The organism is Variovorax sp. 38R (assembly GCF_014843395.1).
GTDB classification, from domain to species: domain Bacteria; phylum Pseudomonadota; class Gammaproteobacteria; order Burkholderiales; family Burkholderiaceae_C; genus Variovorax; species Variovorax paradoxus_H.
Genome location: NZ_CP062121.1, coordinates 2611243 through 3511116, shown reverse-complemented (window position 1 = coordinate 3511116; position 899874 = coordinate 2611243). Strand labels below are relative to the sequence as shown.

Annotated in this window: 845 protein-coding genes, 13 tRNA genes, 5 pseudogenes and 2 riboswitches (1 of these 865 only partly in view); of the genes and pseudogenes, 382 read left to right on the top strand and 481 right to left on the bottom strand. The window is 67.8% G+C overall.

Annotated elements, in window-relative coordinates:
- The first annotated feature begins 52 nt into the window (after positions 1 to 52).
- Positions 53 to 1066 carry a zinc-dependent alcohol dehydrogenase family protein gene (locus tag IG196_RS16135; protein WP_192191929.1) on the top strand — a complete coding sequence of 338 codons (1014 nt, stop codon included), beginning with the start codon at positions 53 to 55 and terminating at the stop codon, positions 1064 to 1066.
- Between the two features lie 7 nt (positions 1067 to 1073).
- Here IG196_RS16135 and IG196_RS16130 read toward each other — a convergent pair whose 3' ends face one another.
- The 3 genes from IG196_RS16130 to IG196_RS16120 are packed head-to-tail and all read right to left on the bottom strand — an operon-like array spanning position 1074 to position 4723.
- Positions 1074 to 2150 carry an MBL fold metallo-hydrolase gene (locus IG196_RS16130; RefSeq protein ID WP_192191928.1) on the bottom strand — a complete coding sequence of 359 codons (1077 nt, stop codon included), beginning with the start codon at positions 2148 to 2150 and terminating at the stop codon, positions 1074 to 1076.
- Positions 2151 to 2196: 46 nt separating this feature from the next.
- Positions 2197 to 3723, bottom strand: a complete 1527-nt coding sequence (locus IG196_RS16125) for an amidase (RefSeq protein WP_192191927.1) — start codon at positions 3721 to 3723, stop codon at positions 2197 to 2199.
- Between the two features lie 16 nt (positions 3724 to 3739).
- Complete coding sequence (locus tag IG196_RS16120) at positions 3740 to 4723, bottom strand: Bug family tripartite tricarboxylate transporter substrate binding protein (RefSeq protein WP_192191926.1); 984 nt, start codon at positions 4721 to 4723, stop codon at positions 3740 to 3742.
- Between the two features lie 130 nt (positions 4724 to 4853).
- Here IG196_RS16120 and IG196_RS16115 point away from each other — a divergent pair, with 130 nt between their 5' ends.
- The gene (locus tag IG196_RS16115) at positions 4854 to 5768 is read left to right on the top strand and encodes a LysR family transcriptional regulator (RefSeq protein WP_192191925.1); all 915 of its coding nucleotides are present in this window, start codon (positions 4854 to 4856) and stop codon (positions 5766 to 5768) included.
- A 27-nt stretch (positions 5769 to 5795) separates the two neighbouring features.
- Here IG196_RS16115 and IG196_RS16110 read toward each other — a convergent pair whose 3' ends face one another.
- Entirely contained in the window at positions 5796 to 6680 is an 885-nt protein-coding gene (locus IG196_RS16110) for a CsgG/HfaB family protein (protein WP_192191924.1), read from the bottom strand.
- Positions 6681 to 6862: 182 nt separating this feature from the next.
- On the opposite strand from IG196_RS16110, the gene IG196_RS16105 reads away from it, so the two are divergent.
- On the top strand, positions 6863 to 7093 hold the full coding sequence (locus IG196_RS16105; RefSeq protein WP_070060895.1) for a hypothetical protein: 231 nt from the start codon (positions 6863 to 6865) through the stop codon (positions 7091 to 7093).
- 36 nt (positions 7094 to 7129) lie between these two features.
- On the opposite strand, the gene IG196_RS16100 is transcribed toward IG196_RS16105, so the two are convergent.
- Positions 7130 to 7531: a GreA/GreB family elongation factor gene (locus tag IG196_RS16100; RefSeq protein ID WP_101491828.1), complete on the bottom strand. Its 402-nt coding sequence runs from the start codon at positions 7529 to 7531 to the stop codon at positions 7130 to 7132.
- A gap of 1091 nt (positions 7532 to 8622) precedes the next feature.
- Here IG196_RS16100 and IG196_RS16095 point away from each other — a divergent pair.
- From IG196_RS16095 to IG196_RS16080, 4 genes are all read left to right on the top strand, one after another.
- Positions 8623 to 9105, top strand: a complete 483-nt coding sequence (locus tag IG196_RS16095; protein ID WP_225616675.1) for a hypothetical protein — start codon at positions 8623 to 8625, stop codon at positions 9103 to 9105.
- A gap of 165 nt (positions 9106 to 9270) precedes the next feature.
- Positions 9271 to 12174, top strand: coding sequence for a DUF11 domain-containing protein (locus tag IG196_RS16090; protein WP_192191923.1), 2904 nt, complete (start codon positions 9271 to 9273; stop codon positions 12172 to 12174).
- A 249-nt stretch (positions 12175 to 12423) separates the two neighbouring features.
- Entirely contained in the window at positions 12424 to 16188 is a 3765-nt protein-coding gene (locus tag IG196_RS16085; RefSeq protein WP_192191922.1) for a DUF11 domain-containing protein, read from the top strand.
- Positions 16189 to 16442: 254 nt separating this feature from the next.
- Positions 16443 to 17126 carry a hypothetical protein gene (locus tag IG196_RS16080; protein ID WP_225616674.1) on the top strand — a complete coding sequence of 228 codons (684 nt, stop codon included), beginning with the start codon at positions 16443 to 16445 and terminating at the stop codon, positions 17124 to 17126.
- A 51-nt stretch (positions 17127 to 17177) separates the two neighbouring features.
- Here IG196_RS16080 and IG196_RS16075 read toward each other — a convergent pair whose 3' ends face one another.
- The 8 genes from IG196_RS16075 to IG196_RS16040 form a co-directional block, all read right to left on the bottom strand.
- Positions 17178 to 17615 (bottom strand): YXWGXW repeat-containing protein, encoded by a 438-nt coding sequence (locus tag IG196_RS16075; RefSeq protein ID WP_101491823.1) that lies wholly within the window; start codon positions 17613 to 17615, stop codon positions 17178 to 17180.
- 235 nt (positions 17616 to 17850) lie between these two features.
- Positions 17851 to 17926, bottom strand: a tRNA-Asn gene (locus IG196_RS16070).
- A gap of 204 nt (positions 17927 to 18130) precedes the next feature.
- Positions 18131 to 18206 (bottom strand) — tRNA-Asn (locus IG196_RS16065).
- A 108-nt stretch (positions 18207 to 18314) separates the two neighbouring features.
- Positions 18315 to 20456, bottom strand: a complete 2142-nt coding sequence (locus IG196_RS16060; protein ID WP_192191920.1) for a TonB-dependent siderophore receptor — start codon at positions 20454 to 20456, stop codon at positions 18315 to 18317.
- Positions 20453 to 21412, bottom strand: coding sequence for a thiamine phosphate synthase (gene thiE / locus IG196_RS16055; RefSeq protein WP_192191919.1), 960 nt, complete (start codon positions 21410 to 21412; stop codon positions 20453 to 20455). The genes IG196_RS16060 and thiE overlap by 4 nt, the downstream gene beginning before the upstream one ends.
- A gap of 5 nt (positions 21413 to 21417) precedes the next feature.
- The gene (locus tag IG196_RS16050; protein ID WP_192191918.1) at positions 21418 to 22227 is read right to left on the bottom strand and encodes a thiazole synthase; all 810 of its coding nucleotides are present in this window, start codon (positions 22225 to 22227) and stop codon (positions 21418 to 21420) included.
- A gap of 38 nt (positions 22228 to 22265) precedes the next feature.
- Positions 22266 to 22463: a sulfur carrier protein ThiS gene (gene thiS, locus IG196_RS16045; RefSeq protein ID WP_192191917.1), complete on the bottom strand. Its 198-nt coding sequence runs from the start codon at positions 22461 to 22463 to the stop codon at positions 22266 to 22268.
- Positions 22464 to 22483: 20 nt separating this feature from the next.
- Positions 22484 to 23578: an FAD-dependent oxidoreductase gene (locus IG196_RS16040; RefSeq protein WP_192191916.1), complete on the bottom strand. Its 1095-nt coding sequence runs from the start codon at positions 23576 to 23578 to the stop codon at positions 22484 to 22486.
- A 143-nt stretch (positions 23579 to 23721) separates the two neighbouring features.
- Between IG196_RS16040 and thiD the strand changes: the two genes are divergently transcribed.
- A complete protein-coding gene (gene thiD / locus IG196_RS16035; RefSeq protein WP_192191915.1) occupies positions 23722 to 24570 on the top strand; it encodes a bifunctional hydroxymethylpyrimidine kinase/phosphomethylpyrimidine kinase in 849 nt (282 codons plus the stop codon).
- Here the strand turns inward: thiD and IG196_RS16030 are convergent.
- Positions 24515 to 25849, bottom strand: coding sequence for a purine-cytosine permease family protein (locus tag IG196_RS16030; RefSeq protein ID WP_192191914.1), 1335 nt, complete (start codon positions 25847 to 25849; stop codon positions 24515 to 24517). The two genes, thiD and IG196_RS16030, sit on opposite strands and share 56 nt — an antisense overlap.
- 280 nt (positions 25850 to 26129) lie before the next feature.
- Here IG196_RS16030 and IG196_RS16025 point away from each other — a divergent pair, with 280 nt between their 5' ends.
- The 3 genes from IG196_RS16025 (at position 26130) to IG196_RS16015 (ending at position 29219) form a co-directional block, all read left to right on the top strand.
- On the top strand, positions 26130 to 26438 hold the full coding sequence (locus tag IG196_RS16025; RefSeq protein ID WP_192191913.1) for a hypothetical protein: 309 nt from the start codon (positions 26130 to 26132) through the stop codon (positions 26436 to 26438).
- A 61-nt stretch (positions 26439 to 26499) separates the two neighbouring features.
- Complete coding sequence (locus IG196_RS16020; protein WP_192191912.1) at positions 26500 to 26961, top strand: hypothetical protein; 462 nt, start codon at positions 26500 to 26502, stop codon at positions 26959 to 26961.
- A gap of 320 nt (positions 26962 to 27281) precedes the next feature.
- A complete protein-coding gene (locus tag IG196_RS16015) occupies positions 27282 to 29219 on the top strand; it encodes an adenylate/guanylate cyclase domain-containing protein (RefSeq protein WP_192191911.1) in 1938 nt (645 codons plus the stop codon).
- Here the strand turns inward: IG196_RS16015 and IG196_RS16010 are convergent.
- From IG196_RS16010 to IG196_RS16000, 3 genes are read right to left on the bottom strand one after another with little or no spacing between them, the layout of a single operon-like run.
- Entirely contained in the window at positions 29193 to 30164 is a 972-nt protein-coding gene (locus tag IG196_RS16010; protein WP_192197036.1) for a PDR/VanB family oxidoreductase, read from the bottom strand. The two genes, IG196_RS16015 and IG196_RS16010, sit on opposite strands and share 27 nt — an antisense overlap.
- A gap of 8 nt (positions 30165 to 30172) precedes the next feature.
- On the bottom strand, positions 30173 to 31399 hold the full coding sequence (locus IG196_RS16005) for an aromatic ring-hydroxylating dioxygenase subunit alpha (RefSeq protein WP_192191910.1): 1227 nt from the start codon (positions 31397 to 31399) through the stop codon (positions 30173 to 30175).
- Positions 31396 to 32418 (bottom strand): Bug family tripartite tricarboxylate transporter substrate binding protein, encoded by a 1023-nt coding sequence (locus IG196_RS16000; RefSeq protein ID WP_192191909.1) that lies wholly within the window; start codon positions 32416 to 32418, stop codon positions 31396 to 31398. The genes IG196_RS16005 and IG196_RS16000 overlap by 4 nt, the downstream gene beginning before the upstream one ends.
- Before the next feature lie 84 nt (positions 32419 to 32502).
- Here IG196_RS16000 and IG196_RS15995 point away from each other — a divergent pair, with 84 nt between their 5' ends.
- Positions 32503 to 33420, top strand: coding sequence for a LysR family transcriptional regulator (locus IG196_RS15995; protein ID WP_192191908.1), 918 nt, complete (start codon positions 32503 to 32505; stop codon positions 33418 to 33420).
- Here the strand turns inward: IG196_RS15995 and IG196_RS15990 are convergent.
- Positions 33404 to 34144: a TetR/AcrR family transcriptional regulator gene (locus IG196_RS15990; protein WP_192191907.1), complete on the bottom strand. Its 741-nt coding sequence runs from the start codon at positions 34142 to 34144 to the stop codon at positions 33404 to 33406. The genes IG196_RS15995 and IG196_RS15990 overlap by 17 nt on opposite strands.
- Positions 34145 to 34254: 110 nt before the next feature.
- On the opposite strand from IG196_RS15990, the gene IG196_RS15985 reads away from it, so the two are divergent.
- Positions 34255 to 35568 carry an aspartate aminotransferase family protein gene (locus IG196_RS15985; RefSeq protein ID WP_192191906.1) on the top strand — a complete coding sequence of 438 codons (1314 nt, stop codon included), beginning with the start codon at positions 34255 to 34257 and terminating at the stop codon, positions 35566 to 35568.
- Here IG196_RS15985 and IG196_RS15980 read toward each other — a convergent pair.
- The 9 genes from IG196_RS15980 to IG196_RS15940 all read right to left on the bottom strand — a co-directional run bounded on the left by IG196_RS15980 (position 35555) and on the right by IG196_RS15940 (position 43584).
- Entirely contained in the window at positions 35555 to 36631 is a 1077-nt protein-coding gene (locus IG196_RS15980) for an NAD(P)/FAD-dependent oxidoreductase (protein ID WP_192191905.1), read from the bottom strand. The genes IG196_RS15985 and IG196_RS15980 overlap by 14 nt on opposite strands.
- Positions 36589 to 36918 carry a ferredoxin FdxA gene (gene fdxA, locus IG196_RS15975; protein WP_056580277.1) on the bottom strand — a complete coding sequence of 110 codons (330 nt, stop codon included), beginning with the start codon at positions 36916 to 36918 and terminating at the stop codon, positions 36589 to 36591. Before fdxA ends, IG196_RS15980 begins: the two co-directional genes overlap by 43 nt.
- A gap of 43 nt (positions 36919 to 36961) precedes the next feature.
- Positions 36962 to 38302 carry a sulfate adenylyltransferase subunit 1 gene (locus tag IG196_RS15970; protein WP_192191904.1) on the bottom strand — a complete coding sequence of 447 codons (1341 nt, stop codon included), beginning with the start codon at positions 38300 to 38302 and terminating at the stop codon, positions 36962 to 36964.
- A gap of 114 nt (positions 38303 to 38416) precedes the next feature.
- On the bottom strand, positions 38417 to 39370 hold the full coding sequence (gene cysD / locus IG196_RS15965; protein ID WP_192191903.1) for a sulfate adenylyltransferase subunit CysD: 954 nt from the start codon (positions 39368 to 39370) through the stop codon (positions 38417 to 38419).
- Positions 39371 to 39402: 32 nt separating this feature from the next.
- Entirely contained in the window at positions 39403 to 40035 is a 633-nt protein-coding gene (locus IG196_RS15960; RefSeq protein ID WP_192191902.1) for a phosphoadenosine phosphosulfate reductase family protein, read from the bottom strand.
- Between the two features lie 17 nt (positions 40036 to 40052).
- Positions 40053 to 40448, bottom strand: coding sequence for a DUF934 domain-containing protein (locus IG196_RS15955; protein ID WP_153284044.1), 396 nt, complete (start codon positions 40446 to 40448; stop codon positions 40053 to 40055).
- On the bottom strand, positions 40445 to 42223 hold the full coding sequence (locus tag IG196_RS15950; RefSeq protein WP_192191901.1) for a nitrite/sulfite reductase: 1779 nt from the start codon (positions 42221 to 42223) through the stop codon (positions 40445 to 40447). The genes IG196_RS15955 and IG196_RS15950 overlap by 4 nt, the downstream gene beginning before the upstream one ends.
- A 240-nt stretch (positions 42224 to 42463) precedes the next feature.
- Complete coding sequence (locus IG196_RS15945; protein WP_143713719.1) at positions 42464 to 42784, bottom strand: hypothetical protein; 321 nt, start codon at positions 42782 to 42784, stop codon at positions 42464 to 42466.
- Positions 42785 to 42891: 107 nt separating this feature from the next.
- A complete protein-coding gene (locus IG196_RS15940; RefSeq protein ID WP_192191900.1) occupies positions 42892 to 43584 on the bottom strand; it encodes a response regulator transcription factor in 693 nt (230 codons plus the stop codon).
- 99 nt (positions 43585 to 43683) lie between these two features.
- On the opposite strand from IG196_RS15940, the gene IG196_RS15935 reads away from it, so the two are divergent.
- Positions 43684 to 45705 carry a sensor histidine kinase gene (locus tag IG196_RS15935; protein WP_192191899.1) on the top strand — a complete coding sequence of 674 codons (2022 nt, stop codon included), beginning with the start codon at positions 43684 to 43686 and terminating at the stop codon, positions 45703 to 45705.
- A 6-nt stretch (positions 45706 to 45711) separates the two neighbouring features.
- Here the strand turns inward: IG196_RS15935 and IG196_RS15930 are convergent, their stop codons facing one another.
- From IG196_RS15930 to IG196_RS15895, 8 genes are all read right to left on the bottom strand, one after another.
- Entirely contained in the window at positions 45712 to 46533 is an 822-nt protein-coding gene (locus IG196_RS15930) for a M55 family metallopeptidase (RefSeq protein WP_192191898.1), read from the bottom strand.
- A gap of 10 nt (positions 46534 to 46543) precedes the next feature.
- Positions 46544 to 47608 carry a P1 family peptidase gene (locus IG196_RS15925; protein ID WP_192191897.1) on the bottom strand — a complete coding sequence of 355 codons (1065 nt, stop codon included), beginning with the start codon at positions 47606 to 47608 and terminating at the stop codon, positions 46544 to 46546.
- Between the two features lie 25 nt (positions 47609 to 47633).
- Positions 47634 to 48560 carry a glutathione ABC transporter permease GsiD gene (gsiD, locus tag IG196_RS15920; protein WP_101491793.1) on the bottom strand — a complete coding sequence of 309 codons (927 nt, stop codon included), beginning with the start codon at positions 48558 to 48560 and terminating at the stop codon, positions 47634 to 47636.
- Between the two features lie 10 nt (positions 48561 to 48570).
- The gene (gsiC, locus tag IG196_RS15915) at positions 48571 to 49491 is read right to left on the bottom strand and encodes a glutathione ABC transporter permease GsiC (RefSeq protein ID WP_099789688.1); all 921 of its coding nucleotides are present in this window, start codon (positions 49489 to 49491) and stop codon (positions 48571 to 48573) included.
- A gap of 125 nt (positions 49492 to 49616) precedes the next feature.
- Positions 49617 to 51170, bottom strand: a complete 1554-nt coding sequence (gene gsiB / locus IG196_RS15910) for a glutathione ABC transporter substrate-binding protein GsiB (RefSeq protein ID WP_101491792.1) — start codon at positions 51168 to 51170, stop codon at positions 49617 to 49619.
- Positions 51171 to 51243: 73 nt separating this feature from the next.
- Positions 51244 to 53133: a dipeptide ABC transporter ATP-binding protein gene (locus IG196_RS15905; RefSeq protein ID WP_101491791.1), complete on the bottom strand. Its 1890-nt coding sequence runs from the start codon at positions 53131 to 53133 to the stop codon at positions 51244 to 51246.
- Positions 53134 to 53164: 31 nt separating this feature from the next.
- Positions 53165 to 54124 (bottom strand): isoaspartyl peptidase/L-asparaginase family protein, encoded by a 960-nt coding sequence (locus tag IG196_RS15900; RefSeq protein WP_192191896.1) that lies wholly within the window; start codon positions 54122 to 54124, stop codon positions 53165 to 53167.
- Positions 54121 to 55092 (bottom strand): MurR/RpiR family transcriptional regulator, encoded by a 972-nt coding sequence (locus IG196_RS15895; RefSeq protein ID WP_192191895.1) that lies wholly within the window; start codon positions 55090 to 55092, stop codon positions 54121 to 54123. The genes IG196_RS15900 and IG196_RS15895 overlap by 4 nt, the downstream gene beginning before the upstream one ends.
- A 360-nt stretch (positions 55093 to 55452) precedes the next feature.
- Here IG196_RS15895 and IG196_RS15890 point away from each other — a divergent pair, with 360 nt between their 5' ends.
- Positions 55453 to 56331, top strand: coding sequence for an alpha/beta hydrolase (locus IG196_RS15890; RefSeq protein WP_192191894.1), 879 nt, complete (start codon positions 55453 to 55455; stop codon positions 56329 to 56331).
- A 51-nt stretch (positions 56332 to 56382) separates the two neighbouring features.
- Here the strand turns inward: IG196_RS15890 and IG196_RS15885 are convergent, their stop codons facing one another.
- Positions 56383 to 56586 (bottom strand): heavy-metal-associated domain-containing protein, encoded by a 204-nt coding sequence (locus IG196_RS15885; RefSeq protein ID WP_192191893.1) that lies wholly within the window; start codon positions 56584 to 56586, stop codon positions 56383 to 56385.
- Between the two features lie 172 nt (positions 56587 to 56758).
- On the opposite strand from IG196_RS15885, the gene IG196_RS15880 reads away from it, so the two are divergent.
- Complete coding sequence (locus tag IG196_RS15880) at positions 56759 to 57205, top strand: MerR family DNA-binding protein (RefSeq protein ID WP_192191892.1); 447 nt, start codon at positions 56759 to 56761, stop codon at positions 57203 to 57205.
- Positions 57206 to 57214: 9 nt separating this feature from the next.
- On the opposite strand, the gene IG196_RS15875 is transcribed toward IG196_RS15880, so the two are convergent.
- The 3 genes from IG196_RS15875 to IG196_RS15865 form a co-directional block, all read right to left on the bottom strand.
- Positions 57215 to 57661, bottom strand: coding sequence for an SRPBCC family protein (locus tag IG196_RS15875; protein ID WP_101491785.1), 447 nt, complete (start codon positions 57659 to 57661; stop codon positions 57215 to 57217).
- Between the two features lie 115 nt (positions 57662 to 57776).
- Positions 57777 to 58658: an alpha/beta hydrolase gene (locus IG196_RS15870; protein WP_192191891.1), complete on the bottom strand. Its 882-nt coding sequence runs from the start codon at positions 58656 to 58658 to the stop codon at positions 57777 to 57779.
- A 49-nt stretch (positions 58659 to 58707) separates the two neighbouring features.
- Positions 58708 to 59172, bottom strand: a complete 465-nt coding sequence (locus IG196_RS15865; RefSeq protein WP_192191890.1) for a GNAT family N-acetyltransferase — start codon at positions 59170 to 59172, stop codon at positions 58708 to 58710.
- Positions 59173 to 59299: 127 nt separating this feature from the next.
- Between IG196_RS15865 and IG196_RS15860 the strand changes: the two genes are divergently transcribed.
- Positions 59300 to 60328 (top strand): aldo/keto reductase, encoded by a 1029-nt coding sequence (locus tag IG196_RS15860; RefSeq protein ID WP_192191889.1) that lies wholly within the window; start codon positions 59300 to 59302, stop codon positions 60326 to 60328.
- Positions 60329 to 60334: 6 nt separating this feature from the next.
- Here IG196_RS15860 and IG196_RS15855 read toward each other — a convergent pair whose 3' ends face one another.
- Positions 60335 to 61228: a LysR substrate-binding domain-containing protein gene (locus IG196_RS15855; RefSeq protein WP_153284060.1), complete on the bottom strand. Its 894-nt coding sequence runs from the start codon at positions 61226 to 61228 to the stop codon at positions 60335 to 60337.
- Positions 61229 to 61305: 77 nt separating this feature from the next.
- Between IG196_RS15855 and IG196_RS15850 the strand changes: the two genes are divergently transcribed.
- Entirely contained in the window at positions 61306 to 62481 is a 1176-nt protein-coding gene (locus tag IG196_RS15850; protein WP_192191888.1) for an NAD(P)/FAD-dependent oxidoreductase, read from the top strand.
- Here the strand turns inward: IG196_RS15850 and IG196_RS15845 are convergent.
- The gene (locus IG196_RS15845; protein ID WP_192191887.1) at positions 62478 to 63572 is read right to left on the bottom strand and encodes an NADH:flavin oxidoreductase; all 1095 of its coding nucleotides are present in this window, start codon (positions 63570 to 63572) and stop codon (positions 62478 to 62480) included. The two genes, IG196_RS15850 and IG196_RS15845, sit on opposite strands and share 4 nt — an antisense overlap.
- Positions 63569 to 63973 carry a RidA family protein gene (locus tag IG196_RS15840; protein ID WP_412556342.1) on the bottom strand — a complete coding sequence of 135 codons (405 nt, stop codon included), beginning with the start codon at positions 63971 to 63973 and terminating at the stop codon, positions 63569 to 63571. Before IG196_RS15840 ends, IG196_RS15845 begins: the two co-directional genes overlap by 4 nt.
- A gap of 139 nt (positions 63974 to 64112) precedes the next feature.
- Between IG196_RS15840 and IG196_RS15835 the strand changes: the two genes are divergently transcribed.
- Positions 64113 to 65015, top strand: coding sequence for a LysR substrate-binding domain-containing protein (locus tag IG196_RS15835; protein WP_192191886.1), 903 nt, complete (start codon positions 64113 to 64115; stop codon positions 65013 to 65015).
- 8 nt (positions 65016 to 65023) lie between these two features.
- The gene (locus tag IG196_RS15830) at positions 65024 to 66319 is read left to right on the top strand and encodes an acetyl-CoA hydrolase/transferase family protein (protein ID WP_192191885.1); all 1296 of its coding nucleotides are present in this window, start codon (positions 65024 to 65026) and stop codon (positions 66317 to 66319) included.
- 25 nt (positions 66320 to 66344) lie between these two features.
- Here the strand turns inward: IG196_RS15830 and msrA are convergent, their stop codons facing one another.
- The 4 genes from msrA to IG196_RS15810 form a co-directional block, all read right to left on the bottom strand.
- Positions 66345 to 67049, bottom strand: a complete 705-nt coding sequence (msrA, locus tag IG196_RS15825) for a peptide-methionine (S)-S-oxide reductase MsrA (RefSeq protein WP_192191884.1) — start codon at positions 67047 to 67049, stop codon at positions 66345 to 66347.
- 92 nt (positions 67050 to 67141) lie between these two features.
- Positions 67142 to 67393 (bottom strand): pentapeptide MXKDX repeat protein, encoded by a 252-nt coding sequence (locus tag IG196_RS15820; RefSeq protein ID WP_192191883.1) that lies wholly within the window; start codon positions 67391 to 67393, stop codon positions 67142 to 67144.
- A 108-nt stretch (positions 67394 to 67501) separates the two neighbouring features.
- Positions 67502 to 68296 carry a molybdopterin-dependent oxidoreductase gene (locus IG196_RS15815; RefSeq protein ID WP_192191882.1) on the bottom strand — a complete coding sequence of 265 codons (795 nt, stop codon included), beginning with the start codon at positions 68294 to 68296 and terminating at the stop codon, positions 67502 to 67504.
- Positions 68293 to 68916, bottom strand: coding sequence for a cytochrome b/b6 domain-containing protein (locus IG196_RS15810; protein ID WP_192191881.1), 624 nt, complete (start codon positions 68914 to 68916; stop codon positions 68293 to 68295). Before IG196_RS15810 ends, IG196_RS15815 begins: the two co-directional genes overlap by 4 nt.
- Before the next feature lie 97 nt (positions 68917 to 69013).
- Here IG196_RS15810 and IG196_RS15805 point away from each other — a divergent pair, with 97 nt between their 5' ends.
- The 4 genes from IG196_RS15805 (at position 69014) to IG196_RS15790 (ending at position 73596) form a co-directional block, all read left to right on the top strand.
- Positions 69014 to 69745, top strand: coding sequence for a response regulator transcription factor (locus tag IG196_RS15805; protein ID WP_192191880.1), 732 nt, complete (start codon positions 69014 to 69016; stop codon positions 69743 to 69745).
- On the top strand, positions 69745 to 71220 hold the full coding sequence (locus IG196_RS15800) for a sensor histidine kinase (RefSeq protein ID WP_192197034.1): 1476 nt from the start codon (positions 69745 to 69747) through the stop codon (positions 71218 to 71220). The genes IG196_RS15805 and IG196_RS15800 overlap by 1 nt, the downstream gene beginning before the upstream one ends.
- A 90-nt stretch (positions 71221 to 71310) precedes the next feature.
- Positions 71311 to 72234 (top strand): crotonase/enoyl-CoA hydratase family protein, encoded by a 924-nt coding sequence (locus tag IG196_RS15795; protein WP_192191879.1) that lies wholly within the window; start codon positions 71311 to 71313, stop codon positions 72232 to 72234.
- A gap of 141 nt (positions 72235 to 72375) precedes the next feature.
- Complete coding sequence (locus IG196_RS15790; protein WP_225616673.1) at positions 72376 to 73596, top strand: glycerophosphodiester phosphodiesterase; 1221 nt, start codon at positions 72376 to 72378, stop codon at positions 73594 to 73596.
- Positions 73597 to 73621: 25 nt separating this feature from the next.
- Here the strand turns inward: IG196_RS15790 and IG196_RS15785 are convergent, their stop codons facing one another.
- Genes IG196_RS15785 through IG196_RS15775 form a run of 3 tightly spaced genes read right to left on the bottom strand, consistent with a single transcriptional unit; the run spans position 73622 to position 76695 of the window.
- Complete coding sequence (locus IG196_RS15785) at positions 73622 to 74533, bottom strand: transglutaminase family protein (RefSeq protein WP_099789631.1); 912 nt, start codon at positions 74531 to 74533, stop codon at positions 73622 to 73624.
- Between the two features lie 58 nt (positions 74534 to 74591).
- Positions 74592 to 76412 (bottom strand): FAD-dependent 5-carboxymethylaminomethyl-2-thiouridine(34) oxidoreductase MnmC, encoded by a 1821-nt coding sequence (gene mnmC, locus IG196_RS15780; protein ID WP_225617057.1) that lies wholly within the window; start codon positions 76410 to 76412, stop codon positions 74592 to 74594.
- Between the two features lie 7 nt (positions 76413 to 76419).
- Positions 76420 to 76695, bottom strand: a complete 276-nt coding sequence (locus tag IG196_RS15775) for an oxidative damage protection protein (protein ID WP_013541095.1) — start codon at positions 76693 to 76695, stop codon at positions 76420 to 76422.
- Positions 76696 to 76833: 138 nt separating this feature from the next.
- Here IG196_RS15775 and IG196_RS15770 point away from each other — a divergent pair, with 138 nt between their 5' ends.
- The 17 genes and pseudogenes from IG196_RS15770 to IG196_RS15690 all read left to right on the top strand — a co-directional run bounded on the left by IG196_RS15770 (position 76834) and on the right by IG196_RS15690 (position 93515).
- Complete coding sequence (locus tag IG196_RS15770) at positions 76834 to 77883, top strand: sulfate ABC transporter substrate-binding protein (RefSeq protein WP_192196873.1); 1050 nt, start codon at positions 76834 to 76836, stop codon at positions 77881 to 77883.
- A gap of 99 nt (positions 77884 to 77982) precedes the next feature.
- Positions 77983 to 78567 carry an NADPH-dependent FMN reductase gene (ssuE, locus tag IG196_RS15765; RefSeq protein WP_099789623.1) on the top strand — a complete coding sequence of 195 codons (585 nt, stop codon included), beginning with the start codon at positions 77983 to 77985 and terminating at the stop codon, positions 78565 to 78567.
- Between the two features lie 122 nt (positions 78568 to 78689).
- A complete protein-coding gene (locus tag IG196_RS15760) occupies positions 78690 to 79730 on the top strand; it encodes a sulfonate ABC transporter substrate-binding protein (protein WP_192196872.1) in 1041 nt (346 codons plus the stop codon).
- A 22-nt stretch (positions 79731 to 79752) separates the two neighbouring features.
- The gene (locus IG196_RS15755; protein WP_192196871.1) at positions 79753 to 80712 is read left to right on the top strand and encodes a sulfonate ABC transporter substrate-binding protein; all 960 of its coding nucleotides are present in this window, start codon (positions 79753 to 79755) and stop codon (positions 80710 to 80712) included.
- 148 nt (positions 80713 to 80860) lie between these two features.
- Positions 80861 to 82030: an FMNH2-dependent alkanesulfonate monooxygenase gene (gene ssuD / locus IG196_RS15750; RefSeq protein WP_192196870.1), complete on the top strand. Its 1170-nt coding sequence runs from the start codon at positions 80861 to 80863 to the stop codon at positions 82028 to 82030.
- A gap of 8 nt (positions 82031 to 82038) precedes the next feature.
- Positions 82039 to 82899: an aliphatic sulfonate ABC transporter permease SsuC gene (ssuC, locus tag IG196_RS15745; RefSeq protein ID WP_192196869.1), complete on the top strand. Its 861-nt coding sequence runs from the start codon at positions 82039 to 82041 to the stop codon at positions 82897 to 82899.
- 11 nt (positions 82900 to 82910) lie between these two features.
- Positions 82911 to 83873 (top strand): aliphatic sulfonate ABC transporter substrate-binding protein, encoded by a 963-nt coding sequence (locus IG196_RS15740; RefSeq protein WP_192196868.1) that lies wholly within the window; start codon positions 82911 to 82913, stop codon positions 83871 to 83873.
- Positions 83874 to 83877: 4 nt separating this feature from the next.
- Positions 83878 to 84708: an ATP-binding cassette domain-containing protein gene (locus IG196_RS15735; protein ID WP_192196867.1), complete on the top strand. Its 831-nt coding sequence runs from the start codon at positions 83878 to 83880 to the stop codon at positions 84706 to 84708.
- A gap of 36 nt (positions 84709 to 84744) precedes the next feature.
- Positions 84745 to 86034, top strand: a complete 1290-nt coding sequence (locus IG196_RS15730; protein WP_192196866.1) for an O-acetylhomoserine aminocarboxypropyltransferase/cysteine synthase family protein — start codon at positions 84745 to 84747, stop codon at positions 86032 to 86034.
- Between the two features lie 16 nt (positions 86035 to 86050).
- Positions 86051 to 86647, top strand: coding sequence for a malonic semialdehyde reductase (locus IG196_RS15725; RefSeq protein ID WP_192196865.1), 597 nt, complete (start codon positions 86051 to 86053; stop codon positions 86645 to 86647).
- Between the two features lie 53 nt (positions 86648 to 86700).
- Positions 86701 to 86916 (top strand): TOBE domain-containing protein, encoded by a 216-nt coding sequence (locus tag IG196_RS15720; RefSeq protein ID WP_007829250.1) that lies wholly within the window; start codon positions 86701 to 86703, stop codon positions 86914 to 86916.
- Positions 86917 to 87263: 347 nt separating this feature from the next.
- Positions 87264 to 88341 (top strand): annotated as a pseudogene (locus tag IG196_RS15715) (IS110 family transposase).
- A 554-nt stretch (positions 88342 to 88895) separates the two neighbouring features.
- On the top strand, positions 88896 to 89378 hold the full coding sequence (locus IG196_RS15710; protein ID WP_192197031.1) for a rhodanese-like domain-containing protein: 483 nt from the start codon (positions 88896 to 88898) through the stop codon (positions 89376 to 89378).
- 43 nt (positions 89379 to 89421) lie between these two features.
- On the top strand, positions 89422 to 90342 hold the full coding sequence (gene epsC, locus IG196_RS15705; RefSeq protein WP_192196864.1) for a serine O-acetyltransferase EpsC: 921 nt from the start codon (positions 89422 to 89424) through the stop codon (positions 90340 to 90342).
- Positions 90339 to 90608 carry a helix-turn-helix domain-containing protein gene (locus tag IG196_RS15700; RefSeq protein WP_099789595.1) on the top strand — a complete coding sequence of 90 codons (270 nt, stop codon included), beginning with the start codon at positions 90339 to 90341 and terminating at the stop codon, positions 90606 to 90608. Before epsC ends, IG196_RS15700 begins: the two co-directional genes overlap by 4 nt.
- A 75-nt stretch (positions 90609 to 90683) precedes the next feature.
- Positions 90684 to 91616: a family 2A encapsulin nanocompartment shell protein gene (locus IG196_RS15695; protein ID WP_042579703.1), complete on the top strand. Its 933-nt coding sequence runs from the start codon at positions 90684 to 90686 to the stop codon at positions 91614 to 91616.
- Positions 91617 to 91682: 66 nt separating this feature from the next.
- Positions 91683 to 93515, top strand: coding sequence for a family 2A encapsulin nanocompartment cargo protein cysteine desulfurase (locus IG196_RS15690; RefSeq protein ID WP_192197030.1), 1833 nt, complete (start codon positions 91683 to 91685; stop codon positions 93513 to 93515).
- Positions 93516 to 93521: 6 nt separating this feature from the next.
- Here the strand turns inward: IG196_RS15690 and IG196_RS15685 are convergent, their stop codons facing one another.
- Complete coding sequence (locus IG196_RS15685) at positions 93522 to 94490, bottom strand: alpha/beta hydrolase family protein (protein WP_192196863.1); 969 nt, start codon at positions 94488 to 94490, stop codon at positions 93522 to 93524.
- Between the two features lie 132 nt (positions 94491 to 94622).
- On the opposite strand from IG196_RS15685, the gene IG196_RS15680 reads away from it, so the two are divergent.
- On the top strand, positions 94623 to 95981 hold the full coding sequence (locus tag IG196_RS15680) for an NAD(P)/FAD-dependent oxidoreductase (protein ID WP_192196862.1): 1359 nt from the start codon (positions 94623 to 94625) through the stop codon (positions 95979 to 95981).
- 31 nt (positions 95982 to 96012) lie between these two features.
- Here IG196_RS15680 and IG196_RS15675 read toward each other — a convergent pair whose 3' ends face one another.
- From IG196_RS15675 to IG196_RS15660, 4 genes are all read right to left on the bottom strand, one after another.
- Entirely contained in the window at positions 96013 to 96714 is a 702-nt protein-coding gene (locus tag IG196_RS15675; protein WP_192196861.1) for an aspartate/glutamate racemase family protein, read from the bottom strand.
- A 14-nt stretch (positions 96715 to 96728) separates the two neighbouring features.
- The gene (gene panE / locus IG196_RS15670; protein WP_192196860.1) at positions 96729 to 97661 is read right to left on the bottom strand and encodes a 2-dehydropantoate 2-reductase; all 933 of its coding nucleotides are present in this window, start codon (positions 97659 to 97661) and stop codon (positions 96729 to 96731) included.
- 65 nt (positions 97662 to 97726) lie between these two features.
- On the bottom strand, positions 97727 to 98953 hold the full coding sequence (gene solA / locus IG196_RS15665) for an N-methyl-L-tryptophan oxidase (RefSeq protein WP_192196859.1): 1227 nt from the start codon (positions 98951 to 98953) through the stop codon (positions 97727 to 97729).
- 19 nt (positions 98954 to 98972) lie between these two features.
- Complete coding sequence (locus IG196_RS15660; RefSeq protein ID WP_192196858.1) at positions 98973 to 99944, bottom strand: aliphatic sulfonate ABC transporter substrate-binding protein; 972 nt, start codon at positions 99942 to 99944, stop codon at positions 98973 to 98975.
- A gap of 189 nt (positions 99945 to 100133) precedes the next feature.
- Here IG196_RS15660 and IG196_RS15655 point away from each other — a divergent pair, with 189 nt between their 5' ends.
- Entirely contained in the window at positions 100134 to 100691 is a 558-nt protein-coding gene (locus tag IG196_RS15655; protein ID WP_192196857.1) for an NADPH-dependent FMN reductase, read from the top strand.
- A 140-nt stretch (positions 100692 to 100831) separates the two neighbouring features.
- Here IG196_RS15655 and IG196_RS15650 read toward each other — a convergent pair whose 3' ends face one another.
- On the bottom strand, positions 100832 to 101617 hold the full coding sequence (locus IG196_RS15650; protein ID WP_101491756.1) for an SDR family NAD(P)-dependent oxidoreductase: 786 nt from the start codon (positions 101615 to 101617) through the stop codon (positions 100832 to 100834).
- 282 nt (positions 101618 to 101899) lie between these two features.
- Positions 101900 to 102547 (bottom strand): FMN-dependent NADH-azoreductase, encoded by a 648-nt coding sequence (locus tag IG196_RS15645; RefSeq protein ID WP_192196856.1) that lies wholly within the window; start codon positions 102545 to 102547, stop codon positions 101900 to 101902.
- A 135-nt stretch (positions 102548 to 102682) separates the two neighbouring features.
- Between IG196_RS15645 and IG196_RS15640 the strand changes: the two genes are divergently transcribed.
- The 12 genes from IG196_RS15640 to IG196_RS15585 all read left to right on the top strand — a co-directional run bounded on the left by IG196_RS15640 (position 102683) and on the right by IG196_RS15585 (position 115323).
- Complete coding sequence (locus IG196_RS15640; RefSeq protein WP_192196855.1) at positions 102683 to 103597, top strand: LysR family transcriptional regulator; 915 nt, start codon at positions 102683 to 102685, stop codon at positions 103595 to 103597.
- A 150-nt stretch (positions 103598 to 103747) separates the two neighbouring features.
- Entirely contained in the window at positions 103748 to 104389 is a 642-nt protein-coding gene (locus IG196_RS15635; protein ID WP_099789561.1) for a peroxiredoxin, read from the top strand.
- A gap of 22 nt (positions 104390 to 104411) precedes the next feature.
- Positions 104412 to 104987 carry an RBBP9/YdeN family alpha/beta hydrolase gene (locus IG196_RS15630; RefSeq protein ID WP_192196854.1) on the top strand — a complete coding sequence of 192 codons (576 nt, stop codon included), beginning with the start codon at positions 104412 to 104414 and terminating at the stop codon, positions 104985 to 104987.
- Positions 104984 to 106000, top strand: coding sequence for a sulfate ABC transporter substrate-binding protein (locus IG196_RS15625; protein ID WP_192196853.1), 1017 nt, complete (start codon positions 104984 to 104986; stop codon positions 105998 to 106000). The genes IG196_RS15630 and IG196_RS15625 overlap by 4 nt, the downstream gene beginning before the upstream one ends.
- A complete protein-coding gene (gene cysT, locus IG196_RS15620) occupies positions 106001 to 106888 on the top strand; it encodes a sulfate ABC transporter permease subunit CysT (protein ID WP_099789553.1) in 888 nt (295 codons plus the stop codon).
- Between the two features lies 1 nt (position 106889).
- The gene (cysW, locus tag IG196_RS15615; RefSeq protein WP_101491751.1) at positions 106890 to 107792 is read left to right on the top strand and encodes a sulfate ABC transporter permease subunit CysW; all 903 of its coding nucleotides are present in this window, start codon (positions 106890 to 106892) and stop codon (positions 107790 to 107792) included.
- 20 nt (positions 107793 to 107812) lie between these two features.
- Positions 107813 to 108910, top strand: a complete 1098-nt coding sequence (locus IG196_RS15610; protein ID WP_099789544.1) for a sulfate/molybdate ABC transporter ATP-binding protein — start codon at positions 107813 to 107815, stop codon at positions 108908 to 108910.
- Entirely contained in the window at positions 108907 to 109410 is a 504-nt protein-coding gene (locus IG196_RS15605) for a disulfide bond formation protein B (protein ID WP_153284105.1), read from the top strand. Before IG196_RS15610 ends, IG196_RS15605 begins: the two co-directional genes overlap by 4 nt.
- 201 nt (positions 109411 to 109611) lie before the next feature.
- Positions 109612 to 110784: a macrolide transporter subunit MacA gene (gene macA, locus IG196_RS15600; RefSeq protein ID WP_192196852.1), complete on the top strand. Its 1173-nt coding sequence runs from the start codon at positions 109612 to 109614 to the stop codon at positions 110782 to 110784.
- Positions 110781 to 112763 (top strand): macrolide ABC transporter ATP-binding protein/permease MacB, encoded by a 1983-nt coding sequence (gene macB, locus IG196_RS15595; protein ID WP_192196851.1) that lies wholly within the window; start codon positions 110781 to 110783, stop codon positions 112761 to 112763. The genes macA and macB overlap by 4 nt, the downstream gene beginning before the upstream one ends.
- Positions 112756 to 114144, top strand: a complete 1389-nt coding sequence (locus tag IG196_RS15590) for an efflux transporter outer membrane subunit (RefSeq protein ID WP_192196850.1) — start codon at positions 112756 to 112758, stop codon at positions 114142 to 114144. The genes macB and IG196_RS15590 overlap by 8 nt, the downstream gene beginning before the upstream one ends.
- A 399-nt stretch (positions 114145 to 114543) precedes the next feature.
- Positions 114544 to 115323: a hypothetical protein gene (locus IG196_RS15585; protein WP_192196849.1), complete on the top strand. Its 780-nt coding sequence runs from the start codon at positions 114544 to 114546 to the stop codon at positions 115321 to 115323.
- Positions 115324 to 115335: 12 nt separating this feature from the next.
- On the opposite strand, the gene IG196_RS15580 is transcribed toward IG196_RS15585, so the two are convergent.
- From IG196_RS15580 to IG196_RS15565, 4 genes are read right to left on the bottom strand one after another with little or no spacing between them, the layout of a single operon-like run.
- Positions 115336 to 116115 (bottom strand): glycosyltransferase family 2 protein, encoded by a 780-nt coding sequence (locus IG196_RS15580; RefSeq protein ID WP_192196848.1) that lies wholly within the window; start codon positions 116113 to 116115, stop codon positions 115336 to 115338.
- Entirely contained in the window at positions 116079 to 116876 is a 798-nt protein-coding gene (locus tag IG196_RS15575; protein ID WP_192196847.1) for a lysophospholipid acyltransferase family protein, read from the bottom strand. Before IG196_RS15575 ends, IG196_RS15580 begins: the two co-directional genes overlap by 37 nt.
- 48 nt (positions 116877 to 116924) lie before the next feature.
- Positions 116925 to 117965 carry a Rid family hydrolase gene (locus IG196_RS15570; RefSeq protein ID WP_192196846.1) on the bottom strand — a complete coding sequence of 347 codons (1041 nt, stop codon included), beginning with the start codon at positions 117963 to 117965 and terminating at the stop codon, positions 116925 to 116927.
- A 2-nt stretch (positions 117966 to 117967) separates the two neighbouring features.
- Positions 117968 to 118759, bottom strand: coding sequence for a class I SAM-dependent methyltransferase (locus IG196_RS15565; protein WP_192196845.1), 792 nt, complete (start codon positions 118757 to 118759; stop codon positions 117968 to 117970).
- Positions 118760 to 118876: 117 nt separating this feature from the next.
- Between IG196_RS15565 and IG196_RS15560 the strand changes: the two genes are divergently transcribed.
- From IG196_RS15560 to rng, 8 genes are read left to right on the top strand one after another with little or no spacing between them, the layout of a single operon-like run.
- On the top strand, positions 118877 to 119602 hold the full coding sequence (locus IG196_RS15560) for a YebC/PmpR family DNA-binding transcriptional regulator (RefSeq protein WP_099789518.1): 726 nt from the start codon (positions 118877 to 118879) through the stop codon (positions 119600 to 119602).
- Between the two features lie 43 nt (positions 119603 to 119645).
- The gene (purD, locus tag IG196_RS15555; protein ID WP_192196844.1) at positions 119646 to 120944 is read left to right on the top strand and encodes a phosphoribosylamine--glycine ligase; all 1299 of its coding nucleotides are present in this window, start codon (positions 119646 to 119648) and stop codon (positions 120942 to 120944) included.
- On the top strand, positions 120944 to 121864 hold the full coding sequence (hemF, locus tag IG196_RS15550) for an oxygen-dependent coproporphyrinogen oxidase (RefSeq protein ID WP_192196843.1): 921 nt from the start codon (positions 120944 to 120946) through the stop codon (positions 121862 to 121864). The genes purD and hemF overlap by 1 nt, the downstream gene beginning before the upstream one ends.
- Positions 121861 to 122493 (top strand): nicotinate (nicotinamide) nucleotide adenylyltransferase, encoded by a 633-nt coding sequence (nadD, locus tag IG196_RS15545; protein ID WP_153284116.1) that lies wholly within the window; start codon positions 121861 to 121863, stop codon positions 122491 to 122493. Before hemF ends, nadD begins: the two co-directional genes overlap by 4 nt.
- Complete coding sequence (rsfS, locus tag IG196_RS15540) at positions 122493 to 123185, top strand: ribosome silencing factor (protein ID WP_101491737.1); 693 nt, start codon at positions 122493 to 122495, stop codon at positions 123183 to 123185. Before nadD ends, rsfS begins: the two co-directional genes overlap by 1 nt.
- Positions 123182 to 123649, top strand: coding sequence for a 23S rRNA (pseudouridine(1915)-N(3))-methyltransferase RlmH (gene rlmH, locus IG196_RS15535; protein ID WP_062470115.1), 468 nt, complete (start codon positions 123182 to 123184; stop codon positions 123647 to 123649). The genes rsfS and rlmH overlap by 4 nt, the downstream gene beginning before the upstream one ends.
- Before the next feature lie 40 nt (positions 123650 to 123689).
- Positions 123690 to 124292, top strand: a complete 603-nt coding sequence (locus IG196_RS15530) for a Maf family protein (protein WP_192196842.1) — start codon at positions 123690 to 123692, stop codon at positions 124290 to 124292.
- A 7-nt stretch (positions 124293 to 124299) separates the two neighbouring features.
- Positions 124300 to 125826 (top strand): ribonuclease G, encoded by a 1527-nt coding sequence (gene rng, locus IG196_RS15525; protein WP_153284119.1) that lies wholly within the window; start codon positions 124300 to 124302, stop codon positions 125824 to 125826.
- A gap of 31 nt (positions 125827 to 125857) precedes the next feature.
- Here the strand turns inward: rng and IG196_RS15520 are convergent, their stop codons facing one another.
- The 3 genes from IG196_RS15520 to IG196_RS15510 form a co-directional block, all read right to left on the bottom strand.
- Positions 125858 to 127189, bottom strand: coding sequence for an MFS transporter (locus IG196_RS15520; RefSeq protein WP_192196841.1), 1332 nt, complete (start codon positions 127187 to 127189; stop codon positions 125858 to 125860).
- A 109-nt stretch (positions 127190 to 127298) separates the two neighbouring features.
- The gene (locus IG196_RS15515) at positions 127299 to 128231 is read right to left on the bottom strand and encodes a 3-keto-5-aminohexanoate cleavage protein (RefSeq protein WP_192196840.1); all 933 of its coding nucleotides are present in this window, start codon (positions 128229 to 128231) and stop codon (positions 127299 to 127301) included.
- A 48-nt stretch (positions 128232 to 128279) separates the two neighbouring features.
- Complete coding sequence (locus tag IG196_RS15510; protein ID WP_192196839.1) at positions 128280 to 129062, bottom strand: SDR family oxidoreductase; 783 nt, start codon at positions 129060 to 129062, stop codon at positions 128280 to 128282.
- A 99-nt stretch (positions 129063 to 129161) separates the two neighbouring features.
- On the opposite strand from IG196_RS15510, the gene IG196_RS15505 reads away from it, so the two are divergent.
- Positions 129162 to 129923 carry a GntR family transcriptional regulator gene (locus tag IG196_RS15505; RefSeq protein ID WP_192196838.1) on the top strand — a complete coding sequence of 254 codons (762 nt, stop codon included), beginning with the start codon at positions 129162 to 129164 and terminating at the stop codon, positions 129921 to 129923.
- Between the two features lie 3 nt (positions 129924 to 129926).
- On the opposite strand, the gene msbA is transcribed toward IG196_RS15505, so the two are convergent.
- Positions 129927 to 131711 carry a lipid A export permease/ATP-binding protein MsbA gene (msbA, locus tag IG196_RS15500; protein ID WP_192196837.1) on the bottom strand — a complete coding sequence of 595 codons (1785 nt, stop codon included), beginning with the start codon at positions 131709 to 131711 and terminating at the stop codon, positions 129927 to 129929.
- Between the two features lie 252 nt (positions 131712 to 131963).
- On the opposite strand from msbA, the gene tolB reads away from it, so the two are divergent.
- The 6 genes from tolB (at position 131964) to IG196_RS15470 (ending at position 136581) form a co-directional block, all read left to right on the top strand.
- Positions 131964 to 133190, top strand: coding sequence for a Tol-Pal system beta propeller repeat protein TolB (tolB, locus tag IG196_RS15495; protein ID WP_225617056.1), 1227 nt, complete (start codon positions 131964 to 131966; stop codon positions 133188 to 133190).
- Positions 133191 to 133228: 38 nt separating this feature from the next.
- Complete coding sequence (pal, locus tag IG196_RS15490; protein ID WP_101491728.1) at positions 133229 to 133747, top strand: peptidoglycan-associated lipoprotein Pal; 519 nt, start codon at positions 133229 to 133231, stop codon at positions 133745 to 133747.
- Positions 133747 to 134499, top strand: coding sequence for a tol-pal system protein YbgF (ybgF, locus tag IG196_RS15485; RefSeq protein WP_101491727.1), 753 nt, complete (start codon positions 133747 to 133749; stop codon positions 134497 to 134499). Before pal ends, ybgF begins: the two co-directional genes overlap by 1 nt.
- 63 nt (positions 134500 to 134562) lie before the next feature.
- A complete protein-coding gene (locus IG196_RS15480) occupies positions 134563 to 135381 on the top strand; it encodes a ThiF family adenylyltransferase (protein ID WP_192197029.1) in 819 nt (272 codons plus the stop codon).
- Positions 135382 to 135432: 51 nt separating this feature from the next.
- Positions 135433 to 135508 (top strand) — tRNA-Lys (locus tag IG196_RS15475).
- Positions 135509 to 135879: 371 nt separating this feature from the next.
- Positions 135880 to 136581, top strand: coding sequence for a DJ-1/PfpI family protein (locus IG196_RS15470; protein WP_192196835.1), 702 nt, complete (start codon positions 135880 to 135882; stop codon positions 136579 to 136581).
- On the opposite strand, the gene IG196_RS15465 is transcribed toward IG196_RS15470, so the two are convergent.
- Positions 136578 to 137612, bottom strand: a complete 1035-nt coding sequence (locus IG196_RS15465; protein WP_192196834.1) for a GlxA family transcriptional regulator — start codon at positions 137610 to 137612, stop codon at positions 136578 to 136580. The genes IG196_RS15470 and IG196_RS15465 overlap by 4 nt on opposite strands.
- Before the next feature lie 211 nt (positions 137613 to 137823).
- Here IG196_RS15465 and IG196_RS15460 point away from each other — a divergent pair, with 211 nt between their 5' ends.
- The gene (locus IG196_RS15460; protein ID WP_192196833.1) at positions 137824 to 139725 is read left to right on the top strand and encodes an amidohydrolase; all 1902 of its coding nucleotides are present in this window, start codon (positions 137824 to 137826) and stop codon (positions 139723 to 139725) included.
- Between the two features lie 51 nt (positions 139726 to 139776).
- Positions 139777 to 140160 carry a YybH family protein gene (locus tag IG196_RS15455; RefSeq protein ID WP_192196832.1) on the top strand — a complete coding sequence of 128 codons (384 nt, stop codon included), beginning with the start codon at positions 139777 to 139779 and terminating at the stop codon, positions 140158 to 140160.
- Between the two features lie 39 nt (positions 140161 to 140199).
- On the opposite strand, the gene IG196_RS15450 is transcribed toward IG196_RS15455, so the two are convergent.
- Positions 140200 to 140442 (bottom strand): hypothetical protein, encoded by a 243-nt coding sequence (locus tag IG196_RS15450; protein WP_192196831.1) that lies wholly within the window; start codon positions 140440 to 140442, stop codon positions 140200 to 140202.
- Positions 140443 to 140985: 543 nt separating this feature from the next.
- Entirely contained in the window at positions 140986 to 141711 is a 726-nt protein-coding gene (locus IG196_RS15445) for a helix-turn-helix domain-containing protein (protein WP_192196830.1), read from the bottom strand.
- Between the two features lie 71 nt (positions 141712 to 141782).
- Between IG196_RS15445 and IG196_RS15440 the strand changes: the two genes are divergently transcribed.
- Positions 141783 to 142013: a helix-turn-helix domain-containing protein gene (locus tag IG196_RS15440; protein WP_101491718.1), complete on the top strand. Its 231-nt coding sequence runs from the start codon at positions 141783 to 141785 to the stop codon at positions 142011 to 142013.
- A gap of 16 nt (positions 142014 to 142029) precedes the next feature.
- Here the strand turns inward: IG196_RS15440 and IG196_RS15435 are convergent, their stop codons facing one another.
- The 11 genes from IG196_RS15435 to IG196_RS15385 form a co-directional block, all read right to left on the bottom strand.
- Positions 142030 to 142542 carry a hypothetical protein gene (locus tag IG196_RS15435; RefSeq protein WP_192196829.1) on the bottom strand — a complete coding sequence of 171 codons (513 nt, stop codon included), beginning with the start codon at positions 142540 to 142542 and terminating at the stop codon, positions 142030 to 142032.
- Positions 142543 to 142633: 91 nt separating this feature from the next.
- A complete protein-coding gene (locus tag IG196_RS15430; RefSeq protein ID WP_192196828.1) occupies positions 142634 to 144646 on the bottom strand; it encodes an ABC-F family ATP-binding cassette domain-containing protein in 2013 nt (670 codons plus the stop codon).
- A 142-nt stretch (positions 144647 to 144788) separates the two neighbouring features.
- Positions 144789 to 145670 (bottom strand): 50S ribosomal protein L3 N(5)-glutamine methyltransferase, encoded by an 882-nt coding sequence (gene prmB, locus IG196_RS15425; RefSeq protein WP_192196827.1) that lies wholly within the window; start codon positions 145668 to 145670, stop codon positions 144789 to 144791.
- Positions 145667 to 146854 (bottom strand): succinyl-diaminopimelate desuccinylase, encoded by a 1188-nt coding sequence (gene dapE / locus IG196_RS15420; protein ID WP_192196826.1) that lies wholly within the window; start codon positions 146852 to 146854, stop codon positions 145667 to 145669. Before dapE ends, prmB begins: the two co-directional genes overlap by 4 nt.
- Before the next feature lie 25 nt (positions 146855 to 146879).
- On the bottom strand, positions 146880 to 148028 hold the full coding sequence (locus tag IG196_RS15415; protein WP_192196825.1) for a PilT/PilU family type 4a pilus ATPase: 1149 nt from the start codon (positions 148026 to 148028) through the stop codon (positions 146880 to 146882).
- Between the two features lie 81 nt (positions 148029 to 148109).
- The gene (gene dapD, locus IG196_RS15410) at positions 148110 to 148943 is read right to left on the bottom strand and encodes a 2,3,4,5-tetrahydropyridine-2,6-dicarboxylate N-succinyltransferase (RefSeq protein WP_099789398.1); all 834 of its coding nucleotides are present in this window, start codon (positions 148941 to 148943) and stop codon (positions 148110 to 148112) included.
- Between the two features lie 49 nt (positions 148944 to 148992).
- Positions 148993 to 150204 carry a succinyldiaminopimelate transaminase gene (gene dapC, locus IG196_RS15405; RefSeq protein ID WP_192196824.1) on the bottom strand — a complete coding sequence of 404 codons (1212 nt, stop codon included), beginning with the start codon at positions 150202 to 150204 and terminating at the stop codon, positions 148993 to 148995.
- Between the two features lie 58 nt (positions 150205 to 150262).
- The gene (locus tag IG196_RS15400) at positions 150263 to 151261 is read right to left on the bottom strand and encodes a DUF3829 domain-containing protein (RefSeq protein WP_192196823.1); all 999 of its coding nucleotides are present in this window, start codon (positions 151259 to 151261) and stop codon (positions 150263 to 150265) included.
- Between the two features lie 116 nt (positions 151262 to 151377).
- The gene (locus IG196_RS15395) at positions 151378 to 152025 is read right to left on the bottom strand and encodes a LysE family translocator (protein WP_192196822.1); all 648 of its coding nucleotides are present in this window, start codon (positions 152023 to 152025) and stop codon (positions 151378 to 151380) included.
- A 13-nt stretch (positions 152026 to 152038) separates the two neighbouring features.
- Positions 152039 to 153385 (bottom strand): amino-acid N-acetyltransferase, encoded by a 1347-nt coding sequence (gene argA, locus IG196_RS15390; RefSeq protein ID WP_101491709.1) that lies wholly within the window; start codon positions 153383 to 153385, stop codon positions 152039 to 152041.
- Between the two features lie 43 nt (positions 153386 to 153428).
- Positions 153429 to 155447, bottom strand: coding sequence for an AAA family ATPase (locus tag IG196_RS15385; protein WP_225617055.1), 2019 nt, complete (start codon positions 155445 to 155447; stop codon positions 153429 to 153431).
- A 362-nt stretch (positions 155448 to 155809) separates the two neighbouring features.
- Between IG196_RS15385 and hrpA the strand changes: the two genes are divergently transcribed.
- Positions 155810 to 159775, top strand: a complete 3966-nt coding sequence (gene hrpA / locus IG196_RS15380) for an ATP-dependent RNA helicase HrpA (protein ID WP_412556383.1) — start codon at positions 155810 to 155812, stop codon at positions 159773 to 159775.
- A gap of 44 nt (positions 159776 to 159819) precedes the next feature.
- On the opposite strand, the gene IG196_RS15375 is transcribed toward hrpA, so the two are convergent.
- From IG196_RS15375 to lptF, 8 genes are all read right to left on the bottom strand, one after another.
- Positions 159820 to 159978 carry a DUF3309 family protein gene (locus IG196_RS15375; RefSeq protein ID WP_070060790.1) on the bottom strand — a complete coding sequence of 53 codons (159 nt, stop codon included), beginning with the start codon at positions 159976 to 159978 and terminating at the stop codon, positions 159820 to 159822.
- Between the two features lie 99 nt (positions 159979 to 160077).
- Positions 160078 to 160530: a DUF3592 domain-containing protein gene (locus IG196_RS15370; RefSeq protein WP_192196819.1), complete on the bottom strand. Its 453-nt coding sequence runs from the start codon at positions 160528 to 160530 to the stop codon at positions 160078 to 160080.
- A 10-nt stretch (positions 160531 to 160540) separates the two neighbouring features.
- The gene (locus IG196_RS15365) at positions 160541 to 160915 is read right to left on the bottom strand and encodes a rard protein (protein WP_192196818.1); all 375 of its coding nucleotides are present in this window, start codon (positions 160913 to 160915) and stop codon (positions 160541 to 160543) included.
- 28 nt (positions 160916 to 160943) lie between these two features.
- Complete coding sequence (locus IG196_RS15360) at positions 160944 to 162125, bottom strand: pyridoxal phosphate-dependent aminotransferase (RefSeq protein WP_192196817.1); 1182 nt, start codon at positions 162123 to 162125, stop codon at positions 160944 to 160946.
- 31 nt (positions 162126 to 162156) lie between these two features.
- Entirely contained in the window at positions 162157 to 163098 is a 942-nt protein-coding gene (locus IG196_RS15355; RefSeq protein ID WP_099789369.1) for a CysB family HTH-type transcriptional regulator, read from the bottom strand.
- 63 nt (positions 163099 to 163161) lie between these two features.
- Entirely contained in the window at positions 163162 to 163533 is a 372-nt protein-coding gene (locus tag IG196_RS15350) for a sirohydrochlorin chelatase (protein ID WP_192196816.1), read from the bottom strand.
- The gene (gene lptG, locus IG196_RS15345; RefSeq protein WP_192196815.1) at positions 163530 to 164636 is read right to left on the bottom strand and encodes an LPS export ABC transporter permease LptG; all 1107 of its coding nucleotides are present in this window, start codon (positions 164634 to 164636) and stop codon (positions 163530 to 163532) included. The genes IG196_RS15350 and lptG overlap by 4 nt, the downstream gene beginning before the upstream one ends.
- A complete protein-coding gene (lptF, locus tag IG196_RS15340) occupies positions 164633 to 165778 on the bottom strand; it encodes an LPS export ABC transporter permease LptF (protein WP_192196814.1) in 1146 nt (381 codons plus the stop codon). Before lptF ends, lptG begins: the two co-directional genes overlap by 4 nt.
- A 21-nt stretch (positions 165779 to 165799) precedes the next feature.
- Between lptF and IG196_RS15335 the strand changes: the two genes are divergently transcribed.
- The 4 genes from IG196_RS15335 to IG196_RS15320 all read left to right on the top strand — a co-directional run bounded on the left by IG196_RS15335 (position 165800) and on the right by IG196_RS15320 (position 169572).
- Entirely contained in the window at positions 165800 to 167347 is a 1548-nt protein-coding gene (locus tag IG196_RS15335; RefSeq protein ID WP_192196813.1) for a leucyl aminopeptidase, read from the top strand.
- Positions 167344 to 167787, top strand: a complete 444-nt coding sequence (locus tag IG196_RS15330; RefSeq protein WP_192196812.1) for a DNA polymerase III subunit chi — start codon at positions 167344 to 167346, stop codon at positions 167785 to 167787. The genes IG196_RS15335 and IG196_RS15330 overlap by 4 nt, the downstream gene beginning before the upstream one ends.
- Positions 167787 to 168227 carry a hypothetical protein gene (locus IG196_RS15325; protein ID WP_192196811.1) on the top strand — a complete coding sequence of 147 codons (441 nt, stop codon included), beginning with the start codon at positions 167787 to 167789 and terminating at the stop codon, positions 168225 to 168227. The genes IG196_RS15330 and IG196_RS15325 overlap by 1 nt, the downstream gene beginning before the upstream one ends.
- Before the next feature lie 136 nt (positions 168228 to 168363).
- Positions 168364 to 169572, top strand: coding sequence for a branched-chain amino acid ABC transporter substrate-binding protein (locus IG196_RS15320; RefSeq protein ID WP_101491697.1), 1209 nt, complete (start codon positions 168364 to 168366; stop codon positions 169570 to 169572).
- A 148-nt stretch (positions 169573 to 169720) separates the two neighbouring features.
- Here IG196_RS15320 and IG196_RS15315 read toward each other — a convergent pair whose 3' ends face one another.
- The 4 genes from IG196_RS15315 to IG196_RS15300 all read right to left on the bottom strand — a co-directional run bounded on the left by IG196_RS15315 (position 169721) and on the right by IG196_RS15300 (position 173307).
- Positions 169721 to 171166, bottom strand: a complete 1446-nt coding sequence (locus IG196_RS15315) for an IS1182 family transposase (RefSeq protein ID WP_225617054.1) — start codon at positions 171164 to 171166, stop codon at positions 169721 to 169723.
- A gap of 136 nt (positions 171167 to 171302) precedes the next feature.
- Positions 171303 to 171692, bottom strand: coding sequence for a response regulator (locus tag IG196_RS15310; protein WP_192196809.1), 390 nt, complete (start codon positions 171690 to 171692; stop codon positions 171303 to 171305).
- A 103-nt stretch (positions 171693 to 171795) separates the two neighbouring features.
- On the bottom strand, positions 171796 to 172161 hold the full coding sequence (locus tag IG196_RS15305; protein WP_192196808.1) for a hypothetical protein: 366 nt from the start codon (positions 172159 to 172161) through the stop codon (positions 171796 to 171798).
- 213 nt (positions 172162 to 172374) lie between these two features.
- Entirely contained in the window at positions 172375 to 173307 is a 933-nt protein-coding gene (locus IG196_RS15300; protein WP_192192124.1) for an IS5 family transposase, read from the bottom strand.
- A gap of 187 nt (positions 173308 to 173494) precedes the next feature.
- Between IG196_RS15300 and IG196_RS15295 the strand changes: the two genes are divergently transcribed.
- Positions 173495 to 174166: a hypothetical protein gene (locus tag IG196_RS15295; protein WP_192196807.1), complete on the top strand. Its 672-nt coding sequence runs from the start codon at positions 173495 to 173497 to the stop codon at positions 174164 to 174166.
- Between the two features lie 112 nt (positions 174167 to 174278).
- Here the strand turns inward: IG196_RS15295 and IG196_RS15290 are convergent.
- From IG196_RS15290 to IG196_RS15280, 3 genes are all read right to left on the bottom strand, one after another.
- A tRNA-Ser gene (locus tag IG196_RS15290) sits at positions 174279 to 174369 on the bottom strand.
- A gap of 36 nt (positions 174370 to 174405) precedes the next feature.
- Positions 174406 to 175335 (bottom strand): SPFH domain-containing protein, encoded by a 930-nt coding sequence (locus IG196_RS15285; RefSeq protein ID WP_099789315.1) that lies wholly within the window; start codon positions 175333 to 175335, stop codon positions 174406 to 174408.
- 48 nt (positions 175336 to 175383) lie between these two features.
- On the bottom strand, positions 175384 to 175797 hold the full coding sequence (locus IG196_RS15280; protein ID WP_192196806.1) for an NfeD family protein: 414 nt from the start codon (positions 175795 to 175797) through the stop codon (positions 175384 to 175386).
- A 216-nt stretch (positions 175798 to 176013) separates the two neighbouring features.
- Here IG196_RS15280 and IG196_RS15275 point away from each other — a divergent pair, with 216 nt between their 5' ends.
- Complete coding sequence (locus IG196_RS15275; protein WP_192196805.1) at positions 176014 to 178326, top strand: arginine/lysine/ornithine decarboxylase; 2313 nt, start codon at positions 176014 to 176016, stop codon at positions 178324 to 178326.
- 45 nt (positions 178327 to 178371) lie between these two features.
- Here the strand turns inward: IG196_RS15275 and IG196_RS15270 are convergent, their stop codons facing one another.
- Positions 178372 to 179220, bottom strand: a complete 849-nt coding sequence (locus IG196_RS15270; RefSeq protein ID WP_192196804.1) for a DNA ligase — start codon at positions 179218 to 179220, stop codon at positions 178372 to 178374.
- Positions 179221 to 179277: 57 nt separating this feature from the next.
- On the bottom strand, positions 179278 to 180060 hold the full coding sequence (fabI, locus tag IG196_RS15265; protein ID WP_192196803.1) for an enoyl-ACP reductase FabI: 783 nt from the start codon (positions 180058 to 180060) through the stop codon (positions 179278 to 179280).
- Between the two features lie 37 nt (positions 180061 to 180097).
- Between fabI and IG196_RS15260 the strand changes: the two genes are divergently transcribed.
- The 12 genes from IG196_RS15260 to IG196_RS15205 all read left to right on the top strand — a co-directional run bounded on the left by IG196_RS15260 (position 180098) and on the right by IG196_RS15205 (position 196317).
- Complete coding sequence (locus IG196_RS15260) at positions 180098 to 181930, top strand: extracellular solute-binding protein (RefSeq protein ID WP_192196802.1); 1833 nt, start codon at positions 180098 to 180100, stop codon at positions 181928 to 181930.
- A 21-nt stretch (positions 181931 to 181951) separates the two neighbouring features.
- Positions 181952 to 182965, top strand: a complete 1014-nt coding sequence (locus tag IG196_RS15255) for a microcin C ABC transporter permease YejB (protein WP_101491683.1) — start codon at positions 181952 to 181954, stop codon at positions 182963 to 182965.
- A complete protein-coding gene (locus IG196_RS15250; protein ID WP_192196801.1) occupies positions 182958 to 184001 on the top strand; it encodes an ABC transporter permease in 1044 nt (347 codons plus the stop codon). The genes IG196_RS15255 and IG196_RS15250 overlap by 8 nt, the downstream gene beginning before the upstream one ends.
- Positions 183998 to 185641, top strand: coding sequence for an ABC transporter ATP-binding protein (locus tag IG196_RS15245; RefSeq protein WP_192196800.1), 1644 nt, complete (start codon positions 183998 to 184000; stop codon positions 185639 to 185641). The genes IG196_RS15250 and IG196_RS15245 overlap by 4 nt, the downstream gene beginning before the upstream one ends.
- A gap of 19 nt (positions 185642 to 185660) precedes the next feature.
- Positions 185661 to 186869, top strand: coding sequence for a YbfB/YjiJ family MFS transporter (locus tag IG196_RS15240; protein ID WP_192196799.1), 1209 nt, complete (start codon positions 185661 to 185663; stop codon positions 186867 to 186869).
- A gap of 187 nt (positions 186870 to 187056) precedes the next feature.
- Entirely contained in the window at positions 187057 to 187686 is a 630-nt protein-coding gene (gene rimP / locus IG196_RS15235; protein WP_192196798.1) for a ribosome maturation factor RimP, read from the top strand.
- A gap of 17 nt (positions 187687 to 187703) precedes the next feature.
- Positions 187704 to 189188 carry a transcription termination factor NusA gene (nusA, locus tag IG196_RS15230; RefSeq protein WP_099789297.1) on the top strand — a complete coding sequence of 495 codons (1485 nt, stop codon included), beginning with the start codon at positions 187704 to 187706 and terminating at the stop codon, positions 189186 to 189188.
- A gap of 23 nt (positions 189189 to 189211) precedes the next feature.
- Positions 189212 to 192196 carry a translation initiation factor IF-2 gene (gene infB / locus IG196_RS15225; protein WP_192196797.1) on the top strand — a complete coding sequence of 995 codons (2985 nt, stop codon included), beginning with the start codon at positions 189212 to 189214 and terminating at the stop codon, positions 192194 to 192196.
- Between the two features lie 21 nt (positions 192197 to 192217).
- Positions 192218 to 192589, top strand: a complete 372-nt coding sequence (gene rbfA / locus IG196_RS15220; RefSeq protein WP_101491678.1) for a 30S ribosome-binding factor RbfA — start codon at positions 192218 to 192220, stop codon at positions 192587 to 192589.
- A gap of 2 nt (positions 192590 to 192591) precedes the next feature.
- Complete coding sequence (gene truB, locus IG196_RS15215; RefSeq protein WP_192196796.1) at positions 192592 to 193548, top strand: tRNA pseudouridine(55) synthase TruB; 957 nt, start codon at positions 192592 to 192594, stop codon at positions 193546 to 193548.
- Positions 193545 to 195383, top strand: coding sequence for a translational GTPase TypA (typA, locus tag IG196_RS15210; protein ID WP_099789291.1), 1839 nt, complete (start codon positions 193545 to 193547; stop codon positions 195381 to 195383). The genes truB and typA overlap by 4 nt, the downstream gene beginning before the upstream one ends.
- Positions 195384 to 195399: 16 nt before the next feature.
- Positions 195400 to 196317 (top strand): DMT family transporter, encoded by a 918-nt coding sequence (locus IG196_RS15205; RefSeq protein ID WP_192196795.1) that lies wholly within the window; start codon positions 195400 to 195402, stop codon positions 196315 to 196317.
- Positions 196318 to 196331: 14 nt separating this feature from the next.
- On the opposite strand, the gene IG196_RS15200 is transcribed toward IG196_RS15205, so the two are convergent.
- From IG196_RS15200 to smpB, 6 genes are all read right to left on the bottom strand, one after another.
- On the bottom strand, positions 196332 to 197009 hold the full coding sequence (locus IG196_RS15200; protein WP_101491675.1) for a hypothetical protein: 678 nt from the start codon (positions 197007 to 197009) through the stop codon (positions 196332 to 196334).
- A gap of 102 nt (positions 197010 to 197111) precedes the next feature.
- Positions 197112 to 197507, bottom strand: a complete 396-nt coding sequence (locus IG196_RS15195; RefSeq protein ID WP_101491674.1) for an ATP-binding protein — start codon at positions 197505 to 197507, stop codon at positions 197112 to 197114.
- Between the two features lie 77 nt (positions 197508 to 197584).
- Positions 197585 to 198409, bottom strand: coding sequence for an anti-sigma factor family protein (locus IG196_RS15190; RefSeq protein ID WP_192196794.1), 825 nt, complete (start codon positions 198407 to 198409; stop codon positions 197585 to 197587).
- A gap of 15 nt (positions 198410 to 198424) precedes the next feature.
- Positions 198425 to 198943 carry an RNA polymerase sigma factor gene (locus IG196_RS15185; RefSeq protein WP_192196793.1) on the bottom strand — a complete coding sequence of 173 codons (519 nt, stop codon included), beginning with the start codon at positions 198941 to 198943 and terminating at the stop codon, positions 198425 to 198427.
- A gap of 24 nt (positions 198944 to 198967) precedes the next feature.
- Positions 198968 to 199336 (bottom strand): hypothetical protein, encoded by a 369-nt coding sequence (locus IG196_RS15180; protein ID WP_192196792.1) that lies wholly within the window; start codon positions 199334 to 199336, stop codon positions 198968 to 198970.
- A 94-nt stretch (positions 199337 to 199430) separates the two neighbouring features.
- Positions 199431 to 199907, bottom strand: coding sequence for an SsrA-binding protein SmpB (gene smpB, locus IG196_RS15175; RefSeq protein WP_042576821.1), 477 nt, complete (start codon positions 199905 to 199907; stop codon positions 199431 to 199433).
- Positions 199908 to 199969: 62 nt separating this feature from the next.
- On the opposite strand from smpB, the gene IG196_RS15170 reads away from it, so the two are divergent.
- Both IG196_RS15170 and IG196_RS15165 read left to right on the top strand, forming a co-directional pair.
- Positions 199970 to 200416 (top strand): type II toxin-antitoxin system RatA family toxin, encoded by a 447-nt coding sequence (locus IG196_RS15170; RefSeq protein ID WP_101491669.1) that lies wholly within the window; start codon positions 199970 to 199972, stop codon positions 200414 to 200416.
- Positions 200416 to 200763, top strand: a complete 348-nt coding sequence (locus IG196_RS15165) for an RnfH family protein (RefSeq protein WP_192196791.1) — start codon at positions 200416 to 200418, stop codon at positions 200761 to 200763. Before IG196_RS15170 ends, IG196_RS15165 begins: the two co-directional genes overlap by 1 nt.
- A gap of 27 nt (positions 200764 to 200790) precedes the next feature.
- On the opposite strand, the gene IG196_RS15160 is transcribed toward IG196_RS15165, so the two are convergent.
- Positions 200791 to 201306 (bottom strand): DUF4124 domain-containing protein, encoded by a 516-nt coding sequence (locus tag IG196_RS15160; protein ID WP_192196790.1) that lies wholly within the window; start codon positions 201304 to 201306, stop codon positions 200791 to 200793.
- Between the two features lie 128 nt (positions 201307 to 201434).
- On the opposite strand from IG196_RS15160, the gene guaB reads away from it, so the two are divergent.
- From guaB to guaA, 4 genes are all read left to right on the top strand, one after another.
- Entirely contained in the window at positions 201435 to 202904 is a 1470-nt protein-coding gene (guaB, locus tag IG196_RS15155) for an IMP dehydrogenase (protein WP_099789269.1), read from the top strand.
- 77 nt (positions 202905 to 202981) lie between these two features.
- Positions 202982 to 203230 (top strand): type II toxin-antitoxin system Phd/YefM family antitoxin, encoded by a 249-nt coding sequence (locus IG196_RS15150; protein WP_192196789.1) that lies wholly within the window; start codon positions 202982 to 202984, stop codon positions 203228 to 203230.
- On the top strand, positions 203227 to 203661 hold the full coding sequence (locus tag IG196_RS15145) for a type II toxin-antitoxin system VapC family toxin (protein WP_192196788.1): 435 nt from the start codon (positions 203227 to 203229) through the stop codon (positions 203659 to 203661). The genes IG196_RS15150 and IG196_RS15145 overlap by 4 nt, the downstream gene beginning before the upstream one ends.
- A gap of 11 nt (positions 203662 to 203672) precedes the next feature.
- Positions 203673 to 205289 carry a glutamine-hydrolyzing GMP synthase gene (gene guaA / locus IG196_RS15140; protein ID WP_192196787.1) on the top strand — a complete coding sequence of 539 codons (1617 nt, stop codon included), beginning with the start codon at positions 203673 to 203675 and terminating at the stop codon, positions 205287 to 205289.
- A 61-nt stretch (positions 205290 to 205350) separates the two neighbouring features.
- Here guaA and IG196_RS15135 read toward each other — a convergent pair whose 3' ends face one another.
- Positions 205351 to 205962 carry a porin family protein gene (locus IG196_RS15135; protein WP_192196786.1) on the bottom strand — a complete coding sequence of 204 codons (612 nt, stop codon included), beginning with the start codon at positions 205960 to 205962 and terminating at the stop codon, positions 205351 to 205353.
- A gap of 152 nt (positions 205963 to 206114) precedes the next feature.
- On the opposite strand from IG196_RS15135, the gene IG196_RS15130 reads away from it, so the two are divergent.
- On the top strand, positions 206115 to 206759 hold the full coding sequence (locus IG196_RS15130; RefSeq protein WP_318646650.1) for a 2'-5' RNA ligase family protein: 645 nt from the start codon (positions 206115 to 206117) through the stop codon (positions 206757 to 206759).
- Here IG196_RS15130 and IG196_RS15125 read toward each other — a convergent pair.
- Complete coding sequence (locus IG196_RS15125) at positions 206756 to 207676, bottom strand: LysR family transcriptional regulator (protein WP_192196784.1); 921 nt, start codon at positions 207674 to 207676, stop codon at positions 206756 to 206758. The genes IG196_RS15130 and IG196_RS15125 overlap by 4 nt on opposite strands.
- 132 nt (positions 207677 to 207808) lie before the next feature.
- Here IG196_RS15125 and IG196_RS15120 point away from each other — a divergent pair, with 132 nt between their 5' ends.
- The 7 genes from IG196_RS15120 (at position 207809) to IG196_RS15090 (ending at position 212825) form a co-directional block, all read left to right on the top strand.
- Complete coding sequence (locus tag IG196_RS15120) at positions 207809 to 208798, top strand: 2Fe-2S iron-sulfur cluster-binding protein (protein ID WP_192196783.1); 990 nt, start codon at positions 207809 to 207811, stop codon at positions 208796 to 208798.
- Between the two features lie 27 nt (positions 208799 to 208825).
- Complete coding sequence (locus IG196_RS15115) at positions 208826 to 210085, top strand: aromatic ring-hydroxylating dioxygenase subunit alpha (protein WP_099789246.1); 1260 nt, start codon at positions 208826 to 208828, stop codon at positions 210083 to 210085.
- A complete protein-coding gene (locus IG196_RS15110) occupies positions 210082 to 210564 on the top strand; it encodes an aromatic-ring-hydroxylating dioxygenase subunit beta (RefSeq protein WP_192196782.1) in 483 nt (160 codons plus the stop codon). Before IG196_RS15115 ends, IG196_RS15110 begins: the two co-directional genes overlap by 4 nt.
- Positions 210565 to 210573: 9 nt before the next feature.
- Complete coding sequence (locus tag IG196_RS15105) at positions 210574 to 210942, top strand: chorismate mutase (protein WP_192196781.1); 369 nt, start codon at positions 210574 to 210576, stop codon at positions 210940 to 210942.
- The gene (locus IG196_RS15100; RefSeq protein WP_225617053.1) at positions 210939 to 211904 is read left to right on the top strand and encodes a Bug family tripartite tricarboxylate transporter substrate binding protein; all 966 of its coding nucleotides are present in this window, start codon (positions 210939 to 210941) and stop codon (positions 211902 to 211904) included. The genes IG196_RS15105 and IG196_RS15100 overlap by 4 nt, the downstream gene beginning before the upstream one ends.
- A 22-nt stretch (positions 211905 to 211926) precedes the next feature.
- Complete coding sequence (locus tag IG196_RS15095; protein ID WP_056580656.1) at positions 211927 to 212247, top strand: non-heme iron oxygenase ferredoxin subunit; 321 nt, start codon at positions 211927 to 211929, stop codon at positions 212245 to 212247.
- 86 nt (positions 212248 to 212333) lie between these two features.
- A complete protein-coding gene (locus IG196_RS15090) occupies positions 212334 to 212825 on the top strand; it encodes a RidA family protein (RefSeq protein ID WP_192196780.1) in 492 nt (163 codons plus the stop codon).
- 9 nt (positions 212826 to 212834) lie between these two features.
- Here IG196_RS15090 and IG196_RS15085 read toward each other — a convergent pair whose 3' ends face one another.
- The 15 genes from IG196_RS15085 to IG196_RS15015 form a co-directional block, all read right to left on the bottom strand.
- Positions 212835 to 213344 carry a DinB family protein gene (locus IG196_RS15085; RefSeq protein WP_192196779.1) on the bottom strand — a complete coding sequence of 170 codons (510 nt, stop codon included), beginning with the start codon at positions 213342 to 213344 and terminating at the stop codon, positions 212835 to 212837.
- A 17-nt stretch (positions 213345 to 213361) separates the two neighbouring features.
- Entirely contained in the window at positions 213362 to 214642 is a 1281-nt protein-coding gene (locus IG196_RS15080; protein WP_192196778.1) for an amidohydrolase family protein, read from the bottom strand.
- Positions 214643 to 214669: 27 nt separating this feature from the next.
- Entirely contained in the window at positions 214670 to 215140 is a 471-nt protein-coding gene (locus tag IG196_RS15075) for a hypothetical protein (RefSeq protein ID WP_192196777.1), read from the bottom strand.
- A gap of 1 nt (position 215141) precedes the next feature.
- Entirely contained in the window at positions 215142 to 216065 is a 924-nt protein-coding gene (locus tag IG196_RS15070) for an ABC transporter permease (protein ID WP_099789232.1), read from the bottom strand.
- A gap of 130 nt (positions 216066 to 216195) precedes the next feature.
- On the bottom strand, positions 216196 to 217260 hold the full coding sequence (locus tag IG196_RS15065) for an ABC transporter permease (protein WP_192197027.1): 1065 nt from the start codon (positions 217258 to 217260) through the stop codon (positions 216196 to 216198).
- Positions 217260 to 218849, bottom strand: a complete 1590-nt coding sequence (locus IG196_RS15060) for an ABC transporter ATP-binding protein (RefSeq protein ID WP_192196776.1) — start codon at positions 218847 to 218849, stop codon at positions 217260 to 217262. Before IG196_RS15060 ends, IG196_RS15065 begins: the two co-directional genes overlap by 1 nt.
- Entirely contained in the window at positions 218846 to 219538 is a 693-nt protein-coding gene (locus tag IG196_RS15055) for an alpha/beta fold hydrolase (RefSeq protein ID WP_225617052.1), read from the bottom strand. The genes IG196_RS15060 and IG196_RS15055 overlap by 4 nt, the downstream gene beginning before the upstream one ends.
- 44 nt (positions 219539 to 219582) lie before the next feature.
- Entirely contained in the window at positions 219583 to 220548 is a 966-nt protein-coding gene (locus tag IG196_RS15050; protein WP_225617051.1) for a 5'-methylthioadenosine/S-adenosylhomocysteine nucleosidase, read from the bottom strand.
- 8 nt (positions 220549 to 220556) lie between these two features.
- The gene (locus IG196_RS15045) at positions 220557 to 223259 is read right to left on the bottom strand and encodes a polysaccharide deacetylase family protein (RefSeq protein ID WP_225617050.1); all 2703 of its coding nucleotides are present in this window, start codon (positions 223257 to 223259) and stop codon (positions 220557 to 220559) included.
- Between the two features lie 138 nt (positions 223260 to 223397).
- Positions 223398 to 224399 carry a BMP family protein gene (locus IG196_RS15040; protein ID WP_192196773.1) on the bottom strand — a complete coding sequence of 334 codons (1002 nt, stop codon included), beginning with the start codon at positions 224397 to 224399 and terminating at the stop codon, positions 223398 to 223400.
- Positions 224400 to 224589: 190 nt separating this feature from the next.
- Entirely contained in the window at positions 224590 to 225219 is a 630-nt protein-coding gene (gene upp / locus IG196_RS15035) for a uracil phosphoribosyltransferase (RefSeq protein WP_101491644.1), read from the bottom strand.
- A gap of 51 nt (positions 225220 to 225270) precedes the next feature.
- A complete protein-coding gene (locus IG196_RS15030; protein ID WP_192196772.1) occupies positions 225271 to 226668 on the bottom strand; it encodes a URC4/urg3 family protein in 1398 nt (465 codons plus the stop codon).
- The gene (locus IG196_RS15025; RefSeq protein WP_225617049.1) at positions 226665 to 227978 is read right to left on the bottom strand and encodes a GTP cyclohydrolase II; all 1314 of its coding nucleotides are present in this window, start codon (positions 227976 to 227978) and stop codon (positions 226665 to 226667) included. The genes IG196_RS15030 and IG196_RS15025 overlap by 4 nt, the downstream gene beginning before the upstream one ends.
- A 92-nt stretch (positions 227979 to 228070) precedes the next feature.
- Entirely contained in the window at positions 228071 to 228538 is a 468-nt protein-coding gene (locus IG196_RS15020; protein ID WP_101491641.1) for a DUF6152 family protein, read from the bottom strand.
- A 14-nt stretch (positions 228539 to 228552) separates the two neighbouring features.
- Complete coding sequence (locus tag IG196_RS15015) at positions 228553 to 228972, bottom strand: hypothetical protein (RefSeq protein ID WP_192196771.1); 420 nt, start codon at positions 228970 to 228972, stop codon at positions 228553 to 228555.
- An 82-nt stretch (positions 228973 to 229054) separates the two neighbouring features.
- Here IG196_RS15015 and IG196_RS15010 point away from each other — a divergent pair, with 82 nt between their 5' ends.
- Together IG196_RS15010 and IG196_RS15005 are read left to right on the top strand one after the other, a co-directional pair.
- On the top strand, positions 229055 to 229636 hold the full coding sequence (locus IG196_RS15010) for a sigma-70 family RNA polymerase sigma factor (protein WP_192196770.1): 582 nt from the start codon (positions 229055 to 229057) through the stop codon (positions 229634 to 229636).
- A complete protein-coding gene (locus IG196_RS15005) occupies positions 229633 to 230274 on the top strand; it encodes an NrsF family protein (protein ID WP_101491638.1) in 642 nt (213 codons plus the stop codon). Before IG196_RS15010 ends, IG196_RS15005 begins: the two co-directional genes overlap by 4 nt.
- Before the next feature lie 23 nt (positions 230275 to 230297).
- Here the strand turns inward: IG196_RS15005 and IG196_RS15000 are convergent, their stop codons facing one another.
- Entirely contained in the window at positions 230298 to 231812 is a 1515-nt protein-coding gene (locus IG196_RS15000) for a helicase HerA-like C-terminal domain-containing protein (protein ID WP_101491637.1), read from the bottom strand.
- 103 nt (positions 231813 to 231915) lie between these two features.
- Between IG196_RS15000 and IG196_RS14995 the strand changes: the two genes are divergently transcribed.
- From IG196_RS14995 to fabG, 10 genes are read left to right on the top strand one after another with little or no spacing between them, the layout of a single operon-like run.
- On the top strand, positions 231916 to 232227 hold the full coding sequence (locus tag IG196_RS14995; protein ID WP_101491636.1) for a phosphopantetheine-binding protein: 312 nt from the start codon (positions 231916 to 231918) through the stop codon (positions 232225 to 232227).
- Positions 232228 to 232230: 3 nt separating this feature from the next.
- A complete protein-coding gene (locus tag IG196_RS14990; RefSeq protein ID WP_192196769.1) occupies positions 232231 to 232875 on the top strand; it encodes a hypothetical protein in 645 nt (214 codons plus the stop codon).
- 20 nt (positions 232876 to 232895) lie between these two features.
- Positions 232896 to 234614: an AMP-binding protein gene (locus IG196_RS14985; protein ID WP_225617048.1), complete on the top strand. Its 1719-nt coding sequence runs from the start codon at positions 232896 to 232898 to the stop codon at positions 234612 to 234614.
- The gene (locus tag IG196_RS14980; protein ID WP_192196767.1) at positions 234611 to 235621 is read left to right on the top strand and encodes an acyl-CoA synthetase; all 1011 of its coding nucleotides are present in this window, start codon (positions 234611 to 234613) and stop codon (positions 235619 to 235621) included. Before IG196_RS14985 ends, IG196_RS14980 begins: the two co-directional genes overlap by 4 nt.
- Positions 235622 to 235649: 28 nt before the next feature.
- The gene (locus tag IG196_RS14975; protein WP_225617047.1) at positions 235650 to 236228 is read left to right on the top strand and encodes an outer membrane lipoprotein carrier protein LolA; all 579 of its coding nucleotides are present in this window, start codon (positions 235650 to 235652) and stop codon (positions 236226 to 236228) included.
- Positions 236225 to 238630: an MMPL family transporter gene (locus IG196_RS14970; RefSeq protein ID WP_192196766.1), complete on the top strand. Its 2406-nt coding sequence runs from the start codon at positions 236225 to 236227 to the stop codon at positions 238628 to 238630. The genes IG196_RS14975 and IG196_RS14970 overlap by 4 nt, the downstream gene beginning before the upstream one ends.
- A gap of 20 nt (positions 238631 to 238650) precedes the next feature.
- Positions 238651 to 239484: a polysaccharide deacetylase family protein gene (locus IG196_RS14965; protein ID WP_192196765.1), complete on the top strand. Its 834-nt coding sequence runs from the start codon at positions 238651 to 238653 to the stop codon at positions 239482 to 239484.
- Positions 239481 to 240251 carry a class I SAM-dependent methyltransferase gene (locus tag IG196_RS14960; RefSeq protein WP_192196764.1) on the top strand — a complete coding sequence of 257 codons (771 nt, stop codon included), beginning with the start codon at positions 239481 to 239483 and terminating at the stop codon, positions 240249 to 240251. The genes IG196_RS14965 and IG196_RS14960 overlap by 4 nt, the downstream gene beginning before the upstream one ends.
- Positions 240248 to 240721: a hydroxymyristoyl-ACP dehydratase gene (locus IG196_RS14955; protein ID WP_192196763.1), complete on the top strand. Its 474-nt coding sequence runs from the start codon at positions 240248 to 240250 to the stop codon at positions 240719 to 240721. Before IG196_RS14960 ends, IG196_RS14955 begins: the two co-directional genes overlap by 4 nt.
- Positions 240718 to 241449, top strand: coding sequence for a 3-oxoacyl-ACP reductase FabG (fabG, locus tag IG196_RS14950; protein ID WP_192196762.1), 732 nt, complete (start codon positions 240718 to 240720; stop codon positions 241447 to 241449). The genes IG196_RS14955 and fabG overlap by 4 nt, the downstream gene beginning before the upstream one ends.
- A 49-nt stretch (positions 241450 to 241498) precedes the next feature.
- Here the strand turns inward: fabG and IG196_RS14945 are convergent, their stop codons facing one another.
- From IG196_RS14945 to IG196_RS14925, 5 genes are all read right to left on the bottom strand, one after another.
- Positions 241499 to 242209 carry a DUF4339 domain-containing protein gene (locus IG196_RS14945; protein WP_192196761.1) on the bottom strand — a complete coding sequence of 237 codons (711 nt, stop codon included), beginning with the start codon at positions 242207 to 242209 and terminating at the stop codon, positions 241499 to 241501.
- 127 nt (positions 242210 to 242336) lie between these two features.
- Positions 242337 to 243029 carry a mobilization protein gene (locus tag IG196_RS14940; RefSeq protein WP_192196760.1) on the bottom strand — a complete coding sequence of 231 codons (693 nt, stop codon included), beginning with the start codon at positions 243027 to 243029 and terminating at the stop codon, positions 242337 to 242339.
- Between the two features lie 79 nt (positions 243030 to 243108).
- Complete coding sequence (locus tag IG196_RS14935; RefSeq protein WP_192196759.1) at positions 243109 to 244407, bottom strand: type II toxin-antitoxin system HipA family toxin; 1299 nt, start codon at positions 244405 to 244407, stop codon at positions 243109 to 243111.
- Positions 244404 to 244724, bottom strand: a complete 321-nt coding sequence (locus IG196_RS14930) for a helix-turn-helix domain-containing protein (RefSeq protein ID WP_192196758.1) — start codon at positions 244722 to 244724, stop codon at positions 244404 to 244406. The genes IG196_RS14935 and IG196_RS14930 overlap by 4 nt, the downstream gene beginning before the upstream one ends.
- 55 nt (positions 244725 to 244779) lie before the next feature.
- On the bottom strand, positions 244780 to 245550 hold the full coding sequence (locus IG196_RS14925) for a hypothetical protein (protein WP_192196757.1): 771 nt from the start codon (positions 245548 to 245550) through the stop codon (positions 244780 to 244782).
- Positions 245551 to 245663: 113 nt separating this feature from the next.
- Here IG196_RS14925 and smc point away from each other — a divergent pair, with 113 nt between their 5' ends.
- From smc to def, 5 genes are all read left to right on the top strand, one after another.
- Positions 245664 to 249179 (top strand): chromosome segregation protein SMC, encoded by a 3516-nt coding sequence (gene smc / locus IG196_RS14920; protein WP_192196756.1) that lies wholly within the window; start codon positions 245664 to 245666, stop codon positions 249177 to 249179.
- A gap of 13 nt (positions 249180 to 249192) precedes the next feature.
- The gene (locus tag IG196_RS14915; RefSeq protein WP_192196755.1) at positions 249193 to 250299 is read left to right on the top strand and encodes a cell division protein ZipA C-terminal FtsZ-binding domain-containing protein; all 1107 of its coding nucleotides are present in this window, start codon (positions 249193 to 249195) and stop codon (positions 250297 to 250299) included.
- 26 nt (positions 250300 to 250325) lie between these two features.
- Positions 250326 to 252422 (top strand): NAD-dependent DNA ligase LigA, encoded by a 2097-nt coding sequence (ligA, locus tag IG196_RS14910; RefSeq protein ID WP_192196754.1) that lies wholly within the window; start codon positions 250326 to 250328, stop codon positions 252420 to 252422.
- 119 nt (positions 252423 to 252541) lie between these two features.
- On the top strand, positions 252542 to 252964 hold the full coding sequence (locus IG196_RS32055) for a hypothetical protein (protein ID WP_225617046.1): 423 nt from the start codon (positions 252542 to 252544) through the stop codon (positions 252962 to 252964).
- 55 nt (positions 252965 to 253019) lie between these two features.
- On the top strand, positions 253020 to 253559 hold the full coding sequence (gene def, locus IG196_RS14900) for a peptide deformylase (RefSeq protein WP_101491620.1): 540 nt from the start codon (positions 253020 to 253022) through the stop codon (positions 253557 to 253559).
- A gap of 28 nt (positions 253560 to 253587) precedes the next feature.
- Here def and IG196_RS14895 read toward each other — a convergent pair whose 3' ends face one another.
- Positions 253588 to 253977 carry a DoxX family protein gene (locus tag IG196_RS14895; RefSeq protein ID WP_192196753.1) on the bottom strand — a complete coding sequence of 130 codons (390 nt, stop codon included), beginning with the start codon at positions 253975 to 253977 and terminating at the stop codon, positions 253588 to 253590.
- 176 nt (positions 253978 to 254153) lie between these two features.
- Between IG196_RS14895 and IG196_RS14890 the strand changes: the two genes are divergently transcribed.
- The 3 genes from IG196_RS14890 to IG196_RS14880 are packed head-to-tail and all read left to right on the top strand — an operon-like array spanning position 254154 to position 257250.
- Complete coding sequence (locus IG196_RS14890) at positions 254154 to 255197, top strand: amino acid ABC transporter substrate-binding protein (RefSeq protein ID WP_192197023.1); 1044 nt, start codon at positions 254154 to 254156, stop codon at positions 255195 to 255197.
- A complete protein-coding gene (locus IG196_RS14885; RefSeq protein WP_192196752.1) occupies positions 255194 to 256195 on the top strand; it encodes an amino acid ABC transporter permease in 1002 nt (333 codons plus the stop codon). Before IG196_RS14890 ends, IG196_RS14885 begins: the two co-directional genes overlap by 4 nt.
- On the top strand, positions 256192 to 257250 hold the full coding sequence (locus IG196_RS14880; RefSeq protein ID WP_192196751.1) for an amino acid ABC transporter permease: 1059 nt from the start codon (positions 256192 to 256194) through the stop codon (positions 257248 to 257250). Before IG196_RS14885 ends, IG196_RS14880 begins: the two co-directional genes overlap by 4 nt.
- On the opposite strand, the gene IG196_RS14875 is transcribed toward IG196_RS14880, so the two are convergent.
- From IG196_RS14875 to IG196_RS14865, 3 genes are all read right to left on the bottom strand, one after another.
- Entirely contained in the window at positions 257205 to 257618 is a 414-nt protein-coding gene (locus IG196_RS14875) for a PPC domain-containing DNA-binding protein (RefSeq protein ID WP_192196750.1), read from the bottom strand. The genes IG196_RS14880 and IG196_RS14875 overlap by 46 nt on opposite strands.
- Positions 257619 to 257634: 16 nt before the next feature.
- Positions 257635 to 259290, bottom strand: coding sequence for a phosphoglucomutase (alpha-D-glucose-1,6-bisphosphate-dependent) (gene pgm / locus IG196_RS14870; RefSeq protein ID WP_192196749.1), 1656 nt, complete (start codon positions 259288 to 259290; stop codon positions 257635 to 257637).
- A 123-nt stretch (positions 259291 to 259413) separates the two neighbouring features.
- Positions 259414 to 259656 (bottom strand): hypothetical protein, encoded by a 243-nt coding sequence (locus IG196_RS14865; protein ID WP_101491614.1) that lies wholly within the window; start codon positions 259654 to 259656, stop codon positions 259414 to 259416.
- Positions 259657 to 259856: 200 nt separating this feature from the next.
- On the opposite strand from IG196_RS14865, the gene IG196_RS14860 reads away from it, so the two are divergent.
- Both IG196_RS14860 and IG196_RS14855 read left to right on the top strand, forming a co-directional pair.
- Positions 259857 to 260489, top strand: coding sequence for a response regulator (locus tag IG196_RS14860; protein ID WP_192196748.1), 633 nt, complete (start codon positions 259857 to 259859; stop codon positions 260487 to 260489).
- A gap of 53 nt (positions 260490 to 260542) precedes the next feature.
- Positions 260543 to 260887 carry a hypothetical protein gene (locus tag IG196_RS14855; RefSeq protein ID WP_192196747.1) on the top strand — a complete coding sequence of 115 codons (345 nt, stop codon included), beginning with the start codon at positions 260543 to 260545 and terminating at the stop codon, positions 260885 to 260887.
- 24 nt (positions 260888 to 260911) lie between these two features.
- Here IG196_RS14855 and IG196_RS14850 read toward each other — a convergent pair whose 3' ends face one another.
- Positions 260912 to 263521, bottom strand: coding sequence for a [protein-PII] uridylyltransferase (locus IG196_RS14850; protein WP_101491611.1), 2610 nt, complete (start codon positions 263519 to 263521; stop codon positions 260912 to 260914).
- A 22-nt stretch (positions 263522 to 263543) separates the two neighbouring features.
- The gene (gene map / locus IG196_RS14845; RefSeq protein ID WP_099789155.1) at positions 263544 to 264368 is read right to left on the bottom strand and encodes a type I methionyl aminopeptidase; all 825 of its coding nucleotides are present in this window, start codon (positions 264366 to 264368) and stop codon (positions 263544 to 263546) included.
- A gap of 201 nt (positions 264369 to 264569) precedes the next feature.
- Between map and purL the strand changes: the two genes are divergently transcribed.
- Positions 264570 to 268577 (top strand): phosphoribosylformylglycinamidine synthase, encoded by a 4008-nt coding sequence (gene purL, locus IG196_RS14840; protein WP_192196746.1) that lies wholly within the window; start codon positions 264570 to 264572, stop codon positions 268575 to 268577.
- A 114-nt stretch (positions 268578 to 268691) separates the two neighbouring features.
- On the opposite strand, the gene IG196_RS14835 is transcribed toward purL, so the two are convergent.
- Complete coding sequence (locus IG196_RS14835) at positions 268692 to 269393, bottom strand: GntR family transcriptional regulator (protein ID WP_225617045.1); 702 nt, start codon at positions 269391 to 269393, stop codon at positions 268692 to 268694.
- A 104-nt stretch (positions 269394 to 269497) separates the two neighbouring features.
- Between IG196_RS14835 and IG196_RS14830 the strand changes: the two genes are divergently transcribed.
- Genes IG196_RS14830 through IG196_RS14820 form a run of 3 tightly spaced genes read left to right on the top strand, consistent with a single transcriptional unit; the run spans position 269498 to position 272587 of the window.
- Positions 269498 to 270184, top strand: a complete 687-nt coding sequence (locus IG196_RS14830) for a DUF2848 domain-containing protein (protein ID WP_192196745.1) — start codon at positions 269498 to 269500, stop codon at positions 270182 to 270184.
- Between the two features lie 20 nt (positions 270185 to 270204).
- Entirely contained in the window at positions 270205 to 271563 is a 1359-nt protein-coding gene (locus IG196_RS14825) for an amidase (protein ID WP_192196744.1), read from the top strand.
- Positions 271564 to 271600: 37 nt separating this feature from the next.
- Positions 271601 to 272587 (top strand): Bug family tripartite tricarboxylate transporter substrate binding protein, encoded by a 987-nt coding sequence (locus IG196_RS14820; RefSeq protein WP_192196743.1) that lies wholly within the window; start codon positions 271601 to 271603, stop codon positions 272585 to 272587.
- A 50-nt stretch (positions 272588 to 272637) separates the two neighbouring features.
- On the opposite strand, the gene IG196_RS14815 is transcribed toward IG196_RS14820, so the two are convergent.
- The 6 genes from IG196_RS14815 to IG196_RS14790 all read right to left on the bottom strand — a co-directional run bounded on the left by IG196_RS14815 (position 272638) and on the right by IG196_RS14790 (position 277419).
- Positions 272638 to 273423 (bottom strand): peptidylprolyl isomerase, encoded by a 786-nt coding sequence (locus IG196_RS14815; protein ID WP_192196742.1) that lies wholly within the window; start codon positions 273421 to 273423, stop codon positions 272638 to 272640.
- A gap of 128 nt (positions 273424 to 273551) precedes the next feature.
- A complete protein-coding gene (locus IG196_RS14810) occupies positions 273552 to 273833 on the bottom strand; it encodes a BolA family protein (protein WP_099789140.1) in 282 nt (93 codons plus the stop codon).
- The gene (locus IG196_RS14805; RefSeq protein ID WP_099789138.1) at positions 273830 to 274369 is read right to left on the bottom strand and encodes a septation protein A; all 540 of its coding nucleotides are present in this window, start codon (positions 274367 to 274369) and stop codon (positions 273830 to 273832) included. Before IG196_RS14805 ends, IG196_RS14810 begins: the two co-directional genes overlap by 4 nt.
- Positions 274366 to 274776 carry a peptide-methionine (R)-S-oxide reductase MsrB gene (gene msrB, locus IG196_RS14800; RefSeq protein WP_099789136.1) on the bottom strand — a complete coding sequence of 137 codons (411 nt, stop codon included), beginning with the start codon at positions 274774 to 274776 and terminating at the stop codon, positions 274366 to 274368. The genes IG196_RS14805 and msrB overlap by 4 nt, the downstream gene beginning before the upstream one ends.
- Positions 274773 to 276254: a protein adenylyltransferase SelO gene (locus IG196_RS14795; RefSeq protein WP_192196741.1), complete on the bottom strand. Its 1482-nt coding sequence runs from the start codon at positions 276252 to 276254 to the stop codon at positions 274773 to 274775. The genes msrB and IG196_RS14795 overlap by 4 nt, the downstream gene beginning before the upstream one ends.
- A 73-nt stretch (positions 276255 to 276327) precedes the next feature.
- A complete protein-coding gene (locus IG196_RS14790) occupies positions 276328 to 277419 on the bottom strand; it encodes an AraC family transcriptional regulator (protein WP_101491912.1) in 1092 nt (363 codons plus the stop codon).
- Positions 277420 to 277569: 150 nt separating this feature from the next.
- On the opposite strand from IG196_RS14790, the gene IG196_RS14785 reads away from it, so the two are divergent.
- From IG196_RS14785 to IG196_RS14680, 22 genes are all read left to right on the top strand, one after another.
- Complete coding sequence (locus IG196_RS14785; protein WP_225617044.1) at positions 277570 to 279408, top strand: carboxylesterase/lipase family protein; 1839 nt, start codon at positions 277570 to 277572, stop codon at positions 279406 to 279408.
- A gap of 117 nt (positions 279409 to 279525) precedes the next feature.
- Entirely contained in the window at positions 279526 to 281169 is a 1644-nt protein-coding gene (locus IG196_RS14780; protein WP_192196740.1) for a 3-(methylthio)propionyl-CoA ligase, read from the top strand.
- Positions 281170 to 281313: 144 nt separating this feature from the next.
- The gene (locus IG196_RS14775; protein ID WP_101491599.1) at positions 281314 to 282543 is read left to right on the top strand and encodes a branched-chain amino acid ABC transporter substrate-binding protein; all 1230 of its coding nucleotides are present in this window, start codon (positions 281314 to 281316) and stop codon (positions 282541 to 282543) included.
- 199 nt (positions 282544 to 282742) lie between these two features.
- Positions 282743 to 283984: a branched-chain amino acid ABC transporter substrate-binding protein gene (locus IG196_RS14770; RefSeq protein WP_192196739.1), complete on the top strand. Its 1242-nt coding sequence runs from the start codon at positions 282743 to 282745 to the stop codon at positions 283982 to 283984.
- A gap of 83 nt (positions 283985 to 284067) precedes the next feature.
- Positions 284068 to 285021 carry a branched-chain amino acid ABC transporter permease gene (locus IG196_RS14765; protein WP_101491597.1) on the top strand — a complete coding sequence of 318 codons (954 nt, stop codon included), beginning with the start codon at positions 284068 to 284070 and terminating at the stop codon, positions 285019 to 285021.
- Positions 285022 to 285025: 4 nt separating this feature from the next.
- Complete coding sequence (locus tag IG196_RS14760; protein ID WP_101491596.1) at positions 285026 to 286348, top strand: branched-chain amino acid ABC transporter permease; 1323 nt, start codon at positions 285026 to 285028, stop codon at positions 286346 to 286348.
- A complete protein-coding gene (locus tag IG196_RS14755) occupies positions 286349 to 287125 on the top strand; it encodes an ABC transporter ATP-binding protein (protein ID WP_099797038.1) in 777 nt (258 codons plus the stop codon).
- A 1-nt stretch (position 287126) separates the two neighbouring features.
- Positions 287127 to 287822, top strand: coding sequence for an ABC transporter ATP-binding protein (locus IG196_RS14750; protein WP_101491595.1), 696 nt, complete (start codon positions 287127 to 287129; stop codon positions 287820 to 287822).
- 148 nt (positions 287823 to 287970) lie between these two features.
- Complete coding sequence (locus tag IG196_RS14745) at positions 287971 to 290073, top strand: 3-hydroxyacyl-CoA dehydrogenase NAD-binding domain-containing protein (RefSeq protein ID WP_192196738.1); 2103 nt, start codon at positions 287971 to 287973, stop codon at positions 290071 to 290073.
- 31 nt (positions 290074 to 290104) lie between these two features.
- Complete coding sequence (locus tag IG196_RS14740; protein WP_192196737.1) at positions 290105 to 291580, top strand: M20 family peptidase; 1476 nt, start codon at positions 290105 to 290107, stop codon at positions 291578 to 291580.
- A gap of 49 nt (positions 291581 to 291629) precedes the next feature.
- Positions 291630 to 292805, top strand: coding sequence for an acetyl-CoA C-acyltransferase (locus IG196_RS14735; protein WP_192196736.1), 1176 nt, complete (start codon positions 291630 to 291632; stop codon positions 292803 to 292805).
- Positions 292806 to 292807: 2 nt separating this feature from the next.
- Positions 292808 to 293290: a PaaI family thioesterase gene (locus tag IG196_RS14730; protein WP_192196735.1), complete on the top strand. Its 483-nt coding sequence runs from the start codon at positions 292808 to 292810 to the stop codon at positions 293288 to 293290.
- Positions 293291 to 293308: 18 nt separating this feature from the next.
- Positions 293309 to 295162 (top strand): acyl-CoA dehydrogenase, encoded by a 1854-nt coding sequence (locus tag IG196_RS14725; protein WP_192196734.1) that lies wholly within the window; start codon positions 293309 to 293311, stop codon positions 295160 to 295162.
- 2 nt (positions 295163 to 295164) lie between these two features.
- The gene (locus IG196_RS14720) at positions 295165 to 295404 is read left to right on the top strand and encodes a hypothetical protein (RefSeq protein WP_192196733.1); all 240 of its coding nucleotides are present in this window, start codon (positions 295165 to 295167) and stop codon (positions 295402 to 295404) included.
- Positions 295405 to 295426: 22 nt separating this feature from the next.
- On the top strand, positions 295427 to 295729 hold the full coding sequence (locus IG196_RS14715; RefSeq protein WP_192196732.1) for a Dabb family protein: 303 nt from the start codon (positions 295427 to 295429) through the stop codon (positions 295727 to 295729).
- Positions 295719 to 297116 (top strand): DUF2252 domain-containing protein, encoded by a 1398-nt coding sequence (locus tag IG196_RS14710; protein WP_192196731.1) that lies wholly within the window; start codon positions 295719 to 295721, stop codon positions 297114 to 297116. Before IG196_RS14715 ends, IG196_RS14710 begins: the two co-directional genes overlap by 11 nt.
- 61 nt (positions 297117 to 297177) lie before the next feature.
- Positions 297178 to 297978 carry an SDR family oxidoreductase gene (locus IG196_RS14705; RefSeq protein ID WP_192196730.1) on the top strand — a complete coding sequence of 267 codons (801 nt, stop codon included), beginning with the start codon at positions 297178 to 297180 and terminating at the stop codon, positions 297976 to 297978.
- A gap of 1 nt (position 297979) precedes the next feature.
- A complete protein-coding gene (locus IG196_RS14700; protein WP_099797028.1) occupies positions 297980 to 298450 on the top strand; it encodes a PaaI family thioesterase in 471 nt (156 codons plus the stop codon).
- 32 nt (positions 298451 to 298482) lie between these two features.
- Entirely contained in the window at positions 298483 to 299499 is a 1017-nt protein-coding gene (locus IG196_RS14695) for an NADP-dependent oxidoreductase (RefSeq protein WP_192196729.1), read from the top strand.
- A gap of 127 nt (positions 299500 to 299626) precedes the next feature.
- Positions 299627 to 301285, top strand: a complete 1659-nt coding sequence (locus tag IG196_RS14690) for an isovaleryl-CoA dehydrogenase (protein ID WP_192196728.1) — start codon at positions 299627 to 299629, stop codon at positions 301283 to 301285.
- Positions 301286 to 301317: 32 nt separating this feature from the next.
- Positions 301318 to 302256: a glutathione S-transferase family protein gene (locus IG196_RS14685; protein WP_192196727.1), complete on the top strand. Its 939-nt coding sequence runs from the start codon at positions 301318 to 301320 to the stop codon at positions 302254 to 302256.
- Between the two features lie 117 nt (positions 302257 to 302373).
- Positions 302374 to 303279: an SDR family oxidoreductase gene (locus IG196_RS14680; RefSeq protein ID WP_192196726.1), complete on the top strand. Its 906-nt coding sequence runs from the start codon at positions 302374 to 302376 to the stop codon at positions 303277 to 303279.
- 36 nt (positions 303280 to 303315) lie between these two features.
- Here IG196_RS14680 and IG196_RS14675 read toward each other — a convergent pair whose 3' ends face one another.
- Positions 303316 to 304002: an FMN-dependent NADH-azoreductase gene (locus IG196_RS14675; protein WP_192196725.1), complete on the bottom strand. Its 687-nt coding sequence runs from the start codon at positions 304000 to 304002 to the stop codon at positions 303316 to 303318.
- Between the two features lie 142 nt (positions 304003 to 304144).
- On the opposite strand from IG196_RS14675, the gene gcvA reads away from it, so the two are divergent.
- Both gcvA and IG196_RS14665 read left to right on the top strand, forming a co-directional pair.
- Positions 304145 to 305050, top strand: coding sequence for a transcriptional regulator GcvA (gene gcvA, locus IG196_RS14670; RefSeq protein ID WP_192196724.1), 906 nt, complete (start codon positions 304145 to 304147; stop codon positions 305048 to 305050).
- 85 nt (positions 305051 to 305135) lie between these two features.
- Positions 305136 to 305777, top strand: coding sequence for an ATP-binding cassette domain-containing protein (locus IG196_RS14665; RefSeq protein ID WP_192196723.1), 642 nt, complete (start codon positions 305136 to 305138; stop codon positions 305775 to 305777).
- On the opposite strand, the gene IG196_RS14660 is transcribed toward IG196_RS14665, so the two are convergent.
- The gene (locus IG196_RS14660; protein ID WP_225617043.1) at positions 305778 to 306305 is read right to left on the bottom strand and encodes a GNAT family N-acetyltransferase; all 528 of its coding nucleotides are present in this window, start codon (positions 306303 to 306305) and stop codon (positions 305778 to 305780) included.
- Positions 306306 to 306332: 27 nt separating this feature from the next.
- Positions 306333 to 307313 carry a GlxA family transcriptional regulator gene (locus IG196_RS14655; RefSeq protein WP_192196721.1) on the bottom strand — a complete coding sequence of 327 codons (981 nt, stop codon included), beginning with the start codon at positions 307311 to 307313 and terminating at the stop codon, positions 306333 to 306335.
- 95 nt (positions 307314 to 307408) lie between these two features.
- Here IG196_RS14655 and IG196_RS14650 point away from each other — a divergent pair, with 95 nt between their 5' ends.
- Entirely contained in the window at positions 307409 to 308269 is an 861-nt protein-coding gene (locus IG196_RS14650) for a dienelactone hydrolase family protein (RefSeq protein WP_192196720.1), read from the top strand.
- Here IG196_RS14650 and IG196_RS14645 read toward each other — a convergent pair.
- A complete protein-coding gene (locus tag IG196_RS14645; RefSeq protein ID WP_192196719.1) occupies positions 308233 to 309429 on the bottom strand; it encodes an MFS transporter in 1197 nt (398 codons plus the stop codon). The two genes, IG196_RS14650 and IG196_RS14645, sit on opposite strands and share 37 nt — an antisense overlap.
- A gap of 91 nt (positions 309430 to 309520) precedes the next feature.
- Between IG196_RS14645 and IG196_RS14640 the strand changes: the two genes are divergently transcribed.
- On the top strand, positions 309521 to 310483 hold the full coding sequence (locus IG196_RS14640) for a LysR substrate-binding domain-containing protein (protein ID WP_192196718.1): 963 nt from the start codon (positions 309521 to 309523) through the stop codon (positions 310481 to 310483).
- Here IG196_RS14640 and IG196_RS14635 read toward each other — a convergent pair.
- The 3 genes from IG196_RS14635 to IG196_RS14625 all read right to left on the bottom strand — a co-directional run bounded on the left by IG196_RS14635 (position 310432) and on the right by IG196_RS14625 (position 313851).
- Positions 310432 to 311196 carry a fumarylacetoacetate hydrolase family protein gene (locus IG196_RS14635; protein WP_192196717.1) on the bottom strand — a complete coding sequence of 255 codons (765 nt, stop codon included), beginning with the start codon at positions 311194 to 311196 and terminating at the stop codon, positions 310432 to 310434. The two genes, IG196_RS14640 and IG196_RS14635, sit on opposite strands and share 52 nt — an antisense overlap.
- 302 nt (positions 311197 to 311498) lie before the next feature.
- Positions 311499 to 312476: a Bug family tripartite tricarboxylate transporter substrate binding protein gene (locus IG196_RS14630; RefSeq protein ID WP_192196716.1), complete on the bottom strand. Its 978-nt coding sequence runs from the start codon at positions 312474 to 312476 to the stop codon at positions 311499 to 311501.
- A 130-nt stretch (positions 312477 to 312606) separates the two neighbouring features.
- Positions 312607 to 313851 carry a pyridoxal-phosphate-dependent aminotransferase family protein gene (locus tag IG196_RS14625; protein ID WP_192196715.1) on the bottom strand — a complete coding sequence of 415 codons (1245 nt, stop codon included), beginning with the start codon at positions 313849 to 313851 and terminating at the stop codon, positions 312607 to 312609.
- A gap of 121 nt (positions 313852 to 313972) precedes the next feature.
- Between IG196_RS14625 and IG196_RS14620 the strand changes: the two genes are divergently transcribed.
- Complete coding sequence (locus IG196_RS14620; protein WP_153284283.1) at positions 313973 to 314692, top strand: GntR family transcriptional regulator; 720 nt, start codon at positions 313973 to 313975, stop codon at positions 314690 to 314692.
- Between the two features lie 9 nt (positions 314693 to 314701).
- The gene (locus IG196_RS14615; protein WP_192196714.1) at positions 314702 to 317758 is read left to right on the top strand and encodes an FAD-binding and (Fe-S)-binding domain-containing protein; all 3057 of its coding nucleotides are present in this window, start codon (positions 314702 to 314704) and stop codon (positions 317756 to 317758) included.
- Positions 317759 to 317785: 27 nt separating this feature from the next.
- On the opposite strand, the gene IG196_RS14610 is transcribed toward IG196_RS14615, so the two are convergent.
- From IG196_RS14610 to IG196_RS14585, 6 genes are read right to left on the bottom strand one after another with little or no spacing between them, the layout of a single operon-like run.
- Positions 317786 to 321571, bottom strand: a complete 3786-nt coding sequence (locus tag IG196_RS14610) for a pilus assembly protein (protein WP_225617042.1) — start codon at positions 321569 to 321571, stop codon at positions 317786 to 317788.
- Positions 321572 to 321629: 58 nt separating this feature from the next.
- Positions 321630 to 322121: a type IV pilin protein gene (locus IG196_RS14605; protein WP_192196713.1), complete on the bottom strand. Its 492-nt coding sequence runs from the start codon at positions 322119 to 322121 to the stop codon at positions 321630 to 321632.
- 22 nt (positions 322122 to 322143) lie between these two features.
- On the bottom strand, positions 322144 to 322752 hold the full coding sequence (locus tag IG196_RS14600) for a PilX N-terminal domain-containing pilus assembly protein (RefSeq protein WP_225617041.1): 609 nt from the start codon (positions 322750 to 322752) through the stop codon (positions 322144 to 322146).
- Positions 322749 to 323753 carry a PilW family protein gene (locus IG196_RS14595; protein ID WP_192196712.1) on the bottom strand — a complete coding sequence of 335 codons (1005 nt, stop codon included), beginning with the start codon at positions 323751 to 323753 and terminating at the stop codon, positions 322749 to 322751. The genes IG196_RS14600 and IG196_RS14595 overlap by 4 nt, the downstream gene beginning before the upstream one ends.
- The gene (gene pilV / locus IG196_RS14590) at positions 323750 to 324346 is read right to left on the bottom strand and encodes a type IV pilus modification protein PilV (RefSeq protein ID WP_192196711.1); all 597 of its coding nucleotides are present in this window, start codon (positions 324344 to 324346) and stop codon (positions 323750 to 323752) included. The genes IG196_RS14595 and pilV overlap by 4 nt, the downstream gene beginning before the upstream one ends.
- Positions 324343 to 324945, bottom strand: a complete 603-nt coding sequence (locus IG196_RS14585; RefSeq protein ID WP_225617040.1) for a GspH/FimT family pseudopilin — start codon at positions 324943 to 324945, stop codon at positions 324343 to 324345. Before IG196_RS14585 ends, pilV begins: the two co-directional genes overlap by 4 nt.
- A gap of 253 nt (positions 324946 to 325198) precedes the next feature.
- Between IG196_RS14585 and IG196_RS14580 the strand changes: the two genes are divergently transcribed.
- Complete coding sequence (locus IG196_RS14580) at positions 325199 to 325756, top strand: methylated-DNA--[protein]-cysteine S-methyltransferase (RefSeq protein WP_192197017.1); 558 nt, start codon at positions 325199 to 325201, stop codon at positions 325754 to 325756.
- 10 nt (positions 325757 to 325766) lie between these two features.
- Here the strand turns inward: IG196_RS14580 and IG196_RS14575 are convergent, their stop codons facing one another.
- Both IG196_RS14575 and IG196_RS14570 read right to left on the bottom strand, forming a co-directional pair.
- On the bottom strand, positions 325767 to 326987 hold the full coding sequence (locus tag IG196_RS14575; RefSeq protein WP_192196710.1) for an MFS transporter: 1221 nt from the start codon (positions 326985 to 326987) through the stop codon (positions 325767 to 325769).
- A 78-nt stretch (positions 326988 to 327065) separates the two neighbouring features.
- A complete protein-coding gene (locus tag IG196_RS14570; RefSeq protein WP_192196709.1) occupies positions 327066 to 327947 on the bottom strand; it encodes a LysR substrate-binding domain-containing protein in 882 nt (293 codons plus the stop codon).
- A gap of 78 nt (positions 327948 to 328025) precedes the next feature.
- Here IG196_RS14570 and IG196_RS14565 point away from each other — a divergent pair, with 78 nt between their 5' ends.
- The 14 genes from IG196_RS14565 (at position 328026) to IG196_RS14500 (ending at position 345499) form a co-directional block, all read left to right on the top strand.
- A complete protein-coding gene (locus tag IG196_RS14565; protein ID WP_192196708.1) occupies positions 328026 to 329213 on the top strand; it encodes an MFS transporter in 1188 nt (395 codons plus the stop codon).
- Positions 329210 to 329821, top strand: coding sequence for a pyridoxamine 5'-phosphate oxidase family protein (locus IG196_RS14560; RefSeq protein ID WP_192196707.1), 612 nt, complete (start codon positions 329210 to 329212; stop codon positions 329819 to 329821). The genes IG196_RS14565 and IG196_RS14560 overlap by 4 nt, the downstream gene beginning before the upstream one ends.
- Before the next feature lie 99 nt (positions 329822 to 329920).
- Complete coding sequence (locus IG196_RS14555; RefSeq protein ID WP_192196706.1) at positions 329921 to 331138, top strand: multidrug effflux MFS transporter; 1218 nt, start codon at positions 329921 to 329923, stop codon at positions 331136 to 331138.
- A gap of 1 nt (position 331139) precedes the next feature.
- On the top strand, positions 331140 to 332570 hold the full coding sequence (locus IG196_RS14550) for an MFS transporter (protein ID WP_192196705.1): 1431 nt from the start codon (positions 331140 to 331142) through the stop codon (positions 332568 to 332570).
- Between the two features lie 20 nt (positions 332571 to 332590).
- Positions 332591 to 333247, top strand: coding sequence for a paraquat-inducible protein A (locus tag IG196_RS14545; protein WP_192196704.1), 657 nt, complete (start codon positions 332591 to 332593; stop codon positions 333245 to 333247).
- Complete coding sequence (locus IG196_RS14540) at positions 333244 to 333987, top strand: paraquat-inducible protein A (protein WP_192196703.1); 744 nt, start codon at positions 333244 to 333246, stop codon at positions 333985 to 333987. The genes IG196_RS14545 and IG196_RS14540 overlap by 4 nt, the downstream gene beginning before the upstream one ends.
- Positions 333984 to 335645 (top strand): intermembrane transport protein PqiB, encoded by a 1662-nt coding sequence (locus IG196_RS14535; RefSeq protein ID WP_192196702.1) that lies wholly within the window; start codon positions 333984 to 333986, stop codon positions 335643 to 335645. The genes IG196_RS14540 and IG196_RS14535 overlap by 4 nt, the downstream gene beginning before the upstream one ends.
- The gene (locus IG196_RS14530; protein WP_192196701.1) at positions 335642 to 336268 is read left to right on the top strand and encodes a membrane integrity-associated transporter subunit PqiC; all 627 of its coding nucleotides are present in this window, start codon (positions 335642 to 335644) and stop codon (positions 336266 to 336268) included. The genes IG196_RS14535 and IG196_RS14530 overlap by 4 nt, the downstream gene beginning before the upstream one ends.
- Before the next feature lie 156 nt (positions 336269 to 336424).
- Positions 336425 to 338035 (top strand): MFS transporter, encoded by a 1611-nt coding sequence (locus tag IG196_RS14525; RefSeq protein ID WP_192196700.1) that lies wholly within the window; start codon positions 336425 to 336427, stop codon positions 338033 to 338035.
- 19 nt (positions 338036 to 338054) lie between these two features.
- Positions 338055 to 339539 carry a flavin-containing monooxygenase gene (locus tag IG196_RS14520; RefSeq protein WP_192196699.1) on the top strand — a complete coding sequence of 495 codons (1485 nt, stop codon included), beginning with the start codon at positions 338055 to 338057 and terminating at the stop codon, positions 339537 to 339539.
- Positions 339540 to 339724: 185 nt separating this feature from the next.
- On the top strand, positions 339725 to 341161 hold the full coding sequence (locus tag IG196_RS14515; protein WP_192196698.1) for a PAN domain-containing protein: 1437 nt from the start codon (positions 339725 to 339727) through the stop codon (positions 341159 to 341161).
- Between the two features lie 211 nt (positions 341162 to 341372).
- A complete protein-coding gene (locus IG196_RS14510; protein ID WP_099796991.1) occupies positions 341373 to 341882 on the top strand; it encodes an RNA polymerase sigma factor in 510 nt (169 codons plus the stop codon).
- Between the two features lie 81 nt (positions 341883 to 341963).
- Entirely contained in the window at positions 341964 to 342980 is a 1017-nt protein-coding gene (locus IG196_RS14505; RefSeq protein ID WP_192196697.1) for a FecR family protein, read from the top strand.
- A gap of 128 nt (positions 342981 to 343108) precedes the next feature.
- Complete coding sequence (locus IG196_RS14500) at positions 343109 to 345499, top strand: TonB-dependent siderophore receptor (protein ID WP_225617039.1); 2391 nt, start codon at positions 343109 to 343111, stop codon at positions 345497 to 345499.
- On the opposite strand, the gene IG196_RS14495 is transcribed toward IG196_RS14500, so the two are convergent.
- On the bottom strand, positions 345500 to 346696 hold the full coding sequence (locus IG196_RS14495; protein ID WP_225617080.1) for a serine hydrolase domain-containing protein: 1197 nt from the start codon (positions 346694 to 346696) through the stop codon (positions 345500 to 345502). It lies immediately after the preceding gene.
- A 285-nt stretch (positions 346697 to 346981) separates the two neighbouring features.
- On the opposite strand from IG196_RS14495, the gene IG196_RS14490 reads away from it, so the two are divergent.
- Positions 346982 to 347458, top strand: a complete 477-nt coding sequence (locus IG196_RS14490) for a VOC family protein (protein ID WP_192196694.1) — start codon at positions 346982 to 346984, stop codon at positions 347456 to 347458.
- Between the two features lie 18 nt (positions 347459 to 347476).
- On the opposite strand, the gene IG196_RS14485 is transcribed toward IG196_RS14490, so the two are convergent.
- The 8 genes from IG196_RS14485 to IG196_RS14450 form a co-directional block, all read right to left on the bottom strand.
- Positions 347477 to 348919: an MATE family efflux transporter gene (locus tag IG196_RS14485; RefSeq protein WP_192196693.1), complete on the bottom strand. Its 1443-nt coding sequence runs from the start codon at positions 348917 to 348919 to the stop codon at positions 347477 to 347479.
- Positions 348916 to 349488 (bottom strand): DUF2239 family protein, encoded by a 573-nt coding sequence (locus IG196_RS14480; RefSeq protein WP_192196692.1) that lies wholly within the window; start codon positions 349486 to 349488, stop codon positions 348916 to 348918. Before IG196_RS14480 ends, IG196_RS14485 begins: the two co-directional genes overlap by 4 nt.
- A gap of 52 nt (positions 349489 to 349540) precedes the next feature.
- A complete protein-coding gene (locus tag IG196_RS14475; RefSeq protein ID WP_225617038.1) occupies positions 349541 to 350002 on the bottom strand; it encodes an AsnC family transcriptional regulator in 462 nt (153 codons plus the stop codon).
- Complete coding sequence (locus tag IG196_RS14470; protein WP_192196691.1) at positions 349999 to 350361, bottom strand: GIY-YIG nuclease family protein; 363 nt, start codon at positions 350359 to 350361, stop codon at positions 349999 to 350001. The genes IG196_RS14475 and IG196_RS14470 overlap by 4 nt, the downstream gene beginning before the upstream one ends.
- 56 nt (positions 350362 to 350417) lie before the next feature.
- Positions 350418 to 350927 carry a hypothetical protein gene (locus IG196_RS14465; protein ID WP_101491547.1) on the bottom strand — a complete coding sequence of 170 codons (510 nt, stop codon included), beginning with the start codon at positions 350925 to 350927 and terminating at the stop codon, positions 350418 to 350420.
- A gap of 91 nt (positions 350928 to 351018) precedes the next feature.
- Positions 351019 to 351357: a hypothetical protein gene (locus IG196_RS14460; RefSeq protein WP_192196690.1), complete on the bottom strand. Its 339-nt coding sequence runs from the start codon at positions 351355 to 351357 to the stop codon at positions 351019 to 351021.
- A 23-nt stretch (positions 351358 to 351380) separates the two neighbouring features.
- On the bottom strand, positions 351381 to 352403 hold the full coding sequence (locus IG196_RS32045) for a hypothetical protein (RefSeq protein ID WP_225617037.1): 1023 nt from the start codon (positions 352401 to 352403) through the stop codon (positions 351381 to 351383).
- Between the two features lie 82 nt (positions 352404 to 352485).
- The gene (locus IG196_RS14450; protein ID WP_101491545.1) at positions 352486 to 353178 is read right to left on the bottom strand and encodes a hypothetical protein; all 693 of its coding nucleotides are present in this window, start codon (positions 353176 to 353178) and stop codon (positions 352486 to 352488) included.
- Positions 353179 to 353557: 379 nt separating this feature from the next.
- Between IG196_RS14450 and IG196_RS14445 the strand changes: the two genes are divergently transcribed.
- The 5 genes from IG196_RS14445 (at position 353558) to IG196_RS14425 (ending at position 360011) form a co-directional block, all read left to right on the top strand.
- Positions 353558 to 354352: a LuxR C-terminal-related transcriptional regulator gene (locus tag IG196_RS14445; protein WP_062472928.1), complete on the top strand. Its 795-nt coding sequence runs from the start codon at positions 353558 to 353560 to the stop codon at positions 354350 to 354352.
- 91 nt (positions 354353 to 354443) lie between these two features.
- Positions 354444 to 355358, top strand: coding sequence for a sensor histidine kinase (locus IG196_RS14440; RefSeq protein WP_225617036.1), 915 nt, complete (start codon positions 354444 to 354446; stop codon positions 355356 to 355358).
- Positions 355359 to 355437: 79 nt separating this feature from the next.
- On the top strand, positions 355438 to 357813 hold the full coding sequence (locus IG196_RS14435) for a Tex family protein (RefSeq protein WP_192196688.1): 2376 nt from the start codon (positions 355438 to 355440) through the stop codon (positions 357811 to 357813).
- Between the two features lie 40 nt (positions 357814 to 357853).
- Complete coding sequence (locus IG196_RS14430) at positions 357854 to 358930, top strand: phospholipase (RefSeq protein WP_192196687.1); 1077 nt, start codon at positions 357854 to 357856, stop codon at positions 358928 to 358930.
- A gap of 94 nt (positions 358931 to 359024) precedes the next feature.
- Positions 359025 to 360011 carry a tripartite tricarboxylate transporter substrate binding protein gene (locus tag IG196_RS14425; protein ID WP_192196686.1) on the top strand — a complete coding sequence of 329 codons (987 nt, stop codon included), beginning with the start codon at positions 359025 to 359027 and terminating at the stop codon, positions 360009 to 360011.
- A 15-nt stretch (positions 360012 to 360026) separates the two neighbouring features.
- Here the strand turns inward: IG196_RS14425 and IG196_RS14420 are convergent, their stop codons facing one another.
- The 7 genes from IG196_RS14420 to IG196_RS14390 all read right to left on the bottom strand — a co-directional run bounded on the left by IG196_RS14420 (position 360027) and on the right by IG196_RS14390 (position 369011).
- Positions 360027 to 360413, bottom strand: a complete 387-nt coding sequence (locus IG196_RS14420) for a DUF4150 domain-containing protein (RefSeq protein ID WP_192196685.1) — start codon at positions 360411 to 360413, stop codon at positions 360027 to 360029.
- Positions 360414 to 360442: 29 nt separating this feature from the next.
- Positions 360443 to 361129 carry a DUF3540 domain-containing protein gene (locus IG196_RS14415; protein WP_192196684.1) on the bottom strand — a complete coding sequence of 229 codons (687 nt, stop codon included), beginning with the start codon at positions 361127 to 361129 and terminating at the stop codon, positions 360443 to 360445.
- A complete protein-coding gene (locus IG196_RS14410; protein ID WP_192196683.1) occupies positions 361126 to 362250 on the bottom strand; it encodes a pentapeptide repeat-containing protein in 1125 nt (374 codons plus the stop codon). The genes IG196_RS14415 and IG196_RS14410 overlap by 4 nt, the downstream gene beginning before the upstream one ends.
- Positions 362247 to 364904, bottom strand: coding sequence for a DUF2169 domain-containing protein (locus tag IG196_RS14405; protein WP_192196682.1), 2658 nt, complete (start codon positions 364902 to 364904; stop codon positions 362247 to 362249). The genes IG196_RS14410 and IG196_RS14405 overlap by 4 nt, the downstream gene beginning before the upstream one ends.
- A gap of 7 nt (positions 364905 to 364911) precedes the next feature.
- Positions 364912 to 365349 carry a hypothetical protein gene (locus tag IG196_RS14400; protein WP_192196681.1) on the bottom strand — a complete coding sequence of 146 codons (438 nt, stop codon included), beginning with the start codon at positions 365347 to 365349 and terminating at the stop codon, positions 364912 to 364914.
- 7 nt (positions 365350 to 365356) lie between these two features.
- Positions 365357 to 367699 (bottom strand): type VI secretion system Vgr family protein, encoded by a 2343-nt coding sequence (locus tag IG196_RS14395; protein WP_192196680.1) that lies wholly within the window; start codon positions 367697 to 367699, stop codon positions 365357 to 365359.
- 175 nt (positions 367700 to 367874) lie between these two features.
- On the bottom strand, positions 367875 to 369011 hold the full coding sequence (locus IG196_RS14390) for an iron-containing alcohol dehydrogenase (protein ID WP_192196679.1): 1137 nt from the start codon (positions 369009 to 369011) through the stop codon (positions 367875 to 367877).
- Between the two features lie 63 nt (positions 369012 to 369074).
- Here IG196_RS14390 and IG196_RS14385 point away from each other — a divergent pair, with 63 nt between their 5' ends.
- Genes IG196_RS14385 through IG196_RS14375 form a run of 3 tightly spaced genes read left to right on the top strand, consistent with a single transcriptional unit; the run spans position 369075 to position 371796 of the window.
- Positions 369075 to 369947 carry a 2-keto-4-pentenoate hydratase gene (locus IG196_RS14385; protein WP_192196678.1) on the top strand — a complete coding sequence of 291 codons (873 nt, stop codon included), beginning with the start codon at positions 369075 to 369077 and terminating at the stop codon, positions 369945 to 369947.
- Positions 369948 to 370000: 53 nt separating this feature from the next.
- Entirely contained in the window at positions 370001 to 370915 is a 915-nt protein-coding gene (locus IG196_RS14380; protein ID WP_192197016.1) for an alpha/beta hydrolase, read from the top strand.
- Positions 370912 to 371796 (top strand): YbgC/FadM family acyl-CoA thioesterase, encoded by an 885-nt coding sequence (locus IG196_RS14375; RefSeq protein ID WP_192196677.1) that lies wholly within the window; start codon positions 370912 to 370914, stop codon positions 371794 to 371796. Before IG196_RS14380 ends, IG196_RS14375 begins: the two co-directional genes overlap by 4 nt.
- A 9-nt stretch (positions 371797 to 371805) precedes the next feature.
- Here IG196_RS14375 and IG196_RS14370 read toward each other — a convergent pair whose 3' ends face one another.
- A complete protein-coding gene (locus tag IG196_RS14370; protein ID WP_192197015.1) occupies positions 371806 to 372723 on the bottom strand; it encodes a hypothetical protein in 918 nt (305 codons plus the stop codon).
- Positions 372724 to 372869: 146 nt separating this feature from the next.
- On the bottom strand, positions 372870 to 373796 hold the full coding sequence (locus IG196_RS14365) for a YgfZ/GcvT domain-containing protein (RefSeq protein ID WP_192196676.1): 927 nt from the start codon (positions 373794 to 373796) through the stop codon (positions 372870 to 372872).
- A gap of 138 nt (positions 373797 to 373934) precedes the next feature.
- Here IG196_RS14365 and mltG point away from each other — a divergent pair, with 138 nt between their 5' ends.
- The 6 genes from mltG (at position 373935) to IG196_RS14335 (ending at position 378596) form a co-directional block, all read left to right on the top strand.
- Positions 373935 to 374960: an endolytic transglycosylase MltG gene (mltG, locus tag IG196_RS14360; protein ID WP_192196675.1), complete on the top strand. Its 1026-nt coding sequence runs from the start codon at positions 373935 to 373937 to the stop codon at positions 374958 to 374960.
- The gene (gene tmk / locus IG196_RS14355; protein WP_192196674.1) at positions 374957 to 375628 is read left to right on the top strand and encodes a dTMP kinase; all 672 of its coding nucleotides are present in this window, start codon (positions 374957 to 374959) and stop codon (positions 375626 to 375628) included. Before mltG ends, tmk begins: the two co-directional genes overlap by 4 nt.
- Positions 375625 to 376647 carry a DNA polymerase III subunit delta' gene (locus IG196_RS14350; RefSeq protein ID WP_192196673.1) on the top strand — a complete coding sequence of 341 codons (1023 nt, stop codon included), beginning with the start codon at positions 375625 to 375627 and terminating at the stop codon, positions 376645 to 376647. The genes tmk and IG196_RS14350 overlap by 4 nt, the downstream gene beginning before the upstream one ends.
- Entirely contained in the window at positions 376644 to 377027 is a 384-nt protein-coding gene (locus tag IG196_RS14345) for a PilZ domain-containing protein (protein ID WP_101491526.1), read from the top strand. Before IG196_RS14350 ends, IG196_RS14345 begins: the two co-directional genes overlap by 4 nt.
- An 85-nt stretch (positions 377028 to 377112) precedes the next feature.
- Positions 377113 to 377919, top strand: a complete 807-nt coding sequence (locus tag IG196_RS14340; RefSeq protein ID WP_101491525.1) for a TatD family hydrolase — start codon at positions 377113 to 377115, stop codon at positions 377917 to 377919.
- Complete coding sequence (locus IG196_RS14335; RefSeq protein WP_192196672.1) at positions 377916 to 378596, top strand: ankyrin repeat domain-containing protein; 681 nt, start codon at positions 377916 to 377918, stop codon at positions 378594 to 378596. Before IG196_RS14340 ends, IG196_RS14335 begins: the two co-directional genes overlap by 4 nt.
- Before the next feature lie 16 nt (positions 378597 to 378612).
- On the opposite strand, the gene IG196_RS14330 is transcribed toward IG196_RS14335, so the two are convergent.
- The 3 genes from IG196_RS14330 to IG196_RS14320 form a co-directional block, all read right to left on the bottom strand.
- A complete protein-coding gene (locus IG196_RS14330) occupies positions 378613 to 379233 on the bottom strand; it encodes a hypothetical protein (RefSeq protein ID WP_192196671.1) in 621 nt (206 codons plus the stop codon).
- 243 nt (positions 379234 to 379476) lie between these two features.
- Positions 379477 to 380865: an ISNCY family transposase gene (locus IG196_RS14325; RefSeq protein ID WP_225617035.1), complete on the bottom strand. Its 1389-nt coding sequence runs from the start codon at positions 380863 to 380865 to the stop codon at positions 379477 to 379479.
- 628 nt (positions 380866 to 381493) lie between these two features.
- Complete coding sequence (locus IG196_RS14320; RefSeq protein WP_192196669.1) at positions 381494 to 381901, bottom strand: RidA family protein; 408 nt, start codon at positions 381899 to 381901, stop codon at positions 381494 to 381496.
- A 139-nt stretch (positions 381902 to 382040) separates the two neighbouring features.
- On the opposite strand from IG196_RS14320, the gene IG196_RS14315 reads away from it, so the two are divergent.
- Entirely contained in the window at positions 382041 to 382976 is a 936-nt protein-coding gene (locus tag IG196_RS14315; RefSeq protein WP_192196668.1) for a LysR family transcriptional regulator, read from the top strand.
- 7 nt (positions 382977 to 382983) lie between these two features.
- Here the strand turns inward: IG196_RS14315 and IG196_RS14310 are convergent, their stop codons facing one another.
- From IG196_RS14310 to IG196_RS14290, 5 genes are read right to left on the bottom strand one after another with little or no spacing between them, the layout of a single operon-like run.
- The gene (locus IG196_RS14310; protein WP_192196667.1) at positions 382984 to 383466 is read right to left on the bottom strand and encodes a nucleoside deaminase; all 483 of its coding nucleotides are present in this window, start codon (positions 383464 to 383466) and stop codon (positions 382984 to 382986) included.
- A gap of 19 nt (positions 383467 to 383485) precedes the next feature.
- On the bottom strand, positions 383486 to 383821 hold the full coding sequence (uraH, locus tag IG196_RS14305) for a hydroxyisourate hydrolase (protein ID WP_192196666.1): 336 nt from the start codon (positions 383819 to 383821) through the stop codon (positions 383486 to 383488).
- Between the two features lie 47 nt (positions 383822 to 383868).
- The gene (locus IG196_RS14300; RefSeq protein ID WP_192196665.1) at positions 383869 to 384381 is read right to left on the bottom strand and encodes a hydroxyisourate hydrolase; all 513 of its coding nucleotides are present in this window, start codon (positions 384379 to 384381) and stop codon (positions 383869 to 383871) included.
- The gene (gene uraD / locus IG196_RS14295) at positions 384374 to 384928 is read right to left on the bottom strand and encodes a 2-oxo-4-hydroxy-4-carboxy-5-ureidoimidazoline decarboxylase (protein ID WP_192196664.1); all 555 of its coding nucleotides are present in this window, start codon (positions 384926 to 384928) and stop codon (positions 384374 to 384376) included. Before uraD ends, IG196_RS14300 begins: the two co-directional genes overlap by 8 nt.
- A gap of 49 nt (positions 384929 to 384977) precedes the next feature.
- Positions 384978 to 386309, bottom strand: coding sequence for an MFS transporter (locus tag IG196_RS14290; RefSeq protein ID WP_192196663.1), 1332 nt, complete (start codon positions 386307 to 386309; stop codon positions 384978 to 384980).
- Between the two features lie 206 nt (positions 386310 to 386515).
- On the opposite strand from IG196_RS14290, the gene IG196_RS14285 reads away from it, so the two are divergent.
- Positions 386516 to 387475, top strand: a complete 960-nt coding sequence (locus IG196_RS14285; protein WP_192196662.1) for a LysR family transcriptional regulator — start codon at positions 386516 to 386518, stop codon at positions 387473 to 387475.
- Here the strand turns inward: IG196_RS14285 and IG196_RS14280 are convergent.
- Complete coding sequence (locus tag IG196_RS14280; RefSeq protein WP_192196661.1) at positions 387472 to 388380, bottom strand: LysR family transcriptional regulator; 909 nt, start codon at positions 388378 to 388380, stop codon at positions 387472 to 387474. The two genes, IG196_RS14285 and IG196_RS14280, sit on opposite strands and share 4 nt — an antisense overlap.
- A 185-nt stretch (positions 388381 to 388565) precedes the next feature.
- On the opposite strand from IG196_RS14280, the gene IG196_RS14275 reads away from it, so the two are divergent.
- Both IG196_RS14275 and IG196_RS14270 read left to right on the top strand, forming a co-directional pair.
- On the top strand, positions 388566 to 389504 hold the full coding sequence (locus IG196_RS14275) for a tripartite tricarboxylate transporter substrate binding protein (RefSeq protein WP_192197014.1): 939 nt from the start codon (positions 388566 to 388568) through the stop codon (positions 389502 to 389504).
- Positions 389501 to 390691, top strand: coding sequence for a M20 aminoacylase family protein (locus IG196_RS14270; protein ID WP_192196660.1), 1191 nt, complete (start codon positions 389501 to 389503; stop codon positions 390689 to 390691). Before IG196_RS14275 ends, IG196_RS14270 begins: the two co-directional genes overlap by 4 nt.
- 9 nt (positions 390692 to 390700) lie before the next feature.
- Here IG196_RS14270 and IG196_RS14265 read toward each other — a convergent pair whose 3' ends face one another.
- On the bottom strand, positions 390701 to 391582 hold the full coding sequence (locus IG196_RS14265) for an AraC family transcriptional regulator (RefSeq protein ID WP_192196659.1): 882 nt from the start codon (positions 391580 to 391582) through the stop codon (positions 390701 to 390703).
- Between the two features lie 95 nt (positions 391583 to 391677).
- Between IG196_RS14265 and IG196_RS14260 the strand changes: the two genes are divergently transcribed.
- The 3 genes from IG196_RS14260 to IG196_RS14250 are packed head-to-tail and all read left to right on the top strand — an operon-like array spanning position 391678 to position 393486.
- The gene (locus IG196_RS14260) at positions 391678 to 392226 is read left to right on the top strand and encodes a carboxymuconolactone decarboxylase family protein (protein WP_192196658.1); all 549 of its coding nucleotides are present in this window, start codon (positions 391678 to 391680) and stop codon (positions 392224 to 392226) included.
- Between the two features lies 1 nt (position 392227).
- Positions 392228 to 392779 (top strand): redoxin family protein, encoded by a 552-nt coding sequence (locus IG196_RS14255; RefSeq protein WP_192196657.1) that lies wholly within the window; start codon positions 392228 to 392230, stop codon positions 392777 to 392779.
- Entirely contained in the window at positions 392776 to 393486 is a 711-nt protein-coding gene (locus IG196_RS14250; RefSeq protein ID WP_192196656.1) for an MOSC domain-containing protein, read from the top strand. The genes IG196_RS14255 and IG196_RS14250 overlap by 4 nt, the downstream gene beginning before the upstream one ends.
- Positions 393487 to 393491: 5 nt before the next feature.
- Here IG196_RS14250 and IG196_RS14245 read toward each other — a convergent pair whose 3' ends face one another.
- Entirely contained in the window at positions 393492 to 394853 is a 1362-nt protein-coding gene (locus IG196_RS14245) for a homoserine dehydrogenase (protein ID WP_192196655.1), read from the bottom strand.
- Between the two features lie 318 nt (positions 394854 to 395171).
- Here IG196_RS14245 and IG196_RS14240 point away from each other — a divergent pair, with 318 nt between their 5' ends.
- The 3 genes from IG196_RS14240 to IG196_RS14230 all read left to right on the top strand — a co-directional run bounded on the left by IG196_RS14240 (position 395172) and on the right by IG196_RS14230 (position 400853).
- On the top strand, positions 395172 to 397865 hold the full coding sequence (locus IG196_RS14240) for a bifunctional acetate--CoA ligase family protein/GNAT family N-acetyltransferase (protein WP_192196654.1): 2694 nt from the start codon (positions 395172 to 395174) through the stop codon (positions 397863 to 397865).
- A 61-nt stretch (positions 397866 to 397926) separates the two neighbouring features.
- Positions 397927 to 398940 (top strand): DUF4105 domain-containing protein, encoded by a 1014-nt coding sequence (locus tag IG196_RS14235; protein ID WP_192196653.1) that lies wholly within the window; start codon positions 397927 to 397929, stop codon positions 398938 to 398940.
- The gene (locus IG196_RS14230) at positions 398937 to 400853 is read left to right on the top strand and encodes an esterase/lipase family protein (protein ID WP_192196652.1); all 1917 of its coding nucleotides are present in this window, start codon (positions 398937 to 398939) and stop codon (positions 400851 to 400853) included. Before IG196_RS14235 ends, IG196_RS14230 begins: the two co-directional genes overlap by 4 nt.
- Positions 400854 to 400944: 91 nt before the next feature.
- Here the strand turns inward: IG196_RS14230 and IG196_RS14225 are convergent, their stop codons facing one another.
- The 16 genes from IG196_RS14225 to IG196_RS14150 all read right to left on the bottom strand — a co-directional run bounded on the left by IG196_RS14225 (position 400945) and on the right by IG196_RS14150 (position 418993).
- On the bottom strand, positions 400945 to 401778 hold the full coding sequence (locus tag IG196_RS14225) for a tetratricopeptide repeat protein (RefSeq protein ID WP_192196651.1): 834 nt from the start codon (positions 401776 to 401778) through the stop codon (positions 400945 to 400947).
- Between the two features lie 111 nt (positions 401779 to 401889).
- The gene (locus tag IG196_RS14220) at positions 401890 to 403647 is read right to left on the bottom strand and encodes a dipeptide ABC transporter ATP-binding protein (protein WP_192196650.1); all 1758 of its coding nucleotides are present in this window, start codon (positions 403645 to 403647) and stop codon (positions 401890 to 401892) included.
- Complete coding sequence (locus IG196_RS14215; RefSeq protein ID WP_192196649.1) at positions 403644 to 404585, bottom strand: ABC transporter permease; 942 nt, start codon at positions 404583 to 404585, stop codon at positions 403644 to 403646. Before IG196_RS14215 ends, IG196_RS14220 begins: the two co-directional genes overlap by 4 nt.
- Positions 404586 to 404606: 21 nt before the next feature.
- Entirely contained in the window at positions 404607 to 405572 is a 966-nt protein-coding gene (locus IG196_RS14210) for an ABC transporter permease (RefSeq protein WP_192196648.1), read from the bottom strand.
- 10 nt (positions 405573 to 405582) lie between these two features.
- A complete protein-coding gene (locus tag IG196_RS14205) occupies positions 405583 to 407172 on the bottom strand; it encodes an ABC transporter substrate-binding protein (RefSeq protein ID WP_192196647.1) in 1590 nt (529 codons plus the stop codon).
- A 164-nt stretch (positions 407173 to 407336) separates the two neighbouring features.
- On the bottom strand, positions 407337 to 408548 hold the full coding sequence (locus IG196_RS14200; protein WP_192196646.1) for a YeeE/YedE thiosulfate transporter family protein: 1212 nt from the start codon (positions 408546 to 408548) through the stop codon (positions 407337 to 407339).
- Positions 408549 to 408668: 120 nt separating this feature from the next.
- Positions 408669 to 409619 (bottom strand): sulfurtransferase, encoded by a 951-nt coding sequence (locus IG196_RS14195; RefSeq protein WP_192196645.1) that lies wholly within the window; start codon positions 409617 to 409619, stop codon positions 408669 to 408671.
- Positions 409620 to 409738: 119 nt separating this feature from the next.
- Positions 409739 to 410779 carry an LLM class flavin-dependent oxidoreductase gene (locus IG196_RS14190; protein WP_192196644.1) on the bottom strand — a complete coding sequence of 347 codons (1041 nt, stop codon included), beginning with the start codon at positions 410777 to 410779 and terminating at the stop codon, positions 409739 to 409741.
- A 37-nt stretch (positions 410780 to 410816) separates the two neighbouring features.
- Positions 410817 to 411743 carry an ABC transporter substrate-binding protein gene (locus tag IG196_RS14185; RefSeq protein WP_192196643.1) on the bottom strand — a complete coding sequence of 309 codons (927 nt, stop codon included), beginning with the start codon at positions 411741 to 411743 and terminating at the stop codon, positions 410817 to 410819.
- 12 nt (positions 411744 to 411755) lie between these two features.
- The gene (locus IG196_RS14180) at positions 411756 to 412679 is read right to left on the bottom strand and encodes an ABC transporter substrate-binding protein (protein WP_192196642.1); all 924 of its coding nucleotides are present in this window, start codon (positions 412677 to 412679) and stop codon (positions 411756 to 411758) included.
- A gap of 42 nt (positions 412680 to 412721) precedes the next feature.
- Positions 412722 to 414536: an amino acid ABC transporter permease/ATP-binding protein gene (locus IG196_RS32280; protein ID WP_192196641.1), complete on the bottom strand. Its 1815-nt coding sequence runs from the start codon at positions 414534 to 414536 to the stop codon at positions 412722 to 412724.
- Positions 414533 to 415069 carry a GNAT family N-acetyltransferase gene (locus IG196_RS14170; RefSeq protein ID WP_192196640.1) on the bottom strand — a complete coding sequence of 179 codons (537 nt, stop codon included), beginning with the start codon at positions 415067 to 415069 and terminating at the stop codon, positions 414533 to 414535. The genes IG196_RS32280 and IG196_RS14170 overlap by 4 nt, the downstream gene beginning before the upstream one ends.
- Entirely contained in the window at positions 415066 to 416286 is a 1221-nt protein-coding gene (locus IG196_RS14165) for a M20 aminoacylase family protein (RefSeq protein ID WP_192196639.1), read from the bottom strand. Before IG196_RS14165 ends, IG196_RS14170 begins: the two co-directional genes overlap by 4 nt.
- Positions 416286 to 417626, bottom strand: coding sequence for an LLM class flavin-dependent oxidoreductase (locus IG196_RS14160; protein WP_412556382.1), 1341 nt, complete (start codon positions 417624 to 417626; stop codon positions 416286 to 416288). The genes IG196_RS14165 and IG196_RS14160 overlap by 1 nt, the downstream gene beginning before the upstream one ends.
- Positions 417627 to 417669: 43 nt before the next feature.
- Positions 417670 to 418677: an LLM class flavin-dependent oxidoreductase gene (locus IG196_RS14155; protein ID WP_192196638.1), complete on the bottom strand. Its 1008-nt coding sequence runs from the start codon at positions 418675 to 418677 to the stop codon at positions 417670 to 417672.
- Between the two features lie 115 nt (positions 418678 to 418792).
- A complete protein-coding gene (locus tag IG196_RS14150) occupies positions 418793 to 418993 on the bottom strand; it encodes a hypothetical protein (RefSeq protein WP_192196637.1) in 201 nt (66 codons plus the stop codon).
- 176 nt (positions 418994 to 419169) lie between these two features.
- Between IG196_RS14150 and IG196_RS14145 the strand changes: the two genes are divergently transcribed.
- Positions 419170 to 419376, top strand: a complete 207-nt coding sequence (locus IG196_RS14145) for a dodecin (protein WP_056581096.1) — start codon at positions 419170 to 419172, stop codon at positions 419374 to 419376.
- A 21-nt stretch (positions 419377 to 419397) separates the two neighbouring features.
- On the opposite strand, the gene IG196_RS14140 is transcribed toward IG196_RS14145, so the two are convergent.
- Together IG196_RS14140 and IG196_RS14135 are read right to left on the bottom strand one after the other, a co-directional pair.
- On the bottom strand, positions 419398 to 420627 hold the full coding sequence (locus IG196_RS14140; RefSeq protein ID WP_192196636.1) for an SAM-dependent methyltransferase: 1230 nt from the start codon (positions 420625 to 420627) through the stop codon (positions 419398 to 419400).
- 162 nt (positions 420628 to 420789) lie between these two features.
- Positions 420790 to 421773 carry an AraC family transcriptional regulator gene (locus tag IG196_RS14135; RefSeq protein ID WP_192196635.1) on the bottom strand — a complete coding sequence of 328 codons (984 nt, stop codon included), beginning with the start codon at positions 421771 to 421773 and terminating at the stop codon, positions 420790 to 420792.
- 236 nt (positions 421774 to 422009) lie between these two features.
- Here IG196_RS14135 and IG196_RS14130 point away from each other — a divergent pair, with 236 nt between their 5' ends.
- Positions 422010 to 423062, top strand: a complete 1053-nt coding sequence (locus IG196_RS14130; RefSeq protein ID WP_192196634.1) for an aldo/keto reductase — start codon at positions 422010 to 422012, stop codon at positions 423060 to 423062.
- Here the strand turns inward: IG196_RS14130 and bioD are convergent.
- From bioD to bioA, 3 genes are read right to left on the bottom strand one after another with little or no spacing between them, the layout of a single operon-like run.
- Entirely contained in the window at positions 423045 to 423803 is a 759-nt protein-coding gene (gene bioD / locus IG196_RS14125) for a dethiobiotin synthase (protein ID WP_412556381.1), read from the bottom strand. The genes IG196_RS14130 and bioD overlap by 18 nt on opposite strands.
- Positions 423800 to 425032, bottom strand: coding sequence for an 8-amino-7-oxononanoate synthase (gene bioF / locus IG196_RS14120; RefSeq protein ID WP_192196633.1), 1233 nt, complete (start codon positions 425030 to 425032; stop codon positions 423800 to 423802). The genes bioD and bioF overlap by 4 nt, the downstream gene beginning before the upstream one ends.
- Positions 425016 to 426434: an adenosylmethionine--8-amino-7-oxononanoate transaminase gene (bioA, locus tag IG196_RS14115; RefSeq protein ID WP_192196632.1), complete on the bottom strand. Its 1419-nt coding sequence runs from the start codon at positions 426432 to 426434 to the stop codon at positions 425016 to 425018. Before bioA ends, bioF begins: the two co-directional genes overlap by 17 nt.
- Positions 426435 to 426752: 318 nt before the next feature.
- Between bioA and IG196_RS14110 the strand changes: the two genes are divergently transcribed.
- Positions 426753 to 426950 (top strand): hypothetical protein, encoded by a 198-nt coding sequence (locus tag IG196_RS14110; RefSeq protein WP_192196631.1) that lies wholly within the window; start codon positions 426753 to 426755, stop codon positions 426948 to 426950.
- Between the two features lie 176 nt (positions 426951 to 427126).
- On the opposite strand, the gene IG196_RS14105 is transcribed toward IG196_RS14110, so the two are convergent.
- The 3 genes from IG196_RS14105 to IG196_RS14095 are packed head-to-tail and all read right to left on the bottom strand — an operon-like array spanning position 427127 to position 431016.
- Positions 427127 to 428059, bottom strand: a complete 933-nt coding sequence (locus IG196_RS14105; protein ID WP_192192124.1) for an IS5 family transposase — start codon at positions 428057 to 428059, stop codon at positions 427127 to 427129.
- A 4-nt stretch (positions 428060 to 428063) separates the two neighbouring features.
- Positions 428064 to 428702 (bottom strand): alpha-ketoglutarate-dependent dioxygenase AlkB, encoded by a 639-nt coding sequence (locus IG196_RS14100; RefSeq protein ID WP_192196630.1) that lies wholly within the window; start codon positions 428700 to 428702, stop codon positions 428064 to 428066.
- Complete coding sequence (locus IG196_RS14095) at positions 428680 to 431016, bottom strand: ATP-dependent DNA helicase (protein WP_192196629.1); 2337 nt, start codon at positions 431014 to 431016, stop codon at positions 428680 to 428682. The genes IG196_RS14100 and IG196_RS14095 overlap by 23 nt, the downstream gene beginning before the upstream one ends.
- Before the next feature lie 141 nt (positions 431017 to 431157).
- Between IG196_RS14095 and IG196_RS14090 the strand changes: the two genes are divergently transcribed.
- The 5 genes from IG196_RS14090 to IG196_RS14070 all read left to right on the top strand — a co-directional run bounded on the left by IG196_RS14090 (position 431158) and on the right by IG196_RS14070 (position 437793).
- The gene (locus tag IG196_RS14090; protein ID WP_192196628.1) at positions 431158 to 434658 is read left to right on the top strand and encodes a response regulator; all 3501 of its coding nucleotides are present in this window, start codon (positions 431158 to 431160) and stop codon (positions 434656 to 434658) included.
- A gap of 92 nt (positions 434659 to 434750) precedes the next feature.
- Complete coding sequence (locus IG196_RS14085; protein ID WP_192197011.1) at positions 434751 to 435533, top strand: CheR family methyltransferase; 783 nt, start codon at positions 434751 to 434753, stop codon at positions 435531 to 435533.
- Positions 435530 to 436141 (top strand): chemotaxis protein CheB, encoded by a 612-nt coding sequence (locus IG196_RS14080; protein ID WP_192196627.1) that lies wholly within the window; start codon positions 435530 to 435532, stop codon positions 436139 to 436141. Before IG196_RS14085 ends, IG196_RS14080 begins: the two co-directional genes overlap by 4 nt.
- Positions 436131 to 437348: a hybrid sensor histidine kinase/response regulator gene (locus IG196_RS14075; protein ID WP_192196626.1), complete on the top strand. Its 1218-nt coding sequence runs from the start codon at positions 436131 to 436133 to the stop codon at positions 437346 to 437348. Before IG196_RS14080 ends, IG196_RS14075 begins: the two co-directional genes overlap by 11 nt.
- Before the next feature lie 85 nt (positions 437349 to 437433).
- On the top strand, positions 437434 to 437793 hold the full coding sequence (locus IG196_RS14070) for a response regulator (protein WP_101493070.1): 360 nt from the start codon (positions 437434 to 437436) through the stop codon (positions 437791 to 437793).
- Positions 437794 to 437817: 24 nt separating this feature from the next.
- Here IG196_RS14070 and IG196_RS14065 read toward each other — a convergent pair whose 3' ends face one another.
- From IG196_RS14065 to IG196_RS14055, 3 genes are all read right to left on the bottom strand, one after another.
- On the bottom strand, positions 437818 to 438048 hold the full coding sequence (locus IG196_RS14065; RefSeq protein WP_225617034.1) for a hypothetical protein: 231 nt from the start codon (positions 438046 to 438048) through the stop codon (positions 437818 to 437820).
- A gap of 184 nt (positions 438049 to 438232) precedes the next feature.
- Entirely contained in the window at positions 438233 to 438577 is a 345-nt protein-coding gene (locus tag IG196_RS14060; protein WP_192196625.1) for a hypothetical protein, read from the bottom strand.
- Positions 438578 to 438698: 121 nt separating this feature from the next.
- Positions 438699 to 439646: an adenylate/guanylate cyclase domain-containing protein gene (locus tag IG196_RS14055; RefSeq protein WP_192196624.1), complete on the bottom strand. Its 948-nt coding sequence runs from the start codon at positions 439644 to 439646 to the stop codon at positions 438699 to 438701.
- Positions 439647 to 440072: 426 nt separating this feature from the next.
- On the opposite strand from IG196_RS14055, the gene IG196_RS14050 reads away from it, so the two are divergent.
- Positions 440073 to 440312 carry a hypothetical protein gene (locus IG196_RS14050; RefSeq protein ID WP_225617033.1) on the top strand — a complete coding sequence of 80 codons (240 nt, stop codon included), beginning with the start codon at positions 440073 to 440075 and terminating at the stop codon, positions 440310 to 440312.
- 52 nt (positions 440313 to 440364) lie between these two features.
- On the opposite strand, the gene IG196_RS14045 is transcribed toward IG196_RS14050, so the two are convergent.
- The 8 genes from IG196_RS14045 to IG196_RS14010 all read right to left on the bottom strand — a co-directional run bounded on the left by IG196_RS14045 (position 440365) and on the right by IG196_RS14010 (position 446843).
- Positions 440365 to 441366, bottom strand: a complete 1002-nt coding sequence (locus IG196_RS14045; RefSeq protein ID WP_192196623.1) for an LD-carboxypeptidase — start codon at positions 441364 to 441366, stop codon at positions 440365 to 440367.
- Positions 441363 to 442478 (bottom strand): tRNA adenosine(34) deaminase TadA, encoded by a 1116-nt coding sequence (tadA, locus tag IG196_RS14040; protein ID WP_192196622.1) that lies wholly within the window; start codon positions 442476 to 442478, stop codon positions 441363 to 441365. Before tadA ends, IG196_RS14045 begins: the two co-directional genes overlap by 4 nt.
- The gene (locus tag IG196_RS14035) at positions 442468 to 442692 is read right to left on the bottom strand and encodes a hypothetical protein (protein ID WP_192196621.1); all 225 of its coding nucleotides are present in this window, start codon (positions 442690 to 442692) and stop codon (positions 442468 to 442470) included. The genes tadA and IG196_RS14035 overlap by 11 nt, the downstream gene beginning before the upstream one ends.
- Before the next feature lies 1 nt (position 442693).
- On the bottom strand, positions 442694 to 443329 hold the full coding sequence (locus tag IG196_RS14030) for an FMN-binding negative transcriptional regulator (RefSeq protein ID WP_192196620.1): 636 nt from the start codon (positions 443327 to 443329) through the stop codon (positions 442694 to 442696).
- 64 nt (positions 443330 to 443393) lie between these two features.
- A complete protein-coding gene (locus IG196_RS14025) occupies positions 443394 to 444092 on the bottom strand; it encodes an ankyrin repeat domain-containing protein (RefSeq protein ID WP_192196619.1) in 699 nt (232 codons plus the stop codon).
- Complete coding sequence (locus IG196_RS14020) at positions 444092 to 444592, bottom strand: GlcG/HbpS family heme-binding protein (RefSeq protein WP_192196618.1); 501 nt, start codon at positions 444590 to 444592, stop codon at positions 444092 to 444094. The genes IG196_RS14025 and IG196_RS14020 overlap by 1 nt, the downstream gene beginning before the upstream one ends.
- A 116-nt stretch (positions 444593 to 444708) precedes the next feature.
- Positions 444709 to 445368, bottom strand: coding sequence for a response regulator transcription factor (locus tag IG196_RS14015; protein ID WP_095947697.1), 660 nt, complete (start codon positions 445366 to 445368; stop codon positions 444709 to 444711).
- Positions 445365 to 446843 carry an ATP-binding protein gene (locus IG196_RS14010; protein WP_192196617.1) on the bottom strand — a complete coding sequence of 493 codons (1479 nt, stop codon included), beginning with the start codon at positions 446841 to 446843 and terminating at the stop codon, positions 445365 to 445367. The genes IG196_RS14015 and IG196_RS14010 overlap by 4 nt, the downstream gene beginning before the upstream one ends.
- 61 nt (positions 446844 to 446904) lie before the next feature.
- Here IG196_RS14010 and IG196_RS14005 point away from each other — a divergent pair, with 61 nt between their 5' ends.
- Positions 446905 to 447978 carry a DUF72 domain-containing protein gene (locus tag IG196_RS14005; protein ID WP_192196616.1) on the top strand — a complete coding sequence of 358 codons (1074 nt, stop codon included), beginning with the start codon at positions 446905 to 446907 and terminating at the stop codon, positions 447976 to 447978.
- A 14-nt stretch (positions 447979 to 447992) separates the two neighbouring features.
- Positions 447993 to 448502 (top strand): GNAT family N-acetyltransferase, encoded by a 510-nt coding sequence (locus IG196_RS14000; protein ID WP_192196615.1) that lies wholly within the window; start codon positions 447993 to 447995, stop codon positions 448500 to 448502.
- Here IG196_RS14000 and IG196_RS13995 read toward each other — a convergent pair.
- The 11 genes and pseudogenes from IG196_RS13995 to IG196_RS32030 all read right to left on the bottom strand — a co-directional run.
- Positions 448499 to 449014 carry a GNAT family N-acetyltransferase gene (locus IG196_RS13995; protein ID WP_263864236.1) on the bottom strand — a complete coding sequence of 172 codons (516 nt, stop codon included), beginning with the start codon at positions 449012 to 449014 and terminating at the stop codon, positions 448499 to 448501. The genes IG196_RS14000 and IG196_RS13995 overlap by 4 nt on opposite strands.
- Before the next feature lie 22 nt (positions 449015 to 449036).
- Complete coding sequence (locus IG196_RS13990) at positions 449037 to 449444, bottom strand: DUF3574 domain-containing protein (protein ID WP_192196614.1); 408 nt, start codon at positions 449442 to 449444, stop codon at positions 449037 to 449039.
- A 17-nt stretch (positions 449445 to 449461) separates the two neighbouring features.
- The gene (sbcB, locus tag IG196_RS13985) at positions 449462 to 450901 is read right to left on the bottom strand and encodes an exodeoxyribonuclease I (RefSeq protein ID WP_192196613.1); all 1440 of its coding nucleotides are present in this window, start codon (positions 450899 to 450901) and stop codon (positions 449462 to 449464) included.
- A complete protein-coding gene (gene cls / locus IG196_RS13980; RefSeq protein WP_192196612.1) occupies positions 450902 to 452350 on the bottom strand; it encodes a cardiolipin synthase in 1449 nt (482 codons plus the stop codon).
- A gap of 100 nt (positions 452351 to 452450) precedes the next feature.
- The gene (gene clpA / locus IG196_RS13975) at positions 452451 to 454772 is read right to left on the bottom strand and encodes an ATP-dependent Clp protease ATP-binding subunit ClpA (RefSeq protein ID WP_101493055.1); all 2322 of its coding nucleotides are present in this window, start codon (positions 454770 to 454772) and stop codon (positions 452451 to 452453) included.
- Between the two features lie 67 nt (positions 454773 to 454839).
- Positions 454840 to 455199: an ATP-dependent Clp protease adapter ClpS gene (clpS, locus tag IG196_RS13970; RefSeq protein ID WP_192196611.1), complete on the bottom strand. Its 360-nt coding sequence runs from the start codon at positions 455197 to 455199 to the stop codon at positions 454840 to 454842.
- A gap of 140 nt (positions 455200 to 455339) precedes the next feature.
- The gene (locus IG196_RS13965; protein WP_192196610.1) at positions 455340 to 456005 is read right to left on the bottom strand and encodes a hypothetical protein; all 666 of its coding nucleotides are present in this window, start codon (positions 456003 to 456005) and stop codon (positions 455340 to 455342) included.
- Entirely contained in the window at positions 456002 to 457069 is a 1068-nt protein-coding gene (locus tag IG196_RS13960) for an ImpA family type VI secretion system protein (RefSeq protein ID WP_192196609.1), read from the bottom strand. The genes IG196_RS13965 and IG196_RS13960 overlap by 4 nt, the downstream gene beginning before the upstream one ends.
- Before the next feature lie 27 nt (positions 457070 to 457096).
- Positions 457097 to 458209, bottom strand: coding sequence for a type VI secretion system baseplate subunit TssG (gene tssG / locus IG196_RS13955; protein ID WP_192197009.1), 1113 nt, complete (start codon positions 458207 to 458209; stop codon positions 457097 to 457099).
- Positions 458210 to 458250: 41 nt separating this feature from the next.
- Positions 458251 to 459369 carry a TagK domain-containing protein gene (locus IG196_RS13950; protein ID WP_192196608.1) on the bottom strand — a complete coding sequence of 373 codons (1119 nt, stop codon included), beginning with the start codon at positions 459367 to 459369 and terminating at the stop codon, positions 458251 to 458253.
- Between the two features lie 244 nt (positions 459370 to 459613).
- Positions 459614 to 460420: pseudogene (locus IG196_RS32030) on the bottom strand (type VI secretion system ATPase TssH); the annotation flags it as partial.
- Between IG196_RS32030 and IG196_RS13945 the strand changes: the two are divergent.
- A complete protein-coding gene (locus IG196_RS13945) occupies positions 460319 to 460654 on the top strand; it encodes a hypothetical protein (RefSeq protein WP_192196607.1) in 336 nt (111 codons plus the stop codon). The pseudogene IG196_RS32030 and the gene IG196_RS13945 overlap by 102 nt on opposite strands.
- Before the next feature lie 184 nt (positions 460655 to 460838).
- Here IG196_RS13945 and icd read toward each other — a convergent pair whose 3' ends face one another.
- Entirely contained in the window at positions 460839 to 462098 is a 1260-nt protein-coding gene (gene icd, locus IG196_RS13940) for an NADP-dependent isocitrate dehydrogenase (RefSeq protein ID WP_192196606.1), read from the bottom strand.
- A 220-nt stretch (positions 462099 to 462318) separates the two neighbouring features.
- Between icd and IG196_RS13935 the strand changes: the two genes are divergently transcribed.
- The 3 genes from IG196_RS13935 (at position 462319) to IG196_RS13925 (ending at position 463559) form a co-directional block, all read left to right on the top strand.
- Positions 462319 to 462657 (top strand): cell envelope biogenesis protein TolA, encoded by a 339-nt coding sequence (locus tag IG196_RS13935; RefSeq protein ID WP_101493051.1) that lies wholly within the window; start codon positions 462319 to 462321, stop codon positions 462655 to 462657.
- Between the two features lie 151 nt (positions 462658 to 462808).
- Positions 462809 to 462997 carry a hypothetical protein gene (locus tag IG196_RS13930; RefSeq protein ID WP_101493099.1) on the top strand — a complete coding sequence of 63 codons (189 nt, stop codon included), beginning with the start codon at positions 462809 to 462811 and terminating at the stop codon, positions 462995 to 462997.
- Positions 462998 to 463088: 91 nt separating this feature from the next.
- Positions 463089 to 463559: a DUF192 domain-containing protein gene (locus tag IG196_RS13925; RefSeq protein ID WP_192196605.1), complete on the top strand. Its 471-nt coding sequence runs from the start codon at positions 463089 to 463091 to the stop codon at positions 463557 to 463559.
- 62 nt (positions 463560 to 463621) lie between these two features.
- Here IG196_RS13925 and IG196_RS13920 read toward each other — a convergent pair.
- Positions 463622 to 464184, bottom strand: a pseudogene (locus IG196_RS13920) (superoxide dismutase).
- 50 nt (positions 464185 to 464234) lie between these two features.
- Positions 464235 to 465548 carry an exodeoxyribonuclease VII large subunit gene (gene xseA / locus IG196_RS13915; protein WP_192196604.1) on the bottom strand — a complete coding sequence of 438 codons (1314 nt, stop codon included), beginning with the start codon at positions 465546 to 465548 and terminating at the stop codon, positions 464235 to 464237.
- A 312-nt stretch (positions 465549 to 465860) separates the two neighbouring features.
- Between xseA and IG196_RS13910 the strand changes: the two genes are divergently transcribed.
- The 6 genes from IG196_RS13910 (at position 465861) to adk (ending at position 469655) form a co-directional block, all read left to right on the top strand.
- The gene (locus IG196_RS13910; RefSeq protein WP_101493047.1) at positions 465861 to 466493 is read left to right on the top strand and encodes a MotA/TolQ/ExbB proton channel family protein; all 633 of its coding nucleotides are present in this window, start codon (positions 465861 to 465863) and stop codon (positions 466491 to 466493) included.
- A gap of 14 nt (positions 466494 to 466507) precedes the next feature.
- Positions 466508 to 466933: an ExbD/TolR family protein gene (locus tag IG196_RS13905; RefSeq protein ID WP_062471507.1), complete on the top strand. Its 426-nt coding sequence runs from the start codon at positions 466508 to 466510 to the stop codon at positions 466931 to 466933.
- Entirely contained in the window at positions 466934 to 467929 is a 996-nt protein-coding gene (gene lpxK / locus IG196_RS13900; protein WP_192196603.1) for a tetraacyldisaccharide 4'-kinase, read from the top strand.
- Entirely contained in the window at positions 467910 to 468092 is a 183-nt protein-coding gene (locus IG196_RS13895; RefSeq protein ID WP_126749846.1) for a Trm112 family protein, read from the top strand. The genes lpxK and IG196_RS13895 overlap by 20 nt, the downstream gene beginning before the upstream one ends.
- Positions 468089 to 468862, top strand: a complete 774-nt coding sequence (gene kdsB / locus IG196_RS13890; protein ID WP_192196602.1) for a 3-deoxy-manno-octulosonate cytidylyltransferase — start codon at positions 468089 to 468091, stop codon at positions 468860 to 468862. The genes IG196_RS13895 and kdsB overlap by 4 nt, the downstream gene beginning before the upstream one ends.
- Positions 468863 to 468998: 136 nt before the next feature.
- Positions 468999 to 469655: an adenylate kinase gene (adk, locus tag IG196_RS13885; RefSeq protein WP_192196601.1), complete on the top strand. Its 657-nt coding sequence runs from the start codon at positions 468999 to 469001 to the stop codon at positions 469653 to 469655.
- Between the two features lie 29 nt (positions 469656 to 469684).
- On the opposite strand, the gene IG196_RS13880 is transcribed toward adk, so the two are convergent.
- Positions 469685 to 470671: an asparaginase gene (locus IG196_RS13880; protein WP_192196600.1), complete on the bottom strand. Its 987-nt coding sequence runs from the start codon at positions 470669 to 470671 to the stop codon at positions 469685 to 469687.
- Positions 470672 to 470744: 73 nt separating this feature from the next.
- Between IG196_RS13880 and lexA the strand changes: the two genes are divergently transcribed.
- The 9 genes from lexA (at position 470745) to IG196_RS13835 (ending at position 479971) form a co-directional block, all read left to right on the top strand.
- A complete protein-coding gene (lexA, locus tag IG196_RS13875; protein ID WP_056581233.1) occupies positions 470745 to 471428 on the top strand; it encodes a transcriptional repressor LexA in 684 nt (227 codons plus the stop codon).
- 144 nt (positions 471429 to 471572) lie between these two features.
- Entirely contained in the window at positions 471573 to 471956 is a 384-nt protein-coding gene (locus IG196_RS13870; protein ID WP_192196599.1) for a hypothetical protein, read from the top strand.
- Between the two features lie 167 nt (positions 471957 to 472123).
- A complete protein-coding gene (locus IG196_RS13865) occupies positions 472124 to 473131 on the top strand; it encodes a D-2-hydroxyacid dehydrogenase family protein (protein WP_101493041.1) in 1008 nt (335 codons plus the stop codon).
- Between the two features lie 4 nt (positions 473132 to 473135).
- Positions 473136 to 474296 (top strand): MFS transporter, encoded by a 1161-nt coding sequence (locus tag IG196_RS13860; RefSeq protein WP_101493040.1) that lies wholly within the window; start codon positions 473136 to 473138, stop codon positions 474294 to 474296.
- Between the two features lie 133 nt (positions 474297 to 474429).
- Positions 474430 to 475950 (top strand): 3-hydroxyacyl-CoA dehydrogenase, encoded by a 1521-nt coding sequence (locus IG196_RS13855; protein WP_192196598.1) that lies wholly within the window; start codon positions 474430 to 474432, stop codon positions 475948 to 475950.
- Positions 475951 to 475982: 32 nt separating this feature from the next.
- On the top strand, positions 475983 to 476762 hold the full coding sequence (locus tag IG196_RS13850) for an oxepin-CoA hydrolase, alternative type (protein WP_192196597.1): 780 nt from the start codon (positions 475983 to 475985) through the stop codon (positions 476760 to 476762).
- 60 nt (positions 476763 to 476822) lie between these two features.
- A complete protein-coding gene (locus IG196_RS13845) occupies positions 476823 to 477542 on the top strand; it encodes a Crp/Fnr family transcriptional regulator (protein ID WP_056581250.1) in 720 nt (239 codons plus the stop codon).
- Between the two features lie 10 nt (positions 477543 to 477552).
- Positions 477553 to 478659 carry a phosphotransferase gene (locus tag IG196_RS13840; RefSeq protein WP_192196596.1) on the top strand — a complete coding sequence of 369 codons (1107 nt, stop codon included), beginning with the start codon at positions 477553 to 477555 and terminating at the stop codon, positions 478657 to 478659.
- 34 nt (positions 478660 to 478693) lie between these two features.
- Positions 478694 to 479971: an acyl-CoA dehydrogenase family protein gene (locus IG196_RS13835; RefSeq protein WP_101493036.1), complete on the top strand. Its 1278-nt coding sequence runs from the start codon at positions 478694 to 478696 to the stop codon at positions 479969 to 479971.
- A gap of 96 nt (positions 479972 to 480067) precedes the next feature.
- Here IG196_RS13835 and IG196_RS13830 read toward each other — a convergent pair whose 3' ends face one another.
- The 5 genes from IG196_RS13830 to IG196_RS13810 all read right to left on the bottom strand — a co-directional run bounded on the left by IG196_RS13830 (position 480068) and on the right by IG196_RS13810 (position 485596).
- Complete coding sequence (locus tag IG196_RS13830) at positions 480068 to 480562, bottom strand: GNAT family N-acetyltransferase (protein WP_192196595.1); 495 nt, start codon at positions 480560 to 480562, stop codon at positions 480068 to 480070.
- A complete protein-coding gene (glmM, locus tag IG196_RS13825) occupies positions 480559 to 481896 on the bottom strand; it encodes a phosphoglucosamine mutase (protein WP_192196594.1) in 1338 nt (445 codons plus the stop codon). Before glmM ends, IG196_RS13830 begins: the two co-directional genes overlap by 4 nt.
- Positions 481897 to 481902: 6 nt before the next feature.
- A complete protein-coding gene (gene folP / locus IG196_RS13820) occupies positions 481903 to 482784 on the bottom strand; it encodes a dihydropteroate synthase (protein ID WP_225617031.1) in 882 nt (293 codons plus the stop codon).
- Between the two features lie 60 nt (positions 482785 to 482844).
- Positions 482845 to 484761, bottom strand: a complete 1917-nt coding sequence (gene ftsH / locus IG196_RS13815) for an ATP-dependent zinc metalloprotease FtsH (RefSeq protein ID WP_192196593.1) — start codon at positions 484759 to 484761, stop codon at positions 482845 to 482847.
- A gap of 166 nt (positions 484762 to 484927) precedes the next feature.
- Complete coding sequence (locus tag IG196_RS13810) at positions 484928 to 485596, bottom strand: RlmE family RNA methyltransferase (RefSeq protein WP_192196592.1); 669 nt, start codon at positions 485594 to 485596, stop codon at positions 484928 to 484930.
- Positions 485597 to 485629: 33 nt separating this feature from the next.
- Between IG196_RS13810 and IG196_RS13805 the strand changes: the two genes are divergently transcribed.
- Both IG196_RS13805 and IG196_RS13800 read left to right on the top strand, forming a co-directional pair.
- Positions 485630 to 486109, top strand: a complete 480-nt coding sequence (locus tag IG196_RS13805; RefSeq protein WP_099796820.1) for a YhbY family RNA-binding protein — start codon at positions 485630 to 485632, stop codon at positions 486107 to 486109.
- A gap of 41 nt (positions 486110 to 486150) precedes the next feature.
- A complete protein-coding gene (locus IG196_RS13800) occupies positions 486151 to 486870 on the top strand; it encodes a glycosyltransferase (protein WP_167395020.1) in 720 nt (239 codons plus the stop codon).
- Between the two features lie 49 nt (positions 486871 to 486919).
- Here the strand turns inward: IG196_RS13800 and IG196_RS13795 are convergent, their stop codons facing one another.
- From IG196_RS13795 to rpsB, 21 genes are all read right to left on the bottom strand, one after another.
- Complete coding sequence (locus tag IG196_RS13795) at positions 486920 to 487339, bottom strand: DUF4149 domain-containing protein (protein ID WP_192196591.1); 420 nt, start codon at positions 487337 to 487339, stop codon at positions 486920 to 486922.
- A 5-nt stretch (positions 487340 to 487344) separates the two neighbouring features.
- The gene (gene greA, locus IG196_RS13790; RefSeq protein WP_101493029.1) at positions 487345 to 487821 is read right to left on the bottom strand and encodes a transcription elongation factor GreA; all 477 of its coding nucleotides are present in this window, start codon (positions 487819 to 487821) and stop codon (positions 487345 to 487347) included.
- Positions 487822 to 487885: 64 nt separating this feature from the next.
- A complete protein-coding gene (locus tag IG196_RS13785) occupies positions 487886 to 488755 on the bottom strand; it encodes a Kdo hydroxylase family protein (RefSeq protein ID WP_192196590.1) in 870 nt (289 codons plus the stop codon).
- Positions 488756 to 488770: 15 nt separating this feature from the next.
- Positions 488771 to 492019, bottom strand: a complete 3249-nt coding sequence (gene carB, locus IG196_RS13780; protein ID WP_192196589.1) for a carbamoyl-phosphate synthase large subunit — start codon at positions 492017 to 492019, stop codon at positions 488771 to 488773.
- Positions 492012 to 493205 (bottom strand): glutamine-hydrolyzing carbamoyl-phosphate synthase small subunit, encoded by a 1194-nt coding sequence (gene carA / locus IG196_RS13775; protein ID WP_192196588.1) that lies wholly within the window; start codon positions 493203 to 493205, stop codon positions 492012 to 492014. The genes carB and carA overlap by 8 nt, the downstream gene beginning before the upstream one ends.
- Positions 493206 to 493347: 142 nt before the next feature.
- The gene (locus IG196_RS13770) at positions 493348 to 494133 is read right to left on the bottom strand and encodes a TrmH family RNA methyltransferase (protein WP_192196587.1); all 786 of its coding nucleotides are present in this window, start codon (positions 494131 to 494133) and stop codon (positions 493348 to 493350) included.
- A 7-nt stretch (positions 494134 to 494140) separates the two neighbouring features.
- Positions 494141 to 494872, bottom strand: a complete 732-nt coding sequence (gene rnhB, locus IG196_RS13765; RefSeq protein ID WP_225617030.1) for a ribonuclease HII — start codon at positions 494870 to 494872, stop codon at positions 494141 to 494143.
- Entirely contained in the window at positions 494844 to 495992 is a 1149-nt protein-coding gene (gene lpxB, locus IG196_RS13760; protein ID WP_192196586.1) for a lipid-A-disaccharide synthase, read from the bottom strand. Before lpxB ends, rnhB begins: the two co-directional genes overlap by 29 nt.
- 10 nt (positions 495993 to 496002) lie before the next feature.
- The gene (lpxA, locus tag IG196_RS13755; RefSeq protein WP_192196585.1) at positions 496003 to 496791 is read right to left on the bottom strand and encodes an acyl-ACP--UDP-N-acetylglucosamine O-acyltransferase; all 789 of its coding nucleotides are present in this window, start codon (positions 496789 to 496791) and stop codon (positions 496003 to 496005) included.
- Between the two features lie 25 nt (positions 496792 to 496816).
- Positions 496817 to 497299, bottom strand: a complete 483-nt coding sequence (gene fabZ, locus IG196_RS13750; RefSeq protein ID WP_225617029.1) for a 3-hydroxyacyl-ACP dehydratase FabZ — start codon at positions 497297 to 497299, stop codon at positions 496817 to 496819.
- The gene (gene lpxD / locus IG196_RS13745; RefSeq protein WP_192196584.1) at positions 497296 to 498273 is read right to left on the bottom strand and encodes a UDP-3-O-(3-hydroxymyristoyl)glucosamine N-acyltransferase; all 978 of its coding nucleotides are present in this window, start codon (positions 498271 to 498273) and stop codon (positions 497296 to 497298) included. The genes fabZ and lpxD overlap by 4 nt, the downstream gene beginning before the upstream one ends.
- Positions 498274 to 498287: 14 nt before the next feature.
- Positions 498288 to 498833 carry an OmpH family outer membrane protein gene (locus tag IG196_RS13740; RefSeq protein WP_101493022.1) on the bottom strand — a complete coding sequence of 182 codons (546 nt, stop codon included), beginning with the start codon at positions 498831 to 498833 and terminating at the stop codon, positions 498288 to 498290.
- Entirely contained in the window at positions 498834 to 501266 is a 2433-nt protein-coding gene (bamA, locus tag IG196_RS13735; RefSeq protein WP_101493021.1) for an outer membrane protein assembly factor BamA, read from the bottom strand. It abuts the gene before it with no gap.
- A 38-nt stretch (positions 501267 to 501304) separates the two neighbouring features.
- Positions 501305 to 502678 (bottom strand): RIP metalloprotease RseP, encoded by a 1374-nt coding sequence (gene rseP / locus IG196_RS13730; protein ID WP_192196583.1) that lies wholly within the window; start codon positions 502676 to 502678, stop codon positions 501305 to 501307.
- 24 nt (positions 502679 to 502702) lie between these two features.
- Positions 502703 to 503890, bottom strand: a complete 1188-nt coding sequence (gene ispC, locus IG196_RS13725; RefSeq protein ID WP_192196582.1) for a 1-deoxy-D-xylulose-5-phosphate reductoisomerase — start codon at positions 503888 to 503890, stop codon at positions 502703 to 502705.
- Entirely contained in the window at positions 503887 to 504732 is an 846-nt protein-coding gene (locus IG196_RS13720) for a phosphatidate cytidylyltransferase (protein WP_101493018.1), read from the bottom strand. Before IG196_RS13720 ends, ispC begins: the two co-directional genes overlap by 4 nt.
- 25 nt (positions 504733 to 504757) lie before the next feature.
- Complete coding sequence (gene uppS / locus IG196_RS13715; RefSeq protein WP_101493017.1) at positions 504758 to 505483, bottom strand: polyprenyl diphosphate synthase; 726 nt, start codon at positions 505481 to 505483, stop codon at positions 504758 to 504760.
- Between the two features lie 8 nt (positions 505484 to 505491).
- Positions 505492 to 506052 (bottom strand): ribosome recycling factor, encoded by a 561-nt coding sequence (gene frr / locus IG196_RS13710; protein ID WP_101493016.1) that lies wholly within the window; start codon positions 506050 to 506052, stop codon positions 505492 to 505494.
- Between the two features lie 11 nt (positions 506053 to 506063).
- Positions 506064 to 506786: a UMP kinase gene (gene pyrH / locus IG196_RS13705; protein ID WP_101493015.1), complete on the bottom strand. Its 723-nt coding sequence runs from the start codon at positions 506784 to 506786 to the stop codon at positions 506064 to 506066.
- 99 nt (positions 506787 to 506885) lie between these two features.
- On the bottom strand, positions 506886 to 507809 hold the full coding sequence (gene tsf / locus IG196_RS13700) for a translation elongation factor Ts (RefSeq protein WP_192196581.1): 924 nt from the start codon (positions 507807 to 507809) through the stop codon (positions 506886 to 506888).
- Between the two features lie 81 nt (positions 507810 to 507890).
- Entirely contained in the window at positions 507891 to 508646 is a 756-nt protein-coding gene (rpsB, locus tag IG196_RS13695) for a 30S ribosomal protein S2 (protein WP_192196580.1), read from the bottom strand.
- Between the two features lie 205 nt (positions 508647 to 508851).
- Between rpsB and IG196_RS13690 the strand changes: the two genes are divergently transcribed.
- Together IG196_RS13690 and IG196_RS13685 are read left to right on the top strand one after the other, a co-directional pair.
- A complete protein-coding gene (locus tag IG196_RS13690) occupies positions 508852 to 510174 on the top strand; it encodes an amidase (RefSeq protein ID WP_192196579.1) in 1323 nt (440 codons plus the stop codon).
- Between the two features lie 57 nt (positions 510175 to 510231).
- Positions 510232 to 511485, top strand: a complete 1254-nt coding sequence (locus IG196_RS13685) for a D-amino acid dehydrogenase (RefSeq protein WP_192196578.1) — start codon at positions 510232 to 510234, stop codon at positions 511483 to 511485.
- Here the strand turns inward: IG196_RS13685 and IG196_RS13680 are convergent.
- Positions 511475 to 511894 (bottom strand): hypothetical protein, encoded by a 420-nt coding sequence (locus IG196_RS13680; protein WP_192196577.1) that lies wholly within the window; start codon positions 511892 to 511894, stop codon positions 511475 to 511477. The two genes, IG196_RS13685 and IG196_RS13680, sit on opposite strands and share 11 nt — an antisense overlap.
- 43 nt (positions 511895 to 511937) lie before the next feature.
- On the opposite strand from IG196_RS13680, the gene IG196_RS13675 reads away from it, so the two are divergent.
- The gene (locus tag IG196_RS13675; RefSeq protein WP_192196576.1) at positions 511938 to 513401 is read left to right on the top strand and encodes an NAD(P)H-hydrate dehydratase; all 1464 of its coding nucleotides are present in this window, start codon (positions 511938 to 511940) and stop codon (positions 513399 to 513401) included.
- A 9-nt stretch (positions 513402 to 513410) separates the two neighbouring features.
- Here the strand turns inward: IG196_RS13675 and IG196_RS13670 are convergent, their stop codons facing one another.
- Positions 513411 to 514175, bottom strand: coding sequence for an SDR family oxidoreductase (locus IG196_RS13670; RefSeq protein WP_192196575.1), 765 nt, complete (start codon positions 514173 to 514175; stop codon positions 513411 to 513413).
- 64 nt (positions 514176 to 514239) lie between these two features.
- Entirely contained in the window at positions 514240 to 516507 is a 2268-nt protein-coding gene (rnr, locus tag IG196_RS13665; RefSeq protein ID WP_412556380.1) for a ribonuclease R, read from the bottom strand.
- A gap of 81 nt (positions 516508 to 516588) precedes the next feature.
- Between rnr and IG196_RS13660 the strand changes: the two genes are divergently transcribed.
- Both IG196_RS13660 and IG196_RS13655 read left to right on the top strand, forming a co-directional pair.
- A tRNA-Leu gene (locus IG196_RS13660) sits at positions 516589 to 516673 on the top strand.
- A 271-nt stretch (positions 516674 to 516944) separates the two neighbouring features.
- Positions 516945 to 517029: transfer RNA gene (locus IG196_RS13655), tRNA-Leu, on the top strand.
- 84 nt (positions 517030 to 517113) lie between these two features.
- On the opposite strand, the gene rimO is transcribed toward IG196_RS13655, so the two are convergent.
- From rimO to IG196_RS13625, 6 genes are all read right to left on the bottom strand, one after another.
- Positions 517114 to 518520 (bottom strand): 30S ribosomal protein S12 methylthiotransferase RimO, encoded by a 1407-nt coding sequence (gene rimO, locus IG196_RS13650; RefSeq protein WP_192196574.1) that lies wholly within the window; start codon positions 518518 to 518520, stop codon positions 517114 to 517116.
- Between the two features lie 82 nt (positions 518521 to 518602).
- Positions 518603 to 519163: a polyhydroxyalkanoate synthesis repressor PhaR gene (gene phaR / locus IG196_RS13645; protein ID WP_101493006.1), complete on the bottom strand. Its 561-nt coding sequence runs from the start codon at positions 519161 to 519163 to the stop codon at positions 518603 to 518605.
- Between the two features lie 69 nt (positions 519164 to 519232).
- Complete coding sequence (locus tag IG196_RS13640) at positions 519233 to 519556, bottom strand: hypothetical protein (protein ID WP_225617028.1); 324 nt, start codon at positions 519554 to 519556, stop codon at positions 519233 to 519235.
- Positions 519557 to 519823: 267 nt separating this feature from the next.
- Positions 519824 to 519900: transfer RNA gene (locus tag IG196_RS13635), tRNA-Val, on the bottom strand.
- Positions 519901 to 519938: 38 nt separating this feature from the next.
- Positions 519939 to 522128, bottom strand: coding sequence for a RelA/SpoT family protein (locus tag IG196_RS13630; RefSeq protein WP_225617027.1), 2190 nt, complete (start codon positions 522126 to 522128; stop codon positions 519939 to 519941).
- 58 nt (positions 522129 to 522186) lie between these two features.
- Complete coding sequence (locus IG196_RS13625) at positions 522187 to 523140, bottom strand: alpha/beta fold hydrolase (protein ID WP_225617026.1); 954 nt, start codon at positions 523138 to 523140, stop codon at positions 522187 to 522189.
- Positions 523141 to 523208: 68 nt separating this feature from the next.
- Here IG196_RS13625 and IG196_RS13620 point away from each other — a divergent pair, with 68 nt between their 5' ends.
- Positions 523209 to 523979, top strand: a complete 771-nt coding sequence (locus IG196_RS13620) for a 3-hydroxybutyrate dehydrogenase (protein ID WP_192196571.1) — start codon at positions 523209 to 523211, stop codon at positions 523977 to 523979.
- Between the two features lie 58 nt (positions 523980 to 524037).
- Here the strand turns inward: IG196_RS13620 and IG196_RS13615 are convergent, their stop codons facing one another.
- On the bottom strand, positions 524038 to 524670 hold the full coding sequence (locus IG196_RS13615; protein ID WP_225617025.1) for an SIMPL domain-containing protein: 633 nt from the start codon (positions 524668 to 524670) through the stop codon (positions 524038 to 524040).
- Between IG196_RS13615 and IG196_RS32025 the strand changes: the two genes are divergently transcribed.
- Positions 524669 to 524806: a hypothetical protein gene (locus tag IG196_RS32025; protein ID WP_225617024.1), complete on the top strand. Its 138-nt coding sequence runs from the start codon at positions 524669 to 524671 to the stop codon at positions 524804 to 524806. The two genes, IG196_RS13615 and IG196_RS32025, sit on opposite strands and share 2 nt — an antisense overlap.
- On the opposite strand, the gene IG196_RS13610 is transcribed toward IG196_RS32025, so the two are convergent.
- On the bottom strand, positions 524800 to 525183 hold the full coding sequence (locus IG196_RS13610) for a hypothetical protein (RefSeq protein WP_225617023.1): 384 nt from the start codon (positions 525181 to 525183) through the stop codon (positions 524800 to 524802). The genes IG196_RS32025 and IG196_RS13610 overlap by 7 nt on opposite strands.
- Positions 525184 to 525332: 149 nt before the next feature.
- Here IG196_RS13610 and ompR point away from each other — a divergent pair, with 149 nt between their 5' ends.
- Together ompR and IG196_RS13600 are read left to right on the top strand one after the other, a co-directional pair.
- Entirely contained in the window at positions 525333 to 526064 is a 732-nt protein-coding gene (gene ompR, locus IG196_RS13605) for a two-component system response regulator OmpR (protein WP_007837017.1), read from the top strand.
- 77 nt (positions 526065 to 526141) lie between these two features.
- Complete coding sequence (locus IG196_RS13600; protein ID WP_101493001.1) at positions 526142 to 527563, top strand: sensor histidine kinase; 1422 nt, start codon at positions 526142 to 526144, stop codon at positions 527561 to 527563.
- 15 nt (positions 527564 to 527578) lie between these two features.
- Here the strand turns inward: IG196_RS13600 and ispF are convergent, their stop codons facing one another.
- The gene (gene ispF, locus IG196_RS13595; protein WP_192196569.1) at positions 527579 to 528070 is read right to left on the bottom strand and encodes a 2-C-methyl-D-erythritol 2,4-cyclodiphosphate synthase; all 492 of its coding nucleotides are present in this window, start codon (positions 528068 to 528070) and stop codon (positions 527579 to 527581) included.
- On the bottom strand, positions 528067 to 528780 hold the full coding sequence (gene ispD / locus IG196_RS13590) for a 2-C-methyl-D-erythritol 4-phosphate cytidylyltransferase (RefSeq protein WP_192196568.1): 714 nt from the start codon (positions 528778 to 528780) through the stop codon (positions 528067 to 528069). Before ispD ends, ispF begins: the two co-directional genes overlap by 4 nt.
- A 118-nt stretch (positions 528781 to 528898) precedes the next feature.
- Here ispD and mfd point away from each other — a divergent pair, with 118 nt between their 5' ends.
- Genes mfd through IG196_RS13575 form a run of 3 tightly spaced genes read left to right on the top strand, consistent with a single transcriptional unit; the run spans position 528899 to position 534164 of the window.
- Positions 528899 to 532381 (top strand): transcription-repair coupling factor, encoded by a 3483-nt coding sequence (gene mfd / locus IG196_RS13585; protein ID WP_192196567.1) that lies wholly within the window; start codon positions 528899 to 528901, stop codon positions 532379 to 532381.
- The gene (serB, locus tag IG196_RS13580; RefSeq protein WP_192196566.1) at positions 532378 to 533088 is read left to right on the top strand and encodes a phosphoserine phosphatase SerB; all 711 of its coding nucleotides are present in this window, start codon (positions 532378 to 532380) and stop codon (positions 533086 to 533088) included. The genes mfd and serB overlap by 4 nt, the downstream gene beginning before the upstream one ends.
- Entirely contained in the window at positions 533085 to 534164 is a 1080-nt protein-coding gene (locus IG196_RS13575) for an Ldh family oxidoreductase (RefSeq protein ID WP_192196565.1), read from the top strand. The genes serB and IG196_RS13575 overlap by 4 nt, the downstream gene beginning before the upstream one ends.
- Before the next feature lie 6 nt (positions 534165 to 534170).
- Here the strand turns inward: IG196_RS13575 and IG196_RS13570 are convergent, their stop codons facing one another.
- On the bottom strand, positions 534171 to 534497 hold the full coding sequence (locus IG196_RS13570) for a DUF6172 family protein (protein ID WP_153284456.1): 327 nt from the start codon (positions 534495 to 534497) through the stop codon (positions 534171 to 534173).
- 111 nt (positions 534498 to 534608) lie between these two features.
- Here IG196_RS13570 and IG196_RS13565 point away from each other — a divergent pair, with 111 nt between their 5' ends.
- Positions 534609 to 534836 (top strand): hypothetical protein, encoded by a 228-nt coding sequence (locus IG196_RS13565; RefSeq protein WP_056581383.1) that lies wholly within the window; start codon positions 534609 to 534611, stop codon positions 534834 to 534836.
- A gap of 4 nt (positions 534837 to 534840) precedes the next feature.
- Here the strand turns inward: IG196_RS13565 and IG196_RS13560 are convergent, their stop codons facing one another.
- Positions 534841 to 536028: a PLP-dependent aminotransferase family protein gene (locus IG196_RS13560; protein ID WP_192196564.1), complete on the bottom strand. Its 1188-nt coding sequence runs from the start codon at positions 536026 to 536028 to the stop codon at positions 534841 to 534843.
- Positions 536029 to 536159: 131 nt separating this feature from the next.
- On the opposite strand from IG196_RS13560, the gene IG196_RS13555 reads away from it, so the two are divergent.
- The 4 genes from IG196_RS13555 to IG196_RS13540 are packed head-to-tail and all read left to right on the top strand — an operon-like array spanning position 536160 to position 539277.
- Positions 536160 to 536423, top strand: a complete 264-nt coding sequence (locus IG196_RS13555) for a helix-turn-helix domain-containing protein (RefSeq protein ID WP_192196563.1) — start codon at positions 536160 to 536162, stop codon at positions 536421 to 536423.
- The gene (locus IG196_RS13550; RefSeq protein WP_192196562.1) at positions 536417 to 537754 is read left to right on the top strand and encodes a type II toxin-antitoxin system HipA family toxin; all 1338 of its coding nucleotides are present in this window, start codon (positions 536417 to 536419) and stop codon (positions 537752 to 537754) included. Before IG196_RS13555 ends, IG196_RS13550 begins: the two co-directional genes overlap by 7 nt.
- Positions 537751 to 538398, top strand: a complete 648-nt coding sequence (gene nth, locus IG196_RS13545) for an endonuclease III (protein WP_192196561.1) — start codon at positions 537751 to 537753, stop codon at positions 538396 to 538398. The genes IG196_RS13550 and nth overlap by 4 nt, the downstream gene beginning before the upstream one ends.
- A gap of 21 nt (positions 538399 to 538419) precedes the next feature.
- Entirely contained in the window at positions 538420 to 539277 is an 858-nt protein-coding gene (locus IG196_RS13540) for an Ivy family c-type lysozyme inhibitor (protein ID WP_192196560.1), read from the top strand.
- Between the two features lie 10 nt (positions 539278 to 539287).
- Here IG196_RS13540 and IG196_RS13535 read toward each other — a convergent pair whose 3' ends face one another.
- The 4 genes from IG196_RS13535 to IG196_RS13520 are packed head-to-tail and all read right to left on the bottom strand — an operon-like array spanning position 539288 to position 543154.
- Entirely contained in the window at positions 539288 to 539860 is a 573-nt protein-coding gene (locus IG196_RS13535; RefSeq protein ID WP_192196559.1) for a histidine phosphatase family protein, read from the bottom strand.
- A complete protein-coding gene (locus IG196_RS13530) occupies positions 539857 to 540651 on the bottom strand; it encodes an adenosylcobinamide-GDP ribazoletransferase (RefSeq protein WP_192196558.1) in 795 nt (264 codons plus the stop codon). Before IG196_RS13530 ends, IG196_RS13535 begins: the two co-directional genes overlap by 4 nt.
- Entirely contained in the window at positions 540648 to 541691 is a 1044-nt protein-coding gene (gene cobT, locus IG196_RS13525; RefSeq protein WP_192196557.1) for a nicotinate-nucleotide--dimethylbenzimidazole phosphoribosyltransferase, read from the bottom strand. Before cobT ends, IG196_RS13530 begins: the two co-directional genes overlap by 4 nt.
- Positions 541688 to 543154, bottom strand: a complete 1467-nt coding sequence (locus IG196_RS13520) for a cobyric acid synthase (RefSeq protein WP_192196556.1) — start codon at positions 543152 to 543154, stop codon at positions 541688 to 541690. The genes cobT and IG196_RS13520 overlap by 4 nt, the downstream gene beginning before the upstream one ends.
- Before the next feature lie 92 nt (positions 543155 to 543246).
- On the opposite strand from IG196_RS13520, the gene IG196_RS13515 reads away from it, so the two are divergent.
- Positions 543247 to 543471 carry a hypothetical protein gene (locus IG196_RS13515; protein WP_192196555.1) on the top strand — a complete coding sequence of 75 codons (225 nt, stop codon included), beginning with the start codon at positions 543247 to 543249 and terminating at the stop codon, positions 543469 to 543471.
- 10 nt (positions 543472 to 543481) lie between these two features.
- On the opposite strand, the gene IG196_RS13510 is transcribed toward IG196_RS13515, so the two are convergent.
- On the bottom strand, positions 543482 to 544471 hold the full coding sequence (locus IG196_RS13510; protein WP_192196554.1) for a tripartite tricarboxylate transporter substrate-binding protein: 990 nt from the start codon (positions 544469 to 544471) through the stop codon (positions 543482 to 543484).
- Between the two features lie 135 nt (positions 544472 to 544606).
- On the opposite strand from IG196_RS13510, the gene IG196_RS13505 reads away from it, so the two are divergent.
- Positions 544607 to 545152, top strand: coding sequence for a MarR family winged helix-turn-helix transcriptional regulator (locus IG196_RS13505; RefSeq protein ID WP_192197003.1), 546 nt, complete (start codon positions 544607 to 544609; stop codon positions 545150 to 545152).
- Positions 545153 to 545167: 15 nt separating this feature from the next.
- Here the strand turns inward: IG196_RS13505 and IG196_RS13500 are convergent, their stop codons facing one another.
- The 4 genes from IG196_RS13500 to IG196_RS13485 form a co-directional block, all read right to left on the bottom strand.
- On the bottom strand, positions 545168 to 546661 hold the full coding sequence (locus IG196_RS13500; RefSeq protein WP_192196553.1) for an efflux transporter outer membrane subunit: 1494 nt from the start codon (positions 546659 to 546661) through the stop codon (positions 545168 to 545170).
- Positions 546662 to 546686: 25 nt separating this feature from the next.
- The gene (locus tag IG196_RS13495) at positions 546687 to 549959 is read right to left on the bottom strand and encodes an efflux RND transporter permease subunit (protein WP_192196552.1); all 3273 of its coding nucleotides are present in this window, start codon (positions 549957 to 549959) and stop codon (positions 546687 to 546689) included.
- Positions 549960 to 549999: 40 nt separating this feature from the next.
- Entirely contained in the window at positions 550000 to 551253 is a 1254-nt protein-coding gene (locus IG196_RS13490) for an efflux RND transporter periplasmic adaptor subunit (RefSeq protein ID WP_192196551.1), read from the bottom strand.
- Positions 551254 to 551408: 155 nt separating this feature from the next.
- Positions 551409 to 552290, bottom strand: coding sequence for an alpha/beta hydrolase (locus tag IG196_RS13485; protein WP_192196550.1), 882 nt, complete (start codon positions 552288 to 552290; stop codon positions 551409 to 551411).
- Positions 552291 to 552471: 181 nt separating this feature from the next.
- Between IG196_RS13485 and IG196_RS13480 the strand changes: the two genes are divergently transcribed.
- Positions 552472 to 553386 (top strand): LysR family transcriptional regulator, encoded by a 915-nt coding sequence (locus IG196_RS13480; RefSeq protein WP_153284468.1) that lies wholly within the window; start codon positions 552472 to 552474, stop codon positions 553384 to 553386.
- Positions 553387 to 553405: 19 nt separating this feature from the next.
- On the opposite strand, the gene IG196_RS13475 is transcribed toward IG196_RS13480, so the two are convergent.
- The 17 genes from IG196_RS13475 to IG196_RS13395 form a co-directional block, all read right to left on the bottom strand.
- The gene (locus tag IG196_RS13475; protein ID WP_192196549.1) at positions 553406 to 554032 is read right to left on the bottom strand and encodes an FMN-binding negative transcriptional regulator; all 627 of its coding nucleotides are present in this window, start codon (positions 554030 to 554032) and stop codon (positions 553406 to 553408) included.
- Between the two features lie 93 nt (positions 554033 to 554125).
- Positions 554126 to 554590, bottom strand: a complete 465-nt coding sequence (locus IG196_RS13470) for an OsmC family protein (protein WP_192196548.1) — start codon at positions 554588 to 554590, stop codon at positions 554126 to 554128.
- A gap of 39 nt (positions 554591 to 554629) precedes the next feature.
- Entirely contained in the window at positions 554630 to 555358 is a 729-nt protein-coding gene (locus IG196_RS13465) for an LrgB family protein (RefSeq protein ID WP_099796765.1), read from the bottom strand.
- Entirely contained in the window at positions 555355 to 555708 is a 354-nt protein-coding gene (locus IG196_RS13460) for a CidA/LrgA family protein (protein WP_099796764.1), read from the bottom strand. The genes IG196_RS13465 and IG196_RS13460 overlap by 4 nt, the downstream gene beginning before the upstream one ends.
- A 53-nt stretch (positions 555709 to 555761) precedes the next feature.
- The gene (locus IG196_RS13455; RefSeq protein WP_192196547.1) at positions 555762 to 556772 is read right to left on the bottom strand and encodes an aminotransferase class I/II-fold pyridoxal phosphate-dependent enzyme; all 1011 of its coding nucleotides are present in this window, start codon (positions 556770 to 556772) and stop codon (positions 555762 to 555764) included.
- On the bottom strand, positions 556769 to 557749 hold the full coding sequence (gene cbiB / locus IG196_RS13450) for an adenosylcobinamide-phosphate synthase CbiB (RefSeq protein ID WP_192197002.1): 981 nt from the start codon (positions 557747 to 557749) through the stop codon (positions 556769 to 556771). Before cbiB ends, IG196_RS13455 begins: the two co-directional genes overlap by 4 nt.
- An 18-nt stretch (positions 557750 to 557767) precedes the next feature.
- Positions 557768 to 561706, bottom strand: coding sequence for a cobaltochelatase subunit CobN (gene cobN, locus IG196_RS13445; protein WP_192196546.1), 3939 nt, complete (start codon positions 561704 to 561706; stop codon positions 557768 to 557770).
- Positions 561707 to 561759: 53 nt separating this feature from the next.
- Positions 561760 to 562113: a DUF2149 domain-containing protein gene (locus IG196_RS13440; protein WP_099796761.1), complete on the bottom strand. Its 354-nt coding sequence runs from the start codon at positions 562111 to 562113 to the stop codon at positions 561760 to 561762.
- A complete protein-coding gene (locus IG196_RS13435; RefSeq protein WP_095745109.1) occupies positions 562110 to 562583 on the bottom strand; it encodes a MotA/TolQ/ExbB proton channel family protein in 474 nt (157 codons plus the stop codon). The genes IG196_RS13440 and IG196_RS13435 overlap by 4 nt, the downstream gene beginning before the upstream one ends.
- Positions 562583 to 563281 (bottom strand): 5,6-dimethylbenzimidazole synthase, encoded by a 699-nt coding sequence (bluB, locus tag IG196_RS13430; RefSeq protein WP_192196545.1) that lies wholly within the window; start codon positions 563279 to 563281, stop codon positions 562583 to 562585. Before bluB ends, IG196_RS13435 begins: the two co-directional genes overlap by 1 nt.
- Before the next feature lie 5 nt (positions 563282 to 563286).
- Entirely contained in the window at positions 563287 to 563856 is a 570-nt protein-coding gene (cobO, locus tag IG196_RS13425; RefSeq protein ID WP_095745107.1) for a cob(I)yrinic acid a,c-diamide adenosyltransferase, read from the bottom strand.
- A gap of 304 nt (positions 563857 to 564160) precedes the next feature.
- Positions 564161 to 564943, bottom strand: coding sequence for an ABC transporter ATP-binding protein (locus tag IG196_RS13420; RefSeq protein ID WP_192196544.1), 783 nt, complete (start codon positions 564941 to 564943; stop codon positions 564161 to 564163).
- Positions 564940 to 565950, bottom strand: a complete 1011-nt coding sequence (locus IG196_RS13415; protein ID WP_192196543.1) for a FecCD family ABC transporter permease — start codon at positions 565948 to 565950, stop codon at positions 564940 to 564942. The genes IG196_RS13420 and IG196_RS13415 overlap by 4 nt, the downstream gene beginning before the upstream one ends.
- A 5-nt stretch (positions 565951 to 565955) precedes the next feature.
- Positions 565956 to 566837 (bottom strand): ABC transporter substrate-binding protein, encoded by an 882-nt coding sequence (locus IG196_RS13410; RefSeq protein ID WP_192196542.1) that lies wholly within the window; start codon positions 566835 to 566837, stop codon positions 565956 to 565958.
- Positions 566834 to 567415, bottom strand: coding sequence for a bifunctional adenosylcobinamide kinase/adenosylcobinamide-phosphate guanylyltransferase (locus IG196_RS13405; protein ID WP_192196541.1), 582 nt, complete (start codon positions 567413 to 567415; stop codon positions 566834 to 566836). Before IG196_RS13405 ends, IG196_RS13410 begins: the two co-directional genes overlap by 4 nt.
- A complete protein-coding gene (locus IG196_RS13400; protein ID WP_192196540.1) occupies positions 567402 to 568805 on the bottom strand; it encodes a cobyrinate a,c-diamide synthase in 1404 nt (467 codons plus the stop codon). The genes IG196_RS13405 and IG196_RS13400 overlap by 14 nt, the downstream gene beginning before the upstream one ends.
- A complete protein-coding gene (locus IG196_RS13395) occupies positions 568790 to 570739 on the bottom strand; it encodes a TonB-dependent receptor domain-containing protein (RefSeq protein ID WP_192196539.1) in 1950 nt (649 codons plus the stop codon). The genes IG196_RS13400 and IG196_RS13395 overlap by 16 nt, the downstream gene beginning before the upstream one ends.
- Before the next feature lie 71 nt (positions 570740 to 570810).
- Positions 570811 to 571052: riboswitch (cobalamin riboswitch) on the bottom strand.
- Between the two features lie 130 nt (positions 571053 to 571182).
- On the opposite strand from IG196_RS13395, the gene IG196_RS13390 reads away from it, so the two are divergent.
- The 4 genes from IG196_RS13390 to IG196_RS13375 all read left to right on the top strand — a co-directional run bounded on the left by IG196_RS13390 (position 571183) and on the right by IG196_RS13375 (position 573370).
- Positions 571183 to 571410 carry a DUF904 domain-containing protein gene (locus tag IG196_RS13390; RefSeq protein WP_101492963.1) on the top strand — a complete coding sequence of 76 codons (228 nt, stop codon included), beginning with the start codon at positions 571183 to 571185 and terminating at the stop codon, positions 571408 to 571410.
- Complete coding sequence (locus IG196_RS13385) at positions 571407 to 571754, top strand: cell division protein ZapA (RefSeq protein ID WP_192196538.1); 348 nt, start codon at positions 571407 to 571409, stop codon at positions 571752 to 571754. The genes IG196_RS13390 and IG196_RS13385 overlap by 4 nt, the downstream gene beginning before the upstream one ends.
- Before the next feature lie 289 nt (positions 571755 to 572043).
- A complete protein-coding gene (locus tag IG196_RS13380; protein WP_099796752.1) occupies positions 572044 to 572871 on the top strand; it encodes a sulfite exporter TauE/SafE family protein in 828 nt (275 codons plus the stop codon).
- 73 nt (positions 572872 to 572944) lie between these two features.
- Positions 572945 to 573370 (top strand): universal stress protein, encoded by a 426-nt coding sequence (locus tag IG196_RS13375; protein WP_192196537.1) that lies wholly within the window; start codon positions 572945 to 572947, stop codon positions 573368 to 573370.
- 46 nt (positions 573371 to 573416) lie between these two features.
- Here IG196_RS13375 and IG196_RS13370 read toward each other — a convergent pair whose 3' ends face one another.
- Entirely contained in the window at positions 573417 to 574391 is a 975-nt protein-coding gene (locus IG196_RS13370) for a helix-turn-helix domain-containing protein (RefSeq protein WP_192196536.1), read from the bottom strand.
- Between the two features lie 180 nt (positions 574392 to 574571).
- Between IG196_RS13370 and IG196_RS13365 the strand changes: the two genes are divergently transcribed.
- The 3 genes from IG196_RS13365 to IG196_RS13355 all read left to right on the top strand — a co-directional run bounded on the left by IG196_RS13365 (position 574572) and on the right by IG196_RS13355 (position 578441).
- Positions 574572 to 575576, top strand: a complete 1005-nt coding sequence (locus IG196_RS13365) for a carbon-nitrogen hydrolase family protein (protein WP_192196535.1) — start codon at positions 574572 to 574574, stop codon at positions 575574 to 575576.
- A gap of 20 nt (positions 575577 to 575596) precedes the next feature.
- Positions 575597 to 576658 carry a phenylacetaldoxime dehydratase family protein gene (locus IG196_RS13360; RefSeq protein WP_192196534.1) on the top strand — a complete coding sequence of 354 codons (1062 nt, stop codon included), beginning with the start codon at positions 575597 to 575599 and terminating at the stop codon, positions 576656 to 576658.
- A 79-nt stretch (positions 576659 to 576737) separates the two neighbouring features.
- Positions 576738 to 578441, top strand: coding sequence for a serine hydrolase (locus IG196_RS13355; RefSeq protein ID WP_192196533.1), 1704 nt, complete (start codon positions 576738 to 576740; stop codon positions 578439 to 578441).
- Here IG196_RS13355 and IG196_RS13350 read toward each other — a convergent pair.
- From IG196_RS13350 to IG196_RS13315, 8 genes are all read right to left on the bottom strand, one after another.
- Entirely contained in the window at positions 578438 to 579979 is a 1542-nt protein-coding gene (locus IG196_RS13350) for a malonate--CoA ligase (RefSeq protein WP_192196532.1), read from the bottom strand. The genes IG196_RS13355 and IG196_RS13350 overlap by 4 nt on opposite strands.
- 27 nt (positions 579980 to 580006) lie before the next feature.
- The gene (locus tag IG196_RS13345) at positions 580007 to 580789 is read right to left on the bottom strand and encodes an enoyl-CoA hydratase/isomerase family protein (protein ID WP_192196531.1); all 783 of its coding nucleotides are present in this window, start codon (positions 580787 to 580789) and stop codon (positions 580007 to 580009) included.
- Positions 580786 to 581775: a Bug family tripartite tricarboxylate transporter substrate binding protein gene (locus tag IG196_RS13340; RefSeq protein WP_101492955.1), complete on the bottom strand. Its 990-nt coding sequence runs from the start codon at positions 581773 to 581775 to the stop codon at positions 580786 to 580788. The genes IG196_RS13345 and IG196_RS13340 overlap by 4 nt, the downstream gene beginning before the upstream one ends.
- A 93-nt stretch (positions 581776 to 581868) precedes the next feature.
- Positions 581869 to 583335: a malonyl-CoA decarboxylase gene (locus IG196_RS13335; RefSeq protein ID WP_192196530.1), complete on the bottom strand. Its 1467-nt coding sequence runs from the start codon at positions 583333 to 583335 to the stop codon at positions 581869 to 581871.
- A gap of 40 nt (positions 583336 to 583375) precedes the next feature.
- Positions 583376 to 584044 carry a GntR family transcriptional regulator gene (locus IG196_RS13330; protein WP_101492953.1) on the bottom strand — a complete coding sequence of 223 codons (669 nt, stop codon included), beginning with the start codon at positions 584042 to 584044 and terminating at the stop codon, positions 583376 to 583378.
- A 189-nt stretch (positions 584045 to 584233) separates the two neighbouring features.
- The gene (gene lgt / locus IG196_RS13325) at positions 584234 to 585064 is read right to left on the bottom strand and encodes a prolipoprotein diacylglyceryl transferase (protein WP_101492952.1); all 831 of its coding nucleotides are present in this window, start codon (positions 585062 to 585064) and stop codon (positions 584234 to 584236) included.
- A 57-nt stretch (positions 585065 to 585121) separates the two neighbouring features.
- Complete coding sequence (locus IG196_RS13320) at positions 585122 to 585391, bottom strand: hypothetical protein (protein ID WP_062480550.1); 270 nt, start codon at positions 585389 to 585391, stop codon at positions 585122 to 585124.
- Positions 585392 to 585433: 42 nt separating this feature from the next.
- Positions 585434 to 586207, bottom strand: coding sequence for an SDR family oxidoreductase (locus IG196_RS13315; RefSeq protein WP_192196529.1), 774 nt, complete (start codon positions 586205 to 586207; stop codon positions 585434 to 585436).
- A 150-nt stretch (positions 586208 to 586357) separates the two neighbouring features.
- On the opposite strand from IG196_RS13315, the gene IG196_RS13310 reads away from it, so the two are divergent.
- Entirely contained in the window at positions 586358 to 587302 is a 945-nt protein-coding gene (locus IG196_RS13310; RefSeq protein WP_192196528.1) for a LysR family transcriptional regulator, read from the top strand.
- A 3-nt stretch (positions 587303 to 587305) separates the two neighbouring features.
- On the opposite strand, the gene IG196_RS13305 is transcribed toward IG196_RS13310, so the two are convergent.
- On the bottom strand, positions 587306 to 588247 hold the full coding sequence (locus IG196_RS13305) for a LysR family transcriptional regulator (RefSeq protein WP_101492949.1): 942 nt from the start codon (positions 588245 to 588247) through the stop codon (positions 587306 to 587308).
- A 107-nt stretch (positions 588248 to 588354) separates the two neighbouring features.
- Here IG196_RS13305 and ilvD point away from each other — a divergent pair, with 107 nt between their 5' ends.
- On the top strand, positions 588355 to 590049 hold the full coding sequence (gene ilvD, locus IG196_RS13300; protein ID WP_099796739.1) for a dihydroxy-acid dehydratase: 1695 nt from the start codon (positions 588355 to 588357) through the stop codon (positions 590047 to 590049).
- 7 nt (positions 590050 to 590056) lie between these two features.
- Here ilvD and IG196_RS13295 read toward each other — a convergent pair whose 3' ends face one another.
- Together IG196_RS13295 and IG196_RS13290 are read right to left on the bottom strand one after the other, a co-directional pair.
- Entirely contained in the window at positions 590057 to 590875 is an 819-nt protein-coding gene (locus IG196_RS13295; protein WP_192196527.1) for a DUF3592 domain-containing protein, read from the bottom strand.
- Positions 590876 to 590921: 46 nt separating this feature from the next.
- Complete coding sequence (locus IG196_RS13290) at positions 590922 to 591179, bottom strand: TIGR04438 family Trp-rich protein (RefSeq protein ID WP_192196526.1); 258 nt, start codon at positions 591177 to 591179, stop codon at positions 590922 to 590924.
- 107 nt (positions 591180 to 591286) lie between these two features.
- Between IG196_RS13290 and IG196_RS13285 the strand changes: the two genes are divergently transcribed.
- Positions 591287 to 591592: a c-type cytochrome gene (locus IG196_RS13285; protein ID WP_062482639.1), complete on the top strand. Its 306-nt coding sequence runs from the start codon at positions 591287 to 591289 to the stop codon at positions 591590 to 591592.
- A gap of 34 nt (positions 591593 to 591626) precedes the next feature.
- On the opposite strand, the gene IG196_RS13280 is transcribed toward IG196_RS13285, so the two are convergent.
- Together IG196_RS13280 and acs are read right to left on the bottom strand one after the other, a co-directional pair.
- A complete protein-coding gene (locus IG196_RS13280) occupies positions 591627 to 592127 on the bottom strand; it encodes a LapA family protein (RefSeq protein WP_192196525.1) in 501 nt (166 codons plus the stop codon).
- 198 nt (positions 592128 to 592325) lie between these two features.
- Positions 592326 to 594323: an acetate--CoA ligase gene (acs, locus tag IG196_RS13275; protein WP_192196524.1), complete on the bottom strand. Its 1998-nt coding sequence runs from the start codon at positions 594321 to 594323 to the stop codon at positions 592326 to 592328.
- Positions 594324 to 594474: 151 nt separating this feature from the next.
- Between acs and IG196_RS13270 the strand changes: the two genes are divergently transcribed.
- Positions 594475 to 595110, top strand: coding sequence for a YqhA family protein (locus IG196_RS13270; RefSeq protein WP_192196523.1), 636 nt, complete (start codon positions 594475 to 594477; stop codon positions 595108 to 595110).
- A 6-nt stretch (positions 595111 to 595116) separates the two neighbouring features.
- Here the strand turns inward: IG196_RS13270 and IG196_RS13265 are convergent, their stop codons facing one another.
- Positions 595117 to 596025 (bottom strand): LysR family transcriptional regulator, encoded by a 909-nt coding sequence (locus IG196_RS13265; RefSeq protein ID WP_192196522.1) that lies wholly within the window; start codon positions 596023 to 596025, stop codon positions 595117 to 595119.
- 107 nt (positions 596026 to 596132) lie between these two features.
- Here IG196_RS13265 and IG196_RS13260 point away from each other — a divergent pair, with 107 nt between their 5' ends.
- Positions 596133 to 596750, top strand: coding sequence for an NAD(P)-dependent oxidoreductase (locus IG196_RS13260; protein WP_192196521.1), 618 nt, complete (start codon positions 596133 to 596135; stop codon positions 596748 to 596750).
- A gap of 65 nt (positions 596751 to 596815) precedes the next feature.
- Here the strand turns inward: IG196_RS13260 and fumC are convergent, their stop codons facing one another.
- Positions 596816 to 598213, bottom strand: coding sequence for a class II fumarate hydratase (gene fumC / locus IG196_RS13255; RefSeq protein WP_192196520.1), 1398 nt, complete (start codon positions 598211 to 598213; stop codon positions 596816 to 596818).
- A 604-nt stretch (positions 598214 to 598817) separates the two neighbouring features.
- Between fumC and proV the strand changes: the two genes are divergently transcribed.
- The 7 genes from proV to IG196_RS13220 all read left to right on the top strand — a co-directional run bounded on the left by proV (position 598818) and on the right by IG196_RS13220 (position 607866).
- A complete protein-coding gene (proV, locus tag IG196_RS13250) occupies positions 598818 to 600071 on the top strand; it encodes a glycine betaine/L-proline ABC transporter ATP-binding protein ProV (protein ID WP_192196519.1) in 1254 nt (417 codons plus the stop codon).
- A 21-nt stretch (positions 600072 to 600092) separates the two neighbouring features.
- Positions 600093 to 601274: a glycine betaine/L-proline ABC transporter permease ProW gene (gene proW, locus IG196_RS13245; RefSeq protein ID WP_192196518.1), complete on the top strand. Its 1182-nt coding sequence runs from the start codon at positions 600093 to 600095 to the stop codon at positions 601272 to 601274.
- A 22-nt stretch (positions 601275 to 601296) separates the two neighbouring features.
- Positions 601297 to 602307: a glycine betaine/L-proline ABC transporter substrate-binding protein ProX gene (gene proX, locus IG196_RS13240; protein ID WP_192196517.1), complete on the top strand. Its 1011-nt coding sequence runs from the start codon at positions 601297 to 601299 to the stop codon at positions 602305 to 602307.
- Between the two features lie 103 nt (positions 602308 to 602410).
- The gene (locus IG196_RS13235) at positions 602411 to 603964 is read left to right on the top strand and encodes a fumarate hydratase (RefSeq protein ID WP_101492937.1); all 1554 of its coding nucleotides are present in this window, start codon (positions 602411 to 602413) and stop codon (positions 603962 to 603964) included.
- On the top strand, positions 603961 to 604773 hold the full coding sequence (gene murI, locus IG196_RS13230) for a glutamate racemase (RefSeq protein ID WP_192196516.1): 813 nt from the start codon (positions 603961 to 603963) through the stop codon (positions 604771 to 604773). Before IG196_RS13235 ends, murI begins: the two co-directional genes overlap by 4 nt.
- Positions 604774 to 604790: 17 nt before the next feature.
- Positions 604791 to 605579, top strand: a complete 789-nt coding sequence (locus IG196_RS13225) for a hypothetical protein (protein WP_192196515.1) — start codon at positions 604791 to 604793, stop codon at positions 605577 to 605579.
- Between the two features lie 88 nt (positions 605580 to 605667).
- Positions 605668 to 607866, top strand: coding sequence for an Ig-like domain-containing protein (locus IG196_RS13220; RefSeq protein WP_192196514.1), 2199 nt, complete (start codon positions 605668 to 605670; stop codon positions 607864 to 607866).
- Between the two features lie 10 nt (positions 607867 to 607876).
- Here IG196_RS13220 and IG196_RS13215 read toward each other — a convergent pair whose 3' ends face one another.
- From IG196_RS13215 to IG196_RS13155, 13 genes are all read right to left on the bottom strand, one after another.
- Positions 607877 to 609181, bottom strand: coding sequence for an MFS transporter (locus IG196_RS13215; protein ID WP_192196513.1), 1305 nt, complete (start codon positions 609179 to 609181; stop codon positions 607877 to 607879).
- A gap of 33 nt (positions 609182 to 609214) precedes the next feature.
- Positions 609215 to 609856, bottom strand: a complete 642-nt coding sequence (locus tag IG196_RS13210; RefSeq protein WP_192196512.1) for a DUF6806 family protein — start codon at positions 609854 to 609856, stop codon at positions 609215 to 609217.
- Between the two features lie 23 nt (positions 609857 to 609879).
- Positions 609880 to 609971: transfer RNA gene (locus IG196_RS13205), tRNA-Leu, on the bottom strand.
- Between the two features lie 97 nt (positions 609972 to 610068).
- Positions 610069 to 610142, bottom strand: a tRNA-Cys gene (locus tag IG196_RS13200).
- Positions 610143 to 610206: 64 nt separating this feature from the next.
- Positions 610207 to 610282 (bottom strand) — tRNA-Gly (locus IG196_RS13195).
- A gap of 61 nt (positions 610283 to 610343) precedes the next feature.
- Positions 610344 to 612785, bottom strand: a complete 2442-nt coding sequence (gene lon, locus IG196_RS13190) for an endopeptidase La (RefSeq protein ID WP_101492931.1) — start codon at positions 612783 to 612785, stop codon at positions 610344 to 610346.
- A 15-nt stretch (positions 612786 to 612800) separates the two neighbouring features.
- The gene (clpX, locus tag IG196_RS13185; protein WP_099796720.1) at positions 612801 to 614069 is read right to left on the bottom strand and encodes an ATP-dependent Clp protease ATP-binding subunit ClpX; all 1269 of its coding nucleotides are present in this window, start codon (positions 614067 to 614069) and stop codon (positions 612801 to 612803) included.
- Positions 614070 to 614179: 110 nt separating this feature from the next.
- Positions 614180 to 614788, bottom strand: coding sequence for an ATP-dependent Clp endopeptidase proteolytic subunit ClpP (clpP, locus tag IG196_RS13180; protein WP_095745077.1), 609 nt, complete (start codon positions 614786 to 614788; stop codon positions 614180 to 614182).
- Between the two features lie 123 nt (positions 614789 to 614911).
- The gene (gene tig / locus IG196_RS13175) at positions 614912 to 616225 is read right to left on the bottom strand and encodes a trigger factor (RefSeq protein WP_101492930.1); all 1314 of its coding nucleotides are present in this window, start codon (positions 616223 to 616225) and stop codon (positions 614912 to 614914) included.
- Positions 616226 to 616251: 26 nt separating this feature from the next.
- Positions 616252 to 616338 (bottom strand) — tRNA-Leu (locus tag IG196_RS13170).
- 206 nt (positions 616339 to 616544) lie between these two features.
- Positions 616545 to 619709, bottom strand: coding sequence for an efflux RND transporter permease subunit (locus IG196_RS13165; RefSeq protein ID WP_192196511.1), 3165 nt, complete (start codon positions 619707 to 619709; stop codon positions 616545 to 616547).
- Positions 619706 to 620908 (bottom strand): efflux RND transporter periplasmic adaptor subunit, encoded by a 1203-nt coding sequence (locus tag IG196_RS13160; RefSeq protein WP_192196510.1) that lies wholly within the window; start codon positions 620906 to 620908, stop codon positions 619706 to 619708. Before IG196_RS13160 ends, IG196_RS13165 begins: the two co-directional genes overlap by 4 nt.
- Before the next feature lie 111 nt (positions 620909 to 621019).
- The gene (locus IG196_RS13155) at positions 621020 to 622951 is read right to left on the bottom strand and encodes a potassium transporter Kup (protein ID WP_412556390.1); all 1932 of its coding nucleotides are present in this window, start codon (positions 622949 to 622951) and stop codon (positions 621020 to 621022) included.
- A gap of 145 nt (positions 622952 to 623096) precedes the next feature.
- Between IG196_RS13155 and hpnC the strand changes: the two genes are divergently transcribed.
- Genes hpnC through IG196_RS13135 form a run of 4 tightly spaced genes read left to right on the top strand, consistent with a single transcriptional unit; the run spans position 623097 to position 626391 of the window.
- Entirely contained in the window at positions 623097 to 623957 is an 861-nt protein-coding gene (hpnC, locus tag IG196_RS13150) for a squalene synthase HpnC (protein WP_412556379.1), read from the top strand.
- A complete protein-coding gene (gene hpnD, locus IG196_RS13145) occupies positions 623954 to 624793 on the top strand; it encodes a presqualene diphosphate synthase HpnD (RefSeq protein ID WP_192196508.1) in 840 nt (279 codons plus the stop codon). Before hpnC ends, hpnD begins: the two co-directional genes overlap by 4 nt.
- 19 nt (positions 624794 to 624812) lie before the next feature.
- On the top strand, positions 624813 to 626078 hold the full coding sequence (gene hpnE / locus IG196_RS13140) for a hydroxysqualene dehydroxylase HpnE (protein WP_192196507.1): 1266 nt from the start codon (positions 624813 to 624815) through the stop codon (positions 626076 to 626078).
- A 4-nt stretch (positions 626079 to 626082) separates the two neighbouring features.
- On the top strand, positions 626083 to 626391 hold the full coding sequence (locus IG196_RS13135) for a hypothetical protein (RefSeq protein WP_099796713.1): 309 nt from the start codon (positions 626083 to 626085) through the stop codon (positions 626389 to 626391).
- A gap of 15 nt (positions 626392 to 626406) precedes the next feature.
- Here IG196_RS13135 and IG196_RS13130 read toward each other — a convergent pair whose 3' ends face one another.
- Entirely contained in the window at positions 626407 to 627048 is a 642-nt protein-coding gene (locus tag IG196_RS13130; protein WP_192196506.1) for a LysE family translocator, read from the bottom strand.
- A 120-nt stretch (positions 627049 to 627168) separates the two neighbouring features.
- Here IG196_RS13130 and IG196_RS13125 point away from each other — a divergent pair, with 120 nt between their 5' ends.
- Positions 627169 to 627474, top strand: coding sequence for an NIPSNAP family protein (locus IG196_RS13125; protein ID WP_192196505.1), 306 nt, complete (start codon positions 627169 to 627171; stop codon positions 627472 to 627474).
- A gap of 12 nt (positions 627475 to 627486) precedes the next feature.
- Here IG196_RS13125 and IG196_RS13120 read toward each other — a convergent pair whose 3' ends face one another.
- Positions 627487 to 628218 carry an HAD family hydrolase gene (locus IG196_RS13120; protein WP_192196504.1) on the bottom strand — a complete coding sequence of 244 codons (732 nt, stop codon included), beginning with the start codon at positions 628216 to 628218 and terminating at the stop codon, positions 627487 to 627489.
- A 15-nt stretch (positions 628219 to 628233) separates the two neighbouring features.
- On the opposite strand from IG196_RS13120, the gene hemH reads away from it, so the two are divergent.
- Positions 628234 to 629274, top strand: coding sequence for a ferrochelatase (gene hemH, locus IG196_RS13115; protein ID WP_192196503.1), 1041 nt, complete (start codon positions 628234 to 628236; stop codon positions 629272 to 629274).
- On the top strand, positions 629271 to 630122 hold the full coding sequence (locus IG196_RS13110) for a class I SAM-dependent methyltransferase (protein ID WP_192196502.1): 852 nt from the start codon (positions 629271 to 629273) through the stop codon (positions 630120 to 630122). Before hemH ends, IG196_RS13110 begins: the two co-directional genes overlap by 4 nt.
- 6 nt (positions 630123 to 630128) lie before the next feature.
- Here the strand turns inward: IG196_RS13110 and IG196_RS13105 are convergent, their stop codons facing one another.
- The 10 genes from IG196_RS13105 to IG196_RS13060 all read right to left on the bottom strand — a co-directional run bounded on the left by IG196_RS13105 (position 630129) and on the right by IG196_RS13060 (position 639981).
- Positions 630129 to 630635, bottom strand: a complete 507-nt coding sequence (locus tag IG196_RS13105) for a DUF1993 family protein (protein WP_192196501.1) — start codon at positions 630633 to 630635, stop codon at positions 630129 to 630131.
- Between the two features lie 52 nt (positions 630636 to 630687).
- Positions 630688 to 631605 carry an alpha/beta fold hydrolase gene (locus IG196_RS13100; RefSeq protein ID WP_412556378.1) on the bottom strand — a complete coding sequence of 306 codons (918 nt, stop codon included), beginning with the start codon at positions 631603 to 631605 and terminating at the stop codon, positions 630688 to 630690.
- Complete coding sequence (locus IG196_RS13095) at positions 631602 to 632669, bottom strand: branched-chain amino acid ABC transporter permease (protein ID WP_101492918.1); 1068 nt, start codon at positions 632667 to 632669, stop codon at positions 631602 to 631604. The genes IG196_RS13100 and IG196_RS13095 overlap by 4 nt, the downstream gene beginning before the upstream one ends.
- Before the next feature lie 13 nt (positions 632670 to 632682).
- The gene (locus IG196_RS13090; RefSeq protein WP_192196500.1) at positions 632683 to 633663 is read right to left on the bottom strand and encodes a branched-chain amino acid ABC transporter permease; all 981 of its coding nucleotides are present in this window, start codon (positions 633661 to 633663) and stop codon (positions 632683 to 632685) included.
- Entirely contained in the window at positions 633660 to 634388 is a 729-nt protein-coding gene (locus IG196_RS13085) for an ABC transporter ATP-binding protein (RefSeq protein ID WP_192196499.1), read from the bottom strand. Before IG196_RS13085 ends, IG196_RS13090 begins: the two co-directional genes overlap by 4 nt.
- On the bottom strand, positions 634385 to 635149 hold the full coding sequence (locus IG196_RS13080) for an ABC transporter ATP-binding protein (protein WP_192196498.1): 765 nt from the start codon (positions 635147 to 635149) through the stop codon (positions 634385 to 634387). The genes IG196_RS13085 and IG196_RS13080 overlap by 4 nt, the downstream gene beginning before the upstream one ends.
- A 50-nt stretch (positions 635150 to 635199) precedes the next feature.
- Complete coding sequence (locus tag IG196_RS13075; RefSeq protein ID WP_192196497.1) at positions 635200 to 636654, bottom strand: PHB depolymerase family esterase; 1455 nt, start codon at positions 636652 to 636654, stop codon at positions 635200 to 635202.
- A 175-nt stretch (positions 636655 to 636829) separates the two neighbouring features.
- Entirely contained in the window at positions 636830 to 638017 is a 1188-nt protein-coding gene (locus tag IG196_RS13070; protein WP_101492913.1) for a substrate-binding domain-containing protein, read from the bottom strand.
- 156 nt (positions 638018 to 638173) lie between these two features.
- Complete coding sequence (locus IG196_RS13065) at positions 638174 to 638440, bottom strand: hypothetical protein (protein ID WP_192196496.1); 267 nt, start codon at positions 638438 to 638440, stop codon at positions 638174 to 638176.
- The gene (locus tag IG196_RS13060; protein ID WP_101492911.1) at positions 638437 to 639981 is read right to left on the bottom strand and encodes a sigma-54 interaction domain-containing protein; all 1545 of its coding nucleotides are present in this window, start codon (positions 639979 to 639981) and stop codon (positions 638437 to 638439) included. The genes IG196_RS13065 and IG196_RS13060 overlap by 4 nt, the downstream gene beginning before the upstream one ends.
- Positions 639982 to 640122: 141 nt before the next feature.
- Here IG196_RS13060 and IG196_RS13055 point away from each other — a divergent pair, with 141 nt between their 5' ends.
- From IG196_RS13055 to IG196_RS13040, 4 genes are read left to right on the top strand one after another with little or no spacing between them, the layout of a single operon-like run.
- The gene (locus tag IG196_RS13055) at positions 640123 to 640836 is read left to right on the top strand and encodes a TetR/AcrR family transcriptional regulator (RefSeq protein ID WP_192196495.1); all 714 of its coding nucleotides are present in this window, start codon (positions 640123 to 640125) and stop codon (positions 640834 to 640836) included.
- The gene (locus IG196_RS13050; protein ID WP_192196494.1) at positions 640833 to 642323 is read left to right on the top strand and encodes an efflux transporter outer membrane subunit; all 1491 of its coding nucleotides are present in this window, start codon (positions 640833 to 640835) and stop codon (positions 642321 to 642323) included. The genes IG196_RS13055 and IG196_RS13050 overlap by 4 nt, the downstream gene beginning before the upstream one ends.
- Entirely contained in the window at positions 642320 to 643513 is a 1194-nt protein-coding gene (locus IG196_RS13045; RefSeq protein WP_192196493.1) for an efflux RND transporter periplasmic adaptor subunit, read from the top strand. The genes IG196_RS13050 and IG196_RS13045 overlap by 4 nt, the downstream gene beginning before the upstream one ends.
- 20 nt (positions 643514 to 643533) lie before the next feature.
- Positions 643534 to 646644, top strand: coding sequence for an efflux RND transporter permease subunit (locus IG196_RS13040; RefSeq protein WP_192196492.1), 3111 nt, complete (start codon positions 643534 to 643536; stop codon positions 646642 to 646644).
- 78 nt (positions 646645 to 646722) lie between these two features.
- Here IG196_RS13040 and IG196_RS13035 read toward each other — a convergent pair whose 3' ends face one another.
- The 3 genes from IG196_RS13035 to IG196_RS13025 all read right to left on the bottom strand — a co-directional run bounded on the left by IG196_RS13035 (position 646723) and on the right by IG196_RS13025 (position 649916).
- Positions 646723 to 648246 (bottom strand): tripartite tricarboxylate transporter permease, encoded by a 1524-nt coding sequence (locus IG196_RS13035; protein WP_101492906.1) that lies wholly within the window; start codon positions 648244 to 648246, stop codon positions 646723 to 646725.
- 13 nt (positions 648247 to 648259) lie between these two features.
- Complete coding sequence (locus tag IG196_RS13030; RefSeq protein WP_192196491.1) at positions 648260 to 648811, bottom strand: tripartite tricarboxylate transporter TctB family protein; 552 nt, start codon at positions 648809 to 648811, stop codon at positions 648260 to 648262.
- 145 nt (positions 648812 to 648956) lie between these two features.
- On the bottom strand, positions 648957 to 649916 hold the full coding sequence (locus IG196_RS13025; RefSeq protein ID WP_101492904.1) for a tripartite tricarboxylate transporter substrate binding protein: 960 nt from the start codon (positions 649914 to 649916) through the stop codon (positions 648957 to 648959).
- A 144-nt stretch (positions 649917 to 650060) separates the two neighbouring features.
- Between IG196_RS13025 and IG196_RS13020 the strand changes: the two genes are divergently transcribed.
- Genes IG196_RS13020 through IG196_RS13005 form a run of 4 tightly spaced genes read left to right on the top strand, consistent with a single transcriptional unit; the run spans position 650061 to position 653519 of the window.
- Complete coding sequence (locus tag IG196_RS13020) at positions 650061 to 650744, top strand: response regulator transcription factor (RefSeq protein ID WP_192196490.1); 684 nt, start codon at positions 650061 to 650063, stop codon at positions 650742 to 650744.
- Positions 650745 to 650761: 17 nt separating this feature from the next.
- Positions 650762 to 652177, top strand: a complete 1416-nt coding sequence (locus IG196_RS13015; RefSeq protein WP_412556377.1) for a sensor histidine kinase — start codon at positions 650762 to 650764, stop codon at positions 652175 to 652177.
- A 19-nt stretch (positions 652178 to 652196) separates the two neighbouring features.
- On the top strand, positions 652197 to 652664 hold the full coding sequence (locus tag IG196_RS13010) for an RNA-binding S4 domain-containing protein (protein ID WP_192196488.1): 468 nt from the start codon (positions 652197 to 652199) through the stop codon (positions 652662 to 652664).
- A 48-nt stretch (positions 652665 to 652712) separates the two neighbouring features.
- Positions 652713 to 653519 (top strand): PPK2 family polyphosphate kinase, encoded by an 807-nt coding sequence (locus IG196_RS13005; RefSeq protein ID WP_192196487.1) that lies wholly within the window; start codon positions 652713 to 652715, stop codon positions 653517 to 653519.
- Between the two features lie 34 nt (positions 653520 to 653553).
- On the opposite strand, the gene IG196_RS13000 is transcribed toward IG196_RS13005, so the two are convergent.
- On the bottom strand, positions 653554 to 654234 hold the full coding sequence (locus tag IG196_RS13000; protein ID WP_192196486.1) for a hypothetical protein: 681 nt from the start codon (positions 654232 to 654234) through the stop codon (positions 653554 to 653556).
- A gap of 174 nt (positions 654235 to 654408) precedes the next feature.
- Between IG196_RS13000 and IG196_RS12995 the strand changes: the two genes are divergently transcribed.
- On the top strand, positions 654409 to 654777 hold the full coding sequence (locus IG196_RS12995) for a c-type cytochrome (RefSeq protein WP_192196485.1): 369 nt from the start codon (positions 654409 to 654411) through the stop codon (positions 654775 to 654777).
- A 16-nt stretch (positions 654778 to 654793) separates the two neighbouring features.
- On the opposite strand, the gene IG196_RS12990 is transcribed toward IG196_RS12995, so the two are convergent.
- Positions 654794 to 655585, bottom strand: coding sequence for a winged-helix domain-containing protein (locus IG196_RS12990; protein WP_192196484.1), 792 nt, complete (start codon positions 655583 to 655585; stop codon positions 654794 to 654796).
- A 290-nt stretch (positions 655586 to 655875) separates the two neighbouring features.
- Positions 655876 to 656901 (bottom strand): helix-turn-helix domain-containing protein, encoded by a 1026-nt coding sequence (locus IG196_RS12985; RefSeq protein WP_192196483.1) that lies wholly within the window; start codon positions 656899 to 656901, stop codon positions 655876 to 655878.
- Between the two features lie 369 nt (positions 656902 to 657270).
- Here IG196_RS12985 and IG196_RS12980 point away from each other — a divergent pair, with 369 nt between their 5' ends.
- From IG196_RS12980 to IG196_RS12970, 3 genes are all read left to right on the top strand, one after another.
- Positions 657271 to 657930 (top strand): hypothetical protein, encoded by a 660-nt coding sequence (locus IG196_RS12980; protein ID WP_225617022.1) that lies wholly within the window; start codon positions 657271 to 657273, stop codon positions 657928 to 657930.
- Between the two features lie 152 nt (positions 657931 to 658082).
- Positions 658083 to 658799 (top strand): Crp/Fnr family transcriptional regulator, encoded by a 717-nt coding sequence (locus tag IG196_RS12975; protein ID WP_225617021.1) that lies wholly within the window; start codon positions 658083 to 658085, stop codon positions 658797 to 658799.
- A gap of 42 nt (positions 658800 to 658841) precedes the next feature.
- The gene (locus IG196_RS12970) at positions 658842 to 659564 is read left to right on the top strand and encodes an AP2 domain-containing protein (RefSeq protein ID WP_225617020.1); all 723 of its coding nucleotides are present in this window, start codon (positions 658842 to 658844) and stop codon (positions 659562 to 659564) included.
- A 24-nt stretch (positions 659565 to 659588) separates the two neighbouring features.
- Here the strand turns inward: IG196_RS12970 and IG196_RS12965 are convergent, their stop codons facing one another.
- The 10 genes from IG196_RS12965 to IG196_RS12920 all read right to left on the bottom strand — a co-directional run bounded on the left by IG196_RS12965 (position 659589) and on the right by IG196_RS12920 (position 668289).
- Positions 659589 to 659852, bottom strand: a complete 264-nt coding sequence (locus tag IG196_RS12965; protein ID WP_192196482.1) for a hypothetical protein — start codon at positions 659850 to 659852, stop codon at positions 659589 to 659591.
- Between the two features lie 94 nt (positions 659853 to 659946).
- Positions 659947 to 660558 carry an alkylhydroperoxidase domain protein gene (locus tag IG196_RS12960; RefSeq protein ID WP_192196481.1) on the bottom strand — a complete coding sequence of 204 codons (612 nt, stop codon included), beginning with the start codon at positions 660556 to 660558 and terminating at the stop codon, positions 659947 to 659949.
- Between the two features lie 7 nt (positions 660559 to 660565).
- Entirely contained in the window at positions 660566 to 661186 is a 621-nt protein-coding gene (locus IG196_RS12955) for a CMD domain protein (RefSeq protein WP_192196480.1), read from the bottom strand.
- A gap of 10 nt (positions 661187 to 661196) precedes the next feature.
- A complete protein-coding gene (locus IG196_RS12950; protein WP_192196479.1) occupies positions 661197 to 662267 on the bottom strand; it encodes a putative FMN-dependent luciferase-like monooxygenase in 1071 nt (356 codons plus the stop codon).
- 104 nt (positions 662268 to 662371) lie between these two features.
- Positions 662372 to 662941 (bottom strand): hypothetical protein, encoded by a 570-nt coding sequence (locus IG196_RS12945; RefSeq protein ID WP_192196478.1) that lies wholly within the window; start codon positions 662939 to 662941, stop codon positions 662372 to 662374.
- A 40-nt stretch (positions 662942 to 662981) separates the two neighbouring features.
- Positions 662982 to 663740 carry a DUF899 domain-containing protein gene (locus IG196_RS12940; RefSeq protein WP_192196477.1) on the bottom strand — a complete coding sequence of 253 codons (759 nt, stop codon included), beginning with the start codon at positions 663738 to 663740 and terminating at the stop codon, positions 662982 to 662984.
- Between the two features lie 30 nt (positions 663741 to 663770).
- Positions 663771 to 664469: a hypothetical protein gene (locus IG196_RS12935; RefSeq protein WP_192196476.1), complete on the bottom strand. Its 699-nt coding sequence runs from the start codon at positions 664467 to 664469 to the stop codon at positions 663771 to 663773.
- A 48-nt stretch (positions 664470 to 664517) separates the two neighbouring features.
- On the bottom strand, positions 664518 to 665738 hold the full coding sequence (locus IG196_RS12930) for a helix-turn-helix domain-containing protein (RefSeq protein WP_192196475.1): 1221 nt from the start codon (positions 665736 to 665738) through the stop codon (positions 664518 to 664520).
- Positions 665739 to 665749: 11 nt separating this feature from the next.
- Complete coding sequence (locus tag IG196_RS12925; protein ID WP_192196474.1) at positions 665750 to 667588, bottom strand: 7TM diverse intracellular signaling domain-containing protein; 1839 nt, start codon at positions 667586 to 667588, stop codon at positions 665750 to 665752.
- An 11-nt stretch (positions 667589 to 667599) separates the two neighbouring features.
- Positions 667600 to 668289 carry a LuxR C-terminal-related transcriptional regulator gene (locus IG196_RS12920; protein ID WP_225617019.1) on the bottom strand — a complete coding sequence of 230 codons (690 nt, stop codon included), beginning with the start codon at positions 668287 to 668289 and terminating at the stop codon, positions 667600 to 667602.
- Between the two features lie 221 nt (positions 668290 to 668510).
- Between IG196_RS12920 and IG196_RS12915 the strand changes: the two genes are divergently transcribed.
- The 5 genes from IG196_RS12915 (at position 668511) to IG196_RS12895 (ending at position 670548) form a co-directional block, all read left to right on the top strand.
- Positions 668511 to 668720 (top strand): hypothetical protein, encoded by a 210-nt coding sequence (locus tag IG196_RS12915; protein WP_192196472.1) that lies wholly within the window; start codon positions 668511 to 668513, stop codon positions 668718 to 668720.
- A gap of 138 nt (positions 668721 to 668858) precedes the next feature.
- Entirely contained in the window at positions 668859 to 669296 is a 438-nt protein-coding gene (locus IG196_RS12910) for a hypothetical protein (RefSeq protein ID WP_192196471.1), read from the top strand.
- Between the two features lie 59 nt (positions 669297 to 669355).
- Positions 669356 to 669889: a nucleoside 2-deoxyribosyltransferase gene (locus IG196_RS12905; RefSeq protein ID WP_192196470.1), complete on the top strand. Its 534-nt coding sequence runs from the start codon at positions 669356 to 669358 to the stop codon at positions 669887 to 669889.
- Between the two features lie 131 nt (positions 669890 to 670020).
- Positions 670021 to 670296, top strand: a complete 276-nt coding sequence (locus IG196_RS12900) for a hypothetical protein (RefSeq protein WP_192196469.1) — start codon at positions 670021 to 670023, stop codon at positions 670294 to 670296.
- A 30-nt stretch (positions 670297 to 670326) separates the two neighbouring features.
- On the top strand, positions 670327 to 670548 hold the full coding sequence (locus IG196_RS12895) for a hypothetical protein (protein ID WP_192196468.1): 222 nt from the start codon (positions 670327 to 670329) through the stop codon (positions 670546 to 670548).
- A gap of 121 nt (positions 670549 to 670669) precedes the next feature.
- Here the strand turns inward: IG196_RS12895 and IG196_RS12890 are convergent.
- The 6 genes from IG196_RS12890 to cysS all read right to left on the bottom strand — a co-directional run bounded on the left by IG196_RS12890 (position 670670) and on the right by cysS (position 676156).
- A tRNA-Ser gene (locus IG196_RS12890) sits at positions 670670 to 670762 on the bottom strand.
- A gap of 27 nt (positions 670763 to 670789) precedes the next feature.
- Positions 670790 to 672058 carry an aspartate kinase gene (locus tag IG196_RS12885; protein ID WP_192196467.1) on the bottom strand — a complete coding sequence of 423 codons (1269 nt, stop codon included), beginning with the start codon at positions 672056 to 672058 and terminating at the stop codon, positions 670790 to 670792.
- Positions 672059 to 672113: 55 nt separating this feature from the next.
- Complete coding sequence (gene tilS, locus IG196_RS12880) at positions 672114 to 673091, bottom strand: tRNA lysidine(34) synthetase TilS (RefSeq protein ID WP_192196466.1); 978 nt, start codon at positions 673089 to 673091, stop codon at positions 672114 to 672116.
- 21 nt (positions 673092 to 673112) lie between these two features.
- Positions 673113 to 674093, bottom strand: coding sequence for an acetyl-CoA carboxylase carboxyltransferase subunit alpha (locus IG196_RS12875; protein ID WP_101492880.1), 981 nt, complete (start codon positions 674091 to 674093; stop codon positions 673113 to 673115).
- A gap of 18 nt (positions 674094 to 674111) precedes the next feature.
- Positions 674112 to 674783, bottom strand: coding sequence for a DNA-3-methyladenine glycosylase family protein (locus IG196_RS12870; protein WP_099796660.1), 672 nt, complete (start codon positions 674781 to 674783; stop codon positions 674112 to 674114).
- Complete coding sequence (gene cysS / locus IG196_RS12865) at positions 674780 to 676156, bottom strand: cysteine--tRNA ligase (protein ID WP_192196465.1); 1377 nt, start codon at positions 676154 to 676156, stop codon at positions 674780 to 674782. The genes IG196_RS12870 and cysS overlap by 4 nt, the downstream gene beginning before the upstream one ends.
- Before the next feature lie 193 nt (positions 676157 to 676349).
- On the opposite strand from cysS, the gene IG196_RS12860 reads away from it, so the two are divergent.
- From IG196_RS12860 to IG196_RS12840, 5 genes are all read left to right on the top strand, one after another.
- On the top strand, positions 676350 to 676940 hold the full coding sequence (locus IG196_RS12860) for a tetratricopeptide repeat protein (protein WP_192196464.1): 591 nt from the start codon (positions 676350 to 676352) through the stop codon (positions 676938 to 676940).
- Between the two features lie 112 nt (positions 676941 to 677052).
- Positions 677053 to 677649, top strand: a complete 597-nt coding sequence (locus tag IG196_RS12855) for a peptidylprolyl isomerase (protein WP_192196463.1) — start codon at positions 677053 to 677055, stop codon at positions 677647 to 677649.
- Positions 677650 to 677672: 23 nt separating this feature from the next.
- Positions 677673 to 678185: a peptidylprolyl isomerase gene (locus IG196_RS12850; RefSeq protein ID WP_192196462.1), complete on the top strand. Its 513-nt coding sequence runs from the start codon at positions 677673 to 677675 to the stop codon at positions 678183 to 678185.
- A gap of 25 nt (positions 678186 to 678210) precedes the next feature.
- Entirely contained in the window at positions 678211 to 678987 is a 777-nt protein-coding gene (locus IG196_RS12845; RefSeq protein WP_412556376.1) for a UDP-2,3-diacylglucosamine diphosphatase, read from the top strand.
- A gap of 14 nt (positions 678988 to 679001) precedes the next feature.
- Positions 679002 to 679793 (top strand): zinc-dependent peptidase, encoded by a 792-nt coding sequence (locus IG196_RS12840; protein ID WP_192196461.1) that lies wholly within the window; start codon positions 679002 to 679004, stop codon positions 679791 to 679793.
- A gap of 84 nt (positions 679794 to 679877) precedes the next feature.
- Here the strand turns inward: IG196_RS12840 and IG196_RS12835 are convergent, their stop codons facing one another.
- Genes IG196_RS12835 through IG196_RS12825 form a run of 3 tightly spaced genes read right to left on the bottom strand, consistent with a single transcriptional unit; the run spans position 679878 to position 686750 of the window.
- Positions 679878 to 682754 carry a DUF349 domain-containing protein gene (locus tag IG196_RS12835; protein ID WP_192196460.1) on the bottom strand — a complete coding sequence of 959 codons (2877 nt, stop codon included), beginning with the start codon at positions 682752 to 682754 and terminating at the stop codon, positions 679878 to 679880.
- Complete coding sequence (locus IG196_RS12830; protein WP_101492872.1) at positions 682751 to 682933, bottom strand: hypothetical protein; 183 nt, start codon at positions 682931 to 682933, stop codon at positions 682751 to 682753. Before IG196_RS12830 ends, IG196_RS12835 begins: the two co-directional genes overlap by 4 nt.
- Positions 682934 to 682943: 10 nt before the next feature.
- Positions 682944 to 686750: a DUF748 domain-containing protein gene (locus IG196_RS12825; protein WP_192196459.1), complete on the bottom strand. Its 3807-nt coding sequence runs from the start codon at positions 686748 to 686750 to the stop codon at positions 682944 to 682946.
- A 727-nt stretch (positions 686751 to 687477) separates the two neighbouring features.
- Here IG196_RS12825 and IG196_RS12820 point away from each other — a divergent pair.
- From IG196_RS12820 to IG196_RS12750, 15 genes are all read left to right on the top strand, one after another.
- On the top strand, positions 687478 to 688338 hold the full coding sequence (locus IG196_RS12820; protein ID WP_192196458.1) for a lytic transglycosylase domain-containing protein: 861 nt from the start codon (positions 687478 to 687480) through the stop codon (positions 688336 to 688338).
- Positions 688339 to 688387: 49 nt separating this feature from the next.
- A riboswitch (ZMP/ZTP riboswitch) is annotated at positions 688388 to 688514 on the top strand.
- Positions 688515 to 688552: 38 nt separating this feature from the next.
- Positions 688553 to 689797 carry a serine hydroxymethyltransferase gene (gene glyA, locus IG196_RS12815; protein WP_101492869.1) on the top strand — a complete coding sequence of 415 codons (1245 nt, stop codon included), beginning with the start codon at positions 688553 to 688555 and terminating at the stop codon, positions 689795 to 689797.
- 36 nt (positions 689798 to 689833) lie between these two features.
- Positions 689834 to 690277, top strand: coding sequence for a transcriptional regulator NrdR (gene nrdR, locus IG196_RS12810; protein WP_007836918.1), 444 nt, complete (start codon positions 689834 to 689836; stop codon positions 690275 to 690277).
- Between the two features lie 21 nt (positions 690278 to 690298).
- Positions 690299 to 691429 (top strand): bifunctional diaminohydroxyphosphoribosylaminopyrimidine deaminase/5-amino-6-(5-phosphoribosylamino)uracil reductase RibD, encoded by a 1131-nt coding sequence (gene ribD / locus IG196_RS12805; RefSeq protein WP_192196457.1) that lies wholly within the window; start codon positions 690299 to 690301, stop codon positions 691427 to 691429.
- 86 nt (positions 691430 to 691515) lie between these two features.
- Positions 691516 to 692181 (top strand): riboflavin synthase, encoded by a 666-nt coding sequence (locus IG196_RS12800; protein ID WP_192196456.1) that lies wholly within the window; start codon positions 691516 to 691518, stop codon positions 692179 to 692181.
- The gene (gene ribBA / locus IG196_RS12795) at positions 692178 to 693332 is read left to right on the top strand and encodes a bifunctional 3,4-dihydroxy-2-butanone-4-phosphate synthase/GTP cyclohydrolase II (RefSeq protein WP_099796647.1); all 1155 of its coding nucleotides are present in this window, start codon (positions 692178 to 692180) and stop codon (positions 693330 to 693332) included. The genes IG196_RS12800 and ribBA overlap by 4 nt, the downstream gene beginning before the upstream one ends.
- A gap of 6 nt (positions 693333 to 693338) precedes the next feature.
- A complete protein-coding gene (gene ribH, locus IG196_RS12790; protein WP_101492866.1) occupies positions 693339 to 693800 on the top strand; it encodes a 6,7-dimethyl-8-ribityllumazine synthase in 462 nt (153 codons plus the stop codon).
- Entirely contained in the window at positions 693797 to 694327 is a 531-nt protein-coding gene (gene nusB, locus IG196_RS12785) for a transcription antitermination factor NusB (protein WP_192196455.1), read from the top strand. Before ribH ends, nusB begins: the two co-directional genes overlap by 4 nt.
- Positions 694324 to 695511 carry a pyridoxal phosphate-dependent aminotransferase gene (locus tag IG196_RS12780; protein ID WP_192196454.1) on the top strand — a complete coding sequence of 396 codons (1188 nt, stop codon included), beginning with the start codon at positions 694324 to 694326 and terminating at the stop codon, positions 695509 to 695511. Before nusB ends, IG196_RS12780 begins: the two co-directional genes overlap by 4 nt.
- Positions 695508 to 695966 carry a tol-pal system-associated acyl-CoA thioesterase gene (ybgC, locus tag IG196_RS12775; RefSeq protein ID WP_192196453.1) on the top strand — a complete coding sequence of 153 codons (459 nt, stop codon included), beginning with the start codon at positions 695508 to 695510 and terminating at the stop codon, positions 695964 to 695966. Before IG196_RS12780 ends, ybgC begins: the two co-directional genes overlap by 4 nt.
- Complete coding sequence (gene tolQ, locus IG196_RS12770; RefSeq protein ID WP_099796642.1) at positions 695963 to 696685, top strand: protein TolQ; 723 nt, start codon at positions 695963 to 695965, stop codon at positions 696683 to 696685. The genes ybgC and tolQ overlap by 4 nt, the downstream gene beginning before the upstream one ends.
- A 34-nt stretch (positions 696686 to 696719) precedes the next feature.
- Positions 696720 to 697157, top strand: a complete 438-nt coding sequence (locus IG196_RS12765; RefSeq protein WP_070060386.1) for an ExbD/TolR family protein — start codon at positions 696720 to 696722, stop codon at positions 697155 to 697157.
- 3 nt (positions 697158 to 697160) lie between these two features.
- Positions 697161 to 698084, top strand: coding sequence for a cell envelope integrity protein TolA (locus IG196_RS12760; RefSeq protein ID WP_192196452.1), 924 nt, complete (start codon positions 697161 to 697163; stop codon positions 698082 to 698084).
- Between the two features lie 91 nt (positions 698085 to 698175).
- Complete coding sequence (locus IG196_RS12755; RefSeq protein ID WP_192196451.1) at positions 698176 to 699423, top strand: SprT-like domain-containing protein; 1248 nt, start codon at positions 698176 to 698178, stop codon at positions 699421 to 699423.
- Positions 699420 to 704639, top strand: coding sequence for an AAA domain-containing protein (locus IG196_RS12750; RefSeq protein WP_192196450.1), 5220 nt, complete (start codon positions 699420 to 699422; stop codon positions 704637 to 704639). The genes IG196_RS12755 and IG196_RS12750 overlap by 4 nt, the downstream gene beginning before the upstream one ends.
- Here the strand turns inward: IG196_RS12750 and IG196_RS12745 are convergent.
- Together IG196_RS12745 and dnaE are read right to left on the bottom strand one after the other, a co-directional pair.
- A complete protein-coding gene (locus tag IG196_RS12745) occupies positions 704623 to 704994 on the bottom strand; it encodes a YgiW/YdeI family stress tolerance OB fold protein (protein WP_180839055.1) in 372 nt (123 codons plus the stop codon). The two genes, IG196_RS12750 and IG196_RS12745, sit on opposite strands and share 17 nt — an antisense overlap.
- Before the next feature lie 95 nt (positions 704995 to 705089).
- Positions 705090 to 708608 (bottom strand): DNA polymerase III subunit alpha, encoded by a 3519-nt coding sequence (gene dnaE, locus IG196_RS12740; protein WP_192196449.1) that lies wholly within the window; start codon positions 708606 to 708608, stop codon positions 705090 to 705092.
- Positions 708609 to 708669: 61 nt separating this feature from the next.
- Between dnaE and IG196_RS12735 the strand changes: the two genes are divergently transcribed.
- Complete coding sequence (locus IG196_RS12735) at positions 708670 to 709455, top strand: sulfurtransferase (RefSeq protein ID WP_192196448.1); 786 nt, start codon at positions 708670 to 708672, stop codon at positions 709453 to 709455.
- 15 nt (positions 709456 to 709470) lie between these two features.
- Here the strand turns inward: IG196_RS12735 and IG196_RS12730 are convergent, their stop codons facing one another.
- The 4 genes from IG196_RS12730 to IG196_RS12715 form a co-directional block, all read right to left on the bottom strand.
- Positions 709471 to 710394, bottom strand: coding sequence for a pirin family protein (locus IG196_RS12730; protein ID WP_192196447.1), 924 nt, complete (start codon positions 710392 to 710394; stop codon positions 709471 to 709473).
- Between the two features lie 35 nt (positions 710395 to 710429).
- Positions 710430 to 710981 (bottom strand): flavodoxin family protein, encoded by a 552-nt coding sequence (locus tag IG196_RS12725; protein WP_101492856.1) that lies wholly within the window; start codon positions 710979 to 710981, stop codon positions 710430 to 710432.
- A 78-nt stretch (positions 710982 to 711059) separates the two neighbouring features.
- Complete coding sequence (locus IG196_RS12720) at positions 711060 to 711485, bottom strand: DoxX family protein (RefSeq protein ID WP_180288689.1); 426 nt, start codon at positions 711483 to 711485, stop codon at positions 711060 to 711062.
- 61 nt (positions 711486 to 711546) lie between these two features.
- Positions 711547 to 712248, bottom strand: coding sequence for a pirin family protein (locus IG196_RS12715; protein WP_192196446.1), 702 nt, complete (start codon positions 712246 to 712248; stop codon positions 711547 to 711549).
- Positions 712249 to 712411: 163 nt separating this feature from the next.
- On the opposite strand from IG196_RS12715, the gene IG196_RS12710 reads away from it, so the two are divergent.
- The 4 genes from IG196_RS12710 (at position 712412) to trmB (ending at position 716254) form a co-directional block, all read left to right on the top strand.
- On the top strand, positions 712412 to 713365 hold the full coding sequence (locus IG196_RS12710; protein ID WP_192196445.1) for a LysR substrate-binding domain-containing protein: 954 nt from the start codon (positions 712412 to 712414) through the stop codon (positions 713363 to 713365).
- 130 nt (positions 713366 to 713495) lie between these two features.
- Positions 713496 to 714578 carry an NAD(P)/FAD-dependent oxidoreductase gene (locus IG196_RS12705; RefSeq protein WP_192196444.1) on the top strand — a complete coding sequence of 361 codons (1083 nt, stop codon included), beginning with the start codon at positions 713496 to 713498 and terminating at the stop codon, positions 714576 to 714578.
- 15 nt (positions 714579 to 714593) lie between these two features.
- The gene (gene gluQRS / locus IG196_RS12700) at positions 714594 to 715499 is read left to right on the top strand and encodes a tRNA glutamyl-Q(34) synthetase GluQRS (RefSeq protein ID WP_192196443.1); all 906 of its coding nucleotides are present in this window, start codon (positions 714594 to 714596) and stop codon (positions 715497 to 715499) included.
- Positions 715496 to 716254, top strand: a complete 759-nt coding sequence (trmB, locus tag IG196_RS12695) for a tRNA (guanosine(46)-N7)-methyltransferase TrmB (protein WP_192196442.1) — start codon at positions 715496 to 715498, stop codon at positions 716252 to 716254. The genes gluQRS and trmB overlap by 4 nt, the downstream gene beginning before the upstream one ends.
- Positions 716255 to 716275: 21 nt before the next feature.
- Here the strand turns inward: trmB and IG196_RS32205 are convergent, their stop codons facing one another.
- The gene (locus IG196_RS32205; protein ID WP_192196441.1) at positions 716276 to 716824 is read right to left on the bottom strand and encodes an energy transducer TonB; all 549 of its coding nucleotides are present in this window, start codon (positions 716822 to 716824) and stop codon (positions 716276 to 716278) included.
- Positions 716825 to 716920: 96 nt separating this feature from the next.
- Here IG196_RS32205 and IG196_RS12685 point away from each other — a divergent pair, with 96 nt between their 5' ends.
- Positions 716921 to 718090, top strand: a complete 1170-nt coding sequence (locus tag IG196_RS12685; RefSeq protein ID WP_192196440.1) for an ABC transporter substrate-binding protein — start codon at positions 716921 to 716923, stop codon at positions 718088 to 718090.
- Here IG196_RS12685 and IG196_RS12680 read toward each other — a convergent pair.
- From IG196_RS12680 to IG196_RS12655, 6 genes are all read right to left on the bottom strand, one after another.
- Entirely contained in the window at positions 718087 to 718779 is a 693-nt protein-coding gene (locus IG196_RS12680) for a helix-turn-helix domain-containing protein (protein WP_192196439.1), read from the bottom strand. The genes IG196_RS12685 and IG196_RS12680 overlap by 4 nt on opposite strands.
- A 76-nt stretch (positions 718780 to 718855) precedes the next feature.
- Positions 718856 to 719260, bottom strand: coding sequence for a cupin domain-containing protein (locus IG196_RS12675; RefSeq protein WP_192196438.1), 405 nt, complete (start codon positions 719258 to 719260; stop codon positions 718856 to 718858).
- A gap of 114 nt (positions 719261 to 719374) precedes the next feature.
- Positions 719375 to 719989 (bottom strand): DJ-1/PfpI family protein, encoded by a 615-nt coding sequence (locus IG196_RS12670; RefSeq protein ID WP_192196437.1) that lies wholly within the window; start codon positions 719987 to 719989, stop codon positions 719375 to 719377.
- Positions 719990 to 720026: 37 nt separating this feature from the next.
- Positions 720027 to 720353, bottom strand: a complete 327-nt coding sequence (locus tag IG196_RS12665) for a ferredoxin family protein (RefSeq protein WP_192196436.1) — start codon at positions 720351 to 720353, stop codon at positions 720027 to 720029.
- Between the two features lie 13 nt (positions 720354 to 720366).
- Positions 720367 to 721695 carry an MFS transporter gene (locus IG196_RS12660; protein WP_192196435.1) on the bottom strand — a complete coding sequence of 443 codons (1329 nt, stop codon included), beginning with the start codon at positions 721693 to 721695 and terminating at the stop codon, positions 720367 to 720369.
- 364 nt (positions 721696 to 722059) lie between these two features.
- Positions 722060 to 722938 (bottom strand): LysR family transcriptional regulator, encoded by an 879-nt coding sequence (locus tag IG196_RS12655; RefSeq protein WP_192196995.1) that lies wholly within the window; start codon positions 722936 to 722938, stop codon positions 722060 to 722062.
- A gap of 71 nt (positions 722939 to 723009) precedes the next feature.
- Between IG196_RS12655 and IG196_RS12650 the strand changes: the two genes are divergently transcribed.
- Together IG196_RS12650 and IG196_RS12645 are read left to right on the top strand one after the other, a co-directional pair.
- Positions 723010 to 723585, top strand: a complete 576-nt coding sequence (locus IG196_RS12650) for a GNAT family N-acetyltransferase (RefSeq protein WP_192196434.1) — start codon at positions 723010 to 723012, stop codon at positions 723583 to 723585.
- Positions 723582 to 725105, top strand: coding sequence for an MFS transporter (locus tag IG196_RS12645; RefSeq protein WP_192196433.1), 1524 nt, complete (start codon positions 723582 to 723584; stop codon positions 725103 to 725105). The genes IG196_RS12650 and IG196_RS12645 overlap by 4 nt, the downstream gene beginning before the upstream one ends.
- A gap of 6 nt (positions 725106 to 725111) precedes the next feature.
- Here the strand turns inward: IG196_RS12645 and IG196_RS12640 are convergent, their stop codons facing one another.
- A complete protein-coding gene (locus IG196_RS12640) occupies positions 725112 to 725801 on the bottom strand; it encodes an alpha/beta hydrolase (protein ID WP_101492846.1) in 690 nt (229 codons plus the stop codon).
- Between the two features lie 110 nt (positions 725802 to 725911).
- On the bottom strand, positions 725912 to 726634 hold the full coding sequence (locus IG196_RS12635) for a Crp/Fnr family transcriptional regulator (protein ID WP_192196432.1): 723 nt from the start codon (positions 726632 to 726634) through the stop codon (positions 725912 to 725914).
- 122 nt (positions 726635 to 726756) lie between these two features.
- Between IG196_RS12635 and IG196_RS12630 the strand changes: the two genes are divergently transcribed.
- The 7 genes from IG196_RS12630 to IG196_RS12600 all read left to right on the top strand — a co-directional run bounded on the left by IG196_RS12630 (position 726757) and on the right by IG196_RS12600 (position 735177).
- The gene (locus IG196_RS12630; RefSeq protein WP_192196431.1) at positions 726757 to 727347 is read left to right on the top strand and encodes an HD domain-containing protein; all 591 of its coding nucleotides are present in this window, start codon (positions 726757 to 726759) and stop codon (positions 727345 to 727347) included.
- A gap of 23 nt (positions 727348 to 727370) precedes the next feature.
- Complete coding sequence (locus IG196_RS12625) at positions 727371 to 728138, top strand: class II aldolase/adducin family protein (RefSeq protein WP_192196430.1); 768 nt, start codon at positions 727371 to 727373, stop codon at positions 728136 to 728138.
- Positions 728139 to 728234: 96 nt separating this feature from the next.
- Positions 728235 to 729113 carry a bile acid:sodium symporter family protein gene (locus IG196_RS12620; protein WP_192196429.1) on the top strand — a complete coding sequence of 293 codons (879 nt, stop codon included), beginning with the start codon at positions 728235 to 728237 and terminating at the stop codon, positions 729111 to 729113.
- 7 nt (positions 729114 to 729120) lie between these two features.
- Positions 729121 to 730041 carry a LysR family transcriptional regulator gene (locus IG196_RS12615; protein ID WP_192196428.1) on the top strand — a complete coding sequence of 307 codons (921 nt, stop codon included), beginning with the start codon at positions 729121 to 729123 and terminating at the stop codon, positions 730039 to 730041.
- Positions 730042 to 730124: 83 nt separating this feature from the next.
- Positions 730125 to 731552, top strand: coding sequence for an FAD-dependent tricarballylate dehydrogenase TcuA (gene tcuA, locus IG196_RS12610; RefSeq protein WP_192196427.1), 1428 nt, complete (start codon positions 730125 to 730127; stop codon positions 731550 to 731552).
- Positions 731536 to 732774, top strand: a complete 1239-nt coding sequence (gene tcuB / locus IG196_RS12605) for a tricarballylate utilization 4Fe-4S protein TcuB (RefSeq protein ID WP_318646648.1) — start codon at positions 731536 to 731538, stop codon at positions 732772 to 732774. The genes tcuA and tcuB overlap by 17 nt, the downstream gene beginning before the upstream one ends.
- Positions 732775 to 732864: 90 nt before the next feature.
- A complete protein-coding gene (locus IG196_RS12600) occupies positions 732865 to 735177 on the top strand; it encodes a glycoside hydrolase family 3 N-terminal domain-containing protein (RefSeq protein ID WP_192196426.1) in 2313 nt (770 codons plus the stop codon).
- 48 nt (positions 735178 to 735225) lie between these two features.
- Here the strand turns inward: IG196_RS12600 and IG196_RS12595 are convergent, their stop codons facing one another.
- A complete protein-coding gene (locus IG196_RS12595; protein WP_192196425.1) occupies positions 735226 to 736155 on the bottom strand; it encodes a LysR family transcriptional regulator in 930 nt (309 codons plus the stop codon).
- A gap of 107 nt (positions 736156 to 736262) precedes the next feature.
- Between IG196_RS12595 and IG196_RS12590 the strand changes: the two genes are divergently transcribed.
- The 5 genes from IG196_RS12590 (at position 736263) to IG196_RS12570 (ending at position 741025) form a co-directional block, all read left to right on the top strand.
- On the top strand, positions 736263 to 737264 hold the full coding sequence (locus IG196_RS12590; RefSeq protein WP_192196424.1) for a hydroxyacid dehydrogenase: 1002 nt from the start codon (positions 736263 to 736265) through the stop codon (positions 737262 to 737264).
- Entirely contained in the window at positions 737261 to 737953 is a 693-nt protein-coding gene (locus tag IG196_RS12585) for an RraA family protein (protein ID WP_153284606.1), read from the top strand. The genes IG196_RS12590 and IG196_RS12585 overlap by 4 nt, the downstream gene beginning before the upstream one ends.
- Before the next feature lie 48 nt (positions 737954 to 738001).
- On the top strand, positions 738002 to 738979 hold the full coding sequence (locus tag IG196_RS12580; RefSeq protein WP_192196423.1) for a Bug family tripartite tricarboxylate transporter substrate binding protein: 978 nt from the start codon (positions 738002 to 738004) through the stop codon (positions 738977 to 738979).
- A 5-nt stretch (positions 738980 to 738984) separates the two neighbouring features.
- Complete coding sequence (locus IG196_RS12575) at positions 738985 to 740109, top strand: NAD(P)/FAD-dependent oxidoreductase (RefSeq protein ID WP_192196422.1); 1125 nt, start codon at positions 738985 to 738987, stop codon at positions 740107 to 740109.
- A gap of 94 nt (positions 740110 to 740203) precedes the next feature.
- Positions 740204 to 741025, top strand: coding sequence for a tetratricopeptide repeat protein (locus IG196_RS12570; protein ID WP_192196421.1), 822 nt, complete (start codon positions 740204 to 740206; stop codon positions 741023 to 741025).
- Between the two features lie 179 nt (positions 741026 to 741204).
- Here the strand turns inward: IG196_RS12570 and IG196_RS12565 are convergent, their stop codons facing one another.
- From IG196_RS12565 to urtA, 8 genes are all read right to left on the bottom strand, one after another.
- Positions 741205 to 741555, bottom strand: a complete 351-nt coding sequence (locus IG196_RS12565) for an alpha/beta hydrolase (protein ID WP_192196420.1) — start codon at positions 741553 to 741555, stop codon at positions 741205 to 741207.
- 231 nt (positions 741556 to 741786) lie between these two features.
- Positions 741787 to 742131: a zinc ribbon domain-containing protein gene (locus tag IG196_RS12560; RefSeq protein WP_062478321.1), complete on the bottom strand. Its 345-nt coding sequence runs from the start codon at positions 742129 to 742131 to the stop codon at positions 741787 to 741789.
- A 22-nt stretch (positions 742132 to 742153) separates the two neighbouring features.
- Complete coding sequence (fmdA, locus tag IG196_RS12555; RefSeq protein ID WP_192196419.1) at positions 742154 to 743386, bottom strand: formamidase; 1233 nt, start codon at positions 743384 to 743386, stop codon at positions 742154 to 742156.
- Between the two features lie 24 nt (positions 743387 to 743410).
- Entirely contained in the window at positions 743411 to 744100 is a 690-nt protein-coding gene (urtE, locus tag IG196_RS12550; protein WP_099797509.1) for an urea ABC transporter ATP-binding subunit UrtE, read from the bottom strand.
- Positions 744101 to 744115: 15 nt separating this feature from the next.
- Positions 744116 to 744859, bottom strand: coding sequence for an urea ABC transporter ATP-binding protein UrtD (gene urtD, locus IG196_RS12545; protein WP_153284611.1), 744 nt, complete (start codon positions 744857 to 744859; stop codon positions 744116 to 744118).
- Positions 744860 to 744881: 22 nt separating this feature from the next.
- Entirely contained in the window at positions 744882 to 746078 is a 1197-nt protein-coding gene (gene urtC, locus IG196_RS12540) for an urea ABC transporter permease subunit UrtC (RefSeq protein WP_192196418.1), read from the bottom strand.
- Between the two features lie 28 nt (positions 746079 to 746106).
- Entirely contained in the window at positions 746107 to 747021 is a 915-nt protein-coding gene (gene urtB / locus IG196_RS12535) for an urea ABC transporter permease subunit UrtB (protein ID WP_101492823.1), read from the bottom strand.
- A 147-nt stretch (positions 747022 to 747168) separates the two neighbouring features.
- Positions 747169 to 748437 carry an urea ABC transporter substrate-binding protein gene (urtA, locus tag IG196_RS12530; protein ID WP_056582156.1) on the bottom strand — a complete coding sequence of 423 codons (1269 nt, stop codon included), beginning with the start codon at positions 748435 to 748437 and terminating at the stop codon, positions 747169 to 747171.
- Between the two features lie 242 nt (positions 748438 to 748679).
- On the opposite strand from urtA, the gene IG196_RS12525 reads away from it, so the two are divergent.
- The 3 genes from IG196_RS12525 (at position 748680) to IG196_RS12515 (ending at position 753804) form a co-directional block, all read left to right on the top strand.
- Positions 748680 to 752072 carry an ATP-binding protein gene (locus IG196_RS12525; RefSeq protein ID WP_192196417.1) on the top strand — a complete coding sequence of 1131 codons (3393 nt, stop codon included), beginning with the start codon at positions 748680 to 748682 and terminating at the stop codon, positions 752070 to 752072.
- Positions 752044 to 752943 carry a response regulator transcription factor gene (locus IG196_RS12520; RefSeq protein WP_192196416.1) on the top strand — a complete coding sequence of 300 codons (900 nt, stop codon included), beginning with the start codon at positions 752044 to 752046 and terminating at the stop codon, positions 752941 to 752943. The genes IG196_RS12525 and IG196_RS12520 overlap by 29 nt, the downstream gene beginning before the upstream one ends.
- Before the next feature lie 90 nt (positions 752944 to 753033).
- Complete coding sequence (locus tag IG196_RS12515; RefSeq protein ID WP_192196415.1) at positions 753034 to 753804, top strand: TIGR04325 family methyltransferase; 771 nt, start codon at positions 753034 to 753036, stop codon at positions 753802 to 753804.
- 29 nt (positions 753805 to 753833) lie between these two features.
- Here the strand turns inward: IG196_RS12515 and IG196_RS12510 are convergent, their stop codons facing one another.
- Both IG196_RS12510 and IG196_RS12505 read right to left on the bottom strand, forming a co-directional pair.
- On the bottom strand, positions 753834 to 754748 hold the full coding sequence (locus IG196_RS12510; RefSeq protein ID WP_225617017.1) for an amino acid ABC transporter substrate-binding protein: 915 nt from the start codon (positions 754746 to 754748) through the stop codon (positions 753834 to 753836).
- A gap of 10 nt (positions 754749 to 754758) precedes the next feature.
- The gene (locus IG196_RS12505) at positions 754759 to 755190 is read right to left on the bottom strand and encodes a VOC family protein (RefSeq protein ID WP_192196414.1); all 432 of its coding nucleotides are present in this window, start codon (positions 755188 to 755190) and stop codon (positions 754759 to 754761) included.
- A 109-nt stretch (positions 755191 to 755299) separates the two neighbouring features.
- Here IG196_RS12505 and IG196_RS12500 point away from each other — a divergent pair, with 109 nt between their 5' ends.
- The 5 genes from IG196_RS12500 to IG196_RS12480 all read left to right on the top strand — a co-directional run bounded on the left by IG196_RS12500 (position 755300) and on the right by IG196_RS12480 (position 759097).
- Complete coding sequence (locus IG196_RS12500; RefSeq protein ID WP_192196413.1) at positions 755300 to 756220, top strand: LysR family transcriptional regulator; 921 nt, start codon at positions 755300 to 755302, stop codon at positions 756218 to 756220.
- Positions 756221 to 756244: 24 nt separating this feature from the next.
- Positions 756245 to 757141, top strand: coding sequence for an SPFH domain-containing protein (locus tag IG196_RS12495; RefSeq protein ID WP_192196412.1), 897 nt, complete (start codon positions 756245 to 756247; stop codon positions 757139 to 757141).
- Between the two features lie 46 nt (positions 757142 to 757187).
- The gene (locus tag IG196_RS12490) at positions 757188 to 757391 is read left to right on the top strand and encodes a hypothetical protein (protein ID WP_099796597.1); all 204 of its coding nucleotides are present in this window, start codon (positions 757188 to 757190) and stop codon (positions 757389 to 757391) included.
- A gap of 88 nt (positions 757392 to 757479) precedes the next feature.
- On the top strand, positions 757480 to 758292 hold the full coding sequence (locus IG196_RS12485; RefSeq protein ID WP_192196411.1) for a substrate-binding domain-containing protein: 813 nt from the start codon (positions 757480 to 757482) through the stop codon (positions 758290 to 758292).
- A 70-nt stretch (positions 758293 to 758362) separates the two neighbouring features.
- The gene (locus tag IG196_RS12480) at positions 758363 to 759097 is read left to right on the top strand and encodes an ABC transporter substrate-binding protein (RefSeq protein WP_192196410.1); all 735 of its coding nucleotides are present in this window, start codon (positions 758363 to 758365) and stop codon (positions 759095 to 759097) included.
- A 148-nt stretch (positions 759098 to 759245) separates the two neighbouring features.
- Here IG196_RS12480 and IG196_RS12475 read toward each other — a convergent pair whose 3' ends face one another.
- From IG196_RS12475 to alaS, 23 genes are all read right to left on the bottom strand, one after another.
- A complete protein-coding gene (locus tag IG196_RS12475; protein WP_192196409.1) occupies positions 759246 to 759653 on the bottom strand; it encodes a hypothetical protein in 408 nt (135 codons plus the stop codon).
- Between the two features lie 92 nt (positions 759654 to 759745).
- The gene (locus IG196_RS12470; protein WP_192196408.1) at positions 759746 to 761977 is read right to left on the bottom strand and encodes a M1 family metallopeptidase; all 2232 of its coding nucleotides are present in this window, start codon (positions 761975 to 761977) and stop codon (positions 759746 to 759748) included.
- Positions 761978 to 762631: 654 nt separating this feature from the next.
- The gene (locus IG196_RS12465) at positions 762632 to 763948 is read right to left on the bottom strand and encodes an MFS transporter (protein ID WP_192196407.1); all 1317 of its coding nucleotides are present in this window, start codon (positions 763946 to 763948) and stop codon (positions 762632 to 762634) included.
- Between the two features lie 46 nt (positions 763949 to 763994).
- Entirely contained in the window at positions 763995 to 765101 is a 1107-nt protein-coding gene (locus IG196_RS12460) for a porin (protein WP_192196406.1), read from the bottom strand.
- A gap of 214 nt (positions 765102 to 765315) precedes the next feature.
- Positions 765316 to 766284, bottom strand: a complete 969-nt coding sequence (locus IG196_RS12455) for a PDR/VanB family oxidoreductase (RefSeq protein WP_192196405.1) — start codon at positions 766282 to 766284, stop codon at positions 765316 to 765318.
- A gap of 23 nt (positions 766285 to 766307) precedes the next feature.
- Complete coding sequence (locus IG196_RS12450; RefSeq protein WP_192196404.1) at positions 766308 to 767360, bottom strand: aromatic ring-hydroxylating oxygenase subunit alpha; 1053 nt, start codon at positions 767358 to 767360, stop codon at positions 766308 to 766310.
- Positions 767361 to 767371: 11 nt separating this feature from the next.
- Positions 767372 to 767593, bottom strand: coding sequence for a recombinase-like helix-turn-helix domain-containing protein (locus tag IG196_RS12445; RefSeq protein WP_099796588.1), 222 nt, complete (start codon positions 767591 to 767593; stop codon positions 767372 to 767374).
- Positions 767594 to 767624: 31 nt separating this feature from the next.
- A complete protein-coding gene (locus tag IG196_RS12440; protein ID WP_192196403.1) occupies positions 767625 to 768797 on the bottom strand; it encodes an FAD-dependent monooxygenase in 1173 nt (390 codons plus the stop codon).
- 28 nt (positions 768798 to 768825) lie between these two features.
- A complete protein-coding gene (locus IG196_RS12435; RefSeq protein WP_192196402.1) occupies positions 768826 to 769812 on the bottom strand; it encodes a Bug family tripartite tricarboxylate transporter substrate binding protein in 987 nt (328 codons plus the stop codon).
- A 14-nt stretch (positions 769813 to 769826) separates the two neighbouring features.
- Positions 769827 to 770798, bottom strand: a complete 972-nt coding sequence (locus IG196_RS12430) for a VOC family protein (protein WP_192196401.1) — start codon at positions 770796 to 770798, stop codon at positions 769827 to 769829.
- Positions 770799 to 770811: 13 nt separating this feature from the next.
- Positions 770812 to 772287, bottom strand: coding sequence for an aldehyde dehydrogenase (locus IG196_RS12425; RefSeq protein WP_192196400.1), 1476 nt, complete (start codon positions 772285 to 772287; stop codon positions 770812 to 770814).
- Positions 772288 to 772303: 16 nt separating this feature from the next.
- Complete coding sequence (locus IG196_RS12420; protein ID WP_192196399.1) at positions 772304 to 773104, bottom strand: aspartate dehydrogenase; 801 nt, start codon at positions 773102 to 773104, stop codon at positions 772304 to 772306.
- 20 nt (positions 773105 to 773124) lie between these two features.
- Positions 773125 to 774822 (bottom strand): thiamine pyrophosphate-binding protein, encoded by a 1698-nt coding sequence (locus IG196_RS12415; RefSeq protein WP_192196398.1) that lies wholly within the window; start codon positions 774820 to 774822, stop codon positions 773125 to 773127.
- The gene (locus IG196_RS12410; protein ID WP_192196397.1) at positions 774815 to 775654 is read right to left on the bottom strand and encodes an SDR family oxidoreductase; all 840 of its coding nucleotides are present in this window, start codon (positions 775652 to 775654) and stop codon (positions 774815 to 774817) included. Before IG196_RS12410 ends, IG196_RS12415 begins: the two co-directional genes overlap by 8 nt.
- Positions 775655 to 775670: 16 nt before the next feature.
- Positions 775671 to 776504, bottom strand: a complete 834-nt coding sequence (locus tag IG196_RS12405) for an IclR family transcriptional regulator (RefSeq protein WP_192196396.1) — start codon at positions 776502 to 776504, stop codon at positions 775671 to 775673.
- A 36-nt stretch (positions 776505 to 776540) separates the two neighbouring features.
- Positions 776541 to 777410, bottom strand: a complete 870-nt coding sequence (locus IG196_RS12400) for an alpha/beta fold hydrolase (protein ID WP_192196395.1) — start codon at positions 777408 to 777410, stop codon at positions 776541 to 776543.
- A gap of 23 nt (positions 777411 to 777433) precedes the next feature.
- On the bottom strand, positions 777434 to 777997 hold the full coding sequence (locus tag IG196_RS12395; RefSeq protein ID WP_225617016.1) for a cupin domain-containing protein: 564 nt from the start codon (positions 777995 to 777997) through the stop codon (positions 777434 to 777436).
- A gap of 53 nt (positions 777998 to 778050) precedes the next feature.
- The gene (locus IG196_RS12390) at positions 778051 to 778866 is read right to left on the bottom strand and encodes an SDR family oxidoreductase (RefSeq protein WP_095947542.1); all 816 of its coding nucleotides are present in this window, start codon (positions 778864 to 778866) and stop codon (positions 778051 to 778053) included.
- Positions 778867 to 778895: 29 nt separating this feature from the next.
- Positions 778896 to 779879 (bottom strand): Bug family tripartite tricarboxylate transporter substrate binding protein, encoded by a 984-nt coding sequence (locus tag IG196_RS12385; protein WP_192196394.1) that lies wholly within the window; start codon positions 779877 to 779879, stop codon positions 778896 to 778898.
- Between the two features lie 192 nt (positions 779880 to 780071).
- The gene (locus IG196_RS12380; protein WP_192196393.1) at positions 780072 to 781331 is read right to left on the bottom strand and encodes a D-amino acid dehydrogenase; all 1260 of its coding nucleotides are present in this window, start codon (positions 781329 to 781331) and stop codon (positions 780072 to 780074) included.
- Between the two features lie 134 nt (positions 781332 to 781465).
- Positions 781466 to 781996, bottom strand: coding sequence for a MolR family transcriptional regulator (locus IG196_RS12375; RefSeq protein ID WP_192196392.1), 531 nt, complete (start codon positions 781994 to 781996; stop codon positions 781466 to 781468).
- Positions 781997 to 782036: 40 nt separating this feature from the next.
- Positions 782037 to 783053 carry a 2-dehydropantoate 2-reductase gene (locus tag IG196_RS12370; protein ID WP_192196391.1) on the bottom strand — a complete coding sequence of 339 codons (1017 nt, stop codon included), beginning with the start codon at positions 783051 to 783053 and terminating at the stop codon, positions 782037 to 782039.
- Positions 783054 to 783085: 32 nt separating this feature from the next.
- Positions 783086 to 785710 (bottom strand): alanine--tRNA ligase, encoded by a 2625-nt coding sequence (alaS, locus tag IG196_RS12365; protein WP_192196390.1) that lies wholly within the window; start codon positions 785708 to 785710, stop codon positions 783086 to 783088.
- A gap of 261 nt (positions 785711 to 785971) precedes the next feature.
- Here alaS and IG196_RS12360 point away from each other — a divergent pair, with 261 nt between their 5' ends.
- Entirely contained in the window at positions 785972 to 786796 is an 825-nt protein-coding gene (locus tag IG196_RS12360) for a ferritin-like domain-containing protein (RefSeq protein ID WP_192196389.1), read from the top strand.
- 719 nt (positions 786797 to 787515) lie between these two features.
- On the opposite strand, the gene IG196_RS12355 is transcribed toward IG196_RS12360, so the two are convergent.
- The 16 genes from IG196_RS12355 to IG196_RS12280 all read right to left on the bottom strand — a co-directional run bounded on the left by IG196_RS12355 (position 787516) and on the right by IG196_RS12280 (position 803932).
- On the bottom strand, positions 787516 to 788259 hold the full coding sequence (locus IG196_RS12355) for a GntR family transcriptional regulator (protein ID WP_101493894.1): 744 nt from the start codon (positions 788257 to 788259) through the stop codon (positions 787516 to 787518).
- A 58-nt stretch (positions 788260 to 788317) separates the two neighbouring features.
- On the bottom strand, positions 788318 to 789079 hold the full coding sequence (locus IG196_RS12350) for an aspartate/glutamate racemase family protein (RefSeq protein WP_192196388.1): 762 nt from the start codon (positions 789077 to 789079) through the stop codon (positions 788318 to 788320).
- A 23-nt stretch (positions 789080 to 789102) separates the two neighbouring features.
- Positions 789103 to 790530: a dihydropyrimidinase gene (gene hydA, locus IG196_RS12345; RefSeq protein WP_192196387.1), complete on the bottom strand. Its 1428-nt coding sequence runs from the start codon at positions 790528 to 790530 to the stop codon at positions 789103 to 789105.
- A gap of 45 nt (positions 790531 to 790575) precedes the next feature.
- A complete protein-coding gene (locus IG196_RS12340) occupies positions 790576 to 791304 on the bottom strand; it encodes an aspartate/glutamate racemase family protein (RefSeq protein WP_192196386.1) in 729 nt (242 codons plus the stop codon).
- Positions 791305 to 791323: 19 nt separating this feature from the next.
- Positions 791324 to 792649, bottom strand: a complete 1326-nt coding sequence (locus IG196_RS12335; protein ID WP_374221148.1) for an MFS transporter — start codon at positions 792647 to 792649, stop codon at positions 791324 to 791326.
- A 219-nt stretch (positions 792650 to 792868) separates the two neighbouring features.
- A complete protein-coding gene (locus tag IG196_RS12330) occupies positions 792869 to 794095 on the bottom strand; it encodes a pyridoxal-phosphate-dependent aminotransferase family protein (RefSeq protein ID WP_192196385.1) in 1227 nt (408 codons plus the stop codon).
- A gap of 44 nt (positions 794096 to 794139) precedes the next feature.
- Complete coding sequence (locus IG196_RS12325; protein WP_192196384.1) at positions 794140 to 794910, bottom strand: fumarylacetoacetate hydrolase family protein; 771 nt, start codon at positions 794908 to 794910, stop codon at positions 794140 to 794142.
- 44 nt (positions 794911 to 794954) lie between these two features.
- Positions 794955 to 795749 (bottom strand): 2-keto-4-pentenoate hydratase, encoded by a 795-nt coding sequence (locus IG196_RS12320; RefSeq protein ID WP_225617015.1) that lies wholly within the window; start codon positions 795747 to 795749, stop codon positions 794955 to 794957.
- A complete protein-coding gene (locus tag IG196_RS12315) occupies positions 795725 to 797110 on the bottom strand; it encodes an amidase (RefSeq protein ID WP_192196383.1) in 1386 nt (461 codons plus the stop codon). Before IG196_RS12315 ends, IG196_RS12320 begins: the two co-directional genes overlap by 25 nt.
- An 11-nt stretch (positions 797111 to 797121) precedes the next feature.
- On the bottom strand, positions 797122 to 798414 hold the full coding sequence (locus IG196_RS12310; protein WP_192196382.1) for a TRAP transporter large permease: 1293 nt from the start codon (positions 798412 to 798414) through the stop codon (positions 797122 to 797124).
- Positions 798411 to 799055, bottom strand: coding sequence for a TRAP transporter small permease subunit (locus IG196_RS12305; protein WP_192196381.1), 645 nt, complete (start codon positions 799053 to 799055; stop codon positions 798411 to 798413). Before IG196_RS12305 ends, IG196_RS12310 begins: the two co-directional genes overlap by 4 nt.
- Complete coding sequence (locus tag IG196_RS12300; protein WP_192196380.1) at positions 799052 to 800107, bottom strand: TRAP transporter substrate-binding protein; 1056 nt, start codon at positions 800105 to 800107, stop codon at positions 799052 to 799054. The genes IG196_RS12305 and IG196_RS12300 overlap by 4 nt, the downstream gene beginning before the upstream one ends.
- Positions 800108 to 800291: 184 nt before the next feature.
- The gene (locus IG196_RS12295; RefSeq protein ID WP_192196379.1) at positions 800292 to 801113 is read right to left on the bottom strand and encodes an IclR family transcriptional regulator; all 822 of its coding nucleotides are present in this window, start codon (positions 801111 to 801113) and stop codon (positions 800292 to 800294) included.
- A gap of 189 nt (positions 801114 to 801302) precedes the next feature.
- Positions 801303 to 801617, bottom strand: coding sequence for an NIPSNAP family protein (locus IG196_RS12290; RefSeq protein WP_101493905.1), 315 nt, complete (start codon positions 801615 to 801617; stop codon positions 801303 to 801305).
- A 132-nt stretch (positions 801618 to 801749) separates the two neighbouring features.
- Positions 801750 to 802748, bottom strand: a complete 999-nt coding sequence (locus IG196_RS12285; protein WP_192196378.1) for a Bug family tripartite tricarboxylate transporter substrate binding protein — start codon at positions 802746 to 802748, stop codon at positions 801750 to 801752.
- Between the two features lie 95 nt (positions 802749 to 802843).
- The gene (locus tag IG196_RS12280) at positions 802844 to 803932 is read right to left on the bottom strand and encodes a tartrate dehydrogenase (RefSeq protein WP_192196377.1); all 1089 of its coding nucleotides are present in this window, start codon (positions 803930 to 803932) and stop codon (positions 802844 to 802846) included.
- 111 nt (positions 803933 to 804043) lie between these two features.
- Between IG196_RS12280 and IG196_RS12275 the strand changes: the two genes are divergently transcribed.
- Complete coding sequence (locus tag IG196_RS12275) at positions 804044 to 804979, top strand: LysR substrate-binding domain-containing protein (protein WP_192196376.1); 936 nt, start codon at positions 804044 to 804046, stop codon at positions 804977 to 804979.
- A gap of 25 nt (positions 804980 to 805004) precedes the next feature.
- Here the strand turns inward: IG196_RS12275 and IG196_RS12270 are convergent, their stop codons facing one another.
- From IG196_RS12270 to IG196_RS12245, 6 genes and pseudogenes are all read right to left on the bottom strand, one after another.
- The gene (locus IG196_RS12270; protein WP_192196375.1) at positions 805005 to 808406 is read right to left on the bottom strand and encodes an efflux transporter outer membrane subunit; all 3402 of its coding nucleotides are present in this window, start codon (positions 808404 to 808406) and stop codon (positions 805005 to 805007) included.
- Complete coding sequence (locus IG196_RS12265; protein ID WP_192196374.1) at positions 808394 to 809719, bottom strand: hypothetical protein; 1326 nt, start codon at positions 809717 to 809719, stop codon at positions 808394 to 808396. Before IG196_RS12265 ends, IG196_RS12270 begins: the two co-directional genes overlap by 13 nt.
- A 22-nt stretch (positions 809720 to 809741) precedes the next feature.
- The gene (locus tag IG196_RS12260) at positions 809742 to 811034 is read right to left on the bottom strand and encodes an HlyD family efflux transporter periplasmic adaptor subunit (RefSeq protein WP_192196373.1); all 1293 of its coding nucleotides are present in this window, start codon (positions 811032 to 811034) and stop codon (positions 809742 to 809744) included.
- 490 nt (positions 811035 to 811524) lie between these two features.
- Positions 811525 to 811773 carry a hypothetical protein gene (locus IG196_RS12255; RefSeq protein WP_101493910.1) on the bottom strand — a complete coding sequence of 83 codons (249 nt, stop codon included), beginning with the start codon at positions 811771 to 811773 and terminating at the stop codon, positions 811525 to 811527.
- A gap of 99 nt (positions 811774 to 811872) precedes the next feature.
- Positions 811873 to 812094: pseudogene (locus IG196_RS12250) on the bottom strand (cytochrome C); the annotation flags it as partial.
- A 98-nt stretch (positions 812095 to 812192) separates the two neighbouring features.
- Positions 812193 to 812684: a hemerythrin domain-containing protein gene (locus tag IG196_RS12245; RefSeq protein ID WP_192196372.1), complete on the bottom strand. Its 492-nt coding sequence runs from the start codon at positions 812682 to 812684 to the stop codon at positions 812193 to 812195.
- A 305-nt stretch (positions 812685 to 812989) separates the two neighbouring features.
- On the opposite strand from IG196_RS12245, the gene IG196_RS12240 reads away from it, so the two are divergent.
- Together IG196_RS12240 and clsB are read left to right on the top strand one after the other, a co-directional pair.
- Positions 812990 to 813142: a hypothetical protein gene (locus IG196_RS12240; protein ID WP_101493912.1), complete on the top strand. Its 153-nt coding sequence runs from the start codon at positions 812990 to 812992 to the stop codon at positions 813140 to 813142.
- Positions 813143 to 813159: 17 nt separating this feature from the next.
- On the top strand, positions 813160 to 814353 hold the full coding sequence (gene clsB, locus IG196_RS12235) for a cardiolipin synthase ClsB (protein WP_192196371.1): 1194 nt from the start codon (positions 813160 to 813162) through the stop codon (positions 814351 to 814353).
- Here clsB and IG196_RS12230 read toward each other — a convergent pair.
- From IG196_RS12230 to IG196_RS12205, 6 genes are all read right to left on the bottom strand, one after another.
- A complete protein-coding gene (locus IG196_RS12230; protein ID WP_192196370.1) occupies positions 814346 to 815218 on the bottom strand; it encodes an SDR family oxidoreductase in 873 nt (290 codons plus the stop codon). The genes clsB and IG196_RS12230 overlap by 8 nt on opposite strands.
- Positions 815219 to 815262: 44 nt before the next feature.
- Positions 815263 to 815910 carry a cysteine hydrolase family protein gene (locus IG196_RS12225; RefSeq protein ID WP_192196369.1) on the bottom strand — a complete coding sequence of 216 codons (648 nt, stop codon included), beginning with the start codon at positions 815908 to 815910 and terminating at the stop codon, positions 815263 to 815265.
- Positions 815911 to 815921: 11 nt separating this feature from the next.
- Positions 815922 to 816152, bottom strand: a complete 231-nt coding sequence (locus IG196_RS12220) for a hypothetical protein (protein WP_192196368.1) — start codon at positions 816150 to 816152, stop codon at positions 815922 to 815924.
- Positions 816153 to 816275: 123 nt separating this feature from the next.
- Complete coding sequence (locus IG196_RS12215; RefSeq protein ID WP_101493917.1) at positions 816276 to 816593, bottom strand: hypothetical protein; 318 nt, start codon at positions 816591 to 816593, stop codon at positions 816276 to 816278.
- Positions 816590 to 817552: an alpha/beta fold hydrolase gene (locus IG196_RS12210; protein ID WP_192196367.1), complete on the bottom strand. Its 963-nt coding sequence runs from the start codon at positions 817550 to 817552 to the stop codon at positions 816590 to 816592. The genes IG196_RS12215 and IG196_RS12210 overlap by 4 nt, the downstream gene beginning before the upstream one ends.
- Positions 817549 to 817746, bottom strand: coding sequence for a hypothetical protein (locus IG196_RS12205; protein ID WP_101493919.1), 198 nt, complete (start codon positions 817744 to 817746; stop codon positions 817549 to 817551). Before IG196_RS12205 ends, IG196_RS12210 begins: the two co-directional genes overlap by 4 nt.
- 307 nt (positions 817747 to 818053) lie before the next feature.
- On the opposite strand from IG196_RS12205, the gene IG196_RS12200 reads away from it, so the two are divergent.
- Positions 818054 to 818368, top strand: a complete 315-nt coding sequence (locus tag IG196_RS12200) for a proteophosphoglycan ppg4 (RefSeq protein ID WP_192196366.1) — start codon at positions 818054 to 818056, stop codon at positions 818366 to 818368.
- On the top strand, positions 818352 to 819047 hold the full coding sequence (locus IG196_RS12195; protein ID WP_225617014.1) for a L,D-transpeptidase: 696 nt from the start codon (positions 818352 to 818354) through the stop codon (positions 819045 to 819047). Before IG196_RS12200 ends, IG196_RS12195 begins: the two co-directional genes overlap by 17 nt.
- A 14-nt stretch (positions 819048 to 819061) precedes the next feature.
- Here IG196_RS12195 and IG196_RS12190 read toward each other — a convergent pair whose 3' ends face one another.
- Positions 819062 to 819838, bottom strand: coding sequence for a metallophosphoesterase family protein (locus IG196_RS12190; protein WP_192196365.1), 777 nt, complete (start codon positions 819836 to 819838; stop codon positions 819062 to 819064).
- Between the two features lie 161 nt (positions 819839 to 819999).
- On the opposite strand from IG196_RS12190, the gene IG196_RS12185 reads away from it, so the two are divergent.
- The 4 genes from IG196_RS12185 (at position 820000) to IG196_RS12170 (ending at position 822470) form a co-directional block, all read left to right on the top strand.
- On the top strand, positions 820000 to 820890 hold the full coding sequence (locus IG196_RS12185; RefSeq protein WP_192196364.1) for a nucleotidyltransferase: 891 nt from the start codon (positions 820000 to 820002) through the stop codon (positions 820888 to 820890).
- Positions 820880 to 821224 carry a nuclear transport factor 2 family protein gene (locus IG196_RS12180; RefSeq protein ID WP_192196363.1) on the top strand — a complete coding sequence of 115 codons (345 nt, stop codon included), beginning with the start codon at positions 820880 to 820882 and terminating at the stop codon, positions 821222 to 821224. Before IG196_RS12185 ends, IG196_RS12180 begins: the two co-directional genes overlap by 11 nt.
- A 183-nt stretch (positions 821225 to 821407) precedes the next feature.
- A complete protein-coding gene (locus tag IG196_RS12175; protein ID WP_101493923.1) occupies positions 821408 to 821833 on the top strand; it encodes a CBS domain-containing protein in 426 nt (141 codons plus the stop codon).
- 52 nt (positions 821834 to 821885) lie between these two features.
- The gene (locus IG196_RS12170; protein ID WP_192196362.1) at positions 821886 to 822470 is read left to right on the top strand and encodes a YSC84-related protein; all 585 of its coding nucleotides are present in this window, start codon (positions 821886 to 821888) and stop codon (positions 822468 to 822470) included.
- Between the two features lie 90 nt (positions 822471 to 822560).
- On the opposite strand, the gene IG196_RS12165 is transcribed toward IG196_RS12170, so the two are convergent.
- The 9 genes from IG196_RS12165 to IG196_RS12125 form a co-directional block, all read right to left on the bottom strand.
- On the bottom strand, positions 822561 to 827681 hold the full coding sequence (locus tag IG196_RS12165) for a malto-oligosyltrehalose synthase (RefSeq protein WP_192196361.1): 5121 nt from the start codon (positions 827679 to 827681) through the stop codon (positions 822561 to 822563).
- Complete coding sequence (treZ, locus tag IG196_RS12160) at positions 827671 to 829491, bottom strand: malto-oligosyltrehalose trehalohydrolase (protein WP_192196360.1); 1821 nt, start codon at positions 829489 to 829491, stop codon at positions 827671 to 827673. The genes IG196_RS12165 and treZ overlap by 11 nt, the downstream gene beginning before the upstream one ends.
- Positions 829488 to 831650 carry a glycogen debranching protein GlgX gene (glgX, locus tag IG196_RS12155; RefSeq protein WP_192196359.1) on the bottom strand — a complete coding sequence of 721 codons (2163 nt, stop codon included), beginning with the start codon at positions 831648 to 831650 and terminating at the stop codon, positions 829488 to 829490. Before glgX ends, treZ begins: the two co-directional genes overlap by 4 nt.
- 29 nt (positions 831651 to 831679) lie before the next feature.
- Positions 831680 to 832429, bottom strand: coding sequence for a mechanosensitive ion channel family protein (locus IG196_RS12150; RefSeq protein ID WP_101493928.1), 750 nt, complete (start codon positions 832427 to 832429; stop codon positions 831680 to 831682).
- A gap of 37 nt (positions 832430 to 832466) precedes the next feature.
- Positions 832467 to 835796 carry a maltose alpha-D-glucosyltransferase gene (gene treS, locus IG196_RS12145; protein ID WP_192196358.1) on the bottom strand — a complete coding sequence of 1110 codons (3330 nt, stop codon included), beginning with the start codon at positions 835794 to 835796 and terminating at the stop codon, positions 832467 to 832469.
- Positions 835797 to 835826: 30 nt separating this feature from the next.
- A complete protein-coding gene (locus IG196_RS12140) occupies positions 835827 to 837884 on the bottom strand; it encodes an alpha-1,4-glucan--maltose-1-phosphate maltosyltransferase (RefSeq protein ID WP_192196357.1) in 2058 nt (685 codons plus the stop codon).
- Positions 837881 to 839782 (bottom strand): 1,4-alpha-glucan branching protein GlgB, encoded by a 1902-nt coding sequence (glgB, locus tag IG196_RS12135; protein ID WP_192196356.1) that lies wholly within the window; start codon positions 839780 to 839782, stop codon positions 837881 to 837883. Before glgB ends, IG196_RS12140 begins: the two co-directional genes overlap by 4 nt.
- A gap of 160 nt (positions 839783 to 839942) precedes the next feature.
- Positions 839943 to 840209, bottom strand: a complete 267-nt coding sequence (locus tag IG196_RS12130) for a hypothetical protein (protein WP_192196355.1) — start codon at positions 840207 to 840209, stop codon at positions 839943 to 839945.
- 108 nt (positions 840210 to 840317) lie between these two features.
- Positions 840318 to 840857: a PA2169 family four-helix-bundle protein gene (locus IG196_RS12125; protein ID WP_192196354.1), complete on the bottom strand. Its 540-nt coding sequence runs from the start codon at positions 840855 to 840857 to the stop codon at positions 840318 to 840320.
- A 127-nt stretch (positions 840858 to 840984) separates the two neighbouring features.
- On the opposite strand from IG196_RS12125, the gene IG196_RS12120 reads away from it, so the two are divergent.
- A complete protein-coding gene (locus IG196_RS12120; protein WP_192196353.1) occupies positions 840985 to 842166 on the top strand; it encodes an amylo-alpha-1,6-glucosidase in 1182 nt (393 codons plus the stop codon).
- Between the two features lie 3 nt (positions 842167 to 842169).
- Here IG196_RS12120 and IG196_RS12115 read toward each other — a convergent pair whose 3' ends face one another.
- The gene (locus tag IG196_RS12115) at positions 842170 to 842388 is read right to left on the bottom strand and encodes a hypothetical protein (RefSeq protein ID WP_192196352.1); all 219 of its coding nucleotides are present in this window, start codon (positions 842386 to 842388) and stop codon (positions 842170 to 842172) included.
- A 240-nt stretch (positions 842389 to 842628) separates the two neighbouring features.
- Here IG196_RS12115 and paoA point away from each other — a divergent pair, with 240 nt between their 5' ends.
- From paoA to paoC, 3 genes are read left to right on the top strand one after another with little or no spacing between them, the layout of a single operon-like run.
- Positions 842629 to 843273, top strand: a complete 645-nt coding sequence (paoA, locus tag IG196_RS12110; protein WP_192196351.1) for an aldehyde dehydrogenase iron-sulfur subunit PaoA — start codon at positions 842629 to 842631, stop codon at positions 843271 to 843273.
- Positions 843270 to 844220, top strand: coding sequence for an FAD binding domain-containing protein (locus IG196_RS12105; protein ID WP_192196350.1), 951 nt, complete (start codon positions 843270 to 843272; stop codon positions 844218 to 844220). Before paoA ends, IG196_RS12105 begins: the two co-directional genes overlap by 4 nt.
- Positions 844221 to 844222: 2 nt before the next feature.
- Entirely contained in the window at positions 844223 to 846433 is a 2211-nt protein-coding gene (gene paoC / locus IG196_RS12100; RefSeq protein ID WP_192196349.1) for an aldehyde oxidoreductase molybdenum-binding subunit PaoC, read from the top strand.
- A gap of 21 nt (positions 846434 to 846454) precedes the next feature.
- Here the strand turns inward: paoC and IG196_RS12095 are convergent, their stop codons facing one another.
- The 7 genes from IG196_RS12095 to IG196_RS12065 form a co-directional block, all read right to left on the bottom strand.
- Positions 846455 to 846736, bottom strand: coding sequence for a hypothetical protein (locus IG196_RS12095; protein ID WP_192196348.1), 282 nt, complete (start codon positions 846734 to 846736; stop codon positions 846455 to 846457).
- Positions 846737 to 846977: 241 nt separating this feature from the next.
- Positions 846978 to 847051, bottom strand: a tRNA-Gly gene (locus IG196_RS12090).
- A gap of 46 nt (positions 847052 to 847097) precedes the next feature.
- The gene (locus IG196_RS12085; protein WP_192196347.1) at positions 847098 to 847322 is read right to left on the bottom strand and encodes a hypothetical protein; all 225 of its coding nucleotides are present in this window, start codon (positions 847320 to 847322) and stop codon (positions 847098 to 847100) included.
- Positions 847323 to 847486: 164 nt separating this feature from the next.
- The gene (locus IG196_RS12080; protein ID WP_180839082.1) at positions 847487 to 847762 is read right to left on the bottom strand and encodes a hypothetical protein; all 276 of its coding nucleotides are present in this window, start codon (positions 847760 to 847762) and stop codon (positions 847487 to 847489) included.
- A gap of 111 nt (positions 847763 to 847873) precedes the next feature.
- Positions 847874 to 848650 carry an alpha/beta hydrolase family protein gene (locus tag IG196_RS12075; protein ID WP_101493602.1) on the bottom strand — a complete coding sequence of 259 codons (777 nt, stop codon included), beginning with the start codon at positions 848648 to 848650 and terminating at the stop codon, positions 847874 to 847876.
- Entirely contained in the window at positions 848634 to 849764 is a 1131-nt protein-coding gene (locus IG196_RS12070) for a DUF3182 family protein (RefSeq protein WP_225617013.1), read from the bottom strand. The genes IG196_RS12075 and IG196_RS12070 overlap by 17 nt, the downstream gene beginning before the upstream one ends.
- Before the next feature lie 49 nt (positions 849765 to 849813).
- Complete coding sequence (locus tag IG196_RS12065) at positions 849814 to 850089, bottom strand: hypothetical protein (RefSeq protein WP_192196345.1); 276 nt, start codon at positions 850087 to 850089, stop codon at positions 849814 to 849816.
- Between the two features lie 246 nt (positions 850090 to 850335).
- Here IG196_RS12065 and ligD point away from each other — a divergent pair, with 246 nt between their 5' ends.
- Positions 850336 to 852891, top strand: a complete 2556-nt coding sequence (gene ligD, locus IG196_RS12060; protein ID WP_192196344.1) for a DNA ligase D — start codon at positions 850336 to 850338, stop codon at positions 852889 to 852891.
- 15 nt (positions 852892 to 852906) lie between these two features.
- Complete coding sequence (locus IG196_RS12055) at positions 852907 to 853821, top strand: Ku protein (protein ID WP_192196343.1); 915 nt, start codon at positions 852907 to 852909, stop codon at positions 853819 to 853821.
- Here the strand turns inward: IG196_RS12055 and IG196_RS12050 are convergent.
- On the bottom strand, positions 853818 to 854732 hold the full coding sequence (locus IG196_RS12050; RefSeq protein WP_101493768.1) for a LysR family transcriptional regulator: 915 nt from the start codon (positions 854730 to 854732) through the stop codon (positions 853818 to 853820). The genes IG196_RS12055 and IG196_RS12050 overlap by 4 nt on opposite strands.
- 122 nt (positions 854733 to 854854) lie before the next feature.
- Here IG196_RS12050 and IG196_RS12045 point away from each other — a divergent pair, with 122 nt between their 5' ends.
- From IG196_RS12045 to IG196_RS12030, 4 genes are all read left to right on the top strand, one after another.
- The gene (locus tag IG196_RS12045; protein WP_192196342.1) at positions 854855 to 856123 is read left to right on the top strand and encodes an SGNH/GDSL hydrolase family protein; all 1269 of its coding nucleotides are present in this window, start codon (positions 854855 to 854857) and stop codon (positions 856121 to 856123) included.
- Positions 856124 to 856201: 78 nt separating this feature from the next.
- Positions 856202 to 856438, top strand: a complete 237-nt coding sequence (locus tag IG196_RS12040; protein WP_070059288.1) for a hypothetical protein — start codon at positions 856202 to 856204, stop codon at positions 856436 to 856438.
- 36 nt (positions 856439 to 856474) lie between these two features.
- Positions 856475 to 857080 carry an RNA 2',3'-cyclic phosphodiesterase gene (gene thpR, locus IG196_RS12035; RefSeq protein ID WP_192196341.1) on the top strand — a complete coding sequence of 202 codons (606 nt, stop codon included), beginning with the start codon at positions 856475 to 856477 and terminating at the stop codon, positions 857078 to 857080.
- Positions 857081 to 857158: 78 nt separating this feature from the next.
- Positions 857159 to 858175, top strand: coding sequence for a phosphotransferase enzyme family protein (locus IG196_RS12030; protein WP_192196340.1), 1017 nt, complete (start codon positions 857159 to 857161; stop codon positions 858173 to 858175).
- A gap of 15 nt (positions 858176 to 858190) precedes the next feature.
- Here IG196_RS12030 and IG196_RS12025 read toward each other — a convergent pair whose 3' ends face one another.
- The 4 genes from IG196_RS12025 to imuA form a co-directional block, all read right to left on the bottom strand.
- On the bottom strand, positions 858191 to 859114 hold the full coding sequence (locus IG196_RS12025) for a hypothetical protein (protein WP_192196339.1): 924 nt from the start codon (positions 859112 to 859114) through the stop codon (positions 858191 to 858193).
- Between the two features lie 78 nt (positions 859115 to 859192).
- Complete coding sequence (locus IG196_RS12020) at positions 859193 to 862549, bottom strand: error-prone DNA polymerase (RefSeq protein WP_192196338.1); 3357 nt, start codon at positions 862547 to 862549, stop codon at positions 859193 to 859195.
- Positions 862542 to 863891 carry a Y-family DNA polymerase gene (locus IG196_RS12015; protein WP_192196337.1) on the bottom strand — a complete coding sequence of 450 codons (1350 nt, stop codon included), beginning with the start codon at positions 863889 to 863891 and terminating at the stop codon, positions 862542 to 862544. The genes IG196_RS12020 and IG196_RS12015 overlap by 8 nt, the downstream gene beginning before the upstream one ends.
- Entirely contained in the window at positions 863860 to 864666 is an 807-nt protein-coding gene (imuA, locus tag IG196_RS12010; protein WP_192196336.1) for a translesion DNA synthesis-associated protein ImuA, read from the bottom strand. The genes IG196_RS12015 and imuA overlap by 32 nt, the downstream gene beginning before the upstream one ends.
- Before the next feature lie 174 nt (positions 864667 to 864840).
- Between imuA and IG196_RS12005 the strand changes: the two genes are divergently transcribed.
- Together IG196_RS12005 and IG196_RS12000 are read left to right on the top strand one after the other, a co-directional pair.
- Complete coding sequence (locus IG196_RS12005; protein WP_192196335.1) at positions 864841 to 865674, top strand: CmcJ/NvfI family oxidoreductase; 834 nt, start codon at positions 864841 to 864843, stop codon at positions 865672 to 865674.
- On the top strand, positions 865671 to 866297 hold the full coding sequence (locus IG196_RS12000) for a 2-hydroxychromene-2-carboxylate isomerase (protein WP_192196334.1): 627 nt from the start codon (positions 865671 to 865673) through the stop codon (positions 866295 to 866297). The genes IG196_RS12005 and IG196_RS12000 overlap by 4 nt, the downstream gene beginning before the upstream one ends.
- Here IG196_RS12000 and IG196_RS11995 read toward each other — a convergent pair.
- On the bottom strand, positions 866268 to 867197 hold the full coding sequence (locus tag IG196_RS11995) for a LysR substrate-binding domain-containing protein (protein WP_192196990.1): 930 nt from the start codon (positions 867195 to 867197) through the stop codon (positions 866268 to 866270). The genes IG196_RS12000 and IG196_RS11995 overlap by 30 nt on opposite strands.
- 115 nt (positions 867198 to 867312) lie before the next feature.
- Here IG196_RS11995 and IG196_RS11990 point away from each other — a divergent pair, with 115 nt between their 5' ends.
- The gene (locus IG196_RS11990) at positions 867313 to 868443 is read left to right on the top strand and encodes an ABC transporter substrate-binding protein (RefSeq protein WP_192196333.1); all 1131 of its coding nucleotides are present in this window, start codon (positions 867313 to 867315) and stop codon (positions 868441 to 868443) included.
- An 80-nt stretch (positions 868444 to 868523) separates the two neighbouring features.
- Complete coding sequence (locus tag IG196_RS11985; protein ID WP_192196989.1) at positions 868524 to 869450, top strand: aldo/keto reductase; 927 nt, start codon at positions 868524 to 868526, stop codon at positions 869448 to 869450.
- 3 nt (positions 869451 to 869453) lie between these two features.
- On the opposite strand, the gene IG196_RS11980 is transcribed toward IG196_RS11985, so the two are convergent.
- Together IG196_RS11980 and IG196_RS11975 are read right to left on the bottom strand one after the other, a co-directional pair.
- Positions 869454 to 870332, bottom strand: a complete 879-nt coding sequence (locus tag IG196_RS11980; protein WP_192196332.1) for an alpha/beta fold hydrolase — start codon at positions 870330 to 870332, stop codon at positions 869454 to 869456.
- Between the two features lie 29 nt (positions 870333 to 870361).
- The gene (locus IG196_RS11975; RefSeq protein WP_192196331.1) at positions 870362 to 871186 is read right to left on the bottom strand and encodes a DODA-type extradiol aromatic ring-opening family dioxygenase; all 825 of its coding nucleotides are present in this window, start codon (positions 871184 to 871186) and stop codon (positions 870362 to 870364) included.
- Positions 871187 to 871286: 100 nt separating this feature from the next.
- Between IG196_RS11975 and IG196_RS11970 the strand changes: the two genes are divergently transcribed.
- Both IG196_RS11970 and IG196_RS11965 read left to right on the top strand, forming a co-directional pair.
- Positions 871287 to 872222: a LysR family transcriptional regulator gene (locus IG196_RS11970; protein WP_192196330.1), complete on the top strand. Its 936-nt coding sequence runs from the start codon at positions 871287 to 871289 to the stop codon at positions 872220 to 872222.
- Between the two features lie 49 nt (positions 872223 to 872271).
- A pseudogene (locus IG196_RS11965) lies at positions 872272 to 874139 on the top strand (ABC transporter ATP-binding protein).
- 7 nt (positions 874140 to 874146) lie between these two features.
- On the opposite strand, the gene IG196_RS11960 reads toward IG196_RS11965, so the two are convergent.
- Positions 874147 to 874575, bottom strand: coding sequence for a VOC family protein (locus IG196_RS11960; protein WP_192196329.1), 429 nt, complete (start codon positions 874573 to 874575; stop codon positions 874147 to 874149).
- Between the two features lie 85 nt (positions 874576 to 874660).
- Here IG196_RS11960 and IG196_RS11955 point away from each other — a divergent pair, with 85 nt between their 5' ends.
- Positions 874661 to 875254, top strand: a complete 594-nt coding sequence (locus IG196_RS11955; protein WP_192196328.1) for a TetR/AcrR family transcriptional regulator — start codon at positions 874661 to 874663, stop codon at positions 875252 to 875254.
- Here the strand turns inward: IG196_RS11955 and tssF are convergent.
- Together tssF and tssE are read right to left on the bottom strand one after the other, a co-directional pair.
- Positions 875251 to 877131: a type VI secretion system baseplate subunit TssF gene (tssF, locus tag IG196_RS11950; protein ID WP_192196327.1), complete on the bottom strand. Its 1881-nt coding sequence runs from the start codon at positions 877129 to 877131 to the stop codon at positions 875251 to 875253. The genes IG196_RS11955 and tssF overlap by 4 nt on opposite strands.
- 67 nt (positions 877132 to 877198) lie before the next feature.
- Positions 877199 to 877789, bottom strand: coding sequence for a type VI secretion system baseplate subunit TssE (tssE, locus tag IG196_RS11945; protein ID WP_192196326.1), 591 nt, complete (start codon positions 877787 to 877789; stop codon positions 877199 to 877201).
- Between tssE and IG196_RS11940 the strand changes: the two genes are divergently transcribed.
- The 3 genes from IG196_RS11940 (at position 877779) to IG196_RS11930 (ending at position 881055) form a co-directional block, all read left to right on the top strand.
- The gene (locus IG196_RS11940; RefSeq protein ID WP_192196325.1) at positions 877779 to 878087 is read left to right on the top strand and encodes a hypothetical protein; all 309 of its coding nucleotides are present in this window, start codon (positions 877779 to 877781) and stop codon (positions 878085 to 878087) included. The genes tssE and IG196_RS11940 overlap by 11 nt on opposite strands.
- Positions 878088 to 878254: 167 nt before the next feature.
- Positions 878255 to 879640, top strand: a complete 1386-nt coding sequence (locus IG196_RS11935; RefSeq protein WP_192196324.1) for a DUF2868 domain-containing protein — start codon at positions 878255 to 878257, stop codon at positions 879638 to 879640.
- Positions 879637 to 881055, top strand: coding sequence for a GTPase/DUF3482 domain-containing protein (locus IG196_RS11930; protein WP_192196323.1), 1419 nt, complete (start codon positions 879637 to 879639; stop codon positions 881053 to 881055). Before IG196_RS11935 ends, IG196_RS11930 begins: the two co-directional genes overlap by 4 nt.
- Positions 881056 to 881064: 9 nt before the next feature.
- On the opposite strand, the gene IG196_RS11925 is transcribed toward IG196_RS11930, so the two are convergent.
- The gene (locus IG196_RS11925; protein ID WP_257885024.1) at positions 881065 to 881856 is read right to left on the bottom strand and encodes a crotonase/enoyl-CoA hydratase family protein; all 792 of its coding nucleotides are present in this window, start codon (positions 881854 to 881856) and stop codon (positions 881065 to 881067) included.
- Between the two features lie 140 nt (positions 881857 to 881996).
- Here IG196_RS11925 and IG196_RS11920 point away from each other — a divergent pair, with 140 nt between their 5' ends.
- The gene (locus IG196_RS11920; RefSeq protein WP_192196322.1) at positions 881997 to 883016 is read left to right on the top strand and encodes an AraC family transcriptional regulator; all 1020 of its coding nucleotides are present in this window, start codon (positions 881997 to 881999) and stop codon (positions 883014 to 883016) included.
- Here IG196_RS11920 and dctP read toward each other — a convergent pair.
- Positions 883013 to 883927, bottom strand: coding sequence for a TRAP transporter substrate-binding protein DctP (dctP, locus tag IG196_RS11915; protein ID WP_225617012.1), 915 nt, complete (start codon positions 883925 to 883927; stop codon positions 883013 to 883015). The genes IG196_RS11920 and dctP overlap by 4 nt on opposite strands.
- 281 nt (positions 883928 to 884208) lie before the next feature.
- Here dctP and trhA point away from each other — a divergent pair, with 281 nt between their 5' ends.
- The gene (gene trhA, locus IG196_RS11910) at positions 884209 to 884832 is read left to right on the top strand and encodes a PAQR family membrane homeostasis protein TrhA (protein ID WP_192196320.1); all 624 of its coding nucleotides are present in this window, start codon (positions 884209 to 884211) and stop codon (positions 884830 to 884832) included.
- 3 nt (positions 884833 to 884835) lie between these two features.
- On the opposite strand, the gene IG196_RS11905 is transcribed toward trhA, so the two are convergent.
- The 5 genes from IG196_RS11905 to bla all read right to left on the bottom strand — a co-directional run bounded on the left by IG196_RS11905 (position 884836) and on the right by bla (position 890758).
- A complete protein-coding gene (locus IG196_RS11905) occupies positions 884836 to 885834 on the bottom strand; it encodes a Bug family tripartite tricarboxylate transporter substrate binding protein (RefSeq protein WP_192196319.1) in 999 nt (332 codons plus the stop codon).
- A gap of 34 nt (positions 885835 to 885868) precedes the next feature.
- Positions 885869 to 887107, bottom strand: a complete 1239-nt coding sequence (locus IG196_RS11900; protein ID WP_192196318.1) for an acyl-CoA dehydrogenase family protein — start codon at positions 887105 to 887107, stop codon at positions 885869 to 885871.
- Positions 887108 to 887118: 11 nt separating this feature from the next.
- Entirely contained in the window at positions 887119 to 888690 is a 1572-nt protein-coding gene (locus IG196_RS11895) for an AMP-binding protein (RefSeq protein ID WP_192196317.1), read from the bottom strand.
- A gap of 135 nt (positions 888691 to 888825) precedes the next feature.
- Positions 888826 to 889821, bottom strand: a complete 996-nt coding sequence (locus IG196_RS11890) for a LysR family transcriptional regulator (protein ID WP_192196316.1) — start codon at positions 889819 to 889821, stop codon at positions 888826 to 888828.
- A gap of 49 nt (positions 889822 to 889870) precedes the next feature.
- Complete coding sequence (gene bla, locus IG196_RS11885) at positions 889871 to 890758, bottom strand: class A beta-lactamase (RefSeq protein ID WP_192196315.1); 888 nt, start codon at positions 890756 to 890758, stop codon at positions 889871 to 889873.
- A gap of 174 nt (positions 890759 to 890932) precedes the next feature.
- On the opposite strand from bla, the gene IG196_RS11880 reads away from it, so the two are divergent.
- Both IG196_RS11880 and IG196_RS11875 read left to right on the top strand, forming a co-directional pair.
- Positions 890933 to 891292 (top strand): ArsR/SmtB family transcription factor, encoded by a 360-nt coding sequence (locus IG196_RS11880; protein WP_192196314.1) that lies wholly within the window; start codon positions 890933 to 890935, stop codon positions 891290 to 891292.
- 43 nt (positions 891293 to 891335) lie between these two features.
- Complete coding sequence (locus tag IG196_RS11875) at positions 891336 to 891881, top strand: SRPBCC family protein (protein ID WP_412556375.1); 546 nt, start codon at positions 891336 to 891338, stop codon at positions 891879 to 891881.
- 6 nt (positions 891882 to 891887) lie between these two features.
- On the opposite strand, the gene IG196_RS11870 is transcribed toward IG196_RS11875, so the two are convergent.
- The 3 genes from IG196_RS11870 to IG196_RS11860 form a co-directional block, all read right to left on the bottom strand.
- Positions 891888 to 892511, bottom strand: a complete 624-nt coding sequence (locus IG196_RS11870) for a hypothetical protein (protein ID WP_192196313.1) — start codon at positions 892509 to 892511, stop codon at positions 891888 to 891890.
- Positions 892512 to 892802: 291 nt separating this feature from the next.
- Complete coding sequence (locus IG196_RS11865; RefSeq protein WP_192196312.1) at positions 892803 to 893774, bottom strand: Bug family tripartite tricarboxylate transporter substrate binding protein; 972 nt, start codon at positions 893772 to 893774, stop codon at positions 892803 to 892805.
- A gap of 53 nt (positions 893775 to 893827) precedes the next feature.
- Positions 893828 to 894982, bottom strand: a complete 1155-nt coding sequence (locus IG196_RS11860; RefSeq protein ID WP_192196311.1) for a CaiB/BaiF CoA transferase family protein — start codon at positions 894980 to 894982, stop codon at positions 893828 to 893830.
- Between the two features lie 144 nt (positions 894983 to 895126).
- Here IG196_RS11860 and IG196_RS11855 point away from each other — a divergent pair, with 144 nt between their 5' ends.
- The 5 genes from IG196_RS11855 to IG196_RS11835 form a co-directional block, all read left to right on the top strand.
- Positions 895127 to 896029 (top strand): LysR family transcriptional regulator, encoded by a 903-nt coding sequence (locus IG196_RS11855; protein ID WP_192196310.1) that lies wholly within the window; start codon positions 895127 to 895129, stop codon positions 896027 to 896029.
- Positions 896030 to 896062: 33 nt separating this feature from the next.
- The gene (locus IG196_RS11850; protein WP_192196309.1) at positions 896063 to 896818 is read left to right on the top strand and encodes a glutamine amidotransferase; all 756 of its coding nucleotides are present in this window, start codon (positions 896063 to 896065) and stop codon (positions 896816 to 896818) included.
- An 88-nt stretch (positions 896819 to 896906) separates the two neighbouring features.
- Positions 896907 to 897542 carry a CDP-alcohol phosphatidyltransferase family protein gene (locus IG196_RS11845; RefSeq protein WP_192196308.1) on the top strand — a complete coding sequence of 212 codons (636 nt, stop codon included), beginning with the start codon at positions 896907 to 896909 and terminating at the stop codon, positions 897540 to 897542.
- Between the two features lie 34 nt (positions 897543 to 897576).
- Complete coding sequence (locus IG196_RS11840) at positions 897577 to 898158, top strand: glutathione S-transferase family protein (protein WP_192196307.1); 582 nt, start codon at positions 897577 to 897579, stop codon at positions 898156 to 898158.
- Positions 898159 to 898259: 101 nt separating this feature from the next.
- A protein-coding gene (locus tag IG196_RS11835; RefSeq protein ID WP_192196306.1) for a penicillin acylase family protein crosses the window boundary here: on the top strand, positions 898260 to 899874 show its 5' portion. Its footprint extends 782 nt past the window's final position; the window shows 1615 of its 2397 coding nt (coding positions 1-1615); it begins with the start codon at positions 898260 to 898262; its stop codon lies off the right edge, out of view.

Below are 899874 nucleotides of genomic sequence, written 5' to 3'. Positions count from 1 at the left end.
CTTTGCGGCCTCTAGATTGAAGCCATCGGTCATTCAACGAAGGAGAGTTTTCATGAGCAGGATGGTTCGCTTCCATGCGTTCGGCGGTGCCGAAGTGCTGAAGGTCGAAGAGGTCGCGGTGCCAGCGCCGGGCGTTGGCGAAGTGCGCATCGCGGTGCAGGCCATCGGCCTGAACCGGGCCGACGCGCTGTGGCGCGAGAACCTGTACATCGAAGACGCGACGCTGCCGGCGGGGCTGGGCAACGAAGCCGCGGGCGTCATCGAGGCGGTGGGCGAGGGCGTCGAAGGGCTGAGCGTGGGCGACAAGGTCGCGGTGCTGCCGGGGGCGAGCCAGGGGCTGTATCCGACCTATGGCGATCGCATCCTCTTTCCGGCCGCGCACGTGGTGCGGTATCCCGCCAACCTGTCGGCCGCACAGGCCGCGGGCGCCTACATGGCCTACCTCACGGGCTGCTTCCCGATGTTCGAGATGGCGCGGCTGCAGCGCGGCCAGGTGATGTTGGTCACCGGGGCGTCATCGGGCACCGGCATCGCGGCGCTGCAGATGGCGCGCGCGGCAGGCATCGTCGCCATCGCTGTCACGCGCACGGCGGCCAAGCGCGAGGCGCTGCGGGAAGCGGGCGCGACGCATGTGGTCGTGACGGACGACGAAGACGTGGTCGCGCGCGTGCTGACGCTCACCGAAGGCCGCGGTGTCGACCTGGTGTACGACGGCGTGGGTGGCGCGCAGGTCGAGCGGCTGGGCGATGTGGTCGCGCAGCGCGGGTGGTATGTGCTGTACGGCCTGTCGGGCGGCGCGGAATTCAAGTTCCCGGTGATCGCGCAGTTCCGCAAGAGCTGGCGCTTCCACGTCTACAAGGTGCTGGAGCACACGGGCGCAGCCACCATGGGGTTGCCGCGCGACGAGGGCGCGTTGGGTCGCGCGCTGGCTTTCATCGATGAGGGTCTTGCCGATGGCTCGTTGCACGTGCACATCGACCGGACCTTCGCGCTCGACGACGTGGTGCAGGCCCACCGCTACCTCGAGCGCGCCGGGCACATCGGCAAGGTCGTGCTCGAGGTCTGACCGACGCTCAGGCGCCGGATGTCAGCCGGTACCAGGCCACCCCGTCGTCGGCGGTGTCGCACGTGATCTCGCCGCGATGTCGCAGGTAGTTGAGGCAGGCGAGGCTTTCTCCCGTCGCCATGCCGAGCAACTGCACATCGGACTCGGCGATGCTGCGGGCGAACAGGCTCGTGAACACATCGACGGCGCGCTTCGGCGTCTTCAATGCATTGCGCAAGCGGTCGAGCGAGCGTTCCTGCCCGTGCTGCAGCCGGTCGATGCGCGCATGCAGGCCGCGGAAGCACTCGTTGTGCGACGGCAGCACGAGCACATCGTCGGGCACTTCGCGCTTGAGCTTGGCGAGCGACGAGAGCCAGTCGGCCATCGGATCGGCGTCGGGCTCGACGGGGGAGACAGAAACGTTCGACGAGATGCGCGGCAGGATCTGGTCGCCCGAGATCAGCACCTTCAGGTCGGGGCAGTGCAGGCACGCATGCTCAGGCGAATGGCCGTTGCCGGTGACGACGCGCCAGTCGTGCGCGCCGATGCGCAGCACCTCACTGTCGCGCAGGCGCCGGAAGCTGTCGGGCAGCGGATGGATGTGCTTGCCGAAGTTGCCGAAGCGCGTGCGGTAGGTCTCGATGGCCGCCTCGCCCCAGCCGGCGCGTCGGTAGAAGGCGATGGCGTCGTCGGGGGCTTCGCGGCCGGTGTCGGACACCATCACGCGGCACATGAGGTACTCGGAGCGGGTCATCCACAGCCGCACGCCGAACTTGCGCGTGAGCCAGCCGGCCATGCCCACGTGGTCGGGGTGCATGTGCGTCACGAAGACGCGGGTGAGGCCCCGCGTGTCGGGCGAATTGGCGAACAGCTCGCGCCAGACGGCCACCGTTTCCTCGGTGCGCACGCCGGTGTCGACCACGGCCCAGCCGTCGCCATCGTCCAGCGCCCATAGGTTGATGTGGTCGAGCGAATAGGGCAGCGGCATGCGAATCCAGTGGACGCCCGGGGCGACCTCGATCGACTTGCCGCGGGGCGGAAGCTCCGCAAAGGGATAAACGAGCTTGCCCTTGGCTGCTTCCGCCGACTCTTCCAGACCATCCATCGTGTTCACCTCCAGAGGAGGTCAATTGTGCCTTTCGGCCGATAGGTCAGACGGCCGCGACGATGACCGCCTCGCTCGCGCCGCCGGACAGCGTGGGCGGCGTCCGGACGATCGAGGTGAGGGCAGGTTCGGCGGGGCGTAGCAGCGACAGGTCGGGGCGCGGGCGGCGCAGTTGCACGTCGGCGGCGAATGCCTTCTCCATCGCGTGCGCCGCGCCCAGCACCTGGTGGTCGGCGCGAAAGCCGCCCACCACCTGCAGCCCGAACGGCATGCCCGCATGGTCGACGCCGCAGGGCAGCGTGATCGCCGGATGCGTCGTCAGGGTGACGACGTAGGTCAGCGCCAGCCAGCGGTAGTAGTTCGCCTGCTTCTCGCCGTTGATGGTGTCGGCGTACGGCTGCGTCCACGGAAAGGGCGACACCGGCGTGGTCGGCGAGAGCACGAGGTCGTAGTCGGCGAAGGTGGACTGGAAGCGCTTGATGAGGCGCGTCTGCTCGGCCTGCGCCCAGGCGCTGTCCAGCAGACTCATGCGCGCGCCCATCTCGTAGTTCGCACGCGGGTTCGGGCCCAGGCTCTCCGGATCGCGCTCGTAGGCGGCGTGCATGCCCGCCACGAAGGCCTCCGCGCGCAGCACGTCGAAGCAGCGGTGCGCATCGCCCAGGTCGAAGCGCACTTCGTCGCAGCGGCGGAACAGGTGCCGCATCGACCCGATCTTCCGGCGCATCGTGGCGCGGATGCTGTCGTTCACCGCGCAGAGGCCGAAGTCTTCGGTCCATGCCACACGAAGCCCGCTGAGGTCGATGTCCATCGGCTTGAGAAAGGACAAGGGGTCCAGCGGATAGCTCAGCGGATCGCCGGCGTTCATTCCGGCCGAGGCCGCGAGTTGCAGGCAGGCGTCTTCCACCGTGCGGCCCATCGGCCCGACCACCGAGATCGGCGTCCAGCCCAGCGGTTTTCGCACGCTGGGCACGATGCCCGGCGAGGGCCGGAAGCCCACCACGCCGCACTTGGCGGCCGGAATGCGCAGCGACCCGCCGGTGTCGGAGCCGGTGCACACGGGCAGCATGTCGCAGGCGAGCGCCGCGGCCGATCCGCCGGAGGAGCCGCCCGCATTCAGGTTCGGATTGAAGGGGTTGCCGGTGGCGCCCCAGACCTCGTTGCGCGAATTGGCGCCCGCACCCATCTCGGGCACGTTGGTCTTGCCGGCCACGATGGCGCCGGCTTTGCGAAGGCGTGCCACCAGCTCGATGTCTTCCTGCGGCACGTGGTCGCGGTAAATCGGCGATCCCCAGGTGGTGAGCAGGCCCTCGGTCGGCTCGAGGTCCTTCACGCCCAGGGGCAAGCCGTGCAGCAGGCCCAGCGGCTCGCCTTGCATCACGGCGTTTTCGGCGGCGGCGGCTTCCGCGCGCGCGCGGTCGAAGCAGGTTGCGGTCACTGCATTGACGAAAGGATTCGTCTGCGCGATGCGCGCGATGCACGCCTCGAGCAGTTCGACGGGCGAGATGGCCTTGCTGCCGATCAGGCGGCGCAATTCAACGGCGGAGTGTTCGACGAGTTCGGTGGGGATGGACATTGCAAGGGTCGATGAATCAATCGGCGGTGATGTTCGCGCGGGCAGCGACGGCCCGCATCACGGGCAGTTCCCGGTGGATGAGCTCGCTGGCCGCCGCGGCATTGCTGTAGACCGGCTCCAGCCCCTGGGCGCTCAGCCTGGCCCGCGTGTCCGGGTCGGCCATGGTCGCGGCGAGCGCTTTCTCGAGCCGCGCCTTCGCTTCCGGCGGCAGGCCTTTCGGCGCCGCGAGGATCAGCCAGGAGTCCATGTCGATGTCGGGATAGCCGCTCTCGGCCAGGCTGGGCACGTCGGGCAGCAGCGTGGAGCGTTTGGCCGTCGTCACTGCGATGGCCTTGATCTTGCCGCTCTTGAGCTGCGGGATGGCGGCGCTCACTGTGTCGACGCTGAACGCGACCTGTCCGCCCATGAGGTCCGTCATGGCCGGTGCGCTGCCTTTGTAGGGCACATGCGTCATCTTCAGGCCGGCCGCGTGCAGGATGCTTTCGCCGGCGAAATGCGAGGTCGTGCCGGTGCCGTAGGAGGCGTAGGAATATTTGCCGGGTGAGGCCTTCACGTAGTCCACGAACTGCTTGACGGTCTTCACCGGCACCTCGCTGTTGGCCAGGAGGATGAGCGCGAGCCGCCCGGCAATGCCGATCGGCTCGAAGCCCTTGACCGGGTCGTACGGCAGGTTGGGCCGTATGGCGGGGTTGACGGTGAAGGTGGTGCCCGAGCTCACGAGCAGCGTGTAGCCGTCGGGCGTCGCCTTGGAGACGTAGCTCGCGCCGATGATCGTCCCCGCTCCGGCGCGGTTCTCGATGACGACGGGCTGGCCCAGCTCCTTCGAGAGCCGCTGGCCGATGATCCGGCCGTTCACGTCCGTTGCGCCGCCCGGCGGAAACGGAATCACGAGCGTGACCGGCCGCGACGGAAAAACCGGCTCCGCCGCGGAGGCAGTCAGCGAGGCAAGACCGAGGCAGGAAGCCAGCGCGATGCTGGCCAGTGCAAAGAGGCGTTTCATGGATGAGGCTCCTGTGAAATTCCATCGTAGGAGCGGACTTCGGCTGCCACAAGCGCAATGTTTAGAATCATTCGTTGCCGAATCGGCAATCGACACGATGCGCTCGCCGTCGTGCAGCCTGGAGGAATTCATGCGACTTCAAGCACTGCAGGAGCCGGCCGTCCGGTACTTTCTCGAGGTCGTGAAAAGCGGCTCGGTGAAGGAGGCGGCGCTCAGGCTCAACGTCGCGCCCTCGGCGGTGAGCCGGCAGGTGGCGCGCCTGGAGCGCGAGCTCGACACGCTGCTGTTCGACCGCCACGCGCGCGGCATGGTGCCCAACGCGGCCGGCGAGCTGCTGGCCGCGCATGCCAAGCGGACGCAGCAGGACATCGAGCGTGTCGCGAGCGACATCGCCGGGCTGCGCGGCCTACGCAGCGGGCATGTGCGGGTGGTGAGCACCGAGGGCTTCGCCTTCGACTTCCTGCCGACGCTGATCTCGCGCTTTCGCGAGAAGTACGAAGGCATCCGCTTTCACCTGGAGGTCTGCACGCCGTCTGACATTCCACGCCGCATACGCGACGGCGAAGCGGACGTGGGCATGACGCTGAGCGCGCTGCCCGAGCCCAACATCAAGGTCGAGCTGCGGCATCCCTGCCCGATCTTCGCGGTGATGGCCGAGGGGCATCCGCTGGCGGCACAGCGGCAGCTGTCGCTGCGCCAGGTGGTGGGCCATCCGCTGGGGTTGCCGCCGGAGGGCAGTTCGATCCGGCAGCTGCTGGACATCAGCTGCGGCCGGCAGGGCTTGCAGTATGTGCAGGCCATGTCCAGCAATCATGCGAATGCGCTGGTGAGCTTCGCGGCCGCGGGCGGCGGCAGCATCGCGTTCTACGGAGAGCTGTCGATCCGCACGCTGCTCAAGACCCGGGCGCTGGTCGCGATTCCCCTGAAGGACAGGGAGATGAACGAGCGCCACCTCGAGGTCGAGACCTTGGCGGGGCGCTCGCTGCCCGATGCGGGCAGGGCGTTCGTGCGGTTCCTGACGGAGGCGATCGAAGAGACCGCCTGAACCGCCTGAAGGGGCCCGTATGCCTGCTTACTTGCGGCGGGTGCGGGCAGCTGGCGCCGAGGTTTGCGACGGTGCCGCGCCGCCGTCCACACCGAGACGACCGCCGCCGCCGAGGCCTTGGCCGCGCACCGTCTGCGCCTTGTAGTTGCGCAGCGAACGGACCATCTGGTTGAAGGCGTCCATGAACGCCGCCGCGATCACTTTGCCCTGTGCGGTGTTGGTGTAGCCGCCGATGCCGCCGGCACCGCTGCGGCCACCGAGGCCGCCGAAGCCCGCGAAGTCGGTCTTGGAGGCGCTGCCTTCCGAGGCCGCAACCTGCACGCCCGAGCGGTTGTCGATGAGCGTCAGCAGGGCGCTGGCTTCCTTCGTCTGCAGGCTGGCGCCGACAGCCGCGATGGCGCGGCCACGGCCGCCGCCCACGAGGCCGCCGAGCGCACCGCCGATGCCGCCGGCGTCGTTGTTGCTGAACACGATCTCGGGTGACAGGCCGTAGTCGGAGGCCACCATCTGGCCGCGACCGAAGTTGCTGCCGCCACGCATCTCGCCCGATTGCATCAGCGCGCGCTCGCGTGTCATGGCGTTCATGCCGGCCGCACCGCGCTCCACCACCACGAAGCAGTTCGACTGTTGCACCAGCAGGCGCAGCAGGTTGGCCGTGGGCGGCAGGCGGTATTCACCGGTGAGGATGGTGTACCAGCCGGCGTTGACGTTCTCGATCAGCGAGACCGTGCCCAACGGGGAGTCGCAGCGTTCGAGCTGGCTGCTTTCGCCCGAGGTGGCGCCGCCGGCAGCGCTGCCCGTGGCCGTGGTCTTGGCCGACGGGGCGCCCATCTGCATGTCCATGGTCTGGCAACCGGAGAGCGCGAGAAGGCCCACGAGTGCGCTGGCGAGAGAGAGTTTGGAAAAAGGCATGTCCCTGTCCGTCATCAAATGAAAACAATGCGGCGCCCGACCCATTGGCAGGCGCCGCGCCCGCGCGACGATACGGGCCGCCCGATGGGGCGGCCAGTGTCGAAAGTCATACAGACAGGAACATTTGTGACGTTTGCTGAGGCTGTGTTTACAGTCCCATCTTCATTTGCAGGAGTTTTCAGATGGCCACAAAGAAGAGAAACGTCGTGGGAGAAGCCGCCGTGGAGCTGACCACGCAGCAGGTCGCACAGGCCCTGGCCATTGCCGGGGCGTCGGGCTACAGCGGCAGCGCCGACCCGTCGTTCGTGGGGGCGGTGCTGGTGGCGCTGGCGGTCAACACGAGTTCGGTCAGCGCAACGATCGACAGTGCGAAGAGCAGGGGTCCCGGCGTCGCCGGCGTTCTGCAGCACTGACCGGCCGGCGGGGCGCCGGCCTGAACCGGCGCACTTTCAGGTCGTGTAGTCGCCGCTGGCTTCCGGCTGGAACAGCACGGCGATCACGCGCGCGCTGTGTTCGCCGCCGTCGGGCGTTTTCCAGCGCGCCACCGCACCCGTCTTCTGGCCCAGCAGGCCGATGCCGACGGGCGAAAACACCGAGATGTAGCCCGTGGTCGGGTTCGCGTCGGCGGGATAGCAGATTCTGATTTTCTGCCGCTGTCCGCCGGGCAGGTCTTCAATTTCCACTTGGGTGTACATCGTCACGATGTCCGAGGGCATTTCCCGCGAGGGAAGGATGTCGGCCGTGTCGAGCAGATCGGACAGGGCCGCAGGGAGAGGCGCGTCCGCAAATTTGCTGAGACGGACGTAATCGAGTTCGGTGAGCGTGCGCTCCCCGTGAACAGTTGCAAGCATGAAGCACTCCAGATGAACGCAACCCGCCTTCGAACTGAGGGGGTCGCTACCGCGCGGTGTGGTGCCCGGCGGTCAAGGTGTGCGCATCAAGAAGAAGGTAGCGGACCGCCGGGCTCAGGAATGTGCGGACGTGCGTCGGAGGACCGACGTGGTCGCCGCCGTGACGACGCCCACGCGACGACCGGCCGCTGCCATGGGCAGGGCTGCGCGCGCAGGGTGTAGACGGGGCGAAAGGGAAGCCATAGGGCGCGAGTGTAGGTGATTCTGGCCAGATTGGCCAATTATGGCCCTACTGGTTCGCCGTCGCGCTGCCGCGGAAATCCGCCATCTGCTGGAGAGCATGAACGCAGAGTTGTCGGCGGATCGTCTGGAAATGGATTGCTCGGTGGTCGGGAGCCTGTTTTTTTACTCTGGAAAAGCATCAGCCGCAAATAGCCTGGGTTCTCGCTTTCAAAGAATTGGGTGTGGTGGAGTGGTTGATTTTCTCTCTTCAAATAAATCGACTTGATCGGATTTAAGAATTGAAGAATAAATAATCAATGAGAATTTGAATTTGATTCTTGCGGGAAATAGATCATTCGAAAATTCACACTTCTTGCCAAATGAAAGCGAATCTCCGCAAATGCAGCTGTCAAACCCCTGTCGTACTCAATAGTTTGCGTTTGGAGCGAATTGTTCGGATTGGCATGCAAGTGAAAGGGCTGTCGCCAATTAACTAAAAAAGAGTGAGAGACCATTGATCGGTGTGTGATCAATATTTCTCGTTTTCCGGGCTTCTCACATTTTGACGGTTGTAATGAAAGGCTAATGACGTAAGAATTCGGCACGCAAGAGCTTGTCGAGTCAATGGGTGTCAAGAAAATGAGAAATCATCTGTTTGTGTGTGATGGGCGAATTTCTATTGCGGGCAATTGCGATGTGATTGTTGAATATTGTTAATTAAGGGGTTTTGAATGACAGCATCCACATGGATTGGGCTTCCGGCAACGGCGCGAGGCGACCGGGGCGGGGGTCGTCGGATGGTCCGGGCAGGGTTGGGCCTTCTTGCCGCAGGGGGAGTGGCTGTGGCCCTGGCACAACCTGCGGCATCGGTGAAAGCTCCGCGCGCACCGGCCACCACACAGACCGTGGCTGTGGTGTTGACCCAATCGAAGGTCATCAAGGGGCCGGACGGCAACGAGCAGTTCCAGGACGCGGCGACGATCAAACCGGGCGACGTCATCGAATACAAGGCCACCTACACCAACAACACCGGCAAACCGGTGAAAGGCCTGGTGGCCGATCTGCCGATTCCCGAGGGGCTGGAGTACCTGCCACGCAGCGCCAAGCCGGGTGCCAGCCTCGTGAAAGCCGCCACCAAGACAGCCGTCTTCGAGCCCGAGCCGCTCGTTCGCAAATTGCCCAGCGGCAAGACTGAGCCTGTTCCCTACAACGAATACCGCATGTTGCGCTGGAGCCTGGGCCAATTGCCCGCCAACGGCAGCGCAGCTGTGAGCGCGCGCGCCAAGGTCGAAGCCGTCGCAGCGCCGACGGCAGCACCTGCGCCCACCACGCCGCCCCCGCGCGGCAAGTAAATAAAGGCCGCGCCGCACCTCGCGCGTTGCGCGAGGCGAGGGCGCCAGCCTTTCCCCGATCTCTTGTTTTCGAGTGCCAGTCGGCAGGTACGCGTTCGCCCAGCGAAACGCACCGGCCAGGTTCTTTCGTGTTCCCGTTTCATTGACAACAGAGGAGAAGACTACGTGATTCCCACCCAGCCAACCCGACGCGCCAGCGGCTTCAAGCCGTGCGCGCCCTGGGCAGGCGCCGCTGCATTGACGCTGGGCTTCCTTTTTGGAAGCCCGGCTGCACTGGCCGCTTCGCCGCCCGCCAACGCCGTCATCGGTAACCAGGCTTCCGCCAGTTATGCCGACGCAACCGGCACGACCCAGGTCGCCACCTCCAACCTGGTACAGACCACTGTCCTCCAGGTGGGATCGTTCACGCTCGATAGCGTCAACCAGATCACGAACACCGTCGTCAACACCAAGTCCGGCGCTGCCGGCGCGACGGTCTATGCACCTCACGTGCTGACCAACACCGGCAATGGCGTCGACACCTTCGCCCTCACGGTCAAGGCCGACGCGGGCAAGTTCTCGCGCGTCGAGGTCTTCGCCGACGTCGACGGCAACGGGCTGCCCGACAGCACGACGGCGCTTTGCACAACCACTGCTGCAAGCGTTTGCACGGTAACCCCGGTGCAGAGCGTGCCCGGCAACAACGGCGCCTTCCGCTTCGTCGTGGCCTACACGATCCCGGGCTCGGCCATCGGCACCGGCAATTTCGATGCGGCAACGATCACGGCGATCCCGGGCACCCCGGCGCTGTACGTTGCGCCGAACATTTCGGCAGCCGACAAGGACGAGGTCAAGCTGGCCACCGATGCAGTCTTCAATGTCACGAAGACCATCGGTGCGCCGTCGGTCGCACCACCCGGCGGCGGCGTCTGGCCAACCGCTTCGGCCAGTGGGCCGCGATCGTCCGCTGCTTGCACACCGGTGAGCTGGACCAACGGCCTCGCATCAAGTGCGACGTGCCAGTACACGGTCTATACCCTGACCTTCAACAACACGGGCGGCGCACCCGGCAAGTTCGCGCTGTCCGACGCGTTGCCGGCGGGGCAGACCTATGTCGCGGGTTCCGCGGTGTGGAGCGGAGCGTCCGGTACGGCGCTGGGTGACGGTGCAGCGGGCGATCCGTCTGGCATCGATTTCCAGGTGACTGGCAATACGCTGAATGCCGTGGTGGCTTCGCTGAACCCGAACGTGACGCAAACGCTGAGCTTCGTGGTGCTGGTGAACAGCACCGCGGCGGTCGGCACGTCGACCACGACCAACGTGGCTCGATACGATCCCGCGAACGCGCCGGCAGCTGTCAGCGCGGCAGCGATCGGTACCACGCTCGGTTCGTCCACGAATCCGGCGGCTTACACCGTTCTGGCGCGCTTCGGCATCGTGGTCGGTTCCAACCCGTCCACCTCCGCAACGGCGCTTGATGCCACGGCCGGAACGCCCAACCCCGCTGGTCAAGACCTGACCACGAGGCAATTGGCCGTCGCGGGCGGCAGCGTCCGGTTCCCGCAGATCGTGTTCAACACGGGCGGTGCCACCGATGCAGTGAACCTCTCGATCTCCGACAGCACCTTCCCGGTCGGCACGAGCTTCCAGTTCTTCGCAGCCGACAGCGGTGCACCGCTGCTGGACACGAACGGCGACGGCGTGCCCGACACCGGCCCGATTCCGGCCGGCGGCAGCATCAACATCGTGACCCAGGCGCAACTGCCGCCTGCCACGGTGGGAGGCGCGTACGTGGCCACCGTGCTGGGTCGCTCCGTGAACGACAACACGAAGATCGATGCGACCGCAGACCGCCTCGAGCAAGTGATCGCCACTCTGGTCGACTTGACCAACACCAAGACGGGTACCGGCGCAGCCAGCGTGGCCAACGGTGACCTCGGCGCGGGCCCCAGCCCGTTGCCAACGCAGACCCATGAAACGGGCGCAGGTATCGGCACGATGTTCTCGCTGTGGGTGAAGAACCATGACGCGATCGACGCGACCTACAACTTCGCCGCCAGCCAGACGCCCGGTTTCCCCGGCGCGCTGCCGGCAGGCTGGACGGTCAAGTTCGTGGCGGCTGGCGGCACTTGTGCATCGCCGGCCATCCCGAACGTTGCAGTGATCGCCGGTGGGCAAAACGAGATCGCTGCCTGCGTCACGCCGCCTTCCGCGCAAACTGCCGTCACCGCGGTGAAGATCTACTTCAAGGTGCAATCCACTGCAGTGGCTTCGACCGGCGGAATCGCTTCCGACGTCAAGACCGACGCCGTGACCGTGACCTCGACGGCACTTCAGCTGGGCGCTTCGCTCACGCCGAACAACAACGGCCAGGTCGCACCGGGCGGCACCGTGGTGTATGCCCACACGCTGACGAACATCGGCGCGCAAAGTTGCGGCGCGTACACGTTGACGGCCAACGTGCCCGCAGGTGATGCGACGCAAGGCTGGACCACCTCGATCTACCTCGACGTCAACGGCGACGGCCAGATCGACGCTGGCGACACGCCTGTGAGCGGGCCACTGGCGAGCCTGCCGGTCGGTGCGGCGCAGAAGCTGCTGGTGCGCGTGTTTGCGCCCGGTGGTGTGACCGCAGGTGTCAGCAGCACCACGACGGTGACGGCCACGTTCACCGACGCGGCCCCCAACTGTGGTACGCCGTCGGCGACCGACATCACTGCCGTGATCACCGGCCAGATCCGCGTCCTCAAGACGCAGGCGGCCGATGCGACCTGTGATGGTGTGGCCGACGCCCCGGGCTTCGCGGCAACCTCGCTGCAGCTGAAGCCCGGTCAGTGCATCGTCTACAAGGTCGTTGCCACCAACGAAGGCATCGTGCCGGTGACCAACATCGCCATCAACGATGCATTGCCGGCGTACACCACGTTGAGCGCGAAGCAGCCCGCATTGCAGTGCGAGGCAACCGGCGTGAGCGGTACGGCACTGGCCTTCGTGCCGGGCGCCACTGCCGTGAGCTGCGGCAGTGCGGCCAACACCGTGGCCCCAGGTGGCACGGCCACGCTGACCTTCGCCGTGCAGATCAACCCCTGATCCGGCGCCAGAGCTGCCGGCGGTCCGCAAGGGCCGTCGGCAGCTTCCCGCGAGGCCCGGACCCACACCCGGCGCCTCGCCTGTTTCCCCTGCTGCTTTCGTGCACATCGCTGCATGCAAGCCGAGCCTGGCCGGCCTTCAAGGCAGCAGAGGAAAGAGTTCTTCGAGTGTTTGACGTGTCTTCCGCACCGGACGGCACGACGGAAGGTTCACGGCGTGCAATTTCTTCTTTCTTCTTCGCGTGTCCGGATGCATCGCTGGTGTGCCGGCATGGCGGCCGTGCGCGCCGTGATGATGGCCCTCGGCCTTGCGTTCGTCATGGCGTTCGCACATGCGGTACCCGCGCCCGGTGGTGTCGTGATCCGCAGCATTGCAACGGGCACCTATGTGCCCGCCGGCATGGCGAACAGCGAAACCGCAAGCTCCAACGTCGTGATCGCGAGCATCCTGCCCGTGGAGGTGCTGTCGCTCACACAGGACCAGCGTGTGAACCGCCCACCGGGGACCGTCGCCACGCTGAGCCATCTGCTCACCAACACCGGCAACGTGCCCTCGAGCTATGTCCTGAGCTTCACCAACGACGGCGCCGGCTGCACGGCCGACGGGCTCGACCTGACGGCGTTGCGGGTGGCGCGCGACATCAACCACAATGGCGTCGTCGATATCGGCGATCCGGTGTTGTTGCCCGGTGGCGCTGACACGCTGGCACTGTCGCCTGGGCAGACGGCCGAACTGCTGGTGCAGGGCACCGTTCCCGCAGCGGCCAGCGGCAGCGCCTGCCTGGTGCTCACAGCGACCACGGCGCTGCAGCGCGTCAGCGCGAGCAACCGCGACATCGTCGAGGTCGGCAGCGTCGCCGTGCTCGCCCTCGTCAAGTCCGCCAGCTACACGGGCGCCGTCGTTCCAGGCAGCACGCGCATCGACTTCAGCATCTCGGGCACCAACACCGGCGCGCGTGATGCGCAGCCCGCCGGCACGGCATCGCCCACCGGCACACAGGTGATGGTCAATGGAAGCCCGCGCAGTTTGCTGCTGCTGCGCGACCCCGTGCCTCCCGGTACCCGCTACATCGCGGGCAGCCTGCAAAGCACGGCCGCTGGGGCGATCCCTCTGTTCCGCAAGGTCGGTGCCGCCGACTTCAGCTATCGCACCACCGAAGACGGCGACGTCGCCGAAGTCGCCATCGGCGTGCCCGCGGCATTGCCGCGCAACGCCTCCATCGCCATGCAGTTCGCGGTGCAGGTGAAAGCCGATCACACCGGCGACATCCGCAACACCGCGCACAGCCAGTACAACGACGGCGTCGCGCCCGCCGCGTCGCCGTCCAACACGGTGGTCATCGCATCGAGCCCGGCGCAGGGCCAGAGCCGCATCGGCGTTGCCAAGGCGGCGTCCACTGCGCGCATGAACCGCGGCAGCGACGGCCAGCCCGACGGCACGACCACCGTCACCTTCGACGTCAACGTACGCAACTACGGCACGACGGCGCTCCACGGCGTTCAGGCCGTGGACATTCTCGAAGGCCCGGGCACCGCGCAGTTCGGCACGCGCACCGCCGCGCCGGTGCCGGGCCCCCGCCAATACACCATCGTCCCCGGAACCCTGGCTATCGTCGGCAGTCCGGGCAACGCCGTGGTGGGCACCGTGGCTGCCGTCAACGCCGCGTTCGATGGCACAGCCTCGGCCCAGAACCTGCTCGCACCCGGCGCGGTGTTGCCCGTCGGCGGCCAGCTCACCGTGCGTTTCGATGTGCGCTTCAACGTTGCAGGCCACGCTGGCGTGCTGCACAACACCGTCCGCGCGCAGGGCGCACTCGCCGCTGGCGGTGCGCCTGTTGCGTTCGACGACTCCGTCAACGGCAGCAACCCCGACGCCGACGGCGACGGCAACCCCACCAACGACACCTCGCCCACGCCGGTGTCCCTGCAACGGCCCGAACTCTCGCTTGTGAAGAGCGTCTCGCAGCCCCGTCGCGTGGGGGAGGGCATCTACGAGCTCGACTACCGCTTCAAGGTCGGCAACACCGGCACGGCACCGGCGCCGAACGTGCGGGTGATCGACAACCTGAACTGCACCTTCGACATGGACAAGCCCGACGGCCGCATTGCCGCCTGGGAACTCACGGGGCCACCCAAGGTGCGCCGCGGCATCCTGCAGATCGCGCCCGGTTTCACGGGGCGTGCGGCCTGCGACCGCGAAACCGCCGACAGCGCCGATCCGTTCAAACTGCCCACCCAGGCCGTGCTTGGCCTTACCGATGGCAGCCGGGCGCTGGCACCCGGCCAGAGCGAAGAGATCGAACTCACCGTGCGCATCACCCGCAAGCCGTCTGGCAGCGGTGCGCGCGTGCCGTTCACCAACAAGGCCTGGGCCGCCGCCTTCGAGCAGAACACCGGCAATGCCGCGCCAGCCACGCTCGTCGTTGCGAGCGCCAGCAGCGTGTCGTCGATGCTGGCCGACCCGCAGGGCGTGGTCTACAACGCCGTCTCCCGCCAGCCCGTGGCCGGTGCCGTCGTCACCTTCACCCGCCAGGCGTGCACCGACGGGGCCGTCAAGCCCATGGCGCTGGCCGAGGTGTTCGGCGGCGACAGCGGCATCTACCGCGCGAACCCCAACGGCAGCCTGTCGATGACGACCGGCGCTGACGGCGGCTATCAGTTTTACTTTCTCTCGCCGCCGGTCACCGGCAGCTGCACCTACGCATTGAGCGTGGCGCCGCCTGCAGGCAGCGCCTATGCCTCGCCGTCGCAGCTGATCCGCGCCACCCCCGGCACCTTTGAGCGCTGCGGCGCCGTCGTTTCCCACGCGGTCTCGCCGCAGGGCGCGGAAGCCACGACGCACCACTTCTCGCTCAAGGCCGGCTTCGACGCGTCGGGCGCGGCCTGCGACGTGGTGAACAACCACATTCCCCTCGACCCGGGCAACGTGCTCGGGCTCGTGCTGCGCAAGGAAGGCAGCAAGCGGCAGGTCGAGTTCGGCGACTTCCTCGATTACGCGCTCGTCGTCACCAACAAGACCGGCTTTCCTGTCACGGGCCTGAGCCTCTCCGATCAACTGCCGCCGGGCTTTGCCTACGTGGCTGGCAGCGCGCGGCTCAATGGCGCGCCCACGGCGAATCCTGTGGGCGGTGCGGGCCCCAAGCTGAGCTTCGACCAACCGGGCCTCGTGCTTGCCGTCGACCAGTCGGCCTCGGTGCGCTATCGCGTGCGCGTCGGTGTCGGTGCGCCGACGAATGGCGACGCCATCAACCGCGCGCGTGCCAATTCGGGCCCCATGCAATCGAACCTCGCGCAATGGACCGTGCGCGTGACCGGCGGCGTGTTCTCCGACGACGCGTTCCTCTTCGGCAAGGTCTACATGGACTGCCGTCGCGACGGCCGCCAGCAGGGCAGCGACGAAATCGGTGTGCCCGGCGTGCGGCTGTACATGGAAGACGGCACCCACGTCATCACCGACGTCGAAGGCAAGTGGAGCCTGTACGGCCTCAAGCCCGTCACACACGTGCTGCGCGTCGATCCGATCACGCTGCCCGCTGGCGCGAAGCTCGAAGCGCTCGACAACCGCAACGCCGGGCGTCCCGACAGCCGCTTTGTCGATCTCAAGAAGGGCGAATTCCACAAGGCCAACTTCGTCATTGCCAACTGCGATGCGCCGGGCGTGATCAACGACGTCATCGCGCGGCGCGAGGCGATCGCCGCCGTGCCCGACACCGAGGCCGAAGCCCAGGTGCGTATGCGCCTGGACCCCGAAGGCCTCGTCGCTCCCGTGGGCGACCGGCGGTCGCTGCCCGCCAGCGGTGAAGTGCGCGGAGGCGCAAGCACCGGCACCGCGCAGACCAGTTCGGCGCCGCTGATCGCCATGCCCGCCGCATCGGCGTCGGTCAGCAGCTTTGTCGGCGGTGCCTCGGGCGGGCAGGGCAGCACGCTCGGCGCGGCGACCGGCGGCGGTGTCGCAGCGGATGGCGCATCTCCCGCGGGCAAGGGCACCGTGCTGTTCAAGGTGACCGTGAACTGAGCAGGCGCCCACCGGGAGAAATGCCACAGCCGTCCGAAACCCTCATCCTTTTTCTGCCCCCTTCGTGGGGCACCGGCCAAAGCGAAGGGGGCCGATCGAAGAACCCTTCGCGGCAGGGGTTGCCGTGGTCTCGGCAACCCGAACCTGGACGGTGAAATCGATGAAAAAAATTGATTCGATCGAGCGTGCTGCTGCGCCTCGGGACATGCTTGTGTGCATATCCGCACACCTTCGTGGCGCAAACCGGCGGGTCCGTGAGCTTCGACATCGTCCGCCAAGTCGCCTCGCCCGTGATCGACGGTTGGAGTGCAAAGATCTTTGCCGACGCGGGTTGCACCGGCGCAGTGCAACCCGGCGCCGCCGTGCTCTACCCGCCGGCGGTGCCGACAACGGTGACTGCCGGCAAGAACGTCTGCGTGGTGCTGCAGCTCTTCGTGCCGGGGCATGCGCTGGACGGCTACCGCAACGATGCCTCGGTGCAGGCGAACTTCACCTTCACGAATGCGCTGCCCGGACTCACCGCGAGTTATGTGGTGCACGACACCACGACCGTGTCGGCCGTGGCGCTGGAACTGAAGAAAGAAGTGCGCAACGTGTCGAAGGGCGGCCCCTTCGGGCTCAGCAACGATGCCAGGTCGGGCGAGACGCTGGAGTACCGCATCACGTACACCAACAACGGCGCGACGCCGATCAGCGGGCTGACGGTGAACGATGCGACGCCGGTCTACACGAGCTTTGCCGGCTCGCAGGAAGACACGACGCCGGCGACGCTGACCGCATGCACGAAGCGCACGCCCGCCAACCCCGCACCGGCGCCTGCAGTGGCCTGCATCACGACGCAGTCCGCGGGCGGGGCCGGGCCGATGGACTGGAAATTCGTCGGGCAACTCGCGCCCGGCGGCACGGGCGCTGTGCGTTTCAAGGTGACGGTGAACTGACGGTCTGCAGCACGGGCGGCGCGCAGGAACGCGCGTTACGCATCGATCAGATCAGCAGCGGCCCTTCTTGGCCTGGCCGGGCGGGCAGTGACCGCCGCCGCGGTGATCGTCGTCATGGTCGTAGCGGTCGCCGCGGTCATGGTGGTGGCGATCGCTGCGGCGCTCTTCACGGCGCTCGGCGCGGCGCCAGTCGCCTTCACGCCAACGCCAGCCGCCGTCGGCGCGGACCCAGCCACCCGGGGCGTAGGCGTAATCGGGGCGGGCCGCCACGTAGTAGCCCGGGCGCCATGCGTAGGCGCGATCGTTCCATTGCCAATGGCCGGGCACCCAGACCTGGCCGCCGCGCGGCCGCGGCGCGGGTTCGTAGCGCGGCGCGGGCGGTGCGACCTGGATCAGGCCGGGCACGTTGATGTTGACCGAGACCTGTGCCACGGCGGGCAAGGTGGCGGCGGCCACGGCGGCGGCCAGAAGAATTCTTGTGAGTTTCATCGTGATGCCCTTTGGTTGTTATGAGTGACTGAACCCGAACAACGCCCGACCGGCGGATCGCGTGCACGGGGTTGTCCTGGGCGGGGCCGCAGAAGTTGTTAACAAAGGGAGTTTTGCACGCAGAGCGGGGGTGTCCGTGTCGGACAGGCCCGCGTGCCGCGAAACGGCGGCCGATGTGTGGCGCAGAAAGCGAAAAGGCCCGTTACCTTGTGAGTAACGGGCCTTCAGCAAATGGTGGCTCCTCGACCTGGGCTCGAACCAGGGACCTACGGATTAACAGTCCGGCGCTCTACCAACTGAGCTATCGAGGAACAAGCCTTCAATTATATTCAATGAATTCGCCGTTCTGAGACGACGGCGATCATTTTTGATGGGTGAAGCGCGCAGGGCGATTGATTTTTTTCGCGCCCTTCACGTCTTCGCCCCCGCGTGCTTCGTTCGCGTGGGGCGCCACAAATGAAAAGGCCCGCTACCTTGTGAGTAGCGGGCCATTCAGAGGCCTTGCGGCTTTGTTCTGGCTCCTCGACCTGGGCTCGAACCAGGGACCTACGGATTAACAGTCCGGCGCTCTACCAACTGAGCTATCGAGGAACAAGCCTTAGATTATAGCGTGGTTTTTTGGGCTTCCAAAACACCGAGGCGCCGACGCAACGAATTCGTGGCGACGAGGCCGCGACGACGACGAAAGCGCCTCGCTCATCACATCGCAATGCTCACGCCCAGCCGCAGCGTGCGCGGCGCGCCCGGGAACAGGTAGACGTGGCTGAACTGGTAGGGCGATTCCTTCCAGTAGCGGCGGTCGAACAGGTTGTCGACGGCCAGCGTCCAGCTCGTGGCCATGCCGGCCAGCTTGGTGTCGTAGCGCAGCACCGCATCCAGGCGCGTCCACGACGGCAACCGGATCGAGCCGTCGGGCAGCACGTTGCGGCGGCCTTCGTACGACAGCTGTCCCGCGAGTTCGAGGCCCGGCACCGACGCGAAGCGGTAGCCGGCCTGCGCGCGCAGCACCTGCTTGGGCACGTTGGTGGGCGCCTGTCCGTTGAGCTCAGGCGCGGTCGTGCTGCCGCGGCGCTTGGCGTCGATGAGTGCGACGCTGCCGCCCACGCGCCAGGGGCCGCCGGTCCATTGCGCGCCGGCCTCGAGGCCGCGATGCATTGCGCGGCCATCGTTGCGCACCGTGCAGAACTCGCCGCACAGGTCGAGGTTGGTCATGGGGCGCGAGATGTCGAACCACGCGACCTGCCAGTTGAATGCCGCGTCGCCGCCCTTCAGGCCGAGTTCCCACTGGCGCGATTGCAGCGCGGGCAGCGCCTCGCCCGCGTTCGCGTACTGCGAGCTCTTGTTCGGCACGACCTGCGACTCGACACCCTTGCCCCAGCTCGCATAGGCGAGCAGCCCGGGCTGGATCGTGTAGCTGGCGGCGATCCACGGCGTGGTGATGCTGTCGCTGTAGCCGGTGGGGCGCGAACCGTCGGTGCGGATGCTGTCGCGCGACAGCCGCGTGTGCCGCGCGCCGACCCAGGTCGTGAAGCGGTCGTTCCAGCGGATGGCGTCCTGCGCCGACAGCTCGGTCGAGCGCTCGTTGCGGTTGGTGTTCGCGTCGGTCAGCCGCGGGTCGGCCGGCGTCATCGCGGTCGCCCAGATGTTGCCGGTGCCGACGTAGTTGTAGGCCTGGTCCTGGAAGCGGTTGCGCACGCGGCTTTGCAGCAGGCCGAAGCCCAGCTCGTGCCGCACGCTGCCCGTCATCACGTTGCCCTTGAGGTTCAGGCTGCCCGCGGTCTGCGTGCGGCGTTCGTTCTCGCTGCGGAAGTCGTACACGTCGAAGGTGCCGTCGGAGCAGTAGCGGTCGTAGTTGAACTCCGCGCCGCAACCGAAGGCGTAGGCCAGCCGGTCGTCGGTCTTCAGACGCTGCTGGCCGATCTGCGCGCTCCAGCGCCAGTCGGCATTCAGCGCCTGGCTGAAGCGCACCGTGCCGGTCAGCGCCTTGAACACCGAGGGCTGCGACCACGGCTGGTTGTTCAGGTTGATGCGCGGGTCGACCGGCGCGGGCAGCGTGTTGCCCAGCAGGCTGTAGCCGTTCTGGCTCGGCTGGGTCTTGTGGCTTTGCTCGATCTCGAATTCGAGCACCGAGTCGCGCGTGATGCGCCAGTCGGCTGCGAGCGAGAACAGGTTGCGGTTGCCGTCGAGGTTGTGCGTGAGCGGGTTGAGCTTTTCGGCGGCCATGTTGAGCCGGTAGCCGAACTGGCGGTTCTCGCCGAAGCGGCCGCCGAAGTCGAGCGCGCCGAGCACGCTGCCGCGGCTCGTGGTTTCGAGGCGGACGGTGCGCAGGTCTTGTTCGGTCGGGCGCTTGACCACGTAGTTGACGAGCCCGCCCGGTGCGCTGGTGCCGGCCTGGATGCCGCTGGTGCCGCGCAGGATCTCGATGCGCTCCTTGTTGTCTAGCGGAATCGCCGTCTCGGCGCTGATCGGCAGGCCTTCGCGCCGATAGTTGAAGCGGTTGTCGAGCACGAAGCCGCGCACCGTGAGGTAGTCCCAGTAGCCGGCCGAGTTGTAGGCGTCGGTGACCGAGGCGTCGAACTGCGTCAGGTCTGCGAGGCGGCGTGCGCCGCTGCTGCGCAACTGCTGGCTGTCGATGATCGTGGCCGACAGCGGCAGCTCGCGCAGCGGCACGTCGCCGAAGCCGCTGATGTCGGCCTGCGGCGCGGCGGCGCCGTCGTTCACGGTGACCTCGGGCAGTGCCTGCGATGGCGATTGCGCATGCGCGCCGCAGGCACCGAAAGTGAGAAGGGCGGCGGTGAGCGCGCGCGAAAGCGGGGAGTGCGAGAAAAGTCGAGCGTTCATTCTGTGCGTTCAGGGGAAACCGGGGCGGCGTGCATTGCCGCCATCCATTGCATTGCCATGGCCTCGGGGTCGTCGGCGGCGACCAGCGCGCGCACCACGGCGACCGAGCCGACGCCGGTGGCGAGCACCTCGGGCAGCCGCACGGCATCGACGCCGCCGATGCCCACCTGCGGGTAGCCGCGCAGCAGGCGCGCATAAGCCGCGAGCCGCGCCACGCCCTGCGGCGCGGTCGCCATCCGCTTGAGCGTGGTCGGGTAGATGGCGCCCATCGCGATGTAGCTCGGGCTCACCGCGTCGGCGCGCACCATCTCGGCGTAGCCATGGGTGCTCACGCCGAGCCGCAGGCCCGAAGCGCGCAGCTGCTGCAGTTCATCGGGCGACAGCGCGTCGAGGTCTTCCTGCCCAAGGTGGATGCCGTAGGCGCCGGCCGCGATGGCGAGCTGCCAGTGGTCGTTGATGAAGAGCAGCGCACCCGTGCCGCGCACCGCGTCGACGGCAGCCCGCACTTCGCGTGCGACGGCGGCTGCGTCGTCCGACTTGAAGCGCAGCTGCACGGTCGGCACGCCGGCGCGCGCCATGCGGCCGACCCAGGCGGCATCGGGCAGCACGGCGTAGAGGCCGAGCCGTTCGGGGCAGGGCGGAAACGCGTCGGTGCGCGCGGTCGGCGGAAACGGGCCCATACCGAAATCGACCGGCGCATCGGGCCATGCCGACGCGTCGAACTGGCTGAGCCGTGCGGTCTGCGCGCGCCACGCGTGAGCGAGGCATTCGGCGTCGATCTCGATGAAGCCGAGCGCGGTGCAGGCCTGCTTCGCGCCGCGGTAGACGGCGTCGTCCGACGAAAAGTGCGGTGCGCCGCTCACGGGCGTGGACGTGGCAGCACCGAAGCGCAGGCCGTGGGCCGCGACGATGGCTTGCGCCACGGCGCGGGCGTTGGAGGTGTCGACGGTGCTCATCGTGTTCACGGTGCGTGGTGCCAGAAGGGTGTGCCGAGCACGGGCGTGCTGGGCTGTGCGGCGTCCTGCGCGGCCATCGCACCGGCGCGGTAGGCCGTGCGGCCGGCCTGCACGGCGTCGGCAAAGGCGCCGGCCATCGCGACCGGCTCTTGCGCGAGCGCGACGGCGGTGTTGAGCAGCACGCCGTCGTAGCCCCACTCCATCACCTGGCATGCGTGCGAGGGCAGGCCGAGGCCCGCGTCGACCAGCATCGGCACCTTCAGGCGCTCGCGCAGCAGGCGCAGCGCGTACGGATTGACCGGCCCGCGTCCGGTGCCGATGGGTGCGGCCCAGGGCATCACGGCCTGGCAACCGACATCGACGAGGCGCTGGCACAGCACCAGGTCTTCGGTGCAGTACGGCAGCACGTGGAAGCCATCGCGGATCAACTGCGATGCCGCGTCGACGAGGTTCAGCGTGTCGGGCTGCAGCGTGTAGTCGTCGCCGATGAGTTCGAGCTTGATCCACGGCGTGTCGAACAGCTCGCGCGCCATCTGTGCGGTGGCGACCACCTCTTGCACGCTGTGGCAGCCGGCGGTGTTGGGCAGCACCGGCACGCCCAGCTTGCGCAGCAGCTCCCAGAAGCCGTTGCCGAGGTCGCTGTTGCCGGAGCCCTGGTTGGCGGTCTGGCGGCGCAGCGAAGCAGTCAGCATCGCGGGTTGGGCACGCTGCACAGCCGCTTCAAGCACGTCGGGCGACGGGTAGCGCGCGGTGCCCAGCAGCAGGCGGCTGTGGAAGGTCTGGCCGTAGAGGACCAGCGGATCGGGATTGGTCATGGTTGTCGTCTCCATCGTCTTGTCTCTGGTGCGTTCGTTCAGCCGCCGGTCACCGGGCGGATCACCTCGACGCGGTCGTCAGCGTGCAGCGGGTGCGTGGCATAGGCCGAGCGCGGCACGAACTCGCGGTTCACCGCCACCGCGAAAGGCGGTACGGCCTGCAGCACGGCCAGCGCGTCGGCGAGCAGCGCGCCCTTGGGCAGCGTGCAGGGCTTGTCGTTGATCAGGATGTTCATCGTCGATGTCGTTGTTCTCGTCATGCGTCGGGCACGTCCAGGCCGAAGCCGCGCGCGAGCGTGGAACGGCCTTGCACCAGCAACTCCATCGCCGCGTCGAGCAGTGCGGGCGCGATCATGAAACCGTGGCGGTACAGGCCGTTGATCTGCAGCACACGCGGTTGCGGCTGACGGATGGCCGGCAGGTTGTCGGGCAGGGTGGGGCGGCATTGCGTCGCGATCTCGACGATGCGCGCCTCGGCAAATCCGCTGTGCACCGCGTAGGCCGCGCTCAGCAGCTCGAGCGTGGAGCGCACGCTGGCGGGCGACATGTCGTCCGACTCGATCTCGGTTGCGCCGATCACGAACAGGTGGTCGGGCTTGGGCGCGATGTACAGCGGGTAGCGCGGATGCACGAGCCGCGTGGGGCGCTGCAGCGTGACCTCGGGCGCATGCACGCGGATCACCTCACCGCGCACACCGCGCAGTGCGTTCCATTGCGGCTTGGCACCGAGGCCGCGGCAGTCGATCACCCAGTCGGGTTGGCCTGCCGTGCCGGGCGAAAAGTCGGAAGGCGCACGCGGCGACTGCCAGTGCAACGTCACGCGCGCATCGGCTTCCAGCGTGGCGCGCAGCGACGCCAGCAGCGCGCGGTTGTCGAGCTGGCCTTCGCCCGGCAGGTACAGGCCCCGGGCGAAGCGCGTGCCCAGCGAGGGTTCGAGCGCGGCGATGGCGGCGGGCGTGTCGAGCGCCTGCATCGGTGCAAGCTCGGGCACCTGCGCGCCGGTGCGCGCCAGCACGCCCGCGAGCCGTGCGGCCTCGGCGGCGTCCTGCCGGTGCCACAGCACCAGCGTGCCTTCGCGCTGGAAGAACACGGGTTGCGCCAGCGGTGCCAGCAGCTCGGGCCAGCGTGACAGCGCGTGCTGGCCCATGCGCACGACCGACACCGGCGCCACGGCCGATTCGGCCAGCGGTGCGAGCATGGCCGCGGCCACGCGTGCGGCTGCGCCTTCGGCTTCGGGGCTGCCGGCTTCGTACAGCGCGACCTTGCAGCCCGCCTGTGCGAGCGTGACCGCCATCAGTCGACCCATGAGGCCTGCGCCGAGGATGGCCGCCGATTGAAATGGCACGCTCATGGTCTTGCTCCTTCCCCCACTGGGGGAAGGCTGGGATGGGGGCGGGCAGAGCGCCCGATGGACACGCCGCGTGCCCCCACCCCGCCCCTTCCCCGGAAGGGGCGGGAGAAAGAGGCGAGGCGCACTCGCCGATAATTTTCAACATGACCCCCGCACCCACCCAACGCTACGCACGCGTGCTTTCCATCGCCGGCTCCGACAGCGGCGGCGGCGCCGGCATCCAGGCTGATCTCAAGACCTTCGCGGCCCTCGGCTGCTACGGCATGACGGCCATCACCGCGCTCACCGCGCAGAACACGGTGGGTGTTTCGGGTATCTACGGCGTGCCGCCCGATTTCCTGAAGGCGCAGATCCAGGCCGTGGTGGAAGACATCGGCGTCGACGCCGTCAAGCTCGGCATGCTGCACGCGCCCGAGGTGGTCGAGGTGGTGGCCTGGGCCATCGACCGCTACCAGCTGAAGAACGTGGTACTCGACCCCGTGATGATCGCCACCAGCGGCGACCGCCTGATCGCAGCCGAGACGGTGCAGGTGCTGGTGCGTGAACTGTTCCCGCGCGCCGTGGTGATCACGCCGAATCTCGACGAGGCCGCCTTGCTGGTCGGCCATGCCATCGGCGGCATCGACGCGCTCGACGGCGCGGCGGACGAACTGCTGGCGCTCGGCGCGAAGGCCGTGCTGCTCAAGGGCGGCCACCTGCCCGGCGACGAAGTGGTCGACGTGTTGCTGGAGCGCAGCGGCGCGCGCAAGCGGCTCGCGTCGCAACGCATCGCCAGCCGTAACCTGCACGGTACCGGCTGCACGCTCTCGTCGGCCATCGCCGCGCACCTGGCATTGGGGCTGGCGTTGCCCGACGCGGTCGAGCGCGCACGCGCGTACATCCTCGGCGCGATGAGCGCCGGTGCGAATGTGCAGGTGGGTGCGGGCCACGGTCCGCTCAACCACGGCTTTGCGCCAGTGCCGACCCACCGCTTGCCGCTGTCGGCCGGCTGAGCCACGCCAGAACGAAAGTCGCTGCCAGCGTCGGCAATGCCGAGCCGAACTGCGGCGCCCATTTGGCGAGCGCGTGGTAGGCCGCGATGCCCGCGAGCCAGATCAGCGCCGCGCCCCAGTCGATGGTGCGCGTGCCGCTTGCCGACACCGCGTTCCCGCTGCCCAGCCGTCCCAGGATCACGCCGTACAGCGGCACGAACACCGAACTCAGCAGCAGCAGGAAGGGTTCGAGCGTGTGCATCGGCAGCACCAGCGCGAGGCCGATGCACAGCACCGCCAGCAGCAGGCCCCAGCGCTTCACGCTCCAGCGCGGCAGCAGGCTGTGCGTGGACACCGAGCCCGAGTACACGTCGCCGTAGGCGTTGTCGAGTTCGTCGATGAGGATCAGGCCCAGCGCCACCAGGCCGCCCTGCGCCAGCAGCAGCGCCATGACGAGGCTGGTGCCCGGCTCGGCCACGCTCACGACCATCACGCCGAGCGCGTAGCACCAGATGTTGGCGAGCGCGTAGCCGATCCAGGTGCCGCTGAACGCGCTGCCCAATCCACCGGCTGCGCTGCGCTTGCCGTGGCGCGCGTAGTCGGCCACCAGCGGCAGCCACGACACCGGCATCGCAATCACCAGGTCGAGCGCACTGAACATGCCCATGCTGCCGTTGCCCGGCCGCGCCCAGAAAGCGTCCAGGCCCTTGGCGTGCAGCTGCGTCGCGAACTGCCAGCTGAGCCACAGCAGCGACAGCACCACCAGTGGCAGGCCGAAGCGGCTCACGAAGCGGCGCACCAGCTTGACCATCGAGCCCGCGAGCAGCGCCAGCAGCACCGCGCCCCACAGCAGCGTGGTCAGCACGCCGCCCCAGACCGTGCCCAGCGCGGGGCCGAACGCCTGCAGCCCGATGGCCTGCGTGCCCTCGCGCATGATCACGAGTTCGAAGGTGGTCCAGCCCACCAGCTGCACGATATTGAGCAGCACCGGCAGCCGCGCGAAGGCGCTGCCGTAGGTGGCGTGCATCAGGCCGGCGCTGGCCAGCCCGGTTTCGCAGCCCAGCCGCGCGGTCCAGGCCAGCAGCCCGGCGCCGAGCAGCGAGCCCAGCACGATCGCCAGCGCCGCATCGCGCGTGCCCACGGCCGGCACCAGGTAGGCGCCGATCTGCATCACCAGCAGCCCGACGCCGAGGCTGAACCACAGCGAGGCGTGGTCGTGCCAGCCGAAGACGCGCCGGGATAAGGGCAAGGGCGTCAGCGCCTCATTGCCAGAGGAAGTTCCGTTGTGGTCGTGTGCCATCCGTTTTGCTCCAGTGCAAAAGGTTTGGCAGGTGGGCGAGGCTCCAGTGGCGCGGCCGTCACGCGAGACAACGCGACAGGCCACCGGACCAGCTTCCCTGCGCGAGGATTACCTCAAGCCATGCAAATAAACACGGCAGAACAGGTTCAAAGGGTGTTTTCTCAGCCGATCCGACGAGTCGGGCCAGCACCCCTAGCGAGTCGCCATTTTAGGCGCGCATCGGCGCGCTCAGCGAAAAGTAGTCGGCGTACGGCAGAATCGGCCAAAAACAGACTTTGGCGTGGCCCAACTTCAGGACAAAAGCATGCATTGCATCATGGTCGTCGAAGACTGCTTCGCCATAGGCGGAAAAGGGCTCGCTGTAGTTGGGAATCAACTTGTGCAGGCAATGCCGCTGGAATCGTCGGTCGTAGAACTCAGGCGTCCGGGTCGGCAAACGCTGAGCACGATGGTGGTTGACTCCGGCATTTTTTCTTCCCCGATGGATGGCTCCAAAACGCGGTCTTTTTCCATTCTGTTGCCTGCAAATCTGCAGGTCGACGACGTGCCGCTCGGCTCCGAAATTTGGCAGTCGCAGGCCATGTCGTAGTTCGGCCAGCAACTGTCGTTCGCCGCAGCGAACAAACGAGTTAAGAGCGGACGTTCACACTATGTCAAGAGTAGAGAAACTTTGCGCCGCTTGTGAGCTGTTTAGTCTTGCGCTGAAAGAGATTCCTGGCAAGGCTTCAGAGACGCTTGGCCAATCATGTGCTGGAGTGCGCAGCTTCGTTGCCACAGCCCGCGAAGGAACTCCCAAGCCGACTCCTTCCCAGTTGGCCGCGGGATTGGAGCAAGGTTGGCGAGAGGTGCTGGATTCGTTGTCAGGTTTTCCTAAAGAATGGCGGCCCGCCGTGGCAAAGGCGTGGTTCTCTGCGACAGAGCGCGCATATCCAGAGTTCATGGCAAATGAAGAACGACGACTTGCCAAGGTGCTTCAACGCGGAAGGATCCGCACCGAAGCAGAGTTCTATCGCGTTCGGCATGAAATCGATGTGCTCGAAGGTCAGCCTGACAGGCAAGCTGAGTTGCAGCGGCTGTATTCCATCATCGGCGATTTTGAGAGCCGGCTTTAATGTCAGGTACCGACCAGGATCGGGCGTTTGACATAGCACTTGACGCCGGAATGGCTGCTTGCGATTGAGCGCTACTTCCGCTTGGGGCCCTTAGCGGTCTTCCGTTGTCGGCCCAAGAGCCCCTGACCTCGTCTTACCTCAGTCAGGTTCAAAGGGACTCTCTCAGTCAGCCCCGGAAAAATCCGGCTCGACACCCCTAGCGATGCGCCCCAGCGAACTGCGGCGCGGGGCGGATTTTATCCCTGCGCGGCGGAACGCCCCAGACGCATGAAAATCCGCGTCGCGAGGGCGGTTTAGAACGCCTCGGGGAACCACGACACATGGCAGACGATTTCAAGCACCCGGAACCGGCCCCGGCGCCACCCGAGCAACCGCCGCGCACCCGCCTGCGCCGCTTCCGCGTCGACGTCGGCACGATCATCTGCGCGGTCGCACTGCTGCAGTCGCTGCTGCTGGTGGCCTTCGGCTACTGGGGCGCGGAGAAGCTGGTGTCCAAGGTGGGCGAGTCGGCGCACAAGGTCAACCATGACCGCGTCGAAGACAACGTCCTTGCCTTCCTCGCGAAGACCGAGGGGCTGGTGCGCGCCATCGCCCACACGCCCGACCTGCACCCGGCGGGCCACGACGGCGAGCAGACCGCCGAGCTGCTCTGGGCCGCGCTGGAACAGACACCAGAGATCGACAGCATCGGCGTGGGCAGCGACGACGGCCACTTCCTGATGGCCATGCGCCACCCCGTGCCGGTAGTGCGGCAGGTGCTGCGCGACGGCAGCTTCAGCACCGAGACCTGGGAGTACAAATCGCCGCCCGACAGCGATGCCGACGAAGACCCACGGCGGCGCTACGAGACGACGCGCATCGAGGCCTTTCGCAGCGAAGACGACCCGGTGCACCAGGACTGGTTCACGCAGGCCGAGAAGGCGCGGCGCGCCGTGTGGACCGCGCCCTACGTGTTGCCTTCGATGAAGGAGCTGGGCGTGAGCCACGCACGGCCGAGCCGGCGGCAGGACGAGGAGGGCGCCACGCAGACCTTCGTGGCAGTCGCCAGCGTGTCGCTCGGTCATCTTTCCAGCCTGGTGCGCCTGTTCGGCGGCACGGGCCACGGCCACAGTGCCTTGTTGAGCGCCGACCACCACGTGATCGCGCGCAGCGACCATCCGCACTCGGTGCGGAAGTTGGAGGACCCCGACGACGGCGTGCTCGGTGCGCTGCACACGCACATGCTGGCCAACGGCAGCCGCGGCTGGACAGAGGACATGGCCTTCGCGCTCGTGCACGAGGGTATGCACTACCAGGTGCAGACCTCGCGCATTCCGGCCACCGACTGGCACCTGGTCAGCTGGGAGCCCGAAGAGGCGTTGATGGGCGCGCTGCATCGCAACGTGCTGTGGTCGCTGCTGCTGGTGCTGGCGTTTCTGGTGATCGCGCTCTTCATTTCGCTGCGCCTGTCGAAGCTCGTGACGGCGCCCATCGAAAGCCTCGCGCGCACGGCGCGGCGCATCGGGCGGCTGGAGCTGGACGACCTGCCGCGCGAGCCCAGCCGCGTGCTCGAGATCCAGCACCTGAACCAGGCGCTGGACGAGTCCGCGCGCAGCCTGCGGGCCTTTCGCAAGTTCGTGCCGGTGGACGTGATCCGCCAGCTCATCGCCGAAGGGCACGCGCTCGCACCCAACGGTTCGCCGCGCCGCGTCACTGCGATGTTCACCGACGTGGAAGGCTTCACCGGCATCTCGGAATCGATGCCGGCCGATGTGCTGATGCGGCAGCTGACCGACTACTTCAACCTCGCGACCCGCGTGTTCGCGCGCCACGGTGGCGTGATCGACAAGTTCATGGGCGACGGCATCATGGTGCTGTGGGGCGCACCCGCCGACCTGCCCGACGCGGAGCATCGCGCCTGCGTGGCGTCGCTCGAATTGCACGCCGAGATGAACGAGCTCAACCGCCGATGGCAGGCCGAAGGCCTGCAGCCCTTCCGCACGCGCATCGGCATCCACACCGGCGTCGTGATCGCCGGTGTGCTCGGTTCGAGCGACCGGCTGTCGTACACCGCGCTGGGCGACGTGATCAACGCGGCGAGCCGCATCGAGGGCATCAACAAGCAGCTGGGGACGCGCACGCTGATGTCCGAGACGACATTCCAGGGGCTGGGCGGGCGGCTGGCCACGCGACGCATCGAGGAGCAGATCGAGCTGCGCGGGCGGCAGACGCGGATGGTGCTCTACGAGCTGCTAGAGGTCGAGCACCAGCCTGGGTGAGAGTGCCCGCGAGCAGCAGGGCAGGAACTGGTCGTTGGCGGCCTGCTCGGCGGGTGTCAGATAGAGGTCGTGGTGCGCGACCTCGCCCGCAAGCACGCGCGTGAGGCAGGTACCGCAGACGCCCTGTGCGCACGACACAGGAATCTCGACGCCCTCCGCGGCGAGTGCGTCCAGCACGGTCATCGTCGCGGGGATGTGAACGACGCGGCCCGATCGGTGCAGTTCGACCTCGAAGCTCCCATGTCCGTCAGCCGGCGGCGCAGCGCCCGTGAACGACTCGAAGTGCACCTGTGCGTCCGCCCAGTACAGGGCGCGCGCGGTCGTCCGCACGGCTTCGAGAAAGCCTGCGGGGCCGCAGACGTAGACATGCCTGCCTGGGGCCGGACTGCCGAGGGCTGAAGCAAGGTCGAGGCGTTGCGCGGGCGGGCCGTCGTCATGGTGAAAGAACACCTGGTCCGCGAACGCGCTGTCTTCGAGCCGCCGTCGGTAGGGCGCACGCGCCACCGAGCGGCTGCAGCAGTGCAGCGCGAAGTCGGCCCCCAGCGCGGCCAGCCGCTGCGCCATCGACAGCAACGGCGTCACGCCGATGCCGCCGGCCAGCAGCAGGCTGTGCGTTGCGCTTTCGTCGAGCGCGAAGAGATTGCGCGGCGGGCTGATCTGCAGCACCGAGCCTTCGTGGACAGCGTCGTGCATCGCCCGCGAGCCGCCGCGCGAGGCCGCATCGCGCAGCACGCCGATCTCGTAGTGGCCCTCGTCGTCGGGGGTCGAGGCATTGCACAGCGAATACTGGCGCACCAGCCCGCCGGGCAATGCCACGTCGATGTGCGCGCCCGGCGTGAAGGCCGGCAGGCGCTCGCCATCAGTGGGCACCAGCCTGAAGCCGGCCACGCCCTCGGCCTCGACCGTCTTGCGCGCCACCCGTACCGCGATGCCCGCGCCGCTCAACACGCCGTTCACTCCTTGGGCACGAGGAAGTTGCCGGCCTCGAACTGCACGGGCGGTGCCGCGGGATCGAAGCTCACGCCGGCCGGATCGCGGCCCTCACGCACCGCATCGAGCTGGCGCTGCAGCAGCCGGCGCAGCATCACGATGCCGCGGTCGGACGAGGCCAGGTGCTCTTCCGAATGCGCCGTGATGGCGCCCTGGCTCACCTGCGCCTCGTAGTCGCCGGGGAAGGCTCGGTGCTCGGCCTCGGTCAGCGCTTCCCACAGCTTGCCGTTCAGGCGCGAGCGCATGCGGGACAGGTCGCCGGGGGTCTTCACGCGGCCCACGGTGTAGATGCGGAAGCTGTGGTCGTCGATGGGCAGCACCCAGCCGATCGACTCGACGCGCCCATACGTGGCCACGCGCGGGTTGGGCACCACGCGCAGCGTCGGCAGCACGGGGCCGGCCACGCGGCGGAAGGTGCGGCCGTCGTCGAGCGTGCGGATCGAGGTGATCGTCACGCCGGTCTCGGTGCCTTCGAAGCTCACGTCGGGCATTTGGCCCATGAGCGCCACGAACTGCGTGCCGCTGAAGCTGCCGTGCAGCACGGGCACGTGGAAGGGGTCGGCCACGTTCTCGTAGTGCTGCAGCCAGTTGCACGGAATGACCTGCGGCCCGCCGCCGCCGATGCTGTTGCCGTCGGCCTCCAGCGTCTCGCCGTCGTCCATGGTTTCGAGGCAGTCGTAGCGCGGCAGCACGGGTTTCTTGTCGGCCGGGCCGAGGTAGGCCCAGATCAGGCCGTACTGCTCCTGCACCGGGTACCAGGGCTGGCGCACGCGACCGCGGCTGCGCGCGCCGCCTTCGGGTTCGCAGGGCTGGTCGACGCAGTGGCCCTGCACGTCGAACATCCAGCCGTGGTAGCAGCAGCGGATGCCTTCTTCTTCCACGCGCCCGTAGTACAGCGACGCCCCGCGGTGCGCGCAGCGCCAGTGCACGAGGCCCGCGCGGCCGCGCTTGTCGCGGAACAGGATGAGGTCTTCGCCCAGCACGCGCACCTGGCGCGGCGTGTCGGTGGCGTCGGCGGCCAGGCCGATGGGGTGCCAGTAGCGGCGCAGCAGCTCGCCCATGGGCGTGCCGGCGCCGACCTCGGTCAGCTCGGGCTTGTGGCTCGGCGCCTTGCGGCCGTAGGCGGTACCGGTGTCGAATGAAATGGGTTGCCACTCGGAGGTGGCGGAGGGCGGGACAACGGCGCTCATTCGGGGGTGACTCCTGCGGCCTTGATCAGGTCCGCCACGCGGGGAAAGTCGGCCTTGTAGCCGGCGCGGAATTCGGCGGGCGTACTGCCGAGCGGCTCGAAGCCGTAGCCCGCCAGGCGCTCCTGGATGTCGGGCAGCTTCGTGATCTCGCGCAGCGCAAGCGACCATTCGTCGAGCACGGGCTGCAGCGTGCGGGCGGGCGCGTACACGCCGATCCAGCTGTCGAGGTCGAAGCCTGCAAAGCCCTGCTCGGTGAAGGTCGGCACATTGGGCATCGAGCGCACGCGCTGGCGGCCCGTGATGCCCAGCACCTTGATGCGCCCGGCTTGGGCGAGTCCACGCGCGGTCGCAGGGTTGGCCCAGGCCACGCCCAGGGCCTCGCCGAACATGTCGTTGTGTGCGGCGGCCTCGGCCTTGTAGGGCACGTGCACCAGGTCGATGTGGTTCTGGCGCGCCAGCAGTTCGCCGAACAGGTGCGCGTTGGAGCCGTTGCCCCAGGTGCCGTACGAAACGCCGGGGTGCGCCTTGGCGTAGGCCACGAACTCGCGCACGGTGGAGAAGGGCGCCGAGGCGCGGGCGATGAGCATCGGGCCGCCCGTGGCCAGCTGCGACAACGGCTCGAAGTCTTTCACCGGGTCGTAGGGTAGCTTCGGCTGCAGCACCACGTTGTTGATGTGCGTGAGCGGCAGCGTGAGCAGCACGGTGTAGCCGTCGGGCGCCGCTTTGGCGACGGCGTCGGCCGCGATGGTGCCGCTGGCGCCGGGGCGGGCCTCGACGATCACCGGCTGGTTCCAGCGCACCTTGAGCTTCTCGGCATAGACGCGGGCGATGGCGTCCATCGGTCCGCCGGGCGAGCCGAAGGGCACGATGCGCACCACGCGGTTGGGAAAGGGCGCGGGCTGCGCGAAGGCGGGGCCGGCGGCGAGGGCGGCGATGCCGACACCGAGAACGCCAAGCGCATGGCGGCGCGTGGTGCACGTCTTGTCCGCCTCGAGCGGCGAGGGTCTGAACCGATTCATCGTGTCTCCAGTCGTGTTGTACTTGTGCGATGGACGATACGGACAGCCTGCCCCGCGGGCAATTCGAAGCTTTGAATATGAGATATGGCCCAACGTGATATCCGCAGCCTCGACGTCGGCATGCTGCGGACCTTCGATGCCCTGATGCGCGAACGCAGCGTGTCGCGCGCGGCCACCAGGCTCTTCCTGAGCCAGCCGGCGGTGAGCGCCTCGCTCAATCGGCTGCGCGACACCTTCGACGACCCGCTGTTCACGCGCACGGCCCACGGCGTGGAGCCCACGGCGCGCGCGCATGCGCTGGCCGGCCAGGTCGAGCGCGTGCTGGCCGACCTGTCCGCGATGCTGGAGCCGGGCGAGGGCTTCGAGCCGGCGTCGTCGCAGCGCATCTTTCGCATCTCGGGCAGCGACTACGCGAGCCACCTGCTGCTGCCGACGCTCGCCAACGAACTCGTGGCCTGCGGTTCACGCATCCGCCTGCACTGGGAGACCAGCTCGTTCCTCACGCTCACCGAGCGCCTGCGCAAGGGCGACTTCGACGTGGCCGTGCTGCCGCGCCTGCAGCCGCCGAGCGATTGCGAATCGGCGCTGCTGTACGAAGACCGCTACGTGGTCGCGGTGCGACGCGGCCATCCGACGCTGGGCGGAGCGGCCACGCTCGATGCGTTCTGCGAAGCGCCGCATGTGTTCCTGGGCTACGGCAGTTCGGCGCTCGACGACCTCATCGACCAGGTGCTGGCGCGGCAGGGGTGCACGCGCAGCATGCGCGTGGCGATGACCAGCTTCGGCCAGACCGTCGACCTGCTGGCGCAGACCGACCATGTCGCCGTGCTGCCGCTGCGTGTGGCCGAGCGCTTTCGCGAGTTGCTCGCGGTGCACCCGCTGCCCTTCGAGCTGCCGGGCTACCGCTCGGTCGTCTGCTGGAACCGCCGCTCGAATTCGGATGCGGGCGTGCTGTGGCTGAAAGACGCGCTGCTGCGCATCGCGCTCACTGCGCCGGCTTGAGCCTGCGCGCGAAAGCTTCCAACCCGTCGATCGTGATCTGGATGTGCCGCTCGAAACTGCTGTCGAGTGGCACGGTGGTGCCGTTGTCCCAGCGCAGGATGAAGGCCTGGTTCGCCAGCTGCGGCAGGTGGCGCGCGAGCACCGGGTGGTCGAGCGGGCGGATCGTGTGGACGCGCTCGCGCAGCTCTTCGGCCCAGGCCTGCGTGTTGTCGGCGGGCAGGGGCGAAAACTCCATCGTCAAGAAGCCCAGCATCGCGGCGATCACGCAGTTGTAGGCCTCCCGCAGCGGTTCGCCGTCGAAGCCGGCCTCGGTCAGTGCCGCCAGCACGCCTTCGACCAGTTCGGTCGGCAGGCTGCCGTTCGACACCAGCTGCGCCCCGAGCAGCTGCGCCACGTTCGGGTGCTGCCGCACGGCCGCGCGGCAGCGGTGGAACAGCTCGGCGATCCATGCCTGCCAGGCGAGCGTGCCCTTGGGCGGCGTGACCTGCGCCATGACCGTGGCAGCAACCTCGGCGAGCAGCGCTTCGCGCGTGCTGACGTGCCAGTGCACCGTGGCCGGGTACACGCCGAGCTGCGCCGCAATCTCGCGCATGCTGAAGGCGCCGAGGCCGAACGCGTCGATGTGCGCCAGCGTGGCTTCGGCGATTTGCTGCTTCGACAGCGCCGCACCGCCTGCGGGGCGGCCGGCCGTTCGGGGGCGAGGCTCGGGGGCTTTTTTCTTCATGGATGCGCGCATTGTGCAGCCGGTGAATTGATTGTATAAATATTATTAATTGAGCATTGATCAATTAATCGCACCGACCCAGGCGCACCCCAACCCAAAGGATGTCTCCCATGACGACCGCTGCCGATACCGCCATCGACCAGGCCCTTGCCCAGGCCCATCAACGCTTCACCGACGGCAACCCTGAGAGCCTCAGCCGGTTCGAGGCGCAGACGCGCTACATGCCCGGCGCCAACAGCCGCTCGGTGCTGTTCTATGCGCCGTTCCCGCTCACCATCGCCAAGGGTGAGGGCGCAACGCTCTGGGACGCGGATGGTCACCGCTACACCGACTTCATCGCCGAGTACACGGCCGGCGTCTACGGCCACTCGGCCCCCGAGATCCGTGAGGCGGTCATCGAGGCGATGCAGGGCGGCATCAACCTCACGGGCCACAACCTGCTCGAAGGCCGGCTCGCGCAGACGATCTGCGAGCGCTTTCCGCAGGTCGAGCAATTGCGCTTCACCAACTCGGGCACCGAGGCGAACCTGATGGCGCTCACGGCTGCGCTGCGCTTCACGGGGCGGCGCAAGATCGTCGTGTTCTCGGGCGGCTACCACGGCGGCGTGTTGGGCTTCGGCGACCAGCCGTCGCCGACGACCGTGCCCTTCGACTTCCTCGTGCTGCCGTACAACGATGCGGACGCGGCGCGCGCGCAGATTGACGCGCACGGTGCCGACATCGCCGCCATCCTGGTCGAGCCGATGCAAGGCGCGAGCGGCTGCATTCCGGGCGGGCGCGAGTTCCTGCAGGCACTGCGCGACGGGGCCACGCGGGTCGGCGCGCTGTTGATCTTCGATGAGGTGATGACCTCGCGGCTGGGGCCGCACGGCCTTGCGAACGGCCTGGGCATTCGCTCCGACCTCACGACGCTGGGCAAGTACATCGGTGGCGGCATGTCCTTCGGCGCCTTCGGCGGGCGGTCTGACGTGATGGCGCAGTTCGATCCGCGCACAGGAGCGCTCGCGCATTCGGGCACCTTCAACAACAACGTGATGACGATGGCGGCCGGCTACGCGGGCCTCACACAGCTGTTCACGCCCGACGCGGCAGAGGCATTGGCCGAGCGCGGCGAGGCGATGCGGTCACGGCTCAACGCACTCTGCGAACGCGAGGGCGTTGCGATGCAGTTCACCGGCGTGGGCTCGCTCATGAATGCTCATTTCCTGCGGGGCGAGGTGCAGCGCGTGGCCGACCTGGCGGCGGTGGACGGGCGCTTGCGGCAGTTGCTGTTCTTCCACCTGTTGAGCCAGGGGATCTACACCTCGCCGCGCGGATTCGTCGTGCTCTCGCTGCCGTTGCAGGCGGAGGACATCGACCGCTATGTCGCCGCCGTGGGCAGCTTCATCGAGGCCTACCGGCCGTTGGTGCTCAGCGCGGGGTAGTACCAGTCACGCCCAGCAGCTCGTGCAGCCGCGTGCTGGTGGTTGTGTACTGCAGCGGGATCGCCTTGCCGGGGAACACCCGCGCCGCGGCGCCCCAGGCGGCCAGCGTGGCCTCATGGAAGCCGCAGACGATGAGCTTCTTCTTGCCCGGGTAGGTGTTGATGTCGCCCACCGCGAACACGCCGGGCTCGCGGGTTTCGTACTTCTCGGTGTCGACCGGCACCTGCTTGCGCTCCAGCGCCAGACCCCAGTCGGCGATGGGGCCCAGGCGCGGCGAAATGCCGAGGCAGGCGACCAGCGCATCGAGCGGCAGGTCGACGGTGGTGGCGTCGGGCGTGGTGATCTGCAGTTGCTGGCCGTCGAAGGCGCTTGGCTGGCCGACCCGGAAGGCCAGCTTGCCATCGGCCACGAGGGCGCGCATGGCCGCCACGTTCGCGTCGTCGGCCTGGAAGCCGTCGCGGCGGTGGACGAGCGTGACCTGCTTGGCCAGGGCCGTGAGGGCGATGGCGGTTTCCAGTGCGATGTCGTCGCCGCCGTTGACCACGACCGTCTGGCCCGCGAAGCGGTCGAGCGAATCGGGGTGATAGAACAGCGTCGAGCCTTCGAACTGCGCGATGCCGTCGACGGTGATGCGCTTGGGCACGAAGGCGCCAACGCCGGCTGCGATGAACACGGTCTTCGCGAGGAAGGCCGTGCCGGCCGAGGTGGTCAGCAGCAGCCGGTCATCGGCCTGGCGGGCCAGCGTAGAAACCTGCTCGCCAAAGTGGAATTGCGGCTTGAACGGCGCCACCTGCTGCAGCAGCGACTGCGCCAGATCGCGCCCACTGGTGACCGGGGTGCCGGGAATGTCGTAGATCGGCTTGTGGCCGTACAGCGCCACGCACTGGCCGCCCGCGGCGGGCAGCGCGTCGACGATGTGGCAGGAGATCTCGAGCAGGCCCAGTTGGAAGGCCTGGAACAGGCCGACCGGACCGGCGCCGATGATCAGCGCGTCGGTCTCGATCGGTGCGGGCGCCTGGCTCAGCGCACGAGCTCCGAGATCTTGCCGGTCTTGTCCTTCCACTCTTCAGCTTCGGGCAGGGCGGGCTTGCGCTTGGTGATGCTCTTCCAGCCGTCGGCCAGAGCCAGCTCGGCGTTGAGCTTGATGAAGGCGAGCTGGTCGGCCGGGAGGTCTTCCTCGGCGTAGATCGCATTCACCGGGCATTCGGGGATGCAGACGGCGCAGTCGATGCATTCATCCGGGTCGATCACCAGCATGTTGGGACCTTCGCGGAAGCAGTCGACGGGGCAAACGTCCACGCAGTCGGTGTATTTGCAACGGATGCAGGCTTCGGAGACGACGTGGGTCATTTGTCTTGTAGCGTCAGGAGAAGGGGCTGGAAAACCCTAGATTTTAGGCCTTTGCGGCGGGTGTCTGCACGAGCACGGCGGCGGCGGTGCGATGGGAGGCCGTATCGACCAGCACCAGCGACCCCAGCGCACGCGATTGGGCGAACGGCAGAACGGCCAGCGGCTGCTGCAGCGCAAGCACCACATCGCCGATGGCATTGGCCTCGAGCTGGGTTGCCGGCTCGGATTCGAGGGTCGTGATGTTCACGCGATCGACGATGCGCGCCACCTTGGCCTTGACCCAGCGGTGGCCCTGCAGCGCCCAGTACACGCGGCCCGCGACGAGCGGCTCGTCGTCGAGCCAGGCCACGGTGGCGGTGATCTCGCGCACGGGCTCGAAGGCCTCGGGCGCCAGCAGCCAGTCGCCGCGCGACACGTCGAGTTCGCGGTCGAGCACGATGCCGGCGCTGTGGCCCGCATGCACGCTTTGGGGCTGGCGCGTGTGGCTCAGCACCTGGGCCACGGTGGCGGTCTGGTTGCTCGGCAGCACGGTCACGCGCTGGCCGGGCTCCACGTGGCCCGAGGCGACGCGGCCCCAGAACACGCGGCGGCCCTGCGAGGTGTCGGCCGAGGCCGAGAACTTCTCGACCCACTGCACCGGGAAGGCGAAGGGCACGGCTTCGTCCGGCGCGGTCACGGGCAGGTCTTCGAGCAGTTCGAGCAGGCTCGGGCCTTCGTAGCCGACCCAGTCGGCATGGCGCGTGGCCACGTTCCAGCCCTTGAGGGCCGAGATCGGCACGATGGCCGCGACCTTCACGCCGGCGGCTTCGGCAAAGGCGTTCAGCGCGGTCGAGATGCGCTCGAAGGCGAGGGCGGCGTCGCCGATGGCGTCGAGCTTGTTGACCGCGAACACGATCGACTGCACGCGCAGAAGGTTGGCGAGCAGCGTGTGGCGGCGCGTCTGCGGCAGCAGCTCGCGCTTGACCACGGTGCCGTCTTCGACCTCGGCGGCCCATGCCAGCTTGGTGGCATCGACCAGCACGACGGCCGCGTCGGCGGCCGAGACGGCCGTGACCATGTTGCGCGTGTACTGCTCGTGGCCGGGCGCGTCGCCGATGATGAACTTGCGCTTGGCGGTCGAGAAGTAGCGGTACGCCACGTCGATCGTGATGCCTTGCTCGCGCTCGGCCGAGAGGCCGTCGGTCAGCAGGGCCAGGTCGGTTTCGCCGCCGCGCTGCACGCCGGCCAGCTGGTCTTGCAGCACGGTCTTGCTGTCGACCAGCAGGCGGCCGATGAGCGTGCTCTTGCCGTCATCGACCGAGCCGCAGGTGATGAAGCGCAGGGCGGTGCCGGTGTCGCCGTGGACGTCGGCGGGCGAGGCGTTGGAAATGACAGCAGCGTTCATTGAGTGGTTCTCCAATTCGTGGAACACCGCGGAACCGGCTTTGCCGGGCCGCTGGTGTTGCCCCTTCGAGGGGGTTGGCGTAGCGACACGAAGTGCGCGAAGCCTGGGGGTGGGTCAGAAATACCCGTCTTTCTTGCGTTTTTCCATCGAAGCTTCGGACGTCATGTCGTCCATGCGCGTGGCGCCGCGCTCGCTGACGTCGACCGACAGCGTCTCGATCACCACATCGCCTGCGCCTGCGGCCAGGCTCTCGACCGGGCAGGTGGTCGTGATGTCGCCCACGGTGCGAAAGCGCACGTCGCGCACCTGCACGGTTTCGCCATCGCGCGGCGGCGTGAGCTCGGTCACGGGCACCAGCAGGCCGCGGCGCTCGACCACTTCACGCTTGTGCGTGTAGTAGATCGACGGCAGGCCGATGTTCTCGCGCTCGATGTATTGCCACACGTCGAGCTCGGTCCAGTTCGAGATCGGGAACACGCGGAAGTGTTCGCCCGGGGCCAGGCGCGTGTTGAACAGCGTCCACAGCTCGGGGCGCTGGTCCTTGGGCTGCCACTGGCCGAAGGCGTCGCGGTGCGAAAAGATGCGCTCCTTGGCGCGGGCCTTTTCTTCGTCGCGGCGGGCGCCTCCGATCAGCGCGTCGAAGCGGAATTCTTCGATCGCTTCGAGCAGCGTCACCGACTGGTGCGCGTTGCGCGATTCGCCCGGGTGCGCCAGGCGCACGGTGCCGCGCTTCATCGAGTCTTCGACGCTGCGCACGATGAGTTCGGCGCCCAGTTCCTGCGCGCGCTGGTCGCGGTAGGCCGTCACTTCGGGGAAGTTGTGGCCCGTGTCGATCATCAGCAGCGGGTAGGGAATGCGGCCGACGCCGAAGGCTTTTTCAGCGCACTTGAGCAGCACCAGCGAATCCTTGCCGCCCGAGAACAGCAGGGTGGGGCGCTCGAAGGCGGCAGCCACTTCGCGCAGGATGAAAATGGTTTCTTCTTCCAGCGCGTCGAGGTGCGTGTTGGACAGGTTCGCGGGTGAATGCATGGGCGGCTGCAGCAGGTCGGCTTCGGTACGGGCGTTCATCGGATGGGGTCCTGGAGGCGGAGATCGATCGTTCAGTGCGACAGATGCAAGCCGCATTCGCGGTTGTCTTCGCCCTTGGTCGGGTCCACGTAGTCGAAGTTGTTGGGCAGGCCGTTGGCTTCGCAGTATTCGTACAGGTCCTTGGACGACCAGTGCAGCAGCGGCGCGACCTTGATGAGGCCGTCCGGGTTGACGCTGACCGGGTCCATCTGGGCGCGCACGGCCGTGTCGGTGGCCCGCAGCGCGGTGAACCAGACTTTCGGTGCGGTTTCGCGCAGCGCGCGGGCAAAGGGCTCCAGCTTCACTTCTTCGGTGAAGGCGGCATGGCGCGGATCGTCGAGCGCCGGCGTGGGGCCTTCGACCGCTTCGCGGTGGGCGCGCGAACGGCGCGGCAGGTAGATGTGCAAGTCCAGGCCCAGGAGCTTCGTCACCTCGTCGGCAAAACGGTAGGTGGCCTCGGTGTTGTAGCCGTTGTCCATCCAGACCACCGGAACGTCCCGCTTGGCGCGCGTGACCATGTGCAGGATCACGGCCTCGAACGGGCGGAAGTTGGTGGTGATGATCGCGGGCTGGCCCAGGCCGACGGCCCAGTCCACCAGGCCCGCGGCGTTGCGGCCGAGGTCGGTGTTGATGCGTGCGAGGTCGATGTCGGTGGCGATGCTCATGGGGCTCTCTTGTCTGCTCAGGCGCCGGCCACGAAGTGCGGCGCGGTCTTCACTGCGTCGCCCTGGTAGAACGCGGCGAAGCGGTCGAACTGGCGCTGTGCGTCGGAGGCGTCCACGCCTTCCTTGAGCACGGCGCTGGAGAAGCCGGTGCGTTCCATCTGCACCAGCTGGTCGATCAGCACGTCGCCGGTGGCGCGGATGTCGCCCGTGAAGCCCAGGCGGCGGCGCAGCAGGAAGGCCTGGCTGTAGGCGCGGCCGTCGGTGAACTTCGGAAAGTTCAGGTCGATGCGCTCGATGTCGGCCAGGCACACCTCGATGGCGAGCGGGTCGGCGTCGTTGGCGAGCTGCAAAACCTTCGGGTCGCCGTCGTCGATGTGGTCTTCGGCGGCCAGGATGTTCAATGTCTTTTTCATGCTGCTTCCTCCACCTTGAATCGCGCACCGTTGGCCGAGGCCTTGAACGGGTCGTGGCCCACGCGGCGCAGGGTGTCGATGAAGGTCTCGCCGTTTTCGCGCGTGTCGCGGTAGGTGGTGAGCACGGCTTCGATCACGCCCGGCACTTCGGCCGCCGAGAACGAGGGGCCGACCGCCTTGCCGGCCTGCGATGCGCCGCTGAGCGCGGAACCGTCGGAGCCGCCGAGGGTGACCTGGTACCACTCCTTGCCGTCCTTGTCGACGCCCAGGATGCCGATGTGGCCGCTGTGGTGGTGGCCGCACGAGTTGATGCAGCCGCTGATGTGCAGGTCGATCTCGCCCAGGTCGTCGAGCTCGTCGAGGTCTTGATAGCGCTCCGTGATGGCTTCGGCGATGGGAATGGAGCGGGCGTTCGCCAGCGAGCAGAAATCGCCGCCGGGGCAGGCGATCATGTCGGTCAGCAGGTGCACGTTGGCGCTCGCGAAACCGGCGGCGCGGGCGGCGAGCCACAGCGCGTGCAGGTCTTCGGCATGCACCCAGGGCAGCACCACGTTCTGGTCGTGCGTCACGCGGGCTTCGCCGGCCGAGAAGCGGTCGGCCAGCTCGGCAACGGTGTCGAGCTGGTCGGCCGAGGCGTCGCCAGGGGCCTGCTTCAGGCGCTTGAACGACAGCGTGACGGCGCGCAGCGCGGGGTTCTTGTGCGCGTCGACGTTGCGAGCGAGCCAGCGCGCGAACATCACGTCGTCGGCGGCGTAGGCGCGCAGTTCGGCGTCGGTCTTCTCGGCGCTTTGCAGCACGCGGGTGGCCAGCGTCGGCGGCACGAAGGAGGCGGCCACGCGGTCGTACTCTTCCTGCGTGATGGTGTGCGGTGCGCCGTCGTGCTCGATGATCTGCTTGTACTCGGCCTCGACGTCGTCGATGTAGCGCTGGCCTTCGGCCTTCACCAGAATCTTGATGCGCGCCTTGTAGATGTTGTCGCGACGGCCATAGCGGTTGTAGACACGAATCACCGCTTCGAGGTAATTCATGATCTGCTGCCAGGGCAGGAACTCGCGCAGCACGGTGCCGATGATGGGCGTGCGGCCCATGCCGCCGCCCACCTGCACGCGGAAACCGATGTCGCCCGCTTCGTTCTTCACCACGTGCAGGCCCACATCGTGCCAGCCGGTGGCGGCGCGGTCTTCGGTGGCGCCGGTGATGGCGATCTTGAACTTGCGCGGCAAAAAGGCGAACTCGGGGTGCAGCGTGCTCCACTGGCGCATGATTTCCGCGAACGGGCGCGGGTCGGCGATCTCGTCGACCGCAACGCCGGCGCGCTCGTCGCTCGTGATGTTGCGGATGCAGTTGCCGCTGGTCTGGATGCCGTGCATGTCGACCGAGGCCAGCAGGTCCATCACGTCGGCCGACTTGGCCAGCGGAATCCAGTTGTACTGGACGTTCTGGCGCGTCGTGAAGTGGGCGTAGTGGGTGGGCAGCTTGTGGCTGCCGAGCTGGCCCTGGATTTCGATGGCCTTGCGGTAGACCTCGGCTTCGGGCTCGTCGTACTCGCGGGCGATGCGGGCCAGCACGCGCAGCTGCTTGCTCGACAGCTCGCCGTACGGCACGGCCACGCGCAGCATCGGTGCGTAGCGCTGCACGTACCAGCCGTTTTGCAGGCGCAGGGGACGGAACTCGTCCTCGTGCAGGCGGCCCTTTTGCCAGCGCTCGAGCTGGTCTCGGAATTGGGCAGCGCGTTGGTGAACGAACTGGCGATCGAATTCTGTGTATTGGTACATCGTGCGTATGTGTCTTGAAGTGCGGTGCGTCCAGCGCCCCAGCAAGAAGCCGAGATTCTGAAAGCCCGCCTTATGGAAACAAACTATTTTTTGGTTCGCGCCTTATGCGGATAAGCTAATTCACCAGCATCCATGCGGGTTGCGAGACGGTTGATTGCTTATTCCGGATAAGGCGCGGACGCCGGCGCGGGGTCGCCGGACGCTGAATTCTAGAAACTTGGGGGCGCCTGCGCAGGGCGCCTATCTCAGCCTGAAGTCGAAGCCGAGGGTCTGCGGCGAGCTCAGCAGCTGTCGGGCGGCCTTGTCGGCCTGGTGTTGCGCGTTGAGCCATTCCCGGGCCAGCCTGGCCTCGGTCCGGTTCAGGTGCTCGATGCCGTGGTGGCGCTCCTTCGACCAGGCCTGGAAGCAGCGCACGACCCGCAATGGGTCGCCGATCTGCTCCTCGATCCGCAACCGGTAGATGTCGGCGGCCACCATGACATCCTTCAAGGTGAAGTTCTGGCCTTTGACGTGGACCACGTAGGGGACCACATAAGAAGTTGTCCTGGCGAGATCGCTCATGCCTTCATCCGTGCCTCAAGTCGCTGCCTGTGCCGCAGATTAGCGGCGGGTATCGAAATGAAACTGAGCGTTTCTGAGCGCTAGCCCGGCGTCCGACCGGCGGTGGACTAGCGCCGGATGAGCGTTTTGGCGTGGAAGCGGTAGCCGGCGTTGCGCGCCGTGTTGATCGGCAGCACCAGCCCCGTGGCCTCGCTGACCTTGCGCCGCAGGCGGCGAATCTGCGTGTCGAGGCGGCGCTGGTCGTAGCTCAGGTAGTGCTCGCCCAGCGCCTGCACGATCTGCTGGCGGCTGGCAATTTCGCCGCCGCTGCGCATCAGCTCGTGCAGCACCGTGAGGTCTTGTTCCGACAGCGCAATGGGTGCAAAGCCCGGCGGCGACAGCCGGCGCGGGCCCAGCTCCAGCACCCAGGCGTCGGCCGGCACCGCGGCGGGCGAATCGCCAAGGCGCCGCGACAGCGCCGCCAGCGTGGCCGCCAGTTCATCGAGGTCGGTGGTTTTCGACAGGTAGTAGTCCGCGCCGATGTCCAGCCCCGTCACGCGGTCGCGGGCGCCGCCACGCGCCGTCAGCACGACGATGCCCAGGCGCTCGCCGCGTTCGCGCAGTTCGCGGATCAGCGACAGGCCGTCGCCGTCGGGCAGCCCGAGGTCAACCAGCGCGATGCCGTGGCGGGCCGGGTCGTAGGTGCGGCGGAAGCCTTCGAGCGACGCCTCGGCATCGACCCGGTAGCCGCTGCCGGCCAGGAACTCGCTCAACTCTTCACGCAGCACGGCTTCATCTTCCAGCAGGATCACATCACGCATGGGGAACAGGGTAGGGGCTGGCGGACGGGGGAATCTGAGCGTTTCTAAGCGGCGTGAAAGGCGCCCAGATTCTAGGTGCGGCATCGATAATCCGCGCCCATGAAACGCCTCGCTCGGTGCCTGTGGTTGTGCGGTTGCCTCGCCGTGTGGGGCCTTCTCTTTTCGACTGCGGCCACAGCCGGCGTGTTGCGGCTGAACCCGCTGGCGAGCGTCGACAGCCACGGCCAGTTGTCGATGCTGCGCGACCCCGAAGGCCAGCTGAGCGCCGACGAGGCCGCCGCCGCCCCGGGCTGGAAGGCCTTGCCCGGCGCCGTGAACGCGGGCTTCACGCGCGATGCCGTGTGGATCAGGCTCGAGGTGAAGCGCCCCGCCGACGTGCCGCAGCAGCGGTGGCTGGCGCAGTTCAGGAACGCACTGCTCGACGACGTGCGGCTGTACCGCCGGGACGACGCCGGCCGCTGGCACCTGGCGGTGCAGTCGGGCGAAGACATCGGCCGCGAGAACTGGCCCATCGACGCGCGCAACGTGCAGCTGCCGCTGACGCTGGAGAGCACCGAACCCACGCCGCTGCTGCTGCGCCTGCAATCGCGCAACGCCATGTCGACCACCATCGGCTTTGCGGCGCCCGAGGTCTACGCGGGCACCGCGCGGCGCGAGTACCTCTTCTACGGCCTGGGCTTCGGTTTCGGCCTGATGCTGATCGCCTTCCACGCCCTGTTCTGGCAGATGACGCGCGAGCGCGTGAGCGCCTGGTACCTGGTCTATGTTTCGAACGCGCTGCTGGTCGAGTTTTTGTCGGCCGGGTTGCCGCAGCAGTTGTTCGCGATGCCCGCGCGGCTGTCCGACATGCTGCTGAGCCTGTCGATCTGCGCCGGCGTGGGCATCGGCATCCGGTTTGCCGTCATGCAGCTGGGCGCTGACCTGCAGTGGCCGCGCTTCACCCGCGTGGCGATGAACGCGGTGGGCCTTCTGAGTGCCGTGGGCGTGGTGCTGGTGCTCGGCGGCGCCAACGGCCTGGCCATGCAGGCGGTGCAGGGGACCGCGATGCTCTGCATCGTGTGCCTGATCGGCGCGGCGCTGTGGCTGCTGCCGCGCGACCAGGGCCAGGCGCGCGCCTTCCTCATCATCTTCGGCATCTACTACGTGGGCGTGGTGGTGAGCTTCCTGCGCAACCAGGGCTGGCTGCCGGCCGGTGCCTGGACCGACAACGCGACCGCCATCGGCACGCTGCTGCACCTGCTGCTCATGAGCATGCGGTTGAACCGCCGCTACGACCAGCTGCGCCGCGAGAAGGAAGCCGCGCAGGCGCGTCTCGTGCACGTGGTCGGCCGCCAGAACGACCGGCTGGAGGTGGAAGTGCGCCGGCGCACGGCCGACCTGCGCGGCGAGATCGAGCAGCGCCAGCGCCTCGAGGTCGACCTGCGCGCGGCGCTGGAGACCGAGCGTCGCGCCAAGCAGTCGCAGGTGGATTTCGTCGCGATGGTGTCGCACGAGTTCCGCACGCCGCTGGCCATCATCCACACCACGGCGCAGCAGATCGCAAAGAACCTCGACGCCGCGCGCGAGAAGACTTTGGCGCGCTGCCAGAACCTGCGCGCCGCCGCGCAGCGCATGACCGCGCTGGTCGACGAGTACCTCACCTCCGACCGCATGGAAGCCGGCCAGACGCCGTTCCAGCCGCGCCCCTGCGAGCGCGACGAGCTGCTGGAGCTGTTCGAAGACCTGGTGGCCGACTGGCCAGACGGCCGCGTCGTGTGGCACGACGGGCAGTTGCCGCCGCAGCTGGTGTGCGACCCCGGGCTGCTGCGCGTGGCGCTGCGCAACCTGCTGGCCAACGCCGACCGCCACACACCGACGGGCCGGGCGATCGTGCTGGACGTGGTGCCGGCCGAAGCGGGTGGCTTGAACATCCGCGTGAGCAACCCCGGCGACGCGATCCCGCACGACGAGGTGTCGCGGCTGTTCGAGAAGTACTTTCGCGGCCGCCAGGCGGCGCGCTCACCGGGCGCGGGGCTGGGGCTGTATCTCGTGCATCAGATTGCGGAGCTGCACCGAGGGCACGCCCGGCTCGAAAGCGCCGGGCAGGACGGCCACGTGCGCTTCAGCCTCGCATTGCCCTGAGAGGCTTCAGCGCAGCATCGACGACATCGCCGAGCAGCAGTTCAGCATGCGCACGGCCGATTCCACCGTGTCAGCACTGAAGCGCAGCGTGACGCCATCGACGCGCTCAAACGTTGGCCACTGGCAGAACAGGTCGGCCATCATCGGCGACTGGGTGCGCAGCGTGACCACCTGCGGGCCCTTGAAGACCAGCGGACGCGCATGGGCACGCGCGGCCAGTGCTTCGATCACGCCGGCACGGATCGCCTGGCGCGACTGTTCCGACGACAGCGACACGCCGCTGTTGAAACCGGTCGCCTTCTTGGTCTGCACGAAGGTCGCGTGTGGAAAGAGCGCTTGGTTCTCGGAGATGAACACATCGTCGCCGCTGGCCATCACCACGGGCACGCCGTACTCGCCGGCCAGCGCGCCGTAGATGCCGGCTTCGCCCAGTTCCTGGTCGCCAAAGCGGATGCCCGCAAAGGCAAAGCCGTTGATCGTGTGCGCGAGGATGCCGCGGCCTTGGGCACGCGAGTGGTAGCCGACCATGCAGACCGCCTGCACGCCGTCTTCTTCCACGCCGGCCACCATGCTGAGGTAGCGCGGCTTGCCTTGCACGACACGGGCGCGCGCATCGAGCACGTCGGGCGGCATGTTGCGAAAGCCGCCGTGCGAGTCGTTCACCAGCACCTCGGTGGCACCGGCGTCGAAGGCGCCGGCAATCGCGGCGTTGGCCTCTTGTGCCATCAACACGCGGGCACGCTCGTACTCGGGGTTGCCCTGGCGCGCCTGCTCGTGGTGGTAGACGCCAGCCACGCCTTCGATGTCGGTGGAGATCAGGACTTTCATGGACGTGTGTTCAGACGAGAGGTGTAAGGGAAGACGCCGGCAGCAGCTCGCCGAGCGCGGCGCGGTGGTTGCCATCGCGGCCCGTGACGGGCGTGGCGCGCCACAGCGCATGAAGAATAGCCTGCTCGGTGCTGTCGGCCGCGGCCTGGAACAGCCCGTCGAGCAGCGTGTCGTGCAGCATCGCGACGGCCGGCATGGGCCGGTCGGCGCGGTCGGGCACGGTGTAGGCAGTGGAGAAAGCCAGCACGAGGTCGCCGCTGCCGTGGCCGAAGACCGAGCCCGTGCGGGCCAGTCCCGCGCCTGCGCGCAACGCGAGGCGGCGCAGCTGACGCGCGTCGAGCGGCGCATCGGTGGCGACGACGATGATGATCGAGCCCTTCTCGGGCTCCGACGCTTCCGTCGACGTCTGCTGCAGTGCCGCGAGCCGTTCGCCCACCGCATGTCCGGCCAGCACCAGTTGCGGCTGGCGCCCATAGTTCGAGAGCACCAGCGCGCCGACCGTGCAGGTCGTGCCGTCGGCCATCGCCACGCGGCGCGACGCGCTGCCGATGCCGCCCTTCAGCTGGAAGCTCGACATGCCGCGACCCGCGCCGACCGAGCCCTGCGCAAAGTCCGCATCGGTGGCGGCCAGCGCCTGCAGGTAGTCGGCCTCGGTCACGGCCAGCCGCTGGATGTCGTTGAGAAAACCGTCGTTGCACTCGAAGACCAGCGGGTTCACCGTGGGCAGCGCGCGGCCGGTCTCGGGGTTGGCCGCCGCGCAGTCGCGGATCTGCGCGGTCGCCACCGTGCCGACCGAGAAGGTGTTGGTCAGCGCGATCGGCGTTTCCAGCACGCCGAGCTCGGCCAGCTGCACCAGACCCACGCTCTTGCCGAAGCCGTTGAGCACCACGGCCGCGGCCGGCACCTTGTCGCGGAACGGGTCGCCCGCGTGCGGACGGATCACGGTCACGCCGGTCTGCACCGGGCCGTCGGCCAGCGTGCGGTGGCCGACCGTGACGCCTGCGACGTCGGTGATGGCGTCGCGCGTGCCCGCGGGGAGGGTGCCGATGAAGGGTAGGGAGGTCGTCGAGGCCATGAAGCGAGAAAGAAGAACGAAGAACTTACTGGCGGTCGATCTTCGGATCGAGCGCGTCGCGCAGGGCGTCGCCCAGCAGGTTGAAGGCCAGCACCGTGAAGAAGATGGCCAGGCTCGGGAACAGCGCCACGTGCGGCGAGGTCACCATGTCGGCGCGGGCTTCGTTGAGCATCGCGCCCCACTCGGGCGTCGGCGGCTGTGCGCCCATGCCCAGGAACGACAGGCTGGCCGCCGTGATGATCGAGGTGCCCACGCGCATCGAGAAGTAGACGACGATCGACGAGATCGTGCCCGGCAGGATGTGCCGCACGATGATGGTCCAGTCGGACGCGCCGATGCTGCGTTCGGCCTCGATGTAGGTCTGCTGCTTGAGCACCAGCGTGTTGCCGCGCACCAGGCGCGCAAAGGCCGGCACGCTGAACACCGACACCGCCACCACGACGTTGGTCATGCTGCTGCCCAGGATGGCCACCACGCCCAGCGCCAGCAGGATGCCGGGGAAGGCGAACAGCACGTCAGAGATGCGCATCACGATGCGGTCCCACCAGCCTTCGTAGTAGCCCGCCAGCAGGCCGAAGGCCGTGCCGATGAAGCCGCCCACCAGCACCGACAAAAAGCCGGCCGCCAGCGAGATGCGCGTGCCCGCCAGGATGCGGCTGAAGATGTCGCGGCCCAGCGGATCGACGCCGAACCAGTGCGTGGCCGAGGGCCCGCTGTTCAGCATGTCGTAGTCGAAGAAGTTCTCGGGGTCGAAGGGCACGATCCACGGTGCGAACACCGCGATGAACACCAGCAGCCCCACGAAGATGGCCGCGACGATGCCCACGGGCTGCTTCTTGAAGCGGCGCCAGCATTCGCCCCAGGGCGTGCGGACCTTGCCCGCGGTTTGCACCACTGCCACGGGAGAAAGAGGAACGATGGATTCGGCAGACACGCCGGAAGCTTGCGTCATGGCTGCGTGCTCACTTGTAGCGGATGGTCGGGTTGATGTAGCCGTAGAGCACATCGACCACGAGGTTGATCAGAATGAATTCGAGCGAGAACAACAGCACCAGCGTCTGGATCACGGGGTAGTCGCGCATCTGCACGGCGTCGACCAGCAGGCGGCCCAGGCCGGGCCAGTTGAACACCGCCTCCACAAGAATCGAGCCGCCCAGCAGGAAGCCGAACTGCAGGCCCATCATCGTGACCACCGGAATCAGCGCGTTGCGCAGGCAGTGCTTGATGATCACCGTGCGCTCGCGCACGCCCTTGGCGCGCGCGGTGCGCACAAAGTCTTCCTGGATCACTTCGACGAACGAGGCGCGCGTGAAGCGGGCCATCACGGCGGCCACCGCCGCGCCCAACGTGATCGAGGGCAGGATGTAGTGCTGCCAGGTCGCGGCGCCCACCGTGGGCAGCCAGCCGAGCTGCACCGAGAAGATCTGCATGAGCAGCATGCCCAATGCAAATGCGGGGAATGAAATGCCCGACACCGCCAGCGTCATGCCGATGCGGTCGGGCCATTGGTTGCGGAACACGGCCGACACGATGCCGATGCCCATGCCGAAAATCACCGCCCACACCATGCTGGTGATGGTCAGCATCACCGTCGGGAAAAAGCGCTCGGCAATCTCCGTCGACACCGGCCGCCGCGTGCGGATCGAGGTGCCGAAGTCGCCTTGCACCATGTGGGTGAAGAAGCTCACGAACTGCTGCGGCAGCGGCTTGTCGAGCCCGAGGTCCGCGCGCACCATGGCCACGGTCTGCTCGTCGGCATCCTGGCCGGCGGCAAGGCGCGCCGGGTCGCCGGGGAGCATGTGGACGAACAGGAACACCAGCACTGCCACGATGAGCAGTGTCGGGATCAGGCCCAACAGTCGTTTGAGAAAGTAATTCAGCATGGGGTGCGGGCAGTCAAATCCTCATTCGGGGAACACCGCGGAACCGGCTTTGCCGGGCCGCTGGTGTTGCCCCCGGTGAGGGGGTTGGCGTAGCGACACGAAGTGCGCGAAGCCTGGGGGAGGTCTTAGTTCGACACCGACATGGCGTCGATGTTGATGTTCGCGTCGGGCATCACGAACACACCCGACAGGCGCTTGGCATGCGCCGACAGGTTCTGCTCGGTGACCAGCGGCACGCGCGGCAGGTCCTTGCGGATTTCGTCCTGCGCGGTCTTGTACAGCGCGGCCTTTTCCTTGTCGTCCACGGTGATCAGCGCCTTGGCGATCGCGTTGTCGACCACGTCGCTCTTGTAGAACGACATGTTGTTGAGCTTCGGTGCCCACGACTCGGAGGCGAACAGCGGGCGCAGGCCCCAGTCGGCTTCGCCGGTCGACGACGACCAGCCCGTGTAGTACATGCGGACCTTGGCCGTCTTCGGATCGGGCCAGGCATCGACCATCTCGGTGCGCTGGCCCACTTCGAGCGCCTGCACCTGCAGCTTGATGCCCACCTGTGCGAGCTGCTGCTGCACGAACTGGATCGTCTTCTGGCTGGTCGTGTTGTTGTAGGCGCTCCACAGCACCGACTCGAAGCCGTTCGGGTAGCCGGCTTCGGCCAGCAGGGCCTTGGCCTTCTTCACGTCGTAGGGAATCGGCGCCATCTTCTCGGCGAACTTCACACCCTGGGGCATCACGCCCTGCGCGGGGAAGGCGTAGCCGCCGAAAGCCACCTTCGACAGCGCTTCCTTGTTGATGGCGTAGCCGATGGCTTCGCGCACCTTCGGGTTGTCATACGGCTTTTGCAGCATGTTGAAGGCCAGGAAGCGCGTGATGATCGAGGGCGATGCCACCACTTCGAGCTTGTCGCTCTTCTTCAGCAGCTCGGCCTGCTCGTAGGGAATGGGGAAGGCAAAGTCGGCTTCGCCGGTCTGCAGCATCGCGGCGCGCGTGTTGTTCTCGAGCACCGGCTTCCATTGCAGGTTGTCGATCTTCGGGAAGCCCTTCTTCCAGTAGCCGTCGAACTTCTTGGCCTTGACGGCGTCGGTCTGCTTCCACTCGACGAACTCGAAGGGGCCCGTGCCCACGGGGTGGAAAGCGATGTCCTTGTTGCCCCACTTCTTCAGCGCGGTGGGCGAGATCATGGCGGCCGAGGCGTGGGCCAGCGAGTTGATGAAGGGACCGAAGGGCTCCTTCAGCGTGATGCGCACGGTGGTGGGGTTCAGCGCCTCGACCTTGCCGACGCGGTTGAACTGGTTGTAGCGCAGCAGCTTGTTGTCCTGGTTCAGCACGCGGTCGAGCGTGACCTTCACAGCTTCGGCGTTGAAGTCGGTGCCGTCGTGGAACTTGACGCCGCTGCGCAGCTTGATCGTGTAGACCAGGCCGTCCTTCGACACCTCGTAGCCCTCGGCGAGCACGTTCTGGACCTTCAGGTCCTTGTCGAACTGGAACAGGCCTTCATAGAAGGTCTTGGTCACGGCCGTGGTGATGGTCGTGTTGGTGTTGTACGGGTCCAGCGTTTCCGGCTGGTAGCCGATGGCCAGCACCACGTCTTTGGCAGCCAGTGCCGAGCCCGAGGCGGCCAGCGCGGCCAGGCCCAGCAATGCGGATGCCCAGCGCAGGGAGGAAGAAGATTGCTTCATGGAAGAACTCCAGTCGGTTCGTGGAAAAAATGCAGGGGGCCTGCGGGTGAAAAAACGGTTCGGAATCGGAAGATCAGAAGGCGCCGCCGATGGCATGCCGTGCAACGAAGTGGCCGGGCGCAACCTGCACCAGCGGCGGCACGTCGGGCTCGTCGCCCACGGCGCGGATCGGGCTGGGAATCTCGCCTTCGAGCAACGCGCGCGGCTTGTGGCGGCGCGACGGGTCGGCCACCGGCACGGCGGCCATCAGCTTGCGTGTGTAGGCGTGCTGCGGGGCTTCGAACACGGCGCGGCGCGGGCCGATCTCGACGATCTGGCCCAGGTACATCACGGCCACGCGGTGGCTGATGCGCTCGACCACGGCCATGTCGTGCGAGATGAAGAGAAACGCCACGCCCAGCTCGCGCTGCAGGTCGAGCATGAGGTTGACGATCTGCGCCTGGATGGACACGTCCAGCGCCGACACCGATTCGTCGGCCACCACCACCTTGGGGTTGAGCGCCAGTGCGCGCGCAATCGCGATGCGCTGGCGCTGGCCGCCCGAGAACTCGTGCGGGTAGCGCTGCGCCACTTCGGGTGGCAGGCCGACCTTCTGCAGCAGCCAGTCGACGCGTTGCTGCGCCTCGGCGCCCTTGGCGATGCCATGGATGAGCAGCGGCTCCATGATCGAGAAGCCCACCGTCACGCGCGGGTCGAGCGAGGCGAACGGGTCCTGGAAGATGAACTGGATGTTGCGGCGCAGCGCCTGCAGTTCGCGCGTGGGCAGCTCGCGGATGTTCTTGCCGCCGAACTCTATGGCGCCGCTCTGGCTCTCGACCAGGCGCAGCAGCGAGCGGCCCGTGGTCGACTTGCCGCAACCCGATTCGCCCACCAGCGCCAGCGTTTCGCCGGGGTAGAGGTCGAAGCTGATTTTTTCCACCGCATGCACGCGGCGCTTCACGCGGCCGAAGATGCCGCTGCGCACGTCGAAGCGTGTCACCAGGTCGCGCACGCGCAGGATCGGGCCGGCGTCTTCGCGCACGGTGGTCTGCGGCGTGGTGTTGGTGCAGGGCACGGTCTCGGTGCTGTCTTCGGTGCCGGACTCGGTACGAAGGAGCTCGAACTTGGCCGGCAGGTCGGTGCCCTGCATCGCGCCGAGCTTCGGCACGGCCGACAGCAGTGCCTTGGTGTAGGGGTGCTGCGGCGACGCGAACACCTGGTCGGAGGTGCCGGCTTCGACCTTGTCGCCGCGGTACATCACGAGCACGCGGTCGGCAATTTCGGCCACCACGCCCATGTCGTGCGTGATGAAGAGCACGCCCATGCGCATCTCTTTCTGCAGCTCGCGGATGAGCTGAAGAATCTGCGCCTGAATGGTCACGTCGAGCGCGGTGGTGGGCTCGTCGGCAATCAGCAGTTGCGGCTTGCACGACAGCGCCATCGCGATCATCACGCGCTGGCGCATGCCGCCCGAGAGCTGGTGCGGAAAGCGGTCGAGCACGTTGCGCGCTTCAGGGATGCGCACGAGTTCGAGCATGCGCAGCGCCTCGGCGCGTGCGGCCGAATTGCTCTTGCCCTGGTGGATGCGGATGGCCTCGGCGATCTGGTCGCCGGCGGTGAACACCGGGTTCAGCGAGGTCATCGGCTCTTGAAAAATCATCGCGATGTCGGCGCCGCGGATGCCGCGCATCGTGCTGTCGCGCGCCTGCGCCAGGTCGAGCACTTCGCCGTTGCGACGACGGAAGGCCATGCTGCCGCCGAGGATGCGACCGCCGCCGTGCTCCACCAGCCGCATCAGCGCGAGCGAGGTGACCGACTTGCCCGACCCCGATTCACCCACCACCGCGAGCGTTTCGCCGTGGTCGACGTGGAAGGACAGGCTCTTGACGGCATCGACGGTGCGCTCGGACGTCGAGAAGCGCACGGTGAGGTCGTCGACGGCGAGGACGCGGCCGTCGGGCAGATTCAGGGCAGGGGAGGACATGGCGGATGCGAGGGAAAAAGGGGCAGATGCGTCAGGCGAAGATGGCCGTCACCGGGGCTTCATCGCCGCGCGCGTGGCCGCGGTACATGCCTTCGGTGTTGAAGGCCAGGCTCAGGTTGCCGTGGCGGTCGACGGCGATCAGACCGCCGGTGCCGCCGATCGCGGGCAGCGACTCGTGCACCACGGCGTGCGTGGCGGCTGCTAGCGTCGCGCCGCCGTAGGCCATGCGCGCGCAGATGTCGTGGGCGGCCGCGACGCGGATGAACATTTCGCCGCTGCCGGTGCACGAGATGGCGGCCGTGCGGTCGTCGGCATACGTGCCCGAACCGATGAGCGGCGAATCGCCGACGCGGCCGACGCGCTTGTTGGTCATGCCGCCGGTCGACGTGGCGGCGGCCAGGTGGCCATGCATGTCGAGCGCGACGGCGCCGACGGTGCCGAACTTCTTGTCTTCGTCCAGCGGCGGCTTGGTCATGGCGGCGCCTTCGTGGTCGGTGACCACGCGGCCCGTGTCGCGCACGCGGTACAGCTGCTGGCGGCGCGCGTCGGTCGAGAAGAAGAAGGGCTCGACCATCTCCAGGCCACGGTCGCGCGCGAAGGCTTCTGCGCCCGCGCCGGCCAGCAGCACATGGGCGCCGTCTTCGAGCACGGCACGCGCGGCGCGCACCGGGCGGCGCACGTGGCTCACGCCGGCAATCGCGCCGGCCGCGAGCGTGGCACCGTCCATCACGGCCGCGTCGAGCTCGTGCGTTTCTTCGTGCGTGAACACCGCGCCGTAGCCGGCATTGAAGAGCGGGCAGTCTTCGAGCATCTCGACCGCGAGGCAGGTGGCGTCGAGCGCCGACATGCCCTTGAGCAGTGCGGCCTGCGCGGCGCGCACGATGGTCTGCAGCGCGTCGTGGTACGCCTGCGCCTGCTCGGGGTTGGTCGTCGAGGCGCTGATGGTGCCGGCACCGCCGTGGATGGCGATGACGGGCGTGACGTTCTTCATCGGGAAGCTTTCTTCTTTTTCTTGCCGGCGTCGGAAGCGACGGCGGCGGGGAGGGGAGGCATGGAGACCTGGCCGCGCGCATGGCCCTGGCCCAGCCCGCCGTGCAGCCACGGGCGCACCGCCTGCAGGATGCGGCCGGCCGACTGCGCCGCGCCGGGCGCGCGCAGGGCGACCGCGCTGGTCAGTGCCTCGATCAGCGCAAGCACGCTGGTCTCGCAGTTCGGGCGGTAGCTGGTTTCGGTCTGGCAATAGAGCACCACGTCGGCCAGCGGCGCGATGGGGGAGCTGGGGCGGTCGGTCAGCGCAAGCACCGCGCAGCCCTGGCTGCGGGCGATCTGCGCCAGCGCCACCGTGTCGGTCAGGTAGCGCGGAAAGGTGAGGCCGATGAACAGGTCCTGCGGGCCCGAGTGCATCAGCGAGCGCGCCGAATGCGTCACGCCGCTCACGCTGGAGAGCATGCGCACGTCGTTGCACGAACCGTCGAGCCCGTGCTGCAGCAGCCCCGCGAGCCAGGCGCTGGCACCGAAGCCGCCGATGTAGATCGAGCGCGCCTTCAGGATGCGCTGCACCGCAGCTTCGCAGGCGGCGTAGTCCAGCGACTGGCGCGTCGCTTCGATGTTGCGGCGGCTCTCGTCCAGCGCCGTCGCGAACACCTCGGCCACCGTCGTCGGGTGCTCCAGGTTGCCGCGCAGCCGCTCGACCGGCGCCACCAGCGATTCGAAGCCGCGCACGAGCTCGGCGCGGAAAGCGGCGTAGCCGTCGAAGTCCAGCGCCCGCGCGAAGCGGTTGGCCGTGGCGACCGACACGCCCGCCGCAGCGGCGAGCTCATCGATCGGCAACGTCGCGACCTGCAGCGGGTGCTCGAGCACGAAGTCAGCCACCTGCCGGTGCGAACGCGTCAGCCGCGGCAGCGCCTGCGCAATGCGCTGGGCCACGGTGGTGCCTGGGGTGTCGACGTTGGTGCTCATGGGGCGGGCGGTGCACCTGGGTGGGTGCGGGTGATGAAAATAGGTTTACAAATATATGACAGATATGAAAATTTTCTGTCATTTCCGATCGATATCGCAAGTAGCGGGCCAGGAGCGAGGGGCTTTGGCGAGCGCGTGACCGGGCTTGTTTCCCTTGTGGGGCGGCGCGTTCGAGGCTGTTGGGGTGCGGCGTTCAGGGATTACCCTGATGTTGTCTTTTCATCCCTTGGGCGGGGTCGGGCGTGTTGAAAACGAACGAATTAACTGCGGTGCCCGGGGCGCATAGCGACATTGACGGCCTTCTGGCCAGCCCTGAGTATCCCGAGCGGCGCGTCTTGCGCCGGGGAACGAGGAACCAACATGAGACTGGAATGGCTTCGCCGCGCGCTCGCGGTGATGGGCTGCTGTGTGATGTTCGCGGGCGTGTCCGCCTGCGGTGGCGGAGGGGGCGGTGGAGGCGGCGGCGGTGGCCTGCCGATACTCCCTCCGACCGCAGGGCCCGTGCCCCAGCAGCCGGCGCCCACACCGACGCCCACCAACCGCGTGGTGTCCGAATCCATCCAATCGGGGTTCACCGGCGCGCCTTACCCTCTTTCCGTCTACCTGCCCGCCGGCTATGACCAGGGCACCGATGCCTACCCCGTCATCTATGCCCTCGACGGAGATGCCACCAACGGCTTGCCGCAGTCGCGGTTCGCGAATCTCATGGACGTCCTGGTGAAGCGCGGCACGAAAGCCATCCTCGTTGGCATCGGGAACACCGGGCGGCGCCAGGAGGACTACAACTTTCCCGGGGCCTTCAAATACCACGACTTCCTCGCGAAGGAGCTGATTCCTTTCATCGATTCGAAGTACCGGACCAATCCCAAGAACCGGATGCTCACGGGCCTGTCGACCAGTGGCAACCTGGCGGCCACGGCGCTCTTTCTCGAGGCGCCGGACAACCTGGTGTTTTCTTCCTTCGTGTCGATCGAGGGTGCTTTCTGGCAACAGGAGGGCCAGAACAACGATCTCGAGAAGAAGATGTTCGACGCGTTGGGGGGGCGGCCGCTGCCTGTCACGCTGATCCTGGCGAGCTGCTCGAGCGGCTGCAACCAGCCGCACGTGACGGCGCTGTACCAGCGCATGGCCGCGCGAGGCTACGTGGGGCTGCAGCTGCTCAATCCGCAGTTCAACACCACGCACGTCGGGGCCGACGTTCTGGCATTTGAAGACGCCGTGGTGCGGATCTACAAGTAAGCGCTTTGGCCGCGCTGCAAACCCGACGCGCAGGGTTCGCGCGCGGCGTACTCATGCGGACAGCGGTTGGGGCGGGTAGCCCGCCTCTGTCAGCACGGCCATCACGGAAGGGCTGTCCTCCGTGGTGTCGATGCGCACCGTCCTGCTCTTCAAGTCCACCTCGATCCTGGCCTGCGGGTCGAGGTCTTTGACGGCCTTGGTGATGCGACCGGCGCAGCTGCCGCAGGTCATCGACTGGATTTCAAACGCTTGCATGAGGGTGAGTCCTTTCAAAAGAGTGACGCTCAGTCTCAAGCTTCGCATCGTGTGAAGGTCAAGCGCGGTGAGCGCCTGACCCCTGACGCCCCAAGGTCATGCGGCCGCTGAAGTTTGACTCTCCCATGGTGTGAAGGTTGAGACTTCGCGCTTTGGCTCGAAGGAGAACTCCATGGAACATCCCACGGCGCCGACGGTTGCGGCGCGCCTGTCCCTTGCTGATGTGGTTGCGCGGTCCGGCGCGTCCACGCAGCTGCTGCAAGACTGCGAATCGCTCGGGCTGCTCGATGACACGGCACACGGCGGCCTCTACGACGAACACGCCGTGTCGACGCTGCGCTTCGTGCGACGTGCGCACACGCTGGGTTTCGACACATCGGAAGTCGCCAAGCTGCACGCCCTGTGGCAAGACGGGCGCCGCGCAAGCTTCGACGTGAAGCGCGTCGCGCTTGAACGCGCTGACGACCTGGCCCAGCGCATCGAGGAACTCGCGCACATGAAGCGCCTGCTGGAGCGTCTCGCTCACTGCTGCGAAGGTGACGAGCGCCCCGAATGCCCCATCCTCGACGAGCTGGCCGGGCTCAAGGGATTCGCCGGCTGTGAAGCGCGACGGGCGTGACGCCGATCCTCAACCCGGAATGTTCGGCTCGACCAGCTGGGCCAGCGCCACCAGCGATTCCTGCCAGCCCAAGTAGCACATCTCGACAGGAATCATCTCGGGGATGCCTTCCTGCACGACGGACATGTCCGTGCCGCACGAGACCGCGGTCAGGGTCACGGTGGTCTTCATCGTGCCTGGCAGGTTGGCATCGTCGAAGCTCGCGTCATAGGCAATGCGCTGGCCGGGAACAAGTTCCAGGTACTTGCCGCCGAACGAGTGGCTGTGGCCGGTGCTGAAGTTGGTGAAGGACATGCGCCACGCGCCGCCCACCACGGGCTCCATGCTGTGGACCTTGCCAGTGAAACCGAAGGGCGGCAGCCAGCGCTCGAACGCGCTGGCCTCGACGAAGGCACGGTAGAGCTTGTCGGGGGACGTGCGCAGGACGCGGTGCAGACGAACGGTGTTGGTAGCCATGGTTGCTTTCTCCTTTGAAGTACAGAGGACGACCCTCTATGTTTACGTCGGATGAGCCCGCCGCGATTCGACACGCCAAAAGACTAGGAAAAACCCTGAGTCGACACTCCGCGCTTCAATCGATGAATCGCGCCACGATGTCCTCGAACGACGGCAAGTCCATCGGCGTGTGTCCCCCGGGGTAGCCCTTCACGCTCAACTGAAGGCCTTTGTAGTTGTGCGCTGCGATCTTGTCGTGCAAGGCGGTGATCTCCGGGCCGCCTGTGTTGGCAGCGGCGAAGCCCAACAGCAAGGTCACAGGAATCTCCCGCGTGCTGCTGTTGGCGTACATCTGGCTTTCGAGCGGCTCGAGTTGCGCGCTTGCGCCTTTGACGGGTGGATCGGAGGGGAAGAAGTACTGGAAGGTGAACTTGCCGGCCGCGCCTTCCGTGAGGAAGGCGATGAGCGTGAAGACGCCGCCGTTCGACAGGCCCGAGAGCATGCGCTTGGCCGGGTTGGCGCGGTAGTTCGATTCGACATACGGCACCAGCTGGTCGGTCAGAAAATCGTGGTACGGCTTGGCGCCGGGCATCAGGTAGTCGGTGTTACGGCGCGCCGTGCCGCCGATGCCGACCACGATGGCCTTCTTGCCGGCCTTCTCGAGGATGTCGGTGAGGTTCTGGAAGCGTGTCACGCTCTGGTTGAAGATCGCATCGCCATCGGTGATGTAGATCGCGGGGTAGGCCGTCGTCGCGCTGTCGTAGCCTGCCGGCAGATAGATGTGCAGGGGGTAGGTCGCACCCGTGGCCTCGGACTTCACCGAGGCCTGGACCACGCGGCCGCGTCCGGTGTCCGCGGGCGGTGGTGTCGGTGTGCCGCCGACCGGTGGCAACGGCAGCATCGCCACACCGCCTCCGCCGCCCCCACCACCCCCTCCGCCGCCGCAACCTGACAACCCCAGCAGCAGGGCGCAGCCCGCGGTGAACATGAGCCGGCGAAGAATCCCTCTTGTCTGCATGTGGTGTTCCTTATGGTGATGACCGTGGTGACGGAAGCCGGGGGCGATCTTAGGGGCGATGGGGTGTCGCTGTCTTCTGCATGAACACACTCAACGGATCGTCCGGGTAGTCGCCGAAGCGCTCGCGCCGCGCGTACCCCACACGCGCATAGAACGCCAGCGCCTCGGGCTGGCTCACGCCCGTCTCCAGCCGGAACATCGCGCATCCGCGCGCCGCCGCCTCGGCTTCGAGAAAGCCCAGCACCTTCGCCGCGACGCCTTGCCCGCGGTTCTGCGGTCGCACGTACATGCGCTTGAGTTCGCCGTAGCCGGGGTTCATGACGAGCGCGCCGCAGCCGATGGCCGTGCCGGCTTCGTCCCGCGCGACCGCGAACAGCACATGCGCCGCCGACAGCGCGGCAAGGTCGATGCCGTAATGGCTCTCGGGCGGGTACAGCGGCTTCTGGTACGCATCGAGGTCGTCAATGAGCTGGATGACGTCGGGCTGGTTCGGGTTTTCAATCGAAATCTGCATCGTTCGATCGTACCGAGCCGAAGCGCCGCAAAGCCCGACGCGCGACGGGGTTCCCCGCGGCGGCCAACAATGGCTGCGTCATTCATCTATCCGTGTTCGTTGTTCGTTCGATTCAAGGAGTAGCACTTTGGAATACCGTCATCTGGGCAAATCGGGCCTCAAGGTCCCCGTGTTGAGCTTCGGCACCGGCACCTTCGGCGGCAAGGGCGAGTTTTTCAGCGCCTGGGGCAGCACCGACGTGGCCGAGGCCCGCACGCTGATCGACATCTGCATGGACGCCGGCGTGAACATGTTCGACAGCGCCGACATCTACTCGGGCGGCGCCGCCGAATCGGTGCTGGGCGAGGCGATCAAGGGCCGGCCGCGCGACCGGCTGCTGATCTCGACCAAGGCCACCTTCCGCAGCGGCGAGGGGCCGAACGACGTGGGCTCGTCGCGCCAGCACCTCGTGCAGGCGGTCGATGCCTCGCTCAAGCGCCTGGGCACCGACTACATCGACCTGTTCCAGCTGCACGGCTTCGACGCGAGCACACCGGTGGAAGAAACGCTGTCCACGCTCGACGACCTCGTGCGCGCGGGCAAGCTGCGCTATGTGGGCGCGTCGAACTTCTCGGGCTGGCACCTGATGAAGTCGCTGGCGGTGTCGGAGCAGCGCGGCTATGCGCGCTGTGTGGCGCACCAGGCGTATTACTCGCTGGTGGGCCGCGAGTACGAGTGGGAGCTGATGCCGCTCGCGCAAGACCAGGGCGTGGGCGCCGTGGTCTGGAGTCCGCTGGGCTGGGGCCGGCTCACGGGCAAGATCCGCCGCGGCCAGCCGCTGCCCGCCAACAGCCGCCTGCACGTGACGGCCGACATGGGCCCGCCCGTGCCTGACGAGCTGCTGTACCGCGTGGTCGAGGCGCTCGAAAAAGTCGGCGCCGAAGTCGGCAAGACGGTGCCGCAGGTTGCGCTCAACTGGCTGCTGCAACGCCCGACGGTGTCGAGCGTGGTGGTCGGCGCGCGCGACGAAGCGCAGCTGCGCCAGAACCTGGGTGCGGTGGGCTGGAACCTCACGCCCGCGCAGGTCGCCGAACTCGACGCGGCCAGCGCGACGACGCGGGCCTATCCGTACTGGCACCAGCAGGGCTTCCTGGAGCGCAACCCCAACCCCGTCTGACCCGGTTCAGGCGGGTGTCAGCCCCAGCACCCACTGCTTGAACTGCTCCAGCGCCCCGGAGGCTGGCCGGCCTTCGGGGTACGCGAAGTAGTAGCCCTGGTGCACGTCGAGGTGCCGGTCCACCGGAATCACGAGTTCGCCGGTGCGCAGCTCCTGCTCGACCAGGATGCGCGGCGCCAGCCCCACACCCATGCCCGCCGCCGCGGCGGCCACCACCATGGTGAACAGCTCGTAGCGCGGTCCGCGCGACGCGTGCACCGTGTATTCCCATTCCTGCTGCGCGTACCAGTCGCGCCACGCATGGGCGCGCGTGCTCAGGTGCACATGGCGGCAGCGCTCGAAGCCGGCTTCGTCCCACTGGGCGTGTGCGTCGCGAAACGCGGGGCTGCAGATGGGCACCATCTCGCCTTCGGAAAAAATCAGCCCGCCGCGCGTGTTCGGCCAGAACTGGTCGCCGAAGTAGATCGCTGCGTCGTACGCGTGCTCCTGGAACGAGAAGGGCTGCGAGCGCGCCGACAGATTCACCGTGATGTTCGGGTGCAACCGGCTGAAATCGGGCAGCCGCGGGATGAGCCATTGCGTGGCAAAGGTCGGCACCACGGCCAGCTCCAGCACGAAGCCCATCTCGTGGCCGGCGCTGATCTCCAGCGTGTCGCGGCGGATCTGGTCGAGGTGGCGGCGGATGCGTGCGGCGTACTCGCGGCCCACGTCGGTGAGCGTCAGCCGCTTGCGCACGCGCGAGAACAGCGGCACGCCCAGGCGCTGCTCCAGCATCGCCACCTGGCGGCCGACGGCGCTTTGCGTGAGCGCCAGCTCGGTCGCCGCGCGGGTGAAGCTCCCCAGGCGTGCCGAGGCCTCGAAGGCCTGCAGCGCGCCGAGGTTGGGAATGTCTTTTCTCATCGCGCTATTCTGGCGGGAGCGTGCGCAGCCCGGGCAACGGCCCGGGCCCAGGCACCGAAGTCACGGAAAGGCATCTCATGCGGCGTGTGGCGATCATCGGCGGCGGGGCCATCGGCTCGGCCATCGCGTACTTCCTGGGCGCCGACCCGGCAGGCGAGGCCTTCGACATCACGGTGGTGGAGCGCGACTTCTCGTACCGGCAGGCCTCGTCGGCGCTGTCGGCCAGCTCGATCCGCCAGCAGTTTTCCACCGCCATCAACATCGAGATGTCGCTCTACGGCATCGACTTCTTCCGCACGCTGGGCGAGACCTTGCGCGTGGGTGATGACGACGCGCCTGACATCGGCCTGGTCGAGCCCGGCTACCTGTATTTGGCCTCGGCGGCGGGCGTTGACGTGCTGCGAGAGAACCACGCGATGCAGAAGGCGCACGCGGTGGACGTGGCGCTGCTGAAGCCCGAGGAACTGAAGGCGCGCTTCCCATGGATGTCGACCGAGGGCATCGCGCTTGCATCGCTCGGCCTCTCGGGCGAGGGGTGGTACGACGGCTACAGCCTGCTGCAGGCCTTTCGCAAGAAGGCCGCATCGCAGGGCGCACGGTACGTGCAGGCGCATGCCACGGGACTGTGCCGCAAGGGCCGCACCGTGACCGGCGTGCAACTCGACAACGGCGAGACGATCGACGCCGACATCGTCGTCAACGCCGCCGGCGCCTGGGCCGCGAAGGTGGCCGAATGGGCGGGCATCGACCTGCCGGTGCGCGGACGACGCCGCAGCGTGTTCAGCTTTTCATGCCCCGAGACCTTGCCCGGTTGTCCGCTGGTGATCGACACCTCAGGCATCTGGCTGCGCCCCGAAGGCCGCCAGTTCATCTGCGGCTTCGCGCCGCCCGAAGACCAGGACCCCGACGACGCGCCGCTCGAAGTCGAACACGAGGCCTTCGAGAGCTTCATCTGGCCAGCGCTGGCTGAACGCATTCCGGCCTTCGAGGCGGTTCGCATGACCGGCGCCTGGGCCGGCTACTACGAGATGAACCTGTTCGACCACAACGCGATCCTCGGCCTGCACCCGGACTGCGACAACCTGTACTTCGCGAACGGTTTCTCGGGCCATGGGCTGCAGCAGTGCCCGGCGGCGGGGCGGGGCATCGCCGAGCTGATCCGCTTTGGGGGTTATCGCAGCCTCGACCTGTCGCCGCTGTCGTTCGCGCGCATTCTGGAGAACCGGCCGTTGATCGAGAAGAACATCATCTAGGGGTGCTGCTCTGTCGGCTTGATGTCTCCGACGGGCGACAGCAGCGTCGGGTCGAAACTGGCCAGCGCTCGGCCTTCCTTCAGCCGCATCGGCCAGTCGGGATTCGACAGCGCGCTGCGTCCCAGCGCCACGAAGTCGGCGCCGTCCGCAAGTGCTGCTTCGGCGCGCCCCGGGTCGTGCAGGCTGCCGTTGGCGACGATTGCAACCCCAGGCGAATGGCGGCGCGCGAGCTGCAGCAGGCTCGGCCCCGCATCGCCGAAGGCCGGGCGCCAGGCTTCGAACTCGGTGACGTGCAGGTAGTCGATGCCGCTGTGCGCCAGCGCCCCGAACACCGTCGCCGCACCGGCTTCGGCTTCCGGCCACTTGTGGGCGAAGTCGTTGACCTTGCCTTGCGAGATGCGCACGCCGACCGGCGCCGATGCGCCCAGCATCTGCCGCACGGCGCGCGCCACGTCGACGGTCAGTTGCGCGCGGTGTGCGAGGGTGCCGCCCCAGCGGTCGGTGCGCGCGTTGGTGTGGCCGGTCATGAACTGGTCGAGCAAGTAGCCGTTCGCGCCGTGAATCTCCACGCCGTCGAAGCCCGCCACTTCCATGGCCAGCAATGCGGCGCGGGCGAAGCCGCGAATGGCTTCTGCGATGTCGGCGTCGCTCATCTCGCGCGGCACCGGGTACTCGCCTTCGCCGCGGTAGGCCGTCATCTGCGTGCCGCGGGGGCGAATCGCCGACGGTCCCGCCGTGTGGTCGCGAAAGCGGTTGAACTGCGACAGCGCGCCCGCATGCATGAGCTGCGCGATGACGCGCCCGCCCGCGCCCTGGATCGCCTTCACTACCGGCTGCCACGCGCGGGCCTGTTCGCGATCGCTCAGGCCGGGCTGGCGGAAATAGCCTTGCGAATACGCCGCGTCGGTGTAGATGCCCTCGGTGATGACGAGGCCGAAGCCGCCCCGCGCAAAGCGCTCGTAGTAGCGCGCCATGGTGCCGTTGGCGTGGCCCTCGGGCGAGGCGCTGACGCGCGTCATCGGCGCCACGGCCAGGCGGTTGGGCAACTGCAGGCCGTTCAGGTTCGCCGGCGCGAACAGCGGCGTGCTCATCGGGCGTCTCCGGGCGCGACGGCGATGGCTTCGATCTCGATCATCGCGTCGGGCGAGTACAGGCCCGAGACCTCGACGATGGTGTCGGCCGGGTAGGGTGCGGAGAACCATTGACGGCGCAGTTCGACGATCTTCGGAAAGTTCGCCATCGAGGTCAGGAAGATCGTGACCTTGACCACGCTACCCAGGCCCGTGCCGGCGGCCCGCAGCACGCGGTCGAGGTTCTTGAAAGCTTGCTCGGCCTGGCGGTCGAAATCGCCCTTGCCGACGATCTCGCCGTCGTCACCGATCGCGGCCTGGCCGGACACGAAGACGAGATGGCCGAGCTGGATGGCCTGCGACAGCAGGAAGGGCGCGTAAGGGTCAGGTTGCGTGTGGATTTGCTTGGGTTGCAGTTGCATGACGGGTGCCTTCTATGGTGAATTTCAGATCAGCCGTGGAAGTGGTTTCTTCTCGCGACCACTGGAATCTAGGGATGAAGAGCGCGCCCGACAAAGGCTGATTTTTCAGTCGACAGATGAATTCAGATAATCTGTCTGCATGCGAAGACTTCCTCCCCTGGGCGCATTGCGCGTGTTCGAGGCCGCGGCGCGTCGGCTGAGCTTCAAGGCGGCTGCCGACGAACTGCACGTCACGCCGACCGCGGTCAGCCACCAGATCAAGCAACTCGAAGAAACGCTCGACGTGCGCCTGTTCGAACGCGGCACGCGGCAGGTGCACCTGACAGCCGCCGGTCACCAGCTGTTCCCCGCGCTGCGCGACGGCTTCGACAGCTTCGAGCGCGCCGTCGACGGCGTGCGCCGCCTGAAGGGCACGCGCATCGCCACGCTGTCCTCCACGGTCGGCTTCATGGCCCGCCGGCTGGCGCCGCGCGTGGGAACCTTCCGCCACCTGCACCCCGAATGGACGCTGCGGCTGGACGCCACCAACCAGGTTGTCGATCTCGACACCGAGGCCGACGCGGCGATTCGCTACGGCAACGGTCGTTATGCCGACCTGGTCGTCGAGCCGCTGTTCCAGGACCACTACGCGCCGGTCTGCAGCCCGGCGCTGGCGGTCGCGGCGAAGAAAGACCTGCGCGCCGTCTCACTGATCCATTTCGAATGGGGACGCGCGGGGCGCGACGAAACGCTGGCGCCGGTGTGGCGCACCTGGCTCGCGCGCGCGGGCCGCACCGATGTCGATGCGCAGGCCGGCCTGTCGTTCACCGAAGAGATTCACGCGGTGCAGGCCACGGTCGCGGGGCAGGGCGTCGGCCTGCTGAGCCTGGCGCTGGTGGCCGACGAGCTGGCGTCGGGCCTGCTGGTGCAGCCCTTCGAGCTGTCGGTGGAAAGCTACCGCTACGACCTCGTGTACAGCCCGCGCGCCGCCAGCCGGCCCGCGACGGCGGTGCTGCGCGACTGGGTACACCGCGAGTTCGGCGGCGGCGAAAAGAAGGCATAGTGGCGCGCATGACTGCTCAGACCCTGTACGCGCAAAAGCGCGTCTCCGCCGCCGATGCCGTGCGCCAGGTGCGCAACGGCGACATGATCATCGTGCCCACCGGCGTCGGCGAGCCGCCGTCGCTGCTCACGGCGCTGTCCGAGCAACGCCGCGACTTCCGCGACGTGAAGGTCGCGCAGATTCTTGCGATGCGCAAGTACGCCTACATCGACCCCGAGACGGTCGAGCATGTGCGCCACGTGGCGCTGTTCTTCGGCGGCGCCACGCGCGCCGGCGGGCAGGCGGGCTGGATCGACTTCATTCCCAACTACTTCTCCGAGATTCCCGTGCAGATCGAGCGCGGGCAGATCGCGGCCGACGTGGTGTTCAGCATGGCCTCGCCGATGGACGCGCACGGCTACTTCGCGCTGAGCCTGGGCCCCGACTACACGATGGCCGCCGTGGCGAAAGCGCGCGCGGTCGTGCTCGAGGTGAACCCGAACGTGCCCTATGCGCATGGCAACTGCCACGTACACATCTCGCAGGTGGCGGCGCTCGTCGAGAGCACCGAGCCGGTGATGGAAGTCGGCCTTCCCAAGATCGGCCCCGTGCAGGAAGCCATCGGCAAGCACGTGGCCGACCTGATCGACGACGGCGCCACCCTGCAGATCGGCTACGGCGGCATTCCCGATGCGGTGGTGATGCAGCTCACGGGCAAGCGCGACCTGGGCATCCACACCGAGATGATCGGCGACGGCATCCTCACGCTGGTCGAAAGCGGCGCGGTCACCAACCGCCGCAAGAACTACCTGCCGGGCAAGTCGGTCGCGACCTTCGCGCTGGGCTCGAACAAGCTGTACCGCTTCATGGACCGCAACCCGGGGCTGGAGATGCATCCGGTCAACTTCACCAACGACCCGGCGCTGGCGGGGCTGAACGACAACCTCATCGCCATCAACGCCACCATGCAGATCGATCTGCTGGGCCAGTGCGGCTCCGAGAGCCTGGGCCATGCGCCGTACTCGGGCACGGGCGGGCAGTCGGACTTCGTGCGCGCCGCCAACCGCTCGCGCGGCGGCAAGGCCTTCATCGTGCTGCCTTCCACGGCGAAGGACGACAGCATCTCGCGCATCGTGCCCTCGCTCTCGCCCGGCACGCACGTGAGTACGAGCAAGAACGACATCAACTACGTCGTCACCGAGTACGGCGTGGCGCAGCTGCGCGGCAAGTCGGCCAAGCAGCGCGCGCAGGAGCTGATCGCCATTGCGCATCCGAACTTCCGGGCGGAGCTGACGGAGCAGGCCCAGCGCGCAAAGTTGCTGTGAGCGTTGGGGTGGTCCAAGGCGCTGATCAACCCGCCTTGGCTGCCCGCACCAGCGACGGCGTGGCCTTGTAGCTCTCGGGGAACAGCTTCTTCAGGTCGTCGATCTTCGGCAGGTCGTGGATCGCGATGTAGGGCTGGTTGGGGTGCAGCGTGAGGTAGTCCTGGTGGTAGTCCTCGGCCGCATAGAAGGGCTTGGTCATCTCGACCGTGGTGGCCAGCGGCTTGTTGCCGAAGGTTTTGGCCTGGTTCAGCTGGGCGATGTAGGCGTTGGCGATGCGGGCCTGTTCGGCGTTTTCGGCGAACACGGTGGAGCGGTACTGCGGGCCGGTGTCGGGGCCCTGGCGGTTGAGCTGGGTGGGGTCGTGCGCCACCGAGAAGTAAATCTGCAGCAGCTTGCCGTAGCTGACCTTGCGCGGGTCGTAGCTGATGCGCACGGCCTCGGCATGGCCGGTGCGGCCGGAGCCGACTTCGTTGTAGCGCGCGGTGCGGGCCTCGCCGCCCGCGTAGCCCGAGAGCGCATTGCTCACACCCTCGACGCGCTGGAACACGCCCTGCACGCCCCAGAAGCAGCCGCCCGCGAACACGGCGGTGGCGGTGGTGGCTCCGGCTGGCGTGGCCAGGTCGACCGTCGGCGCGGGCACGCGGCGCGTGGTCTCGGCAAAGGAGGGGGCCGCGTGCCAGGCGAAAGCGGCGGCGGCGAGCGTGCCGGCGGCGATGGCGAAGGATTTCATGGCGGTCTTTCGTAGGGAACGCAGATGAGAGAACAGTGATCCCGATCCCGCCGACCGTCAATGGCGGCGGGCCGGGCAGAGAAGAAAGAGGCTTACTTCTTCATCTCGTCCTTGCCCATCGCGTCCTTCTTCATTTCGTCCTTGCCCATGGCATCTTTCTTCATGCCGTCCTTCTTCATGCCGTCCTTCTTCATGGCGTCCTTGCCCATGGCGTCTTTCTTCATTCCGTCCTTGGCCATGCTGTCCTTCTTCATGCCGTCCTTGGCCATGTCATCTGCGGCAAAGGCCGAGGCGCCGGCGAAGGCCATGCAGGTGGCGAGGAGGGTGGCGGTGAGCTTGTTCATGTCGGTCTTCCTGAGTTGAGGTTGGGTTTTGTTGTCAAGATCGGCGCGGTCCCAGGCAGAGACACGGCCTCGCGCTTTCTTCGGCAGTCGAGCGGCTGTGGCAGCCCCTCAGCTCCCTCCGAACCAGTTGTAGCCCTGGTCTTCCCAGTAGCCACCGGGATAGGTGTTGGTCACGTACATCGCCTGGATGTGCTTCGGGTTCTTGTAGCCAAGCTTGGTCGGCATGCGCAGCTTCATCGGGAAGCCGTACTTCGGCGGCAGCGGCTGGTCGTCGTAGCTCAGCGCCAGCAGCGTCTGCGGGTGCAGCGCGGTCGGCATGTCGATGCTGGTGTGGTAGTCGTCCGCGCACTGGAAGCCGACGTACTTCGCGCTCAGGTCCGCACCCACGTGCCGCAAGAAGTCGGCAAAGCGCACGCCGCCCCATTTGCCGATGGCGCTCCAGCCTTCGACGCAGATGTGGCGCGTGATCTGGTCCTCTTGGGGCAGGGCGTGCAGTTCGGCGAGCGTCCAGCGGCGCTTGTCGGCGACCATGCCGCTCACTTCGAGGCGGTAGGTGGCCTCGTCGACCTCGCGGATCTCGTCCTCGCCGTAGTAGGCGTTGAACGGAAAGGGGCGCGTGATCTCGGCCGCGGTGTAGGTCGGCGCCAGCCGCGTCGGGCTGAAGAGCCAGCCCTGCACCTTGTCGTTGAAGCGCGAGACTTTGGTCAGCGCGGCTTCCACGTGGCTGTCGTCGCTGATGCTGCAGCCAGTAAGCATCGACAGGCCACCGAGCGTCAGCGAACGGCGCAGGAACATTCGGCGCGAGGGGGCGTCGAGCTGGCGTTCGATGAGGGCGCGGGCTTCGCGCACCACGGCGTCGCCGTCGACACCGACCAGGGAAGGGCGTTTGAAAAAGAGGCTCATGGGGTGTGGGGCGCGCGACCGCGCAGCATGGTGAGCAGGGTGCGGGGCACGAGCGCCACCATCACGAGGTGCACGGCAACGAAGGCCACCAGGGCTGCCATCGCAATGAAGTGAACGCGGCGCGCGGCTTCGTAGCCGCCCATCAGCTCGCGCAGCAGCGGAAACTGCACCGACTTCCACAGCACCAGCCCCGACAGCACGATCGCGACCAGGTCGACGATCACGAACAGGTAAGCCAGCTTCTGCACATGGTTGTAGTGGCGCGGGTCGGCGTGCGAGAGCTTGCCGCCGAGCGCGGCCCGCGCATCGCGCCAGAGGCCGGCCGGCGAGAGCGGGAAGAACTTGCGTGCGAAGCGCCCGCTGGCAATGTTCAGGCCGAGGTAGACCAGTCCGTTGAACACCAGCAGCCACATCGCCGCGAAGTGCCACTGCAGCGCGCCGCCGAGCCAGCCGCCGAGCGTGATCGATGCCGGAAAGCGAAAGTCAAAGAAGGGCGCTGCGTTGTAGATGCGCCAGCCGCTGGCCACCAGCACCAGCACGGCCAGCGCGTTGAGCCAGTGCGTGGCGCGCATCCACAGCGGGTGGATCGGTCGCTTGTCAGGGGCGGTGCGTGTCTGCATGGGCTGGATTGTTGGGCGCACCCCCTCGCCGATTCATCACGCAAAGTTCAAAGAATCGTGATAACTCCGGGGCCCGACTCGCGGGACAATCGCGGCCATGGACACCGCCAAACGCGTGCTGATCGTCGAAGACGACGCCCACATTGCCGAACTGCTGCGCATGCATCTGCGCGACGAGGGCTATGCGGTCGAGCACGCCGCCGACGGCAACGCCGGCCTGCGCGCACTGGAGCGCGGCCAGTGGGACGCGCTGGTGCTCGATCTCATGCTGCCCGGCATCGACGGCCTCGAGATCTGCCGCCGCGCCCGCGCCATGGCGCGCTACACGCCCATCATCATCGTGAGCGCACGCTCGAGCGAAGTGCACCGCATCCTCGGGCTCGAACTCGGCGCCGACGACTACCTGGCCAAGCCCTTCTCGGTGCTGGAGCTGGTGGCGCGCGTGAAGGCGCTGCTGCGGCGCACCGACGCGCTGGCGCGCAACGCACGGCTCGATTCGGGCAGCCTCACGTTGGGCAACCTCGACATCGAACCGCTGGCGCGCGAGGTGCGCGTCGACGGCAAGCCCATCGAGCTCACGCCGCGCGAGTTCGACCTGCTGTACTTCTTCGCGCGCCATCCCGGCAAGGTGTTCTCGCGGCGCGACCTGCTCAACCAGGTCTGGGGCTACCAGCACGACGGCTACGAGCACACGGTCAACACGCACATCAACCGACTGCGCACCAAGGTCGAGGCCGACCCGGCCGCGCCGCGGCGCATCCTCACGGTGTGGGGGCGTGGGTACAAGCTCGCGGCAGACGACGCTGCACCCAAAGGTGACGCGCCATGATGGCCTGGGCCACGTTGTCGCGGCGGCTGTCGATCGCCTTCGCGGTGCTGCTGCTGGCCTGCTGCGGGGCCTCGGCGTGGCTGCAGATGCGTGCCGGTGCGCAGCATGCGCAAGAGGTGACGCAGCGGCTGTCGCTTGGGCTCGCGGCCCACATCGCGCAGAACACCGAACTCATGAAGCCCGGCGGCCTCGACCCGGTGGCGGTGAAAGACCTGTTCGACAAGCTCATGACCGTCAACCCCAGCGTCGAGGTCTACGTGCTGGGGCTCGACGGCCGCATCGAGGCCCAGGCCGCGCCGCCGGGCCACCTCGAGCGCGACAAGGTGGCCCTTGAACCGATCCGCCGATTCCTGGCTGGCGAGCGGCTGCCCATTGCGGGCGACGATCCGCGCAGCCCCGACGGCACCAAGGTCTTCAGTGCCGCGCCGCTGCGCATGGGCGGGCGCGACGCCGGCTATGTGTACGTGGTGCTGCAAGGCGAGGACCACGACGCGCTGGCCGCGAACCTGTCGGCCGACACCGTGCTGCGCACCACGCTGTGGTCGATGGCATTGGTGGCGCTGCTGGGGCTCATCGCCGGGCTGGTGGCGTTCCGTCTCATCACCCGGCCGTTGCGCGAGCTGACGGCGGCGGTGCGCCGCTTCGAGGCCGAGGGCATCGAGGCGCTGGAGCGCGAGGCGCCCATGCCCGCGCCGCCGCGCCGTGCCGACGACGAGATCGCGCAGCTGCAGCAGGCCTTCGAACAGATGACGCGCCGCATCGCCGAGCAGTGGCGCGAACTCAGCCTGCAGGACCGCCAGCGCCGCGAGCTCTTCGCCAACATCTCGCACGATCTGCGCACGCCGCTCACGTCGCTGCACGGCTACCTCGAGACGCTGCTGCTCAAGGCCGGCACGCTCAGCGAGGAAGAGCGCCGCCGCTACCTGGAGATCGCACTCGGCCAGAGCCGCAAGGTCGGTCGGCTTGCGCAAGAGGTGTTCGAGCTGGCGCGGCTCGAGTACGGCGTGGTCAAGCCAGAGAAAGAAAACTTTGCGCTCGCCGACCTCGTGCAGGACGTGTTCCAGAAGTTCGAACTCGCGGCCGAGGCGCGGCGCCAGCAGCTCAAGCCCGACATCGCACCGAACCTGCCCGTGGTGTCGGCCGACCTCGGCATGATCGAACGCGTGCTGACCAACCTGCTGGACAACGCCATCCGCCACACACCGGTCGGCGGCGAGATCGAGGTGCGCCTGCGCCCGTCCGAGGCCGGCGTGGCCGTGCAGGTGAGCGACACCGGGCCCGGCATTCCGGGCGAGCTGCAGAAGGGACTGTTCACGCGGCCGGCCTTTGCCGATGGCGGTGCGCGCGGCGGCGGGCTGGGGCTGATGATCGTGCAGCGCATCCTGCAGCTGCACGGCAGCGACATCCGGCTCGTACCGCAGCCGGGCAAGGGCGCGGTGTTTCTGTTCCGGCTCGGGGGCGCAACGGGACGTTGAACCCGGCGGTCGGCGGGTTTGCCAGCGGGCGGCGGGCGATGCTACAAGCGAAGCGGCATCCCCCAAAAGAACCGCAGGAGACCACCGACCATGCCCGCTTTCGAGACCGTCCTGATCGACAAGGACCCGCAGTACCCGCGCATCGCGCGCCTCGTGCTCAACCGCCCCGAGAAGCTCAACGCCATCGGCGACAGCACGCCCACCGACATCCGCCGCGCGGTCGAATGGGCCGAGGCCGACGACGAGGTGCATGTGATCGTGGTCGAAGGCGCGGGCCGCGCCTTCTGCGCCGGCTACGACCTGGGCGACTACGCCGAGGGCCACGGCCGCGAAGGCCAGGGCGACCATCCCTGCCGGCAGGAGAAAACGCCGTGGGACCCGATGCTCGATTACGCCGCCATGAAGCGCAACACCGAAGACTTCATGTCGCTGTGGCGCTGCCGCAAGCCGACCATCGCCAAGGTGCACGGCTACGCGGTGGCGGGTGGCAGCGACATCGCGTTGTGCTGCGACCTGCTCACCATGGCCGACGACGCGCGCATCGGCTACATGCCCACGCGCGTGTGGGGCTGCCCGACCACCGCGATGTGGACCTACCGCCTCGGCGCGCTGCGCGCCAAGCAGCTCATGTTCACGGGCGACACCATCACCGGCACGCAGGCGGCCGACTGGGGGCTGGCCAATTTCGCGGTGCCGGCGGCGCAGCTCGACGAGGCCACGCTGGCACTCGCGCAGCGCATCGCGGGCGTGCCCAGTTCGCACCTCATGATGCACAAGATGGTCGTCAACCAGGTCTGGCATTCGATGGGGCTGGAGCAGACGCAGATGTTCGCCACCGTGTTCGACGGCATCACGCGGCACAACCCCGAAGGCATGTGGTTCCGTCGGCAAGCGGAGGCCGAAGGCTTCAAGAGCGCGGTGCAGTGGCGCGACAGCGGCCGGTCGATTCCCGAAGGCGACGAGGCGAGGGCGCGAATCGCCGAGCTCGAAGCGAAGCTGGCTGCGCGCGGCTGAGCGCGCTATCGCGTGACACCTGCTCCCATGTCACGCGACCGACATATCCCCCCTTGATGATCCGGCGCGCCTGCCGCTTGTCACGTTGACGGCGGAAAGATGGCGCATCCATTTCGATGGATACAAAAGGGGAGGATTTCAATGCAAATGTTCAATTTCTCGCGCACGGCCCTCGCGGCCTGTGCCTGCGCATTCATGGCTGCTTGCGGTGGTGGCAATGGCGGCGGTGGCGTGCCGATGTGGCCCATCGCGCCGGTCTCGCCCCCGGCTCCGGCACCTGCGCCCGCCCCGGCGCCCGCACCGGCTGTGGCTGCCCCCGTGCTCGTCATCGGCCACCGTGGCGCGCCCGCGCTGCGGCCCGAGCACACGCTGGCCTCGTACCAGCAGGCCATCGACGATGGTGCCGACTTCATCGAGCCCGACCTCGTGCCCACCAAGGACGGCGAGCTGGTCGCGCGCCACGAGAACGCCATCGCCATCGTCGATGCCGACGGCAAGGTGCTCGAAGCGACCACGAACGTGGCCGAAGTGCCCAAGTTCGCGGATCGCAAGACCAAGAAGACCATCGACGGCCGCGAAGTCACCGGCTGGTTCACCGAAGACTTCACGCTGGCCGAGCTCAAGGAGCTGAAGGCGCGCGAACGCATTCCGGCGCTGCGCCCCGCCAACCGGTCCTTCAACGACCTGTTCCAGGTGCCCACGCTCGACGAGGTGATCCAGCTCGCCAAGGCGCAGTCGGTGATCAAGGGCCGCGTGATCGGCATCTACCCCGAGACCAAGCACCCGACGTACTTCCGCTCGATCGGCCTGCCGCTCGAGAAGAGGCTGCTCGACACGCTGCACAAGTACGACCTCGACAAGGCCGACGCGCCGGTGTTCGTGCAGTCCTTCGAAACCGGCAACCTGAAGGACATCCGCCTGAAGAGCACGGTGAAGATCGTCCAGCTCATCGACGGGCAGGGCGCGCCGTATGACCTCGTGGCGCTGAACGACAAGCGCACCTACGCCGACCTCGTGAAGCCCGAGGGCCTGGCCGAGATCGCGACCTATGCAAACGGCATCGGTCCGGCCAAGGCGCGCGTGATCCCGGTGGTCGACGGCAAGCTCGGCGCGCCGACCACGCTGGTGAAGGACGCGCACGACAAGAAGCTGCTGGTCCACATCTTCACGGTGCGGCCCGAGAACAACTTTTTGCCCGACAGCCTGAAGAAGGCGCCGAAGACCGACCCGATCGTGTACGGCGACACCGCCGGCGAGATCAAGGCGTTCCTCGATGCGGGCATCGACGGCTTCTTTGCCGACAGCCCGGCCACGGCCGTGCCGGCGGTGCAGGCCTACCGCGCGGCGCAGCCGAAGCAATAAGTCGAACGGAAAGAAGGAGGGGCGCTCAGCTGCCCTTGCGGCGCTTCACGACCACCGTGGCCTCGAGGCCTTCATAAGCCTCGGCGTCGCCGTACCAGCTGCCCGAGATGGGCGCTGCCAGCGCGGGGTCGCGCGCCACGCCCACGCGGATCAGTTGGCCGCTGCCCATGAGGTTGTTGGTGGGGTCGAAGGCCAGCCAGCCCGCGCCGGGCAAGTAGGCCTGCAGCCACGCATGCGTGGTGCCGGCGCCGGTGACCGATTCGCCGGGCGCCTGCAGCGCGGTGTCGTTGTCGAGCGCGGCGTCGTAGAGGTAGCCCGAGACGAACCGTGTCGCGATGCCCAGGCGGCGCGTGGCTTCCATCATCAGCAGTGCGTAGTCGCGGCAGCTGCCGCTGCCCAGCGCCAGCGTTTCGAGCGGCGTCTGCGTGCCTTCCTCGTCGCGCGCCTTGTACTGGAAGCTCTGGCCGATGTGCGCGTTCATGCGCGTGAGCACGTCGCGCGTGCTGTTGGGCTGGTCGGTGTGCAGGAACTGGTGGGCCCAGCGGATCAGCGTGCCGTTGGCATCGTCGTCGTGGTACGGGCGCAGGTAGTGCTCCAGGTCCAGCCGCTCTTCCACCGAGTAGGCAAAGGGCAGGAACTCGGCCGACGGATCGAGCGTGAGCAGGTCTCGCTGCGACGGCGGCACGTGCTCGATGGTGAAGGAGCACACGATGCGCAGCTCGGTCGCCTCGCCCAGCGGCTGCACCAGCGCAACGGAGTTCGAGTACGGGTCTTGAATGAGCCGCGTGAGGGCCTGCGGGCTCACCTGCAGGTCGGTGGCGAGCACGCGCAGGTCGTGGCTGTCACGTGGACGGAACATCACGCGGTGCAAGCCGAAGGTGACCGGCTTGTTGTAGCGGTAGACGGTGGTGTGGGTGATGTCGTACTGGATGGCCATCGTGCATTGTGCGGTGCGAGCGTGACGATGGGTGGTGGGAAACCCAGTACGCGCCGATTCAGTCGGACCCGGGCCAGAGCCGCTGCGTGCCCAGCGCCTTCGCGAATGTCTGGGGCAATGGCAGCGGCTCGCCGTGCCATTGCGCGGCCAGCAGCTCGGCGCACAGCGTGGCAAAACTCAGGCCGCGCGAGCCCAGCGCGGTGCAGGCCCAGAGGCCGTCGTCGGCACCCGGCGCCAGCGGCCCCACCAGCGGCCGGCGGTCGCCCGAGGCGCAGCGCACACCGACCCAGGCGTGGGTCTCTCCGTGGTCGAAGGCGGGCGCGAGCGCGGCGGCGGCGCCGGGATGCAGACGCGTCAGCCGGTCGCGGTTGATGAGGCGGTCGGCGTCGGTGGGGGCAAGGTCGGTGCTGTCGCGGTCGAAGGTGGCGCCGATCAGCCAGAGCGGTTGCGGCGCCTCGCCGTCGGGCACGCCGGCGATCAGGTGACCGTCGCCGTTGATGGGGGTGACGGGCAGGGCGCTGTCGTCCGCGCGGCCCCAGGCGACCTGGCCGCGCACGGGTTGCAGCGGCAAGTCGGGTGCGAAGTGGTGAGATTCGAAGCCTGCGGCCACGACGACGCGGTCGGCTTCGGCGAGCAGGGTGCCGGCGTCGTCGAACAGCTGCCAGCTGCCGTCTGTGCGTGCGAGGCGCGCCACGTGGCAGTTGCCACGGAACTCGATGCCCGGTTGGCTCAGCCACGCAGCGATCAGCCGGTGCGGGCGCACCCAGGCTGCGCGCGCGTGCCAAAGCGCTGGCGTGTCAGGCGGCAGGCCGGCCGCCGCGAGCCGGTCGGCCTCGGCGGGCCACGATTCGTTCGGCCCGTGCGCGCTCCAGCCAGCCGGCACGCGCACGTCACCGTCGGGCCGGCGTTCGAGTGACCCGTAAGCGCCCCAGTCGCGGCCGTGGTCGAGCCGGTGCGCCAGTTCGGTCCAGGTCGCACGGATGCCGGCGCGCGTGAGCCGCGACAGCAAGGCATCGTCGGAAGATACATGCGGTGCCAGCAGCCCCACTGGCAGGCCCGAGGCGCCTGAGGCCGGCGCATCGGCCGCATCGAGCACCGTGACCCGCCAGCCGCGCCGCGCAAGGCTGGCCGCGACCGCGGCACCCGCGAGCCCGGCGCCGATCACCGCGCAATGGCCGGGCGCTTCGACGCCTTCGCGCACCGGCTGGCGGCGCCGCACGGTCCATGCGGGTGCGAACACGCCGCGCAGGCTGCCGGGGCGCGGGTCGAGCTGGAAGCCGTTCTGCGCCAGCGCATGACGCACCCCGTCGTCGTCGGTGCGGGCCGCGAGGCCGGTGCCCTGGCGGGCGAAGCGTGACACCGCCTTGAGCGTGTCAGGCAAGGCCATCGCAGGGTTCTGCGTCGGGTCGAAGCCGTCGAGAAAGAGGCTGTCGGCCTCGAAACGCTGGGCGCGCAGCATCGGCTGCAGCTCGCCGATGCACAGCGTGAGCAGCACGCGGCCGTCGTCGAAGGCCAGGCGGTGGAAGCCCGGCAGCAGCCCGACCCATTGCCGAGTCAGCTCCGCGGCGAGCGGCGCCTGCGTCGGGTCGGCGTCAGCCGCGCGCAGCAGATCGCCGGCCGGCGCCGGATGGGCGTCGACCGCGACGTAATGCAGCAGGCGCGGCCGATGCGGGTCGGCGCGCCAGGCCTGCCAGGTTGTCAGGAAATGAAGGCCCGGTCCGAAGCCGGTTTCGAGAATCCGCCATTGCGGACGCCCGGACCAGGCGGCGGGCAGGCCGCAGCCGTCCAAAAACACACGGCGCGAAAGCGCCGGTGTGTCGTTGTCGAGGGGGGAGGTGTCGCCGGAGCGCGCGCCGAGCGGGGTGCCGTCGGCGGCCAAGACCGACTCAGGCTGCAGGAGGGGGAACGTAGCCTTGCGCCACGTCGGCGCCTTCGCCGAAGAAGTGCTTTTCCATCTGGCGTGCCAGGTACTGGCGGGCGCGCAGGTCGGCCAGGTTCAGCCGGTTTTCATTGACCAGCATGGTCTGTTGCTTGAGCCAGGCGGCCCAGGCTTCCTTGCTGACGTTTTCCCACAGGCGCTTGCCCAGGTCGCCGGGATACGGCGGAAAGTCGAGTCCTTCGGCCTCTTTGCCGAGCTTGATGCACTGAACCATGCGTGCCATTTGATTGCCTCTTGTGGGGGAAAGCGGGTGCTTAGTTGATTTGGCTATTTAGAACTGAGAACTTGGTCGTTCCAGTTCCTATATGTCGTATTCAGAATACGCAGCTTCATTGATATGCCTTTTTAAGAGCAAGACACCATGAGCCTTCGCCGCGACTTTATCAAGCTTTCCCTGGGTGCCGGCGTGGCCGGTGCCTTGGCCCTGTCGGCATTGCCGTCGTTTTCGCAGGGCGCGGCGGGCGCCAAGGGCCCCGTGACGCTGCTCAACGTGTCGTATGACCCGACCCGCGAGCTGTACGTGGACTACAACCAGGCCTTCGCCAAGTACTGGAAGGCCAAGACCGGCCAGGACGTGAGCGTCAAGCAGTCGCACGGCGGCTCGGGCAAGCAGGCCCGCTCGATCATCGACGGCATCGATTCCGACGTGGCCACGCTGGCCCTCGGCGGCGACATCGACGCCCTGGCCACGCACGGCGGCCTCGTCAAGGCTGACTGGCAGAAGCGCCTGCCGCACAACTCGGCCCCCTACACCTCGACCATCGTGTTCCTGGTGAAGAAGGGCAACCCCAAGGGCCTGAAGGACTGGAGCGACCTGATCAAGCCGGGTGTTCAGGTGATCACGCCCAACCCCAAGACCTCGGGCGGCGCCCGCTGGAACTACCTGGCCGCCTGGGAATTCGCCAAGCGCAAGTACGGGGGCGAGGCACAGGCCAAGGAATTCGTCGGCAACCTGTACAAGAACGTGCCCGTGCTCGACACCGGCGCGCGCGGCTCGACCATCACCTTCGTGCAGCGCGGCGTGGGTGACGTGCTGCTGGCCTGGGAAAACGAAGCCTTCCTGGCGCTGAAGGAATTCGGCCCCGAGAAGTTCGAGATCGTCGTGCCGTCCATCTCCATCCTGGCTGAGCCCAGCGTGGCGGTGGTCGACAAGGTGGTCGACAAGAAGGGCACGCGCGCCGTGGCCGAGGAGTACCTGAAGTACCTGTACTCCGACGAGGGCCAGGACATCGCGGGCCGCAACTTCTACCGCCCGACCTCGGACAAGGCCAAGGCCAAGTACGACAAGCAGTTCCCCAAGCTCACGCTGGTGACCATCGACGAAGCCTTCGGTGGCTGGGCCAAAGCCGACAAGGCGCACTTCGCAGACGGTGGCTCCTTCGACCAGATCTACGCGCCCAAGCAGAAGTAAGCGCAGCCGCTCCGGAATCGATCGCTGGTGGCACCCCGTGGGAGGGCGCCGGGGATCGCTACGCCCTGAATTTCTCCTGAAGCCCAACGAAAGTTTCTCGTGTCCGTTCTCCTGATTGCCGGCAGCCCTTCGGCCCCGTCCCGTTCCACCGCCTTGCTCGACGCGGTGGGCGAGCGGCTGGCCCAACGCCATGCGCGCATCGAGCGGCTCGCGATCCGTGAGCTGCCGGCGCAAGCGCTGCTGCTGGCCGAGTGGGCGCATCCGGCCATCGAGCGTGCCATTGCCCAGGTGGCGGCAGCCCGCGTGATCGTGGTGGCCACGCCGGTCTACAAGGCGGCCTACAGCGGCGTGCTGAAGGTCTTTCTCGACCTGCTCGCGCAGAACGCGCTCAAGGGCAAGACGGTGCTGCCATTGGCCACCGGCGGCAGCCCGCACCACATGCTCGCGCTCGACTACGCCCTGCGCCCCGTGCTGCAGTCGCTGTCGGCGCGCCACATCCTGCCGGGCGTCTACGCGAGCGATTCGCAGATCGCGCTGACGCCCGAGAACGCCTACCAGGTGCACCACGACCTGGCGGAGCGACTCAACGAGGCCGTCGAGGTGCTCGCGACCGAAGGCCTCAAGTTGCCGGCGACCCACGGCTTCGAGCCGGTACCCTTTTCCCGTGTGCGATGTAGCGTCTGACGACCGGGTTCCTCGCTGAACCCGGCCCCGGCCAGACCTCTTTCCGTTCCCCGTTTTTCGAAGCCGCCTGCGTGCGGCCGGGGGATCGCTTTGCCTCACGTTTTTGCACCAAGGAATTCCGCATGAACCCCGTCGCCCCCGAAGACTCCGTGTTCGAAGTCGCGCCGCGCTCCTTCTGGCAGGCGCTGCGCGACCTGGCCATCAGCGCCATCGTCGTCACCGCCATCGCGCTCATCGTGAGCTTCATCTCCGCCGCCTCTGCGCATGCGCAAGGCAAGCCCAAGGGCGAGCTGCGCATCGGCTACCAGAAGTCGGCCAGCCTGTTCGTGCTGCAGAAGGCGCAGGGCACGCTCGAGAAGAAGCTCTCGCCGCTGGGCTTCGGCGTGAAGTGGGTCGAGTTTCCGGCCGGGCCGCAGCTGCTCGAAGGGCTGAACGTCGGTGCGGTCGACGTGGGCTATGTCGGCGAGGCGCCGCCCATCTTCGCGCAGGCTGCGGGTGCCAAGTTCGTCTACTTCGGCTACGACCCGGCCGCGCCGCGCGCCGAGGCGATCCTGGTCACGAAGGATTCGCCCATCGCCTCGGTGGCCGATCTCAAGGGCAAGAAGGTTGCGCTCAACAAGGGCAGCAACGTGCACTACCTGCTCGTGAAGCAGCTCGAGAAGAACGGCCTGAAGCTGTCCGACATCCAGCCCGTGTACCTCGCACCCGCCGACGGCCGCGCCGCCTTCGAAAGCAAGAACGTCGACGCCTGGGTGATCTGGGACCCGTTCCAGGCCGCCGCCGAGAAAGCCACCGGTGCCCGCGTGCTGGCGGATGGCACGGGTGGCGCTTCCGGCGTGGTCAACAACTACCAGTTCTACCTGGGCGAGCGCGGCTTCGTGAAGAAGCACCCGCAGGTGATCGATGCGCTGTTCGCCGATTCGGTGGAGCAGGGCATCTGGCTCAAGAAGAACCTGCGCCAGGCCGCCGAAGTGATCGCGCCGCTGCAGGGCCTCCCGGTCGACGTGGTCGAGCTGGCGCTGCGCCGCTACGAATTCAACGTGAAGCCGATCACCGCGGCCGTCGCGGCCGACCAGCAGCAGATCGCCGACACCTTCTACGCGCTGAAGCTCATTCCCAAGCCCATCAAGGTCAGCGACGCGGTCGTCACCGCCCAGCCCTGAGCAGTTCAAAGGACCACTTTCCATGACCCGCATTGCCATTCCCCGCCGCCGCCTGCTCCAGGGCGCGGCCGCCGCCCTCGCGTTGCCGTCGTCGTTCGCCGCCTTGGCGCAGAGCCCCACGCGCCAGTTGCGCATCGGTCACCAGAAGGGCTACCTGAGTGTGCTCAAGGCCCGCGGCACGCTCGAGAAGCGGCTCGCACCGCTGGGCGCGACCGTGAAGTGGACCGAGTTCACGGCCGGCCCGGTGCAGCTCGAGGCACTGAACGTCGGCTCGATCGACTTCGGCGACGTCGGCGAAGCGCCGCCGATCTTTGCGCAGGCCGCCGGTGCGCCGCTGGCCTACGTGGGTGCCACGGTGCCGCGCCCGAAGACCGAGGCGGTGCTGGTGCCCAAGGCCTCTGCCATCCAGACCGTGGCCGACCTCAAGGGAAAGAAGATCGCGCTCAACAAGGGCTCGAACGTCCATTACTTCATCGTCAAGCTGTTCGAGAAGCACGGCCTGGCGTACAGCGACCTGAACCTGATCTACCTGCCGCCCGCCGATGCGCGCGCCGCCTTCGAAAAGGGCTCGGTCGACGCCTGGGTGATCTGGGACCCGTTCCTGGCCGCCGCGCAGCAGTCGCTCGACGCACGCATCCTGGCCGACGCCGTGGGCGTGGTCGGCAACCGCGCCTACTACTTCTCGTCGCTCGACTACGTGGCGAAGAACGCCGACGTGTTGGCCATTGCAATCGAAGAGGTCAACAAGATCGACCAGTGGGGCGCCGCCCACCGCAACGAACTGGCGACCGAGCTGTCGGCGATCTGGGGCCTGCCCAAGGCCGTGGCCGACCTGTCGCAAGGCCGCACCGCCTACGGCACCGGCCCGATCACCAAGGCCATCCTGGCCGAGCAGCAGCAGATTGCCGACACCTTCTTCGCGCTCAAGCTGATCCCCAAAAAGATCAACGTGCTCGACGCCGCCGGCGCAGGAATCGCGTGATGACCGCCGTGTTGTCGACCGCACTGCACGAACGCGCCGGGCGCGTGCTCGCCCTCACGGCGCGCGCCTGGGGTGTGGTGTCTGCGCCGCCCCGCCTGCCTTTCCTGCTTGCCATCTGAATCCACGAACGAACGACCGAGAGTCCCCGATGCAGATCTTCTGGTTCCTCCCCACGCACGGCGACAGCCGTTACCTCGGCACGAGCGAAGGCGCGCGCGCCGTCGACCTGCCGTACCTGCAACAGATCGCCGGCGCGGCCGACCACCTCGGCTACGAAGGCGTTCTGATTCCCACCGGCCGCTCCTGCGAAGACCCGTGGGTCATCGCGTCCAGCCTGATCGGCGCGACGAAGAAGCTCAAATTTTTGGTGGCCGTGCGCCCCGGCCTGCACCAGCCCAGCCTGGCCGCACGCATGGCCGCAACCTTCGACCGGCTCTCGGGCGGGCGCCTGCTCGTGAACCTCGTCACCGGTGGCGACCAGGCCGAGCTGGAAGGCGACGGCGTGTACCTCGACCACGCGGCGCGCTACGAGCAGTCGGCCGAGTTCATCCGCATCTGGCGCGAGATCATTGCGCGCAGCCACGAGACCGGCACCTACGACTACGAAGGCAAGCACCTGAGCGTGAGGGGCGCGCGGCTGCTGTTTCCGCCGGTGCAAAAGCCGCATCCGCCCGTGTGGTTCGGCGGCTCGTCGGCCACGGCGCACGACCTCGCCGCCGAGCAGGTCGATGCCTACCTGACCTGGGGCGAGCCGCCCGCGGAAGTGTCGAAAAAGATCGCCGACGTGCGCGCACGCGCCGAACGTCAGGGCCGCACCGTGCAGTTCGGCATCCGCCTGCACGTGATCGTGCGCGAGACGGAAGACGCCGCCTGGAAAGCCGCCGAAGAACTCATCAGCCGCGTCGACGACGACACCGTCGCACGCGCCCAGGCCGCCTTTGCGCGCATGGACTCCGAAGGCCAGCGCCGCATGGCCGCGCTGCATGCCGGCGGTGCCAAGCGCGGGCGCGCTGACCTGGAGATTGCGCCCAACCTCTGGGCCGGCGTGGGCCTGGTGCGCGGCGGCGCGGGCACGGCGCTGGTCGGCGATGCCAAGACCGTGGCGGCGCGCATCGAGGAGTACGCGGCGCTGGGCATCGACAAGTTCATCTTCTCGGGCTACCCGCACCTCGAAGAGGCCTACCGCTTCGCCGAGCTGGTGTTCCCGCTGCTCTCGCGCAAGGCGAAGACGCAACTCGCAGGCGGCTCGCTGAGCGGTCCCTTCGGCGAAGTCGTCGCCAACCTCGACGCGCCCTCGCGCCTCGTTTCCCAAAGCTGAGGACACGCATGACTGAACAAGTACAGGAACTGCCGGCGGTGGCGCCGGCATCGAACACCGCAGGGGACGCAGGCAGCGCGCTGCGAGGCTTCGGCCTCAATGTCGCGAAGCGGCTCATTCCGTGGTTAGTGCCGGTGGGGCTGATCGTCGTCTGGCAGATCGCCTCGTCGCTGGGCTGGCTCTCGACGCGCGTGCTGCCGGCACCGGTCGACGTGGTCAAGGCCGCGTGGGCGCTCACCGTGTCCGGCGAGCTCTGGACGCATGTGAAGGTGAGTGCGGGCCGCGCGCTCGCGGGGCTCGCCATCGGCGGCGGCGCGGGGCTGGCGCTGGGCCTGCTGACCGGCTCGGTGAAGTTCTTCGAGACGCTGCTCGACTCCACCATCCAGATGGTGCGCAACATTCCGGCGCTGGCGCTGATTCCGCTCGTGATCCTGTGGTTCGGCATCGACGAATCGGCCAAGCTGTTTTTGATCTCGGTGTCGGTGTTCTTTCCGATCTACCTGAACACCTTCCACGGCATCCGCAACGTCGACCCGCAGCTCATCGAGATGGGACGCACCTACGGCCTGTCGCGCTGGCAGCTGTACCGCGAGGTGATCCTGCCGGGCGCGCTGTCGTCGATCCTCGTGGGCCTGCGCTTCTCGCTGGGCCTCATGTGGGTGATCCTCATCGTGGCCGAGACCATCTCGGCGCAGGCCGGCATCGGCTACCTCACGATGAACGCCCGTGAGTTCCTGCAGACCGACATCGTGCTCGTGGGCATCCTGCTGTATGCGCTGCTCGGCAAGCTGGCCGACCTGTTCGCACGTGGCCTGGAGCAATGGTGGCTGCGCTGGCACCCCGGCTACCAGAAGAAGCCGGCGAAGTGAGGGCAGGGCACATGAACCACAACCTCATCAATCGCCGCACCGCCATGGCGACGCTGGGCGCGCTCAGCGCGGGTGCCGTGCTGGCACAGCAGCAACGCCCCGCCACCGTGCGCCTCGGCTACCAGAAGTCGTCCACGCTGATCGCGCTCTTGAAGGTGCAGGGCACGCTCGAGAAGCAGCTCGCGCCGCTCAACGTCGCGCTGAGCTGGCACGAGTTCACCAGCGGCCTGCCGCTGCTCGAGGCGCTGAACCTCGACAACCTCGACATCAGCGCCGACGTGGCCGACACCGTGCCCGTGTTCGCACAAGCGGCCGGTGCCGACCTGACCTTTCTGGCGCAGGAAGCACCGTCGCCGGCCGCGCAGGCCATCGTCGTGCGCGACGATTCGCCGCTCAAGACCGTGGCCGATCTCAAAGGCAAGAAGGTCGGCTTCGCGAAGGCAGCCGGCGCGCACTACCTGCTGATCGCCGCACTGGAGAAAGCCGGCCTGTCGTTCAAGGACATCGAGCCTGCGTACCTCACGCCCGCCGATGGTCGCGCCGCCTTCGAGAAGGGCGCCATCGACGCCTGGGTCGTGTGGGACCCGTTCCTGGCCGCTGCGCAGCGCCAGTCGAAGGTGCGCATCCTGGCCGACGGCACGGGCATCGCGTCGTACCAGCGCTACTACCTGGCAAGCACCAAGTTCGCGAAGGCGCGGCCCGACGTGCTGCGCGTGGTCTACGCCGAGTTGGAAAAAACCGGCAAGTGGGTCAAGCAGAACCCGAAGGAAGCGGCCGCCTTACTCGCTCCCGTGTGGGGGCTCGACGCCCCGACCATCGAGCAGGCCAACAGCCGCCGCAGCTACGCGGTGCGGCCCGTGGCGGCCGGCGGCCTGGCCGAACAGCAGCGCATCGCCGATGCCTTCTTCGCCGAGAAGCTGCTGCCCAGAAAAATCAATGCGCTGAACGTGGCGCTGTTCAACCCCGGGGCCTGAATTCATGAGTGCCGTTCTGAAAGACATCCAACCCCCCGCCATTGCCGGCGGCGTGCGCCTCGAGGCGCGCGGCCTGCACAAGCGCTACGGCGCGCGCGAGGTGCTGCGCAACACGCAGCTCACCATCGAGCCGGGCCAGTTCATCGCCATCGTCGGGCGCAGCGGGTGCGGCAAGAGCACGCTGCTGCGGCTCATCGCGGGCCTCGAAGAAGCCACTTCGGGTGGCCTCTACACCGACGGCAAGGCCGTGAGCGGCCTGCATGACGACACCCGCATCATGTTCCAGGAGGCGCGCCTCCTGCCCTGGCGCCGCGTGCTCGACAACGTGACGCTGGGCCTGCCGAGCGATGCCAAGGCGCGCGGCAAGGAAGTGCTGGCACATGTCGGGCTGGCCGATCGCGAGAACGAGTGGCCGGCGCGCCTGTCGGGCGGGCAGCGCCAGCGCGTGGCCCTGGCGCGTGCGCTGGTGCACCACCCGCGCCTGCTGCTGCTCGACGAGCCGCTGGGCGCGCTCGACGCGCTCACGCGCATCGAGATGCACCGCCTCATCGAGAACCTGTGGCAGCGCCACCGCTTCACTGCGCTGCTGGTGACACACGACGTGCAGGAAGCCGTGGCGCTGGCCGACCGCGTGATCCTCATCGAAGACGGCCGCATCGCGCTCGACGAGAACATCGCGCTGGCCCGCCCGCGCTCGCAGGGCGACCCGGCCTTTGCCGCCATCGAAAAACGAATCCTCGACCGAGTGCTGCAGAAGTCCGAAGAGACCGATGTGGAAAGCACCGATGCCAGCTGGCTCACACCTCAGGCCCATGCCTTGCGCTGGGCGATCTGAGTCGTTTCATTCCTTCCCCATTTGAAAGGCAGTCGCATGTCGCAGAACTGGAAATTCGAAACCCTGTCGGTCCACGCCGGCTATTCGCCCGAGCCCACCACCCGCGCGGTCGCGCCGCCGATCTACCAGACCGTGGCCTACGCCTTCGATAGCGCGCAGCATGGCGCGGATCTGTTCGACCTGAAGGTGCCGGGCAACATCTACACGCGCATCAACAACCCGACGCAGGACGTGCTGGAGCAGCGCGTGGCCGCGCTCGAAGGTGGCATTGCGGCGCTGGCACTGGCCTCGGGCCAGGCCGCCGTGACCTACGCGATCCAGACCATCGCCGAGGCCGGTGACAACATCATCAGCAGCACGGCGCTCTACGGCGGCACCTACAACCTGTTCGCGCACACGCTGCCGCAGTTCGGCATCACCACGCGCTTCGCGGACCACCGCGACCCGAGCAGCTTCGACAAGCTGTTCGACGAGAAGACCAAGGCGGTGTTCGTCGAGTCGCTGGGCAATCCGGCGGGCAACGTGACCGACATCGCGGCCATCGCCGAAATTGCGCACCGCCACGGCGTGCCGCTCATCGTCGACAACACCGTGCCCTCGCCGTACCTGAGTCGGCCCATCGAGCACGGCGCCGACATCGTGGTGCATTCGCTCACCAAGTACCTGGGCGGCCACGGCACCAGCATCGGCGGCGCCATCGTCGACTCGGGCAAGTTCCCGTGGGCCGAGCACAAGCAGCGCTTCAAGCGCCTGAACGAGCCCGACGTGAGCTACCACGGCGTGGTCTACACCGAGGCACTGGGCCCGGCCGCCTACATCGGCCGTGCGCGCGTGGTGCCGCTGCGCAACACGGGCGCGGCCATCTCGCCGTTCAATGCCTTCCTGATCCTTCAGGGCATCGAGACGCTGGCGCTGCGCATGGACCGCATCAGCAGCAATGCACTCGCAGTGGCGCAGCACCTGAAGCAGAGCAAGGCCGTCAACTGGGTGAACTACGCCGCGCTCGAAGACCATCCCGACTACGCGCTGGCCAAGAAGTACTTCGGCGGCCGTTCGAGCGGCGTGCTGACCTTCGGCATCGGTGCGGGCCGGGAGGGTGGGGCGAAGTTCCTCGATGCGCTGAAGCTCTTCACGCGCCTCGTGAACATCGGCGACGTGCGCTCGCTGGCCACGCACCCCGCATCGACCACGCACCGGCAGCTGTCGCCCGAAGAGCTGGCCCGGGCCGGCGTCACGGAAGACACCGTGCGTCTGTCGGTGGGCATCGAACACATCGACGACCTGATTGCCGACCTCGACCAGGCGCTCGCCGCCGCGTCGAACTGACACAGCGTTCCAGGATATGACCACTCTGCAAGCCATTCCCGACGCCGCGCTCGACCAGCTGTTCCGCAAGGCGCGCACCGTGCACGCCTTCAAGCCGGTGCCCGTGACCGACGCGCTGATTCGCCAGCTGTATGACCTCGTGAAGTGGGGCCCGACGGCCTACAACGCCCAGCCGGCGCGCTACGTGTTCGTGCGCAGCGAGGAGGCCAAGGCCAAGCTGAAGCCGGCCGTGTCCGCGGGCAACACCGCGCAGACGCTGCAGGCCGGCGTGACGGTGATCGTTGCGCACGACACGCGCTTCTACGAGCACCTGCCCACGCAGTTCCCCGCCTACGACGCCAAGCCCTTCTTCGAGAAGAGCGCCGAAGCCGCACAGGCCACGGCCTTCCGCAACAGCAGCCTGCAAGGCGCCTACCTGATCCTGGCGGCGCGCTCGCTCGGGCTCGACGCGGGGCCGCAGTCGGGCTTCAACGCCGACCTGGTCGACAAGGCCTTCTTCCCCGACGGCCGCTATCGCGCGAACTTCCTCGTCAACCTCGGCGTGGCCGACCACGCCGGCACCTTCGAACGCGGGCCCCGGCTGGCGTTCGACGAGGTGGCCGAGATCGTCTGAACCCCGTTCTTTTCTTCACTCACAACCCTGTCAACCCTGAAAGAGAAATCACCATGTCCATCCAAGCCATCAACGTCCGCAACCAGTTCAAGGGCAAGGTTCGCGAAATCATCCGCGGCGACGTCGTCTCCGAAGTCGATGTCGAAACCGCCTGGGGCATCGTCACGTCCGTCATCACCACGCGCTCCGTCGACGAGCTGCAACTGAAGGTGGGCTCCGACGTGGTCGCACTCGTGAAGTCGACCGAAGTTTCGATCGCCAAGCTCTGACGGACCCTCGGGCTTTGCGATTCCCCGGTGCTGTCTTTGGTGCCGGGGTTTTTCGTTTGGAGCCGCTGATTCGGGGCGTGTGCGCAGGCCACCGGGTACTTCCCTCCGCGAATGTCCCCCGCCTTCGGCTCCTCCTTGATTTCGCTGCGGGAAGCACCCAGTGTCCTGAGCACGCTGGGCGCTGTCGTTGTGCTGGTCGATCAACGGCGGCACTGAAAACGCTCACGTCGATGAGGTGCCTTGCGCAGCGAAATGAATGCGAAGGGACTTCTCGCTTTCTGGTCACGGCATCGAGTGCCAAGATTGATTTGCGAAGTCAATCTGAAACCTTTGAAAGGAGAAGCCCCATGAACGAGATTACCCGAGTCGGCGTGGATTTGGCAAAGCGCGTGATCCAGGTCTTTGCGGTCAATGCCGCGGGCTTGCGCGTCACAGGGGCGCGCCTTGGCACGCGATAAATTCCTGGCTTGGTGTGTGCAACTGTCGGCAGGCTGCCTGATCGCCATGGAGGCCAGCTCCAGCGCCCATTACTGGGCGCGCAAGCTGCTTGCTCTGGGGCTGGATGCCCGCATCATTGCCGCCCCGCACGTCGTGCCTTATCGCCTCCAAGGCAAGAGCGGCAAGAACGACGCCAACGATGCCGCTGCGATCTGCGAGGCGGCCTCGCGCCCGCACATGCACTTCGTGCCGATCAAGAGCGTGGAGCAGCAAAGCATGCTGTGCACTCACCGCCTGCGAGAGGGCGTCAAGGCAGACCGCACCGCCTGCATCAACCGCATCCGGGGCCTGTTGGCGGAGTTCGGATTGGTGTTCGCCCAAAGCCCCGAGGCGCTGCGCCAGGTGCTTCCCGACGCGATGGAAGATGCCAGCAATGAACTGGGCGCTCTGGCCCGGTTGACGCTGCAGCGGGCCTATGCGCAATGGCAAGAACTCGATGCACACCTGCGATGGTGCGACGAGCGCATCGCTGCACACGGCAAGGCCAGCGATCAGGTGCGCCAGGCCGAGCAGTTGCTGGGCGTGGGACCGGTCACGGCATCCGCGGTGGTGGCCACGGTGGGCGACTTCAAGCAATTCAAAAATGGTGCGCAGTTCGGCGCCTGGCTGGGTCTGACGCCTCGACAGAACTCCAGCGGCGGCAAGAACAACCTGGGGCGCATCACCAAGCGAGGCGACGCGTACCTGCGCACGCTGCTGATCCAGGGGGCCAAGTCGATCGTGCTGACGGCGCACAGACGCGACGACCCGATCTCGCGCTGGGTGCAGGCCTTGCGCGAGCGCTCCGGGTGGCAGAAGGCCGTGGTGGCGTTGGCCAACAAGAACGCGCGCATCCTGTGGGCCGTGTTCGCACGCGGGCGGGCCTTCGATGCGCACCACGTCAGTACCAAACCACCAGGCGCCATCGCTGCGGTCATCGCGGTGTAGCGCGAGCTGTTCGAAGAGCCTTTGTTGATGTTTGTTTGTTTGCCAGACGTGAGTTCCAAGATGCAATGAACAGGTCAGACCGGCAGCGGGCAAGCTCGACTCCCCCTTGGTGATGCCAATTGAAGTGGGCATCACGAGAAATGAATGAAGCCCCGCTGAGCGGTTCGTATCTGGGTCCGCACGGCCACACGCCCGTGCAACAAGACCGTCGGTAGATGTGCAGTCTGTTCCTCGTTTCGTTGCGACTCGATCCTCACCGCCTTGCAGGCAATACAGCATGGCAAGAAAACAACCCTGAAGCCGTGCTTGACCGCGCGAGAAGTCCCGGTACAAGGGGGAGCGGCGGAAGCCCGCAGGCCGGGGGACATTCGCGGAGCAAGGTACCCCGTCGGCGGGAGCAGGCCCTGAAGCACCCAGGCCCTGCACTCCATAGATCACAAGGTTGTTAAGAATCGACTTTTGAGTCGTTTGACCTTCGTCGTTGCACTCCTACAGTGGTGGTTATCGCCATCAAGGAAGATGGAATGACCAACGTACAACAGGAGTCCAACCGCATGTCCGTGGAAGTTGAAGATGTCATCGCCTTGCCGCCCGCCCTCGAACAGGCCAAGGCACACGCCGCCGAAGCCGGCTGGCCCTACGCCGGCGGCGTGACGCCCCCCGTGGCTTGGCAGCTGGTGCAGAACGGGCAAGCCGTGCTCGTCGACGTGCGCTCCGGTGAAGAGCGCAAGTTCGTCGGCCACGTCCCCGAGAGCCTGCACGTGGCGTGGGCCACCGGCACCGCGCTCACGCGCAACCCGCGCTTCGTGCGCGAACTCGAAGCCAAGCTGGCCAAGGACGGTGGCAAGGAGGCCGTGGTGCTGCTGCTGTGCCGCAGCGGCAAGCGCTCTGCACTGGCGGCCGAGGCCGCTGCCAAGGCAGGCTTCACGCAGGCTTTTAACGTGCTCGAAGGCTTCGAGGGCGAGATCGATGCGCGGCAGCACCGCGGCGGGTCCGACGGCTGGCGCTTTCATGGCCTGCCGTGGGTGCAGGACTGAACCCCGAACCCACAGACAGAAAACACAAGGGAGGAAAAAACACATGGCTCAATTTGAAGTGAGCGACATCGTGCGCGCACTGCACGAGGTGCGCGACGAGTGGCGCGATTCGCAGCGCCGTTCGCGCGAGCCCGGGGCGCGCGAGTTTCCGTCGCGCGATGCGCTGACGCAGATCGTCGAATCGCTCAAGGGCGCGCTGTTTCCGATGCGGCTCGGCCCGCCGGACCTGCGCCACGAGAGCGAGGATTTCTATGTCGGTCACACGCTCGACGCCGCCTTGCAGGCGCTGCTGGTGCAGGCCCGGCTCGAGCTGAACTTCAATGCACGGCTGGCACCGCGCCCGGCGAGCGAGATCGATGCGTCGGCCACCGAGGCGGTGCGCCAGTTCGCGAACGCGCTGCCGGGCCTGCGCCGGCTGCTCGACAGCGACGTGCTCGCGGCCTACCAGGGCGACCCCGCCGCGCGCAGCGTCGACGAGGTGCTGCTGTGCTATCCGGGCGTGCTCGCGATGATTCATCACCGCCTCGCGCACCGGCTCTACGAGCTCGACCTGCCACTGCTCGCGCGCATCGTGGCCGAGCTGGCGCATGCGCAGACCGGCATCGACATCCACCCGGGCGCGACGATCGACGCGGGCTTCTTCATCGACCACGGCACGGGCGTCGTGATCGGCGAGACAGCGGTCATCGGCAAGCGCGTGCGCCTGTACCAGGCCGTCACGCTCGGCGCCAAGCGCTTCCCGACCGACGCCGAGGGCAACCTGCAGAAGGGCTTGCCGCGGCACCCGGTGGTGGAAGACGACGTGGTCATCTACGCGGGCGCGACCATCCTGGGCCGCGTGACCTTGGGCAAGGGCGCGGTCATCGGCGGCAACGTGTGGATCACCGACGACGTGAAGCCCGGCGCCAGCGTCACGCAGGCCAGCCTGCAGAACAACAGTGCACCGAAGGCGGGCAGCGTATGAAAGCCTTTGTCGAAGACTTCGGCGTCACCGTGCGCCAACTGCGTGAAGGGCAGGGCTGGTCGCAGGAGCAGCTGGCCGAGCGTTCCGATCTGAACCGCTCGTACGTGGGCGAGATCGAGCGCGGGCGCGTGATCCCGTCGATCGTCACGGCGCAGAAGTTGGCCACTGCACTGGGCATCAACATCGTCAACCTGCTCGCGCGTTGCGAGCAACTGGAACAGTCGCGCCTTGCACGGCGGATCAACTTGGCGGCTATAGCCTGTTGAGGGGAAACCCGTGGTCCCCGGACACTGGGGACCACAGTGTTTTCTTCTTTCTCTCAACCCACGGAGCCTTGATCCATGAGTGCAACAGTCGGTGGTACCACCGCCCTTGGCGACAACGCCGCCCGCCAGCTAGCCAACGCCACCAAGACCGTTCCCCAACTCGAGACCATCAGCCCGCGCTGGCTGACGCACCTGCTGCAGTGGGTGCCGGTGGAGGCGGGCATCTACCGCGTCAACAAGGTCAAGAACCCCGAGTCGATCAAGGTCACGTGCACCTCGCGTGAAGAAGAGAACCAGCTGCCGCGCACCTTCGTCGATTACGAAGAGAACCCGCGCGAGCACTACCTGAACGCCGTGAGCACCGTGCTCGACGTGCACACCCGCATCTCCGACCTGTACAGCAGCCCGCACGACCAGATCAAGGAACAGCTGCGCCTCACGATCGAGACGATCAAGGAGAACCAGGAGAGCGAGCTCATCAACAACCCCGACTACGGCCTGCTGGCCCAGGTGAGCGAAGAGCAGCGCATCTTTCCGCTGACCGGCGCACCCACGCCCGACGACCTGGACGAGCTGCTGACCAAGGTGTGGAAAGAGCCTGCGTTCTTCCTCACGCACCCGCTGGCTATTGCCGCCTTCGGCCGCGAAGCCACGCGCCGCGGCACGCCGCCGCCGACCGTGAGCCTCTTCGGCTCGCAGTTCATCACCTGGCGCGGCATTCCGCTGATTCCGTCGAACAAGGTGCCGGTGGCCGACGGCAAGAGCAAGATTTTGCTGCTGCGCGTGGGCGACAAACGCCAGGGCGTGGTGGGCCTTTTTCAGCCGGGCCTTTCGGGCGAGCAGAGCCCGGGGCTGTCGGTGCGCTTCATGGGCATCAACAACCATGCGATCGCGTCGTACCTGATCTCGTTGTACTGCTCGCTCGCGGTACTGACCACCGACGCGCTGGCCGTGCTCGACGACGTCGAGATCGGCAAGTACCACGACTATCCCGACACCTACAAGTAAGCCGCGGTGAGCAGCACACCCCCGATCCCGGGCGAGGCGCCGTTCGATCCGGCCATCCTCGCGCGCATGGCGAGCGCCATGTTCTCCGCGCCGCCGGGCGAGCAGTTTCCCGCCAACATCGCACCGCCGGGCTCGCCGCTGGTGAGCCCCGCCGGCTTCGGGCCCAGCGTGCCGGGCACGCCGATCCCGCAAGGGCAGATTCCGGGCGCCAACGTGCTGCCTGCATCGCCGACCCAACTGCCTTCGCTCGCGAACCGCGCGCCGGCCTTGCTGCCGCATGCGGTGGCGGGCAATGGTGTGCCGGACAACGTGTTGTCCGTGGCGCCGGCTTTCGAGCCGCGTTCGGGCGGTGTGGTGCAGGGCGTGCCGCAGCAAGTCGGTGCACCCGTGGCGCCACAGGCAGCGGCCTCGCCGTTCTACTTCCTGAACCACAGCTACGGGCATCCGGTGGCCAGCGCCAGCGATGGCTTTGCGATCCATGATCCGTTTGCTGGCCTTGCCGCGCCGACGGCACAGCCTGCGTTGCCGCCAAGCCCGCCTTCGGCGCCAGTCGGACGCGACGCGCAGTTCTATTTCGTCGATGCGGTGCGTCTGCCCAGCGGCTTCGTCACACCAGCCAAGCCCGACCCGCGCGGCCCCGATGCCGTACCGCTCGCCGGCAGCGGCCAGCATCCGCCATTCGACGTCCACGCTGTGCGCCGCGACTTTCCGATCCTGCAGGAGCGCGTGAACGGCAAGCAGCTCGTGTGGTTCGACAACGCCGCCACCACGCACAAGCCGCAATCGGTCATCGACCGCATCGCCTACTTCTACGCGCACGAGAACTCGAACATCCATCGCGCGGCGCATGAGCTCGCTGCACGTGCGACCGACGCCTACGAAGGCGCACGGGAGCGCGTGCGCAAGTTCATCAACGCGCCCGAAGTCGAAGAGGTGATCTTCGTGCGCGGCACCACCGAGGCCATCAACCTCGTGGCCAAGAGCTGGGGCGGCCAGCACGTGGGCGAGGGCGACGAGATCATCGTGTCGAACCTGGAGCACCACGCCAACATCGTGCCGTGGCAGCAGCTTGCTGCTGCCAAGGGTGCGAAGCTGCGCGTGATTCCGGTGGACGATTCGGGCCAGGTGCTGCTCGACGAATACCGCAAGCTGCTGAACGACCGCACGAAGATCGTCGCGGTCACGCAGGTGTCGAACGCGCTGGGCACCGTGGTGCCGGTGAAGGAGATCGTCGAACTGGCCCACCGTGCCGGCGCGAAGGCGCTGGTCGATGGCGCGCAGTCGGTCTCGCACATGCGGGTCGACGTGCAGGACCTGGGCGCCGACTTCTTCGTGTTCTCCGGCCACAAGGTGTTCGGCCCGACGGGCATCGGCGTGGTCTGGGGCAAGCGTGAGGTGCTCGAAGACATGCCCCCGTGGCAGGGCGGCGGCAACATGATTGCCGATGTGACCTTCGAGAAGACCGTGTTCCAGCCGATCCCGAACAAGTTCGAGGCCGGTACCGGCAACATCGCCGATGCGGTGGGCCTGGGCGCAGCCATCGACTACGTGAACAAGGTCGGCATCGAGAACATCGCGCGCTACGAGCACGACCTGCTGGTGTACGGCATGGCGCAACTGGGCGCGATCCCCGGCGTGCGGCTGATCGGCACGGCGGCGGACAAGGCGAGCGTGATGTCCTTCGTGCTCGACGGCTACACCACCGAAGAGGTGGGCCACGCGCTCAACGACGAAGGCATCGCGGTGCGCACGGGACACCACTGCGCGCAGCCGATCCTGCGGCGTTTCGGCGTCGAAACGACGGTGCGGCCTTCGCTGGCGTTCTACAACACCTTCGACGAGATCGATCGGCTGGTGACGGTGGTGCGGCGACTCGCCGGCCAGCGGCGCACGCGCTGAGCCGGGTCAGGGCTTCGATGCCAGGTGCTGCCTGAAGAAGGCGAGCACCTTGGCATTGAAGTCTGCATGGAAGGCGGCGCGGTCGAATCCGCCGGCATCGCTGCAGATCTCCGGCAGGGCCTTGGCCATGGCGGGCGTGCAAGGCGCCAAGAAAGCGAAGTGCGCGGTGTTCGCGGGCATGTGCCAGTCCGGCACGGTGGGCAGGTTGCTGCGGATGGCTTCCACGTCGCCCGGCGTCACGCCATCGCCGCCGCGCGCCGAGGCCCAGAGCTGAATGGGCACCGCGATCTGCTTCAGCCCCTCGGCATCGAAAAAACTCAATGGATCGACGATCACCGCCGCCTTGATGCGCGCATCGCGCACCGGGGGCGCAGGCAGTTCCTGGCGCTGGATCTGGCCGCAGAACGGAATCTTCGATGCCGGCGTGCAGAAGCGCAGGCCGAGGTTGAAGTTGGGCACCGCGCCCGTCGCCACGAGGCCGGTGTAGCCGCCGCGTGAGAAACCGAAGAAGCCGACCTTTGTCGTGGCGATCTTCGTGCGTCCGGCCCATGCGTTCAGCATGTGATCCGCCAGTCGGCGCATGTCGACGGGCCGCGCGGCAAATGTCGAGAGGTGGCCCCGGCGTTCCATGTCCTGGAAGTTGTCGTTCGGGTGGTTGATGGCGGCGACCACGAAGCCTGCATCGGCCAGCGCCGCCGCCGTGTCGTGGTGTCCGAGGAACGAGCCGCCCGAGCCATGTGACATCAGCACCAGCGGCAGCCCCGTGCCGGCGATGGGACAGTCCTTGGTGGCCGAAATCGCAATGACGCCGAACGCGATCTCGTTGGGTGCCGTCTCGCAAGGCGCCCACACCGCGCCGCGCAAGGCCGGCCCGTCCTTGTCGGCCGGCACCTCGATGAAGCTGAAGCCCGCCGCATGGCTCCATGCGGCAGACAAGCAGAGGGCGGCGAGCAGGGCAAGGCGATGCAAGGTCATGGCGCGCAAGGGTTTGAGGGCAGAAAAGGCCGCCAGTGTGCCGCCTCGGGGCGCGTGCCGCCAGCCCGTTTTGCGTCGTGCGATGCGGGCGCGCTATGCTCTGTCGCTGTCCATCACGCTGCTTGTCCTTGCATGTCCCAGCCTCAGGTTTCTTCTTCCGGCGCTCCTTCTGTCAACGAGTCGTGCGACGTGTTCGTGATCGGCGGCGGCCCCGCCGGCTCGACCGTCGCGGCGCTGCTGGCGCAGCAGGGCCGACAGGTGGTGCTGGTCGAGAAAGAGCACCACCCGCGTTTTCACATCGGCGAATCGCTGTTGCCCGCGAACGTCGAGCTGTTCGACAGGCTCGGCGTGCGCGACCAGGTCGAGAAGATCGGCATGCCGAAGTTCGGCATCGAGTTCGTCTCGCCCGAGCATGAGCACCGCAGCTATGTCGAGTTCGCCGAAGGCTGGGACAAGTCGCTCGACTCCGCCTGGCAGGTGCGCCGCTCCGAACTCGACGAGCTGTTGTTCCGCAACGCCGCCACGCGCGGCGCACAGACCTTCGAAGGCTGCAAGGTGCGCGACGTGGCTTTCGACGCCGACGGCGCGACCGTGCAGGCCGTGATGGACGACGGCGCCAAGCGCAGCTGGCGTGCCCGCTTCGTGATCGACGCGACGGGCCGCGACACGTTGCTGGCCAACAAATTCCGTTGCAAGCAGAAGAACCCCGCCCACAACAGCACCGCGCTGTTCGGCCACTTCACCAACGCCGAGCGGCTCGAGGGCAAGAAGGAAGGCAACATCAGCATCTGCTGGTTTCCGCACGGCTGGTTCTGGTTCATCCCGCTGGCCGACGGCACGACCAGCGTGGGCGCGGTGTGCTGGCCCTATTACCTGAAGACGCGCGAAAAATCGCTGAAGGAATTCTTCTACGACACCATCGCGCTGTGCCCCGTGCTGGCCGACCGCCTGAAGGGCGCCACGCTGGTCGACGACGCGGTGCACGCCACCGGCAACTTCTCGTACTCGAGCACGCACGCCACGGGCGACAACTATCTGCTGCTGGGCGACGCCTTCACATTCATCGACCCGATGTTCTCATCGGGCGTGTACCTGGCGATGCACAGCGCCTTCGACGGCGCCGAACTGGTGGCCACCGCGCTCGACCAGCCGGCCGAACTGGCCCGCGCCCGCGAAGGCTTCGAGGCCATGATGCGCAAGGGCCCGCGCGAGTACTCGTGGTTCATCTACCGCGTGACCAACCCGACCATCCGCGACATGTTCATGTACCCCGGCAACCCGTTCCGGGTGAAGGAAGCGCTGATGTCGCTGCTGGCCGGCGACATCTACAAGGGCACGCCGATGTGGGGCGCGCTGCGCATGTTCAAGGTGCTGTACTACGGCATCTCCCTGGCCAACTTCCGCCGCACCATGGCGGGGTGGAAGCAGCACCGCTTCAACATCCGCGACATGGGGGCGTTGAAGGGGGAGACGATCCAGAAGTCGGACTAGGCGACCCGAGCGCCGGGTTCCTGCGGCAGGGCTACCAGCCCGACATGCCGGTACTGCCGGATGCCCAGGCCTTGCTCGAAGCCCGCAGCGTGGCCACCGCATGCGCCACCCCCAACTGCGGACTGCTGAGCACATCGACCCCCAGGTCCGCCAGCAACCCCGTCACCGGCGCCATCGACGCCTGCGCGAGCACGATCACGTCGGTGCCATCGGCGGCGGCGCGGATCGATTCGGCCAGTGTGGCCACGTAGCGCGCGGTGTCGCCCGACTGGAAATGCACCCAGGCGTCTTCGACCAGCAGCGTGCTGGCGCGGATGCCGACACCGGCCTGCCGCGCTGCGGACAGCACGAGCGACAGGGTGGGGTCGATGGTGCTTTCGACGGCGCCGACGATCAGCACGCGCGGGCCGTTGCGCACGGCGCGGTCGGCCATGGCGCGGTCGATGCGCAGGGCGGCAAAGGCGCCGCCGGTGGCGGTCTTTTCGGCGATGCCGCCGATGGTCGAGCAGGTGCACACGACCACAGAGGCACCGTCCGAGGCGGCGTCGCGCATGGCCTCGTGCACGCGCGTCACCAGGCCGGCGTGGTCGACGCCCAGCGTGCGCGCATCGGCCAGCAGCTCTTCCATCACCAGGTGCTGCACGCGCAGCTCGGGTGCGATCTCGCGTGCCAGGCCGCCGAAGGTCTGCACATGCACCTGCGCCGTGTGGAGGAAGGCGAGCGTGTCGGTCATGGCGTGGCTGCCGTTCAACCGGCTTCGCGGGCGCGCCGGAACTCGTAGGCCTTGAGGTGCACGTACGCCGTGCGCAGCACCGACGGCGTGGGCGATGCGCTGCGCGGTGCGCGGGCCAGCAGGTCGCCCAGGATGTGGTCGGCCTCGACGCGCGCGCCGCGGGCCATGTCCTTGTACATCGAGGCGGTCATGGGCGAGCCGGCGGTCGTGACCACCGCGCGACCGCGCGTGAGGGCGCCGGGGCGTGGCGCGAAGCCGTTGTGGGCGGCGATGGCGCAGCACTCGTCGAAGATCGCGAGCGCCACGTCTTCGCCGCCTGCCGCCACGATGTCGCCGATGGATGCGTGCATGAGGCTGGTGAGGCCTGCCGCAGAGGCGATGAAGACCCACTTCTCCCACATGTCCTGCGCGATGGTCTCGCTCGCCATGGCGGCGAAGTTCGCGCCGGCGAATTGGGCCGCGATGGCGTCGATGCGCGCCGAGCGGCCGCCCACGCGTTCGCCGTAGCTCAGGCTGTGCATGTCGTTCAGGTGCAGCACGCGGCCTTCGTCGTCGAGGGTGGCGGAGATCATGCACAGGCCGCCGAGCACGCGGGCCTCGCCGAAGCGCGCGACCAGCCGGTCGATGTGGCCCAGGCCGTTGAGCAGCGGAAGGATGACGGTGTCGGGCCCGACGGCGGGCGCGAACGAGTCCATGGTCGCGTCGAGGTCGTAGGCCTTGCAGCCGACCACGACCACGTCGTAGGGGCCATCGATCTGCTGGGCCAGCACGTGCTTGGGCGTCGGCAGGTCGAGGTCGCCGCAGGGGCTGCGCACGACGAGGCCGGTCGTGGCCAGCTGGGCCGCGCGGCCGGGACGCAGAAGAAAGGTCACATCGCGGCCCGCTGCGAGCAGGCGCCCGCCGAAGTAACCACCGAGTGCACCGGCACCCACCATCAGGAATCGCATCGCGCGCTGCCTCCGAAGAAACTGAAGATCGGAAGCGATGATGCCCCGGATCGCGCGCGGGCGCCTCAGGGGTGTTGCGAGGCCACCAACCGTTCGCGGGCAAAGGGCCGCAGGTCGAGGCCGTGCGCGCTCTCGCGGCCCAGCACCCGGTCGGCGATGGCGTCGCCCAGCCCGGCCGAATGCTTGAAGCCGTGGCCGGAGCAGGCCGAGACGATCAGCACGTTCGGCAGGCCGTCGAGTGCGTCGATCACGAAGCGGCGGTCGGGCGTGACGGTGTACATGCAGGCGCGGGCCTTGATTGCATGGCCCTTGATCTGCGGAAAGCGACCGGCCACGCGGTCGCGGTACATGGCGGCGGTTTCTTCGGCGCTCACGTCGCGGTCGAGCGCGTCGGGCGTGGTGGCGTCGACGTACTGTTCTGTGGCGACCTTCAGCGCGGGCTGCGATGCGTCCGAGGCCGGAAAGCCGTACATGTAGTCTTCCTGCGCGTCGCCGAACATCCAGATGAAGATGGGAAAACGCCCGGGCGCGAAGTCGGCCGCGGCGGCGGGTCCGGTGTCGAACCAGTGCATCACCTGCCGGTGCACGGAGAAGTCGGCCTGCCAGTCGGTGCGCGCCTGACGGCCGAGAAATTCGGGCAGCCAGGCGCCGGCCGCGACCACCACCTGGTCGGCGGTGAAGCTCGCGGTCTCGGTGCGCACGCGCACGGTGTCGCCGTTGCCCACGGGCTCGACGCTCAGCACGCGCTCGCCGGTGCGGGTCTGTGCGCCGTCGGCGCGGGCCACGGCGAGCTGGGCGGCGATGGCGTCTTCAGGCCGCACGAAGCCGGCATCGCGTTCGAGGTAGCCGATCTCGTCGCCCTGCAGGTGGAACTGCGGGTAGCGCGCGCGAATGCCGGCCGCGTCGAGCACCTCGTGCGAAATGTCGAAGCGCTCGGCGCAGGCGATGGTGCGGCGCACGAAGTCGGACTTGCCGTGGTGCGCGGCGACGCGGTCGCGTGGCGCGAGGACGAGGCCGCCGGTGGTGGTCATCAGCGTGCGGTCGGTGCGCGCCTCGAGTTCACGCCAGATGGCGTGCGAGCGGTGCACCAGCGGCACGTACTCGTCGCCTTCGCCGACGGCCAGCCGCGTGATGCGCGAATCGCCGTGCGAGGAGCCGCGGTCGTGCGGCGGTGCGAACTGGTCGATGCCGAGCACGCGTGCGCCGCGTTGCGAGAGCTGGTAGAGGGTGGCCGCGCCGAGGGCGCCCAGGCCGATGACGATCGCGTCGTAATGAGAGAGGGAACGGGTCACGGGGCAGAGGGTGTCGTCGTCACACAAGGTTCAGGTCGAGAAATGCATCCTTCACCGCGATGGGCTGGGGAATGAGCTTCAGCTGCGCGAACACGTCGGCCAGGCCCTGCTGCTCGCGGGCGATGGCGGGCGTGAGCGCCACGACGCCATACTGCCGCCGTTCGGTCGCCAGCGCCAGCACCTTGGGCTCGACCTTCAACTGCGGCGCGAGCGTGGCCACCACGTCGCCGGGGTGGGCCTGTGCCCAGTCGTTGGCCTTGCGCAGTTCGGCGAACACGGTGCGCAGCGTCTCGGCGTTGGCGCGCGCGAAGGCGGGCTGCGCGAAGTGGTAGGTGCGGTTGCCGCTCAGGCCGGTGCCGTCGAACAGCAGGCGCGACTCGGTCGCCACCTGCGCGCCGGCCAGGAACGGGTCCCACAGGCCGATGGCCGCGACGCTGCCCGACTGGTAAGCGGCCACGGTGTCGGAGGCCGTGACGATGTAGACCGGCTCGATGTTTTCATAGCGCAGGCCGGCCGCTTCGAGCGCGCGGATCAGCACGTACTGCGTGTTGTAGCCGCGACCGGTGACGACCTTCTTGCCCTTGAGGTCGCGCACGCTGCGGATCGGCGAGTCACGCGGCACCAGGAAGCCGACACCGCCGGGGTAGGGGCTTTCGGCTGCGAGGTAGACCAGGCCCTTGCCGCTGGCCTGCTGGAACACGCCGATGCCGTCGGAGGCATGGCCGAAGTCGATGGCGCCGGCCGCCAGCGCTTCCGACAGCTGGCTGCCGCCGAGGAACTCGCGCCACTCGACGTTCACGCCGGCCGGTGCCAGCGCCTTCTCGAGCTGGCCCGTGCCCTTGAGGATGTTGAGCGTGTTGAACTTCTGGTAGCCGATGCGCAGGGTGCGGGCGCGCGTCTGGGCGAACAGCGGGGCCGATGCGGCGACGAGGGCTGAGGCGGCGCCGGCCTGGAGCAGGCGGCGGCGGGAAGACGAGGAAAAGGTGTGCATGGCGTCGGCGAAAAATCGGCGACTGTAGGTGCGGGCGGCGCGCCGGGCCACGAAGCTTTTGTCATGTGCTCATGCACAAACTGGCGCACGTCACTACAAAGCGATGCATGAACTTTTCCGGAAAAGGTCATGGGGCCTTCGCATAATCGTCGTCGTCATTCCGACCCTCTCACTCAAGGAGCTTCATTCATGGCACAGACCCGGATCGCCGTCATCGTCGGCAGCCTGCGCAAGGATTCGTTCAACCACAGGCTGGCGTTGGCGCTGGCGCACCTGGCGCCGTCGGACTTCACCTTCGAAACCCTGCGCATCGACGACCTGCCGCTGTACAACCAGGACGACGATGGCAACCAGGCCGCTTCGGTGAAGCGCCTCAAGAGCGAGGTCGCGGCCGCGCAGGGCGTGCTGTTCGTCACGCCCGAATACAACCGCTCGATTCCCGGCGTGCTGAAGAACGCCATCGATCACGCATCGCGCCCCTACGGCCAGAGCGTCTGGGCCGGCAAGCCGACCGGCGTGGTCGGCATCTCGGTGGGCGCCATCGGCACCGCGCTGGCGCAGCAGCACCTGCGCAACATCCTGGCCTACCTCGACGCGCCCACGATGGGCGGGCCCGAAGTGTTCCTGCAGGCGAAGGAAGGCCTGTTCGACGACAAGGGCCACATCGGCAACGAAGGCACGCAGAAGTTCCTGCAGGGCTGGATGGACAAGTACGTGACCTGGGTGAAGAGCCATTCGGCTGCCTGACGAATCGGGCGCCGTTCGACGCCCATGAGAAAGCCGCCCCTTGTGAGGGCGGCTTTCTTTTTGGAACTGACGATTTGATTGTCGCTATTTCAACTGAATTGAAAAATTGAATTCAATATCGATCAATTGGGTGTGGAAAATTATCGAACCGTATTTCCAACGACATAGCCGCCATCGACCGGCAAATCGGTGGCCGTAATGAACGCGGCGGCCGGACTGGCATAAAAAATCGCGGCGCCAACCAGATCTTCGGTCGATCCCCAGCGCTTGAGCGCGGAATGGCCGGCAATCAGGTCGTGGCTCTTTGGCACGCTCCACAGCACTTTCGTCATATCGGTCTTGTGGTATCCCGGAGAAATCGTGTTGACCCGCACGCCATGGGGACCGTACGCGTGCGCCAATGTTCGGGTCAAGCCGAGAAGCCCGGTCTTGCTCGCGGCATAGGCGGGAATTTCGGGCTCGACAAGATAGCTGAGCATCGACGAGATATTGATGATGCTGCCCTTCGCGCGGATCAGGTGCTCGCGAAAGGCGTACGACATGCGCATGACGCCATTGAGGTTGACGTTGATCACATCGAGGAAGACTTCCTCGGTATGTTCTGCCTCGCCGCAAAGGATGCCCTGTGCGTTGACCAGAACGTCGAGCGTTTCAAATCTTGCGGCAAACGCCTTGATGCCGTCGCCATCGCGTGCATCGAGGAGTTCGAAGCGAATGGATTGATTTGCCGGATTTAGCCTTTCCCTAGCGATCTTTTCAGGACTGCTTCCGGTGGCCACGACCGATGCACCGAGCCTCGCAAAGCCGTGCGCAATTGCGAGCCCGATGCCACTGGTGGCGCCCGATACCACAATGGATTTTCCATTGAAGAGGTCGCCGCGAAAGGTGTCGAGCAGGGTGTCTCTGTCTGTCTGATTTTCTTGCATGATTGGCCAGGAAGTGGTTGACTGCCGAATTGGCCAAAAAAGATTATCAGTGTTGGGTTGCTTTGGATATTTGATTCAAATGGAATTAACCAAAGACCTAAATGTTTGCAAAGGTCTGTTGTTTTGGGCGATTTGAGGCGTGCGCGGTGAAATGGGGTGCGCGCCGCACTGGCCCAGCGCGAAGGCACCCCGTGGCGAGGTGCTTCGGCAAGAGAAAGGCCAAAAAGCCGCGTCGGGTCCCTGCCACTGAGACCCAACGGGCTGTGAGCCGGCCGGCAAGGCTCAGGCAGCCTGGGCAATGTCCTTTTGGTTGGCTGCTTCAGCGGTCGCCACCACGATGTCGGCGCGGGCGGCGGTCAGTGCGGCGGCCTTGGGCGCGTCACCCATCGCGATGCCTTCGGCGCGCACGAAGCGCACGTCGGTGATGCCGAAGAAGCCGAAGATCACCTTCAGGTAGCTCTCCTGGTGTTCCGCGGCCTGACCGCCTTCGGAGGTCGAGTAGATGCCGCCGCGGCTCGACGCCACGATGATGGTCTTGCCGCCGGCCAGGCCCACGGCGCCCTTGTCGGTGTACTTGAAGGTGCGGCCGGCTTGGGCGAGGCGGTCGATCCAGGCCTTGAGCTGGGTCGGGATGGTGAAGTTGTACAGCGGGGCGCCGATCACGACGACGTCGGCGGCCAGGAACTGGGTCACCAGCTTTTCCGACAGGGCGTTCTCGCGCAGCTGCGCTTCGGTCGGCTGGGCCTGCACGCCGGTCTTGATGCCCAGGGCGTCGGCGCCGAAGTGCGAGGGCGCGTCCACGGCAAGGTCGAGGTACTCGACCTGGGTGTTGGGGTGGGCGGCGCGCCAGGCGGCGACGGTTTCGGCGGTCAGCTGGCGCGAGGTGGAGCCGGAGGCCAGGATGCTGGAGTCGATGTGGAGCAGCTTCATGTCAGTCAATCACTTTCTGTGCAAGGTGTCGGCGCTGAGAAGTGGCCGGCGTTGGGAGAATTCTATTTTTGATGCGAGTGATTGATAAGTAGCCAAAATTTGATCAGATCGTTCTGTTTGCAGGACAATGAAGCCATGCAAGACCTCAACGACATGGTTTTCTTCGCCGAGGTGGCCGAACGGGGCGGCTTTGCCGCCGCCAGCCGGGCGCTGGGCATTCCCAAATCGCGCCTGTCGCGCCGCGTGGCCGAGCTCGAGGAGCGGCTGGGCGTGCAGCTGATGCAGCGCAGCACGCGGCGCCTGTCGCTCACGCCGGCCGGCGAGATCTATCTGCGCCATGCCTCGGCGATGCGCGACGCAGCGCAGGCGGCGGCCGAGGCGGTGGCGCAGGTGCAGACCGAGCCGAGCGGGCTGGTCCGGCTGACCTGCCCGGTGACCATCTCGCACAGCGGGCTGGCGCAACTGATCCCGCTGTTCATGGCGCGCTACCCGGCGGTGCGCGTCGACATCCGCGTCATCAACCGGCCGGTGGACCTGATCGAGGAGGGCATCGACATCGCATTGCGCGTGCGCCCCACCATCGAGGACAGCACGGTGCTCGTGGCCAAGACCTTCGGCCACAGTCGCGGCGTGCTGGTCGCGAGCCCAGCGCTGCTGGCGGAACACGGGCCGGTCGAGGCGCCCGCCGACCTCGCGAAGCTGCCGACGGCGGCCATGTCGGTCAACGGGGAAGGGCGCGCCGAATGGCGGCTCGAAGGCCCGGAAGGCCGCGGCCACCTGCATGTGCACACGCCGCGCTACGTGGCCGACGACCTCGCCACGCTGCAGTTCGGCGCGCTGGGCGGCGTCGGCGCGACCCTGCTGCCCGACTACATGTGCACTGCCGACGTCGAGGCGGGCCGGCTGATGCGGGTGCTGCCCGGCTGGGGGCCATCGCCCGTGGTGGCGCACATGGTGTTTCCGGCGCGGCGGGCGCTGGTGCCCGCGGTGCGACGGCTGATCGACTTCCTGTCCGAACACCTGCAAAGCGAGCAGATGCGGATGTTCTGAGGCCAGAATTGCTATCTAAAAGATAGCGTCACGCCAGGGCTTCGCAAGTTCTATATGCGAAAAACGTCATATCCAAACAAACAGATATTCGTTTGCCATTGAAGCAGCGGTTCGCACAATCCAGGGCTTCACCCCCTCCTTGGAGCGACCATGGCAACCCTGCGACTCGGCGACACCGCCCCCAATTTCACCCAGGACTCCAGCGAAGGCCCGATCGACTTCTACCAGTGGGCCGGCGATTCGTGGATCGTGTTCTTCTCGCACCCGGCCGATTTCACGCCCGTGTGCACCACCGAACTCGGCAAGACGGCGGCGCTGTCGGGTGAGTTCGCCAAGCGCGGTGTGAAGCCCATCGCGCTGAGCGTCGACCCGGCCACCAAGCACAAAGAGTGGATCAGCGACATCAACGAGACGCAGAACACCACCGTCAACTTCCCGATCATTGCGGACGCCGACCGCAAGGTGGCCGACCTGTACGACCTGATCCACCCGAACGCGTCGGCCACGGCCACCGTTCGCAGCGTGTTCATCATCGATCCGAAGAAGGTGATCCGCACCACCATCACCTACCCGGCATCGACCGGTCGCAACTTCGACGAGATCCTGCGCGTGATCGACTCGCTGCAGCTCACCGACAGCCACAAGGTCGCCACGCCCGTGAACTGGAAGGACGGCGACGACGTCGTCATCGTGCCGAGCATCCAGGACCCGGCCGAACTGGCCGAGCGCTTCCCCAAGGGCTTCAAGGCCGTCAAGCCTTACCTGCGGATCACGCCGCAGCCCAACAAGTAAGAAGCACAGGCGGCACCCGCACATGCAGACACGCGTGGTTATCGTGCCCGGTTGGCGCGACTCCGGGCCCGGCCATTGGCAGAGCCTGTGGGAAGAACGCATTCCGGGCGCGGCGCGGGTGGTGCAGGACGACTGGGCCTCGCCCAAGCGCGATGCCTGGGTGCCCGCGCTGGCCAAGCTGGTGCTGGAAAGCGAAGGCCCCGTGGTCATCGCGGCGCACAGCCTGGGCTGCATCGCCACGGCCCACCTGCCGCCCGAGGCTGCCGCCCGCATCCAGGGTGCGCTGCTGGTGGCGCCGGCCGACCCGGAGCGCCGCGCGGTGCTGTCCGACTTCGCGCCCGTGCCGTATGCGGCGCTGCCGTACCGCAGCATCGTGGTGGCGAGCAGCAACGATCCTTATTGCCCCATCCGCCTTGCCGGCGCCTACTCGCGCGCCTGGGGCAGCGAGTTCGTGCGCATGCAGAATGCGGGGCACATCAACATCGATTCGGGGCATGGAGACTGGCCGCTCGGCCTGGCCCTGCTGCAATCGTTGACCGACGAACCCGCCGCCTGGTCGGCCGGTCGTGAATTTTCAGACAACCTGGCAACCACATGACTTCCAGAATCAAGACCTTCGCTGCCGTGCTCGCGCTGGCGTCCTCCGCACTTGCCGGCAGCACCGCCTTCGCCCAAGGCACGGGCCTGCTGAACGCCTCGTACGACGTGGCGCGCGAGTTCTACAAGGACTACAACGCGGCCTTCGTGGCGAACTACAAGAAGACCACGGGCAAGGACGTCAAGATCGACCAGTCGCACGGCGGCTCCAGCGCCCAGGCGCGCGCCGTGGCCGACGGCCTCGACGCCGATGTGGTCACCATGAACACCTCGACCGACATCGACTTCCTGGCCGGCACCGGTGTGGTCGCCAAGGACTGGAACAAGAAGTTTCCCGAGAACGCATCGCCCACCACCTCGACCATGCTGCTGCTGGTGCGCAACGGCAACCCCAAAGGCATCAAGGACTGGGACGACCTGATCAAGCCGGGCGTGCAGGTCGTGATCGTCAACCCCAAGACCGGCGGCAACGGCCGCTACGCCTACCTGGCCGCCTGGGGCTACATCAAGAAGAAGGGCGGTACCGACGCCCAGGCTGCCGAGTTCGTCGGCAAGCTGTTCAAGAACGTGCCGGTGCTGGCACGCGGCGGCCGCGACGCGACCACCGCCTTCCTGCAACGCAACATCGGCGATGCGCTGATCACCTTCGAATCCGAAGTGGTCTCGATCGACCGTGAATTCGGCACCGGCAAGGTCGACTCGGTGTACCCGTCGATCTCCATCGTGGCCGAGAACCCGGTGGCCATCGTCGAGCGCACCGTCAAGAAGAAGGGCACGGGCGAGCTCGCCAAGGCCTACCTCGACTGGCTGTACTCCGAAGAAGCGCAGGAAATTGCCGCCAAGCATGCGCTGCGCCCGCGTTCGCAGACCGTGCTCAAGAAGTACGCCTCGACCTTCAAGCCGCTGCAGCTGTTCACGGTGCAGGAACTGTTCGGCAGCCTGAGCGAAGCGCAGAAGGTGCACTTCAATGACGGCGGTCAGTTCGACAAGCTCTACACGCCTGGCGCGAAGTAAATGAGCGGCGCTGCTTCTTCGGCGCTCCCGGCAGCGGGAGCGCCTTTTTCACGTGCCAACCGGGCAGGAGGCGCCAAGCGCGTGCTGCCCGGTTTCCACATCACGCTCGGCTTCACGGTCTTCTATCTGTGCCTGATCGTGCTGATCCCGCTGTCGGCGCTGGTCTTCAAGACCTTCACGATGACCTGGGAGCACTTCTGGGTGTCGGTGACCGCGCCGCGCGTGATGGCCTCGTACCGCCTGACCTTCGGCGCCTCGCTGATCGCCGCCATGGTGAACGCGGTGTTCGGCCTGCTGGTGGCCTGGGTGCTGGTGCGCTACAAGTTTCCGGGCAAGCGCATCGTCGATGCGCTGGTCGACCTGCCGTTCGCACTGCCCACGGCCGTGGCCGGCATCTCGCTCACGGCGCTGCTCGCGGGCAATGGCTGGGTCGGGCAGCTGCTGGAGCCGTACGGCATCAAGCTGGCGTTCACGCCGGCGGGCATCGTGATTGCGCTGATCTTCATCGGGCTGCCGTTCGTGGTGCGCACGGTGCAGCCGGTGCTCGAAGACACCGAGAAAGAACTGGAAGAAGCCGCGACGTCGCTGGGTGCCACGCGCCTGCAGACCTTCACCCGGGTGATCTTTCCGGCGATTGCACCGGCATTGCTCACGGGCTTTGCCATGGCCTTCGCACGTGCCATCGGCGAGTACGGCTCGGTGATCTTCATCGCCGGCAACATGCCGATGATTTCCGAGATCACGCCGCTCATCATCATCGGCAAGCTGGAGCAGTACGACTACACGGGCGCCACGGCGGTCGCGTTGGTGATGCTGGTGCTGTCGTTCATCCTGCTGCTGGTCATCAACGGCCTGCAAGCCTGGCAGCGCAAGCGCGCAGGAGCCTGACATGAGCGCACCTTCAAAAATCATCCGCCGCGCACAAGCCGGCACCACCGAGTCGGCCTGGGTCCGCTGGACGCTGATCGGCGTCGCCCTCGTGTTCATGTTCCTGTTCCTCGTGCTGCCGCTGGCGGCCGTGGCGGTCGAGGCGCTGCGCAAGGGCCTCGGCGCCTACCTCGAGGCGCTGAAGGAACCCGATGCGTGGAGCGCCATCCGCCTCACGCTGATCACCGCCGCCATCGCCGTGCCGATGAACCTCGTCTTCGGCGTGGCCGCGGCCTGGGCCATCGCGAAGTTCGAGTTCCGTGGCAAGGCCTTTCTGACCACGCTGATCGACCTGCCGTTCGCGGTGTCGCCGGTGGTGGCGGGCCTGATTTACGTGCTGGTGTTCGGCGCGCAGGGCTGGTTCGGCCCGTGGCTGGCGGAGCACGACATCAAGATCATCTTCGCCGTGCCCGGCATCGTGCTGGCCACCGTGTTCGTGACCTTTCCCTTCATTGCGCGCGAACTCATTCCGCTGATGCAGGCGCAGGGCACCGACGAAGAGCAGGCCGCCATCGTGCTCGGCGCGACCGGCTGGCAGACCTTCTGGCGCGTGACCTTGCCCAACATCAAGTGGGGCCTGCTGTACGGCGTGATTCTGTGCAATGCACGCGCCATGGGCGAGTTCGGCGCGGTGTCGGTGGTGTCGGGCCACATCCGCGGCCAGACCAACACGATGCCGCTGCACGTCGAGGTGCTCTACAACGAATACCAGTCGGTGGCCGCCTTTGCGGTGGCCTCGCTGCTGGCGATCCTGGCGCTGGTCACCCTGGTGATCAAGTCGGTCATCGAGTGGCGCCATGAGCGCGAAATGAAAGCCATCGCCGAGCTGCCGCCCGAGCGTCCCCCCGAGCCTTCGGCGGCCTGAGAAGACGAGAGAACAAGACCATGAGCATCGAAATCCGCAACATCAGCAAGCAGTTCGGCGACTTCCGGGCGCTGAACAACGTGAACCTCGACGTCGAGTCGGGCGAGCTCGTCGCGCTGCTCGGCCCCTCGGGCTGCGGCAAGACCACGCTGCTGCGCATCATCGCGGGCCTGGAAACGGCCGACACCGGCAGCATCCATTTCTCGGGCGAAGACACGACCGACGTGCACGTGCGCGAACGCCAGGTCGGCTTCGTGTTCCAGCACTACGCGCTGTTCCGCCACATGACCGTGTTCGAGAACGTGGCCTTCGGCCTGCGCGTGAAGCCGCGCAAGGAGCGTCCGAGCGACGCGCAGATCAAGCAGAAGGTGACCGACCTGCTCAAGCTGGTGCAGCTCGACTGGCTGGCCGACCGCTACCCGTCGCAGCTGTCCGGCGGCCAGCGCCAGCGCATTGCGCTGGCCCGCGCGCTGGCGGTGGAGCCCAAGGTGCTGTTGCTCGACGAGCCCTTCGGCGCGCTCGACGCCAAGGTGCGCAAGGAACTGCGCCGCTGGCTGCGCCGGCTGCACGACGAGCTGCACGTCACCTCGATCTTCGTCACGCACGACCAGGAAGAAGCGCTTGAAGTGGCCGACCGCGTGGTGGTGATCAACAAGGGCCGCATCGAGCAGGTCGGCTCGCCGCAGGACGTGTGGGACAAGCCCGCGAGCCCGTTCGTCTACGGCTTCCTGGGCGACGTGAACCTGTTCCACGGCCGGGCCGACAACGGCGCCGTGCAACTTGACGGCATGCGCATCGACTCGCCCGAGCACAGCACCGCGCGCGACGCCAAGGCGCTGGCCTACGTGCGCCCGCATGACCTGGACGTGACCCGCTATGTGGCGGGCGCCACCGGCATCGTCGCCACGCTGTCGCGCGCGATTGTGGTCGGACCGATCGCGCGGCTGGAACTTGAGCCCACCGAAACGAATCCAGATAATCCGGGCTCCGGAACCATCATCGAAGCGCAACTCCCTGCGCAACAGTTCCGCGACCTGGACTTGAAGGAAGGCGACACCGTCGTCGCCAACCCCCGCAAGGCCAGGGTGTTCGTAGAAGAAGATTGGGTGTCTCCTTGATCCATTGGTACTTCGGCGCGCCGCGCCGCGCGCTTGCGCTGATCTGCCTGGCCTGTGTCCTGATGCTGGCCTTCGGGCTGTATCTGCAACACGTGGTCGGACTCGAACCCTGTCCCATGTGCATCGTGCAGCGCTATGCGCTGATGCTCGTGGCGCTGTTCACCGGCCTGGCGGCGCTGTTCAACAGCCGCGGCCTGCAGGTGACGGGCGGCGTGCTGGCGCTGGCGGCGGCGGTGGGCGGTGCCTACACGGCGGCGCAGCAGAGCTGGCTGCAGTGGTATCCGCCCGAAGTCGTCTCGTGCGGGCGTGACCTGTACGGGATGATCGAGACCTTCCCGCTCAAGCGCGCGCTGCCGATGATCTTTCGTGGCGGCGGCGACTGTTCCAAGATCGACTGGTCGCTGTTCGGCCTGACGCTGGCGAACTGGTCGTTCATTGCGTTCACGGTGCTGGCGCTGTTGCTCCTCACCTTGCTGCTGCGTCGGCGCACGGCGCGCTGAGTTCTTTTTCAGTAGTTTCGGCGGCGTGGCCCGCTGCCTTTCGAGGGCAGCGGGCCACGCCGTTTTCAATGGCCGCGCCGCTGCGGGCCGAGGCAAAGGCCCGTCGAAACTGCGTGCTTTAGCAGGCCTTCAGCAACCGGGGCTAGGATCAATCGCATCCTTTCCCGCGCTTCGCCGCCCGTTTCATCCCACTTTCACTGCATGCCCACAACTCCCTCGCGACGATCGCGCAAGCTCCTTGTCGGCCTGGCCTTGCTCGTCGTGCTGGCCATCGCGGCCTTCTTCTGGCTGAGCCCGCCGAAGAAAAGCGACTACCTCACCGCCACCGTGCAGCGCGGTGACCTCGAGAACGCGGTGCTCGCCACCGGCGTGCTGCAGGCCTTCAAGCAGGTCGAGGTGGGCGCGCAGGTGTCGGGCCAGCTCAAGTCGCTGAAAGTGGTGCTCGGCCAGACGGTGAAGAAGGGCGACTGGCTCGCCGAAATCGACCCCGTCATCTCGCAGAACACCTTCGCGCAGGAACAGGCCAAGCTCGAGAACCTGCAGGCCCAGAAGCTTGCGAAGGAAGTTCGCGTGAAGCAGGCAGAGCTCACCTGGGCACGGCAGCGCGACATGCTGGCGCAGGACGCCGCCGCGCGCCAGGACCTGGAAGGCGCCGACACCGAGCTGCGTGCGCTGCGCGCCGACGGCGTGTCGCTCGACGCCCAGATCCGCCAGCAGAAACTGGCCCTGGCCTCGGCGCAGACCAACCTGTCGTACACGCGCATCATGGCGCCCATCGACGGCGACGTGGTGTCGATCAGCACGCTCGAAGGCCAGACCGTGGTGGCCTCGTTCCAGGTGCCCACGCTCATGAAGCTGGCCGACCTGTCGACCATGACCGTGAAGGCCCAGGTGTCCGAGGCCGACGTGGTGCGCGTGAAGGCCGGCCAGCCCGTGTACTTCACCATCCTCGGCGACCCCGACACGCGTTACCACGGCACGCTGCGCGCGGTGCAGCCGTCGCCCGAGAAGATCAACAACGCGGTGTTCTTCAACGCGCTGTTCGACGTGCCCAACCCCGACCGCACGCTGCGCGTCGACATGACGGCGCAGGTCGCCATCCTGCTGGGCGAGGCGAAACAGGCGCTGACCGTGCCGCTCACCGCGCTCGGCGCGCGCGACAAGGAGGGCCGCCATGAAGTGCGCGTGCTCCTGCCTGACCAGCGCGTGGAAAAGCGGCAGGTGCGCATCGGCATCCGCAACAACTTCCAGGCCCAGGTGCTCGAAGGCCTGAAGGAGGGCGACAGCGTCATCACCGGCGACGCCTCGGCGCTGGAGAAGACCGACGGCAGCAACAACGGCAACGACAGCGGCAACCGGAGGCCGCGCCAGTGACGCAGCCGCTGCTGACTCTGCGCGGCATCGGCCGCAGCTTTCCCTCGGGTGAGCAGGAGGTCCAGGTGCTGAAGGACGTCGACCTGGACATCGGCCACGGCGAAATGCTGGCCATCGTCGGCGCCTCGGGCTCGGGCAAGTCGACGCTGATGAACATCCTCGGCTGCCTCGACCGGCCGACCACCGGCACCTACACCGTGTCGGGCCAGGACGTCGGCACGCTCGACAGCGACGCGCTCGCCGCACTGCGGCGCGAGCACTTCGGCTTCATCTTCCAGCGCTACCACCTCATGCAGCACCTGACGGCCACCGGCAACGTCGAGGTGCCCGCCGTCTACGCCGGCACCGAGGGCACGGCACGCGACGCGCGGGCGCGGCAACTGCTGGCGCGCCTGGGCCTCGAAGACCGCACCGAGCACCGGCCGAGCCAGCTCTCGGGCGGCCAGCAGCAGCGCGTGAGCATTGCGCGCGCACTGATGAACGGCGGGCAGGTCATCCTGGCCGACGAGCCGACCGGCGCGCTCGACCGCAAGAGCGGGCAGGAGGTCATCGGCATCCTGCGCGAGCTGCATGCGCAGGGCCACACCATCATCATCGTGACGCACGACATGCAGGTGGCGCGCTGCACCGAACGCATCATCGAGATCGCCGACGGCGTGATCGTCGGCGACCGGCCGAACGTGCCGACCGTGGCCGCGCCCGCGCAGACGGTCGGCGACGACACCCCCACGCCGCCCGCCATGACGCGTCCCACGCTCGGCATCGCACGCTTCAGCACCGGCTGGGCCCGCTTCTCCGAGGCCTTTCGCATGGCTTGGCGCTCGATGATGGCGCACCGCATGCGCACGGCGCTGACCATGCTGGGCATCATCATCGGCATCACCTCGGTGGTGTCGATCGTGGCCATCGGGGAGGGCGCCAAGCGCTTCGTGCTGGCCGACATCAAGGCCATCGGCACCAGCACGCTCGACATCTACCCGGGCCGCGACTTCGGCGACGACAAGGCCGCGAGCATCCGCACGCTGCTGCCCGCCGACCTGCAGGCCATTGCCGCGCAGCCCTTCGTGCACAGCGTCACGCCCACCACCATGCGCAGCCTGCGTTTGCGCTACCGCAGCGCCGACGTCAACGGCAACGTGAACGGCGTCAGCGACAACTTCTTCAGCGTGCGCGACATCCAGATGGCCAGCGGCGCGCCGTTCAACGCCAACGACGTGCGGCAGCAGTCGCAGGTGGTGGTGATCGACCAGAACACGCGGCGCAAGCTCTTTCCCGAGGGCACCGACCCGATCGGCAAGGTCATCCTCGTGGGCAGCCTGCCGTGCACCGTGATCGGCGTGGCGCAGGAAAAGAAGAGCATGTTCAGCGAGAACAAGTCGCTCAACATCTGGCTGCCCTACAGCACCGGCGCGAGCCGCCTGTTTGGCCAGCAGCACTTCGATGGCATCACCGTGCGCATCCGCGACGACCAGCCCACCAAGGCGGCCGAGGAAAGCATCGTGCGGCTGCTCACGCTGCGCCACGGCGGCAAGGACTTCTTCACCTTCAACATGGACAGCATCGTGAAGACGGCAGAGCGCACGAGCCAGTCGCTCACCTTGCTCTTGTCGCTGATCGCGGTGATCTCGCTGGTGGTGGGCGGCATCGGCGTGATGAACATCATGCTGGTGTCGGTGACCGAGCGCACCCGCGAGATCGGCATCCGCATGGCCGTGGGCGCGCGCCAGAGCGACGTGCTGCAGCAGTTCCTGACCGAGGCCGTGCTCGTGTGCCTGGTCGGCGGTTTCATCGGCGTGATGCTGTCGTACGGCATCAGCTTTCTGTTCTCGGTGTTCGTGAAGCAATGGCAAATGATCTTTTCGCTGGGCGCCGTGGTGTCGGCCTTCCTGTGCGCGTCGCTCATCGGCGTGCTGTTCGGCTACCTGCCGGCGCGCAACGCCGCGCGGCTCGACCCCATCGAGGCACTGGCCCGTGAGTAGCGCGCGCCTGACCTTGGGAGCGCTCGCCATCGCGCTGGCGCTCGGCGGCTGCACGCTGTTCCAGCCGGAGCGGCGCGAACAACGGCCGCTCGGCGTGCCGCAGGCGTGGCAGCAGCAACAGCCCACGTCGCCGAACGCGGCGGCCATGCCACAGACCCGCTGGTGGGCCGCCTTCAACGACGCGCGGCTCGACACCCTGATCGACAACGCCCTGCGCACCAACAACAACCTGGCCGCAGCCGGCATCCGCGTGCAGCGGGCGCAGTTGCAGGCCGGCCTGGCGAACACGAACCTCACGCCGGGCGTGACGGGGCAACTCGGCACCAGCCGCAGCTTCGACTTGAAGCGAGGCGGCGTGGTCGCATCAAGCGCGAACACCTCGTTGAACCTGAGCTACGAAATCGATCTCTGGGGCCGCCTGTCGGCGCAACGCAGCGCCGCCGATTGGGAGCTGCAGGCCACCGAGTCCGACCGCGAGGCCACGGCACTGGCGCTGGTCGGCACGACCGCCGGGCTGTACTGGCAAAGCGGCTATCTGAACCACCGCATCGCGTTGAGCGAAGCCGGCATGGCCGACGCGCGGCGCATCCAGGCCCTGGTGCGCGCCAAGTACGCGGCGGGCGCCGTGTCCGGGCTCGATGTCGCGCAGGCCGGCCAGAACCTCGCGAGTCAGGAGGCCGCGCACACGCAGCTGCTGCAACAGCGCGTCGAAGCGCGCAACGCGCTGGCCATCCTGTTCGACATGCCGCCCGACACTCCGAAGGAGGAGCCCTCGCAGTTGCCGGACACGGCCTTGCCCGTGATCGATGCCGGCCTGCCCGCGAGCCTGCTGGGCCGTCGGCCCGACCTGCGTGCTGCGGAGCAGCGCCTGCGGGCGTCGCTGGCGAACGTCGATGCAACGCGCACCGGCTTCTACCCGACGCTGAGCCTCACGGGCTCGCTGGGCGCGGGAAGCAATGCACTGGGCGAGGTGCTGAAGAACCCGATCGCCACGCTGGGTGCCGGCCTGGTGTTGCCTTTCCTGCAATGGAACACCGCGCGGCTGACCGTCGCCGTGTCGCAGACGCAGTACGAAGAAGCGGTCGTCGGGTTTCGTCAGTCGCTGTACACGGCCTTGTCCGAGGTGGAGAACACGCTGTCGTCACGCACCCAACTGCAGGACGAAAGCGTGAAGCTGGCCTTGGCGCTGCAGCAGGCACAACGCGCGGAAGCCCTGTCGGAAGTGCGCTACCGCGCAGGCGCCACTGCGCTGCAGCCGGTGCTCGATGCCAAGGACAAGCGCCGCATCGCAGAGGTGTCGGTGGCACAGAATCGGTTGAACCAGCTCAACGCGACGATGACGCTGTACAAGGCGCTGGGCGGCGCAGCCATCGTCGAGTAGGAAGACAGGAACGGCTCCCAGGCCACAGCAGGTGCCCGGCAGGCGGTGCGGTGTGGGCGGCCCCTCTGTGCCGCCGAGGAGCGCAGCGTTTCGCGGATCAGGGCTCGCAGCTGTTTGAGCCGAAGGCGAGTTCTGCGAGACCCCGCGAAACGCGAGCACCGCAGGGAAGCCGCGAAGCGGCCGGCACAGTGGGGCCGACCGCGCCGTACCGCCTGTCGGGCGCCCCTCAAAAAGGGACTCAACAAGTGTTGATTTTCTTCCCCGCGTCAACGGGCCTGCGAGGTCATCGTCATGGACGAATTCGACCGGGTTGAAGTGGAGGCCGCCGCAGCCCTTGGGTATCCTGCAGGCCTTCACGGTGGTGCTGCACCACCGACTGCGACAACGACAAGCCGACTTATGTACAAGGACCTTTCTCTCGCCGCCGAAATGCTCATCCCCTGGGTCGCAGCGCCACTGGGCACGCTCGGCCTGGCCGCCATGCTGGCGAGCATGCTGGCGCCGGACCGCCTGCTGTTCGATGCGGGCTACGCCTGCGTGCCCCACGGGACGCAGCTGCGGCTCTTTCCACGCCACATGCGCATGGGCAGGTTCATGTGGTGGCTGATGGGCCTGGGCGTCCTGCTCCTGGGGCTGGCGATGCTGTCGGCCACGCCGATGATGATTGCCGGGCTCGTAGAGGAATCGCCCGAGGCCTGGTACCACTGGCTGCTGTTCGGCGCGCTGACGGTGGCGATGATCGGCACTGGCGCCTTCATGTGCTGGTTGGGCATCAGGCTGATGCGCCTGCGCTGGTTCGGCGGGCCGCTGCGCGAGACCCGCTTCTTCGTCGATCCTGAAAGCGGCGAGCGCAGCATCGAGATCCGAACCGCCTCGCTGCTGCGCCGCAGCGTCACGCGCCACCCGCTCGGCCAACTGCGCCATGTGGTCGTGAGCGCACGTGACAGCTGGGATGTCGGCGCCATGGCCGGCCAGGGCGTGCTGATCCATCAACAACTGGTGCAATTGGCACTGGCGTTCGGGCAACAGCGCCCCGTCGACCTCATGGGCCGCGTCAACGACGGACCGGGCGTGCGCCACATGATCGCGCTGGTGCATGCATGGTGCGGCGCGGTGGAACTGCGGTTCGACCGCCTTCAGTCCATCACGCCTTTCGACATGGAACTGGACGAGGCCTGATTCAGCAGCCTGCTAAGGCTGAAACGGCGGTGCGCCGCGCAGCTTGCGAATCAGCAGCCCCGGCAGCCGCAAGACAAACTCGACCATCAACCGCGTGTGCATCCAAGTCAGCAGCACGTTGTCGCGGCCATAGCGGAAGTGCGACACCCCGCCTTCCTCGGCCGTCAGGTACTTCACAGCCGCATCGATGTTCACCGGCTTGACCCCGCGCCAGGCCAGCCGCACGACCGCCTCGGTGTCGAAGTCGAAGCGCCGCATCCAGGGTTGCCGCGCCATCACCGCGATCAGGTCGACCACCGGGTACACGCGAAAGCCGTAGAGCGAATCGCCGACGCCTGCGAACAGCGTTTCGAGCTGCGTCCAGCCATTCGATACGCGCCGCCCGCGCACCCGCAGCAGCGGCGCGCTGGCGTCGAACACGGGCCGGCCCAGCACCATCGTCTCGGGCCGCGCCAGCGAGGCGCTCATGAAAGAGGGGATCAGGTCCGCCGGGTGCTGCCCGTCGGAATCCATCGTGAGCGCATGCGTGAAGCCGGCTTCTTTCGCGACCCGCAAGCCGTGCAGCACCGCCGAGCCCTTGCCCTGGTTCTGCGGCAGCACCCACACGCGCAGGCCGGGATCGCCGGCCGCCATCTGCTGCAGTCGCTCGCCCGTGCCGTCGTCGCTGCCGTCGATCACCACCCACACCGGGTTCCATTGGGCTCGCGCGGCGGCGACTGTCGAGAACAGGCGCTCGCCCGTGTTGTAGCTGGGAATCAGGACAAGGTGGGTGCGCGAGGCGTCTGCTGGCATTCGGGGGACGCGTCGGTGGCGCGCTGCTCCATGTGTTGACGGAAATAGTGTTCCAGCTCGACCTGCAACGCATCGCTGTCCTGCGTCGGTGCAAAGCGCTTGCCCAGCCGCAGCGTGAAGACGATGGGCAGCGGCGGCACGCGCCACAGCGGCCAGCCCTTGCCGAGGTAGGGCGAGTCGGTGTCGATGAACACGGTCTGGATCGGCGCCTGCGCCAGCTTGGCGATCAGCGTGGTGCCGGGACGGAAGGGGTTGAGCGGCGGCGTCACCGTGCGCGTGCCTTCCGGGAAGATCACGAGCTGGCCGCCCTGGCGCAGGTCGTTGACCGCCAGGCGCACCATCGTGCGGGCCGATTTGTTGCTGATGTAGCGCGCCAGCCGGGCCCCCGCGCCGAGGAAGATGTTGCCCATCAGCTCGGCCTTCATGATGCAGGCGCTGCGCGGCAGCCGCGCCACCAGCAGCAGCGCGTCCAGCATGGTCGGGTGGTTGGCCACGAAGATCACGCCGGGTTCGTTGCGCATCGGGTCCAGGCACGAGGCGTCGATGCGCATCATGCCGGTGATGGAAGCGAGCCACCAGAACATCCGGTAGGCAAAGGCGATGGTCATGCGGCCCAGCGCGCGCGCCGGAACGGCCGGCATCACCGGGTACAGCAGCATGGCGACGAAGTTCCAGCCCAGCGAGATCAGGCCGAGGAACAGCAGCAGCGCGTAGAGCATCAGCGCGAGCGGGATCGACGTGAGAAAACGCAGCACGTTCATGAATGGTGGTGTCGGTCGGGCAGGCGAACGGGGCGAACGGCCGGCCGCTCAGGCGGCCTGCGGCCGGCCGGCGGCGACCGTGTGGGCCTCGATCTCGACCAGCAGATCGCTGCGGCAGATGTCGGCTTCCAGGTACACGGCATGGCGGGCCATCGGCGCCTGGGCGCCGATCGCGGCTTCGATCACCTCGCGCACGGCGTCGGTGTCCGACGGATGCCGCACGTACACCACGCAATCGAGCGCGTCGAGCGAGAAGCGCGCCGTGGTCTGCGCATGGGCGGAAGCGATCACGGCCTCGAGGTTGCGCAGCGTTTCGCGGGCCTGCTCACGCACGTCGCCGTGGTGCACGGTTTCGTGGCCGACGATGCTCGCGGTGCCCGAAATAAAAAGTGCCACCTGACCGTCGCCAATGTCTGCCAGCGCAGCGCGCGAGAAGGTCGGCGAGCGCGGGCCGTAGGTTTCGGGATAACGGTAGGCCGACACCTGCCGCGGGTTCTCGACCGGCAGCGGCGCGGCACGTCCCGCGAGAAAACGGATCGACAGTGCGCCCTGGCGGATGCCCAGCGCGCAGGCAGCCGGAGCGCCCTCGAAGGCGGCGCGGCCGGCTTCGAAGAAAGCTTCTTGCCGGCCGAGGTTGAACTGGCGGTAGCGCTCGAGCCCGCCGCCGTCGGCGTTGATGCGCGGCAGGTAGTTCCAGATGCGCTGCAGGTGCGGCGTGCCGGCCTGCTCGAGCGTGCGGAACAGGTCGCGGTAGGCGCGCTGCGACAGCTCGGTCAGGCTCTGGCCTTCGACGGCTTCATCGAGATCGATGGCACCCAGCAGCCAGTGCCCGTCGGTGCGCCAGCGCGCGATGCCCGTCGTGCCCGACTTGACCTGGGCACCGTCGCTCACATGCCAGACGTCGGCCATGGCGCCTTGTGGTGACAGCACACGCGCATTCACCGTGGGCATCCAGGCGACACCGTGCGGCGTGCCGTAGCCGAACGCAGCAAAGGGCGCATGGCTGTGCGTGGCCAGCGCAAGGCTGTCCGGCAGCGAGAGGCGCTCCACGCGCAGGGAAGAGTGAGGGTGATCGTCCTGCGGGCGCACGTTCAGCGGGCCTTGTCGGCGGTGGATTCGGGTTTGCGACCGGTGTAGGCGGAGAAGACCCCGAGGCTTGCGTAGCGGCGCACCTCGCCGAAGCCGGCAGCGCCCAACGCCTGCATGACGCGCTCGGGCGGAATGCAGGCCTCGATGGTGTCCCAGTAGTAGCGCCACAGCTCCGAGGTGTCGCTGCGGCGGCCGACCACGCGGGCGATCAGCGGCACCACGGCGCGCATGTAGCCCTTGAGCAGTGCGGTGGCGATGCGGCCTTCGGGCTTGGTGATTTCAAGCACCACCACGCGGCCGCCAGGGCGCAGCACGCGATGGAATTCGGAGAACGCGGCGGCCACGTCGCTGATGTGGCGCATGGCGTAGCCCATGCTCACGAAATCGCAACTGGCATCGGGCCGGGGCAGGGCCTCGGCGACGCCTTGAATGAGTTCGACGCCGGGCAACCGGACCTGGCCCATCATGCCCACGCTGGGGTCGACGCCGACCAACTGGCCGGTCGAGCCGATAAGCTTCAAAGCCTCGCGGGCGACGAGCCCGGTGCCGATGCCCACGTCGAGCACCTGCGCGCCCGTTGCGAGGCCGGCCTGCTTCAGCGCGTCGCGCCGGTACGCGGGGCCCGTGCCGAAGGCCAGCACCGCTTCGATGCGGTCGTAGTCGGCGGCCGTGCTGTCGAAGATGCGTCGCAGGAAAGCCTGGTGCTCTGCCTCGTTCTTGTAATACAGCGGAAGCGGCGTGTGAGGCGGCAGGATGTCGGGATTTCCCGTACCGGCAGAGGGCGATGGCGTCATCAAACGATTATCACCAAAAGGCCCGGTCCGAAATCCCGGGCGCCGGGGAGCGTTGTGTGCGCCGGACAGTAAACTCCACACTTGCTTTGAAAACACACGACAGCGAGAGAGATAGCCATGGCCGGACATAGCAAGTGGGCAAATATTCAGCACCGCAAGGGCCGCCAGGACGAGAAGCGCGGCAAGCTCTGGACCCGCGCCATCCGTGAAATCACGGTGGCGGCACGCGCCGGCGGCGCCGACCTCAGCGCCAACCCCCGGCTGCGGCTGGCGGTCGAAAAGGCCAAGGCGGTCAACCTGCCCATCGACACCGTCAAGCGCAACATCGACAAGGCCACGGGCAACCTCGAAGGCGTCAACTACGAAGAAATTCGTTACGAAGGGTACGGCATCGGCGGTGCGGCGATCATCGTCGACACCATGACCGACAACCGCGTGCGCACCGTGGCCGAAGTGCGCCACGCCTTCTCCAAGTACGGCGGCAACATGGGCACCGAAGGCTCGGTGGCCTTCCAGTTCAAGCACTGCGGCCAGATCATCTTTGCGCCCGGCACCAGCGAGGACAAGGTCATGGAAGTGGCCCTCGAAGCCGGCGCCGAAGACGTGATCACCGACGACGACGGCGCCATCGAGGTGCTCACCGCCGTCGGCGACTTCGAGGCCGTGAAAAACGCGCTCGAAGCCGCAGGCCTGAAGCCCGATGCCGCCGAAATCACGATGCGCGCCGAGAACACCGTGGACGTGACCGGCGAAGACGCCGCCAAGATGCAGAAGCTCCTCGACGTGCTCGAGGACCTGGACGACGTGCAGGACGTTTATCACAACGCCGCACTGTCCGACTGAGCGAATCAATGATGGATCCACAGCGACAAACGAAAGCCCGCGAATGAAGGTACTGGTGATTGGAGGAGGGGGCCGCGAACATGCACTGGCGTGGCGGTTGGCGCAGGGCAACCGGGTCAGCCGCGTCTACGTGGCGCCCGGCAACGGCGGCACCGTGAGCGACGAACGCTACGACTGCATCGACATCACCGAACCGGCCGCGCTGCGCGAGTGGGCGATGGCCGAGAAAATCGCGCTGACCGTGGTCGGCCCCGAGGGGCCACTGGCGGCCGGCGTGGTGGACGAGTTCCGCGCGCACGGCCTGCGCATCTTCGGCCCGACGCAGGCGGCCGCGCAGCTCGAAAGCTCCAAGGCCTTCTCGAAGGCCTTCATGAAGCGCCACAAGATTCCGACGGCCGAATACGAAGCCTTCACCGACGCCGCTGCGGCCCATGCGTACATCGACGCCAAGGGCGCGCCGATCGTCGTCAAGGCCGACGGCCTGGCCGCCGGCAAGGGCGTGGTGGTTGCCATGACCGCGCAGGAAGCCCACGAGGCCGTCGACTTCATGCTGGTCGACAACAAGTTCGGCGTGTCGCACAACGAAGGCGGCGCACGCGTCGTCATCGAAGAATTCCTGCAGGGCGAAGAAGCCAGCTTCATCGTGATGTGCGACGGCAAGAACGTCGCCGCGCTCGCCACCAGCCAGGACCATAAGCGCCTGCTTGACGGCGACGAAGGCCCGAACACCGGCGGCATGGGTGCGTATTCGCCCGCGCCCGTGGTCACGGCCGAGGTGCATGCGCGCGCGATGCGCGAGATCATCCTGCCAACCATCCGCGGCATGGAAAAGGACGGCATTCCGTTCACCGGCTTCCTCTATGCCGGCCTCATGATCGACGCGGCCGGCCAGCCCAAGACGCTCGAATTCAACTGCCGCATGGGCGACCCCGAGACGCAGCCGATCATGATGCGGCTCAAGTCCGACCTGTTCGAGGTGTTCTGGCACGCCACCGACGGCACGCTCGACCAGGTCGAGCTGCAGTGGGACCGGCGCGTGGCGCTCGGCGTGGTGATGGCCGCGCACGGCTACCCGCTGTCGCCGCGCAAGGGTGACCGCATCAGCGGCATTCCGGCCGAGGCGCCCGATGCCGTGGTGTTCCATGCGGGCACCACGCTGGAAAACGGCGAACTCAAGACCAGCGGCGGCCGCGTGCTCTGCGTCACCGTGCTGGCCGACAGCGTCAAGCAGGCGCAGCAGCGCGCCTACGAGGTCGCGGCGCGCGTGCAGTTCGACGGTGCGCAGTACCGCAAGGACATCGGCTACCGCGCGCTGAACGCGCGCAACACGCCCCAATCCTGATGCCAGCCACCCAGCCGAAGGCGGTCGGCGACTACCTGCGCGGACTGCAGCAATCGATCATCTCGGCGGTCGAGGCGGCGGACGGCGGCAGCGCGGTGCGCGATGCCTGGCAGAAAGAGCCCGGCGAGCCGCTGCAGGGCAACGGCCTGACCTGCATCCTCGAAGGCGGCGCGCTGCTCGAGCGTGCCGGCGTCGGCTTCTCGCAGGTGCGCGGCGCCAAGCTGCCGCCTTCGGCCACGCAGAACCGCCCCGAGCTGTCGGGTGCGCCGTTCGAGGCCATGGGCGTGTCGCTGGTGTTCCACCCGCGCAATCCCTACGTACCGATCGTCCACATGAACGTGCGCATGCTGGCCGCGCAGCCTACGGGCGGCGGCGAGCCCGTGTGCTGGTTTGGCGGCGGCATGGACCTCACGCCGTGCTACGGCTTCGAAGAAGACGCGGCGCACTTTCATACCGTGTGCCGCGATGCGCTCGCACCCTTCGGCGCCGACAAGTACCCGCGCTTCAAGACCTGGTGCGACGAGTATTTCTTTCTCAAGCACCGCAACGAACAGCGCGGCATCGGCGGCATCTTTTTCGACGACTTCGCCGAGGGCGGCATCGAGAACGGCTTTGCGCTGATCCGCTCGGTCGGCGATGCCTTCCTGCAGGCCTACCTGCCGATCGTCGAGCGCCGCCGCGGCATGCCGTACGGCGAGCGCGAGCGCGAATTCCAGCTGTACCGGCGCGGACGTTACGTCGAGTTCAACCTCGTGTGGGACCGCGGCACGCACTTCGGCCTGCAGTCGGGCGGACGCACCGAATCGATCCTGCTGTCGATGCCACCGCTCGCGAGCTGGGCCTATCAGCAACAGCCCGAAGCGGGCAGCCCCGAAGCCGCGCTGTACAGCGACTTCATCGTGCGTCGGGACTGGGTGTGAGCCCCTCCGGTTCCGCTTTGCGCATCGGCGTCTTCGGCGGGGCCTTCGACCCGCCGCACAACGCCCACGTCGCACTCGCCGAAGCTGCCTTGGCGCAACTCGATCTGACGGAGCTGCACGTCATTCCCACGGGGCAGGCCTGGCACAAGAGCCGCACGCTCACGCCGAAGGAAGATCGCCTCGCGATGGCGCAACTGGCTTTCGGCAAACTGCGAGGCAAGGTCGTCATCGACAGCCGCGAAGTGTTGCGTGACGGCCCGACCTACACGCTCGACACGCTGCATGAATTGCAGAAAGAACAGCCCGGCGCACAGCTCGTTCTGGTGATGGGCGCGGACCAGGCGGCTGCCTTGCCGACCTGGCACGGCTGGCAGGATATACTCGGCATTGCTATCGTTTCTGTAGCGTATCGCGCACTATCGACGGGTGACGTCACTCGTTTTGATCCGAAACAGCTGCCCGGCCTCCCGGCTGGCGCGCGTTTCGAGGCGCTTGAACTGCCTGCCGCCATGGACACCAGCGCCACCGATATTCGGCGGCGTGTGGCGTCGGGTGTGGACATTTCCTCGCTGGTTCCGCCCACGGTTGCACGCTATATTGACCAACACCACCTCTACCGCTCTGCCTGATGACCACTGAAGCCGCCGCCAAAAAAGACATCCAAAAACTCCAGCGAGCCATCATCGATGGTCTCGAAGACGTCAAGGCGCAGGACATCCAGGTATTCGACACGGAGCACCTCTCGCCGCTGTTCGAGCGCGTGATCGTGGCGTCGGGCACCTCCAACCGCCAGACCAAGGCGCTCGCTTCGAGCGTGCGCGACGCCGTGCGTGAGGCCGGCTTTGCCAAGCCGCGCACCGAGGGCGAGGAAAACGGCGAGTGGATCATCGTGGACTGCGGCGCGGCCGTGGCGCACATCATGCAGCCCGCCATCCGCCAGTACTACCACCTCGAAGAGATCTGGGGCGACAAACCGGTGCGCGCCAAGCTCGGTGCCACCAAGCCCGCGCTGGCCACCGCTTCGTCCGTGAAGGGCGCCGAAGAGAAGAAGACGCCCGCCGCCAAGACGCCGAGCCTGCGCCGTTCGAGCGCCGCCAAGACGGCAATCCGCGCGGCCGAGCAGGAAGCCAAGGCCGCCAAGGCCCCGGCAAAGCGCGCGCCCTCGAAGACCGCGGGCAAGACCGTTGCCAAGAAGGCGCCTGCGAAGAAGTCCGCCACGGGCACCGCACGCGTGCCGGTGAAGGTCGTCGGCAAGCCGGCCGCCAAGAAGGTCGCTGCAAAGAAGGCGCCGGCCAAGAAGGCACCCGCCCGCCGCGCATGAAGCTGCTGGTGGTCGCCGTCGGGCAGCGCATGCCCGACTGGGCGCAGACTGCCTGGGACGACTACGCCAAGCGCTTCCCGCCGGAGCTCAAGCTCGAGCTGCGTGCCGTCAAGACCGAGCCACGCGGCTCCAAGACCCTCGAGACGCTGTATGCCGCCGAGCGCGAGCGCATCGAGGGCGCCATCGCCCGCGGCATGCGCATCGTGGTGCTCGACGAGCGCGGCACCGCGCTCACCACCAAGGCGCTGGCCACACGGCTGCAGACCTGGCAGGTCGAGGGCGACGACGTCGCGCTGGTCATCGGCGGCCCCGACGGGCTCGATCCGGCCTTCAAGGCCGCGGCGCATGAACGCATCCGCCTGTCCGACCTGACCCTGCCGCACGCCATGGCGCGCGTGCTGCTGGTCGAACAGCTCTACCGGGCGTGGTCGGTCAACGCGGGCCATCCGTACCACCGGGAATGACCACGGGGCCGGCGGTGGGGCCCACCACGGAGACCTGAACTTGCCTGACTTCATTTACCTCGCGTCGCAAAGCCCGCGCCGCGCCCAATTGCTCGGCCAGCTCGGCGTGCGCCACGAACTGCTGCTCGCCGGCCCCGACGAAGATGCAGAGGCGCTCGAAGCCTTGCTGCCGAACGAATCGCCGACCGCCTACGTGCAGCGCGTCACCGCCCTCAAGCTCGATGCCGCCGTCGCGCGCCGCAAGCGCCTCGGCCTGGCCGATGCGCCCGTGCTTTGCGCTGACACCACGGTCGCGCTCGGCCGCACCATCCTCGGCAAGCCCGAGGACGCACGCGACGCCGAACGCATGCTCGCGCACCTGTCCGGCGCCACGCACCGCGTGCTCACCGCTGTCGCGCTGCAACACGGCCGTCGTCGCCATGCGGCGCTGAGCGTGTCGCGCGTGCGCTTCGCGACACTCACGAAGAAACAGATCGCGGCCTACGCCGCCAGCGGCGAGCCGCTCGGCAAGGCCGGCGCCTATGCCATTCAAGGTGCGGCGGCTGCGTTCGTCGAGCACATCAGCGGCTCCTATTCGGGCATCATGGGACTTCCCATGTTCGAGACCGCGCAGCTGCTTCGAAGCGCTGGTTTCAATACTTAAGAATTCCATGCAAGACATCCTGATCAACTGGTCTCCGCAAGAGACCCGTGTGGCGCTGGTCGAGCACGGCGCGGTGCAAGAGCTGCACGTCGAGCGCACGCTCGAGCGCGGGCTGGTCGGCAACATCTACCTGGGCAAGGTCTCGCGCGTGCTGCCGGGCATGCAGTCGGCCTTCATCGACATCGGCCTGGAGCGCACCGCCTTCCTGCACGTGGCCGACATCGTCTCGCCGTTCACGCCGGGCTCGCGCCCGAGCGCCACGCCGCCCGAGCGCGACCACCGCAACGGCGGGCCGATGGTGCCCATCGAGAAGCAGGTGTTCGAAGGCCAGTCGCTGCTGGTGCAGGTGATCAAGGACCCGATCGGCACCAAGGGCGCGCGGCTGTCCACGCAGATCAGCATCGCGGGCCGGCTGCTGGTGTTCCTGCCGCAGGACAACCACATCGGCGTGTCGCAGAAGATCCCGCCCGACCAGCGCGAGTCGCTGCGCAACCGCATGCTGGCGCTCATCGAAGCGGCCGCAGCCGCCGAGAGCGGCGGCGTGGTGCCCGTGAACACGGGCGGCTTCATCCTGCGCACCAACGGCGAAGACGCGGCCGACGCCGAGCTGGCCGAAGACATCGCCTACCTGCGCAAGACCTGGACGCGCATCCGCGAGGCCTCGGGCCGGATGCCGGCCATGTCGCTGCTGCACCAGGACCTGAGCCTGCTGCAGCGCGTGCTGCGCGACATGACTTCCGAAGACACGCAGACCATCCGCATCGACTCGCGCGAGCAGTTCGAGGTGCTGCTCAAGTTCGGCCTCGAATTCATGCCGCAAGCGGCCGGCAAGCTGCAGCACTACAAGGGCGAGCGGCCGATCTTCGACCTGTATTCGGTCGACGAGGAAATCGCCAAGGCCTTGGGCCGGCGCGTCGACCTGAAGTCGGGCGGCTATCTCGTGGTCGACCAGACCGAGGCGCTGACCACGGTCGACGTGAACACCGGCGGCTTCGTCGGTGCGCGCAACTTCGACGACACCATCTTCAAGACCAACCTCGAGGCCGCACAAGCGATTGCGCGGCAGCTGCGCCTGCGCAACCTGGGCGGCATCATCATCGTCGACTTCATCGACATGGCGCGCGACGACCACCGCGAGCAGGTGCTCGCCGAGTTCCGTAAACAGCTCGCACGCGACCGCGTGAAGACCACGGCCGGCGGCTTCTCGCAGCTCGGCCTCGTCGAGATGACGCGCAAGCGCACGCGCGAATCGCTGGCCCACATGCTGTGCGAGCCCTGCGTGGCCTGCAGCGGACAGGGCATCGTGAAGACCGCGCGCAGCGTGGCCTACGACGTGATGCGCGAAATCTTGCGCGAGGCGCGCCAGTTCACGCCGCGCGAGTTCCGCATCGTCTCGTCGCCGCAAGTCATCGAGCTGTTCCTCGACGAGGAGAGCCAGCACCTCGCGGGGCTGAGCGACTTCATCGGCAAGCCGATCTCGCTGCAGTCGGAGCCGGCGATCGGGCAGGGGCAGTACGACATCGTGCTGCTCTGACGACGAGCGCGCGGCCCGTGGCAACGACGGGTCAGCGCTTCGACTCCTGGCCTTGCCGCATCCAGATACTGGCCAGCGCGGCGGCCACCAGCATGCCGGCGATCAGCAGCAGGCCGTTCTTCGTGCTGCCCGTGCTCTGCTCGATCCAGCCCATCACCGACGGGCCGATGAATCCGCCCACGAGGCCGCAGGTGTTCACCAACGCGAGTCCGCCTGCCAGCGCCACGCCGGCCAGCCGTGACGACGCGAACAGGAAGATCACGGACTGCACCACGAAGAACATCGAGCCGGTGAGGCAGAAGCCGGCCAGCGCAATGGCCGGGCTCGCGAAGGCAGCGATCAGCAAGCCGACCGCCATCGAGACCAGCCCGACCAGCAGCAGGAGCCGCCCGCGCTGCGGCGTGACCGCAAGCCGAGGCAACGCAATGGCGCCGACGGCGGCAGCCACCCACGGCAGCGAGTTGAGCGCGCCGATCTCCAGCGGCGAGAGCTTGCCGTAGGTGCCGATGATGCTCGGCAGGAAGAAGATCACCGTGTAGATGCTGATCTGGTGGCAGAAGTACACAAAGATCGCCAGCCAGATCTGCCGGTCGACCAGGCAGGCGCGAAACGATTCGCCGACCTGGCCGTTGGCCACGTCCTCGGCGCGTTCGGCGGCGAGCTGGCGTTCGATGGCCTGTGCCTGCGGGCGCGTGAGCCAGCTGGCGGTCGAGGGGCCGTCGGGCAGCTTGCGCCAGACCACGAAGGCCAGCGCCACGGCGGGCAGGCCTTCGAGCACGAACATCCATTGCCAGCCATGCCAGCCCCACAGGCCGTCCATCTGCAGCAGCGCGCCGCCGACCGGGCCGCTGAGGATGTTCGCGATGCACACGCCGAGCAGGAAGTAGCCCGTGGCGCGTGCGCGGTCCTTGCGGCCGAACCAGTAGTTCAGGTACAGCATCACGCCCGGGAACAGACCGGCTTCCGCCGCGCCGAGCAGGATGCGCATCACGTAGAACGAGGTCTCGCCCGTCACGAACGCCATGCCGGCCGACAGCAGGCCCCACGTGATCATGATGCGGGCGATCCACCAACGGGCGCCCACGCGGTGCATCACCAGATTGCTGGGCACTTCGAGCAGCGCGTAGCTCAAAAAGAACAGGCCCGCGCCCAGCCCGTAGGCGGCCGCCGAGATGCCGATGTCCACGGCCATGTGGCTCTTGGCCAGCGCGATGTTGGTGCGGTCGATGAAGCTGATCACGTAGGCCAGCACCAGCAGCGGCATGAGCTTGCGGAAGATCAGCGCATTGAGCGAGGCCTGTTCGTCGACGGCCTGTCTGGCCCGCAGACCCGGCGGCGTGGCGGGGATGGATGTGTGTGGCATGGGATGTCTCTCTCCTGTCCTGTCGTGTTCTGGCGGAAGGTCGCCGGCGTGCGCCGACGTGCAGATGCGGCCCGGTCGATGTGCCGGGCCGGGTATTTCTGGCGCAGGGCTAGAAGTCGACGTTCGCCGCGCCCTTGAGCCCAAGGATGTCGCGCGCCTCGGCGGGTGTCGCGATGTCGATGTTCAGCGCCTCCAGCACGGCGCGGATGCGCAGCACCTGTTCGGCGCTCGACGCGGCGAGTCGGCCCGGGCCGATCCACAGCGAGTCTTCGAGCCCGACGCGCACGTGCGAGCCCATGGCCGCGCCGATGGTGGCCAGCGGCAGCTGGTTGCGCCCGGTGCCCAGGATCGACCACTCGAAGCGGTCGCCGAACAGCCGCGCGGCGGTGCGGCGCATGTGCATCAGGTCTTCGGGGTCGGCGCCGATGCCGCCCAGGATGCCGAAGACCGTCTGCACGAAGACCGGCGCCTGCACCAGCCCGCGGTCGAGAAAATGCCGCAGGTTGTTGAGGTGGCTCACGTCGTAGCACTCGAACTCGAAGCGCGTGCCGTTGGCGTTGCCGAGCTTCAGGATGTTCTCGATGTCGGCGAAAGTGTTCTTGAAGATCAGGTTGCGGCTGTTCTCCAGGTGCTCGCGCTCCCATTCATGTTCGAAGGACTTGAAGCGTTCCAGCATCGGAAAGAGGCCGAAGTTCATCGAGCCCATGTTGAGCGACGCGAGTTCGGGCTTGAAGGTGGTGGCCGGGCGCATGCGCTCCTCGACGCTCATGTGCGGGCTGCCGCCGGTCGTGATGTTGATCACCGCATCGGTCGCGGCCTTGATCTTCGAAAGGAAGGGGCGGAACAGGTCCGGGTCTTGAGACGGGCGGCCGTCCTTCGGGTCGCGCGCATGCAGGTGCAGGATCGCAGCGCCGGCGCGGGCGGCTTCGATGGAGGCTTGCGCAATCTCGTCGGCCGTCACGGGAAGGTGCGGCGACATGCTGGGCGTGTGGATGGCGCCCGTGGGGGCGCAAGTGATGATGGCTTTGGGGCGTTGGGCCATGAGGTGTCCGGAAAAGAAGAAGAGGGAAAGAAAGGGGAGGCGAGCGGATCAGCTCAGTGCCTGCGTGTGGCCGTCCACCACGAGCTCCTGGCCCGTGACGCTGGCGGCCAGGTCGCTCGCAGCGAACAGCACCATGTTGGCGATGTCCGTGGCCGTCACCATGCGTCCCAGTGCGGCCTGCGCGGTGTAGGCGCGCGTCACTTCATCGAGCGGCTTGCCCAGGGCCTCGGCCTTGGCGGCAATGACCGCACGGATGCGCGGACCGTCGACCGCACCCGGCAGGATCGCGTTGACGCGGATGCCGTCGGGGCCGAGTTCGAGCGCCAGCGTTTTCGTGAAGCCGATCACGGCCCACTTCGAGGCGGAGTAGGGCGAGCGCCCCGGCATGCCCAGGTGCCCGGCGGCCGACGACAGGTTGATGATGGCCGGCAGGCGGCCCTTGCGCAGCCGCGGCACGGCCTGCCGCACGCAGAGGAACTGGCCGGTGACGTTGACGGCCATCGTGCGCTCCCAGTCGGCGAGCGAGACGGTCTCGACCGGGCCGGTCGGGCCGGCCACGCCGGCGTTGTTCACCAGCACGTCGAGGCCGCCGAGTTCGCGGTCGACGGCCTCGAACAGGCGGGCCACGTCGTCCTCCCTGGACACGTCGGCGACGCAGCGGCCCACCTCGGGCAGTTCACGCGCCAACTGGTCGAGGCTGGCAGCCTGCACATCGCAGACGAAGACCTTGGCGCCCGCCGCCGCGAAGCTGCGCACGATGTCCAGGCCGATGCCGTTGGCACCGGCGGTGACGAGCACGCGCCGGCCGGCGAGGGAGTTGTTGTTCCACATGCTGAAGAGATCCTTGGGGTCGATATTGGAATGATCGGGATCGTATATCTGTGATCACAGATAATTCATGGGGAATACCCCTGCCATATACTTCAACGCATGAGCCTCACCGATCTCGTCACCCCCCTCAAGCGCCAGACGCTCAGCGCCAACGTCTACGACCAGTTGCGCGACCTCGTGATGAGCGGGCAGATGATGCCGGGCGAGCAGATTTCATTGCGCAGCGCGGCCGAGGCACTGGGCGTGAGCGTGATGCCGGTGCGCGAAGCGATGCAGCGCCTGGTGGCCGAGCAGGCGCTCGAACTGACGCCCAGCCGCACCTTGCGCGTGCCCCGGATGACAGAGGCGCAGTTCAAGGAAATCACCACCATCCGCACCAATCTCGAAGGCCTGGCCACGGAGCTCGCCGCCTCGGCATCGGGCGCGGTGGCGCTGCGCGACATCACGCGCTGGCACGACGAGTTCGCGGCCGAAATGAATGCGGCCAGCCCGGACGGCTCGAAGCTCGTCACCTTCAACAAGGAGTTCCACTTTGCGGTCTACGCCGCCGCCGACATGCCGGTGTTGCTGCAGATGATCGAGGCGCTGTGGCTGCGCATCGGCCCCATCCTCAACTACGACCTGCGGGCCGGCTCGCGCCGCGTGGGGGACAAGGTGGCGATGTCGCACCATGCGGCGCTGCTGGCCGCATTGAAGCGCCGCGACGGCGCCAAGGCCCGGGCTGCGCTGCAGGGCGACATTGAAAGCGCCGCGGAATTCATCCTGTCGACGGGCGTGCTGGTGTCCGATGGCACGCTGCCGCCGCAGAACGCCGCACCGGCCGCGAAGAAGGCGCGCGCCGCTGCCGGCACTGCGCGCTGAGGTTCAGAGCGTCGGGTCCTGCCCCGGCGCCGCGCTGCGCACTGCCAGCGTCTGCAGCCGTGCATAGAGCCCGTCGCGCGCCATGAGCTGCTGATGGCTGCCTTGCTCGGCGATGCGGCCTTGCTCCATCACGATGATGCGGTCGGCATGCTGGATGGTCGACAGGCGGTGCGCCACGATCAGCGTGGTGCGGCCCTGCATCAGGCGCTGCAGGGCGTCCTGCACCAGTCGTTCCGATTCGGTGTCGAGTGCCGACGTGGCTTCGTCGAGCAGCAGCACGGGCGCGTTCTTGTAGAGCGCGCGGGCAATCGCCAGCCGCTGGCGCTGGCCGCCCGAGAGCTGCGTGGCGTTGTGGCCCAGCACGGTGTCGATGCCCTGCGGCAGCGTCTCGACGTGCGCGCTCAGGTTGGCCGCTTCGAGGCAGGACTGCACGCGCGCGATGTCGATGTCACCGCCGAGTGCCACGTTGGCGGCGAGCGTGTCGTTGAGCATCACCACGTCCTGGCTCACCATCGCAAACTGCGCGCGCAGGCTCTTGAGCTGCCACTCGCTGGTGTCGTGGCCGTCGAGCAGCACCTGGCCGCCGCTGGGCTGCACGAAGCGCGGCAGCAGGTTGACCAGCGTGGTCTTGCCCGAGCCCGACGGGCCGACGAAGGCCACCACCTGGCCCGGCTCGATGACGAGGTTCACACCGTCGAGCGCGCGCAGTCCGTCTTCGCCGCGGTAGCTGACCTCGACATTGCGCAGCTCGATGTGGCCTTGCGCGTGCTCGACGCGGTAGTCGCCCTGCGATTCCGGCGCCACTTCGTCGACGAGGATCAGCCCGCGCTCGAGCGCAGCCAGGCCGCGCGTGATCGGCCCGGCCACCTCGGCGAGGCGGCGGATCGGCGCGATCAGCATCAGCATGGCCGTGATGTAGGCGACGAAGCCACCCACCGTGAAGCCCTGCTCGCCGCTTTGCCAGAGCGCGATCATCACCACGATCGACAGCGCCAGCGCGGCCATCATCTGCGTCAGCGGCGTGGTGGCGGCCTGGGCAATGGTCGACTTCACGGCCAGGCGGTTGAGGCGCTGGCTCAGTTGCTCGAAGCGGCGCTCCTGCGCCTGCTCGGCGCCATGCAGCCGCACCACGCGGTGGGCCAGCACGTTTTCCTCGACCACGTAGGCCAGCTCGTCGGTGGCCTGCTGGCCTTGCTGCGTGAGCTTGTACAGGCGCTTGGAGAACACCTTCATGATCCACGAGATGCTGGGCACCAGGAAGGCGACGATGAGCGTGAGCTTCCAGTTCAGGTAGACCAGGTAGCCCAGTAGCGCGATCAGCGTGAAGCCGTCACGCGAGAGGCCGAGCAGCGCCTGCACCAGCAGCATGGCGCCGGTCTGCACCTCGTACACCACCGTGTTCGACAGCGCACTGGCCGACTGCCGCGCGAACAGCGCCAGCTCGGCGCCGAGCAGCCGTTCGAACAGCACGCGGCGCAGCTTCTGCATGCCTTCGTTGGCGATGCGCGAGAGCGCGTACTGCGAAATGAATTGGGCGATGCCACGCACCGCGAACAGCAGCAGCACGGCGGCCGGAATGAACCACAGCGGCATCTCGCCGCGCGTGAAGCCCCGGTCGAGCAGCGGCTTGAGCAGGGCGGCCATGAGCGGCTCGGTGAGCGCGGCCAGCAGGGCGCCGATCAGCCCCACTGCCCACCATTGGCGCGAACTGCCGAACCAGGTCATGAGTCGCGCCAGCCGGCGCATGAGGGGAGGGCGGGCGCTCTCGCTGCCGGGGGATGCTTGCATAGGCGGCGGATTTTACGGGGCGGCTCCGGCCGCCTTTCAGAGCCCCTGTAGGACCATTTCGCCGGATAAACGTTTTGTGACGGCGGGTCCAACCCAGTGTGTAACATGTGGCCCGTGAAACGCCGGGGAGAAACTTTTTACCCGGAAACCTCTCCGAACCGCATGAACAAGCCGTTGCCAGATCTTTCCCCAACTCCTTCTTCATCGTTGATTGCGCGCCGCAGCCTCATCGCGGCCCTTGCTGCTTCCCCCATGCTTCCCGCCCTGGCCCAGTTCCGGGTCGAGGTGTCGGGTGTGGGGCTGACGCAGCTGCCGATCGCGCTCGTGCCTTTCCGGGGGCAGGATGCCTCGCCCCAGAAGATTTCCGACATCGTCCAGGCCGACCTCGAACGCAGCGGACAGTTCCGCGGCGTCGATGCTTCGGGCCAGGCGCTCGACGAGTCCTCGCGACCCGACCTCGCCCTGTGGCGCCAGCGCACCGCCGATTCGCTCGTGGTGGGCAGCGTCAGCCGGCTGGGCGATGGCCGCTACGACGTGCGCTTCCGCCTGTGGGACGTGGTCAAAGACCGCGACCTCGGCGGCCAGAGCTACACCGTGCCGCAGGGCGACCTGCGCCTGGCGGCGCACCGTATCGCCGACTACGTCTATGAAAAGTTGACCGGCGACAAGGGCATCTTCTCGACCCGCATCGCCTACGTCACCAAGGGCGGCAGCCGCTACTCGCTGTGGGTGGCCGACGCCGACGGCGAGAACGCGCAGGCCGCGCTGGCCAGCCCCGAGCCGATCATCTCGCCCTGCTGGTCGTCCAACGGCCAGCAGCTGGCGTATGTGTCCTTCGAGTCGCGCAAGCCCGTGGTCTACGTGCACAACGTGGCCAGCGGCCAGCGCCGGCTGCTCGCCAACTTCAAGGGCTCCAACAGCGCCCCGGCCTGGGCGCCCGACGGCGGCTCGCTGGCGGTCACGCTCAGCCGCGACGGCGGCTCGCAGCTGTTCACCATTCCGGCCAGCGGCGGCGAACCGCGCCGCCTCACGCAAAGCTCGAGCATCGACACCGAGCCGGTGTACTCGGCCGACGGCAGCACGATCTACTTCGTGAGCGACCGCGGCGGTGCGCCCCAGATCTACAAGATGGGCGCCGGCGGCGGCAACCCGACGCGGGTCACCTTCAGCGGCTCCTACAACATTTCTCCATCCGTCAGCGGCGATGGCCGGTGGTTGGCCTACATCTCGCGGGTCGGCGGTGCGTTCAAACTCCACGTGATGGAGTTGGCCACCGGCAATGTCGCCGCGATCACCGACACCACGGCCGATGAGAGCCCGAGCTTCGCACCCAACAGCAAGCTGATCGTCTATGCCACGCACCTGCAAGGTCGCGAGGCGCTCATGACGACCACGCTGGACGGAAAAATCAAAGCCCGTTTGGCGGGCCAGGCGGGAGACATCCGCGAACCGGACTGGGGTCCGTTTCAAAAGCAATAAGCATTGACCAGATAAATTTACTTGAGGAGTTCGCAAACATGTTGAAACGCACCATCTATTCGCTCGCCATCGTGGCGCTCATCGCCGGTTGCTCGTCGGGCACCAAGCTCAACGAAACGCCGGTCACCGACCGCAGCGGCACGGCCGGCGGCCAGCAAGGCGGCGCTGCCGCCGTGGCGCCCGTGACCATCGACCCCAACGCCAACACGGCGCAAGGTCCGGTCGGCGTCGAGCGCATCGTGTACTTCGACTACGACAGCTACACGGTCAAGCCCGAGTTCCAGTCGGTGATCGACGGCCACGCGCGCTTCCTCAAGGGCGCCACGCAACGTCGCATCTCGATCGAAGGCCACACCGACGAGCGCGGCGGCCGCGAGTACAACCTGGCCCTCGGCCAGAAGCGTTCCGAAGCCGTGCGCCGTGCGCTCACGCTGCTGGGCGTGAGCGACAGCCAGATCGAAGCCGTGAGCTTCGGCAAGGAAAAGCCCGCGGCCCAAGGCGCGGGTGAAGAAGTGTGGGCGCAGAACCGCCGCGCTGAAATCCGCTACACCCGGTGATGCAACCACGTGCCCTGTGGCGAGGCGCGGCCCTCGCCGCCGCCTTGCTCTGCGCGTCGGCCGGCTCGCAGGCTGCGCTGTTCGAGGACGACGAGGCCCGCAAGGCCATCCTCGACCTGCGCCAGCGCGTCGAAGCCATGCGCCAGCAGACCGACCAGCGCCTGGCCGACGAAAATGGCCAGCTGCGTCGCAGCCTGCTCGACCTGCAAAGCCAGATCGAGCAGATGCGCGGCGAACTGGCGCGCATGACCGGCCAGAACGAGCAGCTCACGCGCACGCTGAGCGAAATGCAGTCGCGCCAGAGCACCATCGACGACAAGCTCAAGCAGAACGAGCCGTCCAAGGTCTCGATCGACGGCCGCGAGTTCAACGCCGATCCGAAGGAAAAGGCCGACTTCGAAGCGGCCCTTGGCATCTTCCGCTCCGGCCAATTCGCACAAGCGCAAACCGCGTTCGCCGAGTTCGTGAAGCGCTACCCGCAAAGCGGCTACAACGCGTCCGCGCTGTTCTGGCTCGGCAATGCGCAGTACGCCACGCGCAACTACAACGAAGCCATCGCCAATTTCCGTTCGATGCTCTCGCTCGCGCCCGACCATGCCAAGGCGCCCGAAGCCGTGCTGTCGATCGCGAACTGCCAGATCGAACTGAAAGACACGCGCGCCGCACGCCGCACGCTGGAAGACCTGACCAAGGCCTACCCGCAGTCGGAAGCCGCACAAGCTGGCCGCGAGCGTCTGTCGCGCCTGCGTTGATGCAATGACCGTTTCAGCGGAGCTTTCCGCTTGAGCGCTTCGCCCGAAGCCTCGTCTCTCCCCATGGCCGCCGCGGATGTCGTCACCGACACCGCGGCGCCTGACTTTGCGCGTCGATTCGGCGGTCTCGAGCGCCTGTACGGCGTGGCCGGTGCCACGCGCATCCGCCATGCCCATGTGCTGGTCGTCGGCATCGGCGGCGTGGGTTCGTGGGCGGTCGAGGCGCTGGCGCGCAGCGGAGTGGGGCGCCTGACGCTCATCGACCTCGACCACGTGTCGGAGTCGAACATCAACCGCCAGATCCACGCGCTCGACTCCACCGTGGGGCAGGCCAAGGTCGAAGCCATGCGCGAACGCATCGCGCAGATCAACCCCGAGTGCCAGGTGCTCGCCATCGACGAGTTCGTCGAGCCCGACAACTGGGCGTCGCTGCTCGAGACCGCGCAGGCGGCCCACGGGCCGGTGCACGCGGTCATCGATGCCTGCGACCAGGTGAAGGCCAAGCTCGCCATGGCGGCATGGGCGCGCACGGTGTCGCGCAGCACCGCGTTCATCACGGTCGGTGCGGCAGGCGGCAAGCGGCAGGCGCACAAGGTCGACATCGACGACCTGTCGCTCGTCACCCACGACCCATTGCTGGCCCAGCTTCGCCAGCGGCTGCGCAAGCTGCACGGTGCACCGCGCGAAGGCCGCAAGATCGGCGTCACCTGCGTGTTCAGCCGCGAGAGCGTGGCACCGCCCGATGCGTCCTGTCAGATCGATTCGGGCGACGGTTCGCTCAACTGCCACGGGTACGGATCGGTGGTCAGCGTGACCGCCACCTTCGGTCAATGTGCGGCAGGGTGGGTTCTCGACGAAATTGCGAGAAACAGCACGCTATAATCCAAGGCTTTGCCGGATTCAACGTCGGCAAAAAGCAAGAAAAATGGTTCCGGGACGTTAGCTCAGTTGGTAGAGCAGCGGACTTTTAATCCGTTGGTCACTGGTTCGAATCCAGTACGTCCTACCAGAACCCCCCAAGAGATCCTCATGTGCCGCAGGCACCTGAGGATTTTTTTATGCCTCGGCGTGAAACGCTAGAACCCTGCCTCGCGCCAGGCCACCGAAGCGGCGTAGCGCAGGAAGTGCATCGCGGGCACTTGATGCGGCGGCAATTGATCGCGTCCTGCGGACATTGCCCCTGAAGGTGCGATTCATGCAAAAGAGAGCCCCGCCAATTCGCAAAGAAAGCGAGTGGGTGGGGATTCGGCACAGCTTTTGAAGCGCGGGGCACTGGGGCTTGGCTGTATTTGATGCGGGGTTGGCACTGCGGCCGGGAGAGGGATGGGCATGATTTGGGGCCCTGTACCCCCCGACCATCCTCTTCGCCAAAGGCCCACCATGCGCATCCTTGCCTTGCTCTTCCCCCGCTTCACCGCCATCGACCTCATCGGCCCGGCCAATTGCTGGGGGCTGATCCCCGGTGTCCAGTTCCAGTTCGCTGCCGCGCAGGCAGGCGCGCTGCCCATGGACTTCGGGGGGCCGCACGCGGACATCGTGGCCACGCACGACTTCACGACCTGCTGGCAAGACCCCGATGTGCTGCTCGTGCCGGGCGGCGGCAAGGCAGCCTTCGAGGCGCTTGGCGACGACGCCTACCTGGACGCGATCGCCCGCATCGGTGCCAACGCGGGCTGGGTCACCAGCGTTTGCAACGGCTCGCTGCTTCTTGGGGCGGCCGGCTTGCTCAAGGGCTACAAGGCGGCCTGCTACTGGTATTCGCGCGACGGTCTGGCGTTGTTCGACGCCGAGCCGGTGAACGAACGCGTCGTCATCGACCGCAACCGCGCCACCGGCGGCGGCATGACCGCGGGTGTGGATTTCGGCCTGCACATGATCGGCCAGTGGGCCGGCGAGTCCAACGGCGCGCTGACCGAACTGCTGATGGAATACGCGCCCCAGCCGCCCTTCGGTTCGGGTCGCCCCGAACTCGCTTCACCGGACACGCTGGCGACGGCACGCGGCATCCTGCAGACCGAGATGCCCAACGAACGGGCGGCGCAGGCGGCTCGTCGGCGCGGCTTTGCGCAGCCGCGCGCTTAGTTGAGCAAAGGGGCGGCCTCGGCTTTTTCGAGGGCGCCTGCGTGCCGGTAGGTGTCCGGGGCAACGCCCAGGACGCGCGTGAACGAGCGCCGCATGTTCTGCTCGTCGCCGAATCCGCAGTCGCGCGCGATCTTCTTCAGGCTCAGCGTCGGCTCGGCGAGCGAGCGCAACGCGGCCTCGATGCGGAAGGCCTCGATCGTCTTGGCCGGCGTGCGGCCCGTCTGCTCGGTGTAGCGCCTGGCAAAGGTGCGAGGGGCCATGCCCACGTGGTCTGCCAGTGTCTCCACACTCAGGTCGTCGGCCAGATGGTCGACGAGCCACGCATGCAGCTTGCTGAAACCACGGTCGCCGGCGACCTGCGAGGACAGCGTCTGCGAGAACTGCGACTGGTGGCCCGGGCGCTTCAGGAAGGTCACGAGAGACTGCGCGGCTTCCATCGCGACCTCGTAGCCGTGGTCTTCTTCGAGCATGGCCAGCGCAAGGTCAAGCCCGGCCGTGAAGCCGGCCGAGGTCCACAGTTCCCCGTCGCGCGAGTAGATGTGGTCGGCCTCGATGTGGCCGTGCGGATATCGCTCGGCCATGACGCGGGCGGCCTGCCAGTGGGTGGTGACCCGCTTGTTCCCGAGCAGCCCCGCCTCGGCCAGCAGGAAGGTGCCGGTGCAGATGCCGCAGATGCGCGGGACCTTGCAGCCCTCGCGGGCCAGCCACACCACGAGGTCGGCAGGAATCGGCGGGTCCGCGGGCGGCCCGCCGCCGGGCACGATCAAGGTGCCGATGGCATCGGTGGCGATCTGCGACAACGGCTCGGTTGCGATGCAGATGCCCGACGAGGTGCGGATCGGCTGGCCGTCGATCGATGCGATCACGATGCGGTAGCCCGGCGCGGCGTTGGCAAGAAAGTAGCGCGTGGCCAGCGCGAAGACGTCGGCGGTGCCCGTGACGTCGGAAGCCGTCACCTCGTCGAACGCGAGGATCACCACCAGGTGGCTTTGCTTGTGCAGGTCGAAAGGCTGGCTGGCGGGGGGCTTCATCAAGGTGCTCCATGCAGGGATGCGGCATCGATCGGACGGGGCCGGCCGCGCCTGCTTTTCAGATCGTACGTGCAGCTTTGGGGGAAGGCGAGCGGGGCAGGGGTCGGCCATGCGGTGCGTACGCCCAATGGCTGGAATTGACACCAGTTTGTCCGCGCATGGGGAGATGGCGTCTCTACGCTGACGATCCGCCATCCAGTGAACAAGCGCCATGAACGACTTTTCTGTGCACGTTGCGTTGCCGACGATCTCGCCGGTTCCTCTGTCCGTTCCGCCTGCGCCATCGCTCGCGCGAAAAACGCGTCCGCGCTACCGCTGCGCCTGTTGCATTTCGCGCTCGGCGTTTCTCCAGCTGCTCCAGGACGTGCGCGATGCGGACCACGCGACCGATTGGCGGGTGCCGGCGCCGATCACGCGGCCGATCCTGTGGACGTGCATGGCTGGCGCTTGGCAGGCGCAGGGTCTGTTGAGTGCAGTGTCACCACCCGTCGTCGTCGGCGGCACAGGCCATGCGAAGCCTCTCGTCCGACGACGCGGCGGTCGCGCCGTCGCGGGAGGAGGCGCCGAGCGCGTGCTGTCAGGCGGGCGGATCTTCACTGCGGACCGCGCGCAGTTGTGGTGCGAAGCGCTGGCCATCGATGCGGGTCGCATCGTCGCGATCGGTACGCAGGCCGACATCGAGGCCTGGATCGGCGAGCACACCGAAGTCATCGCGCTCGAGGGGCGCCTGGTGATTCCCGGCTTCAACGACGCGCACATGCACCACACGCCGGACCCCGGCGGTATCCGGCTGCCGATCGACCCCGCCGGTGACGCCGGGTTTGCGCAGGTGGCCTTACTGATCCGCGACGCCGTCGCCGCATCGCCGGCGAGCACGTGGATCTACGGCGTCATGGGCATCGGCCTGTCGATCGACCGCGCGGTGACACGGGACGCGCTCGATGCGCTCGCGCCCGCGCACCCGATCATCCTGCTGGGCATGACCAACCACACCAACGTGGTGAACAGCGCCGCGATGGTTCGCTTGGGCATTGCGGACGAAGAGCCCGATCCGTTGGGCGGCCTCCACGAACGCGTTCCGGGCACCTCGCGCCTGTCGGGGCGCATCCATGAATACGCGCAGTGGGCACCGCAGCGCACCTTCGCATCGATGGCCACGCTCGATGAGGGCGTGGAGAGCCTTCGCGCGCTGGCCGCCGACTGCGCGCGCTGGGGCATCACCAGCCTGCAGAACATGTCGTGGACCCCAGCGGACCGCTATGTCGAGATGCTGAAGGCCGCCGACCTGCCCATCAAGGTGCGGGTGATCCGCTTTCCGCCGTCGGGTCCCCACGGGCGCCTAGTGAGCGAGGGCAGGGCGCTGCCGCGCCAGATGGGTCCGCGCATCCGTGTGGACGGCACCAAGTGGATCCTCGACGGCACGCCTGTCGAGCGGGCGTCGGCCCTTGGCCGGGCTTATGGCGACGATGCAACGACCCGGGGGCGCGAGAACTTTTCGTTGTCCGAGGTGCGCGAGATGCTGCGCGAGAGCATCGCCGCGCGCGAACCGCTGCTGTTGCATGCCATCGGCGCGCAGACCCTGGAGACCGTACTCGCCTGCGCGGAGTCCTTCGGGCCCGGCGTGGATTGGCGTGATCCGGGGTTGCGCATCGAGCACGCCGACGGCATCACCCCCGCACAGATCGACCGCGCCAAGGCTCTGGGCGTGATGGTGGTGCAGAACCCGTCGCACTTCCTGTTCGGCGAGATGTATGCGGCACGCTTCGGTGCCGACACGCCCTTTGCGGCGTTCCGCTCCCTGTTCGCTGCGGGCATCCCGATGGCCATGGGCTCCGACGGGCCGCTGAACCCTTTCCTCGGCCTGTATGCGGCGGTGGTGCATCCGGCGAAGCCCGAAGAGGCCGCGAGCCTGGAAGACGCCTTGGTGGCCTACACGCACGGTGGCGCCATGGCCGAGGGACTGGGCGATCTGAAGGGGCGGTTGGTGCCGGGCGCCTGCGCCGACCTGGCCGTGCTGTCCCAGGACCTGTTTGCGATTCCGGCGCATGAGATCCCGGCCACCCACAGCGTGCTGACGCTGGTCGATGGCCGCATCGTCCACGCGCAGCACTGAATGCCAGCGCTTTCTTCATCCTCATCACCATCATCAACCACGGAAAACACCATGACATTGACCGAGCAGATCCAGCAACGGGAAAACGCGCTGGCAAGCGCCATCGCGCAGCGAAGCATCCCCGCCGCCCTGGCGCTCTACACATCTGAAGCGCAGCTGCTGCCCGAGGGGGCGCCCACCTTCAAGGGTTGGGAGGAGATTTCCCGCTTCTTCGAAGGCGTGTTCGCCCAAGGCGTCGTGGCAGCCAAATTCGTGTCGCTCGATGTCGAAGGGAATGCGTCGGAAGCGTCCGAGGTCGGCGCCTACGAGCTCTATGCAGCGACGTCGGAGGGCACGGTCACGATGGACAGCGGACGCTATCTCGTGCTGTGGCGCAAGGTGGACGGCCAGTGGGTGATCCATCGGGACATGATCAACCACGGCCTCAAGAACTGAGGCGTCGGCGACGCCGCGCAGCGGGCCGATCGGCAGGCGCTACGCCGCGGCGTGCCAGTCTTGCACTGTGGTTGCCTGCGGCGCGGCGAGGTCCGTGAGGCCCTCGTGGCACGGCTGAACCTCCAGGGGATCGCACGGGCTGCTGATCTGGCGCCCGTCGAACTTGATGCGGATGTGCGAATTGCTCGCGCCGGCGACGGTGCCGAGGCGGCCGCCGCAGATGACGCGGCTTCCTCTTTCGAAGCTGACGCCGTAGCGTTCGCGGATGTCCCTGAGGCTCATGTGATTCCCTTTTGTTCCCTGTGCTGACAGTGAACGAATCGTCTCCTGCGCCCGCGTGGAACCGCGTAGGCCGCATTCCGTTACACCGTGTAGGAAAGAAGAGGGGTTGACGGCAGGCGGACGCCTTGGGGCCCCCAGCGCACCGGAAATGAAAAAGCCCTCACGAGGAGGGCTTTGTTCGGAATGTGGTCGTGAACTCTTACGCGGTCCACGCTACGGCAAAGATTCGTTTGCGGAAGTCATTGTTGTTTTTCTCGTCGCTGTGACTTCGACGCGCTGGTATGAGATTCAGCTTGCCTGGCCAGGCAAATGCCCGAGCATTTCGTGCAGCCGCAGATTATATACCAAAATAAATCGACCCCTTCAAAACCTCCATGTCAGCGCGCAGCATGCAGGCAAAAAAAACAGCCCGCACAAGGGCGGGCTGGAAGGGTGACTTGCTGGAGGAGGGAGGATCAGAGGTGCAAGCCACCGGGAGAAACCTCACTGTGCCCAGCGAATCTGTACGCAACCTGACCTCGCGAAAAGAGGCCCTTTCGCTACTCAGTCTTCGTCTTCCCACTTGCCGATCACGGTGCCCAGCACCGTGAAGGGTACGCGCACCGCTTCGTGCGCGGGGTTGAGCGGCAGCAGCCAGCGGCGGCCCGCGTCGGCCTTGTAGACCTTGAAGGTGACCTCGCCGCTGGTGTCGTCGTCGAGCTTGGCGATCACGCGTTCGCCGTCGTCGGGCGTGGTGTGCTGCGGGTCGATAAAAATGATCGATCCGGCCGGGTAGCTTTTCAGGTGCCCGTGCGGTGACGTCATGCTGTCGCCGCGCACGCGCAGCGCGTAGGTGCCGGCGCTGTGGTGGGCGATGCAGGGAATCCAGCGCTCGGCCAGCGTGGGCCGGGGCGGCGATTCGGCGCCGCGCCATTCGCCGGCGTGCTCCCACGTGATCAGCGGCACGGTGCCGGGCGTTTGCGGCGCGAAGCCCGGGCCGGCGGGCGGGATGCGGGTGACGCGGTAGGGGCCGGGCGGTTCGTGGGCGTTGTCGCGTGCCAGGCGGATCTGCACCTCGTCCCACGGGGCGGGACCGTCGCCGGTGTCGAGCCAGTTGGGGTCGGCGCGGTAGGCGCGCGCCAGGGCGAGCACGCTCATCGACCGGCTGGTGTCGCCACGCTCGATCTTCGAGATGCTCGACTGCTTGACGCCCGAAGCGGCCTCGGCCTGCTTCTGCGTCATCTTGGCGAATTTGCGTGCGGCCAGGGCACGAGAAGCAATAGTCTCCATGGGGTGGAGATTCAAGCGCAGATGAATATTCGTATTGGACTCTAGAATATTAAAAAAAGGGAGGGTTCGATATGAAGCCACGCGAGTTGGTGCAGGCGCTGCGAGCGCTGGGATTGACGCAAAAGCAGATCCAGGAACGAACGGGCATTCCGCAGCCCACGGTCAGCAAGATCGGGCTGGGGCGGGTGAGCGACGTGATGTCGCGCCACTACGTCGCGCTGCTGAAGGCCTACGAGCAGCGGATGAAGGAAGAGGCGTTGCGGCCGGCGGCGCACTTTGTGCCGCCGCCGGCGGGCGACTAAGGCAGGTGCGGGAGGCTCAGGCCGGCTTGAGCCGTTCGGTGGGCTCAGGCGGTGTCAGGGCCAGCGTGGTGCTCACGCGCACGCAGTCCTTGATGTGCTGTTCGCCCAACGCACGCAGCGCGGCATAGCCGAGCGCGGCCGACACGACCTGCCCGGCAATGGGCACGTACTTGGTCGCCTGCTTGGCGGTGAGGCGGATGCCGGCGTGGCGGGCCAGCTTCATGAGCAGCTCGCGCGTGACGAGTCGCCCGACGAGCAGGGCGCCGAGCGTGGTGGCGGCCTTCTGGATGCGCTCGCGCTGGTGCGGCGCGAGCTTTTCGACCTGGGTGACCGAGAGGCCGAACTCGGCGCTGATCTGCGGCACGAGGCGCGAGAGCAGCGCCGCGTCGGCCATCCAGTCGACACCGGGCAACGGAATGGCGCTGGCGGCGGCGGCCATGAGGGCCTTGCGGCCGATCAGGCGTCGGCTGCGGTGGATGGCCGCGATGAGTTTTTCATCGCCCCGGGCGAGTTCGATCGAGGAAGGCATGCAGCGTGGCTCCTTGGCGGGTTCCCTGACCTTGCCATGCTACCCGGCCCGCGTCGGCCGGCCGGTGGCCAGCCGCGCGCGGCCAAAGGGTTTAGGCGGCCAGCGCTTCGAGCTGGTCGGACAGCGCCAGCCAGCGTTCTTCGAGCTGCGCGATCTCGTCGTTGAGCGCCTTCAGCCGCTTGCCGGCGTCGGCGATCTCGGCGGGCGGCAGCGGTTCGGCCAGCCTGGCTTCGAGCGTGCTGCGCTCGGTGCTGGCCGCCGCCATGCGCTCGTCGATCTTGGCGATTTCCTTCTTCAGCGGCTTGGCCTGCTCGCTGCGCTGCTGGCGCTCCTGGGCGTCCTGCTTGCGCTGCTCGGGGGTGTGGCTGCTGCTGCTCTTGGTCGATGCCTGGGCGGCTGCAGCGGCGGCCGCAGCCGCTGCCGCGGCGTCCGCCTCGCGCACGGCCACCTTGGCCTCTTCGCGCAGGCGCTTGGCTTCGTCGAGCAGGTAGCGCTGGTAGTCGTCCAGGTCGCCGTCGAAGTCGGTGACGACGCCGCGGCCCACGAGCCAGAACTCGTCGCACACCGAACGCAGCAGCGCACGGTCGTGGCTCACCAGCATCAGCGTGCCTTCGAACTCGTTGAGCGCCACGGCCAGGGCTTCGCGGGTGGCGAGGTCCAGGTGGTTGGTGGGCTCGTCCAGCAGCAGCAGGTTGGGGCGCTGCCAGACCATCATGGCGAGCACGAGGCGGGCTTTTTCGCCGCCGCTCATGGTGCCCACGGGCTGCTTGACCATGTCGCCGCTGAAGTTGAAGCTGCCCAGGTAGCCACGCAGGGCCTGCTCGCCGGTGGCTTCCTTGGCATTGCTGCCGAGTTCGCGCGCCATGCGCACCATGTGCTCGAGCGGGTTGTCCTGTGGGCGCAGCACGTCGAGTTCCTGCTGCGCGAAGTAGCCGATGTTCAGGCCCTTGCCCTCGGTGACTTCGCCGGCCAGTGCGCCCATTTCGCGCGCAATGGTCTTCACCAGCGTCGACTTGCCCTGGCCGTTGGCGCCCAGGATGCCGATGCGCTGGCCCGCCAGCACCGAGCGGCTCACGCCGCGCAGGATGGTCTTGGGCGCTTCGCCTTCGACCTCGTAGCCGAAGCTCGCCTTGTCGATCGAGAGCATCGGGTTCGGGATGTTGCCCGGCTCCTTGAACTCGAAGGTGAAGTCGGCCTCGGCCAGCAGCGGCGCCACGCGCTCCATGCGCTCCAGCGCCTTGACGCGGCTTTGCGCCTGCTTGGCCTTGCTGGCCTTGGCCTTGAAGCGGTCGATGAACTTCTGCAGGTGGGCGATCTTGTCCTGCTGCTTGCTGAAGGCCACCTGCTGCTGCTCCATCTGCAGCGCGCGCATGTCCTCGAACTTGCTGTAGTTGCCGCCGTAGCGCGTGAGCTGGGCGTTGGCGATGTGCAGGGTGACGTCGGTCACGGCGTCGAGAAACTCGCGGTCGTGGCTGATGACGATCATGGTGCCGGCGTACTTCTGCAGCCAGGCTTCGAGCCACACCAGCGCGTCCAAGTCCAGGTGGTTGGTCGGTTCGTCGAGCAGCAGCAGGTCGCTCGGGCACATCAGCGCGCGGGCCAGCTGCAGGCGCATGCGCCAGCCGCCCGAGAAGCTGTTGACGGGCTCGTCGAGCTCGTGCGACTTGAAGCCCAGGCCCAGCACCAGCGCCTGCGCGCGCGGCACGGCGTCGTGCTCGCCGGCATCGGCCAGGTCGGTGTAGGCGTGGGCCAGCTCCATGCCGATGTCGGGATCGTCGGGGTTCTCGGCGTAGGCGGCTTCGATGGCGGCCAGCGTGGCGCGCAGCTCGGTCAGGCGGGTGTCGCCGCCGACCACGAAGTCGGTGGCCGACTCCTCGGTCTCGGGCATGTCCTGCGCGACCTGGGCCATGCGCCACTGCTTGGGAATGTAGAAATCGCCGCCGTCTTCGTGCAGCGTGCCGTTGAACAGCGCGAACAGCGACGACTTGCCGGCGCCGTTGCGTCCCACCAGGCCGACCTTTTCGCCGGGGTTGAGATTGACGGTGGCGCCGTCGAGCAGTTTCTTGGCGCTGCGGCGAAGAATGACGTTTTTGAGAGTAATCATGAAATAGGAACCGTAGGGGGGATTATCCCGTCCGACCTTCAGCGAGCCGGCGCGAAGGGGCAAAGGCGGACATCACCCGATGAAAGGGGGCGCAGCCACGAGGCTGCATGCAAGGCGAAAAAGGGGGCTTGGGCGGGCGCCGCTAACGCACGCCGGCGCCGGCCAGCAGCGCCGTCCGGGTGACCAGCAGCACCTGGTCTTCGCCGGCCGAGGTTTCGAGCCAGACCACCTCGAGCTGCGGAAATGCCGCCTCGAAGTAGTCGCGCTCGTTGCCGATCTCCAGCACCAGCACGGCCTGCTCGCTCATGCGTGCGGGCGCGTCGGCGAACAATTGCCGCACGAAGTCCATGCCGTCGGTGCCGCCGGCCAGTGCCAGTTCGGGCTCGGCGCGATATTCGGCCGGCAGCGCAGCCATGCTGGCGCTGTTCACGTAGGGCGGGTTGCACAGCACGAGGTCGTACGTACCGGGCACGTTCTTCAGGCCATCCGACTCGATCAACTTGACGCGGGCGTCGAGCGCGTGCCGCGTGACGTTGATGGCGGCCACTTCGAGCGCTTCGACCGACAGGTCGGCCGCATCGACCGTCACATCGGGGTAGGTGAGTGCCGCGAGCACCGCGAGGCTGCCGTTGCCGGTGCACAGGTCGAGCACGCGCTGCGTGTGTTCGCCCAGCCAGTAGTCGATGCTGCCGTCGGCGATGAGCTCGGCAATGAAGCTGCGCGGCACGATGGCACGCTCGTCGACATAGAAGGGCACGCCTTGCAGCCAGGCTTCTTTCGTGAGGTAGGCCGCAGGCTTGCGCGTGGCGATGCGCTCGTCGATGAGCGCGGCCACCTTGGCCGCATCGGCCGGCGACACAGGGGTGTCGGCCACGGCGTCGATGTCGTCCAGCGGCTGCTGCAGGCGCCACAGCACGAGCCAGGCGGCTTCGTCGAAGGCGTTGGCGGTGCCGTGGCCGAAGGCCACACCGGCGTCGGTCAGGCGCTGGGCGCCGGCTTCGATCAGTTCGATGACCGTGCTCATTGGGCGAGCGCCGCGTCGAGCCGGCGCAACGTGCGCAGGTAGATGTTCTTCAGCGTCTCGATCTCGGCGACGTCGATGTGCTCGTCGATCTTGTGGATGCTGGCGTTCACCGGGCCGCACTCGACGACCTGCTTGCAGATCTTGGCGATGAAGCGCGCGTCGCTGGTGCCGCCGCTGGTCGACAGCTCGGTGTCCAGGCCGGTTTCTTCGCGGATCGCCGCCTGCACGGCCGTGACGAGTTCGCCCGGCATGGTCAGGAAAGGCAGGCCGCCGACGGTCCAGGTCAGCGTGTAGTCGACGCCGTGCGCGTCGAGCACGGCGTGCACGCGCTGCTGCAGCGACTCGGGCGTGGACTCGGTCGAGAAGCGGAAGTTGAAGTCGATCACCGCGCTGCCCGGAATGACGTTGCTCGCGCCGGTGCCCGAATGGAAATTGCTGATCTGCCAGCTGGTGGGCTGGAAGTAGGGGTTGCTTTGGGCGTCCCAGCCGCCGGCGGCGTTGATCGCCACGAGTTCGGCCAGCGCGGGCGCCACCGCATGCACCGGGTTCTTCGCCAGGTGCGGGTAGGCAATGTGGCCCTGCACGCCGTTCACCGTGAGCTTGCCGCTCATGGTGCCGCGGCGGCCGTTCTTGATCATGTCGCCGCAGCGCGTGACCGAGGTGGGCTCGCCGACGATGCAGTAGTCGATGGTTTCACCGCGTGCGGCCAGCGCGTTGCAGACGATCACGGTGCCGTCGACGCCCGGGCCTTCCTCGTCGCTCGTCAGCAGCAGGGCCAGTGTGAGCGCCGGGTCGGGCTCGCCCTGCAAAAATTCTTCGATGGAGGTCACGAAGGCCGCGACCGAGGTCTTCATGTCGCAGGCGCCGCGGCCGTAGAGCTTGCCGTCGCGGTGCGTGGGCGTGAACGGGTGGCTGCTCCACTGGTCGAGCGGGCCGGTGGGCACCACGTCGGTGTGGCCGGCGAAGACCAGCGTCTTCGTGGCCTTGCCGTGGCTCGGATGGGTGGGCCGGCGCACGGCCCAGAGGTTGGTGACCCGGAAATCGGCCGGGCCGCTCTCGATGGTTTCCAGCGTGAAGCCCAGCGCGGCGAGACGTTCGCCCAGGATCTGTTGGCAACCCGCGTCGTCGGGGGTGACGGAAGGGCGCGAGATCAGTTGTTCGGCGAGCTGGAGCGTACGGGACATCGAGGGAGCGGGGATTAAGGGGCGGTCAGAACTTCACGTCTAGCGTGATGTCGGTGAAGGTCGGTTCGTCGAGCTGGTCGGTCAGGTCGCGATCCTCGGCCTGCTTTTTGGGCGCGTCGCGGTTCTGCAGGCGCCACATCAGGTTGGTGGGCGAGTCGGCGTTGGCCAGGCCTTCCTGGCGGGTCACGCGCTCCTCGGTGATGAGGCGGGCGATGTCTTCCTCGAAGGTCTGCGAGCCTTCGGCCATCGATTGCTCCATGGCCTCCTTGACGCCGGAGAAGTCGCCCTTTTCGATCAGGTCGGCCACCAGCGCGGTGTTCAGCATCACTTCGAGCGCGGGCACGCGTGCGCCGGCCGGCGTGCGCAGCAGGCGCTGCGACACCACGGCGCGCAGCGCCGAACCCAGGTCGCCCAGCAGGGTGGGGCGCACCTCGACCGGGAAGAAGCTCAGGATGCGGTTCAGCGCGCGGTAGCTGTTGTTGGCGTGCAGCGTGGCCACGCACAGGTGGCCCGACTGCGCGTAGGCAATGGCGGCCATCATGGTGTCGCGGTCGCGGATTTCGCCGATCTGGATCACGTCGGGCGCCTGGCGCAGCGCGTTCTTCAGGGCCACCTGCAGCGAGGTGGTGTCGCTGCCCACGTCGCGCTGGTTCACCAGCGATTTCTTGTTGGTGTACGTGAACTCGATCGGCTCTTCGACCGTGAGGATGTGGCCGCTGGCGTGTTCGTTGCGGTAGTCGAGCATCGAGGCCAGCGTGGTCGTCTTGCCTGCGCCGGTGGCGCCCACCATCAGGATCAGCCCGCGCTTTTCCATGATGAGCGACTTCAGGATGTCGGGCAGGTTCAGCTCGTCGAAGCTGGGGATGACCGAGGCGATGTGCCGCACCACCACGGCGTAGCTGCTGCGCTGGCGCATGGCGCTGATGCGGTAGTTGCCGGCGCCTTCGAGGGCGACGGCCATGTTGAGTTCGCCCGTGTTTTCCAGTTCCTGGATGCGGGCTTCGGGCACCACTTCCGACAGCAGCGCCAGCGGCGCGGTCGGCGGCAGCACCTGCGCATTGATCGGCAGGCAGTTGCCGTTGATGCGGATCATCACCGGGGAGTTGGCCGAGAGGTAGATATCGGAGGCCTTGCGCTCGGCCATCAAACGAAGAATCCGTTCCATCATGTTCATCGGTCTCTCTCCTCGGTGCTGTTTTTTCTAGGGAAGAAGCGAACCGGCCGCGAGCGTTCAAGCGGCCGGCAGGTCTGCGGATCAGTCGCGCAACAGGTCGTTCAGGCTGGTCTTGGAGCGCGTCTGCGCGTCGACCGTCTTCACGATGATGGCGGCGTAGGTGCTGTAGTCCTGGCCCGACTTGGTCTTCTTGGGCAGGTTGCCGCTGATGACCACGCTGCCGCTGGGCACGCGGCCGTACGAGATCTCGCCGGTTTCGCGGTTGAAGATCGGGGTGCTCTGGCCGAGGTACACGCCCATGCCGAGCACCGAGTTCTCTTCGACGACCACGCCTTCGACGACTTCGGAGCGCGCGCCGATGAAGCAGTTGTCTTCGATGATGGTGGGGCCGGCCTGCAGCGGCTCGAGCACGCCGCCGATGCCGACGCCGCCCGACAGGTGCACGTTGGCGCCGATCTGTGCGCACGAACCGACGGTGGCCCAGGTGTCGACCATGGTGCCTTCGCCCACGTAGGCGCCGATGTTCACGTACGAGGGCATCAGGATCGCGCCCTTGGCGATGAAGCTGCCGCGGCGGGCCACGGCCGGCGGCACGATGCGCACGCCCGATTCCTTCAGCTCGGCGGCCGACAGGTGCGAGAACTTGGTCGCGACCTTGTCGTAGAAGCCCAGCGAGCCGGCCTGGATCTGTTCGTTGTCCTTGAGGCGGAACGACAGCAGCACGGCCTTCTTGATCCACTGGTGCACGGTCCACTGGCCCACGCCTTCGCGGGTGGCCACGCGCAGCTTGCCGTTGTTCAGCTCGGTGATCACGTGCTCGACGGCGTCACGCACTTCGGCGGGGGCGGCGGCGGGCGAGATGTTGGCGCGGTCTTCCCACGCGGCGTCGATGGTCTGTTGCAGTTGCTGTGTCATGGAGAAAGTCTCGGGTGAAAAAGGGGCAGGGAAGCGGGGCGGCGGGAGGTCAGCGGCGGCCGTCCTGGACGAAACGGACGATGCGCCGGGCGGCCTCGACGCACTCGGCCGTTTCGGCCACCAGCGCCATGCGGATGCGACCGCGGCCCGGGTTGGCGCTGTGGTCGGTGTCGCGCGCCAGATAGCTCCCCGGCAAAACGGTGACATTGTATTGAGCGTAGAGCGCGCGGGCGAAGGCTTCGTCGTCGCCAGCCCACACTTCGGGCACGCCGGCCCAGAGGTAGAAGCTGGCGTCGGGCAGGCGCACGTCGAGCACGGGTTCGAGCAGCGGCGTGACGGCGGCGAACTTGGCGCGGTACTGGGCGCGGTTGTCGACCACGTGCGACTCGTCGCCCCAGGCCGCGATGCTGGCGGCGGCCACGGCGCCGCTCATGGCGCTGCCGTGGTAGGTGCGGTAGAGCAAAAACTTCTTGATGAGGGCCGCGTCGCCGGCCACGAAGCCGCTGCGCAGGCCGGGCACGTTGCTGCGCTTGGACAGCGAGGTGAGTGCGATCAGGTTCTTGAAGTCGGGCCGGCCGAGCTTCATCGAGGCCTCGAGGCCGCTCAGCGGCGGTTCGTCGCGGAAGTAGATCTCGCTGTAGCACTCGTCGGCGGCGATCACGAAGCCGTGGCGGTCGGACAGCGTGAAGAGCTTCTTCCACTCGTCCAGCGACATCACGGCGCCCGTGGGATTGCCCGGCGAGCAGACGAACACGAGCTGGGTGCGGGCCCAGACGGCCTCGGGCACGCTGTCCCAGTCGACGGCGAAGTTGCGCGCGGGCACGCTCGGCACGTAGTACGGCTCGGCGCCCGAGAGCAGCGCCGCGCCCTCGTAGATTTGATAGAACGGGTTGGGCGACATCACCACCGGCTTCGGGTTGGCACTGGCGTCGACCACGGTCTGGGCGAGCGAGAACAGCGCCTCGCGCGAGCCGTTGACCGGGAGCACCTGCGTGGCCGGATCGAGCGTCAGGCTGTAGCGGCGATGCAGCCAGTCGGTGAACGAAGTGCGCAGTTTCAGTTCGCCGGCCGTGGCCGGGTAGGCAGCAAGGGCGCCGAGGCCGGCGCTCAGGGCGTCCTTGATGAAGGCCGGCGTGGCGTGCTTGGGCTCGCCGATGCCCAGGCTGATGGGGGCGAATTCGGGGGCGGGCGTGACGCCCGCGAACAGTTGCTTCAGCCGCTCGAAGGGGTACGGCTGCAATTTGGAAAGCAAGGGATTCATGCCCCGGATTATCGGCGACGGGCCGGGCGGCCCGCACGCCCCGCGCCCCTTGTCCCGCTCAGCAAAGCGGGTCGTTGAACTGGCCGATCATGTTGGCGAAGTTCTGGTTGTAGCGGTTGGCCGCGTCGACGATGCCCGAGCGGCCCATGCGGGCCATCGCACCGGTTTCCTTGCGCTTGAACACGCCGTCCTTGGCGTCCTTGATCACCGAGCGCGACTGGCCGATGAACTCGTTGATCTGCAGCATGCCGCCGCTGCAGCTCTTGCCGCTCTGGGCCGACTGCTCGCCGGTCTTCTTGCTCCAGCCTGCGGCCGAGTCGGCCACCAGCGCCAGCGAGGCCTCGAAGGCGGCCAGGGCCTGCGGATCGTTGGGCGCGGCGAACAGCGCCATGGCGTCGGCGTGGTTGAGCTTGCCGTGGTAGATGAGGCCGGCGCGGTAGTAGGCGGCGGTGTCCTTGGGCGCCTTCTCGAAGGCTTCCTTGGTGAGTGCCTGGTCGCGGGCGCTCAGGCCCTTGTCGAAGGCGGCTTCGGCCTGCGCGACGGTGGTGAGGGCGGCCAGATAGCCTTCGCTGAGCTGGCGTGCCTTGTCGCCGTTGTCGGCGAGGTAGCCCTTGGAATTGGCGTAGTCGTTCAGCTCGCGGCTCAGCGGCGACAGCACCTTGAGCGCGGCCGAGAAGGCCTTGGCCGATTCGTCGATCTCGGGCAGCGGCGCGGCGATGGCGGCGGCGGCATCGAGCTTCTTCGCCGAGCGGTCGACCAGGATGTCGTTCTGGATGCGCAGGCTGGTCAGCGGCGCCTTGGCCTGCAGCAGCGGCACCTGGGCGGTCATGTAGCTCTCGCGGGCTTCCTGGAACGAGGTGCGCAGGTTGTTCGAGACGTCGACATAGAGGTTGTACTTTTCGACGAGCTGCTGGTCGTTGGGGGCGGGGGCGGCCGGCTTGGCTTCGGTGGCAGAGGGCGAGGGCTGGGCGGCTTTGTCCGCCTTGTCGCCGCAGCCTGCGACGAGCGCCGACACGGCGACGAGGGTGGCACCCAGAAGGGTTTGGTACTTCTTCATTCTTTCATTTCCTCCGTTGAAAAAACAGCACGGGCAGGCCGCGGGATGGCGCGGTCGGCCGGGAAAACATCGTGGGGAGCGCCGCCGCCTGAAGACAGCGGTCGGGGGACGAGGCGTCAGACGGCGTTGGCCGCGCTGCGCCGGTAGAAAGCGAGCGAGCCCGCCAGCGCCAGCAGCATGCCGCCGCAGGCGCGGTCGATCCATCGCGTGGCCGACACCGTGAGCAGTCGGATCGCGCGCGCGCCGACGAAGGCGTAGCCGAGCATCACCAGCATGTCCAGGCCCGCGAAGATCAGCGCAATGACCACGTACTGCGGCGCCTGCGCGGCAGCCGGGTCGATGAACTGCGGCAGCAGCGCCGAGCAGAAGATGTAGCCCTTGGGGTTGGTCACCGCCACCAGGAACGACTTGAAGAAGATGCGCCGGCTTTCGCCCGCCGTGACCGTGGCGGCGGCGTCTGCGTTCGGCAGCTGGAAGCCGCCCTTGGAACGCAGCATGCGCAGCCCGAGCCAGGCCAGGTAGACCGCGCCGACCCACTTGAGCATCGAGAACCAGAACTCCGAAGCCGCCAGCAGCGCGCCCAGGCCGAGCGCCACCGCGCCGACCAGCACGAAGTCGGACAGCACTGCGCCGAGCATGCCCGGCAGTGCCCGTCGCACGCCGTGGCGCGAGCCGTTGCTCAGTGCCAGCAGCACCGTGGGACCGGGTGTGGCGATGGCGGCGAACGCCACGATGGCGAACAGCAGGGCGGTGGCGAGCGTCATCGGGGTGTCTTTCTCAGATCTTCTTGACCAGCACCTGGCTCTTGCGGTCCCAGTTGTACTTGCGCTTGCGCGCTTCGGGCAGCCAGTCGGGGTTGACCTGCTGGAAGCCGCGCTTGAGGAACCAGTGCATCGTGACGGTGGTGAGCACGAAAATGCTTTCCAGGCCCATGGCCTTGGCGCGGTGCTCGATGCGCTTGAGGATGCGTTCGCCGTCGCCCTGCGACTGCGATTGCGGCGACACCGTGAGCGCGGCCATCTCGGCGGTTTTTGCTTCGGGGTACGGGTAGAGCGCCGCGCAGCCGAAGATCACGCCGTCGTGCTCGATGACCGTGTAGTGGCCCACGTCGCGTTCGATTTCGGTGCGATCGCGCTTGACCAGCGTGCCGTCGCGCTCGAAGGGTTCGATGAGCTGCAGGATGCCGCCGATGTCGTCCACCGTGGCTTCGCGCAGGCTCTCGAGCTTTTCGTCGATGACCATCGTGCCGACGCCGTCGTGCACGTAGATTTCGAGCAGCAGCGAGCCGTCGAGCGCAAACGGCAGGATGTGGTTGCGCTCCACGCCGCCCTTGCAGGCCTTCACGCAGTGCTGCAGGTAGAAGGCGGTGTCGGTCGGCTTCTGCGCGGGCGGCAGCGAGGCCAGCAGCTTCTCGGCGGCGGCCAGCGGCAGCTCGGTGTCGATCGGGTTGTCTTCGCTCTCGGGCAGCTCGCTGTCCACGCGGATGCCTGGCACTTCGGTCAGGAAGATCAGCTTGTCGGCCTGGATCGAGATGGCCACGCTGGTCGCGACCTCTTCCATCGTCAGGTTGAACGCCTCGCCGGTCGGCGAGAAGCCGAAGGGCGACATGAGCACCATGGCGCCGAAATCGAGCGTGCGGCGGATGCCGGAGGCGTCGACCTTGCGCACCAGGCCCGAGTGCTTGAAGTCCACCCCGTCGACCACGCCCACGGGGCGCGCAGTGATGAAGTTGCCCGAGATCACGCGCACCGTCGAGCCGGCCATGGGCGTGTTCGGCAGGCCCTGGCTGAAGGCGGCCTCGATCTCGTAGCGCAGCTGGCCCGCGGCCTCTTGCGCCGAGTCGAGCGCCACGGCGTCGGTGATGCGGATGCCGTGCGAGTACTTCGCCTCGTGGCCCTTGGCCGCGAGCTGCTCGTTGACCTGCGGTCGGAAGCCATGCACCAGCACGATCTTGACGCCCATGCTCTGGATCAGGGCCAGGTCTTGCGCGATGTTCTGCAGCTTGCCCGCCGCGATGGCCTCACCCGCGAGCGCGACCACGAACGTCTTGCCGCGGTGCGTGTGGATGTAGGGCGCGACCGAGCGGAACCAGGGCACGAAGGTGAAATTGAAGACGGTGGACATGGGGCGTGATTGTGCATTCTTGGCAAGGTTTTGGTGCAGCGCGTCATGCCAAAGCGCGCAGCAGCCGGCCGGCCCCGGCCGCGGCGGGCGTGCCGCGGGCCTTGAAGGCCTCGAGCTGGTCGGCGTAGGCGTCCAGCGGCTCGACTGCGGCCTCGGCCGAGCCCGCCGGCGTAGTCGGTGCCAGCGGCAGGCCGAGCAGGGCGGCGAGCTCGTCGGGCGCGATCGAACCGTGCGTCATCAGCGCATCGACCACCGCCATGAAGGCGGTCGCGTGGGCTTCGAGCAGGCCCAGCGCGCGCGTGTGTTCGCGCGCCAGGAGGGCCTCGATCTCGCGGTTGGTGGCGGCCACGTCGGTGTTGAGGTTGTCGTTCGAATCGGTCGTCACGTCGGTGCGGCTCCAGCGGGTGCCGAAGCCCAGGTGGCGCACGTGGCGCGCCGCCGTGGCCGTGGCCTGCGCCAGGTCGCGCTCGGCGCCGGTGGTGCAGCCCGACTCGCCGAACACCAGCCGCTCGGCCGCGCGGCCCGCCAGGCTCACGCACACGCTGTCGAGCAGGTTGCGCTTGGACCACGCCTTGCGCTTCACGTAGCTGTTGTAGCCGCCCTCGAACGAGGCCACGTTGATGCGGATCTCTTGCGGCGCGCGGCCGAAGAGCAGGGCGTACACCAGGCCGTGGCCGGCCTCGTGCACCGCGAGCAGCGCACGGAAGTCGGCGTTGGCGCGCTGCTTGAGCCGGTTCAACTCCAGCGCCACCGGGAACTCGCGCCGCGCCAGCCGGAAGCGCGCGACCAGGCGAGGGCCACCGGGCGTGACCTCGCCGGGGTCGAGCATCAGCCACACGGGTTCGCTGCCGTGCGCGCCCTGTTCGAGCGCCCACAGTGCGGCGTTGACCAGCGTCGCGCTCAGGATCGCGTGGATCGACGAGAACAGCGGGCGCGTGCCCTGCGCCGGGAACACGGCGTTGGCGTAGATCTGCTCGTACACGCTCGCGTCGAGCACGAAGCGCACGCCCGAGCTTTCCTGGATCTCGCTCACGTAGCGGTCGCAGATCGACAGGATCAGGCGCACGTAGGTGGCGCGGCTGAACGACGGGTAGATCACGTGGTTGTTGCCCAGCCGCGCGACCTGTTCGGGCTTGAAGCGCTCGGCCAGCGCCTTCTTCACGTCGATGAGCGAGAGCTTCTTCGTCAGCGCATGGAAGATGTCGGCGTCGGTGTCGCAGTCTTCCACCCGCTTGGCGGTCTCGGCGTACATCTCGTCGAGGTTGCCCGAGACGAACACCAGCAGCTTGGAGTAGTCGGTTTCCCAGTTGTCTTGCGAAGCACGGAAGGCGCGCAGCCGCGCCTGGATCTCGTCGGGCTTCCAGGTCATGATTTCGAGCAGCGACTCGCGCAGCTTCAGGCAGCGCTTGAATTCCTGCGCTTCCCAGGGCGAGAGCTGCAGGCGGCGCTTGCGCTTCGTCTTGCCGGTCTTGGCACCGTCTTCGTCGTCTTCTTCATCGTCATCGGTGCGGCGGTCCTGGTCGTACTCGGCCCAGGCCAGCGACGATTCGATCTCGCCGAGTACCGACAGCGACGGCGGCAGGCGGCCGTCGGACAGCAGCGCCCACACGTCCTGGTAGCGCTCCACGCGCGCCTCTTTACCGTTGGCGTCCACGGTGCGAAAGCGCTGGAACTCGTCGAGCACGAGGATGCCGGGCGCGCCCTCGGAGATGCCCGACTCGGCCAGCATGGCCGAGATCGAGCCCGCGCTGCGGTGGCCCGAGCCGTGGCTGAAGCCGTCCATCTGCACTTCGATGAAGCGGTCGTAGAAGCCCAGGTGCTGCGCCAGGCGCCGCACGAGTTGCGTCTTGCCGGTGCCGGTCAGGCCCCACAGGCAGATGACGACCGGGCGGCTGATGAGCTGCGGCAGCACGTACCAGGCGCGCAGCGAATCGATCACGCGATCGATGATCTCGTCGATGCCGAACAGCTCGGCCTTCAACGAATGGGCAATGGCCTGCAGGTGGCGCGTGCGCTCGGCCAGCGTGGCGTGCAGGGCACGGGAAATGTCTTGTTGCGACATGAGGTTCTTTTTTCTTCGAATGATTGGGGGACACGGAAACAGGAATGCGGCCGCTTCTCCTCGCTGCATGTGAGCAGGGCGAGGAGGGCAGTGGTGCAGGCGCTGTGCGGGTCAGGCTGGCGCGCTTCGACCGATGCGAAGCACGCGAGCGGTGGGCGTTCAGTTCCGCGAAGGAAGCTGAAGCCGGCGCGCGGGCTTCGTCAGGCCGGGCGGGTCGCCTTGACCCCGCCACGTGCAGAGACGTGGCTTGCGCAGCGGATGCGCATCGAGAGGGGGGCAAGGAAGGAGGTCATGCCGCGATCGTAGCGGCGGCATGCGGTAGAGTAAAGAGTCTTTACGAAATTTTCTGCGCCACCTGCGGTATGCGGCCTCGCTGTGGATGCCATGCAACAGCGGCGGGGCCCCGCGATAATTGGCGGTTTGCCCGCCTGCCGCCGCGCGCAACGACCGACGACTGCCTTGCCTTGACGACCCTCACACCTCCCGCCCCCCTGCGCATCGAGTTCCCAGAATCGCTCCCGGTCTCCGGCCGGCGCGAGGAGATCATGGCCGCCATTGCGGCGCACCAGGTCGTGATCGTCTGCGGCGAAACGGGCTCGGGCAAGACCACGCAGCTGCCGAAGATCGCGCTGGCGCTCGGGCGCGGCAAGCTCAACGCCGAACCCGGCAAGGGCCGCCTCATCGGCCACACGCAGCCGCGCCGCATTGCCGCAAGCTCGGTTGCCAAGCGCATCGCCGAAGAGCTGAAGACGCCGCTGGGCGACGTGGTCGGTTTCAAGGTGCGCTTTCAAGACCGGCTGAGCCGCGACGCCTCGGTGAAGCTGATGACCGACGGCATCCTGCTGGCCGAGACGCAGACCGATCCGCTGCTCAAGGCCTACGACACGCTCATCATCGACGAGGCCCACGAGCGCTCGCTGAACATCGACTTCCTGCTGGGCTACCTGCGCGAGATTCTTCCGCGCCGGCCCGACCTGAAGGTGATCGTCACCTCGGCCACCATCGACGCCGACCGCTTCGCGCAGCACTTCGCCTCGGCCAAAGGCCCCGCGCCGACGATCATGGTGTCGGGCCGCACCTTCCCGGTCGAGCAGCGCTACCGGCCGTTCGAGGAGTCGCGCGAGCACGACCTGAACGACGCGATTGCCGACGCGGTCGACGAACTCTGGCGCGACCCGCACAACGCGGGCGACATCCTGATCTTCCTGCCCGGCGAGCGCGAAATTCGCGAGGCGGCCGACCACCTGCGCCGCCACGTCAGCCACCAGCCGCTGTTCCGCAATGCCGAAGTGCTGCCACTGTTCGCGCGGCTCTCGGGCCCCGAGCAGGACCGCATCTTCGAAAGTCACCACGGCCGTCGCATCGTGCTGGCCACCAACGTGGCCGAGACCTCGCTCACCGTGCCGGGCATCCGTTACGTGATCGACACCGGCACGGCGCGCGTCAAGCGCTACAGCTTCCGCAGCAAGGTCGAGCAGTTGCTGGTCGAGCCGATCAGCCAGGCCGCGGCCAACCAGCGCGCGGGCCGATGCGGGCGTGTGGCGAACGGCATCTGCATCCGGCTCTACGACGAGAAGGACTTTGCGGGGCGTCCGCGCTTCACCGATCCGGAAATCTTGCGTTCCTCGCTCGCGGGCGTGATCCTGCGCATGAAGTCGCTGCGACTGGGCGACGTGGCGCGCTTTCCGTTCCTCGAAGCGCCGTCGCCGCGCGCGATTGCCGACGGCTACCAGCTGCTCAACGAACTCGGCGCGGTCGACGACGCCAACGAGCTCACGGCCACCGGCGGCGAGTTGGCGAAGCTGCCGCTCGACCCACGCGTCGGCCGGATGATTCTGGAAGCCCGCACGCGCGGGGCGCTCGAAGAAGTGCTGATCATTGCCTCGGCGCTCAGCGTGCAGGACGTGCGCGACCGCCCGATGGAAGCCCAGCAGCAGGCCGACCAGGCGCACTCGAAGTTCGACGACGAGAAGAGCGAGTTCAGCGGCTACCTGCGGCTGTGGAAGTGGATCGCGGACGCGCGCGGCGGCCACGGCGACACGCACAAGCTCAGCAACCGCCAGTACGAACAGCTGCTGCGCCAGAACTTCATCAACATCCGCCGCGTGCGCGAATGGCGCGACATCCATTCGCAGCTGCTCACGGTGGTCACCGAGCACAAGTGGCGCATCAACGCCACGCCGGCGGGTTACGAGCCGCTGCACCTGTCGATGCTCGCCGGCCTGCTCGGCAACGTGGGCTGGAAGCTCGAAGACGACGAGGCGTACCTTGGCGCGCGCGGCATCAAGTTCTACAAGCACCCCGGCGCGCACCTGAAGAAGAAACCCGGCCGCTGGATCGTTGCGGCCGAACTGGTCGAGACCACGCGCCTGTTCGGGCGCGGCATCGCCAACATCGAGCCGCAGTGGCTCGAGCAGGTGGCGGAGCATCTGCTGAAGAAGCAGCTGCTCGATCCGCACTGGGAGAAGAAGGGCGCGCAGGTCTCGGCGCTGGAGCGCGCGACGCTGTACGGCCTCGTGGTCTACAGCGGGCGGCGCGTCGATTTCACCAAGGTCGATCCGGTCTCGGCGCGCGAGATCTTCATCCGCGAAGCGCTGGTCGGTGGCCAGTGGGAAAGCGAGTTCCCCTTCCTCACGGCCAACCGCAAGCTGGTGCGCGAGGTCGAAGGCCTGGAGCACAAGGCGCGGCGGCAGGACGTGCTGGTCGACGACGAGCTGATCTTCGCCTTCTACGACGCGCAGCTGCCGGCCGACGTGGCCAGCGGCATCACCTTCGAGAACTGGTACCGCCACGCCTCGAAAGACCAGCCGCGCCTGCTGTACCTCACGCGCGACGAGCTGATGCGCCATCAGGCGGCCGGCATCACGACGCAGTCGTTCCCGCCGACGCTGCGCCTGGGCGGTGTCGATTGCGCCGCGAGCTACCTGCACGAGCCGGGCGACGCGAAGGACGGCCTCACGGTCAGCGTGCCGCTGTTCGTGCTCAACCAGGTCAACGAAGAGCGCTGCGAGTGGCTGGTGACGGGCATGCTCAAGGACAAGATCCAGGCGATGCTCAAGAGTCTGCCGCAGCGCCCGCGCTCGCGGCTGGTGCCGCTGCCCGAGTCGGCGACGAAGCTGGCCGAGGAACTGTCGGCGCCCGAACTCTTCGGCACCGGCTCGCTCACCGACGTGCTGCTCAAGCGCGTGCGCGACCTGACCAGCATCGACGTGAAGCGCGCCGACTTCAAGCTCGACATGCTGCCGCCGCACCTGTTCATGAACCTGCGCATCGTCGACGAGCACGGCCGCCAGCTCGGCATGGGCCGCAACCTCGGCGCGCTGAAGGCGGAGCTGGGCGCGCAGGCGCGCGGTGCGTTCCAGGCGCTGGCGGGGCTCAACGTGAAGGCGTCACCGGCGCCCAAGGCTGCACCTGCAGGCGAAGGCCAGGCACCCGCGAAGAACGCTGCGCCCGAGAAGGCCACGCCCGCACTGCCCGCCGGCCAGCGCTACACGACCTGGACCTTCGGCGAGCTGCCCGAACTGATGGAAGTGCGGCGCGGTTCGCAGTCGCTCATCGGCTTCCCGGCGCTGCGCGACGAGGGCGACGCCGTGACCATCGAGGTGTTCGACGAGCCCGCCGTGGCTGCCGCGAAGCACCGCGCCGGCCTGCGCCGCTTGTTCGCGCTGCAGCTGAAGGACGCGCTCAAGTACCTCGAGAAGAACATCCCCGACCTGCAGAAGATGTCGGTCGCCTACATGCCGCTGGGCACGTCGGAAGAACTGCGCACGCAGATCATCGACGTGGCGATCGACCGGGCGTTCCTGCAGGAGCCGCTGCCGACCGACGAGTTCGCCTTCAAGAAGCGACTCGAAGAAGGGCGCGGGCGGCTCACGCTGATCGCCAACGAGGTGGCGCGGCTCGCGGGCGTCATCCTCGTGGAGTACGCAGCCGCCGCACGCAAGATCAAGGACACGAAGATCCAGCCCGAGGCGGTGCAGGACGCGGCGCAGCAACTGCAGAAGCTCGTCGGCAAACGCTTCATCGCCGACGCGCCGTGGACGCAGTTGCAGCACTTCGCGCGCTACCTCAAGGCCATCGTGCTGCGCCTAGACAAGCTGCGCGCCGACCCCGCGCGCGACGCCGCCAAGCTGGCCGAACTCAAGCCGCAGGAGCAGCGCTACTGGCGCCTCGTGGCCGAGCGCAAGGGCGTGGTGGACGACCGCATGCTCGAATTCCGCTGGCTGCTCGAAGAGCTGCGCGTGAGCTTCTTCGCGCAGGAGCTGCGCACGCCGCAGCCGGTGAGCGTGAAGCGGCTCGACAAGGCCTGGTCACAGCTTCAGGCATGAAAAAGCCCGCGGCGACGCGGGCTTTTTTCAGTGCGGGCGGGGCGCTATATGCGGCCCATGAGCACGAGGATCACCAGGATCAGCACCACGAGCCCGAGGCCGCCGCTGGGCCCGTAGCCCCAGGACCGGCTGTAACCCCAACTCGGCAACGCGCCGATCAACAGCAGGATCAGGACGATCAGCAGAATGAACGAGAGGGACATGGTTTTCTCCTGGGACGTTTGTTGTAACGAGCCTTGATGCTCATCGCCCCGGGGCGCCGCAAGCGCCGGAGAGCCGCCCCTTCGGCGGTCAGGACTGTCCTACCGTGGGCGTCGGCGCTTGGCGCGTGCGCCGTCGGAGAGCAGGAGGTTCAGCCCCACGGCGAACGCCAGGAACACGGTACCCAGCCCGCCGACGATGGTGGCGCCGCCCCACAGGTCGAAGAAGCCGTCGAGCCGGGCATCCTGCGGGTGGGCGGGGTTGAAGAACACGCCCACGACCTCGCCCTTGTCGTACGCGGGCGGGCTGCTGCTGCTCGAGGGCGAGAACTCGATGATCTCGCCCGACGGCGCCTTGAAGCGCACCAGCGGACGCCAGGTGTCCGAGCTGTTGCGGCGCGAACTCTCGACGCGCAGCAGCTGGGTCACTTCGCCCTGTGCCTTGCCGGCCGATGCGATGAACTTCGTGGTGTTCTGGTACAGCAACCCTGCGCCCCCGAGCATCAGAACGCCGACGAGCGCGAAGATGCGCGTGATGAGGCGGGTGGATGTCATTCGGTGGCTTTCAGCTTCTGATGAACTCGATCGACAAGGTACCCACAGCGGCCAGCACCAGGCCCATCACAAGGAATGCTGCCGCCCCCAACGTGGCCAGCAACGCCCGCCGCCAGGGGCGCGTGCGGAAGAGGTAGACCGGAATGCCCAGCACCGGAAAGACGCCCGCAAGCAGCGCCGAGCGGCCCGGCGCGGGCACGCCGCGCACCAAGCCGTCGGCCCGGCACCACATGTAGCACAACGCCGAGATGAGGAACACATGCACCACGTCGAACGCGGTGTAGTCCTTGCTACGCAACGGTGGCACGAACGCGTCGGCCACACCCACCACGAGGAACGACAGGCCCAGGGCCAGCAGGATCCAGCGCGGCCGGTTCATCGTCATCGCGGTGCCCGGAGCGCGGCGGCCGGCGTCAGAGCTTCGCGAGGCGGTCGAGCGCGGCGATCAGCGTCTCGTCCTTCTTGGCGAAGCAGAAGCGCACCACGCGCTGGTCGAAGCCGTCGCCGTAGAAGGCCGACAGCGGAATCGCTGCTACGCCGATCTCGCGCGTGAGCCAGAGGCAGAAGTCGGCTTCCGACAGGTCGCTCACCGCCGAGATGTCCACGCACTGGAAGTAGCTGCCCTCGCTGCGCAGCAGCTTGAAGCGGGTCTTCTCGGCCAGGCCGGCCGCGAACAGGTCGCGCTTGCGCTGGTAGAAGGCCGGCAGCTCCAGGTACGGCTCGGGCCGCGCCATGTACTGCGCGAGCGCGTGCTGCATCGGCGTGTTCACGGTGAACACGTTGAACTGGTGCACCTTGCGGAACTCGGCCATCAGCGGCGCGGGCGCGGCCACGAAGCCGACCTTCCAACCGGTGACGTGGTACGTCTTGCCGAAGCTGCTGACGATGAAGCTGCGCGCCGCCAGGCCCGGGAAGCGGGCCACGCTTTCATGGCGTGCGTCGTCGAACACCATGTGCTCGTAGACCTCGTCGCTGATCACGAACACGTCGGTGGGCGCGAGCAGGTCTTCGAGCTGGCGCATCTCGGCCGCGGTCCAGACCGTGGCGCTCGGGTTGTGCGGCGTGTTGATGATGATCGCGCGCGTCTTCGGCGTGAGCGCGGCGGCGATCTTGTCGAAGTCGGGGCGGAAGGTGCCGGGCACGAGCGGCACGCGCACGACCTTGCCACCGGCCAGGTCGATGTTGGGCACGTAGCTGTCGTAGCAGGGCTCCAGCACGATCACTTCGTCGCCGGGCCGCACGATGGCCAGGATGGCCGTGATGATGGCCTGCGTGGCACCGGCCGTGACCGTGATCTCGGTCGCGGCGCTGTAGCTGCGGCCGTAGAGCGCCTCGATCTTGGCGGCGATGGCATCGCGCAGCGACAGAATGCCCGGCATCGGCGGGTACTGGTTGTGGCCGGCCGCCATGGCGGCGGTCACGTCTTCGAGCAGCTTCGGATCGCAGTGGAAATCGGGGAAGCCCTGGCCGAGGTTCACGGCATTCTTCTCGGCCGCGAGCGTGGACATCACGGTGAAGATGGTGGTGCCGACAGCCGGCAGCTTGGTAGTGATCTCGGGCGTGCGGGGAGAAGGCGAAGGGGTGGCGGTGCTCATGGTCGGTCGTCGCGGGGGAAAAAGCGAAAGGTCAGAGTTCGTAATCTTGTTGATGGCCGCTCAGGGCCTTCGCGATCAGGTTGCGGTCGAGGCGGTCGGACAGCAGCTCGGCGAACTTGAAGACGAAGTTGCGCAGGTAGGCGCTGCGCTTGAAGGCAACGCGCGCGATGTTCTGGCCGAACACGTGGCCCATCGGGCGCACCACGAGGTCGGCGTTCGATTCGTCGCGCACGGCCATCTCGGCCACGATGCCCACGCCCAGGCCGAGGCGCACGTAGGTCTTGATCACGTCGGAGTCGATGGCTTCGAGCGCGATGCGCGGCGTGAGCTTCTTCTGCGCGAACGCATGGTCGATGCGCGTGCGGCCGGTGAACGACGGGTGGTACGTGATGATCGGCTCGAGCGCCAGGTCTTCGAGCGACACGCGCTCCTTGGCCGCCAGCGGGTGGTCCTTGGGCAGCACCAGCACGTGCTGCCATTCGTAGCAGGGCAGCGTGACCAGCTCGGCGTAGCCGTCGAGCGATTCGGTGGCGATGCCGATCTCGGCGATCTCGTCGATCACCATGCGCGCCACCTGGTCGGGCGAGCCCTGGTGCAGGCTCACGTTGACCTTCGGGTAGGCCTCGCGCAGGTTGGCCACGGGCACCGGCAGCACATAGCGCGCCTGGGTGTGGGTGGTGGCAATGGAGAGGGTGCCGCTGTCTTGTGCGCTGAACTGTTCGCCGATGCGCTTGAGGTTGCCCACCTCGCGCATGATGAGTTCGATGCTCGCGATGACGTGCTGGCCGGGTTCGGTGATGCGCTTCAGGCGCTTGCCGTGGCGGGCGAAGATCTCGACGCCGAGTTCTTCCTCGAGTTCGATGATCGCCTTGGAGACGCCGGGCTGCGAGGTGTGCAGTGCCTTGGCCGCCTCGGTGAGGTTCAGGCCGCGCCGCACGGCTTCCTGAACAAACTTGAACTGGTGCAGATTCATATCGAATTCCGTCTGATTGCGGAATTCATTATGCCTTTGAAGTCTATAAAAATGACCGGGACTTCAGGATTTGATGGCAATCCGGGCCAGCAAAGCGACCAGTTCGGGCGATTCGCCGACGATCGGGGCCAGCGAGAACGCGACCTCGGGCCAGCGCTGGCGCAGGGCGTCGAGCTGCAGCGGCAGGTCTTCGCGGGCGTGCTTGCCCATGCCCAGGAACAGCGGCACCACGTGCACCGCGGTGGCGCCGTCGGCAATCAGCGCGGCGGCGGCGGTCGGCAGGTCGGGCGCGGCCAGTTCCATGTAGGCGCACAGCACGCGCACGGCGGGATCGTCTTCGCGCATGCGGGCGGCAACGGCCTCGATGGGCTCGCGCCAGCGGGCGTCGCGCGAGCCGTGCGCGAGCAGCACGGTGCCCGGCACCTGCGCGGTCATCGCCTCAGGACCAGCCAGCTGAAGGCTGTGAGCGACAGTACTGAATAGATGAGCCCCGGCGCCGCCGCCGTGAGCCAGGGCGACCAGTTGCTGAGGTTGCCGAGGTAGCCGAACACGTTGTTCAGCAGGAAGAAGCTGATGCCGATCATCACGCCGCCGAACACGTAGGTCGTGATGCCGGCCTGGCGGAAGTGCAGGTAGGCGAAGGGCAGGGCGAGCACCACCATCACCAGACACGAGAGCGGATAGAACACCTTGCGCCAGAACTCGATCTCGTAGCGCTGCGCGGTCTGGCCGTTGGCGTTCAGGTGCCGGATGTAGTCGAACAGGTCGATGGTGCTCATGCGGTCGGGCCGCAGCAGCGCGACCGACACCATTTCGGCGGTGAGCGAGGTGGGCCAGTCCATCTTCTCGACCTGGGTGGTCGTGATGCGGGCCTTGTCGGCGGAGCGGGTTTCGTAGTCTTGCTGTTCGACTTCCGAGAGCACCCACTTCTCGTCGAGGATGCGGGCCGACTTGGCCATGAGCTGCTTGCTCACGTAGCCGTTGCCGTCGAACTCGAAGATGCGCGTGTTCTGCAGCGAGCCGTCGCGCGAAATCGACAGCACGTTGACCGCATACGACGTGTCGCCGCGCTTTTCCTTGAGCCACGCGCCGGTGTTGCCGACCAGCGAGTAGGTGCCCTGGTAGCGCGACTTGAGCAGCTGGCCGGTGCGCCCCGACAGCGGCGCGATGTAGTCGCCGATGGCAAAGGTGAGGATCACGAAGCCCAGCCCGAGCAGCAGCAGCGTGCGCAGCGCGCGCCACGGACCGAGACCGCTGGTGCGCAGGATCGTGTATTCGGAGCTTTGCGCCAGCCGCGCCATCACGAAGATGCAGCCGATCAGCACCGTGATCGGCAGCAGTTCGTACAGGTGGCTGGGCACCAGCAGCAGCACGTAGATGAGCGCCTGCACCGGACCGTAGGCCAGGCTTTCGGGCTTGCCCACGGACTGAAGTTCGTCGACGAAGTCGAAGAAGAAAAACAGGCTCAGGAAGCCGAGCGTCACGAAGGCCACGGCCTTCAGTGCCTCGATGTAGATCAGTCGGCGGATGGTTTTCACGAGGTCGGGTCGGTCCGGGAAGGCGGTACGGCCGGCGGGGCGCCAGCGGTGGCCGCGCTGGCGCGGGCCTGGCGGCGGGCCGTCCAGTTGTTGTTGCGCAGCGTGAGCCAGGCCGTGGCAAACAGGAACACGCCGCCGTGCAGCAGGAGCATGAACGAGCCCATGCCGTAGCGGCCCGAGCTGATCCAGCTCTGGCCGAGGTTCAGCAGGTTGTAGTAGACGACGAAGGCGAACAGCGCAAACACCAGGTTGCCGCTGCGTCCCACGCGCGGATTGACGCTGGACACCGTGAGCGCCAGCAGCACGAAGTTGATGGCGGCCAGCAGCATGCCGAAGCGCCAGCCCAGCTCACCCAGGCTGCCATCGCTGCGGTCGCGCAGCAGCGAGAGCGTGGACCGGGCGCGCGTGGGCGTGCTGTCGCCGGTGGCGTTCGAGCTGCCGCCCGCGCGCGTGCCGTAGGTCTTGAACTCGCTGATCTTGAGGCCGGATTCGGTGAACAGCGGGCGCTCCAGGCGCTGGCCGTTGCTCAGCAGCAGGAAGCGGTGGTTGTCGATATCTTCGATGCGGCCGCTGCGCGCCGACGTGGTGATCTGCAGGCCGCGCTCGACGGCCCAGATGAACACGTTGGTGGCGGTGGCGCCGTCGGGCGTGTCCTTGTCGATGAAGAACACGCGCAGGCGGCCCGAGGACTCGCGGAACTCACCCGGCGTGACGCGCTCGATGTCGCTGCGTGCTTCGTACTGCTGGCGCATGCCGATGGTCTGCGAGTTGGCCCACGGCCAGCCCACCAGCGCCATGGCCGCAATGAGCAGCAGCACCGGCCAGGCGAAGCGGAACAGCGGCTGGATGAAGTCGGCCAGGCCACGGCCGCTGGAGAACCAGATCACCATTTCGCTGTCGCGGTACATGCGCGAGAGCGTGCCGACGATGGCGATGAACAGGCTCAGGCTCAGGATGGTCGGCATGTAGCCGAGCACCGTGTACGCCATCACGAGGAACACCTCCTGTGGGTTCACGCTGCCCTTGGACGCCAGCCCGAGCGTACGGATGAGCATCATGGTCATCACGATGGTGACCAGGACGACGAGGGTCGCTCCGAAGCTGCGCGACAGCTCCTTGCGTAGGGAAGAATGGAATAACATCGTTCGAGGAAAAAAAGGATTATGGACTTTCAACTCAAGACCCTCACCGTCGCCCAGGCTGCCGCCGAGAAATCCGACCTCCTCATCGTGCTGGTCGGCAGCGCTCTCCCCATCGCCAAAGACCCCGTCTCCGTGCTCGCCGCCAGCGCCCGCAAGGCCGGCGACCTGCCCGACAAGGCCGGCAAGCTGCTCGCGCTGTACCGCCCCGAGGCCGTGGTGCCGTCGCGCGTGCTGCTCGCCGCCATTGGCGACGGCAAGGCCGCCTCGGTGCGCAGCGCCGTGAGCGCGGCGGTTGCCGCAGCCAAGGTCAACGGCCCCAAGCGCGTGGTGATCGTCTTCGCGCAGCCGGCCGACGCCGCCGCCGTTGCTGCTGCCGTCACGGCCGCGGCCGATGCCAGCTATGTCTACACCACGACCAAGTCGAAGGCCGAGCCGCGCAGCATCCGCCATCTGACGCTGGGCGTGTCCGAGGCCGCCAGCCCGGCCGTCACCAAGGCTTTCGACGACGCCCGCGCCACGGTTGCCGGCATCGAACTGGCCAAGGAATGGGGCAACCGTCCCGCCAACCATGCCACGCCCACGCTGCTGGCCGAAGCCGCCAAGGGGCTGGCGAAACTGCCGCGCATCAAGTGCGAAGTGCTGGGCCCGAAGGAAGTCGAAAAGCTCGGCATGGGCGCGTTCGCCGCCGTGGCTCAGGGCTCGGCCGAACCGCTGCGCTTCATCGTGCTGCGCTACCAGGGCGGCGCGAAAGACGAAGCACCCGTGGTGCTCGTCGGCAAGGGCATCACCTTCGACACCGGCGGCGTCTCGCTCAAGCCCGCCGCCGAGATGGACGAAATGAAGTTCGACATGTGCGGCGCCGCCAGCGTGCTCGGCACCTTCCGCGCGCTCGGCGCGATCCAGCCGGCGATCAACGTGGTCGGCCTGATTCCTTCGTGCGAAAACATGAACGACGGCAAGGCCGTCAAGCCCGGCGATGTGGTCACCAGCATGAGCGGGCAGACCATCGAGATCCTGAACACCGACGCCGAAGGCCGCCTGATCCTGTGCGACGCGCTCACGTATGCCAAGCGCTTCGACCCGGCTGCCGTGATCGACATCGCGACGCTCACAGGCGCCTGCGTGGTGGCTTTGGGCGGCGTGCGCAGCGGCCTGTTCGCGAGCGACGAGTCGCTGGCGTCCGCGCTCGAGTCGGCCGGCGAAGCATCGCAAGACCGCTGCTGGCGCCTGCCGCTGGACGACGACTACGCCGAAGGCCTCAAGAGCAATTTCGCCGACGTGGCCAACATCGCCGGCCGTGCCGGCGGCGCGATCACCGCCGCCAAGTTTTTGCAGCGCTTCACGGCCGACTACGCCTGGGCGCACCTGGACATCGCAGGCACGGCCTGGAAGAGCGGGGCGGCCAAGGGCTCGACCGGCCGGCCCGTCGGCTTGCTGGTCTCGTACCTGACGAATCGCGCGGGAAGCAGCCACGCCGCTGTTGCCGCGCCGAAGGCCGCCAAGCCTGCAAAGAAGGCCTCGCCCAAGGCCCCGGCCAAGCCGGCCCGAAAGGCCCGGTCCGCGCAGTGACCGACATCGGCTTTCACTACAACGCGCCCGACAAGCTCACCTACGCTTGCCGGCTGGTTCGCAAGGCCGTGAACACACGCGGCTTGCGCGTGGTGGTGGTGGGCGATGCGCGCGCGCTCGACACGGTCGACGCCGCGCTCTGGCAGATGTCGCCGGTCGACTTCGTCGCGCACTGCCGCGCCGATGCGCCAGCCCATGTGGTGGCGCGTTCGCCCGTCATCCTGTGCGCCGAAGGTGGGGACACGGCTTCGCTGCCGCACCGCGAGATGCTGGTCAACCTCGGGCTCGAGGTGCCGGCCGGCTTCGAGCGCTTCGAACGCATGATCGACATCGTGAGCGACGAGGCCAACGACCGGCAGGTCGGCCGCACCCGCTGGCGCCACTACGCCGACCGGGGCTACACGATCCAGCCGCACGACTTCGCAAGGAGCGCTTCCTGATGGCCAGCACGCTGCGCACGCCGCCCCGGTTTGTCCCGACGCTGACGACCGTGCTCGAGATTCCGGCCGAGCCCGTGCCGGTCGCCGAGACGGTGCGGCCATTGGTTCCAGGTACGGGCGCACCGGTGTCGCAGCCCCCGCCGCCGGACCCGGCGAGTGCTGTGGCGCTGCCGCCTTCGGTGTCGCTCACGCCGGCTGAAATCGTCAGCCTCGAAGAGCAATTGCTGCACCGCGTATTGCAGCGCGTCGACCTGTCGCTCGAAGAGCGATTGAGCGACGCCGTGTCAGCTGCCGTTCAGCAGCAGCTCGACGAAATGGTGCCGCGTCTGCGCGGCGAAATCGAGACCGTGCTGCGCGCGCTCGTCATCGAATCCATGGCCGCTGAACTCTGTGAAAACACAGGGGAAAACACAGGGTCTACGCCAACTTCCGGCGCATAAATCCTCGGCTAAACTGCGCCGCAGGTCGGAATGGCGTGAGGGTGCCGCTGGTCTGCGGCGCGAAACTTGCGAGGTCTGAACGCCCGGATCGAACGACCGGTTTTTATATCTTTTCATCCAAGTTCTGGAGGTTCTCATGCAATTGAAATGGACTGCGGTCGCACTGGCTGCACTCACGCTTGTGGCTTGCGGCAAGAAAGAAGAAGCTGCTGCTCCGGCGGCGACGCCGGCACCCACGGCTGCGGCCCCGGCCCCTGCTGCACCTCCTGCTGACGCCCTGGTCGTCAAGATCGGCCACGTCGGCCCCACCAGCGGTCCCATTGCCCACCTTGGCAAGGACAACGAGCTGGGTGCCAAGATGGCCATCGAAGACCTGAATGCAAAGGGCCTCAAGATCGGCGACAAGGTTGCCAAGTTCGTGCTCGTTCCCGAAGACGACGCAGGCGATCCGAAGCAAGGCACGGCCGTTGCCCAGAAGCTGGTCGATGAAAAGGTCAACGGCATCGTCGGTCACCTGAACTCGGGCACCACCATTCCCGCTTCCAAGCTGTACAGCGACGCCGGCATTCCGCAGGTCTCGCCGTCGGCCACGAACCCCAAGTACACGCGTCAAGGCTTCAAGACCACGTTCCGCGTGGTGGCCGACGACACGCAGCTCGGCGGCACGTTGGGCAAGTACGCCGTCGAAACGCTCAAGGGCAAGAACATCGCCGTGATCGACGACCGCACGGCCTACGGCCAAGGCGTTGCCGAAGAGTTCGAGAAGGCTGCCAAGGCCGCCGGTGCGACCATCGTGGGCCACGAGTTCACGACCGACAAGTCGACCGACTTCAACGCCATCCTGACCAAGCTGAAGGCCACCAAGCCCGACGTTCTGTTCTTCGGCGGCATGGACGCCGTGGGCGGCCCGATGCTCAAGCAGGTCAAGCAACTCGGCCTGAACGTCAAGTTCATGGGCGGCGACGGCCTGTGCACCGGCGAACTGCCGAAGCTGGCAGGCGACGCCATCGGTGAAGACATGGTGGTCTGCGCCGAAGCCGGCGGTGTCGACGGCGACTTCAAGCAGCCGCTGGAAGACTTCAAGGCCAAGTTCAAGACCAAGAACGGCGTCGAAGTGCAGATCTACGCCCCGTACGTGTACGACGCGGTCAACGTGCTGGCCGAAGCCATGGTCAAGGCCGGCTCGTCCGACCCGGAAAAGTACCTGCCTGAAGTCGGCAAGGTGCAATACAAGGGCGTGACTGGCCCGATCGCCTTCGACGAAAAGGGCGACATCAAGAACGGCGCCCTGACGCTCTTCACCTACAAGGGTGGCGTGCGCACGCAGATCGCCGTGGTGCGCTGATCACAGCATTGCAGCCAACGGTCCTTCACCGGACCGTCCAAAAGAAAAGGGCCTTCGCAGTCTGTGTAAATAGTCAGCAGGCCGCTTGATCGAGATGCCCCGCGAGAGCGGGGCATTTTTCATTGGGGCGAGCAAACGCCCAAGGGCCTCAGCCCCTGAGCGCCTGGTGCATCCAGGGCGCTCCCTTCATGTTGAACACCCGCTTGAGGTTGTAGGCCATCACCGCCAAGCTGAACTCCGCGCGCGCTCCACTGGTATGCCTCATCAGCAACCGGGCATTGCCCAGAATGAGGTGTTTGATACTGGCAAAGGGGTGTTCCACCGTCTGGCGCCTGAGCCCCATCATCCAGGGCTGAGCGGCCAGCCTGCTTGCATTGGCTTCGAGCGCCTCTTCGTACAGGTGGCGCGAGACGAAGCGCTGGCGCGCCGTGGTGCATTTGAGTTTCTGGGCACAGCCCGCGCAATCGCTCGGCTGTGCTGCATAGACCACCATCTTGTCCTTGCGCGAGAGCTGCTTGCGCTTTAGGGCACTGCCCGCCGGGCAGGTGAAGCTGTCGCTGGCCGGGTCATAAACGAAGGCGCTGCGCTGGTACAGGCTGCCGCCGCCCTGGTGGTTCACCGAACGCTCGCCCGCCACGTAGCTGGTGATGCCCTGGGCGTCCAAGGCTGCAATGTGCTCCCCATTGGCATAGCCCGCATCGGCCACCACCGTGCAGGGCTGCTGCAGCACCCGGCTGGCCGCCTCGGCCATGGGCTGCAACTGGCGCTGATCGTTCACCTCGCAGACCACCTCATGCGCCACGATCAGGTGGCTTTGCGTCTCCACCGCCGTTTGCAGGTTGTAGCCCGGCTGGCTGTTCAGGCTACGCATCGGGCGTGCTTCGGGCTCACCGCACACGACGGTGCTCGCGTCGCTGCGCAGGAGTTGCTGGGCTTGGTTGGCGATGGCTCGCCCCTGGGCCTTCAGTCGTTCCAAGGCCGCGCGCACTTCATCGGGCGTACCAGGACCATCGCCGGGCCCATCACCGCCCTGGTCATCCTCGCCGTCCCGGCTGTCCAGCAACCGCAGATAAGCCGCGATCTCCTGCGCATTGCGCTGTGCCTGTGCGGCCAGCTCACGCTGGCCCACCACCGCCTTGCGCGAGGCCACTGCCTGCACCTTGGAGCCATCAATGGCCACTGTCGATCCGCGGATCACCCGGCTGGCCCGCGCGAACTGCACGAAGGCCGCACAACTGGCCACCAGGGCCGCCGTGTTCTGGCGCCTGAACTCGGCGATGGTCTTGTGATCCGGGGCTAGGCGCCCCAGCAGCCACATGCACTCCACGTTGCGGTGGCACTCGCGCTCCAGGGCCCGCGAGGAACGGATCGCGCTCAGGTAGCCCCAGATGTACAGCCGCAGCAGATCGCCCGGGTCGTAGGGCGGTGTTCCCAGTCGCTGCGCCTGCGCCTTGGCAAAGCCCAGCGCCTTCAGGTCCAGCGCCTGCACCCAGGCGTCCACCACCCGAACCAGTGCGTCCTGGCCCACGAGCTCATCGAGCATCAGTGGGAACAACGTTGCCTGTCCCCGTGCCTGTCCGTGTCTATGTCCCATTGGTCAGCCTCCAATGAAAAATGCCCCTCAGACAAACGCCTGAAGGGCACTTCTCGCGGACTCAGCGCTGACTATTTACACAGACTGTTCGGGCCCTTTTTTCATGGGTGGGCGCAACCGTGGCGCCGGCGTGTTTTCAGAGCGCGGCCAGGCCCGAGGGGCGGTCGGTGTTGCAGTACTCGATGAAGGCGTCGAGGTCGCGCGACTTGTCGAACACCGCGTCGGCGCCCAGCGCCTGGCAGCGCGTGCGGATGTCGGGGGTGACGTAGTTGCTCAGCACCACGACCCGCTGCTCGGGCCGGCGGTTGCGGCAGCCCGACAGCACGCCGAGGCCGGAGCCTTCTTTCAGGAACAGGTCGACGATCAGCAGCTGCCAGGCGTCGGGGTGCGCGGCCAGCCAGGCGAGGGCGCCCGATTCGGTTTCTGCGAAACCGACGACTTGGCCGTTGACGAGGTCCTCGAGGGCTGGGACCAGGTTGTCCCTGATGGTCTTGTTGTCCTCGACGAGGAACGTGATGAGGGCCATGCCGCGGTTTTGGTCTGTGAACCAATAGCGTAGCGTGCCGCAAGCGGTCTTTGCGTAGGAGAAGGGAGAACGACGCACGGAAACCGTGCGGAAACAACGGCGATCAGCCCTTGTCCGACGGCGCCTGGGCGCGGATGCGGGCCTTGAGCTTCTCGGCCAGCGCCTGGCTCTCGTCGCGCTCGGCGGTCACTTCGAGGTGCTTTTCGATTTCCTTGCTCAGCGCCGCATTCACCTCGGCCAGTTTCTCGGCCGACTGGGCGAGTTTTTCCTCGAGCTGGCTGGTGTGCTCGATGGCCTGTGCCACCTCGCCGACCTGGACCTCATCCGGCAGTTCCTGCTCGAGCACGGTGCTCACGACGGCCAGGTTGTCCGAGGCGCGTTGCACTTCCGCGGCCACCTGCTCGCTCTTTTTCAGGGTCTTGTCCAGCGAGGTGGTGCCGCGCGTCAAGGTGGGGGAAGGTCCGGCCATCGAGGCTCCTTTTGCGGCAGGCGAAGTGGGGGAATGTCGGTTCGATTTCGCGCATCGTACCGCCAGATGCGGCCTGGCTCAGGATTGGCAGCAGTTGCTGCGTGGCCACGGCGTTCAGCCGCAGTCCTACGGAATGGACCGCGAGTTTCGGACTGGGCCGGCGCTGTTGCATAACCCGAATTCAGGGCGAGCCTCCCCTTACCCAAGACGCAGCTATGCCACGCGCACAGTCTCAGGCGTTCCCAGACTGGTGAACCTGTTGAGGATCGATGCCCGTACCTGTAGCTCGGTCACCTGCCTCTGGAAGTCCCGTGCCATCACGCGCTCGCCCAGTCTCTTGAAGCACCCCATCTTGGTCTCCACCAGGCTGCGGCGGTGATAGCCGCTCCACTTCTTCCAGATTGAACGACCAAGCTTGCGTGTCGCCCTCAGGATTTCGTTTCTTGCCTGCGCCCCAGCTTTGCCATCCGCCCAAGGCTTGGCGTTCTTGCGTGTGGGGATGATCGCCGCAGCCTGCCGACTGGCGATTGCCTCGTGGCACGCTTTGGTGTCATAGGCACCATCGGCGCTCACCGAATGCAGTTGTTCGTCCGCAGGAATCTGCGCCAGCAACTCCGGCAGCATCGGCGCATCGCCAATGGCGTTGTCCGTGATCTCGATGGCGCGGATCTCCAGCGTCTGTGCATCAATGCCCAGGTGCACCTTGCGCCACTGCCGGCGGTAGTCGGCACCGTGCTTCTTCGTCTTCCATTCGCCTTCGCCCAGCATCTTCACGCCGGTGCTGTCGATCAGCAGGTGTAGGCCCGCGCTGCTGCGGCGCGTGGCAATGGCCACACTCAATGTCTTCTGACGCCGCGACAAGGTGCTGTAGTCGGGCACGGCCCAGTCCAAGTGGGCCAACTTGATCAGGCTCTCGGCCAGGCCCGTCGCCTGGCGCAGGCCCAGCCCAAACATGCACTTCAAGGTCAGGCAGAACTGGATCGCAGCATCGCTGAACACAGCGGGCCGGCCTGAGCGACCACTGGCAGGAGCCTGCCATTGAAGGTCGGCATCGAGCCAAACCATCAATGATCCCCTGCGCTTGAGCGCCGCGTTGTACTCACTCCAGTTCGTCGTGCGGTACTTCGCCCGCGGTGGCTTGCTCATCTGTTTAGCCTAGCCTAACCACGATCGGAGGCCACTCCGGCAGGGTTATGCAACAACGCCTCAGCCGGCCCAAGATTCGCTTCTAGACGCTCTGCCCGGAAGGATCTGGGGCTTCCTCCTTGATTCCCGTCGCTTGCTGCTTGCGAAGGTCTTGGAGAAGAGTGTCTGGCTCAAGGACAAGGCGCAGGTGAACGCCCTCACCACTGCCTCCGAGGCCGACGACCTCGGACAACTACTGGTTGAGAACAAGGGGGCATCACTGCGTGTAGCCAACACGGGGACCATCGATCCCTACGTTTCCTTATGGGGGGAGCGTCCACTCGTCAAGCAGGGGCGTAAGTTCCTGCATCCTGCCTTTAAGGGCAGTAACACGGCCTTGGAGAGCCGCAAGGCCCTCTTCAAGTCCCCAAAGATTGTTGTCGCCAAGATGGCCCTTCGCTGCGAAGCGTTCCTCGACTCAGACGGTGGCTTTGCGGGCATCGACGTGAACACGGTCTACAACCCATCGGGGGGCTACACCCTCGAGTTCCTCATCGGCTACATGCACTTCGACGTGGCCGCCTTCTGCCATCGCCTGTTCTTCAAGGGTCTTGCCATGGCCGGCGGATATCTGCCGTTCCAGGCCCCCCATCTACGCGTGCTCCCGATTCCGGATCTATCTGCGGCGGGCGGAAAGGATCTTCAGGAACGCGTCGAGAGGGCCGTCGGAAGGATTCTTGTAACTGGCGTTCCGTCGGAGGCCGATCTGGCCGAAGTAAACGCTGCCTGTGCCGAGTTCCATGGCCTATCGGCAAAGGAGCTGGCCGATATTTTGTCCGCCCTCGGAGAGGCCACAGAGGCCACAGAGGTCGACGGCTAACGCGGTGGTCTGAAACAAAAAAAGCCGCTGCTCAAGAGCAGCGGCTTTATGTGGGCTTCTATGTGGGACAAAACCCAAAAACAGATCTAAGTTATTGATTTTCTTAGACAACTGGCGGAGCAGGCGGGATTCGAACCCGCGGAGGGCTATTAACCCTCACACGCTTTCCAGGCGTGCGACTTAAACCGCTCATCCACCGCTCCTGAGCCCACGATTGTAGCGCGGGTTTTTAGCCGTTTTCAGGTCGGGCCAGAGCTTTTGCCGGTTTGGATCATGCGCATGGCCGACGAGATCAGCGCGGCCGTCTCGGTCATGTTGCTCGGCACGATGAGCGTGGTCTTCGAATCGGCGGCCACCTTGCCGTAGGCATCGACGGCGCGCTCGGCCACCTTCAGCTGCACGGCCTGTTCGCCGCCCGGCTTCTGGATGGCGGCGGCCACGCGTTCGATGGCGTCTGCCGTAGCGGTGGCCACTGCGGTGATGGCGGCGGCTTCACCCTGCGCGTTGTTGATCTGCGCCTGCTTCTCGCCCTCGGAGCGGGCAATGAAGGCTTCGCGTTCGCCGGTGGCGATGTTGATCTGTTCCTGGCGACGGCCTTCCGAGGCCGCGATGAGCGCGCGCTTGCCGCGTTCGGCGGTGATCTGCGCCTGCATGGCCAGCAGAATTTCCTTCGGCGGCGTCAGGTCCTTGATTTCGTAGCGCAGCACCTTCACGCCCCAGTTGAGCGCGGCTTCGTCGATCGCGGCCACCACCTGGGCGTTGATCACGTCACGCTCTTCGAAGGTCTTGTCGAGCTCGAGCTTGCCGATCACGCTGCGCAGCGAGGTCTGTGCGAGCTGGGTCACGGCCACGATGTAGTTCGACGAGCCGTAGCTCGCGCGCATCGGGTCGGTCACCTGGAAGTACAGGATGCCGTCGACCTGCAGCTGCGTGTTGTCGCGCGTGATACAGATCTGGCTGGGCACGTCGAGCGGGATTTCCTTCAGGCTGTGCTTGTAGGCCACGCGGTCGATGAAGGGGATCAGGAAGTTCGGGCCGGGCGTCATGGTGCCGTGGTACTTGCCCAGGCGCTCGCGCACCCATGCGTTCTGCTGCGGCACGAACTTGACCGACTGGCTGATGAAGATGATCGCGATGACCAGGATGATGAGAGGAACGGAAAATTCCATGGTGTGCTTCCTTTTCGAATACGTTTTTCTGACTGACCGATTGAACTGCTAGATCTTGTCGACCACGAGGCGACTGCCGATGACCTCGACCACGCGGTGTTCGCCGGTGGAGGGCGCATGGCCCGCGCGCAGCACGACGGTCCATTGCGAGCCGCGGTAGCGCACGGTGGCGGTGCCGTCGGGGTTCCATGCATCGACGAACACGCTCTCGCCGATGTCCAGGTTGAGATCGCTGGAGGGCGTAGCCGGACGGTTGCGCCGGATCAGGTACCAGGTCACGACCGAGCCCACGCCGACCACGGCGGCCACCAGCAACTGCGTGACGAGGCCGAAGCCCAGGTGCGCGGCGATGGCGGCGGCCGCGAAGCCCGTGGCCAGCAGCAGCAGGTACACCGTGCCGGACAACAACTCGGCCACGATGGCCGCGCCTGCGATCAGCCACCAGAAGGTGGGATGTCCCATGGCAACTCCTCTCTTGTTTTGTTACTTGGACCGTCGCCATTCTGCGGCATGGCGCGTCATGCGCCTGTGTCGCGTAGGGGTATGGCGCCCGGTGGGGCCCTTCGCGGTTGCGCGCCTCTGCGGGCTTGAACGGGGCCGTCGCAACCCGTCATCCGAATTCCGTACACTTCGCGCCTCGCTCATTGCCTGTCTGACTGCCTGTCCGGAGCCCCGCTCATGAAATTTCGCTTTCCCATCGTCATCATCGACGAGGACTTCCGCTCCGAAAACACTTCGGGCCTCGGCATCCGCGCGCTCGCGCAGGCCTTCGAAAGCGAGGGCTTCGAGGTGCTGGGCGTCACGAGCTACGGTGACCTGAGCCAGTTCGCGCAGCAGCAAAGCCGCGCCAGCGCCTTCATCCTGTCGATCGACGACGAAGAATTTTCGGTCGGTCCCGACCTCGACCCGGCCGTGCTGAGCCTGCGCAGCTTCATCGGCGAGGTGCGTCGCAAGAACGCCGACGTGCCGATCTATATCTACGGCGAGACCAAGACCGCGCGCCACATCCCGAACGACATCCTGCGCGAGCTGCATGGCTTCATCCACATGTTCGAGGACACCCCCGAATTTGTGGCGCGCCACATCATCCGCGAGGCCAAGAGCTACCTGGAAGGCGTGCAGCCGCCGTTCTTCAAGGCGCTGATCGACTACGCCGAAGACGGTTCGTACTCCTGGCACTGCCCGGGCCACTCGGGCGGCGTGGCGTTCCTGAAGAGCCCGGTGGGCCGGATGTTCCATCAGTTCTTCGGCGAGAACATGCTGCGCGCCGACGTCTGCAACGCCGTGGAAGAACTGGGCCAGCTGCTCGACCACACCGGCCCGGTGGCGGCCAGCGAGCGCAATGCGGCGCGCATCTTCAATGCCGACCACTGCTTCTTCGTGACCAACGGCACCAGCACCAGCAACAAGATGGTGTGGCACCACACGGTGGCGCCCGATGACGTGGTGGTGGTCGACCGCAACTGCCACAAGTCGATCCTGCACGCGATCATCATGACCGGCGCGATTCCGGTGTTCATGAAGCCCACGCGCAACCACTTCGGCATCATCGGACCGATTCCCAAGAGCGAGTTCGAGCAGAGCGCCATCAAGGCCAAGATCAAGGCCAACCCGCTGCTGGCCGATGTGGACCCGAACAAGGTCAAGCCGCGCGTGATGACGCTCACGCAGTCGACCTACGACGGCGTGATCTACAACACCGAGACCATCAAGAACATGCTCGACGGCTACGTCGACACGCTGCACTTCGACGAAGCCTGGCTGCCGCACGCCGCCTTCCACCCGTTCTACGGCGCGTACCACGCGATGGGCAAGCGCCGCGTGCGCCCGAAGGATTCGCTGGTGTTCGCCACGCAGTCGACGCACAAGCTGCTCGCCGGCATCAGCCAGGCCAGCCATGTGCTGGTGCAAGACTCGCAGAACCGCGCGCTCGACCGCGACCTCTTCAACGAGGCCTACCTGATGCACTCGTCGACCAGCCCGCAGTACGCGATCATCGCGAGCTGCGACGTGGCCGCCGCCATGATGGAGCCGCCCGGCGGCACCGCGCTGGTGGAAGAGAGCATCCTGGAAGCGCTCGATTTCCGACGCGCCATGCGCAAGGTCGAGGAAGAGTTCGGCAAGGACGAGTGGTGGTTCAAGGTCTGGGGCCCCGAGAAGCTCGTCGACGAAGGCATCGGCCGCGCCGAAGACTGGATCATGAAGGGCGAGAAAGACGCCCTGCCTTCCAAGCGCGCCAAGAGCAAGAAGTCGTCGCCGCGCAACTGGCACGGCTTCGGCGACCTGGCCGACGGCTTCAACATGCTCGACCCGATCAAGTCGACCATCGTCACGCCCGGCCTCGACCTCGAAGGCAACTTTGCCGAGACCGGCATCCCCGCCAGCGTGGTCACCAAGTTCCTGGCCGAGCACGGCGTGATCGTGGAGAAGACGGGCCTGTACAGCTTCTTCATCATGTTCACCATCGGCATCACCAAGGGCCGCTGGAACACGCTGCTCACGGCGCTGCAGCAGTTCAAGGACGACTACGCGCGCAACCAGCCGATGTGGCGCATCCTGCCCGAGTTCTGCCAGCAGCACCCGGGCTACGAGAAGCTCGGTCTGCGCGACCTGTGCCAGCACATCCACAAGCTGTATGCGCGCTTCGACGTGGCGCGCCTCACGACCGAGATGTACCTGAGCGACCTGACGCCGGCCATGAAGCCCAGCGACGCCTTCGCCCACATCGCGCACCGCAAGACCGAGCGCGTGGAGATCGACGAACTCGAAGGCCGCATCACCACGAGCCTGATCACGCCGTACCCGCCGGGCATTCCGCTGCTGATTCCGGGCGAAGTGTTCAACAAGAAGATCGTCGACTACCTGAAGTTCTCGCGCGAGTTCAACCTGCAGTGCCCGGGCTTCGAGACCGACATCCACGGTCTGGTGGCGCGCATCGACGAGACGGGCAAGAAGCGGTACTACGCGGACTGCGTGCGTCAGCCAAGCTGAGCGGAAGACGTGCCCCGGTGAGGGGCACGCGCGTTGCGCGAAGTTCTAGCCTTCGCGGATTCGCATGAAGCGGGCGAATTTGGGCAACCCGCTCGGGTGCGTGCCGTTGTAGCGGTAGGTCACCAGGCTGCCGATCGGCGGCGGCTGGTCGCGTTCGGCGTCGGTCAGGCCGGTGCCGAGGCGGAAGCGCTGGCCGCCGGGCATCTCGACCATCAACGCACCGAGCCGGCCATGGTGCTTGCCCTTGCCGGGCAGGTGCGCAACCACGCGGGCCTCGGCGTCGTCAAAGGGCTTGACCTTGAGCAGGTCGTTGTTGCGCTCGCCGCGGTACAGCGACGCGCCCCGGTGCAGCATCAGACCTTCTCCGCCCATCTTCACGGTCTTGTCGAGCAGCGCCTGCAGGTCCTCGTGCGTCGTCGCGGGCTGCTGCGGCACGGCCATGACCCACGGGGCGTCGGTGATCGGCAGCAGCTTGCGCAACGCCGCGAGGCGCGTGTTGAAGTCGCCGCCCTGGGCCGGGAGGTCGAACACCATGAAACGGATTTCCTGCCAGGCGGCGTCGTTGGGCGTCTGGCTGCGCACGGTCGACAGCGCGTGATTGAAGCGCCCGCGTCCGGCCCACAGTTCGCCGTCGAGCGGCTGCTTGGGCAGCGAGGCGGTGAACCAGATGGGCGCCATGACAGGCTCGCCGCCGCGCGTCCAGAGTTTCTGGCCGTCCCAGTAGCCGCGCAGGCCGTCGAACTTCTCGCTGACCCAGTAGCCCGCAAGCGACATGCCGGGGCGGTACACCTCGGCCAGCATCAGGGAGGGCGCGGCCGCGCGCGCGAAGGTGGCATGGCCGAAAAGGGCCGTGCCCAGTCCCGCGAACAGGAGGAGGGAGCGTCGGTTCAACACGGTGATTGCGATGGAGTGGGGCGTCGGTGGGCGCCGAGCGCCCGAGGGTGGTGCGAATTACTCCGCCATGCCTCCGACCACGTTGCTGAAGCCGCCGTCCACATAGGTGATCTCGGCGGTCACGCCGCTGGCGAGGTCGCTCAGCAGGAAGGCGGCCACATTGCCGACTTCCTCGATGGTCACGTTGCGGCCGATGGGCGAGGCGTCGGCCACGGCCGCGAGCATCTTGCCGAAGCCCTTGATGCCGCTGGCTGCCAGCGTCTTGATCGGGCCGGCGCTGATGCCGTTCACGCGCATGCCCTTCGGGCCGAGAGAGGCGGCGGTGTAGCGCACCGAGGCTTCGAGCGAGGCCTTGGCCAGGCCCATGGTGTTGTAGTTGGGCAGTGCGCGCGCGGCGCCCAGGTAGGTCAGCGTGAGCAGGGCCGACTTGGCGTTGAGGTAGGGCTGGGCCGCCTTGGCCATGGCCGGGAAGCTGTACGCACTGATGTCGTGCGCGATCTTGAAGCCTTCGCGCGAGAGGCCGTCCAGGAAGTCGCCGGAGATCGATTCACGCGTGGCGAAACCGATGCTATGCACGAAGCCGTCGAAGGTGGGCCAGGTCTGGGCGAGGTCGGCGAAGAGCTTGTCGATCTGCGCGTCGTCGCTCACGTCGCAGTCGAAAATCAGTTTCGAGCCGAAGTCTGCGGCATATTCGGTGATACGGTCCTTGAATCGCTCGCCGACATAACTGAAGGCGAGCTCCGCGCCCTGGTCGTGACAGGCCTTGGCAATGCCATATGCAATGGAGCGATTGCTCAACACACCGGTGATCAACAGTTTCTTGCCGGAAAGAAAGCCCATGAAGTTGCCTCGTGAAAATCTTGGGCAGAATTCTCGCATGCGAGGTTGGTTGCTCTGGATGTTGGCGCTCCTGGCGCTGCCCTCGTGGGCAGCGCACGGGCTGGGCATGGGTTACGAACCCAAGTACCCGGCGTCGTTCACGCATTTCGACTACGTGAACCCCAACGCGCCGAAGGGCGGCGACCTCACGTTGTCGGCCGCCGGCGGCTTCGACAAGCTCAACCCCTTCACCTTGCGCGGCGTGCCCCCGGTGGGCATGGGCTACAGCGCCAACGGTTTCGTGTTCTCGGAGTACGGCCTGCTCTTCGACTCGCTGACCACGCCGAGCGAGGACGAGCCCTTCTCGCAGTACGGCCTGCTGGCCGAAGACATCCAGCTGGCGCCCGACCGGCTGAGCGTCACGTTCCGGCTGAATCCCAAGGCGCGCTTTTCCGACGGCTCGCCGGTGCTCGCGAAAGACGTGAAGTACTCCTTCGACACGCTGCGCAGCAAGGCGGCCGGGCCGACCTTTCGCTCGTACTGGGCCGACATCAAGGAGGCCGTGGTGACGGGCGAGCGCACCATCCGCTTCGACTTCGTGCGCCAGAACGCCGAGCTGCACATGATCATCGGCGGGCTGCCGGTGTTCTCCAGCGCCTGGGGCAAGGGCAAGCCCTTCGACCAGATCGTGACCGAGCCGCCGATCGCGAGCGGGCCTTACATCGTGGACAAGGTCGACTACGGCAAGTTCATCTCGTACCGCCGGCGCCCGGACTACTGGGCCGCGAACCTTCCCGTGCGCAAGGGGATGTTCAACTACGACACGGTGTCGTACCAGTACTTCAAGGACGCGCTCGGCGAGGAAGAATCGCTCAAGGCCGGCGCGCTCGACGCGATGGAAGAGCGCTCGATCATCGCGTGGGTGCGCCGCTACAAGGGGCGCCGCTTCGACTCCGGCGAGCTGGTCAAGGAAGAGATCGATCACCGCCGCTTCACCGGCATGCAGGGCCTGGCGCCCAACCTGCGGCAGCCGCGCTTTGCCGACATGCGCGTGCGCAGGGCGCTGGCGCTGGCCTTCGATTTCGACTGGCTCAACGCCCACCTGTTCTACGGGCGCCGCGGGCGCACGCAGAGCTACTTCCAGAACAGCAGCGACCTCATGGCCCAGCCCGCGGTCAGCCCCGAGGAGCAGGCGCTGATCGACAAGCTCAAGAACAAGCAGCGCTACATCGACAACACCCAAGGCGAACTGCCGCGTCCCGACAGCAGCGGCGACACCGCCGACGGCCTGCGGCGCAACCTCGTGAAAGCGCAAGAGTTGCTGAAGGAGGCCGGCTGGACCTACCGCGACGGCGCGCTGCGCGACAAGGCCGGCACGCCGTTCGTGATCACCATCGACATCGCCGACCGCAGCTCCAACGTGGTGCTGGCGCCGTATGCGCGCAACCTCGGCAAGCTGGGCATCCGGCTGGAGTACCGCCTGCGCGACCCGAGCCTCTTGAAGAAGAAACTGGACGACTTCGATTTCGACATGGCCATCAGCCTCGTGGGCGGCTCATCGAGCCCGGGCAACGAGCTGTACGACGACTTCGGTTCGAAGTCGGCGAGCGAGAAGGGCAGCCAGAACCTGAGCGGCATCAGCGACCCGGTGGTCGACGAGATTGTCGAGGTGATCGTCAACAGCCACGACCGCGCCTCGCTCGCGGCGGCCGCGCGGCTGCTGGACCGCTACTTGCTCCACCAGCACTACATGACCCCGATGTACTACGGCAAGCAGTATTTCATTGCCCACAAGCGCAAGCTGCGCCGTCCGGACGCGCCCCTGCCGCAGCGCCTGCTGGCAGGGTCGGCGATGCTGACGATGTGGTGGATCGACTCGAGCGCCAAGTAAAAGAAAAAGCAGACCCACCGCATGGCCGCCTACCTGATCCGACGCCTCCTGCTGATCATTCCCACGCTGTTCGGCGTGCTGCTGCTCAATTTCGCGATCGTGCAGTTCGTGCCCGGCGGTCCGGCCGAGCAGCTGCTTTCGCAACTCACCAACAAAGAGAGCCGCATCTCGGGCGGCCCCACCGGCCGCACACTCGACGCCAAGCAGGTGGCCGAGATCAAGGCACTGTACGGTTTCGACAAGCCGGCTCCCGAGCGCTTCTGGCAGATGCTCAAGCAGTTCGCGCGCTTCGACCTGGGCAAGAGCTTCTTCCAGAGCAAGGACGTGTGGCAGCTGATCAAGGAGAAGCTGCCGGTGTCGATCAGCCTGGGGCTGTGGACTTTCTTCATCAGCTACCTCATCGCGGTGCCGTTGGGCGTGGCCAAGGCGGTGCGCGCGGGCTCGCGCTTCGACTTCTTCACGACGCTGCTGGTGCTCGTCGGCTACGCCATTCCGGGCTTCGTGCTGGGCGTGGCGCTGCTGGTGATCTTCGGCGGCCAACTGCAGTGGTTTCCGCTGCGCGGGCTGACCTCGCCGAACTGGGAGTCTTTGAGCTGGGGCGCCCGCATCGTCGACTACCTGTGGCACATCACCTTGCCGGTGACGGCCATGGTGCTGGGCAGCTTCGCGATCACCGCGATGCTCACCAAGAATTCCTTCCTCGAGGAGATCCGCAAGCAGTACGTGCTGACGGCGCGCGCCAAGGGGCTGGCCGAGCGGCAGGTGCTGTGGAAGCACGTGTTCCGCAACGCGCTGATACCGATCATCACGGGCTTTCCGACGGCCTTCATCGGTGCCTTCTTTTCGGGTGCGCTGCTCATCGAGACGCTGTTCTCGCTCGACGGCATGGGCTTGCTCAGTTACGAGAGCGTGCTGCGGCGCGACTACCCGGTGTTCCTGGGCACGCTGTATCTGTTCACGCTGATCGGGCTGGTGACCAAGCTCATTTCCGATCTTTGCTACGTCTGGGTCGATCCGAGGGTGAAGTTTGACTGAAGCCGCCGCCGTGTCCCTGAGCCCCGGGCGCCGTGCCTGGCGCCGTTTCCGCCGCAACCCGCTGGGGTTCTGGAGCCTCGTCGTCTTCTCGACGCTGGTGGTGCTGAGCCTGTTCGCCGACGTGCTGTCCACCGACAAGCCGCTGGTGGTGCGCTACGAAGGCCAGACCTACTTCCCCGTGCTGCGCGACTATTCCGAGAAGGCCTTCGGCGGCGACTTCGAAACGCCCGCCGACTACCTCGACCCGTTCATCGAGCAGCGCATCACCCAGGGCGACAACTGGGCGCTGTATGCACCCAATCGCTACGGCCCGACCACGCTCAACTATTTCTCGAAGCCGCCGAACCCCGCGGCGCCGTCGCACGAGAACCTGCTCGGCACCGACGAGCGCGGGCGCGATCTGCTGGCCCAGCTGATCTACGGCTTTCGCGTGAGCGTGCTGTTCGCGCTGGCGCTCACGGTGGTCGGGGTGGTGCTGGGCATCGCGACTGGCGCTGTGCAGGGCTTCTTCGGCGGCAAGATCGACCTGACCTTCCAGCGTCTGATCGAGATCTGGAGCGCGATGCCCGAGCTGTACCTGCTGATCATCTTCAGCGCGATCTTCACGCCGAGCGTGTCGCTGCTCTTGATCCTGCTGAGCCTGTTCGGCTGGATGGGGCTGTCGGACTACGTGCGCGCCGAGTTCCTGCGCAACCGCCAGATGGACTATGTGCGCGCCGCACGGGCGCTCGGCGTGGGCAACCTGCAGATCATGTGGCGCCACATCCTGCCCAACAGCATGGTGCCGGTCGTCACTTTTCTGCCGTTCCGCATGAGTGCGGCCATCCTCGCATTGACCTCGCTCGACTTCCTCGGCCTGGGCGTTCCCCCGGGCACGCCGTCGCTTGGCGAACTGCTGAGCCAGGGCAAGGGGAACATCGATGCGTGGTGGATTTCGCTGTCCACCTTCTGCGTGCTGGTCGTCACGCTGATGCTGCTGACCTTCATGGGCGACGCGCTGCGCGATGCGCTCGACCCCCGGAAGGCCGACAAATGACGACGACGCGCGACACGACGAAGAACCAACCCTTGCTCGATGTGAAGGGGCTGAGCGTCTCGTTCGGCGGCAAGCCGGTGGTGCATGGCATCGACCTGCAGATCGCGGCGGGAGAAAAGCTCGCGCTGGTTGGCGAGTCGGGCTCGGGCAAGACCGTCACGGCGCTCTCGCTGCTGCGGCTGGTGCAGAACGCCGATCTCGCCGGCGTGGCGACCCTGTCGGGGTCACAGGACCGGCGCGGCGCGCGCGATCTGCTGTCGATTCCGGAGCGCGAACTGCGCGGCATCCGAGGCAAGGAGATCGCGATGATCTTCCAGGAGCCGATGACCGCGCTCAACGCGCTCTACACCGTGGGTGACCAGATCGCCGAGGTGCTTGAGCTGCACGAAGGGCTGTCGGCCCGCGCCGCGCAAGAGGCTTCTGTCCAGCTGCTGGCCGACACCGGCATTCCCGAGCCGGCGCGGCGGGCGAGGGCGTATCCGCACCAGCTGTCCGGCGGGCAGCGCCAGCGCGCGATGATCGCGATGGCGCTGGCCTGCAAGCCGCGCCTGCTGCTGGCCGACGAGCCGACCACGGCGCTCGACGTCACGGTGCGCGCGCAGATCCTCGAGCTGCTGGCCGACTTGCAGCGCAAGTACGGCATGGCCGTGCTGCTCATCACCCACGACCTGAACCTGGTGCGCCGCTTCGCCGACCGCGTGGCGGTGATGGAGCGCGGTCACATCGTCGAGCACGGCCCGGTGGGCACGGTGTTCGAGGCGCCACAGCATGCCTACACCCGCAAGCTGATCGACAGCCACCCGTCACGCGACGTGGCCGAGGCCGCCGCAGACGGCGCGGCGCCGCCGGTGCTCGAAGCCCGGGCGCTGCGCGTCAGCTATCCGGTGTCGATCCCGGGCTTTGCGGGCTGGTTCCGCAAGGGCGAGTTCGTTGCTGTGCAAGGCGCCGATTTCCGGATCGCGCCCGGCGAGACGCTGGGTGTGGTCGGCGAATCGGGCTCGGGCAAGTCGACGCTGGCGCTGGCCGCGCTCGGCCTGCTCAAGCACCGGGGCGAACTGCAGGTGACGGGGAAGGGCTGGGCGGTGGACCGCGCCTCCGACCTCGCGCTGCGCCGCACGATGCAGGTGGTGTTCCAGGACCCGTTCTCGTCGCTCTCGCCGCGCATGACGGTGGAGCAGATCGTGGGCGAGGGGCTGCGCGTGCATGCGCCCGAGCTCGACACCGCCGCCCGCCGGGCGCGCGCGCTCACGGCGCTGGCCGACGTGGGGCTGAGCGAGGCGCAGTTTCCCGCGCTGCTCGACCGCTATCCGCACGAGTTCTCGGGCGGGCAGCGCCAGCGGCTGGCGATCGCCCGGGCGCTGATCGTCGATCCGCGGCTGCTGGTGCTCGACGAGCCCACCAGCGCGCTCGACGTGACCATCCAGAAGCAGGTGCTCGGCCTGCTGCAGCGGTTGCAGCGCGAACGGGGGTTGAGCTACCTGCTGATCACGCACGACGTCGAGGTGATCCGCGCCATGGCGCACCAGGTCATCGTGATGAAGGACGGCGCGATCCTCGAGTCCGGGCCGGCCCTGCGCGTCCTCGACGCCCCTGAGCATCCCTACACACAGAAGCTGGTGGCTGCGGCGCTGCTGGAATAAAAAACGGAGACTGCAAGAAATGTCGGGAATCGGACACGACCGGCGCGGCGCCTGGCGCGCGGCGCTGGCCTGCATGGTCACGCTGGCGGTGGCCATGGGCCTGGGGCGCTTCGCCTTCACGCCCATGCTGCCCATCATGCTGAGCGAGGGAAAACTCGAGCTGGCCGGCGGCGGGCTGTTGGCCTCTCTTAATTACCTGGGTTATTTCTTCGGCGCGGTCAGTTGTGCGGCCATCGGCATCAAGGCGTCGAGCATGGTGCGAGGCGGCCTGCTGGCCACGGCGGCGCTGCTGGTCGGCATGGGGTTGCTGCACAGCTTCATCGGGTGGGGCGTGTTGCGCGCGGCGGCTGGGGTGATGAGCGCCTGGGTCTTCGTGTTCGCCTCGGGCTGGGGGCTGCGCCGGCTGGCCGAGACGAACTCGCCCATGCTGGCCGGCGTGATCTATACGGGGCCGGGCATCGGGATCGCCATGACCGGGCTGCTGGGCGGCGCGCTCGGGCGTTGGGGCTCTGAGGCGGGTTGGATCGGCCTGGGGCTGCTGGCGGTGGTGCTGATTGCCGTGATCTGGCGGGTGTTCGACGACGGCGAGCGGGTAGGAGGTATAGCTGGCGGGGCGACAGCGAGTCCGGCGGCTGCAGCGGGCAGCGCCTCTGGATCGGCCTCGGCGCGCAGCGACGCGATCTGGCTGGTCGCGCTCTATGGTTTGGCAGGCTTTGGTTACATCATTACTGCCACCTTCCTGCCAGTGATCGCCCGGCAGGCATTGCCCGGATCGCCGTGGCCGGATTTCTTCTGGCCGCTGTTCGGGGCGGCCATCATTCCCGGCGCGTTGATCGGCGCCCGTGCCCCGGTGCATTGGGACAACCGGCTGCTGCTGGCCGCCGCTTATGCATTGCAGGCGCTCGGCGTCGTGTTTTCAGTGGCTTGGCCGACCATTGCGGGTTTTGCGCTCGGCAGCCTGTTGCTCGGCATGCCTTTCACCGCGATCACGCTTTTTGCCATGCGGGAGGCGCGCCGGCTGCGCGGCAACGCGGCGGCCGGGTTGATCGGCTACGCCACGGCGTCCTACGGGGTGGGGCAGATCATCGGGCCGCTTTTTGCGGCGCCGCTGGCGCAGCGTACCGGCTCTTTCGAGCTGCCTTTGCTGGTGGCGGCGGCTGCATTGGCACTCGGCGCGGTGTTGTTTGCCGTGGTTTGGTCGAAATACCGTCGTTCACAGGCTGCTTGAATACCGATGTCCTTCATTTATGCACGCGAATAGCATATAATTCGAGGCTCACGACCAAACGGGCGGGTACCAACCGCCCGTTTTTTTTGGTCTATGCATTCTCAAGCAGCAATTATTTGGCGTCGTGGCATCCGTGGTGGGCGGGTGCTGCGGCTTGGGTATTGATTCAGAAGGCGCTTTCAAACACGTGGCATTGCAGCAAACAGTAGAACAAACCGTGGCCGGTCTCGGCTACGACCTGGTCGAGGTCGAGCGCTCGGCCGGAGGATTGCTGCGCGTGACGATTGATTTGCCCTGGACGCCCCCCACCTTCGAAGCTGTGGCGGCCGGCACTCCCGAGCCCTTTGTGACGGTGGAAGACTGCGAAAAGGTGACGCGCCAGCTGCAATTTGCGCTGGAAGTCGATGCGGTCGATTACAAGCGGCTCGAGGTCTCCTCGCCCGGTATCGATCGCCCCTTGCGCAATGAACAGGATTTCGAGCGATTCGTGGGCGCGGTGATTGATCTCACCCTCAAGGCGCCCATGGGGGCTGCCGCGGCGGGCCAGGTGTCGGCCACGCGCAAGAAGTTTCGCGGCACGCTGGAGCGTGCCGAGAGCGGTTCGGGCTGGCAGGTCGTCTGGAGCGACGAGCCCAAGGCCAAGCCCGGGCAAAAAGTGAGCAAGAAGCGCGCGCCTGCACCGTTGCATGCGCTGGGCTTCGTATTGGACGAGCTGCGCGACGCGCGGCTGGCGCCAATCGTGGACTTCAAGGGCCGCAAGGCCAAAACCCAACCGGGTTTTTCAGATATTGACGACGGAACGAGTGTTCCGGACTGAACAAGAGGAGTGGTGGCATGAATCGCGAAATGTTGATGTTGGTGGATGCGATCTCGCGCGAGAAGAACGTCGAACGCGACGTGGTCTTCGGCGCAGTCGAATCCGCACTGGCGCAAGCCACCAAGAAGCTCCATCAGGGTGACGTGGATATCCGCGTGGCGGTCGATCGCGACAGCGGCGACTACGAAACTTTCCGCCGTTGGCACGTCGTTCCCGATGAGGCCGGCCTGCAGCTGCCCGACCAGGAAATCCTCCTGTTCGAGGCCAAGGAAGAAATGTCGGACATCGAAGTCGGCGAGTACATCGAGGAATCGGTGGACTCGGTGCCGATCGGCCGCATTGGCGCCATGGCTGCCAAGCAGGTGATCCTGCAGAAGATCCGCGACGCCGAGCGCGAGATGTTGCTCAACGACTTCATGTCGCGCGGCGACAAGATCTTCGTGGGCACCGTCAAGCGCCTGGACAAGGGCGACATCATCGTGGAAGCCGGGCGCGTCGAAGGCCGCCTGCGCCGCAGCGAGATGATTGCCAAGGAAAACCTGCGCAACGGCGACCGCGTGCGGGCCATGATCATGGAGGTCGACCTGACGCTGCGCGGCGCGCCGATCATCCTGTCGCGCTCGGCCCCCGAGTTCATGATCGAGCTGTTCCGCCAGGAAGTGCCCGAAATCGAACAAGGCCTGCTCGAAATCAAGAGCTGCGCCCGTGACCCCGGTTCGCGCGCCAAGATCGCCGTGCTCTCGCACGACAAGCGTGTCGACCCGATCGGCACCTGCGTCGGCGTGCGCGGCACCCGCGTCAACGCCGTGACCAACGAACTCGCTGGCGAGCGCGTGGACATCGTGCTGTGGAGCGAAGACCCGGCCCAGTTCGTGATCGGCGCCCTGGCGCCGGCCAACGTCTCGTCGATTGTGGTCGATGAAGAAAAGCACGCCATGGACGTGGTGGTCGACGAGGAAAACCTCGCGATCGCCATCGGCCGCGGCGGCCAGAACGTGCGTCTGGCTTCCGACCTCACCGGTTGGAAGATCAACATCATGGACGCCAACGAGTCGGCCCAGAAACAGGCCGTCGAAACCGATACCAGCCGCAAGCTTTTCATGGAAAAGCTCGATGTCGACGAGGAAATCGCCGACATCCTGATTTCGGAGGGGTTCAACAGCCTCGAAGAGGTGGCCTACGTGCCGATCTCCGAGATGCTTGAGATCGAGGCCTTCGACGAAGACACCATCAATGAGCTGCGCGCCCGTGCAAAGGATGCGCTGCTGACCATGGAAATCGCCAAGGAAGAAGGCGTCGAAACCGTTTCGCAGAACCTGCGTGACCTCGAAGGCCTCAACCCCGACCTGATTCCCCAGTTGGCCGAAGCGGGTGTGAACACCCGTGACGACCTGGCCGACCTCGCGGTCGATGAACTCACCGAAATCACCGGCCTGAGCGCCGATGACGCCAAAGCCCTCATCTTGAAAGCCCGCGAACATTGGTTCGCCGGCCAAGAGTGACGGTATGGAGGCACGAAAGCAATATGTCCAGTACCACTGTCGCCGAGTTCGCGAACGAGCTCAAGAAGACTCCCGAAACCTTGCTTGACCAGCTCAAGAGCGCAGGCGTGCCCAAAGCGGCCGCCACCGATGCACTCACGGAGGCCGACAAGCAGCGCTTGCTCGGTTTCCTGAAGGCCAGCCACGGCACGACCGAGCCCGAGCGCAAGAAGATCACGCTGACCAAGAAGTCGACCAGCGAGATCAAGCAGGCCGACGCCACCGGCCGCGCCCGCACCATCCAGGTCGAAGTGCGCAAGAAGCGCACCTTCATCCAGCGCGATGAAGGCCACCCGGCCACGGCTGAAGGCTCGCAGCAGCAGGCGACCGAAACGGCGCCGAGCGCGCCTCACATCGACGAAGCCGAACTGGCCCGTCGCGAGGAAGACGCACGCCGCCAGGCCGAGCTGATCCGCCGCCAGGAAGAAGAGTTGGCCGAGAAGCGCCGCCAGCGCGAAGAAACCGAAGCCCGCGAACGCGAGCAGACCGAAAAGGCCGAGCGCGCTGAACAGGCCGAGCAGGAAGCTGCGCGCCTGAACGCCGAGAAGAGGGCCGCTGAAGCCGCCGCCGCATCGGCCAAGGAAGCCGCGAAGCAGCCGGTGGCTGCCCCGGCCGCACCGGCCGCCGTTGCTGCCGCTGCCGCTGCTGCAGAAACCGCTGCCGCTGCCGAAAAGCAGGCTGCCGACACCAAGCTGGCTGCACAGAACGCCGCCACGCAAGCCAAGGAAGACGCCAAGGCCAAGGCCGCCGCCGAATCGAAGGCCCGTGCCGACGAAGAAGCTGCCCGCGCCAAGGACCTTGACGAGCGTCGCCGCAAGGCCCTCGCCGAAGCCGAGGCCATCCGCGCCATGATGAATGCACCGGCCCGCGTGCTGGTGCCGCACAAGGCGCCCGAGAAGCCGCAGCCTGAAAAGTCGGCGGTCAAGGGCACGCTGCACAAGCCGGCTACGCCGCCAGCACGTCCTGGCGCGCCTGCCGCGGCAGGCGCTGCAGCAGCACCCGGCGCAGCCGGTGCGGGCAAGGAAGTCAAGTCCGCCAAGCTCTCGTCGAGCTGGGCTGGCGATCCTGCCAAGAAGAAGGAAATCAAGACCCGCGGCGATGCCAGCGGGGGTGTCAGTCGCGGCAACTGGCGCGGAGGCCCGCGTGGCCGTCGCGGCAACGACCGTGGCGGTCACGACGAGCAGCACGCACCGGCCGCACCGGTCGAGGCGCGCATTCTGGAAGTGCACGTGCCCGAGACCATCACGGTCGCCGAGCTCGCGCACAAGATGGCCGTGAAGGCACAGGAAGTCATCAAGCAGCTGATGAAGCTGGGCATGATGGCGACCATCAACCAGTCGCTCGACCAGGACACCGCGATGATCATCGTGGAGGAAATGGGCCACAACGCGGTGGTTGCCGCGCTGGACGACCCGGAAGCCTTCACCGACGAGGACGTGTCGGCGCAAACCGCCGAAGCCCTGCCGCGCGCACCGGTCGTGACCGTCATGGGTCACGTCGACCACGGCAAGACCTCGCTGCTGGACTACATCCGCCGCGCCAAGGTCGCCGCGGGCGAAGCCGGCGGCATCACGCAGCACATTGGTGCCTACCACGTCGAAACCGAACGCGGCATGGTGTCGTTCCTCGACACCCCGGGTCACGAGGCGTTCACCGCCATGCGTGCCCGCGGTGCGCAGGCCACCGACATCGTGATCCTGGTGGTGGCGGCAGACGACGGCGTCATGCCCCAGACCAAGGAAGCCATCAAGCACGCGAAAGCGGCCGGTGTGCCGATCGTGGTTGCGATCAACAAGGTGGACAAGCCCGACGCCAACCTGGACCGCGTGAAGCAGGAACTCGTGGCCGAAGAGGTCGTGCCTGAAGAGTACGGCGGCGACGTGCCGTTCGTGCCGGTGTCGGCCAAGACCGGCCAGGGCATCGACGACCTGCTCGAACAGGTGCTGCTGCAAGCCGAAGTGCTGGAACTCAAGGCGCCGGTGGATGCCGCCGCCAAGGGTCTGGTCATCGAAGCGCAGCTGGACAAGGGCCGCGGCCCCGTGGCCACCGTGCTGATCCAGTCCGGTACGCTCAAGACCGGCGACGTGGTGCTGGCGGGTTCGACCTATGGCCGCGTGCGCGCCATGCTGGACGAAAACGGCAAGTCCATCAAGTCGGCGGGTCCGTCGATCCCGGTCGAGATCCAGGGTCTGACCGAAGTGCCACAAGCGGGCGACGAGTTCATGGTGATGGCCGACGAGCGCCGTGCGCGCGAAATCGCGACCTACCGTGCGGGCAAGTTCCGCAACACCAAGCTGGCGAAGGCGCAAGCCGCAAACCTGCAGAACATGTTCACCGACCTGTCGGCGGGCGAAGTGCAGACGCTGCGCCTGATCATCAAGGCCGACGTGCAGGGCTCGCAGGAAGCACTGGCCCAGTCGCTGCTCAAGCTGGCGACCGAAGAGGTCAAGGTGCAGATCGTGTACGCCGGCGTCGGCGGCATCAGCGAAAGCGACATCAACCTCGCGATCGCGTCGAAGGCTGTGGTCATCGGCTTCAACGTGCGGGCCGATTCCGGTGCGCGCAAGCTGGCCGAAGGCAACGGCGTGCAGCTGAACTACTACAGCATCATTTACGACGCCGTCGACGAGATCAAGGTCGCGATGTCGGGCATGCTGGCACCGGAGCGCCGCGAAGAGATCATCGGCTCGGCCGAGATCCGCACGGTATTCGTGGCCTCGAAGATCGGCACTGTGGCCGGCTCGTACGTCACTTCGGGCTCGGTCAACCGCAGCGCGCATTTCCGCCTGCTGCGCGACAACGTGGTGATCTACACCGGCGAAGTCGACTCGATCAAGCGCATGAAGGACGATGTCCGCGAAGTCCGTGAAGGTTTTGAGTGCGGTATCAAGCTCAAGAACTACAACGACATCAAAGAAGGCGATCAGCTCGAATTCTTCGAGATCAAGGAAATCGCCCGGACGCTGTAAGCGTTCGAAGCGAGAGAGTCCATGCCGAAAAGAAAAGCTGCCGCCCCCAACCGCGCGTTCAAGGTTGCCGACCAGATCCAGCGCGATCTGACGGAACTGATCGCGCGCGAGTTGAAGGACCCGCGCGTGGGCATGGTCACGATCCAGGCGGTCGAGGTCACGCCCGACTATGCGCACGCGAAGATCTTCTTCAGCCTGCTCACAGGCGACGTGGCCGAGACCACCGAAGCGCTGAACCAGGCCGCAGGCTTCCTGCGCAACGGCCTGTTCAAGCGCCTGCATATCCACACCGTGCCGACGCTGCACTTCCTGTTCGACCGCACCACCGAGCGTGCGGCCGACATGAATGCGCTCATCGCACAGGCCGTTGCTTCGCGTTCGAAAGACGAATAGCGATGAACGCGCCACGCACACGGGTGCAGCGGCGCCCTGTGCATGGGGTGTTGCTGCTCGACAAGCCGCTGGGGTTTTCCAGCAACCAGGCCTTGCAAAAGGCCAAGTGGTTGCTGCGCGCCGAAAAAGCGGGCCATACCGGCACGCTCGATCCGCTCGCGACAGGCGTGCTGCCGCTTTGTTTCGGCGCCGCCACCAAATTCAGTCAACTGCACCTCGACGCCGACAAGACGTACGAGGCGATTGCGCGCCTGGGCGTCAAGACGTCCACCGGTGACGCCGAGGGCGAGGTGATCGCCGAGCGCCCGGTGCAGGTGTCGCCAGAAGACCTGGCCCGCGTCGAAGCGCTGTTTACAGGCCCGATCCGCCAGGTGCCGCCGATGCACAGTGCGCTCAAGAAAGACGGCAAAGCGCTGTACGAGTACGCACGCGAAGGCATCGAGATCGAGCGCGCGCCGCGCGACGTCGTCATCTACAAGCTCGCGCTGACGCGGCTGGACGACACAAGCATCCGCATCGTTGCGAGCGTGAGCAAGGGCACCTACATTCGCACCCTGGGCGAGGACATCGGCGAGGCACTGGGCTGCGGCGCGCACCTGAGCTTCCTGCGCCGCACGGCCACGGGCGGTTTCGGCGAGGCGCAGTGCGTCACGATCGAGGCGCTCGAAGCCATGACCGAAGACGAGCGCCTGGCACGCCTGTTGCCTGCCGAAGCGCTGGTCGAGGGCCACAGCCGCGTCACGCTCGCCGCCGAAGATGCGGCACGTTTTCTTTCGGGCCTGCGCCGCCGCGGCGGCTGGGCCGATGCCGAAGCGGTGGCCGTGTTCGGCACCGACCCGCAGGCGTTCCTGGGCACCGCCCATGTGAGCGCCGGCGAACTGATCCCGGGGCGCTTGCTGAACCCCATCGAAATTCAGCAAATTCTTTTGAACGCACCACAGACCGAAGCGACACCATGAGTACCAAGCAAATCCGCAATATCGCCATCATTGCCCACGTGGACCATGGCAAGACCACCATGGTCGACCAGCTGCTGCGCCAGTCGGGCACCTTCGCCGAACACGAGAAGGTCGTCGACACGGTGATGGACAACAACGCCATCGAAAAGGAACGTGGCATCACGATCCTGGCCAAGAACTGCGCCGTGACCTGGGAAGGCACGCACATCAACATCGTCGACACCCCGGGCCACGCGGACTTCGGCGGTGAAGTGGAACGCGCGCTGTCGATGGTCGACGGCGTGGTGCTGCTGATCGACGCGCAGGAAGGCCCGATGCCCCAGACGCGTTTCGTGACCAAGAAGGCACTGGCCCTGGGCCTGAAGCCGATCCTGGTCGTGAACAAGGTCGACAAGCCGGGCGCCAACCCCGACAAGGTCGTCAACGCCGCTTTCGACCTGTTCGACAAGCTCGGCGCGACCGACGAACAGCTCGACTTCCCCGTGGTGTACGCCTCGGGCATCAACGGCTGGTCGTCGCTCGAAGAAGGCGCAGCCGGTGAGCAGTGGGGCCCCGACATGTCGGCCCTGTTCAACACCATCCTGAAGCACGTGCCGTCGCAAAAGGGTGACCCGAACGCGCCGCTGCAGCTGCAGATTTCCGCCCTCGACTTCTCGACCTTCGTCGGCCGTATCGGCGTGGGCCGCATCAGCCAGGGCACGCTCAAGCCCATGACCGACGTGCTGGTCATGGAAGGTCCGGACGGCAAGACCGTCAAGGGCCGCGTCAACCAGGTGCTGACCTTCCAGGGCCTGGACCGCGTGCAATCGACCGAAGCCGGCCCCGGCGAAATCGTGCTGATCAACGGCATCACCGACATCGGCATCGGCGTCACCGTGACCGACAAGGACAAGCCTGCGCCGCTGCCCATGCTCAAGGTCGACGAGCCGACCCTGACCATGAACTTCTGCGTGAACACCAGCCCGCTGGCCGGCCGCGAAGGCAAGTTCGTCACCAGCCGCCAGATCTGGGACCGCCTGCAAAAGGAACTGCAGCACAACGTGGCACTGCGCGTGAGCGAGACCGACGAAGAAGGCATCTTCGAAGTCATGGGCCGCGGCGAACTGCACCTGACCATCCTGCTGGAAAACATGCGCCGCGAAGGCTATGAAATGGCCGTGTCGAAGCCGCGCGTGGTGTTCCGCACCGTGAACGGCGAAAAGCACGAGCCCATCGAATTGGTCACGGCCGACATCGAAGAAGGCCACCAGGGCGGCGTGATGCAGGCATTGGGCGAGCGCAAGGGCGAGCTGGTCAACATGGAACCGGACGGCCGCGGTCGCGTGCGCCTGGAGTACCGCATTCCGGCGCGCGGCCTGATCGGCTTCACGAACGAATTCCTGAACCTGACGCGCGGCTCGGGCCTCATCAGCAACATCTTCGACAGCTACGAAGCCCACAAGGGCGAGATCGGCAGCCGCAAGAACGGCGTGCTGATCTCGATGGACGACGGTGAAATCTTCACCTACGCGCTGGGCAAGCTGGACGACCGCGGCCGCATGTTCGTGAAGGCGAACGATCCGGTGTACGAAGGCATGATCGTCGGCATCCACAGCCGCGACAACGACCTCGTGGTGAACGCCACGCGCACCAAGCAGCTGACCAACTTCCGCGTGAGCGGCAAGGAAGACGCGATCAAGATCACGCCCCCGATCGACCTCACGCTCGAATACGGCGTCGAGTTCATCGAGGACGACGAGCTGGTCGAAATCACGCCCAAGAGCGTGCGCCTGCGCAAGCGTTTCCTGAAGGAAAGCGACCGCAAGCGCGCCGGCCGCGACACGTCGAACGGCTGATCGCCTTCGATCGGCCATGCGCCTGACGCACGGCGCCGCAGTCGGGCTGATGGCCGTCGTGACCCTCATGTGGGGCACGGCGGGCGTCGTCACACGGCACCTGGCGCAGGCGCACATTTTCGAGATCACCTTCTGGCGCAGCCTCTTCACGATGCTGGCGCTGCTGGTGATCTTGCCGCTTTGGCGGGGGCGTGCGGTGTTCTCGCAGCTTCGCCGCGGCGGGCAGTCGCTCTGGATCTCGGGCGTCTGCTGGGCCGTGATGTTCACGGCTTTCATGGTGGCGCTGACCCTGACATCGACTGCGAGCGTGCTGGTCACGATGTCGCTCGGGCCGCTCTTTACTGCACTCGCTGCCCGCCTCTTCATCGGGCACAAGCTGCCTGCTCGGACCTGGGCGGCCATCGTGGTCGCCGGGCTGGGCATCGGCTGGATGTACGGCACGCAGCTGCTGGGCGGTGGCGGCGGGTCGCTCGTCGGCACGCTGGTGGCACTGTGCGTGCCGCTGGCCGGCGCGACGCAATGGACTGTGGTCCAGCATGCGCACGCCAAGGGGCGGGAGGTCGACCTCGTGCCCGCGGTGCTGATTGGTGCGACCCTCTCCGCGCTCGTCACCTTGCCGCTGGCCTGGCCGTTCCGTGCCGGGCTGCTTGACCTGGGCTTGCTGGCTTTCCTCGGAGTCTTTCAGCTGGCGATTCCCTGTGTGCTCTCGGTGCTGTGCGCACAGGTGCTCAAGGCGCCCGAGGTGGCGTTGCTCGCGCTGCTCGAGGTGATCTTCGGTATCGCACTGGCCTGGCTGGGCGCCAGCGAGACGCCTGCGGCCAGCGTGCTGACGGGCGGCGTGCTCGTGATCGGGGCGCTGGTGTTCAACGAGTTGCTCGCGCTGCGCGGGCGCCGCACCACGCTGGCGGACAGCGCGCTGCCGGGCGCGCACTGACCCTCCGCTGGCCCTCAGTGGCCGAAGAGGTACCAGCCGATCACGATCACGACGGCCACCACGATCATTCCGAAATTGCGCCAGCTGGCTTGTTGGCTGCGCGCGAACTCTTTGAGCATGTCGGCGGTCTCCTGCTCGTCGGCGGCGACGATCGCCTGAGCCTCGTCGAGGATGCGCCGATGGTCGGCTGCCGTCGCAAAGGCTGGCTCGGCGGCGATACGGGCGCGGAGCGCCTCGAACGGTTCCGTATCGAGCAGACCGTCGGTCACCAGCCAGCCCAGCGTGGGCCCCAGGGCGGCGGGCGCGCCGGTGAGGGGCGCGGCACTCAGCGCCAGGTCGCGGGTCTCGGTGTCGATCAGTCCTTCGTTGAACAGCGCGACCACGGCCTCGTGCGTGATGCCGGTCGTGCCGAGGTCCAGCAGGTCGTCTGCGTCGTAGGCGATGTCTTCCGCTTCGGTGAACGCCGCGACCGCTGGGGATGCGTCTTCGAGGCGCTCCACGGCGGCATCGACTTCTTCCTCGGTGATCAGGTTCTTGAGGCGCATCCAGGCCAGTGCATGCGCGGGGCCGGGAATCGGCGGCAGCGCGGGGGCCTCGGGGTGCGCGAGCGCGGCGTCGTGTTGCGCGTCGGTGATGAGGCCGTGGGACAGGAGCGCCTGGAAGGCATCCGGGTGGGTGTCGGCAAAAGTCATCAGGTCATTCTGCCGTGTGCGCCCATAAAAAAGCCCCGGCGGATGCCGAGGCTTGGGTCGCTGAAAGCGCCGGTTCAGACCGACGCCATCACTTCAGCGGCATCAGGGACGGGCGACTTTCCAGGCACCGTTGGCCACGCCGTCGCCGGTCTTGTCACCGGCCTTGGTGTCCTTGGCCCAGTAGTACAGCGGCCAGCCCTTGTAGGCCCACTGCTTCTTGCCGTCTTCACGCACGACGATGGTGTAGCCGCCCATGGGCTTGGCGGCATCGGCCACGCCGAGCGGGGGCCAGTTGGCGGCGCATTGGGCGTTGCAGGCCGAGGTGCCGGCATTGGCGGTGTCACGGGCGAAGGTGTAGAGCGTCATGCCGTTCGGGCCGACCAGCACGCCGTCGGCGGTGCGGGTGGGCGTGTCGGGCGCTCCAGCGGTCTTGGTGGACATGCCGCCGCAGCCGGCGAGCAGAGCCGCTGCGAGGATCGAGGCGCTGAGCAATTTCATGCAGTTTCTCCTTCAGTTGAAAAATCAATCGCGAAAACAAGCCAGGTGAATGCGCGAACCGGCAGTTTATGCCGTCGCTACGATAACTCGCGGTAGGCCAGAGTCGCGAGTCTCAACAGCGCATCGCGCGGGAGGCGACCGGCCACGGCATAGCCAAAGCCCCGGTCGACCCAGTAAAAGCTCGGCACGGCGCCGTCCGAGGCAAAACGGAAGGCGGTTTCGCGCGAGGCAGCGGCGTCCGCGGCCTGCGCGTCGAGCGTGCCGATGTAGAGCGTGATGCGTTCGCCCGCCGCATCCTCGAACATGAACTGGGCGCGCGCGCCGGTTTCGCCGGGCAGCAGGCGCCCGCCGACCAGCGTGTAGCCGAGCGAGGACAGGTCGGGCACCTTGAGCGGGTGGTCGAGGCGCTTGGACAGCCACTGCACGAGGTGCTGCTGCTCGGCGGCGGCCACTTCGACGGGGTGCCGTTTTTCGGGCGTGTAGACGACGTGGGCCACCGAGGCGTCGCGGACGAACTCGCGCACGGCCGGTGCGCGGGCCAAGGAGGCCCCGGACGCATGCGGCGCGCCCGACCACTGGGCATTGCCGAGCCAGCCGGCCGCGAACGCGATCAGAAGGCCTGCGGCCATGCCGCCCCAGCGCATCCAGGGGGCAGAGCGACCGGGCTCGGCACGACGCCGTTCAAGCACGCCCATCAGCGGCGCAGGCACGGGTTCGTCGAGCAAGCCGCCGTGCAGGCGGCGCAAGGCGTCACGCTGGGCATGCCAGGCCGCCACGCGGGCTGCCACGGCCGGATCGCGCGCGATCGCATCCTCGACCGCTTCACGGCGTTCCGGCGGCAACTGGCCGTCGACCCAGGCGTGCAGCTCGTCGTCGGTAGGGGGCAGGGTGGGGCGGTTCATGGCGAGAGCTTCAAATCACTTGAGGCGGCGCAGGCCAGGGCGGCTGGGCGCGGCGGCGCCGTCCATCAGTTCCTGCAGGCGATGGCGGGCCCGCGAGAGGCGCGACATCACGGTGCCGATCGGGATGCCGAGCACTTTCGCCACCTCGGCGTAGGACAGGTCTTCGAGCGTCACCAGCAACAGCACGGCGCGTTGTTCTTCGGGCAGCTGCATCAGGCAGCGCTGCAGGTCGAGCCCGAGGCCCGGGTCGCGACCCGGATCGGCGCCGCCTTGCAGCAACTCGGGCGCCACGTCGTCCAGCGGCACGACCGCATGCGGCGGCGGCCGGCGCCGCACCTGGCTGGCGAAGAGGTTGTGCATGACCGTGAAGAGCCAGGCGCGCAGGTCGCTGCCCACTACCCAGAGCCGCCACTTGCCGCAGGCGCGCTCGAGCGTGTCCTGCACTAAATCGTCGGCCGCCCAGGCATTGCCCGTGAGCGCGCGCGCATAGCGGCGCAGGCTCGGGATGTGCTCGACCAGCAGGCGGGCGTCCATGGGTGGGCCGGGAGCCTGTCCGTATCAGGGCTTGGCGGTTTTCCAGGTGCCGTTGACGCCGTCGCCGGTCTTGTCGCCCGGCTTGGTGTCCTTCACCCAGTAGTACAGCGGCCAGCCCTTGGCGGCCCATTGCTTCTTGCCGTCGTCGCGCGTGACGATGGTGAAGTCGCCGCTCGGCTTGTCGCTGTCGGCCGCCATGAAGGGCGGCCAGTTGGTGGCGCAGCCGCCGTTGCAGGCCGACTTGCCGTTGCCGGCCGTGTCCTTGTCGAAGGTGTAGAGCGTCATGCCGTTCGCACCGACCAGCGCGCCATCGGCGGCCTTGGGCTGGGCGAATGCGGGGAGGGCGAGCAGTGCGGCGGCGATGCCGACGGAGGCAATACGAAGAGGCGACATGGAAAGACTCCTGGGTTGATGGCATCGACGACCGATGACACCGCACAAACGCCCACAGAGCGCGCTTTATTCCATGCCGCGCAAAAAAGAAGGATCAGCGGCTGCGGCTCTTCATGGCGCGTTCGACCTCGCGCTTGCCTTCTCGGTCCTTGATGGTGTCGCGCTTGTCGTGCTCGGCCTTGCCCTTGGCCAGCGCGATGTCGCATTTGACCTTGCCGGCCTTCCAGTGCAGGTTGAGCGGCACCAGCGTGTAGCCCTTTTGTTCGACCTTGCCGACGAGCCGACGAATCTCTTCCTTGTGCAGCAGCAACTTCTTGGTGCGGATCGAGTCAGGATTGACGTGCGTCGAGGCGCTCTTGAGCGGGTTGATCTGCAGGCCCACGACGTAGAGTTCGCCGTCGCGAATCACCACGTAGCCGTCGGTCAGCTGCACCTTGCCTTCGCGCAGCGATTTGACTTCCCAACCTTCGAGGACCATGCCGGCCTCGAAGCGTTCTTCGAAGAAATAGTTGTAGGCGGCCTTCTTGTTGTCGGCGATGCGGGAGGAGGTGTCTTGTTTCTTGGTGGCCATGGCTCGAGAAGTTGGGGGCGCATGGCTTCAATACAATCCGTCGCGCACGCGGTGCCGATTCTATGAAAACAGTCCACAAGTCCGTCCTCATCTGGTACAGCGCCGAAGAAATGTACGCGCTCGTCACCGATGTGGCGAAGTACCCGCAGTTTTTGCCCTGGTGCGACAAGTCGCGCGTCATCGAGCAGGACGAAGGCGGCATGACCGCCGAAGTCGGCCTCGCCTTTGCCGGGCTGCACCAGAGTTTCACCACCCGCAACACGCACATCCCGGGCCGCGAGGTCCAGCTGAAGCTGGTCGACGGGCCGTTCTCCAACCTCGACGGCACCTGGAAATTCCACCCCGTGGGCGAGCAGGGCGAACGCGCCTGCCGCGTCGAGTTGCAGATGAGCTACGGCTTCGCCAACTTCGCGCTGCAGGCCATGGTGGGGCCGGTGTTCGACACCATCGCATCGAGCCTGGTCGAGGCCTTCGTCAAGCGCGCCGAACAGGTCTACGGCGAAGGCTGATGGCCGATCGCCACATCGAGGTCACGCTGAGCTGTTCGCCGGCGGCGCGCGAGGTGTTCGAGCAGGTCCTGCAGCTCGCGCCCGGCACCGCGGTGAGCGAGGCGGTGAAGGCCAGCGATCTCACGCAGCGCTTTCCCGACCTGGACTGGCGGCACACGATGACGCCCGGTGTCTGGGGCCGCGCGGTAACGTGGGAGCAGCCGCTGAAGGACGGTGACCGCGTCGAGTTGTGCCGGCCGCTCACGGTCGATCCGAAGGTGGCGCGGCGTGAACGTTTTCAGCGCCAGGGCGCCCGTGGCACGGGCTTGTTCGCGAACAAGCGCAAGGGCGGCAAGGACGGCTACTGAGCAGCCTGCACTGGCCGAGTCAGCGGCTTACTTGCAGTCGCTGTCGATGACCGACTGAACCCGCTTCTGCTCGGCCGCGCGCGCAGTGTCGTCCATGATTTCGCGCTCGCCCTTGGCGTTGACCTTGGCAAGGCGGATGCCACTGTCGATCGTGGCCTTGCCTTCGCGTGCGCGGGCGCAGCTCTCGGCCTTGGCCTTGGCGGTCTTCGCCGCTTCGGCCGCTTCCTTGGCCTTCTGCTCGGCCTCGGCCTTCTTGGTCTTTTCTTCGAGTTCCTTGTCCACGCCCGAGGGCTTGGGCGCTGCGGCCTTGGGGGTCGCGGCCGCGTCGCTGCTTCCCTCAGGCGCCGGCGTGACTGGAGCGGGCGCCCGGGCCGACGGCGAAGGGCCGGCGCGGCGCAGGATGTTCTTTTCGGGGATGTCGGTGGGCGGCGGCTGGTCGCTGAAGACCTTCTTGCCGTTGTTGTCGACCCATTGCCATTGCGCGCTCGCCGAGAGCGGCAGCGCGCACGCGCAACCCAATACCAGCCAATGCAGGAAATTCATGCGCGGAGTTTAGCTTTGCCTTACGTTTGGCAACATCCGTAGTGGGCGCTTTTGCAACGGTCAGAAAAAACCCGCGCCGGCGAAGCGGGCGGAGCCCTCGTTACAATCCGTCTTTTGGAGCCTCACCCATGCGCCTTCTAGGCAAAGCGCTCACCTTCGACGACGTGTTGTTGGTGCCAGCATTCTCCCAAGTCCTGCCCAAGGACACGTCCCTCGCCACCAAGTTCTCCCGCAACATCACGTTGAACCTGCCGCTCGTCTCTGCGGCCATGGACACCGTGACCGAAGCCCGCCTCGCGATCGCCATCGCGCAGGAAGGCGGCATCGGGATCGTGCACAAGAACCTCACCGCGCAACAGCAGGCCGCCGAAGTGGCCCGTGTGAAGCGCTACGAGTCGGGTGTTTTGCGAGACCCGGTGGTGATCACGCCGACGCACTCGGTGCGCCAGGTGATGGCACTGTCCGACCAGCTCGGCATCTCGGGTTTCCCGGTGATCGACGCCGGCAAGGTCGTCGGCATCGTCACGGGGCGCGACCTGCGCTTCGAGAACCGTTACGACGTGCCCGTCAGCGAAATCATGACGCAGCGCGACCGGCTCATCACCGTGCCCGACGGCACCACGCTGGCCGAAGCCAAGGCGCTGCTGAACAAGCACAAGCTCGAGCGCCTGCTCGTCATCAACAGCGACTGGGAGCTCAAGGGCCTCATCACTGTCAAGGACATCACCAAGCAGACCAGCTTCCCCAACGCCGCACGCGACGCCAGTGGCCGCCTGCGCGTGGGCGCGGCGGTCGGCGTGGGTGACGGCACCGAAGAGCGTGTCGAAGCCCTGGTGAAGGCCGGCGTCGACGCCATCGTGGTCGACACCGCCCACGGCCACAGCGCCGGCGTGATCGAGCGCGTGCGCTGGGTCAAGAAGAACTACCCGCAGGTCGACGTCATCGGCGGCAACATCGCCACCGGCGACGCCGCGCGCGCGCTGGCCGACGTCGGCGCCGACGCGGTCAAGGTCGGCATCGGCCCGGGCTCCATCTGCACCACCCGCATCGTGGCTGGCGTGGGCGTGCCGCAGATCATGGCGGTCGACAGCGTCGCCACCGCACTGCACGGCACGGGCATTCCGCTGATTTCCGACGGCGGCGTGCGCTACTCGGGCGACATCGCCAAGGCGATTGCCGCCGGCGCCAGCACGGTCATGATGGGCAGCATGTTCGCCGGCACCGAAGAGGCGCCGGGCGAGATCGTGCTGTACCAGGGCCGCAGCTACAAGAGCTACCGCGGCATGGGCTCGATCGGTGCGATGCAGCAGGGCAGTGCCGACCGGTACTTCCAGGAGTCGACCACCGGCAATCCCAACACCGACAAGCTCGTGCCCGAAGGCATCGAAGGCCGCGTGCCCTACAAGGGCTCGATCGTCTCCATCGTCTACCAGATGGCCGGCGGCGTGCGCGCCAGCATGGGCTACTGCGGCTGCGCGACCATCGAGGACATGCAGAACAAGGCCGAGTTCGTCGAGATCACCACGGCCGGCATCCGTGAGAGCCACGTCCACGACGTGCAGATCACCAAGGAAGCGCCGAACTACCGCGCTGAATAAGCTCAATCTGGCCAGACCTTGAAAGTCAGGCCAGATTGAAGCTAGAATTTGGGCCAGATTCAAAATTTCTGGCCCAAATGCAATCCATCGGTATCGCTGAAGCCAAGAACAACTTCTCGGCCCTGATCGACTCGGTCGAAAAGGGCGAAGAGGTTCGCATCACCCGCCACGGCAAGGAAGTCGTGCGCATGCTGCCGGTGCGCCGCAAGCCCGTCATCACCGACGAGCAGATCGCCCGCGAGCTTGGGCAGATCGACGCGCTGCACGCCACCATCCAGCCCGGCCCCACGACCCGCGAGCTCCTGAACGAAGGACGTCAGCCATGACCGCCTTCGTCATAGACGCCTCGGTCACCGCCGCCTGGCTGCTGCCCGACCAGGCCAGCGAACATACCCGCAAGCTCTACGCCGCCATCCGGCGCGACGAAGTCGAACCGCAGGCGCCCAATGCCTGGCAATGGGAGTGCGCCAATATCCTCGCCAACGGCGTGCGCAGCGGCCGCATCCCGGCGTCGGCTGTTGAAGGGCTGTGGAGCGTGCTCGACGCCATCCGCCATCGCGTGGAGCTGCACGACCTTGCGCCGGCCCAGCACAAGGCCGTGCTCGCCGTGGCCATCGACGCGGGCGTCTCGCTCTACGATGCGGGCTATCTCTGGCTCGCCAAGTCGCTCAACCTTCCGCTCGCCACCTTCGACGAGCACCTCATCAAGGCCGCGCCCCAAGCGGGCGTCAAGCTGTTCGACATTTCAACGCTCTGAGTCCTTTCGCCATGCAACACGACAAGATCCTCATCCTCGACTTCGGCTCGCAAGTCACCCAGCTCATCGCACGCCGCGTGCGCGAAGCCCACGTACTCAGCGAAGTGCATCCCTGCGACGTCACCGACGAATGGGTGCGCGAGTACGCGGCCGACGGCCACCTCAAGGGCGTGATCCTCTCGGGCAGCCACGCCAGCGTGTACGAAGAGACCACCGACAAGTGCCCGCAAGCCGTGTTCGACCTCGGCATTCCCGTGCTCGGCATCTGCTACGGCATGCAGACCATGGCCCACCAGCTCGGCGGCAAGGTCGAAGGCGGCCACAAGCGCGAGTTCGGTTTCGCGGCCGTGCGCGCCCACGGCCACACCGCGCTGCTGAAGGACATCGCCGACTTCACCACGCCCGAAGGCCACGGCATGCTCAACGTGTGGATGAGCCACGGCGACAAGGTCACCGAGCTGCCGCCCGGCTTCAAGCTCATGGCCAGCACCGACAGCTGCCCCATCGCCGGCATGGCCGACGAGGTGCGCCGCTACTACGCGCTGCAGTTCCACCCCGAAGTCACGCACACCTTGCAGGGCAAGGCCATCATCGACCGCTTCGTGCTCGGCATCTGCGAAGCCAAGCCCGACTGGGTCATGCGCGACCACATCGCCGAAGCCGTGCAGAAGATCCGCGAACAGGTGGGCGACGAAGAAGTCATCCTCGGCCTGTCGGGCGGTGTCGACTCGAGCGTGGCTGCTGCGCTCATCCACCGCGCCATCGGCGACCAGCTCACCTGCGTGTTCGTCGACCACGGCCTGCTGCGCCTGAACGAAGGCGACATGGTCATGGAGATGTTCGAAGGCAAGCTGCACGCGAAGGTCATTCGCGTCGATGCCAGCGACCTGTTCCTGGGCAAGCTCGCCGGCGTGAGCGACCCCGAAGCCAAGCGCAAGATCATCGGCGGCGAATTCGTCACCGTGTTCAAGCAGGAGGCCGCCAAGCTCAAGGCGGGCGACGGCGGCCACAAGGGCGCCACCTTCCTCGCACAAGGCACGATCTACCCCGACGTCATCGAGTCGGGCGGTGCCAAGAGCAAGAAGGCCGTCACCATCAAGAGCCACCACAACGTGGGCGGCCTGCCCGAACAGCTCGGCCTCAAGCTGCTTGAACCGCTGCGCGACCTGTTCAAGGATGAAGTGCGCGAACTCGGCGTGGCCCTCGGCCTGCCGCCCGAGATGGTGTACCGCCATCCGTTCCCCGGCCCCGGCCTGGGCGTTCGCATCCTCGGCGAAGTGAAGAAGGAATACGCCGACCTGCTGCGCCGCGCCGACGCGATCTTCATTGAAGAGCTGCGCAACTTCAAGGACGAGACCGGCAAGAGCTGGTACGACCTCACGAGCCAGGCCTTCACCGTGTTCCTGCCCGTGAAGAGCGTGGGCGTGATGGGCGACGGCCGCACCTACGACTACGTCGTCGCACTGCGCGCCGTGCAGACCAGCGACTTCATGACCGCCGACTGGGCCGAGCTGCCATACGCGCTGCTCAAGAAGGTGTCGGGCCGGATCATCAACGAAGTGCGCGGCATCAACCGCGTGACTTATGACGTGTCGAGCAAGCCGCCGGCGACGATCGAGTGGGAGTGAACTCCTGAAAAGAAGAAAGGCACCGCAAGGCGCCTTTCTTCTTTGGTGGGTGACCCGATGATCAGAAGTTCGCCTTCAACCCCACCGTGAACATCCCGCCCTTCGCCTGCTTCGACAGCTTGCCGAAGTAGTCGTAGTCGGCCGTGATCGCGAGGTTCTGCGTCATGCGGTACTCGGCGCCGACACCGACCATCACCCCCGTGCTGGTGCCCGAGAGGCGCTGGTTGGCCGGGGCCCAGTTGCTGTCGCCGGAGATGCGTCCGCGTGCGATGCCCAGGCGGCCGTTGACGGCGAAGGCGTCGCCCAGCGGCATGCGGGCGGTGGCGGCTGCGTAGAAGACCTGGCCGGTGCCGGTCTGCAGTTTGGAGCCGCCGTAATTCGAGCTCCATTGGCTCACGCGGCCGAGGCGGGCGTAGCCGGCTTCCACGCCGAAGTGTTCGGTCAGGCGGTAGCCGCCGTACAGCTTGTAGGCGGTGCCGCTCTTGTTGGCCTTCTGGCCGCCCCATGGCACGGGCACGTGGTTCTTCGAGGACGACAGGCTGTAGGCGGAGCGGCCGATGGCGCCGCCGACATACAGCCCGGTGTCCTTGTCGAGACCGGCGGCTTGGGCGCCGATGGCGGCGGTGCCGAGGCAGAGGGCTGCGAGTGCGAGGCGGGCTTGCGTTTTCGTCAAGATGAAATCCTGTTGGTTGATTGATTGATTGATTGAATGCGTGGATGAACGGCGTGTCGTTGTTCGCCTTGCCGCCACCGTCCGACGATTCTCAAAAACCAACCTGAAGGCGAGCTTCGCGTTTGCTGAAGGTCTCATGAAGCCCCCTTGCCATGGGCGATGATCGAGGCATGTCAGCCCAGCTTCTTCTTCCCGGAATCGATCCCCCGCCGCGGCCCCTGCCGCGACCGCGCGGCACCAAGGCACCTCGCAAGGCGCCGCTGCCGCACTCGCTTTTCTTCGCACTGCTTCCCGACACCCAAGACGCCGCGACGATCGCCGCGCTCGGCGAGCGCATGAACTCTCAACACGCCCTGAAGGGCACGGTGGTCGAGGCGCAGCGCCTGCATGTCACGCTGTTCGACCTCGGCGACCACGACCAGGTACCGGCCGACAAGGTGGCCCAAGCGTCGAATGCGGCCGCTGCTGTGCGCGTGCCGGCACTCGAGGTCGTCTTCGAAAAATCCATGAGCTACGCCAAGGGCGCGTTGGTGCTGTGCGCCGACGACGAAGCCAACGTCGCGGCGTTGCGGGAATTCAGGCAACGCCTGGGCGAGGCGCTGGCCGATGTCGGCCTGAAGCCCTCGCGCGCGTTCACGCCGCACATGACCGTCGCCTACGCGCGGCGCAAGCTCGAAAAGCACGCACTCGAAGCGCCCGTGCGGTGGACCGCCCATTCACTGGTGCTCATCGACAGCCACGTGGGCGAGGGCGTGCACGAGGTGCTGGGCCGGTGGCCCGCCGAGGTGGCCGCCTAGGCGCCGTCGTCGTCCGCGAAGGTGTCGAACAGCAGCCCGCGCAGCCACTGGTTGCCTGGGTCGCGGTGCACCTTCGCGTGCCAGAACAGGTTGATCGCGATCTGCGGCAGCGCCACCGGATGCGGGCGCCACACGAGGCCGAAGGGCTCGGCGATGCTGCGGGCCAGGCGCTCGGGCACGGTCGCGATCATTTCGCTCGACTGCAGGATGTGGCCGATGGCCACGAAGTGCGGCACCTTGAGCCGGATGCGGCGCTGGATGCCCTGTGCCGCCATCACGTCGTCGGCCTTGCCGTGGCCCGTGCCGGCGGCCTGCACCTGCACGTGATCGGCCGCGCTGAAGTCTTTCAGTGACACGCTGCGCTTGCGTGCCAGCGGATGCGTGCCGGAAAAAAGGCACACATAGCGCTGCAGGAACAGCCGCCGCTGGAACACGCCCGACTTGAGCTGCGGCAGCAGGCCGATGGCAATGTCGACCTGGCCGGCCTCCAGCTCATCGCGCAGGTTGGTCGCGGTGTTGTTGCGCAGCGTGCTGATGGTCACGCCCGGCGCGGCGGCCGAGAGCCTTTCCATGAGCCGCGGCGTGAAGTAGATCTCGCCGATGTCGGTCATCGCGAGCGTGAAGCTGCGCGTGCTCGTGGCGGGGTCGAACACCACCTGCTGGTTGAGCGCCGTGCGCAGCGCGCCCATGGCGTAGGCCACGGGCTCGGCCAGCTGCAGCGCGAAGGGCGTGGGCTCCATGCCGCGCGCGGTGCGCAGAAAAAGCTCGTCGCCCAGCAGCTTGCGCAGGCGCGCCAGCGCGTTGCTGATGGCCGGCTGCGAGAGGCCCAGCGATGCGGCCACGGCCGACACACGCTTCTCGGCCAGCATGCGGTCGAATACCAGCAGCAGGTTGAGGTCGATGTCCTTGAGTTGCATGGCGCACCTTTATTCACGATGGTGATACAGCCTATTCACCAGATTCTATTGGTCAATTTTCAGGCGCCGCGCATCATCCGTTCCCAGAGACAAGCCGGCCCGCCGCCGGCGCGAGAAAAAGAGAGCCCGACGATGGACCTGCACATTCACCCCCTTGCCCGCACCCTCGAGGTCCGCCCCGGCGCGAACCTGCTCGAGGTGCTGCGCGAGCACCAGGTGCCGGTGTCCTACAGCTGCATGTCGGGGCGCTGCGGCACCTGCCGCTGCAAGGTGGTGTCGGGCCAGCTGCTCGACGGCGGCCAGAACGCGATCCGGCCCGACGGGCAGGGCGAGCGCTACGTGCTGGCCTGCCAGAGCACGCTGACCGAAAGCTGCACCATCGAGATTCCCGAGCCCGACGAGGTGGTGGTGCACCCGGCGCGGGTGCTCAAGGCCACGGTGACGGGCATCGACGTGCTCACGCACGACATCCGCCGCCTGCGCCTCAAGCCCAACAAGCCGCTGGAGTTTTCGCCGGGGCAGTACGCGCAGCTGCAGTTCGGCCCCGAGCTGGCGCGGCCGTATTCGATGGCCGGGCTGAGCCGCGATGCCGAGCTTGAATTTCATGTGCGCCGCGTGCCGGGCGGCCGTGTCACCGCCCACATCTTCGAACAGCTGCGCGTCGGAGACACCGTGCGCGTGAGTGGCCCGCTGGGCACCGCCTACCTGCGCACCAAGCACCGTGGGCCGATGCTCTGCGCGGCGGGCGGCACGGGGCTCGCGCCCATCCTGTCGATCGTGCGCGGCGCGGTCGCGGCGGGGCTGATGCAGCCGATCCATCTCTACCTCGGCGTGCGTTCCGATGCCGACGTGTACGGCCTGCCCGAGCTGCGCGAGTTGCAGGCGCAGCACCCGGGCCTGAAGGTGCACGTGGTGGTGGTCGCCGGCCCCGCGCGCGACGGCCAGCGGCTGGGGCTCATCACCGACGCGATCCGCGCCGACCTGCCTACGGGGCTCGACGGCTGGCGCGCCTACCTCTGCGGTTCGCCGCCGATGGTGGAGGCCGCGAGCCGGCTGGTGCAGGCGCACGGCCTGGCGCCCGAGCAGACACACGCCGATGCCTTCTACCTGCAAGGCACCTGAAGAGCCGACACAAGAAAAGGAGACCCGATGACCACGCAAGCCGTCTTCCCCATCGAGCTGCGCTGGGAGAGCGAAAAGACCAGCCGCATTCCCTTCATGGCCTACACCGACGAGGCGCTGCACAAGAAGGAGCTGCAGCGCTTCTTCTACGACAAGCACTGGTGCTACGTCGGCCTCGAAGCCGAGATCCCGAACCCGGGCGACTTCAAGCGCACCGCCATCGGCGAGCGCTCGGTCATTCTGTCGCGCGACGAGGCCGGCGCCATCCACGTGTTCGAGAACGTCTGCGCCCACCGCGGCATGCAGTTCTGCCGCGAGCGCCACGGCAACAAGAAAGAATTTGTCTGCCCCTACCACCAGTGGAACTACACGCTGAAGGGCGACCTCCAGGGCGTGCCGTTCCGCCGCGGCGTGAAGCAGGACGGCAAGGTGCACGGCGGCATGCCGGCCGACTTCAAGACCGAGGACCATGGGCTCACCAAGCTCAAGGTGGCCTCGCGCGGCGGCGTGGTGTTTGCGTCGTTCGACCACGACATCGAGTCGTTCGAAGACTTTCTCGGCCCCGACATCCTTCACTACTTCGACCGCCTGTTCGACGGCCGCAAGCTCACCATCCTGGGCTACAGCCGCCAGCGCATTCCGGGCAACTGGAAGCTCATGCAGGAGAACATCAAGGACCCGTACCACCCGGGTCTGCTGCACACCTGGTTCGTGACCTTCGGGCTCTGGCGCGCCGACAACAAGTCGGAGCTGAAGATGGACGCGCGCGGCCGCCACGCCGCCATGATCTCCACGCGCGGCAGCGCCGGCAAGGCCGCGCAGGTGACGCAGGTGTCGAGCTTCAAGGAGAGCATGCAGCTCAAAGACCCGCGCTTTCTGGACATCGTGCCCGAGCCCTGGTGGGGCGGGCCGACGGCGGTGATGATGACGCTGTTCCCCAGCCTCATCCTGCAGCAGCAGGTCAACAGCGTGTCGACGCGCCACATCCAGCCCGTGGGCCACGACGCCTTCGATTTCGTCTGGACGCACTTCGGCTTCGAGGACGACACGCCCGAAATGACACAGCGCCGCCTGCGCCAGGCCAACCTGTTCGGCCCCGCTGGCTTCGTGTCGGCCGACGATGGCGAGGTGATCGAGTTCTCGCAGGAAGGCTTCGAGCAGAAGCCGTTTCACCGCACGCTGGCCGAACTCGGCGGGCGCGAGGTAGAGAACACCGACCACATGGTGACCGAGACGCTGATCCGCGGCATGTACCGCTACTGGCGCGAGGTGATGGAGGCCGCATGAACACGCTCGACCCTTCCACCTACCTCGATCTGTCGCGCCTGTATGCGGCGTATGCGCACGCCGTCGATTCGGGCGACTGGGACCTGTGGCCCGCGTTCTTCACCGAAGCGTGCAGCTACCGCCTGCAGCCGCGCGAGAACCACGAGCGCGGCCTGCCGCTGGCCACGCTCTCGTTCGAGAGCCGCGGCATGCTCGAAGACCGCGTCTACGGCATCAAGGAGACGCTGTTCCACGACCCGTACTACCAGCGCCACGTGGTGGGCCTGCCGCTGGTGCACCGCGTCGACGATGACGGCGCCATTCACAGCGAGGCCAACTACGCGGTGTTCCGCACCAAGCTCGACGGGCCCTCGACCGTGTTCAATGTCGGGCGCTACATCGACAAGGTCGTGCCCACGCCCGAAGGCTTGAAGTTCGCGTCGCGCCTCTGTGTGTTCGACAGCGAAATGATCCCGAACTCCATCATTTACCCCATCTGAAACGCAGCCATGCCAGAAAAAGAACCCGAGACCCACGGTGCGCCCCTGCGCCGCTTCACCGACGCGGCCTACGTGCCGCTGTGCGCCAACCTCGCCGAGGTGCGCGGGAACATCGACCGGCTCGATCGCCAGATCGTCGCGCTGCTGGCCGAGCGCGGCCGCTACGTGAAAGATGCGGCGCGCTTCAAGCGCGATGCCTTCCAGGTGTCGGCGCCGCAGCGCCAGCAGGAAGTGATCGACAAGGTGAAGGCGCTGGCCGAGAAGGAGGGCGCCTACCCCGAGGTGGTCGAGGCCGCCTACCGCGCGCTCATCGCGGGCTTCATCGCGCGCGAGCAGCAGGACCATCTGGGCATGGCCGATGTGGAGGTGCAGCCATGACGCGCGCACGCCTCTTCGTCGCCTTCACTGCGATGGCAATGGCCGCGGCCGCCCATGCGCAGGAGTGGCCGCAGCGCCCGGTGCGCATCGTCGTGCCGTTCGCGGCGGGCTCGTCGCCCGATATCCTCGCGCGCATCGTCAACGACAAGCTCGCGGCGCGCATCGGCCAGCCGCTCATCGTCGAGAACAAGCCCGGCGCGGGCGGCAACAGCGGCACCGACATGGTCTCGAAGGCGCAGCCCGACGGCTACACCTTCCTGCTGTCGGTGAACGCACCGCTGGTCTACAACACCATCCTCTACAAGAACCTGCCGTACGACCCGTTCAAGGACCTCATGCCCGTGTCGCTGGCCGCGACCACGCCGAACGTCTGCGCGGTCTCGAACTCGATGGGCGTCGATTCGGTCAAGGGCTGGCTCGCCGCCATGAAGAAGAACCCCGGCAAGTTCAACTTCGCCTCGACCGGCAACGGCTCGATCTCGCACCTGGGCGTGGAGCTCATCAAGGCCAAGACGCAGTCGTTCGCGGTGCACATTCCGTACGCGTCGTCGGGCCAGGCCGTGACCGCCATCGTGCAGGGCGACGTGCAATACGCCTGCCTGCCGCCGGTCACAGTGATGCCGCAGGCCAAGGCCGGCCGCATCAAGGCGCTGGCCGTCACCTCGGCCGAGCGTTCGGCGCTGCTGCCCGACCTGCCCACGCTGCGCGAATCGGGCCTGCCCGACATTCAGGCCGTGCCATGGTTCGCCTACATGGTGCCCAAGGGCACGCCGAACGACGTGGTGCAGCGCATGAGCCGCGAGATCGCAGCCGCGCTGAAAGACCCCGAAACAGTCAAGCGCCTGCAGACCGCGTACTTCGACCCTGTGGGCAGCACGCCCGAAGGCTTGTCGAAGTTCATGGACGAGGAATTGCGCCGCTGGAAGCCGGTGATCGACCGCGCGGGCCTCAAGCCCGATTGAGAGAAAAAGAGGACACCCCACGATGAGCACGATGACCTGGGTCGACGCCGCGGCGGTCGACGACGTTCCCGCCGACGACGTGGTCGGCATCGAGGTGCAGGGGCGCGACATCGCGCTGTACGGCACCGACGACGGCATCCACGCCACCGACAACATCTGCACGCACGGCCACGCGCGGCTGTGCGACGGTTTTCTCGAAGGCCACGAGATCGAATGCCCGCTGCACCAGGGCCGCTTCGATGTGCGCAGCGGCAAGGCGATGTGCGCGCCGCTCACCGAAGACCTGCGCACCTACCCGGTGAAGATCGAGGGCGGGCGGGTGTTCCTGGCGTTCGAGGGCTGAACTGTTCTGCCTCCGGCGGGGGCCATCTGTCTCTGTTCGCACGGGACCGGTTGGCGACAATCGAGGCCCGTTTTCCTGGACATCCGATGACAGAACCACACAGCCGCGACCAGATCGCTGACCACATCGCCGCCGAACTGGGCCACAGCTTCGACGGCGAGATCCTGGCCGGCGGCCACTACGTGCCGCTGGTGCGCGATGGCCGCACCGTCTACCTCAGCGGCCAGGTGCCGCGCGTGGGCACCACCGTGGTCGTCACCGGTCGCGTGGGCGATGCGGTGTCGCTCGACACCGCGCGCGAAGGCGCCCAGATCTGCGCACTGCGCAGCCTCGCACTGCTGCGCCGGGCGCTCGGCTCGCTCGATGCGGTCGAGAAGGTGCTGCGCGTCGGCGTGTTCGTGCAGTGCACGGCCGACTTCACGCAGCAGAGCGAGGTGGCCGATGCCGCGTCCGACCTGTTGCACCGCGTGTTCGGCGAGGCCGGCGTGCATGTGCGCACGGCGGTCGGCGTCTATGCGCTGCCGAAGAATGCGACGGTCGAGGTCGAGATGACGGTCGCGACCGCCCACGCGGCCTGAGCCTGCGGGTCAGCCGCGTTCGCGGCGCGCAGGTTCGCTGCGGTGCAGGTGCACCGCCAGCGTGTCGCGCGGCGGGCGCACCGCGCATTGCGCCAGCAGCCGGCCGGCTTCGCCCCGGTGGTAGCCGTTGTGCGTCACGACGTGCGCCAGCATCTCTTCGCGCGTCATGCAGCCCTTGTCACCATCGGTGAAAACGAAGGGCACCGACTCGGCCAGCAGCGCCGGCGTGAGGGTGTCCAGGTACGCGAGGTACCAGCGGTCGGACTCGGCCACGGCCGCGCGCAGGTCGGGCAGCGCGGGTGTTTCGGGCGTGTTGTCGTCGGTGAAGCCGTGCGGCGTGCCCGTGAGATGGCCCGCGAAGATCCGGTTCACCACATGCGCATGGTTGACCACGCGGATCGCGGCATGGCGGGCATCCGCGTGCTGCACGGGGTCGAGGCTGGCCATGCGGTCCAGCAGTTCGTCGTTGGCCCACGCGTGGTACTGGAACAGCGTGCGCAGCAGGGGTGGGGCACTCATGTCCGAACTCCTTCGACTCAATGTTCGCCGAGCATCCAGCGCGTGCGGTCCCCGCGCCCCGGCAGGTGCAGCGCGGCGGTGGCCGCGGGCGTCTCGGCCAGCAGCCGGCCCTTGCGGAACACCTTGAGCCGCGTCGCGCGCAGGCGGATGGCCTCGACCGGGTCGCGCGCCTGCAGCAGCACGAAGCTGGCATCGCAGCCGGCTTCGAGGCCGTAGCCGTCCAGGTGCATCACGCGCGCCGCGCGCGTCGTCACGGCCTCGAAACATTGGTGGATGCCGGCCTGGCCGGTCATCTGCGCCACGTGCAGGCCCATGTGGGCCACCTCGAGCATGTCGCCCGAGCCCATGCCGTACCACGGGTCCATCACGCAGTCGTGGCCGAAGGCGACGTTCACGCCGGCCGCCAGCAGCTCGGGCACGCGCGTCATGCCGCGGCGCTTGGGGTAGCTGTCGTGGCGGCCCTGCAGCGTGATGTTGATGAGCGGGTTCGACACCACGCTCACGCCGCTCTCGGCGATGAGCGGCAGCAGCTTGCTCACGTAGTAGTTGTCCATCGAGTGCATCGACGTGCAGTGCGAGCCCGTCACGCGGCCCTGCAGGCCCAGGCGCAGCGTCTCGGCGGCCAGGGTCTCGATGTGGCGCGAGAGCGGGTCGTCCGATTCGTCGCAGTGCATGTCGACCAGCTTGCCGCGCTCGGCGGCCAGCTCGCACAGCAGCTTCACGCTGGCGGCGCCGTCGGCCATGGTGCGCTCGAAATGCGGAATGCCGCCGACCACGTCCACGTCCTTGTCGAGCGCGCGCGTGAGGTTGTCGACGCCACCCGGCGAGCGCAGCACGCCGTCTTGTGGAAACGCGACCAGCTGCAGGTCGATGTACGGCGCCACCTGGCGCTTCACCTCGAGCAGCGCATCGACTGCGAGCAGGCTGGGGTCGCTCGTGTCCACGTGCGAGCGGATCGCCAGCAGGCCCTTGGCCACGGCCCAGTCGCAGTACGCGAGGGCGCGTTCGATGAGTGCATCGGCCGTGAGCAGCGGCTTGAGCTCGCCCCACAGCGCGATGCCTTCGAGCAGCGTGCCGCTCTGGTTGACGCGCGGCTGGCCGTAGCTCAGCGTGGCGTCCATGTGGAAGTGCGGGTCGACGAAATGCGGCGTGAGCAGCAGGCCTTGGGCGTCGAGCGTCTCGTGCGCGGGCGCGGCGAAGCCGGGCGTGACCTCTGCGATGCGGCCGTCCTGCACGGCGACCGACATGCCGGTGCGGCCGTCGGGGAGGGTGGCGTTGGTGATGAGGAGGTCGAGCATCGGTGGGGTGTCTTTTTTGAGGGGCGTTCAGCGCGTGCGCTGCGCGCGGAAGCGGTACTGTCCAGCCGCCGGCCCGACCTCGATGGTCACGCGGCGCAGCTTGTCGTCGTGGCCCGCGTCGGCCTTGGCGGTTACCACGATGCCGCGCGGCGTGGCGCGGCAGGTGAGGTCGCTCAGTGAAATCTCCGCGTGGTCGTTGTCGAGTTCGGCGATGGCGGTCGTGTGCACGGCGTACAGGCTGTAGTTGCGGTCGGCCTCGCCGCGCGCCATCCACTGCACGTAGAGAAACGATTGCGCGAAGGCTTCGGCGTGGACCACGCGGTAGGTGCCGTGGTGGTCGGGGCCCCAGGTGCCGCAGGTCTGTACCCAGGTGACGGCGTCGTGTGTGGCGAAGCGCTCGGCGCCGTAGTCGGCACCGAGTGCATGGGCGCCGCTGCCGGCCATGGCGAGCAGCGTGGCGGCCAGCAGGCGACGGAGGCGGTGCAGCGTCTTCGGCATGTCAGCGTTCTCCCTTGCGATAGGGTTTCATCAGTGCCTGCGGATAGCTGGCCTTGCGCGCCACCAGCACCAGCGCCAGGATCGACAGCAGGTAGGGCAGCATCAGGTACAGCTGGTAAGGCAGCACGGCGTCGCCCGATTGTTGCAGCCGCAGCTGCAGTGCGTCGAAGAACGCAAACAGCAGCGCGCCGAGCAGGGCCTTGCCGGGCCGCCACGACGCGAACACCACCAGCGCCACGCAGATCCAGCCGCGGCCGTTCACCATGTTGAAGAAGAAGGCGTTGAAAGCCGACAGCGTGAGGAACGCGCCGGCCACGCCCATCAGCGCCGAGCCCGCGACGATCGCGCCGGTGCGCGTGGCCGCGACCGACACGCCCTGGCTTTCGGCCGCCTGCGGGTTCTCGCCCACCATGCGCAGCGCCAGGCCGAGCGGCGTGCGGTACAGCACCCAGGCCACGGCCGGCACCAGCAGCAGCGCGAACAGCGTGAGCGCGGTCTGCGCGTTGAGGATGGGCACGGGCAGCCAGTCCATCGGCGCGAAGGGCGTGATGGTCGGCGGCGTGTTCACCTTCGGAAAACTCACGCGGTAGCCGAAGTAGCTCAGCGCCGTCGCCAGCAGCGTGATGCCCAGCCCCGAGACGTGCTGCGACAGCGCGAGCCCGACGGTCAGGAAGGCATGCAGCAATCCGAACACCATGCCCGTGAGCGCGGCCACGCCGACGCCGGCCCACAGCGGCGCACCGGCGTACACCGCGAGCCAGCCGGTGAAGGCGCCCGCGACCATGATCCCTTCGATGCCGAGGTTGAGCACGCCCGCGCGTTCGCACAGCAGCACGCCGAGCGTGCCGAGGATGAGCGGCGTGGCGATGCGCAGCACCGCGACCCAGAAGGCGGGGTTGGAAAGAATGTCGAGCAGGTCGGTCATGGGGAGTTTCTCCCTCCCCTTCCGGGGGAGGGCCGGGGTGGGGGCACGCGGCGCTCGCTTTGGGAGCCGATGCCCCCATCCCAGCCTTCCCCCGGGAGGGGAAGGGGCAAGACCGAAATCACCGGCGCCGTCATTTGGTCATCCTCACCCGGTACTGCGTGAGCAGCGTCGCCACCAGCACCGCGATCAGCGAGGCCGCGACGATCACGTCGGCGATGTAGGTCGGCACACCCACGGCGCGGCTCATGGTGTCGGCGCCGACCAGCACGCCGGCCACGAACACGCCGGCGGCGATCACGCCCAGCGGGTGCAGGCCGGCGAGCATCGCGATCACGATGCCGGTGTAGCCGTAGCCCGGCGACATGTCGAGCGTGACGTAGCTCGTGCGGCCCGCGACCTCGATGGCGCCGGCCAGCCCGGCCAGTGCGCCCGAGAGCAGCGCGACCATCACCACGGTGCGCGTCACCGGCACGCCGGCGAAGGCGGCGGCGCGGGCATTGGCGCCCACGGCGCGGATGTCGAAGCCCAGCACGGTGTACTTGAAGATCGCCCACACGATCACCGCGAGCGACACGGCCCACAGCAGCCCGGTGTGCACGCGCGTCTGGGCGATGAGCTTGCCCAGTTCGAGGTCAGGCTGCAGCGACACGCTCTGCGGCCAGCCCATCGCCGTCGGGTCTTTCATCGGCCCGTCGAGCAGCGCCGACACGCCGAGCAGCACGATGAAGTTGATGAGCAGTGTGGTGACCACCTCGTCGACGCCGAGCTTGTTCTTCATGAGCGCCGGGCCCAGCAGCATCAGCGCGCCTGCCACCGCCGCGGCCAGCATCATCAGCGGGAACAGCAGCCACGGCGACAGTTCAAAGCCGGTGCCACCGTGCATGCCGCCCACGGCCACGGCGGCGAGCGCGCCCGCGAACAGCTGGCCCTCGGCGCCGATGTTGAAGAGCCGTGCCTTGAACGCGACCGTGGCGGCCAGGCCGGTGAGGATCAGCGGAATCGCCCGCGTCAGCGTTTCGCTCCACGCGAACACCGAGCCGAAGCCGCCCTGCAGCAGCAGCGCGTAGGTGCGCCCGACCGGCGCGCCGGCCCAGCGCACCAGCAGCGCGCTCACCAGCAGCGTGAACACGACCGCGCCGATGGGGGCCAGCACCAGCGCGGCGCGCGAGCTTTCGTGGCGTCGTTCGAGGCGCATCATGCGGCGGCTCCCGGGCGTTGCGGCGCCGTGGCGCCGGCCATCGCCAGGCCGATGGCCTCGCGCGTCCATGCCGCGGCGGGGCGCGCTTCGCCGAGGTGGCCGCCGTGCATCACGGCCACGCGGTCGCCGAGCGCGAGCACTTCGTCGAGGTCGTCGGAAATGACGAGCACGGCCGCGCCGGCATCGCGCGCGGCTATGAGCTGCTGCTGCACGTAGGCGACGGCGCCGATGTCCAGGCCCCAGGTCGGCTGGTGCGCGACGATGAGGCGCGGTGCACGGTTCGGGTACTTCTTGTTGTCGATGTCTTGTTCCATTGGCTCGGGCGCCAGCAGCGCCCGCCCCAGGATCAGTTTTTGCATGTTGCCGCCCGACAGCGAACGGGCCGGCGCCATGAGGCCGGCACCGCGCACGTCGAAGGCTTTCTCGATGCGCCGGGCATGCAGCCGCGCGGCCGCACGCCGCACGATGAACGACCAGCGCGAGAACACCGGGCTGCGCAGCCGCTCGGACACGGCGTTCTCCCACACCGGCAAATCGCCGACCACGCCGACCGCATGCCGGTCTTCGGGGATGCGTGCCACGCCGCGCTGGACCAGCCGGGCGGGCGAGGGCGGCAGCGCGCGGCCCATGAATTGCGCGGTGCCGGAGACGGCGCGGCGCGTGCCGCTCAGCAGCTCGGCGAGCGCGACCTGGCCGTTGCCCGAGACGCCCGCGATGGCGGTGATCTCGCCGGCGCGCAGCGTGAGCGACACCTCGCGCAGCCGGTCCTGCCCACCGTCTTTCGCCGACGCAGTGCTCACGTGGTCGAGCACGCAGACCGCGTCGCCCACCGACTTGGCGGGCCGGCGTTGCGGCGCCTCGACCGCATGGCCGACCATCCACAGCGCAAGCTGCGCCTGCGTGGTGTCGGCCGTGCGCGCCTCGGCCACCAGCTTGCCGCCGCGCAGCACCGCGATGCGCTGCGACACCCGCAGCACCTCGCCCAGCTTGTGGCTGATGAAGATCACCGACAGGCCCTGCGCCACCATCTGCGAGAGCGTGGCGAACAGCGCTTCGCTCTCCTGCGGCGTGAGCACGGCCGTGGGTTCGTCGAGGATCAGGATGCGCGCGCCGCGGTACAGCGCCTTGAGAATTTCCACGCGCTGGCGCTCGCCGACCGAGAGGCTGCCGATGGTCGCGTCGGGCTGCACCGGCAGGCCGAAGCGCTGGGCGACCTCGAGCAGCCGCGCACGGGCGGCGGCACGGCGCGAGCGCGGGCGCCACAGCGGCTCGGTGCCCATCATCACGTTGTCGAGCACGCTGAGGTTGTCGGCCAGCGTGAAGTGCTGGTGCACCATGCCCACGCCCGCGGCGAGCGCGGCCTTGGGGTTGCCGGGCGGCAGCGGGGCGCCGAACACTTCGATGCGGCCTTCGTCGGCGACGTAGTGACCGAACAGGATCGACATCAGCGTCGACTTGCCGGCCCCGTTCTCGCCGAGCAGCGCGAGCACCTCGCCGGCCTGCAGGTCGAGGGAGATGGCGTCGTTGGCCACGAGGGGGCCGAAACGCTTGGTGATGCCCTGGAGGCGAAGCACGGTGGGGTTCATGGGGACACAGGTTGCGGCGGCAGACCGCGGCAGAAATTTTCGATGGCCCGGGCGGACGCGGCGGGCGAGGCCTGCAGCAGGCCGTGGGGGCCGTCGAGCTGCACCAGGTGCAGCGCCGACAGCCCGCGCTGAATGGCTCTTGCCGCGCGGCGCGGTACCACGCGGTCCTGCAGCGCCTGCAGGTACATCGCCGGCACACGCACCAGCGGCAGCTTGTCGCGCACATCGACGCGCTGCACTTCCTTCATACGGCGGGTCATGACGGCGACCGACACCTGCTTCAGCGAGGCCTGGAGCATGTCCGACAGATGCGGCGCCGACGAACCACCCAGCAGCAGATGCCGCATCGGCGCGCGCATCAGCTTCGAATGCAGCAGGCGCATCGACAGGTCGAGCAGGCCCGCGCGCATCAACGCGAGGCCGGGCGCGGGCCGGCGCGCGAAGCTGCAGCACAGGATGAGGCCTTGCAAGCCCGGCGGGCGCGATGCCGCGATGGAAATGGCCAGCGGCCCGGAAAACGATTCGCCGAGCAGCACGAAGGGCTGCTGCGTGGGCAGCTGCGCGCGCACCAGCGGTTCGAGTTCGTCGTAACCCAGTGCCTCTCGGCCCGGGTAGCGCACGACGTCGATGGCGGCGTGCGGCCCCAGCGCTTGCGTCAATGGCGCGAAGAGATCGCCGGTGCCATCCATGCCCGGCAGCAAGACAAGACGAAGAGGGCCCGCGGGCGCCACCGTCACTTCCAGGCGGCCAGGAATGCCAGCATGACCTTGGCCGAGTTGTCGGCCGCGATGCTCATGAAGGTGCCCATCTCGTTCTCGCCGTCGCCGCCGCCCGCGAGGTCGCTGAGCGAGCGGAAGGCGATGTAGGGCACGCCGTTGCTGTAGGCGACCATGCCCACGGCGGCGGTTTCCATGTCGAGCACGTTGGCCTGGAAGGTCTTGTAGGTGTATTCGCGGTAGGCCTTGTTGTCCATGAAGGCTTGGCCCGACACGCCGTTGCCGCCGACCACCAGCTGCGGCTTGCGCGGCAGGCACTTGCCGGCGCCGCAGTTCGCCAGCTCGACGTTGCGGATGCTGCGCGCCACTTCGAGCATCTTCGGATCGGCCGCGAACCAGAACTTGCGTTCGATGCCCGGCTTGGCGGCCGAGCGCACTTCGACCGGGCGCGGGAAGTTCATGCCGTAGTTGGGCAGCGTGGCGTCGGTGATGAAGGGCGGCGCGCTGTACTTGCCGGGCGCGGTTTCGCGCGCCATGAGCACTTCGAGGTACTGGCCCCACTGGGCCGGTACCGTCACATCGCCCACATGCAGCGACGGATTCACGCCGCCTGCGATGCCGCTGAACACGATGCCGGTGATGCGGAAGCGGTTGAGCATGAGCTGCGTGTTCATGGTCGCGTTCGTCATGCTGATGCCCGACAGGAACAACACCACGGGCTTGCCTTCGAGCGTGCCGGTGGTGAACTCGACGCCGTTCACGCTGTGTTTTTGAGGACCTTGCAGCCGCGTCAGCAGCAGCTTGAGTTCAGGCTCGAAGGCCGAGATCACGGCCAGGCGCGGTGTCTCGTCCAGCCGCGTGCTGCTGTTGATGCTGACGACGTCCGACGACTTGTAGACGCCGACGCAGCCCGTCAGCACGAGGCCGAGCGCGGCGGCCAGGACCGGGGCGCGCAGGCGCTGGAGAAGCGAAGAAGTGTTCATCGTCGTCATCATGAGTTGGTGGGCGGGAGTGGGGGGCGGTGTTCGGCGTCGGGCGTGGCGATCCAGGCCTGCAGCGCGGCAACGCGCGCGTGCTTCGGTGCCAGGCCGACGAAGGTGGTGTAGGCGGCGAGCGCCTTGGCATCGTTGCCGGCCTGCAGGTACGCATCGCCCAGGTTCAGGTAGGCGAGGGCGCGGCTGCCGTCCATGTCGATGGCTTGCTCGAACCAGCGCGCGGCCTCGACCGGCTTGCCGCGCTTGAAGTAGACGAAGCCGAGGTTGTTGGCCGCCAGCGCAAAGCGCGGCTGCAGCTTCAGCGCCTCGGTGAAGGCGGCTTCGGCTTCGTCGTAGCGGCGCTCGCGGTACAGCTGCAGGCCGCGGTCGTTGGCGCGCTGGGCGGCCACGCGCGGCGTGAGCGGCGCGGCGGCTGGCATGGTCAGCTTGGTGTCGGCGCCTTCGAGGTTCTTCACCACGACTTCAACGGCGGCCGGGCCGGCCTTGGTGGTCTTGGTCGCCTTCGGTGCGGCGGCGGCATGCACGGCCTGCTCGTTGGCCTGGTCGATGCGCTTGTTGACCTGGCTCGCGGCGGCATCGAGCTGCAGGCTGTCGCCGCTGAGGCCTTCGCGCTCGACGGGCAGCGCGAACACGAACTCGCCGCCCTCCGAGCCCGGCAGGCTGCCGAAGGCCGGCGTCTGCCGCGCGATGGCGGAGACGGCGGGAGCCACGTAGGCCGCGAGTTCGGTGCCGGTGATGACGCTGTCCCCGTTCAGGTCGGCCTTGCCCGACAGCGCCTGCAACATCGTCCAGGTGAAGACCGAGTGGCCGCCGGGGCCGTCGTCGGCCACCTGCTGGTCGGCGCCACCGGCGGTGAGCATCTGGCGGCCGATGCGGCGCGCGTTGTCGGTCAGGAAGTTCTTGCTGCCTTGCGATGCGCCACCGCGCGTGAGGCCCAGGCCCGAGTAGCAGGCGTCCACCAGAAACAGCACATGCTTGGCCGACAGCGCCTCGGCCACTTCCTGCAGCTGCGGCATCGAGATGGCGTCGGACGGCAGGTTGTCGAGCGCGGCATCGACCGGCACGATGTAGCCGACGTCGCGCCCGCTCGCGAGTTTGCGGGTGCTGCCATGGCCGGCAAAGAACACCAACACGCGGTCGTCGCGCTTCACGCGCTTGCCATCGGTCAGCTTTTCATTCAGTGCGCGCAGGATGTTGGCGCGCGTCGCTTGGTCGTCGTACAGCGCCGTGACGTTCTCGGGCTTGAAGCCGAAGCGCGTGACGAGCAACTGCTCCATCGCCTTGGCGTCGGGCACCGCGTGGTGCAGGCCGGGCCACTTGGCGTACTTGTCGATGCCGATCACCAGCGCGTGGCTTTCGCGGTAGAGCGTGTCGCCCGAGGTGGCGGCCACGCCGTCGTCGGGCGCCGCTTTTTTCGATGCGCTGACGACGAACTTGCCATCGCGCCAGGTGGCAAAACGGTAGCCGTCGGCCACCAGCTGGTCGAGCACGGTGGGCAGGGCCTGCACGGTGCGGCCCTGGATGTCGTGGAACAGGATGACGCCCCGCTTGGCCTTGTCGACCTCGGCCAGCACGCGGTCGGCGATCGACTTGGGCACCGGGTCGGCCCAGTCCATCGAGTCGACGGTCCACATCATCGAGCGCAGCTTGAGCGCCTCGACCGTGCTCAGCTTGGCTTCGTTGCGCGCGCCGTAGGGAAAGCGAAAGAGGGTGGACTGCGGCCTGCCGGTGGCGTCGAGCAGCGTTTCGGTTTCGCTGGCCTCGACGCGCACCGCGTCGTCGGTCATCTTGGCCATCATGCCGTGGCTGAAGCTGTGGTTGGCGAGCACGTGGCCGGCGGCCAGCACGCGCTTGGCCGTCGCGCCGTTGGCGTTGAGCTGGGCCTTGCCCTGTGCGTCGAGCTTGCCCAGGTTGCGGCCGAGCTGGAAGAAAATGGCGGGCGCGTCGTAGCGCTTCAGGATCTCGAGGATCTCGTCGGTGTGCCTGGCGTGCGGGCCGTCGTCGAAGGTCAGCACCACGGTCTTGGCGGGCAGCGAGGTGCCGAAGATCTCGCGCGTGTCTGGACCTTCCTTCTCCTTGGCGCCGCCCGGCGGCTGCGTGTAGGGAACGATCGCGCCGAAGTCTTTGAGGATCTGCTCGCGCGAATACAGGCCCTGCAGCTTGGCGACGTAGTCGGCCCACTTCTCGCGCTTGGGCTCGATGCCGCGCTGTGCAAAGCGGCCGAACACGTCCTTCAGTTCGCGGTCGTAGGCCTGCTCGATCTCGGCGAGCACGGCCAGGTCTTCACTGGCGCGGCGGCCGAGCTTGAGCCCGGACAGCGACTGCGCCTGGCTGTAGCGCGTGCTCAGCTCGCCCAGGAATTCCTTGAACGCCAGCCGGTCGGCGTCGAACCAGCTCGGCTCGCTTTCGATGCGGTCGAGCAGCGCGTTCAGGCCCGCCACCGTGGCCGGGTCTGTCGTGCTGTCGGCCTGGGCGATCAGCGCCTGCTGGCGCTCCTGCATCTCGTGAAAGAGCTGCTGCCCGACGGCGCTCACGGCGCGCTTCTCGGCCGCGTCGAGCGCACGTTCGCCGGTCATCAGCACGATCATCTGGCGGTGCGCGGCGAGCAGGGCGTCGGCACGCGCCTGCAGCGCGGCCGGAATGCCGACCGGTGCCGCGACCACAGGCGGCGCAACGGCAGCGGCTGCCGAGGCAGGCACCGCCGCTGGGGTTATTGCCGCCGGCTCAGGTTGACAGGCGGCGAGCGCGGCGGCCAACGCCGCGACGGCCACACCATGGATTGCGGTCTGCCATCGCGCACGCTTCATAGGTTCCAGCAACTCCCTGTTGTCTTGCTTTTATTTCGCAGTCGACTTCGGCTGCGTATCGTCCACCTTCACGGTGAACTTGCCGGCCAGGATGTCGGCCTGCTTGGCCTTCACCTTGGCCGCGATGTCGGCCGGCACCTTCTTCTCGAAGGTGCCCAGCGGCGCGAGTTCGGAGCCCTTGTGCTTCATGTGCGAGTACACGCCGTAGTCTTCGGCGGCGAACTTGCCTTCCTTCACGAGCTTGATCGCGCGGTCGGCCGAAGGCTCGAAGTTCCACAGCGCCGAGGCGATCACCGTGTCGGGGTACTGGGCCTGCGTGTCGATCACGTTGCCGATGGCGAGCTTGCCCTTTTCCTTGGCCGCATCCGACACGCCGAAGCGCTCGGCGTACATGATGTCCGCACCCTTGTCGATCATCGCGAAGGCCGCTTCCTTGGCCTTCGGCGGGTCGAACCAGCTGTTGATGAAGCTCACGCTGAACTCCACCTTGGGATTCGTTTCCTTCGCGCCCGCCATGAAGGCGTTCATGAGGCGATTGACTTCGGGAATCGGGAAGCCGCCCACCATGCCGATGCGGTTGCTCTTGGTCATGCCGCCCGCGACCATGCCGCTCAGATACGCCGGTTCCTGGATGTAGTTGTCGAACACCGAGAAGTTCGGCACCTGCGGCTTCAGCGACGAGCCCATGAGGAACGCGACCTTGGGAAAGTCTTTCGCGACCTTGCGCGCCGCCGCTTCCACGCCGAACACCTCGCCCAGGATCAGCTGGTTGCCGCCCGTCGCGTACTCGCGCATCACGCGCTCGTAGTCGGCATTGCTCACGTTCTCGGTCGCCTTGTATTCGATCTCCCCCCGCGCCTCGGCCGCCTTCAGCGCCTTGTGGATGCGACCCACCCATTGCTGCTCGAAAGGCACCGTGTACACGGCCGCCACCTTGAGCTTGGCCTGCGCAAGCGCAAGGCCCGGAGCGCCCGCCGCAAGGGCTGCGGCAACGGCGATGGAACGAACGATCAACTGACGGCGTGCTGTCACGGTCTTCTCCTCGATTGAAATGAAAGAACCACCCTGCAATCCCCATGCCCACTAAACCGAACAGAGCCCGCCCTAGCGGCGGGCTCCCTTCCAGCAAACACCGAGGAACCGGCTTCGCCGGGCCTCAGGTGTTGCCCCCGGTAGGGGGTTGGCGAAGCGACACGAAGTGCGCGAAGCCTGGGGGCGAGCCTTACTTCGTGCCGAAGATGCGGTCGCCGGCGTCGCCGAGGCCCGGCAGGATGTAGCCGTGGCTGTCCAGCTCGCGGTCGATGGCAGCGGTGTAGATCGGCACGTCGGGGTGGGCCTTCTGCATGGTCGCGATGCCTTCGGGGCAGGTCAGCAGGCAGACGAACTTGATGGACTTGGGGTTGAGTTCCTTCAGCCGTTCGACTGCGGCCACGGCCGAGTTGCCGGTGGCCAGCATCGGGTCGACCACGATCACGTCGCGGCTGTCCATCTCGCCGGGCATCTTGAAGTAGTACTCGACGGCCGTCAGCGTCTTGGGGTCGCGGTACAGGCCGATGTGGCCGACGCGCGCGCCCGGCACCACCGTGAGCATGCCGTCCAGGATGCCGGTGCCGGCACGCAGGATCGACACCAGCACCACCTTCTTGCCGTCGATGACCTTGGCCTGCATGGTCTCCAGCGGGGTCTCGACCTCGATGTCCTGCATCGGCATGTCGCGCGTGACCTCGTAGGCCATCAGCATGCTGATTTCGTTCAAAAGCCGGCGGAAGCTGTTGGTGGAGGCGTCCTTGCGGCGCATCAGCGTGAGCTTGTGCTGGACGAGGGGGTGGTCGACGAGGTGGACGTTGCTCATTGGAGTCTTCTTTTGGTGTGCCGTTGCGGAAAAACAGGAGAGTCTAAAAGACTAGAAGACGGTGCCGTCGCTCTCGATCAGCAGCGGTGGTGCACCGTCTCGCAAACGCTGTGCCAGCACCCGGCCCGCGGCCCAGGTGCCGCCTTCGAGCACGCAGGCCAGAGGCAGCTCTTCTGCGGTGCGGTCGAGCACCTTGCGCACGCGCGGCGCAATCTCGTCGAGTAGCGCCACGGTGAGGGCGCGCCATTCGACGATGAACTCGTCACCGGCCTTCCAGCGGCGAGTGAGAAACGCCGCCTCGCGCGGCACGATCACGCCGCTGTCGATCAGCAGGCCGCCGTTGCGGTACTCGGGCAGGGCGGTGAGCGCGTCGAGGTGCCGCACCTTCACGCCGGCCCATTCGAAAGGTTCGAGCAGCGAGTACGTGAGCCACTGCGACAGCTTGTGGAACGGCATCCAGCCGTTGGTGAGCCCGGGGCCGCTGACGGCGCTGTGGCGCCAGCAGTCGCCCAGTGCGAAGGCCGGGTCGCCGGTGCCGCCCACGTTGTCGCTGCCATCGGCCGCCAGGCTGTCGATGGTGTTGGCCGAGGGCCAGATGTGCGAGAGGGTGTCGAGCAGCAGCGACAGGATCTGGTGCGCCGTGATCTCCGCCGTGGGCGGCGACGCCGCGCCCAACGGGGCCACGAGCGCGTCGAAAAGACCGGCGGGTCGGCCGTCGTCGCCGAAGGTCTCGGGCTGCTCGCTCATCGCCTCGCCGAGCCGGCGCAGCAGCACGGCGCGCCCGGCCAGGCCGACCAGCGGATTGACGTCGCTCACCTGGAAGGCATCGCCCAGCCGGTCGGTCACAAGGCCGCGCAGGCCGGCCGCGTCGACCTGCAGCGGATGGTTCGGGTCGGACGAGAAAAGCCCGCTGGTGAACGCATGGAAGCACGCCACGCCCAGCCCCTCGGAGCGGGTGAAGCGCTGGCCGGTGGCCGATTCGGTGTAGTGCCAGGTCGGGCCGGCGCCGGCGTCGAGCAGCACGCTCACCACCGTGAGGTCGATGTAGACGCGGGCGCGCTGGCGGGCGTCGATGCCCTTGCCGAGCAATGCATCGAGCTGCTGGCGGCGGTCGACGCCGCCGGCCTCGAAGTGGCGCCAGCGGCTGTGGTATGGGATGGTGTCCCACGGATAGCGCTCGCGCGTGACCTCGGCCACGGTGCGCGCGGCGTCTTCGAGTGCGTCGTTGCTGCCGATGCGGAACCACTGCGATTCGCCGCGGCGCGCGCGCGCCAGCAGGGCGCCGGCACGCTGGCGGATGGCGGCGGTGGTGCGCAGCAGGCTGGCGGCGCCGGCCGGGTGGCCGGTGTCGGGCGCAAATTCGATCGATGGGTCGACATCGCCCGCGCCGCCGGGGCGCAGGCTGCCGGAACCATCGGCGGGCAGGTTGATGTCGGTGCTTCGGCTCATTCGCTCAGTCCCCGGCCCTTGGCCTTTTTCAGTTCCTCTGCGTCCGGCACGGGGCCGGGGGTGAAGTAGCCGGCCGCCATCTTGGCGTCCATCTCGACGCGGGCGTCGGCCGGGATCAGTGCGTCGGGAATGTTCACGCGCTCGCCGATCTCGATGCCCGAGCCGGTGATCGCGTCGAACTTCATGTTGCTCATCGACACGAGGCGGTGGATCTTTTGGATGCCCAGCCAGTGGAAGACGTCGGGCATCAGCTCCTGGAAGCGCATGTCCTGCACGCCGGCCACGCACTCGGTGCGCGCGAAATACTGGTCGGCCGTGTCGCCGCCGACCTGGCGCTTGCGGGCGTTGTAGACGAGGAACTTGGTCACTTCGCCGAGCGCGCGGCCTTCCTTGCGCGAGTAGGCGATGAGGCCCACGCCACCACGCTGCGCGCCCTGGATGCATTCCTCGATGGCGTGCGTGAGGTAGGGGCGGCAGGTGCAGATGTCGGAGCCGAACACGTCGGAGCCGTTGCACTCGTCATGGATGCGTGCGGTGAGCTCCACCTCGGGGTTCGCCAGGTCGCGCGGGTTGCCGAAGATGTAGAGCGTCTGCCCGCCGATGGGCGGCAGGAACACCTCGAGGTCGGAGCGCGTGACCAGCTCGGGGTACATGCCGCCGGTCTCTTCGAAGAGCGTGCGGCGCAGGTCGGTTTCGGAGCAGCCGAAGCGGCGCGCCACTTCGGGCAGGTACCACACAGGTTCGATGGCCGCCTTGGTCACCATGGCGGCGCCGCCCGTGGTGAGGAAGTGGCCGTCGGGCTTGAGGCGCCCGCTTTGCAGCGCCTCGATCACCTCGGGCAGGATCACATGCGCCTTGGTGATCGCGATGGTCGGGCGGATGTCGTAGCCGGCCGCGAGTTCGGTGGAAAACACATCGGCCACGAGCGCACCCCAAGGGTCGAGCGAGACGATGCGCCCGGGTTCGCTCCACTGCGGGTAGGGGCCGATGATGTCGGTGGGCGCGGTGTTGGTGAGGTCGGCCTTGTGTTCGCGCTTCAGGGCGCCGGCCGCGACCGCGAGCGCGCGGTAGACGCTGTACGAGCCGCTGTGGGTGCCGATGACGTTGCGGTGCGCGCGTTTGGTTGTTGTGCCGACCACGGGCCCACGCTCGGTGGCGGTGGCCGCGCCCCACTGGATGGGCAGCGCGCCGAAACCGCCGGCATGCGAGGTCAGGCGGATGTGGCCTGTCGACGTGGAGGGATGCAGCGCAGGGTGGGGTGCCGTGCCAGCCGGCAATGCGGAAGGGATCGCGGTGCTATCTACGGACATTGGGAGCCCTCAAAAAATGCAATGTACCGAGCACTTGTGCGGCTGGCAAGCGAGGGCCCGCGCGGCCTGACCGCGCTGCCGCGCACCGAGGTTCAGGCGGGCGACGAGCGCAGGCCGTAGGTCTTGCCGTGCACGAACAGGTACTCGGCGCGCAGCACCGCATCGCCTTTCTCGCCGGTGAAGGTGAAGCCGAGCACCGCCACCGGCGTGCCGGGCTTGATCTCCTCGACGCCCCAGGCCTGCAGCCGCGTGAGTGGGGCCAGTTCGACCTGCCACTTGCGGTCGCGCCGCGTCGGCAGTTGCGCCTTGGCCAGCAGCGCCGCGCCATCGACCGTTGCGCTCTGCTTGGGCAGCACGCGCTGCTTCAGGTCGGGCGGCAGCGCGAGGTTTTCGGGCAGCTCGATCTCCAGCTCGCCGTGCGGATTGCGCCAGCTCACCTTGGTGGCGCGGCCTTCCACGTACAGCGGTCGCTCCTGGTCAAAACTGCTCCAGCCGTGGTGGGCCCAGGCGGGCAGGGCCAGGCCGATCGAACCGGCCACGAACATGCGTCGATGCAGCATCGCGTTCTCCTTGGTCAGACATAGGCAATCCAGCGCCCGCAGATGATGACAGCGAGCCAAAACCCCAGCGAGAGAAGGCATTGCGCCTGGCCGAAACGGTCGATGGCGGCGACGCCGCTGCGCCAGTGAAAAAGCGCCGCGTTGGCGCCAGCCAGCGCGATCAGGCCCAGCTTGACGCGAAAGGCGTTGTTCGCCAGCAGTTCGTCGGGTTGGCCGGAGAACATGGTGAGTCCGGTGACGGCGCACAGACCGAAACCCACGAGGGCCGGTCGCAACGTGAGGCGGGCCAGCAGTGGTGCCGGCAGTTCGCGGCCCAGGCCGAGGGCGCGCAGCTCGAACACCAGCAGGCCGCCGAACAGCAGCGCAATGCCCACGATGTGCACCGCCTCCAGCGCCGGGTAGGCCCAGGGGTGCGAGACGAGTCCGGCCAGCATCGGCGCAGCTTAGCGGAGCACCTGCCGGGGCGGGCACAATCCCTTGCAATCTTTTTGACAACGGCTGTAACCGGCCCGCCGGATGGCACGAACCACTGTAGGACGCAGGACGGATTGGGGCGACGCAGAAGTGGCGCTGCGCAGCCTGTTCCTTCGCGGGCTCGACGGCGACGCCGGCGCGTACCGCGAATTCCTGCAGAAACTCAGCGCGCACCTGCGCGCTTTTCTGGGCAAGCGCCTCTTCGGCTGGCCCGATGAAGTGGAAGACCTCGTCCAGGAATGCCTGCTCGCCATGCACAACCAGCGCCACACGTACCAGAGCGACCAGCCCTTGACGGCTTGGGTGCATGCGATTGCGCGCTACAAGATGATCGACCTGCTGCGTGCCAAGTCGGTCCGCGAAGACCTGCATGACCCGCTGGACGACGACCTGGCCGTGTTCGCCGCGTCGGCCACCGACGCCAGCGATGCCAAGCGCGACCTCGGCGGCCTGCTGCAGACCCTGCCCGAGCGCCAGCGCCTGCCCATCGTCCACGTGAAGATCGAAGGCCTGTCGGTGGCCGAGACCGCCAGCCTCACGGGCATGTCGGAGTCGGCGGTGAAGGTCGGCATCCACCGGGGTCTCAAGGCCCTGGCCGCGAAATTCGGAGGCGCCGCACCATGAAGACCGACGACCTCGTCAATCTGCTGGCCACCGGCGACGTGGCGGTGCCGCGGCGCAGCGCCAGTGGGCGCATCGGGCTGGCGGTGCTTGCCGCGCTGCCGGTGTCCTTCGTGATCCTGTTCGGCGAGTACGGGCTGCGGCCCGACCTGGTGCAGGCGATGTTCTGGCCGATGTTCTGGGTCAAGGTGCTGTTTCCGCTGTGCATCGCGGCGGCGGCCTTCGTGACGGTGCAGCGGCTGGCCCGGCCCGGCGTGCGGGTGCGCCACGCGTGGTGGGGCGGGGTGCTGCCGGTGCTGGGAATCTGGGGGCTGGCGGCATTCGTCTGGTTCTCGGTGCCGATCGAGGAGCGTATGCCGTCGCTGATGGGGCAGTCGTGGCGCATCTGCGCGCTGAGCATCGGCTTGATGGCGCTGCCGGTATTTGCGGCCACGCTCGTGGCGCTGCGGGGACTGGCACCGACGCGGCCCGCGCTGGCGGGTGCCGCGGCGGGTGCGCTGGCCGGCGGCATCGGGGCTGCGGTCTACGCGCTGCACTGCGCCGAACTCACGGCGCCGTTCCTCGCGGTCTGGTACGTGAGCGGGATTGCCGTGCCGGTGCTGCTGGGCGCGGCACTGGGGCCGCGTCTGCTGCGCTGGTAGTAGCTGGGTTCGGCGGCGCTGCTTCAGCGCTTCTTGCTGCCGAAGATCCCGCCCAGCACGCCGCGCAAGATCTCCTTGCCCACCGACGTGCCCATGGTGCGCACCGCCGACTTGGCCATGGTCTGCACGAGGCCGTCGCGCTTGCCGCCGCGCGGGCCGGTGCTGCCGAAGAGCATGTCGTTGAGCATGCCGCCCATGCCGGACGATTCTTCTGCTGCCGCGGCCCCGCCCTTCGCGCCCGCAGCCGGCGCGTCGGGTGCGCTCTCGGCGCGGCCCTTGAGCTTTTCGTAAGCCGATTCGCGGTCGACCGTCTTTTCGTACACGCCGGCCACCAGCGAGTTGGCGATCAGCGCCTTGCGCTGCTCGGGCGTGATCGGGCCGAGCTGGCTGCCCGGCGGCAGCACGTACACGCGCTCGGTGATGCTCGGACGGCCCTTGGAATCCAGGAAGCTCACGAGCGCCTCGCCCACGGCGAGTTCGGTGATGGCGGTCTCGATGTCGAGGCCGGGCTTCTGGCGCATGGTGCTGGCAGCAGCCTTCACGGCCTTCTGGTCGCGCGGCGTGAAGGCGCGCAGCGCGTGCTGCACCCGGTTGCCGAGCTGGGCCAGCACCGAATCGGGAATGTCCAACGGGTTCTGCGTGACAAAGTACACCCCGACACCCTTGGAGCGCACCAGCCGCACCACCAGTTCGATGCGTTCGACCAGCGCCTTGGGCGCCTCGTTGAACAGCAGGTGGGCCTCGTCGAAGAAGAAGGCCAGCTTCGGCTGCTCGGGGTCGCCGATTTCGGGCAGTTGCTCGAACAGCTCGGACAGCATCCACAGCAAAAAGGTGGCGTACAGGCGCGGCGAATTCATGAGCTTGTCGGCCGCCAGGATGTTCACCACCCCCTTGCCGCCCACCGTCTGCATGAAGTCGGAGATGTTGAGCATCGGCTCGCCGAAGAACTTGTCGCCGCCCTGGGTCTCGATCTGCAGCAGGCCGCGCTGGATCGCGCCCACGCTGGCGGCGCTGATGTTGCCGTACTCGGTGGTGAACTGGCTCGCGTTCTCGCCCACGTACTGCAGCATGGCGCGCAGGTCTTTCAGGTCGAGCAGCAGCATGCCGTTGTCGTCGGCGATCTTGAACACCAGGTTCAGCACGCCGGCCTGGGTTTCGTTCACGTCGAGCATGCGGCCCAGCAGCAGCGGGCCCATGTCGGACACCGTGGCCCGCACCGGATGGCCCTGTTCGCCGAACACGTCCCACAGCGTGACGGGGCAGGCGGCGGGCTCGGGCACGTCGATGCCGCGTTCCTTGAGCGTGGCGGCCAGTTTTTCGCCGACGGCGCCTTTCTGGCTGATGCCGGTCAGGTCGCCCTTGACGTCGGCCATGAACACCGGCACACCGATGTTCGACAGCTGTTCGGCGATGGTCTGGAGCGACACGGTCTTGCCGGTGCCGGTGGCGCCGGTGATCAGGCCGTGGCGGTTGGCCAGGCCGGGCAAAAGGGCGCACTCGATGGTGTCGTGGCGTGCGATCAGAAGGGGGTCGGCCATGGGGCGCTCCGGGTCGTATCGAAGCGCGCAGTCTAATCAACCGCCACTCCTATAATTCACGACCCCGCACGGTCGTCCAGGAAAAATAGTTCAGGAGGTTTTTTTGTCATCGACTGCTCAGCCCCCCATTCCCGCCACTGGCGATGCATCCGAACAGTCGCCGATCGAAAAAGAGCTGGCTGTGCTGCTCGTGAACGCGCTCAATCTCGAGGTTGCGCCTGAAGAGATCGTTCCCACCGCCCCGCTGTACGGCGAAGGTCTGGGCCTCGACTCCATCGACATCCTCGAAGTCGCGCTCGAAGTTTCGCGCCGCTACGGTTTTCAGCTGCGCTCGGACGACGAGCGCAACCAGCAGATCTTCCAGTCGCTGCGTACGCTCGCGACCCACGTCGCCGAGCACCGCAGCGCCACCTGATCCATGTCTCGATGGCGACTCGTCCTCCTGCTGCTGGTGGGGGTCACGTATGCCGGCCTCTCCCATTGGATGACGCTGTTCCACGCCACCGAGCCCTGGGCTGTGGTGGTGTTGCTCGGCCCGTTGTGGATCGCGGCCATGGGCTGCGCTGCCAGCTGGTTCGGCCGCTGGGGCCTCGCCGCCGCGGCGGCGCTGGGCATCGGCGGCTTCTCGCTCGTCTTCCTCGGTGAGGCGGGCGACACGAACCGTCTCTATGTGTTGCAGCATGTCGGCATCAACGGCGCGCTCTGCGGCTGGTTCGGTTCGACGCTGCGCGGCAAGGGCTTGCCTCTGATCACGCAGTTCGCGCAGCGCGTGCACCCGCTGAAGGGGCACATGCTGTCTTACACGACGCATCTCACGCAGATCTGGACGGTGTATTTCGCCGTCGTGGTCGTGTCGTCGATCGTGGTCTACCTGACGATGTCGTTTTCGGCCTGGTCGCTCTTGGCCAACGTGCTGTCGCCGCTGAGCGTGGCGCTTCTATTCGTGGGCGAGCACCTCGTGCGCTACCGCCTGCACCCCGAATTCGAACGCACGCGGCTCGTCGATGCGGTGCGCGCGTTCTACGGCACCTCGACGGTGGACAACGGCGCCGGCGGCCAATGAAACAGGCGCAGGCAGCCCGCGTGACCATCGACACCGCTTCTTCCTCTTCTTTCCTGCCGCTGCTCGCGGACCGCAACCCCGACGCCCCGCTGGCCTGGCGCGGCGGTCAACCGGTCAGCGCGCGCCAGTTCCTGGCCGACGTCGAGCGTCTGGCGCCGGTGTTGCCTGCCGAAGGGCCTGCTGTCAATCTGTGCCTCGACCGCTACGCCTTCGCCGTGAGCCTGGGCGCCGCGCTGGTGCGTGGCCATGCCAGCCTGCTGCCGCCCGATGCGCGGCCGGACACGCTGGCGCGCCTGACCGAAATCGGCGGCCCCCATTTGTTCGCGCTGACCGACGACGCGAAGCTCGACACCCCCGGCATGCGGCGCCTGCAGGTCGAGGCCGTTCCCGGTCCGGCGGGCGATGCGCCCGTGCCCACCATCGACGGCGGCCGTCATGCAGCCAGCCTGCTCACGTCGGGCTCCACCGGCGTGCCGCAGCCGCACGCGAAGGCCTGGCGCACGCTGGTCGGCGACGTCGAAGTGGCGGTCGAGCGGTTGTGCCGCGTGCTGCAGCGGCCCACGCTCGAAGGGCTCACGCTGGTCGCGACCGTGCCGGTGCAGCACAGCTACGGACTCGAATCGTCGGTGCTGCTCGCCATGCTCGGTGGCGCAGCCTTCGAGACTGGGCGGCCGTTTTTCCCGGCCGACGTGGCGAAGGCGCTGGCCTTGGTGCCGCGGCCTCGCGCGCTGGTGACCACCCCGTTCCATCTGAAGACCTTGCTGCTGTCGGGCATCGAACTGCCGCCAGTCGACCTGATCCTGTCGGCCACTGCACCGCTGTCGCCGCAACTGGCCTTGCAGGCCGAGCAGGCATTGGGCGGCGTGCTGCTCGAAATCTACGGCAGCACCGAATCGGGCCAAGTGGCGACGCGCCGCACGACCGACAGCGAAATCTGGGAAACCTTCGGCGAGATCCGCGTGCACGCGGAGCCGGGGGAGGGCGACGGCCCCGAGCGCTTCATCTTCAGTGGCGATTTCATTCCCGAACCCACGCCGATGGCCGACGTGCTCGAACTGCTCGATGCACGGCGCTTCCGCCTGTTCGGCCGCGCCAACGACCTGATCCACGTCGCCGGGCGGCGCAGCTCGCTCGCGCACCTGAACTACCACCTCAACAGCATCGCCGGCGTCGAAGACGGCGCCTTCTGGCTGCCCGACGAGGTGGCCGACGGCGTGGTGCGGCCGGTGGCGTTCGTGGTCGCGCCCACGCTGTCGGCGACCGACATCATTGCTGCACTGCGACAACGGCTGGAACCCGTGTTCGTGCCGCGCCGCGTGGTGCAGGTCAAGGCCTTCCCGCGCGAAGGCACGGGCAAGTTGACGGTGCGGGCGCTGCGCGAATTTGCGCTGGCCCAGCTCGCCGACGACCAGACGCCGGTGCAGATGGCGCACACGGTGCCGGTCGACCATCCGGCCTTTGCCGGTCATTTCCCCGGCCAGCCGCTGGTGCCCGGCGCGTTGCTGCTGGCCGAAGTCATGGAGGTCGTGCGCCGCGTGCCGGCCCTGTCGGCGCGGCTCGGCACGAGCCCGACACTCGCGGCCGCCAAGTTCCTCGCGCCCGTGCGCCCCGGCAGCACGCTCTCCATCGAGCTGCAGCCGGAGGCCGGCACCGGCCGCGGCGTGCGCTTCGACGTGCGCTGCGACGGCGTGGTGGCTGTCACCGGTCGCTGGACGGCTGTGCCAGAGTCGGCGGGATGAAGCACACCGACGCCGAAACGCGCGCCGTGGACGAAGCGGCGCGGCAGACCGCCCGCCCGACGGCCCAGCAGGGCGACTGGGCGCGCGCGCCCGAGCGCAGCAACATGCTGGCGCTGCGCTTCATCTGCCTCATGGCACTGGTGTGCGGGCGCCATGTCACGCGGCTGCTGCTGCCGCCGATCAGCCTGTACTTTTTGCTGTTCGCGCCTGCGCCGCGCCGCTACATCAAGCGCTACCTGTTCCGCGCCATCGGTCCGCGTGCGGGTTGGGTCGACGGCTACCGTTTGCTGCACGCGTTTTCTTCGACCGTGCTCGACCGCGTGTACTTCCTGCGCGGGCGCATGGACCTGTTCAAGGTGAAGATCGAAGGCAACGGCCCCATCGAGGCCGAGGCGGCCGAAGGGCGAGGCGCTTTCCTGCTCGGCGCGCACATCGGCAGCTTCGAGGTGCTCGGCGCCTGCAAGCAGCAGGCGCACCAGAACCGCATGCGGCTGGCGATGCTGATGTATCCCGACAACGCGCAGCGCATCACCGCCATCCTGAACGCCATCGCGCTGCCCGAAATGCGGCCGCACGTGATCTCGCTGGGCCGGCCGCATTCGATGCTCGCGCTGCGCGACTGGCTCGACGGCGGCGGCCTCGGCGGCATGCTGGCCGACCGCACGCTGCCGGGCAGCGAGGAGCAGCCGGCACACCAGCGCGGCAACAACATCGTGCTGCCTTTCCTGGGGCAGTCGGCCGTCTTCAACGACGGCCCGTTCCGCCTTGCTGCGCTGCTGCGCCGCAAGGTGTTCTTCATGGCCGGCATGTACGGCGGCGGTGCCCGCTACGATGTCCGGTTCGACCCGCTGGCCGACTTCGGCACGCCGTTTGCCGATGCCGCGGAGCGCGAACAGCGCATCCGCGGCGCAGTCGAGGCCTATGTGGCCCGCCTTGAGGCGCTGTGTCGCGCCTACCCGTACAACTGGTTCAACTTTCATGATTTCTGGCTCGAAGATGCGGCTTGATTGGCTTTGCAGGGTGTTGGTGCTCGCCGTGGCTTTCTGCGCCGCGCCGGCCTGGGCGGCGTTCGACCTGCCTGAACTGATGGGCCTGCTGTCCAAGCAAAAGAGCGGTGAGGCGCGCTTCACCGAACAGCGCTTCGTGCACGGCCTCGAAGGCCCGCTCGATGCGAGCGGCACGCTGAGCTTCGAGGCGCCCGACAAGCTGGTGCGCCGCACACTGTCGCCGCGCATCGAAACCATGGCGGTCGACGGCAACACGCTGACCTTGTCGCGCGGCAACCGCAATCGCACGCTCGCGCTGGACAGCATGCCCGAGCTGCTGGGCCTGGTCGAAGCCATGCGCGGCACCCTGACCGGCGACGGCACCACGCTGCAGCGCTATTTCAAGAGCACCGTGTCCGGCGCTGCCAACCAGTGGACGCTCGACCTGACCCCCAATGACAGCCGGCTGGCCGCGCAGGTGCGCAGCATGCGCATCACGGGCCGCGGCGGCGAGGTGCTGGGGCTGGAGATGGAGTTCGTGGGCGGCGACCGCTCGGTCATGAACATTTCGCCCAAGGCGCCGCCGTCGGCGGTGCCGGCCAGCGCCCCCGGGCGCGCGACGCCGTGAGCCTGGCGCAGGCGGGCGGGCCGCCGGGGTGGTCGCGCCGCATCGTCGTTCTGCTGGCGTGGCTGTTGGTCGTGGGCCTGGGCGCGATGGTCATCGCGCGCACCCAGATCGGCGCCGACCTGTCGGCTTTTCTCCCCAAGAGCCCGGACCTGCGCCAGCGCGTGCTGATCGAGCAGCTGCAAAGCGGCGTCGCCTCGCGCACGCTGATGCTGGGTTTCGAAGGCGGCAGCGTCGAACAGCGCGCTGAAGTCTCGCGCGCCGTCGGCAAGGCGATGCGCGAGAGCAAGCTCTTCGACCTGGTGCAGAACGGCGATGTGAGCGACTGGAGCGAGGCCGGCACCTGGGTGTTCGAGCACCGCTACCAGCTGTCGTCCGGCGTGATGCCGGGGCAGTTCACGGTGGCCGGGTTGCGCGACGCCATCATCGACACGCTGTCGATGCTCGGCACGCCGGCCGGCAACGCGATCAAGCCCTTGCTCGACCGCGACCCGACCGGCGAAACCCAGCGCGTGGCGATGGAACTGGTGCCGGCGAGCGCGCCGCGCAGCGAAGGCGGTGTCTGGATGTCGCGCGATGCGCCGCGTGCGCTCATGATCGCGACGACGCGTGCGGCCGGGGGCGACCTCGACGCGCAGGCCGTCGCCATCGCGCGTGTTCAGGCCGCCTATGAAGCTGCCGCGCGCGGCATGGGTGAAGCCAGTCCCAAGCTGTTGCTGAGCGGAGCGCCCGTGTTCTCGGTGATGAGCCGCGAAAAGATCAAGACCGAAGCCATCCACCTTGCGGTGGTCGGCGGCATCGTGATGAGCGTATTGCTGCTGCTGGCTTTTGCCTCGCCGCGCGCGCTCGTCATCGCCTTCCTGCCGGTGGCCACGGGCGTGGTGGTCGGCACCGCGTCGGTCAGCCTGGTGTTCGGCTCGGTGCATGGGCTCACACTGGGCTTCGGCAGCACGCTGATCGGCGAGACGGTCGACTACGCCATCTATTACCTGATCCAGGCGCGCGGCGCGGCCGTGGCCGGCACCGGCTGGCAGCGCTGGCGCGAGGTGCATTGGCCCACGGTGCGGCTCGGCCTGCTGACCTCCGTGTGCGGCTTTGCGGCGTTGGTGTTCTCGGGCTTCCCGGGGCTGGCGCAGCTGGGCGTGTTCTCGATCGCCGGGCTGGTGTCGGCCGCATTGGCCACGCGCTACGTGCTGCCGGTGCTGGCGCCCGATGGCGCGACGGGCATGGGCATGCGCCGGCACATGGCACGGCTGGCCGGCCTGCTGGTGCGCGGCCTGCCGCGCCTGCGTTGGCCGCTGGCAGCGCTCGGCGTGGCCGCGCTCGCGCTGGTGCTGTGGCAGGGCGGCCACTTGTGGCGCGCCGACCTGAGCGCGATGAGCCCGGTGCCGCGCTCGGCCCAGCTGCTCGACGAAATGCTGCGCAAGGACATCGGCGCCAGCGACGGCGGCGTGCTCGTGGTGGCCTTCGGCGACGACGAACAGGCCGCGCTGCGCCACACCGAAGCCGCAGCAACGCGCCTCGACGCGCTGGTCGACAAGGGCGAGCTCAGCGGCTACGAAACCGTGACCCGCGTGCTGCCGAGCGTGGCGGCGCAGACCGCGCGCCTGGCCAGCCTGCCCGATGCCGACACGCTGCGCGCCAACCTGGCCGAAGCGACGAAGGGCTTGCCGTTGCCGGCCTCCCGGCTTGGCGCCTTCGTGACCGATGTGGAGGCCGCGCGCAAGCAGGCGCCCGTGCAGCGCGCCGACCTCATGGGCGGTCCGCTGGGCTCCGTGGTGAACACGCTGATGTACGAGCGGCCGGGCGGCGGTTGGTCCACGCTGGTCGTGCTGCATCCCGGTCCGGGCTTCGATCAGGGTCGGCTCGAAGCCGCGCTGGCCGGCCTGCCCGAGGTGCAGGTGGTGGACGTCGGCCGCGAACTCGGCGGCCTCTACCAACGCTACCTGCACGAGGCCTTCGTGCAGGTGCTGTTGGGCGCGCTGGCGGTGGTGGTGCTGCTGGGCGTGTACCTGCGCTCGTGGCGCCGGCTGCTGGCCGTGTGCCAGCCGCTGCTGTTCGCGGTGGTGCTCACGCTGGGTGGCATGGCGCTCGCGCAGGCGGCGCTCGGCATCCTGCACCTCGTGGGGCTGTTGCTGATCGTCGCCGTGGGGTCGAACTACGCGCTGTTCTTCGACCAGCTGCGCACGACCGGGCGCGCCGATGAAGACACGCTGGCCTCGCTGATGCTGGCCAACCTCACGACGGTGGTGTCGTTCGGGCTGATCGCGATCTCGGACATTCCGGCGCTGTCGTCCATCGGCCGCGTGGTGGCGCCGGGCGCCTTGCTGGCGCTGCTGCTGTCGGCCGCGTTCGCACGCAACGTGACGCCCGGGAAGGGCCCGAGCCCACAGCGACCGCGCTGATGGGAAAATTCGGACCCACCATGTCGTCGCCTTCCGCCCCTGTCGCTGCCGCCGAATCCTGGCCCTGGCCGCCGGCCATGCGCGCCAGCGCGGCCGTGCATGTGGCGGCGCTGGGCGCGGGCGTGCTGGTGCCGGGCGCGTGGCCCTGGGCCCTCGGCGCGGTGGTGCTGAACCATGCGCTGATCACCGGCGCGGGCCTCACGCCGCGCAGCAACCTGCTCGGCCCGAACGTCACGCGCCTGCCCGAGGCCGCGGGTGCACGTCGTGAGGTGGCGATCACCATCGACGATGGGCCCGAGCCCGAGGTCACGCCCCGTGTGCTCGACCTGCTGGATGCGCACGGCCAACGCGCCACTTTCTTCTGCATCGCCGAGCGCGTGCAGGCGCACCCGGCGTTGGCGCGCGAGATCGTCGCGCGCGGCCACAGCATCCAGAACCACACGGCGCAGCACCGCCACAACTTCTCCTTCCTCGGGCCGCGCGGCTTCGCAGCGGAGATCGCACGGGCGCAAGACATCCTGACCGACGTGACCGGCCAGCGCCCGACCTGTTTCCGCGCCCCCGCCGGGCTGCGCAACCCTTTCCTCGAACCCGTGCTGCACCGCCTCGGCCTCTCGCTCGTGAGCTGGACGCGGCGCGGTTTCGACACCCGCGAAGGCGACGCCACCAAGGTGATGGCGCGCCTCGCCCGCAATCTACAGGCGCGCGACATCCTGCTGCTGCACGACGGCAACGCCGCGCGCACCGCAGCAGGGCAACCCGTTCTGCTCGAGGTGCTGCCCTTATTTCTCCAACGCCTGCGCACCGATGGATTGCGTGCCGTGACCCTGCCTGAAGGATTGAAGACCGCATGAGCGCCGTGATGCCATCGACGATGACCACTGACAACGCCTGGCGCGAGCTGCACGAAGCCGCGACCGTTCCGTACAAGAAGGGCGGCACCTTCGCCTGGCAGTTCGCTCGCGGCAAGCTCGGGCGCGACCCGGTGTTCCGCGGCCTGCTCGAACGCGGCCTGATCGACGCGCAGCATCGGCGCGTGGTCGACATCGGTTGCGGACAAGGCCTCTTCGTGAGCCTGCTGGCGTCAATGAGCGCGATGCAGCAACAAGGACGCTGGCCCGCGTCATGGGCCGCCACGCCGGCCGCCGCCGACTACACGGGCATCGAGCTGATGCCGAAGGACGTCGCGCGCGCCGAGGCGTCGGTCGGTCACCTGAAGCCGACGCCGCGCCTGGTGTGCGCCGACATGTGCTCAGCCGCCTTGCCCGATTGCGACCTGGTCGTGATCCTCGACGTGCTGCACTACGTGGGCCTCGCAGCGCAGGAGGGCGTGTTGACGCGCGTGCGTGACGCGCTCCGCCGTGGCGGCAACCCGAACGCGCGGCTGCTGCTGCGCGTGGGCGATGCATCGAGCACGCGCGGTTTCGCGATCAGCCAGTGGGTCGATCGCACGGTGACGCGCATCCGCGGCCACAAGGTGTCGCCGACCTGGGGCCGGCCGCTGACCGAATGGACCGCGCTGCTGCAGCGCCTGGGGTTCCGCGTGCAGAGCATTCCGATGAGCGAAGGTACGCCGTTTGCCAACGTGCTGTTGGTGGCCGATCTGGAGGCTGCCGCTTGACGGCACCGCAGACGCTCGACCGCGCGGGCATTGCCGAGCGCATTCCGCACAGCGGCAGCATGTGTCTGCTGGAGCGCCTCGAAGGCTGGGACGCCGAGTCGATCCATTGCAGCACCATGACGCACAGCCAGTCGGACAACCCGCTGCGCACCGACAGCGGGCTTCTTGCACCGAACGCCATCGAGTACGCGGCGCAGGCGATGGCGCTGCACGGTGGCCTGCTGGCCGTCGAAGGCAGCACGCCATCGGCCGGCTTCCTGGCCAGCGCACGCAACGTGAAGCTGGCGGTGGCGCGGCTGGACGACATCGACGGGGCGTTGCAGGTGCGCGCCAGGCGACTGTCCGGTGACGACCGGCAGGTCTTGTATGAGTTCACGGTGGCGGCCGACGACGGCCGCCTGCTGGCCGAGGGCCGGGCCGTGGTGGTCTTGAACACGCCGCTGGCGGACATGGAAAGCACACCGTCATGAATTTCGAAGGAAAACGCACACTGATCACCGGCGCCAGCGGCGCGCTCGGCGCGGCCATGGCGGAGCGCTTTGCACGCGACGGCGCGACCGTGCTGTTGCATGCGAACTCGCGGCCCGAGGTGATCGAACAACTGGCCGCGTCGATCACCGCCGCCGGCGGCAAGGCGGAATGCCATGTGTTCGACCTGCGCAGCGACGAGGCCTGTGCGGCCGGCTGCGCACGCATCCTCGAAGGCGGGGCGGTTCAGATCCTCGTCAACAACGCGGGTGTGCACGACGACGCGGTGCTGCCCGGCATGCGCGCCGAGCAATGGCACAAGGTGATCGACGTGTCGCTGAACGGCTTTTTCCGCGTGACCCAGCCGCTGCTGCTGCCGATGATGCGCACTCGCTGGGGGCGCGTGCTGAACATCTCGTCCGTCGCCGCCATCGCGGGGAACCGGGGGCAGGTGAACTACGCCGCAGCCAAGGGGGCGTTGAACAGCGCGACCAAGGCGCTGTCGCTCGAAGTGGCGTCGCGTGGTGTGACGGTGAACGCGATTGCGCCGGGGATCATCGCCTCGCCGATGGCCGATGCGGTGTTCGACCCTGCGCTCATCAACCAGATGGTGCCGGTGAAGCGCGCCGGCACGCCGCAGGAAGTGGCGGCGCTGGCGGCGTTCCTGGCAAGCGATGAAGCCGCGTACATCACGGGGCAGGTGATCTCGATCAACGGCGGGATGATCTGAGAGCCGGCGAGGGCGCCTGACCGCCGCCGACCGCTCTCTGAATCGCAGACTACTGCGGCTTGATGTTTCCGGTTTCCTTCCACTTGGCGATGCGCGTCATGTGATGCTGAAGGTAGAGCATGCTGAAGAAGAAGGTCATGGCGCCCGAGAGATTCAACCTGATCGGTTCGACGCTGTTGTAGTGGTCGAGCATCGAGCGCCTCATCGAGTAGTACCCGCAATAGAAGAGCACGTACGACGGAATCTGAAGCAGCCAGCCAAGACTTTGGGTGTCCGAAGATTCCGATGAGGCATCGACGATGGCGCCGATGGACGCCAGAACCACATAGCCGATCAGGTACATGGTGGCATTGGACCGGGAATCGATCGTGCGTATCCACGACGACTGGATAAACAGCCAGACCACGCCAAAGATGCCGAAGCTCAGCACCGTGAACAGCAAGACCAGCGCCCAGTGCAACTTGGGTGGGAGTTTCTCCTCAGGCCTCGCTGTCTGGTTGGCGTAGGAGGACGGCGGCGCGACGTAGCCCGGCACAGGGGGCGGCTGATGGGCCGGAAAAGGGTGCGGTGGGACGATGGGAGGCGCACCGGACAGCATGGCCCGCTCGCCGAAAAATTGCCGAGCCGGCTGCCATTCGGCCATTCCATCGCGCCAGACCCAGTCTGTCTCAGCAATGTTTCCCCGGGCATACAGCGATCTGGCCTCGCTCTCCTCATAGGGTCCGAACCCTTGCCCATTTCGATTGACGTGGATGTCCATGGTGAATCTCCCTCTCTCTTTGCTTGTTGTAATTAACTGAACTGACGAAACGTTCGAGATGGCCGGCGCATTCATTCATGCCGTGGCAAGCGCCCGGCATGCGCAACAGACCAGGAAAAAAACTGGTTTAAAGAGGCAGCGTATCGAAGGCCGCGTAAGCCGTGGCCAGCCACGACTTCACGCGCTGACGTTCCAGCAACCCGAGCGCATGCGCCCCTTCGCGGTCGTTCACGGCCTTCCAGAAGCTCGTGTTCTGCGCATCGATCTTGCGCATGCTGGCTTCGTGCAGGCGCGGCAATGCAATGACGCGTGCGCCGTTCGCATTGGCCTTCGACAGCGATTGCGACGCCAGCAGCATCCCGAAGTCGCTGCCGCGTCCGTAGTTCTGCACCACGATGTAGTTGGGGCGATTGCCGAAGGTGTCGATGAGCGTGCCGAGCAGGTCGGTGGAGTCCTTGCCATCGTCCAGCACGTGCCAGAAGTTGACCGTGACATCGATTTCCTCGAACACGTCGAACAGGTCGGATTCCTTGATCCAGCGCGACAGCGGCGCCAGCGTTTGCGCCGCGAGGTCGACGATCACGCTCTGCTTCGGGTTGCTCTCGAAGCCGTTCACCACCGTGTCCAGGCCCTCGAAGCTGTCGACCACCACGGGCGAGGCAAAGCCCTCGTAGAAGCGGGTGAAGGAGCTGTGCGAACGGTCGGTGTCGAAGCCGGTGAAAGGACGGCTGCGATCGATGAAGTACTGGGCCAGCACGCGTGCCGTGACCGATTTGCCGACACCGCCTTTTTCGCCGCCGATGAAATTGATGGAGCTCATGAGTGGATGCTGCCTCGAATGGGTTGAGGGGTGGAGGAGGGCGGATTCATTCTAGGGTTCGCTTGCTGCGCCGCCGTGGCTAGCGACCCCGCTTGCTCATGCTCTGCAGCAAGGGATGTGCCTGCAAGCGCTGCTGCAGCCGTTTCTTCCATGGAGCCGGCAGTGCAGAGCCGTCGATCATCGCGGGCCACTGGTCGCGCGCGAGGCGGGCCGTGTCGGCGACCACGCGTCGCATGCGCGGCTCGTGCAGGCCGGCCGAGAAACAGAAGGCGCGCACGTTGGCCGGTGTGAACATCGCGGTGCGACGTACAGCGGCTGCGCCCACCGGGGTCGGCAGCAGCGGGAGCGCATGGCCCTCGACGCCTTGCAGCGCCGCGTAGGCCACGATGTCGTAGGCCGGTGCCAGGCGCGGCGCGATGCCGTCGGGGTAGAGCACGCCGAAGTTCTTCAGGTGCGCATCGGGGTTGCCCAACAGATCGTTGACCACGAGCCGCCGCACCAGTTCGAGCACGGCGTCTTCGCCCAGCGATGGAAAGGCGCGCATCGCGAGCGCCATGTCGAGGTAGCTTCCGCTGTATTTGTGCATCGGATCGACCGCGAGTACCTGGGCGAAATCCTCGAAGTGGATGCGGCGCGCGCCGTCGCGATCGAAACGCGTGACGGCCAGGAACTCGGGCTCGTCCGGCAGCGCATAGCTGTGTTCCGCCGCGATGGCCGACAGCGGTGCGAGTTCAGCGTGGCATACCTCGACACCCGCCGCACCGGCCATCTGCAGCGAGAGCATTTCGAGCTGCGGCATGTGAGGCCGGCCGGCCACCGGCAGCTTGGCGATCACGCGCGTGCTGGCGCCGGCGCGCACGCGCGCCACGTAGCGACCGCCCTGGCGGCGCAGGCCCAGCTTGGGCTGCACGCCCGAGACCGAAATGCCCTGCGGCATCGGCAGCTCGACCACCGACATCTCGAGCGCGTCCTGATCCTGCGTGATGAGGCGCTGCAGCGTGCCGCGGTCGACCGACACCGGGCGTGCAGCCACGGCGCCGGGCAGGTCGCCGCCGCAGGCCGCCAGCAATTCGAAGTGATCGTTGTCGCGGCAACCGCGCAGCTGCGCGATGTGGCTGCGCAGCACGCCCTCGGGCAGCAGGTTCTGGAAGAAGCCGGGCAACTGGCCGCCCTGGGCGTTGAACAGCGGGTTCTTCACGTCGCTCCACAACGCGGCTTGGGCAGAAGGGTCGCTCGCGACCATCGACAGCGAAAGCACGCCCGGCGGCGGGCTGGCGATCAGCTCGGGCTCCGCCACGAAGCGGCACAGGTCGGCGTACTGGAACAGCTTGCCGAGGCGGTGTGCGCCGAGGGAAATCTCGAGGATCTTGACGTTCATGGCGGTGAGCGGCGGCCCCGCACGTAGGGCGGCGCGGCGGGCGCTTCAGCCAGCGCCCGACCGACACGCGTGGCGACCGGGCGGTAGCCGGGATCGACCGCGGTGCCTTCGCCGAAACCCTTGGGCGCGAGCTGCAGTTCGAGCCCCAGCGCATCGACCAGCGCCAGCAGCGACGACAGCTGCGGATTGCCCTTCAGGCTCAGGGCATTGCGCACCGAGCGCTCGGTGAGCCCCGAGCGCAGCGCGATCTCGGCGTTCGTGAGGCCGGTGGCCCCGCGTCGCGCCGTGAGGGCGTTGATGAGTTCCTGTTTGTCCACGGAAATATATTACCTCAAATGGCTATTTGGGAAACATATTTCCGATGTGAAAAGCCTACTTTGGGATCAGCGTGAAGAGCGGCATGACCACGCCCATCACCCAGTTCTGGCCGAAATCGAGGGCCGCGCGGCGGTATTTCTCGTCGGCCTGCGCGGCCAGCAGGTCGAGCCGCGCCACCACCTTCGACAGCTCGCGGTCGGCCACGAGGTTGCGTCCGCGGTCGCTGATCTCGGTGGCCAGCAGCAGCGGCTGGCCGTCGGGGCCGGTCTTGGACGAGATCAGCCAGAGCGAAATTTCGAAGTTGCGCGCCGTACGGTAGCTGTTCTCGGCGTCGACCCCGTCGATCATGGTCTGGTCCCAGGTGTTGCCGTTGGCCTGCTTGAGCATCGTGGCCCAGCCGACGACCAGCGCCGCCACGCGGTCGCCCTGGTAGGCCTGCGGGCCGGTCTCGAAGGCCAGGCGGATGGCGTCGATGCCGGTGGCGCCGCGCAGTTCGGGCAGGGGCGTACCCTGCAGGACCGCGTCCCAGGTGCGTTTCGTGGCTTCTTCCAGGGTGGCGGCCGACTTGCGCCATTCGCGCGGGTTGCGCCGGTACAGCGTGGTCTGTACGCGACGCACCGACTGCAGGTTGTCGCGCAACGACAAATTGGCGATGCGGTTGGTGGCGGATTGCAGCCATTCCTGGTTGCCGTAGGGTTCGGCGCGCTCGGTGGATCGAAGGGACGAACAGCCCGTCAGCGCCAGCGGCGCGAGCAGGGCGGCCGCGGTGCCTGCCAGCAGGTAGGTGCGTCGCGCCGCGAGGGGAGAAGCCAGGGAATCACTCATGCCCTGACGTTATCATCCACGGCTGGGGCGGCGGCCCGCTTCAAGCTGCGGGCCCGTGCAATTTTCCTTACAAATCAATACCTTGGCGCTAAGCCAAGGCAGGGCGACAAGTCGTGCGTCTTAACTCCATCAAGCTCTCGGGCTTCAAGTCGTTCGCCGAACCCACCAACTTCCTGCTGCCGGGCCAACTGGTCGGGGTGGTGGGGCCGAACGGCTGCGGCAAGTCGAACATCATGGACGCCGTGCGCTGGGTGCTCGGCGAGTCGCGTGCGTCGGAACTGCGCGGCGAGTCGATGCAGGACGTGATCTTCAACGGCACGACCACCCGCAAGCAAGCCAGCCGTTCGAGCGTCGAGCTGGTGTTCGACAACGCCGACCACCGCGCCGGCGGCCAGTGGAACCAGTTCACCGAAATCGCCGTGCGCCGCGTGCTCACGCGCGACGGCACCAGCAGCTACTACATCAACAACCAGCCGGTGCGCCGCCGTGACGTGCAGGACGTGTTCCTGGGCACCGGCCTCGGGCCGCGCGCCTACGCCATCATCGGCCAGGGCACGATCAGCCGGATCATCGAATCCAAGCCCGAAGAACTGCGCCTGTTCCTCGAAGAAGCCGCGGGTGTCTCCAAGTACAAGGAGCGCCGCCGCGAAACCGAGAACCGCCTGGGCGACACGCGCGAGAACCTCACGCGCGTCGAAGACATCCTGCGCGAACTCAACGCCAACCTCGAAAAGCTCGAGAAGCAGGCGGAGGTGGCGGCGCGCTACAACGCGTTGCAGGGCGATGCCACGAAGAAGCAGCACCAGCTGTGGTTCCTCAAGCGCGGTGAAAGCGATGCCGACCAGGCCAAGATCAAGGCCGATTCGGAAAAGGCCATCAACGACCTCGAATCGCGCACCGCCGACCTGCGCCGCATCGAGTCCGAACTCGAAACCGTGCGCCAGGCCCACTACGGCGCCGGCGACCTGGTGAACCAGGCGCAGGGCAAGCTGTACGAAGCCAGCGCCGAAGTCGGCCGGCTCGAAGGCGAGATCCGCTTCGTGGTCGAAGGCCGCCAGCGCGTCGAGCAGCGCCTGGTGCAACTGCGCGAACAGATGGGCCAGTGGGGCCGCCGCCGCGAAGAAGCCGAAGCCGAAATCGAGACGCTGGCTGGTGCCGGCGTCGATGCCGAAGAGCAGGCCATCCTGCTGGCCGCGCAGCTCGAAGAGCACGACGCACGCCTGCCTGACCTCGAAGAGGCCGTGCAGCGTGCGCAGAACGAAGCCAACACCCAGCGCGCCACGGTGTCGCAGGTGCAGCAGCAGATCCAGGTGCTGGCCGCCGACCAGCGCAACATCGAAGACCAGAGCCGCCAGCTCACGCTGCGCAGCGAGCGCCTGCGCGCCGACCAAAATGCGCTGGCCGCACCCGATGAAGACCGGCTGACCGAAATGCAGGAGCAGCTGGCCGCGGCGCAAGAAGCCGCCAGCGAGTCCGATGCCCGCCTGCAGGAACTGCAGGAGGCCGTGCCGCAGCTCGACGAGGACCGTCGCGCCAAGCAGCAGGCCGTCAACACCGAGGGCGCCCGCCACGCCGAGTTCTCGGCCCGCCTCGAAGCGCTGCGCGCGCTGCAGGAGAAGGTCAAGACCGACGGCAAGCTCGCGCCCTGGCTCGCCAAGCACGGCCTCGACGGCCTGCAAGGCCTGTGGAGCCGCATCCACATCGAACAGGGCTGGGAGAGCGCGCTCGAAGCCGCGTTGCGCGAGCGCCTGGGCGCGCTCGAAGTCAGCCGGCTCGACATGGTGCGTGCCTTCGGCAACGACGCGCCGCCCGCCAAGCTCGCCTTCTACAGCCCGCCTGCCGCCGGCGTACCGCAAGCCGCGGGCGCACTGCCCAAGCTCTCGAGTCTCCTGCGCCTGAACGACGCTGGCCAGCAAGCGCTGCTGAACGACTGGCTGTACGGCTGCTTCACGGCTGAGACTTTCGAAGAGGCGCTGGCCCAGCGCGCCACGCTGCAGCCCGGCGAGGTGATCTACGTGCGCAGCGGCCATGCCGTGTCGTCGCACAGCGTGAACTTCTACGCGCCCGATTCCGAGCAGGCCGGCCTCCTGGCCCGCCAGCAGGAAATGGAAAACCTCGAGCGCCAGCTCAAGGCCCAGACGCTCATCAACGAAGAGGCGCGCACCGCGCTGGTCCGCGCCGAAGCCGCGTACGGCGATGCCGCGCAGCGCCTCGTCACGGCCCGCCGCGAAGCCGCCGAAACGCAGTCGCGCGCCCATGAACTGCAGGTCGAAACGCTGCGCATGACGCAGCTCGCTGAACAAACTCGCGCGCGCAGCCAGCAGCTGGCCGCCGACCTCGGCGAGGTCGATGCCCAGCTCGAAGAGCTGCAAGAAAAACGCATCGCCGCCGAAGGCCGCTTCGAAGAGCTCGACATGCAACTGGCCGACAGCCAGGAGCGCCATGCGCAGCTCGACGAGCGCGTGATCGAGGCCGGTCGCACGCTGAATGCCAGCCGCGAACAGCACCGCAGCCTCGAGCGGCAGGCGCAGGAAGCCACCTTCTCGCAGCGCACGCTCGAAGCGCGTCGCGGCGAACTGAACCGCAGCATCGAAACCGCCTCGCAGCAGACCGTCGCGCTGACCGACGAAGACGAGCGCGCCCGCGCCGAGCTGAGCCGCCTGTCGGACGCCGCCGCGCAAGCCGGCCTGCAGGATGCGCTGTCGCTCAAGCTGGAGCGCGAGACCGCCTTGGGCGCGGCGCGCAGCCAGTACGACGATCTCACGCTCAAGCTGCGCGCCAGCGACGAACGCCGGCTGCAGCTCGAACGCGAACTCGATCCGCTGCGCCAGCGCATCACCGAGTTCCAGCTCAAGGAACAGGCCGCGCGCCTGGGTGTCGAGCAGTACCAGCAGTTGCTGGACGACGCCGGTGCCGACCTCGAAGCGGTCGCGCAATCGATCGAGACCGAGAAGGTGCGCCTGACCGGCTTGCAAAGCGAAATCGATCGGCTGAACCGCGAAGTGGTCGCGCTGGGCGCCGTCAACCTCGCCGCGCTCGACGAACTCGCGATTGCGAGCGAGCGCAAGATCTTCCTGGACGCGCAGTCGGCCGACCTGAACGAAGCCATCGGCACGCTCGAAGACGCCATCCGCAAGATCGACGCCGAAACGCGCGACCTGCTCGGCGGCACCTTCAAGATCGTCAACGAGCACTTCAGCCGCATGTTCCCCGAGCTGTTCGGCGGCGGCAATGCACGCCTCGTGATGACCGGCGACGAAATCCTCGATGCCGGTGTGCAGGTGCTCGCGCAGCCGCCCGGCAAGAAGAATCAGACCATCCACCTGCTCTCGGGCGGCGAGAAGGCGCTCACGGCCATTGCGCTCGTGTTCGCCATCTTCCAACTCAACCCGGCGCCTTTCTGTCTGCTGGACGAAGTGGACGCGCCGCTGGACGACGCCAACACCGAACGCTACGCCAAACTCGTGACCGCCATGAGCCGTGAAACCCAGTTCCTCTTCATCAGCCATAACAAGATCGCCATGGAAATGGCCGAACAGCTGATCGGCGTGACCATGCAGGAGCAGGGCGTGTCGCGCATCGTTGCGGTCGACATGGAGTCGGCGGCCTCGATGGTCGAAGCGGCATAAGGCAGGCGCGCGCATGAGCAATCTCACCCTCGCCCTGGCGATCCTCGGCGGCCTCGTTCTCGCGGCCGTCGTTGCGTACAACACCCTGATGTCGCGCCGCAATGCGCCGCGCCAACCCGACGCGGTCGATGTCGCCTTGGCCGAAGCCGAGCGCGCGCTGGCCGGCGGCAGCGACGGCGGCGTGGAGCCGATGCTCCATGCCGATCCGAGCCAGGTGGCCGGCAGCGACCGCCACGAGCCACTGTTCGACCCCGATCTGCCCGCGCCCAGCGGCGTGCCCGTGCCCACGGGCGAGCGCCGCGGCGGGCTCGATCCGCTGATCGACGTCATCGCACCCATTTCGCTCGAAGGCCTGGCCTCGGGCGATGCCGCCCTCGCGGCCATGCCCTCGACGCGCCGCGCCGGCAGCAAGCCGGTGGCCATCGAAGGCCTGAACGATCTCACCAGCCAGTGGGAGCCGCCGGCGCCCGGGCAGCGCTACCGCGCCTTCCAGGTCGGCGTGCAGCTGGCCAACCGCACCGGGGCGCTCAACGAGATCGAGTACTCCGAGTTCGTGGTCAAGGCGCAGGCCTTCGCCGACGCGGTGAACGGCGCGCCCGAGTTTCCCGAGATGCTCGACGAAGTGGCGCGTGCCCGTGAGCTCGACCAGTTCGCCAGCGCGCACGACGCGCAACTGGGCTTCGTGCTGCGCGCGCTGCATGCGGCCTGGAGTCCTGGCTACGTGCAGCAGAACGCCGCGCGGCTGGGCTTCGTCGCCGGGATCATCCCGGGGCGCATGGTGCTGCCGACCAGCGAGGTCGGCCTGCCACCGATCCTCGGGCTCTCGTTCGACACCCAGGCCGCGCTGGCCGACGATCCGGCGCAATCGGCGATTCGCGAACTCAGCCTGAGCCTCGATGTGCCGCAGGTCGATCGCGGCGAAGAGCCGTTCCGCCGCATGCGTGAAGCCGCTGCCACGCTCGCCCGCGAGATGGACGGCGTGGTCACCGACAGCGACGGCCAGTTGCTGCGCGACGAAACCATGGACGTGATCGGCACCGACCTCGAGCAGCTGTACGACACGCTCGACGCACGCGACCTCGCCGCCGGCTCGCCGCTGGCGCGACGCCTCTTCAGCTGATCCGTCTTTTCCCCGAGGGACACCCCATGACCACGCGCGACGAAGCGGCACGCGAAGCCGCCGCACTGAGCGAGCAGCTGCATCGCCACGCCCATCTGTACTACGTGCTCGACGCCCCCGAGCTGCCCGACGCCGAGTACGACAAGATGTTCCAGCGCCTGCAGGTGCTGGAAACCGAGTTTCCCGAGCTGCGCACGCCCGATTCGCCGACGCAACGCGTGGGCGGTGCGGTGCTCGATGGGCTGGCCAAGGTGCGGCATCGCGTGCCGATGCTGTCGATCCGCACCGAGACCGACATCACACCGACCGGCGCTAGCGCCTTCGATGCGCGCGTGCGCCGCGAACTGGGCCTGGCCGAAGACGCGCCGCAGATTGCCTATGTCTGCGAGCTGAAGTTCGACGGGCTGGCCATGAGCCTGCGCTACGAACACGGCGTGCTGGTGCAGGCCGCCACGCGCGGCGACGGCGAGGTGGGCGAGGACGTCACGCAGAACATCCGCACCATCCGTGAGATTCCGCTGAAGCTCAAAGGCACGGCGCCGCCCGTGGTCGAGGTGCGCGGCGAGGTCTACATGAAGCGCGCCGATTTCGACGCCCTCAACGAGCGCCAGCGCGAGAAGATCGCCGCCGGGCAGAAGAACGAAAAGGTGTTCGTCAACCCGCGCAATGCAGCGGCCGGTGCGGTGCGCCAGCACGATCCCGCGATCGCGGCGGCGCGGCCGCTGAGCTTCTTCGCTTACGGCCTCGGCGAGGTCTCGCCGACGAGCGAAGGCGGGCCTGAGATTGCCACCCAGTTCGACTGGCTGCAGCAGTTTCATGCATGGGGGTTTCCGGTCGCAACGCAGACTGCGCGGGCGACAGGTGCTATTGAACTGATAGCGTTCCACGAAACCATCGGCCGCCAGCGCGATGCGCTGCCGTACGACATCGACGGCGTGGTCTACAAGGTCGACAGCCTGGAGCTGCAGCGACAGCTGGGTTTTGTCTCGCGCGAACCGCGCTGGGCCGTGGCCCACAAGTACCCGGCGCAGGAGCAGCTGACCGAGGTGGTCGGCATCGAGATCCAGGTGGGCCGCACCGGCAAGCTCACGCCGGTCGCCAAGCTGGCGCCGGTGTTCGTCGGCGGCGTGACCGTGACCAACGCCACGCTGCACAACGAGGACGAAGCCCGCCGCAAGGACGTGCGCATCGGCGACACGGTCATCGTGCGGCGCGCCGGTGACGTGATTCCCGAAGTGGTGGGCGTCGCGCCCGACAGCCTGGCCAAGCCCGACGACCAGCGCGGCGCGATCTTCACCATGCCACACAAGTGCCCCGTGTGCGATTCGGAGGCCGTGCGGGAGGAGGGCGAGGTCGACTACCGCTGCACCGGCGGCCTGTTCTGCGCAGCGCAGCGCAAGGAAGCCATCCTGCATTTCGCGGCGCGGCGCGCGGTCGATGTCGACGGGCTGGGCGACAAGCTGGTCGAACAGCTGGTCGATGCCAACCTGATCCGCACCTTGCCCGATCTCTACAAGCTCGGCTTCGTCACGTTGGCGGGCCTGGACCGCATGGCGGAAAAGTCGGCCAAGAACCTTGTCGATGCGCTCGAAGCCTCCAAGAAGACGACGCTGCCGCGCTTCCTGTTCGGCCTGGGCATTCGCCACGTGGGCGAGAGCACGGCGAAAGACCTCGCCAAGCATTTCGGCAAGCTCGACGCGATCATGGATGCGACCGAGGAGCATTTGCTCGAAGTGAACGACGTCGGCCCCGTGGTGGCGCAAAGCCTGCGCACCTTCTTCGACCAGCCGCACAACCGTGAGGTGGTCGAACAGCTGCGCGCCTGCGGCCTGACCTGGGAAGAGTTCGAGCCAGAAGCCCGTGCGCCCAAGCCTTTGGCGGGGATGACCTTCGTGATCACCGGCACCCTTCCTACGCTGAGCCGCGACGATGCGAAGGATAAATTGGAGGCAGCCGGTGCCAAGGTGGCCGGCTCCGTCAGCAAGAAGACCCACTACCTCGTGGCCGGGGAAGAGGCTGGCAGCAAGCTCGACAAGGCGCGTGACATCGGCGTCACGGTGATCGACGAGGCGCGTATGCTGGAGATCCTCGCAAACGGGGTGGCGCCGGCCTCCGAGGCCTGAGCCGGTCGGTGCCGTTGACTGGGGCCCTTACCGCCCGTTACGCGACTTCACATCCGCGCAGTCAACAGGGTCTACAAGCGGACGTTGAAAGACTACAGAAGGCCGACAAGGAGTCCCTCATGCAAAAAATTCGTGTTCTCGCTACCAGCCTCGCACTCGGCGGCATCGCGCTGCTGAGCGGCTGCGTGGCCGTTCCAGGCGATCCGTACTACTCCGGCGGCTATTCCGACCCGTACTACTCCGATCCTGGTCCCGTGGTGGTGCCGGCGCCGGTCTACATCCAGGGTGGCGGCTATTACGACAACCGGCGTCCGTACTACGACCGTCGTCCTTACTATGGCCGACCCGGCTATCCCGCGGTGCGTCCCAGCTATCCAGCCGTGCGGCCGACCTATCCATCCGGCCGTCCGCCGGTTCAGATGCGTCCGCCGGCCGTTTCGCCTGCGCACCCGGGCGTGTCGCCCAACTACCCGAGCAACGCGATGCGCCCGCCGCCGGGCGTGCCGTGGCGTGACGCGCCGGCGCTGGCCGACAAGCCCTGACAACAAGGCAAGCACACGCCCCAGCGAGGGCGTGGCGCGCTGGCCATAATCCCGCATGGCCTTCCGCGAAATTCTCAAAATGGGCGACCCCCGGCTGCTGCGTACCGCGCAGCCGGTCGCTGCTTTCGACACCGACGAACTGCACCTGCTGGTGCGCGACATGTTCGAGACCATGAAAGCGGTCAATGGCGCCGGCCTTGCGGCGCCGCAGATCGGCGTCGATCTGCAGCTGGTGATCTTCGGCACCGACACTGTCAACCCCCGCTACCCCGACGCACCGCCGGTGCCGCGCACCGTGCTGCTCAATCCTGTCATCACGCCGCTGGGCGATGAAGAGGAAGAGGGCTGGGAAGGCTGTCTGTCAGTGCCAGGTCTGCGCGGCGTGGTGCCGCGCTTCGCCCACATCCGCTACACGGGCTTCGACCTGTATGGCGACCCGATCGACCGCACCGCCGACGGTTTTCATGCGCGCGTGGTGCAGCACGAAGTCGATCACCTGTTCGGCAAGCTGTATCCGATGCGGGTGCGTGATTTCTCGCGCTTCGGCTACACCGAGGTCCTGTTTCCAGGCCTCGATGCGGCCGACGACGACTGACGCGTCGTCCGTCGGTTGGCTGGCTGGCTTACTTGTTGTTGAGCCCGAAGCGTCCGCCGCCAGTGAGCGCAAGCGAGATGGCCGCGAACAGGAACATGCCCTGCAGCTCGAGTGCCCAGCCGCCTTGCGCATTCAGCGCGCCCAGATCCTTGCGGTGCGCCAGCCAGATCGCCACGACCATGTTGACGGCCACGACCAGCGCGGCGGGCCGCGTGAACAGGCCGACGATCAGCAGCACCGGCGCCAGGATCTCGCCCACGTAGACGAGGTAGGCCAGCACCGCGGGCACGCCGTGCGACGCGAGCATGCCGCCGATGCCGTCGACGCCCTTGCCGACTTTCGCAATGCCGTGCAGCAGGATGAGGATGCCCAGCGCAACGCGCAGGATGAGCTTGCCGGTGTCGTCGGACTTGACCATGGTGTGATTCCTGTTCGGGAGTGATGAAAGGGCCGTATGGTAGTGAAACTCGCCGCGCCGCCAACCGGTCGCCCGCGAACGAATCGACATATGTATCCAACGCAGGGTTCTTTGTCACCGACCTGCGTCGCCCCGTACACTGCCTTTTGCCTACTGTTGAGGAGCACACACCAATGATGAAAAACACCCGATTTCGCCCGGCACTGCTGGCCGCCGCTTCCGTTCTCGCGCTGGCCGCCGGGGCCGCGGCCCCGGCCTTCGCCGGCAAGACGCTCGATGCAGTCAAGCAGCGCGGCACCGTCAAGTGCGGCGTGACCAACGGCGTGGCGGGTTTTTCGGCGCCTGACACGCAGGGCAACTGGTCGGGCCTGGACGTCGACACCTGCCGCGCCATTGCCGCGGCCGTGCTGGGCGATCCGAAGAAGGTCGACTTCGTGCCGCTCAACTCGCAGCAGCGCTTCTCGGCCCTGCAGGCCGGCGAGATCGACATCCTCGCGCGCAACACCACCTGGACGCTCACGCGCGACGCGTCGCTGGGCTTCAACTTCACCACCATCACCTACTACGACGGCCAAGGCTTCCTGGTGCCCAAGAAGCTCAAGGTGACGAGCGCCAAGCAGCTCAAGAACGCCACCATCTGCACGCAGTCGGGCACGACCAACGAGAAGAACGTGTCGGACTACTTCCGCGCGCAGAACATCCCGGTGAAGACCGTCGTGTTCGAGAGCTTCGAAGCCTCGTTCAAGGCCTTCTTCTCGGGTCGCTGCCAGGCCTTCACCACCGACGCCTCGGCGCTGGCCGGCCTGCGCAACAAGGAAGCGCCGAACCCCGACGACTACCTGATCCTGCCCGAGCTGATCTCCAAGGAGCCGCTCGCGCCGCTGGTGCGCCGCGGCGACGACGAGTGGTTCGCCATCGCCAAGTGGGTGCCCAACGCGCTCATCGAGGCGGAAGAATTCGGCGTCACCCAAGCCAACGCCGACCAGCTCAAGGCCGGCAGCAAAGACCCGGCGCAGCAGCGCCTGCTCGGCGCCGGTGAAGACCTCGGCAAGCTGCTGGGCTTGGACAAAGACTGGTCGTACCGCGCCATCAAGGCCGTGGGCAACTACGGCGAGATGTTCGAGCGCAACGTCGGACCGAAGTCGGTGCTCAAGCTGCCGCGCGGCTCCAACAACCTCTGGAGCAAAGGCGGCCTGATCTACGCACCACCGGTGCGATGAGGCAGGAGGGCGCCTCGCGCCGCGGCGCCTGGCTGGCCTGGCTTGTGCAGGCCCTTTTGGTGCTGGCCGTCGTGGCCGGCGCCGTCTGGGTGGTGAACCATGCGCTCGACGTGCTGCGTTCACGCGGCGTGCGTTCGGGTTTCGACTTCCTCACCGAGCCCTCGGGCTTTTCGATCAGCGAAGGCTGGCTCGACTTCGATGCCAGCCAGCCCTCGTGGCGCGCGTTCCTCGCGGGCCTGATCAACACCGTGCGCGCGGCCGTGCCCGCCGCCATCTTCGCGGTCGTGCTCGGCACGCTGATCGGCATCGGCCGGCTCGCGCCGCACGTGCTGCTGCGCGGCATCTGCACGGCGTATGTTGAGTTGCTGCGCAACGTGCCGCTGCTGGTGCAGCTGCTGATGCTGGCTTTCGCGATGGCCAACCTGCTGCCCGATCCGACCGAGCCCGTGCACCTGCTGCCGGGCGTGTGGCTCAGCAAGGGCGGGCTCAGCGTGCCCTGGCCCGTGGCGGGCGAGGGCGGCTGGTGGCCCACGCATTTCGAATGGCCCGAGCGCGGTGACTTCGGTGTGAGCGGCGGCGCCGCGCTGAGCCCGGAGTACGTGACCATCGTCGCCGGGCTGTCGCTGTATTCGGCGGCTTTCGTCGCCGAAATCGTGCGTGCCGGCATCCTCTCGGTCTCGCAGGGGCAGGTACTGGCGGGGCAGGCGCTGGGGCTGTCGTCGGTGCAGCAGCTGCGCATCGTGATCCTGCCGCAGGCGCTGCGCGTGATCGTGCCCTCGCTCACCAACCAGCTGCTGAGTCTTACCAAGAATTCATCGCTCGCCGTGGCCGTGGGCTACCCGGAGCTGGTGTCGGTGGCCAACACCACGATCGGCTCGAACGGCCGCGCCTTCGAGTGCATCGCGATCATCATGGCGGTGTACCTGCTGCTGTCGCTCGTGATCTCCTTTGGCATGAACCGCTACAACGCGCGCGTCGCGCTGCGAGGCTGGCGATGAGAAACGTCGCGCAAGGCCCGATCGCATGGCGCAGCGAGCTGTGGGGGGCGCCGCTGCGTGCACTGGCCACGGTGCTGCTGCTGGGCCTGCTCGCGTGGGCGGGCTTCCACGCGTTCGAATGGGGCGTGGTGCACGCCGTGTTCCGCCCCGACGCCGACGCTTGTCGCGCGGTGCAGCACGGCGCCTGTTGGGGCGTGGTGGCCGAGAAGTGGCGGCCGATGCTGTTCGGTCGTTTCCCGTATGAAGAGCAGTGGCGTCCGGCCATCGCAGTGGTCGTGCTGTCCGCTGTGACCGTGCTCAGCGCCTGGCCGCGCAGCTGGCGCTGGTGGCTGGTGCCGCTGTGGCTCGTGGCGCTGTTGCTGTTCGTCGCGCTGATGCACGGCGGCGTGGCCGGGCTGAGCGTGGTGCCGACCAGTCGCTGGGGCGGCCTGCCGCTCACCATCGGGCTCGCTGTGGTCGGGTTGGCGCTGGCATTTCCGCTGGCGCTGCTGCTCGCGATGGGGCGGCGCTCCGAATGGCCCGTGGTGCGCACGCTGAGCGCGAGCTACATCGAGCTGGTGCGCGGCGTACCGCTGATCTCGGTGCTGTTCATGGCCTCGTTCCTGCTGCCGCTGCTGTGGCCCGCCGGCTGGCAGCCCGACGTGCTGGTGCGCGTGCTGATGGGGCTGACGCTGTTCGTGGCGGCCTACTTGGCGGAGATCATCCGCGGCGGCCTGCAGGCCGTGCCGCGCGGCCAGACCGAGGTGGCGATGGCGCTGGGTTTCGGCCGCTGGCCGGTGCAGCGCGACATCGTGCTGCCGCAGGCGCTGCGCCTCGTGGTGCCCGCGCTGACCAACAGCGTGGTCGGCACGCTGAAGGACACCTCGCTGGTCACTGTGGTTGGCCTGTTCGAACTGACCGGCGCACTCGGGCTGGCGCTGGGCGGCGATCCGGTCTGGCGGCCGTTCTATCTCGAGGGCTACCTGTTCGTGGCGGCCGTCTACTGGCTGCTGTGCTTCGGGCTGTCGCGCTACAGCGTCTGGCTGGAGCGGCGTCTGGGCACCAGCTCGGCGTAGCCGGTCTGCGCATCGGGCTCGCGCGAGAAGCGCCACTCAGGCAGCACCGCAACGAGGATCTCGGCCGTGGTGCGCACCACGCAGCCCGGTGCCGCATGGCCGCCCGACACCCGGCCCGTTGCGTCCGACACGCTGAGATGCAGGTGCGAGCCATCGGGCGACAGCGTGCCGGCGAGCGTGAGGATTTCAAGGTCGCCTTCGATGCGCGTCGCCGTGTCTGCGCCCGCGAAACGGATGCGCGCGCCGCGCAGGCTGCCGATGCCCGAGACCACGAAGGCTGCGTCGCCGATGCCGTCTTGTTTCAGAACGGCGTCGAGCGCTGCGCGCAGGTCGTAGCCGGGTTGCAGCCGCAGCACGAGCGTGTCCATGCGCTGTTGCCTCGCGTCAGCTCGCCGACAGCGCCTTGTCGACCACCTGTTGCGCCTCGCCGAGGATGCGTGCGAGGTGCTCGTCGCCGAGGAAGCTCTCGCCGTAGATCTTGTAGATGTTCTCCGTGCCCGAAGGCCGCGCGGCGAACCAGCCGTTCTCGGTGACGACCTTCACGCCGCCGATGGCCGCGCCGTTGCCCGGTGCGTGGCTCAGCACGTTCTCGATCTTCTCGCCCGCCAGCGTGGTCGAGGTGATCTGCTGCGGCGACAGGGCCGACAAGCGCTTCTTCTGCTCGGGCGTGGCGGGCGCGTCCACGCGGTCGGACACGGGGCGCCCCAGCGCCTGCGTCAGCGCATTGAAGCGCTCGCCGGGGTCGCGCCCGGTGCGCGCGGCGATCTCGGCCGAGAGCAGGGCGGGCACGATGCCGTCCTTGTCGGTGGTCCACGCGCTACCGTCGTGGCGCAGGAAGGTGGCGCCCGCGCTTTCCTCGCCGCCGAAGCCCAGCGAGCCGTCGACCAGCCCGTCGACGAACCACTTGAAGCCCACGGGCACTTCGTACAGCGGGCGGCCCAGCTGCGCGGCCACGCGGTCGATCATGCGGCTGCTGACCACCGTCTTGCCGACGGCCGCCTGTGCTGGCCAGTGAGGGCGGTGCGTGAAGAGGTAATCGATCATCACCGCGAGGTAGTTGTTCGGCTGCATCAGGCCCGCACTGCGCGTGACCACGCCGTGGCGGTCGTGGTCGGTGTCGCAGGCGAAGGCGATGCCGAAGCGGTCTTTCAGCGCGACCAGCCCGTGCATCGCATCGGGCGAGGACGGGTCCATGCGGATGCGGCCGTCCCAGTCGAGCGACATGAAGCGGAAGGTGGGGTCGACTGCCTGGCTCAGCACGTTCAGGCGCTGGAGCTTGTAGCGCGCGGCAATGGCGGGCCAGTAGTGCACGCCGGCACCGCCCAGCGGGTCGACGCCGAGGTCGATGGTGCCGCCGCGGATCGCGTCCATGTCGAGCACCTGGGCCAGGTCTTCGACGTAGGTGTTGAGGTAGTCGTGGCGGTGCGTGGTGGACGCCTTCAGCGCCTGCGCGAGCGGCATGCGCTTCACGCCTTCGAGCTTGTTCGCCAGCATCTGGTTGGCGGCTGCTTCGACGGCGGAGGTGATGTCGGTGCCCGCCGGGCCGCCGTTCGGCGGGTTGTATTTGAAGCCACCGCTTTCGGGCGGGTTGTGCGAGGGCGTGATCACGATGCCGTCGGCCAACCCTGTCGTGCGTCCGCGGTTGTAGACCAGGATGGCGTGCGACACGGCGGGCGTGGGCGTGTACTCGTCGTCTTTCGAGAGCATCAGCTCAACGCCGTTGGCTGCCAGCACCTCGACCGCGCTGGCGAAGGCGGGCGTGGACAGCGCGTGCGTGTCGATGCCCAGGAACAGCGGGCCGTCGATGCCCTTCTGCTTGCGGTAATCGCAGATGGCCTGGCTGATCGCCAGCACATGCCATTCGTTGAAGGCGTCGTCGAACGAGGAGCCACGATGGCCCGAGGTGCCGAAGGCCACGCGCTGGCTCGGCACGGCCGGGTCGGGGCGACCGGTGTAGTAGGCCGAGACGAGGCGCGGCACGTCCACCAGCAGATCAGACGGGGCCGGCTGGCCCGCGAGGGGATGGGAAGAAGTGCTCATGTCGAAAGCGGGTGATGAAAGGGAGCGTGCCGGCGGTGCCGTGCGCGGCCTTTCAGCATACGCCATGGCCGGGGCCGGCTTGCCGCCTGCGCGCCCGTTCGCAGCGGTTCGCTTACAACCCTTTCAATGTGAGCGCCGCGCGCGGACCCGCTCCGGGCCGTCGCCCGTGGCCAGCCATCGGGCGGGCACGTCGAAGTACGCGGCGATCGTCGGCAGGTGCAGGGTGCCGGCGCAGCTGTGGCGGTCTGTCAGCCAGCGCACGACCGTGGCGTCACTGACGCCGCATTGACGCGCGAGTTCGGATTTCCACCGAGGCTGCGACTCGGCGACGAGCGAGATCAGGCGGTCTTGAAAGCTGGCGTTCATGGTCGGCCTCCCTTTGCGGCAACAGCGGTCGGGTGGGAATCTCCTCCAAACGCGCCACGGGCCCAACCCCTCCTTCGCAGGGGACTGGTAGTTTTTTGCGTGGAGGGTGATCTAGTTCCGACGCGCGGTGGGTGCGGCCGTCGACGCCGGCGTCAGAATGAGGCCGCATATCGACCAAAAAAGTTCGAAGGGGGTGTGCCATGAAAGTGATGATGCTGGACGACCACGCGTTGTTCCGTGCGGGCCTGCGCATGCTGCTGGAGAGCATGGAGCACAGCGCCGAAATCTTCGAAGCCGCCACGGTCGACGAGGCCTGCGCCCTGGCGCTGCGGCACCCCGACCTGGCGATCTGTCTGCTGGACCTCGAGCTCAAGGGCGAGTACGGCCTCGACGCGCTGGTGCGTCTGAAAGCGGGGGCGCCCGACATCGCGGTGGTGGTGGTGTCGGCATCGACCGATGTCGACATCATCCGTGGCTGCCTGGAGGCCGGTGCCATGAGCTTCGTGCCCAAGAGCATGCCCGCCGACTTCCTGAAACGCGCCTTCGAGACCGTGCTCGCGGGAGAGGTTTACCTTCCTCAGGAGATCCTGCACCTCGGGCCGAAGAGCGTCGCCAGGCCGACGCTCAGTCCACGGCAGGCCGACACGTTGCACGGCCTGGCGCGCGGGCTGCCGACCAAGTCGATCGCGCGCGAGCTCGGTCTTTCGGAGCACACGGTCAAGGAGTACATCGGCACGCTGTTCCAGGCGCTGGGTGTGCACAATCGCACCGAGGCCGTGATCACGGGCATCCGCCTGGGGCTGCTGTCCCCGTTGCAGCGCAAGGGGTCATGAACAGGCCGCCGCGGGCGGCTAAGCTTCAGGCTGGTTTCAAGGAGCAAGACAAGATGCGCATGACGATTGGCCGGTACGGGGTTCTTCTGATGGCTGCGGCCCTCGCTGCAGTGCTCGCGGGCTGCGAAGCCCCGCCCAAGGACCGGCCGCTCACCTCTGAAGTGCCCGCCCCGCCGAGCTTCGCGCCGCCGCCCGAGAGTTGCCAGGCCCCGGAAGTGCGCTTTGCGCTCGGCTTGCAGGCGACGCGTCCGTTGCTCGAAGAGATGCGCCAGCGCGCCGGCGCAAAAACCGCCCGCACGGTGCCGGCCACGGCCCCGGCCGATCCGGTACAGGACGCAACGCGGCTCAATGCACAGGTCGACCCCACGGGTCGCATCCTCGGCGCGTACTGCGGCTGAGCCGCGCACGCCAAATCCGCTGCCTCACTGGGAGGCCAGCGCCTCCATCAGGTCGGTCTCGATGGCCAGCTGCGTCTTCTGGCCCTGCAGTTCCGGCCCGCTGATGAGGAAGGTGTCTTCCACCCGTTCGCCCAAGGTCGTCACCTTCGCCAGTTGAAGGTTCAGGTGATGCCGCGCGAGCACGCGCGCCACCGAATACAGCAGGCCCGCGCGGTCGCTGGCCGAGATGCTGAGCAGCCAGCGCTGCGCCTTGTCGTCGGGCACGAGGCTGATGCGCGGCTTGATCGGAAAGCTGCGCACCCGGCGCGACACGCGACCCATGCTCGGCGCGGGCAGGGCGCCGGCCTCGGTGAGCGTTTGCGCCAGGCCCGTCTCGACCATGCTGATCAGGTCGCGGTAATGGTCGGGCTGGAAGGTCGTCACCACCTGGAAGGTGTCGAGCGCATAGCCGTTGCTCGTGGTGTGGACCTTGGCGTCCAGAATGCTGAACGAGGCCTGGTCGAAGTAGCCGCAGATGCGCGCAAACAGGTCGGACTGGTCGGGCGTGTAGACCACCACCTGCAGCCCTTCGCCCACCGGCGACAGGTGCGCGCGCACGATGGGCAGCGCCTTCGGGTCGATGGGCACGTTCTTCGGCGGCACGAAGCGCGAGAGCTGCTTGGCGTGCCAGGCGATCTCGGTGGCGTCGTGGCGCATGAAGTAGCCGACGTCGAGCGTCTCCCACAGCGCCTTGTGCGCCTCGAAGCGCTGCGCATGCAGGGCGAGCAGCACCAGCGCCTCGCGCTTGCGCGACTCGACCTCGGCGTCGGGGTCGGGCATGCGTCCGCCGAGCGCACGCAGCGTGAAGCGGTACAGGTCTTCGAGCAGCTTGCCCTTCCACGCATTCCACACGCGCGGCGAGGTGCCGCGGATGTCGGCAATGGTCAGCAGATACAGGGCGGTGAGGTAGCGCTCGTTGCCCACGCGCTTGGCGAAGGCGCCGATGACTTCGGGGTCGCTCAGGTCCTGCTTTTGCGCGACCTGGCTCATCACCAGATGCTCGGCCACGAGAAACTCGATGAGCTTGGCGTCTTCGCGGGCAATGCCGTGCTGCTTGCAGAAGCGCTGCACGTCGCGCGCGCCGAGCGTGGAGTGGTCGCCGCCGCGGCCCTTGGCGATGTCGTGGAAGAGGGCGGCCACGTAAAGAATCCAGGGCTTGTCCCAGCCGGCCGCGAGCTGCGAGCAGAACGGGTACTCGTGCGCATGCTCGGCAATGAAGAAGCGGCGCACGTTGCGCAGCACCATCAGGATGTGCTGGTCGACCGTGTACACGTGGAACAGGTCGTGCTGCATCTGCCCCACGATGCTGCGGAACACGCGCAGGTAGCGCCCCAGAACCGAGGTCTGGTTCATGAGCCGGAACGCATGCGTGATGCCGTAGGGCTGCTGCAGGATCCGCATGAAGGTCACGTGGTTGACCGGGTCGTTGCGGAACTTGCTGTCCATCACGTGGCGCGCGTTGTACAGCGCGCGCAGCGTGCGCGCCGACAGGCCCTTCACGCCGATGGTCTTCTGGTACAGCAGGAAGGTCTCGAGCACTGCGTGCGGCTCGCGCTCGTAGAGGTCGTCGCTGGCAATCTCGATGAGGCCGGCGCGCTCGTAGAAGCGTTCGTTGATGGTCGTGGGCTGCTCGTCGATGGGCTGCAGCCGCTCCGAAATATTGAGCAGCAGGATCTGGTTGAGCTGCGACACCGCCTTGGCCGCCCAGTAGTAGCGGCGCATCAGCGCCTCGCTCGACTTGCGCTGCGACTCGCTTTCGTAGCCGAAGCTCGCGGCCACGGCGGTCTGCAGGTCGAACACCAGACGGTCTTCGCGCCGGTTGGCAATCACGTGCAGGCGGGCGCGAATGAGCGAGAGCAGGGCTTCGTTGCGCTTGATCTGCTGCGCCTCGAAGGGCGTGGCCAGGCCGTTCTTGGCCAGGTCGTCCCAGCGGCTGCCGAAGCCGGCGGCCTTGCTCATCCAGAGGATGGTCTGCAGGTCGCGCAGGCCGCCCGGCGATTCCTTGCAGTTGGGTTCGAGCGCGTAGGGCGTGTTGTCGAACTTCTGGTGGCGGTGCCGCATTTCCTGCGACTTGGCCACGAAGAAAGCCTGCGGGTCGATGGCCTGGGTGAACTGGCGGCGAAAGGACGCAAAGAGCTTCTTGTCGCCCGTGATCAGGCGCGATTCGAGCAGCGAGGTCTGGACCGTGATGTCCTTGGCGGCCTCGTCCAGGCACTCGTCGAGCGTGCGCACGCTGGAGCCGATTTCCAGGCCGGCGTCCCAGCACTGGCCGATGAAGGCTTCGATGCGTGCCGGGTCGATGCCGCTGTCCTGGCCGTCGGGCGGCAGCAGCAGCAGCACGTCGACGTCCGAATACGGGAACAGCTCGCCGCGCCCGAAGCCGCCGACCGCAGCCAGCGCGAAGGCGTCGCCGAAGCCGGCTTCGTTCCAGAGCGCGGTCAGCGTCTGGTCGGCCAGCGCCGAGAGCTGGCGCAGCACCGTGTGGACGCTGCGGGTGGGCGCGCGTGCGAAGCGCAGGGTGTCGAAAAGGGCGAGCTTTTTCGCGCGATAGGCTTCGCGCAGCGTCGCCACGTCGATCTTGGCTGCTTCGATCACGACGGGGGCGCGCTGTGGCGCGTCAGGTTTTGGTCGAAGTGACGAAGGCCGGCAGCGGGGGGCTGCCTTCGGAGAGCGTCAGCACCTCGTAGCCGGTTTCGGTGACGAGCACCGTGTGCTCCCACTGGGCCGACAGCGAGTGGTCGCGCGTGACGATGGTCCAGCCGTCGTACTGGCCGCCCTTGAAGTCTTCCTTCACGTCGCGCTTGCCGGCGTTGATCATCGGCTCGATCGTGAAGATCATGCCGGGCTTGAGCTCTTCCATCGTGCCCGGGCGGCCGTAGTGCAGCACCTGGGGTTCTTCGTGGAAGCGCTGGCCCACGCCGTGGCCGCAGAACTCGCGCACGATCGAGAAGCCCTGGCCCTCGGCGAACTTCTGGATCGCATGGCCCACATCGCCCAGGTGGGCGCCGGGGCGCACCTGCAGGATGCCGTGCCACATGGCTTCGAAGGTGACGCTGCACAGGCGCTTGGCGGCAATGGAAGCGTCGCCGATCACGAACATGCGGCTGTTGTCGCCGAACCAGCCGTCCTTGATGACGGTGACGTCGACGTTCATGATGTCGCCCTTCTTCAGGGGCTTGTCATTGGGGATGCCGTGGCACACCACGTGGTTCACCGAGGTGCACAGCGACTTCGGGAACGGGACGCTGCTGGCGCCCATGTAGCCCACCGTGGCCGAGGTGGTGCCCTGCTTGACCATGTATTCGGCGGCCAGCCGGTCCACGTCGTTGGTCGTGATGCCGGGCTTGATGAAGGGCGTGAGGTAGTCCAGCACCTCGGAACCGAGGCGACAGGCGACCCGCATGGCTTCGATGCCTGCGGCGTCTTTGTAGGTAATGCTCATGCCCCGAATTATCCCATCCGGCAAATGAACCTGCCCCCGACACGGAGCACTTCGTGTTCCGTTGCCCCCCGAGGAGGGCGGCCCACTCGGGGCGGCCCGGCGTTGGCCTAAAATCCCGGGTTAACGCGGATGACCCCAGTCAGCGGCCCTCCGCCCTCGATTTCTTGATTCCCAACGCGGCCCCCAGGCCCCCCATCGACCGTGACGCAGCCCGCACCTCAAGCCCTTCCCGTCGTAACCTTGTTCGAGGGCGGCAGCGCACTCAGCGATTTCCGTGCACGCCAACTGCTGCCGAAACTGCAGGCCATCGAGCCGCGCATCGAGGGCATTTCGGCCCGTTTCGTCCACCTGGTGGTCACCGACGGGTCGCTCGATGCGGCCGACCGTGAACGCTTCGCCGCACTCCTGACCTACGGCGAGCCCTTCGAGGCCCTGGCGGCCAAGGCGAGCGCCTTGGTCGTGGTCACGCCCCGCCTGGGCACCGTGTCGCCCTGGGCTTCCAAGGCCACCGACATTGCCCACAACTGCGGCCTGGCGCTGCGCCGCGTGGAGCGCGTCACCCAGTACCGCCTGAAGCTCAAGGCGCCGCTGATCGGCAAGGCCCCTGTGCTCGAGGGCGACGCCCTGGCCGCCGTGGCCGGTCCGCTGCACGACCGCATGACCGAATCGGTGCTCGCCGCCGTCGAGCAGGCGGCCAGCCTGTTCAGCGAACTGCCGGCCCAGCCGATGGCGCAGGTCGATGTGCAAACGGGCGGACGCGAAGCCCTGGTCGCAGCCAATACCGGCTTCGGCCTGGCGCTGGCGGAAGACGAAATCGACTACCTCGTCGAAGCCTTCACCCGCCTGGGCCGCAACCCCAGCGACGTCGAGCTGATGATGTTCGCGCAGGCCAACAGCGAGCACTGCCGCCACAAGATCTTCAACGCCAACTTCACCATCGACGGCGTGGCCCAGCCGCAGAGCCTGTTCTCGATGATCCGCCACACGGAGAAGCAGAACCCGCAGCACACGGTGATCGCCTATGCGGACAACGCCTCGGTCATGGAAGGCGCGACCATCGAGCGCTTCATTCCCGTCGAAGGCTCGCAGAGCTATCAAAAAGATAGCGCCCTGAGCCACGTGCTGATGAAGGTCGAGACGCACAACCACCCGACCGCCATTTCCCCGTTCCCCGGCGCCTCGACCGGCGCGGGCGGCGAGATCCGCGACGAAGGCGCGACCGGCCGCGGCTCCAAGCCCAAGGCGGGCCTGACCGGCTTCACGGTGTCGAAGCTCTGGCCGGAAGACGGCCACTACGGCAAGCCCGAGCACATCGCGAGCCCGTTGCAGATCATGACCGAGGGCCCGCTCGGCGGCGCCGCGTTCAACAACGAATTCGGCCGTCCCAACCTGCTGGGCTACTTCCGCGAGTACGAGCAGGCCGTGACCAGCGACCTCGACACCGTGCAGCGCGGTTACCACAAGCCCATCATGATCGCGGGTGGCCTGGGCAGCATTGACGCCACGCAGACCAAGAAGATCCTGTTCCCGGCCGGCTCGCTGCTGATCCAGCTCGGCGGCCCCGGCATGCGCATCGGCATGGGTGGCAGCGCCGCCAGCTCGATGGCCACCGGCGCCAACGCGGCCGAGCTCGACTTCGACTCGGTGCAGCGCGGCAACCCCGAAATCGAACGCCGTGCGCAAGAGGTCATCAACCACTGCTGGCAGCAGGGCACGGCCAACCCGATCCTCGCGATCCACGACGTGGGCGCGGGCGGCCTGAGCAATGCCTTCCCTGAGCTGACCAACGACGCCGGCCGCGGCGCGCGCTTCGACCTGCGCGCCGTGCCGCTCGAAGAGTCGGGCATGGCGCCCAAGGAAATCTGGTGCAACGAGAGCCAGGAGCGCTACGTGCTGGCCATCGCGCCGGAATCGCTCGAGCAGTTCAAGGCCTTCTGCGAGCGCGAGCGCTGCCCGTTCTCGGTCGTCGGCGTGGCGACCGAAGAGCGCCAGCTGCTGGTGGCCGACGAAGGCGCCGCGGTGCAGCCCGTCGACATGCCGATGGACGTGCTGCTCGGCAAGCCGCCCAAGATGCACCGCGACGTGAAGACCGTGGCGCGCAGCTTCAAGCCCCTCGACCTCACGGGCGTCGACCTGCAGAAGGCCGCCATCGACGTGCTCGCGCACCCGACCGTGGCCTCGAAGCGCTTCCTCATCACCATCGGCGACCGCACCGTGGGCGGCCTGACGCACCGCGACCAGATGGTCGGCCCGTGGCAGGTGCCCGTGGCCGATTGCGCCGTGACGCTGGCCGACTACAAGGGCTTCGCCGGCGAAGCCATGAGCATGGGCGAGCGCACGCCGCTGGCCGCGCTCGACGCGCCGGCCTCGGGCCGTATGGCCGTGGCCGAGGCCATCACCAACCTGCTGGCCGCGCCCATCGAGCTGTCGCGCGTCAAGCTGTCGGCCAACTGGATGGCCGCCTGCGGTGAGCCCGGCGAAGACGCCGCGCTGTACGAAACCGTGAAGGCCGTGGGCCTGGAACTGTGCCCGGCGCTGGGCGTGTCGATTCCGGTCGGCAAGGATTCGCTGTCGATGCGCACGCAGTGGAAGGACGATGGCGAAGCCAAGAAGGTCACGTCGCCCGTGAGCTTGATCGTCACCGCCTTCGCTTCGCTGGCCGACGTGCGCGGCACGCTCACGCCGCAGCTCGACGCCACGGAAGACGACACCACGCTGGTGCTCATCGACCTCGGCCGTGGCCAGCACCGCATGGCCGGCAGCATCCTGTCGCAGACGCTCAACCAGAGCGGCGACACCGTGCCCGACCTCGACGACCCGGCGCAACTGGTCGCGCTGGTCAACGCCGTGAACGCGCTGCGCGCCGACGGCAAGATCCTCGCAATGCACGACCGCAGCGACGGCGGCTTGTTCGCCACCGCCTGCGAAATGGCCTTTGCCGGCCACGTCGGTGTGGCGCTCAATGTCGACATGCTCGTCACCGAAGGCGACGGCATTTCCGACAGCCGCATGGAAACCGGCGACGCCAAGAACTGGGCGCAGCAGGTCAGCGCGCGCCGCGAAGAACTCACGCTCAAGGCGCTGTTCAACGAAGAGCTGGGCATGGTGCTGCAGGTGCGCACCGCCGAGCGCAACGACATCATGCAGGTGCTGCGCGCCCACGGCCTCAGCGCGCACAGCCACTTCGTCGGCAAGACGCGCCCCGCCAGCTCGGCCATGGACGCCGGCAAGGGCAAGCTCGAAGTCTGGCGCGATGCCAAGTCGGTGTTCAGCGCGTCGCTGCACGACCTGCACCAGGTCTGGGATTCGGTCAGCTGGAAGATCGCCCGCGAGCGCGACAACCCGGCCTGCGCCGATGCCGAGCACGCCGCCGCCGGCGTGCCGAACGACCCGGGCATGCATGTGTTCCTGCCGAACGCCCCGGTGGCACCCGCCATCCTGCAATCGCGCCCCAAGGTCGCGATCCTGCGGGAGCAGGGCGTCAACTCGCACGTCGAGATGGCGTATGCCTTCACCGAAGCCGGCTTCGAGGCCTACGACGTCCACATGACCGACCTGCAGACGGGCAGGGCGGACCTCGCCAACTTCAAGGGCGTGGTCGCCTGCGGCGGCTTCAGCTACGGCGACACGCTGGGCGCCGGCATCGGTTGGGCGCGCAGCATCACCTTCAACCCGAAGCTGGCCGAGCAGTTCAAGACCTTCTTCGGCCGCACCGACACCTTCGGCCTGGGCGTGTGCAACGGCTGCCAGATGTTCGCCGAGCTGGCCGACATCATTCCGGGCGCCGACGCCTGGCCGCGCTTCACCACCAACCAGAGCGAGCGTTTCGAGGCGCGCCTGTCGATGGTCGAAGTGCTCGAGTCGCCGAGCATCTTCTTCGCCGGCATGGCCGGCAGCCGCCTGCCGATCGCGGTGGCGCACGGCGAGGGCTATGCCAACTTCAAGCACCGCGGCGACGCCGCCAAGGCCATCGGCGCGATGCGCTTCGTGGACAACCACGGCCAGCCGACCGAGCAGTACCCGTTCAACCCGAACGGCAGCGCCGGCGGCCTGACCTCGGTGACCACGCCGGACGGCCGCTTCACCGCCGTGATGCCGCACCCCGAGCGCGTGTTCCGCAACATCCAGACGAGCTGGACCTCGGGCGACAAGAGCGACCTGAGCCCGTGGATGCAGATCTGGCGCAACGCGCGCAAGTGGGTGGGGTGATCGGGCGCCCTCAGGCCGAGCAAACGGCCTGACTCAGGTCAACAAGAAATGCCCTCCAGGCTTGGGTCTGGAGGGCATTTTTCATGGGGGTTGGTGCGCCTGAAGCGCCGTCGATCAGCGCTGGCTGTTCAACATCGACGCCTTGAACGACAGCACATGCGTCTTCGCCGCGTCGGCCGCCGCGTCGGCGTCGTGCCGCTGCAGCGTGGCGACGATGATGCGGTGCTCTTCGATCACCTCTGCCAGGTGCCCCTCGGCGGCCAGTGAAATCGCCCAGAAGCGCTGCGAGCGCGCGTGCAGCACGCTCAGGATGTCCTGCAGCATGGCGTTGCGAGCCGCCGCCGCGATCTTCTCGTGGAAGAGCCGGTCGAGGTTCATCACCGACATCGCATCGCGCCGCTGCGCCGCGGCCTCGAACTGCTCGGCGATGGCCTGCAGCTCGGCCAGCTCGGTCTCGGTGATGGCCGCCGCGGCCAAGCGCATGCACAGCACTTCGTTCACCAGCCGGACCTCGATGAGCTCCAGCGCGTCGTTGATCGACAGCGGCGAAGCCATGGCGCCCTTGCGCGGAATGATGCGGACCAGGCCCTCGGCCGACAGGCGATGCAGCGCCTGGTTGACTGGCGTGCGGCCCACGCCCAGCCGCTCCATCACCTGGGCGGTGTTGAGGTACTCCCCGGGCTTGTAGGCCAGGGTCACCAGGGCTTCCTTCAGGCGCAGGTAGGCCGTCTCGTTGAGGGAGATGGCTGCTTCGGGCCGCCGGGCGGGGGCTTTGCGGGCGGGCGTGGCTGCTTTCATCGGCGCGAGGGTCTTCATGGTGGGGTGCCCTGATGGTACCTGTGGGAAATCCCTTTGAAGTTTTTGTGGACTCACTGTAATATCGTTGTGAAATTTCACTGAAACTTCAACAGAGCACCGCCATGAACCTGTCTTTTGAACTTCCCGAAGGGAATGCCCCGCAAACGCTGAGCTTCGAGGCCAGGCACCTCGTGATCGCCGGCTGGACCGGGCGCGACACCGCCGCCATCGAGCACCACATCGAGGAACTCGCCGAGCTGGGCGTGCCCGCGCCCAGCGCCGTGCCGCTGTTCTACCGGGTGGCCACCCAGCAGCTGAGCCAGGCCGACGTCGTGCAGGTGGTGGGGGCCGACACCTCGGGCGAGGTCGAGCCGCTGCTGTTCCTGCACGGGGGCGAGTTCTTCGTGTCGATCGGCTCGGACCACACCGACCGCGCCCTGGAAGCGCACAGCGTGGCACTGTCGAAGCAGATCTGCGTCAAGCCCGTGGCGCGCAGCGCCTGGCGGCTGGCCGACGTGCAGGACCGCTGGGACACGCTGGTGCTGCGTTCGTGGATCGAGGAGGGCGGTGAATGGCGCCTGTACCAGGAAGGCACGCTGGCCGCGCTGCGCCCGCCGGCCGATCTGCTGGCGCGCTGCGCCGCGGCCGACGGCGAACCGGCCGACGGTTTCGCGATGACCTGCGGCACGGTCGGCGCCATCGGTGGCATCCGCCCGGCCGCGCGCTTTCGCATGGAGCTCGTGGACGAGTACACCGGCCGCCGCATCGCGCACGAGTACCGCGCGGTCTCGCTGCCCATCGTCGCCTGACGCACAAGGGACCACCGCACATGCCCGCCGCGATCTCCCTCGAAGCCGCCCGCGCCGACCTGGCTGCAGGCCGCGTCACCTCCGCCGCGCTGACCGCATCGGCGCTGGAACGCATCGCCGATCCGTCCGGCGAAGGCGCTCGCACCTTCACGCGTGTGCTGACAGACCGCGCCCAGCACCTGGCGCGCGCCTCCGACAGCCTGCGCGCAGCCGGCTTCGTGCGCTCGCCGCTCGAAGGCCTGCCGGTCTCCGTCAAGGACCTGTTCGACGTGGCCGGCGAAACAACGACCGCCGGCTCCGTCGTGCTGCGCGATGCGCCGCCTGCCGCGCACGACGCCGAGGCCGTGCAGCGCCTGCTGGCGGCGGGTGCGGTGCTGATTGGCAAGACGAACATGACCGAGTTCGCGTACTCAGGCCTCGGCCTCAATCCGCACTACGGGACACCGGCGAATCCGTGGCAGCGCGGCGAGCGGCGCATTCCCGGCGGCTCGTCGTCGGGTGCGGCGGTGGCCGTGGCCGACGGCATGTGCGTCGCGAGCGTCGGCAGCGACACCGGCGGCTCGGCGCGCATTCCGGCGGCGCTGTGCGGCATCACCGGCTTCAAGCCGACGGCGCGCCGCATGCCCGGCACCGGGCTCGTGCCGCTGTCGCACAGCCTCGATGCGGTTGGCGTGATGGCGCTCGACGTGGCCGGTTGCGCGGCGATGGACGCGGTGCTGTCCGGCGTGTCCGAGGCGCCCCGGGCGCAGCACCTGCGCCAGGCGCGTTTCGCGGTGCCGACCACGCTGGTGCAGGACGGCATGGACGCGCACGTCGCCGCCACGTTCCGGCGTGCGCTGCAGTGCCTGTCGGCCGCCGGCGCTGAACTGGTCGAGCTGGCGGTGCCCGAGTTCGACGAGCTCGCCGCCATCAACGCCGCAGGCGGCTTCAGCGCTGCCGAATCATGGGCGTGGCACGCCGAGCTGATCGAACGCAGCGGCAGCGGCTACGACCCGCGCGTGCTCAATCGCATCCTGCGCGGCAAGGACTTCACGGCGCGCGCCTACCTCGCGCTGCAGGCGCAGCGGGCCGACTGGCAGCGCCGCGTGGCCATGCGCCTGGGCGAGTTCGACGGCTGGCTCATGCCGACCGTGCCGCTGGTGGCGCCGCGCATCGAGGCCCTCGAAGCTGACGAGGCGCAGTACTTCGCCGTCAACGCCGCGATGCTGCGCAACCCCTCCATCGTCAACTTCATGGACGGCTGCGCCGTCTCCTTGCCCTGCCACACGGCCGGCGAAGCGCCCGTGGGCCTGAGCCTTGCAGGCCTGCCGATGTGCGATGCCGCGCTGCTCGCGTGGGCTGCCGACATCGAGCGCGCCCTGCGCGCTACCGCCGATTGACCCGTCTGCCAACCCTCAAGAAACTCCGGAGAACTTTATGACCCAGCGCTTCCGTTTCCCGCTCGCTTCGTTCGCATGCTTTGCTGCCGGTCTGGCGTGCATCGTGCCCATCGCCCACGCGCAGGACGCCTATCCGTCCAAGCCGATCCGTATGGTCGTGCCGTTCCCACCGGGCGGCAGCATCGACATGACAGCGCGCCTGGTCGGCCAGAAGCTCTCGACGGCGCTGGGCCAGCCCGTGCTGGTGGACAACCGTCCCGGCGCCAGCGGCAACATTGGCATGGACTACGTCGCCAAGGCCCCCAAGGACGGCTACACCTTGCTGATGGTGCACACCGGTCTGGCTTCCAACGCCCACATGTTCGCCAAGCTGCCCTACGACCCGATCAAGGACCTGGCGCCCGTGATCCGCGTGGCCGACCAGCCCAACGTGCTCATCATGAATCCCAAGTGGACCTTCAAGAACGTCGGCGAGCTGGTGGCCTATGCCAAGGCCAACCCCGGCAAGCTCAGCGTCGGCACCTCGGGCGTGGGTGGCCCGCAGGACGTGGCCGCGCGCCGCTTCATGCAGATGACCGGCACCGACCTGCTCAACGTGGCCTACAAGGGCGGGGCGCCCGCGCTGTCCGACCTGGTCGGCGGGCAGATCGACATGATGTTCGAGACCTCGCCGACCGCCGTGCCCTATGCCAAGAGCGGCAAGCTGAAGGCGCTGGCGGTCACGGGCGACAAGCGCGTTTCGACCTTGCCCGACGTGCCGACGGTGGCCGAGTCCGGCGTGCCGGGTTACCGGTTCATGGGCTGGGTCGGCCTGGTGGCGCCGGCCGGAACGCCGGCACCGGTCATCGCCAAGCTCAACGAACAGGTGCAGGCGCTGCTCAAGAACGCCGACACGCAGAAGCAGTTCACCGACCTCAGCCTCGAAGTCATCGGCGGATCGACGGCGGACTTCACAAGCTTCGTGCGCAAGGAGTCGAACGACTACGCCCGGTTCGTCAAAGACTTCAACATCACGCCGCAATGAAAAAAGCCCCGCGACTGCGGGGCTTTTTGCTGGGGGCGATGGCCTGAGGCTTACTCGACCTTGGCCTTCGCGCGCAGCTCTTCCTGGTACTTCTGCAGGCGCTGCTGTTGCAGCTGCTGCGTGATCTGCGGCTTCACTTCTTCGACCTTCGGCAGTTGAGCCTGACGGATGTCGTCGACGCGGATGATGTGATAGCCGAACTGGGTCTTGATCGGGGCAGGGGTGGTCTCGCCCTTCTTGAGCTTGATCATCGCTTCCGAGAACTCGGGCACGAAGCTGGCGGGGTTGGCCCAGTCGAGGTCGCCGCCGTTGGCGCCCGAACCCGGGTCCTTGCTCTGCTTCTTGGCGATGTCTTCGAACTTGGCACCCTTCTTCAGGTCGGCCATGATCTTCTTGGCCTGGTCTTCGGTTTCGACCAGGATGTGGCGGGCCTTGAATTCCTTGCCGCCGTTGGCCGCCACGAACTTGTCGTACTCGGCCTTCACGTCGGCGTCGGACACCGCGTTGGTCTTGCGGTAGTTCTCGAACAGCGCGCGGATCAGGATGGCCTGACGGGCGAGCTCGAGCTGGTTCTTGTAGTCCTCGGTGGCGTCGAGGCCTTGCTTCTGCGCTTCCTGCATGAACACTTCGCGCGCCACGATTTCCTCGCGCAGCTGGTTTTGCATTTCAGGCGTCACCGGGCGGCCGGCGGCAGCCAGCTGCTGGGCCAGGACGTCCATGCGGGCCTTGGGCACGGCCTTGCCGTTCACGATGGCTGCGTTCTGCGCCAGGGCCGTCATGGGGAGTGCACCGATCAGCGCTGCGGCCGCAACGGCCTGCAAGATGTGTTTTTTCATGAAATGAATATCAGGCTGGAGAGGAAATGCGCGTGTAGGAAAAGGCGCGGGAAAGAAAGCAGGAATCAGGAGAAAAGAAGGAGAGGGTGGGCGGCCGCGGCGAACGCGGCAAGCAACCGATTGACGACTCAGAGCACCTCGATGGCGATGGCGTGCAGACCCTGTGCGATAAAAACTTGGAGGGCATCATACACAAGCCGATGCCGCGCCACGCGGGGCTTCCCGTCGAAGAGCGGGGACGCAATGCGCACCCGGAAATGCGTGCCGTAGCCCTCGGCGTTGGCGCCCGCATGGCCCGCATGGGAGGCGCTTTCGTCGATCACTTCGAGCTGCGTGGGCGCAAGCGATGCGCGCAGCGCCGCCTCGAGCGCGGCCACGGTGGGCAGGGGAAAGGTGGTGGCGTCGGTCATGCGGTCGGCTTGTCTTCTTTGAGGTGCGGCGCGATGTACAGGCCCTGCGCCACCAGGAAGACGATCGGGAACACGTAGCCCCAGAGCTTGAAGTTGACCCAGGCCTCGGTCGTGAAGTACGCCGCCACGTAGCCATTGATGAGCGCCATGAACAGGCAATAACCGATCCACGCCACATTGAGCCGGCCCCAGATGCGCTCGGGCAGCTCGAGCTGCGCGCCCAGCAGCATCTTCAGGAAGTTCTTCTTCAGCGCCCACAGCGCCACGGCCAGTGCGATCGCCATGGCGCCGTACAGCACCGTCGGCTTCCACTTGATGAAGCGGTCGTCGTGCAGCACCAGCGTGAGCGTGCCGAACAAGAGGATCAGCACCAGCGTGGCCTTCTGCATCGCCTGCAGCTTGCGTTCCATGGCGTAGATGACGGCCATCTGCACCACGGTGGCGGCCATGAGGACGCCGGTGGCGGTGTAGATGTCGGCGAACTTGTAGGCGCCGAAGAACAGCAGGATCGGGAAGAAGTCGAGGAGCAGTTTCATTTCTTTTGGAAGTCGAGCGACGCCGAGTTCATACAGTAGCGCAGGCCGGTTTCGGTGGGGCCGTCGGGGAACACGTGGCCCAGGTGGGCGCCGCAATTGGCGCACACGTTTTCGGTGCGCACCATGCCGTGCGAACGGTCGACGATGTTGCGGATGGCGCCGGGCACCGCTTCTTCCGAGAAGCTGGGCCAGCCGCAGCCGGCGTCGAACTTGGTGGCCGCTTCGAACAGCTTGGCGCCGCAGCAGACGCAGTGGTAGGTGCCGTCGTCCCAGTGGGCTTCGTACTTGCCGGTGAAGGGGCGTTCGGTGGCGGCGTGACGCGTCACCTCGAAGGCAGCGGGTTCGGCGCCCTTTTCAGCGAGCAGGGCTTTCCATTCGGCGTCGGTTTTCTGTACGGGCGTGGTCATGATGAGCAGCTGATTTCGATCGTGGAGGCCCAGTCGGGCGGGAAGCCGGCGTAATCGTCGGCACCGGGGTGTTCTTCACATGGGGTTTGGAGCAGCGTCAGCAAGGTTGCCACACCCGCGTGGTCCTTTTGCTGACTGGCTTCGATGGCCTGCTGGCCCAGGTGGTTGCGCAGCACGAACTTGGGGTTCGATTGGAGCATCAAATCGGCCGCATCCGACCGCGAGGTCTGCGCGTGCCGCTCTGAAAAAGAGAGCATCCAGGCATCGAAGCCGGCCCGGTCGAGAAAGAGGTCGCGCACCGGCTCGACGTTGCCGTCGGCCATGTGGTTCGACAGGCGGCGCCAGAAGATGGTGTGGTCGACCTTCTCGGCGGCCAGCAGCTTGAGCACGCCCTCGATCAGCGCCCGGTCGCCCTCGGCGGGCATCGTGAGGCCCAGCTTGGCGCGCATGCGGTCTTCGAAGGCGTTGGGGAACACGGTCTTGTACGACTCCAGCGCGGCCACGGCGACTTCCTGGTCGCCGATGAGCGGCAGCAGCGCCTGCGCCAGGCAGAACAGGTTCCAGTAGGCGACGTTGGGCTGCTGGTTGAAGGCGTAGCGCCCCTGGGTGTCGCTGTGGTTGCAGATGTGGCGCGGGTCGAAGCCATCGAGGAACTGGAACGGCCCGTAGTCGATGGTGAGCCCGAGGATGCTCATGTTGTCGGTGTTCATCACCCCGTGGCAGAAGCCCACGGCCTGCCACTGGGCGAGCAGGGCGGCGGTGCGCTCGCTCACGGCTTCGAGAAACGCTGCGTAGGCGTTGCCATTGAAGCGCGCGGTGTTGCGGCACTCGGGGTAGTAGCGGTCGATGACGTAGTCGGCCAGCGCGCGCAACTCGTCTTCGCGCTGGTTGGCCGCGAAGTGCTCGAAATGGCCGAAGCGCACGAAGCTCGGCGCGACGCGGGTCACGACGGCGGCGCTTTCGGCGGTCTCGCGGTAGATGGGCGCGTCGGAGCCGGTCACGCACAGCGCGCGCGTGGTCGGAATGCCCAGGCCGTGCATGGCCTCGCTGCACAGGAATTCGCGGATGCTCGAACGCAGCACGGCGCGGCCGTCGCCGCCGCGCGAGTAGGGCGTGCGCCCCGCGCCCTTGAGCTGCACTTCGAGCCCGCCCTCGGTCTCGCCGAGCAGGATCGCGCGGCCGTCGCCCAACTGCCCGGCCCAGACGCCGAACTGGTGGCCGCTGTAGACCGTGGCAATGGGGCGCGCGCCGGTGATCGGCAGGCTGCCGGTGAGTGCGGCGAGCGTGGTGTCCGACTCGCGCCAGCCCGGCGGCAGGCCCAGCTGGCGCGCCACGGCGTCGCTGTGGCACACCCAGTACGGGTCGGGCAGCGGCGTGGGGCGCAGTTCGGTGAAAAAGGCGGGGCCCAGCGTCGAGAAGCCGGGCTTCCAGCGCAGGCCCAGGTCGGCGACCGGGGTGTCTTCGGCTAACAAGCTCATGCCGGGATTGTCCGGCAGCCCACGAAACCCCGGGCCGCAGAGGCCATCGGCGACGTGGGGTGGATGGCGTTGATCAGTTCAGCAGCGCACCGCGCAACGCCCCGGCGCCATCGAGCGCGAGGCTGGCGCGGTACTGGGCCGGCGGCAGGCCGAACCAGCGCTTGCAGGCGCGGAAGAAATTGCTGACGTCCACGAAGCCCAGCCGGTCGGCCACGTCCGCGAGCGTGTGGCGTTGTTCGGCCAGGTACTGCTTGGCGAGTTCGCGGCGCGTGCGGTCGAGCAGCGCCTGGAACGAGACCGACTCTTCCTGCAGGCGGCGCTGCAGGGTGCGGTCGGCCAGCCCGAGGCCCGAGGCCACGTCCTGGCGGCGCGGCTCGCCGTGCTGCAGCCGGCGCGCGATCTCGGCGCACACCAGGCTGGCGGTGGTGGTCTGGCCCAGCAGGTTGAGCTGGTCGTCTAGCAGGTGCTCCTGCATCTCGCCCAGCGCCGCGTGGTGGGTCGGCAGCGGCATCGTCATGTCGGCCGACGACAGCAGCAGGCGGTTGGCGGGCGCGTTGAAGCGGATCTCGCAGCCGAAGGCTTCGCGGTGCAGCCGGTCGTTGGCCGGCGGCGGGTAGACGAACTCCATGGCCAGCGGCTGCAGCTCGCGCCGCGTGAGCCACTGGCACTGCATGAAGACGGTGAGCAGCGCGTACTCGACGCGCTGGCGCGGAATCGGCAGGGTGCCGCCGGTGTGTTCCATGACCATCCAGCAGCCGCGTGCATCGGACTGCAGTGAGAAGGCGGTGGCGTCGGAGATCACGGCCATGTAGCGCGTGAGCCGGGTGAGCGCCGCGCCCAGGTTGGGGCTGCAGGCCATGGCGTGGCCCACCGTGCCGAGCTTGCTGTGCGTCGCGGCCAGGTCGCGGTCCAGGCCCAGCGTGGGCCGGCCGGCGTGCGCCACGGCCACCTGCCACAGCACCGAGATCTCGTCGACCGGGAAGCGCGCGTTCTGGCGGTGCAGGGAATCAGGGTCGAAGCCGGCGTCGCGCAGCAGCGAGGGCACGTGCAGCCCCTCGGCCTGGAACATCGACAGCACGCCTTCCAGCCACGCGGCCGAGCTGGTGCGCAGCTCCGGCTGCGGGCAACCGGGGCGGCGCGACGGCCGGCGCGTATGGCGCGGCAGGGAGGCTTCTGAAGTCATTCGATTGGCTCGCTTGCGATAGCGGTGAAAACGGCGCCGGTTCCTAGAATTTTTCCAGTGCACAGCGGCCCCGCAGTATGGGCGGCGCGCACCGAGCCAGGAATTCCGATTAACCCGGTGTGGAGACAAAACATGAAGACAACGACAACAGCACAAAACCAGGGTGCGGCAGGACAGACGGCGATGGCGCGCGCCATTGCAACGGTGGCCACGCTGGCCGCCGCGGCGGCGCTCGCGGCCTGCGGCGGCGGCTCGTCGGGGTCGCCAGGCTTCCCGATCCTGCCGCCCGCACCGGCACCGGCCCCCGCTCCGGCACCTGCCGCCGACGGCCCCATGGTGCGTCAGACCACGGCCGGCAAGGTCGAGGGCGTGGACGACAGCGCCAAGACCGGCACGTGGTCGTGGAAGGGCGTTCCGTTCGCCCAGCCGCCGGTCGGCGCGCTGCGTTGGCGCGCACCGGTCGAGCCCGAAGCGTGGACCGGCATTCGCCCCGCCAAGGCCTTCGGCAACGCCTGTCTGCAGATCGGCCGGCTCTTCAGCCCCGGCACCAACAACACCTACGACGCGACCATCGGCACCAACCTGGGCAAGCCGGTCGGCAGCGAAGACTGCCTGTTCGTCAACATCTGGCGCCCGGCCACCACCGACAAGAACCTGCCGGTGCTGCTGTTCATCCACGGCGGCAGCAACATCTCGGGCTACACGGCCGATCCGCTGTACGACGGCGCGGCGCTGGCCAAGGCCACCAATGCGGTGGTCATCACCGCCAGCTACCGGCTGGGCATCCTGGGCTTCCTGAACATGCCGCAGCTGCGGCCGGGCGGCACGGCGGGCGACGACTCGGGCAACTTCGCGTTGCTGGACAACATGGCGGCGCTGCGCTTCATTCAAGGCAATGTCGCCCACTTCGGCGGCGACCCGGGCAACGTCACGCTGTCGGGCGAGTCGGCGGGCGCGACCAACCTGCTGTCGGTGATGACCTCGCCGATGGCCAAGGGCCTGTTCCACAAGGCCTTCGAGATGAGCGGCGGCATTTCGCTCGCGACCAACCTGCCGGCGAGGACGCTGCCTTTGCTGCAGCCAGTGTCGGTGTCGCTGACGCAGGGCCAGACGATCCTCGAAAAGCTGCTTGTCGCCGACGGCACCGTGGCCGATGACGCAGCGGCCAAGGTCTACATCGGCACGCGCACGCCGACGCAGATCGCCGAGTACCTGCGTGCGCAGGCGGGCGGGGCGCTGCTGACCAAGGCCACTGCAGCCGGGCAGGGCAACGTTGCACCCATTCCCGATGGCACGGTGCTGCCGGCCGACCCGATCGGCGCCATCGCGGCCGACAAGTACGTCAAGGTGCCCATGCTCGCGGGCAACACGCGCGACGAAGGCAAGCTCTTCGCGTCGCTGCTGGGAACGTTGGGCATCCCGGGCCTGAAGGCGGGCTGGATCGTCAAGGACGACGCGCGCTTCTCGATGATGTTCAACTTCAACCCGGACGCTGCTCCCGCGCTCACGGTGAACGACATCATCGATCCTTCCTACCTCCCGGTAGGCACGCCGGGCACGGGCTACAACGCGGCCACCGACATCGTCACGCAGGGCCTGTTCGGCGCCAACCGCGACAACCTGCTCAACACCATGCAGATGCGCCAGTCGAACATCTGGCACTACCGCCTCGACTGGTCGCAGGAGGCCGCGCCGTGGAACGACGTGTACGGCGCCGCGCATGCCTTCGACCTGCCGTTCGTGTTCGGCAACTTCGAGGGCTCGCTGCTCAGCAACGTGATGGGCGGCAAGGCCAACGAGAAGGGGCGCCTGGCACTGTCGAAGGCCGTCATGGCCAGCGTGGGCGCGTTCATGCGCAACGGCGATCCGAACACGCCCGAACTCGGTGCGACCTGGGGCACGTGGCCTTCGCAGATGCTGCTCGATGCGACGCCGACGGCCGCCAAGATCACGCCGGTGACGGTCCCTTGAAGAGCCGCTTCGTTCAATCATGCAGTGCGGGTTTGTGTCATTGTGCAAGTGGCCGAAGCTTGCGTGAATCTCTCGTTCGCAAAGCTTTCTGAAGTCATTTCACATAGGAGTCCGTAGATGCTGGGTTTGATGCAAGACCAACCGCTTTTGATCTCGTCGCTGATCGAGTTCGTCGAGCGCCACAACGGCGACGGCGAGATCGTCTCGCGTCGTGTCGAGGGTGATATCCACCGCTGCACCTGGAGCGACATCGCATCGCGCGCCAGGCAGGTGGCCAACGCGCTGGACGGCGAGCAACTGCTGTTCAGCGACCGCATCGCCACCCTGGCCTGGAACGGCTACCGCCACCTGGAGCTGTACTACGGCGTGAGCGGCAGCGGCCGCGTGCTGCACACCATCAACCCGCGCCTGCACCCCGACCAGATCGCGTGGATCGCCAACCATGCCGAAGACCAGATCCTGTGCTTCGACCTGAGCTTCCTGCCGCTCGTGCAGGCGGTGCATGCACGTTGTCCCACGATCCGGAAATGGGTTGCACTGTGTGACGCCGACAAGCTGCCGGCCGACAGCGGCGTGCCCAACCTCGTGAGCTACGAAGCCTGGATGGGCGCGCAGCCCACCGCGTACGACTGGCCCACCTTCGACGAGAACTCGGCCTCGAGCATGTGCTACACGAGCGGCACCACGGGCAACCCGAAGGCCGCGCTGTACAGCCACCGCTCGACCATGCTGCACGCCTACGCTGCCGCGCTGCCCGACGTCATGCGCATCTCGGCGCAAGACTCGGTGCTGCCGGTGGTGCCGATGTTCCACGTCAACGCCTGGGGCATTCCGTACTCGGCCGCGCTGGTGGGCTGCAAGCTCGTGTTCCCGGGCCCGTCGCTGGACGGCAAGTCGGTGTACGAACTCATCGAAGCCGAAGGCGTGACCTTCGCGGCCGGCGTGCCCACCGTGTGGCAGATGATGCTGGGCCACATGCAGGCCAACGACCTGAAGTTCAGCAAGCTCAACCGCACCGTCATCGGCGGCTCGGCCTGCCCGCCGGCCATGATCACGGCGTTCCAGGAGAAGTTCAACGTCGAGGTGCTGCATGCCTGGGGCATGACCGAGATGAGCCCGCTGGGCACGCTGTGCACGCTGAAGAACAAGCACCTGTCGCTGCCCGCCGACGCGCAGCTGCAGATCCGCATGAAGCAGGGCCGCGCCATCTTCGGCGTCGACATGAAGATCGTCGACGGCAACGGCGACGAGCTGCCCTGGGACGGCAAGGCCTACGGCGACCTGTTGGTCAAGGGCCCCTGGGTCGTCAAGGAGTACTACAAGGGCGAGGGCGGCAACCCGCTGGTCGCCGACGGCGCGGGCCGGGGCTGGTTCCCCACCGGCGACGTGGCCACCATCGACGCCGAGGGCTACCTGCAGATCACCGACCGCAGCAAGGACGTGATCAAGTCCGGCGGCGAATGGATCAGCTCCATCGAGATCGAGAACATCGCCGTCGCGCACCCGGCCATCGCCATGGCGGCCTGCATCGGCGTGTTCCATCCCAAGTGGGACGAGCGTCCGATCATTGCCGTCGTGAAGAAGCCCGGCGCCGAAGTCACCCGCGAGGAGCTGCTGAAGTTCTACGAGGGCAAGACCGCCAAGTGGCAGATTCCCGACGACGTGGTGTTCGTCGAGGCCATTCCGATCGGCGCCACCGGCAAGATTCTGAAGACCAAGCTTCGCGAACTGCTCAAGGACTACAAGCTGCCGGGCCTCTGAAGCACGGTCAAAGCCCACCCGCACTGTCGCGCACGCGATAGGAAGGCTGCTTCGGCGGCCTTCCTTCCGGGCAATCCCTGTGCGGCGAAGAAAAGGGCGCTTGTACGCTGGCGTCCCCCGGCTCTTTCACTCAGGAGACTCTTCATGTACTTCGGTATCAAGTCAGTGGCAGCCTGTGCCATGTTGGTGAGCGTTTCAGCGTCCTTCGCCCAGAAGGGCGAGACCGTCAAGATCGCCTGGCTCGACCCGCTGTCGGGTCTCATGGCCGCCGTGGGCACCAACCAGCTCAAGACCACGCAGTTCCTGGCGGAGGAGTTCAACAAGAAGAATGCCTCGGGCGTGAAGTTCGAGATCATCGCGATCGACAACAAGCTCAGCCCGCAGGAGACCACCGCTGCGCTGCGCTCGGCGCAGGACCAGGGTGCGCGCTACATCACCCAGGGCAACGGCTCGGGCCCGGCGCTCGCGATCATCGATGCCGTCGAGAAGAACAACGCGCGCAATCCCGGCAAGGAACTGCTCTACCTGAACTACGCGGCGGTCGATCCCGACCTCACCAACAGCAAGTGCAGCTACTGGCACTTCCGCCTCGATGCCGACACCTCCATGAAGATGGAAGCGCTGACCACCTGGATGAAGGACCAGACCGACATCAAGAAGGTCTACATCCTCGGCCAGAACTACGCGCACGGCGTGCAGGTGTCCAAGTACGCCAAGGAAGACCTGAAGGTCAAGCGCCCCGACATCCAGATCGTGGGCGACGACCTGCACCCGCTCGCGCAGGTGCGCGATTTCTCGCCGTACATCGCCAAGATCAAGGCCTCGGGCGCCGACACCGTCATCACCGGCAACTGGGGCTCCGACCTCTCGCTGCTCATCAAGGCCGCCAACGACTCGGGCCTGGACGTCAAGTTCCTCACGTACTACGCACCGGGCGCCGGCACGCCCACCGCCATGGGCGCCACCTCGGCAGGCAAGGTCTACACCGTGGCCTATGCCCACTACAACATGGGCGGCGAAATCCAGAAGCTGCTGACCGGCTACAAGAAGAAGATGAACGACGACCTGACGCAGTCGTCGATCTATCACACGTTCGCATTGCTCGATGCCGCCTTCGTGCAGACCAAGTCGACCGACCCCGTCAAGGTGGCCGCAGCGCTCGAGGGCATGAAGATCAAGAGCTTCAACGGCGAGGTCGAGATGCGCAAGGCCGACCACCAGCTGCAGCAGGGCCTGTACATCTCGCGCTGGGAGAAGGCCAGCGCCAAGTACCCCTACGACGCCGAGAACACCGGCTACACCAACGTCCCTGTGAAGTATTACGAGTCGTATGTGGCGAGCACGCCCACGACTTGCCAGATGAAGCGCCCCTAGGCGTTTTGTGAACGCATTTCCTACCCATCGGTAGAAGAAACCTACCAATGGGTAGTAAATCAGGAAATGCACTGTCGCCTGCGCGATAGATACGTGCCCTTGCCGCCCCTTTCTTACGGGCATTCCCTGAGGGGTGGGGTGGCAAAGACTTGTACGCTTGTGCAGCGTTTTTGATATCGGTTTGACCAGGAGATATAGATTGAAGTTTGCTCTGAAGATCGCTACCGCCGCCGTGCTCGCGGCAACTGCCGCCGGTGCATTTGCCCAGAAGGGTGAGACCGTCAAGATCGCGTGGCTCGACCCGCTGTCGGGCCTGATGGCGGCGGTCGGTACCAACCAGCTCAAGACCTTCCAGTTCCTGGCCGAAGAGTTCAACAAGAAGAACGTGGCCGGCGTGAAGTTCGAGGTCATCGGCATCGACAACAAGCTCAGCCCACAGGAAACCACCGCCGCGCTGCGCTCGGCCATGGACCAGGGCGCGCGCTACGTGGTGCAGGGCAACGGCTCCGGCCCGGCGCTGGCCATCATGGACGCGCTCGAAAAGCACAACGCCCGCAACCCGGGCAAGGAAGTCGTGTACTTCAACTACGCGGCCGTCGACCCTGACCTGACCAACAGCAAGTGCAGCTACTGGCACTTCCGCCTGGACGCCGACACCTCCATGAAGATGGAAGCGCTGACCACCTTCATGAAGGACCAGGCCGACATCAAGAAGGTCTACCTGATCAACCAGAACTACTCGCACGGCCAGCAGGTCTCGAAGTACGCCAAGGACAACCTCAAGAGCAAGCGCCCCGACGTGCAGATCGTCGGCGACGACCTGCACCCGCTGGCCCAGGTGCGTGACTTCGCGCCCTACATCGCCAAGATCAAGGCTTCGGGCGCCGACACCGTCATCACCGGCAACTGGGGTTCCGACCTCGCGCTGCTCATCAAGTCGGCCAACGACGCAGGCCTGAACGTCAAGTTCTATACCTACTACGCCGTGACCAACGGCACGCCGACTGCCATGGGCGCGGCCTCGGACGGCAAGGTCTACATGGTGGGCTACAGCCACTACAACGCCCCGGGCCCGATCGCGCCGATGATGAACGAGTTCAAGAAGCGCTTCAACGAAGACCTGTACACGACGTCGCCGTACACCGTGTATGCGATGCTCGCCGAAGCCTTCGTGCGCACCAAGTCGACCGACCCCGTCAAGGTGGCCGCCGCCATGGAGGGCATGAAGTTCAAGAGCTTCAACGGCGACGTCGAGATGCGCAAGTCCGACCACCAGCTGCAGCAGGGCCTGTGGATCACGCGCTGGCAGAAGGCCGACGCGAAGAGCCCGTACAGCCCGGAAAACACCGGCTACACGCTGGCGCCGGTCAAGTACTACGAGCCCTACGTCTCGAGCACGCCCACCTCGTGCCAGATGAAGCGACCCGGCGGCGCCTCCTGATCGGCGTCTGATCGCCCCCTGACCGGTCGAGGCCCGACTTCAACACTCGGGCCTCTTTCTTTTTCAACCGACACGGAAGACCGATGAACGTCGAATTCTTCGTCATCTCACTGCTCAACGGCGTCAGCTACGGCTTGCTGTTGTTCATGCTGAGCTCTGGCCTTACGCTGATCTTCAGCATGATGGGTGTGCTCAACTTTGCACACGCCAGCTTCTACATGCTGGGCGCCTATTTCGCCTACACCCTGTCGGGCCTCGTCGGCTTCTGGCCGGCCCTCATCCTGTCGCCGTTGCTGGTGGGCGCACTGGGCGCCGCCTTCGAGCGCTACAGCCTGCGCCGGGTCCACAAGTTCGGCCACGTGCCCGAGCTGTTGGTGACCTTCGGCCTTTCGTACCTCATCCTCGAGCTGGTCCAGCTGGTCTGGGGCCGCTCCACGGTGCCCTACGGCCTGCCCGAAGCGCTGCAGGGCCCGCTCTTCACGCTGTACGGCACGCAGTTCCCCAAGTCGCGCTCGTTCATCATGCTGGTGGCGATGCTGATGCTGGTGTCCGTGTGGCTGCTGCTCACGCGCACGCGCATCGGCCTGGTGATCCAGGCAGCGCTGAAGCACCCCGACATGGTCGAGGCGCTGGGCCACAACGTGCCGCGCGTGTTCATGCTGGTGTTCGGCGGCGGTGCCGCGCTCGCCGGCCTGGCGGGCGTGATCGGCGGCAACACCTATGTCACGGAGCCGGCCATGGCCGGGTCGGTCGGCACCATCATCTTCGTGGTGGTGGTCGTCGGCGGCATGGGCTCGCTGGCGGGCGCCTTCCTGGCGTCGCTGCTGATCGGCATCATCCAGACCTTCGCCGTTGCGCTGGACCACTCGCTGGCCACCGCGCTGCAGGCACTGGGCGTGGCCGTGACCGACCAGACCTTCGGCTATGAGCTGCTCAAGCTCACGATCTCGCAGGTCGCGCCGATCCTGCCGTACCTGTTCCTCGTGCTGATCCTCATCTTCCGCCCGAAGGGTCTTCTGGGCACCCGGGAGGACTGACACCATGACCACCGCAACCACCACTTCCCCGACCCCGACGCGGTACTACCGCTTCAAGCCCTGGAACATCGGGCGCTACCTGATCTGGGCGCTGTTCGCGCTGGTGCTGATCATCTCGCCGTTGCTGTTCAAGAGCAGCCTGGCGCTGACGATGCTCTCGCAGATGGGCTACCTGATCATCATCTGCCTGAGCTACAACATCCTGCTGGGGCAGGGCGGCATGCTGAGCTTCGGCCATGCCGTCTACACCGGCCTGGGCTCGTTCATCGCCATCCATGCGATGAACCTGGCGACCAAGGGCGGCCCGACGATTCCGCTGGTGCTCATTCCGCTCGTCGGCGGTCTGGCGGGGATGTTCTTTGCCATCCTGCTGGGCTTCGTGACCACCAAGAAATCGGGCACCACCTTTGCCATGATCACCATGGGCATCGGCGAGCTCGTGGCCTCGATGGCGCTGATGTTCCCCAGCTTCTTCGGCGGCGAGGGCGGCATCACCACCGACCGCGTGTACGGCCCGACCTTCTTCGGCTTCAACTTCGGTTCGCAGATCCAGGTGTACTACCTGATCGCCGCGTACTGCTTCGTGTGCACCGCGCTCATGTATGCCTTCACCGGCACGCCGCTGGGCCGCATGCTGAACGCGGTGCGCGACAACCCGGAGCGCGTGGAGTTCATCGGCTACAACACGCAGCGCGTGCGCTACTTCGCGTTCATCATCGCGGGCTTCTTCGCCGGCATCGGCGGCGGCCTGGCCTCGATCAACTTCGAGATCGTGAATGCGGCCGACAGCCTGAACGCCATCCGCTCGGGCGGCTACCTGCTGTTCACCTTCCTGGGTGGCGCGGTGTTCTTCTTCGGGCCGATCATCGGCGCGGTGCTGCTGGTGTTTGCCTCGATCCTGCTGTCCGAACTGTCGAAGGCCTGGCAGCTGTACTTCGGCCTGGTGTTCGTGTTCATGGTGATGTTCGCCCCGGGCGGCATCGCCAGCCTGATCATGATGAACCTGCGCGTGGCCAAGTTCGGCAAGTTCAACCGCTTCTGGGGCCTGTATGCCGCGCTCGCCGTGGCACTGGTGCCGGTCGTCATCGGTGCGGCAGCGTTGATCGAGATGATCTATCACATTCAGCTCAACGCGGCGATGGGCCCGGACCTGAAGTTCTTCGGCACCATGCTGAACACGGCGGGCATGAGCAGCTGGCTCGGCGCCATCGCGATCCTGGCCATCGGCCTGGCCGTGCTCGAGGTGGCCCGGCGCCGCTTCGTGCGGGTCTGGGGCCAGGCGCAGGAAGAGATCGAAGCAGAAATCAAACGTCGGGAGGCGGCGTAAATGAGCGCGCAATACGCATTGGAACTGAAGGCGCTGCGCAAGAATTTCGGCAAGACCGAAATCATCCGCGGCGTGGACCTGGCGGTGAAGGCCGGCGAACGCATCGCCGTGATCGGGCCGAACGGCGCGGGCAAGTCGACGCTGTTCAACCTGATCAGCGGGCGGCTCACGCCCACCAGCGGCGAGGTGCTGCTCAACGGCCAGCGCATCGACGGCAAGAAGCCCTATGAAATCAACCGCCTGGGGCTGTCGCGCAGCTTCCAGATCACCAACATCTTCCCGAAGCTGAGCGTCTTCGAGAACCTGCGCTGCGGCGTGCTGTGGAGCCTGGGCTACAAGTACACCTTCCTGCGCTTTCTCTCGAACCTGGATGACGCCAATGCGCGCACCGAAGAGCTCATCAAGCAGATCGGCCTGGAGCGCAAGCGCGACGTGCATGCGGTGAACCTCACCTATGCCGAACAGCGCGCGCTCGAGATCGGCGTGACGATTGCCGGCGGCTCCGGCGTCATCCTGCTGGACGAGCCCACGGCCGGCATGAGCAAGACCGAGACCTCGCACTTCATCTCGCTCATCAAGCACGTCACCGTCGGCAAGACGCTGTTGACGGTGGAGCACGACATGGGCGTGGTCTTCGGGCTGGCCGACAAGATCGCCGTGGTGGTCTACGGCGAAGTCATCGCCTTCGACACGCCGGCTGCCGTGCGCGCCAATGCGCGCGTGCAGGAGGCTTACCTCGGTTCTTCTGTGGCCGATGCACAGGGGGCGGGACACTGACATGCTGAAGCTTCACGACATCCACGCCTACTACGGCAAGAGCCATGTGCTGCATGGCGTTTCCTTCGACGTCCGCCCGGGCGAAATCGTGGCCTTGCTGGGTCGCAACGGCTCGGGCCGTTCGACCACTGCCAAGGCCATCATGGGCCTGGTGCATGCCGAAGGCACGCTGCAGTGGAAGGGCAACGACATCCTGCGTCGCAAGGCCTACGAGATCGCGCACATGGGCATCGGCTACGTGCCCGAGAACCGCGAGATCTTCCCCAAGCTCACGGTGCACCAGAACCTGCTGCTGGGGCAAAAGGGCACGGGCAAGGGCAGCCGCTGGCAGTTCGACGACATGTACACCATGTTCCCGCGCCTGAAGGAGCGCCAGCACACCGAGGCCGGCGTGCTCTCGGGCGGCGAGCAGCAGATGCTCACGCTGTGCCGCACGCTCATGGGCGACCCCGACCTGATCATCATCGACGAGCCCACCGAAGGCCTTGCGCCCAAGATCGTCGAGCTGGTGGGGCAGTACCTGCGCACGCTGAAGGACAAGGGCATCTCGGTGCTCCTCATCGAGCAGAAGCTCACCATCGCGATGCAGATTTCGGACCGCGCGCTCGTCATGGGCCACGGCAGCATCGTGTTCGACGGGACGCCCGACAGCCTGCGCGCTGATGGCAATACCCGCAGGGAATGGTTGGAAGTCTGATCCAGCCGGGAGTCCGGGCTACGCCCCGGATTCCCCTTGTCCCGACAGCGACTGCGTGCCATTGTTGCGTCGCGCAAAACGCCTAGAATCCTCGAAAAAGAACACTCGTGCTTTTTCTTCTTTTTCTTCACACACCAAGGAACGCAGCATGACGGCTGAATACAAAGTGCTCGGCGATGTCGCCGTGATCACCCTGACCAACCCGCCGGTCAACGGTCTCGGCTTCTCGACACGCATCGGCATCACCGACGGCCTGTCCAAGGCCAACGCCGACAACGCCGTCAAGGCCATCATCATCACCGGCGCCGGCAAGGCGTTCTCGGGCGGTGCGGACATCAAGGAATTCGGCACGCCCAAGGCGCTGCAAGAGCCCAACCTGCTGAGCGTGATCCTCTCGCTCGAAGCCTCTCCCAAGCCCATCGTCGCAGCCATCCACTCCGTGTGCATGGGCGGCGGCCTCGAGCTGGCGCTCGGCTGCCACTACCGCGTGGCCGCTCCCGGCACCAGCGTGGCACTGCCTGAAGTCAAGCTCGGCCTGCTGCCGGGCGCCGGTGGCACGCAGCGCCTGCCGCGCGTGCTCGGCGTGGAAACCGCCCTGAACATGATCGTCAGCGGCGAGCCGGTGAAGAGCGAACTGCTCGCCAGCCTGCCGGGCCAGAAGCTGTTTGACAAGCTGGCCGCATCGGCCGAGTCGGTGTTCGACGAAGCCGTCGAGCTCGCCAAGTCGGTCGCAGCCAAGGGCGGTGAGCTGCCGCTGGTGCGCAACCTGCCGTGCAAGCACCCGCAAGGCGATGCCTACTTCCAGTTCGCGAAGAACATGGTCGGCGGCATGTCGAAGAACTACCCCGCGCCGCTGAAGTGCGTCGACGCCGTGCAGGCCGCGACCAAGATGAAGTTCGACGACGGCATGGCCGAAGAGCGTCGCCTCTTCACCGCGCTGATGTTCACGCCCGAATCGCTGGCCCTGCGCCACCTGTTCATGGCCGAGCGCGCCGCGAGCAAGATTCCTGATGTGCCCGAAGACACGCCCAAGCGCGACATCAAGGCCGTGGGCGTCATCGGCGCCGGCACCATGGGTGGCGGCATCTCAATGAACTTCCTGAACGCGGGCATCCCCGTCAAGATCCTCGAGATGAAGCAAGAGGCGCTCGACCGCGGCATTGCCACCATCAAGAAGAACTACGAAGCCCAGGTCAAGAAGGGCAAGCTCAAGCAGGACAAGTACGAGCAACGCATGGCGCTGTTGAGCACCACGCTGAGCTACGACGACCTGAAAGACGCCGACCTCATCATCGAAGCCGTGTTCGAAGAAATCGGCGTCAAGGAAAAGGTCTTCAAGGAACTCGACCGCGTCGCCAAGAAGGGCGCCATCCTGGCCTCGAACACCTCGACGCTCGACGTCGACAAGATCGCCTCGTTCACCGACCGTCCGCAAGACGTGGTCGGCATGCACTTCTTCAGCCCGGCCAACGTGATGAAGTTGCTCGAAGTGGTGCGCGGCAAGGCCACGTCCAAGGACGTGCTGGCCACCGTGATGGCCATCGGCAAGAAGATCAAGAAGACGTCCGTCGTGTCGGGCGTGTGCGACGGCTTCATCGGCAACCGCATGATCGAGCAGTACAGCCGCCAGGCCGGCTTCCTGCTGGACGAAGGCGCCACGCCGCAGCAGGTCGACAAGGCCGTCGAGAAGTTCGGCTTTGCCATGGGCCCGTTCCGCATGGGCGATCTGGCCGGCAACGACATCGGCTGGGCCATTCGCAAGCGCCGCGCCACCGAGCGCGCCGACATGAAGTACAGCCGCACGGCAGACAAGCTGTGCGAACTGGGCCGCTTCGGCCAGAAGACCGGGGCAGGGTGGTACGACTACCAGGCCGGCAAGCGCGACGCCATTCCGTCGGACCTCGTCAACAAGATGATCGAGGACCACCGCAAGGAACTGGGCATCACGCCGCGCAAGATCTCCGACACGGAAATCGTGCAGCGCCTGGTGTTCGCCCTTGTCAACGAAGGCGCGCACATCCTGGAAGACGGCATTGCCTCCAAGTCGGGCGACATCGACATGGTGTACCTCACCGGCTACGGCTTCCCGATCTACCGCGGTGGCCCGATGCACTACGCCTCGCAGGTCGGCCTGTACAACGTGGCCGAAACGATGAAGCGCTTTGCGCAGAACCCGCGCGACGACGCCGAGTTCTGGCAGCCCGCACCGCTGATCCAGAAGCTGGTGGCCGAAGGCAAGTCCTTCAGCTGAGACTGAACTGAACCCAGGATCAAGACCGCCCATGTTGAAACGCATCTTCCTCGGGCTGCTGCTGGTGCTCCTGGCACTCGTGGCGGCCGTGGCGGTCAAGACCTGGACCACGCCATCGCAGCAACTCGCGGTGGCGCCCGCACCCAAGCTGGACATCGATCTGCAGGCAGCCGCCAAACGGCTGTCCACGGCGATCACGTTCCGCACGGTGTCGAGCATGGACGATTCGGCGGCCAACGCGGCCGAGTTCGACAAGCTCCACGCCTACCTTGAACAGCAGTACCCGAAGGTCCACGCCACCCTGAAGAAGGAAGTCGTGGGCAACAAGGCGCTGCTCTACACATGGACCGGCACCGACCCGTCCGCCAAGCCCATCGCGCTGATGGCGCACCAGGACATGGTGCCCATCGCCCCCGGCACTGAAAAAGCCTGGACGGTCGACCCCTTCGCCGGCGAGATCAAGGACGGCTTCGTCTGGGGCCGCGGCACGCTCGACAACAAGAGCAATCTTCTCGCGCAGATGGAAGCCATCGAGCTGCTCATCGGCGCCGGCTTCAAGCCGAAGCAGACCGTCTACCTGGTGATGGGCGACGACGAAGAAGTGAGCGGCCTGCGCGGCGCGCTGCCCATCGCCGAACTGCTCAAGTCGCGCAATGTGCGCCTCGATTGGGTGCTCGACGAAGGCCTGCTGGTGCTCGACGGCGTGCTGCCCGGTCTCTCGAAGCCCGCGGCACTCATCGGCTTGGCCGAGAAGGGCTACGGCACTTTCTTCCTGTCGCTCGACACCGCCCCCGGCCATTCGTCGATGCCGCCGCAACACAGCGCCATCGGCAGCATGAGCGCCGCGCTGGCCCGGCTCGAAGCCAACCCGATGCCAGGCGGCATCAAGGGCGTGGCCGGCCAGATGTTCGGTGCGCTGGCGCCCGAAATGAGCGGCGTCAACCGCGTGATGCTGTCCAACCTGTGGCTCACCGAGTCATTGGTGCGCGGCCAGCTCGAAAAGAGCCCGAGCAGCAACGCCATGCTGCGCACGACCACCGCGCTGACCATCGTGCGCGCCGGCAACAAGGACAACGTGCTGCCTGGCCGCGCCGAGGCGGCAGTCAACTTCCGCATCCTTCCGGGCGACAGCATCGCAAGCGTCGAGGCGCACCTGCGCAAGACGCTGGCCAACGACGACATCAAGATCAAGCAGTACCCCGGCAACTCGGAGCCGTCGCCTGTGTCGCCCACCGACAGCACCGGCTACCGCGCGATCCAGCAGGCCGTGCGCCAGAGCTTCCCCGACGCCGTGGTGGCCCCCGGCCTCATGACCGCCGCCACCGACTCGCGCCACTTCAGCCTCGTGAGCGACGCCGTCTTCCGCTTCTCGCCGTTCCGCGTGAAGAGCGAAGACCTGGCGCGCTTCCATGGCAACAACGAACGCCTGGCCATCTCGAACTACGGCGAGATGATCGGCTTCTATCACCAGCTCCTGAGCAACACGAACGCTGCTCCGGCGCAATGACGACCCCGTCTTCTCCCTCTTTTCCCTTCCATCTTCAAAGGACCTCACCATGACCAGCGCCGTCATCGTTTCCACCGCCCGCACGCCGCTCGCGAAGAGCTGGAAGGGTGCCTTCAACATGACGCACGGCGCCACGCTGGGCGGCCATGCCGTGCAGCACGCGGTGCAGCGCGCCGGCATCGACCCGGCTTCGGTCGACGACGTCATCATGGGTTGCGCCACGCCTGAAGGCGCCACCGGCTCCAACATCGCGCGCCAGATCGCACTGCGCGCCGGCCTGCCGGTCACCACCTCGGGCATGACCATCAACCGCTTCTGCTCGTCGGGCCTGCAGACCATCGCCACGGCCGCCCAGCGCATCATCGCGGGCGAGGGCGACGTGTACGTGGCCGGCGGCGTCGAGAGCATCTCGTGCGTGCAGAACGAAGCCAACACGCACATGCTGGCCGACCCGTGGCTCGTGAAGCACAAGCCCGAGATCTACTGGAACATGCTGCAGACCGCCGAGCAGGTTGCCAAGCGCTACAACATCGGCCGCGATGCCATGGACGAGTACGGCGCACAGAGCCAGCAGCGCGCCACCGCCGCGCTCGAAGCGGGCCTGTTCAAGGCAGAAATCGCCCCCATCACCGTGCTGGCCGGCGTGGCCGACCCCGTGATGGGCCTGCGCACCAAGGAAGTCACGATCGAGAACGACGAAGGCATTCGTCCCGGCACCACCAAGGAAGGCATCAGCGGCATCCGCCCGGCCATGCCCGGCGGCCTGATCTCGGCCGGTAACGCCAGCCAGTTCTCCGACGGCGGCGGCGCCTGCGTGCTGGTCGACGAGAAGTACGCGCAGCAGAAGGGCCTGGCGCCCATCGGCCGTTTCCTCGGCTTCGCCGTGGCCGGCTGCGAGCCCGACGAAATGGGCATCGGCCCGGTCTTCGCCATCCCCAAGGTGCTCAAGCGCCTGGGCCTCACGGTCAACGACATCGACCTGTGGGAACTGAACGAAGCCTTCGCCGTGCAGGTCATCTACTGCCGCGACAAGCTCGGCATTCCGGGCGACCGCCTGAACGTGAACGGCGGCGCCATCGCCGTGGGTCACCCCTACGGCGTGAGCGGCCAGCGCCTCACGGGCCACGCGCTCATCGAAGGCAAGCGCCGCGGCGCCAAGAAGGTCGTGGTCACGATGTGCATCGGCGGCGGCATGGGCGCTGCGGGCGTGTTCGAGGTTCTGTAACCATGTCCGGCTTTGGTCCGGACCAGGAGGTCTCGCCCGAAGCCGTCCTGGAATATGGGCGCAGCGTGCTCGCTGCGCAGCCCTTCAGTGTGCTGATCGGCGCCGAGCTGCACGCGCTCGCGCCGGGCCATGCCGAGCTTCAGCTGCCGCTCACCGCGCAGCTGAAGCGGCAGCACGGTTTCGCCCATGGCGGCATCGTGAGCTACATGGCCGACAACGCGCTGACCTTTGCGGGCGGCAGCGCCTTGCGCGTGCCGGTCGTGACCTCCGAATTCAAGATCAACTACGTGCGGCCCGCCATCGGTCAGCGGCTGATTGCGCGCGCCCGGGCCGTTCATACCGGCGGCTCGCAGGCCGTGTGCACCTGCGAGGTGGTGGCGGTGGCCGACGACGGCACCGAGAAGCTCTGCGCGCTGGCGCAGGGCACCATCGCCACGCTGCCCGATTCCCCGAAGAAGAAGACTTCGTCACCCGCGAAGTCGTAGCCTGAAGAAGACATCACCATGAGCCTGCGTCCCACCCTCGACTTTCTGCTTTACGACTGGCTTGACGCCGAGAAGCTCAACCAGAGCGAGCGTTTTGCCGACCACTCGCGCGAGACCTTCGACGCCGTGCTCGACACCTGCGAGCGCATCGCGCGCGAAAAGTACGCGCCGTTCAACCGCACCGTCGACACGCAGGAGCCGCATTTCGACGGCGAGAAGGTCATCCTGCCGCAGGCCACGCACGACGCGCACAAGGCCTTCGTCGAGTCCGGGATGATGAGCGCCGCGCAAGACTACGAGATCGGCGGCATGCAGCTGCCCTACACGGTGCAGGCCGCGGCCAACAGCTTCTTCGCGATGGCCTCGGTGAGCATCGGCTCGAACATGCTCACCAGCGGCAACGCCAACCTGCTCATGGTGCACGGCACCGAGATGCAGAAAGAGGTGTTCGCCAAGAACGAATTTTCGGGCCGCTGGGCCGGCACCATGTGCCTGTCGGAGCCGCAGGCCGGCTCGTCGCTGAGCGACGTGGCCACGCGCGCCGTGCCCGATGGCGCCGACTATCAAGACGACCCGCTGGGCCCGCGCTATCGCCTCACCGGCAACAAGATGTGGATCTCGGCCGGCGACCACGAGCTGACCGAGAACATCGTGCACATCGTGCTCGCCAAGATCCCCGACGAGAACGGCAAGCTGGTGCCGGGCACGCGTGGCATTTCGCTCTTCATCGTGCCCAAGCGCATGGTCGACACGCAGGGCGCGCTCACGGGCGAGCGCAACGACGTGGCGCTGGCCGGCCTGAACCACAAGCTCGGCTGGCGCGGCACCACCAACACGCTGCTGAACTTCGGCGAAGGCAAGTACCCGGTCGGCGGCAAGGCCGGCGCGGTGGGCTACCTGGTCGGTTCGCCCGGCAAGGGCCTGCACTGCATGTTCCACATGATGAACGAGGCCCGCATCGGCGTCGGCACCGCCGCCACCATGCTCGGCATGGCCGGCTACTACGCCTCGCTCGATTACGCCAAGAGCCGCCCGCAGGGCCGCCTGGTGAAGAAGCCCGAAGCGGCCGGCGCTGCCGTGGTGAAGGATTCGGCCGCGCCGCAGGTGCGGATCATCGAGCACGCCGACGTGCGCCGCATGCTGCTCGCCCAGAAGGCGTACTGCGAGGGCGCGCTGGCGCTGGAGCTGTACTGCGCTCGCCTGGTCGACACGCAGAAGACCGGCGATGCGCAGACGGCCGACGACGCCCGCCTGCTGCTGGAGGTGCTCACGCCCATCGCCAAGAGCTGGCCCAGCGAGTGGTGCCTGGAAGCCAATTCGCTGGCGATCCAGGTGCACGGCGGCTACGGCTACACGCGCGATTTCCCGGTGGAGCAGTACTGGCGCGACAACCGCCTGAACATGATCCACGAGGGCACGCACGGCATCCAGGCGGCCGACCTGCTGGGCCGCAAGGTGCTGATGGAAAAAGGCCGCGGCCTGCAGCTGCTGGCCGGCCGCGTCACCGAAACCATCGGCCGCGCCGCCAAGGTGCCCGCGCTGGCGCCGCACGCCAAGGCGCTGGGCGCCGCGCTGCAGCGCATCGGCAGCGCGACAGAGGCCGCCTGGTCTACGGGCGACCCGGCCGACGCGCTGGCCAATGCCGTGCCCTACATGCAGGCCTTCGGCCACACCGTGCTGGCCTGGCTCTGGCTCGACGTGGCCCTGCGGGCGCTGGAAATCGACGCGCAGAAGGAGAGGGCGGTAACAGCTGGCAAGATCGGCGCCACGGACTACTTCTTCCACTACGAGCTGCCGAAAATCGGTGCCTGGCTCAACGTGGTGGAGAGCCGTGACCCGACCTGTACCGCTTTGCCCGAGGACGCTTTCTGACAATGGCCAACGCCGCCCCGAACTCACCCCCGCCCGCTGCCCCACCGCCGACACCACCCAAGCCGCATGCACGGCTCGAGAAGTGGATCTGGATATTGATCTACGGCGGCCTGTTTCTCGTGATCCTGGGGCTGGCCACGGGCCGCACCGAACCCGCGCTGGGCTGGTCGATGGCCGTGCCCGGCGGCGTGATCGCCGCGGTGGGCATCGTGCTCATCTACGTGCGTTCGCGGCTCAAGTAAAAAAACAAGGCAAGGACCGACCATGCTCAAGCACATCGTGATGTGGAAGTTCAAGGAACACGCCGAGGGCGCCGACAAGGCGACCAACCTGCTCAAGGCCAAGGCGCTGCTCGATGCCTGCGCGAAGCTCTCGCCCGGCACGCACCGTTTCGAGGTGGCCATTGCCCAGCCCGGGCTCGAGGCCACCTACGACCTGATCCTCAATTCGGAGTTCACCGACGCCGCCGCGCTCGCGGCCTATGCGGACCACCCGCAGCACGTGGCGCTCAAGCCCTTCATCGGCGCCGTGCGAGAAGCCCGCCAGTGCATGGACTATGAGCTCTGAACCCCACGCGCCCGACGCCACGGCCTCACCGGCCGAGCGGCGGGCGTTCGGCCGTGCACAGCGCACGCGCTGCGCGCTCGGCCAGTGGGCGCAGGCGCCCCGGCCCGACGCCAAGGACCGCGATCCGCTCGGCTGGCTGAAGGCGTCCAACCGCGGCCGCGTGCCCGAGCTGGTGCCGGTGCGCCACGGCCGCATGCTGGTCAGCCCGTTCACCTTCTACCGCGGCGCCGCAAGCCTGATGGCGAACGACCTCGCCAGGCTGCCGCACAGCGGCATCGCGACGCAGCTGTGCGGCGATGCGCACCTCGCGAATTTCGGCTTCTTTGCCAGCCCTGAGCGCGCGCTGGTCTTCGACATCAACGATTTCGACGAGACCCTGCAAGGGCCTTTCGACTGGGACGTGCGCCGGCTGGCCACCTCGTTCGTGGTGGCCGCGCGCGACCGGGGTTTCAAGCCGCGCATCGGGCGCGAGGCCGTGGAGCACCTGGCCGAGGCCTACCGCGACCGCATGCGGGCCTTTGCACGCATGGACACGCTGGAGGCCTGGTACGCGCGGCTCACGTCGCAAACCCTGCTGAAGCTCGGCGCCGAAGACGCGACCGAGCTCGCGGTCATCAAGAAGGCGCGCCGCAGCACCTCGCGCGTGTTTGCTGACAGCGCGACCGAGACGGTCGACGGCCGCCTCGTGATCCGCGACCAGCCGCCGTTCGTGTACCACGACGCCCGCGCGACGGCGCGTGAAATCAAGCGCTTTCGCGCCGGGCTGCCGGCCTTCCTGGCGCAGTACCGCGCCAGCCTGCCGCCCGAGCGCCAGCGGCTGTTCGACCGCTATGAGCTGCATGACGTCGCAGTGCTCACGCCCGGCGTCGGTTCGGTCGGCCGGCGCTGCTTCCTGCTGCTGTTCGTGGCCGACCGCGCGCACCCGCTGTTCCTGCAGTGCAAGGAGGCCGGCGATTCGGTGCTCGAAGCCCCGCTGGGCGCGGCACCGGGCACGGCGTCGCCGGGCCAGCGCGTGGTGCAGGGCCAGCGGCTGGCGCAGGCCGCCAGCGACGTCTTCCTGGGCTGGGCCCAGGGACCGGGCGGGCGCGGCTTCTACGTGCGGCAGCTGCGCGACATGAAGGCCTCCTACAAGCTCGAAGACTTCAAGCCGGTCGACCTGCTCGAGTTCGCCGAAGCCTGCGGCTACAGCCTGGCCCGCGCGCATGCCAAGGGCGGCGACGCCTGGGCCATCGACGGCTACCTGGGGCGCTCCAAGACCTTCAACACGGCGCTCGCCGACTTCGCCGAAGGCTATGCCGACGTGAACCAGGCCGACTGGCGCCGGCTTAAAAAGGCCGTGGCCGCCGGCAAGGCTGCCGCCGTCGAGGCCGACGACACCGCGTCCTGACGGCCCGAAGCCACCGCCAACAGAACCCTCTTCTTTCATCATCCACACCGGAGACACCGACATGACGAAGCCCCGCACCACTCAACAGCTGTTCGACCTCACGGGCCAGACAGCGCTCATCACCGGCGGCTCGCGCGGCCTGGGCCTGCAGATGGCCCATGCGCTCGGCGAAGCCGGCGCGAAGATCATGCTGAGCTCGCGCAAGGCCGAAGACCTGGAGCAGGCTGCCGCCGAGTTGCAGTCCGCCGGCATCGACGCGCGCTGGATCGCCGCCGACTGCTCGAAGGAAGAAGACACCCGCCGCCTGGCCGACGAAACGCTGGAGCGCATGGGCGGCATCGACATCCTCATCAACAACGCCGGCGCGAGCTGGGGTTCGCCCGCCGAGAGCCACCCGGTCGAAGCCTGGGACAAGGTGATGAACCTCAACGTGCGCGGCTACTTCATCCTCGCGCAGCATGTCGCCAACGGCTACATGATCCCGAAGAAGCGCGGTCGCATCATCAACATCGCCTCGATCGCGGGCCTGAACGGCAACCCGCCCGGCATGCAGACGCTGGCCTACAACACCTCGAAGACCGCGGTGATCGGCTTCACCAAGACGCTGGCCGCCGAATGGGGCAAGTACAACATCAACGTCAACGCGATCTGCCCGGGCTTCTTCATGACGAAGATGGCGGCCGGCCTGATCAAGTCGCTGGGCGAAGAGCACATGGCCGCTTCGGCGCCGCTGGGCCGCCTGGGCGACGACGAAGACCTGAAGGGCCTGACGCTGCTGTACGCGAGCGATGCCGGCAAGCACATCACCGGCCAGTGGGTGGCAGTGGACGGCGGCGTGAGCGTGGTGCTGGGTGCGGCCTGACATGTCCGATTCGCCTGAAACGTCCAGCGACATCAACATCCGCTCGTACACGACCCAGATTCCGTTCGCGCGCCACCTCGGCTTCGAGCTCACGAAGTTCGAGGGCGGCGAGTCCGAAATTCTGTACACGGCCAAGCCCGAGCACCTGAACACCTTCGACGTGACGCACGGCGGCGCCTGCATGACGCTGCTCGACATCGCCATGGCGGCCGCTGCGCGCAGCGTGACGCCCGAGACCGGCGTGGTCACCATCGAGATGAAGACCAGCTTCATGCAGCCTTCGGTCGGCCCGCTGCATGCGCGCGGCACGCTGCTGCATCGCACCGCGACGCTGGCCTTCACCGAAGCCAAGATCTACGACGAGCAGGAGCGCGTGTGCGCCCATGCCACCGGCACCTTCAAGTACGTGAAGCGCCGGCTGCCGACCGGCCCCGCGAGCGCGAACGCGATGCGTCCGCCATCCACCGACTGACCGACTGACACCCCATTTCCCCGGAGACTTCCATGCCCACCAACAAGCAGATCCACCTCGACAACCGCCCCGAGGGCGAAGCCGTTGCCAGCAACTTCAAGCTGGTGACTGTCGAGACGCCCGCGCTCGCCGACAACCAGGTGCTGGTGCGCCACCACTACATGAGCCTCGACCCGTACATGCGCGGGCGCATGAACGACTCGAAGAGCTACGCGCAGCCGCAACCCGTGGGCCAGGTGTTCCAGGGCGGCACGGTCGGCGAGGTGGTCGAGAGCAAGCACCCCAAGTACGCCGTGGGCGACAAGGTCGTCGGCTTCGGCGGCTGGCAGGAATACAGCGTGGTCGACGGCTCGCAGCCCGGCGCGCTGAAGAAGGTCGACACCACGCACGTGCCGCTGTCGCACTACCTCGGCGCGGTCGGCATGCCCGGCGTGACGGCCTGGTACGGCCTCGTGAAGATCATCGCGCCCAAGGCCGGTGAAACCGTGGTCATCACCGCCGCCAGCGGCGCCGTGGGCAGTGCCTTCGGTGCGCTGGCCAAGGCGCGCGGCTGCCGCGTGGTCGGCATTGCGGGCGGCCCCGACAAGTGCAAGTACGTGACCGACGAACTCGGCTTCGACGCCTGCATCGACTACCGCCAGCACCCCGACGTGAAGACCATGAGCGCCGCGCTCAAGGAAGCCTGCCCGAACGGCATCGACGGCTACTTCGAGAACGTCGGCGGCTACATCTTCGACGCCGTGCTGCTGCGCACCAACGCGTTTGCGCGCGTGGCGCTGTGCGGAATGATCGCGGGCTACGACGGTGCGCCGCTGCCGCTCGCGAACCCCGCGCTGATCCTCATCAACCGCCTGAAGATCGAGGGCTTCATCGTCAGCGAGCACATGGAAGTGTGGCCCGAGGCGCTGACCGAACTCGGTACGCTGGTGGGCACGGGCAAGCTCAAGCCGCGCGAGTCGGTGGCGCAAGGCATCGAAGCTGCCCCTGAGGCCTTCCTGGGTTTGCTCAAGGGCAAGAATTTCGGCAAGCAACTGGTGAAGCTGATCTGAGCCTGAGCTCGCCCCCAGGCTGCGCGCACTTCGTGTCGCTTCGCCAACCCCCTACCGGGGGCAACACCAGCGGCCCGGCAAAGCCGGTTCCGCGGTGTTCCTGGAATTGAATCGTCGGAGGTCCTGTATGAACAATGCTGGAACACACGAGGTCTTCAACCAGCCCACGCCGCTGGTCGACTACAACCTCTTCGACACCAACCGCCCCCTGCGCGATGCGCTGACGTTCAACGCGCCCGCGCTGCAGACCACGCAGTTGCACGAGCTGGGCGCCACCCTCGGCTCGGCCGCCATGCAGACGCATGCGCGGCTGGCCAACATCCACACACCGAAGCTGCACACGCACGACCGCTTCGGCCGTCGCATCGACGAGGTGGAGTTCCATCCGAGCTACCACGCGTTGATGCAGACGGCCGTGGGCGCGGGCCTGCATGGCACGCCGTGGACGGGCATGTCCGCATCGCCGCATGTGCTGCGTGCGGCGGGCTTCATGCTGTTCACCGAGCTGGAGCCGTCGGTGCTGTGCCCGGTCTCGATGACCTACGCCGTCACGCCCGCCTTGCGCGGCAACGCGGGCGTACATGCCGACTGGGGCCCGAAGCTCGCCAGCCTCTGGTACGACCCCGCGCTCAAGCCGCTGCATGACAAGCCCGGCGTGACCATGGGCATGGGCATGACCGAGAAGCAGGGCGGCTCCGACGTGCGGGCCAACACCACGCAGGCTGTGCGGGAGGGCAGCGACGCGTGGGGCGAGCGCTACGCCATCACCGGCCACAAGTGGTTCTTTTCGGCGCCGATGTGCGACGCCTTCCTCATCCTTGCGCAGGCGCCGGCCGGGCTGTCGTGCTTCTTCCTGCCGCGCGTGCTGCCGGATTGGATGGGAAAGGGCACGCGCAACGCCATCCACATCCAGCGCCTGAAGGACAAGCTCGGCAACAGGGCCAACGCCAGTTCCGAAGTCGAGTTTCACGGCGCCAGCGCCTGGCTCGTGGGCGAGGAGGGGCGCGGCATTCCGCAGATCCTCGAGATGGGCACGATGACGCGGCTCGACTGCTCGCTCGGCACCAGCGGCCTCATGCGCCAGGCGCTGGGCATCGCGCTGAACCACACGGCGCAGCGCCACGCCTTCGGCAAGCCGCTGATCGAGCAGCCGCTCATGAAGAACGTGCTGGCCGACCTCGCGCTCGAAAGCGAAGCCGCCACCGCACTGGCCATCCGCCTCGCGCGGGCCTTCGACCGGCAGTCCGACGCGCACGAGAACTTGATGGCGCGCCTGCTCACGCCGGTCGCCAAATTCTGGATCTGCAAACGCGGCAGCCACTTCGCGCAGGAGGCCATGGAGTGCCTGGGCGGCAACGGCTACGTGGAAGAGGGCGGCGAGGGCGTCATGGCGCGCATCTACCGCGAGATGCCGCTCAACTCCATCTGGGAAGGCGCCGGCAACATCATGGCGCTCGACCTGCTGCGCGGCCTGCGCAAGGGCGACGCCGTGGCCGCGCTGGCGCACGAGCTGGCGCCGGCGCGCGGCCAGCAAGCCGCACTCGACCGCCTGACCGACGCCTTGCCCGCACGCATCGAGGCCATGGCCTCCGAGACCGAGGCACGCCGCCTCGCCCAAGGCGTGGCGCTGGCCGTGCAAGCGGCCTTGCTGGTGCAGACCGCACCCGCCGCCGTGGCCGATGCCTTCTGCGCCTCGCGCCTGGGCGGCGACTGGGGCCAGGCCTTCGGCACGCTGGGTGCGGGCACCGATTTCGATTCGATCATCCAGCGCGCGCAGCCGCGCTGACCACCCACAAGAACACCTCCACGAAAGACACCATGGCCGACCTCATCCTTCACCACTACACCACCTCGCCGTTCTCGGAAAAGGTGCGCCTGATCCTCGGCGCCAAGAAGCTGCCGTGGAAGTCGGTCTTCATTCCGCCGATCATGCCCAAGCCCGATGTGGAAGCGCTCACGGGCGGCTACCGCAAGACGCCGTTCCTGCAGATCGGCGCCGACATGTACTGCGACAGCGCGCTCATCGCCGACGTGCTGGAGCACCTGCAGCCCGAGCCCACGCTGTACCCGGAGCCCGAAAAGGGCATGTCGCGCATCCTCGCGCAGTGGGCCGACACCAGCTTGTTCTGGGCCGCGATGGCCTGGAACCTGCAGCCCAAGGGCGCGGCCGAGGTGTTCGCCAAGGCACCGCCCGAAGCCATCAAGGCCTTCGGCGAAGACCGCGGCAAGATGAGCGCCGGCAACATGACGCGCCTGCGCCCGGCCGATGCCACCAGCGCCTACAAGTCGTACCTGCGTCGCCTGTCGGACATGCTCGACGACAAGCCCTTCCTGCTCGGCGAGATGCCCAGCATTGCCGACTTCTCGGCCTACCACCCGCTCTGGTACACGCGCCGCATCGAGGCGGTGAAGGGCATCCTGGAGCTCACGCCCGCGGTGCTCGACTGGATGGACCGCATGGCGGCCATCGGCCATGGCACATCGTCGAAGTTCTCGAGCGACGAGGCCATCGCCGTCGCCAAGGCCGCCACGCCGCACACGCTGCTGACCGACAGCACCTTCCAGGACGACCACGGCATTCCGCTGGGCAGCGCCGTCACCTTGCGCGCCGAGAGCTTCGGCCTCGAAGAGACGACGGGCCTCCTGGTGGCTGCCACGCGCACGCACTACACGCTGGAGCGCAACAGCGAGCGCACGGGCAGGGTGCATGTGCACTTTCCGCGCATCGGCTACGTGCTGAAAAAAGCAGAAGCCTGATGACCGAAAGATCCGCGCGCGACGGGCACCTTCGTGACTGCGCGCGCGGCTTTTCCGTATTTCAATAGCGGCTTCCGTTTCAACGTCAGACACATTCAGCAAGAAGGACACCGGCAAATGATCCAGGACTTCAAGGGCAAGACCGCCGTACTCACCGGCGCAGGCTCGGGCTTCGGCCTCGAATGCGCGCGCATCGGCGCCGCCCGCGGCATGAATCTCGTGCTGGTCGATGTGCAGCAGGACGCACTCGACAAGGCCAAGGCCGAGATGGAGGCCCTGGGCGTCCAGGTGCTGGCACGCAAGGTCGACGTGTCCGACGCGGCCCAGATGGAAGCGCTGGCCGCCGCCGTCAAGGAACGCTTCGGCGCGCCGCACTTCGTGTTCAACAACGCCGGCGTCGGCGCCGGCGGCCTCGTGTGGGAAAACACCGTGGCCGACTGGGAATGGGTGCTGGGCGTCGACCTGTGGGGCGTGATCCACGGCGTGCGCCTGTTCACGCCGATGATGCTCGAGGCCGCCGCCAAAGATCCGAGCTATCGCGGTCACATCACCAACACCGCCAGCATGGCGGGCCTGCTCACGCCGCCCAACATGGGCATCTACAACGCGGCCAAGGCGGCCGTCGTGAGCCTGACCGAAACCCTGTACCAGGACCTGAACCTGGTGACCGACCAGATCGGCGCCAGCCTGCTGTGTCCGTACTTCGTGCCCACCGGCATCACGAGCAGCGAGCGCAACCGCCCCAACGCACCGAAGGACACCGAGCTCACCAAGAGCCAGCTCATCGGCCAGGCCATGAGCAACAAGGCGGTGAGCAGCGGCAAGATCACTGCGGCCGAGGTGGCGGCGAAGGTGTTCGACGCCATCAGCGACAACCAGTTCTACGTGTTCAGCCACCCCAAGGCGCTGGGCAACGTGAAGAGCCGCATGGAGAATATCGTGTCGATCACCAACCCGGCCGACCCGTTCCTGGAGCGCCCCGAGATCGGCCAGAAGCTGCGCGAGCAGCTGCGCTCTGCCTGATCTTTTCCCAATGAGGCGGCCCATCGCGGGCCGCCTTCAGCCGGCCTGCACCTTCGCCTGCAGATCGCGCACCAGCTGCTCGATGCCCGACAGCGCCTCGGCCATCGAGCGGTCCAGCAGATCGCCGCGGTCTTCCGCATGCTCGACCGCGATGTCGTGCACCTCGCGCAGCCCGACCAGGCCCAGTGCGGCCTTCATGCCCGGCACCAAAAAATTCAGATGTGCCTGCATGCCGCCGGGCCCGAAGCCGCTGCTGCCGTGCGCGGTTAGCAGCACCGTGCGGCGCGGGCGCTCGGCCAGCAGCGGCACGTAGGGGTCGTCCAGGCCCGGGTCCATGTCGAAGGTTTCGCCGACGCGCACGATGTTGTCGATCCACGCCTTCACGGTGGCCGGCGCGCTGAAGTTGTACATGGGCGTGCCCATGACGATCACGTCGGCGCGGCGCAGCTCGGCGATGAAGGCATCGCTCTCGGCCAGCACCTCGTGCATCCAGGCTTCGCGCGCGTCGGCGGGCGTGTAGGCGCTGTGGATCCAGTCGCCGGTGACCGCCTGCGGCGGCGTGGTGCCGAAGTCGCGGTAGATCACTTCATCGTGCGGGCGGGCCGCCTGCCAGGTGCTGACGAAGTGGTGGCTCAGGCGGCGCGAATGCGAGCCGTGAACAACCGCGCCCGAACGGCCGGAACGGGGGCTGGCATCGATGTGGAGCAGGGTGGTGGTGGTCATGGCGTGGTCCTCGGTTGGATGAAGGGAATTCAGCTGTCTGCTTGACACGGTTCTTAATTTATCGAAGCATCCAGCGCCGGACAAACGACGAATTTTTCTCGATGCAGAAAATTTAATTCATCTATTCGCCACTCCGAACACCATGGCCCTCCTGCATTCCCTGCCTCCGCTGGCCTCGCTGCGCGCCTTCGAGGCCGCCGCGCGCCATTGCAGCGCCAAGCTCGCGGCGAACGAGCTGTCGGTCACGCCCACGGCCATCAGCCACCAGGTGCGACAGCTCGAAGAATCGCTGGGCGTGGCGCTGTTCATCCGGCAGCCGCGGCAACTCGTGCTGACGCCGCAGGGGCGCGAGCTGCAGGCGGTGCTGAGCGACTCGTTCAGCGCCATGGCACAGGCCGTCGCGCGCCTGCGGGCGCCGCCCGAGCGCAGCGCGATCACGCTGTCGACCACGCCCGCCGTGGCCGCGCGCTGGCTGCTGCCGCGCGTCGGTGCGCTGCGCGCGGCACACCCCCGGCTCGACCTGCGCATCCACGCCTCGCACGACGCGGTGCCGCTGGACGGCCTCACGGCCGACGTCGCCATCCGCTACGGCAAGGGCCAGTGGCCGGGCCTCGTGGCCGAGAAGCTGTTCGACACCGTCTTCGCGCCGGCCTGCAGCCCCGCGCTCAAGCTGCGCCGCCCGGCCGATCTCGTGAAACACACGCTGCTGCACTTCGCGGTGCCGAACAGCAAGACCCAGCCGGGCACCTGGGCCGCGTGGCAGCAGGTGGCGCAGGTGCCAGGCCTCGACGTGACGGCCGGCCCCGTGTTCTCCGACGAAACCCACACCGTCTCGGCCGCGCTGCAGGGGCAGGGCGTGGCGCTGATGGGCCTGGCACTCATCGCCGACGAACTGCGCGCCGGCAACCTGGTGCAGCCCTTCGGGCCGGTGCTGCAGGGCTCGCCGTTCTACCTCGTGTGCCCGCAGGCGCGGCGTGACGATCCGAACGTGGCGGCGGTGTTCGAGTGGGTGAAAGGGCTGTCGCCGCTGGACGCAGCCGCGCGTTGACACAACGTGCGACAGGGCGGCGACGCAACGCACGACAGGGCGGCGACACAATGGCGTCTGGCGACTCTTCGACGATCCCTTTCGCATGAAACCTTCCCCGATTTCTCCCATCCTCCAGGTACAGAACCTGCACTTTGCCTACCCCGACCAGCCCGCGTTGGCGAACGGCTGGTCCGCCACCGTCGGCGAGGGTGTCACGCTGCTGTACGGCGACACCGGCAGCGGCAAGTCGACCTTGCTGCGCGTGCTGGCGGGCCAGCAGCCTGCGTCGGCCGGGCAACTGCGCGTGGCCGGCGTGGCGCTCGACGTCGAACCCGAGGCCTACCGGCGCCAGGTCTTCTTCTGCGAGCCGGCGGCTGAAGCCTTCGATCCGCTCAGCGTGCAGGCCTGCACGGCCTTGTTGGGCGAGGGTGACGCGGGTTTCGACAAGGCCGAGTGGCAGCACCTGGTCGAGGCCTTCTCGCTCACGCCGCATCTGGAGAAGCAGATGTTCATGCTGTCGACCGGCTCCCGCCGCAAGGTCGGGCTCGCCGCCGCGCTGGCGTCGGGTCGGCCCGTGGTGCTGCTGGACGATCCGGTGGGTGCGCTCGACGCGCGTTCGATCCACGGCCTGTGGCAGGCGATCGGGCGGCGCATGGCGCAGCCGGGGCGGGCGGTGGTCGTGGCGAGCAGCGAACGCATCACGGAGGTGCCGCTGGCGGCGTGCATCGAGCTACCGCTGGGCTGATCAGCTGCCCGGCGTGGCCATCACGTGGTTGTCGTGTCGTTCGTCGCCGAGCACGAACTGCGTCAGCCCCGTCACGGCCAGCCCGTGCTTTTCGTAGAACGCGCAGGCGCGCAGGTTCTTCACGTTCACTGTGAGCCATAGGCCGTCATTGCCTGTGCGCGCGTGGGCGGCGCTGCGGGCTTCGCGCAGCAGCATCGAACCGACGCCGCTGCGTGCGAACGGTGACTGCACATAGAGCATGCGCAGTTCGGTGGCGCAACCCGGTGCCAGCGGCTGCGCAGCGCCGAACTGCAGCAGCGCATAGCCCACGAGATGGTCGTCGACCTGCGCCACGCGCAGCGCGGCATCGGGCGATTCCGACCACGCAGCGAACGCAGCCGGCGTGAAGGTCGAGAGCACGTAGCGCCCGAGCAGGTCGTTCACACCGTCGGTCGCGTAGGTGTCGAGCCACACCTGGATTGCGAGCGCGGCCAAGGTGTGAGCATCGGCTGCGGTGGCGGGGCGAACGGTGACAAGCGGACGATTCATGGTGCGGCGCATTCTGCGGCAACCGAATCACGCCGTCTGCAAGGCCGACCGGAAGCGGCTCGGCGGCGCACCGGCCGACTTGCGCATCAACCGCCGCAACGCCGTGGCGTCTTCGTAGCCGACCTGCGTCGCGACTTGGTCGATGGTCATGCGGCTGCTCTCGATCAGCATGCGCGCGCGGTTGAGCCTCACGCTCTGCACCAGCGCCAGCGCACCCAGGCCGGTGGCGGCGCGCACGCGCCGGGCCAGCGTGCGTTGCGACATCGCGAACTCGTCGGCCAGCGCGGCCACGCTGGGCGGCGTGGGCAGCGCGGCTTCGATGCGCTGCGTCAGGCGCGAAATCAGCTCGTTGCCGTTGGACAGCATCGACGGCACGACGAACGGAGCCTGCGCCTGGCGGCCATCGATGAGCAGCACCTTGCTCACGGCCTCGGCCAACGCGGGGCCGAAGCGCGTGCGCAGCAGATGGAGCATGAGGTCGGATTGCGCGAAGGCCGCGCCCGCGGTGCTGACTGGCCCGTCGGCGCAGACCATGCGGTCGGCGTCGACGAGGCAATTGGGCTCGAGGCGGCGCAGCTCGGGTGCGAGCCACCACGAGGTGGTGACGCGGCGCGCGTGCAGCAGGCCAGCCGCCTGCAACAGGAACACCGCCGAACACGAGGCCGCCACCGCACCGCCGCGCGCCGCATGACGCCGTACCGTGTCGATGGCGGCGCGGGCGTTGTCGTCGGTGAGGCGCAATGCGAGGTCGGTGGGTTTGTCGACGCCAAGCCCGGGCACGATCCACGTCGAGCCATCGGTGCGCGCGCGGCGGGGCATGGCGAGGGCGTCGATCTGCAGGCCGTTGCTCAGCGGCACCATGCCGCCATCGGGCGACACCACGCGCCAGGTCGGCCGGGGCATCTTGTGGCGCGGTGCGAGCGTGGCGGCTGCGGCGAGCACGTCGAGCGTGACGGCGGTGCTGGTGCCGAAGCTGCCCGGAAGGACGAGAACGGTGAAATCGTGCATGGCTGAAAACGCCTGATAGGCGTCTGAATGGACACTGGCAGTCTAGCGCCGCACCGGGTGCAATGGCAGCCACCTCAACCTTCTGGATTTCGACCATGACGCAGCCCATGGACAGGACCGACCCGCTCGACGACTTCACCCGCCGCGAGGTCACGCTCGACGGCGCCACGAAGGCGGTCTACGTGGCTGGCACCGGCCCGGCGGTGATCGTGATGACCGAGATGCCCGGCATCAGCCCGCACGTGGCGCGCTTCGCCCGCTGGGTGCGCGAGGCCGGCTTCACGGTCTACATGCCGTCGATGTTCGGCCGCGATGGCGCCGTGCCGGACGCGGAGGAGGGCAAGGCCGTGTTCCAGCGCGCCTGCGTGAGCGCCGAGTTCCGCGCCTTCGGGGGCAACGCCTCGAGCCCGGTGACGCAGTGGCTGCGCGCGCTGGCGCGGCTGGCGCATGCGGAATGCGGCGGGCCGGGCGTGGGTGCGATCGGCATGTGCTTCACCGGCAACTTCGCGCTGACGATGATGCTGGAGCCTGCGGTGCTGGCGCCCGTGCTGTCGCAGCCGTCGCTGCCGCTGGACAACCCCGGCGGCATCGAGATTTTTGCGGAAGAGATCGCTCAGGTCCGGCAACGCCTGGAGCGCGAAGACCTCACCGTGATGGCCTACCGCTTCGAGGGCGACCGCTTCTGCCGGGCCCAGCGTTTCGCGGCGTATGCAGACGCGCTGGGCGACCGATTCGTGGCCCGCGTGCTGCCCGACAGCGCGGCCAATACGCGCGATCTGCCGTCGTTCTTTTCACAGGTGGTGGCAAGCCCGCACAGCGTGGTGACGGCGCACCTGATCGACGAAGCCGGCCAGCCGACGATCGCGGCGCGCGACGAGATCCTTTCGTTCTTCGCGCGCCGGTTGTCGGGTGTGTCGGGTCAGGCCCGTGCGGAGGCGCCGTCGGCGGACAGCTGACCAGTCTTCTGTGCGCGACGGTCGAGCGCGCGGCTCCACAGTGCAATCGCCAGGCCCACGAGCGTGAGCAGCGCGGCCACCCAGCCCAGGGCGTGCAGCCCGGGGCCGTGGTCGATCGTCACGCCGCCGACCCAGGCGCCGAGCGCGTTGCCGAGGTTGAAGGCTGCGATGTTGAGGCTCGACGCGAGGTTCTGGCCCGCGCCCGAAGCCTTCTCCAGCACGCGCAGCTGCATCGGCGCCACGGTCGCGAACGAGGCCACGCCGAGCAGGCCGACGAAGACCACGGCGGTAAACGGCGTGCCGATGGTGAACTGCATCGCGCCGAGCACCACGGCTAGTGCCACCAGCGTGCCGAGCACGGCGGCCATCGGCGCGCGGTCGGCCAGCTTGCCGCCGAGGATGTTGCCGACGGCGAGGCCGCCGCCGAACACCAGCAGGATCGGCGACACGGCCGATTCCGACAGGCCCGTGAGCTGCGTGAGCAACGGCTGGATGTAGGTGAACACGACGAACACGCCGGCAAAGCCGAGCACCGTCATCGCCAGGCCGAGCAGCACCTGCGGGCGCGCCAGCACGGCGAGCTCTTCACGCAGCGGCGCGGGCTTGGCCTCGCCCTTGACGCGGGGCACGAACACGGCGAGCACCACGAGCGCGAGCACGCCGATCACCGTCACAGCCCAGAAGGCCGAGCGCCAGCCGAACTGCAGACCCAGCCAGGCGCCGGCGGGCACGCCGAGCAGCGTGGCGGCGGTGAGGCCGGTGAACATGATCGCGATGGCCGAGGCGCGGCGCTCGGGTGCCACGAGACCGGTCGCGACCACCGAGCCGACGCCGAAGAAGGTGCCGTGCGCCAGCGAGGTGATGACGCGTGCGGCCATCAGCATCTCGTAGTTGGGCGCGAGCGCGCAGGCGAGGTTGCCGAGCGTGAAGATCGCCATCAGCGCGAGCAGCACGGTCTTGCGCGGCAGCTTGCGGGTGGCGATGGTGAGCACGGGGGCGCCGACTGCGACCCCGAGCGCGTAGCCCGAGATCAGCAGGCCGGCGGCCGTGATGGAAACCTGAAGATCCGTCGATACCTGCATGAGCAGGCCCATGATGACGAATTCGGTGGTGCCTATTCCGAAGGCACCGGCGGTGAGGGCAAGAAGAGCGATGGGCATGATGCCTGTACTGTGCGGACAATCGGACTCGATGACTAGAATGCCGCGAGTACATGCACTTGTGAATTCAAGTCACAACCGAAGGAACACCATGCCGCGCATCGACGTCAACCGCTCCGGCGAAATGGAGGCCTTCGTGCAGGTGGTGGAGGCGGGCGGTTTCTCGGCGGCGGCACGGCTGCTCGACATGACACCGTCGGCCGTCAGCAAGCTGGTGGCGCGGCTCGAGCTGCGCCTGGGCATCCAGCTGGTGCACCGTTCGACGCGCAAGCTGCAGCTCACGCCCGAGGGGCTGCATTTCTACGAGCGCAGCACGCGCGTGCTGGCCGACATGGACGAGGCCGAGCGTTGCGCCGCGGCCGGTGCGGCGCCGCGCGGGCGGGTGAGCATCAACGCGAGTGTGTCGTTTGGGCATCACAAGCTGGTGCCGCTGGTGCCGCGCCTGCTCGAGATGCATCCGGAGATCACGCTCGACATTGCGCTGACCGACCGCATCGTCGATCTGATGGACGAGCGCGCCGACATCGCGATCCGCTGGGGCCAGTTGCCGTCGTCCGACCTGGTGGCGCGGCGCCTGGGCGAAACCAGCCAGTCGATCGTGGCCGCGCCGGACTACCTGGCGAAGTACGGCACGCCGCGCACGCCGCAGGAGCTGGAGGCGCACAACCGGCTGGGCTGGAGCTACCGGCGCAACACGCCCGACTGGCCGTTGCGTGTCGACGGCCGCATGGTGATGCTGCCGGTGGCGGGGCCGGTGCGCGCGGGCGACGGCGAAACGCTGCGGCAGCTGGCGATTGCGGGGGCGGGCGTGGCGCGGTTGTCGCTGTATCACATCCAGCACGACATTGATGCCGGTCGGCTGGTGCCGCTGCTCGAAGAATTCAATCCGGGCGAGATCGAGCCGATCCACGCGGTGTACATCGGCAAGGCCGGCACGCTGCCCGCGCGGGTGCGGGCGGTGCTCGACTTTCTGGTGGCGTGCTCGGGGGTGAGCGGTGGGCGTTACACGCTCAAGCGCACGGCGCCGATGCCGGGGAACTCTGCCCTCACCTGATCGCCGCGGCGACAGGGCAACACGCCGACCCACGAGCCGGTGGTGACGATGGTGCCGGCGGGGACGGTCTGGCCCTGGCGCGTGAGGTGGCGCAGCCAGATCGGCAGCAGCCACGCCGGATCGGCCAGCGGATGCGTGCCTTCGCGCACAACGGTTTCTGCGTCGCCGATTTTCGTTTCGCAGCGCTGCGAGGCCCAGTCGACGGCGGCGTACGGTTGCCAGTCGCCGAGCACGAGTGCGCCGTGGACTTGCGAGTCAGCCAGCCGCAGCAGGGCGGGCGTAGCAGCCAGGTCTTGCCAACGTGCGTCGACGACTTCGACGGAGACGGCCATGGCGTCGATGAGCGCTGCTGAGTTGTCGTGGTCGAGTGCGGCGGCTTGCGCGGGCGTGACGTCCTGGCCGAGTCGCAATGCAATCTCGGCTTCGATGCCGGGGGTGTGGAGCGTGAGGTCGCTGAAGTTGGCGGGACTCTGGCGCACACCATGTGGGGGCAGCGGGGCATGCGTGAGCGTGGCGCTGCGGGAGCTGCCGCCGGACTTCCAGGTCTTCGGGACACCGTCGAACCAGCCGAGGGCTGCGGCTACGGCGTCTTGCACTTCGTAGGCCTGCGCGGCGTCTGGCAGGGCATCGGTCCAGGGGGTGGCGTCGAGCGTGCGGTCGGCCTGGCGTGCGGCGATGAGGGCTTCGGTGAGGGCTTTTTGGTCGGGCGTCATTTTTGGAATCTTCTCAGGTTCTTTGGGTGTTTGTTCAGGGCGCGTGCCCAGGCCACCGGGTACTTCCCTCCGCGAATGTCCCCCGCTTCGCTCCTCCTTGATTTCGCTGCGGGAAGCACCCAGTGTCCTGAGCACACTGGGCGCTGTCGTTGTGCTGATCGATCAACGGCGGCTCTGAACGCGCTCACGTCGATGGGGTGCCTTGCGCAGCGAAATCAAGGAGGAGGGCGTAGGCCGGGGGACATTCGCGGAGCAAGGTGCCGCGTCGGCGGGAGCGTCGCCCTGAACAACAGCGCAAGAACTCAGGTCTCGACCTGCACCTTGCCGTCCTTCACCACCTTCGCCCACTTGGCGATCTCGGTGTTGATGAACTGCTTGAACTTGTCCTGCGAACCACCGCCGTCTTCCGCGCCGTAGGTGTCGAGCCGTTCCTGCACGTCGGGCATCGCGAGCACGGTGTTGACGTCGCGGTTCACCTTCTGCGCGATGGCGGGCGACAGCTTGCCGGGGCCGACGAGGCCATACCAGGTGGTGGCCTCGAAGCCTGCGAAGCCTTGCTCCTGCATCGTCGGCACGTTCGGATGGCCCTTGGCGCGCTTGGTGCGCGTCTGTGCCACCGCGAGCACACGGCCGTTTTTCACGTGCGGCGTGGCGGCGGTCATGGTCTCGAAGCTGTACTGAATTTGCCCGCCCATCAGGTCGGCGAGCAGCGGGCCGCTGCCTTTGTACGGCACGTGCAGCGCATCGACGCCGCCCTGCAGTTTGAACATCTCCAGCGCCAGGTGCTGGGCCGAGCCCGCACCGGCTGAGCCGAAGCTCACGGTGCCGGGGGCGGCCTTGCAGGCGGCGACGATGTCTTTCACGCTGAGCGCCTTCTGCGCCGGGTTGGCGATCAGCAGGTTGGGCGTGACGCCCACGAGCACGATCGGCACGAAGTCGCGCTCCACGTTGTAGCGCAGCTTGGGCTGCAGGCTGGGCGCGAGCGCGTGGCTGTTGATGTGGGCCATGAGCAGGGTGCTGCCGTCGCTGGGCTGCTGCGCCACGTAGTCGGCCGCGAGCACGCCGGCGACACCGCCCTTGTTCTCGACGATGACCTGCTGGCCCCACATGATCGTGAGCTTCTGCGCGACCACGCGTGCCAGCGCGTCGGTTCCGCCGCCCGGTGGAAAGCCCACCACGATGCGCACGGGGCCGCTGGGCCACTCCTGCGCGAACAGCCGGGGTACGCCCAGCGTGGCGGCCGCACCGGCGGCGGCCTGGATCAGGGAACGTCTTTGCATCTTCTTTGTCTCCGTCGGTTGGGGAATCCGATGCGTGCCGGGAGCCGCTTGCGCGGGCCCGGCAGGGTGGGGGGCCGCCGCATCGTTCGAGCGATGCGCTGCGGCCGGTGTGAGGTTCTGTGCGCCCGGCTCAGGCTGCTTTTTGCAGGCCGACCGGTACGGCCTGGTGGCTCGCGAAATAGTCCATTGCCGCCTGCACGCCGCTGCCTGCCAGCTTGATGCCGCTGAGCTTCATGCCCATCTCGACACCCGCGACCATCGCCATGAGCGTCAGGTCGTTGCTGTCGCCCAGGTGGCCCATGCGGAACATGCGGCCCTTGAGCTTGCCCAGGCCCGTGCCCAGCGAGAGGTCGAAGCGCTGGTGGATGAGGCGGCGCACGGCATCGGCATCGATGCCTTCGGGCGTGATCACGCCGGTGAGCACGGGCGAGTACACGGCCGGGTCGGCGCACTGGATCGGCAGGCCCCAGGTGTTGACCGCGGCGCGCACGCCGGCAGCCCAGCGCTGGTGGCGCGCGAACACGTTGTCCAGGCCTTCGCCGAGGATCATGTCCAGCGACTCAGACAGACCGTAGAGCAGGTTTGTGTTCGGCGTGTAGGGCCAGTAGCCGTCCTTGTTCATCTCGACGATTTCGTCCCAGGCCCAGAAGGCCTTGGGCAGCTTGGCGTGCTTGGCGGTTTCGAGGGCGCGCGGCGAGAGCGCGTTGAAGCTGATGCCGGGCGGGAGCATCAGGCCCTTCTGCGAGCCGCTCACGCAGACGTCGACACCCCATTCGTCATGGCGATAGTCGGCGCTGGCCAGGCCCGAGATGCTGTCGACCAGCAGCAGGGCGGGGTGGCCCGCCGCGTCGATGGCCTTGCGCACCGAGGCGATGTCGGAGGTGGCGCCGGTGGAGGTTTCGTTGTGCACCACGCACACGGCCTTGATCTTCTTCTCGGTGTCCTTGCGCAGGCGCGCCTCGATGAGCTCGGCCTGCACGCCGCGGCGCCAGCTGGGCGCGTTGGGCAGGTGGGCGTCGGTGCCGGTGTAGGCCAGGAACTCGGTCGACAGGCCCAGGCGCGTGGCCATCTTCTGCCAGAGCGACGCGAAGTGGCCGGTCTCGTACATGAGCACGTGGTCGCCGGGGCTGAGCGTGTTGGCGAGGGCGGCTTCCCATGCACCGGTGCCCGAGGCGGGATAGATCGCGACCGGGTGCTTCGTCTTGAAGATCTCCTTGATGCCGCCGAGCACCTTCAAACCCAGCGTGCCGAACTCGGGGCCGCGGTGGTCGATGGTGGGCAGGCTCATGGCCCGCAGGATGCGGTCGGGCACCGGGCTGGGGCCGGGAATCTGGAGGAAGTGACGGCCGGTGGGATGGATGTCGAGTTGCAGCATGGGCTCTCCTTTTGCAGTTAGTTTTGCATTCAAAATGCATTTATGTATGCTGGTTTACACCTATCAACCAAGGTTGTGGCGGCTATTTTTTGCATTCAAAATGCAAGCAAGGGAACACCATATGACCGCTGAAATCATCGAAATCTCCAGGCTGGCCTTGCATGACCAGGTCGCGTCGCGCCTGCGCACCATGCTGGTCGAAGGGCGCATTGCGCCGGGCGCCAAGCTCAACGAACGCGAGCTGTGCCTGCAGCTGAACGTGTCGCGCACGCCGCTGCGCGAAGCCATCAAATTGCTCGCGGCCGAAGGGCTGGTCGACCTGCTGCCCAACCGCGGCGCGGTGGCGGTGAAGCTCACCGAGGCCGACGTGCTCAACACCTTCGAGGTGCTGGCGATGCTCGAGGGCATGTCGGGCGAGCTGGCGGCCAAGCGCATCACCGACGAAGAGTTGGCCGAGGTGCGCGCGCTGCACTACGAAATGATGGCCTGCTTCGCGCGTCGCGACCTGTCGGGCTACTACCGCCTGAACGCGCGCATCCACACGGCCATCAATGACGCGGCGGCGAACCCGGTGCTGTCGAACACCTACCGCTCGATCAACGCCCGCGTGCAGTCGCTGCGCTTTCGCACCAACCAGGACGAGACCAAGTGGCAGCACGCGGTCGAGGAGCACGAGCAGATGGTGCAGGCGCTGGCCGCGCGTGACGCACAGGCCATGCGCAAGGTGCTCACGGCGCACGTGCTGCGCAAGCGCGACACCGTGCTGGAGCTGCTGCGCGCCGGCCAGATCTATCCCACTGCCAAGAGCAAGAGCAAGACCACGAGCAACAACGCGAGCTAAGCACCCACCATGCGCATCGATCCCGCCAGCCACATGCAGCCAGCCGGAACCGTTCTTCCGCCCAACGACACCTGCGAACTGCTGGCGCGCCGGCTGCGCACCGACACGCAGGGCGAGGTGCTGTTCGACGACGGTTCGCGCGGGCGCTACGCCACCGACGCGTCGATCTACCAGATCACGCCGGTCGGCGCCTTCGTGCCGACGAACGAACGCGACATTGCCACCGCCATCGACATCGCACGCGACCTGAGGGTGCCGGTGCTCGCGCGCGGCGGCGGCACCAGCCAGTGCGGGCAGACCACGGGCGCGGCGCTGGTGATCGACAACAGCAAGCACTTTCGCAAGGTGCTCGATGTGAACGTGGAAGAGTGCACCGCAACGGTCGAGCCGGGCTTGGTGCTCGACCACCTGAACGCGCAGCTCAAGCCGCACGGGCTCTGGTACCCGGTCGACGTGTCGACCAGCGCGCAGGCCACGTTGGGCGGCATGGCGGGAAACAACTCCTGCGGCTCGCGCTCCATCGCCTACGGGAACATGGTGCACAACGTGCTGGGCGCGAGCGCGTGGCTGTCGAGTGGCGAGCTGGTCGAGTTCGGTCCGGTCGGCACGCTCGGCGCGCGCGCGGCCGGCATTGCGCAGTTCGTGCACGGGCTGGCGCAAGAGCACCGCGACGCCATGGCGCAGCACTGGCCCAAGGTGATGCGCCGCGTGGCGGGCTACAACCTCGACATCTTCGACAACCAGAGCGAGCGGCCCTACACCGCCGACGGCAGCGTGAACCTCGCGCACCTGCTGATCGGTGCCGAAGGCACGCTGGCCTACACGCGCAGCCTGAAGCTCAAGCTCGCGCCGCTGCCGCGCGCCAAGGTGCTGGGCATCGTGAACTTCCCGACCTTCCATGCGGCCATGGACGCAGCGCAGCACATCGTGAAGCTTGGGCCGACGGCGGTGGAGCTGGTCGATCGCACGATGATCGAACTGAGCCTGGCCAACCCGGCCTTCAAGCCGACGGTGGAAACCGCGCTGATCGGCAAGCCCGCCGCCATCCTGCTCGTCGAGTTCTCGGGCGCCGACAAGGCCGCGCTGCTGCCGCAACTGAAGCAGCTGGTCGAGCTGATGGGCGACCTCGGCCTGCCCGGCAGCGTGGTCGAGATGGCCGACGACGCGCGGCAGAAGAACCTGTGGGAAGTGCGCAAGGCCGGCCTCAACATCATGATGAGCCTCAAGGGCGACGGCAAACCCGTGAGCTTCATCGAAGACTGCGCCGTGCCGCTCGAGCACCTGGCCGAATACACCGACGGGCTGACCGAGGTGTTTGCGAAGTACGGCAGCCGCGGCACCTGGTACGCGCATGCCTCGGTCGGCACGCTGCATGTGCGGCCGATTCTCGACATGCGCGCCGACGGCGGCGCCAAGATGCGCGCCATTGCCGAAGAAGCCAGCGCGCTGGTGCGCAAGTACAAGGGCGCGTTCAGCGGCGAGCACGGCGACGGGCTGTGCCGCGGCGAATGGATCGAATGGCAGTTCGGGCCGGCGATCAACGAGGCTTTTCGCGCAATCAAGCAGCAGCTCGACCCGATCGGGCTGTTCAACCCCGGCAAGATCATCGACCCGCCGCGCATGGACGACGGCGCGCTGTTCCGCTTTGCGCCACCCACGGCACCCAAGCCCTACCGCCGCATCGAGCTGAAGCCGGTGCTCGACTGGTCGGGCTGGAACGTCAACGCCGACCCCGTGACCGAGCTGACCACCGCGCCCGGCACCGGCGGCGACAGCACCGGCGGCCTCGCGAAGGCCGTCGAGATGTGCAACAACAACGGCCACTGCCGCAAGTTCGACGCCGGCACGATGTGCCCGAGCTACCGCGTGACGCGCGACGAGCAGCACCTGACGCGCGGCCGCGCCAACACGCTGCGCCTGGCGCTGTCGGGCCAGCTCGGTGCCGATGCGTTCACCAGCGAAGCCATGCACGACACCATGGACCTCTGCGTAGGCTGCAAGGGCTGCAAGCGCGACTGCCCGACGGGCGTCGACATGGCGAAGATGAAGGTCGAGTTTCTCGACCACTACAAGAAGCGCCACGGCCACACGCTGAAAGACAAGCTGGTCGCCTACATGCCCGACTACGCGCACCGCGCCAGCCGCATGCCGTGGCTGCTGAACCTGCGCAACCGCGTGCCGGGTGCGGCGTGGCTGGGCGAGAAGATGCTGGGCTTTTCAGCCAAGCGCTCGCTGCCCGAATGGCGCACCGACACCTTCTGGCGCGGCAAGGACACGGTGGCCGCCGGCTTGTTTTCTGATCAAGCGTCGGTGCTGGCTGCTGCAGCGCGCGGCGAGAAGGTCGCCGTGCTGTTCGTCGACACCTTCAACGGCACCTTCGAAAGCGAGAACGTCTTTGCGGCGGCGCGCGTGCTGCACGCCGCAGGCTATGCGCTGCACACGGTGGAGAAGGGCGGCGGGCACCACTGCTGCGGCCGGACCTTCCTGGCCAGCGGCATGGTCGACGAAGCCAAAGTGCGCGCCGGCGCGCTGATCGACGCGCTGCTGCCGCTGGCACAGGCCGGCGTTCCCATCGTCGGGCTCGAGCCCTCGTGCCTGCTCACGCTGCGCGACGAAACGCTGGTGATGGGCTTCGGCGACAAGGCGCAGGTCGTCGCGAAGCAGGCACTGCTGTTCGAAGAGTTCATCGCCCGCGAACGCAAGGCCGGCCGCTTCGAACTCGCGCTGAAGCCGGCCACCGCGCCGATCCTGCTGCACGGCCACTGCCACCAGAAGGCCTTCGGTGCGGTGACTCCGATCATGGAGGTGCTGAAGCTGATTCCCGGCGCCGAGCCCGAGCTGATCGAGAGCTCATGCTGCGGCATGGCCGGCAGCTTCGGCTACGAGGCGAGCCACTTCGAGGTGTCGATGCAGATGGCCGAGGCGAGCCTGCTGCCCGCCATTCGCGCCAGGCCCGACGCGATCGTGGTGGCCGACGGCACGAGCTGCCGGCACCAGATCGAAGATGGGGCGCAGCGTGAGGCGGTGCATGTGGCGGTGCTGTTGGCGCGGCACATGATGCTCTGAGGCTGGCCCGGCTTTCCTCTTCGGAACTCAGAAGGGTGGAGAGACCACCTGGCGCCAGCTGCGGCGCCAGGTGCGGGACATCCCGCAGCCGTCGCCGACTTTCTGAGTCTTCCCCGGGCCGGTGACGAAGCCGACTTCGTTGGTGCAATTTACATTCGGCTCTCCCTTCGGATTTCCTTCGTTCGGTTGGCCGACCATGTCACGCGAAGTCGTGTTGCCGCGCGTCAAGCCCCCGGCGGGGATCGAGACGATGGAATATGAATCGAAGCTGCCATTTGCATCAATATCGAAGGAGTTCTTGTTCTTGCCGGTGAGGGCGTCCAGCACATAGATGATGTTGGGAAGGCTGCCTGTGGCCGTGCAGGACTCGATACCCAGGTTCTTGTTTTCGGGCAGGAAGGACGAGACGATCACGCTGCTGCCCAGGTTGGCCAGGTCACCGACCACGCGCTCACCGTCCTCCATCGCGCCGGAGTAGGGGATCGCGGCGAGATTCAGCAGCCATCCCTTTTTTGCCTTCCAGTCCACGGCGTTGCTGCTGACCTGGTAGAAGTTCTTGTCACGCTCGATAAGCGTCCCGGCTTTGGCCGAGGCCTTGTCGACGGTTTGCTCCACGAGGTCGGAGAGTTCGATCTTGCGGGACGTTACCTTGGCGTCGCCGCCGATGGGCGTCTGGTCCCAGATGCCGTAGATAGCCTGCTTCGTGGCCGGCGTCGCGAGATCTTCCTCGTCGAGCAGGATGCCTGTGCCGACCACCACGATGGCGCCGCACGATGAGGTGGCGCTGTAGGTGCAGGTGCTCCCATCGCCAGGATGCACCTGCCATGCCGGTGCGGCGTAGATCGGCTGCGCCTTGCCGCCCGGCGTGGTGAACAGCAACTGGCCCTTGGCCGTTGCCCCGAGCTTTGCGCTGCGCAAATCGAAACGCCACAAGTTGCCGTTGGCGTCGCCGGCATAGGCGGCCACGATCTTGCGGGTGGTGTCACGCACCGCTACCACGCCGCCCAGGCCGCGGTTGCCGCCCGCGGCATCGTTGCCGAAGCCTGCGGGAAGTTGAATGAACTTCTTGAGCTTGCCGGTGAGCGCCTCTGTGACGTACATGCCTGTTTTCTTGCCGGTTTCCGCATAGTGGCCGCTGCCTGTCAGCATGACCCAGGTGCTGTCGTCCAGCTGGCCCGCGACAGGGTTGTTGGTCACGTGGGCCAGATCGAGGTAGTCCGCGTGCTTGTTGTTCACCTCCCAGAGAAAGTGGTTCTGGGTCGGTGCCCGGTTGGCGGCATTCAAGGGCGATTCCAGGCCGTACATGAAGGGGCCCGCGCGTCCGCCAGTCCCCAGCACCAGCTGGCGCCATGTGGTCTTCCCGCCTGCGGGGGCCAGGCCGTTCTTGTCGTACACGTCCTGCTCGACCAATGGGCCATCGAGCGTGTAACGGAATCGGAAGTTCGGATTGGCCAGATCGATCTGCGCGGCCATGGCGCCCTTGGGCATGAAGGCGGCCAGCTCGGTGCCGCCTGCCTCGTTCCTGGCGGCGTTCAGCACATGGACCTTGCCGTTGTTGGTGGCGGCAAAGATGGTGGGAGGTTGCGTGGTCTTGAGCGCCTTATAGGCGGCGTAGCTGTCCTTGCCATCGACCGAACTGAGCGCCGCGCCATAGCCCATGTCGAAACGTCCGCCCACGAACACCGGCGGCGAGTTGACGGAGGCACCGATGGGCTGCTTGCGCAACCGGTAGACCGTGCCGTCGATGTCTTTCTGCGGGTCCTGGCCCAGCATGTAGCGGACAACGCTCTCGTCGCTGGCTTGCTGCTTGTCGGCATTCAGCAGGGCCTGCAAGTCGGTGGGCAGATTGCTCAGCTTCGTGCCGTGGGTGAGCGAAGTGCGCAGGGCCGTGGCAGGCGTGTTGGGGTCGTAGTTCGACAACGCGAAGATCGTTCGCTTGTCGGCGGCCGGCATCCTGGCATTGGCGGACCAGGCTGGCTTCGGCTTGCCTGCCTCGATCGTCCTGTAGCCGCCATTGGCATCCAGCTCGAAGGCCTTGATGTCGCCGCTGTTGTCCGCCGTCTGGTACTCGGTCGTGTACTTGTACTGGCCTTCCAGCGTCTGGAACTCGTTGCTGTTGCCTGACACCGCCACGCCGGCGTCGTTGCCGGAACCGACCATGCTGCTCAAGGCGTTGTCGAGCGCGCGGCGCACGTCGTCGCCGGAGTACACGCTGTAGGCGCGGCCACCGCCGGTGAAGCCTGCACGAATGAAGTCGTCCACGCGCCGGGCGTCGTCCGCATTCGCGGCGCCTGTATTCAGATCGCCGGTTGCCCACTGCGGTGATGTCACCGGGTTGCCGGCCAGCCAGTCGTTGTTGTACTTGTCGATCTGGCTCCAATTCAATCCAGTGCTCCTGCCTTCTCCAGACGGCGTCAGGCCCCAGCCGATCGTGAACGTGGTCATGTTCTGCCAGAAGGTGGGGTTGTGCTGGCCTTCCATTGTGGGAACGTTGTTGGCCAGGGCACCGGAAAAATCCGTGTGCCAGAAGTAGCGGGCCGTCAGGTCGGCGAAGCCGTTGCTGCTGCTGCCACCGATGTAGGGAATGTAGAGATTCCTGGCGCGCAGTTTTTGGGCCAGATCCGCACTGTCGTAGCCGGCAGCGCCTTTCGGGTCGTACTGAAACTTCGTCGCGTTTCCGGAGGGCGTGCCGTCATAGTTGATGCTTCCCGTGCCGGCGGTGTAGCGCGCATCGGTGCCTTCTGTCGTGCCGGGGTTCCAGGCACCATCGGACAGCACGATGGCGTAGGCGCGTCTGCAACTCAGCTCGCCACTCGCCACGTCATTGGGGTCGTTCTTCCAGGGGCTGCTCAGTGCGGCGGAGGTGATGGACGTCGTTGCGCTGCCGGCATAGTAGTTGGCCGCAAGAACCAGCGCGTTGTGGCTTGGCGTTCCTCCTCGAGGATTGATGCCGTAGATCCATTTGTAGAATTCGGTTTTCCATTTCCTCCCGGTGGCGGCCGCTTCGTCCTTGAAGTAGTTGACACCACTCACGACGCGGGTCGCTTTCGTGCCGTCGGAGTTGTTGTATTGGACGTAGCCCACCCTGAACTTGTTGTCGTAGCTTTGCATCGCCAGACCCAGCGCGGTACTGACCGCAAGCGCACGAGAGCGGTACCACTCGTACCAGTTCGCGATGTTCTGGCGCTCCAGCGCTGCAGTGCACTCGGTGGTACTCCCGCAGTCCGTTCGCTTGTGCCCGGTGGGCAGTGGAACGGTGCCTGTGTCGGACGACTGAATGATGCGGACAGTCCTGTTGGCCTCGATGGAGCAGATGTCGCTTTTGCACAGGACGTAGGTGAATTTCTTTGCGCCTGCGGTCCATCCGGTTACGTGCTGAGGCTTGGAATTATTTGACGATTGGTTGTCCACAAAAGTGGTCGAATTGATTTGCTTGCTGCGGTCTGCGTTGACCCTGGCAGCGTAGGTGATGGCCGGGTTGTAGTACTGGGTGTTGACGCTGCTGGATCGCATGGCATACCAGCCGTACTTGGTCCCGCAATTCCATCCACTTTGAGGGCAGTTGTCGTCGACCGCATACCCGTCCTGAACTTCGTAGTCCATCGACCCCGAGTTGTCCAGCACGAACATGAGGTTGGGCTTGGCGCCCGGCACGGCGTTGTAGAGCGGGGTCTGGCTCGGTGTGGTTGCAGCGTGCGCGCCGCCGAAGTGCAGGAGCACCGCACCCACGGCCGCAGCGAGGCCGGCAAACGCCCGTCCCAGGCGCGAGGCAGTGGCAGAGGCGGGAACAAGAATGTGGCGCGTGGTGGTCATGCGATCTTTCCTGACGTTCGAAGGAGGAGGAGCTTCGTGCGGGTGGGGCATGCGTGGCTCACCGCCAGCAATCTGTGGCCCCGAGGCCCGTGGCCTGGTCTGCGACGCCCTTGGCCCCCAGGCTGTTCAGGGTCTGCGTGCCGCACCGGTCGCCGCTCATGCTCCCGGTGCGCGTGGCCTTGAGGGTGTAGGAGGGCGGGTTGTCGCGCGCGACCACGGAGACGGTGTAGTTGGCGGCGGCGCCTGATCGGGGCGACTGGCGCAACGCGGCGGGCAGCATGCTGCCGGTGCCGATCTTCTGCTCGGCCTCGACAGTGATCTTTCCTGCGACGGCGGTGTAGCGGTCGTTGGCAGAGTAGTGGCGCTGCATGTACTGGGCGGCTTCCATCAGGAGGCCCTGGGCCTCGGCGCGCTTGGAGCGGCGCACGTGTTCCTGGTAGTTCGGCAGCGCAATCGCCGCCAGGATGGCGACGATCGCGACGACGACCATGACTTCGATCAGCGTGAAGCCGCGGCGGGCGCGCGAGAAAGCAGAGCGTGGGTATTTCATGGAATGAAGAGGCAAGAGAAGGTCATTTGTCGCGCGTCAGCACGGACTGCAGCCACGCTTCGGCGCCTTGCGTGGCTTTTCCGGTGGTGTCTTCGAACCTGGCGTTGTTGGCGAAGCCCCGCGCGGTGATCAGGTAACCGGTCAGCTGGGGCGTCGAGGTCGTCGCAATCTTCTGGACGAGGCAGCGCGGTTGAATCTCCAGCTGCACGGCGTCGACCTGGGTGCCGGTGGGCTTCTTGTTGATGTAGTCCTTCGGGACGAGGATCACGCCGTTGCCGACCCAGCTGCTGCTTTCGCGCCATGCCGCGTCTTTGTCGAACTCGGAGCCGACGGTGGTTGCAATGATCCGGGCGCGCATGCCGGTAGAGGCGTACTCGGTGTAGTCCTTGCCGTCGCCATCGAACATCGCCACCTGCTCGCAGAAGCGCAGCGCCGTCTCGGCCGCCTCGCGGGCGAGTTCGGCCGAGCGGATGCCGTTGATGCTGCGTTCGCTCTGCGTGGCATTGCGGATGGCGAAGGTGCCCACCAGCGAGAGGATCACCAACAGGATCAGCGTGACGACCAGCACCACGCCGCGTTCGTGCGTGCCGCCGGCGATGCGGTTCGGCCGTTGAGAAAAATGCATGCTCATGGCGTGATCATTCGGTTGCGCAGCAGCACGGTGGTGGTGAAGGTCCTGCGCAGATAGCCATCGGTGCCGGTGTGGTCGGTGTTGTCGCATCGCTTGTAGGCAAAGCCGCCGACGGGCACGTCGCGCACGGGCCGGTCGCTGCGCATCTGCAGGCACACGCGCACGCTCAGCACGCGGCCCCAGCGGTCTTCGAAGAGATCGGGAAGCGCACCGCTGCTGGCCAGTGCATCGACACCGGCAGCGTCGAGGTACTTGACGATCTGGTGCCGCTGCGGGTCGTAGGTGGCCGCGAGTTCGATGCTGGGGCGGTTGGCGACGCCGTACAGAATCCGCATGCTCTCGACGTTGGCCAGCAGCGGCTGAGGGGTGCCGATGGCGTTGACGGCATCGCGCTTCTCCATGCCGCGGCAAGACAGCATGGGGGCCGTGCTCGCGTCGGTCACCAGATAGCGGTTGTCGGCCAGTGCGTAGTTGCCGGGTGGGGGCGCGCCGGGTGCCGGCGTGGGAGGCGGGCTCACCTGCGACGCCGTGAGCGCGTTGATGCCGTTGCCCAGGCAGTTCGTCGCGAGCTTGGCATCGGTGCCCGTGGGCATGGTGTTGTCGGTGGTGGCCTCGTAGCGGATGGCGATGGCGTCGCTGCCTTTGCCAGTGCACGAGAGCTTGTCGAATGCAGCGGCAGCGTCGGTGAATCCGCCGTTGCAGCCGCGCACGGCAGATCCGGCGAAATTGCCCATCACTGTGGCGCCGCTGCCCGGGATGAGCTGCTGCGAATAGCCGGCCTGCTTGAGCTGCTGCTGGATCAGGTTGAGCGCGAGGATGCCGTCCTCGTTCAACTGCGTCTCGGCCTGTGACAACTGGCTGCTCCGGCAGGAGGTTGAGAACGTGGACAGGGCGGCTGCCAGGATCACCAACCCGATCGTCAGCGAGATCATCAGTTCGATCAGCGTGAAGCCGCGGGCCGGGTTGCGCATGCGCGAGGGAACAGCGGAGACGGCACTCATAGCGTGATCCGGAAGTACATGCAGTTCACCTCTGCCGGGGCCGAGATGTTGGCGCCATCGACGGGGCAGGTCTGGCGCTGCCCGAAGCCTGCGTCTTCGGCGATGGCGCTCCAGATCAGCCAGATGTTCAGCACGCGCGTGGCCGGCAGGCCGTTCACACCGGAGGGTGCGTCGATCAGCTCCGTGGTGACGTAGGCGGTGCCGCCTGGCAGGCGGTTCTCGACATTGGTGAGCCACTGCGCCAGGTCGTAGGTGGCAATGGCCGCCCCGCAGGTGTTGACCGGCTTGTCGGGAACGGAGGTGTCGACCTGGCAGGCGGCGGGTGGTGGCGTGGGATCGGTGGAGGCCGCCTCGCGCGCGCTGGCGTTGTAGGCCTTGGCGTGGGCGTAGCCGGCAAAGCCTGCGAGGTTGGCGCGGGCGCGTTCCGCGTAGTCGTTCACCAGGCTCAAGCCGGTGGCGCGCATGCGGGAGAACTGGTTGTATTTGAGGGCGGCCGACGTGAGCCCCGCCATGCCGAACAGGCCGATGGCCAGGATGACGATGGCCACCAACACCTCGATGAGCGTGGCGCCGCGTTGTGTGCGACGCTTCATTCGTCGTTGCCCGAACAATCGACGCCATCCGCCGCATAGCGAATGCGCCCCGGCTTGCTGATGCACAGCGTCTTGCGCGCCCACGGGGTGGTGCCGAGCGTCTCGAAGCCGCGGGCATCGACCGTGATGCCGTTGCTTCCCGAATTCGTTAGTCCGTTGGGCAAGAAGACGAAGTCTGCGGCCTTGCCCAGCGTGATCCTCGCGATACCGGGCAGTGCGTCCTGCCGCAACAGCAACTCATCGTTCGACTCGGAATAGGCGAAGTCGGCGTCGCTGTCGTTGTTGGCGAAGACGATCCAGCCGACCGAAAAATCCCTGGCGCCCGTGCCGGTTTCGCAGCCGATCGTGGTGCCCGCGCGCAATTGGCAGACGACGACGGGACGTGCGCGGGCGATAGCTTCGGTGCGTGCGGTGCGAAGCGAACCGGTTAATGCGTTGACCGTGTTGGACAGCCGCCACTGCACGATGAAGCGCGTCATCGAAGGCGCCGCGATGCCCAGGAGAATCGCCAATATCGCCAACGTGACCATCAGCTCGATGGCCGTCAGCCCGCGCTGGTCGCGCAGCCTCGCCGGCCGCGAAGAATCGCGTCGCCTCATGTGCATATGCCTCCCCGTTGTTTTTGGAAATTCAGCCGACAACTTCTGGGCGCGAGACTAGTTGCCGATGCACATGTCCGACAACGGCTTGCCGACATTCGGTCCGTTCGAAACGATGAGCGGAAACGCCTCGAAGCGCCGAGTGAAAGTCTGGTATTCCGGGGTGTTTGGCTGGTACTTTTTCTCTTCTGCGGAAGAGGGCTTCGCGCGCCGGTCTGCGCCTCGTTTTTCAACCTTGAATCACAATGCTTCGATGACTGCCGCATCCCCTGTCGAATCCGGCTTTGCCTTGTTCCCGACCGCCATCGGCGCTTGCGCGCTGGCCTGGGGGCCGCAGGGGCTGGTCGGTGTGCAACTGCCTGAAGAGCGAGGCGAAGCCGCGACGCGTGCGCGCATGCACCGGCGCTTTCCTGATCTGGAGGAAGCGCCACCGTCGGAGCGTGCGCAACACGCCATCGCAGGCGTGCAGGCACTGCTCGAAGGCGCAACCGACGACCTGTGCAACATCGAACTCGACATGTGCGGCGTGTCTGAATTCCATCAGCGGGTCTACGCGATCGCGCGGCACATTCCGCCGGGGCAGACGCGTACCTACGGCGAGGTGGCCGAAGAACTCGGCGACAAGGGGCTCTCGCGCGCAGTCGGTCAGGCCATGGGCCACAACCCCTTCGCGCCGGTCGTGCCATGCCATCGCGTGCTGGCCGCGGGCAACAAGCCGGGCGGCTTCTCGGCAGGTGGTGGCGCGTTGACCAAGCTGCGCATGCTCGACATCGAGGGCGCCACGCCGAGCGGGACGCGCTCGCTGTTCTGAGCTGGAACGTTCAGGCCGCCGGCACCGGCAGGCGGTGCAGCCCTGCGATGCGCGAGCCGAAGATGATCGCGGCCTGCAGCACGAAGCCCGCGAGCGCAAGCAACAGGCAGGCCGGTTCGCCCCACATCGCACCAACCAGGCCGCCGAGCGCTGCACCGACGGGGCGCGCGCCCGCGTTCACCGTCAGGAACACCGCCGACACGCGGCCCAGCATCGCCGAGGCCGTCACGCTCTGGCGCAGCGTGGTCGATGTGATGACCCAGACCATCGGCCCCGCGCCGAACAGGAAGAACGAGAGCGCGGCCAGCGAGGCGCTCGGCACGAGGAGCGTGGCCGCCATCGTCGCGGCAGCGGCGACCGCCACGGCCGGCCCGACCTGGATCGCACGCCCGAAGGGCAACCGCGCCGTCACACGCGAGGTCAGCAGCGCGCCGACGACCATGCCCGCACCGTACATCGCGAGCGTGAAGCCCACCGCCTGTGCGCCGAGGCCGAGCACGCGCACGGCATAAGGCACATAGCCCGCCTGCAGCACGAACCACGAGATGTTGAAGACCGCGCCGGTCATCAGCATGGGCCGCAGGAACGCGTGCTGCCAGACGAAGCGCGCGCCGTCGTGCACTTCGCGCAGCGGATGGCGCGACGGCGCTGCGGGGCGGGGCGCTTCGTTCAGGCGCAGCAACAGGCCGACGGCCGCCACCGACAGCACCGACGCCAGCACGAAGGCCGACGAGGCACCGGCCCACGCGACGAGCGCGCCCGCAAGCGCAGGCCCCGCTGTGAAGGCGGCGCTGCGCGCCAACTCCAGTCGCCCGTTGGCGAGCGCCAGCGCGTCGCGTGGCACAAGGGCTGGCACCAGCGCGGGCGCCGCGACACTGAAGCCCACGGTGCCGACCGCGCCAAGGAACCCGAGCACGGCCAGCCCGCCGATGCCGAGCGTCGACGACAGCACCATGCCAAGCAAGGCCAGCAGCGACACGGCGCGCAGGCCCTCGGCCCACACCATCAAGCGACGGCGCGACATGCGGTCCGCGAGCAGGCCCATCGGCACCGAGACCAGCAGGAAGGGCAGCGTCTGCACCGCCGCGAGAAAGCCGATCTCGCCGGGGCCGGCGCCGAGCGCGAGCACGGCCACCAGTGGCACGGCTGCGAGGCTCAGTTGTTCGGCGGACTGGGCCGCAAGGTTGGCCCAGGCGAGGTGGGAGAAGGAGCGGGGAAGGGGCGATGACATGTGGCAGGACACGAAGACAAAGACCGCATCGTGCGGTCCGCCTCCATCTGCCGCTGGCCGTTTACGGACGTGGAAGCGTCAGCCGGAATTCATCTGCTCGAACCACTCGGCGACGCACACCGCTTCGGGTGCCGCATCGGGCGCGAGGCCGTAGTAATAGCGCTCCAGCGTCATCCGCAATTCGGGCAGCGGCGACTGCAGTCGCCCCGACGCCAGGTCGTGCGCCACCAGCGAGGTCGGCGCGAGCGCGATGCCCAGCCCGTCGACTGCGGCCTGCAGCACGAAGTGCAGGTGATCGAACTGCAGCCGCCCGGCCGGCCGCGCGCGCGATGCGCCGACCTGCTTCTTCCAGTCGTCCCAATCGTCCTTGCGCGTGCGGGCCGACAGCAGCACATGCGAGGCGAGGGCGCGCAGGTCGGGCAGCGGCTGCGTCTTGAACAGCGCGGGCGCGCCGACCACCAGCACCTCGTCTTCCAGGAAGGGCCGCACCTTGATCGACGACGGCCAGCCTTCGAGGCCGCGGCGCACGGCGATGTCGAAGCTGTCGGCAGCCTGTTCGGGCATCACGGTGCTGGTGACGACCTGCGGTTCGATGTCGGGATGGCGTTCCACGAACGACGGCAGCCGGGGAATGAGCCAGCGCACCGCGAACGAAGGCCGCACGTTGATGCGCACCGCGCGCGCCGGGCCCTGCAGCTGCAGGGCCCGCGCCGCCGCGTGGATCTGCGCGAGCGCGGGCTCGGTTTCCGCAAAGAACTGCTGGCCCTCGGGCGTCAGCGTGACCTGCCGGATGCGACGCTCGAACAGCGCCACGCCCAGGCAGGCTTCGAGGCTCTTGATCTGTCGGCTCACCGCGCTGTGCGTCACATGCAATTCAACCGCCGCGCGCGTGAAGCTCAGGTGGCGGGCCGCCGCGACGAAGGCGCGCACGGCATGGAGGGGCGGTTCGCGAAGCGGCATGCGTGCGATTTTCTCACGCATGCCGCGCGGGAATGTCGTTTGTCGGCGGGCAGTGCGAGCGGGCACGATACGGGCTCGATGTCCGCTGCACCACCGCCTTCCACCCCTGCCAATCCCGTCCGTTCCACCGACCTGGATTCCCGCCACGCCGCCATGGCGCTCGGCCTGTCGCTGCCGGCCGACGTGGTGCTGTACCTGCTGCTGCCCATGTACGCGTCGCAGTTCGGCGTCTCGCTGGCCGAGGTCGGCCTGCTGCTGGCGGCCAACCGGCTGGTGCGCATCGCGGGCTACGGCTGGGTGGCGCGTTTCTATGCGCGCCATGGCGACCGGGCGAGCTGCACGCTCGCCGTGGTGGCCGCGGCCTGCTGCGGGCTGGGCTACGCCACACTCTCGGGCTTCTGGGCGCTGCTGCCGTTGCGGCTGACCTGGGGCCTGTGCTTCGCGGCGCTCAACCTGTCGACGCAGGCCCTGGCCACGGCCGACCCGATCGGCGCCGCGCGGCGCAGCGGGCGTTCGCGTGCCTTCATCGCGACCGGGCCGGTGCTGGCGTTGCCGCTCGGCGCGCTGCTGGCGTACACGGTCGGTCCGCGCGCGATCTTCGGTGTGCTGGCGGTGGTGTCGTTGCTCGCGCTGTTCGTCACGCGGCGGCTGCCGTCGAAGCCGCATCACAGCGCAACATCTACGGTCGCGACGCGGCGCTTCTCGCGACCGAATGCGCTGGACGGCTGGTCCTTCATGGAAGGGCTGGCGCTCGACGGCCTCTTCATCGTGGGCCTGTCGTACCTCGGCAAGGACCTGTTGCCTGGCGGCGCGGTGATCGTGGCCGGCGTGCTGATGGCGCTGCGCTACCTCGCGGAAATTTTCCTCGGCCCGGTGGGCGGGCGCATGGCGGAGCACTTCGGCGCCGAGCGCCTGCTCGTGAGCCTGTCGCTGGTGACGTCGCTTGCGCTCGTGGGCTTCGGCCTGGGCTGGCTGTGGAGCTGTGCGGCGCTGATCGTGGTGCTGCGCGCATTGCAGCTGCCGCTCTTGCCGCCCATCGTGGCGCGTCGCACGCCCGGGCCGGAGCGCGTGCGGGCGCTCGCGGCCCGCGCGGTCTGGCGCGACATCGGCGCGGGCGCCGGGCCCTTGCTGGCCGGCATGCTGCTGCCGATCGCTTCGCCGCCGTGGATTTATGGCACCGCCGCGCTGTTGCTGGCGGTCGCGGCGCTGGCCTGTGTACGACGGGCCTCGGCACCGCCCCCGATTCAGGAGAACATCACCCCATGACCACCATCGACACCGTTGCGCAACTCGAAGCTCTGTTCGGCCAGCCGGGCGAGGCCTCGCTGAAGAAAGAGGTGCCGTACCTGCATCCGAGCTACCAGGCGCTGATCGCTGCCTCGCCGTTCGCGGTGCTGGCGACCCTCGGCCCCGGCGGGCTCGACGCCTCGCCGCGCGGCGACGCCCCGGGCTTCGTCGCGGTGCAGGACGAGAAGACCTTGCTGCTGCCCGAGCGACGCGGCAACAACCGCATCGACAGCCTGCGCAACATCGTGACCGACCCGCGCGTGGCCTTGCTGTTCCTGATTCCGGGCGTGGGCGAAACGCTGCGCGTGAACGGGCGCGCACGCATCACCGCAGCGCCCGAGTTGCTGGCGCGCTTCGCGGTGGAAGGGCGCGCGCCGCAGTGCGTGATCGAGATCAGCGTCGAGACCGTGTTCTTCCAGTGCGCCCGCGCCATCCAGCGCTCGAAGCTCTGGGCGCCCATACTGGAAGACGCGCCGCGCACCGTGCCGACGCCGGGCGCCATCCTTTCCGCGCTGACCGATGCGGCCTTCGACGGCGCCACCTACGACCGCGAACTGCCCGCGCGGCAGCGCTCGACGCTGTACTGAAACACGGCGCCGTACCGTCCGGTAGAACGAATGCACTAGCGGCGAAAGCCGCCGACCCCACGCCTGCACCGATTGCGAGCCTTCGCCACAATCGACCCAATGCGTTCTTCTCCGTTCTTCAAAATGGCCCTGCTTCTGGGCCTGCTCTCCGCCATCGGGCCTTTCGCGATCGACATGTACCTCCCGGCTTTGCCTGCCATCGGGCAGAGCCTGCATGCGGACATCGGCGCGGTGCAGATGAGCCTCACCGCCTTCTTCCTGTCGCTCGGCGCGGGGCAGCTGCTCTACGGCCCGATCTCCGACATGGTCGGGCGCAAGCCGCCGCTGTACGCCGGGCTGGTGCTGTTCGCGCTCGCCAGCGTGGGCTGTGCGTTGGCGACCGACATCCAGACGCTGATTGCGCTGCGCTTCGTGCAGGGCCTGGGCGCCGCCGCCGGCATGGCGATTCCGCGCGCCGTGGTGCGCGACCTGCACACTGGCACCGACGCGGCGCGGCTGATGTCGCTGCTGATGCTGGTGTTCAGCGTGTCGCCCATCCTGGCGCCGCTCGCGGGCAGCGTGGTCATCGCCTTCACCGGCTGGCGCGGCGTGTTCTGGGCCGTCACCATCGCCGCGGTGGCGGGCCTGGCCATGATGGTCAAGCTGCTCGACGAAACGCGCCCGGCCTCGGAGCGCGTCGAAAGCAGCCTGGGCAGCGCGCTGTCGGCCTACTGGCTGCTGCTGCGCGACTGGCACTACCTCGGGCTGGTGTTCATCGGCGGCTTCGCGATGGCGGGCTTCTTCACCTACCTGGCGAACTCGTCGTTCGTGATGATCGACCACTACGGCCTGTCGCCCGCGATGTACAGCGTGGCCTTCGGCGTGAACGCGGCGGCCTTCATTGCGGCTTCGCAGTTCACGGGCTCGCTGGGCGAGCGCTACGGGCTGGTCAACCTCGTCAAGTTCGGCGTGGTCTGCTGCGGCGTGGCGATGGTCGCGATGTTTGTCTACTTCGCGATGGGCGGCGACAACCTCTGGGTGCTGATCGTCCTGTACTTCATCGCTTCGGGCTTCATGGGCCTCGTGATCCCGACCACCGGTGTGCTCGCGCTCGAGATGCACGGCGCCATTGCCGGCACGGCCTCGGCGCTGCTGGGCACGTTGCAGATGCTGACCGGCGCGCTCGCGATGGCGGTGGTGGGCCTGTTCTCCAACGGCCGTCCGCTGCCGATGGTGGCGGGCATGGCCGCCGGTGCGCTCATCGCGCTGGTGCTGACCTGGCTCACGCTCGGTGGCGTGCGCTCCGAGCCGACCGAGGGCAGGGCGCAAGGGGCCTGACATGACGGCGGCCACAGCAAGCGACGCCAAGCCGCTTCCTCTCGATGGCCTGGCCGCGCCCGCGCGTGGTTGGGCGATGCTGGTCATCATCCTCGGGCTCACGGTGTCGGTGCTCGACGGGACCATCGTCAACCTGGCGCTGCCGGGCATTGCGCGCGAGCTGCAGGCCACGCCGGCGCAGGCGATCTGGGTGGTCAACGCCTACCAGATCGCCACGCTGGTGATGCTGCTGCCGCTGGCCTCGCTGGGCGACCTCGTGGGCTACCGGCGCGTGTACCTCGTGGGCATGGCGGTGTTCACCGTCTCGTCGCTGGCCGCGACCTTTGCCAATTCGCTCGGCACGCTGATCGCGTCGCGCGCGCTCCAGGGGCTGGGCGCGGCCGGCATCATGAGCGTCAACGCGGCGCTGGTGCGGCTCACGTATCCGTCGGCCCAGCTGGGCAAGGGCATGGCGATCAACTCGCTGGTGGTCGCCACCTCGTCGGTGGCCGGGCCTTCGGTGGCGGCGGCGATCCTGTCGGTGGCGTCGTGGCCGTGGCTCTTTGCCATCAACGTGCCGCTGGGCATCGTCACCTTCGCGCTGGGCATGCGGGCGCTGCCGTTCAACCGCTCGGCGCCGGCCGCCGGCGCGCGCTTCTCGCTGGTCGACGTGACGCTCAACGTGCTGATGTTCTCGCTGGTCTTCCTCGGCGTGGACCAGTTGGGCGTGCGCGAGGGCGGGGTGCAGGCCGCAGGCACGCCGTGGTTGGCCTGGGCCACGCTGGGGGCCGGGCTGACTGTGGGCTTTGTCTACCTGCGGCGCCAGCGCAAGCTGGCGGTGCCGCTTTTCCCCATCGACCTGCTGCGCATTCCAGTGTTCGCGCTGTCGATGGGCACCTCGGTGGCGGCGTTCTGCGCGCAGATGCTGGCCTACATCGCGCTGCCGTTTTTGCTGCTCGACGTGTACGGCCGCAGCCACATCGAGGCCGGCCTGCTCATCACCGCGTGGCCGCTGGCCATCGTGGTGATGGCGCCCATCGCCGGGCGGCTGATCGGGCGCTATCCCGACGGGCTGCTGGGCGGCATCGGCCTGGGCCTGCTGGCCGCCGGCCTTGCGCTGCTGGCGGCGCTGCCGGCGCACCCGGGCAATGCCGACATCGCCTGGCGCATGGCGCTGTGCGGCCTGGGTTTTGGCCTGTTCCAGTCGCCCAACAACCACACCATCGTGAGCTCGCCGCCCGCGCACCGAAGTGGTGCGGCCAGCGGCATGCTCGGCACGGCGCGGCTCACGGGCCAGACGCTGGGCGCCGTGGTGCTGGCGGCGGTGTTCAGCATCTGGAGTCCGCACGGCGGACACGGCCCGGTGGTGGCGCTGGTGCTGGCGGCGGGCTGCGCGGCGGTGGCTGCGGTTTTCAGCAGTCTGCGGCTGAAGACGACAAGCCCGCACGCCTGAATAAGGTAGGGTACGGCCTCATGAAGGAAGTACCTGACACCGTGGTCTGCCCGGGCTGCGACGCGGTCTACGCCCGTGCGCCACTGGCGCCGCGCGACGTGGCCGAGTGCCCGCGCTGCGGCACCGAGCTCGACCGCCACCCGGGCGCGCAGCAGCGGCGCATCCTGCCGCTGACGGTCGCGAGCCTGATCATGTTCGCCATTGCCAACCTGTTTCCCATCGTCGAGATCGAGCTGCAGGGCCTGCGCAGCCAGACCACGCTGGCCGGCGCGGTGGTGGTGCTGAGCGCCGAGGGTATGTCGCCGGTGGCGCTGCTGGTGCTGGCCACGACCATCCTGTTTCCGCTGCTGCAGCTGTGCATCCTGGCCTACCTGCTGGTGCCGCTGGCCCGCGCGCACCGGCCCTGGGGGTTTGCGATGCTGGTGCGCATGATGCAGACGCTGCGGCCCTGGGGAATGATCGAGGTGTTCCTGCTCGGCGTGCTGGTGGCGATCGTCAAGCTGTCGAGCATGGCGACGGTGGTGCCGGGGCCCGCGCTGTGGGCCTTCGTGGCGCTCACCGTGACGCTCACGGCGGTGCTGTCGTTCAACCCCGGTGCGTTCTGGGAAATGACCTTCCGCCAGGCCGATGAAGAAGATGCCAACGCAGACGCCGATGCATCGGAGGTGCGCGCATGAACGTGCGCGGGCTGCCCGCCCGCCTGGCCTCGGCGCGCCCCTGGGAGGCGCAGGCCGACGACGACCACGACCACGAGAACCCCGTGCCCACGGCAGCCGGGCTCGGCCTACACGTCTGCACGCACTGCACCGCCGTCTGGCGCGATGCCGAAGAGGGCGAGGCCTGCGCCCGCTGCGGCACGCGCCTGCACACGCGCAAGCCGCAGAGCCTGAACCGCACCTGGGCCTTCCTGATCGCGGCCTGCATCATGTACATCCCGGCCAACCTGCTGCCGGTGATGATCACGCGCACGCTGTTCGGCGCGCAGTACGACACCATCCTGAGCGGCGTTATCTATTTCTGGGTGTCGGGCGCCTGGGGGCTGGCGGCCATCGTGTTCATCGCGAGCTTTCTGGTGCCGCTGTTCAAGCTGGCGGTACTGCTCTTGCTTGTGGTGCTGGCGCAGCGGCGCAGCAACTGGCGACGGCGCGAACGGGCCAAGCTGTATCACATCATCGAGATCATCGGACGCTGGTCGATGCTCGACGTGTTCGTGGTGTCGCTGCTGACGGGGCTGGTGCAGATCCAGGGCTTCGCGGTCATCACCGCGGGCGTGGGCATTGCGGCCTTCGGCGCGGTGGTGGTGCTGACCATGCTGGCTTCGCTGAGCTTCGACCCGCGCCTGACGTGGGACGGCCCGGTGCCGCAAGCCGACACGGACGCAACCGAATTTGAAAGCAGGGAAGAAAAAATCGCATGAGTGAAGAAGACACGCAACCGCAAGACCGTCCGGCAGCGTCGGCCCCGCCCGCGCTGCCGAAACCGAAAGTGGCGCGCCGCCGCGAGTGGCTGCCCTCGCTGATCTGGCTGATTCCCATCGTCGCCGCGCTGGTCGGCGTGACGCTGGTGGCCAAGATCCTCATGGGGCGCGGCCCCGAGATCGTGCTGACCTTCAAGACGGCCGAAGGCCTCGAAGCCGGCAAGACCGCCGTGAAATACAAGGACGTGCAGATCGGCCTGGTGCAGAGCCTGCGGCTGGCGCGCGACCGCTCGCATGTGCGCGTGCTGGTGCAGCTCAACAAGGAGGCCGAGGGCTTCACTTCGGCCGACTCGCGCTTCTGGGTAGTGCGGCCGCGGCTCGACACCTCGGGCATCTCGGGCCTGGGCACGCTGCTGTCGGGCGCCTACATCGGCGCCGACGCGGGCGTCGAGAAAGAAACAGCAGGCGAATTCACCGGCCTCGAGGTGCCACCCATCGTCACGCGTGGCGACTCGGGCCAGCAGTTTTTGCTGCGTGCGCGCGACGTGGGCTCGCTCGACGTGGGGTCGCCCGTGTACTTCCGGCGCATCAAGGTCGGGCAGGTCGCGGCCTACGAGCTCGACGGCGACGGCCGCGGCGTCACGCTGCGGGTGTTCGTGAACGCGCCGTACGACAAGTTCGTCGGCATGAACACGCGCTTCTGGCCCGCCAGCGGCATCGACGCGCAACTGAGCGCGAGCGGCTTCACCTTGCGCACGCAATCGCTGGCGACCATCCTGCTCGGCGGCATCGCCTTCCAGGCGCCCGACGACGCCATGGGCCCGCTGGCCAAGGAGAACACGGCCTTCGTGCTGGCGCAGGACGAAACCTCCGCCATGAAGGAACCCGACGGTCCTTCGCAGACGCTGCTGATGTACTTCAACCAGTCGCTGCGCGGCCTGACGCCGGGCGCGCCGGTCGACTTCCGCGGCGTGGTGCTGGGCGAGGTGAAATCCATCGGCGTCGAGTTCGACCGCGCCGAGCGCGAGTTCCGCATGCCGGTGCTGGTGCAGATTTATCCCGACCGCCTGCGCCGCCGCGAAAGCGGTGCCGGTGCGCAGGGGACGGAGTCGCGCGCGACGCAGCAGGAACGGCTGCGCTTCCTGGCCGAGAAGGGCCTGCGCGCCCAGCTGCGCAACGGCAACCTGCTGACCGGCCAGGTCTACGTGGCGCTCGACTTCTTCCCGAAGTCGCCGCCCGTGAAGATCGACCTGTCGAAGAGCCCGATCGAGCTGCCCACCATCGCCAACAGCCTGGACGAAATCCAGTCGCAGGTGCAGGAAATTGCCACCAAGCTCAACAAGGTGCCTTACGAGCAGATTGCCGGCGACCTGCGCACCACGCTGGCCACGCTCAACAAGACGCTCACCAGCACCGAGCAGACCGTGAACCGCATCAACAGCGACGTGACGCCCGAGCTGGCCGCGGCCATGAAGGACGTGCGCAAGACCGTCAACTCGGCCGAACGCACGCTGGCCGACGACTCGCCACTGCAGCAGGACATGCGCCAGACCTTGCGCGAGCTGACGCGCGCAGCAGGCTCGGTGCGCATCCTGACCGACTACCTCGAACGCCATCCCGAATCGCTGCTGCGCGGCAAACCGGACGACAAGAAATGAAGACGACGACCTTCGCTCTCGCGTGCGCCGCCGCGGTGGTGGTGCTGGCAGGCTGCGCGAGCAAGCCCGACAGCTACTACACGCTGGCCAGCCCACCCGCGCTCACCGACGCGGCGCCGCGCGTTCCCAACGCCGCCGCGCCGATGTACATCGAGCTCGCCCCCGTGGCCGTGCCCGAGCGGCTCGCGCGCCCGCAGATGGTGGTGCGCCGTCCGACCGGCGGCGTGCAGGTCGACGTGCTCGAACAGCACCGCTGGGCCTCGTCCTTCGAGAACGAGCTGCGCGATGCGCTCGGCAGCGGCATCGCCGGCCGGCTCGGCGCGCTCGACGTGACCCAGGGCGGTCGCCAGACCTCGCAGCCCGTGTGGCGTGTCGCGGTGCAGGTGCGCCAGTTCGATCTGGTGGACGGCGGGCGCGTCGACGCCGGCTTCAGCTGGACGCTGCGCCGTTCCGACGAAGCGCGCACGGTGGTGTGCCGGCTCGACGCGGGCGAGGCGACCGGCAGCGGCATGGATGCGCTGGCAGAGGGTGCGCAGCGCGTGACGGCGGCGGCTGCTGCGGCCATGGCGCGCAGCGTGAACGCGGCGCAGGCGAACCCGGGCGCAACAGCGTGCGCGATCTGACTTTTTGCCTTTCTCCCTCCCCCTCTGGGGGAGGGCAGGGGTGGGGGCACGACGGCGCTCGAAAGAGCATGGCGCCTCGTTGGCAGATGCCCCCATCCCAACCTTCCCCCAGAGGGGGAAGGAGCCACACCGGCAACCCCTGAACCGGAGGCCCCCATGGCACAGATCGGCAAGGCGCCCTGCGACGACACGCTGATCCTGCATGGGGCGAATCCATCCACGGAAGAGGGCGCCTGCCCCGAAGCCTCCAAGCCTTGGGTGCTCGCCGCGGCCATCGTCGGCTCGAGCATGGCCTTCATCGACGGCACCGTGGTCAACGTCGCGTTGCCGGCGATCCAGGCCGACCTGCACGCCACGGCCTTCCAGGCGCAATGGGTGGTCGAGTCGTACGCCTTGTTGCTCGCGGCGCTGCTGCTGGTGGGCGGCGCGCTCGGCGACCACTACGGGCGGCGGCGCATCTTCGCCATCGGCGTTGTCGTGTTCGCCCTGTCGTCGGTGGGTTGTGCGCTCGCGGCCGACGTGCAACAGCTCATCGCCGCACGCGCGATTCAAGGGATCGGTGGCGCGCTGCTCGTGCCGGGCAGCCTCGCGCTCATCAGCGCGTCGTTTCCCGAGAAGGAGCGCGGCAAGGCCATCGGCACCTGGTCGGGCTTCAGCGGCATCACGGCGGCGGTGGGGCCGGTGCTGGGCGGCTTTCTGGTCGATCACTTCTCGTGGATCTGGGCCTTTCTCATCAACGTGCCGATGGCGCTGCTCGTGCTGTGGATCGTGCGCCGCCACGTGCCCGAGAGCAAAGGCGCGGCAGCGCGCGGCGGGCTCGACCTGTGGGGCGCGCTGCTGGCCACCGCAGGGCTGGGCGGCATCGTCTACGCCTTCATCGAAGCGCCGACGCAGAGCTGGCGTTCGCCGGCCGTGCTCGCGGCGCTGGCCATCGGTGTCGTGGGCAGCGTGGGCTTCGTCATCGCCGAACGCAGGGCGCGCACGCCGATGCTGCCGCTGTCGCTGCTGCGCATCGGCAACTTCAGCGGTGCCAACCTGCTGACCTTGCTGCTGTATGCGGCGCTGGGCGGCGGGCTGTATTTCTTTCCGCTCAACCTGATCCAGGTGCAGGGCTACTCGGCCACGGTGGCGGGCGCGGCGCTGCTGCCGTTCATCTTCCTGATGTTCGCGCTCTCGGGCTGGGCCGGGCAGCTGGTCGACCGTTTTGGGCCGCGCCTGCCGCTGGTCATCGGGCCGGCCATTGCGGCCGTGGGCTTTGCGCTGTTCGCGCTGCCGGGCGTGGGCGCGAGCTACTGGAGCGGCTTTCTGCCCGCCGTGGTGGTGCTGGGCTTCGGCATGACCGTGACGGTCGCACCGCTCACGACCACGGTCATGAACGCAGTCGGCCCCGACCTCGCGGGCGTGGCCTCGGGCGTGAACAACGCGGTGTCGCGCGCGGCGGCGGTGCTGGCGATTGCGGTGTTCGGCGCCATCATGGCCTGGGCCTTCGACGCAGCGCTGGCCGAGCGGCTGCAGGCGATGGGCGCGTCGGACGAGGTGCGATCTTTTCTTGCGGCCGAACGCGACCGATTGGCTGCGGCCGGCGCACCGCCGGGTGCCGATGCAGCCACCGTTGCCGCCGTGAAGCGCGCCGTGGCCGAATCGTTCGTCGCGGGCTTCCGCTGGGTGATGCTGCTGAGCGCCGGCCTGGCCGTGCTGAGTGCGGTGAGTGCCTGGCTGATGATCCGTCGCGCGCCCACAGAAAAGCCGGACAACAACAAGCCATGAGCCAGGAGACAAGCCCCCGATGCAAGCAGAACAACCGGCCGACGCGCCGCCGCACGTCGATGTCCTGATCGTCGGCGCCGGCCTCTCCGGCATCGGCGCCGCCTGCCACCTGCAGGCGCAGTGCCCGGGCCGCAGCTACGCGATCCTCGAAGGGCGTGAACGCAGCGGCGGCACCTGGGACCTGTTTCGCTACCCGGGCGTGCGTTCCGACTCCGACATGTACACGCTGGGCTACGTGTTCCGACCATGGACGCATGCCAAGGCGATCGCCGACGGCCCGTCGATCCTGCAGTACGTGCGCGACACCGCGCGCCAGCATGGCGTCGACGACAAGATCCACTACCAGCACCGCGTGGTGCGCGCCGCCTGGTCGAGTGCCGACGCCTGCTGGACGGCCGATGTCGAGCAGGGCCCCGACAAACAGCTCGTGCAGTGGCGCTGCAACTTCCTCTTCCTGTGCAGCGGCTACTACCGCTACGAGGCGGGCTACACGCCCGACTTCGCCGGCATGGCCGACTTCAAGGGCCGCATCGTGCATCCGCAGCATTGGCCCGCCCACCTGGACCACAGCGGCCAGCGCGTGGTCGTGATCGGCAGTGGCGCCACCGCGATGACGCTGGTGCCTGCGATGGCCAAGACCGCCGCGCACGTCACGCTGCTGCAGCGCTCGCCGACCTACGTGGTGGCGCGCCCGGCCGAAGACCCGATTGCCAACCGCCTGCGGCGCCTGTTGCCGGCGATGGCCGCGTACCGCCTCACGCGCTGGAAGAACGTGACGCTCGGCATGCTGTTCTTTCGGCTCGCGCGGCGCAAGCCGGCGCGCGTGAAGCGCATGCTGCTGGGCGGCGTGCGCCACGCGCTCGGGCCCGCTTACGACATCGCCACGCACTTCACGCCGCGCTACAACCCGTGGGACCAGCGCCTGTGCCTCGTGCCCGATGGCGACCTGTTCGCCGCGCTCAACGCGGGCCGTGCCTCGATGGTCACGGACCACATCGACACCTTCACGCCCAGCGGCCTGCGGTTGAAGTCGGGCCGCGAGCTCGAAGCCGACGTGATCGTCACCGCCACCGGCCTCGAACTGCAGGTGCTCGGCGGCATCGAACTGAGCGTGGACGGCCGCCGCATCGACCCGGCGAGCACCTTCAACTACAAGGGAATGATGTACAGCGACGTGCCCAACCTGGCCTCGTCCTTCGGCTACACCAACGCCTCGTGGACGCTCAAGTGCGACCTGACCTGCGCCTACGTCTGCCGGCTGCTGAACCACATGCGCAAGCACGGCTGGCGGCAATGCACGCCGCACAACGCCGGCCCCGATCTGTCGCCCGAACCGTGGATCGATTTCAGCTCGGGCTACGTGCAGCGCTCACTCGAAAAATTTCCGAAACAGGGCGCGCACACGCCGTGGAAGCTGCACCAGAACTACCTGCGCGACATCCTCCTGCTGCGCCTCGGGCGCGTGGACGATGGGGTGATGGCGTTCTCGAACCGCGCGGCGTGATCGCGGTCTGACCGCGCTTCGTGACACGGCGATGTATAGCTCTGCTGAATACAACATCGAAGATTTTTGAATTGGATCGATGGCAGGCGGCGGTGATTTACTCCGCCCGGCGTTGCACTCACCGTGCGGAAGACGGTGAGGCAGCTCCCGGGAATCACCCCACGACCCTGTGATGAGGAGACCTCATGAAGTCATCGATCCGTGCATCCCTGGCGGGCCTGCTGTTCGCAGCGCTGGCAGGCCATGCAAGCGCCGCCTCGCTGGACGCTTTCGCGACCACGCCGAACGCGGCCATCTCCGGCAACAACATCGAGAACCTGACGCAATCGACGCCCGAGATGTGCGCGTCGGCCTGCCTGGGCGCGCCACGCGGCGCCTGGTGCGTCTCGTTCGACTACAACAAGACCAACCAGAGCTGCGACCTCAGCGACAAGCGCGCCGCCGACGTGGGCGGGCTGAAGACCGACTACCCCGGCAACCCCTATGACCACTACAGCCTCAAGCCCGATCCGCTGAAGCCTTTTGCGCACGCCGCCAATGCAGCGATCAGCGGCTACAACACCGAGGCCCTGCAGTCCGTGACGCCCGCCGACTGCGCAAACGCCTGCACCGACACGAGCCGTTCGTCGTGGTGCAAGTCGTTCGACTACAACAAGACCCAGCAGCGCTGCGACCTGAGCGACAAGCGCGCCAGCGACATCGGCGGCCTGAAGACCGACTACGCCGGCAACCCCTACGACCACTATTCGCTGATTGCGGGCGAGGGCGTTCCCAATCCTGTGCCCGGCAACAAGCACATCCTGCTGATCGGCCTGGACGGCCTGCGCGGCGACGCCATCCAGTGCGCGGGTTGCGTGCAGACGCCCGCGATGTCGGCGTTGATTGCCGGCGGCGCCTTCCACGGCAACGTGCTGGCCGGCGGCACCAAGCAGGCGACCGTGAGCGGACCTGGCTGGTCGTCGGTGTTCACCGGCTTCTGGGCCGACAAGCACGGCGTGACCTCGAACACGACCACCTTGCCGCTGAAGAAGACGCACGTGTTCGACCAGATCAAGGCGGCCTGGCCGACGGCCACGACGGCGGTGGTGGGCGACTGGTTCAACATCACCCACAACCTGCGCCCGGCGCTGGCCGACTTCGTGGTCGCCAACGCGGCCAAGAATTCGCAGCAGGCCACCGATGCGGTCAAAGGCTGGCTGAGCTGGAAAAACCCGCCGACGGCCATCTTCTATTACCTGCACAACGCCGACATCCACGCGCCGAGCTACGAACCGCTCAACGCGTTCTACCAAGGCAAGATCGCCGGCGAAGACCAGCAGATCCAGCAGGTGCTCACGGCGCTCACGTCGCGGCCGAACTACGCGAACGAAGAATGGCTGATCGTCGTCACCTCCGATCACGGCGGCACCGGCAGCGGCCACGGCGGTCAGACGGCGGGGGAACGCAGCACGCTGCTGATCCTGAACAACAACCACCAGAACCCGCTCAAGCCCAGCTACTGCCTGGGCAACCTCGGGGGTACCGCGTTGACGCAGGTGGACGGCACGACGCCGCACATCCTCGACTTCCTGGGCCTGCCGAACGCCACCGAAGGGCAGAAGCACCCTGCGTGCGGGAACTGAGGCCGGGCCAATCCGGAAGGCGCCGAAGGGGAGGGTAGCCCGCGCGAATGCCGTCCGCGGCAGGCGAAATGCCTACCCTTCGGCGATGGGCGGGTTGAACCCGCACATAATCTCGCGTTTTCTTTTGTTCTGAATCTCTCAGGTAGCCACGCCGTGTCGAAGCCAACCTGCCCCTGGACTTCGACCTGCCTTTTCCGGCTGTGGTGCGCCTGTGTTCGAACACTATTACCGCGAGCTGCTGAGCTTTCTGTCCCGCAAGGTACCCGACCGCGCCACCGCGGCCGACCTGGCGCAGGAGAGCTACGTGCGCGTGTACGAGGCGCAGCGCACCGGCAGCGTGGTGCGCGACCCGCGCGCGCTGCTCTACCGCACGGCCCGCAACCTCGTCACCGACCACCACCGCCGCACCAGCGTGCGCGCGGGCGGCGACACGGCAGCGCCGGATGAGGCACCGCCCGACGCCGACGACTGCATCGGCCCCCAGACCTTCGAGCCCGATGCCATCCTGTCGTCCAGCCAGGGCATGGCGGCGATGGTCGAAACCATCGACCGGCTGCCCCCGCGCTGCCGCGAAGCCTTCGTGCTCTACAAGTTCGACGGGCTCTCGTACGCCGAGGTGGCCGCGCGCATGGGCATTTCGGTGCGCACGGTCGAAATGCAGTTGCGCATCGCGATGGAGGCGTGCTGGGCGTGCCTGGAGCGGACCCGTGGTTCGCAGTGAGATGAGCGACCACAGAACACGCCCCATTACAGGGTTTGACCACGCTCGCGCGTCTACCCTCATAAGAACGATCCCCACGTCATGACCCTCACGTCGCCACCGTCCGAAGAAGCCCAGCGCCTGCAACAGGACGTGCTGGACTGGTTCGTCCGCCGCCAGCGTGCGCACTGGGGCGCGAGCGAGGAGCGCGCGTTCCAGGCCTGGCTCGGCGCCGATGCGCGCCATGCCGCGGCATTTCGCGAATGGGAATCGCGCTGGCGCGCCTTCGACGCGATCGCGCCTGAAACGGTCGCGGGCTGGCGCAGCGGCTTCGAAGGCCGCGCCGCCGCCATACCCACGCGACGCGGCTTCCTGAAACCGGCTTTCGTGCTGGCCGCCTCCGGCATGGCCGTCGGTGCCGGCTACCTCGGGTGGAGCCACGTGCAGGCGCAGCCCGTGTTCGAACAGGCCTTCGCCACCCGGCGCGGGCAGCAGCTCGAGGTGCCGCTGCCCGACGGCTCCCGGTTGCGGCTGGACACCGCCACCCGCCTCGAAGTGCGCCTGTTCCGCGACCGCCGCGAGGTGACGCTGATCGACGGGCAGGCGGTGTTCGCGGTGCAGTCCGATGCGAAACGCCCCTTCGACGTGCTGGCCGGTCCGCTGCGTGTGCGCGTGGTCGGCACGCGCTTTGCCGTGCGCCACACCCCCGGCATGCCGGGCGCCGACGGCACGCGGGTGTCGGTGGAAGAGGGCAAGGTGCGCGTGCTGCGCCGGGCGCCGGATGCGACGAGCGAAGTCTTTCTGACCGCCGGGCGGCAGGTGGAAAGTGATGCGCAGGGCCGGTTCTCCGCCGTCTCGGCCGTGCCGCGCGACGGCATCGCGCCCTGGCGCGATCACCGCCTGAGCTTCGTCGACACGCCGCTGGCCCGCGCGCTGGCCGAGCTGGAGCGCTACGGCAGCACCGGCCTGGTGGTGAACGACCCGGCGGTGGCGGCCCTGCGCCTGAGCGGCACCTTCGATCCGCGGGACGCGCGCACGCTGCGGCGCGCCCTGGCCAGCGCCTTGCCCGTGCGGCTGAAGGAAAACGGCGCAGTCGCGGAGCTCGTGCCCGCCCTCTAAAACAAAAGAAGCAAAGAATTTTTCGCCGGCACTACGGGGATTCCGCCGGCTCGTGCGTCAGCCCAGATAGGAACCATTTGCATTCACTACCTGGAAGACGTTCGATGACGAAGCGCTTGATAACAAAGATGACACCCGCGCCGCTGGCCCTGGCCGTTGCATTGGCCCTGGCGAACGCGCCCTTGATGGCCCGGGCGCAGGGCGCGCCCCAGCCGATCAGCATTGCCGCGCAGCCGCTGGCCGAGGCATTGAACGACTGGGCGCGGCAGACCCGCATCCAGCTGGTCGTGCAGCAGAGCCTGGTCGCGGGCAAGACCGCGCCCGCCATTTCGGGCAGCCTCACGGCACGGCAGGCGCTCGACCGGCTGCTTGCCGGCAGCGGCCTGGCGGCCACGATGGAAGGCAACGCGGCGGTCATCAAGACCGCGCCCGCCACGGGCGGCACCTCCACGCTGCCGGCCGTGACCGTCATCGCCGACGGCGAGGAAAGCGCCACCGGCCGCGTGCAGGGCTACGTCGCCAAGCGCAGCGCCACGGGCACCAAGACCGACACGCCGATCATCGAGACGCCGCAGTCGATCTCGGTGATCACGGCCGACCGCATCGAGGCCATCGGCGCCACCAACCTCAAGGACGCGCTGGGCTACACGCCGGGCGTGTCGACCACCACCTACGGTGCCGATTCGCGCTACGACTGGATCTCGCTGCGCGGCTTCGACGCCTATTCGCCGGGCTTTTATCTCGACGGCCTGCCGCTGCGCAACAACAGCACCTGGGGCGTGTGGCGCACCGAGAATTACGGCGCGGAGCGCATCGAGCTGCTGCGCGGCCCGTCGTCGGTGCTGTACGGCATGAGCGGCCCTGGTGGGGTGGTGAACGTGGTCAGCAAACGCCCGACGGCAGAGCCGATTCGCGAGCTGCAGCTACAGGTGGGCGACCACAACCGCAAGCAGGTGGCGGGCGATTTCTCGGGCGCGCTCGATGCCGACGGCAAGCTGCTGTACCGCATCACCGGCCTCGTGCGCGACGCGCAACTGCCGGCGGCCAAGGAGGCCGACGACCGTATGTACATCGCGCCCGCACTCACCTGGAAGCCGTCGAGCGACACCACGCTCACGCTGTTGTCGCAGTTCTCGCGCACGCGCGCCGGGGTCTACACGCGCGCACGGCCGCAGGTCGGCTCGCTCGATCCGACCGCCATCGGCACCCGCATTCCCTCGAAACTGTTCGTCGGCGAGCCCGGCTTCGACCGCTTCAATCAAGACCAGGAGATGGTCGGCTATCAGTTCGAGCACCGCATCAACGACACCTTCACGGTGCGGCAGAACGCGCGCTACGCGCACCAGAAGCTCGACTACACAGGCACGCAACTGACAGGCTTCATGGCGCTGAACCCCGAGGTGCCGAACGACCCGCTCAACTTCCAGCAGATGTCGCGCAGCGTGTTCGGCAGCCGCGAGAACATCGGCGCGCTGGCGCTCGACAACCAGCTGCAGGCCGACTTCCGCCTGGGCGAGACGCAGCACAAGGTGCTGGTCGGGCTGGACTACCAGCGCACGCGCATCGACCAGGTCACCTTCAGCGGCGGCAGCGCCTCGCCGCTGAACATCTACGCGCCGCGCTACGGCGGTCCGATCGCGTTGCCCGAGCCGTACTTCAACGGCATCACCCGGCTCGCGCAGACCGGCGTCTACCTGCAGGACCAGATCAAGTGGGGCGACCGCTGGACGCTGACTTTGGGCGGGCGCTACGACACCGCCGACAGCACCGTGGACAGCCGCATCGACGGCTCGCGCCAACGCATTCGCGGCCACAAGTTCACCAGCCGCGCCGGCCTGGTCTACCTGCACCCGAGCGGCTGGGCGCCGTACCTGAGCTACTCGGCGTCGTTCGCGCCCACGGCCACCATCGACCCCGTGTCGGGCGACCCGTTCAAGCCTGAAAGCGGCAAGCAATACGAGGCGGGCGTGCGCTACCAGCCCACGGGCAGCAAGGCGATGTACAGCGCGGCCATCTTCGATCTGCGGCGCAAGAACTACATCAGCTACGACGCCGAGTTCATGCCCAAGCAGACGGGCGAGATCTCGGTGCGCGGCCTGGAGCTCGAGGCCACGGCCGAGATCGCCTCGCGCCTGAACCTCACGGCCTCGTACAGCTACACGCCGCGGGCCATCGTCACGGCCAGCAGCAAGACGAGCGAGATCGGCAAACAGTCCACGGCCGTGCCGCGCCACCGGGTGTCGGTGTGGGCGGACTACCGCTTTGTCAACGGTGTGAAGGTGGGCCTGGGCGCGCGCTACACGGGCTCGAACTACGGCGACGGCGAGGCTGCATGGCCGAGCAAGGTGCCTGCATCGACGGTGTTCGACGCCATGCTCGGCTACGACATCGACCGCTGGAGCCTGGCGCTGAACCTGCGCAACCTCACCAACAAGACCTACTTCGCGAACTGCGGCTACCGCAACTGCTACTACGGCTATCCGCGCACGGCGACGGCCACGGCGACCTACCGCTGGTAGTCAGCGACGCTGTGCCAGGAGGTGCTGCCCCAGCGCCTCGAAGGCCGGCAGCGTGACCGGGTCGTTCGCCGCGTTGCCCGCGATCGGGTGCGAGGCGTAGCGCACGATCACCATCTCGGCCTTCGGGTCGATGTAGATGCGCTGGCCGTGCACGCCGCGCGCCATGTAGGCGCCGTGGTCGTTGTGCGTCACCCACCACATGTTGCGGTAGCTCCAGCCCTGCAGCAGCGGGTAGCCGCCCTTGACGAAGGCGGCCTTGTCGCCACCGCGGCGGATGTCTTCGACGGCGGCCTTGGGCACGACCTGCCGGCCTTTCACGCGGCCGTCGTTGCGCAGCATTTCGCCGAAGCGCGCGAGGTCGCGCAGGCCGGTGTTCAGGCCGCCGCCCGCGAAGGGCGTGCCGATGGAATCGACGGTGAAGTAGGCGTCCTGCTCGGCGCCCAGGTGGCGCCAGATGCGCTCCGACAGCAGCTGCGCCACGGTGCGGCCGGTGGCGCGCGCGATGACCCAGCCGAGCACGTCGGAGTTGACGGTCTTGTAGCCGAAGCCCTCACCATGCCTGCCTTCGGGCTGCACGGTCTGCAGGAACTCGTAGTAGCTGCGCGGGCCGGTGTAGTCCTTGGGCTTGGGCAGCGGGTTGCCGGCCTGGGCGTGGGCCCAGACCTCGGCCTTCGGGTCGGCGTAGTCCTCGCTGAACTTCAGGCCGGTCGTCATGTCGAGCACCTGACGCACGGTGGCGTTGCCGAAGGCCGATGTCGCGAGCTCGGGCACGTAGTCGGCCACCGGCTTGGCGGCGTCGAGCGTGCCTTCGGCCACCAGCATCGCGCCCAGCGCGCCGACCACCGACTTCGTGACCGACATCGCGCCGTGCTGGCCGTCGTCTTTCAGCACGCCGAAGTAGCGCTCGTAGACCACGCGCCCGCGGTGCAGCACGAGGATGCCGTCGGTGTAGGTGGCGGCCAGCGATGCCTCCCAGGTCATGGGCGTCTTCGCGTCGAGCGGCGTGAAGCTGAGCGTGTCGATGTCCTTGCGCAAGGCCTGGGGCAGGGCGGTGGGCGCACCGAGCCCGCGCGACACGTTCAAGGTCGGCATCAGCTGGCGGAAATTCGACACGCTCCAGCGCATCGCCGGAAACCGGAAATAGCTGCCGTCGTCGAAGCGCAGCGTGCGGTCGGGCGGCGGCGGCGAGCCGGTCATCCAGCCGAGTTGGGCGGGGTCGCTTGCGGCGGCATCAGGGAATGTGGCGTCGGCCGCACCGGCCGACACGGCCAGGGTGGCGAGCCCGGCGGCCAGGAAAACCTGGGCGCCGAAGCGGGTTCTGGATGGGGCGAACATGGCAGTTCCGAAGCAAAGGACCGGACCATTGTGGCCCGCAGCCCCGCCTGCGAACTTCTCACTGACAGCCGCGGCACGGGTTGACAACGCGCCGTTCGGCCTTTGATACTGAACCCTTCAGTTCATCATCCAATCCAAGGAGATTCCATGCAGAAGATCATTCCCTGCCTCTGGTTCGACGGCAACGGCGAGGACGCGGTCAAGTTCTACACCGCCATCTTTCCGAAGTCGCGCCTCACCGACACGCTGCTCTGGGGCGACGTGAATCCGACCAAGAAGGGCAAGCTGCTCACGGCCACCTTCGAGCTCGATGGGCAGTCGTTCATGGTGCTCAACGGCGGGCCCGAGTACAAGATCACCCCGGCCATTTCGCTCATCGTGACGTGCGAGACGCAGGAGGAGGTCGACTACTACTGGGACAAGCTGCTCGAAGGCGGCGGCCAGCCCGTGCAGTGCGGCTGGCTCACCGACCGCTTCGGCGTGTCGTGGCAGGTCACGCCGATGCCGCTGATCCGGATGTTCCAGGACAAGGACCCGGCCAAGGCCGCCCATGCGATGGCGGCCATGATGAAGATGATCAAGCTCGACATCGCCACGGTGAAGAAGGCCTTCGACGGGGAGTGACCCCCGCCGAGGCGCCGATCAGACCAGCCGGCCGATCGACTTCTTGCGCCACACCAGCCGGTAGTACGCGGTCTGCAGCAACAGCATCGCGCCGAAGGTGACCGGGTAGGCGATCCAGATCCCGTCCAGGCCCAGGCCGAAGTGGCGGCTCATGAGCCAGGCCACCGGCACTTCCACGCCCAGGATGCAGGCGATGGTGATGAGCGTCGGCACGAGCACCGAGCCGCTGGCGCGCATGATCCCCGACACCGCCGAGGCCATGCCGAACAGCACCATGCTCCACAGCATGATGTGCAGCAGGTTCTGCGCAATCTCGATCACCGGTGCGCTGGTGATGAAGAAGCCCATGAGCGGGCGCGAGAACAGATAGCCCAGCAGCACCAGCCCGCCCGTGAGCACGAGGTTCATGCCCAGCGCGGTCTGCACGATGGCACCGAGCCGGTTGGCGCGGCCCGCGCCGATCGCCTGTGCACCGAGGATCGACGTGGTGATCGCGATCGAGATGGCCGGGAACTGCACGTAGGCCACCACCTGGTTCACCGCGCCGTAGGCGGCTGTGGCGTTCGAGCCGTAGCTGTTGACCATCGACAGCAGCACCACTTCGGCCAGCGCCACCACGATCATCTGCACGCCCGTGGGCACGCCGATCTTCAGCACCGCCTTCAACAGCTGCGGCTGGATGCGCAGGCAACGCACGAACTCCGCATCGGGCGCGAGCGGGCTCTTTTTCTGGCGCAGCCGGAAGCCCAGCCACGTGGTCGCGACCGCGAACGACAGCACCGAGGCCCACGCGCCCGCTGCCACGCCGAGCTGCGGCAACCCGCCCCAGCCGCGGATGAGCGCGGGCGTGACGACGAGGCCGATGGCCGTGGAAATCAAGAGCGTCAACAGCGGCGTGATGGTGTCGCCCACGCCGCGCAGCATGGCGGTGGCCAGGAGGAACAGGAACACGCCGGGCATCGCGATCAGCATGATGCGGGCGTAGCGCGTGGAGTCGGCCAGCACGTCGGGCGGCGTGCCCAGCATGGCCAGCATCGGCGTGGTGAAGACCCCGCCGAACACCGCGATCGCCAGCCCCAGCAGCAGGCCCACCGTGAGCGTGGTGCCCGCCACCGCCTTGGCCTTCGCCGCGTCGCGCGCGCCCCAGGCCTGGCCGATGAGCACCGAGGCGCCGGCGCCCAGGCCGATGATGAAGGCGATGAAGAAGAACATCACCGGGAAGAAGCTCGACACCGCCGCCAGCGCGCTCACGCCGAGCATCTGCCCGACGTAGACGTTGTTGATGGTGCCGGAGAGCGACTGCAGGATGTTGCTGAGCAACATCGGCGCCAGGAAGAACAGGAACACCTTCCACAGCGGACGCGCCGCACCCACGGGCGCCACGGGCACGCCCCGCAGGCCGCTCGGGTTGCCGGGGCTGCTGGTGGTTGTGGTGCTGCTGCTGTCGGGCGCCGCGCTCATGCAGCACCCCAGCCACCGGCCGACAGCTTGTGCAGGTGCACGCGCAGGTCGGTGGGCCAGGGTTCGACAAGGTCGCTGAAGCGCTGATGCTCACCCGCGAACAGCGCGCGCGTGGCTTCCTCGAAGTGGGGCAGGTTGCCGGCGATGGCGGTCATGAAGCGGTAGGTGGCTTCGCGCGCGGCGCGCACGGTGTCGCGGTCGGCGTGCACGTGGCGTGCGTCGTCGACCAGCTTACGCAGCGCCACCGAGGCGCCGCCCGGCTGGCGGCCGAGCCAGTCCCAGTGACGCGGCAGCAGCGTGACTTCGCGCGCCACCACGCCCAGCCGCGGACGGCCGACGCCGCGGGGCGCGTCTTCGTGTTTCTCGGCTTCGAGCGCGGAGGTTTCGATGGCCTTCGGGTCGCGCAGATCGACATCGAGCTGCTCGCCGGTCTGGTTGTCGAACACGAGGCAAGCGGCGGCGTCGCCGCGCTCGCGCAGCTGTGTGAGCACCTGGGCCTTGGTGCCGGCGGCGACGCGCTGGAAGCCGGCAAACGCGGTGAATGTGGTCGGTAGTTCGTCGGGTGACATGCGGATTCTTTTTGGGTTGTCGATCCGGGCGGAACGAAACGAGGTTCGTAATCTACCCGCAGGACGGTTCAGGCGTGCGGCGTGTCGTGATCGCACAGCACGCGCAGCGCGGCATGGCATGGAGGTCTGGCAGGCGTTGCGGGTCCAGCGATTTCACGGCGTCGGCGCAGATCGCCTCGACGGTCGTGAGGGCGGCCTGCACCAATTGCTTGCCGCCACCGCGAATCACCGCGTGGCGCCGGTTGTCGCCATCCGTTCCCGTCATGCGCTCGGCCAGGCCGGTCTTTTCGAGCAGCACCATCTTGCGGATCAACGCCGACATTGGCAACCCCAGCGTGTGCGCAAGTTCGACCATCGGCAGGTGGCCGTTGCCGGCACGCAGCAGCAGGTGGAGCAGGGTGAAGTCTTCGTAGTCCAACCCGTGGAAGGCGCCCAGGTCTTCGTTGAGCTTCAGGCGCAGGCTGGCGTGGGCGCGTCCGAGGTCGAGGCAAAAGCCGAGTGCGTCGGTGCTCATGGTGCGTTGTATCCCTTGTCGCCGGTGCAGGGGAGTTCCTCGCGCCAGAGTTCGAGCAGCTTTTCCAGTTCGGCCGCGCGGTCGAAGGCGGGGTCGTCGCGCTCCTTCACCCGGTCGAGCACCTCGAAGCTGAACTGGGTCGCGCCCTGCGCCACCCAGTCGCGCTGCAAGGCCTTGTTGCGGTGCGAGCGCAGGTTCAGCTCGAAGCGGGCGCGGTTCATGGCACCTTCGACGTCAAGGCTGCCGGACACGTAGACGCGGCCGTCCATGAGGTTGCGGATGACGAAGACGCCAGCGGGGCGCACGCTGTCCTTGTATTGCTTGACGAGGGTACGTCGCGTGGTGGGAGATGGATTCATCTCCAAATATTACCCGGGCAAAATATAAAACACAATACACCCGGGTAAAAATAGATTCACTCGGCCCGCAGCCGATGCCATCCCCGAAGGACGCGCCGGTGCACCGCCCGCACGATGCGCCAGGGGCGGCTTTCGCGCACCCGCGTCAGCACGCCGTCTTTCCACGCCTTCCAGCGCGGGTACCAGCGGGCGAACCAGGCCAGCTGCATCAGTGAGCCTTCGACCAGCTGGAAGATCCGCGCGACCACGGCCGTCCCCGCGAGCTTGGCCAGCAGCAGCACGGCCATGCCGCTGACCGCGTGGCCGCGCCCGAACAGAAACAGCGCCAGCAGCTTGACCGGAAAGAGCAGCAGCACCGGCACGAAGAACGCGAGCAACGCGCCCCAGGGCGGCAGGGCGCGCAACAGGTTTTCGAGCCGCGCCCAGAAGGGCAGGCGCGACAGCCGCGCGACCAGCGCCGCGAGAGGCGCCCAGCCCCATTCCTCGAACAGCAGCACCGGCACGAGGATCGTGGTGGCAACGGCGCGAAACAGGGCGCGCAAGGCGCGCACGAGGGGGTTGTGCATCCGCGAAGGGTATCCGCACAAGGCCGCGCGCCGCCGGAACCTTGCGGACCCGGCGGCGCATCGTGCGGAAATTCAGCGTCTGTGCACCTGCCTACCTGCGACCGGCGTTGCTGTCTTCCGCCGGCCGGAAGAACAGGTACTCGCCCCGGCCCAGCTCGGGCGTCACTTCGTAGCCGCTGCACCGCGTGACGTTGCACTGGATGATCACGACGCGCGGCCAGATCGTGGCCGAGGTCGGAAATCCCGGCATGTACTGCGGCACGTGCCAGACGCCGTAGTCGCCCACCGGCTCGGCGTTCTCCGTGCCGCTGGCGTTCTGCAGGCCGCTGCCCAGTGGCATCCGCTCGATGCGGATGATCGGCGTGGCGGCGACCGACGCCGTCGCCACGCAACAGGCGGCCAGCCAGAGAGGAACGGTCCTGGTGTTCATGATGATGGACTCCAGATCCGACCTCATTGCGCGTCGGCCGGTGCTGCAGCCACCTCGTCGGCCGAGTCAGCCAGGCGGCGCGTGATGCGCGCTTCCAGGATGTCCGGCTGCGGGGCCAGCGCGACCGGTGCCACGGCGCTCACCATCACCGGTGCCGGTTCCGCGGCAGGTGCCGCGGCTTCCTCGGCGGGCGCTGCGGCCACGGGGGCCGGTGCCACCTCCGGCGCAGCCGTCGGGACGACGGTCGCGGCGGGCGCGGGTTGCGGTGCCGGGGTTGCCATGGGCATCGCCTCGACCAGCGTGGCCGGTGCGGCGGGCTGTTGCACCGCCACGACCGGCGCGGGCGCCGGCGCCAACGCGACAGGCGCTGCCGGTGCCACAGGCGCGACCGGCTGAGGCACTGCGACTGCCACGGGGGCTGGCGCAGGCGCCGGCGCCACGGCCACCGGTGCGACAGACGCCGCCGGACGTGCCGCCACCGGTGCGCCGCTGCCCGATGCCTGCGGCCCGAACGCGCTCACGCGTTCTTCGACGGTCATCGACTGCGGGCACTTCGAGCCGGTCATCTCCAGGGCCGCCTGGGCCTGCGGGTCCATGCAGTCCATGGCCAGAGACGCTGCCTTCATGCCCTTGTTCCAGAGCTCGCGGCTCATCTTCAGGCGCTTGCAGTGTTCGTCCGTCCAGGTGGTGCCGAAGCTCAGCCCGATGCCTGCGCTGTTCGCGCTGGCGCTGGTGCTGCCCATGCAGGTGTCATTGCTGGTCGTCAGGTTCGGGCCGCTCACGGAGGGCACGTTCTTGACGGTGTAGCTGCCACGGTAGTCGACGACGCTGGTCGTGGCACCCGTGTTGTTGATGTTCTGTGTGCTGTCCAGCGTCGAACGCGTGGTGACGTCCGCGGGGGCCGAGCTGTTGAAGTTCACCGCCTGGGTGTTGCCCTGGGCGTTCGTGGTGGCAGAACTCGTTGACTGGTTGTTGGCGCCGCCCGCCGTTTGCGCCAACGCGCCCGCGGACAAGCCCAGCAAGGTCAGGGCGATCAATGTTTTCATTTTTTCGACTCCTTTGGGAAGCAGGGGAGGGGCGTGCCCCTCCCCATTTGTGGTCCAACAACCGATGGTCCAGATCGATCGCTCAGGGAGCGTTGGCCGTTGCGCCGGAGATCGCGCCGCCTGCGCTGCCGCCACCGTTGCTGAAGCCCGCTGCGTTGCCCACGGCGAAGTTGATGACGCCCGAGGAACCGCCCGTCGAGCCCGACGTGGCCGAGGTGCTGGTGCCGTTGACGATGCCGTTGACCGCTGCCGAGTTGGCGCTGAAGCCCGCCGTCGTGCCCGAGGTGCGCGTGACCACAGCCAGACCGCCGCCAGGACCTGCAGCGGTGGCTGCGGTGTTGTTGGTGGTCGAGCCGGCTGCGCCGCCTGCCGAACCGCTCACGGGGTTGGCACCGCCGCCGGCGTAGTTGGCATTGGCGCTGGAAGTCGCATTGGCCTGTGCATTCGCACCGCCTGCGGCCACGCCGTTGCCGGTCGTTGCAGCCACGCTGGTCACACGCCCTTGCGTGGTGGCCGCACCGCTGGCCGTGGCACCGCCGACACGCAGGAATGCGTTGCCTGCTGCGCCGCCCGCCGCGTTGGCCGTGGCCGACGAGGTGGAGCTGGCTGCGTTGTAACTGAGTGCGCTGCCCGTTCCGGAGCTGGCGGCGACCGAGCCAGCCGAGCTGGAGGAACCGGTCGTGGTGTTGGTGACGGCGAGCGCCACGCTGCTGCCGGTTGCGGTCCCGATGCCAGCCACGAGAACCACTGCCATGGCGATAAGAGTCTTCTTCATGATGCTTCCTCGATAGTGTTGAAACGAACCCGATCGCCGGCGAATCCGGCCATCAGCGACGGTCAGCGAGCACGGAGTGAAGGGATTCCGTTGCGACCGGGATGCAGTTTCAGCGGGGGGGAGCGATCGAAAAATGCCTCAGGCTGGGTAGAGCAAGGCTATGGCGAAAGCAATGCCCGAAGGCGTTTTGGGCGTTGGCAGAGCGCCGGCTCTAGGCCCTGTTCCCCTCGTGGGAACTATCACTTTGGTTCACAATCTGGCAATATTGCAACCGAAAGAAACCAAGGTAATCAAAAAAGCCGATAGCCGGAAAAAGAGTAGAAATCGATTAACTTTTGTTCACGAAGTCGCGACTTTTATCTGTGACAAGGGGGCTTAAATGGAAAACGATCTCGACATTTCATTGACCGATGTCGGTGGTGGCGCTAGGAAATTCTCCAATCCTGGCCAGTTCGGTGGGCTCCTGGCGCCCTCGGCAGATACCCTGCCGTGGCCGGACTACCTCACGGGCCAGGAAACCAAGCCCGTTCGTGTCCTGCTCGTCGACGACGACCCCTTTGTCCGCCGCGTCATCGCCCAGGAGTTGCTGGGCGATCTGCGCATCCAGCTCGAAGGCCAGGCCGGCTCCCTGCGCGAGGGCCGGCGCCTCCTGATGCAGCATGAATTCGATGTGCTCATGGTCGACATCCGCCTCGGAGACGGCAGCGGATTCGAGCTCATCGAAGAGGCCAAGAAACACCGCAGCGCTGCCGAGATCATCGTCATTTCCGCGCTGGAAGATGAGCCCCAGGTGCTGCACGCTTTCGAGCTCGGCGCCTCGGGTTACCTGGTGAAGAACGCCTGGTTCCAGAGCTATGCCCAGGCCGTGCTTCAGGTGGTCAATGGCGGTGCCGCCATCACCCCCCGGCTGGCACGCCGGCTGCTCGTTCACCTGGACCACCAGCGCGCCAATCCGAGCCCGGTGCGCCCGCCGGACAGCAAGGCAACCCTGTCGGCACGGGAGCGCGAAGTGTTACGGCTTGTAGCCACGGGATATGTGACCGAAGAGATCGCGCTGCAGCTCACCATCAGCGCCCAGACGGTGAACGCGCACGTCAAGAACATCTACCGCAAGCTGCACGCCCACACCCGCGCGCAGGCCGTGAGTTTCGCCTCGCACCGGGGGCTGCTCTAGGGCGCGCTTCGGGCGCGCCGCGTTCGCAGCGGAGCCATCCATGCCCGCGCCGGTGCCCCCGCTCCCGCCGTATTTCCTGGAGGACCAGTTCGTGTGGCTTTCCATCGCCGCCTGGTGCGTGCTCCTGATCTGGCTCTGGCCGCACGCCTCGCGCCAGCGCAGGCTGCTGTGGGTGGGGCTGGCGTTTGCGCTGCACCTGACGCCGCTGGTGGGGCAGGCGATCCGCGCAACCTCCGCGATCACCACGCTGGGTACCGAGGTGCCGGCCGCCTTCTGGGCCCTGCAGGGCGTCAACATCGCCGTGCTCTGCATGATCGTCGGCACGTGGTACCTCACACGGCGTCGCCTCTTGCGCAATCGCCAGGCGCAGGCCGTGCTCGCCGAACGCCGCCGCATCGCCAGCGACCTGCATGACGGCGTCGGCTCCCGGCTGGTGGCGCTCATGGCCAGCTACGACCCGCGCTCCGCCGACGCCCGCGAGCTGTCGATGGCCCTGCAGGCCTGCCTGCTCGAACTGCAGATGACGGTCGACTCGCTCGACGACCAGCCCGACACCAGCATCGGCGATCGTTTGGGTCATTTGCGTTACCGGCTGCAACCGGCGTTCGACCGCCTCGGCATCACCCTCGTGTGGAACGTGCAGGACGTGGTGCTGTCGCCGCCGCTCTCGTCCGAGGCCGCGATGCAGCTGTGCCGCATCGCGCAGGAGGCCTTGTCGAACGTGCTGCGCCATTCGCAGGCGACCCGCGTGGAAGTGCGCTTTGGCCCGCGCGAACGCTCGCACGGGCTGGTGCTCGAAGTGCTCGACGACGGGCGCGGCCTGGAGGCCACGGCCGGCGAGGCCGGGGGCAAGGGCCTGCGCAGCATGCGCGAACGCGCCGACGCGCTGCACGGCGAGCTGGCCGTCATGGACGCGGCGCCGCACGGGCTGCGCATCCGGCTCGTGATGCCCGGTGAAGTGCTGCCACAGGCGGCGGTCGCGGCGCAGGCCGAGAGCACGTTGTAACCATGCCGCGGGGGTGGCCGGCGGGCGGTGTCTTCGCCTATGGCAAACTTCCGCGCTTTGCCAGGGACGCGCTCAAGACATGCAGAAAATCATTCGCCAGCTCGCCGTTGAAATCAAGGTCGGCGAGCACCAGGTGAAGGCCGCCGTCGAACTGCTCGACGAAGGCGCCACGGTTCCGTTCATTGCCCGCTATCGCAAGGAAGTCACGGACGGCCTCGACGACATCCAGCTGCGCGAACTGGAAGCCCGGTTGTCTTACCTGCGCGAACTTGAAGACCGCCGCGTGGCGGTGCTCAAGGCCATCGACGAGCAGGGCAAGCTGACCCCCGAGCTGCGCGCCGCGATCGAATTCGCGCCCACCAAGCAGGAACTCGAAGATCTGTACCTGCCGTTCAAGCAGAAGCGCCGCACCAAGGGCCAGATCGCCCGCGAATTCGGCATCGAGCCGCTGGCCGACAAGCTGCTGGCCGACCCCACGCTCGACCCCGCCGCCGAAGCCCAGGCCTTCCTGAAGCCCGCCACCACGCTGGACGACGGCAAGCCGGGCCCCGATTTCTCGACCGTGCCGCTCGTGCTCGACGGCGTGCGCGACATCCTGTCCGAGCGCTGGGCCGAAGACGCCGTTCTGGTGCAGGGCCTGCGCGAATGGCTCTGGAACGAAGGCCTGCTCAAGTCCAGCCTCATGAGCGGCAAGGACGAAAACAACGCCGACATCGCCAAGTTCCGCGACTACTTCGAATACGACGAGCCCATCGGCCGCGTGCCCTCGCACCGCGCTTTGGCCGTGTTCCGCGGCCGTGCGCTCGAGGTGCTCGACGCCAAGCTCGTGCTGCCCGTCGAACCCGAGCCGGGCAAGCCCAGCATCGCCGAAGGCAAGATCGCGCTGCACCTGGGCTGGAGCCATGCCGGCCGCCCGGCCGACGACCTGCTGCGCAAGTGCGTGGCCTGGACCTGGCGCGTGAAGTTGGCCCTGTCGACCGAGCGCGACCTGTTCACCCGCCTGCGCGAAGACGCCGAAAAAGTCGCCATCAAGGTGTTCGCCGACAACCTGCGCGACCTGCTGCTGGCCGCACCCGCCGGCCCGCGCGTCGTGATGGGGCTCGACCCCGGCATCCGCACCGGCGTGAAGGTGGCCGTGGTCGATTCGACCGGCAAGCTGGTCGAAACCGCCACCGTGTTCCCGCACGAGCCGCGCAAGGACTGGGAAGGCTCGCTCCACACGCTGGGCAAGCTGTGCGCCAAGCACGGCGTGAACCTCATCGCCATCGGCAATGGCACCGCCAGCCGCGAGACCGACAAGCTCGCCGGCGACCTCATCAAGCTGCTGGCCAAGATGGCCGCACAGGCCGGTGCGCCCGAGATGACGGTCGACAAGGTCGTCGTCAGCGAAGCCGGCGCGTCCGTCTATTCCGCCAGCGAATTCGCCTCGCAGGAAATGCCCGATGTCGACGTGAGCCTGCGCGGCGCCGCCTCCATTGCGCGCCGCCTGCAGGACCCGCTGGCCGAGCTCGTGAAGATCGACCCCAAGAGCATCGGCGTGGGCCAGTACCAGCACGACGTGAACCAGAGCGAACTCGCGCGCACCCTGCAGACCGTGGTCGAAGACTGCGTGAACTCGGTGGGTGTCGACTTGAACACCGCGAGCGTGCCGCTGCTCAGCCGCGTGTCCGGCCTGTCGGCCAGCGTGGCCAAGGCCGTCGTGCGCTGGCGCGAAGCCAACGGTGCGTTTTCCACCCGCAAGCAGCTGCTCGACGTGACCGGCTTCGGTCCCAAGGCCTTCGAGCAGAGCGCCGGCTTCCTGCGCATCCGCGACGGCGCCGACCCGCTGGACATCACCGGCGTGCACCCGGAAACTTATCCGCTGGTCGAGCAGATCATCGTCAAGACCGGCAAGCCGATCGCCGAGCTGATGGGCCGCGCCGACATGCTCAAGACGCTCAAGCCCGAGCTGTTCGCCAACGAGAAGTTCGGTGTCATCACGGTCAAGGACATCCTGGGCGAACTCGAGAAGCCCGGCCGCGACCCGCGCCCCGACTTCAAGGTCGCGCGCTTCAACGACGGCGTGGACGACATCAAGGACCTCGTCGAGGGCATGATCCTCGAAGGCACCGTGAGCAACGTCGCCCAGTTCGGCGCCTTCATCGACCTCGGCGTGCACCAGGACGGCCTGGTCCACGTGAGCCAGCTGAGCCACAAGTTCGTCAACGACGCCCGCGAAGTCGTCAAGACCGGCGACATCGTCAAGGTCAAGGTGATGGAAGTCGACGTGGCCCGCAAGCGCATCGGCCTGTCGATGAAGCTCGACGCAGCGCCCGCCCGCCGCGACGGCCCGCGCGACAACCGCTTCGAAGGGGCAGGGCGCGGCCAGCAGCAACAAGGCCGGCGCGACAACTCGCCGCAGCCGGCGGGGCAGATGGCGAGTGCGTTCGCCAAGTTGCAGGGGTTGCGCAAGTAAGCCACCCGCGGACCGCACGTTTCTTGCAAACACCGCCGGCATGAAAGCCCTGCGCATCTACGCCGGCCCCGCGGCCCGCCAGCACATCGAGCAACACGGTCTGCGCCCGCAGGACGTGCGCACCATTCCCGGCGCGGCGGGCGGGCCCAAGGGGTTGATCCTCGGGCCGCTCGATCGCTTCATCTTCGGGCGCTGGCTCACGCAGTCGAGCCAGCCGGTGGACCTGGTGGGCGCGTCGATCGGCGCGTGGCGGCTGGCGACGGCGTGCCTGTCGGACCCGGAGGCGGCCTTCGGGCGCTTCGAGCACGACTATGTGCGCCAGCAGTTCGAAGTGCCACCGGGCCAGAAACGGCTCAGTCCGCACCAGCTCAGCGAGCGTTTCGCGGAAAGCCTCGACACCTTCTACGGCGGACGCATCGGTGAGGTGCTTGGCCATTCGCGCTACCGGCTGCATGTGGTGACCTCGCGCGGGCGCCACATCCTCGGGCGCGAGGGCAGGGCGCGCACGCCGGTCGGCTACCTGGGCGCCTTCGCGAGCAACAGCCTGCACCGCAAGAGCCTGGGCGCCTGGCTGGAACGCTGCGTGTTCTCCACGCCCGGCGCGGCTTTGCCTTTCGGCACGACGGACTTCCGCACGCGCCAGCACGCGCTGAGCGAGGCCAACTTCAACCGGGTGCTGCAGGCGTCGTGCTCCATTCCGTTCCTGCTGGCCGCGGTGCACGACATTCCGGGCGCGCCGCGCGGTGCCTACTGGGACGGCGGCATCACCGACTACCACCTGCACCTGGACTACCAGCCGGCCGACGAAGGCATCGTGCTGTACCCCCATTTCCAGCAGGCCGTGGTGCCGGGCTGGCTCGACAAGGGGCTGCGCTGGCGCCACAAGTCGACGCGCTTTCTCGACCGCATGGTGGTGCTCGCGCCGAATCCCGAATGGGTGAAGACGCTGCCGCACGGCAAGCTGCCCGACCGCAAGGACTTCATCCGCTTCGCGAACGACGCGCAGGCGCGCATCTCTGCGTGGGGCCAGGCCACGCGCGAGGCGACGCGGATGTCGGACGAGTTCGAGGCCTGGCTCGGCGACGACGGGCGTTCGCGCGACATCCTGCCGCTCTGAGCCACGCTGTCCCGTCGGGGACAAACCCTGAGCGCCAGTGCGCGAGGGCGCTTCGAGAATGGCCCGATCCATGCCATCCGAAGGGTTCCCGACCATGCCGCACGCCACGCTTTCTCGCCGCCGTTTCTCTCTTGCCACGGCCGCCGCCGCTGCCAGCCTCGCCGCACCGTCTTTCGCGCAAAGCGCGTGGCCGAACAAGCCGATCCGCATCGTCGTGCCCTACACGCCGGGCGGCTTCACCGACCAGATGGCGCGGTTGGTGCAGGTGGGCCTGCAGACGCGGCTCGGCCAGCCTGTGGTGATCGACAACAAGCCTGGCGCCAACAGCCTGATCGGCGTCGATGCCGTGGCCAAGGCCGCGCCCGACGGCAGCACCTTCGGCGTCGTCATCGCGGCCTACCCGGCCAACACCACGCTGTACCCCAAGCTGCCGTACGACCCGCGCAAGGACCTCGTGGGCGTCTCGCTCATGGGCGTGTCGCCGCTGCTCGCGGCCGTGAATAACGATGCACCGTTCAAGACCGCGCGAGAGCTCATCGACTACGCACGCAAGCATCCCGGCAAGATCAGCTTCGGCTCCTCGGGCAACGGCTCGGCCGCGCACCTCACAAGCGAGCTGTGGAAGTCGCTCACGCAGACCTACATGATCCACATCCCGTACCGCGGCGCCGTGCCCGCGCTGACCGACCTGATGGGTGGGCAGATCCAGCTGTTCTTCGACGCGCCCACGGGCCTCATCAACCAGGGCAAGGCCGGCAAGGTGCGGCTGATCGGCGTGGCCGGCGACAAGCGCCTGCCGGCCGTGCCCGACGTGCCGACTTTCATCGAGCAGGGCTTCGCGGGCTTCACCGGCAGCACCTGGGCCGGCATGCTGGCACCGGCAGGCACGCCGCGCGAGATCGTCAAGCGCATGTCGGAGGAGGTGGCGCGCATCATCAAGAGCGACGAGACGCGCGCCAAGCTCGATGCCATGGGCACCTTCCCGGCGGGCAGCACGCCCGAGGAGTTCGACGCGTTCATCGCGTCCGAGACCACCAAGTGGGGCAAGGTGATCCGCACGGCGGGCGTCAAGCTGGACTGAGCGCCCAGGCCTGCCTCAAGGCGCCAGCACCAGCACCTTGAACTGGCTGGGCACGATGCGCATGCCCACGATGTTGCAGCGGTTCTGCACCGACAGGCTGGTCATGCGCGTGCAGGGCGTACCTTTCAGCAGCAACGTGAAGGCGCCGGTGATGTGGCGCGACGGCCCCATCACGGTCTGCGACACCACGCCCATCAGCACGCCGGCGTTGTCGCCGTTGGTGATCGGCGTGGTGGTCGCCATGTTGTGCACGGGCGTGCCGCCGTACAGGATGTTCCAGGCGTTGGGCAGGGCCGTCGGCCCGAGCGCGATGTTGGGGTAGGGCACGGGCAGCGCGGGCGGTGTCTTGCAGACATCGGGAAACGCGAGGTCCATTCCCATCATCTGTGCGTTGGCGAACATGGCGAAAGCTCCTTTTTTCTCTGTCTGCATCAACCCATGTGGATCTGTTCGGCGTCGACCTTCACCAGCGCCTGGCTGGTGACGAAGGTGTTCTTCGCGTGCAGGCGCAGGCTTTCCGAGGCTTGCATGTCGATCTGGCCCGCGCGCACCTGCTCGACCTCTTCGGTGAGGCGAAAACTCGAGCGCGTGAGCAGGCTCAGGCGGTCGAGCACGGTCTCGAGCGTGCGGCCCACGAAGCGGGCGACCAGCGTGGTCACGCGCACTTCGGCGCCGCGGTAGGCCATGTCGGTGATGTCGACGGTCGCCTTGTCGGCCTGAAGTGCGAACGCGGACGCCTGGAGCGCGATGCCGCCGCGGCGCGAGCGGATCGTGAGGTCGCCGTCGGCCACGAGCTGCGACTGGCTGGGGTCCGCCTGCGTGACGACGGCGATGAGGAACAGCTGGTCGCGCTGCGGCCCGGCCACGAGCACGACGTCGCCCGGGGCGGGCTGCAGCAGGCAGCTCGCGGCGCGCGGGCACTGCCAGGGTGCGCCGCCCTGCTGCGGCTCGACGACGAAGCGGCCATCGGGCAGCGATTGCACGACGGTGCCGAGTGCGCTGCCGGTCCACGTTAATGCGGCGACCGAAGGCAGGGGCTTGCGCAGCAGCGCGTGCATTTCGGTCTCAGGCGTATCCGATAGCGGCGAGACAAGCTCGCGAACGGCGCGGTGGTTCATGGCAGGGTGTCCTGTGGATCGGGCGGTAGCGGTCGTCCGAAGGTGTCGCGGCCGGCGCGCTGCGGGCGGCTCGCGCGGGCCGCGGAAAAGCGCTCGGCCTCGAACAGCGCGGGGTCGCTGTCGAGCACGCCGAGGCGGTCGCTCCAGCGCACGCCGGCCTCGATCGCGCGGTGCATCTGCGTGCGATGGAAGGTGGCGCCGCGCAGGTCGGCCTCGCTGAGGTCGGCGTACGAAAAGTCCGCGTACACGAGGTGGCTGCGGGCGAACGCGGTGCGGCGGCAGCTCGCGCGGTGGAACACGCACTGTTCGAGCCGCGCGTCCGACAGGTCGGCATCGTCGAGCCGGGCGCCGACCCACAGGCTCTGGTCGAAGTGACCGCCGCGCGCATCGGCCCGTCGCAGATCGGCTTCAGGGAACAGGCACTGGGGCGCCTGCACGCCCGACAGCACCGCGCCTTCGAGCTTCGCGCCCTTGAAGTTGCACTGGCTCAGCCGTGCGCCGGCGAAGTTGCATCCCGTCAGATCGGCGTCGATGAATTGGCACAGGTGAAACGATTGCGCCGAGAAGTCCAGCCCCGCAAGGTCGGCCTCGCCGAAGATCACGTTGTGAAAGCTCGCACCCCGGAAGTGCGTGCCGCGCAGCGCCGCGCGGTAGAAGACGGTGGTGTTCAGCGCAACGTTGTCGAAGCGCGTGCCGTCGAGGCGGCATTCGCCGAACACCGACTTCGTGAGGTCCGCGCGTTCGAAGCCCGCGCCGTCCAGCGTGCTCTGGTGAAAAGTGGCCTGGCCCGCCTGCGCTTCGGTCATGTCGACACCGCACAGGTCGGCCTCGGCAAAGACCGCGTGGGCCATCGCTGCAGACCGCAGGTGCGCGCGGGGCAGGGCGCAGCGGTGGAACGCGGCGTGCTGCAGGTCGGCGGCGTCGAGCACCGCGCCGTCGAAGCGGCAGCTGTCGAACACCGATTCGGCCAGCCGCGCGGCATGCAGGTTGGCGCGGCGGAAGTCGCAGGCGCCGAAGCTGCCGCCACGCAGGTCCGTGCCGTCGAAGTTCATGCCCTGGAAGTCCTGGCCCTGGATGTGTTCGCCGCCGCGGATCGTCGCTGCCAGCTCGGCCGGCGTCATCGCGCCGGGTCCGCGGCGCGGCGCGGGAGGGTCTTGGCCTGTTCGAGGTACGCGCCGTGCGTGTCGGTCACGCCGTCGATCAGGGTCTGCGAGACGTCGGCGCGGAACAGGTTGGCCTCGCGCAGGTCGGTGCGGACCAGGCGGGCTTTCTGGAGGCTGGCGTGCATGAGGTTGGCGCCGCGCAGCGAGGCCTGCGTGAAGTCGGCGCGGATGAACAGGCTTTCGGGCGCATCGCAACCGCTGAGGTCGGCGCCCGTGAGGCTGCAGGCCGACAGGTCGCAGGTGTCGAGCGTGGCGCGCACGAAGCGCGCACCGTCCAGCGGCATCTCGCGCAGGCCGCATTGCACCAGCGTCGCGTCTTCGAAGTCCATGGTGCGCAAGCTGCTGGTGCCGACGAAGCAGGTGGTGTGCAGCGTCGCGCCGCGAAAGACGATGCCGGTGTCGCCCGGTGTGTGGGCCCAGGCGCAGGCTTCGAGCCTGGCGGCGCTGAAGTCGAGCCGCTCGGCAATGCACGAGATCAGCCCGACCTTGTGGAGCACGGCGCCGCGAAAGCTGCAGTCCTGCAGGCGGGTCTGTTCGATGAAGGTCACGTAGGAAAAGCGTGCGGCGTCGAAGCGGCAGTGCGCCACCTGTAGGCCGAGCACGGTCAAGTGCTCCAGTGAGGCTTGCGAGAAATCGCAATGGTCGAAGTGCGTCTGCTCGAGCATGGTGTGGTGCAGCTGCGCGCCGGTGAACACGGTGTGGACGCAACGGGCCAGACTGAGGTTCGCGCGGTGCAGCACGCAGCCCGCGAGCGAGGCGTGGGAAAGGCGCGCACGCACGAGCACGGCCTCAGTGGCATCGGCACCGTCGAGCCGGGCGCCTTCGAGGTTCGCGTGTTCGAGCAAGGTGCGGTGCAGGCGCGCACCGCGCAGGTCCATGCCCGACAGGTCGGCGCCCGTGAGGTCCATCTCCGAAAGGTCGCGCGTGGTGGCCATCGCGTCCTGCACACGCCGGCGCGCCTCGGCGGCGCGTTCGCCTTCGAGCACGTCGGCGGGCGACTGGTGCTGCGCGCCCATCCGGTACATGTCGATCAACCCGCGCTGGCCCTTCTCGACCACCTCCGCGAAGGCTTGCTGCTGCGCGGGCGGCAGCGCGGACGTGCCCGTGGCGGCGGCGATACCGAACATGCCCTGCAGCACGGTCTGCGCGTCGAAGGCGGGCGGGCCCTTGGTCGTGGTGCGGTCGACGCCGGCCACCAGCGCGGCCGAGTCGAAACCGACCTGGCGCGACTCGGCCGCGTTGAGTTGCCCCGCGCGTTCGAGCTCGCGCCGGCCGTCTTCGAGCGCCTTGCGCTGGTCCTGCGTGAAGCGCCGCGTGCGCTCGACAAACTCGGGCAGCTCGGCGAGCGTCGGCATCTTGCGAAACGGCTCGGGCATTGGCCGTTCGCGCAGCAGGCGCGGATCGTGGCCGGCCTCGCTCGCCTTCTGCATCATGTCCGCGCGCAGCCGGTCGCCGCGCTCGCGCATGTTGCGCACCATCGCGGATTCCTCGCCAGCGTCCAGCGTGTCGAGCCAGGGGCCGATGGCCTGCGCGGGCAGCAGTTCGTCGTCGCGCGCCGCGTGCAGTGCGCCGGTTTCGGGATCGCAGCGGCGCTGGAGGAGGGCGAAGTAGTGCGCCAGCGGGCGCGGCGCATCGCCCGCGGCTTCGATGGCGGGCATCACATGGGTCACGTCGTCGGCGTCGTCTTCCACGATGTCGATCTCGCCGTGGTGGATCAGCGCCACCTGAGCGCGGTGCGGAAAGAACCAGGCCGTGGTGAGACGCATGGGCACTTCGTCGAACTGCTCGGGCTCGCGACCGCGACCGCTTCGACGCGCGATGAAGGCGCGTGCACGCCAGTCGGGCAGCCGCCCGCGCTGCACCGGCTGCGTGGGGTGCATGTGCCAGATCTCGTAGGGCGTGCCGCCAGGGATGTGATCGCGCGCGGGCCAGCGCTGCTGCGGCGGCGCGGCGTTGAAGAAGCGCCAGTCCATGTCCTCTGAAAAGCCGGGGAACAGGTGCTCGCGCCAGTGGCCGTCGTACTGCCGGCCGATCAGGCGCATGCGGCTGGGCCGGGTCAGCTCGATCGCGCCGAAGCCGGCCGGTTCGGTCTCGCGATCGGGCCGGTCGATGCGTCGCTGCGGGTCTTCGATGTTCGGCAGGCGCCGCACCTGCAGGTCGTTGACGATCTCGTGCGCGTGGCCGATGCCCTGTGGGTTCTCTGCAAAGCCGGGGCCGCCGTAGGCACGTGTCGCGTCGAGCCGCATCGACTCGAAGGGCTGCGGCGCGGTCGCGCGGCCGTCGAGCCAGAAGCGGTCGCCGAACACCAGCAACTGGCGCGAAAGTTCACCCACGCGCATCGCGACGGCGCAGGCGGTCTTGTCGTCCTGGTGCTGCGTGTAGGCGTGGCCGGTGGCCAGGAACTCGGCGTGGGGTTTGGGAATGCCCAGGTCGATGGCGCCTGTGGGGCCGAGCTCTTCGGCAGCGATCTTCCAGAACTCGGGCTCGGGCAGCAGCACGGGCGCAGCGTCCATCGACACCATGCCCATCAGCGTGACGCCCAGGCGTTGCTGTCGGCCCCGCAGGAAGGGGCGCGTGATGACACTCAGCCGCAGCGGCTTGACGGTTTTCAAGGGGCGGCTAGCTCCGTGCGGGCGCCATTTCGAGCGGCGTGCGCTGCCGGTCGACCGACACCACGGCGGGATGCGCCGGGTCCTGGACCAGATGCAGCGTCGCGCCCGGCACCGCGAGGCGGGGCAGCAGCAGCTCGTCGACCAGCGTGCGCAGCACCACGGTCGGCACCGGCGACGTCGGCGGCATCTGCAGCGTGAATTCGAGCGCGACCATGCACTGGCCGTGGCTGCCCGGGCTCGTGAGCTGGTGTTCGGAGCGCCGCACCTGCGCCACCACACCGTGCGTGGCCACGCCGGCAAAACCCAGGCGCTCGCCGATGCGCCGCTCCTGCGTGTACTTGCGCTGCTCGCGCGTGGCGGTGACCACCACCGCGACACCGGCCAGCAGTGCCCCGCCCATCATCACGGCGAAGGCGCTCCAGAGGATCTGTTCCCAGACGGGCATCGGCAATTCAGACCTTCACGGTCATCGCCTTGGCGGCGAAGGCCAGGCCGCCGCTCGCGATCTTCATGCCGATGTTCGCGACCTTGAGCATCTTTCCCTCGATCTCGGTGGCCGAGTTCTGCGAGCGGAACACCGCCACGTCGAGCCGTATGCCCGAGAACTGCGAGTTGAGGATGTAGTTCTGCTGGCGCAGCCCCCACAGGTCGAGCGCCAGCCCGACCGCCGAGAAGCGCGCCCCCACGCCGCCCGCGCGGTACCAGCGCCAGTCGTTGCTCTTGGCGTAGTTGTTGATGTAGGTCTTCGAGTTGTTCGTGTAGTCGTTCGTGATGTTCTTGTAGACCTTGGACGTCGTGTTGTAGACGTTGGTGTTGATCACGTGCTGTGTCGTGTTGTGGATGTGGTTCGTGGTGTTGAAGGTCACGTCCGGCGAGGTGTGGACCGTGGGTCCGGTCACCGTGGTGTTCGACGGACCGTTGACATGCAGGGTGTTCGACGTGTTGACGGTGTCGTTGCGGCCCGCGCTCACGAAGCGGATTTCCTGCCCGTCGATGGTGCCGTTGAAGCCGCCGCTGATGGCGAGTGTCACGCCGCCGGAGATGGTGTCGGTGAGCCCGCCGCTGAGCGTGCGCGTCTTGCCGCCCGTGATGCGCTGCATGACGCCGCCGCTCACGGTTTCGCTGAAGCCGCCGGTCACGTCGCGCGTGTCGCCGCCGGTGATGGTTTCCGTCGCGCCTGCGGTGATGTCGCGCGTTTCGCCGTCCTGATAAGTGGCCGATTCGTGGCCCTTGATGAGGGTGGTGCGCGTGCCGTCGGTGGTGTGGGTTTCGTCGGCTTCCACTTCGACGTCGAGGTTGCGCTCGGCGTGCAGCAGGATCTGCTCGGCGCCCGCGCGGTCCTCGAAGCGCAGCATGTTGGCCTGATTGGCCGCGCCGCCGGTGCTGGAGCGCGTGAGGATGCCGCTGGCCGTGGCGTTGGCGGGCAGTTCCCATGGCGGCATCTGGTCGCTGTTGTAGACGCGGCCGGTGATGATGGGGCGGTCGGGCTGGCCGCCGATGAAATCGACGATCACTTCCTGGCCCACGCGCGGCATGTGCATGGTGCCGTAGTTGGCGCCGGCCCAGTTGCTCGACACGCGCACCCAGCACGAGCTGTTCTCGTCCGACTGGCCGTAGCGGTCCCAGCGGAACTGCAGCTTCACGCGGCCGAAGCGGTCGGTCCATATCTCCTCAGGGCCGACCACGGTGGCGGTCTGCGGGCCGTTGGTGCGCGGGCGCGGCGTGGTGCGCGCGGGGCGGTAGGGCACACCCGAGGGCAGCACGGTGAAGTCGAACTCGCACACCGATTCGCTGCTGCCGCCGCTCGAGTATTCGGGCTCGCGCAGGTCGTAGCGCGTTTCGGTGACGAGGTACTCGCGGTTGTCGGCCTCGCGCGGGCAGTGCGTCATCTCGAACAGGTGGCCCGGCGCCATGCCGACCACGTTGGTGTGGCCCGAGGCCAGCTCGTGCGCGCACTGCAGCTCCTGCAGGCGGACCTTCGCGTAGGCGTCGCCTTGCTGGTGCTCGCTGTAGCCGCCGAGCCATTCATAGACTTCGTAGGTCGCGTGGTCGTGGCCCTTGGGGTCTTGCTGCACGCTTTGCAGCGAGGCGCGCGACTTCTTGAAGTCGAAGTCGTCGAGCATCACGCGGCCCGAGGTGATCTGCTCGGCCACGCGCCAGCGGTCGATGCAGGGCTCCAGCGCATTCACCACGCGGTCGCGCGGGCGGTAGGGAATGCGGGCGTGGCCGGGCAGCTTGGCGTAGCCGCCTGCGTCGTCGGCCAGCACCAGCAGGTGCGAGCCGTTGCTGTGCTCGAAGTGGTAGGCAATGCCTTCGTGCTCCATGAGGCGGCTCACGAAGGCGAAGTCGCTCTCCTGGTACTGCACGCAGTATTCCCACGGGCGGTAGCTGCCGGTGAGGCGCTTCTCGAATTGGAAGCCGTACTTGCCCAGCACCGCGTCGAGCACCTCGGGCACGCTCTGGTTCTGGAAGATGCGGCAGTCGGTGGTGCGCGTGAGGTACCACAGCCACGGCTGCACGAGCGCGCGGTAGATGTAGTGGCGGCCGGTTTCGTTGGCACGCCCGACCAGCTCGAAGCGCACCACGGTGCCGTTGAGGTAGCGCGGCGCGCCGTCGTCGGCAATGGCCAGCGTGAGCGAGGTGCCGAGCAGGCGCTTCAGGTCGAGGTTGAAGCTGGTGCTGACCATGTCGACCTCGAACTCGAAGAGTTGCGAGAGTCCTTCGTGCCCCCGCATCGCGCGGAACTTGAGCTGCTCGGTGCTCAGGACGGTATGGACTTGAACGGTACGCGGCATTCGGCACTTCCCTGACCCCTCGGGCTTTCACGGATGCGAAGCCTCTGCGGAATGGTCCTGGACAGTATGAAAACGCCGCGTGTCACATCCATGACGCGCCCCATGCAAAAAGGCCGTCGAGACGGCCTTTTGAGAAGAGAAAACGCCCGGCAGCGCCGAGAGTGATTCAAACGTTCTACATCGACGCTTCGAGCATCGCCTTGTAGTCGTCGCGCGTGGCCAGCCGCGGGTTGGTCTTGTGGCAGTGGTCGGCCGTGGCGCCGTCGATGATCTGTTCGAACATCGCGGGCGTCACGCCCACTTCGGCCAAGCCAGCGGGCAGGCCGAGGCGCGCGTTCATGTCGCGGATTGCATCGCCGAGGTCACCGGCCGAATCCAGGTGCATGGCCTGCGCCATGCGCTGCAGGCGCTGCTCTTTCTGCACCGACTCGGCACCCGCATTGAAGTGGATCACCGCCGGCAGGAAGAGGGCGTTGAGCGTGCCGTGGTGCAGGCGCGGATCGACGCCGCCCAGGCTGTGGCTCAGCGAATGCACGCAGCCCAGGCCCTTCTGGAAGGCCATGGCGCCCTGCATCGACGCGCTCATGAGGTTCAGGCGCGCCTCGCGGTCGCTGCCGTCTTTGGTGGCACGTTCGATGTGGCCCCAGGCGCGCTCCAGACCGTCGAGGCCGATGCCGTCGGCCGGCGGATTGAAGGCGGCCGACATGAAGGTTTCCATGCAGTGCGCAATGGCGTCCATGCCGGTGGCGGCCGTGAGCCGGGGCGGCAGGCCGAGCGTGAGCTCGGGGTCGCAGATGGCGGCCTTGGGCATGAGGAACCAGCTGTGGAAGCCCAGCTTGCGGTGGTCGTCGACGATGACGATGGCGCCGCGCGCCACTTCGCTGCCGGTGCCGCTGGTGGTGGGCACGGCAATGAGCGGCACCGCGCGCTCGGTGATCTTGGGCGAGCCGCCTTCGATGGTGGCGTAGGTCTTGAGCGGGCCTTCGTGCGTGGCCGCGATGGCCACGCCCTTGGCGCAGTCGATGGCGGAGCCGCCGCCCACGGCGATGAGGCCGTCGCAGCGGCCGCTGCGGTAGAGCTCGACGGCGGCGCGCACCGCGGCCTCGGTCGGGTTGGACGGCGTCTGGTCGAACACCGAGACCTCGAGATCGGCGATCGCATCGAGCGCCTTCTGCAGCACGCCGACCGCGCGCACGCCGGCGTCGGTGACGATCAGGGGGCGGTTGATGCCGATGCGCGCGCACTCGCTCGACAGGAGCTTGATGGCGCCGAATTCGAACTGGATCTGGGTGAGGTATTGGATGAGGGCCATGAGGGGGAACGCCCGAGGGCAGTACGATTGCTGACCGTTCGAATCTAACAAGAGGGGACATTCTTGCCCACCAACAAAACCCTTGCGTCTGTCGCCCTCGGCACAGTGCTGCTGGCCGCCTCGGCGCACGCTGCCTGCCTCAGCGACACCCAGGTGGCCGACTTCGCCGCCGCGCAGGCGGCACGCACGCCGGCCGCCGACATCGAGAACCTCAACGAGGCCGATGCGGCCTGCACGCGCGCCAAGCTCAACGTGCTGCATGCGCGCAACCTGGGTGAAGTGTTCGGCTACAAGGCCGGCCTCACCAACCCCGCGGTGCAGAAGCGCTTCAACTACGACCAGCCGGTGTGGGGCGTGCTCTACCAGCGCATGCTGCTCGACAGCGGCGCGGTGGTCGATGCGGCCTTCGGCGCGCGGCCGCTGTTCGAGGCCGACATGCTGGTGCGCGTGAAGAGCGCCGACATCCACAAGGCCAAGACGCCGGCCGAGGTGCTGGCCAACATCGACCAGCTGATTCCCTTCATCGAGCTGCCCGACCTCGCGGTGCAGACGCCGTCGAAGCTCAACGGCCCGGGCGTGGCCGCGATCAACGTCGGCGCGCGGCTCGGCGTGCGCGGCCTGCCGGTCGATGTGCCAACCACGGCCGACGGCCAGTCCTGGATGCTCGAAAGCCTGCGCGACATGCGCGTGGTCATGAAGGACGGGCAGGGCAAGGAACTGGCCACCGGCAAGGGCTCGGACATCCTCGAGCACCCGCTCAATGCCGTGGTGTGGCTGGCCGGTGCGCTGGCCAAGGAAGGTATCGCGCTGAAGCCGGGCGACCTGATCAGCCTGGGCTCGTTCTCGCCGCTGCTGCCGCCCAAGGCCGGGCTGACGGTGGTGGTGAGCTACGAAGGGCTGTCGCGCATGCAACCGGTGGTGGTGTCTTTCAAGTGAGCATTACGACCACAACACCGAACCGCCTCACGCAGCCCGCACTCACGACGAAGATGGCCGGCGTGGTCGAACGCATGGGGCGCGCGGGCCATCCGCCGCTGGACCGTCTCACGCCCGACGAAGCCAAGGCCTCGTACGAAAAAGGCGCGGGTGTGCTCGAGGTGCCCAAGCCCGAGTTGGCGCGCATCGAAGACTTCCACATCGCCGCGCGCGACGGCCACGCCATTCCCGCGCGGCTGTATGCGCCGTCGGCCGAGGTGCTGCCGGTGCTCGTGTACTTTCACGGCGGCGGCTTCACGGTCGGGAACATCCGCACGCACGACACGCTGTGCCGCGTGCTGAGCCAGAAAAGCGGCTGCGCGGTGGTGTCGATCGACTACCGGCTCGCGCCTGCGCACAAGTTTCCGACCGCATCGAACGATGCCTGGGACGCCTTCCATTTCGTCGCCACGCAAGGGGCGAGTCTCGGCCTCGACGGCGCGCGCCTCGCGGTGGGTGGCGACAGCGCCGGCGGCACGCTGGCGGCCGTGTGCGCGATCCTGGCGCGCGATGCCGGGTTGCCGGTGGCGCTGCAGCTGCTGATCTACCCCGGCATGGCCGCGCACCAGGACACCGAGTCGCACCGGCGCCATGTCGACGGCCCGCTGCTGACGAAGGCCATGATCGACTTCTTCTTCGGCCAGTACGTGAACACGCCCGCCGACCGCGACGACTGGCGCTTTGCGCCCTTGCTGGCCGACGACGTCGACGGCGTGGCGCCGGCCTGGATCGGGCTGGCCGAGGCCGACCCCGTGGTGGACGAAGGCATCGCCTACGCCGACAAGCTGCGCGCCGCGGGCGTGGCGGTCGACCTGGAAATCTACCGTGGCGTGATCCACGAATTCATCAAGATGGGCCGGGCGATTCCCGAAGCGCTGCAAGCGCAGAACGACGCGGCCCGCGCACTGAAAGAGGCATTGACCCCATGAGCGACCACACCAACGACACCCCCGCGCGCGCGGACTTCCGCTTCTTCCACCGACTGCGCGTGCGCTGGGCCGAGGTGGACATGCAGAAGATCGTCTTCAACGCGCACTACCTGATGTACTTCGACACCGCCATCGCCGACTACTGGCGGGCGATGGCGCTTCCTTATGAAGAGGCCATGCTGGAACTGGGCGGCGACCTGTACGTGCGCAAGGCGACCATCGACTTCCGCGCCTCGGCGCGCATGGACGACGTGATCGACGTGGGCATGAAGTGCGCGCGCATCGGCAATTCGTCGATCGTGTTCCAGGGCGGGCTGTTCCGCCAGGACCAGTTCCTGGTCGGCTGTGAACTCGTCTACGTGTTTGCCGACCCGGCCACGCAGACCTCGAAAGCGGTGCCCGCAGCGCTGCGCGAGACGCTGATGGCCTTCGAGGCCGGCGAGCCGATGCGCACGGTCGAGACCGGCGACTGGGCCGCGCTCGGCGAAGGCGCGAGCGCGCTGCGCCGCGCCGTGTTCATCGAGGAGCAGAACATTCCCAAGGAGCTGGAGTGGGACGCGCACGATGCCGTCGTGCTGCATGCGGTGGCGCGCAATCGCATCGGGCAGGTCATCGGCACCGGCCGGCTGCTGGCGGCCGAAGACGGCGTGTCGCACATCGGCCGCATGGCGGTGCATCGCACCTTGCGCAGCGGCGGCCACGGCGCAGCCGTGGTGCAGGCGCTCGAAGACGCGGCCCGCGCACGCGGCGACCGCGAAGTGGCGCTCAACGCGCAGCGCAGCGCCGAGCGCTTCTATGCACGGCTCGGCTACGCGGTGCACGGCCAGCCTTTTGAAGAAGCCGGCATTCCGCACATCGAGATGCGGCGCGCGCTGCGCTGAGCAAGCCGATCAGTAGCGGGCTGGCGGGTCCGGCACGTAGCCCGGGTCCGAGCCCGGGAACGGCGACGGGCGCGGCCAGCGCTGCGGCATCGGAATGACGCCCGCGGCGACCAGGTTCTCGCGGCTGTCGTAGCGGATGCGGATCACCTCGTCGGGCTGCGAACTGGCGCGCTCGAAGGTCGTCTTGCCGACGTACGAGGTTTCGCGCCGGCCGTGGGCCGTGCCCAGGCTTGGGCTGGGCGCCGACTGGCGGGCCATGGCGCCGGCGGACGACTCGGCGGCCATGTCGGCGTTGCCAGCGGGCGGGGCCGCCTTGGCGCGCGCATCGCCCATCGACGACGGTGGCGGCGGCGCCTCGCTGCGCCGTTCGCGGTTGCTGTTGCCGCCGCTGTACTCGTCGCGCGACGGATAGGGCGTCACGACCGGCGGTGGCGGTTCCGGCCGGCGCTCGCGGAACATCGCGACGCCGATCACGCCCACGTCGTCGGGGCGGCCCGTGCGGCTCGCGTAGGAGTTGCCGGCGGCGGCGAACTCGAAGGCAGCGATCTGCGAATCGCTCTTGCGCCAGCCCGTGATGTCGCTGCGTTCGCGCGGGCCGAACACATAGCCGTTCTGGCCGATGCCGGCGGTTTCGCCGGTGACGACGTTGACGCCGTCCACCGACATCACGGCCATGACGCGTTCGCCCATCGCGTTGCGCGCCCGGATCGCGTAGCGCGCGCCGGGCCGGCCGGCCACCCAGTACTCGCCGCGGTGGCGGTAGACCGGCAGCTCGGCGCCGTTCGTGCGGTCGACGATGCTGATGTGCATCAGGCCGCCGATGCGGCTGGCCGGCGGCGGTGCGTAGGGCCGGACAACCGGGCTTTCCGCCCCCGCCGACAGCGCGGTCAGGGCCAGGACGGTGGTGAGGAGAAGTCTGCGTTGCATCATGGTGGCTTCCTTGCCAGGAGTGGATCGATGCAGGTTTCTACGGCGGGGCCTCGCGAACGGGGTTAAGCGCCGCGCAAAAAAAATGGCGCTGTCGTGAGACAGCGCCAAGCGCCCCCGGAAACAAGACAGGGACGCAGGGGGAATCAGATGTCTTCGAGCAGCGGGTACGGCAGCGGATCGATCAACAGCACCGGCCCGTCGGGCGTGCCGGCGTGCAGGCCGCCGGCTTCGAGCGCGGCGATCTGGATGGAGATGAGCGCCGACCAGCCGCCGTCGGGCGCGAGCGCGGCCTGGGCCACGGTGCCCACGGGCTGTTCGGCGTCGTTGGCCGCAAACACCTCCTGGCCCGCGGCCAGCGGCGCGTCGGTCTGCGCGATGTAGGTGCGGCGCTTGAGCGTGCCGCGGAACTGGCTGCGCGCCACGATTTCCTGCCCGGGGTAGCAGCCCTTCTTGAAGTTCACGCCCCCCACCGACTCGTAGTTGATCATCTGCGGCACGAAGGCCTCGATCACCGGCGTGGTTAGCGTGACGATGCCGCTGCGCACCTCGCTCCACGGCCACAAGGCGGCGTCGAGCGTCGGGCCCACGGGCGCCTTCTGGCCGGCCGGAGCGATCCACAGCGCGCGCGGCACGCCGTCGGCCGGGTAGAGCGACACCACGCTGATGTCTTCGCCGATGGCGGTGCGGCGCCCGGGCGGCAGGGCTGCGTCGAGGCCGTTGGCCGTCAGGGCGGTGCCGGCCACGCCGTGCAGCGCGAACTGCTCGGTGGCGTCGGTGAGCTTGACCTTGGCGCGCAACACATACATCGACAGGCGCTTGAGCGTGGCCGCCAAAATGTCGCGGCTGCACACCAGCAGGATGAGTTCGGGTTGTGGACGGATGCCGATGAAGCTGGCGATCACGCGGCCCTTGGCCGTGCAAAGCGCCGCCAGGCGGGCCTCGGTGGCGCCGAGCAGAGAAAAATCCTGCGTGAGCTGGCCGTGCAAAAAGCTGGCGGCATCGGGGCCTTCGGCGCGAATCACGCCGAGGTGGGGCAGGGTGCTCACCCCGTTGAGAACGACTGTGGTCATCGCTGAATTATCATGGCCGTGCCTGTTCCTTCGGGGCGGCAGGGATTCCCCGTCGCAGCGATGGGGCCGGTCTTTCCCGCGGGTCTGTGTCCATCGTCTGGCAGGCCCTTTTTCTTCCTCCGTCTTTTCCTCGGATTCGTGCGCAGCTTCTTTCTCACGCTCTTCCTGCTCGTGGCCCTGGCCGTTCTGGCGCTCGGCGGCGCCGGTCTCTGGTGGGTGCACCAGCCGCTCAAGTTGCCGACGCCCAGCGTCGACCTGTCCGTGGAACCCGGCACCACGCCGCGCGGCATCGCCCAGGCCGTGGCCGACGCGGGTGCCGACGTGCAGCCGCAGCTGCTGCACTGGTGGTTCCGCATCTCGGGGCAAGACCGCCAGATGCGCGCCGGCAGTTACGAACTGGAACGCGGCGTCACGCCCAAGCTGCTGCTCAACATCCTGGTGCGCGGCGAGGAAGCCACGCGCAGCGTGGTGCTGGTCGAGGGCTGGAACATCCGCCAGGTGCGCGCCGCACTGGCCAAGGCCGAGCAGCTCAAGCCCGAAAGCGCGGGCATGACCGAAGACGCGCTGATGGCCGCGTTGGGCAAGCCGGGCCTGCACCCCGAGGGCCGCTTCTTCCCGGACACGTACACCTATTCGAAGGGCTCGACCGACATCGCGCTGCTGCAGCGCGCCATGCGGGCCATGGACAAGAAGCTCGAAGCCGCCTGGGCGGCGCGTGCGGCCGATTTGCCCCTCAAATCGGCCGATGAGGTGCTTATTTTGGCCAGCATTGTCGAAAAGGAGACAGGCAAGGCCAACGACCGCGCAGAGATTGCCGCCGTCTTCACCAACCGGCTGCGCGTCGGCATGCCGCTGCAGACCGACCCGACCGTGATCTACGGCATGGGCGCCGCCTTCGACGGCAACCTGCGCAAGCGCGACCTGCAGACCGACACGCCCTGGAACACCTACACGCGCGGTGGCCTGCCGCCCACGCCGATCGCGATGCCCGGCAAGGCCGCGCTGCTGGCGGCCGTTCAGCCGGCGCAGAGCAAGTCGCTGTATTTCGTCTCGCGCGGCGATGGCACGAGCCAGTTCAGCAGCTCGCTCGACGACCACAACCGCGCGGTCAACCGCTACCAGCGCGGCGGCAGCAGCAGCCCCCAACCCAAGGCGACCCAATGAGCGACACCAGTCTGTTTCTGACGCTGGAAGGCATCGACGGCGCGGGCAAGTCCAGCCACCTCGACGCGCTGGAAGCCCGCTTCAAGGCACAAGGCCGCACGGTGGTGCGCACGCGCGAACCCGGCGGCACGCCGCTGGCGGAGACGCTGCGTGGGCTGGTGCTCGAACAGCCGATGAACCCGCTGACCGAATCGCTGCTGGTGTTCGCGGCCCGTTGCGACCACATTGCGCAGGTCATCGAGCCGGCGCTGGCACGTGGCGAGGTCGTGCTGTGCGATCGCTTCACCGACGCCACCTTCGCCTACCAGGGCGCGGGACGCGGCTTCGACACCGCCGTGCTGTCGACGCTCGAGCAGTGGGTGCAGGCGGGCCGGGCCGGTGTGCCGGCGTCGCAACTGCTGCAGCCGCAACTGACCGTGTGGTTCGACCTCGCCCCTGAAATCGCCGCCCAGCGCCTCGCCGGCGCGCGCGTGCCCGACAAGTTCGAAGCCCAGCCCGTCGAGTTCTTCCGCCGCGTGGCGCAGGGCTATGCCGCCCGCGCTGCCGCCGATGCGTCGCGCTTCGTACGCATCGACGCGAGCCAGGTCCGCGACCAGGTCTGGCAGCAGATCGACACGGCGCTGGTGGCGCGTGGCGTGCTGTCGCCGGTGCAAGGAGCCGCGCAATGAGCGAGCCGGTGAACACGCTGACCCCCTGGCTGCGCCAGCCCTTGGCCGAGCTGCTGCGCCAGCGCGGCCATGCCTGGCTGCTGCAAGGCCCGTCGGGCATCGGCCAGTACGAACTCGCGCTGGCGCTCGCCGCCGCCTGGCTGTGCGAACAGCCGGTGGAGGAGGGCGGTGCCGCCTGCGGCCACTGCCCCAGCTGCCACGCCATCGAGGTCCGCACCCATGCCGACTTGTGCGTGCTGATGCCCGAGGTCGCGATGCAGGAGCTCGGCTGGCCGCTCGACGAAAAAGCGCAGTCCGACATCGACGACAAGAAGCGCAAAGCCAGTCGCGAGATCCGCGTCGAGGCCATGCGTGACGCGGTCGGCTTTGCCCAGCGCACGAGTGCGCGCGGTCGCGGCAAGGTCGTGCTCGTGTATCCGGCCGAGCGCATGAACACCATCACCGCCAACGCGCTGCTCAAGACGCTCGAGGAGCCCGTCGGCGACGTGCGCTTCGTGCTCGCCAGCGAGGCCGCGTGGCAACTGCTGCCGACCATCCGCAGCCGCTGCCTCGGCTTCACGCTGCCATGGCCCGAAACCGCCGAGTCCGAAGCCTGGCTGGTCGCACAAGACGTGCCGGCCGCCGACGCCACTCAACTGCTGCGTGCCGCGGGCGGACGGCCCAGCGATGCACTGCGGCTGGCGCGCTCGGGCCAGTCGCCCAAGGCGTGGTCGCTGCTGCCCAAGGCCATGTCGCGCGGCGACGTGGGCGCGCTGACCGACCAGGCGCCCGCCCAGGCCGTTGTCGCGCTGCAGAAGCTGTGCCACGACCTGATGGCCGTGGGCCACGGCGCCGAACCCCGTTTCTTCGATGCGGCCGACCTGCCGCCGGCCCCGCACAAGCTGGCGTTGGCGCGCTGGTCGAAATCGCTCGCCAGCGCCGCGCGAACCGCCGAACATCCGTTCAACGCCGGCCTCATGCTCGAAGCGCTTGTGAGCGAGGCGCGAAGCACCCTAAACTCTGCCGCTCGCCGCCCATGAACCCACCTGTCGCTCCTGCCGCCGCTTTGTCTGCCACGCCCGCCCGGCCGAGCGTCATTCAGCTCGCCATCAAGGAAAAGGGCGCGCTTTACGCGGCCTACATTCCGCTGTTTGCCGAAGGCGGCATCTTCATTCCGACCACGCGCGAGTACCGGCTCGGCGACGACGTCTACGTGTTGCTCACGCTGCCCGAAGACCCGCAGCGCTATCCGGTGGCAGGCAAGGTCGCCTGGATTACGCCGGCCCGCGCCGCCGGCAACCGGGCGCCGGGCGTCGGCGTGCGCTTTCCCTCGGACGAGAAGTCGCGCCAGCTGAAGGCGCGCATCGAAGCCGCGCTCGGTGGCTCCATGGCTTCCGACCGCGCGACCCAGACCATCTGAGTTCTTTCTCCGCCGCCGTCCCCGTGACGCGGAACTCCGGACACGGTGCGATCTCCCACAGGCGCGCCGCACTTCACCCTTTCCGATGTTCACCGACTCCCACTGCCACCTGACCTTTCCCGAGTTCGCGGACCAGATGCCCCAGATCCGCGCTGCCATGGCCGCCGCCAAGGTCGACCGGGCGCTGTGCATCTGCACCAAGCTCGAGGAGTTCGACGACGTGCAGGCCCTGGCCGCCCGCTACGACAACTTCTGGGCCAGCGTGGGCGTGCACCCCGACAACGAGGACATCGCCGAGCCCACCGTGGAAGACCTGGTGCGCCTGTCGGCGCGCCCGCGCGTCGTGGCCATCGGCGAAACCGGCCTCGACTACTACCAGATGGAAGAGCGCAAGGGCGGTCGCAGCATCGCCGACATGGAATGGCAGCGCGACCGCTTCCGCGTGCACATCCGCGCCGCACAGCAAACGCGCAAGCCGCTCATCATCCACACCCGCGACGCATCGGCCGACACGCTGGCGATCCTCAAGGAGGAGGGCGAAGACGGCGCGGGCAGGGCGGCCGGCGGCGTGTTCCATTGCTTCACCGAAACCGCCGAGGTGGCGCGCGCCGCGCTCGACCTGGGTTTCTACATTTCCTTCTCGGGCATCCTGACCTTCAAGAAGGCCCAGGACCTGCGCGACGTGGCAGCTTTCGTGCCGCTGGACCGCATGCTGATCGAGACGGACAGCCCGTATCTGGCGCCCGTGCCGTACCGCGGCAAGACCAACAACCCGTCGTATGTGCCTTTCGTGGCGCAACAGATCGCCGAACTGCGACACATGCCCATAGAGGACATCGCCAAGGCGACAAGCGACAACTTCGAAGCCTTGTTCAGGGAAGTCAAACTATGAAAAATTACTTTAAGAAGTCGATATATCTTGTTGTCATGGCTGCATCTTTTGCAGCACATGCCGGGTCGTTCGAAGACTTTTTCCGCGCCGTGCGCGGCGACAACGCCAGCGGTGTGCGCACCCTGCTGAACCGCGGTTTCGACCCGAACACACGTGACGAACATGGCCAGACCGGGTTGATGCTCGCACTGCGCGAGCCGTCGCCGAAGGTCATCGAGGTGCTGATGGCGTCGCCGCAGCTCAATGTCGACCTGGCCAACGCCAAGGACGAAACGCCGCTGATGCTGGCGTCGATCAAGGGCCAGCAAGACCTGGTCGTGCAACTGCTCAAGCGCGACGCCGCCGTCAACAAGACCGGCTGGACGCCGCTTCATTACGCAGCCAGCAGCGGGCAGCTGTCGATCATCAAGCTGCTGCTCGAGAACTACGCCTTCATCGACGCCCAGTCGCCCAACGGCACGACGCCGCTGATGATGGCCGCGATGTACGGATCGAACGAGGCCGTGAAGCTGCTGCTGGCCGAAGGCGCGGACACGGCGATGAAGAACCAGCTCGGCATGACCGCCGTCGACTTTGCGGTGAAGGCGAATCGGGCGGAGTCTGCGGAGCTGATCAAGGCGGCTGGGGATGCGAAGGCGAATGCGGTGAAGGCAGTGCCGAAGGATGGGAAGTGGTGAGCGCCGGCGGGCCTCATCAGCAATCCTGACGAAAAAGAGGCTGCACACGGTCGCCCAGGTAGCTGGACAACCACGTGCAGTGCTGCTCAAGGCTCTCCACCGGAATATGGTTTCCCAGCCATAAGGACTTCTCATCTTGTCCGGGCAGGCGCGTGACCACACTCAGATAGCCCGTTGTGGCGTAGGTGGTGAGCGTCGTGGGGGTCACTGAGCGAATGGACTCAAACGGGACCACGGTGGTGCGCGGCTTTCGCAGCGGCGCCATCTCGACGTAGCTGAGCTGCTTGGTTTTCGCTTCGAAGCGGAAGGCAACGATTGTTTTTCTCGAGGCCAAGGCCAGAACGATGAGCCCCGCGAGGCCACTCGTTCCGAACAGTGGAAACCAGATCGCCGGGTCTGCGAACACGTCGGATGAAAACGGGTTCACGCCATTCGCGAGCGAGGCGACGCTCGCCAGACCCAGTCCGAGAAGATAGACCGGGGTGACGATGGCAAGCCCTGCAAGGGAGGCGGCAGCCGCCAACAGCAGGGAGAAACGAGCGGTCGATCCTTCTGTGTCTGATTGCCAGGAAAAACAGAGGCTGATCTCTTTGCTGCTTCTGCGAGATGCCCGTCGATCGGCGGATGTCCGCTTCATGACTCGCTTTGTTCGGCAACGACGTTCGATGCCAACCGAGGCTCTTCGACGGTTTGGGATGCGGGCGGGCTCATGAATCTGACTGAGGGTTTTGGGCTTTCTCGAACTGTACGTCAGCCCACTTGGTGTCAACGCCAAGTTCAAATGTCGCACTGCCAGCCAAATAGAAATGTCGCATTCTTCCTTTTTGAAGGACTCCAGCGAACGCCGTGACTGCCTTGCCTTTGAGCGTGCACAGGCCTTTCAGCCGCAGGCCAACACGGTTGATTTCTTGGACGCTCGGCAGACCGCTTTGACAGCTTCGTTGAGATCTTGTGAGGTGAACTGCCTCGACCGTTTCGTCCCTGGCAAGGCCTTGGTGGAGTAGGGCGCCTGCCCCTGATTCGTGCGCGAGGGCGTGCTGGACTTCCTTCGATCGTCACGCTGCGCCTGGATCACCAGCGCAGCCTGCAAAGCGTGGCTCAGGCGCTTGTTCTCGACGATGGCAGCGGTGTCGACTTGCGGCAATCGGTCATAGCGCTCGTAGATCAGATTGGCTCCATCGGCTCGCAGTTCGATGCGCCCATCCGGGTACTCGTAAACATCGATGTACCGATGGATCAGCTTGCGGTTGGCCACCGTGTCCTTGAGCAGATAGATGATTCTGTCGTGCTGCAGCGTGAGCGACAGCGACACCTTGCGCTGCAGCCGCCAAGTGAACAGAAGTTCCAGATCCTCGTCGGCACGCACTGGCCGATGAGCGTCGAAGTCGCGCAACGGCGGCTTGGCGAAGCGGGCGTTGAAGTCCGCAATGAAGTGCGGTGCGAACGCATCCGCGGCCTTTTGCGTGCTGATGTCGCGCAGCCTCAACTCCTTGACCAGCCGGTCTTGCAGCGTCAAGTTGGCGCGCTCCACACGGCCCTTGGCCTGGCTGGAGTTGGCGCACATGATGTCAATGTTCAGCTCGTACAGCACGCGACCGAACTGCGTCGTCCCGCGCCCGAAGTCAGTGGAATCGCGCACCGACCGGAAGATGCTTGCCTTGTCACTGTAGAACGCCACCGGCTTGCCATGCTGTTCGATATAGCCTCGCGTGGCCTCGAAATACGCAAAGGCCGACTCGGTCGGCACGAAGTGCAATTGCATCAACCGGCTGGTCGCATCGTCAATGAATACCAGCAGCGTGCACGATGGCGCGCGGCCTTCGAACCACGCATGGTCGCTGCCGTCGATCTGGATCAACTCGCCGACGCACGCTCGACGGTTGCGAGGCTGGTGGATCTTGGCCGCGCGTTGTTTGCGGGGTGTCCACAGGCCGGCCGCCGTCATCAGCGCTCGCACGGTCTCGACACCGAGCGTCAGGCCGTGACGTTCGCTCAGCTTCTCGCAGGCCAGCGTCGGACCGAAGTCCGCGTAGCGCTCCCGGATCAGTCCGATCGCACGTTCGGCGATACCTGGCGCTAGTTGGTGGTTGCTCGGCCGGCCGCGCCTGCGCGAGACCAGGCCAGCGACACCATCCTCCTTGTACCGCTGAATCAGACGCTCAAGCTGTCGTCGACTCAGGCCCATGCGCTGCGCGGCCTGGCCCACGCGCGCCATCCGGTCGACCACGGCCTGAATGGTCTTGAGGCGATCGGCTTCGCGCATCGACATGGTGATAGTTGCCGCCGGTGTTGCCATCGCTGTGCCTCGGATCCAGGAGCTGGACCGGGGCAACAATGCGACATTTCTATTCGGGCCAAACGCGACATTACTATTTGGGGCCTACATCTGCGATTTACACAATGTGCATTATGTAAAATGACTTGCGCGAGTACGGACCCGTTTGCCGCTAGGTAGGGAGCGCGACGATTGGTACATGCGCATGTCCGAGGACCTTCAAATAAGGTACGCCTCCACGCATTTGATCGAGGTTCCGAATCCGCGCCCCCAATCTCCCTTTGTTGTCGGGGGACGGCGGGCCGAGTGGTAATCGCACTGCCGGACGTAGCTGGTATTCCCAATGTGTCCCGGAGAATCCCCTCCAGCAAAGCTCATACCTCCTCGCTAAAGCCCGCGGCTTGTCAAACCAATTGCTTCACAAGATTCCAAGCAATCGTTTTGACAGATGCACCCTTGCGCCCGCCTCCCCGGGGGAGCGGGAGTCGGCGCATGTCAAAACGGATACCTCACCCATCTCCGCTGTGAGTCGGAGAACCTAAGCTGTCCTTGAAATGCCCTTCCGGCTTCGCACTTCGCCCAGCCCTCATATTTCAGGCCTGAGCGAAGCTTCCGAATCGAATCAGTTCGGCGTGGCCCCATCCGGCAATTTCGCAATCACCTTGATCTCGAACTGAAAGCCATAGAGCCACGTCACGCCGATGCAGGTCAGCGTCGGGTGCGGCGCGTTGCCCCAGTATTCGGGCACGATCTTCCAGATCGTTTCGAAGTTCGATTCCGGATCGACGATGAAGGCCGTCACGTCGACCACGTCGTCGAAGGTGCACCCCGCGGCTTTGAGGATCGCGTTCAGGTTGTCGAACGCGCGCCGCACCTGCGCTTCCAGGTCGGGTTCGGGCGAGCCGTCTTCGCGGCTGCCGACCTGCCCCGACACGAACAGAAAACCATTGGATCGAACCGCCGGCGAATAGTGGTTGCGTTCATAGAGCGCCTGGCGCCCGGGTGGAAAAACGACGTCGCGTGAAGCCATGGGTTGCTTTCTTTCTGCAGTGAGTGATGACGATGCAGGGACTTTAGGAAGCCACGCGCCATCGATAAACGGGCCAAGCCAACAATCACTGTTTGCAGATCCCAAACAATCACGGCAAACGCCCCGCAGGAGCCTTCCCATGGACCGTTTCGATGCAATGCAGGCCTTCAGCCGCGTGGTGGAAGCCGGCAGCTTCACCAAGGCCGCCGACACGCTGCACATGAGCAAGACCACCGTGACGCAGCTGGTGCAGCAGCTCGAGGCCCGGCTGCGCGTGAAGCTGCTGAACCGCACCACGCGCAAGGTGAACGTCACGGCCGACGGCGCCGCGTACTACGAACGCGCGGTGCGGCTGCTGGCCGATCTGGACGATGCCGAGACCAGCCTGTCGAGCGCGTCCGCCCTGCCCCGCGGCCGTCTGCGCGTCGACGTGCCCAGCCCGCTGGCCCGCATGATCCTGGTGCCCGCGCTGCCGGTTTTTCATGCGCGCTACCCCGACATCCAGCTCGACATGGGCGTGAGCGACCGCGTGGTGGATGTGATCGGCGAGAACGTCGATTGCGTCGTGCGTGGCGGTGAACTCGCCGACCCGTCGCTCATGGCGCGCCGCGTGGGCGACCTGCAGCTCGGGGTCTACGCGGCGCCGGGCTACCTGGAAGGGGCCGGCACGCCCGCGCATCCGCGCGAGCTGGAAAACACGCACCACCGCATCGTCGGCTTCCTGTGGTCGCGCAACGGCAAGACCTTTCCGTACGCCATGCGCCGTGAAAGCGAACGCATCAGCGTGCGAGGCCGCTACGTGTTCTCGGTCGACGACGGCAACGCGTACCTCGCGGCCGGGCTGGCGGGCCTGGGCATCGTCTGGATGCCGGATTACATGGCCGCGCCGCACCGGGCGCGCGGCGAACTGGTGCCTCTGTTCGAAGACTGGCAGCTCGATCCGATGCCCCTGTACGTGGCCTTCGCGCCGAACCGGCACGTGAGCGCCAAGCTGCGCGCGTTCATCGAGTGGGTCGCAGGGCTCATGGCGCAGCATGCGCCGGTCATCGTGCGCCCCGGCCCGCCCTCCTCCTGAGCCGTTTTCAGCCAGCCACCTTGCCCCAGGCTTCGTACAAGTCTTCATCGCCCTCGTCGCGCACCGGCAGCGAATGCAGCTTCATCTCACGCTGCTCCGGCGGCCGTGCGATCTCGACATAGCCGCGCGCGGCCGACAGGTCGAAAGGCTCGCCGTCCTCGTTCGAGTAGGCGTAGAAAACTTCCTTCACGCCCGCGAGGTACATCGCCGTCAGGCACATCGAGCACGGGTAGCCGCTGGCGTACACCGTGCAGCCCGACAGGTCGGTGCTCTTCAGCGCCTTCGCGGCGGCACGCACGGCCTGCATCTCGGCGTGGGCCGAGGGGTCGCACAGGGCGTCCACCTCGTTGACGGCGGTGGCAATCACCTGCCCGTCGCGCGCGATCACCGCGCCGAAGGGCCAGGTCTTGCGCTCGCGGATGTTGCCCATGGCGAGGCGGATGGAGTCGAGCAGGTACGCGCCTGCGTTCGGGTCATGGGGTGTGGTCATTCAGTAAAAGCTCCCGCGGTCAGCTGCCGCGATAGGTGGAAAAAAACCAGGGCGCACACAGCATCGGCACGTGGTAGTGCTGCGTGGCGTCGGCGATGGCGAAGCGCACGGGCACCACGTCGGACAGCGCGTCGGCCGCCTTGAAGTGGTCCCCGACATGGAACTGCAGTTCAAACTGCCCGGTGCGCGCCGAGGCCCCGGGCAGCATGGGCGCGTCGGTGCGGCCGTCGGCGTTGGTGCGCGTGCTGTTCAGGCGCGTCGGCGGCGCGGTCGCCACGTCGTAGAGGTCGACCTTCATCCCGACGAGCGGGCGGCCGGTGGTGATGTCGAGCACATGGGTCGTGATGCCGGTCATGAGAAGAAACTCCTTGCAGACGATGGGTGCGAACGGGGCCTGCTGCTTCAGCTCCCGCGCGAATAGGTGTAGCTCCACGGGCCGAACTGGATCGGGAGGTGGATGCGCTCGGCCGCGTTGGCGACGCGGATGCGCACCGGCAGCTTCGAGAGGAACGGCGGCGTGGGCAGCCGCGACTGCTTGCGCGCGAAGTACTCGTCCACGTGCAGCAGCAGCTCGTAGTCGCCGGCGCGGTAGTTGTCGCCGATGAGCAGCGGCTCGTCGGAGCGCCCGTTGCCGTTCATGGTCACGGTGCGCAGCAGCTTGAAGCTGTCGCCCTCGCGCACCGAGAAATCGATGCGCAGACCGGTCGCTGCGCTACCGTGGAAGGTGTCGAGCGCGTGCACGGTCAGGCGCGGGCTCACGCCGTGCAGCACGATCGGGCCGCTCGCCTGCGCCGGGCCCGCGGGTGCGGCCGTTTGCGCAACAGCGCCGTGAGGTGCAAGGGCTGCGGCGCCGAGCGCGAGGCCCGACAGCGCGAAGCGGCGGCGTGCCGCAAGGGAAATGACGTTCTCAGGCATGGACCGATCCTTGAGAGAGGGACGCACCCAGCAGCGTGTCGATGCGCCCGCGGGTGATCAAACCGATCTGCGCCAGCGCCGCACGGCGCTCGGCCTCGGTCGACTCGGCGGCGCGGCTGCGCATCGCCTCGAAGATCTGGCCCTTGGTGCTGCGCCGCACCGCGATGATGAAAGGAAAGCCGTGCCGCTCGCGGTACACGCGGTTCAGCCGCTGGATCTCGGCCATCTCTTCGCGGCTCAGGGCGTTCAGGCCCGCACTGCCCTGCTCGCCGACCGACTCGGCGGTCATCGTGCCGTCCTGGGCTTCGCGGCCCGCCAGTTCGGGGTGGCCGCACAGGAAGGCGAGTTGCTGGGCATCGGGGGCGCGGCGCACCACATCGAGCATGGCGTCGTGCAAGGCGTCGATGCTGGCGAAAGGCCGCAGCGACCAGGCCGTGCGTGCGACCCAGGGCGAATTCTCGAAAGTCGGCCCGAGTGCGGCGACGAACGCGTCGCAGTCCATGGCGTTGAGCGCCTGGAGATCGAAACGATGGGCGTGGGAAGGCATGGAGCGCATCTCCTTGTATTCAGACAGACGGACGAAGGGGTGGGAAGAATCAGCGCGCGGGCGTCTTGTGCAGACGCGGCACGAACAGCAGGATCAGCACGGCGGCGCAGACTTCCACCGCCGCGACCACATACAGCCCCGGCGCGAGGCTGCCGGTGGCGGTCTTGATGAGGCCCAGCATCCACGGCGCGCCGAAGCCCGCGAGGTTGGCGATCGAGTTGATCAGCGCCACGCCGCCGGCGGCTGCGGTGCCGGCCAGGAAGCGGTTGGGCATCTGCCAGAACACGGGGATCGCGCTCATGGTGCCGACGATGGCGAGCGTCAGGCCGGCCAGCACGAGGCCCGGGCTCTGGCGCAGGAACAGCGCGACCACCAGCAATGCCCCCGAACCGAGCGCAGCGGCCAGCGCGCAGTGGTAGCGCGACTCCTGGTGGCGGTCGGAGTGGAAGCCGTTCCAGATCATCCCGGCCGCGCCGCACAGGTAGGCGCCGGCCATGATCCAGCCGATGGTCAGCGGGTTGGTGAAACCGATCTCCTTGACCAGCGTCGGGCCGTAGAAGGTCAGCGACGAGTTCGCCGCGATGATGCAGAAGAAGATCAGGATCAGCAGCCAGAACTTGCCGTTCTTCAGCGAGGCCAGCATGCTGTGCTCGCGATGGCCCAGCGCCTTGCGGTCGCGCTCCAGGTCGTCGTGCACCAGCTGGCGTTCACGCGCCGTGAGCCAGTGGGCCTGCTCGGGCCGGTCGGTCAGGTAGAAATACGTGGCGATGCCCGCCAGCACCGAGGGAATGCCCTCGAGCAGCAGCACCCACTGCCAGCCGGCCCAGTCGTTCACACCGTGCATGTTGTTCATGATGAAGCCGGCCAGCGGCCCGCCGATCACGCCCGCGAAGGCCGAGGCCGACATGAACATGCCGAAGGCCTTGGCACGGCGGCCGTCCGGGAACCAGTAGGTCAGGTAAAGAATGATGCCGGGGTAGAAGCCCGCTTCGAACACGCCCAGCAGAAAGCGCAGCAGGTAGAATATCTCGGTGCTCTTCACGAACATCGTGGCGATCGAGGTCAGGCCCCAGCCGATGGTGATGCGCATGATGGTCTTCTTGGCGCCGATCTTCTGCAGCAGCAGGTTGCTCGGCACCTCGAAGAAGAAGTAGCCCAGGAAGAAGATCCCCGCGCCCAGCCCGTACGACGCCTCGCTCCACTTCAGATCGTCGAGCATCGTCAGCTTGATGAAGCCGATGTTGACCCGGTCGATCCAGGCCAGCACCCAGAGCAGCATCAAAAAGGGAATCAGGCGAAAGATGATCTTCCGGTAGATGCCGTCCAGTTCCGCCGTGGCGGTGTGTTCCCGGATCGGCGCCAGCGTGGCGTCCATGCTCATGGTTGTCTCCATTTTGGGTGTGGACGGGAGCGCCACCTGGAACCTTCTGTGGGTCCGCTTGCGGCTGCCATTCCCGTTGGTGGCGAACTGTAGGCAGATATCGCCGGGCTGGATCACGCTCTCTAGAATGTGCGACATAACGGTTTGCCATGATGGTCTTGCCGCCGGCACCGCCCCCAGAGGCCATTTTTCTCCGCCCTGCCGCCATGTCACGCTCCCACGCCCCGATAGACACCTACCTGCTGCGCGTGCTCGTCGCCCTGGTGGCCGAACGCAGCGTCTCGCGCGTCGCGGTGCGCATGAACCAGACCCAGCCCGCCATCAGCACCGCCCTGCGCCGGCTGCGCGAGGTGTTTGCCGACCCCATCCTCGTGCGCGAGCGCAGCGGCATGGTGCCGACCGAGCGGGCGCTGCAGCTGCGCGACCGCGCACGCGGCGCATTGCTCGAAATCGACCGCATGCTCTCGGGGCCGGAACAGTTCGAGCCCGCCTCCAGCGCGATGACCTTCCACCTCGCGCTGCCCGACTACCTGGCGATGAGCTTCCTGGCCGACGTGACCACGCGGTTCCGCGCCGAGGCACCGCATGCGCGGCTGGTGGTGCACCCGCTGAGCGTCACCTACGACTACGAGCGCGCGCTGGCCCAGGGCGAGCTCGACATCGTCATCGGCAACTGGCCGCAGCCGCCCGACCGGCTGCACCTGTCGCTGCTGCTCGAAGACGACCTCATGTGCCTCATGGGCAAGAACAACCCGCTCGCCGCCAAGGGCGCCATGACGATGGAGCGCTACATCGCGGCGCGCCACGTGGTGCCCACGCCCTATGCGGCGTCGCAGCGCGGCGTGGTCGAAACGCACCTGGCCACGCTGCGCCAGACGCGCGAGGCCTGCATTGCCGTGCCCTACTTCACCGTGGCGCCGCACCTGCTGGTGGGCACCGACCTGGTGTTCACCACCGCGCGCCATTTCGCGATGCAGTTCGTGCACACGCTGCCGCTGGTGGCGGTGCCCGCGCCGCAGGGCTTTCCGCGCATGCGCTTCTACCAGCTGTGGCACGACCGCTCGCAGCACGAGCCGGCGCACCGCTGGCTGCGCGGCATCCTGGCGGCGGTGGCGTCGGGGTTGGCGCGGCCGGATGCGGCAGCTGCGGACGCGCAGGCCGCCTAGGCTCTTTTCTTGTCGGGCCGCTGCCCGCCCATCTGCGTTTCCATCAACCGACGAAGAATCTCCAGCGCCGGCGCCTCGGTGCGCTGACGCAAGGTCACCAGCCCGAAGCGCGCCGTGCCGCGCATCGGCGGCTCCATCCGCAATTCGACCAGGTCGGGCGCCGACTCGTGCACCGCGAGCAGCACCGTGTCGCTCTGGCGCACCACGTCGGCGATGCTGGGCAGCTCCTCGCACTGCAGGGTCACGCAGTTGGCAGGATGGGCCTGCGGGCCGTAGGTCTCGACCAGGCCGCGGGCCACCTCGTCGCTCAGCGGCGTCGAGGCGATCGGATAGCGCTGCACGGCCTCGAAACTCACGCCTTTGCGCAGCCGTGTGAGCGGATGGCCGCGGCGGCACAGGAAGGCGCCGCGCAGTTCGTACACGTGGGTCAGCGCCAGATCGGGCGCAGGCTTGAGCGCACGCGCATCGACCACCAGCGCATCGAGGCTGCGCTCGCGCAGCGCCTGCGCCAGCAGGTCGGTGCTGCCACGCGCGATCTCCGTGCGCACGGCCGGATGGTGCTTCGCCATGTGCAGCAGAAAGGGCGTCATCAGCAGCGCGCCCGGCCCGGAGCCCAGCCCGATGCGGACCGTGCCGCCCTCGCCTTCTCGCATCTGTCGGCCGCGGTCGCGCAGCGCCTCGGCCTCCGACACCAGCAGCCGCGCGCGCTCCAGCACCTCGCGCCCGAAGGCCGTGAGCTCGTTGCGCCGGCCGATGCGGTCGAACAGCGGCATGCCCAGCTCGTCCTCGAGCGCGCGCACGCTGCGGCTGAGCGCGGGCTGCGTGAGGTGCAGGGCTTCGGCCGACTTGCTGAACGAGCCCGTGTGGGCCAGCGAAATCAGGTGCCTCAGTTGAACCAGCGTCATGGCGAAAGCCTCGTTATTTCGAATGCATTGGACTCATGCTAATGCAGACAACAATGCATTGGACGTTCGACAGGCTCGCTCCTAGCATCCCCTTGCATCCGGCCACACGAGCCGGCTTCCCACGAAGGAGACATGATTTGACGACCTCGTTCTTCCGTTCCGCGCTCTGCCTCGCCTGCGGGCTGATGCTGGCCGCGGGCCCCGCCAGCGCCGACAGCTTTCCCACCAAGCCCGTGAACCTGATGGTTCCCTACCCGGCCGGCGGTCCCTCGGACGCCACCGCGCGCATCTTCACCGTGCCGCTGGGCAAGGCGCTGGGCCAGCAGGTGATCGTGGAGAACCTGGGCGGCGTGAGCGGCGCCATGGCCGCGCAGAAGGTGCTGGCCGCGCCGGCCGACGGCTACTACATCTTCCAGGGCTCGCCCAACGAGATCATCCTGTCGCCGCTGGCCAATGCGGCCGTCAAGCTCAAGGCCGAAGACTTCCGCATGGTCCACCCCGTCGCCGAGGCCGTGATGGTCTTCGTCGCCCGCAAGGACCTGCCGGCCAACAGCGTCGACGAGCTCATCGCGCTGGCGCGCAAGTCGGCCGACAAGCCGCTGTCGTACGGCAGCGTGGGCATCGGCTCGCTCTACCACCTGATCCTCGAGAAGGTGCAGCTGGACACCGGCGTGAAGCTCATGCATGCGCCCTACAAGGGCAACGCACCGCTGCTGCAGGACATCGGCGGCGGCCAGGTCGACTTTGCCGTGCTGGTGTACAGCGCCGCCATGGGCGCGCTGGCCGAACAGGGCCGGCTGAAGATCCTCGGCCAGCTCGGCGGGCAGCGCTCGGAGCTGCTGAAGAACGTGCCCACGGCCAGCGAAGGCAAGGAGCTGAAGAACGTCAACTACAAGACCTGGAGCGGATTCTTCGTGCGCAAGAACACACCCGAAGACGTGGTGCAGAAGCTGCACCAGGCCATCGGCGCGGCGCTGAAGGAAACCAGCGTGCGCGAGCAGCTCGCGGCGCAGACGCAGCAGGCCTCGCCATCGACCACGCTGGCCGAGTCCGCGAAGTTCTACGAGGCCGAAACCGCGCGCTACCGCGACATCGCCAAGTCCATCCGACTGGAACCCCAATGAGCACCACCACCGCCCTCCTGAACGACCTGCACGCCAGCGCCGACACCTTCATCGGCATCCGCCGCGACATCCACCAGCACCCCGAACTCGGCTTCGACGAGCACCGCACCTCGGCGCTGGTGGCCGAGAAACTCGAAGCCTGGGGCTACACCGTCGAGCGCCACGTCGGTGGCACCGGCGTGGTGGGCCGGCTGGTGCGCGGCAACGGCACGCGCCGCCTCGGCCTGCGCGCCGACATGGACGCCCTGCCCATCGACGAAGCCACCGGCCTGGCCTACGCCAGCGCGCACACCGGGGTGATGCACGCCTGCGGCCACGACGGCCACACGGCGATGTTGCTGGCGGCGGCCCAGCACCTGGCCGAACGCGGGCGCTTCGACGGCACGCTGAACCTGATCTTCCAGCCCGCCGAAGAAGGCGGCGGCGGCGCGGTGCGCATGATCGACGACGGCCTGTTCGAGCGCTACCCCTGCGACGCCATCTTCGCGATGCACAACATGCCCGGCATGGCGCAGGGCCGGCTGGCCATGCGCGAAGGGCCGGCCATGGCCTCGTCCGACTACGCCACGATCACCCTCACCGGCGTGGGCGGCCACGGCGCCATGCCGCACCGCGCGGCCGACCCGATCGTGGCCGCGGCCAGCATCGTGATGGCGCTGCAGAGCGTGGTCTCGCGCAACATCGACCCGCTGCAGATGGCCGTGGTGACGGTGGGCGCCATCCACGCGGGCAAGGCCAACAACGTGATCCCGCAGAGCGCTGTGCTCGAGTTGAGCGTGCGCGCCCTCGACCGCGACGTGCGCAAGAAAATCGAAACCCGCGTCAAGGCGCTGGTGGCCGCGCAGGCCGAAAGCTTCGGCGTGCAGGCGCAGATCGACTGGCGGCCCGGCTACGCGGTGCTGGTCAACACGCCCGAAGAAACCGCCTTCGCGCGCACCGTGGCCGAAGAACTCGTGGGCCCGGCGCAGGTCACCTGGCAGACACCGCCGCTGTCGGGCAGCGAAGACTTCGCCTTCATGCTGGAGCGCGTGCCCGGTTGCTACCTGCTCATCGGCAATGGCGACGGCGACGCGCACGGCGCCTGCATGGTCCACAACCCCGGCTACGACTTCAACGACAGCAATGTCGCGGTGGGCGGCGCCTACTGGGTGCTGCTGACCGAGCGTTTCCTGCGCGCGGCGAGCTGAAGCGCACGTTCAAGCAGACTGCCGCGCGAGCCATTCGCGCGGCGACACACCCACCTTCTGCGCGAACAGGCGCGACAGCGCGGAGGCATTCGCGTAGCCGAGGCGGTCGGCAATCGTCTTGACCGACGCGCCCGTGCGCAGCTCGGCCTGCGCGATGGTCAGGCGCCACTGCGCGAGGTAGTCCGCCGGCGTTGCGCCCACCACCGACTTGAAGCGCGCCGCGAACGCGCTGCGCGACATGCCGGCTTCCGCGGCCATCTGCTCGAGGGGCCACGGCTCGCCCGGCCGTTCGTGCAGCGCGACCAGCACGCGCGCCAGTTGCGGATCGCTCAGCCCCGTCAACAAACCGGCGGGCACGCCGCTCTCCTGCGGATGGTCGAGCAGCCAGCGCAGCAGCTGGATCAGCACCACCTCGAACAGCCGGTCGGCCAGCAGCCGGTGCCCGCACAGCACACGCCCGGTTTCCGCGAACAGCAACGCCAGTGCCGCTTCGAGGCCGTCGACCGCATGCAGCGGCAGCAGCACCAGCGGCGGCAAGGCACGCACCAGCGGGTGTGCCTCGCCGCCGTCGAAATCGACCGTGGCGCAGACGAAATCCGATCCTTCCGTGGGCGCGTTGTGGAAGTCGTGCGCCAGCGGGCGCGGGTAGAACAGCAGGCTGGGCTCCTTCACGACCAGCTTGCGCGGCACGCCGGCCGAGCGCACCGACGGCGCCGAGTGCGTGACCACCATTTCGCCGCGCCGCATCACATGCAGGAAGCTGCGCCCCTCCTTCGCCGCGAAGTGCGTCACGCCGCACAGCGGCCCCGTGTGGAACAGGTGGGCCCGGACACGGAAGCGCTCGAGCAGGGACGAGAGCCTGTCGATGGGCGGAGGAGTCCGTACCGACATTGGACGAAAAGGTATGTTTAATGTATGAAAGCGTTCAAATCATACGGATTCCGGGAAGACACTGCATCCATCGTCATCACTGGAAGGAAGTCTTCATGCCCCGCGTCAACCTCGTCACGGACACCGCCGCCACCGGCGACGCCCAAGCCCTGCTCTCCCAGATCCACGGTGCCTTCGGCGCCACGCCGAACATGTTCCGCGCCGTCGCCAACTCGCCCGCGGCGCTGCGCAGCCTGTGGGGATCGTTCGGCGCGCTCGGCGGCGGTGTCATTCCGGCGCAGCTCGGCGAACAGATCGCCGTGGCCATCGCCGACCGCAACGCTTGCCACTACTGCCTGGCAGCGCACACCGCGCTGGGCCGCAAGGCGGGCGTGTCGGCCGCCGACATGGCGGCTGCGCAGGCCGGCGAATCGGCGGACCCGCGCACAGCAGCGGCGCTGCGCTTTGCGCTCAAGCTGGTCGATGCACGCGGACAGATCGACGACGCCGACGTACAGGCCCTGCGTGCCGTGGGCTTCGACGACCGGCACATCGTCGAGATCCTCGCGCACGTCGCCCTGAACCTGTTCACCAACTACGTGAACGTGGCCTTCCAGGTGCCGGTGGATTTCCCGCAGGTGAAGCTGCGCACCGAGGTCGCCTGACATGGCCTGGCCGCTCCCCGAGGCGCCCGAGCTGCAGGTCGCCCAATGGCTCAACACCGACGCACCCGTCACGCTCGCGTCGCTGCGGGGCCGGGTCGTGGTGCTGCACGCGTTCCAGATGCTGTGTCCGGCCTGCGTGTCGCACGGCCTGCCGCAGGCGAAGAAGACGCGGCAGCTGTTCGCCGAAAAAGATGTCGCGGTGATCGGCCTGCACTCGGTATTCGAGCACCACGACGTCATGACGCCTGCTGCGCTCGACGCCTTCGTGCGCGAGTACCGCCTGGGCTTTCCGATCGGCATCGACCAGCCCTCGCCCACCGGCGGCATCCCCGCCACGATGCGCGACTACCAATGGCAGGGCACGCCGAGCACGGTGCTGATCGACCGGCAGGGCCGCCTGCGCATGAGCCACTTCGGATTGATCGACGACATGGCGCTGGGCGCCGCGATCGGGCAGCTCGCGGCTGAAGACGTTCCCGCGCATCTCATCGCGCAGCCTGCGGACGACGTGCCGCAAGATGGTGCGTGCAACGACAACGGCTGCCCCGCATGACAACACCGACCGCCCTGCCCATCGACGCGCTGCTGGTCGGCCCCGTCGCGCTGCTGCCTGACGGCCGTTCGCGCAGCGGCATCCGCAAGACAGCCTCTGCCGACGCGCTGTGGCTGTCGCCCACCGGCCTGCAAGGCGATGCGCAGGCCGACCTGCGCGTCCACGGCGGTGTCGAGAAGGCCGTGCACCACTACCCCCGCGAGCACTACGCGAGCTGGGCATCGGCGAGCCACCCAAGCGAGTTGCTGACGCACGCAGGCGCCTTCGGCGAGAACATTTCGACCACCGGCTGGGATGAATCAACCGTGTGCATCGGTGACGTGGTCCAGCTCGGCGATGCACGCGTGCAGGTGTCACAAGGCCGGCAACCGTGCTGGAAGCTCGACGCGCACTTCGGCATGCCCGGCATGGCGCGCGAGATGCAGGCGCGCGGTTGCACGGGCTGGTACTACCGCGTGCTCGAACCCGGCTGGGTGCGGGCCGGCGCGATGGCCACGCGCGTGGAACGACCGCATCCCGAGTGGCCGCTGTCGCGCCTCATCGCGCTGCTGTTCTCGCGCGACGCGCGCTTCGTACCCGAATGGGAGCAGGCCGCCGCCCTGCCCGCGCTGGCCGAGCGCTGGCGCGTCACGTTCCGCAAGCGGCTGGATGCGGGGCGCGTCGAAGACTGGGAGCCGCGGCTGCGGGCACCCGCGCCCGATACCTGAGCGCCTCAGTCGTCCAGCGTTTCCACGCGCAGTGCGATCACCGGGCCGGCCACGACCGGGCTGACCTGCAACGCATGCAGCACAAGATCGACCGCACCCTGCAACGCGGACTCGGTGATCACCAGCACCTGCGGCGGCGCATCGGCGGGCCCGCTCGCCAGCACCAGTTGCCGCACCGGCAGCCGCTGAGCAGCCAGCAGCTCGGCCACGGCGGCGATGTCGGTCGCCGTCTGCACCGGCACCCGCAGGTAATGCGCGCTGCGCACGGCCGCACGCGGCAGCACCGGCAGTTCGCGCACCGCATGCGCGTGGAAGCCGGTGTGCGGCACGCGCTGGCCGGCGTGGGTGCCGTCCAGTCGCGCCACGTCGACGAGGTCGGCGATCACGGCCGAGGCGGTCTGCTCCGAGCCGGCGCCCGCGCCGTAGTACATCGTGATGCCCGCCGCGTCGGCCTTGACCATGATGCCGTTCATCGAGCCGTTGACCTGCGCGAGCAGGTGCGTCGCCGGCACCAGCGCGGGCTGCACGCGCAGCTCCACGCCTTCTTCACGTCGGCGAGCCACGCCCAGCAGCTTGACGCGAAAGCCCAGCTGTTCGGCGCTGGCCACGTCGAGGCGCTGCAGCGCGGTGATGCCTTCGACCTGCGCGTCGGCAAAGCGCACCGGCATGCCGAAGGCGTTGGCGGCCAGCAGCGCGGTCTTGTGGGCGGCGTCGACGCCCTCGATGTCGAAGGCCGGGTCGGCCTCGGCATAGCCCAGCGCCTGGGCCTGCGCGAGCGCGTCGGCGAAGTCCAGGCCCTCGTCGCGCATCTTGCTCAGGATGAAGTTGGTGGTGCCGTTGACGATGCCCGCCACCCATTCGACGCGGTTGGCCGTGAGGCCCTCGCGCAGCGCCTTCACGATGGGGATGCTCACCGCCACCGCGCCCTCGTACATCACGGCCACGCCGTGTGCGCTGGCGGCGGCGAAGATCTCGGGGCCGTGTACGGCCAGCAGCGCCTTGTTGGCCGTGACCACGTGCTTGCCGTGCGCAATGGCCGCCAGCACCCAGTCGCGCGCCGGGCCGGTGCCGCCGGCCACCTCGACCACCACATCGACATCGGGGTCGGTGGCGACCTGCATCGGGTCGACCGTGAGCGCGACGCCCTCGCCCACGATGCCCTGGGCCCGCGCGAGGTTGCGTGCCGCCACCACCGTCACCTCGATGCCGCGCCCGGCGCGGGCGGCAATGAGGTCCTGGTTGCGGGCCAGCACGCGGAAGGTGCCCGAGCCCACGGTCCCAATGCCGATCATGCCGACGCGCAAGGGGCGAATGGCCGCGCCGTGGCTGGGCTGGGGCAGGAAGGACGAGACGGGATCGCGGTACATGGGCTTCTCCAAACAACGAACGAACAGGACAAAAACAAAAAAACCCAGCTGCCAGCTGGGTTTCGTTCATTCGGGAGAAGAGACACCAGGTGGCTGCCGGAGCGGCCACCCTGCGCGAGCTAGGGGGCCGCGGCGGTCATGGTGGTAATCATTCGTGCATTCACTGCGTCGCTCGTTCGCACGCAAGCGGCGAACGGCATCGTGCGGCCGATAACGGCGGCGCTGGATGCTGCAACAGGGGAAAGTGAAAGGCACGACATGAGCCGGCGAGTGTACACGCGGTGCTTGCGGCACGCCCCGATCCGGGCAAACTAGGGCATGGACAAGCATTTCCTGACCCCCCTGTTCGCCCCCACGTCGATCGCGGCCTTCGTCGGCGAGCCCAGCGATCCGGGCGGCCAGACCGCCCTGGGCCATACGCTGCGCGAAGCCTTCCGCGCCGACCGCTTCGACGGCACGCTGCGCTTCATCGACATCCGCACGCAGGGCACGCTCGAAGAGCTGGCGCAGACGCATGCCGACCTGGCGCTGATCGCGTTGGCGCCGCGCGACGTGGCCGCCGCGCTCGAAATCGCGGGCCGCATCGGCTGCAAGGCCGCGGTGGTCATCTCCACCGGCATCGCCGCCGATCAGGCCGCGCAGTGGCGCAAGATCGCGCGCCGCGAAGGCGTGCACCTGCTGGGCCCGAACTCGCTGGGCTTTCAGCGCCCACCGCTGCACCTGAATGCCAGCGTGGCCGGCCCGCTCGCGCGCACCGGGCCGCTGGCGCTGGTCTCGCAATCGGGTGCGCTCACGGCGTCGATGCTCGACTGGGCGCGGCAGAACGGCGTGGGCTTCTCGAGCGTGGTCTCGCTCGGGCCGCACACCTCGGTCGACATTCCGCAGGTGCTCGACTTCCTGGCCAACGACGCCGCCACGCACAGCATCATCGTGTACCTCGAAGGCATCGCCGACGCGCGCCGCTTCATGAGCGCGCTGCGCTCGGCCTCGCATGCCAAGCCGGTGGTGGTGCTCAAGGCGGGCCGCAAGCCGGCCGGCAACGAGGCTGCGCAGACGCACAGCGCCGCCATCGTGGGCAGCGACGACGTGTTCGACGCCGCCTTGCGCCGCGCGGGCGCGGTGCGGGTGCGCTCCTTTGTCGAACTGTTCTCGGCCGCCAAGTGCCTGGCCTCGCGCTACCGGCCGGTGGGCAAGCGACTGGCCGTGGTCACCAACGGCGGCGGCCCCGGCGTGCTCGCGGCCGACTGGATCAACGAGATCGGGCTCGACCTCGGCCGCCTCTCGGCGCCCGCGCAGAAGCTGCTGCAGCCCTCGCTGCCCGCGCTCGCGTCGCTCACCGACCTCATCGACCTCTCGGAAGACGCCACGCCCGCGCACTTCCGCGCGGCCATCGACACGGCCTCGGCCGACAGCCAGATCGACGGCGTGCTCGCCATCTTCTCGCCCAAGGCCGGCGTCGACGCCGCCGCCACGGCGCGCGCGCTGGCCGACATTCCGCGCCCCATGCCCAAGCCGCTGCTGTCATGCTGGATGGGCGATGCGTCGGTCGGCAATGCGCGGGCGGTGCTGGCCGAGGCCACCATCCCGAGCTTTCGCACGCCCGAGGCGGCCGTGGGCGCCTTCGGCAACATCGCGGCCTTCTATCAGAACCAGCAACTGCTGCAGCAGACGCCGCCGCCGCTCTCGGCGCTGGCCAAGCCCGACATCGACGGTGCGCGCCTGCTCATCGAGAGCGTGCTGGCCGAGCGGCGCAAGGTGCTGACCGAGATGGAGTCGAAGTCGCTGCTGTCGTGCTTCCACATTCCGATCACGCGCACCTTGCTGGCGCGCAGCGCCAACGAGGCCATGATGATCGCCACGCAGCTGGGCTTTCCGGTGGCGCTGAAGATCGACTCGCCCGACATCTCGCACAAGTCCGACGTCGAGGGCGTGGCGCTGAACGTGATGAACGGCACCAGCGCGCGCGACACCTACCTGGAGATGATGGAGCGCGTAGCGCAGCTCGCGCCCGACGCCCGCATCAACGGCGTGACCGTGCAGAAGATGGTGCGCGCGCGGCGCGGGCGCGAGATTTACGTCGGCCTCGTGACCGACCAGCCCTTCGGCCCGGTGATCGTCTTCGGCGCGGGCGGCACCATGATCGAGCTCATGAACGACCGCGCGATGGAGCTGCCGCCGCTCAACCAGTTTCTGGCACGCCACCTCATCGAGCGCTCGCGCGTGGCCGAGACGCTGGGCGAATGGCGCGGCGCCAACGCGGTGAACATGGAGGCCCTCGAGGACGTGCTGCTGCGCGTCTCCGAAATGGTGTGCGAGCTGCCCGAGCTGCGCGAGATGGACATCAACCCCATCATCGTGGACGAGCATGGCGCGGTGTCGGTCGATGCGCGCATCGTGGTCGACAGCAGCACGCAGGCGGTGGCGGGCCCCGCGGGCAACGGCTACCAGCACCTGGCCATCATGCCGTACCCCGCGCGCTACCGGCGCGAATGGCCGCTGCCCGGTGGCGGCGCGTACGTCGTGCGGCCGGTGCACCCGAACGACGCGCAGATGCTGCAGGCGCTGGTGCAGGGCCTGTCGCCCGAAAGCCGCTGGTTCCGCTTTGTCTCGCGCTTCCACGAGCTGCCGCCGTCGATGCTGTCGCGCTTCACCCTGATCGACTACGACCGCGAGATGGCGCTGGTCGCCACCATCATGGAACGCAGCACCGCGCCCGACGGCACCGTGCTCGACACCGAGCGCATCGTGGGCGTGTCGCGCTACATCACCAACCCCGACCAGACCAGCTGCGAGTTCTCGCTCGTGGTGGCCGACGAGTTCAGCGGCAAGGGCATCGGCTCGCGCCTGATGGAAAGCATCATCGACGTGGCGCGCGACCGCGGCCTTTCCGAAATGGACGGGCTGGTGCTGGCCGGCAACCCCGACATGCTCAAGCTGGTGCGCCGGCTGGGCTTCACGGTGAAGTCGTTCCCCGAAGACCCGGACTTCAAGCTCGTGACCTACCCGCTGTAGCCCGTCGGTGGGCGGCTGCAACTCGACGAGAATCGGCCGCCCTCCACCTCCGCGTTTCTTCATGCTCCGAATCCTCTTGCGCTCCCTCGGCCGTCTGCTGGTGAGCTTCGCCGTGCTGTTGTCCGCCGCCTGGGCCTGCGCGGCCCTCTGGTACCAGCTGCCCGTGGCGACGCCGCTCAAGGTCGGTGCGATGGTGCTGTGGGGCCTCTTCGGCCTGGCGGCGATCGTGCTCGTGTGGCGCGGCAAGGCGGCCCGCCCGCTGCTGTCGTACGCCATCGGCTTCGCCATGCTGCTCGGCTGGTGGAACACCATCCAGCCCTCGCAGAACCGCGAATGGGCCGACGACGTGGCCCGCCACCTGAAGCCGCGTGTCGAAGGCAACGTGGTCACGATGGAGAACGTGCGCAATTTCGACTGGCGCAGCGACACCGACTACACCGTGCACTGGGACACGCGCCGCTACGACCTCGACCGCCTGCGCTCGGTCGACGTGTCGCTGTCGTACTGGACCGGCCCGGCCATCGCGCACACGCTGGTGTCCTTCGGCTTCGACGATGGTCAGTTCGTCACCTTCTCCATCGAGATCCGCAAGGAACGCGGCGAAAGCTTCTCGTCCATCGGCGGCTTCTTCAAGCAGTTCGAGAACAGCCTCGTGGCCGCCGACGAGCACGACATCCTGCGCGTGCGCACCAACGTGCGCGGCGAAGACGTCTACATGTACCGCGTGCAGCTGCCGCAGGCCGAGATGCGCTCGCTGTTCCTCGGCTACGTGGGCGAGGCCAACGCGCTGGCGCGCGCGCCGAGCTTCTACAACACGCTCACGGCCAACTGCACCACCATCGTCTACAGCCTCGCCAAGCACGTCGTGCCCGGCCTGCCGATGGACTACCGCCTGCTGGCCTCGGGCTACCTGCCCGAGTACCTGCACGACGTCGGCGGCCTGACGCCGGGGCTGAGCATGGACGCGCTGCGCAGCGCCGGCCGCATCACCGACCGGGCCATTGCCACGGACCAGCAGCCCGGTGTGAACTTCTCGCAGGCGATCCGCCACGGCCTGCCGGGCGCTGCGCCATGAGGCGCGTCGGCTTCTCTGCACTGCTGCTGACGCTGTCGCTGCTCACCGGCTGCGCCGGCGTCACGGTCGGCACCATCTCGCCGGCCGAGTACCTCGCGCAGCGGCGCGGCGACGTGCTCACCACGGGCACGCTCAGCAGCTCGGCGCAAGAGGTGCTGCGCGTCATCGGCTCCGATGCCGACCAGTGCCGCAAGGACGGCCGCGCCTGTCGCCAGAACCTCGCCACGTCGGCCGGCCTGAGCGACGAGCAGCGGCTGTCGGCGCTGTCCGAGGTGTGGCTGCAGCTCGCGCTGGCGGGCGGCGACGGCGGCTCGGCCGCGCAGCCCACCGCGCCCGAGGCCATCGACGCCTGGCTCGAGACCGCGCGCCATGCCTACGCCTACCTGTTCTTCACCGCACGCAAGCCGCGCGACCGCGCCTTCGAAGACCGCCAGACGCAGGTGCGCGACTACTACAACTACGCGGTGCAGCGCGCCATCACCGGCCTGTTCGGCCGCTACCGCAAGGGCGGCGTGCCCCGCGCCACCATCCCGCAGGTGGGCGACTGGCGCATCGACGCCGACCTGTCGGCACTGCAGCTCGCGCCCGACGCCACCTTGCCGCAGGAGCTGATTCCCGCCGCCTCGCTGACCTTCTCGGGCCTGCGCAACATCTACCGCCGCGACGGTTTCGGCGCCGAGCTGGTGGCCGCGGGTAGCGATCGCCCGACCGATGCCCAGGCCGAGGAAGACGCGCCGCCCTTCAGCGAAACGCCCTTCCCTGCCCTCACCGCGCTGCTGCGGTTCGATGGCACCACCCTGCAGGACGTGCTGGCCACGCGCACGCTGCGCATCGCCGTGTTCGACCCCTACCGCACCAGCACGATCAACCTGGCCGGCGAAGAGATTCCGCTGGCCGCCAACTTCACCTCGGGCTACGGCCTGTGGCTGGCCCGCTCCGACTTCGCGCTGCAGGCGCTGCGCAGCCTGTTCGGCGGCGCCGAAGGCCTGACCCGGCCGCACATCTACCTGATGCAGCCCTACGACCCGAAGCGGCGCACCATCGTCATGCTGCACGGCCTGGCCAGCAGCCCCGAGGCCTGGATCAACGTCGCGAACGAAGTGCTCGGCGACGAAACGCTGCGCCGCCGCTACCAGATCTGGCAGGTGTACTACCCGACCAACGCGCCGCTGCCGCTGAACAACCTCGCCATCCGCGAAGCCATCACGCAGACGCTGGCGCACTTCGATCCGCAGGGCCGCGCCGAGGCCTCGCGCAACGTCACGCTCATTGGCCACAGCATGGGCGGCGTGCTCTCGCGCCTGCTGGTGTCGTCGTCGGGTGATGTGCTGTGGGACGCGCTGCGCGAGGGCTACCCCATGCCGGCCGCCCAGCGCCGCCGCATCGAGGAAGGGCTGGGGCCTTACTTGCGCTTCGAGCCGCTGCCCCAGGTCAGCGACGCCATCTTCATCGCGTCACCGCATCGCGGCACCTCGTTCGCCAACAAGCGTATCTCGCGCTGGGTGGCCAACCTCATCACCCTGCCGGTGGCGATGCTGGGCCAGCTCAACGACCTCTCGCGCGAGCTGATGCGCGTGGCGCCCAGTTCGCAGGACCTGGGCCCACTGCGCATTCCCAACAGCATCGACAACCTCAGCGACCGCGATGCGTTCGTGCGCCTGTCCTCCGGGCTGCCACTGAGCCCGAAGGTGCGCTACCACTCGATCATCGGCAACGACACGCCGGGCGTGGCGCAGGCCGAATCGAGCGACGGCATCGTGCCCTACACCAGCGCGCACCTCGACGGCGCGGTGTCGGAGCTGGTGATTCCGTCGGCGCACAGCGTGCAGGAGAACCCGCTGGCGATTCTGGAGATCCGGCGGATTCTGCGGGAGCAGTTGGCGCGGCCCGTCGCTGCAACTGCGAGGCCTTGAGCGCGCGCCGCGTGGTCAATCAGTCGTGGAGCCACCGCGCAAAGGCGTCCAACAGACAGGTCAGCGCCCCGCAGCCCGCCTTGGCGGGGTCCTAGCGCGTGTTTCTTGCCTTGGCGGCGCGCCGCCCGCGCGCCTGCTTCAGCAAGTCCATGAAGAGCGTCGTCTTCTCGGGGAATCGCGTGAGGCCTTCCTCGAAGACGGCTTCCGCAGTTTCCAATTCACCCAGCCGCATGAGGCATTCGCCTCGTGAAAAGAAAGCCGCCTCACCATCGGGATTCACGCGCAGCGACTGCTCGAAATCGCCCAGCGCCTCGCGGAAATTTCCGAGCTCCATGTGTGTAAACGCACGGTTATCGATGGCTTCGAAGAACGGCGGAAACAGATCGATTGCCGCGCTGTATTCGGCGATGCCCTCATGCCTCTGTCCCTTCTCGCAGAGCTCGTTCGCGCGCAAATAGTGCACTTTGGCCTGGTGGATGATCTCTTTTGCGTCTTTCCCAGTCGTTTCGAGATACCTCGGAAAATTCGTCAGCTTCAGGTATTCGAGGAAGCCGACCAGCTCGCCCTCGACGGGTGGCCGGTTCCCGATCAGGGTCCAGCCTTCTTCGCCGAAGCTGCCCGCGTCGATGGGCGCATGCCATATCAGCACCTCGGCATGGGCGATGGATTCAAGGGTGGGCTGCTTTGCCATTGGCTTGTAGTTCAGGCAATGGGCGGCCGCCGATCCATCCGGCCACTGATCGACCTCGAGGATCTTCACGGCCCGCCAACCTTGTCCGTCGCGCGTCGCGATCAGATCGCCTGGCTTCACTCTCAGCCGCTGCGTTGTTGGTGCCTCTGTCCGGGCCGTGTCGGGCGGACCGGATTCATGAGTCGCAGCGCCTGTGAGACGTGCAGCCAGCCGCTGAATGAGTCGGGTGAGCATGGTGAGGCGTTTTGAGGGTAAGCGACGGTGGCCGACAGGAGCCATTGACTCTAGCTGCTGTTCGTGTGGCGAGATGCTGGATCAGCCTCAATCCACGACGACCTCGAAGCCTCAGACGCGTATTGCTTCACGCAAACGCCCCGCACGCATGTCCGGCACCGCCGCCATCAACGCCTGGGTGTAGGTGTGCTTCGGCGCATCGAGCACCTCGCCCGCGCTCCCTTGCTCCACCAAGCGCCCGCGCTGCATCACGCCCACGTCGTCGCACATGTGGCGGATCACCGCGAGGTTGTGGCTGATCAGCAGGTAGGTCAGGCCGAACTCGTCCTGCAGGTCGCGCATGAGGTTCAGCACCTGGGCCTGTACCGACACGTCGAGCGACGAGGTCGGCTCGTCGCAGACGATGAACTCGGGTTGGCTGGCGAGTGCCCGCGCGATGGCGATGCGCTGGCGCTGGCCGCCCGAGAACTGGTGCGGGTAGCGCCGGCCGTCGTCGGGCGACATGCGCACGCGGCGCAACGCCTCGGCCACGCGCTCGGCGGTTTCCTCGGCGCTGGCGGCCAGGCCCAGCACTTCCACCGGCTCGGCGATCAGCCGGTCGACGCGCCAGCGCGGGTTGAGGCTGGCGTACGGGTCCTGGAAGATCATCTGGAAGCGCCGGCGCAGCGCGGCCGTCTCCGCGGCGTCGCCCCAGCGGTCGATGCCGTCGAAATGCACCGTGCCGGCCGTGGGCCGCGTGAGGCCGGCGATCATGCGCGCCACGGTCGACTTGCCCGAGCCCGACTCACCGACCAGCCCGAAGGTGCGACCGCGCGCGATCTCGAAGCTCACGCCGTCGACCGCGTGCAGCACCTTCTTCGGTTGGCGTGCGAGCGTGCGGACCAGCCAGCCCGCCGAGAGATCGAACGCGCGCGACAGACCCTGCACGCGGATCAGCGGCGTAGTGTCGGCCGGTGCCGTCGCTGTCTCGACCTGCGCGGGCGGCAAGGCAGCAACCACGGCGATGTCCGCGCCGATCTCCGGCACCGGCAAGCGATGCAACCGCGCGTGCACCGAAGGAATCGCCGCCATCAATGCCCGCGTGTACGGCTCGCGCGGGCGGTCCAAAATTTCGCGCACCGGGCCGGTCTCCAGCACGCGCCCCCGGTACATCACCATCACGCGGTCGGCCGCCTCGGCGATCACGCCCATGTCGTGCGTGATCAACATCGCGGCCGTGCCGCGCTCGCGGCAGACGCGCCGGAACACGCGGATCACCTGCGCCTGCACCGACACGTCGAGCGCGGTGGTGGGCTCGTCGGCAATCAGCAGCTGCGGCTCGGCGCACAGCGCGAGCGCAATCGCGACGCGCTGGCGCATGCCGCCCGAGAACTGGTGCGGGTACTGGTCGATGCGGCTTTCGGGGTCGGGAATCTCGACGTCGGCCAGCAGCGCCAATGCACGCCGCCGCGCCTCCTGCTCGCTCACGGGCAGGTGTGTACGGATGGTTTCGATGAGGTGCCGGCCGATCGGGTAGACCGGGTTCAGGCTGGTCAGCGGGTCCTGGAACACGCTGCCGATGCGGCGCCCGCGCACACGGCGCATGTCTTCGCCGCGCAGCGTGTCGATGCGCTCGCCGTGCAGCTCGACCGTGCCGCCCGCGATGCGTCCCGGTGGCGGCACCAGGCCGATGACGGCCGCACCGACCATCGACTTGCCCGCCCCCGACTCGCCGACCACGCCGAGAATTTCGCCCGGCGCGATCTCGAACGAGACACCGTCGAGCACCTGCATCGTGCCCCGGTGTGTGTCGAAGGCCACGTCCAGGCCGCGCACGCGCAGCACGGGCGTTTCGCGATCAGGTTCTGGCGATGGGTCGCGCGCGCTCATTGCAGCCTCGGGTTCAACGCGTCGCGCAGCCAGTCGCCCGCGAGGTTGACCGAGAGCGCCAGCGCCAGCAGCACCAGCGCCGGAAACAGCAGGATCCACCACTCGCCCGAGAACAGGAAGCCCTGCCCGATGCGGATCAGCGTGCCCAGCGACGGCTGCGTGGGTGGCAGCCCCACGCCCAGGTACGACAGCGTCGACTCCGCCACGATGGCCAGCGCAAAGCTGATGGTGGCAATCACCGGTACCGGCGCCAGCAGGTTCGGCAGGATGTGCCGCACCAGGATGCCGGTGTGCGAGCGGCCGATGATCTGCGCGGCGGCCACGTAGTCCTTGTGCTTTTCGAGCATCACCGCGCCGCGCACCGTGCGCGCGTACTGCACCCATTCCGACAGCCCGATGGCCGCCACGATCACGTACACCGCCATGTCGTCGCGGTAGCCCTCGGGCAACAGACCGCGCGCGATGCCGAAGATCAGCAGCGCCACCAGCAGCACCGGAAAGGTCAGCTGCACATCGGCCACGCGCATCACGAGCGTGTCGAACCAGCCGCCCGCATAGCCCGCCGCGAGCCCGAGCGGCACGCCGATGGCCAGCGACAGCCCCACCGCGCTCACGCCCACCAGCAGCGACATGCGCAGCCCGTAGAGGATGGCCGAGAACACGTCGCGCCCCTGGTCGTCGGCGCCCAGCGGATAGAAGGCGCCCGAATCGCCCTGCTGCCCCGGCGGGGTGAAGGCGTCGATCAGGTCGAGCACGGCCGGATCGAAGGGATCTTGCCGCGCGATCCACGGTGCGAACAGCGAGGCCAGGGCAACCAGCAGCAGCACGAAGGCGGCCAGCTGCACGGTGCGCGAGCGTGCAAACGCGCGCAGCACGGGCGACTCGGCGTTGCGCCAGCGGCGCGACGCGGGGGCGCCGGTCGGGGAAGAAGACGTCATTCGGGAAAGAGGGAAAAAGATTCAGGCACGCCGCAGGCGCGGATCGACCAGCACATACAGCAGGTCGACGATGAAATTGATCGCCACGTACAGCAGCGCAATCAGCAGCAGGTAGGCCGCCACCACCGGCACGTCCACCCCCTGGATCGACGTGATGAACAGCAGGCCCACGCCCGGCCACTGGAACACCGTCTCGGTGACGATGGCAAAGGCCACCAGCGAGCCGATCTGCAGCCCGGTGATGGTGATGACCGGGATCAGCGTGTTGCGCAGCGCATGGCCGTAGTTCAGGTCGCGCTCGCGCAGCCCGCGCGCGCGGCCGAAGCGGATGTAGTCGGCACGCAGCACCTCCAGCATCTCGGCGCGCACCAGCCGCATGATCAGCGTCAGCTTGTACAGGCCCAGCGTCAGCGCGGGCATCAGCAGCGAGGCCCAGCCCGAGGCCGTGAGCAGCCCGGTGCTCCAGCCGCCCAGCTGCACCGTGTCGCCGCGCCCGAACGACGGCAGCCAGCGCAGCTCGACCGCGAACAGGTAGATGAGCCCGATGCCGATCAGGAAGGTGGGCAGCGACACGCCGACCAGCGACACCGCCATGACCGCGCGGCTCGCCACGCTGTCACGCCGGATTGCCGTGTACACGCCCAGCGCCACGCCGCCCGCCACCGCCAACACAGCCGCCACCAGCGCCAATTCGAGCGTGGCCGGCAACCGCTCGGCGATGAGTTCGACCACCGGCCGCTTGAGCCGGTACGACACGCCCAGGTCGCCCTGCACTGCGTGGCCCACGTAGCGCAGGTACTGCACGGGCACCGGGCGGTCGAAGCCCAGCTCGGCCGTCAGCGTGGCGCGTTCTTCCAGCGTGGCGTCTTCGCCGAGCAGGCTGATGGTCGGGTCGCCGATGTGGCGGAACACCAGGAAGGACACGAACGACACCGCCAGCAGCACCAGCACGGACTGGCCGAGCCGGCGCAAGAGATGAACCCACATGGCCGACGCTTTAGGGCCTGGCCACTTTCACGTTCTTGAAGAACACGCTGCCGTCGGGGCTCACCGGAATGTCCAGTTTCGGCGTCGAGGCGAAGTTGAGCACCTGGTCGTGCAGCGCGATGTAGATGCGCTCCTTCTGCACGGTCTGCCAGATGCTCTTGATGGTGGCGTCGCGCTTGGCCGTGTCGCTCTCGGCGGCCAACGATGCGATCTGCGCGTCGACCTCGGCGTTGCTGTAGCCGGTGGCGTTGGTCGGGCCGCGGCCGTCCTTTCCGCGCGTGTGCACCAGGTAATCGAAGATGTAGGCCGAGTCGTAGGTCGGCACGCCCCAGCCGAACAGGTAGAAGTCGGTGTCGGCCGAGTTGATGGCGGTGCTGTGCAGCGCAATCGGGCGCGCCGCCACCGTGGTCTTGATGCCGATGCGCCCGAGAAAGCCCGACACCGCCGTGCTGATGGCCTCGTCGTTCACGTAGCGGTCGTTCGGCGTGTGCAACGTGATCGCAAAGCCGTTCGGGTAGCCGGCCTCGGCCAGCAGCTTCTTCGCCTGCGCCGCATTGGCCTTCGGGTAGGCCGCAAAGCCCTTCTCGTAGCCGTGCACGAACGGCGGCGCAATGATCCCCGAGGGGTTCGACAGCCCGCGCATCACCGCCGCCTTGATCGCGTCGCGGTCGATGGCCAGGCCGATGGCTTCGCGCACCTTCGGGTCGGCCAACGGGTTCTTGCCCTTCACGTCGGCGTACTTGAGCTCTTTCGCGCCCACGTTCAGGCCGAGAAAGATCGAGCGGTTCTCGGGCCCTTCGGTCACGCGCAGGCGCTTGTCGGCCTTGAGCCGGCCCACGTCCTGCGCCGGAAGGTCTTGCACAAAATCGACCTCGCCCGACAGCAGCGCGGCCACGCGCGTGGCGGGCGACTTGATCGGCAGGTAGACCAGCTCGGTCACGTCCAGCGGAAACTGGCCGCGGCCCCAGTACTGCGGAAACTGCTTGAGCACCGTGCGCGCATCGACCTCGCGCGAGGCCAGCACGTAGGGGCCCGTTCCGTTCTCGTTGCGGGTGGCGAAGTTCTCGGTCTTGCTTGCCACGTCCTGCGACTGCTCGGCCTTGTTGGCCTTGGCCCACGCCTCGTTGAGGATGAAGAGGTTCGTGAGGTTGTTCGGGAAGATCAGGTTCGGGCCCTTGGTCTTGACCTGCACCGTGAGCGGATCGATCTTCGTCACCTCGGCCACCGACGACAGCAGCGACTTCAGCGCCGACGTGGGCGCCTGCGCCCGCTTGAGCGAGAACACCACGTCATCGGCCGTGAGCAGCGCGCCGTCATGGAACTTGACGCCGGGGCGCAGCTTGAACTCCCACACCGTCGGGTCGGCCGTGAGCTTCCACGAGGTGGCCAACGCGGGCTGCAGCTTGCTGTCGGCGCCACGCAGGATCAGCGGCTCGTAGATCTGGTGCAGCAACCCGAAGTTGGTGCCCGTGTTGACCGCGTGCGGGTCGAGCGTGGCGGGGTCGGCGCTGCGTGCCCATCGCACGGTTTCGGCGGTGGCGACGGACGCCTGCAGCAGGCCGGCGGCCAGCAGAGCCGCGGTCAGGAGTGGTCGGAACATGGAATCCCTCGGGTGTTCTTGTGAAGTTGAAACAGGCAGATGGCCGCTGTGCGTGGACACGCGCCTGTCGTTGCGTGGCGGGACTGTGCCCTGCCCTGCGCCGCTTCGAAAGAAGGACTCCGCATATGGAAATGCGGTGTCTGCCGCGCAGCGATCAACGGCGGTCACGCCCTCGCCGCAAGGCGCTTCAACCGCAGCCCGCCCCACACCGCCAACAACACGCTCGCGCCGAACACCCAACCCGACAGCGCACCGGCCATCGTGCCGGAGAGCAGGTTGCCGACCGTGCAGCCCAGCCCGGTCATCGCGCCCCACCCCAGCAGCACGCCGCCGCCGAGGCCACGCACCACCTGCCCCACCGTCGGCCACGCAGGCTGGAACTGCCCGCTTGCCAGCGCCGCAGCCAGCGCACCCGCCACGAGTCCACCGACCAGCAACGCGTTGGGCGTCTGCCAGAGGCTTTCGACCACCGCCGTGACGCAGCCACCGAACCCGTCGAGCCCGTCCAGGCGCTGCGGCAGCAGGCCGTGAGCGTTGCCGAGGTCGCGCGCCGCGCTGCCGAGCGCGGCCGTCACGCCCAACGGGCGCAGCCGCAACACCACGACTACCGCGATCACACCGACCGCGAGCCCGCCCCACGCGTACGTCCAGCGCCCGTGCAGCAGGCGGCGCACCGCGTCGATTAAGCTGCGCGGCGCGGGCAATGCCGCCTCTCCCGCCGGCAGCTTTCGCCAGAGCCAGGCACTCAACGCGGCAAGCACCGCCAGCTGCAACGCGGCCGAACCCGCATAGCCCAGGTGATGCGGCAGCCACACGACCGGCGCGGTGGCGATGGTGGCGCTGTAGAGCCAGTTCCAGCTCGCGAAGCCGAGCAGGAAGCCCGCTGCGGAACCGAGCAGCGCGAACGGCGCGGTCGGCGAGCCTTCGCCCAGCCGGTACCAGTGCGCGCTGATGCACGAGCCCGACACCACCATGCCCGCGCCGAAGGCCAGCCCTGCCAGCACCAGCGCCCCGCTGACCGGTCCGATGTGCGCATCAGGCGGCAGCCGTCCGGGCTGCGGCACCGGCAGCCAGCCGGTCATGACGACGTGCATGCCCACGGTGCCGACCGCGAGCGCGGCCACGATGGCCAGCAGGCCGCGCGCATCGCCGCCTTCGAAGTAGTCGCGCGCGTGGCAGTAGAAGCAGAAGCGCGAACGCTGCAGCACCACGCCGAGCACCGCGCCCAGCCCGAGCGCGAAGGCCAGTGCTCGGCCGCCGCTGCGCTCGCCGAGCAGATGCACGCCTGCTGTGATCAGCAGCAACACGACGGCGCCGGCGGCCAGGCCCGTGCGCGACAGCGGCGCAGGCGCCGCGTTGATTGACGAAGCGGACATGCCCCGGTCCCTTTGTGTTGACCAAAAAAAAGCGAGCTCGAGAGCTCGCCCAATGTCGCCCATCGGAGAGGCCGCGAGGTCCCTCCAACGCCGACTCACCTCGAACTCATCTCACCTCAATCATTTCGACGCCCAGACCGTGCCGGCCGGGTTGTTGACCGGCACGCCGACGGCGTTGCCGTACTCGGTCCACGAGCCGTCGTAGTTGCGCACGTTCTTGTAGCCCAGGATCTTGTGCAGCGCGAACCAGGTATGGCTCGAGCGTTCGCCGATGCGGCAGTAGGTGATGGCCGGCTTGCTGCCGTCGATGCCCACGGCCGCGTAGATCGCCTTCAGCTCGGCGGCCGACTTGAAGGTGCCGTCTTCGTTCACCGCACGGCCCCAGGGCACGTTGGCCGCGCCGGGCACGTGGCCCGCGCGCACCGCCAATTCGGCGGCACCGGCCGGCGCAAAGATCTTGCCGCTGTACTCGTCGGCCGAGCGGATGTCGACCAGCTTCGCGTCGGAGCGGCCTTCGGCCACGGCCAGCACATCGGCCAGCCGCGCGCGCAGTTGCGGGTTGGGCTGCGTCACCTTGAAGCGCGTGGCGACATGTTCGGGCGCGCGGTTGTCGAGCACGCGGTTCTCGGCTTCCCACTTCTTGCGCCCGCCGTCGAGCAGCTTCACGTTCTGCACGCCGTACTGGTCGAACACCCAGGCGCCCCAGGCCGCGAACCAGTTGTTGGTGTCGCCGTAGAGGATGACGGTGGTGTCCTTGTCGACGCCGGCCGCCGACAGCAGCTTCTCGAATTCGGCGGGGCTCACGATGTCGCGGCGCACGCGGTCGTTGAGGTCGTTGTGCCACGAGAAATTCACCGCGCCTGGAATGTGACCGCGCTCGTACAGGCCCGGGTTCACGCTGACCTCGATCAAGCGCAGCTTCGGGTTGCGCAGGTTCTTCTCGAGCCAGTCGGTCGAGACCAGCGGGCCGCTGCCGTCGGCCGAGGCCTGGGCAAAAGCGGCGGGCGCGGTGGCCAGGAAAGTCAGCGTGGCGAGGGACGCGGCGCGCCACCATCTGCTGAAGATCGACATGCGGGACTCCTTGTGTTGAATGGAAGACATCTGAAACAGATCAGAGCGAACTCTAGGCAGGCAACGCGCGATCACCAACGAAGCGTTTGCGATAAGCGCATACCCAAAGCTTCTGAGGCTCAGGCCACCGCGACTTCTTTCTGTGGCAGCTCGGCACGCACGCGCCAGCCCAGTTCGGGCGCGATGCGCACGGCGATGTCGTCAAGAATCTGCTCATAAGCCTCGCTGTCGAAGTTGTAGGGCAGCTCCACGCGCAGCTCGCTCACCAGCGGCAGCACCGGGTCGTGGTGCAGGCGCTCCAGGATCTCGTCCGCGCTCCCCACGAGGTCGCCGGCGAACAGCGTGCGGCGCTCGCCCTGCGGCGCCAGCGTGCGTTCGACGCGCCCAGCCGCGAACGCGCGGTAGCGGCGTCGCGTGGCCGCATCGGCCCCATCGAGCGGCACGATCACGCGACCCAACGCGATCCGCCCGCGTGCGCCTGGCACTTCGCTGGCGCGGTAGCGTTCGACCAGGCCGGTCTGCGCCTCCAGGAAATCGTCGGTGGTCTCGCCCGTGAGCACGTTGCCCAGCAGCAGGTGAAAGCCGTTGCGCCCTGCCCATTCGGCCGAACGCAGCGACCCGCCGCCGTACCAGAGCCGCCCGACCAGGCCGGGCGCATACGGCTGCACGCGCGGACGCACGCGCCCGCCGGCGGATTCGATCACCGTGTCTTCGTCGCCCAGCAGCACGTCTTCGAGGTTGGCGCGCAGCCGCGCCACGCGCTTGTGCGTGAAGTCGATGGTGGCCGGCGGTGCGTCCTGGAAGCGACCGCCCAGCAAGGCGCCGTGCGGCGGCGCGCCCGCGCTCAGGCCCACCTGCAGGCGTCCGCGCGAGAGCACGTCGACGGTGGCCAGGTCTTCGGCGAGGCGGAACGGGTTTTCGTAGCCCATCTGGATCACGGCGGCGCCGAGTTCGATGCGGCGCGTGCGCTGCGTGACGGCGGCCAGGAAGGTCGGCGCCGACGACACGGCGCGCTCCAGGTGGCGCTGGCGCACCCAGGCGCTGTCGAAGCCGCGCCGCTCGCCGAATTCGAACAACCGCAGCGCGGCTTCGAGGCCGGCATGCGGGTCGGCCTCGTCGTAGTTGCCGGGCGTGAGAAAACCGATGTGGTGGATGGTCATGGTCGTGGTCGGGGTCGGGGTCGTGTGTGCGGCGTGTTCAGAACTTCGGCAACCCCGGTGGATTGACCTCGGACTTCGGCAGCGCCTCTTCCGCGAGGCGCCAGCGCGCGAGCGCCTTGCCGTAGGTGCCGTTGCGGATCAGGCCGTTGGCCGCGGTGGTGAGCGCCACGGCCAGGCCGCTGCCCTTGCGCGTGGCCACGGCCACGTCCGACTTCGGCGGCCAGCCGGCGTTGACCGTGCCCGCGAGCCGCAACTGCCCGTTCTTCGCGGCCTCGTAGGCCTGCGGCGCGTTGGGGTTGAAGTTGGCATCGACGCGCTTCGTCGTCACCGCGAGCCAGCGCGTCATATCGTCGTCGTAGTACTGGATCGACACCGGCTTCAGGCCCGCGGCCACGTTCTGCCGGTCCCATTCGAGCAGGATGCGTTCCTGGTTGGTGCCGGCGCCGGTCGTGAGCTTCAGGCCCGCCACGTCCTTCGGCTCCTTGATCGACTGGATGGCGCTGTCGGTGCGCACGTAGAAGCCGTGCAGGCCGAGCCGGTAGGTGGAGAAGTCGAACTTCTCCTTGCGCTGCTCGGTCACGCCCACGTTGGAGATCACGGCGTCGTACTTGCCCGAGCTCAGGCCCAGCGGCCAGTCGGCCCAGGCGATGGGCTGCAGCTCGAGCTTCAGGCCCAGCGCCTCGGCGATGAGGTGGGCAAAGTCGGGGTCGAAGCCCACCACGGTCTTCGCGTCGGTGCCGTAGGTGGAAATCGGCGGTGCGAACGGCGCGATGGCGATGGTCAGCACGCCCTCTTTCACGAACTTGAAGTTCGGTGGAATGGCGTTGACCGCTTCGGCGTCCTTGCCGGTGTGCAGGCGTCCGCGCTGCGCGGGGCTGAAGTCGAAGGTCTCGGCGGCGTGCGCTGGCGCGAGCGCGATCAGCCCGAGGGCGGCCAAGGCCCCCAGTTTCTTCTTGAGCGACATGGTCCCCTCCCCTCAGTGCTTCGGCAAGCCGGGCGGGTTGGTGCGCGCCACCTCGATCGCTTCCGACGCCAGGTTCCAGCGCGACAGCGCCCTTCCGTAGTTGCCGTTCTTGATCTGCGTGTTCAGCGCCAGCGTCACGGCCTCGGCAATGCCCGAGCCCTTGCGTGAGGTGACGGCGATCTCGGCGTTGAGCGGCCAGCCGCCCGACACCAGGCCCGCGAGCCGGGTCTTGCCGTCGCGCGCCTCGTAGGCCGCAATGGCGTTGGGGCCCACGTACGCATCGGCGCGGCCCGACTGGATGGCCAGGCGCTGCACCACATCGTCGTCGTAGTACTGGATCTCGATGGGCTTGAGGCCGGCGGCAAGGTTCTGCTTGTTCCAACGCAGCAGGATCTGCTCCTGGTTCGTGCTGGCCGTCACGATGAGCTTCAGGCCCGCGATGTCCTTCGGCTCCTTGATGGCGCCGAGCTTGCTGTCCGACTTGACGTAGATGCCCAGCTGGTCGTTGCGGTAGGTCGAGAAGTCGAACTTCTCCTTGCGCTCCTCGGTCACGGTGACGTTCGACACCACCACGTCGAACTTGCCCGACTGCAGGCCCAGCGGCCAGTCGGCCCAGGCGGTGGACACCAGCTCCAGCTTGCGACCCAGGCTGTCGGCCACGAGCTGTGCGATGTCGGGCGCATTGCCCACGGGCGTCTTGGTGTCGGTGGCGTAGGCCGCGAACGGCAGCCGGCCGGTGGTGGTGCCGACGACGAGCACGCCTTCCTTCTGGAACTTGAAGTCCTTCGCGAGCCGCACGGCCTCTTCGATCTTCTGTGCGCGCGGGCGGCCGGGCTGCTCCGGGCTCAGGTCGGGTGCCGGGGCGGTCTGCGCCGTGGCGATCAGGGGCAGCAAGGCGGCCAGAAGAACAGTCAGGAGAAGGCGTCGATGGGTCATGAAAAGCGGTCGGTTGGAAAAAAAGAGAAAAGAAGAAAAAGCTCAGAGCACCCTGGCCAGGAATTCGGCCGTGCGCGGGTGCCTCGGCGCGTTGAACACCTGCTCCGGCGTGCCGGTTTCGAGAATGCGGCCCTGCTCCATGAAGACCACGGTGTCGGCCACCTCGCGGGCAAAGCCGATCTCGTGCGTCACGATGAGCAGCGTGGTGCCGGAGCTGGCCAGCTCCTCGATCACCGCGAGCACCTCGCCCACCAGCTCGGGGTCGAGCGCCGAGGTGGGCTCGTCGAACAGCAGCACCTTGGGCTTGAGCGCCAGCGCCCGCGCAATCGCCACGCGCTGCTGCTGGCCGCCCGAGAGCTGGCGCGGGTAAGCGTCCTTGCGGTCGGCCAGGCCGACGCGGGCCAGCAGGTCAGTGGCCAGCGCCTCGGCCTCGGCACGCGGCAGGCCGCGCACCGACTGCGGCGCCTCGACGATGTTCTCCAGCACCGTGAGGTGCGGGAACAGGTTGAAGTTCTGGAACACCATGCCCACGTCGGCGCGGCGCGTGAGGATGTCTTTCTCGTGCAGCTCGTACAGCGTGTCGGCGTCACGCCGGTAGCCGATGAGTTCGCCATCGATGGCAATGAAGCCGTCGTCCACGCGCTCCAGGTGGTTGATGGTGCGCAGCAGCGTCGACTTGCCCGAGCCCGAGGGGCCGAGGATCACGGTGACGCTGCCGCGCGGCGCGGTGAAGGTCACGTCGTCGAGCACCTGCAGCGCGCCGAAGCGCTTGGACACGCCGTGGATCGTCACCTCGCCGCCGGGTGCGCGCGCGCCGTTCCAGCGCGGCACCTGTGCGGGCGCTGGGGCCGGCACGGACACGGGCACCACCGGCGCCCTGCCCCGCGTCCACAGGCCGTGCACCACACCGCCCAGCCACGAGCGCGGCGCATGGCGCAGGGCCCCGCGCGAGAAATGCCGCTCGATGTAGTGCTGCGCCACCGACAGCACCGTGAGGATCACGAGGTACCACACGGTCGCCACCATGAGCAGCGGAATCACTTCCAGGTTGCGCCGGTAGATGATCTGGATCGTGTAGAACAGCTCGGGCAGCGCCAGGATGTAGAGGTTCGAGGTGCCCTTGGCGAGCCCGATGATGTCGTTGAAGGCCGTCGGCAGGATGCTGCGCATGGCCTGCGGCAGCACGATGCGCGAGGCCTGGCGCCGGCGCGAAAGCCCGAGTGCAGCCGCTGCTTCGAGCTGTCCCTGGTCTACCGACAGAATGCCCCCGCGCACGATCTCCGAGGCGAAGGCCGCCTGGTTCAGCGTGAGGCCCAGCAGCGCCGCCACGAAGGGGCTGATGAGCTGCGTGGTCGGGTACGAGAACAGTGTGAGGTCGGTGAACGGCACGCCCAGCGACACGGTCTCGTACAGGTAGCCCAGGTTGTTGATGATCAGCAGCAGCACGATCACCGGCACCGAGCGGAAGAGCCAGGTGAACACCCAGGCCAGCCGCGCCAAGAGCGGCGAGCGCGATACCCGCGCCAGCGCCAGCCCGGTGCCGAAGAAGAAACCCAGCACCGCACCCAGCGCCGTGAGCAGCAGCGTGCGGCCCAGCCCGGCCAGCACCGGCTCCGAGAAGAACCACTCGGCAAACACCGGCCAACCCCAGCGTGGGTTGGTGAGTACCGAATGCAGCACGAGGCCGATCACCGCCACCGCGAAGATGGTGCCGACGGTACGCGCCGGATACGTCGCGGGGACGATGCGCAAATGCGAGTAGTCGCCCTTGGCGGGCGGCGTTGCATCGCTCCGGCGGACTGGTGTTGCGGGGCTGCGCGGCGCGGGGCCGACATCGCTCACGGTGGTCGTGTTCATCGCGACACCGCCTCGCTCAACGTCGCACCGGCACGGCCTTGCGCGGCCCACTGCGCCAGGTGCTTCTCGAACGGCAGCTTGCGCGGCGTCTCGGGATCGGCGTCGTCGGTGAACAGCGCCGTGTAGCCATGGCTGCGGTACAGGCCCACGGCCTCGGGCTGGCGAAAGCCGGTCGTGAGGTAGATGCGCTCGTAGCCCTGACGCAGCACCTGCGCCTCCAGCTCGGCCAGCACGCGGCTCGCCAGGCCCTGGCGGCGCAGCGCGCCGTGCGTCCACACGCGCTTGAGTTCGGCGGTGCGCTCGTCGTGGCGCATGAAGGCGCCGCCCCCGATGGCGATGCCGTCGCGCAGCAGCAGCACGAAGTTGCCGTGCGGCGGTGCGAACACCTCGGGCGCGTAGCGGTCGATCTCGCGCGGCGCGCCGGGCTCGCGCATCACGTCGCCGTAGCGGCTGTCGTACTCGAAGGTGAGCCCTTCGATCAACGGCCGGGCCCGCGGGTCCAGCGGCGTGGTGTAGACAAACTGTTCGCTCATGGGGTGGTTTCCTGCAAGTCGCTGTCAACGGAAAGAAAGCGCTCGGCCAGGTGCGCCCAGTACACGGCCGCAGGCGCGAGGATCGCGTCGTTGAAGTCGTAGCGCGGGCTGTGCAGCGAGGCGCTCTCGCCGTTGCCGAAGAACACATAGCTGCCGGGGCGCGCCTGCAGCATGTAGGCGAAGTCTTCGCTGGCCGTGCGCGGCCGGAAGGCCGGATCGACCCGCTCCGCGCCGAAGGTGTCGAGCGCCACGGCGCGCGCAAAGGCGGTTTCTTCCACATGGTTGACCACCGGTGGAAAGCCCGGCCGGTAGTCGACCTCGGCCTCGGCGCCGAAGCTCTCGGCCTGCGCCCGCGCCAGCGCCGGGATGCGCCGCGCCAGCAGCGCGCGCACCTCGGGCTTGAACGAGCGCGCCGTGAGCTTGAGTTCGACGGTGTTCGGAATCACGTTGGACGCTTCGCCGCCGTGGATCGAGCCCACCGTGATCACGCCCATGTCGAGTGGATCGACGTTGCGCGACACCACGGTCTGCAAGGCCGCGATCAGGTGCGCGCTCGCGACCACCGGGTCGACCGTCTCGTGCGGCTGCGCGCCGTGGCCGCCCTTGCCGCGCACCGTGATGTGCGCCTGGTCGATGGCCGCCATCGCGGGCCCGGTGACGCAGCCCACATGTCCCGTGCTGACGCCGGGCCAGTTGTGCAGGCCGAAGACGGCGTCGCACGGGAAGCGCGTGAACAGGCCCTCGTCGATCATCTTTTTCGCGCCCGCGCCGAGTTCTTCGGCGGGCTGGAAGATCAGGTGCAAGGTGCCGCGGAAGGCGCCCGCTTCGGCGAGGAAGCGCGCCGCAGCGAGCAGGATCGCCGTGTGGCCGTCGTGGCCACAGGCATGCATCACGCCCGCGTTCTCGCTCGCATACGGCAGGCCCGTGGCTTCGTGGATCGGCAGCGCGTCCATGTCGGCGCGGATGCCGAGGCTGCGCCCCGGCCCGCGCCGCAGCGTGCCCACCACGCCGGTGCCGGCCAGGCCGGTTGTGACCTCATAGCCCCAGGCAGCGAGCCGCTCGGCCACGAGCGCCGAGGTGCGGTGCTCCTTGAACGACAGCTCGGGGTGCTGGTGGATGTCGCGTCGCAGTGCGATGAATTCATCGCCGTAGCCGGCAATGGTCGCTTCGACGCGGTGGATGTCCTTGAGGACCGGGCGTGGCAATGCGGCGCCCATCAGGCGGCTTTCCGCTCGGTAGCGGCGTCGCCTTGGGGCTGCGCATGGCGGCTCGCCTTGCGCGGCAGGCCCAAGTGGTCGCGCAGGGTCTGGCCGGGCAGCGTGCGCTGGTAGCGACCGCGTGCCTCCAGTGCGGGAACCACGAATTCGATGAAGTCGTCGAGGCCCGGCCCCAGCACCGGGAAGCCGAGGATGAAGCCGTCGGCCGCGCCCTCGTCCACCCAGCGGATGATCTCGTCGGCGATGCGTTCGCCGGTGCCCACGAACTGCGTGCGCGGCGTGGCGACTTCGAGCGCCACTTCGCGCAGCGTCTGGCCTTTCGCCTTGGCATTGGCCTTGATGCGGTCGGTGGTCGAGCGGAAGCTGTTGCGACCGATCTCGCCCAGCTCGGGAAACGGCGCATCGAGCGGGTACTGGCTGAAGTCGTGGTGGTCGAAGAAGCGGCCCAGGTAGGCCAAGGCCTCCTCGACCGTCAGCAGTGCGCGGATGGCGAGGTACTTGGCCTCGGCCTCCGCCTCGGTGGCGGCGACCACGGGGCCGATGCCCGGGAAGATCTTCACGTCATCGGCCTGCCGGCCCTGCGCGACGGCGCTGGCTTTGACCTGCTTGAGGAAGGCGCGCGTGTCTTCGAGCGAGGGCGAATGCGTGAACACCGCGTCGGCGTATTTGCCCGCGAGACCGATGCCGGCGTCCGACGAGCCGGCCTGGAAGATCACCGGCTGCCCCTGCGGCGAGCGCTGGATGTTCAGCGGCCCCGCCACCTGGAAGAAGCGGCCCTTGTGGTCCAGCGTGTGCAGCTTGTCGCGGTCGAAGAACTGGCCGCTCTCGCGGTCGCGCACGAAGGCGTCGTCGTCCCAGCTGTCCCACAGGCCCTGCGTCACGGCCAGGTACTCGTCGGCAATCTCGTAGCGCAACGCGTGCTCGGGGTGCGCGCGGCTGTAGTTCTTGGCGCTGCCTTCGAGCGGCGTGGTTACCACGTTCCAGCCCGCACGCCCGCCGCTGATCAGGTCGAGCGAGGCGAACTGCCGCGCCACCGTGAACGGGTCGCTGTACGAGCTGGAGATGGTGCCCGCCAGGCCGATCTTCGAGGTGACGGCGGCCAGCGCCGAGAGGATGGAGATCGGCTCGAAGCGGTTGAGAAAGTGCGGGATCGACTTCTCGTTGATGTAGAGCCCGTCGGCCACGAAGGCGAAGGCGATGCCCGCGGCCTCGGCCTTCTGCGCGTTGCGGATGAAGAAGTCGAGGTTGACGCTGGCATCGGCCGGGCCGCCCGGGTGCTTCCAGGCATTCATGTGGCTGCCGGCCCCTTGCAGCATGACGCCGAACTGGATGTTGCTCATGACGATCGTTCTTGTGATGGGAAAAGAAAAAAGAAGAAGACGCTCAGGCCAGTGCAGGCTCGCGGGCCTGCGCCAGCAGCTCGACGGCCGTGGCACGCGCGGCGAAGTTCGCCACCGGGATGTCGATCACGAACTCCTCGATGCCGTGGCGCGCGCTCAGGGCATCGAGCGCATCGCGCACCTCGTCGCCGGTGCCGGCGATGACGTGGGGGCGCCGCTCCTCGGTGCGGTAGTCGCTCGTGCCGGCCTGCCGCGCGAACTCGGCGGCGGCTTCGAGGCTCGGCAGGTTCACGCTCTGGCCCGTGGGCAAGGTCACGCGGAAGCTGCGCAGCGCGCCCACGCGCTCGGCGGCCTCGTCGTGCGTTTCGGCCGCGAAGGCGAACAGCGCGAGCAGCGGTGCGCGGCCGGTCGCGCCGCGGTAGGCGTCGATCGATTGCTCGATGTTCACGGGGTCGCCGTTGAAGTGACCCGCGTAGACGAACTGCCAACCCAGCCGCGCCGCGAGCAACGCGCTTTCGGGGCTGCCGCCAAGCAGCACGCGCTGCGGCGGCTGCGGCGGGAATGGCGTGGCGACCGCACCCGCCAGTGCATGGTCGGCGGGCACACCGTCGTGCAGGAAGGCATCGAGCTCCTGCAGGCGCGCTTCGAAATCGAGGGCCTTTGCCTTCACCGGATCGTGCAGCGATTGCAGCGCCTTGCTGGTCAGCGGCAGCCCGCCCGGCGCCTTGCCGATGCCCAAGTCGACGCGGCCCGGCGCCAGCGAGGCCAGCACCTTGAAGGTCTCCGCGACCTTGAACGGGCTGTAGTGCTGCAGCATCACGCCGCCGGTGCCGATGCGGATGCGCGAGGTCTTCGCGAGCAGGTGCGAGGCCAGCACCTCGGGCGCCGAGCCGGCGTAGGTGCGGTTGCCGTGGTGCTCGGCCAGCCAGTAGCGCCGGTAGCCCAGCCGTTCGGCGCGCTGGGCCAGCGCGATGGTGTGCTGGAACGCCTGCGCGGCGTCGGCACCTTCGGGGATCAGGCTCTTGTCGAGCAGGGAGAGCGAGTAGGACACGGTGTTCGGCGATGGCGCAGTGGAAGCGGGTGTGCTTCAAATTCTGCGAGCCATCACACGGGCCGTTTGCGCTGAATTCCTCTATCGATATCTGGAATCTGCGGGGTCGCGCGGCTCACCATGCATACGGCAAGAGTGCTGCCACGGCCGTGGCGTGCAGCCTTCTGCGCACGCGCAGCGGCACATGACCGTGCGGTGCGCGGCGCGCCACTTCATGCGGCGACGGCGTTGCGATGCACCAGGCGATGGCGGTCAGCGCGAGGATGTGGCGGGCCTGTGCGGCCGGGGACGAAGAGGCGATGGTGTGCAGCGACATGGCGGGCGGTTTCCCTGGATCAATGCCGCCGATTCTGCGAAGCACCCGCGCCCTTGCCAACGACGGATTGCGAATGTGCTGATGCGTTTTGCATCGCATCCGCACGCTCAAAGGAGTTGCCCCGCCCCCCGTGCACTGGCTACGATGGGCACGCAACCACCCAAGGAGCAGCCGCCATGTCGAACCATGTCTACAAGTCGCTCGAGCTGACCGGCTCGTCCCCCACGAGCATCGAAGATGCGGTGCAGACCGCCATCGCGAAGGCGCACGAGACGGTGCGCAACATCCAGTGGTTCACCGTCACCGAGACGCGCGGCCATGTGGTCGACGGCAAGATCGCGCACTGGCAGGTGACGGTGAAGATCGGCTTCACGCTCGAGTAGCCGCAGAGCGCCCTTGACGGGTCAGGCGCGCAGCGCCGAGGTGCCGTCGTAGACATAGCGACGCGACCACGGCAGCGAGCTGGCAGCCCTGCCCGCCTTGCGCCCCACGATCTGGTAGATCGCCACGTCGTCGTTCTCGAAGGCATAGGCGCAGCCCGCAAGGTAGATACGCCAGATGCGGAACTTCTCTTCGTCGACGAGCGCACGTGCCTCGTCGGCGTGGGCCTCGTAGGCGTCGCTCCAGTGGCGCAGCGTCTGCGCGTAGTGGCGGCGCAGGTTCTCCACGTCGAAGGCTTCGAGCCCGCCCTGCTGCATGGCCTGCAGCGCCAGGCTGATGTGCGGCAGCTCGCCGTTGGGGAACACGTAGCGGTCGATGAAGTCGCCGCCGCCATACGACACGCCCCCGCCTTCGGGGTCGGACGAGGTGATGCCGTGGTTCATGACGATGCCGTCGTCGGCCAGCAACAGCTGCACGCGCTTGAAGTAGTCGGGCAGGTTCTTGCGGCCCACGTGCTCGAACATGCCGACGCTGGTGATGCGGTCGAACTGGCCGGTCACGTCGCGGTAGTCCTGCAGGCGGATCTCGATGCGGTCTTGCAGGCCGGCCGCCTTCACGCGTTCGGTCGCCAAGTCGAACTGGTTCTGCGACAGCGTGACGCCCACGCAGCGCGCACCGAACTTCTGCGCCGCACGGATCACCAGCGCGCCCCAGCCGCAGCCGACGTCGAGCAGCGTCTGCCCCGGCTTGAGTTCGATCTTGGTGAGGATGTGGTCGATCTTCTTCAGCTGCGCGGTGGCCAGGTCTTCGTCGCCGTTCTCGAAATAGGCGCACGAATAGACCATGTTCGCGTCGAGCCAGAGTTGGTAGAACGCGTTCGACACGTCGTAGTGGTACTCGATCGATTTCCTGTCCGACGACTTGGTGTGCGCGAAGTAGCGCGCCATGTGCCGCAGCGCGCCGCCGGGCATGTCCATCGAGGTCTTCGCCAGGCCGTAGGCAATGTCGATCACGTCGCTGAGCTTGCCTTCGATGTCGATCTTGCTCTTGACGTAGGCCTCGCCCAGGTTGTCGAGCGTGGGCTGCAGCATCAGCGACAGCGCCGCGGGCGATTTCACGTGCAGCGTGACCGCCGGCCCGCTGAAGTCACCGAAGTCGTAGGACTGGCCGTCCCACAAGGTGAGCCGCGCGGGCAGGTTGGCCCGTGCGCGGACCGCGGCGCTCCACTGCGCCAGCTTCTTTTCCCAAAGCATGCATCTCTCCGAGTTGTTGAGTAGTCCCGCCTCCACGGGCGGATGGGGTGCTGCAGCAACAAAACGATAACGAGATTTTGCGAAACCTGCATTTCCACGACGACGCAAGAAATCGCGGCAAGTGCTAGGTTGGATGATTGCTTGGGCGAGCCCTGAGCCCTGCTACGCGGCTTCCATCGAGGTCGCGTCGTTGCCGGCTTCGCCGAGCCAGCGCCGCTTGTCGCGCAGCGGCGGCGCGCCGAACATGCGACCGTACTCGCGTGCGAACTGCGAAGGGCTTTCATAGCCCACGTTGTGCGCGGCGCTCGCCACGTCGGTGCCGGCGATCAGCATCTGGCGGCGCGCTTCCTGCAGGCGCAGCTGCTTCTGGTACTGCAGCGGGCTCATCGCCGTCACGGCCTTGAAGTGATGGTGGAACGACGACACGCTCATGTGCACCGCACGCGCCATGTCTTCCACGCGCAGCGACTGCGCGTAGTTCGTGCGCAGCGCGCTGATGGCTTTGGCGATGCGCTGCGTGTGGCTGTCGTGCAGCGCAATCTGGCGCAGCCGCGCGCCCTCGCCGTTCACCAGCAGGCGGTACATGATCTCGCGCTTGATGAGCGGCGCCATGATCGGGATGTCTTCGGGCGTGTCGAGCAACCGCAGCAGGCGCAGCACGGGCTCCAGCACCGGCATGGCGATGCGGTTCACGTACATGCCGCGCGAGGCCGGGGCATTGGCCTTGGCCGGCAGTTTTTCGTCGCCGATGAGGTCGCCGATTTCGTCGACCGCCAGCTCCAGCCGCACGCCCAGGTAGGGCTCGTTCTCGCTGGTCACGCACACCTGCCCGCACACCGGCAGGTCGACCGAGGTGACGAGGTAGTTCATCGGGTCGTACACGTAGATGTCGTCGCCCACGATGATCCGCTTGGAGCCCTGGGCAATGAGGCCCAGCGCCGGCGTGGCGAACCCGTGCTTGGGGCCGTCGGGCTTGCTGATGCAGTGCACCTGCAGGCCGGGCACGGCGCATTCGACCGTGCCGTCCTGCCCGCGCGTGATGTGGCGGATGAGCTGCACCAGCTCTTCGCGGGCGGCATCGAGTTCGGGTTCCAGCGGCATCGGCATGGCGAGGACGGTGGCGGTGTCGGGGGTTTCGTCGGACATGGGTAGGCCTCTGACAAAGGGGCGCGGCCGCGGTCACGGCCATGGAGGATTGGGCTGCCCGCAGCTTAGCGCCGTGCCCTCGAATCTGCACGGCCCCGGCGCAAGGTCTGGAGGATTAGGCAAAGACTTTGCAGGAACGCGCTCGCCCGCCGGGTGCCGCCGGCCGGATACTTTTTGGCAACCACCGGCACGCCTGACAACCGGTTGGCCCCTCCTCACGCAAAGGACCACTTTCGATGCACTACCGCAAATTCGGCCGCACCGGCCTCCTGGTTTCCGAACTCTGCCTCGGCACGATGACCTTCGGCGGCGCGCCCGGCATCTGGGACCACATCGGCCAGCTGCAGCAAGGCGAGGCCGAGGGCCTCATCGGCCGGTCGCTCGATGCCGGCATCAACTTCATCGACACCGCCGACGTGTACTCCGACGGCCTCTCCGAAACCATCACCGGCCAGGCGCTGAAGAACCTGAAGGTGCCGCGCGACCGCGTGGTGGTGGCGACCAAGGTGCTCGGCGAAACCGGCAGCAAGGGCGTGAACTCGGCCGGCGCCTCGCGCTACCACATCATGGACGGCGTGAAGGCCAGCCTGAAGCGGCTGCAGCTGGACCACATCGACCTGTACCAGATCCACGGCACCGACCCGCTCACGCCCATCGAGGAAACGGTGCGCGCGCTCGACGATCTCGTGCGCCAGGGCCACGTGCGCTACGTGGGCGTGTCGAACTGGGCCGCGTGGCAGATCGCGAAAGCGCTGGGCATTGCCGAGCGCGATCGGCTGGCACGCTTCGAGTCTCTGCAGGCCTACTACACCGTGGCCGGGCGCGACCTGGAGCGCGAGCTGGTGCCGATGCTGCGCAGCGAACAGCTCGGCCTGATGGTCTGGAGCCCGCTGGCCGGCGGCCTGCTGAGCGGCAAGGTCGACCGCCACACCGCCACCGCGGAAGGCAGCCGCCGCGCGAGCTTCGACTTTCCGCCGGTGAACGTGGAACGCGCCTACGACTGCATCGACCTCATGCGCCAGTTCGCCGAACCGCGCGGCGTGTCGGTGGCGCAGATCGCGCTGGCCTGGCTGCTGCACCAGCCGGTGGTGACCAGCGTGATCGTCGGCGCCAAGCGCATCGATCAGCTCGATGACAACATCGCCGCCACCGAGGTGCGGCTCACGGCCGACGAGCTGGCGGCGCTCGACAAGGCCAGCGCGCTGGCGCCCGAGTACCCGGGCTGGATGCTCGCGCGCCAGGGCGGCGTGCGCGCCCAGCGGCTGGCGGATTCAGGCCGTCGCGGCTGACACGAGCGGGGCCTCGGTGCGACGCGCGGCATGGGCCGCGCTCGCACGCAGCGCGCGCAGGTCGAGGTGTTCGGCGGCGCGTGCGGCCTCGGGCTCGGCCAGGTGCGGCACCACGCCCAGCAGCGGCGCACCGAGCCGGGCGCGCAGCGTCTGCAGGTTGCCTTCGGGCGAGAGCATCTGCGGCTCGACCACGCTCGCGACCCAACCTGCGAGCACCAGCCCGCGCGCACGGATCGCCTCGGCGGTGAGCAGCGCATGGTTGAGGCAGCCCAGCCGCAGCCCGACCACGAGGATCACGGGCAGGCCCAGCGCCACCGCGAGGTCGGCGGTGTCCAGGTCGTCGCCCAGCGGCACGCAGAAGCCGCCCACGCCTTCCACCACCACCGCATCGGCCTGCGCCGACAGCCGCTCGAAGGCATCGAGCAGCACGGGCAGCGCAACCTGCACGCCCTCTTCCCGCGCCGCCAGGTGCGGCGACATGGGCGCCTTCAGCACGTAGGGGCAGCGCCAGGCGAGCGGCGCGTCGACGTTGCCGGCCGCCTGCAGGCGCTCGACGTCTTCGTTGCGCCATTCGCCGTCGATGGCATCGAGCCCTGCGGCCACCGGCTTCATGCCGACCGCGCGCAAGCCCGAGGCGGCCAGCAGCGCGAGCATGGCGCTGCTCACCAGCGTCTTGCCGACGCCGGTGTCGGTGCCGGTGACGAACCAGCGGCGCTGCGTCGACGCGGCCGTCATCGTCATGCGGCCTCCGGCCACGGTTCGGCCAGGGCCTCGCCCAGCGCGCCGATCAGCCGTGCCACGTCGGCCTCGGTGTGGCTCGCCGAGAGCGCGATGCGCAGCCGCGCGGTGCCTGCGGGCACGGTCGGCGGACGGATCGCGCCGACCCGGAGGCCGTGCGCGTCGAGCCGTTCCATCGTCTGCATGGCGCGCGCGTTGTCCCCCACGATGAGCGGCTGAATGGCGGTCGGCGAATCGGCCAGCCAGGCGCTGCCATCGGCCGGCAGCACCTGCTTCAGGCCGCTGCGCAGTTGGGTGATGCGGGCACGCAGTTGGGCGCGGCGGCGCACGCCCTCCTCGCCCTCGATGAGCGCCAGGCTGGTGAGCAGCGCGTGCGCGACGGCCGGTGGCGCGGCCGTGGTGAAGATGTAGGGCCGCGCGCGCTGCACGAGGAAGTCGATCACCGTGCGGTGCGCCGCCACGAAGGCGCCCGACACGCCGGCCGCCTTGCCCAGCGTGCCGATGAGTACCAGCCGCTCGGAGCGCAGCGCCAGCGCCTGCAGCGCGCCGCGCCCGGTGGCGCCGAGCACGCCGAAGCCGTGCGCGTCGTCGATCACCAGCCAGGCGTCGTGCTGCTCGGCCAGCGCAAGCAGGCCCGCCACCGGGGCGATGTGGCCGTCCATGCTGAAGACGGCGTCGCTCACGATGAGCTTGACCGGCGCATCACAGGCGGCGAGCTGCGCGTCGAGCGCCTGCAGGTCGCAGTGCGGGTAGCGCTCCACGCGGGCACGGGCCAGCCGCGCGCCGTCGATCAGCGAGGCGTGGTTCAGCGTCTCCGAGAAGATCACCGCCTCGCCGTCGCCCAGCGCCGACAGCACCGCCAGGTTGGCCATGTAGCCGGTACAGAAGAACAGGCTGCGCGCCTCGGGAATGTGCGGCGCCATCCATTCGCCCAGCCGTTCTTCGAGCTGCGCGTGAGCGCGCGAGTGGCCCAGGATGAGGTGCGAGCCGCCGCTGCCCGTGCCATAGCGCGCCGCGCCTTCGGCCAGCGCCTCGGCCAGCGCGGGGTGCGCGGCCAGGCCCAGGTAGTCGTTGCTGCTGAAACCGAGCATGGTGCGCGGCGCGGTGGCGCCGGCCAGCGTGAGGATCTGCTCGGGCGCGCAGGCGGTCTCGGCGATCTGCCGGCGGCGGCGCAGCGAGCGCGCGTCAAGTGCGGTGATCTCGTCCTGCAGGCGTTCAAGCAAGCGCAGCATCGCGGGCTCCTTCTTCGGCGGTGGCGCCGGATGCGGTGGTGACGGCTTTGAGCGTCGCGAGCGTGCCGTCCACCAATTGGTCGATCTCGTCGTCGGCAATGGCATACGGCGGCATCAGGTACACGGTCGCGCCGATGGGCCGCATCAGCAGGCCGTGGTCGCGCGCCGCGAGGTGAAAGCGCTCGGCGAAGCGCGGGCCGGGCGCGCGCACGTCGAAGGCCGTGATCATTCCGCGCTGGCGCAGGTGATCAACCCCATGCGCTTGGCCGGCCAGCCCTTCGCGCAGGCGGGCGAACAGGCGCGCGGCGCGGTCCTTGTTTCGGTTCAGCGCGTCTTCCGTTTCGAACAGGTCGAGCGTAGCCAGCGCCGCGCGGCAGGCCAGCGCATTGCCGGTGTAGGAATGCGAATGCAGGAAGCTGCGCGCGGCGTCGTCGTCGACGAAGCCCTGGTAGATGGCGTCGCGCGTCATCACCAGCGCCAGCGGCAGGTAGCCGCCACTGATGCCCTTCGACAGGCACAGGAAGTCGGGCCAGATGCCGGCCTGCTCGCACGCGAAGAAGGTGCCCGTGCGCCCGCAGCCGACCGCGATCTCGTCGGCGATCAGGTGCACGCCGAAGCAGTCGCACAGCGCGCGCAGGCGGCGCAGGTAGGCCGGATCGTGCATCGCCATGCCGGTGGCGCACTGCACCAGCGGCTCGACGATCACGGCGGCGATGCTGTCGTGTTGCGCGGCCAGCAGCGCCTCGAGCTCGTCGGCCGCGCGATTCGCCACGGCGGCGGCGTCTTCGCCGGGCCGTGCGGCGCGCGCGTCGGGCGAGGCCACGAGGTGCGCGCTGGCGAGCAGCGGCGCATAGGCGTCGCGGAACACCGGCACGTCGGTGACGTGCAGCGCGCCCAGCGTCTCGCCGTGGTAGCCGCCGCGCAGCGCCACGAAGCGGCGCTTGTCGGCGCGGCCCGCGTTGCGCCAGGCGTGGAAGCTCATCTTGAGCGCGATCTCCACGGCCGAGGCACCGTCGGAGGCATAGAAGCAATGGCCCAGCGCATGGCCCGTGAGCGCCGCCAGCCGTTCGGCCAGCTCGACCGCCGGCGCGTGCGTGCAGCCCGCGAGCATCACGTGCGGCAGCGTGTCGAGCTGCGCCTTGAGCGCGGCATTGATCGCCGGGTGCGCGTGGCCGAACAGGTTGACCCACCACGAACTGGTGGCGTCGAGGTAGCGCCGACCTTCGTGATCAGTCAGCCAGACGCCCTCGCCGCGCGCGATGGGCAGCGGCGGCGCGACGTCGAGACGGATGCTCTGGGTGCAGGGGTGCCAGACGTGGCGGCGGCTGCGTTGTTGCCAATCGGCGTTGGCGTTGGCATGGGCGTTCGAAGCGGTCGAAGAAGCAGTCGTTGTTGGGGGCACCCGCGCATTCCTTTCTTGTTCGAAAAAAGCATTACCCGTCGCGAGAAACGAGGGCAAAGGCGCGGGATCGTATCGACGGAAAGACGGTGCGGCAAACGCGCTTCGGGCGGGTGTTTGCGGGGCGTGATGAGGGAGGTTTGGGCGACGTTGTGCGGCGTAGCGCGGCCGTTCGTCGCAACGATGGGGGCTTCAGCGTGGTCGCGCCTGCCCCGCTCGCAGGGGCGCTCCCGCAAGTTGTCCGGCTGCCGCCAAAGATAGCGAGCGAATGTCCGGTTCTCGGGGTGCTGGACGCCGCGGCTGTGATTTTCAGACACAGCCGTGGCCGACTTCAACGATCGTTCAGTTGCTGCTCTTTTTGACCAGAGCGCGATGTTCACGTCGCATCCATCGACCTGTCGCTGTCAGAAAAAACTTCATCCAAAAATTGGCATGAGAACAAACGCCTTCCTTTGCGAAGCAGAGAACAAATTTTCCGGAGAAATGCACACAGAAGCACTCACTTTGGGGGCGAGTTGATGCTTCTTCGTTGAAGTAGAGTTGTCCGGATTCATGCAGCACTTCCGAGGCCGATCTTTGAATCGACAAGGCAGGCGGGAAGATCACGCATGTGAAGAAATGGGCCAAGACCGGGCTACCGGGGCGCTGTTGCATAACCCGAATTCAGGGCGAGCCTCCCCTTACCCAAGACGCAGCTATGCCACGCGCACAGTCTCAGGCGTTCCCAGACTGGTGAACCTGTTGAGGATCGATGCCCGTACCTGTAGCTCGGTCACCTGCCTCTGGAAGTCCCGTGCCATCACGCGCTCGCCCAGTCTCTTGAAGCACCCCATCTTGGTCTCCACCAGGCTGCGGCGGTGATAGCCGCTCCACTTCTTCCAGATTGAACGACCAAGCTTGCGTGTCGCCCTCAGGATTTCGTTTCTTGCCTGCGCCCCAGCTTTGCCATCCGCCCAAGGCTTGGCGTTCTTGCGTGTGGGGATGATCGCCGCAGCCTGCCGACTGGCGATTGCCTCGTGGCACGCTTTGGTGTCATAGGCACCATCGGCGCTCACCGAATGCAGTTGTTCGTCCGCAGGAATCTGCGCCAGCAACTCCGGCAGCATCGGCGCATCGCCAATGGCGTTGTCCGTGATCTCGATGGCGCGGATCTCCAGCGTCTGTGCATCAATGCCCAGGTGCACCTTGCGCCACTGCCGGCGGTAGTCGGCACCGTGCTTCTTCGTCTTCCATTCGCCTTCGCCCAGCATCTTCACGCCGGTGCTGTCGATCAGCAGGTGTAGGCCCGCGCTGCTGCGGCGCGTGGCAATGGCCACACTCAATGTCTTCTGACGCCGCGACAAGGTGCTGTAGTCGGGCACGGCCCAGTCCAAGTGGGCCAACTTGATCAGGCTCTCGGCCAGGCCCGTCGCCTGGCGCAGGCCCAGCCCAAACATGCACTTCAAGGTCAGGCAGAACTGGATCGCAGCATCGCTGAACACAGCGGGCCGGCCTGAGCGACCACTGGCAGGAGCCTGCCATTGAAGGTCGGCATCGAGCCAAACCATCAATGATCCCCTGCGCTTGAGCGCCGCGTTGTACTCACTCCAGTTCGTCGTGCGGTACTTCGCCCGCGGTGGCTTGCTCATCTGTCTAGCCTAGCCTAACCACGATCGGAGGCCACTCCGGCAGGGTTATGCAACAACGCCTCGAGTAGCGCAGCGTCTCGGTCGGCGCAATGGCATGCTGCCATGCCCAGCGCGCCGGCCCGCGCAGCAGGTAGACGGAGCGCGGCTCGATGAGAACCTCGAGCGCGGCCGGCCCCGATGCGGGTGCGCCGGGCACGTACGGCCGGAACTGCATCACCGCATCGCCGTGCAGCGAGACGCCCACGATGTCTTCGAAGTCGGGCACGTCGCGGTGCCAGCCCAGCGGCGTGCCGGGGCGGTACTCGGCGATCAGCAGGTGCGTGAGGTCTTCGGGCGCGACGCCGGCCCAGGCGGCGGCCTTGGCCCGCAGCGGATGCAGCACCTCGGGCAGCGGCGCGCCGGGCTTGAGGCGGTTGGTGTCGAAGTCGTAGCTGCCGCCGAAGCTGGTGCCGCGCCGGCGCGCGGTGTATTCCTTGTAGCGCATCTCCTTGAGCGGCAGGCCTTGCACGATGTGCAGCAGGTCGGCCTCTTCGTCGCGCGACAGGAATTCGGGCTCGTAGCGCAGGCCCTCGATGGCCGCAGCAGGCGCCTCGCCGAACAGGTCGGGCTGGCCGGCGTGCTCAAGGCGTCGGGCGGCGCGCATCGTCTTCCCCGGCCTCGCCGGCCAGTTGCACATGCCACCAGCTCGGCAGCAGCTCGCGGATCTCGGCGCGCGCAAAGCGGTCGTCGAGCAGGTGCAGCACGCCGGTGTCGGCCTCGGTGCGGATCACGCGGCCGGCGGCCTGCACCACCTTCTGCAGGCCCGGGTAGAGATAGGTGTACTCGTAGCCCTTGCCGAAGCGCAACTGCATGCGCTCGCGCGTGATCTCGTTGAGTTCGTTGTACTGGGGCAGCCCCAGGCTGGCGACGAAGGCGCCGATCAAGCGGCTGCCCGGCAGGTCAATGCCCTCGCCGAACGCACCGCCGAGCACGGCGAAGCCGATGCCCTGCCCGCCCTCTTCGAAACGCGCGACGAAGCCGTGGCGGTCGGCTTCGCGCATGCCGCGCGTCTGCGCCCACACGGGCACGCCGGGGTGGCGCAGCGAGAACGCGGCGCAGGCTTTGTCGAGGTAGTCGAAGCTGCTGAAGAAGGCCAGGTAATTGCCGGGCAGGCGCTCGAACTGCGCGCCGATGATGTCCGCCACATGGCGCAGCGAGCCGGCGCGGTCGCGAAAGCGCGTGGAGACGCCGGTCGCAACCTCGACCCTCAGCTGCCGGCTGCTGAACGGTGACGCCACGTCGAGCAGCGCCGTGTCTTCGGGCAGGCCGAGCGCGTCACGGTAGAACGCGAACGGCGACAGCGTGCCCGAGAAGCAGGTGACCGACACCGCGTCGGCAAAACGGCCTTCGAGGAAGGGCCCGGGCACGAGGTTGCGGATGGCCAAGCCGCGCTGCTCCTGCGTGCCGCCCAAGGTGCGCTCGAACACCGAGTGGTCGTCGAAGACCTCGGCCAGCCGCGCGAAGTGCAGCGCGTCGAAGAAGAAGCGCTGCAGCGGACCCTGCGCCGCATCGGGCGTGGCAGCAAAGTGCTCGGCCATCGCGGTGTTGGCAGCCTGCAATGTTCGCAAGAAGCGCTCGGGGATCTCGTCGGCGGTGTCGTAGTCGGCGGTCTGCGCCTGCTGCAGCGTGTCCCATTCGCGAAACAGCCGCGCCAGCGGACCGCGCACGGCGGCGGGCGCGATGCGGTGCGCCTCTTCGAGGGCCGCGCCTTCGAGCTTGGCGGTGTACATGCCACGCGCCCGCTCCAGCAGGTTGTGCGCCTCGTCGACCAGCACGGCAACGCGCCAGCCGGCGTCTTTCATGCTGGCGAACAGGAAGGCGCTGCTGTCGAAGTAGTAGTTGTAGTCGCCGACGATGACGTCGCTCCAGTGCGTCATTTCCTGCGCGAGGAAATAGGGGCACACCTCGTGCGCGAGCGCGACCTGACGCAGGGCCTCGCGGTCGAGCCAGCCGGCCTGGGCGGCTTCGGCGCGCGCGGCGGGCAGGCGGTCATAAAAGCCGCGCGCCAGCGGGCAGGCCTCGCCGTGGCAGGCGCGGTCGGGGTACTCGCAGACCTTTTCACGGGCGGCGAGTTCGAGCACGCGCGGCTTGGCACCGCCCTGCCCCAGCACCCGCAAGGCGTCGAGTGCCACGGGCCGGCCGGAGGTCTTGGCGGTGAGGAAGAACACTTTGTCGACCCGGTGTGCCGCCCGCGCCTTGAGCAACGGGAACAGCGTGGCCAGCGTCTTGCCGATGCCCGTGGGCGCCTGCGCCAGCAGGCAGCGCGCGCCGACGGCCGCGCGGTAGACCGCCTCGGCCAGTTCGCGCTGGCCGGTGCGGAAGGCGGCATGGGGAAATCCGAGCCGTGCCAGCGCCTCGTCGAGCGCGCCGCGATGCGCTGCCTCGCGCTGCGCCCAGTCGCTGTAGCAGGCGCACAAGGTCTCGAAGTGCGTGCGCAGGGTGTCGCGCGTGTGCTGCTCTTCGAGCACGGTTTCGTCGCCGCTGGCCAGGTCGAGGTAGACCAATGCGACGGTCAGGCTCTCGTGCCCTTCCTGCTCGCAGAGCATCCAGCCGTAGCAGCGCACCTGCGCCCAGTGCAAGGCCCGGTGGTTGGCGCGGATGGCGTCGAAGTCGCCGCGGAAGGTCTTGATTTCTTCCACCCGCGCCTGCGCCGGGTCGTAGCCATCGGCCCGGCCGCGCACGCGCAGGGGACCGCAGGTGGTGTCGAGTGGCACCTCGCTGCGGTAGTCGCCGCCGCGCCGCGCCTGCACCAGCGCGTGGCCGGCCATGCCTTCCAGCGCGCTGGGCGCGGGCACGAAGCGCAGGTCGAGATCGCCCGCCTTGGCGCCGAACGCGCACAAGGCCTTGACGGACACGACATGCGCCGCCGAGACGGTGGCAGACGCGGCGGGAGACGGGGTTTGGGGTTCGGGAGGCATGCTGCCGATACTGGATGAAACCACAGTATAGCGAGCGCCAGATGCGGCAATACGTCACACAAAGTGCTATCGGGGTCTTCTCCGACAGGTCGAATGCCGTTTTTCGGCAAGACTTGACAAGTTTTGCTTACAAATGCGCCCATGAAAACTCCCTCCGCGATCGACCCCGTCGAATTCGACCGCCTGCTCAGCCGCAACCTCAAGCTGCCGCTGCTCGGTGGGCTGGTCGGCGCCGTGGCCTTCGTCGCGCTGATCCTGTATCTGCTGTCGAGCCTGAGCTGGGTCGAGCACACCGACCAGGTCACGCGCGCCGCCAGCGAACTGCAACGTCGCTCCATTGATATGGAGACGGGCATGCGCGGTTTCCTGATCACCGGCGAGGAGAGTTTTCTCGAGCCCTACCAGACCGCCCTGCCGCGCCTGAAGGCCGACACCGACGCGCTGCGCCGCCAAGTGTCGGACAACCGGCAGCAGGTGGAACGCGTCGACCGCATCGCCGGCCTGCAGGAGTCGTGGCTGACCTTCGCGCGCGAAATGATCGAGGCGCGGCGCAACGGCGTCGATCCGCAGGCGACCGTCCGGCTGGGCCGCGGCAAGCGCCTGACCGACGAGCTGCGCGCCGAGTTCACGACTTTCATGGACACCGAGCAGACGCTGCGCTTCCAGCGCAACACCGAGGCCAACCGCACGAGCTGGTGGGTGGTTGGCCTGTTCCTGTTGTTCACGCTGGTGTACTCGGGGCTGGTGGCGTTCTTCGGGCGCCGGCAGCTGATGCGGCTGTCCGACAGCTACGACGTGGTGCTGCGCGAGCAGGCGGCCCACGCCGAGCGCCTGGCGCAGGAGGCCTGGCTGCGCAATGCGCAGACCGAGCTGGTGGGCGAGCTGGTCGGCGAGCTCAGCGCGCCGGACATGGGCCGCAAGATCCTGGCGTTCTTCTCGCGCCACCTCGGCAGCTCGGTCGGTGCGCTCTATGTGCGCGAACGCCACGGCCCGCTGCGCCGTGCCGCGAGCTACGGTTTCTCCAGCGAGGCCGAAGCCTCGCCGCAGGTGTTCTCCCCTACCGAAGGCCTGGTCGGCCAGGCGGCGGCCGAGCGGCGCCGCATGCTGATCGACCCGGTGCAGGCCGACTACCTGAAGGTGAACTCCGGCCTCGGCGAGATGGCGCCCAGGGCTGTGCTGCTGCTGCCGGTGACGAGCGACGGCGCCGTCAACGGCGTGCTCGAACTCGGCCTGCCGGGCACGCCCGACGCGCGCAGCGAGCAGCTGTTCGACCTGGTGGCCGACGACATCGGCACCTCGCTGGCGGCGGCGCGCTACCGCGAGCAGCTGCAGGACGTGCTGGCCGAAACCCAGCAGCTCAACGAAGAGCTGCAGGTGCAGCAGGAAGAGCTGCGCACCGCCAACGAAGAGCTCGAAGAACAGTCGCGCGCCCTGCGCGCCTCGCAGGCCATGCTGGAGAACCAGCAGGCCGAGCTGGAGCAGACCAACAGCCAGCTGTCGGAACGCACCGAGGCGCTCGACCAGCGCAACACCGCGCTGCGCCGCGTGCAGCGCGACCTGGAAGACCGCGCCGACGAGCTGCAGCGCGCCAGCCGCTACAAGTCGGAGTTCCTCGCGAACATGTCGCACGAACTGCGCACGCCGCTGAACAGCGCGCTCATCCTGGCCAAGCTGCTGGGCGACAACCCGCAGGGCAACCTGTCGCTGGAACAGGTGAAGTTCGCGGAATCGATCTACGCCTCGGGCAACGACCTGCTGGTGCTGATCAACGACATCCTGGACATCGCCAAGGTCGAGGCCGGCAAGCTGGAACTGGTGCCCGAAGAGGTGCCGCTCGACAAACTGGCCCAGAGTCTCGAAAGCACCTTCCGCCCGATCGCGACCGACAAGAACCTGGAGTTCCGGCTGGAGCTGCGGCCCGACACGCCGGCCCTGCTGGTCACCGACCGGCAGCGGGTGGAGCAGGTTCTGAAGAACCTGCTGTCGAACGCGATCAAGTTCACCGAGCGCGGCGAAGTGGCGCTCACGGTGTCGGCCACGGCCGACGGCGGCGCGGCCTTTGCGGTGCACGACTCGGGCATCGGCATCGACCCGCAGCAGCACGAGCTGATCTTCGAGGCCTTCCGCCAGGCCGACGGCACCACCAGCCGCCGCTACGGCGGTACGGGGCTGGGCCTGTCGATCTCGCGCGACCTCACGCAGCTGCTCGGCGGCACGCTGACGGTGAAGAGCGAAGCCGGCCAGGGCAGCACCTTCACGCTGCAATTGCCGCCACGCGCGCCGCAGACCATGCCCGCACCGGCCATGCCCGTGGGCACGCTGCGTTCGATGTCGACTTCTTCGCTCTCGCATGCGCCGGCCGTGCTGTCGCCGCCGCCGCTCGCGCCCCCTGCCCCGGCGCCGGTCGTGCCGGCGCCGCGCTTCGCGGACGACCGCTCGATTCCGCGCGACCAGGTACGGCGTGTGCTGGTGATCGAAGACGAGCCCCAGTTCGCCCACATCCTGTACGACCTGGCGCACGAGTTGGGCTACCGCTGCCTGGTGGCGCACGGCGCGGCCGACGGCTTCGAGCTGGCCACGCAGTTCGTGCCCGACGCGATCCTGCTGGACATGCGCCTGCCCGACAGCACCGGCCTGGACGTGCTGCAAAAGCTCAAGGACTCGCCGCACACGCGCCACATTCCGATCCACGTGGTCTCGGCCGCCGACAACGCGCAGGCCGCCGCGCTGCACATGGGTGCCATCGGCTTCGCGCTGAAGCCGGCCACGCGCGAAGAGCTGACCAAGGTGTTCGCGCGGCTGGAAGAAAAGCTCACGCAGAAGGTCAAGGTCGTGCTGCTGGTGGAAGACGATGCGCTGCAGCGCGAGAGCGTGATCCGGCTGATCGGCGACGACGACATCGAGATCGTCGCGGTCGGCTCCGGCGAAGAGGCGCTGGCGCTGCTGCGCACGCGCGTGTTCGACTGCATGGTCACCGACCTGCGCCTGCCCGACATGCAGGGCAGCGAGCTGCTCAAGCAGATGGCGGCGGAAGAGATCGTGTCGTTCCCGCCCGTCATCGTCTACACCGGACGCAACCTCACGCGCGACGAAGAGACGGAGCTGCAGCGCTACTCGCGCTCGATCATCATCAAGGGCGCGCGCTCGCCCGAGCGGCTGCTCGACGAGGTGACGCTGTTCCTGCACAAGGTGGAGGCCGAGCTCTCGAGCGAACGCCAGGGCATGCTGAAGACGGCGCGCGGGCGCGACCGCATCTTCGAGGGCCGCACCATCCTCCTGGTGGACGACGACGTGCGCAACATCTTCGCGCTCACCAGCGCGCTGGAGCAGCGCGGCGCCACGGTCGAGATCGGCCGCAACGGCCGCGAAGCGCTGGAGCGCCTCGACCAGGTGAGCGAGATCGACCTCGTGCTGATGGACGTGATGATGCCGGAGATGGACGGCCTGGAAGCCACGCGCCGCCTGCGCGCCGACCCGCGCTTCGCGAAGATGCCCGTGATTGCGATCACCGCCAAGGCCATGAAGGACGACCGCGACCAGTGCCTGGCCGCGGGCGCCAACGACTACCTGGCCAAGCCGGTGGACCTGGAGCGCCTGTTCTCGCTGCTGCGCGTGTGGATGCCGAAGATGGAGCGCCTGTGACCCGCAAGCCTCTCCCCGCCTCACCTGCGGCCACGCCGGCCATTGCCCCGGCGCAACCGCTGAGCGACACCGAGATCGAGTTGCGCCTGCTGATGGAGGCCATCTATCTCAAGTACAGCTACGACTTCCGCAACTACACCACCGCCTCGCAAAAACGCCGCGTACTGTATGCACTGGAGCAACTGGAGTTCTCGAGCATCTCGGCGCTGCAGGACCGCGTGCTGCGCGACGCGACCTTGTTCGGCCGGCTGCTGCAGTTCCTGACGATCCCGGTGAGCGAGATGTTCCGCGACCCGGGCTACTTTCTGGCGCTGCGCCGGCATGTGGTGCCGATCCTGCACACCTACCCGTCGGTGAAGGTGTGGGTGGCGGGCTGCAGCACGGGCGAAGAGGTGTTCTCGCTGGCGATTCTGCTGCGCGAGGAAGGCCTGCTCGAACGCACGCAGATCTACGCCACCGACATCAACCCGGCCTCGCTCGAGAAGGCGCGCCAGGGCATCTTTCCGCTCGAAGCCATTCGCGGCTACACGTCGAACTACCAGCGCGCGGGCGGGCTCAGTGCGTTCTCCGACTACTACACGGCCGCCTACGAGGCCGCGCGTTTCGACCCCTCGCTGTGCGCCGACGTGATCTTTGCCGACCACAGCCTGGCCACCGACAGCGTGTTCGCCGAGACGCAGCTGGTGTCGTGCCGCAACGTGCTCATCTACTTCAACCGCCAGCTGCAGGACCGCGCGCTCGGGCTGTTCCACGAGTCGCTGTCGCACCGCGGTTTTCTCGGGCTGGGCTCGAAGGAAAGCATCGACTTCTCGGGCTACGCCGACCGCTTTGACACCCACGCGCGCTCCGAGCGCATCTACCGCAAGGTCGCATGAAGGGCGCCGGCACGCACCGCTCCTTTCCGGCTCGCCGCGTCGAAGCCGTGGTGCTCGGCGCCTCGGCCGGCGGCATCGACGCGCTCGGCACGGTGCTCGAGGGCCTGCCCGCGGGCTGGCGCATTCCCATGGCGGTGGTGCTGCACCTGCCCGAATCGCACGAGAGCCACCTGGCCGAAATATTCGCGCAGCGCCTGCCGATTCCCGTGCACGAGGCGCTCGACAAGATGCCCATCGCAGACGGCTGCCTGTACTTCGCGCCGCCGGGCTACCACCTGTCGATCGAGCGCGGACGCCGCTTCTCGCTGAGCTGCGAGCCGCCCGTGCTGTATTCGCGCCCCTCCATCGACGTGCTCATGGCCTCGGCCGCCGACGCCTACGGGCCGTCGGTGGCGGGCTTTCTCATGACCGGTGCGAACGAGGACGGCGCCGAAGGCCTGTTCCGCATCCACCGCGCCGGCGGACTCACCGCCGTGCAAGACCCCACCGAAGCTTTGGTTCCCACCATGCCCCTCGCCGCCATTGCGCGCCACACGCCCGACCACGTGCTTCCCCTGCGCGACCTGCGCACCCTGCTGCAGCAATTGGAGCCCGCCCATGCCCATTGAGGTCGAAAGCAAGCTGCTGATCGTCGACGACCTGCCCGAGAACCTGCTGGCGCTCGAGGCGCTGATTCGTGCGCCCGGCCGCGTGGTGTACCGCGCCGGTTCGGCCGAGTCCGCGCTGACGCTGTTGCTGGAGCATGAATTCGCGCTCGCCATCGTCGACGTGCAGATGCCCGGCATGAACGGTTTCGAGCTGGCCGAGCTGATGCGCGGCACCGAGCGCACGCGGCACATTCCGATCATCTTCGTGAGCGCCGCCGGGCGCGAGATGAACTACGCCTTCCAGGGCTACGAAAGCGGCGCGGTCGATTTCCTGCACAAGCCGCTCGATCCGCACGCGGTGGTCAGCAAGGTGAGCGTGTTCGTCGATCTGCACCAGCACCGCAAGGCGCTGCGCCACGAGATGGAATCGCTGGCCGCCGCGCACCGCAAGCAGGAAGAGCTGGTGCAGCAGCTGCAGCACACGCAGCGCGAGCTGGAGCGCGCGGTGCGCATGCGCGACGACTTCATGTCGATGGTGTCGCACGAGCTGCGCACGCCATTGAACACGCTGTACCTCGAAGCGCAGTTGCGCCAGCTGCACCTGTCCAAGGGCAAGCTCGACAGCTTCTCGCCCGAGAAGCTGCCCACGATGATCGAACGCGACCAGCGGCAGATCCGCAACATGGTCCGGCTCATCGACGACATGCTCGACGTGACGCGGCTGCGGCGCGATGCGCTGTCGATCCAGACCAAGCCGGTCGACCTCGCAGAGCTGGCCCGCGCCGTGGTCGACAACCTGCGCCACCAGGCCGAGGCCGCAGGCTGTGCCATTTCGCTGGAGGCGCCCGACACGCTGCGCGGCGTGTGGGACGAATTCCGCATCGAACAGGTGCTGACCAACCTGTTGACCAACGCGATGCGCTACGGCGGCGGCAAGCCGGTCGAGATGACGGTGCGGCTGGACGGCGACAACGCCGTGGTGAGCGTGCGCGACCAGGGCATCGGCATCTCGCCCGAGGACCACCAGCGCATCTTCGAACAGTTCGAGCGCACCGACGTCAGCCGCAAACACGCGGCCGGCTTGGGCCTCGGGCTGTACATCACGCACAAGATCGTGAGCCTGCACGCGGGCCGCATCGGCGTGGAGAGCACACCGGGCCAGGGCGCACGCTTTTTCGTCGAGCTGCCGCTGCAGACGCCCCCTGCCGCGCCGGACGCCGGGAAGTAACAAACGAAGCCCTTGTTACGGCTTTCCGTAGGCACTGCGCCGATACTGCGGGATCGCAATCAATGGATGCCGAAAGACAACAACTGTGAATGTTCTGATCGTCGACGACAACGAGGCCGCGGCCGACCTGCTGCGGGAGCTGCTGACGCTGCAGGACCACACCGCCCGCTGCACCTACACGGCGCAACAGGCGCTGGATGCCGCCGCCAGCGAGCGCTTCGATGCGGCGCTGATCGACCTCACGCTGCCCGACTTTCCGGGCACCGAGGTGGCACGCCGTCTGCGCGCGGGGACGGGCGAAGGGGCGCCGCGGCTGCTGGTGGCGATTTCTGGTTTTTCGGAACGGGACGCGGCGAATGCGGCGCCGGGCGAGGTGCTGTTCGACCACCACCTGCAAAAGCCCATCGACATCGGGGCGCTCGAGCGCATCCTTGCGCCGGGCTGAAGCCGGCCTGTACGCCCTCGCCCGTCAGCGCATCGCGCGGTACCGGTACAGGCGAAAACCTTCCTTCTGGATGAAGCCGCTGGGCTCCCAGCCGCGTGCGAGCGCACGGTCGGTGATCTGCGCCATCTGCAGGCCGATGCTGTCCTGGAGGTTGTCCCCCACGGCCAGCTCGAACTTACGGAGTTCACCGTCCAGGGCCTCCACCGCCGCGATGGCGGCCTCGACGTTGGTGAAAGGCCGAAGGCTGGTCTGCATTTTTTGTCGCTCCTTGGGCACTCTGCGCGCCTGTTGAACGATCCAAGGCAAGTGTCATGCCCCCGACTGAAACAGTCTTTCGGGCATGAATTGAATTCTTTGAACTTACAAATGTGACTGAATGTGACGTTTTAGTCAGAGGTCACGCCAAGAATTGGCATGCCCGCAAGCTTGAGGCGGCGGGTCAATCGCGGTCGTCATCCTCGTCGTCGTCATCGTTCGGCGGACGGTAGGGATAGCCGGGGCCGTAGTACGGGCGTCCGGGCGGCGGCGCGTAGACCGGAGCCGGCCGGTAGTACACAGGCGGCGGCGGGCGGTAGTAGGCCCGCGGCGGTGGCGGCTCGTAGTAGATCGGGGCCGGGTACGCATAGACGGGCGGCGGCACGTAGTACGGCGGCGCATAGACCGCGCCGGGAGTGCCGATCTGCACCGACCAGCTTCCGCGTGCGCTGGCAGCGCCCGTGGCGAGCAGCGCGCCGGCGGCGATGGCGGCCCATCTGAAAACAGAAGAATCATTGGGGGAATGCATGGTGGCTCCAGGCCCGGCGCGAACGGCGCCGGGGTGGTCATGCAACGTGGCTCGCCTCCGCGTGGTGCACGCCAAACGTCACCAGCTGGTTGCCAAACGTGAATGAGCGTCGCAGTCGACCTCAGTCGACGATGGCCCTGCGCGACAGCATCACGTCATCGCCCGTGGTGTTGAAGGCGATGGTCGGCGCGCTGAAGTCACTCAGCGGTGCGCCCAGGCCGATCTCGCCGCGGCCGTGCAGCACGCACTCGTCGCGCCGCAGGGCGATCTCGTGGCTCGAGCCGCCGTTGCCGTGGAAGCGCACCCAGGTGCCGTAGGTGCTGACGTCGATCAGCACGCAACTGCCCTGCCGTTCTTCGATGCGCGCATGCAGCCGCGACACGCGCGGGTCGTTGACCACGAACTGCGCATCGCCCACACGGCCGAGGTGAATGGGCAGCTGGTCGATGCGGAACATCGAGCGCACGTCGAGCCACGCGAGCTCGATGTGGCCGAAGGTGGAATCGGGCAGCCGCGCCGGCAGCAGCGCGGCCGGCACGGTCAGGAAGCTGGTCAGGTCTTCCTGCCAGTCGATGCGGTGGACGATCGACATCTCGCTGCGCCCGCGGATGTTGATCGGCCCGAGGTCGCGGTGCTGCACGGCGCCTTCGTGCAATTGCAGGACCACCGTCTCGGTGACCCAGATCTGGCCGGGGCCGGCCAGGTCGCTCAGGCGCGAGGCCAGGTTGACGGCGTCGCCGAAGCAGTCGCCCTCGACCTCGACCACGTCGCCGCTGGCCACGCCGATCTGCAGCGCCATGCGCAGCGGCACCGGCCAGCCGGCCAGGCGCTTCTGGTGGTAGCGCTGCAGCTCGATCACCGCGTGCGTGGCGGCGGCGCCGCTGGTGAAGATGGCGAACACACCGTCGCCCAACGACTTCACGACCCGGCCGCCGTGGGCCTCGCACACACGCCCGATCCATTGGGTCAGCCGCGTCACGGTCTCGGTGGCACGCGCATTCCCCATGGCCTCGAAGACCCTGGTACTTCCGGTCAAGTCCGCGAAAACGACTGTGGAATTGACACCCATACTGTTTTTTCTTGGCAGCAAGCGCTGGTTATGTTGCTCTGGACCTTTCGCTGCTCCTGCGAGAAGTTTCTCCGACATGCGCCATCACATGCAAGGAACGATCCGCAGAAGCTTCTTGTTGACGCTGCACGACGCGGGCCCACTGCCGCATCGTGCCGATGAGTTCTAAAGTTTTTTAATACTTTTGGACTCAAAACTCAAATGACAACAAAAGAGACCGCTAAAGCTTGTTGTTTGCAAACAAGAAACGGTGTTTCACATCTTGTGTCTCGGCCAACTGAGGCTTAAGGTAGCGACCGTTCCAGTTCCGGGCAATACGCTTTTCGTGACATGCTGCTCTTTCGCCGCCTTTTTCAGCTTCTGAACGTACCCGGCCTGGGATCGCGGCAGGTTGGGGAAAGTCAGCTCGGCCGCATTCGCACTGCGATGCTGTCGGTGCTCCAGGGCCGCGGCGGCCAATCGATCCAGCGTGTCAGTCAACGCGTGCGCTTTGCGGTCGATGTCGAAGCCCTCTGGTACCTGCGGCAGGACGTGATGGTCGCGCTGAGCGCCATCGACGGCGAATCGGCCGCGCGGCGCCAGATGAAAGAAATCAACAGCATGTTCAAGGGCGGCCTGCCCGGCTCGATGGGCCCGCGCGCCCATCAGCGCTTCACCAACCAGTGATGTCCTGATCGGCCGGCATCGCAGCGGCAACAGCGGCCGCCTGCGTCCCGGTTCAGTGAGCGTGAGCGTGAGCGTGGGGGTGGTGATGGTCGTGACCGTGGTGATCGCCATGGTCATGGTCATGGTGGCCATGCCGATGGCCCCACACCAGGAACACATCGCGCCCCTCGGCGGCCAGTGCCACCTTCGCACCCACCGGCAGCAGCACCTTGGTCTGCACATGCCCGAACGGCAGGCCGGCAATGACCTGCACCTTCTTCAGGCTGGCACGCAGCCGGTCGATCACCGTGTTCATGCCGAAGCCGCGGTCGTAGCCGGCGATGCTGCGCACGCCCGTGAACTGACCAAACACGATCGCCTTCTGGCGCGCCAGCACACCCGCCAGCTTCAGCTGGTCGAGCATGCGTTCGATGCGGTATGGGTGCTCGTTGGTGTCTTCGATGAAGAGCACGCCCTTGTCGACCACCGGGAAGTACGGCGTGCCCAGCAGGCTGGTCAGCACGCAGAGGTTGCCGCCCCAGAGCACGGCGTCTTCGATCGGCTTGACCTTGAGCTCGGCGTCGCGCACCGGCATGCGCCAGCCGGTGCCTTCGCCCTGCCCGCTCAACAGATCGTCGAAGCAGGCTTCCATGATGTCGTCGGGGCCGCCCTCGGCGCCGAAGTCTTCACCGACCGCGGGACCGGACCAGGTGATGGCGCCGTTCTTGGCCAGCAATGCGTTCTGCAGGGCCGTGAAGTCGCTGCAGCCGACGAACTCGGTGCCCTTGTCGATCGCCTTGGCCAGCGCCTTGTACGGCAGCGCGTCGAGGATGCGCGTGAGGCCGTAGCCGCCGCGCGCGATCAGCGCCACGTCGGCGCCGCTCGCGGCGGCGCGCGAGACAGCGGCGAGCCGGGTGGCGTCGTCGCCCGCAAAACGCTGGTGCGCCGTCAGCGCGGCTTCGTCGATTTCGACCTCATGGCCGAGGGCCTTGAGCCGGGCCACGCCGCGCCGGAAGGCGGCTTTGTCGCGGATGGCACTGGAGGGGGAGTAGATGTAGATATGTTGCGAAGTCACGGCGTCGAGTATCCCATTGCGTCCCGGATCTGCCGGGCCAGGGGGGCGGCCTGCGCTGCCGTTGGCCCACCCGATGCGGCGCGTGGACCGCGCGCACGCAGCGCGGCCTCGTAGCCCCGGTCGGGGAACGGCGCACGCCAGGCGTCCTTGGCGCGCACGCCGTTGTCGGGGGCGACGAGCGTCGCGACGAAGCGGCCCGGTGCTGCCGCTTGCAGCAGCGTTGCCAGTTCGCCGCCCGCCTCGCTGTGAACCAGCACGAGCGGTTCGGGATGGACCTGATCGAGCCACGCCAGCACCACGTCGCGGTGCCATTCGAGCCGATGCGTTGCTTCGCGCTTGGGTTTGTCGCTTTTGCCGAAGCCGATCAGGTCGGGCACCAGCGTGCGCACACCGGGCGCGCCGACGAGGTGGCGAAAGAAGTAGCCCCACTCGCCCGGGCCATGCAGACACAGGACGTCAGCCACGCGACCATCGCTGGCTGCTGAACCAGTCTCGTCCACCCAGTGCAAACGCCAGCCCTGCAGGACCGCCAGGTCTTGGACGTGGTGCGGCGCAAAGTTGAAATCGACAAGCGCGGCAAAGCGTTCGATGGGCGTGCGCAAGGCATCGTCACGCAGCGGTTCGGCCTGCGCGCGCGCGACGCTGCGGCGCTGTTGGAAGAAGCGCTGCAGCAACGCGCTGCAGTCATCGGCCAGCACGCCGCCTTCCACGCGGGTGTGGTGGTTCAGCTTCGGCTCGGCGAACAGGTCGAGGACCGAGCCCGCCGCGCCGGTCTTGGGGTCCGTGGCACCGAACACCACGCGCGTCAGCCGCGAATGCAGCATCGCGCCCGCGCACATCGCGCAGGGTTCGAGCGTGACGAACAGTTCGCAGCCGTCGAGCCGGTAGTTGCCGAGCGCGGCGGCACCGGCGCGCAGGGCGTTGATCTCGGCATGCGCGCTCGGATCGTGCTGCGCCACGGGCGTGTTCCGGCCGGTCGCGATGACCTGCCCGTCCTTCACCAGCACCGCGCCCACCGGCACCTCGCCCGCGTCGGCTGCGTGCTGCGCTTCCTGCAGCGCGAGCGCCATCCAGTGCGCGTCCGATGTCGATGCGACCGGCTCAGTTGTCATCGGGCATCTTGCGGGCCTGGGCCGCGGCGTCGAGGGCGTCCTTGACCTGTTGCTGGACCTGCTGCGCCTGCGTGCGCGCATCGACAGCCGCCGGGGCCGAGGCACCGGGCACGGTCGGTTGCTTCGCGATGGCGGTGCGCGACAGCTGCTGCTTCGCCAGCAGGCCGACGACGACCAGCGCGAGCACGAGGCCGATCAATCCGAACATCCGCATCTCAGCGTTCCTCCGGCGCGGCGACCATGCCGAGCCGCTCCATCCACACGGCCAGCGCCTGCTCGTCCGGTGAGCCGGCGCGGTAGACCTCGCCCATCGCCGCATGCGATTCGGGCCGGTGCTGGTTGAGCTTGATCTTGCATTGCAGCGCCGTCACGTGCAGCTCGAAGCCCATGATGCCGGCCAGCATCTTTCGCTGGAACTCCTCGCCGAGGTCTTTCCATTGCTGGGCGTAGGCCGGCTCGTGGTCGCCGATGAGTTTCTTGAGCAGCACGTCCTTCGCCTCGGGCGTCTCGATGAGGCGGGCTTCGACGGTGCAATGGACCGCGAGGTAGTTCCAGGTCGGCACCCGCGCCAGGTCGGGATAGACCGAAGGCGACAGATACGCGTGCGGCCCCTGGAAGACCACCACCGCACGCGGTCGCGCCTGCAGGTAGCGCCAGTGCGGGTTGGGCTTGGCGCAGTGCCCCAGCAGCACCAACGCGTCGCCCTCGCGCGGCTCGGCCACGATGGGCAGATGGGTGACGAAGGGCAAGCCCTCGTCGTCGTTCGAGATCAGGTTGGCAAAGGGATGCGCGCGCATCAGGCCCAGCGCGACGGCCGGGTCCTTGGCGTTGAACTGCGGAGGCATGTACATGGGGCGGGTTCCTCGTGGGGAGGTCCGATTGTCCCCGAGTCGCCCCAGACTCGGATGCGACAGGCTACTTGGCGCGTGCCGCTTCCAACTGCTTCACCATCGCCGTGTAGCCGCGCGCCTTCGCCAGTTGCAGCGGCGTGAGGCCCTGGCGGTCGGCCAGTTGCAGGTTGGCGCCGCCTGCGATCAGCGCGGCCAGGGTGCGTTGGTGACGTGCGCCGCCATCGCCCAGCACGATCGATTCGATCGTCGCCGTCCAGTGCAGGTTGTTCACGTGGTCCAGCGGCGCACCGGCCGCGACCAGCCGGCGCACGACCTCGTCGTGCCCCAGGTGCGCAGCGGCAATCAATGCGGTGCCGTCGTAGCGGCTGGTGGTCTGTCCGGGCTTGGCGCCCAGTTGCAGCAGCAGCGTGAGCGTGGCCACGTCGTCGGCCACGGACGCGATGGTCACGGCGTCGTAGCGGTCGTCTTCGAGCAGGTCGATGTTCGCGCCCGCCTTGGCGAGCAGCTTCACGGCGTCGCGCTGGCGCGCATAGGTGGCGACCTGCAGCGGCGTGCGGCCGCGCGCGTCGCGCACATCGAGGCTGGCGCCGGAGGCGATCAGGCTCTTGAGCTTGGGCAGATCGCCGTGCCAGGCCGCGCGATGCAGGCCTTCGTAGGCCAGCACTTCGGCGGCCAGCGGCGGCACCTGGGCCGCCGCACCGGGCGCGGCGCTCCAGCCGATCGCGGCGGCGAGCACCGCCGACCAGAGACCGCGCGCCGTCATCAGAGTTGGCCCTTGACCTTCTCGAGCGCGGCGTTGGCGCACTGCTCGTCGAGGTGGCCGCCCGGCGCACCGCCCACGCCCACGGCACCGATCACTTCGTTGCCCGACTTGATCGGCACGCCACCGCCCAGCAGCAGGAAGCCCGGCAGGTAGACGAGGTTGGCGGCGCCGGGGTTCTTCTGGGCGCCTTCCATCATGGCTTGCGTGGGGCTCTTGGCCGAGGCCGAGGTCCAGGCCTTGCGCTCGCTCGAAGCCAGCGTGTGCGGGCCGGCGTTGTCGGCACGTTGCACGGCGCGCACGGTGCCGGCGCGGTCGACCACGGTGGCGGCGACGTTGTAGCCGTTGGCGGCGCAAGCGGCCACGGTTTCTGCGGCGATCTGGTTGGCCAGCGCGAGCGAGATGTTCTTCTCGGTGCGGACAGCGGGGGCCGGCGTCTGGGCCTGGGCGACGGAAGCAGCGAGCAGAACGGCGAGGCCGCCCACGCGGATGATCGATTGCATGGTGTTTTTCTCCAGTGATGAGAGGGTTCGTGCCGGCCTGTGCCGACAACGGTGTCACTGTAAAAAATACGGCCCGCTGCGGCCATTCGTACGGCTACGCCCGGGACTCCGTAGTTCTACGGAGCGCCCTCTTCTCCCGCATCCGACGCCAGCACGGCATAGCGCCGGATCAGCTGCGCGAGCGAATCGCAATCGAGCTTGGCGAACAGGTTCGCGCGGTGGGTCTCGACGGTGCGCGGCGACAGCGCCAGCACGCGCGCGATCTCCTTGTTGGTGAGCCCCTGCACGATGAAGGCCAGCACCTCGCGCTCGCGCTCCGAGAGCTGCGCGACCCGCTCGCGCGCGGCGTTGTCGGCCTGCGAGCGCTCGCGCGTACGCACGTGCTGGCGCACGGCCTGCTGCAGGGCTTCGAGCAGCTGCTCGTCGTCCACCGGCTTCTCGAGGAACTCGGCCGCGCCGGCCTTGAAGGCACGGCGGCACATCTCGACCGTGCCGTGGCCGGTCAGCATGATCACGGGCTGGTCGACGCCCTGCGCCACCAGCCGGTCGAGCACCGTGAGGCCGCTGATGCCGGGCATGCGCACGTCGAGCACGATGGCGCCAACGCTCGCGCGGTCGAAGCCGTCGATGAAGGCCTGCGGATCGGCCCAGCCCTGCACGCGCAGGCCGACCGTGCCGATCAGCAGCGACAGGCTGTCGCGCACAGCCTGGTCGTCGTCGATCAGGTGGATCAGGGGCGATTGCGGTTGGTCGGCGGTGGCGGTCAACGTGTTCATGTCGAAGGCGCCACCAGCGGCAGCAGCAAGGTGAAGCGCGCGCCGCGCGGCGAGGCATTGGCGGCGCTCAGGCTGCCGCCCATGCCGCTGGCCAGCGTTTCGCTCAGGCTCAAGCCGAGGCCCAGGCCGCCTTCGCGCGTGCTGAAGAAAGGCTCGAACAGGCGCGGCAGCGCCTCGGGCGCGATGCCGCGGCCGTTGTCGGTGACGGTCAGCACGCCCTCCTCGCCGTTACGGCCGACCGAGACCACGAGGCGTCGCTCGGCCGCGGGCACGAGGTCGAGCGCCTGCGTCGCGTTCATCAGCAGGTTGTGCACGATCTGCTCCAACGCCACGGCCTCGGCCTGCACGCGCACGGGCGCCTGCGCGCTGGCGTCGAACTGGGCCGCCACGCCGTGGCGCGCGAACTCGGGCGCCAGCAGGTGCATGGCGCTGCGCACCACCTCCTGCAGCACCAGCGGCTTGACGTCGCCGCCGGCCTCGGGGCGTTCGATCACGCGGCGCAGGCGGCCGACCACGCCGGCCGCGCGGCGGGCCTGCTCGACGGCCTGCCCCATCGCATCGCGCGCGGTGGCGAGGTCGGGCGGGTCGTCGTCGAGCAGGCGGCGCGCGGCCTGCGCGTTGGCCAGCACGGCCGTGAGCGGCTGGTTGAGTTCGTGCGCCAGCCCGGCCGACAGCTCGCCCAGCGCATTGAGCCGCGCGACCTGGCCCAGGCGCAGCAGCTCTTCGGCGCGGCGCCGCGCGATGCGCTGGCGCTGCGCGGCCCAGAGGCCGGCCAGCAACAGCGCCATCGCCACGGCCCAGCCGCCAATGGTGCGCCACGGCAGCTCGGCCCAGCCGACCTGGCGCTCGGCCACCAATTCGAACGGCTGACTCGGCGACGCAAGCGCCTTGCTCAGGCTGTAGCGCCAGCCGTGTTCGGCCGACTGCCCGGGTTGCAGCACCAGCTGCTGGCCGTCGCGCTGCAGGATCAGGCGCACGGGGCTGCGCTGCGGGTTCATCGGCCAGTCGCGCCAGGGCACCGAGCCGACGAGGTCGATCTCGAGTGCGTAGCTGAGCGGATCGGAACCGATCACGAGCTGGTAGCGGCCGTGTGGCAGATCGAGCACGGCGAGGTCGGCGCGGCGTTCGGCGCGCGAGCGGGCCTCGGCGGCGGCCAGTGCGTCGGCGTGTTCGGCATCGGGCCAGGGCTCGTCGGCCGCGCGCCGCTGCACGCGCAGGATCGACGAGTACACCGACGGCAGGCGCCGCTCCGGGTAGTCGGCGCCGGCGTTGGGTTCGAGCAGCGCGAGCGTGGCCAGCACCGCGTCGTACTGCACCACCTGCTGGCTCATGAGCCGGTGCGCGATGCGCGCGTCGGTCTCGAAATCCTGCTGAAGTCGGGTCAGCTCGGCGCGCGCGAACCACACGGCCCCGGCGGCCGTGAGCACCCCCCACGCCAGCCACCAACCACCCCGCGTACGCAACCACTGTGTCATGGCGCGGATTGTGCCCGGCGCCAAGGGGGCTCCCCGCTTGGCCGAAAATGCCGACCCAGACATGGCTGACGTGCAGGACTCCCTCTTTTCCGATCTCCCCGAACTTCCCCGCCGGACCGCGGCGACCGAGGAGGCCGAGGCGTCATCGCCTTCGCCGAAGAAATCGCGTGGCGCGACCGTGAAGCCGGTAGCACCCGACACGGCGCTGGTCGCCCTCGCCGCTGAGTTGCCGTCGCAACTGCGGCTGGGCACCTCGTCGTGGAGCTACCCCGGCTGGGCCGGGATGGTCTGGGACGGCGACTACGCCGAAGCCGTGCTCTCGAAGAACGGCCTGTCGGCGCTCGCCCAGCATCCGCTGCTGCGCACCGTGAGCCTGGACCGCAACTTCTACCGCGCCCTCACCGCCAGCCAGTACGCGCGCTACGCGGCCATGGTGCCGGACGACTTCCGCTTCGTCGTGAAGGCCCCGAGCCTCGTGACCGACGCCACCGTGCGCGACGAAAGCGGCCGCGGCACGCAGGCCAACCCGGTGTTCCTGAGCCACGAGATCGCGCTGCAGGAGTTTGTGCAGCCGGCGCTCGACGGGCTGGGCCACCGCATCGGCGCGCTGGTGTTCCAGCTGAGCCCGATCCCGGCGCACCTGCTGGCCGACCAGCCCGCGCTCATCGCGCGCATCGGCGCGATGCTGGCGGCGATGCCCGACCTGAAGCCGACCGCGCCCGATGCGGTGCTCGCCGTCGAGGTGCGCGACCCGCAGCTGCTGTGCCCCGCCTTCGCCGACATGCTGCGCAGCGTGGGCGCGACTTTCTGCATGGGCCTGCACGCGAAGATGCCGCCCATTGAAGACCAGTTGCCGATGCTGCGCGCGCTGTGGCCCGGGCCGCTCGTGTGCCGCTGGAACCTGCACCGCCGCCACGGCCGCTTCGGCTATGAAGACGCCGAGAAGCTCTACGGCCCCTTCGACAAGGTGCTCGACCCCGACCCCGAAACCCGCGCCGCGCTCGCCAAGGTGATCGCCGGCACCACGGGCGCGGGGCAGAACGCCTTCGTCACCGTGAGCAACAACGCCGAAGGCTGCGCGCCGCTGACCATCGCCTCACTGGCGCAGGACATCGTCGACCGGATTTCCCGCTAGGACACCCGCCCACCATGCATTCGATCTCGTTCCGACCGCTGCAATCCACCGATTTCGCGATGCTCCACGAATGGCTGTGCCGCCCGCACGTAGCCGAATGGTGGACGCCCGTGCCCACGCGCGCCGAGGTCGAGGCCGACTTCACGCCGATGCTGGCACCCGACTCGCCGGATCGCGGCTACATCGCGCTGCTCGACGGGCAACCCTTGGGATTCATCCAGTCGTACGTCGTGATGGGTTCGGGCGATGGCTGGTGGGAAGACGAACGCGACCCGGGCGCTCGGGGCATCGACCAGTTCCTCGCGCAGGCGGATCAGCTGAATCGTGGGCTCGGCAGCGCGATGGTGCGGGCCTTCACGGACCAGCTGTTCGCCGACCCGGCGGTGACGCGCATACAGACCGATCCGTCACCACGCAACGCCCGCGCGATTCGCAGCTTCACCAAGGCCGGCTTTCGCACGTTGGGCGAAGTGGTCACGCCCGACGGGCCCGCGCTGCTGATGGTGCGCGAGCGCGGCGGCTAGGCAGAAGGTGCCGTGGCGTCGAGGTCGCACCACATGTGCACCTTCGACGAGAACGCGCCATCGAGCACGGTGGCCATCGGCTCGACGCCAAAGACCTGGAAGCCGCAGCGCTCGTACAGCGCCTGCGCCGGGCGATTGCCTTCCGTCACGGTCAGTTGCACCACGCGCACGCCGTCGAGCGTGCGTGCATGGGTGAGCAAGGCGAGCACGAGTTGCCGCCCGGCGCCCGCGCGCCGCGCCGGTTCCGCCACCACCATGCCGAACAAGGTGGCCTTGTGGCGTGTGCGCTGCCGCGATTCACGGCCGAGGCCCGCCGCGCCGATGAGTGCGCCATCGGCATCGAAGGCGCCGTACACCACCTCGGCCGCGTCGGCATCCGTGCGCAGGCGCGTCTCCCACCACGTCGGCGGCAAGCTGGCGCGCTCCTCGACCGTGGAAGTGAACGCCTCGAGGTGCCGCGCGTAGGCGTCGAGCATCAGCGCGCGGTAGGCCGGCGTATCGGCGGGGATCAATCGGCGAACGGTAGGAACGATGTCAGAAACGGGCACAGACGGACTGCCTTTCCTGCAACACCGCCTCTTGCGCGAAACGCTGGCGGTAGGTGTCGATCAACGTGGCGATGGCGTCATCGGTCTTCGTGTCACGCGGGTGCAGCAGCACGACCTGCCCCGACGCGCCCCACCACTGGCCGGCGGCGTCGATCACGGTGAAGCCTTGCGGAAAGGCCGGGGTCACGCGGGTGTCGAGAAAGTCGGCCCAGTCGGCGTCGGACACCTGGCCGCCCCTGGGGATGGCGCGGCCGAAATAGAGGGTGTCGCGCTCGAAGGCTTCGAAGCCTGTGGCGCAGTTGCCGGGAGGCCCTGCGGCACAACCTGCAAGCACCGCAGCGACCAATGCGCCCGCCACGCCTGCGCGAGACAGTGTGTGGCGTGCGACGCTCATGCCGAGACCTCGGTCTTTCAGGCCTCGGGCGCGATCGCCTCGGCGTACTCGTACAGCGCGCCCAGGATTTCCTCGCCGCGCTCGTCGGCGTTCTCGGACAGCGCATCAACCTCGCTGAACAACGCCTCGATGGTGCGCGCCCCGCCTTCGCCCTTGAACAGGCGTGCCACGCGCAGCGCTTCCCAGCGCTCGGTTTCTTCCTCGCTCAGCGACTCGGGCCAGTTGCGCGCGCGGTAGCGGAAAAGGATTTCGTCGAGCCGCCCGTCGTCGAAGGCCACGCGCTCCTTGGCGAGCCCTTCGGGCGACAACCCGCGCAGCTGGTTCAGGCGACGGCGGTCGCCGTTGCCGACAAAGCCGCCGTAGAGGTCTTCATCGACATCGGGCGTGGCTTCCTTCGGACGGGAGAAAACCTGCGACCAGATGGCGCTCATGTCGGGCAGGTCGCGCGCGATGGCGGCGTGACGCATGGCGGTGTCCATGTCGACGCCCCAGCGCTCGGCCATGGCCGGTGCCAGCGTGCGCAGGTTGCCGACCACCATCGGCGACTTGTTCAGGTGCACACTCTTCATCGGCAGCCGCGTCATGCCTTCGGGCAGGTCGGCGGTGCGCGTGAACAGGCGCAGGCGCAGCGTCTCGGCGTCGAGGTCGCGCAGCTCGCTCGGGTCTTGCGACAGGTCCCAGGCCAGCAGTTCGTTCTTGTTGGTCGGATGGCTGGCCAGCGGCCACATCACGGCGAGGCAACCGCGCTCAACCGGGAACATGCCCGACACGTGCAGGAAGGGCTTGGCGGTCTCGCGCATCGCGGGCAGGCTGAGCTCGATCGCCACGCGGTCCTTCTTGTGCAGGCTGAAGGCGAAGTCGAACAGCTTGGGCTGCTTGTCGCGGATGAGCTGGGCCAGCGCGATGGTGGCGCGCACGTCGGACAGCGCATCGTGCGCCGACTCGTGCAGCAGGCCGTTGGCGCGCGCCAGGTCTTCGAGCTTGAAGCTGGGCTTGCCGTCTTCCTTTTTCGGCCATTCGATGCCGTCGGGGCGCAGCGCGTAGGTGAGGCGCACCACATCCAACAAGTCCCAGCGGCCGCAGTCGTTCTGCCATTCACGCGCATAGGGGTCGATGAGGTTGCGCCAGAACAGGAAGCGCGTGACCTCGTCGTCGAAGCGGATGGTGTTGTAGCCGACGCCGACGGTGCCGGGCTGCGAGAAGGCTTGCTCGATGTGCGCGGCGAACTCGTGCTCCGGAATGCCGCGCTCCAGGCAGATCTGCGGCGTGATGCCGGTGATCAGGCAGGCCTCGGGGCTGGGCAGGTAGTCCGGCGCGGGCTTGCAATAGATCATCAGCGGCTCGCCGACCTCGTTGAGTTCGGCGTCCGTGCGGATGGCGGCGAACTGCGAAGGACGGTCGCGGCGCGGCACGGCGCCAAAGGTTTCGTAGTCGTGCCAGAGAAAGGTGTGGTTCATTCAGAGCAAGGGAGAAAACAGTCGCGCAATGGCGTCGCCGAGGCGGCGCCAGAAAGTCTGCGGCCGGTGGGCGCGCACGGAGCCGGAGCTGTGCAAGTCGGTTTCGAACTGCGCCGCCAGCGGCTGGGTCAGCGCGGGTCCGTAGACCACGGCGCAGACTTCGAAGTTGAGCCGGAAGCTGCGGTTGTCGAAGTTGGCGGTGCCGATCATCGCGCAATGGTCGTCGACCACCAGCGTCTTGGAGTGCAGCATGCGTTCCTTGTACTCCCAGATCTTGACGCCCGCGGTCATCAGCTCGTCGAAGTACGAACGCGCCGCGGCGCTCACGATGGCCGAGTCGCTGCGGCGCGGCACGAGCAGCCGCACGTCGACGCCGCGCAGCGCCGCACTGGTCAACGCCATCAGCGCGGGCTCGCCCGGCACGAAATACGGCGTGGTGAGCCAGGCCCGGCGCGTGGCCGAATGGATCGCTTCGACGTGCATGCGGTGGATGGCCTCGAACGCGTTGTCGGGGCCGCTGGTGACGATCTGCACCGGGATGTCGCCCGCTTCCACCTGGGGCATCAGCACGTCCAGAACAGCGTCCGAACGGTGCCGGTTCTTGCCGGTGGCGTAGCTCCAGTCTTCGAGGAAGGTGGTCTGCAACCAGCGCACGGCGCTGCCTTCGATGCGCACATGCACGTCGTGGTACGCGTCCTTGGGGTTGGTGCGCTTGTCTTCCTCGTCGGTGATGTTCACGCCGCCGGTGAAGCCGACGCGGCCATCGCACACCACGATCTTGCGGTGGGTGCGGTAGTTGGTCACGGGGCGCAAGCGCCGGCCGATCTTGGTGTCGTGGAACAGCGCCACCTCTACGCCCGCCGCGAGCATCGGCGCCATGAACTTGCGGCCGATGCGCTTGGAGCCGAGCGCGTCGAGCAGCAGCCGCACCCGCACGCCGGCCTGCGCGCGCTCGATCAGCAGGTCGCGCAGCGCGGTGCCAATCTGGTCAGGCTCGAAGATGTAGTACTCGAGGTGAATGTGATCGCGCGCCGCGCGCACGGCCTCGAAGATCGAATCGAAGGTACGCGCACCACCCGAGAGCAGCTCGACGCTTGTGGCACTCGACACCGGCAGGCCGCAGGCCGCGGTGCCCAGCCGGGCCATCTGCTGCAGCGCCGGCGGCGCGTGCTGCGAGGCGTCCCGCAGCCGCGCCACATCGGCCTGCGAATGCGCGTTGGCACGGCTGCGCAGGCGCTTGAGCCGCTGCTTGCGCAGCCGCTGCGGCCCCAGGAAGTAATAGACGACGAAGCCCGCGAACGGCAGCAGCGCGAGCGACAGGATCCAGCTCATGGTGGACACCGGCGCGCGCTTTTGCATCACGATCCAGATCGACAGCACGGCGATGTAGCCGCTCCACGCCAGGGAGAGGCCGGTTTTCCATTCGTGGCTGAGTTCGGGAAGGATCAAGGCGAAAGCGGATGAAGGCGGAGTGTTTGGGGCCGGCCCAAAGAAAAAGGCCGGCAGCGAATGCTACCGGCCTTTGACGGGGTTCCTCAGAGGAGCTTGATCAGCCCGTGGCGGCCTCTTCGGCTTCGGGCTTCGACTTGCCTTCCTTCTTCGGGATCGGCTGGATGTCGAGCAGCACTTCGTCCTTCTCGTCGATGTCGACTTCGAGGCGACCGCCATCGGTCAGGCGACCGAACAGCAACTCGTCGGCCAGTGCACGACGGATCGTGTCCTGGATCAGGCGCTGCATCGGACGTGCGCCCATCAGCGGATCGAAGCCCTTCTTGGCCAGGTGCTTGCGCAGCTTGTCGGTGAAGGTGACGTCGACCTTCTTCTCGCTCAGTTGGGTTTCCAGTTGCAGCAGGAACTTGTCGACCACGCGCAGGATGACGTTTTCGTCGAGCGCCTTGAAGTTGACGATGGCGTCCAGGCGGTTGCGGAACTCCGGCGTGAACAGGCGCTTGATGTCGCCCATTTCGTCGCCGGTCTGCCGCGCGTTCGTGAAGCCGATGGTCGCCTTGTTCATGGTTTCGGCACCCGCATTCGTCGTCATGATGATGATGACGTTGCGGAAGTCGGCCTTGCGCCCGTTGTTGTCGGTCAGCGTGCCATGGTCCATGACCTGCAGCAGCACGTTGAAGATGTCCGGGTGCGCCTTCTCGATTTCGTCGAGCAGCAGCACCGAATGCGGCTTCTTCGTGACAGCTTCGGTCAGCAGACCACCCTGGTCGAAACCGACGTAGCCCGGAGGCGCGCCGATCAGGCGGCTCACCGCGTGGCGCTCCATGTACTCCGACATGTCGAAGCGGATCAGCTCGATGCCCATGATGTAGGCCAGCTGCTTGGCCGCTTCGGTCTTGCCGACGCCCGTGGGGCCGGAGAACAGGAACGAGCCGATCGGCTTGTCGCCCTTGCCCAGACCCGAGCGCGCCATCTTGACCGCGGAGGCCAGCACTTCGAGTGCCTTGTCCTGGCCGAACACGACGCTCTTGAGGTCGCGCTCGATGGTCTGCAGCTTGCCGCGGTCGTCGTTGCTGACGTTGGCCGGGGGAATGCGCGCGATCTTCGCGACGATTTCCTCGACTTCGGTCTTGCTGATGGTCTTCTTGCGCTTGCTCGGCGGCAGGATGCGCTGGGCGGCGCCGGCTTCGTCGATGACGTCGATCGCCTTGTCGGGCAGGTGACGGTCATTGATGTACTTGGCACTCAGCTCCGCCGCGGCCTGCAGGGCCGCCACGGCGTACTTGACGCCATGGTGCTCCTCGAAGCGCGACTTCAGGCCCTTCAGAATGTCGACGGTTTCCTGCACCGTCGGCTCGACCACGTCGACCTTCTGGAAGCGACGCGACAGGGCCGCATCCTTCTCGAAGATGCCGCGGTATTCCGTGAAGGTGGTGGCGCCGATGCACTTGAGCTGGCCGCTGGAGAGCGCCGGCTTGAGCAGGTTCGACGCATCGAGCGTGCCGCCCGAGGCTGCGCCCGCACCGATCAGGGTGTGGATTTCGTCGATGAACAGGATGGCGTTCGGCTTGTCCTTGAGCGACTTGATCACGCCCTTCAGGCGCTGTTCGAAGTCACCGCGGTACTTGGTGCCGGCCAGCAGCGCGCCCATGTCGAGCGAGTAGACCTGCGCCTCGGCGAGGATCTCGGGCACGTCGCCCTGGGTGATGCGCCATGCCAGGCCTTCCGCAATCGCGGTCTTGCCAACGCCAGCCTCGCCCACGAGCAGCGGGTTGTTCTTGCGCCGGCGGCACAGAATCTGGATGACGCGCTCGACCTCGTATTCGCGGCCGATCAGCGGATCGATCTTGCCGTCCTTGGCGAGCTGGTTGAGGTTTTGGGTGAACTGCTCGAGCGGCGAGGCCTTCTCGTTGCGTTCGCCGCCGCCCTCTTCGCCTTCACCCTGGGGCGCTTCGCCGCTGCCCTTGACGGCTTCCGGCGGATCGCTCTTCTTGATGCCGTGGGCAATGAAATTGACCACGTCCAGGCGGGTGACGCCCTGCTGGTGCAGGTAGTACACGGCGTGCGAATCCTTCTCACCGAAGATCGCGACCAGCACATTGGCGCCGGTGACTTCCTTCTTGCCGTTGCCGGTGGACTGCACATGCATGATGGCGCGCTGGATCACACGCTGGAAACCCAGGGTCGGCTGGGTGTCTACATCGTCGGAACCCGCCACCTGCGGCGTGTTGTCCTTGATGAAGTTGGTGAGCGACGCCCGCAGGTCGTCGACGTTGGCCGAGCAGGCGCGCAGAACTTCCGCGGCGCTCGGGTTGTCCAGCAAAGCGAGCAGCAGATGTTCCACGGTGATGAACTCGTGGCGTTGCTGCCGGGCCTCGACGAAGGCCATGTGCAAGCTGACTTCCAGTTCCTGGGCAATCATGTGATTTCCTTTTGCCTTGCTGTAAATAAGTTCTCAGATGGGTTGGAGCGCGTGCAATTCAACTGGTTCACGCGACCGGTTCGCTGACACATTGCAGCGGGTGCCCAGCCTGATGCGCCGCCTCCATCACCTGATTGACCTTGGTGGCCGCCATATCGCGGGAATAAACCCCACAAATACCACGGCCATCGAGGTGGATCTTGAGCATGATTTGGGTTGCCGTTTCTCGGTCCTTGCTGAAATATTCCTGCAGGACGACGATCACGAACTCCATCGGCGTGTAGTCGTCGTTCAGCATGACGACCTGGTACATCTGGGGCGGTGCCGTTTTTTGCGGGCGGCGCTCCAGAACGACCGAATCTCCGTCGTCGCCCGCCGGTTTCTGCGCCGGTGGGGTGTTGGGAGTTTTGGGAATTCTCGTTGCCATGAAAAAGATTCTATAGAGCGTGCAAGCACCGTGCCGACGCCAACAGACTTGGTGACGCCTATTCGACAAATCAAGAGGCATGCGTCGTGTACGACAGCACGAAGACAGACGTAAAAAAACCGGCAGATTGCCGGTCTTTTTTACAGATTGCGCAGCACGGGGCCTTTGGGCGCCGGCAATTTCCGGCCGGGCACCCGGGTCGGAACCGGCAGGTCGGGCGGCAAGGCGTCGATTTCTTCGTCGGTGAGTTCGCGCTCGGGTGCCGCCACAGCTTCCCAGCGCGCCGCCGTCGGCAGTGCGAGGGGGGCCGGTGAAGTCGCCGGCTCCGAATCGGGGGGCACCGCCGGGACTGGCGGCGACGATCGTGGCTGCACTGGCTGCACTGGCTGCACTGGCTGCACTGGCTGCGGTGGCTGCACTGGCTGCACTGGCTGCACTGGCTGCGGTGGCTGCGGTGGCTGCGGTGGTACGAGAGGCCGCGCAAGCGATCCTTCTCTCTTTGCCAGCAAGGTGGGGGGCGCTGGCCGCAAGGCCTGCCATTCGGCCCGGCGCCGCGCATCCTGTTCGGCTTGCCAAAGCGCCAGGGCCAGGCGCTGCACGTCCTGATGCGCGAGCTGTTGTTGACCCAGCAACTCCAATTCGGCGCGAATCACCTGCCGGGTCTGGTCGCGCTCCGCATCCAGGGCACGGCGCTGCGCCTCGAGCTGCCTGCCGAGCCGTTGCGAGAAAGCCCAGAAACCGAGCAAGGCCCCGGCGACGCCGACCGCGAAGCAGACGACAAGGAAATTGACCTGGATCAGCGTCACAGCAAAACCTCCTCGTCGGCATCCCATTTGCGCAGCAAATCGAGCGGGATGGCATCGGCCACCTGTGAAAACCGCTGACCGGTCATGCGTTCGGCCTGCTTGAGCAACACGGCAACAGGACTGCTCGGTTCGTGGTCCTCGAACCATCGGCGGGCTTTGCGAATGTCACGCAGGATGTCGTCGCGTGTCGCCAGACCCTCGCCGACTGGCGTGCTTGCCGGCCACGACGGGAGCAGGCTTGGCATTGTTGCGACCGCGGCAGGCGGTGCCGATGACCCGGTTCGCTGGAACGGGGCCAGCAATCGCACCAGCGCGTGCAGTGAAGGCGCGTCCTGCCCCAGGTGCTGGCCGGCCCAGGCGACGATCTGCGCCGCAGCCTCGGCGGCTTGCGCCAGCAAGCGCAGCGGGGCCTGATCGTCATCGTCATCGTCATCGTCATCGTCATCGTCATCGGCAGTGGCGGCGGTCAGGTCGGTCAGTTGCCGTGCCATGGCCTCGGGGCTGGCTGCATCCAGCGACCGGGGCATTGCCAAGGCACGCTCGACTTCACGCACCGTCAGGTGCCGCGCGGCATTGGCCGCGATGACGATCTCGCGCACGTCGCTCAGCAGGCCCTCCGGATCGGCCAGCGCCGCCAGGGCGTTGGCACGGACCGCCGGGTCGCGCTCGCCTTCGATCACCAGTTGGGGGTGCACCGCTTCGGGCCAGGTCTGGAGCGCCTCGACCAGCAGCACCAACGACTGCGCGAGCCCGGGTGCCTGCGCCAACCGGGTGCGGCACAACCAGACAAAGAGATTGATGTCCCGGGTCCGCAGCAACAGCCGGCGGCAGTCACGTTCGATCTCCGCCCAGTTGGGCGCATCGGGGGCTCCGACGAACTGCCCGTACTGCGCATCGCCACGTGGGGACATGCGGGCCAGCAGGACGGCGTATTCGGCGTCGTATTCCAGGCTGGGGCCGCAAGGTGCTGTCGCGCTAAAGGGGGGCAGTGGGCCATCTGCCTCGGTGCGGGCAGGCGTGGCGTAAGCGGCGGGCTCGGCGTCGGTGTGGATGGGAGCGGTCATGTGAAACAGGTTCTCGCAGGGAAAGATTCAGCGTGCCGCGGTCGCGTTGCCGCGATGGCGCGAGCCGACGTACGCCTCGGGTTCGAACACCATGCCGACGGTGTAGCCGGGCGTTGAACGCGGCGCATCGACGGCACGCAGCCCGTCTTCAGTGCTCCCGGAGCCGCCGAGCCAGGTGGACCAGCCGAGCTTTTCGGTGTCCTCGAGCCGCGCTGGCGGGGTGCTGTCGTTGCGCACGCGCAGTTCCACCTCCCAGACGAACTCGTAGCCGACAAAACCGCGCACCCATTCGACGAGGAGCGCCAGGTCTTGCCCCTGGGGCGTGAAACGCAGGTACTGCTCCAGGCTCAGCGGACCGAGCACGAGCCGGAACTTGTTCTGCCGGTCGGCCACCACCTCCCCCGCAATGGCCCCGACACCCATGATGCTGGAGGTCCGGGCGAGCCCCAGGTGGCTCTGGTCCTCGGGATCGATCCGGATCCAGTGGCGCACGAACTCATCCAGCTGGACGGGCACCGCGAAGAATTGCGCCAGGGTGGCCGCCAGCCCATCGGGGTTGCGGGCTTCGCGGGCCAGGTGGGTGGAGGCCGCCAGCCGCGCATGCGAGGGCAGCACCAAATCGCGGATCTCCAGCGGGTCATGCCCTGTCAGGCGCGCGACGTAGCGGCTGAACGCCTCGTCCTGTGCCCGGTCAAGCCCGGCTGCGGCCTGCCCTTGCGCCCATGCCCGGTACATGTGCGTCAGGTAGCGGTGGTGGAACAGGTCGAGAAAGTCCGCGAGGGTGCTGTCGTTGTGGTTTTCAGTGCGGTCCCGCACCAGTTCGGTGTAGTGCAGCGGCAACGGGCCGTTGGGCCCCAGGAGGCCGAGGCCGTACAGGCGCACGACCGGCAGCGCCGGGTTGTTGCCGGACCGCGTCGGCGACACCCCCGGCACCCGGTGCTCCGATTCACCGGGCAGCACCACGCCGGCGATTTCGCGCGGCGCGAAAGTCAAGGCTGCGGCCTGCCCCAGCCGGAACGGCTCCTGCTGAGGGCGCTGGGCCAGTCCGACGGGGGGGTGTTGCAGATGGGATGCCCCGAAGCGCCGCAACAGGGACAGGAAACCGAACCGCCACGGCGCGCGACGCAGCCGTCCGAGCATGTCGTGAAGCGGCCCGCCGGGATCGCCCTCGCGCGACTTGGTCACGACGTCCCCTCGCCTTCGTCGCTGCCGTCCCGGTGCTGAGCTGTTCCCAACTGGATGTGGCTGTCGGGCGACAGATCATGGTGCTCTTGCCGTGTCAGGCTGGGCAGCGGCGCACGGCTGTCGCGTGCCAGTTCCGGAGCGAACAGGCCCAGCACGTCCTCGGGCACTTCCTGGTCGAGCAAGCCGGATCGCACGAGGGGCTCGAAGTCCTCGATGATCCGGTCGATGCCCTCGCGCGGCAGCAGGATGTCGCGCAGCAAGGGATATGGTTCGGCCTGCTTGCGCAACTCGTCGAGCGTGGGGGCGGCTTCGTTGCCCGACGCCAGCAGCCCTTCCCAGTCGACGCGCCCGGCGAGTTGGGCGGGGTCACGCACCACGCGGACGAACTCCTCGTGCAGTTCGTCGAGCAGGCTTGCGGGGCGACCTTCACCACGGGTCGGCGGACTCGCCCATCGTGCAGCAGGCTGCGCTGGCGCAGCCGCCGGCGCGTCACCGAGCAGACCCGCCAGGACGTCAGCCACCGGCGACGGCTGTGCCCCCGCAATGTCGAGGACGCCGAAAGGGTTGGTCAGCACATCCACGTGCGCCTCCGGCCCGTTTCCATCTCCGTCTCCGCCTGAACGGTCATCGAAAGCCAGTGCGCGCAGATCGAAAGGCGGCGCTTCGGTCGGGGGCGTGCGCGACACGGTTTCTCGCTCTGCATCGACAACCCCGCGCCGCACGGAGTCCGGTTTGCCCGGCCGCCCTTCGTCCACCGCTACGTCCTGTTCCACCGTGAAACGCAACAGGCCGAGTTCCAACGTATCCCCCGGCGCAACCAGCACGCTTGCGCCTGCCAGCACGCGTTCGCCTCTGCACACGCACATCAATGTATGGCTGCTGTTCGTCAACCGCCACGCTCCCGCGCTGTCGCTCCATGCGATGCGACACAGATTGGCTGCGCGCCATTGCGCTTCGCTTTGGCGTTCTCCGCACAGCTGGAGCGCATCGGCCATGCCGGCGCCCGTGGGCGGAATCGACAACGCCCCGCTGCGCGCTTCGCCATTGCTGTGCGTGAGCTGCAGGCGCAGCCGGGTGTTCCGGGCGTCGTCGCCCTGCGTCTTTGTGTGGGTCATGGCGCACCACCCCACAACTTTTGCAGTCGATTGGCCGCACCGACGAATCGGCCCTGAGCGTCCTGCTGCCAGAAGGCCATCTCCGCCCGCGGTCCCTGCAGGCGGTTCGGCCAGTCGGCCCATGGCAGAAAGCGAACGCCCTGCAGCGCCGCAGCGGGATCGTTCGGCAGCGACGGCCCAGCCCATCGTTCGAGCAATGCCTGCCCTTGCTTGCCGCGGTGCTCGCGGCTGTGGGCGCAGGAAGAGACTCGAACTCCCCCCGCATGCTCGCGCCGGCCAGCAGCGCGCCAACATCGAGGCTCCAGAGTCGGCAGTTCTTCAGGTCGGGAGGAACTTCGCCTTGGGCGATGGCCAGTGCCAGCCCTTCGACCACCGCTGTCTTGCCGACACCCGCATCGCCCGTGAGCAAGGGATTGTTCTGGCGACGGCGAAGAAGAATGTCGACCATCGTGCGGATCTCGTGCCCACGCCCGATGACGGGGTCGATCTGCCCTTGAGAAGCGCGTTCGGTCAGGTCCGTGCAGTAGCGACGCAACGCCGACTTGCCATCCGACGTCGCATCCGCGAACGCAGCACTGGCCTCGCCAGGCAGTGCCGATGGCAGACCGGAGCCATCATGCGGTCCTTCCTGCCCTTCGGGAGAGCCAGCCACGATCGCGCTGACGGCCTCGGTCAACTGATCTGCTGGGATTCGCTGAAATGCAGGTGAGATGCCCAGAAGCACGCGCCGCAGTTCCGGCGTTTGAAGCAACGCGGCAAGCAGCCAGGCCCCACGCACGCAATGCGCACCGAACTCGAGGCTGAACAGCACCCATGCGCGCTCGATGGCCGCTTCGATGTGGCTGGAAAAATCGGTCAGTGACGTTGCACCGGACGGCAGGCTGGACAACGCCGATGCAAAGTCTTTCTCGATGACCTGCGCGTCGATCTGGTAGTGCCGGCAGATGCGATGCAGATCGCTGTCGTTGAGCTGCCAGAGCTGATGAATCCAGCGCGTCAGTTCAACGTACGGATTGCCGCGCAGCTTGGCAAATGCGGTGGCAGATTCGATGCCGCGAAACAGCGTGAGATTGAGCTTGCCGAACAACGCTCGCCGAGAGATCGTCATTGCGCGATCTGTCGTGCGGTGTGCACGCCTTGTTCGATCGAATCATCTGCGACGCCCGATGTCGTCGAGCAGATTTCTGCGTTCTTTTTCCCCACTTCGCGCCCCTATGCTTCTTGGAATGGGCGCGATTCTGGCGGCTCGCTGCAAAGCAAATCGCAGCACAGTTTCTACCAATAGTTAAACGAAAGAAGCAGCCTATTGATCTGTGATGTTTGCCCGCCGCTCCTTACGTTCGGAAGACAAAGGAGGTCATTCAACAACGATATCGAGGCCACCGCAGGCAAGAAAAAACCCTCGAGTTCCTTTCGGAAATTCGAGGGCTTGATCGGCGTCTGACGTGTCTCAACGTCAGCGATTGCAATTACATGTTGTCGATCATTACTTGACCGAAACCAGAGCAGCTCACTTGCGTCGCACCGTCCATGAGGCGGGCGAAGTCATAGGTGACCTTCTTGCTGGCGATCGACTTTTTCATCGAGCTGATGATCAGGTCGGCCGCTTCGGTCCAGCCCATGTGGCGCAGCATCATTTCGGCGGACAGGATCTCGGAACCCGGGTTCACATAGTCCTTGCCAGCGTACTTGGGTGCCGTGCCGTGGGTGGCTTCGAACATGGCGACGGTGTCGCTCAGGTTCGCACCGGGGGCAATGCCGATGCCGCCGACCTGTGCGGCCAGCGCGTCGGACACGTAGTCGCCGTTGAGGTTCAGCGTGGCGATCACGCTGTACTCGGCGGGACGCAGAAGAATCTGCTGCAGGAACGCGTCGGCGATGCTGTCCTTGACGGTGATTTCCTTGCCCGTCCGGGGGTTCTTGAACTTCATCCACGGACCGCCGTCGATCAGCTCGGCGCCGAATTCCTTGGCGGCCAGGTTGTAGCCCCAGTCACGGAAGCCACCTTCGGTGAACTTCATGATGTTGCCCTTGTGGACCAGAGTCACGCTCGGCTTGTCGTTGTCGATGGCGTACTGGAAGGCCTTGCGCACAAGGCGCTCGGTGCCTTCGCGCGACACAGGCTTGACGCCGATGCCCGAGGTGTTGGGGAAGCGGATCTTCTTGACGCCCATCTCGTCCTGCAGGAACTTGATGAGCTTCTTGGCTTTCTCGCTTTCGGCCTCGAATTCGATGCCAGCGTAGATGTCTTCCGAGTTCTCACGGAAGATGACCATGTTGGTCTTGTGCGGCTCGCGCACCGGGCTGGGCACGCCCTCGAAGTACTGGATGGGTCGCAGGCAGACGTACAGGTCGAGTTCCTGGCGCAGCGCCACGTTCAGCGAGCGGATGCCGCCACCAACGGGCGTGGTCAGCGGGCCCTTGATGGAGACCACGTAGTCGCGCACCGCATGCAGGGTTTCCTCGGGGAGCCAGACGTCGGGGCCGTAGACCTTGGTCGATTTCTCGCCCGCGTAGACCTCCATCCAGTGGATCTTCTTCTTGCCGCCGTAGGCCTTGGCCACTGCGGCGTCGACCACCTTGAGCATCACCGGCGTGATGTCCAGCCCGGTGCCATCGCCTTCGATGAACGGAATGATGGGCTGATCGGGCACATTGAGCGAATTGTCAGCGTTGACCGTGATCTTCTGGCCTTCGGTCGGGACTTTGATGTGCTGATAGCTGGACATGAGGGGGCTTGACTCCGGGAAGTGACGTAATTCGAACGACTGTCTGCGAATACAGACAGCGAGGGAGAATCGCTGTACAGCGCGCTAACAAATCGCTGTACATTTTAGACGCAACCCATCAGCGGACAATTGTCAACCATAGGGCGATAGCGCCCGTTACTGGCTGACCTTCTGCTCGCCGGGAGGCGTTTCCAACCAATTCTCGATAGAGGAATCATCAATGAGCAAACTTCTCGCAGTCATGATCGCTGGCCTGTTCGCCGCTGGCGCGTACGCCCAGAACCCGGCCGGCACCACGCCCGAACAAGGCAACGCGACCGGCAGCAAGCCGCAAGCTCGCGCTGAAGCCAAGAAGGAAGCCAAGCCCGCTGGTCAAGTGGCTCCTGCAGCTGGCGACATCGCCAAGACGCCTGAAGGCGGCACCTTCGGCGCTGACAAGGCTGGCGTTGCTGGCGAAAAGCGCGCCAAGACCCGCGACGATCGTCGTCGCAACAAGGACGGCAGCGTGAAGCGCAAGGCCACCCAAGGCGGCACGCCTGACATGGCCGGCGCCAAGTAAGCTGGTCGGTCCCCCAAGAAAAGCGCTCTTCGGGGCGCTTTTTTTCGTTTGCAGTTTTGCTCAACCACTGTCAACCGGGGTCCCTGAGGTCCGTTGAATGGAGACCTTCCACAGGGAGGTGATCCAAATCAACAATCTCAAAGGATTTCTCATGAACAAGCTGATCGCAGCCCTGGTCGCCGGCCTCTTCGCAGCCGGTGCATTTGCGCAAGCCGCCGCCCCCGCAGTTGCCGCTCCGGCCGCCCCCGCAGTCCACAAGGCGAAGGCCAAGCACACGGTCAAGAAGCACAAGGTGCGTCACGTCTCCAAGGCCCACGCGGCCGCCGCCAAGAAGGTGTAAGCTTTCAAGCTCCCGGCAATGCCCGCTTCAGCGGGCATTTTTATTGGTCACGGGCCGACCTTGTGTGTCCCGGCCCCGAAAGAGTCATCCGATGTTTCAGCGTCTCGCCGCGCTGCTTCTGGTGTCCGCGTCCTTCCTGGCGCCGGCCCACGCGCAGCAGCAAATCCAACCGCAACCCCAAACCGATCTGGCGCGCACGCAGTTGTCGGTCGGCCTCTACAAGATCGACGCGCAGGTGGCGCAATCGCCCCGCGAGCGCGAGATCGGCCTGATGTTCCGCAAGACGATGCCGCAGGCCGAAGGCATGATCTTCGTGTTCGATCAACCAGCCACGCAGTGCTTCTGGATGCGCAACACCCTGTTGCCGCTGACCGCAGCCTTCGTGGCCGATGACGGCCGCATCGTCAACCTGGTCGACATGCAGCCGATGACCGAGAACTCGCATTGCTCCGAAGAGCCGGTGCGCTACGTGCTCGAGATGAACCAGGGCTGGTTCGCCAAGAAGAACATCAAGAAGGGGGCCAAGCTCGGCGGCGAGCTGTTCTCCGCTGCCAAGCGCTGAACCGATCGCCCACAAAAAAGCCGACCCGCAGGTCGGCTTTTTTCATGGCGAGAACGCGGGCTTCAGCCGAAGTTCTTTGCCGCGAAGTCCCAGTTGGCCAGCTTGGCCAGGAAGGTCTCGACGAACTTCGGGCGCAGGTTGCGGTAGTCGATGTAGTACGCGTGCTCCCACACGTCCACCGTCAGCAGCGCGGTGTCGGCGGTGGTCAGCGGCGTGCCGGCGGCGCCGGTGTTCGGCCACCGAGTCGGCCTTCTTCACGCCAGAAACCGAAGTTGCCCACGGCCGACTTCACGAAGGCTTCCTTGAAGGCGTCGTAGCTGCCCCACTTGGCATCGATGGCCTTGGCCAATGCGCCGGTGGGAGCGCCGCCGCCTTGCGGCTTCATGCAGTTCCAGAAGAAGGTGTGGTTCCAGATCTGCGCGGCGTTGTTGTAGATGCCGCCGCTGGACTTCTTGATGATCTCTTCGAGCGTCATCGCTTCGAACTCGGTGCCCTTTTGCAGGTTGTTCAGGTTCACCACGTAGGCGTTGTGGTGCTTGCCGTGGTGGTACTCGAGCGTTTCCTTCGAGTACTCGGGGGCCAGTGCGTCGATGGCGTACGGCAGGGGTGGGAGCACATGTTCCATGGTTTTTTCTCGTGGGTTGGTTGTGGGGAATGAAGGATTCTAGGAAGTAATCATTGGGGCCGCGTCAGACGTGTTCCCGTCGCAGCGCCGGGCGTCACGGTCAGGTCGACCGAGCCGTCCGAAAGGCGCGCGACGACGGCGTCGCCGGCCTGCAGGCTGCCTGCGCTGACGACCGCGCGACCTTCGCCATCGGTCAGCAAGGCATACCCGCGCTGCAGCACCAAGGCCGGATCAAGCAGCCGCAGGCGCAGGGCGACGCGATCGAGCCGCTCACGTCGCTGCGTCAGCGCGCGTGTGAACTTCGACGAGAAATCGGTGCCGATGGCCTGCGGCACCTGCGCCAGACGCTCGCGGCGCGACAGCACCGCGTAGTGCAGCCGCTGCGCATGATGGGCCAGCCGCAGCTGCTGGCGCGCCACCAGGCCCGAGGGGCGCCCCAGCCGTGCGGCGGCTTGGTCCAGCCGTTGGCCGAGCACATCGAGCCGCCCGCCCAGCGCATCCCCGAGCCGTTCGTCGAGCAGATCGAGCGCGCCGAGCCACAGGTCGCGCGGCGCACTGACGAGTTCGGCGGCGGCCGTGGGCGTGGGCGCGCGCAGGTCGGCACAGAAGTCGGCAATCGTGAAATCGGTTTCGTGCCCCACGCCGCTGATCACCGGCACGGGGCTCTGCACGATGGTGCGTGCCAGCGTTTCGTCGTTGAAGGCCCAGAGGTCCTCGATCGAGCCGCCGCCGCGCACCAGCAGGATCACGTCGACGGCCGGCTCCAGCGTGTAGAGCGACTGCAAGGCGCGCACCAGTTCGGCCGGCGCGTTGGCACCCTGCACCGCCGCCGGCGCCAGCACCACGGGGATGTGGGGCACGCGCCGCCGCAGCGCGGTCACGACGTCATGCAGCGCCGCGGCACCCAGCGAGGTGACGACGCCCACGGCACGCGGCATGGACGGCAGCGCCCGCTTGCGTGCCGGATCGAACAGGCCTTCGGCCTCGAGGCGCGCCTTGCGCTGCAGGAACTGCTCGAACAGCGCGCCCTGCCCCGCGCGCCGCAGGCTTTCGACCACCAATTGCAGATCGCCGCGCGGCTCGTACACCGCCAGCCGGCCACGGACCTCGACCTGGTCACCGTCGCGTGGCGTGAAGTCGAGCAGGCTGGCGGCGCGCCGGAACATCGCGCAGCGCAGCTGGCCGGATTCGTCCTTGAGCGAGAAATAGCAATGACCACTCGATGCGCGCGAGAAACCCGAGATTTCCCCACGCACCGAGACCGGATTGAAGCGCGCGTCGAGCGCATCGGCCACCGCACGGCACAGCGCGCCCACGGCCCATACGCGCGGCCCGGGCGCTGCATTCGGCTCCCTGAAGCTCATCGTGTCCCTCCGCCACCGAAGGCCACTCGTCCACAACGGGCGCTGCGCCCCCCACTTTGGAGGGGTATGGTGGGACAGATGCACGAGTTCTCGTGCAAGCTGTTGATTTCATTAAAAAAAGTGCTGCTCAAAATTCAATCGATCTAACGGAAAGCCCGTCCCATGCGGGTTCGGAGCCATTGCGCCACGGGTTAATCACAAAGTTATCCACAGAATCTGTGCGTCCTTGCCGACACGCAAACAAGCCGCGAGCCGATGGTGGCTCGGTGGATAATCGCCGCGCATTTGCAGTCTACGGGCCGGAGGATTTTCTTGTTTTCCATCATTGTTGCCGCGGGCTGGCCAATCTGGCCATTGCTCGCCTGTTCGGTCATCGCACTCGCGCTGGTCATTGAACGTTTCACCAGTCTCAAGACCGTCAAGGTCCTGCCGCCGAAGCTGCTGGACGAAACCATCACCGTGTCGCGCGGCGCGGTTCCCGGCCCGGATGTCGTGACCAAACTGGAAAGCAACTCGATGCTCGGCCAGGTGCTGGCCGCCGGCCTGCGCGCGCTGAACGCCAACCCGCGTTGCACCGAAGAAGACCTGCGCGCCGCCATGGAGGCCTCGGGCCGCACCGTGGCGCACAGGCTGGAGCGCTACCTGCCGGCGCTGGCCACCATCGCCTCGGCCGCGCCGCTGCTCGGCCTGCTGGGCACGGTGATCGGCATGATTGAAATCTTCGGCTCGCAGTCGCCCGGCAGCGGTGCCGTCGGCTCGGGCAACCCGGCGCAGCTGGCGCACGGCATCTCGATCGCGCTGTACAACACGGCCTTCGGCCTGATCGTGGCCATTCCGACGCTGATCTTCTGGCGCTACTTCCGCAGCCGCGTGGACGAGTACCTGCTGAACCTCGAGCTCTCGGGCGAGCGTTTTGCCCGCCACCTGAACGCCCTGCGCAAATGAGCTCGCGCGGCCGCATGCAGTTTCGCCACGGCGCGCGCGACGAGCCGGAGATCAACCTGATCCCGTTCATCGACGTGCTGCTGGTCGTGCTGATTTTCCTGATGCTGTCGACCACCTACAGCAAGTTCACCGAGATGCAGCTGCGGCTGCCGACGGCGGACGTCGACGCCCAGCGCGATTACCCGAAAGAGGTGATCGTGGCGGTGTCGGCCGATGGCCGCTACGTGATCAACAAGTCGCCGCTTGCGGACCGCAGCGTCGACACCGTGGCTGCCGCGCTCGGTGCCGCCGCCACCGGTGGCAAGGACAGCGTCGTGATCATCAGCGCCGACGCGGCCAGCCCGCACCAGGCCGTGGTGACGGTGATGGAGGCCGCGCGCCGCGCCGGCCTGATGCAGATCACCTTCGCCGCTCAGTCGACGGCCCAGGCCGGTCACTGAGTGTCGACCGGCGCGCGGCTGCAGGACGCCTGGCTGCGCCGCGGTGCGCTGGCCTGCGTCCTGTGGCCACTGTCGCTGATCTACGGCGCCCTCTTCGCGCTGCGGCGCGCCTTCTACCGATGGGGTTGGCAGAAGACCGGGCGCGTGCCGGTTCCCGTGATCGTGGTCGGCAATGTGATTGCGGGCGGGGCCGGCAAGACACCGGTCGTGATGGCGGTCGTGCGCCATCTGCAGGCACTTGGGCTGCGGGTGGGCATGGTGTCGCGCGGCTATGGCCGCCGCACCGACGACTGCCGCGAAGTCCTGGGCGACAGCGATCCGCAGGACGTTGGCGACGAACCTGCGCTGATTCACCATGCCACCGGCGCGCCGGTCTTCGTGGCCCGGCAGCGCATCGAGGCTGCACGTGCCCTGCTCGAGCGGCATCCGGACACCCAGGTCATCGTCAGCGACGACGGCCTTCAGCATCTGGCGTTGGCGCGCGACATCGAGATCTGCGTGTTCGACGACCGCGGCGTCGGCAACGGCTGGCTGCTGCCTGCCGGCCCCCTGCGCGAGCCGTGGCCGCGCCCCTGTGACCTGCTGTTGCACAGCGGCGAGCGGCCCGCTTTCACCGGCGGCTATACCGCCACCCGCGAACTGGCGCCGTACGCCCTCGCGAAGGACGGCCATCGCATCCCGCTCGAAACGCTCGCCGGCCAACCCGTGATCGCACTCGCCGCCATCGCGCGACCGGAAGCCTTCTTCACGATGCTGCGTGCGCGCGGCCTGACGCTCGCGGACACCTTCGCGCTGCCCGACCACCACGACTTCAGCGACTGGCAGCGCCCGGCCGGTCCCGCCCTGCCCCTCGTCTGCACGGAAAAAGACGCCGTCAAGCTCTGGCACCAGGCGCCCGACGCGCTCGCCGTGCCGCTGCACTTCGAACCCTCGCCAGCGTTCTTCGCCGCCCTCGACGCAAAGCTATCATCGCTCGATGGATACCAAGCTGCTTGAACTGCTCGTCTGCCCCGTCACCAAGGGCCCGCTGACCTGGAACGCCGAGAAGCAGGAACTCTGCTCGCGCAGCGCGCGGCTCGCCTACCCGGTGCGCGACGGCATCCCGGTGCTGCTCGAGAACGAGGCCCGCACGCTGTCCGACGACGAGCTGGGCCTGTGAGCTTCACCGTTCTGGTGCCGGCCCGGCTGGCTTCGACGCGACTGCCCAACAAACCGCTGGCCGATATCGCCGGCCTGCCGATGGTCGTGCGCGTGGCGCAGCGCGCCCACCAGTCCGGCGCCCTTCGCGTGGTGGTGGCCGGCGACGACGCCTCCATCATCGAGGCCTGCAAGGCACACGGCGTCGAGGCCCTGCTGACCCGGCAGGACCACGCCAGCGGCACCGATCGCTTGGCCGAAGCCTGCGAGCAACTCGGGCTCGACGGCGACGCGATCGTCGTCAACGTGCAGGGCGACGAACCGCTGATCGACCCCGCACTCATCGACGCCGTGGCCGCCACACTCGCCGCCCATCCGCAAGCCGCAATGAGCACCGCCGTCCACGCGATCGATTCGCTGGCCGACTTCATGAACCCGAACGTCGTGAAGGCCGTGCTGGATGCTCAGGGCCATGCGCTCTACTTCAGCCGCGCGCCGATCCCCTGGTGGCGTGACGGTTCTTCAGGCGGCGCCGCGCCCTCAGTGCTGCCGAGCCCGGCACCGTTGCGCCACATCGGCATCTACGGCTATCGCGCGGGCTTCGTGCGTCAATTTCCATTGCTGTCGCCTGCGCCTGTCGAAGCCACCGAAGCGCTCGAGCAGCTGCGCGCGCTGTGGCATGGGCACCGCATCGCGGTGCATGTGAGCGATGTCGCACCGGGCCCCGGGATCGACACGCCCGAAGACCTGGCGCGCGTGCGCGCGGTCTTCGCGGCCGGCTCGTCCGCGTGAACTGCCCGCCGCTTCCGAGGGAAACGGCGGCAATTTGTCACGGGCACGCATGCTATCCTCGACGCAATTCCGCCTCGGCGCGCCTGAGGGTGCGCATGGGGCGCGACACAAAATCTAAGAACCTTCCGAGGACACCATGAGACTTATTTTGCTGGGCGCGCCCGGGGCAGGCAAAGGCACGCAAGCGACCTTCATCTGCCAGAAATACGGCATTCCCCAAATCTCGACCGGCGACATGTTGCGCGCCGCGGTCAAGGCAGGCACCCCCCTCGGGCTGCAGGCCAAGACGATCATGGACTCGGGTGCACTGGTCAGCGACGACCTGATCATCAACCTCGTGAAGGAACGCATCGCGCAGCCCGACTGCAACGACGGCTTCCTGTTCGACGGCTTCCCGCGCACCATTCCGCAGGCCGACGCCATGAAGGCGGCCGGCGTCAAACTCGACTACGTGCTCGAGATCGATGTGCCCTTCGGCGACATCATCGAACGCATGAGCGGTCGCCGCTCGCACCCGGCATCGGGCCGCACCTACCACGTCAAGTTCAATCCGCCGAAGGTGGAAGGCAAGGACGACGTGACCGGTGAAGAGTTGATCCAGCGCGAAGACGACAAGGAAGAGACCGTGCGCAAGCGGCTCGACGTCTACAGCCAGCAGACCCGTCCGCTGGTCGACTACTACTCGGCCTGGGCCAAAGCCGATCCGGCCGCCGCACCGAAGTACCGCGCCATCCAGGGCGTGGGCACGGTCGACGAGATCACGCAGCGCGCCCTGGCCGCACTGAACAGCTGATTCAGCAGCGGCTGCCCCGTCAGCCGCTCCTAGCCGCCTTCCAACTCTGGCAGGGCGGCCACTCCCAAGAGTTCCAGCGCCAGCGCGACCCGCGCCTTCACCGGCGTGAGTGCGCCCGCATCCCGCAGCCCGTCACCGGGCTTCGGGAGGATGCGTCCGTTCGTGCAGCGCGTGGCGCGCAGCACCGCCACGCCGGCGTCCTGCGCCTTCAGCGCTGCGGCTTCCAGTGCATGGTGCACGGTGCCGTTGCCGGTCGCGGCCACGACCAGCCCGCGCAAGGGTTCAGCCGACGGAAGCAGCAACGCCTCGACGATCGCGCCGCTCGCGCCGGCATGGCTCATGACGATCTCGACACGAGGCCACGGCTTCGACACCGCATCCAACCGTGCAGCGTCGGCCGACGCCCCCTGCGGCCACGCACGAACGCGCCGCACCTCGCCCTCTTCCACATAGCCGACCGGCCCGGCATCGCCCGACGCGAAGGCATCGAGACGATAGGTGTGCACCTTCTGCACATCGAGGCCGCTGTGGACCGTGCCCGCGCACACCACCGTCACACCCTTGGCACCCGGCGTCGAAGCCACCACGAGCGCATCGCGCACGTTCTGCGGACCATCGGGCGACAAGGCCGTCGCCGGACGCATCGCGCAGGTCAGCACCACCGGCTTGGCCGGCGCCAGCACGGCGTGCAGGAAGAAAGCCGTTTCCTCCAGCGTGTCCGTGCCATGCGTGACGACGATGCCAGCCACATCGGGCTGCGCCAGCCAGTGCGCGCAGCGTGCGGCCAGCTGGCGCCAGGTGTCGGCGTCCATGTCCTTGCTGTCGAGCTGCGCCACTTGCTCCGCGACCAGCGTCACGCCGGCCGGTGCCTCGATGCCGCCCAGCAGGTCCGCCACCCCCACCTGCCCCGCGGTGTAGCCGATGTTGTCGCCGCTGCTGGCGGCCTTGCCGGCAATGGTGCCGCCGGTGCCCAGCACCACCACGCGGCGCGTCTCGGACGAAGAGGAATGAGTCATGGCTTGTCAACTTTTGAAAACTGGTTAAAAATACAGGTACTGGATATCTAGCCAGTGCCGCAAGGAAACCACTATGCAGTTCGCAGTGAAGCTTACCGCCCGCCAGCAGCAGATCCTGGACCTGATCCAGGCCGCCATCGCACGCACCGGTGCGCCGCCGACGCGCGCCGAAATCGCCAACGAGCTGGGCTTCAAGTCGGCCAACGCCGCCGAAGAGCACCTGCAGGCCCTGGCCCGCAAGGGCGTCATCGAACTCGTCAGCGGCACCTCGCGCGGCATACGCCTCAAGGGCGATGCGCTGCGCTCGCTCCACGAAACGCGCCACCGCGAGGGCAACCAGTTCTCGCTCTCGCTGCCCGGCATGGCCCAGCTCGCGCTGCCGCTCATCGGCCGTGTGGCGGCGGGTTCGCCCATCCTCGCGCAAGAGCACGTCGACCAGACCTACTACGTCGAGAACACGCTGTTCCAGCGCCAGCCCGACTACCTGCTCAAGGTGCGCGGCATGTCGATGCGCGACGCCGGCATCATGGACGGCGACCTGCTCGCCGTGCAGGCCACCAAGGAAGCGCGCAACGGTCAGATCGTGGTGGCGCGCCTCGGCGAAGAAGTCACCGTGAAGCGCCTGAAGCGCAACAAGCAGGTGATCGAGCTGCACGCCGAGAACCCCGACTACCCGACCATCATCGTCCAGCCCGGCGAGCCCTTCGAAATCGAAGGCCTCGCGGTCGGCCTCATCCGCAACACCATGCTGATGTAGGTCCCGGGCCTGCTGCCCACAAGCAGCAGCACCTCATCCGGCCGCGACAGGTGGCGGGCGTATGGCGCGAAGTCGCCATCACCCTGTTGCGGCCGATTCAAGAAATCCTGCCTGTGTTCAACCTCATACTTTTTTGGAGTTCACATGGGAATCGCCCTCCTCGCTATCGCCGACTTCTGGTCGCCCCTGCAATCGCTGGCCACCCGCTGGATGCCCGCCCGCCGCCCCTCACGCGGTGACAGCAGCGACGCTGCCGCTGGTTTGCGCTATGTGGCCGTGCGCCCGGCCTGCACGGCACGCGCCGCCGGCAACCCCACGCCAGCCACGTCACCGTCCGCCGCCGCCACGCCCACCCGCCCGCTGCGCGTGGTCCGCGTGATCGATCGGCAAGGCTCGCAGCGCGGCTGCGCCAACCGGGTCGTGATTTCCGGCCGCATGGCCGACGTGTGCGCCGAACTCGAACGACTCGCCGCACTGGAAGCTGCAGAAACCGGCAGCGGCACGCACCGCCCCAGCCACCTGCACTGAGAAAGTGCGAACGAAGCCGCCGTGCCTGCGCGACCTGCGCATCCCCTATGCGCACGGCGGACTCACCGACAACGGCCTGAAACAGGCCTCCCGGGCGCTATCTGGCACCGGGTATCCAAACGTTCACACGTGCGACCTGCCAATGCTGCGAGGCACAATGGCATGCCATGAACATTGTGATCCTCGACGACTACCAGGACGCCGTGCGCAAGCTGCAGTGCGCTGCCAAGCTGGACGCGTACGCCGCCAAGGTCTACACCAACACGGTCAAGGGCATCGGCCAACTATCGGTTCGCCTCAAGGATGCGGACGTCATCGTGCTCATCCGCGAGCGCAGCCAGATATCCCGCCAACTGATCGAGAAGCTGCCCAAGCTCAAGCTGATTTCCCAAACCGGTCGCGTCGGCGGCCACATCGACGTCACGGCCTGCACCGAACGCGGTGTGGCGGTGGCCGAAGGCTCGGGGTCGCCGCAGGCACCCGCCGAACTCACCTGGGCGCTGATCATGGCGGCCATGCGCCGCCTGCCGCAGTACATCAGCAACCTCAAGCACGGGGCCTGGCAGCAGTCGGGCCTCAAGTCGGCGTCGATGCCGCCGAATTTCGGCATGGGCTCGGTGCTCAAGGGCAAGACGCTGTGCATCTGGGGCTACGGCCGCATCGGCCAGCTGGTGGCCCGTTACGGGCAGGCCTTCGGCATGCAGGTCGTGATCTGGGGCCGCGAAGCCAGCTGCGCCAAGGCGCGCTCCGACGGCTTCCAGGTGGCACAGAACCGCCACGAATTCTTTGCCGCGGCCGACGTGCTGTCGGTGCATCTGCGGCTCAACGAGGACACGCAGGGCCTCATCAAGCTCGAAGACCTCTCCCGCATGAAGCCGACGGCGCTGTTCGTCAACACGTCGCGCGCCGAGCTGGTGGAGGCCGATGCTTTGCTGGCAGCGCTCAACCGCGGGCGTCCCGGGTTGGCGGCCATCGACGTGTTCGAGAGCGAACCGCCGCTGCAAGGTCATGCACTGCTGCGCCTCGAGAACTGCATCTGCACGCCGCACATCGGCTACGTCGAGCAGGAAAGCTACGAGAGCTACTTCGGCCAGGCGTTCGACAACGTCGTGAGCTTCATCAAGGGCAACCCCACGAACATCGTGAACCCCGGCGCGCTGCAGGTCCGGCGGTGAACGCATGAGCCGGCCCGCGCCGCAGCGAGGCGCGCTCTGGGCACTGCTGGCCGGCAATTTCGTGATCGGCACGGGCGTGATGGTCGTGCCCGGCACCCTCAATGAAATCAGCGTCTCGCTGGCGATCAAGGTCGCCACGGCGGGCCAGCTGATCACTGCAGCCGCCTTCGTGATGTGCTTGGGCGCCCCGCTGCTGGCCGCCGCGGTCGCCGGCTGGGACCGCCGCAAGCTGCTCGCCCTCACGCTGCTCTGGTACGCCGCGTGGCACGTGGTTGCGGCGCTCATGCCGAGCTTCGGCGCGCTGCTGCCGGTGCGCATGCTCACGGTGATCGCGCCCGCCATCTTCACGCCCCAGGCCGCAGCCTGCGCCGGCATGCTGGTGCCGCCCGAGCAGCGCGGACGCGCAGTGACCTTCGTCTTCCTCGGCTGGTCGGTGGCCTCGGTGCTGGGCCTGCCGATCGGCGCGCTGATCGGCGGCCACCTGGGCTGGCGCATGGCCTTCATGGCCATCGCGGCGCTCAGCGTCGTGAGCGCCGCCTCGGTCTGGCTCACGCTGCCCAACGGCATCCGTCCCGCCGCGCTCACGGCTGCGGCCTGGTCGCGTGTGCTGCGCAGCCCGGTGCTGATGGGCATCGTGTCGGTCACGGCGCTGCAGGGCATCGGCCAGTTCGTGCTGTTCAGCTATTTCGGCCCGCTGCTCAAACAGGGCTTCGGCGCCGATGCCAACACGCTGAGCCTGATGTGGGCGCTGTTCGGCGCCTTCGGCCTGCTGGGCAACATGGTCGTGAGCCGCTACATCGACCGCGTCGGCGCCGGGCGCATGGTGCTGCTGACGACCGGGCTGATCGCGCTGAGCCTGCTGCTGTGGCCGCTGGCCAGCACGCTGGCATGGCTGGCGGTGGTGCTCGTGCCCTGGGGCCTGGGCTGCTTTGCCACCAACTCCTCGCAGCAGGCGCGGCTGGTGGGGCTGGCGCCCGCCCTGGCGCCGGGCTCGGTGGCGCTCAACAGCTCGGGCATCTACATCGGCCAGGCTTTGGGCGCGGCGCTCGGCGGCTGGCTGCTGGCGAACGACGCCACCGAGTGGATGAGCCGGGTCGGTTTCACGCTGATGCTGCTGGCCATGGGCCTGAGCATCGCCATCGACCGCAGCCGCCGCCCGGCCTGATTCCGATGCCCCGCGTAACACCCGGGGCGCGGGCCTCCCGCGAGATTGCAAAATCGGAGCTTCCGTCCGCGTCGCGCACCCGCGCCGGCGCGGCCGTCCCGGACACCCACCAACCCATGAGAACCTTGATCCCATGACAGTGAACTACCCCCGAATCGGCGTGATCGGCGCCGGCGCCATGGGGCGCGGCATCGCGCAGATCGCCGCCCAGGCCGGCAGCGAAGTGCTGCTGCTCGACAGCTTCGCCGGCGCCGCCGAGCGCGGCCGCGAAGCCCTCGCCGCCCAATGGAACAAGCTGCACGAGAAGGGCAAGATCGACGCCCCCACGCGCGACGCCTATGTGGCCCGCGTGAAGGCGGTCGACGGCATGCAGGCGCTCGCAGGCTGCGACCTCGTGGTCGAGGCCGTCGTCGAGAACCTCGAGGTCAAGCGCACGCTGTTCCGCGAGCTCGAAGACGTGGTCGCGCCCACCGCCACGCTGGTCACCAACACCTCGTCGCTGTCGGTCACGGCCATCGCGGCCGGCCTGCAGCACCCCGCGCGCTTTGCGGGCTTTCACTTCTTCAACCCCGTGCCGCTGATGAAGGTGGTCGAGGTGGTGGCGGGCTTCAAGACCTCGCCCGAGGTCTGCCAGCAGCTGGCCGGCTATGCCGCGCAGATGGGCCACAGCGCCGTGCAGGCCCAGGACACGCCCGGCTTCATCGTCAACCACGCGGGCCGCGGCTACGGCACCGAGGCGCTGCGCATCGTCGGCGAAGGCGTGACCGACTTCGCCACCATCGACCGCATCCTGAAGGACCAGGCGGGCTTTCGCCTCGGCCCGTTCGAGCTGCTCGACCTGACGGCACTCGACGTGTCGCACCCGGTGATGGAGTCGATCTACTACCAGTATTTCGAAGAGCCGCGCTTTCGCCCGAGCGTGATCACCGCGCAGCGCCTGGCTGCCGGCGCGCTCGGCCGCAAGACCGGCGAAGGCTTCTACCGCTACGACAACGGCGTGATGCAGCAGACGCCCGAAGCGCCCGCACCCGTGGTCGAAGGCACGCCCGCGGTCTGGGTGTCGCCACGTGCCGCGCGCCGTGCCGAGTTGCTGCGCCTGGTGAACACGCTGGGTGCGCAGATCGACAGCGGCAGCGCCCCCGCACCGCAGTCGATCATCCTGGTCGCGCCGCTGGGCTTCGACGTGACGACGGTCGCGGCCGTCGAGCGGCTGGACGCCACGCGCACCGTCGGCATCGACATGCTGATCGATGACGCCGCCACCAAGCGCCGCGTGCTCGCCACCAACCCGGCCACCCGCCGCGACGTGCGTGACGCCGCGCACGCCCTCTTCGCACGCGACGGCAAGGCCGTGAGCGTGATCCGCGACAGCGGCGGCTTCGTCACGCAGCGCGTGGTCGGCGCCATCGTCAACATCGCCGCCGACATGTGCCAGCAGCGCGTGTGCACGCCGGCCGACCTCGAGACCGCCGTGCAGCTGGGCCTGGGCTATCCGCGCGGCCCGCTCGCCATGGGCAACCTCTACGGGCCGACCAACATGCTCGAGGTGCTGTTCAACCTGCAGACGGTGTACGGCGACCCGCGCTATCGCCCGAGCCCGTGGCTGCGCCGCCGCGGCGCGCTGGGCCTGAGCCTGCTGCACGAAGAAGAATAAACAGACAAACAAAACGAACAGGCACACACGCCATGACCGCCGAACTCAAGAGCACCAGCGAAGGCAGCACCATGGTGCTGACCATCGTCAACCCGACCCAGCGCAATGCGCTGGGCCCCGAGATCTACGCCGCCGGCATCGAGGCGCTGAACGGCGCCGAGAGCAGCGACGAGATCCGCAGCGTCGTCATCGTGGGCGAAGGCGCCTGGTTCTGCGCCGGCGGCTCGCTGCAGCGGCTGCTGGCCAACCGCCAACTCGACCGCTCCGTGCAAGCCGAGAGCATCGAGGGCCTGCACAACTGGATCGACTCGATCCGCACCTTCCCCAAGCCGGTCATCGCGGCCGTCGAGGGCGCGGCGGCCGGTGCCGGTTTTTCGCTCGCGATGGCCTGCGACTTCGTCGTGGCCGCGCGCGACGCCGTGTTCGCGGCCTCGTACAGCAACGTGGCGCTCTCGCCCGACGGCGGCCTCAGCTGGCACCTCGGGCTGGCGCTGCCGCGCCAGCTGGCGAGCGAATGGCTGATGAACGGCGAGCGCATCGAGGCCACGCGCCTGCATGCCTTCGGCCTCGTCAACGAGCTCACCGACAGCGGACAGGCGCTGGCCGGCGCGATGGCCCTGGCCACCCGCCTGAACGCGCGCGCGCCGAATTCGCTGGCCAGCATCAAGGAGCTGCTGAGCGAAGCGCGCGGCACCACGCTGGCGTCGCAGCTTTCGCAGGAGCGCGATCATTTCGTGCGCAACCTGCACCACACGAACGCGGGCATCGGCATTGCCGCGTTCCTCGACAAGACACCGCCACGCTACGAGTAACGCCTGACGGCGTCGCTCCCGTGACACCCCCCAGCTTTTCAGTCGCCGAGAGGACAGACCATGGACGACCCCATTCTTACCATCGAAGAACGTGAAGCGATCAACAGTGGTCGCTGGTTTTCTTCCCTATCTCCATCACTACGGCACGACATCCTCCGATGCGCCTTTGTCAAACGCTACAAGGACGGCGACCTGCTCGCTGCGCGCGGCGACCCGCCCGAGCACTGGATCGCCTGTGCCAAAGGGGCGTTGCGCGTGAGCTCGACCGCGGTGTCGGGCAAGCAGGTGACGCTGACCTACGTCGAGCCGGGTATCTGGTTCGGCGACGTGGCGATGTTCGACGGGGAACGTCGCACGCACGACACGTACTCGCACGGCGACACCACCGTGCTGTGCGTGGCGCGGGCCGACTTCCAGAAAATTCTGGCCACGCACGTCGAGCTGTACGAAGCGCTGATGCGGCTGCAGGCACGCCGCATCCGCACATTGTTCGGGCTGGTGGAAGACCTCAACACCCTGCCCTTGCGCGCACGCCTGGCCAAGCAGCTCATTCACCTGGTGCGCAGCTACGGCGTGCCCAGCTTGGACGACGGCAGCCAGACGCGCATCGGCCTGCAACTGGCGCAGGAAGAACTCGCGCAGCTGCTCGGCGCCTCGCGCCAGCGGGTCAACCAGGAACTCAAGACGATGGAGCGCGAAGGCACCATCCGGATCGAGCCGGCCGGACTCGTCGTGCTGGACCGCTCGGCGCTGATGCAAATCTCCGTAGCAGACAACTAAAAGAATCGACATGAGCCAGGACTTCTCCAGTTTCATCGGCACCCGTGCGGTGTCCCAACAGCACACCTTCGACGTGGACGCGCTCGCGGCCTGGCTCGAAAAGAACCTCGAGGGCTTCCAGGGTCCGTTGACGGTCGAGATGTTCAAGGGCGGCCAGTCCAACCCGACCTACAAGCTCGTCACGCCCACGCAGAGCTACGTGATGCGCGCCAAGCCGGGCCCGGTCGCCAAGCTGCTGCCCTCGGCCCATGCGGTCGAGCGCGAGTTCAAGGTGATGAGCGGGCTGCAGGGCACCGACGTGCCCGTGCCGCGCATGTACTGCCTGTGCGAAGACGAGGCCATCATCGGCCGCGCCTTCTACATCATGGAGTTCATGCAGGGCCGCGTGCTGTGGGACCAGTCGCTGCCCGGCTTCAGCAACGCCGAACGCGCGGCCCACTACGACGAGATGAACCGCGTGATTGCGGCGCTGCACACGGTCGACTTCGCCGCGCGCGGCCTGGGCGACTACGGCAAGCCCGGCAACTACTTCGACCGCCAGATCGGCCGCTGGAGCAAGCAGTACAAGGCCTCGGCCGATGGCGCCGGCGAACTGTCGCAGCCCATCGAGGCCATGGAGCGCCTGATCGACTGGCTCCCCGCCCACATGCCGGCAAGCGCACGCGACGAGACCAAGGTCTCGATCGTGCATGGCGACTACCGCCTGGACAACGTGATGTTCCACGCCACCGAGCCGCGGATCATCGCGGTGCTCGACTGGGAACTCTCCACGCTGGGCCATCCGCTGGCCGACTTCAGCTACCACTGCATGTCGTGGCACATGCCTCCCACCACCGGCCGCGGCATCGGCGGCGTGGACGTGGCGGCACTGGGCATTCCCACCGAGAGCGAATACATCCGCCGCTACTGCGAGCGCACGCACATCAGTACGCCCGAGGCGCTGGCGCCCGACTGGAATTTCTACCAGGCCTACAACCTGTTCCGCATGGCTGCCATCCTGCAGGGCATTGCGAAACGGGTCGAAGCCGGTACCGCATCGAGCGAGCAAGCCGTGGCGTCCGCCCGTGGCGCACGGCCGATGGCCGAGATGGCCTGGCAGTTTGCCCAAAAGGCATAGCCAGCCCTCCCCCTTAACCCCACCAGGAGACAGCATGGATTTCGAATATTCGGCCAAAACCAAGGAGCTTCAGAAGCGCGTTCTCGCGTTCATGGAAGACCACATCTACCCGGCCGAAGCCGAGTACAGCGCCGAACTGGCCGCCAACACGGTCGCCGGCAAGCGCTGGACCGCCCTGCAGACCGTCGAGAAGCTCAAGGCCAAGGCCAAGGCCCAGGGCCTGTGGAACCTGTTCCTGCCGGTCGACAGCGCCTCGGCCTCGGGCTATGAGGGTGCGGGCCTGACCAACCAGGAATACGCCCCGCTGGCTGAGATCATGGGCCGGGTGCCATGGGCATCGGAAGCCTTCAACTGCTCCGCGCCGGACACCGGCAACATGGAAACCATCGCCCGCTATGGCTCGGAAGAGATCAAGGCGCGCTGGCTCAAGCCGCTGCTCGAAGGCCAGATCCGCTCGGCCTTCGCGATGACCGAACCCGACGTCGCCTCCAGCGATGCCACCAACATCGCCACCCGCATCGAGCGCCAGGGCGACGAGTACGTCATCAACGGCCACAAGTGGTGGATCTCCGGTGCCGCCGACCCGCGCTGCGCCGTGTTCGTCACCATGGGCAAGACCGATCCCGAAGCGCCCAAGCACTCGCAGCAGAGCATGGTCATCGTGCCGGCCGACACCAAGGGCATCCGCATCGTGCGTCCGCTGAACGTGATGGGCTACGACGACGCGCCACACGGCCACGTCGAGATGCACTTCGAGAACGTGCGCGTTCCCGTCGGCAACATCCTGCTGGGCGAAGGCCGCGGCTTCGAAATCGCCCAGGGTCGCCTTGGCCCCGGACGCATCCACCACTGCATGCGCCTGATCGGCCTGGCCGAGCGCGCGCTCGAGCTGATGTGCAAGCGCGCCTCGTCGCGCGTGGCCTTCGGCAAGACCGTTGCTTCGCAGACCGTCACGCAGGAACGCATCGCCGAAGCACGCTGCAAGATCGACATGGCCCGCCTGCTCACGCTGAAGGCCGCCTGGCTGATGGACGTGGCCGGCAACAAGGTCGCGCGCACCGAGATCGCCATGATCAAGGTGGTGGCACCCACCATGGCCTGCCAGGTCATCGACTGGGCCATGCAGGTCCACGGCGGCGGCGGCATGTGCGACGACTTCCCGCTGGCCTCGGCCTATGCGCAGGCACGCACGCTGCGCTTTGCCGACGGTCCGGACGAAGTGCACCGCAACGCGATCGCCAAGTGGGAGCTGGGCAAGTACGCCGCCGACAAGTCGGGCGCCACCGCCGACGCGCCTGTCACGCGCTTCTGATCCGGAAGAAAAGAAAGGGCGCGATCACCGCGCCCTTCTCTTTCTGATCCGGCCATGCCGCCCACGCCTTGCGCGTCGGCGGCATTTTCATTGGTGTCAGAGCTTCTTTTGCAGGAAGACGGCGTGGCCGAATTCCGGATCGAGCTGGTAGCTGACGAAGCCTTCGCGCTCGTAGCTGCGCAGCGCGGGCGCATTGCCCGACAGCACCTCGAGCGTGAGCTTGCAGGCGCCGCGCCGGCGGGCTTCCTGCTCGACCAGTGCAAACATCTGCTGCGCCACACGCTGGCCACGGTGGCTGGCGCGCACGACCACGTCGTGCACGTTGACCAGCGGCTGGCAGGCGAAGGTCGAAAAACCTTCGATGCAGTTGATCAGACCCACGGGCGTGTCGCCGTCAAAGGCCAGCACGCTGAACGCCTGCGGACGCGCCGCCAGCGCGGCGGGCAGGCCCTCACGCACCGACGCCGGCAGCGGTGTGCCACCGCCGGCGGGGTCGCGTGCGTAGCTGTCGAGCAGCTCGACCACAGCCGCAGCCTGCAGCGGATCGCGGTAGTCGGCCAGGCGGGTGTCGATGCACCCCTCCGTCGTCATGCCGCGGGCTTGAGCGTTGCCGCGAGGCGCTCCGCGCACGACTGCGACTGCTTGGCGTCGCGCGCCTCGACCATCACGCGCACCAGCGGCTCGGTGCCGCTCGCACGGATGAGCACGCGGCCTGCGTCGCCCAGCTCGGCTTCGATGCGCTTGGTTTCGCTGGCGAGCGCTGTGTTGCTCTTCCAGTCCTGGTCGGGGGCGAGGCGCACGTTGATGAGCGTCTGCGGAAACAGCGTGACGCCCTCGAGCAGCTGCGCCACCGTCTTGCCGCTGCGCACACAGGCTTGCAGCACCTGCAGCGCGCTCACGATGCCGTCGCCCGTGGTGTGGCGGTCGAGCGCCAACAGGTGGCCGGAGCCCTCGCCGCCGAGCAGCCAGCCGCGCTTGTCGAGCTCTTCGAGCACGTAGCGGTCGCCGACCTTGGCGCGCACGAACTCGATGTCTTGTGCGCGCAGGGCCATTTCGACGGCCTTGTTGGTCATCAGCGTGCCGACCACGCCCACCGGCTTTTCGCCGCGCGCGATGCGCTCGGCCACCATCAGGTACAGCAGCTCATCGCCGTTGAACAGGCGGCCGCTGGCATCGACCAGTTGCAGCCGGTCGGCGTCGCCGTCGAGGGCGATGCCGTAGTCGGCCTTCTGCGCCGTCACGGTGGCGACCAATGCCTCAGGGTGCGTGGCACCGAAGCCTTCGTTGATGTTGAGCCCGTCGGGCGAGCAGCCGATGCTCGTGACGTCCGCGCCCAGTTCGTGGAACACGTTGGGCGCCACCTGGTAGGCCGCGCCATGGGCCGCATCGACCACCAGCTTCATGCCGCGCAGCGACAGGTCGTTGGCAAAAGTGCTCTTGCAGAACTCGATGTAGCGACCGTCTGCGTCGTTCAGGCGGCGTGCCTTGCCGAGGTCGGCGGAAGCAGCCCACACCGGCGCTTCTTCGAGCGCAGCCTCGACGGCCAGCTCCCAGGCGTCGTCGAGCTTGGTGCCCTGCGCGCTGAAGAACTTGATGCCGTTGTCGGGAAAGGCGTTGTGGCTGGCGCTGATCACCACGCCCAGGCTGGCGCGCTGGGCGCGCGTGAGGTACGCCACGCCCGGCGTGGGCAGCGGGCCGAGCAGCACCACGTCGACGCCGGCGGAGTTGAAGCCCGACTCGAGCGCCGACTCGAGCATGTAGCCCGAGATGCGGGTGTCCTTGCCGATCAGCACCGTCGGACGGGCCTGGGTTTTCTTGAGCACGCGGCCGACAGCGTGTGCGAGGCGCAGCACGAAGTCGGGGGTGATGGGCGATTGGCCGACCGTGCCGCGGATGCCGTCGGTGCCGAAATATTTACGGGTCATTTGCTGTTATTGCTCTTGTGAAGTTCGTTGCTGCTGCAGTGCTTCTGCGCGCATGGCACGCCATACGGCGAGGGCGGCGACGGTGTCGCGCACGTCGTGCACCCGCACGACGGCTGCGCCCCGGTCCACGGCCAGCACGGCGGCTGCCACGCTGGGCACGGTACGCCCGGACGCATTGTCGATGCCCGTGACCGCCCCGATGGAGGACTTGCGGGACCAACCTAGCAACAAGGGGTAACCGGTTGCCAACAATTCCTGCTGGCGCCCAAGAAGTGCGAAGTTCTGCGCCACGCTCTTGCCGAAACCGACGCCCGGATCGAGCGTGATGCGCGCGGGGTCTATGCCCAGCCCCTTCAACGCTGCAAGTTGTTCGCGCCAGAAAGCCAGCACTTCGGGAATCACGTCGCCCTGCATCGGCAGCGCCTGCATGGTCTGCGGGTCACGGTGCATGTGCATCAGGCAGATGCCGCAGGTGGGATGCGCCGCCACGGCTTCGCGCGCGCCCGGCTGGCGCAGCGCCCAGATGTCGTTGACGATGTCCGCGCCCAGGTCGAGCACGGCGCGCATCACCTCGGGCTTGTAGGTGTCGATGGACAGCGGCACGTTCAGCTTCACGGCCTCGCGCACCACGGGCAGCACGCGCGCCAGTTCGACGTCGAGCGGCACGACGGGGCTGCCGGGGCGAGTCGATTCGCCGCCGATGTCGAGGATGTCGGCGCCCTCTTTCAGCAACTGCTCGCAGTGCTGGAGCGCGGTTTCGGTGGACGCATGCGCGCCGCCGTCGGAAAAGGAATCGGGCGTGACGTTGACGATGCCCATCACGCGCGGCTGCGCCAGGTCGATCGTGAAGCGCGAGGTCTGCCAGACCGAGGTGGCCGTCTTGTTCATGCGGCGCTCCCATGGAAAACGGGGCCAGAGGCCCCGTTGTTGCTTGCGATCAAGCCCACCTCAAGCGGCGGTCGGCGCCGGGTCGGTATTGACGGCCGGCGTGCCACCACTGCCACCGCTGCCCGAAGGCGGGATGCGCGGTGTCCAGTCCTTGGGCGGACGCGGCGCACGGCCAGCCATGATGTCGTCGAGCTGTTCGCTGTCGATGGTTTCCCACTCGAGCAGCGCCTTCGCCATCGCGTGCATCTTGTCGCTGTTCGCTTCGATCAGGCCACGCGCCAGGGCGTACTGCTCGTCGATGATGCGGCGCACTTCGCCGTCGACCTTTTCCATGGTCTGTTCGCTCATGTTCGTGGTCTTGGTGACCGAGCGACCCAGGAACACTTCGCCTTCGTTCTCGGCGTAGACCATCGGGCCCAGCGCGTCGGTCATGCCGTAGCGCGTGACCATGTCGCGGGCGATGGAGGTCGCGCGCTCGAAGTCGTTGCTGGCGCCGGTGGTCATCTGATGCATGAACACTTCTTCGGCGATGCGGCCACCGAACAGCATGCTGATCTGGTTCAGCATGTACTCGCGGTCGTAGCTGTAGCGGTCTTGCGCCGGCAGGCTCATGGTCACGCCCAGGGCGCGGCCACGCGGAATGATCGTGACCTTGTGGACCGGGTCGCACTTGGGCAGCAGCTTGCCGATGAGGGCGTGGCCGGACTCGTGGTAGGCCGTGTTGCGGCGCTCTTCCTCGGGCATGACCATGCTCTTGCGCTCGGGGCCCATGAAGATCTTGTCCTTGGCCTTCTCGAAGTCCTGCATTTCGACGACGCGTGCATTGCGGCGTGCGGCCATCAGGGCGGCTTCGTTGCACAGGTTGGCCAGGTCGGCGCCGGACATGCCGGGCGTGCCGCGGGCGATGACGCTCGGGTTCACGTCCTGGCCCAGCGGGACCTTGCGCATGTGCACGCCGAGGATCTGTTCGCGGCCGCGGATGTCGGGCAGCGTGACGTACACCTGACGGTCGAAACGGCCCGGGCGCAGCAGTGCGGCGTCAAGGATGTCGGGACGGTTCGTGGCAGCCACGACGATCACGCCGAGGTTGGTTTCGAAGCCGTCCATCTCGACCAGCATCTGGTTGAGGGTTTGCTCGCGCTCGTCGTTGCCGCCACCGAGGCCGGCGCCGCGCTGACGACCCACCGCATCGATTTCGTCGATGAAGATGATGCAGGGCGCGTTCTTCTTGGCGTTCTCGAACATGTCGCGCACGCGGGCCGCACCCACGCCGACGAACATTTCAACGAAGTCGGAACCCGAGATCGAGAAGAACGGCACCTTGGCCTCGCCGGCGATCGACTTGGCGAGCAGCGTCTTGCCGGTACCCGGAGGGCCGACCAGCAGCAGGCCGCGCGGAATGCGACCGCCGAGTTTCTGGAAGCGTTGCGGGTCTTTGAGGAAGTCGACGACTTCACGGACTTCTTCCTTGGCCTCGTCGCAACCTGCGACGTCGGCGAAAGTGACCGTGTTGTTGTTCTCGTCCATCATGCGGGCCTTGCTCTTGCCGAAGCTGAACGCTCCGCCCTTGCCGCCGCCCTGCATCTGGCGCATGAAGTAGATCCAGACGCCGATCAGCAGCAGCATCGGGCCCCAACTGACCAGCAAGGTCATGAGGAGCGAGCCCTCTTCGCGCGGCTTGACGTCGAACTTGACGTTGTGGTCGATCAGGTCGCCCACGAGGCCGCGGTCGAGCACCGTGGCGGTCGTGCGGATCTTGCGATCGTCGTTGGTGACAGCGACGATCTCGCCGCCGCCGGCGCCTTCAGGAATGATGGCACTCTTGATCTGGTTGTTGCGGACCTGGTCCAAAAACTCGGAATAGCTCACCGTTCCCGAGCCGACGCCACTGCGGGTGTCGAACTGCTTGAACACAGTGAACAACACCATGGCAATGACGAGCCATACGGCAACTTTGGAAAACCACTGATTGTTCAAACGAAGCTCCAGTCGAAAGCGCGTGACGGGAATATGAAATACGCGCTGAGGGTACGCAATTGCGCCCCATTTTAGGCTTTTCAAGCTGCGAAAAGCGGACATTTCCCTATAGCAGCCATAGGCTGACAAGGGTTTGCGCCCCTGGAGGGCACTCTGCGGCAAGGTATCAATGCGTATCGAGCGCCTTCAATCCCCTGCCGATGAGGAAGGTCTCTGCCGATTTATCGCGTGATGCCTTCGGCTTGAGCGGCTTCACGACACGGAAATTGGCCTTGAACATCTTGACCAGGTCGTCGTAGCCGCTGCCGTGGAATACCTTGGCCACAAGCGCCCCTTCGGGCTTCATGTGGTTCTGGGAGAAGTCGATGGCCAGCTCGATCAGGTGCGCCACGCGGGCTGCGTCGGCCGAATGGATGCCCGACAGGTTGGGTGCCATATCGGACACCACCAGGTCGGCCTTGCGGCCGGCCAGTACCGCCAGGAGCTGCTCCAGCATTGCGTCTTCGCGGAAGTCGCCCTGCAGGAAGGTCACGCCTTCGATGGGCTCCATCGGCAGCAGGTCGAGCGAAACGATGGTGCCATTGAGGTCGCCGGCCGCCGCCCCGCCCGGCGACATGCGCCGCCGCAGGTACTGGCTCCAGGCTCCCGGGGTCGAGCCGAGGTCGACCACGAGCTGGCCGGGCTTGACCAGCCCGAGCGACTCGTCGATTTCCTTGAGCTTGTAAGCCGCGCGGGCACGGTAGCCCTCTCTGGTCGCGAGCTTCACGTAGGGGTCGTTGATGTGGTCGTGAAGCCACGCCTTGTTGACTTTTTTGCTTTTGGCTTTGGTGCTCATGAGGGTGTTCGTGTACGCGTCGATAATACGGGGATGCCCGCCATTCAACTTACCCCTGCCGAGCGCAAGGTGCACCGCGCCGAAGCTCACCACCTGGATCCGATCGTCATGGTCGGTGGAGACGGGCTCACCCCTGCCGTAAAAAAAGAGGCCGACGCGGCCCTGAAGGCCCACGGCCTGATCAAGGTGCGCGTCTTCTCCGACGACCGTCTCGCCCGTGACGCCATGCTCCAGGAGCTCGCCGACGAGCTCGACGCCGCCCCGATCCAGCACATCGGCAAGCTGCTCGTGCTGTGGCGCCCGAAGCCCGAAAAAGAGCGTGTGGTCGACGAAGACCGCATGCCCGGCCCGCGCGACGTGAAGATCGTCAAGTACAGCAAGCGCGGCGGCCAACGCCCTGAAATCAAGACCCTGCGCGTGCTCGGCAACCAGCGACTCACCCCTGGCGGCACCATCAAGCGCGCCAAGGCCAAGCGTCCGCTGTCGGCCAAGAAACGCAATCAGGCGGACTGAGCTTGGTGGCAGCGCAAGGCGCCCAGCGCCATATCCTCTGCATGAAGTGGGGCACGAAGTACGGCCCCGAGTACGTCAACCGGCTCTACGCCATGGTGCGCCGCCACCTCAGCGGCGACTTCAAGTTCGTCTGCCTGACCGACGACGGCAACGGCATCCGCCCCGAAGTGACGTGCCTGCCCATTCCTCCGCTCAACCTCCAACTGGCCCCGGGCCAGCGCGACGGCGCCTGGAAGAAGCTCACCACCTTCGAACAGGACCTGCACGGCTTGCGCGGCACCGCCCTCTTCCTGGACGTCGACGTGGTGATCGTCGGCAGCCTGGACGCCTTCTTCGAGCAGCCCGGCGAGTTCCTGATCATTCACGACTACGCCCGCCCCTGGCGGCGTGAGCGGATCACGGGCAATTCATCGGTCTACCGCTTCGAGCTGGGCGCCCATGCCGACGTGCTGGCGTACTTTCGCGCCAACATGGACAAGGTGCAGGCCGAGTACCGCAATGAGCAGGCCTACCTGTCAGACGTGCTCCACAAGCAGGGCAAGCTGGCCTACTGGCCGGCGGCCTGGTGCCCGAGCTTCAAGTACCACGGCATCCCGACCTGGCCGACCAACTACTGGGAAGAGCCCTTCGTGCCCGAAGGCGCCCGTGTGATGGTGTTCCACGGCGAGTGCAACCCGCCCGATGCGCTGGCGGGACGGCGCAACCGCGCCTTCCGCTACATCCGGCCGGCGAGCTGGGTCGCCAAGCACTGGAAAGAGTAAAAAAGCCGGAGGCAGCGGCGACATCACCTGTCGCTGCTGCCGCTCCGGTTCAGCGTGGCGCCCGGGCGGCGCCCATGCGCCACAGCAGCGTGCCGACGCACGCCCACTGAACGAAATACATGCCGGTGCCCACGGCATGCCACAGCTTGAGGTTGTCGCGCGCCACGATGCGCGGCGCCACGGCGTACTGCTGCAGCAGCGCCAGAAGCAACGCCGCCAGCACCAGGAAGATGGCCGTCAACACCGGGTTGGTCATGCCCTCGTCGGCCTTCTGGCGGAAATGGATCAGCAGGATCAACCCGCAGCCGATGGCAATCCAGCTTTGCGCCTCGAACAGCTGGGCGGCGAAACTGCCCGCCACCGCCGGGTTGCCGAGCCTGGCGAACAGCATCGGCACGACCAGGAAGCCGATCGTGGTGAGGCTGCCCCACCAGAGGGCCGCCAGCATCAGCGCGACGCGGTCTTTCATCCGATTCAGAGGTAGCGGACCGCCACGATCTCGTAGCGCTTGAGGCCGCCCGGCGCCTGCACTTCGGCCGTGTCGCCCTCTTCCTTGCCGATGAGCGCGCGCGCGATCGGGCTGGAGATGTTGATGAGGCCGAGCTTCAGGTCGGCCTCGTCTTCGCCGACGATCTGGTACTTGACGGCTTCGCCCGACTCTTCTTCCTCAAGATCGACGGTCGAACCGAACACCACCTTGCCGCCGGCATCGAGCTCGCTCGGGTCGATGATCTGGGCGGCCGAGAGCTTGCCTTCGACTTCCTGGATGCGACCTTCGATGAAGCCCTGGCGGTCCTTGGCGACTTCGTACTCGGCGTTTTCGCTCAGGTCGCCCTGGGCGCGCGCTTCGGAAATGGCGTTGATGACCCAGGGACGGTCGACCGTCTTGAGCTGGTGCAGTTCGGCGCGCAGTTTTTCAGCACCGCGCTTGGTGATGGGAATGGTGGCCATGTTTGGTTCTCCATAAAGCGAAACCGCCGAACGATGCCGTTCGGCGGTCGATTGGGGGGACAGATCAGACGAGATTGCGTCCGGTCAGCCGGCTCAGGATGGCGAGCGGGCTCGAATCTGGATTGTATTGCTTCGATGCGGCCAGATGAAGGGTCTGCTCGAGCATGTACTGGCCCGCCATGACAGCGTGCGAGGTCTGATCCGAGAAGCACACCCACACCGAACCCGGCGGGAATTTCGCCGTTTCCTGTGGCGAGTTTTCCTGGTACGCCATGTCCGACTTCATGCCGTCGTGCAGCTGCAGCATCAGGTGGTCGTACTCGCTGCGGAACGACTTGGTGACGTGCAGTGCCTGCAGCAGCTTGGCCTGCCAGCGCGCATAGGGCTTGGCCTTCGGCAGGAAACGCTTGGCGATGTCCTCGAAAGGCTCGCCCACGCGCCACACGCGCTGTGCGCCGTCGGGGTTGACGTTGGTGAACACGCGCAGGATGCGTTCGCCGTAGTTGGGCCGCGACGGAAACGCATCGACATGCAGGCGCCGGTCGTCGGCGCGCCACGATTGCACGCGCGTCTCGACCTGGGCCGGCCGGTAGCTGGTCGGCGCCAGGCGCAGGGCCGGCGTGTAGTGCGGCAGCAGCCCATGAATGAGCTGCTGCGCCTGCGTGCGAAAACGCTTCACCATCGCCGCCGTGGCGCGCTGCACCGCTTCGTCGCCCACAGCGCCCTTGAGCTTGCCGTGGGCGTCGAGGCTGATGTTGCGCACGTCGGGCGACAGCAGGCTGGGCGTCAGCAGGCTGCGCTCTTCAGGCCGCAGCTCGAAGCCCAGCCGCGGGAAGTACAGCACCTTGCCGGCTTCCAGCTCCGCGATCCACGCCTCGTTGGGCGTGGCCGCGGCCCAGTCCGTCAGGCCCAGTTCGACCAGCTGCGTTTCCATGATGGCGGTGCCCGGTCAGGCAGCGGCCAGCTGCGCGTGCATCTCCTGCACCGAGATCACGCCCAGCTCGTCCATGAAGCCCATACCTTCCACCGCGGCTTCGGCGCCGAAGATCGTGGTGAAGGTGGTCACGCGCGCCAGCAGTGCCGAGGTGCGGATCTGGCGCGAGTCGGTGATCGCGTTGCGGCGCTCTTCCACCGTGTTGATGACCAAGGCAATCTCGTTGTTCTTGATCATGTCCACGATGTGCGGACGGCCTTCGGTCACCTTGTTGACCGTCACGCAGGCAATGCCGGCGGCGCTGATGGCCGCGGCGGTGCCCTTGGTGGCGACCAGTTCGAAGCCCAGCTTGGCCAGGCCGCGTGCCACTTCGACGGCACGTGCCTTGTCGTTGTTCTTCACCGAGATGAAGGCCTTGCCCGACTTCGGCAGCAAGGTGCCCGCGCCCAGCTGCGACTTCACGAAGGCTTCGCCGAAGGTCTTGCCCACGCCCATCACTTCGCCGGTCGACTTCATCTCGGGGCCGAGGATGGTGTCCACGCCCGGGAACTTGACGAACGGGAACACGGCTTCCTTCACGCTGAAGTACGGCGGCGTCACTTCCTTGGTCACACCTTGCGACGCGAGCGACTGGCCCGCCATGCAGCGTGCCGCCACCTTGGCGAGCTGAATGCCGGTGGCCTTGCTCACGTAAGGCACGGTGCGCGACGCACGCGGGTTCACTTCGAGCACGTAGATGACGTCCTTGCCATCTTTTTGCTGAATGGCGAACTGCACGTTCATCAGGCCGACCACGTTCAGCGCCTTGGCCATCGCGGCGCTCTGGCGCTTCAGTTCAGCGATGGTGTCGGCGTTCAGGCTGTAAGGCGGGAGCGAGCAGGCGGAGTCGCCCGAGTGCACGCCGGCCTGTTCGATGTGCTCCATCACGCCGCCGATCAGCGTGCCGCCTTCGGCGTCGCGGATGCAGTCGACGTCGCATTCGACGGCGTCGTTCAGGAAGCGGTCGAGCAGCACCGGCGAGTCGTTGCTCACCTTGACCGCTTCACGCATGTAGCGCTCGAGGTCGCGCTGCTCGTGCACGATTTCCATCGCGCGGCCGCCGAGCACGTAGCTCGGGCGCACCACCAGCGGGTAGCCCAGGGCCGCAGCCTTTTCGAGCGCTTCGGGTTCGGTGCGCGCGGTGGCGTTCGGCGGCTGGCGCAGGCCCAGCTCGTGCAGCAGCTTCTGGAAGCGCTCACGGTCTTCGGCCGCATCGATCATGTCGGGCGAGGTGCCGATGATCGGCACGCCGTTGGCTTCGAGGTCGAGCGCGAGCTTCAACGGCGTCTGGCCGCCGTACTGCACGATCACGCCGAGCGGCTTTTCCTTGTCGACGATCTCGAGCACGTCTTCGAGCGTGAGCGGCTCGAAGTACAGGCGGTCGGAGGTGTCGTAGTCGGTTGACACGGTCTCGGGATTGCAGTTGACCATGATGGTCTCGTAGCCGTCTTCGCGCATGGCGAGCGCGGCGTGCACGCAGCAGTAGTCGAACTCGATGCCCTGGCCGATGCGGTTGGGACCGCCGCCGAGCACCATGATCTTCTTCTTGTCGGTCGGCTCGGCTTCGCACTCGTCCTCATAGGTCGAGTACATGTAGGCGGTGTTGGTCGCGAACTCGGCCGCGCAGGTGTCCACGCGCTTGTAGACGGGGCGCACACCCAGGGCGCGGCGCTTCTCGCGGATCGCCGTGTCGGAGGTCTTAAGTTGCTTGGCAAGGCGACGGTCGGAGAAGCCCTTCTTCTTGAGCGCCAGCAGCGTGTCCTTGTCGATGTCGTCGAGCGACTTGGTTTCCAGCTCGAGTTCGATCTTCACGATCTCTTCGATCTGCACCAGGAACCACGGGTCGATCTTGGTCAGCGCGAACACTTCGTCCACGCTCAGGCCCATGGCGAAGGCATCGCCCACGTACCAGATGCGCTCGGGACCAGGCTCGCCCAGCTCCTTCTCGAGCACTTCGCGGTCCTGCGTCTTTTCGTTCAGGCCGTCGACGCCCACTTCGAGGCCGCGCAGGGCCTTCTGGAACGACTCCTGGAAGGTGCGGCCCATGGCCATGACCTCGCCCACCGACTTCATCTGCGTGGTGAGGCGCGAGTCGGCCTGCGGGAATTTCTCGAAGGCGAAACGCGGAATCTTGGTGACCACATAGTCGATCGAAGGCTCGAACGACGCGGGCGTGGCGCCGCCGGTGATTTCGTTGCGCAGCTCGTCGAGCGTGTAGCCCACGGCCAGCTTGGCCGCGACCTTGGCGATCGGGAAGCCCGTGGCCTTGGAGGCCAGCGCCGACGAACGCGAGACGCGCGGATTCATCTCGATGACGACCATGCGGCCGTCCTTCGGGTTGATCGAGAACTGCACGTTCGAGCCGCCGGTGTCCACGCCGATCTCGCGCAGCACAGCCAGCGAGGCGTTGCGCAGGATCTGGTATTCCTTGTCGGACAGCGTCTGTGCGGGTGCCACGGTGATCGAGTCGCCGGTGTGCACGCCCATCGGGTCGAGGTTTTCGATCGAGCAGACGATGATGCAGTTGTCGGCCTTGTCGCGGACCACTTCCATCTCATACTCTTTCCAGCCGAGCAGCGATTCTTCGATCAGCAACTCGTTGGTCGGCGAGGCTTCGATGCCACGCTTGCAGATGGTCTCGAACTCGTCGGGGTTGTAGGCGATGCCGCCGCCGGTGCCGCCGAGCGTGAAGCTGGGGCGGATCACGGTCGGGAAGCCGAGCGTCTTCTGCACGGCCCAGGCTTCGTCCATCGTGTGTGCGATGCCCGAGCGCGCCGAACCGAGACCGATCTTGGTCATCGCGTCCTTGAACTTCAGGCGGTCTTCGGCCTTGTCGATGGCTTCGGGCGTGGCGCCGACCAGCTCGACGGGCTTGCCGGTGGCAGCGCCCGTGTACTTGTCGAGCACGCCGTTGCGCCAGAGGTCGAGCGCGCAGTTGAGTGCGGTCTGGCCGCCCATGGTCGGCAGGATCGCGTCGGGGCGTTCCTTGGCGATGATTTTTTCAACCGTCTGCCAGGTGATGGGCTCGATGTAGGTGACGTCGGCCGTGGCCGGGTCGGTCATGATCGTCGCGGGGTTGCTGTTGATCAGGATGACCTTGTAGCCCTCTTCGCGCAGCGCCTTGCAGGCTTGCACGCCGGAATAGTCGAACTCGCAGGCCTGGCCGATGATGATCGGGCCGGCGCCGATGATGAGGATCGATTTGAGGTCTGTGCGCTTAGGCATTCTCTTTCTCCGTCTTTTCCGTCTTGTTCTTTTCCATGAGTGCCGTGAAGCGATCGAACAAATAGCCGATGTCGTGCGGGCCCGGCGAGGCTTCCGGGTGACCCTGGAAGCAGAACGCGGGCTTGTCGGTGCGTGCCAGCCCTTGCAGCGTGTTGTCGAACAGGCTGATGTGGGTGGGACGCAGGTTGGCCGGCAGCGACTTCTCGTCGACCGCGAAGCCGTGGTTCTGGCTGGTGATGCTCACGCGGCCGTTGTCCAGGTCCTTCACCGGATGGTTTGCGCCGTGGTGGCCGAACTTCATCTTGAAGGTCTTGGCGCCCGAGGCGAGCGCCATGATCTGGTGGCCCAGGCAGATGCCGAACGTGGGGATGCCGGTTTCGATGAGTTCCTTGACGGCGCTGATGGCGTAGTCGCAAGGCTCCGGGTCGCCGGGGCCGTTGGCCAGGAAGATGCCATCGGGCTTCAGCTTGAGCACGTCGGCTGCGGGCGTCTGCGCCGGCACCACGGTGATGCGCGCGCCGCGCTGCGCGATCATGCGCAGGATGTTCTTCTTGACGCCGTAGTCGAAGGCAACGACGTGGAACTTGGGCGTGATCTGCACGCCGTAGCCCGCGCCGAGCTTCCACTCGGTTTCGGTCCATTCGTAGGTCTGCGTGACCGACACCACCTTGGCCAGGTCCAGGCCCGACATGCTCGGCACGGCCTTGGCGGCGGCGATGGCCTTGTCGATCAGCGCCTGCGTGACGGCTTCGCCCGCGGCCAGGCCCAGAATGCAGCCGTTCTGCGCACCGTGGGTGCGCAGATGGCGCGTGAGCTTGCGGGTGTCGATGTTCGCGATGGCCACCGTGTTGCCGGACACGAGGTACTCGGTCAGCGTGGCGGTCTTGCGGAAGTTGGACGCGACGAGGGGCAGGTCCTTGATGATCAGGCCCGCGGCATGGATCTTGTCGGCTTCGATGTCCTCGCCGTTGACGCCGTAGTTGCCAATGTGCGGATACGTCAGGGTGACGATCTGCTGGCAGTAGCTCGGGTCGGTGAGGATTTCCTGGTAACCGGTCATCGAGGTGTTGAACACCACTTCACCGGTCGTGGAGCCGGCGGCTCCGATCGAGTTGCCGAGAAAGACCGTGCCGTCTGCGAGCGCCAGGATGGCGGGCGGGAAACTTCCCTTGAGAGACAAAAGCACTGGGTTCTCCGGATGGTTACGGTCGCCCGGAGCCCCAGGCGCGTTGCCTGCGGACTGCTGCTTAAGGGGATTTTGGCGTTGAAGGCGGCCGGGCGACGCTGATTTGCGAGTAAGCCCCCGATTGTAGCTCGGACTGGGTGTGTTATTTGGCCTGTAGGGCCGCTCCGCTTGCGTGCAGGCAGATGGCGGCAGCGGCCGCCACGTTGAGCGACTCTTCACCGCCCGGCTGCGCGATGCGGATGTGGTGGCTGGCCCGGGCCTCCAGCGCGTCCGAGACGCCCTGCCCTTCGTGGCCCATCAGCCAGGCGCAGGGGTGCGGCAATTCGGCCTTGTGCAGCCAGTCGCCGCGGTGCGAACTGGTGGCCACCAGCGGCACCCGGAGCACATCGAGCGCGTCGATGTCCACGCCTTCGACCAGTCGCAGGCCGAAGTGAGCTCCCATGCCGGCACGCAGCACCTTCGGCGCCCACAGCGCCGCCGTGCCCTTGAGCGCGATCACCTGGGTAAAGCCGAAAGCCGCCGCGCTGCGCAGGATGGAACCGGCGTTGCCGGCGTCCTGCAGGCGGTCGAGCACCACGGTCGGGGCGTCAGGAAGAATTTCAGGCCGCGCAGGCAGGTCGAGCACAAAGCCCATCGGTGCGGGCGATTCCAGCCCGCTGACCGCGCGCAGCAAGTCGTCGGCGACCACTACCGTTTTGATAGCACTTTGTACCCATTCGGCGGGCGCCGAAGGCCAGAACGCTTCCGAAAACACCGCAACCGCCGGCTTCACGCCACGGGCCAGCGCCGCGCGGCACAGGTGATCGCCCTCGAGCCAGAGGCGGCCCATCTTGCGGTACGCGCCCGGGTCCTGTGCAAGCTTGCGCAAGTCCTTGAGCAAAGGGTTGTCGCGCGAGCTGATGTGGCTCGGGCCGGTGTCGGTGGTCATGGCAGGCTCAGGGGGCGGCGCGCGGACCGAGGCGTGCGCCGTGGTTGTCGGCGGCGCCGAGCACGAGAGCCGCAGGCACCTCGCCGGTCACGACGGTGACGCCCGAGCTCGCGGCGGCCGTGCGCGCCAGCGCCGCTGCCACCGGGCTGAACGAGCGGCGGTGGTGCACGCAGGCGCCGTGATGCTGAAGCGCTTCGAGGTGCTCGCGCGTGCCATAGCCTTTGTGGCCGGCAAAACCGTAGTGCGGAAATTCATCGTGCAACTGGGTACAGAGCCGGTCGCGGTGCACCTTGGCCAGGATGGACGCGGCCGAGATCGCCTTGACCCGCGCATCGCCCTTGACGATGGCCTCGGCCAGCACGTCGAGCCGGGGCAGCCGGTTGCCGTCCACCAGCACCTTGACGGGCTTGAGCCGCAGGCCCTCGACCGCGCGACGCATCGCGAGCATCGTGGCCTGCAGGATGTTGAGGCTGTCGATCTCCTCGACCGAGGCCTGGGCGATCGAGCAGCACAGCGCCTTGGCAAGGATCTGGTCGTGCAGGCGTTCGCGCTGCAGCGCCGTGAGCGTCTTGGAGTCGGCCAGGCCGCGGATCGGGCGCAGGTCGTCCAGGATCACGGCCGCGGCCACCACCGGGCCGGCCAGGGGCCCGCGTCCGGCTTCGTCGACGCCCGCCATCAGGCCCGGCGCGTCCCACACGAGCGGGACCTGTTCAGCCTTCAAGAACTTTCTGGATCGCATCGGCGCAGAGTGTGGGCGTGTCGCGCTGCAATTGCACATGCAGCGCGGAAAATCTTTGTTGCAGCGCCTGCGTCTTCGCGGGCGCGTCGAGCCATTCGAGCGTGGCCTGTGCCAGCGCCTCGGGCGAGGCGGCTTCCTGCAGCAGCTCGGGCACCACGAACTCGCGGCACAGGATGTTCGGCAGTCCGACCCAGGGCTGCAGCTGCTTGTGCTGCATCAGGCGCCACGAGAGGCCGTTCATGTTGTAAGCAATGACCATCGGCCGCTTGAACAGCGCAGCCTCGAGCGTGGCCGTGCCGCTGGCGATCAGCGTGACGTCGCAAGCGGCGAGCGCGGCGTGCGACTGGCCGTGGAGCAGCGTCACGCGCCCTGCCATGCCGGCCGCCTGCAGCAGGCCTTCGACCTCGGCGCGCAGCCCCGGCAGGATCGGCGCGATGAACTGCAGCTTCGGCTTGGCCTTCTGCATCAGCGCCGCAGCGGCGAAGAAGCGGGCCGCAAGGTAACGGATTTCGGAACGGCGGCTGCCAGGCAGCAGCGCGACGACCTGCGCCTCGGGGTCCAGCCCCAGCGCAGCACGGGCAGCCGCGCGGTCGGGCGTCATCGGGATCACGTTGGCAACCGGGTGGCCCACGTAGCTCGCGGCGACACCCTGCTTTTCGAGCAGCTCGGGCTCGAACGGGAAGATGCAGAGCACGTGGTCGGCGGCTATCCGGATCTTGTCGATGCGGTCAGCGCGCCAGGCCCAGATCGAGGGACAGACGAAGTGAACCGTCTTGATGCCCTCGCGGCGCAGGCCGGCTTCGAGGTCGAGGTTGAAATCGGGCGCATCCACGCCGATGAACAGCTCGGGGCGCTCGCGCAGCAAGCGGGCCTTGAGCTGGCGACGGATGCCAGCGATTTCGGCGTAGTGCCGCAGGACCTCGATGTAGCCGCGCACCGCCAGCTTTTCCTGCGGCCACCAGCTCTGGAAACCGTGGGCCAGCATGCGCGGGCCGCCGATGCCGGCGGTCTGCAGCGCAGGCCAGCGGGCTTCGAGGCCGTCGAGCAGCAGGCCAGCGAGCAGGTCGCCGGACGCTTCACCCGCGACCAGCGCGAAGCGGCGCTGTTCGTTCGTGCTCATCGCGTCCATGTCAGCGCGCGATGCCGCGCGTTGAATGGGCGAGGAAGGCCTCCATCAGCGCGACATCGCCGGCGGCCTCGGGCATTTCCACTGCGAGCGCGGCCATGCCGGCGCGTGCCTCTTCGAGCGTCTTGCCCTGGCGGTACAGCAGGCGGTGCATCTGCTTGACCGCCGCCAGCCGCTGCGCCGAGAAATCGCGCCGGCGCAGGCCCACTTGATTGAAACCGCGCACAGCCAACGGATTGCCGTCGACCAGCATGAACGGCGGCACGTCCTGCGAGACCGCGCTGGCAAAGCCGACCATGGCGTGCGCGCCGATCGACACGAACTGGTGGATGCCGGTCAGGCCGCCAATGGTGACCCAGTCGGCCAGGTGCACATGGCCGGCCAGCGTCGTCTGGTTGGCCAACGTGGTGTGGTTGTCGACATGGCAGTCGTGCGCAATGTGCGTGTACGCCATGATCCAGTTGTCGTTGCCCACGCTGGTCACACCCCCTGCCCCCGGCACGCCGAGGTTGAAGGTGCAGAACTCGCGGATCACGTTGCGGTCACCGATGGTCAGCTCGGTCGGCTCGCCCGCGTACTTCTTGTCCTGGGGGATCGCACCGAGCGACGAGAACTGGAAGATCCTGTTGTCGCGGCCGATGGTGGTGCGCCCTTCGATCACGCAGTGCGGACCGATGGTGGTGCCCGCGCCGATCCGCACGTGCGGGCCGATCACGGTGTAGGGGCCGACCGACACCGAGGCGTCGAGCTGGGCCTTCGGGTCGACGATCGCTGTCGAATGAACCTGGGTCATGCCTTGCAGGAGACGATGCGCCGGATCAGCTGTTGATCTGGCGCATGGCGCACATCAGCGAGGCTTCGCACGCCAGTTCGCTGCCCACGAGCGCGCGGCCCTTGAACTTCGAGATGCCGGCCTTCATGCGCTCGATCTCGACTTCCAGGATGAGCTGGTCGCCCGGCTCCACGGGGCGCTTGAAGCGCGCGCCGTCGATGGCCGCAAAGTAGTAGACCGTGTTGTCGTCGGGCACGATGTCCATCGAGCGGAACGACAGCAGCGCCGCAGCCTGCGCCATGGCTTCGAGCATCAACACGCCCGGCATCACCGGGCGATGCGGGAAGTGGCCGTTGAAGAACGGCTCGTTCATCGTCACGTTCTTGAGTGCCGTGATGCGCTTGCCCTTTTCCATGCTCAGCACCCGGTCCACCAGCAGAAACGGGTAGCGATGCGGCAGCAACTTGAGAATTTGGTGGATATCGAGCGTCGTGTCCGTCATGGTGTTCTGTTCCTGCATCGTCGTCATTGTTTCGAGGGGGCTTTTTCCAGCGCCTTCAGTCGTTCGCGCAGGCTGTGCAACTGCTTGAGTGTTGCCGCGTTCTTTTCCCAATTCGCATTGTCATCGATCGGAAACATGCCCGTGTACTGGCCAGCCTTGCGGATGGAGCGCGTCACCACGGTCGCCGCCGACACGTGCACACCGTCGGCCACCGTGAGGTGACCCAGCACGATGGCACCGCCGCCGAAGGTGCAATTCGCACCGATGGTGGCGCTGCCGGCCACGCCGACGCAACCCGCCATGGCGGTGTGCTTGCCGACGCGCACGTTGTGGCCGATCTGGATCAGGTTGTCGAGCTTCACGCCGTCTTCGATGATCGTGTCGTCGAGCGCGCCGCGGTCGATGCAGGTGTTGGCGCCGATCTCGACGTCGTTGCCGATGCGCACCGCACCCAGCTGCTCGATCTTGACCCAGGCGCCCTGGTGGGGCGCGAGGCCGAAGCCGTCGGCCCCGATCACCACACCGGGGTGCAGCAGGCAGCGCTCGCCGATGGTGCAGTCTTCACTGACCGTGACGCGCGACTTCAGCACCGTGCCCGCACCGATGCGCGCGCCCCGCTCCACCACGCACAGCGCGCCAATGCGCGCAGTGGCGTCGACCTGGGCTTCGGGATGGATCACGGCGGAGGGATGGATGCGGTCGGCTTCCGGACGCGCATGGTGCGCTTTCCAGAGCTGCGTCAGGCGCGCAAAGTAGTAGTACGGGTCGGGCGTGACGATGTAAGCGCCACGCGCCGCGGCCGCCTCGCGCATGGCGGGCGACACGATGACACAGGCCGCCTTGGAGGCGGCCAGTTCCTGCTGGTATTTGGGATGGCTCAGGAAACTGAGCGCATCGGGCTGTGCATTCTGAAGCGGCGCGAGCCGCTCGATGGACAGCGTGGCATCTCCATGAAGCTCGCCCCCGAGGGCGTCAACGATGGCTCCGAGCTGCAGCGACACGCCGGTTCGCGGCGTTACTTGCCGGCCGCAGGCGCAGAGGAGCCGACCGACGCGTTCAGCGCCTTGATCACCTTGTCGGTGATGTCGTGCTTCGGGTTGATGTAGATCGCTTCCTGGAGGATGGCGTCGTACTTCTCGGTTTCAGCGACCTGCTTGACCACGCGGTTGGCGCGCTCATAGACCTGCTGGAGTTCTTCGTTCTTGCGCGCGTTCAGGTCTTCCTGGAACTCGCGGCGCTTGCGCTGGAAGTCACGGTCTTGGTCGACCAGCGAGCGCTGGCGCGAGACGCGCTGGCTTTCCGACAGGGTCGGTGCCTCTCGCTCGAACTTCTCCGATGCCGTCTTGAGCGCTTCGCCCTGCCCGGTCAGGTCCTTTTCGCGCTTGAGGAACTCAGCCTCGAGCTTGGCTTGCGCGGCCTTGGCCGGCTGCGCTTCACGCAGCACGCGGTCAGGGTTCACGAAACCGATGCGAAAGCTCTCCTGGGCCTGCGCGGGCGCAGCCACCAGGGCAAAAGCGGGAATCAGGAACGCACCGGCTGCGGCACGAATCAATTGCTTCATTTAGAAAGACGTTCCGATCTGGAATTGGAGGCGCTGAATTCTATCCTTCGGGATCACGACGAACCCGGTGCTCGGGTCTGTCACTTCCTTCTGGGACTTGACGGGGAAGGCATAGGCCAGGCGCAGCGGGCCCAGCGGCGAGATCCAGCTGATGCCGAGGCCGACCGAGGCGCGCAGCTTCTTCTGGGCTTTCCACTGCTCGTCCGTCACGTTGGGCGCACGGGAGCCGAACACGTTGCCGACGTCGAAGAAGCCGTACAGGCGCAGCGTGCGGTCGTTGCCGGCGCCGGGGAACGGCGTGCTCAGCTCGGCGTTGAAGATGGCCTTCTTGGTGCCGCCCAGCGCGGCGCCTTCGGTCTGGCCGAACAGCGGCTGGTCGCGCGGGCCCAGCGAGTTCTGCTCGAAGCCGCGGATCGAACCCAGGCCACCGGCGTAGAAGTTCTTGAAGATCGGGTACGTCTTGCCGCCGAAGGCCTTGGCGTAGCCCACTTCGCCGTTGATGGCGAAGGTGTACTGCTTGTTGATCGCGAAGAACTGCTGGTACTGGTAGCTGGTCTTGAGGTACTTCATGTCCCCGCCCACACCCAGTTCGAGGTTGGCACGCTGCAGGCGGCCCGTGGTCGGAACCAGCGCGCTGTCGCGGCTGTCACGACCCCAGCCCACGGTCAGCGGCACACCCCAGACGCTCTTCTGGTCGCAACCCGTGACGAAAAAGCCGGACGCGTCCCGCTTGCAATCGAAGTAGTTGAGGTATGACTGCGGCGTGGTGATGCCCGCGAGCGCCGAGCGGTTCGGGTCGAACGCGTAGCGCTCCAGGCCGACGCCGAAGAAGACGGTGTCGAGTTCACTGAACGGCACGCCGAAACGGATCGACGCGCCCTGGTTCACCAGCTTGTAGTCGCCGTCTTCGTTCGTGGAGTACGGACGCGTCGTCGTGTGGTAGACGCTGATGGTGCGCGAGATGCCGTCCTTCGTGAAGTACGGATCGGTGGTGGTCAGCGACAGCGTACGGTTGTACTTGCTGGTGTTGACCTGCACGCCCAGGAAATTCCCCGAGCCGAACACGTTCTCTTGCGAGATGCCGAAGGTCAGTGCGACCTTTTCAGCGCTCGAGTAACCGGCGCCCAGCTGCAGCGTGCCGGTGGGCTTCTCGGCCACGTTGACGGTCAGGTCGACCTGGTCGGGCGAGCCCGGCACTTCCTGGGTCTCGACATTCACTTCGGTGAAGAAGCCCAGGCGGTCCACGCGGTCGCGCGAGATCTTGATCTTGTCGCCGTCGTACCAGGAGGCTTCGAACTGGCGGAACTCGCGGCGAATCACTTCGTCGCGGGTCTTGTTGTTGCCGCCGACCGACACGCGACGCACGTAGACGCGGCGTGCGGGCTCGGCCTGCAGCGTCAGCGTGACGCGGTTGTTCACGCGGTCGATGTCCGGACGGGCCTGCACGCGGGCGAAGGCGTAGCCGAAAGTGCCGAAGTAGTCGCTGAAAGCCTTGGTGGTCTCGGTGACCTGCTCGCCGTTGTACGGCTCGCCGGGCTTGATGGTGATGAGCGACTTGAACTCGTCGTCGCGGCCCAAGTAGTTGCCGTCGAGCTTGATGCCCGCCACCACGAACTTCTCGCCTTCGGTGATGTTGACCGTGACGCTCAGGTCCTTGCGGTCCGGCGAAATGGCGACCTGGGTCGAATCGATGCGAAACTCGAGGTAGCCGCGCGTGATGTAGTACGAGCGCAGGGTTTCGAGGTCGGCGTTGAGCTTGGCGCGCGAGTACTGGTTGGACTTGGTGTACCAGCTCATGAAGCCGCCGCTGTCCTGGTCGAACAGGCTCAGCAGCGTCGATTCGCTGAAGGCCTTGTTGCCGACCACATGCACTTCGCGGATGCGGGCGGATTCGCCTTCGGTCACGGTGAACGTCAGGTTCACGCGGTTTCGCTCGATGGGCGTGACGGTGGTCACGACGCTCGCGTTGTAGAGGCTGCGGCTCACGTACTGGCGCTTGAGCTCCTGCTCGGCACGGTCGGCCAGCGCCTTGTCGTACGGGCGGCCATCGGCCAGACCAATTTCACGCAGCGCCTTCTGCAGCGCCGCCTTGTCGAATTCCTTGGCGCCGACGAAGTCGACGTCGGCGACGGTGGGCCGCTCTTCGACGATCACCACCAGCACGTTGCCGTTGACGTCGATGCGGACGTCCTTGAACAACCCCAGGTCGAACAGCGCGCGGATCGCGGCCGAGCCGCGTTCGTCGCTGTAGGTGTCGCCCACACGCAAGGGCAGCGACCCGAAGATCGTGCCGGCCTCGACGCGTTGCAAGCCTTCGACGCGGATATCGCGCACCGTGAAAGGCTCGACGGCCCAAGCGGCCGTGGCCGCCAGCGTGCTGGCCACCACCGCGGCAACGCTACGCAGGCGAAAGCGACTGAAGTTTGTGTTCATCTGTGAATTGGGCCGGCACGGAAAGGGCCGGCAGAAAGTTAACCAAAGAGCCGCGTGACGTCGTTGAAGAGTGCGACCGACATCATCACCAGCAACAAGGCGACACCGCCACGCTGCAGCCGTTCCATCCAGGCGTCGGAGACGCTTTTCCCGGTCAGGCCCTCCCAAAGATAATACATCAGGTGCCCCCCATCGAGGACCGGGAGCGGCATCAGGTTGAGCACCCCGAGGCTCACGCTGATGAGCGCGAGAAAGACCAGGTACTGCGTCAAACCGAGGCTGGCGGACTTGCCAGCGTAATCAGCAATTGTTAAGGGACCGCTCAGGTTCTTGATCGACGCCTCGCCGATCAGCATCTTGCCCATCATGCGAACCGTGAGTGCGGACACCTCCCAGGTGCGCACCACGCCACGCCAGATGCCGTCGACCACGCCCTGGCGCACCGTGACCATCTCGGGCGGCGCGCCAACGTAAGCGCCGATGCGCGCGACCTTGGCCGCGCCCTCCTCGCGCACTTCGGGCTTGATCTCGAGCGAGAGTGGCTGGCCGTCACGCTGGAGCTGCCAGGTCTGCGTGCGCGCCTGCCCGGTGGCGTCGAGCGAGGCACGGATGACTTCGCGCAGCTGCTGCCCGTCGAAGATGGAGGTGTCTCCGATGGCAAGGACCACGTCGCCGTTGCGCAGGCCCGAACGCTCGGCTGCGCTGCCCGCCATGACCTCGCCGATCTCGGGGCGGGTCAGCGGCGCGACCACGCCGATCTTGCGGAACATCTGCGGATCGGCGTCCTTGGCCTCTATGCGGCTCAGGGGCAGGATCAGCTGACGGCCGGGCCGACCGCCCTCGCCCGCCACTTCGAGTGTGAGGTCGCGACCGTCGAGCGCGCCGCGCGTCATGCGCCAGCGCAGGTCTTCGAAGGACTGCACCGGCGACAGGTCGCCATCGAAACCGGCCTGGGTGATGTGCTCGCCGCCGCACAGGCCGGCCGCTTCGGCCAGCGACGCCGCCACTGGCCGGCCCAACTTGGCCACAGGCTCGTCGACGCCGATCCAGTTGACCGCCGTGTACAGCACGACCGCCAGCAGCAGGTTGGCGATCGGACCGGCGGCCACGATGGCCGCACGCGAACGCAGCGGCTGGGTGTTGAAGGCGCGATGCCGCTCCTCGGGGGCCACCGGGCCTTCGCGCTCGTCGAGCATCTTGACGTAGCCGCCGAACGGGAAAGCGCCGATCACGAACTCGGTCTGCTGCCCCGGATGCTGGCGCTTGGGCTGCCAGCGCAGAAGGGCCTTGCCGAAGCCGACCGAGAAGCGCTCCACCTTGACCCCGCAGGCCACGGCGACGCGGTAGTGGCCGTATTCGTGGACCGCGATGAGGACGCCGAGGGCGACCACAAAAGCTATGACGGTGAGCATCAGGGTCCTCTGCGCTGTAGGGAATCAGGCCGCGAAACGTGCCGCGGCGGCATTGGCCGCTTCGCGGGCGCTGGCGTCGAGCGCCAGCAGGTCGGCCAGCGATGCCGGCTTGGAGGGCAAGACCGCCTCCAAAGTTTCCAGATTGACCGCATGAATGCGATCGAAACGCAGGCGCCGGTCGAGAAAGGCGGCCACGGCCACTTCGTTGGCCGCATTCAGCACCGCCGTGGTGCCCGAGGCAGCACGAAGGGCCTGCCACGCCAGCCCCAGGCCGGGGAAGAGCGCCGGATCAGGCGCATCAAAGGTCAGCGAGCCCATCTGGCGGAAATCGAGCCGAGCCGCCCCGCTCTCGATGCGCTCCGGCCAAGCCAGGCCAACCGCGATCGGCACCCGCATGTCGGGCGTGCCGAGCTGGGCGATGACCGAGGCGTCGGTGAACTGAACCATCGAATGGACCACGCTCTGCGGATGGATGACGACCTCGATCTGCTCCGGCGTCACGCCGAACAGGTGGCGCGCCTCGATCACCTCGAGCGCCTTGTTCATCATCGTGGCCGAGTCGACCGAGATCTTGCGGCCCATGACCCAGTTGGGATGCGCGCAGGCCTGCTCGGGCGTCACAGCGCCCAGCGTGTCGGGCGCGCGGGTGCGGAACGGGCCGCCCGACGCCGTCAGGATGATCTTGTCAATGCGCCGCGCCCAGGTGGATGGGTCTTCGGGCAGCGACTGGAAGATGGCCGAGTGCTCGCTGTCGATGGGCAGCAGCGTGGCGCCGCCCTCCTGCACCGTGCGCATGAACAGCTCGCCGCCGACGACCAGGGCCTCCTTGTTCGCCAACAGCAGGCGCTTGCCGGCGCGCGCGGCGGCCAAGCACGGCGCCAGGCCGGCCGCACCGACGATGGCGGCCATCACGGCATCGACTTCGTCGTCCGACGCTATTCTTTCGAGAGCGTCGTCGCCCATCAGGACGCGGGTCGCAAGGTTGTTTTGCTTGAGCTTTTCAGCCAGCAGCGCGGCATGCGGCGCACTCGCCATGACGGCGAAGCGCGGCGAGAAGCGGGCGCATTGGGCCAGCAGTTCGTCGACCTTGGTGGCAGCCGAGAGCGCGAACACCTCGAAACGCTCGGGGTGACGAGCAATGACGTCGAGCGTGCTGACACCGACCGAACCGGTCGAGCCAAGCACCGTGACACGTTGTTTGGGAGTGTTCACAGGAAAGCCAGCATCATGGCAATGGGAAGTGCCGGCAAGAGGGCATCCACGCGATCGAGCACGCCGCCGTGGCCGGGCAGCAGGCGGCTGCTGTCCTTGGCGCCGGCGCTGCGCTTGATCAGCGATTCGACAAGGTCGCCGACGACGCTCATCGCCGCCAGGAACACTGCCCCGATCAGCAGCAGCCACCAGCCACGCTCATGCAGGCGGGTGTAGAGGCTGGGCACCGTGGCGCCCAGGCTCTTGTCGGCCCAGACCCAGGCGAACGCCAGCACGATGACGCCGGCCATGCCGCCCCAGACGCCTTCCCAGCTCTTGCCGGGACTGATGGCGGGCGCCAGCTTGGCGCGCGTGAATTTCAGGCCGAAGGCGCGGCCAGCGAAATAGGCGAACACGTCCGCCACCCAGACCAGCACCAGGATCGAGAGCAGGAAATTGATGCCGACCATGCGCGCCTGCACCGCCGCGAGCCATGCGACCCACAGCGCCAGCAGGCCACCCACCAGCCGCAGTCCCCGCGGGATGCGCGGCCAGCCAGGCACCGCGACGCGCAGCAACGCCGCGCCGCCGAGCACCCAGGCCGCGCTGGCCAGGGTCCACATCAGGAACAGGCGCTGCTCCAGCAGGCCCAGCCACCACGACAACCCGCACAGCACCACCATTTCGGCGCCCAGGAACAGCGACATGCCCTGCCCGTAGCCGTTCAGGCGCCCCCACTCCCATGCGGCGGCGCCGATCAGCACCAGCATCACGCAGGCGAACGGCAGGTAGTTCCGGTAGAACAGCGCCGGCAGCAGGATCGCGAGCAGCACGATCGCCGTGAGGATGCGTTGTTTGAGCATGCGAAAGGGAAGTGACGGGCCGTCGTCAGGCCGCGGAAGTCGAGACCTGCGCCGAGGTCTGGCCGAAGCGACGCTCGCGCCCCTGGAACGCGGCGATGGCCTCGTCCAGCGCGGCCTCGTCGAATTCAGGCCACAGCTTGTCGCTGAAGAACAGCTCGGCGTAGGCACTCTGCCAAAGCAGGAAATTCGACAGCCGCTGCTCGCCACCCGTGCGGATGAACAGGTCGGGGTCGGGCACGTGGGCCAGCGCCATGGCGCGATCGAGGTTCATCTCGGTCATGGGCAGGCCCTGCTCGGCGAGCTTGGCCGCGGCGCGCGCGATGTCCCAACGTCCGCCGTAGTTGAAGCAGATGTTGAGAATCAGACGCGTGTTGTGGGCCGTGGTCTGCTCGGCCGACACCAGGCCAGCCACCATCTTGTCGGACAGGCCAGCGCGTTCGCCCACGAAATGCAACCGCACGCCGTCGGCGTTGAGGCGCGGCACTTCGCGCGCCAGCGCCCCGACCATCAGTTGCATCAGGCCGGAAACTTCTTCAGGCGGACGGTTCCAGTTCTCCGAGGAGAACGCGAACACGGTGAGCACGCCCACGCCACGATCGGCGCAGGCCTTGACGCAGCGCCGCAGCGACTCGACGCCCTGCTTGTGCCCCGCCACACGCGGCAAAAAGCGCCGGGTGGCCCACCGGCCGTTGCCATCCATGACGATGGCAACGTGGTGCGGAGGGGTCGTCGTCTGCGGCGAGGAGGCCATGCGGAGCCTCAAACGGCCATGATCTCCGCTTCTTTCGCGGTGACCAGACGGTCGATTTCCGCGATGTGCTTGTCGGTGACCTTCTGGATGTCGGCTTCGGCGCGCTTCTGATCGTCTTCCGAGGCCAGCTTGTCCTTCACGAGCTTCTTGACCGCTTCGTTCGCATCACGGCGCAGGTTGCGCGTGGCGATCTTGGCGCTTTCGCCTTCGTTGCGGACCAGCTTGGTCATTTCCTTGCGGCGCTCTTCGCTCATCGCGGGCAGCGGCACGCGGATCAGGTCGCCCATCGAGGCCGGGTTCAGGCCCAGGTCGCTTTCGCGGATGGCCTTCTCGATCTTGGCGCCCATGCCCTTTTCCCAGGGCTGGACGCTGATGGTGCGCGAGTCGAGCACCGACACGTTGGCCACCTGGCTCAGCGGCACCTGCGAACCGTAGTAGTCGACATGGATCGAGTCGAGCAACGCCGAGTTGGCACGGCCCGTACGGATCTTGGTGAGGTTGTTCTGAAAGGCGGCGAGCGACTGATTCATCTTCGCGTCGGTCGCACTGCGAATGTCTGCAATGGTCATCTCATTTACTCCTAGGCATGCACCAGCGTGCCCTCGTCCTCGCCCATCACGACGCGCTTGAGGGCGCCGTTCTTGAGGATCGAGAACACCTTGATCGGCAACTTCTGGTCGCGGCACAGCGCAAAGGCCGTGGCGTCCATGATGCCGAGGTTCTTGGCAATCGCCTCGTCGAAACTCAACGAAGCGTAGCGGGTTGCATGCGGGTCGATTTTCGGATCGGCCGTGTACACGCCGTCCACCTTGGTCGCCTTGAGCACCAGCTCGGCGCCGATTTCGGCACCGCGCAGCGCGGCGGCCGTGTCGGTTGTGAAGAAGGGGTTGCCGGTACCGGCAGCGAACACCACGACCTTGCCCTCTTCGAGGTACTGCAAGGCCTTGGGGCGCACGTAGGGCTCGACCACCTGCTCGATGGCAATGGCGGACATCACGCGGGCCACGAGGCCCTGCTTGTCCATCGCGTCGGCGAGTGCCAGCGAGTTCATGACGGTGGCCAGCATGCCCATGTAGTCGGCCGTGGCACGGTCCATGCCCACGGAGCCTCCCGCGACACCGCGGAAGATGTTGCCACCGCCGATCACGACCGCCACCTGGACACCCATGTGCACGACCTCGGCCACCTCTTCGACCATGCGAACGATGGTGGCGCGGTTGATGCCGAAGGCGTCGTCGCCCATCAGTGCCTCACCCGACAGCTTCAACAAGATTCGCTTGTGGGCTGGGCGGGCATCAGACATGGGCATATTCCTTAGAGGGTTGGCGGGGGCGAGTGTAAAACGTGGCGGTGAAAAAGCGGCGGCACGCTGTCGCGCACCGCCGCTTGAAGGCCAGCCGGATCAGGCGGCAGCCTTGGCAGCAGCGACTTGGGCGGCGACTTCTGCAGCGAAGTCGTCGACCTTCTTCTCGATGCCTTCGCCGACGACGTACAGGGTGAAGCCCTTGATCGTGGTTTCAGCGGCCTTGAGCATCTGCTCGACGGTCTGCTTGTCGTTCTTCACGAACGGCTGGTTGTGCAGCGAGACTTCCTTGAGGTACTTCTGCACGCCGCCTTCGATGCGCTTGGCAACGATGTCGGCCGGCTGGGGCTTCTTGCCTTCGGCTTCGGCAACCTTGCGGTCTTCTTCAGCCTTGCCGGCGGCCACAGCGCGCTCTTTTTCGATCAGGTCGGCGGGCACGTCCGATGCCTGGACGGCGACCGGCTTCATGGCGGCGATGTGCATCGCGACGTCCTTGGCCGAGGTGTCGTCACCTTCGAATTCGACCATCACGCCGATGCGCGTGCCGTGCAGGTACGACGCCAGCTTGCCGTTGCCGGCAAAGTGCTTGAAGCGGCGGAAGCTCATGTTCTCGCCGATCTTGCCGATCAGGCCCTTGCGCACGTCTTCGAGCGTGGGGCCGAAGCCGTCTTGCTCGTAGGGCAGCGCACCCAGCGCAGCGATGTCCGCGGGGTTGTTCTTGGCGACCAGCATCGCGGCAGCATTGGCCAGGGTCAGGAAGCTGTCGTTCTTGGTGACGAAGTCGGTTTCGCAGTTGATTTCGATCATGCCGCCGGCAGCGCCGTCGACGAAAGCAGTGACCACGCCTTCAGCGGTGATGCGGCCCGATGCCTTGCCAGCCTTGTTGCCGAGCTTGATGCGCAGCAGTTCTTCGGCCTTTTCCATGTTGCCGTCGGCCTCGGTCAGGGCCTTCTTGCATTCCATCATCGGCGCGTCGGTCTTTGCGCGCAGTTCGCCGACCATGCTTGCGGTGATTGCAGCCATTGTTCTATCTCCGTAAATCCAAAATTCAGGTTAAAAAAAAGGGGCACCAAAGCCCCTTCTTCAGGCTCGCGAACGCGCCTATCAGGCCGAAGCGCCTTCTTCGACTTCGACGAATTCGTCGCTGCTGCCTTCGGCGACAGCCTTGACCACGTCACCACCGGCGCTGTTGCGGCCTTCGATGATGGCGTCGGCGATGCCGCGGGCATACAGCATGACGGCCTTCGACGAGTCGTCGTTGCCGGGGATCACGTAGTCGATGCCTTCGGGCGAGTGGTTGGAGTCAACCACGCCGATCAGCGGAATGCCGAGCTTCTTAGCTTCGGCCACGGCGATCTTGTGGAAGCCCACGTCGATCACGAAGATGGCGTCCGGCAGCGCAGCCATGTCCTGGATGCCGCCGATGTCCTTCTCGAGCTTCGCGATTTCGCGCGAGAACGTGAGCTGTTCTTTCTTGCTCAGGCTGTCGAGGCCGGCTTCTTGCTGGGCCTTCATGTCCTTCAGACGCTTGATCGAGGTCTTGACGGTCTTGAAGTTGGTCAGCATGCCGCCGAGCCAGCGGGTGTCGACGAAAGGCACGCCGGCGCGGCGGGCCTCTGCAGCGACGATTTCACGGGCTTGACGCTTCGTGCCGACCATCAGGATCGTGCCGCGATTGGCCGTGAGTTGCTTGGCGTACTTCATCGCGTCCTGGAACATCGGGAGCGACTTTTCCAGGTTGATGATGTGAATCTTGTTGCGGTGACCGAAGATGAACGGAGCCATCTTGGGGTTCCAGAAGCGGGTTTGGTGACCGAAGTGGACACCGGCTTCCAGCATTTCGCGCATGGTGGTCGACATTGAATTTACTCCAAAGGTTGGGTCTAAAATCCAGCCCGTTTTGCGCCCCTTCGACGGGGTCGCAACACCTTGATTGGGCCGGTTTGCGGATGTGCTTGACTGGCGGCGACAAAACTGTCGCATAACCAGCGAAACCCAAAGAGTATAGCACGGCGGCCACGCCCTCCTCCCTCGAACCGAGCCGTTCCAAGGTACCCTCGAAGCCATGAACGACCTTCACGCCACCCGTCTCACCCTTCTGGCTGGCGATTCCGATGCGCGCACCGAAATGGAGCGCGCCATCGCCGTCTCCGAATCCTCGGCCTGCGCCCACGTTTTTACCCGCACGATGTACGACGAGGCCCGCGCGACGGCCGCTGCGTCTGCGCCCGAAAGCCGCCTCGCCGGGCTCGCCTTCACCAGCAAAGACCTGTTCGATGTCGCCGGCCAGCCGACGCCCGCCGGCTCGGCCGTGCTCGCGCACGCACCGGCCGCCCAGGCCGACTCACTCGCCGTGGCGCGGCTGCGTGCAGCCGGCGGCGTGCTGACCGGGCGCACCAACATGACGGAGTTCGCTTTTTCCGGCGTCGGCGTCAATCCGCACCACGGTACGCCAGCCAACGTGAGCGACACCGCCACGCCGCGCATTCCGGGCGGCTCGTCGTCCGGCGCAGCAATCTCGGTGGCGAGCGGTGCGGCCTTCATCGGCCTGGGCTCCGACACCGGCGGCTCGATCCGCATTCCAGCCGCACTGAACGGCATCGTCGGTTTCAAGAACACCGCCCGCCTCACGCCGGCCGATGGCGCGCTGCCGCTGTCGACCACGCTCGACACCGTCTGCGCCATGACCCGCTCGGTGCGCGACGCCATCACTGCGCACGAAATCCTCTCGGCGCGTCAGGTCACGCCCGGCTCGGTGCCGCTGTCGGCCTATCGACTGGCCGTCGTGAAGAACATCTTCCTCGACGACGTCGAGCCCGTCGTGGCCACAGCCTTCGAGCGCACCCTGGCCACCCTGCGCGCCACGGGCGTCCATATCCAGGAGATCGCGCTGCCCGAGCTGGCCGACCTGCAGACCATCAACGCCACCGGCGGCTTCTCGGCGGCCGAATCGTATGCCTGGCACCGGCTGCTGCTGGAGCGCAGCGGCGCCGGCTACGACCCGCGCGTGGCGCAGCGCATCCTGCGCGGCGCCGGCATGAAGGCGCACGAGTACATCGACCTGGTCCACGCCCGCCGCGACTGGATCACCCGCGTCGAAAAGGCGCTGGCGCCATTCGACGCCGTGCTGTCGCCGACCGTGCCAATCACGGCGCCGTCCATCGCCAGCGTGGAGCCGGGCGCCGAGCGCGACGACGCGTTTTTCCGCGTCAACGCGCTGCTGCTGCGCAACCCGTCGATCATCAACATGCTCGACGGCTGCGCCATCTCGCTGCCCTGCCACGTCGCCGGCGAACTGCCGGTCGGCCTGATGCTGTGGCATGCCGCGATGCACGACGACGCCGTGCTCGCGATGGCGCTCCAGGCCGAACGCGCGCTACAGAAATAACAGCTGTCACCGCCCGCCTCACGGGCGTCAGCCGCCTCTTTTATCTAGAACATTTCAATGAAAATCGCGATCGTGGGCGCCGGCATCATCGGCGTCACCACCGCCTGGGAACTGGTTTCCGACGGCCATGAAGTGACCGTGTTCGAGCGCCGCGGCGCCGCCGCAGAAGAAGCCAGTTTCGCCAACGCCGGCGTGGTCGCCCCCGGCTACGTCACACCGTGGGCCGCACCGGGCATGCGCGGCAAGGTGCTGCGCTCGCTGCTGTCCTCGCACGGCGCCATCAAGCTGCGCTGGCCGCTGAGCACGCGCGACCTCGGCTGGATGTCGCGCTGGCAGAAGGCCTGCAAGATCGAAACCTACCTGGCCAACCGCGCCCGCATGCAGCGGCTGGCCTTCTACAGCCGCACGCGGCTGCACGCGGTGACCGAAGCGCGCGAGCTGAGCTACGAACGCAGCGACGGCTACCTGGTGCTGCTGCGCTCCAAGCGCGAAATGAAGCTGGTGCAGCCCGGGCTCGACGTGCTGCGCGCGGCCGGCAGCGTGTTTCGCGAGATCGACGCCGACGAGGCCCGCCTGATCGAGCCCGCGCTCAACCCCGACACGCCGCTGGCAGGCGCGATCCACCTGCCGGAAGACGAGGTCGCGAACTGCCGCCAGTTCGCGCTGCTGCTCAAGTGGGAGGCCGAGGCGCTGGGTGCGCAGTTCCATTTCAACTGCGACATCGCACCGCTGAGCCGCGCGGCGCCCACCTCGCTGACGCTCGCCAGTGGCTCGGACGCACTGCAGTTCGACGCCATCGTCGTGTGCGCCGGCCTGTCGTCCGCCGCATTGCTGCGTCCGCTGGGACTGCGCATTCCGCTGGCGCCGATTTACGGCCATTCGGTCAGCGCCCCAGTGCGCGAGCCGCTCAATGCACCACGCAGCGCGGTGATGGACGAGCGCTACAAGGTCGCGATCTCCCGCCTGGGCCAGCGCGTACGCGTGGCCGGCAGTGCCGAGATCGGCGGCTCGCCCGACGCCATGAGCCCGGCCGCGATCCAGACGCTCTACAAGGTGCTGCACGACTGGTTTCCGGGTGCGGCCACGCTGCAATCGGGCATCCAGCAATGGAAAGGCGCCCGACCGATGCTGCCCGACGGCCCACCGGTGCTGGGCGCCAGCGGCATTCCCGGCGTGTGGCTCAACCTGGGCCACGGCTCGAGCGGCTGGGCGCTGTCGTGTGGCAGCGCACGCGTACTCGGCGACCTGATCGCAGGGCAAGACCCGGGCATCGACCTCGAAGGCCTGGGAATCGAACGGCTCAGTCTTTAGGGCCCCAGCGGCGCAGTTGCTCCGGGCTTGCCGGCTTTTCCGTCGGCAGCTCGGGCCGGGGCGCCCACCGTTGGGCAACCAGCCCCAGGATCGCCGGTGCAATCAACCCGAAGAACACCAGCACCAGCAGGTCCACTCCCAGCATCAGCCACTGCGTGCCGGAACCCGCTTCGACCGGCACGTCGAGCCATCGGATCACGCCGATGCCATAGCCCACACCCAGGGCCCAGGCGACGTCGCGCAGCGGGACCCGGTGCAACACCTCGGCCAGCAGGAACAGCCCCCACACCACGATCAGCAGGCCGAGCGCCCAGGCCGCGCCAGCGATCATCGCCGCGGCCGTGGCGATGAAGCCGGCAAGGCACGCCAGCAGCAGAACCAGCAGCCAGCCGAAGGTCTTGAGCATCATCGGTCGATGATAGGAGGCACGGCGTCGGCGGCACAATGGATCGATGCACCGCATCACGTCCGCTAGCGCCGCAGATCTGTTCGACATCGCCTCCACGCGCCGCATCGAGCAAGCGGCGGCCTCCGCCCTGCCCGCTCACACGCTGATGCAGCGCGCAGGCCTCGCGGCGGCACGGCTCGCAATGGCGCTTGCGCCGCACGCGCGAACGATCTGGATCGCGTGCGGCCCCGGGAACAACGGCGGCGATGGTTTTGAAGCTGCGGCGCAGTTGCGGCACCGGGGCTTCTTTCCGGTCGTCACCTTCGTGGGGGATGAAGGCCGACTGCCACCGGATGCCAAGACCTCGCTGCAGCGTGCGCGGGATGCGGGCGTCACCTTCGCTTTGGCGCCACCGTCGAGCTTCGAACTGGCGGTGGACGCGCTGCTCGGCATCGGATCGACCCGACCGCCCGCAGGCACGATGGCCGAATGGATTGCGCGGATGCATGCAGGCGCGCAGCCGGTGCTCAGTCTCGATGTGCCTTCGGGCCTTGATGCCGACACCGGCACGTTGCCTTCCGGCACCGATCACGCATCGCGATCGGTCCGCGCCACCCTCACATTCCTCACGCTGAAGCCCGGCCTGTTCACCGCCCAGGGCCGCGATGCGGCCGACACGGTGTGGTTCGATGACCTGGGCTGCAGCGCTTTCGCCCAGGAGAAGCCGACAGCCCGCCTTGCAGGCACGCCCGATATCCGGCCGCGCACCCACGCCTCACACAAGGGCAGCAACGGCGATGTCGCAGTGATCGGCGGCGCCTCAGGCATGGCCGGCGCCGCGCTGCTGGCCGGCGCGGCCGCCCTCCATGCGGGCGCGGGACGCGTGTTCGTCGGATTGCTCGATCCCCGCGCAGCACCGGTCGACACCTCACAGCCCGAGTTGATGCTGCGCGACGCCCATGTGCTGGACCTCGCGGGCATGACGGTCGTGTGCGGCTGCGGTGGCGGCGATGCCGTGCGCGAACTGCTGCCGCGCGTGCTGTCGACAGCCGTCGCGCTGGTGCTCGACGCCGACGCGCTCAACGCCATCGCCGCCGATCCGTCACTTCAAACGCAACTGGTCGCGCGGGGTCAGACTGGCGCACCCACCGTGCTCACGCCGCACCCATTGGAAGCCGCGCGCCTGCTCGGCGACACGACGGGCGGCGTGCAGGCGAACCGCCTCGCTGCAGCCCGCGCGCTGGCGTCGCGCTTCGGCGCGGTGACGGTGCTCAAAGGTTCAGGAACGGTGATTGCCGATGCGGGCGACGAGCCGCCGGTCATCAACCCGACCGGCAATGCCCGCCTTGCCACCGCAGGCACGGGCGACGTGCTCGCCGGCATGATCGGCGCGGCGCTTGCGATGCGCCGACCCGCGTTCGAAGCAGCATGCGAAGCCGTCTGGCAGCACGGCCACATCGCCGACACGTGGCCGGCCGATGCGGCCCCGCTCACGGCGGGTGCGTTGGCCCGCCGCGCGCCCTTCTGAACGCAGGACTCAGCCGCGCCCGACGAAGGGCATCTTCGTCGCCATGATGGTGTGGAAGAGCACATTGGCTTCCAGCGGCAGGTTCGCCATGTAGAGCACCGACTGGCCGACGATCTTGACGTCGATCAGCGGCTCGATCGCGAGCTCGCCGTTGGCCTGCGGCACGCCAGTAGCCATGCGTGCGGCCAGTTCGGTCATGGCATTGCCTACGTCCACCTGCCCCACTGCGATGTCGTACTTGCGGCCATCGAGCGAGGCCGTTTTGGTCAGCCCTTCGACCGCGTGCTTGGTCGAGGTGTAGGCCGCCGAATTCGGCCGCGGCGTGGTCGCCGAGATCGAGCCGTTGTTGATGATGCGGCCACCCCGCGGCGTCTGCGCCTTCATCGTGCGGAAGGCCTGCTGGATGCAGAAGAACATGCCGGTGAGGTTGATGTCGACCACGCCCTTCCATTGCTCAGGCGTCCAGTCTTCGAACGGGCCCGGCGGGTTGCCCACGCCGGCGTTGTTGAACAGCAGGTCGACGCGCCCGAAGCGCTCGACCGTGGCGCCGAACAGCGCCTGCACCGAGTCGGCATTGGCAACGTCGGTCGGCACCGCGAAGGCGCGCGCACCGGCGCCCGATTCTTCCGCCACCTGCTCCAGCGGCTCGAGGCGGCGCCCCGCAAGGGTCACGCTCCAGCCGTCAGCCAGCAGGGCCAGCGCGGCCGCGCGGCCGATGCCCGACCCGGCGCCCGTGACGATCGCGATGCGGCCCTTGTTGTTTTCCACGCTCATGCTTCATGTCTCCTTGTCAGCTGGTCCATACACACGGTAAACAAAGTAGTGTGCACGGCGCATCTCATCCACGGCGAGGCTTGCGCCCCTTGCCCTGCATCTTGTTGGCGGCTTTCTTCACCGCCGACTTGAAGGCCTGCATGGCCGACTGCGGGCCGACGGCCGCCACGGCAACGCCACTGCCGTGCTCCGAACGCGGCTCGCCACCGGCCTCCGCCTTGTGGCGGGCGCTTCGCTTGGTCGAGGCCTTCACCGGTGCGCTACCTTTGTCCTTCATGGCGCGCGAGGTCAGGTCTTCACCTTCGCGCACGAGGCGGAAATCGATCTTGCGGCCATCGAGGTCGACACGGCTCACCTGCACCCGCACCCGCGTGCCGATGGCGTAGCGGATGCCGGTGCGCTCGCCGCGCAGCTCCTGGCGCATCTCGTCGAACTTAAAGTATTCGCCGCCGAGCTCGGTGATGTGGACCAGGCCCTCGACGTACATCGCATCGAGCGTGACGAAGATGCCGAAGGTGGTGGCCGCGGAGACCACGCCGCCATACTCCTCGCCGAGGTGCTCGCGCATGTACTTGCACTTGAGCCAGGCCTCGACGTCGCGGCTGGCCTCGTCGGCGCGGCGTTCGTTGGCGCTGCAATGCAGGCCCGCCGCTTCCCATGCCAGCACTTCCTTGGTCGGTGCGATCGTGGCTTTTTGCGGCTTGGTCGTTGGCGCCTTCACACGCGAAGCCAGGCGCTTGGCCAGCTTGGCATGCGCCTCGCCCGGTGTCGGCAGCATCGGCAACTGGTAGCGCGTCTTGCCGAGGATCGCCTTGATCACGCGGTGCACCAGCAGGTCGGGGTAGCGACGGATCGGGCTCGTGAAGTGCGTGTAAGCCTCGTAGGCCAGGCCGAAGTGGCCGCTGTTGAACGGCGTGTAGATCGCCTGCTGCATCGAGCGCAGCAGCATCGTGTGGATCTGCTGCGAGTCGGGACGTTCCTTGGTGGCTTCGGCGATCGCCTGGAACTCACCGGGACGCGGATCGTCGGTGATGCTCAAGCCCACGCCCATGGCCTTCAGGTAGCCGCGCAGGATTTCCTTCTTCTCCGGCGTCGGACCTTCGTGCACACGGAACAGGCCCGGGTGCTTGCCTTCGGCGATGAAGTCGGCGCTGCAGACGTTGGCGGCGAGCATCGCTTCTTCGATGATCTTGTGCGCCTCGTTGCGCGTGCGCGGCACGATCTTCTCGATGCGGCCGGCGTCATCGCAGATGATCTGCGTCTCGGTGGTTTCGAAGTCGACCGCACCACGCTTGCTGCGCTGCTTGAGCAGTGCCTTGTATACGTCGGCGAGGTTCAGCAGGTCCTTGACGCGCTCCTTGCGCTTGGCGGCTTCGGGGCCGCGCGTGTTGCCGAGGATGGCCGCGACTTCGGTGTACGTGAAGCGCGCATGGCTGAACATCACGGCCGGATAGAACTGGTAGGCGTAGATCTCGCCGTCGGCCGCGACCAGCATGTCGCACACCATGCACAGGCGCTCGACCTCGGGGTTGAGCGAGCACAGGCCGTTCGAGAGCTTCTCTGGCAGCATCGGAATCACGCGGCGCGGGAAGTAGACACTGGTGGCGCGGTCGTACGCATCGATGTCGATGGCCGAGCCGGTCTGCACATAAGCACTGACGTCGGCGATGGCCACCAGCAGTCGCCAGCCCTTGCCGCGCCCCACCTTCGCGGGCTCGCAGTACACGGCGTCGTCGAAGTCTCGGGCGTCTTCGCCGTCGATGGTGACGAGTGGCACGTCGGTGAGGTCGATGCGGCCCTTCTTGTCGGCGGGGCGCACCTTCTCGGGCAGGGCCTTGGCCAGCGCCAGGCACTCCGCGGAAAACTCATGCGGCACGCCGTACTTGCGCACGGCGATCTCGATTTCCATGCCGGGGTCGTCGATCTCGCCCAGCACTTCTCTCACGCGGCCCACGGGCTGGCCGAACAAGGCCGGCGGCTCGGTGAGCTGGACGACCACCACCTGACCGACCTTGGCAGGGCCGGTGGCCCCCTTCGGGATCAGGACGTCCTGGCCGTAGCGCTTGTCTTCCGGTGCAACGAGCCAGATCCCGCCTTCGTGCAGCAAGCGGCCGATGATCGGCTGCTCGGGCCGCTCGACGATCTCGACCACGCGCCCTTCGGGGCGGCCGCGGCGGTCCTGTCGCACGATGCGCGCCTTGACGCGATCCTTGTGCAGCACCGCGCGCATTTCGTTCGGCGGCAGGTAAATGTCGGCCTCGCCGTCGTCGCGTTGCACGAAGCCGTGCCCGTCGCGATGTCCTTGAACAGTTCCTTCGATTTCGTCCAACAAGCTGCTGGAAGTGACATTATTTTTGATATGATCTCCTTCTTTCCTGAAATTCAAAACGTGGCTGCTTCTGCAGTCATGTGGGCCCAGATGGCGGAATTGGTAGACGCACTAGTTTCAGGTACTAGCGAGTAACATCGTGGAGGTTCGAGTCCTCTTCTGGGCACCAAGTTTAAACAGACCTTTACCAGGTCATCCGATTGAAGCCACCGGTCTCCGGTGGCTTTTTTCATGGCCGCTCGAAACTGCATCAAACGAGCGACGCGATCGTCAGATCACGCCCTTCGATGTCGGCCATGCGCGCACGATCGCACCCACCCGCCTTCGGCAGCACGCGCACCGCACGAGCCATGTCGTGCAGAAGCTGAAATTTCGACGCACTGAAAAGATCGCGCCAAATTTGTGGATATAATCGTAGTCTTTGCTGAAAAGCAAAATTAGCCCAGATGGCGGAATTGGTAGACGCACTAGTTTCAGGTACTAGCGAGTAACATCGTGGAGGTTCGAGTCCTCTTCTGGGCACCAATATTGAACAGACCCTTACCAGGTCTTCTGACAAAAGCCACCGGCCTCCGGTGGCTTTTTTCTTGGCCGTTTGAATCAGGCGCATCAAACGGGCAACGCGATCAGGTCGTGACCTTCGGCGCCGACGATGCGCGCACGCGTGAACTCGCCGACCTTCATCGTCTTGCTGATCTTTTCGGGCGGCAGGAGGCGAACGGTGCCGTCGATCTCCGGCGCATCGGCGTACGTGCGCCCCACCCCACCCTTGCGGCCCATGCCCGGCGCTGAATCGACCAGCACCTGCATCGTCGAGCCGACGCGCTTTTGCAGCTTGGCAATCGACACGGCCTCGGCCACCTCCATGAAGCGGGCACGGCGCGCTTCGCGCTCGGCTTCGGGCAGCATGCCCGGAATGTCGTTGGCGGTTGCACCTTCGACCGGGCTGTAGGCAAAACAACCCGCGCGATCAATCTCGGCTTCGCGGATGAAGTCGAGCAGGTGCTCGAACTCCTGCCCCGTCTCGCCCGGGAACCCGGCGATGAAGGTGCTGCGAATCACGAGCTCGGGGCAGGTTTCGCGCCAGCGCGCGATCCGCTCTAGGTTCTTTTCGCCGCTGGCCGGCCGCTTCATGCGCTTGAGCACGTCAGGGTGGCTGTGCTGCAGCGGCACGTCGAGGTACGGCAGCACTTGGCCGCTCGCCATCAACGGGATGATTTCGTCGACGCTCGGATACGGGTAGACGTAGTGCAGGCGCACCCAGGCGCCATATGGCTCGGCGATTTCGCCCAGCGTGCGCACGAGTTCGAGCATGCGGGTCTTGACCGGCTTGCCGTCCCAAAAACCAGTGCGGTACTTCACGTCGACCCCGTAGGCCGAGGTGTCCTGGCTGATCACCAGCAGCTCTTTCACGCCACCCTCGAACAGGGCCTTGGCTTCGCTGAGCACATCGCCCACCGGACGCGAGACGAGGTCGCCGCGCATCGAGGGAATGATGCAGAAGGTGCAGCGGTGGTTGCAGCCTTCGCTGATCTTCAGATAGGCGTAATGCCGCGGCGTCAGCTTGAGGCCCGCCACACCGAAGGTGTTCGGCACAAGATCGATGAATGGGTCGTGCGGCTTCGGCAGGTTGGCGTGCACGGCATCCATCACCTCCTGCGTGGCATGGGGGCCGGTGACGGCCAGCACGCTGGGGTGCATCTGGCGCACCAGGTTGCCACCCTGGTCGCCGGTCTTGGCGCCCAGGCAGCCGGTGACGATCACACGGCCGTTCTCGGCGAGTGCTTCGCCGATGGTGTCCAGGCTTTCCTTCACGGCATCGTCGATGAAGCCGCAGGTGTTGACGATCACGAGGTCGGCGCCCTCGAAAGTCTTGGAGGTTTGATACCCCTCGGCACTCAGCTGGGTCAGGATCAATTCGGAATCGGTCAAAGCCTTGGGACAACCAAGGCTGACAAAGCCGACCTTGGGGGCGGTCGGCGTGACAGTACGTTCAGGGGAGGCAACTTCGCTCATAGGCCTCTATTGTCCCAGCTATCGGTGACAGCGGGGCATTCATCGGGCAGTCGCCCCATTCGGGCGAGCCGCCGCGCGGCACTCAGGGGCGTTTGATGCCAAAGGCGCCCAGCACCTGCTCGGTGTTTTTCTGCATCTGCTCCTGCATCTGCAGGAAGACGTTCTTCGATTGCTCGACGTAGTTGCCCATCAGCCCCTGGATCATCGGCGACTGCATGGTCATGAAGCGCGACCACATCTCGGGCGTCAGGCCTTCGGCCTTTTCGGTGAGCTGGGCCTGCATCTCGGTCATGGCCTGGATGTTCTTCTCGAGGTAGGGGCCCATGTAGCCCTGCATGGCCTGTCCGTAGAAACGGATGATGTTGGCCAACACCTGCTCGGTGAACATCGGCGCGCCGCCCGCCTCTTCTTCCAGAATGATCTGCAGCAGGATGGTGCGCGTGAGGTCGTCGCCGGTCTTGGCGTCGCGCACCACGAACTGCGCGTTCTGGATGACCAACTGCTTGACCTCGGTCAGCGTGATGTACGTGGATGTCTCCGTGTCGTAGAGCCGTCGGTTGGGGTACTTCTTGATCACACGCTGGACCGGCTTCACCCCGGACTTCTTGCTCTGCACTACAGACTCCTTCACATGGACGCCCATGTCATCGGATGATTCTAGGGAGCGGTTTTGCTGCATCGCGACAAGGTTTACCCTGACCGTGATTTTTCTTCACACATCCTGCGCGGTCGCGTACTCGGCGCCACACGCATGACACGCAGCCGTTTCAGGACGCTCCGCGGTGGACGGACGAAAACGCAGCGGAATTTTCTGCCCGTAGACAACCCAGCACCGAGGGCAATGCTCCTGGCCCGCCGTCGGAAGATAAGCACGTGCGCGCTGCTCGGCGCGCTCTTCGGTCACCGGCATGCCCTGTCGTTGAGCGCGCGCTACTTCACGTGCGGCCATGGTGTCGGCGCGACCAGCGGCAAGGTCATTGATGCCGTAAACCGCACGTGCAAATTCGAGAGGGGCTTGCTTGAGCAATGCGGCCACGCGGTGGTCGGCGTGCGCCCGATCAACAGGCGTTGATCGCGTATTCATCAGATCGCTTATCAAGGAAATTCGAGAAGGTTGGCAGACCGCTCAAGGTAGCACAACCACATGGCTCAGGCACTTTGCCTGCACCGCGCGAAGGGCCGCCCGTGAAAGGGGTTTTCGCTTGTGTCGATCGCTCATGGCGACCAGGCCGATCCAGAGACAAACACATCGTCCAAACGACGAACGGGTTGCAGCGAAATCGCTGCAACCCGTGTTTGAATTTGGTAGGCGCGATTGGATTCGAACCAACGACCCCCACCATGTCAAGGTGGTGCTCTAACCAACTGAGCTACGCGCCTAAGAGAAGCATCGAGTATAGCAGGAGAAATGGCCCTTTTCAGCGCCGACGTGCAGATCGCACGCCAGTCACTGCAGTCACCACGCCGAGCACCTGCGTCAGTCGTGCGGCATCGGCGATTTCCACGGTGAAGGTCATCCAGGCCGTGCCCTTGACCGACTGCGTCTGCACACCGATCACGTTCATCTTCTCGCGCGCGAACACGTCGGAGATATCGCGCAGCAGACCCTGGCGGTCGGCCGCTTCCACGGCCACATCCACCGCATAGACCGGCGCATCGGCGCCCTTCTTCGGCAGGCCCCATTCGACATCGATCACGCGCTCGCCGTCCTTCGTGGCCATCGTGCGGAAGTTGCTGCAATCCGCACGATGCACGCTGACGCCATGACCGCGCGTGACGAAGCCGCGGATCGCATCCGGCGGCGCCGGCTTGCAGCACTTGGCGAGCTGCGTCATCAGCGACGACACGCCCACCACGAGCACGCCGCCCTTGCCCGATTTTTCGCTGCCGCGCGCCTTCTTGATCTGCACGCCGTCGTCGGGGTTCAGCGCCGGCTCGGGCGGACGCAGCAGCGTCTCGATGTTGCGCAGCGAGAACTCGTCCTTGCCAACCACCTCGAACAGATGGTCCGCCGACTTGAAGCCGAGCTGCGAAGCCAGGTCCTCGAGCCGCATGGCCGTCTTGCCTTCGCGCTGCAGCAGCTTCTCGACGGCCTCGCGTCCGCGCGCCACGGTCTCGTGCGTGATCTGCGCGTTGAACCAGGCACGCACCTTGGCGCGCGCGCGATGGCTTGCGAGATAACCCAGTTCTGCATTCAGCCAGTCACGCGACGGCCCGCCTTCCTTGGCCGCCATGATCTCGACCGTCTGCCCATTCGACAGCGGCGTGTTGAGCGGCACCATCGCGCCATCGACACGCGCACCGCGGCAGCGATGCCCCAGCGTCGTGTGCACCGTGTAGGCGAAGTCGACCGGCGTCGCGCCCTGCGGCAGTTCGACGATGGCGGCATCGGGCGTGAGCACATAGATGCGGTCGTCGAACAGCCCCTGCCCCTGCAGGCCGCCCGACAGATCGCGCTCCCAGGCCAGCAGCTGGCGCAGCACGGCGATCTTGGCGTCGTATTCGCCGCTCGCCCAGACACCCGCGTAACCCTTGTGGCCTGCTTCCTTGTACGCCCAGTGCGCGGCCACACCATGTTCGGCGTGGTCGTGCATTTCCTCGGTGCGGATCTGGATCTCGATCGGCTTGCCCACCTTGCCGTCGACGATCTCGCGCACCACCGTGTGCAGCGACTGGTAGCCGTTCGGCTTGGGCCGCGCGATGTAGTCGTCAAATTCTTCGTCGATGGGCTGGAAGTGCGAGTGCACCCAGGCCAGCGCGGCATAGCAATCCTTCACGTCCTGCACCACCACGCGCAGCGCGAGGATGTCGAAGACCTGCTCGAAGTCGAGCGACTTGCCACGCATCTTCTTGACGATGCTGTAGATGTTCTTCGGCCGTCCCTGCACCGTGGCCTTGACGCCTTCGGCCTGCAGTTCGTGCTCCAGCTGCGAGCGCAACTGCTCGACGTGGCCTTCGCGCTCGATGCGCTTCTCGTCGAGCAGCCGCGCGATCAGCTTGTAGGTGTCGGGCTCAAGAAAGCGGAACGAGAGGTCTTCGATCTCCCACTTCACCTGCCAGATGCCCAGCCGGTTCGCGAGCGGTGCAAACACCTGCAGCGATTCGCGCGCCACGCTTTCGGGCGCGGGCTGCTTGCTGGCCGCCGCGTGGCGCAGCGTCTGCAGGCGCGAGGCCAGCCGCAGCATCACGACGCGCAGGTCGCGCGAAAACGCGAGCAGCATCTTGCGCACGTTCTCGGTCTGCGCGCCGGCGCCTTCGGCGTGGTGCCCTTGCGACGCCGTGCGCGCCTGCTCCTGCACGCGCACGAGCTTGGTGGTCTCGACCGCGAGCGCCGCGAAGTTGTCGCCGAAGACCTTGGCGATCACTTCCTGCGGGCGGTTCAGGTGCTGGCACGAATACACGAGGTAGCTCGCGGCCTGCATCGCCTCGGAGCCGCCCATCTTCGCGACGATGGCGGCCACCGCATCGGCGTGCGCCAGCGTGTTCTCGCCGGTGTCGAGTTTTTCGTCGGCGATCAGCGGCTCGGCGAACGCGCGGGCGCGCGCCAGCATGTTCTCCATGACCGGCGAGCGGTCGGCCGTAGCGGCCGACAGCGGGTAATCAACCATGACGCCGTCGGACAGGGGTGCCGTCTGAAGGTTCGCAGACTCTCGCTTCACGATGCCCTCAATCGAACAGGAAATTCGTGACGACGGCGACCTGTGCGGGATCGACAAAAGTCGGCGCGTGGCCCACGCCCTCGAACTCGACGAGCGTGGCACGCGGCCCGCGCTGCGTCATCGCCGCTGCCGTCTCGGGCGACAGCAGGTCGGACACCGCACCGCGCGTGAGCAGCGTGCGCGCTTCGATGGCGTCGTACAGGCTCCACATCACGGCCCCGCCCTGCGCTGCGATTTCGGGCGTGATGGCGCGCAGCGGCACGCCGATGGCCGGGTCGTAGTGCAGCACCCAGGCGCCCTCGCCCACCGGGCTGGCACTGGCGGTCTTGGCGGCACCGTCGGCGCTGCGCTCGGACGCCGGCACCACCATGTGCTGCGACAGCGCCCCCCACTGTTCCGGCGTGTGCGGCCCGAAGGTGGTCGACAGCGCCCACATCGCATCGGCCGCGGCCTGCACGCTCGAAAACTGGCCGCTCTTTCCCACATACGCGCCGATGCGCTGGATGGCTGCGGGCTCGACCGTGGGGCCGACATCGTTCGCGACGAAACGGCGAATGGGCCGTGGCAGCGGCAGTTCCTTGTGGCCGGCCAGCACGAAGCCGATCAGCCCGCCCATGCTGGTGCCGACGTAGTCGAGCGTGCCGATGGGATGTTCGCCGTGCAGCTGCGCAATCAGCGTCACCATGTCGGCCGCGTACACCGGCACTTGATAGAAAGCGGGGTCGCGCAGCCAGTCGCTGCGGCCGCGCCCGACGACGTCGGGGCAGACCACGCGCACATCGCCGCCCGCGCGCGCCACGATGGCTTGCGCGAGCACGTCGAAATCGCGCCCCTGCCGGGTCAGCCCGTGCACGCAGACCACGACATGCGCGCTGTGCGCGTCGCCCCATTGCCAATAGGCCATGCGATGACCGCCCTGGGCGTCGTTGCAGGCCACGTCGTGAAGGGTCGGTTCTGTCATGGAAACGGAGGGGTTCAGGTGCGGATAATGGTCTCGTTGCATCCTAATTCATCCGGAGATTGATCTTCATGCTCAAAGGCAAAACCGCGCTTGTCACGGGGTCCACCAGTGGCATTGGCTTCGCCATCGCCACCGCGCTGGCCCAACAGGGCGCACACATCGTGCTCAACGGTTTCGGCGACGCCGAAACCCCCAAGGCCCAGATCGAGGCGCTCGGCGTGCGTGCCGAATACCACGGGGCCGACATGAGCAAGCCCGACCAGATCGAGGACATGATGAAGTTCGCCGTGTCGAAGTTCGGCCGCGTCGACATCCTCGTGAACAACGCCGGCATCCAGCACGTCGCCAAGGTCGAAGACTTCCCGACCGAACGTTGGGACGCGATCATCGCCATCAACCTCACGAGCGCCTTCCACACGACGCGCCTGGCGATTCCCGCGATGCGCGGGGCCAACTGGGGCCGCATCATCAACGTCGCGTCGGCGCACGGGCTCGTGGCCTCGGCGCAGAAGTCGGCCTATGTCGCGGCCAAGCACGGCATCGTGGGGCTGACCAAGTCGGTGGCGCTCGAAACCGCCACCACCGGCGTCACCTGCAATGCGATCTGCCCGGGCTGGGTGCTCACGGCGCTGGTGCAAAAGCAGATCGACGACCGCGCGGCACGCGAAGGCATTTCGGCCTTGCAGGCGCAGAACGAATTGCTGGGGGAAAAGCAGCCCTCGCTGCAGTTCACGACGGTCGAGCAACTGGGTGGGCTGGCCGTCTTCCTGAGCTCTCCCGCAGCCGATCAGGTGCGGGGTGTCGCCTGGGCCATGGATGGCGGCTGGACGGCTCAGTAAATAAATAGAGAGATCCGGAAAACGCCGGCGGCATCGGCCCGCCGACGCTGCACGCTTCTTACTTGAGCTGCACCGAGCCGGAGACGTTCACGACCACGTTGGTCTTGCCCGCCTCCACCGGCACGGCCGAATCGGCCGCCGAGAACGACTTGGCCTGCATGGCCATCACGCGCGGACGGATCGGGCCGCTGTCGTTCGCGTTCACCGACACCTCGCGCAGCGTGTAGCCGCCGAAGCCGAAGCCCTTGGCCAGCTCGCCGGCCTTCTGCTTGAAGTTGTCGATGGCGATGTTCTGCGCCTCGGTCTCGGTCTTGGCGCGCTGTTCGCGGCTCAGGCCGAAGCCGACATTGCCCACGCTGAGCGTGCTGATGCGCCCGGCCGTCTGGGTGATGCGCGCGAAGTCGCGGCCTTCGAGCACGAGTTCGGTCGAGCCTTGCCAGCCGTTGATCTTGCCGTCCTTGGTGTAGCGCGGCGAGAGGCTGAAGTTGCCCGTGCGCACGTCGAGCTGGCCCGGCTGCGCATTCTTCTTGGCTTCAGCCAGCGCGGCGTCGAGGGCGGTCTTGAGCTGGCTCTGCACGGTGCCCGCCTCGGCGGCATCGCGCGTGGTGACGAGGGTCATGCTCAGCAGGTCTTGCTGAACTTCGACGGTGCCGGAGGCCGACAACTGAAGCACGTTTTGTGGAGCAGGCATGACGGCATTCTGGGCCAAGGCGGCCCCGGCAAAGGTCAGCGCGGCGCAGGCCGCGATCAATCGAACAGTCTTCAAGACAGATTTCTCCCTGGTGGATGCGAGGAAAAGCCCTCGCCTGCGCCCTCTTCTTCAGTGACGCAGGCTGCGCGGCGCGGTTTGCGGACTGGCAACGGGCTGCGGTACCGGCACGATGCGCTCGGCAGGCTGTGATTCTGCCGAATTCAGCAGGACACCCGTTCCTGCGGGCACCCACTGCCCCCGGACCTGCTGGCGCAACTCGAACAGTTCGCCCGCCGTGAGACGGCGTCCGGCCAGCGCTTCGCCGCGGCGCTGCTCTTCCCGCTGGGCCGCCCGGTGCGCGGCCACGGCATCGCGCACTTCGCTGCGGCGCCCTTCACTGACCCGTAAAAACCCTTCGGAAACGGCGGACGTCGCACCACAAGCGCAAGCGAAAAAAAGCAGAGGCAAGGCGAAAAAAGAAGGTCTCATCGAGCAATCGTCATAAGGCAGCACGGACTGTGCCACCGCTGGGCAAAGCCCGGATGACCAGAGCGCGAGCGCCCGCAAGTTGTGTAACTTAGTGTCAACCACTACGGAATTCGGCAGCAATGGGGTCCTAACGCCTTCAGAATCGGCGCTGTTACAAATTCAACGTTGTAGAAATGACTCAAGTTCCCGCTCGCACCGACAAGATCGTGATCGTCGACGACGACGCCCGCATCCGCGACCTCCTGCGCCGCTACCTGACACAGGAAGGATTCGAAGTGATCGTGGCCGAGGACGGCAAGGCGCTCAACCGCATCCTGTTGCGCGACACGGTCGATTTGATCGTGCTCGACCTGATGATGCCCGGCGAAGACGGTCTCTCGGTGTGCCGCCGCCTGCGTGCCGCCAACGACCGCACGCCGATCATCATGCTCACCGCCAAGGGTGAAGACGTGGACCGCATCGTCGGTCTCGAAGTCGGCGCCGACGACTACCTCGGCAAGCCCTTCAACCCACGCGAACTGCTGGCCCGCGTGCACGCCGTGCTGCGCCGCCGTCCGCCGCTCGAGGCGCCGGGCGCTCCCTCCACCGAGAACGAGACCGTCACCTTCGGTCCGTTCGCCTTCGACCTCGGCTCGCGCACCCTGAAGAAGGACGGCGAAGAACTCTCGCTGACCACCGGCGAGTTCGCGATGCTGAAGGCGCTGGTGCGCCACCCGCGCCAGCCGCTGTCGCGCGAAAAGCTGGCCCAGCTGGCACGCGGCCGCGAGTTCGAACCCTTCGACCGCAGCCTGGACGTGCAGATCTCGCGCCTGCGCAAGCTGGTCGAGTCCGACGCCGCGGCGCCGCGCTACATCCAGACCGTCTGGGGCGTGGGCTACGTGTTCGTGCCGGACGGCACGGCCTGACGCCCCGCTGAGAGGTGGCCATCGGCCTCCATTCCGCCCGACCTGACCCGGCCCAGGAGGACGGTGCGCAGGTCACGATGCCGAGCCCGCTCGAAGCGAGCGCGCAACGTGACCGCCGCCCCGGCCTCAAGCTGGGCTTCAGCCTTTTCTGGCGCACTTTTTTCCTGCTCGCACTGCTGCTGATCGGCTGCACGGTCGCCTGGCTGCAGACCTTCCGCTCGCTCGAGTACGAGCCACGCGCGATCCAGACCGGGCACCAGATCGCCTCGCTCGTGAACCTCACGCGCGCGGCGCTGGTGTATTCGGACGCGATCACGCGGGTCTCGCTCATCAAGACGCTGGCCGACCAGGAAGGCGTGCGCATCCTGCCGCGCGAACCCAACGACCGCTTCCAGCCCTACACCAGCGGCGCGCTCGACGAGCGCGTCACCGAAGAGCTGATCGCGCAATTGGGCGAAGGCACCACCGTGGCCAGCCGCGTGAACGACGAGGCCGGCCTGTGGATCGGCTTCACCATCGAGAGCGACACCTACTGGCTGCTGCTCGATCCCACGCGCTTCAGCCGCGTGGGCGGGCGCACGTGGCTGGTCTGGCTCAGCACGGCGATGGCGCTCTCGCTCGCCGGCGCGGCGCTGATCACGCGGCTCATCAACCTGCCGCTCAAGCAGCTGTCGCGCGCCACCTTGCAGGTGCGCGAGGGCGAGTACGAGGCGCACCGGCTCGACGAGCGCGCGCGCACCAACGAAATCCGCGCGGTGAACATCGGCTTCAACCGCATGGCCGACCAGCTCGCCAAGATCGAGCAGGACCGCGCCATCATGCTGGCCGGCATCTCGCACGACCTGCGCACACCGCTCGCGCGGCTGCGGCTCGAAACCGAGATGAGCGTGGCCGACGAAGACGCGCGCGACCACATGGCCGCCGACATCGCGCAGCTCGACGCGATCATCGACAAGTTCCTCGACTACGCCCGGCCCGACCACGTCGACCAGCGCCCCGTGCTGCTGCGCGACGTGATCGACGCCTGCACCTACGCCGTGCAGGACTACGAAGAGATGAACATCCACGTCGACGTGCCCGCCGACCTGAAGGTGATGGGCGACGAGGTGGAGCTCACGCGCGTGATCTCCAACCTGGTCGAGAACGCGCGGCGCTACGGCAAGACGCCGTCGACCGGCGTGGCCGACGTCACGATCCAGGCGCAGGCCAACAACGACGCGGTGCTGATCAAGGTGCGCGACCATGGCGCGGGCGTCGAGCCTGCCCTGCTCGTGCAGCTGACCAAGCCCTTCTTCCGCGGCGACGCGGCACGCACCTCGGCGGCCGGTGCCGGCCTGGGGCTGTCGATCGTGGCGAAGAACATCGAGCGCATGGGTGGCACCTTCGCGCTCACCAGCACGCCGGGCCGGGGCCTTGCGGCCCACATCCGGATGCCGCGCGCGATGCCGGCGAGCATCAACAAGCCCAGCGACCTGCCGGGCAAGAAGCAGGTCGCCTGAAGAACCTGCTGGCGCTCAGCGGTGCAGCAGCACCGCGGCGCGGGCTTCCATTGCCCGCTCCTCGCCCACCGGGCCGAGCTTCTCGGCCGTCTTGGCCTTCACATTGACCTGATCGAGCGCGATGCCCAGCGTGTCGGCGATGCGCTGGCACATGGCCGGGATGTGCGGTGCCAGCTTGGGCGCCTGCGCGATCACGGTGCTGTCGACGTTGCCGATCTCCCAGCCCGCCGCGCGCACGCGGCGCGCCGCCTCGGCCAGCAGCACGGCCGAATCGGCGCCGCGGAACTGGGCGTCGGTATCAGGAAAATGCCGGCCGATGTCGCCCAGCCCGGCACCGCCGAGCAGCGCGTCGGTGATGGCGTGCAGCAGCACGTCGGCGTCCGAATGCCCGAGCAGGCCGGTGATGTGCGGCACCTCGATGCCACCCAGGATGAGCTTGCGCCCCGCCACCAGCTGGTGAACGTCCCAGCCTTCGCCGATGCGGATGTTGAACGGGGTCGTCGTCATGCCATGGCCTTCTTGCGGCCGAGCAGAATCGCCTCGGCCAGTGCGAAATCTTCGGGGAACGTGACCTTGAAGTTCTGTGCGCTGCCGGGCACCAGCAGCGGCGCCAGGCCGATGGTCTCGATGGCGCTGGCCTCGTCGGTCACCACATCGCCCACGCGCTCCAGCGCGTCGAGCAGCATGCCGATGCGGAACATCTGTGGCGTCTGCGCGAGCCACTTGTCGGCGCGCGGCAGGGTCTGGGTCGCGCGGCTGTCGGTCGACGACACCTTCAGCGTGTCGGCCAGCCGCTGTGCCAGCAGGCCGCCGACGGCGTCGTGCTCGCAGGCGGCAATCAGCGCCTCGATCTGGCTGGATGTGACCAGGCAACGCGCCGCGTCGTGCACCAGCACCCAGTCGTGCGCGCCCGCGCCCTTCTGGCGCAGCGCCGCCAGGCCGTTGCGCACCGAGGCGGCGCGCGTCAGGCCGCCTACGCGCAGCAGGTGCTCGCCGGTCGAGGGAAAGCGCGGCAACGCCGTCTGCACCTCGCGGTCGTCGGGCGACACCACCACCGCCACCCCCGCGAAGCGCCCGGCCAGCGCGCGAAACGCGTCCACCGTGTGGGCCACCATCGACTGGCCTGCCAGGCGCCGGTACTGCTTGGGCTGCGTGCCGCCGGCACGGTGGCCGGAGCCGGCACAGGGGATCAGCACGTAGAAACGGGAAGATGACATGAGGGGTGCGGCACGGGCCAATGGCCGACAAGCGAATAAGGGGCCGCCATTCTAGAATTGACCTTCGCACACCCCTCGCCGTCCGGCGCGGGGTGTCGTGCATTTTTCGAGCCGCTCCATGGACCTCCCCCTTCTCCCGGCCGGCAAGCGTTTCACGCTGCCGCGTCCCCCGTTGTCCGCCGATGCGCTGCTGCTGGCCCAGCTCGGCATGCGCGAGAAGGCCGCGGGCCGCGCCACTGCGATGTTCACCGCCGACGCGAACGACGCCCAGCGGCTCATCGACGAAATCGCCTTCTTCGCCCCCGAGCTGCGCTGTGCCCTCTTTCCTGACTGGGAAACGCTGCCCTACGACAGCTTCTCGCCGCACCAGGACCTGATCAGCGAGCGCCTGGCCACGCTGTGGCGCATCAGCCAGAAAGAGGCCGACGTGGTGCTGGTGCCCGCCACCACCGCGCTGTACCGGCTGGCGCCGCCCGCCTTCCTGGCCGGCTACACCTTCCAGTTCAAGGCCAAGCAGAAGCTGCAGGAGTCCAAGCTCAAGGCCCAGCTCACGCTGGCCGGCTACAGCCACGTGACGCAGGTCGTGAGCCCGGGCGAATACGCGGTGCGCGGCGGCCTGATCGACCTGTTCCCGATGGGCTCGCCGGTGCCGTTTCGCGTCGACCTGTTCGATGACGAGATCGACTCCATCCGCACCTTCGACCCGGACACCCAGCGCAGCCTCTACCCCGTGCCCGAGGTGCGCCTGCTGCCGGGCCGCGAGTTCCCGATGGACGACGACGCCCGCGCGCGCTTTCGCAGCCGCTGGCGCGAACTGCTTGAAGGCGACCCGACCAAGAGCCGCATCTACAAGGACATGGGCAACGGCGTGGCGACCGCCGGCATCGAGTACTACCTGCCGCTGTTCTTCGACGAGACGGCCACGGTGTTCGACTACCTCGGCGCCGACGCCACGGTGGTGCTGCACGGCGACCTGGAGCCCGCGTTCCAGCACTTCTGGCAGGACACGAACGAGCGCTACCGCCTGGTGCAGGGCGACCCCGAACGCCCCGCGCTGCCGCCCGAGGCGCTGTTCCTCAACGCCGAGCAGTTCTATCAGCGCGCCAAGCCGCACGCGCAGCTCGCCATCCGCGGCGACATCGCCACCGACGCGCCCTACGCCGAGTTCGACAAGCTGCCTCCCTTCGCCGTCGTGCGTGGCGCCGAAGACCCGCTGGTCGGCCTGAAGGCCCACATCGCCGCCACGCCGCACCGCGTGCTGCTGATCGCCGAGAGCGACGGCCGCCGCGAGAGCCTGCTCGACTTCCTGCGCGCCAGCGGCGTGAACCCGCCGGCCTTCGACTCGCTGGCTGAATTCGAGGCCTCGGGCGACGAGAAGATCGGCATCGCGACCGCCGCGCTGGCCTCGGGCTTCGCATGGCGCGAACAAGCCATCGACTTCGTCACCGAGACCGAGCTGTTCGCCACCGCGCCCACCACGCGCCGGCGCAACAAGAAGCAGGAACAGGTCAGCGACGTCGAGGCGCTGATCAAGGACCTGTCCGAGCTCAACGTGGGCGATCCGGTGGTGCACTCCGCGCACGGCATCGGCCGCTACCGCGGCCTGATCCACATGGACCTGGGCCAGGGCACGGACGCCGACGGCAAGCCGCTGCTGCAGGAAATGCTGCACCTGGAGTACGCCGACAAGGCCACGCTCTACGTGCCCGTGTCGCAGCTGCACCAGATCAGCCGCTACACCGGCGTGAGCGCCGACGAGGCGCCGCTGCACAAGCTGGGCTCCGGCCAGTGGGAAAAGGCCAAGCGCAAGGCCGCCGAGCAGGTGCGCGACTCGGCCGCCGAGCTGCTCAACATCTACGCCCGTCGCGCCGCGCGCGAGGGCCACGCCTTCCGCTACTCGCCGGCCGACTACGAGGTGTTTGCCAACGACTTCGGCTTCCAGGAAACCGCCGACCAGAAGGCCGCGATCCACGCCGTGGTGCAGGACATGATCTCGCCCCAGCCGATGGACCGCCTCGTGTGCGGCGACGTGGGCTTCGGCAAGACCGAGGTCGCGCTGCGCGCCGCCTTCATCGCCGTCACGGGCGGCAAGCAGGTGGCGTTTCTCGCGCCGACCACACTGCTGGCCGAGCAGCACTACCAGACACTCGTCGACCGTTTTGCCAAGTGGCCGGTGAAGGTGGCCGAGATGAGCCGCTTCCGCTCGGCCAAGGAAATCTCGGCCGCCGCCAAGGGTCTGGCCGAGGGCCAGGTCGACATCGTGGTCGGCACGCACAAGCTGCTGTCGCCGTCGATCAAGTTCAAGAACCTGGGCCTGCTCATCATCGACGAGGAGCACCGTTTCGGCGTGCGCCACAAGGAGGCGATGAAGGCGATGCGCGCCGAGGTCGACGTGCTCACGCTCACCGCCACGCCGATCCCGCGCACGCTGGGCATGGCGCTCGAAGGCCTGCGCGACCTCAGCGTGATCGCCACCGCGCCGCAGCGCCGACTGGCCATCAAGACCTTCGTGCGCAACGAGGGCACCGGCGTGATCCGCGAGGCCGTGCTGCGCGAGCTGAAGCGCGGCGGGCAGGTCTACTTTCTGCACAACGAGGTCGAGACCATCCAGAACCGGCGCCAGAAGCTCGAAGAAATCTTGCCCGAGGCCCGCATCGCCGTGGCCCACGGCCAGATGCCCGAGCGCGAGCTGGAGCGCGTGATGCGCGACTTCGTGGCCCAGCGCTACAACATGCTGCTGTGCTCGACCATCATCGAGACCGGCATCGACGTGCCCACCGCCAACACCATCGTGATGAGCCGCGCCGACAAGTTCGGCCTGGCGCAGCTGCACCAGCTGCGCGGCCGCGTCGGTCGCTCGCACCACCAAGCCTATGCGTACCTGATGGTGCCGGACACCGAAGGCCTGACCAAGCACGCTGCGCAGCGGCTCGAGGCGATCCAGCAGATGGAAGAACTGGGCTCGGGCTTCTACCTCGCGATGCACGACCTCGAAATTCGCGGCACGGGCGAAGTGCTCGGCGAGAACCAGAGCGGCAACATGATGGAGATCGGCTTCCAGCTCTACAACGAGATGCTCAGCGAAGCCGTGCGCTCACTGAAGGCCGGGCAGGAGCCCGACCTGTTGTCGCCGCTGTCGGTCACGACCGAGATCAATCTGCACGCGCCCGCCCTCTTGCCCGACGACTACTGCGGCGACGTGCACCTGCGGCTGTCGTTCTACAAGAAGCTCGCCACCGCGAAGACGCCCGACCAGATCGACACGCTGCTCGAAGAAATCGTCGACCGTTTCGGCAAGCTGCCGCCGCAGGCGCAGACGCTCATCGACACGCACCGCCTGCGCGTGCTCGCGCGGCCCTACGGCGTGATCAAGGTCGATGCCGCGCCGGGCATCATCAACATCACCTTCAAGAAGGACGCGCCGGTCGACGGCATGGCCATCATCCAGCTGATCCAGAAGAACAAGCACATCAAGCTCGCCGGCAACGAGAAGCTGCGCATCGAGCGCGAGCTGAAAGAGCCGAAGGACCGCGCGCAGATGGTGCGCGACGTGCTGCGCAGCCTCGGACAACCCCTCGTCAAGGAAATCGCCCCCGCATGAGCGCTACAGAATTTTCCCCCGGCCTCGTCCTCCAGCGCGTGAAGCCGCCGCTGAAGCTCGCCGACTTCAAGCTGATCGCGTTCGACATGGACTCGACGCTCATCAACATCGAATGCATCGACGAGATCGCCGATGCCGTCGGCAAGAAGGCCGAGGTGGCCGCAATCACCGAAGCCACGATGCGCGGCGAGATCAAGGACTTCAAGGAAAGCCTGCGCCGCCGCGTGGCGCTGCTGCAGGGCGTGCCCGTGGCCGCGCTGCAGCAGGTGTACGACGAGCGCCTGCAGCTCAACCCGGGCGCCACCGAACTGGTCTCGGCCTGCAAGGCGGCCGGCCTCAAGGTGCTGCTGGTGTCGGGCGGCTTCACCTTCTTCGCGAACCGCGTGAAGGACCGGCTGGGCATCGACTTCGCGCGCTCCAACCTGCTCGACGAAGCCGACGGCCAGCTCACCGGCCAGGTCGTGACACAAAGTTGGGGCGATATCTGCGACGGCGCCGAAAAACGCCGCACGCTGCTCGAAGTGGCGTCGCTCATGGGCATCTCGCCGCAGGAAACCATCGCCGTGGGCGACGGTGCCAACGACCTGCCGATGATGGGCGAGGCCGGGCTTTCGGTGGCCTATCACGCCAAGCCGAAGGTGCGCGAGCAGGCCATGGTGGCGATCAACGAAGGCGGTCTCGACCGCGTGCTGGAGATCCTGAAATGACATCTTCTGCAGCAGCTGCCGCCCCGCTCTACCGCGCCGACGCGCTGCGCGACTACGCCAGTGCCCTGCTGCAGAAAGCGGGCCTCGCGGCCTCGATGGCCGACAGCGTGGCACGCACGCTGGTCGAAGGCGACCTGCTGGGCCACGACACGCACGGCCTCGCGCTGCTGGCCGGCTACGTGAAAGAAATCGAATCGGGCGGCATGACGCGCGACGGCGCGCCCGAGGTGCTGTCCGACCGCCCCGCCGCCGTGCTGTGGGACGGCAAGCGCCTGCCCGGCCCCTGGCTCATGGACCAGGGCATGGACCTGCTGGTGCCGCGCGCCCGCGAACTGGGTACGGCCTCGCTCGTGATCCGCCGCAGCCACCACATCGCCTGCCTCGCGGTCTACATGCTGCGCGCACTGCAGGAAGACATGCTGATGCTGCTGGCCTGCTCCGACCCCAACACCGCCAGCGTCGCGCCCTACGGCGGCACGCAGGCCGTGTTCACGCCGAACCCGCTGGCGATGGGCTTTCCGCTGTCGCAGGGCGGCGTGATGGTCGACATCTCGGCCTCGATCACCACCAACGGCATGAGCAACCGCAAACGCGCGGCCGGCGAGACCTTCGCCGAGGAATGGCTCATCGACGCATCAGGCCAGCCGTCGAACAACCCGCAGGTGCTGTTCGACCAGCCGCCCGGCACGCTGCTGCCCGTGGGCGGCCTGAGCCACGGCCACAAGGGCTACGGCATGGCGCTGCTGGTCGAGACGCTCACGGCCGGCCTCGCAGGCCACGGCCGCGCCGACCCGCCCGAAGGCTGGGGCGCGACGGTGCACCTCACGCTGCACGACCTGAACGCCTTCGGCGGCAAGGCCGCCTTCCTGCGCCAGATGGACCACGTGGCCGCGAAATGCCGCGACAACACGCCCGCCGACCCGGTCAAGCCTGTGCGGCTGCCGGGTGAAGGCGGGTTGAAGCGTCGGGAAGCGCAATCGGCGAACGGGGTGCGGCTGCACCCGTCGATTGCGCGCTCGCTGCAGGAGGCGGAGCAGCGGCATGGCCTGCGGCTGGCGCAGGCGCTGATCATCTGACGGGGTTTATTCCTCGTCGTCGTTCTCGGCGTGCTCGGGCGCGCCCGCAGGCCTCGGCTGGCGCTTGCCGGGCTTGGCCAGGATCTCGACGTAGAACTGCGTGCCCCCCTCTTTCACCACACCGTCGATGAGGCCGGTGATGGCCGTGAGGTGGATGGTTTCGGCGGATTCCTGGGCGGTGCCGAACTTGCAGTCGAAGTCCCAGAAGTCGGCGCCTTCAGGCAGGTCGCGGCGGCGCTCGCGCTTGATGTACTTGCGAATCTCGTGCTTGACGGCTTCGAGGTGACGGTCGGGGTGCTTGCCCTCGACCTGAAGCTGGAAGGTTTTTCTCATGGTCGATGGTAACCCGGCCCCGCCTTGGGGCGGCCCGGCGGCGATGGCAGGCCCTTCACCGGTCTGGCCGCTGTGTACAGTCGGCGCATTCAACGGATTACAGGTGAAAGCATGGCACGCGCAAACGACTGGGCAAGCAAGGTGATGGCATTGGTGAACGGCGGCAACGCCCCGGCGGCCATTGCGCAGATCAAGGTCGCGCCCTCGGTCAAGGACCTGAAGGCGCTGCAGACCATCATGACGCTCTCCAAAATGAAAGGCCGCTATCCGAACGTGGATGCGGCCATTTCAGAGAACCTGGACCTGCTGGCGGCGCCCCGCCTGCACCGGTCCCCCTGACGACTTACAGGGCCTGGCCGAGGCGCTTCACGCCTTCTTCGATCTTCGCGATGTCGGCCGTCGCAAAGCTCAGGCGCAAGGTCGCCACATCGGGCTTCTCGGCGAAGAACGGCGCGCCGGGCACGAACGCCACCAGCTTTTCGATCGCACGCTTGGCCAGCTCGTTGGCATCGGCCAGCTTGCCGTTGGCACCCGTGAGGCGCGCCCAGAAGAACAAACCGCCGTTGGGCTGCGTGAAGCTCACCGCATCGCCCAGCTCGCGCGTCAGCGCCGCACCCATCGCTTGCGCACGCTGGCCGTAGACCTCGCGCACATGCGCCAGCGTGCCGGGCATGCGGCCGCTCTTGAGGTACTGCGCGGCCGTGGCCTGCGCGAAGGTGCTGGTGTGGGCGTCGCTGAACTGCTTGCACATCGTCGCCTTGGCCAGCAGCTCGGGCGGCGCGATCATCCAGCCAATGCGCAGGCCTGGGCTCAGCACCTTGCTCAGGCTGCCGCAGTGCGCCAGCAGCTCGCGGCTGCCGGGCACGTCCTTGCTGAGCGACATGATCGACGGCGGCGGCGCTTCGCCGAAGTACAGGTCGCCATACGGGTCGTCCTCGACGATCAGCGTCTGGTACTTCACCGCGAGTTCGAGCACCTTCTTGCGGCGCTCCAGCGTCAGCATCGCGCCGCTGGGGTTGCCGAAGGTCGGGATCAGGTAGACGAACTTGGGCTTGTGTTCGGCGATGAGCTTTTCGAGCTCGTCGGTCTTCACGCCGTTGGCGTCGATGGGCGCGCTGATGAGCTGCGCGCCGTACAGGCGGAAGCACTGGATGGTCGCCAGGAAGGTCGGGCCTTCGACGATCACCTTGTCGCCCGGCGAGATCATGGTCTTGCCCAGCAGATCGAGCGCCTGCTGGCTGCCGGTGGTGACGATCAGGCCGCTGGGGTCGACATCGACGCCCTTGGTCTTCATGAAATCGGAGAGCTGGTGGCGCAGCGGCTCGTAGCCTTCGGTGGCGCCGTATTGCAGGGCCGCGCCGGCTTCTTCGGTGAGCGCTTTCTGGCTCGCCTCCTTCAGGCCCTCGACGTCGAACATGGCGCTGTCGGGAAAGCCGCCCGCAAAACTGATGATGCCGGGCTTGCCCAGCAGCTTGAAGAGTTCGCGGATGGCGGAGGTTTCGACGTTGTCGAGGCGGGAGGCGAATTGCATGATGGTCAGTCTCACTTTCTGGGCGCTATTGTCTGTCGGGAAGGCGCGCGGTACGTTACGACCCCAAGGTAGTTTCTTGAATTTACTACTCAAATGGAGTATTCTGAAATTACCCCTCAAAGGTAGTAATCATGACCACCTACCCGATCGAAACGCCGCAGCAGTTGCGCACCCTGCTCAAAGCCTTGCGGCAATCGAGCCAGCTGACGCAGACAGAACTCGGCACGCGCCTGGGCGTCAGCCAGAAACGGATCGCCCGCATCGAGGCCGAGCCGGGCGTCACGAGTTTCGACCAGATGGCAAGGTTGGCCGCTGCCATGGGCTACCGCTTCGTGCTCGAGGAAGTGCCGACATCGCAGCCCGCCACCCCGGCCACTGGAGAGGCGCAGTGGTAGCCACGCACACGCTGGCCGTCTGGACCAACGGCCAGAAGGTGGGCGACTGGGAGGTGCGCGATGGCGAACATCGGTTCCAGTACGCCGAATCGTGGGTGGCCTCGCCCGCCGCGCGCCGCATCTCGCTGTCGTTGCCGTTCATGCCGGGCAATGCGGTGCATCGCGGCGAGGTGGTGCGCAACTACTTCGACAACCTGCTCCCCGACAACGATGCCATTCGCGAACGGCTGCGGCTGAAGTTCGCCACGCGCAGCATCGGCGCCTTCGACCTGCTCGGCGCCATCGGCCGCGACTGCGTGGGCGCGGTGCAGTTGATGCCATCCGACGAATCGCCCGTCGGTTTCGATCGCATCGAAGCCGAACCGCTCGACGAGGCCGGCGTCGAGCGCGCCATCGACGCCTCGCTGTCATCGGGCCATGTGCTGGGCCAGCGGGACGACGAGGAGTTCCGTATTTCCATCGCCGGCGCGCAGGAAAAAACCGCGCTGCTGCAACAAGACGACCGCTGGTACCGGCCCCTGGGCGCCACGCCGACCACCCACATCCTCAAGCTGCCGCTGGGGCTGGTCGGGAACATGCGCGCCGACATGCATTCGTCGGTCGAGAACGAATGGCTCTGCTCGCGCATCGTCGAGGCCTTCGGCCTGCCCGTGGCGCATTGCGGCATCGAAGTGTTCGGTGCGCGCAAGGTCCTCGTGGTGCGCCGCTTCGATCGCGCCATGCAGCACGCCAGCACGCCGCAGGAATGGATCGCACGGCTACCACAGGAAGACTTCTGCCAGGCCCTCGGCGTGCCGGGCACGCAGAAATACGAAGCGGACGGCGGCCCCGGCATGCGCGAGATCCTGCGCGTGCTCGATGGCAGCGCGCAGGCGGCCGCCGACAAGCTCCACTTCGTGAAAGCGCAGATGCTGTTCTGGCTGCTCGCCGCCACCGACGGCCACGCGAAGAACTTCTCGATCTTCCTGGAGCGCGGCGGCGGCTACCGCCTCGCGCCGCTGTACGACGTGCTGTCCGCGTGGCCGGTCATCGGCGCGGGCCCGAATCACATCAGCTGGCACAAGGCCAAGCTCGCCATGGCGATCCGCGGGCGCAACGCGCATTGGAAGCTGGCCGACATCCAGCCGCGCCACTGGGACGTCATCGCCAAACTCGCGGGCCTGGGCGATGCACAGGCCCTGCGCGCGGACCTCATCGATGCGGTGCCAGGCGTCATTGCACGCGTCGAAGCGCAACTGCCCCCTCAATTCCCCGAACAGGTGGCGAGCGCCATCTTCGACGGCATGAAAGCCAATGCCAAGCGCCTTGCCGTCGCCTCCCAAGCCCCATGAAAAAATCCGACATCCCCCTCTTCTTCGCGACCCTGCAGGCCGCCAACCCCGAGCCGCGCACGGAGCTCGAATACACCACGCCCTTCGAGCTGCTGGCCGCGGTGCTGCTGTCGGCGCAGGCCACCGACGTGGGGGTGAACAAGGCGACGCGCCGGCTCTATCCGGTGGCGAACACGCCGCAGGCGATCCTCGACCTGGGGGTCGAAGGGCTGGAGTCGTACATCAAGACGATCGGGCTGTACCGCAGCAAGGCCAAGCACCTGATCGAGGCCTGCCGGATGTTGGTCGAGCTGCACGGCGGCGAGGTGCCGCGCACGCGCGCCGAGCTCGAGGCGCTGCCGGGCGTCGGGCGCAAGACGGCGAATGTGGTGCTCAACGTGGCCTTCGGCGAGGAGACCATCGCGGTCGACACGCACATCTTCCGCATCGGCAACCGCACCGGGCTCGCGCCCGGCAAGACGCCGCTGGACGTGGAACTCAAGCTCGAAAAGCGCATCCCACCCGAGTACCGCCTGCACGCACACCACTGGCTGATCCTGCACGGGCGCTATGTCTGCGTGGCGCGCAAGCCGCGCTGCTGGGAATGCGCGGTCTCCACCTTCTGCGCGTTCAAGCCCAAGACGCCGGCCCCCAAGACCGCCTGAGCGGCACCACACACATCGCACATGACGACAACCACGATTTTCAAGAAGACGACGCCCGCCGCCCTCCTCCTGCTCGCCGCGCTTTGCAGTGCGGGCTCCGCCTGGTCGCGCGACGGCGTGCTGCCGCCGGAGACGATGGCGCTCTACGGCGGGCGCTGGTCCTCCGACTGCGCCAACGCCGCCGCGCCGACGCTGCAGGTGCGTGAAGACATGCTGATCGCCGAGCGCGGCAAGCGCCGCGTCGTCGGCCGCGAACCGGACACGGCGCACAGCTTCTTCGGCAACCAGGCGCCGCCGCCGAACTTCGACGTCGCGCTGATGAGCCGCGTGGACAAGGGCGACCACGCGATGATGAATTTCCTGGTCTTTCGCGATGCGCGCGGCCAGTCGATCACGCTGAAGGCCGACAAGCCGGTGATGGGCCAGTTGGGGCCGGAGCTGATGAAGCCACGCTACTGGCGCTGCGACGGTCCGGCGCGCGCCGCAACGCCGCCTGCCGAGCCCGCGACCGCCACGCCCAAGCCGCCGGCCCCGGCCACAGGCAGCCCGGCGGCCCTCGCCCGGGGCCCGGCGATGGACAAGGCCTGGCGCGCCGCGCTGGGCACGCGCGAAACCGAGCGTTGGCTGGTGCGCCGCGAAGGTCCGGCGCCTGAGCCGCAATGGGTGACGGTCAACGGCACGCGCTACCTGCTGCATGCCTTCTGCAAGCCACACGACTGCCACGACCACAACGCCATCGCGCTCTACGACCAGGGCTCCGGCCGGCTCTATGGCCTGGTGCAACGCAACGGGCAGAACCAGCTTGTGGGCGGACCTTCGCCGCAGTTCGCGGGGCAGCTCGACCGGCTCTGGCGCGAGCAGTGGCGCGCCAAGAACTGATGGTGCCTCGTCAGGCGACCGGCGCCGCGACCACGCGCCAGTCGCCGAAAGCCGCCGCGTCGTTGGGCCATTGATCGGCCCGTTCGGGGCATGACACGCCCTGCGACAGCAACTGCACCGCCCGCAGCACGCCGGCATGCGTGACCCACAGCGCATCGGCGCCGGTCGCCAGCCAGTCGGCATGGGCTGAAGCCACGCGCTGCATGAAGACGCGCACGCTCTCACCGTCGCCGCCCGCCGGGGCGTCGGCGAAACGGGTCGTCCAGGCCTCGAACTCTTCGCGGGCCACAGCGGACCACAGGCGCCCTTCCCAGGCGCCGAAATTCATCTCGGCCAGCCGCACATCGCGGCGCACCGAGAGATCGGGCCGCAGCGCGGCAATGGCGTCGGCCAGCATGGCGCAGCGCCGCAGCGGCGAACTCCACAGCACGATGCCGGCCGGCAGCACTGAGGCGATGCGCGCGGCGGCGGCCTGCGTTCCGTCGGCGTGCGCGTCGAGGTCGGTCGCGCCGTAGCACAGGCCCGCCGGTGCGATCACCGGCGCGTGGCGCTGCAGCCAGAGCTGGGCCGTCGCCGTGCTCATGCCTTCCACGCCAACGCCAGGTAGATCGCCAGTTCACACACCTGCTGCGTGGCGCCGAGCCCGTCGCCCGTGAAGCCTTGCAGGCGACGCACGAAGAGCCGCGCCATCCAGCCGCCCGCGAGCACCAGCGCGACAAGTGCCGCGCCCACGTGTACTGCGTCGTGCGCGCACAGCAGCAGCGCCACGGCCGGCGCGGCCCAGAGCACGGCGACGAGCAGCGCACCGCCGCTGATCGCGTCGGCCAGCGGCTTGGCCTTGCTGCCACTGCTGTCGCCCACGTAGGGCAGCCAGCGGATCAGGAACAGCGGCGCCAGCCGCGACAGCACATGCGCGCCGACGATGGACACCGCGGCCACATCGAGCCCGCGCGCGGCCAACGCAGCGAGCAGGCCGAACTTCAGGCCCAGCGCCAGCACCAGCGCGACCGCACCGAAGGCGCCGATGCGCGAGTCCTTCATGATCTCCAGCGCCCGCTCGCGGCTGGCCGAACCGCCAAGGCCATCGGCCACGTCGGCCAGGCCGTCTTCGTGGAAGGCGCCCGTGAGCATCACGGTGGCGACAGTGCTCAGCACGGCCGCCGCAAAGGCCCCGGCGGCGCCCGGCAGGCCGGCGCCCACGGCGACGAACACCGCTGCGGCCACCCCACCCGCGATCCAGCCGATGGCCGGTAGGTGCGCCGCGGCGGCGCGCAGCATCTGCGGGCTGAAACCGACCCAGGCGGCGAGTTTTCCCGTCACCGGCACGCGGGTGAAGAACTGGACGGCCAGCAGGAAATGGCGCACGCCGTTCATTGCTGGCGCGACACACCCGCCGATTCGAAGCTCGCCATCTCGCGCAGGATGCGGCAGGCCGATTCGAGCAGCGGCCACGCCAGCGCACCGCCCGAGCCTTCGCCCAGGCGCAGGTCGAGGTTCAGCAAGGGCTCGAGCCCGAGATGCTTCAGCAGCAGCGCATGCCCCGGCTCGGCCGAGCTGTGCGCCGCCACGCAGCGCTGCTTCACCTGCGGACGGATCGCCTGCGCGACGAGCACGGCGGCGCTGGCGATGAAGCCATCGACCACGATCACGCGCCGCTCCTGCGCCGCCTGCAGCACCGCGCCGACCAACGTCGCCACCTCGAAGCCGCCGAACGCGGCCAGCGCTTCGAGCGGCGCGATCGCGCCGGCGTGCAATGCGAGCACCTCGCGCAGCACTTCGCGCTTGCGTGCGAGGCCGTCGGCGTCGAGCCCCGTTCCGGCGCCGGTGCACAGGCCGATCTCCAGCCCGGCCAGGCGCGACAGCAGCAGCGCGGCAGACGAGCTGTTGCCGATGCCCATTTCGCCCAGCAGCAGCGCGTTGCCCGGCAGCGCACGCACGACCTCGCGGCCATTGGCGATGGCCCGAGCGCACTGTTCGGGCGTCATGGCGGGGCCAGCCGACGCGTCGGCCGTGCCGGCGGCGATGCGCCGTGACACCAGGCCGGGGCGCGGCTGGAAGTCGCGTCGCACGCCGCAATCGACCACGGTGAGCGCCAGGCCGTGCTGGCGCGCCAGCACGCTCACGGCCGCACCGCCGGCCAGGAAGTTCTCGACCATCTGCCAGGTCACGTCACTCGGGTAGGCCGACACGCCGCGCGCCGCCAGCCCGTGGTCGCCCGCGCACACCAGCATCTGCGGCGCGTCGAGCACGGGCTGCTCGGTGCCGAGGATGGCGCCGATGCGCAGCGCCAGCACTTCGAGGCGGCCCAGTGCGCCGACCGGCTTGGTCTTGTTGTCGAGCGCGGCCTGCAGGCGCGCCGCGAGCGCGGCGTCGGCGATGTCTGGAACGGCGGGAATCAAATCGGTGTCGGTCATGCGATCAGGCCAGCGAGCACGCCGGCGTCGAAGTGGGTGTCGATGAAGTCGGCCAGGCCGTCGAAGGTGGCGTCCAACGTGGGCGCCGTGGTGCCGAACAGCGCCTGCAGCGCGGCCGGGTCTTCGAACAGGCCGTGCAGATAGAGGCCCAGCACGTTGCCGCGCGCGTTCTGCCAGGCCAGGCCCTCGGGCATCACGGCACGGCCGTCGTGGGCCAGTTGCGGGTGGGCCGCGGTCTGGCCGTGGTGGATTTCATAACCGGCAATGCGCACGCCCGACAGCGCGGCCCAGGGGCCCGCGACAAGGTCGCTGGCGAAGGTCGCCTCGCGGTGCCGCACGGTCTTCTCGCGCTCGAACACAGTCACGAGCGGCAGCAACCCGAGCCCCGGTGCGTTGCCATCGATGCCGTGCGGATCGACCAGCGCCTCGCCCAGCATCTGCAGCCCGCCGCAAACACCCAGCACCGCGCCGCCGCGCCCCGCGTGCTCGGCCACCGCACGGTCCAACCCCTGCGCACGCAGCCAGGCCAGGTCGCCGCTCGTGTGCTTGGAGCCCGGCAGCACGATCCAGTCGGCGCCGGCCACGTCGGCCGGCGTGCGGGCCCAGACCAGGCGCACGCCGGGCACGTTCTTCAGCGCCTGGAATTCGTCGAGGTTGCTCAGGCGCGGGTACGCGACCACCGCCACGGTGCGCGTGACCACGCCGCTGGCGCGGCTGCGGTCGTCGAACACGCCGTCTTCCTCGGGCAGGCCGTGCTGCCACCACATCGGCAGCGTCGCCACGGTGGGCACGCCGGTCAGCTCTTGCAGCTGCTGCGGCGCGGGCGCCAGCAGCGAGGCATCGCCCCGGAATTTGTTGAGCACGAAGCCGTTGATCAGCGCCCGGTCGGCCTCGGGCAGCAGCGCCCAGGTGCCGTACAGGTGGGCGAAGGCACCCCCGCGGTCGATGTCGGTTGCGAGCAGGCAGCGCGCCTGGGCATGGCGGGCGACGCGCATGTTGACGATGTCGCTGGCCATGAGGTTGATCTCGGCCGGCGAACCCGCGCCTTCGATCACGACCACGTCGTTCTCGGCACGCAGCTCGTCGAAGGCCTGCACGATCTGCGGCCAGACGCGTTCGCTGCGCCCGCGCCACGGCAGGGTCGACAGCGACTCGCTCACCTGCCCCATCAGCACCAGCTGGCTGTGGGTGTCGCGCTCGGGCTTGAGCAGCAGCGGGTTCATGCGCACGTCGGGCACGGCGTTGGCGGCCAGGGCCTGGAAGTACTGGGCGCTGCCGATCTCGCCGCCCTCGACCACGCGGGCGTTGTTGCTCATGTTCTGCGCCTTGAACGGCGCCACCCGCAACCCCTGGCGCGCATACCAGCGGCACAGCGCGGTGGCCAGCCAGCTCTTGCCGGCGCCGCTCGTGGTGCCCAGGACCATGACGCAGCGCGCCGGCCCGTTTGTCGCTCTAGAACTCATCGGGAGATTGTCGTTGAGCGCCGAACTGAAACCGGAAGGCCGACTCAGACGTACCAAGGGAGGCGGCCCCTTCGGGCTGCCTCCGGAAAATCATGTCCGCCCTCAACCACCTGGCGCTCACCGTCGAAGAAACCGAACCGGGCCGGTTCCGCTGGGTCCTGCTCGAAGCACAGGACAACGGCGACGCCGAGGCGCTCGACTACCGCGTCTACCGCCGGGCCGTGCGCGCCGAAGGCAGCTATTCGAACGCGCTGGCGATGGGCGTGGCGCAGCTGCAGAAGCTCAGCGCCACGGCCTCGCCCGACGCCAGCGACTGAGCGCGCTCACTCAGGGCGAGAAGCCCGAACGCCGCACCACCGGCTCCCACTGCTGGCGGTAGGCCTTGAGCATCTGCACGGTCTCGGCATTGCTGCTGACCACCGGCCGGATGTACAGCGCATCAGCCGCCTTCTGCAGCCCCGGGTCCTGCATCACCTCGCGGATCTTGCCGGCCAGCAACTGCACCTTGGCGGGCGGCATGCTGCTCGGCGCGAAGAAGGTGTTCCAGCCGTCGGCATCGATCTTCATGCCGGCCTCGCGGAAGGTCGGCACGGCGGGCGCGAAGCTCGCGCGCTTCTTGCCCGACACGGCCAGGATGCGGATCTTGCCGGCCACGTGCTGCGCATAGAGCGAGTCCAGCGTGTCGATGGCGATCGGCAGCGAACCGCCGCTCAGGTCGGCCAGCAGCGGCGCCGAGCCGCCGTAGCCCTTGATCTGCGGCTGCACGCTCAAGGCATCGCCCACCATCAGGCCGAAGAAGTGCGGCAGGCTGCCCGTTGCCGGCACGCCGAACACCGCCTCCTCGGGATGCGCCCAAAGCCGGCCCACGAGGAACATCGCGCGGTCGAGCTGCAGCTTCTGGCCCACGGCCAGCGCGAAGTCGTAGCTGCTGACCTGCGTGACCGGCACGAAGTCCTTGTCGGGGTCGTAGCCGGCGTCCTTGAGCACGAGCGGCGCCACCATCATCACGGCGGGGTTGCCGAGCATCAGCACGTTCTCGCTCGCGGGCGCGCGCCGCAATTGCTTGGCCGCCAGACGGCCGCCCTCGCCCGCACGGTTTTCCACCGTCACCGCCACGCCGAGTTGGGGGCCGAGCCGCTCGGCGATCAGCCGCGCGATCCGGTCGGTGCTGCCGCCGGGCGCATAGCCGACGACCAGCGTGAGCGGGCCCTCGAGCGCTGGCGCTGGCGTCTGTGCCTGCGCGGGCACCACGGCGCCGCCGATCGCGAGCGCGAGGCAGCTGGCGGCGAGGCTTCGCCGGGACCAAAGAAAGGGCATGGGATCTCCTGTATCGCCGGCGGCAGGTGGCCGGCTTTTGTTACGTTGTTTATATTCAGGTAACAAATAGTTGATCTAATCCATCATTGCCCGCCGAGGCGGCGCCACCACACCCTCGACCCCGTGAGTTCTTCCGTGCCAGCCTTCCCCGACGCGGCCGCGCTGCTCGCGCCCCGCTCCCTCGACGACCTTCTGCTTTACCGGCTCTCGCGCGCCGCGCGCGCCGGCAGCGGCATGGCCACGCGCCTCGTCGAAGGTGGTTTCGGCATCACGCGCCGCGAATGGGGAATGATCGGCACGCTCGCGCAGACCGGAGAGATCACCTCCTCCACGCTGTCGGAACAACTGAACCTGGACCGCGTGCGCACCTCGCGCGGACTGGGCAGCCTGGTCGAAAAGCAGTTGGTGGAACGGCGCCGGGACGCCAAGGACCGCCGCGAGGTGCATGTCCAACTGAGCCCGGCAGGACGCCAGCTCTATGACGACCTGTTCTCGCGGGTGGCCGACCTCAACACCGGCCTGCTCGAAGGCATGGACCCCGCGCACATCGAGATCCTGCTGCAATGCCTGCAGCGGCTCGAGCAGCGCGGCAGCGCGCTGAGCGCGCAAGGCCTGGTGCCCGAGAAGGCCGACCGCCGTTCGGGCGGCACGCGCCACCGCTGGCCGATGCGGGGCGCGTAGGGCCTGCGGGCCCGCTCAGCTCTGCGGGCCGCGCGGTGCGTCGGCCGACGCCACGGCACCCGGCACTTCCCAGCCGCCGCCGATCGCGCGGATCAGCCCCACGGTCGCCTGGTACTGGGCCGACTTCACCTGCAGCGCCTGGCGCCGGTTGCGCAGCTCGCTGCGGCGCGCGTCGAGCAGGTCGAGCTGGCTCACGTAGCCGTTGCGATAGCGCGTGTCCGACAGGCTGGTGGCGCGCTGCGCCGAGGTCACGGCCTGCGCCTGCACCACCGACTGCTCCTGCAGGATGCGGATCGCGGCCAGCTGGTCTTCGACCTCCTGGAACGCCACCAGCACCTGCGAGCGGTAGCTGGCCAGCGCACCGTCGAGCTGGGCGTTGGCACCCTGTACGCCGGCTTCGCGACGGCCGCCGTCGAAGATCGGCAGCGACAGCAGCGCGCCCACGCCCCACGAGCGGGCTGACCACTTGAAGAGGTCGCCGATCTCGGGCGAGGCGTAGCCGGCCGCGCCGGTCAGCGAGATGTTCGGGAACCACGCGGTCTGCGCCACGCCCACGCGGGCCTGCGCCGCCATGACAGCGCTCTGCGCGGCCGACACGTCGGGCCGGCGCGTGAGCACGGTGGACGGCACGCCCGGCGGAATGACCGGCAGCGCGGTGCCCCAGTCGTCGGGCCGCATGCCGAAGCTGGAGGCCGAATCGCCCACCAGCACGGCCAGCGCGTGTTCCACCTGGGCCCGCTGGCGGTCGAGCGCGAGCGCGTCCGATTCGGTGGACGACACCTCGGTCTGCACGCGCGCCACGTCGAGCTCGGCGATGTCGCCGGCCTGCTGGCGGCGCTGCGTCAGGCGCAGCGTGTCGCGGTAGGCGGCGACCGATTCGCGCACCAGCACGCGTTCGGCATCGAGCGCGCGCAGCTGCAGGTAGGTCTGCGCCACTTCGGCCTGCACCGCGAGCCGGGTGCTCTGCAGCAGCGCCTCGCGGCCCGCCGCGTCGAGCTTGGCCGCATCGGCCGCGCCCGAGAGACGACCGAACAGGTCGACCTCGTACGAGAACGTGGCGCCGATGTTGGTCATGGTGCCCGGCCGGGTGCTGGCCGTGGCCTTGTCCAGGCCCGCACCGCGGTTGGCGCCGGCGCCCAGGCCGATCTGCGGCAGGCGGTCGGCCTGCGCGCTGCGTGCCAGCGCACGGGCCTCGGCCAGCCGCGCGGCGGCGGCCTGGATGTTGGCGTTGTCGACCGCGGCACGCTCGACGAGCGTGTTGAGCACCGGGTCGTTGAACGCCAGCCACCACTCGCCGCGCGGTTGCGCCTCGGCGGGCGTGGCCCGGGTGAAGCCGGCCGGCGCCGTGGCGCCCGGTTGCTGCTGCGGCTGTTCCTTGAACTGGGCCGCGGTCGGCACCGAAGGCATGCCCGAAGGCACGCTGGCGCAACCTGCCAGCACGAGGGCTGCCACCAGCGGCAGCATGGCGGTGCGCAGCGGGCGCATCAGGGTGGGGATTCCGAATGTCATGGAAAACCTTCTTTCTTCTTGTCGATCAGTCATGCGCGCCATGCGAGGGGCGCGGCGAGGCCGGCACCGGGTGCAGCCCGCCACCACCGCCACCGTGCGAAGGCGCCACCGGATGGTCGGCCGACACGAAGTCGTCGCCGTGCGGCACTTCGCCGTGCAGCTTGAGCGGCCGGTTGCCCGCCAGGCGGCGCATCAGCACGTAGAACACCGGCGTCAGGAACAGGCCGAAGGCCGTCACGCCGATCATTCCGGCGAACACCGCCACGCCCATCGCCTTGCGCATCTCGGAGCCGGCACCGGTCGAGAGCACCAGGGGCAGCACACCCATCACGAAGGCCAGCGAGGTCATCAAGATGGGGCGCAGGCGCAGGCGACTCGCTTCGATCGCGGCCTGAATCGGCGTGCGTCCGGCGAACTCCAGCTCCCGTGCGAACTCCACGATCAGAATCGCGTTCTTCGCACTCAGCCCCACCAGCACGATCAACCCGATCTGCGTGAAGACGTTGTTGTCACCCCCCGAGATCCACACGCCCGCCATCGCGGCCATGATGCCCATGGGCACGATCAAGATGATCGCGATCGGCAGCGTCAGGCTTTCGTACTGCGCGGCCAGCACCAGGAACACCAGCAGGATCGCCAGCGGAAACACCAGGAAGGCGGAGTTGCCGGCCAGGATTTCCTGGTACGTCAGCTCGGTCCACTCGAAGCTCACGCCCTTGGGCAGCGTCTCGGCCGCGATCTTGGTGATCACGTCCTGCGCCTGGCCCGACGAATAACCGGGGGCCGGGCCGCCGTTGATGTCGGCGGCCAGGTAGCCGTTGTAGCGCATGGCGCGTTCCGGGCCGAAGGTCGAATTGACCTTCATCAGCGCGGCCAGCGGCACCATCTCGCCCGAGGTCGAGCGCACCTTCAGCATGCCGACGTCTTCGGCACGGGCGCGGTACGGCGCATCGGCCTGGACGCGCACGGAGTACGTGCGGCCGAACTTGTTGAAGTCGTTGGCATACAGGCTACCGAGGTAGATCTGCATCGTGTCGAAGATGTCCGTCACGGGCACGCCGAGCTGGCGCGCCTTGGTGCGGTCGATGTCGGCGTACAGCTGCGGCACGTTGACCTGCCAGCTCGTGAACATGCCCGTCAGCTCGGGCGCTGCATACGCCTTGGCCATGAAGGCCTTCACTGCGACGTCCATCTGGTCGTAGCCGACCGAGGCGCGGTCTTCGATCTGCAGCTTGAAGCCGCCGGTCGTGCCCAGGCCTGCCACCGGCGGCGGCGGGAACATCACGATGAACGCGTCCTGGATGCTCGAGAACGCACCGTTGAGCTGGCCGGCCACCGCCCCGCCGCTCTGGTCGGCGCGCTTGCGCTGGTCGAAGGGCTTGAGCGTGGCGAACACGATGCCCGAGTTCGAGCTGTTGGTGAAGCCGTTGATCGACAGGCCCGGGAAGGCAATGGCGTCTTCCACGTTCGGGTTCTTCTTCATGATCTCGCCCATGCGGGTGATCACCTCTTCCGTGCGGTCGAGCGTGGCACCGTCGGGCAGTTGCGCAAAACCGATGAGGTACTGCTTGTCCTGCGCCGGCACGAAGCCGCTGGGCACCGCCTTGAAGAGGCCGAAGGTCACGCCGACCAGCGCGAGGTAGATCACCAGCATCAGCGTCTTGCGCGAGATCACGCGCTTGACGCCGCCGCTGTAGGCCTCGGAGCCGCGATGGAAGAACTTGTTGAAGCCGCGGAACAGCCAGCCGAAGGCCTTGTCCATGCCGCGCGTCAGTGCGTCCTTCGGTTGGTCGTGGCCGCGCAGCAGCAGTGCCGCAAGAGCAGGCGACAGCGTCAGCGAGTTGATGGCCGAGATCACCGTCGAGATCGCGATGGTCACCGCGAACTGCTTGTAGAACTGGCCCGTGAGACCGCTGATGAACGCCAGCGGCACGAACACGGCCACGAGCACCAGCGCGATCGCGATGATGGGGCCCGACACTTCGCGCATGGCGCGGTACGTGGCTTCACGCGGCGTGAGCCCGGCCTCGATGTTGCGCTCGACGTTCTCCACCACCACGATGGCGTCGTCCACCACGATGCCGATCGCCAGCACCAGCCCGAACAGGCTCAGCGCGTTGATCGAGAAACCGAGGACGTGCAGCACCGCGAAGGTACCGATCACCGACACCGGCACGGCCAGCAGCGGAATGATGGAAGCGCGCCACGTTTGCAGGAACAGGATCACCACCAGCACCACCAGAGCGATGGCTTCGAGCAGCGTGTGGATCACCGATTCGATCGATGCGCGCACGAACTGCGTCGGGTCGTAGGCGATGCGGTATTCCAGGCCTTCGGGCATGTTCTTGTTCAGCTCTTCCATCGTCTTGCGGACGTTGGACGAGATGTCGAGCGCGTTGGAGCCCGGTGCCTGGAACACGCCCATGCCGACGGCCGGGTCGTTGTTCAGCAGCGAACGCAGCGAGTAGTCGGCGGCGCCCATTTCGAGGCGGCCGATGTCGCGCAGGCGCGTGACGGCGCCGTCGGTGCCGCTCTTGACGATGATGTCGCCGAACTCTTCTTCGCTCTGCAGGCGCCCTTGCGCATTGATCGACAGCTGCATGTCCACGCCCGACAGGCCCGGCGATGCGCCGACCACACCGGCCGCGGCCTGCACGTTCTGGCCACGAATCGCAGCCACCACGTCGCTGGCCGAGAGGCCGCGCTGCGCGACCTTCTGCGGGTCGAGCCAGACGCGCATGGAGTAGTCGCCGCCGCCGAAGATCTGGACCTGGCCCACGCCTTCGATGCGCGCCAGCGGGTCCTTCACGTTCAGCACCGCGTAGTTGCGCAGGTAGTTGATGTCGTAGCGGTTGTTCGGCGAGACGAGGTGAACCACCATCGTCAGGTCGGGCGCGCTCTTGACGGTCGTGATGCCCAGGCGCCGCACTTCTTCGGGCAGGCGCGGCTCGGCTTGCGAGACGCGGTTCTGCACCAGTTGCTGGGCCTTGTCGGGATCGGTGCCGAGGCGGAAGGTGACGGTCAGCGTCATCACGCCGTCGGTCGTCGCCTGGCTGCCCATGTAGAGCATGCCTTCGACGCCGTTGATCTGCTCTTCGAGCGGCGTGGCCACCGTTTCAGCAATCACCTTCGGGTTGGCGCCGGGGTACGTTGCGCGCACCACCACCGAAGGCGGCGCGACTTCGGGGTACTCCGAGATCGGCAGGCCGCGCAGCGCAATCAGGCCCGCGATCAGCATCAGTAGCGACAGCACGCCGGCAAAGATCGGCCTGTCGATGAAGAATTTTGAGAGATTCATGTTGGTTCTCCGGCGGGCGCCAGGGCGCCCTCCTCCGAAATCAGGACTTCGCGGCCTCGGCCACGCGTTCCGGTTGTTGTTGCTTCGTGTCCGCCTTGGCGTCCATGGTCACGGTCTGCGGCACCACCAGTGCACCCGGGCGGATGTGCTGCAGGCCGTTCACCACCACGCGATCGCCGGCCTTCAGGCCCTTGCTCACGACGCGCAGACCGTTGATGGGCCCACCCAGCGTCACCTCGCGGTACATGGCCTTGTTGTCGTCACCCACGACCATCACGAACTTCTTGTTCTGGTCGGTGCCAATGGCACGCTCGCTCACCAGCAGCGCGGTGTCGTTGCGGGCCTGGCCCATGCGGATGCGGGCGAACTGGCCGGGAATGAGCGCGCCGTCCTTGTTGTCGAACGAGGCGCGCACACGCACGGTGCCGCTGCGGGCGTCGACCTGGTTGTCGATCAGCTGCAGCTTGCCGGTGAAGGGGGTGCCTTCCAGGCCGGCGGTGCCCATCTGCACGGGGATCGTGTCGATCTGGCCGCGGGCGCCGGCGTTGGCCGGCAGGTCCTTCAGCGCGCGGGTGATCACCTGCTCGTCGGCGTCGAAGCTCGCGTAGATCGGGCTCACCGACACCAGCGTGGTCAGCACGGGCGCGCCGGGGCCGGCGGCCACCAGGTTGCCCACGGTCACTTCGAGCTTGCCGATGCGGCCCGACACCGGTGCGCGCACCTGGGTGTAGCCCAGGCTCAGGCGTGCGGTCTGCAGCGAGGCTTGCGCGGCGCGCAGGTTGGCTTCGGCTTCGCGGCCGGCGTTCACGCGCTCGTCGAGTTCACGCTGCGCGATGGCCTGCTCGTCCCACAGGCGCTTGGCGCGTTCCTGCTCGCTGCGGCTGAAGGCCTGGCGGGCTTGGGCCGAGGCAACCTGCGCTTCGGCACGCTCCACCTCGGCAACGTACGGTGCGCGGTCGATGGTGATCAGCAGGTCGCCCTGCTTCACCAGCGCGCCTTCGCGAAAGTGCACCGACTGCACGGCGCCCGCCACGCGCGAGCGCACATCGACGCGCTCCACGGCTTCGAGGCGGCCCGAGAACTCGTCCCAGGCGTTGATCTCGCTCGACGCCACGGTGGCCACCGACACCGGCGTGCCCTGTTGCGCGGCCACCGGGGCGGTCGCCTCGGCCTTGAAGCTGTACATGCCCACCACCGCGGCGGCCACGGCCAGCACCGCGGTGAGGCCGGTCACGGCAGGCCACAGCCCCTTGCGGGCGGTGGAAGACAGCGTGTGTTCGTTCTTGTTCGACATGATGGTTCGTCCTTCTCGATGACTTTTTCGGGATGCAACAGGCCATCCCGGCGCCGGCGGCGTCAGGAGGCGGAATTCAGAGAACAGAAAGCCCTGCCACCCGCCTCGGTGGAGGCGGCGGCTTGGTTCAGGGGGAGGAGCGGACCCTCGCGGGTCTAGCTGGGCTCAGGGACCGCCGGGGGCGGTGTGGTGGCGCTGAAGAACTCGCGGAAGTGCTGCTGCACGCTGGCTTCGCAGGATGCGCATCCCACGGCCTCGGTGTCGTACAGCGCCTTGGGCCAGTTGTCGGCGCCGGTCAGCACGCTGCTCGTGACCTCGATGCCGGCCGACCGCAGCCGGCCTGCGAAGGTCATGGCCTCGTCGCGCATCGCGTCGTCGGGCCCCACCAGCACCAGCGCCGGTGCCAGGGCGGCCAGCCGCAGCGATCCGCTCGGCACCGCATAGGGGTGCGTGGCGTTCGACGGACAGCTCAAATACTTGGCCCAGCCCGTGGCCCAGCGGCATTCGGCTTCGTCGTTCGTGGCATTGCGCAGCGAGGCGGTGCCGGCGCACGGGTCGAGCATGGGCGACAGCAGGATCTGGCCTGCCAGCGGCGGATGGGCGCGGTCGCGGGCCACCAGGGCCACGCTGGCCGCCAGGTTGCCGCCGGCCTCTTCGCCGGCCAGGTACACCTGGGCGCCCTTGCCGCCGAGCTTCACGCGCTGCTTGTAGAGCCATTCGAGCGCCGCATAGCCCACCTCGACCGGCTCCGGGAACGGGGCCGCCGGGGCCAGCGGGTAGTCGAGCGACACCACCACCGCACCCGCGCCAGCCAGCAGCCGGGCCACATTGCGGCCGTTGTCGAGGTTGCCGCAGATGAAGGTGCCGCCATGGAAGTGCAGCACCAGCGGCACGGTCTCACCCCGTGGACGCTGACCGTAGACACGGGCAGCCACGGGCTCGCGGCCGGGCAGCTCGATCGACAGATCGGACTCCACGCCTTGTGCCGCGGCAAGCGCAGCAGCTTCAGCGGACCGGGACGATGGACGGGGTGACATGGGCGACCTCAGGGATATGGGCGATGGTTGAAATATAAGGCGCTACATGCGCGTTGAAACAGGAAACACAGCCCTACTCTGTTTCCAAACGGAGAACAATCGGACACACCATAGGGGTGCGTTCCTTGTGTGAGAATCCGCCTCCTTCCGGCATACGCCGGTCTCCCTGAACAGGCATTCGATGGATCAAATCCAGGCAATGCGGATCTTTGTCCGCGTGGTGGAAGCCGGCACCTTCACCCGTGCCGCCGACTCTCTGGCCCTGCCCAAGGGCACCGTCACCAAGCAGATCCAGGCGCTGGAAGCGCGCCTGCACGTGAAGCTGCTCAACCGCACGACGCGACGCGTGACCGTCACGCCCGACGGCGCCGCCTACTTCGAGCGCGCGGCGCGGCTGCTGAACGACTTCGACGACATGGAAGCCAGCATGACGAATGCGCAGGCCAACCCCACGGGGCGGCTGCGCATCGATGTGGGCACCTCGGTGGCGCAGCAGATCATCCTGCCCAACCTGGCCAGCTTCTGCGACCGCTACCCCGACATCCAGGTCGACCTGGGTGTGAGCGACCGCACCGTCGACCTGATCAGCGACAACGTCGACTGCGTGATCCGCGCGGGTGAACTCAGCGACCAGTCGCTGGTGGCGCGCCGCATCGGCACCCTGCACTTCGTCACCGTGGCCTCGCCGGCCTACATCAAGCGCTATGGTGCGCCGCAGCATCCCAACGACATCGAGAAGCGCCACCACGTCGTGAGCTACTTCTCGGGCACCACCCGGCGCGTGTACCCGCACGAGTTCAAGAAGGGCGACGAGTACATCGAGCTGAACGGCCCCTACCGCGTGTCGGTCAACGAGAGCAACGCGCACATGACGGCCGTGCTCGCGGGCTTCGGCCTGTCGCAGTGCATCACCTTCTCGGCCGAGCCGCTGCTGGAAACCGGCGAACTCGTCGAGGTGCTGGCCGACTGGCAGCGCGACCCGCTGCCGATTCATGTGGTGTACCCGCCGAACCGGCACCTGAGTGCGAAGGTGCGGGCGTTTGTGGACTGGGCGGCGGATCTGTTTGCGAAGAATCCGCGGTTGCAGAAGCGCTGAGGGGCTTCTTTCCGGCCCTTCAGGGCTGGATCAGCGCTGCCACGGCGCGCGCCGACGGCGCTTCTTCCCTGGACAGGTGCTCGACCAGGCTGCGCCGGTCGGCCTCGGTGCGCTGCTGCGAGAGAAAGCGCTTGCCGGTCAGCGCGAGGATGTCGATCTCGAAGCCGACCAGCCGCTGCAGTGCGTCTTCGACGAACTCGGGCGATGCATCGGCGAGCGACCAAGGCTCTTCGCGATTTGCTTCCTGCGACTGTGTCAGCGCTTCGAGGTGCGAGCGCAGCCAGGCCCCGTCTTCGATGAACCGCAACCGCCCCGTCGCCTGCACTGCGATGTAGTTCCAGCTCGGCGCCAGCCGCCCGCTGCGCTGGCCATTGACGTACCAGCGCGGGGAGATGAACGCGTTCGGACTCTGGAACACGACGGTGACGTCGCACCCCTCGCGCGCCTCGCTGGTCCATAGGGAATGGCTGCGGGCCACGTGACCTGCCAGAACGCCGTGCGGGCCGCGGTCGATCACCTCCAGTGGCAACAGGTTCGCATCGACCGAGCTGCCCACGACCGTGAAGAGCGTGGCCAGCGGATAAGCGCGCATGAGCCGGTGAAGCTCGTCAAGCGCTTCGACGGCGAAGAGGGGCTGGATGTGCACGGGGGAGACCTTTCGGGGGATCGATGCCCACCAAGTATTGCGCCCCCTCCCCTCCATCACAGTCGCATGGAGGTCACCCTACCCCGTCGCAGGTCAGTAGACCGGCTCGCACCGCACCTCAGTCTTCACCGAATTCGCAATGAAGCACTCCTCGTGCGCCCGATGGTGCAAGTGCTCGATCTGCTCCCGCGTCGGCAGGTTCTCACCCGAAAAGCTCACCTGTGGTCGCAGCGTGACCAGAGTCATCGCCATCTTTCCCTCAGCGTTCTTTTCCATCACGCCCGTGGCCGCGTCGACATAACGGTCGACCACGAACTTGCGCTTCACCGCCATGGTGAGGAACCACAGCATGTGGCAGCTGGACAGCGAGGCCACGAACATCTCTTCCGGATCGACGGCAGACGCATCGGAGAACGGCAGCGGCACCACATGCGGCGACGAAGAGCCCGGCACCTCGGCACCACCGTCGAAGCGCAGCACATGGTGGCGGCTGTAGGTGTTGGCCAGGAAGTCCTGGTCGCCCCGCTCCCAGACGATCTCGGCGGTGTACTCGGACATGGGTCGTGCTCCTCGATGAATGAAATGAATGAATGGATGTCAGACGCTCATCAGCTTCACGATCAGCGGCACCAGCAGCGCGGTCGCGATGCCGTTGAGCCCCATCGCCAGCGCCGAGAAGGCACCTGCGGTTTCGTTCACCTGGATGGCCCGCGCGGTGCCGATGCCGTGTGCCGCCATGCCGACCGCAAAGCCGCGTACCGCGGGTTCCTTGATGCGCAGCAGGTTCAGCAAACCGGTGGCCATGATCGCGCCCGAGATGCCGGCGATGGCTGCAGCCACGGCCGCCAGCGACGGCAGGCCGCCGATCTTTTCGGCCACGCCCATCGCGATCGGCATGGTGGCCGACTTGGGTGCGAGCGACATCAGCAGTTCGTGCGAACCACCGAGCACCCAGCCGATGCCGATGGCCGACACGATGGCAGCCACCGAGCCCACCAGCAGCGCCACGCCGATCGGCAGCCACAGGCGCCGCAGGCGACCGACCTGGCTGTACAGCGGCACGGCCAGCGCCACGGTGGCCGGGCCGATGAGGAAGTGGACGAACTTGGCGCCTTCAAAGTAGGTGTCGTAGGGCGTGCGTGTGAGCAGCAGCACGCCCACGATGACGATCACCGACACCAGCACCGGATTGACCATCGGGTTGCGTCCGCTGCGCGCGTGCAGCCACAGCGCGCCCAGATAGGCCAGCAGCGTGAGCGACAGCCACAGCAGCGGCGACTGGGCCAGGAAGACCCAGATCTCGGAGAGTTTGGCGGGCGCGTTCATTCAGCGTCCTTGCCGGTGATGCGGATCATCCAGCGCAGCGTGAGCGCGGTCACCGCCATGGTGAAGGCGCCGCCCACGACACCGGCCGCCAGGAACGGCAGCCACTCGCGCCCCACGCGCTCGAAATGCAGCATGACGCCGGTCACCGCCGGAATGAACAGCAGCATCAGGTTGCGCAGCAGATGGCCCGACGTGTCGGTCAGCGCTTCCGGCACGCCGCCACGCACGAGCAGGCCGACGAAGAGCAGCAGCATGCCGATCAGCGGACCGGGGATCGGCAGCGACAGCCATTGCACGAGCAGTTCGCCCGCGAGCTGGCACAGAAAGAGCGTGGTGATGGCGTAGAGCATGGGCCTGTTTGTTTTCCTTTTTTGCGACAGCCCTATTGTGGTGCGAGGTGCGTTCAGCCGCTGTGTCGTGCGGCCCGTGCCCACGCGGCCTTCAATGCCTGCTGGCTGGCCGGCGGCAGCACGCCCAGGCGCAGGTGCCCCGGCAGGCCGAAGGAGGCGCAGTCGCGCAGCTTGATGCCCTCGGCGCGCAGCGCGGCAGCGCGGGGCGGATACGGCGTGTCAGGCCGTGCGCCGAAGAAGTTGGCGTCGCCGGGCAGCACCTCCCAACCGAGCGATTCGCAGACGGCGCGTTGCCGCGCCTTCCAGTCGCGCAGGATGTCGAGGCTGCGCGCGAGCCAGCCTTGCGCTTCGTCGGTGGTCCAAGTGGTGAGCAGCGCCACGCCGTGTGTGCCCAGCGGCCACGACGGCGCGATGCGCTCGAGCCGCTCCAGCAGCGGGCCGGCCACGTCGACGTTCGCGGGCGCGATGGCGTAGGCAGCGCGGATGCCGGTGAGGCCCATGGCCTTGTTCGGTGTCCACAGTTGCCAGACGCGGTCGCGCTGCGCGTCGTCGTGCGACGGCTGGCCTTCGAGGCGCAGCGGTTCATAGGCCATGTCGAGCACGCAGACCACATCGCTCGCGGCATGCTGCGCGATGTCGGACTGCGGCTGGCCGAACGGGCTCGACGGTTCGCAGCACCAGCGCAACGCGGCGCCGTCGGCCTCTTCGGGCGCGCGCCGCACGCCGAGGCCCCAGGCCCCGGCGGCGCGTTCGTAATCGCCGTAGCTGTGTGCGGGCAGCCAGACATCTCCACCGCCGTTCTGCGCCACGGCAGCGCTGATGCGGTGGATGAATTCGCTCGCGCTCGCGGCGATCGCGATGCGCTCCACGGACACGCCGTGGAAATCGGCGAGCGCGGCGCGCAGCGCGGTGTAGCGCGGATCGGGATAGTGCGCCGCGTCGGCCTCGCGCAGTGCGGCCAGCACCACGGGACACGAGCCGACCGCGTTGCCGTTGGTCGAGAAGTCGTGCGGCGCGGCGCCCGTCTCGTCGGGGCCGCCGTGCACCATGGCTTGATTCATCATGCCCACCTCGCCAGCAGCGGCGACAGCATCGCCAGCGAAGCGATCACTGCCAGCCCCCACGCCGCCCGTTCGCCGAGCTGCGCCGTGCGCGCGGTGTCGGCCGAGGTGGCGGCGCGCCCTTCCCCGTTCAGCGCATAGACACCCGGCTTCGCAAGCCGCACACCCAGCAGCAGCGCCATCGCGCCCATCGGCCAGCCGCTGTTGGGCGACGGTGTGCGGCGCGCTTCGCGGGCCACGCCGCGCGGCCAGCGGCCGGCCGCGAGCGCCAGCAGCAGCACGGTGAGGCGCGCGGGCAGCCACGAGAGCACGTCGTCGGCACGTGCGGCCCACTTGCCGAACCAGGTCCAGTCGCGCCCACCGCGTTCGCCGCGGTAGCCCCACATGGCATCGGCGGTGTTGGCGAAGCGGTAGAGCGCCGCGCCCGGCAGGCCGAACAGCACGAACCAGAACACGGGCGCCACCAGCGAGTCGTTGAGGTTCTCGGCCAGCGATTCGATGGCGCTTTCTCGCACCTCGCGCTCGCTCAGCACCGAGACATCGCGGCTCACGAGGCGCGCGAGCCGTGCGCGGCCGGCGTCGAGCGATTCGCCCAGTGCGGTCTCGACCGCCAGCACCTCGTCGCGCAGCATGCGCCATGCAAAGAGCGGCTTGAACGCGAGCCCGAGCACCACGGCCATGGCCCAGACCGGCAGCCATTGCATCGCCAGGCTCTGCACCGCCGACGCGACGGCGAACGCAGCCATCGCGCCCACGCACCAGCCGAGCGCGCCCATCGCGAAGCCCGGCAGGTCGCGCGGCTTCGCGTCGGCGGCACGCGGTGCGAGGCGGCTGCCGATCCAGTCCAGGTAGCGGCCCATCCACACGACGGGATGCAGCGCTGCAGGCGGCTCGCCCAGCCAGCGGTCGACGGCCAGTGCCAGCCACAGGGCGGCGACCAGCGCGAGGGCGAAGACGGTGAAGGGATCGAGCGCGGGCATGGAAGGCATTCTCGTGAATCAGGCGGCGGGCATGGCCCGGCCGCGCCGCCATTGCACCAGCGCGCCGATGGCCAGCAGCAAGGCGGCGCCGAATGCGGCGAGCAGGCGCGGCAGCACGGCGGATGGTGGCGGGGGCGATGGGGTGTCGGCGATGGGCTTCAGCTGGAGGCCGGTCACGGGCTGGGCCAGATCTGGCGTGGTGGGCGATTCGGGCGCAGGCGTCGGCGCTTCGACGGGCGCGATGGGCGGCGTGGCAACGACCGGCGCAGGTGCAGTCACAGCCGATGGTGATGGCACCAACGCCGCCTGCGCAAACCGCTGCACCGCCTCGTTCCGCTCCCGCAGCCCCGTGGCGCGCACCGCCTCCGTGTAGGCCTGCGCCAGCTCGCGCCGCGTCGCGACATCGGGCTTCCAGTAGTTCAGCCGCACGGCATCGAGCATGCGTTCCAGCGTCTGCGCGAAGGCGGCGCGGTTCTCGCGCTCCAGCCACTGCCGCGTGCCGAGCTTGTAGGTGTCGTGCACATACACCTCGTGCAGCGACTGCCAGTGGTCCGCGCGCACGGCCGCGGGCGCGGTCGCCTGCCAGCCCCAGAGGAACTGCGCGGTCTTGAGCACCTGCAGCGCGCCGCTGTAGCCCTCGGCCTTCTGCGCCTCGATCCACTGGGGATGCAGGTAGCGCGTCTGCATCTCGCGCGCGATGGCGCCAGCGGCGGTGTCGGTGCGCACGGCCGCGCCGTCGCGCAGGTTCTGCACGTACAGCGCCGGGTCCTTGCCCGTGAGGTGGCGCACGGCGAGTGCGATGCCGCCCAGGTACTGGAACGGGTCGTCGTTGGTCAGCACGCCGTAGAGATTGGAGGTGCGCGCCATCAGCGCCGCATCGACCTGCGCGAGGTTGCCCGCGAAGGCGCCCGCGCGCGTCGCGCCGTCGAGGCCGCGCCCGTAGGCGTGGCCCATGCGGTCCATGTAGAGCCCGGCCATCTGCGCGTCGCCGCCGCCGCGCTGCTGGCCCTTCCAGAGTTCGGTGGCGAGCACCGCTTCTTCGAGCCCGGCGCCGTAGCTGCCCTGCTCGTTCGAGAACACGCGCGCGGTCGACCAGCGCCGCGCCTCGGCCGCCGTCGCGCCCTCGGCGCGCAGCGTGCGCGCCATCGCCTCGCTGTGTTGCGCGACCGCGTTGCCGGGCTCGTCGAGCGCGGCCACCTGCTGCACGGCCTCGTCGAGCCAGCGCATCACGTGCGGGAACTGGTCGCGGTACGAACCGGTGACGCTGATCAGCACGTCCATGCGCGGCCGTTTCAGCACCGCGGCCGGCACGATCTCGATGCCGACCATGCGCCCGGCTTCGTCCCAGCGCGGCTTCACGCCGAGTGCGTGGAAGGCCTGGCTCTCGGTCACGCCCTGGTGGCGCGAAGCCTCGCCGGCCCAGAGCGTGAAGGCGATCTTTTGCGGCGGCCGGCCGCCGTGGGTGCGGGCGTGTGCAGCGATCCATTCGTCCATCGCGGCGACGCCGGTGTCCCAGGCGGCGCGCGTGGGCACGCGGCTGGGGTCGAAGCCGTAGAGGTTGCGGCCGGTCGGCAGGCTGTCGGGGTCGCGCACCGGGTCGCCGCCGTAGCGCGATTTCAGGTAGCGGCCGTCGAGCGCGGTGAGCAGGCCTTCGATTTCTTCGTTGTGAGCCAGCACCGCGTCGAGTGCGCGGGCCCGTGCGGCCAGGGCGCGCAAAGGTTCAGCGTCGGCCGTGTCATGGCCCGCCAGCACGGCTTCCAGCCAACGCGCAGGCTTCGACGCTGCAATGCCCTGCGCATCGGTCAGGAACATCTCGTCCAGGTCTTCGCCCATCGCCTGCGCCACGGGCTTGCCGAGGATCTGCAGGATGGTCTGGCGCCGCCGCTGCGCATCGGGCGCCTCGCCGAAGGTCGCCAGGCCCAGCGGTTGCGCGGTCTGCGCCAGCTCGTCGAGGTACGGATGAAGCACGGCGATGAAGCCGGCGAAATCGGCGCGGATGCGTGCGGGCGTCCATTGCAGGTCACGGTCGTAGTGCTGGGCGACGAAGTCGGCGGTGAGGCGCCGCTCCATCGCGGTCTTCACCGCGCCGGGCGCCAGCGTTTCCCAGTCGTGCAGGCGGTCGTGCATTTCGCGCACGCCGGGGCGGAAGCCTGCGGGCGCGAACATCGGTGTCGAATGGCTCACCATCGTCGCGCGACCGCGGCGCTTCGCGGTGGTCGCTTCGCCGAGGTTGTCCATGATGTACGGGTAGACGTTGGGCACATCGCCCAGCGCGAGCAGCGGATCGTCCTGCACCGAGAGCCCGCGCTCCTTGCCCGCCGACCACTCGACCGTGCCGTGCGTGCCCACGTGCACCAGTGCGTCGGCGCCGAAGCGGCTGCGCAGCCAGAGGTAGGTCGCGAGGTAGCCGTGGCTCAGCGGCACGGCCGCACGGTGGTACACCTGCTGCGCCTTGTCGGCCACCTGCGTGCCGGGCTCGAAGCGCGGCGGCTGGCGCAGCACGACCACCTGGCCGAACTGCACGCGCGGCACAACGAAGGCCGGCGCGCCGGCCACGGGCCGCAGCATGGCCGACGCTTCGGGCGGGCCCCAGTAGGCTTCGATGCGGCCTTGCGTCTCCACGGGCAGCGCGCGGAACCATGCGAGGTACTGCGACAGCGGCAGCGTGTCGGCCAACCCCTGGTCGATCAGCGGCTGCAGCGCGTCGCCGCCCTGCGCCGTCGGGTAGTAGGCCTTCATCGTGGCCTGCACCTGCGCGATGACGGCATCTGCGCCCGGTGCCTCGGTGCGGTAGCCGGCCGCCTGCATCGCGGACAGCATCCGGTCGACGCTGCGCGGCACGTTGAGGAACGATGCGCCGAAGTTGGCCTCGCCCGGCGGGTAGTTGTAGACCAGCATCGCCACGCGGCGCTCGGCGACGGGCGTGCGGCGCAGGCGCAGCAGCGCGGCGGCCTTGTCGGCCACGGCGTCGATCTGTGCGGGCAGCGGCTGCAGGCTGCCGGTGACGGCGTCGCGTGCCGTCACAAGCATCGGGTCTGTCATGCCTGTGAGTTCGCTCGGACTGTAGTAGGCCGCGATGTCGGTCTGCGCGAGGCCGTCCTTGCTGCGCGCCCATTGCGACGCATCCATGGCCAGCGACGGCAGCGTCTGCAGCACGGGCACGCCGATGCGTTCGAGTTCGGCCTTGCGTTCGTTCGGGCTGAACACCAGCGCGGCGTTGATGAGGAGGTCGGCCACGCGACGCTCGCTCTCGCCAGCGTGCGTCATGCGGAAGAACAGATCCTTCTGCTGGCGCGGGCCGTAGAAGGCATAGGCGCGCAGGCCGCGTTGTGCGAGCGTGCCGATCAGGCGGTCGAGCCAGTCGGTGTCGTCGCCGGTGAGCGTGGCGCTGTTGACCGCGATGGCGACGGTGCCCTGTCCGCCCGGCAGTGCCTCGACGGTCGCGGTGTTGGTTTCGACGCGCGGCCAGTCGGGGTGATAGAAGCCCGCGAGCGGCAACGGCACGGGGTCAGGCAGCCCGACTGCATCACCGACACGTGCCATCGCCTGCATCGAGGCTTTCAGATTCGCTTCACCTGGGAAGCGCCAGTAGGCGCGCAGCCGTTGCGCCCAGGCTGCATCGATGCCGTGCTCGGCCGCGAGCGGTGGCACCTCGGGTGGTTTCTGGCCTTTCGCCACGAGCGCGAACTCACCGATCTGCACGTAGGGAACCGGGCTGCGCGCGATGACGTCACCGAAGCGCGCAGCCGCCGACTGGGCGACGCTGAGGTGCGGTGCATCGATGACCAGCAGGCGCGCACCATCGAGCGCGGCGGCCAGCGCATCGGGCGTGTCCTGCGCGGCCGACACCACCTGCAACGGCACGCCGGTCGCACGCGCTGCCGTCTGCAATCGCACCACGCGCGCCGGCGACACCAGCGCCGTGCTCAGCACGACCACACGAGACTCGGCCGCCATCGCAGGCTGCACCCCAAGGCACAAAAGCCAGAGCCAGAAGACGAAAAGCCGCGTCACTTCCCGCCCGACGCCGGCACCGCGTCCGCCGGCACGTAGATCATCGTGCCGTCCTTCAGGCGCCAGGCGGTGCCCGCCTTTTCACCGTCGCCCTGCCCCGTCGCGCCGCTGGCCTTGAAGCGCGTCACCTTCTGGCCTTCGCGCGTGATGATCTCCATGTCGGGCTGGCCCTCGTGGCGAATGACCGTCACCTTGTCCTGCGAGAACGGGTTCACCGGGTTGTTGATGACCGCAATCATCAGCATGCCGATGACGACCATGAAGACGTCGATCAGGTTGATGGTCGAAAGCACCGGGTCGTCGTCATCGCTGTCCAGGCTGCTCAGGATCGAGAACTGCCGTCGGCTCATGACAACCTGTCCCGCGCATCGAGCAGCATCACCAGCTCGCGCATGAGCCAGCGGCGGCGCACGGTGTAGACCACGAAGGTGATCGAGGCCGAGGCCAGCGCGACGATCACCGCCGCGAACGCGGGCGCCAGGCTCTGCGCCACGCCCTGCGATTCGCCCGAGGCCACCGCCACGAGCGCCGGGCCCATGGGGATCATGGTGGCGATCAGCCCCAGCATCGGCGCCACGCGGCTGCACAGGCGCACGCCTTCGAGCTGCTTGAGCACGACCAGCTCCATCTGCTCCTGGCTGGCCTGCGCGTGGCGTTGCAGCACCAGCGCGCGCGACGGATCGCGGCGACGCTGCCACCACTCGATGCCGAAGGCGCCGAGGCAGTACACCGCATAGACGAAAGACAGCAGCACGCCAAGCGTCACGGGCCAGAGGAACAGGCGCGCAAGCTCGAAGAGAACGGTGTCGAAGGCCAGCATCAGGTGGGCTCCACGGAAGAAGATGAAGTGGAAGAAGGATCGAACAGGTCCGACGGCCGGCCCCAGCTTTCGTCGAACACCAGCGAGGCAAGCGGCGCGCGCTTCGCCCAGCGTTCGCGCTGCAGCATCGGCTCTTCGTAGAACGCATGCACCGGCCCCAGGCACAGCAAGGCAATCGGCTCGGCGCCTTCGGGCAGACCGAGCAGCACGCTCAGCTCGGCGGGTTCGAACAGCGACACCCATCCCATGCCCAGCCCTTCGGCACGTGCCGCGAGCCAGAGGTTCTGGATGGCGCAGGAGGCCGAGGCCAGGTCCATCTGCGGCAGGGTGCGACGGCCGAACACATGCTGCGCGCGGCCGTCCGCCAGCGTCACGACCAGCAGCTCGGCCGCGTCGAGCACGCCCTGCACCTTGAGGCGCATGAACTCGTCTTCGCGCTGGCCGAGCGCGCGGGCGGTGAGCACACGTTCGCGCTCGACCACCTCGTGCAACTGCCTGCGCAGCCTTTCGCCGCGCACGCGGATGAAGCGCCACGGCTGCATGAAGCCGACGCTGGGCGCATGGTGCGCGGCGTCGAGCAGGCGGCGCAGCACCTCGGGCGCCACCTCGCCGCCTGCAAAGTGGCGCATGTCGCGCCGCTCGTGGATGGCGCGGTACACCGCCTTGGCCTCGTCGGCCGCGAACGCATGCGCCACCATCGGGTTCAGTCCTCGATGCCGCGCTGCGCCGGAATGCCGGCCTTGAACGCGTGCTTGACCATCTGCATCTCGGTGACGGTGTCGGCCAGCTCGATGATCTCGGGCGGGCAGCGGCGGCCGGTGAGCACAACGTGTACATGCTTCGGGCGCGCGCGCAGGGTCTCGAGCACGCCTTCGAGCGGCAGCCAGCCGTAGATCAGCGGGTAGGTGATCTCGTCGAGCACCACGAGGAAAAAGTCGCCCGACAGGATCGCGGCCTTGGCCTTTTCCCAGCCGTCGCGCGCAAGCTGGCCCGAGCGTTCGAGGTCCTGGCTCTTCCAGCTGAAGCCGTCGCCGAGGCCTTCGATGGGAATGCCGATCTGTTCGAACATGCGGTGCTCGCCAAAGCGCGCCGAAGGCACCTTCATGAACTGGTAGATCTTCACGGCCTTGCCACGGCCGTGTGCGCGCAGCGCGAGGCCGAATGCGGCCGTGCTCTTGCCCTTGCCGTCGCCTGTGTTGACGATGACGATGCCGCGGCGTTCGCCTTCGGGCTTTTCGTAGGGCTTTTCGCTGGGAGGGGTTTCTATTTGCATGAGAGGGTCCTGTTCTTGTGTCCGTTGTTCAGGGCGTGTGCACAGGCCACCGGGTACTTCCCTCCGCGAATGTCCCCCGGCCTTCGCCCTCCTCCTTGATTTCGCTGCGGGAAGCACCCAGTGCCCTGCGCACACTGAGCGCGGTCGTTGTGCTGGTCGATCAACAACCGCACCGCCCGACGCTCACGTCGATGGGGTGCCTTGCGTAGCGAAATCAAGGAGGAGGCCGCAGGCCGGGGGACATTCGCGGAGCAAGGTGCCCCGTCGGCGGGAGCGCGCCCTGGATGACTCGATGCGCGAGGCGTCATAGCGGCAACGCGATCCACTGATCGGCCACGCGATGCACGCGAATCCGATGGTCGAACACCTGCTCGAGCGCCGCGTGCGTCACGGGGTCGGAGCAAGCACCGTGATGCGTCACCCGCCCCCGATTCATCACCACCAGTTCGTCCGCAGCCAGCGCCATCGGCAGTTCGTGCAACACGCTGACCACGGTGCGGCCTTGCGCGACCAGTTCGCGTGCCGTCTTCATCCAGTCCGCTTGATGCGGCGGGTCGAGATTGGCGAGTGGTTCATCCATCAACAGCAGCTCGGCCTCGACCGCCAGCGCCCGCGCCAGCAGCACGCGTTGACGTTCACCGCCCGACAGTTGCCCCAGCGGACGGTCGCGCCAATCCCAAGCCTGGGTGCTGCGCAGTGCGCGCTCCACGGCATCGCGATCGCCTTCGCTCGGCGCAGCCAACCAGCGCTGGTGCGGCAGGCGCCCGAGCATGGCGACGTCGTAGACCATCAGGTCATCTGCGCTGCCCTCGCCCGTGCCACTCTGGCCGAGCCACGACAGGCGCCGTGCGCGCACGCGGGCCGGCACGGCAGCCTGTGCATCGCCGAAAAGCCGCACCTCGCCGCGGTGTGCGAGCAGGCCGGCCAACGCCTTCAACAGCGTCGACTTGCCGGCGCCATTTGGGCCGACGATGCTGGTCCATCGGCCGGCCGCCAGCGACAGGTCGATGCTGTGCAGCACCTCGACCGACCCGAGCGTGGCGCTGAGGCCGTGCGCTTCGAGCGCGGCGGATGGGTTGCGGCTCAAAGTCCGCCTCCCTTCGCGCCACGTCGGTGCATCAGCCACAGCAGGTAGCTGCCGCCGAGCACGGCCGTGAGCACGCCCACCGGCAGTTCCTGCGGTGCGATCAGCCAGCGCGCGAGCAGGTCGGCCGCCATCAGCAGCAGCCCACCCATCAACGCCGACAGCACGATCAGCCGCGCGTGCGTGGTCTTGACCACCGAGCGCACCAGGTGCGGTGCGGCCAGGCCGACGAAAGCGATCAGGCCTGTCTGCGCGACGGCGGCGCCGGTCGCCAGCGCCAGCACCGCCACCAGCGCGGCGCGCATGCCGCCGAGCGGCAACCCGAGGCTGCGCGCCGTGGCCTCGCCGAGCGCGAGCCCGTCGAGCACCGGCGCGAGCGCCCAGGCCAGCAGCAGGCAGGCCGCGCCGACGGCCGCCATCACGGCGCAGGCGGTCCAGCCGACCAGGCCCGTGCTGCCGAGCACGAAGCCCTGCAGCGCCTGCAGGATGTCGGCCGAGGCGATGGTGATGAGGTCCTTGGCGGCGCCCAGCACCACGCCGACGATCACGCCTGCGAGCAGCAGCCGCAGGGTCTGTTGCACGCCGCGCGCCAGCGTCAGCGTGAGCAGCACCGCGGCCACGGCGCCGACGAAAGCCGCGCCGGTGAGCCCGATGCGCATCACCCATTGCGTGCTGGTGACGGAGCCGCCGAACAGCATCAGCGCCAGCGCCACGCCGAGCGATGCGCCCGAGGCACTGCCCAGCAGGTACGGATCGGCCAGCGGATTGCGGAACAGTCCTTGCGCCACCGCGCCCGCGAGGCCGAGCAGCGCGCCCGCGAGCCATGCGCCGAGGGTGCGCGGCAGGCGGATGTCCCAGACGATCTGCAGCGCCACCGGGTCGTGCCGCGCGGACAGCAGGCTCTGGAAACCGGTGCTGCCGATGCCCAGGCCGAAGAGCAGCAACGCACCGCCCAGCACCAGCAAGCCGGCACCGAGCAGCAGCACGCGACGCAGATGGGCGGAGTGCATGCCGCTCACCGCCCCTTGTCCGACAGGCACTGCGCCATCAGGCGTGCGGCCTCGTCCATGCGCGGGCCGGGGCGCACGACCACGTCGGTCTGTTCGGCGTCGAAGCGGCACACGCGCCCTTCGCGCACCGCGCGGATGCCGCCCCAGCCGGGACGCTGCTCCAGCCCCATGGCGCTGCGCACGCTGACCATGATGAGGTCGGGGTTCGCGCGCACGACGAACTCGGGGTTGAGCTTGGGAAAGGGGCCGAGCGACGCGGGCACGATGTTCTTCACGCCGAGTCGCGCGAGCGTCTCGCCGATGAAGGACGAATCGCCCGCCGCGTAGGGGCCGGTGTTGACCTCGAAGTACACGCGCAAGCCCTTGGCGCTGGCGGGCAGCGACTGCGCCGCGGCCGACACGGCCGCGTCGATCGCGCGCCAGACGGCCGGCGCCTCGTGCGTGCCGAGCACCTGATCGAGCGCACTCAATACACGCCGCACGTCGGCGTGGCTCTTGGGTTCGAGCACGATCACCTTCAGGCCCAACGCTTCCAGCCGCTGCGTGACGCGCGACGACTTGGCGAGCAGCACCACGTCGGGCTTGAGCGCGACGATGGCTTCGACATTCGGATCGATCCCGCCGCCGAGCTGCGGCAGCGCGCGCACCTGCGCGGGCGAGTTGGAATAGCGGTCGACGCCGATCAACCGGTCGCAGGCGCCAAGCGCGCAGACGCCCTCGGTCAGCGATGGCAACAGCGAGACGATGCGCTGTGGCGGCTGCGCGAGGTGCACGGTGACGCCGCGCTCGTCGAGCACATCGATGGCCTGCGCAGCCTGCGCGCACACCACCAGCCCCAGGCCGAGTGACAACGCGCGCAGCCACGTCTTTATGGATTCGAACCTCATGCGGCAGGCGCCTTCAGCGTCAGCGGCAAGCCGGCGACCATCAACGTCGCGCGGTGGCAGGCGGCCGCGACGTCCTGGTTCAAGCGGCCCAGCACATCGACAAAAGCGCGGGTCTCGCGGCCCAACGGGATCACGCCGAGGCCGATCTCGTTGCCGACCAGCACCACCGGTCCGCGCGCCTCGCGCAGCGCGATCAGCAGCAACGTGGCGTGCGCCGAGGGCGTGCGCGTGACCACGGCGGCGCCTTCGATGCGCAACGGCATCAGCAGGTTGGTGAGCCACAGCGTGAGGCAGTCGACCACCACGAGCGTGTCGGGCGCGCTCTGCGTGACGATGGCGCGCGCCAGCTCGATCGGCTCCTCGAGGGTCTGCAGGCCGGGCACGCGCTCGGCACGGTCGCTCTGGTGGCGCGCGATGCGATCGCGCATCTCGTCGTCGTGGGCCTGCGCGGTGGCGATCAGCACCGCGCGGCGCGATGTGGGTGCAGCGGCGAGCCAGTCGGCGGCGCGCTGTTCGGCACGGCGCGACTTGCCGCTTTTCTGGCCGCCGAGGATGAATTCGTGCTCAATGAGGGGCATCGGAAGACGCCTGTGCGGCGTGGCTGTCGAGTTCGAGGGGCATGGCGCCGAAGAGCCGCGCGGTCGCCTCCGGGCTGGACGCGAACCACGCATGGAAGTAGCTCGCGCGCACGGGGCCGTGCACGTACAGCGCTTCGCCGCCGCGCGTGCCGACGGTGCGTGCGGCAGGCGCGAGCGGCGTCTCGCAGCGCGAGTAGTGGAAGGTGTGGCCGCGCAAGGCATGCGCGCCAAGGTCGAGCTGCTGCGGGCCCAAACCGGCGAGCCGCTTCTGCATGACCGCCCTTCCCGGCAGCACGCCCCAGAGGCGATGCACGTCGTGCGGCTCGGCGTCGTCGCGCGTGGCGAGTTCGTCGAACAGCGCCATCATGCCGCCGCACTCGGCCCAGATGGGCTTGCCCGACGTCACATGGTTCGCGAGCGAGAGCCGCAGCCGGTCACTGGCCGACAGCACCTCGGCATGCAGCTCAGGGTAGCCGCCGGGGAACCAGGCGGCGTCGCAAGGCGGCAGCGGCTCGTCGGCCAGCGGCGAGAAGAACGCGAGCCGCGCGCCGAGGGCTTCGAGCACGTCGAGGTTGGCCGGGTAGATGAACGAGAACGCCGCGTCGCGCGCGATGGCGATGGTGCGTCCGGCCAGCAGCGGCGCGATGGGCGCAGCGGCCTCCGGCTCGAAGCGCACCTGCGGCAACTGCGCGGGCGCACGCTGCCCGAGCGGCGTGGTGGCGAGCACATCGGCCGCGGCATCGAGCCGCTCCATCGCGTCGCCGAGTTCGGCCGCGCCGACCAGCCCGAGGTGGCGTTCGGGCAGCGCGAAGTCGGCGCTGCGCGGCAAGGCGCCGAGCCAGTCGCCGGGCTCGCGCAACGCGTCCTTCAGCATGTCGGCATGGCGCTCGCTGGCCACGCGGTTGGCCAGCACGCCGGCCCAGGGCAGGCCCGGCTGGAAGTTCTGCAGGCCATAGGCCAGCGCACCGAAGGTGCCGGTCATGGCGTGCGCGTCGATCACGGCGAGCACCGGTAGGCCCAGGCGCTCGGCCAGTTCGGCCGCGCTGGGCGTGCCGTCGAAGAGGCCCATCACGCCTTCGACGATCACCAGGTCGGCCTCGCACGCAGCGGCATGCAGGCGCGCGCGGCAGTCGGCTTCGCCGGTCATCCACAGGTCGAGCGAGTGCACCGGCGCGCCGGTGGCCAGCGCGAGCCAGTGCGGATCGAGAAAGTCGGGCCCGCACTTGAAGGCCCGCACGCGGCGGCCCTGGCGCACGTGCAGCCGCGCGAGCGCGGCCGCGACCGTGGTCTTGCCCTGCCCGGAGGCTGGCGCGGCCACGAGCACCGCGGCGCAGGTGGCAGCGCCGGTGGTGCTGGGCGGGAAACGACGGGTGTTTACTGCGGAGTCCACTTGAGTCCGACGTACGCGGTGCGGCCCCCGTTGGCGTAGAGCCGTGCGAACTGGTAGTCCTTGTCGCCCACATTGTCCACGCGTGCCACGAGGTTCAGGTCGCGCGTGATCTGCGTGCTGGCCGACAGGTTCAGCAGCGTGTAGCCGCCGAGCTTGACGGTGTTGGCCGCGTCGTCGAAACGCTTGCCCGAGCTCTGGATCTCGGCGCCCAGCGTCCAGCCGGCGACGCGCCAGTCGGCGCCCAGCGTGCCGTGGGCCCGCGCACGGCGTGCCAGCAGGTTGTCGGTGGCAAGGTCGCGCGGGTCCTGGTAGTCGAGCGAGGCACGCAAGGTGACGTCGCCGATGCGGTGGCCGCCCGTGAGCGTCACGCCCTGGTAGCGCGCACGCGCCGTGCTGGCGTAGCAACCGAACGACGACTGGCAGCCCTTGGCGCTGCCGTCGAACACGATGAGGTTCTGCACGCGGTTGCGGTACAGCACGATGCCGGCCTGCGTGGCGCCGGCCGTGTACTGCAGGCCCAGCTCGACGTTGCGGCTCGACTCGGGTTGCAGGCTCGCCAGGCCGTACTCGCTGAAGCGCTGGTACAGCGTGGGCGCGCGGAACGCGGTGCCGGCCGACACGGTGGCGCGCAGGCTCGGCGTGATGGCGTAGCCGTAGGCGGCGCTGCCGGTGGTCTTGCCGCCGAACTCGCTGTCGTCGTCATGGCGCACGTGCAGCTGCAGCGAATGCGGGCCCTTCACGTAGCCGTAGCCCAGTGCGGCGGCGTTCTGCGAGCGGTCGCGCGAGAACAGCTTGGCCGAGGTGGTCGGCGCGTTTTCGAGCGCGTCCTCGCGGCGCTCGAGCGTGGCGGTCACCAGGTGCGCGCCGAAGCGGAATTCGTTCTGGAACAGGTAGCCGCGCAGGCGGGTTTCGGTGCGGTAGAACGAAGGCTGGGTCTTGTAGACGGTCTGCGAATCGGTCACCTGCAGGCGGGTGCTGTAGATGTCGTTCCACTTGGCCGACCAGGTCAGGCCGGCGGTGCGCAGCTCGTTCGTCGACACGTCGTCGCGGAAGGTGATCGGCAGCTTGGTGCGAAAGCTCACCGACGGGTCGTAGGCCGCTTCGGTGTTGCTGGTGAGCAAGGTGGCGTCGAGGCGCTGGTCGGGCGTGATCTGGAAACCCAGCTTCAGGTTGCCCGAGGTGCTGCGGTAGCCGTCGCGGTCGGGGTTGGTGAAGCCGTCTTTCGAGGGCGTGCGCTTGGCGAGGGGCTGGATGTTGAAGCCCTTGCTTTCTTCATGCGCGACGCCGAACGAATAGTCGAGCAGGCCCGACTTGCCGCTCACGCCGCCTTCGATCTTGCGCAGGCCGTGGCTGCCGAAGCCGATGCCGGCGTAGGGCGACACGCCTTCCTCGCCGCGCTTGGTGAAGAGCTGGATCACACCGCCCACGGCGTCCGAGCCGTAGACCGCGGCGGCCGGGCCGCGCAGCACTTCGATGCGGTCGATCTGCGACAGCGGAATGCCTTCCCAGCCGGCGCCGCCGGTCGATTGCGAATCGATGCGCACGCCGTCGAGGTAGACGGCGGTGAAGCGCGATTCGGCGCCGCGGATGAACACGCTGGTGGCGTTGCCCACGCCGCCGCTGCGCGAAATCTCCATGCCGGGCAGGCGCGCCAGCACGTCGGCCACGCCGGTCGCGCCGCTGCGCTCGATGGTCTTGCGGTCGACGATGGAGACATCGCCCACCAGGTCCGACAGCGCCTGCGGCGTGCGGTTGGCGGTGACGACGGTCTCGTCGAGCGTCGCGGCGGCAGCCACGGCTTGCGCTTGCGCGGCCAGCGGCATCAGGGCCAGGCCGCCGAAGGCCGAAGCCAGGGCAAGCGTCAGCGGCAGGCACGCGGGACGGTTGCGGCGCACGCTGGCGCGGCCGCTGGAGAGGGAAACACAGGAAATCATGGGGTGAACCGAACGAACGTCTATGCCCTGGCCGGCTTCCCCGCCGGCGCCATGGGCGTCATGGCTGCCGATGCGGCAGCCGCCTTGTTGGCCGGTATCCGGGCTGGCAGATCGACCCTTTGCCGCCTTCCCAGGCGCCTGTTTCAGAGCGCCCAGTGGCTGGATGGAAAGGGGTGACGCCTTGCGGCGTCGTCTGCTTGACCGTTGCGGGGGCAGCGCAGGCGGCTTCGGCCCTGGGGGGCGTCCACTCCTGCTTCCCGTTGAACTGCGCCGTGCGAACCACGCCGCGAGCACCAACGGGCAGATTTTAGGCCCACGGGGCGGCCACGCCACACGAGGTTTGATCGCAGGCGGCACAGGCCCCAGAATCTCGGCCACGTCCGGCGCGCGCCCGCGAGGTGCGCCGGACCTTCCGAATTCCCGGGAAACTACAATCGCCAACCATGCCCGCCTCCAGCCCCATCGACCAGATCGCCGAGCGTGTGGAACGCCTGCTCGTGCGTCACGAAGAGGTGCAGCGCACCAATGTGCTGCTGCAGGAACAGGTCGATGCGCTCACGCGTGAACGCGACGGCCTGAAGTCGCGGCTCGCCGCGGCCCGCACCCGCCTCGATGCCCTGCTCGAACGGCTGCCGGCCGAACCCCCTTCCGAAGATTCCCATCACGCATGAAGCAGATTGAAGTACAGATCATGGGCCAGAGCTACCTGCTCGGCTGCCCCGACGGCGGCGAGGCGCAACTGCGCGAGGCCGTCGACCGCGTGGACGCGGCCATGTGCAAGATCCGCGACGCAGGCAAGGTGAAGGCCCGCGATCGCATCGCGGTGCTCGCCTCGCTGAACCTGGCTTTCGATCTCGCGGCACAGCAAGCCGCTGTGGCCGCCGCACCGGCTCCTGCCGTCGCAGTTGCAGCCGCCGCCAGCACCGGCGAAACCTCCGGTGACACCGATCCGCAGGCCGCCCAGCTCATTCAAAGACTCGATCAAGCCCTGGCGGGCGATGGACATTTGCTCTGAAGGCACGCGGCACGACACAGACGGGGCGTAAAATCCACTTCGTCTGCAGACGTGTCGGGCTTAATATTTCCTTGTTCCAATGCTCTCCGGAGCCGGGCTTGGTACATCGCTAGACGGGCGTGATCATCTCGCGTCAGATGAACCCGAAGTCTTGCTGCCCTCGCCCACCTGAACCCTGGTTCAGGATGCGGGTCCGGCACACCATCTGCAGACACCTTTTTCCGCCACGGCCCCCTGCTTCATCGCACGGGGCCGTTGCTTTTTCAGCCGCTCTTTTTCTCAACGCCCCGTGAACTTCACCGCACTGCTCGACCCGCTCCTGATCGCCGAACTCGCCGCGCTCGGCCTGGGCACCGGTTTCCTCGCGGGCCTCTTGGGCATCGGCGGCGGCATGCTGATGGTGCCGTTCATCACGATCATCATGGGCCAGCGCGGCGTGCCGGCCGACCTCGCGGTGAAGATGGCGATCGCGACCTCGATGGCGACGATCATCTTCACGTCGGTGTCCAGCGTGCGCGCGCACCACAAGCGCGGCGCGGTGCGCTGGGACATCGTGCAGCGCCTGGCACCCGGCATCGTCATCGGCAGCCTCGCGGGCAGCCTGGGCGTGTTCGCGCTGCTCAAGGGCACGGCGCTCGCCATCTTCTTCGCGCTGTTCGTGGGCTTCTCGGCCACGCAGATGTTTCTCGACAAGAAGCCCAAGCCCACGCGGCAGATGCCCGGCACCGGCGGCCAGTTGGCGGCGGGCGGCACCATCGGCTTCATCTCGGGCCTGGTGGGCGCGGGCGGTGGCTTCATCAGCGTGCCGTTCATGACCTGGTGCAACGTGGCGATTCACAACGCGGTGGCAACCAGCGCGGCGCTGGGCTTTCCGATTGCGGTGGCCAACGTGTTGGGCTACGTGCTCAGCGGCCAGTCGGTGCAGGGCCTGCCGGCCGGCGCCTTCGGCTATATCTGGCTGCCCGCGCTCGTGGTGATCGCAGCCTGCAGCGTGTTCACCGCGCCGCTGGGCGCCAAGGCCGCACACAGCCTGCCGGTGAAGAAGCTCAAGCGCGTGTTCGCGAGCATCCTGTACCTGCTGGCCGCCTACATGCTCTGGAAGGGCCTGCGCGGCTGAGGCATATCAAACGTTCACCGGCGTTCCTGTGCCATCCTATGCAGCTGTTGTTCATAGTCGTAAAAGGAAAGCCATGAAAATCCTCATCGCCGTCGACGGCAGCGCCTACACGCAAAAAGCCCTCAACTACCTGCTCGCCAACCGCGCCATGTTCGTGGACGGCCATGAGTTGGTGGTGGTGAACGTCTGCACCGGCATCTCCGGCCACGTGGCGCGGCACCTCAGCAAGGAAATCGTCACCGATTACTACGCCGAGGAAAACGCCAAGGTGCTCGACCCGGTGAAGGCCTGGTTCGCCGACAAGGGCGTGGCCAACTTCACCGCCGACGCACGCCACGGCCACGCGGCCGAAGAAATTCTCAAGTCGGCCAGCGAATCGAAGGCCGAAATGATCGTGCTCGGCACGCACGGCCACGGCATCCTGGGCCGCGCGCTGATGGGTTCGGTCGCGACCAAGGTCGTGGCCGAGACCGACATCTCGGTGCTGCTGGTTCAGTAGTAAAAAGACCCGCCAACCGGCGACGGCCGATGCGCCGTTGTCGCGGTCAGGGCTCCGAGCGCTGCCGCCGCCATTCGCGCGGCGAACATCCGAAGCGCTCGCGAAACGCGCGGCTGAAATGCGCCGCGTCGTTGAACCCCCTCCCATACGCGATCTCTCCCACCGGCCGCCCTGCCAGGCGCGGCTCCAGCAGGTCGCGGCTGCACGCGTCGAGCCGGCGCTCCCAGATGTACTGCGAGGGCGTCAGCGGCTCGCTCTTGAACACGCGGTGGATGTGGCTCACCGACATGCCCAGCTGCGCCGCCAGCGTGCCCACCGACAGCGTCGGGTCGGCCAGCTGCTCGTCGATGCGCTGCTTCACGCGCCCCAGGTGGTACGCCGTGAGGTTGCTGAGCGCCGGGGCGTGCGCCGCGGGCAGCGTCTGCAGGCCGGCCACGAGGATGTTCTGCACGCCGTGCGCCACCGCCAGCGCCGAGGCCGGCTGCAGCGCGTCGAAGTCTTCGCGCAGCGTGCGGATCATGCCCAGCAGCAGGTGCCCCGCGCCCTCGCGCCCTGACACGGTGGTGGCCGTGAGCGCCTCGGTGTCGCGCAGCTCGCTGCGCAGCCGCTCGCCGGGGAGCTTGAGCACGATCTGCTCGAAGGGCTGGTCGAACAGCAGCTCGTAAGGCCGCGTGCTGTCGTACAGCGCGAAGTCGCCGGCACCGAGCACGGCATCACGCCCGTCCTGGCGCACCACGCCCTGCCCGCGCGCCTGGATGCTGACAAGAAAGCAGTCGTCGCTCGACGCGGCGATGTGGCGCGGCGTGCGCATCACCTTCTGCGCCCGCGAGGTCACGACCGACATGCCGAGGCCGGGCAGCGCGTGCTGGCGGATGCTGCCTTCGAAGTCGCCGCCGTCGCCGCGATCGCCGGCTCGCACCGCGTCGCATTCGAGCTGCACGTAGACGTTGCAGATCATGTCGGTCCAGTACGCGAGCCGCTGGTCGCGCGAAACGGCATCGGTGCTGAGCAGATGGGTCATCGGGGTCCTCGGAAGGCCTTCGCAAAGGCACATGCAACGCTGGAACAAGAACGCCGCCAATCCGGGTCAAGGCGTTCCGGCGGCGCGAATCTACGCTTCATGCAACCCGCATGCCACCGCGCAAACCCGGTGCGCACGGCGGGGATTTCGTTACGTTCATTGCACTCTGGAGAACACCCCATGCCGACCACCGTCCACCCCAAGCTCCGCGTCGCCGCCGTGCAGGCCGCGCCTGTTTTCCTCGATCTCGACGCCACCATCGACAAGACCATCGACCTGATGGCGCAGGCCGCGCAACAGGGCGTGCAGCTCATCGCCTTTCCCGAGACCTGGGTGCCCGGCTATCCGTGGTGGACGTGGCTCGATTCACCGGCCTGGGGCATGCAGTTCGTGCAGCGCTACCACGACAACTCGCTGGTCGTCGGCTCGCCCGAGTTCGAGCGACTGCAGGCCGCGGCGCGCCAGCACAAGATCTGGCTCTCGCTCGGCTACAGCGAGAAAGCGGCGGGCAGCCTGTACATCGCGCAGGCGCTGATCGACGGCCAGGGCCGCACCGCGCAGACGCGCCGCAAGCTCAAGCCCACGCATGTGGAACGCACCGTGTTCGGCGAAGGCGACGGCGCCGACCTGCATGTGGTCGAGACGCCGCTGGGCAACATCGGCTCGCTGTGCTGCTGGGAACACCTGCAGCCGCTGAGCAAGTACGCGATGTATGCGCAGAACGAGCAGATCCACTGCGGCGCGTGGCCAAGTTTTTCGCTCTACCGCGGCGCGGCCTACGCGCTGGGCCACGAGGTCAACAACGCCGCGAGCCAGGTGTATGCGGTCGAGGGCGGGTGCTTCGTCATCGCACCCTGCGCCACGGTGTCGAAGGCCATGAGCGAGCTGATGTGCACCGACGACGGCAAGCGGCAGATGCTGGGCGTCGGCGGCGGGCATGCGCGCATCTACGGCCCCGACGGTTCGCCGCTGGGCACGCCGCTGGCCGAGGACGCCGAAGGCCTGGTGATCGCCGACATCGACCTCGGCATGATCGCGCTCGCCAAGGCGGCGGCCGACCCGAGCGGCCACTATTCGCGGCCCGACGTCACGCAGCTGCTGCTGAACAAGACGCGCCGCACGCCCGTGGTGGTGCAGCTCACGCCGGAGCCCGAAGGCAGCGTGCCCGAACCGGTCGTGACCTGAGCCGACGACGGAGCCGCACCATGGAATCTGCCATTGCCGAGCACCTGAAATGCCCCCGCACGCGGCACCGCCGCGTCGAGGACGACTACACGCCGCCCTACCCCGTCTGGTCGGCCCGCGCGCCCACCTCCGTCACGCAGGTGGTCATGGGCTGCTTCGGCGTGCAGTCGCGTGGCCCCGACATGCAGGGCCGCGCCTGCGCCGCGCTACAGAAGATCGTGCGCAGCTTCGCGCTGCCCGACGGGCCGGGCCACCACGACCTGACGCACTTCGTCGATGCCGACGGCTTCGACAACATGATCGCCATCGCGTACTGGCACGACGCGGCGGCCCACGCACGCTGGCTCGCAACGCCCGAGATCGACGCATGGTGGCGCGCCGATGAACGCCTGACGGAAGGCCTCGGCTACTTTCGCGAAATCGCCTCGCCGCGCGTCGAGCACTTCGAGACCATGTTCAACACGCCGGATCGCATGGAAGGCATCGGCGTGGTCATGGGCGATGTCAGCGGCGAGCTGCGGGAACACGGCTACTGGGGTTCGATGCGCGATCGCATTCCGCTGTCGCAGACCGATGCGCTGGCGCCCTCGGGCACACGCGCCGTCGTCGCAGGCACGCCGGCATTGGGGCAACGGGTGCGCATTGCCGGCCACGAGAACATCGCGATGATCCGCTCGGGCCAGGAATGGACCGACACCACGGGCCAGGAGCGCACGATGTACCTCGAAGACATGGAGCCGGTGCTGCGCGAAGGCATGGACTTCCTCCGCGACCAGGGCCTGGCCATCGGCTGCTACAGCAACCGCTACATGCACCACCTCGACGCAGCCGGCGCGCCGCTACAGAAGTCTTTCGGCCTGAGCTACTGGCGCTCGCTCGCCGACATGGAGCGCTGGGCCGAATCGCACCCTACGCACGTCGCGATCTTCGGCAGCTTCATGCGCTACGTGCAGGCGCTGAACTTCCAGCTGCAGCTGCGCGTGTACCACGAGGTGTCGGTGCTGAAAGCCGACGAGCAGAGCTACGAGTACATCAACTGCCACGCGCGCAGCGGACTCATGAACGGGCTTGCCATGACCTAGACCCATGCACGGTCGGGCGGTCGGGATGCCGTAGGATGCGCGACCCTATCCCAGGCAACCAAGGCAAGGAGCCCCACCCATGTGGAACGATCTCGACAGCCTCGTCGAAGCCTCGATGAAGGAATGGAAAGTCCCCGGGCTCGCGCTGGCCGTCATCCAGGACGGCGAAATTGCCGTGCTGAAAGGCTACGGCGTGCGAGACACCGACACGGACCTGCCCGTGACCCCCGACACGCAGTTTCTGCTGTGCTCCCTCACCAAGTCGTTCACCGCGGCCGGACTCGGCCTGCTGGTCGACGAACGCAAGCTCGACTGGGACCAGCCCGTGCGCGAGGTGCTTCCCGAATTCCGGCTGCGCGATCCGGTGGTGACCGGGCGCCTGACCGTGCGCGACCTGCTGTGCCACCATAGCGGGCTGCCGCGCCACGACTGGATCCACATGCCTGGCGACCTGAGCAACGCACAGATGCTGGCGGCGCTCAGGCACCTCGCGCCGAACAAGGACCTGCGCGACACCTTCCAGTACTCGAACCTCGGCTACCTCGTCGCGGGCATGGCCACCGAACGGATCAGCGGCCAGAGCTACCAGGACTTCACCACTGAGCACCTGATGCGGCCGCTGGGCTTCAAGCACTTCGGCTTTTCCATCGAAGCGCTCGGCGCGGCCGAAGACGGCGCGCGCCCGCACGCGATGGACGGCAACGAACGCCACCGCACGCCGCTGTCGCCCATTCGCGCCACACCCGCTGGCGGCATCAACGCGTCGGTCTCGGACATGGCGAAATGGGCGCGCTTTCTGCTCGACGGCAAGGCGGGCGAACGGCAGCTGCTCTCGGCGCAGGCGCTGCGCGAAATGACCACGCCGCGCGTTCACATGGCGCGCTCCGAATTCACCGAGATCGGCGACTCGCATTACGGCCTCGGCCTGTTCTGCGAGCACTACCGCGGCGAGCGCACCATTGCGCACTCGGGCTCCTGGGCCGGCTGGGGCACGCTCATGACGATACAGCCCGAGCGCCGCGCCGGCGTGGTGGTGCTCACCAACCGCGCGCCGGGCAGCACCAACGCCATCCTCACCTACGCGGTGCTCGACCGCCTCTGCGGCCGCGACCCGATCGACTGGTTCGGCCGGCTGGCGCCCCGGCGCAAGCAGGCCCTCGATCAGATCGAGATCGACAAGAAAGCCAAGGCCGACGTGCGCCAGAGCGGCACGCGGCCGAGCCATGCGCTGGAAGACTATGTCGGCGATTACGACCACCCGGCCTACGGACGGGTCCGCATCGAGCAGCAGGCGGACGGGCTCGCGTGGCGGTGGCGCGGTGTCGAAGACACGCTCGAACACCGCCACTACGACGTGTTCGTCACGCCCGACCGGCCGACGCTGCTGCACCCCAGCGACCGCACCGTCACCTTCCGCTACGACCGGCAAGGACGCATCGACCGCCTCGAGATTCCGTTCGAACAGATGGTCGACGACATCGTGTTTCGGCGTGTCGCGGCCGGCGATGTGCTCGATGCGGCGTTCCGCAAGCTCTGCTCCGGCGACTACCTGCACAGCGGCCGCGTGATCGAGATCAGGCTCGACGCCATGGGCCAGCTCGCCATGACGATTCCGGGCCAGCCGACCCACCGGTTGCTGCCGGCCAACGGGCGCAACTTCAAGGTCGACACGCTGGAAGGCTTCGGCGTCGAGTTCCGCCGGCCTTCACCTGGCGAAGTGGACGCGCTGATCTTTCACGAGCCGCGCATCACGGCCCTCGCGCCCAGGATCGCGACAACCTAGGCGAACAGCGCCTTGTGCTCGGCGCGCAGCAGCGCCTTCTGCACCTTCCCCATCGTGTTGCGCGGCAGCTCCGGCACGACGAAGCAGCGCTTCGGGATCTTGAAGTTCGCGAGCCTGGCCTTGAGTTCGGCCACGATGGCGTCGGCGTCGATCGCGGCGCCGGCCTTGGGGATCACGATGGCCACGCCCACCTCGCCGAAGTCGGGGTGCGGCACGCCGATGACGGCGCTTTCGGCCACACCGGCCATCTCGTTGATGTAGCCCTCGATCTCGGCGGGGTACACGTTGTAGCCGCCGCTGATAATCAGGTCTTTGCTGCGCCCCACGATGGTGATGTAGCCGCGTGCATCGATCTTGCCCACGTCGCCGGTCTTGAAGAAGCCGTCGGCGGTGAACTCTTCCTTCGTCTTCTCAGGCATGCGCCAGTAGCCGGCGAACACGTTGGGGCCCTTCACCTGGATGCCGCCGATTTCGTCGACCGGCAGGTCCTTGCCCTCGTCGTCGCGCACGCGCAGTTGCACGCTCGGCAGCGCGAAGCCGACGGTGCCGCCGCGGCGCTCGCCCTTCCTGGCGTCATACGGGTTGGACGTGAGCATGGCGGTCTCGCTCATGCCGTAGCGTTCGAGGATGGTGTGGCCGGTGCGCTCGCGCCATTCGTCAAACGTCTCGATGAGCAGCGGCGCCGAGCCCGCGACGAACAGGCGCATGGTGCGCACCGCCTCGCGCGTGAGGCCCGGCTCGGCGAGCAGGCGCACGTAGAGCGTGGGTACGCCCATGAACACGGTGGCCTCGGGCAGCTTGGCGACGATGCGCTTGGGGTCGAACTTCGAGAACCACAGGATCTTGCTGCCGTTGAGCAGCGCACCGTGCAGCGCCACGAACAGGCCGTGCACGTGGAAGATCGGCAGCGCGTGAATCAGCACGTCGCCCTTCTTCCAGCCCCAATAGGATTTGAGCACTTCGGCGTTCGACAGCAGGTTGCGGTGCGTGAGCATCGCGCCCTTGCTGCGGCCCGTGGTGCCGCTGGTGTACAGGATGGCGGCGAGGTCGTCGGGCTTCTTGATGGCCACGGTGTGGCGATCGCTGCAGCGCGCTGCCGCATCGAGCAACGTGCCGGTGCGGTCGTCGTCCAGCGTGAACACATGGCGCGTGCCGGCCGCCTCGGCAATCGGGCGCACCCAGGCCGCATTGCGGCCGGTGCACACGACCACGGCGGGCTCGGCGTTGCCGATGAAGTACTCGATCTCGGCGCTCTGGTAGGCCGTGTTGAGCGGCAAAAACACGTAGCCCGCGCGCAGGGTCGCGAGGTACAGCAGCATGGCTTCGACCGATTTTTCGACCTGCACGGCGACGCGCGCGCCCTTCTCGAGCTTCAGGCCGTCGAGCAGGTTGGCGATCATCGCGCTGGCGCGGTCGAGGTCGCGCCACGAGTAATGCAGGCCGTTCTCGGTTTCGACGGCAATGGCGTCGAGGTCGGCGGGAAAGGCCGCGCGCAAGGCGGCGAACAGGTTGGCGTTGGGGGAGGACTTCGTCTTCATCATCTTCGTCATCATCGAACGGCAGGCTCAGGAAGAGCGGAAATTCGGAGGGCGCTTGGCCAGGAAGGCATCGATGCCTTCGCGGTGCTCGGCGGTGTCGGCATAGTCATACGCGGTGGCCAGCAGCTGCTGTGCCGCCGCGCCGCCGCGCTTCAGTGCGGTGAAGGTGGCCTTGTGCAGGCGCGCTGCCTGAGGCGAGAGCGCCGCGATGCGCGACGCATGCGCCTGCGCGGCAGCCGGCACTTCGGTGTCGGGCAGCACGTGCAGCAGAAAGCCTGCGTCGTACAGCCGTTGCGCGCCGTGCACGCCCGCGGCCAGCAGCATGTCGCGCGCCAGCACGTCGCCGATGGCGCCATGCACCAGCGCGGCTTCGCGCGGCGCCATCGGAAAGCCCAGCTTCGCGATCGGCGCGCCGAACTTCGACGACGCACCGGCCAGGCGGATGTCGCAGCAGCTGGCGATTTCGACACCGGCGCCCATGCAGGCGCCTTCGATTTGCGCCACCAGCGGCAACGGGCAGTCGAGCATCGCCTGCAGCGCGGCCCAGACTTCGTTCTCGTGAAACTCGCGCAGGCTCGCTTCCTCGAAGCGGAACGAGGGGTACTCGGAGATGTCGCCGCCCGCGCAGAAGGCACCGCCTTCCCCGCGCACGACGACGCAGCGCAGCGCGGTGTCGCTGTGCAGCCCGTCGAACACCGCACGCAGCTCGCGCCACATCGCGCGCGTCATCGCATTGAGGCGCCCCGGGTTCGACAGCGTGACGACCGCCACGGCGCCTTCGCGGCGCAGCGAGACCTGCCGATCGCTCATTCGAGCTTGGCGCCCGAGGCCTTCACGACGGTCGCCCATCGCTTGATCTCGGCGTTGACGAAGCGGCCGTAGGCGGCGTTCGTGACGTTCGGAATCTCGGAGCCGTTCTGGGCCCAGATGGCTTTCAGCTCGTCGGTGCCGAGCGCCTTCTTCATCGTGTCGATGATCTGCGTCTGCGCTTCGGCCGGCGTGCCCTTGGGCGCCCACAGGCCGTACCAGGTGGTGACGGTGTAGTCGGGCAGGCCCACTTCGGCGGCGCAGGGCACGTCGGGGAACGCGGGGTTGCGCTTGGCGCCGGCGACCATGAGCGCCTTGATGCGGCCGCCCTTGATGTGCTGCGCGGAAGAACCGAGGCCGTCGAACATCAGGTCGACGTTGCCCGCGATCAGGTCGGACAGCGCCGGGCCCGCGCCGCGGTACGGAATGTGGGTGATGAAGGTGCCGGTCTGCAGCTTGAACAGCTCGCCCGCGAGGTGGTGCGAGGTGCCCGAGCCGGCCGAGCCGTAGTTGAGCTTGCCGGGGTTGCGCTTGACCGTGGCAATCAGCTCCTGGATGGTCGCGGCCTGCACCCGCTTCGGGTTGACCACCACCACCTGCGGCACGTTGGCCAGCAGCATCAGGGGCACGAAGTCTTTCTCGAGGTCGTAGTCGAGCTTGGGGTAGATCGACGGTGCGATGGCGTGGTGCACGGCCCCCATGAAGAGCGAGTAGCCGTCGGCCGGCAGCTTGGCCGCGATGCTCGCGCCCACGGTGCCGCCGGCGCCGCCGCGGTTGTCGATGACCAGCGTCTGGCCTGCCGCACGTGAGAACTGGGCCGACAGCGGGCGCGCGAAGGCGTCGGTGCCTCCGCCGGCCGGGAACGGCACCACCATGGTCACTGGCTTGGTCGGCCAGCCTTGGGCGCGCGCACCACCGCAAAGGGCCACGGCCCCGGCAGCGGCGGCGACGCGCAGCACATCGCGTCGTTGAAAACTCTGTTGCGTCATCTGTCTTGTCTCCTGTCGTCGTCGTTGTGGAAGTTGCCGCCCTCCGGCGGTCAAGGTGCGGGCCGCAGCGCTGCCGCGGCGAAGCGAACGGACTCAGCCTTTTTTGAGAAACAGGCCTTCGATGTCTCCCGAAACTGCGATCTTGCCTTCGGCCAGCCAGGTGCGATGGCGGTCCAAGCGCTTGAGGTCGTACAGGTAATTGACCATGAGGCCATACGACTGCTTGAGCCCCTTGGCCGACGGGTCGCCGGCCCAGTTGAGCCGCTCGACGCGCGCGCCGTTGCCGAGGTGGAAGCGCGCCACCGGATCGGCCGGCGTGCCGTCGACCAGCGTGCGGCCCAGGTACTCGGCGGCGACCTGCAGCAGCCACTGGCGCAGCGGCGATTTCGCGTCGAGCTCAGCGGCCGCATCGACTGCAGCGAGCAAGCGCTCGGCCGTCGGCGGCACCGAGCCGACGAGGCGGCCGAGTTCGGCTTCGCGCTTCTCGTCCAGGCGCGGCAGCAGCTCGGCGGCGTTCTTGGCGAGCCACGTGCGCAGGCCCGGAATGGGCGACAGCGTGGCGAAGGTCTTCAGGCGCGGCAGCTCGTCCTGCAGGGTCTCGACCACGCGCTTGATGAGCGAGTCGCCGAAGCTCACGCCGCGCAGGCCAGTTTGCGTGTTGCTGATCGAATAGAAGATCGCAGTGGTCGCCTTGGCCGGCTGCACCGGCACGGCGGCTTCGTCGAGCAACGGCACGATGCCTTCGCTGATGCGGTCGACCAGCGCCACCTCGACAAAGATGAGCGGCTCGTTCGGCAGGCGCGGATGAAAGAAGCCGTAGCAGCGGCGGTCGCTGTCGTCGAGCCGGTTCTTCACGTCGGACCAGCTCTTGATGTCGTGCACCGCCTCGTAGCGGATGAGCTTCTCAATCAGCGAGGCCGGCGAGTTCCAGTCGATGCGGCGCAACTCGAGGAACGCAACGTCGAACCAGGTGGAAAACAGGTGTTCCAGTTCGGCCTCGAGCGCGAGCAGGCGCTTGTCGGACTTCAGGCACGGCAGCAGATCGGCGCGCAGGTCGACCAGGAAGCGCATGCCGCCGGGCTCGACCGCGAAGCGCTGCAGCAGCCGCATGCGCGGCGACACCAGCGCGCGGCGCAGGCGCAGTTCGGCCTGCCCTTCGTCGGGCGTGCCGACGGCGGTCTGGTGCTGGTCGCGCGCGCTGTTGAGCTTGCCCGCGTCGGCGGCGAAATGCTCGCTCATGAGCGCCCAGTAGTCGCGGCGTTCTTCGGGCGAGGCGCCGGCGTAGGCCTGCGCGATGGCATGGGCGCGGCGGCCGCCCTCGACCTCGCTCACGCGCGGATCGATCACGGCCTGCAACTCGGCCAGCACGCGGCGCAGTGTGCGCGGCGACAGCGCCTCGTCGGCCTTGCGCAGCGTGGCCAGCAGCCGCTCGGCGGTGGTGCGGGCGCTGGGCTTGGGCGTGTGGCGGGCCGAGCCCTTCGTGGCGCCATTGCTCGCCACGGGGACCTTGGACGATTCGCCCATGCGCAGGCGCGCCTGGAACCACTCGGTCGCACTCATCGATCTGCTCCTGTGCCGTTGGTTGCAAGGGTGGTGCGTGTCACGGCATCACCCGGGATTTCTGCTGTTGCATGACTTCGCGCAATGCTTCGCGCTGGCGCGTCATGTGGGTGCGCATGGCGGCGTCGGCGCCTTCGCTGTCGCGCGCCTTGAGCGCGGCGAACACGGCCAGGTGCTCCGACAGGCTCTGGTCGAGCCGCCCCGGCGCGTGCAGCTGTTGCAGCCGCGCAAGCTTCAATATCTTGCGCAGGTCGCCGATCACCTGCGCCAGCCACTTGTTGTCGGCGAGCTTGATGATCGCCTCGTGAATGATGTGGTTGGTGGCGTAGTAGTCGTTGATGCGCCGCGCCTTGGCGTGGCGCACCAGGCGCTCGTGCAATGCGTCGAGCTCGTTCAGCTCGGCGTCGCTGGCGTTGCGCGCGGCCTCGTAGGCGCAGCGTCCTTCGAGCAGCGCGATGACCGGAAAGATCTCGTCGAGATCGCGCTCGGTCACCTCGTTCACGAAACAGCCGCGGCGCGGCTCGTGGCGCAGCAGGCCTTCGGCCGTGAGCACCTTCAGCGCCTCGCGCAACGGCGTGCGCGAGATCGACAGCCGCTCGCACAGGGCCGCCTCGTCCACGAAACTGCCGGGCGCCAGCGTGCCGTCAAAGATCTGCTCGCGCAGGGTGGCGGCGACTTCGTCGTGGAGGGAATTGGGGACCAGGCGCATGCGTTGAAGACTCGGAAAGTTGGTGAGCGTTTCGCGTAATTTCCTGTAATTACGCATAATTGTGAGTGGACGGTTAACGCAATGCAAGGGCCACGCCATGCCCTTGCGCCCCGGAATTACCCTGAGACGGACGAAAAAAAACGGCGCGCACCCGAAGGTGCTGCGCCGCGTTGTGCGGGGTGCGAAGGGTCAGGCGCGCGCGGTGCTGCCGGTCTTGCCAGCGCGGCCGAACCAGATCCACAGCGCGATGCCGCCGATCACCATCGGCACGCTGAGCCACTGCCCCTGGCTCAGGCTGAGCGCGCGCAGGCCCAGGAAATCGTCCGGCTCGCGAAAGTACTCAGCCACGAAGCGCAGCACGCCATAGCCGATGAGGAACACGGCGGCGACCTGCCCCTGCTTGCGCTCCTTGCGCGCGTAAAGCCACATCACGACGAACAGCAACAGGCCTTCGAGCAGAAACTGGTAGACCTGCGACGGGTGGCGCGGCAGCGTCGAGCCGCTTTGCGGAAACACCATGCCCCACGGCAGGTCGGGGCTGCTGAAACGGCCCCACAGCTCGCCGTTGATGAAGTTGCCCACGCGGCCCGCGGCCAGGCCGGTCGGCACGCAGGGCGCAACGAAGTCCATCACCTGCCAGAACGGCCGCGCACGCGAGCGCGCAAACCACACCATGGCGCCGACCACGCCGAGCAGGCCGCCGTGGAAGCTCATGCCGCCCTGCCACACATACAGGATCTCGAGCGGGTGCGTGAGGTAGTACTCGGGCTTGTAGAACAGGCAGTAGCCGAGCCGGCCACCGACGATCACGCCCATGACGCCGAGGAACAGGATGTCCTCGATGTCCTTGCGTTGCCACACGCCGGCCGTGGCCAGCGAGCGGAACGGCTCGTGGCGCAGGCGGCGCGTGCCGAGAAAGTAAAACAGCGCGAAGGCCGCCAGGTAGGTCAGGCCGTACCAGTGAATGGCCACCGGACCCAGCTGCAAAGCGACGGGATTGATCTGCGGATACATGAGCATCCGACGATTGTGCCGTGGCGCGATGACGCCGCCGGCACGGGGGCATTCAGGGCAATGTCAGCGCCCGAACTTCCACCACAGCAGCCCCGCCACCAAAGCGGGCACCGCGAAGATGAACAGGAAGATCGGCAGTTCCTCGGCCACCGAGTACCCGGCCTTGAGCACGCCCACGGCCATGTTGATGCCCGCGCCGACGAACCACGCCGGAATGAACCACTTGGCCGCCGCGGCCAGCGCCATCGACGAGCCGTCGCCCATGAAGCGGCCGGCCAGAAGAAACACCACCAGCAGCGCGAAGCCGCCGCCCATCACCATGACTGTGTGCATCTGCGTTGTCCTCCTGGATTGATCGTGCCCGATGTTGCCGGATCAGCGCGTGGTGTAGCCACCGTTGGCGAAGATCGTCTGACCCGTGATCCACCAGCCCTCGGTGACCAGGAAGCGCACGATGGGCGCGATGTCCTCGATGTCGGTGAGGCCCTTCTTCGAGTACTTGCTGAGCGCGGCGGCAGTGCTGTGGTACGCCACGGCCTCGGGGCTTTCCTGGCCGTAGAAGAACGGCGTGTCCATCGGGCCCGGGCCGATGGCATTCACCGAGATGCCGCGCTCGCCGAACTCCTTGGAGGCCGCGCGCGTGAAGTGCTCCACCGCCGCCTTGGCCGCCGGGTAGATCGCATAGAACGGCGTGTAGGCCGCGAGCAGCGAGCTCACCAGCGTCACGATGCTGCCGCCGTCGGCCATGGTGCGGCCGGCCTGCTGGATGAAGAAGAAGGCCGCCTTGGAATTGGCGTCGAAGCTCTTGTCGTAGTCGGCCTCGGTGATGTCCAGGATCGGCTTCTTGATCACCACGCCCGCCGTGTTGATCGCCAGGTCGACCTGGCCGAAGTGCTTCACGGCCTGGTCGAACAGCGTCACGTTGTTCTCGACCACCGCGAGGTCGCCCTGCACCAGCAACGTGTCGGCGCCCTTGGCCTTCAGCGCGGCGGCCGTTTGCTCGGCCTCGGCGCGCGAGCTGTCGCTGTTGTAGTGGATGGCGATGCCGCGGGCGCCGCCGTCGACCAGCAGATGGGCGATGAGGGCACCGAGGTTCTTGCCACCGCCGGCGATGACGGCGACCTTGTTCGTGAGCGTGCGTGCGGACATGGATGAACTCCTCTGAGTGAATGAAAAACCCGAAAGACCCGGGTCGGGATGTGTGACCGAGCAGCCAGTCTATTGATCGCCAAGTTGCAGATAAATCATTCATTCAAAGCTAGACTGTTCTGAAAATCACGAACAATCAGCCACGCCGCCATGGACCGCATCGAACTCCTTCAGGTCTTTTTGCGCGTGGCCGAAACCGGTAGCTTCACGCGCGCCGCCGACCGGCTCGCCCTGCCGCGCGCCACCATCTCGACTGCCATCCAGCAGCTCGAGGCGCGCCTGGGCTCGCGCCTGCTGCACCGCACCACGCGCCGCGTAGGCCTCACGCCCGACGGCGAGGTGCTGCTCGAACGGGCCCGCGGGCTGGTGGCCGACATGGAAGACATGGAGCAGCAGTTCCAGCCCGCGCACAGCAGCGTGAGCGGACGGCTGAAGGTCGATGTGCCGAGCCGCATCGCGCGCCTGCTGATCGCGCCGGCGCTGCCGGACTTCTTTGCGCGCCACCCGGCGGTCGAACTGGAACTCGGTTCCAGCGACCGCGCGGTCGACCTCGTGCTCGAAGGCGTGGACTGCGCCCTGCGCGTCGGCCCGCTCGCCAGCAGCAGCCTCGTCGCCCGGCCGCTGGGGCATTTCACGCTCATCAACTGCGCGAGCCCGGCCTACCTCGCGCAGCACGGCACGCCGCGCACACCGACCGACCTGCCGCAGCACTTCGCGATCAACTACGCCTCGCCCACCAGCGGCCGTGCCGCGCCCTGGGAATGGCGGCTGCGCGATGGCGAGACCCAGACGCTGCGGCTGCGCAGCCGCGTGGCGGCGAACAACGCCGAGACCTACATCGCGTGTGCGCTGGCCGGGCTGGGGCTGATCCAGATTCCGGCCTACGACGTGCGCGCGCACCTGGTGGCCGGCGAGCTGGTCGAGGTTCTGCCCGACGCGCGCGCCGAGCCGCTGCCGGTGCACCTCGTCTATCCGCACCGGCGCAATCTGTCGCGGCGCGTGCAGGCTTTCGCGAGCTGGCTCGACGGGTTACTGGCGGCCTCGCTCGATGCGCCCTCGCCCTCACCCGCCGGCCGGGCGTCGCGCAGCCCCTGAGCCTTACGCCGGCACGCGCCCGGCCCGCTCGCGCACGAAGGCCACGAAGCGCGCCAGCGCCGGATGCGAGGCCTGCGCGGGCCACACGAGGCTGGTCTCGCACACCGGTAGGGTCACGCGGCGGCGCCCCACGCCCTTGAACTCGTGGACCTGCCGGTAGACCACGCCCGCGCGCCGGAACTGCATCACGCTGTGCGGCACCCAGGCCGCGCCGATGCCGCCCGACACGAGGTTGACGATGGTCTGCATCTGGATTGCCTCCTGCGCCACCTGCGGCGTGCGCCCGGCCGCGTGATACAGGTCGAAGATCGCGTCGTGCAGCGAGGGCACGATGCGGCGCGGAAAGATCACCAGCGGCTCGTCCAGCACCTCGGCCAGCGGCACGGGCCGCGCCTCGGCCAGCCGGTGCTGGGCCGGCAGCGCGAGCACCAGCGGCTCCACCTCGACCGGCAGGCAGGCCAGCCCCGGCGGCGCGGCGCCCGGCGAATGCAGCATCAGGCCGGCGTCGATCTCGCCGCGCGCGAAGGCTTCGAGCTGCACGTCGCCGGTCGCCTCCACCAGCTCCAGCGCGACCTCGGGGCAGAGCACCCGGAATTCGCGCACCCAGGCCGGCAGCTGCTCGAAGCCGACCGTCGAGACGAAGGCGATGCGCACGCGCCCCACCTGCCCCGCCGCCGCCGCCCGCGCCCGCGCCGGCAACGCCTGCGCGCGCGCCAGCAGCTCGCGCACGTCGGGCAGCAGCGCCTCGCCGGCCGGCGTGAGCGCCACGCGGCGGCGCGTGCGGTCGAACAGCACCACGCCCAGCGTTTTCTCGAGCTGGGCAATGGCCTGCGTGACCGGCGGCTGCGTCATGTGCAGGCGCAGGGCGGCGCGACCGAAGTGCAGTTCTTCGGCCACGGCCACGAACTGGCGCCAGGCACGCAGGTCGATGAGGGCTTCATTCATAGGCCAAGCATATCAATCCATGCTTCAAATTGGATTGGAACCAATCAATCAGAAGTCCGATACTTGGCGCTTCCCCCTCACGATCTCCCCACGACAGAAGAGACACCATGGACACCAAGACCATCCAGATCAATCGCCGCAGCGCGAACATCACCGAAGGCAAGAGCCGCGCCCCCAACCGCTCGATGTTCTACGCCATGGGCTACGAGGAAGGCGACTTCAAGAAGCCGATGGTCGGCGTCGCCAACGGCCACAGCACGATCACGCCCTGCAACTCGGGCCTGCAGAAGCTGGCCGACGCGGCCATCGAGGGCATCGAGGAAGCCGGCGGCAACGCGCAGGTGTTCGGCACCCCCACCATTTCCGACGGCATGGCCATGGGCACCGAAGGCATGAAGTACTCGCTGGTGAGCCGCGAAGTCATCTCCGACTGCATCGAGACCTGCGTCGGCGGCCAGTGGATGGACGGCGTGCTCGTGGTCGGCGGCTGCGACAAGAACATGCCCGGCGGCCTCATGGGCATGCTGCGCGCCAACGTGCCCGCCATCTACGTCTATGGCGGCACCATCCTGCCGGGCCGCTACAAGGGGCAAGACCTGAACATCGTGAGCGTGTTCGAAGCCGTGGGCCAGAACGCCGCCGGCAACATGAGCGACGAAGACCTGCACGAAATCGAGAAGCGCGCCATTCCCGGCACGGGCTCGTGCGGCGGCATGTACACGGCCAACACCATGTCCAGCGCGTTCGAGGCGCTGGGCATCTCGCTGCCCTACTCGTCGACCATGGCGAACCCGCACGACGAGAAGGCCAACTCGGCCAAGGAATCGGCCAAGGTGCTGATCGAGGCGATCAAGAAAGACCTGAAGCCGCGCGACATCGTGACCAAGAAGGCCATCGAGAACGCCGTGGCCGTGATCATGGCCACCGGCGGCTCGACCAACGCGGTGCTGCACTTCCTGGCGATCGCGCACGCGGCCGAAGTCGAATGGACCATCGACGACTTCGAGCGCATGCGCAAGAAGGTGCCCGTGCTGTGCGACCTGAAGCCTTCGGGCAAGTACCTCGCGGTCGATCTGCACCAGGCCGGCGGCATTCCGCAGGTCATGAAGGTGCTCCTGAAGGCCGGCCTGCTGCATGGCGACTGCATCACCATCAGCGGCCAGACCATCGAAGAAGTGCTGAAGGACGTGCCCGATGTGCCGCGCGCCGATCAGGACGTGATCCGCCCGATCGACAAGCCGATGTACGACGAAGGCCACCTGGCGATCCTGAAGGGCAACCTGTCGCCTGAAGGCGCGGTCGCCAAGATCACCGGCCTGAAGAACCCCGTCATCACCGGACCGGCGCGCGTGTTCGACGACGAACAGTCGGCGCTGCAGGCCATCCTGGCCGGCAAGATCGTCGCCGGCGACGTGATGGTGCTGCGCTACCTCGGCCCCAAGGGCGGCCCGGGCATGCCGGAAATGCTGGCCCCCACGGGCGCGCTGATCGGTGCGGGCCTCGGCGAAAGCGTCGGCCTCATCACCGATGGCCGCTTCTCGGGCGGCACCTGGGGCATGGTGGTCGGCCACGTCGCGCCCGAAGCGGCAGCGGGCGGCACCATCGCGTTCGTGAACGAAGGCGACTCGATCACCATCGACGCGCACAAGCTGGTGCTCGAACTGAACGTGCCCGAAGCCGAGATCGCCAAGCGCCGCGAAGGCTGGAAGGCCCCGGCACCGCGCTACACGCGCGGTGTGCAGGCCAAGTTCGCGTTCAACGCTTCGAGTGCGAGCTCGGGCGCGGTGCTCGACAAGTTCTAAGACGAACTCAGCCCATCATCCACGCGCCGTAGCCGAAGGCAGCAAAGCCCAGGCCGACGATCGCGAAGATGGCTCGGGCTTCGAAATCCATCGCCGGGGGAAAGCTCTGCACGACGAAGTGCAGCAGCGCCCCCGCGCCGATGGTGAGAAAACCCGCGCCGAACTGCTTCATCGCGCTCGGGTCGGGATAGAGAAACACCAGCGCAAAGCCGGCGAGGAACACCACGTTCGCCAGCACCGTGCCGCGTGTGCGCCATCTCTTCTGTGTGGGTGTCGGCTCGCGCACCGGCGCCGGCTGGCCCTTGCGGCCTTCCTTGAGCGCCATGCCGGTGAAGAACAGGCCGAACATCGTCGGAAAGCCGCCGAAGAGGCCGAGCCCCCAGACAATGCCCCACATGTTCTGGAAGTCGGCCACCAGGGCCTGGGCGGGGTCAGCGGTGCTGTAGCGCACCTCGACCGCATCGCCCCACTCCTTGTCCGACAGGCTGCCACCGAGCCCTTTGACGCGGCGTTTCTGCCCATCGCCGGCGGTGTATTCGACGACGGGCGCACGCGTGGTCGTGACGTAGCCCTTGCTGTCCTTGCTGCGCTCTTCCACGAACTCGACCAGGCTGCCTTGCGTGGGGGCCGTGCCCGCGATCGACTGGTATCGCTGCCAGCCCACCGTGACCGCGCCGTACAGGCCGGCGCAGCCGATCAGCAGTGCACCAATGCCGGCACCCCAGAAGAAAGTCTTGAAGCGCCCGACCAGCGCGCCGACGGCCGGTCCGACCAGCAGCGACAGCCCGAAGACGAGCAAGGCGTGGGTGGCGGCTTCGTCGTCCATGGCGCGCGTCCTAATGGCATGCGGCGCGGGTGACGGAGCCGCGTGGTCAGCGGCGCGGGCGCTGTTGCCCGTTGCTGGTGCGAAGGCCCATGTTGGTCTTCTGGCGGTCGATGCGCGCCTGCTTGCGGCGCTCTTCGCGCTCGATGACCTTGCGCTTCGTGTAGCCCGACGAATCGGCCCAGGCCCACCATGCCAGGGCCAGCGCGAACGGGCTCAGCACGATCCACCAGCTCCAGCCGGCGACCATGCCCATTTCGAAATATTTGAGGGCTATGCCAAGCAGGCCCAAGAGCAGAAACCACATCGCGAATACCCTCCGAGTTGGTCGGTATCGCCGCCAGTGCGTGTGCACCGCGCTACCTACAATCGCGTTGGATCGAATGTAACTCAGCCCTTACGAAAACAGTCCCCATGAAAAGAACGATGTTGATGGCAGCCCTGGGCCTCGGCCTCGCGGCACCCGCCTTTGCCGACCTGGCCCTCGCCACGTCGAAAAACTGCATGAGCTGCCACGCGGTCGAACGCAAGGTGCTCGGGCCGTCGTTCAAGGACATCGCGGCCAAGTACAAGGACGACAAAGGCGCAGCCAACACGCTGGCCACCAAGATCATCAAGGGCGGCTCGGGCGTGTGGGGCCCGGTGCCGATGCCGGCCAACAACCAGGTCAGCGAAGCCGATGCGAAGAAGCTTGCGGCCTGGGTGTTGTCGACGAAGTAATCAGAAAAAGAAACGAAGCGCGCGACACGCCCGGTCAGATGCTCGGGTTGATGTCGCTGGGCACCGGACGGCGCTCGATGCGGTCCTCGAGCTGCCCGATGTGCGCGGCCACCGTGTTGTCGGTCTGGTCCGAACGCGCCTTGACCGCGCGTTCCAGTTGCTCCATCCGCGCCAGCAGCGCGGTGTGCCGGTCGGCGTTGTGCGACATGTGCTGCTTCTCTTGCGCTTCGAGGAAGTTGCGCAGTTCGGTGAAGCGCGAGGCCTCGGCCTTGTCGGCGAGGTCGCGCTGGGTCTGCATTTCCTTCGTGTGGCGCTTGGTCTCCAGCAGCACCGAGCTGTGCAGGTACAGCACGTACACGAGGAAGAAGGCCGCGAGCACGGCCGTGAGCCCCAGCATGATCAGCCCCAGCGGCGCCGACACGCTCATGAAGCCGAGCCACACATCGGTGGAGGCCGACAGCGTGCCCCAGTTCAGCGCGGCAAGCCCCGCGATGAGCAGCACGATGACAAAAAGAAAAGCGGATCTCACGCCCATGTGGCGCCTCCTTGCAAACAACCGGTCACGATGACAAAAGCCGCGCGCCTGTCATGGCGCGCGGTGACGACATCGGTTTTACCTCAGCAAAGAGCCCGCTTTGGTGCACACGGCTGCACAAACGGCCATGTCCTACACCTCTCCACAGCCAGTTCGTGACAACTGTTCCGAATCGGTAGGCGACGGCCGCGTTTGCGGTCAGTTCGTTTCCGACAACTGATCGAGGATGGCCGGGTTCTCCAGCGTCGACGTGTCCTGCGTGATCGCCTCGCCCTTGGCAATGCTGCGCAGCAAACGCCGCATGATCTTGCCGCTGCGCGTCTTGGGCAGGTTGTCGCCGAAGCGGATGTCCTTGGGCTTGGCGATGGGGCCGATTTCCTTGGCGACCCAGGCGCGCAGTTCGTTGGCGATCTGCTTGGCCTCTTCGCCGGTCGGGCGCGAGCGCTTGAGCACGACGAAGGCGCACACGGCTTCGCCCGTCACGTCGTCGGGACGGCCCACCACCGCGGCTTCGGCCACGAGGTCGGTCTTGGACACCAGCGCCGATTCGATTTCCATCGTGCCCAGGCGGTGGCCCGACACGTTGAGCACGTCGTCGATGCGGCCCGTGATGCGGAAGTAGCCGCGGTCGGCACTGCGCACCGCGCCGTCGCCGGCCAGGTAAATGGTGCCGCCCATCTCTTCGGGGAAGTAGCTCTTCTTGAAGCGCTCGGGGTCGTTCCAGATGGTGCGGATCATCGAGGGCCAGGGCCGCTTGATGACCAGCATGCCGCCCGCGCCGTTGGGCAGGTCTTTGCCGGTCTCGTCGACGATGGCGGCCATGATGCCCGGCAGCGGCAAGGTGCACGAGCCCGGCACCAGCGGCGTGGCGCCCGGCAGCGGCGTGATGACGTGGCCGCCCGTTTCGGTCTGCCAGAAGGTGTCGACGATCGGGCAGCGTTCGCCGCCGATATTGCGGTGGTACCACATCCACGCCTCGGGGTTGATCGGCTCGCCGACCGAACCGAGGATGCGCAGGCTGGTCAGGTCCCAGTTCTTCGGGTGCACTTTTTCGTCGCCTTCGGCCGCCTTGATGAGCGAACGGATCGCGGTGGGCGCCGTGTAGAACACGCTGACCTTGTGCTTCTCGATCATTTCCCAGAAGCGGCCCGCGTGCGGGAAGGTCGGGATGCCTTCGAACACGACCTGCGTGGCGCCGGCCGCGAGCGGGCCGTAGGCGACGTAGGTGTGGCCGGTGATCCAGCCGATGTCGGCGGTGCACCAGAACATGTCTTCGGGACGGATGTCGAAGGTCCAGTCCATCGTGAGCTTGGCCCACAGCAGGTAGCCGCCGGTGGCGTGCTGCACGCCCTTGGGCTTGCCGGTGGAGCCCGAGGTGTAGAGGATGAACAGCGGGTGCTCGGCATTGACCGGCACCGGCGCACACTCGGTGCTCTGCCCTGCCTGCGCTTCGGTGAAGGTCTTGTCGCGGCCCTCGACGCGGTTCCACGCGGTGGGCGTGCGCTCGTACACGAGCACGGTCTTGAGCGTGTCGCAGCCCCCCAGCGCGATGCCGTCGTCCACGATGGCCTTGAGCGGCAACTCCTTGCCGCCGCGCAGCTGGTAGTTGGCGGTGATGACGGCCACGGCGCCCGCATCGATGATGCGTTCCTGCAGCGCCTTGGCCGAGAAGCCGCCGAACACCACGCTGTGGGTGGCGCCGATGCGCGCACAGGCCTGCATGGCGACCACGCCTTCGATGGTCATCGGCATGTAGATGATGACGCGGTCGCCCTTCTGGATGCCCTGCGCCTTGAGCGCATTGGCGAACTGGCTCACGCGGGCCAGCAGTTCCTTGTAGGTGACGCGGGTGACAGCGCCGTCGTCGGCTTCGAAGACGATGGCGGTCTTGTTCTCGACGGGGGTGCCGATGTGTTTGTCCAGGCAGTTGGCGCTGGCATTGAGCTCGCCGTCACCGAACCATTCGTAGAACGGCGCCTTCGATTCATCGAGGGTGCGGGTGAAAGGCTTGGTCCACTGGAGGTTGTCCTTGGCCAGCCGGGTCCAGAAGCCTTCGAAGTCCTGTTCGGCTTCCTTGCACAACGCTTCATAGGCGGCCATGCTGGCAATGCGGGCGCCTTCGGTGGCGCGGGCGTCGGGCGGGAACACACGGTTCTCGACGAGGACGGATTCAATGTTCTTCGATGCGCTGCTCATGCTCTTGTCTCCTGATTGAATGCGGCCGTAATGTCGGGGCACGCACTTACGGGCCACTGACGGGGTCGATGTTAGTTCGCAGGGTTATCACGAGTGCGTCACTGGGAGACCTCTAAAATCGCCCGACTTTTTACATCTGTCTTCTTACTTCATGTCCGCCCCCGATCCTTTCGACGCCCGGAACGCGCCCGTACCAGCGCGCAGTTCCCCGCTGAAGCCCCTGCCCCGGCTCATCTTCGCGAGCCGCTGGCTGCAGCTGCCGCTGTACCTGGGACTGATCGTTGCACAGGGTGTGTACGTGGTGCACTTCCTGGTCGAGCTGCTGCACCTGGTCGAAGCCGCCTTCGGCAACAAGGACGCGCTGCAGGCCCTCATCGCGAGCATCGGCTACAAGACCACCGCACCGGTCGGCGCACTCAACGAGACGGTGATCATGCTGGTGGTGCTGGCGCTGATCGACGTGGTGATGATCTCCAACCTGCTGATCATGGTGATCGTGGGCGGCTACGAGACCTTCGTGAGCCGCATGGACCTCGAAGGCCACCAGGACCAGCCCGAGTGGCTGAGTCACGTGAACGCCTCGGTGCTCAAGGTGAAGCTGGCCACCGCCATCATCGGCATCAGCTCGATCCACCTGCTCAAGACCTTCATCAACGCGGACAACTACACCGACAAGGTGCTGATCGCGCAGACCGTGATCCACATCGCGTTCCTGTTCTCGGCCATGGCCATCGCTTACACCGACAAGCTGATGAACGAGGCGGCCGCAGCCAACCCGCGTCACTGAGCCCCGCTAGGGCGCATCCCAGGCCGGCACTTCGGTGAAGCGCTCGGCCAGAAAATCGAGCAAGGTGCGCAGCGCAGACGGCATGTGCTTGCGCGAGGCGTACACCGCATACACCCCCAGCACCTGCGGCTCGTGATCGGGAAAGAGCGACACCAGCTCGCCCGATTGCAACAACCCCGACGTCAGATAGGTGGGCAGCATCGCGATGCCCGCCCCGGCCCGCGCCAGCGCCATGAGGCTGGACGCGTCGTTGGTCGAGAGGTTGCCGGCCACGGCCACCGAGACCGGCTGGCCGTCGGCCTTGCGCGTGAAGTTCCAGAGGCTGCGGCCGAAATACGAATGCGTGAGGCAGTTGCGCTGCGCCAGCTCTTCCACGCGCTGCGGCTGGCCGTGCACCTTCAGGTAATCGGGTGTCGCACAGACCACCGAGCGGCACACCGAGAGCCGGCGCGCGATGAGGTTCGGGTCGATCTCGGCCGACACGCGGATCGCGAGGTCGATGCGCTCGTCCACCAGGTTCACCGCGCGATCGAGCAGCACCAGGTCGACCGCCACGCCCGGGTAGCGCCGCACGTAGTCGGCCACCGCGCGGGCCAGCTGCGCCTGCGCGAACGAGGTGCTGGCGGTGATGCGCAACTGCCCGCTCGGCGCCTCGGCCGGATGGCGCACCGCCGCCTGCATGTCGCCGGCGAGTTCGAGCACCTGGCGGCAGCGCGGCAGCAGCTCTTCGCCCGCCGCCGTGAGGCTCAGGCGGCGCGTCGTGCGGTGCAGCAGGCGTGCGCCGGTCCATTGCTCCAGCTCGGCCACGTAGCGCGTGACCACCGGGCGGGACATGTCGAGCTTGTCGGCCGCGGCTGAAAGGCTGCCCGCATCCACGACGGTGACGAACACCCGCATTGCATTCAATCGGTCCATTCGAACGATTTTAGGAATAAAGAAGCGCGGAATTCGAGGTATTTCTTTCGAAATCAGAAACCTAAGATGAGGTTATCCCCTTCCCAACCTTTTGACTGGAGTCCCTCATGAGCCACATCGCCATCATCGGAGCCACCGGACGCGCCGGCAGCCGCCTTCTCGAAGAAGCGCTGCGCCGCGGCCACACCGTCACCGCCATCGCGCGCAAGGCCAGCGAAAAGCTGTCGGGCCGTGCCAATGTGAAGGCCGTCGACGCTGACGCGCTCGACGCCGCCGCCCTCGAAAAGGCCGTGGCCGGCCATGACGCCGTGTTCAGCGCCGCGCACTTCGCCACCGTGCCGCCCGCAGCCGTCATCGAGCCGGTCAAGCGCGCGGGCGTGAAGCGCCTGCTGGTGGTCGGCGGCGCCGGCAGCCTGTTTGCGACGCCCGGCCTGAAGGTGATCGACACGCCGAACTTCCCCGACGCCTACCGCGCCGAAGCCACGGCCGGCGGCGTGTTCCTGGACGCGCTGCGCAACGAGAAAGACCTCGACTGGACCTTCCTGTCGCCCTCCGCCGAGTTCGTCGAAGGCGAGCGCACGGGCAAGTTCCGCCTTGGCACCGACGATCTGCTGGTGAGCGCCGAAGGCCGCAGCTGGATCACGTTCGAGGACTACGCGATCGCGTTCATCGACGAACTCGAGAAGCCCGCGCATTCGCGCCAGCGCTACACGATCGGCTACTGATCGACCGGCCAACAACGAAAAAGGACCCTCGCGGGTCCTTTTTTTTATGGGGGCTGCCGAACGGATCAGCGACCGGTCATGTTCTCCGGCACCACCCACGCATCGAACTGCTCGGCCGTCAGATGCCCCGATGCAATCGCGGCTTCGCGCAGGCTCGTGCCTTCCTTGTGCGCCTTCTTCGCGATGTAGGCCGACTTGTCGTAGCCGATGTGCATGTTCAGCGCCGTCACCAGCATCAGCGAGCGCTGGACCAGCTCGGTGATGCGTTCGCGGTTCGGCTCGATGCCCACGGCGCAGTGGTCGTTGAAGCTCACCATGCCGTCGGCCAGCAGGCGCACGCTCTGCAGGAAGTTGTGCGCCACCATCGGGCGGAACACGTTCAGCTCGAAGTTGCCCGAGGCGCCGCCGATGTTGATGGCCACGTCGTTGCCGAACACCTGCGCGGCCAGCATCGTGACCGCTTCGCTCTGGGTCGGGTTGACCTTGCCCGGCATGATCGACGAGCCGGGTTCGTTCTCGGGAATGCTGAGTTCGCCGATGCCGCTGCGCGGGCCGCTGGCGAGCCAGCGCACGTCGTTGGCGATCTTGTTCATGCTGGCGGCCAGCGTCTTCAGCGCGCCGTGGGCATGCACCAGCGCATCGACGCTGGCCATGGCTTCGAACTTGTTCGGTGCGGTGACGAACGGCAGGCTCGTGAGCCTCGCCAGTTCGGCCGCGACCTGCTCCGCATAACCCTTGGGCGCATTGAGCCCGGTGCCGACGGCCGTGCCGCCCAGCGCCAGTTCGCACAGGTGCGGCAGCGCGGCGCGCACATGCGCCTCGCCGTGCGCGAGCTGCGCCACGTAGCCCGAGAACTCCTGGCCCAGCGTGAGCGGCGTGGCGTCCTGCAGGTGGGTGCGGCCGATCTTCACGATGTCGGCGAAGTCTTCCGCCTTCTTCGCCAGCGTGCCACGCAGCTTGGCGATGGCGGGCAGCAGCTTGTGGGTGATGGCCTCGACGGCCGCCACGTGCATGGCGGTCGGGAACACGTCGTTGCTCGACTGGCTGCGGTTCACGTCGTCGTTCGGGTGCACGAGGCGCCCTTCCCCGCGCTCGCCGCCGAGGATTTCGCTGGCGCGGTTGGCCAGCACCTCGTTGACGTTCATGTTGCTCTGCGTGCCCGAGCCGGTCTGCCAGACCACCAGCGGGAACTCGCCCGGGTGCTTGCCGGCGATGACCTCGTCAGCCGCGGCCACGATGGCTTGCGTCTTCTTCTCGTCCTGCAGGCCCAGCGCGTGGTTGACCACGGCCGATGCGCGCTTGACCTGGGCCAGCGCCTTGATGATTTCGCGCGGCTGCTGCTCGCCGGAGATGTCGAAGTTCTGCAGCGAGCGCTGCGTTTGCGCGCCCCACAGCTTGTCGGCCGGCACGTCGATCGGGCCAAAGGTGTCGCGCTCGGCACGGGTCTTGGGAGAAGTCGTCATGAGAAAAATGGCTCCGCAGTCTTGGATGGTTGCGCCGCTCATCGGGCGCGGTCAGGGCCTGTTCACCCTATTTCTGGCGCCAGAAATAGGGTGAACAGGCCCTAGTATCGGCTCGATAAGAATGGCTCGCATCTGACGAGGCCATTCGCCCCCGTCCCACAGACACGATACGCCCGTGGGTTGACTCGCGTCATGCCAAAAAGTTATAATCATGGGCTTCCGACGACCAACAAGTCATGTTGGTCACCCTTGCACTACTCGCGGATCTGTGAATCCCGTCGCGGTGCAAGGCCCTCCACGCCGGGCCCAGCCCGGCAAACCGGCCGGATCTTTTTTCCGGCCCCATTGCCACGTCACGCTCATCCAGGCGGCGCCCCTCGACCAGGCCCGTTGTCTGCGAATGAAGCATCCGATGGGCACTGGCTTCGTCGCCAAGTCGTCTTCAGTGCCTGTCGGCAGCCCTCGGGGCTCGCCGGGCCATTGCATGCGCATGCGCAAACTTCATGCGCGCTGTCGGGCAGCTCCCTCATCGGGCTGATGGCGTGGCCGTTGCCGTCCTTCGGGGCGGTGCTGTGTCCACCCTTCACTCAAGGAGCCCCGGCATATGGCCAAAGGAATTCTCATCGACCATGTCTTCAAGGTGTTCGGCGATTCGCCCGAACAAGCCCTGGAGCTGGTCCACCAAGGTTTTTCGAAAAAGGAAATCCTGGCGCAAACCGGCCAGTCGATCGGCGTGTTCGATGCCACCTTCGAGATCCAGGCCGGCGAGATCTTCGTGATCATGGGCCTGTCGGGCTCGGGCAAGTCGACGCTGGTGCGGCTGCTCAACCGCCTGATCGAGCCGACCGCCGGGCGCATCGTGATCGACGGCGCCGACATCAACGAGCACTCCGACAGCAAGCTGCGCGCACTGCGCCGCAAGGACATCAGCATGGTGTTCCAGTCGTTCGCGCTGATGCCGCACATGACGGTGCGCGAGAACACCGCCTTCGGCCTCGAGCTGTCGGGCACGCGCAAGAAAGACCGCCTCGCACAGGCCGACCTCGCGCTCGCGCAGGTGGGCCTTTCGGGCTGGGGCGACAGCTACCCCGACGAGCTGTCGGGCGGCATGCAGCAGCGTGTGGGCCTGGCGCGCGCACTGGCGTCTGATCCGTCGATCCTGCTGATGGACGAGGCCTTTTCGGCCCTCGACCCGATCATCCGCACCGAGATGCAGTCGGAGCTGCTGCGGCTGCAGCAGGTGCAGCGCCGCACCATCGTCTTCATCTCGCACGACCTGGACGAAGCCATGCGCATCGGCGACCGCATCGCGATCATGAAGGACGGCCACGTGATCCAGGTCGGCACGCCCGACGAGATCCTGCGCAGGCCGGCCGACGACTATGTGCGCAGCTTCGTGCGCGGCGTGGACGCGGCGGCGGTGTTCAAGGCGGCCGATATCGCGCGCAAATCGCTCACCGTGGTGTGCGAGCACCCCGAGCGCGGCGCGCACGCGGCGCTCAAGCTGCTCGAAGACCAGGACCGCGACTTCGCCTACGTGACCAGCCCGACCAAGCGCTTCCTGGGCGTGGTGTCGGCCGACACGCTGCGCGGTGCACTCGACGGGCATTCGGGCCCGCTCGGGCTGCACCACGCCTTTCTCGACGAGCTGCCGCGCATCGACGCCGAAGCCCCCGTGGCCGGCCTCATCGGCCAGCTCGCGCAGGCGCCGTGCGCACTGCCGGTGGTGGCCGGCGACGGCCGCTTCTGCGGTGCGATCAGCAAGACGACGCTGCTCAAGTTCCTCGACCGCGACACGCCGCCGATCGAACCCGTCTCGCCGCACGCCGCCCCCGCACTCGCCGCCGAGCCGCACTGAATTCACGAAGGACCTTGAACGATGAACGACACCACATTGCCTTCCGACCTGAACGCGCCCCTGATGGACGCCCCCGTTTTGGACACGCCCGCCGCGCCCCCCGCCCTCGACCCGTGGGAAGCGATCTCGGCCGCGCCTGACACCTCGACCGCCAGCGCCTGGCTCGATGCGCCGGCGAACACCGCGCACGCCCTCGCCGGGCAGGCCGACACCGCCACCAACGGCTTCGCACTGCACCGCCTGTGGGACGGCTCGCTGCCCGTCGAGGCCTGGATCAACCAGGGCCTGGGCTGGGTGGTCGAGCATTTCCGCCCCTTCTTCCAGACCGTGCGCCTGCCCATCGACAGCACGCTCAACTCGGTGCAAGGCCTACTCACCGCCCTGCCCGCGCTGCCGATGATTGCGATCATCGGCCTGCTCGCCTGGCAGTTCGCCGGCCGCGCGCTGGCCATCGGCACCGTCGTGTCGCTGATGCTGGTGACCATGCTCGGCATCTGGCCCGAGGCCATGGTCACGCTGTCGCTGGTGCTGACCTCGCTGGTGTTCTGCATGGTCATCGGCCTGCCGCTGGGCGTGCTGCTGGCCAGCAACGACCGGGCCCAGCGCGTGATGCGCCCGGTGCTCGACGCCATGCAGACCACGCCGGCCTTCGTGTACCTCGTGCCGGTGGTGATGCTGTTCGGCATCGGCAACGTGCCGGGCGTGATCGTGACCATCGTCTTCGCGCTCGCCCCGCTGGTGCGCCTGACCAACCTCGGCCTGCGCCAGGTGCGGCCCGACCTCATCGAGGCCGCGCGTGCGTACGGCGCCTCGCCCTGGCAGATGCTGCTGAAGGTGAAGCTGCCGCTGGCCATGCCATCGATCATGGCGGGCATCAACCAGGCGCTGATGCTGTCGCTGTCGATGGTGGTGATCGCCTCGATGATCGCCGTGGGCGGCCTGGGCCAGATGGTGCTGCGCGGCATCGGCCGGCTCGACATGGGCCTGGCCACCGTCGGCGGCCTGGGCATCGTGCTGCTGGCGATCACGCTGGACCGCCTGACGCAGGCCATGGGCAAGTCGCGCCGCAGCGCCGGCCATCGCTGGTGGTACACGGGGCCGGCCGGCCTCGCGCTGCGCACGCTGCAGCGCCTTGTCGGCACGCCCTCGCGCGGCTCGCACGCCGACGACGCCGTGCCCGCCCTTTCCACGCAAGCGCACTGACCGTCACGGAGGACATCCACGCATGAAGACCACCCGCCTCTTCTTCGCCCGCAGCCTCCTGGCACTGGGCCTCGTCGCCTTCGGTGCGACCGCACAGGCCGCCAATGATCTGCCCGGCCAGGGCGTCACCGTGCAGCCACTGAAAAGCTCGCTCGCCGAGGAAGCCTTCCAGACGCTGCTGGTGATGCGCGCGCTCGAAAAGCTCGGCTACAAGGTCGAGCCGATGAAAGACCTCGAGCCCGCCACCGAGCACCTGGCCATTGCCAACGGCGACGCCACCTTCATGGCCAACCACTGGAGCCTGCTGCACGCCGACTTCTACAAGAACAGCGGCGGCGATGCCAAGCTGTGGCACCAGGGCGTGTACTCCGACGGCGCGGTGCAGGGCTACCTGATCGACCGCAAGACCGCCGAGCAATACAACATCACCAACCTCGCGCAGCTGAAAGACCCGGCCATCGCCAAGCTGTTCGATGCCGACGGCGACGGCAAGGCCGACCTCACCGGCTGCAACCCCGGCTGGGGCTGCGAGCTGGCCATCGAGGGCCACCTGAGCGCCTACCAGTTGCGCGACAGCGTGACCCACAAGCAGGGCAGTTACGCCGCGCTCATGGCCGACACCATCGCGCGCTTCAAGCAGGACAAGCCGATCCTCTACTACACCTGGACGCCGTACTGGGTCAGCGCCGTGCTGCGTCCGGGCGCTGACGTGGTCTGGCTGCAGGTGCCGTTCTCGCCCGCGCAGGCCGGCGCACAGGTCGACACCCGGCTGCCCAACGGCCGCAACTACGGCTTCCTGGCCAACCAGCAGCGCATCGTTGCCAACCGCGCCTTCATCGAGAAGAACCCCGCCGCCGGCCGCCTGTTCGAGGTGATGAAGCTGCCGATCGCCGACATCAACGCGCAGAACCTGCGCATGAGCGAAGGCGCGAACAGCATGCAGGACGTGACGCGCCACACCGACGGGTGGATTCGGGTGCACCAGACGACCTTCGATGGGTGGATTGCCGAGGCGCGCGCCGCCGCCCGGTAACACCGACTCACACCCGCGCCGGCGCCCTTTCGCCCGGCGCCGGCCTGCGGTATTGGTGGCTGAGATAATCGAGGGCGTTCCCCCTCCAATAAGACTCCCCACCATGACGACCACGATCCAGCAGGCCGACCTGATCGAATCGATCAGCGCCGCGCTCCAGTACATCAGCTACTACCACCCCGCGGACTACATTGCCCACCTGGCCAAGGCCTACGAGCGCGAGCAGAGCCCCGCCGCCAAGGACGCCATTGCGCAGATCCTGACCAACAGCAAGATGAGCGCCACGGGCCACCGCCCGATCTGCCAGGACACCGGCATCGTCAACGTGTTCCTCAAGGTCGGCATGGACGTGCGCTGGGGCGGCTTCACCGGTTCGCTGGACGACGCCATCAACGAAGGCGTGCGCCGCGGCTACAACCACCCCGACAACACGCTGCGCGCCTCGGTCGTGGGCGACCCGCAGTTCGATCGCAAGAACACCAAGGACAACACGCCCGCGGTGATCTTCACCGAGATCGTGCCCGGCAACACCGTCGAAGTGACGGTGGCCGCCAAGGGCGGCGGCAGCGAGAACAAGAGCAAGCTGGTCATGCTGAACCCCGGCGACAGCGTGGTCGACTGGGTGCTCAAGACCGTGCCCACCATGGGCGCCGGCTGGTGCCCGCCCGGCATGCTGGGCATCGGCATCGGCGGCACGGCCGAGAAGGCCGCGCTCATGGCCAAGGAAAGCCTGATGGACGACCTGGACATGCACGAGCTGCAGGCCAAGGCCGCCTCGGGCGCCGAGCTGAGCAAGGTCGAGGCGCTGCGCCTGGAGCTGTTCGAGAAGGTCAATGCCCTGGGCATCGGCGCGCAGGGCCTGGGCGGCCTGGCCACCGTGCTCGACGTCAAGATCAAGATGTACCCGACGCACGCGGCCAGCAAGCCCGTGGCAATGATCCCCAACTGCGCCGCCACGCGCCACGCGCACTTCGTGATGGACGGCAGCGGCCCGGTCTACCTCGATCCGCCGTCGCTCGACCTGTGGCCCGACGTGAACTGGGCACCCGACGAAAAGAAGAGCAAGCGCGTCGACCTGAACAAGCTCACGCCCGCCGAAGTCGCGAGCTGGAAGCCGGGCGACACGATCCTGCTGAACGGCAAGATGCTCACCGGCCGCGACGCCGCGCACAAGCGCATCCAGGACATGCTGGCCAAGGGCGAGAAGCTGCCGGTCGATTTCACGAACCGCGTCATCTACTACGTCGGCCCGGTCGATCCGGTCGGCAACGAAGCCGTGGGCCCCGCCGGCCCGACCACCGCCACGCGCATGGACGGCTTCACCGAGATGATGCTGGCGCAAACCGGCCTGATCGCCATGATCGGCAAGGCCGAGCGCGGCCCGGTCGCCATCGAGGCCATCAAGAAGCACAAGAGCGCCTACCTCATGGCCGTGGGCGGCGCCGCGTACCTCGTGAGCAAGGCCATCAAGACCGCCAAGGTCGTGGGCTTTGCGGACCTGGGCATGGAAGCCATCTACGAATTCGACGTGGTCGACATGCCCGTGACCGTGGCGGTCGATGCCGGCGGCACCAGCGCGCACATCACCGGTCCGGCCGAGTGGCAGAAGCGCATCGCCAGCGGCGAGTTCAAGACCATTCCGCTGGAAGTCGCTTGAACCCGGTCGGCGTGTTCGACAGCGGTGTCGGGGGGCTGAGCACACTCGCCGCGCTGCAGGCCGAGCTGCCGACCGAACGCTTCGTCTACTTCGCCGACACCGCGAACGCGCCGTATGGTGAGCGCGGCGATGCCTACGTCATCGCGCACTCGCGCCAGGTGGTCGAACATCTGCTGCGCGCGCACGACATCAAGGCGCTTGTGGTGGCCTGCAACACGGCCACCACGGCGGCGATCCATGTGCTGCGCGCCGAATTCCCCGCGCTGCCCATCGTCGGCCTGGAGCCGGCGCTGAAGCCCGCCGTGGCGACGAGCCACACGGGCCACATCGCGGTGCTGGCCACGCGCGGCACGCTGGCCAGCGCCCGGTACGCAGCGCTGCGCGATTCCTTTGCAGCGGCAGCGACCGTGCGGCCCGTGCCGTGCGACGGCCTGGTGAAGGCCATCGAAGGCTTCGACAACCCCGGCATCGCCGCGCTGTGCGCCCGCTACATGGCGGAGGCCGGCCCCTTCGGCGACGGCGCGGGCCAGGTCGACACCGTGGTGCTCGGCTGCACGCACTACCCGCTCGTGAAAGACGAACTGCAGCGCCACGCACCGTCGACGCTGCGCTTCATCGACACCGGTGCACCGGTCGCGCAGCAGACCCGCCGCGTGCTGACGTCGCTCAGCCGATTGGCAGATGACAACAGCGAAGGCGGGCTGGTCCTCGAGAGCAGCGGCGTCCTGGCGGTGCTCGAAGCAGCCGCCGCGCGTTGGCTGCCCGCGCGTTCGCAGGGCGCTCCGATGCCTGCGGCAAACGTCGCCTGACCTCATCACGATTGGCAATGCGCGCCCTCTTCTTCCTGCGTCATGCACTGCTCCTGCTGGGCCTGGCTTCGGCCGCTGGCCTGAGCCACGCCGCCTGCGAAAGCGGCCTGGCCGAGCGCATGCATGCCAAGCTCTATCCCAGGCAGCCGCTCGACGAACGGCTTGCCGCCTGCAAGGTCTGGCCGGCGTTTCCCGGCCGCAGCATCGTGGTGCTGCCCATGCCGCGCGAGACCACCGACAAGGGCGCCAAGGTCTTCGACCTCGCGCTGCTGCTGATCCAGCGGCCCGACAACGGCAACACCGACCGCGACACGGTGATCGGGCGGATCTTCCTGCCCGAGGCGCTCGACGAAGACGCCACCACCGCGATCCAGGAGATCCGCGTCGACACCTCGCGCTACGTGCTGTCGTCCGACACGCGCGCCTTCGGCCTGCGCGTGCGCTACCGCGGCAACAGCCCAACCTCGGGCCCGCAGGCCAGCGAGACCGTGCGCCTCTACGTGCAGCGCGGCAACAAGCTGCACCAGGTGCTGCAGGAGGTCGAGCTCGACCACGACAACGGTGGCTGGGACGCCACCTGCACCGGCCACTTCGAGAAGCTGCGCACCATGCTGTCGGTCGCCCGCACGACGAGCAGCGGCTTTGCCGACCTGCAGCTGTCGCGCACGCTGGTGCAAAGCCGCGCGCAGGAACAGGAAGACCAGGGCTGCGTCGAGAAAGCGTTGCCCGCGAAGTTCAGCACCGTGACGCTGCGCTATGACGGCGAGCGCTACAAGGTGCCGAAGTCGCTGCAACAAGCGCCCTGACGCGCACCTGAATCCGGCGGGTCTTTCACGGACCCGTCATACGAAAGTAACAGCATGCGCGGTTTGTTCCCAAGAACGGCCACGCACCATGAGTTCGCTTTCCCTCCCGTCCCGCATTCCCTTCCAACCCATGCTGCTCGCCGGCGCCCTGTCGATCCTGCTCGCTGCCTGCGGCGGCGGCAGTGACGGCGGCGGCTTCAACGGGTTCTTCCCGCCCACGGCCAACCCGCCGCCGACCACGCCGCCCGCTGTAGTGCAGCCCGAGCCCGACCAGCTCGTGTCGAAGGCGCAGTTCACACCCAAGGCAGACAGTACCGAAGGCTCGTCCGACGCATCGACCGCCATCGCCCTGCCCGACGGTTTCATGCTCGTGGCGGACGACGAAGCGAACGTGCTGCGCGTGTACCCGCGCGCCGGCGGCGCGGCGGTAAAGGAATGGAGCTACAAGGACGCAGGCCCCAAGCTCGCCAAGGAGCTCGACCTCGAAGCCGGCACACGCATCGGCGACACGCTGTACTTCACCGGCTCCAACAGCAACAAGAAGGACGGCGGCGACGCAGCGGCTGACCGTTCGCACCTCTTCGCAGTGAAGGTCGGCGGCACCGGCGCGGCCACCACGTTCGACTACGTGGGCCAGTTCTCGCTGCTCGAAGCGCAGCTCATCGCCTGGGACAAGGGCAACGCCCACGGGCTCGGCGCCGACCACTTCGGCTTTGCCGCGTCGGCCGCCGCCGGCATCGTGCCGGAGCGCATCGACGGCTTCTCGATCGAAGGCCTGACCAGCGCACCGGGCGACACCGCCCTGTGGCTGGGCTTCCGCGCGCCGCAGACGGGCGCCTCGGTGCGCGCGAAGGCGCTGATCGTCCCGCTGCAGAACCACGCCGCGCTGATGGCCGGCACTGCCACGCAAGCCGTCTTCGGCGCGCCCATCGAACTGGAGTTGGGAGGCCGCGGCATCCGCTCGATCGACAAGGGCACCGACGGCAACTACCTGATCGTCGCGGGCCCGGCGGGCGCTGCGGTGCCGGAGGTGGACCGCAACTTCGCGCTGTTCGCCTGGAACGGCAACCCGAACAGCGCACCGGTCGAGCTGTCGAACGACCTCGAGGCGCTGCGCAAGGAAACGGGCGGCAGCTTCGAGTCCATCGTGGAAGTGCCGGGCCCGGTGAAGGCCGGCACGCAGGTGCAGCTGCTGCTGGACAACGGCGACACGAAGTGGGACGGCAAGACGGCCTCGAAGGACCTGCCCGCCGCCGAGCAGAAGTTCGACGGTTTCGTCGTGCGCCTGGGTGCCCCGTGGGTCGACACGGCAGCTCCGAAGCTGAAAAAGGCATCGCCACCGGCCGGCCGTGTGGGCGTCAACCTCGACACCTCGATCATCCTGTCGTTCAACGAGGCGGTGCGCCTCGGGTCCGGGCGCATCGTGCTGCACGCGGCCGACGGTGCGGTGGTCGAGACCTTCCACGCCAACAGCCCCACCGCGCGCGTGCAGGTGGCGTTCAACGTGCTGACGCTGGTGCCCACGGCCAAGCTTGCAATGAACGCCGGTTACTACGTCACGGTCGATGCCAACGCCATCACCGACGCGGCTGGCAATGCCTTCGCGGGCATCAACGACGCGACGACGCTGGGCTTCACGACGGCCGGCGTGCCCACGCCGCTGGCGGCCGGCGACCTGCTCTTCATGGCTGCCAACACCGAAGCGCCAGACGCCTATGCCTTCGTGCTGCTGAAGGCGGTGAACGGTGGGACGCAGGTGCTGTTCACCGACCGCGACCGCGGTGACGGCACGGCCGAATTCACTGGCATCACCAAGGAAACGGCCTACTTCTGGACCGCGAACCAGAACCTGCCGGCCGGCACCATCGTGACCATCCAGACCGACGTCGTGGGCAGCCCGATCGCGGACAAGGGCTTCACGCTCGGGTCACCGGGAGGCATCGGCAAGGCGGAAACCATCTATGCCATTTCGGGCGGCACCATCAAAGAGCTGAGCGAAGGCAAGGCTGGAGAGATCGCCTCGGTCGGCAACTACCTCGCGAGCATCACGCTCGGCGGCAAGGCTGGCGGCATTCCCGATGCGCTCACGACGGCGGGCACGGCGTTCAGCTTCACGGTCGATCCGCTCAACCAGACCAACACGATCTACACCGGCTCGCTCGATCGCTCGGACCTGGCGGCCTTCGCGGCGCGTGTGAAAAATCCGGCCAACTGGGTCCAGAGCTACGCACCGGCAGCCGGCTACCCGCTCACGCGCGACAGCCTGTTCGGCGACAAGCTGCCCTGAGCGTCGCCGACTAGCGAGTCTGCAGTGCGGCCTTGCGGCCGCGCTGCATGTCGATCGGCAGCAGCAGCAACAGCCCGCCGATGAACAGCACCGCCGTCGAGAGGATGGCGATGCGCTGGTTGCCGCCGGTGGCCCAGGTGATGGCACCGAAGCTCAGCGGGCCGATGATGCTGGCCAGTCGCGTGGCGAAGGTCCAGAGCCCGAAGAATTCGGCGAGCTGCTGCGGCGGCGCGAGGTAGCCCGTCATCGCACGCCCAGCCGACTGGCTCGAGCCCATCGCCAGTCCTGCGATGGCAGCGGCCCACCAGAAACCGCCCTTGGTCGTGACCCATGCGGCAATCACGCACACCGCGATCCACGCGAGCAGCGTCGCTGCCAGCGACACCTTGTGGCCGATGCGGTCCTGCACGTAGCCGAAGGCGAAGGCGCCAAGCGCGGCCGCGAGGTTGAGCACGAAGATCAACACCATCGTCTCGCTCGCGACGAAGCCGATCACCTGCTCGGCGTAGATCGCCGCCAGCGTGATCGCGACCGCCACGCCGCCCTGGTAGCAGACGGTGCAGACCAGCAGCCACATGAAGTCGCGGTAGGCGCGGGCCTGCAGGAACGTGGCGCGCAGCTGTTGCCAGGCGCTGCCTTGGCCCCGGCTGGCCTGCGGCACGGCACGCTCAGGCAGCAGCGCGAAGGTCGCGCAAGCGGCAGTGCCGTAGATGGCCGCCGTGATCAGCATCGTGACCGGCACGAAGTGCGCCGCCGGCAGCCCGCGCGCCTGCGACCACAGCACGTAGGCCAGGCAGAACCCCAGCGCCAGCATGCCGCCGACATAGCCGAAGGCCCAACCCCAGCCGCTCACCTTGCCCATGCCTTCGGCGGTTGCCAACTCGGGCAGGAAGGCGCCGGTCAGCGACTCGCCGTAGGAATAGAAAGCATTGGAAACGATCACCAGCGCCATCGCGAGCGCAACGCCCATCGCGCCGCCCGCGAAACCCGGCGTGAGTGCGAGCGCCGCAGTGGCGAGCACGCAGCCTGTGGTCGTCATGACCAGCACGCGCTTCTTGGCGCCGTGCAGGTCGGCCCAGGCGCCGATGGCGGGCATCGTGAGCATCACGATGGCGTACGAGGTGCTCAGGGCCGCGGTCCACGCGAAGGTGGCCCATGGCGCACCCTTGGCGATGCCGCCGACGAAGTAGGCGGCGAACACCGCCGTGATCACGACCGTGGTGTAGCCCGAGTTCGCGAAGTCGTACATCGCCCAGCCGAACACCTCGCGCTTGCGCACGCCGGGGCGCAACGCGGAGGCTGGGAACAGGGCCATGCGGCCTTGGGACCGGGCGGAAAGCCTAGGGGGTTAGTGCAGGTGGCGCGGACGACGGCCACCGCCGTGACCACCACCACCGCTGCCGCCGCCGGCACCACCGGTACCGCGCGGACGCTTGCCGATTTCGAGCGAGTTCACGAGCGCGTCGAAACGGTCGCTGAAGAGGCGATCGATTTCGGCGACCACGCCACCCAGCTCGGCGCCGTCGAAGTGGCGCTCCATGAGGTTGACCACGTCTTCGACCAGCAGGTCGCGCTGCACCTGCATGATCGCGGCCGGGTTGGGGCCCACGAACAGCATCAGGAAGTCGTCGCGCGACTCTTCGTCGGGGTCACCCTCTTCTTCGTCGAAATCGGTGTCGTAGAAGGTGACTTCGATGGCGGCGCCGCGTTCGGAGAGTTCGTTCAGGGCCATGCACATCTCGTCGAGCGCCTGGCGGAAGTCTTCGTCGCCCGGCACGGTCCAGCAGATCTGCAGCGTGTGGTCCTTTTGCTCGAAGCGAATACCGGGTTCTTCTTCGTAGGTGCTGGTGGCACCGTCGGCCAGCGATTTGGCGCCCGCGTATTTCCAGAGCGGCTTCAGAGCCTCCTGGATTTGCTCGAAGCTCGCGTCCGAACGCAGCGGCACATCGCCATGCACATGGATCTCAAATGGAGCGTTGTAGCGAGGCATCAAATACTCCCTTGTAAATGTGGTGGTACCCGGAACGGGGGTCGAACCCGTATGCCCCGATCAAGGAAGCGGCGGATTTTAAGTCCGATGTGTCTACCAATTTCACCATCCGGGCCACAGGTTGAACATCGACGATAACCCAAATGAAACAAGCCCCGGCAACGTCGGTTGGCGGGGCTTGTATATCGGAGCCGATCGGTCTGACGAGAGGGTGGAGGCGCGACCCGGAGTCGAACCGGGCTACACGGATTTGCAATCCGTTGCATAACCGCTTTGCTATCGCGCCACGCTGAATAACGAAATCGAACTGCGAAAAAAAGGGAAGCTGGTTGCTTCCCTTTTTCAAAAACTGGAGCGGGAAAAGAGTCTCGAACTCTCGACCTCAACCTTGGCAAGGTTGCGCTCTACCAACTGAGCTATTCCCGCGTTTCGAGCCTCAAATTATATACCAGTTTTTTGAGGCTTCACAAGTTCTGCAATCAATCGGTCAATGCTTGACCGAGCCTTCGGAAGCCGGCGCCCCAGCGCGCTGCTTGGCCAGTTCGGCCACCGCAGCAGCCGATGCGGCCACCTCTTCGTCGGACAGCGGCTCGGGCATCTTCTCGAGTGCGATCTCGAGCACCTTGTCGATCCACTTCACCGGGACGATCTCGAGGCCGTTCTTCACGTTCTCGGGAATGTCCTGCAGGTCCTTGGCATTCTCTTCGGGGATCAGCACGGTCTTGATGCCGCCGCGCAATGCGGCCAGCAGCTTTTCCTTCAGGCCGCCGATGGCCGTGACCTCGCCGCGCAGCGTGATCTCGCCGGTCATCGCGACGTCGGCACGCACCGGGATGCCCGTGAGCGCCGACACGAAGGCCGTCGTCATCGCCGCGCCCGCGCTCGGGCCGTCCTTGGGCGTGGCGCCATCAGGCACGTGGATGTGGATGTCGCGCTTCTCGAACACCTCGTCCTTGATGCCCAGGCGGCGCGAGCGGCTGCGCACCACGGTGCGTGCGGCCTCGACCGATTCCTTCATCACGTCGCCGAGCGAACCCGTGCGGCTGATCACGCCCTTGCCAGGCATGGTGACCGCTTCGATCGTCAGCAGATCGCCGCCGACTTCGGTCCACGCAAGGCCGACCACCTGGCCGACCTGGTTCTGCTTCTCGGCCAGGCCGAAGCTGTACTTGCGCACGCCGAGGAACTCGTTGAGGTTCTCGCCGTCGACCGTGACCTTGGGCGTCAGTTGCTTGAGCAGCAGGCCCTTCACCACCTTGCGGCAGATCTTGGAGAGCTCGCGCTCCAGCGAACGCACGCCGGCTTCACGCGTGTAGTAGCGCACGATGTCGCGCACGGCGGATTCGGTGACGGCCAGCTCGTCGTCCTTCACGCCGTTGTTCTTCAACTGCTTGGGCAGCAGGTACTTGATCGCGATGTTGGTCTTCTCGTCCTCGGTGTAGCCCGAGAGGCGAATGACTTCCATGCGGTCCAGCAGCGCCGGCGGAATGTTCATCGAGTTCGACGTGGCGACAAACATGACGTCGCTCAGGTCGAAGTCGACTTCCACGTAGTGGTCGCCAAAGGTGTGGTTCTGCTCCGGGTCAAGCACTTCGAGCAGCGCGCTCGACGGGTCGCCACGGAAGTCCGTGCCCAGCTTGTCGATCTCGTCGAGCAGGAACAGCGGATTGCGCGTGCCGATCTTGCTCAGGCCCTGCAGCACCTTGCCCGGCAGCGCGCCGATGTAGGTGCGGCGGTGGCCGCGAATCTCGGCTTCGTCGCGCATGCCGCCCAGCGCCATGCGGGTGTACTTGCGGCCGGTCGCCTTCGCGATCGACTGCCCCAGCGAGGTCTTGCCGACACCCGGTGGGCCCACGAGGCACAGGATGGGTGCCTTCACCTTGTCGACGCGTTGCTGCACCGCAAGATATTCAAGGATGCGGTCCTTGACCTTCTCGAGGCCGTAGTGGTCGGCATTGAGCACGGCCTCTGCATTGGCCAGGTCGTGCTTGATCTTGGTCTTCTTGCTCCACGGCAGGGCGATGAGCACGTCGATGTAGTTGCGCACCACCGTGGCTTCGGCCGACATGGGCGACATGAGCTTGAGCTTCTTGAGCTCGCCCTCGGCCTTCTTCAGGCCTTCCTTGGACATCTTGGCGAGCTTGATCTTCTTCTCGATCTCCTCGATGTCCGCGCCCTCTTCGCCTTCGCCGAGCTCCTTCTGGATGGCCTTGACCTGCTCGTTGAGATAGAAGTCGCGCTGGTTCTTCTCCATCTGGCGCTTCACGCGGCCACGGATCTTCTTGTCGACATTCAGGATGTCGACTTCGCGCTCGAGCTGGCCGAACAGGTTTTCCAGGCGCGCCTTGACGTCGTCGAGGTCGAGCACGGCCTGCTTGTTGTCGAGCTTGAGCGGCAGGTGGGCGGCGATGGTGTCGGCCAGGCGGCCGGCATCGTCGATGCTCGAGATCGAGGTCAGGATCTCGGGCGGGATCTTCTTGTTCAGTTTGACGTACTGGTCGAACTGCTGCATCACGGCGCGGCGCAGCGCCTCGACCTCGGTGCCCTTCTCGCCGCCTTCAAGCGCCTCGACGGGCGTCACGTTGGCCGAGAAATGGGTTTCACCGTCATCGATGCGGTTCACGCGGGCGCGCTGCTGGCCTTCGACCAGCACCTTCACGGTGCCGTCGGGCAGCTTGAGCATCTGCAGGATGGTCGAGACGCAGCCGACCTCGAACATGTCCTCGACCGAGGGCTCGTCCTTGGCGGCGGCCTTCTGGGCCACCAGCATGATGCGGCGTTCGGCTTCCATCGCCAGCTCGAGCGCCTTGATGCTCTTCGGGCGACCCACGAAGAGCGGGATCACCATGTGGGGAAACACCACGACGTCGCGCAGCGGCAGCAGCGGCAGGTCGAGGGCTTCGGGGGGCAATGGGGTATGACCAGACATGAGCGTCCTTGTCCTTTAGGCCTTTTTCGCCGTTTCGCGGTACACGAGCAGCGGGGGCTTGTTTTCGTCGATGGTCGATTCCTCGACCACCACCTTGTCGACATTGGTCGCGTTCGGCAATTCGAACATGGTGTCGATCAGCGACTGTTCAAGGATCGAGCGCAGGCCGCGCGCGCCGGTCTTGCGGGCCAGCGCCTTGCGTGCGATCGCCTTGAGCGCCGCGGGACGGATTTCGAGGTCCACGCCTTCCATCTGCAGCAGCTTGGTGAACTGCTTCACCACCGCATTCTTGGGCTCGGTCAGGATCTGCACCAGCGCGTCTTCGCTCAGCTCGGCCAGCGAGGCGACCACGGGCATGCGGCCCACGAGTTCGGGGATCAGGCCGAACTTGATCAGGTCTTCAGGCTCGACTTCGCGGAACACCTCGGTGATGCTGCGCTGGGCCTTGCTCTTGACCGCGGCGCCGAAGCCGATACCCGAGGCCTCGGTGCGGTTTTCGATGACCTTCTCGAGGCCCGAAAAGGCGCCGCCGCAGATGAACAGGATGTTGGTCGTGTCGATCTGCAGGAAGTCCTGGTTCGGGTGCTTGCGCCCGCCCTGGGGCGGTACGCTGGCCATGGTGCCTTCGATGAGCTTCAGCAAGGCTTGCTGCACGCCCTCGCCCGACACGTCGCGCGTGATCGACGGGTTGTCGGACTTGCGCGAGATCTTGTCGATTTCGTCGATGTAGACGATGCCGCGCTGGGCACGCTCGACCTCGTAGTTGCAGCTTTGCAGCAGCTTCTGGATGATGTTCTCGACGTCCTCGCCCACGTAGCCGGCTTCGGTCAGCGTGGTGGCGTCGGCCATCACGAAAGGCACGTCGAGCATGCGCGCGAGCGTTTGCGCCAGCAGGGTCTTGCCCGAACCCGTGGGGCCGATCAAGAGGATGTTGCTCTTGCTGAGCTCGACCTCGTCGCCCTTGGTGTTCTTTTCCTTGTGGCGCAGGCGCTTGTAGTGGTTGTAGACCGCCACCGACAGCATGCGCTTGGCCGGCTCCTGGCCGATCACGTAGTTGTCGAGGTTGGTCTTGATCTCCAGCGGCGTGGGCAGGTCGCTGCGCGCGTCGCGCGCCTCCTCACCGGCCGGCAGCTCGTCACGGATGATCTCGTTGCACAGGTCGATGCATTCGTCGCAGATGAAGACCGAAGGGCCCGCGATCAGCTTCTTGACCTCATGCTGGCTCTTGCCGCAGAACGAGCAATAAAGCGTTTTTTCGCTGGAGGTGCCTTTTTTTTCGGCCATGGACTTTTGCCTCGTGACAGGGTATGGACAATGATAACTAAACAAAAACGGCGTTTCCCGTGTGGAAAACGCCGTTTTTGCCTTTTGGGCGCCCGAGGCGCCGGGCGGCTTTAACCGCGCTGGGCGACAACCTGGTCGACCAGGCCGTAATCCTTGGCCTCGTCAGCGGTCAGGAAGTAGTCCCGCTCGGTGTCCGACTTGACCTTTTCCAGCGGCTGGCCGGTGCGTTCGGCCAGGATGCGGTTCATCTGGTCCTTGGTGCGCAGGATGTCGCGCGCATGGATTTCGATGTCGGTGGCCTGGCCGCGTGCGCCGCCGAGCACCTGGTGGATCATGATCTTCGAGTTGGGCAGCGAGAAACGCTTGCCCTTCTCGCCGGCTGCCAGCAGGAAGGCGCCCATGCTAGCCGCGAAGCCCAGGCACATGGTCGACACCGACGGCTTGATGAACTGCATCGTGTCGTAGATCGCCATGCCGGCGCTCACGCTGCCGCCCGGGGAGTTGATGTAGAACGAAATGTCCTTGTCCGGGTTCTCGCTCTCGAGGAACAACAGCTGCGCCACCACGAGGTTGGCGGTCTGGTCGTTGACCTCGCCCACCAGGAAGATGATGCGCTCCTTGAGAAGACGCGAGTAGATGTCATACGACCGCTCGCCGCGGCCCGACTGCTCGACGACCATCGGGATCATGCCGAGGCCTTGAATTTCCTGTGCGCTCATGAATTTGCTCTCCGGAAAATGGATTCGTTCGCTCTGATTGAACTGTACGCCTGAGTGAAATGGGGCTCGTGCCGCAAAGCACAAGCCCCATCGGCGTTGCTGCATGCAGCGACGGAAACCAGCTTACTGCTGCTGCGCCATCAGTTCGTCGAACGACACCGACTTTTCGTTGACCTTGGCCTTGGCCAGCACGAAGTCGGTCACGTTGTTCTCGATGACCACGGCTTCGACTTCCGCCAGGCGATTGTTGTCGCTGAAGTACCAACGCACGACGTCTTGCGGCTTCTCGTAGCTGGCGGCCAGCTCGTCGATGTGGGCCTTGATCTGCTCGGGCTTGGCCTGCAGCTCGTTGGCACGCACCAGCTCGGCCACCACGAGGCCCAGGCGCACGCGGCGCTCGGCTTGCGGGCGGAACACTTCTTCGGGAATCGGGGCCTTGTCGGCGTCCTTGATGCCGCGCTGCTTGAGCTCGGCGCGGGCGCCTTCGATCATGCGGGCGACTTCCGACTGCACGCTGGCGTTCGGCAGGTCGAGTTCGGCGTTGGCCACCAGCGCGTCCATGACGGCGTTCTTGTTGCGGGCCAGCAGGCGGAACTTCACTTCGCGTTCGAGGTTGCGCTTGATGTCGGCGCGCAGGCCTTCCACGGTGGCTTCGGCGATGCCGAGCGACTTGGCGAGCTGTTCGTTGACTTCGGGCAGGTGCGACGCTTCGATCTTCTTCACGGTGACCATGAAGTCGGCTTGCTTGCCGGCCACGTCCTTGCCGTGGTAATCGGCCGGGAACGACAGCGGGAAGGTGCGGCTGTCGCCGGACTTCATGCCGCGCACGGCGTCTTCGAATTCCTTGAGCATCTGGCCTTCGCCGACGACGAACTGGAAGTCTTCGGCCTTGCCGCCCTGGAAGGGTTCGCCGTCGATCTTGCCTTCGAAGTCGACCGTCACGCGGTCGTTGTCTTCGGCCACGGCGTCTTGGGCGCGCTGGGCGAAGGTGCGGCGCTGCTTGCGCAGGATGTCCAGGGTCTTGTCGATGGCTTCGTCGCCGACTTCGGCCGACAGCTTCTCGACTTCAGCGCCCGACAGGTCGTTGATCTTGACTTCGGGGAACACTTCGAAGACCGCGTCGAAGGCGAGTTGGCCTTCGGGCGACTCTTCCTTCTCGGTGATGCGGGGCTGGCCGGCGACGCGCAGCTTGGCTTCGTTCGCGGCTTGCGAGAAGGCCTCACCGACCTTGTCGTTCATGACTTCGTAGTGCACCGAGTAGCCGTAGCGCTGGGCCACGACGTTCATCGGCACCTTGCCGGGACGGAAGCCGTCCATCTTGACGGTGCGCGCGAGCTTCTTGAGGCGCGAATCGACTTCGTTCTGGATGGTGCCGACCGGCAGGGTCAGCGTGATCTTGCGTTCGAGCTTCTCGAGAGTTTCAACGTTCACGGTCATGGTGTCTTCCTTGTGAGGGGTGTGGCTGGTGCGCGGGGCCGGACTCGAACCGGCACGTTCTTGCGAACGTCAGGACCTAAACCTGGTGCGTCTACCAATTTCGCCACCCGCGCGATGCCAAATTTCAGGTGAATGCAAAGGCGGACGGCCTCGGCGCTGCAGGAAAACCCGCTGGCCCAAGACCGTCCGCCTGAAATCGGTCAACCGCGCATTTTAAACGCAAGAATGGGGGCCTTCCGGCTTCCCCCTTTCGGGGATTTCACCCACGCTCACGCAAGGGATACGGGCCGCGCGAAAACGGCCCGTGGAAAGCGTCTTTTCAGGCCGCTTGCGGCTCCCGCTTGATGCGGAAGGCCGCGGCATACATCGCCGGCAGCGCCAGCAAGGTCAGCACGGTGGCGACGATCAGCCCGCCCATGATGGCCACGGCCATCGGCCCCCAGAACACGCTGCGCGACAGCGGAATCATCGCCAGCACGGCCGCCGCGGCGGTCAGCACGATGGGCCGCAGCCGCCGCACCGCCGATTCGACGATCGCATCCCAGGCCGGCACGCCGGCCGCGCGATCGCTCTCGATCTGGTCGATCAGGATCACGGCGTTGCGCTGGATCATGCCCATCAGCGCGATCACGCCGAGCAGCGCGACGAAGCCGAAGGGCCGGTTCAGCAGCAGCAGCGCGGCGGCCACGCCGGCGATGCCCATGGGGCCAGTGATGAACACCAGCAGCGAGCGGCTGAAGCTGTGCAGCTGCAGCATCAGCAGCGTGAACACCAGGAACAGCATGATCGGCACGCCGGCCACGATGGAGGCCGAGCCCTTGCTGCTTTCCTCGACCGCGCCCGCCACCTCGATGCGGTAGCCGCCCTGCCCGGCTGCATGCCAGCCGGCCTCGAGCTTGCGCAATTGCGGCAGCAGTTGCTCGGTCACGGTGGCGCCCTGCAGGCCTTCCACCACGTCGCCCTGCACGGTGATCGCGTAGTCGCGGTTCTCGCGCCACATCACACCGGGCTCCCAGGTGAACACCGGGCGGGCGATCTGCGTGAGCGGAATCGAGCGGCCCGTGGTCGTCGGGATGTAGGCATTGCCGATGTCCGAAATCGCTTCGCGCTCGTCGGCCGACTGGCGCAGCACGATGTCGATCAGCAGGTCGTTCTCTCGGTACTGGCCGACCGTGGTGCCGCTGAACATGGTGCGCGAGGCCTGCGCGATGGCCTGGCTCGTCACGCCGAGCGCACGCGCCTTGGCCTGGTCGATTTCGAGGCGGATCACCTTCACCGACTCGTTCCAGTTGTCGTTCACGCCGATGAGGTTCGCGTTCTCGCGCAGCACGGCCTTCACCTCGTCGGCGCGCGCGCGCAGCTGGGCGGGCTCGGTGCCGACCACGCGGAACTGCACCGGGTACGGCACCGGCGGGCCGTTGGGCAGCAGCTTGACCCGGCCGCGCACCTCGGGAAACTCTTCGGCAAGCACCGCGGGCAGGCGCAGGCGCAGGCGCTCGCGCACCTTCAGGTCCTTGGCCAGCACGATGAGTTGTGACACGTTGGACTGCGGAAAGACCTGGTCGAGCGGCAAATAGAAGCGCGGCACGCCGGAGCCGATCCAGGTGCTGACGGTCTTCACGCCCTCTTCCTTCATCACGCGCTGTTCGACGCGCTTGGCCACCTCTTCGTTCGCCGCGAACGAGGTGCCTTCGGGAAACCAGAGGTCCACCATGATCTCGGGCCGGCTCGAATCGGGGAAGAACTGCTGCTGCACCTTGCCCATGCCGAAGATGCCGAGCGCAAAGATCAGCACGGTCGCGCCGATGGTCAGCCAGCGGTGCTGCACGCACCAGTTCACCGCGCGGCGAAAGCCGTTGTAGAACGGCGTATCGAACAGCTCGTGCGGCGGCGCATCGGGGTCGTGCGGCTTGACCTTGAGCAGCAGCGTGCCGAGGTACGGCACGAAGTACACCGAGACGATCCACGACAGCACCAGTGCGATCACCGTCACCGCGAAGATCGCGAAGGTGTATTCGCCCGTCACCGACTTGGCGATGCCGATCGGCAAAAAGCCCGCCGCCGTGATGAGCGTGCCCGTGAGCATCGGCTTGGCCGTCACGTCGTAGGCGAAAGTGGCGGCGCGGACCTTGTCGTAGCCCTCCTCCATCTTCCGCACCATCATCTCGACCGCGATGATCGCGTCGTCGACCAGCAGGCCGAGCGCGATGATCAGCGACCCCAGCGATATCTTGTGCAGCCCGATGCCGAAGTAGTTCATGGCCAGGAAGGTCACGGCCAGCACCAGCGGAATGGTGATTGCCACCACCAGCCCCGGGCGCATGTCGATGTACCAGCCGAAGCGACCGCCCTTGTGCAGGCCGAGCGCGATGATGCTCACGGCCAGCACGATGGCCACGGCCTCGATGAGCACGCCGACGAATTCGTTGACCGAACTGGCCACCGACACCGGCTGGTCCTGCACCTGTGCCAGCTTCACGCCGGCCGGCAGGCGCTGGCCGATGGTGGCGGTGGTGGCCTTCAGCGCCTTGCCCAGCGCGATGATGTCGCCGCCCTTGGTCATCGACACACCGAGCGCGATCACTTCCTTGCCCTGGTGGTGCACCTTGACGGCCGGCGGATCGACGTACCCGCGGCGAATCTCGGCGATGTCGCCGAGCTTGATCTGGTTGCCCGAGCTGCCGCGGATCGGCATTTCGCGCAGCTGTTCGACGCTGGTGAACTGGCCGCCCACGCGCACCTGCACCACATCGAGCGGCGACTGGATCGTGCCGGCGCTTTCGACCGCGTTCTGCGAGCCGAGCTGCGCCAGCACGGCATTGAAGTCGAGCCCCAGCTGGGCCAGGCGCTTCTGCGAAATCTCGATGAAGACTTTTTCGTCCTGCACGCCGAACTGGTCGACCTTGGCCACGTCCTTCACGCGCAGCAGCTGCTGGCGCACGTCGTCGGCCAGCGTCTTGAGCTCGGCGTAGCTGAAGCCTTCGCTCTCCAGCGCGTAGATCACGCCGTAGACATCGCCGAAATCGTCATTGAAGAACGGCCCCTGCACACCCGCGGGCAAGGTGCCGCGCATGTCGCCGACCTTCTTGCGCACCGTGTACCAGACGTTGGCCACCTCGGCGGCCTTCGACGAATCCTTGATCTGGAAAATGATCTGCGACTCGCCCGGCTTCGAATAGCTGCGGATCTTGTCGGCGTACGGCGCTTCCTGCAGCGTGCGCTCGATCTTGTCGGTGACCTGCTCGGCCACCTGCTGCGCCGTGGCGCCGGGCCAGTAGGTGCGCACGACCATCGCGCGGAAGGTGAACGGCGGATCTTCGTCCTGGCCGAGCTGGAAGTACGCAAACGCGCCCAGCACCATCAGCACCACCATCAGGTAGCGCGTGAGCGGCGCGTGGTCCAGCGCCCATTTGGAAAGATTGAAGCCGGCGGGTTTGTGTCCGGAAGTTTCAGGGTTCGCGGGGGTCGCAGGGCCTTCCGTCATTTGGCGGCACCCGTTGCGATCTCCTTCTTCGTCGCGGCCACGGCCTCGACGGCCCGCTGCTGCGCCTGCGCCTGTTGCTGGCCGTTGGCGGCGGCCGCCATGGCCTCCTTCGACTGGTAGACCGTGACCTTCTGACCCGGCGACAGCACGTGCACGCCCGCGGCCACGACCATCATGCCGGGCGCCAGGCCCGCGCCGATCACCGCTTCATTCCCGTCGGCCGTGACCACCTGCACCGGCTGCGATCGCACGGTCATGCTGTCCTTGTCGAGCACCCAGACCGCCGAGCCCTTGCCTTCCTGGCGCAGCGCGCTGGTCGGCAGCTTGATCACCGCGACATCGGTGCGCGCCAGGGCCTGGGGCCGGGCGTAGACCGTGGCGCCGAGCGCCGGCGACGTGGCGGCGTCGATCGACACCTTGACCGAGTAAGTGCGCGTGACCGCGTCGGCACTGGCCGCCACCTCACGCACCTTGCCTTGCAGCACCTCGCCGCCGGACCAGCCGCGCACCGCGACCGGCGAGCCGGGCTTGATCAGCGCGGCGCGGTCTTCAGGCACCGCGAACACCACGTCGCGCGCGCCGTCCTGGGCGATGCGCACGACCGGCGTGCCGGCCTGCACCACCTGGCCCGGCTCGGCCTCGATGGCGGTGATGACGCCGGCCACATCGGCCACCAGCGTCGTGTAGCTGGCCTGGTTGCCCTGCGAGGCCAGTTGCGCCTGCGCCTGTTCGAGCTGCGCCTGCGCGGCCTTCCAGGTGGTTTCGCGGCGTTCCAGTTCGGCGCCGCTGATGAAGTTCTGCGAGCGCAACTCGGTGTAGCGCTTCAGGTCGGCAGCGGCGAGGTCGCGGTTGGTCTGTGCGGCGGCCTGCTGGGCGCGGGCGGCGTCGGCAGCCAGGCGGTAGTCCTGCGGATCGAGTTGCGCCAGCACCTGGCCGGCCTGCACGTGCTGGCCGAGTTCGGCCTGGCGCTTGGTGATTTTTCCGGCGACGCGGAAGCCCAGGCGCGACTCCACGCGGGCCCGCACCTCGGCCGAGAACTCGGGCTGGGCGTCGTAGTCGCTGGTGCCGACGGTCACGAACTTGACCGCCCTCACGGGCTCCTGGGCAGGTGGTTTCGGCGAACAGCCGGCCAGAAATATGGCGGGAAGCAGCAGCCAGGCGGCGCTGCGGGCACGGAGTGAGGCGGCGGAGGCGGTCATGAGACACCCAAGAAGAGAGGAACCGGGTCATTAATGACCCACCGGTTAGTAATCTAGGGTAAACGTTAAACAGTGTCAATGACCCGCGGGTCAGTTGGCCAATTGTTTCCGCTACGTTCTCTGCCCCATCTCGACCAGCCGGTTGTCGGGAAGCTCGAAGTAATCGGATGCCCGGCCCGCGTTGCGCTGCAGCCAGCCGAACAGCACCCGTCGCACCGGGTTCATGCCCGGCAGGTTCTCCTCGCCCACCGAGGCGCGGGAGACAAAGTACGAGGTCTTCATCGAGTCGATGGCCAACGTCTTCTGGTAGGCCAGGATGCGGATGAACTCGGGCACGTCGGGCCGTTCCATGAAGCCGTGCCGCGCGGTGACCACCCAGATGCCGTCCATGAGCTGGTCGGCCTCGATGCGCAGGCGCGCGTCCACGCGCGGCGTGTCGCACGAGAGCACGCGCAGCACGATCACCTGCTCGTGCAGCACCTGGTTGTGCTTGAGGTTGTGCAGCAGCGCGTGCGGCACCGCCGTGGCGTCGGGGTTCAGGAACACGGCCGTGCCGCTCACCCGGTGCGGCAGGTGGCGCGCCAGCGACTCGACGAAGGGCCGCAGCGGCAGGCTGTCGGCCGCCGCCGCTTCCAGGCCCAGGCGCCGGCCCTTGGCCCAGGTGGTGAACAGCACCATCACCCCGGCCGCGACCGCCAGCGTGAGCCAGCCGCCCTCGGCCACCTTCAGGCTGTTGGACACCACGAAGGTCAGGTCGACCACCGCGAAAGCCAGCACGCCGACCACCACCGCCACCTTGTTCCAGCGCCAGAGGCCCCAGGCGACGACGCCGGCCAGCAGCGTGGTGGTCACCATCGTGATCGACACGGCGATGCCGTACGCCGCCGACAGCGCCCCCGAGCTGCGGAAGCCCAGCACCAGCAGCAGCACGCCGACCATCAGCAGCCAATTGACGGCCGGCACGTAGATCTGCCCGATGGCCGTGCCCGAGGTCTGCACCACGCGCATGCGCGGCAGGTAGCCCATGCGCATCGCCTGTGCGGTGAGCGAGAAGGCGCCCGAGATCACCGCCTGCGAAGCGATCACCGTGGCCATCGCGGCGAGCACCACCATCGGCAGCACGCCCCACGACGGAAAGAGCCGGAAGAACGGGTTGTCGATGGCCGCCGGGTTCGCCAGAACCAGCGCGCCCTGCCCGAAATAGTTGAGCACCAGTCCCGGCAGCGCGATGAAGATCCACGCCAGCCGGATCGGCCTGGCGCCGAAGTGCCCCATGTCGGCATACAGCGCCTCGCCGCCCGTGAACGCCAGGAACACCGCGCCCAGCACCGCGAGCGACTGCGCCCGGTGCTCGACCAGAAAGCCCACCGCCCGGCGCGGATCGAGCGCCGCCAGCACCTGCGGCTGCTGCAGCACCTGCCAGAGGCCGGCCAGGCCCAGCACCAGGAACCACAGCAGCATCACCGGCCCGAAGATCTTGCCGACCACGCCCGTGCCCTTCTTCTGCACCATGAACAGCCCGATGAGGATCGCCACCGTGATCGGGATCACCGCACGCTGCAGCACCGGCGCCTGCACCTCCAGGCCCTCGACCGCCGACAGCACCGAGATCGCCGGCGTGATCAGGCTGTCGCCGTAGAACATGGCCGCGCCCACCAGGCCCAGCAGTCCGATCCCGCGCCACACCCAGGGCCGGGTCTTCGAGCCCGAGACCGCGTTGCGCGCCAGCGCCTGCAACGCCAGGATGCCGCCTTCGCCGTCGTGGTCGGCGCGCAGCACGAACACCACGTACTTGAGCGTCACCACGAACATCAGGCCCCAGAAGATCAGCGAGAGCAGGCCCAGCACCGCGTCGGGCGAGAACGGCACGCCATGCTCGGGGTTCATCGTCTCCTTGAAGGCGTACAGCGGCGAGGTGCCGATGTCGCCGAAGACGACGCCCAGCGCCGCGATCATCAGCCCCGGCCCGGCCGGATGTGCGGTGTCGCCCGAAGCGGAAGGCGAAGTCCCGGCAGTCCCGGAAGCCACGGCAGTTGCTTTCATCGTCATGGGCGAAAGAGAGATGGAAAGTGGCGACGCCGCCAGCATAGTGCCCGGACATGACGTCGCCGACAATCGTGGCGTGTCCGCCACTCCTCCTGCCAATCCCCGTCATGCCGCCGCGCCGGCCCATTACGAAAACTTCCCCGTGGCCTCCTGGCTGTGCCCGCCGCACCTGCGCCCGCCCATCGCCGCGATCTACCACTTTGCCCGCACCGCTGACGACATCGCCGACGAAGGCGACGCCTCGCCCGATGCGCGCCTGGCCGAGCTGCGCGCCTACCGCGAGGAACTGGCCGCCGCCGCGTGCGGCGAAGCATTGCCCGACTCACGCTGGCCCCATGTGTTCGGCCCGCTGGCCTGGGCCATCACCGAGTACCGCCTGCCCGAAGACCTGCTCGCCGACCTGCTCAGCGCTTTCATGCAGGACATCGAGAAAACCCGCCATCGCGGCACCTACGCCGACCGCGCCGAACTGCTCGACTACTGCCGCCGCTCCGCCAACCCGGTCGGCCGGCTGCTGCTGCACCTGTACGGCGTGACCGATGCGCAGGCGCTGGCCCAGAGCGACGCCATCTGCAGCGCGCTGCAGCTCATCAACTTCTGGCAAGACCCGAGCGTCGACCTGCCGCGCGGCCGCTTCTACTTTCCGCGCACCGACTGCGCGCGGCGCGGCCTGACGTCGGAGCACTTCAAGGTGTTTGAGCCGCTTTCGCCCGCCCCACCGCCGCAGGAAGCTATCAATCTGATCGCCGTGGTGGCCTTCTGGGCGCGCGAACTCATGACCGAGGGCGCCCCGCTCGTGCACCGCCTGCCGGGCCGCGTGGGCTGGGAGCTGCGCCTTGTGGTGCAGGGCGGCCTGCGCATCCTCGACAAGATCGAGGACCTGGGCTTCGACACCTTCTCGCAGCGCCCCACCGTCAGCAAGGCCGATGCGCCGGTGCTGCTCTGGAAGGCATGGCGGATGCGGAGACAATCACGCCCCATGAACGCAGCGCCTCCCCGATGAATCCCGAGCAATACGTGCAAGACAAGGCCGCCGCTTCGGGCAGCAGTTTCTATTACGCCTTCCTGTTCCTGCCCAAGCCGCGGCGCGCCGCGATCACGGCTTTTTATGCCTTCTGCCGCGAGGTCGACGACGTGGTCGACGAAGTGACCGACCCCGGCGTGGCCGCCACCAAGCTCGCCTGGTGGCGCACCGAGGTCGCTCAGGCCTTTGCCGGCACGCCGCGCCATCCGGTCATGCAGGCGCTCATGCCGCATGCCGCGGCCTACGGCATCGAGGCGCGCCAGCTCCACGAGGTGATCGACGGCTGCCAGATGGACCTGGACCAGACCCGGTATCTCGACTTTCCCGGCCTCGTGCGCTACTGCCACCTGGTGGCCGGTGTGGTGGGCGAAGTCGCGGCGCGCATCTTCGGCCAGACCGATCCGCAGACCACCGCCTACGCCCACAAGCTCGGCCTGGCGCTGCAGCTCACCAACATCCTGCGCGACGTGGGCGAAGACGCGCTGCGCGGCCGCATCTACCTGCCGGTCAACGAGTTGCAGCAGTTCGACGTGAAGGCGCACGAGATCCTCAACCGCATCCACTCCGACCGCTTTGTCGCACTCATGAAGTTCCAGGCCCAGCGCGCCCACGCCGCCTACGACGAAGCGCTGGCCCTGCTCCCGCTGGCCGACCGCCGCACCCAGAAGCCCGGCCTGATGATGGCCAGCATCTACCGCACGCTGCTGCGCGAGATTGAGCGCGACGACTTCCAGGTGCTGAACCAGCGCGTCAGCCTGACACCCGTGCGCAAGCTGTGGCTGGCATGGAAAGTCCAGGCCCTCGGCCGGATATGACGCCCCACCTTTCGTGCCCATGAGGCTCGCCGTCATCGGCGCCGGCTGGGCCGGCCTCGCCTGCGCCGTCGAGGCCACGCGCCTCGGCCACGCCGTCACCCTGTTCGAAGCCGCGCCGATGGCCGGCGGGCGCGCGCGGCGGGTCGATCACATGCATGGCATGGCGCTCGACAACGGCCAGCACATCCTGATCGGCGCCTACACCGCCACGCTCGCGCTCATGCGCGACGTGGGTGTGGACGTCGACACCGCCCTGCAGCGCCTGCCGCTCTCGCTGCGCTTTGCCGACGGCGGCGGGCTGCAGCTGCCCGCGGGCCAGCCGCCGCCGTTCGACCTGCTCATCGGCATCTTCACCGCGCGCGGCTGGCGCTGGCGCGACAAGGCCGCGCTGCTGTCCACCGCCGTGCGCTGGCGCCTCGCGGGCTTTCGCTGCGCGCCCGGCACCAGCGTCGCCACGCTCTGCACCGGCCTCACGCCGCGCGTGATGCAGGAGCTGATCGAGCCGCTGTGCGTCTCCGCGCTCAACACGCCGGTTTCGCAGTCCAGCGGCCAGGTGTTCCTGCGCGTGCTGCACGACGCGCTGTTCAGCGGGCACGGCGGTGCCGACCTGCTGCTGCCGCGCGTCGACCTCGGCGCGCTGCTGCCCGATGCCGCGCTGGCATGGCTCGCCCAGCACGGCGCCACCACGCGCATCGGCCACCGCGTGCGCGCCATCGCGCCCGAAGGCGACCAATGGCGCGTCGATGACGAAGTCTTCGACCAGGCCGTGCTCGCCGGCGCGCCCTGGGACGCCGCACGGCTCGCGCGCGCCACCGGCCTGCCCGCTGCTTCGCGCTGGTGCAACGTCACCGAGTCGCTGCGCTTCGAGGCGATCGCCACGGTCTACGTGCGCGGCGCCGCGCCGCTGGCCGAACCGATGCTCGCGCTGCGCAGCCAGCCGGGCAGCGCACCGGCCCAGTTCGTGTTCGATCGCGGCCAGCTCGGCGGACCAGAAGGCGTGCTCGCCTTCGTCGTGAGTGCCAATGAAACGCCGCGCGAGACGCTCGAGAAACAGGTGCTCGCCCAGGCCGGCACGCAGCTCGGCCAACCGGGGCTGACGCCGATCCAGACCGTGGTCGAGAAGCGCGCCACCTTCGCCTGCACGCCCGGCCTGGCGCGCCCGCCGGCCACCATCGCGCCGGGGCTGCTGGCCTGCGGCGACTACACCGAAGGCCCCTATCCCGCCACGCTCGAAGGCGCCGTCCTCAACGGACTGGCCGTCGCGCGCGCGCTGGCCACGCCCTGACCCCATGACCACGACCCTGCGTTACCTCGATTTCGACTACAGCGAAGACACCGAAGACCACGGCACCTTCGACGCCATGGCCTCGACCCCGCCCGAGCGCACGCCCGAGGTGGAAGCCGAGATCGCTTTGGTGCTGGCCTGGGCCGAGGCCACCTTTCCGGGGGCGCGCGGCGCGCTCGACGAAGGTGCGATGTGGGACTGCGACGTGCAGCGCACGCGGGAAGAGAACCCGCGCCTGGACACCCTCACGCTCTCGCTCAGCGGCACCGCCGATTTCTGCGCGGCGCTGCGCGAGCGCTTCGGCCTCGACTGAAAAGCGACGGCCGACTCAGGCCGTCTTGTTGCGCAGGCGCAGCAGGCTCAACCCCAGCAGCACGAAGACGCCGCCCGACACGCGGTTGAAAAGCTGCGCGCGCTTCGGGTTCGCGAACTGCTTCTTCAGCAGGCGCGCCAGCAGCACGTACGAGCCATGCGCCAGCACCGACGCGACCGAAAACGTCGTCGTGAGCACGGCGAACTGCGTGAGGATCGGCGCGTCGTGCGTGAGGAACTGCGGGAACAGCGCCGAGAAGAACAGGATGCCCTTGGGATTGGTCAGCGCCACCGTCACGCCATGGCCGAACAGCCGGCGCGCAGAGCGCGAAGGCGCCGGTGCACCCGAAGGCTGCAGCTCGGCGAACACGCTCGTGCGGCTGCGCCACTGCCGGATGCCCAGGTACACGAGGTAGCCCGCGCCCGCCACCTTCAGCACCATGAAGGCCGTGGCCGAGGTGTTGAGCACCACGCCCAGCCCACCCATCGCCGCGGCCGACACCAGGAAGAGCCCGCAGGCGTTGCCCAGCGAACTGATCATCGCGCGGCGCGGGCCGACGGTGATGGCGTTCGAGACCGCGAGCAGCACGGCCGGGCCCGGCGTGAAGACGACGAGCAGGGTCACGCCGCAAAAGAGGAGCCAGGTGGAGAGATGCATGGGAGGAAATTCGCGCGGACGCGATGAAGAAAGCAGTGAAAGAAGGCGGCCGCAAAACTATAGTCCGGGCAGCCGCGTGCCGCTGAGGCCGTGCCGATAGTCCCTAGACCTCCGTCACCCATGATCACCTGCTACCTGCGCTACATCGTCGACCCGTTCAAGCTCAAGGAATTCGAGCACTACGGCAAGCTCTGGATTCCGCTGGTCGAGAAGTTCGGCGGCCAGCACCACGGCTACTTCCTGCCGTCCGAAGGCGCGAACAACGTCGCGCTGGCGATGTTCAGCTTCCCCAGCCTGGCCGCGTACGAAACCTACCGCGCCGATTCGATGCAGGACGCCAACTGCCAGGCCGCCTTCCGCTACGCCGAAGAAACGCGCTGCATCGTCAGCTACGAGCGCAGCTTCTTCCGACCCGTGTTCCGCTGACCCGAAGAAAGCTCAGGCGCCCAGCGCGATGCACAGCGCGTGCAGGTTGGGCACGATCAGCTGCGGGCGCGCACCGTGCTCCCACGGGCGCTCGTCGCGCACCAGCCATGCGGCCTGCATGCCGGCGTTGAGCGCGCCCACCACGTCGAGCGCGGCATCGTCGCCCACGTGCAGCACGTCTTTGGGCAGCAGGCCGACCGAGGCCGCCGCGGCGCGGAAGATCGGCGCGTGCGGCTTGCCGCTGCCGAAGGCGCGCGCATTGAAGGCGGTGCGAAACCACCGGCCGACGCCGGTCTTTTGGATGTCGGCGTTGCCGTTCGACACCGCCACCAGCGGGTAGCGCTCGCTGAGCCACTTGAGCGCCGGCAGCGCGTCGTCGTACAGCGTGACGCGCTGGCGCTCTTCGAAGAAAGCATCGAAGGCCGGGTCGGCCAGCGCCGGGTCTTCGCCCGCGCGCGTGAGCGCCGTGCGGATCGACTCGCGGCGCAGCGCGCTCAGGTCGTGCGCGAGGTCGGAGCGCTCCTTGGCGGTGGCTTCGCGCAACTCGCGCAGCACGCCCGGCGTGAGCAGCAGCGAGGCCGTCTTGGGCGCCTCGCGCAGCAGCCATTCGTGCAGCACGCGCTCGGCGCGTTCGATGGTCGGCCAGATCGGCCACAGCGTGTCATCGAGGTCGAGCGTGATCGCCGAAATGCGCGAGATGTCGAGCGGCGTGGCGCCGCCGGGCGCCGGGGAAGCGGAAGTCATGCCCGAGAATATCGCATGCCTCTCGCCCCCCAAGACAGTCAGAACAGCAAGAACGACCGCACCGCCGTGCTCTGGTGCAACCTCGGTTCGCCCGACGCGCCCACCGCCGCCGCGGTGCGCCCCTACCTCGCCGACTTCCTGGGCGACCCGCGCGTGGTCGAGATTCCCAGGGTGCTGTGGGCGCTGATCCTGCACGGCATCATCCTGCGCACGCGGCCCGCGAAATCGGCCGCGAAGTACGCGAGCATCTGGCTGCCCGAGGGCTCGCCGCTCAAGGTCTGGACGCAGAAGCAGGCCACCCTGCTGGCCGGCTGGCTCGGCGAGCGCGGCCACCGCGTGACGGTGCGCGACGCCATGCGCTACGCCAACCCGTCGATCGCCTCGCGGCTCGACGCATTGCAGGCCGAGGGCGCCACGCGCGTGCTGGTGCTGCAGGCCTACCCGCAGTATTCGGCCACGACCACCGCGAGCGTGATCGATGCGGTGAACGACTGGAGCGGCAAGCAACGCCGCATTCCCGAATTCCGCTTCGTCAACCAGTACCACGACGACCCCGCCTACATCGAAGCGCTCGCGCAAGGCATCGAGAAGCACTGGACGACCGAAGGCCGCGGCGAGCTGCTGGTGATGAGCTTCCACGGCATTCCCGCGCGCAACATCGCGCTCGGCGATCCCTACGAGGCGCAGTGCCTCGAGACCGCGCGCCTGCTCGCGGCGCGGCTGGGCCTGGCGTCCACGCAGTACCGCACGACCTTCCAGTCGCGCTTCGGCCGCGCCAAGTGGCTGGAGCCTTACACCGAACCGACCTTGCGCGAACTCGGCGCCAGCGGCGTGAAGCACGTCGACGTGGTGTGCCCGGGCTTTCCGGCCGACTGCCTCGAAACGCTCGAAGAGATTGCGATGGAAGGCCGCGAAGCCTTCCTGCATGCGGGCGGCGAACGCTTCGGCTACATCCCCTGCCTCAACGACAGCCCGGTGTGGATCACCGCGCTCGCGGGCATCGCCGAACGCCACCTCGCGGGCTGGCCGACCCGGCCAGACACGACCACACCATGAAGAAAGACCTGCACGAAGCCAACCGCCAGTCGTGGAACGCGGCCACGGTCGCGCACAACAGCCACAAGGGCGACCAGGCCGCCTTCTTCCGCGCGGGCGGCTCCACGCTGTTCCCAGAAGAGAGCGCCCTGCTCGGCGACGTGAATGGCCTCTCGGTGCTGCACCTGCAGTGCAACGCGGGGCAAGACAGCCTGAGCATCGCGCGCCGCGGCGCACACGTAACCGGCGTCGACATCTCCGACGAAGCCATCGACTTCGCGACCCGGCTCTCGGCCGACTCCGGCGTGGCGGCTCGCTTCGAACGTGCGGACGTCTACGACTACTTCGAGGCCGCCGCCGCGCGCGGCGAGCGCCACGACCTCGTGTTCTGTTCGTACGGCACGCTGTGCTGGCTGTCCGACCTCGGCGCGTGGGCGCGCGGCGTGGCACAGCTGCTCAAGCCGGGCGGTCGCTTCGTGATCGTCGAGTTCCACCCGTTTGCGCTGGTGTTCGACCCACAGTGGAAGTTTCGCTACGACTACTTCAACGACGCGCCCGTGCCCGAGGAAGGCGTGGGCGACTACGTGGCCGAGTCGGGCGACGGCCTCGTGCCGGACGACCGCCCGATGCCCGGCGTGCAGGGCTTTCGCAACCCGCACCCGAGCTTCGAGTTCACCTGGGGCGTGGGCCAGGTGACGACCGCGCTCGCGCAGGCCGGCCTGGCCATCGAGCGCTTCGAGGAGTACCCGTACACCAACGGCTGGAAGCCCTTCGAAGGCATGCGCGACATGGGCGGACGGCGCATGGCGCCGCCCGAAGGCATGCCGCGCATTCCGCTGATGTACGCGCTGGCGGCACGCCGCGCCTGAACCAACTCAGAAGCGGCCGAGAAAATCCATCTTGCCGACGGGCACGCCCTTGTGGCGCAGCACGTCGTAGGCGGTGGTCACATGGAAGAAGAAGTTCGGCAGCGCGAACTGCAGCAGGTAGCGCTGCGCCGTGAAGTGCGCCTCGCCTTCGCGCGCCTTGATGGTCACGGGGCGTTCTTCCTGGCCGTCGATGAGCGCGCGGTCCACGGTCGCCAGAAAGTCCTGCGTCTTCGCGATGCGCGCCAGCAGGTCGTCCCAGGTCTTTTCCTCGTCGGGAAAGCTCGGGGCGGTGATGCCGGCAATGCGCGCCGTGCCCAGCTTCGAGGCATCGCTCGCGCGCTGGATCTGGCCGGCCAGCGTGAGCATGTCGGGCGCGAGGCGCGCGTCGACCAGCGTCGCCGTGTCGATGCCCTGGGCCTTCGCATGCGCGAGGCCCTTGTCGAGCAGGTGGGTCAGCTGGCCGAGTCCGCGCGTGAAAACCGGCACGGACAGGTCGTACATCGAGAGGGCCATGGCGAGGTGATCTTGGAGTTGAAGTCGGCCGGATTGTGATCCGGCCGTGCCTTCAACGACCGGCCGCGCGAATAAACCCTTCGATCGGGTCCAGTTGCTCCGCCACGTTGAGCGCGGGCGCGTGACCGCACCCCTGCACCTCGATCACCTGCAGGCGCCCGGCCGCGCCCGGTCCGCGCCGGTGCATCTCGTCGATCACCTCGGGCAGCACCAGGTCGGACTCGGCGCCGCGCAGGCACAGCACCGGCGCCTCGATCACGTCGTAGTGCGGCCAGATCAGGTAGTCGTTGTCGTGCGCGCTGAACTGCTTGACCATCGCCGGGTCGTAGTGCGGCGTGACGCGACCGTCGGTCAGGCGGCGCGTGGAGCTTTCGGTCAGGCGGCGCCACTGCGCATCGCTGAGCCAACCGTAGGGCTTGTAGACCGTGCGGAAGAAGGCCTCGAGTTCGGCGACCGTATCGAAGGCCGGCGGGTCGCCAGCATAGGCGCGGATGCGCTCGATGGCGGCCTGCGCGAGCTGCGGTGCGTTGTCGTTGAGCGTGAGGCTGGCGATGCGCGCCTTCATGCGCGGCTCGAACAGGCCCGACGCGCAGACGGTGCCGATCGCGCCGCCCATCGAGGTGCCCACCCAGTGCACACGGCCCAGCCGCAATTCGTCACACAGCGCATTGGCCAGGCGCGCGTAGAACGCGAGCGTGTATTCGTCGTCGGGCACCGGGCTCCACTGGCTCAGGCCGCGCCCCAGCGTGTCGGGGCAGATCACGCGGAAGCCGCGCGCCGCGAAGTGCTGCGCCAGCTCGTCCATGTCGCGGCTGGTGCGCGCCAGGCCGTGCCAGGCGATGACGACGGGCGCGTTGGCGGCGCCCCAATCGAGCCAGTGGATTTCGCGGCCGCAGAGTCGGGCGTAGTGCGATGTCGGCGAGATGTGCGATGACGGCGTCATGGTGCTGTTGTTGTTGCCGTCGCTCATTTCGCCGCCCTCGCCCGCAGCTTGCCGACGATGCCGGTCGGGAAGTAATACACCGACAGCACGAACAGCACGCCCAGCCACAGCAGCCAGCGGTCGGGCGACAGCAGCGCCGCCAGCCACGGCAGCCCGCTCGCGGCCTCGCTGCCCATGCGCAGCAGGTCCTGCAGATAGCTCTGCGCCACCACGAACAGCACCGCACCGATGGCCGCGCCGTAGATCGTGCCCATGCCGCCGATCACCACGATGAGCAGCACGTCGATCATGATCTCGAAGCTCAGCGAGGTGTCGGGGCCGTTGTAGCGCAGCCAGATGGCGAGCATCGCGCCCGCCAGTGTGGCGAACAGCGCCGACAGCACGGCCGCCGTGGTGCGGTACACCACCACGCGGTAGCCGATGGCCTCGGCGCGGAACTCGTTCTCGCGGATGGCCTGCAGCACGCGGCCGAAGGGCGAGTTCACGATGCGCAGCATCGCCAGCACCAGCACCACCGCCGCCACGAACAGCAGGTAGTAGCACAGCAGCCGCCCGTCGAGCGAGACGCCGAGGAAGGGCTCTTCGGCGAACTCGAAGCTCGGCGAGATCAGCTCGGGCAGCTTGAAGGTCAGGCCGTCTTCGCCGCCGGTGAAGTCCGACAGCTGCGAGGCCAGCGTCTGGAACGCCGAGGCCACGGCCAGCGTGATCATCGCGAAGAAGATCGCGCGCACCCGCAGCGAGAACAAGCCGATGGCCAGCGAGAGCACCAGCGAGATGGCGAGCGACGCGCCCAGCCCCACCAGCACCGCGCCCCAGTTGGGCCCGAGCCGCGAGGCCGAGATGGCGATGCCGTAGGCGCCGATGCCGAAGAACATCGTGTGCGCGAAGCTCACGATGCCGGTGTAGCCCAAGAGCAGGTCGAAGCTGGCGACCAGCACCACGAACACCAGGATCTTGGCCGCGACGCTGAGCGCCTTCACGCCCGGGAACAGGAACGGCGCGAACGCCAGCGCCAGGAACAGCGCCACCAGCAGCAGTGCCAGCAGGCGACTGCGGGGCATGTCGTTGGAGAGAAGTCGTTTCAGGAACATGACGGCTTTCTCCTCAACGGTTCGCCACGGGGTACACGCCCTGCGGGCGCCACAGCAGCACGGCCACCATGAGGAAGATGCTCGCGAACTGCGTGAGCGTGGGCAGCAAAAAGCCGATGTAGTTGGTCATGAGCCCCACCAGCACCGCGCCGAGCAGCGCCCCGCCGGTCGAGCCCAGCCCGCCGATGATGATCACGATGAAGATCAGCACGTTGACCTGCGCGCCCATCTGCGGCACCAGGTTCTGCTGAAACAGCCCCCACATCACGCCGCCCAGGCCGGCCAGCGCGCTGCCCACCACGAACACGCCGACGAACAGGCGCCCGATGCGGTAACCCAGCGACTCGACCATCTCGCGGTCTTGCACGCCGGCGCGGATGAGCAGGCCGATCTTGGTGCGGCCCAGCGTCCAGGCGAGCACGCCGAACACCACCACGCCCACGGCCACCGCGAGCAGCCGGTACTTGCTGATGGCGGCGTCGCCGATCAGCAGCGAGCCGCGCAGCGCCTCGGGCAGCGGCAGCGGAATCTGCGCCGGGCCCCAGATCACCTTGATGAGCTCTTCGCCAATGATCATGCCGCCCATCGTGATGAGGATCTGCTTCAGGTGCTGGCCGTACACCGGCCGCACGATGAAGCGCTCGAAGGCCAGGCCGATGGCACCGGCCACCGCCATCGCGGCGAGCATGGCCGGAAACACGGCCACGAGGTTGCGCCACAGCTCGCCCGAGCCGGTCCAGTCGCCCATGAGGCCGAGCACGCTGCTGGCCACGAAGGCACCCAGTGCAATGAACACGCCGTGGCCAAAGTTGAGCACGTCCATCAGGCCGAACACCAGCGTGAGGCCCGAGGCGATGATGAAGATGATCATGCCCATCGCCAGCCCCGCCACGGTGAGCGTGAGCCAGGTGGAGAAAGAGCCGGTGAGCGGCAGTGCGACGAGCGCGAGTACCGGGGCGAGAAGCAGTGGCTTCCAGTCGAAGTCGAGTTTCATAGGGCAAGTCCGAGCAGCGATTGCTGCAGTTGCGCATCGGCGGAAAACGCGGCCATCGAGCCGCTGTGCACCACGCGGCCGTTGTCCATCACCGCGACGGTGTCGCCCAGGCGCTGGGCGAAGTGGATGTTCTGTTCGACCAGCAGGATCGTCACGCCGCTGCGCTTGAGCTCGCCGAAGGCTTCGATCATGTTGTTGATCATCACGGGCGCCAGGCCCTTGCTCGGCTCGTCGATGATGAGCAGCTGGCGCGGCTCGACGATGGCGCGCGACACGGCCAGCATCTGCTTTTGCCCGCCCGACAGCTTGCCGGCCGGGTGGTTCCAGAACTTCTCGACCGCGGGGAAGAGCTTGAAGATCCACTTCAGGCGCGTGTCGTCGATGGCGTCGGCGTTCTTCGCGCCGCGCGCGGCCAGCACCATGTTCTCCTTCACCGTGAGGTCGGAAAAGATGCCCATGTTCTCGGGCACGTAGGCCACGCCGAGTCCGGCGATCTGCGGCGTGTGCATCGCCGTGATGTCCTTGCCGTCGAACTGCACCCTGCCCTGCGACGCATGCCACAGGCCCATGATGGTTCGCAGCGTGGTGGTCTTGCCCGCGCCGTTGCGGCCCAGCAGCATGGTGAGCTGGCCCCTGGGCACGGCGAGGTCGACGCCGTGCAGGATGTGGTACGCCCCGATGTGCGTCTGCACGCCTTCGAGGGTCAGGAGGTTGTCGGCGCTCATGCGGCCTCCTTCGCGATGCCCAGGTAGGCCTCTTGCACGACCGGCGAGGCGATCACCTCGGCCGGTTCGCCGTCTGCCACGAGCGTGCCGTTGTGCAGCACGATGATGCGGTCCGCGAGTTCGCGCACCACGTCCATCTTGTGTTCGACCAGCAGGATGGTCTTGGTCTTGTCCTGCTTCAGTTTGCGGATCAGGTCGAGGATGACGGGCGCCTCGGCCGCGTGCATGCCGGCCGTGGGCTCGTCGAACATGAAGACCTTGGGCTCGAGCGCCATCAACAGCGCCACCTCGAGCTTGCGCTGGTCGCCGTGCGGCAGGCTGGCCACGGTGGCGTGGGCGCGCGGCTCCAGCGCCACGTCGGTCAGGATCTGGTCGGCGCGTTCGGTCAGCGCCTTGTGGTCGCTCCAGATGCTCCACAGGTTGAGCCCGTGCCGGTGCGCGCCGGCACGCGTGGCCTGCACGGCGAGCCGCACGTTCTCCAGCACCGTGAGGTTCGGGAACAGATTCGTGAGCTGGAACGCGCGCCCCAGCCCGGCGTGTGTGCGCGACGACGGCGACAGGTGCGACAACGGTTGCCCGTCGAGCGACACCGTGCCGGCCGTGGCCTTGAGCTGCCCGGAGATCAGGTTGAAGTAAGTGGTCTTGCCCGCGCCGTTGGGGCCGACGATGGCCGTCAGCGTGCCTGGCGCGAATGCGCAGCTCACGCTGTTGACGGCCACGTGCCCTCCGAAGCGGATGGTCAGATCCCGGGTCTCAAGCATTGTGGAAAGGTCCTTGCGAATCGAAAAAAATCAGTGCTCGGTGAACGGCCTCAACAGGTGCCGATCACGTAGTAGTTGGTGCCCGTCTGCTTCAGCGTGGTCATGGCGTAGATGTTCCACAGGCCCATCGACTGGCCCGAGCCGTTGGCATAGGTCAGCCCCCACAGCGCATAGGCGCGCCCGGCGATGGTGTGCGTGTAGTTGCTCGCGGTGTAGCAGGTTCCGCCGCCACCCGAACCCGCCGTGGTCGCGCCCGTGGCGGCCGTCGACATCGCGCCTTCGACGTTGCTCGCGTTCAGCGCAGCCACGGTCCAGCTGTAGGTGGTCGACGCGGCCAGGCCGGTGTCGGTGTAGCTGGTGCCGGCCACCGGCGAGGCGTTGACCTTGCTGCCGCCGCGGTACACGTTGTAGCCACTGGCGCCCGAGACGCCGGCCCAGCCGACGACCATGCTGCTGCTGGTCGCACCCGAGGTGCCCACGCCCGTGGGCGCCGGCAGCCCGCCGCCACCGGCCGAACCGGTCACGCGGTCGATCATGGCCTTCATGGCCGCCATCTGCGGGCCCGACTTCTTGGCGTAGTTGGCGCTGTCGTAGCCCCACCAGTCCCAGCAGCTGTTGGTGGCCGCGGTGCTGGTCTGCGGGTAGATCAGGATGATGTTGTTGGTGTCGGCCCAGCGGTTGTAGCCGGTCTTCTTGACGTACTGGTCGCTCACGTCGGTGTAGTTCTGCTTGCAGCCGTGCAGCACCAGGTGCACGCGGCACGAGGTGGTGGTGCAGGCCTGCGGCACGTAGAGCCAGCCGGTGGCGGCCACGCCGTGGCCGGTGACGAACTCCGACTGGTTGAACTCGGTGAAGGTGCCGCCGAGCGTGCCGTTGTTGCGCGGGTTCAGCGGGCCGTACAGCTGCGTGAGGATTTCGCCTGCGAGGTCGAAGCCGCAGTTGTTGATGTACGGCGCGGCCGTGGTGCTGCAGGCGCCGCCGTAGTCGTCGGTGACCATCGCGTGGCCCGCGCCGAGGTTGTTCTTGTAGACCGTGTTGGCGGCCGGCACGAAGCTCTGGTAATACGTCTTCAGGTCGTCCATCACCGGCTGCTTGACGGTGTTGTCGGAGGTGCCCGAGAACAGGTACACCTTGGAGTTGGTGAGGTTCGACACCGGGTCGATCGCACCGCTGGCGGCCCAGCTGTTGGTGGTGCTCACGAGCGTCGACACGGGGATGCTGGTGCTGTGCGTCATGCAGCGCCCGGTGGCATTGAGCACCGAGCCTTCGGCGCAGTAGTACGGACCGCCGGCGACCACGCCCGCGCCGCGCTTGAAGGTGGCCGAGTAAGCCACGTGCAGCTGCACCGCCATGAAGCCGCCCGCCGACAGGCCGGACACGCTCACCTCCGCCGGGTTGGCGCCGAGTGCCGGCAGCGGCACAGCCGCCGTGGCGGCCTGCGCCGCGGCCGTGATCACCGCTGCTGCGGCAAACCCCTTCCAGTTGTTCCATCGCATCGCTGGCATCGCTGTCTCCTTCTGTTGTGTTTGCTCGAACGCTTGCTTGCAGACTGACGAATTGGCCGTGGAGCGCGACAGCGTGCGCAGGCGCAGGCTGGCGCTTCGCCCGGCGGCCATCCGGGGCGAAAAGGGGGCGGCGCCTGCATGCGCGCCGCGGGTTCAGGGGGCGATCAGCGCGTGTTCAGCGCTTGTTCTTGATGGGGATGTCCATCTCTTCGGGCTTGATCTCGTGCACCAGCTCGGGCACGCCCCACGCGAACGCTGGGTCGGCCTTGATCTTGAAGTGGTACATCGACTGCATCGCCTGGTGGTCTTCCTTGCGGAAGGTCATCTTGCCCTTGGGCGTGTCGAAGCTCATGCCTTCCATGGTGCTGATGAGCTTGTTGGTGTTGGTGTCGCCGTTGGTCTTCTTCAGCGCCGTCACCACCGCCATCGCGGCCGAGAAACCGCCGGCCGTGAAGAAGTCCGGCGGCGTCTTGAATTCCTTGTAGTGGGCCGCGACCAGCGCCTCGTTCACCGGGTTCTTCGGGATGCCGAAGTAGTAGTAGGCCGCGCCTTCCATGCCCGGCAGCGACTTGTAGGCCGCCATGGCCGGCAGGATGTTGCCGCCGGTGGCGATCTCGATGCCGTAGCGCTTCAGGTCGAGGTCGACGATCTTGAACGGGTTGCCCGCGCCGGCCCAGACGATCCAGATGATCTTGCGGCCCGGCTGGTCCTTCAGCTTGTCGATCAGGCGCTGCGCGCCGGCCGTGAAGTCGGTGGTCGTGGGCGGCAGGTATTCCTCGTGCGCGAGCTTGGCTTTCTTCAGCGCAGCGCCGAAGGCCTTCACGCCGTCGCGGCCGAAGGCGTTGTCTTGTGCGAGCGTGGCGACGGTGACGCCGGCCTTGTCGATGGCCACGGCGTTGGAGATGGCGTCCTGGCTCGAGTTGCGGCCGGTGCGGAAGATGTACTTGTTCCACTTGTCGCCGGTGATCGAGTCGGCCACGGCGGGCTCGACGATCAGGATCTTCTTGTATTCCTCGGCCACCGGCAGCATCGCCAGTGCCACGCCCGAAGCGGTCGGGCCGACCGCGAGCGCGGCCTTGTCGTCGGAGTACGCAGCAGCCAGCAGCGACTTGCCCAGGTCGGGCTTGCCCTGGTCGTCCTTCTCGAGGACCACGAGCTTCTTGCCGTTGACCATCATCGTGCCGCCGGTGGCGTAGTTCAGGCCCATCATCAGGCCGGTCTGCGTCTGCTTGCCGTAGGCCTCCAGCGCGCCGGTCTTGCTGTAGACGTGGGCGATGCGGATCTCGTTCGATTGGGCCCAGGCGGGCAGGGTTGCGGCGGTGGCGCCCAGGGCGGCCAGGGCGATGAGGTGGCGACGGTGCATGTCTTGTCTCCTGATAAAGGTGACTGAATATTGCACAGTTCGTGCCACCCGCCTAAGCCATTGATAACAAAGGCTTCCTCATTCGGGCGCAACCGGTTTCGACTGATTTCAGTGCATTCGCGTTGTCTTATTTTCAGACAACTGTCTTTTAATCAGTCAGGGTTTCCCAGCAGAGTCGCGGCGCGCCGCGAGCCAGCCTTCGAACTCACGTTCGGCCTGCATCCGCAGCGCGTTGCGCGTGTGGTTGCACACCGCGTGCGCGAGGCGCCGGTGCTTCTGCTGGCGCACGCCGCCCAGCGTGGCGTCGAGCAGGTGTTCGATGGTGGCCGACTCGGGCCGCCCATGCGGCTCGTCGAAGTCCATCGGCAGGCCGCACCAATGGCAGTTCGGGCCGAAGGTGGAACGCAGTGCCTTCACGCTCATGACAACCCCATCCCTGTCATGCGCTCGTACAACGTGGCGCGCGAAATGCCGAGCAGCCGCGAGGTCGCGAGCTTGTTGCCGCCGGTGCTTTCGAGCGCGGCGGCAATCGCCTTGCGCTCCAGCTCGGCCACCTGCTGCGACAGCGGGCGCAGCAGGGCCGCCTCCTGGTCGACATCGCGCAGGCTGTGCGAAGTGTCGGGCGCCTCGATCTGCTCCAGCCCCGCCTCGCGCAAGATGCGTTCGAGCTGCGCCGCATCGATGCGCTGCGAGTCGCTGCGCATCGTCACCTGCTCCAGCACGTTGCGCAGCTCGCGGATGTTGCCGCGCCAGTGCTGGCCGGCCAGCAGCGCGAGCGCGTCGGGCGTGAGCTCGGGCGGCGCCTCGCCGCTGCGCAGCGCCATGTCTTCGCCCAGTGCCTCGACCAGCGCCGGGATGTCGCTGCGCCGCTCGCGCAGCGGTGGCACGCGCAGCGGCAGCACGTTGAGGCGGTAATACAGGTCTTCGCGGAACAGGCCGCGCCGCACCAGCTCGGGCAGGTCGCGCGAGGTGGCGGCGATCACGCGGGCGTCGAAGGGAATCAGCTTGTTGGAGCCCAGCGGTTCGATCTCGCCTTCCTGCAACGCGCGCAGCAGCTTGGCCTGCAGGCCGAGCGGCATGTCGCCGATTTCGTCGAGGAACAGGCTGCCGCCGTCGGCCAGCTTGAACTTGCCTTCGCGCCCTCGCTTGTCGGCGCCGGTGAAGGCGCCGGGCGCGAAGCCGAAGAACTCGGCCTCGAGCAGCGTGTCGGGCACGGCCGCGATGTTGACGCTGACGAACTGGCCCTTGGCGCGCGTGGACGACGCGTGGATCGCGTGCGCCAGCAGCTCCTTGCCGGTGCCGGTTTCGCCGAGCAGCAGCACCGGGCTGGTCGACTGCGCGGCGCGGCGCGCATGGCGCTTCACTTCGACGGCCGCCGGGCTGCTGCCGATGAAGCTCGCGAAGGTGTACTTGGAACGGCGCTGGCCGTCGGGCGCGTGCTGGTAGAGCGGGTTGTTGCGCTGGCTGGCCAGCTCGCGCCGCGCGTCGTCGAGGTCGCGCTGCAGCAACGCGAACTTGCTGATGAGCGGTTGCAGCGTGGTCTCGGGCTGGTCGAACAGCACGATGCCGATGGCGCCGATCACTTCGCCCAGGCCCCGGTCGCCGTCCTCACGCTCTTCGCGCAGCGGGATGCGGCTCACGACAAACGTGCCCGCCTTGTTGGTCAGCAGGTCGATGAGGATCGGCTCGCCGGTGTCGAGCACGCGGCGCATCATGGTGTTGGGAATCACGTCCTCGACCATGTGCCCCATGAACTCGTCGATGGACGAGAAGCCCAGCGCCGGCAGGAAGCGCCGGTAGCCCTCGTTCACCCAGACGATGCGCCCGCTGCGGTCGACCAGGAACATGCCCTGGCTGATGCTCGAAAACAAATGAAACATCGAACGCGCGGCGAGCGCGAGGATGCCTTCGGCGTCCAGGGGCAAGGCGGGCGGCGGTGCGGCGGCGGAGGGAGCAACGGGCATGCGCGGATCGTACTGTGTGCGGCGCCCCGCCCTGCGGGAGGCAGGGCCTCGCTCACCCTCGATATGCAACCAAAAACAAAAGCCTTCAGCAAGCCTTAAGTAAATCAATCGTTTGATTTCGACCGTGCTCTAATCGCGCCGATGAACGCCCGGCCCCCCCTCACGCCAGCCCCCACGCCGCCGCGCCGCGCCCCCCGAGCCGACGGCGCCGAGGCGCGCCACCGCCTGCTGCACACCGCGCTGCGGCTGTTCGCCCAGAACGGTTTCGCCAAGACCTCGATCCGCGAGATCGCGCGTGAGGCCGGCGTGAACGTGTCGGCCATCAGCTACTACTTCGGCGACAAGGAGGGGCTGTACGGCGCCACCTTCAACGAGCCGATGGGCAGCGATTCGAACGACCTCGTGGCCGCCTGCAACGTGCCCGGCCAGTCGCTCGAAGCCACGCTGCGCATCTGCATGGCGGCCATGATCGATCCGCTCAAGCAGGGCGAGATCGTGCGCCAGTGCATCCAGCTGCACATGCGCGAGATGCTGGAGCCCACCAGCCAGTGGGCCAAGGAACTCGAGCGCGACATCAAGGGCCCGCACCGCGCCATCGTCGAACTGCTGTGCCGCCACCTGCAGGTGGCGCGCGCCGACGACGACATCCACCGCCTGACCTTCGCGATCACGGGGCTGTCGATGCAGCTGTACGTGAGCCAGGATTTCATCGAGGCCCTGCGCCCGTCGCTGCTGCGCACGCCGCGCGCCATCGACACCTGGGCCGACCGGCTCACGGGCTACGCGATGGCGCTGGTCCAGGCCGAAACCGCACGCCGCCGCCAGGTGGCCGCCGAGCAAAGAAAGAAGCCATGAGACGACTCCGACGGATTGCCCTTGTTCTGAGCCTGCCGCTGGGCCTCGGCCTGGCAGGCTGCGGCCTCACGCGCCCGCCCGCCTCGGTGAAGGCGCCCATCCCCGCGCAGTGGCACGCGCCCCTGCCGCACGGCGGCTCGCTCACCGCGCTGGCCGACTGGTGGCGCCAGCTCGACGACCCGCTGCTGGTCGAGCTGATCGCCGCCGCCGAAACCGCCAGCCCCAACCTCGCGAGCGCCGCCGCGCGCGTGGCCGAGGCGCGCTTCACTCGCGTGCAGGCCGGCGCAGCGCTGCTGCCCAGCCTGGACGGCACGGCGTCGGCGAGCCGGGGCGTCTCGGGATCGTCGTTCGGATCGGGTGGTTCTTCGAGCAGCAGCAGCACCGCTATCGCGCCGGTCACCACGCTGCAGGCCGGGCTGCAATCGAAGTGGGAGATCGACCTGTTCGGCCGCCTGCGCGCCGACCGCGACGCGGCCCAACAGAAGCTCGACAGCGCCACCGCCAAGTGGCACGACGCCCGCGTCGCCGTGGCGGCCGAAACGGCCAATGCCTACTTCGCCGAGCGCGCCTGCCAACTGCAATTGACCGTGTCCGAATCGGATGCGAAATCGCGCGGCGAAACGGCGCGGCTCACCGACCTGTCGGCGCGCGCAGGCTTCACCGCACCGGCCGACGCCGCGCTGGCGCGTGCCAGCGCCTCCGACGCCTCCGGCCGCCTCACGCAACAGCGCGCCCTGTGCGCGGTGCAGCGCAAGGCGCTGGTGGCGCTCAGCGGCCTCGACGAACCCACGCTCGTGCAGAAGCTCGCGGCCTCGCCCACGCAGCGCGCGCTGCCGGTGGTGGGAGCCATCGCCAGCGTGCCGGCGCAGGCGCTGTCGCAGCGGCCCGACGTGTACGCGGCCGAACTCGGCGTGGCCTCGGCCAGCGCCGAGGTGGGCTCGGCCGAGGCCGAGCGCTACCCCAAGCTCACGCTGTCGGGCTCGATCGGCCGCATGCAGATCCGCACCAGCGGCTTTCGCGAATCGCTCGACACCTGGACCGTCGGGCCGCTGTCGCTCACCGTGCCGCTGCTCGACGGCGGCGCGCGCGCGGCCAACTCCGAGGCCGCCAAGGCGCGCTACACCGAGGCCGTGTCGCTCTACCGCGCGAACGTGCGCCAGGCGGTGCGCGAGGTCGAAGAAGCACTGGTGAACCTCGACGCCACGACCGCACGCAGCACCGACGCCGACAGCGCCGTGAAGAACTACCAGGCCTCGTTCGACGCCACCCAGGCCCGCTTCAGCAGCGGCCTGGCCAGCCTGTTCGAGCTCGAGGACTCGCGGCGCACGCTGTTCGCCGCGCAGACCGCGCGCGTCTCGCTGCAGCGCGAGAGCACCGAAGCCTGGGTTTCGCTGTACCGCTCGATGGGCGGCGGCTGGAGCCGCCCCGCCGAAGCATCGTCCCCAATGACCTCCACCCCGGCCGCCAAGGTCGCGACGTCGCCATGAAAACAATGAAGCGTTCCACTCTTGTCATCGCGCTGCTGGCGCTGATCGTCGTCGTTGCCGCCGGCCTGTGGCTCACCCGCAAGCCGGCCGACGACAAAGCTGCACCTGCGGCAAAAGGCCCCGCACAGCGCCCGGCCTTGACCGTCTCGGTCGCCAAACCCGAAGCCACCGAGCTGACCGTCACGCTGGCCGCCAACGGCAATGTGGCGGCCTGGCAGGAGGCCGTGATCGGCTCCGAATCGAACGGCCTGAAGCTGGCCGAGGTGCGCGTCAACGTCGGCGACACCGTGAAGAAGGGCCAGGTGCTCGCGGTGTTCTCGCCCGAGACCGTGCAGGCCGACATCGCGCAGGCGCGCGCCTCGCTCGCCGAGGCCCGCGCCTCGGCAGCCGACGCCGCCGGCAATGCCGCGCGCGCCCGCACGCTGCAGGCCACGGGCGCACTGAGCCAGCAGCAGATCAACCAGTACCAGACCACCGAGCAGACCGCCAAGGCGCGCGCCGAAGCGGCCGAGGCCGTGCTGGCCGCGCAGCAGGTGCGCGGTCGCAACACGCAGGTGCTGGCACCGGACGACGGCGTGATCTCCGCGCGCACCGCCACGGTCGGCAGCGTGGTCGGCGCCGGCACCGAGCTGTTCCGCCTGATCCGCCAGGGCCGGCTCGAATGGCGTGCCGAAGTCACCTCGGCCGAGCTGGGCCGCATCGCCGTGGGCACGCCGGCCTTCGTGGTCAGCGCCAGCGGCGCGCAGGTGAAGGGCATGGTGCGCAGCATCGCGCCCACGGTCGATCCGCAGACGCGCGCGGCGCTGGTCTATGTCGACCTGCCCAACGTGCAGCAGAACACCGGCGTGAAGGCCGGCATGTTCGCGCGCGGCGATTTCGAACTCGGCCGCAGTTCCGCGCCGACCGTGCCGCAAAGCGCGATCGTGCCGCGCGACGGCTTCAACAACGTCTTCACGCTGCTGCCCGACGGCCGCGTGGCGCAGCTGAAGGTGCAGACCGGCCGCCGCCTGAAGGACCGCGTGGAGATCACCAGCGCACTGCCCGAAGGCGTGCAGATCGTGGTGCAGGGCGCGGGCTTCCTCAACGACGGCGACCTGGTGCGCGTGGTGGACGCCACGCCCACAACCACGGCGACGCCCGCGTCCGCCACCCCGGCGAAGGCAGCGGCATCCGCGCCTTCACCTAAATAAGCAAGCACAAAGGACACGCCATGAACGTTTCCGCCTGGTCCATACGCAACCCCATTCCGGCGGTGATGCTGTTCGTGCTGCTCACCTTCGGGGGGCTGCTGTCGTTCAACGCCATGAAGGTGCAGAACTTCCCGGACATCGACCTGCCGACCGTCACCGTCTCGGCCTCGCTGCCCGGCGCCGCGCCGTCGCAGCTCGAAACCGACGTCGCGCGCAAGCTCGAGAACTCCATCGCCACCATCCAGGGCCTGAAGCACATCACGACCAAGGTGCAGGACGGCGCTGCCACGCTGATCGTCGAGTTCCGCCTCGAAAAGCCGGTGCAGGAGGCCGTCGACGACGTGCGCTCGGCCGTGCAGAAGGTGCGCGCCGACCTGCCCGCCGACGTGCGCGACCCGGTCGTCACCAAGCTCGACTTCGCGGCCCAGCCCGTGCTGGCCTTCACCATCGCGTCGTCGCGCATGGACGGCGAGGCGCTGAGCTGGTTCGTCGACAACGACATCACCAAGAAGCTGCTCGCGCTGCCCGGCGTGGGCGCGGTGAACCGCGTGGGCGGCGTCACGCGCCAGGTGCACATCGACCTCGACCCGAGCAAGCTGCAGGCACTGGGCGCCTCGGCCGCCGACATCTCGCGCCAGCTGCGCCAGGTGCAGACCGAAAGCGCGGGCGGGCGCATCGACCTGGGCGGCAGCGAACAGCCGGTGCGCACCATGGCCACCGTGCAGTCGGCCGACCAGCTCGCCGACATGCAGATCGCGCTGAGCGACGGCCGCCGCATCCGCCTGGACCAGGTGGCGCGCATCAGCGACACCATCGCCGAACCCCGCGCCGCCGCGCTGCTCAACGGCAAGCCGGTGGTGGGCTTCGAGGTGGCCCGCAGCCGCGGCGCCAGCGAGGTGGAAGTGGGCCGCGCCATTCAGAAAGCGCTGGCCGACCTGCGCGTGCAGCGCCCCGACATCGAGCTGACCGAGGCCTTCAACTTCGTCGACCCGGTGGAAGAAGAGTACGACGGCTCGCTGCACCTGCTGTACGAGGGCGCCATCCTCGCGGTGATCGTGGTGTGGCTCTTCCTGCGCGACTGGCGCGCCACCTTCGTCTCGGCGGTGGCGCTGCCGATGTCGGTGATTCCGGCCTTCATCGGCATGCACCTGCTGGGCTTCTCGGTCAACGTGATCTCGCTGCTCGCGCTCTCGCTGGTGGTCGGCATATTGGTGGACGACGCCATCGTGGAGGTCGAGAACATCGTGCGCCACCTGCGCATGGGCAAGTCGCCCTACCAGGCGGCCATGGAGGCGGCGGATGAAATCGGCCTGGCCGTGATCGCCACCACCTTCACGCTCATTGCGGTGTTCCTGCCCACGGCCTTCATGAGCGGCGTGGCCGGCAAGTTCTTCAAGCAGTTCGGCTGGACCGCGTCGCTCGCGGTGTTCGCCTCGCTGGTGGTGGCGCGGGTGCTCACGCCGATGATGGCGGCCTACATCATGAAGCCCATCCTCACGCAGGAGAAGGAGCCGGGCTGGCTGCGCTGGTACATGCGCGCCGTGGAGTGGAGCACCCACCACCGCTTCAAGACGATGGTGATGGCCACCCTCTTCTTCTTCGGCTCGCTGGCGATGATTCCGCTGCTCAAGACCGGCTTCATTCCGGCCGACGACAACTCGCAGACGCAGGTCTACCTGTCCCTGCCGCCGGGCTCCACGCTGGCGCAGACCACGGCCGCGGCCGAGGAAACGCGCCGCCGCGTGATGCAGATCAATCACGTGAAGAGCGTCTACACCACGGTGGCGGGCGGCAGCGCGGGCGGTGACCCGTTCGCGAACTTCGGCACGCCCGAGACGCGCAAGGCCACGCTGACGATCCAGCTCGACCCGCGCGGCGACCGGCCGCGCAAGCAGCTGATCGAGAAAGAGATCCGCACCGCGCTCGAAACCCTGCCCGGCGTGCGCAGCACCGTGGGCCTGGGCGGCTCGGGCGAGAAGTACATCCTGGTGCTCACCGGCGAAGACCCGGCGGCGCTGTCGGCGGCCGCGGGCGCGGTCGAGAAAGACCTGCGCACCATTCCCGGCCTGGGCAACATCACCTCGACCGCGAGCCTGATCCGCCCCGAGATCGCCGTGCGCCCCGACTTCGCGCGCGCCGCCGACCTCGGCGTGACCAGCTCGGCCATCGCCGAAACCCTGCGCGTGGCCACACTGGGCGACTACGACCAGGCGCTGGCCAAGCTCAACCTCGCGCAGCGGCAGGTGCCGATCGTGGTGAAACTCGAAGACTCGGCGCGACAAGACCTCGACCTGATCGGGCGCCTGTCGGTGCCGGGCGCGCGCGGCCCCGTCATGCTGAGCCAGGTGGCTTCGCTCACGATGGAAGGCGGCCCGGCCGTCATCGACCGCTACGACCGCTCGCGCAACGTCAACTTCGAGATCGAGCTGTCGGGCGTGGGCCTGGGCGACGCCAAGACCGCCGTCGAGGCCCTGCCCTCGATCCAGAAGCTGCCGCCCGGCGTGCGCATCGCCGAGGTGGGCGACGCCGAAGTGATGACCGAGCTGTTCGCCAGCTTCGGCCTGGCGATGCTCACGGGCGTGCTGTGCATCTACATCGTGCTGGTGCTGCTGTTCAAGGACTTCCTGCACCCGGTGACCATCCTGTGCGCGCTGCCGCTCGCACTGGGTGGCGCCTTCGTGGGCTTGCTGATCGGCCAGAAGGCGCTGTCGATGCCCTCGCTGATCGGCCTGATCATGCTGATGGGCATCGCCACGAAGAACTCGATTCTTCTGGTCGAGTACGCCATCGTGGCGCGCCGCGACCACGGCATGAGCCGCTGGGACGCACTGCGCGACGCCTGCCACAAGCGCGCGCGGCCCATCATCATGACCACGCTCGCCATGGGCGCCGGCATGCTGCCGATTGCCGTCGGCTTCGGCACCGCCGACTCGAGCTTCCGCTCGCCGATGGCGATGGCCGTGATCGGCGGTCTCATCACCTCGACCGTGCTGAGCCTGCTGGTGGTGCCGGCGGTGTTCACCTACGTGGACGACATCGAGCACTGGATACGGCGCACCGTGCGCAAGCTGCGCGGGCAGCCGGCCGATCCGCACATCGACGACGATCTGATCGAGGCGCCCCAGCGCTGAGCTGAGCGGCCAAAAAAAAATGCCGCGGGCGCCAATCGCCCGCGGCATGTGAATCAGAAAAAGGGGCTGTCTGTCGCGTCAGGCGTCCAGCTGCGCCAATCGCTTCAGCTTGCGTTCGCTCATGCGCTTGGCCAGGCGCGGCAGCACCAGCACGGCGACGATGACGACGATCACGACGATCGACTCGGGGCGCTGGAAGAACACGACCGGGCTGCCCTGCCCCATGGCGATGGCGTTGCGCAGGTTGGCTTCGGCGAGCGGGCCGAGGATCATGCCGACGACCACGGGGGCGGTCGGAAAGTCGAAGCGCCGCATCACCACGCCGAGCAGGCCGATGCCGAACAGCAGGAACAGGTCGAAGGTGTTCTGGCGCATGCCGTACGCACCCACGGTCGCGAAGATCAGGATGCCGGCGTACAGCTGCGGCTTCGGGATCTTGAGCAGCTTGACCCACAGGCCGACCATCGGCAGGTTGAGCACCAGCAGCATCAGGTTGCCGATGTACAGCGAGGCGATGAGCGCCCAGACCAGCGCGGCCGAGGTGGTGAACAGCTGCGGGCCCGGCTGGATGCCGTAGTTCTGGAACGCGCCCAGCATGATGGCCGTGGTGTTCGACGTGGGAATGCCCAGCGTGAGCAGCGGGATCAGCGCGGCGGTCACGGTGGCGTTGTTGGCGGCCTCGGGGCCGGCCACGCCTTCGATGGCGCCGGTGGTGCCGAACTCGGCCTTGGCGTCCTTGTCCTTGGCCAGCTTCTTCTCGGTCGCGTAGCTCAGGAAGGTCGGAATCTCGGTGCCGCCGGCCGGAATGCAGCCGAAGGGCGTGCCGATGGCCGCACCGCGCAGCCACGCGGGAATCGAGCGCTTCCAGTCGCGCGCGGTCATGTGCACGCGGGTCAGCTTGTTCTGGCCCTCGACCACACGGCCTTCGTACAGCACGGCGTACAGCACCTCGGCCACAGCGAAGAGGCCCACCGCCACCAGCACGATCTCGATGCCGTCGAGCAGCTCGGGCATGTTGCCGGTGTAGCGGCCCTGGCCGGTGATCTGGTCCAGGCCCACGCAACCCATGGCCAGGCCGACGAACAGCGCCGTCATGCCGCGCAGCGTGCTCTTGCCCAGCACCGCGCTCACCGTGGTGAAGGCCAGCAGCATCAGCAGGAAGTACTCGGGCGCCGCCAGCCGCACGGCGTAGTCGGCGACGAAGGGCGCGAACAGCGTGACGACCACGGTGGCGATGGTGCCGGCCACGAAGGAACCGATGGCGGCGGTAGCGAGGGCCGCGCCCGCGCGGCCGCTCTTGGCCATCTTGTTGCCCTCCATCGCCGTGACCATGCTGGCGGTTTCGCCGGGCGTGTTCAGCAGGATCGAGGTGGTCGAGCCGCCGTACATGGCGCCGTAGTAGATGCCCGAGAAAAAGATCATCGAGGCCGTGATGTCGACCTTGCCGGTGATCGGCAGCAGCATCGCCACCGCCACGGCGGGGCCGATGCCGGGCAGCACGCCCACGGCCGTGCCCAGGGCACAGCCAATGAGGCACCACAGCAGATTGATGGGGGTGATCGCGGCCGCGAAGCCGGTCATCAGTGCGTTGAAGATATCCATGACGTCGCTCCGCTCAGATCCAGCCGGTGCTGGTGAGACCCGGCAGGCTGATGGCCAGGAACTTGGTGAACATCCAGAAGACCGGCGCCGAGATCGCCAGGCCGGTCAGCAAGTCGGTGACCCAGGTGGCCGGCGCATTGACCTTCGCCTGCCCGGCGGCGCGGCGCAGGCCTTGCACAGCCAGCAGGTAGCACAGCGTGCAGCTCAGAATGAAGCCGATGGTGGTGATGAGCGCCGCGTTGAGCAGCAGGCCCGCCGCCACCCAGACGAAGCCGGGCCAGTAGCCCTTGTCGGCGCCCGAGGGTGCGTCGAGTTCGCGGAAGCCGCCGCTGAATGCTTCCCAGGTGATCCACGCGCCACAGACCATCAGGACGATCGAGACCATCCACGGGAGGAAGTTGGGGCCGACGCCGCCGTAGCCGGCTTCGGAAGATATGTCGATGGCGCCGTAGGCCAGCGCAGCACCGGTCAGCAGCACGCCGACGCCGACGAGGTATTGCGGCCAGGGGGCCGCGCCGGAGGTGGCCTCAGCAGCGTGAGAGACCGAGGATTCTGGAGTTGTCATTTTTTGCTCCCGCAGTCGTGGGGGAAAAGAACTGCCTCCTTCCAGAAACACCGCGGAACCGGCTTTGCCGGGCCGCTGGTGTTGCCCCCGGAAGGGGGAAGGCGCGCGCGACACGAAGTGCGCGCAGCCTGGGGGCGAACCAAACTCAGACCATGCCGGACTTGACCATGATGGCGCGCAGGGCGGCGAAGTCGTCGTCGACGAACTTGGCGAAGGCATCGCCCGACAGCACGGCCGGCGTCCAGGCGTTCTTCTTGAGCGATTCGGCCCACGAGGCGCTCTTGAGCGCAGCCAGCACCATCTCGGTCAGGGCCTTGCGCTGCTCGGCCGAGATGCCGGGCGCGCCGTACACGCCGCGCCAGTTGCCGATCTCGACGTCGATGCCCTGCTCTTTCAGCGTGGGCACGTTGATGCCCGGCAGGCGCTGGGCCGATGTGACGGCGATGGCCTTCATCTTGCCGGCGGCTATGTACTCGGCGAACTCGCTGTAGCCGCTGCCGCCGATGGTGACGTTGCCGCCCAGGATGGCGGCGGTGGCTTCACCGCCTCCGCGGAAGGCCACGTAGTTGATCTTCGACGGGTCGGCGCCGACCTTCTGCGCAATCATGGCCGCGGCGATGTGCTCGGTGGAGCCGCGCGAACCGCCGCCCCACTTGACGCTGCCCGGGTCCTTCTTGAGCTGCTCGACCACGTCCTTCATCGACTTGAACGGCGAGTTCGACGGCAGCACGAACACGTTGTATTCCGTGGTCAGGCGCGCGATGGGCGTGGCCTGCGACAGGTTGACCGGCGGCTTGCCGGTGATGATGCCGCCCAGCATGACCGAGCCCATGACCATGAGCGCGTTGGCGTCGCCCTTGGAGCCATTGACGAACTGGGCCAGGCCCAGTGCACCGGCGGCGCCGCCCTTGTTGTCGTAGGCGACGGTGTCGGCGGCCTTGGCATCGGTCAGGGCCTTGCCCAGCGCGCGACCGGTGGTGTCCCAGCCGCCGCCCGGGTTGGCGGGGATCATCATCTTGACGTTGGCGGCAGCGCGCGCCGACAGCGGCAAGGCGCCGGCAGCGGCCAGTGCGGCCAGGGACTTCAAAAAGGTATCGCGACGCATCGTTGGTGTCTCCTCAAAACTTGGGAACGGGTGGAACCTGACTTGGACCTGAGCCGCTATCATGCGCCGCCCCGCTGTCAGTTGGCTGTCCACCAGACTGGGGAAAACACCGAAGAAGCACCCCCTTCCGATCCTGCGCCCCGTATGAAGCTGCTGCTCGTCGAAGACGACCCCTCGATGCAACTCACCCTGCAGCGCACGCTCGGGCGCCGGCACATCGACGTGCGCATCTGCGGCGACGGCGCGCAGGCCCTCACGCAATGGCGCGCCATCGAGCCCGACGTGGTCGCTCTCGACCTGAGCCTGCCGAATGTCGACGGCCTGCAGGTGCTGGCGCAGGCGCGCGCCGAAGGCCTGCGCACGCCGGTGCTGCTGCTCACCGCGCGCGGCACGGTGGGCGACCGCATCATGGGCCTGAACGCCGGCGCGGACGACTACCTGCCCAAGCCCTTCGACCTGGACGAGCTCGAGGCCCGCATCCGCGCGCTGCGCCGGCGCAGCCAGAGCGCCGGGCCCGACGCGGCAGCGATGAATCCGATGGAGGTCGGCAGCCTGCGCTTCGAGCCCGACAACGGCGCCATCTACCACCGCGCCGACCTGCTCGAAGTCACGCCGCGCGAACTGGCACTGCTCAAGGCGCTGATGATGAAGCCCGGCCACGCCGTCACCAAGGAGCGCCTGTTCGAGCTGGTGTTTCCGGGCGAGGCCAACGTGCAGTACGAAGCGATCGAGGTGGTCGTGTACCGCCTGCGCAAGAAGCTGGTGGGCACGGGCACGGTGCTGATGACGATGCGCGGCCTGGGTTACCTGCTGCGGGCCGAGAGTTGACGGCAGGCATGCGGCAGATGATGTCGTCCCTGCGCGCACGGCTGCTGCTCGGCATCCTCGTGCCGGTGGCGGTGTTCGTGGTGATCAACAGCGTGAGCCTGTACCGCCAGAGCCTGGCGGCCGCCACCACCGCCTACGACCGCACGCTGCTGGCCTCGGCCAAGACCATCGGCGAACAGCTCGACGTGGAAGGCTACGACGACATGGCGCGGCTGCGCGCGATCGTGCCCTACTCCGCACTCGAAGCCTTCGAGGCCGACAACCGCAGCCGCCTGTTCTATCGCGTGTCGGCGCTCGACGGCGAGATGGTCTCGGGCTTTGCCGAGCTGCCGTTCTGGCGTGGCCGCATCCCCGACCGCGGCGCGTATGCGGCGCTGGTCGATTTCTACGACGCCGAGTTTCGCGGCCAGCCGGTGCGCGTCGCCGTGATGCTGCAGCCGGTGGCCAGCGCGCGCGGCCGCGGCATGGCCGTGGTGCAGGTCGCCGAGACGCTGGAGCTGCGCGAGACGCTGGTGCGCAAGCTGCTGCTCGACATGCTCTGGCGCCAGCTGCTGCTGATGGGCGTGATCGCACTCGTCACCGTGGTCGTCGTGCAGCGCGCCACGCGGCCGGTGCGCGAGCTTGGCGAAGCCATCGAGCGGCGCCCGGAAGACGACCTGTCGCCCATCGACGCGCCCGGCGCCCCCGCCGAGTTGCGCCCGCTGATCGACGCCACCACCGAGGTCATGGGCCGGCTGCAGCGCCTGCTCGACCACCAGAAGCGCTTCGTGCGCGACAGCGCCCACCAGCTGCGCACGCCTCTGGCGGTGCTCAAGGCGCAGGTTCAGTCGGCGCGCCGCGGCGACGTGGCGCCCGAGCAGGCGCTGGTCGAGATCAGCCAGACCGTCGAGCGCGCCACCGCGCTGGCCAACCAGATGCTGTCGCTGGCGAAGGTGGAGCAGCTGCGCCAGCAGCCCGAATCCGCGGTGCTCGACCTGGGCGACGCGGTGCGCCACATCGCGCTCGACCTGTCGCCGCTCGTGGCCGACAAGGCGCTCGACTTCGAACTGGCCGCCGACGACGCCGTGACCGTGCGCGCGCACCAGTGGATGCTGCAGGAGCTCACGCGCAACCTGCTGCACAACGCCATCAAGCACAGCCCCGTGGGCGCCCCGCTCTCGGTGCGCGTGCATGCCGAAGGCGACGACGCCGTGCTCACCGTGCGCGACGACGGACCTGGCATTTCGACCGAGTTGCGTCAGCGCCTGTTCGCGCCGTTCGCGGCGGGCAACACCTCCAGCGGCTCGGGCCTGGGCCTGGCGATCTGCCGCGAGATCGTTCTGGCGCTGGGCGGGCGCATCAGCCTGGACAACCGCACCGCGCCCGGCGCCGGCGGTACCGTGATCGGGCTCGACGCCGTGGTGCGGCTGCCGCTGTCGCGCCACAATGGCTGATCTTTCTTTTCCAACCTTCATGGACCGTCTGCGCATCGACAAGTGGCTCTGGGCCGCCCGCTTCTTCAAGACCCGTTCGCTGGCCGCGGACGAAATCGGCAAGAACCGCATCCAGGTGAACGGCGACGTCGCCAAGGCCTCGCGCGAGGTCAAGGCCGGCGACACCGTCGCGCTGCGCATGGGCCCGCTCACGCGGACCGTCACGGTGCGCGGCCTCAGCGGACAGCGTGGCCCGGCGCCCGTGGCCCAGCAGCTGTACGAGGAAACGCCCGAGAGCCTGGCGGCGCAGGCCGCCTTCCGCGAGCAGCGCCGCATGGGCAGCGAGCCGGCATTGGCCATCGAACAGGGCCGGCCCACCAAGCGCGACCGGCGCGAGATCGACGGCGTGCGCCATCAGGCCGAGTGGGACAACCGCTGGAGCGCGTCGATCGACGAAAGCAACAGCGACGACGACCACCCGCCGCCGCGCGGCCGTCCGCAGCGCTGATTCGCGTACCCTGCGGGCTTCGTTTCTTTTTTGACGGAGCGCCTGCAGATGTCCAAGTTCAAGAAGTACCGCGTCGGCGACAAGTTCAAGCTCTCGCGCATCGACCCCGACGACACGTCCTTTCTCACGGGCGACGAGGCGGCCCAGCGCGCCGCGCTCGATGCGATGGCGCTCGAACTCGATGAACTGCAGGACGTGCTGCACGCCGAAGGCCGGCGCAAGGTGCTGCTGGTGCTGCAGGGCATGGACACCAGCGGCAAGGACGGCACGGTGCGCTGGGTGTTCTCGCGCACCTCGCCGCTGGGCGTGCGGGTGACGGCCTTCAAGGCACCGAGCGAAGACGAGCGCGCGCACGACTACCTCTGGCGCTGCCACGCCGCCGTGCCGCGCACCGGCGAGATCATGGTGTGGAACCGCAGCCACTACGAAGACGTGCTGGTGCCCGTGGTCGAAGGCTGGATCGACGGCGACGAAGCCCGCCGCCGCTACGCGCAGATCAACGATTTCGAGCGGCTGCTCACCGAGACCGGCACGGTCGTCGTCAAGTGCATGCTGCACATCGACAAGGATGAGCAGCGCGAGCGCCTGCAGGCCCGCATCGACACGCCCGGCAAGCAGTGGAAGTTCAGCATGGGCGACCTCGAAGTGCGCACCAAGTGGGCCGACTACCAGAAGGCGTATCAGAGCGCGCTGGCCGCCACGTCGAGCGACCACGCGCCGTGGCATGTGGTTCCGGCCAACAGCAAGCGACATCGCAACATGGTGATCGCCCAGCTGCTCGTGAAGACGCTGCGCGACATGAAGCTGAAGCCCCCGCCGCCCGATCCGGCGCTCAAGTGCATGGTCGTGAAGTGACCTGATCCGCGGGGGGTTCGCGGAAGGTGCGGGCTCAGGAGCGGCGCACGGGCGCCGTGGAGCGCATCGGCGTCTGCGCCAGCACGCGGCAGTTGCCGAACTCGCAGCGCACGGCCCAGGCCACGCCGTTCGCGCACGGCACGCTGTAGCTCTCGTAGCCCGGCCCCTTGGCCGTCATCTCGGCGCGCGGCTGCACGTTGCAGCGGCCGGCCTTCGCCAGGCGCTCGACGTTGTAGGTGTCGACACCGGTGCGGCGCGGCTTGAGCGCGAGCACGGGGTTGAAGGTGTTGCCGTAGAACGTGTCCTGCACGTCCGGGTCGAGGTTGCGGTAGCCGCGCTTGGCCATGCAATGGACGATGGCGATCTGCTGGTGTTCGGCAATCAGCGCACCGCTGGGGCGGCTGTTCCAGTCGATGACGGCGGCGGTGATGCCGGTGTACGAAGCCGCGGCCACGATGCCCTGGCCGTGCACCGTGATCAGGCCCAGGCCCAATGCGGCCCACATGGCGTCGCCCGATTCGCTGCGCGCGGTGATGCGGGTGGCGGCCGTGCGGCAGTCGGCCACGTCGCTGTCGTAGCGCACCTTGTCCACGCCTTCCATGGCGACCATCGGCATGTACGACATGCCGGTGCCTTTCCCGGGTCCGGTGGGCGGTGCGCTGGCGCATCCGGCCAGAACCACGGTGGCCAATGCCATGCTGAGCAGCAACTTCATGGGATTCCCTCGTCCTCTTCGCGGTAGTTGCGAGGGATTTAACCATACATATAGTTACTTCTGAATCGACTTGTCGCGAATGAACGACGGCCTTCGGGCGGGGCATTCGGCCCGCGATCCGGGGCACGCAAAAGGGCAAGGTACAGTTTTCACCTGCTCCGAGTTCCCCCGTCCATGCACCACACGTCCCGACTTCCCGCTTCCCACCTGCTCCCGCTCGCACTGGCCGGCCTTCTGGCCACCGCATCCTTCGGCTCCGCGGCCCAGCAGCCGCAACTCTCTGCCGTCGACCTGGCCCGCAAGAACGCCTGCATGGCCTGCCACGGGCTGGTGCACAAGCAGGTCGGGCCGGGCTTCGCGCAGATCGCCGACCGCTACCGGAACGACGCCGCCGCGCCGGCGCGGCTGGCCGACAAGATCCGCAACGGCAGCGTCGGTGCCTGGGGCCGCGTGATCATGCCGCGCCAGTCGTTGGTCACGGAGGCCGACGCGCAGGTGCTCGCGCGCTGGGTGCTGGCACAGCAGCAACCACCCGCCCGCTGAGTCGGCGCGGTGTCGCTCAGCGCGACAGTTGCGGCTGAGGCCCCGAAGACGCCACCCGGAAATCCGCCGGGAAGGTCCAGGTGGCGGGCGCATCGCGCGTGCCCAGCTGGCTCAGCTGGTAGCCCATGCCCCAGACCGCATGCAACGACAGGCCGTGCGGCTGATCGACATACAGCCCGAGCTTGCGGCGCAGCTTCGACACGTTGGCGTCCAGTGTGCGCGAGCCGACGGCGACACCGCTTTGCCAGCCGATCATTTCGAGGTGCTCGCGGCCCAAGGGCCTGTTCATGTGGCGGAAGAATTCGGCCGCCAAGTCGAATTCGATGGGTGTCAGGCGAATTTCCGTGCCCGCCAGATCCACCATGTCGAATGGTGACAACAGGCTGAATTCATTCCATTCCAGGCTGCGCGGCACCACCGGCCGATTGCGCTGCCGCAGGAAGAATTCGAGCATGAAATACATCTCTTCGAAGGTGGACGGCTCCGGCAATACGGCGTCGTCTGGCCCCGCATGCAACAGCGACAGCCCGCGGATTTGCCGCTTGCGCGCGCTCATGATCAATGGCGTGTTGTAGCGCAGCGTTTCGCGCACCTGGCCAATGAGCTTTTGCACATCGTCGGGCGCCGACGGAATTGAAAGCAGCAGCACTTCGAAATTACCGCCGGCCGGCACCTTCTCGATCAATTCTTCGATATTGGCAAATGCAAAGGGCGTATAACCCAGCATCTTGATGGAGCGGCTCGCGTGCCATCGCATTCGGGGGGAAGAATCCAACACTGCAATGTGCGGGGAGTTTTGTTCAAGCATTGAAAATTACCTTGCACACCGTGGCGTTACAAACCTCTATTTTTGTCGAGTTGGCCAAAAAATTAACCTTTGACACTCAACCCTCGGGCAATAAATTGCTCCGAATTGTTGGAGGCGGATTCATTTTTTTACAAATGCACTGCCATTCGGAGGAATTTCCTGAGAAGGCAATTTAAGCCCGAACAAAATTTACAGGTATCAATAAAAGGAACAGAAATATGAAAATCGGGCACGGCCGCATGGCGGAGCCCGAAACAAGCCGGTCGACGCGGTGGTCGGCGGCGCACCGGTCAGCGCAGGAGCAGCGCGCTGTCTTCCGCGACCGGCCCTTGCTGCAAAGCAAAGGTGCGCGGCGTGCAGCCGTACTTCTTGCGGAAGACGAGGCCGAAGTAGGCCGGGTCCGCAAAGCCGCAGTCATAGGCGACCTGGGCGACGAACTTGCGCGCGCCCGCGGCGCTGCGAAGCATCCGGGCCGCGGCTTCCAGCCGGTCGCCCTGCAGGGTTTCCAGGAAGGTCATGCCGCGCCCGGCCTTGGCGAACACCTTGTGCACGTAGCGCACCGGCACATTGAAGCTGACGGCCAGCTTCTGTGCGTCGATCTCGGTGTCTGCATGGTGGTCACGAATCCAGGCCCGCATGCGGGCGTGCAGGTCGCCGTCGCGCGGTGACACGGGCTCGCCCAGCGCGCCCGGCTGCGCCGACAGCCCGTTCTGCTCCAGCGCGAACGACAGCATCGACATCAGGTGCTCGCCCAGCAGCTGGCGCTCGGCGGGGCTCTGGATGCTGCACAGGTGCTCGACGTCGAGCGCGCGCAGGTAGCCCGACAGCATGCCGGCCCAGCCCTTGCCGCCGGCCAGCCGCAGGTCGGTCGTCTGGTCTGCGTGCGGGAGCCAGCGGTTGACTACCGCTTCCGACAGGCCCAGCATCCACGAGTTGGTGAGCTCTGTAGAGCGCAGGTGCAGTGGCTGCCAGGAGTCGATCAGCACCATGTCGCCGGCGCCGAGCTCGATGCGCTGGCGCTGTTCGCTGATGGCCAGGCCGCCGTCGAGCTTGAGCAGCAGGTGATAGGGATAGACCTCGGCCCCCATCAGCTGGCTCGGGCCCTTGCGCTCGATGCTTGCGCCGCTGCCGTGCACCCGCATGAAGGCCAGCCCGGCCGTGTCGACGATGGTGAGTTCCTGCTGGAAGTCCGTGCGCTCGGGGCTGTCCAGCGACCCCACGTGAGGGCCGATCTCGTCGGCCCAGAAGGCGAAGCCGTCCTTGCGCGACACCATGCCAGTGTGAAAGCGCTGGATGCGACTGTCGGTCTCGGCCATGTGGCACGCCCTTCCTCCATGCGGCCGGCGCAACGCCCAAAGCCGCGGGTCACAAGCGGGAACTCCCCGAATTTTTCCTGACAGGTCCGCCCGGACCCCGGATAATTTTTACAAACGATAACAGAGATAACAGAAACGAAAGCCCGTGAGTTCGAGGGGATGGAACAGCGCACGAACCGGCCCACCGCCCGCCGCTCAGGGCATCGATCCGGCGCTGCCTGGCCCCCAGCCCAGACACCCGGCGGGCAATTGCATCTGAATGTGACTCGCGACACATCCGTGCCGCGAAACCGAATGTCAAAGAAGGGCGCGATTCGTAGCATTCATTCGAATCGAACGTCAACCGGAACTTTCTCTACTGGGGATGAAATGGCTGCTCTGTATTTCACGGAAATCGAACCTTTCGGCGCACGATGGCGCGCGGCGCTGGCGTCCTGCCTGCCGGGCCCGCGCCGAGATGCCGAAGTGGTGCGGTCTTCTCCTCCCCTGCCGACGGCGGACCGGGTGTGTGCGCTGGTCTTCATCGCCAACCTTGCGCAGCTCGCCGACACCGACGGCCCGGAGGTGGCGGCGGGCGTGAGCCGCGAAATCCGGCGCCGGCTCTTCGCGGCCTTTCCGCCGTCGCCGGTGGCCGACACCGATCTCACCTGCCTGCGCGACGACTGCTTTCTGCTGCGAACCCGGCACACACGGCTCGACGACCTGCTCGCGGCGCTCGGGCGCGAGCCGATCCTCGTGAAGGGCGTCGCCGCGCTGCCGCAGTTGCATGCCGACTGGATCGCACTGCGCGACAGCGGCCCCATAAGCCCGGCCGAGATCGAACTGGCGCTGTGGGCCGCACAACCGCATCCCGCGCCCACGGCCAAGGTGCGGCCTGCGGGCGGCGTCGTGGTCGACGACATCGAGCATGTGTACGACCTGCGCATGGCACGCCAGGGAGATGCCCTGTGGCTGCGCGAGCGCTGTCTGCGAGGCGCCGAGGAACGGGCCCGGATCGACACGCTGTTCGCTCAGCTCCAGCCCGGCTGACATGGCTTCGTTGCCGTCAGCCCGTCGCAGCCCGGTCCGGCGAAGGGGCGCTCGACGGCGAGTCGCCCCGGGGGCGCCGCACCGTCCTGTTCCTTGACCGCCGCCCGTGGATTCGCGCATGCGCATGAACCGCCGCTGGTCTCGCAACCGCCATGGCCATGTATCTCCATCCCCTGATCGCCAGCGTGCCGCCCGACGAGCGCGCCGCCTTGATTCGCAGCAGCGCGCTTCATTCCTACCGGCGCAACGAGATCGTGCTGCAGGCGGACACGCACACCGACCGCATCTACTGCGTGGCCACGGGCCTGCTGCGAGCGGTCGACCGGGACGTGACAACCGACTTCATCCGCCGGGGCGATTTCTTCCTCGGTCCCTCGCTCGGCGAGAACAGCTACCAGGCCACCTCGACGCTGGTGGCCGCTCTGCCCTCGTCGGTCTACCACCTGCCCGTGGCTGCGGTGCGCCGGCTGTGCGCGCTGTACCCCGAGGTGACCATGGGCCTGCTGGAGATCGCGATGAAGCGCGTCGCCATGGTCCGTGGGCAGCTGCGCCGCATTGCGTCGCTGTCGTCCGAAAGCCTGGTGAGCCGCGTGCTGCACGAGCTGACGCAACTGGCGCCCGCGGCCACCGGTGGCTACGACAAGCGCATCACGCAAGCGGTGATCGCGTCGTACTCGGGGCTCTCCCGCGAGGTCGTCAACAAGACCATGCGCGACATGGAAAGCCGCGGGCTGGTGCGCCGCGACGACCAGGGCGTGCATGTGCCGCCGACCTTCGCCTCGACCGATTTCGGCAGCCTGCCGCCGGAAGCGCGCGAACTCTCCGACGAGCTCTGCGCGTGGGACGGCGACCGCCCCGAAACGCCGTGATGCGCCGCATTCACCTGCCCTGAAAAAACTACAGCACCGACGATGCCCAAAGGAACTCCGAACCCCGTCGACATGTATGGCATTTCTCCCCGGCCCTGGGGCTTCGAGGTGTCGCTCGTGCGAAACGGCGTGCGCTACGCGCGCCTCTTCGGCCACGCCAGCTACGGCGGCACCCAACAAGCGCTGCGACGCGCCCAGGCCTGGCGCGACACCATCGTGAAAGAGCACCCGCCGGTCGCGCGCAAGGAGCGCGCGCAGGCCCTGCGCAGCAACAACAAGACGGGCGAGCCCGGCGTCTTCCCTCGGCTTTCCGCACAAGGCAAGCCGGTGGCCTGGCTGGCCAAAACGTATCTCGGCCACGAAGAGATCGTGCGCACCGAATTCGAACTCACCGACTGGGGCCACGCCGCTCGCGCGCAAGCCATCGGCGAGCGGCAACGCCAGCTCGGCCGCATGGTCGGCCTGGCGCGGCTGCATCCCGCCGAGGAAGCCATCCGCCAACGCCCGCCGCCCGACGACGAAGCCGAGCTGCCGGCCAAGCGCTCGAAGTCGGAGATCGTGCGACGCAACAACACGAGCGGCGTCAGCGGCGTGCAGTTCAAGACGCCGCGCGCGGGCCATCCCGGGTACTGGGTGGCGATCACCTACACGGCGGGCCAAGGCAGCGTGAGCAAGTCGTTCTCGGTGCACGCGCTCGGCCACGACGTGGCGCGCGAGATGGCGATCGCCGAGCGCCAGCAGCAGCTGCGCGACAAGCCCCCCTGAACACCGCTGGCAGCCTGCATCGCGTCAGCGCTGGTTCTGCTGCCCGCTCCTGTGCGCGATGACCGCATCGCGCACTGCGCGCTTCGACGCCAGTTGCGGCTTGCCGCAACTGCTGCAGTGATAGAAGCGCAGAACGGGCAGGAACTTCATCCACGGCCGCCGATGGATGCGCTCCAGGCTGGCCAGTCCGCATCGGCAGCGAACGAAGGGATTGCCGAAAGACCGGCCCAACGCGGGCGCGCGGCCATGGTGTGTCGTCGTTGCGTACCCAGGGGCGTCGGTGTGCATGCGGGTCATCGTGCCGACCCGAAGGCACGCCGCGCGCCCGACTGTGATCCCGCTCACTTGCCGCCGCAACAAATCTGCGCGCGGCCATGTGCGCCTAGGCGGCAGCAGGCTCCTGCGGCTCGCCCAGCGACAGCATCAACCGGTTGGCCCAGTTGAAGAAGGCCGCGCCATGCACGACATCGGCAATCGCGAGATCGTCCAGCCCCTGCGCGCGCAGCGCTTCGACGTGCGCAGGCCCGAAGGTCGATGGCGTGGCCGACAGCGCAACCGACGCCGCGACGATCGCATTCCAGCGCGCCCCCAGGTCGGCCTGCACGCCCTCGTCGAGCAACCGCTGCACGTCGTCCGTGCGTCGCGAGAAGTGCGAGGCAAAGCGTGCATGCACCGACGCGCAGTAGATGCAGCCGTTGAAGCGCGAGGCCGCTGCGGCCGACAGCTCGCGCTCGGCGCGCGGCAGGCCGGCCTCGGGGTTGTAGAAGATGTCCTTGTCGGTGCGTGTGCGCGCGCCGAGGATGTCGGGGTCGCGTGCCAGCAATCGGAAGTACGGCGACTTGGCGCGCGATGCATCGACGAGGCCTGCGTAGTGGCGCTCGGTCAGTTCGTCCTCCGGCAGCGGTGCGAGCCAGGGCAGCCATTCGAGCTGCGCCTGCGTGAAGGTGCGCGGGTGCGTGTTGTCAGGATGGCTCAGGGTCGATTCGGTGCTCATGGGACGCTCATGCAGAAGGGGTGGCCAGCGCGCGCAGGCCGATGACGACGCGGATCTGGAACGCGAGAAACGCCACCAGCTGCGACAACGTGACGATCTCGGTGGTGCGCCATCCCGCATCGAGCAGCGCCTGCAATGCCGCCGGGCTGGCGTCGCGCGGGTGGAAGACGAGCAGGTGCGCATGCACGAGAGCCGCCGACAACCGTTCGCCAAGCACCGCGCGGTGTGCGGCATCAACGGTGTAGACCGGGCCGGCTTCGTCTTCCACGCTGAGCGGGCCTTCCGGATAGCGGCCATACGGCCCTTGCGCGGCGCCGCGAGCGACCTCAGCCTCGATGGCCTTTGCCACGCCCTGCCCCGCCAAGGCTTCGGCATAGAAGCGCGCCACGTCGGGCTGCCCGTGCAAGCCGGCGACAAAGGTCGCGACAGCGAAACGGTCCGCAATGTCGAAGTGACTAGCCACGGGTTCGGCCGGCGCGAACAGCGCGAGATAACTCTGCTGTGCCTGCGTGCGCGCCTGCTCGCGCTGCGCGCGCAGCCGGTCGAGCGCACTACTGGGCGTGATGCCGGTCAGCTGGTCGATCACGTCGATGACGTGGGGAGCGGGAGAAGAAAGAACGGCATTCATGAGAAGCAGCCTAAAGAAGCGCAAGCGATTGAAGGTCCGGCACGCCCGCATCGCGCGACCAGCCCAGGGCGGGTGCGACGACGGTGGCGGTCAGTTCGATGGAACGCAGGATGGCCGCGTGCGGCGGATCGACCGAGTGCACCTGGCACACGAGGTCGGTCACGCGCGCGAGCGTGCGGTCGGCGCGCAGCGAGGCGATCACGTCGTCGGGCGCGCCGACATGCACGTCGTACGCGGCGATCAGCTGATCGAGCGGCGCATCGGCGCGGACGCGATCGGCAAGGCCAATCTGTCCTGTGGCCGCGGCCCGCACCACCGAGCGGCGCAGACCGATCTCAGCAAGGCGCAACGCCTCCTTGCGGGTCTCCGCCACGAAGACGCTGCGCGAGCCCACGATGCGCGGCGTGCGGCCCGGCGGCAGCGCGGCGAGGTAGGCGTCGATGATCGGGTCCTGCAGGTCGGCCAGCGATGCGTCGGGCGCCTGCGCGGCGCGCGGCTGCGTGCGCGAGAGCATCAGCCCGTCGCCGGCCGTGCCCGCGCGCGTGCCGCCGCTCACCGAGAACGTGGCCTGCCAGAGCCGTCCGAGCAGTTGCGCGCCCGCCGGGTACAGCGTGTCGCCGCCGGGCAGCGGCCGGCCAGCCCAGGCGTCGCGCACCGTGGCGAGTTGGCGGTCGAACAATGCTGCGCGGTCGTCGCTGTCCAGCCCGAAGGCCGCGAAAGACGCGGGCGTGCCGCCCGTGCCGACGCCCACTTCGAGCCGGCCGCCCGAGAGCAGATCGAGCACGATCGCGTCTTCCGCCGTGCGCACCGCGTTCTCCAGCGGCAGCGTGACGATGCCCGTGCCCAGGCGGATGCGCCGCGTGCGCGAAGCCACATGCGCGAGAAAGACGAAGGGCGACGGCAGGCCGCCCTCGTGTTCATGGAAATGGTGCTGCGCCACCCAGGCCGAATCGAAGCCGAAGGCCTCGGCATGGGCGATCTGCGCGGTGACGAGGCGGTAGCGCTCGGCGGCGGGGGCATCGTCGAGCAGCCGGCTGAAAAAGCCGAGCCGCTTGCGCGGGGAAGTGAAGGTACCGGGCATCCGAAGGCCTGCGTGATCGAGAGCCTTCGAGTGTTGCGCCGCAAGCCGGTCGAATGGAAATCCGGTTTTCGCGCTTGCTTATGCGCTTTGCGCGCATGGCGCGTTCAATGCGGCACCGCGGGCGATCGTCGTGTGAGGCGACGTAGCCAGCCGATGCCTGCACCGACGCCGACGGCCATCAGCCCGGTGGTGGCGAGCATTGCCGCTGTGTGGACCGCGACAGCCGCGAACGCCAACACGAGCGAGCCACTCATCGCGCCCTTCGATGCATCGCCCATGCACAGCGGGATCAGCGCCGGCACCAGCATCAGCCCGGCGCCGTGCGCGGTGGACATCATGAAAGACCACAGCGCCAGCCCCGCATGCCCCGCCGGCGCACGCGCCATGGCAGACAACCGGCCCGACAGGTGAACGAGCGCGACCACCGCGAACAACCCGCCGGCCAGCCACTGCAGCAGGCCCCGGTCCATCGACAGGCCGAAGGCCACAGCGACGACCACGAGCGCGACCGACGCCACATGCCCGACCGCGATCGGCCACAGGGCCCGCAGCGCCTGCGCCCGGTCGTGCGAGCGCAGCCCCCACGCGGCGGCGAACATCCAGCCAGTGGCGGGGTTCAGGCCGTGCAGCACGCCCATTCCCGCCACCGCCAGCCAGGGCCAGAGGCTTGCCATGATGCGGACCGTTCAACAACACGCCAGGTCGCGCGCTTTTTTACGACTGCGCGTGGCAGCAACCACCGGCTGCCGCAACGGGCGCAGGCTCGTAGCGGTCATGGTGACGAATCCAGTCCATCGTGTAGGACGGGTTGTGCTCGTCGCGGCCCTTGGGCACGAGGTCGAGCATGTTGTAGGTGCCCATCATCACTTCCACGCCGCGACCGTAGGTCGAGTAGGTGTGGAACACGTCGCCGGCGTCGTCCTTGAAGAACACGCTGACGCCGGGTGCTTCTTCGCTCGGGAACGGCTGCTTCACGTAGTTGTAGGCAACGGCGCCGCTGGCCATTTCATCGGGCGTGAAGCTCACGCCGAAGTCGTGGTTGAAGTCGTTGTCATGCGACGAGACCCAGGGGAACTGCCAGCCCATGCGGCTCCGGAAAGCCTCGATGCGGGCCAGCGGCGCGCGCGAGACGGCCAGCAGCGTGACGTCGCGGTGTTCGAGGTGCACGCGCATGCCGTCGGAATGATCGGCCATGAACGAGCAGCTCTGGCAGCCCTGCTCCCAGTCGGGGCCGAACATGAAGTGCTGTACCAGCAACTGGCGGCGGCCCTCGAACAGGTCAGCGAGCGAACGGCGGCCTGTGGGCGTTTCGAAGACGTAGGCCTTCTCGACGCGCGTCCAGGGCAGCGAGCGGCGCTCCTCGGCGATGCGGTCACGCAGCTGGGTCAGCTCCTTCTCGCGCGCCAGCAACGACTTGCGCGCGTCCATCCAGCGGTCTTGGGTCACGACGGGGTGATTCACTGTGGTGTTCATGGTGTGTGTGCTCCTTGGCTTGTATTGCGTTCAGGCCGTGACGGCCTTCGGGCGGCGCACCGCGCGGACCTTGCTGGCCCGGCCGTCGCCGGCGTAGAAGAGCCCCGCGCCATCGGACTCGAGGCCGCTCACGCCGACGCCGCTGGGCATTTCGAGCCGCGCGATCACGTCGCCGCTGGCGGGGTCGACGCGGCGGATGTCGCTCTGGTCGCCTTCCCAGGTGCCGTGCCAGAGTTCGCCGTCGACCCAGGTCACGCCGGTGACGAAGCGGTTCGATTCGATGGTGCGGCGGATCGCGCCGGTCGCCGGGTCGATCTGGTGGATCTTGCGGTCGCGGTACTCGCCCACCCACAGGCTGCCTTCGGCCCAGGTGAGGCCCGAGTCGGAGCCGTTGCCGGGCGCGGGAATCGACGCCAACACCTTGCCGGTGGCGGCATCGATCTTGTCGATGCGCGCCTCGACGATCTGATAGAAGCAGGTGCCGTCGAAGGCGGTGCCGGCGTCGCACGCCACGTCGATCCGGCGTGTGGATTTGCCGCTCGCGGGGTCGAAGGCGACCAGTTGCCCGCCGGTGGCGGCCCACACCTGGTGGCCGTCGTGCGTCACGCCGTGGATGCGCTCCACGCCTTCGAACGGACCGTATTCGCGCACGATCTCCGCGGCCTGCACCGCGCCTTCGAACCGGTCCTTGCCTGCTGCCTTCTTGCTCTGACTGATGCTGCTGCTCATGGGGGGCTCCTGTAGGTGCGCCACAGGGGGTAGCGCATGAGCCCGACTCTATTCAATCGGCAGCGCAGCGGGGAGTAACAAGATCGTCGTGAATCCCGCCAGCGGCGGGGCCAGCCAGCGTCGCGCCCGCGTCTGCCCGATGGCACGCACGCGTCGCTCGGCCTCGAGCTCGGCCAGCGCGCGCTGTACGGTGCGCTGGCTTGCGCCCAGGGCCAGTGCAAGGGCCGAGGTCGACCAGGCGGCGCCGTCGGACAGCAGCGCCACCAGCGAGGCCTGATCGCCGTCGATGGGCGGCGCCAGCACCACGACCGGCCGGGCATCGTTCGGCGTGAGGATGAAGCCCTGCGGCGTGGCCTCGATGCGCGCCATCGGCTTGACGAGCGCGCGCAGCCGACCGATCTCGACGCGTAGCCGCGCGCGGTGCGTTTCGTCGGGGTCGCGGGTGCGGAAGGCGTCGGCGATCAGCGCGTCGCGGTCGACATCGCCGGGCCAGGCCGCGGCCAGCGCGCGTGCCAGCGAGAACAGCACGGGCCGGCGTGCGAGCGAACGCCAGGTGTCGCCGCCGCCGACACCGCGGCGGCAGGCATCGACGACCAGCGCATCGGACGCGAGCAGCGCCTCGACTTCGTCCAGGCGCAGGGCCTGTTCGCCGTCCGCGGCAATGCGCCGGGCGGCGGGACGCTCCAGCGCGGCGCGCGCCTCCGCCACTTCGGCCAGCAGCGCCGGCACGCGCGCACGCAGCGCCGCGTCATGCGCGCGGGTGAGCGCCGCCCGTGCCGTGCCGGTGCGCAGGGAACGCAATGCGAGTTCCGCCGACGCCAGCTCGGCAACCGCCGCGAGCGATGGCGGCAGGTTGTGCCCGTCGAGCAGCGACAGCGCGGCGGCAGCCTCGTCGAGCCGGCCGAGCAGCAGCAGCCGGCGCGCCGCAATGAGCCGCGCCTGCAGTGCATTGACCAGGTCGTCGCGCGCCTCGAGCGTGACGGCCGCAGCGGTCAGCGCGCGCGGCGAACCGCCCAGGTCGCGCATCGCAAGCGCCACCTCGGCCTCGGCGACGACGCAGCGCGCACGCGCCAGTTCTTCGTGCGACCCGAAGCCGCTCGCGGCGCGCCGCAGCAGCTCGCGTGCGCGTGGATGCTCGCCGAGCTGGGCCATCGCAATCCCGCGCAACGCGAGCGCCGGCGGGTCGTCGCGCAGGGCCACGCGCTTGAGGGCTCCCAGCGCGTCGCCGGCGGCGAGCGCGCGCGCGGAGGCGGCGATGAGGGAATCCATGGGGCGACAGGCTACAACACCGCCGGCACCCTCGCCTCCAGCCGTGTGCCTTGGGCGCTGGCATCGATCTGCAGCGTGCCGCCGATGCGCGTCATGCGCGCCTGCATGCTGCGCAGGCCGATTCCACCGATCGACGAGGCAACCGTCACCGCGTCGAAGCCCACACCATCGTCCTCGACGCTCAGCAGCACACCGGCCTCGCCATCGGCCAGCAGCTGCACGCGCAGGGTGCGCGCGCGGCTGTGCTTCACAACGTTGGCCAGCGCTTCTTCGAGCAGGCGCGTGAGGCCCAGCACCTGGCGCGCGGACAGCGCGCAGGGCCACGCCGCGGGCGTCTGCCAGTGGCTGCGCATGCCCATCTCTTCGAACAGCCGGCCGAAGCGGTGGCGCATCGGCGCCAGCCATTGCGTGGGCGTGGCAGCCACCGGGGCCGCGCCGCCGCTGTGGGTGTCGATGATCTGGCGCAGGTCGTCGCGCAGCGACTTGAACATCGACAGGTACTGCGGCCGTTGCAGCGCCTCGCCCGACTGCTCCACCAGCGCGATCGAACGCACCAGCGAACTGCCCAGGCCGTCGTGCAGGTCGTGCGCCACGCTCAGGCGTTCGTTCAGCCGCACGTTGTCGAGCTCCAGGCGGTGTTCGCGGCTGAGCGTGTCGGCCAGCTCGGTGCGCGCCCCGCGCACTTCGCGCGCCAGGTCGTCGTTGAAGCTCTCGACGCGGCGCAGGCTGCGCGTGAAGCCGCCCGCCAGGATCAGCGACATGCCGATCATGATCAGCGGCGCCGTGACCACGGTGTAGCCGAAGCGGTCGTCGATGACGCGCAGGATCATCAGCGCGTCGTGCACGGCCGCCACCAGAAAACCGAAGGCGCACAGCGCCAGCAGCAGGTGCTCGGTTTTCTTGGTGTCGAGCGCGCGCAGGATGAACTGCACGCAGGCCGCCATGAAGAGCAGCGCGTACGCGATGAACGCCGCCAGCGTCGCGACCGACAGCGCAGGCTGCGGCAGCAGCGCAATCGCCGCCACGGCCAGCGCCGCCACCGCCCACAGCGCGCGGCTCAATCGGGGAAAGCGCTGGTCGCCGAAGTGCCACATGAACATGCAGAAGCAGCTCACGTACAGGACCATCCACGCCGTAATCCAGCGCGACCAGGCGTCGGTAGAGCCGAACGGCCACGGCAAGGTGCTGACCACCGTGTTGCTCGCGAACACGATCCAGGCGATGGCGCTGAGCGCGTACCAGCCGTAAGCGGTTTCCTGGCGGCGCATGAGCCACAGCACGAGGAAGAAGCAGCCCAGCGTGATCGAGATGACGAGGTTGATCGCGGGCAGCACGCGCGCGAACAGGCGGCGTTCGTCGTAGTAGGCCACCGCCTCGTCCGCCGGGCCGAGCACCACGCGGCCCAACCCCGAGCCGTACATGCTGCCGCCCACCACCTGCACCCACAGCGTGTTGGTACCGGCGTTCAGCGCGGCGGCCGGCAGGAAGAACAGGCGCGGCGTGTTCCAGCTGCGGCTCAGCGGCTCCACCAGGCTGGCGTCGCGCCAGAGCAGGTTGTCGTTCAGCGAGATCGCACCGGCCATGCTCAGGTAGTCGAAGGCCACGCCCAGCTGCGGCGCGTCGTCGCGGCCCGCGCACGGGCGCTGCCAGTCGATGCGATACCAGACCGTGCCTTCGAAGCCGGACCAGTGCGCGTTCCAGTGGTGGGGCAGCGTCACCGGCTGCCAGCCGTCGATGGGAGGCGGCGCCTCAGGCCCGGCGCCGGCCGCGGCACGCACGGCCCGCACGCTGTCGATGCGCGGCGCGCACGCCTCGGTCGCCCCGGCCGCCGAAGCCGCGTGGGCGAACAACCACCACAGGCTCAGGCCAGCAAGCCACGCGAACGTGCTGCGAAAACGGCGCGCGTGCGCGAAGAAACGGTGAGCTTGCGGTAGATGTTCTTGATGTGGCATTCGACGGTGTGCCGCGACAGGAAGATCTGCTCGGCGATTTCGCGGTTGGTCAGGCCCTCGGCAACCAGCTGGAGGATCTGCAGTTCGCGTGCGGTCAGCACATCTTCGCCGACGCGCCCCGGCGTGGCCGGCGGCGCCTGCGTCAAGTCGAGGATGCGGCGCGCAATGAACGGATCGATCGGCGCCCCGCCGCGCAGCACGCTGCGGATCGACAGCAGCAGCTCCAGGTCGTCGCGCTCCTTGAGCACGTAACCGGTGGCGCCAGCGCGCAGCGCGTTGAGGATCAGGTCGTCGGTGCTCCAGGCGGAGATCACGAGGATGCCGGGGCCATCGTCCGCATTCATCGATGCGTTCGATGCACTCATCTGCGTGATCAGTTCCACGCCGTTGCCGTCGGGCAGGCCCAGGTCGACGAGCACCAGCGCGAACGGCTGCCGCGCGAGTTCGATGCGGGCATCGGCCAGCGTGCCCGCCAGCACCAGCGCGTCGTTGGCGTAGCCCAGCTGGTTCAGGATGCCGACGATGCGCCGCTGCATGAGCGCGTCGTCTTCGACGATCAGCACGGGCACCGGCAGGTCGGGACTGGGCGGCGGCGTCATCGCCGGAGCTTCGGGCGGGGGAGAGAAAGCGGACATCAAGACGGTTCGGACAAGGTGGGACGCATGCCCGAATCATCACCCAGGCTTCGCGCGCGAAGCTGCAGTGTCCCCTCGCGGCGGCTCTCCGGCCATCACCAGATCTGGGGGTTCTGGCGGCATGGCGCGGCATCGGTCGGTCTTCGCCTACAGACAGGCGGCGTGCGAGCGACCATGGTGGGGTCATGACACATCCGATCGAACTCATCATCGACGAGCCGGCTCCCGGATCTTTTGTCTGGCGGCTGCTCGAAACCGACACCGACGGTGCACCTTCCATCGTCCTGCGCTGCGCCTTCGACCCGGTCGAGAGCTACGAACTCGCGCTGGCCTCGGGACAGCGCGCCCTGCGCAGCGAGATGCGCACACACGGCACTACAACGGAAGGCCACTGAGCGTCAGCATGCGCTGACGGCGGCTTCGCGAGGCGTCCTACCGCTGCGGCGCCGTCGGTTCCTAGGATGACTTTCGGGCGCCGGTTCTCTTGCGCTTGTTGCAATGAGGCAACCGCCGGTGTCTTCAAGGAGATGACCATGCAAAGAAAGCTCATGTGGATGTGCGCCGCTGCCGTGTCCTGTTTCACGGCCGTGTCGGCGCAAGCGCAAGTGAACCCGCCGCCCGCCGCTCCCGTCGATCCGGCGGTTGCCGAGTTCAAGGCGGCCCGCGACAAGATCTCGGCCGACTACAAGACCGACCGCGCCGCCTGCGATGCCATGAAGGACAACGCCAAGGACGTCTGCGTCGAAGAAGCCAAGGGCAAGGAAAAGATGGCCAAGGCCGAGTTCGACCAGAAGATGAAGCCCAGCGACGGCAACGCGCGCAAGGTGGCCGAAGCCAAGGTGGAAGTGGCCTACAGCATCGCCAAGGAAAAGTGCGACGACCAGAAGGGCGAAGCCAAGTCGACGTGCGTGAAGCAGGCCAAGGCCGACGAAAGCAAGGGCAAGGCCGAAGTCAAGGCGATGAAGAAGTAACCAACCGGGCCGCAGCCCTTCCCGTTGGCGCTTCGCGGGGGCGGTCGCATACTCGACAGATGCCCTCTTCCCCCCCGCGTCCGCGGGTCTACCTCGCCGGCCCCGACGTGTTCCGGCCCGACGCCGCGCAGTACTTTGCCGCGCTGGCGCTGGCCTGCGACGCGCTCGGCATGACGGCCGTGCCGCCCTTCGACGGCGCGCACGCCGGCCCCGACCCCGCGCGTCGGATCTATGAGGAAAACATGAAGCTGCTGCGGTCGGCGGACGGCGTCATTGCCAACCTCGCGCCGTTTCGCGGGCTCGAGCCGGATTCGGGCACGGTGTTCGAGGTCGGCGTCGCCATCGCCCTGGGCCTTCCCGTGGCCGCCTACGGCGTCCCACCGGGCACCTACGCGCAGCGCGCCGGCACGGCAGGCCTCGTCGGCCGCGACCCGGACGGCACCTTGCGCGACCCCGAGGGAACGCTGATCGAAGACTTCGGGCTGCCGCTGAACCTCATGCTGGCCTGCTCGGTGCGCTTTTCGGACCTGGCGACCGATGCATTGCGGGTGCTGGCCGGGGTGTTGGGGTCTGCGCCTGCCAAACGGCAGTGAGCCTGAATCCGTGACATAAGTCACAAATAACAGGCAGGACATCACCAATTCCGGGGAAGAAGCCCCTTGAAGTAAGCCTTTAAGCCTCTTTTTGCGTTGGACATGCCAACGCCCCAAAAAAGGAGGCCCGGATGCCCCCCTCAGACCAACAAGCAGTTTTCGAAGCGGCGGGCCGCCTGGGTTCCATGGAGGTCCTGACCACGCAGATCAGCGCCATCGTCTCGATGCTGCGCGCCCTGTACGCCGCGCACCCCGAGCCGGCGAAGGTCCGGTTCCACTTCGACCGGCTGATCGGCCAGCTGCTGACCAGCCCCTACCTCAGCCACGACCCGGATCACGCGCTGATCCTTCAAGACACGGCCGCGACCCTGCTCCGGCCACCGATCGAATCCGACCCGGTGCGCTAAGCATCGGATACACACCCAGGAGACTCTGAAATGAGCTTTGAAAAAATCAGGCTTCGATTCGGTCGGTCGTTCCGTCGCGGCGATCGCGTCATCTGCGAAGGCCGGCCCGGCACCATCACCGGAACGACCTTTCCGCATGTGCGCGTGCGCTTCGACGGGCGGCAGATTTCGGTGCCTTGCGATCCTTGCGAACTGCATGTGGGCGCAGCGCCGATCGCAACGCTGTCCGCGCTGGTACCGCAGCCGTCCTGAAGACATCGCCTCGCCGGTTTCGGTGGAGCGGTCGCGCGTTGCGAGCAGACGCGAAAAAGCCCCGACTGGCGGGGCTCTTAAGGGCTGTTTGATCACTGCAAAGTGATCAGGAAGCCAATCCTGGCGGAACCGGAGGGATTCGAACCCTCGATGAGGCTCTACACCCCATACTCCCTTAGCAGGGGAGCACCTTCGGCCACTCGGTCACAGTTCCTGAAAGCAACCGCAATTATGCCATTACTTAAGCGGTCGGTTGGTCGAGATCGAACGCTTTATGCAGCGCGCGCACGGCCAATTCCATATATTTTTCATCGATCACGACCGAGGTCTTGATTTCGCTGGTCGAGATCATCTGGATGTTGATGCCCTCTTCGCTCAACACACGGAACATCTTGCTGGCCACACCCACGTGGCTGCGCATGCCGATGCCCACGATGCTGACCTTGCAGATCTTGGTGTCGCCCACGATCTCGGTAGCGCCCAGCGAAGGCATCACCTTCGACTCCAGCAGTTCGACCGTGCGCGCGAACTCGTTGCGATGCACGGTGAAGCTGAAGTCGGTCTTGCCGTCCTTGCTGAGGTTCTGGATGATCACATCGACTTCGATGTTGGCGTCTGCCACGGCACCGAGGATGTGGTACGCGATGCCCGGCTTGTCGGGCACGCCGAGCACCGAGATCTTGGCTTCGTCGCGATTGAATGCGATGCCGGATACGACGGCTTGTTCCATGTTTTCGTCTTCCTCGAAAGTGATCAGCGTGCCGGACTTGGCCTCTTCATTGATGTCGATGTCCCACGGCGTGAAGCTCGAAAGCACGCGCAGCGGCACCTTGTACTTGCCGGCGAATTCCACCGAGCGGATTTGCAGCACCTTGGAGCCGAGGCTGGCCATCTCGAGCATCTCTTCGAAGCTCACGGTGGTCAGGCGGCGCGCATCGGGCTCGACGCGCGGGTCGGTGGTGTAGACGCCGTCGACGTCGGTGAAGATCAGGCACTCGCTGGCCTTCATGGCCGCCGCGATGGCCACGGCCGAGGTGTCGCTGCCGCCACGACCGAGCGTGGTGATGTTGCCCTCGTCGTCCACGCCCTGGAAGCCGGTAATGACCACAACGCGGCCAGCCTCGAGGTCGGCGCGCACCTTGGCGTCGTCGATGCTCTCGATGCGGGCCTTGGTGTACGAGTTGTCGGTGCGCACCGACACCTGCCAGCCCGCGTAGCTCACGGACTCCGCGCCTTCGGCCTGCAGCGCCATCGCCAGCAACGCCGACGAGGCCTGTTCGCCGGTGGCGGCGAGCATGTCGAGTTCGCGGTGATAGGCCACGCCGGGTTTGCCCGGCGAGAGCTCCTTGGCAAGACCGAGCAGGCGGTTGGTTTCGCCGCTCATGGCGCTGGGCACCACGATCATCTGGTGACCCGCACGCGCCCATTTGGCGACGCGCTTGGCGACGTTGCGGATGCGCTCGGTCGAGCCCATCGACGTGCCGCCATATTTGTGAACGATCAATGCCATGGATGAAATCAGAGAAAGATAAAGGGCCGCTTGGAAAGCGGCGCCCTGCAAGCCGTCAGAGCGAAGTCTTCAGCGAGGGCGGGGCATTGTACCAATGCAGCCGCTCGCCCCTGCGCTCGGCGAAGCCTGCGCCCACCTTGAGGTGGATGCGGTGGCCGCGCGTGGTGCAGGCGCGGACCTGGTCCAGCAACTGGTCGAGCTGCGCCGCGCTCGGCGCGCAGCCGTGCGACTGCATCAGCCAGTGGCGCAGCACGTTGGCCTGCCGCGCGCGGGACAGCGCCTGCAAGGGCCGGATCTGCGGCGGCTCGCCCACGATGGCAAGGTCTTGTGCCGCCAGTTCGCTCAGCAGCTGCTGGGCCTGCGCCGCGTGGCCGATGCTGCGCGCGAAGGTGGCGCGGAACTGCGGGAAGGCTTCTGCCAATGCGGGGAGCAGCACGGCACGAATGCGGTTGCGGGTGTAGCGCGCGTCAGCGTTGCTCGGGTCTTCGATCCACGGCAACTGCTGCTGCATCAGCCAGCTGCGGATGTCGGCCGCTGGCACCGCAAGCAAGGGTCGATGGATGTTCAAGCCGTCGCGCACGGCATGCGCAGGCATCGCGGCCAGGCCCGGCAAGCCGGCGCCGCGGGACAGCGCCAGCAGCAGCGTCTCGACTTGGTCATCGGCGTGATGCCCTAGCGCGATGGACGACACCGCAGGCCGCGCACCATCGGCACGTGCCATGGCCGCATACGCGTCATAACGTGCGCGACGCGCCGCATCTTCGGGACTGTCGCCCGGCGCATGCCGCGCATCGACCCGGTGCGTCACCAGCGGCACGCCAAGCCGTTCACAGACCTGCGCGCACTGCCGCTCGAAGTCGTCGGCCGCTGCCTGCAGGCCGTGGTGCACGTGAAAAGCGATCACCTGCCCCGGCCATCGCGCCGCGCAGGCCGCGAGCAAGGCGGTCGAATCCGCACCGCCGCTGAAGCCGACGGCCAGCGGCAGGCTCGCCGGTTCGAACGCGGCCATGGCGCGTTCGAAGGCTTCGCTCATGATCGAAAAAGAAAAAGCCGCTCAGCGGCTGATGTCGGCCTTGGTGTCGTTGAACCGGCCGTAGCTCTGCAGGCGCTCGTAGCGGCGGTCCAGCAGCTCCTTCGTCTTCAGGTCGCTGACCTGGCGGAAGGCGTCGTTGAGCGCGCGCTTGAGAAACGCGGCCATCTGGCGATGGTCGCGGTGCGCGCCGCCGACGGGTTCGTTGACGATCTTGTCGACCAGGCCCAGCGCCTTCAGGCGGTGCGCCGTGATGCCCAGTGCATCGGCCGCTTCCTGCGCCTTGTCGCTGGTCTTCCAGAGGATGGACGCACAGCCTTCGGGGCTGATCACGGAGTAGATCGAGTACTGCAGCATCACGAGCTGGTCGCCGACCGAAATGGCCAGCGCGCCGCCCGAACCGCCTTCACCGATGATGGTGACGATGATGGGCACCTCGAGCTGCGCCATCTCGAAGATGTTGCGACCGATGGCTTCCGATTGGCCGCGCTCTTCCGCGTCGATGCCGGGGTAGGCGCCGGGCGTGTCCACGAAGGTGAACACCGGCAGCTTGAATTTCTCGGCCGTCTTCATGAGACGCAGCGCCTTGCGGTAGCCCTCGGGCTTGCTCATGCCGAAGTTGCGCGCGGTGCGCTCCTTCGTGTCGCGGCCCTTCTGGTGACCCAGCACCATGCAGGGCACGCCGTTGAAGCGCGCAAGGCCACCGACGATCGACAGGTCGTCCGAGAAATGACGGTCACCATGCAGCTCGACGAAGTCGGTGAAGATTTCGTTGACGTAGTCGAGCGTGTACGGGCGCTCTGGATGCCGGGCGATCTTGGTGATCTGCCAGGGCGTCAGGTCGCTGTAGATGTCCTTGGTGAGCTGCTGGCTTTTCTTGCCGAGCTGATCGATTTCTTCCGAGATGTCGACCGCCGATTCGGTCTGTACATAGCGCAGTTCTTCGATTTTTGTTTCGAGTTCAGCAATGGGCTGCTCGAAGTCGAGGAAGGTTCGTTTCGCCAACGTCTTCTCCTGTTTTGTTCAATATGCGACCGGCACGGGGTCCAGCGATCGCCAAATATACCAAGTCGCCACGCTGCAATACGGCGCCCAGGCCACGGCGACGTCGCGGGCATCGCTGCGGCTGACCGGATCGCCCGAAAAATAGTTCACGCTGATGCCGTTGAGCAGGCCCTGGTCGTCGACCGGCAGCACGTTCGGGCGCATCAGGTGAAAGATGAGGAACATCTCGGCGGTCCAGCGGCTGATGCCGCGGATGGCCACGAGCTCTTCGATGATGAGCTCGTCCGACATGTCTTGCCAGCGGTCGACATGCACGGTGCCCGAATCGAAATTCAGGGCCAGGTCGACCAGATATTCGATCTTGCGCGCCGACAGCCCGGCGCCGCGCATGTCGTCGACCTTGAGCTTGAGCACGTTGGCCGGCGTCAGCTTGCGCGGCAGCGTGGCGAACTTGTCCCAGGTCGACTGCGCGGCCTTCACCGATATCTGCTGGCCCACGATGCTGCGCGCCAGCGTGGTGAACGCGTCGCCGCGCGATTCGAGGCAGGCTTCGCCGAACTTCGGAATGAGCCGCTTCATCACGCGGTCTTTCTTGGCCAGGTGCTTGCAGGCTTCCTCCCAATAGTCCGGCGTGTAGATGCGCACGCTGGTCTGCTGGGTTGCAGGTACGGGGTTCGTGGTTCCGTTCACTGTGCAGCCGCCCAGGTCGTTCCCGTGGGCGAATCCTTGAGCACGATGCCCTGCTCGAGGAGCTCCTGGCGAATGCGATCGGCCTCGGCGAAATTCTTCGCAGCCTTGGCCGCTGCGCGTGCGTCGATCTTCGACTGGATCGTGGCTTCGTCGAGCGTGGTGCCAGCTTGCAGAAACGCCTTCGGGTCGCCTTGCAGAAGACCCAGCGTTCCGGCCAGCGCCTTGAGCAGACCCGCGGTGTCTGCGGACTTGGTGCGGTTGACTTCGCCGGCCAGTTCGAACAACACGGCGATGGCTTCGGGCGTACCGAAGTCTTCATCCATCGCCGCCTTGAAACGTGCGGCGTGGGGCTGCGTCCAGTCGATGGTCACGGCCCCTGGCGCCACCAGGTCGAGCGCGGTGTACAGGCGTTTGAGCGAGTTGCGCGCGTCGTCGAGGTGGGCGTCGCTGTAGTTGAGCGCGCTGCGGTAATGCGTGCGCACCAGGAAGAAACGCAGGCTTTCGGCGTCGTACTTCTGCAGCACTTCGCGGATGGTGAAGAAGTTGCCCAGGCTCTTGGACATCTTCTCGTTGTCCACGCGCACGAAGCCGTTGTGCACCCAGAAGCGCGAGAGCGGCTTGCCGTTGGCGCCTTCGCTCTGCGCAATTTCGTTTTCGTGGTGCGGGAACTGCAGGTCTGCGCCACCGCCGTGGATGTCGAAGGTTTCGCCGAGCGTGGCGCAGCTCATGGCCGAGCACTCGATGTGCCAGCCCGGGCGGCCGGTGCCGAAGGGGCTTTCCCATTTGGCGTCGTCGGGCTCGGTCGGCTTGGCGGATTTCCAGAGCACGAAGTCGAGCGGGTCCTGCTTGCCGTCGAGCACCGCGACGCGTTCGCCCGCGTGCAGTTCGTCGAGCGACTTGCCCGAGAGCTTGCCGTAGCCAGGGAACTTGCGCACCGCGTAGTTCACGTCGCCGTTGTCCGAGCGGTAGGCCAGACCCTTGCGCTCCAGCGTCTCGATGATGCCGAGCATCTGCGGCACGTATTCGGTGGCGCGCGGCTCGATGGTGGGCGGCTCGATGCGCAGTGCACCGATGTCCTCGTGCATGGCCGCGATCACCTCGTCGGTCAGCGCACGGATGGTGATGCCGCGCTGGACCGCGCGGGCGATGATCTTGTCGTCGATGTCGGTGATGTTGCGCACGTAGGTCACGGCATAGCCGCTGGCGCGCAGCCAGCGCTGCACCACGTCGAACGCCATCATCATGCGGGCATGGCCGATGTGGCACAGGTCATAGACCGTCATGCCGCACACGTACATGCGAACCTGCCCAGGTTGCAGGGGGGAGAATTCCTCCAATTCACGCGACAGCGTGTTGTAGATGCGCAGACTCATGGGACTCGGAAAGCGTTGATTCGCGCACGTGCGGTACGGGCGAGCAACGGTGTATTTCAGGGGTGACGGAGGGTGTGGCTACGAGGGGTTCGACGTGGCCCCTCGGCTACAATGCGACGCAGTATAAACGGCTGCCGCCGCGCAGCGTCCGGGTGTTCTCCAGGCCCGCTCTCCCCCATCCTGCCGAGACTTCATGAAGCACGCTGTGTTCTCCAAACTCCCCATCGCCTTTGCACTGCTGTTCGGTCTGTGGGGCTTTGCCGCGCACGCCAACGACTACGACGACGTCAACCTTCTGCTGCGCCAGGGCAAGTCCGCCGAGGCGCTCGCCAAGGCCGACACCTACATCGCCGGCAAGCCGCGCGACCCGCAGATGCGCTTCCTGCGCGGTGTGATCCTCACCGAGCAGAACAAGACCGCCGAGGCGATCACCACGTTCACGCAGCTCACACAGGACTTCCCGGAACTGCCCGAGCCCTACAACAACCTCGCGGCGTTGTATGCCTCGCAGAGCAAGTTCGACCAGGCCCGCGCCGCACTCGAAACCGCGCTCAAGCTCAGCCCCAACTACGCCACCGCGCACGAGAACCTCGGCGACGTGTACGCACGCCTGGCAGCCCAGGAATACCAGCGCGCCCAGCAGTTCGCCACCACCAACGCGAGCGTGGTGCCCAAACTCTCGCTGATCCGCCAGATCTTCACGCCCAAGGCCGCGGCCGATGCGGCGGTGCTGCCGGCAGCGCCGCCCGAGGTGCGCAAGCCCGTGGGCCGCGCGACCAAGTAACCGCTCAACGGCCCACAGCCTCTTGCAATCCGGTGGTGCGCACACAGTTGCCCCCCAGTCTGCGCCACCGCAGGCCCACTGCCCTCCCCTCCACCCGCACACGGAGCCTCATTTGACGACCTCTGCACTTTCCCGTTTCAGCCGCCGCGGCGCCCTTGCCCTGGCTGCCGCCCTGGCCTTCGGTGCCGCCGCTGGCGCGCACGCCCAGCAGGCCGCGCCGCGCGTCAAGCTCGCCACTTCGGCGGGCGACATCGTGATCGAGCTCGATGCGGCCAAGGCCCCCAAGACGGTCGAGAACTTCCTGCAGTACGTCAAAGACAAGCACTACGACGGCACGGTGTTCCACCGCGTCATCGACGGCTTCATGATCCAGGGCGGCGGCTTCACGGCCGACATGCAGCAAAAGCCCACGCGTCCGCCGATCCCGCTCGAGGCCAACAACGGCCTGAAGAACGACAAGTACACGATCGCGATGGCCCGCACCGGCAACCCGAATTCGGCCACCTCGCAGTTCTTCATCAACGTGAAGAACAACGACTCGCTCAACGCACCCAACCCCGACGGCTACGGCTACACCGTGTTCGGCAGGGTCGTCGCCGGCACCGACGTGGTCGACAAGATCCGCGCCGTGCAGACCGGCAACAAGGGCGGCATGCAGAACGTGCCCGTCGAAACCCTCACCATCAAGTCCGCCACGCTGGCGAAGTAAATTTCCGTAGAAGGAGCTATCCCATGAGCAACCCCCAAGTCGAACTGCACATCAAGAACTACGGCGTCATCACGCTCGAACTCGACGCCGAAAAGGCACCGAAGTCGGCCGCCAACTTCATCGAGTACGTGAAGAAGGGCCACTACGACAACACGGTGTTCCACCGCGTGATCCCCGGCTTCATGGTGCAAGGCGGCGGTTTCGAGCCCGGCATGAAGCAAAAGCCCACCGGCGCCGAAATCGAGAACGAAGCCAACAACGGCCTCAAGAACGCCAACTACACCGTGGCCATGGCCCGCACGAGCGCACCGCACTCGGCCACCGCCCAGTTCTTCATCAACGTGGCCGACAACGGCTTCCTGAACCACACCGCGCCCTCGGCCCAGGGCTGGGGCTACGCAGTGTTCGGCAAGGTCACGGGCGGCGCCGATATCGTCGACAAGATCAAGGCCGTGAAGACGGGCCGCAAGGGCTTCCATGACGACGTGCCGCTCGAAGACGTCGTGATCGAAAAGGCCGTCGTCACCGCCGAATGACACGCTTCAGGCACGGCGGCGCGGCATGACCTCGATGGCGAACCCGGCTTTCTCCGAGCTGGTGGCGCCGCCCGCGTGGCGCACCGTCGACCTGATCTCCGACCTGCATCTGCAGGCGAGCGAGCTGGCCACCTTCGAGGCCTGGCAGGGCTACCTGCAGACCACGCCGGCCGATGCGCTGGTGATCCTCGGCGACCTGTTCGAGGTGTGGGTGGGCGACGATGCCGCCGACCAACCTGGCTTCGAGGCGCAATGCGTCGAGTTGCTGCAGCGCACCGCGCAGCGCATGCCTGTGTTCTTCATGCACGGCAACCGCGACTTCCTCGTCGGCAAGGCCTTTGCGGCGCAATGCGGCCTCACGTTGCTCGACGACCCCACGGTTCTTGTGCTGCACGGCGAACGCTGGCTGCTGAGCCATGGCGACGCCCTCTGCCTCGAAGACACCGAGTACCTCCAGTTTCGCGCCCAGGTGCGCACGCCTGAATGGCAGGCCGCGTTCCTTGCGCGCCCACTCGAAGAGCGCCGCGCCCTCGCGCGCGCCATCCGCACGCAAAGCGAAGACCGCAAGCGCGATCCCTCGACCCTCTGGGCCGACGTCGACGCCAACGCTGCCCGCGAATGGCTACAGCATGCAGGCGCCAGTGCGCTGATCCACGGCCACACCCACCGCCCCGCCGTGCACGACCTGGGCCACGGCCTACGCCGCATCGTGCTGAGCGACTGGGATGTCGCAGCCCATCCGCCGCGCGCGCAGCTGCTGTGCCTGTCGGCCGCCGGCGCACAACGCGTCGACCTGCGCTAGACGCACCGCTGCCGATGTTCAAGTGGCTGCGCCGTCTGCGCACCCTGCCCCCGATTCCCGACGCCGCCTGGCGCGCCACGCTCACGCGCTACGCGTTCCTGGGCGAGTTGCCGCCTGCCGAGCAGCAACGGCTGCGCACGCTCGCGGCCGAGTTCCTGCGCGACAAGGAATTCCACGGCACGCAGGGCTTCGTCATCACCGACGAGGTGGCGCTGGCCATCGCGGCGCAGGCTGTGCTGCCGGTGCTGCACCTGAAGGACGGGCTCGACTGGTACGACGATTTCGTCGGCATCGTGGTGCATCCATCCGAGGTGGTGGCGCCGCGCAAGGTCGTCGATGACGCGCTGGTCGTGCACGAGTACGAAGAAGTCGTCGCCGGCGAGGCGATGGACCAGGGCCCCGTGATGCTCAGCTGGCAGGACGTGCTCGCGAGCAGCGTGACCAGCGAGGGCGGCTACAACGTCGTGATCCACGAGTTCGCCCACAAGATCGACATGCGCAACGGCATCGCCGACGGCTGCCCGCCGCTGCCGGCCGGCTTCATGGGCCGGCGCAGTGCGCGCGAGGCCCGCACGGCCTGGATGGCCGTGCTGCAACCGGCCTACGACGACTTCCGCGAAAAGACCATCCTCGCCGAACGCTTCGGCGCCGAGCCGCCCTGGCTCGACGACTATGGCGCGACCTCGATCAGCGAGTTCTTCGCGGTGGCCTGCGAGGCCTACTTCGTGAACCGGCCGAACTTCGCGCGCGACTTTCCGCAGGTCGTGACGCTGTTCGACGCATTTTTCCTTCCCGCGAAGTCCTGAACTGACGCGGTTCAGACAAAGAAAAAGGCGCCTCGATGAGGCGCCTTTTTTATGCATGCGGCTGCTTCGCCGCAACGCTTCGTCTTACTTGCGCAGCAGCGCCTTCAGCGCGTTCTGCAGACGGCGCGCGGTGGTGGCGTCGTGCGCAGCAGCCAGCACCTTGCCGGCGTCCTGGCCCCAGGTCTGGGCCGGCGTCGGGTCGCCGCGCTTCGTCAGCAGCTTGAGCTGCAGCGCGCGGCGTGCGTCGAGCTGTTCGGCGGGCGTCGGCACTTCAGCGGCCATTTCGAGGCGCAGCAGCGCTTCGGCGGCATCGCCCGCGGCGGCCGTCGGTGCGGTACCCACGGCTTGCGACCACTGGCCGCGCACGGCTGGCGTCACGGCGCGACCCAGTTCCTGCACGCTCGGCAGGCGGGCGGCGTCGCGCTGCTCCCAGGCGCCAAGCACTTGCGTGAGCGCTTCGCCGTGGGCCTGTGCGGCCAGCTTGCGCAGCGCAAAGTCGGCGCGCTCGAGCGCTTCGCGCTGGGCGCGGAAAGCGGCATCGCCCAGACGCGGACCACGGTCTTCGCGCGGCGGACGGTCGCCGAAACGGCCACCGCCGCCGGGCGCACCGCGATCGCCACCGCGGGCATCGGGGCGCGGGCCGCCACGGTCGTTCGGACGGCCGGGGCCACCGGCACCGGGACGGCCTGCATCGCGGCGGTCGCCGAAACGACCCGCGCCGCGAGCGGCCGGTGCGGCTTCGCCCTTCTTGCTGCTGGGCCGGTCGTCGCCACGCATGGCCACCACGGGCTTGGGTGCGGGCTTCGGCGGCGCAGCCGGTGCGGGTGCCGGGCTGTCGACGCTGGCGGCTTCGCCAGCTTCGTGTGCGGCGCTGTCGCTGCGGGCCGAGGCATCGGCACCGTCTGCGGGCGCAACCAGATCGAGCGCGTCGGCCGCTGCCGCGGCAGGTTCGGACGGCGTGGCTTCGGCATCGCTCGAACCCGGCGTCTGCTCGGCGCTTTCGCCGAACTCGGCGGCGGCCTGGCCGGGGGCTTCGACACCGGTCGCGCCGACCGCGGGGCCGTCGCTCGGGGTGGCCGGAGCCGGTGCGGGCGCTGGTGCCCGAGCGGGCGCTTCACCGCGCAGCGCGGCTTCGAGGCCGGCGATGGCGGCGCGGATCTTCTGTGCGTCGCCGCCGGCATTGGCCGCGTCGAGCGCCTTGGACGCGTCGAGCACGTAGCGGTCGTGCTCGCTCATGGCCGACGATGCCTTTTCGCGCTCGGCGGTCTTCCGGTTGAAGGCTTCGTCGATGGGCGCGCGGAAGGCGTCCCACAGTTTCTGTTCGTGGCGGCGGTCGAGCGGCACGCCCTGCGCCTCGGCCTGCCAGCGCTGCTGCAGCGCCTTGACGGCATCGATGCGCAGCATCGGCTGGGCACCCAGCTCGGCGGCCTCGGCAATCATGGCCTGGCGGCGTTCGACGCTGGCCTTCTGTGCCGTTTCGAACGGGGCGCGGGCGGCACCGAAGGCTTCGTTCCACAGCGGTTGCAGCTCGGCGAACACCTTCTCGCCCACGTGGCCGGCGTCGCGCCAGCGGTCGGCGAACTGGTGCAGCGCGCGGTTGTGCGCCTTCAGGTCGGTGGCGCCGGCATGTTCGGCGGCCCAGGCCTTGACCTCTTCGATCAGCGCGACGCGCAGGCCGCGGTGTTCGGCGGCATCGGCACGCACCTTCTCGAGCCAGGCTTCGACGACCTTGTGGGCTTCGTTGCAGGCTTCGTCGAAACGCTTCCACAGCGCGTGGTTCGGCACGCCGCCCTGGTCTGCCTGCTTCCACTGGTCGCGCAGGGCGCGCAGGGTTTCCTGCATCTTGCGGCCGCCGAGGGCCTGGCCTTCGGGCCGCTTGAGCAGGCCTTCGGCCTTGGCGACGAGGTCTTCGCGGACCTTGTCGGCGCTCCAGCGCTGCCAGCCTTCGAGTTCGCCGGCGGCAACCAAGGCAGCGTGCACGCGGGCTTCGAGCGGCGCGTCGACCAGCTTGCCGTGCTCCTTGAGCACAGCGCGCAGCGCGGCGGCGGCGCCGGCACTGGCCTTGCCGTGGCCTTCGGCGGTTTCCTGTTCGAGCTTGGCGAGGGCGGCCTGAACGGCGTCTTGCGCCGCGGCGCGCACGGCCGGGTCGACCTTGGGGGCAGCGGGGCGCGCAGGTGCGGCGGCCTTGGGGGCCACCACTTCGCCGCGTGCGGCGCGCAGTTCGTCGGCCCAGACGGGCACGGGCGGCAGCGGCGCGGCGGCATCGGCCGCGGCGGCAATCGCCTGCGCCAGTGCGCCGTGGAACGAGTCGGACACCACGAGCAGCTGCGACTTGGAGGCGTCGAGCTGGGGTGCGAACTTGGCGTCGAGGCTGTTCCAGTTGGCATCGGCCACGATGTCGGCGGCCTGCTGCTGCCAGTGGGTGACGTCGGCACGCAGCGATTCTTCGGCGGCCTGGGCGTCTTTCCAGCCCTTGGTGGACAGCACTTCAAAGCGTTGTGCCAGCAAGACGGCGGCTTCGCGGTGGACCTGCGCACGGTGCTGCAGGTCTTCGATGCCCTTGACGCGCTCGGCCAGCTGGGCCTTCAGCCCGGCCAGCGGTTCGCGCGACAGCGGCGCGCCGGCCTTGGCGGCGTCACGCTGCCAGGCCAATGCGTCGGCGATGTTGAGCTTGGACTGCGCCAGCAGCGTCTCGGCCTTCTGCGCCCATTCGGCGGCGATGGCCTCCTGGCCCTTGGCGCGTTTGATTTCGTCGAGCTTTTCGCGCAGCAGGCGCGCCGCGCCCTTGTCGCGGCCGCTCAACTCCTTGAAGACCTCTTGCATCAGCTCGGGCGTGGGATTGCCCGCGAGCCAGTCGCGGATGCGCGCGGAACGCTCGCCCGAGGTTGGCGCGGTGAAGGCGCCACCGGTGAGCGTATCGAGGGCCTGGAGGTCGTGTGGCTTGGAAGAAGTAGAGGTCACTGCGCGAAATCGTTGTCTTGGTAGAGAAAGCGAAGGCGCCGGCAGAGGCCGGCGCACATCGACATTTTCACCCAGTTGGCGAACAGCCCGCCGAATTCCGTATCGGAAGCTCGGCGCGCACCGTTCGGCGGGCTGGAAAGGGCCCGCTGGATATATGGCAAGGCGAGGCGAAAAGCCAAGCCCTGCCGGCTATTTCATGGTCAGGCTCAGCTCGGCGCCGGGCTTCCAGTCGGCGCCGCTGGCCGTGGTGCGCACGGCCCCCAGGAACAGGCGCTCGCTCGGCAGCTTCTGCGCCAGCAGGTAGTCGCGCACCACGGCGCCGCGCTCGACCGCGAGCTGGCGCATCGATTCCTCGTCGACCGGCACGCTGGTCATCAGCAGGTTTTCCATTTCCTTCACGGGCAGGTCTTTGGCGAGGCCGACCATGTTGCGCGGTTTGGTGACGTCAGAGCGCTTGTAGACGGCCGTGAGCAGCGCCGGGTATTCGGCATCGGTCACCGGCGGCACCTCGGTGCCGGTCTGGCCGCCGCGCACAGCGGCGCGGCGCTTCTCGGCCTGGGTCAGCTGGCGCAGGCGCTGGCGTTGGTAGGCATCGCGCTCCTTCTCGAGGCTGGAGGTACCCACCACGGTCATCTGCAGGGTCGGCCGGTCGGTCAGGGCCTTCACGACCTTGTCCAGGCTTTCCTTCGCGCCGGTGCTGAGCGCCGAGCTGCCGGGCTCGAAGGTGATGGCGCTTGAATCGCCGCTGCCACCACCGCCCAGGCCGCCGGTCAGCAGGCTGAACGGCGCGGTCACGGCCTTGACGATCAGGTTGACCACGGCCTTGAAGATCAGCGGGCCGATGCTGAACTGCGGGTCGTTGAGCGAGCCGCTGAGCGGCAGGTCGACGTCGATCACGCCGTTGCGGTCGGCCAGCAGGGTCACGGCCAGGCGCACGGGCAGGCTGTTGGGCGCGCCGGCCACTTCGTCGCCGAACTTCAGCTGATTGAGCACCAGCTTGTTGGTGGCAGTGAGCTGGCCGTCGGGGGCGATCTTGTAATTGACGTCCATGCTCATCTTGCCGCGTTCGATGCCGTGGCCCGCGTAGCGCACCGAGTACGGCGACAGCGGCGCGAGGTCGAGGTCGCGCATCTTGGCGGTGATGTCGAGCTCGAGCGGCTTGGCCAGCGGATTGAGCTTGCCAGTGATTTCCAGCGCCGCGGTCTGCTGCGCCTTGCCGCGCAATTCGAGGTCGGCGAGCGCCGGGCGGCCGCCCTGCCCGTTCGGCGGATTCGACGAGAACGAACTGAGCTTGCCGGTCAGCTCGCTCAGGTCGGCCGAGTAGTTGGGCTTGACGAACAGGTCGGTGAAATCGATCTTGCCGTTGACCAGGCTCATCGGACCGAAGTTGATGACTGGCGCCGGACCGCTGTCGGCCGCGGGTGCGGCAGCCACCACCGGGGCGGATGCGGCCGGTGCGGCCTCAGGGGCGCCGCCGACCATGGCTTCGGCCGACACCGGCGCGCCGCCCGAGGCCCGCTGCGGCGCCGAGGCCGGCGCGCGGGTCGTGGTGGTCGTGCCGCCCGGGCCCTTCCTGGTGCTGGCTTCGGTGGCTGCGGCGGCCTTCGAAGCCTCTTCACCCTTCTTGGTCAGGCTCAGCAGATTGAGACGACCAGTGGGATCAACGATCACGCGAGCGAAGAAGTCGGTCAGCGTGGTCTCGCGCACGTCCACGGTCGGGGCCGCGTTCGGCGCCAGGCTGACTTGCAGGCCGCGCAGGCTCAGCGTCTTCCAGCTCAGCAATTGGCTGTTGCCGCGGTCGAAGCCCGGCGATTGGGTCAGCGAGACGCTGTTGGCGCGGAAGTCGTCCAGCGCGGTATCGCCCGCCAGCTTGACGCTCATGCCGGCCGGCGTGGTCGCATAGCGCACTGTGCCGCGGTAGCTCGCGAAGGCGCGGCGGATGTCGACATTGAGCGCGTCGGCGTAGTAGGCCTTGAAGGCATGCGCCGGGAACGACGCCACCTCGAGCCGGCCCTCGGCCGCGAGCGGCTTGAGCACGACCGTGCCCTTGTAGTCGAAGCGCCCCGGGTCCGCCCGGCGGCCCGCGCCGATACGGCCCGACACCTGCAGCGGCGAGACGGTGTTGGTGTCGGGTGCGATCTTCTGGGCGTGGAGCTTGAAGGCCGTGACTTCGATCGCCACCGGCGCCGAGCCGGCCTTGTCCGCATAGGACAGGCTGCCGTTGTCCACCGCCAGCGTGCCCAGGGTCAGCGCCCAAGGCTTGGTGTTGGCATTGGCCCGTGCCGCGCCAGCGTCGGCCGGCTTGGGCGCCGCCACCTTGGCGCCGCCGGCCGGGGTCTTGAGCCAGCGCTCGAACATCCAGCGCTTCTCGTTGTCGCGCTCGATGCTCACCTTGGGGTTGGTCGCGGTGAACGACGCGATGTTCAAGGTGTGCCTGGTCATGTCGACCTCGGCATCGACCAGCTCGAAGCGGCCGACGCTGGCCAGCGCGGTCTTGGCCTGGGTCAGTGCCAAGCCGTCGGCGGCCAGGCGGCGCGCCTTGAACTTCAGGTCGGGCTGGGCCCAGGACACGTCGATCTGACCACTGAGCTTGCCGTCGAGCGTGGGCTCCAGGCTCTGCGCCAGGTACGGCGCGGCCAGCGAGAGCGGCAGCGCCTCGACCTCGGTCTGCACGTCGGCGACCTTGTCGGTCGCCGTGCCCTTGAACTTCAGCGTGGCGCCGGCGACGGCAGTGCTGCCGTCGAACTGCGCGGGCTTTTCCATGGGCCAGGTGATGGCCGTGAGGTTGATCCCGAGGTCGGTGAGGTCGATGGACGCGCCGGGCTTGACGGTCTCGTCGCGCCAGCCGATGCGTCCGCCGTCGAGCGCGATCTTGTCGACCTGCACCTTGAGCTTGGGCTTCTCGGCCGGCTTTCCGCCCGGCGCACTGGCTGCGGGCGCGGGCAGCGGCGCCACCTTTTCGGCCGCGCCGGTCGCGGGGTTCGTGGCCATCAGGTTGAGCTGGCCCGCCGCGTCGCGCGCCACTACCAGTTGCGGCTTGGCCAGCGCGACTTCGCTCAAATGGAACACCGACTCCAACGGCCGCACGTCGGCCAATGCCAGCTTGAGCGAGTCGAAGGCCAGCAAGTCGCGGCCGCGGGCATCGCCCAGCTTGGCGCCGTGGGCCTCGACCGTGCCGGTGATCTTCAGGCCGATGGTGCCGGTCTGCTGGAAATCGATCTTCAGGTCGGCATCGAGGTTGCCCGCCTGCAGCTTCACCGGCAGGCCACCGGGGATGTAGCCCAGGTACGGCACGAGATCGAGCCCCTTGAACTGCACGTGGGCGTCGGTCTTGCGGCTTTGCGCGAACGGCGTCGTGAAGGCGGCCGAGTCGAACTGGCTGCCGTTGAGCGCAAAGGCCAGCTTGGGCTCGGTCTTGATCTCGCGCTGGGAGGCGAGGTTGCTCAGGAACGGCACATTCAGCGTGAAGCCGCGCAGTTCGTGCCTGCGCTTGACGGTCTGGTCGTCGAAATCGACCGCACCGTCCTTGATCGAGATGTTGTAGATCGCAAAGCGCGCGGGCTCGGCGTTGGGGTCGGGCGGCGGGCCCGAGGCCAGCTTGGCCAGGATGTCGTCGATATCGTACTTGCCATCGGCCTGGTGCGTGAGCAGCACCGCGGGCGCCTCGACCGTCACCGCATCGATCACCGGCGCCAGGCGGAACAGCGACTGCAATTCGGCGTCGGCGTAGATGCGCTTGATGGCCACCTGCGGCTGCTTGCCGTCGGCGGTGGCAATGCGCAGGTCATTCAGTGCGAGTTCGAGCGTCCAGGGCTTGAAGTCGATCTTGCCGACGGTGACTTGGCGGCCCAGTTTCTCGCTCGCAATCTTCTGGAGCTGGCTCTTGGCAATCGGCGGCACCGCCAGCCAGGCAATGACCCACAAGGCCAACAACACCAGCAACGCGACAACCCCACGCCGCACCCATTTGTTCTGTTTGATCGAAGCAGCATCCATTCGCAGAAGTGTGCCGCAAACAGATGCCAACAAAGTCTGCTGAAACGTGAATGCGTTCCCATTTGGCGAGGCATTGCGATGCGCCTGCGGCGCTCGGCAAGACAGTGAGGCAGAAAGTGCGCAGCGCTGCGCAGGTGAGGTCCCAAAACGAGAAAGCCCGGTGAGTCGACGAAGTGTCTTGTCACCGGGCTTGATGGCGGGCTCAAAACCCATGCCATCGATTCGCGCGACCGGAAGTAATTGTTCCCGCCGTGCTGGCAGCAAGAGATTGCCGCCGTGGAGTCCTCCATCGTTCGAGTCCTTGACTTGCACCTCGGACTGCCTGACTTCGGAAAAACGCCTGAAACCTCAGGCCCGTTCAGATTAGGCGTCCCTCCCTTCCTTTGCAAATGTCTTTTCCCAAGGGATTTCCCGTAGGCACTCACCCCTGGCGCACCCCTAGGACGAGGGGATTCTTCAAGCACTTATTAACATATGGAACCAAATCCTTATGCTTGACCGTGTATTTAGCCACGCTAGAATCCGCCTGCCCTCGCTGCTCGACGCAGGAGGGCCTCCCTGAATCCGCTGCCGAATTCCACCGGCGTGATCAGGCCGCCGCGCTCCCACCCCCACCCCTCCATGCGCGGAGCCTGATTCGTAGACATACCAATCCAAGCGCCGTTGCCTTCATCCATCGCCCTTTCCGGCGCTGCATGCCAGGTGCCGCACAGAAAGGAAAAAAGCGATGAGCAAGGCGTTTGATGCCACAGCCCGCGGGCTACGGACCTTCGTGTCCGATGTGGCAGACGGCTTTTTTGAAATCACCCACAACGGGTTTGCACTGGTCGGTCTGGCCATCGTGTTCGCGGCCCTCGCCCTCGTGGCGCGTCCCGACCTGCGCAAGACCGGCGAGGAACAACTGATGGGCTGGCTGCAGTCGCGCAAACCCGCGCCCGAAGCCACCGACCTGGAGCCGACCGCCATCGTGCGCACCACGGCTGCGAGCCCCGACGAGCTGCCCAAGCAGCAGGCGGCGGTGGCTTACTGGCTCAGCAAGAAGTACCGCGTCGCGGCCGAGCCGCTGAGCGTGCTGGTCTCCGAGGCCTACCAGATCGGCAAGCGCACCAAGCTCGACCCGACGCTGATCCTGGCCATCATGGCCATCGAATCCAGCTTCAACCCGTTCGCGCAAAGCCACGTCGGCGCGCAGGGCCTGATGCAGGTCATGACCCGCGTGCACGGCGACAAGTACGAAAGCGCGGGCGGCACGCTCACCGCCTTCGACCCGGTGACCAACATGCGCGTCGGCGTGAAGGTGCTGCAGGAATGCATCGCCCGCGCCGGCTCGCTCGAAGGCGGCCTGCGCTACTACGTGGGCGCTGCCAACCTCGACGACGACGGCGGCTATGCCGCCAAGGTGCTGGCCGAGCACGAGCGCCTGCGCCAGGTCGCCGCCGGCCGTGCGCCGTCGACGATGGCCGTGCCGCCGCCGACCACGGCGCGCGCACAGCCGATTCCGGTCGTGGCACCGGCCAAGCCCGCAGGCGAAGAGCCCGCCACCGGCAGCGCGCCGGCCAAGGTCGCCCTGCTCTCCGCGGTTTCCTGAGGCCTTGTCGCCCCTACAGGCCCGGATGCCTCCGGGCCTGCGCTACACTCGGCCTGTACGCGACTGGCGATAGGCGCAGCACCCCGAAAAAGGTGCCACGCGCTGACGTGGAATACCACTGGGAAGCGTGCCGCCTGACCACAACAGGCGTTCAGCCGTTCGCCTGGGCAGCCCTTGTTTGGTTGAACAAGGACCTCGTCTTCAAAGGACTGCCATGTACCACCGCAACATCCTGGTCGAACAGACCGATCCCGAAATCTGGGCCGCGATTCAAGCCGAAAACGCGCGCCAGGAACACCACATCGAGCTGATCGCCAGCGAGAACTACGCCTCGCCGGCCGTCATGCAGGCCCAAGGCTCGCAGCTCACCAACAAGTACGCCGAAGGCTACCCGGGCAAGCGCTACTACGGCGGCTGCGAGCACGTCGACGTGGCCGAGCAGCTGGCCATCGACCGTGTCAAGCAAATCTTCGGCGCCGATGCCGCGAACGTGCAGCCGCATTGCGGCGCCTCGGCCAACGAAGCCGTGATGCTCGCCTTCCTGAAGCCCGGCGACACCATCATGGGCATGAGCCTGGCCGAAGGCGGCCACCTGACCCACGGCATGCCTCTCAATATGAGCGGCAAGTGGTTCAACGTGGTGAGCTACGGCCTGGACGCCAACGAAGCCATCGACTACGACGCGATGGAACGCAAGGCGCATGAGCACATGCCCAAGCTGATCATTGCGGGCGCCTCGGCCTACTCGCTGCACATCGATTTCGAGCGTTTCGCCAAGGTTGCCAAGGACGTCGGCGCGATCTTCATGGTCGACATCGCCCACTACGCCGGCCTCGTGGCCGCAGGCGTGTACCCCAACCCGGTGCCGCACGCCGACATCGTGACCTCGACCACGCACAAGAGCCTGCGCGGCCCGCGCGGCGGCATCATTTTGATGAAGTCGCAGCACGAAAAAGCCATCAACAGCGCCATCTTCCCCGGCCTGCAAGGCGGCCCGCTGATGCACGTGATCGCCGCCAAGGCCGTCGCGTTCAAGGAAGCCATGACGCCCGAGTTCAAGGCCTACCAGCAACAGGTGGTCAAGAACGCCAAGATCGTGGCCGACACCCTCACCGAGCGGGGCCTGCGCATCGTGAGCGGACGCACCGAAAGCCACCTGATGCTGGTCGACCTGCGCGCCAAGGGCATCACCGGCAAGGAAGCCGAAGCCGTGCTGGGCGCCGCCCACATGACGATCAACAAGAACGCGATCCCCAACGACCCGGAAAAGCCGATGGTCACCAGCGGCGTGCGCATCGGCACCCCCGCCATGACCACGCGCGGTTTCAAGGACGAAGAGGCCCGCATCACGGCGAACCTGGTGGCCGACGTGCTCGAGAACCCGCGCGACGCGGCGAACATCGACGCGGTGCGCGCCAAGGTCCACGCCTTGACGAGCCGCTTCCCTGTCTACCGTTGATTTCGTAAGTAACAGAAGAAGAGAAGCACTGGCCGCATGAAATGCCCTTTTTGCGGTCATCTCGAAACGCAGGTTGTCGAGACCCGCGTTTCGGAAGACGCCGACTTCGTCCGCAGGCGCCGCCAGTGCAGCGCCTGCGACAAGCGCTTCACCACGTATGAGCGCCCCGACGTCAATTTCCCCGTCGTGGTCAAGAAAGACGGCAGCCGCGCCGACTTCGACTCGACCAAGGTCCGCGCCTCGATGATGCTGGCGCTGCGCAAGCGCCCCGTGAGCATCGAGCAGATCGACAACGCCCTGCTGCGCATCGAGCAGAAGCTGCTGGCCAGTGGCCTGCGCGAAATCGATTCGACCAAGGTCGGCGAGCTCGTGATGCGTGAACTCAAGAAACTCGACAAGGTCGCCTACGTGCGCTTTGCCTCGGTGTACCGCAGCTTCGAGGACGTGGACGAGTTCCGGCAGTTGCTGCGCGATATCTAAGAAGGTGTGAACGATCCCGGCATGCCCTCTTCCGAACAAGACGCACCCCACATCGCGACCGCCCTGCGGCTCGCCGCCTCCGCGATCCGCCTGACCGACCCGAACCCGCGCGTCGGTTGCGTGCTGTGCGACGCCGAAGGCCGCGTGATCGGCCAGGGCCATACCCAACAAGCCGGCGGCCCGCACGCCGAAGTAATGGCGCTGCGTGACGCGCAGGCCCAAGGCCATTCGACTGCAGGCGCCACCGCCTACGTCACTCTCGAACCCTGCTCGCACCACGGCCGCACCGGCCCCTGCTGCGACGCGCTCATCGCCGCCGGCGTGCGCCGCGTCGTGGCTTCGCTGGCCGATCCGAATCCGCTCGTGGCAGGACAAGGCTTTGCGCGCCTGCGTGCGGCGGGCATCGAGGTCGAGGTCGGACCAGGCGCTGACGAATCCCGCGAGCTCAACATCGGCTTCTTCAGCCGCATGGTCCGCCAGCAGCCCTGGGTTCGAATGAAGATTGCCGCCTCGCTCGACGGCCGCACCGGTCTGCAGAACGGCGTGAGCCAGTGGATCACCGACGAGGCCGCGCGCACCGACGGCCATGCCTGGCGGGCCCGCACCGGCGCGGTGCTGACCGGCGTCGGCACGCTGCTCGAAGACAACCCGCGCCTGGACGTGCGCCTGGTCGACACACCGCGCCAGCCCCACCTCATCGTGGTCGACAGCCACCTCCAGACCTCGCCCGACGCTCACATTTTCATAGCTGGTCGCGCCGTCTGGATCTACGCTGCCAGCCGGCACAACGAAGAAAAGGCGGCTGCGCTCGAAGCCCGCGGCGCCACCATCACCTGCCTGCCCAATCTGCACGGCAAGGTCGACCTGCCCGCGATGCTCAAGGACCTCGCATCGCGCGGCGTCAACGAGCTGCATGTCGAATCGGGCCACAAGCTCAACGGTTCGCTGCTGCGCGAAGGCTGCGTGGACGAGCTGCTGGTGTACCTGGCGCCCAAGCTGATCGGCAGCGGGCTCGACATCGCCAGCCACCTGCATGCCGAGGGCCCGCTCACGTCGCTCACGGGCGCGCTGCCGCTCGAATTCAAGTCGGTGGACATGCTCGGGCCCGACCTGCGCATCGTCGCGCGCGTCGCCGGCCGCGACCGCTTCTGAGCCGCCGCGGCTGCGGCGCGGCACATTCGCAGCCGCAAACCGGCCCTTCGGGCCGAAGACCCCTCGATGTCTGCGAAAATGTGCGAATGTTCACCGGAATCATCACCGGCGTGGGGCGCATCGCCGCCATCCACGACCTCGGCACCTCCTCCTCCTACGGCAAGCGACTCAGCATCGAGGTGCCCGACGGCTACCTCGACGACGTCGGGCTCGGCGACAGCATCGCGCTCAACGGCGCCTGCATGACGGTCACCACGCTCGCACCTGAACGCGGGCAATTCACCATCGACATTTCCGCGGAGTCCCTCGACAAGACGGCCGGCCTGACCGACGAAGGCAGCCGCATCAACCTCGAGAAGGCCCTGCGAGCGAGCGACCGCCTCGGCGGCCACATCGTCTCGGGCCACGTGGACGGCATCGGCACGGTGAGCTTCTTCGCGCCGGTCGGCGAAAGCTGGGAGCTGCGCGTGGTCGCACCGCCCGCGCTCGCACGCTTCCTGGCCTACAAGGGCTCGATCACCATCAACGGTGTGAGCCTCACGGTCAACAGCGTGGCCGACATTGCCGACGGCGCCGAGGTCAGCATCAACCTGATCCCGCACACCGTGGACAACACTTCCCTCGGCGGCCTGTCGGCCGGCTCGAAGGTCAACCTCGAAATCGACACCGTGGCGCGGTACGTGGAGCGCATGCTCCAGGCCGGCGTCCTGGTGCCCCAGACTTCCACGTATTCCAAGGACACCGCCGAATGAACGCCTCCGTCACGCCGATCGGCGCCTCCCGCGCCGACCGTGCGCCCGCACCGATCTCCCCGGTCGAAGACATCGTGGCCGAGCTGGCCGCCGGCCGCATGGTCATCCTCGTGGACGAGGAAGACCGCGAGAACGAAGGCGACATCGTCATCGCGGCCGACCACATCACCGCCGAATCCATCAACTTCATGGCACGCCACGCGCGCGGCCTGATCTGCCTCACGCTCTCGCGCGAGATGTGCGAGCGGCTGCAGCTGCCGCCGATGGTCCAGCGTAACGGCGCCAAGCACTCCACCGCCTTCACCGTCTCCATCGAAGCCGCCGAAGGCGTGACCACCGGCATCTCGGCCGCCGACCGCGCCCGCACCGTGCAGGCCGCCGTGGCGCGCAACGCCGTGGCCGCCGACCTGGTGCAGCCCGGCCACATCTTCCCCCTGCAGGCAGTGGACGGCGGCGTGCTCATGCGCGCCGGCCACACCGAAGCCGGCTGCGACCTCGCCGCCATGGCCGGCTGCTCGCCCGCCTCGGTGATCTGCGAAGTGATGAACGAAGACGGCACGATGGCCCGCCTGCCCGACCTGCAGATCTTCGCGGCCGAGCACGGCCTCAAGATCGGCACCATCGCCGCGCTCATCGAGCACCGCAGCCGCGTCGAGTCGCTGGTCGAAAAAGTCGGCTGCCGCGAGATCCAGACCAACTGGGGCACCTTCACGGCCCACGCCTTCATCGACAAGCCCAGCCGCGGCGTGCACCTCGCACTGGTGCGCGGCCAGTGGGCACCCGAAGACACGGTGTCGGTGCGCGTGCACGAGCCGCTGTCGGTGCTCGACGCGCTCGAAGTCAACCGCCCGATGCACTCCTGGAGCCTGGACGCCAGCCTTTCGCACATCGCGAACGAAGGCAAGGGCGTGGCCGTGCTGCTGAACTGCGGCGAAAGCGCAGCCGAGCTGCTGTCGCAATTCGACGGCACCGCGCGCCCGGCGCAAGCCCCCGAGCGCGGCCGCATGGACCTGCGCAACTACGGCATCGGCGCGCAGATCCTGCGGGAATGCGGTGTGCACAAGATGAACCTGCTCGGCGCGCCGCGTCGCATGCCGAGCATGGCCGCCGGCTTCGGCCTCGAAATCGCCGGTTACCTCACGAAAGACTGAACGACCATGCAAGGTTCAAACAAGGGCGCGACCACGCTCAACGGCAAAGGCCTGCGCATCGGCATCGTGCAGGCGCGCTTCAACGCCGACATCACCGACGCGCTGGCCACGGCCTGCCTGTCGGAGCTCGAAGCGCTCGGCGTGGCTGCGTCCGACATCCATCATGTGCAGGTGCCCGGCGCGCTCGAAGTGCCCGTGGCGCTGCAGGCGCTCGCCGAGCGCGGCGGCTACCACGCGCTCGTGGCGCTGGGCTGCATCATCCGCGGCGAGACCTACCACTTCGAACTGGTGGCCAACGAATCGGGCGCGAGCGTGAGCCGCGTTGCGCTCGACTACCGCCTGCCCATCGCCAACGCGATCCTCACGACCGAAAACCTCGAACAGGCCGTCGCCCGCCAGACCGACAAGGGCCGCGACGCAGCCCAGGTGGCGGTCGAGATGGCACAACTGCTGGCCACCCTTTCATGACCGAAGACACCTCCAAGTCCGCCAAATCCCGCCAGTCGCGCACCGGCCTCACGAGCACGGGCGTTCGCAAGGCCGCGGCCAAGTCGAACCGCAGCCGCGCACGCGAGTTCGCGCTGCAGGCGCTCTACCAGCACCTGGTGGGCCGCAACGACCCGACCGACATCGACCACTTCACGCGCGACCTCGCGGGCTTCCACAAGGCCGACGCGGCGCACTACGACGCGCTGCTGCACGGCTCGATCAACGGCGCCGAGCAGCTCGACGCGCTGATCCTGCCGCTGCTCGACCGCAAGTTCACGGAAATCTCGCCCGTCGAGCACGCCGTGATGTGGATCGGCGTGTACGAGTTCCAGAACTGCCCCGACGTGCCGTGGCGCGTGGTGCTCAACGAGTGCATCGAACTCGCCAAGGAATTCGGCGGCACCGACGGCCACAAGTACGTGAACGCCGTGCTCAACGGCCTGGCGCCGCAGCTGCGTCCGCTCGAAGTCGAAGCCGACCGGGCGTCGGGCAAGGCGCGCCCATGAGGATCTCGACGCGCGCGCAGCGCATCGAACCGTTTTACGTGATGGAGGTGGCGAAAGCCGCTGGCGTGCTGGCCCGCGAAGTGGCCCACACCGACCGTCCAATGATCTTCCTGAACATCGGCGAGCCAGACTTCACCGCCCCGCCCCTCGTGCAGGAAGCCGCCGCCCGCGCCGTGCGCGCCGGCGCCACCCAGTACACGCAGGCCACCGGCCTGGACCACCTGCGCGAACGCATCAGCGGCTGGTACAAGCAGCGCTTCAACGTCGACGTGCCGGCCCGCCGCATCGTCGTCACGGCCGGCGCCTCGGCCGCGCTGCAGCTGGCCTGCCTCGCGCTGATCGAATCGGGCGACGAGATCCTGCTGCCCGACCCGAGCTACCCCTGCAACCGCCACTTCGTGAGTGCGGCAGACGGCAAGGCCGTGCTGATCCCAACCACGGCCGAAGAGCGCTTTCAGCTCACCGCCGCCAAGGTCGAGGCCGCATGGACCGACAAGACGCGCGGCGTGCTGCTCGCCTCGCCGTCCAACCCAACCGGCACCTCGATCGCGCCCGACGAACTGCGCCGCATCCACGAGGTGGTGTCGCAGCGCGGCGGCATCACGCTGATCGACGAGATCTACCTGGGCCTCTCGCACGACGACGCCTTCGGGCAGACGGCACTGGCCATCGACGACAACGTCATCAGCATCAACAGCTTCAGCAAGTACTTCAACATGACCGGCTGGCGCCTTGGCTGGCTCGTGGTGCCCGAGGTGCTGGTGCCGGTGGTCGAGCGCCTCGCGCAGAACCTCTTCATCTGCGCGAGCACGGTGTCGCAGTACGCCGCGCTGGCCTGCTTCGAGGCCGAGAGCATCACCGAGTACGAACGCCGCCGCGCCGAGTTCAAGGCGCGCCGCGACTGGTTCATTCCGCAACTGAATGCGCTCGGCCTGAACGTGCCCGTGGTGCCCGACGGCGCGTTCTACGCCTGGGCCGACTGCACCAGCGTGGCCGACAAACTCGGCATCTCTGGCAGCTGGGACTTCGCCTTCGAGACCATGAAGCGCGCCCACCTGGCCGTGACGCCGGGTCGCGACTTCGGCACCGCCGAAACCGCGAAGTTCGTGCGCTTCTCCACCGCCAGTTCGATGGCACACCTGCAGGAATCGGTCGAGCGCCTGCGGGCCATGATCGCGCAATGAGTTTCGAGTTTCCGATCCGCGTCTACTGGGAGGACACCGATGCCGGCGGCATCGTGTTCTACGCCAACTACCTGAAGTTCATGGAGCGCGGTCGCACCGAGTGGCTGCGCTCCCTGGGCGTCGAGCAGCGCGAGCTCAAGGAAGCCACCGGCGGCCAGTTCGTGGTGAGCGAAACGCAGCTCAAATACCATCGGCCCTCGCGGCTGGACGACGAACTGCTGGTTACAGCCGAGCTCCGACAATTGGGCACTGCGTCGTTGATAATCGGTCAGCGCGTGCTATCAAAAACAGAGCAAGAACGCACCGGGGCCGCGGCACCGGTCTTGCTGTGCGAAGGCACGATCCGCATCGGCTGGGTGGACGCCGCCACCTTGCGCCCTGCGCGCATTCCGGCCCAAGTTTCGGGAACCCTCGAGCACTCCAGCGGCTCCATGACTCAACCTTTCAAGCCATGAACCAAGATCTCTCCATCATCAATCTCCTGCTCCACGCCAGCTTCGTGGTGCAACTGGTCGTGCTGCTCCTGGTGATCGTGTCGGTCGCCAGCTGGGCCGCCATCATCCGCAAGTACTTTTCCCTCAAGCGCATCCGTGTGCTCAATGAAGACTTCGAGCGCGAGTTCTGGTCGGGCACCAGCCTCAACGAGCTGTTCGCCTCGGCGGCACAAAACGCCAAGTTCGCCGGCCCCATGGAGCGCATCTTTGCCTCCGGCATGCGCGAGTACCAGAAGCTGCGCGAGCGCCATGTGACCGATGCACCCACGCTGCTCGACGGCGCCCGCCGCGCGATGCGCGCGAGCTTCCAGCGCGAACTCGATGCGGCCGAGCAGAACCTGTCGTTCCTGGCCACCGTCGGCTCGGTGTCGCCGTATGTGGGCCTGTTCGGTACGGTCTGGGGGATCATGCATGCCTTCACCGGCCTGGCTGCGCTCACGCAGGTGACGCTGGCCACCGTGGCGCCCGGCATTGCCGAAGCGCTGGTGGCCACCGCCATCGGCCTGTTCGCCGCCATTCCCGCGGTGGTCGGCTACAACCGCTTTGCGCGCGAGATCGACAAGATCGCCATCGCCCTGGAGACCTACATCGAAGAGTTCTCCAACATCCTGCAGCGCAACCTCTCGGCCAACCCCGGCGCCGTGACGCCCGCCGCCTCGGTCACCGCCGCGAACCGCTAAGTAGCGGCGCGCACAAGACAAAGGACGCGACGACATGCCCGCCGTTTCATCCCGGGGCCGCGGCCGCCGCACGATCAACGAGATCAACATGGTCCCGTTCATCGACGTGATGCTGGTGCTGCTGATCATCTTCATGGTCACCGCCCCGCTCATCACGCCGAGCGTGATCAACCTGCCGACGGTCGACCGTGCCAACAAGCAGCCCGACAAGCCCATCGAGATCGTCATCAAGAGCGACGACGAAGTGCAGATCAAGAAAGACCCGTCCACCGGCACCGGTGGCGCGTCGATTCCCATGACGCAGATCGGCTCGGCCGCCAAGGCCGCGCAAGGCGGCGACGCCCAGCGCCCCGTGGTCATCAGCGCCGACAAGTCGGTGAAGTACGAAACCGTCGTGAAGGCGATGAACCAGCTCAAGCGCAGCGGCATCGAGCGCGTGGGGCTGTCGGTCACGACCACGGGCGGCAAATAAGGCATGTCGCTCGCCCTGGATCGCCCCGAGTTCGCGCCACCACCGCAACGCGGCACGCCCCGCGCGGTGGTGCTCGCGCTCATTGCCCACGCGCTGCTGATCGCCGCCCTCACGTGGGGTGTGCGCTGGCGCAGCGAAGCCGACGACGGCGCGGTCGATGCCGAGCTGTGGTCGACCACGGTGATGCAGGCCGCCCCGCGCCTGTCGGTGCCGGAGCCGCCGGCCCCCGTGCCTGCACCGCCGCCGCCTGCGCCCGCGCCCCCCCCGCCGCCTCCGCCAGCCGTCAAGCCGCCCGAGCCGGCGCCGGCCCCTGCGCCCGACATCGCGCTGGAGCGCGAGAAGAAGCTCAAGGAACAGAAAGCGCAGAAGGAGCGCGAGCTCGAGCAGCAGCGCCAGCAGCAAAAGAAGAAAGAGCTCGAAGCCAAGGAACGCGCCGAAGACGAAGCCGAGCGCAAGAAAGAGCAACAGAAGAAACTGGCCGACCAGAAGAAGCAGCAGGAAGCCGATGCCAAGCAGGCCGAAGCGAAGAAGGCTGAAGCGGCCACCAAGCAGGCGGCTGCCGACCGCGCCGCGACGCTCAAGCGCATGCAGGGCATGGCCGGTGCCAGCGGCAGCGACGATGCCAAGGGCAACGCGCTGCGGTCGTCCGGCCCGTCGAGCGGCTATGCCGGCCGCATCGCCGCCGCCGTGCGCCCGAACATCACCTTCCCCGATGCCGACAGCGTGAACGGCAACCCGGAAGCCGAGTTCGAAGTGAGGCTGGCACCCGACGGCACCATCGTCGGCGTCAAGCTCGCCAAGTCCAGCGGCCTGCCGGCCTGGGACGAAGCCGCCGAACGCGGTCTTCGCAAGACCGACAAGCTGCCGCGCGACACGGACGGGCGCATCTTCCCGTCGCTCATCGTCACGCTCAAGCCCAAGCGCTGAGGCCGCAATCACCCACATCGTGGGTGATTGCAAGCGACACCACCCGCTCGTTTAGGATCGTCGGCAACTCATTGTTGCTGGCGCTCCTGACATGGTCGACTCTTTCCCTGCCGTTCGCCTCCAAGACCTGACGCCGCTGCCCTACCAGCAGGCGCTCGCGGCTCACCTCCAGGCGAACGAACCCGAGGCCTGGCGCTGGGCCGCCTCCGCCGAAGCGCGCGAAGAACACACGGCCGCCATGCGTGCCGAGTTGCTGCGCAGCGCCTACCGGCTCGACGCCGAGGCGCACCCCGATCTGCACGCCGACGCCACCCTGGCCGCGCAGCGGCTGGGCGTCACGGCGCGCATCACGCTCTACCAGGCCCCGTCCGGCGACGGCGCGGCAATGAATGCCGCCATCTACGTCGTGCCGGGTGAGGCGCACATCGTGCTCTCGGGCCCGCTGCTCGAACGGCTGCAGAGCCCCGAGCGCCAGGCCGTGCTCGGCCACGAACTCGCGCACTACCTGCTGTGGGAGCGCGACGGCGGCAAGCACCACGTCGTCGACCGCCTGCTGCACGCCACGGCGGCCGACCCGCGTGCCGATGCGAGCCACCTGCAGGCCGCGCGGCGCCATGCGCTGTACACCGAGGCCTTTGCCGACCGCGGCGGCTGCGTGGCCTGCGGCGCGCTCGAGCCCGCCGTGAGCGCGCTCATCAAGATCGAGACCGGCCTCACGCAGGTCAACGTGGCGAGCTACCTGGCGCAAGCCGAGGAGATCTGCGCCGACCCCAACAACAAGGCGCTGCAGACGCGCAGCGTGAGCCACCCCGAGGTGTTCGTGCGCGCCCGCGCGCTGCGCCTGTGGACCGGCCGCGAGCACGACGCCGACGAATGGCTGGCCGCCGCGCTCGAAGGCCCGCTCGACCTGGGCACGCTCGACATGCTCGGCCAGCAACGCGTGAGCGCGCTCACGCGCGGCACCCTCGCGCAGCTGCTGCAACGGCCCGTGCTGCAGTCGGAATCGCTGCTGGCGCATGCGCGCCGCTTCTTCCCCGACTTCGCGCCGCCCACGTCGGCCATGCCGCCGCCCGAGCCCGCGCCCACCGGCCTGCACGACTACCTGGCCAGCGTGCTGGTCGACTTCGTCGCCGCCGACCCCGAGATGGACGACGTCACCCTCGCCGCCGCGCTGGGCCTGGCCGATGCGCTCGACTGCGCCCAACCCTTCGAACAGCGCGTGCTGAAAGACCTGGGTCTGTCCAAGCGCAACTTCACCCGCGTCAAACGCGACGCCGCCGCCTTGCTCGACAAGGCCGCCACCACCCCGTCGTCTTCTTCGCAGGCCACCGCCGCATGACCCTCGCTCCCGCCCCGCTCCTGCAACTGCTCGCCACCGCCGAGACCCACGGCGGCCTGCAGACCGACGACGTGCTCAAGCTCGTGCTGCCGCTGCTGCGCGAGGTCTCGGCCCTGCACGAACTCGGCAACGTCGCCGCGCTCGGCAGCGCCTTCGCCTACCGCGTGACCGACGCGCCCGCCGAACCCGCGCTGGCGCTGGCCCAGCCCGACGGCACCGCGCCGCGCCGCCACCCCGAGGCCATCGCGCCGCTCGAACAACCCGCCGCCTCCGTGCTGCGCGTGGTCGGCGAAACGCGACTGACCGTCGACGCCGAGGCCGGCGTCGCGCTCGAAAACCTCGCGGTCATGGCCGATGCCGGGCCCGACACGGTGCCCACGCGCCCCGTCTACCTGCCCGGCTACACCGCGTGGGAGCTGCGCCTGGGCCACCACGATGCGCTCGGCGACATCCTGTGCCTGGGCCAGGTGCTGGCCAGCCTGTCGTGCGGGCTCGACTTCACCGACAGCGACGACCTCACCCGCTTCGCCACGCACCGCGGCAACCTGTTCGAGCTGAACCGCCGGCTGCACCCCGTGGTGGCCGCCGTGATCTTCGAGATGACCGCGCTCGACCGCCACGAGCGCGCGCGCGACCTGCCCTCGGTCATCCGCCGCCTCGAGACCTACCGCGACCAGCCCGTCGACCTCGGCCTGGACCGCATCGCACCGGCCCGCGACGGCGCAGGCCAGCGCCGCCAGGCGATCCAGCTGCACCTGCGCGACCGCCTGTTCGACCTGTCGCGACGCAACCGCCTGCTGTACTTCAAGCCGACGCAGGCGCATGTGAATCTCACCGTCGCCAGCGTGCCGCTGGTGGTCGACCTGAACAGCATCCGCACCGACCAGCTGTGCGTGTGGGACGGCCGCTTTGCCGCCGACATCGCCAGCTGCGACCCCGTGCCGCTGGCGCGCTGGCTGCGCTTCGAAGACCAGCCCTACCTGCCGGGCGCGCTCGACCGCATCCTGCAGGAGGCGCGGCGCGACCGAGCCGAGTACGGCTTCTCGCAGCTGTCGCTGGTGGTGGCCTTCCTGCGCTGGCACAACCTCAAGGAAGGCGAAGCCGAACGCGCCGAGCGCATCGCCTCGCCGCTGCTGATGCTGCCGGTGGAGCTGACGCGCAAGAAAGGCGTGCGCGACCAGTACCTGCTCGAAGCCTCCGCCAGCGAGGCGCAGGTGAACCCCACGCTGCGCCACCACCTGCGCCAGCTCTACGGCATCGCGCTGCCCGAGACGGTGGACCTGCGCGAAACCTCGCTCGAACAGTTCCACGCGCAGCTGTCGGCGCAGATCGCGCAGAGCGAGCCCGGCGTGCAGCTGCGGCTCGTGAAGCAGCCCGAGATCGCCGTGATGCACCAGCGCGCGCGCCAGCGGCTCGAACAGTTCAAGCGCCGCACCCGCGTGCGCTCGCCCTCGGCGGTGCCGGTGGCCTCGCAAGACTTCAGCTACGCACAGGACGACTTCCGCCCGCGCGGGCTGCAGCTGTTCCATGCGCGCGTGCGCCCCGTGCCGCTGCCGGTGCGCGAGGCCGTCGGCGGCGCGCCGCAGCCGCGCGCGCCGCAGATGGCAGCCACTGCTGCCGATGACACCGAGCGCAAGACCTTCGCGCTGCGCGACAGCGGCGGCAACCCCTACCAGTGGGACATCGACCTCACGGCCGTGACGCTGGGCAACTTCAACCACCGCAAGATGTCGCTGGTGCGCGACTACTCGGGCCTGGCCGAATCCGACCTGGCCAGCGAGGCCTTCGACCGCGTGTTCTCGCTGCAGCCGCGCCGCGTCGACGCCGAGACGCCGCCCGCCCTGCCGCTGGCCGACCAGTGGCCCGTGGTGCAGGCCGACGCCACGCAGACGGCGGCGGTCGCACTCGCGCGCACGGGCACCAGCTACATCATCCAGGGCCCGCCGGGCACGGGGAAGTCGCAGACCATCACCAACCTGATCGCCGACTACGTGGGCCGCGGCCAGCGCGTGCTGTTCGTCTGCGAGAAGCGCGCCGCCATCGACGTCGTGTTCCACCGCCTGCGCCAGCAGGGGCTGGACGAGCTGTGCTGCATGATTCACGACTCGCAGGGCGACAAGAAGGCCTTCGTGCAGAACCTGCGCAAGACCTACGAACTGTGGCTCGAAGCGCCCGGCACGCTGGCGCAGGAAAGCACCGAGCGCACGCAGGTGCTCGACGCCATGGACCTCGATCTGCGCGCGCTCGAACGCTTCGACGCCGCCATGCACGACGTGCCCGAGCACATCGCGGTGACGCTGCGCGAACTGCTCTCGCGGCTCGTCGCACTCAAGGCCAGCGACCCGTCGCTCACGCCGGTGCAGGCCGAAGCATTGCCCGCCTTCGCGGCCTGGCGCCGGCATGCGGAGCTGGTGTCGCGCCTGCACCTGGCCGTGACTGAAAGCCTGGGCGCGCCCAGCTTCGCGCAGCATGTGTTCGCGCAGCTCGCGCCATCGCTGCTCGCGCAAGAGAAACCACTCGCGCGGCTGGTCGAACGCAGCGAACGCGCCATCGACCTGAGCGCACCTTGCCGCGATGCGCTGGTCGACGCCTGGCCGCCGCTGGCCGAGGCCGGCGTGCTGTGGCGCGATGCGCTGGCCGTGGTGGCCGATGCGCGCAGCGTCGCCTCGCTGGCCGCGCGCGGCCAGCTGGCGCTGCTCGACGCGGCGCACCCGAGCAGCCTTGCGCTCGGCATCGCCCTGAACGACAAGCGCACGTTGCAGCAAGCGCTCGACGCGCAGCTGCAGCGCACCGCCCACTGGCGCGACAAGCTCTCGCCCGGCGACACCGAAGCCGCGCTTGCCCAGGCCCGCGCGCAACAAGGTTCGCTGTTGCGCTGGCTGCAGCCCTCGTGGTGGCGCCTGTCGGGCGAACTCAAGCGCCGCTACGACTTCGCCGCGCATGCCGTGCGCCCGCAGTTCAGCCAGCTCCTCGAAGACCTGCGCGCCGAACAGGCCGCGCGCACCGCGCTCGACCAGCAGGCGGCACGCATCGAGGCCGACTACGGCTGCACCGACGCCGACGCCTTCGCGCAGCAGCTGCAGGCGATGCGCGGCATCGACGGCGGCGCCGGCCTGCGCGCGGCGTTCCAAGTCCACCTGCGCACCGACGCGGCCCGCCGCAGCGTCGAACAGCTCGTCGCCGCCGCACCGCGCGTCGACACGCTCGACGCCCTCTGGCACGACCTGCTGCACGACGCCGGCGCGCAACCGCTGGACGCGCTCGACGCGCTGGCCCGCACGCTGCGCGACCAGGCCGACGCGCTGCCGTCCGTGCTCCAGCCGCTGCAGGAACTGGCCGACGCCGACCCGGCCGTGGCCGCCGCGCTGCGCACCCTGCCGCTGCCGCCCGAGGCGATCGAGTACGCCGTCGCGCGCGAAGGGCTGGAGCGTGTCTACCGCACCGAGCGCTGGCTGCCGCGCTTCGACGGCGCCACGCTCGCGCGCCACGCACAGCGCCTGGGCGAAGGCGAACGCAAGCTGCTCGAACGCAACGCACGCACGCTCGCCGCCGCGGTGCGCCAGCGCTTCCGCGACCATGTGCAGAAGAGCGCCCTGCCCGCGAGCCAGCTCGACGCCGACGGCAAGGTCTTCAAGAAGAGCTACAACGCGGGCCGCCGCGAGCTCGAGCACGAGTTCGGCAAGACCATGCGCTACAAGGCGATCCGCGAACTCGCCAGCGGCGACACCGGCCGCGTGGTGCGCGACATGAAGCCGATCTGGCTCATGAGCCCGCTGTCGGTGTCCGACACGCTGCCGCTCACGGCCGACCTGTTCGACGTGGTGATCTTCGACGAGGCCAGCCAGATTCCAGTGGAAGAAGCCGTGCCCGCGCTGTATCGCGCGCCGCAGATCATCGTGGTGGGCGATGAGATGCAGCTGCCGCCGACGAGCTTCTTCTCGTCGGGCCGCGACGCCGAGGAAGACACCGTCACCGTGGAAGGCGACGATGCAGAGAACGGCGAGGAAGGTGAACGCATCGCCGTGGTGCTCGATGCCGACAGCCTCTTGAACCAGGGCGGGCGCAACCTGCCGGCCACGCTGCTGGCCTGGCACTACCGCAGCCGCTACGAGTCGCTCATCGGTTTTTCGAACGCGGCCTTCTACGCGGGCAACCTGTACACCATTCCCGACCGCAGCCTGCCCGCGCCCGAGCGCGGCGAGATCGTGGTGCAGTCGCGCAGCCCGACCGACGAGTCCGTGAAGGCGCAGGTCGACGCCCTGCTCTCACGCGCCATCAGCTTCCACCGCGTGGCCGACGCCGTGTACGAGAACCGCATCAACGACGGCGAGGCGCGCCACATCGCACAGCTGGTGCGCGAGCTGCTCCAGCGCGAGACCGGGCGCAGCCTGGGCATCGTGGCGTTCTCCGAAGCGCAACAGGGCGAGATCGAGGAAGAGCTGAACGCGCTCGGTGCGGTCGATGCCGACTTTGCGGCGCGGCTCGAAGCCGAGTACGTGCGCGAGGAAGACGACCAGTTCTGCGGCCTCTTCATCAAGAACCTGGAGAACGTGCAGGGCGACGAGCGCGACATCATCATCCTGAGCATCTGCTACGGCCCCAACCCCGAGGGCCGCATGCTGATGAACTTCGGCCCCATCAACCAGCGCGGCGGCGAGAAGCGGTTGAACGTGATCTTCAGCCGCGCCAAGCATCACATGGCGGTGGTCTCGACCATCCGCCACGAGGCGATCACCAACGACCACAACGAAGGCGCGGCGGCGCTGAAGAACTTCCTGCGCTATGCCGAGTGCCTGTCACGCGGCGACGAGGACACGGCGCGGCGCGTGCTCGAAGGCATGAACCCGCTCGCGCGCGGCCACGTGGCGCGGCAGGCGCGCACGGACGACGTCACGGCGCAGATCGCGCAGGCGCTGCGCGCACGCGGGCATGCGGTGGACGAACAGGTGGGTCAGTCGCGTTTTCGCTGCGACCTCGCGGTGCGCGCATCGGGCCAGGGCCACTACGCGCTGGGCATCCTCGTGGACGGCGCGGCGCAGGACGGCCACCGCCACAACGTGCTGGAGCGCTACGTCTCGCGCCCGCGCATCCTCGATGCTTTCGGCTGGCAGGTGATGCAGGTGCTGGCCAAGGACTGGCTGCACGCCCCCGGGGCCGTGCTCGACCAGGTCGAACAGGCGCTCGGGAAAAAGGCCGGGGTCAGCGCAGGACGGTGATGACGCGCTTGACGTCGAGTTCGGTCTTGCCGGTGAGCCGGTCCTTGTCGAACTCGCCGCTGAGCTCGACGCGCACCTTGTCGTCGATCTTCACGCCCGGCGGGAAGTACTTGGCGTCGATCTCGACCTTCAGGCGCCCCGTGTCGTCGGCAAAGGTGTAGTGCTCGCCGCCGTCGTGCGAGACGATGAAGCCGCGCACCGTGGCGTGCTGGTCGTCCTGGCCGGTTTCGAGCAGCTGCTTGACCGTCAGGTTCGGCACCGACGTCGGGCCGGCATACTGGGCCCAGGCCGCGGCCATGGGCAGCGCCACGCCGAACATCAACGCGGTGGTCTTGAAGATCTTCTTGAAATGCATGCGGTCTTTTCTCCTGTGAGTGGCCCAAGGCCAGGTTGCAACAGACAGATGGACCGCGCGCAGGCCTGCGGGTTCCCCAAGCTCGCGCGGTCCGATCAATCGTAGATGACCTGTGCCTTGCCCGCTTCGGCCTGCGCGGTCCAGCTCGCAAGCGCCGCATCGGTCGGGAAGAACTTGGCGCGCTCGCCCAGTTGCAGCTCGACCTGCGCCCCGCCCCGCGCCATCGACAGGCGCACGGGCAGGCCGTGCACGAGGTCGCCGACCTCGGTCTGCTCGGTGCGCGCCGGAAAGTCTTTCAGGAGGCGCGCGATCTCGGGCACCTTGCCGTTGACCGCCACGCGCAGGAACTTGCCGAAGCGGCAGCGCGCCGAGGCCAGGTCCCACACCTGCTGCACCTGGAAGCGCGCCTCGAAGCCGCCGCGCGCGGGCTGCAGCTTGCCGCTCACGATGACGAGCTCGTCGTCCTTCAGCGTGTTGCGGTTGGCGTTGATGAGCGCCTCGTCGGCCGTGGCGTCGATCGACTCCGACTTGTCGTCGAGCTTGAAGATCGCCAGCCGGCCGCGCTGGCCGTTGATGACGCGGAAGTCGCTCACGATGCCGGCAATGACCTGCGGGTCGCGGCTGTCGAGCAGGTCGCCGATCTCGCGCTTGCAGAAGCGCCGCACCTCGTGCGCAACCTCGTCGAACAGGTGGCCCGACAGATAGAAGCCGACCGCCGTCTTCTCGAAGGTCAGGCGCTCTTTCACGCCCCAGGGCGTGGCGTCGACGAGGTCAGGTTCCTGCGTGGCCGAGCCATGCTCGCAGTCGCCGAAGATGTCGACCTGCGAGGCATTGGCCGCGGTAGCACTGGCGAACTCGAAGGCACGGTCAACCGAGGCGATGAGCGACGCGCGGTTCTGCTGGATGGCGTCGAACGCGCCGGCCTTGATGAGCGCTTCGACCGTGCGCTTGTTGATGCGCTGGCGGTCGATGCGCACGCAGAAGTCGTACAGGCTCTTGAACGGCCCGCCCTCTTCGCGCGCCCGCACCACCGCCTCGACCGCGAGCTGGCCCGTGCCCTTCACGGCGCCCAGGCCGTAGCGGATGATCCGGTTGGTGACGGGCTCGAAGCGGTAGTTGCCGCGGTTCACGTCCGGCGGCTCGAAGGTGATGTTGAAGTTTTTCTGGGCGTCTTCGAACAAGAGCTTGAGCTTGTCCGTGTCGTCCATTTCCACGGTCATATTGGCGCAGAAGAACTCGGCCGTGTAATGGACCTTGAGCCAGCCCGTGTGGTACGCCAGCAGCGAGTAGGCGGCGGCGTGCGACTTGTTGAAGCCGTAGCCCGCGAACTTCTCCATCAAGTCGAAGATTTCGTCGGCCTTGTCCTGCACGATGCCGTGCGTGGCCAGGGCGCCCGCGCGGAACTTCTCGCGGTGCTCGGCCATTTCCTCGAGCTTCTTCTTGCCCATCGCGCGGCGCAGCAAGTCGGCGCCGCCGAGCGAGTAGCCGCCCAGGATCTGCGCGGTCTGCATCACCTGCTCCTGGTAGACCATGATCCCATAGGTCTCGGAGAGCATTTCGGCCACGGCCGGGTGCGGGTACTCCACGTCTTCGCGGCCGTGCTTGCGCGCCACGAAGCTGGGAATCAGGTCCATCGGGCCCGGACGGTACAGCGCGTTCAGCGCGATCAGGTCTTCCAGGCGCGTGGGCCGCGCGTCCTTCAGCATGCCCTGCATGCCGCGCGATTCAAACTGGAACACGGCCTCGGTCTTGCCGTCGGAGAACAACCGATAGGTCGGCCCGTCGTTCAGCGGGATGTTCTCGAACGCAAAGTTCTCCTGGCCCTTGTGGCGCTTCATGATGAACTCGCGCGCAATCTCCAGGATGGTGAGCGTCGCAAGACCCAAGAAGTCGAACTTCACGAGGCCGATGGCTTCGACGTCGTCCTTGTCGTACTGGCTCACCGCCGATTCGCTGCCGGGCTGCTGGTACAGCGGGCAGAAGTCGGTGAGCTTGCCCGGCGCAATGAGCACGCCGCCGGCGTGCATGCCGATGTTGCGGGTCATGCCTTCGAGCTTCTGTGCGAGCTCGACCAGCATGCGGACTTCTTCTTCCTTCTCGATGCGCTCCGCCAGTTGCGGCTCCATCTCGATGGCGTAGTTGTTCTTGTCGCCTTCGATCTTGGTCGCGGGCGGATATTGCAGCGTGACCGACATGCCCGGCTTGTTCGGAATCAGCTTGCTGATGCCGTCGCAGAACATGTAGCTCATGTCCAGCACGCGGCCCACGTCGCGGATGGCCGCGCGTGCGGCCATGGTGCCGAAGGTGGCGATCTGGCTCACGGCGTTGCGGCCGTACTTGTCCTTCACGTAGTCGATCACGCGGTCCCGGTTGCCCTGGCAGAAGTCGATGTCGAAGTCGGGCATCGAGACGCGTTCGGGGTTCAGGAAACGTTCGAACAGCAGCTTGTATTCGAGCGGGTCGAGGTCGGTGATCTTCAGCGCATAGGCCACGAGCGAGCCCGCACCCGAGCCCCGGCCCGGGCCCACGGGGCAGCCGTTTTCCTTGGCCCACTTGATGAAGTCGCCCACGATCAGGAAGTAGCCGGGGAAGCCCATGTTCAGGATCGTGTTGATCTCGAACTCCAGGCGCTCCACGTAGCGCGCCCGTTCGGCCTCGCGCTTGGTTTCGTCGGGGAACAGGTGCTTGAGCCGCACCTCCAGCCCGTCGAACGATTCCTGGCGGAAGAACTCGCCGATCGGCATGCGCACGCCTTCGCTGATGAAGGGCGTGGGGAAGTCGGGCAGCTGCGGCTTGCCGAGCACCAGCGTGAGGTTGCAGCGCTTGGCGATCTCGACCGTGTTGGCCAGCGCGCTCGGCACGTCGGCGAACAGCGCCTGCATTTCGGCGCTCGATTTGAAGTACTGCTCTTCGGTGAACTTACGCACGCGGCGCGGGTTGCCCAGGATTTCGCCTTCGGAAATGCACACGCGCGCTTCGTGCGCTTCGTAGTCCTGGCGCTCGGCGAACTGCACCGGGTGCGTGGCGACCACCGGCAGCTTCAGGCGGGCCGCGAGCTTCACCGCGGCAATCACGTGCGGCTCGTCTTCCGGTCGGCCGGCGCGTTGCAGCTCGATGTAGAAACGGTGCGGGAACATGCCCGCGAGTTGCAGTGCCAGCTCGGCGGCGCGCTCTTCCTGGCCCTGCAGCAGCGGCTGGCCCAGCGGCCCGGCCTGTGCGCCCGACAGCGCGATCAGGCCGCCCTGCAGCTCCTGCAGCCATTCGAGCTTGCAGGCCGCCTGCGACTGGCCGCGGCTCACGTTCTGCGTCCAGGCGCGGGCCAGCAGCTCCGACAGGTTGAGGTAGCCCTCGATGCTCTGCACCAGCAGGATGAGGCGGGTCAGCGCGCCGGGCTCCTTGCCCAGCCCGTCGATGAAGATTTCAGCGCCGATGACAGGCTTGACGCCCTTGCCCCGGCCCTGCTTGTAGAACTTGACCGTCCCGAACAGGTTGTTCAGGTCGGTGATGGCCAGCGCGGGCTGCTTGTCGGCAGCGGCGGCCTTGATGACTTCGTCGATTCGATTCGTGCCATCGACGACGGAAAACTCGGTGTGCAGACGCAGGTGAACAAACATCCGTCGATTGTAGGAAGCCGCCCTCCACGATGTGGTGTGGCGATCCCTACAATCCCGCCCCGTGCAAGAGATTTTGAATATCGCCGCCTACAAGTTCGTGGGCATCAACGACAGCCCCGTGCTGCGTGAGACCCTGCGCGACCGCGCGCAGGCCCTGGGCCTCATGGGCACCATCCTGCTGGCGCCCGAAGGTATCAACCTGTTTCTGGCGGGGCCGGCGCAGGCCATCCATGCCTTCCTGGCCGACCTGCGCGCCGATGCGCGCTTTGCCGACCTCGAAACCAAGGAAAGCTGGTCGGCCACGCAGCCCTTCCGGCGCATGCTGGTGAAGCTCAAGCGCGAGATCATCCGCATGGACCACCCGGCGATCCAGCCCGCCGCCGGCCGCGCGCCCGGTGTGGACGCGCCCACGCTCAAGCGCTGGCTCGACCAGGGCCACGACGACGAAGGCCGCGAGATCGTGATGCTCGACACGCGCAACGACTTCGAAGTCGACGAAGGCACCTTCGACGGCGCGATCGACTGGCGCATCACCAAGTTCACCGAATTCCCGCCCGCACTGAAGGCGCACCGCGCCGACTTCGAAGGCAAGACCGTGGTGAGCTTCTGCACCGGCGGCATCCGCTGCGAGAAGGCGGCCATCCTCATGCGCGAGGAAGGCGTGGAACACGTGCTGCAGCTCGAAGGCGGCATCCTCAAGTACTTCGAGGACGTCGGCGGCGCGCACTACCACGGCGACTGCTTCGTGTTCGACGGTCGCCGGGCCCTGGCGCCCGACCTCAGCGCGCGCGCCTCCGACGCCAGCGCCCGGGCCTCGGAAGACCCGGACCTCGGCATCAAGCAGTAAGCAACGCGCGCGGGTTCAGACCGGCGTGGTGCCGACGTCGGGCTCGCGCACGCCGAAGGGCTTGCCCGGCAGCGGGATGAACTCGGTCTCGCCGGGCACCTGGCCCATGCGCTGCGCGGCCCAGTCGCCGCCAGCTTCGAGGATGCGCTCGCGGCGGCTCGAAACGAAATTCCAGGTGATGTAGCGCGGGCCATCGAGCGGCTCGCCGCCGATCACCATGAGGCGCACCGCCGTGTCGGCGGTGAACACCGCGCCCTGCCCCTCGGGCAGCACCGCCATCGTGTGGGCGGGCGCCGGCTCGCCGTTCACCTGCGCATCGGCATCGACCATGTAGACCGCCAGTTCGGGTGCCAACGCGGGCAGCTCGAAACGGCCGCCGGCCGGCAGCGCGATGTCCAGGTAGACCGTCTGCGCCAGCGTCTTCACCGGCGAGCGCACGCCGAAGGCCTCGCCCACCAGCACGCGCACCGGCACGCCCTGCACCGTCAGCTCGGGAATCGCCTCGGCCGGCGTGTGCTCGAAGCTGGGCTCGACCTCTTCATGGGCCTGCGGCAGCGCGGCCCACAGCTGCAGGCCGTGGTTGACGTAGGTGTCGGCCAGCAGGCGCTCGGGCTTGCGCTCGGAGTGCACGATGCCGCGCCCCGCGGTCATCCAGTTGATGGCGCCGGGCTGGATCTCCTGCACGCTGCCGAGGCTGTCGCGGTGCATCATCGCGCCCTCGAACAGATAGGTGACGGTCGACAGGCCGATGTGCGGATGCGGCCGCACGTCGTGCGCGTTGCCAGGCTGCTCGGTGGCCGGACCGAAGTGGTCGAAGAACACGAAGGGCCCGACCGAGCGGCGCTGCGCCGCCGGCAGCACGCGCCGCACGTTGAAGCCACCGCCCAGGTCCTTGTCGTGGGGTCGCAGCAATTGGATTTCGGGGATGGTGTCGGTCATCGTGAGGTCCTTGTGGGCGAAGTTCGGTGGGGGCGTTATGCGCGTGATCTTGCCACTGCACCCACGCGCTCGCCGAAGGCACGTGCCGTCTCGAGGTCGCCCTTGGGCATCTCGGCCGGGCTCGCGTCCGAGGGCGATTGCGTGAGCAGGCCGCCGTAGCCGCCGACGTAGTTCATCGCATCGCGCGTGGCCGCCTTGTTGTTGGTCGGCAGGATGCCCATGCTGACCCAGATGCCGCTGTGCTGCATGGCCAGCGTCCACAGGTAGGTCATGGTCGTGACCTTGTCGCCGTTCATCGTGGCGCTGTTGGTGAAGCCGGCGAAGAGCTTGTCTTTCCAGCCCTGCGTGTACCAGACCTTCGACGACGCATCGGCGAATTTCTTGAACTGCCAGCTCACGCCGCCCATGTAGGTCGGCGAGCCGAAGATGATCGTGTCGGCCGCGGCCAGCGTCTCCCAGCCATCGGCCGGCAGGTTGCCGTCGGCGTCGATGGCGAGCAGTTGCGCGCCCGCCCCGTCGGCCACGGCCTGGGCCACGCGCTGGGTGTGGCCGTAGCCGGAATGGAAGACAACGACGATGTTTGCCATGAAACAAGTTTCCTCAAAGAAGCGATGAAGTCAGCAGGCCGCGCCCACGAGGTGCGCGCGGCCTGGAGGGAAGCGAGCTTACTTTTTATCGATGCTGAAGCGACCGGCGCCAAAGGCAGCGAAAGCCAGCAGACCGCCTGCGATCGCGATGTTCTTGAAGAACATCAGCTGGTTCACGAAGGCCTTGTCGGCGGGCATGGCCCAGTAGTTGTGGAACAGCACAGCCGCGGCCACGGTGAAGATCGCCAGCACGATCGCCGACACGCGCGTCTTGAAGCCGACCAGCAGCAACAGGCCGAGCCCCAGCTCCACGACGATCGCGATGACCGCCGCCACCTGCGGCAGCGGTGCGCCCACCGAGGAGATGTACCCCACGGTGCCGGCAAAGCCCATGAGCTTGCCGAAGCCGGCGGGCACGAACAGCGCAGCGAGCAGCACGCGGCCGATGAGTGCCAGCGTGTCCTGGGCGGCGTTGGGGGCGGTGGTTGTGGTGGAAATGGCCATGGTGAAAACTCCTCGGTGGTTATGGAAGGAACAGGGAAACAAAGAAGAAAAAGACGCCGTCTCAGGCCGCCAGGTCGAACACCAGCACTTCGGCATCGGTGCCCGCGCCGAGCGTGAGTTGCGATTCGCCTTCGAGCATCGCGGCGTCGCCGCCCACGAGCTTCTGGCCGTTGACTTCGAGCGCGCCGCGCACCAAGTGCACGTAGCTCTTGCGTTGCGGGTCGAGCGCCAGGCTTGCGGTTTCGCTGCCGTCGAACAGGCCGGCGAAGAGGCGCGCGTCGGCGTTCACCGTCACCGAGCCGTCGCGGCCGTCGGGCGAGGCCACGAGGCGCAGGTTGCCGCGCTTCTCGGCGTCGCTGAACTGCTTCTGCTCGTAGCCGGGGGCGATGCCGCGTTCCTTGGGCTCGATCCAGATCTGCAGGAAGTGCGTGGTCTCGTCCGCCTTGTGGTTGAACTCGCTGTGCATCACGCCGCGCCCGGCGCTCATGCGCTGCACGTCACCCGGCGGAATGGATTCGATGTTGCCCATGCTGTCCTTGTGCGCGAGTTCGCCCGAGAGCACGTAGCTGATGATCTCCATGTCCCGGTGGCCGTGGGTGCCAAAGCCGGCGCCCGCCGCCACGCGGTCTTCGTTGATCACCCGCAGGTTGCCGAAGCCCATGAAGGCCGGATCGTAGTACCCCGCGAAGGAAAAGCTGTGGAACGAGCGCAGCCAGCCATGGTCGGCATAACCGCGCTCCTGAGATTTGCGTACTTTCAACATATCGAACTCCTTGCTGCCCCACCCGGTTCGGGCACCGGGGCTTTCGTCGTGGGCCGCGCCGGATGCGCAGCGGATGAGAAGAATTTTGGGCTTCCATCCCCCGCTGAAAGACGCCCGGTTTTGATGGCATCATTCAAATTATTTGAACGATGGAGCCCAACCCATGCCCAGCGCCCGAGACGTACTGACCCCCGACGCGCTGGCCATGCTGCAGACGGTGGCGGCCGCCGGCAGCTTTGCCGCCGCCGCGCGCGCGCTCGGGCTCGTGCCCAGCGCACTGAGCTACCGCGTGCGCCAGATCGAGGACGCGCTCGACGTGCTGCTGTTCGACCGCAGCGCGCGCCAGGCCCGCCTCACCGAGGCCGGCGCCGAACTGCTGCGCGAGGCCGCGCGCCTGCTCGGCGAGATCGACGCCGTGGCCAACCGCGTGAAGCGCGTGGCCACCGGCTGGGAGCCGATGCTGACCATCGCGGTCGACAGCGTGATCGCGCGCGACCCATTGCTCGACCTGTGCACCGCCTTCTTCACGCTCGACCCGCCCACGCGCCTGAAGCTGCGCGACGAAACGCTGCTCGGCACCATCGAGGCGCTGACCAGCGGCGAGGCCGACCTGGCCATCGGCGCGGTGCTGGATGCCGCGAGCCTGGCCTTCACCGCCACCGGCATCCGCAGCCGCCCCATCGGCGAGTTGCGCTTCGTGTTCGCCGTGGCACCGCACCATCCGCTCGCACGCCTGCCGCAGCCGATCAGTGATGCGGTGCTGCGACAGCACCGCGCGGTGGCCGCGGCGGACTCGGTGCGCAGCGGGCCAAGCATGACGGTGAACCTCGTCGGCGGACAGGACGTGCTCACCGTGCCCAGCATGCAGGCCAAGATCGCCGCGCAGTTGCACGGACTGGGCGGCGGCTTTTTGCCCGAGCCGATGGCGCGGCCCTACATCGAGGCCGGCCATCTCGTCGAACTGCAGACCGAACGCCAGCCGCCGCTGGGCACGATGCACTGCGCGTGGCGCGTGCGCAGCGCGGGCAAGCCGGGGCGCGCGCTCGAATGGTGGCTCGCGCAGTTCGAGCATGAGGGCACGCGCAAGGCACTGCTTGAACGGCACCGGGGCCGTTGAACGTCACGCGATGCGGGGCTGCAATACGCGGCTGCATAAGGGTCGCCCCCAGCCCGGCGACGCGCGCAGACCGAGGTAGAGTGTGCACGGCCTCCTCCGTCATCACCCTGTCAAAAGAAAAGAGTCCGCCATGCCCAAAGCCAAAGCCCGCGCCACCGCCGACCGCCACCGAACTCCCGCCGCCGCCCGCCATTACGCCGTCATCGGCGCCGGCATTGCCGGCGTGGCCTGCGCCCGCACGCTGATGCAGGCCGGGCACCGTGTCACGGTGTTCGAACGCGAGGCCACGCCGGGCGGGCGGATGGCGAGCATCGACACCACCTTCGGCCGCTTCGACAGCGGCGCCCAATACTTCACCGTGCGCGACCCGCGCTTTGCGCAGGTGCTCGCCACCACGCCCGCGCTGTGCCGCCCCTGGAGCGCCAACCTCGTGCGCGTGCTCGACGCCCACGGCCGCGTGGCCGAGGCCGCATTGCCCTCGCTGGAGCCGCACTGGGTCGCCCAGCCCGGCATGGACGCGCTCGTGGCCCACTGGGCCGCGCCGCTCGGCGAGCACCTCGTCACCGGCACCCAGGTCACCCGCATCGAGCCCGACGCGCTCGACGCCACCCGTTGGCAGCTGCGCACCGCCGGCGCCGACGATTCGCAGCACGTGTACTCCGGCTTCGACGCCGTGCTGCTGGCCGTGCCGCCCGCACGCACCCGCGAACTGCTGGCCGACGGCGAACGTTCGGCCACGCTGAGCCGCAAGATCGATCGCGTGCGCATCGCACCCTGCTGGGCGCTGATGATCGCTTTCCCCCAGGCCAACCAGGCCAACATGTCGCACCTCGGCCCGCAATGGAACGTGGCGCGCAGCACCCACCACCGCGTGGCATGGCTGGCGCGCGAATCGTCCAAGCCCGGCCGCGAACGCGTCGAACGCTGGACCCTGCAGGCCAGCGCCACGTGGTCGGAAGAACACCTGCGCGACACGCCCGCACGCATCGAGGCCAAGCTGCTGCGCGCCTTCTCGGAGATCACCGGCATCCACGCCACGCCCAGCCATGCGCAGGCGCGCTGCTGGCCCGAAGCGCAGACGCAGGTGCCGGTCGGCCAGACCCACCTGTGGGACGCCAAGGCGCGCATCGGCATCGCGGGTGATTGGTGCATCGGCCATCGCGTCGAAGACGGCTTTGTGTCGGGCCTGTCGCTGGCCCTGGCCGTTCTCTAAGTCCTCCAAGAAAGGATGCGCGCCACCGGCCGCTTCGCGCCCTCGCCCACCGGCCCGCTGCACGCCGGCTCGCTGGTGGCCGCGCTCGCGAGCTGGCTCGATGTGCGCGCGCGCGGCGACCAGGCGCGCTGGCTGATCCGCATCGAGGACGCCGACACCGAGCGCTGCCTGCCCGGCATGGGCGAGCACATCCTGCGCCAGCTCGCCGATTGCGCCCTGCTCCCCGACGAACCGCCCGAGTGGCAGACGCAGCGCACCGCGCACTACGAGGCGGCGCTGGCCGCCCTGCAGGCGCGCGGCCTCGCCTACCCCTGCGGCTGCTCGCGCAAGGACATCGACCTCGCCCTGGCCCGGCTCGGCCATGCGCACGAACGCCACGGTGAGCGCGTGTACCCCGGCACCTGTCGCGATAGCCTGCACGGCAAGCCCGCGCGCGCCTGGCGCTTTGCCGCGCACCGCATGCCGGCCGGCCCGCTGCATTGGAACGACCGCCGCCTCGGCCCGCAACAGCAGGGCGTGCAGCACGAAGTCGGCGACTTCGTGCTGCGCCGCGCCGACGGCCCCTGGGCCTACCAGCTCGCCGTGGTGGTCGACGACGCCGAACAGGGCGTGACCGACGTGGTGCGCGGCGAAGACCTGGCCGACAACACCGCGCGCCAGATCCTGCTGCAGCAGGCGCTCGGTCTGCCCACGCCGAGCTACCTGCACACGCCGCTGGTGCGCGGCACCGACGGCGACAAGCTCTCCAAGCAGAACGGCGCCACGGCCATCGACACCGCCACGCCGCAAGCCGCATTGACCGCGCTCGACACCGCCGCCCGCGCCCTCGGTCTGCGCCCCACGGCAGCCGGCGACTGCACCGCCGCATTGGCCGGCTGGGTGCCCGAATGGCGCGATCTCTACAATTCGCGGCCCTCATGAACATTCCCGACACCGTGTCCAACGACCTCCCGCCCGCGCCTCCCGAAGACGACGCCACCGACGGCAAGCCGCATCCGCTGCACCGCCGCCTCAAGAGCTTCGTGAAGCGCGCCGGCCGCACCACCGACGGCCAGGCCCGCGCCTTCGCCGAGCTGGGCCCGCTGTTCCTCATTCCCTACACGCCCGAGCCGCTCGACCTCACGGCGGCCTTCGGCGGCCGGGCCGGCCCGACGGTGCTGGAGATCGGCTTCGGCATGGGCGAAGCCACGGCGCACATCGCCACCGTGCTGCCCGAGACCAACTTCCTGTGCTGCGAGGTGCACGAGCCCGGCGTGGGCGCACTGCTCAAGCGCATCGGAGAGCAGTCGATCTCGAACATCCGCGTCTGCGCGCACGACGCGGTCGACGTGCTCGACCACATGCTGCAGCCCGGCACGCTGGCCGGCGTGCATGTGTTCTTTCCCGATCCGTGGCACAAGAAGCGCCACAACAAGCGCCGGCTGATCCAGCCCGAGTTCGTGACCAAGCTGGCGCAGCACCTGCGCCCCGGCGGCTACATCCACTGCGCTACCGACTGGCAGCCCTACGCCGAGCAGATGCTCGAAGTGCTGGGCGCCGAGCCGCTGCTGCGCAACACCGCGCCCGACACCAGCTACGCGGACAAGCCGGCGTATCGCCCGCTCACCAAGTTCGAGAACCGCGGCCTCAAGCTGGGCCACGGCGTGTGGGACCTGGTGTTCGAAAAACGCGCCTGAGCGCGCGTCATCTCCCCCCGCTCACTCGAGCCGGAAGCGGAACGGCAGCCGCATCGCGCCGCGCACCGCACGCCCGTCCGCCGTGCGCGCCGGGTCGAAGCGCCACTCCTTGATCGCATCGGTCGCCGCCCGCGACAGCAGCGGGTGCGGCGAGCGTTCGACGCGGATGTCTTCGGGCTTGCCGTCCACGCCGACAAAGAAGGTGGTGACCACCACGCCCTCGATGCCCTCTTCCGCCAGCGCGGGCGGGTACTTGGGATAGCGGCGCTGGCGAATCACCGGGTCCTTCACGACCGCGTCCGCCGCAACGCGCGGATCGGCGCGCGGGGCCGCCATGAGGGTCGGCCCCGACGGCAATGCCATCGGCGGCCCCGCCAGTGGCACCGGTGGCGGCTCGATCATCGATGGCGGCGGCAGGGGTGGCGGGTCGATCATCGGTTGCGGCGGCTGCGGTGCAGCCACGGGCACGAAGACCTCCGGCGCGGGCAGCGCCTTTTCCACCACCTCCGATGGGGGCGACACAACGCAACCGGCGAGCACCACGCACACCCCTCCCAAAACCCAGGACATGTTCAAGTTCATAAGGGCAATTCTGGAGCACCCGCGCCTTCCGCCCTGGCCTCGAAATTGCTACACTTTTTTACTATAGTTAGCAAAAGGTAGCCAATGAACGCGTCTCGCAGGACATGGCTGGGCAAGGCCTCCGCAACGCTGCTTCTGGGAAGCGGCCTCGGCATCACCCGTCCCTTGCTGGCACAGACGCCGCGCCCCGCAGCCGGCGCAGCCCGCGTCGTCCTGCTCGGCCAGTCGGTGCCGCTCACCGGCAGCGCCAACGAGATCGGCAACGCCTTCGCGGCTGGCAGCCGCCTTGCCGTGAGCGACTTCAACACGCGCAACGCCGCCACCGGCTTGCAGCTCAAACTGCTGCAGCTCGACGACGGCTACGACGCCGCGCGCGCCACCACCAATGCACGCACCCTGCTGGGCGCGAACAAGGCCGACATGCTGTTCGGCTTTGTCGGCACCGCCAGCAGCGAGGCCGGCGCCAAGGTCGCCACGCAGCAGGGCAGCCTGCTCTTTGCGCCCTTTGCCGCGTCCGATACGCTGCGCGGCCCCGACCACCCGAACGTGTTCCATGTGCGCCCCGGCATGATCGACGAGGCCCTCAAGATCGTGCGCCAGTGCGCCACCGTGGGGCAAAAGCGCATCGCGCTGGTGGGCGACGACGACGCCATGGGCCGCGCCGGCCTGGCCGCCGTGGAGCAGGCGATTGCCGAACTCAAGCTGCCGCCGCTGGTTGCGAGCGCACTGGTACCCGCCGGCGCCGACAAGCTCGACGCCGCGCTGAAGACCGTGCAGCAGCAGACGCCCCAGGCCATCGTGCTGGTGTCGCTCTCGGGCACCACGGCCGGCGCCATCCGCAAGCTGCGCAAGAGCGGCTACGCGGGCAACTTCATGGCCTTCTCGATCGTCGGCATCGACCCGCTCTACGCCGAGCTGGGCAAGGACATCGGCGGCATCGTGATCTCGCAGGTGGTGCCCTCGCCGCGCCCCTCGGCCATTCCGATCGTCAAGGAGTACCTCGCGGCGGTCGACAACTCCGACCAGACCGCGTCGTACGAAGGGCTCGAGGGCTTCATCGCCGCCAAGGCCGCGGGCGAAGCGGTGCGCCGCGCGGGCCGCGGCTTCAACACCGCGACCCTGCAGCGCACGATGACGGCGATGACCGACTACGACGTCGGTGGCTTCCGCATCAACCTGCGTCCGGGCCTGCGCGACAACGTGCGCAGCATCGACCTGATCAGCATTTCGGCCGACGGGCGCGTGCTGCGTTAAGCCAGGTTCTGCTGGTAGCCCATCGGCGAATAGATCACCACCAGCGCCGTCGCCGGCCCCGACAGCGCATGCCCGCGGTGCGGAATGCGCGCGTCGAAGTGCAGCGTGTCGCCGGGTTCGAGGATGAACTTGTCCACCCCCACCTGCCACTCCACGCGGCCCGTGAGCACGTGCATCATTTCCTCGCCTTCGTGCTCGAAGAACACGAACTTGTCGACCTTGTCGGGAAAGGTGAACAGAAAGGGCTGCAGCGCGCGATCGGTGGTGGCATCGGTGAGCGCGAAGTAGTCGTAGCCGAAGGCGCTGCCGCCCATGACGGTCGGGCGCTTGTCGGCATGCCGCACCAGGCTCACGCCGCGCCAGCTCTGCTGCGCATGCGCGGTGTCGGTCAGCAGGCTCGCAGCCTCGATGCCCAGCACGCTCGCGATGCGCGCCAGCGAACCGATCGGCGGCACCTTCTTGCCGCTCTCGATGCGCGAGAGATAGGCCTTGCCGAAGCCGGCCTGCTCGGCCAGCGCCGCGAGCGTCAGGCCCGCCTCGAGGCGGCGTTGCTTGAGGCGCACGCCGAGATCGACATGCGCCGGAACCTCGGCGGGAACCGCGGGCGCCGCCGGGACCATCGGCGCGGCGGGAGCGGCGGGTGCCGTCGCGCGCTGGGGCGATCGGGCGGTTTTCTTTGAAGCAACCATGCGCCGAATTTAACGGAACCGGTTTACCGCCCGGCACACCCGGTTGCCCAGGCGGCCATCGCCGCGCCGACGCGGCTCAGTTCCGCTCGGCCTCGAAGCCCGCGGCGTTGAAGAACACGTTGGGCTTGCGGTAGATCGCGAGGATGGTGCAGCCCTCGTCCGAACGCGTCTCGTGCAGCGAGCCCGGCTGGCGCCAAACGAACTGGCCGGCGCGGCAGATGCCGTCGTGGTCGGAGAACGAGCCCTCAAGCACCCAGCTCTGCTCGATCTCGGGATGCTTGTGGAACGGCAGCACCGCGCCTGGCTCCCACTTGAGCAGCACGGTCATCTCACCCGACTCGTCGTTGCGGTAGAGCACCTTCATCTGGATCTTGGGGAACTGCGAGGGCCGCCATTCGAGCGTGGCGGGATCGACGTAGACGGAACCACCGATGGTGGGTTGCAGCTTGCCGGAGAGGCGTTCCTTGAAGACAGCGGACATGGTGTGGGACTCCTGTGGATGAGGAATGGTTGGGGGGGACGGGGACATCGCCTCAGCGGGTGGATTCGATTCTAGATCGAAGTTTCCCATTGGACAACTTTTGAAAATTGAAGATCAGGCAACGGGAAAGCGCAGCCGGTTGGCCTCGCGCGCGGCGCCGTATTCCATGATCCGAGCGACCTCGGCGGCGGGCGCCGCGCCGAAGCGCTTCTCGATCAGGTACAGCGTGGCATCGATGCACAGCGTGACGCCGCCGCCGGTGACCACGCGCCCGTTGTCGACCACGAGCGCGGGCTCGGCCTGGACCGCGGGATAACGTTGCCGCAGCTCGTCCAGCGGCGAGGTCTCGGGCGGCACCACCTCGAACTTGGTGGTCGCGCGCAGACCGTCGAGCACGCCGGCCTCGGCCAGGATCATTGCGCCGGTGCACACCGAGCAGACCAGCGCCGTGGGTGCCACGCGGCGCACGAACGCGAGCACGCGCGGATCGCCCGCGGCGGCGCGCCAGCCGGGCCCGCCGGGCACCAGCAGCACGTCGACCTCGCGCACCTCGTCGAAGCGTGTGCTCGGCAGCACCTGCAGGCCGTTGGCGAGTGTGACCGGCGCGCGATCGAAGGACACGGTCTCGTAGCTGAGCTCGGGGATCACGCGCCGGGCCATCGAGACCACGCCGATGGCGGCGAGGTCCACGGGCTCGATGCCCTCGTAGAGCAGGAAAGTCATGCGCATTCGCAAATCTCCGTTCTGGATGAAAGAGGCCATGAAGTCATGGCGGAAGGATCAGGCGCTCGCGCTTGGCGGTGTCGAAGGCATGCGCATCGGCATCGGCCAAGGGCTGGGTATCGACCGCCACAGGCCACTGCGCCGCGAGCCGCGCATTGAGTTCGAGCCAGTCGCGCTGGTCGGGCGCCAGGTCGGCCGCGGGACGGATGGCCTGCACCGGGCACACCATCTCGCACAGGCCGCAGTTGGCGCAGGCGCGCGGGTCGATGACCACGAAGTTCGGTCCTTCGCGGAAGGCGTTCTGCGGGCACACCGACACGCACTCGCCGTAGCGGCACGCGATGCATGCGTCGGTGACGACGAAGGTCATGCACGTGCTCCGCTCAGAAATCGCGCACGGATTCGTCGCGTGTCTCGTGCGCGAAGAAGGCTGCCACCAGGGTCACGAGCGCCAGGCCGATCAGCATGATCGACACGCCCGCGGTGCCGCCGAGCTTGCCCACCAGCAAGGTGGCGAGGATCGGCGCCAGCCCGCCGCCGAGGGCGGCCGACACCTGGAAGCCGAAGGAAGCCCCGGTGTAGCGCACGCGCGCACCGAAGAGCTCGGGGAAGTAGGTGGCCTGCGGACCGAACATCAGGCCGTGGCCGAAGCTCAGTGCCACCGCCGTCGCGGCAATGATGATCCACGGATCGCGCGTGTCCACGAGCCAGAACAGCGGGAACGCGAAGATGATGGTGAAGAGCGTGCCCGCGAAGTAGAACGGACGCCGTCCGATGATGTCCGACAGCCACCCGAACAGCGGAATCGTCACCACCTCAATCGCCGCCGCGACCATGATCGCGTTGAGCAGCATCTCCTTGGGCAGGCCCAGGTTCTTGGTCGCGTAGACCACCATGAACACCGTGAGCATGTAGACCCACGAGACCTCGCAGATCTTCAGGCCCACCGCGATCAGGAAGTTCTTCGGATCGCGGAACACGGCCTCGGCGAAGGGGTTGCGCGCGATCTCCTTCTTGGCCTTCATCTCGAGGAACACCGGCGACTCGGACACCCGCGTGCGGATGAAGGCGCCCAGCGCCACCAGCACCACGCTCAGCAGGAAGGGCACGCGCCAGCCCCAGGACAGGAAGTCCTCCTCGGGCAGCGTCGACACCACCGAATAGACGCCCGCCGACAGGATCAGTCCGATCGGGAAACCGACCTGCACCAGGCTGCCGCACAGGCCGCGCCGGTGCCTGGGTGCATGCTCGAGCACCATCAGCGCCGCCCCGCCCCACTCGCCGCCCAGGCCGATGCCCTGCACGATGCGCAGCACGATGAGCAGCACCGGAGCCCAAATGCCGATCTGCTGGTACGTCGGCAGCAGGCCGATGGCGAAGGTGCCGAGGCCCATGATCGCGAGCGTCAGCAGCAGCATCGACTTGCGGCCCAGCCGGTCGCCGAAGTAGCCGAACACCGCGCCGCCGAAGGGCCGCGCGAAGAAGCCCACCGCCGCGCTGCCCAGTGCCGCCAGCGTGCCCATCAGCGGGTCGTCCGCGGGAAAGAAGATCTTGTTGAAGACCAGCGCGGCGGCGGTGCCGTAGATCAGAAAGTCGTACCACTCGATGATGGTTCCGACCGAACTGGCGAACACGACTCGGCTGATCTCGGAGGTGTCGGTCTCGGCCGATCGTCCCTCCTGGGCCAGGGCGGGGTTTGCGGGGTGATTCATGGTGGTGGCTCTCCGATGCGAGGTTGCGGGCTCTGCTGACGGGGACCGCCCGCCTCAAGGGCGGTGGCGGCGTGGGTTGCCCGTTCTTGTGCACGGGCGATGGAAGCTGCGCGAAGGTTAGTTTTGTTTCCCAATGGGAAACATATCGCTTTCCCTGAGAAGGCCAAATCAACCGTCATCGGGTAAATCCCACATCAGGAGTTGCCCCACTCTGGTGAATTAGTTTCCCATCGGGATACTTTCTCGCAAGAGCCATGCCATCGCAGGCGCGCGCCTTCCACCGCGCGCCTGCGATGGCGCGTGGGTGGGGTTCATCGGTTTGTGAAGGCCTGCAGCGACGCAGGCCTGCTACCCGCTCGAGGCCTCAGGCGGCGCCGTCGCCCAGCAGCTCGGTAAAGCGCTGCTGCACATACAGCGCCGTCGCCCCGAGCGGGCGCCCCGGCAGCCACAGCATGCGCACCGACAGCCGCGGCAAGGCCAGCGACGGGCAAGGCACCTCCTTCAGCGCCTTGCTGAAGCCTTCGTAGCGCGCGATGTTGATGGGCAGCACGGCCCAGCCCAGGTTGTCGGCCACCATCTCGGCCGTGCTGTAGAAGCTGTCGGAGCGCCACACGCGCGGGCTGTAGGCCACCTCGTGCACGTCGTCCGCATGCATCAGCAGTTGCCGTTGCCGGGCCAGGTCCTGGCGTCGCACGGTGCGGCCGTCGGCCAGCGGGTGGTCGCTGGCCACGAACACACCCTGGCGCACGCTGCCGATGTGGCGCTGGTCGAAGCTGGCGCGCACCGGGCCGCGGTCGAAGTGAAAGGCCACGCTGGCGCGCTCCTGCTCGACGTAATCGGCCACCTCGGTCGCGGTGCCGTTCAGCAGCGTGAGCTCGAGGCTCGGAAACTTCGCCGAAATCTCGCGCATCAGCGTGCCGATGGCGGTGTACGGCAGGGCTTCGTCGAGCGCCAGCGACAGCGCGGCCTCGTCGCCCCCGTGCAGCGAGCGGGCGCGCTGGTCGAGCTGCTCGGCCTGCCGCAGCAACTCGCGCGCCTCGAGCAACAGCACCCGGCCCGCGTCGGACAGCTGCGCGTTGCGGCGCGAACGATCGAACAGCGCCACGCCGAGGTCGACTTCGAGCAGCCCGATGGCCGTGCTCACAGCCGACTGGGCTTTGCCCAGATGGCGCGCCGCGGCCGAGAAAGAGCCGCATTCGGCGGTCGTCACGAACTGGCGCAATTGATCGACGGTCCATTCCATTTCGGTCATCCATCTATTTTTCAGATTGATTCCATCTTTATTCATTCATTTCAATGACGCAAGATGGCGCCATGACGAATGTGAACAACAAGACGACGCCAGTGTTCGAACTGAGCTGGTGCAGCGATCCTTCCCAGGCGCAGGCGATGACCGCCCTGTTCCTGCAGCAACTTTCCCCCGCCTACATCTCGCACTCCGAGTTGCAGGAGCAGCGCGCCATTGCGATCGGCGAATGGCGCCCCGACCTGCCCGCCCTCTTCGAAGCCCAGCTGCACGAAACGCTCGCGCTCGACCCGGCCACGGCCAACGCGCGCGTGGCCGTCGCGCGAACCGACGGCGCCTTGGCCGGCTTCGCGCTGGTCTCGATCGACGACACCCGCCGCGCCGCGCGCAGCTTCGCGACGCTCGACGACCTCGTCGTCGATGCGCGCTTCCAGGGCATGGGCCTGGGCGGGCAACTGTTCGACTGGGTCTGCGCCGAGCTGCAGCGCCACGGCGTCCAGCGCCTCTTTCTCGAAAGCGGCATCGGCAACACCCGCGCGCACGACTTCTTTCATGCACGCGGCTGCACGACCGTCTCCGTCACGATGCTCAAGGAACTGGACGGCACCACCGCACAGTCGCACGACCGGAGGGCCACGCCATGAACGGCTTGAACCCCACCGCCAAGAAATGGATCACGCTCGGCATCGTCTCGATGGCGCTGCTGCTGATCGTGGTCGACATGACCGTGCTCTACACCGCGCTGCCCACGCTCACGCACGACCTGGCCGCGTCGGCCACCGAGAAGTTGTGGATCCTCAACGCCTACACCGTGGTCGTCTCCGGCTTCCTGCTGGGCATGGGCGCGCTGGGCGACCGCGTGGGCTACCGGCGCATGTTCGTCGCGGGCCTGGCCGTGTTCGGCGTGGCCTCGCTGTGCGCGGCCTACGCACCGAACCCGGCCGTCCTCATCGCCGCGCGGGCCCTGCTGGGCGTGGGCGCGTCGATGATGATGCCGGCCACGCTGGCGATCCTGCGGCTGGTGTTCACCGACGAGCGCGAGCGCGCCGTGGCGATCGGCGTGTGGGCCTCGGTGGCCTCGGGCGGCGCAGCGCTCGGGCCGGTCGTGGGCGGCGTGCTGCTCGAATACTTCTGGTGGGGTTCCGTGTTTCTCATCAACGTGCCCGTGGTGGTGCTCGCGCTGGTGCTGGCCCTGTGGCTGCTGCCGACGCAGAAGAACACCGGCACGCGCCCGTGGGACTTCATCGGCTCGGTGCAGGTGCTGGTGGGGCTGGTCTTCCTTGTGCTGACCATCAAGGAACTCACGAAGTTCGCGCCCTCGGCCCTCACGGCCGTCATCACCGGCGCACTCGCCGTAGTGGCCATGGCCCTCTTCGTGCGGCGCCAGCGGCGCAGCAGCGCGCCGCTGATCGACTTCCGCCTGTTCCGCAACGCGTACTTCTCGGGCGGCGTGATCGCGGCCATCGTGGCCTCGGTGGCGCTGATCGGTGTCGAGCTGGTGTTCAGCCAGCGACTGCAGCTGGTGGTCGGCCTCACGCCGCTGCAGGCAGGCCTCACCCTGCTGCCGCTGCCGCTGGCCGCCTTCGTGGCGGGGCCGCTCGCGGGCCTGCTGCTGGCGCGCATCGGCTCGCGCCCCGTCATCCTCGGCGGCCTCGTCACCACGGCGCTCGCGCTGTGCGCGCTGGCGCTGGCAGTCGATGCCGGGGGCCTGCTCAAGCCGGCCATCCTCGTGCTGCTGGGGCTGGGCGTGGGTGCGACCATCACGGCAGCGTCCAACGCGGTCATGAACAACGCGCCCGTGGAACACGCCGGCATGGCGGCGTCGATCGAAGAGGTGTCGTACGAACTCGGCGGCGTGCTCGGCATCGCATTGCTGGGCAGCGTGCTCTCGTCGAGCTACACGGCCGCGCTGGTGATTCCCGACGGCCTGGTCGTGCCGGCCTCGGCGAGCGACAGCATCGACGCCGCGCTGCTGGCCGCAGAGACGCTGCCCGCGCCGATTGCCTCGCAGCTCGTGGCGCTCGCGCACACGGCCTTCGACCAGGCCTTCTTCTCGGTGATGACCGTGGCCGTGCTGATCGTGGTTGCAGCGGCCTGCGCCGTGGCGTTCCTCGGCTGGCGGGCCCGCCCGACGGGTGCGCAGCGCACGGAGCGCTGCGCGTAACCGGCCTCAGGCGCTCGCGGCTTCGTCGATCAGTGCGGCCACTTCAGCCGGCATCGACGCCAGCGAGGCATGGCTTGCTGCCAGCGTGATGACCTTCTTCGCGCCCAGCCGAGCCGACATGCGCTCCTGGTTCACGGGCGAGATCATGCGGTCCTCGCTCGAGATCTGGTACCACGACGGCTTCTTCTTCCAAGCCGGCGCCGTGATGGTGTCGCCGAAGGTGCTGGCCAGCGGTGCCTTCTGCGTGAGGCCCATCACCAGGCCTTCTTCGGCGCTCAGGTCCTGGCAGAAGCTCTCGTGGTATTTCTCGGGGATCACCCACAAATAGCCGTCGCTGTCGGGCGCCAGGTTGGGCACGGCCACCGGCGGATGTTCCTGCGTGATGCCGCCGGGGCTTTCGCCCGCATCGGGTGCAAAGGCGGCGATGTACACCAGCCCGACCACGTTGGGCATGTCGCCGGCCTGCGTGATCACCGCGCCGCCATACGAGTGACCGACCAGCAGCACCGGCCCCTGCACCTGCGCCACCATTTTTCGTGTGCGCTCGGCGTCGTCGGCCAGCGAGGTCAGCGGCAGCTCGACCGCGCGGATGGCCGTGTGGCCCTTACGCAAGAGTTCGACGATGACGTTGTGCCAGTGCGCGGCGCCGCCCCAGAAACCATGGACCAGGACGACCGTCGGTTTGTTGTTGCTCATGATTCGCCACCTTCCAGTGAAGAAATAAGACACCGAGCCGCCGGAATGGCGGGCCGGGAAGGTCTTATACGCCTGCGCCCTGCCCGCGTTGTGACAAGACCATCAGCCCATCACCCCGTGCGCACCAGCCCCTGCAGCGCGTCGAGCGACAGCAGTTCAATGCGCCCGTAGCCCAGCGACACCACGCCTTCGGTCGCCAGCGCGTTGAGTTCCTTCGACAGCGTCTGGCGCGTCACGCCGAGCATCATGGCCAGCGCCTCCTGCGACAGCATGAGTTCGTGCCGCAGGTGCACCGACTGCGTGGCGTCGCCGCGCGCCAGCACCAGCAGCCGGTGCGCCACACGCGCGCGCAGACTGCGCAAGGTGGCGTCTTCCGCCAGCCCGTAGAGCATGCGCACACGCGCCGCCAGCATCGCGGCGATGGCGTTCGAAAACGCCACGTCGCGCATCTGCCGCGCAAAGGCCTCGGGTGACACCACCAAGAGGTCGAGCGCTTCGAGCGCGGTGGCGTCGTGCGTGCGCGGCGAGCCGTCGATGAGCGTGATCTCGCCGAACCAGTTGCCCGGCTCCAGCACCGCCAGGATGGCTTCGCGCCCGTCCTGGCGCAGTGACGAAATCTTGATGGTGCCCGCCACCAGCCCGTAGAAGCCGCCGCCCGCCGCGTGGATCGGGTCGCCCTGGCGAAACACCATCGTGCCGCGCCGCACGTGCAGTAGCTCGGCCGCGCCCACCAGCGCGTCGCGCTGCGCGCGCGGCATGCTGGTGAACCACGGGTTGCCGTCGAGCGCGGTGCGGTGCGCGGCTGAGAGCCGCAGCTTGGTCGAGGTGGCCATGGAGGGGAGAAAGACGCCCGGAGGCGGGTTTACCAGAAGCCTGCATTGTCAAATTCTTGACAGTTGAAGGTCAAGCGCAGGTCTACAGTGACCGCCATTCCCCAAGAACGGAGACCCACACGATGAATGCACGGGCAAGTTTCAAGAGCATGCAAGAGAGCACGCGCGAAGACTGGCAACTGATCGGCGGCGAGTTCATGCAGTTCACGGGCGGCCTGCCCGCGCGCGTGATCAAGCACCTGCAGATCCTCGAAGGCGACTACGGCGGCTTTCCGGTCGACCGCTACACGCACTCGCTGCAGACCGCCACGCGCGCGCTGCGCGACGGCCGCGACGAGGAGTACGTGGTGTGCGCGCTGCTGCACGACATCGGCGACACGCTCGGCACCTTCAACCACCCCGACATTGCCGCCGCGATCCTCAAGCCCTTCGTGAGCGAAGCCAACCACTGGATGGTGCAGCACCACGGCATCTTCCAGGGCCACTACTTCTTCCACCACATCGGGCTGGACCGCGACATGCGCGACAACTTCAAGGACCACCCGCACTACGAGCGCACGGCCGAGTTCTGCGCGCTCTACGACAACCCGGCCTTCGACCCCAAGGCCGAGACCCTGCCCATCAGCGAATTCGAACCCATGCTGCGCCGCCTGATGGCGCAGCCCAAGCAGAGCATCTACAAGACCGTGCTCACCGAGCAGGCCACGGCCTGACCCCCGACAAAGGACACACGACCATGAACGCAACCTCCGCCTCCGAAATCCAGAAACTCGTCTCCGCCGAAGAATGGCAACTGCGCGTCGACCTTGCCGCCTGCTACCGCCTGGTGGCGCTGTACGGCTGGAGCGACCTGGTGTTCACGCACATCAGCGCGCGCGTGCCCGGCCCCGAGCACCACTTCCTGATCAACCCCTACGGTTTGATGTTCGACGAGATCACGGCGTCGAGCCTCGTGAAGGTCGACCAGCAGTGCAACAAGATCATCGACTCGCCCTACCCCGTGAACCCGGCCGGCTTCGTGATCCACAGCGCCGTGCATGCCGCGCGCGAAGACATCCAGTGCGTGCTGCACACCCACACCAAGGCCGGCATTGCCGTGAGCGCGCAGAAGAACGGCGTGCTGCCCATCAGCCAGCAGTCGACCTTCGTGCTGGCCTCGCTGGCGTACCACGACTACGAAGGCGTGGCCTTCCGCGACGACGAGAAGCCGCGCCTGCAGGCGGACATGGGCCATGCCAACTTCCTCATGCTGCGCAACCACGGCCTGCTGACCTGCGGCAAGACCATTGCCGACGCCTTCCTTTCGATGTACACCTTCGAGAACACCTGCCAGATCCAGATCGCCGCGCAGGCCGGCGGTGGCGAACTCACGCACGTGAACCCGAAGATCATCGAGGGCGTGGGCCAGGCGATGAAGGTGCAAAGCGGCGGTCTGGGCGGCATGTTCGTCTGGCCTTCGCTGATCCGCAAACTCGACCGCCTCGACGACAGCTACAAACAATAAGACGCGTCGGCCCCGGTTTCCACGGCTGCCAGCGCCCGCGCGACGGGTGCCGGCAGCCATTTTTTTAAGCAGAAGAACGAAAGAGGAGACGAACCCATGGACACCACGCTCATCGTGACCCGGTTCCTGTTCGGCGCGCTCGCGCTCGTGATGTTCGGGCTGGGGCTGTCGCTCTCGCTCGCCGACTTCCGGCGCCTGTTCAAGCACCCGAAGGCCGTGACCCTCGCGCTCGTGCTGCAGGTCATCGGCCTGCCGCTGGCCTGCTACGCGATCATCGTGGGCTTCGGGCTGTCGCCGGTGTTCGCCATCGGGCTCATGCTGCTGGCGGCCTCGCCGGGCGGCATCTCGGCGAACCTGTTCTCGCACCTGTTCGGCGGCAACGTGGCGATGAACATCTCGCTCACCGCGGTGAACACGCTGCTGTCGATCGTCACGCTGCCGCTCATCGCCAACTGGGCCATCAACCACTTCGCGCCGAGCGGGCAGGTGGTGCCGCTACAGACGCGCAAGCTGGTCGAGGTGATCGCCATCGTGCTGGTGCCGGTGGCCATTGGCATGTTCGTGGCGTCGCGCCGGCCCGGCTTCGCGGCGCGCATGGAAAAGCCGACCAAGATCTTCAGCGGCGTGGTGCTCGCGGTGGTCACCGTGCTCGCCATCGCCAACGAGTGGAAGACCATCACCTCGACCTTCGCCGAGATCGGCGTGCCGGTGCTGCTGTTCAACCTCGTGAGCCTGCTCGCGGGCTACTACCTGAGCCGCGCGGCCGGCCTCGACAAGCCACTGGCCACCGCCATCAGCTACGAGATCGGCATCCACAACTCCACGCTCGCCATCTTCATCGCGGTGAGCGTGCTCGGGAGTTTTCCGCTCGCGCTGCCGGCCGCGATCTACTCGGTGGTGATGTACATCACGGCCCCGCTGTTCGGATGGTTGCTGCTGCGACGCGGTCAACCGGCTACCGTGCCTGCGCCATGATGCGCGCATGGAACTGAGACAACTGCGCTACTTTGTCAAGGTCTGCGAGCTGCGCAGCATGGGCCGCGCGGCGGTGGAGCTGGGGGTGGTCACCTCGGCGCTGAGCCAGCAGATCAGCCGGCTCGAAGGCGAACTCGCGACGCGGCTGCTGCGCCGCCATTCGACCGGCGTCATGCCCACCGACGCGGGCCTGGCCTTCCTGCACCAGGCGCAGCTCACCTTGCGCCACGCCGACGACGCGGTGCGTGCCGCGCAGCAGGCGCGCCTGTCGGGCCATGTGAGCGTGGGCCTGGCGCCCACCACCGCCACCGTGCTGGGCGTGCCGCTCATGCAGGCCATGCAGGCGCGCTACCCCGAGGTGCGGCTGCACATGGTCGAGGCGCTGTCGGGCCATCTCACGACGATGTTGCATGCACGCCAACTCGACCTGGCCGTGCTGTTCCAGACCGACACGCCGCGGCGCTGGAGCGTACTGCCTCTGCTGGCGGAAAAACTGTTCGTGATCGCGTCGCCGAATCTCGCGCAACGTCCTACCGGCAGCAAAGTTCGCCTATCGCAGCTGGCCGAAGTGCCGCTCATCTTGCCCAGTGGCAGCCACGGCCTGCGTGCCACGCTGATGGCGGCTTTCGCGCGAGCCCGCATTTCGCCGCGCATCGTCGCAGAGGTGGATGGCTTGGCATTGTTGATGGACGCAGTACGCGCCGGCCACGGCGCCACCATCCAGCCCGGTGCCGCTACCGCGCGCCATGATCGCGACGACCTCGAACTCACACAAATCTCCGACGCCCACGTTGGGCGCCGCAACCTGCTCGTGAGCCTGTCGGACGACGAGCTTTCGCCGGCGGCACTGGCGGCACGTGTGGTGCTTGCCGAGACGGCCCGCACGCTCGTCAGCGAAGGTCGTTGGGCCGGCGCCAGTCTTCACTAAAGCTGAACACCTGTTGCCTCTTTCGGCCTTTCGCGTGAAGGCCATGCTCTCTAGAGTCTCCTGCATTCCAAGGAGACCCACGAGTGATAGACGTACTGGTTGTCGGTGGCGGCAATGCCGCGCTGTGCGCCGCCCTGATGGCACGCGAGGCCGGCGCTTCGGTGTTGCTGCTGGAGGCCTCGCCCCAAGCGTGGCGCGGCGGCAATTCGCAGCACACCCGCAACCTGCGCTGCATGCACGACGCACCGCAGGACGTGCTGGTCGAGGCCTACCCTGAAGAAGAGTATTGGCAAGACCTGCTGAAGGTGACCGGCGGCCTCACCGATGAGCACCTCGCGCGCCTCGTGATCCGCGCCTCGTCGAACTGCCGCGACTGGATGCGCCGCCACGGCGTGCATTTCCAGCCGCCACTGTCGGGTGCGCTGCATGTGGCGCGCACCAACGCCTTCTTCATGGGCGGCGGCAAGGCGCTCGTCAATGCCTACTACCGCAGCGCCGAAGCGCTCGGCGTGCAGATCCGCTACGACACGCCCGTGGCCTCGGTTGAACTCGACGGCGACCGCTTCGTGGCCGTGCGCACAGAAGCCGGCGAACGCATCGAAGCGAAGAGCTGCGTGCTCGCCTCGGGCGGCTTCGAATCGAACCGCGAATGGCTGCGCGAAGCCTGGGGCCAGAACGAGCGCGGCGAGTGGCCGGCCGACAACTTCCTGATCCGCGGCACGCGCTTCAACCAGGGCGTGCTGCTGAAACACATGATCGCCGCGGGCGCCGACAGCATCGGTGATCCATCGCAGGGCCACATGGTCGCCATCGACGCGCGCGCACCGCTGTACGACGGCGGCATCTGCACGCGCATCGACTGCGTGTCGCTCGGCGTGGTGGTCAACCGCGACGCGCAGCGCTTCTACGACGAGGGCGAAGACTTCTGGCCCAAGCGCTATGCGATCTGGGGCCGACTCGTGGCGCAGCAACCGGGGCAGATCGCGTGGTCGGTCATCGACCAGCAGGCGGTCGGCCGCTTCATGCCGCCCGTGTTCACCGGCACGCAGGCGACCACGCTCGGCGAACTCGCGCAGAAGATCGGCCTGGACGAAGCCACCTTCGTGCGCACCGTGCAGGACTACAACACCGCGTGCCGCGTCGGCCGCTTCGACCACACCGCGCTGGACGATTGCCACACCGAAGGCCTCGCGCCCGCCAAGACGCACTGGGCGCGCCCGATCGACACCGCGCCCTTCTACGCCTACCCGCTGCGCCCCGGCATCACCTTCACGTACCTGGGCCTGAAGGTGGACGAGACCGCCGCCGTTCGCTTCGGTGGACGCCCAAGCCCCAACCTCTTCGTGGCCGGCGAAATGATGGCCGGCAATGTGCTGGGCAAGGGCTACACGGCGGGCGTCGGCATGAGCATCGGCACGGCCTTCGGGCGCATCGCCGGCACGCAGGCTGCGAACGCGGCAAAGAACCATTCGAAGCATCTCCCGGAGACCGCCCTTGCAGCAGCTCACTGACCTCGTCGCACGCGCCCGTGCGGATGCCGACGGCATCGGCAGCACCCCGTCGCCATCGCAGCGCGTGATCCCGATCCAGCCCGCGCTGCCGTTGAGCGCCTCCGAAAGCGAGGTCGCGCGCATCCTGCAGATCTGCAACGCCTGCCGCTACTGCGAGGGCTTCTGTGCCGTGTTCCCCGCGATGACGCGCCGGCTCGAATTCGGCAAGGCCGACACGCACTACCTCGCGAACCTCTGCCACAACTGCGGTTCGTGCCTGCATGCCTGCCAGTACGCGCCGCCGCACGAGTTCGCGGTCAACGTGCCGCAGGCGATGGCGCAGGTGCGCCTGCAGACGTACCACGACTACGCTTGGCCGCCCGCGATGGGCGCGCTCTACAAGAAGGCCGGGCTCACCGTGGCACTCGCACTGGCGGGTGGGCTCGCGCTGTTCCTCGTGCTGGCCGTGGCGATGTCGGGTTCGCTCTTGCACGAACCGCTCGCGGGCAACTTCTACGCGATCTTTCCGCACAACTTCCTGGCGCTGGTGTTCGGCGCGGTGTTCCTGTTCATGATGTTCGCGCTGGCCATGGGCACGCGCCGCTTCTGGCGCGAGGTCTCGCCCGCGAACGACCCCGGCAACGCGCCCGACCTGCCGGGCGTGCGCCGCGCAGCGAGCGCCGAAGCCGCGCACGACGCGCTGCGCCTGACCTACCTCGACGGCGGCCACGGCGAAGGCTGCAACAACGAAGACGATCGCTTCACGCTGTGGCGCCGGCGTTTTCATCACTTCACCTTCTACGGCTTCATGCTGTGCTTCGCTTCCACCTGCGTGGCGACGCTGTACCACTACCTGTTCGACCTGCACGCCCCCTATGCGCTCACGAGCCTGCCGGTGCTGCTGGGCACCGCGGGCGGCATCGGTCTCGTGATCGGCCCCGTCGGCCTGCTGTGGCTCAACCTGCGTCGCCACGCCGCGCACGGCGACGCAGCGCAGCGGCCGATGGACCGCGGCTTCATCGCGCTGCTGCTGCTCACGAGCCTCACGGGCCTCGCACTGCTCACGTGGCGCGACACGACGTTCATGGCGCTGCTGCTCGCGGTGCACCTGGGCGTGGTGATGGCGCTCTTTCTCACGCTGCCCTACGGCAAGTTCGCGCACGGCATCTTCCGCTGCGCGGCGCTGTTGAAGTTCGCGATCGAGAAGCGCCTGCCCAGCCGGCTGCGGCTGGGTGCGGACTGACCCGCAGGGCGGGGGTCAGACAAGCCCCTACGGCCAGGGCGGAAACCCGCTGGCCCGGGCCGACGGGTGTTGTCTGCAGAATAGGCGGCCATGCATGTTCGAAAAGCCGCTGTTCTCGCCCTCGTCCTGTCCGCCCTCTCCCTCCCCGCCCTGATTCCCCCCGCCACCGCGGCGTCCGTTCCCAAAGCTCTCCAGCCCTCTCACCCGTCCCAGGCACTCGACGCGGCCGATGCCCGCATCGAGTCGCTGATCGCGCGCATGACGCCGCAGGAAAAAGCCGGCCAGCTCAGCCTCTACGGCCCGGCCGACATCAACACGCCGAACAACCCGCAGGCCGGCTGGCGCAACGGGCAGCAGGAGACCGAGGACGTGCGCAACGGGCGCCTCACGGGCCTCTTCAACAACGCCGGCCTCGAAGGCAAGCGACGGCTGCAGCAGGTGGCGGTGCGCGAGTCTCGCCTCGGCATTCCACTGATCTTCGGTGCCGACGTGATCCACGGCTTTCGCACGATCTTCCCGATGCCGCTGGCCGAGGCTTCGAGCTGGGAGCCCGCGCTGGCCGAGCGCACCGCGCGCGCGGCGGCGGTCGAGGCCACGGCCGACGGCTTCCGCTGGACCTTCGCGCCCATGGTCGACATCGCGCGCGACGCGCGCTGGGGCCGCGGCCTCGAAGGCGTGGGCGAAGACCCGTACCTCGCGCGCCAGTTCGCAGCGGCGCGCGTGCGCGGCTTCCAGGGCAGCAACCTCGCGAACGCCGATTCGATGCTCGCCACGCCCAAGCACTTCGCGGCCTACGGCGCGGCCGAGGGCGGGCTCGACTACAACACGAGCGAAATTTCCGAGCGCACGCTGCGCGAGGTCTACCTGCCGCCGTTCCGCGCGGCGCTCGATGCGGGCGCGTTGTCGGTCATGAGCGCCTTCAACGAGATCGGCGGCGTTCCTTCGACCGCCAACCCCGCGCTGCTCACCGGCGTGCTGCGCGACGAGTGGAAGTTCAAGGGCTTCGTGGTGTCCGACTACACGGCCGACGAGGAACTCATCGAGCACGGCCACGCCGCCAACAGCCGCGAGGCCGCCAAGCTGGCCTTCATGGCCGGCACCGACGTGAGCATGCAAAGCGGCCTGTACATCCGCCACCTGCCCGACCTCGTGGCCTCGGGCGAGGTGCCGATGGCGCGGCTCGACGAGGCCGTGCGGCGCGTGCTGCGGGTCAAGCTCAAGCTCGGCCTCTTCGACGACCCGATGCGCGGCCTCGACGGCCAGCCCGCCGACCAGCGCGTGGAGAACCCCGATTTCATCGCGCTGGCCCGCGAGAGCGCGCGTCGCTCGATCGTGATGCTGAAGAACGAAGGCCAGCTGCTGCCGCTGGCCAAGACCGGCCCGCAGAAGATCGCGCTGATCGGCCCCTTCGCCGAAGGCACGAAGGATTTGATGGGCTCCTGGAGCCTGTTCCCGGGCCAGTCCGCGCCCGTGGGCATCGACGAAGGCCTGCATGCTGCGCTGGGCATCGAGGCTTCGCGGCTGACCGTCACGCGTGGTGCGAACGTCGAGTCGCCCCTGCCCGGCGGCATCGAAACCGCCGTGGCCGCCGCGCGCGACGCCGACGTGGTGGTGCTGGCCATCGGCGAGAGCCAGAAGATGTCGGGCGAGTCGCGCTCGCGCAGCGACATCGGCCTGCCGCAGGCGCAACAGGACCTGGCCGAAGCCGTGGCCGCCACGGGCAAGCCGGTGGTCGTGCTGCTGAGCAACGGCCGCGCGATGGCGCTCAAGGGTGCGGTGCGCAATGCGCGCACCATCCTCGTGACCTGGTTCCTCGGCGTGCAGACCGGCCATGCGATTGCCGACGTGGTGTTCGGCGACGCCAACCCCTCGGGCCGCCTGCCCGTGAGCTTTCCGCAGACTGCTGGCCAGGTGCCCTACTACTACGCCCACAAGCGCACCGGTCGCCCTTCGCCCGAGAGCGCGCCGGGCACAGCCTTCAAGACCCGTTATCTGGACGCGACGAACGAGGCGCTGTACCCCTTCGGTTTCGGCATCGGCTACGCGCCGGTGCGCTACGACCAGGTCGAGCTGAGCAGCGACCGCCTCGCCATCGGCAAGACGCTGCGCGTGCGCGCCACCGTCACGAACACGGGCACGCGCGAGGCGGAAGAAGTGGTGCAGCTGTACCTGGCGCAGCGCGCCGCGAGCGTGACGCGGCCGGTGCGTGAGCTGAAGAATTTCCGCAAGGTGCGGATCGCGCCGGGTGCATCGGAGGTGGTCGAGTTCACTGTCGGCGATGACGATCTGCAGTTTCTGGGGCGGGACATGAAACCGGTGATCGAGCCGGGTGAGATCGACTTGTGGGTCGCGCCTTCTGCGGCAGGCGGGATTCAGAAGCGCTTCGTATTGACGCGGGAGTGAACTGACGCGCGAGCTAGCTCGCTTGCCGCAGTCGTCGCACCACACCGGTCACAGCACACGCTGTGACAGCGCCGACGAAAAAAGCTGCGCCCCTTCGCTGCGCAGCAAGGTCACGAGACGCCGCGCGGCCGGCGACAGGTAGCCCTCCTTGCGGTACGTGACACCCAGGTGGCGGCGCAGCGTGGTCTCCTTGAGCGGCACCTCGCGCAGCGTGCCTTCGCGCCCGGCCGCGCCGAGCGTGTGACGCGACAGGAAGCTCAACATGTCGGAGCGCGAGATGAGGCGCGGCAGCAGCGGGATCGAGTTCACGTTGATCTGCACCGCAGGCAGCGGCAGCCCGCGCGACTGAAAGGCCGCATCGAGCCACTGGCGGCTGGGAATGGGGTCGGCGGGCAGCACCCAGCGCCATTGCAGCAGCGATTTCATCGTGATCTTCGGCAGGTCGAACACCGGGTGCTGCGGGCTGGCGGCGACCACCACCACGTCCTCGACGATCGAATGCGTGACAAAGGCCGGGTCGTGCTCGGGCATGAGGCCGATCAAGAGGTCGATGGCGCCTTCGCGCAGCCGCTCGCGCAGCGCCATGCTGGGCGCGACGGTGATGTCGATGCGCGTGTCGCCGGCCTCGGCCAGCAGCAGGTTGCACACCTCGGGCAGCACGTGGTCGGCCGCAATGGGCCCGCTGCCGATGCGCACATGGCCCGCGTTGCCCTTGGCGAAATCGCTCACCTCGCGCAGCGCCTCTTCGGTGGCGCCGCGCAACAGCCGGGCCCGCGCGAGCAGCACCTCGCCCACCGCCGTGAGCTGGATGCCTCGGCCCTTGCGCTCGAACAGCGCGCTGCCGAAGGCCTCCTCGAGCCGCTGCACCGCCTTGGTCAGCGCGGGCTGCGTGCGGCCCAGCTTGTCGGCGGCCTGGCCCAGGTGGCCCGTGTCGGCGACCACCTCGAAATATTTCAGGTCGCGCAGCTGGATGTCCATTCATAGCTCCAAGGAATCGTTGAATGAACATTATCGATTGGACGGAATGAATGGCGATTTCCACAATCCAGCCCATACCGACCCTCGAACGACCTTTTTCTTCCTCCATGAACCCCACCGTCCTGGTCACGGCGCCACGGCTTGCCACCGCCGGCGCTGACCTTCTCGCCGAAGCCGGCGCCCGCGTCATCTACCTTACGAATGCAGACAGCGTTGAAGAAGTCGAGCAACTGATGGCGAGCGAGCCCATCGACGCCGTCATCTCGCGCACCGTGCAGCTGTCGGCCCGCGCCATCGCCGCGTGCCCGACGCTGAAAGTGATCTCCAAGCACGGCGTGGGCGTGAGCAACATCGACGTCGAGGCCGCCACCGCGCGCGGCATTCCGGTCTACGTCACGCCCGGCGCCAACGCACAGTCGGTCGCCGAGATGACGCTCGGCCTGATGCTCGCCGCCGCCCGCCGCATCGGCTGGATGGACCGCGAGCTGCACGGCGGCCGCTGGTCGCGCGCGCAAGATGGCGTGGAGCTGCATGGCAAGACGCTGGGCCTCGTCGGCTTCGGCCAGATCGGCCAGCGCGTGGCCCGGGTGGGCCTCGCGCTCGGCATGCAGGTGGCCGCATTCGACCCGGCGTTGGGCAACGGCCCGAGCCCGGTGGCCGGCGTGCGGCTTCTGCCGTCGTTCGATGCACTGCTGCCGCTGAGCGATGTGCTCAGCCTGCACGTGCCGCTCAACCGCCACACGCGCCAGATGCTCGGCGCCGCGCAGCTTGCGGCACTGCCGCGCGGCGCGATCGTCGTCAACACGGCGCGCGGCGAAGTGATTGACGAGCCCGCGCTCATCGCCGCGCTGCAAAGCGGCCAGCTGCACGCGGCCGGCCTCGACACCATGGCCGACGAACCCCTGCCCGCCGGCAGCCCGCTGGCCGCCCTGCCCAACGTGGTGCTCACGCCGCATGTCGGCGGCTCCACGCCCGCCGCGCTCGCGGGCATGGCCAGCGGCGCCGGACGCAACGTGCTGGGCTGGCTGCAAGGCCACCCGGTCGATCCTTCGGCCTGCGTGAATCCGCAGGTCCTGTCTTCACCCCTTCTGCACGGAATCACCGCATGACCGCCCCACTCTCCTGGCCGCCCGGCTACCGCATCAACCCGCGCGCGCCCGGCCCCGACGCCGCCCTCGTCGACGCCTTCCGCACGCTGCCCGTGGCGGCCATCGGCGATGCGATGAGCCGCAACGTCGGCACCGTCGGCCTGCGCCAGTACCACGCGCGGCTCGACACCGTGCTGTGCGGCCCTGCCGTCACCGTGCGCGTGCGGCCCGGCGACAACCTGATGATCCACAAGGCGCTGATGATGGTCGCGCCGGGCGACGTGCTCGTGATCGACGGCGGCGGCGACGTCACGCAGGCGCTGGTCGGCGGCCTGATGCGCACCACCTGCATCGCGCGCCAACTGGGCGGCCTCGTCATCGACGGCGCCGTGCGCGACCTGTGCGAATGGGCCGAAGACGGCATGCCGATCTTCGCGCGCGGCCACACGCACCGCGGGCCCAGCAAGGACGGCCCCGGCGAAGTGAACGTGCCCGTCTCGTGCGCGGGCCTGGTCGTGATGCCGGGCGACCTCGTGGTCGGTGACGCCGATGGCGTCATCGCCGTGCCGGCCGCCGAAGCGGCCGACGTGCTCGCGAAGACGCGGGCCCACCTGGCGCGCGAAGCCAAGATCCGCGAAACCAACCGCACAGGCACCGCCGACCCCGAGCGTTTCGACGCCGTGCTGCGCGCCAAGGGCCTGCCGGTCTGAGCGGCAGCCACGAGATCACCAGAACACGAACACCCCAGGAGACAAGACATGAACCGTAGAGACTTTCTGCAGACCACCGCCTTCGCATCCCTCGCCCAAGCGGCGGGCATGGCCTACGCCCAAGGCGACTGGCCCCAGCGGCCCGTGAAGCTGATCGTGCCCTTCACGCCCGGCGGTGGCACCGACGCGACCTCGCGCCTCATTGCCGAACGCCTCACCTCGCTCGAGCGCTGGACCGTCGTCGTCGACAACAAGCCCGGCGCGGCCGGCAACATCGGCCTCGACGCCGTGGCCAAGGCCGCGCCCGACGGCTACACGATCGGCATGGGGCAAACGTCGAACCTCACGATCAACCCCTGGCTCTATTCGAAGATGCCTTTCGAGGCGCTGAAAGATTTTTCGCCCATCGCCGAAGTGGCGTCGCAGCCCGTCGTGCTCGCCGTGCGCGCCGACTCGCCGCTGCGCACACTGGCCGACTTCATCAAAGCCGCGAAGGCGAAGCCGGGCGAGTTCAGCATCGCGCAGGCCGGCAACGGCACCGTGGGGCACCTGGCCGGCGAAATGCTGGCGCGCCGCGCGGGCATCAAGGTCATGCAGGTGCCCTACAAGGGCGCGGGCCCGGCCATGAACGACCTGATCAGCGGGCAGATCGCGCTGTACTTCGGCAGCAGCGTGTCGGTGATGTCGCAGCTGTCGAACGGCCGCGCCCGCGCGCTGGCTGTCACCTCGGCCAAGCGCCTGCCCGCATTGCCGAACGTGCCCACCGTGGCCGAGCAGGGTTTCGCGGGCTTCGAGGCCACCACCTGGGTAGGCCTCGTCGGGCCGGCCGGCCTGCCCGCCGACGTGATCAACCGCATCAACGCGGCCGTGGTGAAGACCGTGGCGCGCAAGGACGTGCAGGACAAGCTCGCGCAGGAAGGCAGCGTGCCCGCCAGCGGCACGCCGCAGCAGTTCGACGCCTACATCCGCGCCGAGCACGCCAAGTGGGGCGCGCTGATCCGCGAAGCCGACATCAAGCTGGACTGAGCCGCATGGACCGGATCGACTGCGTCGTGATCGGCGCCGGCGTGGTGGGCCTGGCCATTGCGCGATCGCTCGCGATGGCCGGGCGCGAGGTCGTGATCCTCGAGGCCGAGCACGCCATCGGCACGCACACCAGCGCGCGCAACTCGGAGGTGATCCACGCGGGCATCTCGTACGCACCCGGCTCGCTCAAGGGCCGGCTGTGCGTGGCGGGCAAGGCCGCGCTGTACGCCTACTGCGCCGAACGCGGCATCGGCCACCAGCGCATCGGCAAGCTCATCGTGGCGGTGCAGGACTCGGAGCTGCCCGAGCTCGACAAATACATCGCGCTCGGCGCGGCCCACGGCGTGACCGACCTGCGCATTCTTAGCGCCGCCGAAGCGCGCGACCTGGAGCCCGAAGTGGCCTGCGTCGGCGCCCTGCACTCGCCTTCGACGGGCATCGTCGACAGCCATGCGCTGATGCTGTCGTACCTGGGCGACGCGGAGCGCGCGGGTGCCTCGCTCGCGCTGCAGAGCCGCGTGCGGGCCGTGAAGCCCACGGCGGACGGCCTTGTGGTCGAAGTAGATGACGCGGAAGCAACGAGCGTGCTGTGCAACACGGTGGTGAACGCAGCGGGGTTGGGTGCGCAGCAGGTGGCATCGCGGATCGACGGCATGCCGGCCGGCCTGGTGCCGCCGCTGCACTACGCGATCGGCCACTACTTCTCACTCGCGCGCAAATCGCCCTTCCGCCATCTCGTGTACCCGACCGGGCGCGAAGGCGCCTTGCGCGCCCACGTCACGCTCGACCTCGGCGGCCAGTGCAAGTTCGGGCCCGACCTGAGCTGGCGCGACGGCGTCGACTACAGCTTCGATGCCTCGCGCGAAGCCGCCTTCTACCAATCGGTGCGCCGCTACTACCCCGCCTTGCAGGACGGCGAGCTGCAGCCGGGCTACACCGGCATCCGCCCGCGCCTGGCAGGCCCGGGCTCGTCGATGCACAACACGGCGACGGATTTCGTGATCCAGACATCGCAGGAGCACGGCATCACGGGGCTGGTCAACCTGTTCGGCATCGAGTCGCCCGGGCTGACGGCGTCGCTCGCGCTGGGTGAGCACGTCGCGGGCCTCGTGGCAAAGATGCAGACGTGAAAGTCGGGCCCGCGGGCCCCGTTCTTCTCCTTGGCGGCGCCGAACCGGGATGCCTATCATCGGCAACCCTTCCCGCGCCGACCCGTACACGCCCATGAAATCCGCGAAGCACCTCCTGCATATCCTGCCCCTCCTGCTGGTATTGGCGCAGCCCCTTCACGCCCAGACCGCGACGGACATCATCCACACGGACAAGGCCGGTCGCGTGCTGACCTTCGGCGATGTCAACGGCAGCTTCAGTCGCCTCAGGAATGCAGCCCTGTTCCAAAGCAAGCCCTCCTCCAAGGCCCGCAGACTGAAGGAGCTCGGTGACGACGCCTCGCTGAAAAAGGACTACGAGACGGCGCGTCGCCACTACGAAGCCTCCGCCGAAGCCAGTCCCAAGTGGCCTTACCCGATCTACCGCTTGGCAGAGGACTACCTTGACGAAGGAAACACCGCGAAGGCCTATGAGTTCCATCGCCGTGTCGACAGCCTGTCGCCCCGGGGGTTTCTCAGGACCTTGACGATCCTGCCCACGCTCCAGCTGGAGATGCAGGGAAAGCTGCCCCGCGGCACGGCCCAGCGGTTATTCAAACTCGAATTCGAATGGGTGGGCAAAGAGAAGGCATGGAAGCAGGCCGCCGTCGAGCTGACCACCCGTTATCCAGACTTCGCGCCAGGCTGGCAGGAAATGGCCCGCGTGGAGGACGATCCCGTGAAGCGCCTCCAGTTCATCGAAAAAGGATTGAGCAAGGATCCGGATCCCGAGACCAGGGGCTGGTTCCTGGTGACCAGGGCCGAGACCCTGGCCGAGCGCGGCGACAAGGCCACGGCGCTTCGGATGCTGGGCGACGTGGCCCTGGACCCCACGTCGACTGTGGAAACGGAGATCCTCGCCAAGCACACCATCGAGACCATGCTTTCGAAGAAGTGAGCGCAGCCGGCCCAATGTGCGAGGGCGGCGTCTACACCGCGTCGCGGCCAACCTCTCATCAAAAATGCCCCTCAGACCAACGCCTGCAGGGCATATCTCGCGGACTCGACGCAGACCATTCACACAGCCTGCGAAGGCCCGTTCTTTTGGCAGCCCCCGAAGGAGCTGCAGTCGACCAATTACAGGCCAGCCTGGCGCGTGAACGACACGCTGGGCTTCTTGTATGCAGCCGGCACTTCGTCGCGGTAGAACGCGCGGCGGTCGAGGCTGGCGAGCGGGTCGTGGGCCTTGGCGACGGCTTCAGCGCGGATCGTCGAACGGTCGGCGATCGAGGTGAAGGTCTGTGCGCCGGCGGTGGCGCCGTCGCTGTACGCGTTGCCGGCACGGGCGGCAGCCACGGCTTGCGACGCGACTTCCGAACGCGAGAGCGTCGAGTTCACGGTGTGCACGCCGTCATAGGTTTCAGCGTGGGCACCGGCAGCAGCCAGGAGCGAGAGGGCAACGGCGGCGAGGGTCTTCGAGGCATTCATTTCAATCTCCTTCAGGTGGTGTGTCGATGGAATGAAGTTTGAACCTGAAGCGCCCAAAAAAACGGCAGCAAAAGGAATCGCGGCGTTCACGGGATTGAAACAATCGCGCGTCGCTCGCGCATGCGATGCGGCGGCCGGAACCCTGCCCTCCAGAGGGAACGCACGAGAAAGTTCTCGTCATCGGCATTCCTTGCATGCGTGCAACGCATGCAAGGAATGCGCACCGAACCCTCAGTGCGAGATCATCCAGGGCCGCCGCGACGGGGCCGATTTCGCGCCGTTCGGCGCGGTCTGCGTGGCACTGCGCCGCGACGATCCCGAGCAGCAACCGCAGCCCGAGGGATGCCGCAGCCGCGCATAGTCGCGCGAGCTCGAGGGCTCGTGGCGCGCACGTTCGTTGGTGGCCATCGCATGGCGCGTGTCGGCGGCCATCAGCGCCAGGCGCGGCGCGGCGGTGAACACGCGCGGCGAGGCCGTGCCGCAATCGGGGCATGCAGCGGGCTCGTCGCGCTGGCCCGAAGGCCGCAGCGATTCGAAGCCACCGCACTGCCCGCAGGCGTAGTCGTAGGTCGGCATGCGTGGGGCCTTCTCTTCTTCGTCAGCGCAGGTCGTGCGACAGCGGCATGTCGATGCTGCCGTCGATGAACTTCACCGGCCCCGAAGCGTTCGGGTTGATGTCGAAATCGAAGATGCCCGTGGGCAGCCACAGCGTGGCGCACGAGTTGGGCACGTCGACCACGCCGCTGATGTGGCCCTGCACGGGCGCCGTGCCCAGAATCGAATAGGCCTGCGCGCCCGAGTAGCCGAACTTCTTCAGGTACTCGATGGCATTGAGGCAGGCCTGGCGGTAGGCCACGTTCACGTCGAGGTAGTGCTGCTTGCCGCTCTCGTCGACCGAGATGCCTTCGAAGATCAGGTAGTCGTTGTACTGCGGCGTGATCGGGCTGGGCTTGAAGATCGGGTTCTTGATGCCGTACTTGGCCATGCCGCCCTTGATGAGCGTGACCTTCATGTGCACCCACCCGGCCATCTCGATGGCGCCGCAGAAGGTGATCTCGCCATCGCCCTGGCTGAAGTGCAGGTCGCCCACGCTGAGGCCCGCGCCATCGACATACACGGGGAAGAACACCTTCGAGCCGCGCGACAGGTCCTTGATGTCGCAGTTGCCGCCGTGCTCGCGCGGCGGCACGGTGCGGGCGCCCTCTGCGGCCGCCTTGGCGCGTGCTTCACCGCTCATCTTGCCCATGTGAGCGGTGCCGGCGAACGGCGGGTTCGCGAGGCCCGGCACGCGGTCCGGGTCGGTGGCGATGAGCTTGCCTTCGCGCTCGTTCCACATGTCGAGCATGGGCTTGTCGGGCAGGCAGCCGATGAGGCCGGGGTGGATCAGGCCTGCGAAGTTCACGCCCGGGATGTGGCGCGAACTCGTGAACATGCCCTTGAAGTCCCAGATCGATTTCTGCGCTTCGGGAAAGTGATCGGTCAGAAAGCCGCCGCCGTTCTTCTTCGAGAAGAAGCCGTTGAAGCCCCACAGGCTGTCCTGCTTGGCGCCGATGTCGAGCAGGTCGACCACGAGCAGGTCACCCGGCTCCGCCCCCTTCACGCCGACCGGGCCCGAGAGGTAGTGCACGGTGCTCAGGTCGATGTCGCGCACGTCGTCGGCACTGTCGTTGTTCTTGATGAAGCCACCGGTCCAGTCGAAGGTCTCGAGGATGAAGTCATCGCCGGGGTTGACCCAGCAGGCCATCGGAATGTCCGGGTGCCAGCGGTTGTGGATGTTCTCGTTCTCCGTGGGCGATTGGGTCAGGTCGACCTTGATCAGCGTGTCCGTCATGTGCAGTGGCTCCTGGGGTTGTGGTTAGACAGAGAGGTAGGCTTTGATGTGCTCGACATCGGTCTTGTCGCGCGCGGTCTCGTGCACGAGCCGGCCGCCTTCGATCACGAAGAGCCGGTCGGCCACGTCCATCGCGAAACTCAGCACCTGTTCGGACACGACGATGGTGATGCCGCGCAGCTTGCGGATCTCGTTGAGCGCCTTGGCGATGTCCTTGATGATCGAAGGCTGGATGCCCTCGGTGGGCTCGTCGAGCAGCAGCACCTTGGGGTCGGTGACGAGCGCGCGCGCAATGGCGAGCTGCTGTTGCTGACCGCCCGAGAGATTGCCGCCCTTGCGGCTCTTCATGTCCCACAGCACGGGGAACAGCGCGTAGATCTCTTCGGGGATGCGCCGGGTCTTCGAGTTCTCCAGACCGGTCTGGATGTTCTCTTCGACGGTCAACGTCGGGAAGATCATCCGGCCCTGCGGCACGTAGGCGATGCCCTTGGCCACGCGCCTGAAGCTCTCATCGCGCGACACGTCCTGCCCCGCCACTTCGATGCGTCCGCTCTTCAGCGGCAGGATGCCCATGAGGCTCTTGAACAGCGTGGTCTTGCCCATGCCGTTGCGGCCCATGATCGCGATGGTTTCGTTCGCATGACCTTCGAACGAAAGGCCATGCAGGGCCTCGCTCTGGCCGTAGGCGACGTGCAGGTCTTCGACCTTCAGCATGATGGTGCTCATGGTTCAGTGCCCCAGGTAGACGTCGATGACTTTCGGATCGGCCTGCACCTTCTCCATCGGCCCTTCGGCCAATATCTTTCCCTGGTGCATCACGGTGACCTTGTGCGCGATCTGCTTCACGAAGGCCATGTCGTGCTCGATGACGATCACGGCGCGGTTCTGGCAGATGCGCTTGAGCAGGTCGGCCGTGAGCTCGCGTTCGCGCGCGCTCATGCCGGCAATGGGTTCGTCGAGCATCAGCAGCTCGGGCTCCTGCATCAGCAGCATGCCGATCTCCAGCCACTGCTTCTGGCCGTGGCTCAGCAGGCCCGCTTCGGTGCGCAGCTTGTCGGCCAGGCCGATGTCTTCGGCCACGGCCTGTACCTTCGACTTCACCTCGTCGTCGCACTTGAACGCCAGCGCGCCGAACACCGACCGGCCTTTCGGAAACGACACCTCCAGGTTCTGGAACACGCTGAGGTTCTCGTAGATCGACGGCGTCTGGAACTTGCGGCCGATGCCCAGCCGCACGCGCTTGTGCTCGGCCATCTTCGTGAGCTCGGTGTTCTTGAACTTGATGCTGCCGGCGCTGGCGCGCGTCTTGCCGCAGATCAGGTCGAGCAGCGTGGTCTTGCCGGCGCCGTTGGGGCCGATGATCACGCGCAGCTCGTTCTTGTCGATGTACAGCGTCAGGTCGTCGATGGCCTTGAAACCGTCGAAGGAGACGGTGAGGTCTTCCACGGCGAGCGCGAAGTCGGTGTTGCTCATGGGGTGGGGGCTCCGGGTTCGATCAGGCGCGCTGGCGGCCGATGCCTTCGGGCAAGGCGGGCTCGGGCTGCGGCGCGGCAACAGGGGATGGGGCCGACACGGCGGCGCGCGGCGGCTTCACCGCGGCGTCGCGCAGGGCCTGGCGACGCGAGGCCCACCACGGCTTGATCGTGTCTTCCCACAGGCCCGCCAAGCCCATCGGGAAGGCCATGGTCACGCCGATGAAGAGCGCGGCCATCAAAAAGAGCCACAGGTCGGGGAAGCTCTCGGAGAACAGCGTCTTGCCCGCATTCACCAGCAGCGCGCCGTACACCGCGCCCACCAGGCTCATGCGCCCGCCGACCGCGCAGAAGATCACCATCTCGATCGACGGCACGATGCCCACGAAGCTCGGCGACATGAAGCCCACCTGCAGCGCGAACATGGCGCCGCCGATGCCCGAAAGCCCGGCCGCCAGGCAGAAGGTGAAGACCTTGAAGTTCGACACGTCGTAGCCCGAGAAGCGCACGCGGTCTTCCTTGTCGCGCATGGCCAGCAGCAGCGTGCCCAGCTTGCTGGTCTGCACCCAGCGGCACAGCAGGATACTCAGCACCAGCAGCCCCACGCAGACGTAGTAGAGGATGTACTTGGCGCTGTCGGTGCGGGTGTCCCAACCTAGCATGGTCTTCAGGTCGGTCATGCCGTTCACGCCGCCCGTGTAGCCCTGCTGGCCGATGATCAGCACGGTGCAGATCAGCGCCACCGCCTGCGTGATGATCGCGAAGTACACGCCGCCCACGCGGCGCTTGAACATCGCGAAACTCACGAGCCAGGCCAGCGCCATCGGCGCGAGCACCACCAGCGCCAGGCTCAGCGGCAGGCTCTTGAAGGGCAGCCACAGCGCGGGCAGCTCGGTGATCTGGTTCCAGTCCATGAAGTCCGGAATGCCGGGCGTCGACTGGATCTTCGTGGTGATGGGGTCGGAGGCTTCGAGCTTGAGGAACATCGCCATCGCATAGCCGCCGATGCCGAAGAACACGCCCTGCCCCAGGCTCAGCACGCCGCCGTAGCCCCACACCATGACCAGGCCCACGGCCACGAAGGCGTAGGTGAGGTACTTGCCCACGAGGTTGAGGCGGAAGATGTCGAGCGACAGCGGCAGCACCACCGCGAGCAGCAGCACCAGCAGCAGCAGGCTGCCGAGCTGGTAGCGCAGGATCGAGGCCTTGAGGAAATTCATCGGGAGGTTCTCCGGGAAGGAATCGGGTTCAGCGACGCACCTTGACTGCGAAGAGGCCTTGGGGGCGCATCATCAGAATCAAGACGATCAGCGACAGCGTCAGCACCTTGGCCATCGAGCCGGTCATGAAGAACTCCGAGATCGACTGGGTCTGCGCAATGCCGAAGGCCGAGACCACGGTGCCCAGCAGGCTGGCCGCGCCGCCGAAGGTGACGACCAGGAAGGCATCGACGATGTACAGCGAGCCCGAGGTCGGCCCGGTCGAGCCGATGGTGGTGAAGGCCGCGCCCGCCACGCCGGCAATGCCGCAGCCGATGGCAAACGTGAGGCGGTCGGTCTTCTGGGTGTCGATGCCGGTGGCGTTGGCCATGGTGCGGTTGGCCACGGTGGCGCGCACCCGCAGGCCCCAGCGGCTCTTGTGCAGCGCGATGAGCACACCGCCCGTCGCCAGCGCGGTGAGCGCCAGCACGAACATGCCGTTGATCGGAATGTCGAGACCTTCATGCGGCGTCCACGAACCCATGAGCCACTCGGGCAGCGTGGGGCTCACTTCCTTCGGGCCGATGAAGGTGCGGAAGATCTGTTGCAGGCCCAGGCTCACGCCCCAGGTGGCGAGCAGCGTGTCGAGCGGTCGCTTGTACAGGTGGCGGATCAGTGCCCATTCCACGAGCCAGCCCGCAATGAAGGCGAACACGAAGGCCAGCCCGATGGCAATCGGAAAGTAGTACGGCATGAACGAGGGCGCCATGCGCTCGGTCACCTGCGCGGCCAGGAAGATCGAGTAGGCGCCGATGGTCATGAACTCGCCATGCGCCATGTTGATCACGCCCATCTGTCCGAAGATGATCGCGAGCCCGAGGCCCATGAGCAGCAGCACCGCGAAGAGGCTCAGCCCCGCGAAGCCCTGCATCAGGCCGATGTTCATCATGTCCGACAGCGTCATGGCGACAAGTTCCGGTGTTGGGTATTGGGTGTTGGCTCCTTCCCCCTCCGGGGGAAGGTTGGGATGGGGGCTGGCGGCGTGCCCAGTGGTGACGCCGCTTGCCCCCACCCCAGCCCTCCCCCGGGAGGGGAGGGAGCAAGACAGGAATTACTGGTAGCCCTTCGGGAACGGATCGGGCTTGATCAGTTCAGCCGACTCCGCCACCACCTTGAAGCTGCCATCGAGCTGCCCCTGCCCGATGCGCGCCTTGCTCCACAGATGGTGGTTCGCATCCAGCTTCACGTAGCCTTCCGGCGCGGTCTTCAGCTCGATGCCCGGCGAACCGGCCACGACCTTGTCGATGTCGAAGCTGCCCGCCTTCTCCACCGCGGCCTTCCACAGCCAGGGGCCGAGGTAGCCCGCCTGCGTCACGTCGCCGATCACCGCGTCCTTGCCGTACTTGGCCTTGAAGGCGGCCACGAACTTCTTGTTGTTCTCGTTGTCCAGCGACTGGAAGTACTTCATCGACGAATAGAAGCCCGCGAAGTTCTCGCCGCCCACGCCGGTCATTTCGTCTTCGGTCACGGCCAGCGTCAGCAGGAACTGCTTGTCGCCCGTGATGCCCGCGGCCTTGAGCTGCTTGTAGAAGGCCACGTTCGAGCCGCCCACCACCGCCGCAAAAATGCAGTCGGGCTTAGCGACCTTGATCTTGTTGATCAGCGAGTTGAAGTTGGTGTGGCCCAGCGGGTAGTACTCCTCGCCCTTGACCGAGCCCTTCTGGAAGTTCTCGATGTGCTTGCGCGCGATCTTCATGGAGGTGCGCGGCCAGATGTAGTCGGAGCCGACCAGGAAGAAGGTCTTGGCCTTCTTCTCCTTCGCGCCCCAGTCGAGGCCCCAGATGATCTGCTGCGTGGCCTCTTGCCCCGTGTAGATCACGTTCTTGCTCTGCTCCAGGCCTTCGTAGAAGGTCGGGTAGTACAGCAGGCCGTTCTCTTTCTCGAACACGGGCAGCACGGCCTTGCGCGAGGCGCTGGTCCAGCAGCCGAACACGGCGGCGACCTTGTCGTTGACCAGCAGCTTCTTCGACTTCTCGGCGAAGGTCGGCCAGTCGGAGGCGCCGTCTTCCTTGATGACCTTGATCTTGCGGCCCAGGATGCCGCCCATCGCGTTGATCTGGTCGATGGCCAGTTGCTCGGCCTGGATGGAGCCGGTCTCCGAGATGGCCATGGTGCCGGTGGACGAATGCAGCTGGCCCACCGTGACTTCGGTGTCGGTCACCGCGAGCTTGGTGGTGTTGACCTTGGCCGTGGGGAACTGCCCCTGGCCGAAGCTCAGGCCGCTCAGGCCCATCACGGGCAGCGCGGCGGCGCCCTGCAACAGGCGACGGCGGCGCAGTGCCATGGCATCGAGAGAGGAAGGGTCGGAATCACGCGACATCAGGAACTCCAGGCAGGTTGTAAGAAGGGAGAGCCGCGCACCATCGCAGTGCATCGGACGGTGCCGCTAGCACCATGGCTGGTACTTTAGAAATCACTTGCCTCTGCGCGAATACGTCATTCAACGTAGCGGTGCGTCTCTGCCGGAGCCGCAGACTCGCGAGCCAGACAACGCAGGAGACAGCAGGGAGCGCTTCTTGCTGTACCTGCTGCATGCCACAGCCGCCGCCGCGAGAACCCGCCATGACATCCGTCTCCGGACAGAAGATCTTTCGCATCCGCCGCGACTACAACGCCTGGGTCGCGAACGAGACGCTGGAGGACTACGCGCTGCGCTACACGCCGCGCAGCTTTCGCAAGTGGTCGGAGTTCCGCGTGGCCAACGCGGCCTTCGGCGCCACCTCGTTCCTGGCGCTGGAGGCCATCGGCGGCGCCATCGCCCTGAGCTACGGTTTCTCGAACGCGCTGTGGGCAATCCTGGTGGTGGGGCTCATCACCTTCCTCACGGGCCTGCCGATCTCGTACTACGCGGCGCGGCACGGCGTGGACATGGACCTGCTCACGCGCGGCGCGGGCTTCGGCTACCTGGGCTCCACGCTCACCTCGCTGATCTACGCGAGCTTCACCTTCATCTTCTTCGCACTCGAGGCGGCCATCCTCGCGCTGGCGCTGCAGATGTACCTGGACTGGCCGCTGTGGCTGCTGTACCTGGTGTCGTCGATCGTGATCATTCCGCTGGTGGCGCGCGGCATCACGCTGATCTCGGGGCTGCAGCTGTGGACGCAGCCGATCTGGATCGTGCTGTTCGTCTGTCCCTTCATCGCGGTGATGGTGAAGAAGCCCGAGCTGTACGCCGACTTCACTGGCCTGGTGGGCCGCACCTCGGACAGCAGCGGCTTCGATCCTCTGATGTTCGGCGCGGCGGCCACGGTCGCGTTCTCGCTCGTGGTGCAGATCGGCGAGCAGGTCGACTACCTGCGCTTTCTGCCCGAGAAGACCGCCGCTAACCGCGGCCGCTGGTGGGCCGCGGTGCTCATCGCCGGGCCGGGCTGGATCGTGCCGGGCATGCTCAAGATGATGGGCGGCGCGTTCCTGGCCTTCCTCGCGCTGCAGCACGAGATTCCGGCCAACCACGCGATCGAGCCCACGCAGATGTACCTCACGGGCTTTTCGTACGTGCTGCGCGACCCGGCCTGGGTGCTCGGCATCACGGTGCTGTTCGTCGTCGTGTCGCAGATGAAGATCAACCTGACCAACGCCTATGCGGGCTCGCTGGCGTGGTCGAACTTCTTTGCGCGGCTCACGCACAGCCACCCGGGGCGCGTGGTGTGGCTGGTGTTCAACGTGGCCATCGCGATTTTGCTGATGGCGCTGGGCGTGTTCGCCGCGCTGGAGCACGTGCTGGGCTTCTACAGCAACATCGCCATCGCCTGGGTCGGCGCGCTGGTGGCCGACCTGGTCATCAACAAGCCGCTGGGTTGGAGCCCGAAGACCATCGAGTTCAAGCGCGCGCATCTGTACGACATCAACCCCGTGGGCCTGGTCGCGATGCTGGTGGCGGCGGCGCTGGCGATGCTGGCCTACTCGGGCGCGCTCGGCCAGTGGGCGCGGGCCTTCTCACCCTTCATCGCACTCGCCACGGCGATGGCCGTGTCGCCGCTTCTGGCGTGGAAGACGCGCGGGCGCTACTACCTGGCCCGCACCGACATCGACCGCTGGACGCCGGGCCAGAGCGTGAAGTGCTCGGTGTGCGACAACAGCTTCGAGTCGGAAGACATGGCCCACTGCCCGGCCTACAGCGCGCCGATCTGCTCGCTGTGCTGCACCTTGGAGTCGCGCTGCCACGACCGCTGCAAGACCGACTCGCGCGCCGCCGAGCAGATGAGCGGCTGGCTGCAGGCGCTGCTGCCGCCTGCCCTGTCGGCACGGCTCAACTTTCGCGTCGCGCACTACCTGCTGGTCGCCACCTCGCTGATCGCGCTGCTCGCCACGGTGGTGGGCGTGGTCTACGCGCAGGAGGCCATCGCGGGCACCATCGATTCGGCGATGGCGACAGCATTCCTGAAAGTGTTCGCGCTGCTCTCGGTGATCGCCGCCGTGGCCGCGTGGTGGGTGGTGCTGGGCAGCGAGAGCCGGCAGATGGCGCAGGAAGAATCGAACCGCCACAACAACCTGCTCGCGCTCGAAATCGAAGCACACCGCCGCACCGATGCCGCACTGCAGACCGCCAAGGAAGCGGCCGAGGCCGCGAACCAGGCCAAGACGCGCTACGTGGCCGGCATGACGCACGAGCTGCGCACGCCGCTCAACAGCATCCTGGGCTACTCGCAGATTCTGCTCAAGGGCGGCGACGCGGCCCTGCCGCCGCGCGAGGCGGTGCAGACCATCCACCGCAGCGGCGAGCACATGCTGGGCCTCATCGACGGCCTGCTCGACCTCGCGCGCATCGAGGCCGGGCGGCTGCAGCTGGAGCCGTCGCCGCTGGCGCTGCCGGCCTTTCTCGACCAGGTGGTGCAGATGGTGCGGCCGCAGGCCGAGGCCAAGGGCCTGGCGTTCGTCTACACGCATGCGGGCCGCCTGCCGCCGTGGGTGCATGCCGACGTGAAGTGGCTGCGGCAGATTCTCATCAACCTGCTGACCAACGCCGTGCGCTTCACCGACAGCGGCACCGTCTCGCTGCATGTGGACGCGCGGCGCGAGGTGCTGCGTTTCGACGTGGTCGACACCGGCATCGGCGTGGCGCCGCAAGACCGCCAGCGCATCTTCCTGCCCTTCGAGCGCGGCGCCGCGGGCCGCCGGCGCGGCGAGCCGGGCACGGGGCTGGGCCTGACCATCACCGGGCTGCTCACCTCGCTCATGGGCGGCGAGCTCAAGCTGGCGTCGACCTCGTCGGCGGGCAGCACCTTCAGCGTGCGCGTGTACCTGCGCGAGGTGGCTGATCCCGGCCCGCAGGCGGGCTCGCGCGAGCCGGTGTCGGGCTACCTGGGCGAGCGCCGCACGCTGCTGGTGGTGGACGACCAGCCGGTGCAGCGCCAGATGCTCGCCGGCATGCTCGCGCCGCTGGGCTTCACGGTGCGCGAGGCGGCCAGCGGCACCGAGTGCCTCGACAGCCTGCGCGAAGAGCTGCCCTCGGCCATCCTGCTCGACCTGACGATGGACGACATGGACGGCTGGCAGACCGCACGCTCGGTGCGGGCCTCGGGCTTCGCCGAGCTGCCGATCATCATCGTCTCGGCCAACATGTTCGAGAACCAGCCCGACCGGCTGCGCGCCGCGGGCTGCCAGGCCTTCGTGGGCAAGCCGGTGATCGAGTCGGAACTCATCGCCACGCTGGAACGGCACCTGGGCCTCGAATGGCTGGCGATCGGCGACGTCCCGCCCCCTGCCGACCCCAACGCGACGCCGCAGCGCCCGCCCCTGCTCGCACTCAGCGAAGACGACCGCGCCGACCTGATGCGCCTGGTGCAGATGGGCCATGTGCGCGGCCTGCACACCGCGCTCGACCGGCTGGCTGCGGCCTCGCCCGCCGCGGCCGCCACCTGCACCTGGCTGCGCGGCATGGTCACGCGCTTCGAACTCGACACGCTCCGCAACGCACTGGCAGAAGATGCAGACACCACCCTCGCCTCCTCCTGAACCCATGTCCGAACGCCCCGTTGTGCTCGTGGTCGACGACGCCCCCAGCAGCCTGGGCATGCTGTGCGACACGCTCGAGGCCAGCGGCTACACCGTGCTGGTGGCGGCCGACGGCGAGTCCGCGCTGCAGCGGCTCGAGCTGGTGGTGCCCGACGCGATATTGCTCGACGGCCTCATGCCCGGCCTCTCGGGCTTCGAGACCTGCCGGCGCATCAAGGCCAACGCGGCGCTCGCGCACATCCCGGTGCTGTTCATGACGGGCCTGTCGGAAACGGCGCACGTCGTCGAGGGCTTCGAGTGCGGCGGCGTCGACTACGTGGTGAAGCCGATCCGCGCGCAGGAAGTGCTGGCGCGCCTGCACACCCACACGCGCAACGCCCGCATCACGCGCATGGCACGCGACGCGGTCGACGTGGCCGGCATGGGCGTGGTGTTCGTCGACACGCGCGGGCGCATCGCCTGGCGCTCGCCGCAGGCCGCGCTGTGGCTGCATGCGCTCGAAGACCCGGTGGCACCGGGCCGCCTGCCCGCGTCGGTCGAGCCCGCGCTGGCGCCGGGCGCATCGATCGCCATCGGCACCGCCACGGCCCTGCGGCTGTCGGTCCGCAACCTGGGTGCGGCGGCGCTCGGCGAAACCATGCTGCTCTTCGCCATCCAGCGCGAAGGCCCGGCCACGCGCCTGGCCGACGCCGCCCTCACGCCGCGCGAGACCGAGGTGCTGTCGTGGCTCGCCAAGGGCAAGACCAACCGCGACATCGGCGAGATCCTGGGCACCAGCCCGCGCACGGTGAACAAGCACCTGGAGCACATCTTCGAGAAGCTGGGGGTCGAGACGCGGGCGGCGGCGGCGGCGCTGGCGAGCGGTATGTAACCCCTATGGGGTAACCGCCCCAACGGCGCCGGGCTATCGCCCTCCAATGCACCGGTTGCGCTCAGAATGGGCATGCCACCGGAGACAGAGATGCTTTCAAGCCTGCTGGCCTTCCCGCCCCGCGAAAGCGCCTACAAGCGCAAGTTCCTGAACAACACCGACGAGAACCTCTTCATGGGGTCGTTCGAGAGCTTCGCGGCGGCCGAGGCCGGCGCACCGCCCACCAAGGCCGTCGGCTATGCCAATGCCGACGCGGGCGAGCTCTACAGCCCGCAGATCTATTTCTACGACTATCCCGGCCTCTTCTGGCTGGGCCGCTCCATCGACGCGGGCCTGACGCGCGTGTTCGACCTGGGCGGGCACGTCGGCATCAAGTACTACGCCTTCCGGCGCGTGCTGACCTACCCCGACACCCTGCGCTGGACGGTGTGCGACGTGCCCGGCGTGGTCGAGAGCGGCCGCGCGATGGCCATCAAGCGCGAAGCGACCGCGCAACTGAACTTCACCACCGACTACTGCGATGCGAGCGGCTGCGACGTGCTGTATGTCTCGGGCAGCCTGCAGTACCTGCCGACGCGCATGGACGCGGTTCTTTCTTCGCTCGCCGTGAAGCCCCGGCGCATCGTCATGAACACCACGGCCGTGCACCCCGAGCGCACGATCTACACGCTCAACAGCATCGGCGTGGCCGTGTGCGCCTACCGCATCCAGCACCACGACGAGCTGCTGGCCGACCTGGCACGCTCCGGCTACCGGAAGCGGGACGTGTGGCGCAACGAGGGCAAGCCGATCGAGGTGCCCTTCGTGGATGGCGGAGACAAGCCGTACTACGCGGGCTGCTGCTTCGATCTCATCGCCTGATTCGACCTCGTCGCCTTGCGGGTGCCGCCTTATCGCGCCTCGTAGTCTTCCATCGGCTTGTCGCTGGGGTGGGCCCAGGCGGCCTTGGTCAGGGCGCTGGCCGGCAGGCCCACCTTCGCACCGTGCGGCGCAATGGGTTGCATGAACCACTTGTCGTAGATCCGCGCGGCCTCCCCGCTCCTTGCCAACGCCACGACGCTTTGATCGACCAACGTCTTGAACGCGGCATCGCCCTTGGGAATCATGATCGCGATCGGCTCGACGCTGAGCACCTGGTCGAGCAACCTGTATTGCGCCGGCGCCTTGCTCTTTGAAATCAAGGTGGCAAGGATCTGGCCGTCGGCGACGAAGCCTTCTGCGCGGCCCGATTCGAGCAGCAGGAAGCCTTCGCTGTTGTCCTTCGCGTACACCTCCGCGATCTCGGGGGCGTTGTCGCGCTTGAGCTTTCTCAGCAGCTGGACGGAGGTGCTCCCCGTGGTCACGGCCACCGCCTTGCCGGCAAGCTGGGCCGCAGAAGCAACGCCGGACGTTGCCTTGACCGCGATGCGAACCCCTTCGACATAGAGCGTCGGGGCGAACGCGACGTCTTTCTGGCGCGCCGCATTGTTGGTCGTGGTGCCGCACTCGATGTCGACCGTTCCGTTCTGCACGAGGGGCATGCGGTTCTGCGGCGTGACGAGCTGGTACTTCACCTGGAGCCTGCCGATCTGCAACGCCTTCGCGATGTCGGCAATGACGCGTTCGCAGACCTCGACGTGAAAGCCCGTGTAGCTGCCGGGCCCCAGGGTGAAGGACATGGCGCCCGAGGCGTCGCGCACGCCCATGGTGACGGCGCCAGACTCCTTGATCTTCTTCAGGACGTCGGTCTGGGCGGATGCACGCCCGGCGCACAGCAGGAGCGCCGCAGCCGTTGCGGCCGCCAGAAGGCAGGGACTTTTATTCACGTCGGCGCTTTCAGACGGCGAACAGCGAATCCAGGTCCGCAAAGGACTTCAGCTCGATGGCGTTGCCCGACGGGTCGAGAAAGAACATCGTCGCCTGTTCGCCGGGCTCGCCCTTGAACCGGATGTAGGGCTCGATCACGAATGGCGTCTGGCGTGCGACGAGCTTGTCGGCCATCGCCTGCCACAGGTCCATCGGCAGCACGGCGCCGAAATGGCGCACGGGCACGTCGTGGCCGTCCACGGCGCTGTGCGACTTGTGACCGCATTCGTCGGGTGCCAGATGCGCCACGATCTGGTGTCCGTAGAAGTTGAAGTCGACCCACTCGGCCGAACTGCGGCCTTCCGGACATTCGAGCAACTCGCCGTAGAAGGCGCGCGCCTCGGCGATATCGCGAACAGGAAAGGCCAGGTGGAACGGGATGCGTGCAGTGGGCGTGTTCATGGGGTTCATCGATCTAGGAGTTCAGGGTGAGCGAACTCTAAGCAGCGAACCACATAACCGAAAACGATATATTTCGAATCTGAGCACCACCAATTTCGATGAATAAAAAATGATCACCGAGCTTCGCACCTTCATCGCCGTGTGCCGCCACGGCACATTCGCCGCAGCGGGAGAGCGCATCGGCCTGACGCAATCGGCCGTAAGCAGCCAGATCAAACGCCTCGAGGAATCGCTGGGTTTTTCGCTCTTCGATCGCACGGGCCGCTCCGCCACCTTGAATGCGGCGGGCGAGACCACGCTGGGGCGGGCGGAAGACATCTGCGCGCTCTACACCAAGCTCGGCGAGTTGCCCGACGACGCGGCGAACGCCGGGCTGCTGCGCATCGGCGCCATTGCGTCCGCGCAGCCGACGTTGGTGGCGCGGGCGCTCGAAAAACTGCGCGCCGGCTTCCCCCTGCTGCGCGTCCACATCTCGCCCGGCGTGTCGATGCGGCTCATGGACGACCTGGACGCCGGCAGCATCGATGCGGCCGTGATCATCCGGCCGCCCTTCGGCATTCTTCCGGAGCTGACGTGGCAGACCCTGGTGCGCGAGCCCTACGTGCTCATTGCCCCCGCGGACGTGCCCGGCAGGAACTGGCGCACGCTGCTGCGCGAACAGCCGTTCCTGCGCTACGACCGCGCGTCGTTCGGCGGGCGCATGGTCGAACGGTTCCTGCGGCGCGAAGACATCGCCGTGAGCGACGCCATCGAGGTCGACGAGATCTCCGGGCTCATCCACCTGGCCTCCAAGGGCCTGGGCGTTGCGCTCGTGCCGTGGGTCGAGGCCCACCTTCCGCTGCCGCCGGGCGTGCGCATGCTGTCGCTGGGCGAGTCCACGTTCCATCGCGAGGTCGGGCTGCTGCAGCGCAAGCCGCGGGCCAGCCCGCCCCTCGTCGCGCAGTTTGCGCAGTGCCTGCGCGAAGCGGCCGAACCGGCGAAGGCAGGCCGAAAGAAAGTCTTGACGACCTCCAAAAAGATATTAAAGTGATATCACTTTCAACAGGAGGCCTTCATGCACGAGCAGACCCCGTCCATCCCCCGCCAGGTTCGCAGGGAGCGGCCCTATCGGTCCGTCAACGGATACGGCATCGTCGCCGTGGCGCTGCTGATCCTTGCGGTCGGCGCCTGGGTGCTCGTGCGGCGGATGATGCCGCTGCCCCTGAGCATCTTGCTGATCGTCGTCGGCGTCGCGCTGCTGCCGGGCCTGTACATGCTCAAGCCCAACGAGGGCATCATCCTCACGCTCTTCGGCAAGTACCAGGGCACCGACCGCAGTGAGGGCCTGCGCTGGACCAACCCGTTCCAGTCGGGCCAGAAGATCTCACTGCGCGCGCGCAACCTCAACACGCCGCCGCTGAAGGTGAACGACAAGCGCGGCAACCCGGTGGAGATCGGCGCGGCCGTGGTCTGGCGCGTGCACGACACGGCGCAGGCCGTGTTCGAGATCGACGACTACAACAAGTTCGTCGCCATCCAGTCCGAAGCCGCAATCCGCCACCTGGCCACGCTCTACGCGTACGACAGCGGCGACGACCTGCAAAGCGACGAGGTCACGCTGCGCGCCGGGCTCGACGTGGTGGCCGATGCGCTCAAGGCCGAACTGAACCAGCGCTTTGCCAGCGCGGGCGTCGAGGTGCTCGATGCCAAGCTCACGCACCTCGCCTACGCGCCCGAAATTGCCCAGGTGATGCTGCGCCGCCAGCAGGCGGTGGCCATCGTGAGCGCGCGGCACCAGATCGTGGCGGGCGCGGTCGGCATGGTCGAGGCGGCGCTCAAGGGCCTGTCGGAGCGCAACCTCGTCGTGCTCGACGACGAGCGCAAGGCCTCGATGGTGTCGAACCTGCTGGTGGTACTGTGCTCGGACCGCGAAACCCAGCCCGTGGTCAACACGGGCACGCTCTACACCTGATGCATCCACGGCACCTCCCTGCTGCCGCCGCTACGTTTTTCCTCTGATGGCCAGTCCCGGTAAGAAGTCCTATCCGCTGCGCATCGATCCGGCCCTGTGGGCCGAGATCGAGCGGCTGGCGGCCCAGGAGCTGCGCAGCGCGAACGCGCAGGTCGAGTTCCTGCTGCGCGAAGGGCTCGCGAAGCGGGGGCGGCTGCCGGCTGCCGATGCGCCCGCCAAGGACGCAGCCCCGCCCAAGCCGCCGCGCTAGGCTGGTAGTAACCCCGAATTTCCTGAAGGCCGATTGACAGCCTCGGCCTCTACGATGGGACGGCACCCTTCATCAGGAGACACACGCCGTGACCACCTTCGCCTCCCGTTCCGCCCTGACCCGCCGCGCCGCCCTGGCGCTGGCCGCTTCCTTCGCTCTCGCCGGGTGCGTCAGCACGCCACCCGCCGCCACCGGCGACATCCACGTCATGACCTCCGGCGGCTTCACCGCCGCCTACAACGAGCTGCGCCCCGGCTTCGAGCGCAGCAGTGGCCGCAGCGTGAAGACGGCCTACGGCGCGTCGATGGGCGCCGCCAGCGACTCGATTCCCAGCCGCCTGGGCCGCAATGAGCCGGCCGATGTCGTGATCCTTGCGCGCCCCGCGCTCGATGCGCTGGTGGCGCAGGGCCAGGTGGTGGCGGGCAGCCAGGTCGACCTGGTGCGTTCGTCGATCGGCTTTGCGGTGCGCAAGGGCGCGCCCAAGCCCGACATCAGCACGGTCGATGCACTCAAGCGCACGCTGCTGGCGGCGCCGTCGATCGCCTATTCGGCGAGCGCGAGCGGCACCTACTACGAGACCGAGCTGCTCAAGAAGCTGGGCATCGAAGACCAGGTGAAGCCCAAGAGCAAGCGCATCCTCAGCGAGCGCGTGGGCACGGTGGTGGCGCGCGGTGACGCGGCGCTTGGCCTGCAGCAGGTGAGCGAGCTGCTGCCCATCGAGGGCATCGACTACATCGGCCCGCTGCCTGCCGAGGTGCAGCGCGTGACGGTGTTCTCGGCCGGCGTTGCCACGGCATCGAAGCAGCCCGGGGCCGCGCGGCAGCTGATCCGCTACCTCAACGCCCCGGCCGCGGCGCCGACGATCGCGAAGACGGGGCTGGAGCCGCTCTCCGCGCGCTGAAGCAGCGGCCTCACGGCCCGTAAACTGGCGGCCTTCATCCCCTCCTTCCTCTTTCCGACGAACGGACGCCATGACCACATCGCCCTCTTCCGCCCTCGTGACCGCCTTTGCGCCCAACGGCACGCTGCGCGCCTCGATCAACCTCGGAAACCCGATCCTCGCCAACAAGGACGTCACCACGGGCGAACCCGTCGGCGTGTCGATCGACCTGGCCCGCGAGTTCGCGCGGCGACTCGGTGTCGGCATCGAGTTGGTGGTGTTCGAGAAGGCCGCGGCCTCGGTGGACGCGGTGAAGAACGAGAAGGCCGACATCGGTTTCTTCGCGGTCGATCCCGCACGCAGCGAAGGCCTGCGCTTCACGGCGCCCTATGTGCTGATCGAGGGCAGCTACCTCGTGCCCGACTCGTCGACGCTGACCGACAACGCGCAGGTCGATGCCGAAGGCCATCGCATCTCGGTCGGCTCGGGGAGCGCTTACGACCTGTTCCTCACGCGCGAGATCAAGGCGGCCGAGATCGTGCGCCTTCAAGGTGCCGGCCCCGCGCTCGCTGCCTTGCGTGCGGGCGCGGTCGAGGTGGCGGCGGGCATCCGCCAGCTGCTCGAAGGTGAAGCCGCCCGCGCACCGGGCGTGCGTGTGCTGCCGGGGCGCTTCATGGTGATCCAGCAGGCGATGGGGACGCCGGCCCGTCGAGGGTCTGAAGCGCAGGCACTGCTCTCGTCCTTTGTCGAGGAGATGAAGGCTTCTGGTTTTGTGGCCGATGCGTTGAAGCGCCATCGCATCGAAGGCGCGATCGTTGCGCCGTAGCTGAGCGCTGCCGTTCAGGGCGCGTGCACAGGCCACCGGGTACTTCCCTCCGCGAATGTCCCCCGGGGCTGCGCCCCTCCTCCTTTATTTCGCTGCGGGAAGCACCCAGTGTCCTGCGCCCGCTGAGCGCTGTGGTGGTGCGGGCCTCTCAAAGCTTGTGCGCCTCCACCGGCCCCTGCGAATAGAACAGGAAGTAGCCCGTCTGCGTCTTGAAGCCGTTCTTCTGCCACCCGGGCGGCACCTTGAAGATGCCGAGCTGGTCGCTCGAGATGCCGACGAAAGACGTGTTCTCCGTGTCGGTGGTGATGCGGCTCCAGCGCTCGCGCGACACCGGCTGCATCTGCATCTTGGGCTCGCTCCATTCGGGCGTGCGCACCTTGTCGCGCATGATGAAGCGGTCGCCGTCGCGCTCGATCTTGACGACCTCCTTGAGCACGCCGTTGCGTTCGACGGCGTAGACGCCGACCAGTTCGGTCTCGGGTCCGCCCCGTGCGCCGCAGGCCGAGAGCAGTGACACGCAGGCCACTGCCAGCAAAGAGTTCAGAAGTGTTTTCATGAGATTCGAATGAGGTGACGCATGCACCGCCAGGCAGGCCCGGCGGCACATGCGGGGTTCACGAAAGAAGGCTCAGTTCAACTCAGCCCAACTCAACGCTTCTGGTTCTCGCGCAGCGGCAGCTTGCCCTGGAAGCGCAGTGCGTGCGGGTACTCTTCCTTGCCACCCGTCTCCACCGCCGCCATCTTCTGCTGGCTCTCCTGCGTCTTGGCGAGCAGCGGCGCCGGCAGGTTGAGCACGCCCTTGATCTGGTCGTACTGCGCCTGCGTGATGCGCCCCACGCCCAGCAGGCGGAAGGCATCGCGCTCGATGTTCAGCAGCAAGGGCTTGTTGCCCGCGAAGTTCTGCACCTTGGCCAGCAGGTTGCTCCACGACGGCGCGCTGTAGTTGCTCACGTAGTAGTCCTGCCCCGTCGGTCCGGCGAGCACCGCGGTGCAGCCCGGCAGTTCGACCTGCGTGGCGTTGTTCGACATCACGAAGGTCTCGCGCTTCTCCATCGCATCACCGTACGCCAGCGTGACGGGAATGGTCCACGTCGATGCCGGGAACTGGTTCTGGTTGGGGAACGACTCCTGCGTGATGTTGACGTAGGTGCGGTCGCCGGCGCACTGCGCATCGACCGTGAGCAGCGGCACACCCGTCTGGCGGATGAGGCTGTCGCCGATGTCGGCGACCTTCTTGTTGGTGGCCTTTTCCAGCGAGATCCACAAGCGCGTGGGCGTGACGTTGCCGTACGCATAGTCCTTCAGATAGATCTGCAGGCCCTTCTGCATGGCTTCTTCGCCGATGTAGTTCTGGATCGTCTCCAGCACGTGGCTGCCCTTGTTGTAGACAAAGATCGACGGGCTGATGAAGCCGAACGAGCCTGCGTCGTTCAGGTTGCGCTGCACCGGCACGGCCGAGGGCTTCAGGTCGGCCACGATCACGTTGTGCTTGTCGAGCACGTAGTCGGAGAAGCTGTAGTACTCGGGGTGGAACTTGATGGTGGTGCGCCGTTCGAACCACCGCGCAAACGACTCGTTAAGCCACACGTTGTCCCACCAGTCGAGCGTGACGAGGTCGCCGAACCACTGGTGCGCCACCTCGTGCGTGACCACGGTCACCGAGTACAGCGTGGGCTTGTCGCCGGGCTTGGTGAGCACCGCGTCGGCAAACTCGAAGATCGCACCCCAGTTCTCCATGCCACCGAAGCCGGTGTTGGGCTTGTTGTCGTAGCTGTCGTTGGCGGCCACGGTGTCGAACTTCTTGAAGGGCAGCGAGATGCCGGTGTACTTGTAGTAGTAGTCCATCGAGACCTTGGTCCACTCCATGGCGAACTTGGCCCAGTCGGAGCGGCCCGGCGGCGTGAACCAGCGCAGCGCCATGTCGCTGCCGTCGAGCGGGTTCTTGAATTTGTCGGCCAGGATGTCGAACTTGCCGCCGCCGAAGAAGGCCAGGTACATCGGCATCGAGGGCGTCTTCTCGAAGGCCACGCGCTGGTAGCCGTCGGGCAGTTTCACGGCCTCGGTCTGCGCGCCGTTCGACACGGTCTTCCATTCGCCCGGCACCTCGGCCGAGATCTCGAAGGTGTGGCGGAAGGCCGGCTCGTCCCAGCCCGGGAACCACTGGCGCGCGAAGTTGGTTTCGCCCTGCGTCACGATGGCGTCGCTGCTCACGCCCTCGGGCGTCGAGAGACCCACCTTGAAGATGCCCGACGCGGCCGAGCACAGCGGGTTCTTCGCGAGCACTTCGGGCGTGCAGTACTCGGCATCGGAGAACTGGATCTTGCCGTCCCACTCCATGTGCAGCAGGTACTTGCCCTTGGCGATCTGGCCGTCGTTCAGGCGCAGCTGCACGAAGTCGCCGCGCGTCTGCGGCGTGGGAATCAGCGGGATCGCCTCGCCCGGCTTCGACACCTTGCGCAGCGTGGTGCGCCCGCGCGCAAAGTTGAGATCGTGCGCGGCGACCACGATGGCGTCGACCGGCTGCAGCACGTCGATCTCCACGTCGGCGCGGCCCACGAAAGTCTTGAGCGCCGCATCGGGGCGGAACCACAGCTTGTAGTTCACAGGCCAGACCGTGTCGGGCAGTTCCATCGGCCGGGCCGAACGATCGACCGCGGCCACCGCCGATTCGGGTGCGGCGGGCACGCCGTCGTCGGGTGACTTCTTGGTGCTGTCTGCGCCGTCGGCCGCGGGCGCCGAGGCCCCCGGTGCGTTCAGGCCCGTGCCGCCGAACGACGCGCCACCGCCGCTGTCTCCGCCGCCGCCGCAGGCCGTCAACGCGGCGAGGGTCACGGCCGTGAGGGCCAGACGATGAACGACAGGTGTATTCAGTGATTTCATGATCGCCTCTGGGTACTCTTGGTAAGGAACATGCGCCGCACCGCAGGCACCGGCGGATAGCCGGCGATGCGCGTGACGCGCGCGGGATGAGTGGAACGAACGACAGATCAGCAAGAAATGCGGGCAGCACAACGCCCTCCCGGCGAACAACCAGTTCGTCAGGAACGCAGGCTCAGGCCGGACCGCGTGTGAAGCGGTGGTCCCAGGATGCGCGGGGCAAGCGGCGCCATTCCCGTCAAGACGCGGGGTGTGGGGGGAGCGTGTGAACGCGGTGGGGTGTCGCGGGCCGGGCTCAGTGCCCGTGCATCGACACGATGCGTTCACCCGAAGGGCGAACGGCCGTGGCCATGGCGAAAGCGATGGCGACGGCAAGACTGGCTGCGGCTCTTGTGGTTGATTTCACGCGCATTCCCTCGTCCGTTGAAGTGCTCGCAGTTGTAGCTGATCGATGCAATGAGCTCAACGCGTCGCGGAACTTTTCTCTCTCAAATTGTTCGCGCGCGATAGGTCGAACGGCATCATGGCCGGCTGTGCATGCCGTGCAATACGAAGATGGTTCTGCGCCCGAAACACCTGCTCACGCAGATGACGAAAACACGGGCCATACACTGTGACGAAGCGGCCACAGTACGAAGGTTCAAGCCGCGGAGAACGCTATGAAAGCTGTGAACCAGAGACTGCAGGGGAGCGTTGCGCACGCTCGCGCCACCACAGCAAAAAGCCGCATGCGAACACCACCACCTGCGTGCCGATGAGCAGTGCAAAGCCCGCGAAGAAACCCGCCGCCGACGAGGCCGCGGTGACCGTGGTGTGCGCTGCGCCGCCGCTGTGCGACACCGCCGTGATCACGCCGCCCATCAGCGCCGGCATGAAGCCCGCCACGAGGCTGCCCACGCCGTTGGTCACGCCGAACGCGCTGGCGGTGTGCTCGGACCGCGCGCAATGCTGCACGGTGCTCGGAATGGCCGGGCTCTGCAGGCCCCAGAAGAAGTTGGCCGCCACAAGGCAGGTCGCAGCCATGTACGGGTCGCGCGCATTGATGGCCAGCAGCACCGACAGTGCCACACCCGCGCTCGCGCCCATGAAGATGAAGGGCACGCGGTCGCGCCCGAGCTTGTCGATGAGCACGCCGCCCGTGAACACCGCGAGCACGGTGGCGTACTGCGGCAGCGAGGCGATCCAGCCCATCTCGCGCAGCGAGAAGCCGCGCGCTTCGCGCAGGTAGGTCGGCAGCCAGTTGCTGCTGCCCCAGAGGTAGGCCAGCGCGGCCGAAGTGAGCAGCGTGATGAGGAACAGGTGCCGCGTGTGCAGCGCACCCTTCACGATACCCGCCACGCGCGCCATCGCATCGCCGAGCGACGAGGGCTTGATGCCGTCGCCGTGCCCCGGCGGCATGCGCACGAAAGCCAGCACCAGCGGAATGCCCAGCACGATGTTGAGCACGCCGAGCACATGGAACGAGCTGTCCCAATCGAACTGCGTGAGCAGGTAGCCCACCAGCGGATAACCCACCGCCAGGCCCAGGCCCGTGCCCATGTTCACCAGCGCGTTGGGCTTGCCGTTCTCGTCGCTCTTGAAGTGCGCCTTGATGTACGACGAGGCCAGCGAGAACAGCGGCCCTTCCGACACGCCCAGCAGCACGCGCGAGGCCAGCAGCAGGCCGTAGCTGTTGAACATCGGCGAAGCCCAGGTCACCACGCCCCACAGGATGAGGCCGTAGATCAGGCTGCGCCGCACGCCGAACAGCGCCGAGCAGAACGGCGTGAGCACGAAGGCCGACACGCCGTAGCCGAGCATGAACGCTGTCGCCAGCAGGCCCTGGCTCACGCGGTCGGAGGGGTCGAGCCCGACGTGCTTCAGAAAGTCCGCATCGGTGATCAGCACCGCGATGTTGATGCGGTCGACGTAAGAGATCGCCACGATCACGAACAGCGTGATGACGCCGTACCAACGGAAGTTCTTGCTCTGCATGACCGGGGCTCTCTCTGCGTGGATGGTGCGCGCTGCGTGGCCGCGCCTAGAACATGTGGCGCATGCCGAACTCGACGCCGCTGGAGGCGCGGTTGGGCCGCGTGATGGCGCCGGCCAAAGCCTGCGTTGCGCCGTTCTTGTTGCTGATGCGGGCAATGGTTCCGTACACCGCCGTGCGCTTCGAAAGGTTGTGCACGTAGCCCAGGGCCAGCTTCGACGTCGTGGGCTCGAGCACCGCGTTGAGCGGCTCCAGCTTGTAGCGCGCGTACGAGGCCTTGATCTCGCCCGGCCCGATGGGCAGCTGGAAGCCGACCAGCACGCCCTTGGCGTCGGTGCTGCCCTTCGACTCCTTGTACAGCTCGCTCGTGAGCTTGAGGTTCATGAGCGAGGGGCCGAAGGTGTAGGCCGCGCCGAGGTTGGTCACGCGCAGGTCGCCGCTCGCATAGCGCGTGCGGCCGGTGGCAATGGCCACGTTGAGGCCGCCGCTCTGGTAGCCGAAGCGTGCGCCCGTGTGCTGGCCGTCGCGCTTGTTCGACACCTGCGTGCCGGGCAGCACCGAGGTCGAGTCGTTCTCGCCCATCGCGTACATCACCTGGCCATAGAAGCCGCCCAGACTGGCCGGCAGGAAGTAGCCGACGCTGTTCGAGGCGCGCGTGCCGGTGGGCGCCACGAGGCCGCCCAGGCCCGAAAAATAGATCTGGTTGGCGCCGATGCCGCCGCCGGTGCCGAACGGGTCGAAGATCGCGGTGTTCCAGAAGGCGGGCACGTAATCGCGGCCCATGCGCACTTCACCGAAGGGACCGGCCAGGCTCACCGTCGAGCGGCGGTTGAAGCTCATCACGCCGGGCGTGCCGTTGCCGCTGGCCTGGTTGTTCGAGTTCGAGGGAAAGCCCGTGCCGCTGTCGTTCTGCAGGCCCATCTCGAGCCAGAAGCTGGCCGAGAGCCCGCCGCCGAGGTCTTCGGTGCCGCGGAAACCGAGGCGGCTGAACATGTTGCCGCTGTTGCCCAGCTGCGTCTTGTGGGCCGATCCGTCGCCGCTGCCGCGCGTGTAGATCACGGAGGCATCGACCACGCCGAACAGCGTCACGGAAGATTGGGCCAGCGCTGCGCCAGCCGCGGTGGCCGCAGCCATCGCGATCAAGTACTTTTTCATTGAATGTCTCGGTTGGTTTTTCTCTCGGCCGTCTTGTGGGTTGTGGCCTTGGTCAAAAGGTATGAATGAATCCGACGTGCCCGAGCAGCCCGCCCAGGCGCGCCCAATCAAGGCGCAAAGCGCAGCCATAGCTCTGGCTATGGCGAGCATTTGCAACGCAGAGTGGGTGTGTCTGGGCGGGATGAGCGGGCATGGCGGGTTCTTTCATACCTTCTTAGATATCCAGCACCAGCCGCTCGCCTTTGCAGCGAGAGACGCAGATCATCATGGTCTTGTTGGACGCACGTTCGATCTTGGTGAGGATGCCGTCGTGGTGATCGACTTCGCCCTCGAGCACCGCTGTTTCGCAGGCGCCGCAGACGCCCTCTTTGCAGCTGTGGTCGGGGGTGAGGCCAGCGTCGATCAGGCTGTCGAGAATCGATTTGCCCGGAGGCACCTCGACGCTCTTGCCGCTCTTGGCGCACTGCACCACGCAGGTCTGTGTGGCGCTGGGCGCCTCCACATGCACGGCGGCGAAGCGCTCGATGTGTGCGTTGGCGTAGCCCAGTTGCTCGCAGCTCTTTTCGAAAGCGTCGAGCATCGGCGTGGGGCCGCAGCAGTAGTAGTGGCTGGTGGCGCCCTTGCCGCCCAGCAGCGACGCGAGGTTGGGCGGTGCGCCCTTCTCGTCGTCGAAGTGCCAGGTGAGCTGCACCGATTTTTCGGTGGCCAGCGCATCGATGGCGTCGCAGAAGGCAGCCTCCTTGCGGGTGCGTGCGCAGTAGACGATTTCGACGGGCTTGCCGATGGCAATGAGCCGCTGCAGCATGCACCAGATGGGCGTCACGCCGATGCCGCCAGCCACGAGCACCGAGCGTTCGGCGCCCTCTTCCAGCTTGAAATTGTTGCGCGGTGCCGAGATGGGCAGCGTCATGCCCACGCGCAGCTGCTGGTGCACGTAGCGCGAGCCGCCGCGGCTCTTGCGGTCGTTGAGCACGCCCACCACGTAGCGCTGGCGGTCGCTCGAGGGGTTGCACAGCGAGTAGCTGCGCACCAGCCCGTTGGGCAGGTGCAGGTCGATGTGGGAGCCGGCCTCGAAGGCGGGAAAGTCCACCGCCGGCGTGGCCGGCCGGAACTCGACGCTGACGATGCCGTCGGCCTCGTAGCGCATGGTGTGCACGAGGGCGTTCAGCGTGGGAGAAGACATGGCGATGCTCGCTTGCTTGCAGTTCAGGCCGTGGCGGCCTCGGCTTCGGCCAGCTGCGCTTGCGCCAGGTTGCGCATGTGGCGGCGCAGGCGAACGATGCCCAGGTCGTGCTGGTACAGGTTCTCGTGCTGGTTGGCGTCGGCTTCCATTTCTTCGAGCATCACGCGGTCTTGTTCCAGCACGTGCCAGTGGCGCGCCTCGAGGCGGTTCTTGTAAAGGAAGCGCCAGGTGTCGCGCTCCCAGCCCTGCGACAGCTTGCGTGCGCGCCAGAAGAAAGTGGCGGTCATGCCGTTGGCCATCGGCGAGAAGGCGCCGATGATGATGAAGTTGCCGCCAGGGCCGCCGGTCTTCGGGTACGGAATTTCCAGGCGCATCCAGTGGATGCCGGTGTCGGCCCACTCGGTCCAGTCGAAGTTGACGTTGCGCTGGCCTTCCTTCTCGAACACGAAGCCGATGTCGGTCGGGCGAACGCCGAACTTGGCGCTCGAGTCGCCCTCGGCCATCGAGTGCGACTGCTTGTGCAGGTACGTGCCGTGCATCGGGTCCATCACGTTGTCCAGCACGTAGCGGTAGTCGCCCTTCCACTCCGTGTAGCAAAGGAAGTTGGAATACTCGGCCTCGTCGGTCAGCTGCTCGGGCAGCACCAGCGACGGCGGCACGTCGACCGGCTCCTTCGAGTTGTAGAGAAACACGGCGCCCGCGCGCTCCTGCACGTGGAAGTGGCGCGTAGCGCGCGAGCCTTCGAGCTTGCAGCCCGGGCTGCCGGGCACGCGCGTGACCACGCCGTCGTGGCGCACTTCAACGCCGTGGTACGGGCACGAGAGCCGGTCACCCAGGATCACGCCCTGCGACAGCGGCGCGCCGCGGTGCGGGCAGCGGTCTTCCAGCGCGTGCAGCACGCCTTCGCCGTCGCGCCACAGCGCGATCTTGCGGCCGAGGCGGCGCAGGGAGACGGGGTTCTCCTTGATGAAGTGCGAGGGGCAGATCGGGTACCAGAGGTCTTTCAGGCCGATCTCGAGCAGGTGGTCGACCGGATCGGCAGGGGCCGGTGCGACGGGATGGATGGCGATGGTCATGATGGTTCTCCTCAGGCGGCCAGCGTGGCCATTTCCTTGCGGTACAGCGCCTCGGTCCATGCGAGGCCGCCCGGCGTGGCCAGGCCGCTGTCGTTCAGGCGCTGCACGAGGCCCGGCAGGTCATGGATGCCGTCGCCATAGGCGCGTTCGATCACGTCGCCCAGCAGGTCTTCGTAGGTGGTCGCGGGGCGCTGGCGCGCTTGGTGCGGTTGGAGAAAGCGGTCTTGTTGCATCGTGAGCCTCCGTATGGCGAGGAGAAAAATTTCAGGCAGTGGCAGCAGCGACAGCGCCCTGCGCCGGCACGCCCAGCGGCACGGCCCAGGCGTCGTAGGCGTACACCCAGTCGGCATTGCCGCCTTCGCGCAGCCAGTTGTTGCCGCGCGAGCCGAGCTGCACCTGGCTGGCGCGCTCGATGCGGGCCGTCTGGTAGGCCTGCAGCGCGGCGGGAATGTCGGCCATGGCCACGCCGTCGAGGTGGCGCGACAGCACCACGGCGTCTTCGATGGCCATGCCGGCGCCCTGCGCCATGAAGGGCAGCATCGGGTGCGCGGCATCGCCCAGCAGCGCCAGGCGGCCCTGCGCCCAGGCGGGCATCGGGTCGCGCTCGTACAGCGCGGTCTTCAGCACCGTGTCGCAGGCGTCGAGCAGCGCGCGCGCCTCGGGGTGGTAGGCCACGTACTGCTCGCGCAGCTCGTCGACGCTGCCCGGCGCAGTCCACGACTCGAGGTGCCAGGTGTCCTGCGGCGTGGTCGCGAAGATGAAGATGTCCTTGCCGCGGTTCAGCGGGAACGTGACGATCTGGCTTTGCGGGTTCGGGCCCCACCACTTGGTGAAGGCGCCCAGGTTGGGCACGCCGGCCACGCGCTCGGCGGGCACCACGGCGCGGTAGGCGACGATGCCCGTGAAGCGCGGGCTCTCGGCGCCGAACATCGCGGTGCGCACGCCCGAGTGGATGCCGTCGGCACCGATGAGCACGCCCACGCGGGCGCTGGTGCCGTCGCTGAACGACAGGGTCACACCGTTGTCGTCGGCCGCGATGGTTTCGGCGCGCTTGCCGAGTGCCACGCGATCGGCGGGGAACATGTCGGCCAGCGCAGCCAGCAGGTCGGCGCGGTGGATGGTGAGCTGCGGCGCGCCGTAGCGCTGTTCGGCCGAGTCGGCCATTTCGAGGCGCGAGGTTTCTTCGCCGCTGTCGTAGGTACGGCTGATGCGGTGCGACGGGCGCGCCGCCGTCACGCGGGCGGCTTCGCCCACGCCCAGGCCGTCGAGTGCGCGCACGGCGTTCGGCGTGAGGTTGATGTCGGCGCCGACGCGGGCGAACTGCTTGGCCTGTTCGAACACGACCACGTCGTGCCCGGCGCGGCGCAGTGCGATGGCGGCGACCAGGCCGCCGATGCCGGCACCGACGATGCCGATGGTGGATTCGCTTGTCTGCATGGTGTCTCTCTTTGTTCTTGCGTGCGGCTCACTCGGCCACGATGTTGCGGGCCTTGATGATCCGGGCCCAGACGGCCGTCTCATCGCGGATGTGGGCGGCGAACTCGGCGGGCTTCATGGCCGCATCGGTCATGCCCTGTGCCTTCAGGCGTTCGCGCACGTCGGGCTGGGCCAGCATCTCGGCCGCGTCTTTCGCGAGCTGCTCGACCACGGCGGGCGGCGTGCCCTTGGGGGCCAGCAGGCCGTACCACGAGGTCACGGCCACGCCCTGGATGCCCTGCTCCGCCAACGTGGGAATGTCGGGTGCGGCGGGGCTGCGCTTGGCCTCGGTCACGCCCAGCGCGATGAGCTTGCCGTTCTTGATGAAGGGCATCGTCGCGGGCAGGTTGCTGAACATCAGCGGCACCGAGCCGCCGAGCACGTCGTTGAGCGCGGGCGCCGTGCCCTTGTAGGGCACGTGCAGCAGGTCGATGCCGGCCTGCTGCTTGAACAGCTCGCCCGCCAGGTGCAAGCCGCTGCCCACGCCGGGCGAGGCATACGACAGCGTGTTGGCCTTGGCCTTGGCCATCGCCACCAGTTCCTTCGCGCTCTTGATGCCCGAGGCCGGCGCGGCCACCAGCACGTTGGGCGCCTTGGCGAGCATGGTGACGGGCACGAAGTCTTTCTCGATGTTGAACGGGAAGTTCGGCATCAGCGTCGGGTTGATCGTGAGGTTGCCAGCCGGCACCACGAGCAGCGTGTGGCCGTCGCCCTTGGCACGCTTGACCTTGTCGATGCCGATGTTGCCGGCCGCGCCCACGAGGTTCTCGACCACGGCCGCCTGGCCGTAGCGCTTGGCCAGGCCGTCGGACAGCACGCGGGCCAGCGTGTCGACCGGGCCGCCGGGCGGGAACGGCGAGACGATGGTGAAGCGGTCGCTCGACAGCTGCTTCTGGGCGTCGCTCTGTGCGTGCGCAGGCAAGGCGATGGCCAGCGCGGCGGCCGCCATCAGGGAGAAAGAAAAACGTCGTTGCATGAGGTTCACCGGGTTCACTTCTTCTCGGTCAGGAAAGCACCTTTCGGGCCTTCCGCGTTCTTCTGGCGGCGGGTGTGGCCGTCGAGGCCGCCATCGACCGCCCATTCGGCGAACACCGTCGGGCCGGGTTCGAACTCGCGCGGCTGCCAGTCGGCTGTGAGCTGGTCTTCGTCGGCGTAGTACTCGATGAGGCCGCCGGCCGGGTTCTTGAAGTACCAGAAGTACGCGGACGACACCGGGTGGCGGCCCGGGCCCAGTTGCGTGTCCCAGCCGCAGCGCGAAAAATGCAGGCCGCCGCCGAACACCTCGTGGATGTCGCGCACGGTAAAAGCCACGTGGTTGAGCCCGCGCTTGCCCGACGGAATCTGCAGCAGGAACAGGTCGTGGTGGCCGCCCTCGGGCGCGCAGCGCATGAAAGCGCCGCGGTTCGGATAGCCGTCGGACGAGACAAAACCGAAGCGCTGCGCATAGAACGCGCTCGTGCCCTTCACGTCGCTCACGAAGAACACGACATGGCCGACTTCGATCGGCGTGGCGCGTTCGTAGATGGGTGCGGGCTGGTTCACGCGCGGCTTGGCGTTCCAGGTGTTCATGGCGCCGCAGTCGACTTCGACCGCGCGCTTGCGGCTCACCTGCAGGCGCACGGCCAGGCCGTTGGGGTCGGTGCAGCCGATGCGGCGCGCGCCGTCGACCGTGGTGTCGATGAAGGCCGGGTCTTGTGCGATGGCGGCGGCGTAGCGGTCCAGGTCGGCGTCGCTTTCCACGCCCCACACCACTTCGCGCAGCGTCGGGCCCTCTTCCATCGCGGGCGGCAGGTTCGCGTTGCCCAACGCCGCGACGACCACCTTGCAGCCGTTGAGGCACTCGAAGACGAGTTCGTCGGCGGCTTCGGACGTGAGTGACAAGCCCCAGTCCTGGAAGAACTGGCGGCAGGCGGGCAGGTCGTCCGCGCCGTAAGTGATCTGGTCGATGCCAAGTACGCTCATCGTGTGTTCCTCTTCAGTTCGCCCACGGGAGCGGTTGTTCGTTCGTGCCCCAGTACATGCTCTTCTGCTCCATGTACTGGAAGATGCCTTCGCGGCCCTTCTCGCGGCCCAGGCCGCTGTCGCGCCAGCCGCCGAACGGCGTCGAGACCGAGAACTGCTTGTAGGTGTTGACCCAGACCGTGCCGGCCTGCACAGCGCGGCCCAGCTTCCAGGCGCGCTTGAAGTCGCGGCTCCACACACCGGCGGCCAGCGCGTAGATGCTGTCGTTGGCCTGTGCGATCAGTTCTTCCTCGTTGTCGAAAGGCATCGCGACCAGCACCGGGCCGAAGATTTCTTCCTGGCTGATGCGCGCGCTGTTGGTCAGGCCTTCGAGGATGGTCGGCTGGTAGAAGTAGCCCTTGTCGTAGCCGGCGCCGTGCGGGCGCACGCCGCCCGTGCGGATGCGGCCGCCTTCGGACACGCCCAGGTCCACATAGCGTTCGATGCCTTCGCGGTGCTTGGCCGTGATGAGCGGGCCCATCTGCGTGCGCTCCGAAGCCGGGTCGCCCACGCGCAATGCGTTGGCACCTTCGGCCAGCCGCGTGAGGAACTCGTCGTAGATGCTGCGGGCGACAAATAGGCGCGAGCCCGCGATGCACGACTCGCCCGACGAACTGAAGATGCCGTAGAGCACGCCGTTCACCGCGTGGCCGAGGTCGGCGTCGTCGAGCACCATGGTCGGCGACTTGCCGCCGAGTTCGAGCGACACCGGCATCATCTTGTCGGCCGCGATGTGGGCGATGTGCTTGCCGGTGGTGGTGCCGCCGGTGAACGACACGCGCTTGACCAGCGGGTGCTTGGTGATCGCGTCGCCGATCACCGAGCCCTTGCCCGGCAGCACGCTCACGATGCCCTTGGGCACGCCGGCCGCTTCGCAGATGCGCGCCAGTTCCAGCGCCATCAGCGGCGTGACTTCGGCGGGCTTCACGACCACCGCGTTGCCGGCGGCCAGCGCGGGCGCCAGCTTCTGGGCTTCGCTCGCGATGGGCGAGTTCCACGGCGTGATGGCCGCGACCACGCCCATGGGCTCGTGCACGCTCATCGTGACGAAGGCGCCGCGCGAAGGGGTGATGGTTTCTTCGAGCGTCTCGAGTGCGGCGGCGAAGAACTGGAAGGTGGCCGCGGCGCTGGCCACGAGGTTGCGCGTTTCGCTGATCGGCTTGCCGTTGTCCAGGCGCTGCTTCTGCGCGAGCGACTCGCCTTCTTCACGGATCAGCTGTGCCACGCGGTGCAGCACGGCGGCGCGCTCGTGCGGCAGGCGCTGGGCCCAGCCGCTGGTGCGGAAGGCGTGGTCGGCGCGCGTGATGGCTTCCTCGACGTCGGCCAGGCTCGCGGCCTTCAGGCGCGCAATGGGCTCGCCGGTGGCCGGGTACAGGCTTTCGTAGACGTCGCCGCCGCCCAGGCGCCATTCGCCGGCAATGCAGATCGGAAGGAGTTCGGTGGAGATCATGGGGTGACTCGAAAGGTCAGATGGCCAGGGGCGCGACGCGGTTGCGCAGCGCGCGCACGGCGCTGTACACGGTCAGGGCCGAGGTCTTGGGGTTGGCCGCGAGCGGCTTGTTGCGCATGGTCAGCGCAAAGCTGCCGAAGGCGCCTTCGGCTTCGACGGTGTGCACGTTCTCGGTGATGGCCGGGTCGGCAATGAGGCGCACCAGCGTCTGGTCCAGGCCCAGGCCCGCGAGCGAGACGGTGGCCGCCACGTTGGCGTTCTTCGGATAGAGCAAGGCCGCTTCGCGCGCGCTGCCTTCGAAGATGATGGTTTCGTGGGCCAGCGTGTCGAGGTTGCGGCCCTGCTCGGCCGGCGTGCCCTTCCAGGCCTGCGGCGGCTTGCGGCCGGTGTAGCGCACGCTGCTCAAGCCGCCGATGCGGGCCGCGGCAAGCGCGTCGATGCCGCCGATGGCGCCGGGAATCAGTTGCACCTGCGTGTGGCCGGCGATGGCGGCGGCTTCGAGCTTCTCGGCGAAGCCCGTGGCCGACAGCGCGCCGACCGATGCGACCACGCAGGGCGTGCCGCGTGCCAGCGCAGGCAGCACGTGCTCTTCGATGGCGGCATGGCCGGCGGTCTCGACCACGAGGTCGATGCCGTCGGCGGGCACGGCGCTGCCCACTTGCGCGTCGGGTGCGACCTTCTGCGCGGCGGCAACGCCCTCGGCCGGCACGACGATGGCCACCACCTTCAGGGCGGGATCGCCGCGCAGCAGTTCGAGCACCGAGGTGCCGATGGCTCCGCAGCCGACGAGTGCAATGCGCGTGATGGCAGTGGTCATGCGTGGGGCTCCGCGTTCGCTCACTGGGCCGCGCCGAGCGCGGGAATCTGCGTGACCGTGTTGGTCGGCGGGCCGGCGAAGGTGGTCTTGAAACCGCCGATCGACAGCATGTCGATTTCCAGCAGGAACGGGCCGTTGGCGGCGAGCGCCTTGTCCAGATGCGCCGGCAGGTCGGCCAGGTCTTTCACGCGGGCATGCGGCAGCGCGATCGACTGGCACAGCAGGTCGTAGTCGGGCGTGTGCAGCTCGGCGTAGCACTGGCGTCCGCCGTACTGTGCGTCCTGGATGTTCTTGATGACGCCGTAGCTCTTGTCGTTCATGAGCATGATGACCATGGGCGCCTTCTCCTGCACCATGCAGGCCAGCTCGCCCAGGTTCAGGATGAAGCCGCCGTCGCCGGCCAGGCAGAAGGTCTTGCGGCCCGAGCCCGTCACCGCCGCGCCGATGGCCGCGCCGATGGCCATGGGCATGCCCTGGCCGATGCCGCCGCCCGTGGCGTGCACGCCGGCGCTGGGTTCGAACACGCGCAGCTCGCGGTTGCCCCAGGTGCTGTTCGACACCGTGACGTCGCGCACCCAGTTGAACTGGCGGCCGGCCACCGACTGCAGCTGGCGCACGAGTTCGGCGTACGGGCCGAGGCCGTCGCGCAGGGTGGCCACGGCCTGGTCGTGCGCGGCGCGCAGGTCGACCAGCAACTGCGGGTCGGCCTTGTACTTCGCGGCTTCGAGGCGGTCGGCCAGGCCGTCGAGGGCCAGCGCGGAATCGCCGCAGACAAAGGCTTCGGACGCATAGCAGCGGCCTTCGGCAGCGGCATCGGCGTCGATGCGGTACAGCGTGCGCGGCAGCTTCAGTTCGTACTTGAGCGTCTCGTTGCCGCGCAGGCGCGAACCGACCACCAGCATCGCGTCGCAGGTCTGATAGAAGGCCTCGACGGGCTTCTGGATGTTGTAGGCGCCGAGCGAGCCGGCATCGTCTTCTGGCACCGTGCCGCGACCTTGCGTGGTCGTGACCACGCCGAAGCCCAGCTTCTGCAGGCGCTGGATGGCCGAGCGGGCATGGCGGGCACCGCCGCCGACCCACAGCAGCGGGCGCTTGGCGGTGGCCAGGCGCGCGGCCAGTGCATCGAGGCCGGCGGCCGAAGGCACGGGGCGCTCGATGGGCAGCGGCGACAGGTCGGCCGGCATGGTCGTGAGCGCCGACTGGATGTCGATCGGAATCTCCACGCTGACCGGGCCGGTCGGCGCCGTCATGGCGAGCTGCACCGCGCGCTTGAGCGTGCCGAGCACCGTCTCGACGCTGCGCACGCGCAGCGCGGCCTTCGACACGGCCTTGAGCATGGTGAGCTGGTCGGGCGCTTCGTGGATGTACGACATGCCCTTGTCCAGGTACGGCGTTTCGATCTGGCCCGTGATGTGCAACAGCGGCGCGCCGGCCGTCAGTGCCTCGACCATGCTGCCGGCGATGTTGCCCGCGGCCGGGCCGGTGCTGGTGATGCACACGCCCAGGCTGGCGGTGGAGCGTGCATAGGCATCGGCCATGTTGCCCGCGCCGGCTTCGCCGCGCGCCGAGATGAAGCGCACCGTGCCGCGCTGCGCGAAGGCATCGAGGATCGGCATGTTGTGGATCGAGATGACGCCGAAGGCTGCCTTGACGCCGCACTGCTCGAGGAAGGCAGCGACGACGGCGCCGACCGTGACGGTGTTGTTGGGGTTATGCATGGCGGGAATGGCCTCCGGAAATATCGATGTGGCTGCCGGTCGTGTACGACGCGAGCGGTGAAGCAAGGAAAAGAATCGCGCGCGCGGCTTCGGTCGGAAGCCCCAGGCGACCCAGCGGGATGTGTTTGGTGGTGGCGAGCTGGCGGCTCCAGTCGGCCCAGTCCTGCGACTTGTCTTCGCGCGCCTCGAAGCGGCGGCGCCACTGGCCCGACTCGACCAGGCCGATCAGGATGCCGTTGACGCGCACGCCCTGCGGCGCGAACTCGGTGGCCATGGAGCGCACGAGGTTCAAGAGGCCGGCGCGCGCGGCCGAGGTGGCGACCATGTGCGGCTCGGGCTGGCGCGCGAGCAGCGAGTTGGCGCAGACGATGGCGGCATCACCCAGCAGCGCGCGTTGCGCGGCGAGCTGCGGCAGGAAGGCGCGCGTGGGGTGGATGACCGAGAAGAACTTCAGGTGCAGCTCTTCCATCCAGGCCGCGTCGTCGGTGTCGGCGAACGTGGACACACGCCCCTGCCCTGCGTTGTTGACCAGCATCGACGCCGGGCCGAGCGCGGCCTCGCTGGCGGCGGCGAAGGCGCGCACCGAGGCGGCGTCGCGCACGTCGCAGGTCTGTGCGAACAGCTTCGCGTCGGGGTACTGGGCGCGCAGGCCAGCCACGGCGGCATCGAGCCGTTCGGCGTTGCGGCCACACAGCGCCACGGCGGCGCCGCAGCCGAGCAGCAGCTCGACCGTGGCCAGGCCGATGCCCGACGACCCGCCCGTGACCACGGCCACGCGGCCGGCCAGTGCGTCGGCGGCGAAGAAAGAGGGAGAAGGGGCGGAGGTCGTCATGATCAAAAAAAGCGTGTCAGGCGCTGCGCAGCGGAACCACCTTGGCGGTGCGTGCAGGCGAGTAATTGAGCAGGCCCGAGATCTCGTCGGCCGTGCCGCGCACGCGCAGCACCATCTCGTCCATGCGGTTCTCGTCGATGTGGCCCGAGGTGATGGTGGCGCCCAGCGCCGCCACGATGTGGCCGCTGTGGTCGCGCACCGGTGCGGCGATGGTCGAGATGTTCGATTCGAAGAAGCCCTCGCCCAGCACATAGCCGCGCTGGCGGTCGGCCTGCACCATGTCGAACAGTTCGTTCACGGTCTTGGGCGTGCTCGGCGAGAAGGTCTCGAGCTTGTCTTCGGGGTACAGCGCGCGCAGCTGCGGCAGCGTGAGGTCTTCGAGCAGGATGCGGCCCAGCACCGTGGCGTGGGCCGGCAGGCGCGTGCCCACCGTGACCGAGCTGGCAAACGGCGTGGCCGGTGCCACCTTGGCAACGTAGACGATCGAGCGGCCATCGCGCACCACCAGGTTGCAGGGCGTGCGCAGCTCGTCGCACAGGCGGTTGAGCAGCGGCGTGCCCAGTTGCGTGAGTTCCAGCGAGGCCAGGTATTCGAAGCCCAGGCGCAGCACGGCCAGGCCCAGGCGGTAGTCGCGGCCGCCCTCGGCGCGCTCGAGGAAACCCATGTTCTCCAGCGTGGTGAGCAGGCGGAAGACGGTCGAGCGCGGCAGGTCGAAGCGGCGTGCCAGCTCAGGCGCGGAGAGCGTGCGGCTCTCGCGGCTGAACTCGCACAGCACGCGCAGGCCGCGCTCCAGCGCGGGCACGTTGTAGCGGTCTGCGCCCTCTTCCATCACTTCGTTGTCGGTGGCCATGTCGGAATTCCTCTCGGTTCTCTTGTTCGTGTCGGGTCAGCCGGCGAGCGATTCGCGCAGCAAGGTGGCGACGGCCTGCGGTTGTTCCACATAGCCGGCGTGACCCGCATCGTCCACCAATTCGAGGGGCACGCCGCAGCGCCGCGCGACTTCTTCGCAGGCGGCCGGCGGCGTGACGACGTCGAGCGCACCGCAGGCCACGCGCACGGGCATCGGGGGCGGCAGGTCGGCCAGCAGGTCGGCGTTGCACAGCAGCTCGACGGCCTGGCGGTAGCCGTGGTCGTTCAGGCGCGCCATGTTCCAGCGCACCCACTGGCGGGCGTGCTCGCTGGCACCGTCGGACACGAGCCGGCCCGCGCGTTGGGCGGCCATGCCGGCAATGCCGAGGTCGTCGAGCGTGGCCAGGCGTTCGGCGCGCACCTTGGCGCGGGCGTCGATGCGCTCGGGGGCGCCGTAGCCGATGGCGGGGCTCACGAGCACGAGGCGGCGGATGCGCGCACTGGCGCTCGACTCGCTGCGCGCAGCCGATGCGGCGGTGATGGCACCCAGCGAATGGCCGACGAGCACGCAGGAGCGGATCGAGAGCGCGTCGAGCAATTCGCCCAAGCGTGCGGCGTAGTCGGCGGCGGTCGGCGCAGCCGAGGCCAGCGGCGTCGAGCGGCCGTAGCCCGGTGCGTCCCACGCGATGAGGCAGGCCTGCGGCGCCAGCAGCGCCGCGGTGTCGAGCCACGAGGCCGCGCCCGAGCCGATGCCATGCAGGCACACGATCACCGGGCCCTGTCCGCATTCGCGCACCGACACCACCGCGCCGCCGCCGACCGCGACGTCGCGGGCCGGAAAGCGTGCGTCGAGCCGCGCCAGCTCGGAAGCCGGCAGGGTCTGCGCGGAGATGTCGATGGTGCCCATGGCCTGTTCGCTCGCTCGTTCGCTCAGCGCTTGATCTTGGCCAGCGGATGGTCGGCCGGGTACGTCGGCTTGATCGGCTTCTGTGCGCCGAGCATCACGCACATCAGCGCGTCTTCGTCGCCGATGTTGATTTCTTCGCGGTACACGCCGGGTGGCACCGAGATCAGGTCGCGGTCGGTCATGATGGTTTCGAAGCGCTCGCCGTCCTTCTCGATGACGACCTTGAGCTTGCCGCGGATGAGGAAGAACACTTCTTCCACGTCGGTGTGCAGGTGCGGCGGGCCTTCGTGGCCGGCCGGGATCACCATCGTCGAGAAGGTGAAGTTTTCCGAAGGCACGGTGTTGGTGTCGGCCGCGACACCGGTGCCGCCGGTGCCCACGTAGCGCATCTGCGCGCGGCGGAACTTGGGGTCGAAGTCGGCCTGGAACTTCAGCGCGTCCCAGTCGTACGTGCGGGTTTCGTAGCGCGCGATGCGGGTGTTCATCCACTCGGCCAGGCTGCTGCCCTCGGGCTGCACCAGGGTGCTGCCGACTTCGGCAGCGGCGGTGTTGCTGTTGATCTTTTGCTGTTCGGACAAATCGCTCATGGGTGTACTCCTTGGTCGGGAAAATTCGTTCAGTGATGCGCTTACTGATTCGCTCAGTGCATCGCGAAGCCACCGTTGACGGCGAGCAGCTGGCCGGTGACGAAGCGCGCCAGGCCGGACAGCAGGAACACGGTGGCGCCGCAGACGTCGGCCGCCTGCTGCTCGCGCGGAATGGCGCGGCCTTCGAGGTATTTCTGGTGGCGCGCCATCGGCACGTACTCGGTGGCCTCGACCAGCGTGAGGCCGGGCGCCACGGCGTTCACCGTGATGTTGTCGCCGCCCCATTCGCGCGCCAGCGAACGCGTCATGGAAATGACGGCGCCCTTGCTCGATGCATAGGCCAGCAGGTTGGGCGCGCCCCACAGCGCCGTGTCCGACGCGAGGTTGACGATGGCGCCACGGCCGCTGGCCGCCAGCGCGGGGCGGCAGGCGCGGCCCATGAGCCAGCTGCCGCGCACGTTGACGTTCATCACGCGGTCCCACATGTCGATCTCGAGCTGGTGCGCGTCGCGCCCGCCCGAGTTGGTGATGGCGGCGTTGTTGACCAGGCCGTCCAGGCCACCCAGCAGGCGCACCGCCTCAGCGGCGCCCGCCTCGATGGAGGCCGGGTCCGACAGGTCGATCGCCAGCGCGTGCGCCGTGCGACCGGCATCGCGCAGCGCCTGGGCTTCGGTTTCGGCCAGCTCGCCGAGGATGTCGGCCAGCACCACGCTCGCACCCGCCGCAGCCACGCACTGCGCGAACGCCAGGCCCAGCCCGCGCGCGCCGCCGGTCACGAGCACGCGGCGGCCGGCCAGCAGGTTGGCGGGCATCTCGGCCAGCAGCGACTGCAGGCTGGAGGGATCGGCGATGGCTTTGAGGTCGGTCATGGCGGGCATCACGTCGGGTTGGGTTAAGTTCAGTCGGCCTGGATGCCGAGTTCCTTGATGACCTTGCCGAAGCGCGCGAAGTCGGCGGCGTTGGTCTTGGCGAGCACGTCGGCGTCGCCCCCCACGGGGGTGGTGCCCAGCACGGCCATGCGCGACACGATGTCGGGCATCTTCAGGATTTCGTTGAAGTGGCCGTTGAGCGTCTTCACGATTTCGGGCGACAGGTTGCGCGGGCCCCACAGGCCGTTCCAGGCGGTCAGCTCGACGTCCTTGTAGCCCAGCTCGGCGAAGGTCGGCACCTTGGGGGCGAGCGGCGAACGCTCGCGCGAGGCCACGGCCAGCGGAACCATCTTGCCGTTGGGCATGTAGGGCGCCACGGGGCCGAGCGTGATGAAGGTCACCGGCACGTGGCCGCCGAGCACGTCGTTGACGGCGGGCGCGACGCCCTTGTACGGCACGTGCGCCAGGCTGGTGCCCGAGGCGCGGGCGAACATCTCGCCCAGGATGTGCATCGGCGAACCGCTGCCCGGGCTGGCGTAGCTCAGCGACTTGCCGCCCTTGGCCGCGGCCACCGCGTCCTTCAGGCCGGTGTAGCCCTTGGCGCCGCTGGCCACGAGGAAGAGCGGCAGATTGCCGGTCTGCACGATCGGCGTGAAGCCGTTGAGCACGTCATAGCCGGAGGCGCTGCCGGTCTTGAGCACCAGCTGCGCGATCGAGAAGGTGCTGGGCGCGAGCAGCAGCGTGTAGCCGTCGGGCGCGGCCTTCGACACGAAGGCGCTGCCGATGATGCCGCTGGCGCCGGGGCGGTTGTCGACCACCACGGGCTGGCCGACGCGGGCCGAGAGCTTCTCGGCGTACAGGCGCGCCAGGGCGTCGGTGTCGCCACCCGCCGGATAGGCAACGACCAGCGTGATCGGCTTGCTGGGGTAGGTGTCTGCCCAGGCGAATCCGGAAGCGCAAGCGGCGGCCAGGGAGACGGCAGCGGCGATGGCGAGGCGGCGAGTGTGTGTCATCGAGGGTCCGTGGAATCGGTGGCTTGTTTCACTAAAGAAACAACGATTTATTAATGGAACACCGCGAGAATACCGAGGAAGACAACTTCATGACTAGGTAAAAACCCTAGCCGACGTGCAACCGGGCGTGTACGCCCCACGAAAAAGGGCGGCCTTTTCGGGCCGCCCTTCGAGGGTGGGAGCGGGGTTTGGCTACCCGCCGTAGCGCGCGACGGTCAGGCCTTCCATGTCGATCTCGGGCGCCCTGCCCCCGATCAGGTCGGCCATCACGCGCCCGGTGCCGGCGGCCATGGTCCAGCCGAGCGTGCCGTGGCCCGTGCTCAGCAGCAGGTTGGGCACGCGGGTGGCGCCGATCACCGGCGTGCCGTCGGGCGTCATGGGCCGCAGGCCGGTCCAGAAGGAGGCGTCGCGCACCGAACCGCCGCGTGGGAACAGGTCGGTCACGACGTGCTCGAGCGTGTCGCGCCGCCGCGCATCGAGCGCGAGGTCAAAGCCCGAGAGCTGCGCCGTGCCGCCCACGCGGATGCGATCGCCCAGGCGCGTGACGGCGACCTTGAAGGTTTCGTCCATCACGGTCGATTCGGGCGCGCCGCTCGCATCGGTGATGGGCACGGTGATCGAGAAGCCCTTGACCGGGTACACCGGCAGGTCGATGCCCAGCGGCCGCACCAGCGCGGGCGAATAGCTGCCGAGCGCGACCACGTAGCGGTCGGCGGTGAAATGGCCCTGGTCGGTGCGCACCCCGGTCACGCCCTTCCCCGCTTCGTGTTCGATGGACTGGATGTTCACGCCGAAGCGGAATTGCACGCCCTCGGCTTCGGCCAGCTTGGCGAGTGCCTGCGTGAACTTGAAGCAATCGCCGGTCTCGTCGCCCGGCAGGCGCAGGCCGCCGACGAACTTGTCTTTCACGGCGCCGAGCGCGGGCTCATACACAACGCAGCCGTCGCGGTCGAGCACCTGGTACGGCACGCCGGACGCTTTCAATACCTCGACATCCTTCGCGGTGCCGTCGAGCTGCGCCTGCGTGCGAAAGAGCTGGAGCGTGCCCTGCATGCGCTCGTCGTAGCGGATGCCCGTGTCGGCGCGCAGCGTCTTCAGGCAGTCGCGGCTGTATTCGGCGAGCCGCACCATGCGGCCCTTGTTGAGTTCGTAGCGCGCCTGCGTACAGTTGCGCAGCATCGACAAGCCCCAGCGCCACATGGCCGGATCGAGCATCGGCTTGATGACCAGCGGGCTGTGCTGCATGAGCATCCACTTGATCGCCTTGACCGGCACGCCGGGCCCGGCCCACGGCGCCGAGTAGCCGGGCGACACTTCGCCCGCATTGCCGAAGCTGGTTTCGAGCGCGGGCGCCGGCTGGCGCTCCAGCACCGTCACCGTGTGCCCGGCGCGCGCCAGGTAGTACGCCACCGAGGTGCCGATGACACCGCTGCCGAGAATCAGGACCTGCATGACAACCCCTCCCTCTTGAAAGCCGCCATGGGCCGAGGGTACAGGGTCAGCGACCCGGTGCGCACAACATCTCGTTGGTCTTGCGCGTCTACGGTCTCACCCGAAGGGGACGGCAGTTGGACCGATGCCGCGCGTCAGAGGGCGCTCAACACGGCCCGCATCGAGGTCAGGCGCGCCTCGTTCTCGTCGGCGTGCGGCCAGGCGGGATGGTGCGTGCGGGCACGCTCGTTCAGCGCCAGCTGGCATGCAATGGCGGCCAGTGCCTCGTCGCGCATCGCAGGATCGACCTCGCCCGTGATCTTGAGCTGCCCGAAGGCCGTCGCGACGCGCGCGCGGCATTCGGACTGCAGGTAGGTCTCGTGCATGTCTTCCTTTGCCAGCCATTTCTCGCGCACGTCGGCATCGACTCGGTGCATGGATTTCGGCACGCCGAAGTCCCAGTCGGCGAGCATCTCCTTGAGGAAGCTCGCGACCTTGCCGTTCTTGCCGCCGTCGCGATACCAGTCTTCGAGCAACGAGAGCGTATCGCTGCCGTCGTCGCTGCCGAAGGGGCTGAAGTCATCGGCCAGGTCGTAGTAAAAATCGTCGGTGGCGAGCGCCACGAAGCGCGGGTGACTGGTCTCGCGGGCAAGGCCTTCTTCGGGGTCGTCGAAATGGTGGGGCATCGAGTGGCTCCGGGGGAATGAAGGTGCGGATGAACAGGCCCTAAAGGCCCAGGGCGTCCTGCAATTGACGTGCCGTCCAGCGCTTCGGCTGTTGCGGCCAGGCCTCAAGCAGCGCGACCATGCGCGCGTTGCGCGGTGCACTCAAGCCGTGCTCTTGCGCGAGCCGCACCACCTCGCCGCTGAGCGCGTCGATCTCGGTGCGACGGCCCAATGCCAGGTCGTCGGCCATGCTGGAGCGCGCCTTGGCGTCGATGCGCAGCATGCGCGCTGCGACGATGCGAAACAGCCAGTCGGGCAAGCGCAGCAGGCCCGGCAACCGCCGCGCCGGCACGGCCGCCACCTGCGCGGGCACGATGCCGCCCGTGCGCAGCACGTCCAGCGTTTCGTCGATGAGCGCCGCGAAGCAGCGGCGGTAGCCGCGCTGCATGAGCTCGTCGCGCAGCGGCAGGCCCGACAGCGCATTGACCGGGTTGTTGAGATTGAGCAGCAGCTTGCCCCACTGCACGGGCAGCAGGTCGGCATGCAGGTCGAGCGGCACACCGGCGCGCTCGAACACGGACAGCCAGTCGCGCAGCGCAGGGTCGTCTTCCGCGGCCAGACGGCCGGGCGTGCCGCGGTGGAAGGCGCCGTCGTCGATCTCCGCCACGTTGTACGGCACCATGCCGGCGCGGATGTTGAGCGACGGGCCGGCCTGCCCCGCCGCAGCGCAGTTCGAGATGCCGTTCTGCAGCGAGACGACCGTGGTGCCGGCCGGCAGCGCAAAGGCCAGTTCGCGCGCCGCCTCGGCCGTGGCGCCGCTCTTCACGCACAGCAGCACCAGCGCAGGCCGCGCGCCCACCGGCACCTGCTCGCACAGGCGCAGCGTGGGTGCCGCCAGCTTGTGTTTGGCGCCGTCGAGGTCGGTGAGCGTGAGGCCGTGGCGCGCGAGCTTGTCGAGCACGCGCGGACGGCCGACGAAGGTGACGGGCACGCCCGCCGCCGCAAGGCTGCCGCCGATGAAACAGCCGATGGTGCCCGCCCCCATCACGAGCACTTCACCGGGGATCGTGTCGGACATGAAGTGCTGTGTGAGGAGTGAGCGAGACGATCTCAGGTACGTTGGGCGACCCAGGCCTGCACCGATTGCAGCGCAGCCGGCAGGCCCGCGGCATCGGTGCCGCCGGCCATGGCCATGTCGGGCTTGCCGCCGCCCTTGCCACCGACCTGCTGGGCCACGAAGTTGACCAGCTCGCCGGCCTTGACCTTGCCGATGCTGTCGGCCGTGACACCGGCTGCGATCTGCACCTTGTCGCCGTCGACGGCGGCCAGCACGATGGCGGCGGTTTTCAGCTTGTCCTTCAGCTTGTCCATGGTGTCGCGCAGCGTCTTGGCGTCGGCGCCGTCCAGCTTGGCCGCGAGCACCTTGATGCCGTTGACGTCCACCGCCTGCGCGATGAGTTCGTCACCCTTGGACGATGCGAGCTTGCCCTTGAGCGCGCCCACTTCGCGTTCGAGCGTCTTGACCTGCTCGAGCACCTGCGAGAGGCGGCCCTGCAGCTCGGCGGCCGGCGACTTGAGCGTGGCGGCCACGCTGTGCACGGTCGATTCAAGGTCTTGCAGGTACGACAGCGCATTGGCACCGGTGACCGCTTCGATGCGGCGCACGCCGGCAGCCACGCCGCCTTCGCTGACGATCTTGAACAGGCCGATGTCGCCCGTGCGGCCCACGTGGGTGCCGCCGCACAGTTCGCGGCTGGTGCCGATGTCGAGCACGCGCACGGTCTCGCCGTACTTCTCGCCGAACAGCATCATGGCGCCGGTCTTCTGGGCCGACTCGAGGTCCATCACGCGGGCCTGCGTGGGCGCGTTGTCCAGGATCTCGGCGTTGACACGCTTTTCGATCTCGAGAATCTGATCGCGCGTGACGGGTGCGTTGTGCGCGAAGTCGAAGCGCGTCTTGTCGGCATCGACCAGCGAGCCCTTCTGCTGCACATGGTCGCCCAGCACTTCGCGCAAAGCCTTGTGCATCAGGTGGGTGACCGAGTGGTTGCGCATGGTGGCGGCGCGGCGCGCGGTGTCGACCGCGGCCTTGACCGCGTCGCCGACCTTCAGCGTGCCCTGGGTCTGCGTGCCGTGGTGGCCGAACACGTCGGCCTTGATCTTCTGCGTGTCGTCGACGCCGAACTGCACGCCTTCGGCCACGAGCACGCCCTGGTCGCCGACCTGGCCGCCGCTCTCCGAATAGAACGGCGTGGTGTCGAGCACCACGATGCCGCTCTGGCCTTCCTTCAGTTCATTGACGGCCACGCCTTCGAGGTACAGCGCGACGACCTGGGCGTTGGCTTCCAGGTGGTCGTAGCCGGTGAAGGTGTTGCCCGCGCCGGCGTATTCAACGTTGCGGTCCATCTTGAACTTGCCCGCCGCACGGCCCGCGGCCTTCTGCTTTTCCATCGCGGCGTGAAAGCCCGCTTCGTCGACGCTCAGGCCGCGCTCACGGCACACGTCGGCCGACAGGTCGAGCGGGAAGCCGTAGGTGTCGTGCAGCTTGAAGGCGACGTCGCCCGGCAGCACCTTGGCATCGCCGGCCAGCGCCGCGTCGAGGATTTCCATGCCGATCGCCAGGGTCTCGAAGAAGCGTTCTTCCTCAGCCTTCAACGTCTGGGTGATGTGCTTCTCGTCGGCCACCAGCTTGGGGTACGCATCGCCCATCAACTTCACGAGGTCGGGCAGCAGCTTGTGGAAGAAGGGCTTCTTCTGGCCCAGCTTGTAGCCGTGGCGGATGGCGCGGCGAATGATGCGGCGCTGCACGTAGCCGCGGCCTTCGTTCGACGGGATGACGCCGTCGGCCACCAGGAACGAGGTGGCACGGATGTGGTCGGCGATCACGCGCAGCGAGTTGTTCGACAGGTCTTTCTCACCCGTTTCACGGCCGGCGGCCTTGATGAGCGCGTCGAAGATGTCGATTTCGTAGTTGCTGTGCACGTGCTGCAGGATCGCCGCCAGGCGCTCCAGGCCCATGCCGGTGTCGACGCAGGGTGCGGGCAGTTTCTTCACCGAGCCGTCGGGCTGCATGTCGAACTGCATGAACACGTTGTTCCAGATCTCGATGTAGCGGTCGCCGTCTTCATCGGGCGAGCCGGGCGGGCCGCCGGCGATCTCGGGGCCGTGGTCGAAGAAGATTTCGGAGCACGGGCCGCAGGGGCCCGTGTCGGCCATCATCCAGAAGTTGTCGGACATGTAGCGCCCGCCCTTGTTGTCGCCGATGCGCACGACTCGCTCGGGCGGCAGGCCGATTTCTTTCGTCCAGATGTCGTAGGCCTCGTCGTCCTCGATGTAGACGGTGGCCCAGAGTTTTTCGGCCGGCAGCTTGTAGACCTGGGTCAGCAGCTCGAAGGCCCACTTCAGCGAATCGCGCTTGAAGTAGTCGCCGAAGCTCCAGTTGCCCAGCATCTCGAAGAAGGTGTGGTGGCGCGCGGTGTAGCCCACGTTCTCGAGGTCGTTGTGCTTGCCGCCGGCACGCAGGCAGGCCTGCACCGAGGCGGCGCGCACGTAGGGGCGCTTGTCTTCGCCGAGGAACACGTCCTTGAACTGGACCATGCCCGAGTTCGTGAACATGAGCGTCGGGTCGTTGCCCGGCACCAGCGAGCTCGAAGGCACCACCGTGTGGCCCTTGGAGGCGAAGAAATCGAGAAAGGTCTTGCGGATGTCCGCGACCGTGAATGTGGGCTGGCTCATCTTTGGATTTCGTCTGCCGTCAGGGCGGCCTGGCGATGGCGACCCTGCGTCGAAACCACTGCGTTGAACCGGCCTAACTGCTTGATTTGCTTGAACAATCGATTATAGGTTTGCGCATGGTGCCCGGGCCCGCCCCGGGCCTTGCGCGCACGCGATCCGAAAGCCGGGGCTAATATGGACGGCTGAAGCGGCGCGCGCCCTCCCCGGCTGCAGCCTGTTTCTTCCCTGTTTTCATCGGCAACCATGAATCAAGGAGCACGCATGGCGGGTCAGGCCTCAGCACCTCACTGGAAGATCGAAGACCTCGATTTCTCCCGCATCGCACGCGACCAGGTGCGCACGGACGAAAACCTCTTCTACCTGGTGGCGTCGGCCTCCTTCATCGAGAGCGGCTCCGACCTGTACACCCAGAACCTGGTCGATTTCTTTCAGGGCGACGACGAGGTCACCGAGTGGCTGTCGAACCACTGGGAGCAGGAAGAGCTGCAGCACGGCCAGGCCCTGCGCGCCTACGTGCGCCACGTGTGGCCCGAGTTCGACTGGGACACCGCCTACCGCGGCTTTCTTGCGGAGTACGCCACTTACTGCAAGGTCGAGTTGCTGGCCCCGACCCGCGCCCTCGAAATGACCGCCCGCTGCGTGGTCGAGACCGGCACCGCCACCTACTACCGCGCCATGGCCCGCAGCACCACCGAGCCGGTGCTGCGCGACCTGGCCGCGCGCATCGCGACCGACGAGGTCAACCACTACAAGCACTTCTATCGGTTCTTCCGCCGCTATCGGGCGCAAGAGCGGCTGAACCGCTTCCGCGTGATGGGCACCATCGGCCGACGCACGCTGGAGCTGAAGAGCGAAGACGCCGACTGCGCCATCCGCCACGTGGTGCAGGCCCGCGCCCCGCACCGGGCGAACGACGCGGCCTACGTGCAGCAGCTGAGCGCACGCATGAACAGCACCATCCGCACCCACCTGAGCCCCGGCGCCGCGCTCAAGATGCTGATGCGCCCGCTGGAGCTGCCGCCCCCGGTGCAGACGGTGATCCAGTACCCGATCCGGCAGTTCATGGAGCACGTCTTCCTGCGCTGAAGGGCCAAAAATGCCGAAAAACAGGCAAAAAAAACCCAGCACGCTGCTGGGCTGAATCTCTGGATTGCTGTCACGCACAGAGAACCCGCACTGGAAGCGAGTCCGCAAAATTTAGGGCCAGCGCCGCCCCGGGGTTGTCAGACAACACCGACAGTTCTGCACGATCGTGCGGATCGGAGGCATCCACGCAAGTTCGAAAAACTGCCAAATTCTTCACACTTTTTAACTTGTCCTACGGTTACGACATTTTTCAGCTGACATGCTGAGCGCGTGTCCTCACCGAGGATGCACCTGCTGTCACGCAACAGGGCCGCAAAAGAAGAGCTCTCTGTTTGCCTTAGAGCGCGCCCCTTCGGGGGCCCCTCGAGATACCCGCTTCGGCGGGTATTTTTTTGCCTGCCGCGGCCCGCCCATCGCGCTACCACATCGAAATGACGGGTTTTCCCAATCCGATGGGGACAATGTTGTGGAAAACCTTGTGTGCAGCGCGCGAAACCGTTGCCTGGCGGGGCCTGCAACACGGTGCCTGCGAAAGAGGCAGCGGAGGTAAAAAACCCGGGGAAATATTTTTCTCGGCGTTTTCGCCACAGTCCTGGCGGCCATTCAGAACGCGCCGAGGCGATCGGCGACGTAGTTTTGGCACCGTCCGCCTGCCATCAGCCTCGTCGAGCCCGCCAGATCTGCTGCCGAGGCAGTGAGCGTCGACCGGGTTGCCCTCTTCAGCTGAACACGCTTTCGAGATCGACCTCTTCCGCGCTGTCGTCGAGCTTCAGGCTCTGCTCGATGTGGTCGAGGTGATGCAGCATCAGCTTCTCGGCGCGCGCCGCATCGCCGCGGTTCACGGCGGCGACGATTTCCTCGTGCTCGTCGGCGCGGCAGCTCGTGGCCGTGGGCGCGTCGTACAGCGAGATGATCAGGCAGGTCAGCACCGACAGCTCGCGCATCGAGCGTGCCAGCGCCGAGTTGCCGGCCAGCTCGGCCAGCAGCACGTGGAACTCGCCCGACAGCCGCACGATGGCGCGCTTGTCGTCGCGGCGGCGTGCGTCGGCTTCGAGTTCGATGTGGCGTTGCAGGCGCTCCCGCTTGGCGTCGTCGAGCGTGCGGATCAAACGGCGCAGCACGCCGGGTTCGATGAGGCGGCGGGCCTCGAACACATCTTGTGCCTGCTCGATGGTGGGCTTGGCGACGAAGGCGCCGCGTTGCGGCACGAGCTCGACGATCTGTTCGTGCGCCAGCCGGGCCAGCACCTCGCGCACCTTGGCGCGGCTGGTCGCGAAGATCGTGGCCAGCCGGTCTTCGCCCAGCTTCGTGCCCGGCGCGAGACGGTGTTCCAGAATGGCGGCCGAGATTTTCTCGGCGATCTCGTCGACGCTGTGTTCACGGGCGTTGGGGGCACCGGTCGTGCCGGTGGCGCCAGCGGCGCCGTTCGCGCTGGTCTTGCGGGCTGGGGCTTTGGTGGGCATCGGCGCCGATTCTATCGACGCCCCCTCCAGGCTGCAGTGCGCCACGGGGCCCACCGCCTCAGCCTGGCGCGCGTGCGCCATCGCGCGCCAACAGCCGCGCCAGCGCCTCGGGCAGCCCCTGGTTCGGCTTGATCGGCGGCGGTGCAAAACTGCCCAGACGCGCCGGCGCGGGCGCCAGCGACACGAGCGTCTGCGCATGGCACACGGCGCTCGACACGCCGTCGACCACCGGCACCGGGATGCGGTCCTTGATCGAGCGCGCCAGGCCCGCCAGCGGCGCGCCGGCAATGATGATCACGTCCGCGCCGTCGTCCTCGATGGCCGACATGCACAGGGCCTCCAGCCGCTGGCCGTGGTCGTCCTGCACATGGCCGATGTCCTTGAGCGGGCCGTCGAGGCTGCGGATGCTCGCGAGCCGGTCGATGAGGCCGTTGGCCTGCACGCACTCGCGGTACCAGGCCGTGATGCGGCGCGAGATCGCGATGATCGAGAAGCGCTTGCCCAGCAGGCACGCGCTCATCAACGCCGCTTCGGTGAGGCCGACCACGGGAATGTCGAGCGCCTCGCGCAGACCGTCGATGCCGGGGTCGCCGAAGGCCGCGACCACGATGGCGTCGTGCCGCATGTGGTGCTCCGCCGCGAGCGTGGCGGCGGCGTACGCGCCGATCAGCGATTCGAAGCGGGTCTCGATGTAGGCCACGCCGAAGGGCGCGGTGAGCACCTCGATGCGCGTGTCGCTCGCGGCCGCACGCCGGGCTTCGGCCGCGATCAGGTCGGAGACGCTTTGCGAGGTGTTGGGGTTGATCAGCAGCAGGTTCATGGCAATGTCTCCAGGCGAAAGGCTCAGGACGGTCGGCGGCTCGGCAGCAAGGTGGGCTCGCCCCGGCGCAGGAATTCTCCGCGTCCGGCGCGCGGATGGAAACGTTCGCCGTCCCACACGACCTCGCCACGTGCCAGCGTCAGCGCCGGCCAGGCTTTCACCTCGATGCCTTCATAGGGCGTGTAGTCGACGTCGTGGTGCAGGTCGGCGTTGCGGATCGCGCGCGGCGTGGCGCCCCAGACCACGAGGTCGGCATCGGCGCCGACGGCGATCGTGCCCTTGCGCGGGTGCAGCCCGTAGGCCTTGGCCGGGTTGGTGGACGTCAGCTCGACGAACTTGTTGATGGTGATGCGCCCGTCGAGCACGCCGTGCGAGAACAGCAGCGGCAGCCGCGTCTCGATGCCGGGAATGCCGTTCGGGATGTGGCGGAACGCCACCTCTTCGCCGCCGGGCTTCTTGCCCTCGGGCGCGTCGTAGCGGAACGGTGCATGGTCCGACGAGAAGATCGTGAAGAGCCCATCCGACAGCCCGTTCCAGATCACCTGCTGGTTCTCGCGGTTGCGCGGCGGCGGGCTGCAGACGCAGCGCGCGCCCTGGTAGCTGTCGTCGATGCCCAGGTCTTCGGCTGTCAGGAACAGGTACTGCGGACACGTTTCGGCAAACACGCTCAGGCCGTGTGCGCGCGCCCAGCGGATCTGCTCGACGGCTTCGCGCCCCGACACGTGCACGATCATGATCGGCACGTCGACCAGCTCCGACAGTGCAATGGCGCGATGCGTCGCCTCGCGCTCCACCAGCATCGGCCGCGAATGCGCATGAAAGCGCGGCGCCGTGCGCCCGTTGGCTTCGAGCCGCTTGGTGAGCCACTCGATGCAGTCGGCGTTCTCGGCGTGGATCATGGCCATCGCGCCCTGCTCTCTTGCCACCGACAGCACGTCGAGGATCTGGCCGTCGTCCAGCTTCAGATCGTCGTAGGTCATGTATATCTTGAACGAGGTGTAGCCCTCGGCGATGAGCTGCGGCAGCTCGTGCTTGAGCACTTCTTCAGTCGGGTCGCTCACGATCAGGTGGAAGGCGTGGTCGACGTGGGCGCGACCCTCGGCGCGCTGGTGGTAGTCCTGCACGGCGGCGCGCAGCGACTGGCCCTTCTGCTGCGCGGCGAACGGGATCACGGTGGTCGTGCCGCCGCAGGCTGCGGCACGGGTGCCGGTGTCGAAGTCGTCGGCCATGCGCACGGGCGGCTCCATCGGCTGGTCGAGGTGGCAGTGGGCATCGACGCCGCCCGGCGTCACGTAGCGGCCGGCGGCGTCGATCTCCTGCCGACCGGGCGGCAGGCCAAGGCCGAGCTGCACGATGCGGCCGTCGCGGATGCCGATGTCCGAATCGAAGGTGTCGCTGGCGGTGGCAACGCGGGCGTTGCGCACCACGAGATCGAGGTCGCGGAAGGTCATGGTCTTTCTTTGCTTTTTCTGTCTGTCTGGCGGGATGGATGGGTCTCAGGCCTTCGCGTCGAACAGCCGGCCCCAGCCCTTCACGGCGCTCGGTTCGACCCCGACCGTCTTCAGCGCGCGCCAGACCACGGTGGCCACCGAGTCGTAGATCGGAATGCCGAGCTCGCGCTCCATCTCCTCGACCAGCTGCGCACCGCTCAGGTTGGTGCACATGATCGTGATGGCGTCGGGGCGTTGCTGCGCCACTTCGCGCAGCATGCGGCGCAGCGTGTCGGGCTCGACCTCGCTGAAAGCGAAGTTCACCGTGAGGTCGAGGTGCCGCTCGGCCACGCAGTCGATGCCGATGCCCGCGTAGTTGGCGACGATGCGCTGCTGCACGTCGTCGACGTACGGCGACACCAGCCCCAGCGTGCGCGCGCCCTGCGCGGCGAGCAGCTCGTTGAGCGCCAGCACCGAGGTGGTCGCCGGGATGCCCGTTGCCTCGGTGATGCGCGCGCACAGCGCCTGGTCTTTCTCGAAGCCGAGCCAGCTGGCCGAGGTGCCGCTCCAGCAGATGGTGTCGACGCGCGCGTCGGCCAGCAGCCGCGCGGCCTCGAGGATCTTGCTGTCGTCGAACTGGTTCAGCGATGCGTCACGCATCGAGATCTCGGTGACGGTGAAGCGCGAGAAATGCGCCGAGACGCCGGGCACGCCCGCGACCATCGCGCTGGTCAGCGGCTCGAGCGCGGTGTTCGACGAAGGCGTGAGCACGCCGATGAGTTTGCGAGGGGTCATGGGAGTCGAGTGGGTGGGATCAGACCGGCAGCTTCTTGCTGTAGTCGATCAGCATCGTCGAGCAGACGAAGAGGCCCGCGCCGGCGGCCGTGAACAGCATGAGCGCCATGAAGTACGAGCCCGTGGCCTGCACGATCAGGCCGACCACGATCGGCACGCCGATGCCTGCCACATTGCCGCCGAGGTTCATCGTGCCGCCCAGGAAGCCGACCCGGGCACGCGTGCCGAGGATCGAGGGCACGCACCAGAACAGGCCGCACCAGCGCAGGAAGAACAGCGTGACCGACAGCAGCACGACCACGGCGATCGGGTCGGTGATCCGCGTCACCATGAAGATGGCGATGGTCGCGATGATCGACGAGATGCCGAACAGCGTGCGCAGCACCTTGCTCTGCGAGGCGCCGGCGGCCATCCATTTGTCGGCCAGCCAGCCGCCGAACATTTCGCCGACGAAGCCCGAGAAGAACATGATGAACACCGCGCCGCCCATCTGCTTGATGTCGAAGCCGTGCACCTTCGACAGGTAGTTGGGCATCCAGGTGAGCAGGCCGTAGAACAGCGCGTTGAAGCACATCCAGCCGAAGAACATGCCCCACACCGAGCGGTAGCGGAAGAAGTCGAGCACACGGCCGCTTGCATTGGCCGATTCCTTGGCGGCGTCGGCGGCGTGGCTGGCCTCGATGTAGCGCGCCTCGGCCTCGTTCACGTCGGGATGCTGGCGCGGGTGGTTGCGGATGTAGCGCCAGGCGAAGTAGCCGGCGATCACGGTGCCGACACCGGCGATGACGAAGGCCAGGCGCCACGAGCCGAGCACGGCGATCAGCGCCGAGATCAGGATCGCGCCCAGCGCCGCACCCAGGGGCGCGCCGCCGTCGAGCAAGGTGGCGCCGCGTCCGCGTTCGGTCTGCGTCATCCAGATGCCGTTGAGCTTGCCGCCCGCGGGGTAGATCGGCGCTTCGGCCGCGCCCAGGCCCAGCCGCGTGAGCAGCAAAGGCATCCAGCCCGTGCAGACGGCGGCGATGGCCTGGAAGAAGCCCCAGCCCACGGTGGCGCCGGCGATGACAACGCGCGGGCCGAAGCGGTCGGCCAGCATGCCGCCCGGGATCTGCATCAGCGCATAGGTCCAGAAGAACGAGCTGAGCAGCAGGCCCTGCACGGCCGGGCCGATGTCGAACTCCTTGGCGATCAGCGGCATGGCCACCGAGAGCGAAGCCCGATCGATGTAGTTGATCGAGATCAGGAACAACATCATCAGGAAGATCTTCCAGCGCACCTTGGTGGGCTGAAGCGTGGCATCGGGTGCTGCGGCGGTCGCCTTGGCGCCGTCCGTCATGGTGTTTTGCATCGGTTTGTCTCCTTGCAGTGGCACGGATGCCAGCTTGCAAGGAAACGACCCGGCACGCTGGCGAACTTTGCAGTCGCGGGTCGGGCTGGTCCGGGCCAGTGCACCACCGAGGCTGTGGAGCGGAATTTAGGCTTTGTCGAAATCAACGTCAACAACAATGTTGACAATATTGTTAACGATAATGGAAAGCACCTAGCCCGCAGCCCTTTCCCGACGGGATTACGCGGCGTTGGCGGCCGGTGTTTCCGCAAAGTACGCCATGGCCGCCAGCACCCCGCTGCCGGCCACCGGCACGCCCGCCAGCTTGAAACCCATCTCGACGCCGGTCAAGGCGGCCATCAGCGTCAGGTCGTTGCAGTCGCCCAGATGGCCGATGCGGAACATGCGGCCCCGGAGCTTGCCCAGGCCCGCGCCCAGCGACAGGTCGAAGCGCTGGTGGATGAGGCGGCGCAGCGCGTCGGCATCGACGCCCGCCGGCGTGATGACGCCGGTCAGCACGGGCGAGTGCACGCGCTCGTCGGCGCACTGTGTCGGCAGGCCCCAGGCCTGCACGGCGGCGCGCACGCCGCGGCCCCAGCGCTGGTGGCGCGCGAAGATCACGGGCAGGCCCTGCTCGAGCACCATGTCCAGCGCCTCGCTGAGGCCGTACAGCAGGTTCGTGCTCGGCGTGTAGGGCCAGTAGCCGCCCTGGTTCATCTCGATGATCTCGTCCCAGGCCCAGAAGGCCTTGGGCAGGCGCGCGGTCTTCGCCACCTCGAGCGCCTTGGGCGACACCGCGTTGAAGCTGATGCCCGGCGGCAGCATGAGGCCCTTCTGCGAGCCGCTGACGGTGACGTCCACGCCCCATTCGTCGTGCCGGTAGTCGGCGCTCGCGAGGCCCGAGATGGTGTCGACCATCAGCAGCGCCGGATGGCCCGCCGCATCGATCGCGCGGCGCACCGAAGCGATGTCGGAGGTGACGCCGGTCGAGGTTTCGTTGTGCACCACGCACACGGCCTTGATGTGGTGCGTGGTGTCCTGGCGCAGGCGCTGCTCGATCAGGTCGGCCTGCACGCCGTGGCGCCAGCTGCGCGGCAGGCCGGTTTCGTCGGTGCTTTCAAGCGCGAGGAACTCGGGCTCCAGGCCGAGCCGGCGCGCCATCTTCTGCCACAGCGTCGCGAAGTGGCCGGTCTCGAACATCAGCACGTGGTCGCCGGGGCTCATCACGTTGACGAGCGCGGCCTCCCACGCACCGGTGCCCGACGCGGGATAGACGACGACCGGATGCCGGGTCTGGAACACCTGCTGCAGCCCGCTGATGACCTTCTTGCCCAGCGTGGCGAACTCGGGCCCGCGGTGGTCGATGGTCGGCAGGCTGATGGCCCGCAGGATGCGGTCGGGCACGGGGCTGGGGCCCGGAATCTGCAGGAAGTGGCGGCCGCTGGGATGGTTGTCGAGGGCGATCATGGTGTTGTCTCCGTTCTGTGTTCTGGATGGGTGGATGAAAGGTTCTAGAGCTGCACCGACGCGTGGCCGATGCCCGGGAATTCAGCGGTGACGAGGTCGCCCTCGCCCGCTTCGAGAATGCCGACCCACGTGCCGGTCGTGACCACGGTGCCGGCCGCGACGGTCTCGCCGTTCCGCGTGGCATGGCGCAGCCACGCGGGCAGCAGCCAGGCGGGGTCGCCGAGCGAATGCGTGCCGCGGCGCATCACGGTCGCGCGCGCGCCGATGCGCACCTCGCAGGCTTGCGCGGCCCAGTCGCGTGCCACGAACGGCACCCACTCGCCGAGCACCAACGCGCCGTGCGATTGCAGGTCGGCCAGCTTGCACAGCGCGGGCGCGTCGATGGCCTCCTGCCAGCGGGAGTCGACGACCTCGATCGAGACCGTCATCGCATCGACCAGGGCGCGGGCGCCGTCGACGTCGAGCGTCGATGCCAACGCCGCATCGACATCGCGTCCGATCCGCAGCGCGACCTCGGCCTCGATGCCGCGAATGTGGAACGGCCAGTCGCCGGCCGTCGCCGGGCTGGGCCACACGCCGCGCGGCGGCAGCGGTGCGTGGGTCGGCACGGCATCGCGCGATGAGCCGCCGGCTTTCCAGTACCGCGGCGGCGCCGCGCCGAACCAGCCGAGCGCCTGCGCCACCTGCTGCTGCACGGCGTAGGCATCGTCGGCCTGCGTGAGCAGGTCGGCCATCGACGCCGCGGGACACGTGACGTGCGCACCGCGCGCACGCACCAGCGCCTCGGCCACAGCGTCGATTCTTGAAAGGGACATAGCGGTTGCCTCCAGTGATCTCGGAAAAAACAAACAGGAAAAATTCAGAAGCTCGCGTGCAACGGCGCGAGCCCCTTCACATCCACCCGCACGGCCGTGCCCTGCGAGGCGAACAACATGCCGGTGCACGACCCGGTCGTCACGACCTGGCCGGCCCGCAGGCCCTGGCCCCGGGCCGCGCCCTGGTTGGCCAGCCACACGAGCAGCGCACCGACGTCGGGGTGCGTGTGCTCCCCGACCGTGTGGGCGACGACCTGGTCGTCGAAATGCATCACGACTTCGGCCTGTGCCAGGTCGAGCCACGACCGATCGAAAGGCACGGGCTCGCCGAGCACCAGGCCGCCGTGGCACAGCAGGTCGGCCAGCAGCGCCGACGGGCTGGCGTCGAGCCAGTCGATCAGGCGGGTCTCCGCCACCTCGATCACGGGCAGCACCGAGGCAATGGCATCGGCGACGTCGTCGCGCGTGTAGGGCGCCGCGCGCGGCGGCAGGTCGGCGCCGAGACGGAACGCGAGCTCGGCCTCGACGCCGCGCAGATGCCATGCGCCGCCGACCAGCGACGCGCCGCCGGGCACCAGCCCTTCGGCCGGCAGCGGCGCGCACACGGGCTCGCGGCCCGGCGCGCTCGGACCGACCTTCCAGCCGCCGACAGTGCCGAGCGCCGCCAGCGTCGCATCCTGGATGGCATAGGCCGTGTGCCGGTCGTGCACCGGCAGCAGCGACGACATCACGCGCCGGCCGTCGCGCCGCGCGCGGCACAGCGCCTGCGCGGCTTCGGCCGGCGAGCACTGCGGCGCGACGGCCTCGGCCAGCGTCACAGCTCTGGGAAGCGCTGCCACGGATGAGCCTGTTCGAACGAGCGCGCGAGCGCGAGCAAGGCGTCGTCCGCCCCTTCGCGCGCCACGAGCTGCACGCCGACCGGCAGCTGTCCCGCAAAGCCGCACGGCAGCGCGATGGCAGGCAGGCCGACGGCGTTCGCGAAGCCGGCGAACACCGCATGGCCGCGCGGGCCGACCTCGCGCCCGTCGATGCGCGTCGGATGCGTCTCGCTGGCGGGCCAGGGCAGCGCGGCCGCCGCGGGCGTCAACAGGAAGTCATAGCGATCGAACAGCTGCGCGAGCGTGTTGCGCAAGCGCTCAGCCTCGTACAGCAGCTCGAACAACTCCGACGCGCTGGCCTTGCGGCCGTTCTCGGCATTCGCCTGCATCGCGGGGCCGAACAGCAACGGATCGAAAAGCCGGCTCGACAGCTCCTGCGGATGCGCGACCAGCCAGGCCAGCCCGACCTGCGCCAGCAGCGGCCAGCGCTGGTTGATCGCTTCGACGATGCCGAAGTCCTGCGCTGTCGTGACCTCGTGGCCGAGCGCAGCCATGTGCCGCGCCGTCGCTTCGGTCAGCGCCGCGATCTGCGGATCCACCGGGTGATCGCCGAAGCGGGGAATGAAGAGAATGCGCGCGCGCTGCGGACCCGCGCCCTCCTCCACCGGCCGGTCGCCGATCACCTGCATCACCGCTGCCACGTCGGCCACGCTGCGCGCGATCGGGCCCGCAACCTCGAAGCCCAGAAAGATCGGCGGCAGCCCGTCGCCGCGCGGCACGCGTCCGCGCGAGGGCTTGAAGCCGACGAGGTTCGTGTGCGAGGCCGGCCGGCGGATGGAGCCGCCGCCGTCGGTGCCCAGCGCGATCGGGCAGCCGCCCGCGGCCACCAGCGCCACTGCGCCACCCGACGAGCCGCCGGGCGTGAGCGTCGGGTCCCACGGGTTGCCGGTGGGGCCGAACACCGGGTTGTCGGTGTAGCCCTGCATCGTGAACTCGGGCACGTTGGTCTTGCCGAAGATCACGGCACCGGCCTCGCGCAGCTTCGCCACCGGCAGCTCGTCGCGCCCGGCCACCACGCCGGCCAGCGCGCGGCTGCCCCAGTGCGTGGGCAGGCCGCGCACCTGCAGGTTGTCCTTGATGGTGACGGGCACGCCGTCGAGCGCGCCCAGCGCCCGGCCGTTGCGCCAGCGCGCCGTGCTTTGCTCGGCCGCGTGCGTGGCGCCTTCGCTGTCGAGCGCGATGAGTGCGTTGAGCCGCGGGTTGACCTCGGCGCTGCGCTGCAGGCAGGCATGCAGCGCGTCGGTCGGGGTGAACGACGCCTCGCGGTAGCCGGCCGCGAGCTGCGCCGCGTCGAGTTGCCAGAGCGGTGTGGTGCTGTGCATTGCGGCGTGCCTCACATGTGCGCCGGCAGCCACGTCACCAGCTGCGGCACGGCCATCAGCAGCAGCGTGAATGCGATCATGATCAGCGCGTACGGCAGCGCACCCCAGATCGCGTCCTGGATGCCGCCCTTGTCGGGACGGATGCCATGCACCACGAACAGGTTCATGCCCACCGGTGGCGTGATCAGGCCCAGCTCGCACATCAGCACGATGAAGATGCCGAACCAGATCGGGTCGACGCCTACGGCAATGGCGATCGGATAGGTGATCGGGATCGTCGCCACCTGCATCGACAGCACGTCCATGAACATGCCCAGGATCAGGTAGAACACGATGAGCGCCAGGATCAGCCCCGTGGCCGACAGGCCCTGGCTCGCGACCCACTTCGTCATCGACTCGGCCACGCCCGTGAGGCTCACCGTCAGGTTGAGGATGAAGGCGGCCACGACGATCAGCAAGATCATGCCGCTCACGCGCGCCGTCGAGATGAAGCAGTTGCGCAGCAGCTCCCAGTTGAGCTTGCCCGACTGCCAGACGAAGCCCAGCGCCGCGAGCACGCCCAGCGCCGCGCTCTCGGCCGCCGTGGCGATGCCGAAGTACAGGCTCCCCATCACGATGCCGAACACCACCGCCGGCGGCACCAGGTGCACCAGCACGCGCAGCCGCTCGCGCATCGGCACCTTGGGCTCGCGCATCGCGTTGCCGCTGGCCAGGCTCGAGACGGCGATCCAGACCATGAAGCTCAGCGTGAGCAGCAGGCCCGGAATGATGCCGGCGACGAACAGCTTGCCGATCGAGTTGTTGGTGAGCGAGCCGTACACGATCATGTTCACGCTCGGCGGGATCAGGATGCCCAGCGTGCCGCCCGCAGCCAGGCTGCCCAGCGACGCGCGCATCGGGTAGCCGCGCCGCTGCAGCGACGGCAGCGCCACCGTGCCGACCGTGGCCGCGGTGGCCACCGACGAGCCCGAGGTGGCCGCGAACAGCGCGCAGCTGCCGATGTTGGTGTGCAGCAGCCCGCCCGGCAGGCGGCCCAGCCACGCCGACAGCGCGATGTACATGCGGTCGGCGATGCCCGAACGCAGCAGCAGCTCGCCCAGCAGCACGAACAGCGGCACCGACGTGAGCAGGCTCTCGTTCTGCACGCCCCACACGACCGGCGCGATCGAGTCCATGAAGGGCGCGCCGTAGGCGGCAATGCCGCCGATGATGCCGATGGCCGCCATCGACACCGCGATCGGCAGGCCGAGCAGCATCAACGCGAGCATCGCGAAGAATGCGAATCCGATCAGGGCAATGTTCATGGTGCGGCTCCTTCGGCGTGCTGCCGTGCCTTGAGGTCGTCGAGTTCTTCCTTCAGCTCTTCTTTCGCGCTCTTCGGATGGAAGTCGCTGTTGAGCTTGCGGATGTCGCCGCTGGCCAGCAGCCGCGTCGCGCGCCAGGCCAGCGCGCAGGCCACGAGCGCGAAGATCACGAGGCCCGCGTACCACACGCCTTGCGGAATGATCAGCGGCGTGGCCCACGGCGTCTGTGCGGTGCTGCGGTAGGCCGTCGTGTCCTGGATCACCTTGAACGCGACCCAGGCGATGAACAGCGCGAACACCGCGAGCGAGACGATCGAGAGCCAGTTCAGCAGCGCCTGCACGCGCGGCGGAAACTTGTCGTGGAACACGTCCACGCGGATGTGGTTGCGCCCCAGCAGCGACAGGCTGAAGGCCAGCGTCGAGCCGACCGCCAGCGCGTAGCCACCCAGCTCGTCCGCGCCCTGCAGCGAGACGTTGAACAGCTTGCGCGAGATCGTCTCGATGGCGACGATGAACGCCAGCCCCAGGAAGATCGCGCCGAAGGCCGTGGCCAGCACGGTCTCCATGCGGGCCCTGAAGTCGGCGCGCGGGGCGGCGGCCTGGGCGGGTTGCCGGTCGCGGGTCATGGCGGCGCTGTTCATTGCAGGCCCAGCACCGGTGCCACCGTCGCCTGCCAGGTCTTCAGGCAGGTCGGGTTCGACTTGTTGCACACCTCGGCCCACACCGGCAGCGACACCTTGTTGACCGCGCCGCGCAGCAGCTCGGTGTCGGCGGGCGCGACGGGCACGTCGATCAGCTTGAACTTCTTGCCGGTGGTGCACGGGTCCTTGCCGGCGTTGCAGTTCAGCGCGTCCTTGAAGAGCTCTTCGGAGTACTTCCACATGTCGTCGCTCAGCGTGTCGAAGGCCTGCTTCATCTTGACCTTGGCCTCGGGCGCCAGCGCGTTCCACGACTTCATGGTCATGCCGTAGCCGTTCAGGGCCATCTGGAAGCCGATCGGCATCTGGTGCGTCGTCACCTCAGGCCAGCCGGCCGAGTTGGCCGAACTGGGGCCGGTGATGGCGCAATCGACCACGCCCAGCGACAGCGACTGGTGCGTGTCGGCGAACGACACCGGCACCGGCGTGCCGCCCACCATCTCGATGAACTTGGCCAGGTTCTGGTCGTACACGCGGACCTTCAGGCCCTTGATGTCGGCCAGCTTGGCGATCGGCTTCTTGCAAAAAAGAATCTGCGGGCCGAAGGGCCACACGGCCAGCAGCTTCACGCCGAACTGCGCCTGCAGGCGCGCATCGGCCGTGTCGAAGTAGGCCTTGGCCACCTTGCGCCCCGTGACGTAGTCGGGCGCCGCGCCCACCAGGTCCAGGCCGAGGATCGTGGGCTCGTCGCGCGAGTTCTGCGACACGCGCAGCGAGACGAGGTCGAACAGGCCCGCCTTCATCACGCGCAGCTGCTCGGTGTCCTTGATGCCCAGCGTGTCGATGGGCTTGTAGTCGACATCGATCGGCAGCCCGGTGCGGGCCGCGAAGTTCTCGAAGAAGGGCTGCTCCTTGTTCTTCTGGAGCAGGCCGGTGGCCAGCGGCTGGCCGATGGCTTTCATCTTGATGCGGTCTTGCGCGTGGGCCGCGGGCAACGCGAGCACCACGGCCAAGGCAACTGTGGCGAAGGACTTGAGGCGAAGGTAAAACGGCATGAAAACTCCAGCAGAGGTGGGTAGGAGGGAACGGGACGACATCGAATGAAAGACGTGCCATTGAATCCCGCAGCGGCGCAGCGCAGCGGACTATCCCGCTGCGCGGGACAGCCAAAAAAACTGGTTTGGAATCAAGCACTTGGCGCGTTGCGCCAGTGGAAGACGCGCCGAAGACGAGGGGCCTTCAGCGACCGCCGTAGGCGGCGGTGATCTCGTCGGCGGCGGCGCGCACGGTGGCGCCCAGGTGCAGGAAGTCGGTGCTCTTGATGCGCTGCGTCGGGCCGACCAGCGAGATCGCGCCGAAGGGCTGGCCATGCTCGTCGCGGATGGCCGCGGCAATGCAGCGCAGGCCGACCGCGTTCTGCTCGTCGTCGATCGCATGGCCCGCGCGGCGCACCTCGCCCAGCGTTTCATGCAGCCGCGAGGCGCGCGCGATCGTGTTGTTCGTGAGCTTGGGCAGGCCGTAGGTGCGCAGGTACTGCAACACGTCGTCCTCCGACATCGCCGCGAGGATCGCCTGCCCCATCGCGGTGCCATGCAGCGGCGCACGGAAGCCCGGCTTGCCGATAGCGCGCATGAGTTCGCGGCTCTCGACCTGCGTGACGAACACGATGTCGCCCAAGTCGGCAATGCCCAGGTTGATGCTCTCGCCCGTGCTGTCGCGCAGCCGGCGCATCACCGGCAGCGCGAGGTGCGCGATGCGGCGGCGCCGCCCGAAGGCCGCGCCCACCGAGAAGCAGCGCACACCCACGTACCAGAGGTTCGTCTCGCGATCGAACTGCACGAAGCGCCGCTGCTCCAGCGTGGTGAGCAGCCGGTGCGCGGTCGACGACGACAGCCCCGTGTGCGCCGCGATGTCGACCAGCCGGAAGCCTTCGTCGTCCTCGGCAAGGAGTTCGAGCAACTGCATGGCGCGCGTGAGCGACTGCACGGTGCTGTCGTTGTCGCGGTCGATGCGGGTGACTTTGGGGGTCTTGGTGGGGGTGCGCGGCGAGCTGGCAGTCATGGCGGGCGTTGTGCAAATTGCGTGCCATCCGGCCTGCCCGTCCGGCACGCCATCCGGTCGCCGATGGTCTGCGACAACGCGCGCGTCAAAAACAGTGTTTACACTGATGTCGACATTTCAATGCAACCCCGGCACGATGGGCCGCCGCGCGCCGCCTGCAAGGGGCGGCCGTGGCAGCGGTGGCTGGCCTTACGCCAGGGGCAATTCGCGCATGAGGTTGCTGCGCACCCACGTGAACGCGCCCGAAGCGAGGTTGCTGGCCTGCCAGCGGCGGAATTCGGGGTCGGCGGACAACAGGTCCGTGACCTTGGCGTACGCCGTCGCGTTCTCGAACTGCACGGTCAGGACATAGTTGCCCAGTTCGCCTGCCGCCACGCTCCAGAACTGCGGGTTCGACGCGCCATGTTTCTTCCAGAGCGCCGCGCCCGCCTTCACGGCGTCGATGACGGCCCCGAGATCGGCGCCGGAATTGGGTCGCAGAACATATCGCGCTTCGTAGGCCATGGAAGTCTCCTTCGTCACCGCAAGAGACCGACATTGAAGCACCGGGGCGCGCGCGGGGCAAACGGCATGTGTGGCGCCCGCCGCTGCGCGCTGCCCAGGCGGCGGCGGCCCCGAGGTCCACACGGCTGGCGGCTAATCCACCGTCACATTGCCCTCCTTGACCAGCCTGGCGAACTTGCCGGTCTCCGCCCGGATGCGCGTCGCCATCTCGCCGGGCGTGTCGCCGATCGGGTCCGCGCCGATCGCGTGCATGCGTTGCGCGAAGTCCGGCGACTTGATGATCTTCACCATCTCGGCATTCAGCTTGCTCACCACCTCCTTCGGCGTGGCGGCCGGCGCCAGCACACCGAACCAGGTGCCGATGTCGAAACCCTTCAGGCCGGCTTCTTCGAGCGTGGGCACGTCGGGCAGCACCGACGAGCGCTTGGCAGTGGTCACGGCGAGCGCGCGCAGCTTTCCGCCCTTGATGTGCTGCAGCACCGGCGTGATGGTGTCGAAGGACATCGCCACCTGGCCGCCCAGCAGGTCGGTGGTCAGCGGGCCGCTGCCCTTGTAGGGCACGTGCAGCAGCCGGGCGCCGGTGCTGGTCTGGAACTGGGTGCCGATCAGATGCTGGGCCGTGCCGTTGCCGTTCGATCCGTAGGCGAGTTCGGTGGTCGACGCCTTGGCGAACGCCACGAGTTCGGCGACGTTTTTTGCGGGCGTGAGCGCCGCGTTGACCACCAGCACGTTGGGCACCATGGCGACGGTGGTGATGGGCGCCAGGTCCTTCTGGAAGTCGTAGGGCAGCTTCTTGTAGACGCTGGTGGCAATGGTGTGATGCACCGCGCCCATCAACAAGGTGTAGCCGTCGGGCTTTGCCTTGGCGACGTAGTCGGCACCGAGCGTGGCGCCCGCCCCCGGCTTGCTCTCGACGATGACCGCCTGGCCGAGGCTTTTCGACAACGCGTCGGCCAGTGCGCGTGCCAGCACGTCCGTCGTGCCGCCCGAGGGAAACGGCACGACGATGCTGATCGGCTTCGACGGCCAGGCGTCCTGTGCCGAGGCCCAGGGCACGAGCAAGGCGCCGGCCGTGGCGGCAACCAGCTGGACCACGCGGCGGCGCATGAGGGGGGAAGAAAGCTTCGTCATTGTTTTATGTCTCCGTGCACGTCGCCCGGTGCGCGGGCCAGGCCACGCATCCGGGGATCGTTTGTTGAAATGAATCGAAAGATGCGGTGGCGCCCTCAAGCCGCCTTGCGCGGCGCGCCAGCGGCGAGCCGTGCGGTCATGGCCCGCGTGACCTCGGCCGTCGTGGCCTCGCCACCCAGGTCCCGCGTGTGCAGTGACTTGTCGGCGGTGACGGCCTCGATGGCCTGCATCACTTGCGCCGCGGCCTCGGTTTCGCCGAGGTGCTCGAGCAGCATCACGACCGACCAGAAGGTGCCGACCGGGTTGGCCAGGCCCTTGCCCATGATGTCGAAGGCCGAGCCGTGGATGGGCTCGAACATCGACGGATAGCGGCGCTCGGGGTCGATGTTGCCGGTGGGCGCAATGCCCAGGCTGCCGGCCAGCGCGGCGGCCAGGTCACTCAGGATGTCGGCGTGCAGGTTGGTCGCGACGATGGTGTCCAGTGAGGCGGGCCGGTTGACCATGCGCGCGGTGCAGGCGTCGACCAGTTCCTTGTCCCAGGTCACGTCGGGGAACTCTTTGGATATCTGCAACGCGATCTCGTCCCACATCACCATCGCGTGGCGTTGCGCGTTGCTCTTGGTGACCACGGTGAGCAGCTTGCGCGGCCGCGAGCGGGCCAGGTTGAAGGCGAAACGCATGATGCGTTCGACGCCCGCGCGGGTCATCATGCTCACGTCGGTGGCGGCCTCGATGGGGTGGCCCTGGTGCACGCGGCCGCCCACACCGGCGTACTCGCCCTCGGAGTTCTCGCGCACGATCACCCAGTCGAGCTGGCCCGGCGCGCAGCGCTTGAGCGGGCCGTCGATGCCCGGCAGGATGCGCGTAGGCCGCACGTTGGCGTACTGGTCGAAGCCCTGGCAGATCTTCAGGCGCAGGCCCCACAGCGTGACGTGGTCGGGAATGTGCGGATCGCCCGCGGAGCCGAAAAGAATGGCGTCCTTGCCGCGCAGCGCATCGAGGCCGTCGTCCGGCATCATCACGCCGTGGGCGCGGAAGTAGTCGCCGCCCCAGTCGAAGTCTTCGAACTCGAAGCGGAAGCGGTCGCTGGTGGCGGCCAGCGCCTGCAGCACCTCGCGGCCGGCCGGCACGACCTCCTTGCCGATGCCGTCGCCGGGAATGGTTGCGATCTTGTAGGTCTTCATGAAGGGTCTGTGGTCGGTGAATGGAGTGGTGCCCACTCTACGAACTCGACAGCCCGCGGCATCGCGCCTAGAGTCAAAGCTTCGTTAACTTCAATTCAACAATGAGCCCGCATGGCCAGTGAGATCAACCCGACGGACCTCGGCTTTTTTTCGACGCTGGCTGCGGCCGGCAGCCTCAGCGCGGCGGGGCGCGAGCTCGGCATCACCACGTCGGCGGTGAGCAAGCACCTGTCGCAGATGGAAGCGCGGCTGCGCGTGAACCTGGTCGTTCGCTCGACCCGGCGCATGAGCCTCACGCCCGAAGGCGAGCTCTACCTCGAGCACGCGCGGCGCATCCTGGCCGACATCGAGAGCATGGGCGAACTGCTCGGCGTTTCGCGGGCCGTGCCGAAGGGCCTCTTGCGCGTCAACGCCACGCTGGGGTTCGGGCGCAGCCATGTTGCGCCGATGATCTCGAAGTTCGCGCACAAGTACCCCGAGGTCGAGGTGCAGCTGCAGCTGTCGGTCAACCCGCCGCCCCTGACCGACGATGCCTTCGACGTCTGCGTGCGCTTCGGCGCGCCGCCCGATTCGCGGGTGATTGCGCGGCGCCTGGTGGCCAACCGGCGCCTGCTGTGCGCCGCACCCGCCTACCTGGCGAAACACGGCACGCCCAAGGTGCCCGACGACCTGACGCGGCACAACTGCATCGGCATCCGCCAGGGCGAAGAGGCGCACGGGCTCTGGCGCCTGTCGAAAGGCCAGGGCAAGAGCGCGACGACCCACGCGGTCAAGACACGCGGCACGCTGACCACCAACGACGGCGAGATTGCCGTGAACTGGACGCTCGAAGGCCACGGCATCCTGATGCGCGCGGAGTGGGACATTGCCCGCTACCTGCGCAGCGGCCGGCTGGTGCAGGTACTGCGCCAGTACCACACGCCCGACGCCGACATCTACGCGGTGTATCCGCCGCGCCACCAGCTTGCGGCGCGGGTGCGCGCCTTTGTCGATTTTCTGGCGGTGTCGCTGGCGCAGCAGTCACCAGGAAAACTCGCGCCGGTCTGAGCGCAGGCGCGGGGTCTCGCCCGCCCTACGCGCTGCCCCAGCCCCCGCCGAGCGCCTTGTACAGGTTCACGGTGTTCACCGCCGCTTTCAACTGCAGTTCGATGAGTTGCTGCTGCCCGGTGTACAGCTCGCGCTGCGCATCCTGGCTCGAGAAGTAGTCTTCCATGCCGCTGCGATAACGCGTGCGCGAGATGCCGGCCACCTTCTCGAGCACCTGCACGCGCGCCTGTTGCGCCTCCAGCTGCGGCTGCAGGTGGTCGCCGGCGATCAGCGCGTGAGCCACTTCGCGAAAAGCCACCTGCGCCGCGGATTCGTACCCGGCCATCGCGGCGGCCAGCCGCTCCTGGTTGGCGCTTACGTTGGCGGAGCGGCGGCCCCAGTCGAAGATCGGCAGCGACACGCCCAGCACGCCGGCCCAGCTGCTGTTGCTGCTGGCGAGCAAGGTCGACAGCTCCTTGCTGACACCGCCGGCCAGCGCCGTGAGCGAGATGGTCGGCAGCATGGCGGCCTTGGCCGCGCCCACGCCCGCGTTGGCGGCCTCGACGCGCGCATAGGCCGCGAGCAGGTCCGGCCGGCGCTGCAGCAGGCTGGACGGCAACCCGGCCGCGACCTGCGCCGTCGAGTTCTCCGGCCAGGGCCGTGCGCTGCCCGTCTCGGGCGGCACGGGACGGCCGACCAGCACGTTGAGCCACTGCAGATCCTGCGCGACACGCATGCGGTATTCCTCCTGCCGCACACGCGCGTTCTGCAGCAGCGACTGCACCCGGTACACGTCGAGCTGCGCGGCGCCGCCGACGGCGCGGGCGCGACCGATCATGTCGGCGTTGGCGTTCAGCGCGGTCTCGTTGGCCATGGCCAGGGCGAGCAAGGCGCGGTCGGCGCGCAGCGTGAGGTAGGCGTTCGACACCTCGCCCACCAGGTTCATGCGCGCGGCGGCGTGGTCCTTGTCGCCGGCCTCGGCGAGCGCGCCGCTTTGTTGCGCGGCGCTTTGCTGGCGGCCGAAAAAGTCCAGCTCGTACGACATCACGCCCGCCTGGATGTCGAAGCTGTTCGACACGCGCCCGTCCGACGGCAGGTTGCCGACCGGGCTGAGCGAGCCCTGCGGCGTGGTCTGCGCCCGCTGGCCGTGCGCCGACAGCCCCACCTGCGGGAACAGCGAGGCGCGGCTGCCGGCATAGGTGGCGCGCGCCTCGCGGGCTTTCGCGGCATAGACGCGCAGGTCGCGGTTGTTGTCGAGCGCCGTGGCGATCAGGCCGCGCAGCTCCTCGTCCTGCACGAAGCTGCGCCAGTCCACGGGCTGCGCGCTGGGCGCCGTGGCGCCGGCCGGCCATTGCGTCGGCACCGTGAGGTCGGGTTCCTTGAGCGGCGGCGTGAGGTTGCAGCCGGTCGTCACCAGCACGATGCACACGGCCAGCACCGCGAGGAGCAGGCGCAGCGACAGGCGCGCAAAGCCCGCGCCCGGCGCGCGAATCCCCGCGCTCGCCATCAGGGCCGACGCTGCCTGCCAGGGCCGCACCTGCACCGCCACGTGGCTCGGCGGCACATTGAAGACGTGGCGCACGAGGTGCTCGCGCTGCGCCTCGGTGGCGGCAAACTTCAACTCGGCGCCCGCCCTGCCGCGCGCGGCGAGGTGGGCCGACAGCCAGCCGATCGGCTCGACATGCACCTCCAGCGGCTGACCGACGCGCAGGCGCTTCAGCAGGCCCCGGCCTTCGAGCAGCGCGCCGTCGGTCGCGATGTTGACGAAGCGCGACTCGCCCTCGCCCGCCGCCGTGCGCACCCGTGTCAGTGCGCGCCAAGGAAAGCGCTCTTCCTGCTGCGGGCGCGGCAGGTCGACGCAGGCCATGAGCGCGCCCAGGCACAGCACCAGCGCGATGCCGGTCCACACGAGGTTGAGCTGGTCGCCCGGCGTCAGCGCCGCGCCGCTCAGCGCCGCCATCGCGGCCGCGCCCTGCAGCGCCACGAGCAGGCCGCCGAAGACGCCCACCAGCTTCCAGTGCACCACCGTGCGCGAGCGGTCGAGCCCCTTGGCCGTCACCTTGAACGGATGGCCGAAAGGCTTCAGCATCGCGCGGGCCAGCGTGCCGCTCACGGCCATCGCCGCCACCAGCTGGCTCACCTCGCTGAACACGGGCAGGCAGCGCCGCTGGCTGATCCAGTAGCTGTAGGCCCAGAACATCATGAGCGACGGCAGGCCGTAGGCGGCAAAGGCCTGCGGCGTCGCATGGAAGGCGGAGACGCCGGCATACCAGTACAGCGCCGGCGCCAGCAGGATCAGCACCATGAACGGCTTGCCCAGCCAATGCAGCAGCCCGTGCACGAAGTGCAGCCGCGCCGACAGGCTGTAGCCCCGGCCGAGCAAGGGCCCGTTGGGCAAGAGCGCGAGCTGCACCGTGCCCAGGCACCAGCGGCTGCGCTGGTTGATGTAGTCGACGATGCTCTCGGCCGACAGCCCGTTCGACAGCCGCTCGCCGAGCCAGCGCGTGATGCGGCCCCGGCGCAGCAGCAGGTAGGTGGTGTGGATGTCTTCGCACACGCTGCCGACCGGGAACCCGCCCGCCTCGGTGATCGCGTCGCGCCGCACGATGAACGAGGTGCCCACGCAGAAAGCGGAATCGACCGCGTCCTTCGCGGGCTGCAGCACGTCGAAGAACACGCGCTGCTCGTCGACCCAGCTGTCGGTGGCGCGCAGGTTGTGCTGGATGGGGTCGGCGTTGTAATAGAACTGCGGCGTCTGCACCAGCCCCACGCGCTTGTCCTCGAACAGGCCGAGCATGCGGTAGACGATCTGGCGCTGCGGCGCGAAGTCGGCGTCGAGCACGAGGATGAACGGCGCATCGGTCACGCCCGCGGACAGGCGCAGGCCGTTGTTGAGGTTGCCGGCCTTGGCGTGGCTGTTGTCGGGCCGCCGCGCGTAGTGCACGCCGCGGCGCTCGCAATACTCGCGCAGCCAGTCGCGCCGCGTGTCGTCGAGCACCCAGACGTTCAGCCGCGGGTAGTCGATGGCCTGCGCGGCGATGATGGTTTTCTCGAGCACGGCCAGCTCTTCGTTGTAGGTGCAGATGAAGACATCGACGGCCGGCACATCGTCACCGCGAGCGCGCAATGCGGCCTCGCCCCGGTCGGCCTGCGCGCGGTTGTCGCGGCGCCGCATGAGCATGTGGATCGACATCAGCGTGTAGACGATGGCCGTCAGCTCGAAGCACAGGAACACCCAGGCGAACAGGGTTTCGAAGCCCAGGTCCGACGGCGGCATCGTCGCCACGATGCGCCAGACGGCGTAGCGCAGCAGCAGCAGCGCCGTCAGCGCGCCGAACAGCACGCGGTGGGACATGCGCTCGACTTTGGCCCAGGTCATGAGGAGCAAGGCGAGCCCCCCGACCAGTGCGTTGAGCTGGAATTCCGGAGTGGCGATCAGGCTGGACATGATGGAACGGCTCCCGAGGCAAGGGTCTTGCCGGTGAAAGGGTTGAAGCCCGTGGCGGCCAGGGCGATCCAGGCGGTCGCGCCGAGGTGGGGCCAGCGGTAGTAGAAGAAATCGGCCCCGGTCGAGTCGGGGCCGATGGCCAGGCCGGTGGAGATGCGCGCGCTCGGCGTGGCGTAGTACAGGCCGTTGCTGGCGCGCTGCGAGGCGAGCAGCTGCCACAGCGCCTCGGGCGCCGCGCCCTTGCGGGCCACCAGCGTCGCGGCGGCCTGCGCGCTGCCTTCGGTCCAGATGCCGTCGGGTTCGCGCGAGAAGCCGTAGCCCGCGCCGGAGCGGTGGTGCTTCTCCACCCAGTCGAGGCTGCGACCCCACGCGCAGGAGCCCTCGGGCGCCGCGAGCAAGGGCCACAGCTGCGCGTCGAGGCCGGAGCCTTCGGTGGAGACGGTGGCGCCATCCTCCTTGGTGCCGATGTGGAAGCGCTGTTCCGACGGGTTCCACATGCGGCCCACGAAATCGAGCGCGGTGCGCGCCTGCCGTTGCTCTGCCGCGTCGGGCTGGCCCTCGGCCCGCGCCGCGCGCGCGGCCCATGCGGCGGCCATCGCGATGTCCAGGTTGTGCTCGGTCGACTTCCAGGTCTGCGCGCGCTGCGCGTTGTCCCAGCCGTGGCGCCCGCCGTTGTAGCCGTCGGGGCCGTTCTTGGCGCGCGTGTTCTGCTCGGTCCAGGCCAGCAGCCGACGCGCGGTCGCCAGGTAGGCGGGCGTCGGTTCGGCCTGGTGCAGGTTCAGCAGCAGCAGCGCGGCCCAGGCCACGTTGCCGGTGGCGGTGCTGACCTGGTACGCGTCGGCGATCCACTGCTTGCGCCCGGCGTCCCAGCGGCCGGGCAGCGCGGGCTTTTCCTCGGTGACCGGCCCCGCGCGGTAGGCGTTGCGCACGCGCCCGTCGGGCATCGTCTGGTCGTGCGCCACGGCACGCACCACGGCATCGCCGATGCGCCGGGCGGCGGCACGGTCGCCGCACGCGAGCAGCGCGATGCCGGCCAGCGCGTTGTCGTAGGTGAAGCCGGCGCCCGCCAGCGCAGGCTCGAACGGCGGCTCGCCGGGCGCATTCGCCGGGCGGTAGCTGGTCAGGAACAGCGGCCCCGAGGCCGCGCTGCCCTGGTCCTGCGTGACGGCGCGCCGCAGCCCGTCGCAGCTGTCGCGCGCAAGGGCCTGCTGCGTGGGGCCGGACGAAGGCGCAGCAGCCGCCGCAGCGCCGGCAAGCGCGATCGATGCAGCGGCGCAGCGCGCCCCTCGGACGAGCGAAACAGGAATCGGCATGGCGTTCTCAGCTGCTGTGTGCTCAGGCCTTGGCCAAGCTGGCTGACACCACCTTGCCCGGCACGCACAAGGTCTGACGGCTGCCGTCTGCGGACTGCGGCGGCTCGGCCGCCTCGATGCGCGCCACGGCGTAGATGGAGCCCTGCTCGGCAAAGGGGAAAGGCACGCTGTAAGTGCTCTGCAGCGCATCGGAGGCCACGGGCAGCAGCTGCTCGACGCGCGCTGGCACCGCGACGTTCTCCGCCACCTTCACATCGAGCATCGAGCCGACGCTCAGGCGCTTGGCCAGCCGCGCGGGAAACACGGCGACGACGCCGATCCGGCTGCAGTCGGTCACGCGCACCAGCGACGCGCCCGCCGTGACGTACGCGCCCTCGGGCGTCAGCACCGTGTGCACCATGCCGGGCTGGGTCGCCTTGACCTCGTAGGCGGCGAGCTTGTCGACGCGGCGGCGCTCTTCCTCTTCGAGCTGCGAGATCTCCTTGAGCTGCTTGTAGATCGCAGTGCCGTCCTGGCGTGCGCGGTCGGTGCTGTTGCGCAGCGCTTCGCGCCGGCTGGCGAGCGTCTGGAACATGCTGTTGCCCCCGGTGCCCACGAAGGCGCCCTGGCCCGCGCTCGCCACGGTCTGCGCCTGCCCCGCGAAGGCCTGCTCGGCCACCGCCGCGGCGGCGCGCGCGGTGCTCAGCTGGGCTTCGGCGGCGTTCATCACCTGTTCGCTGATGGCGCCCTCTTTCAGCAGCGCTTCGTTGGTGCGCACCTTATTCTCCTGCTCGGCGACCATGCTGTGCGCCACGTCGCGCTGGCGTTGCGCGATCTCCCAGGCATCCCAGGTCTGCGCCAGCGAGGCCTGCCGCGTCACCTGCGCCTGCTGGCCGATGGAGCGCATCTCCTGGCTGTCGGTCTTGTACTGGTTGCCCAGTTGCGCCATCTGGCTCTGCAGGCCGAGGCGCTGCGTGGTCAGCGTGGTGAGGATCTCCTGGCTGACGGTCGGGTTGCGCACCGTGGCCACGAGCGTGCCGGGGGCCACCGCGTCGCGCGAGCGCACCGCCATCTGCGTCACCACACCGTTGATCGGCGAGGTGACGATGCCGACCGGCGCCTGCAGCACGGCCCGCGTGGCCTGCGAGGACATCAGCGGCTCGACCAGCGTGGCGACCATGAGCCACAGCACGAAGGCCAGCAGCACATAGCCCGCCAGCTTGGGAACGAGGGCGCCTCGCTGGCGCCGGCGCCGGCCGCGCCCGGCACGCGCTTGCGGCCTGGCGGGCTGTCGGCCCGGTTTCGATGGAAAAGGATTGGATCTGAGCACTCGCATAGCCACCTCTTGAAAACGTCGATGGCCTGCCATGTCCGGCATGCCCTCAGATGAAGAAAAAAGTCTTGACGCACCCCTGCCCGATCGCAGGTCCGCGCCTTCGATTTCTCGTGCTGCGGTGCAATAAAGTTACGCCCAAAGCGCGGCGCGAGCTGCTTCCGGGAGAAACAATATGTGCGAACTTCACATCTACTTTTCGGCCCCGGACCGGGCGAAGTCCTACATTGGTTTTGCTGCGTCGGGGGGTTGACACGGGCGGGAGGTGTCGGCACGCCGGAACGCCGCGGAATCGCGTTTGTCTCGGGAGACCGCAGGCGCGGCGGAACGCGCGAGCCGATGAAGCCGTCCGCCGGCGCGTGGCGCCAAAAACGCGGCGTGTGCGCCGCGATCAACAGGCCGTAACGATATTGCCGCGAATGGTCACAGCCGCCGCCAGAACGTGTGGCGGGCGCGCATCAGCGCTTGCCATGCCCGCAACAGCAGCGTGGGCTCAACACGGCGGCGCCGTCCCCAGGCGTTGCCGCACGGCCCACTCCTGGATGAAATACTCCGCGCGAAACTTCAGTCGCTCGAGCGCGACTTCACGGCTGGGCTGTTGCGCAATGACAAGCACGCACCGCTGGGCGGGACCCTCGCGCAGTTCTGCCTTGCCCGCGTAGGCGCCCTCGGCGGTCTGCTGCAGTTCGAGCCAGCAACTCCAGCCTTCAGGCAGACCCAGGTTGGCGAGGGCGGCTGTCATGGCACTTCCAGAATAGTTCGCCGCCGGGCGAGACTCAAATGCCGGGGCATTGACCCTGCCAGTCGTGGGTCGTGCGTCAAGGCCGCGTGGCCTGGCCGTTCAATCCAGCGTCGCAAGGTAGGCCGCGATGTCGCGCGCGTCCGCTTCGCTCATGCCCATCTCGGGCATGAGCGAAGCGGATCTACGGTATGTGTGGCGCGGCCATCGCACCATGTGTTCGGGCGTGTTGGCGAGCTTCCCGACGATGATGTCGCGCCGCGCGATACTGGCCAGCGACGGTCCCCCGTGCGGCGACGGGCCCGTGACGCCGGGGATGACGTGGCACGCATTGCAGGCTTACTGCGACAGCGCCCGCTGGCCACGCCGGACGCTGTCGTGGATGCTGTCGTTGGCGCGCTCCCCCTCGACAGCACGCGGCCTCAGGCCATCGCGCCGAGTTCTTCCATGAGTTCTTCCTTGCGCTGCGCCAGTTGCTCGCGCATCCCCACGAGGTCAAGGCCGCGCGCGGCACGTGCCTTCACGAAGATCTCGTTGCGCTCTTCCTTCACGTGGTGGTCGATGTACTCGCCCAGCACGATCACCTTGGCGTCGAACTTCTCGTCGATCTCGGTGGCGTCCAGGATCTGCGCGATGAGTTCCTTGGCGCTGGCGTGTTCCACCTCGGCTTCGTCGAGCAGGTCGGTCTCCTTGATGGCCGCGCGCAAGGCGGGATAAAAAATCTCTTCCTCGATCTGCGTGTGGACCTTGAGTTCCATGCAGATCTCGTGGGCCAGCTCGCGCTTCCTCTGTTCTGCAGAGACGGCGCGCGATTCAGCCAGTTCGCCGTACGCCTTGAACATCTTCTTCATGTGGCGGTGGTCGGTGTCGAGAAAGCTGCAGGCATCGGGATCATTGCGTCGGGTCGTGGGCATCGTGGGGCTCCATGGGTTGAAGGAATGATGAAAGGAACGGAGATCGCACGATGAAACGGCCGCAAGAAAAACGACGTAGGAAAGCTCCGTACCCGCATGGCGGCGCACGGCGCAGGCCGCAACAACTCGCAACAGCGGTGCCTGCCTCGTCCGCCACGTCCGCCACGTCCGACCCGTAGCCGGTGCGCGGCCTGACACCGTGGCGATGCCGGCGCGCTAGCGTTGAACCGACCCCACGGCGCCGGCGAAGAAGAAAGAAGTTCGGCGCCATCCGTTCAACGAACCCCGCGAAAGGAGCTTTTCCGATGATCCGCAAACTCGCTTCCGGGCAGTACCGCCTCTACGCCCGCAAGGTCGACCCGCAGACGGGCAAGCGCCGCAACCTCGGCACCTTCGATTCGCGCGAAGACGCCCAGCGGCACGAGCGCGAGGTGCAGTACTTCAAGCACCACCACTGAACCACGGAGCAACCGACATGAAGCGCTCGGACTGGACGCACGGCAACGCGGCGCGCCTGCTGGAAAACGGCGACGCGTTCTTTCCACGCGTCTTCGAAGCTCTGGGCCAGGCCCGCCACGTCGCCTTGCTGGAGACCTTCATCCTCGAGGAAGACAAGGTGGGCACCGCCCTGTGCGACGCGCTGTGCGCCTGCGCGGGGCGCGGCGTGCGCACCGTGCTCACCATCGACGGTTTCGGCTCGCCCGGGCTCTCGGAGCGCTTCCTCGGCCGGCTCACCGGCGCCGGCGTGCAGGTGCGCATCTTCGACCCCGGCCGCGCCCTGTTCGGCCAGCGGCTGAACCTGCTGCGGCGCATGCACCGCAAGCTCGTGGTGGTGGACGACGCCGTGGCCTTCGTGGGCGGCATCAACTTCTGCGCCGACCAGATGCTGGACTTCGGCGAGATGGCCAAGCAGGACTACGCGGTGGAACTGCACGGACCGATCGTCGCGCGCATCCACGCGTTCATGGCGCGCACGGCGGGCATCGACAGCAGCGCCGGCTCACCCCGTTCGGCCGCCGGCACCGCCGCCGTGCTGTTCGCGGCCCGCGACGACAAGGCCTCGCCCGACGGCATCGAGAAGATCTACCGGGAGGCCATTCGCACCGCACGTTCGCGTGTGTGTATCGCCAACGCCTACTTCTTTCCGGGTTACCGCCTCTTTCGCGACCTGTGCCGCGCGGCCGGGCGCGGCGTGGAGGTGAAGCTGTTCCTGCAGGGCATGCCCGACATGAAATCGGTGCGCTTTGCCGCGCGCCTGCTCTACGGCCACCTGCTGCGCGCGGGCGTCGAGGTGCACGAGTACTGCGCCCGCCCGATGCACGGCAAGATCGCGATCGTGGACGACGGCTGGGCCACCATCGGCTCGAGCAACCTCGACCCGCTGAGCCTGGCGCTCAACATGGAAGCCAACGTGGTCGTGGTCAGCCGGTCGTTCAATGCCGAAGTGGCCGCGCGGCTCGCGACACTGGAAACCCACTGCGAGCCCGTGCGCCGGGACACGCTGCCGCTGTGGAACCGATGGCCGCCGCTGGGCAGCTTCCTCGTCTTTCATGTGCTGCGCTGGGTGTCGCGCGTGGGCGCGTGGCTGCCGCGCCGGCGGCAGCGCGTGAAGGCCCTGGGCGACGGTGCCGGCCACCGCCCTCCTCACAGCCCACCGCCGCTCAGATGAAGGGCACGCCGCCCGTCACGGCCACCGTCGCGCCCGAGATGTAGCTCGCTTGGTCGGAGGCCAGCAGCACGTACACCGCCTGCAACTCGGCCGGCTGACCGGGGCGCTTCATCGGCGTCTGCAGGCCGAAGTTTTTCACGCGGTCGGGCGGCAGCGTCGAGGGAATCAGCGGCGTCCAGAACGGACCCGGCGCCACGCAGTTCACGCGGATGCCCTTTTCGGCCAGCAGCTGCGCCATGCCGCCCGACAGGTTCTGGATCGCGCCCTTGGTCGCGGCGTAGGCCACGAGCGTGGCGTTGGGCTTGTCGGCGTTGACCGAGGCGGTGCTGATGATGGCGCTGCCGGGCTTCATGTGCGCGACCGCAGCCTTGCACAGGAAGAAGTTCGCATACACGTTGGTGCGGAAGGTGCGGTCGAATTCTTCGGCTGTGATCTCGTCGAGGTTCTTGTGCGACATCTGGAACGCGGCGTTGTTCACGAGCACGTCGAGCCGACCGAAGCGCGCCATGGCGGTGTCGACCAGGCGCACGCAATGCGCCTCCTCGCAGATGTCGCCCGGCACGGCCACGCAGGTGCGTCCGGTCTCCTCGACGAGCCGCACGGTGAACTGCGCATCGTCTTCCTCCTGCGGCAGGTACGAGATGAGCACATGGGCGCCCTCGCGCGCGAACGCGAGCGCCACGGCGCGGCCGATGCCGCTGTCTCCGCCGGTGATGAGCGCGGCCTTGCCCTTGAGCTTGCCGGAGCCGACATAGGAGGTCTCGCCGAAATCGGGACGCGGGTCCATGGCCGACTCCAGGCCCGGGGGCGTCTGTTCGGGGGTGTCGAAAGGCGGCCGGGGCCCGGCCTGCATGGGGTGTGTCATCGAAGGCTCCATTCATTCAACAGGAAGAAAGTGGGTGGCAAGGCTCATGGTCGGCCCCGCCCTTTTGCGGCGGGCAGGCGGATGCGCGACCCCGGCGTGGTCGCGATGTCGAAGGCCAGCTCGCACTGCGCGAGAAAGATCGCCTGGCGGCGCGCGGTCTGCGTGCCGATGCAGTCGCGCGGCAGCAGCACCTCGAGCTGGCGCATGCGCGCGTCGGTGGCGGTGCTGAGCACGCACTGGTCGCTGGCAACGCCCGTCACGATCAACCGCCGGATGCCCAGCACTCCCAGCAGTTGCGCCAGCGGCGTGGCGACAAATGCCGACTGCTGCGGCTTGAGCACGAAGTAGTCGTCGGCCTCCGGCAGGAGCTGGGCGGTGATGCGGGCCCCACCCGCGCCGTTGCCCATCGACAGCTCGACCTGCGCGGCGAAATCGGAGCGCCACCGGCCGCGGTTGTCGTTCGCGTAGATCACCGGCACGCCCCGCGCCTTGCACCGCCGCCGCAGCGCCGCGATGCGCGGTGCGACGGCCAGCGCCGCAGGAAGCAGCTTGTCGGCGTCCGGAAAATCCCAGGCGCTGATCATGTCGACGATGAGCAGGCCCGTCGCCCCGTTGGCGGTTTCGACCGCCAGCGAAGAAGCCTTCGAGGGCTGATCGTCAGTTGCACCACCCGGTTCGCGCGCCGCAGCCATGCACGGCGACCTTACTTCGAGGGGGTGTCCGAGGTGGCCGGTGGCGCGTTTTGCGGCGCTTGCTGTTGCACCGCAGGCGGTGTGCCTTCATGCGCCGGGCCTTCGCCGCGCCGATCGATCGCATAGAAAAACAGCAGCGCGCCGATGAACACCAACAGCGCGACGCCCGCGCCGTAGACGAACAGGCTCGAATTCTCCCGGTCGTCGTTCCTGGCTTGCCGTCTTGCAGAGCTTCTGTTCATGGCGTGTTTCCTTTCTTCGGCACCTGGAAAAGTGCATGCGCTAGGTGTCGCGCCATCGGCCGGGCAGCCGCATCGGTGGCCGCAGCAACGCGGTGTAGGAAAGCTCCGTTTTCTGGTCGGTTTCTAGGCGAACGTGTTGACGACGATGCGCAGCACCTCGACCCGCTCGGGCAGTTCGATCAGAAACTCCGGGTCGCGCGGCAGGTGGTGCACGACGTTCGGGTCGCCCCCAGTGAACGCGCTCATCGCGGCCACGTCAGGCCAGTAGGAGGTGGTGACGAACTCGGTCTCTGTGGCGCGGTCTTCGCGAAACAGCTGCACCGCGAGCGCCGTCTTGAGAAGCGGTGGAATGCCTTCCACCTGCAGGTAGCGTTCGTAGGCGTCGGCGCGGTCCCGCGCGACGCGGCCACGCCAGATGCGGGCAATGGTGGCGGTGCTCATACCGGCACGCCTTCGATCATCTTGTCCGGTGCAGCCCCGGAAGTGGGCAGGTGCCGCCCCAGGAAATCGCGCAGCCGCGGCACCACCTCGGCCAGGTGCGTCTCGAGCAGCCAGTGGCCGCCATCGTCGAACGCGTGGAACTCCGCATGGGGCAGATCGCGCAGGTAGGCACGCCCGGCCTCGATCGGCATGTAGCCGTCCTGCGGGCCCCACAGGATCAGCGTCGGCGGGCGGTAGGTGCGCAGGTACTCCTGGTAGCGGGGAAACCACCGCAGGTTCTCCTTCAGCCCCCTCATGAGACCGAGCGCAACGCCGCGCCGAGCGGGCGTGTCCATCAGCTGCCAGTGGAGGCGCCAGAGATCGGGCGCGAGCCGCGGGGCCACGCGCGGCGACACCTCGCCGATGAACTCTTCACGAAAGCCTTCTTCGCTCACGGCGCCCGCCAGCACCGCGAGATGCGCCGGGCTCGGGTCGTTCCAGTACGCCTTGATGGCCGCGTACTTCGGCCCCAGCGTGTCTTCGTAGATGTCACCGTTCTGGATGATGAGCGCCGTGATCCGCCCCGACCGTCGCATCGCATGGCGCAGGCCGATCTGCGACCCGTAGTCGTGCAGGTACAGCGCGTAGCGGCGCAGCGCGAGCGCGGCGGTGAAGCGATCGAGAAAGTCCGCGTAGCCGTCGAAATCGAAGGCGAAGCCTTCATCGGGCGTGCCGCTGTAGCCGAAGCCCGGAAAATCGGGCGCCACCACGCGCCAGCGGTCGGCCAGCGCCGGCATCAGCGCGCGGAACTGGAACGAAGAACAGGGGTAGCCATGCGGCAGCAGCAGCACAGGGGCGCCCACCGGACCGGCCGCGCGGTAGAACACCTCGACGTCGTCGATCTGCACCGTGCGGTGCGTCACCGCCGTCGTGCCGGTGGTGGATGCAGCAGCAGAAGGCGCCTCCGTCGGCGCGCTCATGGCATCGAGCCGCCGCCCCGGCGGGACTGATGCTGGTTGCCGCTGCCGACCTGGCTTTCGCGGTCATGGCGGCTTTCGGGTGTGCGGCGCGGCTCGTTGCGCGGCGTGAGGGGTTGGTTGCCGGCCTTGTTGTGTTCGGTGTCGCGACCATCGTCGTCGGTCGCGTCGTTCTTTCGGGGGTTGGGATTCACCATGTCGGCTCCTTGAAATCGTGAGAAATACAAAGGGAGAGAGGCTTCTTTTTCGACCCATGCCGGAGGCGCGAATGTGGGAGGAGACCGACCCCGGATGTCGTCCTGGCCGCGCGGGCAAAGCGGCGCGGCGCCCGCTGCGGTACCGCGCTCCACATACTGCCACGTACTGCCATGTACTGCGTTTCCTACGCCGCAGGTCGTCCATCCCTGACAACACGTCACCCTGACCTGCCTAGTCTGCGAAAGGTCAGCCATGAGACTTGCAATCCGGCGCTCGGCAGCTGGCATCTTTCTTTGGAGACCCACCATGACCCTCTCACGTCTTTCCACGCTCCTGGCTTCCGGCACCCTCGTCCTGGCAGGCGTGGCCTTCGCCCAAGGCAATCCGCCCACCACCGCCCCCGCCAATCCCGCGACAGGGGCCGGGCAGCAAAGCCCCACCGGCGGCCCGATGGGCACCACCGGCACGACGCCGCAGAACACGCAAAGCGGCAGCACCATGTCGCCGGCGCCAAGCACCGGCAGCACGGGTTCGAGCACGATGAACACGCCGCCGCCGAGCACCGATTCGTCGACCATGGCCGCCAACGATCCGCGGCCCGCACGTGCCGACCGCAACTGAGCCCGGCGGACGGCCTCCCACATCGGCCCCTGTGCAGCGCGCGACCCGGTTCACGGTCGCGTCGTTCGCAGGGGTGATGCTGGTTGCGGCACTGGCGGGCCTGCCACCCCAACCCGCCAGCGCCGCCAGCGCCGGGCCGCTCCCTGCGGCTGAACAGTTCGCCCAGGCGGCCGTCGCCGCCGGGGACAACGCGTCGCAGCCGTTCGCCGTCCTCGACAAGACGGCCGCACGCCTGTACCTGTTCGATCGCAACGGCCGCATGACCGCGTCATCCCCCGTGCTGCTCGGCCTGGCCCGGGGCGACGACTCGGTCCCCGGCATCGGCACCCGGCCCATGGCCGAGATCCGCACCGAAGAGCGCACGACACCGGCGGGGCGCTTCAACGCCGAACCGGGCACCAACACCTCGGGCGAAGACATCACCTGGATCGACTACGACGCCGCGATCTCGATGCACCGCGTGCGGGCCACCAACCCCAGCGAGCAGCGGCTGCAGCGACTCGCCTCCGCCACCGCGAGCGACAACCGCATCTCGTACGGATGCATCAACGTGCCGGCGGCCTTCTACGACCGGCACGTGAAGCCGATGTTCGCGAGCCGGGGACGCGCGGTGTATGTGCTGCCCGAAGTGGCCTCGCTCGACGCACGTTTTCCGTTCTTGCGGGCGACCGGGAACTGAGCGCGCTCGGCCTGCTAGGGCGTTGACGGCGCCTTGGCGTCGGCCGGCTCGCGCGGCAACTCGTAGAGAAAGAACGGTGCCACGTCGGGCCGGCTGCGCTGCAGCAGCGGCTTGGCCACGTTGTAGACCGGCACGCCGCTGATCGTGCGCGCCCGCAGCGTGCCCCGGTGCGCGTGGCCGTGGAACACCGCATCGATGGGGTAGCGCACCAGCGGGTCTTCCAGCCGGCTGCTGCCCAGGAACGGGAAGATTTCGACCGGCTCGCCCTCGACCGTGCCGACCACGGGCGCGTAATGCAGCAGCGCAATGCGCCGCCGCGTGCGCAGCTTGGCCAGCGCCGATTCGAGCTTCATCGCCTCGTTCAGCGCCTCCTGCACGAACAGTTTGATTGCTGGCTCACCCCACGCGCCCAGCGCACCACGTCCGAACCCGCCGCCGAAGCCCTTCACGCCCGCGATGCCCACGCCTTCGATCTCACACACCGAGCCGTCGAGCACGCGCACGCCGGCGTGCGCGAGCGTGCCGCTCACCACCTCGGGCGTGCCCGATTCGTAGTCATGGTTGCCCAGCACGGCGACGATGGGAATGTGCACCGCGCCCAGTTCCTCGGCGAGCACGCGGGCTTCCTCTTCGGTGCCGTAGTCGGTCAGGTCGCCGCACAGCAGCAATGCGTCGGCTTCTTCGTTCGCCTGCGCGAACAGGCTGCGCAAGGTGCCGCCGGCGTCCTTCTGGACATGGATGTCGCCGACGGCGGCGAAGCGGATGTGGGATGAGGATTTAGGCGTAGACATGGGTGATCCGGTCGGTGGCGCTTCAAACGTGGGAACCAGCCTGTACCCCGCCGCGCGGGGCCGTCATCGGCCTCTTCCCGCAGCGGCTGTAGGCGCCTGCCGACGCGCGATGGGGCCGTTGGCTTTGCCCTGCCGCCCCTTGACAGCGCGACCTTTCACACATGCCATCGACCACCACGCTCGCCCCCTCGCTCGAGGAAGAAGTCCCGCCCCGCGTGGCCGACTTCTACCGCCAGAGCCTGCGTGCCCTGCGCGATGCGGGCATTCCGTTCCTGGTGGGCGGCGCCTTTTCGCTGGCCTGCTACACCGGCATCCGCCGCGCGACGAAAGACCTGGACCTGTTCATCCTGCGCGAAGACTTCGAGCGCATCGCGCCGCTCATGCAGCGGCACGGCTGGCGCACCGATCTCACCTATCCGCACTGGCTGGCGAAGGTGTACGACGGCGACGCGTTCATCGACCTGATCTTCAACTCCGGCAACGGCGTGACGCCGGTCGACGCGCGCTGGTTCCACGGCAACTGCCGCGCCGACGTTCTGGGCGTGCCGGTGCTCGTGGCCAACGTCGAGGACTGCCTGCTGTCCAAGGCCTTCATCATGGAGCGCGAGCGCTACGACGGCGGCGACATCGCCCACCTGCTGCTGGCCCGCGCCGAGCGGCTCGATTGGGCCAGCCTGCTGGCGCGCTTCGGTCCGCACTGGCGGGTGCTGCTGACGCACCTCACGCTGTTCGGCTACATCTACCCCGGCGAGCGCCACCGCATTCCCGACTGGGTGATGGCCCGCCTGGTCGAGCGCCTCACCGATGAAATGCATGGCCCGCCCGCGCCCTCGGAGCGCCATGTGTGCGCAGGCACGCTGCTGTCGCGCGAGCAGTACCTGCACGATGTCGAACAGGCCGGCTACGTGGACGGGCGCCTCACGCCGGCCAGCGGCATGACGGAACGCGACGTGGCGGTGTGGACGCGGGACATCGCGCCCGCTCATGCACCACCACGCGATGCCAGTGACGAGAGGGAGCAACCCCCTGCAGGAGGTTCCCATGGACGATGACAACCTGTGGCGCATCGAAGAACAGTTCTGGTCTGCCGGCGCCGACTTCTACGAACAGCACCTGTCCGAACACGCGCTGATGGTGTTCCCCGCCCCCGCGGGCGTGCTGGACCGCGCGGCGACGCTGGACTCGATCCAGTCCGGCAGCCGCTGGGTTCACGCCAACTTTGAAAAGCGACAACTGCTCCGGCCCACCGACCACGTGGCCATGCTGGTCTATTCGGTGGCGGCGTCACGGCATGAAGGCGTGGCCTATCGCGCGCTGTGCAGTTCGACGTACGTGAAAGAGGGCGATGCGTGGCTGCTGGCCTTGCACCATCAAACGCCGCAATGAGGAGCGCGCGCAAGGCGGCGTCCACGCGTTCTTCCTTTGCACCACCGGCTTTTCGGTGGTTGTCCTACACCTCAGGCCGCACAGAAGACTAGACCTGTACCTGCGCCGGTTCGCAGCCGTGCGCACCCGATTTCCTGCCGCGGACCGCGGCAGCCCCACCTACTTTTCTTCAAAGGATTCCAGATGCGAAAAGTCAACGCTGTGATGACCCGCGATGTCGAGGTCATCAGTCCCGACGCCACCATCGCGGAGGCCGCCAAGCGCATGCGCGACGGCGACTTCGGGATGATGCCGGTGGGCGAGAACGACCGCATGATCGGCGCAATCTCGGACCGGGACATTGCCATTCGCGGCATCGCCGAGGGACACGACGGCAACGCCAAGGTGCGCGACGTCATGTCGGACGGCATTCGCTGGGCCTACGAGGACGATGCCGTCGATCATGCGGCGCAGCTCATGGCCGAGCACCAGGTCCGGCGCCTGCCCATCGTCGACCGCGACAAGCGGTTGGTGGGCATCCTGGCGCTGGCCGATGTCGCGGTGAAGGAGCCCAAGGCCAAACCGGCCACGGAAGCGCTGTGCGGCATCTCGCAACCCGTCGAGGCCTGACCCGACGAAGCGCTGCCGATCGATTCATCACCCCCTTGTTGGAGGACTCGCCATGTACGTCGCACCTTCCCGCCTGCTTGCAGTCGCCGCCATCGCGGCGAGCCTCGCCGTGACCGGCTGCACGGTCACCCGCCCCACCGGAGCGGCGAGCGACGTCCCGGCTTCGTCGGCATCGGCCATCGACGCCCAGGTCGACGCGTCGTTGTCCCGGCTCTACGACACCGTCACCGGCTCGCGCGCACTCGTTGCGGGCGCGCAGGGCGTGCTGGTCTTCCCTTCCGTGGTCGGCGGCAGCCTGGGCGTAGGCGCTGAATATGGTCGCGGTGCCCTGCGCACCGCAGGCCGCACGCAGGCCTACTACAGCACGACCGCCGGCTCCATCGGCTTCCAGGCCGGTGCCCAGTCGAAGGCCGTCTTCTATGTGTTCACCTCCAAGGAGGCGCTGGACAAGTTCCGCCAGAGCCGCGGCTGGACCGTGGGCGCCGACGCGACGGTCGCGCTGGCACGCTACGGTGCCAACGGCGTGATCGACTCGAGCACCTTCCGGCAACCCGTGGTCGCCTTCGTGATGACCAATGTGGGCCTGGAGGCGGGTGCGTCGGTGCAGGGTGCGAAGGTCACCGAAATTCGACCTTGACGCTGGATCACCGGCGATGAAGCCGAGCTGCTGCGGCAGCCCGGCATCGGTTGAGAGGCCGCCGGGCACCGGCGCGGTTCAGGGTCAGCGTCAGGACGATGTGCGGGCGTGGAACGCCCCCCACGGCATGCACCGCAGCGCGTCGGCCAGGTCGATGCGCCCTTCTCCGGCCGTCAACGACTCACCGGTCAGCAGGTTCTCGAACGCCATCTCCCTCACGCCTTCGGGCAGGCGCACCGTCGTGCCTTTCCAGACCTGCGCATCGGGCAGCGCCGGTGCCACATCGTCGCCCGTACTGCGGCGCGACAACGCGGCGAACAGGCGCCCCGTCACGACCACGAGCATCTGCCCCTCGTGCCGGCGCGCGAAGGCCACGACATGCCGTGCCAACGGCCCTTCGACCTGCAGTGGCTCGTAGCTGCCCTCGCGGAACAGCAGCGCTTGGTCCCGCCGCAATGACAGCAGCCGCCAGATGAACCACAGCTTGGCGCGGCCGTCGTGCGGCGACGCCACCATCGCGCGCACCTGCGCCGCCAGGTCGCCCTGCCCCGCCATCGCCTGCAGCGCGGCCAGCCGCTCTTGCCGCAGCGCGTAGTTCACCGGCCGCCGGTTGTCCGGGTCGACCAGGCTCAGTTCGATGAGTTCGCTGCCCTGGTAAAGATCGGGCACGCCGGGCGAGCCGTATTTCAGCAAGGTGAGCGTGAGGCCGTTCCAGGCACCGAACCACGCCATCGTGTCGGCCAGCCGCTGAATGTCCGCGAGGCAATCGTTCGTGGCCGGATCGGCCAGCAGCGCGCGCACGAAATGCTCGAGCCCGGCCTCGTAGTCCGCATCGGGTTGCGACCAGCGCGTGCGCAGTTTGGCTTCGCGCGCGGCCTTCTGCATGTACTGCCAGATGCGATCGCTGAAGCCCGGCGCGGCGTCCGCAGTGAGCCCGCCCACGGGCAAGGTGCCCAGCAGCGTCTGGTACAGCAGGTACTCGTCTGCGCGCGACGGCACCTCCCCGCTGGCCAGCTTGCTTCGCGCGCCACGGCACAGCCCGTGCCAGCGCGCCAGCGCCTGCATCCACTCCTCGGGCATTTCGGACAGCACGTCGATCCGGTGGCGCACGTCTTCCGAGCGCTTGTTGTCGTGCGTCGAGGTCGCGAGCATCGTGTGCGGCCAGCGCTGCGCGCGGTCGGCGCTCGCCGCATGGAAGTCCTCGACCTCGATGCCGAAGCGGTCGGGCTCGCCGCCCACCTCGTTGAGCGCACTGAGCGGAAAGTAGCGGTAGAACGCCGTGTCCTCCACGCCCTTGGCCGCCACCGGCGCGCTGAACTGCTGGAAGCGCACGGCGAAGCGCCGCACCTGTTCGTCGAGCGCGGCCGGTGCCGAGGCGACGGCCTCGCCGCGCAGCGCGCTGCGCACGAAGTCGAAGACCGAGCGGTCGGCATCGCCGCTCTGCCGCACCGCCTCGTCCACGGCCTCGTCGATGAAGCGCGCGTCCTGCGCCGAGGGCCCGTCGACGATGTACGTCCGGTAAACGGGCATGCACGCGCCGACCTCGGCCAGCGCGCGGCGCAGTGCATTGAGCGTGTAGTCGCGCGTGCGGCGGTCGGCCCGCGCGATGCGCAGCAGCTCGGTGGAGAGCACGTTCAGCTCCGACGACAACGCATTGCGCATCACCTCGCGCCGTCCCGCGCGGCAGACCGTGGCGAAGTCGTCGGTCTCACCGGTGAAGCGCTGCCAGGCATGCACCACGGCGGCCTCGGCCGTGGTGTCGACGAGCACGCCGTTGGCCACGTTGGCGAAGCGGTAGCCGGTGGTGCCGTGCACGTGCCAGCGGTCGGGCACCTCTTCGTGGGCGCCGGCGATCTTCTCGGCCACCACGTACAGCGGACGCGCGGGTCGGCCGTCGACATCGTGGGTGGGCAGCACGAGCCCGGCGCGGCGCGCATAGCCTTCCTGCAGCTTGCGGAAGTAGTCCGCCGGGTCGTACAGGCCGTCGGGGTGGTCGATGCGCAGGCCGTCCACCACGCCCGCCACCGCGAGGTCGAGCGCGAACGACTGCGTGGCCTCGAACACCTCGTCGCGCTCCATGCGCACGGCGGCGAGGTCGTTGATGTCGAAGAAGCGGCGATAGTTGATTTCGTCCGCCGCCACGCGCCAGTGCGCGAGCCGGAACGCCTGCGCCTCGATGAGCCGGTGCAGCGCATCGCGCGCGTCGGGCTGGGCCAGGTTCAGCTCGGCCACCGATGCCGCGAGCGCCTGCGCGACCGCCGGATGGCGCAGCGCCAGCCGCGCGAGCCGGGCTTTGAGCAACTCCTTGTCGCGCACGCGTTCGGCCTGCGCCTGCGGAGAAGTCGTGTCCCGCCGCGGCAGGTGGCCGAACGCGGTCGACAGGCTCGCGAGCCGGTCGCACGCCGCCGCATCGCCCAGCCGCGCGAGCGCGCGTTCGAGCACGAAGGGATAACTCTCGGGCGCGAGCGGAAAGCGGTGCTCGTAGTAGCCGACGGCCAGGCTGCCCGTGTCGGCCTCGAAGCGCAGCACCAGCTCGCCGTTCTCCAGCGCTTCGCCGTAGTGCACGCCCAGCACGGGCAGCAGCACCTTGCCGGTCAGCTCGACGTTGAGCGGGTGCCAGTCGATGTCGAAGGACGGCGCGAACGGCGAGGCGGGGCCGTTCTCCAGCACGTCCATCCACCACGCGTTGTCGGCGCCGAACACGCCCATGTGGTTGGGCACCATGTCCAGCAGCTGGCCGAGGCCGTGGGCCTTCAGCGCGTCGATGAAACGCGCAAATCCCTCTTCGCCGCCGAGCTCGGGGTTGACCTGTGCGTGCGCCACCACGTCGTAGCCGTGCATGCTGCCCGCGCGGGCCCGTTGGATCGGCGAGCAGTACACGTGGCTCACGCCGAGCTGCGCAAGGTACGGCAGCACGCGGATCGCATCGTCGAAGCCGAAGCCCTTGTGGAACTGCAGCCGGTAGGTGGCGCGGGGCACGCGGGTCTGCAGGCCGGGTGATTCGATGTGGGTCTCGACCTTTCGAGGTCGCGCCGCGCGCAAGGCCTCGCCCAGCGCGCGCATGCGTTCGCCGCCCACCAGCGCCGCCACCGGCTCGGGCAGCTTGCGCCGCCAGTTCGGGTGCGTGTCGACCGTGCCGGGCAGGTTGGCCTGCGCGACCACGCCGGCCACGTCTTCGAGCTGCACCATCATCAGCGCCGAAGGTGTCGCGGCAAGGAAGGCGTGCGCCGCTTCGACGAGGCGCGCGGACGGCAGCGCGCGCCCCGCGGCCTGCGCCACCTCCTCGCGCGACAGCAAGCCCGCCTGCTGCAGCGCCTGCATCAGCGCGATGCGCTCCTGCGCGCGGTCCATGAGCTGCTGGTCGAACACCGCGGGGTCGGGGAACAGGTCGAGCGCGAGGCGTTCGCGCAGGTCGGCGGCGGTCCACCAGCCGGCGAAGGTCGCGAGATCATGCGTGCCGATCGCGACCAGCGCGGCAGCCGGGTAGGCCTCGGGCGGCTTGAAGCGGCCGGTGTCGTGCTGCTTCTCGAAATACAGCAGGCGGTACGAGAGCACGTCGGCCTGCGCGAGCGCTTCGCGCACCGCGTCCTCGACCGTGCCGAGGTCCTCGCCCACGACCATGCAGCGGTTGCGATGGCTTTCGATCGCCACGATGGCGAGCATCTCGTCGAGCGGGTAGGACACATAGGCGCCCTCGCGCGCACTCGCGCCACGCGGAATCCAGAACAGCCGCATCAGCCCCATCACGTGGTCGATGCGCAGCGCGCCCGCGCCACGCATGGCGGCGCGCAGCGTCTCGATGAAGAAGCGATGGCCCTCGGCGCGCAGGCGATCAGGGCGCAGCGGCGGCAGGCCCCAGCCCTGGCCGGCGGGGTTGAACTCGTCGGGCGGCGCGCCCACGCTGGCGCCGGGTGCGAACACGGGCTGCGCGCCCCAGGCGTCGGAGCCGGCGCGGTCCACCGACACCGCGAGGTCCATGTACAGGCCGATGCCCATGCCGAGCGCATCGCAGCGCGCCGCCACGCGCGCGAGCTGCCGCGACGCCACCCACTGCAGGTACTGGTGGAACTGCACGCGCGATGCGTGCGCCACGGCGAATGCGGTCACCTTGGCCGAATCGGGGTCGCGGTAGGCGGCGGGCCAGTCGTGCCAGTCCCACGCGCCGCCTTCGCTCGCGAGGAAATGGGCCTGCAGCGTTTCGAACAGCGCGTGCTGGCGCAGCGCCTCGCCGCGCTCCGCGACGAAGGCCAGGAACGCACGGCCCGTCTCGCTGGGCGCGCTGTCCACCGGCAGGTGCCGTGCGCAGAAATGCGTGAAGAGCAGCGCGAGCACCTCGAACTTCGCTGCGGCCACGCCGGTGTGGTCGACCAGTGGGCTCGCGCGCAACGCGGCGAGCCGCGCCTGGAAGTCGGGCGACTGCACGCGTGCGCGGGCTGCATCGCAGGCCTCGAAACCGTCGACCGCCTCCACGTCGATGCACAGCACGTTGAGCTGCTGGCGCGACGACGGGCTGTACGGGCTCGTGTGCAGCGGCGTGCTCTCGAACAGCGCATGCAGCGGGTTGAGGCCGATGACGTCGGCGCCCTGCGCCGCCATGCGAACGGCCAGGTCTTCGAGATCGCCGAAGTCGCCGATGCCCCAGTTGCGCGGCGAGCGCAGGCTGTACAGCTGCACGGCCGGGCCCCAGACGCGCCCGCCGTCGCGCACCGCAGGCGGCCGGTAGCAGCGGCCCGGCGAAGCCAGCACGCAGGTCTCGCCTCGCAGGCCGTCGATGTGCAGCCGGTGGTAGCCGGCTTCGAGCGCCAGCGGTATCTGCAATGTGCGCTGGCACCAGGCGACGCCGTCGATGTCGGTGCGGTCCGTCTCGGCAAAGGCGTGGGCATCGGCCTCGCCTTCCACTTCGCGCCCGTGCTCGTCCGCGAGCTGCCAGCGCAGCCGGCTAATCGACGCCGGCATCCGCAGCGGCACCGACCATGCCGCGCTGCCGGCCTGCACGACCTGCACCGGCGGCAGCGCCTGCGCCCAGCACGCGCGACGGGCAGTTGCCAATGCGGGGCCCGCGTCGGCGGTGCTGTCGAGCCGCACGCCGAACTCGGCCAGCAGCGCGATCAGGCTGTCAGTGGAGGCTTCGCGCCGGACGCCGAAGGCATCGACGTAGCCGGTCGCGATGCCGAAGTGCGCGCACAGCTGGCGGAAGGCGTCATCCACCATGCAGTGCTTCCAGCGTCACGTGGACCGCGCCGCGCCCCAGGCGCAGGGTGCCGTCGCCCCGTGTCACGCCGTCGCTGTGGACCACCTCGCCCGGCGGGTCGGCGAGCAGGTCCACCGGCTGCGTTCCGAAGTGCGCCAGCAGGTACAGCCGCGCCGCCCCCAGGTCCCATTGCACCTGGAGCGTGCCGTTCTCGCACCGCCAGCTGCCCGCGCCTGTCATGCCGCTGAGCCGGGGCACGAGGAGCCGATGGCGCAGCGCCAGCAGCTGCTGCACCTCGCACAGCCGCGCAAAGTGTGCGCGCGTGCCGCGTTCGCGCCAGCGCAGCTTCGACGCGAGGAAGGTCGCCTCGGCATTCGGATCGGGAATGCGGGCGCGAGCGACTTCGTCCGCGAACGCGGCGAACCCGCCGAACTCCGCGCGCCGGCCCTCGGACACCGCGCTGGCCAGGTCCGGCCCGAAATCGCAGAAGAACTGAAACGACGTGGAGGCCGCGAACTCGTCGCCCATGAACAGCATCGGCACGTGCGGCGACAACAGCAGGCAGGCCATGGCCGCGCGCACCAGCACCGGATCGCCCAGCGCGTGGATGCGCTCGCCGAAGGCGCGGTTGCCGACCTGGTCGTGGGTCTGCAGGAACGACACGAAGGCCGCCGATGGCAGCCGCGTGCTCGGCTCGCCGCGCGCCTCGCCATGGCGGAAGGCGGACGGCTGTCCCTGGTAGATGAAGCCCTCGGCCAGCGCCTGCGCCAGCCGGCGCACCGGGTCGTCGGCATAGTCGGCGTAGTAGCCGTCGCCCTCGCCGGTGACCAGCACGTGCACCGCGTGGTGCAGGTCGTCGTTCCACTGCGCGGTGCCGGCCACGGGCCGGCCGCGGCTGTCGCGCAGCAGCATCGAGGCCTGGTTGGCATCGTTCTCCAGCACCAGGTGCACATGGCGCTCGCGGGCCGGTCCGTTGTTCAGGGCCTCGCGGATCTCATGCACGATGTGCGGCCGCGTCTCGTCGTGGATGGCGTGCACCGCGTCCATGCGCAGGCCATCGAAGCGGAACTCTTCCACCCAGTAGAGCGCGTTGTGAATGAAGAAATCGCGCACCGTGCGCGAGCGCGGCCCGTCGAAGTTGATGGCCGCGCCCCACGGCGTCTGCTTGCCGGCGTTGAAGAACTCGGGGCAATAGGCATGCAGGTAGTTGCCCTCGGGTCCGAAGTGGTTGTAGACCACGTCGAGCAGCACCATGAGGCCGAGCGCATGCGCGGCATCGACCAGCGCCTTCAGGTCGTCGGGCGTGCCGTACGAGGCGTCGGGCGCGAACGGCAGCACGCCGTCGTAGCCCCAGTTGCGGCGCCCCGGAAAGTCGGCGAGCGGCATCAGCTCGACCGCGGTGATGCCCAGTTCGGCCAGCTCGCCGAGCCGCGCCGTCGCAGCGCGCAGCGTGCCTTCGTCGGTGAAGGTGCCGACGTGCAGTTCGTAGACCACGGCCTCCTCCCACGGCCGTCCGCGCCAGGCGTCGTCGGTCCAGGCGAAGCGGCGCGGGTCGATCACCGCGCTCGGCCCGTGCACGTCGTCGGGGTTGAAGCGCGAGGCCGGGTCGGGCACGCGCGTGCCGTCGGGCAGGCGGAAGCTGTAGCGGTCGCCGTGCGCCGCATCGAGCACCGTGAGGCGGTGCCAGCCCTTGGCGTCGCGCGTCATCGGCTGCGAGGCCAGGGGATGCTCGAGCACGATCGCTTCGGCCGAGGGCGCCCAGAGTGCGAACTCGACGCCCTTCTCCTGCACCGTGGCGCCGAAGGGCATGGCGTGGGAGTGGCTGCTCATGGCCGCACGTCCGGTCGGCTCAGCACCACGAGCGAGCGGCATTGCAGCGGATAGGCGGGCTCGCTCCACGCGGGTGCAAGTGCGGCGGCGTCTTCGCCGGGCAGCGGCGGCGCCGTGCCGGCCGTGTCGACCAGCAGACGCCACGCGCCATGCGGCGCGGCCGGCAGCGTGAACGCGATCTCGTCGTGGTGCGCGTTCATCAGCACCAGAAAGTCGTCGTCGTGCTGCGCCTCGCCGCGCGGCCCGCGGTCGGCGATGCCGCCGCCGGGGATGTACATGGCGATGCAGCGCGCGTTGGCGTCGTTCCAGTCTTCGGGGCGCATCTCGGCGCCGTCGGGCTTGAGCCAGTGCACGTCGGTGAGCGTCTCGCCTTCGGCGGGCTTGCCGGCAAAGAAGTGGCGGCGCCGGAACGACGGGTGGGCGCGGCGCAGCGCCACCATGCGCTCGACGAAGGTCGTGAGCGCCAGCCGTTCGGGCGTGGGCGCCCAGTCGATCCAGCCGAGTTCGTTGTCCTGGCAGTAGACGTTGTTGTTGCCCTGCTGCGTGTGGCCGCGCTCGTCGCCGGCCAGCAGCATCGGCACGCCCTGCGACAGCAAGAGCGTGGCCAACAGGTTGCGCTTCTGGCGCTCGCGCAGGGCCTGCACCTCGGGGTCGTCGGTGGGGCCCTCGACACCGCAGTTCCACGACACGTTGTGGCTGTTGCCGTCGCGGTTGTCTTCGCCGTTGGCTTCGTTGTGCTTGTCGTTGTACGACACCAGGTCGTGCAGCGTGAAGCCGTCGTGGGCGGTGATGAAGTTGATGCTCGCGGTGGGCCGCTTGCCCGACCAGCCATACAGGTCTTCCGAGCCGGTGACGCGCTTGGCCACCTCGCCGATGAGCCCGCCGTCGCCCTTCCAGAAGCCGCGCAGGCCGTCGCGGTACTGGTCGTTCCACTCGGCCCAGCCGAGCGGGAAGTTGCCGACCTGGTAGCCGCCATGGCCCAGGTCCCACGGTTCGGCGATGAGCTTCACGCGGTTGAGCGTCGGGTCTTGCCGGATCGCATCGAAGAAGCCGCCGAGGTTCTCGACCTTGCCCGACTCGCGCGCCAGCGCCGAGGCCAGGTCGAAGCGGAAGCCGTCGACGTGCATCTCCTCGGCCCAGTAGCGCAGCGAGTCCATCACCAGTTGCAGCGCGTGCGGCTGCTCGAGGTTGACGGTGTTTCCGCAGCCGGTGAAGTCGTCGTAGTAGCGGCGGTTCTCGGCGTTGGCGATGTAGTAGCTGGCGTTGTCCACGCCGCGCATCGAGAGCGTGGGACCGAGCTGGTTGCCTTCGCAGGTGTGGTTGTAGACCACGTCGAGGATCACCTCGATGCCCGCGGAGTGCAGCGACTTGACCATGGTCTTGAACTCCTTCACCTTGCCCGACGCGCTGTAGCGCATCTCGGGGGCGAAGAAGGCCAGCGTGTTGTAGCCCCAGTAGTTCTGCAGGCCCTTCTCGGCCAGGTGCCGGTCGTTGAGGAAGCTGTGCACGGGCAGCAGCTCGACGGTGGTCACGCCCAGGCGCTTGAGGTAGTCGACCACCGGCGCGCAGCCGAGCGCGGCGTAGGTGCCGCGCAGTTCGGGCGGCACGTCGGGGTGCGTCATGGTGAAGCCGCGCACGTGCATCTCGCAGATCACCATGTCCTGCCACGGCACCGAGGGGCGGCGGTCGTCGCCCCAGGTGAAGGCGGTTTCGAGCACGCGACCCTTGGGCATGAGCGGCGCGCTGTCGCGGCGATCAAACGACAGGTCTTCGCGCTTGCTGCCGACCGTGTAGCCGTAGAGCGCATCGCCCCAGCGCAGCTCGCCCACGAGGTCTTTCGCATACGGATCGACCAGCAGCTTGTGCGGGTTGAAGCGGTGCCCCTCTTCGGGCTTGTAGGGCCCGTGCACGCGGTAGCCGTAGGCCTGGCCGGGGCGCGCCTCGGGCAGGTAGCAGTGCCACACGCCGTCGGTGCGCTCGCGCAGGGGAATGCGCTGCCGCTCGTGGCGGCCCCGTTCGTCGAAGAGGCAGAGTTCGACCTTGTCGGAGTGCTGCGAAAAGAGCGCGAAGTTGACGCCCTCCCCGTCCCAGGTGGCGCCGCGCGGGTAGGGTCGGCCGGGCCAGACGGCCGTGATCGTCGGATGGGTCTTGGATGTCATTCAGGGGCCGATGGGCGTGGAGAGAAAAATCAGCGGGGTGGACGGTCGGAACTGTCGAAGCGTGGCGGCGTGCCCACGGGCGTCACGGCGGGCGGGGCCGTCTTGCTGCCGCTGACCTGCTTGGGCCACCAGCGCTCGATCTGCGCCTTCGCCCAGTCCTTGCCCGCCAGGCCGAAGGCCAGCGCCAATGCAAAGACCACGCCGGCCAGAATCACTAGGAAGCTCTCGCGCACGATGTCGCCGCCCACCTTCACCTGGTCCAGCGCAATGAGGATCACGAAGGCCATCACCGCGTACTGCGCCACCTTGCCGAAGAGCACGGCGTCCTGCATCTTCACGCTGCGGAAATAGCTGCCCACGGCCTCGCCCACGAAGCGCGCAAAGTAGGAGCCGAAGGCCAGCACCAGCAGCGCCACGAACACGTTGGGTACGAACCAGACGATGCGCCCCAGCAGGTCGGCGATGTAGCTCAGCCCCATGCCGTTGAAGGCGATGAGCAGCGAGGCCAGGATCACCAGCCAGTACATCAGCACGCCGAACAGGCTGCTGGTGTCGCCCTGGAACCCGCCCTGGCGCAGGAAGTTGTCCAGCCCCGCGCGCTCGGTGAGCACGTTGAAGTTGACCGCGCGCAGCGCCTTGGTCACGGCGAAGCGGGCCGCCTTGGCGACCAGCCAGCCGACGAGCACCACCACCAGCCCGATCAGCAGGCGCGGAATGAAGGCGCCGACCTGGTAGAGGATGGCGCGCAGCGGCTCCAGGTGAATGCCGAAGTTTTCCATGGTGTGTCTTCCGGTGAGGTGGCTGGAGAGGGGTAAGTCAAGCGCGCGGCGCGTTGATCAGCGCGAGCACGCCGTGCAGCGGCACCTGGGCCCAGTCGATGCGGTTGTCGAGCTCGTAGCGCAGCTCGTAAAGGGCCTTGTCGAGCTCGAAGAGCGCGAGCAGCTCGGCATCGATTGGTGCGCCGTCGACGCCGTAGCCGCCCAGGAACGCCTCGCGCGTGGCGCGCTCCCAGGCGATGGCCGGCGCGGCCAGCCGCTGGGCTTCTTCGGGGCTTTGCGCCACGCGGCGCAGCGCCGTCCAGCGCGCGTAGTTGAACGAGCGCAGCATGCTCGCCACGTCGCGCAGCGGCGAGCTCTTGGTGCGGCGCTCCTCGAAGCTGCGCGCGGGCTCGCCCTCGAAGTCGATGATGACGAAGTCGTTGTCCTTCACCAGCACCTGGCCCAGGTGGTAGTCGCCGTGGTAGCGGCTCTTGATGCCACCGCCTTCCACCGGATGGCGCGCCGCGATGCTCGCCTGCAGCGCATCGGCCGCGTCCAGCAGGGTGCGTGCGTCGGCCTGCGCGGCGCCGGGCACGAGGTCCAGGCGTTCGCGCAGCAACGCGAGCGTGGCCGTGGCGTCGCTGGCGGCCAGCGTCTTGAAGCTGGCGAAGTCGGCCGCCGCGAGCGGCTCAGGGTCGAAGGCCGATGCGCCGGTGCGCACGGCGAGCGCCCGGTGCAGCTCGGCGGTGCGCCGCCCCAGCGTGGCCATGAGCGCCAGGAAGCCGCCGTGCACCGCGGCCACTTCGGCACCTTCGACCCGGCCGCGCGCCTCGCCGTCAGTGGTGGTCGCATCGCGCAGGAAGCGCTCCAGGTAGCCGAGCGTGTGGTCCCAGCCGTCGCCCTGGTTGGGCATGTAGCTCTGCACCATCGCCAGCGTCATGGTGCGGCCGTCGTTCGTCAGGTACTCCAGCGCGCCGAGCACGGGCACGCAGTGCGGGTAGTGCGCGTCTTCGGTGAGGAAGCGGCCCATCTCCAATTCGGGGTTGATGCCCTCGCGCACATGGCGGTAGCCCTTGAGGAACAGCGTTTCGTCCAGCGTGATGACGGTGTTGCTGCTCACGCCGCTCGGGCGTCCGACGGCCAGCGCGTCGATGTCGACCTGCAGGCCTGCGAAGGCCGCCGTCGGCCGGAACACCAGCTTGCCGTTGGCAGTCGGCAGCTCGGCGCCGGTGGCGATGGTGCGCAGCAGCGCGCGGCAGAAGGCCTCGTCGTAGAAGGCGTCGCCCATGAGGCCGACCTGCGCCTGCTGGCGCACCTTGGCAAGCGCGGCCTGCGCCACGCCGGCCATGCGCTCCTCGTCGCGCTCTTCCCACGCCAATGCGAGCGGCATGAAATAGGTGGCGCCGCCGGTCGGGCCTTCGAGGTCGAGCAGCGCCAGCATCCAGCTCAGGCCGTCCACGTCCCACACGGCATGGTCGGCCACGCGCGCACGACGGATGGCCGTGCCCTTGGAGGCGTACCAGCGCTGGATCTCGATGTGGCGCGGCAGCGTCTCCAGTTCGAACTGGGCGCGCATGCGCTCCGACATGCCGATGCGCCACGGCATCACGCGCTCGCGGAAGAAGCTGGTCCAGCCGCCGAACAAAACGAGCGTGGGCCACTCCTGCAGCGCCACGCCTTCCTGGTGCCAGCTCGGTGCGTCAGCCTCGGCCGTGAGCTTGAACCAGTAGAAGCCGTACGACGACATCGTGAGCAAGTAAGGCAGCTCGCCGATGGGCGGGAACGGCGCGCGGCCCAGCATCTCGATGGGCACGAAGCCCTTGAACTCCGACAGGTCGAGTTCCACCGGCTGTGCGGCGCGCGAGAGGTTGAACACGGTGAGGATCACATCGCCGTCGTACTCGCTCAGGTAGGCCAGGATCTTGCGGTTGCCCGGCTTGAGAAAGCGCCGCCGCCCGCGCCCGAAGGCGTAGCTGGTCTTGCGCACGGCGAGCATGCGCTTGGTCCAGTTGAGCAGCGAGCTGGCGTCGCGCGCCTGCGCTTCCACGTTGAGCGCCTCGTAGCCGAACATCGGGTCCATGATCGGCTGCAGGTACAGGCGCTGCGGGTCGGTGCGCGAGAAGCCGGCGTTGCGGTCGGGGCTCCACTGCATGGGCGTGCGCACGCCGTTGCGGTCGCCCACGAACACGTTGTCGCCCATGCCGATTTCGTCGCCGTAGTAGATGATGGGCGAGCCCGGCATCGACAGCAGCATGCCGTTCATGAGCTTCACGCGGTCCATGTCGTTTTCCATCAGCGGCGCCAGCCGCCGGCGGATGCCCAGGTTGATGCGCGCACGCATGTCGGCCGCGTACATGGTGTACATGTAGTCGCGCTCCTTGCTGGTCACCATCTCGAGCGTGAGCTCGTCGTGGTTGCGCAGGAAGATGGCCCACTGGCAGCCCTCGGGAATGTCGGGCGTCTGCGCCATGATCTCGACGATGGGGTGCCGGTCTTCCTGCGCGATGGCCATGTACATGCGCGGCATGAGCGGAAAGTGATACGCCATGTGGCACTCGTCGCCATCGCCGAAATACTCGCGCACGTCTTCGGGCCACATGTTGGCCTCGGCCAGCAGGAAGCGGTTCTTGTACTGCGCGTCGATGGCGGCGCGCAGCTGCTTGATCACCGCGTGCGTCTCGGGCAGGTTCTCATTGCTGGTGCCGTCGCGCTCCACCAGGTAGGGAATGGCGTCGAGCCGGAAGCCGTCCACGCCCATGTCGAGCCAGAAGCGCATGGTCTTGAAGATGGCCTCGAGCACCGCCGGGTTGTCGAAGTTCAGGTCGGGCTGGTGGCTGAAGAAGCGGTGCCAGAAGTACTGCTTGGCCACCGGGTCCCAGGTCCAGTTCGACGTTTCGGTGTCGGTGAAGATGATCCGCGTGCCCTGGTAGATCTGGTCGGTGTCGCTCCACACGTAGAAGTCGCGCTCGGGCGAACCGGGCGGCGCCAGGCGCGCGGCCTTGAACCACGGGTGCTCGTTCGAGGTGTGGTTGATGACCAGCTCGGTGATCACGCGCAGGCCGCGCTTGTGCGCCTCGGCCAGCATTTCGCGGAAGTCGTCGAGCGTGCCGTACTGCGGGTGCACGTCTTCGTACCCCGAGATGTCGTAGCCGTCGTCGCGCAGGGGCGACGGGTAGAACGGCATGAGCCAGATGGTGTTGACGCCCAGCTCCTTCACATAGTCGAGCTTGGCGGTCACGCCCCGGAAGTCGCCCATGCCGTCGTTGTTGGAGTCGAAGAAGGCCTTGACGTTGAGCTGGTAGATCACCGCGTCGCGGTACCACAGCGGATCGTCGCTGGTGTCGATCTCGACGGTTTCGAGCGCGATGTGGGAGACGGGTGCGTTCATGGGCGATTCGCCTTCCTGGTCTTGGAGAACTTAGAGAAAGTAGTCGAAGTCGCGCTCGTCGCCGTGGCGGCGACGCACCACGAAGATGTGCGCGGGCACGCTGCGGGGATCGAGCCGGATGTAGTGCCAGTCGCCCTGCCAGGTGAAGCGCTGGTGGCTCAGCAGGTCGTGCATCTGGAACGCCTGCCCGTCCTTCACGCCCACGCTCGCGGGCTCCAACCCGACCCAGCCGGTCTGCACGTGATGCGGGTCGAGGTTGACCACGGTAACGATCACGTTCTCGCCGTCGGGTGACTCTTTGGCATAGGCCAGCAACTGGTCGTTGTCGATGTGCAGAAAACGCAGGCCCCGGTCGCGCTGCAGCGCCGGGTTCTCGCGGCGGATGCGGTTCACCTGCGCGATGAACGGTTCGAGGCTGTCCAGGTCGTCATCGGCGCGGTGGCGCAGCTGGTACTTCTCGGAGTCGAGGTACTCCTCGCTGCCGGCGCTGCGCGGCAGGTGCTCGCGCCGTTCGTAGGCCGGCCCGTAGATCCCGTAGTTGGCCGCGAGCGTGGCAGCGAGCACGAGGCGCGACATGTAGACGGCGGTCTCGCCGGTCTGCAGTTGCTCGTGCAGGATGTCGGGCGTGTTGGGCCAGGCGTTGGGGCGGAAGTAGTCGATGCCGGGCTCGGTCGAGAGCTCGGTGAAGTAGGCCTGCAGCTCCTCTTTGGTGTTGCGCCACGTGAAGTAGGTGTAGCTCTGCGAGAAGCCCAGCTTGGCGAGCCGGTGCATCACCTTCGGCCGCGTGAAGGCCTCGGCCAGAAAGATCACGTCGGGGTGTACGCGCTTCACCTCGCCGATGACCCACTCCCAGAACGGGAAGGCCTTGGTGTGCGGGTTGTCGACGCGGAAGATGCGCACGCCCTCCCCGATCCAGTGGTCGATCACGCGCTTGAGCTCGGCCCACAGGCCGCGCCAGTCTTCACACTCGAAGTTGAAGGGGTAGATGTCCTGGTACTTCTTGGGCGGGTTCTCGGCGTACTGCACGGTGCCGTCGGGGCGCCAGCGGAACCAGCCGGGATGCGCCTTCACATACGGGTGGTCGGGCGCGCACTGGAAGGCGATGTCGAGTGCGATCTCCAGGCCGTGCTCGCCGGCGCGTGCCACCAGGTGGCGGAAGTCTTCCGCCGTGCCGAGCGCCGGCAGGATCGCCGTGTGCCCGCCTTCGGCCGCACCGATGGCCCAGGGGCTGCCCACGTCGTCGGGGCCGGCCTGCAGTGCGTTGTTGGGCCCCTTGCGCTGCTCGCGGCCGATGGGGTGGATCGGCGGAAAGTACAGCACGTCGAAGCCCATGGCGGCGATGGCCGGCAGGCGCGCCTCCACGTCCTTGAAGGTGCCGTGCACGCCGGGCGCGGGGCCGGTCGAACGCGGAAAGAGTTCGTACCAGGTGCTGAAGCGCGCGCGCTCGCGGTCGGCGAACAGCGGCAGCTCGGCCGAATGGCGCACCGCGTGCTGGCGGTCGGGGTGGCGCCGCGCGAGTTCGGCGTATTCGTCGTCCAGCGCCAGCGCCTTCAGCGACACCACGTCGGACCCGGGGCTGGCGGCCACGGCATCGAGCTCGGTGGCCCAGCGCTGCAGGGCGACACGGTCGGCGCCCTCGGCGCGCGATGCGGCGGCCGCGATTTCGAGCGCACCGACCTGCGCGGCAATGCGCACGTCGTCGGGGTCGACGCGCCGCGTCATCTCGCTGCGCCACGACTCGAAGGGGTCGACCCACGCAACGACGGTGTAGACATAGCGGCCCGGCGACGGCGGCGAGAACGCGGCCTCCCACACGTCGTTGCCCAGCGGCTTCATCGGCACTTCGCGGAAGGCCGGCTGCTCGTGCGCGCGCCAGCACAGCTGCACGCGCACCACGTCGTGGCCGTCGGTGAAGCAATGGGCGCGCACCGGCACGCGCTCGCCGGCCACGCACTTCACCGCGAAGCGGCCGTGGTCCACGCTCGGCAGCACGGCATCGATGACCGCGCGGACCGCGCCGTCGTTCAAGGCGATGTCGGTGCCGTCGTTGGCGGCTGCGGCGGGCTTGGTCGAAAAGATGTTCTTCATCGGGCAACGTGCTCCAGGATCAGCGTGGACAGGGGCGGCAAGGTGAGGCACACCGATTGCCTGCGGCCGTGGGAGCGCACGGGCGCCGCATCGACGCCGCCGAAGTTGCCCCAGCCCGAGCCGCCGAATTCCGTGGCGTCGGTGTTGATCACCTCCTGCCAGTGGCCGCCGAGCGGCACGCCCAGCAGGTAGTTGGTGCGCGGCACCGGCGTCATGTTGCTCACCACCAGCAGCGGCGGGCTGCCGTCGCCGGCCTTGCGCAGGAACGCGAACACGCTGGTGTCGGCGTCGTCGGCCGCCACCCACTCGAACCCCGCCGACGAGAAGTCGACCTGGTGCAGCGCGGGCGCACCGCGGTACACGCGGTTGAGCTGCGCCACCAGGCGCTGCAGGCCGCCGTGCCCTTCCTGTTCGCAGACCCACCATTCCAGTTCGCCGTCGTGCGTCCACTCGCGGCGCTGGCCGAACTCGCCGCCCATGAAGAGCAGCTTCTTTCCCGGGTGCGCCCACATGAAGCCGTACAGCGCGCGCAGGTTGGCAAACTGCTGCCAGCTGTCGCCGGGCATCTTGTTGAGCAGCGAGCCCTTGCCGTGCACCACTTCGTCGTGCGAGAGCGGCAGCACGAAGTTCTCGTGGAAGGCGTACACCAGCGAGAAGGTCAGCTTGTGGTGGTGGTACTTGCGGTGCACCGGCTCTTCCTTCATGTAGGCGAGCGCGTCGTGCATCCAGCCCATGTTCCATTTCTCGCCGAAGCCCAGGCCGTCCATGTCGGTGGGGCGCGAAACGCGCGGCCACGCGGTCGACTCTTCGGCCACGGTGACGGTGTCGGGGTGCGCGCGGTACACGGCGCGGTTCAACGTCTGCAGGAAGTCGATGGCCTCCAGGTTCTCGCGCCCGCCGTGGTGGTTGGGCACCCACTCGCCGTGGCTGCGCGCGTAGTCGAGGTAGAGCATCGACGCCACGGCGTCCACGCGCAGGCCATCGAGGTGGTACTTGTCGAGCCAGAACAGCCCCGACGACACGAGGAAGCTGCGCACCTCGGGCCGGCCGTAGTTGAAGATGCTGGAGTTCCACTCCGGGTGGAAGCCCTGGCGTGGATCGGCATGCTCGTACAGGTGCGTGCCGTCGAAGAAACCGAGCCCGTGCTCGTCGGTCGGAAAGTGCGAAGGCACCCAGTCGAGCAGCACGCCGATGCCCTGCTGGTGCAGGTGGTCGACGAGGTACATGAAGTCCTGCGGCGAACCGAAGCGCGCCGTGGGCGCGAAGTAGCCGGTGGTCTGGTAGCCCCACGAACCGTAGAACGGGTGCTCGGTCACGGGCATGAGCTCCACGTGCGTGAAGCCCATCTGGTTCACATAGGCGGCCAGCCGGTGCGCGACTTCGCGGTAGCCGAGAAACTGGCCGTCCTGGCGCTGCCACGAGCCCAGGTGCACCTCGTAGACCGACTGCGGCGCATCGAGCGCGTTGCGCTGGCCGCGTGTCGCCATCCATTCGTCGTCGCCCCAGGTGTAGGCCAGGTCGCAGATGCGCGAGGCGGTGGCCGGCGGTGGCTCCGCGCTGAACGCGACGGGGTCGGCCTTGTCGACCGTGTAGTTGCCGTGGTGCGAACGGATGCGGTACTTGTAGGCGTCGCCTGTCGCGGCAGCCGGTGCGTGCCCGTGCCAGATGCCCGAGCCGTCAGGGCTCGGCGCGAGCGGATCGGCGTCGCCCGACCAGCCGTTCCAGTCGCCGACCACCGAGACCGACGCGGCGTTGGGTGCCCACACCGCGAAACCTGCACCGCCCTCTTCCTCGTCGAGGTGGCAGCCGAGCAGGTCGTACAGCCGGGCGTGGGTTCCTTCCCGAAAAAGGTAGACGTCGCGTTCGCCCTGGCGGGGATGGTTCGTTGTCGTTGGCACCGGCGCTCCCGTTGAAGGCCAGTGGAACGGTTGTTCGAGGACCGACTTCGGTTCGCCTCCAGCCTCTTCGAGTTATGCAAGCCCGCTGCAGGCGATGGGTAAGGCCGTGACCGCCTCGGCTTGTCGGAGAACAGCCCGTGCCCTGGGCTGCTGTGCGCGCTCAGGCGTGCACGCCGAAGTCGTCGGGGATCAACTCGATCGGTTGCCGGGGGGCCGCCCGGTAGCGCACGATGGCGACGGCCATGAGCACGTCGAAATGCGCCTTGCAGGCGTCAATCAACGCGTCGCCGATCTCGCGCACGCCGAACGCGTCGTGCAGCGTGTCTTCGGAAATCTGCGCGACGATGCGCGCGCCCTCCGGACCGTCGGGATACACCGCGAATCGCACCGACGCGGTGTCGAAACAATAGATGCCTTCGAAGTCCATGTCGCCTGTCTCCTTGTGCCTGCCCGCAGGGCCGGTGAGCTTGAGATGGGGCGCGCCCGAAGGCGCACCCGGCGACGGATTCTTCCGCGTGCGAAGGCAGGAAGCAAGCTACAGCTGCGACTGCCGACAAGCGCGCAGGGTATTGAGCAGCAGACGCACCTGCGCGTGACCGCGTTGCGCATCGTGGGCCTGCATCTGCAGGATCTGCCGGATACCCATGGGTAGGCGCAGCGCCAGCGCCTCGCGGTAGCGCGCCACGGCCGCATCGTCGGCGCGCTCGCAGGCGTCGAGCACCGACGACTCGCTGGCCGCCACGCCCACCGCCGCCTTCACGTGCGCCCAGCCGCGGTGCACCGCGCCCAGCGCCGTGCCGCCGCCCGCCGGCTGGCCGCCGCAGGTGATGACCAGCTCCACCAGCTGGCTGGCCGCGGCCTGGCATTGCGCGGCGCGCGCGGCGAGCACGTCCTTGTGGCGCCGCGCCCTCACCTCGTCCGCGCCGGCGCGAAAAACGTGTGCGTCGTCGCGGGCGCCTTCGAGCAGATGGTTCAGCACGTGGACCACGTGGTCGGTGGACAGCGCATCACCCGGGAGGGTGTCGCGCGCCGCATCATCTGTGTCTGCATGAAACAGGTTCTGGTCCTTTGCCATGTCGGACTCCTTTATTCAAAGTTGAGAGGACTGGCTTCATCCTGGCGCGCCTCGCGAGCGCGCTCGTCGGGTCGGGGCGCGGCTGCGTGTAGGTCTTGCCCGGCGGCGGATGATAAAAACATGTCTCATGAAGGAACCTGACGCCCCGGCACTCGCGCTGATCGACACCTGCGCGCAAGCCTCGCTCGCACTCCTGGAAAGCAACCTCACGCCGCACGGCATCCTGGCCGCCAGCCGCACCGAGGCGGCCGAGGCGCGGCGCTACACGCGCATCTTCGGACGCGACGCCGCCATCTGCGTGCTCGCGATGTGCGGCAGCGGCGTGCCCGCGCTGGAGCAAGGCGCGGTGGCCAGCCTCGACGCGCTCGCCGCCCACCAGGCGGCCAACGGGCAGATTCCCAAGTACGTCGACCCCGAGGGCCGCGACGCCGACTTCTGGTACCTGGGCTGCATCGACGCCACGCTGTGGTGGCTGATTGCCGTGGACCACGTGCGCCGCCACGGGCAGGTCGGTCCCTTGCACTGGGCCGCCGAAGTGGAACGCGCCATCGGCTGGCTGCTGGCGCAGGAGCACCAGCACTTCCGGCTGCTGCAGCAGAACGAGGCCAGCGACTGGGCCGACATCATGCCGCGCTCGGGCTACGTGCTGTACAGCAACGCGCTCTGGTACGAGGTGAAGCGGCGCTATGCGCTGGACCATGCCGAGGCCACGAAGCACCACTTCAACCATTTGTTCAACCCGTTCCAGCGCGACCTGCCCGAGTACCACCGCGCCCGGCTGTTGCAGCACTACGCGCGCCGCGGTCGGCGCGACCCGGGCCTGTACCTGAGCTTCGTCAACCTGGCCGTGGTCGGCGACGAGGGCGACGTGTTCGGCAACGTGCTGGCCCTCCAGGCCGGGCTGGCCGATGCGCCGATGGCGCAGCGCATCGTGCAGACCCTCACCGAGGCGCATGCCAGCGTGCCCTACCCCGTGCGCGTGGTGCTGCATCCGCTGTCGCGCCAGCATCCCCTGTGGCGGGCCTACATGGGGCGCCACCAGCAGAACATCGTGCACCAGTACCACAACGGCGGCCTGTGGCCCTTTGTCGGCGGCTTCTGGGTGATCGCGCTGGCCCAACTGGGCGCGCGGGACCTGGCGTGGTCGGAACTGGTGCGGCTGGCCGAGGTCAACGCGCTGGACGACTGGCGCTTCACCGAGTGGTTCCACGGCCGCACGCTGGCGCCCATGGGCATGGCCGGGCAAAGCTGGAATGCCGCGACCTTTCTGCTGGCGCTGCGGGCGTTGCGGCAGCCACGCGCGCCGTAAGCCTCAGGCCGGCTTGTTGCGCATTCGCCGGAGTTCAGCGCGGCCCAGCGGCGTGATGCGCTCGACGACGCCCGCCAGGCCGGGTTCGTCCGACTCGGTCGGCAGGGTGGCCTCGACAAGGCCTGCGGCCACGAGCACCGCTGCATTGCGGATGTCCACGGGATCGGTCACCGTCAAAGGGAAAGCCTCGTCTTCGATCCGCCGCAGGAAGTCCATCGGCATGGGTTGCTCCTTTTTTTGGAGCAGAAAGTGTAGGCCGAACGGCCTCGCCGTGTCCCGGGCAAACCCTCAACGCAGCGGGTCATCGACCCCGCTGAGCGCTACTTTCTTACAGGCCCAAAAATCCGGGCGCCTCGCAGGCGGCAACACCCTCCTTTCTCCTACTGCGCGTGCCGACCCGGCGTGATACCCCGCACGGTCAAGCCCACGATTCGAGAACTTCGACCCCAAGGAGTCGCCGACATGGACAGTCCCACGACCCCATTGATCTCGCGCCGCAGCGCCCTCATCGCCGGCGCCGCCACCGCCGCGGCAGTTTCGACTGCCGTGCCTGCCACGGCAGCGGCGCAGGCCACGCCCCCAAGCGCCGCCGGGCCCCTGATGAAGCTGTCGCTGACCGTCAACGGGCAGGCGCATGCGCTGCAGCTCGACACGCGCACGACCCTGCTCGACGCGCTGCGCGAACACCTGAACCTCACCGGCACCAAGAAGGGCTGCGACCATGGCCAGTGCGGCGCCTGCACGGTCATCGCCGACGGCCGGCGCATCAATTCCTGCCTGACGCTCGCCGTCATGCACGACGGCGGCCAGGTGACGACCATCGAAGGGCTCGGCACGCCACAGCACATGCACCCGCTGCAGGCCGCCTTCGTGAAGCACGACGGCTACCAGTGCGGCTACTGCACGCCGGGCCAGATCTGCTCGGCGGTGGGCGTGATCGACGAGGTCAGGCGCGGCATCCCGAGCCACGTGAGCGCCGACCTCAATGCCCGGCCGCTGCTGTCGGCCGACGAGCTGCGCGAGCGCATGAGCGGCAACATCTGCCGCTGCGGCGCGTATTCCAACATCGTCGATGCCGTCACCGAGGTGGCCGGGAGTCGGGCATGAAGCCGTTCACCTACGAGCGCGCGCAATCGCCCGCGCAGGCCGCAGCCGCCGTCGCACGCCAACCCGGCGCCAAGTTCATCGCGGGCGGCACCAACCTGCTGGACCTGATGAAGCTGCAGATCGAGGCGCCCACGCACCTCGTCGATGTGAACGGCCTGGCGCTCGACACCATCGCGCCCACGGCCGAAGGCGGCCTGCGCATCGGCGCGCTGGTACGCAACACCGACCTGGCCGCCGACGCGCGGGTGCGGCGCGATTACGGCGTGCTGTCGCGCGCGCTGCTGGCCGGCGCCTCGGGCCAGCTGCGCAACAAGGCGACGACGGCGGGCAACCTGCTGCAGCGCACGCGCTGCCCCTACTTCTACGACATCGACCAGCCCTGCAACAAGCGCCAGCCCGGCAGCGGCTGCAGCGCCATCGGCGGCATCACGCGCCAGCTGGCGGTGATCGGCACCAGCGCCGCATGCATCGCGACGAACCCGAGCGACATGGCGGTGGCGATGCGCGTGCTCGACGCGGCGGTCGAAACCGTGCGCCCCGACGGGCAGGCCCGCGTGATCCCGATTGCCGATTTCCATCGCCTGCCTGGCGACACGCCGCACATCGAGACGGTGCTGCAGCGCGACGAGCTGATCACCGGCGTCACGCTGCCCCGGCCCGTCGGCGGCACGCACGTCTATCGCAAGGTCCGCGACCGGGCCTCGTATGCGTTTGCGCTGGTGTCGGTCGCGGCGATCGTGCAGCGCGACGGCTCGGGCCGCGTGGCGCTGGGCGGCGTGGCGCACAAGCCGTGGCGCGTCGAGGCCGCGGAGGCCGCCATGCCGCAAGGCGCGAAGGCCGTGGCCGCGCAGCTGCTGGCCGGCGCGCAGCCGACCCATGACAACGCCTTCAAGGTGTCATTGGCCGAGCGTGCGCTGGCCGGGGCGCTGCTGCAAGCGAGGAGCTGAGCATGAAATTCGACACCCCTGCCACCACCAACCCCATCGACCAGCTCAAGGTCATCGGCAAGCCGACCGACCGCATCGACGGCCCGGCCAAGACCACGGGCACCGCGCGCTACGCCTACGAACGCAATGCCGAGGCGCCCCAGGCGGCCTACGGCTACGTGGTCGGCGCCGGCATCGCCAAAGGCCGCATCGCCTCGATGGACCTGAACGCCGCGCGCGCGGCACCGGGTGTGCGCGCCATCGTCACCGCGCGCAATGCCGGCACGCTCGGCAAGGGCGACTTCAACACCGCCAAGCTGCTGGGTGGGCCCGAGATCGACCACTACCACCAGGCCGTCGCGCTCGTGGTGGCCGACACCTTCGAACAGGCGCGTGCCGCCGCGCAGCTGGTGCGCATCGACTACACGCGCGCGCCCGGCCGCTTCGACCTCGCGGCGGAAATGGGCGCGGCAAAGCTGCCCGAGTCCACGCCCTTCGCGGGCCCGCCGGAAACGAAGACGGGCGATTTTCCCGGCGCGTTCGCCGCGGCCCCCGTGCGGCTCGATGCGACCTACACCACGCCCGACGAGTCGCACGCGATGATGGAGCCGCACGCCTCCATCGCGCAGTGGCAGGGCGACAAGCTCACGATCTGGACGTCGAACCAGATGATCGCCTGGGGCGTCGGCGACGTCGCCAAGACGCTCGGCATTCCGAAGGCGAACGTGCGGCTGGTCTCGCCCTTCGTCGGCGGCGGCTTCGGCGGCAAGCTGTTCGTGCGCGCCGATGCGCTGCTGGCGGCACTGGGCGCGCGCGAGGCTGGGCGGCCCGTGAAGGTGGCGCTGCAGCGGCCCTTGATGATGAACAACACCACGCACCGACCCGCCACCCGCCAGCGCATCCGCATCGGTGCCACGCCCGACGGCAAGATCACCGCCATCGCGCACGAAGGCTGGTCGGGCGACCTGCCCGGCGGCCAGGCCGAGACCGCCGTCAACCAGACCCGCCTGCTGTACGCCGGCGCGAACCGCCTGACCACCACGCGGCTCGCCGTGCTCGACCTGCCCGAAGGCAACGCCATGCGCGCGCCCGGCGAGGCGCCCGGGATGATGGCGCTCGAAATCGCCATGGACGAGATGGCCGAACAACTGAAGCTCGACCCGATCGAATTTCGCGTGCGCAACGACACGCAGGTAGATCCGGAAAAGCCGGAGCGCCCCTACTCCCAACGCCGCTTGATCGAATGCCTGCGCACCGGCGCCGAGCGCTTCGGCTGGAACCGGCGCAATGCGCTGCCCGCGCAGCAGCGCGACGGACGCTGGCTCGTCGGCATGGGCGTGGCCGCGGCCTTCCGCAACAACCTGCTGACCAAATCGGCCGCGCGCGTGGGGCTGGACAGTCGCGGCATCGTCGCAGTGGAAACCGACATGACCGACATCGGCACAGGCACCTACACCATCATTGCGCAGACCGCCGCCGAGACCATGGGCGTGACGCTCGACAAGGTGCAGGTGCGGCTGGGCGATTCGGCCTACCCCGTGTCGGCGGGTTCGGGTGGGCAATGGGGCGCGAACAACTCGACCTCGGGCGTCTACGCCGCCTGCATGAAGCTGCGCGAGGCCATCGCGGCCAAGCTGGGCGTTCCGGTGGCCGACGCGCAGTTCTCGAACGGCATGGTGCATGCCGGCGGGCGCCCGGTGCCGTTGGCCGAAGCCGCGGGCGCGAACGGCCTGGTCGCCGAAGACGGCATCGAGTACGGCGATCTCGACAAGAAGTACCAGCAGTCCACCTTCGGCGCGCACTTCGTGGAGGTGGGCGTCGATGCCGTCACCGGCGAGATCCGCGTGCGGCGCATGCTGGCCGTGTGCGCCGCAGGGCGCATCCTCAACCCCAAGTCGGCGCGCAGCCAGGTGATCGGCGCGATGACGATGGGCGTCGGCGGCGCGCTCATGGAAGAGCTGGCGCTCGACAAGCGCCACGGCTTCTTCGTCAACCACGACCTCGCGGGCTACGAGGTGCCCGTGCATGCCGACATACCGCACCAGGACGTGATCTTCCTCGACGAGACCGACCCGATCTCGTCGCCGATGAAGGCCAAGGGCGTGGGCGAACTCGGCATGTGCGGCGTGGCGGCTGCGGTGGCCAATGCGGTCTACCACGCGACCGGCGTGCGCGTGCGCGACTACCCGATCACGCTCGACAAGCTGCTGGACCGCTTGCCGCCGGTGGCGTGAGGCAAGCGGTGAGGCAGCGGCTCAGAACCGCGTTTCCACGCGCAGCCTGAACTCCTCATCCGCGCTGCCCTCGTCGTCCGCGCGTGCGAGTCTCATCCGCGCCTGTTCGTGGCGCAGCGCCAGTTCGGCGCGCCGTTCGCGCGTGGTGGCGTCGCCCTGCGCCTTCTCGTCGAAGTCCATCAGGAACTGCGACTCTTCATGGGTGAGCCCGTGAAGGATTTCCTGGCTGTGGGAATTGATGGCGAGAAGCCCGTCGGCCAGAAGACGCGTCCGCCGATCGTTGGGGATGCGAAGTGCCTGCATGGAGAACTCCTTTCGGGAAAAGTCCTGTGCTGTCAGGTCACCATCGCGCGGCGGGCGAGCAGCCATGTAGGCAGGCACCGCGACTTGCGTGCGGTCAATGCAGCGATTGATTTGTCGGCGGGTGTGGGGGACAGCGCCGGCGGCGGTGGCATCGCGCTGGCCTCTTCAGGAATTTCCTTCGCTGCAACCTCTTGTCTTCAAGAAGCTTCAGGGGTCACAAGGGACGCCGAGGAATGAGGGCTGGAGCGGGTGAAGGGAATCGAACCCTCGTCAGTTGCTTGGGAAGCAACAGCTCTGCCATTGAGCTACACCCGCAGCAGGCGCGGATTCTAACGTCAGTTCACTCGCCCCCCACCCACGCTCAGGTCTGCAGCTCATCCCTTCGCAACCGCAGCGCCGCGCGCCCTTGCGGCGTGATGACCAGGACCACGGCGACGCGCCGGCCCGTGCCGCTGGCGGCCGGGGGCAGCACGGCTTCGATGAGATGGGCGGCGACCAGCACGGTCGCGCAATGGATGTCGGCTTCGTCGCGGACCGCCATCGGGAACGATGCGTCTTCGATGCGCTCCAGAAAGTCCATGGGCATGGCAAAGCTCCTCACAAAACGAGCCGCAGTCTAGGGCGTTGCGGCCCCGAAAATGCGACCCAAACGCGTTGCGTTTGTAACCAATATCACACCTGCCAGCACACGAGAACTTTCTCGCGACAACACGCGGCACGCCCTGTGCACTTTCGCATCGCAGCCGGCCTTTATCGCCATCCGTTCATCCGCGGAAAGTCGCCGCAGGCCAGCACGATGGGCCCGCGCGGATCGGCCCGGAACCGCGCCACGGCCGCCGCCGCGATCACGTCGAAATGCCGTTTGCAGGCATGCACGGTGTGCTCGCCGATTTCCTGCGCGCCGAGCGCATCGTGCAGCACGTCTTCCGAAATCTGCGCCAGGATGCGCGCACCGTCGGGACCGTCGGGGTACACGGCGAATCGCACCGTGGCCGAATCGAAGCAGTAGATGCCTTCGAAGTCCATCACCTTTGTCTCCTTCACGTAGCGCAAGGAATTCGACGCGCGCGCCGCGACGCGTGGTGATGGACTTGCGCGCATGTTCGGGAAGGAGGCCGCCTACAGCACCTGTGCGCCTCAGGCGGTGCTGCTCGACACCGGCTTGGTGAGCGTCGACGTCGCCTTGGCACCGAGCGTCATCTCGGTGATCCACGACACGAGCAGCGCGCCGTAGGCCTGGCGCGACTCCAGGCGCGACAGCGCGTGGTCGGCGCCGGTGAGCTTGCGGTACGTCGCCGAGCGCACGCGCTTGAAGGCGGCGAGGTAGTTTTCGATCACGGGGTGTGGCACGGTCTGGTCGTCTTCCGATTCGACGATGAGCACGTCGCCGGTGAAGGCCGCGCAGGCCTTGAGCGCGCGGTTGTCCTCAGGCCCGACCAGCGTGCGACGGTAGGCCACGAGGTCGGAGCGACTCAGCAAACCCTTGGGCGTGTCCCACTCGCCGTCGCGGTACAGCGCGGGCGCGCGCAGCGCGAGCCAGCGCACGGGTCGCATCGCACTGACGAGCGCGGCCAGGTAGCCGCCGTAGCTGCTGCCGACGATGGCAACGGCCGCGGGGTCGACGGTCGGATGGCCCACCAGCGCGTCGTAGGCGGCGAGCACGTCGCGCAGGTTGTCTTCGCGCGTCACCTGCTGGCGCAGCCCTTCGTGGCGCGCATGGCCGCGTAGGTCGAAGGTCAGGCAGACGCAGCCGAGCGCGGCGATCTCGTGCGCGCGCTTGAGGTACTGCTCCTGGCTGCCGTCCCAGCCGTGCACCAGCAGCACGCCCGGCACCATGGTGGAAGCCGCGAACAGCGTGCCTTCGATGTGATGGCCGTTGACGGGAATGTCGATGGAGCTATGGCGTGTCGGCATGCGTGGTGGTTGCCGTGTTCAGCACGGTGTATTTGCACAGCGGCCCGGTCTCGGGGTCGTTGCCCTGGTAAGTGATGATGGCGTTCGCCGGCACGGAGGCCGCACCGTACACCTCGAAGCAGGACGCGTGCACGCGCTGGCAGGCCGGGTCCTGGTGGAAGGCTTCGAGCGCCGCGATTTCCGCGCCCGTGGCGCCGCCAACGCGCCACGACTGCTCCAGCACGCCCGAACGCCAGTCGCCGCGGCCGTCGAGCCCTTGCGCCACGTCGTAGTTCACGCGCGAGGCGAAGAAGTCCGGGTAGCAATCGATCACCGCGCGGTGGTAGCGCCGCGCCTGCTCGATCGCACGGCGCAGCGGCGGCGGCGGATCGACGACCGCCAGCAGCGCCTCGAAGTCGCCGCGCACCAGCTGCAGGTCGGAGCCGCCGTAGACCTCTTCGCCGGCATTGTTGCGCGTGAGGCGCTGTTCGCCGCAGTAGCTGACGATGCGCTGCGCCACGATCAACTGCCCGACGCTGTAGGTGTGAGGCTGTTCGAGGTTGGTCTCCAGCACGAGGCCGTGGGTGGCGAACACGCGGCCGTCCATCGCGTCGAGGCCGCGCTCGAGTGCGTCGATGCTGTCGACCACCTGCTGCCCTCGCCCGCCGGTGGCGGTGACGGGCTTGAGGCGCACACGGCCGATGTCGAGCAGCGCCCTCCCCGCGACGCGCGCCTCGTCGAGGCTGAAGCAGGTGAAGCCGGGCAAGGCCGCATCGGCGATCTCCACCGCGAGCCGCGCCGACCAGCCCAGAGGCCGCACGGCGTCGGGGCCGATCAGCGGATGGGTGATCGCCTTGGTGGCGACGAAGGCATGCGGCACCACGCCGCCGAAGAGGTCGTCCACGCCGGCGATGCCCATGGCGCGCGCCTGGTGCGGATCGGTGAGCGTGTCGCTCGGCACGAAGTAGAGCGGCGCCGAGTGCGGCTGGGCGGCGTCGTATGTGCCCGCGAATTCCCAGCCCTGGAGCGCCGCCAGGCGCTGCGCAAAGTTGGCGCGCGTGGCGTGCTCGTGTTCGCTGCAGTAGCCCTGCGGGCGCACGTCCCAGGTGACGACGCGGCGCGGGGTCGATCGCATGGCGGACGTCCGGGCCATGACGGTGTTCAGGCGCTGGTCCATCGGGGCCTCAGGCGTCGCCCTTCTTGTCCGCCTTGCGCTTGTCCGCCTTGTCCTTGTCTTTGTCCGCATCGCCCGAAGGCAGCTTGACCTTCGTGACGGTGACCGACACCGGGTCGCTCGCCGGAAACGACTCTTCCACGCCGCTGTCGAGCGCTTCTTCGCTGGACGGCTGCTCCGTCGGCTTGGCGGCTTCCGCGGAGGGCTGGCCGTGGTTCTCGGACGTGGGAAACGGAAACTTCTCCGGGCTCGCCGGCTTCGGGTCGGGGGTCTGCTTCGAAGTCATGGGGTCTCCTTGGTGCGATGCACACGGGCTCACATGGCTGCTTCCTTCGGGGTGAGTTCGGAGTGAAGGCGGCAGTGCCTCCATGTTCTGCGGATCGCGTGGCGCGCCGGTCGGAGGGCACAGCGCCTGCGCGTGGGACCCGTCTGGCACCCGCCGGGCCCGCGCCCGCGCGTGCGGCGTTGGCCCACACGAAGACCGGGCACTTGGCGGATGCAGCGCAGCGCGAAAGCGGGCACACCTGAGGGCATGGCCCGTTCCGACACGTCCACGCTCACGCCCCTGGCGACCTACCAGGCCAAACGCGATTTCACCGCCACCACCGAACCCGCCGAGGGCGGAAAGCCCCGCCCGCACGCGCCCTCCTTCGTGATCCAGAAGCACGCGGCGCGGCGGCTGCACTACGACTTCCGACTCGAACTCGACGGCGTGCTGGTGTCGTGGGCCGTGCCGAAGGGGCCGAGCCTCGACCCTGCGCAGAAACGCATGGCCGTGCATGTGGAAGACCATCCGCTGTCGTATGCCGGCTTCGAAGGCACCATTCCGGAAGGCCACTACGGCGCGGGCGAAGTCATCGTGTGGGACCGCGGCACCTGGGAGCCGGTGGGCGATCCGCGCAAGGGCCTGGCCGCGGGCAAGCTCGCGTTCCGGCTGCACGGCGAGAAGCTCGAAGGGCTGTGGGAGCTCATCAAGATCGCCAAGCGCGGCGAGCGGCAGGAGCCGTGGCTGCTGTTCAAGAAGCGCGACGACTTCGCGCGGTCGCATGCGGAGTACGACGTGGTGTCGGCGCTGCCCGACAGCGTAGGCGGTGCGCCTGCGCCCCGGCGCGCAGCGAGCAAGAAGACAAAGGCGAAGGCTGCGCCCGACATGCCTGTCACGGGTGCGGTGAAGGCCCGCCTGCCCGCCAAGCTCTCGCCGCAGCTCGCGACGCTGGCCACCGGCGTGCCCGAAGGCGCGCCCGGCGACTGGCTGTTCGAAATCAAGTTCGACGGTTACCGCGTCATGGCGCGCATCGAAAAGGGCAAGGCGCGCCTGCTCACGCGCGGCGGCCACGACTGGAGCGCGAAGCTGCCGTCGCTGGTGGCCGAGCTGGAGCGCCTGGGCATCGACAACGCCTGGCTCGACGGCGAGATCGTCGTGCTCGACAAGCAAGGCACGCCCGACTTCAACGCGCTGCAGAACGCACTCGACCGCGAACGCGCCGACCCCATCGTGATGTTCCTGTTCGACGTGCCCTTCTTCGAGGGTTTCGACCTGCGCTACGCACCGCTCGCCGAACGCCGCCGCCTGCTCAAGCAGCTGATGGACGCACGGGCCACGCGCCGCCTGCGCTTCAGCAACGACTTCGAGGCCGACATCGACTCGATCTTGCAATCGGCCTGCCGCATGAACCTCGAAGGCGTGATCGCCAAGCGCGCCGACGCGCCGTATGTCTCGCGCCGCAGCGACACCTGGCTCAAGCTCAAGTGCATCCGGCGCCAGGAGTTCGTGGTGTGCGGCTACACGCTGCGCACCGACAGCCCGACGCGCATCGGCAGCCTGATGCTGGGCGTGCACGCGAAGAACGGCAAGCTGGTGTCGGTGGGCGGTGTCGGCACCGGCTGGAACGACCGCGAGGCGCGCGACATCCGCCGCCAACTGGCCGCGCTCGACACCGACCGCGCGCCGTTCACCGGCGGCGAGGCCAAGCCCGGCCGGCGCCGGCCGGGCGGCATGCGGCACTGGGTGAAGCCGACGCTCGTGGCCGAGGTGCGCTTTGCCGCATGGACGCCGGACGGGCAGATCCGCCACGCGTCGTTCGTGGCGATGCGCGACGACAAGCCGGCCTCGGAGATCGTGCATGAAGAACCTCGCGACATCGCACCTGCCTCGAAGAAAACGAAGACCATGAAGACATCCTCGAAGAAGGCCGCGTCCACGGTCGGCGGCGTGACTGTGAGCCATGGCGACCGCGTGATCGATGCGGCGTCGGGCCGCACCAAGCTCGACCTGGTGCGCTACTACGAATCGGTGGCCGAGCCCATGCTGCCCCACCTGAAGGGCCGCCCTTGCGCGCTGGTGCGCGGGCCTCAAGGCGTGGGCGGCGAGATCTTCTTCCAGAAGCACGCCGAGAAGGTCCACATCGCCGGCGTGAAGCAGCTCGACCCGGCCCTGTGGCCCGGCCATCCGTCGATGCTCGAGGTCGGCACGCGCGAGGCCCTGCTGAACGCGGCGCAGTTCAACGTGATCGAGTTCCACACGTCCAACGCGACCTCGACGCACTTCGACCGGCCCAACCGCATGATCTTCGACCTCGACCCAGGCGAAGGCACGCCGTGGGCGCATGTGCAGGAAGCCGCGTTGCTGATGCGCACGCTGCTCACCGAACTCGGCCTGGCGTCATGGCTCAAGACCAGCGGCGGCAAGGGCCTGCACGTGGTCGTGCCGCTGCGCATGCACTACGACAACGACACGGTGAAGGCCTTCTCGCGCGCCATCGTGCAGCACATGGCGCAGGTGATCCCCTCGAAGTTCGTGGCCAAGAGCGGGCCGTCGAACCGCGTCGGCAAGCTCTTTGCCGACTACCTGCGCAATGGCGTGGGCGCGACCACGGTGGCGGCCTTTTCGGCGCGCGCGCGGCCCGGCATGGGCGTGTCGATGCCGGTGAGTTGGGACGACCTCGGCAGCCTGAAAAGCGGCGCGCACTGGACCATTGCCACCGCGCGCGAGCACCTGTCGTTCCAGTCCGAAGACCCGTGGGCCGACTACTGGACCACGCGCCAGCCGCTGGGCGAGGCGATGAAGCGGCTCGGCTTCAAGAAATAACCAAGGAGACTCACCATGGCCACGAGAACCCTCTGGAAAGGCGCCATCACCTTCGGGCTGGTCCACATCCCCGTGGGCCTGCACACCGCGAGCACCGAACAGGGCATCGACTTCGACTGGCTCGACAAGCGCAGCATGGACCCGGTGGGCTACAAGCGCATCAACAAGCGCACGGGCAAGGAGATTGCGCGCGAACAGATCGTGAAGGGCTTCGAGTACGAGGACGGCAAGTACGTCGTGATCTCGCCCAAGGAAATCGAAGCCGTCTACCCGCGCACCACGCAGACCATCGAGATCCAGCGCTTTCTCGATGTCGGCGAAATCCCTTTCGTGTACCTGGAGCGGCCCTACTACCTCGCGCCGATCAACAAGGGCCAGAAGGTCTACGCGCTGCTGCGCGAGGTGCTGGTGAAGACCGGCAAGGTCGGACTGGCCAAGGTGGTGATTGCCACCAAGCAGCACTTGGCGCTGCTGATTCCGTTCGGCAAGGTGCTGGTGCTCAACCTGCTGCGCTGGGGCGACGAGATCAAGGACGCCGACGGGCTCGACCTGCCGGCCGCCGGCATCAAGGCCGCGAAGCTGTCGGCCGCCGAGATGAAGATGGCCGAGCAGCTGGTCGGCGACATGTCGGGCCCGTGGAACCCCGACGAGTTCAAGGACGAGTTCAAGCACGCCGTGATGAAGATCGTCGAGAAGAAGGTCAAGGCGGGCGACACGGAGACGGTGGTGCAGCCGGAAGAAGAAGCACCGGAGGGCGGCGCCGAGGTGATCGACCTCACCGAGCTGCTCGCGCGCAGCCTGCGCAGCGGCAAGCGCACGCCGCCTGCAGCGAAGAAACGGGCGGCGAAGACGACGGCCTCGTCACGCAAGACCGCGCACAAACCTGATGCGGCCAAGCGCGCGAAGAGCGCGGCCCGCAAGGCGGCTTAAGCCGAACGCCGCGGCGCTTTCGCCGCACCCGGCAGCGCCGCCACGCGCTGCGCCAGAAAGTCGACCAGCACCTGCACCCGCAGCGGCAACTGACGGCGCGGCGCGTAGAGCAGATGCAGTTCCTGCGCAGGCCCCGTGTGCCGTGCGAGCACGCGCACCAATTTCCCTTCCGCAAGCAGGTCCGCGACCATCCACGTGGGTTGCAGCGACACGCCCGCGCCCGCCAGCACGCTGTCGAGCAGCGCCACCGCGTTGTTGACGCGGTAGCGGCTGCGCACCGGCACGGCCACCGCGCCGTCGGGGCCCGTGAGCAGCACGCCGTCGTCACCCGCCGCGTAGCGCAGGTAGTCATGCACGAGCAGGTCGTTCGGCGTGCGCGGCTTGCCGCGTGCGGCCACGTACTCAGGCGACGCGACGAGCACGCGCGGCCAGCTGCCGAGGTGGCGCGCGACAAGGTCGGGCGGCAGCGCACCGCCCACGCGCAGCGAGACGTCGATGCGCTCCTCGCGCGGATCGACGAAGCGATCGTCGAGCACCAGCTCGAGTTCGATGTCGGGGTACAGCCGCAGGAACTCGACCGCCATCGCGTTGAGGTGCCGCTGCCCCAGCGTGACCGGCGCGCTCAGGCGCAGAAGGCCGCGCGGCTGCTGCACCTGGGCGCGCGCGTCGGCCACGGCATCGCCATAGTCCTCGAGCATGCGGCGCGCGCGCTCGTGGAAGCGCTGGCCCTCCTCCGTGAGGCTCAGACCCGTGGCCGCGCGCCGCAGCAACCGCACGCCGAGCGATCGCTCCAGCCCCGCGACCAGCTTGCTCACGGTGGGCTGCGTGGTGTCGAGCGCGCGGGCCGCGCCCGAGAGGCTGCCGAGCTCGACGCTGTGCACGAAGGCGGAGAGTGCGCGAAGGGTGTCCATGGGGTGGTCATTCGAATCAGGAATGCGATGCATGCCATTCTGCCTTCTACCCCTCGCGATTCGAATGGAAGAAAGTTCGTCCACCGACGCTTCTTTCTCTCTTTCACTCAAGGACATTTCACATGACCGCTTCGCGACTCACATCGATCCTGCGCCAGGGCGCGCTCGCCCTCTCCTTCGCGGCTGCCACTACCGCTTCCGTGGCAGCGCCCACGCACTGGAGCCCCAGCTGGATGGCCGCCACCCAGCCGCTCTGGGACGAAAGCTTCGTGCTGCCCCTCGGCATTCCCGCCCGCTTCGAGCGGCAGACGCTGCGCCAGGTGGCGCGCCTGAGCATCGGCGGCACGCGGCTGCGCGTGGTGATCAGCAACGAAGGCGGCACCACGCCGCTGCACATCGGCGCCGCCCGCGTGGCCCGCCATGCGAACGGCTCGGCCATCGTCGAAGGCACCGACCGCGTGCTGCGTTTCGGGGGCCGGACCGACGTAACCGTGCCACCCGGCGCACGCCTCGTGAGCGACCCGGTCGACCTGCCGCTGCCCGCGCTGAGCGAGGTGGCCGTGTCGCTCTACCTGCCTACGCCCAGCCAGCCCGCGGGCTTTCACTTCGATGCGCGGCAGACGCTGTACATCGCCGACGGCGACCTGAGCGCCGCCGCGCGGCTGCCAGCCGCAGCCACCTCATGGAGCACGCGCGTCTACGTGAGCGGTTTGATCGTCGAGACGCCCCAGGCGCCCGTCACCGTCGTCGCACTGGGCGACTCGATCACCGACGGCAACGGTTCCACACCCGGCGCCCACACGCGCTGGCCCGACGCGCTGGCCGAGCGGCTCGCACCGCGCAGCGTGGGCGTGCTCAACGCCGGCATCTCGGGCGGCCGGCTGCTGAAGGACGGCATGGGCCGCGCGGCGCTCGAACGCGCGGGCCACGACGTGTTCGCGCAGCCCGGCGTGCGCGCGATGGTCGTGCTGCTCGGCACGAACGACATCGGCTGGCCCGGCGGCCCCTTTGCGCCGCAGGAGCCCGCGGTGCGCGCCGAAGCCGTGATCCAGGGCTTTCGCCAGCTGATCGAGATGGCCCACGCCCACAACGTGCGCATCGTGGGTGCGACGATTCCGCCCAACGAGCGCGCGCTCGAAGGCACGCCGCTGGCCGGCCACCACTCACCCGAAAAAGACACCGTGCGCCAGGCCGTGAACCGCTGGATTCGCGAAAGCGGCGCCTTCGATGCGGTGGTCGATGTCGACGCGCTGCTGCGCGACCCCGCCCGGCCTGCGCGCCTGAAAGCCGCCCTGGATTCGGGCGATCACCTGCATCCCGGCGACGCTGGCTACAAAGCGATGGCCGCAGCCATCGACCTCGACGCCTTGCTGGGCAACGATCTTCGATAGACTGCAAATATACTGTACATAAATACAGTCTTTTCTCTAGAATGGCTCGTCTCCAAGAACAACATTCGAGGCGACGCCATGACCACCGCCAACCCGCCTGCGCCCTCCGCGCAGGTGCTTTTTTTCTCCTCGCGGCAGCACCCGTTGCAGTCGCGTTCACGCACAACCGGCAAGACAGGCCGGATTTCGAACTGGCCCTTTCGCGTCACCCGCGAGCACGGCCACGACGACAGCAACGAACAGGATGACATCCGCGTTCAGGCGGCGCGCGTCATCCGGACGACGGCCGCGCATTGGTGGCCGCCGGAGCCCTGAACCGCCTTTTCATCCTTCTTCCCCCGGAGAACTGCAATGGACGACTTCCACCGTGGCGATGAGTTTGCGAGCGAGCCCGAACCCGACTGGGATTCCCCCTCTTTCGAGAGGCAACGCCACCTTCTCATCGCGCTGTTTCCCGAGCCCGACGTGCAAGCGGCGATCGAAGCGCACCGCAAGGAATGGATCTGGCCGAAGGGCCACTACTTTCCGCGCAGCCCGCGACTGCACCTGACGCTCCACTGCTTTGGCGACCAGCCCAAGGAGGTCGAGAAACGCCTGCGTGAAGCGCTCGCCCAGGTTCGGGTGCGGCCCATGAACCTTGTGCTCGACAGCTCGCGCACATGGCGCAACGACATCGCGGTGCTGCAGCCCGCCGAGCACGGCGCCTTGCGCACCCTGCATGCGGACATCGGTCGTGCAGTCCAGAAGGCAGGCATCGTCACGGAAACGCCGACGTTCACACCGCACATCACCATCGCCCGGCACACCGAGGGCGCGGCCTACCCGATGCGCCTGCCGCCGATCCCGTGGCGCGTGAGGAAGTTCCTGCTCGTGCGCTCCTTCACTTCGCATCCCGTCGAGCACAAGGTGCTGGCCACTTACGAAGCCGACGAAGAAGACAAAGAAGACGCCGTCTGACAACGGCCGGCGGGCTTTCGTGGCCTTATCGGGTGAGACAATTTTCGGCGCCCATCGAACCCACGCCACGCCCGCCGCATGCTGACACCACCCGATATCGCTCCCGACGCCGTTCAAGCGTGCCTTGCCGAAACCTACGGCCTGCAGGTGGCACGCGCCGAATTCCTGCCGCTGGGCGCCGACGTCGATTCGGCGGCGTTCCGCATCGAGGCACCGGATGGCCCCGCGTGCTTCCTGAAACTGCGGCGCGGCGGTTTCAGTGCGGCGGTGGTCGATGTGCCGGCCTTCCTGCACCACACGCAAGGCATCGACGCCGTGATGGCGCCGATGCCCACGCTGACACAGCAACTCAGCGTGCAAGACCATGGCTTCGACTGGGCGCTCTACCCCTTCTTCGACGGCGCCGACGGCTTCACACGCGCGCCGACCGACCGACAATGGACCGCGCTCGGCACGGCGCTCAACGCCATCCACCACGCCGAGTTGCCCGAATCGCTGCGCGCCAACCTGCCCCGCGAAAGCTATTCACACCATTGGCGCGAAGGCGTGCGCGGCTACCAGCGCCGCTTCATCAACGGGGTGGCGGGCGACGATCTGGTGGCGCGCTTCCTCGCCTTCTGGGACGCGCACGACGAAGAGATCGATTCGCTCATCTACCGCAGCGAACAGCTCGCCTCGATCCTGCTCGAGAAGTCGCTGCCGCAGGTGCTGTGCCATTCGGACCTGCATGCGGGCAACGTGCTGCTGGGCGACGACGACCGCCTGTGCATCGTCGACTGGGACACGCTGATCCTCGCGCCGAAGGAGCGCGACCTGATGTTCATCGGTGCGGGTGTCGGCGGCGTGTGGAACCAGCCGCGCGAAGAAGCGCTGTTCTTCCAGGGGTACGGAACGAAGGAAGCTATTGATGCGCTCGCCCTCGCCTACTACCGCCACGAGCGCATCGTGCGAGACCTGCTTGAGTTCTGCGACCAGATGTTCGACCCGCAGGCCAGCCGGGACGACCGCGAAGAAGGCCTGCGCCAGATGGCGAGCCAGTTCGAGCCAGGCAACGTGGTCGCCGTCGCGCACCGGGACTACGACGCCATCACCTGACGGGCGCCGGCAGCGTCAGATCAACAGGTCCTGCGCGTCGTCCTCGAAGCCCGCCACGGGCTGCGCCTTGGCCAGCGCCAGCCACACCGAAAAAGGAATGCACTCGAAGGCGCGGTGTACCGCGGCGCGCGCCACCACGAGGCGTTCGCCTCCAAGCACCATCACGCCGCACCCGGCCGGAATTTCGTCGGGTGACGCGATGCAGCGGCCCTTGGCGTCGTTGCCCAGCACGTACCAGCACTCGCCGCCCAGGTCGAGATAAGCCGCGCGCTTGTCGGGCTTGCGCAGGTCGCCCAGCAAGTCGGCGCGGCTGACCTTCACCTCGTGCACGATCGGGTGCGCGTAGGCCTCGACGCTGGTGTTGCGGATCGAGAACACGTCGGGCCGCGCCATGCACCAGCGCGGCTTGCCGCCTTCTTCGAGCGGCGGCAGGCGGGCGCGCAGGCCGAGGCCGCGCCAGGCGATGCGGCCACCGCGCGTCATCTCGCGCGCCACGCGCTCCACCAGCGCCTCGTGCGGCGACAGCGCCGCGCGGTTGACCGTGAGCGTGGTGGCGATGCGCGCAATGCCGGCGTCGGTCACGCGCAGCGTCTCGTGGCCGAGGTCGCTGCGCACACGTTCCAGGAAGCCGCCCGCGAGCAGTTCGACCTCGATGGGGTCGCAGCAGGGCCAGCCGGCCGAGCGGTAGATCTCGCGCAGGCGCCGTGCATGCAACTTACCGAAAGGCACGGCCGTCTGCAGAGGTGGCGGGTCTGTCACCGGCGGAGGAAAGCCGGGGTCCGTCACGGGCGGCAGCGCCGGCGGCGGATCGCCCTCGGGCGGCAGCCCGGGCGGCGGTGGTGGCGGCATGGGCACCGGCACATCGGGCGCGGGCGGCGGCGGGCCGATCGGCGTGGCGACCACGTCATCGGCAGGAGCGAATGCGGCGAGTGCGGACATGGGAGGAACAGGTTAGCGAAAAGTGAGGGTCGGCGCGAGGCATGGAACGATCGGTTGCATTCGCCGGATCGGGCGGCGTCAGTGGAAGTCGCGGCTGGTGTTGCTCTGCGCCAGCCGGCCCAGGAGCGGCGTGAGGTCCTTGAAGCCGGTGGCGATCAGGTGCTGCACCTTGCCGCCGCTGTCGTCGTCGCGCTGCCAGGTGCCCTGCACCGCGAGCAGGTGCGACTTGAGCAGCGGCTCGCGCCAGGCTTCGATGACGTGGTTCCAGACGATCACGTTGACGTTGCCGGTCTCGTCTTCCAGCGTGACGAAGATGGTGCCGTTGGCGGTGCCGGGCCGCTGCCGGCCCTTGACGATGCCGCAGGCGCGCACGGTCTGGCCGCTGCGCGCGGCGCGCAGTTCGACTGCGCTCATGAGGTTCATGCGCGCCAGGCGCGGGCGCAGCAGCGCGAGCGGATGGCGCCGCAGCGTGAGGCCGAGCGCCGCGTAGTCGCCGACGATTTCCTCGCCCTCGGGCGCGGCGGGCAGCAGCAAGGCCTGCTCGTGGATCGGCACGCCCTTGAGCAGGGCTGACGACCGATGCTGCGCTGTGGCGTCCCACACCTGCTGGCGGCGATGGCCCGAGAGCGACATCAGCGCATCGCCCGCAGCGAGCGCCGCCATGTCCTTGCCGTCGAGTTCGGCGCGCAGGGCCAGGTCTTCGGTGCTGGTGAAAGGCGCTTGCGCGCGGGCTTTCAGCAGGCGCTCGGCGCCGTCCTTGCCGAGCCCCGAGATCCGGTTCAGGCCCAGCCGCACGGCGGGCTGGTGGTCGTTGCCCAGGCGCTCGGCGTAGCGCGTGTCGGTGCCCGCCGGCATGCGCGGCGCATCGGGCGCACGGGGTTCGAGCGTGGTGTCCAGGTCGCTGCAGGTGACATCGACCGGCCGCACCTCGACACCATGGCGGCGTGCGTCCTGCACCAGCTGCGATGGGCTGTAGAAGCCCATCGGCTGCGAGTCGAGCAGTGCGGCGAGGAAGCAGGCGGGCTCGTAATTCTTGAGCCAGCTGCTGATGGTGACCAGCAGCGCGAAACTCGCAGCGTGGCTTTCGGGGAAGCCATAGTCGCCGAAGCCCATGATCTGCTTGAAGATGGCTTCGGCGAAGGCCTCCTTGTAGCCGTTTCCGGTCATGCCTTTGACGAGCTTGTCGTGAAACTTCCCGAGACCGCCCTTGCGCTTCCATGCCGCCATCGCGCGGCGCAGTTGGTCGGCCTCGTCGGCCGTGAACTTGGCCGCGATCATCGCGATCTGCATCACCTGCTCCTGGAAGATCGGAATGCCGAGCGTGCGTTCGAGTGCGGGGCGAAGTTCGTCATCCTCATAAATGATTGGCAGCTTCTTTGCCACCCGCTCGCGCTGCTTGAGATACGGATGCACCATGCCGCCCTGGATAGGTCCCGGCCGCACGATCGCGACCTCGATCACCAGGTCTTCATAAGTACGCGGCTTCAGTCGCGGCAGCATCGACATCTGTGCCCGGCTCTCGATCTGGAACACGCCGATGGTGTCGGCGTCGCAGATCATGTCGAACACTTTGGGGTCGTCGTTGGGGATGTGGTGCATCTGCACCATCGAGCCTCGCCAGCGGTTCATGTGGTCGAGCCCGCGGCGGATGGCGCTGAGCATGCCGAGCGCGAGCACGTCGACCTTGAGCATGCCCATGGCTTCGAGGTCGTCTTTTTCCCACTGAATGACGGAGCGGTTCACCATCGACGCCTTCTCGACCGGCACCAGCCGCGTGAGCTTGGTGTGCGTGAGCACGAAGCCGCCGACGTGCTGGCTCAAATGGCGCGGAAAACCCTTGAGCCGCTGCGTCATCTCGATCCACTGCACGAGCTTGAGTTCGTCTTCCTTCACGCCGATGCGCGCGGCCGCCTGGAACAGCTGCTCGCCGAGCACGGTGTCGTCGAACCAATAGTGGTCCTTGGCGAATTCGTCGATCAGCCGCTCGTCGATGTCGAGCGCCTTGCCCACGTCGCGCAGCGCACTGCGCGAGCGATAGCAGATGACGACGGCGGCGATGGCGGCGCGTTCGCGGCCGTATTTCTTGTAGATGTACTGAATGACGTCTTCACGCCGCTGGTGCTCGAAATCCACATCGATGTCGGGCGGTTCGTTGCGGTGCCGGCTGAGAAATCGCTCGAACAGCAAGGTGCCTTTGTCAGGATCGATCGCGGTGATGCCCAGACAGAAACACACCGCCGAATTGGCCGAGGACCCGCGTCCCTGGCAAAGGATGTCCTGCGAACGCGCGAAGTTCACGATGTCTTCCACCGTGAGGAAAAACATCTCGTACTTGAGCTCGACGATCAGTTCGAGCTCCTTCTCCACCTGCGCACGCACCTTCTGCGGAATTCCGTTCGGATAGCGCCTGGCGGCACCTTCCCAGGTCTTGCGCACCAGCGTCTGCACGGGCGTCTCGCTGCTGCCCACGGTTTCGAGCGGGTATTTGTAGTTCTCTCGGATCACCGCCGGATCGAACCTGCACCGCTGCGCCACCACCAGCGTGTTCGCCAGCATGGCGGGCAGATAGATCTCGGCCAGTCGCACCCGCTGCCGCAGATGCCGCTCCGCGTTCGACTGCAGCGCAAAGCCGCACGCGGCGACGGTCTTGCCTTCGCGCACCGCCGTCAGCACGTCGTGCAGCGGCTTGCAGGCACGCACATGCATGTGCACGTCGCCGGCCGCCACGAGCGGCACGCCGGTCTGCTCGCTCGCCTGCATCAGCGTGACGAACCACAGGTCGTCGTCGAGTTCGTTGAGCATTTCCACCGCCAGCCAGAGGTTGCCCGCGTACAGCGCCTTGGCGGCCAGGAGGTCTTCGTGCAGCGTGGCGGCATCCATCGCGCCGCCCGGGTTGCGCTGCGGCACGAAGAGCACCTGGCAGTCCTGCAGCGAGGCCACGTCGCTGTCCTCCCAGCTCACGCGGTACTCGCCCTTGGGCAGCTCGGTGTTGCGCGCGGCGGTGATGAACTCGCAGAGGTTGCCCCAGCCCTCGGTGTCGTTCGCGATCACCACGAGCTTGAAGCGCTCGAAGCGGAACTCGCTGCCGAACAGCAGGCGGAAATCGAGGTTGCGCGGAATCGATGGTTCGTCGGGATGCTCACGTTCGTAGTCGTCGAGCGTGTGTTCCATGTCGCGCCGGCAGACGTACGCGCGCACGATGCCGGCCACGGAGCACTCGTCGGTGATCGCCAGCGCCGCATACCCCAGCTGGTACGCGCGCGCGACCACGTCCTCGGGCGTCGACGCACCGCGCTGGAAGCTGAAGTTCGTGAGGCAGTGCAGCTCGGCGTAGTCCGGCAACTTCGCCACGGTGCTCTTGCGCAACGGCACCGGCAGCGCATGCACCTTGGCCGGCTGGCGCTTGCGCTCTTCCTTGTGGCTCAGGTCAGGCATAGAACCCCTGCAGGTACCAGCGCACCTCGCCCGAAGAAAACCGCGCCGAGGGCCGCTCGCGAAAGATCCACACCAGCCCGGCTTCGGGGCTTTCCGCCACGTAGTAGTCGCGCATCGCCGGCTGGCCGCCGTCTTCCTTGCCGCCCCACCAGCCGGCCTCGATGCGCTGCGGGCCGATCAGCCTGCTCAGCGGGCCGCAGTAGCAGGGGCGCTCGCCGTCCATCTCGAGCAACAAGGGTTCGGGCAGCAGCCAGGGCGGGTAGACCGCATCGGGCTGCGAGGCTGCGGCCTTCGCCTCCTTGCGGACCTTGTCGGGCACGGCCTTCTCTTTTTGCAGCGCGGGCCGCCATGCCTGCTTGCGCTCGGGCCGGTGGTCGGCCTCGGCGCAAGGCACCACCACCTGGTGCGCGCCGAGCCGCACGCTCAGGCGCTCGACCATCTCGTGCAGCTTGTCGCCCTTGCGGTTGTCTTCGGGCAGAAAGCTGGTGCTGGCGCCGGCCCACGGATCGGTTTCGAGCGTGCGCAGCTTGAGCCAGCTCACGGGCGCGGCGAGCGTGGTGAGGGCGAGCTTTTCCGACAGCAGGCGGCGCAGGTGCGCCATGTCCTGCGTGGGCTCGGCCGTGCGCACGGTGAGCTGCTGGTGCGGCGGCAGGTTCACGCCGTTGAAGCGCTTGAGGTCGAGCGTCCACTGCAGTTCAAGCGCGCGGGCGCCGCGCTGGCGGGCACGCAGCCAGATCTGCAGCGCCGAGAGCAAACGGTTGGCCGACCACATGAGTTCGGGCGCGGTCTCGGCGAGCGCGGGCAGCTCCAGCTTCTGTTCGAACACATCGGGCAGCGTGAGCCAGTCGTGGCCCTCCGGGCGCAGGCCCCAGGCGGCGTCGAGCGCCGCGCGCAGTTCGGTGCCGAAGCGCCGCGTGAGGCCGCCGCGCGGCAAGGCCGCCACCTCGCCCCAGGTGCGGCAGCCCAGGCGCGCGAGCAGGTCGAGGTGCGGGCGGGCGGCGGTCAACGTGTCCAGCGGCAGGCCAGCGGGCATGTCCTTGGGGCGGTCTTCGTTGCGCTCGAACAGGCGCAGCCGCGCGAGCGCGATCAGGCTCGTGGCGCCTTGTGCGCCGAGCATGCGCACGTCAGGCGCGGGATTGACGGAGACCAGCTGACGCATCAGCTGGAGCCGGCCACCCCAGAGGCGCTCGCAAGCCGAGACTTCGAGCATGAGCGCCTCGTCCTGCCAGGCGACGTGCGGCGTGTATTCCAGCGCCCACCAACCCAGCGCTTCGGGCGTGGGCAGCTGCGGTGCGTCGGGCGCGTCGGCGTCAAGCGACCACCGCAATGCGATCCAGTGCATGGGGGCCTCCTTTCCACGCGTCGATGCGCACCACGGTCGCGGACGTTGCCGTATCGCCGACCGGTACCGTGCCCCGCTGCTGCAGACGCAGCTTGCGGCGCAACCGGGCGGCAGCCAGCAATGCGGTCATGCGCTCGTTGCGCGCCGGCAGCATCACCGGCGCAGCCAGCGGCGGACCGCGGCGCTTGAGGAGGTGCAGTTCGATCTGCGATGAATCCGCCGCGCAGCTTTCCACCTGAATGCGCAGCCGCGCGGGCGAAGCCCCCTGCGCAGCCGACTCGGGCCGGCACACGAAGAGCATCACGTCGTGCTGCGCGGCCGCCAGCTGCAGCCGCCGCAATTCGCCCACCCGCGCCTGCGGCAACCACGCCAGCACGGCCGCCACGTCCGCGCAGCGCAGCGCCTGCTCGCAGGCCCACAGCCGCGCGGCCGGCGCATCGCTCTTGACCCACATCAGCGCCTCCACCGGCAGCCCCTGCGCCGCGAGCGACGGCCCGCAGGGCTCGTAAGGCGCGCCGATCAGCACGACCGGCCCGCCGCGCGCTTCCACCGCCTGTGCCAGCGCGGGAAGCAGCAGCCGCCAGACGTGGGCTTCGGGCGCACGTTGCAACAGCTCCGTCATCGCCCCGACCGGCCAGCCGCCGCCCGGCAACTCCGCGTCGAGCGCGGCGTGCCCGGTCGCGACGACCTGCGCGTCCGCCAGGCCGAGTTCGTCGGCATGCCAGACGCCGCGGCCCGCGGCGGTGGAAAAGGAGTCGAGGAAAGGGAGGCCCATGATTGCAACTGTTAACTGTATTTTTATACAGTATTTCGTGGCCCGCAAGAAGGAAGAAGTCTTTCTTCCCGGCACGCTTTTTCATATTCCTTCGGCTCATGCCAAGGCGCGCAGAAGTCGTTTGAGCCGGCGCCGCGCTTTCGCTCCAATGCCCCTCACACCCAGGAGCCCCGCATGAACCACCCCACCGTCACCGCCGGCCTGAACTACCTGCAGCCTTCCGCGCAGCGCCCCTTCAGCTACACCTTTGCACCGCCGCCCGGCACGCCCTGGGAAAGCGGCAGCTACGAGCTGCGTCCCATGCCGATCGCGGATGCCCGCAGAGCCGCGACGCCGCCCGACATCGAGCGCGAAGGCTTCGTGCTGCGCGATGCGCCCACGGCCGTCTCCGATTTCCTCGACGACGCCGAGGTCATCGCCATCTACCACCGCGAGGTCGCCGAACTGGCGCTCGCGGTCACGGGCGGCACGCGGGCCCATGTGTTCGATCACCTGGTGCGCCAGCGCGAGGCCGACCGCACCGCGCTGAGCTTCGGCCGCCGCGCCACCAACGGCAAGGCCGCCGCCAATGGCCGCATCCACAACGACTACACCGAAGACTCCGGCCGCCGCCGGCTCGGCATGGTGCTGACCGACCCCGACGAAGCGGCGGCCGTGCGGCGCTATTGCATCGTCAACATCTGGCGCTCGATCAAGGGACCGGTGCTCGACACGCCGCTGGCGGTCTGCGACGCGCGCTCGGTGATGGCGAAGGACCTGGTGAATGCCGAGGTCCGCTATCCGCGCCGCACCGGCGAGATCTACCTGGCCACGCATTCGCCCGCGCACCGCTGGTCTTACTTTTCGGCGATGGACCGGCACGAGGCGCTGGTCTTCAAGCAGTACGACTCGCAGCTGGGCGGCGTCTCGCGCTTCACGCCGCACGCGGCCTTCGACCACCCCGATGCGCCCGCCGACGCGCCGCTTCGCGAGAGCATCGAGGCCCGTTGCCTGGTGGTGTTCGAATGACGCCGCGCGCCCTCCCCGTGCTGGACTTCTGGTTCGATTTCGGCAGCAACTACAGCTACCTGAGCGCGATGCGCATCGAGAGCGAAGCGGCCCGCTACCAGGTGCGCATCCGCTGGCAGCCCTTTCTGCTCGGGCCGATCTTCCGGTCCTTCGGGTGGGCCTCGTCGCCCTTCGTGCTGCAGAAGGAAAAAGGCGACTACACGTGGAAGGACATGGCCCGCCAGTGCCGCAGGTACGGCCTGCCGTGGCGGCAGCCCACGCAGTTTCCGAGGGCGGCCGTGCTGCCGCTTCGCATCGCGCTCGTGGGCGCGACGCAGCCCTGGATGGGCGAGTTCTGCCGGCGCACGATGGCCATGAACTTCGCCGAAGACCGCGACATCGATTCGCCGCAGGCCATGCGCGACCTGCTGGCCGCGCTCGGCCTGCCCGCGCACCGGATCATCGAAGAGGCGCTGTCCGATGCGAACAAGGCGCGGCTGCGGCGCCAGACGGAAATCGCGGTCGAGAAAGGGATCTTCGGAGCACCCACCTTCTTCGCAGGCGACGAGATGTTCTGGGGCAACGACCGCCTCGACGAGGCGCTGGCATTCAGCTCAGGGAATGGCGCCCACCGCATCGCGTGACTGCCGCGCCTCGGCCAGCAGCCAATCGGCCACATGACAGACCTCTTCGCGCGGTGCGTCTTCGGCCTGGATCAGCCAGTACGCATGCCCCGAGGCCTGCGCGGGCACGGGCGAATCCACGCGCACCAGGCGCTTTTCGTCGAGCAGCGGCTGGATCAGTTCGAGCCGCCCCAGCGCCACGCCCTGCCCGGCCAGCGCGGCCTGGATCAACTGGTCGTACTGGTTGAAGTGCAGCACGGCCTGCGGCTTCGCATCGGCCCACCCCACCGAGTCCAACCAGCCGTTCCACTGCAGCCACGGATGCTGCGGATCGTCGAAGTCGAGCAGGCACAGGCGCGACACGGCATCGGCCGCGCGCAGCGGCTTCAGCCCGAGCGAGGGATGCGCCACCGGCGCCACCGTTTCCCCGAAGAGCCGCAGCGCGCCCACCGGTGCCAGCGCGGGCGTGGTGTAGCGGATCGCGAGGTCGATGCCCTCGTTGCGCAGGTCGGCGAGCCGGTTGTTGGCCGAGACGCGAACGTCCACGCCCGGATGCAGCTTCTGCACCCGGCTGAGCCGCGGCAGCAGCCAGAGGCCGGTCATACCGATGCTGGCGCTGAGCGTCACGGGGCGCTGCTCGCCCGCCTGGCGGATGCCGCCCATCACGTCCTGCAGTTGCTGCACCGCGCCGTCGGCGCTGCGAAAGAGCCGCTCGCCCTCGGCGGTGAAAGAGATCGAACGGTGGCCGCGCACCAGCAGCTTCACGCCGAGCTGCTCCTCCAGCGCATGAACCTGCTTGCTGACCGCCGACTGGGTGAGGCACAGGTCCTGCGCCGCGAGCGAGATGCTCATGCGCCGCCCCACCGCGACAAAACCCCGCACCAGGTCCAGCGAAGACAGTCGGAGGAGCGAGAGTGGCATTCCCATGGTGAATATGAGGGCGAATTCTGATCCCGCGCGTGCTGCCCCGCAACCAAAGAGCAATTTACCCGGAAGGTCTCGCGCTTTAAGATGACTTTATTAACAATTTGTGACCATGATCCGCAAAAAGATTCATTTGCTGGCTTCGGCCTTCGCCGCCCTCGCCTTCACCGTGGCCCCCGCCGCCCAGGCGCAGACCGCCAAGCCGCTGCTGATCGGCCAGACCTACGTGCAGACCGGCCCGCTCGCGTCGCTGTCGACCGAGCCGCTCGTGGGCATCCGCGCCATGTTCACCGCGCTGAACGCCAGCGGCGGCATCAACGGCCGGCCGGTCGAGCTGCGCCAGCTCGACGACGCCTACGACCCGGCCAAGGGCGCCGAGAACGTCAAGGCCTTCGCGCGCGACGGCGCCGTCGGCGTGCTGATGCCCATCGGCACCTCGTCGGCGGTCGGTGCGCTGAAGGCGGCCAACGAATTGAAGATTCCCGTCGTCGGCCCCTACACGGGCGCGGGCCCGGTGGTGAAGTTCAGCGAGTTCGGCTTTCCGGTGCGCATCAGCTTCGACGAGGAATACAGCCGCATCGTGAACCACCTCTTCACGATCGGCCTGTCGCGCATCGCCTTCGCGCACAACGACAACCCCGGCGCGCGCTCGGCGATGGAGAGCACGCAGAAGTTCATTGCCGAACGCGGCGACAAGATGGTCGGCAGCGTGGCCATCAAGAACGACGGCTCCGACGCAGCCGAACGCGCCGCGGAGCTGGCCAAGCTCAAGCCCAAGGCCGTGGTGCTGTCGGCCACCAATGACGTGGCGGCCAAGTTCATCTCGGCGTATCGCGCGGCCGGCGGCGAGACGGCGTTCTATTCGTTCTCTTTCCTGAATGGGCAGAAGCTCTTCCAGGACATCAAGAAGGACGCGGCCGGCGTGGTCATCTCGCAGGTCGTGCCCTACCCGTGGAACAGCGCGATGCCCGTCATCGCCGAGTACCAGGCGGCCATGAAGAAGATCGGCGCGACCGAGTTCAGCTACGCGAGCCTGGAGGGCTACGTCACCGCCAAAGTCATGGTCGAAGGCCTGAAGCGCGCGGGCGCGAACCCCACGCCGGAGTCGCTGCAGAAGGGCCTGGAGTCGTTCAAGACGCTCGACCTCGGCGGCATCGCCGTGTCGTACCGGCCCGGCGAGCACCGCGGGCTGACCTTCTCCGAGCTGTCGATGCTCAAGGCCGACGGGCGCTACCTGCGCTGAGGCCTTCCGCCCGCGGGCCTCGCGGGCGCAGAATTTCGTTCGTGACGACGCCCTTCACGAACGAACCCGACCCTCTCGCCCTGACGCGCGCGCAGCTGCTGCGGCTCGGCGCGGCCCTGTGCGCGGGCGCCGCGCTCCCCTCCTTCGCCCAGCAGCAACCGAGCAGGCCCGCGATGCAGATGACCACCCGCCCCATTCCCTCCACGAAGGAAGCCCTGCCGGTCATCGGCTGCGGCACCTGGATCGGCTTCGATCAGCGCCCCGGCACCGACGAATACAAGCGCCTGCCCGGCGTGCTCCACGCGCTCTTCGCGGCCGGCGGCACGGTGATCGACAGCTCGCCGATGTACGGCCGCTCCGAGGAAAGCACCGGCGAACTGCTGGCCGCCGCAAAGCCGCGCACCAAGCCCTTCCTCGCCACCAAGGTCTGGACCTCGGGCCGCGAAGCCGGCATCGCGCAGATGGAACAGTCGTTCGCGCGGCTGCGCACGCAGCAGATCGACCTGATGCAGGTGCACAACCTCGTCGACTGGCGCACGCACCTCGCCACCCTGCGCGGCTGGAAGGACAAGGGCCGCGTGCGCTACCTCGGCATCACGCACTACACCGCCTCGGCCTACGGCGAGGTCGAGGCCGTGCTGCGCGCCGAGACGCTCGACTTCGTGCAGATCAACTACTCGCTCGACGCGCGCGAGGCCGAACAGCGCCTGCTGCCGCTCGCGGCCGAGCGCGGCGTGGCGGTGATCGTCAACATGCCCTTCGGCGGCGGCGGTTTGCTGCGGCGCCTGCGCGACAAGCCGCTGCCCGCCTGGGCTGCCGAAATCGGCTGCACCAGCTGGGCGCAGGTGCTGCTGAAGTTCGTGCTGAGTCATCCGGCCGTGACCTGCGCGATCCCCGGCACGAGCCGCGCCGAGCACATGGCCGACAACGCCGCGGCCGGGGCTGGGACAGGCACCTTCCCCGATGCGGCGTTCTGGCGCCAGCATGCAGGCACGCTGGGCCTGTGAACCTCAGCCGAAGAACTTCACCAGCTGCGCGTTGACTTCGTCGGCGCGCTCGTACTGCACCCAGTGCCCCGCGCCATCGATCACCACGCCTTCGCGGCCGGGCCCTTCGCTGGCCAGCTGCGCCACCAACGGACGCGGGTCGGCGGTGACATCGAACTCGCCCCACAGCAGCAGCGTCGGCACGGCCAGCGTGTCGATCGCGGTCTGCAGCCCGCCCGAGAGCGACACCTCCTTGCTGCGAAAGCGCGTGCCGTGGCACGAGAGGTCGTGGATCTCGAAGGCCAGCGGATCGATGGCGGCCGCCTCGTGCAACATCAGCGCGCCCAGGTTGTGCATGAGCGCGGCGCGCTCGGTCTCGCGGTCGGGGGCGGCACGCCAGTTGATCATCTCGACCGTCATGCGGCGCAAGGTGCCGTGGCCGCCGCTGCCCATCAGCGCCAGCCGGCGGATGGCGCCGCGCCGCACCGCGAAGCGCGCGGCGGTGAGTCCGCCGAAAGAGAAACCGCCGAGGTCGATGGGCGTGCCGGCGCCGATGAGCGCATCGAGCGTGCCGCCGAGCGCGGCCAGCAGCGGCACCAGCGCGTCTTCGCCGGGCGCCACGCGCGGCAGCGCATCGGAATCGCGAAAGCCCGGCATGTCGGGCAGCAGCAGCGTGCGTTCGGCCGACAGGGCCTCGGCATTGCGCAGCCAGTGCATCCAGCTGCCATGGCCGCCGTGGAGCAGCACGATGGGCGGTTTCGTCGTGTCGGTGCCGAAGCGACGCCAGCGCACGCGCACGCCGTTGTGCACGGGGTCGTGCGAGGTGGACAGGGCTTCGATGCGGGCGATCAGGCGCCGCGCTTCGGCGGATTCGGTGGGGGTGGGAAGAGCGGGCGTGGGCATGGCTTCATTTTGCCGCGCGGCCCGAACCTTCACACCGCGCCGAAGCGGTAGCTCGACACCACGAGCCCGCCCATGAAGGCGTCCTCGTGATAGACGCGCTCGCCGATGTCCTGCTCGGCCGCACCGACCGCGACCATCAGCGGGATCAGGTGCTCCTCGCGCGGATGCGCCACGCGCGCCGAGGGGGCCGAGGCCCAGTCCTGCAGGCGTTGCACGCGCTCCTGCGGCGTGGCCTGCACCGACGTCTCGTCGAGCCAGTCGCCGAAGGCCTTCGACACGCCGTGCGCCTGCGGGCCGAAGTTGCGCAGGTTGTGATAGCTCAAGCCGCTGCCGACGATGAGCACGTTCTCGTCGCGCAGCGGCGCGATGGCGCGGCCCAGCGCGAGGTGCTCGGCCGGGTCGAGCCCGCGCCGCAGCGACAGCTGCACCACCGGCACCTCGGCGTTCGGGTAGATCGCAGCCATCGGCGCGAACATGCCGTGGTCGTAGCCGCGCTCGGGGTCGATCTGCGCCGGCAGGCCGGCGGCGGCGATCAGCGATTGCACGCGCTGCGCGAGTTCGGGCGAGCCGGGCGAGGCGTAGCGCACCTCGTAGGTGTGGGCCGGGAAGCCGCCGTAGTCGTAAATCATCGGCGGCCTGGGGTTGCCCTGCACCGTGAAGGCGGGCGCCTCCCAATGCGCCGAGACCATGAGGATGGCGGACGGCGTGCGGCCGATCTGGCGCGGCATGTCGGCCAGCGACGCGGCGAGCTGGTCGTAGGTGGCGCCCATCTCCTTCTTCATCCAGGGCCAGGGGCCGCCGCCGTGCGAGATGAAGTACGTGGGCAGGCGGGAAAGCGTGGTGTCGTGGGTCAAGTCGATGCTCCTTGAAGGCGTTGGATCGACTGTAGACATTTCCTTTCAGGAAATCGACAGGCTACGATGCATCGAATCCTTTCTTCACAGGAAATCATCGATGGACCGCATGACCAGCCTGCGCGTGTTCCGCGAAGTCGTCGAGGCCGGCAGTTTCGTGGCGGCAGCCGAGCGGCTGGGCCTGTCGGCGCCGATGGCCAGCAAGCACGTGGCGCAGCTCGAAAAATCGCTGGGCGCGCGGCTGCTGCACCGCTCGAGCCGCCACCTGAGCCTGACCGAGGCCGGCACCGCCTGGTACGAGCAGAGCCGCCGCGCGCTCGACCTGCTCGACGCGGCCGAAGCCGCCATCGGCCAGACGCGCGACACGCCGCGCGGCCAGCTCAAGGTGAGCGCGCCCGTGTGGTGCGCCACGCCGCGCTTTGCGCGCGTGCTGGCCGACTACCGCGAGACCTACCCCGAGGTGCTGGTCGATATGCACCTGGAAAACCGCAAGGTCGATCTCGCGGCCGACGGCTACGACCTGGCCTTGCGCGCCACGCAGGAGCCTTCGCCCGCGCTCATCGCGCGGCCGCTGTGCCGTGTGCCCTTTCACCTCGTCGGCACGCCGGCCTGCCTGAAGCGCCACGGCGGCCCGCCCGCGGTGCCGGCCGACCTGGCGAAGCTGGGCGCGATCGTGCCGAGCTACGTGAACCTGGACAACCTCGCACTCAAGGGGCCGGGCGGGCGCATGTTTCCGCTGCGGCTCACGCCCGCGATGCGCTCGGACGACACCACGCTCACGCTGCACGCGGTGCGCGCCGACATGGGCATTGCGTACCTGCCCGTGTGGCTGATCGACGACGACCTGGCGCAGGGCCGGCTGGTGCAACTGCTGCCCGCGTTCGAAGCGATGCCGGTCACGCTGTTCGCCGTGTACACCAGCCGGCAGTACATGTCGCCCAAGCTGCGAACTTTCATCGACTTCCTGAGCGAGCGATTGGGCGGCATGGAAACAAAGGCAGCACGCGCCGACGACGCCAAGGCACGACGCATCTGAAGGCTTGCTGAAGGCACCGGCCGCGAACGCACCTTTTCGGGGCAAGGTCATGCATGCAGGGCTACAGTCGAAGGCTCTCCTGGAGACCGATTCCTTGTTCCGCTTTTTCGAAAAACTCCTTACCCCCTATCCCGCCGCCGAACCCGCGCTGCCGCCCCAGGGCTTCTTTGCCTTTTTGTGGGCCTGCACGCACGGCGTGCGCGGCAAGATCGCCGCGATGGCGGCGCTCACCGCGGTGATGTCGATCTTCGAGGCCGCGCTGTTCGCGATCCTCGGGCGCATCGTCGACTGGCTCGGCGGCCAGGTGCCGTCCAAGCTGTGGGCCGAGCGCGGCGACACGCTCATGTGGCTGGCCGCGTTCCTCGTGATCAGCATCGGCGTGGTGGCGCTGCAGACCATCGTGAAGCACCAGACGCTCGCGGTGAACCTGCCGATGCGCCTGCGCTGGAACTTTCACCGCCTGATGCTGGGCCAGAGCATGGCCTTCTACCAGGACGAGTTCGCGGGCCGCATCACGGCCAAGGTGATGCAGACCGCACTGGCCGTGCGCGAAACCGTGTTCGTGCTGGCCGACGTGCTGGTCGCCATGGGCGTGTACGTGGCCACCATGATCATCCTGGTGGGCGTGCTCGACGCGCAGCTGGTGTGGCCCTTCGTGATCTGGCTGGCGCTGTACATCTGCGCCCTCGTCTACTTCGTGCCGCGCCTGGGCAAGATCGGCAAGGCGCAGGCCGACGCTCGCGCGCTCATGACGGGCCGCGTGACCGACGCGTACACCAACATCGCGACCGTCAAGCTGTTCTCGCACACGCAGCGCGAAGCCGGCTTTGCGCGCGACGCGATGCGCGAGTTCATGCACACCGGCTACGGCCAGATGCGGCTGGTGAGCGCCTTCGAGATCGTCAACCACACGCTGAGCATCACGGCCGGCATCGGGCGGCCTGTGGCGGGCACGCTGTGGCTGGGTCGCACGGCATGGGCGTGCGGCTGCAGGGCATGTCGCACTGGATCATGTGGGAGATGACCAGCCTGTTCGAGAATATCGGCACGGTGCAGGACGGCATGAAGACGCTGTCGCGCCCGCGCACGGTGCTCGACGCGGTCGATGCCACGGTGCTCGACGTGCCGCGCGGCGAAGTGCGTTTCGACAACGCGAGCTTCCGCTATGCGGATGCGGGCCGCCGCGTCATCGACGGCCTGAACCTCACGGTGAAGCCCGGCGAGAAGATCGGCCTGGTCGGCCGTTCAGGCGCGGGCAAGTCGACGCTGGTGAACCTGCTGCTGCGCTTCCATGACCTGGAAAGCGGCCGCATCCTCATCGACGGGCAGGACATCTCGAAGGTCACGCAGGATTCACTGCGCATGCACATCGGCATGGTCACGCAGGACACCTCGCTGATGCACCGCTCGGTCGCCGACAACATCGCCTACGGCCGACCCGACGCCACGCTGGCGCAGATCGAAGCCGCCGCCAGGCGCGCCGAGGCGCACGACTTCATCCAGACGCTGGGCGATGCGGGCGGTCGGCGCGGCTACGAGGCGCACGTGGGCGAGCGCGGCGTGAAGCTGTCGGGCGGCCAACGCCAGCGCGTGGCCATTGCGCGCGTGATGTTGAAAGACGCGCCCATCCTGCTGCTCGACGAGGCGACGAGCGCGCTCGACTCCGAGGTCGAGGCTGCGATCCAGCAAAGCCTGTACACGCTGATGGAAGGCAAGACCGTGATCGCCATCGCGCACCGGCTGTCGACCATCGCGGCGATGGACCGGCTCATCGTGCTCGACGAAGGCCGCGTGGTCGAAGAAGGCGACCACCGCACGCTGATGGCGCAAGGCGGCCTGTATGCGCGGCTGTGGGCGCACCAGAGCGGCGGGTTCCTGGGCGACAGTCTGGAAGAAGACGAAGCCCTGCGCGCCTGAGCGGGCGTCAGGTCGGCGACGTGCCGGCCTCGTACAGCGCGACGTATTCACCCGACGACGGGATCGGCTTGATGATGTCGATCAGCACGCCGTTCGGGTCGCGCGTGATGAAGTGGCGCTGACCAAAGGCCTCGTCGCGCAGCGACAGCAGGATCGGCAGGCCGGCCGCCTTCAGGCGCTCGTGCACCGCGTCGGGGTCTTCCACCTCGAAGTTCAGCAACAACCCGCCCGCCACCTGTCCGCGCGCTTCGGCGGGAATGGTCTGGTGGTTGCCGTCGAGCACGGCCAGGTTCACCGAGGCATCGTCCGCCAGCTGCAGGTGCACGTACCAGTCGGTCGTGAACAGCGACGCAAACCCGAAATGCGCCTCGTAGAAGGCCGCGGTTCCGGCCACGTTGTTGGTCATGATCACCGGGTAATAGCTCGTCACTTTCATGGGGTGGCTCCTTCGTGGACAAAACATACAAACTGCATGTAAGTTAAATACTAATCCACAAACAGACTGCATGTAAATTAGGGTCATGGTCAAAACCCCGGCACGCACCAACCGCGAACGCACCGAAACCACCCGCTTTGCGCTGACCGAGGCGGCCCGCACGCTCTTCGTCGGCAAGGGCTACGGCGACACCTCCACGCCCGAGATCGCCATGGCCGCCGGCATCACGCGCGGCGCGCTGTACCACCACTTCAACGACAAGCGCGACCTGTTCCGCCAGGTGCTGTTGCTCGAAGCGCAGGCGGTCGCGGCCGACATCGACGCGGCCACGCCCGACGAACTCGGCCCGCGCGAAGCCCTGCTCGTGGGCAGCGAGGCTTACCTGAAAGCGATGACGGTGCCGGGACGCACCCGGCTGCTGCTGATCGACGGGCCGGCCGTGCTGGGCATGGCGGAGATGATGTCGATGGACGACGCCACGTCGGCGAACTCGTTGCGCCAGGGGCTGGCGCGCGCCGGGATGGGCCGGGGCGAGGTGTCGCTCGACGCCCTCGCCCGTCTGCTGTCGGCCGCCTTCGACCGCGCGGCACTGGAGATCGATGCCGGCGGCGATGCCGCCAAGGTGCGGGCCGCCATGCTGTGGCTGCTCGAGCAGGCGCTCCCGCCGAAGAGAAACTAGACGGCCCCGCGCCCGCCCATTCGCACGGGCCACTTCGCGACAGTGCCGCGCTGCATCGATTCGAGCGTGGTCTGCGTGAACACGTTGATGCTCACGTGCCGCGCGAGGTAGTGCTCCAGCACCAGCCCCAGCAGGTACGGGCTCGTGCCCGAAAACCCTTCCTCATCGACGCTCAGCGTGCATTGCACGCCGCGCCCGTAGATCAGCGGCCCCGCGCCCGGCAGGCGCCGCGTCACGGGCTCGATGCGCGAGCCGACGAGGCAATCGATCTGCCGGCGCAGCACGTCGTTGTCGGCCGTGACGAACAGCCGCAGCATGTCGCGCAGCGCCTGCGCGCCCTCGCGGTGCGGCATGTCGGCCAGCGGCAGGTGGTTGAAGCCCAGCTGGCGGATCAGCCGCCACGCGATCTCGCGCTGCGCGAACGGCGACTTGGGCGTGCTCGGCGGACGGATGAGGCCCACGGCCGACACCGGGATCGAATCGGCCACCGCGAGGTCGGACTGCCCGTTGCGCGGCACGAGGCACGGCAGGTCGCGGTTGGTGAGCATCGCCTTCACCGACAGGTAGCGCAGGCTCTCGGGGTACGGCGCCTCCTGCTGGTCGACCAGCGACAGAAACACCTCGGTGCCGATGTACGGCGTGCGCGTGCCGTACTTGCGCGCCGTTTCTGACACCAGCCGCGGCTCGCGCCGCACCGAGAAGTAGCGGCCGTGGTTGCCCTCGTCTTCGTTGAGCGTCTGGTAGAGCGGGCGGAAGTCGATCTCGGCCGTGGTGCGCGCCTGTTGGCCGGCGATGCGCTGCACCGAATACACCTCGAAATCCATCGGCCGCGAACGGTCGGGCACGAGGTGGAACTCGGTCTGTGCCGTGTCGAGCTCGATGCGGTCGGTGCGCCGCTCGAAGAGGTTGACCACCGGCGTGCTGAACAGCGCGAACTGCGCCGCATCGACCAGCGCTCCCAGGGCGCCGGGCGGCTTGCTCAGCAGCACGACGATCTCGACCTCCTTGCCGGGAAGGCGCGCCAGCCCCGGCGCGAGCTGCGTGAGCGTGAAGAAGTAGAAGCGCTCGGGGCACGCAAAGTATTCGTGCAGCAGGTTGTGGCCGTGGAAGGTGTTCCACGCCAGCGGCAGCAGGCCTTCGCCCGGTGCCAGCCCTTCATGCACCAGCGCGCCTTCGGTCACCACATGCGGCCGGTCCATCAGCTGGCCCGGCTCGCCGACGAAGGTCGCGACCGCCGAGGTGTGCAGCAGCTCGAACAGGTGCGACGCCACCTGCTCGTTGCCGCGCAGGTAGATCGGCAACCGGTCGAGCCCCGACAGTGCCGAAAAGCCCATCTCGCCCACGATGCGCAAGCGCAGGCGCAGCGCGCCCGTCACCTGCACATGCGGCGGCACATAGCGCTCCAGCGCCGGAATGTCGGGCGGTGCGCCAGTGAGCCGCGCTTCGACGATCTCGAAGGGCCACAGCGTCACGTCCTGGCTGGAGCGGAACTCGCACGGCGTCTGCTCGCCCGCGGGCACGCGCGCATGAAAGGCCGTGCCGCGCGGCACCACGAAGCCGCGCGTGAAGTCGCCCTCCTTCACGCTGGGATGCAGCTGCGCCACGGCCATCGACGGCGTGGGGCTCAGGTAGTTGGGGTACAGCACCTCGAGCAGACGCTGCGTGAAGCGCGGAAATTCGGCGTCGAGCTTGATCTGCATGCGCGCCGACATGAAGCTGAACGACTCGATGAGCCGCTCCACATATGGGTCGGCCACCTCGATGCCGTGCATGCCCAGGCGGCGGGCGATCTTGGGGTGCGAGGCGGCGAACTCGCTCGCCGCCTCGCGCATGTAGACGAGTTCCCGGTTGTAGTACTCGAGGAGTTGCGGGTCCATGACGGTGAGCCTTCCCTGGCGTGGTGTGAAGTGAAATGAAGGAAAACGAAAGACGGGTGGTCGCGCTTCAATCCGCCGCGCCGACGATGCGCATGCGGTTGGTCTCGAGATCGACCGCGCTCTGCACCGTGAACGCCAGCGGGTACGGCTTCAGGTGAATGAGCGCGCGGATCTCGAACAGCAACACGTTGTAGGCCTCGGCCGCGCCGTCTTCCTTCATGAGCGGCACGACCTGCACGCTGTCGGGAATCAGCCGCGGCTCGTAGTCGCGGATGGCGCGGCGGATGATGCGTTCGATGTCCGCCCACTTGCGCTCCGACAGGTAGCTGCCGGCCAGCGGCGGCACGCCGTAGTTCACGGTGGAAGACGCCGCGTCGGCATGGCGCACGCGGTCGATCAGGTCTTCGGCGTTGGTGGTGTTGAACAGCAGGGCCAGGTCGCGCTGGATGATCTCGCGCATCTGGGCCGGCGTGGCGGTGTACTCCGACGGCAGCTCGGTGGTGCGGCTGGGCGCGTCGTCGCGCAGGCGGTCGAACAGCGTGGGCAGCAGCTGCGCGTTGACGCGCGGCGGGGCCAGTGCGTCGGGCCCGCGCGGTGCGCGTGCGCCGGGGTGCGCGGGGTGGGAACCTGTGAACGGGGAGTGCTCGGTGAGCCGCATGACCTTGCCTTTTCTGGAAGGGGCAGAGTCTTGCGTGGATGCCCGCCGCTCATTGCAAACAATGGTCACACAGCGGGCGTGGCTCGAATGCGGACGCCCGCGCCGGGCATTTGTCGTCGCATCCGCGCTTCGCGAGTCCTACAGCACGCACCGTCCCTTGCCGACACCCGCGTGCCGGCTGTCGCCCGATGCTGGGTCATCGCCAACCACTAGGAGCCCTCGCGTGAATTCCATCATCTACATCGTCGGTCTGGTCGTGGTCGTCGTGGCCGTGCTGTCGTTCTTCGGCCTGCGCTGAACCCCGCCGACCGCGCGTCCTTTCTCTTGCTGCACACGCAGGGCAACGGGGCCGTTCGCGGCCCCGTTGCGCGTGCCCGGGGCCTCGCGAAGCGCCGGGCATAATTTGCGCGCCCCGCCACCGCTTTTCTGCGCCGGGGCGTCATTGGCGAAGAAGAAGGGACCCTGTTGACCACCACCGCACTGCGCGAACCTGCTTTTCCGGATGCGGTGATCACCGAAGCGGTCCGATGGACCGAACAGAACGGCCCGCTCGACGACGCGTCGGCCCTTCACACCGCGGCCTCGCGCACGGCCGACGGCCACTCCCGAATCATTGAACGCGCCCGCCAGCTCGGCGAGCGCATGGGCCTGCAGGCCGAACTCGCGCGCGGCCGGCACTGGGCGCCGTGGGTGCTGCTGGCGCTCGTGGCACTGGTCGTGATCGCGGGGCTGGGCCTCGCGGGCCAGGTGGTCGGCGGCAACGACCGCCACATCAACGTGATCGTGGCGCTCGTCAGTCTGCTGGGCCTGCATGCGCTCACGCTGCTGCTGTGGCTGGTCGGCCTGTGGCTGCCGTCGGGCACCTTCGGCACGGCTTCGCTGGGCTGGCTGTGGCTGTCGCTCACGGCCCGCGTGGCGGGCGGCCAGCGCGGGCAGGCGCCGCTGCTGGTGCGCGCGGCCACGGGGCTGCTCACGCGCGCCCGCTTGCTGCCCTGGGCCTTCGGGCTCGTGAGTCATGGCATCTGGGCGCTGTCGTTCGCCGTCGTGCTGGCCGCGATGCTGTTCGCCCTCGCCTTTCGCAGCTACACGCTGAGCTGGGAAACCACCATCCTCGAGCCCGCCTTCTTCGTGCGCGTGGTGCAGGCGCTGGGCTGGCTGCCGGCGCAGTTCGGTTTTCCCGTGCCCGATGCGGCCACGGTGCAATCGGCGGTGCCGGTTCCTACGGCCCAGCGCACCTGGGCGCTGTGGCTCACCGGCTGCATCGCGGTCTACGGCCTGCTGCCGCGCCTGGCGCTGGTGCTGCTCAGCGCCGCCGTCTGCCGCCACCGTCGCCCGGCCCTGCAGCCCGACTGGCAGGCGCCCTACTACCGCAAGCTGCTGACCCGTTTCGCCGCGCTGGCACCGCCCGCCATCGTCGATGCCGACCCGGGCCGCGCGCACCCCGCCGCGCCCAGTGGCCTGCCGACTTCCGAGCAGCACGACGGCCTGTTCGTCGTCGGTTTTGAACTGCCGCCCGACATGCCCTGGCCACCCGCCGGTTTGCCGACCTCTGCGGCGCGCATCGACGGCAGCGCCCCGGCGCGCCGCGCGCTGCTCGACCAGCTCGCGCAAATCCACCCGCGCACCGTGCTGCTCGTCTGCCATGCGGCGTCGAGCCCCGACCGCGGCACCGAGCGCTTCCTGCGCGAGGTGCTGACGCATTGCGGCGAATGCCGGCTCTGGCTGGCCGACGCGCCGAACGCCACCGCCACGCAACGCTGGCGCGACTGGCTGCGCGACGCCGGACTGGCCCACGTGGTCGCGAGCGACCGGCTCGATGCCGTCTTTCAAGAAGGCACCGCCACCGCATGACAGAACCGATCCGTATCGCCGTCGTCGGCCACACCAACGCGGGCAAGACCTCGTTGCTGCGCACGCTCACGCGGCGCGTGAGCTTCGGCGAGGTGTCGCAGCGCCCCGGCACCACGCGCCATGTCGAGTCGGTCGATCTCGAGGTGAACGGCCAGCCGGCCGTGCGCTTCTTCGACACGCCGGGCCTCGAAGACGCGGTCGCGCTGCGCGAGCACCTGGCCGGCCTCGATGCCGCCGCACAGGCCACGCCGCCCGAGCGCATCCGCCGCTTCTTGCAAGGCCCCGAGGCGCACGGCGTGTTCGAGCAGGAGGCCAAGGTGCTGCGCGCGATGCTCGACATCGACGCTGCCTTTCTCGTGATCGACGTGCGCGAGCCGGTGCTGCCCAAGTTCCGCGACGAGATCGAGCTGCTGAACTCCTGCGCGCGCCCGGTGCTGCCGGTGCTCAACTTCGTGCGCGACGCCGCCAGCCGCGAGCCGGCCTGGAAAGAACTGCTCTCGGCCTACGGCCTGCACGTGCAGGTGCGCTTCGATGCAGCGGCGCCTTTCGTGGGCGCCGAGCACGACCTCTACAACGACCTCGCCACGCTGCTGCGCGACCGCCGCGACGTGCTGCGCGACGTGGTCGACACCCTCGACGCCGAAGCCGACGCGCGCCGCCAGTCGGCCTGCACGCGCATCGCGGACCTGCTGGTCGATGCCGCGTCCGTCCGCCGCACCGTGCCCGCCGCCGAATTCGCCGACGCCACGCGCCGCCAGGCGCTCATCGCCGGCGTGCAGAAGGACGTGTTCGACAAGGCCCAGCGCTGCACCGACGACCTGCTCGCGCTCTACGGCTTTCGCCAGGATGACGCCGACGAGGCGCCGCTGCCGATCATCGAAGGCCGCTGGACGCTCGACTTCTTCAACCCCGAGGCGATGAAGGACGCGGGCCTGCGCCTGGGCAAGGGCGCCGTCATCGGCGCCGCGGTGGGCGTGGTGGCCGACCTCGCGCTGGCGGGGCTGTCGCTGGGCGCGGGCGCGGCATTGGGCGGCGCCATCGGCGGCGCGGTGTCGCAGGGCTGGGGCCCGCTCGGGCGCAAACTGGCCAACAAGCTGCGCGACATGCACGAGCTCACGGTGGAAGACAGCGTGCTGTTCACGCTCGCGGCGTGGCAGCTGCAGCTTGCGCAGGCGCTGGAGCGGCGCGGCCATGCAGCCGTCGAACGCATCCGGGCCGAAGCCCCATCGGCGGACGACGACGACACGCTCATGCGCGCCGCCGCGGGCGCCGTGCTTGCCGTGCAGCCGGCGCGCAGCCATCCCGAGTGGGAATCGACCGGCGCCCTCACGCGCAGCTTCTGGCGCCCCGCGCCGCAGCGCGAGGCGCTGGCGGGCATGCTGTCGATCGAACTGCAGCGCGCCTTCGAGGCCTGAGGCCCAGCCTCAGCCCGGCACGTGCTCGGGCGTCACCTTCGCCAGCGACTTGTCGACGAACGCCCCCAGCCGCGTCTGCACTTCCCCGCCGGTCTGCACCACCGCCGCCATCAGCGACTCGGCGAACATGCCGTCGGTGGCCGACATGTCGGCGATGCGGCTGATCGACGTCACCATCGCGTAGTTCGACAGCGCCGCGTTCTTCGCCACGCGCTTGGCCAGCACCATCGCGGCACGCAGGCTCTCGCCGGGCGCAGCGATCTCGTGCGCCAGGCCCAGCGTCTTGCCGGCGCGCGCGTCGAGCACGCGGCCGGTGAGCATCATCTCGACCATGCGGCCCGGCGTGATGATGCGCGCCACGCGCACCGTCGCGCCGCCGCCGGTGAAGATGCCCTTCTGCCCCTCGGGCAGTGCGAAGTAGGTCGACGGGTCGGCCACGCGCACGTGCGTGGCCGCCGCCAGTTCGAGCCCGCCGCCGACCACCGCGCCGTGCAGCGCCGCGACCACCGGAATGCCGCCGTACTGGATCTTGTCGAAGGTGCTGTGCCAGCGCTGGCACACGCGCATGAAATCGACCGCCGTGCGCTCCTTGTCGTGGTGTTCCTTGAGGTCGAGCCCGGCACAGAAATGCGGCCCCGCGCCGGTCAGCACCACGGCCTTGGCCTCGCGCGGGAGTGCGGAGAACACGGCGTCCAACGCGGCCAGCGTGGCCTCGTCGATGGCGTTGCGCTTGGCGGGACGGTTCAGGGTCACGACGGCGACCTCTTCGTCCATGTGCAGGGTGACGTTCCGTTCGATCACGGCAGGGCTCCTTTGGTTGTTGCGGGTTCCGCCACGGGGATGTGGCGCTTCAGGGCTACGATATCCATGGGTTCTGCGCCATTGCTTGCAGATCGCGCCCATTCATTTGCAGAATCCGCCAACCGTCTTTTGAACCCGCCATGCCGCCCGAACGCGCCACCGTCGCCGTCAGCTTCCTGCAGCACCTGCTGAGCGGTGCACGCCGTCAGCTCAGCCCGCGCGACATCGACACGCTGGCCACGCAGGCCGGCATCTCGCCGCAACTGCTGCGCCAGGAAGGCGCGCGCGTCACGCGCGAGCAGTTCGTGCGCATGTACGAGTGCGTGTCGCTCTTCATGGGCGACGAGATGCTGGGCCTGTGGTCACGCCCGATCCGCGCGGGCGCGCTCAAGTACCTCGGGCTCAGCCTGCTCGACGCGCCCTCGCTCATGGTCGCCATGTACCGCTTCACGCGCTTCTGGAACCTGCTGCTGGACGACCATCGCCTGCGCATGACGCGCGCCCACGGCGTGGCCACGATCACCATCGCGCCGCACCCGGAAGCCGCCGCGCGGCCCACCACGCCTTTCGGCCATGCGCTGATGGTCAAGCTGATCCACGGCGTCGCCTCGTGGCTCATGGGACGGCAGCTGCCGGTGCTGGGTGTCGGCTTTGCGTTCCCGCGCCCGGCGCGCTTCGACGAGTACGCGAACCTGTTCCCCGGCCCGCTGCAGTTCGATCAAGACACGTCTTCGGTGCGCTTTGCCGAACCCGTGCTGCGCCAGACCTTCCAACGCACGCGCGCCGAGCTGCTCGACTTCGTGCGCCGCGCGCCCGACGACTGGATCTTCGTCACCTTCGACCACGACACCACCAGCGCCACGGTGCGCGAGTTCGTCGCCGCGCACCTTGCATCCGATGCCACGCTGGGCGCGGCGGCGCGCGCGGTGCACATGTCGGAGCGTGCGCTGTCGCGCCAGCTTGCGGCCGAGGGCACGAGCTTTCGTGCGTTGAAGGAAGAGGTGCGCCGCGACCTCGCGATCCAGCGCCTCGTGAAGACGCGCGAACCGATCGACCGCATCGCGGCCTCGGTGGGCTTCGACAACACGCCGGCCTTTCATCGTGCGTTTCGCACGTGGACCGGCAGCACGCCGCGCGGCTACCGGCAGCGGGCTGGTTAGTTCGCGGCCCCGGCCAGCGCCTGCAGCTTGGCGAAGTCGCCCGGCCGCGCGCCCATCTGCTCGGGCGTCGACCGTTTCGCCACGCGCTCCAGCAGCGGCAGGCGGTTGACCGGCTGCACCGTCATGCCCTTGCTGCGCAGGAACTGCTCGTCTTCCAGCTCGCTGGCGATCACGCCGACATTCGTCCACTTCGCCGTGTCGGCCAGCGTCTTCTCCACCATCGCCTGCTGCGGCGGCGTGAGGCGGGCCCAGGCGGCCTTGCCGATCACGATGCCCAGCGTGTCGTAGATGTGGCCCGTGAGCTGCACGTACTTCTGCACTTCGTACAGCTGCTTGGCGCGCACCGTGCCGAGCGGATGCTCCTGCGCCTCGACCTCGTTCTTCTTGAGCGCACCGTACAGGCTGTTGAACGGCAGCGACACGGGTTTGGCGTCGAGCGCGGTGGCAAAGAGCTGGTAAGCCGCGGCGTCGGGCACGTACAGACGCAGGTCGCGAAAGTCTTCGGGGCGCTGCAGCGGCTTGCCCGAAGTCACCTGCCGCGCGCCGTAATAAACCGACGCGACCATGCGGTTGCCGCTGCGCTCGTTGTAGCCCTTCATCAGGTCCGCGAGCAGCGGGCTCGCGAGGTACTTGCGCACGTGGTCCAGGTCCTTGAAGGCGAAGGGGTAGCTGCCCAGGCCCAGCGGCGGATAGCCCTCGGCCAGCGTGGCCTGGCCGACGTAGGCGATCTGCATGGAATCGTTGGCGAGCATCAGCGCGTAGTCGCGCTCCTGCCCCAGCTTGGAGGCGGCCACCACCTCGATCTTGATCTTGCCGTCGGACTGCTCGGCGATCTTGCGGGCCGCCAACTCGGCCTGCTGGTGAAAGATGCTCGCGGGCTCATAGATGTGGCCCCACTTGAACTGCTGCACTTGCGCGGAGGCAGTGACGGCACACCCCATGGCAATGCACAAGGCTGTAGCCCGGCGCCACGACATCAAACATTTTTTCATCGGCAGTCCCTCACGGTGAGAAGGCCCGCCGGCACTGGTGCGCCAAAGCACGCGGCGGGTGTCGGGAACGCATCCCGGCCGCTGAATGTAAACATTTGCAACCAGAAGCCAGAGAGGGTTTGCCCGGTCACGGGGCCGTCACGGCCATTGCCTAGGATCGCGGGCGCCCGACGCGCCCTCTTCTTTCTTCATCCCAACCCATGTACCCCGGCGAACGACTCAACGGCTACAGCCACCTGTTCGGCCTGCTGCTCGCGCTGCCGGCCGCCGCGCTGCTGCTCGCCAAGACGCTGCCCACCGGCGACCCGGCGCGCATCGCGGGCGGCCTGGTGTTTTCGCTCTCGGCCGTGGCGCTGTACGCGGCCTCCACGCTCTTTCACAGCACGCGCGGCCGCAGCAAGCGCCTGTGGGAGCGCGCCGACCACTGCGCGATCTTCCTGCTGATCGCGGGCACCTACACGCCCTTCGCGCTCGTCACGCTGCAAGGCCCCTGGGGCTGGCTGCTGCTCGCGGCGATCTGGAGCGCGGCGTGCTTCGGCATCTGGCGCGAGCTGAAACCTGCCGGCGCCGGCACGGCGAAGAAGCCCTCGCTGCCGCTGTACATCGGCATGGGCTGGCTCGGCGTGCTGGCCGCCGCGCCGCTGGCGGCCAAGCTGCACGCCACGGGGCTGGCGTGGCTGGTCGCGGGCGGTGTGCTCTACACGGTGGGCACGGTGTTCTATCGCAACCGGCTGGGGCTGCGCCACGCGCACGGCGCCTGGCACCTGTTCGTGCTGGCCGGCACCGCGAGCCACTACGTGGCTGTCGGCTGGTTCGTGCTCTGAGCCTTACAGCGGCTGCAGCTTCGCGGTCTTCATCATCCGTTCGGTCAATTCCATCTCGCTCGCGAAGGCCTGCACGTAGGCCTCGGGCGTCGACGGGCTCACCTCGCTGCCCAGCTCCGTCAATGCGGTGATCACCGATGGCTGCTTCAGCGCCTGGCTGAACACTTCGTACAGGCGCGCAGCGATGGCGTCGGGCGTGCCCGCCGGCACCGACACGCCGCCCCACGACGTGAGCTCGACACCGCGCAGCCCCAGCTCGGCCAGCGTCTGCACCTGCGGCAAGGCCGCGTTGCGCTTGGTGCCGGCCACGCCGAGCGCGCGCAGCTTGCCGCCCTGCACGTGCGGCAGCGCCACCGAGAAGATCGGCATGCCGAAGTTCACCTGGTTTCCCAGCACCGCGTTGACGATTTCCGACGCGCCCTTGTACGGCACGTGCGTGGCCTGCACGCCCGCCGCCTGCAGGAACAACTCCACGCCCAGGTGCGAGGGCGTGCCGACGCCGCCCGAGGCGTAGTCGAGCTTGCCGGGGTTGGCTTTTGCACGCGCCACGAGTTCCTGCAGCGTCTGGATGCCCGAAGCCGAATTAACCACCAGCAGCACGTCGGAGGTGGTGAGCCGCATGATGTGGCGGAAGTCCTTCACGGCGTCGTAGCCCGGGTTCTGCTGCATGCGCATGTTGGCGGCCATGGGCGCGCTCGAATAGATCCAGGTGTAGCCGTCGGGCGCGGCACGTGCGACCTGGCGCGCGCCGATGTTGCCGGCCGCGCCGCCGCGGTTCTCGATGACGACCGGCTGCCCCAGCAAGGGCCCGAGCGCTTCCGCGAGGATGCGCGCGCCGTTGTCCGGGCCGGTGCCGGCGAGGTACGGCACGACCCACTTGACCGGACGGGTCGGCCGCCATGCGGATGCGGTCGCGCCCGCTGAGCGAGCAACGGCCGGCAGCAGCGCCGAGGCAGCGATCGCACCACAGAGCGCGCGGCGATTGGCATGGAAGGTATTCATGGCTTGTCTTGTCTCCGGATTGTCTGGTGCGGTCTCAGGCCGCGTCGCCGATCAGCTCGCGCGCGATGATGTTCTTCTGGATCTCGCTGGTGCCCGTGAGCACGCGGTACATGCGCAGCATGCGGAACAGAAACTCCACGCGCCGCCCCTGCACGATGCCTTCGCCGCCGTGGATCTGCACCGCCGCATCGGCCACGCGGAACGCCGCCTCCGAGCAGAACAGCTTGGCCATGGAGGCCTCGGCGCGCGGGTCGCCGCCGGCATCGATCTGCCGCGCGGTCGACAGCATCAGCGCGCGCGCCGCGCACAGCTGCGTCGCCATGTCGGCCAGCGAATGCTGGATTGCCTGGAACTGCGCGATGGCACGGCCGAACTGGCGGCGCGTGCGCGCGTAGTCGCGTGCGTCCTTCAGTGCCACCGTCGCCAGCCCCACCATGCCCGGGCAATGCAGCAGCCGGTTGACCGTGATGCGCCCCAGCGCCAGCGCCAGCCCCTTGCCGGGTTCGCCGATGAGGTTCGCGGCCGGCACGCGGCAGCCGGTGAGCACGATGTCGCCCGTGGTCGACTGGCCCGCCATGGTCTTGTAGCCAGCCTGCACCTCGACGCCCGGCTGCGTCAGGTCGATGAAGAAGGCCGTCACCTCGCGGCGCGCCGGATCGTCCGAGGTCGACGCCATGAGCACCGCAAAGTCGGCAAAAGGCGAGCCCGAGATGAAGCGCTTGCGCCCGTCGAGCACGTACACGTCGCCCTCACGCCGCGCCGTCGTCTGCACCGCGCCGGCATCGGAGCCGGCCTCGGCTTCGGTGAGCGCGAAGCAGATCGCCTTCTCAGCCTGCGCCACGGGCCGGATGAAGTTCGCCATCTGCTCCGGCGTCGCAAACTTGGCCAGCGCACCCACGCGCGGCGGCCCGCTGAGTTCGCCGAACACATGCGGCGCGAGCGGCGAGCCGCTGGCATAGATCGATTCCTTCACCAGCACATGGTCGAGCAGCGACAGGCCCAGCCCGCCCATGGCCTGGGGCAGCGTCATGCCGTAGAAGCCCATCGCGTGCGAGCGGCGCCAGACGTGGCGCAACGTGTCCCGGTCGGGCCCGTGCTCGTGGTCGATGCCCTTCTCGCGCACCAGGTCGGCCAGTTCGCCGTTCAGGAAGTCGCCGATGCGGGCGATCAGCTCGGCCGCGCGCGGCGAGCCCTCGAAGGGGCCGTCGAACAGCGGTGCGCGAATGGCCGAGGCCTCGGTGGGGGCGGCGAAAGGTGTCAGCGTGGTGTCCATGTCGTTCTCTTTCAGTTGACGCGGCGCGCGTGGCCGGCCCAGTACGGCGTCTGGATCGCCTTGCGTGCGACCTTGCCGTTGGCGTTCTTCAGCAGCGAATCGACGAACTCGATGCGCCGCGGCCGCTTGAAGCCCGCGAGCCGTGCGGCGCAGAAGTCGTCGAGCCCGGCCGTGTCGGGCGAGGCGCCCGGCCTCAGCACGATGTGCGCGGCCACCGCCTCGCCCCACTTGTCGTCGGGCACGCTGAACACGCAGGCCTCGGCCACCGCCGCGTGCTGGTACAGCACGGCCTCGACCTCCGAGGGGTACACGTTGAAGCCGCCGCTGATGACCATGTCCTTCTTGCGATCGACGATGTAGATGTAGCCCTCGTCGTCGGCACGCGCGAGGTCGCCCGTGTGATAGCGGCCCTCTTTGAGCACTTCGGCCGTGAGCTCGGGCGCGCGCCAGTAGCCGGCGAAGATGTCCTCGCCGCCCACCACGATCTCACCCACCTCGCCGGGCGCGACCAGTTGGCCTTCGTCGTCGACGATCTCCACCACCGATTCGAGAAACGGCCGGCCGCACGAGGCCAGCCGGTCGGGCATGGCGGCGCGTGCGAACAGGTGGTCTTCCACCGAGAGGCCGCACACGCCCGAGGTGGTTTCGCCCGCGCCGTAGCCCTGCGACAGCACCGGGCCGAACACGTCCATCGCCTGCATGATCCGCGCGGGCGCCATCGGCGCGGCGCCGTAGCCCAGGCGCTGCAGGTCCGGCAACGGCCGGTAGCGGCCCTGCAGCTCGGCCAGCAGCATGTTGATCATGGTGGGCACCATGAAGGTGTGGGTCACGCGCTCTGTCTTCATGTCGCTCAGGAAGCGCGCGGGCTCGAAGCCGGTGAACAAACGGATCGTCGCGCCGCTGCACAGCGCCGGCACGATCTGCATGCCCGAGGCGTGCGTGATCGGCCCCACCAGCCCCAGCAGGTCACCGGGGCGCATGCCCTCCGAGCGCGAGAGGAACTTGCGCAGCTGGGCCAGCCGGTTGCCGAAGGTCTGCATCGCGGCCTTGAGCACGCCGCTGGAGCCCGAGGTGTAGTGCAGCACGGCCAGCTCGTCGGCGCGCACGCGCTCCGTGGTGAAGGCGTCGCTTGCGAGCGCCAGCTGGCCTTCGTACGAAGCGGATGTGCCTTCGGCCGCATCGAGCAGCAGCAGCCTCGGGGCCGCGCCTTTCAGCAGCGGCAAGAAAGTCTCGGCGCGCGCGGCGGTGGTGACGATCAGTGTGGCGTCGCTGTTCACGATGACCTCGGCCACCTCGACCGGCGCGAGCCGCGCGTTCATCGGCGCCTTCACCAGCGCGGCCTTGTAGCAGGCCAGCTCCAGCTCGACGATCTCGATGCAGTTGGGCAGGTACACGCCCACGCGGTCGCCGCGTTGCAGGCCGAGCCCGCGCAGGGCATTGGCCAGGCGGTTCGCGCGCCGGTCGAGCTGTTCGTAGGTGCAGGCGCGCTGCGGCGTGGTCACGGCGATCTGCCGGGCATGCAGGCGGGCGGCGCGGGATGCGAGTTCGCCAACGTTGGCGATCTCGGGCGAGAGTGAGGGCAAGTTGTCTCCTTGTGGCAGGTGCCTGTGCACCTTCGGGAGAACTGTCGCAGGCAACGCCGCCGCACAACAAATACCGATTGCTGATGCGCGGCCATCACAAAAGATGATGGCCCCGGTGCCCGCCCCTTCCGCGCGCTATGGCTTGCCGTCGCCCAGGAACTGCGCGTCCCAGCGGCCCGAGGCGATCATCGATCGCGCCTCGTCGGCCAGCACCTGCATCACGACCTGCGTGGCCGCATCGGGCGCCTTGCCGGCCGGCGTGGCCAGGTGGTACGTGCGCAGCAGCTCGGGCTCCACGATGCGCGCGACCAGCCAGTTCGGCTGCTCGCCCGGCCCGTCCGCGAGCGCGCAGGCGGGCGAGACCGTGAAGCCCGCGCCCGCCAGGTAGAGCGAGCGCAGCACGCGCGCCGAATCGTGTTCGTGCACCACGTTGAGTTCCACGCCCACCGCCTCGGCCGCCGCCTCGACGCGCTGGCGGATGCTGAAGCGGCGCGACTGCAGCACCAGCGGCAGGCCCGCCGCGCGCGCGAAAGGCACCGTGGGGCGAACCGGCGCGCCCTTCTTCGCGCGCCCACCCTTCGCACTTTTTCCGAGCAGTGCTGCCACCTCGCCCTTCGCATCGAAGCCGCAGAGGAACATGCCTTCGCGCACGAAGGGGCGCACGTCCAGCCCCTCGACGCTCGCGGTGTCGACCAGCAGGCCGATGTCGGCGCGGCGATCGACCATCGCCTTGCGCACCATCAGGCTCAGGTCGTCGATCACGAACACGCGGATGCGCGGGTGCGACTGCTTCAGCCGCGCGAGCACCGGCCCGAGCAGCAGCGACGCCAGCAGGAACGGCACCGCCACCGTGACCGAGCCCTCGGGCCCGTCGGGCGTGCGCTGCAGCCGCTCGCGCATGGCTGCGGCATCCGACAGCAGGCGCCGCGCGTCCTGGTACAGCTGCAGCCCCGCGGCTGTCGGCGTGACGCCCACGTGCGAGCGGTCGAACAGCTGCGTGCCGAGTTCGGCTTCGAGCTTCTTGATCTGCGCGGTCAGCGCGGGCTGCGCCACGTACAGCGACGCGGCGGCGCGCGACAGGCTGCCGGCTTCAAGCACCGCGATGAAATAGCGAAGAGACCTCAGGTCCATGGGGCGACGGGGGAAAGATGGGGCCGCCCATTGTGGCCCCGTCGCTGACTCAGCTTGCCAGCGCCTTCACCGCGATGCGCGTGGCCGAGGCGACCACGTCGTTGCGGCCCTTCGCGTCCTTGTCGGGGAAGGTCAGGTAGACCGAGAGCACCAGCGGCGCGCCCGACGGCGGCCACAGCACGCCGACGTCGTTGGTGGTGCCGTACGAGCCTGCGCCGGTCTTGTCGCCCACGCGCCAGCCCGCGGGCACGCCGGCCAGGAAGCGCTCCGTGCTGGTGGTGTTGCCGAGCAGCCATTCGCGCATCTGCTCACGTTGCGGGGCGCCGAGCGCGTCGCCCAGCGCGAGCCGCTGCACGGTGTCGCTCATGGCCGCGGGCGTGGTCGTGTCGCGCGGGTCGCCGGGGATGGCGGTGTTCAGCTCGGGCTCGGCGCGGTCGAGGCGGAAGGTGGTGTCGCCGACGCGCCGCGCGAACGCGGTGACGGCGGCCGGCCCGCCCAGCACCTTCAGCAGCAGGTTGGCGGCAGCGTTGTCGCTGTACTGCATGGTGGCGGCGCACATCTCGTTCACGGTCATGCCGGTGGCGAGGTGCTTCTCGGCGACCGGCGAGTGCGACACCAGGTCGCCCTTGCCGACGCTGATGCGGCGCCCGAGCAGGCTGGCGTCCGTCGCGCTGCGTTCGAGCACCGCCGCGGCGAGCACCAGCTTGAAGGTGCTGCACAGCGGAAAGCGCTCGTGCGCGCGGTGCTGCAGGCGCGCACCGCTGCCGGTGTGAAAGCCCGCCACGCCGAGCCGGCCGCCGCAGGCGCGTTCGAGTTCGGCGAGCTGTGCTTCGGCGTCGGCTTGCGCGCCCTTCTTCGGCCATGCGCTGCAGGCGCCTGCGAGCGGAGTCGCGGCGACGGCGAGCAACAGGGTGCGGCGCTGGATCAGGGTGTTCATTGGTTGGTGTCTTTCGTTCGCGAGTGAATGGAATGAAAGGCATCGTAGGAGCGCAGCCGCCAAGCTTCCAGCGCCCGGTGCGCGCAGGGCGTCCCGGGTGTATCAGGTGTAACGCCGCGCAATCATTCAACCTTCGGGTTGAATTTTGTTCGGCATCGATCTATATTCAACTGCATGGTTGAACTTGAAATCGAAGACGAACGGCTCGACGCCGTGTTCCACGCCCTGGCCGACAGCACGCGGCGCACCATGCTGCAGCTGCTCGCGCAGGGCGAATGCAGCGTCGGCGAACTGGGCGCGCCGTTTCGCATGTCGTTCGCGGGCGCCTCCAAGCACGTGAAGACGCTGGAACGCGCGGGGCTGGTGTCGCGCACCGTGCAGGGCCGCGCGCACGTGTGCCGGCTCGAACCGGCAGCGCTCGCCACGGCCGATGCGTGGCTGCGCGCGTATGAAGTCTTCTGGAACCACCGCCTGGACGCCCTGGCGCAGGCGCTGCAGCGCGAGGCCGACGACAACGGCCGCGGCCGCGCGTGACCCCCTTCTCTCTCCTCTTCATCCACCCAAGGAGCACCGACCCATGACCATGACCTTGAAACACAGCCTGGGCACGCAGACCGAGCCCGGCACCCTGCGCATCGAGCGCACCCTGCCCGCGCCCGTCGAACGCGTGTGGAGCTACCTCGTCGATCCCGAGAAGCGCCGCACCTGGCTGGCCGGCGGCACCATGGCACAGGCACCGGGCTCGGTGTTCGAGCTGCGCTTCCAGCACACCGAGCTGTCGGGCGAAGTCGCGCCCGAGCGCTTCGCGGCGTACCGCCAGACCCACGTGCAGAACTCGCGCGTGCTGCGCATCGAAGCACCGACCCTGCTCGTCATCAGCTGGGGCAGCGAACACGAAGACGCATCCGAAGTCACCTTCGAACTGTCGCCGCAGGGCGAGCACGCCACGCACCTGGTGCTCACGCACCGCCGGCTGCCCGATCGCAAGGAAACGCTGAGCGTGGCCAGCGGCTGGCACGCGCACCTCGGCGTGCTCGACGAGGTGCTGCACGGGCGCCAGCCACAAGGCTTCTGGACGCTGCTGGACGCCGCCGAGGCGGCCTACGCAACGCACATCCGCTGAACGTGGTCAGGCCCGGCGGGCCTGCTCCGAAGGTTCGCGGCAGGGCTGCACGCGCACTGCGCGGCTGATCACCTGCCGCTGCTCGCGCGCGCCCTTGAGCGCGCGTTCGGCCGCAACCCTTCCGTAGGGCAGCGGCGCGCCCTCGCCCATTTCCGACACCGCCACGAACACGGTCTGGCCGCCTTCGAGCACCGCCGGCGTCTTCGGCTGCGACTTGCCTGCGTACAGCGGCGCGTCGTCGATGTAGGCCTCGAGCGAATGTGCGCCCGGCGCCACGCACAGGCGCGTGAAACCGTTGGGCATCAGCGCGGCATGAAATTCGCCGTCCACGTACACGTGCGCCGCGCCTTCGCTGGGCGAGGTCGTGGCACGGCGGAAGAACACCACCTGGGCCAGCTCGGGCGCCACCTCCGGTGCGGGCCGATAGACGGCGCCTTTGCGCAGCGCCGCAGCGCGCACCACCGCGGGTGCGACCCAGTTCATCGGTTCGGAAGGCGGTGGCAGCGGCGGCAACGGCGCAGAGGCCGTGACTGCGACGGGCCCGCAGCCCGCGGCCACCATCGACAGCGCAAGCACCCAGCGGCCCGCGCGCATGCGCTGGTGAAAGGAAAAGAATCGGGACAAAGACATGAAATGCACCAGACGCCTCCGGGGAAGGAAGCGTCGTTCAAGAAGAATGGAGAAAAAAAGAAGAAGAAAAAGATGAAGGCCGTGACCCCTTCGGCAACGCGCGACAGCCGCATCCCGCGGCTGTCGCTTCTTGCGCGGCGCTGTGGTCGCGCCGCGTCGCAAGCCGCACCACTAGGCCAAGGGCGAAACTGTGAACAAAGCCCCTTGCGGCGGGCACAAAAGTGCGAAAGCCCCGGCGAGTCGGGGACTCGCCGGGGCTTAGAAAAAGAAGACAGCGCCGCAGCGCGCGGCTCACTCGGGCTCGATGCCCGCCGCACGGATCACGCGGCCCCACTTCTGCGATTCGGCGGCCTGGAACTGCGCGAGCGCCTCGGGCGTGCCGGTGGCGGCCTCGCCGCTGGAGATGGCCTGGTAGGCGACGATGGCGGGCGAGGCCGACACCTTGATCAGCATCTCGTTGAGCTTGCGTGTGACGGCCGCGGGCGCGCCCGGCGGCAGGTAGACCGCCGTCCAGTACGACATGTCGTAGCCCTTCACGCCGGCCTCGGCCACGGTCGGCAGCGCAGGCACGGCAGCCAGGCGCTTGTCGCCGCTCACGGCCAGCGCGCGCAGCTTGCCGCTCTTGACGTGCGGCAACGCGGTGGGCGCGTCGGCGAACATGAAGTCGACCTGCCCGCCCAGCAAATCGGTGATGGCCATCGGGTTGCTCTTGTAGGGCACGTTCACCATGTCGATGCCCGCCATCTGCTTGAGCAGTTCGCTCGCCACGCGGCTGGACGAACTGCCGCTGCCGAAGTTGAGCTTGCCCGGCGACTTCTTCGCCGCCGCCACGAGGTCGGCCACGGACTTGATCGGCGACTCGGCGCCCACCAGCAGCAGCATGTGGCCCTTGGACAGCAGGCCGACCGGCGTGAAGTCTTTCACCGGGTCGTAGGGCAGCTTCTTGTACAGGTGCTCGTTGGCAGCGTGCGTGGTGTTGGTGGTCATGAGCAGCGTGTAGCCGTCGGGCGCGGCCTTGGCGACGTACTGCGCGGCCAGGAAGCCGCTGGCGCCGGCGCGGTTTTCCACGATCACCGGCACCTTGTATTCGACGGTCAGCGCCTGCGCGAAGCTGCGCGCCTGCTGGTCGGTGCCGCTGCCGGCCGCGAAGGGCACGACGACGGTGAGCGGCTTGGCGGGGTAGTCCTGCGCGTGGGCAGGTGCTGCCGCGGCTGCAGCCGCGAAGGCCAGGACCGCGCCGAGGCGGAAGATGGAAGTGCGCATGAAGATGTCTCCGGTGGTCTGTCGTTTTTAGAAAAGGAAATCGGTGCGGTCGCTCAAGCGCTGTCGCGCTGCGGCACCGGCGGCGCACCGAGCGCCGCGTTGTGCTCGCCCAGCCGGGGCGCGACCGCGCGGTGCGCGGGCCGCACGCCGTCGATGGACATCGGCAGCGCCGTGAGGCGGAAGTCTTCGCCCGGCACCGGCTGCAGCATGCCCAGTGCCTCCACCTGCGGATGCGCGACGGCCTCGGGCACGGTATGCACCGGCGCGCAGGGCACGCCGGCGGCGGTGAAGCGCGCCATCCAGTCGGCGCGGGTGCGCGCGCGCAGCAGCGGGCCGATCTGTTCGAACAGCGCGGCCTTGTGCTGCAGCCGCTGGCGGTTGCCGGCAAAGCGCGCGTCGGTGGTCCAGTCGTCGCGCCCGAGTTCGTGCGCAAACTTGGCGAAGAGCCGGTCGTTGCCGCAGCAGATCAGAAGCGGCGCATCGGCGGTGTCGAAAGATTCGTAAGGCACGAAGCCCGGATGGCCCGAGCGGTGGCGATCAGGCAGCCGGCCTTCGTTGACATAGGCATCGGCCTTCTGCCCGGTCCAGACCAGCGCGGTCTCGAGCAGCGAGGTGCTCACCACGCCGCCCCGGCCCGTGAGATGGCGACGCTGCAGCAGCGCCAGCGCGCCGATCACGGCCCACATGCCGGTGCCCTGGTCGCAGACCGAGGCGCCGGTGCGCATCGGCGGATCGTCGGGCCCGCCGTTGATGCTCGACAGCCCGCTGAAGGCCTGGATCAGCGGCTCGTAGCCCGGCTGCATGCGCAGCGGACCGGTGTGGCCGAAGGCCGAGATCTCGCAGTAGATGAGCCGCGGATGCCGCGCGCACAGCGAGGGGCCGTCGATGCCCATCGACTGCGTGACGCCCGGGCGCAGGTTGTGGATGAGGATGTCGGCGCCGGCCGCGAGCGTCTCGAAAGCCGCCATGCCTTCCTCGCTCTTCAGGTCGATGGCGACCGAGCGCTTGCCGCGGTTGAACACGTGGAAGTTGAGCGCGTCGCCGTGGCGGAATGCCGGGCCCATGTGGCGTGCGTCGTCGCCGCCTTCGATGCGTTCGAGCTTCACCACGTCGGCGCCGAGGTCGGCCAGGATCGCGCCCGCGAACGGCCCCGCCAGCACCTGCCCGAGTTCGAGCACCCGGATGCCTTCCAGAATTTTGGTGTCCATGTCACGGGGGCTCGTGGGCCCCTTGTCTCCATTGTCTTGAAGGCGTCAGTCTGGGCGCCGCGCATTGATCTGTGAAGAACAATATTCCTATATCTGTGATAACTTGGATGGATCAATCCACAGCTAATCCGGGGAGCCGCTTTCGTGCGAGTCGACATCACGCTGCAGCAGCTCGAGGCCTTCGTCGAAGTGGCGAAGACCACCAACTTCCGCGCGGCCGCGCAGGCCTTGCATGTGTCGCAGCCGGCGCTGAGCCGCACGGTGCGCATCGTCGAAGACCTGGTGGGCGCGCGCCTGTTCGACCGCGACACGCGGCATGTGGAGCTCACGCCGGCCGGACGCGAGCTGCTGCCGATTGCGCTGCGCATCCTGGAGAACTTCAACAGCTCGTTCAGCGAGCTGTCGCAGTTTCTTGAAGGCCGCAGCGGGCACCTGACCATCGCGGCGCTGCCCTCGACCGGCGTGGCGCTGCTGCCCGGTGCCATCGCCGAATTTCGCCAGCAGCATCCGCAGGTGGAGTTCTCGCTGATCGAAGGGCCGGCCGATGCAGTGCGCGCCGCGGTCGACGAAGGCCGCGCCGACTTCGGCCTCAGCGTGCGCCCCGGCCCGCACGAGCCCCTGCTCTACCGGCACCTGCGCGACGACCCCTTCGTGCTGCTGTGCCGGCGCGACGACCCGCTGGCCGCGCGCGCCTCGGTGTCGTGGTCGGTGTTCGCGACGCGGCCCTTCATTGCGAGCAGCTTCCAGAGCAGCATCCGGCCGATCACCGACGCCGCCTTTCTGCAGCGCGGCCTACAGGTGCAGCCTGCGCTCGAGTACCCGAGCGTGGCCGTGGCGGGTGCGCTGGTCGCGGCCGGGCTGGGGCTCACCGCCCTGCCCCGGCTCGCGCTGCAGCTGTCGCAGAACGACGAGCTGACCACCGTGCCGCTGCAGCGCCCGGTGATGTCGCGGCCCATCGGGCTGGTCACGCGCGCGGGGCGTTCGCCCTCGCCGGTCGGCCGCGCGTTCATGGACCTGCTGCACCGCCGGGAATCGTCCCCACGCTGACTTGGGCGCGCCGGCTGCGGCATCATCGACGCCATGCACAGCACGCCCCCGTATCCCCTGGTCATCGTCAAGGTCGGTGACACCCATGACGCGCTGCGCGAAGGCCGCGGCGACTTCGAGCACTGGATCGCCGACGGCCTCGGCACGCAGACCCTGCCCCTCGTCGTGGTCGACCCGCGCCGCGGCGACACGCTGCCCGCGCCCGGCCAGGTCGCGGGCGTGGTCGTCACCGGCTCGCACGCGATGGTGTCGCACCGCGAACCCTGGAGCGAAACCACGGCCGTCTGGCTGGCCGACCTGGTCGCGCGCGACACGCCCGTGCTCGGCATCTGCTACGGCCACCAGCTGCTCGCGCACGCGCTCGGCGGCGAGGCCGGCCACCATCCGCAAGGCCCGGAGGTCGGCACCGTCACTGTCACGCTCGACGCAGCTGCCGCCGGCGACGCCCTGCTGGGCGATCTGCCCGCGCAATTCCCCGCGCAGGCGATCCACTGGCAGAGCGCGCTGCGCCTGCCCGAGGGCGCCGTGCCGCTGGCCCACAGCGCGCATGAGCCTGTTCATGCCTTCCGCGTGGGCGCGCAAGCCTGGGGCCTGCAGTTCCACCCCGAGTTCGACGCCGAGACCATGGACGGCTACATCGCGCTGCTGGCCCGCGACCTCGCTGCGGACGGCCTCGATGCCGCGGCGCTGCGTGACGGCGTGCGCCCCACGGGCGCGGCGGCGGGCCTGCTCGGGCGCTTCGCACGGATCGTCGAGGCGAAGGCTCAAGCGCAGCAGCAGGGCGCCTGACACCGCCGACGGGGCGTCGGAGCGCGACTACAAAAAGCGGGCCGCGCTTGGGTTAAGGTGCGGTTCCTTTCGCAGCTTTCCCCGCCCCATGACCACGCCTTCGCCCACGCCCCGCAAGCACTTCTCGATGATCCGCGGCTTTCACCTGGCCGATGTGTTCACGCTCGGCAACGCGGCCTGCGGCGTCGGGGCGGTGTTCTTTGCGATGGCCTTCATGCGCAGCCAGTCGCTCGCCCACTTCTACTGGGCCGCGGCGCTCGCCCCGGCCGCCTTCATCTTCGACGTGCTCGACGGCCGCATCGCGCGCTGGCGCCAGACCCAATCGGCACTCGGGCGCGAGCTTGACTCGCTGGCCGACGTGATCTCGTTCGGCGTGCTCCCCGCCGCGCTCGGCTTCGCGGCCGGACTGGACGGCGGCTGGGACTGCGCGGTGCTCATCTACTTCGTCGGCTGCGGCGTGAGCCGGCTCGCCCGCTACAACGTGACGGCCGAAGCGCTCTCGGCCGGCGCCGACAAGGTGAAGTACTTCGAAGGCACACCGATCCCCACCAGCGTGGTGCTCGTGGGCGTGCTGGCCTACGCAGCCTCGAAGGGCGCCCTCGGCGCCAACCTGTGGGGCGGCGCCTGGGCGCTCGGCCCGTGGCAGCTGCACCCGCTGGTGCTGCTGTTCGCGCTCTCGGGCACGCTGATGATCAGCAAGACCCTGCGCATTCCCAAGTTCTGACGAGCCCCATCCTCCACGCACCAAGGAGACCCGCATGACGATGAAGCTGTACTTCGACCCGCACAGCCGTGCGCAGGTCGCCAAGTGGATGCTCGACGAGGCCGAGGTCGACTACGAGATCGTGCCCACGCTCATCAAGGAGGGCGCCCACAAACGCCCCGGGTTCCTGAAGATCAACCCCGCCGGCAAGCTGCCCGCGCTGGTCGACGGCCGCACGCGCATTTTCGAGAACGCGGCCATCTGCATGTACATCGCCGAGAAGTACCCCGGCAAGCGCCTGGCACCGGCCGTGGGCACGCCCGAGCGCGGGCGCTACCTGTCGCTCATGGTCTATTCGACCGCGCAGCTCGAGCCCTCGATGGGCGACAGCCTGCTGAAGATCAAGAGCAACAACAGCGCGCGCGGCTGGACCGATTTCGAGCACGCCAAGGACGCCGTCGAACGCGAACTCGGCGACGGCCCCTACCTGTTCGGCGCGCAGTTCACGGCGGCCGACGTGATGATCGGCTCGATGCTCATCTGGCACCGCGCCTTCGGCGGCCGCACGAACCGACCGAAGCTCGACGCCTACATCCACCGGCTGCAGGCGCGGCCCAAAGGCATGAAGTTCGGCTGAGGCAGGCGGCAAGGCGTGCCGCGCTGGCGACAGTGCGCGGCGGAGGTTCATCCTCTAATCGGTCCCTCTTTTTCGACCCTTTTTCCCACCACGCCCGCCCCATGACATCGAACACCCCGCGCTCCCGGTTCTCGTTGACGGCCCTCTCGCTGGGGCTGGTCGCCCTGCTCACGGCCTGCGCCAGCGCGCCGCCGCCCGGCAGCCGCAGCGTGACGGTCGAACGCACCACCTTCGGCATCGCGCACATCACGGCGCCCGACTACGAAGGCCTGGCCTACGGCACCGCCTACGCGCATGCGCAGGACAACGTCTGCCAGACCGCCGAGCACCTGCTGACCCTGCGCGGTGACCGCGCACAGTTCCTCGGCGCGCAGAACACCGGCGACTTCGGCCTGGGCCGCATGCCCAACACGCAGATCGACCTGTTCGTGCGCTATCACATGGACGATGCGGCGCTCGCCCGCGCGGCGGCCACCACCAGCGCCGACGTGAAGGCCTCGCTGCGCGGCTACGTGGCGGGCTACAACCGCTACCTGCAGGACGCGGGGCCCAATGGCCTGCCCGAGGCCTGCCGCGGCAAGCCCTGGGTGCGCCCGATGACGGCCGCCGACCTGGCGCGCGCCACCGAGCAATCGATGATCCAGGGCGGCCTGGGCGCACTGGCCGGCGCCGTGCTGGCCGCCGTGCCGCCGGCCCCGGGCACGAAGACCGGGGCGGCGCCGGTCGCGCTGCAGGAGGCCGTGGCCGAGCTCGGCCGCCACAGCTTCAACGCCAACCCCGAAGGCGGCGAGCTGGGCTCCAACGGATGGGCCTTCGGGCGCAACGCCACGCCCGACGGCCGTGGCCTGCTGCTGGGCAACCCGCATTTCCCCTGGAACGGCACCAACCGCTTCTGGCAGATGCACCTGACCATTCCCGGCCAGCTCGACGTGATGGGCGCCACCGGCGGCCTGAGCCCGGTGGTGTCGATCGGCTTCAACAAGGACGTGGCCTGGACCCACACCGTGTCGACCGGCAAGCGCTTCACGCTGTACGAACTCAAGCTCGACCCCAACGACCCGACCGTGTACTGGGTCGACGGCCAACCCCGCAAGATGGTCGCGCGCACCGTGGTGCTGCCGGCCGCCGCCACGCCGGGCGGCGCGCCGGTGCAGCACACCTTCTATGCCACCAACTGGGGCCCGGTGGTCTCGCTGCCGCGCGCCGGCCTGGGCTGGACCGCCCAGAAGGCCTACGCGATCCGCGACGCCAACACGCTCAACGTGCGCTCGGCCGAGAGCTGGATGAAGATGGGCCTGGCCCGCAACGTCGGCGAACTGCGCGCCGCCATGGGCAACCAGGGCATTCCGTGGATCAACACCCTCGCGGCCGACCGCGACGGCAACGCGATGTACGCCGACCTGTCGGTGGTGCCCGACGTGTCGGCCGAGATGCTCAAGGCCTGCGCGCCCTCGCCGGCCGCCGCCGCGCTGCTCAACGCAGCCGGCCTGCCGGTGCTCGACGGCTCGCGCAGCACCTGCGCCTGGCACCGCGACGCCAGCGCCGCCGCGCCCGGCATCATCGCGCCGGCCCGCATGCCGGTCGTGGTCACGCCGGACTGGGTGCAGAACAGCAACGACAGCTTCTGGCTCAGCAACCCCGAGACGGCGCCGATGGCGGGCGTCTCGCCACTGGTCGGCCCTGTCGGCGTGCCGCAGCGCCTGCGCACGCGCAGCG

Coding starts and splice junctions, on each gene's coding strand:
- IG196_RS16135 (WP_192191929.1), top strand. CDS start 53: ATGAGCAGGATGGTTCGCTTCCATGCGTTCGGCGGTGCCGAAGTGCTG.
- IG196_RS16130 (WP_192191928.1), bottom strand. CDS start 2,150: ATGGATGGTCTGGAAGAGTCGGCGGAAGCAGCCAAGGGCAAGCTCGTT.
- IG196_RS16125 (WP_192191927.1), bottom strand. CDS start 3,723: ATGTCCATCCCCACCGAACTCGTCGAACACTCCGCCGTTGAATTGCGC.
- IG196_RS16120 (WP_192191926.1), bottom strand. CDS start 4,723: ATGAAACGCCTCTTTGCACTGGCCAGCATCGCGCTGGCTTCCTGCCTC.
- IG196_RS16115 (WP_192191925.1), top strand. CDS start 4,854: ATGCGACTTCAAGCACTGCAGGAGCCGGCCGTCCGGTACTTTCTCGAG.
- IG196_RS16110 (WP_192191924.1), bottom strand. CDS start 6,680: ATGCCTTTTTCCAAACTCTCTCTCGCCAGCGCACTCGTGGGCCTTCTC.
- IG196_RS16105 (WP_070060895.1), top strand. CDS start 6,863: ATGGCCACAAAGAAGAGAAACGTCGTGGGAGAAGCCGCCGTGGAGCTG.
- IG196_RS16100 (WP_101491828.1), bottom strand. CDS start 7,531: ATGCTTGCAACTGTTCACGGGGAGCGCACGCTCACCGAACTCGATTAC.
- IG196_RS16085 (WP_192191922.1), top strand. CDS start 12,424: ATGCATCGCTGGTGTGCCGGCATGGCGGCCGTGCGCGCCGTGATGATG.
- IG196_RS16075 (WP_101491823.1), bottom strand. CDS start 17,615: ATGAAACTCACAAGAATTCTTCTGGCCGCCGCCGTGGCCGCCGCCACC.
- IG196_RS16060 (WP_192191920.1), bottom strand. CDS start 20,456: ATGAACGCTCGACTTTTCTCGCACTCCCCGCTTTCGCGCGCGCTCACC.
- thiE (WP_192191919.1), bottom strand. CDS start 21,412: ATGAGCACCGTCGACACCTCCAACGCCCGCGCCGTGGCGCAAGCCATC.
- IG196_RS16050 (WP_192191918.1), bottom strand. CDS start 22,227: ATGACCAATCCCGATCCGCTGGTCCTCTACGGCCAGACCTTCCACAGC.
- thiS (WP_192191917.1), bottom strand. CDS start 22,463: ATGAACATCCTGATCAACGACAAGCCCTGCACGCTGCCCAAGGGCGCG.
- IG196_RS16040 (WP_192191916.1), bottom strand. CDS start 23,578: ATGAGCGTGCCATTTCAATCGGCGGCCATCCTCGGCGCAGGCCTCATG.
- thiD (WP_192191915.1), top strand. CDS start 23,722: ATGACCCCCGCACCCACCCAACGCTACGCACGCGTGCTTTCCATCGCC.
- IG196_RS16030 (WP_192191914.1), bottom strand. CDS start 25,849: ATGGCACACGACCACAACGGAACTTCCTCTGGCAATGAGGCGCTGACG.
- IG196_RS16020 (WP_192191912.1), top strand. CDS start 26,500: ATGTCAAGAGTAGAGAAACTTTGCGCCGCTTGTGAGCTGTTTAGTCTT.
- IG196_RS16015 (WP_192191911.1), top strand. CDS start 27,282: ATGGCAGACGATTTCAAGCACCCGGAACCGGCCCCGGCGCCACCCGAG.
- IG196_RS16005 (WP_192191910.1), bottom strand. CDS start 31,399: ATGAGCGCCGTTGTCCCGCCCTCCGCCACCTCCGAGTGGCAACCCATT.
- IG196_RS16000 (WP_192191909.1), bottom strand. CDS start 32,418: ATGAATCGGTTCAGACCCTCGCCGCTCGAGGCGGACAAGACGTGCACC.
- IG196_RS15995 (WP_192191908.1), top strand. CDS start 32,503: ATGGCCCAACGTGATATCCGCAGCCTCGACGTCGGCATGCTGCGGACC.
- IG196_RS15990 (WP_192191907.1), bottom strand. CDS start 34,144: ATGAAGAAAAAAGCCCCCGAGCCTCGCCCCCGAACGGCCGGCCGCCCC.
- IG196_RS15985 (WP_192191906.1), top strand. CDS start 34,255: ATGACGACCGCTGCCGATACCGCCATCGACCAGGCCCTTGCCCAGGCC.
- fdxA (WP_056580277.1), bottom strand. CDS start 36,918: ATGACCCACGTCGTCTCCGAAGCCTGCATCCGTTGCAAATACACCGAC.
- IG196_RS15970 (WP_192191904.1), bottom strand. CDS start 38,302: ATGAACGCTGCTGTCATTTCCAACGCCTCGCCCGCCGACGTCCACGGC.
- cysD (WP_192191903.1), bottom strand. CDS start 39,370: ATGAACGCCCGTACCGAAGCCGACCTGCTGCAGCCGCCCATGCATTCA.
- IG196_RS15960 (WP_192191902.1), bottom strand. CDS start 40,035: ATGAGCATCGCCACCGACATCGACCTCGCACGCATCAACACCGACCTC.
- IG196_RS15955 (WP_153284044.1), bottom strand. CDS start 40,448: ATGAAAAAGACATTGAACATCCTGGCCGCCGAAGACCACATCGACGAC.
- IG196_RS15950 (WP_192191901.1), bottom strand. CDS start 42,223: ATGTACCAATACACAGAATTCGATCGCCAGTTCGTTCACCAACGCGCT.
- IG196_RS15945 (WP_143713719.1), bottom strand. CDS start 42,784: ATGAGCGATCTCGCCAGGACAACTTCTTATGTGGTCCCCTACGTGGTC.
- IG196_RS15940 (WP_192191900.1), bottom strand. CDS start 43,584: ATGCGTGATGTGATCCTGCTGGAAGATGAAGCCGTGCTGCGTGAAGAG.
- IG196_RS15935 (WP_192191899.1), top strand. CDS start 43,684: ATGAAACGCCTCGCTCGGTGCCTGTGGTTGTGCGGTTGCCTCGCCGTG.
- IG196_RS15930 (WP_192191898.1), bottom strand. CDS start 46,533: ATGAAAGTCCTGATCTCCACCGACATCGAAGGCGTGGCTGGCGTCTAC.
- IG196_RS15925 (WP_192191897.1), bottom strand. CDS start 47,608: ATGGCCTCGACGACCTCCCTACCCTTCATCGGCACCCTCCCCGCGGGC.
- gsiD (WP_101491793.1), bottom strand. CDS start 48,560: ATGACGCAAGCTTCCGGCGTGTCTGCCGAATCCATCGTTCCTCTTTCT.
- gsiC (WP_099789688.1), bottom strand. CDS start 49,491: ATGCTGAATTACTTTCTCAAACGACTGTTGGGCCTGATCCCGACACTG.
- gsiB (WP_101491792.1), bottom strand. CDS start 51,170: ATGAAGCAATCTTCTTCCTCCCTGCGCTGGGCATCCGCATTGCTGGGC.
- IG196_RS15905 (WP_101491791.1), bottom strand. CDS start 53,133: ATGTCCTCCCCTGCCCTGAATCTGCCCGACGGCCGCGTCCTCGCCGTC.
- IG196_RS15900 (WP_192191896.1), bottom strand. CDS start 54,124: ATGAAGAACGTCACGCCCGTCATCGCCATCCACGGCGGTGCCGGCACC.
- IG196_RS15895 (WP_192191895.1), bottom strand. CDS start 55,092: ATGAGCACCAACGTCGACACCCCAGGCACCACCGTGGCCCAGCGCATT.
- IG196_RS15890 (WP_192191894.1), top strand. CDS start 55,453: ATGAGACTGGAATGGCTTCGCCGCGCGCTCGCGGTGATGGGCTGCTGT.
- IG196_RS15885 (WP_192191893.1), bottom strand. CDS start 56,586: ATGCAAGCGTTTGAAATCCAGTCGATGACCTGCGGCAGCTGCGCCGGT.
- IG196_RS15880 (WP_192191892.1), top strand. CDS start 56,759: ATGGAACATCCCACGGCGCCGACGGTTGCGGCGCGCCTGTCCCTTGCT.
- IG196_RS15875 (WP_101491785.1), bottom strand. CDS start 57,661: ATGGCTACCAACACCGTTCGTCTGCACCGCGTCCTGCGCACGTCCCCC.
- IG196_RS15870 (WP_192191891.1), bottom strand. CDS start 58,658: ATGCAGACAAGAGGGATTCTTCGCCGGCTCATGTTCACCGCGGGCTGC.
- IG196_RS15865 (WP_192191890.1), bottom strand. CDS start 59,172: ATGCAGATTTCGATTGAAAACCCGAACCAGCCCGACGTCATCCAGCTC.
- IG196_RS15855 (WP_153284060.1), bottom strand. CDS start 61,228: ATGAGAAAAGACATTCCCAACCTCGGCGCGCTGCAGGCCTTCGAGGCC.
- IG196_RS15850 (WP_192191888.1), top strand. CDS start 61,306: ATGCGGCGTGTGGCGATCATCGGCGGCGGGGCCATCGGCTCGGCCATC.
- IG196_RS15845 (WP_192191887.1), bottom strand. CDS start 63,572: ATGAGCACGCCGCTGTTCGCGCCGGCGAACCTGAACGGCCTGCAGTTG.
- IG196_RS15840 (WP_412556342.1), bottom strand. CDS start 63,973: ATGCAACTGCAACCCAAGCAAATCCACACGCAACCTGACCCTTACGCG.
- IG196_RS15835 (WP_192191886.1), top strand. CDS start 64,113: ATGCGAAGACTTCCTCCCCTGGGCGCATTGCGCGTGTTCGAGGCCGCG.
- IG196_RS15830 (WP_192191885.1), top strand. CDS start 65,024: ATGACTGCTCAGACCCTGTACGCGCAAAAGCGCGTCTCCGCCGCCGAT.
- msrA (WP_192191884.1), bottom strand. CDS start 67,049: ATGAAATCCTTCGCCATCGCCGCCGGCACGCTCGCCGCCGCCGCTTTC.
- IG196_RS15820 (WP_192191883.1), bottom strand. CDS start 67,393: ATGAACAAGCTCACCGCCACCCTCCTCGCCACCTGCATGGCCTTCGCC.
- IG196_RS15815 (WP_192191882.1), bottom strand. CDS start 68,296: ATGAGCCTCTTTTTCAAACGCCCTTCCCTGGTCGGTGTCGACGGCGAC.
- IG196_RS15810 (WP_192191881.1), bottom strand. CDS start 68,916: ATGCAGACACGCACCGCCCCTGACAAGCGACCGATCCACCCGCTGTGG.
- IG196_RS15805 (WP_192191880.1), top strand. CDS start 69,014: ATGGACACCGCCAAACGCGTGCTGATCGTCGAAGACGACGCCCACATT.
- IG196_RS15800 (WP_192197034.1), top strand. CDS start 69,745: ATGGCCTGGGCCACGTTGTCGCGGCGGCTGTCGATCGCCTTCGCGGTG.
- IG196_RS15795 (WP_192191879.1), top strand. CDS start 71,311: ATGCCCGCTTTCGAGACCGTCCTGATCGACAAGGACCCGCAGTACCCG.
- IG196_RS15790 (WP_225616673.1), top strand. CDS start 72,376: ATGCAAATGTTCAATTTCTCGCGCACGGCCCTCGCGGCCTGTGCCTGC.
- IG196_RS15785 (WP_099789631.1), bottom strand. CDS start 74,533: ATGGCCATCCAGTACGACATCACCCACACCACCGTCTACCGCTACAAC.
- IG196_RS15775 (WP_013541095.1), bottom strand. CDS start 76,695: ATGGCACGCATGGTTCAGTGCATCAAGCTCGGCAAAGAGGCCGAAGGA.
- IG196_RS15770 (WP_192196873.1), top strand. CDS start 76,834: ATGAGCCTTCGCCGCGACTTTATCAAGCTTTCCCTGGGTGCCGGCGTG.
- IG196_RS15760 (WP_192196872.1), top strand. CDS start 78,690: ATGAACCCCGTCGCCCCCGAAGACTCCGTGTTCGAAGTCGCGCCGCGC.
- IG196_RS15755 (WP_192196871.1), top strand. CDS start 79,753: ATGACCCGCATTGCCATTCCCCGCCGCCGCCTGCTCCAGGGCGCGGCC.
- ssuD (WP_192196870.1), top strand. CDS start 80,861: ATGCAGATCTTCTGGTTCCTCCCCACGCACGGCGACAGCCGTTACCTC.
- ssuC (WP_192196869.1), top strand. CDS start 82,039: ATGACTGAACAAGTACAGGAACTGCCGGCGGTGGCGCCGGCATCGAAC.
- IG196_RS15740 (WP_192196868.1), top strand. CDS start 82,911: ATGAACCACAACCTCATCAATCGCCGCACCGCCATGGCGACGCTGGGC.
- IG196_RS15735 (WP_192196867.1), top strand. CDS start 83,878: ATGAGTGCCGTTCTGAAAGACATCCAACCCCCCGCCATTGCCGGCGGC.
- IG196_RS15730 (WP_192196866.1), top strand. CDS start 84,745: ATGTCGCAGAACTGGAAATTCGAAACCCTGTCGGTCCACGCCGGCTAT.
- IG196_RS15725 (WP_192196865.1), top strand. CDS start 86,051: ATGACCACTCTGCAAGCCATTCCCGACGCCGCGCTCGACCAGCTGTTC.
- IG196_RS15720 (WP_007829250.1), top strand. CDS start 86,701: ATGTCCATCCAAGCCATCAACGTCCGCAACCAGTTCAAGGGCAAGGTT.
- IG196_RS15710 (WP_192197031.1), top strand. CDS start 88,896: ATGTCCGTGGAAGTTGAAGATGTCATCGCCTTGCCGCCCGCCCTCGAA.
- epsC (WP_192196864.1), top strand. CDS start 89,422: ATGGCTCAATTTGAAGTGAGCGACATCGTGCGCGCACTGCACGAGGTG.
- IG196_RS15700 (WP_099789595.1), top strand. CDS start 90,339: ATGAAAGCCTTTGTCGAAGACTTCGGCGTCACCGTGCGCCAACTGCGT.
- IG196_RS15695 (WP_042579703.1), top strand. CDS start 90,684: ATGAGTGCAACAGTCGGTGGTACCACCGCCCTTGGCGACAACGCCGCC.
- IG196_RS15690 (WP_192197030.1), top strand. CDS start 91,683: ATGGCGAGCGCCATGTTCTCCGCGCCGCCGGGCGAGCAGTTTCCCGCC.
- IG196_RS15685 (WP_192196863.1), bottom strand. CDS start 94,490: ATGACCTTGCATCGCCTTGCCCTGCTCGCCGCCCTCTGCTTGTCTGCC.
- IG196_RS15680 (WP_192196862.1), top strand. CDS start 94,623: ATGTCCCAGCCTCAGGTTTCTTCTTCCGGCGCTCCTTCTGTCAACGAG.
- IG196_RS15675 (WP_192196861.1), bottom strand. CDS start 96,714: ATGACCGACACGCTCGCCTTCCTCCACACGGCGCAGGTGCATGTGCAG.
- panE (WP_192196860.1), bottom strand. CDS start 97,661: ATGCGATTCCTGATGGTGGGTGCCGGTGCACTCGGTGGTTACTTCGGC.
- IG196_RS15660 (WP_192196858.1), bottom strand. CDS start 99,944: ATGCACACCTTTTCCTCGTCTTCCCGCCGCCGCCTGCTCCAGGCCGGC.
- IG196_RS15655 (WP_192196857.1), top strand. CDS start 100,134: ATGGCACAGACCCGGATCGCCGTCATCGTCGGCAGCCTGCGCAAGGAT.
- IG196_RS15650 (WP_101491756.1), bottom strand. CDS start 101,617: ATGCAAGAAAATCAGACAGACAGAGACACCCTGCTCGACACCTTTCGC.
- IG196_RS15645 (WP_192196856.1), bottom strand. CDS start 102,547: ATGAAGCTGCTCCACATCGACTCCAGCATCCTGGCCTCCGGCTCCACC.
- IG196_RS15640 (WP_192196855.1), top strand. CDS start 102,683: ATGCAAGACCTCAACGACATGGTTTTCTTCGCCGAGGTGGCCGAACGG.
- IG196_RS15635 (WP_099789561.1), top strand. CDS start 103,748: ATGGCAACCCTGCGACTCGGCGACACCGCCCCCAATTTCACCCAGGAC.
- IG196_RS15630 (WP_192196854.1), top strand. CDS start 104,412: ATGCAGACACGCGTGGTTATCGTGCCCGGTTGGCGCGACTCCGGGCCC.
- IG196_RS15625 (WP_192196853.1), top strand. CDS start 104,984: ATGACTTCCAGAATCAAGACCTTCGCTGCCGTGCTCGCGCTGGCGTCC.
- cysT (WP_099789553.1), top strand. CDS start 106,001: ATGAGCGGCGCTGCTTCTTCGGCGCTCCCGGCAGCGGGAGCGCCTTTT.
- cysW (WP_101491751.1), top strand. CDS start 106,890: ATGAGCGCACCTTCAAAAATCATCCGCCGCGCACAAGCCGGCACCACC.
- IG196_RS15610 (WP_099789544.1), top strand. CDS start 107,813: ATGAGCATCGAAATCCGCAACATCAGCAAGCAGTTCGGCGACTTCCGG.
- macA (WP_192196852.1), top strand. CDS start 109,612: ATGCCCACAACTCCCTCGCGACGATCGCGCAAGCTCCTTGTCGGCCTG.
- IG196_RS15585 (WP_192196849.1), top strand. CDS start 114,544: ATGTACAAGGACCTTTCTCTCGCCGCCGAAATGCTCATCCCCTGGGTC.
- IG196_RS15580 (WP_192196848.1), bottom strand. CDS start 116,115: ATGCCAGCAGACGCCTCGCGCACCCACCTTGTCCTGATTCCCAGCTAC.
- IG196_RS15575 (WP_192196847.1), bottom strand. CDS start 116,876: ATGAACGTGCTGCGTTTTCTCACGTCGATCCCGCTCGCGCTGATGCTC.
- IG196_RS15565 (WP_192196845.1), bottom strand. CDS start 118,759: ATGACGCCATCGCCCTCTGCCGGTACGGGAAATCCCGACATCCTGCCG.
- IG196_RS15560 (WP_099789518.1), top strand. CDS start 118,877: ATGGCCGGACATAGCAAGTGGGCAAATATTCAGCACCGCAAGGGCCGC.
- purD (WP_192196844.1), top strand. CDS start 119,646: ATGAAGGTACTGGTGATTGGAGGAGGGGGCCGCGAACATGCACTGGCG.
- hemF (WP_192196843.1), top strand. CDS start 120,944: ATGCCAGCCACCCAGCCGAAGGCGGTCGGCGACTACCTGCGCGGACTG.
- rsfS (WP_101491737.1), top strand. CDS start 122,493: ATGACCACTGAAGCCGCCGCCAAAAAAGACATCCAAAAACTCCAGCGA.
- rlmH (WP_062470115.1), top strand. CDS start 123,182: ATGAAGCTGCTGGTGGTCGCCGTCGGGCAGCGCATGCCCGACTGGGCG.
- rng (WP_153284119.1), top strand. CDS start 124,300: ATGCAAGACATCCTGATCAACTGGTCTCCGCAAGAGACCCGTGTGGCG.
- IG196_RS15520 (WP_192196841.1), bottom strand. CDS start 127,189: ATGCCACACACATCCATCCCCGCCACGCCGCCGGGTCTGCGGGCCAGA.
- IG196_RS15515 (WP_192196840.1), bottom strand. CDS start 128,231: ATGGCCCAACGCCCCAAAGCCATCATCACTTGCGCCCCCACGGGCGCC.
- IG196_RS15510 (WP_192196839.1), bottom strand. CDS start 129,062: ATGTGGAACAACAACTCCCTCGCCGGCCGGCGCGTGCTCGTCACCGCC.
- IG196_RS15505 (WP_192196838.1), top strand. CDS start 129,162: ATGAGCCTCACCGATCTCGTCACCCCCCTCAAGCGCCAGACGCTCAGC.
- msbA (WP_192196837.1), bottom strand. CDS start 131,711: ATGCAAGCATCCCCCGGCAGCGAGAGCGCCCGCCCTCCCCTCATGCGC.
- tolB (WP_225617056.1), top strand. CDS start 131,964: ATGCTTCCCGCCCTGGCCCAGTTCCGGGTCGAGGTGTCGGGTGTGGGG.
- pal (WP_101491728.1), top strand. CDS start 133,229: ATGTTGAAACGCACCATCTATTCGCTCGCCATCGTGGCGCTCATCGCC.
- ybgF (WP_101491727.1), top strand. CDS start 133,747: ATGCAACCACGTGCCCTGTGGCGAGGCGCGGCCCTCGCCGCCGCCTTG.
- IG196_RS15480 (WP_192197029.1), top strand. CDS start 134,563: ATGGCCGCCGCGGATGTCGTCACCGACACCGCGGCGCCTGACTTTGCG.
- IG196_RS15470 (WP_192196835.1), top strand. CDS start 135,880: ATGCGCATCCTTGCCTTGCTCTTCCCCCGCTTCACCGCCATCGACCTC.
- IG196_RS15465 (WP_192196834.1), bottom strand. CDS start 137,612: ATGAAGCCCCCCGCCAGCCAGCCTTTCGACCTGCACAAGCAAAGCCAC.
- IG196_RS15460 (WP_192196833.1), top strand. CDS start 137,824: ATGAACGACTTTTCTGTGCACGTTGCGTTGCCGACGATCTCGCCGGTT.
- IG196_RS15455 (WP_192196832.1), top strand. CDS start 139,777: ATGACATTGACCGAGCAGATCCAGCAACGGGAAAACGCGCTGGCAAGC.
- IG196_RS15450 (WP_192196831.1), bottom strand. CDS start 140,442: ATGAGCCTCAGGGACATCCGCGAACGCTACGGCGTCAGCTTCGAAAGA.
- IG196_RS15445 (WP_192196830.1), bottom strand. CDS start 141,711: ATGGAGACTATTGCTTCTCGTGCCCTGGCCGCACGCAAATTCGCCAAG.
- IG196_RS15440 (WP_101491718.1), top strand. CDS start 141,783: ATGAAGCCACGCGAGTTGGTGCAGGCGCTGCGAGCGCTGGGATTGACG.
- IG196_RS15435 (WP_192196829.1), bottom strand. CDS start 142,542: ATGCCTTCCTCGATCGAACTCGCCCGGGGCGATGAAAAACTCATCGCG.
- IG196_RS15430 (WP_192196828.1), bottom strand. CDS start 144,646: ATGATTACTCTCAAAAACGTCATTCTTCGCCGCAGCGCCAAGAAACTG.
- prmB (WP_192196827.1), bottom strand. CDS start 145,670: ATGAGCACGGTCATCGAACTGATCGAAGCCGGCGCCCAGCGCCTGACC.
- dapE (WP_192196826.1), bottom strand. CDS start 146,854: ATGTCCCGTACGCTCCAGCTCGCCGAACAACTGATCTCGCGCCCTTCC.
- IG196_RS15415 (WP_192196825.1), bottom strand. CDS start 148,028: ATGAACATGATGGAACGGATTCTTCGTTTGATGGCCGAGCGCAAGGCC.
- dapD (WP_099789398.1), bottom strand. CDS start 148,943: ATGACACAGCAACTGCAACAGACCATCGACGCCGCGTGGGAAGACCGC.
- dapC (WP_192196824.1), bottom strand. CDS start 150,204: ATGAATCCCTTGCTTTCCAAATTGCAGCCGTACCCCTTCGAGCGGCTG.
- IG196_RS15400 (WP_192196823.1), bottom strand. CDS start 151,261: ATGAAGAAGTACCAAACCCTTCTGGGTGCCACCCTCGTCGCCGTGTCG.
- IG196_RS15395 (WP_192196822.1), bottom strand. CDS start 152,025: ATGACGCTCGCCACCGCCCTGCTGTTCGCCATCGTGGCGTTCGCCGCC.
- argA (WP_101491709.1), bottom strand. CDS start 153,385: ATGTCCACCGTCTTCAATTTCACCTTCGTGCCCTGGTTCCGCTCGGTC.
- IG196_RS15385 (WP_225617055.1), bottom strand. CDS start 155,447: ATGTCGCAACAAGACATTTCCCGTGCCCTGCACGCCACGCTGGCCGAG.
- hrpA (WP_412556383.1), top strand. CDS start 155,810: ATGCGGCCTCGCTGTGGATGCCATGCAACAGCGGCGGGGCCCCGCGAT.
- IG196_RS15375 (WP_070060790.1), bottom strand. CDS start 159,978: ATGTCCCTCTCGTTCATTCTGCTGATCGTCCTGATCCTGCTGTTGATC.
- IG196_RS15370 (WP_192196819.1), bottom strand. CDS start 160,530: ATGACATCCACCCGCCTCATCACGCGCATCTTCGCGCTCGTCGGCGTT.
- IG196_RS15365 (WP_192196818.1), bottom strand. CDS start 160,915: ATGACGATGAACCGGCCGCGCTGGATCCTGCTGGCCCTGGGCCTGTCG.
- IG196_RS15360 (WP_192196817.1), bottom strand. CDS start 162,125: ATGAGCACCGCCACCCCTTCGCCTTCTCCCCGCACGCCCGAGATCACT.
- IG196_RS15355 (WP_099789369.1), bottom strand. CDS start 163,098: ATGAATCTGCACCAGTTCAAGTTTGTTCAGGAAGCCGTGCGGCGCGGC.
- IG196_RS15350 (WP_192196816.1), bottom strand. CDS start 163,533: ATGACCGCGCAGGTGCCGGGCACCGTGCTGCTCGCGCACGGCTCGCGC.
- lptF (WP_192196814.1), bottom strand. CDS start 165,778: ATGTTATTCCATTCTTCCCTACGCAAGGAGCTGTCGCGCAGCTTCGGA.
- IG196_RS15335 (WP_192196813.1), top strand. CDS start 165,800: ATGGACTTTCAACTCAAGACCCTCACCGTCGCCCAGGCTGCCGCCGAG.
- IG196_RS15325 (WP_192196811.1), top strand. CDS start 167,787: ATGGCCAGCACGCTGCGCACGCCGCCCCGGTTTGTCCCGACGCTGACG.
- IG196_RS15320 (WP_101491697.1), top strand. CDS start 168,364: ATGCAATTGAAATGGACTGCGGTCGCACTGGCTGCACTCACGCTTGTG.
- IG196_RS15315 (WP_225617054.1), bottom strand. CDS start 171,166: ATGGGACATAGACACGGACAGGCACGGGGACAGGCAACGTTGTTCCCA.
- IG196_RS15310 (WP_192196809.1), bottom strand. CDS start 171,692: ATGGCCCTCATCACGTTCCTCGTCGAGGACAACAAGACCATCAGGGAC.
- IG196_RS15305 (WP_192196808.1), bottom strand. CDS start 172,161: ATGGCCGGACCTTCCCCCACCTTGACGCGCGGCACCACCTCGCTGGAC.
- IG196_RS15300 (WP_192192124.1), bottom strand. CDS start 173,307: ATGAGCAAGCCACCGCGGGCGAAGTACCGCACGACGAACTGGAGTGAG.
- IG196_RS15285 (WP_099789315.1), bottom strand. CDS start 175,335: ATGGAATTTTCCGTTCCTCTCATCATCCTGGTCATCGCGATCATCTTC.
- IG196_RS15280 (WP_192196806.1), bottom strand. CDS start 175,797: ATGGGACATCCCACCTTCTGGTGGCTGATCGCAGGCGCGGCCATCGTG.
- IG196_RS15275 (WP_192196805.1), top strand. CDS start 176,014: ATGAAATTTCGCTTTCCCATCGTCATCATCGACGAGGACTTCCGCTCC.
- fabI (WP_192196803.1), bottom strand. CDS start 180,060: ATGGGCTTTCTTTCCGGCAAGAAACTGTTGATCACCGGTGTGTTGAGC.
- IG196_RS15260 (WP_192196802.1), top strand. CDS start 180,098: ATGCGAGGTTGGTTGCTCTGGATGTTGGCGCTCCTGGCGCTGCCCTCG.
- IG196_RS15255 (WP_101491683.1), top strand. CDS start 181,952: ATGGCCGCCTACCTGATCCGACGCCTCCTGCTGATCATTCCCACGCTG.
- IG196_RS15245 (WP_192196800.1), top strand. CDS start 183,998: ATGACGACGACGCGCGACACGACGAAGAACCAACCCTTGCTCGATGTG.
- IG196_RS15240 (WP_192196799.1), top strand. CDS start 185,661: ATGTCGGGAATCGGACACGACCGGCGCGGCGCCTGGCGCGCGGCGCTG.
- nusA (WP_099789297.1), top strand. CDS start 187,704: ATGAATCGCGAAATGTTGATGTTGGTGGATGCGATCTCGCGCGAGAAG.
- infB (WP_192196797.1), top strand. CDS start 189,212: ATGTCCAGTACCACTGTCGCCGAGTTCGCGAACGAGCTCAAGAAGACT.
- rbfA (WP_101491678.1), top strand. CDS start 192,218: ATGCCGAAAAGAAAAGCTGCCGCCCCCAACCGCGCGTTCAAGGTTGCC.
- truB (WP_192196796.1), top strand. CDS start 192,592: ATGAACGCGCCACGCACACGGGTGCAGCGGCGCCCTGTGCATGGGGTG.
- typA (WP_099789291.1), top strand. CDS start 193,545: ATGAGTACCAAGCAAATCCGCAATATCGCCATCATTGCCCACGTGGAC.
- IG196_RS15205 (WP_192196795.1), top strand. CDS start 195,400: ATGCGCCTGACGCACGGCGCCGCAGTCGGGCTGATGGCCGTCGTGACC.
- IG196_RS15200 (WP_101491675.1), bottom strand. CDS start 197,009: ATGACTTTTGCCGACACCCACCCGGATGCCTTCCAGGCGCTCCTGTCC.
- IG196_RS15195 (WP_101491674.1), bottom strand. CDS start 197,507: ATGAAATTGCTCAGCGCCTCGATCCTCGCAGCGGCTCTGCTCGCCGGC.
- IG196_RS15190 (WP_192196794.1), bottom strand. CDS start 198,409: ATGAACCGCCCCACCCTGCCCCCTACCGACGACGAGCTGCACGCCTGG.
- IG196_RS15185 (WP_192196793.1), bottom strand. CDS start 198,943: ATGGACGCCCGCCTGCTGGTCGAGCACATCCCGAGCCTGCGCCGCTAT.
- IG196_RS15180 (WP_192196792.1), bottom strand. CDS start 199,336: ATGTCGCCTCTTCGTATTGCCTCCGTCGGCATCGCCGCCGCACTGCTC.
- smpB (WP_042576821.1), bottom strand. CDS start 199,907: ATGGCCACCAAGAAACAAGACACCTCCTCCCGCATCGCCGACAACAAG.
- IG196_RS15170 (WP_101491669.1), top strand. CDS start 199,970: ATGAAAACAGTCCACAAGTCCGTCCTCATCTGGTACAGCGCCGAAGAA.
- IG196_RS15165 (WP_192196791.1), top strand. CDS start 200,416: ATGGCCGATCGCCACATCGAGGTCACGCTGAGCTGTTCGCCGGCGGCG.
- IG196_RS15160 (WP_192196790.1), bottom strand. CDS start 201,306: ATGAATTTCCTGCATTGGCTGGTATTGGGTTGCGCGTGCGCGCTGCCG.
- guaB (WP_099789269.1), top strand. CDS start 201,435: ATGCGCCTTCTAGGCAAAGCGCTCACCTTCGACGACGTGTTGTTGGTG.
- IG196_RS15150 (WP_192196789.1), top strand. CDS start 202,982: ATGCAATCCATCGGTATCGCTGAAGCCAAGAACAACTTCTCGGCCCTG.
- IG196_RS15145 (WP_192196788.1), top strand. CDS start 203,227: ATGACCGCCTTCGTCATAGACGCCTCGGTCACCGCCGCCTGGCTGCTG.
- guaA (WP_192196787.1), top strand. CDS start 203,673: ATGCAACACGACAAGATCCTCATCCTCGACTTCGGCTCGCAAGTCACC.
- IG196_RS15130 (WP_318646650.1), top strand. CDS start 206,115: ATGGGCGATGATCGAGGCATGTCAGCCCAGCTTCTTCTTCCCGGAATC.
- IG196_RS15125 (WP_192196784.1), bottom strand. CDS start 207,676: ATGCAACTCAAGGACATCGACCTCAACCTGCTGCTGGTATTCGACCGC.
- IG196_RS15120 (WP_192196783.1), top strand. CDS start 207,809: ATGGACCTGCACATTCACCCCCTTGCCCGCACCCTCGAGGTCCGCCCC.
- IG196_RS15115 (WP_099789246.1), top strand. CDS start 208,826: ATGACCACGCAAGCCGTCTTCCCCATCGAGCTGCGCTGGGAGAGCGAA.
- IG196_RS15110 (WP_192196782.1), top strand. CDS start 210,082: ATGAACACGCTCGACCCTTCCACCTACCTCGATCTGTCGCGCCTGTAT.
- IG196_RS15105 (WP_192196781.1), top strand. CDS start 210,574: ATGCCAGAAAAAGAACCCGAGACCCACGGTGCGCCCCTGCGCCGCTTC.
- IG196_RS15100 (WP_225617053.1), top strand. CDS start 210,939: ATGACGCGCGCACGCCTCTTCGTCGCCTTCACTGCGATGGCAATGGCC.
- IG196_RS15095 (WP_056580656.1), top strand. CDS start 211,927: ATGAGCACGATGACCTGGGTCGACGCCGCGGCGGTCGACGACGTTCCC.
- IG196_RS15090 (WP_192196780.1), top strand. CDS start 212,334: ATGACAGAACCACACAGCCGCGACCAGATCGCTGACCACATCGCCGCC.
- IG196_RS15085 (WP_192196779.1), bottom strand. CDS start 213,344: ATGAGTGCCCCACCCCTGCTGCGCACGCTGTTCCAGTACCACGCGTGG.
- IG196_RS15080 (WP_192196778.1), bottom strand. CDS start 214,642: ATGCTCGACCTCCTCATCACCAACGCCACCCTCCCCGACGGCCGCACC.
- IG196_RS15075 (WP_192196777.1), bottom strand. CDS start 215,140: ATGCCGAAGACGCTGCACCGCCTCCGTCGCCTGCTGGCCGCCACGCTG.
- IG196_RS15070 (WP_099789232.1), bottom strand. CDS start 216,065: ATGACCGACCTGCTCGACATTCTTTCCAACCCCGCCTTCTGGGTCGCG.
- IG196_RS15065 (WP_192197027.1), bottom strand. CDS start 217,260: ATGCGCCTCGAACGACGCCACGAAAGCTCGCGCGCCGCGCTGGTGCTG.
- IG196_RS15060 (WP_192196776.1), bottom strand. CDS start 218,849: ATGAACCCCACCGTGCTTCGCCTCCAGGGCATCACCAAGCGTTTCGGC.
- IG196_RS15055 (WP_225617052.1), bottom strand. CDS start 219,538: ATGGATGGCACCGGCGATCTCTTCGCGCCATTGACGCAAGCGCTGGGG.
- IG196_RS15050 (WP_225617051.1), bottom strand. CDS start 220,548: ATGAACACTTCTTCGCTTCTCCAGCGCCTGCGCGCCCCGGTCCTGGCC.
- upp (WP_101491644.1), bottom strand. CDS start 225,219: ATGAGCAACGTCCACCTCGTCGACCACCCCCTCGTCCAGCACAAGCTC.
- IG196_RS15030 (WP_192196772.1), bottom strand. CDS start 226,668: ATGAGCCGAAGCACCGACATCAACCTGCCCGCCGATGGTTCCGGCAGC.
- IG196_RS15025 (WP_225617049.1), bottom strand. CDS start 227,978: ATGTCCGTAGATAGCACCGCGATCCCTTCCGCATTGCCGGCTGGCACG.
- IG196_RS15020 (WP_101491641.1), bottom strand. CDS start 228,538: ATGCTGCATCGACGCATGTTCGTGGCCGGTTCGATCGGCCTGGCCCTG.
- IG196_RS15015 (WP_192196771.1), bottom strand. CDS start 228,972: ATGCTGGCCGGACTCGTCTCGCACCCCTGGGCCTACCCGGCGCTGGAG.
- IG196_RS15010 (WP_192196770.1), top strand. CDS start 229,055: ATGGCACGAACCACTGTAGGACGCAGGACGGATTGGGGCGACGCAGAA.
- IG196_RS15005 (WP_101491638.1), top strand. CDS start 229,633: ATGAAGACCGACGACCTCGTCAATCTGCTGGCCACCGGCGACGTGGCG.
- IG196_RS15000 (WP_101491637.1), bottom strand. CDS start 231,812: ATGGCCGACCCCCTTCTGATCGCACGCCACGACACCATCGAGTGCGCC.
- IG196_RS14990 (WP_192196769.1), top strand. CDS start 232,231: ATGTCTCGATGGCGACTCGTCCTCCTGCTGCTGGTGGGGGTCACGTAT.
- IG196_RS14980 (WP_192196767.1), top strand. CDS start 234,611: ATGAAGCACACCGACGCCGAAACGCGCGCCGTGGACGAAGCGGCGCGG.
- IG196_RS14965 (WP_192196765.1), top strand. CDS start 238,651: ATGTCGTCGCCTTCCGCCCCTGTCGCTGCCGCCGAATCCTGGCCCTGG.
- IG196_RS14960 (WP_192196764.1), top strand. CDS start 239,481: ATGAGCGCCGTGATGCCATCGACGATGACCACTGACAACGCCTGGCGC.
- fabG (WP_192196762.1), top strand. CDS start 240,718: ATGAATTTCGAAGGAAAACGCACACTGATCACCGGCGCCAGCGGCGCG.
- IG196_RS14945 (WP_192196761.1), bottom strand. CDS start 242,209: ATGGACATCCACGTCAATCGAAATGGGCAAGGGTTCGGACCCTATGAG.
- IG196_RS14940 (WP_192196760.1), bottom strand. CDS start 243,029: ATGAGCTCCATCAATTTCATCGGCGGCGAAAAAGGCGGTGTCGGCAAA.
- IG196_RS14935 (WP_192196759.1), bottom strand. CDS start 244,407: ATGAACGTCAAGATCCTCGAGATTTCCCTCGGCGCACACCGCCTCGGC.
- IG196_RS14925 (WP_192196757.1), bottom strand. CDS start 245,550: ATGAGTGATTCCCTGGCTTCTCCCCTCGCGGCGCGACGCACCTACCTG.
- IG196_RS14915 (WP_192196755.1), top strand. CDS start 249,193: ATGAGCAATCTCACCCTCGCCCTGGCGATCCTCGGCGGCCTCGTTCTC.
- ligA (WP_192196754.1), top strand. CDS start 250,326: ATGACCACGCGCGACGAAGCGGCACGCGAAGCCGCCGCACTGAGCGAG.
- IG196_RS32055 (WP_225617046.1), top strand. CDS start 252,542: ATGCAAAAAATTCGTGTTCTCGCTACCAGCCTCGCACTCGGCGGCATC.
- def (WP_101491620.1), top strand. CDS start 253,020: ATGGCCTTCCGCGAAATTCTCAAAATGGGCGACCCCCGGCTGCTGCGT.
- IG196_RS14895 (WP_192196753.1), bottom strand. CDS start 253,977: ATGGTCAAGTCCGACGACACCGGCAAGCTCATCCTGCGCGTTGCGCTG.
- IG196_RS14890 (WP_192197023.1), top strand. CDS start 254,154: ATGAAAAACACCCGATTTCGCCCGGCACTGCTGGCCGCCGCTTCCGTT.
- IG196_RS14885 (WP_192196752.1), top strand. CDS start 255,194: ATGAGGCAGGAGGGCGCCTCGCGCCGCGGCGCCTGGCTGGCCTGGCTT.
- IG196_RS14880 (WP_192196751.1), top strand. CDS start 256,192: ATGAGAAACGTCGCGCAAGGCCCGATCGCATGGCGCAGCGAGCTGTGG.
- IG196_RS14875 (WP_192196750.1), bottom strand. CDS start 257,618: ATGGACACGCTCGTGCTGCGGCTGCAACCCGGCTACGACCTGCGCGCA.
- pgm (WP_192196749.1), bottom strand. CDS start 259,290: ATGAGCACTTCTTCCCATCCCCTCGCGGGCCAGCCGGCCCCGTCTGAT.
- IG196_RS14865 (WP_101491614.1), bottom strand. CDS start 259,656: ATGAACGCCAGCTTTCAAGACCGCCTGATCTCGCTCGTCGCCGAGTCG.
- IG196_RS14860 (WP_192196748.1), top strand. CDS start 259,857: ATGAAAGTGATGATGCTGGACGACCACGCGTTGTTCCGTGCGGGCCTG.
- IG196_RS14855 (WP_192196747.1), top strand. CDS start 260,543: ATGCGCATGACGATTGGCCGGTACGGGGTTCTTCTGATGGCTGCGGCC.
- map (WP_099789155.1), bottom strand. CDS start 264,368: ATGAGCATTACCTACAAAGACGCCGCAGGCATCGAAGCCATGCGGGTC.
- IG196_RS14835 (WP_225617045.1), bottom strand. CDS start 269,393: ATGAAGACCCTCGCGCCGATGAAAGCAGCCACGCCCGCCCGCAAAGCC.
- IG196_RS14830 (WP_192196745.1), top strand. CDS start 269,498: ATGAACCTGTCTTTTGAACTTCCCGAAGGGAATGCCCCGCAAACGCTG.
- IG196_RS14825 (WP_192196744.1), top strand. CDS start 270,205: ATGCCCGCCGCGATCTCCCTCGAAGCCGCCCGCGCCGACCTGGCTGCA.
- IG196_RS14820 (WP_192196743.1), top strand. CDS start 271,601: ATGACCCAGCGCTTCCGTTTCCCGCTCGCTTCGTTCGCATGCTTTGCT.
- IG196_RS14815 (WP_192196742.1), bottom strand. CDS start 273,423: ATGAAAAAACACATCTTGCAGGCCGTTGCGGCCGCAGCGCTGATCGGT.
- IG196_RS14810 (WP_099789140.1), bottom strand. CDS start 273,833: ATGACCGACGCCACCACCTTTCCCCTGCCCACCGTGGCCGCGCTCGAG.
- IG196_RS14805 (WP_099789138.1), bottom strand. CDS start 274,369: ATGAAACTGCTCCTCGACTTCTTCCCGATCCTGCTGTTCTTCGGCGCC.
- msrB (WP_099789136.1), bottom strand. CDS start 274,776: ATGACCACGCCCGTACAGAAAACCGACGCCGAATGGAAAGCCCTGCTC.
- IG196_RS14795 (WP_192196741.1), bottom strand. CDS start 276,254: ATGAGCTTGTTAGCCGAAGACACCCCGGTCGCCGACCTGGGCCTGCGC.
- IG196_RS14785 (WP_225617044.1), top strand. CDS start 277,570: ATGAAGACAACGACAACAGCACAAAACCAGGGTGCGGCAGGACAGACG.
- IG196_RS14780 (WP_192196740.1), top strand. CDS start 279,526: ATGCTGGGTTTGATGCAAGACCAACCGCTTTTGATCTCGTCGCTGATC.
- IG196_RS14775 (WP_101491599.1), top strand. CDS start 281,314: ATGTACTTCGGTATCAAGTCAGTGGCAGCCTGTGCCATGTTGGTGAGC.
- IG196_RS14765 (WP_101491597.1), top strand. CDS start 284,068: ATGAACGTCGAATTCTTCGTCATCTCACTGCTCAACGGCGTCAGCTAC.
- IG196_RS14760 (WP_101491596.1), top strand. CDS start 285,026: ATGACCACCGCAACCACCACTTCCCCGACCCCGACGCGGTACTACCGC.
- IG196_RS14755 (WP_099797038.1), top strand. CDS start 286,349: ATGAGCGCGCAATACGCATTGGAACTGAAGGCGCTGCGCAAGAATTTC.
- IG196_RS14750 (WP_101491595.1), top strand. CDS start 287,127: ATGCTGAAGCTTCACGACATCCACGCCTACTACGGCAAGAGCCATGTG.
- IG196_RS14745 (WP_192196738.1), top strand. CDS start 287,971: ATGACGGCTGAATACAAAGTGCTCGGCGATGTCGCCGTGATCACCCTG.
- IG196_RS14740 (WP_192196737.1), top strand. CDS start 290,105: ATGTTGAAACGCATCTTCCTCGGGCTGCTGCTGGTGCTCCTGGCACTC.
- IG196_RS14735 (WP_192196736.1), top strand. CDS start 291,630: ATGACCAGCGCCGTCATCGTTTCCACCGCCCGCACGCCGCTCGCGAAG.
- IG196_RS14730 (WP_192196735.1), top strand. CDS start 292,808: ATGTCCGGCTTTGGTCCGGACCAGGAGGTCTCGCCCGAAGCCGTCCTG.
- IG196_RS14725 (WP_192196734.1), top strand. CDS start 293,309: ATGAGCCTGCGTCCCACCCTCGACTTTCTGCTTTACGACTGGCTTGAC.
- IG196_RS14720 (WP_192196733.1), top strand. CDS start 295,165: ATGGCCAACGCCGCCCCGAACTCACCCCCGCCCGCTGCCCCACCGCCG.
- IG196_RS14715 (WP_192196732.1), top strand. CDS start 295,427: ATGCTCAAGCACATCGTGATGTGGAAGTTCAAGGAACACGCCGAGGGC.
- IG196_RS14710 (WP_192196731.1), top strand. CDS start 295,719: ATGAGCTCTGAACCCCACGCGCCCGACGCCACGGCCTCACCGGCCGAG.
- IG196_RS14705 (WP_192196730.1), top strand. CDS start 297,178: ATGACGAAGCCCCGCACCACTCAACAGCTGTTCGACCTCACGGGCCAG.
- IG196_RS14700 (WP_099797028.1), top strand. CDS start 297,980: ATGTCCGATTCGCCTGAAACGTCCAGCGACATCAACATCCGCTCGTAC.
- IG196_RS14695 (WP_192196729.1), top strand. CDS start 298,483: ATGCCCACCAACAAGCAGATCCACCTCGACAACCGCCCCGAGGGCGAA.
- IG196_RS14690 (WP_192196728.1), top strand. CDS start 299,627: ATGAACAATGCTGGAACACACGAGGTCTTCAACCAGCCCACGCCGCTG.
- IG196_RS14685 (WP_192196727.1), top strand. CDS start 301,318: ATGGCCGACCTCATCCTTCACCACTACACCACCTCGCCGTTCTCGGAA.
- IG196_RS14680 (WP_192196726.1), top strand. CDS start 302,374: ATGATCCAGGACTTCAAGGGCAAGACCGCCGTACTCACCGGCGCAGGC.
- IG196_RS14675 (WP_192196725.1), bottom strand. CDS start 304,002: ATGACCACCACCACCCTGCTCCACATCGATGCCAGCCCCCGTTCCGGC.
- gcvA (WP_192196724.1), top strand. CDS start 304,145: ATGGCCCTCCTGCATTCCCTGCCTCCGCTGGCCTCGCTGCGCGCCTTC.
- IG196_RS14665 (WP_192196723.1), top strand. CDS start 305,136: ATGAAACCTTCCCCGATTTCTCCCATCCTCCAGGTACAGAACCTGCAC.
- IG196_RS14660 (WP_225617043.1), bottom strand. CDS start 306,305: ATGAATCGTCCGCTTGTCACCGTTCGCCCCGCCACCGCAGCCGATGCT.
- IG196_RS14655 (WP_192196721.1), bottom strand. CDS start 307,313: ATGCACGATTTCACCGTTCTCGTCCTTCCGGGCAGCTTCGGCACCAGC.
- IG196_RS14650 (WP_192196720.1), top strand. CDS start 307,409: ATGACGCAGCCCATGGACAGGACCGACCCGCTCGACGACTTCACCCGC.
- IG196_RS14645 (WP_192196719.1), bottom strand. CDS start 309,429: ATGCCCATCGCTCTTCTTGCCCTCACCGCCGGTGCCTTCGGAATAGGC.
- IG196_RS14640 (WP_192196718.1), top strand. CDS start 309,521: ATGCCGCGCATCGACGTCAACCGCTCCGGCGAAATGGAGGCCTTCGTG.
- IG196_RS14635 (WP_192196717.1), bottom strand. CDS start 311,196: ATGACGCCCGACCAAAAAGCCCTCACCGAAGCCCTCATCGCCGCACGC.
- IG196_RS14630 (WP_192196716.1), bottom strand. CDS start 312,476: ATGCAAAGACGTTCCCTGATCCAGGCCGCCGCCGGTGCGGCCGCCACG.
- IG196_RS14625 (WP_192196715.1), bottom strand. CDS start 313,851: ATGCTGCAACTCGACATCCATCCCACCGGCCGTCACTTCCTCCAGATT.
- IG196_RS14620 (WP_153284283.1), top strand. CDS start 313,973: ATGACCGCTGAAATCATCGAAATCTCCAGGCTGGCCTTGCATGACCAG.
- IG196_RS14615 (WP_192196714.1), top strand. CDS start 314,702: ATGCGCATCGATCCCGCCAGCCACATGCAGCCAGCCGGAACCGTTCTT.
- IG196_RS14610 (WP_225617042.1), bottom strand. CDS start 321,571: ATGACCACCACGCGCCACATTCTTGTTCCCGCCTCTGCCACTGCCTCG.
- IG196_RS14605 (WP_192196713.1), bottom strand. CDS start 322,121: ATGAAATACCCACGCTCTGCTTTCTCGCGCGCCCGCCGCGGCTTCACG.
- IG196_RS14600 (WP_225617041.1), bottom strand. CDS start 322,752: ATGAGCATGCATTTTTCTCAACGGCCGAACCGCATCGCCGGCGGCACG.
- IG196_RS14595 (WP_192196712.1), bottom strand. CDS start 323,753: ATGAGTGCCGTCTCCGCTGTTCCCTCGCGCATGCGCAACCCGGCCCGC.
- pilV (WP_192196711.1), bottom strand. CDS start 324,346: ATGAAGCGTCGCACACAACGCGGCGCCACGCTCATCGAGGTGTTGGTG.
- IG196_RS14585 (WP_225617040.1), bottom strand. CDS start 324,945: ATGAGGCGACGCGATTCTTCGCGGCCGGCGAGGCTGCGCGACCAGCGC.
- IG196_RS14580 (WP_192197017.1), top strand. CDS start 325,199: ATGACTGCCGCATCCCCTGTCGAATCCGGCTTTGCCTTGTTCCCGACC.
- IG196_RS14575 (WP_192196710.1), bottom strand. CDS start 326,987: ATGTCATCGCCCCTTCCCCGCTCCTTCTCCCACCTCGCCTGGGCCAAC.
- IG196_RS14570 (WP_192196709.1), bottom strand. CDS start 327,947: ATGCCGCTTCGCGAACCGCCCCTCCATGCCGTGCGCGCCTTCGTCGCG.
- IG196_RS14565 (WP_192196708.1), top strand. CDS start 328,026: ATGTCCGCTGCACCACCGCCTTCCACCCCTGCCAATCCCGTCCGTTCC.
- IG196_RS14560 (WP_192196707.1), top strand. CDS start 329,210: ATGACCACCATCGACACCGTTGCGCAACTCGAAGCTCTGTTCGGCCAG.
- IG196_RS14555 (WP_192196706.1), top strand. CDS start 329,921: ATGCGTTCTTCTCCGTTCTTCAAAATGGCCCTGCTTCTGGGCCTGCTC.
- IG196_RS14550 (WP_192196705.1), top strand. CDS start 331,140: ATGACGGCGGCCACAGCAAGCGACGCCAAGCCGCTTCCTCTCGATGGC.
- IG196_RS14545 (WP_192196704.1), top strand. CDS start 332,591: ATGAAGGAAGTACCTGACACCGTGGTCTGCCCGGGCTGCGACGCGGTC.
- IG196_RS14540 (WP_192196703.1), top strand. CDS start 333,244: ATGAACGTGCGCGGGCTGCCCGCCCGCCTGGCCTCGGCGCGCCCCTGG.
- IG196_RS14535 (WP_192196702.1), top strand. CDS start 333,984: ATGAGTGAAGAAGACACGCAACCGCAAGACCGTCCGGCAGCGTCGGCC.
- IG196_RS14530 (WP_192196701.1), top strand. CDS start 335,642: ATGAAGACGACGACCTTCGCTCTCGCGTGCGCCGCCGCGGTGGTGGTG.
- IG196_RS14525 (WP_192196700.1), top strand. CDS start 336,425: ATGGCACAGATCGGCAAGGCGCCCTGCGACGACACGCTGATCCTGCAT.
- IG196_RS14520 (WP_192196699.1), top strand. CDS start 338,055: ATGCAAGCAGAACAACCGGCCGACGCGCCGCCGCACGTCGATGTCCTG.
- IG196_RS14515 (WP_192196698.1), top strand. CDS start 339,725: ATGAAGTCATCGATCCGTGCATCCCTGGCGGGCCTGCTGTTCGCAGCG.
- IG196_RS14505 (WP_192196697.1), top strand. CDS start 341,964: ATGACCCTCACGTCGCCACCGTCCGAAGAAGCCCAGCGCCTGCAACAG.
- IG196_RS14500 (WP_225617039.1), top strand. CDS start 343,109: ATGACACCCGCGCCGCTGGCCCTGGCCGTTGCATTGGCCCTGGCGAAC.
- IG196_RS14495 (WP_225617080.1), bottom strand. CDS start 346,696: ATGACCGGCTCGCCGCCGCCGCCCGACCGCACGCTGCGCTTCGACGAC.
- IG196_RS14490 (WP_192196694.1), top strand. CDS start 346,982: ATGCAGAAGATCATTCCCTGCCTCTGGTTCGACGGCAACGGCGAGGAC.
- IG196_RS14485 (WP_192196693.1), bottom strand. CDS start 348,919: ATGAGCGCGGCGCCCGACAGCAGCAGCACCACAACCACCAGCAGCCCC.
- IG196_RS14480 (WP_192196692.1), bottom strand. CDS start 349,488: ATGTCACCCGACGAACTACCGACCACATTCACCGCGTTTGCCGGCTTC.
- IG196_RS14475 (WP_225617038.1), bottom strand. CDS start 350,002: ATGAGCACCGACGCACTCGGCTTTTGCCTCGACCTCGGACGCGCCCAC.
- IG196_RS14470 (WP_192196691.1), bottom strand. CDS start 350,361: ATGAATCCATCTCCCACCACGCGACGTACCCTCGTCAAGCAATACAAG.
- IG196_RS14465 (WP_101491547.1), bottom strand. CDS start 350,927: ATGCACAACCCCCTCGTGCGCGCCTTGCGCGCCCTGTTTCGCGCCGTT.
- IG196_RS14460 (WP_192196690.1), bottom strand. CDS start 351,357: ATGAACACCAGGACCGTTCCTCTCTGGCTGGCCGCCTGTTGCGTGGCG.
- IG196_RS32045 (WP_225617037.1), bottom strand. CDS start 352,403: ATGAAAACATTGATCGCCCTGACCTTGCTGGGCTTGTCCGCGGGCGCG.
- IG196_RS14450 (WP_101491545.1), bottom strand. CDS start 353,178: ATGAAGAAGACTCTTATCGCCATGGCAGTGGTTCTCGTGGCTGGCATC.
- IG196_RS14445 (WP_062472928.1), top strand. CDS start 353,558: ATGGAAAACGATCTCGACATTTCATTGACCGATGTCGGTGGTGGCGCT.
- IG196_RS14435 (WP_192196688.1), top strand. CDS start 355,438: ATGCAGAAAATCATTCGCCAGCTCGCCGTTGAAATCAAGGTCGGCGAG.
- IG196_RS14430 (WP_192196687.1), top strand. CDS start 357,854: ATGAAAGCCCTGCGCATCTACGCCGGCCCCGCGGCCCGCCAGCACATC.
- IG196_RS14425 (WP_192196686.1), top strand. CDS start 359,025: ATGCCGCACGCCACGCTTTCTCGCCGCCGTTTCTCTCTTGCCACGGCC.
- IG196_RS14420 (WP_192196685.1), bottom strand. CDS start 360,413: ATGTTCGCCAACGCACAGATGATGGGAATGGACCTCGCGTTTCCCGAT.
- IG196_RS14415 (WP_192196684.1), bottom strand. CDS start 361,129: ATGAACCACCGCGCCGTTCGCGAGCTTGTCTCGCCGCTATCGGATACG.
- IG196_RS14410 (WP_192196683.1), bottom strand. CDS start 362,250: ATGACGCCGGCCGAGCTGGCAGCGACGATCCGCGGCGGCGAACACATC.
- IG196_RS14400 (WP_192196681.1), bottom strand. CDS start 365,349: ATGCCCGTCTGGGAACAGATCCTCTGGAGCGCCTTCGCCGTGATGATG.
- IG196_RS14395 (WP_192196680.1), bottom strand. CDS start 367,699: ATGCCGCGTACCGTTCAAGTCCATACCGTCCTGAGCACCGAGCAGCTC.
- IG196_RS14390 (WP_192196679.1), bottom strand. CDS start 369,011: ATGGCCCTCATCCAATACCTCACCCAGATCCAGTTCGAATTCGGCGCC.
- IG196_RS14380 (WP_192197016.1), top strand. CDS start 370,001: ATGGCCGGCGTGGTCGAACGCATGGGGCGCGCGGGCCATCCGCCGCTG.
- IG196_RS14375 (WP_192196677.1), top strand. CDS start 370,912: ATGAGCGACCACACCAACGACACCCCCGCGCGCGCGGACTTCCGCTTC.
- IG196_RS14370 (WP_192197015.1), bottom strand. CDS start 372,723: ATGCAACGCAGACTTCTCCTCACCACCGTCCTGGCCCTGACCGCGCTG.
- IG196_RS14365 (WP_192196676.1), bottom strand. CDS start 373,796: ATGACCACAGTCGTTCTCAACGGGGTGAGCACCCTGCCCCACCTCGGC.
- tmk (WP_192196674.1), top strand. CDS start 374,957: ATGAGCGACACCAGTCTGTTTCTGACGCTGGAAGGCATCGACGGCGCG.
- IG196_RS14350 (WP_192196673.1), top strand. CDS start 375,625: ATGAGCGAGCCGGTGAACACGCTGACCCCCTGGCTGCGCCAGCCCTTG.
- IG196_RS14345 (WP_101491526.1), top strand. CDS start 376,644: ATGAACCCACCTGTCGCTCCTGCCGCCGCTTTGTCTGCCACGCCCGCC.
- IG196_RS14340 (WP_101491525.1), top strand. CDS start 377,113: ATGTTCACCGACTCCCACTGCCACCTGACCTTTCCCGAGTTCGCGGAC.
- IG196_RS14335 (WP_192196672.1), top strand. CDS start 377,916: ATGAAAAATTACTTTAAGAAGTCGATATATCTTGTTGTCATGGCTGCA.
- IG196_RS14330 (WP_192196671.1), bottom strand. CDS start 379,233: ATGAAGCGGACATCCGCCGATCGACGGGCATCTCGCAGAAGCAGCAAA.
- IG196_RS14325 (WP_225617035.1), bottom strand. CDS start 380,865: ATGTCGATGCGCGAAGCCGATCGCCTCAAGACCATTCAGGCCGTGGTC.
- IG196_RS14320 (WP_192196669.1), bottom strand. CDS start 381,901: ATGGCTTCACGCGACGTCGTTTTTCCACCCGGGCGCCAGGCGCTCTAT.
- IG196_RS14315 (WP_192196668.1), top strand. CDS start 382,041: ATGGACCGTTTCGATGCAATGCAGGCCTTCAGCCGCGTGGTGGAAGCC.
- IG196_RS14310 (WP_192196667.1), bottom strand. CDS start 383,466: ATGACCACACCCCATGACCCGAACGCAGGCGCGTACCTGCTCGACTCC.
- uraH (WP_192196666.1), bottom strand. CDS start 383,821: ATGACCGGCATCACGACCCATGTGCTCGACATCACCACCGGCCGCCCG.
- IG196_RS14300 (WP_192196665.1), bottom strand. CDS start 384,381: ATGCCTGAGAACGTCATTTCCCTTGCGGCACGCCGCCGCTTCGCGCTG.
- uraD (WP_192196664.1), bottom strand. CDS start 384,928: ATGCCTTCCCACGCCCATCGTTTCGATCTCCAGGCGCTCAACGCCATG.
- IG196_RS14290 (WP_192196663.1), bottom strand. CDS start 386,309: ATGAGCATGGACGCCACGCTGGCGCCGATCCGGGAACACACCGCCACG.
- IG196_RS14285 (WP_192196662.1), top strand. CDS start 386,516: ATGTCACGCTCCCACGCCCCGATAGACACCTACCTGCTGCGCGTGCTC.
- IG196_RS14280 (WP_192196661.1), bottom strand. CDS start 388,380: ATGACGCTGGTTCAACTGAGGCACCTGATTTCGCTGGCCCACACGGGC.
- IG196_RS14275 (WP_192197014.1), top strand. CDS start 388,566: ATGCTGGCCGCGGGCCCCGCCAGCGCCGACAGCTTTCCCACCAAGCCC.
- IG196_RS14270 (WP_192196660.1), top strand. CDS start 389,501: ATGAGCACCACCACCGCCCTCCTGAACGACCTGCACGCCAGCGCCGAC.
- IG196_RS14265 (WP_192196659.1), bottom strand. CDS start 391,582: ATGTCGGTACGGACTCCTCCGCCCATCGACAGGCTCTCGTCCCTGCTC.
- IG196_RS14260 (WP_192196658.1), top strand. CDS start 391,678: ATGCCCCGCGTCAACCTCGTCACGGACACCGCCGCCACCGGCGACGCC.
- IG196_RS14255 (WP_192196657.1), top strand. CDS start 392,228: ATGGCCTGGCCGCTCCCCGAGGCGCCCGAGCTGCAGGTCGCCCAATGG.
- IG196_RS14250 (WP_192196656.1), top strand. CDS start 392,776: ATGACAACACCGACCGCCCTGCCCATCGACGCGCTGCTGGTCGGCCCC.
- IG196_RS14245 (WP_192196655.1), bottom strand. CDS start 394,853: ATGTACCGCGATCCCGTCTCGTCCTTCCTGCCCCAGCCCAGCCACGGC.
- IG196_RS14240 (WP_192196654.1), top strand. CDS start 395,172: ATGGACAAGCATTTCCTGACCCCCCTGTTCGCCCCCACGTCGATCGCG.
- IG196_RS14235 (WP_192196653.1), top strand. CDS start 397,927: ATGCTCCGAATCCTCTTGCGCTCCCTCGGCCGTCTGCTGGTGAGCTTC.
- IG196_RS14230 (WP_192196652.1), top strand. CDS start 398,937: ATGAGGCGCGTCGGCTTCTCTGCACTGCTGCTGACGCTGTCGCTGCTC.
- IG196_RS14225 (WP_192196651.1), bottom strand. CDS start 401,778: ATGCTCACCCGACTCATTCAGCGGCTGGCTGCACGTCTCACAGGCGCT.
- IG196_RS14220 (WP_192196650.1), bottom strand. CDS start 403,647: ATGAGCGCGCGCGACCCATCGCCAGAACCTGATCGCGAAACGCCCGTG.
- IG196_RS14215 (WP_192196649.1), bottom strand. CDS start 404,585: ATGACGTCTTCTTCCCCGACCGGCGCCCCCGCGTCGCGCCGCTGGCGC.
- IG196_RS14210 (WP_192196648.1), bottom strand. CDS start 405,572: ATGTGGGTTCATCTCTTGCGCCGGCTCGGCCAGTCCGTGCTGGTGCTG.
- IG196_RS14205 (WP_192196647.1), bottom strand. CDS start 407,172: ATGTTCCGACCACTCCTGACCGCGGCTCTGCTGGCCGCCGGCCTGCTG.
- IG196_RS14200 (WP_192196646.1), bottom strand. CDS start 408,548: ATGTCCGCTTCGTCAATCAACGCGGCGCCTGCGCCGCTGTCGCGCACG.
- IG196_RS14195 (WP_192196645.1), bottom strand. CDS start 409,619: ATGTCGATCTTCAGCAGATGGTGGCGCGCCGCGTCCCTCGCCACGCTG.
- IG196_RS14190 (WP_192196644.1), bottom strand. CDS start 410,779: ATGACCATCCACCACATCGGTTTTCTCACGCCCGGCAACTACGACGAG.
- IG196_RS14185 (WP_192196643.1), bottom strand. CDS start 411,743: ATGTCGCTCAAGAAGAAACTGGGGGCCTTGGCCGCCCTCGGGCTGATC.
- IG196_RS14180 (WP_192196642.1), bottom strand. CDS start 412,679: ATGACCCATCGACGCCTTCTCCTGACTGTTCTTCTGGCCGCCTTGCTG.
- IG196_RS32280 (WP_192196641.1), bottom strand. CDS start 414,536: ATGAACACGACCACCGTGAGCGATGTCGGCCCCGCGCCGCGCAGCCCC.
- IG196_RS14170 (WP_192196640.1), bottom strand. CDS start 415,069: ATGAGCGAACAGTTTGTCTACACCACGCCGCTGGACCCGCGGGCCCGG.
- IG196_RS14165 (WP_192196639.1), bottom strand. CDS start 416,286: ATGGGCGCCGCATTGCCACGCCCGGTCCTCAAGGACATCCACCGCGTC.
- IG196_RS14160 (WP_412556382.1), bottom strand. CDS start 417,626: ATGAGCAACATCCAGTTCGGCGTCATGCTGCAAGGGGCCGGCAGCCAC.
- IG196_RS14150 (WP_192196637.1), bottom strand. CDS start 418,993: ATGTCGCTGCACACCATCGCCTCTTCGTCCCCGGCCGCACAGGCCCGC.
- IG196_RS14145 (WP_056581096.1), top strand. CDS start 419,170: ATGTCGAACCATGTCTACAAGTCGCTCGAGCTGACCGGCTCGTCCCCC.
- IG196_RS14140 (WP_192196636.1), bottom strand. CDS start 420,627: ATGCTTTGGGAAAAGAAGCTGGCGCAGTGGAGCGCCGCGGTCCGCGCA.
- IG196_RS14135 (WP_192196635.1), bottom strand. CDS start 421,773: ATGTCCGACGAAACCCCCGACACCGCCACCGTCCTCGCCATGCCGATG.
- IG196_RS14130 (WP_192196634.1), top strand. CDS start 422,010: ATGCACTACCGCAAATTCGGCCGCACCGGCCTCCTGGTTTCCGAACTC.
- bioD (WP_412556381.1), bottom strand. CDS start 423,803: ATGACGATGACGGCCGCGTCGACGCAGCGCCGCTGGTTCGTCACCGGC.
- bioF (WP_192196633.1), bottom strand. CDS start 425,032: ATGCTGCGCTTGCTTGAACGCCTGCAGGACGAGATCACCGCACTTGAC.
- IG196_RS14105 (WP_192192124.1), bottom strand. CDS start 428,059: ATGAGCAAGCCACCGCGGGCGAAGTACCGCACGACGAACTGGAGTGAG.
- IG196_RS14100 (WP_192196630.1), bottom strand. CDS start 428,702: ATGCGCGCCGCCCGACGCCTTGAGCACGCCGGCCAGCCCGACCTGTTC.
- IG196_RS14095 (WP_192196629.1), bottom strand. CDS start 431,016: ATGCCTCCCGAACCCCAAACCCCGTCTCCCGCCGCGTCTGCCACCGTC.
- IG196_RS14090 (WP_192196628.1), top strand. CDS start 431,158: ATGAAAACTCCCTCCGCGATCGACCCCGTCGAATTCGACCGCCTGCTC.
- IG196_RS14085 (WP_192197011.1), top strand. CDS start 434,751: ATGGAGGCCATCTATCTCAAGTACAGCTACGACTTCCGCAACTACACC.
- IG196_RS14080 (WP_192196627.1), top strand. CDS start 435,530: ATGAAGGGCGCCGGCACGCACCGCTCCTTTCCGGCTCGCCGCGTCGAA.
- IG196_RS14075 (WP_192196626.1), top strand. CDS start 436,131: ATGCCCATTGAGGTCGAAAGCAAGCTGCTGATCGTCGACGACCTGCCC.
- IG196_RS14065 (WP_225617034.1), bottom strand. CDS start 438,048: ATGCAGACCAGCCTTCGGCCTTTCACCAACGTCGAGGCCGCCATCGCG.
- IG196_RS14060 (WP_192196625.1), bottom strand. CDS start 438,577: ATGCATTCCCCCAATGATTCTTCTGTTTTCAGATGGGCCGCCATCGCC.
- IG196_RS14055 (WP_192196624.1), bottom strand. CDS start 439,646: ATGGGTGTCAATTCCACAGTCGTTTTCGCGGACTTGACCGGAAGTACC.
- IG196_RS14050 (WP_225617033.1), top strand. CDS start 440,073: ATGCTGTCGGTGCTCCAGGGCCGCGGCGGCCAATCGATCCAGCGTGTC.
- tadA (WP_192196622.1), bottom strand. CDS start 442,478: ATGACAACTGAGCCGGTCGCATCGACATCGGACGCGCACTGGATGGCG.
- IG196_RS14035 (WP_192196621.1), bottom strand. CDS start 442,692: ATGCGGATGTTCGGATTGATCGGCCTCGTGCTCGCGCTGGTCGTCGTC.
- IG196_RS14030 (WP_192196620.1), bottom strand. CDS start 443,329: ATGTACATGCCTCCGCAGTTCAACGCCAAGGACCCGGCCGTCGCGCTG.
- IG196_RS14025 (WP_192196619.1), bottom strand. CDS start 444,092: ATGACGGCGCGCGGTCTCTGGTCGGCGGTGCTCGCCGCCGCGATCGGC.
- IG196_RS14020 (WP_192196618.1), bottom strand. CDS start 444,592: ATGCAATCGATCATCCGCGTGGGCGGCCTCGCCGTTCTGCTCGCTGCT.
- IG196_RS14015 (WP_095947697.1), bottom strand. CDS start 445,368: ATGAACACGTTGACCGCCACCGCCGACCAACCGCAATCGCCCCTGATC.
- IG196_RS14010 (WP_192196617.1), bottom strand. CDS start 446,843: ATGACACAGTGGTTGCGTACGCGGGGTGGTTGGTGGCTGGCGTGGGGG.
- IG196_RS14005 (WP_192196616.1), top strand. CDS start 446,905: ATGGCTGACGTGCAGGACTCCCTCTTTTCCGATCTCCCCGAACTTCCC.
- IG196_RS14000 (WP_192196615.1), top strand. CDS start 447,993: ATGCATTCGATCTCGTTCCGACCGCTGCAATCCACCGATTTCGCGATG.
- IG196_RS13990 (WP_192196614.1), bottom strand. CDS start 449,444: ATGAGCGTCGCACGCCACACACTGTCTCGCGCAGGCGTGGCGGGCGCA.
- sbcB (WP_192196613.1), bottom strand. CDS start 450,901: ATGAACCACACCTTTCTCTGGCACGACTACGAAACCTTTGGCGCCGTG.
- clpA (WP_101493055.1), bottom strand. CDS start 454,772: ATGATTGCCCAGGAACTGGAAGTCAGCTTGCACATGGCCTTCGTCGAG.
- clpS (WP_192196611.1), bottom strand. CDS start 455,199: ATGGCAACGAGAATTCCCAAAACTCCCAACACCCCACCGGCGCAGAAA.
- IG196_RS13960 (WP_192196609.1), bottom strand. CDS start 457,069: ATGACCGCTCCCATCCACACCGACGCCGAGCCCGCCGCTTACGCCACG.
- tssG (WP_192197009.1), bottom strand. CDS start 458,209: ATGCTCGGACGGCTGCGTCGCGCGCCGTGGCGGTTCGGTTTCCTGTCC.
- IG196_RS13950 (WP_192196608.1), bottom strand. CDS start 459,369: ATGACCCACACAAAGACGCAGGGCGACGACGCCCGGAACACCCGGCTG.
- IG196_RS13945 (WP_192196607.1), top strand. CDS start 460,319: ATGCAGATCGCTGTCGTTGAGCTGCCAGAGCTGATGAATCCAGCGCGT.
- icd (WP_192196606.1), bottom strand. CDS start 462,098: ATGTCCAGCTATCAGCACATCAAAGTCCCGACCGAAGGCCAGAAGATC.
- IG196_RS13935 (WP_101493051.1), top strand. CDS start 462,319: ATGAGCAAACTTCTCGCAGTCATGATCGCTGGCCTGTTCGCCGCTGGC.
- IG196_RS13930 (WP_101493099.1), top strand. CDS start 462,809: ATGAACAAGCTGATCGCAGCCCTGGTCGCCGGCCTCTTCGCAGCCGGT.
- IG196_RS13925 (WP_192196605.1), top strand. CDS start 463,089: ATGTTTCAGCGTCTCGCCGCGCTGCTTCTGGTGTCCGCGTCCTTCCTG.
- xseA (WP_192196604.1), bottom strand. CDS start 465,548: ATGAGCTTCAGGGAGCCGAATGCAGCGCCCGGGCCGCGCGTATGGGCC.
- IG196_RS13905 (WP_062471507.1), top strand. CDS start 466,508: ATGCAGTTTCGCCACGGCGCGCGCGACGAGCCGGAGATCAACCTGATC.
- IG196_RS13895 (WP_126749846.1), top strand. CDS start 467,910: ATGGATACCAAGCTGCTTGAACTGCTCGTCTGCCCCGTCACCAAGGGC.
- adk (WP_192196601.1), top strand. CDS start 468,999: ATGAGACTTATTTTGCTGGGCGCGCCCGGGGCAGGCAAAGGCACGCAA.
- IG196_RS13880 (WP_192196600.1), bottom strand. CDS start 470,671: ATGACTCATTCCTCTTCGTCCGAGACGCGCCGCGTGGTGGTGCTGGGC.
- lexA (WP_056581233.1), top strand. CDS start 470,745: ATGCAGTTCGCAGTGAAGCTTACCGCCCGCCAGCAGCAGATCCTGGAC.
- IG196_RS13870 (WP_192196599.1), top strand. CDS start 471,573: ATGGGAATCGCCCTCCTCGCTATCGCCGACTTCTGGTCGCCCCTGCAA.
- IG196_RS13865 (WP_101493041.1), top strand. CDS start 472,124: ATGAACATTGTGATCCTCGACGACTACCAGGACGCCGTGCGCAAGCTG.
- IG196_RS13860 (WP_101493040.1), top strand. CDS start 473,136: ATGAGCCGGCCCGCGCCGCAGCGAGGCGCGCTCTGGGCACTGCTGGCC.
- IG196_RS13855 (WP_192196598.1), top strand. CDS start 474,430: ATGACAGTGAACTACCCCCGAATCGGCGTGATCGGCGCCGGCGCCATG.
- IG196_RS13850 (WP_192196597.1), top strand. CDS start 475,983: ATGACCGCCGAACTCAAGAGCACCAGCGAAGGCAGCACCATGGTGCTG.
- IG196_RS13845 (WP_056581250.1), top strand. CDS start 476,823: ATGGACGACCCCATTCTTACCATCGAAGAACGTGAAGCGATCAACAGT.
- IG196_RS13840 (WP_192196596.1), top strand. CDS start 477,553: ATGAGCCAGGACTTCTCCAGTTTCATCGGCACCCGTGCGGTGTCCCAA.
- IG196_RS13835 (WP_101493036.1), top strand. CDS start 478,694: ATGGATTTCGAATATTCGGCCAAAACCAAGGAGCTTCAGAAGCGCGTT.
- IG196_RS13830 (WP_192196595.1), bottom strand. CDS start 480,562: ATGACGACGGAGGGGTGCATCGACACCCGCCTGGCCGACTACCGCGAT.
- glmM (WP_192196594.1), bottom strand. CDS start 481,896: ATGACCCGTAAATATTTCGGCACCGACGGCATCCGCGGCACGGTCGGC.
- folP (WP_225617031.1), bottom strand. CDS start 482,784: ATGAACAAGACGGCCACCTCGGTCTGGCAGACCTCGCGCTTCACGATC.
- IG196_RS13810 (WP_192196592.1), bottom strand. CDS start 485,596: ATGAGCACCAAAGCCAAAAGCAAAAAAGTCAACAAGGCGTGGCTTCAC.
- IG196_RS13805 (WP_099796820.1), top strand. CDS start 485,630: ATGCCCGCCATTCAACTTACCCCTGCCGAGCGCAAGGTGCACCGCGCC.
- IG196_RS13800 (WP_167395020.1), top strand. CDS start 486,151: ATGAAGTGGGGCACGAAGTACGGCCCCGAGTACGTCAACCGGCTCTAC.
- IG196_RS13795 (WP_192196591.1), bottom strand. CDS start 487,339: ATGAAAGACCGCGTCGCGCTGATGCTGGCGGCCCTCTGGTGGGGCAGC.
- greA (WP_101493029.1), bottom strand. CDS start 487,821: ATGGCCACCATTCCCATCACCAAGCGCGGTGCTGAAAAACTGCGCGCC.
- IG196_RS13785 (WP_192196590.1), bottom strand. CDS start 488,755: ATGGAAACGCAGCTGGTCGAACTGGGCCTGACGGACTGGGCCGCGGCC.
- carB (WP_192196589.1), bottom strand. CDS start 492,019: ATGCCTAAGCGCACAGACCTCAAATCGATCCTCATCATCGGCGCCGGC.
- IG196_RS13770 (WP_192196587.1), bottom strand. CDS start 494,133: ATGACCACCGACACCGGCCCGAGCCACATCAGCTCGCGCGACAACCCT.
- rnhB (WP_225617030.1), bottom strand. CDS start 494,872: ATGCGATCCAGAAAGTTCTTGAAGGCTGAACAGGTCCCGCTCGTGTGG.
- lpxB (WP_192196586.1), bottom strand. CDS start 495,992: ATGAGCACGAACGAACAGCGCCGCTTCGCGCTGGTCGCGGGTGAAGCG.
- lpxA (WP_192196585.1), bottom strand. CDS start 496,791: ATGACCCAGGTTCATTCGACAGCGATCGTCGACCCGAAGGCCCAGCTC.
- fabZ (WP_225617029.1), bottom strand. CDS start 497,299: ATGACGACGATGCAGGAACAGAACACCATGACGGACACGACGCTCGAT.
- IG196_RS13740 (WP_101493022.1), bottom strand. CDS start 498,833: ATGAAGCAATTGATTCGTGCCGCAGCCGGTGCGTTCCTGATTCCCGCT.
- bamA (WP_101493021.1), bottom strand. CDS start 501,266: ATGAACACAAACTTCAGTCGCTTTCGCCTGCGTAGCGTTGCCGCGGTG.
- rseP (WP_192196583.1), bottom strand. CDS start 502,678: ATGCTCACCGTCATAGCTTTTGTGGTCGCCCTCGGCGTCCTCATCGCG.
- IG196_RS13720 (WP_101493018.1), bottom strand. CDS start 504,732: ATGCTCAAACAACGCATCCTCACGGCGATCGTGCTGCTCGCGATCCTG.
- uppS (WP_101493017.1), bottom strand. CDS start 505,483: ATGGCCTCCTCGCCGCAGACGACGACCCCTCCGCACCACGTTGCCATC.
- frr (WP_101493016.1), bottom strand. CDS start 506,052: ATGACCATTGCAGACATTCGCAGTGCGACCGACGCGAAGATGAATCAG.
- pyrH (WP_101493015.1), bottom strand. CDS start 506,786: ATGTCTGATGCCCGCCCAGCCCACAAGCGAATCTTGTTGAAGCTGTCG.
- tsf (WP_192196581.1), bottom strand. CDS start 507,809: ATGGCTGCAATCACCGCAAGCATGGTCGGCGAACTGCGCGCAAAGACC.
- rpsB (WP_192196580.1), bottom strand. CDS start 508,646: ATGTCGACCACCATGCGCGAAATGCTGGAAGCCGGTGTCCACTTCGGT.
- IG196_RS13690 (WP_192196579.1), top strand. CDS start 508,852: ATGAACGACCTTCACGCCACCCGTCTCACCCTTCTGGCTGGCGATTCC.
- IG196_RS13685 (WP_192196578.1), top strand. CDS start 510,232: ATGAAAATCGCGATCGTGGGCGCCGGCATCATCGGCGTCACCACCGCC.
- IG196_RS13680 (WP_192196577.1), bottom strand. CDS start 511,894: ATGATGCTCAAGACCTTCGGCTGGCTGCTGGTTCTGCTGCTGGCGTGC.
- IG196_RS13675 (WP_192196576.1), top strand. CDS start 511,938: ATGCACCGCATCACGTCCGCTAGCGCCGCAGATCTGTTCGACATCGCC.
- IG196_RS13670 (WP_192196575.1), bottom strand. CDS start 514,175: ATGAGCGTGGAAAACAACAAGGGCCGCATCGCGATCGTCACGGGCGCC.
- rimO (WP_192196574.1), bottom strand. CDS start 518,520: ATGAGCGAAGTTGCCTCCCCTGAACGTACTGTCACGCCGACCGCCCCC.
- phaR (WP_101493006.1), bottom strand. CDS start 519,163: ATGGGCGTCCATGTGAAGGAGTCTGTAGTGCAGAGCAAGAAGTCCGGG.
- IG196_RS13630 (WP_225617027.1), bottom strand. CDS start 522,128: ATGGTTGATTACCCGCTGTCGGCCGCTACGGCCGACCGCTCGCCGGTC.
- IG196_RS13625 (WP_225617026.1), bottom strand. CDS start 523,140: ATGACAGAACCGACCCTTCACGACGTGGCCTGCAACGACGCCCAGGGC.
- IG196_RS13620 (WP_192196571.1), top strand. CDS start 523,209: ATGCTCAAAGGCAAAACCGCGCTTGTCACGGGGTCCACCAGTGGCATT.
- IG196_RS32025 (WP_225617024.1), top strand. CDS start 524,669: ATGACGGCATTCTGGGCCAAGGCGGCCCCGGCAAAGGTCAGCGCGGCG.
- IG196_RS13615 (WP_225617025.1), bottom strand. CDS start 524,670: ATGCCTGCTCCACAAAACGTGCTTCAGTTGTCGGCCTCCGGCACCGTC.
- ompR (WP_007837017.1), top strand. CDS start 525,333: ATGACTCAAGTTCCCGCTCGCACCGACAAGATCGTGATCGTCGACGAC.
- IG196_RS13600 (WP_101493001.1), top strand. CDS start 526,142: ATGCCGAGCCCGCTCGAAGCGAGCGCGCAACGTGACCGCCGCCCCGGC.
- ispF (WP_192196569.1), bottom strand. CDS start 528,070: ATGACGACGACCCCGTTCAACATCCGCATCGGCGAAGGCTGGGACGTT.
- ispD (WP_192196568.1), bottom strand. CDS start 528,780: ATGTCATCTTCCCGTTTCTACGTGCTGATCCCCTGTGCCGGCTCCGGC.
- mfd (WP_192196567.1), top strand. CDS start 528,899: ATGGACCTCCCCCTTCTCCCGGCCGGCAAGCGTTTCACGCTGCCGCGT.
- serB (WP_192196566.1), top strand. CDS start 532,378: ATGAGCGCTACAGAATTTTCCCCCGGCCTCGTCCTCCAGCGCGTGAAG.
- IG196_RS13575 (WP_192196565.1), top strand. CDS start 533,085: ATGACATCTTCTGCAGCAGCTGCCGCCCCGCTCTACCGCGCCGACGCG.
- IG196_RS13570 (WP_153284456.1), bottom strand. CDS start 534,497: ATGAGAAAAACCTTCCAGCTTCAGGTCGAGGGCAAGCACCCCGACCGT.
- IG196_RS13565 (WP_056581383.1), top strand. CDS start 534,609: ATGGCACGCGCAAACGACTGGGCAAGCAAGGTGATGGCATTGGTGAAC.
- IG196_RS13560 (WP_192196564.1), bottom strand. CDS start 536,028: ATGCAATTCGCCTCCCGCCTCGACAACGTCGAAACCTCCGCCATCCGC.
- IG196_RS13555 (WP_192196563.1), top strand. CDS start 536,160: ATGACCACCTACCCGATCGAAACGCCGCAGCAGTTGCGCACCCTGCTC.
- nth (WP_192196561.1), top strand. CDS start 537,751: ATGAAAAAATCCGACATCCCCCTCTTCTTCGCGACCCTGCAGGCCGCC.
- IG196_RS13540 (WP_192196560.1), top strand. CDS start 538,420: ATGACGACAACCACGATTTTCAAGAAGACGACGCCCGCCGCCCTCCTC.
- IG196_RS13535 (WP_192196559.1), bottom strand. CDS start 539,860: ATGAGCACGGCGACGGCCCAGCTCTGGCTGCAGCGCCACGCGCCGGTG.
- IG196_RS13530 (WP_192196558.1), bottom strand. CDS start 540,651: ATGAACGGCGTGCGCCATTTCCTGCTGGCCGTCCAGTTCTTCACCCGC.
- cobT (WP_192196557.1), bottom strand. CDS start 541,691: ATGACCGACACCGATTTGATTCCCGCCGTTCCAGACATCGCCGACGCC.
- IG196_RS13520 (WP_192196556.1), bottom strand. CDS start 543,154: ATGAGTTCTAGAGCGACAAACGGGCCGGCGCGCTGCGTCATGGTCCTG.
- IG196_RS13515 (WP_192196555.1), top strand. CDS start 543,247: ATGTCCGCCCTCAACCACCTGGCGCTCACCGTCGAAGAAACCGAACCG.
- IG196_RS13510 (WP_192196554.1), bottom strand. CDS start 544,471: ATGCCCTTTCTTTGGTCCCGGCGAAGCCTCGCCGCCAGCTGCCTCGCG.
- IG196_RS13500 (WP_192196553.1), bottom strand. CDS start 546,661: ATGACATTCGGAATCCCCACCCTGATGCGCCCGCTGCGCACCGCCATG.
- IG196_RS13495 (WP_192196552.1), bottom strand. CDS start 549,959: ATGAATCTCTCAAAATTCTTCATCGACAGGCCGATCTTTGCCGGCGTG.
- IG196_RS13490 (WP_192196551.1), bottom strand. CDS start 551,253: ATGTCGAACAAGAACGAACACACGCTGTCTTCCACCGCCCGCAAGGGG.
- IG196_RS13485 (WP_192196550.1), bottom strand. CDS start 552,290: ATGTCACCCCGTCCATCGTCCCGGTCCGCTGAAGCTGCTGCGCTTGCC.
- IG196_RS13480 (WP_153284468.1), top strand. CDS start 552,472: ATGGATCAAATCCAGGCAATGCGGATCTTTGTCCGCGTGGTGGAAGCC.
- IG196_RS13470 (WP_192196548.1), bottom strand. CDS start 554,590: ATGTCCGAGTACACCGCCGAGATCGTCTGGGAGCGGGGCGACCAGGAC.
- IG196_RS13465 (WP_099796765.1), bottom strand. CDS start 555,358: ATGAACGCGCCCGCCAAACTCTCCGAGATCTGGGTCTTCCTGGCCCAG.
- IG196_RS13460 (WP_099796764.1), bottom strand. CDS start 555,708: ATGCTCTACGCCATCACCACGCTCTTTCTGTGCCAGCTCGCGGGCGAA.
- IG196_RS13455 (WP_192196547.1), bottom strand. CDS start 556,772: ATGATGAATCAAGCCATGGTGCACGGCGGCCCCGACGAGACGGGCGCC.
- cbiB (WP_192197002.1), bottom strand. CDS start 557,749: ATGCCCGCGCTCGATCCCTTCACCGTCTTCGCCCTCGCGCTGGTCGCC.
- cobN (WP_192196546.1), bottom strand. CDS start 561,706: ATGGCGGCCGAGTCTCGTGTGGTCGTGCTGAGCACGGCGCTGGTGTCG.
- IG196_RS13440 (WP_099796761.1), bottom strand. CDS start 562,113: ATGAGCCGACGGCAGTTCTCGATCCTGAGCAGCCTGGACAGCGATGAC.
- IG196_RS13435 (WP_095745109.1), bottom strand. CDS start 562,583: ATGCTGGCCTTCGACACCGTTCTCTTCGAGCTTGCGCGCCTGTTCCTC.
- bluB (WP_192196545.1), bottom strand. CDS start 563,281: ATGGTGGCGCATGCGTTCGCGGCCGACGAGGCCAAGGCGGTGTACCGC.
- cobO (WP_095745107.1), bottom strand. CDS start 563,856: ATGCAAATAGAAACCCCTCCCAGCGAAAAGCCCTACGAAAAGCCCGAA.
- IG196_RS13415 (WP_192196543.1), bottom strand. CDS start 565,950: ATGCACTCCGCCCATCTGCGTCGCGTGCTGCTGCTCGGTGCCGGCTTG.
- IG196_RS13410 (WP_192196542.1), bottom strand. CDS start 566,837: ATGAGGTTCGAATCCATAAAGACGTGGCTGCGCGCGTTGTCACTCGGC.
- IG196_RS13405 (WP_192196541.1), bottom strand. CDS start 567,415: ATGCCCCTCATTGAGCACGAATTCATCCTCGGCGGCCAGAAAAGCGGC.
- IG196_RS13395 (WP_192196539.1), bottom strand. CDS start 570,739: ATGATTTCCTGTGTTTCCCTCTCCAGCGGCCGCGCCAGCGTGCGCCGC.
- IG196_RS13390 (WP_101492963.1), top strand. CDS start 571,183: ATGCCCGCCTCCAGCCCCATCGACCAGATCGCCGAGCGTGTGGAACGC.
- IG196_RS13385 (WP_192196538.1), top strand. CDS start 571,407: ATGAAGCAGATTGAAGTACAGATCATGGGCCAGAGCTACCTGCTCGGC.
- IG196_RS13375 (WP_192196537.1), top strand. CDS start 572,945: ATGAAAATCCTCATCGCCGTCGACGGCAGCGCCTACACGCAAAAAGCC.
- IG196_RS13370 (WP_192196536.1), bottom strand. CDS start 574,391: ATGACCCATCTGCTCAGCACCGATGCCGTTTCGCGCGACCAGCGGCTC.
- IG196_RS13365 (WP_192196535.1), top strand. CDS start 574,572: ATGCCGACCACCGTCCACCCCAAGCTCCGCGTCGCCGCCGTGCAGGCC.
- IG196_RS13360 (WP_192196534.1), top strand. CDS start 575,597: ATGGAATCTGCCATTGCCGAGCACCTGAAATGCCCCCGCACGCGGCAC.
- IG196_RS13355 (WP_192196533.1), top strand. CDS start 576,738: ATGTGGAACGATCTCGACAGCCTCGTCGAAGCCTCGATGAAGGAATGG.
- IG196_RS13350 (WP_192196532.1), bottom strand. CDS start 579,979: ATGAAGACGAAGTCCTCCCCCAACGCCAACCTGTTCGCCGCCTTGCGC.
- IG196_RS13345 (WP_192196531.1), bottom strand. CDS start 580,789: ATGAGCGATCGGCAGGTCTCGCTGCGCCGCGAAGGCGCCGTGGCGGTC.
- IG196_RS13340 (WP_101492955.1), bottom strand. CDS start 581,775: ATGACGCAACAGAGTTTTCAACGACGCGATGTGCTGCGCGTCGCCGCC.
- IG196_RS13335 (WP_192196530.1), bottom strand. CDS start 583,335: ATGAGTGCGACCGAGTGGTTCCAGGCGCGCCTGCGCATGGGCGAATCG.
- IG196_RS13330 (WP_101492953.1), bottom strand. CDS start 584,044: ATGCGCCTGGTCCCCAATTCCCTCCACGACGAAGTCGCCGCCACCCTG.
- lgt (WP_101492952.1), bottom strand. CDS start 585,064: ATGCTCATGTATCCGCAGATCAATCCCGTCGCTTTGCAGCTGGGTCCG.
- IG196_RS13320 (WP_062480550.1), bottom strand. CDS start 585,391: ATGCACACAGTCATGGTGATGGGCGGCGGCTTCGCGCTGCTGGTGGTG.
- IG196_RS13315 (WP_192196529.1), bottom strand. CDS start 586,207: ATGTCCGCACGCACGCTCACGAACAAGGTCGCCGTCATCGCCGGCGGT.
- IG196_RS13310 (WP_192196528.1), top strand. CDS start 586,358: ATGGACCGCATCGAACTCCTTCAGGTCTTTTTGCGCGTGGCCGAAACC.
- IG196_RS13305 (WP_101492949.1), bottom strand. CDS start 588,247: ATGAATGAAGCCCTCATCGACCTGCGTGCCTGGCGCCAGTTCGTGGCC.
- ilvD (WP_099796739.1), top strand. CDS start 588,355: ATGGACACCAAGACCATCCAGATCAATCGCCGCAGCGCGAACATCACC.
- IG196_RS13295 (WP_192196527.1), bottom strand. CDS start 590,875: ATGGACGACGAAGCCGCCACCCACGCCTTGCTCGTCTTCGGGCTGTCG.
- IG196_RS13290 (WP_192196526.1), bottom strand. CDS start 591,179: ATGTGGTTTCTGCTCTTGGGCCTGCTTGGCATAGCCCTCAAATATTTC.
- IG196_RS13285 (WP_062482639.1), top strand. CDS start 591,287: ATGAAAAGAACGATGTTGATGGCAGCCCTGGGCCTCGGCCTCGCGGCA.
- IG196_RS13280 (WP_192196525.1), bottom strand. CDS start 592,127: ATGGGCGTGAGATCCGCTTTTCTTTTTGTCATCGTGCTGCTCATCGCG.
- acs (WP_192196524.1), bottom strand. CDS start 594,323: ATGAGCAGCGCATCGAAGAACATTGAATCCGTCCTCGTCGAGAACCGT.
- IG196_RS13270 (WP_192196523.1), top strand. CDS start 594,475: ATGTCCGCCCCCGATCCTTTCGACGCCCGGAACGCGCCCGTACCAGCG.
- IG196_RS13265 (WP_192196522.1), bottom strand. CDS start 596,025: ATGGACCGATTGAATGCAATGCGGGTGTTCGTCACCGTCGTGGATGCG.
- IG196_RS13260 (WP_192196521.1), top strand. CDS start 596,133: ATGAGCCACATCGCCATCATCGGAGCCACCGGACGCGCCGGCAGCCGC.
- fumC (WP_192196520.1), bottom strand. CDS start 598,213: ATGACGACTTCTCCCAAGACCCGTGCCGAGCGCGACACCTTTGGCCCG.
- proV (WP_192196519.1), top strand. CDS start 598,818: ATGGCCAAAGGAATTCTCATCGACCATGTCTTCAAGGTGTTCGGCGAT.
- proW (WP_192196518.1), top strand. CDS start 600,093: ATGAACGACACCACATTGCCTTCCGACCTGAACGCGCCCCTGATGGAC.
- proX (WP_192196517.1), top strand. CDS start 601,297: ATGAAGACCACCCGCCTCTTCTTCGCCCGCAGCCTCCTGGCACTGGGC.
- IG196_RS13235 (WP_101492937.1), top strand. CDS start 602,411: ATGACGACCACGATCCAGCAGGCCGACCTGATCGAATCGATCAGCGCC.
- IG196_RS13225 (WP_192196515.1), top strand. CDS start 604,791: ATGCGCGCCCTCTTCTTCCTGCGTCATGCACTGCTCCTGCTGGGCCTG.
- IG196_RS13220 (WP_192196514.1), top strand. CDS start 605,668: ATGAGTTCGCTTTCCCTCCCGTCCCGCATTCCCTTCCAACCCATGCTG.
- IG196_RS13215 (WP_192196513.1), bottom strand. CDS start 609,181: ATGGCCCTGTTCCCAGCCTCCGCGTTGCGCCCCGGCGTGCGCAAGCGC.
- IG196_RS13210 (WP_192196512.1), bottom strand. CDS start 609,856: ATGCCTCGCTACAACGCTCCATTTGAGATCCATGTGCATGGCGATGTG.
- lon (WP_101492931.1), bottom strand. CDS start 612,785: ATGTCTGGTCATACCCCATTGCCCCCCGAAGCCCTCGACCTGCCGCTG.
- clpX (WP_099796720.1), bottom strand. CDS start 614,069: ATGGCCGAAAAAAAAGGCACCTCCAGCGAAAAAACGCTTTATTGCTCG.
- clpP (WP_095745077.1), bottom strand. CDS start 614,788: ATGAGCGCACAGGAAATTCAAGGCCTCGGCATGATCCCGATGGTCGTC.
- tig (WP_101492930.1), bottom strand. CDS start 616,225: ATGACCGTGAACGTTGAAACTCTCGAGAAGCTCGAACGCAAGATCACG.
- IG196_RS13165 (WP_192196511.1), bottom strand. CDS start 619,709: ATGACGGAAGGCCCTGCGACCCCCGCGAACCCTGAAACTTCCGGACAC.
- IG196_RS13160 (WP_192196510.1), bottom strand. CDS start 620,908: ATGACCGCCTCCGCCGCCTCACTCCGTGCCCGCAGCGCCGCCTGGCTG.
- IG196_RS13155 (WP_412556390.1), bottom strand. CDS start 622,951: ATGAAAGCAACTGCCGTGGCTTCCGGGACTGCCGGGACTTCGCCTTCC.
- hpnD (WP_192196508.1), top strand. CDS start 623,954: ATGAATCCCGAGCAATACGTGCAAGACAAGGCCGCCGCTTCGGGCAGC.
- hpnE (WP_192196507.1), top strand. CDS start 624,813: ATGAGGCTCGCCGTCATCGGCGCCGGCTGGGCCGGCCTCGCCTGCGCC.
- IG196_RS13135 (WP_099796713.1), top strand. CDS start 626,083: ATGACCACGACCCTGCGTTACCTCGATTTCGACTACAGCGAAGACACC.
- IG196_RS13130 (WP_192196506.1), bottom strand. CDS start 627,048: ATGCATCTCTCCACCTGGCTCCTCTTTTGCGGCGTGACCCTGCTCGTC.
- IG196_RS13125 (WP_192196505.1), top strand. CDS start 627,169: ATGATCACCTGCTACCTGCGCTACATCGTCGACCCGTTCAAGCTCAAG.
- IG196_RS13120 (WP_192196504.1), bottom strand. CDS start 628,218: ATGACTTCCGCTTCCCCGGCGCCCGGCGGCGCCACGCCGCTCGACATC.
- hemH (WP_192196503.1), top strand. CDS start 628,234: ATGCCTCTCGCCCCCCAAGACAGTCAGAACAGCAAGAACGACCGCACC.
- IG196_RS13110 (WP_192196502.1), top strand. CDS start 629,271: ATGAAGAAAGACCTGCACGAAGCCAACCGCCAGTCGTGGAACGCGGCC.
- IG196_RS13105 (WP_192196501.1), bottom strand. CDS start 630,635: ATGGCCCTCTCGATGTACGACCTGTCCGTGCCGGTTTTCACGCGCGGA.
- IG196_RS13100 (WP_412556378.1), bottom strand. CDS start 631,605: ATGAGCGACGGCAACAACAACAGCACCATGACGCCGTCATCGCACATC.
- IG196_RS13095 (WP_101492918.1), bottom strand. CDS start 632,669: ATGTTCCTGAAACGACTTCTCTCCAACGACATGCCCCGCAGTCGCCTG.
- IG196_RS13090 (WP_192196500.1), bottom strand. CDS start 633,663: ATGAAACTCGACTTCGACTGGAAGCCACTGCTTCTCGCCCCGGTACTC.
- IG196_RS13085 (WP_192196499.1), bottom strand. CDS start 634,388: ATGAGCGCCGACAACCTCCTGACCCTCGAAGGCGTGCAGACGCACATC.
- IG196_RS13080 (WP_192196498.1), bottom strand. CDS start 635,149: ATGCTTGAGACCCGGGATCTGACCATCCGCTTCGGAGGGCACGTGGCC.
- IG196_RS13075 (WP_192196497.1), bottom strand. CDS start 636,654: ATGCCAGCGATGCGATGGAACAACTGGAAGGGGTTTGCCGCAGCAGCG.
- IG196_RS13070 (WP_101492913.1), bottom strand. CDS start 638,017: ATGCACCGTCGCCACCTCATCGCCCTGGCCGCCCTGGGCGCCACCGCC.
- IG196_RS13065 (WP_192196496.1), bottom strand. CDS start 638,440: ATGAGCGTGAAGGCACTGCGTTCCACCTTCGGCCCGAACTGCCATTGG.
- IG196_RS13060 (WP_101492911.1), bottom strand. CDS start 639,981: ATGCCCGTTGCTCCCTCCGCCGCCGCACCGCCGCCCGCCTTGCCCCTG.
- IG196_RS13055 (WP_192196495.1), top strand. CDS start 640,123: ATGAACGCCCGGCCCCCCCTCACGCCAGCCCCCACGCCGCCGCGCCGC.
- IG196_RS13050 (WP_192196494.1), top strand. CDS start 640,833: ATGAGACGACTCCGACGGATTGCCCTTGTTCTGAGCCTGCCGCTGGGC.
- IG196_RS13045 (WP_192196493.1), top strand. CDS start 642,320: ATGAAAACAATGAAGCGTTCCACTCTTGTCATCGCGCTGCTGGCGCTG.
- IG196_RS13040 (WP_192196492.1), top strand. CDS start 643,534: ATGAACGTTTCCGCCTGGTCCATACGCAACCCCATTCCGGCGGTGATG.
- IG196_RS13035 (WP_101492906.1), bottom strand. CDS start 648,246: ATGGATATCTTCAACGCACTGATGACCGGCTTCGCGGCCGCGATCACC.
- IG196_RS13030 (WP_192196491.1), bottom strand. CDS start 648,811: ATGACAACTCCAGAATCCTCGGTCTCTCACGCTGCTGAGGCCACCTCC.
- IG196_RS13025 (WP_101492904.1), bottom strand. CDS start 649,916: ATGCGTCGCGATACCTTTTTGAAGTCCCTGGCCGCACTGGCCGCTGCC.
- IG196_RS13020 (WP_192196490.1), top strand. CDS start 650,061: ATGAAGCTGCTGCTCGTCGAAGACGACCCCTCGATGCAACTCACCCTG.
- IG196_RS13015 (WP_412556377.1), top strand. CDS start 650,762: ATGATGTCGTCCCTGCGCGCACGGCTGCTGCTCGGCATCCTCGTGCCG.
- IG196_RS13010 (WP_192196488.1), top strand. CDS start 652,197: ATGGACCGTCTGCGCATCGACAAGTGGCTCTGGGCCGCCCGCTTCTTC.
- IG196_RS13005 (WP_192196487.1), top strand. CDS start 652,713: ATGTCCAAGTTCAAGAAGTACCGCGTCGGCGACAAGTTCAAGCTCTCG.
- IG196_RS13000 (WP_192196486.1), bottom strand. CDS start 654,234: ATGAAGTTGCTGCTCAGCATGGCATTGGCCACCGTGGTTCTGGCCGGA.
- IG196_RS12995 (WP_192196485.1), top strand. CDS start 654,409: ATGCACCACACGTCCCGACTTCCCGCTTCCCACCTGCTCCCGCTCGCA.
- IG196_RS12990 (WP_192196484.1), bottom strand. CDS start 655,585: ATGCTTGAACAAAACTCCCCGCACATTGCAGTGTTGGATTCTTCCCCC.
- IG196_RS12985 (WP_192196483.1), bottom strand. CDS start 656,901: ATGGCCGAGACCGACAGTCGCATCCAGCGCTTTCACACTGGCATGGTG.
- IG196_RS12980 (WP_225617022.1), top strand. CDS start 657,271: ATGGCTGCTCTGTATTTCACGGAAATCGAACCTTTCGGCGCACGATGG.
- IG196_RS12975 (WP_225617021.1), top strand. CDS start 658,083: ATGGCCATGTATCTCCATCCCCTGATCGCCAGCGTGCCGCCCGACGAG.
- IG196_RS12970 (WP_225617020.1), top strand. CDS start 658,842: ATGCCCAAAGGAACTCCGAACCCCGTCGACATGTATGGCATTTCTCCC.
- IG196_RS12965 (WP_192196482.1), bottom strand. CDS start 659,852: ATGCACACCGACGCCCCTGGGTACGCAACGACGACACACCATGGCCGC.
- IG196_RS12960 (WP_192196481.1), bottom strand. CDS start 660,558: ATGAGCACCGAATCGACCCTGAGCCATCCTGACAACACGCACCCGCGC.
- IG196_RS12955 (WP_192196480.1), bottom strand. CDS start 661,186: ATGAATGCCGTTCTTTCTTCTCCCGCTCCCCACGTCATCGACGTGATC.
- IG196_RS12950 (WP_192196479.1), bottom strand. CDS start 662,267: ATGCCCGGTACCTTCACTTCCCCGCGCAAGCGGCTCGGCTTTTTCAGC.
- IG196_RS12945 (WP_192196478.1), bottom strand. CDS start 662,941: ATGGCAAGCCTCTGGCCCTGGCTGGCGGTGGCGGGAATGGGCGTGCTG.
- IG196_RS12940 (WP_192196477.1), bottom strand. CDS start 663,740: ATGAACACCACAGTGAATCACCCCGTCGTGACCCAAGACCGCTGGATG.
- IG196_RS12935 (WP_192196476.1), bottom strand. CDS start 664,469: ATGAGCAGCAGCATCAGTCAGAGCAAGAAGGCAGCAGGCAAGGACCGG.
- IG196_RS12930 (WP_192196475.1), bottom strand. CDS start 665,738: ATGGATTCCCTCATCGCCGCCTCCGCGCGCGCGCTCGCCGCCGGCGAC.
- IG196_RS12920 (WP_225617019.1), bottom strand. CDS start 668,289: ATGACGCCGCCGCCCAGTCCCGACCTGCCGGTGCCCGTGCTGATCGTC.
- IG196_RS12915 (WP_192196472.1), top strand. CDS start 668,511: ATGACACATCCGATCGAACTCATCATCGACGAGCCGGCTCCCGGATCT.
- IG196_RS12910 (WP_192196471.1), top strand. CDS start 668,859: ATGCAAAGAAAGCTCATGTGGATGTGCGCCGCTGCCGTGTCCTGTTTC.
- IG196_RS12905 (WP_192196470.1), top strand. CDS start 669,356: ATGCCCTCTTCCCCCCCGCGTCCGCGGGTCTACCTCGCCGGCCCCGAC.
- IG196_RS12900 (WP_192196469.1), top strand. CDS start 670,021: ATGCCCCCCTCAGACCAACAAGCAGTTTTCGAAGCGGCGGGCCGCCTG.
- IG196_RS12895 (WP_192196468.1), top strand. CDS start 670,327: ATGAGCTTTGAAAAAATCAGGCTTCGATTCGGTCGGTCGTTCCGTCGC.
- IG196_RS12885 (WP_192196467.1), bottom strand. CDS start 672,058: ATGGCATTGATCGTTCACAAATATGGCGGCACGTCGATGGGCTCGACC.
- tilS (WP_192196466.1), bottom strand. CDS start 673,091: ATGAGCGAAGCCTTCGAACGCGCCATGGCCGCGTTCGAACCGGCGAGC.
- cysS (WP_192196465.1), bottom strand. CDS start 676,156: ATGAGTCTGCGCATCTACAACACGCTGTCGCGTGAATTGGAGGAATTC.
- IG196_RS12860 (WP_192196464.1), top strand. CDS start 676,350: ATGAAGCACGCTGTGTTCTCCAAACTCCCCATCGCCTTTGCACTGCTG.
- IG196_RS12850 (WP_192196462.1), top strand. CDS start 677,673: ATGAGCAACCCCCAAGTCGAACTGCACATCAAGAACTACGGCGTCATC.
- IG196_RS12845 (WP_412556376.1), top strand. CDS start 678,211: ATGACCTCGATGGCGAACCCGGCTTTCTCCGAGCTGGTGGCGCCGCCC.
- IG196_RS12840 (WP_192196461.1), top strand. CDS start 679,002: ATGTTCAAGTGGCTGCGCCGTCTGCGCACCCTGCCCCCGATTCCCGAC.
- IG196_RS12825 (WP_192196459.1), bottom strand. CDS start 686,750: ATGGATGCTGCTTCGATCAAACAGAACAAATGGGTGCGGCGTGGGGTT.
- IG196_RS12820 (WP_192196458.1), top strand. CDS start 687,478: ATGAGCAAGGCGTTTGATGCCACAGCCCGCGGGCTACGGACCTTCGTG.
- glyA (WP_101492869.1), top strand. CDS start 688,553: ATGTACCACCGCAACATCCTGGTCGAACAGACCGATCCCGAAATCTGG.
- nrdR (WP_007836918.1), top strand. CDS start 689,834: ATGAAATGCCCTTTTTGCGGTCATCTCGAAACGCAGGTTGTCGAGACC.
- ribD (WP_192196457.1), top strand. CDS start 690,299: ATGCCCTCTTCCGAACAAGACGCACCCCACATCGCGACCGCCCTGCGG.
- IG196_RS12800 (WP_192196456.1), top strand. CDS start 691,516: ATGTTCACCGGAATCATCACCGGCGTGGGGCGCATCGCCGCCATCCAC.
- ribBA (WP_099796647.1), top strand. CDS start 692,178: ATGAACGCCTCCGTCACGCCGATCGGCGCCTCCCGCGCCGACCGTGCG.
- ribH (WP_101492866.1), top strand. CDS start 693,339: ATGCAAGGTTCAAACAAGGGCGCGACCACGCTCAACGGCAAAGGCCTG.
- nusB (WP_192196455.1), top strand. CDS start 693,797: ATGACCGAAGACACCTCCAAGTCCGCCAAATCCCGCCAGTCGCGCACC.
- IG196_RS12780 (WP_192196454.1), top strand. CDS start 694,324: ATGAGGATCTCGACGCGCGCGCAGCGCATCGAACCGTTTTACGTGATG.
- ybgC (WP_192196453.1), top strand. CDS start 695,508: ATGAGTTTCGAGTTTCCGATCCGCGTCTACTGGGAGGACACCGATGCC.
- tolQ (WP_099796642.1), top strand. CDS start 695,963: ATGAACCAAGATCTCTCCATCATCAATCTCCTGCTCCACGCCAGCTTC.
- IG196_RS12765 (WP_070060386.1), top strand. CDS start 696,720: ATGCCCGCCGTTTCATCCCGGGGCCGCGGCCGCCGCACGATCAACGAG.
- IG196_RS12760 (WP_192196452.1), top strand. CDS start 697,161: ATGTCGCTCGCCCTGGATCGCCCCGAGTTCGCGCCACCACCGCAACGC.
- IG196_RS12755 (WP_192196451.1), top strand. CDS start 698,176: ATGGTCGACTCTTTCCCTGCCGTTCGCCTCCAAGACCTGACGCCGCTG.
- IG196_RS12750 (WP_192196450.1), top strand. CDS start 699,420: ATGACCCTCGCTCCCGCCCCGCTCCTGCAACTGCTCGCCACCGCCGAG.
- IG196_RS12745 (WP_180839055.1), bottom strand. CDS start 704,994: ATGCATTTCAAGAAGATCTTCAAGACCACCGCGTTGATGTTCGGCGTG.
- dnaE (WP_192196449.1), bottom strand. CDS start 708,608: ATGTTTGTTCACCTGCGTCTGCACACCGAGTTTTCCGTCGTCGATGGC.
- IG196_RS12730 (WP_192196447.1), bottom strand. CDS start 710,394: ATGACCGACACCATCCCCGAAATCCAATTGCTGCGACCCCACGACAAG.
- IG196_RS12725 (WP_101492856.1), bottom strand. CDS start 710,981: ATGGCAAACATCGTCGTTGTCTTCCATTCCGGCTACGGCCACACCCAG.
- IG196_RS12720 (WP_180288689.1), bottom strand. CDS start 711,485: ATGGCCATTTCCACCACAACCACCGCCCCCAACGCCGCCCAGGACACG.
- IG196_RS12715 (WP_192196446.1), bottom strand. CDS start 712,248: ATGTTGAAAGTACGCAAATCTCAGGAGCGCGGTTATGCCGACCATGGC.
- IG196_RS12710 (WP_192196445.1), top strand. CDS start 712,412: ATGCCCAGCGCCCGAGACGTACTGACCCCCGACGCGCTGGCCATGCTG.
- IG196_RS12705 (WP_192196444.1), top strand. CDS start 713,496: ATGCCCAAAGCCAAAGCCCGCGCCACCGCCGACCGCCACCGAACTCCC.
- gluQRS (WP_192196443.1), top strand. CDS start 714,594: ATGCGCGCCACCGGCCGCTTCGCGCCCTCGCCCACCGGCCCGCTGCAC.
- trmB (WP_192196442.1), top strand. CDS start 715,496: ATGAACATTCCCGACACCGTGTCCAACGACCTCCCGCCCGCGCCTCCC.
- IG196_RS32205 (WP_192196441.1), bottom strand. CDS start 716,824: ATGTCCTGGGTTTTGGGAGGGGTGTGCGTGGTGCTCGCCGGTTGCGTT.
- IG196_RS12685 (WP_192196440.1), top strand. CDS start 716,921: ATGAACGCGTCTCGCAGGACATGGCTGGGCAAGGCCTCCGCAACGCTG.
- IG196_RS12680 (WP_192196439.1), bottom strand. CDS start 718,779: ATGGTTGCTTCAAAGAAAACCGCCCGATCGCCCCAGCGCGCGACGGCA.
- IG196_RS12675 (WP_192196438.1), bottom strand. CDS start 719,260: ATGTCCGCTGTCTTCAAGGAACGCCTCTCCGGCAAGCTGCAACCCACC.
- IG196_RS12670 (WP_192196437.1), bottom strand. CDS start 719,989: ATGCGCATGACTTTCCTGCTCTACGAGGGCATCGAGCCCGTGGACCTC.
- IG196_RS12665 (WP_192196436.1), bottom strand. CDS start 720,353: ATGACCTTCGTCGTCACCGACGCATGCATCGCGTGCCGCTACGGCGAG.
- IG196_RS12660 (WP_192196435.1), bottom strand. CDS start 721,695: ATGAATCACCCCGCAAACCCCGCCCTGGCCCAGGAGGGACGATCGGCC.
- IG196_RS12655 (WP_192196995.1), bottom strand. CDS start 722,938: ATGGAATGGACCGTCGATCAATTGCGCCAGTTCGTGACGACCGCCGAA.
- IG196_RS12650 (WP_192196434.1), top strand. CDS start 723,010: ATGACGAATGTGAACAACAAGACGACGCCAGTGTTCGAACTGAGCTGG.
- IG196_RS12645 (WP_192196433.1), top strand. CDS start 723,582: ATGAACGGCTTGAACCCCACCGCCAAGAAATGGATCACGCTCGGCATC.
- IG196_RS12640 (WP_101492846.1), bottom strand. CDS start 725,801: ATGAGCAACAACAAACCGACGGTCGTCCTGGTCCATGGTTTCTGGGGC.
- IG196_RS12635 (WP_192196432.1), bottom strand. CDS start 726,634: ATGGCCACCTCGACCAAGCTGCGGCTCTCAGCCGCGCACCGCACCGCG.
- IG196_RS12630 (WP_192196431.1), top strand. CDS start 726,757: ATGAATGCACGGGCAAGTTTCAAGAGCATGCAAGAGAGCACGCGCGAA.
- IG196_RS12625 (WP_192196430.1), top strand. CDS start 727,371: ATGAACGCAACCTCCGCCTCCGAAATCCAGAAACTCGTCTCCGCCGAA.
- IG196_RS12620 (WP_192196429.1), top strand. CDS start 728,235: ATGGACACCACGCTCATCGTGACCCGGTTCCTGTTCGGCGCGCTCGCG.
- IG196_RS12615 (WP_192196428.1), top strand. CDS start 729,121: ATGGAACTGAGACAACTGCGCTACTTTGTCAAGGTCTGCGAGCTGCGC.
- IG196_RS12600 (WP_192196426.1), top strand. CDS start 732,865: ATGCATGTTCGAAAAGCCGCTGTTCTCGCCCTCGTCCTGTCCGCCCTC.
- IG196_RS12595 (WP_192196425.1), bottom strand. CDS start 736,155: ATGGACATCCAGCTGCGCGACCTGAAATATTTCGAGGTGGTCGCCGAC.
- IG196_RS12590 (WP_192196424.1), top strand. CDS start 736,263: ATGAACCCCACCGTCCTGGTCACGGCGCCACGGCTTGCCACCGCCGGC.
- IG196_RS12585 (WP_153284606.1), top strand. CDS start 737,261: ATGACCGCCCCACTCTCCTGGCCGCCCGGCTACCGCATCAACCCGCGC.
- IG196_RS12580 (WP_192196423.1), top strand. CDS start 738,002: ATGAACCGTAGAGACTTTCTGCAGACCACCGCCTTCGCATCCCTCGCC.
- IG196_RS12575 (WP_192196422.1), top strand. CDS start 738,985: ATGGACCGGATCGACTGCGTCGTGATCGGCGCCGGCGTGGTGGGCCTG.
- IG196_RS12570 (WP_192196421.1), top strand. CDS start 740,204: ATGAAATCCGCGAAGCACCTCCTGCATATCCTGCCCCTCCTGCTGGTA.
- IG196_RS12565 (WP_192196420.1), bottom strand. CDS start 741,555: ATGAATGCCTCGAAGACCCTCGCCGCCGTTGCCCTCTCGCTCCTGGCT.
- IG196_RS12560 (WP_062478321.1), bottom strand. CDS start 742,131: ATGCCGACCTACGACTACGCCTGCGGGCAGTGCGGTGGCTTCGAATCG.
- fmdA (WP_192196419.1), bottom strand. CDS start 743,386: ATGACGGACACGCTGATCAAGGTCGACCTGACCCAATCGCCCACGGAG.
- urtE (WP_099797509.1), bottom strand. CDS start 744,100: ATGCTGAAGGTCGAAGACCTGCACGTCGCCTACGGCCAGAGCGAGGCC.
- urtD (WP_153284611.1), bottom strand. CDS start 744,859: ATGAGCAACACCGACTTCGCGCTCGCCGTGGAAGACCTCACCGTCTCC.
- urtC (WP_192196418.1), bottom strand. CDS start 746,078: ATGAATTTCCTCAAGGCCTCGATCCTGCGCTACCAGCTCGGCAGCCTG.
- urtB (WP_101492823.1), bottom strand. CDS start 747,021: ATGACGCTGTCGGACATGATGAACATCGGCCTGATGCAGGGCTTCGCG.
- urtA (WP_056582156.1), bottom strand. CDS start 748,437: ATGTCGCGTGATTCCGACCCTTCCTCTCTCGATGCCATGGCACTGCGC.
- IG196_RS12525 (WP_192196417.1), top strand. CDS start 748,680: ATGACATCCGTCTCCGGACAGAAGATCTTTCGCATCCGCCGCGACTAC.
- IG196_RS12520 (WP_192196416.1), top strand. CDS start 752,044: ATGCAGACACCACCCTCGCCTCCTCCTGAACCCATGTCCGAACGCCCC.
- IG196_RS12515 (WP_192196415.1), top strand. CDS start 753,034: ATGCTTTCAAGCCTGCTGGCCTTCCCGCCCCGCGAAAGCGCCTACAAG.
- IG196_RS12505 (WP_192196414.1), bottom strand. CDS start 755,190: ATGAACACGCCCACTGCACGCATCCCGTTCCACCTGGCCTTTCCTGTT.
- IG196_RS12500 (WP_192196413.1), top strand. CDS start 755,300: ATGATCACCGAGCTTCGCACCTTCATCGCCGTGTGCCGCCACGGCACA.
- IG196_RS12495 (WP_192196412.1), top strand. CDS start 756,245: ATGCACGAGCAGACCCCGTCCATCCCCCGCCAGGTTCGCAGGGAGCGG.
- IG196_RS12490 (WP_099796597.1), top strand. CDS start 757,188: ATGGCCAGTCCCGGTAAGAAGTCCTATCCGCTGCGCATCGATCCGGCC.
- IG196_RS12480 (WP_192196410.1), top strand. CDS start 758,363: ATGACCACATCGCCCTCTTCCGCCCTCGTGACCGCCTTTGCGCCCAAC.
- IG196_RS12475 (WP_192196409.1), bottom strand. CDS start 759,653: ATGAAAACACTTCTGAACTCTTTGCTGGCAGTGGCCTGCGTGTCACTG.
- IG196_RS12470 (WP_192196408.1), bottom strand. CDS start 761,977: ATGAAATCACTGAATACACCTGTCGTTCATCGTCTGGCCCTCACGGCC.
- IG196_RS12465 (WP_192196407.1), bottom strand. CDS start 763,948: ATGCAGAGCAAGAACTTCCGTTGGTACGGCGTCATCACGCTGTTCGTG.
- IG196_RS12460 (WP_192196406.1), bottom strand. CDS start 765,101: ATGAAAAAGTACTTGATCGCGATGGCTGCGGCCACCGCGGCTGGCGCA.
- IG196_RS12455 (WP_192196405.1), bottom strand. CDS start 766,284: ATGTCTTCTCCCACGCTGAACGCCCTCGTGCACACCATGCGCTACGAG.
- IG196_RS12450 (WP_192196404.1), bottom strand. CDS start 767,360: ATGACCATCGCCATCCATCCCGTCGCACCGGCCCCTGCCGATCCGGTC.
- IG196_RS12445 (WP_099796588.1), bottom strand. CDS start 767,593: ATGCAACAAGACCGCTTTCTCCAACCGCACCAAGCGCGCCAGCGCCCC.
- IG196_RS12440 (WP_192196403.1), bottom strand. CDS start 768,797: ATGCAGACAAGCGAATCCACCATCGGCATCGTCGGTGCCGGCATCGGC.
- IG196_RS12435 (WP_192196402.1), bottom strand. CDS start 769,812: ATGCAACGACGTTTTTCTTTCTCCCTGATGGCGGCCGCCGCGCTGGCC.
- IG196_RS12430 (WP_192196401.1), bottom strand. CDS start 770,798: ATGAGCGTACTTGGCATCGACCAGATCACTTACGGCGCGGACGACCTG.
- IG196_RS12425 (WP_192196400.1), bottom strand. CDS start 772,287: ATGATCTCCACCGAACTCCTTCCGATCTGCATTGCCGGCGAATGGCGC.
- IG196_RS12420 (WP_192196399.1), bottom strand. CDS start 773,104: ATGACCACTGCCATCACGCGCATTGCACTCGTCGGCTGCGGAGCCATC.
- IG196_RS12415 (WP_192196398.1), bottom strand. CDS start 774,822: ATGCATAACCCCAACAACACCGTCACGGTCGGCGCCGTCGTCGCTGCC.
- IG196_RS12410 (WP_192196397.1), bottom strand. CDS start 775,654: ATGACGACCTCCGCCCCTTCTCCCTCTTTCTTCGCCGCCGACGCACTG.
- IG196_RS12405 (WP_192196396.1), bottom strand. CDS start 776,504: ATGGCCACCGACAACGAAGTGATGGAAGAGGGCGCAGACCGCTACAAC.
- IG196_RS12400 (WP_192196395.1), bottom strand. CDS start 777,410: ATGGGCACCATCGACATCTCCGCGCAGACCCTGCCGGCTTCCGAGCTG.
- IG196_RS12395 (WP_225617016.1), bottom strand. CDS start 777,997: ATGAGCGATTTGTCCGAACAGCAAAAGATCAACAGCAACACCGCCGCT.
- IG196_RS12390 (WP_095947542.1), bottom strand. CDS start 778,866: ATGACCGACCTCAAAGCCATCGCCGATCCCTCCAGCCTGCAGTCGCTG.
- IG196_RS12385 (WP_192196394.1), bottom strand. CDS start 779,879: ATGACACACACTCGCCGCCTCGCCATCGCCGCTGCCGTCTCCCTGGCC.
- IG196_RS12380 (WP_192196393.1), bottom strand. CDS start 781,331: ATGCAGGTCCTGATTCTCGGCAGCGGTGTCATCGGCACCTCGGTGGCG.
- IG196_RS12375 (WP_192196392.1), bottom strand. CDS start 781,996: ATGCCCCACCATTTCGACGACCCCGAAGAAGGCCTTGCCCGCGAGACC.
- IG196_RS12370 (WP_192196391.1), bottom strand. CDS start 783,053: ATGTCCGACACGATCCCCGGTGAAGTGCTCGTGATGGGGGCGGGCACC.
- alaS (WP_192196390.1), bottom strand. CDS start 785,710: ATGAGCCAGCCCACATTCACGGTCGCGGACATCCGCAAGACCTTTCTC.
- IG196_RS12360 (WP_192196389.1), top strand. CDS start 785,972: ATGGCGGGTCAGGCCTCAGCACCTCACTGGAAGATCGAAGACCTCGAT.
- IG196_RS12355 (WP_101493894.1), bottom strand. CDS start 788,259: ATGCCCACCAAAGCCCCAGCCCGCAAGACCAGCGCGAACGGCGCCGCT.
- IG196_RS12350 (WP_192196388.1), bottom strand. CDS start 789,079: ATGAACCTGCTGCTGATCAACCCCAACACCTCGCAAAGCGTCTCCGAC.
- hydA (WP_192196387.1), bottom strand. CDS start 790,530: ATGACCTTCCGCGACCTCGATCTCGTGGTGCGCAACGCCCGCGTTGCC.
- IG196_RS12340 (WP_192196386.1), bottom strand. CDS start 791,304: ATGACCCCTCGCAAACTCATCGGCGTGCTCACGCCTTCGTCGAACACC.
- IG196_RS12335 (WP_374221148.1), bottom strand. CDS start 792,649: ATGCAAAACACCATGACGGACGGCGCCAAGGCGACCGCCGCAGCACCC.
- IG196_RS12330 (WP_192196385.1), bottom strand. CDS start 794,095: ATGATCGCCCTCGACAACCATCCCAGCGGCCGCCACTTCCTGCAGATT.
- IG196_RS12325 (WP_192196384.1), bottom strand. CDS start 794,910: ATGTCCCTTTCAAGAATCGACGCTGTGGCCGAGGCGCTGGTGCGTGCG.
- IG196_RS12315 (WP_192196383.1), bottom strand. CDS start 797,110: ATGCACAGCACCACACCGCTCTGGCAACTCGACGCGGCGCAGCTCGCG.
- IG196_RS12310 (WP_192196382.1), bottom strand. CDS start 798,414: ATGAACATTGCCCTGATCGGATTCGCATTCTTCGCGATGCTCGCGTTG.
- IG196_RS12305 (WP_192196381.1), bottom strand. CDS start 799,055: ATGAACAGCGCCGCCATGACCCGCGACCGGCAACCCGCCCAGGCCGCC.
- IG196_RS12300 (WP_192196380.1), bottom strand. CDS start 800,107: ATGCCGTTTTACCTTCGCCTCAAGTCCTTCGCCACAGTTGCCTTGGCC.
- IG196_RS12295 (WP_192196379.1), bottom strand. CDS start 801,113: ATGACTGCCAGCTCGCCGCGCACCCCCACCAAGACCCCCAAAGTCACC.
- IG196_RS12290 (WP_101493905.1), bottom strand. CDS start 801,617: ATGGCCTACGAAGCGCGATATGTTCTGCGACCCAATTCCGGCGCCGAT.
- IG196_RS12285 (WP_192196378.1), bottom strand. CDS start 802,748: ATGACGAAGCTTTCTTCCCCCCTCATGCGCCGCCGCGTGGTCCAGCTG.
- IG196_RS12280 (WP_192196377.1), bottom strand. CDS start 803,932: ATGAAGACCTACAAGATCGCAACCATTCCCGGCGACGGCATCGGCAAG.
- IG196_RS12275 (WP_192196376.1), top strand. CDS start 804,044: ATGGCCAGTGAGATCAACCCGACGGACCTCGGCTTTTTTTCGACGCTG.
- IG196_RS12270 (WP_192196375.1), bottom strand. CDS start 808,406: ATGTCCAGCCTGATCGCCACTCCGGAATTCCAGCTCAACGCACTGGTC.
- IG196_RS12265 (WP_192196374.1), bottom strand. CDS start 809,719: ATGCCGATTCCTGTTTCGCTCGTCCGAGGGGCGCGCTGCGCCGCTGCA.
- IG196_RS12260 (WP_192196373.1), bottom strand. CDS start 811,034: ATGCGAGTGCTCAGATCCAATCCTTTTCCATCGAAACCGGGCCGACAG.
- IG196_RS12255 (WP_101493910.1), bottom strand. CDS start 811,773: ATGACAGCCGCCCTCGCCAACCTGGGTCTGCCTGAAGGCTGGAGTTGC.
- IG196_RS12245 (WP_192196372.1), bottom strand. CDS start 812,684: ATGCCCACGACCCGACGCAATGATCCCGATGCCTGCAGCTTTCTCGAC.
- IG196_RS12240 (WP_101493912.1), top strand. CDS start 812,990: ATGATCCGCAAACTCGCTTCCGGGCAGTACCGCCTCTACGCCCGCAAG.
- clsB (WP_192196371.1), top strand. CDS start 813,160: ATGAAGCGCTCGGACTGGACGCACGGCAACGCGGCGCGCCTGCTGGAA.
- IG196_RS12230 (WP_192196370.1), bottom strand. CDS start 815,218: ATGACACACCCCATGCAGGCCGGGCCCCGGCCGCCTTTCGACACCCCC.
- IG196_RS12225 (WP_192196369.1), bottom strand. CDS start 815,910: ATGGCTGCGGCGCGCGAACCGGGTGGTGCAACTGACGATCAGCCCTCG.
- IG196_RS12220 (WP_192196368.1), bottom strand. CDS start 816,152: ATGAACAGAAGCTCTGCAAGACGGCAAGCCAGGAACGACGACCGGGAG.
- IG196_RS12215 (WP_101493917.1), bottom strand. CDS start 816,593: ATGAGCACCGCCACCATTGCCCGCATCTGGCGTGGCCGCGTCGCGCGG.
- IG196_RS12210 (WP_192196367.1), bottom strand. CDS start 817,552: ATGAGCGCGCCGACGGAGGCGCCTTCTGCTGCTGCATCCACCACCGGC.
- IG196_RS12205 (WP_101493919.1), bottom strand. CDS start 817,746: ATGGTGAATCCCAACCCCCGAAAGAACGACGCGACCGACGACGATGGT.
- IG196_RS12200 (WP_192196366.1), top strand. CDS start 818,054: ATGACCCTCTCACGTCTTTCCACGCTCCTGGCTTCCGGCACCCTCGTC.
- IG196_RS12190 (WP_192196365.1), bottom strand. CDS start 819,838: ATGTCTACGCCTAAATCCTCATCCCACATCCGCTTCGCCGCCGTCGGC.
- IG196_RS12185 (WP_192196364.1), top strand. CDS start 820,000: ATGCCATCGACCACCACGCTCGCCCCCTCGCTCGAGGAAGAAGTCCCG.
- IG196_RS12180 (WP_192196363.1), top strand. CDS start 820,880: ATGGACGATGACAACCTGTGGCGCATCGAAGAACAGTTCTGGTCTGCC.
- IG196_RS12175 (WP_101493923.1), top strand. CDS start 821,408: ATGCGAAAAGTCAACGCTGTGATGACCCGCGATGTCGAGGTCATCAGT.
- IG196_RS12170 (WP_192196362.1), top strand. CDS start 821,886: ATGTACGTCGCACCTTCCCGCCTGCTTGCAGTCGCCGCCATCGCGGCG.
- IG196_RS12165 (WP_192196361.1), bottom strand. CDS start 827,681: ATGGTGGATGACGCCTTCCGCCAGCTGTGCGCGCACTTCGGCATCGCG.
- treZ (WP_192196360.1), bottom strand. CDS start 829,491: ATGAGCAGCCACTCCCACGCCATGCCCTTCGGCGCCACGGTGCAGGAG.
- glgX (WP_192196359.1), bottom strand. CDS start 831,650: ATGACATCCAAGACCCATCCGACGATCACGGCCGTCTGGCCCGGCCGA.
- IG196_RS12150 (WP_101493928.1), bottom strand. CDS start 832,429: ATGGAAAACTTCGGCATTCACCTGGAGCCGCTGCGCGCCATCCTCTAC.
- treS (WP_192196358.1), bottom strand. CDS start 835,796: ATGAACGCACCCGTCTCCCACATCGCGCTCGAAACCGTCGAGATCGAC.
- IG196_RS12140 (WP_192196357.1), bottom strand. CDS start 837,884: ATGAAGAACATCTTTTCGACCAAGCCCGCCGCAGCCGCCAACGACGGC.
- IG196_RS12130 (WP_192196355.1), bottom strand. CDS start 840,209: ATGGACTTCGAAGGCATCTATTGTTTCGACACCGCGTCGGTGCGATTC.
- IG196_RS12125 (WP_192196354.1), bottom strand. CDS start 840,857: ATGGCAAAGGACCAGAACCTGTTTCATGCAGACACAGATGATGCGGCG.
- IG196_RS12120 (WP_192196353.1), top strand. CDS start 840,985: ATGAAGGAACCTGACGCCCCGGCACTCGCGCTGATCGACACCTGCGCG.
- IG196_RS12115 (WP_192196352.1), bottom strand. CDS start 842,388: ATGCCGATGGACTTCCTGCGGCGGATCGAAGACGAGGCTTTCCCTTTG.
- paoA (WP_192196351.1), top strand. CDS start 842,629: ATGGACAGTCCCACGACCCCATTGATCTCGCGCCGCAGCGCCCTCATC.
- IG196_RS12105 (WP_192196350.1), top strand. CDS start 843,270: ATGAAGCCGTTCACCTACGAGCGCGCGCAATCGCCCGCGCAGGCCGCA.
- paoC (WP_192196349.1), top strand. CDS start 844,223: ATGAAATTCGACACCCCTGCCACCACCAACCCCATCGACCAGCTCAAG.
- IG196_RS12095 (WP_192196348.1), bottom strand. CDS start 846,736: ATGCAGGCACTTCGCATCCCCAACGATCGGCGGACGCGTCTTCTGGCC.
- IG196_RS12085 (WP_192196347.1), bottom strand. CDS start 847,322: ATGCCCATGGACTTTCTGGAGCGCATCGAAGACGCATCGTTCCCGATG.
- IG196_RS12080 (WP_180839082.1), bottom strand. CDS start 847,762: ATGGACTTCGAAGGCATCTACTGCTTCGATTCGGCCACGGTGCGATTC.
- IG196_RS12075 (WP_101493602.1), bottom strand. CDS start 848,650: ATGCCGACACGCCATAGCTCCATCGACATTCCCGTCAACGGCCATCAC.
- IG196_RS12070 (WP_225617013.1), bottom strand. CDS start 849,764: ATGCGATCGACCCCGCGCCGCGTCGTCACCTGGGACGTGCGCCCGCAG.
- IG196_RS12065 (WP_192196345.1), bottom strand. CDS start 850,089: ATGACTTCGAAGCAGACCCCCGACCCGAAGCCGGCGAGCCCGGAGAAG.
- ligD (WP_192196344.1), top strand. CDS start 850,336: ATGGCCCGTTCCGACACGTCCACGCTCACGCCCCTGGCGACCTACCAG.
- IG196_RS12055 (WP_192196343.1), top strand. CDS start 852,907: ATGGCCACGAGAACCCTCTGGAAAGGCGCCATCACCTTCGGGCTGGTC.
- IG196_RS12050 (WP_101493768.1), bottom strand. CDS start 854,732: ATGGACACCCTTCGCGCACTCTCCGCCTTCGTGCACAGCGTCGAGCTC.
- IG196_RS12045 (WP_192196342.1), top strand. CDS start 854,855: ATGACCGCTTCGCGACTCACATCGATCCTGCGCCAGGGCGCGCTCGCC.
- IG196_RS12040 (WP_070059288.1), top strand. CDS start 856,202: ATGACCACCGCCAACCCGCCTGCGCCCTCCGCGCAGGTGCTTTTTTTC.
- thpR (WP_192196341.1), top strand. CDS start 856,475: ATGGACGACTTCCACCGTGGCGATGAGTTTGCGAGCGAGCCCGAACCC.
- IG196_RS12030 (WP_192196340.1), top strand. CDS start 857,159: ATGCTGACACCACCCGATATCGCTCCCGACGCCGTTCAAGCGTGCCTT.
- IG196_RS12025 (WP_192196339.1), bottom strand. CDS start 859,114: ATGTCCGCACTCGCCGCATTCGCTCCTGCCGATGACGTGGTCGCCACG.
- IG196_RS12020 (WP_192196338.1), bottom strand. CDS start 862,549: ATGCCTGACCTGAGCCACAAGGAAGAGCGCAAGCGCCAGCCGGCCAAG.
- IG196_RS12015 (WP_192196337.1), bottom strand. CDS start 863,891: ATGCACTGGATCGCATTGCGGTGGTCGCTTGACGCCGACGCGCCCGAC.
- imuA (WP_192196336.1), bottom strand. CDS start 864,666: ATGGGCCTCCCTTTCCTCGACTCCTTTTCCACCGCCGCGGGCCGCGGC.
- IG196_RS12005 (WP_192196335.1), top strand. CDS start 864,841: ATGAACCACCCCACCGTCACCGCCGGCCTGAACTACCTGCAGCCTTCC.
- IG196_RS12000 (WP_192196334.1), top strand. CDS start 865,671: ATGACGCCGCGCGCCCTCCCCGTGCTGGACTTCTGGTTCGATTTCGGC.
- IG196_RS11995 (WP_192196990.1), bottom strand. CDS start 867,197: ATGCCACTCTCGCTCCTCCGACTGTCTTCGCTGGACCTGGTGCGGGGT.
- IG196_RS11990 (WP_192196333.1), top strand. CDS start 867,313: ATGATCCGCAAAAAGATTCATTTGCTGGCTTCGGCCTTCGCCGCCCTC.
- IG196_RS11980 (WP_192196332.1), bottom strand. CDS start 870,332: ATGCCCACGCCCGCTCTTCCCACCCCCACCGAATCCGCCGAAGCGCGG.
- IG196_RS11970 (WP_192196330.1), top strand. CDS start 871,287: ATGGACCGCATGACCAGCCTGCGCGTGTTCCGCGAAGTCGTCGAGGCC.
- IG196_RS11960 (WP_192196329.1), bottom strand. CDS start 874,575: ATGAAAGTGACGAGCTATTACCCGGTGATCATGACCAACAACGTGGCC.
- IG196_RS11955 (WP_192196328.1), top strand. CDS start 874,661: ATGGTCAAAACCCCGGCACGCACCAACCGCGAACGCACCGAAACCACC.
- tssF (WP_192196327.1), bottom strand. CDS start 877,131: ATGGACCCGCAACTCCTCGAGTACTACAACCGGGAACTCGTCTACATG.
- tssE (WP_192196326.1), bottom strand. CDS start 877,789: ATGCGGCTCACCGAGCACTCCCCGTTCACAGGTTCCCACCCCGCGCAC.
- IG196_RS11930 (WP_192196323.1), top strand. CDS start 879,637: ATGACAGAACCGATCCGTATCGCCGTCGTCGGCCACACCAACGCGGGC.
- IG196_RS11920 (WP_192196322.1), top strand. CDS start 881,997: ATGCCGCCCGAACGCGCCACCGTCGCCGTCAGCTTCCTGCAGCACCTG.
- trhA (WP_192196320.1), top strand. CDS start 884,209: ATGTACCCCGGCGAACGACTCAACGGCTACAGCCACCTGTTCGGCCTG.
- IG196_RS11905 (WP_192196319.1), bottom strand. CDS start 885,834: ATGAATACCTTCCATGCCAATCGCCGCGCGCTCTGTGGTGCGATCGCT.
- IG196_RS11900 (WP_192196318.1), bottom strand. CDS start 887,107: ATGGACACCACGCTGACACCTTTCGCCGCCCCCACCGAGGCCTCGGCC.
- IG196_RS11890 (WP_192196316.1), bottom strand. CDS start 889,821: ATGGACCTGAGGTCTCTTCGCTATTTCATCGCGGTGCTTGAAGCCGGC.
- bla (WP_192196315.1), bottom strand. CDS start 890,758: ATGAACACCCTGATCCAGCGCCGCACCCTGTTGCTCGCCGTCGCCGCG.
- IG196_RS11880 (WP_192196314.1), top strand. CDS start 890,933: ATGGTTGAACTTGAAATCGAAGACGAACGGCTCGACGCCGTGTTCCAC.
- IG196_RS11875 (WP_412556375.1), top strand. CDS start 891,336: ATGACCATGACCTTGAAACACAGCCTGGGCACGCAGACCGAGCCCGGC.
- IG196_RS11870 (WP_192196313.1), bottom strand. CDS start 892,511: ATGTCTTTGTCCCGATTCTTTTCCTTTCACCAGCGCATGCGCGCGGGC.
- IG196_RS11865 (WP_192196312.1), bottom strand. CDS start 893,774: ATGCGCACTTCCATCTTCCGCCTCGGCGCGGTCCTGGCCTTCGCGGCT.
- IG196_RS11860 (WP_192196311.1), bottom strand. CDS start 894,982: ATGGACACCAAAATTCTGGAAGGCATCCGGGTGCTCGAACTCGGGCAG.
- IG196_RS11850 (WP_192196309.1), top strand. CDS start 896,063: ATGCACAGCACGCCCCCGTATCCCCTGGTCATCGTCAAGGTCGGTGAC.
- IG196_RS11845 (WP_192196308.1), top strand. CDS start 896,907: ATGACCACGCCTTCGCCCACGCCCCGCAAGCACTTCTCGATGATCCGC.
- IG196_RS11840 (WP_192196307.1), top strand. CDS start 897,577: ATGACGATGAAGCTGTACTTCGACCCGCACAGCCGTGCGCAGGTCGCC.